The following is a 909,814-nucleotide window of genomic DNA, read 5'->3' as shown; positions in this document are numbered from 1 at the left end:
AGCTTCGCCGAGGCCGTCGTGCTCGAGACTCTCGCGCTGAGCGTGCTGAACCACGACTCCGCCGTGGCCACCGCCGCCGCGCGGATGAGCATCGCCGCCGGCGACCGCCCGCTGTCCGAGATGGGCTCGCGCCGTGCCGGGGAGTCGTCCGCCGTGGCCGCGGCGCGCGCGGCGTACATCGTCGGCTTCGGGGCGACCTCGAACCTGGAGGCCGGGCGCCGGTGGGGCATCCCCACGATGGGCACCGCGGCCCACTCCTGGACCCTGCTGCACGATACCGAGGAGCAGGCGTTCCGGTCGCAGATCGAGGCGCTCGGCGTCGACACGACGCTGCTGGTGGACACCTACGACACCCGGGAGGGCGTCGCGACCGCGATCCGCGTCGCCGGCACGGGCCTCGGCGGCGTCCGCCTGGACTCCGGCGATCTTCCGCTCGTCGCCGCCGACGTCCGCGCCCAGCTCGACGAGCTCGGTGCGACAGGCACCCGCATCACGGTCACCAGCGATCTCGACGAGCATGCGATCGCGTCGCTCGCCGCCTCCCCCGTCGACGCCTACGGCGTGGGAACGTCGGTCGTGACGGGCTCCGGCACCCCGACCGCGGGCATGGTCTACAAGCTGGTGGCCCGCCAGGACTCCGCGGGCGGCTGGGTCGCCGTGGCGAAGGCCTCGACCGACAAGGGGTCCAAGGGCGGGCGCAAGGCCGCCTTCCGCACCCTGGACCGCGGCACGGCCACGAGCGAGCTCATCGTCGTCTCCGACGGCTTCGAGGAGATCGCCACGGCCGCATCTCACCCGGACGCGCGCCCCCTGCAGGTCACGCTCATGACCGCGGGCGAGCCGGATGCCTCGCACGAGGGTCGGCAGGGCGTCGAAGCGGCCCGTGCTCACCACGCCTTCGTGCGGGAGGAGCTGCCGGTGCGGGGACTCGCGCTCAGCCGGTCCGACCCGGTGATTCCGACGGTGTACGCCGACGCGGAGTGACGCGCCGCTGCCTCAGCCTGCGAGGGACTCGTAGATCTCCTTGCACGTGGGGCAGACCGGGAACTTCTCGGGATCGCGCCCGGGAGTCCACTTCTTGCCGCACAGCGCGCGCACCGGTTTGCCGGTGATGGCCGACTCGAGGATCTTGTCCTTCTTCACGTAGTGAGAGAAGCGCTCGTGATCTCCGGGTTCGATGTTCTCTTCGCGGATGAGCTCTTCGAGCTCTCGGTCGAGGGTGGCCAGACCGCCCTGGTCCGGGCCTTCGAGAGGGGTGCTCATGGTCAGCCAGTTTAGCCCGACGACGGTCCGCGTGGCGCGGAGGCGAGGCGTCATCCGTGGGCGATCAGGTGGACTCGGCGAACTCCATGAGCCGCCCCCCGCGTCGGACGAAGATCATCGAGCCGGCCGTCACGCCGATGACCAGCACACCCAGCCCCGCGGCGAGCCCTGCCCACAGCGCCGGCATCGCGGCGTCGATGTCGCGCGTGAGGGCGACCCACGCGGACCAGAGCGCCGGCACGCTCACCGCGATCGCCCCGAGCATCACGAGCGCCTGTGCGGCCGCGCCGCCTGCTCCCGTGCGCTGCGGCTGCTGAAACGGGCTGTCGCCGGGCCGCGAGACCGGATACGGGGCGATCACCGAGGAGATGCTCGACAGGCCGAGCCCGGCGAAGAAGAGCGACGCGCACACGCCGACCATGGCGGGCAGCATCGCCCACCGGCCGTGGAGGGAGATGACGACCGGAATGGCGACGGCGAGGAGCGGGATGCCGATGAGGAGGACGGGCACCAGTCGCCCGACGCGGTCGGACGTGCCCCGCATCCCGCTCACGATGTGCATCCACACCGCGGTGGAGTCGTACGCCAGGTCGTTGTGCGGCAGCCAGCCCAGCAGCACCGCCGCGAACGGGACGGGCAGGAGGACGGCGAGCTCCAGCGGCACCCCCGCGACGAGCAGCGGGACGACGGTGGCGGCCGCGGCGAACGGGATGACGATCATGTTGACGATGTAGCGGCGGTCGCGGAACCAGTACACGAGACTGCGGGCGGCGACGGCGCCCCCGGGGGTGCCGGGGGCCACACCGAACCAGCCCAGCCCGCCCTGCTCGCGACCCGACGACGGGCGCTCGGTCGTCGTGAGGAGCCGTTTGACGACCCAGGCCCACAGCAGCGCGAGCACGGCGAGCGTCCCGACGGCCACGAGGAGGGCGACGCCGGCGGTGTCGTCGCCCGTCGCCACCAGCCCCGGCAGTGCCCAGGCGGCGCCGACCGGCGTGAGGGCGAGGGCGGAGACCGCCTCGAAGAGCTGCGTCGGAACCTCCCCGCGCCACTCGAGTGAGGCGAAGAAGACGCCGACCGGGACGACGACGACCAGGATCGCGAGGAGGAAGAGCCCCGACAGCTCGCGGGAGCGGCGGTCGCGCAGGAAGAGCGACGCCACAGCCATGCAGACGCGGGCGAGCAGCGCGCAGGTGAGCACGCCGAGCACCGTGCCGGCGACCGAGACCGGCCACTCGACGCCCTGCTCGCCCCACACGACCGCGGCGCAGATCGCGATCGCGAGGAGCGCGAAGACGGGCACGCTGATGAGGCCTGCGAGCGCGAGGACTGCGGCGAGCCGTCCACGCGGCAGTCCGAGCAGCGCGAACCGGCGGGGATCGAGGGGATCGTCCGCCGCTCCGATGAGCGGAGCGAGAGCGAACCCCAGTGTGACGGCGGCGCCGCCGAGCACCGTGACCGCGAGCACCACCTCGGTCTGGGCATCCCGCAGCGTCAGGACGGCCCAGCAGGCGGCGGCCGTGGCCGCGATCAGCAGGACCAGCGCGAGAACGGCTCGGAAGACGTGTCCGCCGTCGCCGCGGAGGGCGCCGAAGAGGAGTGCGATCCTCAGTCGGAGAACGTGTGCAGCCACTCGAGGCCCTCCACGTCGCTCAGACCTCCCGCGAGTTCGATGAACCGCTGCTCCAGGCTGAGCTCGCCGCGCACCTCGTCGATGGTCCCCTCGGCGAGCACCTGACCGGCGACGATCACAGCGACGCGCGAGCACACTCGCTCCACGAGCTCCATGCCGTGGCTGGACAGGATGACGGTGCCGCCGTGGGCCACGTAGGTCGACAGGATGTCGAGGATGATCGCGCTCGAGACGGGATCGACGGCCTCGAACGGCTCATCGAGCACCAGCAGTCGCGGCGAATGGATCAGCGCGCCCGCCAGCATGACCTTCTTCGTCATGCCCGCGGAGTAGTCCGAGACGAGCCGGCCGAGCGCGTCGGTGAGGTCGAACGCCCGCGCGAGGTCGGCGGTGCGACTCTCGACGACCGAGGACGACAGGCCGCGCAGCACGCCGTAGTAGTAGAGCAGCTGCCGCCCGGTGAGCCGGTCGAACGTGCGCAGGCGGTCGGGCAGGACGCCCATGAGCCGCTTCGCGGCGAGGGGATCGGATGCCGCGTCCACCGTGCCCACGCGGATCGAGCCGCGGTCGGGCTCGAGCAGGCCGGCGATCATCGACAGCGTCGTGGTCTTTCCGGCGCCGTTGGGCCCGACGAGGCCGTAGAAGGTGCCGGCCGGCACGGTGAGGTCGATGCCGTCGACCGCGAGGGTGTCGCCGAAGCGCTTGGCCACTCCTCGGAGCACGAGCACATCGCCCGCGGCGACAGGGGTCGTGAGTACCTCGGGCACGTCCGCGGCGGCTACGGGGAGCGGTTCCGGCTGCGGCTCGGGGACCGGCTTCGCCTCGGGCACGGGTTGCGGCTCCGGTTCCGGCTTCACCGCGGGCTCGACCACGGGCGCGACAGCCTCCCGCTGGACGATCACATCGTCCGGCGTCGCCGGGAGCGGCGGCCTCGGGGGGATCACGATGTCGGCAGTGCCGGTGGCCCCGAGGCCCCGAGGAAGGGGCGGGGGCGGGCCGGGGACGGAGGCCGGATCGCGGACGGGGGTCGAATCGGGGATGGGCTCCTGCACCGGTCGCTCCTTCGCCGCGGCGGGCGGGCGGGACTTCGTCCCCTTCTTCCGCGCGGGCGTGCGGGGTGCGGCGCGCTCAGAGGACCTCGCCTGAGGATTCGATGGCAGCGACACGATGGGCGCACCGTCGCGGCGTTCCGGCTCGTCCGGATCGACGTCATTCGGCACGGGCAGGGAGGCTGTCACCGATCCAAGGTATCAAGCGGCCCCGCCGGACGGGCAATGCGTGTCGCAGAGTCTCGAGAACGCCGTTTTGTCACGAATGCGCAACGGCGGGACATCATTCCGCACCTTCCCAGGTGCCCTCGCTACCATGGACCAGGCACGAAGGGGTGTCGAGTCGGTGAACCGACAGTGAAAACACGCACTTCAGGAGCAGACCTTTGACCCTTCAGACCGTCATTCTCGCAGCCGGAATGGGCTCGCGCCTCGGCCGCAGCCTTCCCAAGCCGCTCACCGAGCTCAGCGACGGCCGCAGCATCATGCAGCAGCAGCACGACAACATCCGTGCGGCGTTCGGCGACGACGCCAAGATCACGACCGTCGTGGGGTACAAGGCCGAGACGATCGTCGAGGCGTTCCCGTCGGTCGACTACGTCTACAACGACCGCTACGACCAGACCAACACCTCCAAAAGCCTCCTTCGCGCCCTGGCGACGACGGGCCGGAGCGGCGTGCTGTGGATGAACGGCGACGTCGTGTTCGACCCGCTGGTGCTCGGCCGCGCGATCGAGCTGATCGAGCGCGACCAGTCCTTCGTGACGGTCAACACCTCCAAGGTGAGCGACGAAGAGGTCAAGTACACGGTCACGGCCGAGGGCTTCATCGACGAGCTCTCCAAGACCGTCAAGGGCGGCATCGGCGAGGCCGTCGGCATCAACTACATCTCCAGCCGTGACAAGAAGTCGTTCATGCGTCACCTCGCGCGGGTCGACGACCAGGACTACTTCGAGCGCGGCCTCGAGCTCGCGATCGCAGAGGACGGCGTCCTGCTCGAGCCGCTCGACATCTCGGATCTGTATGCGGTCGAAGTCGACTTCGCCGAAGACCTCGAGCGCGCGAACCTCTACGTCTGACCTGATCGGCGCAACGCTGTCAAGCCCGGGCCGACGCCCAGGGTTCGCCGCATAGGATCGGCGCGATGACCGACAAGGTGCACCGCATCCACTCGCTGCCGACCGACTCGCCGTGGCAGGGCGGCCTGCCGCCCGTGGGATCGGACGAGCATCCCCGCACCGTGCGCGCGCTCGATCGCGTCCTGGCGATCCAACGGCCGGTGGTGCTCGCGCATCTGCGCAGCATCCGCCTGCGGCATCCGGATGCCTCGACCGCCGACATCGTGCGGATCCTCGAGCGCCGGTACCTCGCCGCGGTGACCACCGGCGGCGCCGCGGTGGGTGCGACGGCGGTGGTTCCGGGAATCGGCACCGGCATCACGCTCGCGCTGAGCGGTGCCGAGACGGTGGCCTTCCTCGAGGCGACCGCGCTCTTCGCCCAGTCGGTGACCGAGGTGCACGGCATCCCCGTCGGTGATCCCGACCGTGCCCGCGCGCTCGTGCTCACCCTCATGCTGGGCAAGGAGGGCATCGACCTCGTGGCGCAGCTCGCGGGCCAGGCCGCCGGCCGAGGCCCCACGCGCGACCGGTACTGGGGCGAGCTGGTGACCAAGACACTCCCCCGCGCCGCGGTCGGTCCGCTCGTCGATCGGCTCAAGACCTCGTTCATCCACCAGTTCGCGGTGCGCGGCGGTGCCTCGTGGATCGGCAAGGCGCTCCCGTTCGGCATCGGCGCCGCGATCGGCGGCGCCGGAAACAACATCCTGGGCCGCCGCGTGCTGGTCAACTCGCGGCGCGCGTTCGGCCTCCCGCCCGCGATCCTGCCGCCCGAGCTCGAGCCCCGGCCGGGCGCCACCCGTCTGGAGCGCGCAGCCACCCGCACACTGCGTCACGCCGGCGGGGCGATCGTCGGCGGCGTGTCGCGCGGCGCCACCGCGATCGGCTCGACCGCCCGCAGGCTCGGCCCGTCGGCGCGGCGCCGCGACCGCATCGAGGGCCCGGCGCCCGAGGAGCTCACGGCGGAGGAGTGAGCCGCATCCCCTCACCTCCGCCGGTATCAGGAAGGTCGCCGCTCTCCTCACCCTGGTGACAGCTGCGCGGCGGGAGTACTCTCGCGGCGGGGAGAGAGGGCGAGGGGCAATGGCGTCCGCAGAAGATCGTCAGCACCTTCCGAAGGAGTTCCGCGCGGTCGAGCCCGAGCCCGACCTCGAACCCGACCCCGCGAAGCCCATGCCGCAGGGCCAGAAGCCGCCCGCGCCGAGCACGGAGGCGCCGCCCGCACCCCCGCCGCCCGCGCCCGAAGCCGGAGGTCCGGCCGCCACCCCGGCGTTCTCGCTGCCGGACATGCCGACCACGGTGTCGCTCGTCACCGACTCCGTCATCACACGTCCCCTGGCCGAGCGCATGGCCTCCGCGGGTGAGAACGAGCCCATCGGCGTGGTGATCGAGCTGCGCACCGACAGCGGCATCCCGCTCGACGATGCCGTCGCCGAGCTGCTCGCGCTCGTCAGCATGGCCGCATCGGGACGGGATGCCTCCGCCTGGCGCACCGGCAGCTACGTCATGGCGGCGCTGACGCCCGCCGAGATCCACGCGCTCGTGCGCATCGACGCCGACAAGGGGTCGACGCCGCGCTCGAGCCGCCAGGAGGCGAAGACGGCTCCCCGCAGCTTCATCAACCGGGTGTGGCCCAACTTCGAGGTGCGGGCGACCATCCACCGCTCGGTCATCACGACCAAGGCCGACGCGGCCGTGCGCTCCTTCGACGCGACGGGCGACGGCATCGTGTGGGCGGTGTTCGACACCGGGATCGACCAGAAGCACGCCCACTTCGCGACGCACCGCACCCTGGACCTGCCCGAAGGCCTCCGCGCGCGCAGCTTCGTCCCGGGGACGACGGATGCCGCAGCGCTCCGGGACCCGAACGGGCACGGCACGCACGTCGCGGGGATCATCGCGGGCGGGCAGACCGCGACGCCGCGCGGCAGACGCATCGCCGCCGCGACCTGGTATCGCACCGCGGAGGGCGAGACCGGCGTCGAGCGCGTCACGCTCGACCGGATCAGCGGCATGGCCCCCGAGACGAAGATCCTGCCCATCAAGGTCCTCCGCGACGACCGGACGGGTGATCTCGCATCCCTGCTCGAGGCACTGGAGCACATCCAGGAGCTCAACCGCTGGGGCCGCGAGCTCAACGTCCACGGGGTCAATCTGTCGCTCGGCTATCCCTTCGATCCGTCATGGTTCGCCACCGGACTCTCGCCGGTGTGCCGCGAGGTCGATCGCCTCGTCGCCAACGGCGTGTGCGTCGTCGTCTCCGCCGGCAACACCGGGTACGGCGCGGCGCGCGACACCGCGGGGCGCGAGATGCGCCTCGGCTTCGGCATGACCATCAACGACCCCGGGAATGCAGCGCGGGCGATCACCGTCGGGTCGACCTCCCTCAAGCCGTACTCGACGGGCGTCTCGTACTTCTCGTCCAAAGGCCCCACCGGCGACGGCCGCCTGAAGCCCGATCTCGTCGCTCCCGGCGAGCGGGTCGTGAGCGCGGGCGCCGGCGAGCTCCTGGCGAAGGCGCGCGCCAACGTTCACCTCAAGGCCGGGGAGAAGGCATCCGACATCACCTACGTCGAGGACTCGGGAACCTCGATGTCGGCCCCGCACGTGTCCGGCGTCGCGGCTGCTTTCCTGTCGGTGCACCGCGAGTTCATCGGCAAGCCGGATGAGGTCAAGCGGGTGCTCATGGAGTCGGCCAGCGACCTCGGGCGCGAGCAGTCGTTCCAGGGCCGGGGGCTCGTCGACGCGATGCGGGCCATTCAGAGCGTGTGACGCCCCCGACGGGGCACGAGACAGACCGGAGAGCATCATGAAACTGCCGTACGCCGATGTGGAGTTCGATGCCAAGGGCGCGCGGGTCCATCCGGACCAGCTCGCCGACCTCGAGAGCCTGCTGGCCGCCAAGGATCCGACCGATGTGATCGTGGTCGCGCACGGGTGGAACAACACCCCCGGCCAGGCACGCGCGCTGTACGAGAAGCTCGTCGACTCCATCGTCGACGTGCGCCCGCGGGTGGACGGGGCCCGTGACCGGCGCTTCGTCGTCGTCGGCATCCTGTGGCCGTCGATCCAGTGGGCCGAAGAGGAGAACTCCGGCGCGGGTGCCGGCGTCGCGGACGACCTCGCCGCGCTCGAGACGGAGATCACCCAGCGCATCGAGGACCCGGAGGTGCGGTCGAAGCTCCTCGCCCTGGCGCCGAAGCTCGAAGGGTCGTCGGAGGCGCAGGAGGAGTTCCTCGCACTGCTGCGCACAACGCTGCCCGGGTCGACGAAGGGCGAGGACAAGGCGGGGTTCGAAGCGCTCAAGAAGGCGCCCGCTCAGGAGGTCTTGGAGGCCGCACGGGGAGGGAACGACGGCGATGCCGCGCCCGCCGCCATCGGCGGCGCCGCCTCGATCGATCCCGCAGGCCTCGCCCCCCTGTCCGAAGACGGCGGCGGGGCGGGGTTCCTCGACAGCATCGTCGGCGCGGCACGCAACCTCGTCAACGTGACGACGTACTACACGATGAAGGAACGCGCCGGCGTGGTCGGGCAGAAGGGCATCGCCCCGCTGCTCGAGCGCATCCACGGCGACGCCGGGTCCGCGCGGATCCATCTCGTCGGCCACTCCTTCGGGGGTCGTGCCGTCACCGCCGCAGCGCTCTCCACCTCGGCGCCGATCTCGTCGCTCGCCCTCCTGCAGGCGGCGTACAGCCACTTCGGCATGGCGAAGGACTGGGACGGAAGCGGCAAGAGCGGGATGTTCGCGAAGGTGCCGGCGAAGGTCCGCGGCCCGGTCGTCATCACCTACACGCGCAACGACAAGGCCGTCGGCATGGCGTACCCGATCGCCTCGCGGCTCGCCCGCCAGATCGGCGTCTCCCTGGGCGACGCGAACGACCCGTTCGGCGGCATCGGACGCAACGGCGCGCTCAAGACACCGGGCGGAGTGTCGGCGACGCTGCTCGACGTCGGGGGCACCTACGACTTCGCCGCGCACGACGTCTGGTCCCTCAACGCCGACGAGTTCGTGTCGGGGCACTCCGACATCACCGGCCGTCAGGTGGGGTACGCGGTGCTGTCCGCCGTCATGAGCGCCTGACAGATCGACACGCCGAGCCGCGCGGGCCTACGCTCGTGGCATGGACAGCACGCTCGCGTGCCTGGCGGCATGGATGCCCCGGCAGCGGTGGTACGCCGCGAAGGGGCGCCCACCGAGCCTCCGCCTGATCTCGTGGTGGGATCTCGCGCCGGCCGCCGCGCAGGATGAGGACGCGCGGATCCGCACCTACCTGGTCGCCGACGAGGGCGCCTTGCCCGTGGTGCTCTACCAGCTGCCTGTCGTCTCCCGGGCGACCGAGACCGTCGATGCCCCGCCCGACCACATCATCGGGAGCCCGGAACCCGGGACGACCTTCATCGATGCCCCGTTCGACCCCGCGTACGCGCGGGCTCTCATCCGGATGGTCACGCTGGGTGGGCGCGGCGAAGGGCCGCGCACCGTCGCCACCGGGCACCCTGCCCCCGACGCCCCGTCGGACGAACCCCGCAGCGCCACGGTGATGACCGGCGAGCAGTCGAACACGTCGCTCATCTACCGCTCCAGCGGGATGCCGATCATCTGCAAGGTGTACCGCCAGCTGCACCCGGGGCTGAACCCCGACATCGAGCTGCCGACGGCGCTTGCCGCCGCCGGATCCGTGCATGTTCCCCGGGCCATCGGCTGGATCGAAGGGAGCTGGCCGGATCCGGCGACCGCGCAGGGCACGGTCACCGGCTCACTGGCGTCGGCCCAGGAGTTCCTTCCCGACGTCGAGGACGCCTGGCGCGTGGCGCTGCGTGCCGCGGCGCGCGGCCAGGACTTCCGCGGACCGGCGCGCGCGCTCGGGGCGGCGACGGCGGACGTGCACGTCTCGCTCGCCGAGCTCTTCCCCACGCGAGAGACGCTGCCGGCGGATCGCGAGGCGACAGCCACGTCGTGGCGGCGCCGCCTCACGATCGCCATCGCCGAGGTGCCGGACATCGCCGAACGACGCGAGGCCATCGAAGTCGTGTACGAGCGCGCCGCGGCAGAGCCCTGGCCCGCGCATCAGCGGATCCACGGCGACTACCACCTCGGCCAGGTGCTGCACGTTCCCGGACGCGGCTGGGTGCTCCTGGACTTCGAGGGCGAGCCGCTGCGCCCGATGGTCGAGCGCACGCGCGCCGACCTCGCCCTGCGCGACGTCGCCGGCATGCTGCGGTCGTTCGACTATGTCGCGGGCTCGATCCGGCTGGACGGCCCGGAGCGGTCTCCCGGCGCCGCACGCGACTGGGCCCGGGCGGCGCGGGAGGCGTTCCTCGAGGGCTACGCGCTCGCCTCCGGCGTCGACCTCGAGACCGAGAGCCGCTTGCTGGCCGCGCTCGAGCTCGACAAGGCCGTGTACGAGGCGATCTACGAGGCGCGCAACCGGCCGACGTGGGTCACGATCCCCCTGCAGGCGATCGCACGACTCGTGGAGCGTCCGGCCCCGGTCACCTGATCAGCCCTCGACCGCGTCGTCCAGCTCGGCTTCATCGGGATCGAGCTCGTCGTCGTCGACGTCGTCGGACGACCGCGCGTACCACCGCTCCCACTCGTCCATGAGGTGCTGCACGGCCCCGTGGAAGCGCTCGGTCGCGGCTCCGGGCGAGGCGTCACCGAAGTAGTGCCGCACCCACTCCTCGAGGCGCGTGACGGCCTCGGGATCGCCGAGCACCCGGTCGGTCTCGGCTACGACGGACGGCGCGGCCGCGGCATCCAGCCACTCGCACGCGGAGAGGTATCCGTGCGTGTCGATGGCCGCAGCCGGGTCGGCGGGGCGGGTGATCAGCAGCGGCTTGTCGGCGGCGAGCCGGTCGTAGACCATGGCCGAGATGTCGACGATCGCGACGTCGGCGGCCGACAGCTGCCAGCCGAGGTCGGGACCGTCGTCGAAGATGTGGCGGGCGGACGCATCGGCGGCGTTGGCGGCCGCGATCGCGGCGATGATGCGTCGGTTGGCGGCGCCGTACTCGGGGTCGACCACGCCGGAGCGCGGATGCGGACGGTAGATCAGGCGGTGGCGTCCGGTGGCCAGCAGCGCGCTCGCGAGCGCCTCGCCGTGCGTCGCCACGGAGCCGTAGTGCGCCGAGGGCCGGTCGCCCTCCCACGTCGGGGCGTAGAGGACCACGGTGCGGTCGTCCGGCGGGTAGGGCAGCGTCCCGGAGTAGTGGTCGGCCTGGGGCCGACCGATCGCGATGGTCCGATGATCGATGTCGTAGTCCCACAGCACCCGCGAGAGCCGCTCGCGTGCGGCGTCGCCCGCGATCAGCGCGTAGTCGTACGCCTTGTACTGGTTCGTGGTCATGTACATCTTGTCGGACTCGCCGTGGTTGATGAACACGTGCCAGCGCCGGCCGTAGCGGAACATCTGGAAGTTGCGCGTGTTCTGATTCACGTAGAGCACCACGCGGATGTCCTGCTGCGCGATGAACTGCTCGAGGTCGCGCACGGTGGGGACGAACGCGACGGGCGGCGAGTCCTCGGCCAGCAGCGCGCGGGCGCCGGTGGCGGAGCGGCTGAGCACCACGACCGGCCAGGTCGCGGCGAGGTCTGCGAGCGGCTTGTACCACTGCCTCATCTGGTACATGTTGACGTCACCGTCGGCGAAGTAGACCGCCACCCGGTAGTGGAATCGGGGATGCTGCGGCCGGGTCGCCAGAGTGCGTCGGACGTCGATGACCGCCGACCGGCTCGTCACGGCCTTGCGGACCAGCGATACCGCCTTCTTCGCATCCGAGAGCACTCCCACGCGTCCAGACTACCCAGGCGACCCATGACATGATCGACGCGTGCAGGTCGAGCAGCGCGGGCGCAGGGACGCTCCGGAGGTCCCTCCCCACGCGGGTGTGACCTTCGTGATGCCCGTCCTCAACGAGCACGACTACCTCCGCCGCGCGGTCGAGACGGTGCTCGCCCAGGACGTCGCAGGCCCGGTGGAGCTGATCCTCGCGCTGGCGCCGTCCACCGACGGCACCACCGAGCTCGCGCGCGAGCTCGCCGCCGCCGACGACCGCATCGTGCTGATCGACAACCCCGCCGCCGACATCCCCGTCGGACTCAATCTGGCGATCACCGCAGGCCGCTATCCCACCATCGTGCGGGTGGACGCGCACTCCGAGCTGGAGCCCGGCTACACGAGGCTGGCCCTCGCCACGCTCGAGCGGGCGCGGGCGGCCAACGTCGGGGGCGTCATGCGCGCCGACGGTCGCACGCCGTTCCAGCGGGCGGTGGCGCGGGCCTACAACTCCCCCATCGGCCTCGGAGGCGGCGCGTACCACGGCGGCACCCAGGAGGGCGAAGCCGAGTCGGCGTATCTGGGCGTGATGAGACGCGCCGTCCTCGACGAGGTCGGCCTGTTCGACGAGTCGATCCGCCGGGGCGAGGACTGGGAGCTGAACCTGCGCATCCGCCGTGCCGGGTACCGGGTCTGGTTCGATCCCACCCTCTCCGTCACCTACTGGCCCCGTGAGAGCTGGTCACGACTGGTGCGGCAGTTCTCCGCCACGGGGCGCTGGCGCGGTGAGCTCGTGCGGCGCTTCGGGCGGGGCAACTCGCTGCGCTTCTTCGCGCCGCCGCTGCTGGTGGCGAACATCTTCGTTGCGCTCGTCGTCGGGGTGCTCCAGGCGACCGGAGTTCTCGACGGAGGGTGGGCGGTCGCGGCATCCGTCGTCTACCTGCCCATTGCGGCCTATGCCCTCGTCATCATCGGCGTCGGCCTCGGCCGGGGCGGGGGCCGCGGCTGGCGCGACAAGGTGTGGACGATGGCCGTCCTGCCGACGATGCACCTGTCGTGGGGCTACGGGTTCCTCATCGGGGTGCTGCGCGGCGCGCACGACACCGTCGACACGTCGAGGCTGGGAAGCCGCAACACTCCGCTCCCCTGAGGTCCGGCGAGTCAGTCGGCGTCGATGAGCCCCTGGTCGAGGATCCTCGACACCACGCGTTCGGCCGCGTGTCCGTCGTCGCGGGCGTTGAACTTCGCGCGCCACTGCTCGTAGCGCGCCGCATGCGCATCGCCGCCGGCCGCGAGCGCGGCGACCAGCTCGTCCTGCGTGCGCACAACGGGCCCCGGCGCATACTCCGACAGATCGAAGTAGAAGCCCCGCAGCTGGCCGCGATAGTGCTCGATGTCCGGCACGAGGAAGTACATCGGCTTCCCCGTGACCGAGAAGTCGAACATGACGGACGAGTAGTCGGTGATCAGCGCGTCCGCCGCGAGGAGCAGCAGCGACGTGTCGGGGAACCCCGTGACGTCGATGACCCTCGGCCCCTCGGCATCCCTCCCCGGCTGCAGCGTGCGGGAGTGGCCGCGCACGAGCACCACGGCGTCGGCCGCGGCGGCCAGCTCGGCCGGATCGACGAAGTCCACGATCTCGTCGCGATCGTCGCGCCAGGTCGGGGCGTACAGCAGCACCCGCTCACCGGGGCGGATGCCGAGCGCGGCGCGGGTGCCCGCCCCGTCTCCCGAGACGAGCACGTCGTTGCGCGGGTAGCCCTCGACCCAGATCGGGCGCGAGAGGAAGGCGTAGGCCTTGCCGAGGATGCGCGCGGCGTACGGGTTCTGGGCGAGCAGCACGTTCCAGCGCCGGGACTCGCGCACCACGGCCGCCATGCGCCGCGGGTCGAAGCCCGGCCGGTGCAGCGCGAGGCGCTTGAGCGGCGTCCCGTGCCAGGTCTGCAGCACGGTCTGCCCGGCGCGGCGCGAGAATCGCCGGCGCAGCCAGTCGTTGACGACCAGCAGCCTCGCCGAGCCGCGAGCGCGCCACCACTCGGGGCTGCCCTCGACCACGGGCACGGCGCCGTCGGGGACAGCGACGGAGAGGTCGACCACGCTCCAGTAGCGGGTGACGCCTGGGGCGCGCCGCGCGAGCTCGCGGTCGATCGCGAGGGGATTGCAGCTGGCGTTCCGTCCGTAGAAGCTCTCGAAGAAGACCGCGTTCTCGAGCCGGGCGCGACGATGGGCGTAGCGGCGCTCCAGGGCGTCCTGTCCTTCGCCGGAGTCGTACGCCGGGTCCACCGGCGGCCCGATCCGCAGCGACCAGCCTTCGAGCTGCGCGCGCAGCGTGCCGAGCTGAGTGAGAGGGAGGGCACCGGGTATCTCGGCCGCGCTCCCCTCGGCGGCGAGCACGCGGACCTCGTACGAGCCGGCGGGGAGCGGCAGATCGGGGCCGCCCCAGCGCGCGGCCCGCAGCGGCAGCACCGCCTTCCACGTCTTGCCCCGACCGCTCGGGGCCGCGCTCACACGCGCTCGCGGACCGACCAGTTCGACGGATGCCGGGCGCGGCCCCTCGCCGGAGAGCACGAGTGCCGCGCCTCCGTCGGTCGTGAAGCGCGCGTCGGTCATCGTGATCCCTTCGTCGGTCTGTCCTCGGCTGTCGATCCGGCCAGGATCGCACGGTACACCCTCGCGGCATTGCCGCCGTCGTCGTAGGCGTGGACGTGGGCGCTCAGCTCCCGCGCGCGCTCGATGCGACGATCCCGCTCGTCCCGGTCGCCGAGCACGGCGTCGAGCTGGCCGATCGCGGTCGCCCAGTCCGGTGCCGGGTCGTCGCCTGCGACGTCCGCATAGCGCCCGTAGAACCCGCGGCGCCGGGCGTAATCGGCCACATCGGGAGCGAGGAACACGACGGGAAGGGGTACGAGCGCGGCATCGAACACGAGGGAGGAGTAGTCCGTGACGAGCACATCCACGGCCGGCAGCATCGGTGTGACGTCGGCGACCGTGTCGCTCCCGAGCGCGCGCACCCGGTCCGTCGCGAACGGGGGCCGGTAGTCTCCGGCTCCGAGCGGGTGGGAGCGCACGAGGAGGGCGGCGTCGTGGCGCACCAGGAGATCGTGCAGCTCCTTCCACTCGTCCGCGGACGGGACCGCGGGATCGGCGGCGCCATCGCGCCAGGTGGGAGCGTAGAGCACGAGGCGCGTGTCCGTCTCGAACGGCCCGCAGGCACGATCGATGCCGGCACGGGCCGTCGAGCGCCGGGTCCTGGGCGTTCCCCGCGACAGCACGTCGACGCGCGGCTCGCCGGTGACGGGGACACTGGTGTCGGGAAGGGCGAACGCCGACTCGAGGCGTGCGCGGATCGCGTGCGAGGCCGCCGGCAGCACCCTGATCCGCCGCGTCGCCGCCCGGAACATCGCACCGAGCAGACGGCGGGCCAGCGGCGCGAGAGCCGAGCGCGCGATCGGACCCGGAAGCCGCAGCGTCTCGGGCGAGTCCAGCCCGATGCGCTTGAGCGGCACCCCGTGCCACAGCTGCACGACGAATGCGCCGGAGACGGCGTAGCGATTCACGTCGCCGAATCCATGGGTCACGACGATCACGCTCGCGCGTGCGGTGCGCCAGAGGCCTCGGAGCGACGACTTGTGCGCGGTGGGGATGCCGAGGGCTGCGGCATCCGTCGCCTCACGGGGCGATCCCACGAGCCAGACGGATCGCGGATGCTCGGCCGCCGCCACATGCCACAGGGCCAGTGCGCCGTCGCCGATGCCGGCGCCGCACCCGAACACCCACTCGTCGCGCGTACGGGGCACGAGGAGCGTCAGCATGCGCCCGGCTGCATACAGCGGGATCGACGCGAGCTTTCTCGCATTCCCCGCGCCGAATGAGAAGGACGCCACCCCGCGAGCCTATCGCGGGGTGGCGTCCGGGAAGCCGGTCGAGGACTACGGCTCGAGCGTTCCGAGGGTGACGTCGACCGTCTGGCTCTCGCCGTCGCGGACGAACGTGACCGTCGCCTCGCTGCCTGCGGCCGCGGCGCGGACCTGAGCCGTCAGGTCGACGGAATCGGTGACCGGGACGCCGTTGAAGGCGGTGACGATGTCGCCCTTCTGCAGCCCGGCTTCGGCGGCGGCGCCGCCGTCGACGGCCTCGTCGATGTAGGCGCCCGTCATGGTCGAGCCCTCGACGAGCGCGGCCGAGAGCACGTTCGCACCCAGCAGACCGTGGGTCGCCGCGCCGTCCGCGATGATCTCGTCGGTGATGCGCTGCACGATGTCGCTCGGGATCGAGAAGCCGACGCCGATGGAGCCCGACTGGCCCGAGGACCCGCCCGCGGTGGCGATGGCGACGTTGATGCCGATGAGCCGGCCCTCGGAGTCGACGAGCGCGCCGCCGGAGTTGCCGGGGTTGATCGCAGCGTCGGTCTGGATGACCGCGATCTTGATCGACTCGGTGGCCTGCGTGGGCGCCTGCTCCTGGCCGTAGTCGAACAGGAACGGCGGGGCCTGGGTGTCGCCCTCGCCCTGATCGCCCTGGTCGCCTTCGCCCGAGTCCGCGTCACCCGAGTCGGGGGCGGCCGACGAGGCGATCTCGATCGAACGGTTGAGCGCGCTCACGATTCCCGTGGTCACGGTGTTGGCGAGACCGAGCGGTGCGCCCACCGCGATCGTCGCGTCGCCGACGTTCAGCTCGGACGAGTCCGCGAACTCGATCGGGGTGAGGTCGGTCGCATCCTGCAGCTTGATGACCGCGAGGTCGTACGTGGGGTCGGTGCCCACGACCTCGGCGTCGAACACGCGGCCGTCCGAGGTGGTGACGCGGATGGCCGCATCGCCGGCTGCGCCGTCGAGGGTCACCACGTGCGTGTTCGTGACGACGTAGCCGTCCTCGGTGAGCACGGCGCCGGAGCCGGTGCCGCTGCCGCTGGAGCTCGTCGCCTCGATCGTGACGACGCTCGGGAGGACCTTGGCGGCGATGGCGGTCGTCTGGTTCACGGACTCGGTGTCGTTGACCGTGACGGTCGCGGGACCGGCCGCGGGCACGGTGCCCACCGGGGAGAACAGGTTGACGCCGGCGTAGGCGCCGCCGAGGCCGGCCGCACCGCTGACGATCGCGGCGGCCACGATGAGGCCGACGACCTTGCCGGTGCCGGACTTCTTCGACGCGGTCCGCGTGGCGCCCGTCGCAGGGGCCTGGCCGAGCGGGGTGGTCGTCTGGGTGTCGCCGGGGCGCACGCCGAAGGCGGCTCCCTGCGGCTGGCCCGCGTAGGACTGGGGGTACGCGGCCGGCTGGCCGGCATAGCCCTGCGGACGCGCATACGCCTGCTGGTGGGCCGGGTAGCCGGCGGGGGGCGTCGGCTGGGAGGGCGCCTGCGGCTGTGCGGCCTGCCACGCGGGGGTGGTCGGCGCCGGCGGGGCCGCTGCCGGCGTGGCCGCGGGGGCGGTCTGCGGGGCGGCGGGAGCCTGCTCCGCGGTCGGGGGCGCGACATCGGGCGTGCCCGCTGCGGTCGCGTCCGTGGGAATGCTGTCTGCCGGGCCGGTGCCCTGGATGTCGCTCATGATTGCTCCTTCTGCCGAACACTCACCACATTGCCCACCGATGCTGTGCGTTTCTTATGCCAACCATGGGACTCGTCTATGCAATGCACCTGAGGAGGGCGAGTACCGTGAGTCCGATGCGACAGATCCCCGGAGCATGGCACCGCACGGCGGCGGGTGCCGGACTCGTCGGTTCCGACGGGTCGATCCACCCCACCATCTTCGCCGAGATGTCGGCCCTGGCGGCCGAAACCGGCGCGATCAATCTCGGGCAGGGCTTTCCCGACGAGGACGGACCGCCAGAGGTCCTCGAGGCGGCACGCGAGGCGATCGCGCGCGGGGCGAACCAGTACCCGCCGGGGCGCGGCATCCCGGACCTCCTCTCGGCTGTTGCGGAGCACCAGGAGCGCTTCTACGGCGTCCGCCTCGATCCGGCCCGCGAGGTGCTCGTGACCGCCGGGGCGACGGAGGCCCTCGCCGCGACGCTCCTGGCGCTCATCGACGGACCGGATGACGAGGTCGTCGTCTTCGAGCCCTTTTACGACTCCTACGCCGCCGTCGTGGCCCTCGCGGGTGCCCGGCTCGTGACGGTGCCACTGCGCTGGCCCGACTTCCAGCCCGACCTCGAGGAGCTGGCCCGCGCCGTCGGCGACCGCACCCGGGTGATCCTCGTGAACGATCCGCACAACCCGACCGGCGCGGTGTTCACCTCGGAGGTGCGCGAGGAGGTGGTGCGTCTGGCGGACCGCCACGACGCGATCATCGTGACCGACGAGGTCTACGAGCACCTGACGTTCGACGAGCCGCACGTGCCCATCGCCACGCTTCCCGGCGCCGCCGAGCGCACGCTGACGATCTCGTCCGGCGGAAAGACGTTCTCGACCACGGGCTGGAAGATCGGCTGGGTGACCGGGCCCGCGGAGCTCGTCTCGGCCGTCCTCGCCGTCAAGCAGTTCCTGACGTACGTGAACGGCAGCGCGTTCCAGCCGGCGATCGCGACGGGTCTGCGCCTGGGCGACGGCTTCTTCCTCGGCGTCGCCGACGCGCTGCGCGCGAAGCGCGACCTTCTGGGCACCGGCCTCCGCGCCGCGGGCTTCGAGGTGTCCGTGCCCGCCGGCTCGTACTTCACGGTCGCCGACGCCCGGGCTCTGGGGGCGACGGATGCCGCGGCCTTCTGTCGCGAGCTCCCCGGGCGTGCCGGGGTCGTGGCGATCCCGCTCACAGCGTTCACGACCGCCGAGCGGCGGAGCGAGTACGCCACGCTCGTGCGGTTCGCGGCCTGCAAGCGGGTCGATGTGCTCCGGGAGGCGGCATCCCGGCTCGCCGACGCCCACTGACCGCGGCGCGGCTCAGGAGGTGCGGGGAACCACGCCGAAGCGCCGCAGCCGCAGCGAGGGATTGACGCGCCGCACGCGTTCCACCGCCGCCGGATCGAGGTGCGCGACGGCGACGTCGGTCGCCGTGCCGACGGCCGCGAGCTCGACGCCCTGCGGATCGACGATCATCGAGTTCCCGACGCCGAGCGGCGGCGGATGGTCGGCGGCCGCGATGAACACGGTGTTCTCGATCGCGCGCGCGTGCACGAGCGTGCGCCAGTGGTGCTCCTTGAGCGGTCCGCGCACCCACTCCGCCGGCACGACGAACACCTCCGCCCCGGCATCGGCGAGCACGCGCCCGACCTCGGGGAATCGCAGGTCGTAGCACGTCATGAGGCCGAACCTCAGGCCGCCGAGTTCGAACGTCTCCGGCTCCGAGATCTCGCCGGGCTCGACCCAGTCCGACTCGCGCTGCCCGAACGCGTCGTAGAGGTGGAGCTTGCGATAGCTCGCGAGAAGCCCGGAGTCGTCGACGGCCACGACGGTGTTGCGCACGCGGCGCTCGTCGGCGGCCCGCTCGAGCAGTCCCGCCACGATGTGCACCCCGTGCCGGCCCGCGAGCTCCACGAGGGCCGCGACGAACGGTCCGTCGACGGGCTGGGCGTGCTCGGGCAGCGAGGAGTCGAAGGGGTCGACGAAGTAGCTCGAGTACTCCGGGAAGACGACGAGCCGCGCGCCGCGGGCGGATGCCGCCGCCGTGAGCTGCGCGATGACGTCGAGGTTCGCCGCGGTGTCGGCCGTCGGGGCGAACTGGGCGACCGCGATGCCGAAGGCGTCGGCGGTCGTCATCTCTGGTCCTTGCCGCGCGCCCGGACGCGGATGATCGCCGGCACGATGAGCCACAGCACGATGATCAGCGCGGTGAGCGACCACAGCGCCCACCACGCCGCCGCGTCTCCGACGACCACGTCGAAGACGAACGCCACGACCCCGACGACCAGGACCGAGACGGTGAAGAGAGCAGTGATGAGCGCGACGTGGCCGTACGCGACCACCTCGGCCTTCGCCCGCTGCTGGAAGAGCACGCGGTGCAGTGACACCGGCGCCAGGGCGATGATGGCGCTGAGGGCCGAGATGACCACGAGACTCAGGTAGATCGTGCGCTGCCCGTCCGTGAGGTCGGCGAACGCCGGCTGGAAGGCCAGCGCGAGCAGGAAGCCCGTCAGAATCTGAGTGCCCGTCTGCAGCACGCGCAGTTCCTGCAGCACCTCGATCCAGTTGCGGTCGGCGCGTTCCGTCGGAGTCTCGTCGCGACCGTCGTCGCGATCGTCCTGGCGATCTTCCTGTGAATGAGTCTCGCGGGCGGTCGACATGCACTCATCCTCGCCCGGCGAGGGCGTGCGCGGCAAGGAAGGCGGCCTCGCGTCGCGACCCCTCAGAATGCGTGCTAGGCTAAGTTCTCGTGCCGCGGGGTGGAGCAGCTCGGTAGCTCGCTGGGCTCATAACCCAGAGGTCGCAGGTTCAAATCCTGTCCCCGCAACAGAAACGAAGAAGGGCCTCCCGTCAGGGGGGCCCTTCTTCTTTGCGTCAATGCCCGTCGAGCACGTCTCCGAGCTCACTCAGAAACCGCGTGATCACGCGGAGTTCGGCGTCGGTGTAGCGCACCGCGACGCCGCGCATGGACTGCAGCCGCTCGCCGAAGTGTCGGAAGAAGGAGCGCCGCGACTCGTCGGTCAGCACGATGATGCGCGCCCTGCCGTCGCTGGGGTGCGGGCGCCTCTCGACGTGGCCCGACCTCGTGAGGCGGTCGAGCAGCTTCGTCGTGGATGCGGTGGAGATCTGCAGGTGCTCGGCCACGTCGTGCGGGCTGACTGTCTGGCCCCGCTGCTCGCGCATGATCAGCATGCGCAGAGCGGAGAGGTCGGAGGCGTTCATCTCCATGTCGCCCTTCATGCCACCGTGCATGCGGTCCATGGTGTCGCTGAAAGCACGCACGGCTTGCAGCACCTGCAGGACGGCCTCGTCGTGCGGCGTCTGCGGCGACCATGGCTGGTGCATTGTGGACACTCCCTCTGTCCCCTTGTATCATCGGAAAACCGATATCGCTAGCTAAACTAGCAAAATGAGAGGATCTCAGATGACTGACGCAGACCACGTGGTCCTCCTCGACGATGAGGGTCGCGCGATCGGCACCGCCCCGAAGAGCAGCGTCCACGGTCTGGACACCGCGCTGCACCTCGCTTTCTCGTGCCACGTGGTCAATGAGCACGGACAGGTCCTCGTCACGCGCCGCGCCCTCGACAAGAAGACGTGGCCCGGCGTGTGGAGCAACTCGTTCTGCGGGCACCCCAAGCCGGCCGAGCCCGTGATCACGGCACTGCACCGCCGCGCCGAGTTCGAGCTCGGCCTCGCGCTGACCGAGGTCGAGCTGGCCCTCCCCCTCTTCCGCTACCGTGCCGTCGACGCGAACGGCATCGTGGAGCACGAGGTGTGCCCGGTGTACACCGCGTTCACCGTGGACGAGCCGGTGCTCAATCCGCTCGAGGTCGTCGATGCCCGGTGGGTCGATCCCGGCGAGCTCGCGGCCTCGCTGCAGACCACGCCCTGGGCCTTCAGCCCCTGGCTCGTCCTGCAGGCCGAGCAGCTGCACATGTTCGACGTCGTCTCGCAACGCCGACGGGCATCGTGATCGTCCTTCCCGTGCACGCCGGCATCGACGCGGCGATCGACACCTCGGTCGCTCGCGTCGTGTCGCGTGCGGGCGAGCTCGGGCAGGGATTCGGGGCCCTGGCCGACGCGCTGGCGCGCGCCACGCGCGGCGGAAAGCGGTTCCGGCCGGCACTCGTCGCCGCCTCGTTCGAGTCGTTCGGCGGCGACGCCACCTCGACGCCCGGTCTCTATCCCGTCGCGGCGGCCTTCGAGCTCCTCCACACGGCCTTCGTCGTCCACGACGACGTGATCGATCACGACACCGAGCGCCGGGGCATCCCGAACGTCGCCGGCGAATTCCGCGAGCGCGCCAGGGCTCAGGGCGCGGACGCCGCGGGATCCGCGCTGCTCGGCGATGCCGCCGGAATCCTCGCGGGAGACCTCCTGCTCCACGAGGCCCTCCGTCTCGTGGCCTTCGCCGACGTCGATCCGGTGGCGCGTGAACGGCTCTACGCCCTCGTCGACGACGCCGTCTACGTCTCGGCGGCGGGCGAGCTCGCCGATGTGGAGAACAGCGTCGTCGCGGGCCGGGCGACCGCGGAGGACGCCCTCGACGCGGCGTTCAACAAGACGGCCGTGTACTCGTTCCGCGCCCCGCTGCAGGCCGGCGCGGTCTTGGCCGCGGCTCCCGACGAGGCGATGCGGGTGCTGGAGTTCGCCGGCGGACGCCTGGGGCTCGCGTTCCAGCTGATCGACGACCTCATCGGGGCGTTCGGCTCGTCCGAGCAGGCGGGCCGCGAGAGCGGCGGCGACCTGCGCGAGTCCAAGCGCACGCCGCTGGTCGCCCTGGCCCAGCAGACGCCGTCGTGGGCCCGCGTGAACGAGGCGCTCGGCATGGCGCACACGGGCCCGATCGCCGTGCGCGAGGCCCAGGTCGCGCTGCACGAGAGCGGGGCGCCGGTGCGGCTGCGCCGCTTCATCGACCAGACGCTCGACGAGGTCCGCACGGCGTCGCTCGAGCCGTCGCTCACGCCGGCGGCCGGACGGCTGCTGCGCGACATCTCGGACGGCCTGGAGAGGCGCATCCCGTGAGCCGGCGATCCCGTCGCGAGGAGCCGACCGGCCTCGATCTCTACGACAGGACGGCGCAGGATGCCGCGGCCACCGTCATCGCGCGCTATTCCACCTCGTTCAACCTGGCCTGCCGGCTGCTGGGACCGAGACCCCGACCCCACGTGCGCAACGTGTACGCCCTCGTGCGGGTGGCGGATGAGATCGTCGACGGCCCTGCCGCGGCCGCCGGGCTGTCCCCCGAGGCTGCCGGCCGCGTGCTGGACGACCTCGAGGCCGACACCCTGGCCGCCGTCGAGCGGGGGTTCAGCGCCAACCTCGTCGTCCACGCGTTCGCCCGCACCGCCCGCGAGTGCGGCATCGGCGAGGCGCTGGTCCGCCCCTTCTTCACGTCGATGCGCACCGACCTGTCCACGACCCGCCACGACGACTCATCCCACGACGAGTACGTCTTCGGCTCGGCGGAAGTGGTCGGCCTCATGTGCCTCCAGGTCTTCGTGAACGCGGGGGCGCCGCATCCGCTCACGCCCTCGCCCGAGCTCGTCGACGGCGCCCGTCGGCTGGGGGCGGCGTTCCAGGACGTCAACTTCCTCCGCGACCTCGAGCACGACGCGTCGGCGCTCGGGCGCGACTATCTCGGGCTAGGCTCGGGCGCCGTGACCCGTGACGCCGTGCTCGACCGCATCGACGCCGACCTGGCCGCGGCGGCCGCCGTCGTGCCGCAGCTCCCGGCAGACTGCCGACGCGCGGTGACCGCCGCGCACGACCTGTTCGCCGAGCTCTCACGGCGGCTGCGGGCGTCTCCCGGCTCGACCGAGCGGGTGCGCGTTCCCGACGCCGTGAAGGCGCGTCTCGCCGCCCGCGCGTGGCTCGGCTTCTCTCCGCGGGATGTGCGCGCATGAGCGCCGCGACCCCGCGCACGCCCGGACGGGCGATCGTCGTCGGCGGCGGCATCGCCGGCCTCGCCACCGCGGCGCTCCTGGGCACCGAGGGCTGGTCGGTCACGGTGCTCGAGTCGCGCGACGAGCTCGGCGGCCGGGCGGGGACATGGGACCAGGACGGCTTCCGCTTCGACACCGGGCCGAGCTGGTACCTCATGCCCGAGGTGTTCGACCACTTCTTCCGACTGCTCGGCACGACCGCCGAACGCGAGCTCGACCTCGTGCCGCTCGATCCCGCGTACCGCGTGTACTCTGACCCGCGCTCGGGCCTCGCGCCCCTCGACGTGCGATCCGGCCGGGACGCCGCCACCGCGCTCTTCGAGAGCGTCGAGCCCGGTGCGGGCGCCAAGCTGTCCGCCTACCTCGACTCGGCCGGCGACGCGTACGAGCTCGCCGTGACGCGCTTCCTCTACGACACCTACGAGACGACGGCGGGACTGCGCGACCCCGCACTCCTCCGGCGGGTGCCGCAGCTCGCACCGCTGCTCACGCGCAGCCTCGCCTCCCACGTCGAGCGGCGCTTCGGCGACCCCCGGCTGCGTCAGATCCTCGGCTACCCTGCGGTGTTCCTCGGCGGATCGCCTTACGGCGTGCCCAGCCTCTACCATCTGATGAGCCACCTCGACCTCGACGAGGGCGTGCTCTATCCCCGCGGCGGGTTCACCGAGATCATCCGGGCGATCGAACGGCTGGCCACGGCATCGGGCGCCGTCATCGAGACCGGAGCCCGCGTCGTCGGCATCGACACCGAAGGGGCCACCGCCACCGGCGTGACGCTCGCCGACGGCCGACGCATCGCGGCTGATCTCGTCGTGTCCACCGCCGACCTCCACCACACCGAGACCGCGCTCGTCGCGCCGGAGCTGCAGAGCTATCCGGAGTCGTGGTGGGCGAAGAAGGAGCCGAGCCCCGGAGCGCTGCTGGTCCTTCTCGGTGTCAAGGGCTCGCTCCCCGAGCTGGCGCACCACACGCTGCTGTTCACCGAGGACTGGCGCACCAACTTCGACGACATCTTCGGCGCCCGCCCGCGCATCCCCACTCCCGCGTCGCTGTACGTGTGCCGTCCGAGTGCCACCGACGCCACCGTCGCGCCGGACGGGCACGAGAACCTCTTCGTCCTGGTCCCCGTGCCCGCCGATCCGGCGCTCGGACGCGGGGGCGTCGACGGCGACGGCGACACCTCGATCGAGATCGCCGCGGACCGCGTGATCGCGCAGCTGTCGTCGTGGTGCGGCATTCCCGACCTCGCCGAACGCGTCGTCGTGCGGCGCACGATCGCGCCGGGTGACTTCGCCGCCGATCTCAACGCCTGGCGCGGCAACGCCCTGGGCCTCGCCCACACGCTGGGGCAGAGTGCGATGTTCCGCCCGCGCAACGCGTCCCGCAAGGTCGACGGGCTCGCGTACGCGGGGGGATCCGCCCTTCCGGGCATCGGCCTGCCGATGTGCCTCATCTCGGCCGAGCTCGTCGTCAAGCGCCTGCGCGGCGACCGCTCCCCCGGTCCGATCGCCGAGCCCGCGAGGGTGTGACGTGCCCGGACTGTACCTCGCCGCGATCATCGTCTCGGCGGCCGGTGTGGCGCTGCTCGACCGGCGCTTCCGTCTCGCCGCCTGGGACTCGCCGGGGCGCACCGCGGCAGCGGTGGGCATCGGGACGGCGTTCTTCCTGCTCTGGGACGCCGTGGGCATCGCCACCGGCGTCTTCGTGAAGGGCGACAGCGTCCTGCTCCTGGGCATCGATCTGGCGCCCGAGCTGCCCCTGGAGGAGCCCTTCTTCCTCGCTTTCCTCTGCTACCTCGCCCTCGTGCTGTGGGCGGGTGCTCGGCGCGCGCTGTCACGGCGGGCGGGGACGGATGCCGCGAGCCCGCGGACGAGCGCGCGGGAGGGCGCGTGACCTACGCCCTCATCGTCCTGCCCTTCGCCGCGATCACGGTACTGGTGACCCTGACGACGCTCCGCCGACCTCACTTCGGACGACGGATGGCGGCGTCCGCCGTCGCGGCCCTCGTGCTCGTCCTGCTCACCGCCGTCTTCGACAACGTCATGATCGCAGCCGGGCTGTTCACGTACCCCGCCGAGCATCTGAGCGGGATCCGGGTCGGCCTGGCCCCGATCGAGGACTTCTCCTACGCGGTCTGCGCCGCCTTCCTGGTCCCCGCGGTGTTCAGCCTGCTGCCCGCGGGCCGGCGGCCCGTCGAGGCGGCATCATGACCGACGCGCCGCCGCTGCGGCCGGCCACGGTCGCCCGCCAGCTGTTCGTCGCCTCCCGACCCGTCAGCTGGATCAACACGGCGTATCCCTTCGCCGCCGCGTACCTGCTCACCACCCGCGAGATCGACGCGACCCTCGTGATCGGCACGCTGTTCTTCCTCGTCCCGTACAACCTCGCGATGTACGGCATCAACGACGTCTTCGACTACGAATCCGACCTTCGCAACCCTCGCAAGGGCGGGGCTCACGGCGCCGTCCTCGACCGCCGGCTGCACCGCATCACACTGTGGGCGGCGGCGCTGTCATGCCTGCCGTTCGTCGTGTACCTCGCGATCGTCGGTTCGCCGGCGTCGTGGGCCGTGCTCGCCGCCAGCCTGTTCTTCGTCGTCTTCTACAGCGCTCCGCCGCTGCGGCTGAAGGAGGTGCCGTTCGCGGACTCCGTCACGAGCAGCATCCACTTCTTCTCGCCCGCCGTGTACGGCCTCGTGCTGGCGGGCGCCGCATGGACGTGGCAGCTCGTCGCGGTCATCGTCGCGTTCGGGCTGTGGGGCGTCGCCTCGCACGCGTTCGGAGCCGTTCAGGATGTCGTGGCCGACCGTGCCGCCGGCATCTCCAGCATCGCCACCGCGCGGGGTGCGCGCTGGACCGTGCGGTTCGCTCTCGCCTGCTACGCGGCCTCCGGGCTCGTCATGCTGGCGACGACCTGGCCGGGGCCCCTGGCCGCCCTCGTCGCCATCCCGTACCTGGTGACGGTGTGGCCCTTCCGCCGTGTCACGGACGAGACCGCCGCCGACGCGACCCGCGGCTGGCGGCGCTTCCTGTGGCTCAACCAGCTCTCGGGCTTCCTGGTGACGCTCCTCCTGATCTGGTACTGGACGATCACCGCCTGACGGACGCCGAAGGGCCGGTCCCCGAGAGGACCGGCCCTTCGTCGTCCGTGCTTACTCCTGGATGCCGAGCGCGATGAGCTTCTCGACGGCGGCCGTCAGCCGCTCATCGGCCTCGGCGAACTTCGTCAGGTCGCCGGCCTGGAGCGCGGCATCCCGATCGAGCATCGCCTGCTGAGCGTCTTCGAGAGCCGCCTGGTACTCGTCGGAGGGGACCTCCGGCTGCTCCGGGTCGGTGGGCGACGGCGACGGCGTCGGACCCGGCGTGGGGTCGACGTCGTCATCACCCGCGTTCGCACCCGAGTCGCCGCCGAACAGGGCGTCCAGAGCCTCGTTCAGGGTGTCCTCGAACGCGATGTCGTTGCCGAACGAGACGAGCACCTTCTGCAGGGCCGGGAAGCTCGTCGCTCCGGACGACTGCACGAACACCGGCTGCACGTACAGCAGGCCGCCGCCCACGGGGAGCGTCAGCAGGTTGCCGTTGAGCACCTCGGACTGCCCCTGCTTGAGGAGGTTGATCTGGGACGACACGAACGGATCGGCGTCGAACGTGTTCTGCACCTGGCCGGGACCGGGCACCGTCGTCTCGGCGTCGATCTCCAGCATCCGCAGCTTGCCGTAGTCGGAGTTCTTCTTGCCCGCGTCGCTGCCGGCGTTGGAGTCGACGGCGAGATAGCCCATCAGCACGTTGCGGGCGTTGCCGCCGGTCGAGGACGGGATGAACGACGTGAACATCGAGTAGGTCGGCGACTCCTGTCCGGGCATCTGCATGGTCAGGTAGTACGGCGGCTGCAGCTGCGAGTCGGCCTGCGGGTCGTTCGGCGTCTGCCAGCGGTTGTCGCTCTGGTAGAACGAGCGGGCGTCGTCGACGTGGTAGACGCCGAGGACGGTGCGCTGCACCTTGAACAGGTCGGTCGGGTAGCGGACGTGCGACATGAGCTCGCCGGACATCTCGCTGATCGGCTTGAGCGTGGACGGGTAGACCTTCTGCCACGTCTGCAGCACCGGGTCCTCCTCGTCCCAGGCGTAGAGCGTGACCGAGCCGTCGTACGCGTCGACCGTCGCCTTGACCGAGTTGCGGATGTAGTTGATGTCGTCGAGCGCGAAGCGCGGCGCCGGGTTGCTCGAGTCGGAGATCGCCGAGGCGAGGCTCACGGTGGAGGAGTAGGGGTAGTTGGCGCTGAGCGTGTAGCCGTCGATGATCCACACCACGCGGCCGTCCACGACGCTCGGGTAGGGGTCGCTGTCGAGCGTCAGGTACGGCGCCGCCTTCTGCACGCGCTGCAGGGGGTTGCGGTCGTACAGGATCTGCGAGTCCTCGTTCACGTAGTCCGAGAACAGGATCTGCTCGGCCTGGAACTTGAGCGCGAAGATGAGGCGGTTGAAGACGCTGCCGAGGCTCGGCCCGCCGTCGCCCTCGAACGTCGTCTTCTTCTCGCTGCCACCCTCGCCGCCGGTCGGGTAGTCGAGCTCCACCGGCTCGGCCCCCTCGGGAGCGCCGACGATCGAGTACGTCGGCGAGGACTCGCCGAAGTACACGCGGGGCTGGAAGTTCTCCTCGTCCGACAGGAAGCCGGCCGCCGGGATGCCGCGCTCGAGGAAGACGGGGTCGCCGTCGCCCGTGCGGTCGTTGCCCTTCGCGGCGACGAGTCCGTAGCCGTGGGTGTACACGACCGCGGTGTTCTGCCAGTCGCCCGCCGCGCCGAGCTCGGAGAGATCCAGCTCACGCACCGAGACGACGGTGTCCTGCGAGACGCCGTCGATCTCGTAGCGGTCGACGTCCAGCGGGTCCTGGAACTGGTAGTACCCGCGGTACTGCTCGAGCTGGCGGACCGTCGGCGAGATGATCGCCGGGTCCATGATGCGGATCTGCGCCGTGGTGGCCGCATCCTCGCGCAGCTGCCCGGCCTCGGCGTCGGTCGCGGCCTGGAAGTCCTGCTTCTCGAGGCCGTCGACGCCGTAGGCCTCATGGGTCATGTCGACGTTGCGCTGGTAGTAGGGCTCCTCGAGCGAGAAGCGGTTCGGCTGCACCTGGAAGGTGTTGACGACCCACGGGTAGCCGACGCCGAGCACGATCGCCGAGACGACCAGGAGGGCGGTGGCGATGAGGGGATAGCGCCAGCGGCCGATGATCGCGGTGATGAAGAAGAGGACGGCCACCACGAGTGCCGCGAAGGCGAGGATCGTCTGCCCGGGGATGATCGCGTTGACGCCGGTGTAGCCGGGGCCGGTGATGCGGTCACCGGGCTCGACGAGCGTCTTGTACCGGTCGAGCCACAGGCTCGCCGCCTGCACGAGCAGGTACAGGCCGGCGATCACCGCGAGCTGGATGCGGGCGGACTTGGAGATGCGCAGCTCGCGCTGGCCGATCCGCACCGAGCCGTAGAGGTACGAGACCAGGGCCGTCACGAGCAGGCACACCAGCAGCACGGCCGACACGAAGCCGACCAGCGTGCTGTAGAAGGGCATCGCGAAGAGGTAGAACCCGGTGTCGAGGCCGAACTCCGGGTCGGTGGTCGTCGTGGCGACGCCGTTCAGCCACAGCCACGTCGTCTCCCACTGCGCCGAGGCGGCGAAGCCGGCGAAGAAGCCGAAGAACACCGGGATGCCCCACATCGCGAGCCGGCGCAGGGGCTCGACGACCTCCTGGTACCGGTCGAGCTGCGAGCTGAGCCGCGCGTACACCGGCCGGAGCCGATATGCGAGCTGGATGGCGAGCCACACCGGCACCGCCATGCCGAGGAATCCGATCACGAACATCACGACGCGTGCGAACCACTGCGTGAGGAGCACGGAGTCGAATCCGAGCTGGTCGTACCAGAGGAAGTCGGCGTAGAGGTTCGCGAACGCGAAGAAGGCCACCACGAGGGCGGCGATGATCGCGAGGGAGATCGCGATGATCCGGCGAGAGCGGGAGGGTGTGGCCGGGGTCGGCGCAGCGGTCGTGGTCACCGTTCCATCCTAGGCGCGTGGATCTGGGCGGCCGCCGAGTCCGCGCTGGGCGAAATCCCGGAGTATTCGCGCTCGGGCATGCGCCGGGCTCAGCTCGCGGTGCAGGTGGGCAGCGCGTCGAGGTCGCCGTCGTCGCGCACGGCCTCGAGCGCCGCGAGCGCATCGTCTAGCGTCGCCACCGAGAACACCCGCAGGCCGTCGGGCACGTGGCCCACGACCTCGTCGCAGTTGGCCTCCGGCGAGAGGAACCACTCGGCGCCGGCATCCTTCGCGCCCCACAGCTTCTGGCGGATCCCGCCGATGGGTCCGACCTCGCCCAATCCGGTGATCGTGCCGGTGCCGGCGACCTGATCGCCGCCGTTGAGCTCGCCGGGGGTGAGCGTGTCGATGATGCCCAGCGCGAACATCATGCCCGCGCTCGGGCCGCCGACGTTGTTCAGCTGGATCGTCACGTCGATCGGGAACTCGTAGTCCGCCATGAGGTTGACCCCCAGCAGCCACAGCGTCTCGCCGTCGACCTCGGTCTCCTTCGGCGTGATCGAGACCGTCTGCTCCTCGCCGTCGCGCTCGATGAGCAGCTCGACGGGGGCGCCCTCGCCCGCGTTGACGATCTTGCGCAGCGCCTCGACGTCGGCCAGCGGCGTCCCGTTCGCCTCCAGGACGATGTCGTCGTCCTGGAGCACGCCTTCGGCCGCGGAGCCCTCGAGGATCGAATGCACCGCGATCTGCGCGCCGACGTCGTAGCCGAGCTCGGTCAGGGCAGCCGCGGTCGCCTCCTGCTGCGAGTCGACCATCATGGCCGCGCTCTCGGTGTTGCGCTCCTCGGTGGTCGTGCCCTCGGGGAAGACCGCCTCGATCGGCAGCACGGCCTTGCTGGGGTCGAACCACGCCAGCGCCAGTTCGAACCACGACGGCGTGCGCTCGCGGTTGCCCACCACCTGCACCGTGAGCAGGTCGAGCGCGCCTTCGGTCGGGAAGGTCTCCGCTCCCTCGACGGAGATGAGCGGCACCTGGTCCCCCTCGGCGGAGGTCGCCGTGCCGAGGGTGTTGTACACGGGGCCCGGACGCTGGATCACGTACGACGTCGGCAGGAACGTGATGATCAGCAGCACCAGCAGGGCGACGGCCAGCGCCCAGATGCCCACCAGCGCTCCACGGGACATGCGTCGCTGTGGAGCGGGCGTGATCGTGACGTTCTCGTCGAACAGGGTCACGCGGGACCTCTCTCTGCCTGGTCGTTCGCGACCGGCGTAAGGTTTCGGGACTCTGCCGGAGAGTGCGATGGATGCTGGGTCTAGCGTAGAACCCGACGTCATGAACCGGCTGAAAGGCGGCTGAAGTGGCAGACGACGATCGCACTCCCGAAGAGGAGTTCCAGGAGCTGATCCGCCAGCTGTTCGGCGGCGGCGCGGGCGAGCTCGATCCCGAGCAGCTCTCCCGGCTGGCGGGCATGAACATCGACCCCGCCATGATGCAGACGGTGATGCAGCACCTGCAGGGCGCCTTCGCGGGCGGGCCAGACGCGGGGATCTCGTGGGACCTCGCCCAGCGGCAGGCCCTGCACATCGCGAACCAGGACGGCCTGGGGGTGACGACCGGGCAGCGGACGGACCTTGATCAGGCGTTCGGGCTCGCGACGCTGTGGCTGAGCGAGGCGACGACCATCTCCGACCTCCCGACGCCCCCGAAGACGCTGACCCGCGGCGGCTGGGTGGAGGCGACGCTGCCGGTGTGGCAGCAGCTCGCCGAGCCCGTGGCCACGAGCATCGCCGACGCGTTGACAGCCGCCCTCAGCGAGCAGGCACCCGAAGACATGCAGGGGCTCGTCGCCGGCGCCGGGCGTCTGATGCGCACCGTCGGCGGATCGCTCTTCGCGTCGCAGCTCGGCCAGGTCGTGGGCAACCTGTCGAAGGAGGTCGTCAGCGGCGGCGACGTGGGCATCCCGATCATGCCCGACGGCGAGGCGGCGATCCTCCCCCAGAACTTCGCCGATTTCGGCCGTGACCTCGAAGTGCCCGAGGATCAGCTGGCGCTCTACGTGGCGACCCGCGAGCTCGCCCACGCCCGGCTCTTCCGGCACGCCCGCTGGCTGCGCCTCCACGTGATCTCGCAGATCACCGACTTCGCCCGGGGCGTGCACGTCGACACCGACGCGCTCGAAGACCTGGCGTCGCGCTTCGACCCGTCCGAGCCCGACGAGCTGCGGCGCGCGCTCGAGAGCGGCGCCCTGCTGCCTGCACGCTCCGAGGCGCAGAACGCGGCGCTCGCGCGGCTGGAGAACCTCCTGGCGACCATCGAAGGATGGGTCGAGGTGGTCACCGAGCAGGCGACCTCCCGGCTCCCCGCGGCCGATCGCATCGCCGAGGCGGTGCGCCGTCGCCGTGCGGTGGGCGGCCCTGCGGAGCGTGCCCTCGGGTCGCTCGTGGGTCTGGAGCTCCGGCCGCGACGGATGCGCGAGGCCGCGGCGATGTGGCGAGCCGTGACGGATGCCGTGGGCCCGGCAGCCCGCGATGCGCTGTGGGACTACCCCGACCTCATGCCCGGTTCCGAGGACATCGACGATCCCGCGGCCCTCGTCGCGCGGCTCGAGGCACGCGCACGGGGTGAGGAGCCGGCGCCCGACGAGTTCGACGACGCGCTGGCGCGGCTGCTGGCGGGCGAGGTGCCGACGGCCGAGGGCGGCGCCGACACCGGCCAGGACGCCGGCGAGGCCAGTGCCGACGGCCCCGACGACCCGGACGACCCGGACGACTCGAGCGCGCCGGGGGATCACCGCCCGGTCTAGCACCGCCTCCTCCACAGGTTCGCCGATCGCCGCGCGGCGCGCGCCGGACCTGTGGAAACGGCGGCCCGCGGGCTCGCTGCTCGCCAGGATCGGGTCATGCTCCGCATCGACCCCGCCCATCCCCCGCTGTGGCGGACGGCGACGACCCTGCAGTTCGGCGCCGATCCGGTGGTCGTCGTCGACGATCCGACGCCCTGGCAGCAGCGACTCGTGCGCGAGCTCGAGCGGGGCATGCCCGACGGCGCGGTCGTGCCGTTCGCCGAGGCCCTCGGCGCCCCGGCGGTAGCCGCGGAGCAGTTCGTCGGCCGCATCCGCCGGTCCCTCGCGACGACCTCGCCGGCGCCACGGGCGGTTCTCGTGCAGGCGTCGGGCGACGTGTCCGCAGCGGTCCTCGACACGGTCGTGAAGGCCCTGGCCGCGACGGGCTGCGACGTCGCCGAGGCGCACCCGTTCGATCCGCCCGGTCACGCGATGACGGATGCCGCGGTCGTCGTGGTCGCGCACCACCTGGTCGCACCGGTGTTCGCCGCGGCGCTCATGGCCGACGACCGGCCGCACCTTCCCCTCGTGCTCACCGGCACGGGCGCCGAGGTCGGACCGTATGTCATGCCGGGCGTCACCGCATGCCTGTCGTGCCTGGTCGCGCGGCGGCGGGAGGCCGACGCGACCTGGCCGACGATCGCCGCTCAGCTGCTCGGACGGACGCCGGGCGAGATCGATCCCTCGGTCGTCTGGGAGGCCGGCATCGTCGCCGGGCGACTGCTCAGCGAGATCGAGCGCCACCCGCTGCGGACTCGGACGCGCTCTCTGACGCTGCGCGCCGGTTCGCTCCACCGGAGCGCGCAGAGGCACCGACCGCACGCAGAGTGCCGTTGCCGATCTCTCGGAGGAAGCGCGACGGCTGCCGCTCCCGTACTCCTCGAGCCCACGACACCGACAGCGTTCGCGCGGCCCGCGTGATCCCCACGTAGGCCAGGCGACGTTCCTCGTCGATGTGCTCGAACGTCGTGGCATACGAGATCGGCAGCAGGCCCTCGGCGAGGCCGACGAGATGGACGTGGTCCCACTCCAGGCCCTTCGCGGCATGGATGGTCGCCAGCGTGACCGTCCGCAGCGCGGGCTCGTCATGAGATTTGGCGCGGGTGGTGAGCTCGTCGGTGAACTGCCGCAGCGTGGTTCCCGGCGGCGCCTCCTCGGCGAGCCGGAGCAGCGCGGCCCGGAGCTCCCACGCGTCGCGCAGCGCTCCCCCGGCCTCCGGCGGCTCGTCGGTCAGGCCGAGCGAGCGCAGCACGTCGCGCACGGTCTCGACGAAGCCGCTCTCGATGGGGGCCACCGAAGCGCCGCGGAGCGCCATGATGCCCTGCCGCACCTCGGGCAGATCGAAGAACCGGCGTCCGCCGAGGACGGTGGAGGCGATGCCCGCGTCGGCAAGGGCCCGCACGAGCTCGGCCGACTGCGCGTGGGCGCGGTAGAGGACGGCGATGCGCCGAGGGTCGATCCCCGAGGCGATCTGACCGGCGATGCGCACCGCGACGCCGCGCGCCTCGTCGGCATCGTCGCCGAAGGCCGAGACCGTCGGCAGTTCTCCGGCCGAGGCCCGATGGGACGCCGCCACGAGGTGCAGCGCGCCGGGCCGATCGCGCATCAGCTCGTTGGCCACGTTCAGGATCGCGGCATCCGATCGGTAGTTGGTCTCGAGGCGCACGACGCGGGCGTCCTCATGCCGGCCGGCGAACTCGAGCAGGAACCGGGCGTCGGCGCCCGCGAAGGAGTAGATGGTCTGGCTGGCGTCGCCCACCACGCAGATGTCGCGCCGGTCGCCGAGCCAGAGATCGAGGAGCCGCTGCTGGAGCGGCGACACGTCCTGGAACTCATCGACGGTGAAGTGGCGGTACTGCTCGTGCACGGCGCGCGCGATGTGGGGCTCCGCCTCGAGCATCCCGGCGCACGCGAGCAGGACGTCCTCGAAGTCGAGCTGACGCCGCTCATCCTTGAGCTTCTCGTACGCGCGCTGGAGGGCGACGACGCGATCCACCGGGAGACGCCCGATGCCGTTGGGCCGGGCGGCGGCGTACGCCTCGATGCTGAGCATCGAGACCTTGCGCCACTCGATGCCGCTCGCCACGTCGCGCAGCGTCGCAGTGTCGGGCCGGATGCCGATGCTGTCGGCCGCATGGGCGAGGAGCTTGACCTTGTTGTCGACGATGCCGGGCGCGGTGTCGCCGGCGAGCGTCGGCCAGAAGTAGTTGAGCTGGGCGAGCGCCGCGGCGTGGAAGGTCCGCGCCGAGACGCCTTCGACGCCGAGGGCCCGCAGCCGTCCGCGCATCTCGCCGGCCGCCTTGGCGGTGAAGGTGACCGCCATGACGCGGCCCGGGGAGTAGGCGCCGGTGTCGACGCCGTGGGCGATGCGGTGCGTGATCACGCGCGTCTTGCCGGTGCCCGCGCCGGCGAGCACGGCCACCGGCCCGCGCAGCGCCGTGACCGCCTCGAGCTGGTGCTCGTCGAGGCCGCCGAGGACCCGACCGCTCATGGCGTCCTCGCATGCCAGTCGGCGATCAGCCGGTGCGCGATCGAGGCGGGCCCGGGGAGGGTCAGGTCGCCCTCACCCGCGAGGCCGGCCCCGATCTCGGCCCGTGTGAACCACCGCACGGCGACGATCTCGTCGCCGTCGGCCCGCGCGGCGTCGTCGCGCACCGCTGTCGCGAGGAACCCGAGCATGAGCGAGCGCGGGTACGGCCAGGCCTGCGAGCCGTGGTAGGCCAGCTGCGACACCTCGATGCCGGACTCCTCGGCGATCTCGCGCCGGACGGCGGCCTCGAGCGACTCGCCGGCCTCGACGAAGCCGGCGAAGCACGAGAAGCGGTTCGCGCCCCAGAGCGCGTTCGACCCGAGAAGCAGGAGGTCGGGATCGGTCGCGCTGGTGATCGCGACGATGACGGCAGGATCCGTCCGGGGGAAGTGCTGACGCCCGCAGGACGGGCACCGGCGGGACCAGCCGGCGTCGCCGACGACGGTGCGCGCACCGCAGGCCGGGCAGAAGGGCGCGTCGATCAGCCACCGGCCGAGGCTGAGCGCCTCGACGAACGCCGCGGCGTCGACGTCGTCCAGCGCACCCCCCACGGCGCGCAGGCCGGCCCAACCCGAGGGCGCCGGGAAGAGCTCGTGGTCGGCTGCCTCGAAGACGGCCGCCAGCAGCGCCGCACCGGCGTCGTCGCGACCGAGGAACGCCCATTCGCCGCCCTCGGGGACGGCCGCCGCGGGAGTCCACTGCAGCCGGGCGGGTGCGGCGAGGGGCGCGCTGTCGCCGGCGAGCACGAGCACGCGGGTCGAGGCATCCGCCCTCGACGTCGCGATCAGGTCCGGGGTGGCGCGCTCGTCGGCGGCGCGGTCCACGGCGGCGCCGGCGAGCGGCGGAAGCCGGGTGCTGTCGGGCGCCGTCATCGAGGATCTCCACTTGTTCGATCGGCCGCTCACCGCCAGCAGCGTGCTCGACGAGCAGGGCGTGGCGCGGGGGTGGACGAGCGCGTCCGACCTACCCTGGGCACATGGCACGCTCACCCTTCACTCTAGCCGCGTCGGTGACATCGGCTCTGCCCCGGGTCGGGGTCGTCGGGGTCGGTGCGCTGACCGAAGGCGCGAGCGGGCGCTACGACTCAGCCGTCGCCGATCTCGATGACGGCCGCCGCGTGGTGGTGCGCGTTCCCGCCGACTCCTCCGCCGTCCCCGAGCTCGCCGCGGAGGTGCGGGCGCTGCGCGCGCTGACGCCCGGAGTCCGGGGCCTGCTGCCCTTCCGCGCGCCCGAGCTCCTCGGCGAGGCCGGCCTCGGGGGCGCCCCCGCCGTCGTGGTCGACTTCCTCCCCGGCTATCGCGTCGACGCGGCCCACCTGCCGCCCGGTCGGGGCGCAGCCACCTCGCTCGGTGCCGCGCTCGCAGCTCTCCACGCGCTTCCGCTGTCCGTCGTCCGCACGGAGGGGCTCCCGGTGCGGACCCCGCAGCAGGTGCGGACCGACGCCTCGCGCCTGGTCGACCGCGCCGAGGCCACCCGACGCCTCCCGGACGCCCTGGCCCTGCGTTGGCGGCGCGCTCTCGAGGCCGACGAGCTGTGGCGCTTCGAGTCCGCCGTCGTGCTCGGCGGCGCAGGGGCCGCATCGTTCCTGTTCGAAGACGTCGACGGCGTTCCGGAGGTGACGGGCCTCCTCGAGTGGCACGGCCTCTCGGTCGGCGATCCCGCAACAGACCTCCAGTGGCTCGCCTCTGCTCCGGCGGCCGCCGACGACGTCTACGCCGCCTACGTCGTCCACAGCGGGCGCGCACCCGACGGCCGGGCCCGCGAGCGCGGGCGCCTGTACGCCGAGCTCGAATTCGCCTCCTGGCTCGTCCACGGTCACGAGACCGGCCGCTCCGACGTGATCGACGACGCAGTGGGCCTGCTCGAGACGCTCGCGGTCGGCGTCGCCGGCGATGAGCTGGTGACGGATGCCGCGCTCGGCGTCGACGACGCGATCGCGCTGCTCGACCGGATGCCCGAGGCGTCGGCGGCGGTCATCGACACGTCGATGCAGACCGACGCCTACGACCCCGAGGAGCTGTCGCTCTGGGTCGCGACGGAGTCCGCGCGCGATGCGGCGGCGAACGAGGACACGGCACCGGTCGAGCCGCTGCTCGATGCCCACCCCGTCACCCCGCGACAGCCCGACGACCAGTCCACGTCCCCGATCACGCTCCCCCGCGCCGCCGAGCCCGAGCACGACTCCGAGCGGCACGGGGACGCGGTCGCCGAAGCCGAGCGGGCATCCGAGGCGGCGCTGCGGCGCTGGCTCGCGGAATAGCACGAGGTCAGCCCCGCAGGATGAGGTCTTCCGCCACGTAGTAGAGCGCCACGTCGATCTCGTCCAGCGGCACGCCGTGCTTGGCGTGGTAGGCCCGCCGGTACAGCTCGAGCTGCAGCATCCGCTCGTCCTTCTCGGCCGCAGTCCGCGGTGCGGCGCCGGTCTTCCAGTCGACGATCTCGATGCGCCCGCCGCGGTCGTCGCGTCGGTACACCGCATCGAGCTTGCAGATGACGACATGCGGACGGCCGTCGAGGTCGGTCGCGGTGAAGTCGATCTCGGTCTCGACCTCGAGCGGCCGGAGCGGGGCCCACTCCGAGGCGAGGAACCGGGCCCGCAGTGCGTCGAGGGCGGCGGCGTCCTCGACCGACGACTCCGTGCCGGGCACCTCGTCGTCGCTCTCCCACAGCGCGTCGTCGATCGAGCCGCCGAGCCCTGGTGTCCCGGCGCGCTGCTCGACCCAGGCGTGGAACAGCGTGCCCAGGCGGGTCTGGCGGTAGGGGCGCTCGGGGAGCGGGCGGGCGATCGCGGCCACGGTGCCCGCGTAGTCGGAGACGAACTCCTTGTACCGCGAGGCGGCGATGCGCGTCGGGGCGGCCTGAACGGACGGGAGCCGTCGCGCGTCGCGCTCGGCGAGCAGGAGCGTCACGTCCTGCTCCGGCTCGGGCCGGGGTGCGGCCAGCGCCCGGGCCGCGACCGACGCGGCGTGCTCGATCGCCGGTCGCCGTGAGCCGAGGGGATCGATCGGCCACTGGAGCAGCCGCCGCTCCCCCAGGTAGGGATTCTCCCCCGGCTCGTCGGGCGGGAGCTCGTGCCCGAGCGCCTCGGCGATCTCGGCGTAGAAGGTGCTGCGCGCCCGTGGGCGCTTCGTCCCCGACCAGCTCGACCCCGTCAGCAGCAGGTGGTCGCGCGCCCGAGTCACCGCGACGTAGGCGAGCCGGCGGTCCTCCGCGAGCTGCCGCGCACGGTTGGCGGCTACGAAGTCGTCCAGGGCGGACTTCAGCTCCTGCTGCGTCTGGGCCGAGTGCCAGCCGAGCTCCGGCAGCCAGGCCGCGTCACCGCGGAACGAGGAGGGCAGCACGCCGAAGCCGAGCCAGCCCTTCGTGTCGCGCGGCGCACTGGGCAGCTCGTCCTTCACGAGCCGCACGACGGCCACGGCATCCCACTCGAGCCCCTTGGAGCCGTGGATCGTGAGGAGCTGCACGACGTCGTCCTCGGGCGGCTCCGTGCGCGGGGCGAACTCGTCGAGCTGCTCGGCGTGGTCGAGCCACGCGAGCAGGCTCGACAGCGACCCGGTCTCGTCGGCGGCGAGGAAGGCGTGCAGCTCGTCGACGAACGCCCGCAGCTGGGCCGACGCGATGCGCGCAGGTCCGCGCGCCTCGTTCGCCGCCAGCTCGACGTCGAGGCGGAGCTCGAGCTCGATGAGCCGCACGAGCTCGGGAATCGGCATCCCCACTGCCTGCCGGAGGCCTGCGAACACCCCTGCCGCATCCCGCAGTCGCTCGCGCGCCTCGGGCGTGAAGCCGGCGAGCCACCCGTGGTCGGGCGTGTGGCGCAGCACGAAGTCGAGTGCGTCCACGAGGGAGCCGCCGTCGTCGCCCGCGCCGGAGCGGATCTGCTCGACCACGTCGGGCGCGAGCGGATGCAGCGCCGCGTCGTGGCGGGCGATGCGCCGCGCCAGAGCCGCCAGCTCGCGCAGATCGGGCAGTCCGATCGACCACCGAGGGCCGGCGAGCAGTCGGATGAGCGCAGAGCCCGCGGTCGGGTCGCTCACCACGCGCAGCGCGCTGACCACGTCGACCACCTCGGGTGTGGAGAGCAGTCCGCCCAGACCCAGGATGCGATGAGGGATGCCGCGGCGGCCCAGGGCGTCGCCGAACCGGACCATGTGCTTCTTGCTGCGGAACAGGATCGCGCCGGTCGTCGCGAGTCCTGCCCGTCGCCGCTCGCCGCGGACGCGCCCGAACCACTCCGCGACGCGATCGGCCTCGGTGTCGAGGTCGGGCTCGAACGCGGACTCCACGAGACCGGCCGGGGCGCCGGGCCGCGCCCGAAGCTCCTGCACGGGCACCGCGGCCACGTCGGCGAGCGGGGAGAGCACCGCATTGGCCGCGGTGAGCACGGTCGCGCTGTTGCGCCAGCTCGTCAGCAGCGCATACTGCTCGCACTCCCCGTCCGGGGCGAACGCGGCAGGGAACCCGCCGAGGTTGCCGGCGCTCGCCCCGCGCCAGCCGTAGATCGCCTGGTGCGGATCGCCGACCGCCATGACCCCGGTCCCCGCGAACAGCGCCGCGAGCAGATCGGTCTGCACCACCGAGGTGTCCTGGTACTCGTCGAGGAGCACCACCCGATAGCGGTCGCGCAGCTCGTCGGCGACCGCCCCATGGCTCGCGACGACCGCGAGCGCCCCCGCGACCTGGTCGGAGAAGTCCATCACCCCGATCCGCAGCTTCTCCGCCGCGTACTCCCGCGCGAGGTCGGCGAGCAGAGACAGCGCGCCGACCTTCTCCTCGGCCTCGAGCACCTCGGCGTAGACCACCGTCCGGGCGTTCGTGGACGGCAGCGCGAGCACCCTGGCGAAGCGCTCGGGGAATGCGCTGAGCTCGTCCAGGTCGACCAGGTTGTCGACGCCGTCGCGGGCGATCCGCAGCGCGGCGTCGATGATGCTGCGCACCGCCTCGCCGCGGCCCTCGAGCCGAGGATCGTCCGAGGCGAACACCACCCGGCGCATGAGCAGCCAGGCGGCGGACTCCGACAGCACGGCGGCCTCGGCATCCCGCCCGATCCGCACCGCGTGCTCGCGGACGATCTGGTCCGCGAAGCTGTTGTACGTCGAGACGGTGGGTCGATGCAGCAGGGCGTCCTCGTCCGCCTCGCGAGCAACGGCACCCACCGCTTTCGCCAGGGCGTCCATGGCGTCGTGCCGCGCGAGCGTGGCCCGCACGCCGTCGCCCTCGGAACGCTCGAGCCGCGCGAAGACATCGAGGTGCCCCGCCTCGTGCAGCGCGGGGAGCGCCTCGAGCAGACCGCGGCGCTCGAACTCCGCCAGTCGGGCCAGGCGTCGCTGGATGCGCTCCGCGAGTTCGCCCGCCGCCTTGCGGGTGAAGGTGAGCCCGAGCACCTCGTCACGCCGCACGATGCCGTTCGCGACCAGCCAGACCACACGCGACGCCATCGTCTCGGTCTTGCCGCTGCCGGCGCCCGCGACCACCAGCGCCGGCGCGAGCGGTGCCTCGATGACGGCCGTCTGCTCGTCGGTGGGCGGGAACTGACCGAGCGCGGCGGAAATGGCCCGTGCCGACAGCACGGGTCGAACGGATGCCGTCATGACGCGCTCACCGCGCCGATCGTGTGGATCCGGCACAGGCCGTAGGAATGGTCGTCACGGCAGTGCTCCTCGTACGGCGCCGTGAACGAGGTGCCCCGCATCGTCGAGACGGCGGTGCGGATGCGGGTGAGGAAGGCGTCTCGGCGCTCGTCGTCGAAGGGGGGCTGCCAGGGGGTCGCGAAGTCCGACCGCGTCGCCGTGGGACGCAGCACGAGGAGCTTGGCGCCCCCGGGGGCGTGACCCGCCGCGGCCGGGATCGCCCCCGCCTCGAAGGCGAGCTGGTACGCCGCGAGCTGCGGATTGTCCACCACCTTGGCGTCGGTCTGCGGCTCGCGCTTTCCGGTCTTCAGGTCGACGATGACGACGGCCCCCTCGGACGTGAGCTCGACGCGATCGATGTAGCCCGACAGGATCGCGCCATGCTCGAAAGCGGCCGCGTCCTCCAGCGGGATCGCCACCTCGAAGTGCGGCTCGGCGCCGATCAGGGCACCGCCGGCGGCCTCGAACCGGCGCAGGTACAGGTGCAGGCGGCGCACCAGGTCCCGGGCGCGGGCCTTCTCGGCGCGGTCTCGCCAGTCCGCCTCGAAGGTGAGCTCACTCCACCTCGACTCGACCTGAGCCCACAGGCTCTCCTCCGTCGAGTCCGCGGCATGCTCGAGCGCGGCGTGGATGATCGTGCCCAGGCCCGCCGTGGTGCCGCCCGGATCGCCGCCGAGGTCGCCGATGACCCAGTTGAGCTCACATTCCTCGAGGGTGTGCAGCCGCGACGGCGACACCCGCACGTCCTCCTTGGCGAGATCGCGCAGCGGTCCGGTCGATGTCGGAGGGACCACGCCGTACCAGTGCCGGGGGTCTGCCCCCGGCACACCCGCATCGGCCAGGAGTGCGAGCTGGCCCGCGGCGTCGGCCGCGCTCGCCCGCGCCGAGACGTCGGTGAGCGTGCGCCGGTGGCGCGCCACGAGCCCCCGCAGCGACAGCGGGTGATCGACCGTGTAGCGCTCGGCGTCGGGGAAGAACTCGAAGAACACGCTCGGGCCGGTGTCGTCGTCGTCGACCGCGGTGACGATGACGCGCCGAGTGGCTCGGGACAGCGCCCGCGCGAGCAGCCGCAGCTCGTCGTGCATGGCGGAGCGACGCCGGTCCAGCACCCCCGGGACGGCGTCGGCGACACGGGACGCGGCATCCGCCAGCCGCCAGGTGTCGAGCAGGCTGCCGCGCAGCCGGGTGTTCGGCCAGACGGCGTCCTGCATGCCCGCGATGACCACGGTGTCGAACTCGAGGCCGAGCGCCCCCGCCGGAGTGAGCAGCTGCACCGCGTCGTCGCGCACCGGCGCCGCCAGTCGATCCTCGGCCACATCGCTGTGAAGGATGCCGCGCACGAACACGCGCGGATCGGCGTCGAGCGAGCGCTCGACGAACCGCTTGGCCGCCTGGAAGAGGGCGACGAGCGCGTCGAGGTCGCGGTGGGCCTGCTCTGCCAGCGGACCGTGGCCTCGGGCCAGCTCCGCCCAGCCTCGCTGCAGCCCGCTCCGGTCCCACGCCGCCCAGAGCAGCTCGTGCGCGGTCGCGCCCCGCGACAGCTCGTCGCGCAGCACCCCCAGCGTGCGTGCCAGCGCGGCGGCGCGCCGGGCTTCGCGCGTGTCGACGAGGTCGAACTCGAGAGGGCGGGCCATCGCCGAGACGAGGAGGTCGCGCCCGGCGCGGTCGCCTCCGGCGGCGAGCTCGGCGTGGCGGAGCGCAGAGCGCAGGCGCCGCAGCTCGATGGGATCCAGTCGTCCGTAGGTGCCGAGCAGCGCCGCCGACACGTCGTCGAACGTCCACTCCTCCTGCGAGACCAGCTCGACCAGTCGCAGCAGGTCGTTCACCGGCTTGAGGGCGCCGAGCGCGCGCCCGGGACCGCTGGAGCGCGCCGGAACCTCACGCGCCGACAGCTCGGCCTCGAGGGACGCGACCTGGCGGGTGTCGTGCGCGATGACCGCGCACCGGCCCCAGGCGACGCCGTCGTGCACGTGCCGCTCCCGCAGGAGGCGCGCGATGGCGTCGTACTCCTCGGCGGCCGACCGCAGCAGCAGCGCGCGCACCGTGTCGTCGGGCTCGGCCCCGGTGCCGCCGCCCCGGTGCGCCACGACGCCGACCGCGCCGATCCGCTGGGTGACGCGGCGGACGAGCTCGCCCTGCCAGGGCGTGCCCCGATGGCGCGTGCCGAGCACCGAGACCGGTCCGAGGCTCGCCGCCAGGCGCGCGAAGTTCTCGGGCGTGGCCCCGCGGAACGATCCCGAGCCGACGTCCGGGTCGCCGAAGGCCGTCACGGCGATGCCCCGGGCCTTCGCCGCCTCGAGGAGCTCGACGCCGCCCAGGGTGAGCTCCTGCGCATCGTCGACGAGGATCACCCGCACGCGATCGATCGCGGGGATGCCCTCCGACGCGGTGCGCAGCAGCCCGACGGCCTCGCGGACGAGGCCGGCTGCGTCGCGGTGCGCCCCGCGCATGTCGGCACGCACCTCGAGGTACTCGGCGAAGAAGGAGGCGAGCGACACCCACACGGGGCGCTGGTCGCGCTCTCCGAGGGCACGGAGGCGCTCGGGACCGATGCCCAGTGTCGTGCACTCCGCCAGGAACGTGCGCACTTCGGTGCGGAACCCGGCGGTGCCGCGGATGCCGGGCGCCAGCCACTCCGGCCAGCGGGACTCCCCGGACTCCTCGTCCTCGGCGTCGCCGTCGAGGAGGTCGTGGATGAGCTGGTCCTCATCGCCTCCCGTCAGCAGCTGGGGCGGCTCGGCATCGACGGCGACCGCGTGGGCGCGCACGAGCTGGAACGCGTACGAGGCGACCGAGCGGGCGAGCGGGCCCGACGTCGCCCGGTCGACCGCCAGCGCCAGGCGGTCCCGCAGCGCCGTGGCGGTCTGCCGCGAAGGAGTGAGCACCAGGACGGAGTCGGGATCGACGCCTGCGGCGACGAGGGCCGCCACGCGGGCGACGAGGGCGGTCGTCTTGCCCGTTCCCGGTGCGCCCACGACCACGCCGGACGCGTCGAGCGGAAGCGCCGCGACAGCGCGCTGCTGCTCATCCGATGCGAGCAGCGCACCGGATCGGTCCTCCGAGATCATGACCTCGACCGTAGCGCGGGCGGCCGACACCTCCGTTCGCCGAGAGCGTGCAGCGCACGACCTGGGGCCCGTGGCCGTGTCGTAGAGTTGCCATGCGCCCGGGAACCCGTGCGCACAGCGCGAGAGAGGCAAGTCACGTGGAGATCCGCATCGGCATCGCGAACACCGGACGCGAACTCAACTTCGAGACGAACGATCCGGCTGCGGACGTGAAGAAGTCGATCGCGACCGCTCTCGACGCCGGCGACACCCACGTCAGCTTCGCCGACAACAAGGGCAACAGCTACATCGTCCCCACCGCGAGCCTCGCCTACGTCGAGCTCGGCAGCGAAGAGTCCCGCCGCGTCGGCTTCGTGGCCTGAGCGGACCGGCGATGCAGATCATCCTGGCGGTCATCGTCGGAGCCGCCGTCGGGCTGGCCGTGCACTTCCTGGTCGCCGACCGCGCCACCCGCGGCGTCGTCATCGGGCCGGTTGTCGGGGCCCTGTCTGCCGGTGTGGTCTGGACCATCCTGACGTGGGCCGGCGTCGGCACCGACAGCGTGTGGCTCTGGCTGTCCATGTTCGCCGCGCCGCTCGTCGTCTCGTATCCGGTCGTCGTCCTGCTCTCGCGGAGCCGGGTCGCCCGCGACGCCAACGAGCGGGCCCGCCTCAGGATCGGCTGAGCCGCCGCACCCCCGCCACTCCGGTCAGGCGGCGAGACCCATCGCGTCCATGCGGCGCGAGTGAGCGGCCATGAGCTCGGTGAAGACCGGCTCGACCTTCGCCTCATCGGCGACGAGCAGCGTCACCGGACGGAGCGCCGCGCGGGCGATCAGCAGCGTGTCGCCCACGAGTCGCCGGCCCCACAGCGCGAGGAGCGACTTCCACTCCGGGTCGCTGGCGATGGTCCGCGCCATGATGTCCACGATCGCCTGCCGGTCATCGTCCGCCCGAAGCACGCGCGCCACGCGGCGGCCGGTGTCGGCATAGCTCGACGACAGCGCCAGATAGAAGTCGTCGAGCATGCCGGCCGTGATGTGGACCGACAGCATCGTCTCCTGCGGGCGCCCGCCGTGCGTCGCCCGGCGGAAGGCATCGAGCGGCTCGCGGAACGGCAGCATGAGCGCGGTGGGGTCATCGCCTCGCTCGCGGATGAGCGCCACGAGCTCCTCGTGCTTCGTGAGCGCGGCACCCGCCGCCCTCGAGAGCGACTCCTTGTCCGACAGCTCCGGCGTCAAAGCGATGAGCTCGCTGAGCGTCTCGAAGTAGCCCAGCTGGAGGTAGGCGGCCTGCCCGAGGAACGTGTCGATCTCGGGTGCGAGCTCCTCGAAGTCGACGCGCGTGGCGTCGCCGAGGTCCTCCCGGGAACGCAGCTGGAGCTTGCGTCCGGCGTCAGGGCGCTGCCAGAACCACTTCACCACGGGCTACAGCCTAGGGTCGCGCGCCCCGGGGTGCCGCATCCGGGACGGCGGAATGTCCTCTCCGACGCGCCTCCGGTATCGTGGATGCCGTCCCCGGCGTCGGATCGGGGCTCCCGCGCCTGTGGCAGAGAAAGGGCGTGGACCGCACTTCCGCCCGCGCGGCGACGCTGATCACCGCGCCAGGGCAACGGACCAGGCAGCATCTCACTGCCGGACAGGCTCACATCGTGACGACCTTCGCCGAACTCGGCGTCGACCAGGACATCGTCGATGTCCTCGCAGGCAAGGGCATCGTGGATGCCTTCCCCATCCAGGAGCAGACCATCCCCCTCGGCCTTCCCGGCCAGGACATCATCGGCCAGGCCAAGACCGGCACCGGCAAGACCTTCGGCTTCGGCATCCCCGTCGTGCAGCGCCTCGGCCTCGACCCCGCGCACGGCGTGAAGGCCCTGATCGTCGTCCCCACGCGCGAGCTGTGCGTGCAGGTCTACGAGGACATCGACATGCTGACGTCGGGTCGCTCGACCAGCGTCGTCGCGATCTACGGCGGCAAGGCGTACGAGGGCCAGATCGACCAGCTCAAGGCCGGCGCGCAGATCGTCGTCGGAACCCCGGGCCGTCTCATCGACCTGAACAACCAGCGGCTCCTCGACCTGTCGAACGCGACAGAGGTCGTGCTGGACGAGGCCGACAAGATGCTCGACCTCGGGTTCCTCCCCGACATCGAGAAGATCTTCCAGAAGGTGCCCGCCATCCGGCACACGCAGCTCTTCTCCGCGACGATGCCCGGGCCGATCGTCGCCATGGCGCGACGGTTCATGTCGAACCCGATCCACATCCGCGCGACCGACCCCGACGAGGGCCTCACACAGGCGAACATCAAGCACGTCGTCTACCGCGCTCACTCGCTCGACAAGGACGAGGTCATCGCCCGCATCCTGCAGGCCGACGGCCGCGGCAAGACCGTGATCTTCACGCGCACCAAGCGCGCCGCGCAGCGCCTCTCCGACGAGCTGGGCGACCGCGGCTTCAACACCGCGTCGGTTCACGGCGACATGAGCCAGGAGGCGCGCGAGCGCTCGATGGCCGCGTTCAAGGCGGGCAAGAAGGACGTCCTGATCGCCACCGACGTCGCCGCGCGCGGCATCGACGTCGACGACGTCACGCACGTGATCAACCACACGATCCCCGACGACGAGAAGACCTACCTGCACCGCGCCGGCCGCACCGGCCGCGCCGGCAAGACCGGCATCGCGGTGACGTTCGTGGACTGGGACGACCTGCACAAGTGGGCGCTCATCAACCGCGCGCTCGAGTTCGGCCAGCCCGAGCCGACCGAGACGTACTCGTCCAGCCCGCACCTGTTCACGGATCTCGACATCCCTACGGGCACCAAGGGCCGCCTCACGACGGCGCCGCGCACGCAGACGGTGAAGACGCAGGATGCCGCGCCCTCGCGCTCGCGCGACGGCGAGCGCGAGGGCGCCCCGCGCCGACGCCGTCGTCGCGGCGAAGAGTCCGCCGCGGGGACCGGGGACATTGCTCGGGCCGCCGCGCCCGAGGTGCCCGCCGACCATGGCTCGAACGACGCCTCCGAAGGCGCCGGGACCCACGACGGCGGCGGCAAGGAGCACCACGACGGCAAGGCCGCTCCGCGTCGGCGTCGGCGTCGCCGCGGCGGCTCCGGCGCTGCGGCTCCCGCCCCCACCGTCTGACGGCGACGCGCGACGACATGTGACGGGAATCGCGCAATTCCGGGCCTGCCGGGCGATATCGTGAGCGAAGGCGGTGCATGAGGCGCCGCCACCTCGCAGCAGAAAGGCACACATCGTGCGATTCATCGACGCCGTCACGACCGGCTACGAGTACCAGGGTTTCTGGGGTTCCTTCGGCGACCTCATCTGGTGGTTCCTCTGGGTCTTCGTGTTCGTCGCCTACCTCTTCGCCCTGTTCGCCGTGATCGGCGACCTCTTCCGCGACCACGCCCTGAGCGGCTGGTGGAAGGCCATCTGGATCATCTTCCTGATCTTCGTGCCCTTCCTGACGCTGCTGGTCTACCTGATCGCCCGCGGCAACGGCATGGCCAAGCGCGGCGCGGCCGAGGCCGCGCAGCTGCGTGAGGCGCAGGACGCCTACATCCAGAAGGTCGCCGGCGGCTCGAGCCCGTCCGACGAGATCGCGAAGGCCAAGGGGCTGCTCGACGCCGGCACGATCACCCAGGCCGAGTACGACGCCATCAAGACGAAGGCCCTCGGCTGAGGCATCCGCTCGTCTCGAGCGAAGCGCCCTCGCTCTGCCCTCAGGGGTAGACGGGGGCGCTTCCCGTTGCGCGGTCGATGATGCGCGCCACCATGGCGTCGTCCGTCGTGTGCTCGCCCGGCTGGTTGGGCTTGCCGAGGCCGTGGTAGTCGCTCGATCCGGTGACGATGAGGTCGCGGTCGGTGCTCAGGCGGCGGAGCGTGCGGGTGGCGGCATCCAGATTCTCGCGGTGACCCAGCTCGAAGCCGCCGAGCCCCGCTGCCAGCATCCGCTCCATCACCCCGGTCGGGAGGAGCCCCGCGCGTCCGGCGGGATGCGCGATGATCGACACTCCCCCGGCCCCGGCGACGAGCTCGACGGCGGTGACGGGATCGGGCGCGTAGAGGGCGATGTAGTAGTCGCCACCGGGACTCAGAATGCTGGAGAACGCCTCGGCGCGGTCCCGCACGAGCCCCCGGGCGACCAGGGCATCGGCGATGTGCGGGCGGCCGACGGTGGCCCCGTCGGTGGTCTGGGCGAGGATGTCGTCCCACACCAGGTCGTAGTCCCGGGAGATCCTGTCGGCCATCAGCCGGGCGCGATCGAGCCGTGACGAGCGGATGCGATCCGTCATCGCCCGCAGCGGCGGGTCGTCGGGGTCGACGAGGTAGGCGAGCACGTGGACGCTCCGCCACTCATGGCGCGCCGACAGCTCCATCCCCGGCACGAAGGTCATGCCGAGGGATGCCGCAGCCTCGGCCGCTTCGGCCCACCCCGACGTGGTGTCGTGGTCGGTGAGGGCGGCGGTGCGCAGCCCGAATCGGTGGGCGGCCGCCATCACCTGGGCGGGCGACTCGGTGCCGTCTGAGTGGACGGAGTGCAGATGCAGATCGCTCGGCCCCTCGAAACGATGCGTTCCCGGCATCATCCGAGCGTAGCGCGGCGACATGCGGTGCCGTGCTGACGGATCTCCCAGCCTGCTCGAATAGAGTCGCCGTCGTGCTTCGCCTGTTCGGGATCCTCGTCACCGTGCTCTGTGCGATCGCAGCGGCCGTCCTCACGTGGCCCGGCTTCTTCCGCGTCGAGCGGATCTATCCGGTCGCCCAGATCGTCTCCTTCCGGGGCCTCCTCGTCATCGCGTTCGGCGTGGCGCTGGTGATCGCGCTGCTGCTCGCCATCGCGCGGCCCCTCCGTGCGCTGGCGCTGTCGCTCGCGATCATCGCCGTCATCGCCGTGATCGCGAACGGCGCGATCGTGATGGGACGCGGCGGCATGGGCACCGAGGCACTCCCTGCGAAGACCGACACCGCGGTGCGCGTCATGACGTGGAACACCGCCGGGCCCGCGACCCCTCCCGAGACCATCGCGAAGATCGCCGTCGCGATGGAGGCCGACATCGTCGCGCTGCCTGAGACCACGATCGAGACCGGCGAGCAGGTCGCCATCGCGATGCGCGACCTCGGCCACCGCATGTGGGCGCATCACGCCGAGGATCCGTCGACCGAATGGGACGCCGGATCCACCACGCTCCTCATCTCGCCGGACTTGGGCGCCTACGCCGTGATCGAGTCCTCGATCGACGGCACGAGCAACACCTCGACGGTGCCGAGCGCGGTCGCGATGCCCACCAGCGGCGAGGGTCCGATCGTGGTCGCCGCTCATGCCGTCGCCCCGCGTCCGAGCTACATGCAGGAGTGGCGCGACGATCTCCGGTGGCTCGCCGACCAGTGCGCGGAGCCCAACGTGATCATGGCCGGCGACTTCAACGCGACCGTCGACCACATGAGCGGTCTCGGAGTCGACGGCGGCGAGCTGGGGCTCTGCGACGACGCAGCGATCGCCACCGGCAACGGTGCGATCGGCACGTGGTCGACGACGATGCCCGCGCTGCTCGGCGCGCCGATCGACCATGTGATGGCCTCGGCCCAGTGGGAGGCGACCGGCTCCCTCGTGCTGCGGTCGACGGTGGGATCGGGCTCCGACCACCGCCCTCTGATCGTCCAGCTGGAGCCTGTGGGCTGACCCTCCGCGCTGTCGCCCTCGCGTGCCAGACTGGACGCATGAGCACTTCAGGCGATAGCGACACGATCGCGCAGACCGACGCCGAGACCACCACCTCGACGAGCACCAACCGCCGCCAGCCGTACGGCCAGGGCTTCCTCGACACCATCTCGGAGGGCTGGGCGGAGCGGCCCGAGACCACTCCGCCGGCGCGGGCGCAGGCCGCGTACACCGCCGCCCGCCGCGACGCGGTCTCGGCCGCCTTCCCCGGCAAGCGCCTCGTGGTGCCTGCCGGTGAGCTCAAGCAGCGCAGCAACGACACCGACTACCCGTTCCGCGCCCACTCGGCCTTCTCGCACCTGACCGGGTGGGCCTCTGACGCCGAGCCCGGCTCCGTGCTGGTCTTCGAGCCTCGCGCGGGCGGCGAAGGCCACGACGTCACGCTCTTCTTCCGCGAGCGCGCCGACCGGACGACGGCGGAGTTCTACTCCGACGCGTCGGTCGGCGAGTTCTGGATCGGCCCTCGGCCCGCTCTCGCGGGTGTCGCCGCCGACCTCGGCCTTGCGACCGCCCACATCGACGACGTCGAGCTGCGCGACGGCGACCTCGTCCTCGACGAGGACGACGACCTCACCCGCTTCGTCTCGGAGCTGCGGCTCGTGAAGGACGAGTACGAGATCGCCCAGATGGAGCTCGCCGTCCAGGTCACCGCACGGGGGTTCGACGACATCGTCGCGAACCTTCCGGGCATCGTCGCTCACCCGCGCGGCGAGCGCATCGTGGAGGGCGTCTTCCACCAGCGCGCACGCAGCGACGGCAACGCGGTGGGCTACGACACCATCGCCGCCTCCGGCCCGCACGCCTGCTACCTGCACTGGACGCGCAACGACGGCTCGGTGGTCCCCGGCGACCTGATCCTCATCGACGCGGGGGTCGAGGTCGACAGCCTGTACACGGCCGACATCACGCGCACGCTGCCCGTCAGCGGTCGCTTCACCGACATCCAGCGCAAGGTGTACGAGACGGTCCGCGAGGCCGCCGACGCGGCGTTCGCCGCGGCCAAGCCGGGCGTGCGGTTCCGCTCGGTGCACGAGGCGGCGATGCAGGTCATCGCGGCCCGCGTCGCCGAGTGGGGCCTGCTGCCGGTCACGGCCGAAGAGGCTCTCGTCCCCGACACCGGCGGGCACCACCGCCGCTACATGGTGCACGGCACCAGCCACCACCTCGGCATCGACGTGCACGACTGCGCCCAGGCCCGTCGCGACATGTACTACGACGGCGTCCTCGAGCCGGGCATGGTCTTCACGATCGAGCCCGGGCTGTACTTCCAGATCGACGACATCACCGTTCCCGAGGAGTACCGCGGGATCGGCGTGCGCATCGAGGACGACATCCTCATGACGGCCGCAGGCCCCGTGAACCTGTCGGCCAGCATCCCGCGCACGGCCGATGAGGTCGAGGCCTGGATCGCACGGCTCTCCGCCTGAGCGTGGCCTACACCCCGCCGCCGTCGTTCACGACGCGTCCCACACTGTCCGGCACGTTCGGCATGTCGGCATCCACGCACTGGATCGCGACGGCGACCGCGCAGGCGGTGCTGGAGCGCGGCGGCAACGCCTTCGACGCGTCGGTCGCCGCGGCGTTCGTGCTCCATGTCGTCGAGCCCCACCTCAACGGCCCCGGGGGCGACCTGGTGGCGATCTTCCAAGCCGCGGGTGACACGGCTCCCACCGTCCTGATGGGTCAGGGTCCCGCGCCCGCCGGCGCCACGATCGAGCACTACCGCGCCGAAGGGCTCGACCTCGTCCCCGGATCGGGCGCCCTCGCCGCGGCGGTTCCCGGCGCGGTGGACGCGTGGCTGCTGCTGCTGCGCGACCACGGCTCGTGGGAGCTCGCCGATGTGCTGTCGTACGCGATCGGATACGCCCGCGACGGTCATCCCCTGCTGCCGCAGGCCGCCGCGACGATCGCGCGCGTGGCGGAGCTGTTCGCCGAGGACTGGACGACCTCGCGCGACCTGTGGATGCCGGACGGCGAGCCGCCGGGAGCGGGAACGCTCGTGCGCAACCCGGCGTACGCCGACGTCCTCGACGGTCTCGTGCACGCCTCGTGCACGGTGCGCGACGACGGGCCCGTCGGGCGCGCCGCACGCATCGACGCCGCACGTCGCGAATGGAAGACCGGGGCCGTCGCGCACGAGGCCGCGTCCTTCCTCTCGGCGCCCCACCGGCACTCCACCGGCGGACTTCACGCCGGGGTGATCACGGCCGACGACTTCGCGGGCTTCGACGCCGGCTACGAGCCCGCCGTGACGCGGGAGTTCCGCGGCCGCACGATCGCGAAGGCCGGCGCCTGGACGCAGGGCCCCGCGCTCCTGCAGGCGCTCGCCCTCCTCGAGCCCCTGCCCGACGAGCTGCTCGACCCCTCGCAGGAGGCCGGCGCGCACACCATCCTGGAGGTGCAGAAGCTCGCGCTCGCCGATCGCGACGCGTGGTTCGGCGACGACGACGTCGACCTCGAAGCCCTCCTCTCCGACGACTACCTGGCCGCACGCCGCCGCCTGGTCGCCGATGACGCCTCGACGGAGTTCCGCCCCGGCGAGCTTCCGGGACGCACGCCGTTCCGCCCGCCGCTGTCCGCCGATGCCCCGCGGCGATCGGCCGGAAGCGGTGAGCCCACGGTGGCCCGCACCGGCGAGACACGCGGCGACACGTGCCACCTCGACGTCATCGACCGGTGGGGGAACATCGTGTCGGCGACGCCTTCGGGCGGCTGGCTGCAGTCGTCGCCGACCATCCCCGCGCTGGGCTTCTGCCTGGGCACGCGCCTGCAGATGACGTGGCTCGAGCCGGGGCATCCGTCCTCCCTCGTCCCGGGCCGCCGGCCGCGCACGACGCTCACACCCACCCTGGTCTCGCGCAACGGCGTTCCCGAGCTCGCGATCGGATCACCCGGCGGCGACCAGCAGGACCAGTGGCAGCTCCTCGTGCTCCTCCGCATGATCGTGGGCGGGTACTCCCCCCAGCAGGCGATCGACTCCCCCGCGCTGCACACGACCTCGATGCCGGAGTCCTTCTGGCCGCGCACCTGGACGCCCGGCGGCGCCGTGGTCGAGGACCGGCTGGGCGAGTCGCTCATCGCGGGCCTCGAACGCCGCGGCCACGCCGTCACCCGCGCGGGCGACTGGTCGCTGGGCCGGGTGTCGGCCGTCGGACGCGACGCCGCGACCGGGACGCTCTGGGCCGCCGCGAACGCGCGCGGCATGCAGGGGTACGCGGCAGGACGCTGAGCTTCCGGCGGCTCAGGACCGCAGCCGCATCCACTCCGCCACGAGCGGTGCGAGCTCGGCCCCGATCTCCTCGGACGAGCGCTTGCGGCCCTTGATCTCGAACGAGTGGCCGCCGCCTTCGATCCACAGGATCTCGGCCTGGCGGCACGAGGCGACCGCCTCCTCGAGCTGCTCGCGAGGCGCGATGAAGGGATCGTTCGTGCCCTCGACGAACAACTGCGGGGGCGCCACGTCGGGCAGGTGCGCCGTGCGCGCCTTGGCCGGATCGCCGGGCGGATGCAGCGGGTACCCGAGGTAGATCAGTCCGGCCGGGCTGATCCGCCCCTCCGCCGCCGCCATCGACGCCATCCGCCCGCCGTAGGACTTGCCCGACGCCCACAGCGCGAGGTCGGGAACGCGCGATGCGGCCTCGGCCTCGACGGCCGCCCACGTCGAGATCGCGTGCGCGGCGGGGCCCGGCATCCGTCGCCCTGCCGTCACGTAGGGGAAGTCGAACCGCAGCGTCGCGACGCCGCACGTGTGAAGCGCGCCGACGAAGCCGGAGAAGAACGGATGCCGGTGCCCCGCGCCCGCGCCGTGTGCCACGGCGAGGACCGCCCAGGCGTCGTCGGGGCGGCCGAGTGCCGCTGCCACCTCGACGGTTCCGCTCGGGAGCTCGAGCGGGATCCGCAGATCGGCTTCGAGCTCCGCCATCAGCGCTCCGGCGTCGTGGCGGAGCCGGAAGACCCGGGCGCTTCCGGAGAGACCTCGGGGGCGTCCACGGCCGGAGCGGATGCCGGTGCCTGCGCCTCGGGGTCCGCGGGCACGACGCGCTCGCCGTACCTGGGCGGCTCGGGAGCATCGACAGGCGGCGACGGGTCCGCCGGCGCCGTCGGGGCCTCACGTTCGGCACCGGCCTGCGGCCCGAGGATCTGGCGCGCGCGGTGGATGCTCGCCGCTGTGACGGTCACCTCGTAGTGGTCGGCGACGACCTGCATGACCGAGGCGTAGTCGCGACGGCGGCGGACGAAGGAGTACGTCACGATGCTCAGCAGCATGCCGATCGCGATGCCGACGAACAGCACGCCGACGAAGGCCTGGATCGGCACCGTGGGCGATCCGATGACGAGGATCGCCGAGAACAGCAGCCCGAGGAGCATCCCGTTGATCGCCCCCGAACGGGCCGCGGATGCGTAGCCGAGCCGCCCGGTCACCCGTTCCACGGACCGCAGGTCCTGCCCGACGATGGCGATGTCGCGCGCGGGGACGTCGGCGGCGATGAGGGAGGAGACGGACTTCTGCGCGGCCTCGTAGGTCGGGAAGCTCGCGACCGTCTGGCCGACCTCTTCACCGCCCTGCGGGAACCGGCCTCCGATCATGGTCATCTCCCCATCCTCCCACGGTGTCCCGACTACGCTGGGACGCGTGAGCACGCAGAGGGTATTCGTCGCGCGCCTGTCCGGGTGCTCGGTCTTCGACCCCGCCGGCGACCGTCTCGGCAAGGTCCGGGACGTCGTGGTGATCTACCGCAAAGACGATCCTCCACGCGTCATCGGCCTCGTGATCGAGATTCCCGGCCGCCGCCATGTCTTCGTCTCGATCGGGCGCGTGACGTCCATCGCCACCGGCCAGGTCATCACGACGGGCCTCATCAACGTGCGGCGCTTCCAGCAGCGCGGCGGCGAGGTCCGCGTGATGGCGGAGATCCTCGGCCGCAAGGTCTACCTCCAGAGCGGCGGGACGGCGGTCATCGAGGATGTCGCCATCGAGCGCAATCGCCTCGGCGAGTGGGATGTGGGTCAGCTGTTCCTGCGGAAGCCGCGCACCAGCGCGTCGCCCTTCGCCAAGGGTCCGACCACGTTCGCCGCCTGGTCCGAGGTGCGGGAGCGCCAGAACCCCGGCGAGGCGCAGTCCGCCGAGCAGCTGGTCGCGACCTACTCCGACCTCAAGGCAGCCGACCTCGCGAACACGCTTCTCGACCTTCCCGACGACCGCCTGCTCGAGGTCGCCGAGGAGCTTCCCGACGACCGCCTGGCCGACGCCCTCGAGGAGATGCCCGAAGAGGAGCAGATGCACATCCTCGAGGCCCTCGGCGATGAGCGCGCGGCCGACATCCTCGACGCGATGGAGCCCGACGACGCCGCCGACCTTCTCGGGCAGCTTCCCGAAAGGCGCTCGGAGGAGCTTCTGGAGCTCATGGAGCCCGAGGAGGCCGAGGACGTCCGCGCGCTCCTGAAGTACGGGCCCGACACCGCCGGCGGTCTCATGACCAGCGAGCCGATCGTGCTGTCGGCCGATGCCACCGTCGCCGAGGCGCTCGCGCTGATCCGCCGTCACGAGCTGCATCCCGCCCTCGCCGCCGCGGTCTTCGTCACACTCCCGCCGTACGAGACGCCGACCGGCCGCCTGCTCGGTACCGTGCACTTCCAGCGGATGCTGCGCTATCCGCCGCACGAACGGCTGGGTGCGATCATCGACGACACGCTCGACCCGCTGCCCGCGTCGGCGTCGGCCCCGGAGGTCGCGCGCCTGCTCGCCAGCTACAACCTCGTGTCGGTCCCGGTGGTGGATCAGGCGCACCGGCTGGTGGGCGCGGTCAGCGTCGACGACGTGCTCGACTATCTGCTGCCCGATGACTGGCGCTCCCACGGTGAGCCCCAGGAGTCCCTGCCCGTTTCCACGTCGACCGCGAGCACCCCGAGGAGGCGCTGATGGCCCGACAGACGCGCCAGGTGGCGCTCGACGCCCCGCGCGGCCGCGGCGGCATGCTCGCCCGCAGCCCGCAGCCCTCCCGCGACCGGTTCGGCCGGTTCTCCGAGGCCTTCGCCCGCGGGATGGGAACCTCGGGATTCCTCATCGGCATGACGATCTTCGTGCTGCTCTGGCTCAGCTGGAACATCTGGATGCCGCCCGCACTCCAGTTCGATCCCGCGGAGACGAACTTCACGCTGCTGACCCTCATCCTGTCGCTGCAGGCGTCGTACGCGGCGCCCCTCATCCTCCTGGCGCAGAACCGCCAGGACGACCGCGACCGTGTGCAGATCGAGCAGGACCGTCAGCGCGCCGAGCGCAACCTCGCCGACACCGAGTACCTCGCCCGCGAGGTCGTCGCGCTGCGCATGGCGGTCACCGACTTCTCGGACGAGGTCGTCACGCGCGATGTCCTGCGCGCTGAGCTGCGGGTGCTGCTCGAGAAGCTCGACGCCCGCGCCGAGGGCGGCCCCGCGCGATGACGGATCCGGCCGCGGACTCCCTCCGCAGCGCGGTCGGCGCCGTCCTCGATCCGGAGCTCCGCCGCCCGATCGGCGAACTCGACATGGTGCGCGACATCTCCGTCGTGGACGCCGTGGCCCACGTCGGCATCGTCCTGACGATCGTCGGCTGCCCCGCGGCGGAGCGCATCGCGACGGAGGTGCGTGCGGCTGCGGCATCCGTTCCGGGCATCTCGGATGTCGCGCTCGACGTCGGCGTGATGTCGCCGCAGGAGCGCCATGCCCTCACCGAGCGGCTGCGCGGCGGCCGGGCAGCGCGCGAGATGCCCTTCGGGCCGGGCACGCTGACCCGCGTCATCGCGGTCACAAGCGGCAAGGGGGGCGTGGGCAAGTCCACGCTGACCGCCAACCTCGCCGCGTCGCTCGCGGGGCGCGGGCTCTCGGTCGGCCTCGTCGATGCCGATGTGCACGGCTTCTCCATCCCCGGACTGCTCGGCCTCGCCGACGCCGACGGCCGGGTTCCCCAGCCGACGCGCATCGACGACCTGATGCTGCCTCCCGTGGCGCATGGTGTGAAGGTCATCTCGATCGGGATGTTCCTGCGCCGCGGCGCGGGCGAAGGACCTGTCGGCGCGGTCGCGTGGCGGGGGCCGATGCTCCACCGCACGGTGCAGCAGTTCCTCACCGACGTGTACTTCGGCGATCTGGACGTGCTGCTCCTCGACATGCCTCCGGGCACGGGCGACATCGCGATCTCGGTCGGGCAGCTGCTGCCGAATGCGGATGTGCTCGTGGTCACCACGCCCCAGTCCGCGGCCTCCGACGTGGCCGTCCGCAGCGGCCTCGTCGCCCGTCAGACGGGTCAGCGCGTGATCGGCGTCGTCGAGAACATGGCGGCGATGACGCTTCCCGACGGCTCCTCGTTCGAGCTGTTCGGATCGGGCGGCGGCGCCGCAGTCGCGCGCGCGCTCTCGGGCGACGACTCCGAGGTGCCGCTGCTCGCCTCGGTGCCGCTGAGCCCGACACTTCGGGCGGACGCGGATGCCGGCATCCCGGCGGTGATCGCCCATCCCGACGACCCGGCGTCCCTCGCGATCGCCCGGGTCGCGTCGGCCATCACGGCCGAGCCGCGTGGCCTGGCGGGCCGGTCGCTGCCGCTGCGTCCACGCTGAGTGCAGCGAAGGTCGTGCCGGCTGTGAAAGCCGGGCGATGAGAGGTCAGGTCGCCTCGGGGTCGAACGGGGTCGGCCCGCTCTCGGGGCCGCGGAAGGGCGAGCGCACCGGCGGAGGCGGCGACGTCCCGGTGGAGGCGATGGCCGCCCCCGCCTGTGCCGCGCGAACCGTCGGGACGGGCGCATCGTCGAGCAGGGCTTCACGGATGATGCGCCGGGGATCGTACTGGCGCGGATCGAGCGTGCGCCAGTCGACGTCGTCGAAGTCCTCCCCCATCTCGTCGCGCACGCGGGTGCGGGCGGAGGAGACCCACTCGCGGGCACGACGGGTGAACTGCGCGAGCGACTCCGCATATCGCGGGAGTCGCTCTGGCCCGACGATGAGCGCGGCGATCACTCCGATCAGCAGGAGCTTCTCGATCGTGAGGCCGAAGAACATGACCCCAGGTTACCGCCGCGCCTGAGGGTCGAGCGCACTTCGCACACGTAGGCTTTGCGCGGAGGATGTCGTGGGAGAGCAGAACGCCAATCAGCGGTTCGCCGCCGAGGCGACGATCGAGCCTGATCACATCGCAAGGGCGCGCGCGCATGCGCTCGAGCTCGGTGCGGCGCCGATCAGCCCGCCCGTCGGAGCGCAGTGCGCGGTCATCGCGGCGGCATCCCAGGCGCTGAACATCGTGGAGATCGGAACCGGTGCGGGGGTCTCGGGACTCTGGCTGCTGCGCGGTTCGCCGCGCGCGACGCTGACCACGATCGACAAGGAGCCGGAGCACCTCGGTGCGGCGCGTCAGGCGTTCGCCGAGGCGCGGATCCCGGCCGCCCGGGCGCGGTTCATCACGGGTCGGGCCGCCGAGGTCCTCCCGCGCATGAATGAGGCGTCGTATGACATCGTGCTGGTCGACGCCGACCCCGACGGCGTCATCGAGTACGTCGAGCACGGGCTCCGTCTCGTGCGTGCGGGCGGCACCGTGCTCGTTCCGCGTGTTCTCGCCGGCGGCGCGGTCGCCGATCCCGTGCGCCGGGACGCGATCACCACGGCGTACCGCTCGCTGATCCAGGAGACCCAGGCCTCCCCCGCCGTCATCGGCGCACTGTCGATCGTGGGCGAAGGTCTGCTGCAGCTGACCACCATCCCCGCCGACTGACGACCTCGCGGCACCCACGCGAAAGCGGCCGGTCCGAAGACCGACCGCTTCGCGGAATGGAGTGCCTCAGGCGGGGCTCACGACTCCGCCCAGAACGTCGTAGAGCTCCTTGGCCTCAGCGTCGTTGACGGAGACGACGAGACGACCGCCACCTTCGAGCGGTACCCGCACGATGATGAGGCGACCCTCCTTCACGGCCTCCATCGGCCCGTCTCCGGTTCTCGGCTTCATGGCTGCCATTGCGGCTCCTTTTCATCGATGGTCTACAAGGACAAGTTTATCGTGAGGGCGCGACGGCCGGGCGCCCCCTGGGGAATACGCCATCCCTCGAGCCGGTTCAGGGGATCTGCCAGATGGTATTCCCCAGCGCGTACATGTTGTAGATCCACCACCACTGGCCCGCGAGGCACGCCAGGAGCACCCCGACCCGCCAGGGCGTCGATCGAGGCACCGCGAAGGCTCCCCACAGAGGCGACAGCGGAACGAGCAGCCGGAAGATGCTGGACTGGGGGAAGAACACGAGGAGCAGGTAGAGGAGGTAGCTCGCACTCCACAGGCGGACCTCCACCCCGAGTCTCTTGACCTGCGGCAGGAACATCAGCGCGGCCGCGATGGCGAGCACCGACGTCGCCAGCAGGACGTAGCCGAGCTCAACAGGCAGGCCCCAGACGGTGCCGAACCAGAAGGCGGTCGCGCTCACGAACCCCTCGAGCGGGAAGAACTGCGCCTCGCCCGGGATCCAGTTGCGCCGCCACGCCAGCTCGGTCGCCAGATACGCCCCATTGTCGCCGGTCACCCAGCCTGCGATGAGCTGCCAGGCGAAACCGGCGGCCGCCGCGAGAAGCCCCAGGGCGACGATGTGGACGACCTCCGCCGGCCGGAGCTCCTCCCGTCGCCGGGTGAACCAGCGCCAGATGCCGAACAGCCCGAGGAACAGCGCGAACGCGAGCACGCCGGGCCGGGTGAAGGCCATCAGCGGGATCAGCAGGTAGAGCCAGCCGTATTGCCTCCGGCGGACGCACCACAGCGCGAGGAAGAGCCACAGCAGCCCGAGAGATTCCGCGTAGCCCACCTGGAACAGCGCGGCCAGCGGACCGCACGCGAAGAAGACGACGGCCCACATCGCGGCGGTGTTGCCGATGCGGTCGCGGAGGAGGTAGTACAGGACGACGGATGCCCCGTAGCCCGCAATCAGCGAGACGAGGAGCGCGCCCATGGCCCATTGCCCGAACGGCAGCGCGACGAGCTCCGCGAGGTGAGCGAAGACGGGCATGAACGCCCACTGGTTCTCGGCGATCGCTCCGGTCTCGGTCAGTGGAAGATCTGACGGATAGCCGACCTCGGCCACGATCCAGTACCACCGCGCGTCCCAGCCGAGTACGAGATCGAGCAGACCGGCGTCAGGGCCGAAGCGCGACTCGAATCCGGAGAGCTCTGCCGCGATGAGCAGGAACGCGGTCGTGACCACCCGCGCCGCAAGATAGATCAGACCGATGCGGACGGCGACAGTGCCCCAGCCGGGGGGCGTCCGGGCGGCGGGATCCTCGATCAGCTGGTGCTCAGCCACGCGCGAAGGCCCTGCTCCACGGCGTCGATCTGCCAGACCGGAACCCGCTCCTCGTCATGATGCGCGAAGTGCGGGTCTCCCGGACCGTAGTTCACGGCGGGCACGCCGAGGGCGCTGAACCGAGCCACGTCCGTCCAGCCGTACTTCGGCCGCGGCTCCGCTCGGACAGCGGCGACGAACTCCTGCGCGAGCGGCGCGTCGAGGCCGGGACGTGCACCGAGCGCCACGTCGACGATCTCGACATCGAACCCGGCGAAGACGTCACGCACGTGGGCTTCGGCCTCGGCGGCGTCACGGCTGGGGGCGAACCGATAGTTGACCTCGATCTCGCACAGGTCGGGGATGACGTTCCCGGCGACCCCGCCGCTGATCCGCACGGCGTTGAGGCCCTCGCGATAGACCAGGCCCTCGACCTCGATGGCCTCGGGGCGGTAGTCGGCCAGCCGGGCCAGCACCGGTGCTGCCTTGTGGATGGCGTTCTCACCGATCCAGGCGCGCGCGCTGTGCGCCCGCACCCCGTCGGTCTGGACGATCGCACGCAGGTTGCCGTTGCACCCTCCCTCGACCTCGCCGTTGGACGGCTCTCCGAGGATCGCGAAGTCGGCGGCGAAGAGGTCGGGCCGAGTGCGCGCCAGGCGAGTGAGCCCGTTGAGGTCCGCATCGACCTCTTCGTGGTCGTACCACATCCACGTGATATCGATGCGGGGCTCGGAGAGCTCGGCTGCGAGCTTCAGCTGCACGGCCACGCCCGCTTTCATGTCGACGGTGCCACGACCCCAGATGAACGCTTCGCCCGCCTCCGTGATGTCCCGGGTCGGCACGTTGGCATTGATGGGCACCGTGTCGATGTGGCCGGCGATCACGACGCGCTGTGCGCGGCCCAGCTGCGTGCGAGCGACGATCGTGTCACCGTCGCGGTACACCTCGAGATGAGGCAGCCCCCCCACCGCAGCGTGGATCAGATCCGCGAGGACGGTCTCATCGCCGGAGACGCTCGGGATGTCGCAGATCGTGCGAGTCAGGTCGGCAGAGGTCGCAGTGAGATCGAGCGGCGGCATCCCCCGAGTCTATCGAGCCGAGCGCCCGCGCCCGGGCACGAGAAAGGCCCCGCATGCTGTGGGCATGCGGGGCCCGCTTAACGCGAAATGGCCACCCTGCGTTGGGTGGCCATTTCGGTAATGGAAGTCCGGCGGTGTCCTACTCTCCCACAGGGTCCCCCCTGCAGTACCATCGGCGCTGAGAGGCTTAGCTTCCGGGTTCGGAATGTGACCGGGCGTTTCCCTCTCGCTATGGCCGCCGAAACACTATTGATGTTTCAGTCTGCACACAACGAATTACGTTGTTGGTGCGGTTCTCGACCGTACATCGAGAACCACTCAGTGGACGCAAGCACCTAGAACGGTGTGTTATCAAGTCATCGGCTTATTAGTACCAGTCAGCTGCACGTGTTGCCACGCTTCCACATCTGGCCTATCAACCCAGTAGTCTGGCTGGGAGCCTCTCGCCCGAAGGCATGGAAGTCTCATCTTGAGGCCGGCTTCCCGCTTAGATGCTTTCAGCGGTTATCCATCCCGAACGTAGCTAATCAGCGGTGCTCCTGGCGGAACAACTGACACACCAGAGGTTCGTCCAACCCGGTCCTCTCGTACTAGGGTCAGATCCTCTCAAACTTCCTACGCGCGCAGCGGATAGGGACCGAACTGTCTCACGACGTTCTAAACCCAGCTCGCGTACCGCTTTAATGGGCGAACAGCCCAACCCTTGGGACCTACTCCAGCCCCAGGATGCGACGAGCCGACATCGAGGTGCCAAACCATGCCGTCGATATGGACTCTTGGGCAAGATCAGCCTGTTATCCCCGAGGTACCTTTTATCCGTTGAGCGACAGCGCTTCCACAAGCCACTGCCGGATCACTAGTCCCGACTTTCGTCCCTGCTCGACCTGTCAGTCTCACAGTCAAGCTCCCTTGTGCACTTACACTCGCCACCTGATTGCCAACCAGGTTGAGGGAACCTTTGGGCGCCTCCGTTACTTTTTGGGAGGCAACCGCCCCAGTTAAACTACCCACCAGGCACTGTCCCTGAACCGGATTACGGTTCTAAGTTAGATATCCAGAGTGACCAGAGTGGTATTTCAACAACGACTCCACAAGAACTAGCGTCCCTGCTTCACAGTCTCCCACCTATCCTACACAAGCCACACCGAACACCAATACCAAGCTGTAGTAAAGGTCACGGGGTCTTTCCGTCCTGCTGCGCGTAACGAGCATCTTTACTCGTATTGCAATTTCGCCGAGTTCGCGGTTGAGACAGTTGGGAAGTCGTTACGCCATTCGTGCAGGTCGGAACTTACCCGACAAGGAATTTCGCTACCTTAGGATGGTTATAGTTACCACCGCCGTTTACTGGGGCTTAAATTCTCAGCTTCGCCTTGCGGCTAACCGGTCCTCTTAACCTTCCAGCACCGGGCAGGCGTCAGTCCGTATACATCGTCTTGCGACTTGGCACGGACCTGTGTTTTTAGTAAACAGTCGCTACCCACTAGTCTCTGCGGCCTCCAAACGCTTTCGGAGCAAGTCCTAATACGTCGAAGGCCCCCCTTCTCCCGAAGTTACGGGGGCATTTTGCCGAGTTCCTTAACCACGATTCTCTCGATCTCCTTGGTATTCTCTACCTGACCACCTGAGTCGGTTTGGGGTACGGGCGGCTAGAACCTCGCGTCGATGCTTTTCTTGGCAGCATAGGATCACCCACTTTTTATCCGCATCGTGTCTCAGCCTGTATGAGCGACGGATTTGCCTATCGCTCGGCCTACGCACTTGCACCAGGACTACCATCGCCTGGCTTGGGCTACCTTCCTGCGTCACACCTGTTAATACGCTAACCGCCTCAGCATAGGGTCGTGTGCTAGGCCCAACGCTTCACCCCGAAGGGATCCGTCAAAGGGATTCAGACACTTAGCATTACTGGATTGGTTTGGGCGGTTCTTCGCCGGTACGGGAATATCAACCCGTTGTCCATCGACTACGCCTGTCGGCCTCGCCTTAGGTCCCGACTTACCCAGGGAAGATTAGCTTGACCCTGGAACCCTTGGTCTTTCGGAGGACGTGTTTCTCACACGTCTTTCGCTACTCATGCCTGCATTCTCACTCGTGTAGGCTCCACGGCTGGTTCACACCGCCGCTTCACTGCCCACACGACGCTCTCCTACCCATCAATACGGCTGGACCACGAAGGCCTACCAATAATATCAATGCCACAGCTTCGGTGGCGTGCTTGAGCCCCGTTACATTGTCGGCGCGGAATCACTTGACCAGTGAGCTATTACGCACTCTTTCAAGGGTGGCTGCTTCTAAGCCAACCTCCTGGTTGTCTAAGCAACTCCACATCCTTTCCCACTTAGCACGCGCTTAGGGACCTTAGATGGTGGTCTGGGTTGTTTCCCTCTCGACTATGAAGCTTATCCCCCACAGTCTCACTGCTGCGCTCTCACTTACCGGCATTCGGAGTTTGGCTGACGTCAGTAACCTTGTAGGGCCCATCGGCCATCCAGTAGCTCTACCTCCGGCAAGAAACACGCAACGCTGCACCTAAATGCATTTCGGAGAGAACCAGCTATCACGAAGTTTGATTGGCCTTTCACCCCTATCCACAGCTCATCCCCTCAGTTTTCAACCTAAGTGGGTTCGGTCCTCCACGACGTCTTACCGTCGCTTCAACCTGGCCATGGATAGATCACTTCGCTTCGGGTCTAGGACATGCGACTGAATCGCCCTATTCAGACTCGCTTTCGCTACGGCTACCCCACTCGGGTTAACCTCGCCACATATCGCTAACTCGCAGGCTCATTCTTCAAAAGGCACGCTGTCACCCCTACTAAGGAGGCTCCAACGGTTTGTAAGCAAACGGTTTCAGGTACTATTTCACTCCCCTCCCGGGGTACTTTTCACCTTTCCCTCACGGTACTTGTCCGCTATCGGTCATCTGGGAGTATTTAGGCTTATCAGGTGGTCCTGACAGATTCACACGGGATTTCTCGGGCCCCGTGATACTTGGGATACTCTTCGCGCCAAGGGAGGCATTTCGACTACGGGGTTCGCACCCTCTCTGACCGGCCATTCAAAGCCGTTCGTCTATACCTTCTTGTAACGCCGGCTGCTCGGCAGAGCAGCCCGAAAAGTCCCACAACCCCGAATACGCAACTCCTGCCGGATATCACACGTACTCGGTTTAGCCTGTTCCGGTTTCGCTCGCCACTACTAACGGAATCGCGGTTGCTTTCTCTTCCTGTGGGTACTGAGATGTTTCACTTCCCCACGTTCCCTCTACCCGCCCTATATATTCAGGCGGGAGTCACTAGGTCGGCACGCCGCCCAGCGGGGTTTCCCCATTCGGAAATCCTCGGATCAAAGTGTGCTTATCCACTCCCCGAGGCTTATCGCAGATTGCTACGTCCTTCTTCGGCTCCAGATGCCAAGGCATCCACCGTTTGCTCTTAAAGACTTGTTAACACATGAGTTTCATCAAGAATCGAACCCGAGCCAAAGGCTCGGGCGAAATTGACTAATGATCTTTAAGATCATCAATATGAACCGACCAAAAGGTCGGCTCAAAAAGATGCTCGCGTCCACTGTGTAGTTCTCAAAGTACGGGCGGTACCCTCCCCGCCACCAGCACAAAGCCGGCACCAGAAAAGGCCCTGAGTTTCGAAGCCCCCAACCCACACGGGGTCAGGATGCATCCGGTCCCTCAGGACCCAACAGCGTGCAGTGCGAGACGTCCAGCCCCCCATCGTTCCAACCGGAAAACCGGCGTACTGAACAGGGAACCGCAGCTCCCGCACCTCGTCAAATGTTCCACCCATGAGCTCCCAGCAGAGAACATGCGTCTCTGATCTGGGGCCTGGACACCCGAAGGTGCCAGATGCTCCTTAGAAAGGAGGTGATCCAGCCGCACCTTCCGGTACGGCTACCTTGTTACGACTTAGTCCTAATTACCGATCCCACCTTCGACGGCTCCCTCCCACAAGGGGTTAGGCCACCGGCTTCAGGTGTTACCGACTTTCATGACTTGACGGGCGGTGTGTACAAGACCCGGGAACGTATTCACCGCAGCGTTGCTGATCTGCGATTACTAGCGACTCCGACTTCATGAGGTCGAGTTGCAGACCTCAATCCGAACTGGGACCGGCTTTTTGGGATTCGCTCCACCTTACGGTATTGCAGCCCTTTGTACCGGCCATTGTAGCATGCGTGAAGCCCAAGACATAAGGGGCATGATGATTTGACGTCATCCCCACCTTCCTCCGAGTTGACCCCGGCAGTATCCCATGAGTTCCCACCATTACGTGCTGGCAACATAGAACGAGGGTTGCGCTCGTTGCGGGACTTAACCCAACATCTCACGACACGAGCTGACGACAACCATGCACCACCTGTTTACGAGTGTCCAAAGAGTTGACTATTTCTAGCCCGTTCTCGTATATGTCAAGTCTTGGTAAGGTTCTTCGCGTTGCATCGAATTAATCCGCATGCTCCGCCGCTTGTGCGGGTCCCCGTCAATTCCTTTGAGTTTTAGCCTTGCGGCCGTACTCCCCAGGCGGGGAACTTAATGCGTTAGCTGCGTCACGGAATCCGTGGAATGGACCCCACAACTAGTTCCCAACGTTTACGGGGTGGACTACCAGGGTATCTAAGCCTGTTTGCTCCCCACCCTTTCGCTCCTCAGCGTCAGTTACGGCCCAGAGATCTGCCTTCGCCATCGGTGTTCCTCCTGATATCTGCGCATTCCACCGCTACACCAGGAATTCCAATCTCCCCTACCGCACTCTAGTCTGCCCGTACCCACTGCAGACCCGAGGTTGAGCCTCGGGATTTCACAGCAGACGCGACAAACCGCCTACGAGCTCTTTACGCCCAATAATTCCGGATAACGCTTGCGCCCTACGTATTACCGCGGCTGCTGGCACGTAGTTAGCCGGCGCTTTTTCTGCAAGTACCGTCACTTTCGCTTCTTCCTTGCTAAAAGAGGTTTACAACCCGAAGGCCGTCGTCCCTCACGCGGCGTTGCTGCATCAGGCTTTCGCCCATTGTGCAATATTCCCCACTGCTGCCTCCCGTAGGAGTCTGGGCCGTGTCTCAGTCCCAGTGTGGCCGGTCACCCTCTCAGGCCGGCTACCCGTCGACGCCTTGGTGAGCCATTACCTCACCAACAAGCTGATAGGCCGCGAGCCCATCCCAGACCGAAAAATCTTTCCAACTGCTAACCATGCGGTTGCAGCTCATATCCAGTATTAGACGCCGTTTCCAGCGCTTATCCCAGAGTCCGGGGCAGGTTGCTCACGTGTTACTCACCCGTTCGCCACTGATCCAGGAAGCAAGCTCCCCTTCACCGTTCGACTTGCATGTGTTAAGCACGCCGCCAGCGTTCATCCTGAGCCAGGATCAAACTCTCCATAAAAAATGATTGCAACAACCAACACCGGAATAGGTGAAGACTGCGCGAGTTTGAACATGACGATCGGATGTCATTACTGACATATCCGTTTAATCTCAAAAGAATCTCACCGGCCAACAAAAGTTGACCGCGAGGTATTTTGGCATTTGACAAGTGCACGCTGTTGAGTTCTCAAGGATCAGACGCTCCCACCAACCAGCCTCACGACCAGCCCAGCAGGGCAACTTCACTATCCTACCCCACCCGGAGCGCCAGTCATAACGACGCGCCGATGATCTCGCGATCTTCGGCGACGGTCCTGCGACCGCTGTACCCGAGGTGGGAAACCCCGACCGGAACCCGAAGGTTCGGACTCTCGGAAGAGTCTTTGTGTGGGGGTCTGTTCTCCGCTTGAGGAGGCGGGGCCTTCCGGCCTCTCCGCTCTCCTGTGGGGCGAACAAGTAATACTTTACGTCGATCCTGGCGGTTGGGCCAATCCGGGCCACATCCCGGGCGTGTCGCGCCCTGGCCGCCAGTCCGGAGTCGCGTGATTTCAGGGGAGACGCCGACTCAGGAGACCGTCGCGCGCGACCGTCGCGAGGAGCGCAGTGCCTGGACGGCCACGCACAGGGCCAGTGTCGCGGCCCCCCAGATCGCGCAGGCGGGCGGCAGGACCCGGTACGCGAGGTGCGCGACGGTGAAGTCGTCGTCGAGAGGTCCGGAGGCCGCGAGGCCCGCGACCCAGGCGATCACGAGTGCGACCGGAAGCGAGAGCCACCACGCCCAGCGGGCGGCGTCCGGGAGCAGACGGGCGACCGATGCCGCGGCATCCGCTCTCACCAGCCACACGATCGCCCACACGCCGATGATCGCCAGGCCCAGGAAGCTCGACCCGTGCTGCAGCCACTTGTAGCCGAGCAGCGGACCCCACTGCTCGTCGAGCGCCGGCAGGACGGAGACCCCCCAGCGGCCTTCATGGGTGAACGGGTCCCACAGGATGTGCGACGCGATGCCGAGCAGCAGCGACGCCAGCAGGAGCAGCACCCCGCTCCACGACACACGCCACCGCGGAGACGATCCGTCCTCGCTCACCGCGCGCACCGCGAGGGTCTCGCGGGCGGCGGGCAGGGCTGAGCGATCCCACTCCTCCGGCAGCCGCACGGCGAGCCAGGCCGGCGACAGCTCGCGCACGGCCGGGCGGAGCACCGAACGCCACACCAGCAGCAGCACGAGTGCGAGCACGAGCGTGGCCGCGATCCAGGCGAAGTCGTGGGTGCGGCCGTAGTGCAGGGGCAGTCCGCGCACGAAGAGGGGCAGGTCGGGGGTCATCGCCCCGACGGCGATGGCGGCCGGCACCAGCGGCGTGCGGATGAACGGCAGCGCCACGACGGCGTGGCTCGGGGTGAACGGCACGGCGGTCCGGCGTCAGGCCGCGACGAACAGTCCGGCGAGGGTCTTCTTGCCGCGGCGGAGCACCGAGACGCCGCCCGGCAGCGCGCCGGTGACGACGGCCGACTCGTCGACCTTCACGCCGTCGAGCGAGACCCCGCCCTGAGCCACGGCACGACGCCCCTCCGACAGGCTCGCGACGAGCCCGGTGTCGACGAGAGCCTGCACCACCCCGGTCCCGGAGGCGACCGACGCGTTCGGCAGCTCTTCGAGCGCCTGCCGCAGCGTGGTCGCGTCGAGCGCCGTGAGGTCGCCCTGGCCGAACAGCGCGTCGGATGCCGCGATCACGGCGGCCGTGGCATCCGGTCCGTGCACGAAGGCGGTGACCTCGCGCGCGAGCCGGCGCTGCGCTTCGCGGCGGAACGGCTCGGCGGCGACGAGACGCTCGTACTCCTCGATCTCGTCGCGGGTGAGGAAAGTGAAGACCTTCAGGCGCGTGATCACATCGGCATCGTCGGTGTTGAGCCAGAACTGGTACATCCGGTACGGGCTGCACATCTCGGGATCGAGCCAGATCGCGTTACCGGCGCTCTTGCCGAACTTCGTCCCGTCGCTGTTCGTGATGAGCGGCGTGCCGATCGCGTGCACCGAGACGCCCTCGACGCGATGGATGAGATCGGTGCCGCTCGTGAGGTTCCCCCACTGGTCGCTGCCGCCGGTCTGCAGCACGCAGTCGTAGCGGCGGTGCAGCTCGAGGTAGTCCAGGCCCTGCAGGATCTGGTAGCTGAACTCGGTGTAGCTGATGCCCGCCTCGGAGTTGAGGCGCGCGGCGACCGCGTCCTTCTTGATCATCGTGCCGACACGGAAATGCTTGCCGATCCCCCGGAGGAAGTCGATGGCGCTCAGCGGCGCCGTCCAGTCGAGGTTGTTGACGATGCGGGCGGCATTATCGCCCTCGAAGCTCAGGAACCGCTCGACCTGGGCGCGCAGGTATCCCACCCACTCCGCCACGGTCTCGACGGGGTTGAGCACGCGCTCGGAGTCGCGGCCGCCCGGGTCGCCGACCAGGCCTGTCGAGCCGCCGACGAGGCCGAGCGGCCGGTGGCCCGCGAGCTGGAGGCGGCGCATCGTGAGCAGCTGCACCAGGTTGCCCAGGTGCAGGCTCGGCGCGGTCGGATCGAAGCCGCAGTAGAAGGTGATCGGGTCGCCCGCGAGCAGCGCACGCAGCGCCTCCTGGTCGGTGGACACATGCACGAGTCCGCGCCAGACGATCTCATCCCAGACGTTCTCGAACGTCGGGTCATTGGCCGGCGCGGTGGCGCTCACGGGGCTGTTCGACACGCGTGCCAGGTTATCAGCGAGGATCGGATGCCCCTGCCGCCGCCCGCACCGGGTACCCGTCGCTCAGGCCGGCTCGTCCAGCCGGGCCAGCTGGTCGGTCGAGAGCCCGAGGCGGACGCCGTCGAGCGCGACGTCGAGCTGGTCGAGCTTGCTTCCGCCCAGCATGGGCCGGACGCCATGGGCGACATGCCACGCCAGCACCACCTGGCTTCGGGTCGCACCCAGCTCGGAGGCGATCGCGTCGAGCACCTCGAGGCGCCGGGCGTTCCCCGGCTGGTCGTAGATCCCGGGGATCGGCTTCGCAGGGTTGTCGTAGCCGCCCGAGAGCAGCGGCGTGTACGCCCACACCTCCAGCCCGTGCACCTCCGCATAGTCGCGCTGCTCGTCGCTCAGCACGCCGGAGGGGTGATTGGTCGGATTCGTGCCCGGCCGGGGGCGCAGGTAGGTGCTGTTGTGCTGCAGCGCGTCGATCGGCGTGGAGCCGAGGCGCCGCGCATGCGCCCGGGCCCGCTCGACCCGCCACGCCGGGTGATTGGATGCCCCCACCCGAGCGGTGCGTCCGTCTGCGGTCAGCTCGGCGAGCGCCTCGACGGTGTCTTCGATCGGCGTGGTGCGATCCTCCATGTGCAGCCAGAGCAGGTCGACGGACTCCACCCCCAGCCGCTCGAGGCTGCCGCGGAAGGCGGTGTGCACGGCCCGCGGGGAGAGTCCCGCGCGCTTGCCGGGGAACGAGTCCGCCCACAGCGGCTCGGCGCCGAGTTTGGTGGCGATCCTGACGCGATCGCGCACGCCGGGCCGCGCAGCGAGCCAGCGACCGAGCACGCGTTCGCTGTCTCCGCCGTGGCCGCTGGCGCTGGCCCAGAAGCTGTAGCAGTCGGCGGTGTCGATCCAGACGCCTCCGCGCTCGACGAAGCGGTCGAGAAGCGCGAAGGATGTGTCCTCATCGACGGTGGTGCCGAACATCATCGCGCCGAGGACGAGGGGGGACGAGGCAGGTGTGGCGGTGTTCATGCTTCTACTGTGCAACCTGGAGTTCACTCCAGGTCAAGCTCTATTCTCGAGTCATGAAGACCTACACTCCGGCCGAGGCCGCGGCACTCTCCGGCTTCTCGCTGGACACCCTGCGGTACTACGAGCGTGAAGGCATCCTGCCTCCGGTCGCACGAACGGCTGGCGGTCGTCGCTCGTACTCCGAATCCGACCTCGGGACCCTCGGATTCCTGAAGTGCCTGCGCGAGACGGGCATGCCGATCGAGAAGCTGCGCCGCTACGGCGAGCTGTGCCGCGACGAGACCACGGTCCCGGACCGCGTCGCGCTGCTCGAGGAGCACGCCGCTGCGGTGCAGCGCGAGCTCGAGGGACTTCTCGCCCAGCAGGCGAAGCTCGACGACAAGCTCGCGTGGTACCGCAGCGAACTCGAAACGCGTCAGGCGGCGGCGATCTTGTCGTAGAGGCCGATCATGTTGCCCTCGGAGTCGCGGATGTAGACCCAGCGCGAGTTCTCGTCGAGCGGCTGGATCTCCCCGACCTGCTCGCCGCCGTTCGCGACCGCTGCGGCGACGGTGTCCTCGATCCGGTCGACGGTGAACACGACGGTCACGTGGGGCGACGTGCTGCGCAGGTGGAGATCACCGTTGACGCCCTCGCCCTGCGGCTGTCGCAGCATCCCCATCTCATCGCCCCACGCTTCGTACTCGTATCCGAGGACCGCGCCGTAGAACGCCTGAGCTCGGGTGATGTCGTCGACGGGGATCTCGAAATGCTCCATCTTTGCCATGGGCCCACGTTTCCACGGTCGACGAGCGGACGAAAGCCCTGGGATGGCATGAGTTTGCAGACTCAATTCATCCCACTTCAGCAGTGAGACTCACATAGTTGGAGCTTGGGCGCTAAACTAGGGCAACTTTAATGTTCAGGCAAAAGGAGTTGCACCATGTTCGTCGTGACAGCGGACCAGCGCGGCAGCCGCACCAGCGAGGACCTGGTCCCCGCGGCCCTGGGTGCCGTCCAGCGCATCGCCGGGCCCCACCTGGTCCTCGCGCCCGAGCGCACGGCGGGCGACGAGTTCCAGGCCGCCGTCTCGGGTGCTGCCGCGATCCTCGATATCGTGCTGCATCTGACTCGCCTCGAGACATGGAGCGTCGGCGTCGGCATCGGCGGCATCGAGGAGCCGCTTCCCGCGAACGTCCGGGCCGCGCGCGGCTCCGCGTTCCTCAACGCCCGCGATGCCGTCGAGCACGCCAAACGCGCGTCGACCCGTGTCGCAGTGGTCGGCGGAGCCGACGGCGGAGATGCGGAGGCCCTGGTGCGGCTGCTCGTCGAGCTGCGGGATCGACGAACGGTCGAAGGCTGGGAGGTGCGAGACATCCTCGCGGAGGGCCTGAGCCAGCGCGACGCCGCCGCGCGACTCGGCATCACCGAGGGCGCGGTCAGCCTGCGCGTGCGCAACGCGGCGCTCCGGGTGGAGGAGGCGGCGATCCCCGCGTTGGAGCGGCTGCTCGCGCGCGCCGACAGCGGGTCGGGCCCGGCGCGGTGACCACACCGCGCCGTCCGCGCCGCGCGGTCATGGCGCCGCGAGCACGTCGCCGGTGCGTGCCAGACTGATCGGCATGGTCGTCCCCCCGGATCTGCTCCTGACCGCCGGCCTCTCGGCGTTCCTCTTCCTCGCGCTGGGAGGCGCGCTCGTGATCGTGGTGCTCAGCACCCGGCGCCCGCGCGACCTCCCGCTCCTGATCGCGGGCGGCCTCGTCGTGCTCGCCCTGCTGGTGGTCATCGTCATCCCCGTCAACGTGCCGATGGTCGTGGGCCTGATGATCGCTCTGCTGGGCACCGCGTTGGCAGCGGTCGGCGGCAGCCCTGTCACTCGCCGCGTGCTCGAGGTCGCGACCCACGGCCGAGTGCCCGAGGGCGACAACGGCGGCATCATGCTGCGACCGCCCGCCCTTCCGGGACTGGCCGGCGAGCAGGGGCCGGCGCGGGAGGTGCTGCGCGGCGGCACCACGATCGGCTATCTGGAGCGTCTGGGCGTCGCCATCGCGATCGTCGCGGGATTCCCCGAGGCCATCGCCGTCGTCGTCGCCGTCAAGGGCATCGGACGGTTCTCGGAGCTGGCCGCGGCCGAGGCCCGCGAGCGGTTCATCATCGGCACGCTCGCGAGCCTGCTGTGGGCCTGCATCATCGGCGGCCTCGTCCGGCTGGCGATCTGGTGACCGCCGCGCCAGTGCCCTGGTCCCACGGGCAGTGGACCCGCGAGCCGGCATCGGTGTCCATCGACGGAGCCGCTCTCGTTGCGACCGCGGTCGAGGGCAGCGACGCCTGGCGCACGACCGCGTACGGATTCGTCCACGACGACCAGCACGCCCTGCTCGCGCCGCTCGCAGTGGGGCAGGCGATGGAGATCGCCTTCTCGGCCGAGTGGAGCGGTGAGTTCGATCAGGCCGGCGTCTTCGTGCGCCTGGATGACGAGCGCTGGATCAAGAGCGGCATCGAGTTCGCCGACGGACACCTCGGGCTCGGCGCCGTGGTCACCGATGTCGCCTCCGACTGGTCCGTGGGCTACGTCGACGAGTGGAACGGATCCGAGATCACGGTGCGCGTCAGCCGATGGCCCGACGCCGTGATCGTGCGCGCTCGCGCCGGCGCCGGCGCGTGGCGGCTCGTGCGCGTGGCTCCCTTCGACGGCGGAGCGGATGCCGCGGCCGGCCCGTTCCTCTGCGCGCCCCTGCGGTCGGGCTTCGAGGTGCGCTTCCTGTCATGGCACCTCGACGCCGCAGACGAGAAGCTCCACTGAGCGAGAAGCAGCGCGGCTAGAGCCCGAGCGCGTGCGCGGCCGCCTGCACCCTCTCGACCAGCTCGACGCGCTGCTCGGCGACCCGCACCGGAGCGGTGCCCCCGGCGCCCGTCCGGCTCGCGACCGAGCCCTCGACGGTGAGGACCTCGCGGACGTCCGGCGTGAGCGAGGCCGACACGGAGGCGAGCTGCTCGTCGGTGACCTCGTGCAGCTCGATGCCGTTCTCCTCGCACAGGCGGACGAGGTGCCCTGAGGTCTCGTGCGCGTCGCGGAAGGGCACGCCGCGCTTGACGAGCCACTCCGCCACATCCGTGGCGAGCGAGAAGCCCTGCGGAGCGAGCAGCGCCATGCGCTCGGTGTGGAAGCGGAGCGTCGCGACCATGCCCGCGAACGCCGGAAGCACCGTCTCGAGCGTGCGGACCGAGTCGAAGATCGGCTCCTTGTCCTCCTGCAGGTCGCGGTTGTAGGCGAGCGGCAGCGCCTTGAGCGTGGCGAGCAGGCCCGTGAGATTGCCGATCAGTCGACCGGCCTTGCCCCGCGCGAGCTCGGCGATGTCGGGGTTCTTCTTCTGGGGCATGATGCTCGACCCGGTCGAATAGCCGTCGTCGAGCGTGACGAAGCCGAACTCGCGGGTGTTCCAGAGGATGATCTCCTCGGCGAAACGCGAGACGTCGATGCCGATCATCGCGGCGATGAACGCGAACTCGGCGACCACGTCGCGCGCCGAGGTGCCGTCGAGGGAGTTCTCGGCCGGCCGGTCGAGGCCCAGCTCCCGGGCGACGAGCTGTGGATCGAGCCCGAGGGTCGACCCGGCGAGCGCGCCGCCGCCGTACGGCGACACCGCCGCCCGGACCGACCAGTCACGCAGGCGCTCGAGGTCGCGGACGAGCGGCCAGGCGTGCGCCTGAAGGTGGTGCGCAAGGAGGACGGGCTGCGCGTGCTGAAGGTGGGTGCGCCCCGGCATGACGGCACCCTCGTGGGCGTCCGCCTGTGCGACGAGCGCGTCCACCAGCCGCAGGACCTCGCGGGCGATCGTCCGAGAGTGGTCGAGCAGATACATGCGCACGAGCGTCGCGATCTGGTCGTTGCGGCTGCGCCCGGCGCGGAGCTTGCCCCCGAGCTCGGGACCGACGACGCGGATGAGCGCCTGCTCGAGCGCGCCGTGCACGTCTTCGTCGGATTCCGCGGGGAGGAGGGATCCGTCCGTGATGGACCGGGTGACGACGTCCAGCCCGTCGTGCATCTCGCGCTCTTCGTCGGGAGTGAGGTACCCCGCGGCGGCGAGCGCCTTGGCGTGCGCATGCGACCCCGCGATGTCGTACAGCGCCAGGTCCCAGTCGAAGTGGGTCGAGCGGCTCAGCTCCACCAGTTCGGGCGAGGGCCCCGTCGCGAAGCGGGCGCCCCACAGCGCGCCCTCGTTGGTCCCGCCCCTGGTGTCACTCACCTGACCAGCCTAGCGACGGCGATGGGTGGAGGTGATCCGCTCAGACTGCGGAGCGCTCCTGCGCGTCGACTCGTCGTGCGGCCCACCGCGCGGCGCGATCGATCGCCCACTCCAGCGGCCCCCGGCCGACCAGCAGCGCCCAGGCGGTGCAGAGCGCGACCGTCGTGAGGGTGAGCGGCCAGAACGGCTGCAGGTCGCGGAAGCCCGCGAGGTCTCCGGCGTCACCCAGCACGTCGGAGGCGATGGCCGCCCACACCAGGAGCTGGGCGGTGTAGGCCGTGAGCGGCATCGCCCCGACCGCGCGGAGCGGCAGGACGATCCAGACGAGCACCGTGCGGCACAGCAGCAGGGCGGCGCCGATCACGGCGAGCGCGAACCCGCCGGAGCCGACCACCTCCAGCAGTCCGGTCGAGTGCGGCCGCGCGGTCCACAGCGCCCCGAGGTACGACGATCGCTCGTCCGCCTCAGCGGCGCCGGTCGCGGCATCCGCGCCGTATCCCACGACGGCGAGTGCGACGCCGGCGCCCAGCATCCACAGCTGCACAGAGAGGCGCTGGATGCCGGCCCTCGCGACTCCGAGACCGGCGACGAGGAAGGCGATCCACGTCGTGAACGGATAGTGCCAGCCGATCGCGAGCGACAGCGTGCTGCCCGACATCGTGTTCCACAGCGGGAGCTCGTCGAGCGCCACCTGGACGACGGGCATCACGAGGGCGAGCAGCGCCGACAGCGACAGCAGCGTCCGCGCGCCCAGCCGGACGAGCAAGATCGCGAGGAAGAACAGCAGGGCGTACGCGGGCAGAATCACGTAGACCGGCACGCCGGTGAGGATCAGCAGCAGGCCGAGCAGCCAGAGCAGGAGAGCCCGCACGGCGAGGCGCACGCGAGCGGTCTTGAGCGCCGATCCGCGCAGCGGCGTTCGCGCGCCCGTCACCAGGCCGATCGAGACGCCGGCGAGCGTCGCGAACAGGATCGAGGAGCGCCCGTCGACGACGGCGACCCAGGTGGCGGCATCCGTCCACTCGAAAGAGTCGTCGATCCACAGCAGGTGCGCGGCGAACATGCCGAGCACGGCCAGCCCGCGGGCGAGGTCCACGCCGGCGATGCGCTGCGGCCCGTTGAGCCGCGCCCAGCGACCGGCGAGCCAGCCCCGCTCGCTCAACGACCGCCGTTCCGGGTCAGTCCTGGCGCAGCAGCCACACCAGCAGCGCCTTCTGCGCGTGGAGGCGGTTCTCCGCCTCGTCCCAGACGACGCTCTGCGGGCCGTCGATCACCTCGGCGTCCACCTCGTACCCACGGTCGGCGGGGAGGCAGTGGATGAAGATGGAGTCGTCCTTCGCGAGAGCCATCAGCTCCTGCGTCACCTTGTACTGGCCGAGGTCGCGAAGTCGAGCGAGCTTCTCCTCCTCCTTGCCCATCGACACCCACGTGTCGGTGACGATGACGTCGGCGCCCGCCGCGGCCTCGTTGGCGTCGGTGTAGAGCGCGACCGACCCGCCGGTCTCCACGGCGCGGCGGTCTGCGTCCGCGATCACGTCCTCGCGGGGGGCGTACTGCTCTGGCGACGCGACGCGCACGTGCATGCCCGCGGTGACGCAGGCGAGGACGTACGAGTGGGCCATGTTCGACATGCCGTCGCCGAAGAACGCGAGGGTCAGTCCCTTGAGCTCGCCCTTGTGCTCCTTGATCGTGAGCAGGTCGGCGAGGAGCTGGCAGGGGTGGAAGTCGTCGCTCAGGGCATTGATCACCGGCACCGTCGTGCCCTCGGCCATCTGCTCGAGGCCCGCCTGGGCATAGGTGCGCCACACGATCGCGGCGACCTGGCGCTCCAGCACCCTGGCCGTGTCGGCGGGCGTCTCCTTGCCGCCGAGCTGGCTGTTGGCGGTCGAGATGATGAGCGGGGACCCGCCGAGGTCCGCGATGCCGACCGCGAACGACACGCGTGTGCGCGTGGAGGACTTGTCGAAGATCACGGCGACGGTCTGGGGACCTTCCAGCGTCTTGAGTTTCCAGCGGTCCTTCTTCAGCGCGACGGCGAGATCGAGGATCTCGTCCTGCTCGGCCTGGGTCAGATCGTCGTCGCGCAGCAGGTGGCGGGTCATGCGGGGACCTCCGTGGGGGCCTCGGTGGCGGCTGGGGTCGTCACGTCGAGCAGCAGCGCATCCTCGACGGTGCGCAGGGCGGCCGTGAAGAGCTCGAGGAACTCGTCGGTCTCCACGTCGCCGATGGTCAGGGCGGGCACGAGGCGGATCGTCTCGTCGTTGGGGGCGTTGATCACGAGGCCGTGCTCCTGCGCCGCGGCGACGACCGCCTTGGCGACCGGATGCGTGAGCGCGACGCCGAGAAGCAGCCCGCGCCCGCGGACGCCTCCGACGAGGTCCGAGCCGATCCCGAGGATCGCCGAGCGCAGCTGCTCGCCGCGCTCGGCGGCGTTGCGCACCAGCCCGGCGTCCTCGATCTCGCCGAGGACGGCGCCCGCGACGGCCGTGCCGAGCGGGTTCCCGCCGAACGTCGAGCCGTGAGTGCCGGGGTAGAACAGGTCGCTGGCCTCGCCGAAGGTGATGAGCGCCCCGATCGGGAAGCCGCCGCCGATGCCCTTGGCGACCGTGATCGCGTCCGGGGTGATGCCGGCGTGCTGGAAGGCGAACCACTCCCCCGTCCGCCCGGCACCGGTCTGGATCTCGTCGATGATGAGCAGAGCGCCGTGACGGGCCGTCAGCTCGCGCGCCGCCTGCAGGTAGCCCTCTGGCAGGTCGATGACGCCCGCCTCGCCCTTGACCGGCTCGACGAAGAGCGCCGCGACACGGTCGTCGATCGCGGCCTCGAGCGCCTCGGCCGTGGAGTCGATGAATTCGACGCCCGGCGTCATGGGCAGGAACGGCTCCTGCATCCACGGCTTGCCGGTGAGGGCGAGGGTGCCCATCGTCCTGCCGTGGAACGCATCCTTGAGCGCGAGGATGCGCGGGCGGTCCGCCCCGCCGTGGAGGCGGGCGAGCTTGAACGCGGCCTCGTTGGCCTCCGCGCCGGAGTTGCCGAAGTACACGCGCCCCGCGTCTCCGGTGCCGGCGAGCCGCTTGAGGCGTGCCGCGAGCTCCAGCTGCGGCGGCGTCGCGAAGTAGTTCGAGACGTGCGACAGCGTCGCCGCCTGGGTCGCGATCGCCTCGACGAACACCGGGTGCGCGTGGCCGAGCGAGTCGACCGCGATCCCGGCGAGGAAGTCCAGGTAGCGCTTGCCGTCGGCGTCCCAGAGGTAGGAGCCTTCGCCGCGGACGAGCATCGCCATCCGCTCTCCGAAGCTGCGAACGAGGTCGCGCCCCGCATCTTCCTGCCACGTCATCCGAGCACCACCTCTGTTCCGATTCCCTTGCTGGTGAAGATCTCCACGAGCACCGAGTGCGGCACCCGCCCGTCGATGATCGCGGCGGTCTCGACGCCGCCCTCGACGGCCTCCAGGCACGCCTGCATCTTCGGGATCATGCCCGACTCGAGCGAGGGCAGCATCGCCCGGAGCTCGGTCGAGGTCAGGTGCGAGACGAGCGAGTCGCGGTTCGGCCAGTCGGCGTAGAGCCCCGGGACGTCGGTGAGCACCACGAGCTTGGCGGCGCCCAGCGCGACCGCGAGGGCGGATGCCGCGGCATCCGCGTTCACGTTCAGCGAGTGCCCGGCGTGGTCGAGGTCGGGCGCGATGCTCGAGACGACCGGGATCCGGCCGGCGGCGAGCTGGTCGAGCACGGGCTGCGGATCCACTTCGACGACGTCGCCGACCCGGCCGAGGTCGTGCTCGACGCCCTCGATCACGACCCCGCGACGCCGGCCGCCGAAGAGGCCCGCGTCTTCGCCGCTCAGGCCCGCGGCGTGCGGGCCGTGGGCGTTGATCTTCGCGACGAGCTGCGGGTTGATCTGGCCCGTGAGCACCATGCGCACGACCGAGATCGCCTCGGTCGAGGTCACGCGATAGCCGCCCTTGAACTCGCTGGGGATGGCGAGGCGGTCGAGCATCGACGAGATCTGCGGCCCCCCGCCGTGCACGACGACGGGCTTCACCCCGACATAGCGGAGATAGGCGATGTCGGCGGCGAAGGCGTCCTGCAGCTCGTCGCTGACCATCGCGTTGCCGCCGTACTTGATCACCACGATCTGCTCGCTGAAGCGGCGCAGCCACGGCAGCGACTCGACGAGGGTCGCGGCCTTGACGCTGGCTTCGCTGGGATCGGTGTCCTGGATCTGGCTCATGACGAATAGGCGCTGTTCTCGTGGACGTAATCGTGGGTGAGGTCGTTGGTGAGGATCGTCGCGGTGGCCTCGCCGACCTTGAGGTCGATGACGAGGTGCGTCGCGCGCGGGGTGAGGTCCACGTCCTCGCGCGGCGCGTCGGGACCGCCCGCGGTGCACACGCGCACGCCGTTCATCCAGACGTCCACGTCGTACGGGTCGAAGGCCGCGTCGGTGGTGCCGATCGCGGCGAGCACGCGGCCCCAGTTCGGGTCGTTGCCGAAGATCGCCGCCTTGAACAGGTTGTTGCGGGCGACCGAGCGGCCGACCTCGACGGCTTCCTCCTCGGATGCCGCGTGCACGACCTCGATGGTGATGTCGTGGCTCGCACCTTCCGCGTCGCCCTGCAGCTGCCGGGCGAGATCCTGGCTCACCTCGGCGAGCGCCGCGGCGAACTCCTCCGGTGCCGGCGAGATGCCCGAGGCGCCGGAGACCAGCAGGGTCACCTGGTCGTTCGTCGACATGCAGCCGTCCGAGTCGAGCCGGTCGAAGGTGCGGCCCGTGGCCGCTCGCAGGGCCGCGTCGGCCTGCGCGGCGTCGAGCACGGCGTCGGTCGTGATCACCACGAGCATGGTCGCGAGGCCGGGCGCCAGCATCCCGGCCCCCTTCGCCATGCCGCCGATGGACCAGCCGTCGCGCGCGACGACGGAGCGCTTCGGCTTCGAGTCGGTGGTCATGATCGCGAGGGATGCCGCTTCGCCGCCGTCGGCGGAGAGCTCGGCGATGCCCTGCTCCGTGCCGGCGAGCACCTTGGCGCGGAAGACCTCGTCGCCGGTCCCGATGAGCCCGGTCGAGCAGATCAGCACGTCTCCGGCCCCGATGCCGAGGAGCTCGGCGGCCTTCTCGGCGGTCTGGTGAGTGGTCTGGAACCCGAACGAGCCGGTGAAGCAGTTCGCGCCGCCAGAGTTCAGCACGATCGCCTCGACGACGCCGTCCTGGATCGCCTGCTGCGACCAGATGATGGGGTTCGCCTTGGCGCGGTTCGACGTGAAGACGGCGGCGCCGACCTTGAGCGGCCCCCGGTTGACGACCACCGCGACGTCGGGCTTGCCGCTCGACTTGAGCCCGACGGCGACGCCGGCGGCTTCGAATCCCTGGGGCGCGGTGACGCTCACGGGGCTACTCCGTTCACGGTGAGTGCGGTGCCCTCGGCGAGGCCGAGAGCGATGTTCATGGACTGCACGGCCGCCCCGGCGGTGCCCTTGACGAGGTTGTCGACCGCCGTGACGACGACGACCCGGTTCGCGGCACGGTCGATCGCCAGGCCCATCAGCGCGGTATTGGCGCCCAGCACATCGGCGGTCCGGGGGAACTGGCCGGCCGGCAGCAGCTGCACGAACGTCTCGCCCCCGTAGGCCGTCTCCCATGCGCCGCGGATCTCGTCGTCGCTCTTGCCCGCCGCGATCGGCGCGCTCGAGGTCGCGAGGATCCCCCGGGCCATCGGGACGAGGACGGGGGTGAAGGAGATGCGGATGTCCTCCGCCGCCGCCGAGCCCGTCGCCGCGAGCGCCTGCCGGATCTCGGGGATGTGCCGGTGGCTGCCACCCACCGCGTACGGGTTCGCGGAGCCGAGGATCTCGCTGGCGAGGAGGTTCGTCTTCAGGCTCTTGCCGGCGCCCGACGGGCCGACCGCGAGGACGGTGACGATGTCCCCGGGGTCGATGACGCCCGCGGCCACGCCCGGCGCGAGGCTGAGACTGACCGTGGAGGCGTTGCAGCCGGGCGCGGCGATGCGGGATGCCCCGACCAGCCGTTCCCGCTGCGCCCCGCCCCCGACCGGGAGCTCGGGAACGCCGTACACCCAGGGATCGTGGAAGTCCCCGCCGTAGAAGTGGTCCCAGTCGGCCGCGGACTCCAGCCGGTGGTCGGCGCCCGCGTCGATGACGAGCGGGGTGTCGCCGAGCGCGTCGGTGTACTGACCGGACTGGCCGTGCGGGAGGGCCAGGAACACGATGTCGTGCCCGGCGAGCACCTCGGGAGTCGTCTCCGAGAGCGTCAGGTGCGCGAGCGAGCGCAAGTGGGGCTGGTGCTGGATGAGCGGCTGTCCCGCGTTGGAGTGCGCGGTGACCGTGCGGATCTCGACGTCGGGATGCGCGGCGAGGATCCGCAGGATCTCGCCGCCCGCATAGCCGGATGCGCCGGAGACGGCGACCGAATATGTCATGGATTCCACCTTAGAGTCTGGGTACGGGAGCCGGAGACGGCGACGCCCGCAGGGTCCATGACCGGACCGCGTGCAGGGTCGCCTAGAGTCGGCGGCCGTCCAGACGTCGGCGCGCGGGAGCGACGCTCGGAACGAGCGTCGCGAATCCCTGGGTCGCCGAAGGCATGGGCCCGACGATAGCGGCCGGGTCGCGGCATCCGCAAATCGAGGCCGTCATCTCGCGAGAGATCATGCTCTGCGCGAGCGCACATGGTTTGCAGGGGCAAACCATGTGCGCTCGGGCAAAGAGTGTGCGCTCGGCGACCGCCGGCCGAGGATCAGGACGAGAGTTCGGCGAGGAGGGCCAGCTCGTCCGCGCGGGAGAGACCCGAACGCCGCTCGCGGGACAGCCCTCGCTCCCGCTCATCGTCGAGCGTGCGCTCGAGGGTCTCGCGCAGGGGGCGGAGGCGTCCGCCGAGCACCCGGTACGCGGCGTTGGACCGCGTCCAGAAGCCGGGGGTGTCGGCGGGGAGCCACAGGGGCAGCGAGCGCGGTCCGGCCCAGTACGCCACCTCACGGGCTTCCAGCCAGTCGTCCGGCGCCCCGATCGTGCGGCCGTGGTGCCCGGCGACCTCGCGGGACTCCTCCAGCAGCCGATCGAGCGGGACGGGGTCTCCCACCGCGTTGGCCACGCCGGTCCAGCGCTCGCGTCCGATGGCGTGCACGAACTCGGCGAGGTCGTCGACGTCGATCACCTGCGCGCCCCGGTCGGTGACGTCGGGGATCAGCACGTCGTCGTCCGCGGCGAGCGCGAAGCGGCCGACCCAGTAGCCGAACCGGTCGGTGGGGTCGCCGGGTCCGACGATGAGTCCCGGACGGACGACCGCCGCGTGGAACCCCAGTGCCGAGCGGACGGATGCCTCGGCCGCCGCCTTCGCTCGCCCGTAGTCCGGCTCCTCGTCGGGGCCGGCGGGCGTCAGGAGCTCGGCGGACTCATCGGCCCCCGGCACGCCGTTCCCGGCGTACACCGAGACGGTCGAGATGTACGTCCAGTGCTTCGCGCGCTCCCCCAGCGCGAGGACCGCGGCCGCGACGTGCACCGGGTTCGACGAGATGTCGACGACCTCGTCCCACTCCCGCCCGGCGACCTCGGCGTATGCCTCAGGACCGTCGCGGTCGGCGACGACGAGCGCCGCCCCGTACGGCGCGGGCCGTCCGCCCCGGGCGAGGCAGGTGACGGATGCCCCGGCGTCCAGCCAGTGCGTGGCGATGCGGCCGCTGAGCCAGCCGGTCCCGCCGAGGATGAGCACGTCGGTCATGCGCTCCACCCAAGCACGACCCCGCCGAAAGCGCACCGTTTCGACGAGGGCGCACGGTATGCACGCGGAAACCGTGCGCTCTCGGGAAAGGAGTGCGCCCTCGCGCGCCCGGGCCGGCCAGCTACTCGCGCAGGGTCGCCCCGAAGCGCTCCCCCGCCGCCGCGACACCGGCGAGCTTCGCATCGGTCGCCTCGGCGGCCGTCAGCGTGCGGTCGGGCGCCCGGAAGCGCAGCGCGAACGTCAGGCTCTTCGTCCCGTCGTCGAGCCCCGCGCCGCGATAGTCGTCGACGAGCCGGAGCGACTCGAGCAGGTCGCCCGCACCCTCGGCGAGCGCGGCGCGCACCTCGGCGGCCGGCACGTCGGCCGGCACGACCAGCGAGACGTCCTGCGTGGCCGCGGGGTAGCCCGAGAGCGACGCCGCGACGACCTTCTCGCCCGCCAGCGACAGCACGAGGTCGAGGTCGAGCTCAGCGACGATCACGCGACCCGGAAGATCGGATGCCTCCGCCACCGCCGGCAGGAGCTCGCCGACGTAGCCCACCTGGGTGCCGGCCACAGACAGCACTCCGGTGCGACCCGGGTGCAGGGCGGCGCGCTCCGACTGCGCGACGTCGATCGTGACGCCTGCGGCGGACGCGATCGCACGGACGGCGTCGAGCGCGTCCGCGAGCTCCGCGGTCACCGGCGCTGCGCCGGGCTGCTTCGCCATGAGGTTGCCCGTGACGAGCACGGCGACGTGCCGGTGCTGCGGCGGGATCGACGCGTCGAGCTCGGCGAGGGTCGCAGCATCCGGCCGCACGGCGAGCGGCGGCACGTGCGAGGTGCCGTAGGTGACCCCCGGCGCCGGCAGGAACACGACGCCCGTCTCGAACAGCGCGAGGTCGGTGAAGCCGCGCGAGACGTTGCGGTGCGCGACCTGCAGCAGGCCGGGCACGAGCGAGCGCCGCAGGAACGGCGCCTGGCCGTCGAGCGGATTGGCGAGCTTGACGCTCGGGAGGTGCTCCCCCGACGGCGAGCCGTGCAGGTCGTTGAGCACATCGGTCGTGAACGCGAACGACGGCGTCTCGACGTAGCCGGCGGCGGCGAGAGCGTTGGCGACGCGTCGGCGTCCTTGCTGCGCCAGCGTGAGTCCCCGACCCGACGGGGGCACCGGCAGCACCGAGGGGATGCGGTGGTAGCCCTCGATGCGGGCGACCTCCTCGGCGAGCGTCCACTTGTCGGTGAGGTCGGGCCGCCACGACGGCGGGATGACGTGCCAGCCGTCGGCGTCCGCTTCGACCTCGCAGCCGATGAGGCGCAGCGCGCCCTCGATCTCACCGGTGGTGTAGTCCACTCCGATGAGACCCGGCACGAACTCCGCAGGCAGCGCGATGCCGGAGACGAAGACCTCGGCGAACAGCGCGCCGCCGAATTCCTCGTCGCTCGTGCCGCCGGCGTACTCGGTCATGAGCTCCGCCACCCGGCGCGCCGCGACGAACGGCACCATCGGGTCGACACCGCGCTCGAAGCGACGGGATGCCTCGCTGGGCAGCTTGTGACGGCGGGCGGTGCGCGCGATCGACACGGTGTCGAAGGTCGCGGCCTCGATGAGCACATTGCGGGTCGTGCCGCTCATCTCGGTCGTGCCGCCGCCCATGACCCCGGCCAGGCCGATGGGTCCGGACTCGTCGGTGATGAGCAGGTCCTCGGGGTCGAGCGTGCGGACCTTGCCGTCGAGCGTCTCGAGCTTCTCGCCGGGGGTCGCGCGGCGGACGGTGATGCCGCCCTGCAGCTTGTCGAGGTCGTAGCCGTGGATCGGCTGGCCGAGCTCGATCATCACGTAGTTGGTGATGTCGATCAGGATGCCGAGCGAGCGGATGCCGGCGAGCGCGAGGCGCGCGACCATCCAGGCGGGCGTGGGCTTGGTCGGATCGACGTCGCGCACGACACGGGCGACGAACTCCGTCGCCCCGGCGCGGCCGCGGATGGGCGCCTGGTCGTCCACGACGATCGCGAAGCCCGACCCGGGCGACACCTCGGCCCACTCGCGGTCGGCGGGATCGCGGAACGCAGCACCTGTCGCGTGGGAGTACTCGCGGGCCACACCTCGGACCGACAGCGCGTAGCCGCGGTCGGGCGTCACGTTGATGTCGATCGCGACGTCGTCGAGACCGAGCAGAGAGATCGCGTCGGTGCCGACGGGGGCGTCGATGTCGAGCTCGACGAGGCGCAGGATGCCGCTGTGCTCCTCGCCGAGGCCGAGCTCCTTGGCGGAGGCGATCATGCCGTCCGACACGTGGCCGTAGGTCTTGCGCGCGGCGATGGGGAACGGACCCGGCAGCACGGCCCCGGGCAGCGTCACCGGAACCTTGTCGCCGACGAAGAAGTTGCGGGCGCCGCACACGATGCCGTGCACCGCAGGGCCGCCGTCGGCCGCCGTCTCGCCGTCGGGCGCGACGCGCACCTGGCACCAGCGGATCGTCTTGCCGTTGGACTGCGGCTCCTCGACGAACTCGAGCACCTCGCCGACGACGATCGGACCCTGCAGCTCGAAGCGGTGCACGTCCTCCTCTTCGAACCCGACGCGCACGAGCGCCTCGAGGACGTCCTCGGGCGTGGCATCCGCAGGGATGTCGACGTATTCACGCAACCAGGAGAGCGGGACGCGCATCAGACCACCATTCCGAACTGCTCGCTGAAGCGCACATCGCCCTCGGCCATGTCGCGCATGTCCTGCACGTCGCTTCGGAACATGAGCGTCCGCTCGATGCCCATGCCGAAGGCGAATCCCGAGTACTCCTCGGGGTCTATCCCCGCGGCGCGGAGGACGTTCGCGTGGATCATGCCGCAGCCGCCCCACTCGATCCAGCGCGCGCCGCCCTTGAAGGTCGGGTGCCACAGGTCGAGCTCGGCGGAGGGCTCGGTGAAGGGGAAGTAATTGGCGCGGAAGCGCGTCTTGGCCTCCGGCCCGAACAGCACCTTGGCTGCGTGGTCGAGCGTGCCCTTGAGGTGCGCCATCGTGATGCCCTTGTCGACCACGAGCCCCTCGAACTGCGTGAACACGGGAAGGTGCGTCGCGTCGTACTCGTCGGTGCGGTACACGCGGCCCGGGCACAGCACGTAGGTGGGGAGCGCACGCTCGAGCATCGAGCGCACCTGCACGGGGCTGGTGTGCGTGCGCATGACAAGGTGGCGCTCGACCGGGTCGACGAAGAACGTGTCCTGCATCTGGCGCGCCGGGTGGTCCACGTCGAAGTTCAGCGCGTCGAAGTTGTACCACTCGTGCTCGAGCTCGGGACCTTCCGCGATCTCCCAGCCCATGCCGACGAAGATGTCGGCGATCTGCTCCTGGAGGAGGGAGATCGGATGCCGCGCCCCGGTCCGCGCACGCTGCGCCAGCGCCGTGATGTCGACGCGCTCCGCCTCGAGGCGGGCGGCGGTCTCGGCTTCGGCGAGCTCCTGCTCACGGGCCGCGAAGGCCTGGTTCACGCGCCCGCGGGCCTGGCCCACGAGCTTGCCGAACTCCGCCTTGCGCTCGGGGGCGACATCGCGCAGACGCGCGTTCAGCTGGGCGAGAGGCGAGCCCTCGGCACTGTGGGCGGAGCGGGCGGCCTTGAGGGCGGCCGTGTCGCTCGCGGCGGCGACGGCGTCGAGCGCGGCCTGCACGGCGGCTTCCACCGCCTCGGGCGTGATCTCAGGAACGTCGGACACGAGAATCGAGTCTACCGAGAGCGGATGCCCCGGCCCGCCGCACCTCTCGCGATCAGATCTGCTGCGCGCTCTGGTTCTGGCCGCCCTCGACGGCGCCCGCGCGGCTCTTGAGCGTTCCCTGCGTCACGATGAGCTCGGTGTCCGTGATCTCCTGCGTCGGCTGGTTCGCACCGGCGACGCGGGTGGTCTTGGCCGAGCTGCGGAGCCGCTTCTCCACCGTGTTGGCGATGAACGACAGGATGAGGCACAGGCTGATGTAGATCGCGCCGATGACGATGGTCGCGGGCACGATCGGCGAATCGAGGGCGGACTGCGACCCGATGTACCGGGCATAGAACAGCAGCTCGGGGTAGGTGATGATGAACCCGAGAGCGGTGTCCTTCAGCGTGACGACCAGCTGCGCGATGATCACCGGCATCATCGCCCGGATCGCCTGGGGCAGCAGCACCAGCTGCATCACGCCGTACTTCCGCAGCCCGATCGCGTACCCGGCCTCTTTCTGGCCGCGGGGCAGCGACTCGACGCCGGCGCGGATCACTTCAGCGAGCACGGACCCGTTGTACGCCACCAGTGCGATCACGACGGCCCAGTAGGACGGCATGCGGATGCCGATCACCGGGAGGCCGTAGTACAGCAGGAACATGAAGACGAGGACGGGCACGGCGCGGAGGAACTCCACCACGGCGCCGACGGGGATCCTGATCCAGGCGTGGTCCGACATGCGGCCGATGGCGAGGGCGAAGGCCAGGATGAGCGCTCCGACAGCGGCGACACCGAAGGCGGCGAGCGTCCGCAGCGTGGCCAGACCGATCTGGACCCACACGTTCGTGTAGGTGAACGCGGCCCACTTCTCCGCGGTGAACTGGCCCGTGTCGATCAATCGCCATAGGAAGAATCCCGCGATGGCGGCGACCACCAGCACCGTGAGGATGCCCAGGATGCGATTGCGCGCGATCGCGCGGGGACCGGGAACGTCATAGAGGACGGAACTCATCGGGCGACCCTCCACTTGTTCTCGAGCGCTCGCTGGGCCCACGACAGCAGCAGCACGAGTGCGACGAAGACGACCATCACCCACAGGATCACGACCATCTGGTTCGCGCCCCGCTCGCTCAGGTAGTTGCGGGCGGCCCCCAGGTTCACCACACCGAAGCCGGCGGCCACGGTCGTGTTCTTCAGCAGTGCGATGAAGACGCTCATCATGGGCGGGATCACCGACCGGAACGCCTGCGGCATGACCACCAGGGACATCACCTGGCCGAACTTGAGACCGATCGCGCGGGCGGCCTCGGCCTGTCCGACGGGCACCGTGTTGATACCCGACCTGATCGTCTCGGCGACATAGGTCGCGGTGTAGATGCCCAGGGCGCAGACGGCCAGAGTCAGCGAGACCGCGGCGGTCAGGCGCAGGCCGAGCAGGGGTGGCAGGGCGAACGCGAAGGCGAAGAAGACGAGGGTCAACGGCGTGTTGCGGATCGTGTTGACGTACAGCGCCCCCATGGTCCGCGCGATCGGGATCGGCGAGACGCGCATGGCGCCCACGATGATCCCGAGGATGAGCGCGACGAGACCGCCCGCGAAGAACAGGATCAGCGTGCCGACCAGTCCCTCGGTCCAGACGTCCCAGTTGTCGGTGATGACGTTCAGCGGTCTCATCCTCTCGTCTCTGAGGTGAGCGGCGGTGGGGGCGGTGCCTGTCGGCACCGCCCCCACCGGCGATCACATGGCGGTGTCGTCGACTTCGGGCTGCGAGCCCTCGATGCCGGCCGGCGCGAGGTGCTCGTCGAACAGCGCGGTCCAGACGTCGCCGCCGTCGGTGAACAGCGTGTTGATGTGCTCGACGAGCGCGGTGTCGCCCTTGGCGACGCCCACGCCGTAGCGCTCCTCGCTGAACGGCTCGCCCGCGATCTTGAGGGCGTCCGGCTCCTGCGCGACGTACCCGGCGAGGATGGCCTCATCGGTGGTGATCGCATCGACCGAGCCGGCCTTCAGCTGCTCCACGCACTGCGAGTACGTGTCGTACTCCACCGTGTCACCCGGGTTGTACTCGTCGCGGATGCGCTGCAGCGGCGTCGAACCGGTCACCGAGCAGACGATCTTGCCTTCGAGGTCGTCAGGCCCGTTGATGTCGGTGTTGTCGGCCGCGACCATGAGGCCCTGACCGGTGAGGAAGTACGGTCCCGCGAAGTCGATGAGCTCCTTGCGCGTGTCCGTGATGGAGTACGTCCCGACGTAGTAGTCGATGTTGCCGTTGACGAGCTCCTGCTCGCGGTTCGCCGACGGGATGGTGACGTACTCGATCTGCTCCTCGTCGTAGCCGAGGGATGCGGCGATCCACCGGGCGATGTCGACGTCGAAGCCGGTCCGCTCGCCGGTCGCGGCGTCCTCGTAGCCGAGTCCGGGCTGGTCGTTCTTGACGCCGACGACCACGCCGTCGCGCGCCGTGATCGCGTCGAAGGTGGGGCTGCCTTCCAGCGAGACGTCGGTCGAGACCTCCCAGAGCGCCTCGCTCTGTCCGGTGTCGCCGCCGTCAGTCGGGTCGGTGGCTCCGGGGGTGCCGCTGTTGCACCCCGTGAGTGCGAGCAGGGCGACGGCCGAGATGCCGATGCCCGTCATGATCCTTGACTTGCGCATGGTTTCCTCCTGGTTGCTGTGTCTGTGCTGGTTCCGTATGTCCGACGTTCGGGTCGTGCGGAGTAGTCGTGCGGTGGTGCTTCATTCCCTCCCGGGGTTGCGAGGGTCGGTCAGGGTCAATGGGTGAGGAGCTTCGAGAGGAAGTCCTTCGCACGATCGCTCTTCGGGTTCGTGAAGAACTCCTCCGGTGTCGCCTCCTCGACGATCTGCCCGTCGGACATGAACACGACGCGGTCGGCCGCCTTGCGAGCGAAGCCCATCTCGTGGGTGACCACGATCATCGTCATGCCGTCCTGGGCGAGGCCGACCATGACGTCGAGCACCTCGTTGATCATCTCGGGGTCCAGCGCGCTGGTCGGCTCGTCGAACAGCATCAGCTTGGGCTGCATCGCGAGCGCCCGTGCGATGGCGACGCGCTGCTGCTGTCCGCCCGAGAGCTGTGCCGGGAGCTTGCCGGCCTGCTGGCCGACGCCGACGCGATCGAGGAGCTGTCTGCCCAGCTTCTCCGCATCGGCCTTCTTCATGCCCTTGACCTTGAGTGGGCCGAGGGTGACGTTGTCGAGGATCGTCAGGTGCGCGAAGAGGTTGAACGACTGGAAGACCATGCCGACGTCCGCGCGCAGCGCCGCCAGCTCCTTCCCCTCCTTGGGGAGCTCCTTGCCGTCGATCGTGATCGTGCCGCTCGTGATCGTCTCGAGCCGGTTGATCGTGCGGCACAGCGTCGACTTGCCCGATCCCGAAGGTCCGATCACGACGACCACCTCGCCGCGGTTGACCGTCATGTTGATGTCCTTCAGCGCCTGGAACTCGCCGTAGTGCTTCTGGACATCGGTGATCTCGACCAGGGATTCGCCGCGTCGAACACTGATGTTCGACGTCTTCGGCGCACTGTCATCGGGCGTCGTCATAGCGCCACCCTAGAGCGGTCGCGCGCCCCACGGCCAGTGGACGCGGCGGTCTTTACCGTGTTGTAACAGCACCGGAACGGACGCCGCTCACGCCGAGGCACGCTGGGCGAACGCGGTTTCGTACAGGCAGACGCTGGCCGCCGTCGCGAGGTTGAGCGACTCCGCAGCACCGTAGATCGGCAGCCGGAGCGACATGTCGGCGAGCGCGAGCGCCTCGTCGTCGAGGCCCCGCGCCTCATTGCCGAAGAGCCAGGCGGTGGGCTCCGCGAGGAGGTCGCGCGAGGCGAGGAAGTCGCCGCCCCCGACATCGGCCGCGATCACCCGGATGCCGGCAGCCCGGGCCTTCTCGACCGCGGTCGACAGGTCGACGCCGACGGCGACCGGCAGGTGGAAGAGCGATCCGGTGGTGGCTCGCACGACCTTCGGGTTGTACGGGTCGACGGTGCGGCCCGTGAGCACGACGGCGTCGGCGCCGGCGGCATCCGCTGCCCGGATGATCGTGCCGAGATTGCCCGGGTCTCGCACCTCCTCGCAGATCGCGACGAGCCGTGGCGAGGCGGCGAAGATGTCGCGCATCGACGTCGGCGACTGCCGGGCGACCGCGACGATGCCCTGCGGGGTCACGGTGTCGGCCATGGCGTCGAGCACGGCCTCGGTGGTGAAGACCACCTCGATGCCGGCGTCGCGCGCGGCGTCCCGCACATCGGCGTGACGCTCCATCGCGGTCGGAGTCGCAAAGACCTCGACGAGCGTGTCGGGGCGGTAATTGAGCGCCTCCCGGGCCGCCTGCGGGCCTTCGAGCAGGAACAGTCCGGTCTCCTGCCGGGCGCTGCGCTTCGTCAGCTTCGCGACGGCGCGAACACGCGGAGAGCGAGGGTTCTCGAGCACAGGCTCAGTCTAGGGTCGCGCGTGCGGATCCTCCGCGCGGCGGGTGCGCGAAAAGGGCGCCCTCCTGAAGGAGGACGCCCTCTCGTGAACCGGATGCCGGTGTCAGGCGCTCTTGGGAGCGTTGACGTTCTCGGGGAGTGCCTTCTTGGCGGTCTCGACGAGCGAGGCGAACGTCGCCGCGTCGTTCACCGCGAGGTCGGCGAGCATGCGACGGTCGACCTGGACGCCCGCGAGGCCGAGGCCCTGGATGAAGCGGTTGTACGTGATGCCGTTCTGGCGGCTCGCAGCGTTGATGCGCTGGATCCACAGACGGCGGAAGTCGCCCTTGCGCTTGCGACGGTCGCGGTACGCGTAGACGAGCGAGTGGGTGACCTGCTCCTTCGCCTTGCGGTACAGGCGCGAACGCTGTCCGCGGTAACCGGACGCGCGCTCGAGGATGACGCGACGCTTCTTGTGGGCGTTTACCGCCCGCTTGACTCTAGCCATTTCGTTTGGTTCCTATTCGTGCGTCGGTGCTCAGAGACCGAGGAGCTTCTTGGCCTGCTTGGCATCACCCGGGGCCAGGACCTGCTCCTGGTTGAGGCGACGGGTGCGACGGCTCGACTTGCCCTCGAGGTTGTGGCGCATACCGGCCTGCTGCTTCATCAGCTTGCCGCTGCCGGTGACCTTGAAGCGCTTCTTGGCACCCGAGTGGGTCTTCTGCTTCGGCATCTCTTCTTCCTTCGTTTCACTTCCCGCCGGAGCGGGAGTCGGTGTCCCCGCCGGAGCGGGAGTCGGTGTCCCGCGGTGCGGGAGTCTGTGGGGGCCTATTCGGCGGTGGCCGGCTCGGAATCCGCTGCGGCCTCGTCGGCCTCATCGGATGCGGAGCCGCCGCGGGCGGAGCGAGCCGCCTCCTTGTTGGCGGCGCGCGCGGCGTTCTGCTCGGTCTTCACCTCGGACTTGTTCTTGTGCGGGGCGACCACCATGACCATGTTGCGACCGTCGATGGTGGGGTTCGACTCGACCGTCCCGAACTCGGCGACGTCCTCGGCGAACTTGCGCAGCAGACGCACACCCTGCTCGGGGCGGGACTGCTCGCGGCCGCGGAACAGGATCATGGCCTTGACCTTGTCGCCCGACTGCAGGAAGCCCTCGGCGCGCTTGAGCTTGGTTATGTAGTCGTGGGCCTCGATCTTCAGACGGAACCGGACCTCTTTGAGGACGGTGTTCGCCTGATTGCGACGCGCTTCCTTGGCCTTCTGCGCAGCCTCGTACTTGAACTTCCCGTAGTCCATGATCTTTACCACGGGGGGCTTCGAGTTCGGGGCCACCTCGACGAGATCGAGGTCGGCCTCCTGGGCCAGGCGCAGTGCCACCTCGATGCGGACGACGCCGACCTGTTCACCCGCGGGTCCTACGAGGCGGACCTCGGGGACGCGGATGCGGTCGTTGGTGCGGGGATCGCTGATGCGGAGCTCCTTCGTGCGGTGGAGGCCACCACGACACGGGTGTGTCGTGGGCGAAGATTCTCACTCCACCCGCACGGCGCTCGAACGCCGGCTTTCCGCACCCGGTCCGCTCGCGAGCGGCTACCCCGGCCGCAGAACGGTCGGGGCGGAGTGCTTGACCCGGTAGCCTGGAACGGCAAGCGCGGGTGGGATGTGATCCTCTTTCGGTTCGGTGCAGAACACACCGAAGCCCGCAACAGTCTAACAGAGAGAAACGCGTGACGACGATTCCGGCATCCGATGACCACCGCCACTCCCGCTGGGAGGAGCAGGAGCGCGCCGCGTCCGCCGCGACGCGCGACATCGCCGATGTTCCCGCCGTCGAGGTGATCACCACGGCCGCCGTCCACCTCATGAGCGCCGCCGCCGTCAAGGTGGGCCTCGCCGACGATCCGGCCACCCAGACCGACCTCGACGAGGCGCGGAAGCTCATCAACGCCCTCGCCGGACTCATCACGGCCGGCGCCCCCGAGATCAGCGACATGCACGCCCGCTCGCTGCGTGACGGACTGCGCTCGCTTCAGCTCGCGTTCCGCGAGGCCTCTGTCATCCCCGACCCGATCGGCAAGGGGCCGGGCGAGAAGTGGACGGGCCCGGTCAACTGACCGACGGCGCTGGAGCCGCGATGCCGACGGCGGCCGCGCCGCGCGCCACCGCATCGACAGTGCGGCGGACGGCCGCGGCATCCGTCTGGTGATTGCTGACCGCGAACCGCACGACGGTGCGGCCCCGCCATGTCGATGAGGACGCCCATACCGTCCCCTCATCGCGCAGCCACTCCCCCAGTACCGCCGTGGCGGCGTCATCGGCCGACGCCAGGCACACCTGCGTGAACACGACGTCGTTGATCACCTCGAGCCCGGGGATCCCGCGGAATCCGTCGGCGAGGCCGGTCGCGGCCTCCGCGAGACCGTCGACCAGTGCGACGACGCCCCCGCGTCCGAGCGAGCGCAGCGCCGCCCACACCGGCACCCCGCGGGCCCGGCGCGACAGCTCCGGCACGCGGTCGTAGGGGTCGGAGATGCTCGCGACGGCGGGCAGGTAGGCGGCATGGGCGCCCAGGGAGGCCGCCATCGCCGCTTCGTCGCGCACGATCGAGACTCCGCAGTCGTAGGGGACGTTCAGGGTCTTGTGGGCGTCGGTCGCCCAGGAGTCCGCATCGGCGAGTCCGCGCGTCAGGTGCCGCAGCCTCGGACTGGCCGCCGCCCAGAGCCCGAAGGCGCCGTCGATGTGGACCCACGCGCCCGCGGCGCGTGCCACGGCGATCGCGGCCGGGAAGTCGTCGAAGGCGCCCGAGTGCACGTCCCCGGCCTGGAGCGCGACGACGGTCGGGGCGTCGCCCGCCGCGAGGGCGCGCTCCAGCCCGGCGACGTCGATGCGACCTTCGCGGTCCGCGCCGACGGTCGTCGGGGCGCCGAGGCCGGCGACGCGCCCGGCCAGCACCACCGAGGTGTGCACGGCGTCTCCCGCGAGGAAGCGGACGCGCGGTGCCTGTGAGATGTCCGACACGGGGTCGTAGCCCCGCGCACGCAGCACGGCATCGCGGCCCACCACCAGGCACGACAGGTTTGCGCTCGTCGCGCCCGTGGCGAACCCCACACCGCTCCCCGCCGGCAGCCCGAGCAGTTCGAGCAGCCACGCTGCCGCCACCTCCTCCACCGCGGCCGTGGCCGGGGTGGGCTGCCGGGAGCCCGTGTTCTGATCCCAGGTCGACACGAGCCAGTCCGCCGCCAGGGCCGCCGGATAGGTGCCGCCGATGACGAACCCGTAGAAGCGCGGCGACCCCATGGCCATCAGCCCGGGAGCGGATGCCTCGGCCAGCTCGTCGACCACCGCAGCCGCGTCGGCGCCTTCGTCCGGCAGCTCGCGCAGGAGCCGTCCCAGGATCCCGTCGACGTCTAGATCCGGGCGGATCGGCCGCTCCGCCACCGTGTCCACCCAGCTCAGTGCGTGACGGTGGGCGGCGTCGAGCGCCCGGTGGTACTGCTCTGTCATGCCGTCGTCGTCCATGGCAACCTCCCCGGAGCCGATCCTCCGCCGTCGTGGCGACCGTCGCAAGACCGCGAGCCGACGCCGTCGGCGGAGAGGAGGACCGGTGGGGCCTGGCAGATACCTGCCGTCAGGCGCGGACGAGCTTGACCGTCAGCGAGTCCACGAGCACCGCGATCCGGTGATCGGCCGCCCAGCGGGTCGCGAGCCGGGAGAGCACCGCGTCGAGCTCTTCCTTTTCGAGCCCGTGGATGAGCTCGAGGCGCACGATCAGCTCCGGACCGCGAAGCCGGGCGTCGGGATCCCCCGGTTCGACCGAGAGGTCGATCACCGCGAGTTCACCGCCGATGCTCTGCTGCAGCCCCGCGAACACCTCGGGCGAGGTGAAGCTCGGCTCCCACGGCTCTCCCTGCCCGATCGCCCACACCGCGGGGCGCCGGATCACGAACTCCGTGGGAGAGCCGGGGTCGATGACGATGAGGTCCGTGTCGTCGGCGGATGCCGCGACCGCCGTCCGCGGGCCGTCGGCGGGCACCGGGCGGGCCGAGGCATCCCACCGCCCCATCGCCTCGACCGACGTGAACACCGGCAGGACCCGACGACCGTCGGGCGCGGCCACCGTGACGATGGAGAGCTCCTGCGTCTTGTCGACCGCGAGTCCGTGCGGGCCCACGCCCTCATCGCCTTTCTCGGCGATCAGCGGGATGAGCAGCCGGGCGGAGCGATAGGCGTCCACCACGGCGGCCTGATCACCCTCACCCGCGCGGAATGCGGTCAGCGCGGCGAGCAGCGCCGGGTCGGCCGTCCCGTCGTCGCCCGAGTGGGGGTTTGCGTGAAAGCCCCGGCCCTCCCACGGGACGCCCGCGGAGTCGGCGTGCGGGTCAGTGTCCGGCGACATCCAGGGCCTCGGCGAGCGTGAAGGCTCCCGCATACAGCGCCTTGCCGACGATGACCCCTTCGACGCCGAGTGGCACGAGATCGCGGAGGGCGATGATGTCGTCGAGGCTCGAGACGCCGCCCGAGGCGACGACCGGCTTCGGGGTGCGCGCGGTCATCTCGCGGAGAAGCTCGACGTTCGGACCCTGGAGGGTGCCGTCCTTCGTGACGTCGGTGACGACGTAGCGGCTGCATCCGGCGTTCTCGAGGCGATCGAGCACCGTCCACAGGTCGCCGCCCTCGCGGGTCCAGCCGCGCGCGGCGAGCGTGGTGCCGCGCACATCGAGCCCGACGGCGATGACGTCGCCGTAGCGGCCGATCACGTCCGCCGCCCACTCCGGGTTCTCGAGCGCGGCGGTGCCGAGGTTGATGCGCGCGGCACCGCTCTCCAACGCCGCCTCGAGGGTGCGGTCGTCGCGGATGCCGCCGGAGAGCTCGACCTGCACGCCCTTGACCTGCCTGATGACCTTGCGGAGGATCCCGGCGTTGCTGCCGCGACCGAACGCGGCGTCGAGGTCGACGAGGTGGATCCACTGCGCGCCCTGGCGGGCGAAGTCGAGCGCTGCGTCGACGGGGTCGCCGTAGCTGGTCTCGGTGCCCGCCTCACCCTGTGTCAGGCGCACGGCCTTGCCGTCGGCGACGTCGACGGCAGGCAGCAGGATCAGCTCGGGCGTAGAGGCGAAATCGTTCATGGCTCCTCGTGCAGGAAGGTCTCGGGAGGGAAGAGTTCCCGCAGACGGCACGAGTTCAGAGGGTAGCCCTGCCGAGCCCGTCGATCCAATTCGACAGGAGGCGGATGCCGGCATCCCCCGATTTCTCGGGGTGGAACTGCGTCGCCGACAGCGGGCCGTTCTCGACGGCGGCCAGGAACGGGCGGCCGTAGTCGCACCAGGTGAGGGTGGGCTCGGGGAACGGCGGCTGCACGTCGAGCAGCCACTTCTGCGCGCCGAACGAGTGGACGAAGTAGAAGCGCTCGTCCTCGATGCCCGCGAACAGCCGCGAGCCCTCGCCGGGCTCGACCGTGTTCCAGCCCATGTGGGGCAGCACTGGTGCATCGAGCTCGGTCACGACGCCCGGCCACTCGCCGAGGCCTTCGGTGTCGACGCCGCGCTCGACGCCGCGCTCGAAGAGCACCTGCATCCCCACGCAGATGCCGAGCACCGGCCGCCCGCCGGCCAGGCGGCGCCCGATGAGCTCGTCGCCGCGACTGGCGCGCAGCGCCTCCATCACGGCGCGGTAGGCCCCGACGCCGGGGACCACGAGTCCGTCGGCCTCGAGCACCAGCGCGCGGTCGGAGGTGAGGCGTGCGTCGGCCCCGGCGGCGTCGAGCGCCTTCACCGCCGAGTGGACGTTGCCCGATCCGTAGTCGAGGACCGCGACGACGGGTCTCGAGCTCACAGAGCGCCCTTCGTGCTGGGGATGCCGTCGACCAGCGGGTCGAGTGCCTTGGCCTGACGGAACGCCCGCGCGAACGCCTTGTATTCGGCCTCGGCGATGTGGTGCGGATCGCGGCCGGAGATGACGCGGACGTGCACGGTCAGCGCGGCATTGAAGGTGATGGCCTCGAAGGTGTGGCGCACGAGGGAACCCGTGAAGTGACCGCCGATGAGGTGGTGCTCGAACCCGGCCGGCTCGCCGGTGTGCACGAGGTAGGGCCGGCCGCTGATGTCGACGACCGCCTGCGCGAGGGCTTCGTCGAGGGGCACGAGCGCGTCGCCGTAGCGCGAGATGCCCGACTTGTCGCCGAGCGCCTCGCGGATGGCCTGCCCGAGGACGATGGAGATGTCCTCGACGGTGTGGTGGGCGTCGATGTCGGTGTCGCCCGACGCGCGCACGGTCAGGTCGGTGAGCGAGTGCTTCGCGAATGCCGTCAGGAGGTGGTCGAAGAACGGCACCGTGGTGTCGATGCGGCTTCGGCCGCTGCCGTCGAGGTCGAGCTCGAGTTCGACGGTGGACTCGCTCGTCGAGCGTCGAAGGGACGCGGTGCGCGCTGCGGAGCTCATGAATCCGATTCTATCGAGGCCAGTGCGTCGAGGAACGAGGTGGTCTCCTCCTCGGTGCCCGCGGTGACGCGGAGGTGCTGCGGGATGCCGACGTCGCGGATGAGCACGCCTCGGTCGTAGAGGCCCTGCCAGGTGGCGGCGGGATCGGCGACGCCGCCGAAGAGGACGAAGTTGGTCCACGTGTCGTGCGGTGTGTAGCCCAGCGCCTCGGTGGTCGCGGTGATCCGGTCGCGCTGGGCGACGATCTCGTCGACCATCCGCAGCATCGTGGGCGCGTGCCGCAGGGCCGCGGTGGCGGCGGCCTGGGTGAGGCTGCTCAGGTGATAGGGCAGGCGCACCAGGCGAAGAGCGTCGATCACGGCGGGGTCGGCCGCGAGGTAGCCGACGCGCGCGCCGGCGAACGCGAACGCCTTGCTCATGGTGCGCGACACCACCAGCCGCTCGCGGCCGGGCAGCAGCGTCAGGGCCGACCGCTCGTCGCGCGGCGCGAACTCGTGATAGGCCTCATCGACCACCACCACGCCCTCGGTCGCCTCGTACACGGCCTCGATCACGTCGAGGGTGAGCGGCGTTCCGGTGGGGTTGTTGGGAGAGCACAGGAAGACCACATCGGGCGCGGCATCCGCGATCTGGGACGCCGCGTCCTCCGCGTCGATCGTGTAGTCCGGCGCCCGGGTGCCGGAGATCCACGAGGCGCCGGTGGCGCGGGCCAGCAGCGGGTACATCGAGTACGTCGGACCGAAGCCGAACGCCGTCCGTCCGGGGCCCGCGAAGGCCTGCAGGACGTGCTGCAGCACCTCGTTCGAGCCGTTCGCGGCCCAGATCTGCTCGCGCACCAGGCCATGCCCGAGGTACTCCGCGAATCCTTCGCGGAGGGCGGTGAACTCGCGATCGGGGTAGCGATTGACGTCCCGCAGAGCGAGGGCGATCGAGTCCATGATGTCGTCGGCCACGTTCTCCGGCACCGGATGCGTGTTCTCGTTGACGTTCAATGCGACAGGCAACGAGGCCTGTGGTGCGCCGTAAGGCGTCATCCCACGGAGGTCGTCACGCAGGGGAAGGTCTTCGAGGCGGGGACTCACCCCTCCCATGCTAGAGGCGCGGGATCAGTGATCCGGCGAGTATTGCGCCGGAATCGAGAGGCTCTGGCCTGCCTGGACGGTCACCGAGTCGAGCGCGTTGAGCCGCACGATCGCGTCGACGACGTCGCGCGGGTCGTCGTGGGGTGCCACCGACTCGGCGATGGACCACAGCGATTCGCCGGAGGACACGGTGATCGTCGTGAAGGAGTCGGCGGGAGCGCCGGCGTCGCGTGAGGCCAGCGCACTCCCGCCGCTGATGACGGCGATGCCGACGGCGATCACTGCGGGCAGCGCCGCGAGGGAGGCGAGAACGCGTCGACCCCGCACGGTCATGCGCAGGCGGGTGGAGGGGGCGCGGCGGGTGAAGGCGCTGCTCGTGAGAGCCGGCGTGGTGAGGCCGATCGCGGTCATGGTCTGCTCCTCCTGTGGGGAGAGATTCGCACCCGCCACTCGGCCGGGAGTGGGGGATGCGAACCTCTGTACCGAAGCTATCTTCGATGCTTTATGATGTCAAGGGCCGGGTCTGGTGCCGATCCCTCGAACGCGACACGCGGTCGCGATGCCCCGTTCGAGGATCGAATCCGGATACGGTTTCGATACGAGAACCCCACCACGGGCCTCCGACATTCGAAGACCGCTGCACCCCTCGACGCACGAGGGCGGCGAGACAGGAGCCGGACATGAGCGACGCGACCGGGCGCGAGAGGCCGCAGACGCGGCGACGCAAGAGCCTGAGCGACAAGCAGCTGGCGATCCTCGAGGTCATCCAGCGGTCGATCGCGCGTCACGGCTATCCGCCGAGCATGCGCGAGATCGGCGACGCCGTCGGGCTCAAGTCGCTCTCGAGCGTCACGCACCAGCTCAATCAGCTCGAGCTGAGCGGCTACCTCCGGCGCGACGCCGGCAAGACCCGCGCGATGGAGGTCCTGATCGACCTGCCGGGCACGGCGACCGAGAACCCCGCCGACTCCGGCCCCTCCGTCGGCGACGCCGCCCTCGTCCCGCTCGTCGGTCGCATCGCAGCAGGGGTGCCGATCACCGCGGAGCAGCAGGTCGAGGAGATCTTCCCGCTCCCCCGGCAGCTCGTCGGCAAGGGCGACCTGTTCATGCTCAAGGTCTCCGGCGAATCGATGATCGACGCCGCGATCTGCGACGGCGACTGGGTCGTGGTCCGCTCGCAGCCGACTGCCGACAACGGCGACATCGTGGCGGCGATGCTCGACGGCGAGGCGACGGTCAAGACGTTCCGCCAGCGCGACGGCCACACCTGGCTGCTCCCCCGCAACTCGGCGTTCGAGCCGATCCTGGGCGACGAAGCGGTCGTGCTGGGCAAGATCGTGGCGGTTCTGCGCGCCGTCTGATCACCCGTCGCGGGTGATCCTTCCCCCAACGGCGCCGGTGTCGGCCAGAATGAGCGCCATGAGCGACATCGACACGGCGGGCGCACTGGCACTGGAAGACCGGATCCGCGCACTCGAGGCCGAGAACGCGCGACTGGCGGAAGCGACGCCGCCCCCGAAGTCTCGTCCCAGCGGCGGGCGATGGCGGGCGCCGGTCTCCGCGCTGTGCATCGTCATCGCCGCGATCCTCGTGCCGGTGTCGATCGTCGGCGCATGGGCGCGTGTGCAGCTGGTTGAGGAGGACGCCTTCGTGGCGACCCTCGCGCCGCTGGTCGACGACCCCGCTGTGCAGGCGCTCGTCGTCGACGAGACCATGGACGCGGTCAACGCGCAGGTCGACTTCCACGAGCTCACGAAGTCCGTGTTCACTGGCCTGGCCGACATCGACGGCATGCCGTCCCGTGCGGCGAAGGCGCTCGAGATGCTGCAGGCGCCCGCCGCCGACGGCCTCGAGAACCTGGTGCACGAGGCGGTCACGCGTGTCGTCGTCTCGGACGCCTTCTCCGACGTCTGGGCGACCGCCACCCGCGCCGCGCACCGCGCTCTCACCACGGCGGCCACCTCCGACGGCGGCGGACTCGTCGTCCGCACCGACGACGGCGTCGGCATCCAGCTGGGAGCCATCGTCGAGACGGTGAAGCAGCGCCTGACCGACAACGGCGTGAACGCGGCGCAGCTCATCCCTGCCGTGGATCGTGTCGTGATCATCGGAAAGGGCGACAACCTCGCGATGATCCGCACCGGCTACGCCCTCGCGACGACGCTCGGCTGGTGGCTGCCCGTCATCACCCTCGCGCTCTTCGGGCTCGGCATCGCCATCGCGCGCCGGCGCAGCACCGCGGTGCTCGGCACCGGGCTCGGCCTGGCGATCGGGGCCGGCGCCCTCGCCGCCACCCTCTCGATCGGGAACACGGCCGTGCAGATCGCCGCAGGTGAGCTGGGCCTCTCGCCGTCGGCCCTCGATGTCATCTACGGCCAGCTCGTCGGCGCGATGACCCAGACCGCCGTGGTCCTCTCGGTGCTCGGCTTGTTCGTCGCGCTGCTCGGCTGGGCCATGGGCGGCACCAGGCCCGCCCAGGGAACCCGCAGCGCGGTGCGCGGGATGAACTCCGCCGCTCGGCGCCAGCTGGCCTCGCGAGGGCTCGACACCGGCGGCTTCGGCGCCTGGCTCGCGCGCTACCGCGTGCTGGTGCGCACGGTGATCGCCGTACTCGCCGTCCTGTGGCTGTTCGCGCTGCGTCCGCTGTCGATCGGCGACATCGTGCTGGTCCTCGTGGTCGCGTTCGGCGTGGCGTGGATCCTCGAGCTCCTGCAGCGACGCGCCGACGAGCACGCCGCTGCCGAGGAGACCGGCATCGCGGCGGACGAGGTCATCGAGATCGAGCCTGTCGGGACGTCGGATGCCACGACCGTCGTGGTCGCGGCATCCGACTCCGAGAAGGGCCCGAAGGCCTAGACGGCGGCGCCGACCTTGTCGCGGATCGAGCGCGTCGCCTCGATGATGTTGCGGAGCGACTCCACCGTCTCGTCATAGCCGCGGGTCTTGAGCCCGCAGTCGGGGTTGACCCACACCTGGCGCAGCGGCAGCTCGGTCGCGGCGCGCTCGAGCAGCTCGGCGACCTCGGAGACCGAGGGCACACGCGGCGAGTGGATGTCGTAGACACCCGGTCCGACGCCGTGGGAGAAGCCGGACTCGGCGATGTCGCCGATGACCTCGCCACGGCTCCGGGCCGCCTCGATCGAGGTGACGTCGGCGTCGAGGGCCGCGATGGCGTCGATCACCACGTCGAACTCCGAGTAGCAGAGGTGCGTGTGCACCTGCGTCGCGTCGGTGGCACCCGCGGTCGACAGGCGGAACGAGCCGACCGACCACTCGAGGTACGCGGGCTGGTCGCCCTTCTTGAGCGGCAGCAGCTCGCGCAGCGCCGGCTCGTCGACCTGGATGACGCCGATGCCCGCGGCCTCGAGATCCGCGATCTCGTCCCGCAGGGCGAGTGCGACCTGGTTGGCGGTGTCGGCGAGCGGCTGGTCGTCGCGCACGAACGACCACGCGAGGATCGTGACCGGGCCCGTGAGCATGCCCTTCATGGGCTTCTCGGTGAGCGACTGGGCGAACGTCGACCATGCCACCGTGATGGGAGCCGGGCGCGAGACGTCGCCCCACAGCAGCGACGGACGCGTCGCGCGCGAGCCGTACGACTGCACCCAGCCGTTCTGCGTCACCGCGAAGCCATCGAGGTTCTCCGCGAAGTACTGCACCATGTCGTTGCGCTCCGCCTCGCCGTGCACCAGGACGTCGAGGCCGAGGTCCTCCTGCAGCGTGACGACGCGCGCGATCTCATCGCGGAGGAACTGCTCGTACTCCTCGGTCGTGATCTCGCCCTTGCCGTGCCGGGCACGGGCGCGGCGGATGTCACCGGTCTGGGGGAACGAGCCGATGGTCGTCGTCGGCAGCACCGGAAGGCCGAGCGCCTCGTCCTGCGCGGCGACCCGGGCCTCGTAGTCGCCGCGGTCGAAGTCGGCGGCGGTGAGGGCGGCGGCGCGCTCGCGCACGGCCCCGTCGCTCACACCCGGCGCGCTGCGACGGTCGGCCAGGGCAGCGGATGCCGCAGCCACCTCGCTCTCGATGGCGTCGCGGCCGTCCGCGAGCCCGCGAGCGAGCGTGACGACCTGCGTCGTCTTCTGGTCCGCGAATGCGAGCCACGACACCAGACGCGGGTCGAGCTCGCTCTCGTCCTCGACGTCGTGCGGCACGTGCTGCAGCGAGGTCGAGGTGCCGGCCGCCACCGCGGCGGCGCCCAGGGCGCCGAGGGCGTCGAGCTTCTCCCAGGCGCCGGCGAGGTCGCCGCGCCAGATGTTGCGTCCGTCGATGACCCCGCCCACGACGGTCTTGCCCTCGAGGCCTGCGGCCGGCGCCGGCAGCGAGCCGCGCGTGAGGTCGATCGCGAGGGCCTCGACGGGGGCGGCGGCGAGGGCCGTCCACGCCTCCGTGGAGAGCTGCGCGTAGCCGGCGGTCACCAGGATCGCCGGACGGTCGGCGGCTCCGCCGAGCACGGCGTAGGCGCGGGTGGCGGCCTCCGCGAGCGCGGTCGTCGTCGCCGGAAGGCTCTCGCTCACGAGGGCAGGCTCGTCGAGCTGCACCCACTCGGCGCCGGCGGCGCGCAGCGACGCGAGCAGCTCGACGTACACCGGCAGCAGGTCGTCCAGCCGGCTGAGCGGGTCGAATCCCTCGGGCGCGGCATCCGTCGCCTTCGCCAGCGCGAGAAGCGTGACGGGTCCGACGACGACCGGGCGCACGGTGAAGCCGTCCGCCTTGGCCTCGGCCACCTGACGGGAGAACCGGTCGCTCGAGAGGGCGAAGACGGTCTCAGGGCCGATCTCGGGAACGAGGTAGTGGTAGTTCGTGTCGAACCACTTGGTCATCTCGAGCGGGGCGTTCTCGCCGGCGCCGCGCGCCGCGGTGAAGTACGCGCCCAGGCCGACGGTGCCGTCCTCGTCGCGCAGATCGGCGAAGCGCTCGGGCAGCGCGCCGACGGCCACCGCGGCGTCGAGCACCTGGTCGTAGTAGGAGAACGACTCGGGGATCGACGAGTCGGTGCGGCCGAGGCCGAGTTCGGCCAGCCGCTCCCGCGTGGCGCGGCGGAGGTCTGCGGCGGTCGCCTCGAGCGTCTGCTCGTCGGTGCGCGCCGTCCAGTGCGACTCGACGGCGCGCTTCAGCTCGCGCCGGCGCCCGATGCGCGGGTAGCCGAGGATCGTGCCGCGGGGGAAGTCGGGAGTGGATTCGGTCATCGTGCGGCTTCCTTCTGGAGGGGGTGGGTGAGGATCCCGGCGTCGCGGAGCACCGCGAGCACCGTGTCATGGTTGTTGAAGGCGTACAGGTGGACGCCGGGTGCTCCCCCGGCGACGACATCGCGGGCGAGCTCTGCGGCGTAGGCGATGCCGAGCGCCCGCTGGCCTTCGGGAGTCGGCTCGACCTCGAGGGCGATCGCGAGCTCGGCGGGCAGCTCCTCGCCGCTCAACTCGAGCACACGGCGCAGGCGCGACGGTGAGGTGATCGGCATGATGCCCGGCAGGATCGGGATGCTCACCCCGGCGTCGCGCGATCGCTGGACGAAGGCCAGGTAGTCGTCGGCGTGGAAGAAGAGCTGGGTGATCGCGAGCGTCGCGCCGGCGGCCTGCTTCGCCAGCAGTGCGTCGATGTGCTCGCGCGGATGCCGCGACCGGGGGTGTCCGTTGGGGAAGGCCGCCACCGCGATGTCGACCTTCGTGCGCGCCTCGACACGGGCCGCTCCGGGGACGCCGGGGATCGCGGCCTCCGTGTACGGAGCCCGCTCGGCCTGGACGCGGTCGATGAGCTGCACCAGCTGCGCGGAGCTCTCGAGATCTCCGAGGAAGGCCTCGCCCTCCGCGACACCGGCGGGCGGGTCGCCGCGCAGCGCGAGGAAGCTCGTCACACCGGCGTCGAGGAACTCCCGGATGAGCGCGTTCGCGCCGGCGTAGGTGCTGCCGACGCACGTCAGGTGGGCCAGGGGCGCCACCGACGTCTCGCGCAGGATGAAGCGGAGGAGCTCGAGGGACGGGCCACCGGTCGAGCCGCCGGCGCCGTACGTCACGGAGATGAACCGCGGGCGGACGTCGGCGAGGCGTCGGAGCGTCTCGTGGAGGGCGAGGACCCCCGCGTCGGACTTGGGCGGGTAGACCTCGAACGAGAACGGCACCGGAGGGGCGCTCAGGTCGATGGACATATCGTGCTTCTCGGATCGGGGACGGACGGAGGCCGGACGGCCGCGGACGGACGCACGCACCGGGTGACCGGCGGAGCGGTGTCATCGCGGGCGGGTGCCGGGCTCGGCTGTCGCTCCTGCCCGGCCCTTCGATCTCTCTCAGGGACCGTCCTTCACGGACGACCGGGCGACGATTGCTCCAAGCTAGCGGAGGGGCGCACGCAACCCCCTCCCTGTGACCTTGTGTTTCGCCGTACGTTTAGCTCGTGACGAGCGAGCTCCCGTACGGATCCTGGCCCTCTCCCCTGACGGCGGAGGCGGTCGCGACGGCGTCCCCGCGCATCGAGGGCGCACGCTTCGTGGGGGACGAGGTGTGGTGGGGTCAGTCGGTGCCCGAGGAGGCGGGGCGCACCGCGGTGCGTCGGCGGACGGCATCCGGGGACGTCCTCGATCTGATCGGCGCACCCTGGAGCGCCCGGTCCCGCGTGCACGAGTACGGCGGCGGTGCGTGGACCGCCGTCGCGGACGATGCGCTGGTGTTCGTGGAGAAGTCCGACCAGCGGGTGTGGCTCATGAAGGAGGGCGACACCACTCGTCCGCTGACCCCGCTCGCGGGCGACATGCGTTTCGGCGGCCTGACCTGGCAGGGCGGGCGCCTCCTCGCCGTGCGCGAGACGCATCACGGCGACCGCGTGCCCCGTCGCGACATCGTGGAGATCCCGCTGGACGGTCGCGCGGCGAAGGATGCCAAGGCCCTCCCGTCCCTCGTCGAGGACAGCCACTTCTACGCGCATCCGACGCTCTCGCCCGACGGGTCGCATCTCGCCTGGATCGCGTGGGACCACCCCGACATGCCGTGGGATCGCGCCGAGCTCCGTGTCGGGCGCCTCGAGGACGGACTGGTGGCCGAGTGGGCGACGGTGGCGGGGGGATCGACGTCCCCGTTGCAGCCGGTCTGGCTCGACGACGACGACCTGCTCTACAGCGACGATCCCACCGGACGATGGAACCTGTGGCGGCTCCGGCTCACCGCAGACCTGCACCTCGAGCCCGTCGCGCCCGCCGACGCCGACACCGGCGGTCCGCTGTGGGTGCTCGGCCAGCGCTGGTTCGCGGTGCTCGAGGACGGCCGCGTGGTGGCGGTGCGCACCAACGGGGCGGACGAGCTGGTCGTCATCGGCGCAGACGGCTCGGTGCAGAGCGTCCCCACCACTCTCGCCGCGGAGCTGTCGGTCGAGGACGTCCGCGGCAGCCGCATCCTGCTGAGCGGCGCGGGACCGGCCGGCCCCGCGCTGTGGGAGATCGACGTCGACGACCCGGGCGCCGCCCGGATGGTGGTCGGCGCAGCATCACGCTGGGACGCCGAGTGGATGCCGCGCGCCCGCGCCGTGAGCGTGGACGGCCCGCGGGGCCCGGTGCACGCGTACGACTACCCGCCGACGAATCCCGACGCGACGGGGCCGCAGGACGAGCTGCCGCCCTACGTCGTCTTCGTCCACGGCGGACCGACGACGCACGTCGGGGGCACGGCATCCGCGAAGATCGCGTTCTTCACCAGCCGCGGGGTCGGCGTGCTCGACGTGAACTACGGCGGCTCGAGCGGCTATGGCCGCGCGTATCGCGAGCGGCTGCGGGGCCAGTGGGGGGTGGTCGACGTCGACGACGTCATCGCCGCGGCGACGGGTCACGCGGATGCCGGTCGCGCCGACCGTGAGCGCCTCGCCATCGCGGGCGGCTCGGCCGGGGGCTGGACCGTGCTGTGCGCGCTGACCATGTCGGACGCATTCGCGGCCGGCATCAGCCGCTACGGCGTCGCGGACCTCCGCCTGATGGCCGAGGACACCCACGACTTCGAGGCCACCTACCTCGACAGCCTGGTGGGGCCGCTGCCGGCGGCCGAGGCGCTGTTCGTCGCCCGATCGCCGTTGTCGCGACTCGACCGCCTGCGCACCCCGCTGCTGATCGAGCAGGGGCTGGACGATCTCATGGTGCCGCCGACGCAGTCCGAGGCGGTGCGCGACGTCCTCAAGGCGAACGGCGTGCCGCACGCCTACCTCGCGTTCGCGGGGGAAGGCCACGGGTTCCGGCGCGCCGAGACCGTCGTGCGCCAGCTCGAGGCGGAGATCGCCTTCCTCGGCCAGGTGCTCGGCTTCGAGCCGCCGGACATCCCGCCGCTCGAGCTGGACTAGGCGCCCCGGCTCAGCGCACGAACGGCGCGAGGCGTGCGGCGAGGTGCTCGCCGACGCGGGCGTGCACGGCGGTGCCGCCCTCCTCGTGCTGCTGCGACAAAATGAGCCCCTGGTCGTGGATCGCCGAGACGAGATCGCCCCGGTCGTACGGCACGAGCACGTCGAGCTCGACGGCGGGCAGCGGAAGCGCCGCCTCGACCGCGGCGCGGAGCTCTTCGATGCCCTCGCCGGTGCGCGAGGAGGCGAACAGCGCCTTGGGCTCGAGGCCCCGCAGCAGCAGGCGCGTGTCGTCGTCGACGAGGTCGGCCTTGTTGAAGACCACGATCTCGGGGATGTCGCGCCCGCCCACGTCGCCGATCACGTCGCGCACCGTCGCCAGCTGCGCGGCCGGGTCGGGGTGCGAGCCGTCCACCACGTGGACGATGACGTCGGCGCCGCCGACCTCCTCGAGCGTGGAGCGGAACGCCTCCACCAGCTGATGCGGCAGATTGCGCACGAAGCCGACGGTGTCGGTCAGCGTGTAGATGCGGCCGTCCGTGGTCTCGGAGCGCCGGACGGTGGCATCCAGCGTGGCGAACAGCGCGTTCTCGACGAGGACGCCGGCGCTCGTCAGCCGGTTGAGCAGGCTCGACTTGCCGGCGTTCGTGTAACCGGCGATCGCGACGGAGGGGATCGTGTTGCGCTTGCGCTCGGCGCGCTTGGCATCGCGCGCCGGCGCGAAGTCGCGGATCTGGCGACGCAGCTGCGCCATCTTGGTGCGGATGCGGCGGCGGTCGAGCTCGATCTTCGTCTCGCCGGGACCACGCGAGCCCATGCCCGCGCCGCCCGCGCCGACCTGTCCACCGGCCTGGCGGCTCATCGAGTCACCCCAGCCGCGCAGGCGCGGCAGGAGGTACTCGAGCTGCGCCAGTTCGACCTGCGCCTTGCCCTCGCGGCTCTTGGCGTGCTGGCTGAAGATGTCGAGGATCACCGTGGTGCGGTCGATGACCTTCACCTTGACGACGTCCTCGAGCGCACGGCGCTGGCTGGGCGCCAGCTCGGTGTCGGCGATGACGGTGTCGGCGCCCACCGCGGCGACGATGTCGCGCAGCTCCTGGGCCTTGCCGCGACCGACGTAGGTCGCCGCATCCGGATGCGGGCGTCGCTGCAGCACGCCGTCGAGGACGACGGCGCCGGCGGTCTCGGCGAGGGCGGCGAGCTCGCGCAGCGAGTTCTCGGCGTCCTCCTGCTCGCCCTGCGCGTGCACGCCCACGAGCACGACGTTCTCCAGCCGCAGCTGGCGGTACTCGACCTCGGTGACGTCCTCGAGCTCCGTCGACAGTCCGGGCACGCGGCGCAGCGCAGCGCGCTCTTCGCGATCCCACTGCTCGCCGTCGGTGTCGGTCCGACCGATCGTGGCCTCGTCCTGCAGCGCCTGCGCGGCGCCGAAGACACGCACCCCGGAGCGCGCTTCTGCGCTCGCCAGCACGCGGTCCACCGGGTCCACCGGGGTCTCGTCCGTGCTCTGGGGTGTTGTGGTGTCCGTCATGTGTCCCTTCCGAGGATGCCTTTTCCGCCGGTCACCGGCGGGTTCCAGGGCATCCGTGAATTCTAGCCTCCCGCGCCGGGGAGGTCCTCCGCTACGCTCGACAGCCATGGGGAGCGATCATTACTTCAGCGCCTCCCCCGCCAGCGCAGAGAACCTGCGTCGCATTCGAGTAACGCTCGCCGGGCGTGACCTCGAGGTGACGACCGCAGGCGGGGTGTTCAGCCCCGATCACGTTGACTCGGGCACCGGGGTGCTCCTGGCCAACACGCCCCCGCCTCCCGCGGGCGGGAATCTGCTCGATCTCGGTGCTGGTTGGGGGCCGGTCGCGCTCACACTCGCGATCGAATCACCGCACGCGACGGTGTGGGCGGTGGACGTCAACGAGCGAGCGCTCGATCTCGTCCGCCGCAACGCCACTGCGCTCGGGCTCGACAATGTCAACGCCGCACTGCCCGACGATGTTCCCGGAGACGTCGTCTTCCGCACGATCCGGTCGAACCCGCCCATCCGCGTGGGGAAGAACGAGCTGCACGGTCTCCTCGAGCGCTGGCTCCCGCGCCTCGACGAGAGAGCCGACGCCTGGCTCGTGGTGCAGCGCAACCTCGGGTCGGACTCGCTGCAGCGCTGGCTCGCGGCGACGTTCGAGCGCGGCTACAGCGTGCACCGGGCGGCGACGGCGCGGGGCTTCCGCGTGATCAGGGTGCGCAAGCACGGGTCGCCGCCGAGCGAGCCGATCACGCTTCCCGAGCTCTGACGCGCCGGCAGCGGAGTCAGGCGAGCGCGACCTCACCGGAGTAGACCAGCGTCGCGGGACCCGAGAGAAGCACGTGGTGCTCGTCGCCGATGAACGGCATCCGCACCCCCAGGGTGCCCCCGGGGACGTCGACCGTCCAGTGGTCAGGCGCGGCGGGACCGGCCCAGTGCCGCACCGCAATGGCCGCCGCAGCGACCCCGGTGCCGCAGCTCAGCGTCTCGCCGACCCCGCGCTCGAAGACCCGCATGCGGATCGAGCCGACGCCGTCGCGCACGAGCGGGTCGCTCGGCACCACGAACTCGACGTTCGCGCCGTGCCGAGGCTCCGGATGCAGCTGCGGGAGCACCGACAGGTCGAGGCCGTCGAGCTCGCCGGTGTCGGGAAGCGCGACCACGATGTGCGGGTTTCCCACGTCGATGCCGAGGCCCGGCCGCGGGGCTCCGATGCCGCGGGCCCGCACGAGGACATCGTCGGATTCGACACGCCAGGTGCCGAGATCGACCTCGAGGCCGAGATCGCTCCGCGTGACGGTCTTGACGCCGGCGCGGGTGCCGATGGCGAGCGGTTCGCCGTCGAGCGAGGCCAGGCCTGTCTCGGCGAGGTAGCGGGCGAAGACGCGAATGCCGTTGCCGCACATCTCTGCCTTCGAACCGTCGGCGTTGCGGTAGTCCATGAACCATTCGGCTCCGGATGCCGCGGCCGCCGCACCTTCGTCGATCGCCGTCGCCCGGACGACGCGGAGGATCCCGTCGCCGCCGATGCCGAACCGGCGGTCGCACAGCACGGCGACCTGGTCGTCGGAGAGGTCGAGCTCACCGTCGGGGTCGGGCACGATGACGAAGTCGTTCCCCGTGCCGTGACCTTTGGTGAACGAGATGGTCTGCGGCATCGCTCCAGTCTAGAGGCGCCGTCCGATCAGTCCGCGATGAGCCGCTTGCCGGTGGACCAGATGTCGAACGGCTCGTAGCCGAGGGACTCGTAGAACCCGCGCGCAGCGATGTTGTCAGGCCGCACCATGAGCTGCACCTTGGGGCATCCCATCGCGATCAGCCGCTCTTCGGCGCCGGCGACGAGGTCCCGCGCGATGCCTTCGCCGCGGCGCAGGGGATCACTCGCGAGGTAGTACAGCCAGCCCCGGTGCCCGTCGTAGCCGGCCATCACGGAGCCGACGATCCGGTCGTCGTCCTCCGCCACGAGGAACAGCTCGGGCTGCACGGTGAGCTTGCGCGCGATGTCCTTGCGCGGGTCGTTCCACGGCCGCGTGAGTCCCACCGCGTTCCAGAGGGCGACGACGGCGTCCGTGTCGCGCTCCTCGAACACCCGGACGGTCGCGCTCATGTCTCCCCCGCAAGCTCGGACGCCGGATGCCCGGGCTGCACCCACCGCGTGCCGGCGTAGCGCTTGAACCACGACACCTGCCGGCGCGCGTAGCGGCGGGTCAGGGCCTGGGTCTCGGCGATGGCCTCGGCTTCCGTGCACTCTCCCGCCAGCTGTGCGAGCGCCTGAGCGTACCCGATGGCGCGGCGGGCGGTGACGCCCCGCTCGAGGCCCGCATCGCGGAGTGCGGCGACCTCGTCGAGGAGCCCGTCGCGCCACATCCCCTCGACCCGAGTGTCGAGCCGGGCCACGAGCTCTTCGCGGGGAACCGCCACGCCGACGATCGTGGTGGGCTCGTGCCAGAGACCGGGCGCCTCCGGCAGCGCGGCGCCATGGGTCTGCTCGCCGAGCTCGAGCACCTCGAGCGCCCGCACGATACGCCGCCCATTGCGCGGATCCACTCGATCGGCCGTCGCGGGATCGCGCGCCCGCAGCCGCGCGAGCAGCATCCCGGGCCCGTGCGCCTCGAGTTCGGCCTCGAGCCGCGCGCGGACCTCGGCGTCGCGCGGCGGGAATCGGAAGTCGAACAGCACGCTCGACACGTACAGGCCGGAGCCGCCCACGAGCACCGCGTCGCCGCCCCGCGCGTGGATGTCGGAGATCGCGGTGCGCGCGGCGTGCTGGTACCAGGCGACGGCGGCCTCCTCGGTGACGTCGAGCGCGTCGAAGAGGTGATGACGGATGCCGCGTCTCTCCCCCGGAGGGAGCTTCGCCGTGCCGACATCCATGCCGCGGTAGAGCTGCATCGCATCGGCGTTCACGATCTCGGCGGGGCGGCCGGCTCGCGCGAGAGCCTCGGCGAGGTCGAGCGACAGCGCGGTCTTGCCGGTGCCGGTCGCGCCCACGACAGCCCACAGCCGCGGCGGACGTACGGCGGAAGCGGTCACACCCCGAGGCGCAGCGTGGGGAGTCCGAGCGAGACGGCGCGGGGTGCGCCCGATTCACCCGCGGGCGCGGGGACACCGCACGACTCGGCCTGCGAGCGGTCCCATGCGTCCCCCGAACGCGTGCGGCGGATGCGGAGCGCGGCCCCGTCGGGCGCATCGGCGAGCAGGTGGAACGGCGCGGCGTGCGTCACGACGACCGAGACGACGTCGCCCGGTCGCGGGACCGGCGACCCTTCGGGCACCTCGAAGTGCACGAGACGGTTGTCTTCGGCCCGGCCGGTCAGCCGATGGGTCTCGGCGTCCTTCTTGCCCTCGCCGCTCGCCACGAGCACCTGCAGCTCGCGTCCGACCTGCTTCTGGTTCTCCTCGAGCGAGATGCGCTCCTGCAGTGCGATCAGTCGCTCGTACCGCTCCTGGACCACTGCCTTGGGCACCTGGTCGGGCATGGTCGCCGCAGGCGTGCCTTCGCGGATCGAGTACTGGAACGTGAACGCGCTGGCGAAGCGCGCCTGCTCGACCACCCGCATCGTGTCTTCGAAGTCCTCGTCGGTCTCACCGGGGAAGCCGACGATGATGTCGGTCGTGATCGCGGCGTGAGGCATTCTGCTGCGGACGCGATCCAGGATGCCCAGGAACCGGTCGCTGCGGTACGAACGGCGCATCGCCTTGAGGACGCGGTCACTGCCCGACTGCAGCGGCATGTGCAGCTGCGGCATGACCGCGGGCGTCTCGGCCATCGCGTCGATGACGTCGTCGGTGAAGGCGGCGGGGTGCGGGCTGGTGAAGCGGATGCGCTCGAGCCCCGGGATCTCACCGGCTGCTCGCAGCAGCTTGCCGAATGCCTGGCGGTCTCCGAACTCGACGCCGTACGAGTTGACGTTCTGGCCGAGCAGCGTCACCTCGAGAGCGCCGTCGTCGACGAGAAGCCGGATCTCGTTGAGGATGTCGCCCGGGCGGCGGTCCTTCTCCTTGCCGCGCAGGCTCGGCACGATGCAGAACGTGCAGGTGTTGTTGCAGCCGACGGAGATCGAGACCCAGCCGCTGTGGAGGCTGTCGCGCTTGGTCGGCAGTGTCGACGGGAAGATCTCGAGCGCTTCGAGGATCTCGAGCTCCGCCTCGCCGTTGTGGCGCGCGCGCTCGAGCAGGCTCGGCAGGGACCCCATGTTGTGCGTGCCGAAGACGACATCGACCCACGGAGCCTTGTCGAGGACGGCGTCCTTGTCCATCTGGGCCAGGCAGCCGCCCACGGCGATCTGCATGCCCTCGTGCTTGTCCTTCCGGGACTTCAGGTGCCCGAGGGTGCCGTACAGCTTCCCCGCGGCGTTGTCGCGCACCGCACAGGTGTTGATGACGACGACGTCGGCTTCCTCACCGGCGTCGGCCCGGATGTAGCCCGCACTCTCGAGCGAGCCGGACAGCCGCTCGGAGTCGTGGACGTTCATCTGGCAGCCGAACGTGCGAACCTCGTAGGTGCGCGTGCGACCGTCGACGCCGAGGGCCGCCACGGAGGGCGCGATGATCGTCGGTGAACTGGACAGCGTGGTCATGATGGATGCCATTCTACGAGCCGGTGCTGCGAGTCCGGCCCGGCCTGTCGGTCTAGCGGAAACGCACGCCGCTCGAGCCCCCGGGGCTCTCGTCCAGCGCGGTCCGCGCGGCCGTCATCGCGACCGCCCCTCCGTATCCGCGGCGCGCCAGCTGCCCGGTGAGACGCCGGAGCGCGGTGTCACGGTCGACGCTGCGCAAAGAGCGCGCCTTCCCGCGCGCGAACTCGAGCGCCCGCTCGAGGTCGTCGTCGGGCATCGCTGCCAGCGCGGCATCCGCCACGTCGCGCGGAATCCCCCGCTTCGCGAGCGTCTGCGCGATGACCTGGCGTCCTTGGCCCTTGCGGTCGACGCCCGCATGGACGAGCTGCTCCGCGAGGGCTGCATCGTCGAGGTAGCCGTACTCCTCCATGGTCGCGAGCACATGATCGGTCGCCGCCGGGTCGAGGTCGTACTCGCGGAGCAGGCCACGCGCCTCGCTCACCGACAGCGACCGCGTGCGGAGCCGCTTCAGCAGCGACTTCTCCGCCAGTTCGATGTTCTCGGAGGCCTCGACGGAATCGGTCGCCACGGTGGGTCTTTCCGAAGCCCAGGTCTGATGCCAGGGGCCTGCCGCGGCGGCAGGCTCGCCGGCCTCTTCGGACTCCGGCTCGGGCGCGGGGTCACCGTCCGGTTCTGCGGCCGGTTGATCGGCCGGGAGCGTCCCAACGGCCCAGTGCTGCGATCGCACGGGCTCCGGCCGTGTGGGCGGCGGACCGCCGAACAGCGGGATCACGGGGGCGAGCGTTTCGCGCTCGCCCCCGGTCTCGGTGCCCATGTCAGGCAGGGCGGCGTGCAGCCAGTTCGTCGGAAGCCGGAGCCTCGACGACCTTGGGCTGGCCGATGCCGAGCTTCGCCTTGATCTTCGACTCGATCTCGGCCGCGACATCCGGGTTCTTGAGCAGGAAGTTGCGCGCGTTCTCCTTGCCCTGGCCGAGCTGCTCGCCGTCGTAGGTGTACCACGCGCCCGACTTCTTCACGATGGCGTGCTCGACGCCGAAGTCGATCAGGCTGCCCTCGCGGGAGATGCCGACGCCGTAGAGGATGTCGAACTCCGCCTGCTTGAACGGCGGCGCCATCTTGTTCTTCACGACCTTGACGCGGGTGCGGTTACCGACCGCGTCGGTGCCGTCCTTCAGCGTCTCGATGCGGCGGATGTCGAGTCGCACCGAGGCGTAGAACTTGAGCGCCTTGCCGCCCGCGGTCGTCTCGGGTGAGCCGAAGAAGACGCCGATCTTCTCGCGCAGCTGGTTGATGAAGATCATCGTGGTGTTGGTCTGGTTGAGACCACCGGTGAGCTTGCGGAGCGCCTGCGACATCAGGCGGGCCTGGAGGCCGACGTGCGTGTCGCCCATCTCGCCCTCGATCTCGGCCTTGGGAACCAGAGCGGCGACGGAGTCGATCACGACGAGGTCGATCGCACCGGAGCGCACGAGCATGTCGGCGATCTCGAGCGCCTGCTCGCCGGTGTCGGGCTGCGAGACCAGCAGCGCGTCGATGTCGACGCCGAGCTTCTGCGCGTAGTCGGGGTCGAGCGCGTGCTCGGCGTCGATGAACGCGGCGATGCCGCCGGCGCGCTGCGCATTGGCGATCGCGTGGAGCGTGAGCGTCGTCTTACCCGACGATTCCGGACCGTAGATCTCGATGATCCGGCCGCGGGGAAGTCCGCCGATCCCGAGCGCGACGTCGAGCGCGACCGATCCGGTGGAGATGACCTCGACGGGGGCGCGGTCGTCGCTGCCCAGTCGCATGACCGAGCCCTTTCCGAACTGCCGGTCGATCTGGGCGAGGGCCGATTCCAGGGCCTTCTCGCGGTCAACTGCTGAGGGCATGACGTGCTCCTTATGCTCGCGTTCCGTCGCCTGTAGGCTGTCGCGCTCCGGCCCCGGTGGGACGGATGCTGCGACAAGGCGTGAGGTGTCGTTCGACGTGGTTCACGCTAGGGGTGGGCTCCGACATCCGTCTTCGCTCCTCCCGCTCTCGTGGAGAGACACGCTCTCGACACCCGCTGTGCAGGAGCCTACGCAGCTTTCGAACGGATCTTCGACGACACGCCGACTTCGGAGGCCTCAGCCGCGGCGCGGTTCCAGACGCCCGACGCCGTAGCGGCGCTCCTCCGGCACGTCGGTCTCGACGCAGATCGCGAGCCACACTTCTCGCGGCGGAACACCGGCGGCCAGGGCCTCGACGGCCGTGCGATCGCCGACGCCCGACAGCACGAGGTCGGTCGTCACGGCGCCGCCGCGGGCACCGAACTCGTCGGCCACGGCGCGATCGAACTCACTGCGTCGCATGCCGATGGACCGCCGGGGACGTCGAGCGCTCAGCGCAGCGAGAGCTCGGCGTCGACCGACGCGACGAGGTCGTCGGGGACGACATCGGGGAAGACCTGCAGGCCCTCGAGCACCGAGATGCGGTCGCCGACCTCGCGCATGATGATCGAGATGGGGACGTCGAGCGCCTCGGCCACAGAGGCCAGGATCTCGCTGGAGGCTTCCTTCTGGCCGCGCTCCACTTCGCTGAGGTAGCCGAGCGCGACACTCGCGCGGCTCGCCACCTGGCGGAGGGTACGACCCTTCTGCTGGCGGAAATCGCGAAGCACTTCGCCGATCTCTTGACGTACCAGGATCATTGTGGGCCCCCTCTCACTACTGATTCCGCCGCTGTCCGGGTGGACAACAGTACAGCACCGGATGATGCCAATCTAATCCCGCCAACTGGGATATGGGTGGGAATCACCGAATGTAACCGAGAAGAAACACGGTCTGTTCCCGCTGTCATCGATCACCTTCCGGGATCGCGCGGAGGCACAGCTCGAGCACCAGGCGCACCGTCTCAGCGCGGATCTCGTCTCGAGTTCCGTGCAGTCGCAGCGCCGCGACGGTGGAGCCGGCCGGTGTCGCGACGGCGGTGAACACGGTGCCCACCGGCTGGCCGTCCTGCGGATCCGGGCCGGCGACGCCCGTGGTCGCGACACCCACATCGGCCCCGAGCACGCGGCGTGCGGCCTCGGCCATCGCCTGGGCCACGTCCGCATGGACGGGTCCGACCGCCTGCAGCAGCGCTCGATCCACGCCGAGCGTCGTGTGCTTGAGGTCGGTCGCGTAGGCGACCACGCCCCCGCGCACGTGCGCGGACGCCCCCGGAACGTCGATCAGCGATGCGACGACCAGCCCGCCCGTGAGCGATTCCGCCGTGCCGATCGTCCAGCCTCGATCTCCGAGGGCGGCGAGCACGTCGCCCGCGAGCGTCATGCGTCTCGTCGGGTCTTGCGGCGGCCGCGGAGCTCCGTCGCCACGTAGTCGATCCCGCTCGCGATGGTGAGGACGACCGCGATGGTCATGGTGACCCCGTTGACCCACCAGATCCACTCGCCCACGACGGTCCACAGCGGCAGAAGGGCCAGCGACAGTGCGACCGCCTGTGCGAGCGTCTTCAGCTTGCCCATCCAGGCCGCGGCGACCACGTGGTCGCTCGCCACGATCAGGCGATGCACGGTGATCCCGACCTCGCGGATGAGGACGATGACCGTGATCCATACCGGCAGCTCACCGAGGATCGACAGGCCGATGAACGCGAACCCGGTGAGCACCTTGTCGGCGATCGGATCGAGCAGCTTGCCGAGGTCGGTGACGATCTCGTACCGCCGCGCCAGGTAGCCGTCGATCCCGTCCGTCGCGATCGCGACGATGAACAATGCCGCAGCCCACCAGCGCAGCGCGCCGTCCGCGCCGCCGTCGGCCAGCAGCATCCAGAGGAACACCGGCGCGCACAGGATGCGCACGATCGTGATGATGTTCGGGAGCTGCCGAGGGATCGCCATGTGGCCGAGCCTAGTTGCTGAGCGTGGTCAATCCCGGCCGGTGAGGCCCCATGCGTCCTCGTCGCCCTCGGCCTCCACCACCGGGTAGTCGTCGAACTGGCGGTCGACGGCATCCGAGCCGTAGGATTCGGCCGCGCCGCCCGCCGCGGCGGGTGCGTCGTCGCCGCGGAGGCGCGCCAGGATCGCGGGCAGCTGCTCCACCGTCACGAGCACGTCGCGGGCCTTCGAGCCCTCGGACGGGCCGACGATCTCGCGGGACTCGAGCAGGTCCATGAGGCGGCCGGCCTTCGCGAAGCCCACGCGGAGCTTTCGCTGCAGCATCGACGTCGAGCCGAACTGCGTCGAGACCACGAGCTCGGTCGCCGCGAGAAGCAGTTCGAGGTCGTCGCCGATGTCGGCGTCGATCTCCTTCTTCTCGGCCGCGACGGCGACGTCGGAGCGGTACTCCGGTCGGGCCTGCGCCGTGACGTGCTTGACGACCTTCTCGATCTCCTGCTCGCTGACCCACGCGCCCTGCACGCGGATGGCCTTGGACGTGCCCATCGGGAGGAATAGCGCGTCGCCCTGCCCGATCAGGCGATCGGCGCCGGGCTGGTCGAGGATGACGCGGGAGTCCGTGACGCTCGTGACCGCGAAGGCCAGTCGCGAGGGGACGTTCGCCTTGATGAGACCCGTGACGACGTCCACCGACGGCCGCTGGGTGGCGAGGACGAGATGGATGCCGCTGGCCCGGGCGAGCTGGGTGATGCGGACGATGGAGTCCTCGACGTCGCGCGGGGCGACCATCATCAGGTCGGCGAGCTCGTCGACGACGACGAGAAGGTAGGGATAGGGCTTGAGCACCCTCTCGCTCCCGACCGGGAGCTTCACCTCACCTGCGACCACCGCGCGGTTGAAGTCGTCGATGTGCCGGTAGCCGAAGGACGCGAGGTCGTCGTACCGCATGTCCATCTCCTTCACGACCCACTGCAGCGCCTCGGCGGCCTTCTTGGGGTTCGTGATGATGGGCGTGATGAGGTGGGGCACTCCGGCGTACGAGGTGAGCTCGACGCGCTTGGGGTCGATCAGCACCATGCGCACGTCGGCGGGCTTCGCGCGCATCAGGAGGCTCGTGATCATGGAGTTCACGAAGCTCGACTTGCCCGAGCCCGTCGATCCGGCCACGAGGAGGTGAGGCATCTTGGCGAGGTTCGCCACGACGTAGCCGCCGCCGACGTCCTTGCCGACGCCGATCGTCATGGGGTGCGTCGACTGCTGCGAGTTCTGCGAGCGCAGGACGTCGCCCAGCGTCACGATCTCGCGGTCGACGTTCGGGATCTCGACGCCGATCGCGCTCTTGCCGGGGATCGGCGCGAGGATGCGGACCTCGTTGGATGCCACGGCGTAGGCGATGTTGTTCTGCAGCGCGGTGATGCGCTCGACCTTGACGCCGTGCCCCACCTCGATCTCGTACTGCGTGACCGTCGGTCCGCGTGAGAAGCCGGTGACGCGGGCGTCGACCGAGAACTGGTCGAGCACGCTCGTGATCGCGCGCACGGTGTCGTCGTTCGCCTGCGATCGGGCGACGTGCGGCGTGCCCGCCGCCAGCGCATTCACCGACGGCAGCCGGTACGGCGTCATCGGGGCGGAGTGGGGGGTGTCGGACCCGAGGCCCGAGAGGCCGGGCAGCACGCCGTCGTCGAGCGCGTCCTCGCTGTCGTCGCGCAGCGACGTGACGGAGGGGGCGCCCTTCGCACCGGAGCGCGAGGCGGCGTCGATGATCTCGGTGAGGGCATCCGCGGACGGCGGCGCCACGGGTGGTTCGAGCACCTGGTCGAAGCCGCCCTGCGGCGGACCGGGCGGCAGCAGCACGGTGAGGTCCTGCGAGCCGAGGGTGCCGTCGGGGTCCTGCTCGCGACCGGTCTTGTTCCGACGCCACCACGGGAGCGCGGGATCCTGCTCGTCGGCCGGGGCCGCGGCATCCGCTGCGCTCTTCTCGGTGCGCGGCTCGGCGTCGAACATCCACGCGTAGAGCTCGCCCAGGCGACGCCCGATGCGGTTGGGCGGCGTCTTCGTCGTGATCAGGATGCTGAGCACCGCGAGGAGGGCGAGCACGATGTAGGCCCCGACGTCGGTGAGGAGAAGGGCGAGCGGCTCGGCGAGCATCCATCCGAACAGGCCGCCCGCCTCGCTCAGCGCGGGGAGCCCTTCGCTGGGCTGCGGGCGGCCGCCCGCGACGTGGCAGAACCCCGCGATGGTGAGGATCAGGAGACCGAAGCCGATGCCGACCCGACCGTTGTCATGCACGGACGACGGGTGGCGGAACATCCAGCCCGCGAGGAAGAGCAGCAGCACGGGGAGGACGAACGCCTCGCGGCCGATGAGGGCGCCCATGGAGTAGGCGCTGATGAGCCCCGCCACCTCGTTGCCGATGAAGAACCACTCCACGACCGCACCGGCGATCGCCAGGAGCACGAGCAGGAACGGGAAGCCGTCGCGGCGCTGATCCTTCTCGAGCGTCTCGGGCCCGAAGGCCCGGAACAGACCGCCGGTGGCGTGCGCGAGGCCCAGCCAGGCGCGGACGATCACCGGCGGCTTCTGCGCCTCGCCGACATAGCGCTTCGGGGTGGGTGCCGGCGCCGGCTTCTTGGCGCGCGACGATGCGGCGCCTGACGGCGCGCGACCGCTCTTGGTCGGGCTGGTACTCCTGGCCATTCCCCCACGGTAAGCCGCACCCCCGACTTTCCCCCGCAACCACGCGGGCGCGTGCACAGGCTCAGCGCAGGAGCTTGACCATCGTGTCGCGGCCGTGGCCCGGCTCGGTGACGGCGAAGCCCTCGCTCCGGTACAGCGTCGTGGCGAAGTTGCCGCGCTCGACGCTGAGGCTCAGGCGCGCGTACCCCTGCGACCGCGCGTGCTCGCACAGGCGCTGCAGCAGAGCGCGCCCGACGCCGTGCGCCCGCCAGATCGGCCGGACGCCGATGATGAGCTCGGGAACGCCGGTCCCGACGTAGCCGAAGCCGGGATGGGTGCGCGGCAGCATCCGGTACCACGCCGCGCCGATCGGCTGCTCGTTGGCGTCCTCGGCGATGAAGCCGGCGTCGCTCGGGCGCATCCAGCCCGAGACGTACCGGCTGTGCTCGGAATCGGCGATGAGCTCGTGCTTCGGCCTGCCGCCGCCGGGGCGCCAGTTCGCCGCCTCGACCACCATGTCGCCCAGGAACGCGCCGTCCGCCTGCGTGGCGGGGCGGATGCGGAAGGCGGTGGGCATGTCGCGAGTTTAGCGACGGCGAGCGGATGCCTCGGACCGCGGCTGTTACGCCTCGATGACGAGCGGCACGATCATCGGACGGCGACGGAGCGACTGGTTCACCCAGCGCCCGATCGTGCGCCGCACGATCTGCGACAGCGCGTGCGGGTCGCGGACGCCGGACTTCGCGGCCTCGGCCAGCGCGGCGGCGATCTTGGGCTTGACGCCGTCGAACACGGCATCGTCCTCGGCGAAGCCGCGCGCGTGGATCTCGGGCCCGGAGATGACCTTGCCGGTGGAGGCGTCGACGACCACGATCACCGAGATGAAGCCCTCCTCGCCGAGGATCCGGCGATCCTTGAGGTCGGCATCCGTGATCTCGCCCACGGTCGAGCCGTCGACGTAGACGAATCCGATGTCGAGCTGGCCCACGACCGTCGCGTCGCCGTCCTTGAGGTCGATCACCGTGCCGTTCTCGCCGAGGATCGTGCGCTCGGGCGCGATGCCGGTGTCCTGCGCGAGCCGCGCGTTGGCCATGAGGTGGCGGTACTCGCCGTGGATCGGCAGGACGTTGCGGGGCTTGACGATGTTGTAGCAGTAGAGCAGCTCGCCGGCGGCCGCGTGACCCGAGACGTGCACCTTCGCGTTGCCCTTGTGAACGACGTTGGCGCCGAGCTTGGTCAGCCCGTCGATCACGCGGTACACCGCGTTCTCGTTGCCGGGGATGAGGCTCGAGGCGAGGATCACGGTGTCGCCGGGGCCGGGCTCGATCGCGTGATCGTTGTTCGCCATGCGGCTGAGCACGGCCATCGGCTCCCCCTGCGACCCCGTCGACATGTAGACGATCTGGTCGTCGGGGAGATCCTTCGCCTTGCGGTAGTCGATGAGGACGCCTTCGGGCACGTTGAGGTAGCCGAGGTCCTCGGCGATCGTCATGTTGCGGAGCATGCTGCGGCCGAGGAGGGCCACCCGTCGTCCGTGGGCGGCGGCGGCATCCAGCACCTGCTGCACCCGGTGGACGTGGCTCGAGAAGCTCGCGACGATGACGCGGCGGGGCGCCTTGCCGATGACCTGGTCGAGCACGGGGCCGATCGAGCGCTCCAGGGGCGTGAACCCGGGCACGTCGGCGTTGGTCGAGTCGACCAGGAACAGGTCGACCCCCTCCTCGCCCAGACGGGCGAACGCGCGAAGATCGGTGAGCCGCCCGTCCAGGGGCAGCTGGTCCATCTTGAAGTCGCCGGTGGCCAGGACCGTTCCCGCGGGCGTGCGGATCGCCACGGCCAGCGCGTCGGGGATCGAGTGGTTCACCGCGATGAACTCGAGCTCGAACGGACCGAGGTTCTCGTGCTGCCCCTCGCGCACCGTGAGGCTGTACGGCTTGATCCGGTGCTCCTTGAGCTTGGCCTCGGTGAGGGCCAGCGTCAGCCCCGAGCCCACGATGGGGATGTCGGCCTTGAGCCGCAGCAGGTAGGGGACCGCGCCGATGTGGTCCTCGTGGCCGTGCGTGAGCACGACGCCCACGATGTCGTCGAGGCGTCCCTTGATCGGCTCGAAGTCCGGCAGGATCAGGTCGACGCCGGGCTGGTGCTCCTCGGGGAACAGCACGCCGCAGTCGACGACGAGGAGCTTGCCCTCGTACTCGAACACGGTCATGTTGCGACCGACCTCGCCGAGGCCTCCGAGCGGCGTGACGCGCAGGGTTTTCGGCGCGAGGGCGGGCGGGTCGAACGGGGTGATGGGCATGCTCAGCCTCCTCGGGATGCCGCGGCATCCCTTCGATTGTCGCGCCGCCGCCCGGTCTGGGGCGTGTCGGCGCACGGTGTCATCTGGTGGTGCCCGAGACCTTCGGCAGGGCGCCGCCGGCGGCGGCGTTGCGGTCGGGGCGGAAGTTGGAGAAGTCGGCGCCGGGGACATCGAGGACGAGCGCCAGCTCATCCTCGATCTTCGCGGCCTCCCACTCTTCGGGTCCGACGAGCGGCAGGCGCACGCGCGGGCTGCCGATGCGGCCGAGGCCGTGCAGGATGTACTTCGCCGACACGGTGCCCGGCACGTGGGTCATGACCGCGCGGACGAGCGGCTCGAGCTGCTTGTGCGCGGCGGTGGCCGCGGCGAGGTCGCCGCGGTTCACGGCGTCGACGATGAGTCGGTAGGGCTGGGCGGCGATGTTCGCCGTCACGCCGATGAGTCCCGTCGCGCCGATCGACAGGTGCGGGAGAACGTTGGCGTCGTCGCCCGAGAAGTACATCAGATCGGTCTGGTTGAGCACCCGGCTCACTTCGCTGAAGTCGCCCTTGGCATCCTTGATCGCGAGGATGTTCGGGTGCTTGGCGACCCGCAGGATCGTCTCGTAGCGGATCGGCACGCCCGTGCGACCGGGAATGTCGTACAGGATCACCGGAAGGTCGGTGGCGTCGGCGACCAGGCGGAAGTGCGTGAGGATGCCGGCCTGCGTGGGCTTGTTGTAGTACGGCGTGACGATCATGATGCCATCGGCGCCGGCGCGCTCGCTGGCCTTGTAGAGCTCGATCGCGTGGGCCGTCTCGTTCGAGCCGCCACCGGTGATGATGGCGGCTCGGCCGGCCGCGACCTCCTTGCCGACCTCGACGAGCCGGATCTTCTCGGCGTCCGTGAGGGTCGACGTCTCGCCCGTGGTGCCGGTGACGACGATGCCGTCGGCCCCGTCGTTGATGACGTCGTCCATGTGCTTCTCGACAGCGGCCCAATCGACTTCGCCGTCGGCCGTCATCGGGGTGACGAGCGCGACGAGAACCTGTCCGAATGGGTTGCCCGTATGCGTCATGCCTTCAGGTTATCCGGATGCCGCGCCCCGCGCCGCGCCGGAGTACCGGTCGGCCCTACCGGCCGCGCTCGCCGATGCGGGCGGTGAGGCCCGACGGGGCGAAGCGGGCGAGCGCCACCAGGGCCTTGTAGCGCAGAGAAGGAACCGAGACCGCCTTGCCTCGCGCGGCGTCGCGCAGGGACTCCGCGACGACCGTGCGGGCGTCGAGCCACATCGCATCGGGCACCCCCTCCTCGCCCGGCGCGAGACCGAGGCGCTGGTGGAAGCCGGTGTGGGTGAACCCGGGGCACACGGCGGTCACCGTCACCCCGCGCGGGGCGTACCGGCCGTTCGCCCAGCGACTGAAGCTCACCAGCCACCCCTTGCACGCGCCGTACGTCGAGCGCGGGATGAAGGCGCCGACCGAGGCGATGTTGACGATCCGGCCGTGCCCGCGCCCGAGCATCGGAGTCAGTGCCGCGTGCGTGAGGCGCATGGGCACCTCGACGTGCAGGGCAAGGTGGCTCACCTCGGCCTCGATGTCGTTGCGCTCGAAGGCGAGCGGCAGGCCGAAGCCGGCGTTGTTCACGAGCAGCTCGACCGGACGGGACTCGTCGCGCAGGCGACGCTCGACCTTCTCGCGCTGGCGGGGCTTCAGCAGGTCGGCCGCCAGCACCTCCACGTCGATGCCGTGACGCGCACGCAGCTGCTGGGCGAGGTCCTCGAGCGCGTCCCGGTCTCGGGCGACCAGTACGAGATCCGCGCCCTTCGCCGCCAGCTGTCGCGCGTACTCCGCTCCGAGTCCCGAGCTCGCCCCGGTGATCACTGCCGTCTTCGCCATGCGAGCCAGCCTAGGTCGCGGGCGGACTCGCCTCTGCCCGGTCGAGGGTCAGGAACCGATAGCGGATGCCGCTGCTCGACGTGCGCCAACCTTCGGCGGGGTCGGCCGCCGCGGTGTGCCAGTCGGACCGGTCGGGCGCGAACGTGTCGCCGTCGACCTCGAGGTCGAGTTCGGTGACCTCGAGGCGGTCGGCGGCCGCGATGCTCTCCCGGAACAGCTGGCCCCCGCCGATGACCCACACCCTCGGCGACGGTTCATCGGACCTCTCCGTCGCCGCGGCGAGCGCCGCCTCGAGCGACGAAGATCGCTCCGCGCCGTCGGCGACCCACTGCTCGTTGCGCGTGACCACGATGTTGCGCCGGCCGGGCAGCGGCCGGAACCGCTCGGGGAGCGATTCCCAGGTCTTCCGTCCCATGACGACGGGTGCGCCCTCCGTCACCGCCTTGAAGTGGGCGAGATCCTCGGGGACATGCCACGGCATCTCGCCGGCTGCGCCGATCACGCCGTCCGCTGCCTCGGCCCAGACCAGGCCGATGCGTGCGGTCATACCGCGACCGCCCCGCGGATGGCCGGGTGGTGCTGGTAGTCCTCGATCACGAAATCCTCGAAGGTGTAGTCGAAGAGCGAATCGGGCTTCCGGGCGAATCGGAACGTCGGGTACGGATAGGGCTCGCGCGTGAGCTGCTCGCGCACCTGCTCGACGTGGTTGTCGTAGATGTGGCAGTCTCCGCCCGTCCACACGAAGTCGCCGGGTTCGAGTCCGGCCTGCTGGGCGACCATGAGCGTCAGCAGCGCGTAGGAGGCGATGTTGAACGGCACGCCGAGGAACAGGTCGGCGCTGCGCTGGTAGAGCTGGCACGACAGGCGTCCGTCGGCGACATAGAACTGGAACATCGCGTGACACGGCGCGAGCGCCATGTCGGGGATGTCGGCCGGGTTCCACGCCGACACGAGGAGACGACGCGAGTCGGGGTTGGCGTTGATCTGATCGAGGACGAGCGAGATCTGGTCGATGTGCTCGCCGGCGGGAGTCGGCCATGAGCGCCACTGCACCCCGTAGACGGGGCCCAGCTCGCCCTCGGCATCCGCCCACTCGTCCCAGATCGTGACGCCGTGCTCCTGCAGCCACCGGACGTTCGACTCGCCGCGCAGGAACCACAGCAGCTCGTAGGCGATCGACTTGAAGTGCACGCGCTTGGTGGTGATGAGCGGGAAGCCCTGCGACAGATCGAACCGGATCTGACGGCCGAATGCGCTCGTCGTGCCGGTGCCGGTGCGGTCGTCCTTGTGCGTGCCGTGCGCCAGCACGTCGCGCAGAAGGTCCTCGTAGGGGGTGGGGATCGCCGTGGTCACGGCTGCCACGATACCGGCGCGGCGCGACACGGGGCCCTGTCCCGGCCGTGGCGTCATAATCCGCCATCGGGGAGCCGTCCAGGCGAAAGCGGATACCCTGATCAGTTGTGAACCTCGTGACCGCCCTCATCGCCATCGCCGCGCTCCTCGCGGTCACGGTGGCCGTGGGCGGAATCCTGCGGTGGCGCCAGTCCCAGCCGCAGCGGCACATCGTGCACGAGGTCGTCGAGCCGCAGCGCCTGGGCGCCGACGCGCTGGGCGATGTCGCCACCCTGCTGCAGTTCAGCACCGACCTGTGCGCGCGCTGCCCCGGCGTCCATCGCACCCTCTCCGCCATCGCCGACGGCCGCGACGGAGTGCGGCACCTCGACGTCGACCTCACCCACCGCCCCGACATCGCCAAGCACTTCCACGTGCTCCAGACGCCGACCACGCTCGTGCTCGACCGCGACGGCGTCGTGCGGACGAGGTTCGGCGGGACACCGAGCCGCGACGTGCTCGAGCTGGAGCTGAATCGACTCCTCGGGGAGGACGCGAATGTCTGAGCGAGCGGTGCCCACGTCCCCGCGAGGAATCGACCCCCGCGGACCCCGATTCGCGGCCGGTATCACCTCGGCGCTCCTGCTCGTCGCGGTGTTCCTCAGCCTGACGGGGCTTTCGACGGCGCAGGGCTCGGTCACCTTCGTCTCGGGCGGGGCCGTGGTCGACCCGAACGGGTGGGCGCTCCCGGAGGCCACCCTCGCCCAGCGGATCCTCGACCCGGCGTTCCTCCTGCTCCTCGTGATCGCGCTGCTGTTCCTGTGGGGCGTCCTCTCGCCACGCACGGCGCCCTGGGGCGTGCTGTACCGGAGGCTGGTCGCACCGCGCCTCACTCCCCCGCAGGACCTGGAAGACCCGCGCCCGCCCCGCTTCGCGCAGGGCGTCGGCCTGTTCGTCGTCGCCGTCGGCCTGATCCTGCACCTGCTCGGCGTGCCGTGGGCGCTCACGATCGCGGCGGCCATGGCGTTCGTCGCCGCGTTCCTCAACGCCGCCTTCGGCGTCTGCCTCGGCTGCATGCTCTACCTGCTGCTGCAGCGGATCGGCCTGATCGGCCGGGCACGTCCGGCCTCGGCCTGACGATCTGTCAGAGCCCCCGGTGGAGCGCCGTCAACCCGTCGCGCCGCGGCATCCGCCCGGATTAGGCTGACCGCGAGACGCCCGGCCCTCGGGCGATGCCGACAGGGAGGCCCCCATGACCGTCACGAGTGAAGCCACCACCGTCTGGAAGGGCGGGCTGTTCGACGGAGCCGGCGAAGTGTCGTTCGTGTCGTCCGGACTCGGCACCTTCGACGTGAACTGGAAGGCGCGCAGCGAAGGCTCCACCTCGGTCACGACACCCGAGGAGCTCATCGCGGCCGCGCACGCGTCGTGCTTCAGCATGGCGTTCTCCCTCGCGCTGGCCGAGAACGGCACCCCGCCGGAGTCCATCGACACCACGGCGTCGGTCACGTTCAAGCCCGGCACCGGCATCACCGGAAGCCACCTCAACGTCAACGCCGTCGTGCCCGGACTCGAGGCCGAGGAGTTCGAGCGGCTCGCGCAGGGCGCGAAGGCCGGCTGCCCCGTCTCGCAGGCCCTCGCGGGCATCGAGATCACCATCGAGGCGACGCTTGCCTGAACCCGACGCCCGCCCCGGCGACGGACGCCGCATCGTGGTGTCCGGCGCCTCCGGACTCATCGGCGCGGCACTGGTGAACAGCCTCCGTGCGGACGGCATCGAGGTCACCACCCTGGTGCGGCGGCCGCCCGAAGCGCCCCACGAGGTCGAGTGGCTCACCGACACGCGGCCCCTCGACCCGGCGGTGCTCGACGGCGCCGAGGCGGTCGTCGGGCTCAACGGCGCCAGCATCGGCCGGTTCCCCTGGACGGCGCATTACAAGAACACGCTGCTGTGGTCGCGCGTGACGCCGACCCAGGCGATCGCGCGTGCGGTCCGGGAGCTCGGAACGGATGCCCCGGCCTTCGTGTCGGCCTCGGCGGTGGGCTATTACGGCTCGATGCCGGGCGCCACGCTCGACGAGAGCTCGCCGAGGGGAGAGACCTTCCTGGCCGACCTGTGCGGCGAGTGGGAGAGCGCCGCTCTGGCGGCGGGCGAGAACGCACGGGTCGCCCTGCTGCGCACCGCCCCGATCGTCCACGAGGACGGCGTGCTCAAGCCGCTGCTGCTTCTCACGAAGCTCGGCGTGAGCGGGCCGATCGGGCGCGGCACCCAGGTGTGGCCGTGGATCTCGCTGGAGGACGAGGTGCGCGCCATCCGGCATGTCATCGACGAGCAGCTCTCGGGCGCGGTGAACCTCACCGGCCCGACGAGGGCCACGGCCAACGACCTCGGATTCGCCCTCGCGGTGCGGATGAACCGCCCGTTCCTGCTGCGCGCACCGGTGTGGGGCATGAAGCTCGCTCTCGGCACGGATGCGACCGAGGCGATCCTGACGTCGGACATGGACGTGGTGCCGGCCGTGCTCGCGGCATCCGGCTTCACGTTCCACCACCCGACCGTGGAAGACGCGGTCGCAGCCGCCGTGCCCGCCGCGCACTGAGGTCAGCCGCGGCGCTGCGCACCCTCCAGGCGGATCGCCCGGCGCACCGCACCGCGCGCGCGGCGGCGGTCGCCGGCGGCGTCGTACGCGAGTCCCAGGCGGTACCACGCGCGCCAGTCGTCCGGACTCGCCTCGACATCTGCACGGTAGGCGGGGAAGACCGCGTCGGCGTCGTCCCGCACGATGCGGCCGCTCGGCCGCAGGTCGACGGCCTCGGCGGGCAGCGCGCCTTCCTGCTCGAGCCGCCGGCCCAGACTCTCGGCCCGGACGCCGAGCCACAGTTCGCGCCCGAGGGCCCAGGCCGCGATGAACGGGAGCACGATCAGCGCCACGCCCATCAGCACCCCGACCGGCTCGCCGGTGCCGAGGAGCAGCCACGCCCGCTGGCCGACGAGCACGATGTACAGCGCCAGGAGCACCGCCATCACGGCGACGCCGATGCGCGCGCTCATGCGCCGGTGGCCCTCGCGACCTGCCCGGGAACCCCGCCCTCGTCGATGGGCTGCGCGTCGGCCGGCTTCGAGCCGGGACGGCGGATGCCGATGTCGAGGAAGGAGTCCAGCCCGACGATGACGCCCCGGGCCTCCCGCGCCGCAGCGAGCGCGAGCCGGATGCCGGGGCCGTAGGCGAGCGCGGGCTCGATGGTGTCGTGCGTGAGGGTGAGCGACTCCCCCGGTCCGGCGAGGATCGTCTCCTGGCGTGCCATCACGCCCGGGCGCCGGAGCGAGTGGATCGGGACGCTGGCGACCTGCTGGCCGCGCGCGCGCTGATCGACGTGCGGAGACTCGACCGGCCCCACGTCGCTGCGTGCCGCGGCGATGAGCTCCGCGGTGCGCACGGCGGTGCCGCTGGGCGAGTCGATCTTGCTCTCGCGGTGAGCCTCGACGATCTCGATCGACGGGAAGAACGGAGCGGCTGCCGCGGCGAGCGCCGAGCCGATGACCGAGCCGAGCGAGAAGTTGGGGATGAAGACCGCGCCGGTTCCCGCCGCCTCGACGAGCGGACGCACGAGCGCGATCCGCTCGGCGGACCAACCGGATGTGCCGACCAGGACGTTGAGCCCCCGTTCGACGGCCGCACGCACCACGTCGATCGAGACAGCAGGTGTGGAGGCGTCGATGACCAGATCGGCACCGTCGAGCTCCGCGAGCTCGGACCGCGACGACAGCGTCGCCACGACCTCGTACCCGTCTTCGCGCTCGACCACCTCGCGGATGATCCCCCCGAGCTTGCCGGTGCCGCCCACGATGGCCACGCGCGTCGTCATGGCCTCCATCCTAGGCGCGGGCGGCGGAGCGCCAGCGTCGCGCCTACCCTGGAGAGGTGGTCACGCTGCGCGAATCCCCCGTCGACACCGCCGATGCCCGAGAGCTGCTCGGCGAGTACTTCCGCTCCCGCGAGCTGGGCTTCATCGCCCAGGACGTCGTGTACACGACGACCTTCCCCCGGCCCGAGGCGTTCACGCCGCCGGCAGGGGTGTTCCTGGTCGTCGACGACGACACCGGACGCCCGGTGGGCTGCGGCGGCATCCGGCTCATCGACGACGGGCCGCACGGCACCCGCTACGAGGTGAAGCACCTCTACCTCCGGCCGGAGACCCGCGGCCGGGGCTGGGGACGCCTCCTGATCGAGGGACTCGAAGAGCGCGCGCGAGAGCTCGGCGCGCGGGAACTGGTGCTCGACACCCATCACTCGCTCGAGGCGGCAGGGATGCTCTACGCCCGCAGCGGGTTCGTCGCCATCGAGCCGTACAACGACAATCCGAACGCCAGCCGGTGGTACGGCAAGGTGCTGAGCTGACCGGGCGGCGGCGTCAGACCGGGTAGACCTCGGGCAGGCCGGTGCGCAGCTCGACCGGCAGGTGCGCCATGTCGTTGTGCGACAGCATTGTCCAGGGCCGGCCCTGCTTCTGCGCGATCACGGTCAGGCCGCAGTGCGCCTGATTGAGCGTCATCCAGCGCCAGTCGGGCGCCTGCAGCACCTCGCGCACAAACCATGCGATCACGAAGTTGTGCGTGATGATCAGCTCGTGGACCTCGCCGCGCTTGCGCACCAGGAACTCACTGGTGGCGTCGGCCATCTGCGCGCTCCCGGCCTCGATCTCGGCCTCGGTGACGGAGCCGAAGAAGGGCTCGTATGCGGAAGGCGTCTCGTCGGTCATACCGGTCGGCACGCAGTCGAACAGCAGTGCGGACGGTTCGGGCGAGAGGGACGGCATCCGCTCGGCCACGGCCCGCGCCGTCTGGCTCGCACGCTCGAGCGGCGAGTGCCACACCGCGTCGAACGGCACACCCGACAGCCGGTCCGCCAGGAGCGACGCCTGACGGCGTCCTCGAGGTGACAGCGGGCCGTCGGCCAGCCCGTGCTCGGCGTCCTGGTGCTCGCCATGCCGCACGAGGTATATGTAGTGCGTCACGCAGCTCACTTCGTCGGGGATTTGCGCGTCCCGACGGGACACGACCCCCAGCCTACGTCACGGGACGGTCACGGCCGGGTCGTCTCCGCGGCGCGCGTCACTCCGATGCGCGGGCGATGTCGGCGAGCTGGGCGCGGCTCAGCCGCACCCCCACACCCTGCACGAGCTCTTCCACGTGCTGCGGCGCGTACGCATTGACGATCGGCGCCGTGACGAGCTTCTGCGCCAGCAGCCACCCCACGGCGACTGCGGCATCGGGAACGCCCAGCTCGGTGCCCACCGCGTCGAGCGCTCGCAGGGTGCGGCTGCCGCGGCGGTTGAGGTTGGCGGCCAGCTGCGTGCCGCGCACCGAGAGCACGCCGCGCAGACGCGTCCGCTGGCGCCCGGCGAGGAAGCCGTGCTCGAGAGCATGCGACGGCGTGACGGCCATGCTCTGCGCGCCGGCGACCAGCCGGAGGTCCGCGTCGAACTCGTGACGACGGAGGACGTTGAAGGGCACGTCGAGCACCGTGACCCGGGGGAAGCCCGCCGAGGAGAAGATCCGCGCCTCGACCAGCTGTGCGGCCGTGAAGCCGAAGGCGCCGATGGCACGGACCTTGCCGCTCTCGACCAGCCACTCGGCGGTGGCGAGGGTGTCTTCGAGCGCCGACGCCGAGTCGGAGCCGGCGTCGAGGTACAGCACATCGATGCGGTCGGTGCGCAGTCGCGTCAGCGACGCCTCGACGGCACGGATGAGGTTGACCGACCCGAGCCCGGGGTTGTCGGCGTGCCCGCCGACCCGGACGGCCAGGACGATCTCGTCGCGCAGACCGCGCGAGTGCAGCCACTGGCCGATGATGTGCTCGCTGCGTCCGGCCGCGAAGCTGTCGGAGGTGTGCACGGCGTTCCCGCCGAGCTCGACATAGGTGTCGAGGATGTCGTGGCTCGACTCGAGGTCGACGTTCCAGCCGAACTCGGCGCCGCCCAGGATGAGCGGGAAGATCTCGGCTCCACTGTCGCCCAGCGACACGCGGACGTTGTGACCCACGGACGGGCCCTGCACCGGAATGGGCGCCGACGGGTGCGCCGCGGGCACCGTCGAGGGTGCGGTGCCGGGGCTCTCCGAGGAGAGCGTCGAGTCAACGCCGAAGTAAGCCATGAGTCACCCCCTCACGACGACTCCCGCTGGAATCCTCGCGATCACCGGACCCGCACCCCCCGGCGCGTTATCTATGAGGGTAGGACAGTCCGGACAATCGCCTGCCCGCTGGCGCGTACAGTCGGTAAACATTACATAACGCTTTGATCACGGCGCGGTGAGCGTCCCGCGATCTGTCCCCCATTCGGGGGACATGCATGCGTGATCACGGCGCCAGACGACGGATGCCCGCCCCTCCGTGATGGAGGAAGCGGGCATCCGGACAGTCAGCCTGTCAGGGCTCAGCCTTCGGCCGGAGCCTCCGGACCGGGGTTGGCCGCGGCGCGACCCTCCTGGTCGGCGGCCTCTTCGACCACGGGCTCGAGCGACAGCTTGCCGCGGTCGTCGATCTTCGTGATCTTCACGAGGATCTTCTGACCGACCGAGAGCACGTCTTCGACGTTCTCGACGCGCTTGCCACCCGCGAGCTTGCGGACCTCGCTGACGTGCAGCAGTCCGTCCTTGCCCGGGAGGAGCGAGATGAACGCGCCGAACGTCGCGATCTTGACGACGGTGCCGAGGAACTGCTCGCCGATCTCCGGGTTGGTGGGGTTGGCGATCGCGTTGACCTGGGCGCGAGCGGCCTCGGCCGACGGACCGTCGGTGGCGCCGATGTAGACGGTGCCGTCCTCCTCGATGGAGATCTGCGCGCCGGTCTCGTCCTGGATGGCGTTGATCGTCTTGCCCTTGGGGCCGATCAGCTCGCCGATCTTGTCGACCGGGATCTGCACGCTGATCACGCGGGGCGCGGTCGGAGCCATCTCGTCGGGGCCGTCGATCGCAGCGTTGAGGACACCGAGGATCGTCAGACGAGCCTCGTGCGCCTGCTGCAGCGCGGCGGTCAGCACCGACGACGGGATGCCGTCGAGCTTCGTGTCGAGCTGGATCGCGGTGACGAACTCGCTCGTGCCGGCGACCTTGAAGTCCATGTCGCCGAGGGCGTCCTCGGCGCCGAGGATGTCGGTCAGCGCGGCGTAGCGCGTCTGGCCGTCGACCTCGTCGGACACGAGGCCCATGGCGATGCCGGCGACCGGCGCGCGCAGGGGCACACCGGCGTTCAGCAGGGACAGGGTCGACGCGCAGACGGAGCCCATCGACGTCGAGCCGTTGGAGCTCAGCGCCTCGGACACCTGGCGGATCGCGTACGGGAACTCCTCGCGGCTCGGCAGCACCGGCACGAGCGCGCGCTCGGCGAGGAAGCCGTGCCCGATCTCGCGACGCTTCGGCGAACCGACGCGGCCGGTCTCACCGGTCGAGTAGGGCGGGAAGTTGTAGTGGTGCATGTACCGCTTGTGCGTGACGGGCGACAGCGAATCGATCTGCTGCTCCATCTTCAGCATGTTCAGCGTGGTGACACCCAGGATCTGGGTCTCGCCGCGCTGGAAGATCGCCGAGCCGTGGACGCGCGGGATGACCTGCACCTCGGCGTCGAGCGGGCGGATGTCGGCGAGGCCGCGGCCGTCCATGCGGACGCCCTCCGAGAGGATGCGGCCGCGCACGATCGTCTTGGTGACCGACTTGTAGGCGGCGGCGAACTCGAGCGTCGCGACGGCCGGCAGCTCACCGGACTCGACGGCGGCGAGGAGCTCGGCCTTGACGGCGTCCTTGAGCTCGTCGTCGGCGTTGTTGCGCTGCTGCTTGTCGGCGATCTGGTAGATCGGGACGAGCTTGTCGTAGGCGCGGTGCGCGACGTAGTCGTACGTCTGCTGGCTGTACGGCAGGAAGACCGGGAACTCCTTGATCTCCTTCGACGCCGTGTTTGCGACGACGTTCTGCGCGGCGACGAGCTGCTTGATGAACGGCTTCGAGGCCTCGAGACCCTCGGCGACGACCTGCTCGTTCGGCTTGACGGCGCCGGCCTTGATCAGGTTCCAGGAACCCTCGGTGGCCTCGGCCTCGACCATCATGATCGCGACGTCTTCGTTGCCATCGGCATCCGTGATGACGCGACCCGCGACGATGAGGTCGAAGACGGCCTCCTCGAGCTGCGTGACGGTCGGGAAGACGATCCACTGGTCGGCGTGCTCGCCGTGGCCCGGGATGAGCGCGAGGCGCACACCGGCGATCGGGCCCGAGAACGGGAGGCCCGAGATCTGGGTCGACAGCGAGGCGGCGTTGATCGCCAGCGCGTCGTAGAACTCGCCGGGGGCGATCGAGAGCACGGTCACGACGATCTGCACCTCGTTGCGGAGGCCGTCGACGAACGACGGACGCAGCGGGCGGTCGATGAGACGGCAGACGAGGATCGCCTCGGTGGAGGGGCGGCCCTCACGACGGAAGAACGAACCGGGGATCTTTCCCGCGGCGTACGAGCGCTCTTCGACGTCGACGGTCAGCGGGAAGAAGTCGAAGCCTTCGCGCGGGTGCTTGCCGGCGCTGGTGGCCGAGAGGAGCATCGTCTCCTCGTCGAGGTACGCGGCGACGGCACCCTGTGCCTGCTGCGCGAGACGGCCGGTCTCGAACCGGACGGTGCGGGTGCCGAAGCGTCCGTTGTCGAGGACTGCTTCTGCGGCGGTGATTTCTGGACCTTCCAAGAGGTCACTCCTTCTTTGTTTTCACTCGCGCACCCGTGTGGTGCGCGAGCTTTCGCGAAGGAGCAGGAACAGGCAGATCTCGGCGCGCGACGAAGGCCGCGTACTGCGCCAGCACTGGCCACCAGTAGAAATCCACCCGGCGCATCGGCGACGAGGAGACCACCACAGGGGACCAGCTTCCTGCCGGCCTGCTCCATGAGCTCATGTTGAATTGAGCGGATGCCGCGAGGGCAACCTTTCCGATCCTACCAGTGAGCACCTCCCCCGCCCTCTCCCCGCCGCGATCAGGTGCGCCGGCGCCCGCACCGCGGTGTCGTGAGCGATGACATCGGGTGCGACCGTGCGTAGGCTGGAGCCATGAGTACGGACGATAAGCCGGCCGGCGCGGCATCCGATGAGATGAAGCGCAAGTTCAAAGAGGCACTGGACAAGAAGAACGCCCAGAGCCGCGAAGGCGAGTCGCACCTCGACGGCGACTCGGCCATCCAGGGCACGCATGGCGCCGTGACCAAGCGCGAGTTCCGCCGCAAGAGCGGCTGAGCGACGAGGCCGGCATGAGCGACTTCCGTGAGCGGGTCCCCGACGACGAGCGCGACGTGCCGCTCGACGACGACGTCGAGCTCGTGCTCCCTCCGGCGACCCTCGATCCGATGGAGTCCGTCGAGGCGCAGGTCGACGAACTCGGGCTCGAGGAGCGCGAGTCGGCGATCGAGTCGGGTGAGATCGAGCCCGGGGAGTGAGACGGGATCCGCCTCGGATCGTTCCGGGGTCGGCGCATGACCGCTGAGAGTCGTGCGCCCCAGCCGGCCTCCCCCACGACGGCGCGACGCCTGCGCCGCGAGGCATGGGGCTTTGCGATCGGCTCACTGTGCTTCCTCGCCGGCGCCCTGCCCGTCTACGCGTCCTGGGCCGGGCTGGTCTGGACCAGCATCACGTTCTTCGTCGGTTCGATCTTCTTCACCTCTGCCGCACTGATCCAGCTGGCCCTCAGCGGTCGCCGACCGCCCCGAGAGCACACGAACGCCGCCGACCGCGCCGACTGGTGGTCGGCCGCGATCCAGTTCGCCGGCACTCTGCTGTTCAACGCGTCGACGTTCGCCGCGCTTCTGGCGGCGATCGCCCGCCCCGACGCCGTCGGGGTCGGCTGGCGCCCGGATGCGTGGGGCTCGATCGCGTTCCTCGTGTCGAGCTCGCTCGCGATCGTCGCGACGCGCGACCGGGAGCGCCTGTGGGACCGGGACGCCCGCACCTGGCACGGCACCGGCCTCAACTTCACCGGGTCGGTCGCCTTCGGGATCTCGGCTGTCGCGGCGTATGTCGTGCCCGCGACGGGCGACCTCGTCAGCGAGCAGTGGACCAATCTGGGCACGGCGATCGGCGCGCTGTGCTTCTTCACGGCCGCCGTCCTGTCGCGCCGGACGATCCACCACGGCGACATCGTCCGGCGCCTGCGCCGCTGAGCCGGGGGCACGACGCGCAGAAGGGCCCGACCGCGATGCGGACGGGCCCCTCACTTTGCTGCGGGTCAGCGCATCGGCGCCGCCTCGCGCTCGCGGGCGCGCTGCTCCTTCGCCTCGGCCTCCGCGATCGCGGCCTCTTCGAGTCCCTGCACTCCGACGGCGTCCGGAGCGGTCGACATGCCGTCGTGGTCGTCCCCGGAGAGGGTCGTCTCGTCGAAGGGCAGCTCCCCGGCGAGCACGCGGCGAGCACGAGCGCCGTCGAACTCCTTGGTCCACGACCCGATGAGGACCGTGGCGACCGCGTTGCCGGTGAAGTTCGTGAGCGCACGCCCCTCCGACATGAACCGGTCGATGCCCACGATGACGCCCACGCCGTTGACGAGGTCGGGGCGGTACGCCTGGAGCCCGCCGGCCAGTGTCGCGAGCCCGGCGCCGGTGACGCCGGCGGCCCCCTTGGACGCGATGATCATGAAGACGAGCAGGCCGATCTGCTCGGGGATGGACATCGGGGCGCCCATGCCGCTCGCGATGAACAGAGAGGCCATCGTGAGGTAGATCGCGGTGCCGTCGAGGTTGAACGAGTATCCCGTCGGAACGGTGATGCCGACGACCGGCTTCGAGACCCCGAGGTGCTCCATCTTGGCGATGAGGCGCGGCAGCGCCGACTCGGACGAGGAGGTTCCGACGATCAGCAGGTACTCGCGGGCCAGGTACTTCACGAGGCTGAAGATGTTGACCCGGGTGACGGCGTAGAGGAGGGTGCCGAGGACGCCCACGATGAAGATCGCGCAGGTGATGTAGAACGCGATCATCAGGGCACCGAGCGCCCAGATCGCCGCGATGCCGGTGTTTCCCACCACGGCGGCGATCGCACCGAACGCGCCGATCGGAGCGAGCCACAGGATCATGCCCAGGATGCGGAAGACGAGCGCCTGGAGCTGCTTGACGGCGCCCATGATCGGCTCGCCCTTGGGCCCCATCTGCTGCAGCGCGAAGCCGACGAGCAGGGCGACGAAGAGCACCTGGAGCACGCTCTCGCCGGTGAACGCCGAGAAGAAGGTGGTGGGGATGATGCCGAGGATGAACTCGGTGGTGGTCTTCGCCTCGGCGGTGGCCTCGTAGGTCGAGTTCGCCATGTTCAAGCCCTCACCGGGGTGGAGCAGGTTTCCGACGACGAGGCCGATCGCGAGAGCGAAGGTCGACATCACCATGAAGTACAGCAGCGCCAGGCCGCCGATCTTGCCGACGGTCGCGGCCTTGGCGATCGAGCCGACGCCCACCACGATCGTGCAGAAGATGATCGGGGCGATCATCATCCGGATCAGACCGACGAAGGCCTCGCCGAGCGGCTTCAGCGCGACGCCCACCTCCGGCCAGATCAACCCGACCGCGGCTCCGAGGACCACGGCGATGATCACCGACATGTACAGCCACGTGTGCTTGTCCCAGGCGCGCTTGCCGCGCCGCCAGTTGAAACCGGGAAGTGTGAACGAAGTCGTCCGGGTCGAAAGAGCCATCATCGCCTCCAAGGGGGTGAACCGTCGTTGTCCAGCTGCCGCCGGGACCACCCGGCATGAGACCCAGAGTGCGGCGCCTCGCCGGCGGCGGCGAGTTGTGGTCGTATTGGTCGCAGCGGATGCCGCGGCATCCGCTCGAGGAGGACTTCATGGCCGAGCGGACCCGAGGGGGAAGCGCCGCGTCGCGTGTGTTCCTCGTGGTCGCCGCGTCGGTCCTGGTCCTGGTGGCGCTGCTCGCGGGCGTCCTGGTGCTCGACGCCCAGCGTGCGGCGCGCACCGAGGCGGAGGAGGTCACGCGCGCGGTGGCTTCATCGCTCGCCGTGGTGCCGGAGGTGATCGAGGCCCTGCCCGGGCCCGGCGCCTCGGAGGTGCTCCAGCCGATCGCCGTCGAGGTGATGGAGCAGGCTCATGTCGACTTCATCACCATCATGACGCCCGACGGCATCCGGGTGACGCACCGCGATCCGGCGGAGATCGGCCGCCCGTACCTCGGGACGATCCCCGCCGAACGGATCGTCACGACGGAGGAGTTCGCCGGAACGCTCGGGCCGTCGGTGCGCACGATCGCGCCGGTCATGCGCGACGGCGAGCTCGTCGGCTGGGCCTCGGTGGGTGTCACCATCGGCAGCATCGCGACCGACATCCTCCCCCGCCTTCCGTTCGTCGTCTCCATCGCACTCGCGGTGCTCGCCGCGGGCCTTCTCGGTGCGTTCCTCGCGCGCCGGACCACCCGGCGCCTCGCGGGCGACCTTCCGGCGGGCAGCATCCGCGACGCCGTGGCGTCGTACGAGTCGGTGCGGACCCTCGGTGAAGCCCTGCGCGCGCAGACGCATGAGCACGGCAACCGCATGCACACCGCGGTGTCCCTGCTGGAGCTGGGACGCACCCGCGAGGCGATCGACATCCTGACCGAGACGTCGCGTCAGAGCCAGGCGCTGGTGGACCAGGTCGCCGCACGCCGCGACGGCGACCCCACGGTGGGCGCCCTGCTGCTAGGCAAAGCGGCCCAGGCGCGCGAACGCGGGGTCGAATGGACCGCCGACATCGATCCCGCCGCGCCGCGGAGCACGCTCTCGCCGGTGGACGCCGTGTCGGTCGTCGGAAACCTCATCGACAACGCGCTCGACGCGGCGGCGGCGGGTGAGGCGCCGCGGTGGGTGCGGATCGCCTTCGCACCCGCGGAGGGCGGCGCCCTCCGGATCGAGGTGGCGGACAGCGGGGACGGGATCCCGCCGGAGCTCCTCGATCGCGTGTACGAGCACGGCTTCTCGACCAAGACCGCCGGCGCGGAGGGCCGGGGCGTCGGCCTCGCGCTCGTCAGATCCATCGTGGAGTCGGCGGGCGGCGGCATCCGGCTCACGCCGCAGCCGACGACCTTCGCCGTCACCCTGCCGGCGAGACGGTCATGATCGGCGTCCTGCTCGTCGACGACGACGCGCTCACGCTCGAGCTTCACCGCACCTACGTCGGCAGGCTCGACGGATTCGAAGTGGTCGGCGAGTGCACCGGCGCTCGCGCGGCTATCGCGGCGGTGCTCGAGCGGCCCGGTGCGATCGATCTCGTCCTGCTCGATGTGACGATGCCCGACGGCACCGGACTCGACGTCCTCCGGCACGTGCGGGCCCGCTGCGCGCAGGTCGACGTCATCGCGATCACCGGCGTCCGCGACTCCGAGGTCGTGCGTCAGATGGTGGGGCTCGGCGTCGCCCAGTACCTCGTCAAGCCCTTCACGTTCGCGGTCTTCCGCGAGCGCCTGGAGCAGTACCGCGAGTACCGCCGGCGCGCCGACGAATCCGCGGGCACCGCCACCCAGGCCGAGATCGACGCGCTGCTCGGCGCCCTCCGGCCGTCTGCTCCCGTGACGATGCCGAAAGGACTCTCGGTCGAGACCCTGACGCGGGTGACCGAGGACGTCCGCGCACATGGACCGGTCTCTGCGGGCGAGGCGGCGCAGCGGCTCGGGATGTCGCGGGTCTCGGCCCGCCGCTACCTCGAGCACCTCGCCGAGACCGGCCGGGTCATCCGCTCGCCCCGCTACGGCACGCCGGGGCGCCCCGAGTCGGAGTACGGCTGGAGCGGCGGCTCGTCCGTCCGGGCGGCGGAGCGCACGTCGCCGCGCCCGCCGACGACGACGTAGCCGCTGTGCTTCGGGGCGATGCCGTCGCCGGCCGTGCGTCCCCGGAGGCGCCGCCACGCCCACGGCAGCGCGTCACGGCGCAGCCACGACCCGGGGACGACGGGATCGTCGTCGGCGTGCAGTGCCGCGTCGAGCCCGCCGAGGGCCTCGGCGTCGGGAACGCCGAGAGCCTCGGCGGCGCGGTACGCGAGGAACCGGTGCCCGCGTGAGCGCAGATGCACCCGGTCGTCCGCCCACAGCTCCAGCTCGCCGACCGCCGGCAGGGCGTCGACGTCGAGCAGCAGGGCGCCGGTGCCGGCGGCGATCCGCCGGAGCTCCGAGGCGAAGGCGGCGAACCGGCGCACGAAGATCCTCGCCGCGCGCCGCCGCGGCAGGAAGGGAGTGACCAGGAGCACGTCGATGCCGGCGCTCCGCAGGATCCGCACGGCGGCCTCGAGCTCGGCGGCGAGCGCCGGCACGTCGACCCGGCGCGAGACGAGGTCGTTGGCGCCCATCAGGATCGACACCAGGTCGGGACGGAGCGCCAGCGCGCGGGGCAGCTGCTCGACCGTGAGATGCCGCACGCGTCGGCTGCGGACCGCAAGGTTCGCGTAGCGGAACGGCTCCGCGGCGACGCCCTCATGAGCGAGGAGCTCTGCCAGCCGGTCCGCCCAGCCGCGGTGCTCCCCCGGACTCATCCGCGACGTGTCGCCCAGCCCCTCCGTCAGCGAGTCGCCGAGCGCGACGTAGCGGGACCAGCGCGGCCGGGCCGCCGCCGGCGGCGTGGGGACCGAAGGTCGGATGGGGGCGCGGTGGAGCATCGCGTCGTCGAGAGGGCGCAGCATCCGAGCCTCGTCGTAGTGGCCCACCAGCTGGCGGCACACGGCGTCCCACGTCCGGTCGCGGACCGAATCGCCGGCGGATGCCGCGAACGCCCGGCGCTTGCCCTCGTCGCCCACCAGGTCCGCGACGCGTCCGCGCAGGTCGCGGAGGTCGCCCGGCCGGTACAGCCACCCGTCGATGCTCGAGCGCACGAGATCCAGCGGGCCGCCGACGCCGGTGGCCACCACCGGCACACCGCTCGCGAGAGCCTCCTGGATCGTCTGACCGAACGTCTCGCTCTCGCCGGGGTGGACGAACACGTCGAAGCTCGCGAGCGCCGTGGCCAGTTCGTGGCCGCCGAGGTGCCCGGTGAACAGGGCACCGGGGAGCGCCCGCTCGAGCGCGGCACGCGACGGCCCGTCGCCCACGATCACCAGTCGGGTGCCCGGCAGGTCGGCGAGCGCCGCGAGATCCGCCACCTGCTTCTCGGGCGCGAGCCGGCCCAGATAGCCGATGATGGTCTGCCCGGGGGCCACCTCTCTCCGCCACTCCTCGCTCCGGTGGCGGGGCGCGAAGCGCGTGCCGTCGACGCCGCGACCCCACGTGCGCAGGCGATCGATCCCGAGCCGCTCGAGCTGCCGGCTGGACGACGTCGAGGGCGCGAGCGTGAGGGTCGCCCGTCGATGCAGGCGAGCCACGTGACCCTCGACCAGCGCAGTGGCCCGGGGCAGCCCGTACTTCTTGGCGTACGCGACGATGTCGGTCTGGTAGACGGCCACCGTCGGCACCCGCAGCGCATCGGCGGCGGCGAGTCCCTGCCAGCCGAGGACGAACGGCGACGCGAGGTGCACCACGTCGGGGCGGAACTCCCGCAGGATGGCGGTGAGCCTCGCTGCCCGCGCGAACACGATGCGCACGTCGGGATAGCTCGGGAGCGGCACGGAGCGCAGCAGCTCGGCGCGGGCGCCGTGGAGGTCGCCGTCGACCTCGCCGGCCCGTGGGGCGACGACCAGGGTCTGGTGACCCTCCGAGGCGAGGTGCCGCAGCACCTGGAGGACGGAGCCCGTCACCCCGTTCATGTGGGGCAGGAACGATTCGGCGAGCAGTGCGACTCTCACGGTTCCAGGGTGACCGGCCGGCGGCCCGCGGATGCCCCGAACCGGCGCGCAGGCCGGACTGTTCACCGGATTCACGTCCGGGCGTCACCTGCCGTGCGCTCACCTCGCCGCCCGTTCGCCGCGCGTTCACCGCCTGCTGGTACCCAGGTGCGGTGACCGAGGAGCTGCTCGCCGCACTGGCTGCAGAGCCGTGGGCGCTCCCGCTCCTGTTCGCGCTCGTGCTCGGCGATGCCTTCCTCGTGGTGATCCCCGGCGAGGCGGCGGTCACGGCCTACGGCGCCCTCTCTGCGTCGACGGGGTCGCCGCCCCTCCCGGCCGTCATCCTGGTGGCCGCCTCTGCGGCCGCGCTCGGCGACGGCTGCTGCTATCTCGTCGGGCGCACGGTGGGGCTCGACCGCTGGGCGTGGATGCGCACACCTAGCGTGCGATCGGCCTTCGCGTGGGCGCGGGCGCGACTGGACCGCCGCATCGGCACCGTCGTCTTCACCGCGCGCTTCATCCCGTTCGCACGCCTGGCAGTGAATCTCGTCGCCGGAGCGTCGCGCGTGCCGGCACCGCGCTACGCCGCCGTGGTCGTGCTCGCCGCCCTCGCCTGGGCGGCGTACCAAGCCCTCATCGGGGCCCTCGTCGCGCGGATCCTCCCGGGTGGCCCGGCCGTCGCGGTGGTGGCCTCCATCGTCGTGGCGGTCGGCGTGGGCGTCGCCCTGGACGCCGTCCTCGCCCGGGCGCAGCGCAGGCGAGGACAGCCGATGCCGCCCGACGTCGCCCGCCCACGCCAGGATGGAGCAATGTCAGACGCGACCCCGACCGGCTATGACGAGGCCTTCCTCGGCATCCCGCTCCCCCTTCCCCGGCCGCTCGGCGACTCGACGATGCGCGAACTGCCGTATGCGCGGTTCACCGTGCTCCTCGATCCGCAGCGGCGGCTCGCAGCCGTGACCGCCGTGAACATCGACGGCGCGACGCTGCAGGACCTGCCCCGCACTGGCGACTGGGAGCTCGATCCGCGCGCACCGGCGTCGGAGCAGACCGGCGCCGCCGTGTACGCGTCGAACGACCTCGATCGCGGCCACCTCGTGCGCCGGCGCGACCCCGGCTGGGGCACGGTCGCCGAGGCCCGCGCGGCGACGGAGGCCACGTTCTCGTACACGAACGCCGCTCCGCAGGCGGCGGGGTTCAACCAGTCGAAGGAGCTCTGGCTGGGCCTCGAAGACCATGTCCTCGGCTACGCCGACACCACCGACCAGCGCCTCAGCGTCGTGACGGCGCCCGTGCTCGCCCCGGACGACCCGCCCTACCGCGGGATCCTCATCCCGCGCCGCTTCTTCAAGGTCGCGGCGTGGGCGGCCGACGGCGACGGTGCCACGCGGCTCCGGGCCGCGGGGTTCGTGCTCGACCAGTCGGAGATCATTGACACGAGCCTCGGCGCACTGGCCGCCCCGCCGCTCGGCGGATTCCGGACGTTCCAGGTGCCCATCGGCGACATCGAGGCGCTCGCGGGCATCGACCTCGGCGCGCTCGTCGAGGCCGATGTACTGCCCACGACGACGGTGCGCGGACAGGACGCCTGGCGTCCCGTCCGCGCACCGGAGGATGTCGTGCTGGGCTGAGGCCTACTCGCCGGAGAGGCCGCCCAGAAGGTGGCCGAACGACCTGCCCTCGCCGAGGTAGTTGGCAGGGTCGAACGGGTCGTCGTTCTTCGCCGGCTCACGTCGTGCGATGGCATCGGCGAGCTCGCGCGCGCCGCGCTCGATGCGCTCACCGAGCGGTGCGACCTGGTCGCCCGCCGCACCCCAGTCGCTCGACGCCGCGAACACACCCGTCGAGACGGGCTCGGCGTGCAGGTAGGTGAACAGCGGCCGGATCGCGTAATCGATCGCGAGCGAGTGCCGGGCGGTGCCGGCATTCGCGCCGATGAGCACCGGCTTGCCGGTGAGCGCGTCGGGATCGAGCACGTCGATGAACGACTTGAACAGCCCCGAGTAGCTCGTCGAGAAGATCGGCGTGACCGCGATGACGGCGTCGGCCGAGACGACGGTGTTGACCATCGAGTCGAGCGCGGGCGGCGCGAAGCCGGTGAGGAGGTTGTTCGTGATGTCGTGCGCGTAGTCGCGCAGCTCGAACACGTCGACCTCCACCTCGATCTCGCGCTCCGCGAGCTGCTTCGCGGTCGCGGCGGCGAGGCGGTCGGCCAGGAGGCGCGTCGAGGACGGGTTGGAAAGCCCGGCGGAGACGACGGCGATACGGCGCGCGGTCACGTCAGGCCCCCTTCCGTCCGACGCCGAACGCCGCACCCGCGGGCGCAGGCGCGTCGCGGTACGGGCTGTCGCCGACGAGGTTGTCGCCGCGGTTCGCACCCGGGGTCGCCTGGCGAGGCGCCTGGTCGCCGTACGCGGCCTTGACGAGGTTGGCGTGGGTCGGGGCATCCGGGGTGTCGGCCGGACGGTTCTTCGCGAGCTCCTTGCGCAGCACCGGCACGACCTCGCCGCCCAGGATGTCGAGCTGCTCGAGCACCGTCTTCAGCGGAAGGCCCGCGTGATCGATCAGGAAGAGCTGACGCTGGTAGTCGCCGTAGTAGTCGCGCATCGAGGCATAGCGGTCGATGACCTGCTGCGGCGAGCCCACCGTGAGCGGCGTCATCTCGCTGAAGTCCTCGAGCGAGGGCCCGTGACCGTACACCGGCGCGTTGTCGAAGTACGGGCGGAAGCGGTTGACCGCGTCCTGCGAGTTCGCCGCCATGAAGACCTGGCCGCCGAGGCCGACGATCGCCTGCTCGGGCGTGCCGTGGCCGTAGTGCGCGTAGCGCTGGCGGTACAGGGCGATGAGGCGCTGGTAGTGCTCCTTCGGCCAGAAGATGTTGTTCGCGAAGAAGCCGTCGCCGTAGTACGCGGCCTGCTCCGCGACCTCAGGCGTGCGGATGGAGCCGTGCCACACGAAGGGCGCGACGCCGTCGAGCGGGCGAGGGGTCGAGGTGAAGCCCTGCAGCGGGGTGCGGAACTGGCCCTCCCAGTCCACGACGTCTTCTCGCCAGAGGCGGTGCAGCAGGTTGTAGTTCTCGATCGCGAGCGGCAGGCCCTGGCGGATGTCCTTGCCGAACCACGGGTAGACCGGACCGGTGTTGCCGCGGCCGAGCATGAGATCGACACGGCCGCCCGACAGGTGCTGCAGCATCGCGAAGTCCTCGGCGATCTTGACCGGGTCGTTCGTGGTGATGAGCGTCGTGGCCGTCGAGAGCACGAGGCGCTCGGTCTGCGCGGCGATGTACGCGAGGGTCGTCGTGGGAGAGGACGACCAGAACGGCGGGTTGTGGTGCTCCCCGAGGGCGTAGACGTCGAGGCCCACCTCCTCCGCGTGCTTGGCGACGGTGACGGCGTTGCGGATCTTCTCCGCCTCGCTGAGGGTCTGGCCGGTGGTCGGGTCCTCGGTGATGTCGCTCACCGTGAAGATGCCGAACTGCATTCCGGGCCACGTGGTGGTGTCGCTCACGATCCTTCTCCGATTCAGGATGCCGGGGCATCCGTTTCTATTCATGTGAATGTAATAGAGGAGAACGCCGACCTGACGAGAGTATTCCCGAACTCGCCGCGACGCATGCGCGAACCCGCGAAGCGTCAGTCGCGGATTCGGTAGACCACCGCTTCCCAGGGCCTCAGCGTCACCGATCGGCCCATCGATGCGGGCGGATCCGGGTGATTGCCGAGCGCGACCGACTCGGGACCCACCGCGAACGGAACCTCGATCGTGCGCTCCTCCCCGGTGAAGTTGCCGAGCACCCCGAGCGACGCATCGCCCCACGTGCGGGTGAAGGCGTACACGTGCGGGTCGTCGGCCAGCACCAGCTCGAAGTCGCCCCACCGCACGACCGGGTCCTCGTGGCGCAGCGCGATGAGCCTCCGGTAGTGATGGAAGACGGATGCCTCGTCCGCCCGCTCGGCCTCGGCGTTGATGGTCACGTGATTGGGGTTGACCGCGATCCACGGCTCGCCGCCCGTGAAGCCCGCCTGGGGCGAGGCATCCCACTGCACCGGCGTGCGCGCGTTGTCCCGGCTGCCGAAGGAGAGCGCCTCGAGCAGCTGCGCGTCGTCGAGGCGGCCGTGCGCGCGCGCCTCGGCGGCGAACCGCAGGGACTCGATGTCGCGATAGTCGGCGAAGTCGGAGAAGTATGCGTTCGTCATGCCGAGCTCTTCACCCTGGTAGACGTACGGCGTGCCGCGGTGCAGGTGCAGGACGGTCGCGAGCATCGTGGCCGATTCTCGGCGGTACGCCCCGTCGTCGCCGAAGCGGGAGACGACCCGCGGCTGGTCGTGGTTGTCCCAGTAGAGGGAGTTCCATCCGACGTCCTGGAGGCCCGTCTGCCAGCGGCCGAGAGTGGCCTTGAGCTCGCGCAGGTCGAGCGGACGACGGTCGAACCGCCCGCCGGGACCGTGGTCGAGCCCGACGTGCTCGAACGTGAACACCATGTCGAGCTCGCCGCGGGCCGGGTCGGTGAACAGCCTGCCGTCCTCGACCGTCGCGCCGGGGGTCTCGCCGACCAGGAGCAGCGCGTCTCGGCGACCCTCGAAGACCTCGCGGTGCATCTCCTGCAGGTACTCGTGCAGCCGGGGCCCGTTCATGGTGTGCGGCCCGGCGTCGCCGTACGGGCCCGCCGACACGATCCCGTCGGCGAGCGACCCGTCCTCGCCGACCGCCTTCGACACCAGGTTGATCACGTCCATGCGGAAGCCGTCGATCCCGCGATCGAGCCACCACCGCATCATGTCGTAGATCGCCTCGCGCACCTCCGGGTTCTCCCAGTTGAGGTCGGGCTGCTTGCGGCTGAACAGGTGCAGGTAGTACTCCCCCGTCGCCTCGTCGAGCTCCCACGTCGGGCCGGAGAAGAACGAGGCCCAGTTCGTGGGCTCGGCACCGGGGTCGCCGGGAGCGAACCCCTCTCGCGCACCGCGCCACCAGTACCAGTCCCGCTTCGGGCTGTCCTTCGACGCCCGGGACTCGACGAACCAGGGGTGCTCGTCGCTCGTGTGGTTCACCACGAGGTCCATCACGACGCGGATGCCGCGCTCGTGCAGCGCCGCGACGACCTCGTCGAGGTCGGCCAGCGTCCCGAACAGCGGGTCGACATCGCGGTAGTCGCTGATGTCGTAGCCGTTGTCGTCCTGCGGACTGCGGTAGACGGGCGAGAACCAGACGACGTCCACGCCCAGCTCAGCGAGATGGTCGATGCGCTGCAGGACGCCGCGGAGATCGCCGACACCGTCGCCGTCGGAGTCCTGGAACGAGCGCGGGTAGATCTGGTAGACGACGGCGGAGGTCCACCAGGGTGCGGACTCCTGGGCGTCGCCAATGCTGCGGTCGTCGGTCATGGGAGCCTCCCTGGTGATCGAGGTGGAGCGGGGTCAGACCCCGATGCGCGCGTGCGGGTGGGCCGCTTCACGGTGCTGGAACTCCAGGATGGCGGGGTTTCGGATCACGCCGTCGGCGATCTCGATGGCCCGTCGGATCGTCTCGCTCTCCGCCCAGGCGTCGGGGCCGGCCATCACTGTCGGCACGAAGCCGAGCAGGCCCTCGCTGATCTCCCAGCTCGCCGAATTCCATAGGTACGAGGGGCTGTGGTCGACGCCGTAGTAGTTGATGGAGTCGCCGACCGTGAACATGGGATCGGCGAAGCTCGTCGGCCGCGCCCACTCGAACCCCATCCCCTCGTCGCAGGAGACGTCGATGATCAGGCTGCCCGGGCGGAAGGCCGCCAGGTCGCTCTCCCGGAGGTAGAGCAGCGGCCGGTTGGGGTCCTGCAGCGTGCAGTTGACGACGATGTCGCTCTCCGCGAGGAACGGGGCGAGAGGCACACGGCCGTCGTCGGTGATGACCTCACTGAGGTAGGGACCGTCGTCGTGGTCGAACTGGATCATCTGCACCGCGTGGATGGGAGCGGCCACCGAGGCCGTGCGGCGATTCGTGAGGACGCGGACATCGTGTACGCCGTGGGCGCGCAGCGCCGTGACGGCACCGCGGGCCGTCGCACCGAACCCGATCACGACCGCGGTCAGGCGCCGCCCGTAGTCGCCGGTCGAGCCGCAGAGCTGCAGGGCGTGGAGCACGGACGAGTAACCGGCCAGCTCGTTGTTCTTGTGGAAGACATGGAGCCCGAAGCTGCCGTCGCCGCCCCAGTGGTTCATCGCCTCGAACGCGATGACGGTCAGGCGCTTGTCGATGGCGATCTGGGTCATCTCGGCGTCCTGCACGAGGTGGGGCCAGCCCCAGAGCACCTGGCCGTCGCGCAGGTCGCGGACGTCGTCGGCCTGCGGCTTCGGGAGGAGCACGACGCCGGACGCCTCGATGACCTTCGCCCGAGGGACGACAGCAGCCACCAGCGGACGGAGCAGGTCGTCGGCGATGCCGAACCGCTCGCCGTAGCCCTCCTCCACGATCACACGCGCGCGCACCTCTTCGGGAAGCCGGTCGAAGTGGTCGGGATGGATCGGCACCCGCCGCTCGTCGGGCTTCCGAGAGGCGCCGATCACGCCGAGGATGAGTGGTTCTGCGGGCATCGTGCGCCTCGTTCCGTGCGCCGGGCGGAAGATCCCTCCGGAGTCCCGACGCTACACCGGCGTCCGCTCTCAGGCGTCGCCGAAGAGGGCGACCATATCGCGCACCAGCTGGTGCGGCGCGGTCTCGCACGGCGCATGGCCGGTCGGATACACGGCCATGCGGGCGCCGATGCGGTGCGCGTACTCCGCGTGCTGCTCGGTGGGCCAGAGGTCCTGCTCGCCGACCGCGATGAGCTTCGGGATGCCGATCCCGGCCACGTCGTCGGCGATGTCGGGCATCGACATCATGAGCGCGACGACGTCGTCGATCACCGGTCTCCGTGTGACGGCCATCCGCTCGCGCACGAAGGCGATCCGCAGCGGCGGCGTGCGGTTGAGGTTGTAGCGGATCCCCCACAGGATGAGTCCCGCCGCCCGGTGCGGGGGCATGTCGGAGATCGGCCCGATGTGCTTGACGCCCCGGAACACCTGACCGGTCGCGGGCGGCGCCGCCATCAGGGTGAGGCTCGCGAACAGGTCGGGACGCTCGACCATCGCGAGCTCGGCGAGCAGTCCGGCGAAGCTGTAGCCCAGGACGTGTGCCGGCGCAGCCCCGTCCTCGAGGATCGCGATGAAGTCGTCGAGGAACAGGCGGTAGTCGTAATGCTCGCGCGGCGGGTCCAGGTGGTGGGGGCCGGCGTCGGCGGAGCCGTAGTGGCCGGCCAGATCGTACGACTCGACGCGGTAGCCGGCGGCGGCGAACAGCGGGAAGAGCAGGACGAAGTCCTCCTTCGACCCGGCGACCCCCGAGACCAGCACCACCCGCGGCGCGTCGGCGTCGCCCAGCCGCACGCGCGCCAGTCCGCCGCTCGGTGCGGCGAACATGTCGTGCACGGTCCCCTCGGGGAACACGCGCCAGTCGATGTCCGTGAGGGCGCGGTCGTGGGCCAGCGCATCGTCGATCGTTGTCATCGCGCCGAAGACTACCGCTCCGGGAGGCCTGCGAGCTCGTCCTGGCGCGGTGCGTAGTCGACATGGCCGCCGTCGGCGTCGAACGCCTGGACCGGACGACGTTGCGACCAGCGCTCCCAGCCCGGATCGCCGTCGACCGTGAATGCGACCCAGGCCGAGTGCATCGCGTCGGCGAGCGCCTGCGGCGCATCCTCCCCGCCGAGTGCGACGGCGTCCGGGACGTCCAGATGGTCGAAGACGAATCCGAGCTCCATCGCGTGGGCCGCGCCGAGGCGGTCGACCGGGCTCCGCCACCGGAACTCGTAGACCCACGTGGGGGCCGCGGCATCCGTCCTGCTGTCCGCGAAGCGGGTGATCGGACCGCGCAGCAGGATGTCGGTCATCACCTCGCCGAGGAGCTCGCCGGACGAGGCGCCCGGACGACGGCGGCGGTGTGCGTCGACGATCCGCTTCGGCACGCGCGATGCGATACGGGCGAGGGTCAGCGTCGCGCCGGTGATGCGATCGATCGTGCCGCCGGGCACGAACCAGAGCCGGTACTCCTCACTGGTGGAGCCGATGAGCACGGGGATGCCCCGCCCGGCGCCGGCGAGGAGCGCCGCGAGCGGATCCACCGGCACCGCCTCGCCCCCGACCGCGAGCGCGACGGCGGGACCGCGGCCGAGCGGCGTCCCGGCGGCCGACACGGCGGTCTGCGCCGCGACCAGCGCGGCGGGCGGGACGGAGGCGAACCCGTCTCGCGTCGCCGGCACACCCAGGCGCTTCGCCACCGCACGCGACATCCGACCGGCCTTCTTGGCCGGCTGGGCCGAGAGCGGACCGCTCTGGAGGATCGCCCGATCGAAGAGCTCCGCCGCGTGGGGCAGCGCGAGGAGCGCGGTGAGCGTGTTCGCCCCGGCCGACTGGCCCATCACGGTCACGCGCGCGGGGTCGCCGCCGAACGCCGCGATCTCGCGCCGGACCCAGCGCAGCGCCGCCTGCTGGTCGAGCACGCCCAGGTTCTGCGGCACGTCGTCGAGCACCGCGAAGCCCTCCTGGCCCAGCCGGTACTGCACCGCGACGAAGACGATCCCGTGCCGGGCGAACGACACGCCGTCATACGCGGCGAGCGCCGTCGATCCCCGGGTCAGTGCGCCGCCGTGCACGAACACGAGCACCGGCAGCGGCTCGCGGAGGGCGTGGTCGGCGGGGGTCCACACGTTGACCGTCAGGAAGTCGTCGCCGGCGACCTCGACGGTGGGAAGGTACCCGGCGAGCGCCTGAGGGTAGGCGGCCTGGGGCGCCGTCGCGCCCGGAGCGGAGGCATCCCGCTCGCCCTCCCACGCCGAGGGAGGGACGGGGGGCCGGAAGCGCAGGTCTCCCACCGGCGGGGCCGCGTAGGGGATGCCGAGGAACCGGTCGATGCCGTCGACCCGCGTCCCCCGCACGGTCCCGCTCGAGACGGACAGGATGGGCGAATCGGGCATTCGGGGCTCCTCGGCATCGTTGCGCACTCGGCCGACGCCAACCCGGGGTGGGCCGAGACACCCAGGATAGGGTGGCTTCGCGCCATGACCGATCCCGCGAACGCCGAGCACGCGGCGACTCCCGCTCCACCGGCGACGGGGGGCAACGGCGTCGCGCGCGCCAAGCGCCGTGTGCCGTTCTGGGACAACGCCCGCTTCGCCTGCATCGTGCTGGTCGTGCTCGGCCACGCGGTGCAGCGCCTGACGTACGACTCCGACGTCGCACTCGGTCTGTACCTGGTCGTCTACGCGTTCCACATGCCGGCGTTCGCGATCATCTCGGGCTACTTCTCGAAGTCGGACGCCCCGAACCGCCGGCAGATGGCGCGCGTCATCACCGACATCCTGGTGCCCTATGTCATCTTCGAGGGCCTCTGGACCCTGACGAAGTGGCTCGTGGAGGGCCAAGCGAACCCCAATATCACCCAGCCGTCGTGGACCCTGTGGTTCCTGCTCGCCCTGGGCACGTTCCGGCTCGTGCTTCCCTACCTCGCGCTGCTGCGGTGGCCGCTGCTGTGGACCGTGGTCATCTCCGTCGGCGCGGGCTATCTCCCCAACATCGACTCGACGTTCTCGCTCTCGCGCACGCTCGGGCTGCTGCCGTTCTTCACCCTGGGCTGGTGGCTCCGCGAGCACGACATCGTCGAGCGGCTCGACCTGCTCCGCCGTCGCCAGTGGTGGGTGGTCGCGGCCGCGGTCGGGCTCTTCGCGGCGGCCGGCTGTGCGGCGTGGTTCTTCATCGACGGATGGCGCGAGATGAACCTCCGCGAGTGGCTCTTCTACGACGACAACTACGCTGCCCTCGGCGGCACCCAGTGGTGGGCGGGAGGGGTGCGGCTCGTCCTCATGGCGATCGCGCTGGTGCTGAGCGCGGCGTTCTTCGCGCTGCTGCCGCGCGCCACGCACTGGTGGACGCAGTTCGGCCAGTACACGATGTACGTCTATCTGCTCCACTCGTTCGTGCTGTACCCGTTCCGCGAGTCCGGCGTGCTGCGGGACCTCGATCCCACGTGGCTGTGGCTGCCCATCGTGGTGGTCGCATCCGTGCTCATCGCGCTGGGGCTCGCCACGAGACCTGTGCGACGCGTGTTCCGGCCCCTCGTCGAACCGCGCCCGGGATGGCTGTTCGCGGACCGCACGCTCGCGGCACGCGACGGCCGCCGCAGCGACCCGACGGGTTCGCGCCGGCCCCGCGAACAGCCGCGCCCGGCGCCTCCCCGCGCCGACCCGCGCCAGAACGGCTAGTCCGGCGGACGCGCGGCCCGGGCATACACCTCGGAGAGCCGCTGCAGGTGCGCTCGCAGCTCGTCCGGAGACTCGACCGTGAAGTCCATCCCCAGCATGCCGATGTACGCCGCGACGGTGTCGAGGCTGTCGGCGCCCGTGACGAGCACCGAGGTCGAGGCGTCGACGGACTCGACGACGCCGACCGTCGGGTTGATCCGTGCCAGCACGCTCTCCGCGGATGCGGCCACCCGCAGTCGCGCGTGCACCTTCCATCCGCTGGCGGCGATCGAGCGCATCGCGAACGCCGTGTAGTCGCCGCCCGGGAGCGGAGTCGGCGTGAAGCGCCGATGCGTCGCCATCCGGGGCTCGATCCAGTCCAGGCGATAAGTACGCCACTCGCCGTCTGCAGGGTCGCGCGCGACCAGGTGCCAGCGGCGCTGCCAGCTGAGCAGGCGGTACGGCTCGACGAGCTGCGCGGCCGCGTCGTAGTCGAAGCGCAGCCATTCCGCCTCGCGGATCGCCCGGGCGACGGCGCCGAGCGTCGCGGCATCGACTTCCGGGTCGGGCACGTCGGTGTCGATGTCCTCCCTTCCCCGGTCGACGGTCGCGTGCAGCGCGTCGACCGTCGGGCGCAGCCGCGAGGGCAGCACTTGGAGGAGTTTGGCGAGGGCGCGCTCGCTCGTCTCGGCGATCCCCGTGACGCCGGCCGCCACCCGCAGTCCGATCGCCACGGCCACCGCCTCCTCGTCGTCGAGGAGCAGCGGCGGAAGCTTGCCGCCGGCCCCCAGCCGGTACGAGCCCGCTCGACCGCGCGTGGCGTCCACGGGGTAGCCGAGCTCTCTCAGGCGGTCGATGTCGGTGCGGATCGTGCGCGTCGACACCCCGAGGCGAGCAGCGAGGTCCGGCCCCGTCCAGTCGGGGCGGGACTGCAGCAGCGACAGCAGCGCGAGGAGGCGTGCGGAGGTTTCGAGCATGGGGAGAAAGATCCTCGCAATACAGGAACGAACCTTTCCTGTATAGCTCATATCGTCGGAGACATGAACAACACCACCGCAACCGAAGCCGAGATCCGTCCGTTCCTCGTCGACATCGCGCAGAGCGAGCTCGACGACCTGCAGAACCGGCTCGCCCGCACGCGGCTGCCCCAGCCGGCGCCCGGCGACGACTGGGAGGCGGGAACCCCGAACTCCTATCTCGCCGACGCCGTGGCCCGGTGGCGCGACGGGTTCGACTGGCGCGCGGTCGAGGCCCGCATCAACGAGCACCCCCAGTTCACGACCCACATGGACGGGCAGAGCATCCACTTCGTCCACGTGCGGTCGCCGCACCCGGGCGCCACACCGCTGCTGCTCGCGCACACCTACCCCGGGTCGTTCGTCGACTACCTCGACATGATCGGGCCCCTCGTCGATCCCGTCGCACACGGCGGGCGCCCCGAGGATGCCTTCGACGTCGTCGTCCCGGATGCCCCCGGGTACGGGTTCAGCCAGCCGGTGACCGAGGCCGGCTGGACCACGGCACGCGTCGCCGCCGCCTACGACGTGCTCATGCGGCGGCTGGGCTACGAGTCGTACGGCATCCACGGCAGCGACAACGGCGCGATGATCGCCCGCGAGCTGGGGCTGCTCGCCCCCGAGGGGTTCCTGGGTCTGCACGTCCTGCAGCTCTTCTCCTTCCCCTCCGGCGACCCGGCGGAGTTCGAGAAGCTCGAGCCGCAGGACTACGCGGGACTCGAGCACATGCAGTGGTTCCAGTCCGTCGGCGGCTACAACACGATGAACGCCTCGCGGCCGCAGACGGTCGCGGCCGGGCTCTCGGACTCGCCGGTCGGCCAGCTCGCGTACTCGGAGCTGTTCAACTCGTTCGGCAACGGCACGAGCCTCGTCCCTCTCGACGCCATCCTCGCGGAGGTCAGCGTCGCATGGTTCGCGAACGCGTCGGCCGGCATGAGCCGCTCGTACCGCGACAACGCCCTGGCCGCCGGTGAGACGCGCGTCAGCGACGCCCGGACGGGTGTGGCGGTGTTCGCGGACGACTTCCAGACCATCAAGGTGTTCGCCGAGCGCGACAACTCGAACATCGTGCACTGGAGCCGCTTCGAGCGCGGCGGACACTTCGCCGCCCTCGAGGTGCCCGACCTCGTCGTCGGCGACATCCGCACGTTCTTCGCCGCGAACTGACACCGGCGGGCGGCGGTGCGCGGTTCGTTCGCGCACCACCGCCCGCTTAACCCTCTGCAACAAACGGGCCGGATGCCGCGGCATCCGCCTACTCTCGGGTCATGAGCGACCTCAACCTGCCGATCCTCGACCTCTCGCAGCTCGACGAGAGCCCGGAAGCAGCCGCGCGCTTCCGCGACGACCTCCGTGTGGCGACGCACGACGTCGGGTTCTTCTACCTGACCGGCACCGGGATCTCCGCCGAGCTGGAGGCTCGACTGCACCGCGCTGCGCGCGACTTCTTCGCTCTCCCCGAGGCCGACAAGCTGGCGATCGAGAACGTGAAGAGCCCTCACTTCCGCGGCTACACCCGCATCGGCGGCGAGCGCACGCAGGGCAAGGTCGACTGGCGCGAGCAGATCGACATCGGCCCCGAGCGGGAGGCCGTGTCCGACTCCGCGGCCGCCGACTTCTTCCGGCTCGTCGGCCCGAATCTCTGGCCGGCCGCTCAGCCGGAGCTGCGCGAGGTCGTCTCGGAGTGGCACGACCACCTCTCCGGCGTCGCCCGCAAGCTCCTCCGCGCCTGGGCGCTGTCGCTCGGCGCCCCCGAGGCCTACTTCGACGAGCACTTCGGGGAGCCGTCGACGCTGATCAAGATCGTGCGGTATCCCGGCAAGGAGGACCCGACCCCGGGGCAGGGCGTCGGGGCGCACAAGGACTCCGGGGTGCTGACGCTGCTGTGGGTCGAGCCCGGCAAGGGAGGGCTGCAGGTCGAGCGCGACGGCGAGTGGGTCGACGCCCCACCGGTGCCCGGCGCGTTCGTCGTCAACATCGGCGAGCTGCTCGAGTACGCCACCCAGGGCTACCTGATCGCCACGAAGCACCGCGTCATCTCGCCGCGCTACCCCGACGACCGCATCTCGGTGCCGTTCTTCTTCAACCCCGCCCTCGACAAGCGCCTGCCGCTCATCGACCTGCCGCCGGACCTCGCCGCGGAGGCACGGGGCGTCACGCAGGATCCGGCCAACCCGATCCATGCGCTCTACGGCGAGAACGCCCTGAAGTCCCGCCTCCGCGCGCACCCCGACGTCGCCGAGCTCCACCACGCCGATCTGGTGGCGGCGCGGTCCGCGGCATCCGCCTGACCGCAACGGGGGTAGAGGCGTTCCGGCGGGGACGCCATAGTGGGACCGTTCGCCGAGCGAGGAGGTCCCATGGACGACCAGACCTACGACGTCGAGGTCGCGCGCGAGTTCGACGCGCCGATCGAGCGCGTCTGGCAGGCGTGGACGACGCCCGCGGATCTGCGCGCATGGTGGGGACCCCAGGGATTCACGTGCCCACGGGCCGACGCCGATGTGCGGGTCGGAGGAGCGATCATCGTCACCATGAAGGCGCCGGCCGAGTGGGGCGGCTCCGAGCATCACAGCCGATGGGACATCACGGATGCCGTCGCCCCCACGCTGTTGCGCTACGTCCACCGGTTCTGCGACGCCGACGGCGGGGCCATCACGGCGGCGGAGGCCGGCATCCCCCCGGGCGTGCCCGATGAGGGACACCACGAGGTCCTCCTCACCGACCTCGGAGATGGCCGGACGCTGCTGGAGATGACCGAGCACGGGTATCTCACCGTCGAGGCGCGGGACCTGTCCGCCGGTGGCCTCGATCAATGTCTCGACAAGATGGCCGCCCTCGTGCAGCGCGCGGAGTGACGCAGGAAAAGTAGAAGGCCGCCCCACACCTGGGACGGCCTTCTCAAGAAGTTTTGCGCGATTGAACGCTGGCTGCGATTAGCGGCGGAGTCCGAGACGCTCGATCAGCGAGCGGTAGCGCGCGATGTCGATGTCCTGGAGGTAGCCGAGCAGACGACGGCGCTGACCCACCATCAAGAACAGACCACGACGTGAGTGGTGGTCGTGCTTGTGCTCCTTGAGGTGCTCGGTGAGGTCCTTGATGCGCTGCGTCAGCATCGCGACCTGCACCTCGGGGGATCCGGTGTCACCGGGGTGCGTCGCGTACTCTTCGATGATCGCCTTCTTGGCGTCTGATTCGAGTGGCATAGATGGGATCCCCTTCCTGCTCGTTGCGCGGTGCCCGACGCCTGATGCGTGAGCTCTCTTATCCGCGGCCGATCTAACGGCAACCTGAAGAGTCTACCAGCCCCGGAAGCCCCGGCGTGAACCCGCGTAGCCGTAGCCTGACCGCCGCACATCGGCGGATTTCGGACGTCGCACTCCGCCGACCCTCGGCACGTCCGCCGCCCGGCGTAGAGTTCCGGCGTGTCCACCGCCCCCCTCTCCACCGCCAGCGCGCCCGCGGCCCCGCCTTCCCCCGCCGTGTCGCAGCTGTCGATCGCGGTGCAGTTCACGCTCGCGGGCGTCGTCTGGGGCTCGAGCTTCCTCTTCATGAAGGTCGCGCTGGAGGGAATCTCCCCTGCCCAGGTGGCCTGGTCGCGGCTCGTCCTCGGCGCCCTCGCGCTGGGGCTGTTCGTGCTCCTCCGTCGCGAGGCGCTGCCCCGGCAACTGCGCATCTGGGGCCACATGACCGTGCTCGCGGTGTCGTTCTGCGTCGTGCCGTTCCTGCTCTTCTCCTGGGCACAGCAGCACGTGACGTCGGGGCTCGCGAGCATCTACAACGCGACCACGCCCATCATGACGGCGATCATGGCCGCCCTCCTGTTCCGCGTCGAGAAGCTCAAGGGGCTCCAGATGGCCGGCATCGGCCTCGGCATCGTCGGCGTCGTCGTCATCATCGCGCCCTGGGCGGGCCTCGATCTCTCGCAGAGCCTCATCGCCCAGCTCGCCATCCTCGGCGCGACCGCCTGCTACGGCTTCAGCCTCGCCTACATGCGCAAGTTCGTGTCGAACACGGGCATGAGCGCGCTGATGTTCTCGTTCCTCAACATCGGGATCGGCGCGGCGATCATGGTGCTGCTCACCCCGGTGCTCGTGCTCACGCCGGTGCGGCTCGACCCCTGGATCGTCGTGAGCGTCGTGCTGCTCGGCTGCCTCGGCACCGGGGTGGCATACATCTGGAACCAGAACACCGTCCGCGCGTGGGGTCCCACTCGCGCCTCCACGGTCACGTACATCACGCCGCTGGTCGGGGTGCTGCTCGGCACCCTCATCCTGGGCGAGCGCCTCAGCTGGAACGAGCCGGTGGGCGCGGTGATCGTGTTCCTCGGCATCCTGCTGGCGCAGGACCGGCTGCGGCGCCGGCGCCGGAACGACGAAGGGGCGGATGCCGCAGCATCCACCCCTCCGCCTTCGCGCTGATCCGCCCGGCTTCGGGTGCCGGACCGGAGGTCAGTCCTGCTGGAGCGCGCCCTGAAGGTCGAGCGTGATCGTGATGTCCTTGCCCACGAGGACGCCGCCGGTCTCGAGCGCGGCGTTCCAGGTGAGGCCGAACTCCTCGCGGTTCACGACGGCCTTGGCCGTGGCGCCTGCCTTGTAGTTGCCCCACGGGTCGACGCCGAAGCCGCCGAACTCGAAGTCGAACGTCACCGGCTTGGTGATGCCGCGGATGGTTAGGTCGCCGTCGACGAGGAAGTCGCCGTCCTGGACGCGCGCGCCGGTGGAGCGGAACTCCATCGTCGGGTGGTTCTCGACGTCGAAGAAGTCGGCCGAGCGGAGGTGGTTGTCGCGACCCTCGTCCTTGGTGTCGACCGAGCTGACGTCGACGAGGGCCTCGACCTGCGCGTCGAGGGGGTTCTCGGGTGCGACGAGCGTCGCGCTCTTCATGCCGAACGTGCCGCGGACCTTCGAGATCATCATGTGGCGGACGCTGAACGTCACCTCGCTGTGCGAGGGGTCGAGCACCCAGGTGCCCGCCTTGTAGCCCGGAATGTCGATCGTCGTGGTGTCGGTCATGCTGATCCTTCGTGTCGGTGAGGTCGCGGGGCGACCGGGTACACGAGGTCTAACGCCGAGCGCGGAAGGATCTATTCCCGTGAATAAAAAATGACGGACTCGGATGCCGGGGAGCTCATGCGGCGACAGGCCGGCGGACACGCCCCGGCGTCGTGCCCGTCGTGCGCGCGAAGGCACGGCTGAAGGCGGCCTCGGACCCGTAGCCGTGCGCGGCGGCGACGGCCGCGACGCTCCGGCCCTGCGCGAGCATGCTGTGCGCCGTGCGCATGCGGGATGCCGTGACATAGCTCATCGCGGGCGTGCCGACGACGGCCGTGAAGCGCGCGGCGAACCCCGAGCGCGACATCGCGGCGCGCCGCGCCAGCTCGGCGAGGGTCCACGGATGCCCGGGATCGCGATGGATCGCGGCGATCGCGGCGCCGAGCTGCGGATCCCGCAGCGCCGCCAGCCAGCCGACCGCGGAGTCGGGCTCGTCCGAGAGCCACGCCCGAACGGTCTCGACGACCAGCACGTCGGCCAGGCGCGTGGCGACGGCCTCGCCGCCGGGTCGCGGATCGCGCAGCTCGTCGATGAGCAGCGGCACGAGGGCGGCCATGACCGGATGACGCGCCGAGTCCACGCGGATGACCGCGGGAAGGACCGCGAGCATGTCGTGGACGGCCGGTGAGTCGAAGGCGACGACGCCGCACAGCATGGCGAGCGCCGCCTCCTCGTCCTCGGGCCCCAGACGGAGTATCGAGAACGCGTCGCCGAGCATCGTCTGCGGGAGCAGGTCGGCGCGACCGAGCACCCGCGCTCCCGGCGCGGTGGCGACCCGGTGGCCGATCCCCCTCGGCACGAGCGCGAGAGTGCCGGCGTCCAAGCGGTGCGGCTGCTCCCCGTCGACCTCGAGGTAGGCGGTCCCCCGCGCGACGATGTGAAAGCTCAGCGTGTCTGCGAACTGCGGCATCGCGACCGCCGCGGTGCCGGCCGCCTCGGTCCAGGAGTAGAACGCGCCCCGCATCCGCAGCTGGTAGAGCGCGTCGGTCAGCGGGTCTTCGTTGCCCCACGGCATCGGCGTGGCCATGACTGCTCCTGGACGTTCGATCAAGGAATGTGTACCGCCGACGATAGATCATCCGCGCCGCGGAGGCCAGAGTCGAACCACTGCCCACGACGAAACGGAGCACTTCCATGAACATTCTGGTGATCGGCGCCACCGGCGGGTCCGGCCGCGCCGTCTGCGACGCACTGCTCGAGCGCGGACACCGCGTCACGGCCGTCGCGCGTCGCGCCTCTCGCCTCGACCCCCGCCCGGGTCTGGAGCGCGTCGACGGCGACGCGACCGACCGCGCCACGCTCGACCGGCTCCTCCCCGGCCACGACGCCGTCATCGTCACCCTCGGCATCGCCGAGCCGACGCTGCGGGTGCGCCTGAGGGGGGCGCAGGGCACCCCCGACGACGTGCGCTCACGCGCGACGGGTGAGATCATCCGGGCGGCGCGCGCCGCCGGGGTGCGCCGCATCGTCGTGCAGTCCTCGTACGGAGTCGGGCCGACTCGGGACCAGCTGACATTCCTCGACCGGGTGCTGTTCTCCCTCATGATCAAGCCCCAGATCTTCGACAGCGAGCTCCAGGAGAGCCTGCTGCGCGGCTCGGAGCTCGAGTGGACCATCGTCCAGCCCGTGTACCTGACCGACGGCGACTCCGACGAGCACTTCGTCTCGACGGACGGCCGCACCCGCGGCCGCAAGGTCGCCCGTCGCGGCGTCGCGCAGGTCCACGCCGAGCTCGTCGAGCAGCACGCGATGATCGGCGAGACGGTGTCGGTGTCCGGCTGAAGGCCGAAGGACACGAGAGAGGGGCGGATGCCGCGGCATCCGCCCCTCTGTCAGGGCTCGTGGGAGAAGGTCAGCCGACCGCGATGAGGTCGATGACGAAGATCAGCGTCTTGCCGCCGAGGAAGTGGCCACCGGCAGGGCCGTACGCCAGATCCGGCGGGATGACCAGCTCACGCCGGCCGCCGACCTTCATACCCGGGATGCCGTCCTGCCACCCCTGGATGAGGCCGCGCAGCGGGAACTGGATGCTCTCGCCGCGGTTCCACGAGGAGTCGAACTCCTCGCCCGTGTCGTGCTCCACCCCGAGGTAGTGGACGGTCACGGTGTCGCCGGGCTTCGCCTCGGCGCCGTCGCCCACGATGAGGTCGCTGATGACGAGCTCGGACGGGGCGGGGCCCGCGGGGGCGTCGATCTCGGGCTTGGTGCGGTCGTCTGTCATGCTCCCATCCAACCCGAGGTCACCGTCGCGGTCAACGCGAGGGGGGTTGACACGCTCACAGCCGCCCCGGCATCCTGATGGCAGATCAACTCAGCGCTCGGTTGTTACGCAGGCATCGCCGCGACACCGAGCGCTGAGTCTTGCGGGGGCCTTCGCCTGCTGGTTCTGCTACGGCGCGAAGAGGGCGGCGCGCGCGGCGGTGGCCCGCTCCAGGAGCACGCGCTCATCCTCGGCCGCATGGGGGTCCCGGCCGCTGATCGCCCGCTGGCGCGCCGCAGCCAGAGCCGTGGCATCCGCGATGAAGCCCCTCATGACGGGGGTGCGGTCGCCCCGGAGCGTGCGTGCCCACGCGAGCCCCGCCTTGCGCCCCGGACCGGTCGCCAGCATGTCGGCCTCCTGCGCGGTGAACCACCCCGCGTCGGCGTACTCCCCCAGGCGCCGGCGCGTGAGCCGCGACTCCTCCCGACGAAGTGCGAGCACGCCCAGGATGAACCCGACGAACAGCGGCACCTGGAGTGTGAGGTAGAGCCCCCAGAAGTTGCCGAGCACGGCGGAGGCATTCCACAGCGCGTGCAGGGTCGTCGCGCCGATCATGCCGATCACCCACGGCCCGATCGCGCGACCCGCGCGCACCCCGCGCCGTGCCGCCAGCCCCAGCGCGAAGCCCGTCACGCTCGTGAACATGACGTGGGCGAACGGCGACAGGATGCCACGCATGAAGAACGTGACGGAGGTGTCGGCCGCGCCGCCCTCCAGAAAGCTGACCGCGAAGTACTGGATGTTCTCGGTGAAGGCGAACCCGGCGCCGATGAGCGCCCCGTAGACGATGCCGTCGATGGGGCCGTCGAACGCTCTCCGGGCCGTCAGGAAGATGATGTACACGCCGAGGCCCTTGCCGAACTCCTCCACGACGGGCGCCTGCACGATCGCGGCGAACGCCTCGCTCTGGACCGTTGCCGCCGTGCCGAACACGAACGACAGGACGAGGTCGACGCCCAGTGCGATGGCCACCGCGGCGATCGCGCCCCAGGCCACGGCGAAGATCACCAGGTTGCGCGGCTCCGGCTCCCAGCGGTCGGCGATCCGCACGGCGAAGAGCACGACGGCGAGCGGGATGAGGGCCAGGATCATGCCGAGGAGCGAGGCACCGGGCCCGAGGGCGTTGAGGAAGTAACCTACGAGCCCCACGAGCACGAAGACGAGGATGCCGCCGATCCACACCGGAGCGGTGCGTCCTCGGCGTGGCGGGACCGGGACCGGGACCGGGGCGGGTGAGACGGCGGGCGCCGGGATGGCCGCGGGCACGGCGTGCCGGGGCTGCGCGAGCGCGGACGGGAAGTCGGGCGGTGTCAGCGACGGCCGGAGACCCCCGTCGCCCTGATCAAGCGTCATGCGCACAGCATAAGGGTGCGGCATCGGCCAGGACCGGCGCGCGCGGCGGCCGGTAGGTTGGAGGGATGCGCTTCGCCCATGTGATCCGGCCGGGGTCCGGCGACCCCCGGCTCGTGCTCGTCGAGGGCGACGAGGCGACGTTCGTCGAGGACCTGTTCGACGGGGCTCCGCGGTTCCTCGAGGAGCTCATCGCCGGAGGCGATCCGCTTCTCGCGCGGGTGCGGGAAGCCGCGGGCGCCGGTGCGCGGCATCCGCTCGACGGACAGCGGTACGCGTCGGCACTCCTCACCCCTCCGGTCATCCTCGCGATCGGACTGAACTACGCGGCGCACTCGAGCGAGCTGGGACTGAAGACCGACTCCAACCCGACGGTCTTCGTGCTGTGGCCGAACTCGCTGACGGGCCACGACGCGACCACGACCTGGCCGCGATCGCTGAGCGAGTCGATCGACTACGAGGCGGAGCTCGGCGTCATCATGGGGACGCCCGCCAAGGACGTCTCGCCCGACGAGGCCCTCGACCACGTGTGGGGGTACACCGTCGTCAACGACATCACCGCGCGCGACATCCAGTACTCCGAAGCGCAGTGGTCGCGCTGCAAGTCGTTCGACGGCTTCACCCCGACCGGGCCGTTCGTCGTCACGGCCGACGAGATCCCCGACCCGCAGGATCTCCACATCTGGACGGTCCTCGACGGCAGGACGATGCAGGATGCCTCGACCGGCCAGATGGTGCGCACCGTCGCGACCCTGATCTCGCATCTGTCGAAGTCGGTGACGCTGCTGCCCGGCACTCTCATCTCGACGGGCAGCCCGGGTGGCGCCGGCTACTCCCGCGATCCCCAGGTGTTCCTGCGCGACCGCTCGACCGTCACCGTCGGCATCGACGGCATCGGCGAGCTCACGACGCACTGCCGCATCCTGGACTGACGCTCATCCTGGACTGACGCCTCGCACGACGAAGCCGCACGACCCGGAAGGGCCGTGCGGCTCGGTCGTAGGCGAGTCCTAGCGGACGTTCGAGCAGTCGATCGGAATGCCGGCGACCGTGACGGTCCCCTCGAATCCGACCGCCTGGCATGCCTGCAGCGCCTCGGACGAGAACGTCAGCAGCGGGAGCACGACCGCGAAGAAGAGGATCACGCCGAGCACCATCAGCACCGAGCTGATGATGATGGCCGCGACCGCCCAGCCGTTCTTGTGTCCGGCCTTCTTGCTCTGCACGAGCGCGACGATCCCCAGGATCAGTGCGACCAGCTGGATGAAGAACGAGAGGATGAACGCGACGATGCCGAGCGTCTTGCCGGGAACCGTCGGCGACGCGGGGGCGCCGTAGGCCGGCGGCGGTGCCGACGGGTAGGCCTGCTGGCTGTACGCCGGCGCGGCGGACGGGGCACCGGCGGAGGCGTGTGGAGGAGTGGGATCCGGCGTGTAGGCCGGAGGAGGAGGGACGATTCCGCCGTCGGGCGGCGGTGCGGGATTCTGCGGATCTGACATGTGGGTTTCCTCTCAGCGGGACTGTGCTCGACCGTAGCGGGGTCGGGCATGTCCGGCAACGGCGAACCGCCGGTCAGTCCTGGCGCGGGGCCGACTTCTCGGTGGGCAGCACCACGGGGATCGCCGCGGTGATCGCCTCGAGCCCGGAGAGACGGGCGGGCGAGAGCTGCTTGACCACGTCCTCCCGGGACATGAGCCCCGCCTCGACGACCAGGTCGGCGACGTTGCGGCCGGTGAGCAGTGCCGTCTTGGCGAGCGCGGCCGCAGCCGCGTAGCCGATGAACGGCGTGAGCGCCGTGATGACGCCGACGGATGCTCCGACCATCGCGCCGAGTCGCTCGGTGTTGGCGGTGATGCCGTCCACGCAGTTGACGCGGAGGGTGTGCATGCCGCGGCGCATCCAGGTGATCGACTGGAACAGCGAGTGCGCGATGACGGGCTCGAACGCGTTCAGCTGCAGCTGGCCGCCCTCGACCGCCATCGTGACGGTGAGATCGGCGCCCGCGACGGCGAACGCGACCTGATTGACGACCTCGGGGATGACGGGGTTGACCTTGCCGGGCATGATGCTCGAGCCCGCCTGTCGCGCGGGCAGATTGATCTCGCCGAAGCCCGCCTGCGGACCCGAGGACAGCAGTCGCAGGTCGTTGCAGATCTTCGACATCTTGATCGCATTGCGCTTGAGCGTCGAGGAGAACGACATGAACGCGCCGGTGTCGCTGGTCGACTCCACCATGTCGGTAGCGAGGTCGAGGTCGAGCCCGCTGATCTGCCGCAGGTGCGCCAGGACGGCCTTGCTGTAGTCGGGATGCGTCGTGATGCCCGTTCCGATCGCCGTGGCACCCATGTTGATCTCGTACAGCAGGTACGCGTTCTCCTTGAGGCGGCTGTGATCCTCCCCCAGGGTGGTGGCGAAGCCGTGGAACTCCTGCCCCAGCGTCATGGGGACGGCATCCTGCAGCTGCGTGCGCCCGACCTTCAGCACATCGTGGAATTCGACCGCCTTGGCCAGGAAAGCGCGGCGCAGCAGGTCGAGCTCGTCGAGGAGCGTCAGCAGGTCGAGACCCAGTCCGACCTTGATGGCCGTCGGGTACACGTCGTTCGTGGACTGGCTGCGGTTCGTGTCGTCGATCGGAGAGAGGAACGCGTAGTCCCCCTTCTCACGGCCGGCCAGCTCGAGCGCGACGTTGGTGATGACCTCGTTCGCGTTCATGTTCGTCGAGGTGCCTGCACCGCCCTGGATGACGCCGACCACGAACTGGTCGTGGAACCGACCGTCGATGACGAGCTGCGAGGCGCGGTCGATGAGGTCCGCCTTCTCCGCCGACAGCACGCCGATGTCGCGGTTCGCGCGGGCGGAGGCCTGCTTGACCATCGCAAGCGCGCGGACCAGGTCCTTGTAGACCGAGATCGGCCGCTTCGAGATCGGGAAGTTCTCCAGAGCGCGGGCGGTGTGGATGCCCCAGTAGGCATCGGCGGGGATCTCGAGGGATCCGAGGGAGTCGGTCTCGGTGCGGGTGCGCGTCATTGCGTCCAGGGCCATGTGTTCAGTCCTTGTGGGTCGGTCACGGCGATGTGAGGGGATGCACTCACCCTACGCGCGAGCCGCTGGGGGACGCGTGTACGCCCGGTACACCGGGTCGCTCACTGGTATACACGGCGTCCATCGCGGGACGGTGTCAGGGACGCTTGCGCGAGAACGCCTCGAGGCGCTCCTCCGGCGTCATCGCCGCCATGCGGGCCACCCATTCGGCCGAGAAGTAGTCGCCGGTCGGAGCCTCGACGACGGGCACCACGGCGTGCGTGATGGTGTCGTCGTAGACGTGGACGACGTGGAAGGACTGCCCCGCGTCCATGCCGTTCACATCGACGGCGGGACGGGCGAGGTTCATCGTGTAGCAGGTCGCGGCGGCGACGCTGACGGGCACTCCGGCGAACGTGCCGCTCGTCGAGTAGTGCAGGTGCCCGGCGACGATCGCCCGCACGTCGGTGCCGGCGATCACCTCGGCGAGGCGGCCCTGGTCGCGCAGCTCGAGGATGTCGAACAGCGGCAGGTGCGACGGCAGCGGCGGATGGTGCATCGCGAGGACCGTGCCGAGCGGCGCCGGGATGCGCAGGACGCCGCGCAGCCACTCGAGCTGCTCGGCGTCGAGGTCGCCGTGGTGCCACCCGGGAACGGTCGAGTCGAGGGCGATGAGGCGCAGCCCGCCGAGGTCCCACACGCCGGTCACCGGCTCTTCGGAGGGCGCGAGATCGAGCAGCTCGCGGCGCAGGACCGTGCGCTCGTCGTGGTTGCCCGCGACCCAGATCACGGGCGCTTCGAGTCGCGCGGCGACAGGCTCGACCGCGGCGCGCAGGGCGGCGTAGGCCTCGGGCTCGCCGAGATCGGTGAGGTCTCCGGTGAAGACGATGGCGTCGGGACGGATGCCGGTGGCCTCGGCCGCCTCGAGCGCTCGGGTCAGATTGGCGGCGGTGTCGAAGCGCCCGGCGAGAGCGCGGTTGCCCGCGAGCAGGTGGGTGTCGCTGATGTGCAGCAGCGTGCGGCGCGCGGGCGCGTACTGACCGAACTGGACGACCATGGCATCAGCCTAGGGGCACGCCCGACACCGCCCCGGGCTCAGTGGTTGAAGACGATCAGCAGCAGCCCGCCGAGGACCGCGGCCCCGGCGACGCCGAACGACAGGTACGCGGCCACGAGGGCGAAGCGCTTCTGGCCGTCGGTGAGCGGGCTCTTCTTCGCGGCCTTCGCCGCGGCCTTCTCGGCGCGACGCGCCTCCTTCTCGGTGATCACCGTGATCGCGTCGGTGAACTCCGCCGGAGCCACGACCGGTGCACGGCCGGCCCGCACGAGCAGTCGGAGGCCCAGAGCGTACGCGGTGACGACGATGATCGCCGCGATGAAGGCGGCGACGAACACCTGCACGAACGCCAGCCAGTCGATGGCGATCATGCCGCACCTCCGTTCTTCGGTCCGCGGGCAGCTCGTTCGGCGGCCCTGGCCGACTTCGCGGCCTTGCGTGCGGCGGCTTCCTCGGCGGCGGCGCGTCGAGCTTCCTCGCGTGCGATCTCGCGCTGCCGCCGCGTGGGCGGCGGGTTGCGCGTGACCTTGACGGCCTTGCCGGAGTCGGCGACCTCGCTCATCGCGTTCGCGGCGGTGACCGAGTCACGGCGGGAGCGCAGGAAGAGGGCCAGGATGATGAGGACTGCGAGCACGGCGTCGATGATGATGCCCCAGACGGGCAGCGCGACGACGATGAACGCCGCGAGCGCGCCGACGGCTCCGGCGGCCGGGAGCGTGAGGATCCAGCCGACCATGATCCGGCTCACGGTGCGCCAGCGCACCTGCGAGCCGCGGCGGCCGAGCCCGGATCCGATCACGGAGCCCGACGCGACCTGCGTGGTGGAGAGGGCGAAGCCCAGCGCGCTGGAGGCGAGGATCGTCGACGCGGTCGAGCTCTCGGCCGAGAACCCCTGCGCCGGCTTGACGTCGGTGAGGCCCTTGCCGAGCGTGCGGATGATGCGCCAGCCGCCCATGTAGGTGCCGAGTGCGATCGTGATGGCGCAGGCGAAGATGACCCACGTCTGAGGCTCGGGGTCGGACGCCGACTGGAAGCCGGCGGTGATGAGCAGGAGCGTGATGATGCCCATCGTCTTCTGCGCGTCGTTCGTGCCGTGCGCGAGGGCGACGAGGGAGGAGGTGAAGATCTGTCCGACCCGGAACCCGTCGCGCCCATCGGGCTTGCTGTCGTAGCGCCGCGTGATGACGTAGGCGACCTTGGTTGCCGTGAACGCGATGATGCCGGCCGTGAGAGGGGCGATGAACGCCGGCAGGATCACCTTCGACATCACGACGCCGAAGTCGATCGCAGCGGCGCCCACCCCGACGATCGTGGCGCCGATCAGCCCTCCGAAGAGGGCGTGCGAGGACGAGGACGGGAGCCCGAGCAGCCACGTGAGCATGTTCCACGTGATGGCGCCGATGAGTCCCGCGAAGATGATCTCGGGGAAGATCGCCGACGAGATCTCGGATTCCTTGATGATGCCGCCCGAGATCGTCTGGGCGACCTCGGTGGAGAGGAAGGCTCCGACGAGGTTGAGGATGGCCGCCAGCAGTACGGCCGTCTTGGGCTTGAGTGCGCCGGTCGCGATGGGCGTCGCCATCGCGTTCGCGGTGTCATGGAAGCCGTTCGTGAAGTCGAAGAACAACGCGAGTGCGATGACCAGCACGATGATGAGGGTTGCGGATTCCACCGTTCGCTTTCCGTAAGAATGTGTGGAAGAGGAGTGCCGACGAGATCGGCGTGACGAACGAAGAGTTCACCTTGAATTCAGGAACCGGCAACCGGCCAGAAGAATCCTTACACCCCCCTCCCCTCCGGTCAACTTGAGCGGGCGTACGCGCGGGCGGGCCGCTACCCGGCGGACGCGGCTAGCGTGGACCTCGTGACCGTCCACGACACCCCTGCCGCAGCATCCGCCCCCGTCGCCGACCCCCGCCCCGTCGTCCGCAGCCATCACGGCGACGACGTGGAAGACCGCTACGAGTGGTTCCGCGCCAAGGAGGATGCGGCTCTCATCGCCCACCTCGAGGCGGAGAACGAGTACACGAAGGCCCGGACCTCCCACCTCGACGGGCTCCGCGAGCGGATCTTCGACGAGATCAAGGGGCGCACCCTCGAGACCGATCTCTCCGTGCCCACGCGGCGCGGCGCCTGGTGGTACTACGGCCGCACCGTTCAGGGCAAGCAGTACGGCATCCAGTGCCGCTCGCCGCTCGCCTCCGCCGACGACTGGACCCCGCCCGAGCTGTCGCCCGAGACCGAGGTCCCCGGCGAGCAGGTGCTGCTCGACGGCAACATCGAGGCGGAGGGTCACGAGTTCTTCTCGCTCGGAAGCTTCGAGGTCTCGACCGACGGTTCGCTCATGCTCTACGGCGTCGATGTCGCCGGCGACGAGCGCTACACAGTGCGGGTGCGCGACCTCACCACGGGGACGCAGCTGCCCGACGAGATCCCCGGGACCTTCGCCGGTGCGACCTTCTCCCCCGACGGCCGCTTCATCGTCTACACGACCGTCGACGACGCCTGGCGGCCCGACACCGTGTGGCTGCACGAGCTGGGCACCGCTGTGGCGGACGACGTGAAGCTGTTCCACGAGCCCGACGAGCGGTACTGGGTCGGGGCGGGGTTCACCCGCAGCGACCGCTTCCTGATGATCGAGGTCGGCTCGTCGATCACCTCGGAGGAGTGGCTGGTGGATGCCACGGACCTCCGCCAGGAGCCGCGCGTCGTCTGGCCGCGCACCGACGGCGTCGAGTACGAGTCCTCGCACGCGGTCGTGGGCGGCGAAGACGTGCTGTTCATCCTCCACAACGACGACGCCCTGGACTTCGAGCTCGTGCGGGTGGCGGCATCCGATCCCGCCGGCGAGCGCTCGGTCGTCATCCCCCACCAGCCCGGTCACCGGCTCCTGGGCGTCTCGACGTTCCGGGACTGGGGCGTGGTCGGCTACCGCCGCGGCGGTCTCCCCCGCCTTGGGCTCCTCGACTACGCGACCGGCGGCGTGCGCGAGATCGAGTTCGACGAGCCGCTGTACGCGGTCGGCTCCGGGAGCAACCCGGAATGGGCGCCGCCGTTGCTGCGCCTCGGGTACGGCTCGTTCGTGACCCCGGGGACCGTATATGACCTCGACGTCGCCTCGGGCGAACTGCTCGTGCGCAAGCGCCAGCCGGTGCTCGGCGGTTACGACCCGTCCGAGTACGCCCAGGAACGCGTGTGGGCCACGGCAGAGGACGGCACGCAGCTGCCGATCTCGCTCGTGTGGAAGCGCTCGTTCGGCAAGGCCGGCGAAGCACCCCGACCGCTGCACCTCTACGGCTACGGCTCGTACGAGCACTCGATCGAGCCGGGGCTGTCGATCCCGCGTCTGTCCGAGTTGGACCGAGGCGTCATCTTCGCCGTCGCCCACGTGCGCGGTGGCGGCGAGATGGGACGCCAGTGGTACGAGGACGGCAAGCTGCTGAGCAAGCGCAACACGTTCACGGACTTCGTGGACTCCGCCCGGCATCTGGTCGACAACGGCTACACCACGCCGTCTCAGATGGTCGCGGAGGGCGGCTCCGCCGGCGGCCTTCTCATGGGCGCCGTCGCGAACCTCGCCCCCGAGCTGTTCGCCGGCATCCTCGCCGATGTCCCGTTCGTCGACGCCCTGACGACGATCCTCGACCCCTCGCTCCCCCTCACGGTGATCGAGTGGGACGAGTGGGGAGACCCCCTCCACAACGCCGAGGTGTACGCCTATATGAAGTCGTACTCCCCGTACGAGAACGTGCGAGCGGATGCCTCGTACCCGAAGATCCTCGCCGTCACGTCGCTCAACGACACCCGGGTGCTGTACGTCGAGCCCGCCAAGTGGGTCGCGCGGCTGCGAGAAGTCGGGGCCGACGCCCTCCTCAAGTGCGAGATGGTGGCCGGTCACGGCGGGGTCAGCGGCCGGTACAACGCCTGGCGCGAGCGCGCCTTCGAGCTCGCCTGGCTGCTCGACGTGCTCGGCGTCGCGGACTGAGGGCTCGGGGGCTCCCCTGCCATGCCAACTCCGCTGGACAGGAGAAGTTCGCTGGGCAGGATGCTTCACCCACCGAACGTCCTGTCCAGCAGATTTCTCCTACGCGGGCGTCGGGCCCGAGGGCGCTCCACGTCCGCCTGGCGCCCAGGCTGCGGCATCCGCCCCTCCCCTGTCATAACAACTCCGCCGCACAGGAGGAGTCCGCTACGCAGGATGCTTCACCCACCGAACGTCCTGTCCAGCAGAGTTCTCCTGTGCGGTGAACCGCCGCGGTGAGAGCCGCCTCAGCGGTGCCGACCCTGCGCGATCGCTGTCGCGACGGCGCGGATGACCGAGTCGGGCTCGAACAGCACCTGGTAGTAGTCGAACCGCAGGACGGTGAAGCCGCGCAGCGCGAGCTCCGCGTCGTGGCGCAGGTCGCGGCGCCGATCCGCCGCCTGGTGATGGGCGAACCCGTCGAGCTGAACGACCAGTCGACTGCCGATCAGCGCGTCCACCGGATGCCCGAGCAACCGCATCTGCTGCCGCACCGCGACCCCGATCGAGCGCATGAGGACGACGAACCGGGTCTCGATCCCCGAGTCGGAGAGGACGGATGCCTCGGCCGCGAGCCGCCGGGCGGCATCGCTGCGCCACTCAACGCGCTCGAGGATCGCGGGATCCACGAGGCGGGTGCGCAGCGCCGACTCCCACACCGCCAGCCCGTCCGCAGGCGGGATGCACCGCGCCACATGGAACAGCACATTGATCACGCCGTCGGAGTGGGCGCCCTGCGCGACGGGCATGGGGCCGCGGCTCCAGTGGACCCGCAGTCCGGAGCCGTCGATGCGCGACGCCGTCGGCGGCACGGCGATGTGAACCTGGTCGTGCGTCGGAACCCAAAGCCCCAGCCTGGCTGCGGCCGTGAGGCAGGTGAGGCGCCCGCCGGCCTGAATGGCGAGGCGGACCGTGCGATCGCAGGCCGGCGAGACGAGCCAGCGCTTGCGCACGCGTTCCGCCACGCCCTCCTTGATCGCCCGGCGGATACAGTGGACCGTGAAGCCCTCCCCGTGCGCGTCCCGCGTCGACACAACGCCGCCCGCAGTCGACAGTCGTTCGGCAAGGTCGTCGACTGATCGCATCCGTAGATGCTGCCGGGCGCAGCATCCGTCTGCGCTCGCCTGCCCTGCAGATGTGGACAGCGCGTCCCGCCCCGCGACGGGGGAGGATGGGCCGGCACCCCCTACGCAGGAGGCCACCACCACGCAGGAGCGGATGCCTCGGGCCGAGGCATCCGGTGCCAGACGCCGGCACTGTCTGAGCAGGAGAAATCAGCTGCGCAGGACGCTTCGACACGGAGAGTCCTGCACACCGGATTTCTCCTGCGTTGGCGCAGGGGGCCACCACCCCGCAGGGGCGAGCGGATGCCTCGGGCCGAGGCATCCGCTGCCGGGAAGCTCAGCCGAACAGCGCTGCGGCCTCTTCGTAGCGGTGGAGGGGCACGGTGTTGAGCTCGCCGAGCGCCTCGGCGAAGGGCACGCGCACGATGTCGGTGCCGCGCATCGCGACCATCTGGCCCCAGGCGCCGTCGACGACGGCATCGGCGGCATGCAGGCCGAGCCGGGTCGCGAGCACGCGGTCGAAGCCAGACGGCGACCCGCCCCGCTGGATGTGCCCGAGCACCGTGGAGCGCGTCTCGATGCCGGTGATCCGCTCGATCTCGGGCGCGAGCACCTCGCTGATGCCACCCAGCCGCGGACGGTTGAAGGCATCGAGGCCCTTGTCGCTGAACGCCTCGTCCATGCCGGTCAGCGTGAAGCCCTCCGACACGACGATCAGCGGGGCGCGGCCGCGGTCATGCGCGCGCGACACCAGCGACGTGATCTCATCGATCGACATCGGCACCTCGGGGATGCAGATCGCGTGCGCGCCGGCGGCCATACCCGCGTGGAGGGCGATCCAGCCGACGTGGCGGCCCATGACCTCGGCGACCATGCAGCGCTGATGCGAGTCGCCGGTGGTGCGCAGGCGGTCCATCGCATCCGTGGCGATGTTCACGGCCGTGTCGAAGCCGAACGAGTAGTCCGTGGCCCGCAGGTCGTTGTCGATGGTCTTGGGGACGCCGAGCACGTTGATGCCGTCGTTCGCGAGACGGTTCGCCGCCGCGAGCGTGCCTTCGCCGCCGATGGCGATGATGCCGTCGAGGCGGTGGCCGTACATCGTCTTCGCGATGTTCTCGGCGCCGCCGCGCGGCCCTTCGTAGGGGTTGGTGCGGCTCGTGCCCAGGATCGTGCCGCCGACCTTTGAGAGGCCTTTGACCTCGTGCCGGGTGAGCGGGAAGAAGTCGCCGTCGACCACACCGCGCCAGCCGTCGCGGATGCCGACGAACTCCAGGTCGTACGTCGTCGTGCCCTTGAGCACGACGCCGCGGATGACCGCGTTCAGTCCGGGGCAGTCGCCGCCGCTGGTCAGGATGCCGATCTTCATGCTGTGGTCCTCGCTGTCGGGTGAAGCTGTTCGGCGACGCTGCCTCTGAGACACTATCGCCGCGGGCGACGGCCTGCCACACGGCGCACCCCCGTCGGGAGTCAGCGCTCGCTCGCCGCCGGCACCCAGTCGTCATCGTCGCGCACCCACTGCACGGCATCCGCCTCGCGCGCGCTCACCCCCGCGAACCACCACGTCGTGTCGGGAGCCCAGCCGGCCATCACCGATGCGCGCCCGTCCTCGAGGTCGAGCAGCCTTCCGGCCGTCGCCAGGTAGCAGGCGACGCTCACGTGCACTCCGTCGGCCTCCTCGGCGACCCTCGACCAGTCGGGCATCACCCAGTCGCCGTCGCGCCCGGTCACCCGGAACCAGTCGTGTCGTCGGGACGCGGTGACGGGGAGCGGATGCCGGCGGCACAGGTCGATCCACTCCTCCGGCCCGTGGATCTCGATCACGCGGCCGGGGAACGCGTCCAACGGCGTGGCGGTCGCGGCTTCCCATCCGGGACTGTCCTCGACGAGCCACAGGCCGGCGGGAGCCCCGCCCGCGATGCCGCGCGTCGAGTGCGACAGCTCCGTCGGCGGCATCGACCACCACATCCCGCTCCAGGGTGCGTTCGGGTCGGCGGGCCGCTCGCGTGCGGCGCGGATCTCGTCGGCCGCGACACCCTCTCGCCAGGCGGCGAGCACACTCCCGGGGTCGGCCGGCGGGCGACCGCTGCCCTCCCAGGGCACCGCCCACTGGTCGTCGAGCTCCACCGGCGTCGCCCACCAGCCCGCGTGCGGAGAAGCGGCGACGAGCTCAGCGACCCGTGCCAGAGATCCGCGCACCGGAGCCGTGGACGCGAGCACGTCTGCACCGTCGGGCGGCTGCCAGTACATCGCACGATCCACCGACGCACCGAGCGCGTCGCGCAGGCTCTCGGCCGAGGGCGACGGCAGCGCGATCGAGTCGAGAGCGGATGCCGCCTCCTCCGGGCGGACCGCCGGCACAGCACCCGTGGGCGGCGATCCGTCTGACGTGAACAGGACGGAGGTGGATGACTCCCCCTCGAGGGCGTGCGCCGCCCAGAACACCGCGGTCGCGGCATCCCGGCCCGCCTGCGTGCCCGACTCACGTGCCGCGGCCGTCGCGTACTCGAGGCACAGGCGACGCCCCCGTGGACCGGCGAGGAGGAGAGCGGCATCGAGGGTCACCGCGCCACCCTAGCGGGCGGAACGCCGACGCCCCGCCCCGCTTCGGCAGCGGGGCGGGGCGTCGATGACGACGGGGCGGTGATCAGTCGGCGCCGAGCGCCTGCCGCACGAGGTGCATGAGCGCGGAGAGCTGCACCGAGTCGCTCGACTGCGGGTCGACGGCTTCACCGTCGAGCGCACGGGCGGCGAGGCCCTGCTTCGAGTCGATGAGCTCCGCGATCTTGGTGTCGATCGTGTGCGCCGCGATGATGCGCCAGGCCGTGACCGGCTCGTCCTGGCCGATGCGGTGCACGCGGTCGATCGCCTGGGTCTGCTCGGCCGCCGTCCACGACAGCTCGGCGAGCACGACGTTCGACGAGGCCTGCATGTTGAGGCCGACACCCGCCGCGGTGAGCGAGCACACGGCGATGCCCACGGCCGGGTCGTTGTTGAAGTCGTCGATCGCCTGCTGGCGGGCCGGCGTCGTCTGATCCCCTCGGATCGACACGGTCCGGAGTCCGGCGCCGGCGAAGTGGGCCTCCGCGGCATCCATCACGTCGATGTGCTTCGCGAAGAACACGACCTTGCCCACCGAGCGCTGCAGCTGCACGGCGTAGTCCGCCGCGAGGAGGGCCTTGGCCTGACCGATCTTGCGCACCATGGTGAAGACGTTCTCCGAGCCGGTGCCCGCGGCCTTCGACTCGTCCAGCTCGTTCTGCGCGACGAGTCGGACGATGTCGTCGTCGACCTCACCGGGCGCGAGACCGCGGTCGCCCCGCGCCTCGAGGATCCGGCGGTACCGGGCTGCCAGGCGCTCGCCCAGCTCGCGCTCGGCCTGACGGATCGACCGGCCGAACTCGTCGTCCAGCTCGACGGGGAGATCGGCGATCAGCTTGTCGGGCAGGTCGGCCGCGACATCCTTCTTCTTGCGCCGCACGATGCCCATCGAGATGACGGCGCTGCGTGCCTCGGGATAGAAGGCCTTGTCGGCGGGCGTGAGGCCGGTGTCGTCGAGCTTCTCCATGAGGATCGGCCCGGGCTTCTCGCCCGTGGTCCAGCCAAGGAAGCGCCAGATCGCATCGAAGTCCTCGACATCGTTGATCAGCGGCGTTCCGGTCAGGGCGAGCAGCAGCGGGTCGCGCACCTGCTCGCGGATGCGGTTGGCCAGAGCGAGCACGTTCTGCGAGCGCTGCGACGAGAGGTTCTTGATGAAGTGCGCCTCGTCGACGACCATGCCCTTGAGGCCGAGACTGCTGAGCCACGACAGGTGCCGATCGAGGATCTCGTAGTTGACGATGAAGACGTCGGCGAACGCGTCGATGTTCTCGCCGTCACCGTGGATGACCGTCGCACGACGATGCGGCGTCCAGCGCTCCACCTCGCGGGCCCAGTTCATCTTGACGACATTGGGCACGACGGCCAGCAGCGGGTAGGCATTCGCGACGGATGCCGCGAGCACCGACTCCGCCGTCTTGCCGAGGCCGGGCTCATCGGCGAGGAGGAACGTGCGGTGCCCTCCGCGGACCGCCTCGATGAAGCGCGACTGGTGCACCATGATCTCGAGGTTCTTCGGCGACAGCCGATCGAACTCGGGGACGGGCGGCAGCTCCATCGTGGCCGCACCGCCGCCGGCGCCGGTCTCGAACGCCTTGTACAGCGGGCCCATGAGCTCCCAGCCGTCCAGGCGCCGTCGCGGCGTCTCCTTGGGGGCACGCGCGGTGAGGTCGGGTGCCAGGAACGGGTTCGCCTCGCGGCGGGACTCGACCTGCGGCGGAATGACCTGACGCTCGGCGAGCGCGGCGGGCACGACGGGTGCCGACACGGGCGCCACATCGGTGATGATCAGCTCGTCCGGGGGAAGCTCGGCGCCCGACTCGAGCAGCCAGTCGCGGCGCATGCGCCGTGCGACCGGAGACGCGGCCTGATCGGCCTCGAGCAGCTGGATCAGCGACGTGTCGCGGGCAGCGGTCTTGGCGAGAATGGTCGCGACGCCGTCGAGGCGCTTGAGCAGCTCTGCACGCGCGGCGTCGGTGACCTCGGTGTCGGCCTTCACCCGGGCGCGCTCCTCGCGCACGAGGAACGCGATCACCTGGAACTTGACGCGGTTGGTCGGTCCGAGCTTTCCGCGCTGGGCCTTGGCCTCGACCTCGCGCACCTTGCGGGCGAGGATCGGGATGATGGGGGCTTCGTCGTCGCGCCGCGACGAGGACGTCTTCCGACGTCGCTGAGAGGACGTCTGGGTGGGTGCCGTGGGCGGCATGCTCCTCCTGAGCGTGAGTGCCGGCGGGTCCGGCGATGATCGGTGCGAGACCGAAGATTCTGGGTGCTCCCGCGGGCGGCGCTGGCGCCGTCGCGAACGCGGGACGGGATGTTCTCACCGGCGGCCGCGGGCACTCGCTTCTGCGAGCTGCGGCATCGTCAGCGGATTCCCTGCACCCAGTCTAGCGGAACGACGGCCGTCAGCCCCAGAGCGTCGCGACGATGTCTTCCGTGTACCCTTCGGGCGAGAAGTTGATCCACGCCGTCGTGACCCAGCCGCCGCCTCCGAGATAGTGCGTCTCGCCGCCGGCGTACTCCTCGTCGTCGAGCGTGACGCCCTTCTGCTCGGTGCGGCAGATCGTGCCGTCGCCGAGTGCCGCGCACTCGAACCCGGAGTTGCGGAGCTCGTCGCCGATGAACGCCGACTGGTCATCGTCGACCACGGTGACGTTGGTCGCGAGGCCGTACTCGCTCGGCTCGCCCCACGAGCACCGCAGGGTCGGGGCATCGCTCTCGATGATGTCGATGAGGTCGACGTTCTGGGTGGAGAGCATCGTGACTTCGGGGTGGTTCAGCGGCGGGTTGTCGGCCTCGAGCGTCTCGAGCATCGCCGGCGAGTACAGTGCCTCGCAGCCCTCGGGAAGCTCGAACGAGGCATCGGGCGCCTCGGTCTCGATCGGCGTGGGCGACGAGCCGCCCGGACGCGGCGTCAGCGAGGGCGTCGGAGCGGACGTCGAGGTCTGCGTGACCTCAGGCCCGGGTTCGGGCTGACACGCCACCGTGACGGCGGCCGCGACGATCAGGATGAGCCCACAGCCCGCGAACCGGAGCGATCGCGATCGACGTTCGTACGACATGACACCTCCGGCGCTCGGGCGAGCCTCCGTTCGACAGTACGGCGCGGTGACCGGCCGCGCGAGGGAACGCGCCGGTCAGCGATCGACCGCGTACCCCGCCTGCCACTCCGAGAGCGTTCCCGGGTCGTCGGTGACGATGCCGTCGACGCCCAGGGCGGTGACGGCATCCCACTGCGCGTCTTTGTTGAGGGTGTAGACCACCACCCGTGCACCGGCGCCGTGCAGCTCGTCGACGATCTCCGGTCGCGCGAGAACGGCCTTCCGCTCGACGATGATCCCCCGGACGCCGGCCTGCTCGACCGCGGCGACGACGTCCTGCGGCACGTGCTTGAGGATCAGCAGGCGCGACACGACCTCCGAGGCTGCGGAGGAGAGCGCGAGCGTGCGGGCGTCGAAGCTGGAGATGGCGACGTGGCGCTCGAGGCCGCGCCGGCTGACCTCGGCCAGCGCGCTCTCGACGGCGGGGGCATCCCACAGGCCCTTCAGCTCCACGATCGCCCGGCCGCCGGCACCGGCGAGCGTGTCCAGGAACTCCCCGAAGGTGGGGATGCGGGTGCCGCCGAACGCGGGGTCGAACCATGTCCCGGCGTCGAGGGCGCGGACCTCGGCCAAGGTGAGCTCGGCGATGTGCCCGCTGCCGTCGGTGGTGCGGTCGACCTTCTCGTCGTGCAGCAGCACGGGGTGGCGGTCGGCGGTGAGGGCGACGTCGACCTCGACGTAGCCGAAGCCGGCCGCCAGCGCCGCACTGATCGCGGGCAGCGTGTTCTCCGGGGCCGTCGCGCCGCCACCGCGATGACTCGCGATGAACGCGGCGTCTCCGGGAGTGCGCGGATCGCCGAGCAGTTCGGTCGCGCTCACCCGCGCAGGACTCGCACCGAGGAACGCGATCACGAGGCTCGCGACGGCGAGCACGCAGACGACGAGCAGCGCGTGGGTCCGGTCGCGGGCGCGATCGGAGGCCGCGGAGTAGGGCATCGGGCATGTCCTCCGGGTCTGTCCCCGCGTCTCCGTCGACGGGGGGTGCGACCACTCTACATGCGCCGTTACCTTTTCGTTACCTCATCTTGGCGCGGACCTCGACCACCGCATCCCACAGCGCATCCGCGGCCTGGCGCTTGGTCCCGACGGCGGTCCCGACCACCTCGCCGCGGGCGTCGAGCAGCGTGATCTCGTTGTCGTCGGCCTCGAACCCCGTGGTCCATCCGACCTGATTCACCGCGAGCAGGTCAGCACCCTTCCGTGCCGCCTTCCGGCGTCCCCGTTCGAGCACGGTCTCGTTCTCGGTCGGCGTCTCCGCCGCGAAGCCCACGATGGTCTGGCCCTCGCGACGGCTCTCCACGAGGCCGGCGAGGATGTCGTCGTTCTCGACGAGAGTGAGGGTGAGTCCTCGGCCGGGGGCGGCATCCTTCGACAGCTTGACGGCCGAGACGTCCGCCACCCGGTAGTCGGCCACGGCGGCCGCCATCACGATCGCGTCGGCGTCCTGAGCCGCCTCCCCCACCGCGGCGGAGAGCTCTGCGGCCGTGCCGACTCGCACGACGCGGACGCGCTGATGAGCGGATGCCTCGGCCAGCACCCCGTCGTCGACATGGGCGGCGAGCAGCACGACGTCGGCACCCCGATCCGCGGCGGCGAGCGCCACCGCCGCTCCCTGCTTGCCGCTCGAGCGGTTGCCGATGAACCGCACCGGGTCGATCGGCTCACGGGTGCCGCCGGCGCTCACCACGACGCGAAGCCCCTCGAGGTCGCCGCCCGCTGCACCGACGGCCGCGAGCGCCGCGGCGAAGATCGCCTCGGGGTCGGACATGCGGCCCGGGCCGCTGTCGCCGCCGGTGAGGGCGCCGTCGTCCGGTCCGACCATGATGACGCCGCGAGCCCGCAGCGTCGCGATGTTGTGGACCGTCGCAGGATGCCGCCACATCTCGGTGTGCATCGCCGGCGCCACGACGACCGGCGCCGTGGTCGCGAGGAGGGTCGTCCCGAGGAGATCGTCGGCGAGTCCGGTCGCCATCTTCGCGAGCGTGTTCGCGGTCGCGGGCGCGACGATGACCAGATCGGCCGACTGCCCGAGCGAGACGTGGCGCACTCGGGCGACGTCATCGTGCACGGAGGTCGTGACCGGGTGCCGGCTGATGGCCTCCCAGGTCGGCAGCCCCACGAAGCGCAGGGCGTCCTCGGTCGGCACGACGTGAACCTCGTGTCCGTCCTTGACGAGCAGGCGCACGAGGTGCACCGTCTTGTAAGCGGCTATCCCACCGGTGACTCCGACCACGACGAACACCATCCGATCTTGGCACGACCAGGATCGCCGCAGGCAGGAGGACTCCGATGTGCACCGTCGTCATTCGCGTTCCCGCATCGGCGGACGAGCCCACACGCCTGCTCGCAGTCCGGGACGAGGACCCGGCGCGGCCCTGGAATCCCCTCGGCCGCTGGTGGCCGGAACCGCACGACGGCGTCGTGGGTGTCCGCGATGTGCGGGCAGGTGGGGCATGGCTCGCGGCCGACCCCGAGGCGCACCGGCTCGCGGTGCTGCTCAATCGCGCCGACGTCTCCACCCGGCCCGAGTCCGAGCTGGTGTCGCGCGGGGGCATCGTGCTCGACTCGGTGGACGGCCGCTCTCCCGCCGCCGAGCCGCGGACGCACGGGTTCAACCTGGTCGAGATCGACCGCGGGGCCGCACGGGTGCTGATGTGGGACGGCGCGACCCTGCGCGCCGAGGATCTCGCGCCCGGAACGCACATGATCGCCCACGACGACGTCGACGATCCGGGCACCCCGCGGATCTCCCGGTGGATCGACGAGTTCCGCGACGCGTCCCTGCCGAGCTCGGGGCGGTGGTGGGGGCCCTGGGTGGACGTGCTCGAGAGGTCGACCGAGCTCGAGAGCACCGACGACCGCGCCATCATCCGCGACAACCGGCCGTACGGCTACCCGACGCTGTCGCTGCTCGCCTGCGTCGCCTCGGTCTCTCGCGACGGCGTGGAAGTCAGCTACGGCGAGCTGCGCGAGCCCGGCCACTGGGGCGGGCTCGACCTCTGACCGCCGGTCCCGCCCCGGTGCCGGTCCGAGCCGCTAGATGAGGCTCTTCGTGTGCCATACCGTCTTCGTCTCGGTGAACGCGGTGATGCGATCGAGGCTGGGAGCGGCGGCACCGGGCCCGTTCTCCGGCGGGAGCACGCGCGTCAGCGTCTCGGCCGCGGCGATCTGCAGGTCGACCCAGTCCAGGTCGCCGGCGCCGACGAGGTCGAGTCCGTGCACATCGGGGTGCGACGCGATCCACGGGGCGAGCTCACCGGGAGACCCGGTGAGGACGTTCACGACTCCGCCGGGCACATCGCTGGTGGCGAGCACCTCGGCCAGGCTGATCGCCGACAGCGGGAAGCGCTGCGAGGCGACGACGACGACCGTGTTGCCGGTGACGAGCGCCGGCGCGATCGCCGACACGAGGCCGACGAGCGCCGTGTCCTGCGGCGCGATGACGCCGACGACGCCGGTGGGCTCGGGCACCGAGATGTTGAAGTACGGACCCGCGACCGGGTTGCCGTTGCCCGCGACCTGGCCGAACTTGTCGCACCACCCGGCGTACCAGACCCAGCGGTCGATCGCCTCGTCGACCTCGACTGCGGCCGCGCCCGCCGAGGCACCGGTCTGCTGCACGATCTCGTCGATGAATTGCGCCCGCCGGCCCTCGAGGATCTCGGCCACGCGGTAGAGGACCTGGCCGCGGTTGTAGGCGGTGGCGCCGGACCAGCCCTTCACGGCGCCGCGGGCGGCGGTGACGGCATCCCGGGCGTCCTTTCGAGACGCGAGCGCCGCATTGGCGAGGAAGTCGCCCTTGGTCGTGACGACCTCGTACGTACGTCCCGACTCGCTGCGGGGGAAGGCCCCGCCGATGTAGAGCTTGTAGGTCTTCGGAACAGTCAGTCGCTTGCTCATGCCGCGGCTCCCTTCAGGTACGCGAGGAGGCCGTGGCGGCCGCCCTCCCGGCCGTAGCCGGACTCCTTGTAGCCGCCGAACGGGCTGGCCGGATCGAAGCGGTTGAACGTGTTGGCCCAGATGACGCCGGCGCGCAGGCGGTCGGCGACAGCGAGGATGCGCGAGCCCTTGTCGCTCCAGATGCCCGCCGACAGGCCGTACGGCGTGTTGTTGGCCTTCTCGATCGCCTCGGCGGGGGTGCGGAACGTGAGCACCGAGAGCACCGGGCCGAAGATCTCGTCCCGCGCGATGCGGTGGCTCGCCTGCACGTTCGTGAAGATCGTCGGCGCGAACCAGAAGCCGTTGTCGGGGATCACGCAGTCCGCGCTCCAGCGGACGGCGCCCTCCTCCTCGCCGATGCGGCTGAGCTCCCGGATGCGATCCAGCTGCGCGCGCGAGTTGATGGCGCCGATGTCGCTGTTCTTGTCGAGCGGGTCACCGAGGCGCAGCGTCGACAGGCGCGACTTCAGCCGGTCGACGACCTCGTCGTGGATCGACTCCTGCACCAGCAGGCGGCTGCCGGCGCAGCACACGTGCCCCTGGTTGAAGAAGATGCCGTTGACGATGCCCTCGATGGCCTGGTCGATCGGCGCATCCTCGAACACGATGTTCGCGGCCTTGCCGCCCAACTCGAGCGTCAGGCGCTTGTCGGTGCCGGCGACCGCCTTCGCGATCCCGCGGCCGACGGGTGTCGAGCCGGTGAAGGCGATCTTGTCGACATCCGGATGCCGCACCAGCGCCGCACCGGTGGATCCGGCCCCGGTCACGATGTTGACCACGCCCGGGGGCAGATCGGCCTGCTGGAGGATCTCGGCGAAGATCAGCGCCGACAGCGGCGTGGTCTCGGCGGGCTTGATCACGACGGTGTTGCCTGCGGCGAGCGCCGGCGCGATCTTCCACGCGAGCATGAGCAGCGGGAAGTTCCACGGGATCACCTGACCGGCCACGCCGAGCGCTCGCGGGTCGGCGCCGAGTCCTGCGTAGTCCAGCTTGTCGGCCCAGCCTGCGTAGTAGAAGAACCAGGCGGCGACCAGCGGAACGTCGACGTCGCGGCTCTCCTTGATCGGCTTGCCGTTGTCGAGGCTCTCGGCGACAGCGAGCTCGCGCGCACGCTCCTGCACGAGGCGGGCGATACGGAAGAGGTACTTGCCGCGGTCGCGTCCGCTCATCCTCGACCACGTCTTGTCGTAGGCGCGACGGGCCGCGGCGACGGCGGCATCGACATCCGCTTCACTCGCCGAGGCGATCGTCGCGATGTGCTTCTCGTCGGCGGGCGAGATGGTCGCGAATGTCTCGCCGGTGCCGGGGCGGAACTCGCCGTCGATGAACAGGCCGTACTCGTCGCGAAGGTTGAGGATCGCCCGCGACTCGGGCGCGGGGGCGTACTCGAGGAAACTCATCGTCGTCGTCCTTAGTCGATCGTCACGTAGTCGGTGCCGGAGTAGTGGCCGGTCTTCAGCTTCTGGCGCTGCAGGAGCACATCGTTGAGGAGGCTCGAGGCGCCGTAGCGGAAGAGATGCGGCTGCAGCCACTCCTCCCCCACGGTCTCGGCGACCGTGACGAGGTACTTGATCGCGTCCTTCGAGGTGCGGATGCCGCCCGCGGGCTTCACGCCGATCTTCTCGCCGGTGGAGCGATGCCAGTCGCGCACGACCTCCAGCATCAGCAGCGTGACGGGGAGGGTCGCCGCGGGCTGAACCTTGCCGGTCGAGGTCTTGATGAAGTCGCCGCCCGCCAGGATCGCGAGCCAGGACGCCCGCTTCACGTTGTCGTAGGTGGTGAGCTCGCCCGTCTCGAGGATGACCTTGAGCGATGCGTAGGTCCCGTCCTCGCGGCGGCAGGCCTCCTTGACCTGCGCGATCTGGTCGAACACCAGGCCGTAGTGGCCCGCGAGGAAGGCGCCTCGATCGATCACCATGTCGATCTCGTCGGCGCCGTGCGCCACCGCCTCTGCCGTGTCGCCCAGTTTGATCGCGAGCGAGGAGCGACCGCTGGGGAACGCCGTGGCGACCGCCGCGACGCTGACGCCACCGTCGTCGGGATCGCCGTGGGCGGCCCCGAGCGCGTCCACCGCGTACGGGACCATGTCGCCGTACACGCAGACCGCCGCCACACGCGGGCAGCTGGGGTCGGAGGCATCCGGATTCAGCGCCTTCGCAACGAGCGACCGCACCTTCCCGGGCGTGTCGGCGCCCTCGAGCGTCGTCAGGTCGATGAGCTCGATGATCTTGTCGAGCGCCCACGCCTTGGAGGTGGTCTTGATCGAGCGCGTGCCGAGTCCGGCCGCGCGCTGCTCGAGGCCGACGGCGTCGACGCCGGGGAGGCCGTGGAGGTAGCGACGCAGCGTCGTCTCGTCGGGGTCGGCGCCGAGCACGGCGAGGGCACGTCCCTGCGCGGCGACCAGTGAGCTGCCTGACATGTGTTGACCTGGCTTTCGTTGTGGGAAGGAACGATGTGGACGGCGCTCAGCCGTCGAGGAGGTGGAGGGCGGTCTCCTCGTCGGTGACGAGGACGGTGCACAGCCCCGAGCGGACGACCGCATCGGTCACCGCGTGCTTGGACTCGCCCGACGTCACCGCGATCGCGAGTGCGGCCTGACGGAGCCGATCGAGCGTGAGTCCGACGGTGCGGGCGTCGAGGGAGGGATCGACGATGTCCCCCTGCGCGTCGACGTAGCGTCCGACGACGTCGCCGACGGCGCCCTTCTGCACGAGGAGATCGACATCGGCCTCGGAGAGGTAGCCGCTCTCGACGTGGACCGAGCGGTGATCGGCGGCGCCGGCGCTGAACAGGAAGGCGTCGGCGGAGCGCGCGAGGTCGATGACACCGGCCACCACGCGGTCCGACTCGATCGCGACCTTGGTCTCGAGGCGCTCGAGGATTGCGGGGCTCGGCAGCAGCGTGGCGCTGCCCCCGCCCTTGTGCGCGATGGCCACGGCGGTGGCGGCGGCCGTGCCGGCGCGGCGGTTGAGGCTCACTCCACCGTTGATCTGCACGACGTTCAGCCCGCTCGCCCAGCCGGTGCGGAGGTGCTGGGAGACGTCGAAGAGCGTGCGTCCCCAGCTGACCCCGAGGGTGCGGGGAACCGGCCGGAGCGCGGTGAGGTAGTCCGCGGCCGCCTGGGCGACGCGCTCCTGCAGCTCCTCGGGCGAGCGCACGCCGGCGCGGGAGACGACGACGGCATCGGCGAGCCCGCGCTCGTCGCGCAGCCGCCGTTCGAGCGGCAGCCGCCGGGCGCGCGCGTGCAGGATCTCGATCCGGATGAAGCCCTGCTCCTTCGCCTGCGTGAGCAGCCGTCCGACCTTCCAGCGGGTGAGCTGAAGTGCGTGGCCGATCTCCTCCTGCGTCTTGTTCTCCTCGTAGTAGAGCTCGGCCGCCCTGATCGAGAGAAGTTCGTCGATATCGTCCACTGTCCTCCTTCCGCTCTGTCCAGGGTAGGCGGGGCGGGGTCGATCAGCAACATACGAACAGGATTCTGCTCATATGAGCACGGCCCTTCGGGCTACAGGGAACCGGCTCACGCCGCCTGCGGGCGATGGGGAGTTCCGTAGAACCTCATCAGCTCGTGGGACCGGCCTCAGCGGCGGCGAGCGAAACCGAGTGCCGCCACAGGAAGATGACGCCGATCCCGACGACGATGACGAACGCGACCGTGAGGGTCGTGAACGCGAACCAGTTGTCGTCGAGAGCGAGGACGATGCCGGCCGAGATCACCGCGATGGCGGCCGCGATGAGCTTGGACGCGAACTTCATGCCCACGCCCGGAGTCAGCCGCCCCGCCGGAGAGTCGCCGCGAGCGAGGATGAGGTCGGCGAAGGCGTCGAGCGTCGCGAGCAGCGAAGCCGAGTAGGCGACGGCACAGCCCAGGGCGCCCCACAGATTGACGGGGTTGGCGGTCGCCGCCTCAGCGGCGAGAAGCTGCAGAGCGTGCACGCCTCGATCGTAGGGGCGCGAGCCGCGGCGGTCTACGGCTCGGCCGCGCGTCCGCCGTGGGCGTCACGTGAGCTCCTCACGCACCTTCGCGACGTCGTCCGTCATCTTCTCGATGAGCGGACCGATTCCTTCGAACGCGACCATACCGCGGATGCGAGAGACGAACTCGACCTCGACGGTGTGCCCATACAGCTCCAAGTCGGTCTCATCCAGCACGTACGCCTCGACCTGCCGCACCTCGACGTCGTCGAACGTCGGGTTGGTTCCCACGCTGATCGCCGCGGGATAGCGGATGCTGCGCTTCGGGTCGGTCGGATGCTCGGCGTCGGGCATGCCCTCGTCGATGAGCCATCCGCCGTAGACGCCCTCTGCCGGCACGAACCCCTCGAGGTCGACCGAGAGGTTCGCCGTCGGGAATCCTAGTTCGCGGCCGCGCTTGAAGCCGTGCACGACCTCGCCGCGTACGGCGTGCGAGCGGCCGAGGAGCTTCGATGCCCCGGCGACGTCGCCGGCGGCGAGGAGCTCGCGCACCCAGGTCGACGACACACGCCGGCCGGCCTCGATCGCGCGCACGTCGTCGACCACGTCGACGTCGAAGCCGAACTCGGCGCCGAGCTCGCGCAGGAGGGCAGGGTCTCCGGCTCCGCCGCGGCCGAAGCGGAAGTCGCTGCCGACGAGGACGATCTGCACGCCGAGCGCCCCCACGAGCACGTGCTCGACGAACTCCCGTGCACCGAGGTCGGCGAGGGCACGGTCGAAGGTGAGCATCAGAGTGGCGTCGACGCCGGCGTCGGCCAGCAGGCGGAGCTTCTGCTGCACGCCGACGAGGCTGTCGGGGCAGAGATCGGGCCGGAGGAGCGCCAGCGGGTTGCGGTCGAACGTGACGGCGACGACGCGGGCGCCGACGGCCGCGGCATCCACCCTCGCTCTGTCGATCACCGCATGGTGACCGGTGTGCACGCCGTCGAACTTGCCGATGGCCACGACCGACGGACCGAAGCCGGCCGGAACCTCGGCGGGGCTGTGGAAGACGATCACGCGGCCACCGCCGACACCTCGGCGTCGGCGGACCGCGACTCCGGCCGATGGGCGGCGAGCCACCACATCCCGAAGAACGGGAGCACGAGCGGGATGAACAGGTAGCCCATGCCGAACCACGACCAGACTGTCTGGTGCGCGAACAGCTCGGGGAGCACGAAGGTCAGCGTGCCGACCACCAGCACCCCCACCAGCTCGAAGACGATCGCGATCCATGCCACGAGATACCAGCCGCGAGAACCCGCGAACACGAGCGCCAGGGTCGCCACGATGTACACGACCGCCGAGAGCGCCGAGAGCGTGTAGGCCAGTGGCGCCTCGTCGAACCGCTGGACGATCTGCACGAAGGACCGGCCGGTGGCGGCGAGCGCCATGATCGCGTAGACGACGACGAGAACGCGGCCGATTCCGGTCATGCGGCGGCGGGGACGTGCGGGGGATGTCATGGCTCTTCGATTCTAGTTGCGGCTCGGCGGCCGGCTCTCCGGCGGCGTCACAGTGGCCCCTTCGGCCACAGCGGTTGACAGAGGCCCCGGACAGGGACAGCATTCACAGCACGGGACCCGACCGCTCCACCATCCGCCCACCGACTGAGAACCTCGCCATGCGATCGATCCGTGCATTCCTCCTCACCGCCCTCACCGTCACCGCCCTGACGCTCGGCGGACTCGCTCCCGCCGCCTCGGCGGCCCTCGCGACCACGGCTCCGGCCGCTCTGCCCGCGGCCACCACCTTCGCCAAACCGCTGGTGGCGAAGACCTACACGGTGTCGTCCTTCTTCGGCCCCCGCTGCATCCCCCTTCCCGGAGCCAGCACGTACCACCTCGGCGTCGACCTCGCCGCGAAGGCAGGATCGCCCATCTACGCGATCGCCGCGGGCCTGGTCACGGCGACCGTGGACGGCACGGCCTCCCGCGCCGGCTACATCGCGGTCCGGCACAGCATCGGCGGGGTCGAGCACACGTCGAAGTACCTGCACATCTGGTCCTCGACCACGCGCGTCAAAGTCGGGCAGACCGTCACCGCCGGGCAGCGCATCAGCGAAGTCGGCACGAGCGGCGGATCCTCGGGCAACCACCTGCACCTCGAGATCTGGAAGGGCTCTGCCGCGCAGGACCCGGCGGTCTTCCTCAAGGCCCGCGGGGTCGACCTGTACGCCGCGGCCACAGCCGTCAACGCGCGTGTCACGCCCGCCACCTGCACCTACTACGCGACGGCGGGTCTCAACCTCCGGACCGGCCCGAGCACCTCCTACACGGCGATCCGACTTCTGCCGAAGGCGACGGCCATGGTCCACGTGCCCGGCCAGATCACGGCGGGATTCATCCCGGTGAAGGTCGGCACCCAGTCCGGCTGGGTGTCGTCGAGCTACGTCTCGCCCGTCAAGCCGGCCGTCCCGGCACCGACCGTCGTCCCGCCGCCGACGTATGCGACGACCGCCCCGCTCAACCTGCGGGTGAGCCCCTCGACGACGGCGGCACGCATCCTCATCATCCCGAAGGGCGCCAACGTCGGTGTGATCAAGGCGTCGAGCGGCGTCTGGCGCCAGGTCACCTATGCCGGCAAGACGGGCTGGGTGCACTCCGCCTATCTCGTGAGGCGCTGACCCCGGAGCGACAGGCGCCGCCGCGCTCAGGCGATCTGCACGGTCCAGATGGCGTGCATGCGCCACACCATGACGGCGACCGCGAGCGCGGCGATGCCCATGATCACGGTGCTCCAGCGACTGCGTTCGACGAGCGCCCAGCCGACACCGGCGACCGGGAGGATCGCCGCGGAGACGAGATACACCCAGAACTCCAGCGCGCTCCCGGTGGGCGAGTTGCCCACCAGCGGGGCGACGATCGCGATGACGATCTGCACTACGAGCAGCAGCTCGATGAGGGCGAGCGCACCGACGGTGAGGTCGCTGGGCCTCCGTCCCGCGAGCCCCGCGATGATGCAGACGAGTCCGGCGACGACGGCCACGGCCACCTGGACGATCGTGAACCACAGGATCATGGTGCGGCCTCCGGGGGCATGTTCATGATGCTCTTGACGTCGTCGCCGCGCTTGCCCACGATCCCCACGAGGGCGCCGTCCGGGTCCACCGCGGCGGTGGGATTCGTGGGGAGCCGGGTCGCGGCTCCCGCGAGTCGCTTGCCGTGGCGGAGGTCGCGCGCCTCGTCCAGGGTGACGTCGAGGCGGCCGAGCACGGTGGTCGCCGCCTCGGCCGGTGTCAGGAGCGGCGCCTCGGCGAGCTCATCGGCAGCGTGCGCGTGGGAGACGTCGAACGGGCCGATGCGCGTGCGGCGCAGCGCGGTCAGATGGCCTCCCACCCCGAGCGTCCTGCCGAGATCGCGGGCCAGCGAACGGATGTACGTCCCGCTCGAGCAGTCGACGACCACGTCGAGGTCGATCGTCCCGGCGTCTCGCCGCTCCTCGGCCACGTGGAAGCGCGAGACGGTGACCTCTCGGGCCTTCAGCTCGACCTGCTCCCCCGCCCGCGCCAGGTCGTAGGCACGGCGGCCGTCGACCTTGATCGCCGAGTACGTGCTGGGCACCTGCGAGATCAGACCGGTCAGGGGAACGATGGCGTCGAGGATCTCCGAGGCGGTGAGGGACGAGGCATCCGCTCCCCCCGTCGGGGTGCCGTCGGCGTCGTCGGTGTCGGTCGAGACGCCGAGACGGATGGTGGCCAGATAGGTCTTGTCGAGGCCGACGATGAAGGTCAGCAGCCGCGTGGCGCCCTCGACGCCGAGCACGAGCAGGCCTGTCGCCATGGGGTCGAGCGTGCCGGCGTGGCCGATCTTGCGGGTCCCGAGAGCACGGCGGGCCCGGGCGACGACGTCGTGCGACGTCATGCCGCCGGGCTTGTCGACGAGCAGGACTCCGGGTGCCGCCATCAGCGCACGACTCCGTGGACGCGGCGAGGGTGGGCGAGATCGGCGTTGTCGACCACGGCCGATGCCGCGACAGCGGGCTCCGCCTCGCGCAGGTAGAGCGCCTGACCCTGCCGGTAGCGCGCGTTGGCCGGCGCGGCGGGATCGGGGTCGCTGCCGTCCCGGAGCGCCATGCGGGCGCATGCCACCGTCTCGGGCACGTCGAGCCACACCGACCAGTCCCAGAGATCGCGCAGTTCGCGGCGATGCAGGAAGATCCCGTCGACGACGAGCACGGCGTCCAGCGGCGCGGTCACCCACTGCGACTCGACCGGCGCGTCGCGCACGACGTCGAACGCCGCGAGCTGGAAGCCCGTCGCGCCGGCGGTCCGAGCGCCGTCGCGGAACGGGTCGATGAGCACGCGGCGGAACGTCGCGTAGTCATACGAGTCGAGGTAGTAGCCCTCGGGGCTGCGACGGCCGCGCACGTACCGCTCGGCGCGCGGGCGGTGGAAGCCGTCGATGCCGGCGCGGAACACTGCCGACCCCGTCTCCGCGAAGACCTCGGCGAGGCCGTCCGCGAATGTGGACTTGCCCGCGCCGTCGATGCCGTCGACGGCCACGATCACGCGCCCCCCGGCATACCGGCGACGCACCTCGTCGCGAAGCTCCCGCCACACTGTCGTGGTGGGGGTGATGGGCAGGCGCATGAAGCCAGCCTACGGCGACCGCGCCGCTCTCCGTCGCCCGGGAAGCCTAGGCTGATCCGCATGCCCGAGCTCGCTGCGCCGCTGATCGCGTGGTACCGCGAGAACGCCCGGGACCTGCCCTGGCGCCGCCCCGGATTCGGCGCCTGGGGCACGCTGGTGAGCGAGTTCATGCTGCAGCAGACGCCGGTGAACCGGGTGATCCCCCACCTGGAGGCCTGGCTCGAGCGCTGGCCCGCTCCGGCGTCGCTGGCGGCGGATGCCCCGGCAGAGGCGGTGCGCCAGTGGGCCAACCTCGGCTACCCGCGCCGTGCGCTGTGGCTGCATCGCGCGGCCGTCGAGATCCGCGACCGGCACGACGGCGTCGTCCCCCGGGACGTCGACGCGCTCCTGGCACTGAGCGGCATCGGGGATTACACGGCCCGGGCGGTCGCGGTGTTCGCGTACGGCGACCGGCACCCGGTCGTGGACACCAACACGCGTCGCGTGCTCGCGCGCGCGGTCGACGGACGCTCGCAGCCCGCGGCCCCGTCACGACGCGATCTCGAGGCCATGACCGCGATCCTGCCGGACGACGTCGGCGCCTCGACGGTGCTCAACGCCGCGGCGATGGAGCTCGGGGCGACCGTGTGCCTGGCACGCATCCCGCGCTGCGACGCGTGCCCGATCGCCGACCGCTGCGCGTGGCGCGCCGCCGGCTACCCCGACACCGGCGACGGCAGACGCCGTCAGGCGCGGTACGAGGGAAGCGATCGGCAGGCGCGCGGCGCGGTGCTGAAGGTGCTGCGGGATGCCGGAGCCCACGCCGTGCCGCTGGTCGAGGTCGTCCCGGACTGGCCGGACGCACACCAGCGCGACCGAGCGATCGACTCCCTCATCGCCGACGGCCTGGCCGAGGCATCCGAGGGGATGCTGCGGCTGCCCGCGTGAGACTCAGGCCTCGTCGGCTTCGGCCTCGACCTCGACGGCGTCCGCCTCTTCCGCCTCATCGTCCTCGTACTCGCGCGGCTTGACGTACGGGTCGGCCTCGCCGGCGTACGTCGCACCGACCGCGATACCCGCGACGGCCTGGTCGCGCTCGCGCGCCTCGCGGAGCAGGTCCGCGATGTGGTCCGCGTTCTCGGGAATCGCGTCAGGGATGAACTCGAGCGACGGGGTGAGCCGCGTGTTGAGGTGCTTGCCCACCTCGGAGCGCAGCATGCCCGTCGCCGACTTGAGCGCCTCGGCCGAGGCCGCGCGCTCCTCCGCGGTGCCGAGCACCGTGTAGAACACGGACGCGTGCTGCAGATCACCCGTGACGCGCACGTCGGTGATCGTGACGAATCCGAGTCGCGGGTCGCGCAGACCCTTGTCGAGCCGCTCCGCGAGGATCACTCGGATGCGGTCACCAAGACGTGCCTGACGTTCGCCGGCCATGTCCGTTCCTTTCGACAGGTGAGGGGCGCCTCTCGACGCCCCTCACCGAATGTGCGATCAGCCGCGAGGCTTCTCCACCATCTCGGTGGTCTCGATCTCGTCGCCGATCTGGATGTCGTTGTACTTGCCGAGTCCGATACCGGCCTCGAAGTCCGTGCGGACCTCGGTGACGTCGTCCTTGAACCGGCGGAGCGACTCGATGGCGAGGCCATCGGCGAGCACCACACCGTCGCGGATGACGCGCGCCTTGGCGTTGCGCGTGATCGTGCCGCTGCGGACGATGACACCCGCGATGTTGCCGAACTTGGAGGAGCGGAACACCTCGCGGATCTCGGCGACACCGGACTGGATCTCTTCGTACTCGGGCTTGAGCAGGCCCTTGAGCGACTGCTCGACGTCGTCGATCGCGTTGTAGATGACCGAGTAGAAGCGGGTGTCGACGCCTTCGCGCGACGCACGCTCGCGTGCCTTGGTGTCGGGGCGGACGTTGAACCCGATGATGATCGCGTTGTCGATCGTCGCGAGGTTCACGTCGGACTCCGTGATGGCGCCGACGCCGCGGTGGATGATCCGCAGCTGCACCGAGTCATCGACCTCGATCTTGAGGAGCGACTCCTCCAGCGCCTCGACGGCACCGGAGACGTCACCCTTGATGATGAGGTTGAGCGACTCGACCTTGCCCTCTTCGAGTGCACGGGTGAAGTCCTCGAGCGAGATGCGCTTGCGGGCCTTGGCCAGCTGCGCGTTGCGCTCGGCCGCTTCACGCTTCTCGGCGATCTGGCGAGCCAGGCGGTCCTCTTCGGTGACGATGAAGGTGTCGCCGGCGCGGGGCACGGAGTTCAGGCCCTGCACCTGCACGGGGCGCGACGGCCAGGCCTCGAGGACCGGGTCGCCGTTCTCGTCGGCCATGGCGCGCACGCGGCCGTAGGCGGTGCCCGCCACGATCGCGTCGCCGACGCGGAGCGTTCCGGACTGGATGAGCACGGTGGCCACCGATCCGCGACCCTTGTCGAGCTTCGCCTCGATCGCGACACCGCGTGCGGCCTTGTTCGGGTTCGCCGTGAGGTCGAGCCCGGCATCCGCCGTCAGCAGGACTGCGTCGAGCAGCTCCTGGATGTTCGTGCCCGCGCGGGCCGAGACATCCACGAACAGCACGTCGCCGCCGTACTCCTCGGCGACCAGACCGTACTCGGTGAGCTGCTGGCGCACCTTGGCCGGGTTGGCGTCGGGCTTGTCGATCTTGTTCACCGCGACCACGATCGGGACGCCGGCGGCCTGGGCGTGGTTGAGCGCCTCGACCGTCTGCGGCATGATGCCGTCGTCGGCCGCGACCACGAGGATCGCGAGGTCGGTCACCTGCGCACCACGAGCACGCATGGCGGTGAACGCCTCGTGACCCGGGGTGTCGATGAAGGTGATCGCGCGCTCGACGCCGTCGTGCTCGGTCCAGACCTGGTACGCACCGATGTGCTGCGTGATGCCGCCGGCCTCGCCCGCGACCACGTTGGTCTGGCGGATGGCGTCCAGCAGTCGGGTCTTACCGTGGTCGACGTGGCCCATGACGGTGACGACCGGGGGACGGATCTCGAGGTCTTCCTCGTTCTCCGCCTCGAGCTCGGCGTCGAGGTCGAGACCGAAGCCCTCGAGGAGCTCCTTGTCCTCGTCCTCGGGCGAGACCATCTGGATCTTGTAGCCAAGCTCGGCGCCGAGCACCTCGAACGTCGCCTCGTCCAGGGACTCGGTGGCCGTGGCCATCTCGCCCAGGTTGAAGAGGATCGTCACGAGCGTGCCGGGCTGCACGGTGTAGCCCGTGATGGCCTCGATCTTGTCGGCGAAGTCGGCGATCGACGCGCCGCGGCGCATGCGGATGATCTCGCCGTTGCCGCGCGAGACGTTGACGCCGCCGACGACCGGCGCCGACCGCATCTCGAATTCCTGCCGCTTTGCACGACGCGACTTGCGCTGCTTCGATTTGCCGCCGCCCTTGCCGAAGGCACCTGCGGTGCCACCGCCGGGACCGCGACCACGACCGCCGCCGCCACCGGGGCGACCGGCGAAGCCGCCAGCGGGGGGTCCGCCGGCTGCGCCGCCGGGACGCTGGAAGCCGCCACCGGCACCGCCGGGACGACCGGGGCCGCCGGGACGCTGCTGGAACGGGGCGCCGGGACGACCGCCGCCACCGGGGCGACCTGCGCCACCGGGACGCGGAGCGCCGGGGCGAGGGGCGCCGGGGCGCGGAGCCTGCGGACGCGGGATGTTGCCGGGGCTCGGGCGCTGGCCCATGCCCTGCGCGGACGCGAAGGGGTTGTTCCCCGGGCGCGGGCCGGCGGGACGCTGGCCCATGCCCTGCGCGGACGCGAAGGGGTTGTTGCCCGGGCGCGGGGCGCCGCCGCCGGTGCTGCCACCGGGGCGCGGAGCGCCGGGAGTCGGGGCGCCGGGCGTGGCGCCTGCATCGGACGCGGGGGCCTCAGCCGGGGCCGCGGGAGCCTCTGCTGCGGCCGGAGCGGCAACCTCGGCCGGAGCCGCGGGGGCTGCCGGAGCCGGGGCGGGGGCAGGGGCCGGAGCCGGCGCGGGGGCCGGTCCCGGAGCCTTGGCCGCGGGGGCGGCGGGGGCCGCCGGAGCGGGCGCTGCCGGGGCAGGCGCCGAGGGTCGAGCGGGGCCGGGTCGGCCGGCGGGGCGCGCCGGAGCGGCCGCCTTCGCATCGCCGGCGGGCTTCGCGGATCCGTCTGCCTCGAGGGCAGCACGGAGCTTGCGAGCCACGGGCGGCTCGATGGTGGACGACGGGCTCTTCACGAACTCGCCGAACTCCTTGAGCTTCGCAAGGGCGACCTTGCTGTCGACGCCGAGTTCGGACGCGATCTCGTGCACGCGTGGTTTGGCGTTTGCCACAATTCTCCTGTCTGGGGGTCCACCCAGGCAGGGCAGACCGTTAGTCGCGGACGGGTCTCATTTCGAGCCGTTCACTTTGTTTCCATAGCCATTCAGCCGTTTCTCGATGGTCTGCGTGTCAAGCGGGCCCGACACACGCAATGCCCGCACGAAGGCGCGTCGCCGGATGGCGGCATCCACGCATTCGGACGTCTCATGCACCCACGCGCCTCGTCCCGGCATCACCGCTCGCTCGTCGGGGACGAGCGAGGATTCGATGGAGACCACCCTGAGAAGGGCGGACCGGGGAGCACGCGTGCGGCATCCGACGCACGTTCGTACAGGTTCCATGTTACACCTCGGCGCCTGGGCGCCGTCCGTCAGCCTTCCTCGAGGATGCTGTCGGGCTGGATGTCGATCTTGGCGCCGGTGAGCTTCGCGGCCAGACGGGCGTTCTGGCCCTCCTTGCCGATCGCCAGCGAGAGCTGGTAGTCGGGCACGAGCGCCCGCACCGCCTTGCTCGAGGCATCCAGGATGAAGCTGGAGGTCACCTTCGCGGGCGACAGCGCGTTCGCGACGAACTTTGCCAGCTCGGGGTTGTAGTCGACGATGTCGATCTTCTCGCCGCCGAGCTCTTCGGTGACGGCCCGCACGCGCCGGCCGAGCTCGCCGATGCACGCGCCCTTGGCGTTGATGGTCGGGTCGTTCGCCTTCACGGCGACCTTGCTGCGGTGACCGGCCTCGCGTGCGAGGGAGACGATCTCGACGAGTCCCGACGCGATCTCGGGCACCTCGAGGGCGAACAGCTTGCGGACGAGCCCGGGGTGGGTGCGCGACACGGTGATCTGCGGGCCCTTGGTACCTCGCGACACCGACGTGACGTACACGCGGAGACGCGAGCCGTGGGTGTACTCCTCACCGGCGACCTGCTCCTCGGGAGGCAGGATCGCCTCGACCGAGCCGAGGTCGACGTGGACCATGCGCGGGTTCGGACCCTGTTGCACGACGCCGGCGACGATGTCGCCCTCCTTGCCGCGGAACTCGCCGAGCACGGCGTCGTCCGCGATGTCGCGGAGGCGCTGGCTGATGACCTGCTTGGCGGCGAAGGCTGCGATGCGGCCGAAGTCCTCGGGCGTGCTCTCCTCTTCGCCGATGACCACGTCCTCCTCATCCAGGAGGGGGACGAAGACGGCGACGTGACCGGTCTTGCGGTCGAGCACCGCGCGTGCGCCCTCGGGGAGTTCGCCGGTGGGCGAGGTGTGCTTGGCATAGGCCGTCAGGATCGCCTGCTCGATGATCCTCACGAGCTCTTCGAAGGGGATCTCCTTCTCACGCTCGACGGTCCGCAGCAATCCGAGATCGATGTCCACTCTGGCCTCCATATTCAGCTCTCACCGACGCACCTGCCGCCGGAACCCTCTTACGTTACCGGATGCCGCACCCGGCATTGCTGGGAGGACCCCGACCGCGAGCGCGTGCATATCGCGCGCCCATCGCGCAACCCCGCCTTTCCGGTGAGAGGCCCGTTCTAGGCTGGACGCCATGTCGGCCCCCCGTGCGAAGTCTGCCGCCCGCGAGGCCGAGGCCAGCACCGCTTTCGAGACGCTCGCGCGCGCCGGCTACGTCGCGAACGGGCTCGTCCACATCCTGGTGGGCGTCATCGTGCTGATCGTCGCGTTCGGGGGCAGCGGCGAGAGCGATCAGGCCGGCGCCCTCAAGGCCGTCGCCGGTGCACCGCTCGGCTTCGTCCTGCTGTGGCTGATCGCCGTGGCCCTGTGGGCTCTCGGACTCTGGCACGTCGCGGAGGGCATCCTCGCGCGCGATCGGACGGGGGACGTGAAGGGCGCCGCGAAGAAGTGGGGCCGGCGAACGGCCGAATGGGGGCAGGCCGCGATCTTCCTCGCGCTGGGCCTCGTCGCGGCGGCGGTCGCCCTGGGCGCGCGACCGGATGCGGAAGATGCGGCGGAGGCCGCGAGCGGGGGCCTGCTCCAGGTGGTGGGCGGTTCGATCCTGCTCGCGCTGATCGGCCTGGGGATCGGCATCGGCGGGATCTCCTTCATCGTCATGGGGTTCCGACGCAGCTTCCACGCCCGCATGGACATCCCCGAAGGCCCGGCCGGCCGCGGCCTTTCTGTGATGGGGGTCGTCGGGTTCATCGCGAAGGGCATCGCCCTCGTGATCATCGGCGTCCTCCTCCTCGTCTCCGCGATCGCGACGGATGCCCAGGCCGCCGGGGGCATCGACGGTGCCGTGAACGCCATGCTCCGGGTCGCGCTCGGGCCCCTCCTGGCCGCCGTCGTCGGCGCGGGGTTCATCGCGTACGGCGTGTTCACCGTGGCCCGCGCGCGCTACGCGCGGATGTGAGGGCGCGGGCGGCGACATCCGCGCTGTCAATCCCCTGTCGCACGCGCGCCCCGCGGAGGAGCGTCGAGGCATGACAGAGCCACAGAAGCAGGAGACCGAGCTCACGGGGCCCGAGGCGATCGCGCGCGTGAAGGAGCTCGTGGAGGACATCGACTTCACGATGCTCACCACGAAGGACCCCGCAGGCAACCTCGTGAGCCGCCCCATGAGCACCCGCCAGATGGACGACGCCGGCGATATCTGGTTCTTCACCCTCGACCAGACCAAGAAGGTCGCCGAGGCCGAGGCCGACCCGGAGCACGACGTCGGCCTGGCCTACATCGACCCCAAGGGCCACCGCTACGTGTCGGTCGCCGGACGTGCGACGGTCGTGCACGACCACGGCAAGATGAAAGAGCTCTACTCGTCCGATCTCGAGATCTGGTTCGAGGACGGTCTCGACACCCCGGGCATCGCGCTGCTGCGGGTCACCCCCGTCGAGTGCGAGTTCTGGGAGCCCCGCCACAGCAAGGTCGTCATGGCGGCCGGCATGCTCAAGGCGCTCGTCACCAAGGACACCCCGGACGACAACATGCGCCACGGGCGCGTCACCTGCTGACGCGCGGCATTCAGGTCCGGTAGACCTGGACCACCGAGGGTCGCGGGGCGTTCGGCACGTCGCCTGTCGCGGACGAGCCGAAGTCGGGGAACAGCGACGTGGGCGCCGCAACCGTGCCGCCCTCGCCGGGATGCTGCACCGCGACGAACACGAGGCCCTCCCGGTCGTGGATGACCGGGCCGCAGGTCTCGGCTTCGCGCGCGACGGACAGGAATTGCTGCACGTGGCCGCGCTCCGGACCGGTCAGCGGCACGAGGAAGAGCCCGTCGTTGTAGCCGATCGTGCTCGGCGCGCCGTCGGTCGAGATCCAGAGGTTGCCCTCGGAGTCGAATGCGACGTTGTCGGGGCAGGAGATGGGCGACACGAGGTCCTTCGGGAAGCCCGCGAAGTACGAGTTCGCGAACACCGCGGGGTCGCCGCACAGCAGCAGGATGCTCCAGCCGAAGGACGTGCCGGACTGCCCCGCCGTCTCGGTCATCTCGATGACGTGGCCGTAGCGGTTGCCGGTGATGGGGTTCGCCTCGTCGATCGCGGCCGCGGAGCGCGCCGAGTTGTTGGTCAGCGCGAGGTAGACCTTGCCCGTCTTCGGGTTCGGCTCGACGTCCTCGGGGCGATCCATCTTGGTGGCGCCGACGGCATCCGCCGCGAGCCGGGTGTAGACCAGCACCTGCTCGGTGGTGAAGCCCGGGACGACGCTCTTCCCCTTCTTCGTGAGCGGGATCCAGGTGCCGGTGCCGTCGAACAGCGCATCGGCCGGGAGCGCCCCGGTGCCGAGGATCTCGCTCACCGGCGAGTTCCCGGAGAACTTGGCGACGAACAGGTCGCCCTCGGACAGCAGCGTCAGGTTCTTCTTCCGCGACCCGGAGATCTTGTTCTTCGACACGAACTTGTACAGGTAGTCGTTGCGCTCGTCGTCGCCCATGTACGCGACCACCCGGCCGTCCTCGGCCACGATGACGTTCGCGCCCTCGTGCTTGAAGCGTCCCATCGCGGTGTGCTTGCGCGGCGTCGAGGTGGGATCCTGCGGGTCGATCTCGACGATGTACCCGAAGCGGTTCGGCTCGTTGACGAAGCCCGGGTCGTGGGCGTTGAAGCGCGGGTCGTACGTCTCCCAGCCGGTCGAGGTCGAAGTGGACGGCGTGGACTGGTACCGCTTCTGCTCGGGGGTGTCGGCGGCCCAGGCGAAGTAGCCGTTGAAGTTCTCCTCACCGGAGAGGATCGTGCCCCACGGCGTCGTGCCTCCCGCGCAGTTGCCGAGCGTGCCGTGGACCCACCGGCCCTCGGGGTCGGCGGCGGTCTTCACCAGGTCGCTCCCGGCGGCGGGACCGGTGAGCTCGAACACGGTCTCCACCGTGAGACGGCGGTTGCGACGGCCGCCGACGACGTAGGCCCACGGGGCTCCCGTGCGCTGGCGCGTGATGTCGACGACCGACATGCCCTGCGCGGCCTTGTAGATGTCACCGCGGCGGCGGAGCTCCGCAGGGTCCGAGGTCGGCGCGAACATGATGTTCGGGTTGACGTACTCGTGGTTGGTGACCAGCACGCCGGTCTTTCCGCTCGGGTCGGCGAGGATGTCGAGGTAGTCGCAGTTGTAGCCGAACTGGAGCGCCTGGGCCTCGGGCGTCTGGGCGCCCATGGCGAAGACCGGAGCGTCGCGGAAGAGCGGGTCGCCCCAGCGGATGATCGGCTCCCACGTGTAGCCCGCGGGCACGGTGAAGGCATCGACACTCGCGGGCACCGGCGCGATCGGCTCGAACGGGAGCCCCGCGCGGCCGGGGCGGCCGAAGGCGGCCCCCGCTCCTGCCGTCCCGGATGCCGCGGCCCCGGACACCGGCGCCGCTCCGCCCGCCCCGCTCAGCGCGATGGCAACCGCTCCGGCGGCGCCGAGGCCGAGCAGCGCCCGGCGCGACAGCGCGCCGTGAGCGATCTGCTGGAAGGTCTGGTTGGCCGAGGTGTTGCACTCGGGATCGGTGCAGGCGTTCGCGCACTTGAACTGGCAGGTCACCGCCAGGCGTTTGCCTCGAGCGTGCTCCGCGATGGGAAGCGACCGACGGTGGTTCTCGATGATGCTCACGATGTGCCCTCCTGGCGATGCGACTGCGCCAGCATCGTGGGAGGGCACGACCGCGCGGCGACGCGCGGGTGAACGGCAGGCGACGCGCGGATGAGAACGCCCTCATCCGCGGCGCCGGGCTGAGCCGCCGCCGGGGTCGGCGAGCGGGCTCAGGCCCGCAGTCGCGCGACCGCGTCCGCCACGGCGACGACCTCACGGTCGCCCGTGCGGCGGTCCCACAGCTCGACCTCGCCGGTGGCGGCGCCTCGGCCGACGATCACGATCTTCGGCACGCCGACGATCTCGGCGTCGCCGAACTTGACGCCGGGCGAGACCTTGGGGCGGTCGTCGTAGAGCACGTCGAAGCCGGCGGACTCGAGGTCGGTCGACAGCTGCTCGGCGACCTCGAACGCGACGGCATCCCTGCCCGCGGCGACGACGTGCACGTCGAACGGTGCGACGGATGCGGGCCAGACGAGGCCCTTGGCGTCGCTGTTCAGCTCGGCGATGTTGGCGAGGATGCGCGTCACGCCGATGCCGTACGAGCCCATCGTGACGGTGACGAGCTTGCCGTTCTCGTCGAGGACCTTCAGCCCCAGCGTCTCGGCGAAGAAGCGGCCGAGCTGGAAGACATGGCCGATCTCCATGCCGCGGGCGAGCTCGACGGGGCCAGAGCCGTCCGGAGCGGGATCGCCCGCCCGGACACTGGCGGCCTCGACATAGCCGTCGCCGAAGAAGTCGCGGCCCGCCACGAGCGAGTGCACGTGCTTCTGATCGATGTTCGCGCCGGTGATCCACGCGGTGCCGTCGACGACCCGCGGGTCGAGGAGGAAGCGGATGCCGGTCGCCGACTCCTCGCCGAGCACGGCGCCGGTCGGCGACCACGGGCCGATGTAGCCCTTCACGAGCAGCGGGTGACGCTCGAAGTCCTCCGGCGTCGCGGCCTCGACCGCGGCGGGGGCGAACGCCACCTCCACGCGCTTGTCGTCGATGTCGCGGTCCCCCGGCACACCGACGACCACGAGCTCGCGCGTGCCGTCGAGGTGGGTGAGGGCGAGCACGACGTTCTTGAGCGTGTGAGCGGCCGTCCAGGCGGCGGCGCCGTCGGTGGCCGGACCCGCGATGCCCGACGCCGGCGCGTCGAGATGCGCGTTCGCGTGGTCGACGAGCGTCTGGATCGTCGGGGTGTCGGGTGAGTCGAACACCACCGGCTCGGGCAGGCCGTCGATCTCGATCGCCTCGGGCGGCACGGTCACGAACGCCTCGACGTTGGCGGCGTACCCGCCGGCGGAGCGGACGAAGGTGTCCTCGCCGATCGCCGTCGGGTGCAGGAACTCCTCGCTGCGTGCGCCGCCCATGAGCCCGTTGTCGGCCGCCACGATGACGTACTCGAGGCCCAGACGATCGAAGATGCGCTCGTACGCGTCGCGCTGACGCTGGTACGAGGCATCCAGCCCCTCGTCGGTGTAGTCGAAGGAGTACGCGTCCTTCATCGTGAACTCGCGGCCCCGCAGGAGTCCGGCGCGGGGGCGTGCCTCATCGCGGTACTTGTCCTGGATCTGGTAGATCGCCAGCGGCAGATCCTTGTACGACGAGTACAGGTCCTTCACGAGGAGCGTGAACAGCTCCTCGTGGGTGGGGGCGAGCAGGTAGTCGGCGTCCTTGCGGTCCTTGAGCCGGAAGATGCCGTTGCCGTAGGTCTCCCACCGGCCGGACTGCTCGTAGGGATCGCGGGGCACCAGCGCCGGGAAGTGCACCTCGTACGCGCCCGCGTTCGTCATCTCGTCGCGGATGATCGCCTCGATCTTCGCCTTCACCTTCAGGCCCAGCGGCAGCCAGGCGAAGATGCCCGGCGCCTGGCGCCGGATGTAGCCGGCGCGCACCAGCCATCGATGCGACGCGACCTCGGCATCAGCCGGGTCTTCGCGGAGCGTGCGGAGGAAGAAGTGCGACAGACGGGTGACCACGAGGATCAAGTCTAGGGCGGGCGGAAGCCGCGGCCCCGCGCGGCATCCGCTCACATCTGCGCGAGCACCACCTCGGCGAGGGGAATGAGATCCTCCTCGGGGAACATCCCGTCGCCGTAGATGGCGAGCACGTTGACGCCGTCGTTCACGAGCAGCACTCCCCACGAACCCTCATAGCGGTCGTTCCCGGGGACGATGACGGCAGACACCGCCCCGTCGACGGTGACCGGCACCGCCTCCGGTCGAGCGAGCGCCGTGTCGAAGTCGATCGCTCCTCCCGCGAAGAAGCTGAGTTGGGGCTCCACCCCGCCGGGAGTCCCGTCCGCCCACGTGAAGTGGAAGAAGCACGTGGCCTGCACGCCGGCGATCCACGGAATGTCATACGGGTTGACGCCGACGTCGGCGTCCGTCGCCCTCGTGTGCTCGACGCGTGTGAACCCCAGGATCGCAGGATCGATGCGCTCCTCGAGGGCGGCGCAGTCGGGCATGGTCCACCACTGCGCAGATCGCGTCGCCGCCACCGGAGCGGGGTAGTCCTGCACGCGGGCCGCCACCTGTGCGTACAGCGCATCGATCGCTGCTGGTGTTCCGGTGCCGGACGCGCCCGTGGTGCGGACCACCAGCCATGTCCCGTCGACCTCGCCGGATGCCGCGCACTCCACCTTGCCCGCGTCCCACTCGACGGGCCGGCAGCCCGGAACGACGGCGTCCTTCACTGCCGACGTCACGACGTCCGCCGGGTAGGCGAAGACGCTCGCCTGCGCGCCCAGATACTCCTCGGACGACACCCACAGGCAGTCGATCCCGCCGAGAGCCGACTCTGCACCGGTCTGCCATCGATAGTCCGACAGCATCATCGGCATGCCGGCGACCGCGGCGATCTCCGCCTCGGTGGTCGCGTTCTCGCACTCGCCGCCGAAGGGGACGATCCCTTCCGCGGGCACGACCGGTGGTGCCGGCTCCGTCGCGGTCGGCCTCGGCGTCGGCGTCGCTGTCGGCGTCGCTGACGGGACAGGTGTGGGCGTCTCGGCGGTCTCGGTCGGTGTGGCGACAGGTGGCGCGGCCTCGTCGCCCAGCAGCGCCGCCGTCGTGATGGCTCCGCCCGTGATGCCGCCGACGAGCACCAGCGCGACGGCCCCGGCGATGACCTGCGCCCGCCGTGCGCCGGCGGGTCGGATCCGCTGAGACCCGGCGAGGACGACATCGCGCATCTCGCTGTGCTCCCTCTCGGAGAGCGGGTCGACGTTCAGGTCCATGATGCCTCCATCGTCGTCATCTCTTCGCGGAGCTTCGCCTTCGCTCGCGCCAGCCGGGACTTCACGGTGCCGATCGGGATGCCGAGGGTCTCGGCTGCGGCGCGCTCCGGGTAGCCCTCGAGCACCGTGAGCACGATCACGCTCTGCTCGCGGGCGGGCAGTCTCCTCAGCGCGGCGAGGACTCCCGTCTCATCGCCGGCGACGGTCTCGCGGCCTCCTGCCGCCGCCGGCGTGCGTGCGATGAGCGCGCGATAGCGCCGACCGGACCGCTCGAGGTTCCTGGCGGCGTTCGAGACGGTGTTGAGCAGCCAGGGCAAGGGCGAGCCGTCGACCAGCCGCACCGAGGCGCGCTTGCGCCACAGCTCGAAGAACGCGATCGTCACGGCGTCCTTCGCGTCCTCGCGCGCCGTGAGCAGGCGGCACGCATGACGGAACAGGCGCGCCTCATGACGATCGAAGAGGGCGCCGAGCGCGGCCTCGTCGCCCGCTCGCACCCGCTCCCACAGTTCGCCATCACGTTCGCTCATACCCTGTAGTGTCCGCGAACGGCCGAAAGGTTCCCACCCGCAGGCATAGATGTGAGCGGCTTCGGCCGTTCAGGCCGTTCAGGCCGTCCGGCGCCGGCCGGCGTGCAGCATCGTGCGCACGACCAGGCCGGCCACGAGAGCCCAGAACGCGGCGCTCACCCCGAGGATCGCCACACCCGAGGCGGCGACGAGGAACGTGACCACGGCCGGCATCCGCTCCCCCGGATCGTCGATCGCCTGCTGGACGGCGTTGCCGAACGCGCCGAACAGCGCGAGCCCCGCGACGGCGGGAATCACCGCCTCGGGAGCGAGCAGGACGAGGGCCGCGAAGGCGGCGGACGCGGCGCCCAGGACGAGGCTCGCCGCACCCGTGGACACTCCGGCCACCCAGCGTCGCTTCGGATCGGCGTCGGCGTCAGGCCCCGCGGCGAGCGCGGCGCTGATCGCGGCGAGATTGACCGCGTGTCCCCCGGCGGGGGCGCCGATGATCGTGCCGATGCCGGTGGCGAGCATCGCGGGGCGCCACGGCACCTCGTAACCGAAGCTGCGCATGATCGCGACGCCCGGCACGTTCTGAGAGGCCATCGTCACGATGTAGAGCGGCACCGCGAGACTCACCAGCGCACCGAGCGTGAGGGTGGGCATCGTCAGCTCCACCCGGGGCACCAGCAGAGCGGGATCGACGGATGCCCCTTCCTGCGCGAGCGAGACGCCCACCACAACCGCCGCCGCGACGAAGGCGAGGGGAACCGCCCAGCGGGGTGCGAGCCGGACGAAGACGAGCCACGTCAGCACGACCGGAATGACTCCCCACGGATTAGCGACGATGCCCGTGACCGGCGCGAGGCACAGCGGCAGCAGAACCCCGGCGAGCATCGCCTGCGCGATGGACGGCGGGATGCGGGCGATCAGGCGTCCGAGGTGCGGCCACAATCCGGTCAGCACGATCAGCCCGCCGACCACGAGGAACGCCCCGACGGCCGCGGGCCAGCCTCCCTCGACGGCTCCCGTGGCGGCGAGCAGCGCGGCACCGGGGGTCGACCAGGCGACGGTGATCGGCATCCGGTATCTCCAGGCGAGGATGAGCGAGCCGAGGCCCATCATCACGCACACGGTGAGCAGCCCGCTGGCCGCCTGCGCCGGCGTCGCGCCGACCGCGCGCAGACCCGTCAGCACGATCACGAAGGCGCTCGTGAAGCCGACCAGAGCGGTGACGATGCCTGCCGTGACGGGTCGGGAGAGCGGGTCCGGCTCGGGAGTGGTCACGCGCATCACGCTAACGGATGCCTCGACGGGCGCCCCGCCGGACCGGACCACCCGTCTGCCCGAATCAGGCGATCTGCCGGGATCAGGACGATCCGGGGGAAATCCTCCTGATACCGGCAGATCGCCTGACTCCGGCAGGCCTCGAACCGAGCCGCCCCCCGAACCGAGCCGGCCACGCCGCCTACGCTGGAGCGGTGACGACGATCCTCCTCACCGGGTTCGAGCCCTTCGGCGGCGACGCGGTCAATCCCTCCGGCGAGGCGGTGCGCCGGGTGGACGCCGGCTGGGACGGCCCGGAGACGCTCGTGACCGCGATCCTGCCCGTGACCTTCGACGGTGCCCGCGCCGAGCTCGGCCGCCTCATCGACGTGCACCGGCCCGAGCTGGTGATCGCGACCGGCCTGGCGGGAAACCGCGCGGCGATCTCGGTCGAGCGCGTCGCCGTGAACCTGCTCGACGCCCGCATCCCCGACAACGCGGGGGCGCAGCCTGTCGACGAGCCGAGCGTCGGCGACGGACCGGCCGCGTACTTCGCGTCGCTCCCGGTGAAGGCGATCGCCCGCGACATCGCGGCGGCCGGGATTCCGTCGGAGGTCTCCCACTGGGCCGGCACGTTCGTGTGCAATCACGCGTTCTACACGGCGCTGCACGCGACGTCGCGGAGCCGCGGCATCCGGGCGGGCTTCCTCCACGTCCCGTGGTCTGCCGAGCATGCGCCGTCAGCGGATGCCGCGACCCTGCCCCTCGCCGACATCGCCGAGGCCATCGGGATCGCCGTGCGCACGAGCCTGCGGACGACGACGGATGCCGCGATCAGCGCGGGCGCCATCTCCTGAGCCTCCGGCGCCGGCCGGCGCGGAGCCCCCCGGCGCCGAGCGGCGGTCAGGTCGTGACGACCTGCGCGGTGCCGAGCGGGGCGCCCGGACCCATCTCCTCGGCGAGGCGGTTCGCCTCTTCGATGAGCGTGGCGACGATCTCGGACTCGGGCACGGTCTTGATGACCTGTCCCTTCACGAAGATCTGGCCCTTGCCGTTGCCGGACGCGACGCCGAGGTCCGCCTCGCGCGCTTCGCCCGGCCCGTTGACGACGCAGCCCATGACGGCCACGCGCAGCGGCACGGTCATGTCCTTCAGCCCCTCGGTGACGTTGTCGGCGAGCGTGTAGACGTCGACCTGGGCGCGACCGCACGACGGGCACGAGACGATCTCGAGCTTGCGCTCGCGCAGGTTGAGCGACTGGAGGATCTGGTGGCCGACCTTGACCTCTTCGGCCGGGGGCGCGGAGAGCGAGACGCGGATCGTGTCGCCGATGCCCTCCGATAGCAGGATGCCGAAGGCCGTGGCGCTCTTGATGGTGCCTTGGAATGCCGGGCCGGCCTCGGTCACTCCGAGGTGCAGCGGCCAGTCGCCGCGTTCGGCGAGCTGGCGGTAGGCCTTGACCATGATGATCGGGTCGTTGTGCTTGACCGAGATCTTGAAGTCGTGGAAGTCGTGCTCCTCGAAGAGGGAGGCCTCCCACACCGCACTCTCCACGAGCGCCTCGGGAGTGGCTTTGCCGTACTTCTGCAGCAGGCGCTTGTCGAGCGATCCGGCGTTGACGCCGATGCGCAGCGAGATCCCGGCGGCCTTGGCGGCTGCGGCGATCTCGCCGACGTTGCCGTCGAACTCCCGGATGTTGCCGGGGTTCACCCGCACCGCTGCGCAACCGGCGTCGATCGCCTGGTAGATGTAGCGCGGCTGGAAGTGGATGTCGGCGATGACGGGGATCTGGCTCTTCTTGGCGATGATGTGCAGCACGTCGGCGTCATCCTGCGACGGAACGGCCACGCGCACGATCTCGCATCCGGATGCCGTGAGCTCGGCGATCTGCTGCAGAGTCGCGTTGATGTTGGTGGTGGGCGTCGTGCACATCGACTGGACGCTCACGGGGGCGTTCCCGCCGACGAGGACCTTGCCCACCTTGATCTGCCGGGTCTTGCGACGAGGGGCGAGGACTTCGGGGACCTTGGGCATCCCGAGATTCACTGCTGGCACGCCTTCAGCCTACGCGGCACCCGGAGGGCGGGGCTGGCCGTCGGCTGAACGGATCGCCCGGTCCGGTGTACTTTGTCGCCCATGACTCTCAGCCTGAGCCATCGACTCACGCGCATGACCGGCCGCGACCCGAAGGAGCGGCACCGCGCCTCGACGCCTCTTGAGCTGCTGTTCGACCTCACGTTCGTCGTGGCGTTCAGCCAGGTCGGCAGCCAGACGGCGCACCTGCTGGATCTCGGCCAGGTCGGCAGCGCGCTCATCGCGTTCGCCTTCACCACGTTCGCGGTGTCGTGGGCGTGGATCAACTACACCTGGCTCGCGTCGGCGTACGACACCGACGACATCTTCTTCCGCGTCGCCACGCTGATCGAGATGATCGGCGTGCTGATCCTGGCGCTCGGCGTGCCGCCCTTCTTCCACTCGATCGAGGAGGGCCACCATGTCGACAACGGCGTGATGGTCGCGGGGTACGTCGTGATGCGCGTCGCCGCCGTCGCGCTCTGGCTGCGCGCCGCGCGCCATGATCCGGCCCGCCGCAAGACCTGTCTCGCGTACGCGGTCAACATCTCCATCGCGCAGGTGGGGTGGATCGCGCTGATCTTCCTGAACCTGTCCCTGCCGGTCACCTTCTTCTTCACCACGCTGCTGACCCTCTTCGAGCTCGCCGGCCCGATCTTCGCCGAGCGGCGATTCACCCCCACGCCGTGGCATCCGCATCACGTGGCCGAGCGCTACGGCCTGCTCGTCATCATCACCCTGGGCGAAGTCATCCTCGGCACGATCCTCGCGATCTCGGCGGTGCTCGAGGTGGAGGGCTGGAGCGTCCAGGCCGCTCTCGTCGCCTTCGGCGGCACCACGCTCGCCTTCGCGCTGTGGTGGGTCTACTTCATCCTGCCGTCGGGGCCTGTGCTCGCCCGGCACCCCCGTCGCGGCTTCGTGTGGGGCTACGGGCACATGGTCATCTTCGGCTCGCTCGTCGGGGTGGGCGCAGGGCTCCACGTCGCGGCGAACGTGATCGCGCATCCGGACGGGCACGTCGGCGCGGAGTTCGCGCTGCTGACGGTCGCAGTGCCGGTGCTGGTGTTCGAGGTCGCCCTCTTCACGATCTACTCGCTCCTCGTGCGGGAGTTCGACCCGTTCCACCTCTGGCTGTTCCTCGGCGCGGTCGCGATGCTCGCGCTGAGCGTGCTGGCCGTCATGCTGGGCGCGACCATCGGCGTGGCGCTGCTCATCCTCGCGTGCTCGCCCATCGTCATCGTGGTCGGCTACGAAGCGGTGGGGCATCGTCATCAGGCCGCGGTGCTGGAGCGCGACGCGGCGTGAGCCGACACGCGTCGGATGCCGCGAACGGGCGTGTGGTAGGTTCGGCCCCATGTCCGCGCGTCTCACCTGGTGGCTCACCGCATAGGCGGTGGGTTCGCGCGACCCCAGACCGCCCTCGAGGGCGGTCTTTTTTCGTAAAGGCGACCGCCCCCACGACGAAAGATCCCTCATGACCGGGCACGTCCCCTCCCTTCGTGAACTGGCCGCGCGCGGCATCCCGTTCGCCCTCATCGCGCGTGACGGCGCGACCGTCGAGGTGCTGACCGGCGACGTCGTCGACGTCGGCCTGCTGGCAGACATCCCCCTCACGGATGCCGCGGGCACACCCCGCGAGGTGCTCGCACTGGTGCCCTTCCGGCAGGTGACCGAGCGCGGCTTCGTCTGCCACGACGACGGAGCGCCACTGCGCTGCCTCGTGGTGGGCGAGCGGGCGCTCATCCCCCGCGACGACGCCCTCGCCCAGCTGCCGGCTGAGCCGGTGCCGCTCTCGGATGCCGGGTTCGACATCCCCGACGAGGCATACGCCGACATCGTCCGCCGGGTGATCGCCGACGAGATCGGCCGCGGCGAGGGCGCCAACTTCGTCATCCGGCGCGATTTCACCGCCGGAGTGGACGTCGACCCGGCGATTGCTGCGCTGACCTGGTTCCGGGCGCTCCTCGAGTACGAGCGCGGGGCGTACTGGACGTTCGCGATCGTGACACCGGGCCACATCGCCGTGGGCGCGAGTCCCGAAGCGCACGTCAGCGCACAGGACGGCGTCGTCACCATGAACCCCATCTCCGGCACCTTCCGCCACCCTGCGGGCGGCGCCACCGCCGAGACGCTCACCGAGTTCCTCGAGTCGACCAAGGAGACCGAGGAGCTCTTCATGGTCGTCGACGAGGAGCTCAAGATGATGAGCGCCGTCTGCTCCGACGGTGGCCGGATCACCGGGCCGCACCTCAAGGAGATGTCCCGGCTGACCCACACCGAGTACGTGCTGCGCGGTCGCAGCCGCCTGGATCCGCGCGACATCCTGCGCGAGACGATGTTCGCCCCGACCGTGACGGGCTCCCCCATGCAGAACGCCTGCACGGTCATCGCGCGCCACGAGACGACGCCCCGCGGGTACTACTCCGGTGTCGCCGCACTCTTCACCCCCCGCGCCGACCCCGCCGCCGGCGACCCCAGCCATGACCTCGACGCGCCGATCCTGATCCGCACCGCGTACCTCCAGGACGGCCGGCTGCGCGTTCCGGTCGGTGCCACGCTGGTACGCCACTCCGATCCCTACGGCGAGGTCGGCGAGACCCACGGCAAGGCGGCGGGCGTGCTCGGCGCGATCGGCGCGATCGCCCTCGACGCGCCGGCGGTGCTGCCGCCGCCCGTCGTCGACGAGGATGCCGTCGTGGACGAGGACGCCCCGGCCGCCGAGCCCCGGCGGCTCGCCGAGGACCCCGCCATCGCCGCGCTGCTCGGCTCGCGCAACGCCCGGCTCGCGTCGTTCTGGCTGAACCCGCAGGGCCCGGACGGGGCAGGACCCTTCGCCGGCCGCAGCGCGCTGGTGGTCGACGCCGAGGACCGCTTCACCACCATGCTCGCGCACCAGTTGCGCCACCTCGGGCTCGACGTCGAGATCGCGCCGTGGAACGAGGTGACCGACGACCGGATCGATGCGGCCGAGCTGGTCGTCTCCGGTCCCGGACCCGGTGACCCCCGCGACCCCTCGAGCCCGCGCATGCGGCGCATGCAGGAGGTCGTCGCGCGACGCCGGTCTGCGGGCCGGCCGCTGCTCGCGGTCTGCCTGAGCCACCAGATCCTCGCGGACTCCCTCGGGATCGAGCTGGCCCCGCTCGCCGCCCCGCACCAGGGACTGCAGAAGACGGTGGACCTGTTCGGGATGCCGGCATCCATCGGCTTCTACAACACCTTCACCGCGCGCGTCCCAGCGGGTACCGCACGGGTCGGCGACACCGAGGTCGCGGCGGATGCCGAAGGCGCCGTGTACGGGCTCCGCGGCCCGGGCTATGCCTCGGTGCAGGGCCATCTGGAGTCGATCCTGTCGCGCGACGGCATGACCACGCTGGAGCGCCTCGTCTCCCACGCCCTGACGCCGACCGGCGCCTGAGCCGGGCGCTCAGCGCTCGACGCGAGCGGCGATGAGCCTCCGCTCGGCCTCGTTCGCGGTCAGCTCGAGCGCGCGCAGGTCGGCGGCGAGCGCGTCGTCGTCGCGGCCGAGATCGCGCAGCACCGAGGCGCGCACGGCGTGCCAGAGGTGCGACCGCGCCAGCGCGTCCTCGAGCGCGTCGACCTCGGCGAGCGCGGGCTCCGGGCCTTCGATGCGGGCCAGGGCGACCGCCCGGTTGAGCCGCACCACCGGCGACGCGTCGTACGCCAGCAGCATGTCGTACAGCGTGAGCACCTGCAGCCAGTCCGTCGACGCCGCGTCCGCGGCATCCGCGTGGCAGGCCGCGATCGCCGCGTGCAACTGCCACCGGCCCGGACGCCGCAGCCGCGCGGCCCGGTCGAGCGTGGACCGGCCCTCAGCGAGGAACGGGGCATCCCATCGCGTGCGGTCCTGGTCGGCGAGCAGCACGAGCTCGCCGTCCACGGCACGGGCGGACTCGCGCGCACGGTGGAACAGCAGCAGCGCCAGCAGGCCCAGTGCCTCCGGCTCGCGCGGCAGAGCATCCGCGACCACGCGTGCGAGCCACAGCGCGTCGTCGGCGAGGTCGCGATCGGCGGCCGCATCGCGTCCCGCCACGAGGTGCGCCTCGCTGTACATGACCGACACGATCGTCAGCACGATGTCGAGTCGCGGCGCGCGCTCGGCGCCCTCCGGGATGCGCAGGGGGATCCCGGCCGTTCCGATCTTCCGTTTGGCCCGCACGATCCGCTGGCCGACCGCGGTCTCGGCGCTGAAGGTCGCGCGGGCGATCTGCGCCGTGGTGAGACCGCACACCGCCCGCAGGGTGAGCGCGAGCTGGGCGTCGTGCGACAGCGCCGGGTGACAGCATCCGAACAGCAGCGGCAGGCGGTCGTCGAGCTCGGTGCCGGCGGGCGGACCGGGAGGCGCGGCGGCGATCAGCGCGAGCTTGTCGCGATACGTCCGGTCCCGCCGGAGCCGGTCCAGCGCGTCATGGCGGGCCGCCTGCATGAGCCACGCTCCGGGCCTCGGCGGGACGCCGTGCGCGCGCCACTGCACGAGCGCCGCCTCGACGGCCCCCGCGACGGCCTCCTCGGCGACGTCGAGGCTCCCGGTCCAGCGGGCGAGGGCCCCCACCACGCGGCCGGACTCCTCGCGGACGGTGCGGGCGAGCCGCAGATCGGATGCCGCGTCCCCGGCGGGATCGCGCGACGACGCGGCATCCGATGGAATCACTGCTCGAACTGGCTGTAGTCGGTAACCATCGGGCGGACTTCCACCGAGGTGCCCTCGAGCTCGAGCATGGGCCACGACTGCGCGAGCGCGAGCGCGGCGTCGAGGTCGGGCACGTCGATGACGCTGAACCCGCCGATGACCTCCTTGGCCTCCGAGAAGGGCCCGTCGACGACGACAGGTCCGTTCGGGGAGGACTTCACGCTCGTCGCCGTGTCGGCGGGCATCAGCTCGGCGCCGGAGTCCTCGATCGCGGCGTCGTGCTCCTGGTACCACTCGAAGATCCGCCCGTAGATCTCCTGCAGGCGCTCCGGGGGCACCGCGGCGTCGAGCTCGGGGGTCGAGGTGAACATGATGACGTACTTCACGGTGGTCGTCCTTTCGTCATGGGAACCGTTTCACCCCCACAGCGATCGGACAAGGCCGATTTCGACACACGCGCCGAGATTTTCCCTACGGCCCGAAGAGCGACACCGGATTGACGAGGTCGGCGAGGATCAGCACGCCGCCCATGACGATGAGCGCGATGACCACCACGAACGTCACCGGCACGAGCTTGGTGGCATCGACAGGCTTCGGCGGCGGGCGGTGGAACACCTTCGCCCACGTCCGCTTGATGCCGTCCCACAGCGCGACCGCGATGTGCCCGCCGTCGAGCGGCAGCAGCGGGACGAGGTTGAAGACGAACAGCGCGATGTTCAGGGCGGCGAGCAGCTCGAGGAACCCTGCGACACGGTTGAGGACGGGCGCATCGGCAGCCGCCACCTCGCCGGAGAGGCGGCCGGCGCCGACGATGCTGAGCGGGCCGTTGGGGTCGCGCTCCCCGCCGGTGACGAGGGTGACGCCCGTCTCCCACACCTTGACCGGCAGCTGCCAGATGATCCCCGCGACGGCGCCGACGCGCTCGATCGCGACCTGCGGACCGGCCCAGAGTGGCTCGCGCAGATAGGCGACTTCCTGGCGGATGCCGGCGATGCCGACCTCCTCCGTCTGCGGCGTGCCATCGGCATCGAGCACGGGGTCGCCCTGCGCGTCGGTCACCGGCTGCTCGACGGCGACCGGCGTCAGTGTGAGGGTCTCGGTGGCGCCGTCCCGCTCCACGGTCACGGTGATGCTCTCGCCCGGGGAGGCCTGGATGAGCGCGGCCGCCTCGGCGAACGTCGAGATCGCGGTGCCGTCGACGTCGACGATGACGTCGCCGGGCCGGATGCCGGCAGCGGCGGCGGGAGCCGCGGGATCGGATGCCTCGCACGCGGTGCGGTCGGCGTCGGCAGGGATGATGCACTCGCTGACGGTCGACACGGTGGTCGTCGCGCTCTGCACGCCGATGCCCGACAGCAGGATGGCGAACAGCACGATGGCGAACAGCAGGTTCATGACCGGCCCGCCGAGCATGATCACGACGCGCTTCCACACCGGGAGCTTGTAGAAGACGCGGTCGTCGTCCTCGGTGAGGAGGGTCTCGTCGTTCGCGGCACGGGCGTCCTGCACCATGGTCGCGAAGAATCCTCCGCCCGCACGCCCGGATCGCTGGCCGGATGCCACCGCGGCGAGCTCCTTGGGCGAGGGCGGGTACATGCCCGCCATGGAGATGTAGCCGCCGAGCGGGATCGCCTTGATCCCGTACTGCGTCTCGCCGCGCCGGCGGGACCACAGCGTCGGTCCGAAGCCGATCATGTACTGCCCGACGCGCACGCCGAACTTCTTGGCCGGCCACAGGTGGCCCAGTTCGTGCAGCGCGATCGAGACGGCGAGGCCCACCACCATGAGCACGACACCGATGACGAACGCGAGAGCTTCCACACCCACACGGTACCCGCGTCGGGCTTTGAGTTGGCCGTGACCCCGGCCACCGACCCCCTAGGCTCGAGGATCAGGAGGACCCGTGACCCCACGCCACGTCCGCACCCTGCGAGGTGCCGCGGCCGCATGGATCGCCACGGTCGTCGCTGCGACCTCCCATACGCTCGCCGGCGGGGGCGCTCCCGCGCCGTTGCTCGTGGCCGTCCTCGGCATCCTCGCGTCGCCCCTCGCGATCGCGCTCATCGGCCGGCGGCTGTCGGCCTGGCGCGTCGGCGCCACCGTCCTCGCGAGCCAGGTGCTCTTCCACCTCTCGTTCGCGGTGACCGCCGGCGTGGATCCGGCCGCCGCGGTCGGGCACGTCCACCACCCCTCGCTCCCCGGCGCCACGGCCGTCTCCGGGGGCCTTCTCCCCGACGGGCCGATGCTCGTCGGCCACGTCGTCGCGGCGGCGGCGACCGTGCTCGCCCTGTACTTCGGCGAGCGGATGCTGCGTGCCCTGGGCCGGGGCATCCGCTCGCTCTTCCATCGGGTCGGCGGCATCGCCCTGGCTCCCGCCGTCCTGCTGCGCGCCCGAGCCGACACGCTGCTCGCGCTCGTGCCGCGCGGCGTCGTTCTCTCGGACGCGTCACGCCGCGGACCTCCTTCTCTCGTCCACGCGATCTCCTGATCGCGGCAACCCGCCGGCACGCGTCCTCCTGACGCGAGCCGCTGACATCTGCACCCGCGACGCGACCGGGCTCGGCCCTCGCGCGCACCCTGACGAAAGAACCCTGATGAACGCTTCCTCCGTGACCCCTGCCCGCTCCCTCCGCCCCGTGCGCCGCCTCGTCCTCGGCGCGGCCGCCGGCGTCGCCCTCGCGGTCGGCGTCCCGCTCGCCGCGTCGGCGCACGTCCACGTCGACCCCGGCACCGCCTCGGCGGGTGCCACCGAGACGCTCACCTTCGCGTCGTCGCACGGCTGCGACGGCTCTCCCACGACCGCCTTCGTGATCGACATCCCGGAGGGGGTGGGCAACGCCGTGCCGATCGTTCAGGGAGGCTGGACGGTCACCCGCGAACTGAGCTCTGACGGGGTGCCGACCCAGGTCACGTTCACGAGCGACACCCCCGTCGAGGACGGCCTGAAGGCGACGTTCGCCATGGACGTCCTGTTCGACGAGGCCGCCGCCGACACCTCGGTCGCGTTCCCGGTGACGCAGGTGTGCGTCGACGGCGAGACCGCGTGGACGGAGATCGCCGATGAGGGTCAGGACCCGCACGACCTCGACGCACCGGCCCCGGTCGTCGAGGTCGGAGCGGTCGCGGCCGAGGACGACGGCCACGGCGAGGCTGCCGCCGCCGGCGGAGACGCGCACGCCGGCGACGAGCACGCGGATGCCGCGTCGGCCACCTCGGCCGACCCCGTGGCGCGCTGGCTCGCCGCGGGCGGTCTGGCGGCGGGCATCGTAGCCCTCGTGATCGTGCTCGTCCGCGGGCGCGCCCGGAGGAACTAGCGGAACCGGGAGGGCGGCGCCGTGCCGCCCTCCCGATTTCCCCTGTGGACGGCGTGAGGTTCTCGGGGCCCGGATGAGAGGATGGATGCGCCATGCCGACCGACGCGCCTTCGAACCTTCCTCCCGTCCTGCGACCGGACGCGCCGCCCGTCCACACCCTCGACGACCTCGCGGCGCGCTTCGCCCTCGACGTGCGCGGCGACGTGGCCGGTGTGACCCTGGCGGGCATCACCCTGGCGACCGCCGATCTGCGCCCCGGCGACGTCTTCGTCGCGGTCGAAGGCGTCAACCGCCACGGCGCCGAGTTCTCCGCGACCGCCGCCGAGAAGGGCGCGGTGGCGATCGTCACCGACGCCGCCGGCGCCGACCTCGCCGAGGCCAGCGGTCTGCCCGTCGTCCTCGTGGACGACCCGCGCGGGCTCCTCGGCGATCTGTCGGCGTGGGTCTACCGCACCGGCCGCGACGACAGCCTGCCCCTCCTCTTCGGCACCACCGGCACCAACGGCAAGACGAGCGTCTCGCACCTGCTCGAGGGCATCCTCGGTCAGCTGGGCGCCACCACCGGCCTCTCTTCCACCGCGGAGCGGCACATCGCGGGCCAGGTCGTCGTATCGCGCCTCACCACGCCCGAGGCGTACGAGATGCATGCGCTCCTCGCTCTCATGCGCGAACGGGGCGTCGAGGCGGTGGCCGTCGAGGTCAGCGCTCAGGCTCTCAGCCGCCGCCGGGTCGACGGCATCGTCTTCGACGTCGCCGGCTTCACCAACCTGACCCACGACCACCTCGACGACTACGCCGACATGCGCGAGTACTTCGAGGCCAAGCTCCCGCTGTTCCTCCCCGACCGGTCGCGCCGCGCTGTCGTCTGCATCGACTCGGCGCAGGGCGCGGAGGTGGTGGCCCGCAGCGGTGTCCCGACCGTCACCGTCGGCACGCCAGACCTCGCTTCCGACGCGGATGCCGCGGCCGCCGCCGACTGGGTCGTCGAGATCCTCGACGAGCGCCAGGCCGGCACCGAGTTCCGCCTGACCGCGCGGGACGGGCGGAGCCTCACCACGCTCGTGCCGGTCATCGGACGCCACATGGCCGCCAACGCCGGCCTCGCGATCGTCATGATCCTCGAGGGAGGCTACCCCTGGGCGCGGCTCGTCGCCGCCCTCGACGGCGAGCGCATCGACGCCTATCTCCCGGGGCGCACCGAGCTCGTCTCCGGCGACCGCGGACCCGCCGTTTACGTCGACTTCGGACACTCCCCCGACGCCTTCGAGAAGACGCTCGCCGCCGTGCGACGCGTCACCCCCGGCACGGTGGTCATGCTCTTCGGAGCCGACGGCGACCGCGACGCCACCAAGCGCCACGACATGGGACGCACCGCCGTGTTGGGCAGCGACATCCTGATCCTCACCGACCACCACCCCCGCCACGAGAACCCCGACTTGATCCGCGCGACGCTTCTCGAGGGAGCGCGTCGCGCGCGGCCGGATGCCGACATCCGCGAGTTCTCGCCGCCCGAGCGGGCGATCATCGAGGCGGTCGCACTCGTCGGAGAGGGCGATGCCATCCTCTGGGCGGGCCCGGGGCACCAGGACTACCGCGACATCCGCGGCGTCCGCACTCCGTATTCCGCCCGGGAGCTCGCCCGCCGCGCTCTCCGCGAGGCCGGGTGGCCGGTGCCCGAGCCGCACTGGCCGGTGCCGTACCCGGAGGACGAGACGCCGGCGTCCGACCCGGAGCGCCCCGTCTACCCGGAGTGACGCCCTTAACGCCGATCAGACCTCAGGGGGACGCGGCGATGGCCCGATCGGCGGTGTCCCGCGCCCACTGCTCGGCCTCGCCGAGCGTCTCCCGGGTGAGCGCCCCCGGGGCTTCGTGCTGCTCCACGACCCGCTCGATGACCTCGAGGATCTGCAGGAAGGTCAGGCGCCCCTCGTGGAACGCGTCGACCGCCTGCTCGTTCGCGGCGTTGAAGACCGCCGGATAGGTGCCGGCCGCGCGCCCGACGCGCTTGGCGAGCCGCACGGCCGGGAACGCGTCCTCGTCGAGCGGCTCGAAGGTCCATGACGACGCGACGGTCCAGTCCAGGGGCCGCCCGACGCCGGCCACCCGATTCGGCCAGTCCAGTCCGAGCGAGATGGGAAGGCGCATGTCGGGCGGTGACGCCTGGGCGATGGTGGACCCGTCCGAGAACTCGACCATGGAGTGCACGATCGACTGCGGATGCACCACCACGTCGATGTCGGCATAGGGCACGCCGAACAGGAGGTGCGCCTCGATCACCTCGAGTCCCTTGTTGACGAGTGTCGCCGAGTTCGTCGTGACGACGCGACCCATGTCCCAGGTGGGATGGGCGAGAGCCTCGGCCGGCGTGACGGTGGCGAGGGACTCGCGGCTGCGCCCGCGGAACGGCCCGCCGGACGCCGTCAGCACGAGGCGGCGCACTTCCGCACGCGAACCCGCGCGCAGGGCCTGCGCGATCGCCGAGTGCTCCGAGTCGACCGGCACGATCTGGCCGGGCGCGGCGATGGCGGTGACGAGGTCACCGCCCACGATCAGGGACTCCTTGTTCGCCAGCGCCAGGGTGCGACCGGCCTCGAGAGCCGCCAGCGTCGGCCCCAGACCCACCGAGCCCGTGATGCCGTTGAGCACGACATCGGCATCGACATCCCGCACCAGCTGCTCGGCCTCGACCGCCCCGAGTGCGATGCTCTCCACGCCGAACTCGTCGGCCTGCGCCTGCAGCGCCGCGCGGTTCGACCCGGCGGACAGCCCCACAACCTCGAATCGACCGGGATGGGCCCTCACGACGTCGAGCGCCTGGGTGCCGATCGATCCGGTCGATCCGAGAATGAGGACGCGTCGCATCAGTCCAGACTAGCGACGCGCGTGGAGGCTATTCGGTGGGCTTTGCGGCCTCGATGATCTCGACGACGAAGACCAGCGTCTCGCCGGCGAGCTCGTGCGAGCTGCTCCCCGCGTCGCCGTAGCCGCAGGCCGGGGGCATCGAGACGACGACCGTCGAGCCGACGGTCTGACCCTCCAGCGCCCGCTGGAATCCGGTGACGACGCCGGTGGTGGAGAAGGTGGCCGGCTGGCCGCTCGTGTAGCTCGAGTCGAACTCGGTGCCGTCGCTCCACTTGACGCCCGTGTAGTTCACGGTGACGCTGTCGCCGGGCTCGACCACGGCGCCGTCACCCTCTTCGAGGACCTCGAGCTGGACCTCGTCCGGCGCGTCGGCATCGGGGATCGTCACGGTGGGGACCCCTTCACCGTCGAACTCGACGGACGGGAAGTCCGCGCCGGGCTCGGCCACGGCGCACCACTCGGCGGCGGGGGTGACATCGAGCATGTCGATGACGTAGACCTGTGCGCCGTTGCCCGAGTCGGGCACGGTCATGACGACGCGCGAGCCCTCGGTCGCGCAGCCGAAGAACGTGTCGGCGCCCGAGCCCAGGGTGATGGGCATCGCGGGCAGTCCGGTGCCGCCGAAGCCGCCCTCCTGGACGGACTCGCCCGTCGTGGCGTCGAACACCGCGAGCGCATACGACACGTAGTCGCCGTCGCTGATCGCCGGCCCGTCGCCCTCGACGACGACGGCACGCTCGGCGCTCTCGATCGTCAGCGGGGCGGTGAACTCGGCGGTCGCGGACTCGCCGACCTCGCCCTCGACGGTGACCGACTCGACGACCTCGCCGGTAGGTGCCGCCACCGCGCAGAGATCTCCGCCGGCGGTCTCGGTCGCGGTGGGATCGGCCTCGGGGGTGGCCGAGCCCGCGCAGCCCACGAGGACGAGTGCCGACAGTGCGGCGACGGACAGGGCGGCGAGCGGGCGAATGCGCACGGTGAACCTCGAGTCGAAAGAAAGGGGAACCTCCATCCTTCCCTATCAATCCTTTGTCTGCGCTGAGAAACAGGCCATGCCGATCGGGGAATGGAAACCGGAGTACCCTCGACGGGTGACTTCCGACCATGCTCCCGGCGCGGACGACGCGACCGCCGACGCACCTCAGGAGCCGGAATCGCCCGTGACCCGCATGGGGGCGACGTACTTCCTCGGTCGCTTCGTGCTCACTCCGCTCGCGCGCGTTCTGTACCGTCCCCATCTGGAAGGACGATCCCTCGTCCCCAAGAGCGGACCGGTGATCTTCGCCAGCAACCACCTGTCGTTCCTCGACTCCATCGCGATCCCGGTGGCCGCGCCGCGGCCCGTGCACTTCCTCGCGAAGGCGAGCTACTTCGACGGCGAGGGGTTCAAGGGCTGGGCGTCGCGCGAGTTCTTCACCGCGATCGGAGCCATCCCGGTCAAGCGCGGAGCGGGTCAGGCAGCGCTGGACGCCCTCGACCAGCAGAAGCAGCTTCTCGAGCAGGGCAAGGCGGTCGCGCTGTACCCCGAGGGCACGCGCTCGCTCGACGGACGTCTGTACAAGGGGCGCACCGGCGTGGCATTCCTCGCCCTGCAGACCGGCGCACCGGTCGTCCCGGTCGGACTGATCGGCACCGACGACGTCATGCCGGTGGGCGCCACCCTGCCCTCGCTCAGGCACCGCATCACGGTGAAGTTCGGCGAGCCGCTCGATCTGTCGCACCACGGTCCCGCGACCTCCGGGCGGGCCCGTCGTCTGGCGACCGACGACATCATGGCTGCCATCCACGCCCTCTCGGGCCAGGAGCTCGCCAACGCCTACAACGAGTCTCCTGCCCACAACCCGATCGAGCGCATCAAGCAGGTGCTGCCGCACGAGCGGCGCTGACGCCCTCGCCTCGAACCGCCCGTCAGTCGGCGACGAGGATCGTGGGCTCGTGGCGCACGGGGAAGTTCACCGAGTTCGCGATGAAGCACCAGGCGTTCGCCTGCGCGTGCGCGGCGGTCGCGGCATCCGTCATCGACGCGTCGGCCACGGTCACCCGGGGCCGCAGCACCACCTCGCGGAACGCGCCGCCTCCGCGTCCGTCCTCGACCATGAGCCCCGACGCCTCGTCGGAGTAGTCGACGACGATCACCCCGGCCTGCACGCACGCGTGCAGATACGACAGCAGGTGGCACTCGCTCAGCGAGGCGAGCAGCAGGTCCTCGGGGTTCCACCGCGACGGATCGCCGCGGAAGGGCTTGTCGGCCGAGGCCAGCAGCGTCGGCTTGCCCTCGATCTCGAGGCTCACGTCGCGGGCGTAGTCCCGGTACCCGGACGTGCCGCTGCCGCGGTCACCGGTCCACGTCGTCCGGACGGAATAGCGGTGCTCTCCCCACATGTGCACAGTCTGTCACGGGGCGGCGTCGCCCTACGGCGGTAGGCTTGCCGGGTGCCGCAGACCTTCGCCGCAGCCGACGCCGTCGAGCTCGCCGTCGTCGACCGCAGCGGATTCATCGAGTCCCGCCACAGCGGGATCGCGATCGTCCTGGCCGCCGACGGCACCATCGCCACCAAGCTCGGCGACCCCTCCGCGCTGATCCTCCCCCGCTCCAGCCTCAAGCCTCTTCAGGCGCTCGCCTGCCTGGTGGGCGGTGCGCCCCTCGACGGCGAACGCCTCGGCCTCGCGACCGCGAGCCACTCCGGCACCGAACGGCACGTCGCCGCCGTCCGCGACATCTTGAGCGCCGCCGGCCTCGGCGAAGAGGACCTGGCCTGCCCGCCTGCCTGGCCGGGAGACACAGCCGCTCGCGATGAGCTCGTGCGCGAGCTCGGCCAGCCCTCGCGCATCCGCATGAACTGCTCGGGAAAGCACGCGGCCATGCTGCTGACCTGCGTCACGAACGGCTGGGACACCGAGGGCTACCTGTCGCCCGAGCATCCGCTGCAGCTGCACACGCGGGAGGTCATCGAGCGCCTCCTCGGCGAGAAGGTCGCCGCCACCGCGATCGACGGCTGCGGCGCGCCGGTCTACGCCACCACGCTGTTCGGCCTCGCGCGGGCCGTGCACCGCATCGGCAACTCCTCCACCACCTCGCCCTTCGCCCTGCATCGCAGCGCGGGCGTGCTCGTCCAGGCGGTGCGCGAGAACCCCTGGACCATCGACGGCCCGGGCCGCCCCGACACGATCGTGAACGAGCGACTCGGCGTCTTCGCCAAGGGCGGCGCCGAAGGCGTCATGGTGATGGTCGCCCCCGACGGCACGACGGTCGCGCTGAAGATGCTCGACGGCAGCGGCCGCGCGGCCACGGCGGTCGCGCTGCGCCTGCTCGAGCGAGCGGGTGCGCTCGCATCGCCCGACGTCGCGGCGACGATGTCACAGCTTCCCCTGTCGGTCTCCGGCGGCGGGCAGGATGTCGGGGCGATCCGCCCCGCTTTCTAGAGGCGCTCCCACAAGGAGCCCGAGCGCTCCAAAGGCGGAGCGGAAAGGATCACACGATGAGGATCAGCGTCCCCACCGAGGTGAAGAACAACGAGTACCGGGTCGCACTGACCCCGGCAGGTGTTCATGATCTGGTCGCGGCAGGCCACGAGGTGTTCGTGCAGCGCGGCGCGGGCCTCGGCTCCTCCATGCCCGACAGCGAGTACGAGGCGGCCGGAGCGACCCTGCTCGACGAGGCCGGCGAGGTCTGGGCTCGTGCGGAGCTCCTCCTCAAAGTCAAGGAGCCCATCGCGAGCGAGTACCAGTACTTCCGCGACGACCTCGTGCTGTTCACCTACCTGCACCTCGCCGCGGACCGCCCGCTCACCGACCGGCTCATCGCCGACCGCGTCACCGCCATCGCCTACGAGACCGTCCAGGTCGCCGGCGGGGGCCTGCCGCTGCTCGCGCCCATGAGCGAGGTCGCGGGAAGACTCGCTCCGACCGTGGGGGCGGCGACCCTCATGCGCTCGGCGGGCGGGCTCGGCCTGCTGATGTCGGGCGTGCCCGGCACCCGCCCCGCGCGCGTCACCGTCATCGGCGGCGGCGTCGCGGGTGCGAACGCCGCCGTCATCGCGGTCGGCATGGGCGCCGACGTGACGGTGTTCGACACCAACGTGCAGCGGCTGCGCTACCTCGACGACCACTTCCAGGGCAGGGTGAAGACGGCCGCATCCAACCCGTTCGACCTCGACCGCGCCGTGGTCGACTCCGACCTCGTCATCGGCTCGGTCCTCATCCCCGGGGCGAAGGCGCCCAAGCTCGTCACGAACGAGATGGTGTCGCGCATGCGCCCGGGAAGCGTCCTCGTCGACATCGCCGTCGACCAGGGCGGCTGCTTCGAAGACACCCGTCCCACGACGCACGCCGATCCGACCTTCACCGTGCACGGCAGCGTCTTCTACTGCGTCGCCAACATGCCCGGTGCGGTGCCGAACACCTCCACGTCCGCGCTCACGAACGCGACGCTGCCGTACATCCGCCAGATCGCGCGGCGCGGATGGCAGGACGCGCTTCGAGCGGATGCCGCCCTCGCCGCCGGCCTGAACACCATGGGCGGCGGCGTGGTCAACGCCGGCGTCGCCACCGCCCACGGGCTCGAGCTGGCGTCGCTCGAGGCCGCGCTGGTGTGACGACTCCTCGTCGCTCGGCTCACCAGAGCTGAGCGACGAGGTGGGCGAAGAGCGCCTCGGGATCCGTGCCGACTCCGCGGCGTTCGAACCACGTGCAGACGTTCAGGACGTCGCGGTGCAGGAAGTCCAGGCCGTTGGGGTTGGCGGCCAGATCGACGATCTGCGGCAGGTCGATGACCACGACCCGGCCATCGTGGAACAGCAGGTTGTACGCCGACAGATCGCTGTGCGCGTGCCCGCTGCGGGCGAAGGCCTGCAGGATCTCCGTGACCTGGCGGAAGGCATCCGCGTATCCGTCCCTGTCGAGCCGGGCCTGCGCGAGCCGGGGTGCGGCGGTGCGACCGTCTCCGATGAACTCCATGAGCAGCTCCGTGCCGCTCACCTGCACGGGGTAGGGAACGGGGATCCCCGCCTCCCAGGCCGCGCAGAGGGCGGCGAACTCATTCGTCGCCCAGTGGGCGGCGGCGACCAGCCGGCCGTACGAGCTCTTCCCCGCCACGGCCCGGGCGTCGCGCGAATTGCGGTATCGCCGCCCTTCCTCGTATCGGTGCGAGCGGTGGAAGTCGGAGTGGTCCCCGCCGCGGTAGCGCTTGGCGGCGAGGATGCAGCCGTCGGTGCCGGGAACGGCCCGCTCGAGGAGGAAGACGTCTGCTTCCTTGCCCGTTTTGACGATGCCGAGCTCGGTGTCGAACGCGCCGGCCGACGTCTCGAGCCAGGCGGGATGTGGTGCCGGACCGCGCTCGGTCGGCGTCGTCGCCGGCCACGTGGACCAGCGCTGACCGTCGGCGGGCTCGGCGTCGAGGAACTGAAGGGAATCGGCGCGGAGGCCGAGAGGGGTGTCGAATGACATGCGGTGGTGTGCTCCGGGACGGAGGCCACCGAAGAAGTCAGACGGGGGCCTCGAGAGAAGGGGTGCGGGCAGGGCGCGCTGCGACAACGGCCATTTCGGACTCTCCCTTCGTCGTTCGGTGCGTGCGGTCGGAGTCATCCTACGCACACGGTTGCCCGCCGCCGGGAACCGTTACGCGATCGTCCCCGTCGGCCCCACCGCCCGCTGCAGTGCGGCGCAGGCGGCCGGGCCTCGCGTCAGGCGAGACCGCCGTCGATCGACCGACTGAAGTCGCTCGGGTCCTCGGGGACCAGCACCGGCGTCTCGCGATTGAGGCTCTCACCGCGGAAGAAGGGCTTGGCGCGAGGGAAGAAGAACCACAGGAACATCAGCAGCACGCCGAAGGCGAGCGCGCCGATGCCCATCACGAACGTGCCGCCGATGCCGAGCAGCACGGTGTACCCGTAGTCCACGTCGTACATGTCGATCGCCGATTGGACGAACGCGTACGTGAGCATCAGCGCGCCGAGGAGGGGGAAGAGGAAGCGGAAGAAGAAGTTGCGGGCCGAGTCGAACAGCTCGCGCCGGAAGTACCAGACGCAGGCGTAGCCGGTGATCGCGTAGTAGAACGCGATCGCAAGGCCCAGGGAGAGGATCGAGTCCTGGAGGATGTTGTCGCTGATGAGCGTCATCCCGACGTAGTAGACGATGGCGACGATGCCCATCACCAGCGTCGAGAACGACGGCGTCTTGTAGGTGGGATGCACCGTCGCGAACCTCCTGGGGAGGGCCTTGTAGGCGGCCATCGCGAGCGTGCCGCGGGCGGTGGGCAGGATCGTCGTCTGGGTGGACGAGATCGCCGAGATCATGACCGCGACCACCAGCATCCAGCCGACGGGGCCGAGGAGGCCGTCCTTGATCGCCAGGAAGAAGTCGTCGGCGTTCGCCTCGTTCCCGAGCCCCGTCCCGTCGGTGCCGAGCCCCGCGTACATCATCGCGGCGACGGTGACACCGACGTACGTGAACAGCAGGATGACCGTCGTGAGCAGCGCCGCCCGGCCTGGGATGCGCTTGGGGTCCTTCGTCTCCTCGTTCAGCGCGAGGCAGGTGTCCCAGCCCCAGTAGATGAACAGCGCGAGCAGGATCGCCTCGACGAAGCCGCTCCACTCGGTGAACGCGAACGGGTTGAACCACGACCAGTCGAACGGCGTGGGGTCGGGTGCGGTTCCGGCGAAGAAGTGCCACAGCGCGGCGACCACGAAGATGGCGAGCGCCACGTACTGGATGGCGAGCAGCACGTTCTGGATGCGCTCGCCGATCTCGACACCACGCCAACTGACCCACGTCATCGCGGCGATGAAGACGACGCCGGTCACGGTCACGAGCGGGACGTTGTCCGCGAGCAGCGCGTCCTCGGACGTGCGCACGATGCCGTCGATGAGCGCCCAGAAGTAGATCCCGGCGATCTGTGCGAGGTTGGCGAGCACCACCATGCCGGCCACGGCGACCCCCCACCCGCCGAGCCAGCCGACCCACGGCCCGAACGCCTTCGTGCCCCACGTGAACGTGGTGCCGCAGTCGGGGACCGCGTTGTTGAGCTCTCGGTAGGCGAAGGCGATGAAGAGCATCGGGATGAAGGCGATGACGAAGGCGATGGGCGCCTGCGCCCCGACGGCGAGGACGACGAAGCCGAGCGTCGCGACGAGCGAGTACACGGGTGCCGTCGAGGCCAGGCCGATGACCGTCGACCCCCAGAGTCCCAGCGTTCCCGCTGCCAGTCCTTTGCCCTCGGGGCGCTGCAGGTCGATCGGAGTTGTAGCCACACAGTGAAGCTATGGCCCACCCCCAAGGGGGTCAAGGGTGCTCGATCCGACGGTTCGGCCGGACTTCGGGCATCGGAAGGACGATGCGGACGGCTTCGGCTCCCGCAGTCACCAACCATGCGCGACCGCGTCCTGGTTCGCAGTAGGGCGGCAGCACCCGGGACCCGGTGAGCAGCCGGAACTCCCCCGCGCACGACGAGTCGATCACGAGGTCGTGGTCGCCTCGCACATCGGAGAGCAGTCGCCAGTGGCGCTGCCAGTCGTCGGGCTCGCCGACCACCACCACCGAGCCCTCGGCGACGACGGAGGGGTCCGCGGCATAGGCATCGAGCGTGGCGATGCGGATGCCGCGTTCCTCCCAGGCCGAGAGAGCGGCCCGGGCCGCGGGCGAGCGCCGGGAGACGAGGCCGGTGAGCCGTGCGGACGGGATCCACTCTGCCGCCGGTGGGGTCGGGGGCTCCGTCGAAGGGGGCGCGAGAGCCACCTGCACGGTGAGCCCGTCGGCCTGTCCGCGGCCGGCGGGCGCATCGGCGTCGAACCGTGCAGGATCGCCGCCGGCGGCGATGTGCTCGGTGCGGCTGGGGAACGGCAGGAGAAGGCGACGGGGAAAGAGGTCGGCGAGGCGGGCAACGGGGCCTGACAGCCGGTGCGCGCTCGCCACGACGAGAATGCCGGCCGCACCGGCGCGGCGCAGGACCTCTTCCAGCCGCTCGAGCACGCCCTGGGCATGATCGGGCGGAAGCCGGGCGGCGACCGCATCGAGGTCGTCGATGCAGATGAGCGTGCCGGGAGGCGGCGGCTCGGCCGCGAGCGCGGCGGCCGCATCCCACAGGCCCTCGGCGTCGGCCGGGATCCGGACCACCCCCGCCGGCGCCTGCGCTGTGAGGAGCGCGAGGGCGTTGGTGGCACCGGAGCCGGGGCCGCCGAGCACGAGGAGGGCGCGGTCGGACGCCGCCACCGCGACCACCCGCTGGCGCTGCCGGTCGGGCTCGTCGGCGAGGCCGAGGAGGAGGTCGCCTTCCGCGCCCGACGGGTGGTGCTGCCGCAGCTCGGGGAGCGACAGCCGCCGCGGAAGCGCCGGGAGCCACGGGCGGCGCGGCACGGGCTGCCCCTCTCCCCCGGCGATGGCGGCGACGATGTCCGTCGCCTCAGACAGCGCGATCCTCACGGGGCGCGGCGCACCGTCACCCGCGCGGCGGAGGAACGCGTGGCCACGGCCATCGGGACCCCCGGGGAGCCGCGCCGCCTCATCGGAGCCGAGCACCGCGCGGCTGTCCGCCGCATCGGTCACCCGCAGGCTCAGGCGCAGCGGGCAGTTGGCCAGCAGGCTGTCGCGGATGACACCCGAGGCGCGCTGGGTGCCGAGGATGAGATGGATCCCCAGCGCGCGACCACGGGCGGCGACATCGGCGAAGACGGCGTGCAGCTCGGGGTGGTCTCCGAGGAGGGCGGCGAACTCGTCGACCACGACGACGAGCCGCGGCAGAGCGACGCGCGGGTCGAGGATGTCGCGCGCACCGGCGCCGGCGATGGTCGCCTCGCGCCACCGCACCTCGGCCCGGAGACTCTCGATGGCGCGACAGGCCCCGGCTCCGTCGAGGTCCGTGATCACACCGGTCACGTGCGGCACGGCGGCGAGCGCGTCGAAGGCCGTGCCGCCCTTGAAGTCCGCAAGCAGGAAGTTCACCTCGTGCGTGGTGTGGGCTCGGCACAGGGCCACGATCCAGGTGATGAGCAGCTCGCTCTTGCCGGACCCCGTGACGCCCGCCACGACGGCGTGCGGCCCGTCGGCGACCAGATCGACGACGGCCGGCTCGGAGCCCTGCAGGCCGATGACAGCGGCCAGCGAGCCCGCTCGATCGGCGGGCTCGGCGTCGGGGAGCGAGGCGAGGGTCACTGGGCCTGCGGTCCGCGGCAGCAGGCCGAGTGCCCTGGTGGCCCGCGCCGTGAGCGTCGCGGCGATCGCCTCGGCCTGTTCGAGAGCGACCGCCTCGACCCGCACCGCCGCTGTCAGTCCGGCCTGCTGGAGCTCGGCGAGCTCGGTCGCGCGAACGGTGAGCACCGCGGCGCACCGAGGAGGCAGCGGCTCACCGGGGACGCAGCGCGCGATCGCGATATCTGCCTCGGCGGGCACCGTCTCGCCCGGACCGACGATCGCCAGCCGCCGGCCGCCCGCGACCCCGCGATGCGGGAGGCGCTCCGCCCAGGAGAGCTCGCTCCGGAGCACACCGACGATGGACAGCTCCCCCGGCGGTGACCCGAGGCACAGCTGCAGCACCAGTGCACGCTGAACGGCCGCGGCGAGCACCGGGGGCCCCACGACCACGACCCCGCCGGACGCCGGCACGACGACAGGCGCGTGGGCGAGCCGCGCAGCGCGTACCCGAAGAGCCGCCGCATCGGCGTCGCCCTCCCCGCCGCCGATGCGCACGGTGCTCGGCACCTCGCCCTCGCCGATCACGAGCGCCTCACCCCGCTCCGGCACACCGCGCCAGATCTCGTCCTCGCGGGCGAGGAAGGCGGCGACATCGGGATGCCGCGCACACGCTCGCCGGCGCTCGGCGTCGTGGCGGGCCTCGATGGCTCGCGACACCTCGCTGCGCGCCCGAGCCGCGGCGGCCTCATGGCGGCGGCGGTCGCGCCGCGCGGTGCGCGCGGCGTCCGCCATGGTCGCGACCGCGATCAGCGGGCCCAGCATCGCGAGCCAGAGCGAGAGCACGGATCCGGTGACCAGCCACAGTCCGATCGCGCCGATCACCGGAACTCCGGCGGCGACGATGGGAAGGGGCGGCCGAGCAGGCGCCGTCCATGCGGGCGGCAGACTCAGCGGCTCGCCCTCCAGCCCGGCGGTCTCTGCGGGGACGGGAGCGGGCTCAGGAGGGCGTGTGGCGAGGCGCACACCTCAGTCCACCCCGGAAGCCGCCCCCGGGCAGGTCCACCGGCGTGCGCGGTGGAACGAACGGTTTCAGATCCCGGCTGTGGAGGAGTCGTCGGCGGCCGTCTCCGCCTCGGGCGCGTCTGCGGCCGGCTGATCACCCTCGGCGGGGGCCGAGCCGTGGACATCGAGCACGATGATCGTGATGTTGTCGCGGCCGCCGTTCTCGAGGGCTGCGTCGAGCATGGCGAGCGCGGCGTCGGCGGGGTCGCGGTTCTCGTCGAGGAAGTGGCGGATGCCGTAGTCGGTGAGCTCTTTCGTGAGCCCGTCGGAGCAGATGACGAAGCGGTCGCCGTCGACGACGTCAAGCCGCACGTAGTCGGGGGTGACGCCGTCGCTCGGGCCGACCGCGCGCGTGATGACGTTGCCGTACGGGTGGTTCTCCGCCTCTTCGGGACTGAGCCGACCCGAGGCGATCAGCTCCTGGACGACGGAGTGGTCGGTGGTGATCTGGGTGATCGCGCCGTCCCGCTCGAGATAGACGCGGGAGTCGCCGATATTGAGCGTCACCCAGTGCGCGGCCTCGCCCTCGGTGTCGAGGAAGACGCCGGTCACGGTCGTGCCGGTGCCGTCGTCGGTCGCCTCGGGGTGGGACGCGATGTCCTTCACGGCCCGGGCGAGCGCCTTCTCGATGGTCTTCGGGGTGACGACTCCGGCATCGGCCACCGCCGTGAGGCGATCGATCGTGCTGGCGCTGGCGATCTCGCCGCCGACATGGCCGCCCATGCCGTCCGCGACCACGAACAGCGGGTACGCGGCGAACACCGCATCCTGGTTGATCTCGCGGCGACGCCCGGTGTCGGTCACGGCCGCCCAGGAGAGTTCGAGCGATCCGCCCGGCACGGGTACCGTGCGCGACTGGGTGGATACCTCGGGCACGCCGTATCCTCCCGGTCGACTTTCGCGAGACCCAGCGGCCTTTCGCGTCCTCACATACTAGTGGGTTCCTCGGCCGCCGCCTCCGTGGCGGCGGTCGGCGACGCGCCGGTTGCCGGCGCACCGACCGGGATGGCGTCGGTGAGGATCTCCGCATCCATGGGGGCTTCGAACTGCGCGTTGTAGAGCCGCCAGTACGCGCCCTTGGCGACGAGCAGCTCGTCGTGGGTGCCCTGCTCCACGATCGCCCCCGACTCCATGACGAGGATCAGGTCGGCATCGCGGATCGTGGAGAGCCGGTGCGCGATGACGAACGCGGTGCGGTCCTCGCGCAGGCGCGACATGGCCCGCTGGATGAGCAGCTCGGTGCGGGTGTCGACCGAGCTCGTGGCTTCGTCGAGGATGAGGATGCGCGGATCGGCGAGGAAGGCGCGGGCGATCGTGACCAGCTGGCGCTCGCCGACGCTCAGGTTCGTCGCCTCGTCGTCGAGCAGCGTGTCGTAGCCGTCGGGAAGGGCGTGGACGAACCGGTCGACGTACGCGGCGGTGGCGGCCTCGAGGATCTCCGCCTCGGTCGCATCCGGGCGTCCATAGGCGATGTTCTCCCGGATCGTGCCGGAGAACAGCCACGTGTCCTGGAGCACCATGCCCGTGCGAGCCCGCAGGTCGTCGCGGGTCATCCTGCTGATGTCGACGCCGTCGAGCGTGATGCGACCGGCATCGACGTCGTAGAAGCGCATGATCAGGTTGACGAGCGTGGTCTTGCCCGCGCCCGTCGGACCGACGATGGCCACCGTGCTCCCGGGCGCGGCCGCCAGCGAGAGGTCGTCGATCAGCGGCTTGTCGGCGGTGTACCGGAACGACACGTTCTCGAACGCGAGGTGGCTCGCCTGCTCGGCAGCCGACTCGGCGGGATCGGCGTCGGGATCCTCCTCGGCCTCGTCGAGGAGCTCGAAGACGCGCTCGGCGCTCGCGACGCCGGACTGCAGCAGGTTCGCCATCGATCCCAGCTGGCTGAGCGGCTGCGTGAACTGCCGCGAGTACTGGATGAACGCCTGCACATCGCCGATCGACAGCAGCCCCGCCGCGACCTGCAGCCCGCCGACCACGGCGATCGCGACGTAGACCAGGTTCCCGATGAACATCATGGCGGGCATGATGATGCCCGAGATGAACTGCGCGCCGAAGCTGGCCTTGTAGAGCTCGTCGTTCTCGGCGCGGAAGTCGGCCTCGACCTCCTTCTGGTGGCCGAAGACCTTGACGATCGAGTGCCCCGAGAACGTCTCCTCCACGCGGGAGTTGAGGATGCCGGTCGAGGTCCACTGCGCGACGAACAGCTTCTGCGACCGGCGCGCCACCAGCACGGTGATGAGGATGGTCAGCGGGATGGTGACGAGCGCGATCACGGCGAGGAGCGGAGAGATCAGGAACATCATCACGAGCACGCCGACGACCGTCAGCAGCGAGATGACGACCTGAGAGAGCGTCTGCTGCATGGTCTGGCCGATGTTGTCGACATCGTTCGTGACGCGGCTCAGCAGCTCGCCGCGCTGCACCCTGTCGAAGTACGCGAGCGGCAGTCGCTGGATCTTGTCCTCGACCTGCAGTCGCAGCCGGTGCATCGCCCGCTGCACGATCCCGTTGAGCAGGCGCGCCTGCAGCCAGCCGAACAGGCTCGCGAGGACGTAGACCACCAGGACGCCGGTGAGGATCCAGGCGAGCTGCTCGAAGTCGACCCCGGCGCCCGGCACGAAGTCCATCGCCTCGATCATGTTGGCCTGGTCCTGGCTGCCCTGCGCGATCAGACCGTCGACGACCTGCTGCTTGGTGAGGCCCTCGGGGGTCTGCAGCGACACGTAACCCGCGAACACGACGTTGGTCGCATTCCCGAGGAGCTTCGGCCCGATGACGCTCAGCGCCACCGAGAGGACCGAGAACACCAGCACCACGATCAGGAGCGGCATGTCGTCGCGCAGCGTCCTCAGCAGCCGCTTCGCGCTCGGTCCGAAGTTCTGCGCCTTCTCGCCGCCGCCGACCTGGCCCATCGGACCGCGCTGCATCGGCATCCGGCGGGGTCCCTGCTGTGAGGTGCTCATGCCGCCGCCTCCGCTGCCAGCTGGGATTCCACGATCTCGATGTACGTCTCGCACGATTCCACGAGCTCGTCATGGGTGCCGATGCCGACCATGCGGCCGTGGTCGAGGACGATGATCTGGTCGGCGTGCCGGATCGTCGACACGCGCTGCGCGACCACCACCCTCGTCGCGTCGGGCAGATGCGTATCGAGCGCGCGCCGGAGCTCGGCATCCGTCCGCAGATCCAGGGCTGAGAAGGAGTCGTCGAAGATGTAGACCTCGGGTCGCTTCACGAGGGCCCGGGCGATGGCGAGCCGCTGCCGCTGGCCGCCGGAGACGTTGGTGCCGCCCTGCGCGATGGGAGCCTCGAGCCCCTCCCCGAGCGACGAGACGAAACCCTTGGCCTGCGCCAGGTCGAGTGCCTCCCAGAGCTCCTCGTCCGTGGCCCCGCCGTTGCCGTAGCGCAGGTTCGAGGCGATCGACCCGGAGAACAGGAACGCGCGCTGCTGCACGAGGCCGATCCGCTGCCAGAGCTCGTCGGGGTCGTAGTCGCGCACGTCGGTGCCGTCGACCCGGACCTGCCCCGCGGTGACGTCGAACAGTCGTGCGATCAGACCGATCAGCGTCGTCTTGCCGGCGCCGGTGGATCCGATGATCGCCGTCGTCGTTCCGGGCTCGACCGTGAAGGTGAGGTCGTGGAGCACGGCCTCGTCGGCGCCCGGGTAGGCGAAGTCGACGTGGTCGAACTCGACCCGGCCGGCCGGCACGGGAGTCGCCGCGGGGGTCGACGGTGCGGCGACGGACGGGGCGGTCTCGAGCACCTCGCCGATCCGGTTCGCGCACACAGCGGCGCGCGGGATCATGACGAACATGAACGTCGCCATCATGACGCCCATGAGGATCTGCATCAGGTACTGCAGGAAGGCGAACAGCGTGCCGATCTCGACGCCGTTCTCTTGCACCTGGAAGGCGCCGAACCAGATCACGGCGACGCTCGACAGGTTCATCACCAGCATGACGGCGGGGAACATGAGCGCCATCAGGTTGCCCGCTCGCAGCGCCGTCTCCTGGACCTGTTCGCTCGACTTCTCGAAGCGCACGCGCTCCTCGCGCTCTCGCACGAACGCGCGGACCACCCGGATGCCGGTGAGCTGCTCCCGCATGATCTGATTCACGCGGTCGATGCGCTTCTGCATCATGGTGAAGGCCGGGACCATCCGCCAGACGATGAGCCCCACGATGATGAGCAACGCCGGGATCGCGACCGCCATGAGCCACGAGAGGCCGGCGTCCTGGCGCACCGCCATGATGACGCCGCCGATGGCCAGCATGGGCGCGGAGATCATCAGGGTCGCCGACACCTGGACCAGCATCTGCACCTGCTGCACGTCGTTGGTGTTGCGGGTGATGAGCGACGGCGCCCCGAACTGGCCGACCTCGCGCTGCGAGAACGCGACGACCCGGTGGAAGAAGTCGCCGCGGAGGTCCCGTCCCATGCCCATTGCGAGCCGCGAGCCGAAGTACACCGCCACGATCGCGCACACGACCTGCACGAGGGTGATGGCGAGCATCACGCCGCCGGTCTGCCAGATGTAGTCGATGTCGCCGGTGACCACGCCGTTGTCGATGATGTCGGCGTTGAGCGTGGGCAGCAGCAGCGAGGCGATCGACTGCGCGAGCTGGAAGAAGACGACGGCGACGATGAGCGGCCAGGCCGGACGCAGATAGCGCACCAGGAGTTTTCCGAGCACGGCGGTCCTTTCCGGTGCGCCAGAATCCACCGCGACCGCGGGATGCGCACAGACTGCGACGCTACGCCTCGCGCCGCGGGAGCCACAAGCCGATCCGTACGCCGTCGGCGAACCGCCGCCGCGCACGCCGTGGTGTCGCGTCAGACCTTGGCGCCCGGGTCCTCCGGCAGGGGGAAGAGCTCGTCGATCGCGGCCAGATCCTCCGCCGTCGGCGACCAGGCGGTCGCCGCCGCGGCATTCGCCCGCACCTGCTCGGCGCTCGTCGCTCCCGCGATCACGCTGGAGAGGACCGGCCGCGCGAGAAGCCAGCCGAAGGTGGCCTCGAGCATCGTGATGCCGCGCTCGTCGGCGAAGGCCTGGAACGCCTCCAGCGCGTCCCAGGGCGCCTCCTGCCACACGTGCTGGCGCTGGCGCATGATGCGCGAGTCGCCGGGAGCGTGGTCGCGAGTGAACTTGCCCGTGAGGAGGCCGTTGTGAAGCGGGAAGTACGGCAGGAACCCGAGCCCGAACCGCTCGGCCGCCGGCAGCACCTCACGCTCCGCCGCCCGCGCGAGCAGGCTGTAGTGGTTCTGCGCGGACACGAAAGGCACGCCCGCGCGCTGGGCAGCGACGTAGTGCGCCTCGGCGATCTGCCAGCCTGACAGGTTCGAGTGCCCGATGTAGCGCACCTTCCCCTCGCGCACGAGGTCCGCCAGCACGTCGAGCGTCTCCTCGATGGGCGTCTGCGGGTCGGGGGTGTGCAGCTGGTAGAGGTCGATCCACTCGGTCTGCAGACGCGTGAGGGATGCCTCGACCGCGCGCCGCACGTAGGCGCGTGAGCCCTTCGCACCCGCCGCCGGGTATCCCATGTCGCGCCCGGAGTGGCCGAACTTCGTCGCGAGGATCACCTCGTCGCGGCGGCCCTTCAGCGCCTCCCCCATCAGCGTCTCGGAGAGTCCCGGGTCCTTGCCGTACATGTCGGCAGTGTCCAGGAACGTCAGGCCGGCGTCGATGGCGGCACCGAGCACCTCTCGGGTGCCCTCGATCGTCTCGGTGCGGGTGCCGGCGCGGCCGAAGTTGTTGCAGCCCAGGCCGACGGCGGAGACGAGGAGACCGGAGGCGCCGACGCGGCGCAGGGGAACGGCGGAGGTCATCCGTCCACGTTAGCCCGCCTGCAGCGCTCCGCGGGCGCGCGAAGACCCCCCGCCCACCGGGCGAGGGGTCGTCACGAGGCCTTACGGCTTGGGCGCCTCAGGGGCCGCCGGCGGCTCGGTCGACGCGGGGGGCGCAGGGGGTGCCTGCGGCTCGGGCGCGGCCGAAGGCGGCGTGACAGGCGGCTGCGTCGCCGCGGGCGGCGCGGTGGGAGCGGCGCTCGGCGGCGCGTACGCGGGCGGCGCGGTGGGCGCGGCCGGGGGCACGTAGCCGGCGGGCGGAGCGTACCCGGCGGGCGAGGTGGCGGGATTGGCCGGGTAGCCGCCTGCCGGAACCTGGCTCGGGATGCCGGCCCAGTTAGTGCGGTCGGACAGGAAGCCGTTGCCGGCCCACGGCGCGGCGGGAACGGCAGTGTTCCAGCGCGAGCGGTCGAACGCGTTGATGCCCAGCCAGACGAGGCTCAGGAAGAAGTACAGGATGAGCCAGACGGCTTCCTTCTGCAGCTTCAGTCCCACGCGCCACGCGGCGAGCAGGGTCACGACGAAGGCCGCGACGCCGATCAGCTGACCCAGCACCGGGATCCAGCCGAGGACGAGCGACGCGCCGATGGCGATCAGCACAAGCCAGGGGTTGAGGTCGCCCAGCTTGCTGAACACCATGTAGTTGTAGATCGGGACCCACGCACGCCATCTGCCCTGGACGCCGGCCTTGTCGAAGATCTTCATCAGGAACCATGAGCTGATCACGTAGAACGCCAGGGCTATCACGAGCCCGAAGACCGTCAAGAACGCGAACGCGGCAATGGAAGCGCCGTCGGAGTAGTCAGACATGAACGTCCTCTCGGGAACGATCGTCGATGTGCGCACACACCGAGCGGGGCGCCCCGCCCCGCTGGACACATGCTAGCGAGGCGCGCGGCGGCGTGTCAGCAGACACGACGCATTGGGGTGCTGACCACCGGCACCCCCGGTGGGTAGCCTGACAGGTACAGCGACCGGAAGGACCATCATGACCGACCCCACCACGCCCCTCCCGCCCCTTCCCGAGCAGCCCGCCGCCGAGGCGGCACGCGCCGGTGGTGCGCCCGCCGATGCGACGCGTCCCGCATACGACCCGGCGACCGACCCCGACAACACCGGCGTCCCCAGCGCACCGACGAGTGACGCCGGTGCGATCGGCCGGGGCTTCTTCTCCGCGCTCTTCGACCTGAGCTTCCGCACCTTCATCACCCGCCGGCTCGCGAGCGTGTTCTACCTCGTCGGACTGATCGCCATCGGGATCGGCTTCCTCGTCTACCTCGTCAACGGGATCGTGGGCGGCATCTCGCTGCTGTGGCTCAACACCGGCGCCGGCATCAGCGCCATCATCGCGACGATCATCATCGTGCCTCTCGTGGCATTCATCTCGATCATTGCCCTGCGGTTCGTCATCGAGGCCGTCGTCGCCCTCATCGCGATCGCCGAGAACACCGAGCGCACGGCCCAGCACACGCGCGACTGACCCGGCGCGGGCCTCAGGCGAACAGCTCGAGCTCGCCGGAGTCGCCGTCGCGCACGCGCAGCCCTGCCCGGCCCGCCCAGCGGACGAACGCGCCCCGCGACCCGACTCGCGGGCGCTCCTCGGCCAGGCGCCGCACCAGCGCGCCCTTGGCGTGCTTGTTGAAGTGGTTGAGGGCACGCACCGCTCCGCCCTCGCCCTCGGAGACGACGCGGACATAGGCGGACGGCACCGTGGAAGGAACCGGGCCGAGCGCCGCGTATGCCTCGGAGCGCAGGTCGAGCACGAACGCCGGAGCCTCCTGGGCCAGAGCGGCGGTGACGGCATCCGCCCACACCCTCCTGAGTCCCGGCAGGCCCGGCAGCGACGCCGACGCCCCGAGGCGGTAGGCGGGGATGGCATCGAGCGCCCCCACGGGCCCGAACGGCGCCGAGTGCACGCGCACGTGGGCGCCCAGCCAGCGGCGTGACGGCGTCGGGAGCGACGCCCCGTCGAGCGCATCGAAGAGCACGCCGGTGTAGCGGTCGATCGCGGGCATGGTCGGCGAGTAGCGCAGCGCGGCGTTGACCGCGATCTCACCGAGCTGCGTGGCGCCCAGCTTGAGCACGCGGGCCGCCGCGTCGGGATCCGCCGACAGGGCGACGAGCGCATCGACGACGGCTTCCCGCTGGGGCGTGAGGGACGAGGAGGAGAGGGATGCCGCGTCCAGCGGCCGCCCGCGACCGCCGGCCCGCTTCGTCTCCGACGGAGGCAGCAGGATCAGCATGGAGGTTCCCGGAGAACGCCTCGGCCGGCCCCGCGTGGGAGCCGGCCGAGGTATGTCGTGATGTGGGTCAGGAGATGATCGCGGCGTTGCCGGCGACGATCGTGAGGTCGTTCCCCTCCATGGAGAGGAACCCGTCCTGCGCGTTCGCGATGACCTTCGTTCCCGAGGTCTCGGTGATGCGCACCTGGCCCTCGGCGAGGATCGCGAGCACCGGCTCATGACCGGTCATGAAGCCGATCTCACCCTCGACGGTCTTGGCGACGACGAGCGACGCCTCTCCCGACCAGACCTCCGCATCGGCGGAGACGAGACTCACGTTGAGCGGCATGATCAGCCGTTCTCCTTCTGGATCTTCGCCCACTGCTCTTCGACGTCGTTGATGCCGCCGACGTTGAAGAACGCCTGCTCGGCCACGTGGTCGAAGTCGCCCTTGACGATCGCGTCGAACGACTCGATGGTCTCCTTGATCGGGACCGTCGAACCCTCGACACCGGTGAACTTCTTCGCCATGTAGGTGTTCTGCGAGAGGAACTGCTGGATGCGGCGTGCACGCGACACGACGATCTTGTCCTCTTCCGAGAGCTCGTCGACACCGAGGATCGCGATGATCTCCTGCAGTTCCTTGTTCTTCTGGAGGATCTGCTTGACTGCGGTGGCCACGCGGTAGTGGTCCTCGCCGATGTAGCGCGGGTCGAGGATGCGGCTCGTCGACGTCAGCGGGTCGACGGCCGGGTACAGGCCCTTCGACGCGATCTCGCGCGAGAGCTCGGTGGTGGCGTCGAGGTGCGCGAACGTGGTCGCCGGTGCCGGGTCGGTGTAGTCGTCGGCGGGGACGTAGATCGCCTGAAGCGAGGTGATCGAGTGACCGCGCGTCGACGTGATGCGCTCCTGGAGCACACCCATCTCGTCGGCGAGGTTGGGCTGGTAGCCCACCGCGGAGGGCATGCGGCCCAGCAGGGTCGAGACCTCGGAGCCGGCCTGCGTGAAGCGGAAGATGTTGTCGATGAACAGGAGCACGTCCTGCTTCTGGACATCGCGGAAGTACTCCGCCATCGTCAGCGCCGACAGGGCCACGCGAAGACGCGTTCCCGGCGGCTCGTCCATCTGGCCGAACACGAGCGCCGTCTTGTCGAAGACGCCCGCCTCCTCCATCTCGTGGATGAGGTCGTTGCCCTCACGGGTGCGCTCGCCGACACCGGCGAATACCGACACACCACCGTGGTCCTGCGCGACGCGCTGGATCATCTCCTGGATGAGGACGGTCTTGCCGACACCGGCACCGCCGAAGAGGCCGATCTTTCCACCGAGCACGTAGGGCGTCAGCAGGTCGATGACCTTGATGCCGGTCTCGAACATCGTGGTCTTCGACTCGAGCTGATCGAAGTTCGGCGCCTTGCGGTGGATGGGCCAGCGCTCGGTGATCTCGATCTTCTCGCCGGGCTCGGCGTTGAGGACCTCGCCGATGACGTTGAAGACCTTGCCCTTGGTGACGTCGCCGACGGGCACCGTGATCTGCTCGCCCGTGTCGCGCACTTCCTGGCCGCGGACCATGCCGTCGGTCGGCTTGAGCGAGATGGCGCGGACGAGGTCGTCGCCGAGGTGCTGCGCGACCTCGAGGGTGATCTCGTTCGACTCGCCATCGATGACGATGGTGGTCTTCAGCGCGTTGTAGATGTCGGGGATCGAGTCGTGCGGGAACTCGATGTCCACGACGGGACCGGTCACGCGCGCGACGCGGCCGACGACCGAGGTCTCGGTCTTCTCTGCGGTGAGGCTCATAGCTTCTTCTCTTTCGTGTGGTCTATTTGCCCGACGCCAGAGCGTCGGCGCCGCCGACGATCTCGGCGATCTGCTGCGTGATCTCGGCCTGGCGCGCGTTGTTGCGCAGGCGGGTGTAGTCGGTGATGAGCTTGTCGGCGTTGTCGCTGGCGGACTTCATCGCCTTCTGCGTCGCGGCGTGCTTGGCAGCCGACGACTGGAGCAGCGCGTTGAAGACGCGGCTCTGGATGTACACCGGGAGGAGCGCGTCCAGAACGGTCTCGGGATCCGGCTCGAATTCGTACAGCGGGTACACCTGAGCGGATGCCGCTTCCTCCGCCTCGACGACCTCCAGCGGAAGCAGGCGCACCGTCTCGGGCGACTGCGTCATCATGCTGACGAAGCGGTTGTAGACGAGGTTGATCTCGTCGACGCCGCCGTCGTCGCCGCCGCGGTCGTAGGCGTCCAGCAGGACTGCCGCGATCTCTTCGGCCGTGGTGAAGTGCGGGGTGTCGGTGTCGCCGGTCCACTCGGCAGCCGCCGAGATGCGTCGGAACTGGAAGAACCCGACCGCCTTGCGGCCGACGAGGTAGAACACCGGCTCCTTGCCCTGCTGCCGCAGCAGCTCGGCCAGCTCGAGACCCTCGCGGAGGATCTGCGAGTTGAACGCGCCGGCGAGCCCGCGGTCGGACGCGAAGATCACGACGGCGGAGCGCCGGATCACCTCGCGCTCGCGCGTCAGCGGGTGCTCGACGTTGGAGTGAGTCGACACGGCGGAGACGGCCCGCGTCACGGCTCGCGCGAAGGGCGACGACGCGCGCACTCGCGCCATCGCCTTCTGGATGCGCGAAGCCGCGATGAGCTCCATCGCCTTCGTGATCTTCTTGGTCGTCTGAGCAGTGTTGATCTTCTGCTTGTAGACCCGGAGTTGTGCGCCCATGGTTTCAGTCCGGTGTCGCCTAGCGGCGGCCCTTGACGATCTTCTCCTGGTTGACGTCGTCGGCCTCGGCTGCCGCGACCTCTTCGTGGCCGGGCTTCGAGATGGTCTGGCCCTTGCCGGCGCGGAACTCGAGGATGAACTCGTCGGTCTTCGTCGCCAGTTCGGCCGCGGTCGCGTCGTCGAGCACGTTGGTGTCGCGCAGCGTGTCGAGGATCGTCGTGTTGCGGCGCAGGTAGTCCAGCAGCTCGCGCTCGAACGACAGCACGTCCTCGACCTCGATGGTGTCGAGCTTGCCGTTGGTGCCGGCCCAGATCGAGACGACCTGCTCCTCGACGGGGTACGGCGAGTACTGCGGCTGCTTGAGCAGCTCGGTCAGGCGCGCACCACGGGAGAGCTGACGACGGGATGCCGCATCCAGGTCGCTCGCGAACATCGCGAACGCCTCGAGCGAGCGGTACTGCGCCAGCTCGAGCTTGAGCGTGCCGGAGACCTTCTTGATCGACTTGACCTGGGCGTCGCCGCCGACGCGCGAGACCGAGATGCCCACGTCGACCGCGGGACGCTGGTTGGCGTTGAACAGGTCGGACTGCAGGAAGATCTGGCCGTCGGTGATCGAGATCACGTTGGTCGGGATGTACGCCGAGACGTCGTTGGCCTTGGTCTCGATGATCGGCAGGCCGGTCATCGAGCCCGCGCCCAGCTCGTCCGAGAGCTTCGCGCAGCGCTCGAGCAGACGCGAGTGCAGGTAGAAGACGTCACCGGGGTACGCCTCGCGGCCCGGCGGGCGGCGCAGGAGCAGCGACACGGCGCGGTAGGCCTCGGCCTGCTTGGTCAGGTCGTCGAAGATGATGAGGACGTGCTTGCCGTCGTACATCCAGTGCTGGCCGATGGCCGAGCCGGTGTACGGCGCGAGGTACTTGAAGCCGGCCGGGTCGGAGGCCGGGGCGGCGACGATCGTCGTGTACTCCATGGCGCCGGCGTCCTCGAGCGCGCCCTTGACGGCAGCGATCGTCGAGCCCTTCTGGCCGATGGCGACGTAGATGCAGCGCACCTGCTTGTTGACGTCGCCCGACTCCCAGTTGGCCTTCTGGTTGATGATCGTGTCGATCGCGATCGCGGTCTTGCCGGTCTGGCGGTCGCCGATGATCAGCTGGCGCTGGCCGCGGCCGACGGGGATCATGGCGTCGATCGCCTTGATGCCGGTCTGCAGCGGCTCGTGCACGCTCTTGCGCTGCATGACGCCCGGCGCCTGCAGCTCGAGGGCACGGCGGCCGTCGGTCGCGACCTCGCCGAGGCCGTCGATCGGGTTGCCGAGCGGGTCGACCACGCGGCCGAGGTAGCCGTCGCCGACGGCGACCGACAGGACTTCACCGGTGCGGGTGACCTCCTGGCCGGCCTCGATGCCCGAGAACTCCCCCAGGACGACGACGCCGATCTGGTGCTCGTCGAGGTTGAGCGCGAGCCCCTGGGTGCCGTCCTTGAACGTCACGAGCTCGTTGGCCATCACGCCGGGCAGACCCTCGACGTGGGCGATGCCGTCCGCGGCGTCGATGACGGTGCCGACCTCGGTCGCCGCTGCCCCGGTGGGCTCATAGGCGGCGACGAAATCCTTCAGCGCGTCACGGATGGCGTCGGGGCTGATTGACAGTTCTGCCATTGTCTTCCCTTTGTTTCAAAGTTCGTTTGGGTGGGGACGAGGCCCCGAGATCACCGCCAGCGGCGGGAAGTCTGTGCTAGCCCGCCAGTCGGTGGCGGAGCTCCGCCAGCCGGGCCGACACGCTCGCGTCGATCACGTCGTCGGCGATCTGCACGCGCAGCCCGCCGACCACCGTGGGGTCGACGACCGTGTTGATCGACACCGAGGTGCCGTAGCGCTGGGACAGCGCCGAAGTGAGCCGGTCGGTCTGTGCGGCGTTCAGCGGCGCCGCGGCGTACACCGTGGCCACCTTGCGTCCGCGCTGGTCGGCCACGAGCCGGGTCGCGCGCGTCAGCATCTGACGGACACGGCGCTCGCGCGGCTGCATCACGAGGGACGCGGCGATCAGCTTCGCTGCCGGGCTCACACGGCCGGCGAGCAGGGTCTCGACGAGCGCGCCCTTCGCCGAGGCATCCCCCAGCCGGCTGCCGAGGGCGAGCTCGAGCTCGGGGCTCTCGGCGATCGTCCGGGTGAAGCGGAAGAGCTCCGCCTCGACGTCGGCCGTCGGCTCCGCGACGGCCGCAGCGCGCACCGCGAGGTCTTCGATGCCGTCGATGAGGTCGGATGCCGACGACCAGCGCAGCTCGACCGCGGTCGTCAGCAGCGCCGCCGTCACCGGCTTCACCGCCGGGCCGAACACGTCGGCGACGACCCTGCGACGGGCCTCGACGGGCGCGGCGGAGTCGGCGAGCGCGCCGCTCAGCTGCGACGAGTCGCCCACGGCGCGCGCGACGGCGAAGAGCTCGCCGGCCACGTCGAGGTCGACGCCCGACGCGGCGTCGAGCGCCTTCGTCGTCGCCGCGAGGGCCTGAGTGGTCGCGCTGCCCATTACTTCGTCGCCTTCGCTGCTTCGGACGCCTCGAGCTCCGCGAGGAAGCGGTCGACGACGGCCTGAGCCTTCTTGTCGTCGGACAGCGTCTCGCCGATCACACCGCCGGCGAGGTCGAGGGCGAGGGTGCCCACCTCGCTGCGCAGCGACACGAAGGCGGTCTGGCGCTCGGCCTCGATCTGCGCGTGCGCGGTCGAGGTGAGGCGAGCGGCTTCGACGGTCGCCGAGTCCTTGGCCTCGGCGACGATCTTGCGGCCGTCCTCACGGGCGGCGTCGCGGATCTCACCGGCCTCCTTGCGGGCGTCGGCCAGCTGCGCGGTGTACTCCACGAGTGCGGCTTCGGCCTTGCGCTGAGCCTCGTCGGCCTTGGCGATGTTGCCTTCGATCGCGGTGGAGCGCTCGTCGAGCAGCTTCTTCATCCGGGGAAGGGCGACCTTCCAGAAGATGAAGAGGATGACGATGAAGCACACCGACGACCAGATGATGTCGTACCACGCGGGGATGAGCGGGTTGTGTGCAACCCCTTCTTCCGCGGCGTACGTGACAAGAGCGTTCAGCATCCTGTCTCCTTAGGTCGAGGGTGGGTGATCAGGCGTAGCCGAAGATGAAGCCGGTGGCGATGCCGATGAAGGCGAGCGCCTCGGTGAAGGCGATACCGATCCACATGAGCACCTGCAGGCGGCCGGCGAGCTCGGGCTGGCGCGCCACGCCCTCGATCGTCTTGCCGACGACGATGCCCACACCGATGGCGGGGCCGATCGCGGCGAGGCCGTAGCCGACGGTGGCGATGGAACCGGTGACCTCGGCGAGAACCGTAGTTGCGTCCACGGGGGTTTTTCCTTTCGGTTGTGGGCGGCCCTGTGTTGTTCAGGTACAGGGCCGTCCCGTATCAGTGCTCTTCGGCGACCGCGAGCTGGATGTAGACCGCGGTGAGAAGGGCGAAGACGTAGGCCTGGAGGACAGCCACCAGGATCTCGAACAGGGTGAAGATGAAGCCGAACGCGAGGCTGCCCGCGGCCAGGATCGACCACCATCCGCCGAGCTCGACCAGGAAGTACTGGGTCGCGGCGAAGAAGAGGACGAGCAGCAGGTGGCCGACCATCATGTTCATCAGGAGTCGGAGCGTCAGCGTGACGGGCCGGATGATGAAGGTCGAGATCAGCTCGATCGGCGTGACGATGATGTAGATCGGCCACGGCACGCCGGAGGGGAAGAGCGAGTTCTTGAAGAAGTTCTTCGGGCTCTTCCGGATGCCGGCGTAGATGAAGGTGACGTAGCTCACGATCGCGAGCGTCAGCGGCACCGCGATCGTGCTCGTGCCGGCGATGTTCAGGAACGGGATGATTCCCGTGATGTTCATGAACAGGATCATGAAGAACATCGTCGTGAGGATCGGCAGGAAGCGCTGGGCGTCCTTCTTGCCGAGCAGGTCCTCGCCGATGTTGACGCGGACGAAGTCCAGGCCCATCTCGACGAGGCTCTGGAAGCGTCCCGGAACGACGCGCATCCGGCGGGTGCCGAGCCAGAAGATCACCACGACGGCGACCGTCGCGAGGAACTGGATCAGGTGGATCCGGTGAACCGGAATTCCTGCCAGTGTGAAGAGGATCTCCGGGAAGAATTCGTCGATCGACGGCCCGTGGAATTCCGGGGGCGCGTCAGCGGCAAAGGGGGCGATCAGGGTCGCAGCATGAGTAAACAGCGCTGGCTCCAGCTTCGGGGCACCGGTCGAGAACCGTTGCGACGATGGTCGATGAGCGTCACTCCGCAAGTGCTCAGACGGCGAGCGGGCGGGCGCGGAATCAGCCTATCAAACTCGGGGCGCTCCTGAATCCGTCGGGCCGCTCCCGGGCCGGGCGCCGCGGTCGGGATCGGTGCGATCGCCCTCGTCGGGGTCGGTCGGAAGGGACACGTCGCTCACGTGCGGCACGCGCATGCGCAGCAGCACGATGACGTCGACGGCGAGCGAGGCCAGCACGCTCACGACCAGGGCCACGAAGAACACGCGCGCGTCGAGCCAGGGCTGGCCGCGGATCAGGAAGAGGATCGCGAGGAAGACGATGAACTTCAGGATCCAGCCGCCCAGGACGATCCCGAAGAAGACCGGCACGTAGAGCGGATCGCCGTACCAGCGGTTGGCGATGAGGATGCTGATCACCGTGATGCCGAGGAACGCCGCGGCCACCAGGACACCGAGGAGCGCGCTCCACATGCCAGTGGGGCCGGCGACCAGGTAGCCCACCACCCCGCCGATGAGGGCCAGGCCGGCGGCGACCACGCCCGCCCACACCAGCACGGTGCGCAGGATCGGAGTGCTCGAGACGGGATTGGGGGTCATGGTGCGTTCTCCAGAACGGGCTCGGGGTGGGCCGGGGCACGGTGCGGGGGCACGAGGGTCACCACGAGGCAGGCGGCGACGCCGACGAGGCCGAAGGCCACGCCGATCAGGTAGTCGCCGGGCCAGCCGGCGGAGGTGCCGATGTACATGAGGAGGACGGCGAGGCTCACGATCGCCGTCCAGGCGTAGAAGATGAGCACGGCGTCGCGGTCGGTGTGACCCATGTCGAGCATCCGGTGGTGCAGGTGCTTGCGGTCGGGCGAGAAGGGCGACTTCCCCTTCCCCATGCGCCGCACCACGGCCAGCCCGAAGTCCAGCAGCGGCAGCAGCACGATCACCACCGGCAGCAGGATCGGGATGAACGCACCGAGCAGCTGGGAGCGGCCGAACTCGTCGTTGTCGCCGATCATCGCGGGGTTGATGTTGCTCGTGACCACGATCGCCGAGCACGCCATGAGGAGGCCGAGCATCAGCGCACCGGAGTCGCCCATGAAGAGCCGCGCGGGGCTCCAGTTCAGCGGGATGAAGCCGAGGCACACGCCGATGAGCACCGCCGCGATGAACGAGGCCAGGTTGAAGAAGCTGCTCTGACCGGTGTCTCGCACCAGCAGGTACGAGTAGGCGAAGAAGACGCCGTTCGCGATCAGGCAGACGCCGGCGACCAGCCCGTCGAGGCCGTCGATGAAGTTCACCGCGTTCATCACGACGACGATCGAGAACACCGTGAGGGTGAAGCTGACCCAGCTCGAACCGACGGCGAGCCCCCCGATCGGCAGCGCGTAGATCTGCAGGTCGCCGAACCACGCGATGATGCCGGCCGCGAGGAACTGCACGCCGAGCTTGATCATCCAGTCGAGGTCCCACAGGTCGTCGGCCACACCCACCAGGACGATCAGGAACGTCGCGCCGAGGATCGCCCACACCTGCGCCGGCTCGTACCAGACGATCGCGAAGTAGGGGTGCTGCGACGACACCAGGAAAGCGGCCACGACGCCGAGGAACATGGCGATCCCGCCGAGCCGCGGCGTCGGCGTCTTGTGGACGTCCCGCTCGCGGATGCCGGGATACAGCTTGTACTTCAGGCTCAAGCGCCAGACGGCCCAGGAGAGGGCGAACGTGACGGCCGCCGTGAAGAGGATGATGAAGACGTACTGCTTCACGGAGCGACCGCGTCGTCGGGATCCGGCTCCAGCAGCTCGCCGAGCACCTCGCGCAGCTGGGCACGACCCACCGCGCCGTCGCGGAGCACGCGGACGAGGGGCTCGCCGCCGCCGACGAGGCTGGTCGCGTCGATGATCGTGGAGGCGATCCCCGTCGAGGACGGGCCGTCGCTCAGATACACCGCGACGCTGGAGCCCAGCATCCCCTCGGCGTCTTCGGCGGTGATCCCGGCGGCCAGGCCCGTCAGGTTGGCGCTCGAGACCGCGAGGGGTCCGGTCTCCTCGAGGAGCTCGAGCGCGATGCGGTGGGCGGGCATCCGCACCGCGACGGTGCCGCGCGTCTCGCCGAGGTCCCACGACAGCGACGGCTGGGACGGGAGCACGATCGTGAGCCCCCCGGGCCAGAAGGCCTCGACCAGGCGCTCAACGGGCTCGGGCACCTCGGCGACGAGGGCGCGCAGGGTCGTGATCCCGGCCACGAGCACGGGGGGCGGTGACTGGCGCGTGCGGCCCTTGGCGTCGAGCAGGCGCTCCACCGCGCGGGCGTCGAACGCATCGGCGGCCACGCCGTAGACGGTGTCGGTGGGAAGGACGACCAGCTCGCCGCGGCCGATGGCCTGGCGCGCCTGACGCATGCCGGAGAGCAGCTGCGCCTCATCGCGGCAATCGAAGATGGGGGACATGTCGGGCACAGTCTAGTTGCGGTCGTTCGAGTCCACGCTGGACGCGGCGGTCCCCGGCGACGTCAGGGGCGGATCGCGGTGGTCGCGCGGTCGCGCGTCGTGAGATCGGGGTGGGTCGACGCCGACCGCCAGCCGTCGGCGGCCAGGATCTCGCGGATCGACTCGCCCTGCCACTCGCCGTGCTCGATGACGATGAGCCCGCCGGGGTGGGCCAGGCGCAGGCCGACGCCGCTGAGGATGCGCACGACGTCCAGGCCGTCCGCTCCCCCGTACAGCGCCACGGGCGGATCGAACAGGCGCACCTCCGGATCCCGCGGGATCGCGGCATCCGGCACGTACGGCGGATTGGACGCGACGACCGAGACCGTGCCGTCCAGCTCGGGGAACGCGTGCTCGAGATCGATGAAGGCCAGCTGCGCGTTGGCGGCGCCCACCCGCTCGAAGTTCTCCTTGGTCCACACGAACGCGTCGACGGAGTTCTCGGCCGCGAACACCCGGGCGTGGGGCACCTCGGTCGCCATCGCCAGGGCGATCGCGCCGCTGCCGGTGCCGAGATCCACCGCGACGGGCGAAGCGGATGCCGCGGCCTCCAGCGCGTCGATGGCCAGCTGCGCGACCATCTCGGTCTCCGGCCGGGGCACGAACACCCCGGGTCCGACGCGCAGCTCGAGGTGGCGGAACGGCGCCGTGCCGATGATGTGCTGCAGCGGCTCGCGGGTCACCCGCCGAGCCACCAGGTCCTCGACGCGCCCGCGAACGTCGGGCTCCAGTACGTCGCCTCTCACGGCGGCCGCTTGGACGCCTCCGCGGCTGGTGTTCAGCGCGAACGCCGCGAGGAGCTCGGCATCGACGTCGGGGTCGGGCACGCCGGCGTCGGTCAGGCGTGCGACCGCGCGCCGGAGCACGGCGGCGAGGGCTGGGGAGAGTTCTGGGGAGACCATGAGCCTTCCAGCCTAGGCCGGGAGGGTAGCGCCCCGGGGCGAGTGATTCGTCACACAAGGACTCACGGCGAAGGTGCCGTCCTATGCTGTTGCACGCATACGCCGACCCCGCGAAAGGCCCGAAATGACCGGCATCCACTCCGACATCACCTCCGCCCTCGGCAACACCCCGCTGGTGCGCCTCAACCGCATCGCGGAGGGCGTCGGCGGGAACGTGATCGCGAAGCTCGAGTTCTACAACCCCGCCTCCAGCGTCAAGGACCGTCTGGGTGTCGCGATCGTCGACGCCGCCGAGGCCTCGGGGCAGCTCCAGCCGGGCGGCACCATCGTCGAGGCGACGAGCGGCAACACCGGCATCGCCCTCGCCATGGTCGGCGCCGCGCGCGGCTACCGCGTGGTGCTGGCGATGCCCTCGTCGATGTCGATCGAGCGTCGCCTGCTGCTGAAGGGCTACGGCGCGGAGCTCGTCCTGACCGACCCCGCCGGCGGCATGAAGGGCGCGATCGCCAAGGCCGAGGAGCTCGTCGCCGACATCCCCGGCGCGGTGCTCGCCCGCCAGTTCGAGAACGAGGCGAACCCCGCGATCCACCGCAAGACCACGGCCGAGGAGATCCTCCGCGACACCGACGGCGCCGTCGACTACTTCGTGGCCGGCATCGGCACGGGCGGCACCATCACCGGCGTCGGCCAGGTGCTGAAGGAGCGGGTCCCCGGCGCGAAGGTCGTGGCCGTCGAGCCCGCCGATTCGCCCCTGCTGACCAAGGGCACGCCCGGACCCCACAAGATCCAGGGCATCGGCCCGAACTTCGTTCCGGCGATCCTCGACCAGAGCGTGATCGACGAGGTCATCGACGTCGAGTTCTCCGACGCGATCGAGACCGCCCGCGCCGTCGGCGTGAAGGACGGCATCCTGGTCGGCATCTCCTCCGGCGCCGCGATCTGGGCGGCGCTGCAGATCGCCGCGCGCCCCGAGGCCGCCGGCAAGAACATCGTCGTCATCATCCCCTCGTTCGGCGAGCGCTACCTCTCTACCGCGCTCTTCGAGAACCTGCGAGAGGATTGAGCCACACCGCTCCAGAAAGGCGCTCCGTGCCAGGGATCCACTCCGACATCACCACCGCCTTCGGCGAGACTCCGCTGGTGAGGCTCAACGCTCTCACCGAGGGCCTCGGCGCCGAAGTGCTCGTCAAGCTCGAGTTCTACAACCCGGGCTCGAGCGTGAAGGATCGCCTGGGCTATGCGCTGGTCGCCGCCGCCGAGGCCTCGGGCGAGCTGCAGCCCGGCGGGACGATCGTCGAGTCGACGAGCGGCAACACGGGCATCGCGCTGGCGCTCATCGGCGCCGCGCGGGGCTACAAGGTGATCCTCACGATGCCGGCGTCGATGTCGAAGGAGCGCCGGACGCTGCTGAAGGCGTACGGCGCGGAGCTCGTGCTCACCGACCCCTACAAGGGCATGACCGAGGCCGTCGCGGCCGCCGAGCGCATCGTGGCCGACACCCCCGGCGCGGTCCTCGCCCGGCAGTTCGAGCACGAGGCCAACGCCGAGATCCACCGCCGGACGACCGCCGAGGAGATCTGGCGCGACACCGAGGGCGCCGTGGACTACTTCGTGGCGGGCTCGGGCACCGGAGGCACCGTGACCGGCGTCGGACAGGTGCTCAAGCAGCGCAACCCCGACGTGAAGATCGTGGTCGTCGAGCCCAAGGACTCCCCCATGCTCTCGGAGGGACGCGCGGGCGGACACCGCATCCAGGGCATCGGTCCGAACTTCGTTCCGGTCGTGCTCGACCACACGGTCATCGACGAGATCTTCGACGTCGAGTTCGACGACGCGATCCGCGTCGCCCGAGAACTGGCGACCCGCGAGGGCATCCTCGCCGGCATGTCCGCGGGCGCAGCGGTGTGGGCGGCGCTCGAGATCGCCGCACGCCCCGAGGCCGCCGGCAAGCGGATCGTCGTGATCGTGCCCGACTCGGGCGAGCGCTACCTGTCGACGGCGCTGTACGAGCACCTCCGCGAGCCCGAGAAGACCGCCTCGTGACCGAGCGGATCGGATTCGTCGCCCGGGTGCGCGAAGACCTGACGGCCGCGCGCCTGCGCGACCCCGCCGCCCGCACCGACGTGGAGATCGCCCTGCTGTATCCCGGCCTGCACGCGATCTGGGCGCACCGCGTGTGGCATGTGCTCTGGACGCGGCGGGTGCGGTTCGTCGCGCGCGCGGGGTCGCAGATCACGCGGTGGCTCACCGGGATCGAGATCCACCCCGGGGCGACGATCGGGCGGCGCTTCTTCATCGACCACGGCATGGGCGTCGTCATCGGCGAGACCGCCGAGGTCGGCGACGACGTCATGCTGTACCACGGCGTCACCCTCGGCGGCCGGCAGCGCGAGGGCGGCAAGCGGCACCCCACGATCGAGGACGGCGTCGCGGTCGGCGCGGGCGCCAAGATCCTCGGCCCCATCACGATCGGGGCCGGGTCCGTCGTCGGCGCGAACGCCGTCGTGACCAAGGACGCCCCGGCCGACAGCGTGCTCGTCGGCGTCCCCGCCAAGCCCCGGGCCCGGCGTCAGGGCGAGGACACCCGCGCCCTGCTCACCACGCCCGAGTACCACATCTGACGACGGCGACCCGGATGCTGCGGCATCCGCTCGTTGTGTTGGTTCATCTGTGCGAAATCGACCTTCGGAAGCGCGCTGAGCGTCGGGTTCACACAGATGAGCTGCGCCGTGCCTCGTCGACACGACGGACGAGCTCGCCGGGGTAGCGGAACACGTGCGAGTGGGTGAGGCGTATCGTCCGCCATCCCGCCGCCGAGTACGCGGTGTACTTGTCGATGTCGCGCTCGAGCTGTCGGCGGGTCAGATGCCCGTCGCTCTCGTACTCGATCGCGACGCGCTCACGCGGGTAGGCCAGCTCCGAGCACCCCAGGAACTCCCCGTGCGGCCCGACCACATCGTGGTCGAGCACGGGCTCCGGCTGGCCCCCATCCGTGAGCACGAGCCGGATCCACGTCTCCGGCCGCGACGAGGCACCCGTCCGCGCGCGGCCGAGCGCGGCGCGCAGCATCTTCGCACCGTGCCACCGCCCGGAGCCGAGCCTCGCTGCGAGCTCGTCGGCCGTGGCCAGCGCGGGACCCGAGGGCGGGCGGAAGCCTCCCGGATGCCGAGGGACCCGCAGAATCGCGTCAGCCACCGCAACGAGGTCGTACAGCTCTAGGGTGCGCCCGAGGCTCGCCCAGGTCGTGGCGACATCGGTCAGCGGCATCCCGTCGATCGTCGTCACCGCGACCATGCGAGGCATGATCTGGACGCCGTCGACGCCACCTCGACGGGAGGCCGTGCGCGGATGCCTCACCCCGACGTGAATGCTCTTCTGCACGCCCAGGGGCAGCGGCAGACCGTGGAGGAACGCCGCAGTAGGACCGATGAAGAATGAGCCGTCTGGCATCGCCGTGCGGTACTCGTCGATCCGACGCCGCAGCTCCGCCGCCTCCCGCCCCCAAGGTGGCATCGTGTCATCCGGAGCCACCGCGATGCTGCGGGTGCCGTGGAACCCGCTCACGAGGTCCCTCCCCCGCAGTCGCCCCTCACCCACGCCGGCCGCGCGCGCGGCGCGCACCGCGAACGAGCCACCGAGGTGCTGAGGAAGCGATTGTCGCGGCATCCACTCACCCTGCAGCGTGAACGCCGCTTACCGGAGACGCTCTCCACACGCCCTGCCCGCAGCCGAAGCATTCATCTGTGCGGAATCGACCCTCACAGGACCGGGGACGCTCGATTTCGCACAGATGAGGCCAGCGGCGGGGCGCCCCTGGGGAGGAGAGGCCGCGGCATCCGCTCACGCGTCGCGACGCTCGTCGACCTTCTTCTTGATGAAGAGCGGCGGGAGGAGCCAGGTCGCGAGGGCTGTGACGACCCACACGATGACAGGCGCCAGCACCCAGGCGAGCGGGTCGGAGATGCCGATGCCGGCACCGGGGATGAGCACGACGATGAGGATCGCCACGAACGTGGAGATGATCCCGATGCCGCCCAGCATCGCGGGGGCGTGGCGACGCGTGACTTTGAAGACCCACGGCGCCAGCACGCTCTGGATCACGGCGAAGATGACGACCGCCAGCACGAAGCCCCACCAGTCGCTCCAGTCGATGTGGAACCCCTCGAGGATCAGGTCCGCCGCGATGAGGCCGAGCGCCGCGGACACGATGAAGATCGCCGCGCGGATGAGGAACGTGAGCACGCGCAGAGCCTATCGGGGCGGCGTCCCGGCGCCGTCGACGCCGCGCGCGAGGAGGTCGGCGAGCAGCGCCCGCACCAACTCGGGCTTCTCGTGCGGGAGCGCGTGGCCGGCGTCCTCCACCACGACGACGGTCGCCCGGGACCACGCCCGGCTCTGCGCGAGCTGTGACCGGTAGCCCAGCAGGCCGTCGCGCCGGCCGAGCAGGAGGAGGATCGGGATGTCGTCGACGGCGTCGCCGATCTCGTAATCCGCGGTCTGCATGATGCGATCGACGATGTCGTCGTCGTACACGTCGAGCGAAGGGGCGACCGCCGCGCGGAACCGTGCTGCCATGGCGGCGGTGTGCCACACGAAGTACCCCTCGAACTCGCTGCGCTGACGCTCGTCGAGACCGTCGGTGGCGCCGGGGTCGGTGCGCACCACTCCCGCGGGCTCGGGCTGGAGCTCCGCGGGCAGCGGGCACAGGAGTGCGAGTGCCGCGACGCGCTCGGGCATGCGCGCGGCGACGGCACGCGCGAGGAAGCCGCCGAGGGAATGACCCACGATCACGAACCGGCTGCCGCCGAAGCGGTCGTCGACCAGTTCGCAGAGCAGGTCGGCGACCTCGGCGGCATCGTCGACGGAGGTCCCGATGCTCTGCCCCATACCCGGCAGATCAGGGGTCCAGCGTTCGAATCCGGGAGAGTCCGGCAGCACCTCGTCGAGGATCGCCTCGATCTCGCCGCGCGACGAGTAGCCGCCGTGCAGGCCGAGGAGCGGCATCCCGTCGCCCGTCCTCCCGAGGTGCAGGACGGCGCCGCTGCGGGCCGTGAAGACCGCTGAGCTCACACGGCTCCCTCCGACCCGGCCGAGACTAGACCAGGCCGATCCCGCGCACCAGATCCACCCGCAGCGACGGTCGGCCGCGGACGGTCAGCCCTCGCCGCCGAGCGCGGCGAGCCGGGCCTCTTCGTCGGCCTGGATCGCCGACTCGATGATCGGCTCGAGGGCGCCGTCCATCACCTGATCGAGGTTGTACGCCTTGTACCCGGTGCGGTGGTCGGCGATGCGGTTCTCGGGGAAGTTGTACGTGCGGATGCGCTCCGAGCGGTCCATGCCGCGGATCTGCGACTTGCGGGCATCGGAGGCCGCGGAGTCGCGCTCCTCCTGCTGCCGTGCGAGCAGACGCGCGCGGAGCACTCGCATGCCGGCCTCGCGGTTCTGCAGCTGCGACTTCTCGTTCTGCATCGAGACCACGATGCCGGTGGGCACGTGGGTGATGCGCACGGCGGAGTCGGTGGTGTTCACCGACTGCCCCCCGGGGCCCGAGGAGCGGAACACGTCGATCTTGAGATCGCTCGGGCTGATCTGCACCTCGTCGGGCTCGTCCACCTCGGGGAACACCAGGACGCCGGTGGTCGAGGTGTGGATGCGCCCCTGCGACTCGGTGGCCGGCACACGCTGCACGCGATGGACGCCGCCCTCGTACTTGAGGTGCGCCCAGACGCCCTGCGCGGGGTCGAGCGAGGAGCCCTTGATCGCGACCTGGACGTCCTTGTAGCCGCCGAGGTCCGACTCGTTGCGCTCGAGGAGCTCGGTCTTCCAGTTCTTCGATGCCGCGTACTGGATGTACATGCGCAGCAGATCAGCCGCGAAGAGCGCGCTCTCGGCGCCGCCCTCCCCCTGCTTGATCTCCATGATCACGTCGCGGGCGTCGTCGGGGTCCCGCGGGATGAGCAGGCGCCGCAGGCGCTCGTACGCGTCGGAGACCACGGCCTCGAGGGCCGGGACCTCCTCGGCGAACGCGTCGTCCTCCTTGGCGAGCTCCCGCGCCGCTTCGAGATCATCGGATGCCGCGGCCCAGTCCTCGTTCGCCTTCACGATGCGCGAGAGCTCGGCGTAGCGCCGATTCACGCGTTTCGCGCGCGCCGCATCGGCATGCACGGCCGGGTCGGAGAGCTCCTCCTGGACGGCTTTGTGCTCTTCGATCAGTGCGCGCACCGAATCGAACATCGCGGGTTCGAACACGTGGTTCTCCTCCGAGGATCAGCGGATGCTGTTGTCGTGCGCGTGGCTGTGGCCACCACCCTGACCGCCCGCGGGCGCCGGGATCGACTTCTGCATCTGCACGAGGAACTCCACGTTCGACTGCGTCTCCTTGAGCTTGCCGAGCACGACCTCGAGGGCCTGCTGGGGCTCGAGGCCGGCGAGTGCGCGGCGGAGCTTCCAGGTGATCTTCACCTCGTCGGCGGACAGCAGCATCTCCTCGCGGCGCGTGCTCGACGCGTTGACGTCGACCGCCGGGAAGATGCGCTTGTCGGCCAGCTGGCGGCTCAGGCGCAGCTCGCTGTTGCCGGTGCCCTTGAACTCCTCGAAGATCACGTCGTCCATCTTGGAGCCGGTCTCGACGAGGGCGGTCGCGAGGATCGTGAGGGATCCGCCGTTCTCGATGTTGCGCGCGGCGCCGAAGAAGCGCTTCGGCGGGTAGAGCGCCGATGCGTCGACGCCACCGGTGAGCACACGACCGGAGGTCGGCGCCGAGATGTTGTAGGCGCGACCCAGGCGGGTGATCGAGTCGAGCAGCACGACGACGTCGCGGCCGAGCTCCACGAGGCGCTTGGCGCGCTCGATGGCGAGCTCGGCGACCGTGGTGTGGTCCTCGGCGGGACGATCGAAGGTCGAGGCGATGACCTCGCCCTTCACCGTGCGCTGCATGTCGGTGACCTCTTCGGGGCGCTCGTCGACGAGCACGACCATGAGGTGGACCTCGGGGTTGTTCGTCGCGATGGCGTTCGCGATCTGCTGCAGCACGATGGTCTTGCCGGCCTTGGGCGGCGCGACGATGAGACCGCGCTGGCCCTTGCCGATCGGGGCGACCAGATCGATGATGCGCTGGGTCAGCTTCTCGGGTGCGGTCTCGAGGCGCAGGCGCTCCTGCGGGTAGAGGGGGGTGAGCTTGCCGAACTCGACGCGGGTCGCGGCATCCTCGACCGACAGGCCGTTGACGGCGTCGACCTTGACGAGCGCGTTGTACTTCTGACGGCTCGACTGCTCGTTCTCGCGGGGCTGCTTGATGGCGCCCACGACGGCGTCGCCCTTGCGCAGGTTGTACTTCTTGACCTGGCCGAGGGAGACGTAGACGTCGCTCGTGCCGGGCAGGTAGCCGGACGTGCGGACGAAGGCGTAGTTGTCGAGCACGTCGAGGATGCCGGCGATGGGGATGAGGACGTCGTCCTCGCCGATCTCGGTCTCGAACTCGTCGCCCGTCTGGGCCGGGCGGCGCTTGTTGCGCTGGCGACCGCGACCGGCGCCCTGGCCCTGGTCGTCGTCGGCGTCGGGCGTCGACGGCGCGGCGTTCGCGGGGCCGCTGTTCTGCTGCGGCTGTCCGCCCTGGGCGTTCTGGCCACCCTGTGCGTTCTGGCCGCCCTGGCCGTTCTGGTTGCGGTTGCGGCTGCGGCTCCGGCTGCGGCTGCGGCTGCGCGACGGCGTTTCTTCGCCGGCGTCGCCGTTCTGCTCGGCGGCGTCGCCCTCCGTGGAGGTCTCGCCGTCGGATGCCTCGGCGCCCTCGGCGTCGCCCGTGGCGGATGCCTCGGCCTCGGCCTCGGCCTCGGCGTCGGCGGACGCGGTGTCGTCGGCGGGCGCTTCCGCCGGTGCCTCGGCGACGGCCTCGGCCGGTGCCTCGTCAGCCGGCGCCTCGACCGGTGCAGCCTCGACGGCAGCGGCCTCGGGCGCGGCGACCTCGGGGGCGGCCTCGACGGGGACGACGTCGGCGGTCTTGGCGCGGCGGGGCGCGCGCTTGCGCGGCGCCTTCACCGGCGGAGCGGCCGGCTCCTCGGCCGGAGCTTGCTCGGCGGCCGGAGCGGCCTCGGCCGGAGCCTCGGACTCGCTCGGAGCAGGCGCCTCGACGGCGGTGCTCTCGGTGGCGGTGTCGACGTTCTCGACGGCCTCGGGCGCTTCCGCGCGCTCGTCGGCCGATGCGTCGGCAGTGTGGATCTCGGAGATGGACTCCACGAGTTCTCCCTTGTCAAACGAATGGATATGCACGATCGCACGGGACGCGCTGCTGAGCAGGCGTCTGCCCGACCCTTCGACGAACTCGAGGACCTTCGATGGTTCGAGAACCGTGATGGTGCTCAGAGACCGTCAGCTGGATGGGGGGCCGTGCGGGTTTCGCAGATTGCGACGGAGGCCAGATTCACGAACTTACGTGGAACCCTCCGCGTACTCCTTCACTGTACCACCCTTGAAGTCGACGGCGAGCATGAGAGCCTCCCACGGGGTGTCGGATGCGGAGGCCGCGAGAGCGGCCGCTTCGAGGCGACGACCGGGGCCGTCCGCGAGGACGAGCACGCTCGGCCCCGCACCGGAGACGACCGCCGCGTAGCCGCGGGCGCGGAGCGTGCGCACGAGCAGGTCGGTCTCTGGCATGGCCCCCGCGCGGTAGCTCTGGTGCAGCTTGTCCTCGGTCGCGGCCTGCAGCAGCTCGGGACTCTGCGTGAGCGCCGCGATGAGCAGGGCGGACCGCGACACGTTGAAGACCGCGTCCTCGCGCGGCACCTGCAGCGGCTGCAGGCTGCGGGCGACCTCGGTCGACATCGTGAACTCCGGCACGAACACCAGCGGCGAGACGCCGCGGTGGACGAGCAGCTTCTTGTGCTGCGGACCCTGCTCGTCGACCCACGCGATCGTGAGGCCGCCGAACAGCGCCGGCGCGACGTTGTCGGGGTGCCCCTCGAGCTCGGTCGCGAGCCGCAGCAGCGTGTCGGGTCCGAACTCGACGTCGCCCTCGAGCAGGCCTTTTGCCGCGAGCAGACCCGACACGACGGCCGCGCCGGACGACCCCAGCCCGCGGCCGTGCGGGATCACGTTGTGCGCGCGAAGGCGGAGGCCCGGCATCCGTCGTCCGACCGACTCGTAGGCGTACGCGATCGAGCGCACGACGAGGTTCGAGGCGTCGCGAGGCACGTCGGCCACGCCCTCGCCGTCGATGTCGATGTCGAGCACGCCCTCCTCGAGCGAGGTGACGTCGAGCTCGTCGTAGACGCTCAGCGCGAGGCCGAGGGTGTCGAATCCCGGCCCGAGGTTCGCGCTCGTCGCAGGCACCCGGACCACGACGCGACGCCCCGGTGCCGGGGCGACGGCTGCGTTCACGCGGTCGCCCCCACGGGGGCGAGGTCGAGGACGGATGCCACTTCAGACGTCGACGCGTCGACCACGGTGGGCTCCACCTGGCTGCCGTCGGCGTTGCGGAGGGCCCACTGGGGGTCCTTCAGGCCATGGCCCGTGACGGTGAGCACGACGCGGGAACCGGGCGTGACGATGCCGGCTTCGGCGCGGTCGAGGAGGCCGGCGACGCTGATCGCGGACGCTGGCTCGACGAAGATGCCGACCTCGGAGGCCAGCAGCTTCTGCGCCGCGAGGATGCGGTCGTCGTCGATGGCGCCGAAGTAGCCGTCGGTCGCGTCACGGGCCTCGAGGGCGAGCTCCCACGAGGCGGGATTGCCGATGCGGATGGCGCTGGCCACCGTCTCGGGGTTCTTCACGACCTCGCCGCGCACGAGCGGCGCAGAGCCCTCGGCCTGGAACCCGAACATGCGGGGAACCCGGGTCGACACCCCGCGGTCGGCCTCCTCGCGGTAGCCCCGCGAGTAGGCCGTGTAGTTGCCGGCATTGCCGACGGGGATGAAGTGGAAGTCGGGCGCGTCGCCGAGCACCTCCACGACCTCGTAGGCCGCAGTCTTCTGACCCTCGATGCGGTCGGGGTTGACCGAGTTCACCAGGTGCACCGGGTAGTGGTCGGCCAGCTCCCGCGCGATCTCGAGGCAGTCGTCGAAGTTGCCGCGGATCTGGATCAGCCGCCCGTTGTGGGCGACCGCCTGGCTGAGCTTGCCCATGGCGATCTTGCCCTCGGGCACGAGCACCGCCGCGGTGATGCCGGCGTGCGCGGCGTATGCGGCGGCGGACGCCGACGTGTTGCCGGTCGACGCGCAGATGACCGCCTTCGCGCCGTGCTCGACCGCGCGCGACAGCGCCACCGTCATGCCGCGGTCCTTGAACGACCCGGTCGGGTTCATGCCCTCGAACTTGACCCACACGTCCGCGCCGGTGCGGCGCGAGAGCGAGGGTGCGGGCAGGAGCGGCGTGCCGCCCTCGCCGAGGGTGACGACGGTCGAAGCGTCGGTGACGCCCAGACGGTCGGCGTATTCGCGGAGGACTCCGCGCCAGACGTGTGCCATGTCAGTCTCCTTCTACACGCAGGACCGAGACGACGCGCTCCACGACGCCGCTCGCGGCGAGACGGTCGACCGTCTCGCTGAGGTCCTGCTCCAAAGCCTTGTGGGTGCCGATCACGAGACGCGCGACGCCGGGGGCGCCGTTCGACTCCTGCACGACGGTCTGCTCGACGGTGGCGATCGAGACGCGCCCGTCGCTCAGTGTTCCTGCGACGGTCGCCAGCACACCCGGCTGGTCGTCGACCTCGAGGGTGATCTGGTAGCGCGTGGTCACGCGGCCGACCGGGACGATGGGGAGGTTCGCCAGCGTGGACTCCCCCACGCCGACGCCGCCGGCGATGTGGCGGCGCGCCGCCGAGACGACGTCGCCGAGCACCGCCGAGGCGGTCTGCACGCCACCGGCGCCCGCGCCGTAGAACATGAGGTTGCCGGCGGCTTCCGCCTGCACGAACACGGCGTTGTTCGCGCCGTGCACGCTCGCCAGCGGGTGGGCGCGGTCGATGAGCGCCGGATAGACGCGCACCGAGATCGACTCGCCCTCGCCCGCCTCGCCGGCGAGGCGCTCGCAGACGGCGAGCAGCTTGATGACGTAGCCCGCGTGGCGCGCGGCATCCATCATCGACTTGTCGATCGCGGTGATGCCTTCACGGTGCACCGACTCGAGCGGCACCGTCGTGTGGAACGCCAGGCTCGCGAGGATCGCGGCCTTCTGCGCGGCGTCATAGCCCTCGACGTCGGCGGTCGGGTCGGACTCGGCGTAGCCGAGGCGCTGCGCGTCGGCCAGCACGTCGGAGAACTCGGCGCCCTCGGTGTCCATGCGGTCGAGGATGTAGTTGGTCGTGCCGTTGACGATGCCCATGATGCGCTGGACGCGGTCGCCGGCGAGCGAGTCGCGCAGCGGCCGGATGATGGGGATCGCGCCGGCCGCGGCGGCCTCGTAGTAGACCTCGGCGCCCACCTGGTCGGCGGCGTCGAAGATCTCGGGACCGTGCGTCGCCAGCAGCGCCTTGTTGGCTGTGACGACGTCTGCCCCGGAGTTGATCGCCTGCAGCAGGTAGGTCCGCGCCGGCTCGATGCCGCCCATCAGCTCGATCACGATGTCGGCGCCCACGATGAGGGACTCGGCGTCGGTCGTCAGCAGCTCGCGCGGCGGCTCGACGTCGCGCGGCGCGTCGATGTCGCGCACGGCGATGCCCACGAGCTCGAGCCTGGCTCCGGCGCGGTCCGCGAGCTCGTCCGCGTGCTGCCGGAGCAGTGCGGCGACCTGCGAGCCGACGGCGCCAGCGCCCAGCAGCGCGACGCGAAGACGGCGGTAGTCGGTCACTTCGACTCACTCCGTTCGCTCAGTACAGGCATGTCGATCCCTTCCGTGGGGGTCAGTGTGAGTCCGGCATCCCGGGCGAGCAGATCCTGGATCGACTCGCCGCGCACGATGACGCGCGCCTCTCCCCCGCGCAGCGCCACGACGGGCGGGCGGGGGACGTGGTTGTAGTTGCTCGCGAGCGAGATGCAGTAGGCGCCCGTGGCGGGCACGGCCAGCAGATCGCCCGGGGCGACGTCGCCCGGCAGGTATTCGGCGTCGACCACGATGTCGCCCGACTCGCAGTGCTTGCCGACCACCCGCACGAGCGTCGGCGGCGCGTCGCTCGTGCGTGCGGCGATGCGCGCGGAGAAGTCGGCGCCGTACAGGGCAGGGCGCGCGTTGTCGCTCATACCGCCGTCGACGCTGACATAGAGGCGGGTGGCGCCTCCGTCCAGCTCGACGGACTTCGTCGTGCCGACCTCGTACAGCGTCACGCCGGCCCGCCCGACGATGGCCCGGCCCGGCTCGAAGGCCAGGTTCGGCATCGGGATGCCGCGCACCTCGCACTGGCGGGCGACGGCGTCGGCGATGCCCGCGGCCAGCTCTTCGAGCGGAGTCGGGTCGTCGACCGAGGTGTAGGCGATGCCGAAGCCGCCGCCGAGGTTCAGGACGGGCAGCTCTCCGCCGGACAGGAGCTCGGCGTGCAGCTCGACGATGCGCGCCGCCGACTCCTCGAACCCGGCGGTGCCGAAGATCTGCGACCCGATGTGGCAGTGCAGGCCGACGAGCTGGAGCCCTTCGAGCTGGCGGATGCGCGCGGCGGCGGCCGGGGCATCCTGCAGCGTGAAGCCGAATTTCTGGTCCTCGTGAGCCGTCGCCAGGAAGGCGTGGGTCTCGGCGTGCACGCCGCTGTTGACGCGGAGCAGGACGGCCTGGGAGGCGCCGCGGCGCCCGACGATCGCCGCGAGGCGCTCGATCTCGATGAGGCTGTCGATGATGATCGAGCCGACTCCGGCCTCGACGGCGGCCTCGAGCTCGGCGACGCTCTTGTTGTTGCCGTGGAAGCCGATGCGGGCGGGATCGGCGCCGGCGGCCAGGGCGACGGCGAGCTCGCCGCCGGTGCACACGTCGACCGCGAGCCCCTCCTCGGTGACCCAGCGCACGACCTCCGCGCTCAGGAACGCCTTGCCGGCGTAGTAGACACGTGCCTGCACGCCGTGCAGCGCCGCCGCCGCGCGGAAGGCGTCGAGGGCGCGGTGGGCGCGGGTGCGCACCTCGTCCTCGTCGAGCACCCACAGCGGGGTGCCGAAGCGCTCCTGCAGTGCGGTCGCCGGGATACCGCCGAGGACGAGTGCGCCGTCGGCGTCGCGCACGGCGCTCTCGGGCCAGACGAGCGGGGCGAGCGCGTTCGCGTCGTCCGGCTCGACCAGCCATGCCGGTGCCGGGGTACGGGACTGCGAAGGGGCGGACACGGGTGGGACCAATCGGTTCGAGCTTCGACGCTGAGCCGTCCGGACGACCGGATCGGCGCGGATGCCGCGGCCGGAGAGATCACGCGCCGGGCGGTCATTGCAGTCTAGGGCACACCCCCGGCGGGGCCTGTGCCGTGTGACGCCCGGTGCCCGCTCCTACTCGCAGGTGCCGTTCGCCTGGAGCGCCGGATCGGTGACGATCGCGCCGTCCACGTCGGCATCGGCGACCAGCACGTCGCCGTCGACGTGGACGTCGGTCAGCGTGACGCCGGCCGGGATGTACTCCGCCAGGCACACCGTCCAGTCCCGCACCACGACGTCCGCGAGAGCGCCGAACCGCTGCGTCAGCTGCGCGGCCGCGATCTCGGCGCCGGCGAGCTCGAAGGTCGACGGAGTGAGCACGATGTCGCCCTCCGCGACGGACGGGGTGAGTGCGACGCCGACCGGGAACTCGACACCGAAGAGCTGCAGCTCGGTGGACATCGTGAGGTCGGGCTCGGCGAGCCCGACGGTGTCGGCGGGGAGTCCGTCGACCGTCGAAAGCAGCGCGCGGAGCTGCTCCTCGTCGAGCGTCACGGTCGCGGTGGCGCCGCCCATGTCGACGCCCTCGGTGATCGGCACGTCGACCGCGGTGACCGTCACGTCGCCCTCGAACGATCCGACGGGGACATCGTCGGAGGAGACCGTGACCTCGTCGAGGCTGCCGCCGATGAGCTGCGGGATGACGGTGCCGCTCACCTCGACGTCGATCGGGTGATCGGCCGGCAGCGACAGCCTCTCGGTCACCTGATCGCGGACGGTCTTCGTCACGAGGTCTCGCGCGATCGCCTCGGCCGCGAACCAGGCGACGACGGCGAGCACCACGACGATGCCGAGCGCGACCAGCCACGGCCAGACCCGGCGGCGGCGCCTCGGCGCCTCGGCGTAGGCCCAGTCGGGCTGGACGAGGGTGGGCTGATCGTCGCCGGCGTTCATCGCTACATCCGTTCCGGCGCACCCACGCCGAGCAGTCCGAGTCCGTTGCGCAGCACCTGTCCGGTGGCATCGTTGAGCCACAGCCGGGTGCGGTGCACCGCCTCGACGGGTTCGTCGCCGAGCGGGATCACGCGGCAGCTGTCGTACCACCGGTGATACAGCCCCGACAGCTCCTCGAGGTAGCGCGCGACGCGATGCGGCTCACGCACCTCCGCCGCGAAGGCCACCGTGCGGGCATACTCCTGGAGCGCGCCGAGCAGCGCCGACTCGGTCGGGTGCGCGAGCAGCTCGGGGGCGAACTCGGAGCGGTCGACACCGGATGCCGCGGCATTGCGTGCGACGTTGTGCGTGCGGGCGTGCGCGTACTGCACGTAGAACACCGGGTTGTCGTTCGTGCGCCTCTGGAGCACGTCGAGGTCGACGTCGAGGTTCGAGTCGGCCGAGCTGCGCACGAGCGCGTAGCGCGCGGCATCCACTCCGACGATCTCCACGAGGTCCTCGAGGGTCACCACGGTGCCCGCGCGCTTGGACATGCGCAGCGGCTGGCCCTCCTTGACGAGGTTCACCATCTGCCCGATGAGGATCTGCAGGTTGACGCCCGGCTCGTCGCCGAATGCCGCGCACATCGCCATGAGGCGCTGCACGTAGCCGTGGTGGTCGGCGCCGAGCATGATGATGCAGCGGTTGAAGCCCCGCTCCCGCTTGTCGAGGTAGTAGGCCAGGTCGCCCGAGATGTAGGCGGGCGTGCCGTTGGAGCGGATCACCACGCGGTCGCGGTCGTCGCCGAACGTCGTCGAGCGCAGCCACACCGCGCCGTCCTGCTCGAAGATGTGCCCCTGCTCGCGCAGCCGGGCGACCGCGCGCTCGACGGCACCCGACTCGTGCAGGTCGTTCTCGTGGAAGTACACCTCGAAGTCCACGCCGAAGTCGTGGAGGCTCTTCTTGATCTCGTCGAACATGAACCCGACGCCGTACTCGCGGAAGGCCTCCTGGCGGGCGGCGTCGTCGAGGGCGTCGATGTCGCCGGGGTAGGCGAGGGCCACGCGCCGGGCGATGTCTCCGATGTAGGCGCCGCCGTAGCCGTCCTCCGGCGTCGGCTCGCCGCGATGGGCGGCCATGAGGCTGCGCGCGAAGCGGTCGATCTGTGCGCCGTGGTCGTTGAAGTAGTACTCGCGCGTCACCTGCGCGCCCTGCGTGGCGAGGATGCGCGCGAGGGAGTCTCCGACCGCCGCCCACCGGGTTCCGCCGAGATGGATCGGCCCGGTCGGGTTGGCCGACACGAACTCGAGGTTGATGATCTCGTCGGTGCGGCTGTCGTTCGTGCCGAAGGCCGCCCCGGCATCGACGATGGTCTTCGCGAGCGCGCCGGCGGCCGCGGCATCCAGCCGGATGTTGATGAAGCCGGGTCCGGCGACCTCGACGCTCGCGACGCCGTCGACCGCGGTGAGTCCGTCGGCGATCTCGGCCGCGAACTCGCGGGGATTCGCGCCGACGGCCTTCGCGAGCTTGAGGGCGGCGTTGGAGGCCCAGTCGCCGTGATCGCGGCTCTTCGGGCGCTCGAGCGGCAGATCGGCCACGGTGAGACCCTCGGCCGCGCCGGCACGTCGCGCCTCGGCGAGGGGGGCGATGACGGCGAGCAGGGCGGCGGAGAGGGCGTCGGGATTCATAACCGCATCAGTCTAGTTCGGCCGTGCCGGGGCCTTGCCGCACACGGCGAGCGCTGGGCCGGGCTGTCGCACGGCCCGATGCGCCCGGGGGTCAGGCGAGCTGGACGAGCTCGAGGAAGTCGTCGGCCGAGGGGTCGGATGCCGCAGGCAGGGTCTCGAGTCCCTCGAGCGCCGCCGTCTCGGGGACGACCCACGCGTCGACGCGCATGCGCTCCAGCCCGACATAGCCGCCGTGGTAGCTGAGGAACGCGCAGTCGGCGGCGTCGCGCCCGGTCGCGATGCGCACCAGCGACCGGCGGTTCGCGAGACGCGTGCCGTCGATGACGTACCAGGCGCCGTCGAGGTAGGCCTCGGCGACCGCGTGGAAGTCCATCGGCTGAAGGCCCGGCGCGAAGCACGCGGCATAGCGCGCGGGCATGTCCATCGCGCGCAGCAGCGCGATGACGACGTGCGCGTAGTCGCGGCAGACGCCCTGCCCCGTCATGAGCGTCGTCACGGCGCTGTCGGTGCCCTGGCTGAGCCCCGGCGTGTAGGTGGTGCTCGTCGCGACGAACTCCGACACGGCCGCGATGAGATCGTGACCCTGCAGGCCCTTGAACTGGCGGCGCGCCTGCTGGAACACCTCGTCGGACTGGCAGTAGCGGCTCGGACGGAGGTAGGTGATGGCCTCGAGGTCGCTCGTGCGGCTGGTCGTGGCCTGGCCGTCGACGGTCGCTTCGTAGCGGACTTCGAGCCGGCCGGACTCGCCGAGGAGGCGATGCAGCCGGCTCCCGGACTGGTCGACGATCTCGGTCGGCGTGTAGACGCGGTCGCCCTGCGTGAACGTCAGCTGCTCGCTGATCACGGGCACCGGCTGGGCCGCCGAGATCTGGAAGATGAGGTCGACGGAGGACCCCAGTTCGAGGTCCAGTTCGGCGGTCACGACGCGTTGCACCGAAGTATCCTCGCACGCCCGATCGACCGCTTCCTGCGCGTGTGCACAACGGCCGCCGAACGTTCGCCGGGACGACATCACCCTCAGCTTCCGCGCGGCGTTTCCCCACGTTTCGACCGGGTGGCGGGAGGCCACGGCTTCGTGACGTACCCTCGGTCCATGCACGCGCACGGACGCCCCCGCGCACGGCGTCCGTGGCTGCCGCTCGTCGGCGCCGCGATCGCCGTGGCCGTGGTGTGCGCCGTAGGCGCGTGGCGGCCCTGGATCGTCCCCTCGGCGCCCGTCGCGGCCGTCGAGCAGGGCCTCGCGGCGGTGGCCCCCGCCGCGCTGTCGCTGCCGGAGGACGCCCGCGTGCTCGTATTCGGCGACTCCTGGGTCTACGGCTCGGCGGCGATCGTGCCGAGCCTCGGCTTCGCCTACGTGCTCGGCGACACCCTCGGCTGGGAGACGGTCGTGGACGGCGTCCGGGGCAGCGGCTACCTCAAGCCCGGGCTCGACGGCGGCAGCTACGGCGAGCGCGTCGAAGACCTCGACCCCGCGCTCGACCCCGACCTCATCATCGTCGAGGGCTCGATCAACGATCGCCGGCTCCCCGCGGACGGTTATCGCGATGCCGTGACCGCCGTGTGGGACGGGCTGGCGGCCCGCTATCCCGAGGCCTCGTTCGTCATCCTCGGTCCTGCGCCCCAGGTGCTGCCCGTCGAGCCCGCGACGGCTCGGATCGATTCCGACCTCGCCGCGCTCGCCGGCGCCCGCGGCTGGTGGTACATCTCGCCCATCGCCGAGGGATGGATCACGGCCGAGAACTACCTCGACGTGATCGACGTCGGCCCGATCGGCCGCGATCACCCGTCCACCGACGGGCACGCCTACCTCGCCGAACGTGTCGCGGCGGCCCTCGACCGCATGACCGAGGCCACCGACATCATCGCGGACGCTCCTCTCGACGAGGAGCTCGTCGGCCCCTGACCGGGCGGGCTCGACCCCGTGAGGGTGGTAATCTCGATCGGCACGCCTCCGTAGCTCAGGGGATAGAGCGTTGGTTTCCGGTACCAAAGGTCGCTGGTTCGATTCCAGTCGGGGGCACCATACGGGACAAGGGGTCGCGGGGCATTCACGCCTCGCGGTCCCTTTCTCGTGACAGCGCTATCCTCCCGTCATGGTCAACGGCGTGAACAAACCCGTGCTGCACGTGGACGATGTCGCGGACTGGGAGGCCTGGCTGGACTCGAACCCCGATCCGAGCGGCGTTCGACTACGACTCCGGAAGAAGGCGACGGCCCAACCGGGGATCACCTACGCCGAGGCGCTCGATGTCGCGCTGTGCTTCGGATGGATCGATGGGCAGAAGCACTCCCTCGATGACGACTACTTCCTGCAGACCTTCACGCCACGCCGACCCCGGAGCATGTGGTCGAAGGTCAACATCGGCCACGTGACTCGACTGATCGAGGAAGGTCGCATGCGGCCGCAAGGCCAGCACGAGATCGACCGCGCGAAGGCGGACGGGCGATGGGACAGCGCGTATCGGCAACGCGACGGCGACGTCCCCGCAGAGCTGCAGGAAGCCCTCGACGCAGACCCGGAGGTCGCCGCGGCGTTCGCGGCCCAGTCCGCGCAGAACCGGTTCGCGATGACTTTCCGTGTGGCGAATCTCAAGCGGCCGGCTTCGCGAGCCGCACGTGTCGCCGAGTACGTCGAGATGCTGAAACGAGGCGAAACCCTTCATTGACGGAGCGCTTCGCCTGATCGCGGGCGATGTCGCCGCTCTGGCCGCGTTCGCATCGCCGCCCCTATGCTCGGATCGACCGGTGCCCCGCCGGCCACGATCGGAGAGCCGCATGGCGAACGATGTCCGGACGCTCGTCGAGAACATGTTCGCGGGCGTCTCAGCGAAGGACGTGGACGCCGCGGTCGCCGGCATGGCCGACGGGATCCAGCTCTTCGACCCGCACTACCCCTACTCGAGCATGAACGGGATCGCCGAGGTGCGTGAGGGGCTGACCTGGGCCTTCGGGGGCATGAAGAGCATGGGGTTCGACATCGACCGCTGGTTCACGGCCGACGACGGCCTGTCGGTGACTGTCGAGGTGTCCACGCACCACGTGCTGAACGCGGGCAACAGGCGCCTCGACTTTCCGCAGGTGTTCGTGATCGACACCGATGGGAACCAGATCACGAGCATGCGCGCGTACGAGCCGTACGGCCCGCACGGCATCACGGGCATCGGTCTCGCCGTGGGACACCGTCTCTACCGGCTGCGCCATCGGCGCAAGCGTTAGTCGCGCCCAGACGCGCTGTCGCGCGCAGAGGCGGCGAGCGCCTCGAGGTGCGCGCCGGTCAGGCGCTGGGTGGTCCACTCGTCCATCGGCGCAGCGCCCAGCGATCGGTAGAACGCGAGGGCGGGTGCGTTCCAGTCGAGGACGGTCCACTCCAGCCGCGAGTACTCGCGCTCCACGCACACCGCCGCCAGCGACGCGATGAGCGCCTTCCCGTAGCCCCGCCCGCGCTCGGACTCGTGGACGAAGAGGTCCTCCAGCCAGATGCCGTGCCGCCCGGTCCACGTCGAGTAGGTGAGGAACCACATCGCGATGCCGACGATGGCGCCGTCGCGCTCCACGACGTGCGTGAAGACGCGGGGCTCGGACCCGAACAGGCCGGCCTCGAGCGCCTCGACCGTGTTCTCGACGGCATCAGGTTCGCGTTCGTAGACCGCCAGCGCCGTGATGCACGCGAGGATGCCGGGTTCGTCGCCGACGCGCGCCTCGCGCAGAACCGCACCGTGGGAGAGGATCGCAGGAGTCACCGTCCGAGCCTATTGCCGCGAACAGCGGCGACAAGTCAGAGCGGGAAGAGCCAGTCGAGAGCACCCGGGTTGTGGGCGTGGACCAGCACGAGGAACACGACGGCGTCGAACAGCAGATGCACCGACACCACGTACGCCAGCGACCGCGTCTTCATGAAGATCCAGCCCATGAGCAGCGCGAACGGGATGGTCAGCAGCGGCCCCCAGGCCTGATAGCCGAGCTCCCACAGGAACGAGACGAACACGACCATCTGCAGCAGGTTTGCCTGCCAGAACGGGAAGTGCCGGCGCAGCAGCGCGAAGCACGTGCAGATGAAGAACAGCTCGTCCCAGATGCCGACGGCGCCCACGCCGACGAAGAGCCGTGCGATCAGATCGGGCGTGTCGACCACGGGCCAGTTCTGGTAGACGCCCGAGGTGATGAAGTAGAAGGGCAGGATCAGCCAGCCGAGCACGAGCACGACCGCGAGCCACGTCCACTGGAACGCGGTCCACCGGCCGCCGCCGCGCCACGGGAACCCGATCGCCCGATCCCGGTACACCCAGCGCGAGATCGCGTACGGCACCACCACCGCGCCGCCGAGTGCGGCCCCGAATCGCACGAACGCGAGGTTGTCGAGCTCTGCCGCGAGCGGGATCGCGCTGACGATGAGCAGCCCGACCGCGATGAGCGAGAGGTCACGGACCAGACTCGGTCGGCGCAGATCCGGATCGTCCGGCGTCACGGCGCGGGAGGCGGCATCCGCTCGCTCGACGAGGAGCGCCGCGAGCAGGCCCGCCGCGAGAAAGGCCCAGCCGAGCCACGGGATGCGCGCCACGAAGAACGCGGGCGCGGCGAGGCAGACGAGGAGGGCCGGCGCGAGGCCCCAGGACCAGGCGGGACGGACCCCGACGGGAGCGGCAGCGGGAGAAGCAGGCATCAGCGATCCAAAGGGTGGGCGATCTCATCCTGCGGCATGCGAGCGGCGAGGATCGCGATGATGCCGAAGACGAGCGGGAGGATTCCGGCGACGATGAAGATGGTCTGGAGCGGGACGACCTCGGCCAGCGGCCCGGCGATCGCCATCGAGAGGGGCATGAGGGCGAGCGAGACGAAGAAGTCCAGGCTCGAGACGCGCCCGAGCATGTGCCGCGGCACGCGCCGCTGCAGCAGCGTGCCCCAGATGACGTTCCCGTAGCTGAACCCGAAGCCGATGATGAACATCGAGACGAGCATGAGCCAATACTGATCGGTCACGCCGACGATGATGAACGGCAGCGTGCTGATCCCCCACACCAGATTCATCACGGTGAGGTACCGCCGCGGAAGCGGACGGGAGGACACCACGATCGATCCGGCCACTCCCCCGATCCCGTACACGGCGAGCAGGAAGCCGAACCACCGCGGATCGTCGCCGATCCGCTCGCGGGTGAGGAACGGCAGGAGCACCTCCTCCGGTCCGACGAACACCAGGACCCACCCGGTCGCGAACAGCAGCGTCCACAGCAGCCACGGCGTGCGGACGGTGAAGACGACCGCCTCCTTCAGATCATGGAAGACGGATGCCGCGCGCTCCGGCTCGTCGTGCGGCGCGGGCGGCTCGGCCCGCAGGAAGAGCAGGCCCACGAAGGCGAGCCCGTACGCGATCGCGATGATGATCGCCGCATGGCTCGGGATGAGCGCGGCCAGGAGGATGCCGGCCACGGCGGGACCGGCCGCCTGCTGGAGGGCGGGGCGGATCGCACCTTCCAGTCCGTTCGCCGCGAGCAGCTGACCGGGCGGGAGGATGCGCGGAAGGATCGCGCTGTACGCCGGGAAGAAGAAGCCCGCGCCCGCCCCCAGCACGAACGCGACGATCGTGAGGTGCGGGATCGAGACCGTGCCCACGAACCCTGCCACGACGATGGACGAGATCGCGGTGAAGTTGACGAACTCGACCACGCGCACGATGGTCCGTCGCGAGACCCGGTCGGCGACGATGCCTCCCGGGATCGCGCAGAGCAGCAGGCCGGTCGCGTTGGCGCCGGCGACGAGCGAGAGCTCGAGCGGCCCGCCGCCCGCGCCGATGACCGAGTACACCATGACGACCGCCCACATGCCTGCGGCGAAGATCGACAGCACGACGGCGATGAAGAGCACGCGGAAGTCGCGGTGGCCGAGCGGGCGCAGCACGCGCCAGCGGTCGCGGGGCTCGGCATCCGCCCCCGGGGCGGCTTCGGATGGAGGCAGCCCCGGCGTCGTCGTCGACGGATCGGCGGGCTCGGTCATGGCCGGGGCGTCCGCCGGTAGACGAGGTCGCGGATCTCACGGCCGACGCGGGCGCCCTTCCGCTCGAACGCCGTGAGCACGCGGCCGTCGAACCGCGGCGCCCAGTCTCCCTCGAACGCGGGCTCGAAGTCGGCGGAGGCGCCGAGCACGCTCCGCATCTGCACCGCGTACTCCTCCCAGTCGGTGGCGAGGCGCAGCATGCCGCCGTCGACGAGAGCACCGGCGGCGATCGCCGCGAACTCCGCGGTCACGAGGCGGCGCTTGGTGTGCTTCGTCTTGTGCCAGGGGTCGGGGAAGAACACCCACAGTTCGGTGACGGATGCCGGCGCCAGCAGATGCTGGAGCACCTCGGGCGCGTTCGCCTCGACGAGGCGCAGGTTGTCGGCGCCCGCGCGCTCGGCGTCGAGCATCGTGCGCGCGAGACCGGCGCGGAACACCTCGATCGCCAGGAAGTCGGCGTCCGGCCGCGCGGTCGCGGCATGGATGATCGCATGGCCCTGCCCCGATCCGATCTCGACGATCAGCGGAGCCCGGCGGCCCCACACCTCGCCGGGGTCGACGGCGGAGCCCGGAAGGATGCTCGTGGCCGCGGCATCCCGGGGCGGGTCGATCACGAACCGGGGCGCCAGCTCGGTCCAGGCGCGCTCCTGGGCCTCCGAGACGCGGCCGCTCCGGCGCACGAACGAGACCGGGCGATCGCGGAACGGGCGGGGCGGGTTCTCGGCGGGAGGAACGGAGTCGGGCACCCGACCAGGCTACCGAGCGCCGTCCCCGCGCTTCGCCCTGCGTCGGGAGTCCGCGAGGATGAGCACCGCCGATGTGAGCGCCGGGATGGACGTGAGGATGACTCCTCCGAGCACCGTGCCAGGCGACGCCAGGGTGCCGTCGTCGTACGGCACCGCCAGGTGGACCGCGTCGCCCACCACCAGTCCCGCCATCCCGAGCGCGAACGCGCCGATGGCGACACCGAGGTAGAACATCCAGCCGCGCCGGGCTTGGGCGGATGCGGCTGGGGGTGCGGGTGCCGAGGGTTGCTCCTGTGGGCGAGCGGGGATGTCATGAGCGGCCCGCGCCGGACGAGGCACGTGTCGGTCGGCAGGCACTCCGGCGTCGATCGACGCGATGACGTCGGGCGTGATGCCGACGTGGAGAGCCGGCTCGATGAGGATCCGGAATCCGTCCGCTCCGATCAGGCGGCGCGCGCCGTCCGGCCACACCTCGAGAGCCTCGGCGTCGGCGAACCTCACCGTGACGACCCCCTCCGCCTCCTGCACAGTGACGCCCTCCGAGCCGACGATGAGCGTGCCGTGGTTGTGGCCCACCCGCTCATGCGCGGTCCCGCTGACGGCACTGTTCGACCACACCGGGACCAGCGTGAAGCCCGCCCAGTCGAGGTCGCCCTCCGGTATCTGTGCCACCGCACCCGTCCAGACCTGTCGCGCCATGTCGGCGACGTCGTCGACCGTCACCGCCGCGAAGTCCGCGGCACTCTGCTCGGGACTGCGGGTCTCGATGCCGGCGGCCAGCTTGTACGCCGCCGACGGCAGCAGGTGCGCCCCCAGGAACGGGACGCCGCGAAGATCGTCCAGCTCTCCGCGGGCGTTGTCGAGCTCCGCCTGGTCGATGCGCCCCGCGCGCAGCGCCGCCAGGACATCGATGATCTCGCCCACGGCCTCTGCCTGCTTCTCGGGGAGCGCGTCGGCGGAGACCGTCACGCGCGCGTGGCCGGGGCCGATGCGCTCCCAGTCGCACCGGGCATCGTAGGACAGACCGCCTTCCTGGCGGAGGGACCGGAACAGCGCACGGGAAGCGACGTACGAGAACGCGGTGCCGGCCGTGGTCGCGGGCACGACGGCGTCGAGGACGACGACACCGGGCGGACCGAAGAAGTATGCCGGCTTCGCGCCGATCGACTCGCTGAGCTCGGGGACGGGCCACTGCGGGCCCTCCGGCAGTCGCAGGTCGAGGCCGTCGGGGACGACGTCGGTCGTGATCCATGCGACGGCGTTGCCGCGGGTGAATCGCTCGCCGACCCAGGTGGCGACATCGGCCGCCGACACCGCGGGGAGCCCGAAGCCCTCATAGCCGGCGCCGCCCGGCCCGCGCACCCCATAGCGCTCGACGCGCAGGCGGTCGAAGGCGTGCCCGCTCCCGCGCGCCGCTTCCGCGGCGAGGATCCCCTTCTCGACCTCCATCCGATCGAGCGGCAGATCGCGCAGCGCCGCGCACACGCCGTTGAGGAAGGCGACGACCTTGGCGACGGAGCCCGTGGCGTGGAACTGCGTCGCCCACTCGTCCGTGGCGCCGTTGTGGTGGAGGTCGGACAGGTTCTGCCCGAAGAGCGCGAGGTGCTCCACGAGGTGGGTGACGCCGCGTCGCGCCAGCGGCTCGTCCGCCCATCCGACGCGGAACACCAGTCCCCCGCTGACGGGTCCTTCGCTCCGCGCCAGCAGCACGGGCATGCCGTCGACGACGGCCGACCCGATCAAGTCGGCGACGGCTGAGAGCTCAGGGACCACTGTCCGGCCGGCTTCATCGGCGCCGGCCGCCTCGGCCCCGGTCATGTCCTGTCTGCCCGCGGATCGGCTCCGAGCACCGCGGTGCGGAGCTGGTCGAGGCGTGTCGGGTCGTCGAACGTGTAGGCCCACGGGAACTCCGTCGCACGACCTCCGAGGGCGGCGAAGTGGACGGCAGCGAGCTCGTTGCGGCCCGCCAGCCAGAGCGCCATCGCGAACGCACTGTGGGTCTGGACTCCGATCGGTCCTGCCGCGTAGTCGGGGTGCAGCACCGAGCGGGCCGCGGCATCCGTCACCTCCTCGACCACGGACGGCTGCGCCATGTACGCCCCTCCGGCGTCCCCGTCGGCATCGAGCCACCGCTCGATGTGCACGATCGGCACCAGTGCGCCGCTGTGCGACCCCGGCGGGGCCTCGGCCGCGGCGTTCCGGGCGAAGTCGTGAGCCTGCTCCTCACTCCCCGCCCACTTGGGCAGCAGGTACTGCAGCATGTGCGTCTGAGCCGGGTAGTCGTGGGGTGACAGACGGCGCACGCGGTCGTAGCGGCGCCGTGCTTCGGCGGGTCCGACTTCGAGGGCGCGAGCCGTGAGCACTCGGACGCCCCACGCCGGGGCGTACGACTCGTCAAGAGCGCACGCATCGATGAGCAGCTGCTCCGCCTTCACCAGCCAGGAGCGGAAGGCCTCGAACTGCTCGCGCGAGACGTCCTCCGCCCGCGCCCCGGTGCGGATCTGCCAGCCGATCACGATGTAGCGCCTCGCGAGGGCGGTGAGTGCGCACGCCGATGCGGGCGCGGCGCCGACCGCCTCTTCGAGGAGTCCTTCGATCCCGTCCATCTCGGCCAGCAGCTCGATCGCATAGGCGGCCTCGTCAGCGGGACGCGCGCGGAGCGCAGCTTCGGCGGCGGGCCAGTCGCCCCCGTGCAGCGCGTCCCGCACGTCGGCGAGCTCGGGCACGGTGGCGATCGTGTCGTAGACCGCTTCGGCGCGGCCGGGTGATGATGTCACGGAATCCCCTTCGCGCGCCCCGTTGCGCGCCCCGCTCAGAGCCAATCGCGCGCTCCGGCGTCGGGCAACCCGTTGACAACCGCCCGGAACTACTGCTTAGGGCTCGGTGACGAAGTCGATGAGCTCCTCGACCCGGCCGAGGAACGCCGGCTCCAGGTCTCGGTAGCTGTGGACGGCCGCGAGGATCCGCTGCCAGGCCCTCGCGATGTCGGCCTGGTCTCGCGCCGGCCAGCCGAGCGCACGGCACACGCCGACCTTGAATTCGATGCCGCGCGGCACCTCGGGCCACTTCTCGATCCCCATCGCCCGCGGGGTCACGCACTGCCACACGTCGATCCAGGGGTGACCGACGATGCGCAGATGCGCGCCGTGCGGCCCGCGTTCGATCGCCTGGGCGATCCGCGTCTCCTTCGAGCCCGGCACGAGGTGGTCGACCAGCACGCCGTAGCGGCGCTGGGCCGACGGCGGCTCGTCCTCCAGCACCGCCGCCAGCAGGTCGATGCCCTGGAGGTACTCGACGACCACTCCCTCGGCACGCAGGTCGTCGCCCCACACCTTCTCGACGAGCTCGGCGTCGTGCCGGCCCTCGACGAAGATGCGGCTCGCGCGGGCCGTGCGTGCACGTGCGTCGGCCACCGCGAACGAGCCCGAGGCGGTGCGCTTCGCACCCGTCGGGGCCGGCGCCGCGACCGGCGGCACGAGCACGACGTCGGCGCCGTCGACGAGGAAACCCGGCCCCAGGGGGAAGAGCCGGCGCCGAGCGTGCCGGTCCTCGAGCTCGACCATGCCCGACGCGACGGCGATCACGGCGCCGCAGAATCCGTCTGCCACGACCTCGACCACGAGGTCGCGGGATGCCGCCACCCGCGGCAGCTCCCGCTGGCCGCGCTTGCGCCAGCCGTCGGCCAGCACGTCGGTGCCGTAGCGATCGTCCATGTGTCCTCCGAGTCGCAAAGGCTACCCGCCCCCGCTCCTCGCGCGGGGCAGCGACCCGCGCGACGCGCCGTCCTGCCCCCGGTCGTCCGTCCGGGGTTCCCCGCCATGCCCGAGCCTGCATAGACTCGCGTAGGGGCAGGATTCCGCGTCCCGGAGGGGGAATCGATGCGTGCGCGATGGGCGTCGGCGCTCACGGCCGCTCTGGCGGTGGCGCTGGCCACGATGAGCGGTGCCGCCTGGGCGACCGAACCGGTGCAGCTCGGATCGGGCTACGTGGTCGATCAGGCGGAGGCGCTGTCGCCGGCCGACGAGTCCGCCGCGCAGGCGCGGCTCGAGCAGTTCAAGTCGGACACCGGACTGGACCTGTGGGTCGTGTACGTCGATGACTTCACCGACCCGTCCGACGCAGAGGGCTGGGCGAACTCCACCGCCGACGCCAACGGCCTCGGGGTCAGCCAGTATCTTCTCGCCGTGGCCGTCGACGGGCGGAACTACTACCTCTCGGGCGACTCCGGCGGCCCGGTGACCCCGGACCAGCTCGCGACCATCGAGCAGCAGCAGATCCAGCCCGCCCTCGCGTCCGGCGACTGGCTCGGGGCGGTCGATGCCGCCGCGGACGGGTTGACCGACGCCGCAGGCGGCGGATCCGACGCGGGCGGCGGCTTCTCGGGCATCCTCTGGCTCGTCGTCATCGCGGCGGCGATCGGCGTCGTGGTGTGGCTGGTCGTGCGCAGCCGTCGCCGGAAGTCCAGCCAGGTCGAAGGCGGAGCGGGCGCCCCCGCGGCCCCGCAGGTGCCCCTCGAGGAGCTCGAGCGTCGCGCCGCCTCCGCACTGGTGCAGACGGACGACGCGCTGAAGACCAGCGCGCAGGAGCTGGGCTTCGCCAAGGCGCAGTTCGGCGACGCCGCCACCGCCGAGTTCGAGCAGGCCTTGGCCACCGCGAAGACGAACCTCGACGAGGCGTTCACGCTCAGGCAGCAGCTGGACGACGCGTCGCCCGACACCGAGCAGGACACCCGGGCCTGGAACGAGCGCATCATCGCGCTGTGCGAGGCGGCCAACGCGCTCCTCGACGAGAAGGCCGCAGACTTCGACGAGCTGCGCAAGCTCGAGCAGAACGCGCCGGAGGCGCTGGCGCGGGTGCAGGATCAGCGGGCGAAGGCCGCGGCATCCCTCGACGGCGCCGCCGCTCGCCTACAGGTCCTGACCTCCTCCTACGCACCCGAGGCGCTCGCGACCATCGCCGACAACCCCGATCAGGCGCGCCAGCGCCTGGTCTTCGCCGACGAGCAGCTCGCCGCAGCGCAGAGCGCCATCGGAGCAGGCAAGGGCGGCGAGGCGGCGGTGGGCATCCGCGCCGCAGAAGAGGCTGTCGGCCAGGCAGTCCTGCTGGAGGACGCGATCGGCAAGCTCGCCGACGACCTCGCCGAAGGGGAGCGCAGCGCCGCGGCCCTCATCGCCGAGCTCGAGCAGGATGTCGCCGTCGCCTCCGCCCTCCCCGACGCCGACGGACGCATCGCCGCCGCCGTGGCCGGCACCACTCAGCAGATCGCGGCAGCCAAGGCCAATCTGACCGGCTCCGCCAAGCGCCCGCTGGTGACGCTGCAGCGGCTCGAGGCGGCCAACCAGCAGATCGACGCGCTCGTGCAGGGGATCCGGGATGCCGAGGCCCAGACACAGCGGGCCCGCCAGATGGTGGGGCAGCTCATCCTGCAGGCCCAGGCGCAGGTCTCGACGGCCGAGGACTACATCACCGCCCGCCGCGGTGCCGTCGGCGCCGAGGCCCGCACCCGCCTTGCCGAGGCGGGCGCCGCCCTCGTGCGCGCGCAGCAGCTGCAGGCGACCGACCCGCAGCAGGCCCTGCAGCACGCGCAGCGCGCCGACCAGCTCGCCGGCCAGGCGATCCAGTACGCCCAGAACGACGTCGGCTCGTTCTCGGGCGGCGGATTCGGCGGCGGTGGGTTCGGCGGCGGCGAGTCGCAGGGAGGCGGCGGCATGATCGGCGCCGTCCTCGGCGGCATCCTCATCAACTCGATGCTCGGCGGCGGCGGATCCTCGGGCGGCGGCGGAAGCCTCGGCGGACTCTTCGGCGGCTCCTCGGGCGGCCGCGGCGGTCCCGGGCCCGGAAGCTTCGGCGGCGGCGGCACGCGCGCCCGCCGAGGAGGTGGTCGCTTCTGACCAGCGCCCCCGCCCTCGCGGCGGATCCGACTCTTACCCCTCACCCCTGCAGTTCTCTCCGATAGGAAGGAAAAACGATGGCGAAGCAGTCCATCTTCGGTCGTATCTCGACCCTCATGAAGGCGAACATCAATGCGCTCCTCGACTCAGCCGAGGATCCGCAGAAGATGCTGGACCAGTTGGTGCGGGACTTCACCAACAGCATCGCGGACGCCGAGGCGGCGGTCGCCGAGACGATCGGCAACCTGCGCCTGCTCGAACGCGACCACCAGGAAGACATCCAGGCGGCCACCGAGTGGGGCAACAAGGCGCTCGCGGCCAGCCGCAAGGCCGATGAGCTCCGCACGGCAGGCAGCACGGCGGATGCCGACAAGTTCGACAATCTCGCGAAGATCGCGCTGCAGCGTCAGATCAGCGAGGAGAACGAGGCCCGCGCCGTCGAGCCGACGATCGCCTCGCAGACCGAGGTCGTCGCGAAGCTCAAGGACGGCCTCAACGGCATGAAGCAGAAGCTGGAGCAGCTGAAGTCGAAGCGCTCCGAGCTGCTGGCGCGCGCCAAGACGGCCGAGGCCCAGAACAAGGTCCACGACGCCGTCAAGTCGATCGACGTCCTCGACCCGACGAGCGAGCTCGGCCGGTTCGAAGACAAGGTTCGTCGCCAGGAGGCCCTGGCCGCCGGCAAGCAGGAGCTCGCCGCGTCGTCGCTCGACGCGCAGTTCGAGAGCCTCGACGACGTCGGCGAGCTCACCGAGGTCGAGGCCCGTCTGTCGGCTCTCAAGGCAGGCTCCGCGCCGTCGCAGGCCGCGATCGACGCGCCGAGCGCTCCGTACACGCCGTAATCACCGCACGAAAGGGAAGGGCGCCGCTCCGCGAGGGTCGGCGCCCTTCGCCCTGTTCGCCGTCGGCGTGCACCCGCGTGTGCGCCCGACCCGCCCACTGCGAGAGGATGAGGGGATGACGCGCTACCTCGTGGTCCCGCAGTGGCAGGGAAGCCCGTCGTCTCGGGCCATGCAGCTCATCGACGGCGCACAGGCGATCGCCGGGGACCTCCCGCGCTCCTCGACGACCGTGCTCGATGTGCCCATGGAGGCGGGCGAGGGGCTGGGCACCGGCATCCATCGCCTCAGCGCCCTGCAGCGCATCCGCGAGCTGATCGGCGAAGCCCTCGGGGCGCACGACGACATCGTCCTCACCGTCGGCGGCGACTGCGGTGTGGCGCTCGAGCCGATCGCGCACGCCGTCCGGCGCCACCCCTCGCTCGCGGTGGTGTGGATGGACGCGCACCCCGACTTCAACACCCCGGACTCCTCGCCGTCCGGCGCTTTCGCCGGGATGGTGCTGCGCGCCGTCCTCGGTGACGGTGAACCCGGCCTGACCCTCACGGCGGGTGCGGTGCCCCCGGAGCGGATGTTCGTGGTGGGAGCCCGCTCCTACGACGACGCCGAGCTCGCCGCGATCGGCGAACTCGGCATCACCACGCTGGCCGTCGACGCGCTGCACGATCCCGAAGCCGTCGCCAGGCTCGTCCGCGACAGCGGCGCCGACGCCGTCTACATCCACGTCGACGTCGACGTCCTCGACCCGGCGGAGGTCGCAGGCAACGCCCATCCCGAGCCGTTCGGCCTGTCGGTCCGCGAACTCACCGCCGCGATCGCCGCCGTCCGGGCCGCGGTGCCCCTGGTCGGCGCATCCCTTGCCGGGTACTCCCCCGCGTCAGCGGACTCCGCGACGGACGACCTCGGAGCGATCCTCCGGGTGATCGGAGCCCTGGCGTGAGCCCGATCCCCGCACCTCCCGCGGGATGGCGGGCCGCCGCCGAGCGCGCGGTCATGCGCGGGCGGAAGGTCGACCGCGGCATTCCCGACTTCCTGCTCGACTCCCGGCTGAGCCGCGCCGGCTACTGGTACGGAACGACCGTGGGCTGGATCTGGGGCACCCTGTGGAGCACCGGTCGCGTCGAGAAGCGGGACGGGCTGTGGGTGTTCCGCGGGATGCCGCGCTGGACGCACGCGCGCGGTGGCGTGTGCGTCGGCGGCTGCTTCCTCACCGGCGACGGCAGGATCACCGAGCGACTGCTCGCGCACGAGGCCGTGCACAAGCGGCAGTGGCAGCGATACGGGTTCCTGATGCCGTTCCTGTATCTGTTCGCCGGGCGGGACCCGCTGCGCAACCGGTTCGAGATCGAAGCCGGGCTCGAGGACGGGAACTACATCCCGCGCGGGAGCCGCTGAGCGCTCCCCCGACTCCTCGGCGGGATCAGCGGGCGGTGGAGAGGCCGAAGCGCGCGGGTGTGTGGATCGCCGTGGCGGCGATGCCCATCCCGGTGAGGTGGTCGACGATGTCCGCGGTGCCCAGGTAGCCGCCCAGCAGGTCGATGCGGGTCTCGTCGTCCTCGGCGCACAGCATCTCGTCGGCCCACGCGGTGACGGCTCGGGCGAGCGCCTCGCCGGGCGCGCAGCCGCGACTGGTGCCGGGAGCGCCGCTGCGCTGCGAGCGGTCGAGCCAGGTCAGGACCATCCGGCTCGGGACCACGATGTCGCCCTGCCACGAGGCATCCGGGATCTCGATGAACACGCGACCCGTCGAGCAGATCGGCAGCGTCGCCAGCACGGTCTCGAGCTCGGCGAACGAGGACTCGTCCGCCGTGATGAGGTGCTGCACGCGGGTGTGCCGTGAGGAACGGCAGGCCGCGGCGCTGTGCTCGGTGCTGTGGATCATGACGACTCCACTATACCGCGAAAGAAGGGTTGCCTAACCTTGGTGACCTCGTCCGTCACAGAGGGCGCAGCAGGATCCGGCGCAGCTCCGCGATCTCGTCGTCGGCGAGGCCGTGCGCGCGCAGGTAGTCCGAGGGTGAGCCGTACCGCTCGGCGAGCCCCTCCAGCAGGCCCCGCATCACGGGCGCCGGCGAGCGGGTCGCGAGATCCTCGAGGTGCACGGCATCGGGATGCATCGACCGCAGGATCTCGAGCACCCGGCGATTGCGCCGTTCGGGCAGCAGCCCCTCGGTGCGTGCGTAGTCGGCGACCACCGCATCGAGGTCGACGCCCGCGGCGGCGAGGGTGAGCGCGACGGTGACGCCGGTGCGGTCCTTGCCCACCGTGCAGTGCACGAGCACGGGCTGATCGGCCACGATCCCGCGGACGACCTCGACCACGCCCGCCGACGAGTCCTCCACGAGCCGGAGGTACATCTCGTCGAGGCCGATGTCGTCGACGAAGAAGGACTGCACCGATCCGAGGAACAGGGGCACACGCTGCGTGACGAGGTCGAGGCCGTCGATCCGGCTCGGCGCGTGGTCGACCTCGTCGTCGGCGCGGAGGTCGATGATGCGACGCAGTCCGAGCCCGCCCAGCGCCATGGTGCCGCGCTCGTCGAGCTGCGCCAGGTTTCCGGAGCGGAAGAGCACGCCGTGCCGCGTCACCGCCGGGCCGGCGGGCAGGCCCCCGACGTCGCGGAGGTTGACGGCCCCTGGGACGACGGGGTCGTGAGCGTCGCTCACCAGGCGGCGCCGGTGGCGGCGTCGTTGTCCTCACCGACGAGGTCGTCACGCGGCGGCACGCTGTAGCGCCCCGCGATGGCCACGCGGTTGAACGCGTTGATCGACACCAGGATCCAGCTGAGGGCGACGTACTCCTCCTCGCTGAGGATCGCGCCCACGCGGTCGTACACGTCCGTGGCCACGCCCTCCTCGTGGATGTACACGAACGACTCCGCCAACTCCAGGCCCGCGCGCTCCCGGTCGGAGAAGACGCCCGATTCGCGCCACACCGGCAGCTGACTCAGGACGTCCGCGGTGATGCCCGCCTTCAGCGCGCGCTCCACGTGCACCCGCACGCAGTAGGCGCATCCGTTGAGCTGGGACGTGTGGATCTGGACGAGCTCCTTCAGCCGGTCGTCGATGCCGCCGTCTGCCGCGATGCCGCCGACGGCCTTGGAGAACGCGGCGAGCGCCTGGTAGGCCGGCGGAGCCGATCGCGACAGATGGACACGCCGTTCTTCGCTCATGCCGCCAGCCTACCCACGGCCCTCCCGCCCGGGACCGGCGCATCACGATGTCTCCGGTCGTGACGCCGCGGCCGTCGGAGTCGGCGGGTGGGAGAGAATGGCGGGGTGAGCGATCCCATCGACGAGTTCTCGTTCCTGGCCGAGCAGGCGGCGGAGGCCGGCATCGACGGACCCCTGCCGCACCGCGAGCGACTGACGCTGACCCTGCCGGACGGCCGTTCCCTGAGCGCGCTGCGCTCCGTGCCGGAAGGAGCGGCGGATGCCCCGCTCGTGACCTTCCTCCACGGCGCCGGGCTCAACGCGCACACCTGGGACACCACCATCCTGGGGCTCGGCCTTCCCGCCCTCGCGATCGATCTCCCCGGCCACGGCGACTCGGCGTGGCGGGACGACTTCGCCTACGTCGCGCGGGTCCTCGCTCCCGACGTCGCGGCCGGGCTCGACGCCTGGACGGATCGGCCGCAGGTGCTCGTGGGGCAGTCGCTCGGCGGGCTCACCGCGGCGGCGGTCACGGCATCCCGTCCCGATCTCGTCCGCGAGCTCGTGGTCATCGACATCACCCCCGGTGTCGACCCGAACGCCGGGCCCACCCAGATCCGGGAGTTCTTCGCGGGACCGACCGACTGGGCGTCCCGCGACGAGCTCGTCGACCGCGCGCTCGCCTTCGGGCTCGGCGGCGGGACCCGACGCAAGGCCGAGCGCGGCGTCTACTTCAACTCCCGCGTGCGACCGGACGGCCGCGTGGAGTGGAAGCACCACTTCGCCCACCTCGCCGCCGCCATGGCCGCGGCGGCCGCCTCCTCCCCCGCCCCGGACGGCGCCGAGCGGCAGGACGCCGTCTCCGCCGTGCTCGGCGAGTCCGGCTGGGAGGACCTGGCAGCGGTCGATGTGCCGATCACGCTCATCCGCGGCGAGCGGGGGTACGTCACCGAGACGGATGCCGCGGAGTTCGCCGCGCGCCGGCCGGCGGCATCCGTCGTGGCCCTTCCCGCCGGGCACAACGTGCAGGAAGACGCGCCCCTCGAGCTCGGATCGCGCCTTCGGCAGCTCGCCGGGAACGGCTAACGCTTCTGTTGCGTTCCGAGTAGCGGGTTCCTCCCCGCGTGTCCCGTATCCCTAGGCTTGCTCCGGCGGCGGGCCACCCGGTTTCCCAGCGACCGACCTCACTGCCGCACAGCAAACGGATCCCTCTCCGAAAGGACGTCCATGCTCCGTCGCACTGCCCTCGCAGCGACCTCCCTCCTCGCCGCCGGCGCGCTCCTGCTCAGCGCCTGCAGCTCCGGCGCCTCGCCGACGCCGAGCGCCACGGTCGAGCCCGACCCCGACGCCTCGGCGGCGATCCGGCTGGTCCTCGCACCCGGGAACCTCGACATCCGTGAGACCGCCGGTGCGGCGCTCGACCAGATCCTGGTCGACAACATCTACCAGGGGCTCGTCGCCCGCACGCCCGAGCAGGACATCGTCCCCGCGCTCGCGAGCGACTGGACCGTCTCGCCGGACGGCCTGACCTACATCTTCACCCTCCGCGAGGGGGTCACCTTCCACGATGGCCAGGAGCTCACGCCGGCCGACGTGGTGTGGTCCCTGGAGACCCGCCAGGACACCCCCGAGTGGAGCGACTCCGACCGCCTGGCGAACGTGGACTCGATCACCGCCGACGGCCAGGAGATCACCCTCACCCTGGCCGAGCCGGACTCGAGCCTGCTGTGGAACCTCACCGGGCGTGCGGGGCTCGTGCTCAAAGAGGGCGACACGGTCGACTACCAGACGGCCGCCAACGGCACCGGGCCGTTCGTGCTCGATGACTGGCGTCAGGGCGACAGCATCTCGTTCGTCCGCAACGAGGAGTACTGGGGCGAGCCGGCCCAGGTCGCCGAAGTCGTCTTCGACTACATCCCCGACAACCAGGCCGCCCTCAACGCCGCCCTCGCGGGAGAGGTGGACGTCGTCACGGGCTTCGACGCGAACCTGCAGGAGCAGATCGAGGCGAACGGCGACTTCTCCCTCGTCGTCGGTCAGTCCACCGACAAGGGCACGCTGGCGTTCAACCAGAAGTCCGGGCCGCTCGCCGACAAGCGCGTCCGTCAGGCGATCCGCCAGGCGATCGACCACGATGCCTTCGTCGAGGCGCTCGCTTCGGGTGAGACGCAGTACGGACCCATCCCGTCGCTCGACCCGGGCTACGAGGACCTGTCCGACGTGGCGCCGTACGACCCGGATGCCGCGCGTGCGCTCCTCGAGGACGCCGGCGTCGAGGATCTCGAACTGACGCTCACGATCCCGAACTTCTACTCCACGACGATCCCGCAGATCCTCGTGTCGAACCTGAACGAGGTCGGCATCACGCTCGAGGTCGACTCCGTCGACTTCTCGACCTGGCTCAACGACGTCTACATCAACCAGGACTACGACCTCAGCTTCGTCCTCCACACCGAGGCGCGCGACTTCGAGAACTGGGCGAACCCGGACTACTACTTCGGCTACGACAACGCGGAGGTGCAGGAGCTGTACGCGCAGTCCCTCGCCGCCACCGACGAGGACGAGGCCGCCGAGCTGCTCGCGGACGCGGCGCGAATCGTTTCGGAGGACGCCGCCGGGGACTGGTTGTACAACGGCGCCTCGGTCGTGGCGGTCGGCACTAACATCGCGGGTATGCCCTCGATCAACGTGAACGAGCGCCTGAATCTCGCCGAGCTGGCCAAGAGCAACGGGTGATCCGATACACGCTGACGCGCCTGGCCCTGCTTCTGCTCGGGCTGCTCGTCGCCAGCGTGCTGATCTTCCTGACGCTCCGGGTGCTTCCCGGTGACATCGCGCAGCTGATCGCCGGGGTCAACAGCTCGCCCGAGCAGATCGCGGCGATCCGGGAGCGGCTGGGCCTGGACCGGTCCCTCCCCCAGCAGTACCTCGACTGGATCGGCGGCGTGTTCCGCGGCGACCTGGGCAGCTCGCTGCTGACCGGCTCGACCGTCGCGAGCGAGCTCGCCGAGAAGGCGCAGGTGACCGTTCCGCTCGGCATCATGGCACTGACGATCGCGGTGGTCTTCAGCGTGCCGCTCGGGGTGCTGTCGGCGATGCGCCGAGGACGGGCCGACGGCACCGCGCTCAGCGTGGGCGCCCAGACGCTCGCCGCGGTGCCGGTCGTCTGGGCCGGCATGATGCTCGTCGTGGTGTTCGCCGTCTGGCTCGGGTGGCTTCCCGCCCAGGGCTTCCCTCGCGCGGGGTGGAGCGACCCGGCTGCGGCGATCCGCGCGCTGATCCTCCCGGCCCTGACCATCGGGATCGTCGAGGGAGCCATGCTCATGCGGTTCGTCCGCAGCGCCACGCTCCAGGCGGTCGGGCAGGACCACGTGCGCACCGGCGCCGCGAAGGGCCTCACCCGCAATGCCGCCCTCGTTCGCCACGGCCTCCCCGACGTCGGCCTGTCGGTGATCACGGTGCTCGGCCTGCAGGTGGCGGGGATCATCGTGGGCGCCGTGATCATCGAGGAGCTGTTCACACTCCCGGGGATCGGGCGCATGCTCGTCGCCGACGTGGGCGCGCGCGACCTGCCCAAGGTGCAGGGCGAGCTGCTCGCACTCACCGGCTTCGTGCTGATCGTCGGCTTCGTGGTGGACCTCGTGCATCGCATGATCGACCCCCGCCAGCGGGAGGCGACATGACCTCGCCGAGCAGCGCCGTGGGCGGCGGAGCGACGGATTCCCCGGCCGCCGCCCGCGCGTCGCGCTGGGCCTGGCTCGGCCGGCTGTGGCGGCTGTCCACCGGCCGGTTCGGGCTGATCGTCGTCGCCGTGGTCCTGGCCACCGCCATCGTCGCCAGCTTCTGGACGCCGTTCGATCCGCAGCAGGTCGACATCTCGGACCGCTGGGCTCCGCCGGGTTGGCCCCACCTGCTCGGCACCGATGCAACGGGGCGCGACATCCTGAGCCTGCTCATGGCCGGCGCGCGCACGACCGTCTTCGTCGCGGTGGGCGCAGGCGTCGTCGCGACGCTCGTGGGCATCGCGCTCGCCGCGCTCGGCGCCCTCACCGCGCGGTGGGTGCGCGAGTCGGTCGCGGTGTTCGTCGACATCCTCATCGCCTTCCCCGTGCTGATCATCGCGATGATGATCTCGGCCGTGTGGGGCGGATCCCTGTGGGTGGTGATCTGGTCGGTGGGCATCGGATTCGGCGTGAACATCGCCCGGGTCACGCGGCCGGAGCTGCGGAGGGTGCTCCACAGCGACTTCGTGCTGGCCGGGCGCGCCTCAGGGCTCACCCCCGGACAGAATCTCGTGCGCCACCTGCTGCCCAACGTCGCGCCGGTGTTCATCGTGCAGCTGTCGTGGGGCATGGCCGTCGCCGTCCTCGCCGAGGCCGGCCTGTCGTACCTGGGCTTCGGCGCCCCGGTGACGGAGCCCTCGTGGGGCCTGCTGCTCGCCGAGCTGCAGCAGTTCATCACGGTGCATCCGCTCTCGGTCGTGTGGCCCGGACTCGCCATCACCCTGACGGTGCTCGGCCTCAATCTCCTCGGCGACGGGCTGCGCGAGGCGACCGACCCGACCCTCAGCCACGCGCGGGGGGCCGGCCGCGTCGCACGCACGCACATCCCGGAGGTCGTCTCATGAGCCTCGAGGTGCAGGACCTCACCGTCGAGATCGGCGGACGCCGCGTGGTCGACGGCGTGTCGTTCTCGGTGCCCGATGGCGCCCGCGTGGGCCTCATCGGCGAGTCGGGGTCCGGCAAGTCCCTCACCGCGCTCGCCATCCTGGGGCTGCTGCCCGACGGCGCAACCGTGAGCGGCAGCGTCGTGTGGCACGGGCGCGAGCTGATCGGGCTCCCCGACCGGGAACTCGCACAGCTTCGCGGCGACGAGATCGGGATCGTCTTCCAGGAGCCGCGGACGGCGCTCAACCCGATCCGCACCGTCGGACGGCAGATCGCCGAGTCGATCCGCATCCACGAAGGGGCGTCGAAACGGGATGCCGCGGCCCGTGCCGTGGCGGAGGCATCCCGTGTCGCCCTCCCCGATCCCGAGCGCATCGTGGGGCGCTACCCGCACCAGCTCTCGGGCGGCCAGCGTCAGCGGGTCGCGATCGCCATGGCGCTCGCGTGCCGGCCACGGCTGCTCATCGCCGACGAGCCGACGACGGCGCTCGATGTGACGATCCAGGCTGAGATCCTCGAGCTGTTGCTCTCGCTCGTCGAGGACGACGGGATGTCGCTCGTCTTCATCACCCACGACCTCGCCGTCCTCTCGCAGATCGCGACGCACGGCGTGGTCCTCGAGGACGGCCGCGTGGTCGAGGACGCCCCGGTGTCGACGCTGCTCACCGCGCCCTCCTCCCCCGTCACCCGGGGTCTGCTGCGCGATGCCACCGCGACCCTCTGGCGCCCCGGAGGCATCACGTGAGCGGGTCGCCCGGGACGGGAGGGTCGCTGGTGCGCGGCCGGGGGCTGACCCGCCGCTACCCCGCCCCCAAAGCGCACCCCTTCGGTTCCCGGGTGTTCACGACCGGCCTCGAGGACGCCGACATCGATGTGCGAGCCGGGTCGGCCGTGGGCATCATCGGCGAGTCCGGGTCGGGCAAGTCCACGCTCGTGCGGCTGCTCCTCGCTCTCGACGCCCCGACGGAGGGCACCGTGGAGTTCGACGGCCGGACCGTCGACGCGTCCGCGAGCGCCCGCTCGCTCCACTGGCTGCGCCGGCGGACCGGGATGGTCTTCCAGGATCCGTACGCCTCCCTCGATCCGCGGATGAGCGTCGGGCGCATCGTCGGCGAGCCGCTGTGGGCGCTCGGGATCGAGGGCGACCGCCGAGCGCGGGTACGGGAGGTGCTCGAGGACGTCGGCCTGGAAGCCGGCATGGCCGACCGGTTCCCGCACGAGTTCTCGGGTGGCCAGCGGCAGCGGATCGCCCTGGCCCGGGCCATCGTGCACCGGCCCGAGCTGCTGGTGGGCGACGAGCCGCTGTCGGCGCTCGACGTCACCGTGCGGGCGCAGATCCTCGAGCTCCTCGGCCGGCTGCGCGCACGCGACGGCCTCACCGTGCTCCTGGTCTCGCACGACATCGGCGTGGTGCAGAACCTGTGCGACGAGGTCGTCGTGATGAAGGACGGCCGCATCGTCGAGGAGGGTCCGACCGAGAAGGTGCTCTTGCAGCCGCAGGTCGCGTACACCCGTCGCCTCCTCGCCTCCATCCCGGTCATCGACCCCGGCACGGCATGACCGGAGGCGTCGGCGGCCGCCGATAGCCTCGGACAATGGCCCACGCGATCGTCCCCCCGTACCTGCTCGCCCGCATCGCCGCCGTGCAGGAGCCCACCTGGGCACACGCGGCCGAGGCGGCGCGCTCGACGCTCGCTGCGCCGCGGGAGTACCGCCGGGTGCGGTCGCGACTCCGGCTGTCGATCGAGGATTCCGGCACGCTCGTCGCCGAGACGACGCCGGCGCCCGAGCGAGAGATCTCCGACGCGCAGCAGCTCGAGGTGCTTCCAGGAGTCCGGGTACGGGGCGAAGACGACGCGGCGACCGCCGATGCCGCGGTGAACGAGGCGTTCGACGGACTGGGCACGACCTTCGACTTCCTCTGGGATGCCTTCGGCCGCAACAGCCTCGACGGCAGCGGGGGCGCTCTGCTGTCGACCGTCCACTACGGCAAGGACTACGACAACGCGTTCTGGAACGGTGAGCGCATGGTGTTCGGCGACGGGGACGGCGAGGTCTTCCGCGGCTTCACCGGATCGCTCACGGTGATCGCCCACGAACTCGCCCACGGCGTCATCGAGGACGAGGGCGGCCTCGTGTACCGCGGTCAGTCGGGGGCACTCAACGAGTCCCTCGCCGACGTCTTCGGGTCGCTCGCCGAGCAGCATCACCTCGGCCAGTCCGCCGACCAGGCTTCGTGGCTCATCGGCGAGGGCATCTTCACCGATGCCGTGCAGGGCAGGGCACTGCGATCGCTGGCGGCCCCGGGCACGGCGTACGACGACGACGTGCTGGGCAAGGACCCGCAGCCTGCCCATATGCGCGACTTCGTCGTCACCCGTGACGACAACGGCGGCGTGCACATCAACTCGGGCATCCCGAACCACGCGTTCTATCTCACCGCGACCGCTCTGGGCGGGAACGCGTGGGACCGCGCCGGGCGCATCTGGTACCGCGCGCTGACATCGGGAACGCTGCCCTCGACGGCGGACTTCTCCACGTTCGCCGACGCCACCCTGACGGCGGCCGCGGCGGAGTACGGTGAAGGGTCGGAGGAGGTCGACGCCGTCCGGAGAGCCTGGACGAGCGTCGGTGTGATCCAGGATGGGCCAGACGCCGCGCAGTGACCCCGGTGCTCCCGCGCCGGAGCCCGGCGACGGTCCGGCGCTCGCCGAGACTCCCGAGCCCGTCGACGGCACGGAGCTCCCCATCGAAGTCGCCGTCACGCGCACCGGGGGCTTCGCCGGCCTGACTCGACAGTGGCGCGCCGAGCCGCCGCCCGCAGAGGCGCCGCAGTGGATCACCCTCATCGCGCAGTGCCCCTGGGACGCCGCGTCTCCCGACCCCGTCGAGGATCAGGGCTCCGCCGATGGGCCCGAGGGCCCGCTCGGGCCGGAGCCGGGACGGGGCGCGGACAGGTTCGTGTGGTGGATCCACGCACGTTGCGGCGAGGCCGACGAGCGTGAGGCAGAGCTTCCGGATGACGCGGTCGTCGGAGCGTGGCGCGAACTCGTCGACGCGGTGCGCGAGTGGAACAAGGCCGCCTCGGCGTGAGCCCACGGCTGTCAGCGGCCGAACAGCGACTTCTTCTTCTTGACCGGCTTGAGTTCCTTCTGCATGTAGATCGTGCCGAGCCAACGGCCGAACTTGAATCCGACGCGGCCCATGCGACCGACCTCGACGAAGCCGAGCTTCTCATGCAGTGCGACGGAGCCTTCCGCGCCCTTGTCGCTGATGACCGCCACCATCTGGCGGATGCCCTTCTCCTCGCAGGCCGCGATGAGGGCGACCAGCAGTGCGCGGCCGAGCCCCTTGCCGGTGGCGGCCTGGCCCAGGTAGATCGAGTTCTCGACCGAGTACCGGTAGGCCGACTTGCTCGACATCGGCTGCACGAGCGCATAGCCGAGGATCTGCCCGCTGGGCGACTCTGCGACGAGCACGGGAAGGTCGAGTTGGCGCAGATGGGTGAGCTTGTCGCGCCACTGCGCGACCGACCACTTCTTCTCGTCGAACGTGACCACCGAGTTCGTCACATAGTGGTTGTAGATCTCGCGGATGTCGGGGATGTCCCGGTCGGCGACAGGGCGGATCTCATACGTGAAAGGCCGCTCCGGCTCGGCCCGCCGACGGAGGTGCATCGGCAGCCGCCGACGGTCCCGGTCGTATTCCTCCTCGAGCATTCCGCCAGCCTACGCTCAGCCCGGAAGTGCCCAGTTCACGCCTTCGGCCCCCTGCTGGGCGAGCAGCTCGTTGGCGCGGGAGAAGGGCCGCGAGCCGAAGAAGCCGCGATGCGCCGACAGCGGCGAAGGGTGGGCCGACTCGATGATCGGGGTCGCTCCGAGGAGCGGACGCAGGTTCGCGGCATCCCGTCCCCACAGGATCGCCACGAGCGGACCGTCCCGCTCCACGAGCGTGCGGATGGCGTGCTCGGTGACCTTCTCCCAGCCCCACCCGCGGTGCGACGCGGCCTGCCCCGGTGCGACCGTGAGCACGCGGTTGAGGAGCATGACGCCCTGGTCGCTCCACGCGGAGAGGTCGCCGTGCACGGCGCGGGGAATGCCGAGATCGGCCTCGAGCTCCTGATAGATGTTCGACAGGCTGCGGGGCAGCGGCCGGACATGGCGATCGACCGCGAAGGACAGCCCGATCGGATGCCCCGGGGTGGGGTACGGGTCCTGCCCGACGATCAGCACCTTGACCTCGCCGAGCGGCCGCTGGAAGGCCCGGAGCACGCGGTCCCCCGCCGGCAGGTAGGGCCGACCCTCGGCCACCTCCGCGCGCAGGCGCTCGCCCAGCGCCGCGAGGTCGGGGGCGACCGGTTCGAGCGCCCCGGCCCAGTCCGGATCGACCAGGCCCGCCTCGGCGAGCTCCGGCAGCGTCAGTGCCATGACGCCGTCCCGGATCGGATCGATCGGCGGCTCATCCACGCGCCCCGCGCTCGGCCGTGGTGGTCATCACGAGCTCGAGCCCGCCCTCGACCTGGGTCGACTCGAAGGCGACGCGCACACCGGTGAGCTCGGAGAGCGAGGTCACGTGCGTCCCGCCGCACGGGATGCGCACCTCGGCGCCGGGGAGTTCGCACACCCACGTGCGCCGGTCGGCGAGCGCCGGCCCTTCCGAGTCGATGCGCACCGCCCCGCCGGCGGCGATCCAGCTCGCCAGCTGCGCGTCGACGCGGGCGGCGAGAGCGTCGAGGTCGTCGAGCGCCGCGGGGTCGAACCCCTTGCGCCGCAGCGACTTGCCGATGCGATAGACGTCGCGCGATCCGTCGGGCAGGATCCGCGACTCCTGGATCGCGAGGGCGTCGAAGGCAGGGGCGCCGAGCGCGTCGACGAGCGTCTCCTTGCGCCAGGCGTCCGTCAGCGCCGCGTCGAGGGCCAGCGACGCGAGGTGGCACGCCGTGTGCCCTGCCGAGAGGCTCGCCCGGAACGCAGAGTCGACCTCGACCTCGACCGGGTCGCCTTCGCTGATCCCGGCGGCCGACAGAGCGCCGATGCCGATGACATGCGCCACGACGAACGTCCAGCCCTCGGTGCCGGTGCGCACGGGCACGTCGCGGCCGAAGAGCAGCGGGCCGTCGGGGCCGGGGGACGCGCCGACGACGGCATCGAGGATCGAGAACTCGTGGCCACCCGCGCGCAGGACGCCGCGGTCGGCGGGCTGGTCGGGCCACGCGGTGTCGACCGGGTGGAACGCCGTGGTGTCGAGCACCACCGCCGCACGGCCCTCACCGGCGTCGGCGACGTGGACCACGCGCCCCGTCGACGTCGTCGCGCCGGCCGCGTAGCTGACGACCGTGCCCTCCGAGACGGTCACGGGCGATCGCCCTCGTCCACGCGAGCGCGCAGCGGGCCGCGCGCAAGAAGGTGCTGCGCGGACTGCGCGACCGGGCGCATCGTGATGAGGTCGAGGTTGACGTGGCCGGGGGCCTCGAGCGCATAGCCGATCACGTCGGCGACATCCTCGGCGGTGAGCGGCGCCTCGACGCCCTCGTACACGCGCTCGGCCGCCACCGCGTCACCGCCGAGGCGGTTGGCGGTGAACTCCTCGGTGTGGACCATGCCGGGGGCCACCTCGATGACCCGGATGGGCTCGCCGTTCAGCTCGAGGCGCAGCGCGTGGGCGAGCATCGCCTCTCCCGCCTTGGCCGCGTTGTAGCCCGCTCCCCCGGCGTAGGCCGTCTGCGCGGCGGTCGAGGTCACGAAAAGAGTGTCGGCGTGGCCGCCCTCGCGCGCGCCCGCGCGCAGCAGCGGCAGCAGGGCCGAGACGAGGCGCTGCGCCGACAGCACGTTGACGTCGAACATCCACCGCCAGTCCTCGACACGGCCGTCCTCGACCCGGTCGGCCCCGCGGGCACCGCCTGCGATGTGGACGAGGGAGTGCACCGGACCGGAGCCCGCGAGGAACTCGGCGAGCGCCTCGACGTCGGCGTCGGACGTCAGGTCTGCCGCGAACGCCACCGCGCCGGTCTCGCCCTCGAGCCGCGCGAGCCGGTCGGCACGCCGGGCGACCGCCACGACGTCCCACCCCCGCGCACGCAGGGCGCGCGCCGTCGCCTCACCGATCCCCGAGCTCGCCCCGGTCACCACCGCACGTCTGGTTGTCATGCCTCCACGGTACCCATCGGTCACGACTCGGTCGCGCGCGGAGGTTACGTCACATTTCCCGCTCTTTGTCGTCGGCGGCGGGCATCCGTACTGTCGATCCGGTCGGGGGAGTTCGCCCTCGCCCACCCGAACCCGCAGGAGCTACGCATGTCCGCACCCGAGAACTGGCGCTTCGAGACCAAGCAGATCCACTCCGGCGCTCAGCCGGATCCGGTGACCAAGGCTCGCGCGACCCCGATCTACCAGACCACGTCCTACGTGTTCGACAACGCGGACCACGCGGCCAACCTGTTCGCGCTCGCCGAGTTCGGCAACATCTACACGCGCATCCAGAACCCCACGCAGGCGGTCGTCGAAGAGCGTCTCGCCGCGCTCGAAGGCGGCACCGGCGCACTGCTGGTCGCGAGCGGCCAGGCCGCATCGACCTTCGCCGTCCTCAACATCGCCGAGGCCGGCGACCACATCGTCGCGTCGAGCTCGATCTACGGCGGCACCTACAACCTCTTCAAGTACACCCTCGCAAAGCTCGGCATCGAGACGACGTTCGTCGAGAACCAGGACGACCCCGAGGAGTGGCGCGCCGCGGTCCGCCCCGAGACGAAGCTGTTCTTCGCCGAGACCATCGGCAACCCCAAGATCAACGTCCTCGACATCCGCACGGTCGCCGACGTCGCGCACGAGGCGGGCATCCCCCTCATCGTCGACAACACGATCGCGACCCCGTACCTCATCAAGCCGTTCCAGTTCGGCGCCGACATCGTCATCCACTCGGCGACGAAGTTCCTCGGCGGCCACGGCACCACCATCGGCGGCGTCATCGTCGACGGCGGCACGTTCAAGTGGTCGGAGAACGTCGACAAGTTCCCCGGGCTGACCGTTCCCGACCCGAGCTACCACGGCGCCAGCTACACCGCCGCCGTGGGCGACGCACTCGCGTACATCATCAAGGCGCGCGTCCAGCTGCTGCGCGACCTCGGCGCCGCCATCTCGCCTCACAGCGCCTGGCTGCTCATCCAGGGCATCGAGACGCTGTCGCTGCGCATCGAGCGCCACGTGCAGAACGCGCAGGAGATCGCCGAGTGGCTCGAGAACCACGACGACGTCGCCTCGGTGAACTACTCGGGCCTGCCCACGTCGCCCTGGTACGCCGCCGCGAACAACTACGCCCCCAAGGGCGTCGGCGCCGTCCTGTCGTTCGAGCTCAAGGGCGGCGTGGAGGCTGGTCGCGCGTTCGTCAACTCGCTCTCGCTCTTCAGCCACCTCGCCAACATCGGCGACGTGCGCTCGCTCGTCATCCACCCCGCGTCGACCACGCACTCCCAGCTGACGCCGGAGCAGCAGCTCACGACCGGTGTCACTCCGGGCCTCGTGCGCCTGTCGGTGGGTCTCGAGAACATCGACGACCTCACGGCCGACCTCGAGCAGGCGCTCGCGGCCGCGCGTCGCGTGTCGGAAGCCGCCCGCGCGTAATTACGCCCCGCGATCACCGGATGCCTCGACCCTCGCGGGTCGGGGCATCCGTCGTCTGGCCGCCGCGCCCCGGCGTCAGGCCGCGTCCCACCACCGCAGCACGCGCAGGGCACGCAGGGTGACCCAGCGACTGGGGAACCCCTCGTGCTCGGCCTCCATCTCGAACAGCACCGGGCCCGCGTGGTCGTTCTCGAAGGGGAACAGTCCGTTCTCCAGCCGCTTGCCCCGCAGCAGCTCGACCGCCTCCGCGCAGCGGTCGTCACGCTCGGGACGGGCCTGGCGGAAGTACTCGAGCCCCCGCAGCACGTCGTAGAACCACCGCGTCGGCCACGACGTCATGGTGAGGCGGAGATCGGGGATCTCTCCCGTCGAAGCCCGCCGGAACAGCCGTCGCTCGAGCAGGTACTCCTCCCCGCGGAGGCGAGCGGCGCGCACATCGTCGGAGCCGCCTGTCGCCTGCTCCCACGCCCACAGCCCTTCGAGCGCGCAGATCGTGGAGTGGAACGAGCCCGGGGTTGCTGGATCTTCTTCCCAGCAGTTCCAGCCGCCGTCGGCGTGCTGCGTCGCGAGCAGCGTGTCGGCGATGGGGGCCGCGTCCTGACCGAAGTATGCGCCCGCGACGAGCGCGATGCCGTTGATGCACGGCTCGACCTCGCCCTGGAAGTAGAGTTCGCCGTTGTAATCCCAGCGGGCGTTGTCGCGCACGAGCGCGATCGCCTGGCGGGCCTCCGGTGACTCGGGGTCGATACCGTATTCCACGAGCGACTGCAGCGAGAAGTGGGTGGCCGTCCATGCGTCGAAGAACGGCCGGCTCTCGTCGGCCCACCCGGGACGGTACGTACCCCCGTCCCAGCGCCCGTCTTCGCCCTGCTCGGCGAGGAGCCGGGCACCCCAGCCCTCGGTGGCGACGCGCGCCCTTTCGGCGGCGACGGCGTCGGCCGGGGCATCCGTCAGATCTCTCATGACCTGCCAGCGGATCGCGGGGTCTCCGGCGAGCAGGTAGTCGACGACGTCATCCATGCCACGGATGCTAGACCGGCCCGGCGACATCCGGCACCCTCGCCGCATAGGGTGAGCCCGTGGCCGCACAGGACGACGCCGCACGCATCGCGGCGATCTACGACGACTTCGGGCGCCGGTGGGCGCACGGCACCTCGCCGCTCTATGAGGACTGGGCCTTGGGAATTGCCGGCGACACGGACGTGGTCGAGCGCCTGGCGGATCTGCCGCGCGCGAAGCAGCAGCCGAACCTCGTCTTCGCGTCGATGCGGTGGGAAGGCTGCCCGCTGCTTCCCTACATCGACATCCGAGCGTGGCTCATCGAGCACTGGGCCGGCGTCGTCTCCACCGGCGCGACGTGGTCTGTCCAGACCAACGAGGCGAACCGGTGCGCCACATGGCTGCCCCCGCTCTCGCGCATCGAGGGGCCGATCGCGCTGCTCGAAGTCGGCGCCGCCGCCGGCCTGTGCCTCTTCCCGGACCGGTACAGCGTCGACTACCGGACACCGGCGGGGGTGCGCCGGGTCCATCCGCCCGCGGGGCCGAGCGACGTCCTGCTCGCCTGCACCGTGGACTCGGAGACCTCCGTTCCCGCCCGCTGGCCCGACGTGGTGTGGCGGCGCGGCATCGACCTCGAGCCGATCGACGCCGCCGACGACGGTGCGATCGACTGGCTCGCGAACCTCGTGTGGCCCGGGCCCGACCACGACGCGCGTGTCGCGCGACTGAGGGCGGCCGCCGCGATCGCCGCCGCGGATCCGCCCGAGATCGTGCGGGGCGACCTGCTGGAGCGCGTGACGGATGTCGCCGCCCTCGCGCCCGCCGAGGCGACACTGGTCGTCTTCCACAGTGCCGTACTGCTGTACCTCGATGCCGGGCAGCGGCGCCGGTTCGCCGAGCTGATGGCGGGCCTCGAGGCGGAGATCGGCCGGCGCGTGGTGTGGCTCTCGAACGAGACGATGGGGACGCTCCCCGAGATCGACGCGCAGGTGCCGGCGGGAACCGCGACCGACCACCGGTTCGTGCAGACCTGGAACGAGCGGGCCATCGCCCTCGCCGGGCAGCACGGCGCGGTGTACGAGACGGCGCCGTTCGCGGAGTGAGGCCGGCCGCGCCCTGGACTGCGTCCGGCGCGGCGCGTTCCACATTCAGGAGACGCGCCGACCAGCGGCGCCCGATCCACCCAGGCCTGCGGCGTGTTTCCTGAACCCGGTGCACAGGGAGACGGCGCCGCCGGACGGGGCCGCCAGGCGGGCGATCCGCGTAACAGTCGGCCCCGCGCGGGGTGAGCGCGCGAGAATGGGCGAATGGACTGGCAGACCTCCGAAGACACCGTGCCCTCGGCACCGGTGACGGAGGCCGACGCACGGCTGCTGCTCGGGCGTCCGCCGGCCACCGGCGCGTGGCGGGACGGCGACCCGGTCGGGGACCGCCACTTCGCGGCATTCGGAGCGTTCCGCACCGAGGGCGGGGCGGAGCTGCCCGCGTACCGCCTCGCCTACGAGACCTGGGGCACCCTCAACGCCGCGCGCGACAACGCCGTGCTGGTGCTCCACGCGCTCACCGGCGACAGCCACCTGCGCGGGCCGGCCGGGCCGGGGCATCCGACCAGCGGCTGGTGGGACGACATCGTCGGCCCGGGCGCGCCCATCGACACCGATCGCTGGTTCGTGGTGGCTCCGAACATGCTGGGCGGGTGCCAGGGATCGACCGGCCCCGCGAGTATCGCCCCCGACGGATACGAGTGGGCGACGCGCTTCCCCTACCTGACGATCCGCGACCAGACCGCAGCTCAGGTGCGCCTCGCCGACGCCCTGGGCATCGACGTCTGGGCCGGTGTGCTCGGCGGCTCGATGGGTGGGATGCACGCGCTCGAGTGGGCAGTGGGCCTGCCGGAGCGCGTGGAGCGCGTCGGCATCCTGTCGGCACCTCCGGTCAACACCGCCGACCAGATCGCCCTCAACTCCGTCCAGCTCGAGGCGATCCGCATGGACCCCCGCTTCCAGGGCGGGCAGTACTACGACGCGGCCGACGGCGACGGGCCGTCGCGCGGGCTCGCGCTCGCCCGGCGGATGGCGCTGCTGAACTACCGCTCCCCCACCGAGCTCAACCAGCGCTTCCAGCGGTCGTGGCAGTCCGGCGTCAGCCCGCTCGCGCACGGCGGGCGCTTCGCCGTCGAGTCGTACCTCGACTTCCACGGCAACAAGTTCACGCGGCGCTTCGACGCGAACAGCTACCTCACGCTCGTCGAAGCGATGAACTCGCACGACGTCGGCCGTGATCGCGGCGGGGTCGACGATGCGCTCGCGCGGGTCACCGCCACCGCGCTCGTGCTCGGCATCGACAGCGACCGGCTCTTCCCGATCGACGGACAGCACCGGATCGCACGCGGCATCCGTCACACCCTGGACGGCGAGCGGTCCGTCGTGCTCGCCAGCGACTTCGGCCACGACGGCTTCCTGATCGAGACGAGTGCCGTCGGCGGCCACATCCGCCGCCTGCTCGAGAGCTGACTCACTCGGTGCGGGTGTACCGCCAGGGCAGCGCGCCGATCTCGAGCCGGTGTCGCGCCTCGTCGGCGTCGGCGGCGGCATCCGGATCGTAGGCGGCATCGCCGTCCCACAGCAGCAGCGGGCCCCCGGCCCCGCGGCGGGCGACCGTCTCGAAGCGTCGCACGCCGCCGAGCCGGGCGGCCCCGAGGATCGACTCGACGTCGGCGTGGGCGCTGAGGCCGTGGAGCGTAACCCACGTGGGCGGGTAGAGCGTTGCCTCGCCCCGCCCGTGGCGCGCCAGCATGTCGGCGGGCCGCACCCACTCCGCGGCGACGGCCTCGTCCGCCGCGAGCGCGAGGGCACCGGTCGGCGACGCCCCGGCGAAGAACCACGTGCGGATGCGCAGGGGAACGCCCGGCGGCGGGTCCCAGCACGACACCGTGACGAGCGACGCGGCGTTCAGCACGAGCCCGGCCTCCTCGTGCGTCTCGCGCACCCCTGCCCGGCGCGCGACATCCTCCTCGGGCTCGTCGTCCCGGAGCCGGTCCGCGGGCTCGACCTTGCCGCCGGGAAAGACCCACGCCCCGGCGAAGGAGCCGCGATCGGGGCGCTCGAGCAGCAGCACCTCAGGACCGCCGGAACCGTCGCGCAGCAGGACGACGGTCGCGGCGACCGGGATGCCCGGGTCCGCGGCATCCTCGGGGCGCCGAGGTCGCGAGTCGGTCATGGCGTCGGCGAGGGCGCGCAGTGCGCGATCGGGCGGTGACGTCGGCTCGGACACCCCCTCACTCTAGGCGGGAGCGAGCCGCCGGCCACGGCGTGACCGACCCGGCGAGGAACCCGAGGACCGGTCAGTTCGACAGGACGAGACCGCGCGCTCGCTCGGCTGCGAGGCTCGCGAGGGCGATCCCGAGCCCGCCGAGGGCGAGGGCCACACCGACCCAGGCCGGCGCAACGAAGCCGAGTCCCATGGCGATGACCACTCCGCCGAGGAGGGCGCCGAGGCTGTTGCCGATGTTGAGCGCCGAGTGGTTGAGCGCCGCCGCGATCGACTGGTTGTCCTGCGCGACGTCCATGAGCCGGGTCTGGATCGTCGGGCTGAGCACCGACGACGCGAAGCCCGTCAGGAACACGAAGAGCCCGAGCGCCCAGATCCAGTGCGACGTGAGCGCCAGCAGCGCGAGCACGACCGCGAGCCCGATCAGTCCGCCGACCAGGGTGCGCTTGAGATCGACGTCGGCCAGGTGTCCGCCGACGAGGTTGCCGATCGTCATGCCGAGGCCCATCAGCACGAGGATGATCGGGACCACCCACTCGGGCGATCCGGCGACCTCGGTGACCATCGGGGCCAGGTAGCTGTAGACGGCGAAGAATCCGCCGAATCCGATGGCGCCGACGCCGAGCGCCAGCCAGACCTGCCCGATGCGGAAGACCTTGAGCTCGGCGCGCAGCGTCCGCTCCGGGTCTCCCGGATGCTCGGGGACGAAGAAGGCGATGAGGATCGTGGCCGCGGCGAAGATGCCGGCGACGACCATGAATGCGGCGCGCCAGCCGACCTGCTGACCGAGGTAGGTGCCGAGCGGCACGCCCACGACGTTCGCGACGGTGAGGCCGGTGAGGACGAACGACACGCCCTTCGCCCGCTGGCCCGGCCCGAGCACCTCGGCGGCGACCAGGGCCCCGATGCCGAAGTAGGCGCCGTGCGGGAGGCCCGCGAGCAGCCGCGAGATCGCGACCCACTCGAACGTGGGCGCGAGGAACGTCAAGGCGTTGAAGACCGTGAGCGCGAGCGCCAGGCCGATCATCACGCGGTGCCGCGGGTACTTCGCGACGGCGCCGGCGATGGTCGGCGCGCCGATCACCACGCCGAGGGCGTAGAGCGTGATGAGCCAGCCGGTCTGGGCGATCGCGTCTTCGGAGCTGGCCGCCCACGCGGACGGAAGCAGGTCGGCGGCGATGTTCGGCAGCAGGCCCATGACGACGAACTCGGTCATGCCGATGCCGAAGCTGCCGACGGCGAGGGAGAGGAGCGCCCACATCGCCGCACCCCTCGTCAGAGTCGAGGAGGTCACCCGGTCATGCTAGCCCGGGCCGCGGCATCCTGTCGAATCGATTCGAAGGTCGTCGGGCGCCGAGATCTCAGGAGAGGTCGGACGCGGCAGCCTGCTCGTCCATCGCGGCTTCGAGACGCTCGATCTTGCCGTCCAGCTCGCCCGTGAAGCCGGGGCGGATGTCGGCCTTGAGCACGAGCGAGACGCGTGATCCGTAGGGTTGCACCGCCTCGGTGGCGCGGCGCACCACATCGAACACCTCGTCCCACTCCCCCTCGATCTCGGTGAACATCGACGTGGTGCGGTGCGGCAGTCCGCTGCCACGGACGACGCGCACCGCGGCGGCGACGGCGTCGTGGACGGAGCCGTCGGCATTGCCGGTGCCGCTGGGAGCGACGGAGAAGGCGACGAGCATGGGGAACCTCCGGTTCGTTGGGGTGGTGCGGATCAGGTGACGGCGGGTTCCGGATGCCGCAGCCGGCGGGGCACGCGGACGAGGCGGACGACCGCCCACACCAGCAGCACGACCAGCAGCATGTTGCGGAGCGTCAGCACGCCCGCTGCGAAGCCGTCGGCGAGGATCAGGCGGTCGTAGAGCAGCGGGTAGACGAGCTGCGTGAGCAGCGCCGCAACGAGCGCGGCCAGGGCGGGCCAGCGCCAACGGCGTCGATCGATCACGAGCCCGAGGACGACGGGCGTGATGATCCACGTGAGGAACTGCGGCGATCCCACCTTGTTGAACACGATGAACGCGAGCACGAGCGCGAGGGCGAGCGGCGGGAACAGGGCGGCGAAGGTCGCGCCGCGAGCGGCCTGGATCGCACCGAGAACCGCGACGGCGAACACCGCCACCGCGAGCAGCGGCGTCATGGCCGCGATCACGGCATCGACGTTCGCGCCGGTCACCTGGAACGTGAGGATGTCGGAGTCGTAGTAGACGAACGCGCCCTCGACCCCCGCCACGGCCTGCCACAGGTACCACGCCGTCACCGGCGCCTCGAGCTGCAGCCCTCGTCCCGTCTGCCCGGCAACGAACCCGAACGCGTAGGTCAGGCCGCCCGCGGAGGCGACCGTCACGAGCGTGAGCGCGGTGACGACCAGCGCACCGGCGACGACGACGAGCCGGCGGCGCACCGCGATGACGGCGGCGGCGAGAAGGGCGGCGGGCCACACCTTGATCCACATGCCGACGGCCAGGAGGATCGAGGCGAGAAGGGGCCGGCCGATGAGCCACAGACTGCCGGCCACGGCGAGTGAGACCGTCACCCCGTCGATGCGGTAGATGCCGATCGGTCCGAGCAGGACGAGGTACGCGAGCCAGAAGGCGGCGGCGACGGCACGTCCGGCGGAGCGCCCTCGCCCGACGAGCAGCGCGAACGCGAGGGCGTTCGCCGCGGTCACGAGCAGCGCCCAGGCGACCTCGTAGCCGGCGATCCACTCGAGCCCGAGCGCCAGCACCATCGGCACGAGGGCGAGCTGCGGGTACACGAAGGGCTCGGTGACGCCCATGATCGCGCCGGCCTCGACGGCGTCGAGGGCCCACGGCTCGTAGACGAGGTAGACATCGCCCATCGGCATGTTCGGGAGCAGGAAGCCCGACACGGCGACGAGGAGATGGACGAGCACGAACGCGACCCAGAGCCCCGCACGCCTCGACACGCCCTCATCCTATTTCGCGGGGACGCCGGATCCCGTCCGTGCGGCGGACGGGCGTCGGATGCCTCGGCCGGCCCACGTCAGACGGCGTCGAGGGCTTCGGCGACCGCGCGGGGCAGCGCCTCGGCGACGTCGAGGGCCGTGATGGGCCCCCCGCCGCGCTCGGCCGACGCCAGGCGCCCGGCGTGCCCGTGCAGCCACGCGCCGGATGCGGCGAGGGAGGCGAGGGACGCGGCATCCGCCGCCTGCCCGTGCGCCACCGCCGACGCCACGAGCGCCCCGATCACCCCGGCCAGGACGTCGCCGGTGCCGGCGGTCGCGAGCCAGGGCGTGCCGGCCGACACCTCGATCGCGGCGCTGCCGGGCGCGGCGACCACGGTCGTCGCGCCCTTGAGCAGGAGCACGGCGCCGGTGGCATCGGCCGTTCCTTGCGCGGCGGCCACCGAATCGCCCGATGCAGGGGCGAGACCGAGGCCGGCCCGCAGCCGGGCGTGCTCGCGCGCGTGCGGCGTGAGGATGCGCGGGGCGGTGCCGTCCTGCGCGAGGTCCAGCGCGCCGGCGTCGACGATCACGGGGTCGGTGTCGTGCAGGATGCCGCGGAGCGCCCCGGTCTCGGCAGCACCGCGGGTCGGGGCATCCGTTCCGGATCCGATGAGCCAGGCCTGCACCCGACCGTCCCCGGCCACCGTCTCCGGTCGCCGGGCGAGCACGAGCGCGGTCGGGCGTTCGGCGCCGACGTACCGGACCATCCCCAGGCCGGTGCGCCACGCGGCCTCGACACCGAGCACGGCTGCACCCGGATACGCGTCGGAGCCGGTGCGCACGCCCAGGACTCCCCGGGAATACTTGTCATCGGCCGTCGTTGGCCTCCGGAGGGCGCGCCCCGTGTCCTCCACCGTCCATGACCGGGTCATGGCGACACCCTACCCGCGGAGACTCCCCCGATGAGCACCCTCTTCACTCCCCTGACGCTCCGCGACCTCACCTTGCGGAACCGCCTGTGGGTCTCGCCGATGTGCCAGTACAGCGCCGTCGACGGCGTGCCGCAGGACTGGCACCACACTCACCTGGCGCAGTTCGCCTCGGGGGGCGCGGGGCTCGTGATCGCCGAGGCGACGGCCGTGTCGCCGGAGGGTCGCATCTCGCCCGAGGACACCGGCCTGTGGACCGACGAGCAGCGGGACGCCTGGCGGCCGATCGTGGCCGCCATCCGGGCACGCGGAGCGGTCGCCGGCGTGCAGCTCGCCCACGCCGGACGCAAGGCCTCGACGTGGTCGCCGTTCTCCGGCCGTCGCGGATCGGTGGACGTCGCCGACGGCGGCTGGCAGACCGTCGCGCCCTCGGCGGTCGCGTTCGAGGGGTTCGCGCCGCCGGACACGCTCGACCTGCACGGCATCGACCGCGTCGTGGCCGACTTCGCGGCCGCCGCACGCCGCGCGGTGGACGCGGGATTCGAGCTGCTCGAGGTGCATGCGGCGCACGGCTACCTCCTGCACCAATTCCTCTCGCCGCTGTCCAACCTGCGGGAGGACGAGTACGGCGGCACTCTCGAGAACCGCGCGAGGCTGCTGCTGCGGGTGGTGGACGCCGTGACGGATGCCGCCCCCAGCGTCCCGCTGCTGGTGCGGTTCTCCGCCACCGACTGGGCCGACGGTGGCTGGGACGCCGACCAGACGGCGGTCGTCGCGGGCTGGGCGGCCGAGCGAGGGGTCGACCTCTTCGACATCTCCAGCGGGGGCCTCGTCGCCCACCAGCGCATCACCACCGGGCCGGGGTACCAGGTCGAGTTCGCCGCGCATGTGCGTCGCGTCGCCGGCGTGCCCGTCAGCGCGGTCGGCATGATCGACGACTCCGCCCTCGCGGAGCGCGTCGTGGCCGAGGGCGACGCCGACGCGGTCATGTCCGGCCGCGAGTGGCTGCGCGACCCCCACTTCGGGCTGCGCGCGGCCGCGGAGCTCGGCGCCGACATCTCCTACTGGCCCCGGCAGTACGTCCGCGCCCGCCTCTGACCTCGTCCTCCGGCCCGCTCGAACGGGGTTCGGGGCGCGCTAGGCCGTTCGGGGCCCGGTAGAACGCGCCCCGAACGACACGACGCGCCCCGAAAACCTCCACCAAGGGGAGCCGCGACCAATCGGGCCCGGGTCAGCGAAGGCCGCGTCGCGTCGCGTCCTGCACCTCGCCGATGAGCTCCTCGATGATGTCTTCGAGGAAGAGCACGGCCGTGGTCGTCCCCTCGGCATCGCGCACCTGGGCCAGGTGACGACCGGCCCGCCGCATCACGGCGAGGGCGTCCTCGAGGTCGGTCGTCTCGAGCACGGGCACCATGTGGTGGATGCGCTTAGAGGGGATGGCGCGCGCGACGCTGGTCGCGGCATCCGGTCCCTCCGCCGCCTGCAGGATGTCCTTGAGGTGCACGTAGCCCAGCGGCGAGCCTGCCTCGTCGACGATCACATAGCGGGAGAACCCGTGCTTGGCGACCGCCCGCTCGATCTCGTCGGGCGTCGTCGTCGCCGGCAGCGTCACCAGATCGGCGAGCGGCACGGCGATGTCGGCGGCCTTCTTGTCGGTGAACTCGACCGCGGCGGCCACCGTGCCTGCCAGGTCGTCGAGGACACCCTCGATGCGCGACTGGTTGACGATCGTCGCGACCTCCTCGAGCGTGAAGGTCGACGCGGCCTCGTCCTTCGGCTCGACGCGGAACAGCCGTACGACGTGGTTCGCGATCCAGTTGAGGGTCACGATCACCGGGTGGAAGACCTTGGACACCCACACCAGCGGGGTGGCGAGCATGAGCACGGCGCGGTCGGGCACCGAGAACGCGAGGTTCTTCGGAACCATCTCGCCGAACACGACGTGGAGGTACGAGACGAGGAGCAGCGCGATGACGAATGCGAAGGCGTCGACGGCGCCCTCCGACCAGCCCGTCAGCGCGAGCGGCTCCGCCAGCAGGTGGTGGATCGCGGGCTCGGAGACGTTCAGGATCAGCAGCGAGCAGATCGTGATGCCGAGCTGGCTCGTCGCGAGCATGAGCGTCGCGTGCTCCATGGCGTACAGCGCCGTCTTGGCGGAGCGCGATCCCTTCTCGGCCAGCGGCTCGATCTGCGAGCGGCGCGCCGAGATCACGGCGAACTCCGCGCCGACGAAGAAGGCGTTGAACACGAGGAGCACGAACAGCCAGGCGATTCCGGCCCAATCGCTCATCGACGATCACCCCCCTCGGTCGCGGCGTCGTCATGGGGCATCGGCGTGGGGGTGAAGCGCACGCGATCGACGCGGCGCCCGTCCATGCGCTGGACCTCGATCGTTCCGTCCTCCAGCTCGAGGCTGTCACCCACGACCGGGATGCGCTCGAGGATGCTCATGATGAAGCCGCCGACGGTGTCGTACACGTCCCCTTCGGGAATGCGGATGCCGGTGCGATCGAGCACCTCGTCGGGCCGGAGCTCCCCGGGGAAGATGACCGATCCCTCGGCGCGCACGATCCCGGCGCGGCGGCGGTCGTGCTCGTCGAGCACCTCGCCCACGATCTCCTCCACCAGGTCCTCGAGGGTGACGACGCCGGCGGTGCCGCCGTACTCGTCGACCACGACGGCCATCTGGTAGCCGCGGGCCCGCAGCTCAGACACGAGCGCGTCGAGGTGGACGGCCTCGGGGATCCGCAGCGGCTCGGTGGCGAGCGCGGCAGCGGGCACGTCGGTGCGGCGGTCGCGCGGCACGCCGACGGCGGCCTTGAGGTGCACGATGCCGGTGATGTCGTCCATCGACTCGTCGTACACCGGGAAGCGGCTATGGCCCGTGCGGCGGGCGAGCTGGATGACGTCCTCGGCGGAGTCGTCCGCCGCGATCGCGTGGATGCTCGGGCGCGGCGTCATGACGTCGGCGGCGCTCAGCCGGGCGAACGTGAGGCTGCGGTCGAGGAGCGACGCGGTGTCCTCCTCGAGCACGCCCGCGAGCGCCGACCGACGGACGAGGCTTGAGAGCTCCTCGGCCGTCCGGGCGCCGGAGAGCTCCTCCTTCGGCTCGATGCCCACGGCGCGCAGGACGCCGTTGGCACTGCCGTTGAGCACGTACACGGCCGGTCGGAACACCGTCGTGAACGCGACCTGGAAGGGCATCACGAGCTTGGCCGTCTGGCGCGGGATCGCGAGGGCGAAGTTCTTCGGGACGAGCTCGCCGATGATCATCGAGAAGATCGTCGCGACCGAGACGGCGATGACCACAGCGAGCGGGCTCACCAGTCCGGCGGGAAGCCCCCAGGCCGTGAAGACCGGACGCAGCAGGTTGGAGATCGCCGGCTCCATCGTGTAACCCGTGAGGAGCGTCGTCAGGGTGATCCCGAGCTGCGCGCTCGACAGATGGGTCGAGGTGATCCTCAGTGCGCCGATCGTCATCGACAGCCGGGTCTCACCCGCGTCCCGTCGGGCCTCGAGGTCGGCGCGGTCCAGATTGACCAGCGCGAACTCGCTCGCGACGAACAGGCCGGTCCCGACCGTGAGCAGGAGCCCCACGCCCAGCATGACGTAATCCATCACGCGTCACCTCCGATCATGCGGGAGGCGGGTCGGTGGGGCGAGCGTCTGCAACTAGGAGGGTCGTCCATCGTGCCGACAAGTCTACGGCAGGCGCTGACGGCGGCAGGGCGAGCGGATGCCCCGGCAACGGTGATCGTGACAGGATGCCGGGGTGCAGCACACGCTCATCGGAACGAGCCGCGGGATCGCGCTCCGCCGCTTCGCGGCATCCGACATCGACGTCTACCGGGAGTGGCTCCAGCCGCATCAGGAGTGGCACCTGTGGGACGGACCGTACTTCGGCACCCCCACGCCGGAGGAGATCGACGCCGCGTGCGCGCGCCTGCGCACAGGGCTCGCGGACGGCACCATCGCGACGGAGTCTCCGGCGCGGCGGGCGGTGATCGTCGAGGCGGCGGCACCGGAGCGCATGCTCGGCACGGTGTCGTGGCACTGGGAGTCGGAGGAGTCGGACTGGCGCCGCATGGGCCTCACGGTCTACGAGCCCGCCCTGCGGGGCCGCGGCCTCGGCACCGAGGCGATGCGCCTGTGGACCGACCACCTGTTCGCCTCGACCGACGTCGTGCGCCTGGACTTCTCGACGTGGTCGGGCAACTCCCGCATGCTCGCCGTCGGACGGCGACTCGGGTTCACCGAGGAGGCGCGGTTCCGCCAAGCGCGCGAGGTCCGCGGCGAGCGCTACGACTCCGTCGTGATGGGCGTGCTTCGCAGCGAGTGGGATGCCGCGCGCGACGTCGCACCGCCACGCTGACGGTCACCAGCTGACGGGGAGCGCCTTGCCCTCGTCGTACCCGGCCGCGGACTGCAGACCGACGAGCGCCCGCTCGTGGAACTCGGCGACCGTCGAGGCGCCGGCGTAGGTGAACGACGAGCGCACCCCCGACGTGATCATGTCGAGCAGGTCCTCGAGCCCCGGCCGGAGCGGGTCGAGGTAGATCTTGGACGACGAGATGCCCTCCGCGAACAGCTCCTTGCGGGCCAGCTCATACGGGTCGAGGCGGCCGAACCGGTCGTGCACGGCTTTGGTCGATGCCATGCCCCACGACTCCTTGTACGGCCGACCCGATGCGTCGATCTGGAGCTCGCCGGGCGCCTCGATCGTGCCCGCGAACCACGAGCCGACCATGACGGATGCCGCGCCCGCCGCCAGCGCGAGCGCCACATCGCGGGGGTACCGGACGCCGCCGTCGGCCCACACGTGCGCCCCCATCACCCGGGCGGCCTCGGCCGTCTCGAGCACCGCGGAGAATTGGGGCCGCCCGACGGCGGTCATCATGCGCGTCGTGCACATGGCACCGGGCCCCACGCCCACCTTGAGGATGTCGGCGCCGGCGGTCACGAGGTCGTGCACACCCTCGGCGGTCACGATGTTGCCGGCGGCGATCGGGATGCCGAGACCGAGGTCGGCGACGGAGCGCAGCGCGCGCAGCATCCCCTCCTGGTGGCCGTGCGCGGTGTCGACGACGAGCACGTCGACCCCGGCGGCGGCAAGCGCCTGCGCCTTCGCGGCGACGTCGCCGTTGATGCCGAGCGCCGCCGCGACGATGAGCCGGCCGGACGCGTCGACGGCCGGGCGGTACAGGGTGGACCGCAGCGCGCTGCGGCGCGAGAGCGTGCCGACGAGGTGCCCGTGGTCGACGACGCACACGGTCTCGGCGCCGGCGGCCACGATGACGTCGAAGGCGTGGCGCGCACTCTCGATGTCGACCGCATCGACGGATGCCACTCGCCCGCGTGCCAGGTCGCCGAGGCGGGCATCGGGCAGAGCGGTGCCCAGGCGGTTCGCCGGCACGACGCCGAGGATGTCGTCGACGTCGACGTGGCCCGCCGAGGCGTCGGCCACCACGATGCCGTGGCCGTCGGTCGCCGGAAGCAGCCGCGAGGCGTCGGCGACCGTCGCGTCGGGCGGAAGGACGAGCGGGGTGTCCCACGGCACGGGCTGAGCCTTGACCCAGCGGATCGCGGCGTCGAGCTCCTGCAGCGGCAGGTCCTGCGGCAGGACCCCGAGACCGCCGCGGCGGGCCAGCGTCGCCGCCAGACGGGCACCCGTCACCGAGTTCATGTTGGCCGAGACCAGCGGGATCGTCGCCGCCGTGCCGTCACCCGGGGACAGGTCGACGTCGAGGCGGCTCGTGATCGACGAGCGCCTCGGGACGAGGAAGACATCCGAATACGTCAGATCGACATCGGGACGGTCGCCGTAGAACTCCATGTGCCACAAGGGTAGTGACAGTTCCTGTACGGATAATGATGTGCGTTCTTTCAGGGAGGGAACGCGCTCACCCGATTTCGGCGGGGCAGACTGGGTTACGCTTAACAGTCGTGCGGGAGGGCCCTCAGCGGTTCCGCACTTCTGAGATCTTCACTGATGAAAGCAGGCGATCCAGCGTGTCGAGCCAGGTGACGGGCGTCGGGGTTTCGAACGAAGGCGAGTTCGGAGCGAACGAGTGGCTCGTCGACGAGCTGTACGAGCAGTTCAAGATCGACCGGAACTCCGTGGACAAGGCGTGGTGGCCCGTGCTCGAGGCCTACCACCCGGTCGACGAGAAGGCCGCTCCGGCCTCGCCGTCGCAGCCGGCGTCCGAGGCGCCCGCCGCTCCGGCGGGGAATGAGCCCCGGCCCGTGACCGCGCCGATCCCGGTGATCGGCGCGCAGCCGGTCGCACGGACAACCGCGCGCCCCGCCGCGCCGCAGCCGATCCCCGCGCAGGCCCCCAAGGCGCAGCCGGCGGCCGTCACCGAGAGCGCCGACGACCAGGTGACGACCCTGCGCGGCATGCCCAAGGCCCTCGCCGCGAACATGGACGAGTCGCTCACCGTGCCGACCGCGACCAGTGTGCGCACCGTGCCGGCGAAGCTCATGATCGACAACCGCATCGTGATCAACAACCACATGGCCCGCACGCGCGGCGGCAAGGTGAGCTTCACGCACCTCATCGGGTGGGCGATCATCCGGGCGCTCAAGGAGTTCCCGAGCCAGAACGTGTTCTACGCCGAGATCGACGGCAAGCCGTCGGTCGTCGCGCCGGCGCACGTCAACCTCGGCATCGCCATCGACCTTCCCCGTCCCGACGGCACGCGCGCGCTCCTCGTCCCGAGTATCAAGCGCGCCGACCAGCTGAGCTTCGGCGAGTTCCTCACCACGTATGAGGATCTCGTCGTGCGGGCACGGGCCAACAAGCTCACGGCCGCCGACTTCCAGGGCACGACGATCTCGCTCACCAATCCGGGCGGCATCGGCACGGTGCACTCCGTGCCGCGACTGATGAAGGGCCAGGGCTGCATCGTCGGCGCCGGCGCCCTCGAGTACCCGGCCGAGTTCCAGGGCGCGAGCGACAAGACGCTCAACGAGCTGGCGATCGGCAAGACGATCACCCTCACCAGCACCTACGACCACCGCGTCATCCAGGGCGCTGGTTCGGGCGAGTTCCTCAAGAAGGTGCACGAGCTGCTCATCGGGCAGCGCAACTTCTACGAGGACATCTTCGCCGCGCTCCGCATTCCCTATGCCCCAATCCACTGGGCCGCCGACATCAACGTCGACCTCGCCGAGCGCGTGGACAAGCAGGCGCGCGTGCAGGAGCTCATCAACTCCTTCCGGGTCCGCGGCCACCTCATGGCCGACGTCGACCCGCTCGAGTACGGCCAGCGCACGCACCCCGACCTCGAGATCGAGCAGCACGGGCTGACGTTCTGGGACCTCGACCGCGAGTTCGTCACGGGTGGGTTCGGGGGCAAGCGCACCATGAAGCTGCGCGACATCCTCGGCGTCCTCCGCGACTCGTACTGCCGCACCATCGGCATCGAGTACATGCACATCCAGGATCCCGAGCAGCGCAAGTGGTTCCAGGAGAACGTCGAGCTCAAGTACCAGAAGCCCGGCCATGCCGAGCAGCTGCGCATCCTCGACAAGCTGAACCAGGCCGAGGCCTTCGAGACGTTCCTGCAGACCAAGTACGTCGGCCAGAAGCGCTTCAGCCTCGAGGGCGGCGAGTCGCTCATCCCGCTGCTCGACGAGATCCTCCAGGGTGCCGCCGAGTCGGGCCTCGACGGCGCCGCGATCGGCATGGCCCACCGCGGTCGCCTCAACGTCCTCACCAACATCGGCGGCAAGACCTACGGCCAGGTGTTCCGCGAGTTCGAGGGCTCCGTCGCCATCGGCTCGAAGAGCGGGTCGGGCGATGTGAAGTACCACCTCGGCACCGAGGGCACGTTCGTGGCAGACGGCGGCGAGCAGCTTCCGGTCTACCTCGCGGCGAACCCGTCGCACCTCGAGACCGTCGACGGCGTGCTCGAGGGCATCGTGCGCGCGAAGCAGGACCGCAAGCCGATCGGCTCCTTCTCCTGGCTGCCGATCCTCGTTCACGGTGACGCCGCCTTCGCCGGCCAGGGCGTCGTCTTCGAGACGCTGCAGATGTCGCAGCTGCGCGGATACCGCACCGGCGGCACGGTGCACGTCGTCGTCAACAACCAGGTCGGGTTCACCACGACGCCGATCGACGCGCGCAGCTCCGTATACGCCACCGACGTCGCCAAGACGATCCAGTCCCCCGTCTTCCACGTGAACGGCGACGACCCCGAGGCCGTCACGCGCGTGGCGCAGCTCGCCTTCGCGTACCGCGAGCGGTTCCACCGCGACGTGGTGATCGACCTGGTCTGCTACCGCCGGCGCGGTCACAACGAGGGCGATGACCCCTCGATGACGCAGCCGCTCATGACGAACCTCATCGAGGCGAAGCGCTCGGTGCGCCGGCTGTACACCGAGGCCCTGGTCGGCCGCGGCGACATCACCGAGGAGGAGTACGAGAAGGCGAAGCAGGACTTCCAGAACCGCCTCGAGATCGCCTTCGCCGAGACGCACGCCGCCGAGACGGGCGCGTCGGGCATCGTCTCGCCGGATGCCGAGCCCGAGCCGGCCGTCGGAGAGCCCGAGACCACCGGGGTGTCGCGCGAGGTCGTGAACCTCATCGGCGACACGTTCGTCAACAAGCCCGGCGGCTTCACCGTGCACACGAAGCTCCAGCAGCTGCTCGAGAAGCGCCTCGACATGAGCCGCAACGGCGGGATCGACTGGGCGTTCGGCGAGCTGCTCGCGTTCGGATCCCTGCTGCTCGAGAAGACCAACGTCCGCCTCGCGGGCCAGGACGCGCGTCGCGGGACGTTCGTCCAGCGCCACTCGGTCCTCCACGATCGCGCGAACGGCCAGGAGTGGATCCCGCTCGCGAACCTCTCGGGCGACCAGGGGCGCTTCTGGGTCTACGACTCGCTGCTCAGCGAGTACGCGGCCATGGCCTTCGAATACGGCTACTCGGTGGAGCGGGCCGACTCGCTCGTCCTGTGGGAGGCCCAGTTCGGCGACTTCGCCAACGGCGCCCAATCCGTCATCGACGAGTTCATCTCGTCGGCCGAGCAGAAGTGGGGCCAGCAGTCGAGCGTCGCTCTGCTCCTCCCCCACGGCTACGAAGGACAGGGACCCGACCACTCGTCCGCCCGCATCGAGCGCTATCTCCAGATGTGCGCGCAGGACAACATGACCGTCGCGCGCCCGTCGACGCCGGCGTCGTACTTCCACCTGCTGCGCCGCCAGGCCTACGCCCGTCCGCGCCGTCCGCTCGTGGTGTTCACGCCCAAGGCCATGCTGCGCCTGCGCGGGGCCACGAGCCCCGTGGACGAGTTCCTCACCGGCCGCTTCGAGCCCGTGCTCGACGACGGCCGCGGGCTCGACAAGCAGGCGGTGAAGCGGGTTCTGCTGCACTCCGGCAAGATCCACTGGGACCTGCGGGCCGAGCTCGAGAAGAACCCGAACGACGAGATCGCCCTGGTCCGGCTCGAGCAGTACTATCCCGCGCCGATCGAGCAGCTGAACGGCATCATCGACGGCTATCCCGAGGCCGAGCTGGTGTGGGTGCAGGACGAGCCCGAGAACCAGGGCGCCTGGCCGTTCATCGCCCTCGAGCTGAGCAAGCACCTGCACGGGCGCACCATCCGTCGCGTCTCGCGTGCGGCCGCCGCATCGACGGCGACGGGATCGCCCAAGGTGCACGCCGCCGAGCAGGCCGACATCATGAGGAAGGCGCTGACGCTCTAGTCGGGCGCTGCCTTCACGTCGACCCTGGATGCCGCGGCATCCGGGGTCGATGTGCGTCCGGGGTCGTGGATCCTCGCGTCGAGAGCCGCCGCCGTCCGCGCGCGGCGGCTGCGGCGCACCAGCGTCACGGCGACGGCCGCGAACGCGAGCACGGCTGCGGGCAGCAGTGAGCCGAGCGCGAGCACCAGCATCCCGATGCACAGCACCGAGGCGACGACAGCCATCCACCAGCCGGCCGTCCCTCGACGCAGCAGCCGCACCGCGGCCACCATGCCGACCGCGTAGATGGCGACCATGCTGCTCGTGTGGACGAGGATGAACGGCGTGAGCTGGAGTCCGCTCCACAGCATGAGCGAGAAGTACACGAGCACGACCACACCCGTCAGCGCGAGGGCGCGACGCGGCACTGCGCCGGACTCCGCACCGGCCGAGAACCACCGCGGCAGATCGCCGTTCAGCGCGAGCGACGACCCCAGTTTCGCGAAGGCCGCGAGGTAGGCGTTCATGACTCCGAGGGCGACGATCCCGGCGATGGTGCCGACGGCGGCGGCGCCGAAGCCGGGCGACCCCAGTCGAGCGAGCGCGAGCAGCGGCACGGCTCCGTCGCCCGCGTCCTCGCCCAGCGCGCCGACCGTGACGATCTGCAGCACGAGGTAGCAGACGCCGGTCACGACCAGGGCGATGGCCGTGCCGATGGGGATCGCCCGGCGCGGGTCGCGGAACTCGCCTGAGATGTGGGTGCCGACCTCCCAGCCGGCGAACGCCCACACGAACAGGCTGATCGCGGTGCCCACTCCGGCCCAGCCGTGGGGCAGGAAGGGCTGGAAGTTCTGGGGCTCGACCGCGGGTGCCGCCAGCGCCACGACCCCGACGACGACCGCGAGCAGCAGCGCGGTGAGGACGAACTGCACCCAGCCCGCGACCCGCACCCCGAAGGCGTTGGCCGCGAACGGCGGCACGAGGATCGCGAGCGCGATGACCGGGACCATGGCGCGGTCGATCCCCGCGGCGGCGACGACGTACTCGGCGCCGAGCACGGCCACCACGGGCGCCCCGGCGCACACGCCGAAGAGGAACCAGTAGCCGGTCATGCGCGCGGCTGTGCCGCCGAGCGCGCGCCGGACGTAGCTGGCGACACCGCCCGGATCCGGGTAGCGGGCGGCGAGCACGGCGAAGGTTCCCGCGAGAGGGACGGACAGCGCGATGACCGCGAGCACCGCGACGATGCTGGCGGGACCGGCTGCCTGCGCCGCGAGCCCGGGCAGCACCAGGAGTCCGGTGCCGAGCACCGAGGCGATGTACAGGGCGGTGCCCTGCACGACGCCGAGCGTGCCGCGAGGGGAGGTCGCGGCACGCGCGGTCGAGGTCATTGCTTCAGTCTCGCCGTCGGGCCGTCGTCAGGCTCGCGGGAATCGGCCGTCGTCCCGAGGATTCCTGCCAACTCAGCCCCCACCGGCCCGCCGCTCGCGCGCCGGGCGCCCCTGTGGGCCCCACCGGCCGGAGTCAGGAAATCTGCCGCCTTCAGGACGATTCCGGCCGAAACGTCCTGACCTCGGCGGATCTCCTGAGCTCGGGCGCTGCGCCTGAGCCCGGCCGAAAGCCGGCCCACCACGCCGACCTCAGACCGGCGCCACTCCGGCGCGCTCGAACGCGGCGGCCGCGGCATCCGTCGACGCCTCGCGATCGGCCGCCACCAGGCCGAGGCGCGTGCGACGGTCGAGGAGGTCGCCGAGCGTCAGGGCGCCCTCCACCGCGACCCCCCAGTGCAGCTCCTGCGCGGTGACGCCGCAGGCGGCAGCCGGCCCCCCGGGCAGGCCGGCCGCGAACGGGGCTTCGGCGCCGTACCGGCGCACCAGGCGTGCGGGGGCGTCGATGTGCGCGAGCCCCTTCCGCGGCCACGCCCCGACGAGCGGGAGGCGGCGCGTGCGGCATGCCGGCACGACGCCCGGGCCGAACCGGCGGGCGGCGACCGCGTCGACCGCGTCCTCGGCCATCCGGCGATACGTCGTCAGCTTGCCGCCGACCACGCTCATGACTCCCGACGTTCCCTCGATGATGGCGTGGCGCCGCGACAGGTCGCTCGTCTCGCCTCCCTCCCCCGCCCCCGCCAGCAGCGGACGCAGGCCGGCGAAGGTGGCGATGACGTCGGACCGCTGGAGCGGTCGGGCCAGCACCGTGTTGACCGTGGCGAGGAGCATGTCGATCTCGGCGTCCGTCGCCTGTGGCTCGTCGGGCAGGTCGCCGTCGGCCGGCACGTCGGTGAGGCCGATGTACGCGCGCCCGTGCTGGGCCGGCAGCGTGAAGACGAAGCGGCTCGATGAGCCGGGCACGGGCACGGTGAGCGAGGCGTCCGACCCGCCGAGCCGCTCCGCCGACACGACGAGATGGGTTCCACGACTCGGCCGGAGCCGCACGTCCGCGTCCAGTTCGCCGGCCCACACGCCCGTCGCGCTCACCACGGCCCGCGCGCGCACGGTGATCTCGGCACCCGTCAGAGCGTCGCGCAGCACGGCGCCGTCCCCCGTCGCCGACACCGCCTCGACGCGAGTGAGGACGGATGCCCCGTACCCGGCGGCCGTGCGGGCGATCGCGACGACGAGGCGGGCGTCGTCGATGAGCTGTCCGTCCCACCCGCGCATACCGCCGCGCAGGCCCTCCGCGCTCACGGCCGGGATGAGGCGCAGGGTCTCTTCGCGGCCGATGGGACCCGGAGCATGGAGCACGGCGTCCGGGGTGCCGACGAACCGGCGGAGGCCGTCGCCGAGGCCGTAGCCGAGCCCGAGGTAGCCGCCTCGCACGACGTGACCGGGCGCGTACAGCGGGACCACCTGTGCGAGCGGACGCGTCAGGTGCGGCGCGATCCGCGTCATCAGCAGGTGTCGCTCGGCCGCGCTCTCGTGGGCGATCCCCACCTGGCCGGATGCCAGGTAGCGCAGGCCGCCGTGGATGAGCTTGGAGCTCCACCGGCTCGTGCCGTGCGCCAGGTCGTGTCGCTCGACCAGCACCGTGCGCAGGCCGCGGCTCGCGGCATCCAGCGCGATCCCGGCACCCGTCGCCCCGCCGCCGATCACGAGGACGTCGATCGCGGGGTCGACGGCGAGCGCGTCAAGCTCCCGCGCGCGCCGGCCGGCATGGAGCGCCGAGGGACGGGGCGTGCGACCGATGATCCGCGGACTCACGGCGACTCCGGCCGCAGATACCCGTGCAGCGCGCGCGTGAGCTCGCGACGCCAGGCCGCGTCATCGAGCCACTCGGCGACCAGCGGCGCGGACTGCACGGCGGATTGGGCGATGAGGAGGACCATCGCGGCGAGCTGCGTGGGATCGCCGTCGCGCACGACGCCTTCGGCCTGTCCCGCGAGGACGCGACGGGCGGTCTCCGAGTGGATCGCGCGCTGGCTTGTTCCGAGCCGGTCGAGGATGTAGCGGGCGAACAGTTCAGGATCGGTGTCGCGCAGGCGATCGACGAGCGGGAGCCGTCGGATGCGGTCCGCGGTCTCCACCAGAAGCTCGACCATCGCGTCGAGGTCGGCGGGCTCGGCGACGGCGCGGGGCAGCGCGGCCAGCAGCTCGCGCGTCACGAGCGCCGCGAAGATCGACTGCGCGTCGGGCCAGTACCGGTAGAGGGTCTGGCGCGAGAGCCCGCTGCGACGGGCGATGTCGGAAGCGGTCGTCCGGCGGATGCCGTGCGAGAGCACCTCGGCGAGCGCCGCGTCGAGGATCGCGGTCTCCGTCTCGGACGCACTGTCGATCATGTGACAACCATACAGAATGTGTCATACTGTCGCCATGACCGCGACGGCGCCCTCCGGATCCGCAGCACGCCCTCTCGCGCTCCCCGCGCCGCGGCCCCGCTCCGACTGGGACGCCTGGGGCACCGAGCCCGCCCGGCTGCCCGCCGGAGCGAAGGCGATCCTCGCCACCCTGCTGCCCGGCAAGGCGCATCCGATCCCGCGGCGAGCCCACCCGCGGCTGTCTGCGTCCCGGCTCGACGATGCCGCCCTTGCTGCTCTCGGGGAGATCGTCGGCGACGACCACGCGACGCGCGACGACGCGCTGCGCCTCCTCCACCTGGGTGGGAAGAGCACGCCCGATCTGCTGCACCGCCGCCTGGACGAGACCCAATCCGCCCCCGATGCCGTCGTCGCTCCCGCCGACCATGCCGAGGTCGTGGCGCTCCTCGCCGCGTGCGATCGGCGAGGCATCGCCGTGGTGCCGTTCGGCGGCGGCACGTCCGTCGTGGGCGGCGTCGACCCCGAGGCAGGACCGCATCGCGCCGTGATCGCGCTCGACCTGTCGCGCACCGCCGCACTGCTCGAGCTCGACGAGACGTCGCTGCTCGCGACGCTCGGCGCGGGCACGACCGGCCCGCAGGCCGAGGAGCTGCTCGGGGCTCGAGGCTACACGCTCGGGCACTTCCCGCAGAGCTTCCAGTACGCCTCGATCGGAGGCTACGCGGCCACCCGGTCGAGCGGCCAGGCATCGCGTGGCTACGGACGATTCGACGAGCTCGTGCACGCACTCCGGGTCGCGACACCCGTCGGCGACCTCGACCTCGGCCGCGCCCCGGCGAGCGCCGCCGGACCCGATCTGCGCGAACTCTTCCTCGGCTCCGAGGGAGCGTTCGGCGTGCTGACCGAGGTCACGGTGCGCATCCGCCCGGTGCCGGCGGCCACCGCCTACGGCGCCTGGACGTTCCCCGACTTCGCGTCCGGAACGGCCGCCCTCCGCGAGGCGACGCAGCGCGGCATCCGTCCCACCGTCCTGCGTCTGAGCGACGAGACCGAGACGCGTGTGAACGCCGCCATGGGCGGCCATCTCACGCGTCTGCGCGGATGCCTGGCCGTGGCGACCTTCGAGGGGACCGACGCCGCCTCGGCCGAAGGGACCCGCTCCGAGCTGGACGCGGTGTTCGCCGCGCACGGCGCGAAGTCCCGCGGCGAGGACCCGGCCCGGTCGTGGGAGCGCGGGCGCTTCGCCTCCCCCGCCCTGCGCGACACCCTCATGGATGCGGGAGTGCTGGCCGAGACCCTCGAGACGGCCACCACGTGGGCGAACCTCGCGACCCTCAAGTCCGCGGTGAGCGACGCGCTGAGCGGCACTCTCACGGCCGGCGGCGCCAAGCCCATCGTGCTGTGCCACATCTCGCACGTGTACCCCGCGGGCGCGTCGCTGTACTTCACCGTCGTCGCGGCGCTCTCGGAGGATCCGGCGACCCAATGGGCAGGGGCGAAGGATGCCGCGTCCCGCGCGATCGGCGACGCCCGCGGCACGATCACCCATCACCACGCGATCGGGCGCGACCATCGCCCGTACCTCGAGGCCGAGATCGGACCGCTGGGCGTCGAGATCCTGCGCGCGGTCAAGGCGGTCGTCGACCCGCGGGGCATCATGAACCCCGGCGCCCTGGTCGCGTCTGGCGCGGCATCCGGTTCCGGGGCCGTCGACCCTGCATGAACGTCGCGCTCCTCGTCAACCCGGCCGCGCGCTCCGGCGCGCACACCGGTGCCGCGACGCGGGCCGCGGAGCGACTGAGATCGCACGGCGTGCGCACGGCCATCATCAGCGGCGGGAGCGCCGAAGAGTCCTCCGCGCTGCTGCGCGCCGCGATCGCGGCAGGCGTGGACGCGGTGGCCGTGGCCGGTGGTGACGGCACGGTGCGCCTGGCGATCCAGGAGGTGGCGGGGACCGGCATCCCTCTCGGAATCATCCCCGCCGGGACCGGCAACGACTTCGCCGCCACCCTCGGGCTGCGCGAGCTCGACGCCGACGCGGCCGCCGACACGATCGCCGCGGGCGCCGTCCGGCGGATAGACCTCGGTCGCGTCACCCGGTCCGACGGCACCACCGAGTACTTCGGCACCGTGCTCGCGAGCGGCTTCGACTCGAAGGTCAACGATCGCGCGAACGCGATGCGCTGGCCGCGGGGCGGGTCCCGCTACAACATCGCGATCCTGATCGAGTTCCTCACCCTGTCGGGCATGCCCTACGAGGTCGAGCTGGAACGCGACGACGGCTCCCGCGAGCATGTTGCGGGCGACCTCGTCATGGCGACCGTCGGGAACGGGCGCACGTATGGCGGCGGCATCCCGATCTGCCCGGATGCCGACCCGGCCGACGGCCTGCTCGACGTGGTGCTGGTTCGCCCCGCGGGCCGACTGCGGCTGCTTCGGCTGCTCCCCCGGGTGTACGCCGGCACGCACGCGACGGTGCCGGAGGTCTCGATCACCCGAGTGCGGTCGGTGCGGCTCTCGTCCGCCGGCGTGACCGCCTATGCGGACGGCGATCCGATCGGCGCGCTGCCCCTCACGGTCGATGCCGTCCCGGCGGCGCTCACCGTCTTCGCCGCGCCGGCGTGACGAGCGCGCCGGGGGCGGGACGTCAGTGCGTCGCCTGGACCGCGCGGAGCTTCGCCAGCACCTGGTCGCGCAGCTCCTCCGGAGCCGTCTCCTTGCACGCCCGCGCCACGACCTCCGTGAGGGTGGTCGCCACGAGCGCCTCGTCCCGGCAACCGGGGCAGCTCTCGAGGTGCTCCGCGATGTCGGTGTGCTGGGTCTTGCACACCTCGTTGCGCAGGTACTCCTCCAGGTCGCGCCGCGCCTTGTCGCAGCCGCAGTCCGTCATGTCGTGCTCCTCGTGGCGGCACCGGAGATGCCGCGCTCTTTCGCGTAGTCGGCCAGCAGTTCACGAAGCATTCGCCTGCCACGATGCAGACGGCTCATGACCGTGCCGATGGGGGTCTTCATGATGTCGGCGATCTCCTGGTAGGCGAAGCCCTCGACGTCTGCGAGGTACACCGCCAGCCGGAAGTCCTCCGGGATGGCCTGCAGCGCGTCTTTCACGACGGATGCCGGCATGTGGTCGATCGCCTCGGCTTCGGCCGAGCGCGAACTCGTGGCCGTGGTCGACTCGGCGCCGCCGAGCTGCCAGTCCTCGAGCTCGTCGATCGTGCCCTGATAGGGCTCGCGCTGCTTCTTGCGGTACGTGTTGATGTAGGTGTTCGTCAGGATGCGGTACAGCCAGGCCTTGAGATTGGTCCCCTGGGTGAACGTCTTCCACGAGGCGAAGGCCTTGACGAAGGTCTCCTGCACGAGGTCGGCGGCGTCAGCCGGGTTGCGTGTCATCCTCATGGCGGCGGCGTACAGCTGGTCCATGAAGGGCAGCGCCTGCTCTTCGAACTGCGTGCGCGTGTCCTGTACCTGCTCGATCGGCTCGCTCATCACGCGCCAGTCTACGGCGAGGACCTCGCCGTCACCTGAGGGGTCTCGCGGCGATGCCTCGGTGTCGAGGCGATCAAGGGTGGCGATCATCCGGCTCCGCTTCCGTGTCGTCGATCCCGGTCCATGGGGACGGGGTTCAGTAGGGTAGAACCCGATGACAGGCAGCGGCTATTCCCCTTCCACCGCGCCGGGTGGGCGCGCACCCTGGCGCGCGCCCGTCGCAGCGGGTCCCCTGCACGCGACGGTGACCGTTCCGGGCTCGAAATCCCTGACCAATCGCGAGCTCATCCTCGCGGCGCTGGCCGACGGACCGAGCCGTCTCTGCGCCCCGCTGCACTCCGACGACTCGAGCCGGATGATCCAGGCGCTCCAGGCACTCGGGGTGGGGATCGAGTTCGAGCCGGGCAACGGCCGCTTCGGCGACGACATCATCGTCACCCCCGTCTGGCCGCTGCGCGGTGACACCGAGGTCGACTGCGGCCAGGCCGGCACGGTCATGCGCTTCGTCGCGGGCCTCGGCGGCTTCGCCCGGGGCGACGTCACCATGACGGCGCACGAGAGCGCACTGCACCGGCCGATGGGCGCGATGATCACCGCGCTGCGCGACGTCGGCGTCGACATCGACGACGGCGGGCACTGGGCCCTGCCCTTCACCGTCCGCGGCCACGGGCACACCCGCGGCGGCGAGGTGACGATCGACGCCAGCGCCTCGAGCCAATTCGTCTCGGGCCTGCTGCTCGCGGCTCCGCGCTTCGACGTCGGGCTGCACCTCCACCACGCCGGCGCACGCCTGCCGAGCATCCCCCACATCGACATGACGGTCGAGGCGCTCGGGCACCGGGGCGTGCACGTCGAGCGTCCGGCGCCGGGCGAATGGATCGTCCCGGCCGGGCCGGTGCGCGGCAAGGACGTCGCCATCGAGCCCGACCTCTCCAACGCCGCGCCGTTCCTCGCCGCCGCGATGGTGGTCGGCGGCTCGGTCTCGGTGACCGGCTGGCCCGCGCATTCCACGCAGCCCGGTGCCATGCTCACCGACATCCTCGCGCTGATGGGGGCTCGGGTGCAGCGCCGCGGCGGCGCCCTCACGGTCACCGCGGGCGCCGGCATCCAGGGCGTCGACCTCGATCTCTCGGCCGCGGGTGAGCTCACCCCGACGATCTTCGCGCTCGCTGCATTCGCCGAGTCGCCCTCGACCCTGCACGGCATCGGCCACATCCGCGGCCACGAGACCGACCGCATCGCTGCGCTCGTCGGCGAGCTGCGCACGCTCGGCGGCGAGGCCGAGGAGCTTCCCGACGGCATCCGCATCGTCCCGCGCCCGCTGCACGGCGGCCGGTGGCACGCCCACCACGATCACCGCATGGCGACCACCGGTGCGCTCATCGGCCTGGCAGTGCCGGGCGTCGAGGTCGACGACATCGGCACGACCGCGAAGACCATGCCCGAGTTCCCGCAGCTCTGGCAGGCGATGATCGACGACGACGGCGCCTCGGGCACCATCTCCGCGGAGACGATGCGGGCATCGTGAGCTGGCTCGACGATCCCGACGAGGATGACGAACCCGAGTTCGACGAGGCGTCGGTGCGCGTCCGGCCGAACCCGAAGGCCAACCGGCCCCGCACGAAGCGTCGCCCGGCCCATGCCGATGCCCGGATCGCACGGGTGCTCGGCGTCGACCGGGGCCGCTACACCGTGCTGGTGGACGAGGACGGCCCCGACGAGCACACCACCTCAGCGGTGCGCGCACGCGAGCTGCGCAAGATGCCGATCGTGACGGGCGATCGGGCGCGCGTGGTCGGTGACACCTCCGGCGACCAGGGCACGCTGTCCCGCATGATCGGCATCGAGGAGCGCACGTCCCTCCTCCGCCGCAGCGCCGACGACACCGACCAGGTCGAGCGGGTGATCGTCGCGAACGCCGACCAGATGCTCGTCGTGATCGCCGCCGCCGACCCCGAGCCGCGCGCCCGGCTCGTCGACCGCTACCTGGTGGCGGCGCTGGATGCCGGCATCCGTCCCCTGCTCGTCGTCACGAAGACCGACCTGGCCGATCCCAGCGAGTTCCTCGAGCACTTCGTCGGCCTCGACCTCGAGGTCTTCACGAGCAGCATCGACAGCGCCGACGACCCGGTGGGCGGGATGCCGCTCGAGCGGATCGGCGCGGCGCTGGTCGGGCACTCCACCGTGTTCGTCGGCCACTCCGGCGTGGGCAAGTCGACGCTCGTGAATGCGCTCGTCCCCGCCGCCAAGCGGGCGACCGGGCACGTCAACGAGGTGACGGGGCGGGGCCGGCACACCTCGAGCTCGACGGTCTCGCTGCGCTACGACGCGCCCGGCGGCGGCCATGGCTGGGTCATCGACACGCCCGGCGTCCGCTCCTTCGGCCTCGGCCATGTCGACACCGCCAACATCCTCCGTGCGTTCACCGACCTGGACGAACTGGCGAAGGAGTGCCCGCGGGGGTGCACCCACCTGCCGGACGCCCCCGACTGCGCGATCGTCGAGGCGGTGGAGGAGGGCCGGCTCGGACCGGGCGGGGCTGCCCGGCTCGATTCGCTGCAGCGCCTGCTCGAGACGTTCGCCAAGCGCGACGCCGGCCCCTCGCGCGATGCCCGCGACGCCGGCGCCGCCCGCGACGGAGCCTAGGCTGGGATCGTGACCACTCCACTGTCTGCCGGCTCCCCTGCTCCCGACTTCACGCTCGTCGACCAGGACGACCGCCCCGTGTCGCTGTCCTCGCTCCGAGGCGGCCGCGTCGTGCTCTTCTTCTACCCCGAGGCGATGACCCCGGGCTGCACCACCGAGGCGTGCGACTTCCGCGACAGCCTCGCCCCGCTGCAGGCCGCTGGCTACACCGTGCTCGGAATCTCGCGCGACGAGCCCGAGAAGCTCCGCCGCTTCCGCGAGCGCGACGGCCTCACCTACGACCTGCTCAGCGATCCCGACCACGCCGTGCACGACGCGTACGGCGTGTGGGGCGAGAAGATGAACTACGGCAAGGCGGTCATGGGCGTCATCCGCTCCACGTTCGTCATCGATCCCGATGGCCTGATCGAGCACGCGCTCTACAACGTCCGCGCCACCGGTCACGTGGCCCGGGTGCGCAAGCTGGTCGGGCTCGACGCCGCGTAGCGCCGCAGATCGCGCTCGCCGGGCCTCGGCTCAGGCGGACGCCCCGTCGCGCTCGGCCCGGCCGGCCTCGCGCACCGCGAGCACGAGCAGCACCAGGGTGACCACGGCCGGGATCGCCAGCACGAGGGCGGCGATCGGCTCGGCGTAGGCACCCGTCGCCGCGCCGAGCGCGACGGCGAGGATGAGCAGTTGCGTCACGACCGCACCCGAGCGCCCCCAGGACCGCCCGAGCCAGACGGCGACGGCGAACGCCAGCACTCCCGCGGCGCCGACGACCGTCAGCACGATGAGCGCCAGCGCGCTGTCGAGCGACGCCGTGTCGCCCGAGACGACGGCGACGATCTGCCAGATCGCCAGCACCACGAGCCCGAGGCCCTCGAGTCCGACGAGCACGGCGGCGATGCGGCCGAGGGTGTTTGTTCGCATACCTAACGATTCTTCCGGTGAACGGGCGGACTGTTGTGCGAACCCTCTATGCCACAGGGGGAATACTCAGCAACTTGCACAGAATGCTGTCCTTCATCCCTTGAGTTAGGTAAACCGCTATGGGACGATTGGTGAAGCCGTGTGCTCCCACAGCGACGTGGGGCGAGCAAGTGCTCGCACATCCCACAGGGTACCGGACCCGAATCCGGTGTCCTCGTCACTCACAGAATCACCGCTATCAAGGAGCACCCCCATGGACTGGCGCGACAAGTCCGCCTGCCTGACCGTCGACCCCGAGCTGTTCTTCCCCGTGGGGAACACCGGACCGGCCGTCGATCAGATCGAAAAGGCCAAGTCGGTGTGCGCTCGATGCACCGTCACCGAGGTCTGCCTTCAGTACGCCCTCGAGACCGGCCAGGACTCCGGCGTGTGGGGCGGTCTCTCCGAGGACGAGCGCCGCGCCCTCAAGCGCCGCGCCGCACGCGCGCGCCGCGCGTCCTGACACACCGGGCCCAGACCCGTTCACTGAGCGGATGCCGCGTCCTGCGGCATCCGCTCAGTTCTTGGACCGATCGATGTAGCGCAGCGGGATCTCGATCGTGACCTCGGTGCCGCTGCCCATGATCGTGTGCCAGTCGATCGTGCCGCCCAGCTCCCCCTGGATGAGGGTGCGCACGATCTGGGTGCCGAGCCCTCGTCCGACCTGACCCTCGGGGAGGCCGGAACCCGTGTCGCGCACGCGCACCTCGAGGTGCTCGCCGGTGCGTTCGGCGATGATCTCGACGTCGCCCTCCTGCCCGGCGAGGCCGTGCTCGACGGCGTTGGTGACGAGCTCGGTGAGTGCGAGGGCCAATGGCGTGGCGTACTCGCTGGGCAGCGTGCCGAACTGACCCGTGGAGTGCGTGCGGGCACGGGTGTTGGGCGCGGCGGCCACCTCGGCGACGAGCTTGAGGACGCGGGCGAAGACCTCGTCGAAGTCCACGTTCTGCGCCAGCCCCTCGGACAGGGTGTCGTGCACCACGGCGATCGCCGACACGCGGCGCATGGCCTGCGTGAGCGCTTCGCGCGCCTCCTCGGTGTGCGAGCGCCGCGACTGGATGCGCAGGAGCGAGGCGACGGTCTGCAGGTTGTTCTTGACGCGGTGGTGGATCTCGCGGATCGTCGCGTCCTTGGTGATGAGCTCCTGCTCCTGATGGCGGATCTCGGTCACGTCGCGGCACAGCACGATCGCGCCGATCCGCTTGCCGTGATCGCGCAGCGGGATCGTGCGCAGCGACACGGTGACGCCTCGCGCCTCGATGTCGGTGCGCCACGGGGCGCGGCCGGTCACCACGACCGGGAGCGACTCGTCGAACTGGCGGTTCGCCGGCAGGATGCCCGTGACGACCTCGACCAGGGACTCCCCCTCGAGCTCGTCGTCGAAGCCGAGCCGGTTGAAGGCGGAGAGCGCGTTGGGGCTCGCGAAAGTGGTGATGCCGTCGACGTCGAGGCGCACCAGCCCGTCCGAGGCCCGCGGCGCACCGCGTCGCGGGGCGGTCGGCGCCGACATGTCGGGGAAGTCGCCGGTCGCGGCCATCCCGAACAGCTCGTCGGCGCAGTCGTTGAAGGTGATCTGCTGGCGCGACGGGATACGGGCCTCGCCGAGATTGGTGTGCCGCGTCAGCACGCCGATGGTCTGAGCCGGCTCGGTTCCGCGCGACCGCACGACGGGGACGGCGCGGACGCGGGTGGGGGTCTCCTCGAACCAGTCGGGCGAGGCCGAGTCGACGATCCGCCCGGTCTGGAAGGCGTCGCGCACCTGCGTGCGCCATTGGGGCCGCACCAGGTCGCCGACGATGTCGCGGTAGAAGAGGGTCGCCGCGCCGCTCGGCCGGGTGTGCGCGACGGCGACGAAGCCGTCGTCGGAGGTCGGCACCCACAGCACGATGTCGGCGAACGCCAGATCGGCGAGAAGCTGACCGTCGCCGGCGAGACGGTGGAGCCACTCCACGTCCTCCGCGCTCGAACGGCCCTGGGCGTAGACAAGATCGCTGAGGGTCGACACGCCTCTCAGCCTAGAGGGATTCGCTCAGGCGGCCGGCGCGGTGACACGACGGATGCCGCGGCCCGCCCGCTGCGGCACGGGCGCCGTCGCGACGTGCTCTCCGACGAACCGGCGCAGGGCCAGGGTGAAGGGCGACTTCGGCGCCACCTCGGCGATCGGCCGTGCGGCCAGGAGGGCCGCGTCCGCGGAACGCGCATCCTGCGGGAGGAACGACACCTCCCGGATCCCGCCGAAGCGGTCGAGCGTCCTCCGCACCTGCCCGCGGGCGTCGATGCCGAGAGCGCCGGGCCGCAGCCGGTTGGCGAGCACAGCGATCGGGGTGGCGCCCACCGTCGCCCGCAGCTCGACATGGGCGCGCAGGAAGCGCGAGATGCCCACCGGATCGGCCCCGGCGACGGCGACCACGAGATCGGCGGCCCGGAGCGCCGCGATGGTGGCCGCGTGGCGCCGCGGACCGTCGAGGTCGCTCATGATCTCCTCGTCGCGCTCCAGCGACGCCGAGACATCGACCACGGTGTAATCGGCCCATTGCCGGCACGCGGCCAGCGCCGCGGTCACGCGGGACTCGCTCAGCTCGGGCCAGCGGGACGGACGGTTGAGGCCGGTCAGCACGTCGACCCCCGACCGCCCGAGCGGTGCGCTCACGCGCGACAGCTCCCGCGCGTCCAGCCCGCCGAGTTCGGCCTGCCGGCAGGCGGCAGCGAATCCCGGACCTTCGTCGGCCAGACCGAGGGCGAGGGCGATGGAGGGGGCGTGCGTGTCGGCGTCGACGAGGCCGACGTGGCGCCCGCCGCGGGCGAGCTCGACCGCGAGCTCGATCGCGACGGTGGACCTTCCCGGAGAGCCCGCCGGTCCCCACACCACGATGAGGCGCGGCTGCGGTCGGGCGGCGAGCGCCGCGCCCGGGAGCGGCGACGGCTCGGCGCCCGGCCGAGCGGGAATCGCGCCGAGGGCGTCCGCCAGCAGCCAGGGCTCGATGTCGCGCGGGAGGGGCCGCTCCAGCCCGAACGCGGCAGCCAGTCGCTCGTCGGCGGCGTCCGCGCACAGCGGCAGGATCCGCGTGCCCGCCCGGTCGCACAGCGCGACGACGGCGGTCGTCACGGTGTGACGGGCGACCTCCAGCACCACGGCGTCGGCCTCGGCGACCGCCCGCAGCACCGCTTCCGCGTCGGCACCCAGCATCCCGTCGCCGGCGGCGAGCGAGAGAGCGGATGCCTCGACCACCGCCAGGACGTCGTGACCCTCCCGTCGCAGCCCGTCGGCGAGGGCGGAGCCGTCATGCACCGCGAGGAGCAGCTTCATGACCCGGTGCCGGACGTCGGCACGACCGAGAGCGCGGACTGATCGGCCATGGCGGCGAGCGTGGCTGCGACATCCGCTCGGGGGATCACGAGCTCCAGAGCCGCTGCACCGCCGCCCATCATGGAGTCGTCGCGCGTGACGGAGACCACGGTCGCGTCGGCCACGAGGATGCGCGGCACGTCGTACTCGCCGTGCTCGACGAGCGGCGCCGACCATACTTCGACGACCGTCCCCGCGTCGACCGACGCCGGCACGTCGACGGTGCTGTGCACCACGATGTGCGTCGTCCGGGCCTGGGCGGCATCTCCGAGCGCCGCGGTGGGAACCAGCTCTCCCGACTCGATGGTGCGGGTGGCGACGATCCCCTCGGCGAGGTCGCCAGACGCGAGATACACGTCCCCGAGCTGCCCGAGCGCAACGTCGACCGGTGTCAGGTCCTCGCTCGTGATCGCCTCACCCGGCACGATCGTGCGAGCCGCGGCGTACACCGGCGACGTCTGACGGGCGGCTGCGACGACGAACCAGACGCCGGCGACGGAGGCGACGACGAGGAGGATTCCGAGGAAGAACCTCGCGTCGCCCCAGAAGGCTCGGCGAGGGGTGTGAGCGGGTTCCACGGCGGTCATGCCACCATCGTCGCTCAGGCGTGCCGAGGGCCGCTTTCTTTATCCACAACCCCCTTGGCGCCGAGCCTCCTCCCCCGGGGCGAGGCCATAATGGGGGCATGCCCGAGATCCCGACTTCGGACGTGCGACTGCTGGCCCCCGCTCAGGTGGGCGAGGTGCTCGGCGTGTCGGTCGACGAGGTCATGGCGCTCGTCCTCGACGGGCAGCTCCGGGGCATCCGCGTCGGCTCGCCGGCGCGCTGGCGGGTCGAGGAGGCGAGCGTGGCCTCGTACCTCGACGACCAGGCGGAAGAGGCCCGGCGCATGGCGCTGTGGCGCCAGGCCCAAGGGGCGAGCTTCCCCGAGCTGTGGGGCACGGGCGCCGTCCGCCACTCCGACTGACGCCTGGCCCCTCACGCCTCTCAGCGGATCGGCGCGGGGCCGTCGACCCCGATCCACGCGATCGCGGCGAAGGGCACGATGCGGTGTCCGGAGACGGCGTCGGCGCGACGCGGTGCGCCCGGATCATGGACGGCGAGGTCCAGGTGGTCGGCTCCCGCACGGTCGATCGTGCCCGTGAGGACGCGGGCGGAGGTGCAGTGCACCGCCACGCCGACTCTGCGCCGGACCAGGTCCCGCAGGACGAAGCCGAAGGTGAGGCGGTCGGCGAGCACCGAGCGGGCCGGAGCGGGCCGGGCGCTGCGCAGCAGGTCGTGATGGGGCATCGCGATGGTGGAGATCGACCAGAACGGGGCGACGACCGCGCCGGTGCGACCCTCCGCCGGCAGGAGCGCGACCCAGTCGGCGCCCACGCCGGTGACCGTCGCCCGGAGCAGCATGCCGTCGGCGAACTCGAAGGAGACCTCGGGCGCGGCGTGCTCCGGCCCCACGAGCTGGCTGAGCCGTTCCTGCAGCGCGACGCGCGAGAGACGCAGACGCTCGGCCTCGGTGTCGAGCGCAGCGCGTTCAGCCTCCCACTCGGAGGCCAGCTGATCCTCGAGGTCGTCGAAGAACCGATCCCAGCGCACCCAGCGAGAGTAGGGGAATCATCACGAGTCGATCACAAGTTATCCACAGGGGTGCCGCGGATTCTCACTGTGAGTTGCCCGTGTGTTCTACTGGCCGCAAGACATCCCCCCTGTCGAGATAGGCACCCATGGCAACGACGCCCGCGGGCTCTGCCCGCGCATACCGCGCGCCCGGCGCCGCGATCGAACTCTCCGAGTTCTTCGCGGCGCAGCGCACCCCGTCCACCGCGCTTCCTGCGCCCGAGCCCTTCCTGCGGAACATCACCCGCGGCGTGCTCGAGGTGCTCGCCGGCGTGCGAGAAGTCGATCAGCTGGCTCGCTGGCTCACCGAGGACCCGTACCGCAAGCTGGTCACGCGCTCCAACCTCGCGGCGCGAGCTCGCAGCGCGCGGGGCGTTCCGGCCAGACGCCCGGTCCACACGATCCTCTCGGTGCACCACTCCTCGCCCGCGGACGGCGTGGTCGAGTCCGTCGTCATCGTGCAGGGTCCCGCGCGCACCCGCGCGGTCGCGCTGCGGCTCGAGGGCATGGACGGACGCTGGCGCACGACATCCCTCGCCCTGCTCTGACGCCGCGCGGCGCCCGAGGTCTTCCGACCGACGGCAGGGTCGTCCACAGCGTCGTGGCCGGCCCTGACGTCAGCTGTCGGCGTCCTTGTCGATGAGGTCGAGCAGTGATTTGAGGGCATCCCGGATCTCGGTGTGATCGTGCTGGCCCGCCCGGCTCTCGGCCGAGATCACGCCCGACCGATGCACCTTGCGGAAGTCGCCGATGGGGAACGAGTAGGCCCCCTTGGTCTCACGATCCTCGGACTTGTCGATGCCGAGATGCCAGTGCGCGTACTCGGTCCAGCCGTCACGCTCGATGAAGCTGTTCTCCTCGTCCGCCGTGGGTGCGGCCTCCGACCAGTCGTCGCGCTCGTCGCGCACGACCTTCCCGTCGCGGACGAGCGCCCGGGCGTGACGCAGAGCGGGTTCGTTCAGTTCGATCGCCATACCCGCACAGTACGACGCCCTGCGGACACCGCCGAGGGGCTTGACGGATGCCGGAGCCCCGGCATCCGCTCGCTCACTGCTTGTACGACGAGAGGAAGTTGCCGAGCCGCTCGATCGCCTCGGAGAGGACGCGGGCCTCGGGAAGCGTGACGATGCGCAGGTGGTCGGGCGTGGGCCAGTTGAAGCCCGTGCCCTGCACGAGGAGCACGTGCTCGGCCACGAGGAAGTCGTAGACGAGCTTGGCGTCGTCGCGGATCTCGTACACCTCCGGATCGAGCCGCGGGAACGCGTAGAGCGCGCCCTGCGGCCGCACGCAGGTGACGCCGGGAATGGCCTCGAGCCCCTCCCAGGCGGCATCGCGCTGCTCGCGGAGGCGCCCGGCCGGGCCGATCAGGGCATCGATCGACTGCACGCCCGACAAGGCGGCCTGCACGGCGTGCTGCGCCGGAACATTCGGGCACAGCCGGGTCGAGGCGAGCAGTGTGATGCCCTCGATGAAGCCGCGCGCGTGGGCCTTCGGGCCCGTGATGACCAGCCAACCCGACCGGTAGCCGGCGACGCGATACGTCTTGGAGAGGCCGTTGAAGGTGAGCACCAGCAGATCCGGCGCCACACTCGCCATGGGGATGTGCTGCGCGTCGTCGAACAGGATGCGGTCGTAGATCTCGTCGGAGAGCACGAGGAGCGAGTTCTCGCGCGCGATCTCGGCGATCCCCTCGAGGACCTCGCGCGAGTACACCGCGCCGGTGGGGTTGTTCGGATTGATCACCACGATCGCCTTGGTGCGCGGCGTGACCTTGGACCGGATGTCGTCGAGGTCGGGCTGCCAGCCGTTCTGCTCGTCGGCGAGGTAGTGCACCGGAGTCCCGCCGCCGAGGCTGGTCATCGCCGTCCACAGCGGATAGTCCGGCGCCGGGATCAGCACCTCGTCGCCCTCGTCGAGAAGCGCCTGCATCACCATGGTGATGAGCTCGGACACGCCGTTGCCGAGATACACGTCGTCGGGACCGAAGGGCGGGAAGGCGGGGTCCTGCTCGTAGCGGTAGACGACGGCGCGGCGGGCGGACATGATGCCGCGGCTGTCGCTGTAGCCGTGGGCGTGCGGGACGGCCTCGAGCATGTCGCGCACGATCTGGAACGGCGCCTCGAACCCGAACACCGCCGGGTTGCCGGTGTTGAGCTTCAGGATCGTGTGACCCTCGTCCTCGAGCCGGTCGGCCTCGACCAGGGCCTGCCCGCGGATCTCGTAGAGCACATCCTTGAGCTTGCTGGACTGGTCGAGGGGGCGTAGCGGACTCATCGGATCAGAATAGCGGCGGGATGCCGAGGCCAATCGACGCCCGGTGGCTCGCGGACGTCGCGTGCCGCCCGGCGCTTGCCGCCCGTACGCAGGAGATCCGCCGGTTTCAGGACGTTCCAGGCGGAATCGGTCCTGATCTCGGCGGATCTCCTGACTGCGGCAGATGGGGGGCGGCCTACTTGCCCTTCTCGGCCGCCCGGCGCTGTGCGCGGTTCAGCGGAGCCTGGTCGGGCGCAGCGGGCGCGGCATCCGTCCGCTGGCCGAAGGCCCCGCGCTGGGGCTCGGGGGCGGGTGCCTGCGCGGGGGCAGCGGATGCCGAGGCCGCCGCGGCGGCGGCCTGACGGAGCCGGCTCGTGGCGGCCTGCTGCACCTGGCCGCGGTCGTTTCGGACCTCGACCTCGCCGGCGTCGTTCGCGGCGGAGTACTCCAGGCGCTGTCCTTCGACGGGCGCGGCGCCCAGGCCCTTGGCCTCGACCTCGGCCTCGCCTTCGCCCTGACGGCGGACCTCGACCTCGAGGTTGTAGAGGTAGCCGACCGACTCTTCCTTGATCTGGCCCATCATCGCCTGGAACATCTGGTAGCCCTCGCGCTGGTACTCGATGAGCGGGTCGCGCTGGGCCATGGCACGCAGGCCGATGCCGTCCTTGAGGTAGTCCATCTCGTACAGGTGGTCGCGCCAGCGGCGATCGAGCACCTGGAGCACGACGCGGCGCTCGAGCTCGCGGGTGGCCGGCGTGCCCAGCGTGGTCTCGCGGTTGTCGTACGCGATGCGGGCGTCGGAGAGGATCTCGCGCTTGAGACCCTCGGCCGTGATGCCGCCCTTGCGGCCGGCACCCTCCGCGACGACCTCGTCGATCGTGACGCTCACCGGGTAGAGGGTCTTGAGCTCGGTCCAGAGCGAGTCGAAGTCCCAGCTCTCGTTGTGACCCGAACCGGTGTGGTCCTCGATGACGGCCGCGATCGCGTCTTCGATGAAGTGCTGCACGCGGTCGGCGATGTCGTCGCCCTGCAGGATGTGGCGGCGGTCGGAGTAGATCGCCTCGCGCTGCCGGTTGAGGACGTCGTCGTACTTGAGCACGTTCTTGCGGATCTCGGCGTTGCGCGCCTCGACCTGGCTCTGCGCCGACTTGATGGCGCGCGAGACCATGCCCGACTCGATCGCGACGTCGTCGGGGAAGTTCGTGCGGGCGAGGATCGCCTCGGCCGCGCCCGACTGGAACAGGCGCATGAGGTCGTCGGTGAGCGACAGGTAGAAGCGGCTCTCACCGGGGTCGCCCTGTCGGCCGGAGCGACCGCGCAGCTGGTTGTCGATGCGACGCGACTCGTGACGCTCGGTGCCGAGCACGTACAGGCCGCCGGCCTCGACGACCTTGGTGCTCTCGCCCGCGACGTGGTCGCGCATGGCCTCGTAGACCGCGTCCCACTCCTTCTCGTACTCGTCGGGCGTCTCGACCGGGTCGAGGCCCTTGGCCTTCATCTCCTGCACGGCGAGGAACTCGGCGTTGCCGCCGAGCATGATGTCGGTGCCGCGGCCGGCCATGTTCGTCGCGACGGTGACGGCGCCGAGGCGACCGGCGCGGGCGACGATCTCGGCCTCGCGGGCATGGTTCTTCGCGTTGAGGACCTCGTGCTTGATGCCCTTCTTCGCCAGCAGCCGCGACAGGTACTCGCTCTTCTCGACGCTGACGGTGCCGACCAGGACGGGCTGACCCGACTCGTGGCGCACCGCGATGTCTTCGACGACCTGGGCGAACTTGGCCTGCTCGTTCTTGTAGACGAGGTCGGACTGGTCCTTGCGGATCATCGGCTTGTTCGTCGGGATCGGTACGACGCCGAGCTGGTAGGTGGACATGAACTCGGCCGCCTCGGTCTCGGCGGTACCGGTCATGCCGGCGAGCTTCTCGTAGAGGCGGAAGTAGTTCTGCAGCGTGACGGTGGCGAGGGTCTGGTTCTCGGCCTTGACCGGCACCGCCTCCTTGGCCTCGATGGCCTGGTGGATGCCCTCGTTGTAGCGGCGCCCGACCAGGATGCGGCCGGTGTGCTCGTCGACGATCATGACCTCGTCGTTCATCACGACGTAGTCGGCGTCGCGCTTGAACAGCGCGAGGGCCTTGATCGAGTTGTTCAGGAACGAGATCAGCGGCGTGTTGGCCGACTCGTAGAGGTTGTCGATGCCGAGGTAGTCCTCGACCTTCTCGATGCCGGGCTCCAGCACGCCGATGGTGCGCTTCTTCTCGTCGACCTCGTAGTCGACGCCGACCTCGAGCGTCTTGGCGATCTTCGCGAACTCCACGAACCAGCGGTTCGCCTCGCCGGAGGACGGCCCGGAGATGATGAGCGGCGTGCGTGCCTCGTCGATGAGGATCGAGTCCACCTCGTCGACGATGGCGAAGAAGTGCCCGCGCTGCACGAGGTCCTCCTTGCGCCACGCCATGTTGTCGCGCAGGTAGTCGAAGCCGAACTCGTTGTTGGTGCCGTACGTGATGTCGGCGTTGTACTGCTCGCGGCGCACCTCGGGCACCTGGCCGGCGACGATGATGCCCGTCGTCATGCCGAGTGCGCGGTAGATGCGGCCCATGAGCTCCGCCTGGTACGACGCGAGGTAGTCGTTGACCGTGATGACGTGGACGCCCTTGCCGGCGATCGCGTTGAGGTAAACGGGGAAGGCGCCGGTCAGGGTCTTGCCCTCACCGGTCTTCATCTCGGCGATGTTGCCGAGGTGCAGGGCGGCGCCGCCCATGATCTGGACGTCATAGGGCCGCTGGCCGAGCGTGCGCTTGGCGGCTTCCCGCACGGCGGCGAACGCCTCGGGCATGAGCTGATCGAGGGTCGCGCCGGCCTCGAAGCGGGCGCGCAGTTCGACCGTCTCGTTGCGCAGCTCCTCGTCGGTGAGATGCGCGTAGTCCTCTTCGAGGGCGTTGACGGCCTTCACGACCTGCTGGAGCCGCCGGAGAATGCGACCCTCGCCGGCGCGAAGCAGTTTCTCGAGGGGGTTGGCCACGGAGTGTCTCCATCTGTCGGTGGCGCGAATCGGCGCCGATGCCGCCCGGGCGCTGGACCCCAGGCATACGTGCCTATGTTATCCACCCGTGACCTTGGTGTGCGCTGGGTGTGAGTGGCGCGGCTTGCAATGTTTCCCGGTATGCATATACTCGGCAACTACATACCCGGTATGCATTCGATCGGGTCCGACGACAGGGAGACACGATGTCGGTCAAGCAGAGCCTGCTGGCGATCCTCGATCAGGGGCCGTGCTACGGCTACCAGCTGCGGACGGAGTTCGACCGCCGCACCGGATCGACCTGGCCGCTCAACGTCGGGCAGATCTACAACACCCTCGACCGACTCGAGCGGGACGGGCTCGTCGCCAAGCGCGACATCGACGAGCACGGCCATGTCTACTGGGAGATCACGGATGCCGGATCCGCCGAGGTGCGGGACTGGCTGGCCTCCCCCGTGCAGCGCGGTCAGGGCACGCGCGACGAGCTCGCGGTCAAGCTCGCGGTGGCCGCAACCCTCCCCGGCATCGACGTCACCGGGATCATCCAGACGCAGCGCCGCGCATCGCTCGGCCAGCTGCAGGAGCTCAATCGCGCCAAGTACGCCGGCGCCAACCCCGACGGACCCGAGGAGCTGGCCTGGTCGCTCGTCGTGGACTCGATGATCTTCGCGGCGGAGGCCGAGGTGCGGTGGCTCGACCACACCGAGCAGCGGCTGGCCCTGCATCCCGGTCACGCGATGGCGCTCGAGCTGTCGACCGACAAGCCCAAGCGCGGTCGTCCGGCGAAGGCCGAGGCATCCGATCCCACCGCCGCGGAGCGGATCGAGGCTGCCCGGTGAGCGAGGCGGTGCTTCGTCTCATCGGCGTGACGCAGCAGTACGGTTCGGGGCCCACCGCGGTATCGGCACTGTCCGGGGTCGACTTCGAGGTCGCGCAGGGCGAGCTCGTCGCGGTGATGGGCGCGTCGGGGTCGGGCAAGTCGACGCTGCTGTCGATCGCCGGTGGCCTGGCCACGCCCACCACGGGCGAAGTCGTCATCGAGGGCCAGCATCTCAGCGCGCAGAGCCCGAAGCAGCTGGCTGCCCTGCGGCGCCGGTCGCTGGGCTTCGTGTTCCAGGACTTCAACCTCATCCCCACCCTGACCGCGATCGAGAACGTCACGCTCCCCCTCGAGCTCGACGGCTTCCGGCGACGGGTGGCCCGGCGCGCCGGACGAGATGCCCTGCAGTCGGTCGGCCTCGAGGACAAGCTCGACTCCTACCCCGACGACCTGTCCGGCGGGCAGCAGCAGCGCGTGGCGATCGCTCGCGCCGTGGTCGGGGGCCGACGCCTGATCCTCGCCGACGAGCCGACGGGCGCGCTGGACTCGGTCACCGGGGAGCTCATCCTGCGCATGCTGAGGGGCCGGGTGGATGCCGGCGCCGCCGCGATCCTCGTGACCCACGAGGCCCGGCACGCGGCCTGGGCCGACCGCATCGTCTTCCTCCGCGACGGACGCATCGTCGACGAGTCCCGCCGCGACGGCGCCGATGCGCTGCTGGCGAGCCCGCGATGACCGGGCTTCTCGAGGCGCGGGCCGAGGCATCCGCTCCCGACGAGCGCGTGACGGATGCCGCTCCCCGGCGCCGCAGCCGCGGGACCCGCCTTCGCGCGGACGTGCGACTGGCGCGCCGGCAGGTCTGGCGCACGAAGGGGTCGAGCGCTCTGGTGGTCGCGCTCGTCGCGCTGCCGGTCGCCGGGCTCGCCGGCGGGGCCACGTTGTGGCAGAGCCACCAGCCGACGCCCGAGCAGGCCGTGACACTGGCGCTCGGCGCGCACGAGTCGTGGATCGAGATCATCGGCGGTCCTGACCCGAGCCGCTGGCAGGCGATCGACGAGCCGAACAACACCAGCGTCGACTACGACCCGCAGACCGGTGTCTCGATCAATCCCGAGCTTCCGCCCCCGTCCGGCCTGCCGGATCTCGTGCCGGCCGACGCGACCGTGCTCGCCACACAGCCCTACGGGTCGGCAGCGGTCGAGACGGAGAACGGCGTCGGCTGGCTGACGACCGTCGCCGGCGAGGTGTGGGCGCCGTCGTTCCGCGGTCTCTACGTGCCGCTCGACGGCGCTGCCCCGACGCAGCCCGATGAGTTCATGGTCACCCCGGGTGCGCTCGAGCGGATCGGGGCCAGGATCGGCGACGAGGTCGTCTTCCCCGAGCAGGACCTGGTCCTCACCATCAGCGGCACGATGCGACCTGCGAACGACCTCGAGTCCTCGGTGGTGCTCTTCCTGCCGTCGTCGGCGGCGGCATCGGGCGAGCAGTCTCCCACCCGCTGGTACGTCGAGGACTGGCAGCCGAGCATGGCGGAGCTCGAGCAGCTCAACCACGCCGGCTACATCGCCTATGCGCGCGATCTGGTTCTGGATCCCCCGCCAGGCGCGCGCCTGAACACCTGGGGCAGCGGATCGATCCCGCTGTGGAACGTCCTGCTGATCGGCGGCATCGCCGCGGTGATCTGCGGCTACGTCGTCGTCCTGCTCGCCGGCGCCGCGTTCTCGGTCGCCGCCCGGCGCCAGCAGCGCGCCCTCGCCGTGGCAGCGAGTGTCGGGGCGAGCCGGGGGGACGTGTTCCGCATCGTGGTTCTCCAGGGGTTCGTCCTGGGCGCGGTCGGCGGAGTCGTGGGCGCTGTCATCGGCGTCGCGGCGGCAGCGGCATTCCTCGCCGCGACCGACCGGGGGGCCCTGGGAACCTTCTGGGGGAACTTCGGACTCACGATCCCCTGGCTGCTCATCGTGCCGATCGTCCTGTTCGCGCTCCTCGTCGGTACGATCGCCGCCCTCGCACCCGCGCGCGCCGCAACCCGTGGCGACACGCTGTCGGCCTTGCGCGGTGCACGTCGGCCGGCCCTCCTCCGACCGCACCGGCCCGTGTGGGCGATCGTCGTGATGAGCACCGGGCTTGCGGCCCTCGTCGCCGGCGGCCTGTACATCGCCGGCACCCTCGCCACCGGCGGCGACACGCAGTCGGTGCTCTTCGCCGTGGCGCTCTACGCGATCGTGCTGGGCCCCGTCGTGTTCCAGGTGGGCCTGCTCATCCCCTCCCACTGGGTGCTCGTGCAGATCTCGCGGATCGCGTCGCCGATCGGTCTGGCACCACGACTGGCGAGCCGGGATGCCGCGGCCAACCCGTCGCGCGTCGCACCGGCGTTCGCCGTGATCGGCGCGTGCATCTTCGCGGCGTCGTTCGCGCTCTCGATGACCGCCATGACGACCGCCTCCAATGCCCGGCAGCACATGTTCCAGGCGCCGGAGGACGCGCTCGTCGTTCAGATGTGGCAGACGGGATCGGATGCCTCGGCGGAGCTCGTGGCAGCTGCCGAGGGTGTCGTCGCACCGACGACACCGCAGGCCACCGTGCTGGTCGAGGCGGCGGCGTGGCCCGAGATGGACGACGCCGGCGCCTTCGTCGATCCCGACGAGTCGTACTTCGCCGTGGCCCGCCAGGCCTACGACGACTGCGAGGGCTGCGAGCTGCAGCCCTACGACCTGGCCTCCGGATCGGTGCACGTCGTCGAGCCCGACGACGTGGGGACGCTGCTCGGCACGGACGTCGGCAGCGCGGCGCTCGACAGTCTGCGGGCGGGCGGGGCGATCGTGACCGATAGTGGCTACGTCGACGCCGACGACGAGATCGTCGTGACCCAGTGGACGGCGGCCGGGCACCAGGACCTCATGAGCATGGGCAGCACGTCCGAGGTGGAGCCGGAGGCGCGGCATCCGCTCCCGGCCGTGATCGTGGACCCCGGCCACCAGCAGCCGTACCAGATCATCGTGACGCCGCAGACGGCGGCCGACCTGGGGATGGTGCTCGTGCCGTCCGTGCTCGTGGCGACGTACGACGTGCCGCTCGAGCAGTCGGAGATCGACCTCATCACCGCCCAGACCATGGACATGCGGGTCGCCCCCGACGCGGGACTGTACGCCATGGTCGAGACCGGACCGGCGGCGGCCGACCCCTGGCTCTGGCTGATCTCCGGGGTCGCGATGACGCTCGTGCTCGGCGCGTCGGCGGTGGCGCTCGGACTCGCCCGCTTCGAACGGCGCCCCGACGATGCGACGCTGACCGCGGTCGGCGGGGGCAGGATGCTGCGACGCAACGTCAACGCCTGGCAGGCCGCCGTGATCGTCGGTCTCGGCGCGCTCGTCGGCACGCTCGCCGGCTCGCTGTCCGTCTGGGGCATGGCGATGGCGAACCCCCTAACCACTCAGATCTCGGACCTGCCGTGGCTGTGGCTGGCCATCCTGGCGATCGGGCTGCCGCTCGCGATCGCCGCGGTCGCGTGGCTCGTGCCGCCGCGGCATCCGGATCTCACGCGCCGCACGGCGATCACGTGAGACGAATCCGGGTCGGCCGGACACGTACACAGTGAACCGGCTGCACCATGAACCCCCAGAGAGGACATCTCATGATCCCCGCCGTGCCCGCCATCGATCCCGCCTCGATCAGCCTGCCTCCGACGGAGCCGGTCGACATCACGGAACTGGTCGCACAAGCCGTCCCGCCGCTGTGACGTCGGAGAATCGCACCGACGTCGGATGATCCGGCCGGAATGCTCCGACGTCGCAGACATCCTCCGACCGAAGGACGCCACGCGGCGAGGCTGACCGGCCGTCACGCGATGACGTGAGGACGTGCTGTCGTCTCCCAGGCGGCACGCACTACCCTTAACTGTGACTTCCACCGACGCCCCCATCGAGGCTGAGGCTCCTGCAGAGCCCGCCGCGATCACATTCGCAGACCTCGGATTGGGCGAATCGGTGCTGAAGGCGCTGAAGGACGTCGGGTACGAGACGCCGTCGGCCATCCAGGCCGCGACCATTCCCACACTCCTCTCGGGCCGCGATGTCGTCGGTCTCGCGCAGACCGGAACCGGCAAGACCGCGGCGTTCGCGCTGCCGATCCTCGACCGCCTCGACGTGTCGCAGAAGACCCCGCAGGCGCTCGTGCTCGCACCGACCCGCGAGCTCGCGCTGCAGGTCTGCGAGGCGTTCGAGAAGTACGCGTCGCACACGCGCGGCGTGCACGTGCTCCCCGTCTACGGCGGCCAGGGCTACGGCGTCCAGCTGTCGGCGCTCCGTCGCGGCGTCCACATCATCGTCGGCACGCCCGGCCGCATCATGGATCACCTCGACAAGGGCACCCTCGACCTGTCGGAGCTGAAGTTCCTCGTCCTCGATGAGGCCGACGAGATGCTGAAGATGGGCTTCGCCGAGGATGTCGAGACGATCCTCGCCGACACCCCCGACACCAAGCAGGTCGCGCTGTTCTCGGCGACCATGCCGGCCACGATCCGCCGCATGTCGCAGCAGTACCTGCACGACCCGGAAGAGATCACCGTCAAGTCGAAGACGACGACGTCGTCCAACACGACGCAGCGCTACCTCATCGTGTCGTTCCAGCAGAAGATGGACGCGCTCACCCGCATCCTCGAGGTCGAGAACTTCGAGGGCATGATCATCTTCGGCCGCACCAAGAGCGTCACCGAGGAGATCGCCGAGAAGCTCCGCGCCCGCGGCTACTCCGCGGCCGCCATCAACGGCGACGTCGCCCAGCCCCAGCGCGAGAAGACGGTCAACCAGCTCAAGTCCGGCAAGCTCGACATCCTGGTGGCGACGGATGTCGCAGCCCGGGGCCTCGACGTCGAGCGCATCTCGCACGTCGTCAACTTCGACATTCCGACCGACACCGAGTCCTACGTCCACCGCATCGGCCGCACGGGTCGCGCCGGCCGGTCGGGCGTGGCCATCAGCTTCGTCACGCCCCGCGAGCGGGGCCTCGTGCGGGCCATCGAGCGGGCGACCCGCCAGGAGCTCACCGAGATGCGGCTGCCGAGCGTCGACGAGGTCAACGTCACGCGCCTCGCGCGCTTCGACGACCGCATCACCGCGGCGCTCAGCGAGTCGGCACGGATCGAGCGCTTCCGCGACATCATCGCCCACTACGTCCGCAACCACGACATTCCCGAGGTCGATGTGGCCGCCGCTCTGGCCGTCGTCGCGCAGGGCGAGTCGCCGCTCCTCCTCGAGGCCGAGCCGGCTCGGGAGCGGTTCGAGCGCGACACCCGCGAGCGGCCCTCGTTCGATCGCGACGACCGCGGCGAGCGCCCCGAGCGCCGCCAGCGGCCGCCCCGAGAGGGCATGGCGACCTACCGCATCGCCGTCGGGAAGCGCCACCGCGTCGAGCCGCGCCAGATCGTGGGCGCCCTCGCCAACGAGGGCGGTCTCCGTCGCGACGACTTCGGCGCGATCCAGATCCGTCCGGACTTCTCGCTGGTCGACCTTCCCGCCGACCTCCCCAGCGGCACACTCGAGCGCCTGACCGAGACTCGCATCTCCGGTCGACTGATCGAGCTGCGCCTCGACACCGGGGGGCCGGGCCGTCGCCGCGAGGACGACGACCGCGGTGCCCGCAAGCCGCGCCACTAGGGCCGAAGCACGCCTCGGCCCCTGCGGACACGCAAGGGTCGGCATCCGTCGTCGACATAGCGTGCGTCGCCTGGTACCTTGCATTGCATGTATCCGGCCGATCGCGTTCAGACGAACCTCCGCAAAGGGGTGCTGGAGTGGTGCGCGCTCGCGGTGATCCGCGGCGGGGACGTCTACGGACGCGACCTCGCGCGGACGCTCACCGGACTCGGCCTGCTGGCGAGCGAAGGGGCGCTGTACCCGCTCCTCTCGCGGCTGCGCGAGTCGGGCTGGGTCGAGACGAGCTGGGCCGAGTCGGCGTCGGGCCCGCCTCGTCGGTACTACCGCATCACGCCCGCCGGCCGCGACGCAGTCGCCGGCTTCGAGGACAGCTGGCGCGTGCTGTCGGCCTCGGTCGAGAGCGCGCTCGGAAGGACCACCGATGGCTGACACGACAGAGGTGCTGCAGCATCCCGCCGTACGGGCCTACCTGACCGACCTGCACCGCGCCGTCGCGGCCAAGGACCCTGCGCAGGCCGATGCCGTGATGGCCGGAGTCGCGGATCACATCCGGGACGCCGCAGCCGATGCCGACGCCCGCGGCGCGCGCTTCGAGGTCGACGCGGTGCTGCGCGAGCTGGGTGACCCCGCCTTCATCGCCGCGGACGTCGAGCCGGCCGCGGCAGAGACGGTTCCGCCGACCCGCGCCGAACGGTTCTCCGACTCGTGGGGCGGCGTCGTGACGGCGGTGCTGCTGCTGACCGTCGGCACGCTGTGGCTCACGATGATCGGCTGGGCGGCCGCGCTGTGCCTGGTGTGGGCGTCGCAGCGGTGGTCGCGGGCGGACAAGGTCGTCGCCACAGCCGTCTGGCCCGTGGTGGTGGTCATCGGCTCGCTCACACCGCTGTTCGCCCGCACCGGCATCGCCGGCTGGCACCTGGTCATGTCGATCGCGATCGCCCTTCCCGCGATCGTCGGGATCTGGCTCCTCGTGCGCTCGCGCGGGCCGATCGCACGCCGCGAGCACGCGGTGCGCCCGTCCCTCGCCGCGCGAGCCGGGGTGTGGGGCTGGGTCGACCGCTGGCCCGGCGCCGCCCTGGCGATCTCGGCGCCGCCGCTCGCCGCGACGGTCGTGCTCGTTCCGGCGCTCCTCCCGCGAACGTCGGTGGCCCTGCCGGCGACCACCGTCGGGGGCGCTGTGCTGCTGGCGGCCGGGATCGCGGTGCTGTGGACGTCGCGCGGCTGGACGCTGTCCGGCCGGGTGTGCGGCACCGGCACGGCGATCCTCACCGCACTGGTCACCTGGTGGCTCGTGGCGACCTCGCTCTCGTCGACCGCCCCGCTCCGCCGCTGCGGTCCGGACGGGTGCGAGGAGCTTCCCGCCCGCCTGGCGGATCCCGGGGCGCTGCTGCTGCACGTCGCGCAACTCGTCGTCCCGCTGCTCGCCGCCCACGCGATCACGGTGGCGTCGGGATTCCGCTCGGGTGCGCCCGCGCCGCGCGCGCTCGACGGCCGCCGCTCCGTCATCACGATCGTCCTCGTGCTGCTCGGAGGCACCGCCTCGCTCGCGGCATATGCCTACGCCGTGGCGGCCGGGCCCTCGATCTCGGGCACGGCGTTCGCGTGCGCCGTGGCCGGGGTGGCGGTCTGGAGCTCGGCCGCGACGCTCGTGCTGCGTTCGCCGGCGTGGCGGCCGATCGACCGCGTCATCGGCGTGGTCCCGGCGGTCCTGGTGGTCTGGCTCTGTGCCGGCGGGTCGCCGTTCGGCGCGGTGGGCGGCATGGAGCCCCGCTACGCCGACCCGCTCGTCCCGCTCGTCCCGCTCGCGGCCCAGCCGCTCGCGGTCCTGGCCCTCCTCGTCTTCGTGCAGGCCGCTGCGTCCGCGTGGCTGCTCGCCGCGGCCGGCGTGTGGCGTCGGACGCCGGCAATCGCCGCGAAGAGCTGAGGCGCACGCGTCCACAGGTCCGCTCCGGTCAGCCGCCTCCCGGGCGGCGACCGTAGGATCGATGCATGGCCGGATTCTGGGGCAAGCGCAAGCGCGACATCGAAGAGCTCGAGGCGCAGGACGCCGACCTCGCGCGGAAGGCACGGACCGCCCTGGTGGCCGCCGACGAGCGGATCCGCGTCACGACCGACGAGCTGACGTTCGCCGAGATCGAGCTGGGCAACGAGCCGACCAAGGACCTGCGCGAGGCGCTGGTCGCCGTACGCACGCATCTGTCCGAGGCGTTCCACCTGCACCAGCTGAACCACGACGAGATTCCGGACACCGCCGAGGAGCTGCGGACGCGCAACGCGCGCATCGTGCAGCTGTGCGAGTGGGCCGAGGAGCTCCTCGACGACCGCACCGAGGCGCTCGCCGCCCCGATCGCCCGCGCACGCCGCGCGCCGGAGATCATCGCCGGGGTGCGGGCGGATGCCGAGCGCCTCCGGGCACGGCTCCCCCAGGCTCGCGAGACCGTGGAGCGACTGGCATCGCGCTACTCCGCCGAGGCTCTGGCCCAGGTCGAGTCGAACCCCGCCGAGGCGGAGCAGCTGATCGCGTTCGCCGAGCACAGCGCCGGGATCTCGGAGCGCCGCCGCGAGGCCGGCCAGCGGGAGCAGGCGAACCTGGCGCTCGAGGCCTGCACCGAGGCCGCGCGCCGTGCCGCCACGCTCGTGGATGCCGTGGAGACCTTCGAGGTCGAGGCCCTGCGCGCCGAGTCGACGCTGTCCGCGATCGTCGAGGACTCCCGCCAGGACATCGTCGTGGCCCTTCGCGAGCCCCACACCCCCGCGGTCGGGGCCGCGATCGCGCGACTCCAGGAGGCGCTGGCCGCACTGCCCGCTGCGGGCGTCAACACCGACCCGTTCACGCTCCTGTCGCGACTTCGCGAGGCGAACGCCGGGCTCGACGCCGCCATCGCCGCGGCCCGCGAGCGTGCGGCGCGTCCGATCCCCCCGCTCGAGCACGTGCGCCACGCGATCGACGACGCCGACCGGCAGCTCGCCGTCGCACGAGACGTCATCGCCGGCCATCGCGGCTGGATCGGCGCCGACGCCCGTACCCGCCTCGCCGAGGCGGAGCGCATCCGCACCGACCTCGACCGCTACCTCGGCACGTCGGCCTCCGCGGCGACGACGATCGACGAGGACCACCGCGAGCAGGGCATGGCGATGGCCCGCCGCGTGGCGTTCCTCGCCGGCGAGGCGCTGCAGCTCGCTCAGCGCGACATCGACTCCTCGCGCCCCCAGGGCGGACCCGACCAATGGGGTGGCGGCCCCCAGTGGGGCGGCGGACGTCGTGGCGGCGGGGGCTCTGACATCATGGGCGGCATCCTGGGCGGCCTCGTCATCGGCGGCCTGATGGACGGCATGTTCGACTGACCCCGCTTCACGCGAGGATGCCCAGGACCAGGAAGGTCCGGGGCATCCGTTCGCGTGTGATCGCCTAGGAGGCGACGGCCTCGGGCGCGGCCTGGGTGGTCAGCGAGATGACGCCGTAGTCCCAGCCCTTGCGCCGATAGACCACGCTCGGGTGGTCGGTGCGGTTGTCGACGAACAGGAAGAAGTCGTGTCCGACCAGCTCCATGCGGTCGACGGCCTCCTCGACCGACATCCACTCCGGTTCGAATTCCTTCGTGCGGATGACGACGGGGGTGTAGTCCGCCTCCTCCTCGTTGCCCGTGATGATCGGGATCTCGCCGGTCGCGACGGCGCGGAGCACGTCGAGCGATGCCGGCTGCACGTCGATACCCGAGATGGCGCCGGTGCCCTTTTCGAACTTGGCGCCTCGCGGGTGGTTGCGTGCGTCCACGCGCTTGTCCTTCGCGCGTCGAAGCTGCTCGCACAGCTTGTCGACCGCGAGATCCAGCGCGGTGAACTTGTCACCGTCTGTGGCCTCGGCCCGGACGATCGGGCCCTTTCCGGTGAGCGTCAATTCGACGGTGTCGTCTTCCACGCGGCCGTTGTGATACGCGCGGTGAGTGACCTTGACGTCCACGCGTTGTGCGCGTGGAGCGAGGTGTTCGATGCGGGCAGCCTTGTCTTCGAGGACCGATCGGAAGCGGTCTGTGATACCCACTCCCACGCCGACGATGCTGGTTTCCATCCCCTGACCTCCTTGTTCCGGTCCACCCGGCCAAGGGCGGACCTTCAGTCGCCTTGTCATCCCCACGCTAGCCCTGCACCCCTCCCCTGTCACCTGTGAGTTTCGAATGCGACACCTCGCGGCCGCCGTTCGTTCGCACGACGCGGGGTGGCCGCCACGGTGACCGCGCCGATGACATCGGCACCCGCTGCCCGAAGCGCGCGCACCGCCTCCTCGACGCTCGCGCCCGTCGTGATCACGTCGTCCAGCACGATCACGCGCCGCCCCTCACACGGCGCCGCGGACAGGCTCTGCGCCACGTTGCGGCGCCGCCCTTCACGATCGAGCCTGCGCTGGTCGCCGGTGCGTCGGACCGGCTGGAGCAGTCGCGCCACGGGCAGCCCCGCCCGTGCGGCGAGGAGGTCGGGCACCCGGAATCCGCGACGACGGTACGCGCCGCGGGAGGTCGGCAGCGGCACGAGCACGGCATCGCGCGCGTCGAGCCGCCGGGCGGCAGCGGTGAGCGCCGGCGCGAGAGCGCGGGCGAGCGGGGTGCGGCCCTCCTCCTTCAGCGCTCGGATGACGCGCGCCGCGACACCGTCGAAGACCAGGCCGCTCCACACCGTCACGCCGCCTCCGGGGGCATCGACCATCCGTGCCAGTGGGCACGGGGCGACGGCCGCGGTGCAGTCGTCGCACAGCGTGGTGTCGGGTGCGCCGCAGCCCGCGCAGACCACGGGCAGCAGCAGGGCGAGAGCCTCCGACAGCGCACCGCGCACCAGCTCGGCGATCCCTCCGTCGTCGGTCATGCATCCAGGCTCGCGCCCACCCGTCATGCTCACCGCCGCCCGCGGCCGATCCGGGGACGGCGCACCTCGCGGTGCGCCTGGGGAGGAGCGCCTACTCGGGCGTGCCCTGCTGCGTCGCGAGCACGAGCACCCCGGTCGCCGTCGGCTGCCAGCTCGTTCCCCGCTTGACGGACAGGGTGCCGTCATCGGCCAGCAGGCGCACACTCGAGAGGGTCGTGCCGCCGGCGATCGCGACCATGCCCGGCGAGGCCGCGCTCGAGCTCGAGATCCCGCCGACGACCTGCTCGAGCACGACAGATCCCTCCGCGTCGCCGGACAGCACGCCGACCGACAGGTCGTCGAGCCACGCCAGCCCTCGCCCGGAGCTGACCACGGTCGCGAGCTGCACCGGATCGCCGAGCCGCACCGGGACGAGATCCGGGTCGCGCACGATGCCCGCCACCCAAAGCGCGGTCCGTCCTCCGGCGATGACCACGGCGGCGACACGCGTGCCGTCGCGCGAGACCGCCATCGCGCTGATCGCCGTGGCACCCGACCAGGCGTCCGCCACCTCGATGAACTCGCCCTCGTCGGGGTAGGCGCGGACCGCGGCGGGGGCATCCCGCGGAACGCTCCAGATGTAGCCGTGCGGGTCGATCGTCGGGTCGACCAGGGACTCGCGCTCGTCCAGCGTCGCGAACGTCTGATTGTCGCGCAGTCGCAGCACCGCGCCGGTGTCCAGGCGCGCCGCCGCGGCATCCCGGTCGGGACTGACCTGGACGGCGACGGGCTGGAAGTCGACGACGACGTCGGACAGACCGACGATCTCGTCCAGCTGATCGCCGATGAGGAACCCGAAGCCCGCCTCGGTGAGCGCCAGGGGCGCGCCCGGCACACGGGTGGAGCGCACGGGCACCGGCTCGGCATCGATCGGCGTCGACTCCACGGTCAGCTCGACCTCCGTGACGCCCGCCGTGGCCAGGCTGGCCTGCAGCTGGGTGTACATGCGGTCGAGCGTGTCGGGATCGGCGGACAGGGCGTTCTCGTTGAGGTCCACCTCGGCGACGCCGCCCGACACCGGCACCGACTGCACCACGGTGACGCTCTCCGGGAACGCATCGGCCACGGACTCCGCCAGCCAGCTGCTCGGCGGCCCGTTGACCAGCGCGGCCGCGACGCTCGCGGCGGCGTTGGTCGGCGGGAACCAGCGCGCATCGGGCACCAGGTACTCCCAGCTCGGGTCGAAGTACATCACCGAGTAGCGGTTGAACACGCGGGGGAACTCGTCCTGGTCGAGGACGACCCCGTCGGGCGCCTGACTGATGCGCCACTCCTCGTCGGCGTTCTGCTCGAGCGCGAACGGGAGCGTGCGCCCCCCGAGCTCCGCGCGCTCGTAGGATCCGTTGTCGTCCACGGACGCGACCGCCGTGACGTCGAGCTGCACGACGCCGTCGTCGGGCTCGCTGTAGACCCGGTCCTCGAAGACGTCCACCAGGACGCTCGCCTGCGGCTTCCACACGTCCCGGAACTCCGGGGTGAGGAACTCGCGCGCGCGATCCCAGTTGGAGGTCAGTCCCGGCCCCGACCCGGCCCGGATGAACCCCTCGACGATCTGCTCCGGGCTCGCGCCGGGCTGCGGCCGGTCGGGCAGGAGGAACGACACGTCGTCGGCGTCGGGGGCGTCCTCGGTCGACAGGCCGTAGTACACGGGGCCGCTCGTGGGAAGGCCGGTGCAGGCCGTGAGCACGATCGCGAGCATCGCCACGACGACCGACAGGATGCCGCGCCGCCGCGTCATGATCCGCCCCCTCGGTGTGCGGCATCCGGCACCTCGGCACCGTCCTGCGGAACGCGAATCGGCTGGGTGAGCCCGAGGTCGTCCACGGCGGAGATCGCATCGTCGCCGGGATCGAGCGGGATCGGCGAAGGACCGGTCAGCCGGCCGCCGGCACGCGGCAGCGTGAGGACGAAGTTCGTCCCGCGGCCGAGCTCGGACCAGACGGCGAGCTCGCCGCCATGCAGTCGCGCGTCGCCCAGTGCGATCGACAGGCCGAGGCCGGTGCCGCCGATGGTGCGGGTCCGCGACGGGTCGGCGCGCCAGAAGCGGTCGAACACGCGCTCCACGTCCTCGGCCTTCATGCCGAGGCCGTAGTCGCGGACGCCCAGCGCCACGGCCTGCTGGTCGCTGTCCACCGTCACCACGATCGGGCGGCCCTCGCCGTGCTCGATGGCGTTGCCGAGCAGGTTGCGTGCGACGCGGCGCACACGGCGCGGGTCCATGTCGACCGGGGAGTATCCGCCGGGCGCGACGAGGCGCACGTCCGTGCCGTGCTGGACGGCGAGCTGCTCCATCGAGGCGATCACGTCTTCGGCGAGATGCGCGAGGCTCGTCGGCTCGAGCTCGAGCTGCACCGAGCCGGCGTCGTAGCGACTGATCTCGAGCAGGTCGGTCAGCAGCGTCTCGAACCGCTGGACCTGGTTGTTCAGGAGCTCGGCCGCGCGAGCCGTCGCCGGATCGAACTCGTCGCGCTGGTCGTTGATCATGTCGGCGGCGAGGCGGATGGTCGTCAAGGGCGTCCGCAGCTCGTGCGACACGTCGGACACGAACCGCTGCTGCACGAGCGACAGGTCGGCGAGCTCCTTGATCTGGGACTCGATGCTGTCGGCCATCGCATTGAAGGACCGGCCGAGGGTCGCCAGCTCGTCCTCGCCCCGCACGGGCAGGCGCACCCCGAGCTCTCCGGCCGCCAGCTTCGCGCTCGTGTCGGCGGCCTCGCCGATGGGCGTCGTCACGGACCGCAGGACGAACCAGGCGATCCCGCTGATCAGCAGGACGAGCCCGATGCCGACGATCCACAGCGTGCCCTGCACGAACCCCAGCGTCTGCGGCGCGTTGGCGAGGTCGTAGGCCAGGTAGAGCTCGTACGCCCCGACACCGGGAAGCGACAGCTGCTGGCCGACGACGATCCCCGGCGTCGACTGACCCGGCTCCGTCGGCATCGCGATCGATTGCCACACCTGAAGCTCGGGAGTGTCGCGCACGCTCTCGCGCAGTCCATCGGTGATGACGGTCTCGAAGCGCAGATCCGAGGTGAAGTCCTGTGGTGCGGCCGGCGAGGGCGGCCCGATGCGGAACGCCGCGTACATGTCCGCCTGCGACTGCTGGCGGAGCGACCCCTCGACGAGCAGCATCACGTTCTGCAGCTGGACGCTGTCGCCCTGCGCGGTCGCGCTGTCGAGGGTGCGCTGCGCGGCCGCCGTGGCGCGCTGCGCATCGCTGAGCACCTGGGATCGGCGGGACTCGAACAAGTCGTTCTGGATCGCCAGCGCCATCCAGACGCACGCCACGGCGACGGCGAGCGCCGTCAGCCCGAGCGTCACCAGGATCGTGCGGAAGCGCAGCGACCGACGCCACAGCGCGCCGATGTTGCCCGGCCATGTGCGCCAGTCGCGCCATCCGGCCAGCGGCGTCCGGGTCGCCGTCACCCCCGTGATCGGGGCCGTCATCGCTGCCTCAGACGACAGCGCCGGCGCGGTAGCCGACGCCGCGCACCGTCGTCACGATCTTCGGGTTGTCGGGGTCGAGCTCGACCTTGGCACGCAGCCGCTGGACGTGCACGTTCACGAGCCGCGTGTCGGCCTTGTAGTGGTACCCCCACACCTGCTCGAGCAGCATCTCGCGGGAGAACACCTGCTGCGGCTTGGAGGCGAGAGCCACGAGCAGCTCGAACTCGAGCGGCGTCAGGGCGATCGAGCCCTCACCGCGACGGACCTCGTGAGCCGCGACGTCCACCGTGAGGTCGCCGATCCGCAGGTGGTCGTTGGCCGGCTGGCTCGCGGGACGCAGGCGGGTCTTGATGCGCGCCACCAGCTCCTTCGGGTTGAAGGGCTTGACGATGTAGTCGTCGGCGCCGGACTCGAGCCCCTTGACGACGTCGGCCGTGTCGGTGCGGGCGGTCAGCATGATGATCGGGACACCGGACTCGGCGCGCACCCGCGTGCAGATCTCGATGCCGTCCATACCGGGCAGCATCAGGTCGAGCAGGATGAGGTCGGGTCGCTCGGTGCGCCACGCCTCCACAGCCTTCGAGCCATCGGCGCAGAACGCCGTGTCGAATCCTTCGGTGCGCAGCACGATGCCGATCATCTCGGCCAGAGCGGTGTCGTCATCGACCACCAGGATGCGTGAAGTCATCGCGCGGATTCGTCCTTTTCCCTCGGCACGGGGCAGGACGCAGACCGCGCCGTCCCCGTGCGCTCCCCACAGAGTAGTCGACACCGCCTGAGCGCAGGCCGAGCGCCGCCGTGCGGCCTGTCCACCACTGCCCGATCGCACCGAGCGGGGCGGGGCCGATATGACACGATAGGTGCCAGCCCGAGCGGCGTCCGAGGGGCGCCCAGGCCCGACCCAGGAGGGGACCACCCGTGACCGCCTATCCGGCCTGGACACCGGCATCCCGTCCCGGGATCATCCCGCTGCACCCCCTCGGCTTCGGCACGATCCTGGGCCGCTCGTTCTCGGCGCTCCGCCAGAACCCGCGTGTGCTGCTGGGCTTCGCGCTCATCGTGCAGACGCTCGGCTACCTCGTGGTGATCGCCGCCGTCGTGGCGATCGCGTGGGCCTCGTTCTCCCGCCTCGACACGCTGCGCGAGGGAACGGAGGAGTTCGACACCATCCTCGCCGGGTCGATCGCCGTCACCGCGATCGCCGGCCTGGTGCTCGGACTCGCGGCCGGCGCGCTGGGCGTGATCGTGCAGGGCATCGTCGTCACCGAGGTCGCACACGCCGCGCTCGCGGAGAAGCTCTCGCTCGGCGCGCTGTGGCGCCAGCTGAAGCCCGTCGTCTGGCGCCTCATCGGCTACGCGCTGCTGCTCACCCTGGCCATCGTCACGCTCCTGGTCATCGTCGCCGTGGCCCTGATCGCGATCGGCACGGTAGCGCTCCCCGTCACGATCGGCCTCACTGTCCTGGTGGTCCTCGCGGCGTTCCCGCTGACGTGGTGGCTGATGATCAAGCTGCTGCTGGCGCCGGCGGCGATCATCCTCGAGCACGCCACGATCGGCGGGGCGATCGCGCGGTCGTGGCGACTCACGCGAGGGCGCTTCTGGTCGAGCCTCGGCGTCATCTTCCTCATCTCGATGGTGTTCGGCGCCGTCGCGCAGGTCATCGGCATCCCGTTCAGCCTGCTCACGTCGGGCCTCGTCCCGGTGATCGCGCCGACCGGGGACCCGAGCGCCTCCGCGATCATCGCGCTCATCGTCGGCGGCCTGCTGACCCAGGTCGTCACCCTGCTGCTGCAGTCGGTGGCCGTGGTGGTGCAGTCGACGGCGACGGCCATCATCTACATCGACTGCCGCATGCGGCATGAGGGGCTCGACCTCGACCTCCTCGCCTATGTGGAGCGACGGGATGCCGGCGCCACCGTGCTCGCGGACCCCTACCGCGAGCACATCGGACGGGCGATCGCACCGCGGCTCCCCGCGGGCGCGTTCGGTCCGCCTCCCGGCGCGTACGGCGCGCCCGCGTACGGCCAGCCCGCCTACGGCCAGCCTGCGTACGGCCAGCCCCCGTACGGACAGCCCGCGTACGGCCAGCCCGCGTACGGCCAGCCGGCGCCGGGGCTGCCGCCGTACGCGCAGCCGATGGTCGATCCGGGCGCGGCGGCCACCCCCCCATCCGCCTCGCCCGAGCCTGCGCCTCCCGCGAAGCCGGCCGAGGAGCCGACGACCTGGGCCGCCCCGGGCTCCGCGGCGAGCATCGATCCAGAATCGCCGTGGGCCTGACCGCCGGCTCCGCAGCGGCACCGACGCGCGCGGCCGACGCTGTGCCGCCGCTCACACCCGACGGCGAGGAGGCGCGCCGGTGGGCGGAGCAGGAGCTCTCGGATCCGGTGTACGACATCGCCGAGCCGACACCGCTCGACCGCATCGCACGCGCGGTCGGCGAGTTCTTCCAGAACCTCTTCTCCGCCGATGTGCCGGGCGAGCTCGGCTCGCTGGTCGCCCTCGTCGCGGGCATCGTCGTGGTGCTCGTGATCGTCGCCGCCTTCGCCGTGTGGGGCGTGCCCCGGGCGACGCGGCGAGCGCGATCGCAGACGCCGGCCCTCTTCGGCGAGGACGAGCACCGTTCGGCGGCAGAGCTCCGCGCGGCCGCCGCCTCCCATGCCCGGAGCGGCGAGTGGGATGCCGCGATCGTCCTCCGCTTCCGTGCCCTCGCCCGGGGGTGCCTCGAGCGAGGCGTCGTCGACACCCCGCCGGGTGCCACCGTGCACGCGTTCGCGAGGGCCGCTGCGCGCACCTTCCCCCAACTCGGCGAACGGCTCGAAGCCGCCGCGTCGGCGTTCGACGACGTCAGATACCTGCGCCGTCCGGGTACGGCCGCCCTCTACGCGCTGATCGCCGACACCGACGACGCCGTGGTCGCCGCGCGGCCAGCCCTTCAGACCGAGGCCGTCGGATGAGCGCGGACACCGCTGTCGTGACCGCGCCGCCGATGAGCCGTCGACGGCGCATCGGCGCGTGGATCGCCATCGGGGTCGCGCTGCTCGTGATCGGGGGAATCGGCGCCGCCATGACCATCGCGGGCGAGTGGACGCCGCGCGATGCGCTCGACCCCGAGTCCGCCGGACCGGCCGGGACGCGCGCCCTCGTCGAGATCCTGCGCGAGCACGGCGTCGAGGTGCGGGTGGTGCGCTCGCACGGCGACGCGGCGGCGGCGCTCGCCGGCGGGACGGAGACGCTCGTCGTTGCGGACACCCCGGCACTGTCCGACGACGGCCTGCTCGCGCTCACCGACCTCGCCGCCGACGTCGTGCTGATCGATCCGCGCGCGCGCACCCTCGACCTCCTCATCCCCGGCGCCGAGCCGGCGGGCTCGGCGCCCGCGGGTCTGGTCGATCCGGACTGCGCCCTCGACGCCGCCCGTCGTTCGGGCGCCATCCAGCCCGGCACCATCTTCCGCCCGAGCGGGAACTCCTCGCTGTCGTCGTGCTATCCGGTGGGCGACGCACACGCACTGCTCGTCGGCGAGCATGGATACGGCAGCGTGGCGGCCGTCGACGGCACGGCGCTGTTCACCAACGAGCAGCTGGCGGAGGACGGCAACGCGTCGCTCGGCGTGAACCTGATGGGACAGCATCCGCTCGTCGTCTGGTACCAGCCGGGGCTCGGCGACACCGACCTCACCGACACCGACCCGACGATCGGCGAGCTCACTCCGCCGTGGGTCAGTCCGGTCATCGTGCTGCTCCTCGTCGCCGGCGTCGCCGCGGGCATCTGGCGCGGCCGCCGGTTCGGACCACTGGTCGCCGAGCGCCTGCCCGTCACCGTCCGCGCGTCCGAGACGACCGAAGGTCGCGCGCGCCTCTACGCGCAGTCCCGCGATGTGCTGCACGCGGCCGATCAGCTGCGCATCGGTGCCATCGAACGGATCGGGCGCGTCCTGGGCCTGGGGCCCGCGGCATCCGCGCCCGATGTCTCGGATGCCGCCGCGGCCCGCGCCGGCCTCGACCGGTCGGCGACGCGCGGAGTCCTCATCGACCACATCCCCGCCGACGAGGCCGACCTGGTCGCCCTCAGCCTTCAGCTGCGACACCTCGAGGACGCCGTGCACGCGGCGGTCCGCCCCGAAAGGAACCCCCGATGACCGACACTCCCCCGGCCCCTGCGGTCCCCGGCGACGACGCGGCCCTGCGCGAGGCCATGAACCGCGTGCGCCTCGAAGTCGGCAAGGCGGTGATCGGACAGGACGGCACCGTGACCGGCCTGCTCATCGCGCTCCTCGCCGGCGGCCATGTGCTGCTGGAGGGAGTCCCGGGGGTCGCCAAGACGCTCCTCGTCCGCTCGTTCAGCGCGGCGCTCGGCCTCGACACCAAGCGCATCCAGTTCACTCCCGACCTCATGCCCGGCGACGTGTCGGGATCGCTCATCTACGACGCCCGCGCCGGCGAGTTCGAGTTCCGCGAGGGACCGGTGTTCACCAACGTCGTGCTCGCCGACGAGATCAACCGCACGCCGCCCAAGACGCAGGCCGCACTGCTCGAGGCGATGGAGGAGCGACAGGTCTCGACCGACGGCGTCACACGTCCGCTGCCCGACCCCTTCCTCGTCGCGGCGACGCAGAACCCCATCGAGCACGAGGGCACCTACACGCTGCCCGAGGCGCAGCTCGACCGCTTCCTGCTCAAGCTCATCATCGAGATCCCCGCACGGGATGCCGAGCTCGCGGTGCTGCGGCGGCACGCCAGCGGCTTCGACCCCCGTGACCTCGCGGGCGCCGGCGTGCGGCCCGCCGCGAGCGCCGACGAGATCCGCGCGGCACGGCGGGCCGCGGCATCCGTCACGGTCTCGGACGACGTGCTCGGCTACGTCGTCGACCTCGCACAGGCCACGCGTCGCAGCCCGTCGGTGCAGCTCGGGGTGAGCCCGCGCGCGGCGACCGCCCTGCTGGCCGCGTCGAAGGCCTGGGCGTGGCTCGGCGGCTACCCCGCCATCACCCCCGACCACGTGCAGACCATGCTGGTGCCGACGTGGCGCCACCGCATCCGCCTGCGGACCGACGCGGAGCTCGAGGGCGTCTCGGTCGACGCCGTGCTCGGGTCGGTGCTGCAGCAGACCCGCGTGCCGATCTAGCCCATGTACCTCACCGGCCGCCTCCCCCTGCTCGTCGCCCTCGGCGCCGTGCCCGTCGTGCTGCTCTCCGCCGCCGGCGTGAATGCCTGGCTGGTGGCGGCCGGATGGATCCTCGTGTGCGCTGTGGCCGCTTTCGTGGATGCGGCTGTCGCGGCCGATCCGCGGCGGATGCAGGTCGACCGGCGGTTGCCGCGCCGCGTGCTCCTCGGCGAGCCGGCCGTCGCCGAGGTGCGGCTGCGCAACATCGGCGCACGCACCCTGCACGGACGGTTCCGAGATGCCTGGCAGCCGACGGCCGGCGCGCCGCCGGAGCGCGTGGCGATCGACATCCCTCCCGGCGAGAGCCGGACCTTCACCCTCCCGCTGCTGCCCCGCCGACGCGGTGAGCTCGCGACACGGTTCGTCGTCGTCCGCTCCGACGGTCCGCTGCGGCTGGCGGGGCGTCAGGCCCGGCTCGACTCGGTCGGCACCATCCGCGTCCTTCCGCCGTTCACGTCGCGCCGGCATCTCCCCTCGCGGCTCGCGCGCCTGCGCGAGCTCGACGGCAACACCAGCGTGCAGGTGCGCGGGCAGGGCACGGAGTTCGACAGTCTCCGGGAGTACGTCCGCGGCGACGATGTGCGATCGATCGACTGGCGGGCGACCGCACGCTCGACGAGCACGATGCTGCGCACGTGGCGGCCGGAGCGCGACCGTCACGTGGTGATCCTGGTGGACTCCGGCCGCACCGCGGCGGCCCGGGTGGGCGACGGCGTGCGCCTGGACGCCGCGATGGAGGCCGCCCTGCTCCTCGCCGCCCTCGCGTCGCGCGCCGGCGATCACACCCACCTGCTCATGTTCGACCGCGTGACGCGCGCCCGCGTGACGCGCGTCGACGGTCCGGGACTGCTGCCTGCCCTGGTCGACGCCATGGCGCCCGTCGAGCCGCAGCTGATCGACACCGACTGGGACGCCGCGTTCGCGCAGGTGCGGGGACTCACCTCGCGCCCGTCGCTCGTGGTCCTGCTCACGGCCCAGGATGCGCCCGAGGCCGCCCGCGGGTTCCTCGGCTCGCTGCCGGCCCTCACCCGCCGCGCGCACGTGCTCGTGGGCACCGTCACCGACGAGCCGGCTCCCCGTGAATCCCGGCCCGACGCCGCATCGGTGTATCGCGAGGCCGCGGCCGAGAAGACGGCCCGGGATGCCGCGACCGTCGCTGCGGCCATCGGCCGGGCGGGCGCCGAGGCCATCGCCGATACGCCCGAGAGGCTCCCGCCGCGGATCGCCGACCGCTACCTCGCGCTCAAGGCGGCCGGACGCCTCTGACCGGTGTCACGCGGGGACACTCCGACGCGCTTTCCTGGGAATCGGCTGAGCATGGCGGTAGCCTCGCGACGAGGAAAGGAGTCCGCCATGCCGGATACCACCACCAAGCCCTCCACGGCGACGAGGCTCGTCGCCGAGGCACTGGGGACGTTTCTGCTCGTGTTCGGCTCGATCGGCGCCGCGCTGTTCGCCTCCGACTTCGGCACCGGCTCGAACGGCTCGTCGCTGGGCATCGGCTTCATCGGCGTCTCGTTCGCGTTCGGCCTGACGCTGCTCGCGGGCATCTACACGTGGGGCCCGATCTCGGGCGGCCATTTCAACCCCGCGGTGACCTTCGGCCTCGCGGCCGCCGGCCGCTTCCCGTGGAAGGAGACGCCCGGATACCTGATCGCCCAGATCATCGGCGGTGCGCTCGGCACCACGCTCATCGTGCTCATCGGCCTCTTCGGACCGGAGGGCTGGCTCGCCGGCGCCCAGGACGGCGGATTCGCCAGCAACGGCTTCGGCGAGCAGTCCCCGGGCGGATTCGGCCTGGGGGCGGCGATCATCGCCGAGATCCTGTTCACCGCCGTCTTCCTGCTCGTCATCCTCGGCGTGACCCACCCGCAGCGCGGCACCGCCGGCTTCGCCGGTCTCGCGATCGGACTGACGCTCACCTTCATCCACCTGGCGTCCATCCCCATCGACAACACGTCGGTCAACCCGGCCCGCTCGATCGCCACGGCGATCTACGGAGGACCGGAGGCCCTCGCTCAGCTGTGGGTCTTCTTGGTGTTCCCGCTCGTGGGCGGGCTTCTCGCCGGATTCCTGCACCGCGCGCTCTTCGAGCCCAAGGGATCCGTTCCGCCGGCCCCGGCGACGGCCCGCGTCAAGTGACGTTCTGAGACGACGAAAGCGGCCCGCCCCCGAGGGGACGGGCCGCTTTCGCGTGCGAAGGGTCAGACCAGGTCGAACCTGTCGAGCTCGGTGACCTTGCCCCACGCCTTCACGAAGTCGCGGACGAACTTCTCGGTCGCGTCGTCGCTCGCGTAGACCTCGGCGACGGCGCGCAGCTCCGAGTTCGAGCCGAACAGCAGGTCGGCGCGCGTCCCGATGCCGACGTGCTCGCCGCTGCCGTCCTTCGCGCCGACGAACGCGTGCGAGCCCGGGTCGACCGGTCGCCAGGTCGTGCCGAGGTCGAGCAGATTCACGAAGAAGTCGTTCGTGAGCACACCGGGGCGATCGGTGAAGACGCCGTGGTTCGAGCCGTCCCAGTTGGCACCGAGCACGCGCAGCCCGCCGACGAGCACCGTGAGCTCGGGAGCGCTCAGCGTCAGCAGGTTCGCCCGGTCGATGAGGTGGTGCTCCTGCGGCAGGAAGGCGTCGGGCCCGTAGTAGTTGCGGAATCCGTCGGCGACGGGCTCGAGGTAGCCGAACGACTCGATGTCGGTCTGCTCCTGCGAGGCGTCGGTGCGACCCGGGTGGAACTCCACCTCGACGTCGACGCCGGCATCCTGAGCGGCCTTCTCCACACCCGCATTGCCCGCGAGCACGAGCAGGTCGGCCAGCGACACCCTCTTGCCGTCGGCACGGTCGGCGTTGAAGGACGCCTGGATGCCCTCGAGGACCTCGATCACGTGCGCGAGCTGGCCCGGGTTGTTGACCGCCCAGTCCTTCTGCGGAGCGAGACGGATGCGGGCGCCGTTGACGCCGCCGCGCTTGTCGCTGCCGCGGAACGACGATGCCGCCGCCCACGTGGTCGACACGAGCTGCGAGACCGTGAGGCCGGAGGCGAGGATCTGCGCCTTGAGCGCCGTCGCGTCCGCCGCGTCGATGAGCTCGTGGTCGACCGCCGGAACGGGGTCCTGCCACAGCAGCTCCTCGCTCGGGACCTCGGGGCCGAGGTAGCGGGCGATCGGGCCCATGTCGCGGTGGGTCAGCTTGTACCAGGCGCGCGCGAAGGCGTCGGCGAACGCCTCGGGGTCCTTCGCGAAGCGTCGCGAGATCTCGTCGTACGCGGGGTCGGTGCGCAGCGCGATGTCGCTCGTGAGCATGCGCGGCTCGCGACGACCGTCGGAGTGCGCGAGCGGCACCATGTCCGCGCCGCCGCCGTTGATCGGACGCCACTGGTGGCCGCCGCCGGGGCTGCGCATCAGCTCCCACTCGTAGGCGTAGAGGATGTGGAAGAACTCGTTGTCCCAGCGGGTGGGGTGGTAGGTCCACGTGACCTCGAGCCCCGAGGTGATGGTGTCGTCGCCCTTGCCGGTGCCGTGGTTGTTCTTCCAGCCCAGACCCTGCGACTCCAGGCCCGCCGCCTCGGGGTTGCCCTCGAGGTTCGAGTCGGGGGCGGCGCCGTGGGTCTTGCCGAACGTGTGGCCGCCGGCGATGAGGGCGACGGTCTCCTCGTCGTCCATGGCCATGCGGCCGAAGGTCTCGCGGATGTCGCGGGCCGACGCGAGCGGGTCGGGGTTGCCGTTCGGGCCCTCGGGGTTGACGTAGATGAGTCCCATCTGCACGGCGCCGAGCGGCTTCTGCAGCTCGCGGTCACCGGAGTAGCGCTCGTCGCCGAGCCATGTGGTCTCGGGACCCCAGTACACGTCGGCGTCGGGCTCCCAGACGTCGGGGCGCCCGCCGGCGTAGCCGAAGGTCGTGAAGCCCATGGACTCGAGCGCGACGTTGCCGGCGAGGATCATGAGGTCGGCCCACGAGATGCTCTGGCCGTACTTCTTCTTGATCGGCCAGAGCAGGCGACGCGCCTTGTCGAGCGAGACGTTGTCGGGCCAGCTGTTCAGGGGCGCGAAGCGCTGCTGACCTGCTCCTCCGCCGCCACGCCCGTCGGTCACGCGGTAGGTGCCGGCGCTGTGCCAGGCCATGCGGATCATGAGCGGCCCGTAATTGCCGAAGTCGGCCGGCCACCAGTCCTGCGAGGTGGTGAGCGTCTGCGCGATGTCGGCCTTGACGGCCGCGAGGTCGAGGCTCTCGAACGCGGCCTTGTAGTCGAATCCCTCACCGAGCGGGTTGGCGACCGCGGGGTTCTTCGCGAGGATCTTCAGGTTGAGCTGGTTCGGCCACCACACGCTGTTGGCGTTGCCGGCGGTCGGGTGGGGCTGCCCCCCGTGGATCACGGGGCACGCCTCGGCGTCGTTCGGACGCGGGCGGGTCTCGCCGTCCTCGCGATCCTCCACCGGGGTGTCGATGTCGGTGACGGCCTGGTCGATGCCCGACGGGTTCTCGCCGATGGGCTCGGCTCCCTCATGGTTGGCGTCCATGGTTTCCTTCCTGGTTCAGCTGGATGAAGTGGTCAGCGGGATGTCGCGGCGCAGTCGGGGCAGACACCCCAGAAGGTCACCTCGGCGACCTGCACGGTGAAGCCGTGCGCGTCGGACGGCGTGAGGCACGGCGCGGGGCCGACGACGCAGTCCACGTCCTGCACGGCTCCGCAGCCGGAGCAGATGAGGTGATGGTGGTTGTCGTCGACGCGCAGCTCGAACAGCCCGGGGCGGCCCGCGGGCTCGATGCGGCGGACGAGACCGGCGTCGACGAAGTCGCCGAGCGCGTTGTAGACCGACTGCAGGCTCGTGTGCGGCACGGACTCGGCCACCAGCGCGAAGAGCTCGTCGGCGCTCGCGTGCGGACGGATGCCGAGCGCGTCGAGGACGGCGCGCCGCGAGTCGGTCACTCGCAGCCCGGCGGAGCGGATCCGCTCGCCCGCGTCGATCGCGGCGGCGGGTGCGGAGGTCATGCCGTCCAGCGTATCGTCTTTTGAATCACTCAAAACACGGGAGCGGTCATCCCGCGACGAGGGTGGGCGTGCCTGCCTCGTACTCGGTGAGGTCGCCGGTCTCCCCCCGGCGGTGGGCGCGGCCGCCCACGACGATCATGTACACGAGGAACAGCACGAGCGCCGCCGCGCCGATCGCGATCTTGAGGGGCCACGGCCAGGGCTGCGCCGTGACGAACCCTTCGATCAGGCCTGCGACGCCGAGGGCGATGACGAGGCCGATCGCCACGGTCGCGAGCGACCTTCCGGCGGCGGCGAGCGACTCGCCCCGGCTCCGCCGACCCGGGGCGACCCACGCCCAGAAGATCGAGAGCCCGGCGGCTCCGGCGACGAACAGGCACGTCAGCTCGAGCATGCCGTGCGGGAGGATGTAGAGGAGGAACACGTCGGCGCGGCCGAACTCGATCATGATGGCCGCCGCCGTGCCCACACCCACCGCGTTCTGCACGAGCACGGTGATCGGCCAGAAGCCGGTGATGCCGAAGAGCACGCACTGCATCGCGATCCAGGCGTTGTTCGTCCACACCGTCCCCGCGAAGGCGGCGGGATGGTTCTCGCTGTAGTAGTCGGTGAAGTCGTTCTCGGCGTACTGCTCGAGCTGCAGCCGGCTGCCGAGCGCCGCCACGAGCGCGGGATCCCCGGACACCCAGAGCGCCACCACCGTGCCGACGGCGAGGAAGCCGAGGGCGATCACCAGCGTCGCCCAGCGCACCCGGTAGAGGGCCGCCGGGAGCTGGAGCGCGAAGAACCGGGGGATCTGACGGAGCACGTTCTCGGGCGCACCGGTCAGCCGCAGCCGCGCCCGGGCGAGCATGGTCGAGATGTGGTCGCCCTGCACGCTGCGCCCCGCCGACGTCTTCGCATCGGCGAGATCCGCCGACGCCGCGCGGTACCGGGTCACGAGCTCATCGACCTCGGCGCCGGTCAGCCGGCGCGTGCGGCTGAGCTGATCCAGGCGGGCCCACTCCTCCCGCCGTGCGGCGGTGAGGGCGTCGAGATCCATTTGGTTTACTGTACCCATGCCCGAAGGCCGCCCGACGCTCGTCGACATCCACCAGGACGAGGTCCTGACCGGCGAAGCGGTCGCGCTCGACGTGCAGCCGATCGGCTACTTCCTCCGCGCGCTGGGCGTGTTCATCGACATGCTGCTCGGCGTCGCCGTGCTGGTGCTGTTCGTCTTCGTCACGGGGTGGCTGCAGGGTCTCGGGCTCATCGACGATGCGATCATCCCCATTCTCACCATCGTGGTCCTCGCGCTCGTGACGGTCGTGATCCCGACCGTCGTGGAGTCGACCTCTCACGGCCGCAGTCTCGGCAAGCTCGCCGTCGGCGGCCGGATCGTCCGCGCCGACGGCGGAGCCTCCGGCTTCCGGCACGCGTTCATCCGCGCGCTGGTCGGGGTGCTCGAGCTGTGGTTCACCCTGGGTGCGGTGGCTGCCATCGTGGGGGCCTTCACCCCCCGGTCGCAGCGTCTCGGCGACCTGCTGGCGGGCACCTATTCCGAGCGCACGCGCACCCCCCGCCTGCCGCCGACGTCGTTCGAGGTGCCGCCGCCGCTCGTGGAGTGGGCGACGGTCGCCGATGTGGCTCGACTTCCGGAGCGCCTGGCCCGGCGCCTCGCGCAGTTCGGGCAGTCGGCGCGCAACATGGATCCCGCCGCGCGGGCGCGGGTCGCGGCATCCCTCGCCGCCGAAGCGGCCGAGCACGTCTCCCCCGTCCCCGCCGTCGACCCGGAGACGCTCATCATCGGCGTCGTGGCGGTGCGCCGTCAGCGCGAGCTGCGCGCCCTCCAGCTCGAGAGCGCGCGGGTCGACGCGCTCACCTCGGCGGTTCCGGCGACCCCTCGCGGGTTCCCGGAGCGCTGAGGAGCGCCTTTCCCGCGCATCGCGATCGGCCGGCGGTCAGTACCGGTAGTGGTCGAGCTTGTACGGGCCGTCCACCGGAACACCGATGTACGCCGCCTGCTCGGCCGTCAGGGTCGTGAGCTCGACCCCGAGCGCCGCGAGGTGCAGCCGCGCCACCTTCTCGTCGAGCGACTTGGGCAGCGTGTAGACGCCGATCGGGTACTCCTCGCGCCGGGTGTAGAGCTCCAGCTGCGCGAGCACCTGGTTGGCGAAGGAGGCGCTCATGACGAACGACGGATGCCCCGTCGCATTGCCGAGGTTCATCAGCCGGCCCTCGCTCAGCACGAGCACACTGCGTCCGTTCGGAAGGCGCCACTCGTGCACCTGGGGCTTGATCTCGATGCGCTCCGCGCCCTGGATGGCCGCCAGCCCCGCCATGTCGATCTCGTCGTCGAAGTGGCCGACGTTGGCGACGATGGCGAGGTGCTTGAGTCCCAGGAGGTGCTCCGCGGTCACGACGTGGGTGTTGCCGGTGCCCGTGACGACGATGTCGACCGAGCCGATCACCGACTCCAGCCGCGTGACCTGGAAGCCGTCCATCGCCGCCTGCAGGGCGCAGATCGGGTCGACCTCGCCCACGATCACGCGCGCACCCTGGCCGCGGAGCGCTTCGGCGGCGCCCTTGCCGACGTCGCCGTAACCGGCGACGAAGGCCACCTTGCCGCCGATCAGCACATCGGTCGCGCGGTTGAGCCCGTCCGGAAGCGAGTGGCGGATGCCGTAGGTGTTGTCGAACTTCGACTTCGTCACGGAGTCGTTGACGTTGATCGCGGGGAACAGCAGCCGACCGGATGCCGCGAGCTCGTACAGGCGGTGGACGCCCGTGGTCGTCTCCTCCGTGACCCCGATCAGTCCGTCGGCCATGCGCGTGAACCGCTGCGGGTCGCGGGCAAGGCTCGCACGCAGCGTCGCGAGGACGATGCGGTACTCCTCGGAGTCGGCGGGCGCGGCATCCGGAACGGCTCCCGCCTTCTCGAACTCCACCCCCCGGTGCACGAGGAGGGTCGCGTCGCCGCCGTCGTCGAGGATGAGATTCGGGCCGTCGAAGCCCTCGGCGGACCAGTCGAAGATGCGGTCGGCGAGCCGCCAGTACTCCTCGAGGGTCTCGCCCTTCCAGGCGAACACGGGCACGCCCGCCGGGGCCTCGACGGTGCCGGCCGGGCCGACCACGACGGCCGCGGCCGCTTCGTCCTGCGTCGAGAAGATGTTGCAGCTCGCCCAGCGCACCTGGGCGCCCAGCGCCACGAGGGTCTCGATCAGGACGGCGGTCTGCACCGTCATGTGCAGCGATCCGGCGATGCGGGCACCGGCGAGCGGCTGCGAGGGTCCGAACTCCTCGCGCAGGGCCATCAGGCCGGGCATCTCGTTCTCGGCGAGGCGGAGCTGGTGGCGTCCGGCGGCGGCGAGCGAGAGGTCGGCGACCTCGAACTCCAGGGAGCGGACGGCGGCGGTCGTTTCGGTCGGCATCCGCCCATTCTCGCACCCGGCGCGCGGGTGGTGACGGGGCTAGACGCGCAGCGTCTCGTGGCGCACGACGACCCAGCCCTGCGGCACCGACAGCCGGTCGGTGTGGATCGCGCACAGGTCGTGCGCGTGGACATCGCCCTCGCGACCGAGCGGGCCGAGGGCAGCCATCTGGTCGGCGTAGTCGTACGTGAGCGTCGACACGGCCTCGCGGGCGCATCCCACCTTGGAGCAGAGTCTCTCGCGCATCGGCACGACACTAGCCGCTCTCCGCAGCCGGTTCGGGATGCCGCGCCCCGCGCCCGCCGATCGGGCCCGCCCAGGCCCGGTGCCGCCGCCTAGGATGGTGCCATGGCGTGGCGGCGGACCCGGAGCACGGAACCCGCACCGCGGCGACTCTCCCGGCATGGCCGCCACGGTCGCGAAGGGCGCAGTGCCGTCGTGCGACCGCCCCTTCCCCCTCTCGACACCAGGGTCGACCGCTTCGATCTGGCCGTCGGCACGGCGGCCGAGTTCCTGCGTTCGGCGTGGCCCGAGCTGCGCGACGTGAGCTTCGAGATCGCCGACATGCCGCAGGCCGCCGACGAGGACGGCATCCCGCGCTGGACGGTTCTCACGGACGCCAAGCGGATCATCGTCTACCGGCTGCCCATCGAGCGCCTCAGCCACCTGCACCGCGACGACGACCTGCACCGGCGCATGATGATCGAGAGCTGCGTGTTCCGCGCGGCGGCCGAGTACCTCGACCGCGACCCGTGGGACCTCGGCCCGGAGCGGTTCCGTTACTTCTGACCCGGGGCCGGCCGCGGCGACGACGTGCGGGAACCCCTACGGGTAGACGACGATCACGGGGGCCGCGGCATCCGCCGGCCACACCGGGATCCCGGCGATGGCACCGTCGCCGGTCAAAGAGAGGCCCGCCACGATCTCACTCTCGCCGGGGTCCAGCGTGTAGACCGTGCGGGACGAGAGCCGCGCCGTCGTGCTGCCGTCGGCCGGCACCACGAGCTCGAGGCGGTACGAGCCGTCCTCCGAGGTGACCGACACCTGCGCCGGCTCATCACCGGGATTGACGAGGGTGAGTGCCGGCGGCGGACCGCTCGGAACGGAGAAGAGGCTCGGCACCGCCACCGTGGGCGACGGCGTGTACCAGGCGAAGTCGTCTCCCGCTTCGAACCCCGTGGCCTGCCAGACGGCGGCGACGACGGGTTCGCCGGCATCGACCTCGACCGTGTACGAGCCCACCGGAAGCCCGCCGAGGTCGACCTCGACCGGCTGCCCGGCCGTCAGGGGCACGGTCTCGGGCTCGAGCGCCGGCTCCGCGCGCCCCACCGGCGTCACCGTGATGACGGCCGACGCGTCGGCGGAGGGGGCGAGGATGCGCAGGACGGTGGCGGCATCGGACGCCCCCTCCGAGCCGGGGGTGCGGGTGACGGTGATGCCGGTGATCGTCTGGATCGGCGTCGGCTCGGCGACGGCGCCGACCTGGTCGACGCCACCGGGCGTCAGGGTGCGCGTGATGCTGGTCTGCAGCGACGCGTGGACCGGGGCCCCCACCGCCGACACCCGGATGACGGGGCTGGCCTCGCCGAGCGCCAGACCCGCGAGAGGGACCACGCGCTGCGTCCCGGGCGACACGATGAGGTCCGAGCCTCCGGGGGGTGTCAGCGGGCCGCCCGCGCCGAATGTGGTGAGCTGCACCGTCGCGGGCACCGCACCCGGGTTCGACAGGAGCACGAGGTCGGCCGCACCGGTCTCGGCGGATCCGCCGACGAGCCAGGATTCGAGCATCGGCGGGCGGCAGGCCGAGGCCGCGAATCCCGCGAGGTCGTCGGCGGCGATCGTGACCGCACCGGCGGCTGCCACATCGACGCGGGTGCGCGCCTCCGGCGGCGCCGTGAACACGGCGGGACCCTCACCCGACGCCATCCCCTCCACCTGCAGGACCTGCTCCTGGGGTGGGGCGGCGTCCGCGCTCACTCCGCTCGTGAGGCTCTGCGGCGACGCGACGGCGATGCTCTCGACACTGGTGAGGTCCCGGCCGATCGACAGCAGCGGGCCATCGCACGCGATGACGGAGGCCGCGGGGGCCGGGACCGCCGAGATGCTGACCGGCTCCTTGGTGAGCGTGGGCCACGGCACGGAGATCGCCGTGACGACCGCGACCACCGCGGCGGCGGACACGACCGTGCCCGCGAGGAGGCGCGTGCTGGTGGTCGCCCAGCGGAACACTCGGCGGTCGCTCATCGTCCCTCCTGCCAGTGGGGGCCCACGACCCGCGGGATGCGGCGCGCCTCGCGACGCGACGTCGTGGTGGGCAGCGCCAGAAGCAGGGCCGCGCCGAGCGTCGCGAACTGGAGGGCCGCGATCACGGCCGCCGTCGCGTGGACGGAACCCGGGACAGCCGGCCGCGACGCGACCTCCGTCGTGATGCGCCAGAGCGAGCCTTTCGTCGTCTCACCCACCGCATCGAGCGTTTCCCGCTGGTTCAGGGACGTGATCGCCGACAGCCGCATGGCCCGTGCGGCATCCGACTCGGGCGGAAGGGCCGCGGCCACGAGGACGAAGCTGATTCCCCGGCCGGCGAGCTCGGACACCACGTCCTCGCTCGGGGAGGTGACGAGATCTGCGGTGATGTCGCCCACCGCGTCGTCCTGCGCCGACGGCTCGGTGCGCGTCGAGAGCAGCGTCGTCTGCCCGCCCAGGGTCTCGCTCCCGCCCCACACCACCCGCGTGGCCACACCCCCGGCGTTCTGGGGGGTGAGGATGAGCGTGCCGACATCGGGATCGTCCCGCCCCTCCGCCGCCACGTACGCGGGGAGCGTGCTGTCGGGTCCGTTGGTGAGGAACGTGGAGTCCCGGGCCATCGCGGTCATGGCAGGCACGGCGAGGACCGCGACGGCGGCGACCATGAGTGCCGCGGCGAAACCTCTCACGAGGAAGAGCCGTGGCGCCAGCCCCGCGTCGAGCGTCACGAGCGCGCCCCCGAGCGCTCCGAGCCATGCGAGGCTCAGGCCCGAGCCCGGCCAGATCGGCACGGGCAGGGACTGCTCGAAGGAGACCGAGATCGCGACGGCGGCGAATGCCGTCGCCACCCCGAGGGCGGTCATCGTCAGCAGGGCGATCCCGACGGCCCACCGCAGCGTGAGCGGGGCCGCCAGGGCGAGAAGGGCGAGGGGTGCGACCAGCAGCGGGACCCACCAGGTCGGTCCCTCGGGCAGGAGCGTCGTCCAGCCGGCGAGGTCGGGAGTGGGGATGCCGGTGGCCAGCAGCGCGCGTCCGGCCGCGTCGGGGAGCACCTGGGGTCCGTCCCACGCCATGCCGGGATCGGACAGCAGCCCCCAGACCTCGCCGCGGCGGATCGCACTCCAGACCAGCGGTGCCGCGAGGACAAGGGTCGGGATCACGGTCCAGACGAGCCGCGCCACGCCGCGGCCGGCGCGCATCACGACGGCCAGGACGATGGACGCGATCCAGAGGACAGCCAGTGCCGGAGCCAGCGACGGCGAGACGGCCAGCACGGCCGCCAGGACGAGCGATGCCGCGCCCGCGCCGGCCCAGGAGCGGTGGGCGACCGAGCCGGCCACGAACAGCCAGGGAAGCAGCAGGTGTGCGATCACCGCGGCCGGGCGGCCCTGGGTGAGCGCGATCAGGAGCGATGGCGAGAGCGCCCAGAGCACGCCGCCGGCCAGGCGCAGCGAGGACCGGTCGGTGACGCGTGTGGCGGCGAACCATCCGCCGAGGGCGGCCAGCGGCAGCGCGAGGATCCAGAGGACGACGAGGGCGCGCGAGGGCTCCCAGGGCGACAGCGACCCCAGGACGGCGATCACCGCGGCGAACGGATCGGCCGGTCCGATCGTGTCCAGGCCCAGCGCGCGCTGCCCGAACGCGGCATCCGCCCACAGCTGGGCGACGGTCGTCCGCAGCGGCTGGAGCGCTCCCCCGCCCAGCACCGGCCACGCCAGCAGCGCCGGGAAGGCGGCGATGCCGGCCACGAGCGCCGCCAGCACGAGCCACGCGCCTCCGCCGGAGAAGAACCGCAGCTCCCCCCGACTGTGGACGCCGGCGCTGGCGTCGTCCGCCTCTCCGACGAACTTCTCGCGCAGCTGAGCGGAGGTGATACGCAAGGGTGCCAGCTGCGACCAGGGCACGCGCCGGGCCGAGGACAGTCTCCGTCGCCCTCGGGCCACCGCCACCGGCCGGACCATGCCGACCACCGCCGCGGCCCACTCGGGTCCGATGAGGCCGGGCTCCTTGCGGACGAGGTCGACCACCGTTCGCCATAGGGCGGTCGGGAGGATCGCGAGCCAGAGGAACGGCACGGCGACGACGTGCCCGTAGACGAGTCGTCGATGCAGCTGCGCCACGCGTGCGGCGAAGGCGGCACGGCGCCGACGCTGCGGGGTGAGCGGGGCCGGGCGCCCGGCAACCCCGTCCCCGGCGGTGGCGACGATCGCCGTCGGAACGAGCGCGACCCGCGCCCCGGCCAGCCGCGCGCGGATCCCGAGATCCAGTCCCTCATCCGCGCCGAGCAGCGCAGGGTCGAGACCGCCGAGTTCGCGCCACGCGTCCGCCCGCACCAGCAGGCCGCGCACGTCCGCGCCGAGCACATCGTCACGGCCGTCGTGCTGGCCCTGGTCGAGCTCGTCGTCGGCGAGTCCGACGGCGCGGCCGAGTCGCGTCACACCGACGCCGAGCGACACCAGCTCGGATCGATCGTCCCAGCGCACCAGCTTCGGGGCGACGTATGCGACCGACGGGGAGAGCTCGAGCGCGCCGGCCAATCGGGCCAGGGCGTCGCGCTCGGGCGCCGTGTCCTGGGCGAGCAGCCAGACGGCGTCTCCGTCGATGCGCGGGGTGATCAGCGCGAGGGCGTCGGCGAAACCGGTCGATCCCGCAGCGGTGACGACGGACTCGGCCGGCGCGGCAGCTGCGACCTCGGCGAGGATCTCGTCGCCGCCGCACAGGACGATCGTGAGGACATCCGCCCGTCGTGTCTGCTCCGCGAGCGCCGCGAGCGTTCGTCGCAGATGGAACGCGGCGGGGGTGCGACCGTCTGGGCGCACGACGAGGATGGCGTGAACTCGAGCGGGCATGACGTCGTCAGCCTAGGCGGGCGACGGATCGACCTCGCGACGCGTGCGCGTGTCGCGAGAGATCGGGCACCCGGTCGAGGCGACGGCGATCAGCCGGCGCGACGCTTGAGCTTGCGTCGCTCGCGCTCGCTGAGACCGCCCCAGATGCCGAAGCGCTCGTCGTTCTGCAGCGCGTACTCGAGGCATTCGCCCCGGACGTCGCACGAGCCGCACACGCGCTTTGCGTCGCGCGTGGACCCGCCCTTCTCCGGGAAGAAAGCCTCGGGGTCGGTCTGCGAACACAACGCGTCGGTCTGCCAGGACAGCGGATTGTCGTCCTCGCCCTCCGCCGGTCGGCGGACGCCCGGAACCCCGAGCTGGACCGGATCGACGAACCAGTTGTCGGGAACGCCGGAACGGTATTGCGAAGCCGTCATCTCGTTCTCCCCCCGTGATCCCCCTGCACGCTGGTGCGTGTACGAGTAATTACACCGTTGTAGTTCGCTGAGGTCAAGTCGCGGATACTAAAGCCTCAAGTCGGTCTTGAACCTTCGCGACGCGCCGACGGCGTGTCGCGCTGTGATAACGGTCGGATGAGAACCGGGTCGTCTCACCCTTCGGCGGCGAGGTCGGCACCGGGAACCGCGAGGAACAGCTCGCCGTCGCCCTCGATGCGCAGCGACGCCTCATCGGGCGACACGAAGACCGCCTCGCCCGGGACGAGCGACACGCGCACGCCGCTCCGGGAGCCGGTGAGGGCGAGCTGACCCGCCGTCGCCAGCGCGATCGCCGGACCGCTCAGCCTCACGTCGGAGACGGCACCACGGGCGACGGTGACCCGATCGAGGGCGAAGTCCGCCACCGGGACGTCGAAGCGGTGGACGCCCGGGGCCACTTCGCGCGGCCGCACGACAGGCTGTCGGCCGGGCGTCGCGTCGAGCACGGACAGCAGCTCCGCCACGTCGATGTGCTTGGGCGTGAGACCGCCCCGCAGCACGTTGTCGCTCGCCGCCATGAGCTCGACGCCGAGGCCGCTCAGATAGGCGTGCAGCACCCCCGCCGGCACGAAGAGGCCCTCGCCGCGCCGCAGCGTGACGAGGTTCATCAGCAGCGCGACGACGATGCCTGGATCGCCGGGGAACTGCTCGTCGAGGGTGCGCACCAGTTCGAGCTCCGGCGCGAACTCGTCCGAGGACGCGGCCCGGGCCGCGGCGATGACCGCGGCGACGTCGTCCGACGCCTCGGCGGAGAGCACCCAGCCGATCACAGACGCCGCCGAGGCATCCGCTCCCTCCAGGCGCTCGGCGAGCGGACCGGCTCCCGGTCCGAGACCGCCCACGAGGCGACGCGTGGCCGGCAGGTCGCGGAGGCCGGCGAGCGCGCGGAACTCGTCGCTCACGGCGACGATGAGCTCGGGCTTGTGGTTGTCGTCGCGGTAGGTGCGCTCCCCCGCGTCCCGCGGGATCCCGGCGGCCTCCTCGCGTGCGAAGCCCGCCTCGGCCTGCCGCTTCGACGGGTGGGCCTGGATGGAGAGAGCGGATGCCGCGGCCAGCAGCTTCAGCAGATACGGCAGCTGCGCCGGACTGCCGGTGGCCCGGCCCTCGTCGGCGAGCCAGGCGTCGAGCGTGCGTCCGTCCGGAGTCTCGGATGGGTCGCCGGGGTGGTCGCCGAACCAGACCTCGGCCTCGGGCCTTCCGGACGGCTCGCGCCCTTCGAGCTGCGCGATGAGAGTGGCGGATCCCCAGGCGTAGTCGCGGGGGTCGTTCGTGAGCGGCACCAGCATGGTTCCAGGGTAGAGGCGCGCCGGGTCGTCCCCCGCCCAGCCGCGGTTCCGCAGGGTGCTCGGGGGTACCCTGTCAAGCGATGGCCGTCCACTCCAAGCACCCCGCATCGGCGCCGCCGGCGCCCCCGGTCCGTGAGAAGACGGGCCACCTCATGCTGCGCGGGTGGTGCATCTTCGTCCTCTTCATGGCGCTGTCGAGCACCGCATGGGTGCACGCCTTCGGAACGACGGTCACCGCGTGGATCACCATCGGCGGCGGCATCCTCTCGGTCGCCCTGTGGCTGTCGATCCGCCCGCCGGTCCAGTGGCGGCGTCTTCCGTGGTTCGTGGTCGCCTACGTCGCGTGGGCGACGGCATCCCTGCTGTGGTCTGCGTGGCCGCAGACCACCGCACTGACCCTCCTCCTCCTGTGGATCACGACGATTCAGGCACTGTTCGTCGGGAGCGTGCTCACCTGGCGCGAGCTGGTGCGGGCCGCGGCATCCGCTCTGAAATGGGTCATGGGCCTCTCGCTCCTCTTCGAGCTGTGGGTCTCGATCTTCGTGCAGGCCCCGATCCTCCCGGGCTTCGTCGTCGAGGAGGCCGATGACCCGATCGAGTACTGGTCGCGCAACAACCTCTTCGACTTCCCCGGCCGCATCCAGGGGATCATGGGCAGCGCGAACCTGCTCGGTCCGGTGGCGCTGCTCGCGATCATCGTGTTCGCCATCCGCTTCGCCTCGGGCGCTCCCCGGCGCTTCCTGCTCGGCGCCTGGATCGCCCTGTCCGCCTACCTCTTCCTGCGCGCGTCGTCGGCGACCGCGTATGTCGCCGCGGCCGGCGTGCTGATCGTGCTGGCGACCGTGCTCCTGATGCGGCGCGCGCGCCGACCCGGCGAGCGCACCCGCTACTACATCGGATACGCCGTCGTGGGCCTGGGCGGGATCGCCGCGCTGTGGTTCCTGCGCGACAGGCTCTTCCTCGCGCTCGGCCGCACCTCCGACCTCACCGGCCGCGAGGACATCTGGGAGAAGGTGCTGGCGCGCTCGGCCGAGCGACCCTGGCTCGGGTGGGGGTTCGCGACGCCGTGGGCGCCCTGGGACCCGGCGTTCCAGGGCTGGATCATCGACCACGGCCAGAGCGTCCTGCAGGCGCACAACATGTGGGTCGACGTGCGCATGCAGCTGGGCATCATCGGTGTGGTGCTGCTCGGGATGCTGTACCTCGCCTTCGTCTGGCGCTCCTGGTTCTTCGCGATCGACCGGCCGCGCTGGGACCTGCGCGATGACCGGCCCTACTCGGCCCTGACGCTGCTCCCGACGCTCGTCGGCGCCATCGTCCTCGTGCAGGGATTCGCCGAGTCCAACCCACTGCTGGCCTGGGGCTGGATGTTCGTCGTCATGCTCGGTGCCAAGATCAAGCAGTCGCCGCATGTCGGCGAGGGGCCCGCCGAGCAGCGGGCGGCCATCGAGCGCGGCGAGCCGACCAGGCGGGGGGCGTGACCTCGCCCGCCGGCCGGGCCGCCTCGGCGCCCGGGTGGCTCGGGTCGCTGCTCGCCTCCGCAGCCTTCGCCCGCGCCTATACGATCGCCGTCCTGGGAGTGGTGTTCGGCTCGTTCGCGATCGAGCGCATCGCGGGACGAGTGACCTACATCTCCATGATCACCGGGCTGTGCGTCCTCGGCGTCGGGGTGCTCATCGTGCGACGCCAGGAGATCTCGCTGCTGCGGCTGGTGCCGACGACGCTGGTCGTCTTCGTCGGCTGGGCGCTGCTGAGCGTCTTCTGGAGCTCGGACACTGCGACCTCGTTCTGGAGCTGGGTGACCACGGCATCACTCGCCTTCCTGGCAGTCGTGATCGGCCACCTGCGCGACACGCTGCAGACCGCGCGCGCGCTCGGCGACGTGCTGCGAGCGCTCCTCTCCGCGTCGCTCGCCGTCGAGGTGCTCTCGGGCGTGCTGCTCGACATGCCGTTCCCGTTCCTCGGCGTGCAGGGCAACCTGGCCGAGCTCGGACCGGTGCAGGGCATCTTCGGCACCCGCAACATGCTCGGCTTCGTCGCCGTGCTGGCGCTCATCACGTTCCTCATCGAGTACCGGACGCAGTCCGTCCGCCCGGGAGTCTCGATCGTGTCCGTCGTGCTCGCAGGAGGCCTCGCCGCGCTCAGCGACTCCCCGACGGTCCTCGTCCTCGCGGTCGGCGTCGGCGCCGCCGTGGGCGCCCTGGCGCTGGTGCGGCACACCCGTCCCGAACGGCGGGGGGCGCTGCAGCTGGGGCTCGGTGCGCTGGTGGTGCTCGCGGTGATCGTCGGCTACGTGGCGCGGCATCCGATCATCGCGTGGATCGGCGCCGGCAGCGACTTCTCGATGCGCGTCGACCTCTGGAACGTCATGGTCGACCTCCAGCGCGCGCGGCCCGTGCAGGGCTGGGGCTGGTTCGGCGCGTGGAGTCCCCGCGACCAGCCGTTCAGCTTCATCAACTACTTCCTCGGCTCGTCGCACGCCACCGGGCTGAACGCCTACTTCGACGTGCTCCTGCAGCTCGGCTGGATCGGGCTCATCCTGTTCGTCGCGCTCGCGTCCATCGCGCTCGTGCGGTCATGGCTGGCCGCGAGCGAGCGACGCTCGGTCATCTACGCCTGGACCCCGCTCATCCTGGTCGCCCTGCTCGTCGACTCCATGTTCGAGAGCTTCACCCTCACCGGTCTCGGCTGGATGATGCTGGTGCTCTGCGCTGTTCGCGCCGGCCTCTCCCGCTCGTGGCGGGAGCGGATCGATGCCGTGAGCGACCTCGACGGGCTGCCGCACGACGGGACACGGGCCTGACGCCGCGCGTCCTGCCGCCCAGGGAAGCGGACCCGGCCGCAGGGTAAGATTCCCACTTGGCCCGACGCCTCGGCGCCTGTCAGCCCCACCGGAGAAGCTCCCCGTGCCTCACGTCCTGCAGAACGTCGTCTTCCCCACCGACCGCGACCCCGACCTCCTCCCGCTGTACGTCGACCCGGAGACGTGGTCCGTCATCGACGAGGAGCCCGTGCGGGTGTCCAACCGGGCACAGCTCGGCAACATCCTGGGGCGCAACTCCGCGCGGATCGTCGCCGGCCGGCGCGTCTCCTTCGGGACGTACTTCAACGCCTTCCCCGCGTCGTACTGGCAGCACTGGACGCCGGTCCGCCAGGTCACGCTCACGGTGCGGACCGTCGGACCCGCCACGATCCTGGTGTATCGGTCCAACGGCTCGGGCGTGCGCCAGCGCATCGAGACCCGGGAGGTCGACGGTGCGGCGAGCTCCGACTTCGAGCTCGTCCTCGACCAGTACAGCGACGGCGGCTTCATCTGGTTCGACATCGTCGCCGACGAGAAGAACGCGCTCTTCGAAGGCGCGGAGTGGACGACGGAGCAGGACCCGACTCGCGAGGGCAAGGCCTCGATCGGCATCACGACGTACAACAAGCCGGACTACTGCATCTGGACCCTCATGAACCTCGCCGAGGCCGAGGATGTGCTCGAGCTCGTCGACCGCATCTTCCTCATCGATCAGGGCGACAAGCGCGTGGACGCTCAGCCGGAGTACGCCCAGGTCGCGGCATCGCTCGGCGAGACGCTGCAGGTCATCACGCAGCCCAACCTGGGCGGCTCCGGCGGCTTCGCCCGAGCCATGACCGAGACCCTGGCGCGGCCCGAGAGCGAGTTCGTGCAGCTCCTCGACGACGATGTGCGTCTCGAGCCCGAGTCCGTGCGCCGATCGATCGTGTTCGGCCGCTACGCCTCGGTCCCCACCATCGTCGGCGCGCACATGTTCGACCTGCTCGATCGGCCGAAGCTCCACGCCTGGGCCGAGGTCGTCGACGACGAGCCCTTCATGTGGCGTGCGGTCTACCAGGAGAAGCTGCCGCACGACTTCAGTGTGGCCAACCTCCGTCAGACGCCGATGCTCCACATGCGGCTCGACGCCGACTACAACGGCTGGTGGATGTGCCTGATCCCGCTCGCCATCATCCGCGAGGTGGGTCTGGCGCTGCCGGCGTTCATCAAGTGGGATGACGCGGAGTTCTGCCTCCGCGCGCGCGAGGCAGGCTTCCCCACGGTGTCGATGCCGGGCGTGGCCCTGTGGCACGTGTCATGGGTCGGCAAGGACGACTCGATCGACTGGCAGGCCTACTTCCACGCGCGCAACCGCATCGTGGCGGGCCTCCTGCATTCGACGGCGCCCCGTGGCGGCACGCTGCTCCGCCACAGCCGTCGCATGGACCTGAAGCACCTCATGATGATGCAGTACTACCCCGTCGAGCTGCGCCACAAAGCCCTCCGCGACGTGCTCTCCGGGCCGGGGCACATGCGCGGCAACCTCGCGACGGCGATGCCCGCCGCCCGCGCCCTCGCGGCCGAGTTCCCCGAGACGGTCGTCCACAAGGACTCCGGAGTGCCCCTGCGCGCACGGCGCGGCCGCGCGGTCTTCAAGCGCATGTCCACCCACAACCTGGACAACCCGACGGGGATGCGCCTGCGGTGGTTCACCCTGTCCACGCTCGTCGCGCACTGGCTGCACTCCCCCAAGGCAGCGAACCTGACCCACCCCGAGGTCGAGTTCGGCAAGAGCGACGCCCACTGGTGGCGCCTGCCGAACTTCGACAGCGCTCTGGTCAGCGCCGCCGACGGCTCGGGCAAGAACATCTACACGCGCGACCGCGCGCAGTACCGCCGCAAGCTCGTGGAGAGCTTCCGGCTCCACCGGCGCCTCCGGCGCGAGTGGCCGCAGCTGTCGGCCCAGTACCGTGCCGCGGCCCCCGAGCTCACATCGCTTCGCGCGTGGCAGCGCACCTTCGAGGAGTCACGATGACCGGTGCCGAGGCATCCGCCCCGCAGCCTTTCGACCCCGCGAGCGCGGCGATCGCCGTCGTCACGTACAACCGGTCGGGCCTTCTCTCCCAGCTGCTCACGAGCATCGCCCAGATGGATCCGAAGCCGGGGCATGTCGTGATCGTCGACAACGCCTCGACGGACGACACGACCGAGGTCGTGGAGTCGTTCCGGGCGCGTCTCGGGACCGAACTCGTGTACCGCCGGATGGAGACGAACACGGGCGGGTCGGGCGGGTTCAGCGAGGGGATGCGCGTCGCGTACGAGCTCGGGGCCGAGTGGATCTGGCTCATGGACGACGACGTCGAGGTGCTCCCCGACGGCCTCGCGAAGATGGGCAAGTGGGCGCCACGCTTCCGGAGCATCCAGGGACGACGCTACGACTACGACGGCAGCGAGTTCTACTGGCAGTACCGGATCGCGGAGCCGATGGGCATCCCCATCCCGTTCGCGCCCGCCGGGTTCGACGAGTCGGGGTACAAGCCGATGAACTCCGGATGCTTCGAGGGGATGTTCATCCACCGCGACATCGTGACGCAGATCGGGCTGCCCGACCCCCGCTTCTTCATCTACTGGGACGACCAGACGTACGGCTGGCTCGCCTCCCGTAAGACGGCGTCCGTGATCGTCGACGAGTTCGTCCTGCGGCGCACCCGCGAGATCAAGCAGTGGGACATGGGCGTGCGCCACATGAACGCGTCGAGCAACGCCTACCGGTACTACATCATGCGGAACCGGGCGCACATCAAGCAGTACTACCGCTCTCTCGGCGTCTACAACCCGATCCTCTTCGGGCTCGGCTCCGCGCTCACCTTCGGCAAGGAGCTGATCCGGCTGGTCTTCGTCGAGCGGACCGTCCGTGGCACGAGCCACCTGTTCCGCGGCATCCGCGACGGGCGCGTGATCGCGAAGGATGCCTCGTGGCGGCCGATGCCGCCACTAGAGGTGACGGCGAACGGCTAGGCCGGCGTCGAGGCGGGCTGCGCCCGCTCCTCGTCCGCAGCCGCCGCCGTCGTAGCCGAATCGCGGCCGCGGATCCACCGGATGGTCAGCACGAGGGCGAAAGCGCAGACCACCACAGCTGCACCGCCGGCCAGGCCGATCGCCGGCGCACCCCCCGGAGTCATGGCCGCGAACGCACGGAGTCCGTCGAGGCTCAGACGATACTGCGATGCCTCGTACTCGCCGATATAAGCGCGCAGCAGTCCTGCCGCGGCCACGACGGCAGCCAGGCCGACGAGAGCGACGCCCACGGTGCGTCTCTGGGCCGGCACGATGAACCGCCGCCACGCGACGGCACTGACCACGACCAGTGCGACGATCGTGACGAAGAGGTACCGCCCCTGCAATCCTGCGAACTGCTGAGTGCGCACGTAGTGACGCCACGTGTTGACGAAGAGCAGGACGAGCACGAGAGCGGGCAGCGAAGCGAGCACGACGACCTGCCAGCGCACCGGGCCGCGCCGGAACGCGTAGACGACGACCACGGACAGTGCGATCACACTGAGGACATCCGTCAGCAGCTGAGGCAGCGGGTACTCGAGCCAGCCGAAGTTTCCCCAGAAGCTCCCCGTCATCCGGGTCCACATACGATCCAGATACGCGATGACGTCGGGTGACGTACCCGGTTCCCACGGGACGGTGTCACGGATTCCGGCCAGCCCGCTCGGCTGCAGATCACCGAAGAGCAGGAGGTTCCGCAGCCACCACCACCCGCCGATGAAGAACGCGATCGCCAGCGACGACCCGGCTCGGAGAACGCGACGGCCGACGGTTGAGCCTCGTGGCCAGACGATGAGCGTAACCGCCGCGAACGGGATGAACGGCAGGGCCGTCCCCTTCGTGAGGAGCGCAAGCCCGAGAGCGACGCCGAGTGCGATGACGATGCGCCAGCGGGCATCACCGGTCATGACCCGTGTGCCGAGCCACACGACGATGGAGCACAGGAGGATGGTCAGACCGTCGTTGGACACGGAGGCCAGGATCTGCGCGAGCTGGGGGACGGCGAGAAGCGCTGCCGCTCCCACGACCGCCGCGCGAGGCGACCGGGTGATGCGGCGCGTGCTCGCCCACACGAGCAGCGGCAGCGGCGCCGCGAAGATGAGTCCGGCGAGCCGGAGGCCGACCAGTGCAACGTCGGCCCTCAGGTCCATGAATCCGATCGACTGGAGCACGACCGCCGCAAAGGCATAGTAGAGCGGCGGGTGCTGGGTCATCTGGTCGACCCCACCTGTCCCGGGTACGTCAGCGGCCAGTTCGGCGAAGGTCGAGCGCTCAGCGGCGGGGACTCCAGCCTCGTCCCGCGCTGCGGCGACCATGCCGTACATCCGCGCGTCGCCGGGTTCGGGCCACGAGAGCTCCTGTGTCAGGCGCACGCCACTGTTCATGTGGGCGTGCTCGTCCGGCGCCCCGTAGATCGGAGTGAGCAGGCTCCAGAGCACCAGGAGCCCAAGGAATGCGAGGGTGAGGACGGCGACGACGATGAGCTCTCGGCGCGAGACGGCGGGATTCGCAGTGCGTTCCGGCGGCGTCGCGAGAACCGCGACCGCCTCGGGCCCGGGTGTCGAGTCGTGACGCAAAACTCTCCTCTCGCAACGGCCAATCCTAGCGCCGGATCGCTGCGTTGCCCGCCGCGTCCGCCGAAGCGAACCGGGGCGCACGCGATGGGTAGCATCGTAGTGTCGCGACTTCTCATCCAGCGCGACCCCCGCCGCATCCGCCCCACGGGCAGAGGATTGAGAGCCGATGAGCAACGACGCCCGACGACCCTGCCTGCTCGCTGTGGGCGCCTTGGAGCGCGACAACTTCGGCGATCTGCTCTACCCGCTGCTTCTCGAGCACGTGCTCGCCGGGGCGTATGACGTCTCCTACGGAGTGCCCATCGAGCCCCAGGAGCCTGTGGCCCTGGATGAGCGGCCCGCCTCATGGTCCGAGCTGATGGAGAACCGAGCCTTCGACGCCCTGTGGACGGTCGGCGGCGAAGTGGGGGCGACCCCTCCGGAGTACGCCTACCTGACCCGGTTCGGAGTCGATGAGCATAAGGCCCTGCTGGACCGCGGGGCGGACGAGAAGGAGGCCGCCCTGGCGGCCGCGATGGGCGGCGCAGTCCTGGATCCCCCGTATATCCCGCGACCGTCGGCTTTCGCGAAGAACGCGACGACCCCGCTGGTGATCAACTCCGTGGGCCTGTCCGGCATCGCCCACGCGGCGTCATGGCGAGCGCCGGCACTGCGCGCCGCCGTCATGGAAGCGACGTTCGTCTCCGTGCGCGACCGCGCTTCGAGCGCCTTCCTCGATGAGATCGCCGTGGCACACCGGCTTGCTCCCGACATGGCCCACATCATCGCTCGAGTTCGGCCGCGTCGCCGCGGGGAGCACGGAGCCGCTCTGGTCCACCTGTCCGATCACGCGTTCACGACCGCGAGCCCCGAGGAGTGGGCCGAGACCGTCAATGACGCTGTTCCCTCTGCGACTCCGGTGCGGCTGTTCGTCGCAGGTCTCGCGCCCGCCCATGATTCCCTGCACCGTCTCCAAGCTGTGCAAGTCTCGCTGCGCGAGCTTGGCCGCGAAGCGAGAATCAGCGATGCGCGCGGAGTGTGGGAGCGCACGGACGAAATCGCTGGAGCAAGCCTTTGGATCGGGAACTCGCTGCACGGCCGCATCGTCGCGTCCGCCTACGGAGTGCCCCGGGTGAGCCTGGCCAAGCCGAAGGTCGATGCGTACGCCGCCGATTGGGACGATGCCCAGCCGTTCGCCGTGAAAGCCGCCGATCTCGCGTCCGCCGTCGAGCGAGCCCTGGGATCGGATCCTCTACCTGCTGACCATCTTGCCGACGCCGCGATGGAGAATCTGCGCGCCGCGATCGATTCGCTGGACCCCGCGCGCGCAGCGGATCCGGTCGACGTGCTCCGTCGTAGATTGACGGCATCATCGGCAGCGGGCGCTGCGATGTCATCCGTCGCCCGTCACCTCGTCGGGGAGAACAGCGCGCTCGATCGTGCCGCGGCCCGGGCGGATCGTGCCGCGTCACAGGCCGCTCGCGCCGCGCAAGGTCGCATCACCGCCCTGGAGAAGGCAATCGCGTCCCGCGACTCCGAGCTCATTGCAATAACCCAGAGCCGACGCTGGCGACTCTTCGAACGAGTCGATGCCATCAGAGGAGCCGTGCGCCGAAGCCGGGCAGGGTCAGATGCTCTCCCGCAGACGGCGCACGATGGCCTTGGGCGCGCGAACGACGCGGCCCAGAAGTGACCGCGCTCGCATCACCGGCAGGGACCTGACACGGGCGAGCTCTCCCACCGCCGTATCCCGTTCACGTGACGCCGCCCGATGGCGTGCCGCCTCAGCGCGGTAGAGATCGCGCCACATCGTGCTGGCTTCGATGTGTTCGATCTCGAGCGGAATGACGATCCGGGCGACAGTCGCCGCGGCGATCCGCTCATCCGGCGCATAGCCGACGACATCGCCGCCCATCGCCGCGGCGAGGTGCTGCGGCATGACGGCGTCCCCGGACTCGAGCAGGCTCTGAAGCCCCTGGTGGACGCGAAGATCCTCGACGAACCCGTCGTCCTCCGGCAGATCGGGATGCCGCACGAGGTAGAGGGGCTCGAGGACACCGGCTTTCCAGAAGCGATAGTCCCGCATTCCGTGGTGTCGAGGACTCGGGTTCAGGGTCGGGTTGGCATCGTACGAGCGCCCGGTGTTCGCGATCTTCGTGCCGTACTGCTCGTACGACCGCCATGGGTAGTGCAGGACCTCCAGGGCGTACGCCGGCTCCGGCTTGCCGAGGCTGGGGATATCGACGCCATGGTTGCCCTGTCCGACGACCACGCCGGCGCGCCCGACGTGGATGATGTCGGCAGTCGGGTGCGCGTGCAGTGCGACCGTAGCCATCAACGACGACTCGTCGCGGACGTCACGCAACGTCAAGCGTGCGAGGGAGGGCCCCGACCGCGCGGGCACTCCGCTCATGTTGACGACCGGCACCGAGAAGGAGCCGAGGCTTGTCGGGATCCGCCGGAGAGCCGCGCGCAGGGTGAGGCCGGGGTCGCGCGGGAGGAAGAACTCGTCGGCGTCGGCGTTGATGACCCATGTCGCACCGTGCTCGGTCGCAGCCCGCGAAGCCATGCCCGACACCACGGCGGTCTGGTTCTTGTCATGTGCCAGGTAGTCGTGGAGCTCGAGGCGGCCGGTCGCGGCATAGTCGGCCAGGATCTCGCGAGTGCCGTCGAGCGACCCGTTGTCGGTGGCGATGATCAGGTCCACACCCTGCGCCAGGTGATGCTCGATCATCGCCGCGATGATGTCGGCTTCATCGCGCACCATGAGTGTCATCACGATCTTCGGTTCGCGCACGGTCATCGCTTGGCGCCTCTCAGTTCAAGGGCGTCGTCGAGCAGCACGCGGGCTCGCGCATCGAAGGAGTGCTCGACACCGACTTTGCGGGCGAGTGCCTCGAGCTCCGTCTGCTCAGGCCAGTCCGGGGATTCAGCGTCGAGCAGTCGTGCGAGCTCCGACGGCTCCGTGTACGTGCGCACCTGTCCGCCGAAGAGCTCGTCGATGCCGTCCACGTGGTCGCTGACGACACGGGCCCCTGTTGCGGCGGCGTCGAACAACCGGTTCGAGTAGAAGCCGAACTCGGCCATGTCCCGCCAATGGTCGTTCAACACGATGCGAGCTCCCGCGTATGCCGCGGGCAGTTCCTCGTTCGAGATACCGGCGCCCTTCACATACCGGGGATGGATGAACTGCTCCCACCCGTCATCGCCGTACACCTCGGGATCCGCACCCGCGGCGATCGCGTCGGTGACGATCGGGCGGGAGACGCCCCTCGTGCGTCCGACGAACAGAACGCCCCGCTGGGGGCGGTCATCGCGGGCTGTGAGACTGAACCGGGTTGCATCAGTCGCCTGCAGCAGGGTGCGCACGTCCAGTCCCCATCGCTCCCGCACCTGACTCGCCCATGCCGGGCCTGCCGAATAGATCCGTGCGTATCCTGACTCGAGCTCCTGCCGCGTCACGAGATCCGGATGACTGATCACCCACAGCAGGTTCAGTGCATCCGGCTGCGGAAGGAAGGAGGAGAGTCCCCGGAGGGTGAGCGTGATGTCGTCCCAGCCCGTCGAGGCTCGCACGTGGGAGGTCGAACGGTCGACGACCGCCTCCTGACCCAGTCGCCCGAGTGCATCCGCGAGGGCCTCTGCGAAGAAGGTGTCGCCCCAGACATCGCCGGCGAGGTCTCCGGTGGCGGATGACTTGATCGCCCATCGCAGCCGTGGCGGGTGCTCCTCGACGCGGATCGCGGACGCACGACGACGCAGGACCGGCAGGGCCTCCCGCAGCGGGCTGGACCGCTCATGTTTCCAGTGCACCTCCACGAGTTCCAGCTGGCCCTGGTCGAAGAAGGCACGGTCGTCGAGCTGGTCAGTGAGCGCTCGGCGCCAGCGCTGCGCGAAGCGGCGCCGATTCGGAAGCTGATGGTCATGGCGACCGGCGGTTCGGCTCTCGAAGTGCACGACACGCGAGGCGCTGCGCACCCGAAGCCGGCGGCCCGATGACTTCAGGCGGAGGCAGAAGTCGACGTCCTCCATGCCGTTGACGTAATGCGGGTCGAACCCGCCGAGCGCTGCGACGTCCTTGTGGCCGACTGCCAGACATGCGGCTGTGAGCGCCGAGAACTCGTAATCATCGATCGACCGGTCGACGTCGCCCGGGTGAACCTCGGAGAACAGATGGCGAGGCATCGACATCCCGCCGAAGAAGATGGTTCCCGCTGTCTGGACGGTGCGGTCGCCGAAGAGGAGCAGCGGCTGAACCGCACCGACCCCTCCGTCGAGCGCGTCGAGGAGAGGGTCCAGCCAGCCATCCTGCACCGAAGTGTCGTTGTTCAGGAACACCGTCGTGGCGGACCAGAGAGTGGACGCACCCACGTTGGAGCCCACCGCGAAGTCGGTGTTGACCGGCAGCCGTCGCACTGTCACGCGGGGCTCTGCCGCGAAGCAGGCCGCAAGGATCGCCGATACAGGACGCCGTGAGCCATTGTCGATGACGACGGTCGAGACGTCGTCCGCTGTGGTCTCCAGCACACGCCGAACGGCAGACACCGTCATGTTCCAGTCTTCGTACGTCGGCATCACGACCGTGACGCCGTCGCGCGGAGCGCCGTCGAAGGACGTGAGGTACCGGTTTCTCGCTGCATTCGCTCCCGCACGCAGTTCGGTATCCGCTCTGGTCGGGGCGCTGGCGGCCACGATGACGAGCGCTTCGTCGATCACGGCACACCGATCTCGGGCGGCCATTCCGATCAGGAGGTGCCACGCGACCCCCAGGTCGAGCGTCGCGTCCGGCTGACGTGCATCCGCACCGCTCCCTCGGAACACCACACCCGCTCCGCTCAGCCCATCCACCCAGAGGGCATCCTCGGTGCGCAGCCAAGGCTGCGGGGTGGTTCGAGCGACGGCGGCGGCGGCAGCGACCGTCGGATTGCGCCGGATGGCGGTGACTGCGGCGGCGAGGTAGTGCGGCATCCACCGTTCGGCGGGGGTCCAGAACGTCCACCCGTCGGGAGTCGCATCGTCGAGCAGTCTCCGGACGACCGCGCCGGTCGTCTCGCCGTCGCGCCGCGGAACGAAGTCCATCGTCGGGGTTCGCCGGACCAGCTCATCCAGCTGGGCGATACGAGCGACGTCGTCCGACTCGATGATCGCGACCCGCAGTCCGGTGATGGTCTGGTCTGCGGACAACGCGAGAGCGTCTACAGCAGCAGGGTGGCGGAGGTGGCGCTCGTCCACGATGACGAGGCAGGTTCCTGCGATCTGGGCTTCCGGCGTCGCAACGACGTGCCGGCGCAGGACCGGACCGACAGCGCGGACGACCCCGAGTCCCTCGTGGTAGGCGTTCACCCGTTCCCTCACGATTCGCTCAGCGTCAGCCGTGCGAACGGGCGTCACCAGGTCGCACGACGGCGTCATGTCGTCCGGGCGGGCGTGACGCAGGAAGTGCGAGAGGAGGCTGGGCGGATCGGCTGGCGCGTCAAGGGCCGCAGCGTATCGCTTGCCCCAGAAGTGCGGGCTCGCCGGTCCGAGCTCGCCCATGGCGACGTAGTCGAGGAACAGGTTGACGGGACGCTGGCGGCGGGCCTGCGAACGGTCGGTCGCCTGATACCACTCCGCCTCGAAGAACGGGTTGGGCATCCGACCGTCGATCTCGCCGTTCGCGATGTAATCGTCGAGCGCAGCCGGGGCGGACAGCGCCCGGTAGCCGCCGATCTGCATCTCGTAGAACGGCAGATCGATGAGGTCGTTCTCCAGCACCACGGCCGCTGCAGGAGCAATCCGGCGACATCCCTCGAGATAGCTGTCCCACGGCAGACGAGCGCCACCGACGCGGATCATCACCGACCCACCGTCGCTGCGAGCTCGCTCGGTGAGAGCGGCGATCCATCCGCCACGGTGATCGAGCGAGCCGGCGAGCTTCCCCGCGTCGATCAGGCGACTGGGAGTTCCCAGCCAGCGGCTGTGCGGCTCCGCACCGCGCGCAACCCGCGCCAGCTGGTGTCTCAGGAGCAACGCGGCGATCGTCGAGTAGTGGGCGGCCGTGGCATGGATGAACGGGCTCGGAACGACCCCGAGTCGCCAACCGTGCGAGAAGTAGTGGCTCGCAGCCTCACGGTCATTGTCGAACGTGCGGCCGATCAGCATTCCGTAGTAGTCGCCCACGACGACGTTGACGCCTCTCCGGGTGACGAAGAACGGGATCGCCAGGAGCCCGATGAAACCATCCAGCCGACGGGTCAATGCGATCCTTCGGGCGAGTGCCTTCAGCCGCGCTCTCATACCGGATGCCATGATGCCTTTCGTCGCGGTCCACGTCGTCGGCCGACGCCGTGACGGTCCTCGGTGCGGGGCCCGCGAACGGACGACGCCCCGGGCAGATTTTACCTATAGTCGCTGCCGAACCCTGCTCGCGGCGCCGGTGACGTCTTCAGGCAGGTGTGCGGAAGCGACAGCGGCGCAGACGATCGCTGTGATCGCTGCGATCGCCGCGGTGACAACGAGACAAGCGACTGCAATGGAGGAGAACGGGCCGGCAGACGCCATCGCATCCCATCCACCCTCGACCGACCCCCATCGCCGTCGAAAGGTGACGGCGGTACCCCATAGTCCGATCGACACCGCGATCACGCCCGTTGTCGCCGCCGCCACCATCCGCGTCGCACGCCGACGAGGCGCCGTGAGGAGCTGCCAGGCGAGAGCGATGACGAGCATGTAGAAGGTGATCGCGGGGAAGAAGTAGCGACCCTGAATGCCGACGATGCGGCCGCTGTTCCAGAACACCTCCCACGCGTGGAAGGTGATGAGGCCTGCGGTGAGCAGCGGCACGCCCCCGATCAATGCGACGACCAGTCGCGACTTCGAGCGGATTAGGACGAACACCAGTGCGGCCAGAAAGACGACGCCCATCAGGACGATGGCCCAGTCGGGAAGCCGCAGATTCGGGCGGATGGATCCCCAGAACGTCCGGGCCAGCTGCCATACGACGAGGCGGGCGAACCCCGCCAGGCTATAGCCGTCGAAGGCCTCATCCTCGCGTCCGGAGCCCGAGTTGCTCGACTGGATCTCGCCGAACACCAGAATGTTCCTCAGCCACCACCAGCCGCCGATGGCGAAGGCGGAGGCCATCGCCACAGCGGCGGGAGTTAGTCGCCGCATCCACGAGCCGTCAGTGCGCAGACCGGCAACCAGCAGAATGATCAGCGCTGCTGGAATCGCTGTGAGCATCGTGCCCTTCGTCAGAAGGCCGAGTCCGAGGAAGGCACCTGCTCCGATCGCGTCGAACACCCCCGATCGCCAGGACGGATCCCTCGTCGTCAGCGCCCGGACCAGGAAGTAGATCATCCCGCTGCAGGCGAGCAGCGTGAGCGAGTCGTTCGTGACGAGACTCAGCACGTTGAAGAACTGCGGAACGGTGAGGATTGCCAGCCCGCCGATGATCGACGCGGCCGTCCACGACGTGACGCGCCGGACTGCGGCGAGCGCGAATGCGGCGCCGCCGAGCGCGAAGAGAACGGAGACGACTCGAGCACCAGCAGCCAGCTGATCCCAGCGCCAGTCGGCCGCTCCTATCACCGTCAGGATGCCGGCCGTCAGGCCGTAGTAAGTGGGCGGATGCTGCGTCATCCAATCCACGCCGGTCGCACCGTCGAGCGCGGTGCCGGTCATCTGCGTCACAACCGATCGGTCCTCGGCCACGGGGAGCACATCCAGCGCGGGCGTTCCCTTGAAGGGATTTCCCGCTTCTTGAAGCGCGACGAACGTACCCTCAAGCACAGGGGCGGTCTGCGGTGGCGGCCAGCCGCCGCCTTGCATGAGACGGAGGACGGAGTTGAAGTGCACCGGCTCGTCGACTGTCGAGAGCGGCGGAGTGACGATCGACCAGAGTGTGAGAAGCGCTCCGATGGCGATCAGGACCGCGGCGTAACCGATCGGCCCGCTGAGTCGGACCGCGCGGTCGCCGCGTGCCCACGTGCGGTCGGCGTCGTCCTCCCGCGAAGTCGTGATCACGGCCTCACCCACCGCGAACCAGCTCGGCGATCAGGTCCGCCTGCATCAGCGAGCGGGCCTTCACCTCGGGCAGATGGGCGTCCAGCTTCTGCTTGACCGCGTCGCGCTGCGCGTCGAGCTCGGCGAACCGAGAGGCGAGGTACTCGGGGGTGAACTTGTCATGTCCGAACGCCCAGTCCTCGAGTTCGAACATCTCCAGCACCTCGCGGTACTTGTGGCTCCAGCCGATCACCAGCGTCGGGACGGCCATCGCGAGCGACGACACCATGGCGTGGAACCGGCTGGCCACGAACAGCGAGCAGCGCCCGATGAGATAGCGCAGCTGCTGCGAGGTGAGCTCGCGGTCGACGAACACCAGGTCGTCGCCGAGGCGGAGCCGCGCGTGGATCTCGCGGCAGAGCGGCAGATCGTTGTTGTGGGTCTTGTCCGTGCCGGTTCGCACGCTGTGCGGCACCAGGAGGACTCGCTTGCCCTGTGCGCGCACCTGCTCGATGAAGTCCGCGAGCTGGCCGATGTAGTCGCCGCCCGCAGCGTCGACCTTCTTCTGGAGCACGACGCTCGGGCACACTCCGACGACATCGCCGTCGAAGAACGACAGGTCGATGTGCGCACCGACCGCTGCCGCCTCGGTGCCGTCGAGCTCCAGCGAGAACGCGTAGTCGGCCCCCGCCACGATGTTGGTCAGCCCGAGCTGCTCGGCGAACTCGTGCGTGATGCGGCCACGCGTCACGATCGTGCGCACCTTGGGGAGGAACATCCTCGAGGCCCGCCGGTTCACCGGATTCTGGAACGGGCCGATGGCCTGGGCGCACTTGAAGACCGGGGTTCCGGTGTTCAGCGCCGGCAGGATCGACGCCACGTTGTAGAGCAGGAACTTCTCGCGCCCGTCCGTGAAGGTGATGCCGCCCTGGTCCAGGAGCACGTCGGACTCGACGAGGGCGCGGATCGCGCGGGAGCGCTTGCGGATGGTCCCCCGCAGGAAGGGCAGCAGCCGATACGCCAGGGCGAGCGAGTTGATTGTGACGCCCAGCTGCTTGGGGTTCGCCGCGACGATCTCGAGGTTCGGGTAGGGGTTCTGAGCGGCATCTTCAGCGGGATACATGCTGAGCAGCGTGAACTGCGGGTCGTCGAGGCGGGCCTCGAGGGTTTGCACCGCGGCTTCGAGCATCGCCGAAGCTCCCTTGTTGCCCGACAGCGCCGAGCCGATGATCGTGATACGGGGTCCGGTCATGGACGGTACTCCTTGGGGATCGTTCGGCGGACGCCGACGTAGATGAGGGCGATCAGACCGTCGCCGACGGTGCTGAGCAGTCGCGCGAGGAGGCTGATCACGATGGCCTCGGCGACGGGGATGTACTGGCTGAGGATGAGGACGATGATCGCTTCACGGACGCCGAGCCCGCTGGGGACGAAGAACGCCAGGATGCCGATGGCCCCGGCGAGCACGTAGGCGGCGGCGAAGGGCAGCCACTGGTCCGGAGTGACCTCGGTCACCGTGGCCGCGATCATCACGAACCCGACGCCGTTCAGCACCCGGGGGCCGAGGAACTCCACGAGCGCCCACAGCGTCTGCCAGGTGCTGAGGAAGTACTCCGCCGGCACATCGCGCTTGAGCACACGCCGCGCGGGTACGCTGACGATCCTGTGGAAGAAGGGCTTGTAGGAGATCGCCGCGAGCGGGATCAGGATGAGCAGCGGCAGCAGCAGCAGCGTCGCGTTCTCGCCGAAGATCTCCGGACCCAGGCTCACGAGCAGGATGATGACGCTCGGCACGATCGACGCGATCTGCAGGAAGACGTTCTCGTAGACGAAAGTGATGAGCACGAGCGATCGGCTCACACCCTTCTTTCCCGCCCATACGATCTTGTTGACGACGGACCCCACCTGACCGGGGATGTACTTGAGCAGCCAGGAGGCGCACTGGACGGCGATCGCCTCGGCGTGCGAGATCCGGCCCTCGGCGTCTCGGTCGAGGGCGCGCACGATCCGGCCCCACAGGATTCCCGTCAGCGGGACGGCGACGGCGAACAACAGGGTCGCGACGACCCAGAGCCAGTCGAAGGCGAGATGCTCCGCCGCGATCTGGTCCCAGTTGTCCCAGAGCGAGACGGCGAAGAAGTAACCGACGACGCCGAGGACGAGCACGGTGAGCCCCCAGCGGAGGGCGCGCTTCGTCCAGCGAGGTGTGGGTGCGTCTGCCATCGGGCGCGTCAGTTGAACCGGCGGAAGGTGTCGAGTTCCTTCTTCTGCGAGTAGGGCACCATGCCCTCGGGGTGTGCGTAGCCGATTGCGATGAGCATGACGACGCGATCGGTCAGCGCAAGCCCGAGCGTGCTCTGCATCTTGCGCTCGAGGGGCTCGAAGTCCGGCCAGTTGATGACGGACGAGCTGAGACCGAGGGTCTCGAGCCCGAGCATGAACTGCATGGCCGCGAGGGAGCTGTCGACGTAGATCGCGTGCCGGTCGCGCGGACTGAAGTACGACTCGAGCTTTCCGACCACGACGGCGATCGCCGGGATGTTGTGACCGTAGCCGGCCGTACCGAAGGGGATGGACGACACGGTGCGGACCTGCTCCGGGTCGTCGAAGATGCGGAACTCGTACGGCAGCCGATTGCAGGCGGTCGGCGCTTGACGCGCGAGCAGCAGAGCCTTGTCGACGAGCTCCCGCGGCACCGGACGCTGCTCGAACCAGCGCACGCTGCGCCGCTGCATCACCAGGTCTTCGAGACCCTCGTAGTCGATCTCCGAGAGGGCCTTCTTGACATACGGGATCTTGCCGGTGAACTCGCCCGCGTGCGCGGCCGCGTCGAAGCGTGCGCGCGCCGCGGCAATGGTGGCGTCCTCCCCGACGGCGACGCGGAAGTACTCCGTGAGCACGTCGTGAGCCCAGTCCATCTCGCTCTGCTCCATCGTGCTCGGGGCGGTGCGGTACTGCGCCACAGCGTCCTCGTAGAACTCGATGGTCTCGGTGATGTAGTCCCGCGCGAACACATCGCGCCGCGGCCGCATGATGAGGCCCTTCTCCAGGCGGTGGATGTTGCGTCGGAGCTCGACGTGGGTGAGTCGCTCGCGACGCTTGTTCCGGTAGTAGTCCCGACGCCCGCGCAGCACCGCCGACTGCTCCCGGTTGAAGGTGATGAAGCTGACGAAGTACCAGAAGTGCGTAAGGAACCTGCTCGAACCGAAGCTCTCCAGGACGACCCGGTTCACGACTTCGTAGACACGCCGGATCCACGTGATCGCGAGCAGATCCTTGGCAATGCGTTTGAGCGTGTTCAGCACGCGGTCTCCTGAATTATCGGGGGCTGCGGAGCGTCAGTCAGTGCGACGACGCTGATTCGCGGAGGTCGGGCTGCGATCCGGCGGCCGCGGTGAGGCTTTCATCGACCTCGTGCTCACGGGCGATGGGCGCCTCCGAAGTGTCGCCGCCACCGCCGGCGTCGTGACGGCTCAGGACGGCTTCGACGGCTTCTGCGCTGACGGCCAGAGACGGATGACGGGCAGCATCCTGAGCGGCCCCCACCTTGGGGTCGAGCTGCCGATCGGGAGCGTACTGGAGCAGCTTGATGCGCTCGAGCGCGTCTTCCACCAGCGTGCGATTGGTCCTGAGCATGTCGGAGATCACGAGGAGCGCGATGCTGAGAAGCGCACCGACCAGCATCGCCGATCCGAGGATGAGCGATTGGATGTGATCGCCAGCGACACCCATCCATGTGAGCACCAGGAATCGCCCGAACGGGATCAGCGCACCGACGAGGAAGATCAGCCCCAAGGTCAGGAACACCGCGTGGGGTTTGAACATGATGTAGCTGCGCATGATCGCCTGGGCCGAGCGACCCATGTGCTGGAAGATGTTCTTGAAGAGGCGGGACTCACGCGTCTTCGGGTTGGTCGTGATCGCGACGCTCGCGATACGAAGGCGCTTGTTCCCCGCCTGGATGATCGTCTCCATGCAGTAGCTGAACTGCGTGACGACGTTCAGCCGGACGAGGGCCTCACGCGAATAGGCGCGGAAGCCGCTGGCCGCGTCAGGGAGATCGGTCTCCGCCGCGAAGTTGACGACGTTGCTGCCGATGCCCTGCATGAGCTTCTTGAACGGCGAGAAGTGCGCGATCGTCTTGGTCTGGCGGTCGCCGATGACGATGTCCGCTTCCCCGTGGAGGATCGGCTGCACCAGGTCGGCGATGCGCTCCTGCGGATACTGATTGTCGCCGTCGGTGTTGACGACGATGTCGGCGCCGTGCTGCAGCGCGTAGTCGACGCCGTCGCGGAACGAGCGAGCGAGCCCCATGTTCCGGGTGTGGAAGACGAAGTGCTCGACTCCCAGCGCGCGCGCCACCTCCACGGTCCGATCCGACGAGCCGTCGTCGACCACGAGAATGTGGATCTCGTCGACGCCGTCGATCTGCTTGGGGATGCCCGCGAGCACCATGGGGAGCGTCGCCTCCTCGTTGAGGCAGGGGATCTGGACGAACAGGCGCATGATGGGGAGACTTTCCTCAGACCCGACGGAGGAGCGGGACGAGCAGACGTGACGGCTGGGGATTCCTGGCCGCGAGGAACCGGGGCCTCCAGCATCCTAACGGAGGTCTTCCCGAAGGTCCGCTGTACGAACGGCGAGGCGTCCGGTCACACCGCGTAGTCGGCGTTGTACCGGTCGAGCACCTCGGCGATCGGGGCGTCCATGACCAGACCGCCCTTGTCGAGGTAGAGCCCCCGGGTGCAGAAGCGCCGCAGATCCCGCTCGCTGTGGCTGACGAAGAAGAGGGTCCGCCCGTCGGCCAGCAGCTCGTCGATCCTCTTGTAGCACTTCTCGCGAAAGGCCTTGTCGCCGACGGCGAGCACCTCGTCGACCAGCAGAATCGGTTCCTCGAGCTGCGACACGACCGCGAATGCGAGCCGCACCTTCATGCCGTTGGAGAGATGCTTATAAGGCGTGTCGATGGATTCACGGAGTTCCGCGAACTCGATGATCCCGTCGAATCGCCGTGACACCTCCGCGCGGGGCATTCCGTGCAGCCCGGCAGCGAGGCGGACGTTCTCGCGGACGGTCAGATCGCCCACGAACCCGCCCGTGATCTCGATGAGCGGCGCCACGCCGCCGTTCACCGAGACGGTGCCCTCGTCCTGGAGCAGCACGCCGGCGACGAGTTTCAGCAGCGTGCTCTTGCCCTGCCCGTTGCGGCCGACGACGCCGATGGACTCTCCGGGCCGGACGTCGAAGCTGACGTCGCGAAGGGCCCAGAACTCGCCCGGCTTGCTGCGCCGCGACGAGTCGGCGAACAGATCCTTGATGCTCCGGCGCCCGCGGCGGTTGCGCCGGAAGCGCACGCCGAGATCGACGACCTGGATGGCGAGATCGGACGCCGTCATCACAGCTCCTTCAGGAGGGGGCGCTCGAGCCGCCGGAAAACGAACAGCCCGAGGGCGAGGAAAGCGAAGCTCATCACCGCACTGACGCCGACGACCCAGGGGTCCCACTCCTCGGCGAAGAAGCCGACCCGGTACAGCGCGAAGATGCCGGACAGCGGATTGAACGCCGCCAGCGTCTCGAAGGCGCCCGGCAGATCGGACACGCCGTAGATGACCGGCGAGGCGTAGAACAGCGCTCGCAGGATCAGCTTGGTGGTGCGCTCGAGGTCGGTCCAGATGACGCACAGCGGCGCGACCAGCAGTCCGAGCCCGACCAGCAGCACGGTCTGGAGCAGCACCCCGACGGGGAAGAGGAGGAGTCCCCAATTGAGCTGCACGGGTGTGTCGCTGAAGGCGGCGCCGACGACGAACAGCACCAGCACGGGCAGCGAGCACAGGAACTCGATGCCCTTCGAGAGCACGATGCGGTTGATCCAGATGGAGCGCGGGATCGCCGTCGACCTCACGAGGCGGGCGTCCTTGCTGAAGGCGCGTGTGAAGTCGGAGACGGCGGCGTTGAACCAGACCCACGGGAGGAGCGCCGTGATGAGGAACACGATGTACGGCGCGTGGCCGACGGTGCGCTGGAAGATCTGGGTGAAGACGAACCAGTAGATCGCGCTCATGACGAGCGGATCGAGCACCGACCACAGGTAGCCGAGGGCGCTTGTCGAGTAGCGGACCTTCAGGTCGCGGGCAGAGAGCAGCCACAGGGAGTGGAAGTACCGCCTCGGCGATCCGGGCGCTCCGACGGCGGCTGTGGTCACGATGCGAGTCTATGACCCGCCGCGAATGCCTTGCCGGCACCGGCGAGACCCCCGATCCGCATGGAGACGACGCCGAGCGTCCGTGCCCTATGATGTGCAGGTTGCATAACGATTGGAGAGGGCATGGCCGCTCCGGCTAGCTCCTCCGAGAGACTCGTCGACACGCCTGTTTTCGTCGACCCGCAAGGGAAACGTGCGCGAATCCGCCGCAGCGCGAGCCGCCCCGACGGGAATGCGTTCCGGCCCGACATCCAGATGCTGCGCGCGCTCGCCGTTCTGGCGGTCGTGCTGTTCCACCTCTGGCCCAATCGCCTGACAGGCGGCTATGTCGGAGTCGACGTCTTCTTCGTCATCAGCGGCTTCCTGATCACCTCGCACCTCATTCGCGAGATCGACGCGTCAGGAAGGATCGCCGTCGGACGGTTCTGGGCACGCCGAGCCAAGCGACTGCTCCCCGCGGCGCTTCTCGTGCTGGGTCTGACTGCCGCGACGGCGATCCTCGTCATGCCGCCCCCGGCACTCGCGCAGACCCTCCGCGAGGTCGTCGCATCGGTCTTCTACGTCGAGAACTGGGCTCTCGCTCAGAACAGCGTCGACTACATGGCCGCCGACAACATCGCCTCACCGGTGCAGCACTTCTGGACGCTGTCGGTCGAGGAGCAGTTCTACATCGCACTGCCGCTCATCATGATGCTGATCGCCGCCGGTGCCCGCATGCTCCGGTTCTCACTCGTACGGTCGATCATGATCGGGCTCACCGCCCTCACTGTCCTCTCCTTCGTGTACAGCGTGTGGTTGACGACCTGGTCGGAGTCGACGGCGTACTTCTCCACCGCGACGCGACTGTGGGAGTTCGGTGTCGGCGGTCTGGTCGGAATGGCACCGGCCCTTCGGCGCAGGGGGCTCGCGACGCTTGTCACGGCCGCCGGTCTCGCGATGATCATCGTCGCGATCGCTTCTTACGGCCCGGATACGCCCTTTCCCGGATACGCTGCCGCGCTGCCGGTCCTCGGCACCGCGCTCGTGCTGTACGCGGGTGCCGCCACCTTCGCAACCAAGATCGGCAGCCTCAGGCCGATCGCGGTGGTCGGCGGGATCTCCTACGCCGTGTATCTCTGGCACTGGCCTCCGATCGTTCTCCTGCCCTACATCACCGGTCACCCGCTGACCACTGTCGAGAAACTGGCGATCCTCGCCGCGACTCTCGTCGCCGCTTGGCTCTCCACGAGGTTCTGGGAAGATCGCATCCGCTTCTCGCCGAGGCTTCTCGGGCAGGCGCGCCCGCTCACGGTGGCCCTGGTCGTGGGTCTCGGGATGATCATCGTCGCCGCGGTTCCGGTCGTTGTGCTCGTGAACGAGGCGAGGCAGGCGGAGGAGCGGGGGGCGCTCGTCGCAGAGATCACCTCGCAGAACCTGCCCTGCTTCGGCGCGGGCGCCATGGTCGATACCGAGTGCTCCGATCCTTCGCTCGACGGGGTCCTCCTCCCCGCCCCTGAGGATGCCCCCGACGATCTCGAGCCGCGGCCGGACTGCTGGTCGAACGGCCCGGACGCCACGTTGAACGTCTGCACGATCGGCGACGCCGAGGACTACGAGCGACGCCTACTGGTCGTCGGCGACTCCCACGCGAAGGCGCTGCTCAGTGCGCTCGAGGTCATCGCGGCTGAGCGGGGCTGGCGCATCGATCTGGCCAGTCGCGCGTCGTGCTACTGGACCGACCACGACTTGCGACAGAAGTCACAGGAGCTGACCGATGCGTGCGAGCAGTGGCGGTCGAACCTCGGCGAGTACATCGGCACCCAGGATGATCTCGACGCCATCGTCGCGGTGAAGGCACGCCGGTCACTGGCGGACGAGATCGACATGGCCAATCCTGCAGCGGCGATGTCAGCCGTCGTCGACGGCATGGCGTCAGCCTGGGACGCCCGTTCGAGCACGTCCGTTCCTGTCATCGCCCTCGTCGACAATCCCCGCATGCCGCCCTCCACCGTCGACTGCGTCGTGCGAGAGCACCTCCGAGCCGCGGAGGAGTGCGCGCTCCCGGCGTCAGAAGTGCTCCCGCCCGACGGTGTGCGGGAGGCTGCGGCGATCGCCGAGAATGCACATGTCGTCGATCTCACACGTCTCTACTGCGATGACCTGTGCCGTCCTGTCATCGGCAATGCGGTCGTCTACCGAGACGGACGCCACCTCACGGACACGTACGTCCGCACGATCGCGCCCTACCTCGCGGACGAGATCGAAGCCGTCCTCGACGAGTAAGCCGGCGATGACACGCGGGCAGCCCCGGCTCAGGCGAGCTGGTTGTTCCACATCGACAGCGCCGACCCGATCGCCATGTGCATGTCGAGGTACTGGTACGTGCCGAGGCGTCCGCCGAAGTAGACGTCCTTCTCCCCGTCGGTGAGGTCGCGGTAGGCGAGCAGTCCGGCACGGTCCTCGGGCGTGTTGACGGGATAGTACGGCTCGTCCTCGCGCGTGGCGAACCGCGAGAACTCGCGCATGATGACGGTCTTGTCCGTGGGATACCGGTCGGCGCGCTCGGGATGGAAGTGCTTGAACTCGTGGATGCGGGTGTACGGGACATCCGCGTCCGCATAGTTCATCACCGAGGTGCCCTGGAAGTCCCCGACCTCGAGCACCTCCCGCTCGAAGTCGAGCGTGCGCCAGGACAGTGCTCCTTCCGCGTAGTCGAAGTAGCGGTCGACCGGACCGGTGTAGACGACCGGGAGCTGCCCCACAGTCGCCCTCTTGTTCAGGGGCTGCGACTCGTCGAAGTAGTCCGTGTCGAGGCGCACCTCGATGTTCGGGTGATCCGCCATCCGCTCGATCCACGCGGTGTAGCCGTCCGTGGGAAGACCCTCCCACGTGTCGTTGAAGTAGCGGTTGTCGTAGTTGTAGCGCACGGGGAGGCGGCTGATGATCTCGGCCTGCAGCTCCTTGGGATCGGTCTGCCACTGCTTGGCGGTGTAGTCCCGGATGAACGCCTCGTACAGGGGGCGCCCGATCAGCGCGATGCCCTTCTCCTCGAGGTTCGCGGCATCCTTCGCGTCGAACTCGCCGGCGAGCTCGTGAACGAGGGCCTTCGCCTCGTCGGGCGTGTACGCCGCCTGGAAGAACTGGTTGATGGTGCCGAGATTGATCGGCAGCGGGAACACGACGCCCTTGTGGTTCGTGTAGACGCGGTGCACGTAGTTCGTGAACGACGTGAAGCGATTGACGTACTCCCACACCCCCGGGTTCGAGGTGTGGAACAGGTGTGCGCCGTAGCGGTGCACCTCGATGCCGGTGGTCGGCTCGTCCTCGCTGTAGGCGTTTCCGCCGATGTGCGGGCGGCGGTCGATGACCGTGACCTTGCGACCGGATGCCGCAGCCCGTTCGGCGATGGTGAGGCCGAAGAAGCCGGAGCCGACGACGAGGAGATCCATTCGGTGCGCACTTTCTGACGGGAGGCAGGAGAATGCGGCGGGCACTGCGCCCCGCCGCGTCCGAATCCTACCCGGGCGACCTTGGAGCCCGCCTCGGCGGACGTCGTTCACAGCCGCGTCTTCTATCCTCGGAAGGCTATGACTCTCGACATCGTCATCCCCTTCTGGGGCGATCCCCCCCTGCTCTACGAGACCGTCCGATCCGTTCAGGCGCAGGACGACCCCGACTGGCGGCTCGTGGTCATCGACGACTGCTATCCGGATGACACGGTGCCGGCGTTCTTCGCGGAGCTCGACGACCCACGGATCACGTACCTCCGCAACGAGGTGAACCTCGGCATCACCGAGAACTACCGAGAGGCCATCCGTCGCGCGCGCAGCGACTACCTCACGATCCTCGGCTGCGACGACCTGCTGCTCCCGAACTACGTCTCGCTCATCCGCCGGACCATCGCCGCCGTCCCGCATGCCGACGTCATCCAGCCCGGCGTGCAGGTCATCGACGAGCACGGCACCGTCGTGCGTCCACTGGTGGACCGCGTGAAGCAGGGACTCCTCGCCCCTCGCGGCGGTCAGGGCGTGGCCGTGCTGACCGGTCAGCGCATGGCGACCAGCCTCATTCGCGGCGACTGGCTGTACTGGCCGTCGCTCACCTTCCGCACCGAGACCCTGCGGCGCATCGACTTCCGCGACGGGCTGCCGATCATCCAGGATCTGGCGCTGCTGATGGACATCGCATTCGAGGAGGGGACGCTCGCCTACAACCCGACCCTCGCGTTCTCGTATCGCCGGCACGGGGGCAGTGCGTCTCAGAAGACCCTGCTGGACGGCAGGCGCTTCCGCGATGAGCGTGAGTACTACGCCCAGGCCCGATCCCTCGCGGAGGGGCACGGCTGGCGGCAGACCTCGCTGACCGCCCGAGCCCGCGTGATGTCGCGGCTTCATGCGATCACCGAGCTGCCCGGCATCCTCCGGCACGGGAACCGCGCCGGACTAGAATCGGCTCTGGCCCACATCTTCGCGGTCTGACAGCGACCCGCGACGCCCGATCCCCCGCATCATCAGGAGTTCTCCATGTCCGACCACGTGCTCATCACCGGTGGCGCCGGATTCATCGGGACGAGACTCGCCCGTCGGTTCGTCGCAGCCGGACGGACGGTCACGGTGCTGGACGCGCTCATCCCGCAGGTCCACGGCGCCGACCCGGAGACCTCGTCGCCGCTGCTGAAGTCCTTGGAGGGGGTCGCGGAGGTCATCACCGGCAGCGTGACGTCGACGGACGACCTGCGCCAGGGGCTGCGCGGCGCGAACATCGTCGTGCACCTCGCGGCCGAGACCGGCACGGGCCAGTCGATGTACGAGATCGATCGCTACGTCGAGGCGAACGTGGGCGGAACCGCCAAGCTGCTCGATCTCCTCGCGAACGAGCCGCACGATGTGCGGCGCATGGTCATCGCCTCCTCGCGGTCGATCTACGGCGAGGGCGCGTACCGCACGTCCGACGGGCGTCTGGTGTACCCCGGGCATCGGGCCGACGCGGACATGGCTGCCGGCGACTTCGACGTGCACGCCGACGGGGAAGGTGCGATCGAGCTCGTCCCGACGACCGAAGACGCGAAGCTCCACCCCTCCAGCGTGTATGGGATCACCAAGCAGATGCAGGAGTCCCTCATCCTGACGGTGGCGCCGACGATCGGGATCGAACCGGTGTCGCTGCGATACCAGAACGTGTACGGGCCCGGCCAGTCGCTCAAGAACCCGTACACCGGCATCCTGTCGATCTTCTCCACCCTCATCCGGCAGGGCAAGGAGATCAACATCTTCGAGGACGGGCTCGAGAGCCGCGACTTCGTCTACATCGACGATGTCGTCGAATCGACCTTCCGTGCCGCGACGATGCCGGCCGCTGCAGGGGGCGTCTTCAATGTGGGCTCCGGGGTCGCGACCACGGTCAACGAGGTCGTGGAGGCCCTCTTCGCCGCCTTCGGCACCGAGGTCCCCACCCGCATCACGGGCAACTACCGGCTGGGCGACATCCGCCACAACATCGCCGACACCTCGCGACTGCGCGACATCCTCGAGTTCACGCCCGCGACCACGTTCCGCGACGGCGTCGCGCGCTTCGTCGAGTGGGTGCTCACCGAGCCCGTCGAGGGCGACACCTATCAGCGATCCCTCGACGAGATGGCGTCGCGGAACCTCCTCAAGTGAGCCTGCCGCCCGCGCTGCGCGGCACGCCGTATCCGTATCGCCGCAACAGCCTCAACCTCTTCCGGCTGATCCTGGCGGCGCTCGTGCTGTTCGCGCACAGCTGGTACATCGCCGGCGAAGGCTCCGGGCCCGGCATCCAGGGCGAGAACCTCGGCGGCTGGGCCGTCGCGGGGTTCTTCGTGCTCAGCGGGTTCCTCATCACGCGCAGCCGGGTGCGCACGTCGCCGGGAGAGTATCTGCTTCATCGCGTGGCGCGCATCTACCCCGCGTTCATCGTCGTGCTCCTCGTGACCGCGTTCGTCTTCGCACCGATCGCGCTCCTGGTGGAGCAGGGGTCGCTGGCGGGATTCCTCACCACGCCCATCACGCCGTTCCAGTACGTGTGGGGCAACATCACCCTCTACATCGATCACTACGACATCGGGGCCACACTGCAGACGGTGCCGTACCCCGGCGCCTGGAACGGCTCGCTGTGGACGCTGTTCTACGAGTTCCTCTGCTACATCGTGATCTGGGTGCTGGGCTTCCTGGCCATGTTCCGGCGCTCCCCCGTCTTCGTCGGCGCACTCTGGGTCGCCTCGGTGGGCCTGTGGGCGATGATCGGCGCCGCTCCCCGCGTCGGGCTCGACGGGAGCTTCGAGCTGTTCGCCCGGCTGCTGCCCTTCTTCCTGGGCGGCTCCCTCATGTTCTTCATCATCCAGCGCATCGGCGTGAACCGGGCGCTGGGGTTCGCCGCCCTCGCTGGCGCGGTCCTCCTCATCTGGCTCGTCCCGCGGTGGGGCGGACAGGCCGCGGCCCCTCTGCTGGCGTACGGTCTGCTCTCGCTGTCGACGTGGGTGCCGCAGCCGGGCTGGATTGCGCGGAACGACGTCTCCTACGGGTTCTACATCTACGCGTGGCCGGTGCAGCAGCTGACCGTGCTGCTCGGCGGCGCAGCGTGGGGCATGCCGGTGTACATCCTGATCACGATCGCGGTCACCTTCGTCCTCGCATGGCTGAGCTGGGTCGTGGTCGAGCGCCCGGCCATGCTGAGGGTCCGGCCCAGGCCCGGCGAGCGGCTGCGCCCCGAGCCGATCGAGCCGCCGGGCGACATCCAACGCGCCTGAGCGTTCGGCGAAACCCGCGCCTCAGCGAGCGGCGCGCACCCGTCGCCGGGCCTCGAACCATGCCCGGACGAGCATCACGCGCGACGCCACGGCCGAGCGAACCCCACGAGGGCGGGGCGAAGAGGCGTTCGACTCGTGAAGCCGTCGGCGCAGCGTCGTCTCCTCGACGTGCTGCAGCGATCGGGCGGCATTGCCGACGGTCGCCATCCACAGGTCGTGCGACTCGGTGAGGAACGCGGGAAACGGCGTCACGAGCGGAAGGACGTCGCGGCGGACGGCCATCGCGCACCCGAAGTAGGGCGCGTCGCCGACCAGGATGCGCAGCTCGTTGCGCAGCGCATGCCGCGAGGACTTCGCTCGCAGGCGCCACGGGCGGCCGGTCACCGGAGAGCGCAGCGGCTCCTCCGTGCCCAGGATCACCAGGTTCGAGGCGGCGATGCCCGTCGACGCGGCGGCGGCTGCGAGAACATCGCGGCGCCCCGTCACCCATTCGTCGTCCTGGTCGGCGAGCAGCACCACGTCGCCGTCCGACAGGGCCATCGCCGCTTCGAAAGTGCGGACGTAGCCCAGGTTCCGCGGATTGCGCACGACCCGGATGCGCCCGTCGCCGATCGCCTCGACCCGCTCCGGGGTTCCGTCGGTGCTCGCATCGTCGACCACGATCAGCTCGTCGTCGGCGCGCAGCTCCGACAGGATCGAATGCACCTGGTGCTCGACGAAAGCGGCTCCGTTGTAGGTGGCCATGCACACGCTCACACGCATCGACTCAGTACCGATGTCAACAGCCCTTCGAAGCGGGAGGTGCGGGTGCCGGCACGTAGACTGCTTCCGATGCGGTCGCTCATGCTCAGGCTCGCGGGGTTCACGGGAGCGCCGATACTCTCGGCGCTCGCCCCGTTCATCATACTTCCGGTCGTATCCCGAGTCGTGGGCGACGACGGCTGGGCGAACTTCTCGGCAGGGCAGTCCATCGGCATCCTGGGCATGGTGGGAGTGCTCTTCGGCTGGGGCATCGTGGGGCCCGTGCGCGTCGCACGTGCGACCGATGTGCGCGAGCGGGCCCTGATCCTGCACGAGAGCATCCGCTCCCGACTGGTCACCTCGCTCATCGCCGTCCCCGTGGCGGCCGTCGCGACCTACCTCGTGTGCGGGCCGTCCTACCGCTGGGAGTCGGTGTTCGTCGCCGTCGCGATGACCCTGGGCGGCCTCACCCCGGCATGGTTCTGCATCGGACAGGGCAATCCGCGTGGCCTGATGTGGTTCGACGCCCTGCCCAAGCTCGCGGCGTCGCTCCTCGCACTGCCGCTGGTGGGCCTCACCGGCCAGGTCGCGTGGTACCCCGCGCTGCTCCTCGCGTTCACCCTCCCCGCGTTCGCGATCCACGCGCGGCTGACCGCGCACGGCGATGCACTCGGCGACGCGCGCCCCCGGGGACTGCTGACCGTGCTGCGCACGCTCGTTCCCACAGCCACGATCGACGCCACGGCGAACGCGTACGGGTCGACGGCGATCCCGATCGCGACCGCGGGCCTCGCCGCCTCGGAGGCCAGCTCCTTCGCGTCGGCCGACCGCGCCTATCGTGTGGCCGTCATGGCCGTCATCGCATGCGGCAATGCGTTCCAGGCCTGGGTCCTCGACCCCGCAGATCCGGACCCGCTGCGTCGGCACCGGATCGCGATCGTCGCCCATGCCGGTCTGGGGCTCGTCGGCGGCGCGGCCCTGGCGCTGCTCGGTCCCTGGGCGACGGGCCTCCTTTTCGGTGAGGCGGTCGCGGCGGAGCCTGTGCCGTGCCTGCTGTTCGGCGTGGCCTTCTTCTTCCTCTCCGCGACCACGCCGCTCATCCGCAACGTCCTGATCCCCGCCCAGCGCTACCGGTACGTGTTCATCGCCACCCTCGCGGCCGCGGCGGTCGGGATCGTCACGATGATCACCGGCTCCAGCCTCGGCTCGCCGTCCATCGTCGCGCTCGGCGTCGCGGCCTCGGAGGCGACGTCGTTCGCCGTGCTGGTCGGACCAGGGATCGGGATGCTGATCGCGCTCGCTCGCGAGCGGGACGTCAGTCCTCCCGCGGCGCCGACCACCTGATCCCGCTCGCGACGTCGCGGAGGGAGTCGGGCATCCGACCCATCGCGCCCCGGCGGGCATCGCGCACGGCGTGCCGATACAGGCGCCAGAGGGAGCGGCGTGGGCGGGCCAGCAGCAGAGCGTTCGCGAAGTGGACGAGCTCGAGCAGCGAGTCCCGTGCGATCCAGCCGAACTGCGAGCGCCAGTGGGCGCGGTTGACGACGATCCGGTTGCGCACCCGGTAGTAGTACCGGAACGGAGTGCTCAACGTCACCTCGGGCGGGATGCCGGGCAGGCGCACCCGGCGGCCGAAGAGAAGCCGCTGGTACCTCGCGCCGAGGGAGTGTGCGAGGACGAGGCCGGCTGACGCGACCGAAGGTCGGCCGTGAGCGACGCAGCGAAGCTCGAACTCGGTGTCGACGAGGTCGATGAAGAGGTCTTCGCGCATCGGGCCGACCAGTTCGAGCAGGCCGCGGTCCAGCAGCATCCCGGACTGGATCGCGTGCCGTGCGATCAGTGTGCCGTCCCGCTCCACCTTCGCCACCTGGCGCACGCCGGCGAAGTACTCGGGCACGACGGGGCCCACAGGCCGGCCGGACTGCGCCCGATCGAGCATCGTCTCGACGAGCGCCGCGACGAATCCGTCGCCGACGTGAGAGTCCTGATCGAAGGTGACGACCGCTTCGGCCCCCCTGTCGAGAGCGAGACGGATGCCGGAGTTCAGCGCCGCGGCGATGCCGCGGTTCTCGTCATGGCGTAGCACTGCGACGCCGGCGTGCTCCAGCTCCCCCAGCACCTCGTCGGCCTGAGGCCCGCTCCCGTCGTCGACGACGACGACGCCATCGACCTGGCCGGTGAGCGCCGACACGGCCGCCAGCACGCCGCGATCGGGCCGGAAGGACGTGACGACCGCCCACACCGACGGTCGTGTCACGGAGCGGCCTTGTCGCCCGCGTCTCCGCCGAGCCGCGCGTCGCGGGTGAGCAGATCGATGCGCGCGTCCAGCCGCTCGATCTCTGCGCGCGAGATCGCGGCCTCTTCGGCGACGCGGCGGATCTCGCCCTCCGCCTGAGAGAGCTCCCACGACAGGTGGAGGGTCACGCCCAGCAGAAGCACGATGGCGAGCGAGAAGAGGAGGTTGGCGGGCACGACCACGCCCAGCGCCTCGGTGAGCCACAGCAGCAGCTGAGGGAAGACCCCCAGGATCAGCACCGCGAGGCCGATGACCAGCCAGAGCACCGCGTACTTCTCGCGCAGGCGGCGGGTGACCAGCATCCACACGACGAGGACCAGGATGAGCACCGCCAGGGCGATGCCGAAGAAGACGATCACGCGTTCCCTCCGGCGACGGTGCGCGTAGTCGACCGTCGCCGCATCACCGCGAGGGTGAGGGCGAACGTGGCACGCATGAGATAGACCGTCGCACTGATGGTTCCCTGGCTGGGAGTGCCGTGCAGGCGCGGGCGCATCGCTACGGGCACCTGGGTCACGGTGAGTCCCTCGTGGCAGGCGGCGACGAGCGAGTCCAGCGTGTCGCCGAAATACTCGGCGGGGTAATAGCTCACGTACTGGTCGATGGCGCGAGGGCCGGCGGCGCGGAACCCGCTCGTCGCGTCGGTCAGGTGGACGCCCGACACACGCGACATGACGCGGGCGAGGAAGATCATCGCCCAACGGCGGGGGCCGCGCACGGTGTAGTCGCCGACGTCGGCGAACCGGGCGCCGATCGAGATGTCCGCCCGTTCGAGGCCGGCGAGCACGCGATCGATGTCGGACGGATTGTGCTGGCCATCCGCGTCGACCTGGATGGCACGCCGGTATCCGCGCCGCTGGGCGTAGGTGAATCCGGTCCGCATCGCACCGCCCACGCCGAGATTGAAGGGAAGCGAGATGACGGTCGCCCCCGCGTCGCGCGCAGCCTGCGCCGTCGTGTCGGTGGATCCGTCATCGATGACGACGACGTCGTAGTGCGGGCTCGCCGCGCGAATCTCACCGATCGTGGCGCCGACGTTTCGTGCCTCGTTCCATGCCGGAACGATGATCAGGACTCGATCTTGAGTCTCGGTCATAGTGCACCCATCCTATCGACGGGGCATGCGCGCCCCCGGCGTTCAGGCATCGCACGCGACGATCTCGTAGAGGCTGGCGTCGCCCTGGCTGTCGACGAGGCGGAGGCCGTCCGAGTCCGACAGGTCGGTCAGTCCGGGGTACACGTGCTCGCCCGGATGGACCTCTCGCCCGCCGAAGTCGAGCACGAAGCCGACGCCCAGCGCCTCCACCGCGCGGCACACCGCGTCGCCGGCCTCGGCATCGGCCAGCCCGTCGTTGATGCGCACCAGATCGTCGGTGTTCTCCATGAGCAGGTGCGGCATCAGCACCGGGCGATCCGCGAGCGCGAAAGCGAGGGAGGCGCCCGTCCAGGGGCTCCCCGCGATCGCGACGTCCGGCGGAACGTGGTCATCCACGCGTGACAGCAGCGCGCGCTCGTCCGCTGTGAGCAGGGCCGAGTCGGCGTCCGACGCGAAAGCGGCCGACGCGTTGCGCACCGCGACCGGTACGGGCGATCCCGCGCCGACCTGCATCGCGACGCCGAGCACCACCACGAGCACGCCGCCGATGCCGACGGCCGACCAGCGCGGCCAGTTGGCGGTCGCCGTGCGCACCGCCGTCCTCGATGCGATGAACGCCCAGGTGCAGGCGGCCCCGTAGGCCGCGAGGGGGATCATGCCGATCGGGAGAAGTGCAGCCAGCCGGGGAAGGTTGTTGTACCACGGTCCCGTGAACTCGTCGCGCAGGGTTTGCCACGGCAGCGCGGCGCAGATGATGTAGAGCGCCCCCGCTACGACGAATATGCCGACCGCCGCCATCGACGCCGGCGAGCGGCGGATGAGTGCCCAGACGATGCCGATGGCGACGGCGATGGCCGCCACCGCCGAGGCGGTCCGGTACCACGCGGCACCCGTGAGGACCTCGATGACCGCCTCCACCATCGTGCGCTGCAGCGGCCACAGCCGCGCCTCGCTCGGAGGACGGAGATAGTGGACGGCGGCGGCGCCGACAGCCAAGTAGGCGACCGAGCCGCCGGCGATCAGCCAACGCGACCCTGTCGACGCCGACGCGCGCCAGCTCATCACGACGAAGACGACGGCGAACGGCGCCGAGAGCGCCAGCCAGGCCACGAACGCTCCGGGGTGCGCCATCGCAAGTCCGGGCAGGATGCCGATCAGGGCGACGGCCCACCACCAGGCCCCCGGTGCGACGGCGCCCGGCACGATGCGCAGGAGCCGCAGCGTCACGGCCAGCGCCGCGGGCAGCAGCGCGACGCCGAGCTGATACGGGTAGAGCACGCCGTAGTCCATGAGAAGGAACGGGAAGACGGGGAGGGATGCCGCGAGCAGGCCGGTCGCGACGGAGAGCACCGGCGACCGGCCGAAGAGGGTCCGCACGAGCAGCAGGATCCCCAGCGGCCAGGCCACGGCGGCGATCGCGAAGGTCACGCCGTTGATCGCGACCGGTATCGACGCACCGGTCAGCTGGGCGACGACCGACACCACGCCATGCCAGGCGGCGGGGTAGAACCCCAACGCTCCCCCCGGGTTCGTCATCCGCCCGATGGTCAGCGAGGAGGCGCTCCCCGTGTCGAGCACGTACCGCACCGCGTTCAGATGGAACACGTTGTCGAAGGTCTGGGAGATGTTCTCGGGCGATCCGATGATCTCGACGAACCGCCAGCCGATGACGACGGCCGCCAGCAGCCCGCCGGCCAGCAGCCAGCCGTCGAAGCGCCGACGCGGAGCCGGCCGGGGGGCGTGACGGCGGGTGGCGTACCGCACCACGCCCAGCACGAGGCCCACCGCGGCCGCCACCAGCAGCACGGTGAGCGGCGACCATGGCACGCCCAGCCAAGTGCCCACGATCGCGGCGCCGCCCACGATCGTGACCGCGAACGCCGGGGCGACGGCGGCGAGCCAGTAGCCCCGAAGGCCGATGATCCACGCGAGGGGGACTCCGATGACGGCGAAGACGGCGACGGCCGCCAGGGCCGCCGAGGCGAACGCGAACCACTGCACGAGGAGAAGCCTTCCTGACCGACGCACCGGGGAGAGGCGGGTCGCTCAAGGATAGCGATGGCTTGCCTGGGGAGCCGCCGTGACGCCCTGCAGGCTCGCAGGAGGCGACATGGCAGGATGGAGTCTCGTGAAAGGCATTATCCTCGCCGGTGGTTCCGGGACTCGACTGCATCCCATCACGCTCGGCGTGTCGAAGCAGCTGATTCCCGTCTACGACAAGCCGATGGTCTACTACCCGCTCTCGACGCTGATGCTGGCGGGGATCCGGGACATCCTCGTGATCACGACGCCGCACGACGCCCCGTTCTTCGAGCGACTGCTCGGTGACGGCTCCCGTTTCGGGGTGAATCTCTCGTTCGCTGTGCAGCCGTCGCCGGACGGCCTGGCGCAGGCCTTCACGATCGGAGCCGACTTCATCGGCGACGACAAGGTCGCGCTGGTGCTCGGCGACAACCTGCTCTACGGGCCGGGCCTGGGCACGCAGCTGAAGCGCTACGCGGAGGTCGACGGCGGCGCCGTGTTCGCCTACTGGGTGGCCGAGCCCGAGGCTTATGGCGTGGTGGAGTTCGATGAGGCGGGTCGCGCCGTGTCTCTGGAGGAGAAGCCGGAGCACCCCCGCAGCAACTACGCGGTCCCCGGCCTGTACTTCTACGACAACGACGTGGTTCAGATCGCTCGCGACCTCCAGCCCAGCCCCCGTGGCGAGTACGAGATCACCGATGTGAACCGGGCGTATCTGGAGCGCGGCTCGCTGCAGGTCGAGGTCCTTCCTCGCGGAACGGCCTGGCTCGACACCGGGACGTTCGATCAGATGACGGATGCCGCGGAGTACGTCCGCACCATGCAGCGTCGCACCGGTCTGAGCATCGGCGTTCCGGAGGAGGTCGCCTGGCGACAGGGATTCCTCAGCGATGACGAACTGCGCGCACGGGCAGAGAAGCTCGTGAAGTCCGGCTACGGCACCTACCTGCTCGAAACCCTGGAAAGAGGTCACTGATGGCCCGGCTGCTCGTCACCGGAGGTGCCGGGTTCATCGGCTCCAACTTCGTCCACCACGTCGTGGAGCACACCGATCACCACGTCACCGTGCTCGACAAGCTGACCTACGCCGGGAACCGCGCCTCCCTGGCCGGCCTCGCGCCGGATCGGGTCGAGCTCGTCGAGGGCGACATCGCCGACCCGTCGATCGTGGATGAGCTGTTCGCACAGAACGACGCGGTGGTGCACTACGCGGCCGAGTCGCACAACGACAACTCGCTGCACGACCCGCGCCCGTTCCTGGACACGAACATCATCGGCACCTACACGCTGCTCGAAGCGGCCCGGCGCCACGGCACCAGGTTCCACCACATCTCGACCGACGAGGTCTACGGCGACCTGGAGCTCGATGACCCGGGCCGGTTCACCGAGAACACGCCGTACAACCCGTCCTCGCCGTACTCGTCCACCAAGGCCGGGTCCGACCTTCTCGTGCGCGCCTGGGTGCGATCCTTCGGGGTGCAGGCGACCATCAGCAACTGCTCGAACAACTACGGCCCCTACCAGCACGTCGAGAAGTTCATTCCTCGCCAGATCACCAACGTCCTGCGCGGCATCCGTCCGAAGCTCTACGGAGCGGGCGAGAACGTGCGCGACTGGATCCACGCCGACGACCACTCCTCGGCGGTGCTCACCATCCTGGACAAGGGCGTCATCGGCGAGACGTACCTCATCGGCGCGGACGGCGAGCGCGACAACAAGCAGGTGGTCGAGCTCATCCTCGAGGTCATGGGCCAGCCGCGCGACGCCTACGACCACGTGACGGACCGCGCCGGTCACGATATGCGCTACGCGATCGACTCGACCAAGCTGCGCAGCGAGCTGGGCTGGAGCCCCCAGTACGGCGACTTCGACGCCGGACTCGCCGCGACGATCGAGTGGTACCGCGACCACGAGGATTGGTGGGGCCCTGCCAAAGACGCCACCGAGGCGTTCTACGCCTCGAAGGGCCAGTGATGGCGGAGTTCGGCAAGGCTCTCGGCTCGACCGAGACGCCGATCCCCGGTCTGACCATGTGGGACCTGCCCGTCCACGGCGACAGCCGTGGGTGGTTCAAGGAGAACTGGCATCGCCGGAAGATGGGCGATGCGGGCCTGCCCGACTTCGGTCCCGTCCAGAACAACGTCTCGTTCAACGACGCGGTCGGCACCACCCGCGGCATCCACGCCGAGCCGTGGGACAAGTTCGTCTCGGTCGCCACGGGCCGCATCTTCGGCGCCTGGGTCGACCTTCGCGAGGGCCCGACGTTCGGGGCGGTGTTCACCACCGAGCTCGATCCGTCACGGGCCATCTTCGTGCCACGCGGCGTCGGAAACGCGTACCAGACCCTCGAACCGGACACCGCCTACGTCTACCTGGTGAACGATCACTGGTCGCCGAACGCGTCCTACACCTTCCTCAACCTCGCCGATGAGACGGCGGCGATCGCCTGGCCGATCCCCCTCGACAGCGCGGAGGTCTCGGAGAAGGACCTCGCCCATCCGCGGCTCGCGGACGTCACGCCGATGGGACCGCGCAAGACGCTGGTGCTCGGGGCGAACGGGCAACTGGGCCGGGCCCTGCGATCAGAATTCGGAGGCGACCGGCACGTCGAGTACGCCACGCGGGCCGACCTCGACGTCAGCGCCGGCGACCTCGCCACCGCGCGCCCGTGGCGCGACTACGGCGTCATCATCAACGCGGCCGCGTACACCGCGGTGGATCTCGCGGAGACGGCGGACGGCCGTCGGGAGGCATGGGCGGCCAATACGACAGGCGTCGCCGCGCTCGCCCGGATCGCGACCGAGAACGGGATCACGCTCGTTCACGTCTCCAGCGACTACGTGTTCGACGGGTCCTCCGACCGCCCGTACGTCGAGGACGACCCGGTGTCCCCCCTGGGCGTCTACGGACAGACGAAGGCCGCCGCAGACGCCGTCGTGCAGTCCGTCTCCCGCCACTACGTCGTGCGGACCTCGTGGGTCATCGGCGAGGGCAAGAACTTCGTCGGCACGATGGCGGGCCTCGCCGAACGGGGAGTGAACCCCAAGGTCGTCGACGATCAGCGCGGACGCCTGACGTTCACCGCGGAACTCGCCCGGGGCATCCGTCACCTGCTCGACGCTGACGCGCCCTACGGGACCTACAACCTGACCGGATCCGGCGCGGCCATGACGTGGGCGGAGATCGCGCAGAAGGTCTTCGGCCTCACGGGTCACGACGCCGACCGGGTGACCGGCATCGGGACGGACGAGTACTTCGCGTCTGCGACCGGCCCGGTCTCACCCCGGCCCCGTATGAGCGTGCTCGACATCGCCAAGATCGAATCCACCGGCTTCTCCCCGGAGGATGCAGCGACGGCCCTCGAACGGTATGTCGAGGGCGCGTCATGGAGGAAGGCCGAATGAAGCTCAGTGTGATCGGCTGCGGATACCTGGGAGCCGTCCACGCCGCGGCGATGGCGTCGATCGGCCACGAGGTGATCGGCATCGATGTCGACGCCGCCAAGGTCGAGAGCCTCTCGCGCGGCGATGCCCCGTTCTTCGAGCCGGGCCTGGGCGACCTCCTTCGTGCGGGCGTCGACAGCGGGCGGCTGCGATTCACGACCGACATGGCGGGGGCCGCCGGCTCTGCAGTCCACTTCGTCGCCGTGGGCACTCCGCAGCGCCGGGACGGCGCGGGTGCCGACCTGACGTTCGTCGACGCGGCGGTGAATGCGCTCCTGCCCCACCTCGGCCCCGACGACCTCGTGGTGGGAAAGTCCACCGTTCCGGTGGGAACCGCGCAGCGCCTGCAGCCGCTGGTCGAAGAGCGCGGCGCGTCGATCGCCTGGAACCCGGAGTTCCTGCGGGAAGGCTTCGCGGTCAAGGACACGCTGGAGCCCGATCGCCTGGTCTACGGCGTCGGCGGCCAGACCTCCGACCGCGACGTCGCGACGCTCGACGAGGTCTACGCGCCCGCGATGGCCACCGGCACCCCGAGGATCGTCACGGACTACGCGACGGCCGAGCTGGTCAAGGTGTCGGCCAACGCCTTCCTCGCCACGAAGATCTCGTTCATCAACGCGATGGCCGAGATCGCCGAGGCCACGGGGGCCGACGTCACCATGCTCGCCGACGCCATCGGGCACGACGCCCGCATCGGCCGCAGGTTCCTGAACGCGGGCGTCGGCTTCGGCGGCGGATGCCTCCCGAAGGACATCAGGGCGTTCGCGGCACGGGCCGAGGAGATCGGCCGAGGCGAGTCCGTCCAGTTCCTCAAGCAGGTCGACGAGATCAATCTGCGCCGGCGTCAGCGCGTCGTCGACCTCATCGTCGACTCGTTCGACGGGTCGCCCAACGGACGACGCGTCGTCGTGCTCGGACTCGCGTTCAAGCCGGACTCGGACGACACCCGCGACTCCCCCGCGCTCGACGTCGCCGTGCGCCTGCACGGCCTCGGCGCGGACGTGGTGTGCACCGACCCCGAGGCGATCGGGAACGCGCAGCGGCAGCATCCGCAGCTCTCGTACGTGGCCGATGTCGAGGAGTCGCTGCAGGGCGCCGAGGCCGTCGTGCTGGTGACGGAGTGGTCCGTCTACCGGCACCTCGACCCGGCCCGGGTCGGTGAGCTCGTGGCGCGTCGTGTGATGGTCGACGGCCGCAACTGCCTCGACCCCGTCGCCTGGCGCGACGAGGGCTGGACGTACTTCGGACTGGGAAGGCCCTAGGGTGCACGCATGACCGATGCGAGTGTGGCCATCGTCGTCCGCACCAAGGATCGACCCGACTTCCTCGTCCGCGCGCTCGCCAGCATCACGGGCCAGACGCTCGGCACCTGGGAGTGCGTGATCGTCAACGATGGCGGCGCGGCGGAACCCGTCGATGCCGCCATCGCCGCCCTCCCCGCAGAGGCGAGGGACCGCTTCCGCGTTCTGCACGCCCCGGTGTCGCGCGGCCGCTGGGTCAGCGCGAATGCCGGCGTCCTCGCGACGTCCGCGCCCCTGCTGGTGCTCCACGACGACGACGATTCGTGGCACCCGGAGTTCCTGGAGCGCTCGGTGGGGTACCTCGCCGATCATCCCGACCGACGCGGCGTGGTGTCGCGGATCGAAATCCTGTGGGAGGAGCGCACGCGCAGCGGCCTGGAGGTCGTCCGCCGCGAGGTCTTCCAGCCGCAGCTCCCCGCTCCCACGCTGTCGGACACGCTGCTGTTCAACCGGTTCGTGCCGATCGCCTTCGTCTACCGCCGCAGCCTTCACGAGGAGCTCGGCCTCTATGACGAGAGCCTCCCGGTCGTGGGCGACTGGGCGTTCAATCTGAAGGTCCTCGCGCGCTACGCCCTCGACTACCTCGGCGACGAGCCGCTGGCCTATTGGCACCAGCGGGTCGGAGTGGCCGGTGCGGACGGCAACAGCGTCATCGAGTCACGCGGCACCCATGCCCTGTACGACGCCCGCATCCGGGACGCTGCACTGCGGGACTATGCCGACGAGAACGGGCTCGGGCTGCTCCTCTATCTGACGCGCTTCATCGACACGCGGTTCGTGGAGGTGGAGAACGGCATCCGGGCCGAGATCGTCGCGAACTCGCTGTGGCGTCGCATCGGCCGTCGGCTCCACACCGACCGCCTCAGGCGTGCCGGCGGTCGGGGCTCCGCGACGTAGACGTCAGCCGGTCAGTGCCTCGATCGCGGCTTCGACGGGTCCATCGAAGGTCTTCTTGCCCCGCGAGATCACGATGCCGCGCTCGCAGAGCTCGCGGACCATGTTCATGTCGTGGCTGACCACGAGCATGGTCACGCCCTTCGCGGTGAGCTCCTTGATCTTCTCGGCGCACTTGGCGCGGAACGGAGCATCTCCCACCGAAAGCACTTCGTCCACGAGCAGGACGTCCAGTTCCACGTGGATCGCCACAGCGAACGCGAGTCGCATGAACATCCCGGAGGAGTAGTGCTTGACCTCCTGATCGATGAACTCGCCGATCTCGGAGAACGCCACGATGTCGTCGAACCGTTCGTCGATCTCGGACTTCTGCATCCCGAGGATCGCGGCGTTCAGATAGACGTTCTCGCGGCCGGAGAGATCGGGATGGAACCCGGCACCCACCTCGATGAGGCCGGCCACGCGTCCGCGAGTGAAGACCCGGCCGCGGTCCGGTTCCAGCACACCGGAGACCAGCTTCAGCGTGGTCGACTTCCCCGATCCATTGAGGCCGAGCACGGCGACGGCTTCACCCTCACCGACCTGGAAGCTCACGTCGTCCAGTGCAAGGAACTCGTCTGCCCGCACCTTCTTCTTGCGGACCCAGCCGACGAAAGCCTCCTTGAAGGAGTGCGCGTTGCGCTTGAGGAAGATCTTCGTGACGCCGTCGACGATGATAGACGGTGGCGTGACGGTCTGAGCGAGGAGTTCGGGCATCACAGATCCTGGGCGAAGGTGCGCTCGAAGCGTCGGAAGGTGGACTGCCCGATCAGGAGCGATGCGACACAGATCGCGAGGGCGATCGCGATATAGACGCCGAACGACGGCGGAAGTCCGTGACTGGTCGTGGCGGTCGGCTCCCAGAACCCGAGGTGGAACAACTCGACTGCGACAGCCAGTGGATTCGACATGTACACGGCGAACATCCATGCCGGGAGCTTCTCGGCGACAAGCACCCACAAGTAGAGAACGGGCGAGGTCCAGACCGAGAACATCCGGATGATCTCGACGATGTTCTGAGCGTCACGGAACCGCACGTTGATCCCGCTGAAGAACAATCCGAGCCCGAGGGCGAACATGACGACGATGAGCGTCCCCAGGAGGACGGCACCCACGCCGATCAGCGACGGCGTCCACCCGACGAGAATGCATACGACGAGAAGAATGGCGACCTGCGGAAGGAAGTGGACGAACGCGACGATGATCGCAGCGATGGGGAACAGCTCGCGAGGGAGATAGATCTTGCGGACGAGCGAGCCGTTGTCGACGATGGCCGTGGTGGCATTCCCGAACGCCTCGTTGAAGAGATTGATGATGACGATGCCGCTGAAGAGGTAGATCGCGAAGTTGTCGATCCCGTGCCCGCCGAGGATGAACCCCATGACGAAGTAGTAGACGGCGAACTGAGCCGCGGGCTTGACGTACGACCATGTCCAGCCGAGGACCGAGTTCCGGTAGCGCGTCGCGGTGCCCTTGCGCACGAGCAGATTGAGCAGATACCGCCACCGGAAGACGTCGAGGATGCCCCGGCCGCGTCCTGGCACGTCGTAGTTCGCGAGATCGATTGTTGTCACGTAGTGCATCTTTCAAGAAGCGGGCGGCGTCTGAGTCCACAGCGTGGGCGGCCCCGAAGAATCTTAGCCGTGCCGCTCCTGACGATTCGCCCAGCGCGGCCCACCGCCGCGCCCGGCGCTGTCGAGGCTGCGTCAGCCCGACACCCACTTCGCAAGCTGCGAGCGCAGCACCCACCGCTGACCCTCCGGCAGAGACAGCTTGATCCAGAGGCCGTCGGATGTGACCTGGACTGCCGCTGCCTTCGTTCCCGCAGCCAGAGTTCTCGCATCGACGGAACAGCTCGCCGTCGGAGCGAGACGTGCGACGGCCGCCGCGCCGGCAACATACGTCAGCTTGGCCGCCCGCGCATCGGCCGGCTGGGGGCACGACTCGGCTGTCGTGGCATAGCGAACCGACTGCCTTGGCACCCACGCATCGCCGCCGTGCGGATCCACGTTGATCCACGTGCCGTCGACCGTCGCCTCGATGGCGGTCACCAGGGACCCGGCAGCGAGCGCGGCGGATGACCCGCACATCGTCCGCGCCGTCGCATAGGCCGGGCTGTCCATCAGCAGAACATAGCTGCGCGACGCCGTGCGCACGTCGATCGGTGCCGCGCAGACCTCGGCCGTGGTCGCAGTCCGCAAGGCGACGCGGGCGATCCATCGGTCTCCTGAGGAGAGGGACACCCTGATCCAGTCCCCGGCGATCGTCGCCGAGAACGCAGTCAGGACCGTCCCGGCGGCGACGCCGCCGGACGATTCCGCACACGCGGCTGACGGAGCGGTCCTTGCGATCGCGCCGCCGTCGACGACGACATAGCTTCGACTGGCGGTTTTCTCCGCAGGGGCGACAGTGCAGGCGGCACCAGCCGAGACTCGAGTGAGATGGCTGCGCGTGAGCCACACCTCTCCGCGCCCGCTGGTCACCTTGACCCAGTCTCTTGCGGCACTCGCCTCCAGCGCCTGGACCACTGTGCCGCCTGAGATCGGCGCGGCTCCGAGGGAGCAGCCACTCTGCGGCGCCTGACGAGCGGTCGTTCCGAGGTCGCGGACGATGTAGTGGTACCCAGCCGAGCTGACACCCCCGGGGATCGCGCACGGGGTCTCCGCGGTCGTCGCGCGACGCAGCACCGCGCGGTCGACCCACCGATCGGCGGCGCCGGCGTGGACCTTGACCCACTTGCGGTCGGCGCTCACGCTGATGGCCTGGACGATCGTGCTCGACGTCATCGCCTCAGCGCCGGTGGCGCAGCCGCCGTTCGGCACGGTGCGGGCAAGGGTGTCGGCAGTCGTCACGTACGCGTACTGGGCTGCGCTCACGCGTCCCGGGAGCGCACAGGCGCTTTCGGCTGTCGTCGCATAGCGGAGGTACGCGCGCGCCACCCACCGTCCGCCCGAGGCGGTGTCCACCTTGAGCCAGTCCCCCCACACGGCCGTCGCGCGGACCACGGTGTCGAGCGGGAGCTTCATGAGGCTGGTGGTGCAGGCCGTACTGGGCCCGAGCCGTGCGTTGAGGACGTCGGCGGTGACGACGTACGCCTTCGCTGCGGGGGCGGCGGAGGAGGGCTGTGCGCACGCATTGGCGACGATCTGCGTCGAGCCGAACCAGTCGGTGAAGAACTGGTAGAAGTTGCGGTTGCCGTACGCGGAGCAGCCGTCACCCTCGCCGTAGCCGGCGCGGATCGCGGCGGCGTTGGGCTGGTAGGGCGTGTAGTAGTACAGGTTGGCGGTGGCCTGGTTCTGCACGTACACCGGCGACGAGCCGCAGCCGCGGTCGGGGTTGTAGAGGATGTTCCAGGTCTTCCCGGGGGCATACCAGGTGAAGAAGCTGCTCGTTCCCGGCGGGTTCGCGTAGCGCTTGAGCTGCCACGCACCCCCGTACACCTGGTTGAAGAAGCCGTAGTAGCGCGTGTCGCAGGCGGCGGTGTCGGGGCAGCCCTGCCCCATCGCCGCGCGATAGTGCCTGGCCTCGGGCGCACTCGACAGGATGAGGCCCTGCTCCTTCTGGAGCATGACCAGGATCACCTGCGGGTTCAGTCCGCACGCCTGCGCGACGCGGTGGATGATCCGCGATGCCCGCTCGCGGACACCGCCGGAGTATGCCCCGCACATCGGGTCCGCGGTGGTCGTGCGAGAGGTGTCGTAGTAGTCCTTGAGGCACGTGTACCCCGCCCGGCAGGCCGGCATCTTCGACTGCAGGAACGCCTGGATCTGCGCCTCTGTCATCGTCGCCCTGTTGAAGAAGACGGCGTCGCTGATGATGTTGCCGGGCTGGAACTTGGACAGGTCCGCGGCCTTCACGATCCCGGAGGCGACCGACGCGGGCGCCGCAACGGCGGCGGACTGCGCCGCCGTCGCTGTGCCCGCGGGCACGAGAGTCGCGCCCAGCAGCGCGAGCAGCGCCACGACGACCCCGATGTACACCCGTGAAGACGCGCGTGCGTCACCCCTGCTAGCCCCCGCCATGTGATCAGTGTGACGGAAGTGACGGATGACTACAACATCTGTCCCACATCCCGATCATCGACACGCCCATTTCAGCGCACTCGCGGGAAGTCCGGGCATCACAGCTCCGCGTGCAGCAACCAGACCTTGTCGGCGGCCTCGCGCCAGGAGAACGCCCGCCCGCGATCGCCGGCGAGCACCGCCAGACGGTCGGCGGCCGATGTCGTGGCGAGACCGGCGGCCAGGGCTGCTCCGAGCCCTTCGGCGAGGGACGAGGCATCCGCCGCCTTCACCACGGTCCCCCCGTCGACCACCACCTCGGCGTGCACGGCGGATTCGGCCGCGATCACCGGCACGCCGAGCGTGAGGGCGTCGACCACGCGCCAGGGGAACCCGGTGAGCCGACTGGGTGCGACGAACGCGAGCGCCGCGCCGAACACGGCGGCCCGGTCCTCGGCGGCGAGAGCGCCGCGAACGTGAAGGCGACGCTCGGGCAGCCCCGCGGCAGCGGCGAGATCGGCGACGGCGGGCTCGTGTCCGTCCTCGACGTCGATGACGACGACCGGGAGGTCGACCCCGGATGCGACGACCGCCGCCAGGCCCACATCGAGGGCGTCGGAGGCGACCGGGCCACCGGCGAGAAGAACGAATCCCTCGGGCAGGTTCAGCTCCCGCCGGCGCCCGACCTCATCGGTCGGCACGGCGAAGCCGAGCGGGGAGGCCCCTGCGATCACGCGGAGCCTGTCGCCGAGCGGCGCGATCTCGCCCAGTCGCTCGGCGATCGAGTGGGTGGGCGTGACCACGGCGTCGGCGAACCTCACCGCCCGCTTGAGCATGGCGCGGTACCAGCCGACGGCCGAGCGTGACAGCTCTCCGGGCGACTCCCAGGGCCGCAGGTCCCAGACCGTCACCACCGTCTGATCGTTGTCGTGGAGGCGGTCGTGACGGACCAGCGGCGCGAAGAGCGTGGGCGAGTGGATCATGCCGCCGCCGATGCCGGTGCCGACGCCGAGCTGCATCGCGGCGGCGAGCTCGCGACGGGCCAGTGCCGTCCGTCGCACGCCGGCGAGTCCGGGAACGGAGAGCTCGGCGTCGCCGCCGGACGGTGCGATCGCCTCGACGTCGCAGCCGGACGGTGCGCCGATCACCAGGGCACGTGCGAGATGACGGGATGCCTCGGCGAGGATCGGCTCCGTCGGCGCCACCAGCTGGTCGAGCACGACTCGGAGAGTGGCGACCACGGCTCAGCCCTCCGGGTTCGGGGTCGCCGTCGGCGGATGCAGCGTCGTGCGCACGAGCTCTTGGACGTACGCGAAGTCCGGCGCGTACTCGTCGACACCGCCGTTGGGAGTGAGTTCGATGGTGTTCACCGGCAGCTCGCGCGCCTTGAGGGCGAGCTCTGCGAGGAAGGGGATGAGCGACTGGGGCAGATCGGTCTGCACGATGTCGGCACCCGCCGCCGACACCTCCTGGAACCGGGTCAGCACCGTCTGCGGTGTGAACTGCGCGAGGATCGCCTGCTGCAGGATGCGCTGGCGCTCCATGCGGTCGAAGTCGTCGGTCGTGTACCGCGATCGCGCGTACCACTGCGCCGTGTCGCCGTTCATGTGCTGCGGTCCCGCCTCGATCCATCCCGTCGCCCACTCGTCGACGGGCTGGCCGTCGTACGCGGGTCCGCCGCCCATCGGAAGACGCTCCGCCACCGTGATGTCGACACCGCCGAGCGCGTCGACGAGGGAGGCGAAGCCGTGCATGTCGACGAACACGTAGTACGGGATCTCGATGCCGAGGATCCCCTCCGCGGCGTCCTTGGTCGCCTCGATCCCGGGGGCGGAGCCGTTCGCACGGGCTTCGGGGTAGATGACGTCCCCGTCCTGGCAGACCTCGACCTCGGTGCGCAGCTGGTTGACGCCGCTCCCCCATCCGCAGTTCGGGTCGGCGTGACCCTGGTGCCCGTCGGGGTAGCGGTCCTGCATCGGGCCCTCGGAGAACGGGAAGTTCGGCATGTCGCGCGGGATGCCGGTGATCGTCGTCGCGCCCGTCACGGCGTTGACCGACACCACCGAGATGCTGTCGAAGCGCATGGAGTCGCGCCCCGCGCCGCTGTCGGCTCCGAGCAGCAGGATGTTGTAGTACCCGTCGGACGGCGGGACCGACGGCCCGCTCGCACCGAAGATCGCGCCGAGCGTGCTGCGCGTGGTGCCCACGACGTTCGCCGCGTAGACGGCAGTGCCGCTCGCCACGACGAGAAGGGCGACGGCCAGCGCCGTGATGCCGAAGCGGGCGATGCCTCCCGTTCGGACGAGGCGCACCAGACGAAGGGTGTCGATGGTCAGGACGATCCAGAGGAGCGCATAGGCGACGAAGAGCACCTGTGCGGCCGTCAGCGCGAACCAGTTGGTCGCCAGCGTGAAGAAGACGGGCTGCCACAGCACGGCGCACAGCACCGCGAGGATCGCCAGGACCCACATCGCGAGCGTGGCGGCGACGCCCACCCGGCCGAGCCGCCGGTTTCCGGCGAGCACCTGAGCGGATCCGGGGAGGAGGAAGTTGGCGACGACGAGCCACCAGCCGCGGCGGGTCATCATGGCGCGCGAGGCCGAGTCGGGGTGGCGCAGGGGGCGCTCCTCGACGAGGGCGGCGGTCGGGCGCGACGTGGGCCGCGGCGGGCTCGCGACGCTCACAGCGACTCCTTGAGCCGCCGGTTCTTCTCCTCGACCTGAGCCTCGAGGGAGCGTGCGTACTCCTCCACGCGCTCGGCCAGGGCGACGTCGGCGGTCGCGAGGATGCGGGTGGCCAGCAGGCCGGCGTTCTTGGCGCCGTTGATGGAGACCGTCGCGACCGGGATGCCGGCGGGCATCTGGACGATGCTGAGGAGCGAGTCGAGTCCGTCGAGCGTCGAGAGCTGCACCGGGACGCCGATCACGGGGACCGCGGTGAGCGACGCCAGCATGCCGGGCAGATGCGCGGCACCGCCGGCACCCGCGATGATCGCCTTGAGACCGCGCCGGCGCGCCTCCCGGCCGTAGCGCATGAGCTTGTCGGGCGTCCGGTGGGCCGAGACGACCTCCACCTCGTGCGGGATGTCGAAGTCGGTGAGGATCTGCGACGCGTCGCTCATCACACGCCAGTCCGAGTCGGAGCCCATGACGACGCCGACCAGGGGCGCCTCGGAAGAATGCAGCGGCCGGATCACCGGTCCAGGCTAGGGCGCGAGTCTGGAAGAACCCCGCAACGGCGCGGCCCGGCACCGGATCGGGGAGCGCCTTCCCTCGTCAGTCGAGGAAGAAGGATGCCGCCGCTCGCGCCCGGTAGGCGACATCGGGGAGGTCGCTCCCCGAGACGGTGACATGACCCACCTTCCGGCCCGGGCGCGGAGCCTTGCCGTAGGTGTGGATCTTGGAGCCGGGATGCTCGGCCATGGCGCTCGCGAACCTCGCGTCGATCGATCCGTCCGCGGGGCCGCCCAGGATGTTGACCATCACCGACCACGGCGCACTCGCCCCGGTGTCCCCCAACGGGAGGTCGAGCACGGCGCGCAGGTGCTGCTCGAACTGGCTGGTCACCGCGCCGTCCTGTGTCCAGTGCCCGCTGTTGTGCGGACGCATCGCCAGCTCATTGACGAGCAGCCGCTCATCCGTCGTCTCGAAGAGCTCGACGGCGAGCATCCCGGTCACGCCGAGTCCCTCGGCGATCGCCGTGCCGATGCCGGCCGCGACCTCCCGCAGGCGGTCGGAGCCGTGCGGCGCCGGCGCGAGCACCTCGGCGCAGATGCCGTCGCGCTGCACGGTCTCGACGACGGGATAGACCGCGACGTCGCCGGAGGGGCGGCGTGCCACCTGCTGGGCGAGCTCGCGCGAGAAGTCCACCAGCTCCTCGACGAGAAGCGCTCCGCCGCGGGCGTCTTCGGCGAGAGTCGCGAACCAGTCATCGGCCTCGGTCGCCGCGCTCACGACACGGACTCCCTTGCCGTCGTAGCCGCCGCGCGGCGTCTTGACGACGGCGCGTCCGTCGTGGGAGTCGAGGAACGCCTGCAGCTCTTCGGGCCCGGCCACGGCGGCCCAATCCGGCTGCGGCATCCCGAGCTCGGCCAGGCGGGCACGCATGACCCGCTTGTCCTGAGCGACGGCGAGCGCTGCAGGGCCGGGGTGCACGGCGACGCCCGCCTCGACGAGCACCGCCAGCACGTCCTGAGGAACGTGCTCGTGGTCGAAAGTCACGACGTCGACCTCCCGGGCGAAGGCGAGCACGGTGTCGGCGTCGCGATAGTCGCCGACCGCCGTCGCGGCGAGAGCCGCCGACATGCCCTCGCCTTCGGCGAGCACACGCAGCTCGATGCCGAGCTCCACCGCCGGCGCGATCATCATGCGGGCCAGCTGCCCGCTTCCCACCACTCCGACTCGCAGAGCCATGCCGCCACCTCTTCCCATCGACCGATGTCCATCATCCCGCACGAGCGCGAGAGCACGGGCCTCAGCGGACGGGAGCCGGCGGCGGCGGGGGCAGGGGCGGCTGGGCGTCGCGGTGAGCCAGGATCTGGTTCACCTCGACCTGGTCGATGAGCGCCTCCTGCACGAGGTCGACGCTGGGCACGTCGACCAGGCGCAGCGGCGCGTCGACGCCGTTGGTGAGGGTCAGCGTGCCGGCTCCCCACATCCGCTGCAGGATGCCGCGCCGCACCTGGATCGTGTAGCCGCGGACGTGTGCCAGCTCCCGGCGACGTGCGGCGAGGATCCCGGATCGCTCGACCACCCGGCGGGTCGTGATCGTGTAGATGTGCGCGAACCAGGTCAGGAACGGAAGCACGACGAGCAGCAGCACCACGACGCCCGCCGCCGCGAAGAGCATCCAGTCCTCGGCCGGCGACGGCAGGTTGCCGTAGAAGTACCCGCAGGCACCGGCGACGGCGATGAGCACGAGGGCAGACCACACGAGGCGTCGGGCGTGGCCGCGGAACCTCGCGACGCGCAGCTCGGGCGTGGGCGCGCCCGGTGCCGGCGTGAGCGGTCTGCCGCCGTAGCTGATCGGCTGCGTCATGGTCCCATTGTGCGGGTGGCGGCCGACGCTGCCGTCACGCACCGCCGTTCGGCGTCACGCGGGATCGCGCGTGTCAGCGGACGTGCACCACGTCGCCGGCCGATACGGCGCTCTCGAACTCGGATTCCTGCTCCACGACGAGGCGTCCGTCGAGGTCGATGCGCTGCGCCCGGCCTCGAAGGACCTCCCCGTCGGGGAGCGAGACCGCGACGTCGCTTCCGACGGTCGAGCAGAGCGCCTCGACCTCGGCGTGGACGCCGGAGCTGGCAGGATCACCGCCTGCCGCGGCGAGCGCCGACAGCTGCTCGTCGAGAGCCGTGAGGTAATCGGCGAGGAGCCGGTCATCGTCGGCTTCGAGCCCGAGCGCCTCGAACGATGTGGCCGTCTCCACCGGGAGGTCGGTCTTGGGCATCCGGGTATTGACTCCGGCGCCGACGACGATGGCATCGGGGTGGCCGGGCACGACCTCGGCCAGGATGCCGCACAGCTTCGCCCCGTCCAGGAGGACGTCGTTCGGCCACTTCAGCGTGGCACTGTGGCCGGTGCCCCTCACCTGCGCCGCGACCGCGCGCGTCATCGCCGCGCCGGCGATCAGCGGGACCCAGCCGCGCCATGCCTGCGGGATGCCGTCCACGCGGACGACCACCGAGATCGCGAGCGCGGTGCCCGGCGGGGTGGTCCACGAGCGGTCGAGACGCCCGCGCCCGGCCCGCTGGTCGGTCGTGAGGAGGAGCGAGAGATGCGGCCACTCCGCAGGGGCGTCCAGCACGTGCCGGACGACGTCGGCGTTCGTCGAGTCCGTCGACTCGACCACCTGCACCCGCGGGCTCACGGCGGCTGTCAGGGGGTACCCGTCCGTGGAGATCGACATGGGTTCACGGTACGCCTCTCCCCGTGGCGCGGCGAGCGCCGTCGCCTCGCGAACCGGACGGCGTCACTCCGTCCGGGGCGCCGGCTGCGGCATCCGAATCCCGAACCGACAGTGGATCCGCCGCCCCGTTGTGCAAACCCTCCAACGTCTGCGGGAACCCCGCCGATAGGGTGGAACGCGTGACCGATCAGCCCGACCTCTCGACGACCGCCGGCAAGATCGCCGACCTCCGCGCGCGCTACCAGGAGGCAGTCCTCGATGCGGAGGTCGTCGCCCAGCAGAAGCAGCACGCGAAGGGCAAGGGCACAGCGCGCGAGCGCATCGACCTGCTCGTCGATCCGGGCAGCTTCGTCGAGCTCGACGAATACGTGCGCCATCGCACCACCGCGTTCGGCATGGACAAGTCCCGTCCGTACGGCGACTCCGTCGTCACCGGCGTCGGCACGATCCACGGCCGCACCGTCGCGGTGTACGCCCAGGACTTCTCGACGTTCGGCGGATCGCTGGGCGAGGTGGCCGGCGAGAAGATCATCAAGGTGATGGAGCTGGCGCTGCGCAGCGGCATCCCGATCGTGGGAATGCTCGATTCCGGCGGCGCCCGCATCCAGGAGGGCGTGGTCGCACTCGGCAAGTACGGCGAGATCTTCCGCCTCAACACGCAGGCCTCGGGCGTGATCCCCCAGATCTCGATCATCATGGGTCCCGCCGCGGGCGGCGCGGTCTACTCCCCCGCCCTCACCGACTTCGTCGTCATGGTGGACAAGACCAGTCAGATGTTCGTCACCGGCCCCGACGTCATCAAGACGGTGACGGGCGAGGACGTCGGCATGGACGAACTCGGCGGCGCGCACACGCACAACACCCGCTCCGGCGTCGCCCACTACCTCGCCGAGGACGAGGACGACGCGATCGACTACGTCCGCACGATGCTCAGCTTCCTCCCCGACAACAACATGGCGGAGCTGCCGGTCTACGAGACGGGCTTCGAGTTCGAGACGACGGATGCCGATCGCGCACTGAACACGATCATCCCCGACTCGCCGAACCAGCCGTACGACATCCATGCCGTCATCCGCGGGATCATCGACTCCGAGGACTTCCTCGAGGTGCAGCCGCTGTTCGCCCCGAACATCGTGATCGGGTTCGGACGCATCGAGGGCCGCTCGGTCGGCATCATCGCGAACCAGCCGTCGCAGATGGCCGGCACGCTGAACATCGAGGCGGGCGAGAAGGCCAGCCGCTTCGTGCGCTTCTGCGACGCGTTCTCGATCCCGATCGTGACGCTGGTCGACGTGCCCGGCTACCTCCCGGGCACCGACCAGGAGTGGACCGGTGTGATCCGCCGCGGCGCGAAGCTGCTCTACGCCTACGCAGAGGCCACAGTGCCGCTGGTGACGGTGATCCTCCGCAAGGCCTATGGCGGCGCGTACATCGTCATGGGGTCGAAGCAGCTGGGCGCCGACATCAACCTCGCGTGGCCGACCGCCGAGATCGCGGTCATGGGCGGCCAGGGCGCCGTCAACATCCTCTACCGCGGCGAGATCAAGCGCGCCGAGGAGGCCGGCGAAGACGTCGCTGCCGTGCGGACCAGGCTCGCCAACGAGTACACCTACAACGTCGCCTCGCCCTTCCTGGCAGCGGAGCGGGGGGAGCTCGACGGCATCATCGAACCGGCTCAGACGCGGGTGTCCATCGCGAAGGCGCTGCGCGCACTGCGGGGAAAGCGCGCGTCGCTGCCGCCGAAGAAGCACGGGAACATCCCGCTGTGACCGGTCAGGCGGACGACACGACCGACGGCGTCAGGATCGACGTCCGCCGCGGCTCGCCGACCGACCACGAGCTCGCCGCCCTGCTGGCGGTTGTGAGCGAGGCGTACTCGAGCGAGGCCGCCGAGGCGGTCGCGCCGGAGGACACCGTGCGCAGCTCCTGGTCGCTGACACAGCGCAATCTCCGGCAGCCGCTGCGCCGCGACGTGGGCTGGGGCCGCTTTTCCGGGTGATCTTGCGTGTCCCCCGAAATACCTACAGACGGGGGGCTTGCGCTCCGGCGATACTTGAACCGCTGGAACGCTTCTGCGTTCGGCTGACTCGCTCTCCGCTCTGCGGCAGATCCGGGTTCGGCCACGCGGGCTGTTTTCGGGTAACAGTCCGCCAGGCGAGGGGCGGGCGGCTTCGCCGCCCCTCGCCTCCTTCAACTCCGCTCCCCGCCTCGGTTCCCCTCCCCCTCCGAGACGGGGAGCGAACTGTGTACGCGGGTCGCTGAGCGATCCAGGTGACGCGGTGCGGCGAGTCAGCCGGCCCTGGGGTGCGGGATCTCCCGCCACAGGTCGACGCCGTCCTCATCGGAGGGCGCTCCCACCGCCGGCGACCGCCCCACGACGGTGACCGCGACGCGCTCGTCCGGCGACGTGCGGATGTACAGGCGCTCCGAGCTCGCCGAGCGAAGCGCATCCGCCAGCTGAGCGCGGATGATCGCGAGGGTCTCTTCGTCCAGGCCCTCCAGTCCGCCCTCGTCGAGCACGGTCACGTTCGCGCCGCGGCGTCGTGCGCGTTCCAGCTCGGCCCGCACCTCCTCGTCGAGGAGCCGCGGCCCGCGCATCTCGTCGCGGAGCCGTCCCTCCGCCAGCCGGGCCTGGAGTCGCTCGTCGTCGCTGAGCGAGCCGCCCGTCGCGACGGTGCGGGTGAGCACCGGCCCGGCGACCGCGAGCGCCTCCTGAACCTGGACCCGCCGCTCCCGCTGCCGCACCGCCTGTGAGGCCTGCCAGCCCGACGCCGCACGCTGCAGCTGCGCGAGTCGCGCCGTGTCACGCGCCGCTCGGTCCATCGACCGCACGAGGAGCTGTGCCGAAGCGACCCAGACAATCGATCCGACGAGGCCGAGCGCGAGCGCGGCGGCCGCGCCCATCCAGACCATCGACGCGATCGCGAGGATCGCGGTTCCGATCCAGGCGGTCCACGGCCTCCGCCGCACCATGACGATCGTCATCAGCGCCCCGATCCCGCCCAGGTACCAGGTCGCGAAGGAAGCCGTGCGCGAGTCAGGGCCGACCGCGAAGGCGATGGCGCTGGGCACGATGATCGCGCAGGCGAGGGCGAGACCCTGTGCCACCGCGGGAAGCTTCGAGGGGCCGCGGGCGGTGGGAGCGGCCGCCGCGTCGCCCTCCGTCGGTGGCGCGGCCGGCTCCCAGAAGATGCAGAGCCACGTGGTGGCGAGGTACATCCCCAGCGTGGCGACGACGACGAGGGGCTGCGGGACCGGTACCGAGCCCCACCACAGTCCGCGGGCCGCCAGGTATGCGGTGAGAGCCACGCCGAGTGCGATGAGGACGTTCTTGACGCTGATCACGCGACGCCCTCCTGCCAGCCCAGCCGGACGATCGTCCCGCGATGCCCGGTCTCGATGTCGGCGGTTCCGCCGACGGCGGCGACACGGGCGAAGATCGACGCCCGGATGCCGAGCCTGTCGTCCGGCACATCCTCCAGGTCGAAGCCCTCGCCGGTGTCGCTCACCTCGATGTCGACGCGGTTCCCCCCGGCGGTGACGGACACGCTGAGGCCGACGCCTCCGGCGTGCTCGACGGCGTTCGCGATGGCCTGCGTGGCGGCGAGGGTCAGCGCCCGAGCGACTCTTCCGGGGACCGACGGCTCGTCCGCCGAGACGGACCGCCGCACCGCCAGCTCGACCCCGACCTCGAGCGCACCCGCCTCGATCTCGTCCGCGAGCGAGTCGGCGTGGCGCGGCTCGTCCGGCCCCTCGTGCGCGTCCTGCTCCGTGTTGGCGAGTCGGGTCAGCGCTTCGCGGGCCATCGCCGCGGCCAGCGTGCGCGCCCTCGGCGTCTCGGCGCGCTCGGCGGCGATGAGCGCTGCGAGCACGCTGTCGTGCATGAGAGCGGCGACCGCCACGCGCTCCTTCTCCAGGGCATCGGCCGCCGCGGCCTGCGCGTAGGACGAGACCGCCCGCGCGCGTGTCTCGTCCACGTTCGCCGCGACGGAGCGGAAGAGCCAGCCGAGGGTGAGGATCACGCCGCCGAGGATCAGGGCGAACGAGACGTCGAGAGCGACGGAGACCCAGAAGTCGGGCGCGAGGTTGCCCTGGATGAGCCGGACGATCCCGAACAGCATGGGCGCGAGGATCGTCCAGACGATCTGCAGCGGGAACGGGAAGGCGAGGACGGCCGCCATCGTGGCGAGGTTGACCAGGTACCAGATCCACGGCGGCTGTTCGGCGACCGGAACGATGCCCGCCGTCGCGATCGGCCAGACGGCGAGGGCGAGCACATAGACGAGGGCGAAGACCCCCGCCGTCAGCCGCACACCGCGTCCGATGAAGCACGCGAGGATCATGATGGCCAGTGGCACGAAGACGCCGGCCATGAGCGGCACGTGCCAGCCCGGGCGCTCCTCATCGGGTCCGAGGGCGCTGAGGAAGGCCTGCGTCCCGAGCACGAGCGAGCCGAAGCCCGCGACCAGGGTGATGATCCGCTCGACCCGCGTGCGGGTGAAGGACCCGATGCCGGATGTCGCCTCCCGCGAGTGCGGGATGTGGCCCCACGCGCTGTCGAGGATCCCCGTCGGTGCGTCAGCCGCCACGGACCACGTTCTCCGGGTCGGCGGCCGACTGCGCGAGGATGCCGTCCTCCATCGCCCGCCGCAGCAGGTCGACCTTCGTCGGGGCCGGGCGGCCGACCTCCACGTACTTGACGCGCACGCGGGTGATGTTCTCCTTGGCCGTGGAGTAGGCCACCCCGAGTCGATCGGCGACCACCTTGAGCGGCAGGCCGGCCGCATAGAGCCGCAGCACCTCGCGCTCTCGCGCGGACAGCTGGGCGTCTGCGAACTCCCGGTCGCCCTCCACGGCGCTGGCCCATTCGACATTGTTGAGCGGCTCGCCGCGAGCGACGGTCCGCACGGCAGCGATCACGTCGTCGATCGGCGAGGACTTGCTCACCACACCGGCGGCCCCGGCGGCGAGCGCCTCACGTACGGCGGCCGGGCGATCCGCGACGCTGTGGATGATCACGCTGGAGCCGTCGCTCACGAGCCGCGTGACGTTCTCTCTGACGGTGGTGCCGTCGCCGAGCGTCAGGTCGAGCACCACGACGTCGGCGGGCGCCGCGCCGCTGAAGGCGCGCCACTGGATGTACTCGGTCACCGTGCTCCCCGAGAAGACGACCTCTTTCGTCTTCGCGCGCGCGCACGCCGCCTCGAGCCCGAGTCTCACGGACTCATGGTCGTCGATCAGCGCCACGCGGGTCATGCGGCCAGCCTAGCGGCGCGGGTCGGCGGGCGTCAGGGTGGCGACGGCCTCCACGTGGTGCGAGTTGGGGAAGATGTCGAGCGCGTCGACAGCCGTCGTCTCATAGCCCGCTGACCGGAACGTGGCCAGGTCGCGCGCCAGCGCGACAGGGTCGCACGCGACGTAGACCACGGCCGCCGGGCCGAGCGCTGCGACCGACTCGACGACCTCCCGACCGGCCCCGGCCCGGGGCGGATCGAGCAGCACCACGCCGCGCGTGAGGCGCTCGCGGTCGGCAGCGGATGCCTCGGTCGACATCCGCGCGAGCCAGCGGTCGACGCGTCCGGTCTCGGCGCGTGCGCCGATCCACTCGGCCAGATTCTCGCCTGCGTGCTCGGTCGCCCGGGCGTCCGACTCCACGGTGGTCACGCGCGTGCCGGGGCCGCCCACCTCGCCGATCGCGGCGGCGAAGAGTCCGACGCCGCCGTAGAGGTCCAGGTGCCAGGCATCGGCATCCACTCCCGCTCCGGACCCGAGTCCGCGCAGCGCGCCTTCCACTTTCGACGTGAGGGTCTGCGCGGCCAGGCGGTGCACCTGCCAGAATCCCCCGGCGTCCACCCGGAACTCGCGGTCGCCCACTCGCTCGATGACGACCTCGGGCGTCGGTGCCGGTCGTGCGGGACGGCTGCGGTTGCCGCGGGCGCGGCCGCGCGGCGCCTCGGGCCGCGGCAGGACGCGCACCCGGCCGTCCGAGGGCTGCACGAGGTCGATCCGACCGGCCTCGCCGGTGCGGAGACCGAGCGCGGCGTACTCGACGCCGGCGGTGGCCAGCGGCAGGTCGTCGATCGGGATCACCCGGTGGCTCCGCGCGGCGAACGGACCGACGTTGCTCTCCGCATCGACGTGCAGGCTCACGCGTGTGCGCCAGCCCGTGCCGTCCGCGCTCTCGGCGTGCTCGTCGGGCTCCACCGCGTCGACGCCACGCGGAGATGCCGGCTCGATCGAGACGGGCAGCTCGACCCCGCCGAAGCGCCGCAGCGCGTCGGTGAGCACGTGCAGCTTGAGGCGCCGCTGCTCGGCGAGCTCGATGTGGCCGAAGTCGGCGCCGCCCGGACGCAGCTCGGGTGCGACGTCGATGTCGGCCTGGCGCCAGATGTGGGGGCGCCGGTGCGGCGAGGCGTCGAGCACCTCGAGCGCCTCACCCCGCCAGAAGGAGCTCTTCGTCGTGTCTGTCAGACGGACCCGCACCCGCTCGCCGGGGAGAGCGTCGGGGACGAACACGACGCGCCCCTCATGACGGGCGACGAACACACCGCCGTGGGCGACGTCCCCGATCTCGAGGTCGATGGTCTGCCCTGTCGCGCTTGTCGGTCCCGTCACGTCTGAGAGCCTACGGTGGACGCATGCGCGTGTGCCTCGCTTCCACCTCGCCCGCCCGCCTGATGCTGCTCCAGCAGTTCGGCATCAGCCCGCTCACGCTCGCGCCGGACGTCGACGAGGAAGCCGTGATCGCAGCGGTCGAGGCGGGTGAGGGCCGCGTGCTGGCTCCCGACGAACATGTGCTGCTGCTCGCTCGCCGCAAAGCCGCGGACGTGGCGGTGCGCCTCGCCGACGAGATGCCCGGATTCGACGGGATCGTCGTCGGCGGGGACTCGATGTTCGAGCTCGACGGCGAGGTGCTCGGCAAGCCGCACACGGCCGAGAACGCGACCGCGCGCTGGCGGGCGATGCGCGGTCGCACCGGGGTGCTGCACTCCGGCCATGCCGTGATCCGGCTCCAGCCGGGCGTCGCGCCGCGCGAGGTGCATGCGGTGGCCGAGGCATCCGTCTCCTTCGTCGACGACGTGACGGATGCCGAGATCGCCGCGTACGTCGCCTCGGGCGAACCCCTGAACGTCGCCGGCGCCTTCACCGTCGACAGCCTCGGCGGCGCGTTCATCTCCCGCGTGGAGGGCGATCCCTCGACCGTCGTGGGCATGTCGGTGTCGACGCTGCGGCGGCTCGTGCGCGAGCTCGGCGTCGAGTGGACCGACCTCTGGCACCTGAGTGAGTCGTCCGGCGGGCCGTCCGCGTTGTAGTACGAAGCCCACGTTTTCGCTCGCTTCTTGTACGAATGAGTCAAATCAGGGGCGACACCCGTCGGTAGGCTGACAACCATGCCTCAGATCGCCAAGGTGCTCATCGCCAACCGCGGCGAGATCGCCGTCCGCGTCATCCGCGCCGCGCGAGACGCCGGCAAGTCCTCGGTCGCCGTCTACGCCGACCAGGATCGCGACGCGATGCACGCCCGCCTGGCCGACGAGGCGTATGCGCTCGACGGCACCACCAGCGCCGAGACGTACCTCTCGATCGAGAAGATCCTCTCGATCGCGCGTCGCTCCGGCGCCGACGCCGTGCACCCCGGCTACGGGTTCCTCGCCGAGAACGCCGGGTTCGCCCGTGCCGTCATCGACGCGGGCCTGATCTGGATCGGCCCCAGCCCCGAGGCGATCGAGGCTCTCGGCGACAAGGTCACGGCCCGTCACGTGGCGGAGAAGGTCGGCGCACCGCTGGCCCCCGGCACCCCGGGTCCGGTCGCCGGCGCCGACGAGGTCATCGCCTTCGCCGAGGAGTTCGGCCTGCCCATCGCCATCAAGGCCGCCTACGGCGGCGGCGGCCGCGGCCTCAAGGTCGCCCGCACGCTGGACGAGGTCCCCGAGCTCTTCGAGTCCGCGACCCGCGAGGCCATCAGCGCCTTCGGCCGCGGCGAGTGCTTCGTGGAGAAGTACCTCGACAAGCCGCGTCACGTCGAGACGCAGTGCCTCGCGGATGCCGCGGGCAACGTCGTCGTCGTCTCGACCCGCGACTGCTCACTGCAGCGCCGCCATCAGAAGCTCGTCGAAGAGGCCCCCGCGCCGTTCCTGACGGACGAGCAGAACACGATCCTGTACGAGTCGTCCAAGGCCATCCTCAAGGAGGTCGGGTACGTCGGCGCGGGCACGTGCGAGTTCCTCATCGGGGCCGACGGCACCATCTCCTTCCTCGAGGTCAACACGCGCCTGCAGGTCGAGCACCCGGTCTCGGAGGAGATCACCGGCGTCGATCTCGTGCGCGAGCAGTTCCGACTCGCCGAGGGCGAAGAGCTCGGCTACGGCGATCCCGTCCCCGACGGGCACTCGATCGAGTTCCGCATCAACGGCGAGGACGCGGGGCGCGGCTTCCTTCCCCAGCCCGGACCGATCCACGTCTTCAAGACGTTCGGCGGCCCCGGCATCCGCCTCGACTCGGGCGTCACCGCCGGCGACTCGGTCTCGGGGGCGTTCGACTCGCTGCTGGCGAAGATCATCGTGACGGGCCGCGACCGCACCGAGGCGCTCTCACGCGCCCGCCGTGCACTGGACGAGTTCGAAGTCGCGGGCCTCCCGACCGTCCTGCCGTTCCACCGCGCGGTGGTCCGCGACCCCGCCTTCATCGCCGAGGACGGCGTCTTCGGCGTGTTCACGCGGTGGATCGAGACCGAGTTCGTCAACGACATCCCGCCGTGGGACGGCGAGCTCGAGTCGCCGAAGCCGGCCGAGAATCGCCACACCGTCGTCGTCGAGGTCGCCGGCAAGCGCCTCGAGGTGAGTCTCCCCGATCGCGTCGTCGCCGCACCCGGCGTCGCCGGCCGCCCCGTGGCCGTCCCGCCGTCGCGGCGCTCGCACGCGCCCTCCGTGGTCTCCGGCGCGTCCGGCGACGCGGTGAAGGCGCCGATGCAGGCCACGATCGTCAAGGTCGCCGTCGAGGACGGCCAGCAGGTCGTCAAGGGCGACCTCGTCGTCGTGCTCGAGGCGATGAAGATGGAGCAGCCCATCCAGGCGCACAAGGACGGCACCATCGGCGCCATCAACGCCGATGCGGGGACGACCGTCTCGGCCGGTCACCAGCTGCTGACGATCTCCTGACGCCGCTTTCCACAGACGGCGAACGGAGGCCGCGCGCGGAGCGCGCCGGGGGTCTGTCAGGCCCCGTAGATCGTGTGGTCGACGACGTGCATCGCGCGCGCGGCATCCGTGATGCTGCCCGACAGCGACGGGTACACGGCGAACACGCGCGAGACCTGGTCGACGGTGAGACGGCGCTCGACCGCGATCGCGATCGGGTAGATGAGCTCTGAGGCCCTCGGTCCGACGATGACGCCGCCGACGACGCTGCCGCTGCCTTCGCGGGCGATGAGCTTCACGAAGCCGTCCTTGATGCCCATCATCTTGGCGCGCGGATTCGCGGCGAGCGGGAGCTTGTGGACCACAGCGCTGATGAGCCCGTCGGCGATGTCCTTCTCCTGCCAGCCGATGGTCGCGATCTCGGGGGCCGTGAAGATGTTCGAGGTGATCCGGCGGCGCTCCAGCGGGATGACGACGTCGCCGAGCGCGTGGAAGACCGCGGTACGACCCTGCATGGAGGCGACCGACGCGAGCGGCACGAAGGTCGTGCAGTCGCCGGCGGCGTAGATGTTCGGCACCGACGTGCGGGCGACGCGGTTGACCTGGATGTGGCCCGACTCGGTCATCTGCACACCGGCCTGCTCGAGACCGATGCCGGCGGTGTTCGGGATCGACCCGACCGCCATGAGGCAGTGGCTGCCCTCGACCGTCCGGCCGTCGCTCAGCGTCACCACGACGCCGTCGCCGGCTCGCTCCACCTTGTCGGCGCGCGACTTGGACAGCAGTGTCATGCCGCCGCGCTTGAACACGCGCTCGAGGACGGCCGCGGCATCCGAATCCTCGCCCGGAAGCACCTGGTCGCGGCTGGAGACGAGTGTGACCTTGGCACCGAGGTTCATGTAGGCGCCCGCGAACTCGGCGCCGGTGACGCCGGAGCCGACCACGATGAGGTGCTCGGGGACGGACCGCATGTCGTAGAGCTGGGTCCACGTGAGGATCCGCTCGCCGTCGGGCATGGCGGTCGGCAGCTCGCGCGGCGATGAGCCGGTGGAGACGACGAGCGTGTCGGCCTCGATGCGGTCGAAGTCGGTGCCGCCGGGACCGGTCGACACCACGACGGCGTTCTCGCCCTCGAGACGGCCGTGCCCGGAGATGATGCGGACGCCGGCCTCGGCGAGCGAGGCGCGCATGTCGTCGGACTGCTGACGAGCCAGCGACAGCAGCCGCTTGTTGACCGCGGAGAGGTTGATCGCGATCTCGGGTTTGAGGGGCTTGCCGTCCTTGCCCTTCGCGAAGAGCTGCACGCCGAGGTCGCTCGCCCCGGCGATCGCCACCGCCGCGTCGGCCGTGGCGATCAGCGTCTTGGACGGCACGACGTCGGTGATCACGGCGGAGCCGCCGATTCCTGCCCGCTCGACCACCGTCACCTCGGCTCCGAGCTGGGCTGCGGCCAGCGCCGCGTCGTAGCCGCCGGGGCCGCCGCCGATGATCGCGACGCTCTGAGTGCGCTCGAAGCTCAAGGACATTCCCCCATTCTCTCCCGCAAGACGCCTCGACCATGACACTCGGCGCGCGGGCGCGGCTGGCCCTCGTGCCCGGGCCTTCCTAGAGTGGGGGGCATGTCAGACACCACCGGCAATCCTCTCGACGATCCCGCGGCCGATCCCTTCGAGGTCGCGGCCGAGGCAGCGGGCGACATCCAGCGCCTCACCGGCGTCGAGCGGCACGACGTCGCCCTCACCCTCGGCAGCGGCTGGGGCAAGGCGGCGGAGCTCATCGGCGAGACCACCGCGGCGTTCCCGGCGACCGAGGTCACGGGGTTCAGCAGACCCGCGCTCGAGGGGCACGTGGGGACACTGCGCAGCGTCGTGACGCCCAAGGGCCGGCGGGTTCTCGTCATCGGCGCCCGCACGCACTACTACGAGGGTCACGGCGTGCGCCGGGTCGTGCACAGCGTCCGCACCGCGGCCGCCGCGGGCGCGCGCACGATGGTGCTCACCAACGGCGCCGGCGGCATCAAGCCGACGTGGAAGCCCGGGCAGCCCGTGCTCATCAGCGACCACATCAACCTCACGGGCGACTCCCCCCTCGAGGGGGCCACCTTCATCGACCTGACCGACCTCTACTCGCTGCGGCTGCGCGACCTCGCCCGTTTGATCGATCCCTCGCTCGACGAGGGCGTCTACTGCCAGTTCCGCGGCCCGCAGTACGAGACCCCGGCCGAGGTGCGGATGGCCAAGACCATCGGCGGCCACATCGTCGGCATGTCGACCGCCCTCGAGGCGATCGCGGCGCGCCAGGCCGGCATGGAGATCCTCGGCTTCTCGCTCATCACGAACATGGCGGCCGGCATCCAGACCACCCCGCTGAGCCACCAGGAGGTCATCGAGGCGGGCCGCGAGGCCGAGCCGGTGATCTCGTCCCTCCTCGCGCGGGTGATCGGGGCACTGTGAGCGAGACCACAGTGCCGGCGGCGGCCCCCGATTCGCAGGAGCCCGCGCCCGATGCCGTGCCCGCCGGCCCGGCCGACGCGGTGTCGATTCTCGACCGGGCACGCGCCTGGCTCGCCCAGGACCCCGACGGCGAGACGCGCCGGGAGCTGCGTGCGCTGATCGAGGCGGCCGAGGGCGGAGACGAGGCGGCCGGGGCCGACCTCGAGGATCGCTTCTCCGCGCGCCTCGCGTTCGGCACGGCGGGGTTGCGCGGAGAGCTCGGCGCCGGCAGCAACCGCATGAACCGCGTGCTCGTCGCCCAGGCCGCGGCGGGACTGGCGGCGTACGTCCTCGATCGGACGAGCAGGGACGGCGCGGATGCCGCAGCCCCGGCGATCATCGTCGGCTACGACGGCCGCCGCAACTCCCACGTCTTCGCCCAGGACTCGGCCGAGATCTTCGCGGGCGCGGGGCTGCGTGCCATCCTGCTCCCCCGCCTGCTGCCGACACCGGTGCTGGCGTTCGCGGTGCGCGCGCTCGGCGCCGCAGCCGGCGTGATGGTGACCGCCAGCCACAACCCGCCGAACGACAACGGGTACAAGGTGTACCTCGGAGGCGCCGACGAGGGCTCGCAGATCGTGGCGCCCGCGGACGCCGAGATCGCCGCGCACATCGAGCGTGTCGCTGTCGAAGGCGACATCGCCTCGCTGCCCCGGTCGCTCGGCTACGAGATCGCCCCCGAGTCCGTGGTCGACGACTACATCGCCGCGACAGCCGCGGTCGCACCCGCGCCGAGGGGCGCCGAGGGTCTGACGTGGGTCTACACCGCCATGCACGGCGTGGGATGGGAGACGCTGTCGCGCATCCTGGAGGCGGCCGGCTACCCCGCCCCCGTCCCGGTGCCGGAGCAGCTCGAGCCCGACGGCACCTTCCCGACCGTGGCGTTCCCCAACCCGGAGGAGCCGGGCGCGATGGACCTCGCGTTCGCACGCGCACGCGAGGTCGGCGCCGAGCTGGTGATCGCCAACGACCCCGACGCCGATCGGCTCGCGGTCGCCGTGCCCGACGAATCGGCCCCTGACGGCTGGCGCCGCCTGACGGGCAACCAGATCGGACTGCTGCTCGGCTGGCGCGCCGCACGGCTCGCCTCCGAGGCCGGAGCCACCGAGGGCGCATCGCTCGCGTGCTCGCTGGTGTCCTCGCCGGGGCTGAAGGCGGTCGCCGATCACTACGGCCTGGGCTTCCACGCCACGCTCACGGGCTTCAAATGGATCTCCCGCGCCCCGGGCATCGTCTTCGGGTTCGAAGAGGCGCTGGGCTATCTCGTCAATCCCGAGACCGTGCGCGACAAGGACGGGGTCTCCGCCGCCGTCGCGATGCTCGGCATGGTCTCCGAGGCCCGTGGGCGCGGCGCCGGGCTCGCCGACCTGCTCGCCGAGTTCGACGAGACGTTCGGCGCCTTCGCGAGCGACCAGATCTCGATCCGGGTCGACGACGTGTCGACGATCTCGCGGATCATGGCGGCGCTGCGGGCGCGGCATCCGTCCGTTATCGGCGATGTCGCCGTCGACAGGGTGGACGACCTGCTCGAGGGCGTCGACGACCTGCCGCCCGGCGACGTGCTGCGGCTGTGGCTGGAGGACGGCTCGCGCGTCGTCGTGCGTCCGAGCGGGACGGAGCCCAAGCTGAAGCTCTACCTCGACGTGCGCGGCGACTCGGCCGCTGACGCCGCCGGGCGCATCGAGCGACTGTCCGCCGGCGCCCGTGAGCTGCTGGACCGGCTCGGAGGCTGACGGCGCGAGCCGCGTTCGGCAGATGAGGCCTTCCCGTGTCCGGGGTTCGTGCTAGAGTCCCACTCGCGATATATCGTGAGTGGCTGAGGCGCTCCCGAGTCGCAGGGGGATCTGTACCGAGACGAGGAGCCGACGATGGCGGGCGCGCAGCGCGATGACGAACAGGATGCCGCGGCCGAGGCATCCGTCCCCCCAGGCGACGGCCCTCTCGCGGCTTCGGCTCTCGCCGGGGCGGCAGACCCCACCCCCGGCGCCGGCGACTCCCCCGCGCCGGGGAGCGACGAGGCGAGCGACCCGCCGCACTGGCTGCGCAAGGTCGTCCTCTTCCTGACCGGTCAGACGGTGAGCCTGCTCGGCTCGATGCTGGTGCAGTACGCGGTGTTCTGGTACCTGACGATCGAGTACCGCTCGGGCGTCTACATGATGCTGGCGGCGCTGTTCGGGTTCCTCCCCCAGGCCGTCGTGTCGATCTTCGGCGGGGTCTGGGCCGACCGGCACAACCGCAAGTACCTGATCATGGGCGCCGATGCCGTCATCGCCCTGTCGACCCTCGGGCTCGCGCTCATCATGATGACCGGATACGACGCGGTGTGGCTGCTGTTCGCTGTGATGGCCGTCCGCTCGGCGGGCGCCGGCATCCAGATGCCCGCCGTCTCGGCGCTGATCCCGCAGATCACCCCGACCCGCAACCTGATCCGGGTCAACGGCATCAACGGCTCCATCCAGTCGGCGATGGCACTCCTGGCCCCGGCGGCGGCAGGCGCGATCTACGCATGGTCGTCGGCGGCGACGGGCGGCACGGCCTCCTCCCTCATCCCGATCTTCTTCATCGACGTCGTGACCGCGGTCATCGGCATCGGCATCCTGGCGTTCATCCCGGTCGGGACCGTGCGCCGGGCAGCCGACGTCCAGACCGGGTACTTCGCCGACCTGGTCGACGGAGTGCGCTACATCGTGCACCACGCGTTCGTCCGCTGGCTGCTCATCGTGTTCGCGATCATCTTCGTGCTGACCGTGGCTCCCTCCAACCTCACACCCCTCATGCTCGTGCGCACGTTCCCGGCCGGAGAGGCGCAGGATGTCGTCAACCTCGCGGTGCTCGAGATCGCGTTCAGCATCGGCATGATGCTCGGCGGCATCCTCGTGGCCACATTCTTCGCCAAGCGCAGCCGCATCGGCTTGATCGTCGTCTCGTCGCTCGTGTTCGGCGTGCTGTCGATCGGCCTGGGCCTCGCCCCGAACCTCTGGGTATTCTTCGGCTTCATGTTCCTCGTCGGCCTCGCGGTGCCGTTCTTCTCGACGCCGTCGATGACGCTGCTGCAGGAGACGGTCGAGCCCGAGCGCCAGGGCCGCGTGTTCGGCTTCCTCGGGATCGTCATGGCCGTGGCGATGCCCCTCGGCATGGTCGTCTTCGGGCCGCTCGCCGACGTCATGCCCATCGAGGTGCTGCTGGTGGCGGCGGGCGTGCTGACCTTCGTGGTCATCGGGCTGGCGGTCTGGCTCCCCGCCGGGCAGCGCGCCATCGCCGCGGCACGGGCCGCGTCCGAAGTGCCCGACCACGATCCCGCCGCCGCCGCGGCCGCCGTCGAAGCGGCCATGCACTCCAAGGACGCGTGACGTTCGCGCGGCGTCCTAGGCTCGGGGGATGCTCCTCACTGATCCGGTGACCCTCGAGAACGACCATGTGCGGCTGGAGCCGCTGAGCGTGGATCACATCGACGACATCGCGCAGGCTGCGGTCGGGCTCGAGCACGCCTGGTACACGTCGGTTCCCGCACCGGACCGCGTCGCGGACGACGTCGCGCAGCGCCTGGCGTGGCGCGACGAAGGACACATGAACGCGTGGGCGGTGCGGCGCCTCGACAGCGGACGCGTGATCGGGCAGACCACCTTCTGCAACATCGACGCGGCGAACCGGCACGTCGAGATCGGTCACACCTGGATCGGGGTCGAGGCGCAGCGGACCGCGGTGAACACGGCGTCGAAGCTGCTGCTGCTCACCCACGCGTTCGAGGCGTGCGACGCCATCGCGGTCGAGTTCCGCACCCACTGGCACAACCGGCAGTCGCGGGCCGCGATCGCCCGGCTCGGAGCCAAGCAGGACGGCGTGCTGCGCAACCACCGCCTCGGGCCCGACGGCACGCTGCGCGACACCGTGGTGTTCTCGATCCTCCCCCACGAGTGGCCCGCCGTCCGCCTGGGCCTCGAGGAGCGCCTGCGCCGCGGGTGAGCCCCGCGGCGGGGCCCGCGGTACGGACCTTCCGGCCGGGAGTCCCGAGGTCGAGGCATCCGCTCGCCTGTCGCTCGGGTTCGGGGCGGGTTCTGCGAAGTTGGGGCATCCGTTGCCCGACAGTCGGGTTCGGGGCGCCTCCTGCTGTCCGGGGCGGCGTCTGCTCCGCCTCCAGTGCAGGAACTCGCCCCGAGTGGACGGGTACCTCCTCCCCAGCGGCGTTGCACCAGCGCTCGGTCCGCAGAATGCGGTGGGCGCGGCGCCAGCAGCCTTCGGGTCGCGACCATCGGCTGATGACCCCACGACTGATGCGCTACGAGCAGCTGATCGAGGACAGCCCCTCGCGGCACGCGATGGACAGGAGGATCGCCGATGGCAGGCTCATCCGCATCCGTCGCGGCATTTACGTCTCGGGCACTGCCTGGGCCGCCGCTTCCCCGAGGAACGCAACGTCGTTCGAGCCCGAGCTCTGCAACTCACGTCCCGGAATGCCCCGGTGTTCTCGCACGAGACCGCCGCCGCGATCCACGGACTCCCGCTGTACCGTCCTGAGCGCACCAGGACGCACCTCATCGTCCCTGCCGATCGACCGGGAGCGGCGGCAGGAACGGTCCGACATCGGGGTGACCTGCGAGACGGGGAGATCGTCGAGGTCGATGGCCTCCGCTGCACCAGCCTCGTCCGCACAGTGGCTGACATCTCGAGGACCGCGCCGTTCGACCAGGCGGTGGTGGTGGCGGACGCCGCGCTGAGAGCCGTGTGTGTGCGAGGCCTCGGTCACTACGATCGCGAGCGGGCCGACGCCGTGCGGGGCGAGGTCCTGGCAGCAGCGCGGCGTTCGGCGCACGGGTTCTCACGAAGCACCAGGGTGATGGGCTTCGCCGACGGACGGGCGCAGCTGCCGGGCGAGTCCGTGAGCCGAATCCGACTCCACGCAGTGGGCTTCCGCTCCATCCGCCTGCAGGTACCGGTGCGGGCTCCGGGTACGACTTACTACGTCGACTTCGGGCTGGAGGAAGCGGACGCCTTCGGCGAGTTCGACGGTGCTGTCAAGTACGTCGACGGCCGGATGACGGACGGACGGACCGCCGCGGAAGTCTTAGACCGTGAGAAGCAGCGGGAAGACTGGATCAGAGGCAGCACTCAGCGACGACTCGCTCGCTGGGGCTGGCCTCACATCGCGACGGCGGCCACCCTGGGCGCACGGCTCGCCGCCTTCGGCATCCATCCGCCGAGCTGACGCCGCCGGCCGGTTCGGGGCGCCCGGCGCGGTTTGGGGCACACCACGACCCGCCGCGATCCGCAGGGCACGCCCCAAACCCCGGATGCCGGACCCCGCCACCTGACGGCCCCGGGCTCAGCCGTCGATGACGGCGACGAGCTCGTCGAGGAAGCCGCTGAAGTCGGTGCTCCGCCGCACGATGCGCTGCACGCTGTCGCGCTCGGAGAACACCTCGACGAACTGCTCGAACACCGTCTGGAAGGCCTCGCGGTCGGTCTCCGAGAAGGCGACGAGCGCCACGACCTGCACGCGGCCGTCGCCCCAGGGGATCGAAGGGTCGCCGATGCCGATGGCGATGGCGGTCCGGGATGCCGTCATCCCCAGCGCGTGCGGCACCGCGAGGGCATCGGTGAACGCCGTCGACGACAGGTGCTCGCGCTGGATCGTGCGCTCGACGTAGTCCGCGTCGATCACCCCGAGGGCGATCAGCCCGGCGCCGAGCTGCCGGATGACGCCCTCCTCGCCGCCTGTGGCGTCCAGGCCGCGCACGAAGGCGGACGGCGCGAAGTAGCGCTCCAGCTCGGTGCGCAGCCTCCCGAGCCGGCGCGTCCTCCGGATGCGACCGGCCGCGGCCTGCACGCGCTCGATGTCGGCGTCGGTGAGGAAGGGCTGGATCTTCACGATGCGGTCCCCCGGCACGGCGGGATCGATCGTCGTCAGCACGAGGTCGGTGTCGATGGACGCCCAGTCGGGGTCGACGCGCGTCTCGACGCCGACGACCTCGATCGCCTGACCCAGGGACCGGTCGACGCTGGAGCGGAGCAGCTCGTGGAGGTCGTAGTAGCCGGGGCAGACGATGGTCGCCGTCAGCAGCTGGTCGGCGCGGCGGCTGCGCTCGAGGCGGCCGCCCACGTGCATCGCGATGTAGGCGATCTCGTCGTCGGGCAGCGGGATGCCGAGCCGCTCCTGGAGACGGCTCGCGATGAACACCGCGACCTCGAAGATCATCGGATACGTCGTCTTGAGCGACCGGGTCAGCGGATTGCGCGACCAGGCCTGCTCCTTCGCCCGGTGCTGCAGGTTCTGCACGTGCAGGGCGAGGCGGAGGATGAAGTCCTCGTGCCCGATGTCGACCAGGAACTCGGCGGACGCGGTCTCGACGACTTCGCGCACCGCGGCCTCGACGTCGGGCTCCAGCCGGGCGCGGGCGTGGTCGGCGGGGGTCTCGGCGCCGGGCGCGACGACGCGCGTGAGCACGAGGGTGGCGAGGTGCTGCAGGTCGCCCGAGCCCAGCGTCACCGCGAGGTGGCGCTCGGCCAACCGGCTGATGACCTCGGCGATCTCCTGCTGTGCGGGCCGGGCGTCGGCGGCGGCGCCCTCGATCCCGCGGTCCTGCGCGACACGATCCGCAGCAATCGCGATGTGCATCACGACATCGGCGATGCCGAACTCGTTCACGAAGTAGCCCAGCGCCCCGAGCTCGGCGACGAGGTCGGACTTGAACGGCCCGAACGCGGCCGCCCCGACGGAGTCCTCGCCGAGGGTGCGACGCAGGGCGACGATGTCGAAGGATCCGGCCTCCATCTCGTCGTGGGCGAGGCGACTGAGCAGGCGCCGCTGCGCCATCTCCGTGCCGCGGAGCCGGGCGCGCGAGGCAGAGCGCTCGAGGGTGAGCTCGGTGCCGCCGAGGAGCGCGCGCACCCGGGCGAGGTCGGCCTCGAGGGTCGCCGGACTCACGTGCACGCGATCCGCGAACTCGAACGTGTCGACGCCGTCGGGCGAGTCGAGCAGGGCGCGCACGAGCGTGTGGAGCCGGTCGCGCGGGGTGCCGGCATCCGTCGCCCCGGCTCGAAGGGCCGTCGCCGCTTCGGATCCTGCGCGATACCCCTGGGGGCCGGACTCGATCGCGACACCGGGTGCCACGCGCGCGTTGACCGCGGTGACGTAGGAGCGCACACTGCGCGGAGTGACGCCCAGCGCGTCGGCGAGGGTCGCGGCCGTCACCCACTCCCCGTCGCGCGCGAGCAGACCCAGCAGGCGGTCCTGTCGCGCTCTCGTCACCGGGGGTCCTTGCTTCGCTTCTCCGGGCCTCGCCGGCCGGATGATGCCAGTCAACCACGGGCGGCATCAGGAGGACCGAGTGTCCGGCTCGCGGGGCCGGTTTCCGCCCCCGCGGAAGAAGGAGTGGTTGTCGGTTCTCAGCGTTTTCACAAGAATGGCCACATGGAGGCGGGTCGATGAGGATCCTGGTGGTCTGCGGAGCGGGTGCGTCAAGCACCTTTGTCGCGCAGCGCGTGCGCCACGCGGCGCATGACCGGGGGCTCCCGTATTCCGCCTTCGCCGGCACCGAGCAGTCGCTTCCGATCGACCTCGATGCCGCAGACGTCGTCCTCGTGGGGCCGCACCTCGCTCACGCTCTCGAGCGCATCGAGCGGGATGCCGCGCTCCGAGGCACGACGGTGGTGCTGCTGCCGTCCGACATCTTCACCGACAAGGACGGCACACGGACGCTCGCACTCGTCCAAGACGCGGTCGGAGGCGCCGGGGGGCAGCCTCCGGCCGCGGGCAGCCCGCCCGCCGCCGCTCGCACCGACTGACAGACGAAGACGACAGAGAGGTCACCCCATGCCACCCATCTCACGCACCGTCCGGATCGGCTCGTCGCACGGCCTGCACGCCCGGCCGGCGAAGCTGTTCGCGCAGGCGGCGAAGGATGCCGGCATCCCGATCACCGTCGCGAAGGATTCAGGTTCGCCCGTGAACGCCGCGAGCATCCTGGGCGTGATCGCACTCGGCGTCGAGTACGGCGACTACGTGACACTCACCGCCGACGGGGACGGCGCGGAGAACGCGCTCGACACCCTGGCCGAGCTCCTCACGACCGACCACGACTCGGAGTAGACGATGACCGAACTGCGAGGAGTCGGAATCGGCCTCGGCGTGGCTCAGGGCCCCGTCGCCCGGATGGCCGAGCCGTTGCCGCCGCCCAGCGACGCGCCCAGCACGCTGAGCACCGACGAGGAGACCGTCCGCGTGAAGGAGGCCGTCTCGGCGGTCGCGCGCGAGCTCGAGCAGCGCGGCGCACAGGCCGGCGGCGCCGCGCGGGACGTGCTCGAGGCGCAGGCGATGATGGCCGAAGACCCGAGCCTGGAAGACGAGATCGGCACGCGCCTCGCGCAGGGCCGCACCGGCGAGTGGGCGGTGTTCGACGCGTTCACGTCGTTCCGCGACCAGCTCACCGCGCTCGGGGGCTACCTCGGCGAGCGCGCCGCCGACCTCGACGACGTCGCACAGCGCGTGATCGCCCGGCTGCGCGGGGAGCCCGCGCCGGGCGTGCCCGACCCCGGGCATCCGTTCGTGCTCGTCGCCAAGGACCTCGCTCCGGCCGACACCGCGCTGCTCGATCTCGACAAGGTCCTCGCGCTCATCACGACAGAGGGCGGGCCCACCTCCCACACCGCGATCCTCGCCCGCGAGAAGTCCATCGTCGCGATCGTCGGTGCCGTCCACGCGAAGGGCCTGCGCGAGGGCGAGACGGTGATCGTGGATGCCGCGGCCGGCGTCGTGACGACCGACCCGACCGCCGAGGAGCTCGAGCGGGCCGAGAACCGTGCCAGCGCGCGCGCCGCGGCCGTCTCGGCGCCGATCACCGACGGTGCGCTCTCGGACGGCACCCCCGTCCCTCTGCTGGCCAACCTCGGCAACCCTGACGGCGCGATCGACGCGGTCGCCCTGGGCGCGGAGGGTGTCGGGCTGTTCCGCACGGAGTTCCTGTTCCTGAGCTCGCCGCAGGCGCCCACGGTCGAGCAGCAGCGCGAGGCGTACACGAAGCTCCTGTCGGCCTTCCCCGGCAAGAAGGTGGTCGTGCGGGTGCTCGACGCCGGGGCCGACAAGCCGCTCGCCTTCCTCAACGATGCGCACGAGGAGAACCCGGCGCTCGGGCTCCGCGGCATCCGCGCCCTCCGGGCGAGCGAGGACATCCTGCGCGAGCAGCTGACCGCCCTCGCCGAAGCGGATGCCGCGACCCGGCGGATGCCGCAGGGCGCGGCCGATCTCTGGGTGATGGCGCCGATGGTCGCCACCGTCGAGGAGGCCGTGTACTTCACCGACATGGCGCGCGACTACGGCATCAAGACCGCGGGCGTCATGGTGGAGGTGCCCTCGTCGGCGCTCCTGGCGGACCGGATCCTCTCGTACTCGGACTTCGCCTCGATCGGAACGAACGACCTCACGCAGTACACGCTGGCGGCCGACCGGCTGCTCGGCTCGGTCGCGTCGTTCCAGGACCCGTGGCACCCCGCGGTGCTGCGGCTCATCCGCGAGGTGGGCGACGCCGGACGGATCCATCACAAGCCCGTCGGGATCTGCGGCGAGGCCGCCGCCGATCCGCTGCTCGCCGTCGTGCTCGTCGGGCTCGGGGCGACGAGCCTCTCGATGGCCCCGACCGCCCTGGCCGACGTGCGCGCCACCCTGCTCCAGCACTCCCTCGACGACGCGCGCGTCATCGCCGAGGCCGCCCTCGCCGCGAACGACGCGGCATCCGCACGAACCGCGGCCCAGGCCGCGGCGACCCGATAGGCCGCTCGCGGCCGTGCACGACATCAAGACAAGGGAGACACAGCCATGACAACGACGTCAGCGCCCGCAACGGGCATGAACAAGGCGAGAGTGGGGGTGCAGCGGTTCGGCACGTTCCTCTCCGGCATGATCATGCCCAACATCGCGGCCTTCATCGCGTGGGGCTTCATCACGATGCTCTTCATCCCCGCCGGCTTCTTCGGCGCGGACAGCCCGTTCGGCTGGCACTGGTACCCCGTCGCGGAGATCATCGGCGGCGGGGGTGACCAGGCCGTCATCGGCTGGCAGGGCTCCATGGTCCAGCTCGCCGAGGGGGACGGCGGGAACTTCCTCGCCTACGTCGGCCTGGTCGGCCCCATGGTGGTCTACCTTCTGCCGCTGCTCATCGCCAACACCGCCGGCCGCATGGTCTACGGCGAGCGCGGCGGCGTCGTCGCGTCCATCGCCACGGTCGGCGTCATCGTGGGCACGGACATCCCGATGTTCCTCGGGGCGATGATCATGGGTCCGCTCGCAGCGCTGATCACCAAGTGGATGGACCGGATCTGGGACGGCAAGATCAAGCCCGGCTTCGAGATGCTGATCAACAACTTCTCCGCCGGCATCCTCGGGATGATCCTCGCGATCGTCGGGTTCTTCGTCTTCGGCCCCGTCATGCTGGGGATCAGCGCGGTCCTCGGCGGAGCCGTCGGCTGGCTCGTCGACATGAGCCTGCTCCCCCTGGTGTCGATCATCGTCGAGCCGGCAAAGGTGCTGTTCCTCAACAACGCGATAAACCACGGCGTCTTCACCCCGCTCGGCATCGAGCAGGCCGCCGAGACCGGCAAGTCGATCCTCTTCCTGATCGAGGCCAACCCGGGACCCGGCCTCGGCCTGCTGCTCGCGTTCACCTTCTTCGGGGTCGGCGCGGCGAAGGCGTCGGCACCCGGCGCGATCATCATCCAGTTCTTCGGCGGCATCCACGAGATCTACTTCCCGTACGCGTTGAGCAAGCCGATGACGATCCTCGCCCTCATCGCGGGCGGCGCGACCGGCGTGACCACCAACATGCTCCTCGGTGGCGGCCTGGCGTTCCCGGCGGCCCCCGGCAGCATCATCGCCGTCACAGCGGCAGCCATCGGCCCCGGCATCGGCAACCTGCTGGTGGTCTACCTCTCGGTGATCCTCGCGGCGACCGTGACCTTCCTCGTGGCCGGTGTCATCCTGCGAGCCTCGCGCAAGCGCGACCTGCTCGCTGAGGCCGACGCGTTCGGTGCGGCGATCAGTCAGACCGAGGCGAACAAGGGCAAGTCGTCGGCCGCGATGGACGCGCTGCGCGCGTCGGACGGCAAGGACCGAGTCGCCGTGCATGACGCCGAGGAAGCGGTCGACAAGCTCGAGACGGAAGCGGAGACGGCGGGCCTGGCCGACGGCGGCATCCTGACCACCAAGAGGGTGCAGAACATCGTGTTCGCGTGCGACGCGGGCATGGGCTCCTCGGCGATGGGCGCCAGCGTCCTGCGGAACAAGTTCAAGAAGGCGGGCATCGAGGACGTCACCGTGGTCAACAAGGCCATCGCGAACCTGGATGCCTCGGCCGACCTCGTCATCACGCAGAACCAGCTGACGGATCGTGCGCGCAAGCAGACGCCGAACGCCGTCCATGTCTCGGTCGACAACTTCATGAACTCGCCGAGGTACGACGAGGTCGTCGGGCTCGTCCGTGACCAGCACCAGGATGGTGTGTAGGCGCTGAGACGGCTGCGGGGTCGGGCGGCGCGATGCCCCCGGCCCCGTGGCTCCTCCCTCCCCCGGCCGCGTCGCCGCGGCATCCGTGAATCGAGAAGGGCAAGCGAAATGGCACGTGACGTACTCAGCATCGGCCAGGTGCGGATCCACAGCGGCAGCGCGACGATCGAAGAGGCGATGAAGGAGGCCGCCGACATCCTGGAGTCCGCGGGTGCCGTCACGAGCGCCTACTTCGATGCGATGCAGCAGCGGGAGCAGACGGTGTCCACGTACATGGGCAATGAGCTCGCCATCCCGCACGGGACGAATGAGACGAAGCACACCATCCTCGCGTCCGCCCTCTCGGTCGTCCGCTACGACGGCGGTGTCGACTGGGACGGCGAGCCGGTGACGTTCGTGGTCGGCATCGCCGGCAAGGGCGACGAGCACCTCGAGATCCTCTCGCAGATCGCGATCCTCTTCTCCGACGAGGACGAGGTGGAGAAGCTCAAGCAGGCGCAGTCGCCCGAGGAGCTCTTCGCGCTCGTCTCCGCCGCGGGCGTGTGATGAAGGCCGTCCACTTCGGCGCCGGCAACATCGGCCGCGGCTTCGTCGGGCTGCTGCTGCACCAGGGCGGGTACGAGCTGATCTTCTCGGATGTCGCGGCCCCGCTCGTCGACGCGATCAACCGGGCCTCGTCGTACACGGTGCGCGAAGTGGGCGAAGGCGGGCACGACACCGTCGTCACGGGGTTCCGCGCGATCAACAGCGCCGAGCACGCCGACGAGCTCATCGACGAGATCTCGGTCGCGAATGTCGTCACGACCGCCGTCGGCCCGACGATCCTCAAGTTCGTCGCGCCGCATCTCCTCGCCGGTCTCGCGCTGCGCGATCCCGCCGCGCCGCCGCTGCAGATCATGGCGTGCGAGAACGCGATCAACGCCACCGACCTGCTCCACGACGAGCTGGTGGCGCTCGCCGGCGAGGCGTGGGACGGCATCGCCTCCCGCGCCGTCTTCGCCAACACGGCGGTCGACCGCATCGTCCCGGCCCAGCCCGAGGGCGGCGGGATCGATGTGACGGTCGAGCCCTTCTACGAGTGGGCGATCGAGCGGCCGCCGTTCGGCGACGATCCGCCGCGGATCCCCGGCGCCCACTTCGTGGACGACCTCGCGCCCTACATCGAGCGCAAGCTCTTCACGGTGAACACCGGCCATGCGACGACGGCGTACTTCGGAGCGCGGGCGGGCATCGAGACCATCGCCGGCGCGCTCGCCGACGGGGCCATCGCCGCACGGGTCGCGGCCGCCCTCGAGGAGACCTCCGCGCTTCTCGCGGCCAAGCACGGCCTGGACCCCGCCGATCTCGCGGACTACCGAGCGACGATCCTCCGCCGATTCCGCAATGCGGCGCTCCCCGACACGGTATGGCGCGTGGGACGCCAGCCGCTGCGCAAGCTCTCCCGGCACGAGCGCTTCGTCGGACCGGCCGCTGAAGCCGCCGAACACGGGCTTCCCGTCGACGCGCTGGTGGCCGCGATGGGCGCTCTTCTCGCCTTCGACGACACCGAGGATCCGCAGTCGGTCGACCTGCAGCGGATGCTGCGGGAACAGGATGCCGTGTCGTTCACCGAGACGGCGGCCGGCCTCGAGCCGGAGCATCCGCTCTTCCCGAAGGTGCAGGCGATCGTCGAGGCGCGCCAGGCCGAACTGGGAGTCTGACGCACGCGATTACGCTCGTGTGGTGACCGACCACGCTGGCGCCTCCTCGCACCCGTCCGACCCATCCGCCCCGGCGGGGTCCGAGGTGCCGCCGGCACGCCGCCGACGCGGCCGGCGTGTGCTGTGGTGGGTGCTCGGCTCGATCGGCGCGCTGCTGCTGCTCGGCATCGTCGGGATCCTCGTGTGGAGTCAGGTCGGGGTGATGGCCGCCGAGCCCGAGCCGCTCGCCGAGGTGCGCGCCGACGCGGCCATCGAGACCACCGATACGTCCGGCGCGATCATCCTGGAGCCGGCCGACGGCGAGTCCGAGCTCGGTCTCGTGTTCGTCCCGGGCGCCAAGGTCGACCCGTGGGCGTACGCGAACAACCTCTCCGGCATGGTGTCGGAGGGCGACGTCACCGTCGTCATCACCAAGCCCTGGCTGAACCTGGCATTCTTCGATCTGCGGCCGCTCGAGGCATTCACCGGCCTCGTTCCGGAGGTCGACACGTGGATCGTCGGCGGGCACTCGCTCGGCGGCGTGCGGTCGTGCCAGCTCGCCGCAGACGCCGACGCTCTCCTGCTGCTCGGGTCATACTGCGCGAGCGATCTCTCCGCGTCGGGCCTGCCCGTGCTGAGCATCGCCGGCAGCGAGGACGGCCTGTCCACGCCCGAGAAGATCGAGGATGCGCGGCCACTTCTCCCCGAGGACGCCCGCATGGAGGTCATCGAGGGCGCGAGCCACGCGTCGTTCGGCGACTACGGTGCGCAGCCGGGCGACGGGACGCCCACCATCTCGGACGCGGAGATGGACGCCGCGCTCACCGCACTGCTCCTCGGCTTCGCCGACGACCTCGCCGCCCCGTGATCGTCGCGCTCGCCTGCCTCGCCGCATTCGCGGCGGCGGTGATCCAGCGCATCACGGGCCTCGGCTTCGTGCTCGTGCTCGTCGGCCCGATCGTGCTGCTGTACGGGCCGCTCGAGGGCGTGACGATCGGGGTGCTGCTCGCGCTCGTCGCGTCCGGGTCCGCGATCCCGCTGGTGTGGCGCCAGATCGAGTGGCGGCGCACGTGGTGGCTGATCTGGCCCGGCCTCGTCGCGGCGCCGTTCGCAGCCCTCCTGGTGCGTCTGCTCCCCGAGGCCGCGCTGCTCCTCCTCATCGCGGCGATGGCGTACTTCGCCCTCGTCGCCGGCTGGATCCCGGCGCTGTCCGCCTCGCTACGGGGCCGGCCAGGTGCCGTCGTCGCCGGGTCGGCGGCGGGGTTCATGCACGTCGCGAGCGGTCTGTCGGGTCCGCCGCTCGCGGCCTACGCGGTCGGCGACCAGTGGGAGCAGCGCCGCTTCGCGGCCAGCGTGCAGGTCATCTTCGCCACGTTCAGCGTCGTGTCGGTGGTCTTGCGCGGGCTCCCGACGTCACCGGTCGCCGATGTGTGGCTGCTCATCACGGCGACCGCGGTCGGCATCGGCGTGGGCACGGTCCTCACCCGGTTCGTGCCGTCGCGCGTCGCCCGCGTCGCCATGCTCGCGCTCGCCTGGGCCGGCGCGACGGTGGTGCTGGTGCGGGGCATCCTGGCACTCTTGTCCTGACGGAGCAGCCCTCGCGCGACTGATTTTCGGTTAATGCCGAGTAACGCTTAGGGTTCTTCCCTGGGGCCGGCGCCGTCATGCCGCCACGACGACGTGTGGGAGACGAATGAGCGAGCTGCGCTATGCCATCATCGGCGCGGGGCCGTCCGGGCTCTCCGCCGCGCGCGCACTGCAGAGGGCCGGGATCGCCTTCGACGGGTACGAGGCCTCCCGGGGCGTCGGCGGCCTCTGGGACATCGAGAACCCCCGGTCGACGATGTACGAGTCGGCGCACCTGATCTCCTCGCGCACGACCACGGAGTTCTCGGAGTTCCCGATGGACACCGAGGCCGACTATCCGAGCCACCGCACCCTGGTGCGCTACTTCCGCGACTTCGCGGACCGGTTCGGGCTCACCGCGCAGTTCCGCTTCGAGACGAGGGTGACGTCTCTCGAGAAGACGGGCGACGGCGGGTGGATGCTGCGGGCCGAGGGCGCTGCGGACAGCGACGGCGCCAGCAGCACGATCGAGCAGCGCTACGACGGCGTCATCCTCGCCAACGGCACGCTCGCGGAGCCCAACATCCCCGACTTCCGCGGGGAGTTCTCCGGCGAGCTGCTGCACACGAGCGCCTACAAGAGCGCCGCTCAGCTGGCAGGCAAGCGGGTCCTCATCATCGGGGCGGGCAACTCCGGGTGCGACATCGCCGTGGATGCCGTGCATCACGCCGAGTCCGTCGACATGAGCGTGCGGCGCGGCTACTACTTCGTGCCCCGCTATCTCTTCGGGCGGCCGTCCGACACCCTCAACCAGGGCAAGCCGCTCCCGGCGCCGATCAAGCAGCTCGTCGACCGGCGCGTGCTCCAGGCGTTCACCGGGGACCCCGTGCACTTCGGGTTCCCCAAGCCCGACTACAAGATCTACGAGTCGCACCCCATCGTCAACACGCTGGTCCTCAACCACCTGGGGCAGGGCGACCTGCGCATCCGTCCCGACATCGACCGGTTCGACGGCCGCACGGTGCACTTCCGAGACGGGTCGAGCGGCGAGTACGACATGGTGCTGCTCGCGACGGGCTACACCCTCGACTACCCGTTCGTGCCGCGCGATGCCCTCCACTGGACCGGCTGGTCGCCGAAGCTCTTCCTCAACGTGTTCCCGCCCTCGTTCAACGGGCTGTACGTGATGGGCATGATCGAGGCGTCGGGCATCGGCTGGCAGGGACGCTACGAGCAGGCCGAGCTCATCGCCGAGTATCTCTCGGCGCTCGAACGCCGGCCGGCGCGCGCGGAGGCGTTCCGCCGCCGCGCGACCCGCGAGCCGTGGCCCGACCTCACCGGCGGCTACAAATACCTCGGGCTCGAGCGCATGTCGTACTACGTCAACAAGGACGCCTACCGCTCGGCGGTGCGCACGGCCGCGGCGGACCTGCGCCGCGATCCGGAGGCGGCGCCGCGCCGGGGCATCCGCTCGCTCACGCCCTTCTCGAAGCGAGCGTCGCGGTGAATCCCGACGAGATCGCCCTGAACTTCAACCCGGGCACGCTGATCATCCTCAACGTCGTCCTCGGGCTCATCATGTTCGGCATCGCGCTGGACACGACGGTCGACGACTTCAAGGCCGTGCTCCGCAAGCCCAAGCCGTTCGCCATCGCGATCCTCGCGCAGCTTCTCGTGCTCCCCGCCGTCACCTTCGGGCTGACGCTCATCCTGCCGGTGACGCCCTCGATGGCGCTCGGCATGATCCTCGTCGCGTGCTGCCCGCCCGGCAACATCTCGCAGGTGCTGACGCATCGCTCGGGCGGCAACGTCGCGCTCTCGGTCTCGATGACGGCCGTGTCGAACATCATCTACATCTTCGCGCTGCCGCTCAGCGTCGCCTTCTGGGGTTCGCTGCATCCGACCGCGAGCCAGCTGCTCGAGGCCGTGGAGCTCAGCGCCTGGGCGATGCTGCTCGACATCTTCCTGATCATCGGACTGCCGTTCGCCGCGGGCCTGTTCATCCGCCACCGCTTCCCCGCCTTCGCCGCCATGGTGCAGCCCTTCGTGAAGTGGTTCTCACTTCTCGCCCTCGTCGGTTTCATCACCGCCGCGCTCGTCGGCAACTGGGGCTACTTCGTCGCGTTCCTCGGGATCATCGTGGTCGTCGTCACGATCCACGACGCGGTCGCCCTTGCCATCGGCTACGGCACAGCGGTGGTCGGCGGCCTCGGCACCCGTGAGCGCAAGGCCATGACCTTCGAGGTCGGCATCCGCAACGCCGGCCTCGGGCTCGGCCTGGTCTTCGCGTTCTTCGGCGGCCTCGGCGGCATGGCGATCGTCGCCGGCTGGTGGGGCATCTGGGACATCATCGCCGGGCTGGTGGTCGCAGCACTGTGGGCCCGGCATACCCGGCGGCGCACCGGATCCGCGAAGGGCGACGCCTCGCGGCACGCCCTGCGCCCGCAGACGGATGCCTCGACCCCCGACGCCGCCGCGGGACCGATCGCATGAGCGCCCGGGTCCTGATCACCGGGGGCGCCGGCTTCCTCGGCACGCACGTCGCCGCGACGCTCGCCGCCCACCCCGATGTCGAGATCGTCGTGGCCGGCGACGTACGGCGGCCCGAGCATCCGATCGACGGCGTCGTCTACGCCGACTGCGATGTGACGCTCGACGGCGCTTTGGCACCGCTGCTCGAGCGCCACGGGATCGACGTGGTCGTGCATCTGGCCGCGATCGTCAACCCCGGCCGCGATCACGACCTCGAGTACCGGGTCGACGTCGACGGCTCGAGCAATGTGCTCGCCGCCTGCGTCGCGACCGGTGTCCGCCGGGTCGTCGTCTCGTCGTCGGGCGCCGCCTACGGCTACCACCCCGACAGCCCGGACTGGCTGCGCGAGGGCGACCCGGTGCGCGGGAACGACGAGTTCCCCTACTCCCGGCACAAGCGGCTCGTCGAGGAGGTGCTCGCCGGATACCGCGAGACAAACCCCGAGCTCGAGCAGGTCGTCTTCCGCATCGGCACGATCCTCGGCCCGACCGTGCAGAACCAGATTACGGCGCTCTGGGACGGCTCGCGCATCCTCGCGATCCGCGGCTCCGACTCCCCCTTCGTGTTCGTCTGGGTGGACGATGTCGCGGCGGCGATGGCGCGCGCCGCGACCGACGGGCCGCCCGGAATCTACAACATCGCCGGAGACGGGAAGCTCACGGTCGGGCAGATCGCCCGGCGCCTCGGCAAGCCGCTGCTGACCCTGCCGGCTGGGTTTCTCGCCTTCGCCCTGCGCATCGGACGGATGCTGCGCCTCACGGTGCACGGACCCGAGCAGGTGCGCTTCCTGCGCTACCGCCCGGTGCTCGCCAACGACGCTCTCAAGCGCGACTTCGGCTTCACGCCCGCCAAGACCTCGGCCGAGGCGTTCGAGGCCTATCTCGAAAGCCACCCCGGAGTGGCCCGCGGCTGAGCGCGGCCGCCACCGGGCGCTGCGACGGTGCGCAGCACCCGGCGCGCGGGCTACTGCTCGAAGCCCTCGGCGATGAGCTCGATGAGCTCCTCACGCTCCTCCACCGGCAGGAACGCGCCCGCCGCGGCGTTGAGCTGGAACGACTCGAGGTCGTCCAGGCCGTACTCGAACGTCTCTACGAGCTGAGCCAGCTCCCGCGTGAGCGATGTGCGGCTCATCGTGCGGTTGTCGACGTTCACGGTGACGGCGAACCCGAGCTGGTACAGCAGGTCGAACGGGTGATCCTCGAGCGTCGTGCCCCACGCCGCGATCGCTCCGGTCTGCAGGTTCGACGACGGCGAGAGCTCGAGCGGGATCTCCCGGTCGCGCACCCAGCGCGCCAGGTCGCCGAACTGCACGAGCACGTCCTCGCCGGCGCGCGAGACGACCTCGAGGTCCTCCGCGATGCGCACGCCGTGGCCGAGGCGCAGCGCCCGACCGTCGATGAGCGCCGAGCGGATCGAGTCGAGCCCGGCGGCCTCGCCCGCGTGCACGGTGGCGGGGAAGAACTCCGCTGCGAGGAAGTCGAACGCCTCGCGGTGCCGTGAAGCCGGGAACCCGTCCTCGGGCCCGGCGATGTCGAAGCCGACGGCGCCGCGCGTGCGCCAGTCGACCGCGAGCTTCGCGATCTCGAGCGAGCGGTCGGTGTGACGCATCGCGGTGATGAGCTGACCGACGCGGATGTCGCGGCCGCGCCGCTCCGCGGCGTCTTCGCCCTCCTCGATGCCCTCCTGCACGGCTGCCACGACCTCGTCGAGCGACAGGCCCTGCGCCAGGTGCTGCTCGGGCGCCCAGCGCACCTCGCCGTAGATGACGCCGTCGGCCGCAAGGTCCTCGACGAATTCCCGCGCCACGCGGGTGAGGCCCTCGCGGGTCTGCATCACCGCCGTGGTGAGGTCGAAGGTCTTGAGGTACTCGACGAGTGACCCGGAGTCGCTCTTCTCGGCGAACCAGTCGGCGAGGTCGTCGGCGTCGGATTCGGGCACGTCGAGCCCGATGGCGTCGGCGAGGTCGATGATCGTCGCCGGGCGCACGCCGCCGTCGAGGTGGTCATGCAGCGAGACCTTGGGCAGGCTGCGGATCGACACTCCGTCGATGACGGCATCGCCGTGCTGGTCGATGGGCATGGTGTTGTTCTCCTCGGAGATCGTCGGTGGGGTGGTGGGGCGGACGAGGGATGCCTCGGCCTCAGGCGGTGATGCGCTCGAGCACCAGCGGGGCGGTGGCCGGGGCATCCGTCCCGACCTCCCACGCACCCGCAACGGCCTCGAGCGCGCGGTCGAACCTCGACGCATCGTGCCCGAGCAGCGTGAACAGCGGCTGACCGGCCGCGACCTCGTCGCCGGGCTTGACGTGGAGGTCGATGCCGGCGGAGTGGATCACGGGGTCCTGCGCACGGGCGCGGCCGGCGCCCAGGCGCCACGCGGCGATGCCGAACGGCAGCGCCTCGACGCGGGTGACGAAACCGGCGGTGGTCGCCGTGACCGTGTGCGTCTCGTTGGGCGTCGGGAGCGCGGCATCCGGATCGCCGTCCTGGGCGCGGATCATTTCGCGCCACCGGTCCATCGCGCGACCGTCGGCGAGCGCCGCCTCGACGTCCGCGTCGGGCTGGCCGGCGAGCGACAGCATCTCGCGCGCGAGCGCCACGGTGAGCTCCACCACGTCGGAGGGTCCTCCGCCGGCGAGCACCTCGACCGATTCGCGCACCTCATTGGCGTTGCCGATGGCGAGGCCGAGTGGGGTGTTCATGTCGGTGAGGAGGGCGGTGGTGGACACGCCGGAGTCGGTGCCGAGCGCCACCATCGTGCGCGCGAGCTCACGCGCCCGGTCGACATCGCGCATGAACGCGCCCGAGCCGAACTTCACGTCGAGCACGAGCGAGTCGGTGCCCTCCGCGATCTTCTTGGACATGATGCTGGAGGCGATGAGCGGGATCGCCTCGACCGTGCCGGTGACGTCGCGCAGCGCATAGAGCTTCTTGTCCGCGGGTGCGAGGCCCGACCCCGCCGCGCAGATCACGGCGCCGACGCCTTCGAGCTGGGCGAACAGCTCGTCGTTGGTCAGCGCGGCCCGCCAGCCCGGGATCGACTCGAGCTTGTCGAGCGTGCCGCCGGTGTGGCCGAGGCCGCGGCCCGAGAGCTGAGGGACCGCCACGCCGAAGGCGGCGACGAGCGGGGCGAGCGGCAGGGTGATCTTGTCGCCGACGCCGCCGGTGGAGTGCTTGTCGACCGTGGGCTTGCCCAGGCCGGAGAAGCTCATGCGCTCGCCCGAGGCGATCATGGCCTCGGTCATGACCCGGATCTCGTCGCGGGTCATCCCGTTCAGGAGCACCGCCATGGCGAACGAGGCCATCTGCGCATCGGCGACGTAGCCCCGCGTGTACGCGTCGATCATCCAGCGCAGCGCGTCCTCGGGGACCGCTCCGCCGTCGCGCTTGGTGCGGATCACGTCGACGGCGTCGAAGGGCTCGACCGCGCTCACCGCCCGGCCTCCTCGAGATCGCGCGGGCCGAACGCGTCGGGCAGCACCTCGTCGATGGTGCGGATGCCCGACACCGTCTCGAGGAGCATGCCGGGAATCGCGAATTCGTACAGCAGCTGGCGGCACCGCCCGCACGGCATGATCGTCTGGCCCTGGCCGTTGACACAGACGAAGGCCACGAGTCGGCCACCGCCCGACATGGCGAGCTCGCTCACGAGGCCGCACTCGGCGCACAGGGTGATGCCGTACGACGCGTTCTCGACGTTGCACCCCGTGACGATGCGTCCGTCCGACACGAGAGCGGCGGCGCCGACCTTGTAGCGGGAGTACGGGACATACGCCCGGGTCATCGCGTCGGTGGCGGCGGCTCGCAGCTCGTCCCAGTCGATGTCGGTCACGAACGGCCTTCTTTCAGAGTGGTGTGGGGAGAGCCCAGTTGACCTCGATCAACCCCAGCGCGGGCTCGCCGGGTGCCCGCGATGCGCGGTCGTGATGCGGAGGCGGTGCCGCGGCATCCGCGGAATTCGCAGCCCGAGGCCATGTCAGCCCTTGATGTACGGTTTGCCCGCGGCGGCCGGCCCTCGGATCTGACCGGCGAACCCGGCGACCGCGATGATCGTCACGAGGTACGGCAGCATCAGCATGAACTCGCTGGGGATCGGCGTGCCGAGCACCGTCAGCAGGTTCTGCAGGTTCGTCGCGAAACCGAACAGCAGCGCCGCGAGGGTCGCGCGGATCGGATCCCACCGGCCGAAGATGACCGCCGCGAGGGCGATGAAGCCGAGCCCCGCGGTCATCTCCTTGGTGAACTGCCCGACGGAGACGAGCGTGAAGTACGCGCCGCCGATTCCGGCGATCGCCCCCGCGAGCGAGAGGTTCCAGAACCGGCTGCTGTTGACCCGGATGCCCACGGTGTCGGCCGCCTGCGGGTGCTCCCCGACGGCGCGAAGACGAAGGCCCCAGCGGGTGCGGTAGAGCCCCCATGCGACGATCGCGACGGTGAAGTACATGAGGTACACGATGAAGGTCTGGTTGAACAGCACGGGGCCGATGATCGGGATGTCGCCCAGCACCGGGATCTCCCAGCGCGTGAAGCGGATCGGGCGGTTGAGGGCCGTCTCGTTCGGCACGAGCAGGGCGCCGTAGAGGAAGCCCGTCAGGCCCGTCACGAGGACGTTGAGCACGACACCGACGATGACCTGGTCGACGAGGTACCTGATCGAGAACGCCGCGAGCACGAACGCGACCAGCACACCGCCGATCATGGCGCCGACGAGGCCCACGAACGGGTTGCCGGTGATGCTCGCGAGCAGCGCCGCGCTGAAGGCGCCGAGGAGGAACTGGCCCTCGATGGCCACGTTGACCACGCCGACGCGCTCCCCGATCACGCCGCCGAGGGCGCCGAAGATGAGCGGGACCGCCAGCGACAGCGAGCCGAAGAGCAGCCCGGTGACCGGCACGAGGCCGCCGGCAGCGGCCCAGGTCAGGAACGCGAAGATCGCGAGCACGCCATACACGATCGGCAGCCAGACGCCGTTGCGCCGATAGGACCAGGCGCTCCACACCGCCCACAGCGTGAGCAGCACGAGGATCGCCAGCACGATCCAGGTCGTCGCGGCCGTCGGCACGCTGACGTTGGGCAGGGCGATCGAGGACGACGGATCGCCGAGGCGGAACGTGCTCACGCCGTCTCGGGGGACGAGCAGGAAGAGCAGGAACAGGAGGAGGGTCGCGATGCCGAGGCTGATCGCCATCTTCCAGTGGCGCACCTTCACGGTCGCCAGCTGGATCGTGCCGTCGGCCGCAGTGGCGGGAGCGTACGTGGTCATGCAGCCACCGCCTTCTTCGCGGCCTTGGCTCGCGCCTTCGCGGCCTTCTCGGCGTCGGTCTTGGGCAGGAAGAAGATCGTGCGCACGAGCGGCGGGGCCGCGATGAACAGCACGATCAGCGACTGCACGACGAGCACGATGTCGACCGGGATGCCCTGCGACGCCTGCATCGTGAACGATCCGGCCTTCAGGGCGCCGAACAGGATGCCCGCGGCGAAGACGCCCCACGCCCGACTGCGGCCGAGGAGCGCGACCGTGATCGCGGTGAAGCCGATGCCCGCGTCGATGTAGCCGTCGAAGCCGCTTGTGACCGCGCCCTGGATCTGGTTCATCGCGGCGAGGCCGGCGAGGCCGCCGGCGAAGAGCATCGCGTAGATGTACATGCGCTGGACCGAGATGCCTGCCGCGCGCGCCGCGTGCGGGTTCTCGCCCACGGCCCGCAGGCGGAAGCCGAGGCTCGAGCGCTCGACGAGCCACCAGACGAACACGGTGACGGCGATGACGATGATGAAGCCCCAGTCGAGCAGCGGGAACTGCGGTCCGAAGAGCTCGGGGAACTGCGCGTTCGGCGGAGTCGGATCCGAGATCGGCTGGTCCTCGGCTGCGCGCTGCAGCAGGCCCGGGGTGCGCACCATCCACGCCACCAGGTAGAACGCGACGTAGTTGAGCATGATCGTGAGGATCACCTCGTGCGCGCCCGTGCGTGCCTTGAGCACTCCGACGATGCCACCCCAGATCGCACCACCGGCGATGCCGGCCGCGAGGGTGAGCGGCAGGTGGAGGAACATCGGCAGGTCGAGGTTGAAGGTCACGAGGGCCGCGACCGCCGCGCCGATGAGCATCTGGCCGCGACCGCCGATGTTGAAGAGGCCGACGCGGAAGGCGAGGGCGACGCCGAGACCGGCCGCGATGAGCGGGGCCGCGAAGCCGAGGGTGTTTGTCAGCGGCCGGATCTGGGTCGCGAAGTCCGCCCCGCGCGGGTTGAAGACCGCACCGCGGAACATCGCCTCATAGCCGCCGTACACCGAGTTCCAGATCGCGACGAACGTGTCGCCCGGGCGGTCGAAGAAGTACACGGATGCCGCGCGAACCTCCTCGTCGGTCAGTGCCATGAGGATACCGCCGACGATCATCGCCGCCACGATGGCGAGCACGGTCGTGACCCAGTTGCTGCGCAGGAGGTCCTTGATGAACACGTTCTGCCGCGGGGGCGGTGCGGTCTCGGGCGTGCCCGTGAGAGGGCCCGACACCTGCGGAAGCTGCTCGGGCGGAAGTCCCTTGGTCGGATCGGTGGTGCCCGGCACCACGCCCTTGTCGTCGTCGTTCACGCGGCCACGTCCCCCGGCTTCTCGCCCGCCATCATCAGCCCCAGCACATCGCGGGGCGTGTCGCCCGGCACGATGCCCACGATCGCGCCGCGGTACATCACGACGATGCGATCGGCGAGGGCGGCGACCTCGTCGAGCTCGGTCGAGACGACGAGCACCGGCACACCGGCATCCCGCGTCTCGACGATCCGCGTGTGGATGAACTCGATCGACCCGACGTCGACGCCGCGCGTGGGCTGCGCCGCCACGAGGAGCTTGAGGTCGCGGCTCATCTCGCGCGCGATGACGACCTTCTGCTGGTTGCCGCCCGACAGTGTGCCGGCCGCGGCGTCCGCGCCCTGGGTGCGGATGTCGTACTCGGCGATGCGGGCCTTGGCGAACTCGTCGAGCACACCGCGGCGGATCGTGCCGCCTCGGACGAACTCGCGATCGCCGGAGCGGTCGAGGATGAGATTCTCGGCGACCGAGAACGCACCCACGAGGCCGTCCTCGGTGCGGTCCTCCGGCACGAACCCGACTCCCTCGTCGAGGATTCCGCGGACGCTCTTGCCGACGAGCTCCTCGCCGTCGAGCGTGACCGAGCCGGACACGCGGCCGGCCAGCCCGACGATCGCCTCGATCAGCTCGGTCTGGCCGTTGCCCTGCACACCGGCGAGGGCCACGATCTCGCCGGGCCGGACGTCGAAGCTGACACTGTCGACCACGACGGCACCGGTCGGAGTGAGCACACGCAGGTCGGAGACCTGGAGGCCACCTCGATCGCCGATGCGGGCCTCCTCCTTGTGCACCGTCAGCTCGACGGCGCGGCCCACCATGAGCGATGCGAGCTCGGCGTTGGTCGCTGTCGGGGACGCCTCGCCGACGACCTTGCCGAGGCGGATCACCGTGATGCGGTCGGCGACGGCGCGGACCTCACGGAGCTTGTGGGTGATGAAGACGATGGACGTGCCCTCGTCGCGGAGCTGGCGCATGATGGCCATCAGCTCGTCGGTCTCCTGCGGCGTGAGCACGGCCGTCGGCTCGTCGAACACGAGCACCTTGGCGTCGCGGGAAAGTGCCTTGATGATCTCGACGCGCTGCTGCACGCCGACGGGCAGATCGCCGACGACCGCGTCGGGGTCGACCTGGAAGCCGAAGCGCTGCGCGACATCGCGCACGTGCTGCCTGGCCTTGGGAAGGTCGAGCGCACCGAGAGCCTTCGTGTCTTCGTGCCCGAGCATGACGTTCTCGGCGACGGTGAACACGGGGATCAGCATGAAGTGCTGGTGGACCATCCCGATTCCGGCGGCCATGGCATCGCCCGGTCCGCGGAAGCTCTGGACGGCGTCGTCCAGCAGGATGGCCCCCTCATCGGCCTGGTAAAGGCCGTAGAGGACGTTCATCAGCGTCGACTTGCCGGCGCCGTTCTCGCCCAGGAGTGCGTGGATCTCTCCCGGCTGAACGACCAGATCGATGTGGTCGTTCGCCACGAGGGACCCGAACCGCTTCGTGATCCCACGGAGCTCGAGCTTCATATGTGCACCTTATCCACTGTCTCCATCGGGCTGGAAGAACCGCGGCCGGGTGGAGGCATCCACCCGGCCGCGGTCAGCAGTCGGTTCGACTACGTCGAGATCACTGCTTGGGCGAGCTGGGCGAGGTCACCTCGAGCTCACCGGAGATGATCGCCTCCTGCAGGGCGGCGAGTTCGTCGGTCAGACCCTCGGGCAGGTCGGCCTCGAAAGCGCCGAAGCCGGAGAGGCCGACGCCCTCGTTCTCGAGCGTGCCGACGTACGGCGTGGTGTCGAAGTCGCCGGTGGCCGCCTGCAGAGTCGCGTCCTGGACGGCGACGTCGATGCGCTTCATGATCGAGAAGAGCACGAGGTCGGCGACCGAGGGGTCGACGACGGCCAGGTCGGAGTCGACGCCGATCAGGAGTGCGTCGGAGCTGGCGTCGTCGATCGCAGCCGCGGCGCTCTGGTAGATCGGCCCGCCGACGGGAAGGACGACGTCGACGCCCTGGTCGAGGATGCCCTGCGCGGTCTGCTTGGCGGTGTCGTTCGCGTCGAATCCACCGGTGAACGAGCCGTCCTGCGCGGCGACGTCCCAGCCGAAGGTCTCGACTGCGCCGTCCTTGTCCTCGTTGTACTTGTCGACGCCGTCGATGAAGCCGTCCATGAAGATCGTCACCGGCGGGATCGGAATGCCGCCGAAGGTGCCGACCTTGTTCACGCCCTGCTCGGCGGACCATGCCGCCGCGGCGTAGCCGCCGAGGTAGGCGGCCTGGACGGTGTCGAACAGGAGGGGCTTGATGTTGTCGGCGTCGGACGCGCCGTCCTGGTCGGCGTCGGCGGAGTCGTCGATGATCGCGTAGTCGATCTCGGGGTTCGCGGTCGCCGAGGCGACCGTGTCAGCGGAGAGCTTGAAGCCGACGGCGACGATGAACGTGCAGCCCTCGGCCACCAGGTTCTCGAGGTTCGGCGCGTAGTCGTTCGCCGAGGCCGACTCGACGTCGATGAGGTCGACGCCCAGCTCTTCGGCCGCCATCTCCATTCCCGTCAGGGCCGACTGGTTGAACGACTTGTCGTTGAATCCGCCGTCGTCCGAGACGAGGCAGGGCAGGAAGCCCTCGACGGCGACGGGGCCTTCCGACTCGGAACTCGTCGGCGACGCTTCCGGGGCGGAGCCACAGCCCGCAAGGGCGACGACGAGACCCGCAGCGGCGATGACGCCTGCGAGCTTCTTGGTGCGTGAGATGGTCAACTCAGCCTCCAGTTGTACGGCCCCGAGTCCTTCACGGGGACTGCACAAAGTTACCCACTGTGACGACGTGCTTGCGGTCTGCACGGCCATCGGGGGCCGAATGGTTACAAAGACGCAATGTGTCGATACGCCCCCGACACGGCGACCACCTCAGAGCACCTCACCGGGACCGTTGAGCTTGAGGGCGTCGACGACTCCCTTCACGCGCTGGGCGTGCTCGCTGGTGGTGACCAGCAGGGCGTCCTCGGTGTCGACCACGATGATGTCGCGCACACCGATGAGGCTGATCACCCGCGAGGTCTGGCTGACGACGATGCCGCTGGCGGCATCCGAGAGCACCCGGGCGTTCTCGCCGAGGATCGCGAGGTCGTTCTTCCGGCCCTGCGAGTTGAGTTTGGCGAGGCTCGCGAAGTCGCCGACGTCGTCCCAGTCGAAGTGTCCGGGGATCACGGCGAGCCGGCCCTTCGCGGCCGCCGGTTCGGCGACGGCGTAGTCGATCGCGATCTTGGTGAGCGTCGGCCACACGCGGTCCACGACCGGCCCGCGGCGGTCGCGGTCGTCCCAGGCCTCGGCGAGGTCCATGAGCCCGGCATAGAGGTCGGGCTGGTTCTCGGCGATCTCGCCGAGCAGCACGTCGGCGCGGGAGATGAACATGCCGGCGTTCCACAGGTAGGAGCGATCGGCGTAGTAGGCCCTGGCCGTCTCGAGGTCGGGCTTCTCGACGAAGCTGTCGACGAGAGCGGCCTCGGGCGCCCCGTTGACCACGAGCTCGCGGCCCTTGCGGATGTAGCCGAATCCGACGGATGCCTCGGCCGGCTGGATGCCGATGGTGCAGATGTAGCCCTCGCGGGCGGTCGCCACGGCCTGGGTCACCGCCCACTCGAACAGATGCGGCACGCGGATGACGTGGTCGGCGGCGAACGAGCCGATGATCACGTCGGGCTCGCGCTTGGCCAGGATCGCCGCGGCCAGCCCGATCGCCGCGGCGGAGTCGCGCGGTTCGGACTCGAGGAAGACGTTCTTGTCGGGGATGCCGGGCAGCTCCTTCTCGACGGCGGCGCGGTGCGCGCGTCCTGTGACGACCGAGATGCGGTCAGGTCCGGCGAGAGGCTCCAGCCGATCCCACGTGTCGCGCAGCAGCGTCTGTCCCGAGCCGGTGAGGTCGTGGAGGAACTTCGGGGCGTCGGCGCGCGACAGCGGCCAGAGCCGGCTGCCGATGCCGCCGGCGGGAATCACTGCGTAGAAGTCCTCGATCGGTTCAGCCATGCCGCCAGGTTATCCGCCGCCGCGTCTCGGGCGCGTGTCGGGCGGGTGACCGCACGATGACGCCGCTCGATCGGGTTCGAACCGCCCGCGCGCAAGATCATCGATTGTTTCCCGCGCGGCAGATCCCTGCGGAAGGAGGGGGACTAAGGCGCCCCTTCGTCGCCCCCCGCCGTGATGCGGCAATAGGATGGACGGAGCGCCCGCGTGACGCCGAGGACCCGATCCGGGTCATCTCAGGGGCATCGTTCCGCCTCATCATGTTCGATCCAAGGAGGACGGCCGTGTCTGCACCAGCACGCGTCACACCGTCGGTATCCGAAACCACTTCCCGAGTACCCCGCGGCACCCTTTACCGCGGGAACGAGGGCATGTGGTCGTGGGTGCTGCATCGCATCACCGGTATCGCGATCTTCTTCTTCCTGCTGGTCCACGTGCTGGACACGGCACTGATCCGCGTCGCCCCCGACGCCTACGACCAGGTCATGAGCTCCTACAAGAACCCGATCATGGGCATGGGCGAGGTCGTGCTGGTGGGTGCCGTCGCGTACCACGCCTACAACGGCCTGCGCATCATCCTGGTCGATCTGTGGCCGTGGGCCACGCGCCACCAGCGCCAGCTGTGGTGGGGCGTCATCGCGCTCTTCGTGGTCACGCTGGTTCCGTTCGCGGTGCGCCATCTGTCGATCGTCTTCGCGTACGGATGGGGAGGCGAGCACTGATGACCGCCATCGCCGACCCGCGCGCTCCGCGCGAGACCGTCCGCCGCAAGGGCCCCAACCTCGAGAAGTGGGGCTGGATCTACATGCGCGTCTCGGGCGTGCTCCTGCTGGTCCTCATCTTCGGCCACCTGTTCGTCAACCTGATGCTCGGCGAGGGCATCCACGGCATCGACTTCGCGTTCGTCGCGGGCAAGTTCGCCACGCCGTTCTGGCAGTGGTGGGACGTGCTGATGCTGTGGCTCGCCCTGATCCACGGCGCGAACGGCATGCGCACCATCGTCAACGACTACGTCGGCCACGAGAAGACGCGCCGCGTGCTGGTGTGGGCGCTCTGGCTCTCCGCCGGCTTCCTGATCCTTCTCGGCACGCTCGTGGTCTTCACCTTCGATCCCTGCGTCCCGAACCTGACCGACGGCAGCATCCTCACCGAGATCTGCAGCGCACAGGGCTGAGCGCGCACCCCCAGGCGAGAGACAACGAGGCAACCCACACGTGAGCACCCAGACCGCGGACTCCTACGTCAAGGACGGCGTCCACTACCACCAGTTCGACATCGTCATCGTGGGCGCCGGCGGCGCCGGCATGCGCGCGGCGATCGAGGCAGGCCCCGGCGCCAGGACCGCGGTGATCTCGAAGCTCTACCCCACCCGCTCGCACACCGGTGCGGCGCAGGGCGGCATGGCCGCGGCGCTCGCCAACGTCGAAGAGGACTCCTGGGAGTGGCACACCTTCGACACGGTCAAGGGCGGCGACTACCTCGTCGACCAGGACGCGGCCGAGATCCTGGCCAAAGAGGCCATCGACGCCGTCATCGATCTCGAGAACATGGGCTTGCCGTTCAACCGCACCCCCGAAGGCAAGATCGACCAGCGCCGCTTCGGCGGCCACACCGCCGATCACGGCAAGACCCCCGTGCGCCGGGCCTGCTACGCCGCCGACCGCACCGGGCACATGATCCTGCAGACGCTGTTCCAGAACTGCGTCAAGCTCGGCATCAACTTCTTCAACGAGTTCTACGTGCTCGATCTGATCACCGTGAAGAAGGACGACGGGTCGACCGAGGTCGCCGGGGTCGTCGCCTACGAGCTCGCGACCGGCGAGCTGCACGTCTTCCACTCCAAGGCCGTCATCTTCGCGACGGGCGGCTTCGGCAAGATCTTCAAGACCACCTCCAACGCCCACACGCTCACCGGTGACGGCGTGGGCATCGTCTGGCGCAAGGGCCTCCCGCTCGAGGACATGGAGTTCTTCCAGTTCCACCCGACCGGTCTGGCCGGGCTCGGCATCCTGCTCACCGAAGGCGCCCGCGGCGAAGGCGCGATCCTGCGCAACGCCTCGGGCGAGCGGTTCATGGAGCGCTACGCCCCCACGATCAAGGACCTCGCACCTCGCGACATCGTCAGCCGCTGCATGGTGCAGGAGGTCGCGGAAGGCCGCGGCGCCGGCCCGCACCGCGATTACGTGCTGCTGGACTGCACGCACCTCGGCGCCGAGGTCCTCGAGACCAAGCTCCCCGACATCACCGAGTTCGCGCGCACCTACCTCGGCGTCGACCCCGTCGTCGAGCCGGTGCCCGTGATGCCCACCGCGCACTACGCGATGGGCGGCATCCCGACCAACAACGACGCCCAGGTGCTGTCGGACAACACGACTGTCGTGCCGGGCCTGTACGCCGCCGGCGAGTGCGCGTGCGTGTCGGTGCACGGCTCGAACCGCCTCGGCACCAACTCGCTCCTCGACATCAACGTCTTCGGCAAGCGCGCCGGCCGCAATGCCGTCCAGTACGTCAAGACGGCGGAGTTCGTGCCGCTGCCGGAGGACCCGGCCGCCGAGGTGCGCGGCCTCATCGAGGGCCTGCGCAGCAACACCGGCACCGAGCGCATCGCGGTGCTCCGCAAGAAGCTCCAGGACGAGATGGACCGCAAGGCCCAGGTGTTCCGCACCGATGAGTCGCTCGGCGAGGTGCTCGTCGTCATCGAGGAGCTGCGCGAGCGGTTCAAGAACATCCACGTCGACGACAAGGGCAAGCGGTACAACACCGATCTGCTCGAGGCCGTCGAGCTCGGCTTCCTGCTCGACATCGCCGAGGTCGTCGTGGTCACCGCCCGCAACCGCAAGGAGAGCCGCGGCGGTCACATGCGCGACGACTTCCCGAACCGCGACGACGAGACGTACATGCAGCACACCATGGCCTACCTCTCGGGCGACGCCGGATCCTCGCACTCGGAGGACCACATCCGCCTCGACTGGAAGCCCGTCGTCTTCACGAAGAACGAGGCCGGCGAGTTGCGCTACCCCCCGCTGGAGAGGAAGTACTGATGGCCACGCTCGTCGCGACGGATGCCTCCGCCGATGTCGTCGATGTCTCGGACGAAATCGAACAGGCGCCCGCAGACACCGGCATCCAGTCGTTCCTGATCACGTTCATCATCCGGCGGTTCGACCCCGAGGTGGACGAGGAGCCGCGCTGGGTGGACTACGACGTCGAGCTGTACTCGACCGACCGCGTGCTCGACGCCCTGCACAAGATCAAGTGGGAGGTCGACGGCTCGCTGTCGTTCCGCCGCTCCTGCGCGCACGGCATCTGCGGGTCCGATGCGATGCGCATCAACGGCCGCAACCGGCTCGCGTGCAAGACCCTGATCAAGGATCTCGACATCTCGCAGCCGATCTACGTCGAGGCGATCAAGGGCCTGCCCCTCGAGAAGGACCTCATCGTCGACATGGAGCCGTTCTTCGCGTCGTTCCGCGACGTGCAGCCGTTCCTCATCGCGAACTCCAAGCCCGAGCCTGGCAAGGAGCGCATCCAGTCCATCGTCGACCGGGAGGTGTTCGACGACACCACGAAGTGCATCCTGTGCGCCGCGTGCACCTCGTCGTGCCCGGTGTTCTGGACCGACGGCCAGTACTTCGGCCCGGCGGCCATCGTGAACGCGCATCGCTTCATCTTCGACTCGCGCGACGACGCCGGCGATGTGCGGCTCGACATCCTCAACGACAAGGAGGGCGTGTGGCGCTGCCGCACGACCTTCAACTGCACCGAGGCGTGCCCGCGCGGCATCGAGGTCACCAAGGCCATCGCAGAGGTCAAGCAAGCGGTTCTCCGCGGACGCGCGTAGCGGCCCGCAGGTGACAGAGCCTCAGCGCAACGACGCGCCCCTCGCTCCGCAGGATCCCACGCTCCGTCGCGCCCGCGGCGCGGTGACGGCGGCCTATGTGGCCCAAGGTCTCGGCTACGCCGTGATCGTGACGTCGCTGCCCGCGCTCAAGGCGCGGCAGGACGTCGACGACACCGTCGTCTCGATCCTCGTGCTCGGCGTGGCGCTCGCCGCCGCGGCGGGATCGGTCATCGCGAACGCGGTCGCGGTGCGCTTCGGAAGCCGCACGGCACTGGCGCTCGGACTCCTCGTCCAGGCGATCGCGCTGCCGATGATCGCGATCCCGACGCCCTTCCCGGTGTTCGCCGCCGCCTTCGCGGTCTTCGGAGTCGGTCTCGGCTGCGTCGATGCCGCTGCGGCGATGCAGGGCGTCGCCGTGCAGCGCGCGTACGGCCGGCATCTCCTCGGCGGGTTCTTCGCCGCGGCCACGGCGGCCGCGATCGCCGGCGCTCTGCTCGTCTCGGCCGTGGCGCTGACCGCGACGGCAGCGGGAATCGCGCTCGCCTGCGCGGCCGTGATCGCCCTCGTCGTGGCACTCGCCGGATACCGGTTCTTCCTCCGCGAGGTGCCGATCGACGACGCCCTCCCGGCCGCAGAGCGCGCGAAGCTCCCGCGTGCGGGCATCTGGGTGTTCGGGCTGGTCATCCTCGCCGTGTTCGTGGCCGACTCGGCGGTGAGCACCTGGAGCACCGTGTACCTGCAGGACGACCTTGCGGCGCTCGCCTGGATCGCCCCACTCGGCTACGCGGCCTACCAGGCCGTCGTCCTGCTGACCCGGCTCGTCACCGACCGCCTGGTCACCGTCATCGGCCGCGGCCGCCTCGTGGCCATCGCCGCGAGCGTGTCGGCGGTCGGATGCCTGATGATCGCCCTGCTGCCGTTCCCCGTGGCCGCCGTCGTCGGGTTCGCCCTGGCGGGGGTGAGCGCCGGTGTGCTGATCCCGGTGACCTTCGGCGCGGCGGGCGAGCTCGCCCCCGAGCACAGCGACCAGGTCATCGCCCGAGTGAATCTGTTCAACTACGCGGGCGCCATCCTCGGCGCCGTGGTCATCGGCCTGATGGCGGACTGGCCCGGGCTCGGGCCGGCCTTCCTCCTGCCGGCGATCGCCCTGGGTGCGATCCTGTTCGCGGTGCCGCGGTTCCGGTCGACGCCGCTTCCCGCCGCGGTCGCCGCCGGCGCCATGGGTTCCCCCGACGCCGGGCGCACTCGCTAATCTGACAGCGTGACGCACACTCCCCCGCCGGACGCGCGTGCGGCAGCCGATGCCGCGCAGCGCGAGGAGGAGTCGCTGCGGGAGCGCTGGGAGGCGACGGAGACCAGCCTGCGCCAGCGGTTCGACGCCCCGATCAGCCGCGCGACCCACATCACCCAGGTGACGATGGCCTGGTTCCCGGTGCGGGTCTGGCGACACTTCCTCATCGAGAACGGCTTCCTGCTCGGCGCGGGCGTGAGCTACGTCGCGCTGTTCGCCAGCTTCGCCGCGATCTACGTGGCCTTCGCGATCGCCGGTCTGTGGCTGGGCGGCAGCGAGGACGCGGTCAACGGCCTCATCGAACTCATCAACAGCTACATCCCCGGACTCATCGCCGACGACAGCGCCTTCGCCACCCCCGACATGGTGCAGGAGATCGCGTCGCAGAACGCCGAGGTGCTGGGCTGGACGGGCATCATCGCCCTCGGCGCGCTCATCTGGACCGCCATCGACTGGGTCACCTACTCCCGCCGCGCGGTGCGCGTGCTGTTCGCCATCCCTCCCGACCGGCGCAGCTACGTTTTCCTCAAGGCGCGCGACTTCCTGGCGGCGCTCATCTTCGGCGCGGCCCTCATCGTCGGCTTCGCACTGAGCTCGATCGGCACGCTCGCCCTGGACTGGCTCTTCTCGCTGCTCAGGTGGCCGAGCGCCACGGGACTCGTCAACATCGGCGTGCGCACGGGGTCGGCCTTCATCGGGTTCGCCATCACCTCAGCCGCGTTGGCGGGGCTCTTCAGATTCCTCACGGGCACGAAGCTGCCGTGGCGGCGGATCTGGCCGGGGGCGATGCTGGGCGGCCTCGGGATCTCGGTCCTCCAGCTCGGCGCGGGGCTGCTGCTGAGCTACACGCCGTCGAACCCGCTGCTGGCCACTTTCGCCGTGTTCATCGGGATGCTGCTGTGGTTCCGGCTCATCGGCATCGTGATGCTCGTCGCCGCCGCGTGGATCGCGGTCGCCGCGAAGGACCGGGATGTCGTGCTCCTGGCCCCCACCGAGGCGGAGCGGCTCGCGGCCGAGCACTCCGCGCTGCTCATCGCAGCCCAGGTGCGGCTCCGCACCGCGAAAGAGGCGCGGGAGCAGGCACCCTGGTACCGGACGTGGGCCGCAGACCGGGCCTTGCGCGAGGCGCAGGACGAGCTGCGGGAAGTGGAGGCGGCCACACCGGCACCCGTTGCCCGGGTGTCTCCGCTCGCTCCCGTCGTGAAACCGGGGAAGCCCACGAAGCGGGCGCCGGCGGCTGCGGGGACCGCGACGACCAACCACGGCCGCGACCTCACGTGAGGCCCTGCGCCGCGCGGCGACGTGTCGGAGCTCGCGGATAGGCTGGCGGGCGTGCCACGCCGAGTTCGCATCGCCTCTGTCAACGTCAACGGAATCCGCGCCGCTACGCGCAAGGGAATGATCGAGTGGCTGGATGCCGCCGACGTCGACGTGCTCGCCCTGCAGGAGGTGCGCGCCACCCTCGACGAGGTGCGGGCCGTGCTCCCCGGCTGGGAGCTCGTGAACGACGAAGCGCTCGCCAAGGGCCGCGCCGGGGTGGCGATCGCGACGCGGATGCCGGCGGTCGACGTCCGACGCGTCCTCGGGCCCGAGCCGCTCGACTCCGCCGGGCGCTGGATCGAGGCCGACCTCGACATCGACGGAGAGCGGCTCACCGTCGTGAGCGCGTACGTGCACACGGGCGAGGCGGAGACCCCGCGACAGGACGCGAAGTGGGCGTTCCTCGATGCGATGGAGAAGCGGATGCCGCAGCTCGAGCAGGCATCGCCCCTCTCGCTGATCATGGGCGACCTGAACGTCGGCCACCGCGAGCTCGACATCCGCAACTGGAAGGGCAACGTCAAGAAGGCCGGCTTCCTGCCCCGCGAGCGCGCCTATTTCGACCGCTTCCTCGGTCCGGCAGGCGAGCCCGTGACCGGCGTCGACGGCTCGGTCGGCACCGGCCTGGGCTGGGTGGATGTCGGACGCGTCGCGCACGGCGACGTCGACGGCCCGTACACCTGGTGGTCGATGCGCGGACGCGCCTTCGACAACGACAGCGGCTGGCGGATCGACTACCACCTGGCGACGCCGGCCCTGGCGCAGCGCTCTTCCAACTACGAGGTCGTGCGTGCGCCGTCGTGGGACACCCGCTGGAGCGACCACTCCCCCGTCGTCGCCGAGTACCTGATCGGGGCCTGAGCCGACTCGGACGCATCATGCCGGCGCGGCCGGGGCGCGGCATCCGCTCACCCGTAGGATTGTCGGATGACCAAACCGCGCCTCTATTCCGGCATGCAGCCCTCGGCCGATTCCCTCCAGATCGGCAACTACATCGGGGCTCTCATGCAGTGGCGCGATCTGCAAGAGGCCTACGACGCGGTCTTCTCCGTCGTCGACCTGCACGCCCTCACGCAGCCGAACGACCCGGCCGAGCTCCGCGAGAAGACGCGCCGGACGGCCGCGCAGTACATCGCCGCCGGCATCGAGCCCTCGAAGTCGACGCTGTACGTTCAGTCCCACGTTCCGGCTCACGCCGAGCTCGCCTGGATCCTCTCCACGGTCACCGGCTTCGGCGAGGCCGGGCGCATGACGCAGTTCAAGGACAAGTCGCAGCGCTACGGCGCCGAGGCGACCTCGGTCGGGCTCTTCACCTACCCCGTGCTGATGGCGGCCGACATCCTGCTCTATCAGACCGACATCGTCCCGGTCGGCGACGACCAGAAGCAGCACGTCGAGCTCACCCGCGATCTCGCCGAGCGGTTCAACAGCCGCTACGGCCAGACCTTCGCGGTGCCGACGCCGGTGATCCAGAAGGACACCGCGCGCATCTTCGACCTGCAGAATCCCACCGCGAAGATGTCGAAGTCGGCCGAGTCGGATGCCGGCGTGCTGTGGCTGCTCGATGAGCCGTCCAAGAGCGCCAAGAAGATCATGCGCGCCGTGACCGACAGCGAGGGCTCGGTGCGCTACGACCGGGAGAACAAGCCCGGGGTGTCGAACATGCTGGTGATCTACGCCGCCCTCACCGGGAGGCAGATCCCGGCGCTCGAGGACGAGTACGCCGGCCGCGGGTACGGCGACTTCAAGAAGGGACTCGCCGAGGTCGTGGTCGAGGAATTCGGGCCCGTGCGTCAGCGGGCGCTCGAGCTGCTCGACGACCCCGCCGAGCTCGACCGCGCGCTCGCCCTCAACGCCGCCAAGGCCGAGGCCGTCGCCAACCGCACGCTGGGCGACGTGTACGACAAGGTCGGGCTCCTCCGCCGCGCCTGAAGGCCCCTTCCCGTCGCCACTCCCACACCTCGAGTCGCCACAACACGCCGACTTCCGCGGCCCGCATCCGGCGTGTCTTGGCGACTCACGAGAGGGCAGCGCACGCCTGCACGCCCCCGCACATCGAGTCGCCAGAACACGCCGACCCCGGCCGCCCGCATCCGGCGTGTCTTGGCGACTCACGAGAGGGCAGCGCACGCCTGCACGCCCCCACACTCGAGTCGCCAGAACACGCCGACCCCGGCCACCCGCATCCGGCGTGTCTTGGCGACTCACAAGCGGGCACCCCGGCTCTAGGCTGGCCCGATGGAACCGGTGATCCTGCGCACAGAGCGGCTCGAGCTGTCGCTTCCCGTCGAGGCCGATGTCGACGCCATCTATGCGGCGTGCCAGGACCCGGGCATCCAGCGCTACACGCCCGTCCCCTTCCCCTACGAGCGCACGCACGCCGACGGGTTCGTCCGGCAGATCCCGAAGGACTGGGAGGCCGGCCAGAACCTGACGTGGGGCATCCACGAGGCCGGCGCGCTCGTGGGCACGATCGGCGTCTATCGGGTCGACGGCATGGGCAACGGCGAGCTGGGCTACTGGGTCGCTCCCGAGGCGCGCGGCGGCGGCCGCCTGGTCGAAGCCGCCCACGCCGTGATCGACTGGGCGTTCAGCCCGGACGGACTCGGCCTCACCCGCATGGAGTGGCGGGCCGTGGTGGGCAACGTCGCCTCCGCGCGGGCGGCGAGCCGTCTGGGCTTCCGCTACGAGGGACTGCTGCGACAGGCTCTCGCGAACACGAAGCACCGCGACGACGGCTGGATCGCCGCCCTCCTCGTGACGGACGACCGGATGCCGCAGCCCTGGCCGGTGCTCGAGGACTGACACACCGTCGGCACCACGTGGCAGGATGGCCGCATGCCGGAGATGCCCGAGGTCCAGGGTCTCGTCGAGTTCCTCCGCGGACGGCTGACGGGGCTCGAGGTCACACGTGTCTCGGTGGCGAACATCGCCGCGCTCAAGACGTACGATCCGCCCGTCGATGCGCTGGTCGGCGCCCGCATCGAGAGCGTCGCGCGCCATGGCAAGTTCCTCGACCTGGCGACGACGGGGACGGATGCCGCGCCCCACCTCGTGTTCCACCTAGCCAAAGCCGGCTGGCTCCGGTTCTACGAGCAGCTGCCGGCCACGATCATCCGCCCCGGCAAGACGCCGATCGCCCTGCGCGTCGCGCTGTCCGACGGCTCGGGGTTCGATCTGACCGAGGCGGGCACGAAGAAGTCGCTCGCCGTCTACGTGGTGCGCGATCCCGCCGATGTCCCCGGCATCGCGCGGCTCGGTCCCGACCCCCTGGACGACGGTTTCACCCGCGACACGCTCGCCGGGCTCCTGGCCGGTCGCCGCACGCAGATCAAGGGTGTGCTGCGCGACCAGTCGACGATCGCCGGCGTGGGCAACGCCTACTCCGATGAGATCCTGCACGCGGCGAAGATGTCGCCCTACGCGCTGGCGTCGAGCCTCGAAGACGCCGACGTGGACCGGCTCTTCGACGCGATGACCGAGACGCTGGCCGAGGCGGTGGCCGAGGCATCCGGCAAGCCCCCTGCCGAGCTGAAAGACGCCAAACGGCGCGGCATGCAGGTGCACGGGCGGCGTGGGCAGACCTGCCCTGTCTGCGGCGACGAGGTGCGCAGCGTGTTCTTCGCCGACAACTCGCTGGAGTACTGCCCGACCTGTCAGACGGGCGGCAAGATCCTCGCCGACCGCCGGCTCTCGCGCCTGCTCAAGTAGGAGCGCTCACCGGCCGGTCGTGCCCATGAGCGTGCGGGCGTCGTCGTCGACCCAGTCCAGCGACTTCGACACGGCCTTCTTCCAGAGCCGGTAGCGGCGTTCGCGCTCGTCCTCCGGCATCCGAGGTTCGAAGCGCACGTCCTCCTGCCAGTGGGCGCGCAGCGAGTCGCGGTCGCTCCACACGCCGGTCGCGAGCCCGGCCGCGTACGCCGCGCCGAGGGCCGTCGTCTCGACGACCTTCGGACGCACCACGGGCACGCCGAGGATGTCGGCCTGGAACTGCATGAGGGCGTCGTTGCGGGTCATGCCGCCGTCGACCCGCAGCTCGTCAGGCGTGCGGCCCGTGTCGGCGACGACGGCCTCGATGACGTCACGCGTCTGGAAGGCCGTCGACTCGAGGGCGGCTCGAGCGATGTGCCCCTTGTTCACGTAGCGCGTCATCCCGACCAGTGCGCCCCGGGCATCGGACCGCCAGTACGGCGCGAAGAGGCCCGAGAAGGCCGGGACGAAGTACGCGCCGCCGTTGTCGGAGACCGTGGCGGCGAGCGTCTCGATGTCTTCGGAGCGCTGGATGATGCCGAGGTTGTCGCGCAGCCACTGCACGAGCGAGCCGGTGACCGCGATCGACCCCTCGAGTGCGTAGCGGGCGGGCTCGTCGCCGGAGCGATAGGCCACCGTCGTGATGAGGCCGCTGCCCGAGCGGACGATCTCGGTGCCCGTGTTGACGAGCAGGAAGTTGCCGGTGCCGTAGGTGTTCTTCGACTCGCCCGCCTCGAACGCCGCCTGGCCGAAGGCCGCGGCCTGCTGGTCGCCCAGGATGCCGGCGATCGGGGTGCCGTGCAGCACATCGGGGAGCTGCGACGTGCCGACCACCTCGGAGGAGGAGCGGATCTCGGGCATCATCGAGCGCGGGATGCCCCAGACGGCCAGCAGCTCGTCGGACCAGTCGAGTGTGCGCAGGTCCATCAGGAGCGTGCGCGACGCATTGGTCACGTCGGTCACGTGGATACCGCCGCGCGCGCCGCCCGTGAGGTTCCAGATCACCCAGGTGTCGGGCGTGCCGAACACGAGGTGTCCCGCGTCCGCGGCCGCGCGCGCCCCCGGAACCTGCTCGAGGATCCAGGCGATCTTCGAGGCCGAGAAGTAGGTGGCGAGCGGGAGGCCGGTGGTCTCGGTGAAGCGAGCGGTGCCGTCGCCGGCCCCACCCTCGGCCGCGAGCTCGTCGATACGAGGCTGGGTGCGGGTGTCCTGCCAGACGAGCGCGTTGTACACGGGCCGACCGGTGCGGCGGTCCCACACGATCGCCGTCTCGCGCTGGTTGGTCACGCCGACGGCGGCGACATCCGAGGCGTCGACCCCCGCGCGAGAGAGGCACGAGGCCACCACCCATTCGGTGTTGGTCCAGATCTCCACGGGGTCGTGCTCGACCCACCCGGCGCGGGGGAAGACCTGCTCGTGCTCGCGCTGCGCGACGGAGACGACCGCGCCCGCGGAGTCGAACACGATCGCCCGTGTCGAGGTCGTGCCCTGATCGATCGCCAGAACGTGATCGGCCACGCCGGCTCCTTCCTCGCGGGCGGCATCGCCCGCATGCATCGCCGGCGCTCCAGGAGCTCGGCTGCGGTCAGGCTATCGCGCGGCGCGCGACGACTCGGTCCGGGCGGGGTCGGCCGCGTGCACCTTCGCGAGACCGCGCTCGACTTCGGCCGCGATCCGCGCGTCGTCCCAGCCCAGCTCCGGGGCGATCGCCGCGGCGATCTCGGCACAGGCCTCCGGCGACGCGTCGCCGACGAAGGCCAGGCTGGTGCGGCGCATGAGCAGGTCGTCGAGGTGGACGACATCCTCGCTGCGGGCGACATGGCGCAGCTCCGCCGTGCTGAAGCCGGGCACGAGCTCGAGCGTCGCGTCGTCGGGGTCATCCACGATCGCCGCGATCACCGCGGTGGCCACGGTGCCGTAGCGGTCGAGCAGCGTGGCCACGCGTGCGGCAGGCAGACCCTCGGCGTGCCCGGCGATCCACTGCTGCCGCGCGCGCTCGGTCACCGGGAAGCCGCTGCCGCCTCCGATCGCGAGCCCTCTGGTGGAGCGCCGGCGCGGCCGCGCGAGCAGGTGCAGCACCCGGTCCGCGAGGTGCTCGGCCGAGGCGCGGAACGTGGTCCACTTGCCTCCGACGAGGCTCAGCACCGTGGCATCCCCGCCCGGAAGCGGCGCTGACTCGACCCGGTAGTCGCGCGAGACGAAGCCCGGCGCCAGTTCGCCGTGCCCCGGCAGCGGACGGACGCCTGCGAACCGGAAGACGATCTGCGACCGCTCGACGACGACCTCGGGCAGCACCTGGCCGATGAGGTCGATGAAGTAGTCGACCTCCGCCTCGGTGCACACGATCTCGTCGCCCATGTCGTGCTCGAGATCCGTCGTGCCCACGAGCACGCGTCCCTTGAGCGGGTAGATGAGCACGATGCGGCCGTCGGCGTTCTCGAAGAACAGCTCCCGCCCGCCGGTCGCGGCGAGGAGCGCGGGGTTGTCGAGCACGATGTGCGATCCCTTGGTGCCGCCCATGTAGCGGGTGGGGTCGCCGAGAGCGAGATTCGTGAGGTCGGTCCACGGCCCGGTGGCGTTGACGATGACGGATGCCGCGAACGCCACCTCGCGCCCCGAGACCATGTCGCGCAGCAGCACGCGGCCGTCCGCGACCCCGACGGCGGCGGTGTAGTTGGCCGCGCGGGCGTGGTCGCCGCCGGAGGCGCGGCCGTCGCGGAGCACATCGATCGCGAGCCGCTCGGGATCGTGGAGCGAGGCATCCCAGTACGTCGCGGTGTACTTGACGCCGGGATTGAGATCGGGCAGCTCCTGCAGCGAGCGCTTGCGTCCTCGGAAGGTGTGCCGCGGCACACGGCCGCCGCCCCGCGAGAACGAGTCGTAGATGACGAGGCCGATCTTGATGAGCGCCGCGCCGCGCTCGCGGTGCCCGCCGCCGCCGTGGCGGAGGAACCGGAGCGGGGCGCTCAGCACGCCGGAGAAGGTGGAGAAGATCGGGATCGTCGTCTGCAGCGGCCGCACGTAGTGGGGCGCCATGCGCAGGAGGGCGTTGCGCTCGGTGACCGCTTCATGGACGAGGCGGAACTCGCCGTTCTCCAGATAGCGGATGCCGCCGTGGATCATGTGCGACGACGCGGCAGAGGCGCCGCTGATGAAATCGTCCCGCTCCACGAGGGCGACATCGACGCCCTGCAGCGCCAGGTCGCGGAAGGTCGCCAGGCCGTTGATGCCCCCGCCGACGATCAGCACGTCCGCGTAGGGACGCTCCGCCACCGCGTCGAATCCTCGTTCCGTGGCCCCGGCCATTGCGATCCCCTGTCGTGGTCGTCGTCGTTCGCTGATCCCATGATGGCATCGGTGGACGTACTTGCAGGCCGAATGCACATATGTGCAAGACTCGTGCCGTGGATGATCTCTCCGACGCCAGGACGGTGCAGCGCGCGCTCACCGCGGCCCACCTGTACTACGTCCAGGACCGCACCATGGAGGCCATCGCGCGCGAACTCGACACCTCGCGCTCGACGGTGTCGCGGCTCCTGAGCCAGGCGCGCGCCAGCGGGATCGTCGACATCCGCATCCGCTCCCCGTTCGCCGCTCCCCAGCTGCTCGAGGAGCACCTCGCCGAGCGGTTCGGCGTCACGGCGCACGTCGTCCCCGTGCCCGACGACGCCAACGAGGTCGACCGCCTCGAGCGCGTCGCCGTCGCCGCGGCACACCTGCTCAACGAGCTCGTGCAGGCCGACATGACGGTCGGGGTCGCGTGGGGCTCGACCACGGCGGCGATCAGCCGTCGCCTCGTCCCCAAGACGGTCCACGGCACGACCTTCGTGCAGCTGAACGGCTCGGGCAACACGCACACCACCGGCCTCCTCTACGCGAGCGAGATCCTGAGCCGCTTCGCCACGGCCTACGGCGGCAGCGCCCAGCAGTTCCCCGTGCCCGCCTTCTTCGACGATCCCCGCACCAAGCGCGCGATGTGGCGCGAGCGCAGCACCCGGCGCATCCTCACGATGCAGGCCGCGATGGACCTCGTGGTGTTCAGCACGGGATCCGCCGACTCCCGTGTGCCCAGCCATGTCTACTCGGGCGGCTATCTCGAGGCGCAGGAGCTGTCGGCGCTCGACAGCGAGGGCGTCGTCGGCGACGTCGCGACGGTGTTCTTCCGCGCCGACGGGTCGAGCGACGGCATCGCGCTCAACGACCGCGCGACGGGTCCCCACTTCGACGTCCTCCGGCGCGTCCCCCGCCGGGTGTGCGTCGTCTCGGGGGTGTCCAAGGTCTCGAGTCTGCGCGGCGCTCTCGCGGCGGGACTGGCGACCGACCTCGTCGTGGACGAGACGGTGGCGCGGGCCCTGTCGGAGTAGCGCTCCGTTTCATTCCGAGACATGGAATGATTCCCCCCATCCCGCGTTGACTACACTCAGAGCATCAACGTGCTCCGGGGTCGGTGAGAATCCGAACCGGCGGTGACAGTCCGCGAGCCAAGGCATCAGCATCCGATCCGGATGCCGCCGCGGCCGATCCGGTGGAATTCCGGGACCGACGGTGGTGCGACGGAGATCTGCAGGCAGAGATCCGTCGCTAGTCCGGATGGGAGGCAGCACGGGCGGCGTCACGCGCGCCGTCGACTTCCCGTACCCCGGAACACCGCGAGGTGAAGACAGGGGACACGGATGACGGCGACACGTGCAGAGCACGACGCGATGCGTCGCGCACTCGCGCTCGCCCTCCGCGGACCCCGCGGCGTGAACCCCCAGGTCGGGGCGATCATCCTCTCCGCCGCCGGCGACATCCTGGCCGAGGGCTGGCATCGCGGCGCGGGCACGCCCCACGCCGAGGTCGACGCCCTCTCGCGGCTCGATCCCGGGGCGGCAGCCGGCGCGACGGCGATCGTCACGCTGGAACCCTGCAACCACACCGGTCGCACCGGTCCGTGCGCCGAGGCCCTCATCCGGGCCGGCGTCGGACGCGTCGTGTACGCCATCGCCGACCCGAATGCCGTGTCGGCGGGCGGCGGCGAGCGCCTCACGGCGGCCGGGGTCGACGTGGAGTCCGGCCTCCTCGCCGATGAGGCCCATGCCCTCCTCGACTCGTGGCTGACGGTCCAGCGGCTCGGCCGCCCGCACGTCACCGTCAAGTGGGCTCAGAGCCTCGATGGCCGGGCCGCGGCATCCGACGGCACCAGCCAGTGGATCACCGGCCCTGTGGCGCGCGCCGATGTGCACCGCCGCCGCGCTCAGGCCGACGCCATCGTCGTCGGAACGGGCACGGTGATCGCCGACGACCCCGCCCTCACCGCCCGAGCGGAGGACGGCTCGATGTACGAGCAGCAGCCGGTGCCCGTCGTGCTCGGCGAGCGAGCGGTGCCCGCGGATGCCGCGGTGCGGCGCCATCCCAAGGACCTGCTGCAGTACCCCGGCGACCTCACCACCGCGCTCGCCGACCTGCAGCGCCGCGGAGTGCACCGCGTCTTCGTCGAGGGCGGGCCGAGCGTCGCCGCGTCCTTCGTGCGCGCCGGGCTCGCCGACGAGTTCCTCGTCTACGTGGCTCCCGCGCTGCTCGGCGGCGACATGCTCGCGCTGCGCGACCTGGGTGTCGCGACCATCGACGACGCCCTGCGCCTCTGGGTGACGAGCGTCGACCGACTGGGTGAGGACCTGCTCATCGTCGGAACCCCCCGCCACGCAGAGGCATCGAACGAACAAGGAGACAGCTGATGTTCACCGGGATCGTCGAGGAGATCGGCCAGGTCACCGCCGTCGAGGCGTCGGGCGACGGCGTGCGCGTCACCGTCCGGGCGCCGAAAGCCGTCTCGGATGCCGCGCACGGCGATTCCATCTCGGTCAGCGGCGTATGCCTCACCGTCGTCGACCAGGGCGGTGACTGGTTCACCGCCGACGTCATGCGGCAGACCCTCGACATGTCGACGCTCCAGGGCGTCTCCGCCGGTCGCCCGGTCAACCTCGAGCGCGCCACCGTCGCGCACGGCCGGCTCGGCGGGCACATCGTCCAGGGCCACATCGACGGCACCGGCGAGCTCCTCGAGGTGCGCCCCGGCGCCGAGTGGCGCGTGCTGCGCGTCGGCCTGCCCGCCGCCCTGGCGCCGCTCGTCGTCGACAAGGGCTCGATCGCCGTCGACGGCGTCTCGCTCACGGTCAGCGCCGCGAGCCCCGCCGTCCCCCCGGACGGCGTGCACTGGTTCGAGGTGTCGCTCATCCCCGAGACGCTCGAGGCGACGACGCTCGGTGCGCGGCAGCCCGGCGACCGCGTCAACCTCGAGACCGACATCCTCGCGCGCCACGTGCAGCGCCTTCTCGCCTTCACTCCCGCGGCATCCGCCGCGCCCGATCTGCCCGCGGCCGCCGCCGCACCGACGGAAGGAGGCTCGGCATGAGCCTTTCCACCATCCCCGAGGCCCTCGACGCCATCCGCGCCGGGAAGCCGGTCATCGTCGCCGACGATGAGAACCGCGAGAACGAGGGCGACGTCATCCTGTCCGCCCAGCTCGCGACCCCCGAGTGGATCGCCTGGACGGTTCGCTGGTCCAGCGGCTTCATCTGCGCGCCGATGCCCGCGGACTGGGCGGACCGCCTCGACCTCCCGCCCATGGTCGAGGTCAATCAGGATGCGCGGGCCACGGCGTACACGGTGAGCGTCGACGCGGCCGACCGGGTCTCCACCGGCATCAGCGCGACCGACCGGGCGCACACGCTCAACGTGCTGGCCGATCCGGACTCCACCCCGAGCAGCGTCATCCGCCCGGGCCACATCCTGCCGCTGCGGGCCGTAGACGGCGGAGTGCGCGAGCGCGGCGGCCACACCGAGGCGGCCGTCGAGCTCATGCGGCTCGCCGGCGTGCACCCGGTCGGCGCCATCGCCGAGGTCGTGGCCGAGGACGGCTCGATGATGCGGCTCCCCGGGCTCATCGAGCTCGGCGCCCGCGACGGCGTGCACGTCATCACGATCGAGCAGCTCGTCGCCTATCTGAACGAGCACGAGCCGGTCGAGGCATCCGCTCATCAGCCCCACAAGCGCCGCGTCAGCCTGCGCGCCGAAGCGCTCGTCCCCACTGCCCACGGCGAGTTCCGCTTCCTGGCGTACAAGGACCGCGTCACCGGCACCGATCATCTCGCGGTGATCTCCGGGGAGATCGGCGAGACGCCCCTCGTCCGCGTGCACTCGGAGTGCCTGACCGGTGAGGCCTTCGACTCGCTCAAGTGCGAGTGCGGCCCCCAGCTCGATGCCGCGCTCGACGCGATCGAGCAGGACGGCGGCATCGTCATCTACATGCGCGGCCACGAGGGCCGGGGCATCGGGCTCATCAACAAGCTGCGGGCCTATTCGCTGCAGGAGCGGGGCCTCGACACCGTCGACGCCAATCTCGCTCTCGGCCTTCCCGCCGACGCCCGTGACTACGCCGCGGCGGCGGGCATCCTGGCCGACCTCGGGGTCGACAGCGTGCGGCTCCTCACCAACAACGCCGACAAGGTGAAGCAGCTGCGCGACTTCGGCCTCGACATCGTCGAGCAGGTGCCGCTGCTGGTCGGCGTCGGTCCGAACAACCACCAGTACCTGGCCACCAAGCGCGACCGCATGGGTCACCTCATCGACGAGGCCGAGCTCGCCGACGCCGTCGCCCAGATGCACGAAGGAGCAGAGCGTTGAGCGGCAAGGGAGCACCCCAGGTCACCGGTCCCGTCGACGGCACGGGCCTCGACGTCGTCGTGATCGCGGGCACGTGGCACGAGGTCATCACGGACGGGCTCATCGCGGGGTCGCAGCGCGCGCTCGAGGGCGCCGGTGCGTCCTGGCGTCTGGTGCGCGTGCCCGGCTCCTTCGAGCTGCCCGTCGCGGCGAAGGCGGCGCTCGAGGCGGGGGCCGATGCGGTCGTGGCGCTCGGCGTCATCATCCGCGGCGGCACGCCCCACTTCGAATTCGTCTCCTCGGCGGCGACCGACGGACTCACCCGCGTGGCGCTCGACAGCGGCAAGCCGGTCGGCTTCGGCGTGCTCACGCTCGACGACGAGGCACAGGGCATCGCGCGCGCCGGACTCCCGGGGTCGATCGAGGACAAGGGCTTCGAGGCAGCGGATGCCGCGATCCGCACCGCCCTCGTGCTGCGCGAACTCCGCGCGAGCTGAGACCAGAGAGAGGTGAGGCGCACCTTGGTGGCGTCCGGGGCCTGACAGGCCTACCGTGACGTCCATGGAGTTCCTGCGCCACCTCGTCCTGCTCTTCCACCTCGTCGGCTTCGCCATCCTCTTCGGAGCGTGGGTCGTCGAGCTCGTCAACGGCCACCGCGGCATCACGCGCCTCATGAACTGGGGTCTGGCGATCGCGGGCCTCGCGGGCCTGATCCTCGCCGCCCCGTGGGGCATCGACTACGAGCTCAACTACGTCAAGATCGGCGTCAAGCTCGTGATCCTCGTCGCCATCGGCGCGCTGCTCGGCATCGGGGCCGGCCGCCAGCGCAAGGCCGGGTCGGTTCCGCCCGCCATCTTCTGGTCGATCGGCGTGCTGACGCTCGCGAACGCTGCGATCGCGGTCCTCTGGCGCTGACGCCCCGAGCAGAGAACACGAGCGGATGCCGCGGCCCCAGGTCGCGGCATCCGCTCGTTCTGAACCCGGCGGGCCCCCTTGCCGTACGCCCGCATAGACTTGATCCTCGTGCCCGGGTGAACCAGACCCGGGCGACGGTGACCCAGCGCAGAGCCGCCTGACGCGTCACCCCGCGTCCGGCGACAGCCCACCGCACGTCCCACGAGGATGCTCCGCCACGCGTTCTACAGGTACTCATGTCTTCCCCCACTGCCTCCGCACCCACTCCCACCACCGTCCCCGCGAACCCCCGCTCGCGCGTCATCACGGCGAGCCTGGTCGGCACCACGATCGAGTTCTACGACTTCTACGTCTACGCGACCGCCGCGGTGCTCGTGTTCCCGATCCTCTTCTTCCCGACCGGCAACGACACCACTGCGCTGCTCGCCTCGTTCGGCGTCTTCGGCGCGGCGATGATCGCCCGCCCTCTCGGCGCCGTGGTCTTCGGTCACTTCGGCGATCGGTTCGGCCGCAAGGCCACCCTCGTCGCGTCCCTGCTCACGATGGGTGTCGCGACATTCCTCATCGGCTGCCTCCCGACGTACGACGACATCGGCTGGTGGGCCGCCTTCCTGCTGCTGATCCTGCGGCTCGCGCAGGGCTTCGCGCTCGGCGGTGAGTGGTCGGGCGCCGCCCTGGTCGCGACCGAGAACGCGCCCGCCGGCAAGCGCGCCTGGTACGGCACCTTCCCGCAGCTGGGGGCGCCGCTCGGCTTCATCATCGCGAACTCCGTCTTCCTCGCGATCAACTTCCTGCTGCCGCATCCCGATGGCGCCGGGCAGCGATCCGCGGACTTCCTGGCCTGGGGATGGCGCGTGCCGTTCCTGTTCTCGGCCGTCATGGTGATCATCGGACTCTGGGTGCGCCTGCGTCTGGTCGAGTCCGAGACCTTCGTGAAGGCCGAGGAGAAGGGCGCGATCCGCAGGTTCCCACTGGGCACGGTGCTCCGCCGCCACTGGTGGCACCTGATCCTGGGCACGTTCATCATGCTCGCGACCTACGTGCTCTTCTACCTGATGACGAACTTCACGCTGTCGTACGGCACGAAGGCCGCCGACCTGTCCACCGCTTCGGCGGCCGCACAGGCCGCGGCGGAAGCGGCCGGCCAGCCGTTCGACGCCACCGCGTTCGCCGCGCAGTTCTACCCCGGCCTCGGCTTCGGCTACACCGACTTCGTGATCATGCAGATCATCGGCGTGGTGTTCTTCGGCATCTTCACCCTGCTGTCGGGACCGATCGCCGACTCGATCGGGCGTCGCAAGCTGCTGCTCTGGGTCACCGGGCTCATCATCGTGTTCGGCCTGACGTTCAACCTGTTCCTGCTGCCGCACGCCGACCCGAAGTTCACCGGCGCGCTCACCCAGGCGTTCCTGATCTTCGGCTTCGTGCTCATGGGGTCGACGTTCGGACCGATGGGCGCGGTGCTCCCCGAGCTGTTCCCCACGAACGTGCGCTACACGGGGTCGGCGATCTCGTACAACCTGTCGTCGATCCTGGGCGCCGCGCTGGCTCCGATCGTCGCGGTGGCGCTGTGGGCGGCCTCCGGAGGAAGCCCGTTCCTCGTCGGCCTCTACCTCTCGGCGATGGGAGTGCTGACCTTCATCGCGCTGCTCCTCGCGCCGGAGACGAAGGACATCGACTACGACGCCGACCTGGGCGTGGGAGAGACCGCGTCTCTCTGACCCCGGTCACGTGACGACCGGATGCCGCGGCCCTCCCGGGTCGCGGCATCCGTCGTCGCCGGCGGCGTCGCGCCGAGGTCGGCGATGGCGACGTGTCGGTACGAGAACGTGCCGGCATACCGGAACACCTCGCCGACGACCGGGACCGAGATGCGCACATCGACCCGCTGCGACAGACCATCGCTGCGCTCGCAGACGACGACGGTCGCGAAATGCGGCAGCGGCACACGCAGCCCGAGGACTCGCAGCGCCAGCCGGCGCGAGGTCATCGTGAGCCCGCCGTCGTGCACGACGAGTGCGAGTTCGACCTCGAGCTCGCGACCGACCCCGAGCCGATCGACGAGCGTTCCGCCCACGACACGCATCGTGTCCTCCATCTGTCGTTCGACACCCGCGAAGGCGAATGTCCGGCGCGCACTGAGGGTGCCGTCGGCGTTCGACGTGTTCACCACGCCGAGCGGCACGTCCTGCTCGTACTCCGGGAAGAGGATGCGCCGCCGCGCCAGGAGCGCGAGGGGACCCCTCAGCCACCGGCGGCGGGACCCGGCGACCTCGTACACTCCTTCACCGACGCCGGCCATGCCACGCGGAATCGGTCCGAAGTATCGCTGCAGCGCCGGATCCAGGTCGTCGAAGCGCGCACCGAGCACCCGCTGGTACACCGACGTGTCCACCCGTGGAGCGCTCATGCGCGGCGCTCGTGCCGGAGGGGCTTCAGTCGCGACGGCGCGTCGGTCGCGTCCGGAAACTCGCACCGGAACTCGCCCTCGTAGCCGAAGAGGAACCCGAAGAAGCGATTGCGCACCTCGAGCTGCACCGAATAGACGCCGCGGTCCTCGTCGTAGCGCTCCCGGAGCTCGGCCCGTCCGCTGAACAGCATGGGGAAGCGGAAGCCGAGCGGTCCCTCGTAGAATCGCTGCGCGCCGGAGCGCAGAAGGAGACTGCCGTCGGGTTCGGCGCGGAGCTCGAGGTCGACGGCCAGATGCTGATGGGTGCCCAGGTAGTCGACGATGCGCCCGTCGGGGCCTGCGATCATCGTCGCGTCGAACCGGCGCACAGCATGAGGCATCCGGTACTCGCGCACGAAAGTCACCGTCTCGCGGCGGAACGGGTCGAGGTAGGGGTGATTCTCGATCGTGAACGGCACGTGGCTGCCGACGTCGGGCACGAGGATATTGCGGAATCGCCCGATCTGCAGGAACGGGATGGTCCACCACGGACCCCGGCGGATTCTCGACATCGTGCCGCGCCCGACGCACGCGTAGCCGGACGCGAGCCCCACTCCGAAGCGCCGCTGCAGCATCGGGTGGAGACGCCCGAAGTCGTCGCCCATGGCTCGGGCGAAGAGCGATTCCGCGACGCCGTCACGCACCCCGGTGCTCATGGCGCTGCCAGCTCGCGAAGGGTCGCCGGCGCGTCATCCATCACGCGGCCGTGCGGTGCCGTCCGCACGCACCGGCTCGCGCGAGGGCGGCCCCGCCGCCAGGGCATCAGGGCCGATGCCACCGGCCAGCGTTCCGGCGGCACGTTGTCCTCCGCCCAGATGCGCAGCCGATCGAAGCTCCAGGCGGTCAGCCAGCCGACGAGCGGCCGGACCACGACATCGGCAGCGCGTCCCCAGCCCGGCGCGTAGTCGTACCCGGTACTGAACAGCACTCCGTCGGCGTCCGGCCGATAGCGCCAGTAGCCGCGTCCCGCGCCGAGGGGCGAGAGGCGTTCGGCGGTGGCGAACCGCAGGGCGGAGGTGCGCGATCCGTCCGGCCTCGAGACCTCGCCGATCGTCGTTCCCTCACCGACGATCGTGCGGCCGAGCACCCGGAGCTCGTAGCGGAACCGCGTCCCACCGCCGGCGATCGGTCCGGTCGGGGTGATCGCAGTGAAGCGCGCATCCCACCGGGGATGCAGGCCGGGATCCTGCGTGAGCTCCCACACGCGCTCGAGGGAGGCTCGGATACGGATGCCGACGTAGATGGGCGCGGGCGCACCGGTCATGCCCTCACCTCGGCGACCAGGTCGAGCAGTTCGCGGAGCGGGCGCCGGAGGAGGCGCGACCTCACGAGCGGCAGCGAGAGCTTCACCAGGCGCAGTCCGCGGTCGAGCAGCCTCAGAGTGCGCTCCTGCGCGGGCGACGAGTCGTACACCCAGAACAGCGCGAGAAGGAGATGCGCGAGCATCAGCGCCGCCGGCAGATCGTCGTGGAACTCCGCCGGCAGGCTGTCTTTAGCGCCGGCGACGGCGTCGCGAAACAGGCGGACGACGATGTCCCGCGACTCCGTCGAGTCGGCCGAGAGCGGGTTCAGCGACGACCGCGGCGACACGGCGGCCGAGAGGAATTCCGGGGCGAAGGGGTGGTACGGCCCCAGCTGCGCCAGCCCGGTGCGGAAGACGATGCCCAGCCGGTCCACGAGGTCATCGCTCGTCGCCAGAAGCGGCTCGGCCGCCGCTCGATGAGCTTCCTGCACGTCGAGATAGAGCTCCTGCACGAGGTCGTTCTTCGACGCGAAGTGGTAGTTCGTCGTGCCGACCGACACGCCCGCCTCGTGCGCGATGAGGCGGATCGTCGTCTGGTCGTAGCCGCGTTCGCGAAAAGACCGGAGCGCGACGTCGCGGATCAGCCCACGCGTGCGCTCGCTCTTGGAGAGGGGAATCGAACCAGAACTGGACATGTTCAGAAACTACTCCGAGATCTGAACATGTTCAACTAGAGGGACGGATCAAGACCCCCTGCGGACCGGGCCGCGGCATCCGTCGCCCGCTGGACGTGGAGTCAGTCGAGGAAGAGGGCCCGCAGGCGCTTCGTGGTGAACACGAGGCCGATCGCGATCATCACGACGAAGTACAGCACGTGCCACCACATCTCCGGCGTGAGGACTCCGGTCGTGAGTCCTCGCACCAGCTCCACGCCGTGCCAGAGCGGGAAGGCCATGATCACGTGCTGCACCCACTCGGGGTAGACGGTGATCGGGTACAGCGTCGCCGAGAAGAGGAACATCGGCAGCAGCACGAAGTTGATCCAGTCCATGTGCTGGAACGTCTTCATGTAGCTCGTGACCGCCATGCCGAGGCTCGCGAAGCCGAACGCGATCAGGAGCACGGCGGGGATCGCGAGGATCGCCGTCCACGCCAGGTTGAGCCCGAGGAGCTGCATGATGATCATGAAGCCCGTGGCGTACAGCAGTCCGCGCAGCAGGGCGTAGAGGATCTCACCGAGCGCGACATCCAGCGGTCCGAGCGACGTCGCGAGCATCCCCTCGTACAGCTTGCCGTAGTTGAGCTTGAAGAAGACGTTCCACGTCGAGTCGTAGATCGCCCCGTTCATCGCCGAGACGGCGAGCAGCGCCGGTGCGATGAACGCCGCGTACGAGACCTCGACGCCGCTCGATGTCTGCACGTCGCCGATGATCGAGCCGAGGCCGATGCCCATCGACGCCAGGTAGAAGACGGGTTCGAAGAAGCCCGACAGCACCACGATCCAGCTCGACGAGCGCGCGGCGATGAGGCCCCGCTGCACGACCGACTGGGGGTTGCCGGCCCACAGGGCCCGCACGCCGCCGACGCGGGTGGGGGCATCCGTCGTCACCGCGGTCATTTCGCGAGCCTCGTCTCGAACAGGCGCCGGCCGATGACCAGGCCGCCGATCGCGAGCGCCAGGAGGTAGACGACGTGCACGACGATCAGCATCGGCGGCGACGGCTGCCCGTACGTGACCACCCGGCCGAGCTCGGTGGCGTGCCAGAGCGGCGAGATCCAGCCGATCCACTGCAGCCAGAGCGGCAGCGTCGCGAGGGGATAGAACGTGCCCGAGAACAGGAACATCGGCATGAAGATGAATCGCTGCACCAGCGCGAACTGCCCTTTGTCGTCTTGGATGGTCGCGGCGTATGCCATCAGCGGAATACCGAACGACAGGCCGGCGAGAAGCGCGATGAAGGGGGCGAGCCACGCCGTGCTGAGGCGCGTGGCATCGGGTTGCAGCCAGGCGAAGAAGATCACGATGAATACGAAGTAGAGCACGACGGTCACGCCCATCCGCGCCCCGGCGCCGGCGACCACGCCGTTGGCGATCTGGCTGGACGAGATCGGCGATGCGTTGAAGCCGTAGAAGTACCGGCGCCACTTGAAGCCCGCCATGACGGGGTAGGTGAACTCCTCCGAGGCGACGGCGATCGCGGAGGTCATGAGCAGCGCCGGCGCGACGAACACGAGGTACGGGACCTCCTGGCCCCCGACGTCGATCGGGGCGTCGATCAGCGCCGCGAGCCCCACCGCGAGGCCGAGCAGATAGAGGACGGGCTGACCGAGCGCCCCGACGATGATCGTCCAGCCGTAGGCGCGCATGGCTCGCACCATGTGCTCGGTGACGTACCACGAGCCGAGGGATCGAGGCTTGCGTCCCCACTCCATCGCCTCGGCGCGGAGCTCGTCGAGGCTCGCGTCGGTCGCGGCCGCGACGGGACCCGGCGTCCGCTCCTCTCCGGCGCCGCCGGCACGGATGTCGCTCATTCGATCAGCGACCTTCCGGTGAGCCGCAGGAACACGTCCTCGAGGCTCGAGCGGCGCACGAGGCTCGTGACCGGCTCGAGACCCCGCTGCGTGACGGCCTCGAGCGCGGCCTCGCCGTTGTGCGCGTAGATGAGCACGCGGTCGGGCAGAACCTCCACTCGTTCGCCGATGCCCTCGAGCTGCGGCGCGATCTGCTGGTTGCGGTCGGAGCCGAAGCGCACCTCGAGCACCTCACGGCTGGAGTGCTCGCGGATGAGCGACGACGGGGTGCCCTCAGCCATGATGCGGCCCTTGTCGACCACGATCAGGCGATCGCAGAGCTGCTCGGCCTCGTCCATGTAGTGCGTCGTGAGCACCAGCGTGGTGCCCCGCTCCTTGAGACGGAACAGGCGATCCCACAGCACGTGGCGAGCCTGGGGGTCGAGACCCGTGGTGGGCTCGTCGAGCAGCAGGATGCGCGGATCGTTGATCAGACCCCGGGCGATGGTGAGGCGGCGCTTCATTCCGCCCGACAGCTGATCGACCTTGCTCTTGGCCTTCTCTTCGAGGGCCGCGAACGCGAGCAGCTCGTCTGCCTTCTGCGCGCACACCTTGCCCGGCAGGCCGAAGTAGCGGCCGTAGATGTAGAGGTTCTCGCGCGCGTTGAGCTCGCCGTCGAGGTTGTCCTGCTGCGGCACGACGCCGAGGCGCGATCGGATCTCGGGCCCGTACCGATCGGGGTCGAGCCCCAGGATCGACAGGTCGCCGGAGGTGCGCGTCGAGACGGCGCCGATCATCTTCATCGTCGTCGACTTGCCGGCGCCGTTCGGGCCGAGCAGGCCGAACGACTCGCCCGGGGCCACCTCGAACGACAGCCCGTCGACGGCCAGGAAGTCGGGCTTGCCTTTGATCTTGTAGGCCTTGACGAGGTTCTGGGCGTCGATGACTGGGGCGGGCACCGGACAACCCTAACGCCGTGGGCCGACACGCACGAGTGACAGGGGGCGGATGCCGCGGCCGCCCGCCGGTCCGGCGCGGGCGGCGCGGGCGCCGGGAAAGTCAACCGAAGTTGACTCACCGCGACCGGTCAACTAATGTTGACGACGGTGCCGCGGGACGCGGCATCCGTCCCGAAGGAGAACGCATGAGCGGCGACGACCTCAGCACCCTCATCGGCTCGGCCCCCGGGCGCGAGCCCATCGTCGAGCTGCGCCGTCTGGCCGAGGTGCGCCGGGAGCTCGCCCGCTCCGAAGAGGTGCAGGTGCGCCGCGCGCGCAATCTCGGCTTCTCCTGGCAGGCGATCGCCGGAGCCCTCGGCGTGTCCAAACAGGCCGTCCACAAGAAGTACGGTCGAAGGTAAGCCCCCCATGCACGAACGAGGTACACCCATGCCCTCCGCCGAACTCGACGAAGCCGCCGCCGCCACCGCGCCGGACCGCTCACCCCGCGGCCGCCGCCGCACGAAGGACGACGGCCCCCGCGCGACCTTCGGGCAGCTGCTGCCCTTCCTCTTCGAGCACAAGAGCACGCTGGTCGTGGTCACCGTGCTCAGCGTGTTCAGCGCGATCACGATGCTCCTCCAGCCGCTGCTGGTGGGCGAGGTCATCAACCGCGTGCAGAAGAGCCTCGACCTCGGCATGCTGCTGTGGGCGCTCGTCGCGCTCGTGGTGATCAGCTCCCTCATCTCGGCCTGGCAGCACTATCTGCTGCAGCGCACCGGCACCGCGGTCGTCTACTCGAGCCGCCGCAAGCTGATCTCGCGCATCCTGCACCTGCCGATCAGCGAGTTCGACGCCCGCCGCACCGGCGACCTGGTCTCGCGCGTGGGCAGCGACACCACCCTCCTCTACGCCGTGCTCACGCAGGGCCTCGCGGACGCGCTCGGAAACGTGCTGCTCTTCGTCGGCGCGCTCATCGCGATGGCGATCATCGACCCCGTGCTGCTGGCGATCATCGTCGTCGTGATCGGACTCTCCGTGCTGGCGGTGACCGCGCTGAGCGGCCGCATCCGCACGGCGTCGACCGAGCAGCAGGAGAAGGTGGGCGAACTGGCCTCCGGCGTCGAGCGGGCGGTCGGCTCGATCCGCACCGTGCGGGCATCCGGAGCGACGGAGCGCGAAGTCGTCGACGTGACCGAGCGCGCGACCGACGCCTACGTGGTCGGCGTGCGCATCGCGAAGGTCTCGGCGATGGTCGTGCCGATCGCCGGCATCGCTCTCCAGGTCTCGCTGCTCGTCGTCATCGGGCTCGGCGGCTACCGCGTCGCCACGGGCGCCATCCCGATCGCGAGCCTGGTGACCTTCATCATGTTCCTCTTCATGCTGATCGCGCCCCTGGGCTCGTTCTTCGGCGCGATCACGTCGGTGAACCAGGCGCTCGGCGCCCTCGGCCGCATCCAGGAGGTGCTCGACCTTCCGATCGAGTCGCAGGACGACGCCGCCCTCGCGGCGACAGTGCAGCGGTCGGCGGATGCCGCGGCCCCGGCCGCAGCGGATGCTCCGACGATCGAGTTCCGCGACGTCCGCTTTCGCTACCCCGAGGCCGTGGTGGCCGCGCGCCGAAAGGCCGAGTCCGAGGCCATCGCGGTGCTGGAGAACGCGCACGTCGATTCCTCGGCGATCGTGCGGGACGAGGCATCCGCCGCCCTCGTGGTCGAGGAAGCGGGCGGTGAGGTGCTGCGCGGCGTGTCGTTCGCCGTGCCGCGGGGTGCCCGCGTCGCGCTGGTCGGACCCTCCGGCGCCGGCAAGAGCACGACCCTCGCGCTCATCGAGCGGTTCTACGACCCCACCGGCGGCGCCATCCTGCTGGACGGGATCGACGTGCGCACGCTCGACCGCGATGACCTCCGCGCCCGGCTCGGCTACGTCGAGCAGGATGCCCCGACGCTCGCCGGCACGATCGGCGACAACCTGCGCCTGGCCTCCCCCGAGGCGAGCGACGACGAGTGCGAGTCCGTGCTCCGGGCCGTGAATCTCGGCGAGGTCCTCGACCGCAATCCGCTCGGGCTGGATGCATCCGTCGGCGAGGGCGGCGTCATGCTCTCCGGCGGCGAGCGCCAGCGCCTCGCGATCGCCCGGGCGCTGCTGGCCGCTCCCCCGATCCTGCTGCTCGACGAGTCGACCTCGTCGCTCGACGGACTCAACGAGCAGCGCATGCGCGACGCCATCGACGCGGTCGCCGCCGGCCGCACGCTCATCGTGATCGCGCACCGCCTCTCGACGGTCGTCGACAGCGACCACATCGTCGTCCTGGATCACGGCCAGGTCGTCGGGCAGGGCACGCACTCCGAGCTCGTGGCGTCGACGCCGCTCTACCGCGACCTCGCCCGGCACCAGCTCCTGGTCTGACCCGGGGCGGCGTCGAGTCGAGCCGGGTCTGCGGGTCGGGACCGGATTCAGGAGACACGCCGCCCGGAGGGGCGCCAAGATGCCCCGCGCGCGGCGCGTCTCCTGAATCGCGGACCGGCACCGCGCCCCACCCGCGGGACCGGCACAGCGCCCGACCGGCTCAGGCCCGCTGGAGCCGGTACCGCAGCGCGGCGAGCTCGGCCCACAGCGGCGCCGGGACGCGCCCGTCGAACGTGCGGTAGAACTCCTCGGTGAGGTCGGCCTCGCGGAGCCACGACTCGGTGTCGATGGCGAACAGCGCATCGAGATCGGCCTGGGGCACCTCGATCCCGTCGAGGTCGAGGTCCTGCGTGCGCGGCAGGCGCCCGATCGGGCTGTCCACCGCACCGACCTCGCCGTCCAGGCGGCGGATGATCCAGTCGATGACGCGCGCGTTGTCGCCGAATCCGGGCCACAGGAAGCGGCCGTCCGAGCTCTTGCGGAACCAGTTCACCTGGAACACGCGAGGCGCCCGGTCGAACCGCAGCTTCTGCCCGATCTTGAGCCAGTGCCCGAAGTAGTCCGCCATGTTGTACCCGCAGAACGGCAGCATCGCGAACGGGTCACGGCGGAGCTCGCCGACCGTGCCCTCGGCGGCAGCCGTGCGCTCGGACGAGATGTTCGAGCCCATGAACACGCCGTGGGTCCAGTCGGTGGCCTCGACCACGAGCGGCACGTTGGTCGCGCGGCGCCCGCCGAACAGGATGGCGTCCAGTGGCACGCCCTGCGGCGAGTCCCAGTCCTCGGCGATCTGCGGGCACTGGGCGGCGCCGACGGTGAAGCGCGAGTTCGGGTGGGCCGCGGGACGACCGGATGCCGGGGTCCAGGGGTTGCCCTCCCAGTCGGTGAGCTCTGCCGGCGGCTCGTCGGTCAGGCCCTCCCACCACACGTCGCCGTCCGGGCGCAGCGCGACGTTCGTGAAGATGGTGTTGCCCCAGAGCGTCTCGACGGCGGTGACGTTCGTGGACTCGCCGGTGCCCGGCGCGACGCCGAAGAATCCGGCCTCGGGGTTGATCGCCCACAGGCGGCCGTCGTCGCCGGGACGCAGCCAGGCGATGTCGTCGCCGAGTGTCTCGACCCGCCATCCGGGGATCGTGGGGCGCAGCATCGCCAGGTTCGTCTTGCCGCAGGCCGACGGGAACGCGGCGGCGAGGTGGTACGCCCGCCCGGCCGGGTCGATGACCCGGATCAGCAGCATGTGCTCGGCGAGCCAGCCTTCGTTGCGGCCGATCACCGAGGCGATGCGCAGGGCGAAGCACTTCTTCGCGAGGATCGCGTTGCCGCCGTAGCCGGAGCCGAACGACCAGACCTCGAGCGTCTCGGGGAAGTGCACGATGTACTTCTCGTCGTTGCACGGCCAGGCGACGTCCTCTTCGCCGGGCTCGAGCGGAGCACCCACCGAATGAACCGTCTTGACCCACGGGGCGCCGCCGGCGATCTCGCGCAGCACCTCGGTGCCGACGCGCGTCATGATCCCGATCGATGCGACGGCGTAGGCGCTGTCGGTGACCTGCACGCCGATGTGCGAGAGCGGACCGCCGATCGCGCCCATGGAGAAGGGCACGACGTACATCGTGCGGCCCTTCATGGAGCCCTCGAACAGCGGGGTGATCGTCTGGCGGATCTCGTCCGGGGCCACCCAGTTGTTCGTGGGGCCGGCATCCTCTTCGCGCTCGGAGGCGATGAAGGTGCGCCCTTCAGTGCGGGCGACGTCGCTCGGGTGCGAGCGGGCGAGGTACGAACCGGGGCGCCACTCGGGGTTGAGCTTGATGATCTTGCCCTCGTCGACCATCTCGTGCAGCAGCGCGTCGTTCTCGGCGCGCGAGCCGTCGACCCAGTGGATGCGGTCGGGGGTGGTGAGTGCGGCGATCCCGTCGACCCAGGCGACCAGGTCGGCCATGCCGGCACCCTGGATCGACGGCATCCCCCCGTACGTCCGCGTGATCGCGGGCCGGGCGGGTGCTGAGCCTTCGGGGCGGGTGAAGATGTCGGCAAGGGCCATGGTGGTCGCTCCTCCTCGATTCGACGTTCAGATCTTGGTCTTCCTCCACTTTCACCCCGATCGGATGCCTCTTCCCACCAATCCGGTCGTCAAAAGTTCCGATTCTTTCGATATCATCAAGGAATGCCTCCCACGTCGCTCGAGCTCTCCACCCTGGGCCACCGCATCCGCCATCAGCGTCTCTCCCACGGCTTCACGCTGGACGAGCTCGGCGAGCTCGTCGGCGTCGCGGGGAGCCAGCTCAGCCTCATCGAGAACGGCAAGCGCGAGCCCAAGCTGTCCCTGCTCCAGGCGGTCGCGAGCGCAACCGGGGTCGAAGTCGCCGACCTCCTGTCGGCGGAGCCGCCCAACCGACGAGCGGCGCTCGAGATCGAGCTGGAGCGCTCTCAGAACGGGTCGGTCTTCCGGCAAATGGGAATCGCGCCGGTCAAGGTGACCAAGGGCATGAGCGACGAGACGCTCGAGTCGATCCTCGGACTGCACCGAGAGCTCCAGCGCCGCGAACGCGAGGCCATCGCGACCCCGGAAGAGGCCCGCCGGGCGAACACCGAGCTGCGGCTGAAGATGCGAGCGCTCGACAACTACCTGCCCGACATCGAGAAGCTCGCCGAGAAGCAGCTCAAGGCGGCAGGACACGTCTCGGGCGCCCTCACGCACCGCACCGTCAGCATCATGGCCGAGAAGCTCGGGTTCGAGCTCATCTACGTGAGTGACCTCCCCCACTCCGCTCGCTCGGTCACCGACCTCGAGAACGGCCGCATCTACCTCCCGCCCGCCTCCATCCCCGGCGGCCACGGGCTGCGGTCGATGGCGCTGCAGGCGATGGCCCACCGGCTCCTGGGGCACAAGCGCCCGACCGACTACGCCGATTTCCTCCAGCAGCGGCTCGAGATCAATTACTACGCGGCCTGCTGCCTCATGCCCGAGACGGCGTCCGTGGCGTTCCTGCAGCAGGCGAAGAAGGACCGCAACCTCGCCGTGGAGGACTTCCGCGACGCCTTCGGCACGACGCACGAGTCGGCCGGGATGCGCCTGACCAATCTCGCGACGCGGCATCTCGGCATCCCGCTGCACTTCCTCCGCGTCGACGGCTCCGGCGCCATCACCCGCGTGTACGAGAACGACGACCTGCCCTTGCCGATGGACGTGACCGGCGCGGTGGACGGCCAGGTCGCGTGCCGGAAGTTCTCGGCGCGGTCGGCGTTCTCCGAGCAGAACCGCACGACGGAGCACTACCAGTACACCGACACCCCGGCGGGCACGTTCTGGTGCTCGACCCAGACCGGGACGACGTCCGAGGGCGAGTTCTCCATCACGGTCGGCGTGCCGTTCGACGACGCCAGGTGGTTCCGCGGCCGCGAGACGCAGAAGCGGGCGACCTCCACGTGCCCCGACGAGTCATGCTGCCGCCGGGCTCCCGCCGAGGTGACGGCGCGCTGGTCGGGCAAGGCGTGGCCGAGCGCCCGCGTGCACATGCAGATGTTCTCGCCGCTCCCCCGCGGCACATTCCCCGGCGTCGACGACAACGAGGTGTACGCGTTCCTCGACCGTCACGCGTGACGCATCGGGGCCACGACGGCTCGCTCGGTGACGGCGGATCCCACGGCAGGCGGGTCGCGGCGGCGCATGTCGAGACGGCGGCGTAACCTCGAAGAGTGACCCCCGAACTCGCCGCCCGCATCGTCGCGGATTCCCGCGACCGGGTGGCATGGGTGCGAGCCCGCTCGCGCGGGATCACGGCCACCGACGTGGCGGCGCTCACCTCCGACAACGCGATCGCCCGGGCGGCCGACGCGAAGCTCATGGGCTCCGGCTTCTCGGGCAACGCCTATACGGCGCACGGCCGGGCGCGGGAGCCCGAGATCGCCGCCTGGGTCGCCGCGACCCACGGGATCCTGCCGTCCTCGGCGCTGTTCCACGCCGTGGTCGAGCGGCGGCATCTGGCCACTCCCGACGGGATCGCCGTCGACGGCACCGGCCGCGTCACGCTCGCCGAGATCAAGACGACCAACAAGTCGTGGCGCAGCATTCCCCGCTCCTACATGCGGCAGGTGTGGTGGCAGCAGCACGTGCTCGGCGCCGAGCGCACTCTGGTCGCCTGGGAGCAGCACGACGAGTTCGTGCCGGTGGGCGACGAGCCGCGCTGTGCGTGGGTCGACCGCGACGACGCCGAGATCGCCAAGCTCGTGCGCCTCGCGACCGCATTGATCGACGAACTTTACCTCCGCACGACGAAGGGCAGGGCGACGCCCGAGCGGATGCCGCAGCCGCCGGCCGCGCCGCGGCAGCCGTTCCGCGCTCTGGCTCTCGCCGACTGACGCCCCGCGCCCGTCAGAGCGCCGGGCGCCGCATCCGGTTCGACAGACTGGAGCCCGCCAGCACTCCCAGCGCGATGGCGACCATCGTGGACAGTGTGGCGACGAGCGACGCCCCTGCCGCCGCATCGCCGCCGAGCACGTCGGCGACTCCGACGAGGCCCAGCGCACCCGGCACGAGCAGCCAGAACGCCGGGGTGAAGCTCACGAGAGCCGCCGGCCCCGAGGGCTGCCGCGCGACGAGCGCCGTCACCGGCGTGACGCACAGAGCCCCGACCAAAGCCGACAGCACGCCGCCGACGAGGAGGTCGCCGAGCACCTGCGCCGCGTAGGCGACGTAGAGCACCAGCAGCATCCATCCCAGCGAGTTGCGGGGCGCGCACCGGTGGATCGAGATCGCCACGCCGAAGACGCCGACCGCGATCCAGGGTGCGATCGGCCCGAGCAGATCGGGGTGCTCGCTGAAGTCGAAGTCGGGCACGCCCACGAGGGCGCCGGCGGTCACGATGCCCGCACCCAGGAGGACGAGCTGCATCGCTCCGGCGGCGGCCCGGCCGGCGCCGGAGATCATCTGCCCCGTCGACAGCTCGAGGACCGCTGTGGTGAGCAGAGCGCCGGGAAGAAGGACGACGAGCGGCGCGAGCAGCGCCGCCAGGATGCCCGAGCCCCACCCGGCTCGCAGCAGGAGGAACACGGCGAGCGCGACGAAGAAGGCGATCGCCACGGTGATGAGCGCGCCGTAGCGCCGCGGTACACGCTCGCTGACCAGGAGTGCCGTTCCGGTGACGAGGCCCAGCGCCGTGGCGAGCGCGACACCCGTCCAGGAAGCGCCGAGCAGCACCGAGAGCGCGGCACTGAGGAATCCGTAGCCGACCACGCGCAGCACGCGACCGTACGTCGGCGGCATGCGACGGATGCGCGCGAGCCGCTCGATCGTGGAAGGCGGATCGAGGACGCCGGTGCGGGCGGCATCCACCGTGCGCTGGACCTCGTCGATCTGCGAGAGCAGAAGATCTCCCTCGCCGCTGGTGACGGCGCCGGTGCGATGCTGTCCGTGTCCCCGTGCGGAGAACAGGAGCGCATTGGGGAAGACGACCGCGTCGCTCTCGGGCAGGCTGTTGACGCGGGCGATGTCACGGAGCACATCCTGGACCGTCTCCACGGAGTAGCCCGCCTGGATCATCGCGCTGCCGACGGCCTCCGCCGCCGCGAGCGCCGCGGCGGCATCGGGCGCCCCTTCGGTCACGACGGGCCGGGAACCCGTGATGGCGGCGCTGCGGGCGCTCTGCGCGATGTCTCGCTCTGCGCGCTGCCGCGCCGACAGGAGCACGACAGCCGCAGCCAGCAGCACCGCGATCGCGATGAACATGGAGGTCATGGGCTCGCCCGTCTTCGCCTGATCCGCACGTCGGGTTCGCCGTGGCGGCGTCCCCACGATAGCCGCCCCCCGACGGAATCAGCGGACTCGGCTCGGCATCAGGGCATGGCCTCGTGGACGTCGCGGGCCCGAGTGACGCGGAAGGTGCTCACCGGGTTCGTCGCGAGCAGGATCTTCCCGCGCGAGTGCATCCGGTCGAGGTCCTCATACGCTTCGACGATGTCCTCCAGCGGGTAGAGACCCGACACCAGCAGCCGGAAGGCGCCCTGCTCCGCGAGCTGCGCGAGCCGCTGCAGCTGAGCGGTCCCGCGCCGAACGCTCTCGGGATCGTCCCGGAGAAGCGCCGCCTCCACGTCGCGGCGATCCGCGCTCGACCGGTAACGGCCAGGGGGGACGGCGAGGGCCTCGGCGATACCCTGACCGTCCTTGCCGAAGTTGTCGATGAACGCGGTGACCGGACCATGGGAGACGTGCTGGATGCGTTCGACGATCCCTTCCCCGTATCTGACCGGGATGATCCCGAGCTGACGGAGGTAGTCGAAGTTGCGCTCGCCGCAGGTGCCGATCACCCGCGCGCCCCAGTGCTTCGCGAGCTGGACCTCGATGCTGCCGACTCCTCCGGCTGCGGCGGAGACCACGATGGTGTCGTCACGGCCGATCCGCAGCTCCTCCAGCGTCGTCAGGGCGGTCGCCCCCGCGAGGTACATCCCGCCGGCGACCTCCCAGGACACGCTCTTGGGCTTGGGGACCAGCGCGGACACGGACACGATCAGATGAGTGGCGTGGGCACCGGTCCGAACGTGTCCGATGACGGCGGAGCCGGGACGGAAGGCGGTCACGCCGGGCCCGCAGAGGCGCACGATGCCCGCGAAGTCGGAGCCCGACGCCCTCGGCCACGCGTCGGCATCCCACTCGCGCTCGTCGCCGCGACGGATCAGCGCGTCCATGTGGTTCACCCCGGTCGTCAGGATCTCGACCAGGACCTCGTGCGGCCCAGGAGGAGAGAGCGGACGGGTGCGCCGTTCCAGCACGGCGGGCTCCCCGCATGAGTCGTACTCGAAGGCGACGGCCTGGACGGGCGTGAACACCATGACCTCCCGGGGCGAAGGGCGGCGATCCGTCGAGGTCCCGTCCGGGGCTGCGGTTTCCGCCTGCCTCTCTGTATTCCGCGCGGGCGCCCGTTCTGGATGCAGTTGCCGGGAATAGTTGACTCAACTCAACGATTGCATATATAGTTGACCTAATTCAACTGTTGACCTTGATCAACCATTCGCCGCGCCACCGTCGCCGCACACTTCCTCGAAGGACCTCCATGGCCACCACTGTCTCTGCGACCGATACGGTCGCCGCTGCCGACGCCCAGCGGAACCACCGCCGCATCCTTCAGGCGCTGTCGGGCCTGCTGCTCGGCATGTTCGTCTCGATGCTGGCATCCACCGTCGTCTCGACCTCGCTGCCCGTCATCGTCCATGACCTCCAGGGCGACCAGGCCGCCTTCACGTGGGTCATCACGGCGACGCTGCTCACCACCGCGATCTCGACTCCGGTCTGGGGCAAGCTCGCCGACCTCTTCAATCGCAAGCTGCTGATCCAGCTCGCCATCGTGATCTTCGTGCTCGCCACCGCCGCTGCGGGCTTCTCGCAGAACACCGAGACCCTCATCGCGTTCCGCGCCGTTCAGGGCATCGGTGCCGGCGGTCTGGCGGCGCTCAGCCAGGTCATCATGGCCGACATCATCAGCCCCCGCGAGCGCGGTCGCTACATGGGTCTCTTCGGCGCCGTGATGGCCGTCGCGACCGTGGGCGGCCCTCTCCTCGGCGGCGTCATCACCGACACGCTGGGGTGGCGCTGGAACTTCTTCGTGGCGATCCCCTTCGCGATCGCGGCGCTGATCATCATGCAGCGGACGCTGCACCTGCCCGCCCGCCCTAAGCAGAAGGCCCGGATCGATTACCTCGGCATCGTGCTGCTGTCCGTGTCGGTGTCCCTCCTGCTCGTGTGGGTCACCAACGCCGGCAGCACGTTCGACTGGTGGAGCACCGAGACGATCCTCATGGTCGGCGGCGCCCTCCTCGGAGCCGTCCTGTTCGTGATCACCGAGCTCCGCACCGCCGAGCCGCTCATCCCCCTCACGCTGTTCAAGAACCGCACCTTCACGCTGGCGACCGTCGCCTCGATCGCCACGGGCATCGCGATGTTCGGCACCTCGGTGTTCCTGAGCCAGTACATGCAGATGGCCCGCGGAGCCACGCCCACCGAGGCGGGCATCATGACGATCCCGATGATCGGCGGCCTGCTCCTCGCCTCCATCGTGATCGGCGGACTCATCACGCGCCACGGCGTGTGGAAGCCGTACCTGATCGTCGGCGGCGTGCTCCTGATCGCCGGCTCGTACCTGCTGTCGACCATCCACTACGACACGAACTTCGCGCTGGTCTCGCTGTACATGTTCCTGCTGGGCGCGGGCGTCGGCATGACGATGCAGAACCTCGTCCTCATCGTGCAGAACACCGCGAACCCGTCGGAGATGGGCGTCGCGAGCTCGGGCGTGACGTTCTTCCGCAGCCTCGGCGGCACCATCGGCGTCTCGGTCATGGGCGCCGCGCTGGCGAGCTCGGCGAGCACGCTCTTCATCGACCGCAAGGCCGAGATCGGCGCCGCGCTGGCGGGCCTCGGGGAGAAGGGCGCGGCCATCGGCCAGCAGTTCCAGTCGGGCACCATCCCGCAGGTCTCCGCCCTTCCCGACGGCATCCGCGTCATCGTCGAGGACATCTACGCCCAGGCCATCGCCCAGTCGTTCCTGATCGCCGTCCCGGTGGCGGTCATCAGCCTCATCGCGATCGTCTTCCTGCCGAACATCCCGCTCACCCGCATGACCACGAGCGAGCGCGTGTCGGCCAGCGAAGCCGACCTCGCCACCGTCTCCGTCAGCGAGGGCATGTCGGCCCTCGACGCCACGGGGACGGTCGCGACGACGGATGCCGCCTCCTCTGCAGCCTCGGACTCCCGCTCCCCGCGGGACGAGGCATCCGCTCCCCGGCGCTAATGTCGATCACGATGACCGTCGACGATACCCGAGAGGCGCGCACCGAGGCGGTGCGCGCCCTCGAGGCGGAGTTCGGCGAGCTGATCACCCGCTTCCGCCGCATCATCTCCGACAACGCCAACCGGGTGAGCCCGGGGATGCTGCCGGGGGCGTACAAGGTCTTCACCACGATCGTCCGCCGCGAGTCGATCACCCTCTCCGCCCTCGCCGAGAGCCTCATGGCCGACAAGGGGCAGATCAGCCGCACGGTGCGCGAGCTCGAGCAGCTCGGCCTGATCGAGCGCACACCGGATCCGGACGACGGCCGGTCCAGCCTCCTCTCCCCGACCGCCCGTGGCCTCGAGCGTCTCGCGGAGGCGCGCGCGCCGCAGGAGAGCTCGCTGCTCGTGGCGCTCGAGGACTGGCCGATCGACGACATCCGCAATCTGTCGCACCTGCTCCACGCCCTGACCGCCGGTGAGTCGCCCGGGCGCTGAGCACGGGTTTCTCTGCCTGGTAGCACCCGCGTAACACCAGCGAGACAATCGCAGGGTTGACTGGCCTCACACCGCCAGAACGTCCTGCCGGTGACGACGCAAACGCGGAAGGAGCGTCCGATGAGATTCCGGCCGCTGCGTTCAACACCCGCCCTCGACGCCGATCTGGTGACGGTGACGGAGCCACCCGCTCAGATGCAGGCCGTCGTCTTCGACGCGCCCGGCGGTCCGGACGCGCTGCGCGCGGCATCCGTGCCCGTCCCTTCGCCGGTCATGAGCGAGGTCCTCGTGCGCGTCGTGGCGGCGGGCGTCAACCCGATCGATGCCAAGACGCGATCCGGCGCGGGCGTATCGGGTCAGATCTCCGGGTTCCCCTCGACTCTCGGCTTCGACTTCAGCGGCATCGTCGCCCACAGCCCGTACGAGTCGCACTCGTTCCCGCCGGGCACCCCGGTTTTCGGCATGGCCGCGTTCCCGCGGTCCGGGGGCACCTATGCCGAGTACGTCGTCGTCCCCTCGCTCTCGCTGGCGCGCAAGCCCACGTCGCTGTCGCACGTGGAGGCCGCCGGGGTTCCGCTCGCGGCGCTCACCGCGTGGGGGCTCGTAATCGAGACCGCCCATGCGCATGAAGGGCAGCGGATGCTGATCCACGCCGGCAGCGGCGGTGTCGGCCACTTCGCGGTCCAGCTCGCCGCGTACTTCGGGGCGCGGGTGACCGCGACCGCCTCGGGACGCAACGCGTCGTGGCTGCGCGAACTGGGAGCGGCCGAGGTGATCGACTACACCTCCACGCGGTTCGAGGACGTCGTCGCCGACGTCGACGTCGTGATCGACCTCGTGGGCAACGTCCACGACGACACGGGCACCCGTTCGCTCTCGCTGGTGCGGCCCGGCGGGCTCTACATCGTCGTGCCCACCGGGTCCTGGCCCGACTACGCCACAGCCGCCGCCGCCGCCGGCGTGCGAGCGACGAGCTACAAGGTCGTGCCCGACGGCGGTGCGCTCGCCACAGTCGGGCGCCTGCTCGACTCCGGGGCGGTGCAGGTCTACATCGACCAGGTGTTCGACCTCGCCGATGCCGCCGCCGCCCACCGTGCACTCGAGGCGGGACACGCCCGCGGCAAGATCGTGCTGCGCGTCAGCGACGACTGAAGCCTCACGCGCCGGCGAAGGGGGCGAGCACCCGCCGCCCCTCGGCGACGATCTCGTCGGCGATCGCATCGAGGAGCGGGGAGCGCAGGTTCCACTGCTGCCAGTGCAGCGGCACGTCGATCGGCGCACCGCCGAGCAGCACCAGCTCGCCGCGCTCGAGCGCATCGTGCGACTGGAAGCGGGGCAGCAGCGCCCACCCCAGGCCGAGCCGCACCGAGGTCGCGAAGTCGTTGGAGGCGGGGACGTAGTGCCGTGGAGGCCTCGACGGGTCCACACCCTGCCCGACGAGCCACTCGTTCTGCAGGTCGTCGCGGCGGTCGAAGTCCACGACGGGCGCGCCGGCCAGGGCGTCGCGCAGCCCTCCCGCCAGCCACCGCTCGACGAAGCCGGGTGTCGCCACCGCCTCGTAGCGCATCGCCCCGAGCCCGCTGACGCGGCATCCGGCCACCGGCGTCGCACGCGAGGTGACGGCGCCCATGACGGTACCCGACTCGAGCAGCCCCGCAGTGAAGTCCTGATCGTCCCGATGCAGTTCGAAGACCACCGGATGCCGCTCCGACAGCCGCGCGAGCGGCTCGAGGAACCAGGTGGCCAGCGAGTCCGCGTTGACCGCGAGCGGCACAGTGGTGCGGGCGCCGCCGTCGGGGTCGGTGCCGAGCTCGGCGAGCGTGTCGTGCTCGAGCAGTGCCGCCTGGCGCGCGAGCCGGACCACGGCGACTCCGGCCTCGGTCGCGCGGGCCGGCTTGGAGCGCACCAGCACCACGCGCCCGAGCAGCTCCTCCAGGGCCTTGATCCGCTGGCTCACCGCCGACGGCGTGATGTACAGGCGCCGGGCCGCGGCATCCAGCGTGCCCTCGTCCACCACGGCGGCGACGGTCTCGGCGAGCTCGAACGGAATGCGCATCAACAGTCAGGCTAATGCATCTGAAGAACCGTGAGCTGGACTGATCAATGCCCTGCGCCTAGCGTCGAAGAGTGCTCACCACTGTGCTGGCCGGCCTCGGTCTCGGATTCTCCCTCATCATCGCCATCGGCGCTCAGAACCTGTTCGTGCTGCGCCAGGGCCTGCGGCGCGAGCATGTCTTCGTCGTCGCGGCGATCTGCGCGGTCTCCGACGCGATCCTGATCGCCCTCGGCGTCTCGGGCGTCGGCTTCGTGCTGCAGGCCGTGCCGTGGCTCGTCGACGTCGTCCGCTGGGCGGGTGCCGCCTTCCTCGTCGTCTACGGGCTGCTGGCCGCGCGGCGGGCGTGGCGTCCGGCCGAGCAGGCGCTGGCGGTGTCGGATGCCTCCTCCCCCGCTCCCGGCTCGACACCCGGCGGGGTGGCGACCCGCACCCGGCTGCTGCCCGTCGTGCTCACCTGCCTGGCGCTCACGTGGCTGAACCCGCACGTGTACCTCGACACCGTGTTCCTCCTCGGCACGGTCGCCAACACGCACGGCGACCAGCGCTGGCTCTTCGCCGCGGGGGCGATGGCTGCGAGCGTGATCTGGTTCTTCGGGCTGGCGTTCGGCGCGCGATACCTCGGCCGCTGGCTCTCCACGCCCCGGGCGTGGCGGATCCTCGATGCGGTCATCGCCGTCGTGATGATCGGGCTCGGGATCAGCCTGGTGCTGCCGCACTGAGCCGGGTCACCGGTCGATCTGCTCCTTGCGGGCGACCACCAGCGCCCGCACCACGTCGTCGGGCAGCGGATGGTCGGGCTGGAAGCGGATGGTGCCCTTGTCGAGCCCGATCCCCGGGTGATCGGCGAGGGCCTCCGCCACCGCCGACACGGCCTCGGGGCTGAACGGATACACCCCGATGTGCTTCTTGGCCCGCATGACCGAGATCAGCGGCTTGCCGCGATACACGAGCGCCGGCATCCCGTAGCCCTTCCCCTGCTCCGCCTCGGGCACCTCCTCGCGGGCGAGGGCGTAGAGGTGCTCGATCGACGGCCGGTCGGCCGGGTCGAGCTCTGCCAGGAGATCGTCGACGGTGCCCATAGACGCATCCTGCCACCGCCGTCGCGTCGGACCCAGCGCCTGTGGGTCGGCGAACCCGACACGGGGCACGGCGAAAGGGGCACGATGGAGGGCATGAAGCGCGTCCACGTGATGGTCCGCGGCGAGGTGCAGGGCGTCGGCTACCGCTACACCCTGCGCATGGTCGCGCGGGAGGCCGGCGTGAGCGGATGGGTCCGCAATCGGCGGGAGGGCTCGGTCGAGGCGGAGCTCGAAGGCACGCCGGCTCAGGTCGACGAGGTGCTGGCGTGGATGGCCGAGGGGCCGCCCGGGTCGCGCGTGGCCGAGGCGACGGTGACGGATGCCGCGCCCGCCGGCGAGGCCGGGTTCGAGGTGCGGGCGACCGAGTGAGCGGCGCGCAGAGCCGTGGGCGTCGGATCAGCCGTCGAACGGCCGGAGGATCCGGTCGATGAACCGGCGGGTGCGCTCGTGCTGCGGGTCGGTGAAGAGCTCCTGGGGGGCGCCCCGCTCGAGGATGACGCCCTCGTCGAAGAACAGCACCTCATCGGCGACCTGCCGGGCGAAGGCGAGCTCATGGGTCACGATGACCATGGTCCAGCCCTCCTCCGCCAGCTCTTTGAGCACGAGCAGCACCTCTCCGACCAGCTCCGAGTCCAGTGCGCTCGTCGGCTCGTCGAACAGCAGCAGCGAAGGCTGGAGCGCGAGGGCGCGCACGATCCCGACGCGCTGCTGCTGACCCCCCGACAGCTCGAACGGCAGGGCGTCGCGCTTCTCGCTCAGCCCGACGCGGTCGAGCAGCGCCTCCGCCCGGGCGATCGCCTCGGCCTTCGGCACCTTGTGGGCGTGGACCGGACCTTCGATGACGTTCTGGAGCACCGTCCGGTGCGGGAACAGGTTGTGGTGCTGGAACACCATGGCCGAGCGGTCGCGGAGCGCGATGCGGCCGGCCTTCGAGACCGGCTTCGCGAAATCGATCTCCGGCCCGCCTTCGAACGCGAGCAGGCCCGCCTCCGGAGTCTCCAGGCCGTTGAGCGAACGCAGCACGGTGGTCTTGCCGGACCCGCTCGGCCCGATCAGCGCCACCACCTCGCCGCGTCGCACCTCGAAGTCGACGCCATGGAGCACGGTGTTCGCGCCGAAGCTCTTGGTCAGGCCGCTGACCCGGAGCAGCGGACGATCGTCGCCGGGAGCGGGCGGAGCCAGGGCGTCATCGCCGGGGATGTCAGTGGGCGACATAGCGGTCGAGCCTCCGTTCGATCGCGCTCTGCCCGGCCGAGAGGACGAGGCAGAAGAGCCAGTAGATGAGCGCGGCCTCGAGGTAGATGGCGAGGAACTCGAACGTGAAGGCCGCGATCTGATTGGCGGTGCGGGTCAGCTCTGTCACGAGGATCACCGACGCCAGCGACGTGTCCTTCACGAGCGAGATGAAGGTGTTGGACAGCGGCGGCACCGACACCCGCGCGGCCTGTGGAAGCACGATCCGTGTCAGCGTCTGCGTCGGGGAGAAGCCCACGGTGTGCCCGGCCTCCCACTGACCCTTGGGAACCGAGAGGATCGCCGCGCGGATCACCTCGGCGGCGTAGCCCCCGACGTTCAGCGAGAAGGCGATGATGGCCGCCGGCCACGGGTCGATCACGACACCGATGCTCGGAAGACCGTAGAAGATCACGAAGAGCTGCACCAGCAGCGGCGTGCCGCGGATCACGGACACGTAGAACCTGGCGATGTTGGAGAGCACCGGATTCGGCGAGAGACGCATCAGTGCCACCACGAGCGCGATCACCAGGCCGAGCGCGAACGAGGCGAGGGCGAGCGGGATCGTCGCCGTCAGCCCCGCGAGGAGCATCGGCCAGAACGAGTCGACCAGCAGCTGCCACAGCTGCTGGTCCGCAGATCCCGCGTCCATGCGCGGCACCGTGCCGAGCGTGCTCGCGACCAGTGTCCCATCCATCCGCGGTCCTTCCCCGATGCGGCCGAACATGCCGCCGCCCGCCCCACGGTAGGGCGGGCGGGGCGGAAGGTCTACTCGGTGACGTCGGCGCCGAAGTACTTCTCGCTGATCTCCGCGAGCACGCCCTCTTCGCGCAGTTCCGCGAGCGCCTCGTCGATCGCCGCGACGAGCGCGGTCTTGTCCTGGGTCAGCGCGAACGCGTTGTACGCGGGGTCATCCGTCTCCGCGGCGATCTTGAGCCCGGTGGGGCCTTCACTCGTCTCGTAGTCGAGGAACGTCAGGTTGTCGTTGATCGTGGCATCCACCCGGCCCTGCTGCAGGAGGGCGACGGCCTGGGCCCAGCCCTCGACGGCCTCGACCTGGGCGCCGCTCGCGGTGGCGAGCTCGTACCAGTTGCTCGTCAGCGACTGTGCGGTGGTCTTGCCCTCGAGGTCGTCGAAGCTCGAGATGGAGTCGTCGTCCTCCAGCACGACGATGACGCCGGGCGACACGGTGTAGGGCTCGCTGAAGAGGTACTTCTCCTCGCGCTCCGGGTTGATCGACACCTGGTTCGCGATGACGTCGAAGCGACCGGCATCGAGGCCGGCGAAGATGGCATCCCACTGCGTCTCCTGGAAGACGATCTCGAGGTCGAGCTTGTCGGCGACCGCCTCGGCGATCTCGACGTCGAAGCCGACGAGCTCGCCGGTTTCGTCGTGGAAGGTGAAGGGCCGGTAGGTGCCCTCGGTCGCGACGGTCAGGGTGCCGTCCGTGACCAGTCCGTAGTCCTCGCCCCCGGCAGAGCCGGACGGCTCCGGCGAAGCGGAGCTGCACGCGGTGAGGGCGAGAGCGGCGGTGGCGACGAGGGCGAATGCGGTGAGGCGACGGCGTGACATAGAGATTCCTGGTGCTGTTCGAGCGGGCTCGTGGCCCGCGGGGGACTTTCCAGTACAGCACGGGATACGGCGCCCGGGGTCATCGCGTTACGCCGCATTGCCGCTTCCCAGGTCGACCGACGCCGCCCGGATCGGCGGGCACCGGCCGAGGCTCAGACCGGCAGCCCGGCGCGAAGCTCCTCGAACACGTCGCCGGCGTCCTCCCGCGTCGCGAGCGCCGAAGCCTGCCCAGCCCACAGCGACACCAGGTCGCCGTCGCCGCGCGCCGCGGCGGCGGCCCGGAAGACCCCCGTCGCCCAATTCTGAGCCGGGAAAGGCGCGATGACGCCCGACGTCTCGATGTCGCGCATGGCACGATTCGGGATGCCGCGTGCCAGCTGTCCGCTCATCGCCCGTGTCAGCACGGTGTCGGTGTCGGCAGCGGCCGTGATGGTCCGGCGGTGCGCGTCGGTCGCGGCGGACTGACGGGTGCGGAGGAACGCCGTGCCGACCTGCACCCCCTCCGCTCCGAGCGCGAAGGCGGCCGCCACCCCGCGGCGATCCGCGATGCCGCCGGCGGCGATGACCGGGATGCGCACCGCGTCGACCACCTGGGGCACCAGCGCGAACGTGCCCACGAGCGAGTGGGAGGGATCCCGCAGGAAAGAGACGCGATGACCCGCGGCCTCGGCTCCGCTCGCGACGATCGCGTCCACTCCGGCCGCCTCCAGCGCCACGGCCTCGGCGACGCTCGTCGCGGTGCCGATGATGCGGATGCCGCGGCCTCGCGCCGCCGCGGTGAGCGCCTCGTCGGGCGTGCCGTAGACGACGCTCACGACCGCGGGAGCGGCATCCAGCACCGCCTCCAGCTGTTCGGCGATGTCGGGAAGGAACCGGGCCGGCACGAGAGGAGTCGTGACGCCGGCCGCCTCGAAGAGCGGCGCGAGGGCAGTGAGCGACGGACCGAGATCGACGTCGGTCGGCGACACCTCGTCGCCGGTCGGCAGCCACAGGTTGACCGCGAAGGGCCGAGCCGTCGCGGCCCGCAGCTGTGCGATCGTGTCGGCGATGCGATCGGCGCCGTATCCGTAGAGGCCGTACGAGCCGAGTCCGCCCCGCTCGCTGACCGCGGCGGTGAGGCCCACGGACGACAGCCCGCCGAAGGGCCCGAGGACGATCGGCTCATCGATGCCGAGGAGCTCCTGCAGTCGCGATGTCACTCGTCCGACGCTACCCCTGTCGAGGGTGGGTCAGCACTCGTCCCACGCGCGACGAAGGGCCCCACCCGGAGGTGAGGCCCTTCGCACGAGAGTCAGACTCAGAAGGAGTTGACGTCCAGGGGGATGCCGGGGCCGAACGTGGTCGACACAGCGCCCTTCTGGATGTAACGGCCCTTCGAGCTCGACGGCTTGAGGCGGATGATCTCCTCGAGCGCAGCGGCGAGGTTCTCGTCGAGCTGCTCGGCCGAGAACGACGCCTTGCCGACGACGAAGTGCACGTTGGCGTGCTTGTCGACGCGGAACTCGATCTTGCCGCCCTTGATCTCCTCGACGGCCTTGGCCGGGTTGGGGGTCACGGTGCCGGTCTTCGGGTTCGGCATCAGGCCGCGGGGGCCCAGCACCTTTCCGAGGCGACCGACCTGGCCCATGAGCTCAGGGGTCGACACGGCTGCGTCGAAGTTGGTCCAGCCGTCGGCGACGCGCTGGATGAGCTCGGCGCCGCCGACCTCGTCCGCACCCGCGGCGATCGCGGCCTCAGCGGCCGGACCCGTCGCGAACACGATGACGCGGGCGGTCTTGCCGGTGCCGTGCGGGAGGATGACGGTGCCGCGCACCATCTGGTCCGCCTTGCGCGGGTCGACAGCGAGCTTGAGCGCGACCTCGACGGTCGAGTCGAACTTCGCGGAGCCGGTCTGCTTCGCGAGCGCGACGGCCTCGGTCGGCGTGTAGAACTTGTCCGCCTCGATCTTGGCGGCTGCGGCCTGGAAGGCCTTTGACTTGGTTGCCATTGTTCTTATTCCCCTCAGTCCTCGACCGTGATGCCCATGGAACGGGCGGTGCCGGCGATGATCTTCGAGGCGGCCTCGATGTCGTTCGCGTTCAGGTCAGGCTGCTTGGTCTCGGCGATCTCGCGCACCTGGGCCTTGGTGAGCTTGGCCACCTTGGTCGTGTGGGGAGTCGACGAGCCCTTGGCAACGCCTGCGGCCTTCTTGATGAGCTCCGCAGCCGGGGGGGTCTTGAGGATGAACGTGAAGCTGCGGTCCTCGTAGACGGTGATCTCCACGGGGATGACGTTGCCGCGCTGCGCCTCGGTGGCAGCGTTGTACGCCTTGCAGAACTCCATGATGTTGACGCCGTGCTGACCGAGCGCCGGACCGATGGGCGGTGCCGGGTTGGCGGCGCCTGCCTTGATCTGGAGCTTGATCAGGCCGGTCACCTTTTTCTTGGGTGCCATTCTGTTTTCCTTTCGTCGAGCGGATGCCTCGGCATCCGTTCTCCCGCGCATCCGGCGTTTCCGGATCGCGGTTCTCCCGGGTTCCCGGCGACGAGCGCCGGGACCGCGGGAAGCCTGTGCTACTGCTTGGTGACCTGGTCGAACGACAGCTCGACCGGGGTCTCGCGCTCGAAGAGGGAGACGAGGACCGTGAGCTTGCCGCTCTCGGGCTTGATCTCGCTGATCGAACCGGGAAGGCCGGCGAACGAGCCCTCCTTGATCGTGATCGTCTCGCCGACCTCGAAGTCGACCTCGGTGACGATGCTGCGCGCCTGCGTGGCCGAGCCCTTGGCCGCGCCCTTCGCGGGAGCGACGTCCTTGACCTCGACGAGGCTCTTCAGCATGTTGAAGGCCTCCTCGAAGCGGAGAGGCGTCGGGTTGTGGGCGTTGCCCACGAAGCCCGTGACGCCGGGCGTGTGGCGGACGACCGACCAGGTGTCCTCGGTGAGCTCCATGCGGACGAGCACGTAGCCGGGGATCCGGACGCGCGTGACCATCTTGCGCTGACCGTTCTTGATCTCGACGACGTCCTCCATCGGGACCTCGATCTGGAAGATGTCGTCCTCGACCTCGAGCGTGGACTTGCGCTGCTCGATGTTGGCCTTCACCTTGCGCTCGAAGCCGGCGTAGGAGTGGATGACGTACCACTTGCCGGGGAGGCTGCGCAGCTCGGCGCGGAAGGCCTCGTACGGGTCCTCGTCCTCGTCCTCGTCGTCCTCGTCCTCGTCGCCTTCGACAGCGGCGGGCGCGGCATCGTCGGACACGACCGCGTCGGAGTCGTCCTCGTCCTCGTCGCCGTCGGCGCCGGACTCGTCCTCGTCGCCGTTCACGTCGGGGCCGTCGTAGGGGGTGACCTCGTCGGCCGCTTCGGCGGCGAGATCCGCCGCCTCCTCTGCGATGGAGTCGTTGAGGACCTCTGCGGCAGCCTCGGTCTCGGCCGTCTCGTCCAGGTTCAGGGCGTCGTTCACGATCGCGTCGGCCTCCGGGTCGTCGATGTCGATGTCGTCCAGGTCGTCGGCGTCGTCCTCGTCGCCCTCGTCCACGATGTGGATGGCGACGTGCTCTGCCGGCGTGTTGGCGGCGTCTTCCTCGGCGAGGATGTTGCCCTCCTGGGCCTCATCGTCCTCCGAGGACTGCTCTGCCGCCGTCGCCCAGTCGGCGTCGTCGAAAAATCTTTCAGACACTGCGTTCTCTTCCGTTCCGTCCGCGATGGGATGAGGACCCATCCGCGAACCGTTCGTTTCGCTCGTCAGGGCGGTGAGGTGGATCAGGCTGCCGCCGGCACACCGAACACGTAGGCCGTGAGCCACACGAACAGCACGTCGAGGCCGTAGACGATCGCCATCATGATGACGACGAAGCCGAGCACGACGCCCGTGTACTTCAGCAGCTCCTGGCGCGTCGGGGTGACGACCTTGCGGAGTTCTGCGAAGACCTGGCGGATGAACAGGGCGATCCGCGCGAAGACGTTCGGCTTCTTCTCGCGGGGTGCTGGTGCGCCGCCCGCGGGGACGACGTCGCCCGTCGGCTCGTCCTGAACCATCGATGCCACCTGATTACCTTCCGTGCGTCGGCATTCGCCGGTGCACTGTGTTTGTCAACCGCTGGCCATTGGCGTGCCAACGTTGCGCTGACGCGCAGGGCGGACAGGAATCGAACCTGCAACCTGCGGTTTTGGAGACCGCTGCTCTGCCAATTGAGCTACCGCCCTAGAGGCCCGGAGGCCTCGGAAGCCCGCACTCTTCCACCTTCATCTGAGTGAGAGGAGCGTGCCCGAGCGCCGGGCACGGCGAAAGAATGCAGACTTCAACTGCATGCTCCAGTGTACGGCATGCCCAGAGGCCCCGCGAATCCGATCAGTAGTCCTGGATGCCATAGCGGTCCGGTTCGGGTGATCGGTGAAACGCCCGGCCGGAGACCGACGCGGCCTCCACTCGGACGTACGTGTACTTGAGCGTGGGGATCCACGGGCGCAGTCCGAGGCCGTCGGCCCGCTCGACCTCCTCCGACGTCTCGAGCGCGTGCGCAGCGCCGCGCACGATCACACTCCACGCGTCGGCGTCGGTGTGGTCGTCCACCTCGAAGAGCACTTCGTCGTGCACCGTGAGCTCGAAGAGCTTGCTGCCCTGAGCGGTCCGGAACAGCAGGCTCTGCCCGTCGACGACGTAGTTCACCGGAAAGATGTCGAGCACGTCTCCGACGCGGGTGACGAGGCGCCCGAGCTCCTGGCTGCGGAGCCGTTCCCAGCACTGCTCATCGGTCAGGAAGATGACCGGATCCGTCGTTTCTGCCATGCCCTCATCCTTCCCCTCCTGCCGGGACTGCGAAAGCCCCCGGCACTCGGGTGCGAGCATGCGGCAGTGCCCGGGGCGCTCCGTGAGCGGCGCGGGCACTGCGCGAGCGCTACGCGCCGATGCGGATGAGCTTCTTGTTGACGAACTCGTCGGCGGCGAGCAGGCCCATCTCCCGCGAGGTGCCCGAGCGCTTGACCCCGCCGAACGGCAGGCCGGGCTCGTCGGCGAGAACGACGTTGACGTAGACCATGCCGGCGTCGATCTTGTCGGCGAGCCGCGCGGCCTGCTCCTCGTCGGTCGTGAAGACGTACGACCCGAGGCCGAAGCTCGTGTCGTTGGCGACCTTGACCGCCTCGTCCTCGTCGGCGACCTTGTAGACGACCCCGACCGGGCCGAAGAACTCCTCGCCGTAGGCGTCCATCTCGGGCGTGACATCGGTGAGGACGGTGCCCGGGTAGTAGGCGCCGTCCCGCGTGCCGCCGGTGACCAGCGTGGCGCCCTGCGACACCGCCTTGTCGACCTGCTCGGCCAGCCGTTCGGCCGCCGTGAGCGACGAGAGCGGACCGAGCACGGTGTCCTCTGCGAAGGGGTCGCCGACCTTGGCCTCGCTCATCTTCGCGGTGAACTTCTCGAGGAAGTCGTCGTACAGCCCGTCGACGACGATGAAGCGCTTGGCCGCGTTGCAGGATTGCCCGGTGTTGTCCAGGCGCGCGTCGACCGCGGCCTGCACGGCGCCGTCGAGGTCGTCGGTGGACAGCAGGATGAACGGGTCGGACCCGCCGAGCTCGAGCGCGACCTTCTTGAGGTTGCGGCCGGCGACCTCCGCCACAGCCGCACCCGCACGCTCCGAGCCGGTGACCGACACGCCCTGCACGCGACGGTCCGCGATGATCGCCGCGGCCTGCTCGTTCGAGGCGTACACGTTCGTGTAGACGCCTTCGAGACCGGCATCCCGGTACATCGCCTCGATCGCCGCGGCGGACTCCGGGCACTGCCCGGCGTGCTTGAGGATGATGGTGTTGCCGATCACGATGTTCGGGGCGGCGAACCGGGCGACCTGGTAGTACGGGAAGTTCCAGGGCATGATGCCGAGAAGCACGCCGAGCGCGGTGCGGCGGATGACCGCGGTGCCCTCGCCGTCGATGTCGATCGGCTGGTCGCCGGTGATCTTGTCGGCATGGTCGGCGTAGTACTCGGTGATGTCGGCCGCGAAGTCGACCTCGCCGAGGGCGGCCTCCAGCGGCTTGCCCATCTCGCGGACGATGATGGCCGCGAGCTCGTCGCGGCGCTCGCGGTGCAGGTCGGCGACCTTGCGGACGGCCGCAGCACGGTCGGCGACCGGGGCATTGCGCCACGTCCGGAAGGCGGCATCCGCTCCGGCGATGACCCCCTCGAGGGCGTCATCGGTGATCGTCGGGTAGGTGGCCAGGGTCTCGCCCGTGGCCGGGTTGACGACGGCGTACTCACTCATGTGTGTTCTCTCCGATCGGGTGGATGGGTTCATTGTGCCGTCAGCGACGGCGGCGGCGCAGGCTGGTGGGGGCGTCGAGCGACAGGGTCTCGCCCCGGAAGAACGCGGGTCGTCGGATCGCCTGCCAGACCATGATGACGACTCCGAGGAGGATGACGGTCACGCCGAGGATGAAGACGAGGCCGAGGCCGCCGATGTTCGATCCGCTGCCGTAGTCCGGATCCATGCTGTCGATCAGCGTCGTCACGAACAGCACCGCCAGGATCACGCCGCCGACCAGCGGGAACAGGAAGGTGAAGAAGACGTTGCGTGCGGAGTCGAACCACTGCCTGCGGAAGTACCAGACGCACGCGAACGCGGTCAGGCCGTAGTAGAAGCAGATCATCATGCCGAGCGTGGTGATGGTGTCCCACAGCACGTCCTCGCTGATGAACCGCATCACCGCGTAGAACGCCGAAGCGACGATCGCCGACACGATGGTGGCGTAGCCGGGGGTGAAGAAGCGCGGGCTCACCGCGGCGAACTTCGAGGGCAGCGCCCCGTAGTGGCCCATTGCGAGGAGCGTGCGCGCCGGCGAGACGAACGTCGACTGCAGCGACGCCGCAGAGCTGGTGAGCACGGCGAGCGAGACGAGCCATGCCACTGGTCCGAGGATGGGCCCCGACAGGTAGAAGAACACGTTGGACTGGATGTCCTCGTTGCCGAGTCCGAGCTCGCCGTCGCCGGTGCCGGCGTACGCGAGCAGCGAGACCGAGATCAGCAGGTACAGCAGGACGATGATCACGACCGTCAGCGTCGCCGCACGGCCGGGCGTCTTCTCCGGGTTCTTGGTCTCCTCGTTCATCGTGAGGGTCACGTCCCAGCCCCAGAAGATGAAGATCGAGAGCGACAGGCCTGCGACCACGGCGGCGAAGTCGCCGACCGCGAAGGGATTGAACCACGACAGCTCGACGGGGCTGGCGTCGAAGGCGTTGCCCTGTGCGACCTGCACGAACGCGGCGATGGAGAAGCCCACCAGGACGAGCACCTGGAAGCTGACGAGGACGTACTGCAGCTTCTGGGTCGTCTGCATGTCGCGGTACGACACGAAGGTCGCGCCGAGCATGAACAGCAGGCACACGGCGACGTTGATGAACGGGTTGAACGCGAGGTCGGCGATCTCGGCGACGCCGGTGATCTGCGCGATCAGGAGGAAGAGGAACTCGACCGCGATGCCGGCGAGATTGGAGAGCACGAGGATGGTCGCCGCGATGAGCCCCCAGCCCGCCATCCAGCCGATCCACGGCCCGAACGCCCGCGTCGCCCACGTGAACGACGTCCCGGAGTCGGGCATCGCGCGGTTGAGCTCGCGGTAGCCGAACGCGACCAGCAGCATCGGGATGAACCCGACGAGGATGATCGCCGGCACCTGGAAGCCCACCTCGGAGACCGTGGGTCCGAGGGCGGCCGTGAGCGTGTACGCCGGGGCGATGCAGGAGATGCCGATGACCACGGCGCCGATGAGACCGACGGTGCCGGCGCTCAGGCCCTTCTTGGAGAGTCCGCCGCGTTCGTCGACAGCGGTCTGGACGACCGGCGGCGCGGTGCCTTCGGGTGCGCTCATCGGTGAGCTCCGTTCGTGGTCTCGGCGGCGCGCGCACGCGCCCCCTTCTTCTTGCGGGTCCGCGGAACGACGATCATCGGCACGGGCAGCTCATGCAGCATCTTCGCCGCGGTCGAGCCGAGGAAGAGCCGGCGGGGGCGGGCGAGCCGGCTCGAGCCGACGACCGCGATCTCCCCGGGCTCCCAGCTGAGGTGCGAGACCGCCTCCTCGATGCTGTCGCCGAGCCCGACGACCGCCTCGGCCTCAATGTCCTTCGGAAGTCCCGCGCGAACGTGGACGAACACCTCATCGGCGTGCATCGCGGCGGACTCGTTCCCGGCGATGCCGGCCGGCAGGTCGATCGCCACGAGGGAGACCAGGCGCAGCTCCGCGCCCGTCGAGGTCGCGAGCGCGACGCTCTCCTCCAGCAGCACGTCCGCGCCGGGTCGGAGCCCGACCGCGGCCGTGACGCGGGTGATCCCGGTCAGCGGATCGATCCGACGCGCGCCCTCGGGTGCGAGCACCACCGGAACGTCCGCCGAGTGGAGCAGCTCGTTCGCCACCGTGCCGAGGCGATGCCGGCCCCGGAGTCCGCCGTTGGCCGCACCGACGACGATGTACGACGCCGCGAGCTCATGGGCCGCCTCGAGCAGGCCCGATGCGAAGGAGTCGCCGTACCGGACGTGCGTCTCCGAGGCGACGGCATCCGGAACCGTCGCCGCCGCGGTGTCGAGCCAGGCCTGCGCCTTGTCGTGCACGTAGCGGTCGTAGCCCGCGTCGGGCGGGGTGATGACGCTCCGGTCCTCACCGGGCAGGACCACGACGAGGTCGAGGGAGGACTCGGATGCCGCGGCCAGCCGCGCTCCGAGCGCGAGGGCATCCGCCCCGGCGTCGTTGGCGGTGTAGCCGACGACGATGCGACCGCTCATCGGCGGGCCTCCTCGACGATGTTGCCGGCGACGAGCCGACCCATGCGGATGGCGCCGTCGACGTGCTGATACCCGGCGCCGGCCATGTCGCTGCAGGCGAAGTGGATGGGCCCGACCGGGGTGCGAAGGTCTGCGCCGTAGCGGGTGAGCCCTCCCAGGTCGAAGCTGGCGGCGTAGGCACCGCGCGTCCACTCCTCGGCGCCCCAGTCGCTCTCGAAGTACACGAGCGGCTCCAGAGCCTGCGGGCCGTAGTAGTGGGAGAGGGACTCGAGGATGCGCGCCTTTCGCTCCTCGGCCGGCACGCGGAACAGGTCGTCGGCGTTGCGGTCCGACACGAAGCCGACGAGGGTGCCGCGCTCGTCGCCGTGGTTGGTGTTGTCGTAGGCCTCGTGCGCGATCTCGTACGGGCTGAACGCGGTTCCGGACAGGCCGTCCTCGCGCCAGAACGGGCGGTCGTACACGGCGTGCACTTTGATGACGAAGCCCATCGAGATGTGCTGGTGCATCTGCTGCTTGAGCCGCGGCAGGGCGGGCGCGAACTCGATCCACGGATAGAGGATCGGGGCGTGCGCCAGGATGACGAAGCGCGCGTTCACGGCGAGACCCTCGTCGCTCACGACGCGGACGCCGTCGTCGGACCAGTGCACCTCCGTGACCGGCTCGCCGAGCATCACGTCGTCGCCGAGTCGCTCGGCGAGCAGCAGCGGAACCTGCTGCAGGCCCCCGACGACGCGCTCGTCGAGGATGTAGTCCGCGTCGACGAGATTCGAGAAGCTGCCGGCACTCGCCGCCATGAGCAGAGCCTGGAGGGCCGAGAACGCGTAGGCGGGCTTGGTGAGCATCGCCCCGGCGATGAAGAGCGCGATGTTGTCGCGCGCCTCCTGGTCGTCGGTCTGCTCCTCGAGCCAGGCCTCGAAGGAGACGCGGTCGAGAGCCTCGGCGTCGGGGTGCTCCCACGGCTTGTCGGGGTCGACCTCGGCGACCATCGCGTCGAGCTTCTCGATCAGCGCGACCATCGCCTGCTCGGTCGCCGGCGGCACCGGGAAGATCTCCCCGGTGAAGCGCGTCAGCTCCCCCGCCTCGTTGACATAGACCGAGTCGCCCTCGCGGTAGCGGCGGTACGTCTCGAGTCCGAGGTCGGCGATGGTCTCCTTGAGCGCCTCCTGGTCGGGCGACACCCACTGCCCGCCGATCTCGAGCATCGCTCCGTCGATGACGTCGGTCCACAGCCGCCCGCCCACCCGGTCGCGCGCCTCGAGCACCACGACGGAGAGACCGGCCTTCTTCAGCTCGTTCGCGGCGGTCAGGCCGGCGGCGCCGGCTCCGACGATGACGACGTCTCGCGTGAGTTCGGCGCGGTTGGCCTCAGCCATGTGGGCTCCTTTGCTTCGATGCGGGGGAAAGGGACGCGAGTGCCGGGACCGGCTCCCCCCTGGCCGGTCCCGGTACTCGGTGCTCAGTGGTCGGCGAGCGCTGCGGTGACGACGTCGATGCCCTCGTGGAGCAGTCCGTCGGTGATCGACAGCGGCGGCAGGAAGCGGATCACGTTCCCGTAGGTGCCGCAGGTGAGGACGATGACGCCCTGCGCGATGCACGCCTTCGCGACCGCGGCGGTGAGCGCGGCATCCGGATCCCCCGTCTCGGGGTCGACGAACTCGGCGGCGATCATGGCGCCGTGCCCGCGGACGTCGCCCATCCGGGGATCGGCGGCCTGGAGGGCGGTGAGGCGCTCGGTGAGCACTGCGCCGATCTCGCGGGCGCGCTCGATCATCCCGTCGTTCTCGAAGACGTCGATCGCTGCCAGCGCGGCGGCACAGGCGATGGGGTTCCCGCCGTACGTGCCGCCCAGGCCCCCGGCGTGCGCGGCGTCCATGATCTCGGCGCGTCCGGTCACGGCGGCCAAGGGCAGGCCCCCCGCGATGCCCTTGGCCGTCGTGATGAGGTCCGGCACGATGCCGAACAGGTCGCTCGCGAACATCTCCCCCGTGCGGGCGAACCCGGTCTGGATCTCGTCGGCGATGAACACGACGCCGTTCGCCCGGCACCAGTCCACGATGGCCGGCAGGAAGCCGTCGGCGGGCACGATGAAGCCGCCCTCCCCCTGGATCGGCTCGATGATGACGGCGGCCAGGTTGTCGGCGCCGACCTGCTTCTCGATCACCGAGATCGCCTTCTTCGCGGCATCCGCTCCGCTCAGTCCGTCCCGGTACGGGTACGACAGCGGAGCGCGGTAGATCTCGGAGGCGAACGGGCCGAAGCCGCTCTTGTAGGGCATGGACTTCGCCGTCAGCGCCATCGTGAGGTTGGTGCGGCCGTGGTAGCCGTGGTCGAACGCGACCACGGACTGGCGGCCGGTGAACTTGCGGGCGATCTTCACCGCGTTCTCGACCGCCTCGGCGCCGGAGTTGAAGAGCGCGCTCTTCTTCACGTGGTCGCCGGGGGTGATCCGATTGAGGGCCTCGGCGACGGAGACGTACGACTCGTACGGCGCGATCATGAAGCAGGTGTGCGTGAACTGGGCGACCTGCGCCTGCACGGCGGCGACGACCTTGGGGTGCGAGTTGCCGATCCCGGTCACCGCGATGCCGGAGCCGAGGTCGATCAGCGAGTTGCCGTCGGCGTCGACGATGACGCCGCCGCCCGCCGCGACGGCTTCGACCGGAGCGGTGTGACCGACGCCCGCGGCGACGGCCGCGGCCTTGCGGGCGAGCAGCTCCTGCGACCGCGGGCCGGGGATGCTGGTGACCAGACGTCGCTCCTGCGGAAGGGACGGACCGCCGAGGGGCGTGGTGGCAAGAGTGTCGACTGCGCTCATGGTCGCGAGCGTAGGCGCTGGTTTCCGACGCTCGCACCCTCCTCCTTGTACATTCTGGATAGGCCGCTGTACGAGCGGTACATCACGGAGGATCATGAACGCCACGGTCGACGACCCGACGCTGCGAGCTCTGCTCACCCGCGGGGATCTTCATCTCGCGCTCGCCGACGACGAGGGCCTCGACGCCGGAGCCCTCGACCGGCCCGTGCGCTGGGTGCACAGCTCGGATCTCGAAGACCCGACGCCGTTCCTCTCGGAGGGGCTGGTGCTGCTGACGACGGGAACGCAGTTCCCCGAGGCATCCGACGATCCGGCGCCGTACCGCGCCTACGTCCGGCGCCTCGCCGCCCGCGGCGTGGTCGGACTGGGGTTCGGCACCGACGTGGTGCGCGCGGGTCTTCCGCCCGCGCTCGCCGAGGCGTGCCGGGCCGAGCGGATGCCGCTGTTCGAGGTGCCCTACCGCACGCCTTTCATCGCCGTGGCCCGGGCCAACGCCGAGGCGATCGCGGCGCAGACCTACGCCCGCCGCAGCTGGGCGCTGGCCGCCCAGCGGGCGATCGCGCTCGCAGCCCTGCGTCCGGACGGACTCGGCGCGACGGTCGCCGAGCTCGCACGACAGCTCGACACCTGGGTGGGGATGTACGACGCCGCCGGCGAGCTGTCCCGCGAGCATCCGCCGGACGGCCTGGACTCCGCGACCGCCGCGGCGCTCCGGCGCGACGTCGCGGGCGTGCTGAACCGCGGGGCCCGCGCCGGCTCGTCGCTGCGCATCGGCGAGACGCCGTTCCGCCTGCAGACCATGGGGAGAGGCGGGCACCTCCGCGGCGTGATCGCCATCGCGGCCGGCGACCTGGACCAGGAGGGCCGGGGCGTCGTCACCGCCGTCATCGCGATGGCCGGCCTCGCACTGGAGCAGCAGCAGGGCCTCAGCCGCGCGCGCGGTGCGCTGCGTGCCGGACTCGTCCACACCCTCCTCACGGACGACCCGGCACTGGCCCGTCGCATCGCACGCGAGCTGTGGGGGCCGCTCCCGCCTGCTCCCGTGACGGTCGCCGTGACGGATGCCGCGGCCTCCCGCATCGACGCCATCGCGGAGCTGCTCGAACTCCGCGCAGAGGAGCGTCGCGGCTCGCTCTTCTTCGGCCGCGGCGACGACGGACTGGTGATCGTGACCCCGGCGGGCGACCTGGCCCCGGTCGACGAGCTGGCCGAGCGGTTCGGCGTGCGCGTCGGGATGTCGGATCCCACCGGCTACGACGGGTTCGCGGCCGCGGTCGGCCAGGCGCGGGTGGCGCGCGACCGCGGGGCGGGACCGGTCACGGCGTTCGCCGACGTGGCCCGCACGGGGGTGCTCTCGGCCCTGTCGGATGAGGCCCTCTCCCTTGCCCGGGCGGAGCTGGCTCCCCTCACCGCGCACGATGCGGCCGAGGGCACCCATCTGGTCGAGACGCTGCAGGCCTGGCTCGACAACGACTGCTCGCACGAGGCATCCGCTCGCGCTCTCGGCGTGCACCGCCACACCGTGCGCACGCGACTGGCGCTGGCCGAGCGGATCCTGGGGCGCGAGCTCTCTTCGTTCGCGACCCGCGCCGAGCTGTGGGCCGCGCTGCGAGTGCTCGACGCGGACTGAGGCTGTGCGCCGCGGGCCGCCCGCAGCCCGGCCGGATCAACCGGAACCCGGCGCGACTCGCGACAGAATGCCGGGGGCCGACCAGGGCGAGGTGGACGAAGATGGGCGCATGACCGATGCCTCCGTGCCCAACGGCGACGTCTCGTGGTGGTGGCGGCAGCTCGGGGGGACCCCCGCACCGCGGCCCGCCCTCCCCGGGCCCATCGACGTGGACGTCGCCATCGTCGGCGGCGGCTACACCGGTCTGTGGACGGCGTACTACCTCAAGCGCTCGCAGCCCGACCTCCGGGTCGTCGTGCTCGAGCAGCGCTTCGCGGGCTTCGGAGCCTCCGGCCGCAACGGCGGCTGGCTGACCAACACCGTCACCGGCGGACGCGAACGGTACGCGGCATCCCATGGCCGCGATGCCGCCGTCGCGCAGCAGCGCGCGCTCAACGACAGCGTCGACGAGGTCATCGCGGTCGCCGCGCGCGAGGGCATCGACGCCGACATCATCAAGGGCGGCGAGCTCGACATCGCGCGCACCCCGTCGCAGCTCGCGCGGCTCCGCGCGTCGGCGGCCGGCGAGCGGTCATGGCCGCACACCGATGTGGTGGAGCTGGATGCCGCGGCCGCCGCCGCACGCATCTCGGTGGAGGGCGTGCTGGGCGGTGTGTGGCATCCGCACTGCGCCCGGGTGCATCCCGCCAAGCTCGTGGCAGGGCTGGCCGCGGCGGTCGAGCGCCTGGGCGTCACGATCCACGAGGGCACCCACGTGACCGAGATCAGCTCGGGCCGTGCCGTCACCGACCGCGGCACCGTGCGGGCGACGCACGTGCTGCGCGCCACCGAGGGCTTCACCGCCGACCTCCGCGGCGAGCACCGCACCTGGCTGCCGATGAACTCGTCGATGATCGTCACCGAGCCGCTGCCGCGATCCGCGTGGTCGGCCATCGGATGGCAGGAGTGCGAGACGCTCGGCGACTTCGCCCACGTGTACATGTACGCCCAGCGCACGGCCGACGACCGCATCGCCTTCGGAGGCCGGGGTGTGCCGTACCGCTACGGCTCGCGGGTCGACACGGACGGCTCGACCCAGCAGCGCACGATCGCCACGCTGACAGCGCTCCTGCGCGACTTCTTCCCGGATGCCGCGGACGTGCCGATCGCGCACGCCTGGTCGGGCGTGCTGGGCGTCCCCCGCGACTGGGCCGCCACCGTCGGCCACGACCCGGCGACGGGTCTGGGCTGGGCCGGCGGCTACGTCGGGACCGGTGTCACCGCGACCAACCTCGCCGGGCGCACGCTCGCCGATCTCGTGCTGGCGCGCGACACCGATCTGGTGCGCCTGCCGTGGGTCGGGCATCGTGCGCAGCGCTGGGAGCCGGAGCCGCTGCGCTGGCTGGCGGTGAACGCGATCTACACCGCGTATCGCATGGCCGACCGGGCCGAGGCATCCGGTTCCTCCGACCGCACCGCCTGGCCCGCCCACGTCGCGGACGTCGTCGCCGGCCGGCACTGACCCTCCCGACGGCCTCGGCTAGCACCACAGGCGCCGATGCGCCAGAGCGTTCCTCGCGCGCGGGCATCGGGCCACGCTTCTCGCATGAGGAACCTCTCATGCGCCAATACCTTTCATGTGTCAGGTTTTTGGCGTACAGTCATTGACGCGGCGCCCCCAGCGCCGCCACAGCCGAGGCAAAGCCGCCGCGGACGCGGCATTGACACCGATGGAGGCGTCAGAGCGATGACCAGATCATTCACACGCAGCAGTTCCCGATGGGCGGCCGCCGGTGCGGCGACGCTCGTGGGAGCACTCATCCTCACCGGCTGCGGACGCAGCGACGATCCCACCGGCGGCGGCGGCGGCGATGCCGGCGGCGGCGACGCGATCGACGACTCCCCCGCGACCGGCACCGTCGAGGTGTGGGCTATGGGCAACGAGGGCGAAGTCCTCGACGACCTCGCCGCCCAGTTCGAGGAGGACAACCCCGACGTCGACATCGAGGTGACCGCCGTGCCGTGGGAGAGCGCGCACGACCGCATCGCGACGTCGATCGCGGGCGGTGAGACGCCCGACATCACGATGCTCGGCACCACCTGGGTCGGCGAGTTCGCCGCGACGGGCGCCTTCGAGCCCACGCCGGAGGGACTCGTCGACGAGTCCTCGTTCTTCGAGGGCTCGTGGAACACCGCCGTCGTCGACGACGTCGCCTACGGTGTGCCGTGGTACGTCGACACCCGCGTGCTCTACTACCGCACGGACCTCGCCGAGAAGGCGGGCGTCGAGCCCCCGACCACGTGGGAGGAGTACACCGAGTTCACCAAGGCCCTGCAGACCGCCGGCGCCGAATGGGGTGTCTCGCTGCCCCCGGGCGGGTTCGACTCGTGGCAGTACGTGACCCCGCTCGCCTGGCAGCAGGGCGGCGACATCCTCAACGAGGACGGCACCGAGTTCACGTTCGACACCCCCGAGTGGGAGGAGGCGTTCGCGTTCTACACGAGCTTCTTCGAGGACGGCATCGCCGAGCCCCGCAGGCTAGAGGGCGGCGAGATCGAGTCGGCGTTCATCAACGGCGACGTCGGCGCGTTCTACAGCGGGCCGTTCCACGTGAGCCTCCTGCTCGACCAGGGCGGCGAGGAGTTCGCCGACAAGTTCGGCGTGGCCATGGTGCCGGGCGCGGACAGCCGCACCAGCTTCACGGGCGGCGCGAACATGGCCGTCTTCGAAGACACCGAGAACCGCGACGCGTCGTGGAAGTTCGTCCGGTGGCTGAGCCAGCCCGAGACCCAGCTGGAGTGGTACGACATCTCCACCGACCTGCCGAGCGTGCAGGCGGCCTGGGATGACCCCACGTTCGCCGACGACCCCTATCTGAGCGTCTTCGGCGAGCAGCTGCAGGATTCCAAGGCACCGCCCGCCATCGCGACGTGGGCGCAGGTGTCGGCCGTCATCGACCAGGAGCTCGAGAAGGCGACCCGCGGCGAGACGACTCCCGCCGACGCGATCGCGACGATCCAGCAGCAGGCCTCGTCGATCGGCACGGGGCAGTAAGCACCCTCATGTCCGCTCTCGCCTCCGCGGCTCCGCCGCGGCGCCCCGCACCTCGTGCGAAGGCGTCGCGGCGGGAACGCCGCATGACGCGCACGGCCTGGCTGTTCGCCGCGCCGTTCGTCATCCTGTTCGTGGTGTTCATGGCCGGGCCCATCGTCGGGTCGCTCCTCATGAGCTTCACCGACATGACCACGCGCGACCTGGAGACGCCATTCCAGGTCGACATCGTCGGATTCGACAACTACATCCGGCTCTTCCAGGATCCGCGCTTCCTGCGGTCGCTCCTGAACACGTTCACGTTCGTGGTGGTGGCCGTGCCGCTGACCATCGTGCTCGCCCTCGCGGTCGCGCTCGCGCTCGACAAGGGCATCCGGCGCTTCCGCACGGTGTACCGCGTCGGCTACTACGCGCCCGTGGTCACGAGCATCGTCGCGATCGCGATCGTGTGGCGGTTCATCCTGCAGCCGGACGGCCTGCTCAACGGATTCCTCGCGATCTTCGGCATCCAGGGCCCCGACTGGCTGCAGTCGACGACCTGGGCGCTGCCGTCGCTCATCATGATGGCGGTCTGGCGCAACATCGGAACGCTGATGGTGATCTTCCTCGCCGCGCTCCAGGGCGTGCCGCGCGAGCACCACGAGGCCGCGATGGTCGACGGTGCGAACGCGTGGCAGCGGTTCTGGAACGTCACGATCCCGGCGATGCGCCCGGCCATCCTCTTCGCCACCGTCATCACCGGAATCGGGTTCCTGCAGTTCTTCGAGGAGCCCTACGTCATGACGCAGGGCGGGCCGCTCGACGCCACGCTGTCGACGGCGATGTACACGTACGACCAGTTCGGCTTCGGCAACTACGCCTATGCATCGGCAGCCAGCTATGTGCTGTTCCTCGCGATCGTGCTGCTCTCGCTGGTGCAGTTCCGGTTCATCGGAAGGAGGGACTGACATGACGATCACGCCTCCCCCACGCGCCGCCGACGAGCCCGGCGAGGTCCCGGACCGCCTCGGTCCCGTGCCGGCATCGGCGTCGGTGACCGACACCGACGTCGCAGGCCCCGAGCCCCACCCGGCCGGACGCCGCGGCCGCGGCGAGCGCCCGCGATGGTGGCTCTACATCGTGCTGACGCTCGGCCTCATCGCGATGGTCATGCCCTTCGTCTGGATGATCCTCGGGTCGTTCAAGACCGATGCGGAGATCCGCCAGAACCCGACCGGGTTCTGGCCGCAGAACCCGACCACGGAGAACTACGAGACGCTCTTCGTCCGGCTGGACTTCACGACGTTCTTCATCAACAGCGTGGTGGTGGCGGTCTTCGTGACGCTCGGGAACATCGTCTTCTGCTCGATGGTCGGGTACGCACTGGCGAAGCTGCAGTTCCGCGGCAAGAAGCTGCTGTTCGCGCTCGTGGTCGGCACCCTCATGGTGCCGGGCGTGGTGACGTTCGTGCCGCTGTTCGTGCTGGTCGCCAACCTCGGCCTGGTCAATTCCTACCCGGGCCTGATCCTGCCGTTCCTCATCTCACCGCTGGGGGTCTTCCTCATGCGGCAGTTCATGCTGAGCCTCCCCGACGAGCTCATCGAGGCGGCACGCATCGACGGGGCCAGCGAGTGGCGCATCTTCCTGCGCGTGATCATGCCCATGTGCGGCCCGGCCGTCGCCACGCTGACGATCCTCACCTTCCTGGCCAGCTGGAACAACTTCCTGTGGCCGCTGGTGGTCGCGACGAAAGAGGACATGTACACGCTGCCCGTGGCGCTCGCGCTCTACTCGGTAGGGCAGAACGCCGCCCGGTACGGCCTCATGATGGCGGGCGCCGTCGTGGTGGTGCTGCCGATCCTGCTCGTGTTCGTCTTCCTGCAGCGCTATTTCGTGCAGGGGATCGCGCTCACCGGCATCAAGTGACCGGAGCGGATGCCTCGGCCTGCGCTGCTCGCGTGGCCGGGGCATCCCTCACCCAAGAGAAAGGACCGTCCCGACGATGGACTTCCCCGAAGGATTTCTCTGGGGCGCCTCGACCGCGGCGCACCAGATCGAAGGCGGCAACGTCAACTCCGACTGGTGGCAGCGCGAGTGGGGCCACCTGCCCGGCGCACCGGTCGAGACGCCGTCGGGCGACGCGGCCGACAGCTACCACCGCTATGGCGACGACATGGCGCTCCTCGCGGAGGCGGGGCTGGACACCTATCGGTTCAGCATCGAGTGGGCTCGTATCGAACCCGAGGACGGCTGGGTCTCGCGCGCCGCGATCGATCACTACCGGCGCATGGTGGGGACCGCGCGGGCCCTCGGCCTGCAGCCCATGATCACCCTCCACCACTTCACGAACCCGGTGTGGTTCGCCCGCGAGGGGGGATGGCACTCGGATGCCGCGGCCGACCGCTTCGCCCGCTATGTCGAGGCGGCGCTGCCCGTGCTCGAGGGGGTCGACCTCGTCTGCACCATCAACGAGCCGAACATGGTGTCGGTGCTCGCCGACCCCGAGGTGGGCTTCCCCTCGATCGGCCTCCCACCCGGGGTGCCCGAGGTGACCGATCGCCTGGTCGACGCGCACAAGCGCGCCGTCGAGCTCGTGCGCGGGGCCGGGGGACGTGCCGGTTGGTCGGTGGCGACCCAGGCCTATCAGCCCGAACCGGGGGCCGAGGCAGTCGCCGCCGAGTACGGCCGGTCCCGCGAGGACGTGTTCCTCGACGCGGCCCGGGGCGACGACTGGATCGGCGTGCAGGCCTACACCCGCACCCGCATCGGGACGGACGGACCGCTGCCCATCGACGACGGCGCCGAGCGGACCCTCACCGGGTGGGAGTACTTCCCGCCGGCGGTCGGCGACGGGATCCGCAACGCCTGGGCGCGGGCCGGGGTGCCGGTGTACGTGACCGAGAACGGCATGGCCACCGCCGACGACGCGCGGCGCATCGACTACACGCGCGGCGCCCTCGAGGCCGTGCGGGCGTGCATCGAGGACGGCGTGGACGTGCGCGGCTACCTGCACTGGAGCGCGCTCGACAACTACGAGTGGGGCAGCTTCCGGCCGACGTTCGGGCTCATCGCCTGGGATCCCCAGACGTTCGAGCGGCATCCGAAGCCCAGCCTCGCCTGGCTCGGCGAGGTCGCGCGCGCGAACGCCCTCCCCGCCGCCTGAGGGTCGCGCCCGGGTCGCGGGTCGGGCGCGTGGTGCCCCAGGTCAGGAGATCTGCCCAAGTCAGGACCGATACGAGCCATTTCGTCCTGAATGGGGCAGATCTCCTGATCTCGGCCGGCATGCCGCCCGGGACCGAGGCGGGGCGGCCCAGCCGGGGTCTGCTGCCCGGGTCAGGAGATCTGCCCGCGTCAGGACCGATCCGACCCAATTCGTCCTGACTGCGGCAGATCTCCTGATCTCGGCCGGGCGGGGTGCGGCGAACCGCGCTCCCCGTTCGTTGAGCGAGCGGAGCGAGACGAAACGCGCTGAGGGTCAGATCTCCCGCGGCACCAGGTAGCCGCGCACGAACTCCGCGAAGAGGGCGTTCATGTCCACGGTGTCATCGAGCAGCCACTGCTGCTGGATGCCGTCCATCACGGCGCCGATGAGGCGTGCTGCGAGCGCGGGGTCGATGTCGGCGCGGATCTCGCCGTCGCCCTGCGCGGCGATGAGGATCGGGGTCGCCCTGGCCGCGCTCTCGCGGTAGCGGCGGGCGAAGTCCTCGTGCGCGGGATGCTCCTCATCCGTCGCCTCGGCCGAGACCGTGGCGTAGAGCGAGGTCAGACCCCGGGACTCCTGGTTGTACGCCACGACCTTCGTGGCCTGCTGGATCAGCGTGTGCTCGGCGGGATCCCCTGCCGCTTCGCGGATCGCCGCATCCCGCTGGCGGAGCACCTCGGTGAAGAGCTCCTCCTTGTTCGCGAAGTGGTGCATGAGGCCCGTCGGCGTCAGGTCGACCCGCTTGGCGATCTCACGCAGCGAGCCGCTGTGGAAGCCGTTCTTCGCGAAGACGATCAGCGCCTCGTCGACGATGCGCTGGCGCCGGGCCTGACCCTTGGCGTAGCTGCCGCGCGGTGCGCGTACACCGCGGACCGGGGCATCCGCTGCGGACGTCCCGGTCTCGGTCGTGTCGGATTCTATGGTCACTCCCGGGCTTTCCATTCGGAGCTGAAGTCCTGCGCCTTCATCGCCGGCCGCAGTCGCTTCTCCATCTCCTTGTCGACGAAGTACCCCTTGAGGCTATCGCCGGTCAGCTCATTGCCGATCGCGGCCATGATCATCGACTGGTCGAGCGACAGGTACCGCTCCGCCACCGTGCCGCTGCCCACCGCCACCGAGTCGTAGAAGCCGCCCGGGCCGTACGCGCCGAGGTCGTCCTCGAGGTGCGCGAGGTTCGCGAGCACGCCCTCACGGTCGTACGGCAGCGCGAGGAACGCGGCATGCGGCGTCACGACCCCGTCACCGAACTCCGGGTCGGGGTTGGTGCCCTCGGTGCAGCCCGGGCGGTCGATGTCGACATCCGTCTTCTCGCGGTCGGAGGTGTAGCCGTCCGACCTCATCCCCGCCAGATCGACGCCGTACTCGGCGTAGCCGCCGAACGGATCGCTGGCCGGCGAGAAGCCCCACGCGCCGTACTCGGCGTCGACGAGCCCGTGATGCTTCTGCACCGCGACGGTGATCGGGTGGTTGAGCCGCCACGAGCGCGGTCCCCACTTCGTCTCGGGCACGAGCAGATCGGGCATGAGCGCCTCGAACATGCTGCCGCCCCAGCTCGGGACGAAGGACATGCCGGCGTACGTGTACACGCCCTCCCACACGTCGAAGCCGTCGTAGGTGCGGTACTCCCCGGTGGGCAGCTGCTCCTGCCAGGCCCAGTCGCACCCGGGAGGCATCGTCCGGTGGGTGCCGTAGAGCGCGGTCGCCGGGATGCTCCCGTTCGCGATTCCCAGGTAGGTCGCGATGCGACTCTCGCTCACCGTGGTGTCGTAGTGGTGGCAGGTGTAGAACGCCTCTTCGCCCGACCCGTTGTACATCGGGGCCGCGACGCTGCATCCCGGAGGTGCGACCTCCCAGAACCCCCCGCGGTTGGTGCCGGCGGGGAGGCCAGGTGCACCCTCGGGGTTGAAGAAGGCGGCGAAGTCCATCGAGCGATAGAGCGCATCGGCCTGCTCGGCGAGCGCCGGCTCTGCCTCACGGACGATACGGAGGGATGCCGCGAGCCATCCGTTGTCGACGGTGCTGAGGAACGGGTGCACGACGTCGCCCGAGTCGGGCCACGTCGTGAGCTTCGCGCCGGTGTCGGGGTCGTACCAGTTGTAGTACATGCCGCTGGCGTCGTTGCGCTCGAGCGTCTCGAGCGTGGTCAGGGTCGTGGCCATGCGCTCGAGGGCGTCGTCGGCGCTGATGATGCCCAGGTCGCGCGCGGTCACGGTCGACCACAGGTATCCGCCGATGTTGGTGGGGGACGTATAGGCGGCCGGGGTCGCCAGGTCTCCGGTGACATTGTCGGACGGGAGGCCGGTCTCCTCGTTCGTCATGGCGTCGAGGGACGCCCAGGTGTCCTCGGCATACCGCTCCAAGGTCTCGCTGCCCGGTCTGCCGTGACCGCCGCCCCCGCCTTCAGCGGTCGCCGGTCCGGCGAATGCCAGGCCGGTCGCGACCAGTCCCGCCACGGCCGCTGTGCTCACCCATCGCTTCATCGCGCTCTCCTCATCGAAAGCGGCTCCGTCGGGCGGAACCGTCGGTGCGGAAAACCTAACACCCGACAGGTATTAGCGGAACCCCCGGCATCCGCTCTCTCACACGTCTCTCATCCGCCGCCGACCGGCGGGCACGCAGGGTCACCTCGGCGCGTGCGCCTCGAGGAACTCGTACACGTCGGTCGTGTCGACGCCGGGGAAGGCGCCCGTCGGCAGCGTCGCGAGCAGAGTGCGCGGGGTGCGCACGTTGGGCCACGAGTTCTCGCGCCACGCCTCTTCGAGATCGGCCGGCGCGCGGCGGCAGCAGGCCTCGACGGAGTGCGTGGAGACGCCGCGGTTCGGGGTGTCTCGCCCCAGGAACCACCGCGTGTCGTCGAATCGCACCCCGACCGAGACGGAGTGCGCGCCCTCGCTCGACTGCTCGACGCGAGCCGTGCACCAGTAGGTGCCGTTGCCGGTGTCGGTGTACTGGTAGTACGGATTGAAGTGGTCGTCCTCGTCGAAGACGACCCGCGAGGTCCACTTGCGGCAGCACATCTGCCCCTCGATCGCGCCGAGCCGATCGGTCGGGAAGTTCACGTCGTCGTTCTCGTAGGCCTTGGTGATGGTGCCGGACTCGTGCACCTTGAGGAAGTGCACCGGGATGCCGAGGTGCACGCTCGCGAGATTGGTGAAGCGGTGCGCCGCGGTCTCGTACGACACCGAGTACGCGTCGCGGAGGTCCTCGATCGAGATCGCGCGGTCCTTCTTCGCCTCCTGCAGGAACGGCACGACGTGGGCCTCGGGGATGAGCAGGGCCCCGGTGAGGTAATTCGTCTCGACGCGCTGCCGCAGGAACTCGGCGTAGCTCGTCGGCTCGGTATGCCCGAGGATGCGGCTCGAGAGCGCCTGCAGCACCGCGGTCCGGGGGTCGCCCTTGGACGCGAGCCGACTGGACAGGTAGAGGCGCCCGTTCTTGATATCGGCGACGCTGCGGGTGGTCTGCGGCAGGTCCGGCACGTAGTGCAGGGTGAACCCGAGATGGGCGGCGATGTCGGATGCCGTCCGCTGGGTCAGCGGTCCCCCCGGGTGGTCGACAGCGTCGAGCAGCGCCCGGGCGTGGCCTTCGAGGTCGGCGAAGTAGTTGTTCTGCGTGCGCATGAGGCGGCGGAGCGCGACGTTCGCCCGGCGGGCCTCCTCCGGGGTGGCCGCCCGCTCGTCGCGGAGGCGCTCGATCTCGGACTGCAGCGACAGCATCGCCTTGAGGGCATCGGTCGGCACCGTCTTGCCGATCCGGAACGGCGGGATGCCGAGCGCCTGGAAGGTCTGCCCGCGCATCGCCCGTTCGAGCGCGATCTCGAGCGTGGCGCGCTCGTCGAGCGGCTCCGACTCGAGGATCGCCTCGAGCGTCGAGCCGAGCGCGCGGGCGATCGCCTGGAGCAGCGTGAGCTTCGGCTCGCGCCGGCCGTTCTCGATCATCGAGAGCTGGCTCGGGGCGCGGTCCACCGCGGCGGCGAGCTCCTCGAGCGTCATGCCGCGCTCGGAGCGCAGCTGGCGGATGCGGCGGCCGATGGTGAGGGAGTCCACATCCTCATCGTCGGGGAGTGCCGCCATCGAATCGCGGGCGAACGTCGTCGTCATAGGGCAATTCTGTCACGAAAGCAGAAATACCTTCAAACTTCACACCACCGATCGCCGGTTCGACCATCGAAGTTCACCGCAGAGTGGACTCACGACGCACAACCGGTTGATCCAGAACGCGGATCGCGGGATGCCGGACCCGGCGCACACGCCGGGTGGGGCATCCCTCCACCTCTCACAACGCTCGTTCGTTCACAGGAAGACAGGGACATGACACCTGCAACCGCCACCCCGATGCGCACGCACACCGGCCCCATCCCCACCCAGCTCCACGAGCCGTCGATCACGATCGTCGGCGCCGCGGCTCCCCGTTACGACGAGATCCTCACCCCGGAGGCCCTCGCGTTCCTCACCGAGCTGCACCACCGCTTCGGAGCTCGCCGGCACGATCGGCTGGCGGATCGCATGCGACGCCGGTTCGAGGTCGGCAACGGCCACGACCCGCAGTTCCGCGACGACACCCGGCACATCCGCGAGGATGCCGAGTGGACGGTCGCCGGCGCCGGACCGGGACTCGAGGATCGCCGCGTCGAGATCACCGGGCCGACCGACCCGAAGATGACGATCAACGCGCTCAACTCCGGCGCGAAGGTGTGGCTCGCCGACCAGGAGGATGCCACCAGCCCCACGTGGAAGAACGTGATCGAGGGCCAGCTGAGCCTGCGCGACGCGATCCGGGGCGAACTGGAGTTCACCAGCGCCGAGGGCAAGCGCTACGAGGTGACCGCGACGGAGACCCCGACGATCGTGATGCGACCCCGTGGGTGGCATCTGCCCGAGCAGCACATCCGCTTCAAAGACCGCACCGGTCGCGAGATGGCGGCCTCGGGCTCGCTCGTGGACTTCGGGCTGTACTTCTTCCACAACGCCCGGCAGCTGATCGCGAACGGCCGCGGGCCGTACTTCTACATCGCCAAGCTCGAGTCGAGCGAGGAGGCGAAGCTGTGGGACGACATCTTCACCTTCAGCGAGAGGCACCTCGGGATCCCCCACGGCACGATCCGCGCGACCGTGCTGATCGAGACGCTGCCGGCGGCGTTCGAGATGGAGGAGATCCTCTTCGAGCTCCGCGACCACTGCGCCGGGCTCAATGCCGGCCGCTGGGACTACATCTTCTCGATCATCAAGAACTACCGGGGGCGCGGGGCCCGGTTCGTGCTGCCCGACCGCAGCGAGGTCACGATGACCGTCCCGTTCATGCGCGCCTACACCGAGCTCCTCGTCCAGACCTGCCACAAGCGCGGAGCCTTCGCGATCGGGGGCATGAGCGCCTTCATCCCGAACCGCCGCGATCCGGAGGTGACGGCGACGGCGTTCGAGAAGGTCGCCGCAGACAAGAAGCGCGAGGCCGGCGACGGCTTCGACGGCACCTGGGTGGCGCACCCCGACCTCATCCCCGTCGCCCGTGCAGAGTTCGACGCCGTGCTCGGCGACCGCCCCAACCAGCTCGACCGTCAGCGTCCCGAGGTGCGCGTGAACGCCGCCGATCTGATCGACGTGCACATCGGGCGTCCGATCACGGCCGCAGGCGTCCACGCGAACGTGTCGGTGGCGATCCGGTACCTCGAGGCCTGGCTGCGGGGCCTGGGCGCCGTCGCGATCGACAACCTGATGGAGGATGCGGCGACCGCCGAGATCAGCCGCAGCCAGGTGTGGCAGTGGATCCACCAGGACCGCACGACCGACGACGGAACCCCGATCACACGGGACTACATCGAGAGCCTGATCGCGCGAGTGCTGGAGGACGCAGAGCGGCGCGAGGGCGACCGCTTCGACGACGCTGCGGAGATCTTCCGCGATGTCGCTCTCGGCCAGGAGTTCCCGGCGTTCCTGACGCTCCGGGCCTACTCGCGCTTCCTGGTCGAGACCGAGTGATCCACTTCAGCCCTGGCTCCGCCGAGCCGACCGAACCTATCGCAAGGGAAATGACATGACCGCCTACCACGACGACATCGAAGCCGTCCGCGCACTCAAGGAGCAGCACGGCTCCCGCTGGGACGCCATCGACCCCGAGTCCGCCGCCCGCATGCGGGCGCAGAACCGCTTCCGCACGGGCCTGGAGATCGCCCAGTACACCGCCGACATCATGCGGCGAGACATGGCCGAGTACGACGCCGACTCGTCGGTGTACACCCAGTCCCTCGGCGTGTGGCACGGCTTCATCGGGCAGCAGAAGCTCATCTCGATCAAGAAGCACCTCAAGACCACGAACAAGCGCTACCTCTACCTGTCGGGCTGGATGGTCGCCGCGCTCCGCTCGGAGTTCGGTCCGCTGCCCGATCAGTCGATGCACGAGAAGACGTCGGTCCCCGCCCTGATCGAGGAGCTCTACACGTTCCTCCGCCAGGCGGACGCCCGCGAGCTCGATCTGCTCTTCACGAAGCTCGACGACGCCCGGGCGGCCGGCGACGAGACGGCCGAGGAGTTCATCCGGTCTCAGATCGACAGCTTCGAGACCCACGTCGTGCCGATCATCGCCGACATCGACGCCGGGTTCGGCAACCCGGAGGCCACCTACCTGCTGGCGAAGAAGATGATCGAGGCGGGTGCGTGCGCCATCCAGATCGAGAATCAGGTGTCGGACGAGAAGCAGTGCGGCCACCAGGACGGCAAGGTCACCGTCCCGCACGAGGACTTCATCGCCAAGCTGAACGCGGTCCGCTACGCGTTCCTGGAGCTGGGCATCGACAACGGCATCATCGTCGCCCGCACCGACTCGCTCGGTGCCGGTCTCACCCAGAAGCTCGCGGTCACGCACCGGCCCGGCGACCTCGGCGACCGGTACAACTCCTTCCTCGACGTCGAGGAGGTCTCCGAGGGCGAACTCGGCAACGGCGACGTGGTCATCAAGCGCGACGGCACGCTGTTGCGGCCGAAGCGCCTCGCCAGCAACCTCTACCAGTTCCGCCCCGGAACCGGCGAGGAGCGCGTGGTGCTCGACTGCATCACGTCGCTGCGCCACGGTGCCGACCTGCTGTGGATCGAGACCGAGAAGCCGCACGTGGAGCAGATCGCCGGCATGGTCGATGCGATCCGCGAGGAGATCCCCGATGCGAAGCTCGTCTACAACAACAGCCCGTCGTTCAACTGGACGCTCAGCTTCCGCCAGCAGGCGTACGACCTGCTCAGCGAGCAAGGTGAGGACGTCTCGGGGTACGACCGCGGCGACCTGATGAACGTCGGCTACGACGACACCGAGCTGGCTCGGCTGGCCGACGAGAAGATCCGCACCTTCCAGCGAGAGAGCTCCGCCCGCGCCGGGATCTTCCACCACCTGATCACGCTGCCGACGTACCACACCGCTGCGCTCTCGACCGATGACCTCGCGAAGGGCTACTTCGGCGAGGAGGGCATGCTCGCGTACGTGAAGGGCGTCCAGCGCCGCGAGATCCGCGAGGGCATCGCCACGGTCAAGCACCAGAACATGGCGGGAAGCGACATCGGCGACAACCACAAGGAGTACTTCGCCGGCGACGCCGCACTCAAGGCGGGTGGCCAGCACAACACGATGAACCAGTTCAGCTGAAGACCGCGGATGCCCCGGCCCCCGCCTGTGCGCGGTGCCGGGGCATCCGTCTGCGTAGGCGGCTAGGGCAGCAGACCCCGCTCCATCGCGAGCGTCACCGCACGCGTGCGATCCGCGACGCCGAGCTTCTCGAAGACCTTCAGCAGGTGCGTCTTGACGGTGGACTCGCCGATGCCGAGCGCGACCGCCGCCTGCTTGTTGCTGTGGCCCGACGCCACCAGGCGCAGCACCTCGGTCTCGCGGGGAGTGAGCAGGGCGGCAGGATCGGGGCGCTGCATCCGCTCGACCAGGCGCACCGCCACCGCGGGCGACAGCGCCGACTGCCCGGCAGCGACCGACCGGATCCCGGCGACGATCTCCGCCTGGGGTGCCGCCTTGAGCAGGTAGCCGGACGCTCCGGCTTCGATCGCGGCAAGGATCTGGTCGTCGGATTCGTACGTGGTGAGGATCAGCACGCGGGGCGCCGGGACGACCTCTGCGAGGATCCGCGCCGTCGCCACGACTCCGTCGACGCGGGGCATCCGCAGGTCCATCAGCACGACGTCGGGTCGGGCCTCCGCCGCCAGACGCACGGCCTCGTCGCCGTCGGATGCCTCGCCCACCACCTCGAACCCGGGCTCGTCCGACAGCAGCCCGGCGAGCCCGGCGCGGACCACGGGGTGGTCGTCGGCGATGAGCAGCCGGATCACAGTGTCTCCTCCGCGAGCACGCGCGTTCCGGGGAGGAGCACGCGCAGCGCGGTGCCGGCGCCCGGCCGCGACTCGACCTCGAGGCGTCCGCCGGCCAGCGCGACGCGCTCGCGCATGCCCTCGATGCCGAAGCCCGAGCGCGGCGTCCCCGTCTCGAAGCCGGCGCCGTCGTCGACGACCTCCAGCCGGGCAGCCCCGTCTTCGGCGACCGCCACCCGCACCACGGCGTGCGCGGCACCCGCGTGCTTGGCGACGTTCGAGAGCGACTCCTGCAGGCAGCGCAGCAGCACGACCTGGGCATCCCGCTCGAGGCTGCCCGCCACGGCGCCGATCTCCAGGGCGATCGTCGCACCCCCCTGCGCCCGGAAGCGCTCCACCAGGCGCTCGACGGCGCCCTCGAACGCGGGCTCCGAGGGCACGGCGGCGGTCCGCGCGACGAGGGCGCGGGCTTCGTTCAGCGCGTCGCGAGCGACCTGCTCGACGGTCGCGATCGTGGTGGCCGCGGCATCCGACTCGCCGTCCCTCGATTGACGCCCGCCGCGCTCCGCGAGGATCACGAGACCGGCAAGGGTCTGGGCGAGGGTGTCGTGGATGTCGCGGGCGAGCCGCTCCCGCTCCTCCGAGGCGCCGCGGCCCCGGCTGAGGGCCTCGACCTGGGCCTGCGCCGCGGTGAGCTCGGCGAGCAGCCGCGCTCGTTCCTCGCCGTACTCGGCGATGCTGGCGATCCACAGACCGAGAGCCGTGGCGAAGACGACGGAGAAGGCGGCCGTGGTCGCGCCCGAGACCGCCGCCCCCGCCGTGAACCCGCCGCCGATGAGGACGCCGGCGAACACGCTCCCCGCGATGATGAACGACGCCAGGATCCCCCGTCGCCGCGTGTCGCCGATCACCCACGCCAGCGGGTAGGCGAGCGTCTGGAGCATCGCGACGAACGGCGCCGCGGCGGTGCCGACGCCCAGAGCGAGCGCCGCCACGCCCAGGAAGACCGGGAACCGCCAGCCCGCGGGCGGGTTGCCGATCGCCGCGCGGCCGACCAGGACGTAGCCCAGCACGAACACCACGATGCTGGCGAGCGCGATCATCAGGCGCTGCTGCCCCTCCGGGCCGAATCCGAACAGCAGGCCGACCGCGATCGCGAGCGAGCCCGCGCCCACGGTGACATCCCACCAGCGTGGCTTCAGCATGTTGTCGTCCTTCCGGCCCGCCTCGCCCTCGAGAGGGGTCGCAGCGTCAGGCTACGCGTCCCGCCGGATCCACCGGAAGGTGAGGCGCGAGAGCACCAGTCCGACGACCAGCCACACGAGGAGCGCGATCGCGACTCCGGCGAGGTCCCACACGCCGTGCTGCTCGAGCGTCGCGTACTCGTCGGGCAGGAACACCGCACGCATGCCCTGCGCCATCCACTTGAGCGGGAAGATCCCGGCGACGTTCTGCAGCCAGTCCGGCAGCTGCGAGAAGGTGAGGTAGACGCCCGAGATGAACTGCAGTGCGAGGGCGATCGGCACCACGACGGCCGTCGCGCTCTTGCCCGTGCGCGGCACCGCCGACAGGGCCACCCCGAGGAGCGCCGAGGTGGTGATGCCGAGCACGAAGACCCACGCGAACGTCGCCCAGCGTCCGGGCTCGGTGGGCAGCTCCACCCCGAGCACGAGCGAGGCGAAGGTCAGCAGCAGCGATGCCTGCAGCACTCCGGTCACCCCGACCTGACCGATCTTGCCCAGGAAGTAGCTCACCGGGGAGAGCGGAGTGCCGCCGAGGCGCTTCAGCATCCCGTCCGAGCGCTCGATCGCGATGTCCATCGCGAGGTTCTGGAAGCCCGACAGCAGGAGTCCCGCCGCGATCATTCCCGGCAGGTAGAGCTGAGCCACCGAGATGGGCGGCACATCCGGGGAGAGCTGGACTTCGCCGTCGGAGCCGAACGCCACGCTGAACAGTCCGAGCATGAACACCGGGAAGAGGAACGTGAAGAAGAGGGTGTCGCCCGAGCGGAAGTACTGCACGATCTCGAATCGCGCCCGCCAGGCCCCGAGCGCGAGGATGCTCTTACGGGCGCGGCGGACGCGCGGAGTCGCGATGACGTCGACGTCGATGCTCATCGTCCGGCTCCGGTCGTGTCGGCGGCTTCGTCCGCGAGGTCGGCGCTCGTGAGCCCGTGCTCTTCGGCCTCGGCCTCGGCCTCGGCCACGAGTCGCAGGTAGATGTCCTCCAGGCTGGGGCGGACGATCTCGAGGTCGGCGGGAGCCCTGCCCAGCCGGGCGCCGAGGGTCGTCACGAAGCCGAAGGGGTCGTCGGTGCGCTGCTCGCGCGAGACCCCGTCCTCCGTCCAGCGGACCAGGGGCACGCGCGCCTCGCTGCCCCCGAACCCCGCGACGGGCCCGATGGCCTGCATGCGCCCGGCGGCGATCACCGCGACGCGATCGGCGAGCTGAGCCGCCTCGTCGAGGTAGTGCGTGGTGAGCAGGATCGTCGTGCCCTCGGTCTGCAGGATGCGGATGAGGTCCCAGAACTCCCGACGTGCGTGGGGATCGAAGCCCGTCGTGGGCTCGTCGAGGAACAGCAGCTCAGGACGCCCGATGATGCCCAGCGCGACGTCGACGCGGCGCTGCTGGCCGCCCGACAGCCGCGAGATGCGGGTCTTCGCCTGCGGCTCGAGGCCGACAGCCGCGATCACCTCTTCGACGTCCCGCGCGTCGGGATAGAAGCCCGCGAACTGCCGCAGCAGTTCTCGCACCGTGGCGAGGCCGGACTGGCTGGTCGACTGCAGGACGATCCCCAGTCGCGACTTCCAGTCCAGGCCGGCCGTGCCCGGATCCGCGCCGAGCACCTCGACCTCGCCCCCGCTCCGGCGCCGGTAGCCCTCGAGGATCTCCACGGTCGTCGACTTGCCGGCCCCGTTCGGGCCGAGGAGCGCGAAGGTCTCACCCTGCTCGATGTCGAACGAGACGCCGTCCACGACGGCACGGTCGCCGTAGGTCTTGCGCAGGTCCCGCACTCTCACCGCATGTGTCTGCATGAGCCCAGCCTGGCGGGTGACGGATGCCGCGCACAGCGGTCGTCCGTGGGAGGAGGCATCCCCCATTCGGTGGAGGCCCGGCCGCGGAGTGTCGCGTCGCGGCGCGCAATCCGGACAGTGCGCGGCGCGCTCGCGGACTACGCTCGAAGTCGTGACAGAACGCGCTCCGCTCTCCCGCACACCCACGCTCTCCGCCAAGCTCAGCGCCATCGCCGAGTCGGCGACCCTCAAGGTCGATGCCAAGGCGAAGGCGCTGCAGGCGGCCGGCCGGCCCGTGATCTCCTACGCGGCCGGCGAGCCGGACTTCTCAACTCCCTCGTTCATCGTGGCTGCCGCCGCCGAGGCGCTGAAGGACCCGGCGAACTACCGGTACACCCCCGCGGTGGGCCTTCCCGTGCTGCGGGAGGCCATCGCGGCCAAGACGCTGCGGGACTCCGGGCTCGAGGTCGACCCGTCCCAGGTCGTCGTGACCAACGGCGGCAAGCAGGCCGTGTACCAGGCGTTCCAGGCGGTCCTGAACCCCGGCGACGAGGTCCTGCTGCCCGCGCCGTACTGGACGACCTACCCCGAGGCCATCGCGCTCGCCGACGGCGTGCCCGTCGAGGTCTTCGCCGGCGCCGACCAGGACTACAAGGTCACGGTCGACCAGCTGGAGGCCGCGCGCACCGCGAAGACGACCGCGCTGGTCTTCGTGTCGCCCTCGAACCCGACCGGCGCCGTGTACACCGCCGAGGAGACGAAGGCCATCGGCGACTGGGCCGTCGAACACGGGATCTGGATCATCTCGGACGAGATCTACCAGAACCTCGTCTACGAGGGCGTCCGTGCCGTGTCGATCGTCGAGGCCGTTCCGGAGGCCGCGGCCCAGACGATCCTCGTCAACGGCGTCGCCAAGACCTACGCGATGACCGGCTGGCGACTGGGCTGGATGGTCGGCCCGAAGGACGCCATCAAGGTCGCCGCGAACCTCCAGTCGCACCTGAGCAGCAACGTCAACAACATCGCCCAGCGTGCGGCTCTCGCCGCGCTGACGGGGTCGCAGCACGAAGCCGAGGAGTTCCGGCTCGCCTTCGACCGCCGCCGCCGCACCATCGTCGCCGAGCTGTCGAAGATCGACGGCGTCACCGTGCCCAACCCGCTGGGGGCGTTCTACGCGTACCCCGATGTGCGCGGGCTGCTCGGCCGCGAGTGGCGCGGGAAGACGCCGACCACGTCGCTCGAGCTCGCCGACCTCATCCTCGAGGAGGCCGAGGTCGCGGTCGTTCCGGGCGAGGCCTTCGGTCCGAGTGGATACCTGCGTCTGTCGTACGCGCTGGGAGACGACGCCCTCCTCAAGGGAGTGCAGCGGCTGCAGCGCCTGTTCTCCTGACCGAGCCGGATCTTCGCACCTCGGGGCGATCTGCGCCCGCGCCCTCTCCGGGGTCTTTGCGCTGGCGCCGCCTCCGGGGTTTTGCGCCCGCACCCCCTCGCGAGTCGCCAAAACACGCCGACACCCGCCGTCCCGTAACGGCGTGTCTTGGCGAGTCGATCACCCGGGCGTGGCTGGACCGGGCGGGCGCGGCTCGACCGTGCGGGCGCGGCTCGACCGTGCGGGCGCGGTTCCTCCACAGAGTGCGGCGCGAGCGGCCGAGCTTGCGTTTCGAGGGATCGCATCCGCAAGGGCGCCTCGGGGCGGCGAGCATCGGAACGTGTGGCACAGCGAGCTCCCGGCGCATCTGGGCGATGCGTTCACGGTCGCCCGTGCCCGCAAGAGCGGCGTCTCGTCCGGCAGGCTGCAGGCGAAGCACCTCGAGGCGCCTTTCCACGGCACACGGGCGACCCGCACTCTTGACGACATCGCAGCGCTGCAACTGCTGTTCGAGGTGCTCCCCTCTCATGCTTTCGCATGTGGTGCGACAGCGGCTTCTCTGCAGGGGATGCCGTTGCCCGCCGCGATCGAACTGGTGGCGTTGAAGCGGCCGACCATCGGCGTGCCGCTGCCACACAATCGAATCCGACGCCCGCAGGTCGCGGGCCGGGCGCTGGCGGTCTCCGACGATACGCTGACCGAGGTGCGAGGCATCCGATGCACCACGCTGGCTCGGACGTGGGTCGACCTCGGGGCTGTCCTCCCGCTCCCTCGGTTCGTGGCCGTCACCGACCACCTCATCGCACGTCGTGGCGGGCGTGCCAGTGTTCAATCGTTGCGTGACGCTCACGTCGCCGCGGGGGCTGGACGTGGGTCGCGGATCAGAGCCGAGGGTCTCGCGCTGTGCTCCGACGGAGCCGAGTCGCCGCGCGAGTCCGAGACGAGGACTCTCTTGGTGCTCGGCGGCCTGCCCGTGCCCGAAACGAACGTCGACATCTTCTCGGACACGCGGTTCGTGGCGAGGGTGGACATGCTCTATCGAGCAGAACGACTGATCGTGGAGTACGACGGCGAGTATCACCAGACCGACGCCCAGTGGCGCAAGGACCAGGCCCGCAGGGCGGAACTCATATCGCTCGGATACCGGCTGGTGGTCGTGACCTCGTCGGACATCGACGACCCACGCACCCTCGTCGCCCGAGTCCGGCGACTGCTGCTCGCGTAGTCGGTCATCCGCGCCCGCGCCACGGCGCGATCGCGCTTCGCCACCGCCTTGCGGGCCGCTCCCGGCACCGCACAACCCCGGACTCGCCAGAACACGCCGGATCCGCAACCAACCACCCGGCGTGTCTTGGCGACTCCCGGCTCAGCTCCCAAGCGCCGGCACCGCACAACTTCGGACTCGCCAGAACACGCCGGATCCGCAACCAACCACCCGGCGTGTCTTGGCGACTCGGGAGGCAGACCCGGCGCGGGGCATCGCCCAGAGAACGCGGGACGGACGCCGTAACGCCCAACGCCGGTCGCCGGGTCGGGCCGACTACAGCTCGACGTTCACCAGCACCGGCTCGGGCTGGAGGATGAGGCCGAACTCCGACTGCACCCGTCCCTGGATGTACCGCGCGAGCTCCGCGAGCTCGGCGGCAGTGGCGCTGCCGCGGTTCGTGAGGGCGAGGGCGTGCTTGGTCGACAGCGCCGCGCGCGAGCGGGGCAGCTTGAACCCCTTGCGCAGCCCGGAGTGCTCGATGAGCCAGGCCGCGCTCACCTTGACGTCGGATTCGACGGCGACCGGCGGAGGCACGTACCCGTCGAACGCGGCGAGAGGGATGACGAGCACCGGGTCGAGATCGGGAGCGACGGGCCAGCGCGGGCAGGCGTCGGGCAGCGTGCGGGCGAACGATGCCGAGACCACCGCATTCTGGAAGAAGGAGCCGGCGCTGTAGGTGTCGGGGTCGGCGTCGTCGAGCACCATGCCCTTGCGCGCGCGCGTCGCGAGCACGTGGTCGCGCACCCAGGCCACCGACACCCCCTCCCCCGGCGCAAGTCCGAGCGCGGTGCGCAGCTGCTCACCGGCGATAGGGTGGTCGCCGTGCCCGACCTCGGCCAGTTCGAGCGTCACGGTGAGGATCACCGCGCGCCGCGCCGGCGCCGAGCCGTAGTGGTGCTTGAGGACCGACGTGCGGAATCCCAGGCCCAGATCGGCCGCCGGCACGGTCGAGACCTCGCCCGTCCGCTCGTCGATCAGGTCGACCTCGACCAGGGTCTGGACGATCTCCTGGCCGTACGCGCCGATGTTCTGCACCGGCGCCGCACCCACGGTGCCGGGAATCCCGGACATCGCCTCGATGCCCGCGAGCCCTTCAGCGACCGCGTACGCGACCAGCGCATCCCAGTCGTGGCCGGCCTGCACCCGCAGCCGCACGAAGCCGGGCCGGGGCGACGGCATCCGCTCGATCCCCTGCGTGAGGATGCGCACGACGGTGCCGTCGAACGGCTCATCGCCCACGAACAGGTTCGACCCGCCGCCGAGCGCGAACCACGGCTCGCGCTCGTCCCACACCTCGCGGAGCGTCTCGACGAGCTCGTCGGTCGTCGACGCCTCGAACAGGCGCGTGGGGGCTCCGCCGGTGCGCAGCGTCGTCAGCTGCGCGAGCGGGAGGGGCGTCGCTTCGGTCATTCGGCTAGGACGTCCGGATCCGGACCTGGGCCTTGCCGAGCACCGTCGTGCCGTTGTGCGACACGGTGAGGTCGATGCGCGCGGCACCCTCCTCGATCGCGCCGACCTTCGCGACGATCGTCACCTCGGCCCCGGACTCCGCTGCGACGACGACCGGGCGCGTGAAGCGCACGCCGTATTCGAGGATGCGACCGGCGTCGCCGAGCCACGGCACGATCGTGTCGACCGACAGCCCCATCGTGAGCATCCCGTGCGCCAGCACGCCGGGCAGTCCGACCGCGGTCGCGATGTCGTCGCGGTAGTGGATGGGATTGAAATCACCGGATGCCCCGGCATAGCGCACCAGCGACTCACGCGTCAGCTGCACGGTGCGCTCGGCGACGATGTCGCCCACACCGCCCACGACGAGCGCGCTCACTGGTCGCCCTCCCCGACGAGCAGCACCGACGTCGCCGTCACGACGTGCGCACCCGCGGCATCCGTGATCTCCGCGTCGCTCGTGACCATCGCGTTGCCCCCGAGCGTGCGGATGCCGGTGACCGACAGCCGTGCGCTCAGCTCGTCGCCCGCGACGATCGGGCGCGAGTATCGGAAGCGCTGCTCGGCGTGGAGCACGCGCGACAGCTCGATGCCGGAGTCGGGCTCGCCGAGCAGCTGCTGCAGCGTGAGATCCTGCACCACCATCGCGAACGTGGGCGGGGCGACGACATCGGCATAGCCAAGCGCCTGCGCGGCCACCGGGTCGGTGTGCTGCGGGTCGGTCGCGAAGACGGCGCGGGCGAACTCGCGCACCTTCTCACGACCCACGAGGTAGGGGGGCGTCGGGGGGAAGTCCCGGCCGACGAGCTCGGGGTTCACTGGCACCGTGCCATCCTACCGAGCGGGCCCGCGGGCCCGATGTCTACGTCCGGCGACCGCGGATCGCGCGAAGGGCCATCTGGATCGCGATGACCACGAGGAACGCCGCGAACAGGATGTTGCCGAGCAGCGGGTCGACGATCGTGGCGATCCACGCGCCGAGTGCGGTCGTCGTGCAGGCCGCGCCGCCGATGACGGCCGCGGCGACGAGGTCGACGTTGCCGCGGCGGACGTTGCCGATCGTGCCTGAGACGGCGGTCGGGATCATCATGAGCAGCGACGTGCCCTTGGCGACGAGGTCGCTGGTGCCGAACAGCACCATGAGCGCCGGGACGACGATGATCCCGCCGCCGACGCCGATGAGGCCGGCCGTGATGCCGGTCACCACCCCGAGCACGACGAGGCCCGCGCCGGTGAGCAGGGTGAGGTCCAGCTCGGCATCCCTGGACGGTATGACCACGAACAGACTCACGATGACCAGCACCAGGAAGCCAACGAAAGCCCACCGCAGCACGGTGATGGGCACGCGCGGGAGCAGCCAGCTGCCGAGCTGGGCACCGGCGACCGCTCCTGCGGCGAGCAGGAGCGCGGGGATCCAGGCGACCGAGTCGTGCACGGCGTAGGAGATCACCCCGACGGTGGCCGTCGGCACGATCGCTGCGAGAGACGTCCCCGCCGCCAGCCGCTGGTCGTACCCGAGCGCCAGCACCAGCAGCGGCACGATGACCGTGCCTCCGCCGACGCCGAACAGTCCCGACAGCAGGCCCGCGAGGAGCCCGATCCCGACGCAGGTGAGGACGAAGCGCGCGTCACGGGGGTGCGCGGTGGAGCCGGGCACGAGATCAGTCGTCGAGGGCGTCGATGACCCAGTCGCCGTCGGCGGAGACGACGGTGTACTCGTACTGGACCTCGTCCGCGGTCGGCGTGTCGAGCGGATTGCCCTCCTCGTCGAACAGCGACTCGAAGGTCTCGGTCGTGGTCACGAGGATGCTGTCGCCGAAGTTCTCGATCTCGGTCACGGTGACGACGTAGTCGGTGACGCTCGCCGAGAACTCCGTCGCCGTCGAGACGAAGGAGTCGCAGTCCGGCAGCTGCGAGTTCACGCGGAAGTCCTCGGTGGTCGAGGCGACGTAGGCGTCGCAGTCGGCCGTCTGCCAGGCGTCGTCGTAGAGCTCGACGGCGGCGACGGCGGCCTGCTCGTCGGCGCCGGAGGCGTCCACCCCCGCCGAGCCGCCGTTCGCGAGACTCAGGAACAGCAGGGGGATGAACACCGCCGCAGCGATCACGATGCCGAGCATCACGACGCCGAGCACGACCCACACGATCCAGAGCTTCGAGGTGCGCGGCTCGGTCGCCGCGGCGAAGCCTCCACCGGCGCCGTCCGTTCCCGGGTATCCGCCGGGGTAGACGCCCTGCGGGTGGTGGCCGACCGGTGCGGTCGCCGCCGCGTAGTCGGGCGAGCCTGCCGGCGATGGCACGCCCAAGCCGAGTGCGGTGGCGGCATCGACCTCGACCGGCACCGGCTCGTGCACGGCCCCGGCCTCGGACGCGGCGACGATCTCCGCTTCGCTCGGGGCGTCGGAGCCGTCGGCCGTCTCGGGGTCGGGCGTCGCGACGTGCTCCGTCCACTGTGCACCGTCCCACCAGCGCAGCGCGCTGTGTCCGTCGTCATACCAGCCGGGGGGTGTCGTCGCCATGGTCAAACCCTATCCCGCGGTCTGCGGCACCGCCCGGCCCTCGTGGGTATGGAGATCAGCGGGTGCTGAAGGCGGCGTCGAACGCGGCCTCGGGGGCCGCGAACGCGTTGCGCTTCACGAACTCGAGCGCCTCGGGGGCGCCGAGGAGCCGGTCCATGCCGGCGTCTTCCCACTCCACCGAGATGGGGCCGTCGTAGCCGATGCTGTTGAGCGCGCGGAACGATGCCTCCCAGGGCACGTCGCCGCGCCCGGTGGAGACGAAGTCCCAGCCGCGACGCAGGTCGGCCCAGGCCAGGTGGGAGCCGAGCCGGCCGTTGCGGCCGTTGCCGAGATTGAGCTTCACGTCCTTGCAGTCCACGTGATAGATCAGGTCCTTGAACTCCAGGATGAAGTCGACCGGATTCAGCTCCTGCCAGATGAAGTGCGACGGGTCCCAGTTCAGCCCGAACGCGGGCCGGTGCCCGATCGCCTCCAGCGTGCGGACCGTCGTCCAGTAGTCGTATGCGATCTCCGACGGGTGCACCTCGTGGGCGAACCGCACCCCGACCTCGTCGAACACGTCCAGGATCGGGTTCCACCGGTCGGCGAAATCCTGGTAGCCGGCGTCGATGAGCTGCTGCGAGGCCGGCGGGAACATCGCCACGTACTTCCAGATGCTCGAGCCGGTGAACCCGACCACCGTCTTCACCCCGAGCTTCGCCGCGATCCGGGCGGTGTTCTTCATCTCCTCGGCCGCGCGCTGCCGCACGCCTTCCGGGTCGCCGTCACCCCACACCCGGTCGGAGAGGATGTCGCGGTGACGCTGGTCGATCGGGTCATCGCACACTGCCTGACCCTTCAGGTGGTTGGAGATCGCCCACACCTTCAGTCCGTGGCGCTCGAGGATCTCGAGCCGGCCCTGGACATAGGCGTCGTCATCCCACCTCCAGGGGTCGAGGTGATCGCCCCAGCAGGCGATCTCGAGGCCGTCGTAGCCCCACTCCCCTGCGAGGCGCGCCACTTCCTCGAAAGGCAGGTCGGCCCACTGGCCCGTGAACAACGTGATCGGTCGCGACATTGCGGTTCGTTCCTTCTGATCGGAGTGCAGGCGGGTCAGGGCCCGGTCGAGGTCCAGGCGCTGTTCGCGGCGGAACTGCGCTCGACCGCATCGAGCACCCGCTGGACGTGCAGGCCCTCCGCGAACGACGGGCGCGGCTGCGAGCCTTCGCCGATCGCGGTGACGAAATCGTACGCCTGGTGGGAGAATCCGTGCTCGTAGCCGAGCATGTGACCGGTCGGCCACCAGGGCGCCAGGTACGGGTGGTCGTGCTCCGTGACGAGGATGCGCTGGAAGCCCAGCCCGGTCTCGGGAAGGGTGGCGTCGTAGAACTCCAGCTCGTTGAGACGCTCGAGATCGAACGCGATCGCGCCCTTCGAGCCCGAGATCTCGATGCGCAGGGCATTCTTGCGGCCGGTGCGGAAGCGGGTGGCCTCGAACGAGGCGAGCGCCCCCGAGTCGAGGCGCCCGGTGAACAGCGCGACGTCGTCGACCGTGACCGCGCCGCGCTCGGCCGACGCCGTGCCGGAGAGCCCGACGCCCTCACCGAGGAGCGGTCGCTCCTTCACGAGCGTCTCGATGATGCCGGAGACGCTCGTGACCTGCTGGCCGGTGATGTACTCGGTGAGGTCGATCGCATGGGCGCCGATGTCGCCGAGTGCTCCGGACCCGGCGCTCTCCTTCTTCATGCGCCAGGTCAGCGGCGCCTCGGCGTCCATGAGCCAGTCCTGCAGGTACTCGGCACGCACTTGGCGGATGTCGCCGAGGCGTCCGGCGGCGACGAGGTCGCGGGCGAAGGTGGTGGCGGGCACTCGACGGTAGGTGAAGCCGACCATGGAGCGGACACCCCGTTCGGCGGCGCGGGCGGCGGCGTCGGCCATCGCCTCGGCCTCGGCGACCGTGTTGGCCAGCGGCTTCTCGCAGAGCACGTGCTTGCCGGCCTCGAGGGCGGCGATCGCGATCTCGGCGTGGGTGTCGCCGGGGGTGACGATGTCGATCACGTCGATGTCGTCGCGGGCGATGACCTCCCGCCAGTCGGTGGCGGTCTCAGCCCAGCCCCATTTGCGGGCGGATGCCTCGACCGTGGCCTGATTGCGGCCCACCACGACGGTCATCTCGGGGTCGAGCGGAAGGTCGAAGAAGCGGGGTGCGACCCGCCAGCCCTGGGAATGCGCAGCGCCCATGAAGCCGTGGCCGATCATCGCGATGCGGAGCGTCTCGGTCAACGCGGTGTCCTCTCTCGGAGGGTGAGGCGCGGGGCGCCCGCCGATGCGACGGGCGCCCCGCGGTGATCGTCAGGCTTACTCGAAGGACAGGTCGATGAACTGGTCGACGTTGTCCTTCGTGACGACGGGAGCGTCGAGCACGATGCGGTTCGGGATCGAGGGCGTCACGAGGTCGCCCATCGTCTTCTCCTGCGCGATGAGACGTGCCAGTGCCACGCCGTCGGCGGCCTGCGTCGACGGGTAGATGACGGTCGCCTTCAGCACGGTGTCGTCGGCCTCGATGGCCTCCATCGCGCTGCGGCTGCCCGCACCGCCGACCATGAAGAACTCGTCGCGGCCGGCGGCGTCGATCGCGGCGAGCACGCCGATGCCCTGGTCGTCGTCGTGGTTCCACAGTGCGTCGATCTGCGGGTTGGCCGACAGCAGCTGTGATGCCGCAGCCTCGCCGCCGGCGACGGTGAAGTCGGCGGCCACACGGGCCTCGACCTCGAGGCCGCAGTCCTCCAGCGCGTCGGCGAACCCGGCCGAGCGGTCCTGCGTCAGCGGCAGCGAGTCGATGCCGGCGATCTCGGCGACGACCGCGTCGGTGTTGCCCTCGAGCTGCTCGCAGATGTAGGTGCCGGCGCTGACGCCCATGCCGTAGTTGTCACCGAGCACGGTGGCACGTGCGGCGAACGGGCTCGAGAACTCGCGGTCGACGTTGATGACCGGGATACCGGCTTCCATCGCCGCGATCGCTGCCTCGGTGAGCGCGGCGCCGTCGGTGGGCAGCAGCACGATCGCGTCGACGCCGTCATTGACGAACGTCTCGACGGCGGCGATCTGCGCGATCGGGTCGTTGGTGCCCTCCGCCACGCGGAGCTCGACGTCGTCGAAGCTGTCGGCGGCCGCCTGCGCGCCCGAGTTGATGGCGCCGAGCCAGCCGTGGTCGGCCGCAGGACCCGAGAAGCCGATGACCACCGTGTCACCGGACTCCGCGTTCTCCTCCGTGGTGGTGCCCTGGTCGACGACCGATTCCTCATCGGCGCCTCCGCCGGTGCAGCCCGCGAGAAGTCCGATGGCTGCGATGACCGCGGTGCCGGTGAGGGCGAGCCGTGTACGCGCCTTCAGGTGTGAGCGCATTGTTTCCTCCTTGAATGTGATGCAGCTAGGACAACGTGGCTCTGAGAAGGGAGCTGCCCGCACTCGAGGGGTCCACGCTGACGACAATCACCGTAGCAGAAGTGTGTCACGGTTCGGCATCTTTTGTTTTCCGTCCGTCAGAAGTGCGTGATACGCCCGTGACCAGCAGAAGTTTCCCGGGGCAACGGAATGCCCAGCCGTCGCCATTGTGCGGTCGTCGACGCATTGGCACTCGGCAACCGGCACTGAGACGTGTTATGTTCACCGAGTGATCAAAGTTGACCATCCTTCGGCATTACTCTCCGTCAAAGGCGTGACGAAGTCCTTCGCCGGGGTCCGTGCGCTTCGCGGCGTGGACCTCGAGGTCCTTCCCGGCGAGGTGCATTGCGTGCTCGGCCAGAACGGCGCGGGCAAGTCGACGCTCATCAAGACCCTCGCAGGGGTGCATCGCCCCGACGAGGGTGAGATCGTGTGGCTCGGCGAGCCGGTCGTGATCCCTACTCCGGAGTCCGCGATCGAGTTGGGCATCGCCACGATGTACCAGGAGCTCGACGTCGTCGACGGCCTCACCATCGCGGAGAACATCTTCCTCGGCCATGAGCTGGCGCGCGGCGGGTTCACGAAGCGGTCGGAGGCGGCGAAGCAGACGCGCGAGCTGCTGCGGCGACTCGGCCACGCGAACCTCTCTCCGCACGCCGAGGTCGGGTCCCTGAGCGCGGCGAACAAGCAGATCGTCTCGATGGCGCGGGCGCTGTCCCACGACATCAAGCTGATCATCATGGACGAGCCGTCCGCGGTGCTCGACACCGAAGAGGTCAAGAACCTCTTCCATGTGGTGCACGAGCTCACCTCGCAGGGCATCGCCGTGGTCTACATCACCCACCGGCTGGAGGAGATCCGCGAGATCGGCGATCGGATCACCGTGCTGAAGGACGGCCGCACCACCGCGACCGGACTGCCTGTGGCCGACACCCCCACGAAGGATCTGATCCGGCTGATGACCGGCCGCGAGGTCGCGAACGTGTTCCCGCCCGCCACGCCCGTCACGGCCGATGCCCCGACAGTTCTCGAGGTGGAGGGCCTGGGGCTGGCCGGGGTGTTCTCGGACGTGTCGTTCTCGGTGCGCGCCGGCGAGGTCATCGGACTGGCAGGGCTCGTCGGCTCCGGCCGCTCCGAGATCCTCGAGACCGTCTACGGCGCCCGCCGCTCCACCGCCGGCACCGTCAAGGTCGGCGGCAAGGCGCTCCGCCGCGGATCGGTGGTCCACGCGGTCCGTGCCGGTGTGGGGCTCTCCCCCGAGGAGCGCAAGAGCCAGGGCCTGGTGCTCGACGAGCCCATCTACGTCAACGTCACCCTGTCGTCGATGTCCCGGTTCGCGAAAGCCGGCTTCCTCGACGAGCGCGCCGAGCGCGCCGTCGCCCGCGAGCAGATCGAAGCCCTCGAGCTGCGACCGGCCGACCCCGATCGCCCGGCGATGACCCTCTCCGGCGGCAACCAGCAGAAGATCCTCCTGGCCCGCTGGCTCGTCCACGGCACCCGCGTGCTGCTGCTGGACGAACCCACCCGCGGCGTCGACGTCGGCGCCCGCGCGGAGATCTACGCCCTCATCCGACGCCTCGCCGCCGCCGGCAACGCCGTCGTGGTCGTCTCCAGCGAGATCGAGGAGGTGCTCGGCCTCGCCGACACCGTGCTCGTCATCGCCGACGGCCGCGTCCTCCAAACACTTCCCGCCTCCCAGATCGACGAGCACGGTGTGCTCGATCTCGTCATGAAAGGAACCGCCGCGTGAGCGAGCAGACCAACCTCGGGGCCGAGGCCGTCCCCTCCGCCTCCGTCGCCCCGCCGCCCGCGGGCCGGCCCGACGCCTCCGACAAGACCGGCTTGCAGCGCTTCATGTCGGGCTCCGTCGGCCGCAACCTCGGCCTCGTCGCCGCGCTGCTCGTGCTCGTGATCGTCGGGGCCGTCACCGCGCCCGAGACCTTCACGAGCGTCAGCAACATCCTCACGATCCTTCGCCAGGCCTCGATCATCGGCGTCGTCAGCATCGGCATGACGCTCGTCATCATCGCCGGCGGCATCGACCTGTCGGTCGGCTCCGTCCTGGGCCTCGCCTCCGTCGTGGCGACCATCGCCGCCGTGCAGGACCTCGCCGATCAGCTCCACTGGGGCGTGATGATCCTCATCGCGCTGCTCGTCGGCGTCGGCGCCGGACTCATCAACGGCATCGTCATCGCGTACGGCAAGGTGGTGGCGTTCATGGCGACGCTCGCGATGCTCGTCGCCGCGCGCGGTCTCGCCGAGATCCTCGCCGAACGCCGCACCCTCCAGGTCGGCAACCGCGACTTCATCGAGTTCATGAACCTCGACTTCATCGGCGTCGACATCCTCATCTGGATCTTCGCCATCGTCGCCGCGCTCGGCTGGGTCGTGCTCAACCGCACCACCTTCGGTCGCCGCACCGTCGCCATCGGCGGAAACCGCGAAGCGGCCCGCCTCGCGGGCATCAACGTGAAGCGCCACACCATGTGGCTCTACGCGATCTCCGGGCTGTGCGCCGGAATCGCGGCGGTGATGTACCTCGGCCGCACCACGGCCGGCACTTCCACCCACGGCACGCTCCTCGAGCTCGACGCGATCGCCGCGGTCGTCGTCGGCGGCACGCTCCTCGTCGGCGGCCGCGGTACCGTCACCGGCACCGTCTTCGGCGTGCTGATCTTCGCCACCCTCAACAACGTCTTCGTGCAGAACAACCTCAACTCCTCCGTCCAGGCAGTCGTCAAGGGCGTCATCATCGTCGTCGCCGTCCTGCTGCAGCAGCGATTCGCCAAGCCCACCGGACGAGCGACCTGATCGGGTGCCGCCGCCCGGCCGGGACTAATGACCCATCCGCCCCGGCCGGGCCACGGCATCCCGTCGAAAGTCATGGAACTTCGGTGCAGGCGACTCGCCGATAGATTTGGGATGTGCCGAGTATGACCATCGAACCGACGCCTTCTGTCTCCGGAGTGAGCCAGCTCTTCCAGCTTCTGCGTGACGGAGTACCGCGGACACGAGCGGAACTCGCGAAATCCACGGGCCTCGCCCGCTCGACCATCGCCGCGCGCGTCGATGAGCTCATGCGCATGGGGCTCATCACGCCGATCGCCGAGACGGTGTCGACCGGAGGCCGCCCGCCCTCGCAGTTCGCCCTCAATCCGAGCGCGCGCCTCGTGCTCGCCGCCGACATCGGCGCCTCGCACGCGAACCTCGCCGTCACCGACCTCGCCGGGCGGATCATCGCCGAGCACAACGAGCCGCTGGACGTCACCCTCGGCCCCGTGCCGGTGCTGACGTGGCTGGTCGAGAACGCCCACCTGCTGCTCGAGAGCATCGGTCGCGCCCCCGGTGACCTCGCGGCGATCGGCATGGGGATCCCGGGCCCGGTGGAGCACTCCACGGGTCAGCCCGTGAACCCGCCGATCATGCCGGGATGGGATCGCTTCGATGTGCCGGGATGGGTGCAGCAGCACCTCGACGTGCCCGTGCTCGTCGACAACGACGTCAACATCATGGCGCTCGGCGAGCGCGCCGCCGCCTACCCCGGCGTGGAGCACCTCATGTTCGTGAAGGTCGCCACGGGCATCGGCGCGGGGGTGATCTCCAGCGGCACGCTGCAGCGAGGTGCCCAGGGGATCGCCGGCGACATCGGACACGTCCGCGTCGCCCGAGGCGCCGGCGTCCCGTGCCACTGCGGCAACCAGGGCTGCCTGGAAGCGCTGGCCTCCGGACCCGCGATCGCCCGTGCGCTCCGCGCGGAGGGCGTGCCGGCGGAGAACGGCAACGATGTCGTCGATCTCGTCAAGCGCGGCAACATCGACGCGATCCAGGCGGTCCGTCAGGCCGGCCGCGACATCGGCGAGGTGCTGACGACCTGCGTGAGCCTGGTCAATCCGTCCGTCATCGCGATCGGCGGATCCATGGCCCGGGTCGGCGAGCATCTCATCGCCGGTGTGCGCGAAGTCGTCTACACCCGGTCCATCCCCCTGGCGACCGAGCATCTCGCGATCGTCCAGTCGGCCGCCGCGGGGAACGCGGCCGTCCTCGGTGCGAGCATGCTCGCGATCGAGCACGCGCTCTCGCCCGAGACGCTCACGTCGCTGGTCTCGGCTTAGCGTCCTCGTCGGCGTCGGAGCGGTCCTGACCCGGATCGGGGTCGGCCGCGCGGCCGTCCCCCTCGGCGGAGGGCACCCGCTCCGCTTCGTCGGGGAGCTCTGCCACCGGGATCACGGCGACATCCTGCATCTTCCAGTCGATCTCACTCAGTGCGCGGCGCGCCGCCTCCAGCTGCTCGACCGATACGGTGCGCCGGTGCGGCACGACGAATGCCTCGACGTGGAAGACCTGACCCATGTCGCGGATGCGGACGGCGGACTCGCGCACCCACGGCTGCCGGTCGAGCGCCGCGACCACCTGCCCGGCGAGCGGATGCACCTCCTTGTCGTCATGGCTCCGCGCGCGCTGGTCGATGAGATCGAGGATGGCGGACCGGGAGTTGCGGTAGCCGTCCCACATGATCCCGAGTGAGATGAACAGCGCGGCCGCGCCGTCGAGCCACCACCAGCCGATTCCGATCCCCAGGACGCCGACGATGGCCGCCACCGTCGTGGTCCAATCCGCCTTCGCCATGTCGGCGTCGGCGAAGAGCACCTTGTTGTGGAGCACCGGGGCCAGCTTCGCCTTGGCCGGACCGTAGAAGAGGGGCCCGATCGTCACCAGGGCCATCACGCCGACCATGAACCACCCGAGCCAGACGGTGTACCCGAAGACCTGGACCGTGCCGATCGCGGGGTGCTCGGCCTTGACGAGGCCCACGATCGCCTCGATGGCGAGGTTGGCGCCGATGACGAGCAGTGCGACCCCGGCGACCAGGTGTCCCACACCCATCGCCCGGTGCAGTCCGTACGGGAAGGCGCGCGTCGGCGGATGCCGGATCAGCAGGAGCGCGATCAGGAACGACACCTGCGGCACGAGGGACAGCATGTCCTCGATCCACGCCGTCCGCATCGCCTGCGACCCGCTGACGACGAGGGCGATGAGGGCGATCGTCACGAGGGTGTAGCCGATCGTGAACCACTCCCACCGCACCGCCTTGCGCAGAGCCTCCTGCTGCTCCGCCGGCAGATCGGTGCGGCCCAGGGTCTTCATCGAGCCACCTGCCCGTCGAGGTAGACCTCCAGGGCCGACTGCAGGGCGTTCTCGCCCATCGGCAGCAGCACGGCCACGTCGGCTCCACCGGAACCGGCGATCCCCGGATAGCCGCGGGTCACCGACACCCGATTCGACCACGGCGTCGCAGCCGTCATCCCGCCGATCGCCAGGTCCAGACGACCGGCCTCGAGGTCGGCGACCAGGTCCTCCTCGCTGTCGACGATCCAGCGGACGGTCGACTCGCGATCATCGGCGAAGCCCTCGATCAGGTCGGCGAGCGGCCCGCTGACCTCTCCTTCCTCGACGGCCACGAGGTCGCCGCTCGGGGAGGCGCCCACCCGCAGCTCTCCCCCGGTGATCCGGTCGAGCGTGCCGTCGGGGTCGGCCGGGAGCTGCAGGCCGCACCCCGTCACGGCAGAGGTGACCGCGACGGCGGCGAGCAGGAGCACGACCCGCGTGCGGGGACGCGCTGCCCTCGGTCCTCGCCGCCGCTCGCCGGGCATCAGAGGGCCTTGCCTCCCGTCACCGGGAGCACGGCCCCCGAGACGTATGAGGCGGCCTCCGATGCCAGGTAGACATAGGCGCCCGCGAGCTCGGCCGGCTGGCCCGGACGGCCCAGCGGGGTGTCGGTGCCGAAGCTGGCGAGGCGCTCGGCGTCCCACCCCGTCGCGGGGATGAGCGGCGTCCAGATCGGTCCGGGCGCCACGGCGTTCACGCGGATGCCCTTGGGCCCGAGCTCCTGGGCGAGAGCCTTGACGAAGGCCACCTGTGCGGCCTTGGTCATGGCGTAGTCGATGAGGCCGGGGGACGGGTTGAACGCCTGCACCGACGAGGTGACGATGATCGAGCTGCCGGGTTCCAGATGCTTCACGGCCTCGCGGGCGGTGAAGAGCATGCCGTAGAGATTGGTCTTGAAGACGCGGTCGAACTCTTCGGTCTCGAGCGACGCGAGGTCTTCGCGATCCTTCTGGTACGCGGCGTTCAGCACCACGATGTCGAGCCCGCCGAGAGCGTCGACCGCGTCGTCCACGATCGAGGTCGCGAACCCCTCGTCTCGCACGTCGCCGGCGAACGAGACGCCGGTGCGCTCGGCATCCCGGATCTGCGCGACGGTGTCGTCCGCGTCCTCCTGCTCTTCCGGCAGATGCACGATCGCCACGTCGGCACCCTCGCGTGCGAACGCGATGGCCACGGCGCGCCCGATGCCCGAGTCGCCTCCGGTGATGAGCGCCCGGCGCCCGGTGAGCCGCCCGGCGCCGACGTACGTCTCCTCGCCGTGGTCGGGTTCGGGAGTCGTCTTGTCCGTGAGGCCCGGCTGCTCCTGCTCCTGGTCGGGAAAGCCGCCTTCGGGGTGCTTGTCTCGGGGGTCGAGCTGAGTGTCGGTCATGTGCGTCTCTTTCCGTGTGAGTCGCTTCGACGCTAGAGCTGCGTCGCGGCGGCGGGAAAGGGGCTTGACGAGGCGAGACTCCCGCCTCAGCGGCGCGCGAACGTGACGGGTAGCCCGTCTGCCCGGCCGGTGTCAAGGGCCTCCGTGGTCGGAGCACCGGGCCGCAGGATGAACTCGGCCGTTATAGGAGGGCACCCATGGAGATGTATCCGCTGGAGCTTCGCAGGGTCGCCGACCACGAGTGGATCGTGTACGACGGCGCCTACCCGCTCGACGACTCCCGGAGCGTCGTCGCGTGCCTCACGGACACGGAGGACGACCTCGTCGACGTGGTGTGGCTGCAGCCAACGCCGCTCCCGACCGTGTACCTGTGCGCCGCCGATGTGCTCGAGGACGTGGCACGTCACCGTGGCCGGGCCCGCAACCACGGTCGACCCGACGAGATCCCGCATTTCCCGCCGTTGACCACTCGTCCCGCACAGCCGCGGCAAGCCGTTTGAGCCGGCCAGCACTGCGTGACGATCCGCATCGGCACCTCCGGGTGGAGCTACACGCACTGGAATGGCGTCCTCTATCCGCCTGGCCTGCCCGCCGGTGAGCGCCTCGCGCGCTACACCGCCGTCTTCGACACGGTGGAGCTGAACGCCAGCTTCTACCGCTGGCCCGGAGCAGTGCGGTTCCGATCGTGGCACGATCGGCTCCCGCCGGGGTTCGCGATGGCGGTGAAGGCGCCGCGCGGCCTCACCCACGCGAAGAAGCTGTACGCCCCGGAGACCTGGATCGAGCGCCTCGACGAGGGATGGCGGGCTCTCGGCGACCGCCAGTCCGCGCTGCTCGTGCAGCTGCCGCCGGGGATGGAGCGCGACGACGCGCGCCTGGACCACTTCCTCGCTTCGCTGCCGCGCGGCATGCGGGTGGCCGTGGAGACGCGGCATCCGTCGTGGAACGACGAAGAGGTCTTCCGTCTGCTGGAGCGGCGCGGGGCGGCGTACTGCGTCATGAGCGGCGCGAATCTCGAGTGCATCCTGCGGGCGACCGCGCCGTTCGTCTATGTGCGGCTGCACGGCCCGAGCAGTGAGCACCTCTACGCCGGGTCGTACTCCGACGCCGATCTGGCCTGGTGGGCCGAGCGCTGTCGCGAGTGGGACGTACAGGGCCGCGACGTGTTCGCGTACTTCAACAACGACGGCGAGGGCCATGCGGTGCGCAACGCGCTCACCCTGAAAGGTCTGCTGGGCGTCTGACCACGAGCGGGATCTGCGCGGGCGTGCATCGTTTGTCAAGGCTGTTCACGTCACGCGCGCGTGGGGTGAACATGGGTCTCGCACCACCGGCGCCATGCGAACAGGAGCTCATCATGGACTTCACCCCTGAGGAAGAGGGGGCCCGCCGCGGCGAGGCCGTCGTCTTCTGGTCGTGGATCGCCGTGCTCGCCGCCGGGCTCGCGTACATGATCGTCATCCCCCTGAGCGGGCGGTGACATCATGCGCCCGATCCGCGACAACGCCCTGAGCCTGCTGTTCGGCGCCCTGTTCGTGCTCGCCCTGGTGGGGCAGTCCGTCGCCGGCTGGTTCGAGAACAACGAGCGCCTGGCACAGCACTCCCTGTCACCGGAGTCGTATACGAGCTTCCTCACATCGTCGGAGTTCGTGGTCGACGTCGCCGAGAACTGGCAGTCCGAGTTCCTGCAGTTCTTCCTGTTCATCGTCGCCACGATCTGGCTCGTGCAGCGCGGGTCGCCCGAGTCGAAGAAGCCGGGCGACGAAGGTCCCGGAGACGACGAGGAGCAGCTCGTGGGCGAGTACGCGCGGCCCGATTCGCCCGAGTGGGCGCGGGCCCGTGGCATCCGCCAGACGATCTTCTCCAACTCGCTGCTGCTCGTGATGGGGACGGTGTTCGTGCTGTCGTGGCTGGCCCAGTCCCTCGCCGGCACAGTGGTGATGAACTCGGAGAACGCCCAGCACGACCAGCCCGCGATCACCTGGCTCGACTACCTGAGCACCTCCGACTTCTGGTCGCGCACGCTGCAGAACTGGCAGTCCGAGTTCCTCGCGGTGGGGGCCATGATCGCCCTGTCGATCTTCCTCCGGCAGCGCGGGTCGAGCGAGTCGAAGCCCGTCGGCGCCCCTCACCATCAGTCCGCGGTGGAGAGCGAATGACGGATGCCGCGCCCGGCCGCCCTCAGGGCTCGGTCTGAGGCGGCGGCGCGGTCGAGAATCGCGTGAGCTTGTGCGTGCCGTCGCACCACGGCTTGATGGCTGAGGCGCCGCACCGGCAGAGGGCCACGGCGCGGCGCGGATTGCGCAGGATCTGTCCGTCGTCGCCGACGATCTCGATGTCGCCGCGCACCAGCAGGGGTCCGTCGGGGCACGCGGTCACTCGCGGGGGAAGCTCCGTCATGAGAGGGCTCCTTGCGCCGCGATTCGCTGCCGCAGCCGCGGCAGCGGGGTGGCCGCCCGGACCACCCGGCTGCCCGCGTACGGGATGCCGCCGCGCAGCCGGTGTCCGAGCGCGACCCAGACGGCGATCGCGCGCTCGAGCATCCACGCGGGGGCCCAGAGCGGCATGGTCGGCGGCACCGTTCCGCGGGCGCCGTCGGCACGACGTCCGACCTCCGCGACGCCGGTTCCCGCGAGCGCCAGCAGGAGCAGCGTCCGCCAGGACCTGCCCGCCGCGGCGAGCAGGAACGCCGGCAGGAGTGCGAGCTCGACCGCGAGGCGCGCAGGCTGTGCGAAGTCGTCGTAGGCCTGCCGCACGCGCTGCCCCGCGAAGTGGCGGAACGTCGGCGGCCGGCGCGGCACCAGCAGCCCGCGGGCGACGACGACGCGTCCGCCCGACACCGCGATGGTGCGCTCGAGCTCGAGGTTCTCGAACAGCACGTCCGTGCTGTAGCCGCCCGCGCGCAGCAGCGTCGACCGGCGGACCCCGACCGTCCCGCCGAAGTCGCCCCCGAACGCGCGCCCGACGAGGCAGCGGGCGGTGTCCCATCGGGCGAACCACGGGTACGACGTGTAGACGTTCTGCGGCCGGACGAAATCGGCGTGGTCGAGGAGTGAGATGAGCGCTTCGAGCGACCGGTCGTCGTAGCGCACGTCGTCGTCGGCGACGATCACCTCGTCGTGCCGCGCCAGCACCATTCCGGTCATCACGCCGCGCGCCTTTCCATTGAGGCCCGGCACCGACGGAGGCACGTGTCGCACGCCCGCCGGAAGCCGGGCGCCGAGCGCCGCGAAGAGGCGCCGGTCGGAGGCGTCGACGACCGTCACCTCGACGCGCGTGCACAGCCACTGGAGGTAGCGCACCAGTTCGTCCTCCTCGGCGTCGCTGCGGCGCAGCAGCGGAAGGAGGTACTCGACGGCCGCGCGCTCGGGCATCGGTCCTCAGTCCCTGCCGGTCGACCTCAGCGAGGACGTGCCGGCCTCGAACGCCGCGCGCAGGTGATCCGCGCTCCGGTCGTCGAGCGCCAAGCATGCGGCCGCGCCGAACATGATGTCGGGAAGCAGCTCCGGGCGGTCCTCTCCCAATGCGCCGGCCAGATCGTGCGCGGCGATCTGCTCGTGCACGGCATCCGCCTCGACGTGCTCGTCGAAGTAGTCGGTGACCTCGGACCCGAAGCCCAGCCGGCGGAACGCCTCGCCGTAGGACCGGTTCGGCAGCGAGGATGTCATCTCGAAGGCCGCCAGATGACCGACGATCGCTCCGAGCAGGCGGCGGTTCAGCCCGAACATCGACATCGCGTTCTGCGAGGCGAGCGTGACCGCCGGCACGACGTCGAGGTACGCGCCGTACCCGGCGTCGAGTCCGGCTCCGCGCATCGTGCGGGCGAAGATCTCGGCGTGCATGCGCTCGGGGCGGCCGCCGCCGTACTCATCGGACTGGATCTCGACCAGCGCCGCCTTCGCGCGCCCGGTGAGCCGGGGGATCGCCCAGGAGTGGGGATCGGCCTCACGAAGCGTGTAGATGCTGCGGTGGATGAGGAACTCCCGGGCCTGCTCGAGCGTCGCCTTCTTCGCGAGGTACCGCGAGAGCGAAGGACCAGACGTGGGAGCGGTGAGCTCGAAGAGCGCGGCGGCGATCTCCGGGCCGCTCGCTCGAGGGACGGCGGGAACCGCGATGCTGCTGCGCAGCGAGGCCTCGAAGCCGGCCTCCAGAATGCCCCGCGACTCGATGAGCACCGGATGCCACTCCCATCCGGGATCGATCCACTCCAGCGACCCGTAGGCGCTCGCATACAGCAGGAACAGGGTGAGCTGGATGTCCTCGTCCGCCGCCACGTCGTCGCTGCTCAGCACGGCTTCGCGAGCGGCGAACAGGAGCGCGTCACGGCGATGCGCGAAGTCGGCGTGCATGAGGATCGCGACCGTCGTCGCGCTCAGCGGTCCGCGGGGAGCGAAGGCGTACGGGGTGCTGGTGCCCGGGCTCACGATCGTCAATGCGTCCTCCTTGTCGCAGGCGTGCGCGCACGGAGTGCCGCGGCGATCGTCACGACGATCTCAGGTGGGCCGAGGGGTGTCGCGGGGGTTGACGGCACCGGGCTCCCCGGCTAAGCCGGAGAGCGAGGGGACTCCGAACCGATCAGCCGATGAGCTCGCGCGAGGGCACCACACGCGCGTAGGCCGAGCCCAGCGCGGCCATGAATGCGGCGTGCACCCTGGCACCGTCGACCCGCACACCGTCGAAGTCCAGGTCGGGCGCCGCGCAGGCATCCGCGGCCACGGTGACGCGGTAGCCGAAGTCCGAAGCGGCCCTCACCGTCGCGTCGACGCACATGCTGCTCATCATGCCGACGACGAGCAGCTCGGATGCCGCGACTTCGTCGAGCAGCGCGCGCAGGGGTGTGTCGAGGAACGAGTTGGGGTGGGTCTTCGTCACGACGTGCTCACCGTCACGCGGCGCGAGCCGCCCATCGATCTCTCCCCCGGCCGTGCCCGGGACGAGCATCGAAGCGCCCGCTTCACGGCTCTCGTGGCGCACGTGGATCACGGGCAGCCCGAGCTCGCGCTGATGCGCCAGGAGCTCCGCGGCACGCTCGGCGGCCTCGTCGGCGCCGACGAGCGGGTGTGCACCATCGGGGAAGTAGTCCCGCTGAATGTCCACGATGACGAGAACCCGGCTCATGCTCAGCCTCCTGATGATGCGATGCGCTGCGACTCCACCGTAGTTCGCCCCGGCGCCCTTCGCGTCCAGCCGCTTTGTCAACGGGGTGCAGCGGGTGGGCATGGCGGCGTAGCTTTCGGGGACGACGATCGAGAGGACCCACACCATGGATCGCAACACGGCCGACCAGCAGCCGGCGCAGGATTCGGACGGCACCGAGAAGCCCGGGGGCCTCGGCGAGGACGGCACCATCCCCGCCGCTCCCGACGGAATCGCCGCCGGGCACACGGGCGAGCAGTCGACGTTCGAGCCGGAGGAGGACGAGCAGGCCTAGCGCGCGTCCGACGACGTCACGACGACGACGCCTCCTGGCGGGGCAGCACCGTCAGCACGCGCTGCACGTGGTCGCGGAACTCCGCCATGAAGCTCCGGAGGAACTCCTCGGTGCCGGAGTCCGAGACGGTGCCGTCGTCGGCGAAGTCGTCGTGTGAGAAGTGGATGTATGCCTCCGGCGCGGTCATCTGGCGCGCATTGCAGAAGCTGAGCACGCCCCGCAGGCTCTGCTGGGCGACGGCCGTCCCGATGGAGCCGACCGACGCGCCGATCACCGCGGCCGGGATGTGGTCGAACGAGTTCTGCCCCCACGGCCGTGACGCCCAGTCGATCGCGTTCTTCAGTCCGCCGGGGATCGACCGGTTGTACTCGGGAGTGACGAACAGCACGGCATCCGCCCCGGCGATGGCGTCTTTGAGCGCCCGCGCCTCGGGCGGATACCGGTCGTCGTAGTCCTGGCTGTAGAGCGGGAGGTCCCGGATCGGGATCTCGCTGAACTCGAGGTCATCCGGCGCCAGCCGCATGAGCGCCTTGGCCAGGATCCGATTGATGGACGTCGAGGACAGACTCCCGACGAAGTACCCGACCTTGTACGACATGACTGCTCCTTCTGGTCGAACCGGAAGGCCGAGTCTGCGCCCACGTCCGCGATGCCGCATCCCCCTTGCGCACGACGGCGACGGGTGATGCGGCACCGGGCGTGCGGGTCAGATGAAGTCGTAGTCGTTGCGCGGCAGGTCGATCGTCGGCGGGTTGCGCTCCCAGTCGGCGAGCTGCTCGGCGTCGCGCTCGATGACCTCGAACCGGACGGCCACTCGCGGGGTGATGAGCACGCTCACCCTCGAGCGACCGACCGTGTCGAACTGCACGAACCCTGCTCCGTCGCGGGCCGCGGCGAGGATCTGATCCTGGAGCGATCCGACATCCTGGCCGGGCTCGAGGATGAACATCTGGCCGTCGACGCGTACGCGGTCGATCTTCATGTCACCTCATCACCGGCGACTTCGCCTGCTCCGCCTGAACCCGAGGGTACGCCCGCCCGAGGCCGGACGGGATGCGACCCAGGGGAACTTCCCGGTGCGACGAGGGTCAGTTCCGGGCTCGTGGGCGCACCGCCCACAGCACGATTCGCGTCGCGATGACCGCCGTGACCACCCAGGGACCGACGACCAGCAGCGGGTCGAGCCAGGAGTGCTTGAGGTCGACGCGCCCGCGTCCGATCCGGGAGGCCCAGGGCCGTCGCCCGCGCTCGCCCAGCACGCCGCTCTGCGTGATCGGGTCGTCGGGGCGCGCCGTGGCGAACGATCGCAGGTGCGCCGTGATGGCATCGACCCGGTCGCCGGCGACGAGGATGAGCCAGTGGGCCGTCTGTCCCTCGCTGTACCTCTCGTAGGCGAATCGGCGGATCGCGCCGGAGACGCCCTGCAGCGGCTGGGCGGTCCCGAAGACCGGGGTCAGGCGGAGGTGCTCCACCGACCGCTCGCGCGAGCCCGCCTCGACCTGCTGCTCGGGGACATCCCAATGGGCTCCGGTGACGATGCCGGGCTGTTCCCGGGGAAAGGCCGGTCGATCAGCCGGGTCGGCGTCGGCGCCCCAGCCCGGGATGCGGGCGCGCAGCGCGTCGGCGTCCGGCACGGGGCCGGGCTTGTCAGACGTGTAGGGCATGGATTCCTCCTCTGATCGTTCGGCGCCCGTCAGGCCGCCGGGGTCACGACCGTCTTGATGCAGTCATCGAGCTTCGACGAGAACATGTGGTATCCCTCGGCGATCTCGTCGAGAGGGATGCGGTGGGTGATGAGGTCGCTCGGCGTGATGAAGCCGTCCCGGATGTGCTGCCACAGACGCGGCCACTGACGCTTCACCGGGGCCTGATTCGTGCGGATGGTGACGCCCTTGTTGACGGCATCACCCCACTTGACGGCACTGAACAAGGGGCCGTACGCCCCCATGACGGACACCACTCCGCCTTTGCGGACGGCGTCGATCGCCCAGTTCAGCGCGACCGGAGAGCCGCCCTGCAGCTTGAGCTTGGCCGAGGTGATGTGCTGGATCACATGGCCGTCGGCTTCTGCGCCCACGGCATCGATGACGGCATCCGCTCCCAGACCGTCGGTCATGAGCTTCAGCTGCCGGACGATGTCGTCGACCTGGCCGAAGTCGACCGTCTCGGCGAAGGCGAAGGTCCGGGCCTTCTCGAGCCGATAGTCCAGGTAGTCCACGACGATCACGCGGCCGGCGCCCATGAGCCAGCACGATCGTGCCGCCGCCAGCCCGACCGGCCCGGCACCGAAGACCACCACGGTGTCGCCCGTGGAGATGTCGGCCAGCTGGGCGCCGAAGTAGCCGGTGGAGAATGCGTCGGTGAGCAGCAGCGCATTCTCGTCGGAGATCCCGTCGGGGATGACGGACGGTCCGACATCGGCGAACGGCACGCGCACGAGCTCCGCCTGTCCGCCGTCGTAGCCGCCCGCGGAGTGCGAGTACCCGTAGATGCCGCCCACCGCCGTGGCGTTGGCGTTGACGTTGTGGCAGTTGGAGAACAGCCCGCGCGAGCAGAAGAAGCACGAGCCGCAGAAGATGTTGAAGGGGACCATCACCCGGTCGCCGACCTTGACGTTCTCCACGGAGGAGCCCACCTCTTGGATGGTGCCGATGAACTCGTGGCCGAACGTGTGGCCGATCCTCGTGTCGGGCATCATCCCGTGGTACAGATGCAGGTCCGAGCCGCAGATCGCCGCCAGCTCCACCCGGACGATCGCGTCGTTCGGATGCTCGATCTTGGGATCGGGCTTCTCCTCGACGCGGATCTTGTACGGACCTCGGTAGACCATTGCCTTCATGTGGCACCTCCTTGGAGGCGCCAGCATCACCCCGACCGGCGCGAAGATCAGGGGGCTTGCGCGATCGCCACGGTCATGCATCGCCGACACCGCAGAGGACGTCTGCCCAGACGGGCCGCTCGACACGGCGAAGCGGGTGGTCGACGGCCGTCGACCACCCGCTCGCGTTCGCCGATCAGCTGGTGAGAGTCTTCTGGGACTCCACCGGCATGCTCTGCACCTCGATCTTCCGCGGCTTCGCGCGCTCGCTCACCGGCAGGATCACGCTCAGCACGCCGTTGTCGTAGTTCGCCGAGATGCCCGCAGTGTCGACGCCTTCGCCGATGCTGAACTGCCGCAGGTAGCTTCCTGCCGGCCGCTCCTGGGCGAGCCACTTCGCGCCCTGGACCGAGCCGGCGGTGCGCTGCGCGCGGATCGTGAGGAGCTGACCGTCCACGTCGATGTCCACCGACCCCGGGTCAACACCGGGCAGATCCGCGTTCAGCACGTAGCGGTCCGCCTCCCGGTACAGGTCGACGGGCATCACCCGGGGTCCCGGGCGCGTTCCCAGCAGTCCCGACGTGAGGCGGTCGAACTCCGCGAAAGGGTCAAAAGTCATTGCCATGATGATCGATCTCCTTCCTGGTTTGTGGAGTTGAGTCTCAGCGGCTCAACTACGCACAAATTAGCACTCTCCCCATGCGAGTGCCAGCCTCGGAAACTCAAAAAATCCTGAGGATCCGGCGGCAGAAGCACAGCTCAGATCAGGTCCTCGAAGCTCGCGAACTGGTCGATGCTCGGGGGGTGATCCTGCCAGAGCTCGATCTCCTGCGGATCGCGCTCCATGACCTCCAGCCGCACCCCCACGTGCGACGTGATCAGGACCGTGATGATCGCCCGGCCGACCGCGTGGAAGCGCACGAAGCCCGCTCCCGAGCGGGCCGCGTCGAGGATCTCGTCACGCAGGCCGTCGACATCCTGGCCGGGCTCCAGGACGAACTGCTGTCCGTCGACATGCAGCGTGTGAACCTTCATGTCACCCCGATCCCCCAGCCCTCTACCCCGGTGGCAGGACTGGGACCCGCATCTCCATTGTGACGCGATCTCAAAATTTCGCTAGATTACCTAGCGTTTTCTGACGCAAGACAGGGTGCCGCCGGGCCTGATCGCCCGGTGGCACCCCGTCTTCTCCCCGCGTCGTCAGGCGAGCGCTTTGGCCTTCAGGGCATCGAACTCGGCCTGCGTGACCGCGCCGGAGTCCAGCAGCGCCTTGGCCGATGCGATCTGCTCCGCCGCCGAACTGCCCGAAGGCCGGGCGACGGACTGAATGTATTCCGCCTGCGCCGCCTGCATCGCATGGGCCTGCTCGATCTGGCGCTTCTGCATGCCGCCGCCGCGCACGATGAGGTACACCAGGATGCCGAGCCACGGCACGATGATGACGAACAGCACCCACAGAGTCTTGGCGCCGCCTCCCAGATCGCTGCTGCGGAAGATGTCGCCGAAGATCCAGAAGAGGCACATGAACCAGGCGAAGAACAGGAAGAACTCGAAGAGGGCGAGGAGGAACGACCCGTTGTCGTTGAACATTCAGTTTCCTTTCCATCGGTGCGTGCGAGACGGCGTCGTCGCATCGCCGATGAGGCCGCAAGCGTAGCGCTGATGCCCCTGTCGGGGGAACGTCCTCGCTGGGTACGCTCGAACTGAGAGGTCGACCACCGGGACTCGCGGAGGTCGCTGACCGGGAGGATGCCGATGCGGGCACTGATCGCAAGCGGGTCGGATCGCTACGCCGATCCGTGGCATCCTTTCGCCCGCACGAGCGCGCTGGTCGCCGACGTCCTCGAGGAATCGGCCTTCGACGTGGCGATCGAGCATGATGTCGACCTCGCGATGGGCTCGCTCGCGGGCGTCGACCTGCTCGTGGTGAATGCGGGCGATCCGTGGCGCGCGCACGACCAGGAGGATCCTCCGCCGGCCGCGTCTATCGACGGCTTCGCGCACGCGCTGGAGCGGGGCATCGGAGTCCTCGCGCTCCACTGCGCGGTGTCGTCGCTTCGGGACTACCCGGAGTGGGCGCCCGCGATCGGCGCGATGTGGGTGCCGGGCCTGTCGTTCCACCCCGAGCACGGGCCGACGCAGGTCACCGGCATCCACCTCCCGGACGGCACGAGGATCGAGGACTTCACCGTCAGCGACGAACGCTACTGCAGGCTGCAACGGATCGGCCGCAGCACCGTGGTTGCGGAGCACGCCGGCACCGCCGTGGCCGAGCCCACGGCGTGGGTGCGCACCGTCGGGGCTTCCCGAGTCGCCGTCGACGTTCTCGGCCACGACGAGCGGTCATACGAGTCGGCGGGCCATCGACTGCTCATCCGGCAGCTGGCGCGCTGGGCAGTGGACTCCCCGAACTGACGGCGTGGGCGGGCGCCGCCGTCAGGATTCCGCGCGGAGCGGTATGGGCGACGTGGGCGGCCCCTCGGGATCGAACCGCTCCGACAGCGCGTAGCGCAGGAGCACGACGTCTCCGATCGGCTGCGCCTCGAACAGAGTGGCTCGCCGCGTGGCGGTCCAGGGGAAGCGGCCCGGCTCGACGAACCGCGGCGCCCGGGCCTCTCCGACGAAGAACGGTGCGACGACGAGCTGCAGCTCGTCGACGAGGTCGTGCACGAGGAACTGCGTGAGCACGTGCCCCCCGCCCTCGACCATCAGCCGGCCCACATTCCGACCGGCGAGATCATCGAGCACGGCCGCCATGCTCACCCGCTCGCCGAGACCGACGACGGTCGCGAGCCCGTCCAGTCGGCCGCGAATGCGACCTTCGCTCTCGCGAGGACAGTAGACGAGCTTGTCGACATCGCCGGTCTGGAAGAACGCGGATGCCGCGGGCAGGTCGCCGCTGGCCGTCACCGTGACTTTCGACGGCGACGAGCTGCGCCCTGCGGCCAGCCGCTCGCCCCGTCGATCCTCGCTCCGCACGAGCAGACGCGGGTCGTCGCGGCGAAGGGTGGATGCGCCCACCATGACGGCATCGCTGTCGGCGCGCAGCTGGTCGACCCGGTCGAAGTCGGCGGCGTTGGACATCGCGAGCCGCCGCGGCGACTCGCTGTCGAGATACCCGTCGATCGACATGGCGCAGCTGAGGGTGACGTACGGGCGGTTCACGGCACACCCGCCAGGGCATCGCTGACACGGCCGATCGTGTCGTTCCAGGTCGGGAGAGCCGCACCGGCCCGCCGCGCATCGGCAGTCAGTCGGGCGCGGAGCGCGGGGTCGGTGAGCCAGGAGTCCAGCGCCGCGCGCAGGGCGGCGCGCTCCGGGGGCACCAGCAGAGCGGCCTGCACGGGTGCCACCGTCGCGGGGATGCCGCCGACAGCGGTCGCCACGACGGGGATGCCGCGGCTCAGCGCGTCGGCGATGGCCATGCCGTAGCTCTCGACGCGCGAAGGCGCCACCAGGAGGTCGGCGTTGCGGTACTCGGCGTCGAGTTCGTCGCCCGTCAGGACACCGGTCATCGTGATTCGGTCGGCGATCCCCGCGTCGGCGGCGCGCGCCGCGACCTGGTCGGCGAAGACCGGATCGGCGGTCAGCGACCCGGTGATCGTGCAGTGCCACGGCCTTGCGACGAGTCCCGCGAGCGCCTCGACGAGGAGGTCCTGGCCCTTGTGCGGCGCGACCACCCCGACGCACAGCATCCCGCCCCCGGCCGGCGTCCCCGCTCGCACGGATGCGACCTCGTCGACCCCCGGGCTCGCCACGGACACACGGTCGGGTGACACGATCCGCCGGTCCACCAGCTCGGATCGGGTCCACTCGCTCGTGACGATCACGCGTCGGGCGGCGCGCAGCACCCGCTCCTCGTCGTCGATCGCCCGGGGATCCGGGTCGTCGAAGGATGCCGAGACCATGTGCGCGAGGACGACGATGCGGAGTCGCCGGGCGCCGGCTTCGACGGCGTCGGCGGCCCGGCCGGCAACCAGCCCATCGATGAGGACCAGCCCTCCGGTCGGCACGTCCGCCAGCGCCGCACGGGCCTCCGCGTCGGACCCGACCCCGACCTCGACTTGCCGCACCTCCCATCCCGCCCGTGAGAGACCGTTGCTCAGCCGCCGGTCGAACACGTTGCCGCCGCTGACGCGCTCCGGATCGTCGACGCCCTCCGGTACGAGGAAGTAGACGGTCGTCGCGGCATCCGTGGTCACAGCGTCACCTCGTACGACGCCCAGGCGATGTGCGACTCGTGCAGCGTGACGACGATCGCCGAGATGGCGGCGCCGCCCGGGCCGAGGGAGTCGCCGCGCGCGGCCGTGACGAGTCGCTCCGCGATGGTGCTGCACAGCCGCTCGGTCGTGGTGTTGATCCCGTGGAACTCCGGTTCGTCATCGAGGTTGCGATACGAGAGCGACGACAGGATGCCGCGCAGCGCGTCGGACGCGCGGCCGATGTCGACGACCATGCCGTCGTCATCGAGCGTCGGCGCACGGAAGGTCGCATCGACGACGTACGTCGCGCCGTGCAGGCGCTGCGCCGGTCCGAACGCCTCGCCGGTGAAGCTGTGGGCGATCATGATGTGGTCGCGAACGGTGACGGAGTAGGTCATGCGGAGTCCCTCCAGTCGACGGTGTGGCACAGGCCGGCGGACGACCCGTCGGCGATCGCCGCCATCAGTGCGGGGAGCTCCCGCCACGAGGAGCCACCAGTGACGAGCGAGTCGAAGGCCGGATCCCCCAGCAGCGAGAGTGCGAGCGCGAGGCGGTCGGCCGTCGTGCGGGTGCCTCGACGCCTCGGTGCGACCATCCCGACCTGGCTGGAGCGGATGGTCAGCCGCCGTGAGTGGAAGGCCCCGCCGAGCGCGAGGCTCACCGCGCGATCCCCGAACCAGCTCGCCTCGATGATCTCCCCCTCGGTCGCCGCCGACTGCAGCGCGAGCTGCAGTCCTTCCCCCGACCCGCTCGTCTCGATGACGAGGTCACGGTCGGAGGGCGCCTCGTCGGGCGTCGCGAACTGCACTCCGAGCGCCTCGCACACGGTCGCCTTCGACGGGTCCTGGTCGACCACGACGACATCGACCCCGGGGATGCCGGCGAGGAGCCGGGCGACGCATCCGCCGATCATCCCGGCGCCGATCACGCTGATCCGGTCGCCGACGAGCGGCGCGGCATCCCACAGGACGTTCACGGCGGTCTCGACCGCGCCGGCGAGCACCGCCCGGCGCGGGGGCACGCCCCTGGGCACCACGGCCACCGCCGACTCGGGCACCACGAAGGCCGACTGATGCGGGAAGAGCGTGAAGACGGTGCGACCCTCAAGCTCGGGCGACCCGCGCTCGACCACGCCGACATTGAGGTAGCCGTACTTGACCGGTCCGGGGAACTCGCCGGCCTGGAACGGCGCGCGCATGCGGTCGCGCTCGCTCGCCGGCACCTCGCCGCGGAAGACTAGTGCCTCGGTACCGCGGCTGATGCCGGAGTACAGCGTGCGCACGACCACCTCGCCCGCACGGGGGTCGGTGAGCTCCTCGGTCCGCAGCGCGCCGCGCCCCGGCGCTTCCACCCAGAATGCCGTCGCCTCGGTCACCGCACGGCGCTCCGCCGGTGAACCTTCGGGCACCGGGAGTCCGCGCCCTGAGCGGCACCCGCGAACGGAGGACGAGGCCCGCCGTGCAAGTGGTTCATCTCGCTCCGCTCTGGTCGGTCGGCTGCGGTGCCGTCCACCCTGCTCGCTGGCGGGTCGACCGCCGGTCGACGGCCGGTGGATCACCGGGCTCCTCTACCTTGGCGTGTCCGACGCACTGCTCGCCAGGGGGTTGCGCCGGCGGGGAGTGATGAGGTTCCGACCGGCGATTCCCTGCACAGCCGTGGGCGGCCGGATCCGTGGATCCGACCGCCCACGACAGGGTCACTCAGCCGCAGGACCGCGCGGCATACGGCTCCTCGAGCGAGACGGTCACGAGCTCGCCCTCGATCGTGGCGGATGCCTCGACCTCGACCGCAGCGGCGGGCACCGACACCTGACGCGAGGTGAAGGCGTACGACGCACTCTTGGACGGCGCCAGCGTGGCCGCCTTGGTGCCGAACGGCGTCGACATCGAGAGCGAGACCGCGGCGGGCTCGCCGTTGGACGCCTGCACCGTGAGCACGACCTTGCCGGCGACGCAGCGTGACGCCGTGGACAGCGAGAGGTCCAGCGACGGCTCCGGCTCCTTGAGCACCCCGAGCCGCGCCAGCTGCAGGCTCAGCGCGCGCTCCGGAGCGTCGAGCTGGTTCTGCGTCCCCGCGGGACGGCTGCTCGCCGCCTCCGCATCGGCGAGGACCTCCTCGAGCTCATCCCACTCCGCGTCGGGATAGTCCTCCTCGTCGAGCGTGGCCGCATGGGCGATCGCGGACTCCAGGTCGCTCCGGTCGAGCGGGAGGTTCTGCGACGTCAGCGTGTCGCTGAGCAGGTAGTGGTCGAAGTCGACGTGCCCGCCGGCCTGCTGGGTGGCGTAGTTGAACAGCCCCACACGGTGACCCATGAAGTGCGTGAGGCTTCCGTCCAGGGTCTGGGGTCCCACCCTGTTGCCCAGCTGGGTCCAGGTGATGCCGTCCAGGCTGTACGAGAACGTCGACCACAGCTGTCCTGTCGGGTTGGCGAAGTCGAGATCCGCCTTGAGGTGAACCTCGGATGCCGAGCCCAGCGCCGCGGTCGTCCCCGGCAGGAAGCTCTCGATAGCCGCCTGGTCGATGGCCGTCGTGAAGGGCTGCGTGCGGTTGACCACGCCGACGGTGTTCACGCCGTTCACCCGCTTCACCGCGACGTACGAGAAGCCGCGGTTGTACGCCGCGAGCCCGGCGACATCGCCGTTCTTCATGCCCGAGATCTCGAGCTTCGTCTCGGCGGACTGGCGCGGTCCGAAGGTCCGCTGCGAGAGCGTGTTGCGCGCCTCTTCGAGGTACGCGGCCTCGTCGTCGTTCGCGAGCTTCAGGTGCTTGAGCGTGCCGGTGAGAACCTTCCCGGTGGTCAGGCGCAGCCAGCCCTCCCGGTCGGTCAGCGACCAGTAGCGGTTGTCGGGCGCGTGGTTCCACTCCCACTGCAGGGCCAGGCGCGAGCCGTTCGGCCCGATCTCGTCAGGGTGTGGGAGCTCGGTCGTGAGCGGCCGCCCCTTCAGCGAGAAGTCGTCGACCTTGAAGTCCATCAGATGCGTGTCCGGTGCAGCCAAGGCGTTGGCGTTGCTCGTCCACGGCGTCTCGACGAAGAGCCGCATCGACGAGAGGCTCTGCGTCGACGGAACCGTGAACGACCCCGTGATCGTCGCCCACTGCCCGCGCGTCGCGGTGACGCTGGCCAGGTTGGTGAACGTGCTGCCTCCGTAGCGCGCGGTGAGGAAGAACTGCTTCGTCGCGGGACTGTTCGGGTTCTCGTACTTCACCTTGGCGGTGAGGTCGTACGTCACGTTGTGCTGCACCTTGCCGGAGACGTCCTGCGCGGGGCCCGACCCTGTCGTCGTGCGACCGCTGACCAGGAGCGATCCGGCACCGGAGGCGGCATCCGTCGACGGCGTGATGGTCGCCGTGTCGTTGACGATCCAGCCGTCCGCACCGCTCTCGAAGCCGGGGTTCGCGAACAGCTCGACTCCGAGGAGCGACTGGTCGACGGTGGGCGCGGCCGGAATGGTCCACTCCTCGTCCATGTAGGCGCGCTGGGGTGCGTCGTTGTCGAAGTCGTCCGAGACGACGATGCTCTTCTGGCGCTCATAGAGCGCTTCGGCAGGGCTGAGCTCGATCGGCTTCTCGAACGCCCCGTTCACCGGCACGGATCCGTTCGTGCCGAAGGTGGGCCAGCCGTCCGTCCACGTCGCCGGGATGAGGGCGGGGATGCGGCCGATGGGGAAGGTGTCGCGGAAGAACATCCCCGACCACTCCGTCGAGCCGTCGTCCCCCTCGATGGGAACGAGGCTTCCCTGGGCGAACCCGTTGGAGTTGAGGACCCCCTTCGCCTCGTAGGGGTTGCTGCCGTCCGCCGTCGAGTAGCGTCCGAGCAGCTCGTCGGAGCGGAACAGGACGACCTGCCGCCCCTGCCCCGAGGGCCACGTGATGATCACGATGTAGTACTTGCCGTCGATGTACTGCACCTGGGCGCCCTCGAAGAGGCCGCCGAGGAACGACGACCCGGGGTAATCGGATGTGCGCAGGATCTGCGGATACTCGGCCACGACCGTCTTCATGTCGGTGCTGAGCTTGACCGCGCTCGTCGAGCCCGATCCATAGAAGATGTAGGGGGTTCCGTCGACGTCGAAGAACAGCGAGGGGTCGTGGTACGCCCGGCCCAGGGCGATCCGGTCCCACGAGCCGTTGTCGATGTCTTCCGTGACATAGATGTACGACCCGCCCAGGTTGTTGGTGTTGAACGCCACGTACCACTTGCCGTTGTGGTAGCGGATCGAGGACGCCCACTGACCCTGGCCATAGGACGACTGACCGTTGCGCAGCGAGAACGAGTCGCTGATGTCGGCCCGATCGAAGACGTAGTTGACGATCTCCCAGTTCACGAGGTCGTACGACTTCATGATCGGCGCACCCGGGCTGAGGTGCATCGTGGTGCTGATCATGTAGTAGATGTCGCGGCCCTCGTCGTTCTCGGACGCGGGAACGCGTTCCACCGAGACATCGGGCACGTCCGCGTTGAACAGCGGCACGGTGTACGTGCCGTCGCCCTTGTCGGTGGACGTGTATCCGGAGTCCGGCTGCCAGGGCTCTGCCGCATGGGAGGGGGGCGCGGCGAGCAGGAGACCGGCGGCGATGACAGCCGCACTGCCGATGGCGAGCGGCCGCAGCCGGCGGGGCGGGACGAGCCGAGACCGGTCGGGACCGGTCGAGCGCGCTGAGCGCGGCGCGCCGAAGAGGGATGTGTGGAACAACGCTTTCTCCTTCGTCGAGAGGTCGAGGCGCCGCCCGACGTGGGTCGACAGCGCGGGGAGAGTCCGCGTGGACTCGGCCGCCGGCGTCGGCGCCGGCGGAGGGTGGTCGGTGCGGGAGGGACGGTCGCGCGGACCGCCCCTCCCGGCGTGAAAGCAGCCCGCGTTAGAGCGAGTCCTCCCACAGGGTGAGGGTGAGTGTCCCCGAGTAGCTGCCCGGTGCGACGTCCTTGGGCGTCTTCAGCACCAGATCCGCGTTCGCCTGCCAGGTTCCCACCGCGTGCGCGGCGGCCGAGTCCGTCGCGAGGGCCAGGAACTCCTCGGCCTCCAGACCCACGTTGTTCGGCGCCTCGTCGAAGACGGTGCCTACCTCGGGTCCTTCGGCGACCTCGCCGTCGTTCTCCGTCAGCAGGCGCGGCACCCATCCGAGGTGCTCGGGCCCGATGTCGGGCGCGCCGGCCGCGCTCAGCCCGGAGGACTGTCCGGTGACGTACCAGAAGACGTCCGCCGGGACCTCCTCACGGTCGTCGGACACGGTCACCGTCGGCAGGACGCCGGTGAATTCGCGCAGCTCCTCGTCGGCGGAGGCCACCTCCGACAGCGCGGCCGAACCCGGCGCCACACTCATCGTCAGAGCGCCGACCGGCGGCAGCGCCTCGATGTCGACCTGCACCTGCACGTCCTCGTCGTCCAGCTCGTCGGCCACCGCAGCGCCGGCGGCGCCGAGCAGCAGCATCCCGCCCAGCGCTCCGACCGCGACGCGGGAGAGCATGCCTGGCTTTTTCATCACGTTCGATCTCCGATCTTCGACGGGGTCATCCGCGCCGAATCCGCAGGCGGCCGGACCATCCGGCCGCCGTCTGCCGACGCGCCCCGCGTCGGGTCATGACTGGATCGGGGTGGCGGCCGGTCGCACCGACCGCCACCCCGCCGGCATCAGCCGCAGGTGCGAGCCGCGTACGGAGCCTCGACGACCCCGGTCAGCTCTTCACCGCCGACGGTCGCGGTCACCGAGACCTCGGCCGTCCCCGCCGGAGTGCCTCCGAGGCGGGTGGTGAAAGCGCTCGAGACCGACTTTCCGGCCGCGACCGTCACGGCCTTCGAGCCGTACGACGTCACCGTCGACGCGGCCACGGAGACCTCTTCACCGTTCGTCACCTTCACCGTGAGCACGGACTTGCCGGCGACGCAGCGCGTCGCCGCCTCGGCCGTGACGTCCAGCGAACGCTGCTCCGCCTCGGCGAAGGTCCACGTGTCGAGCTCGAACAGATCGCCGGTGGCGCCGCTGTACGTGAAGAACACGTCCTGTGCGCCGGCGGCGCCGGTCAGCTCGGCCGTCAGCTCTGTCCACTCACCGGTCGTGCCCGTGACGGGGATCGTGCCGAGCACGGCGCCCGTCTCACTGCCCGAGCGGACCGTGATCGCTCCGCCGCCCTGGAGCGGCTTCACCTTGACCGTCACCGACGCGGCCCCGGCATCGCCGAAGTCGACCGACGACAGCGCCGTCCAGTCGCCGTTGTCGATGTCCTTCACGACGAGGTTCGGCGCCGTCGCCCCGAACTGCGCGGAGCCCCCGGTCACCTTCTGCGTCGCGATCCCCTTGCTCCAGCCGAAGGTCTCGGCTTCGAACGTGCGGTACGCGTCGAAGTCGTGCACCTGCTCCACGCCGGCGTAGGTGCCGACGACCTGCTGGGCCGTGCCGTCAGCGTTGAACTTCAGCTCTTCGATGTGCGGGCTGCGGTATCCCTGGGTGGTGTTCCCGTTGATCCGCTTGTTGAGCGTCGGTGCGTGGTACGTGAAGTAGTACTTGCCCTCGAATTCGAACACCGACTGGTGGTTGTTGCCGCCCGTGCCTGCGCCGAAGAACTGCGACTGGTTCGGGAACAGCACGCCCGCGTACTTCTCCTTGGGGAAGTTCGTCGGGCTGTCGGAGATCATGTAGCCGATCTGGCCCCCACCCGGGTACCCCGGCAGAGGCGTCTGGCTGCCGCCGAAGTCGGTGCCGCCGAAGTGCGACGAGTAGGACAGGTAGTACTTGCCCTCACGCTCGAAGACGTGGCCGGCCTCGAAGGAGACCGGCGTGTCGACGACCATCGCCGAGCCCTTGGTGGTGACCATGTCGTCTTCGAGCTCGATGACGCGGATGTTCTTCGGGTTGTTGTACCGCTCCGCCGCGGGCATGCTGGTCGACGCCGGGCCTCCGCCGAAGTAGAGGTACTGCTTGCCGTCCTTGTCGACGAGCGGGGCGGGGTCGAACTTCCATGCCACCGTCTCGGCACCCGGCGTCGTGCCGTTGATGAGCGTGCTGGTGCGCTCGCTCTCCCACGGTCCGAGCGGGCTCTCGCCCGTGACCACGTTGCTCGAGCCGCCGCCGTTCGCGTAGTAGAGGAAGTACTTCTCCTCGCCGTTCACGATCTTCTTGGCGAAGCCCGGCGCCCACGAGTTGGCCGTGAACGGCGCCACGCCCTGTGGGCCCGCGACCTGGATCTCGCCGTGGTCGGTCCAGTTCACGAGGTCCTCGGACGAGATCAGCGTGATCTGGTTGATGTTGCCGTAGTTGATGCCGGCCGAGATGCCCGTCACCGGATCGGGCGCGTAGCCCTGCGTGTCGTTCGTCATGAACATGTACACGCGGCCGTCCTCGGCGTAGCCGAAGCCGTCGGCCCCGAACTTGTGTCCGATGAGCGGGTTGTGCTCTCCCGGCACCTTGCCGACGACCTCGATGGTCTTCGAGGGGGGCGGCGGAGGCGGCGTCCCGATGAGCGACACGTCATCGACGACGAAGTCCATCAGGTGCGTGTTGGGGTCGGTCGCCGGGCTGGCCGTCCACGGCGTCTCGATGAAGAGCCGGGCGGTCGCCACGCTCTGGGTCGCCGGGATGGTGAACGTCGTGTTGATGTAGCCCCACTGGCCGCGCGCGGGCGTGGTGCTGCCCAGGTTCGTGTAGGTCGAGCCGCCGTAGTGCATGGTCGCGAAGAACTGCTTCGTCGCGGGGCTGCTGGCGTTGTCGTACTTCACCCGCGCCTTGATGCTGTAGGTCTGCCCGGCCTGCACCTTGCCGCTCAAGTCCTGCATGGGGCCCGAACCGGTCGTGGTCCGGCCGCTGACCTTCGCCGCGGATGCACCCGAGTAGGCGTCCGAGACGATCGACAGGACCGCTCCGTCCGTCGCGTTCCCGTTGTTCACGAACCAGCTCTGGCTGCCGTTCTCGAAGCCGCCGTTGACGATCAGCTCCTCGTCGGCCGCCGTCGCCGGGGCGGCCAGCCCGCTGACGATGAGTGCCGTGGCTGCGACCGCAGCGCCCACGGCGCCCGCGATCCTGCGGCGAAGAGCCGCACGATGTGTCATCTCCTTGGTCAAGGTTTCCTCCTCATTGATCGATCAACCTTGCTCCACCTGCACCGCTTCTCTTCGCGGGGGGAACGACGGACCGGGCCAGGTTTCCCCTTGCCCCAGACGTAAGGGCACTGCTGCGTGCGCCCCGGCCTCGTTGGCGGATGCTCTGCATGTTAGCGGTCACAGTTCGCGCTCACAAGAGCTTCCTCCGCCCGGTTGTTCGCGCTATCAGAAACCGGCATGATGAGGGAGCCGGGGTGGCGACCCGCCGCTGTCCACCCGCCGCTCGACGCGAAGGAGCGTTCATGCGAAGCAGCATGTCCCGCCTCCGGGGTGCGCGGCGCGTGTGCCGGGAAGTGCCCCCGCGCGGCCGTCGGCAGGCCTCGGGACACCCACCGCGGCGGTTCGGCGCGCTCGTGCTCGGAGTCTCGGTCATCGTCGCCGGGTGCGCCGCTCCGGCGGAGGAGACCGTCGTCTTCTGGTCCTTCACGGGCATCCAGCAGGCCGCGCAGGTCGAGCGCTACCTCCGCGCGCATCCCGAGGCGCGCATCACGCTCAGCGAGGTGGGGACCTCGACCGAGACCGCCGACGCGCTGACCGCGGCACTGGCCGGAGGGAACGCGCCCGACCTCGTGCTGATCCAGGAAGAGGACCTCCCCCGCTTCGTCGCGGCCGACGGTCACTTCCGCGATCTCCGCGAGTTCGGCGCCGACGAGCTCGCCGCGGACTACCTGCCGTGGGCGTGGGATGCGGCGACCACCGCGTCGGGCCGGGTGATCGGCATCCCCACCGATGTCGGCGGCATGGCGCTCGCCTACCGCGCCGATCTCTTCGCCGAGGCCGGCCTGCCGACGGATCCTGCCGAGGTGGCGGCGCTCTGGCCCACGTGGGAGGAGTTCGTCCGGGTCGGCGCGGAGTTCGCGGCCCGGTCCGACGCCGCGTTCCTCGACAACATCAGCACGACCATGTTCGTCAACGCCGTCAACCAGCTCCCGATCAAGTACTACGCCGCGGACGGCGAACTCGCGCTCGACGACAACGACGAGCTGAGGACCGCCTTCGACGCAGCACTCGACGCCCACGACGCCGGGATCAGCCGAGGCCTGGCGGCGTTCTCGGCGGGCTGGTCGGCGGGCATGGCGCGCGGCGACTTCGCCGTGACGGCGGCCCCGTCCTGGATGCTGCGAGTGATCGAGTCGACGGCCCCCGAGACCGAGGGGCGATGGCGCATCACCTCCGTGCCGGGAATCACCGGCAACTGGGGCGGCAGCTATCTCGCGATCCCGTCCCGATCGCGTCATCCTGAAAAGGCGTGGGACTACATCGCAGCCACCCAGTCGCCGGACGCGCAGAGCGAGCACTTCGCTGCGGGCGGACCGCTGCCCGCGGCCATCGCGCCCTACCGCGACGAGGAGATCGCAGCGTACGCCGACGATTTCTTCGGCCCCTCGGCGATCGGCGCGGTGCTGACGAGCTCTCTGCTCGACCGCGGCGCGGTGCCGCAGGGCCCGGCGACGTCGACGGTGAACCGCGCGTTCCTGCAGGCGCTCGAGTCGGTGGAACAGGGGTCGCTCGACGCCGACGAAGCCTGGGCGTCTCTGCGGGCGGCGGTGGACGCCGCAGTGCCGGCGGGCGGCCCTTGATCGAACAACCTGCTCCGCGTAGGACGCGAAGCCGGTGGGATGCGGCGGCCCCGTACGTCTTCCTCGCACCGTTCTTCGTGCTCTTCCTGGTGTTCACCGTGCTCCCGTCCGTCGCGACCTTCGCGCTCGCTTGGTGGGAGTGGGACCCGCTGGGCGGGCAGCGCTGGGTGGGTGCCGACAACTTCGTGCGCCTCGCGGGTGATCCGCGGTTCTGGACCGCCACCACCAGCACCCTCATCATCGCGGCCCTGGCGACGGCCGCTCAGGTCGTGGTCGGGCTCGTACTCGCGCACGCGCTCCAGGTCGTCCGCGGGCGCTTCGCCGGGGTACTCCGCATCTCGTTCCTCGTGCCGTACGTCACCTCGGGCGCGGTGGTCGCGATCCTCGCCGCACAGCTCGTCGATCGGGACTACGGACTGCTCGCCACCGTCGCCGCCGGCTGGGGGGCGGAGGGGGACGGACTGCTCTCCGACCCCTTCGGTGCCCGGATCGTGGTCGCGGCGATGGTCGCCTGGCGGTGGTTCGGGTTCACGACGCTGCTCATGTTCGCCGTCCTCGATGCCGTGCCGCGCGACATCTTCCGCGCCGCCGAGATGGACGGCGCCGGCGGATGGGCGACGTTCCGTTTCGTCTCGCTCCCGATCCTCGGCCCCGTGATCGCGTTCTGCTGCCTCACCTCGGTCGTCGGCGCACTGCAGCTGTTCACGGAGCCGCTCCTCGTCGACCCGGGGCGGATCACCTGCGGTCCGGCCCGTCAGTGTCAGACTCTGGCGCTCCTGGTCTATGAGACGGGCTTCCGCGACTTCCAGTTCGGATACGCCGCCGCAGTGGCCAGTGCCGTGTTCGTGCTCGCCGCCGGCGTCGTCGGCGGCGGCCTCGCGCTGTCGCGCCGCTGGGGGTGGGTCGCGTGATCGGTCGCCGGCGCGGGTCGGCGAGCGCCCTGCTCGTCATTGCTGCCGTCGTGTGCTGGGCCCCGATCTGGTTCATGGTGATCGTGGCCACCCGCGACTCGGCGACCGCCACCACCTTTCCCCCTCCACTGCTGCCCGGCGGCGATCTCTCGGCGAACCTCGAACGGGTGCTGGCGACGGTCTCCTTCTCCCGGGCCGTGCTCAACTCTGTCCTGGCCGCGGCATGCGTCGCGGTCGGCGGCGCACTGCTCTGTGCGCTGGCGGGCTATGCGTTCGCCAAGCTGCGCTTCCCGGGGCGGCACGTCCTCTTCGCAGTCGTGCTCGTCGGCCTGACGCTCCCCGCACAGCTGGCGGTGATCCCGAGCTACCTCCTCGTGTCGGCGCTGGGTTGGGTCGACTCGCTCTCGGCCGTCATCGTCCCGGGCCTGGCCAGCGCCTTCGGCGTCTTCTGGATGAGTCAGCACATCGCCGCGGCGCTGCCGGACGAGCTGCTCGCCGCGGCCTCCCTGGATGGCTGCGGGCCCGGACGGGCCTTCTGGCACGTGGCGCTCCCCCTCGTGCGCCCCGGCGCCGCTGTCCTCGCGGGCATCCTCTTCGTGAGCACGTGGAGCGACTTCATGTGGCCGTTCATCGTCCTCCGGTCCCCGGACTCGCAGACGATCCAGGTGGCCCTCAGCGCCCTGCAGAGCGAGTACGGGGTGGACTACGCGCTCGTCTTCGCGGGAGCACTTCTCGCGACGGCGCCCGTCGTCCTCCTGGCCGCCCTCGGTGGACGATGGATGACGCGTGGCCTCATCCCCCGACCCGCGAACCGCGGTGCGAGGACGGCCCTGAGTTCTCCTCAGGGCCGGTGATCTCAGGCGGACTCGCCGGAGCTGTCGAGTCACGGATGCACAGGCGCGGCGCTGCCTCGGCACCTGCCCCTCCCACCGCCGTGAGCGACGGCGCGTAGTGCGCGGCATCGCTCGAGTCCTCGAGACTGAGCACGCTGACGTGCTCCGGGACGCGGATGCCGCGGGCTTCCAGGCCCCTGATCAGTCCGAGCGCGAACGAGGGGTTCGGGGCGAGCACGGCTGTGGCGCCCTTCAACAGCGCCGCATCGCCGCCGAGGTAGAACCCGCCGTCGGACGTCAGCTCATCGCAGGGGATCTCCGTCACGAGCGGCCCCGACGCGTCGATCTTCGCCGGCCGGAGCGTGCCGGTCGGGCCAGTGCCGCCCCGCGCACGAACGACGGACCGGTGTCCCAGTCCCGCCAGATGGCCGAGAGCGATCGCCGCGGCGACCGGGCTGCCGTCATCCGGTGGCGTTCGGGCCGCGATGGCCCCGGCGCTGTCCCCCACCGCCGGCCGCCGCTCGGCGAGCGCTCGCGCCGATGCATTCGGCTCGTAGCCCAGCTGCGCCAGCGCACGGCGCACGCGCCTCCTCGTCGCCTCGGTCATGCCCGGTTCACCGTGGACCACCCGGGCGACAGTCGTGTGCGACACCGCCGCCACTGCGGCGACGTCATAGAGCGTCGGCCTGCCGTGGCTCGACCCCGAGGGCTGATCCATCCTCGTCACCTCGTGCACCACCTCTCCGCTCGAGCAATGCGGCGCAACAGACCGACGGGAAGACGCGGCGGGAGCGGCCTCGCCGATAGAGTCGCCGTAGCCCCCGGCTCCGAACTGAACCGACTCGGATGGAACGACCACAGATCCCGCACGCCAACCCGCACGTGACGATGCACGACGTCGCCGAGAAGGCGGGGGTCTCGGCGCAGACCGTGTCCAACGTGATCAACGGACGAACGGAGCGCGTCGGCGCGGAGACGATCGACCGCGTGACCCGGATCATCGACGAACTGGGCTACCGGCTGAACCAGAGTGCCCGCTCGCTCCGCAAAGGCCGCACCGGCATCGTGGGGCTGGGTGTGCCCGTGCTCGCCTCCGAGTACTACGGCGAGCTCGCCGAGCGTCTCTCGCACCTCCTGTCCGACCGCGGCATCCGCCTCGTGACGGAGAACACGGGAGGTGCCATGAGTGCGGAGGTGGAGTCTCTGGCGGCGTCGCACCTCGAGACATACGACGGCTTCATCCTCGCGATCGCCGCGAGCGAGTCCGCCGACCTCAACCGGATCCTTCCGACCAAGCCGATCATCCTCCTCGGCGAGCGCGCCACCTCCACGCGCTTCGACCATGTCCTGATGGACAACGTCGGCGGCGGAGCGCTCGCGACCAGCCATCTGATCGAGCGCGGCGCTCGCGCCATCGTGGCCCTGGGCGGGTCGGCTTCGGGCTCGGAGTCTGTGCAGACGCTTCGGACTCGGGGCTATCTCGAGGCGCATCGCGACCACGGCGTCGAGGTGAGACCCGAGCTCATCGTCGACTGCGGTCTCGACATGGCCGACGGACACCGGGCGGTCACGGCCCTCCTCGACGCCGGAGTGCACATCGACGGCATCTTCGCCCTCACCGACTCGGCGGCGTTCGGCGCGCTGCGCGCCATCGGGGACCGAGGCCTCCGAGTGCCCGCCGACGTGCAGGTCGTGGGCTTCGACAACGTGCGTGCCAGCGCATTCACCATGCCTCGGCTCACCACCATCGAACCGGGCAACGACGCCATGGCCGAACGCATCGTGGCGATCATGATGGCGCGACTGGGAAGCGGTGGGCCCGGCGTCGCTCCCGACCACGTCATGATCCCCACACGCCTGGTCGCCCGCGACTCGACGCGCTGACCGCGTGCCGCGGTGGGGAGCCGCCCGAAGCGACTCCCCACCTGTGCGGCCTACGGCGAACAGGACAGTCCCGGGTGTCCGGCCTGGAAGACCGACTGCACCCGCTCCGCTCCGTCCGGGGCCGAGACCGTCGCCGTCACGGACCCGGCCGGAATCGACGCGGATCGCGTGGTGAAGGCGGATGCCGAACTCTTCCCCGGGGCGATGGCCGCGATCTGCTTCGCACCGTAGGCGGTGTCGAGCCGGACGCGGATCTCACGCTCATCGTCGTTGGCGACGACCACGGCGAGCACCGCCTTGCCCGCGACGCAGCGCCCCGTGACCGACACGGACGCGCTGACGGCCGGCAGCACCTGGAACGAGGCGGTCGCCTCCGACCCCTCGAGGATGTCGAACTCCAGGAACTGGGCGGTCACGCTCCGGCTCCCGTGCTCGAGGCCGGCCGGGATCGTCGCCGAGGCCTCGCCGTCCTCGAGGTAGACGGTCTCCGACCAGTCGCCGAGGCTGAAGCGCACCCGGCCACCCGTCTGGAACCCGTCGGCAGCAGCCACCGACGCGCTGACGTCGACCGCCTCGCCCTCCCGCACGTCGTCGACCTCGACCTCGACGGTCGTGGCGACATCGTCGTTGGGAATGCCCCGGATGCTGTTCCACTCGCGCAGTGTGATGGGGATCACCGTGCCGTGACGCGGACGCGGCACGCCGGCGTTCGTCATGGTGATCGTCTTCGGCTGCCACGTCGCCGCCTCGATGTTCGCCTCGCACGCGGCCTGGTAGCCGCCGCCGTTGGTGTAGCGGTCGCCCCACAGGTAGAACTGACCGGGGCAGGCGGTGTCACCGGGGTTCGCCTCGAAGATGACCGGTCCCTCGTAGCCCGCCGTGGCCTGCCACGTGGTGCGCCCGAGGGCGGGTGCGACGAGTTCCCAGGCGTTGATGTCGCTGTCGAGGAAGTCGGTGTGCTTCTCGGAGAAGATGTCCGAGCCGGCGTTGCCCGCCTCGTTCTTCGTGACGCGGTAGTACTCGTCGCCCACCTTGATCGCCGTGGTGTCGATGCGCGACTGCGGCGCGGGGTTCTGCCACACCTTCGGCTCCGAGAAGGTCTGGAAGTCGCGCGTCACGTTGTACCACATCTGCGCGTTGCCCTGCCCGGTGCGGTTCACCGGGTCGTTCCACAGCGACTGCGCCCAGAACACCGCGTAGGCGCCGATCTCCTCGACCCACAGCGACTCGGGAGCGAAGGCGTTCCCGGCGTCGTTCGGAGCGACCTTCACGTGGCGCTGCGGCGTCCAGTTCACGAGGTCGTGCGACTCGAAGACCTCGATGTACTGCGTGTCGTTGATCGCGTACCCGCCCTGGTCGTACCAGTTCAAGTCCGTGGCGATCATGTAGAACGTGTCGCCGTCGGGCGACCGCACGATGTGCGGATCGCGCAGACCCTGATCGCCGAGCTGCGACACCAGCGAGGGCCACCCTCCGGTGAGCCCCGTCCAGTCGAGCGCGGTGTTGCCGTTGGACGTCGCGAACATGATCTGTTCGCCGTCGGCCATGCCCTCGCCCTTGAAGTAGCCGAGGAAGTACCTCTCCTTCTCCTCCTCGCGCGGCAGCGGCGACACGACGACATCGAACGACTTCTCGACTTCGGCCCCATCCTTGGCGATCGTCGCCGTGAGGGTCGCCTCGACAGCCGGGTGGCCGTAGGCCGGTCGTGTCACCTCGCCGGTCGGGGAGATGGAAGCCGAGCTCGACTCCCACGTGATCTCGGAGCCCCAGCGGCCTTCACCCGGCAGATCGATGTTGCCGCGGACATCGTCGACGGCGTGGAGCTCGAGATCCAGGGCGTCACGGTCGACCGAGTGCGCCGCGTCGAACTCGGCGGCCACGGTGATCGGGATCTCCCGCTGGGCGACGGCCTGACCGCCCTTGCGCAGGGTGGCCGTGAGCACCGCGGTGGCGTCGGGGGCGCCGAGCGCCGGGCGGGTGATGACGCCCCGGATCGGCACCTTTCGAGCGGTCGCGGCGGTGGGCGGCGTCACGACGGCGATGACGGACGGGTCCGAGGACTCCCATGTGATGGTGGAGCCCGCGACGGTCCCGGTCTTCGGAAGCTCGAGGTCCTCGACGACGGCGCTCGTCAGACCGAGATCGATGGCCGCGGCATCCGCTTCGACCCCCTCGTCATTGCCCTGGGCCGCGCGCGTGACGACCTCTCCGGCGCTGAGGCTCCGGTCGTAGACCCGGAAGTCCGACAGGGTGCCGCGGAAGGAGTAGTTGCCGGGCACCTGCGAGCGCGCCAGGAAGTTGCAGTTCGTCCCGGCCGCGTTGACGGACGGGGGCGTGGTGATGGTCGCCGACTGCGCGTGCTGGACGCCGTCGACATACAGCGTGCCGGTCCAGGTCGTGCCGCCGGCGTTCGGCGCCTGCGTGTACGTGACGTGCTTCCAGACCCCCTCCGGAAGGCGGACCCGGTTCTGCTGCACGTTCACCGTCCCGGCCGCCACCCGGAGCCGCTGGGTGTTCGACGAGAAGAGCTGACCCTGCTGGCCACCGGCGGTGTCGCAGGAGGTCTTGTTGCCGAAGCCCCAGATCTGGTGCTCGCCGACGTTCGCCGGGTCGATCCAGATGTCGTAGTCGACGGTGACCGCCGCCATCCCGGCGGTGAGGTCGGCCGGCAGCCGCACGTACGCTCCGGAGAGTGCGTCGGCGTAGTCGTCGGGATTGAATCGGATGCCGTCGGCTCCCCGCGCCGCCTTCTCGGGGTTCACGAGCACCGCGTCGGCCGACGCGCCCGCCGATCCGGAGTTCGCCACGACCGCGCCGGAGGACTCATCGAGCTCGAAGTGGTGGACGAGCCCTTCGGTGATGTCCGGATACACGGGCTCCGCCATGGCCGGGGTCGCCACGACGACGCCGAGGCACAGCGAGGAGGCGGCGACGAGCGCGGCGGCGCGGGCCCTGCGCGAACGCAGGGTGGGAGGACTGACCATCGAGGGATACTCCTTCGTATCTGCGGCGCCCGGGGCGAGCCGACGCAGCTGTGGGGGCCGGCAAGCGGCGGTGAGGTCCGCGAAGGTTTATCGATCCACCTCCACGGCGTTTCGCCATGTTAGCGGTCACAGCGCGGCCGGACAAGAGCCGCCCCATCGTGGGACCGGACCGCCCTAGACGATGTCGAGTTCCCTCGCCCAGGGGAGGTCGGCGCCGGCTCGTGACACGGTGAGCGCGGCGGCCCGAGTCGCTGCCTGGCCGATGGCCTCGAGCTCCTCCTGTCGAAGTCCTGCGCTGCCGCGGTCGAGCAGGGAGTGGATCAGCGATGCCATGAAAGTGTCGCCCGCACCGATCGTGTCCACGGCGTCGATGCTCACCGCGGGGATGCGGACGCGCTCGGTGCGGGTCGCGAGGATGGCGCCTTCCGCGCCGAGCGTCAGCACCACCAGCCGTGGCCCGAGCTCCAGGACCGTGACGATCGCCGATTCCGCCGACAGGGCGGGGTAGAGCCAGGACGCATCCTCGTCGCTGAGCTTCACGACCGTTGCGAGACGGGCGAGCAGCTCGAATGCGGCCACGGTGTGCGGGCGGTCGCCGACGAGGTCGGGCCTGATGTTGGGGTCGAAGGTGATCTCTTCGGCCTGCGTCCGCGCCAGGGCTTGCCGGACCGCGGTCGCGCCCGGCTCCATGAACGCGGCGATGGACCCCGTATGGACGATCCGCGCGGTGCCCGCCGGGGACTCGAAGCCGTCCCACCGCACGTCGAAGTCGTACTCCGCGTGACCGTCCGGACCGATTCGCGCGGCTGCGACGGAGGTGCGGGAGGCCGACAGCGACGCGGGCAGGACGTGGACGGCGGAACCGCTGAGGTGCTCGAGAACGGCGCGCCCGCGGAGGTCGTCGGCCACCTGCGTGAGCAGCCCGACGGACACTCCCCGGCGGCCGAGGCCCAGGGCGACGTTCGCGGGGCTTCCCCCGACGTGCTCCACGATGCGCGAGCCGTCGTCCACCACATCGATGAGCGCTTCCCCGATCACCAGGACATCCCACGTGGGCCCCGCGGGGGCCCCATCCGTCGTCATGCCCGCGTCACCGGCGTGAGGAAGCTCAAATCGCTTCCGGACCCCTGGATATGCTCCCGCAGCGCCTGATTGAACGCACGACCGGCCGACGCTGCGAGGTGCGCTTCGAAGGCGTCACGGTCGCGGTACGTCTCGAAGACGAAGAACCTCAGAGGCTCGTCTTCTCGTCGATAGACCTCGAACGCGACGTTCCCGGGCTCGGCCCGGACGCTGTCCGCGTAGCCGAGGATGAGGCTCGCCACATGGGCCTCCGACCCCGGCTGCGCGGTGAACTCCGCATACAGCACCACCGGCGAAGTCGGCACGGCACCAGTGGTCGCAGGGGCGCCCGCCGTCATGCCTGTGCCGCACCGGTCATGATGGCGACCGCATCCGTCATGGAGTGGGACTGCGGGGTGATGGTCGCCGCGCGCTTGCCGAGCCTCTGGATGTGGATCCGGTCGGCGACCTGGAACACGTGCGGCATGTTGTGCGAGATGAGGATCACGGGAACCCCCTGCTCGCGGAGCCGTCCGATCAGCTCCAGGACCTGATTCGATTCGCGGACGCCCAGAGCCGCAGTGGGCTCGTCGAGCACGACGACCTTGGAGCCGAATGCCGCAGCGCGCGCGACGGCGACGGCCTGGCGCTGTCCGCCGGAGAGGTTCTCCACGGCGACGCTGACATCCTGGAGGGTCGAGATGCCGAGCTTCTGGACCTGGTCGCGCGCCTCCTTCCTCATGCCCGACTTGTCGAGCGCCCGGAACACCGACCCGGCGATTCCCGGCTTGCGTCGTTCGCGTCCGAGGAAGAGGTTGGCCGCGACGTCGAGCGCGGGTGACACGGCGAGGTTCTGGTACACGGTCTCGATCCCCGCGGCCCGCGCATCCTGCGGCCGCTTGAAGTGCACCTCCTTGCCGTCGAGCAGCAGGGTCCCCTCGTCCGGGATGTAGGCCCCGGTCAGGCACTTCACGAGGGTCGACTTGCCGGCGCCGTTGTCGCCGATGATCGCGAGCACCTCGCCCGCGTGCAGCTGCAGGCTGACACCGTCCAGGCCGACCACGCGGCCGAAGGTCTTGACCAGGCGCCTGGCCTCGAGCACGGGCGTCTGCGGAGGGGTGGGCGCCGGGTGGACGGCGTCTTCGATGAGGGTCACTTGCGTACCTTTCTGATCCACTGGTCGACCGCGACGGCGACGATGACGAGAATGCCGATGGCGAGCGTCTGGTAGAGGCCGTCGACGCCGGCCAGGAACAGGCCGTTGCGGAAGACCCCGACGATGATGGCGCCGAGCAGCGTCCCCCAGATGAGCCCGCGACCGCCGAAGAGAGACGTGCCCCCGATGACGACGGCGGTGATGGAATCGAGGTTGAGGTCGGCGCCGGCGTTGGGGCTGGCGGCTCCGGATCGTCCGATCTGGATCCACGCGGCGACGGCGAGGACCGCTCCGGCGGCGATGTAGACGCTCATCAGCACCCGGCCGGTCGAGATGCCGGCGAGACGGGCCGACTCGGCGTCGTCCCCGACGGCGTAGACGTGACGACCCCAGGCCGTCCGGCCGAGGACGTACGCGACGATTCCGTACAGGACGAGCATGATCAGCACGCCGACGGTGAGCCTCACGTCGCCGATGGGGAAGGCGGTCCCCGTCCAGGTGAGGAGCTCGGGCATCTCCGCGCGCCGGATCGTCTGCCCGCCGCTGTAGAGCAGGGTGAGGGCGACGAAGATGTTGAACGTGCCCAGCGTCGCGATGAACGGCGGCAGCTTCACCTTGGTGACGAGGAACCCGTTGAGGGCCCCGGCGGCAAGGGCGGCGACGAGACCGGCGAGCAGGGCGATCGGTGCCGGGAAGCCGTTATCGTAGGCCGTCTGCGCCATGACCATCGAGGCGAGGATCATGGCGGCGCCGACGGAGAGGTCGATGCCGGCCGTGAGGATGATGAGGGTCTGCGCGATCGCGACCGTCCCCACCACGGACACCTGATCCAGCACGAGCGACAGGTTCGCCGGCGCGAAGAATCGGGGGTTGATGCTGCCGAAGACGATGATCGCCAGGATCAGCACGATGGCCGGGCTGATGGCCGGATACCGGTGAAGGACACCGCGGATGCGGTCCAGCGGTGTGCGGCGGTCGAGGAACTCGGCGGCGAGGTCGAGCGTCGAGGTGGGCGGTACTTGTTGTTGAGTCACAGGTTCACTTCCGTCGGTGACGACGCGGCAGTGCGCGTAGCGGATGAGGTGGGGGGTGCTGCGCTCCGGCGCGGCCGGCGCGCAGCACCCCGACAGGAAGGGCGTTTTCTACTCGCCGCCCCAGCAGATGTCCGCGGCCTCGGCGGTGTCGATGGACTCGACTCCGTCGACCGGGCTGTCGGTGACGAGGGCCACTCCGGTGTTGAAGAAGTCCAGCCCCTCGGTGGTCTCGGGGGCGGTGCCCGACTCGACCAGCTCGACGATGGCCGCCACTCCGAGCTCGGCCATCTTCACCGGGTACTGCTGGCTGGTGGCATCGATGATGCCGTCGGCGACCTGACCCACACCGGCGCACCCGCCGTCGATCGAGACGACGAGGACGTCTTCGGGGCTCTTCCCGGCGGCCTCGAGCGCCTGGTGTGCTCCGTACGCCGCGGGCTCGTTGATCGTGTAAACCACGTTGATGTCGGGGTTCTTCGCGAGAAGATTCTCCATCGCGGTCCGGCCGCCGTCCTCAGCGCCCTGCGATGCCTCGTTGCCGACGATGGTGTAATCGCCGCCCTGACCGCCCGAGTAGGTGCCGGTCGGCTCCTCATCGCCGTTGACCGTGTCATCGGCGAGGTCGATGCCCATCCCGTCGAGGAATCCCTGGTCGCGGCTGTAGTCGACGCTGACGGCCTTGTCGTCGAAGAGGTCGATCAGGCCGATCACGGCATCCGCGCCCTCCAGGGTCTCCGCCGTCCACTGCCCGATGTACTGCCCCGCGAGGAAGTTGTCGGTGGCGAACGTGATGTCGACGGCGTCCGCCGGGTCGGGGACCGTGTCCAGGGCGATCACGAACAGGCCGGCGTCGCGCGCCTTCTGGACGGCGTCGAGCACCGCGGGGCCGTTCGGCGTGATCAGGATGCCCGCGTCGCCCTTCGAGATGGCCGCCTCGATGGCCTGGATCTGCGTGTCCTCGTCGCCGTCCTCCTTGCCCGCGGCGAGTGTCAGGCTCACGCCGCTCTCCTCGGCCGCCGCCTGGGCGCCCTCCTGCATCGCGACGAAGAACGGGTTGGAGTTCGTCTTCACGATGAGCGACACACCGATCTCGTCCTCGCCTGCGCCCTCGGAGCCGCCGCCCGCACCCGCGGAGCCGGCGCACCCGGCAAGGCCCAGCACTGCTGCGGCTGACACTGCGGCGAACGCGAGCGCGGGACGCTTGGTCCTCATGTGATTCCTCATCGAATTCCTCTCGGCGGATCGTCGTCCCGTTGACAACGATGTCAGTTAAGGAAGTAGTCGATGTTTCCACTAGTGTCAAGTGAAACTGAGGAGCGAAACCAAGCCGTGACATCGATGTCAAGTTCGCAGCCCCCCGCCGGGCGCGAGTCCCGCGTGACGATGAAGCAGGTCGCCGCACTCGCCGGCGTCGGGATCAAGACCGTGTCCCGCGTCCTCAACAACGAGCCCAATGTCTCCGTGAAGACGGCCGAACGCGTCCACGACGCCGTCCGCGCGCTGGACTATCAGCTCGACCTCCAAGCGGGCAGCCTGCGCCGCATCGACGGCCGCACGCGCACGCTGGGGCTCCTCGTCGGCAGCGTCGACAACCCCTTCTCCGGTGCGATCCACCGAGCCGTCGAGGACGCGGCGGTGGGACGCGGGATCGCCGTCTTCGCGTCGAGCCTGGATGACGACCCCCGGCGCGAGGAGTCCGCGGTGCGCGCGTTCCTGCAGCGCCGCGTCGACGGACTCATCCTCACCACGGCCCGCCGACGACCCGACTACGTCACCAGCCTCGGAGACCGCGGCATTCCGGCCGTCTTCGTCGACCGTCGCCCGATCGACGTCGACCTGGACAGCGTGACCAGCGACAATCGCGAAGCCGCTCACCGCGCGACGACCCACCTCGTCGCGCGCGGCCACCGGCGCATCGCCCTGCTCGCGGACCGCAGCGATCTGCAGACGGCGGACGAGCGAAGGCAGGGGTTCCTCGATGCCGTGGGGCGGGCGGGGATCCCCACCACGGAGACGGTGACCGTGATGGACCTGCACGATGCGAACTCGGCCGAGGCCGCCGTGGCCGCCCTCCTGAGCAGCGACCGGCCGCCCACCGCGATCTTCAGCGCTCAGAACCTCATCACCGTCGGGGCGGTCCACGCGCTCCGGGCCGCCGGCGCACAGAGGTCCATCGCGCTGATCGGCTTCGACGACATCCCGCTGGCGGACCTGCTCGAGCCCGGCGTGACCGTGGTGGCGCAGGACCCATACGAGATCGGACGTGTCGCCGTGGAGCACGTGTTCTCGCGGCTCGAGGGGTACGCCGGGCCCGCACGGCATACCGTCGTTCCCACCACGCTGATCGCGCGAGGCAGCGGCGAGATCGAGCCGGCGAGGTAGCCGGTCAGGCGACGGGGCGGGTCGAGGTCCTCACTCGCAGGTCGGGCACGAACACCTCGTGAACCGGCGCCGTACGGCCGTCGATGCGCTCCAGCAGGAGCTGGATCGCCCGCTCCCCCATCAGGTCGCCCGGCTGGTGCACGGTCGTGAGCCCGAGCCCGGGGTGGGCTGCGATGGGCACGTCGTCGTAGCCCACGACCGACAGGGCCGACCCGGTCTCCGCCACGGCGCGCAGAGCGCCGATGGCGAGCTCGTCGTGCGCGGCGAAGAGGGCTGTGGTCGTCCAGCCGCTCTCGATGGCCGCACGGACGACGGCGTAGGCGGCATCCTGACCCTCGTCCGTCCAGAGCACCGTCTCGTCGATCCCCGTGCGTGACATCGCCGCGCGATACTCCCTCAGACGCACCCCGTGCGGAGACAGGGCGGCCTCATCGGACTCATGCAGCGTGAGGTGGGCGATGCGGACGTGGCCGAGCTCGAGGAGGTGCGTGATCGCGGCGTTCGCGCCGGCGACATCGTCGCCGGTCACGGTGTCGTACTCGTCGGAGGTGTCGGAGCGCCCGAACATCACCACGGGGGTTCGTGTGGCGATGCGTTCCAGGGCCTCCTGCCCGACGCGCGGGGACACGGCGATGACGCCGTCGACCTGCCGGTCGATCAGCGCCTCGATCGCGCGCAGCCCCTCCCTCGAGCCCTCCTCGGCCGGGGCGATGACCACTTGGTAGTCGGTGCCCGCGAGCGCTCGCATCGCGCCGTTGAGCATCCGCGTGAAGAACTGGTTGCCGAAGTCCGGGATCTCGATGCCGATGGTGAACGTGCGTCCGCGCATCGCTCGGGCGGCGACCCGCGGACGATAGTCGAGCTCGGTCATCGCGGCGGTCACCCGTTCCCGCATCGCATCGCTGACCCCGTACGCGTTGCGCAGCACCTTGGAGACGGCGGCGCGGGAGACGCCGGCTGTCGCAGCCACGTCCTCGATCGTCGCGGTGCGGCGCTGGTCGAGAGTCATGAGACGAGGGTAGTCGTGGCACTGCGCCCCCGCTGATCGCGGGGGCGCAGTGCGTGGATCACTTGTTCTTCTTGCCGTCGATGTCGACCGCCGTGCCCTCCGTGAGCGGGAGATCACGTGAGGACGAACCCACCGAGACCACGTAGGTCCCGTCGACGATCGTCCAGGCATCCGCGTTCACATCCCAGATGCTGTACGGCTGGTTGCTGTCGGTCGAGTCGATCACGACCTCGACCTTCTGCTTCTCACCGGCTGCGAGCTCGATCCGCTCGAAGCCCACCAGGCGCTTGCCCGGCTCGGCGGCGGCGTCCGGCAGGGCGAGATAGACCTGCGGGATCTCGACGCCCGCCCGGTCGCCCTCGTTCTCGACGAAGAAGGTCACGCGCGTCTCGACGGCGCCGTTCTTGACCTTCGTCTTCACCTTGAGCTTCGAGTACTCGAACTCGGTGTACGACAGTCCGTGTCCGAACTCGAACAGCGGCTCGATGCCCTGCTCGTCGTACCACTTGTAGCCAACCTGCAGCCCTTCGGAGTACGAGACCTGGCGCACCTCGGTCGAGCCCGCGGGGCGGGTGGTCGAGCCGTTGGAGAAGACGCCCGGATAGCGTGCCGGGTCGGTGCCCGTCGGAGTGTCGGCGACGGACTTCGGGAACGTCATCGGGAGCTTGCCCGACGGATTGACGTCTCCCCACAGCAGGCCGGCGAGTGCGGGCCCCATCTGCTCACCGGCGAACCAGTTGCTGAACACGGCGTCGACGTCGTCCACCCAGGGCATCTCGACCGCGGTGCCGCTGTTGAGCACGACGACGGTGTCGTCGTTCGCTGCCGCCACCGCTTCGACCAGCGCGTCGCCGTTCGAGTCCAGGCGGATGTCGGGGATGTCGGAGAACTCCCCGGTGCGGATGTAGCCGAACACGATCGCGACATCGGCCTGCGCGGCGGTGGCCGCAACCGACGCGAGGTCTGCTCCGTTGTTGTAGAGCACGGTTCCGCCAGCCGCTTCAACCCGTTCGGTGATCGACGTCAGCGGGTCCACGACGTTGTCGCAGTTCAGCACGCCACGCGCGCCGAAGCCGCCGGCCGAGCATGCCTGCACCGTGCTGATGCCGTTGGTCGGCGTCTTGGACGCGGTCGGCCCGACGACTGCGACCGTGAGCGGTCCGTCCTCGAGCGGCAGGATGCCGTCCTCGTTCTTCAGCAGCACCGCGCTCTGCTCGGCGAGCTCGCGCGCCAGCGTCCGGGACTCGTCCGTCGCGGTGACCGGGGTCGACGTCGCGGGCAGCGGGTGGTCGAAGAGCCCCGCCTTGATGTACGAGCGGACAACCTGGAAGGCCGCCTCATCGATGCGCTCCTGAGTGACCTCGCCCGCGGCCAGAGCGGCGTCCAGCCGGACCGGCGTGAACCAGATCGGTCGGTTGAGCTCCTGGTCCAGACCCGCCATCAGCGACGGGCCGGTCGAGTGGACCGAGCCGAAGTCGCTCATCACGTAGCCGTCGAAGCCCATCTTGTCGCGGAGGCTCGTGGTGAGGATGTCGTTCTCGCACGCCCACACGCCGTTGATCTGGTTGTACGAGCACATCAGGCTGTCGGGGTCGCTCTCCTTGATGGCGATCTCGTACGGCAGGTCGTACACCTGGCGGAACGTGCGCTCGTCCATGTTGGACGAGCTGTTGTTGCGGTCGAGCTCCTGCTCGTTGGCGACGTAGTGCTTGAGGTTCGCGATGACCGGCTTGTCGGGGCTGCCGCCGTCCTCGATGCCCCGCACGTTGGCGGCGCCCATGAGACCGGACAGCAGCGGGTCCTCGCCGAAGTACTCGGCGGTGCGACCCGACAGCGGAGTGCGTCCGCTGGCCACGCCGGGTCCCAGGATCACGTTGCTGCGGTTGTCGAAGGCCTCGTCCGCGTGGATCGCGCCCTTCTGCTCGTTGAGAGCGAGGTTCCACGACGCGGCGATGGCGATCGGGCCCGGCCACGCGGTGGTTCCCGCCTTGTTGTGCGCGCCTTCGGCTCCGTTCGAGTAGATCACCGTGGGCGTGCAGTCGACCTGCACCGGGTAGACGACTCCGCCCGACCATGTGGTCTGCGTCGGGCTGTTGGCGGGCTGCTCGACGAGCCACCGGTACTTCTGGTGCTGCGTGCTGGCATCGAGCAGCGCGTCGGCCCGCTCGTCGGCGCTCTTCGAGGTGTCCATCCAGGGCACCGTGGAGCAGTCGGCTGCGACGGCGGGCGTCGCGAGCGCGACGGTCCCTCCGGTCGCGATCAGCGTGGCGCCGAGCAGCAGCGCGGTGGCACGTCGCCGTGCGCGCGGAGAGCGTGCGGCACGGGGGTTGTCAGACAACGTCATCGTCGAATCCCTCTTCCTTGAAGGTGGTGTGTAGACCGTTCTACATGGTGTAGACCGTTCTACGGTGCCAGCCGCATGAGCCGGTTGTCAAGACTCGGAGGATGAATCCCACATGAGAGATCGAACCGCCCCGATCGGTGCGGAAAGGCCTCAGGGCGAGGGCGAGAGCGAGCTGGCCCGCACGACGAGGTGCGGCTTGAGCGACACGGTGCGCCGGGTGTGCGGCTCGCCGGTCAGCTCCTCGAGGAGAAGCCCGAAGGCGACGGCCCCCATCTCCATGCCCGCCTGAGCGACCGTCGACACCGGGATCGCGGCATCCCGCGCCGCGGCGTTGTTGTCGTAGCCGATCACCGCGAGGTCCTCCGGCACCCGCAGGGCGCCCTGCACCGTGTGGATGATCGACAGGGCCACGAGGTCCGACGTGGAAACGACCGCGTCGGGACGCACGAGCGGGCCCAGCTCACGCAGGCGGCGGCCGATCGCGGCACCTTCGGCGAGGTGGTCCTCGAAGGCGACATGCTCGACGGTCAGCCCGACGCCGTCGGACTCTTCGACCGCGCGTCGAACCCCGTCGAGACGCTCCTTGATCGGGGCGAGCCGCACGGGTCCTCCGACGAAGTGCAGCCAACGACGGCCGAGGTCGATCATGTGACGCGCCGCCAGGTAGCCGCCGAGCTCGTCATCGCTCACCACCGATGACCCGTAGTGCACCGGTCGCGCGGCGTTGAGCACGACGGCCGGGCCCCGCAGGCCCTCCGGCTCGCGGTAGTCCGCCGCCGCCTCGAACGGCGCGATGAGGACGCCGGCGAAACGGGCTTCGTCGAAGACCCGCAGCAGCTCCTGCTGCTTCTGCTCCGCGTTGACGCTGCTGGCCACCAGCAGGGAATGTCCGGCCTCGGTCGCCGCTTCCTCCGCACCGCGCACGATGTCGACGAAGAACGAGTTCGCGAGATCGGTGACGATCATGCCGACCGTGCGCGAGCGACCGCGAGCGAGCGAGCGCGCCTGGCCGTTGGGCACGAAGTCCAGCAGCGCGATCGCCTCTTCGATCGCGACCTGGGTGGCCGTCGCCACCTTGTCGCGGTGGTTCAGGAAGTTCGACACCGTGCCGACCGAGACGCCTGCCACCCGGGCGACGTCCGATAGCGTGGAGCGCCGGGCCCCGCCACGGCGGGGGCGCGAAGCCGGGAGTTCTGCCGCGGTCACGGGCACTCCTCTCCGCCGACCCAGGGCCCGCCACCCGTGGCGCGAGTCATCGCACGCCGGGAGTCTTCGCGCCAGTGAACCATGCACACCCATTCTCGACGATGAGACGGGCGGGTTTTGACTCGATCACGTCAGATCCGCCTCCACGGTGGCACGCAGGTCGCCGCGGGAGAACCCGACGCTCACGGAGATCGGACCCGTGTGCGCGACCCATCGACCGTCGACGCGACGCTCGAGAGCCTCCCTGTCGACGCCGACGCGGACCTCGCGCTCCTCCCCCGGCTCCAACCGGACGACCGCGAACCCGACCAGCCGCAGGGTGTCGGACTCCGCCCCCCGGGCGTAGAGCTGCAGCACCGCCTTGCCACCGCGTTCGGTGCCGCAACGGACGCGAGCGACGACGTCGCCCCCATCGGCTGTCGCCCCGACCAGCTCGATGCGGGAGTAGCCGAGACCGTGCCCGAACCAGTAGGCCGGTGGGATGTCGCCCCGCTCGTAGCCGCGATAGCCGACGTCGACGCCTTCGGCGTACTCCACCCGGTCGATGCCGGGATCGATCGGAGCGACCGGCACCTCGTCGGCGGGCACCGTCAGCGGCAGGCGTCCGCCGGGCTCGGCCCGGCCGCTCAGCATCGCGGCAAGGGCGGGGGCGAACCGCTCTCCGGAGTGGCCGACGTGCAGGATCGCCGCGACGCGCTCGCGCCATGGCATCAGGACCGGGCCGCCGCCGTGCGTGATCACTATCACCGGCACGCCGGTGGCGACCAGGGCATCGATGATCTCGGCCTGGCCCGCGGGGAGCGCCAGGTCGTCGGCATCCATCGCCTCTCCCGTCACCCGGCCCGCGAGCACGAGGACGGCATCGACACCGGATGCCGCTGCCACCGCCGCGTCGACGCCGGGGGCCAGCGGCGCGGCGCCGAGCACCAGGTGCGGCATGATCGGCGTTCCGGGCACGGCGATGGCCGCCCCGCTCCGGTAGCGCGCGAGGAGGGTGCGCTCTCTGCCGTCACCCGTGGGCACCAGTGTCTGCAGCACGTACGTCGGCCCGGCGATCATCGGCGAGGCCTCGCGGAACCCGGCGGCGATCGGCGCGCCGTCGAGGAGCAGCTCGAGCTCGCCGGCGAACTCCGCGGTCACGACAAGGCTGTCGGATGACGCCGGAAGCGTGACGGTGAGCTCGGCCGCCCATTCCGCATCCGGGCGAGCGGGGTCGGCGCGCAGCTCGGCAGTCTCGAGCGGCACGGCGTGCTCGCCGTCCGCGTCCCGCACCACCGCGGAGAGGGCGAACCCGTCCTCGACCCGCAGCGCCGGCTGCGGCACATTCGCGAAACCGGAAGCGGATGCCGTGACCTCGATGCCGTCGTGCGCGAGGGCGTCGACGAGATCCGGGAGGCGGTCGTCGGTGAGGGTCACGCTCGCGGCGCCGCCCACGACCAGGCGGTGGCGGACGTCCTCGATGCCGACGAGCGCGACGCGCGCGCCTTCCGGCAGGGGAAGCGCGCCGGTGTTGCGCAGCAGCACCGAGCCGTCGATCGCGACACGCTCGGCGAGTGCGAGCGCGGCCGCGGTGGCGAGCCCACTGGGGTCGATCTCACCCGTCGCCGCGACGAGTCCCACCGCAGCCGCGGCCGCGCGCACGTGGTCGCCGAGCGCGCTGAGGAGCTCGTCATCGGCGGCGGCGACCATCTCGGGCGTGCGTCCGGCCAGCTCTTCCAGCCCGGCGATGTCGAGGCCCGCGTGAAGGGCGGCCTCGGCATCCCGCACCCCGAACAGGAAGTCGGGCACGGTCACACCCTCGAAGCCCCACTCGGTGCGCGGAAGCTGCAGCAGGTCCGGCGACTGGCAGGCGTAGACGCCGTTCAGCCGGTTGTACGAGCCGAGCAGGCCCGCGACGCCGTACTTGCGGACCGCTCGCCGGAACGGAGCCATGTACACCTCGTGGAGCGGACGCTCGTCGATGCAGACGTCGACCGCGTCCGTTCGGGAGCCGAACGCGCCCTCGCCCGTCCGCAGCCGTTCGACGTTGTTGCCGACGAAGTGCTTCGCGATCGCGAGCGCGCCGCGGGATTGGATGCCGCGGCCCATGCTCCCGCCGAGTTCGCCCGCGAGGAGGGGATCCTCGCCGAGGTTCTCGCCGATGCGGCCCGACCGGGGGTCTCGGGCGATGTCGAGCGCCGGGGCCAGGAGGATGTTGTGGCCGGCTGCGATCAGCTCGCCGCCGAGCAACTGGCCGTACTCCTCGGCGAGCGCCGTGTCGAACGTGGCGGCGAGGGTGATCGCGCTGGGGAGAGCGGTGGCACCGGATACCCCTCGGATGCCGCAGCTCCCGTCGGCGTACGAGAACGGCGTCACCCCTCCCCCGGCGAAGTCGTTGAGAGCGAGCCGCTCGTCATGGGCGCGTGTCATACCGCGCTCCGCTGCCCCAGCGCCCGGTCGGGCTCGGCGACCGCGGGCTCGGTGACCGTGATGCGGTGGAGACCCGCGCCGACGCGCTCCGCCGCCCGGCCGCCGTCGATCGTGACCTGCGACCCCGGGCCGACGGGGAGGTCGAGAACGGCTTCCGCGCCGAACGGCACGCGCAGCTCGATCTCGAGCACGCCGCCCGCGAGGCGCCAGTCGATGCCGACGGGCCCGAGCGCGGAGAGGATCTCCGCCGACACGTGGGTGATGGCGGGTGTCGGGCGCGGCGCGACCCGCACTTCACGGTATCCGGGGCGCTCGGCGACGGGCGCGAGCCCGGCGACCGTCCGGTAGACCCAGTCGATCACGGCGCCGTACGCGTAGTGGTTGAACGACAGCATCCCTTCGCCGGTCTCCATGTCTCCCGGGTGGATGGAGCCATCGGGACGCAGGGCGTCCCAGCGCTCCCAGACCGTCGTCGCGCCGCGCTCGACCTGGTACAGCCACGAGGGCGCCTCGCGCCGCAGCAGCATGGCGAAGGCCTCGTCGAGGTGTCCGGTGCGGGTCAAGGCCGGGAGGACGAGGGGTGTGCCGAGGAACCCTGTCGCGATTCGGCCTCCCTCGTCGCGGACCAGCTCAGCGAGGCGTTCGCCGAGCTCTGCGGTCTCGGCCAGGGGGGCGATGCCGAACTCGATGGCGAGCGCGCAGCCGGACTGGGTGGTCACGGCATGCGCTCCCCAGCGGATCCATGATGCGACGGCCACTCGGTCGGCGAGCGCATCGGCACGCAGGGCTCGCTCCGGGTCGCCGACGAGGCGTTCCGCGCGGGCGAGCAGCCGGGCGCTCCAGCTGAAGAAGGCGTTCGCCACGAAGTCGCCCGAGACCTTGGCCTCCCACGGGCGGTCGCCCGGCGCATCGGGATCGAGCCAGTCGCCGAACTGGAACTCACTCGGCAGCAGCCCCACCTCGCCGGCGCGCCGCTCCAGGTGGTCCACCCATCGGCGCATGCTGTTCAGCTGCTGGGCGAGCCCCTCGGCGCTGCCCGTCGACTCGTAGACGGCCCACGGCACGATGGTCGCGGCATCCGCCCACCCTGCCCGGCCCATGATCTGCGACTGCCCCGTGGCGTCGAAGTCGGTGTCGCGGATGATGTTCGGCACGACCGCCGCAACGGCGCCGTCCTCGTCCTGATCGATCTCCAGGTCGACCAGCCAGGAGCGCCAGAACGCCTCGCTGTCGAAGAGGGTGCTGGCTGTCGCCGCGAACGCCTGGGCGTCCCCCGTCCAGCCCAGCCGCTCGTCGCGCTGCGGGCAGTCGGTGGGAACCGAGACGAAGTTGTCGCGCTGCGACCACGCCACGTTCGCGTGGAGCTTGTCCAGCGTCGGCTCGCTGCTCGAGAAGCGCGAGCGCGGAGGGGTGTCGGAGCTGATCGCAATGCCGGTGGCCTCGAGCACCTCGGCACCGGTGACGTCGGCATATTGGAAGCCGTGGAACGTGAAAACGGGCTCGAGCACGTGGTCGCCGTCGCGATCGAGGACGTAGGTGTCGGTGGCGCGAGCACTGCGCAGTGCGGCGACGTGCAGAGCGCCGTCCTCCTCGAGCACCTCGGCATGGCGGACGACCACCTTGTCGCCGGCTCGTCCGCGCACGACGACGCGCATCCAGCCGGCGATGTTCTGCCCGAGGTCGATCGCGACCCGGTCGGCTTGCACTGTCAGCGTGCCGGGCAGTTCGGCGACCGTGCGGACCGGCGGTGCGAAGCGGGGCCGGAACAGGGAGCGATCGACGTCGAGCACCCGCACCGGGTTCCACCCGTCGTCGTCGAAGCCGGGCAGATCCCACCCGTCGGGTTCGAGGCGGAGGTCGATGTCGGAGCCGTCGTAGATGCTGCTCATGAGGATGGAGCCGGTCGAGGCCCGCCAGGACTCGTCCGAGGAGATGCGCACCGTCGAGCCGTCCGCCAGTTCGATGTCGAGCTGGGCGAGGACGCCCAGCTCGCTTCCGTAGTGCTCGCGCTCGTTGCGCCAACCCATGCGTCCGCGATACCAGCCATCCGCGAGACGGACGCCGACGACGTTCTCTCCGACGGTCAGCGCCTGGGTGATGTCGTGAGTCGCCACGAGCACGCGCTCCTGGTACGCCGTCCAGCCGGGGGCCAGGTGTTCGTCGCCGACGGGGCGCCCGTTGAGCCGCACGTCGTGCAGCCCGAGGGAGGTGATTCGCAGGCGGGCACGGACCGGCTCGGACTCGAGCACGAAGGCGCGGCGCAGGTACGGGTTCGGTCCCTCGGTCGCGGACTCGACGGTGATGACCGGCGCCTCCAGCGTGTCCACGGCGCCCTCGACCGTGAGCGCTTCGCTCCACCTGCTCCAGCCCGCCGCCGTGGCGATGCGCACGGCGAACGAGCGGGCGCGGCCCTCCGGCAGCGAGCCGCCGGGAGCTTCCACTGCGATGGAGGCGTCGCCGGCCACCGGCGACTCCTCCGTCCATGCGTCGCCTTCTCCCCACGCCACCTGCGATCCGAGCTGGCGGGTCGCGGTGGTGCTCTGCACCGCCCACGACAGACGAAGACCGTGCCGAGGCACGCCGAGCAGATCACCCGGGTGCTGCGAACGCACGGACACGAGAGTCCCCTCGTCGAGACGAGTGAACGGAGGAAGGTCGGCCACGAGGTGTTCCTTTCGGCGGCTTTGCACACATGAAGCGCTTCAACACTACGACAGCATGGGGCAGTCGCACCACCCGCGAAATGATCGGCCGGCATCACCAGGTCCTCGCCTGGAGGCCGAAAGACGGGCCGTGATCGATCCGTGACCGTCCGGGATGTTGACAGCGGGACGCTGATCGTCTTACAGTCTTCACGTGTTGAACCGCTTCAACATTCCCGACCGCAGCATCACATGTTTACATGGAGGTAAGCAATGACCATCCGCACCCCGCGTCGCGCAGCCCTGGCCCTGGTGGCCGGCGGCGGTGCTGTCGCGCTCGCGCTCGCCGGCTGCTCGGCCGGGAGCGGCGGCGACGCCGCCAGCGACGAGCCCGTCACGCTCACGCTCCTCGCCGACAACTCCGAGTCGACGCTCCTCCCCACCCAGGCGATCGTCGACGCATTCATGGCCGAGAACCCCGACATCACGATCGAGATCGAGACTCGTCCGCAGGGCGCGGAAGGCGACAACGTCGTCAAGACGCGGCTGTCGACCGGCGAGATGACCGACATCTTCCAGTACAACTCGGGCTCGCTCCTGATGGCACTCAACCCCGACTCCACGGTGCTGAACATCGGCGACGAGGAGTTCGTCGACAACCTCTCTGACACCTTCGTCAGCGCGGTCTCCACCGACAACGGCGTCTACGGGGTCCCGATGGGCACCGCCATGGGCGGCGGCATCCTTTACAACATCGGCATCTATGAGGAGCTCGGCCTCGAGATCCCCACCACGTGGGACGAATTCATCGCCAACAGCGAGGCTGCCACCGAAGCGGGCTACGCCGGCGTCATCCAGTCGTACGCCGACACCTGGACGTCGCAGCTGTTCGTGCTGGGCGACTTCTTCAACGTGCTCTCCGCCGATCCAGACTGGGCGACCGAGTACACCGCCGGCAACCGCAAGTACGTCGATGAGCCCGCGCTCGCGGGCTTCTCGCACCTGCAGGAGGTGCACGAGGCGGGGATCGTCAACGAGGACTACGCGTCGGCGACCTATGACGACGGCGTGCGCATGATCGCCACCGGCGAAGGCGCGCACTACCCGATGCTGACGTTCGCGATCCCGCCGATGGTCGAGAACTACCCCGAGTCCGCCGAGGGCGTCGGCTTCTTCGCGATGCCCGGAGACGGTGACGCCAACGGCCTGACCGCATGGACTCCGTCGGGCCTGTACGGCGCGGCGACGACCGAGCACCCTGAAGCGGTCAAGAAGTTCTTCGAGTTCGTGGCCAGCCCGGCTGCCTGCGATGCGCAGACCGAAGCCGTGGGCGCTGCCGGACCGTACCTGGTCGAGGGCTGCACGATCCCCGACGACGTTCCCCGCTCTGTCGCCGACATGCTGCCCTACTTCGAGACCGAGGGCGGCTCTCTCCCGGCCCTCGAGTTCCTGTCGCCCATCAAGGGACCGGCACTCGAGCAGATCACGGTCGAGGTCGGCTCGGGCATCCGCCCCGCCGAGGACGGTGCGGCCCTGTACGACGCAGATGTCGTCAAGCAGGCTCAGCAGCTGGGCCTCGAGGGCTGGTGAGCCTCCGACCTCTCTAGGTCACACTGAATCCAGGGGCCGGCCGGCTCTCGCCGGCCGGCCCCTCACTCTCCTCCCATCCGACACGAGAGATGCGAACCATGTCGATCACCCCATCCGCCACCGCGCTCCACGAGGCGGAGGACATCGCGGACGGAGACGCCCCGGGCTTCCGCACCCGCGCACGCCGCCGCAAGCTCGGTGGAAACATGTCGAAGCAGTACCCGATGTGGTTCTACATCCCCGCCGGCGTCCTGTTCGTGGTGCTGTTCCTGGTGCCGACCGTGGCGAGCTTCTACTTCTCGCTCACGCGATGGTCGCTGTTCGACATCCAGTTCATCGGCTTCGACAACTACGTCCAGTTCTTCAAGGAGCCGGCCCTCGTGCAGGGCTTCACCAACACGTTCATCTTCGGGTTCGTCACCTCGGCGCTGAAGGTCGTGCTGGGGCTGCTCATCGCACTGGTGCTCACCGGTCGCATCATCGGCCGCACCTTCCTCCGAGCGGTCATCTTCTTCCCGGTGCTCGTCTCGACCATCGGCGTCGGCATCACCTTCAAGGTGCTGATGGACCCGTTCGACGGCGTCATCAACGAGACGCTCGCTCTCGTCGGCATCCAGGGGCCGGAGTGGCTGACCAACCCCGCGCTCGCCCTCTACTCGGTCGCTCTCGTCGACGTCTGGCGCGGCGTGGGCCTCGCGACCCTCATCTTCATCGCGGGCATCGTGGGGATTCCCCAGGAGTACTTCGAAGCCGCCAAGGTCGACGGGGCGTCCGCGTGGAACAGCTTCTGGCACATCACCCTTCCGCTGCTGCGTCCGGCCACCGTGACGGTGGTGATCCTGTCGCTCATCGGCGGTCTGCGGTCGTTCGACCTGATCTGGGCCATGACGAGGGGCGGCCCCGGATTCAGCAGCGATGTGATCGCCTCGGTGATCTTCAAGCAGTACCAAGCCGGGTTCTTCGGCCTCTCCAGCGCCGGAAACGTCATCCTCTTCCTGGTTGTGACGGCGATCATCGTCCCGATCTTCTGGGCCCTCAACCGGAAGCAGGTCGAGCAGTGATCACCGCCGTCCGTCGGAACGTCGTCGGCGTCATCGCCATCATCATCGCCCTCGTCGTGTTCATCGTGCCGTTCAGCTTCATCCTGCTGACCGCGATGAAGCCGCAGCAGGAGGCGTCGCTCCTGCAGTTCAGCTGGCCCGAGCAGTTCGCCTTCTTCGAGAACCTCGTCGAGGTCATCTCCGCTCGCGACTTCATGCTGCTGTGGGCCTTCCTCAACTCGACGATCCTCACCGTCGTCGCTGTGACGCTCATGGTGGTGTTCTCGGCGATGGTGGGCTGGGTGCTGCAGCGTCGCCCGAGCAAGCTCAACCCCCTCATCAACTTCTTCGTCCTGAGCGGCCTGATCATCCCGCCGGCCGTCGTGCCGACGATCTGGGTGCTGCAGGGCCTCGAGCTCTTCGGCAATCTGCCGGGGCTGATCCTGATCGAGGTCGCCTTCGGGCTGTCGTTCTGCGTGCTGATGTTCCGCGCCTTCATCTCGACGATCCCGAGAGAGCTCGACGAGGCCGCCACCATCGACGGCGCCGGTCCGCTGCGCCTGTTCTTCACCGTGGCGTTCCCGCTTCTGAAGAGCGTGATCGTGACCGTGATCGTGGTCCAGTCGGTGTTCGTGTTCAACGACTTCCAGAATCCGCTGTACTTCCTGCCCGGCGAGCCGACCGTGCAGCTGACGCTCTACAACTTCCAGAGCCAGTTCAGCACGCAGTGGAACCTGCTCTTCACGAACATCCTGCTCATCACCATTCCGCCGCTGATCATGTACATCTTCTTCCAGAAGCAGATCGTCGCCGGAATGACGAGTGGGGCGGTCAAGGGCTGACAGCCCGCCGGTCGAGGATTCACCGGGAGAGCACCTCCGGCCAGAGTTGCCCTGCCTCCAGAGCGCCGTCGTAGGAGACTGAGGCATGGCCAACGTCCTCTTCTGCGCGGTGACCTTCAATCTGGCCGAGACGACGCGCATGATCCAGGTCGCACGCGCCCTCGACCCGAGCCATCACCCGGTGTTCATGGGCTACGAGAGCGATTACGTGTCACTCATCGCCGACGCCGGCTTCGAGTATCGAGCGTGCGCGCCGTCATGGTCCGAGGCAGAGCGTCAGCAGGCGATCGCGTTCGACCAGGGCAGAGCGATGCGGACCCCGTTCACGAAGGAGCTCGTCGCCGCACGCGTCGACGTGGAGCGAGAGCTGATCCGCGAACTGCGGTCACCGGTCGTGGTGACCGGATCGAACCTGACGTCCTATCTCTCCGCGCGTGCCGAGGGCGTGCCGCTGTTCTACCCCGTGCCGTTCGCACTGACCCTCGCCCAGGTCGAGCAGACCCGACACATGGACTTCGTCCGCGGAAGGGGCCGAGCCGCGCGGGCGGCCGATCGGCTCGCAACGTCGATCTTCCGCTGGGTGTACACGCGGGCACCTCTCGCTCCGCGCGCGTTCACCACGGTCGCGAAGGCGAACGGCGTGGCTCCGCTGCGCACCGTGGCATCACTGCTCACGGCAGATCGGAACCTGCTCACCGAAATGGAGTGGGAACTCGACGGCTTCCGGATCCCAGTCGGGTTCGAGCGAGTCGGGCCGATCTTCGCGCACGTCGACGTGCCGATCCCCCCGATCGTCGATCAGCTGGCCGCGGCATCCGATCCCCTCATCTATCTGGCGCTCGGCTCGTCGGCGAATCGCGGCCTCGCCCTCGAGGCGGCGCGGGCCCTCGGGACTCTGCCTGTCAACGTCGTCGCACCGATCCGCCACTATCTCGATCCGGGCGACTCCGTCCCCGACAACGTGCATGTGACGGACCTGCTTCCGGCGCACAAGCTCGGCGGCCTCGTCGATGCCGCCGTCCTCCACGGCGGACAGGGCACCGTGCAGACGGCGTGCGCGACGGGTGTGCCGTTCGTCGGGATGGGGCTGCAGCCCGAGCAGACCTGGCATGTACGGGCCTGCGAGCGCCGCGGCAATGCGATCGCCGTGTCGCCGAAGCAGGTGTCGAAGCCGCCGTTCGTCGATGCCGTGCAGCGGGTGCTGTCAGAGCCCGGGTTCCGGACAGCTGCGGCGGAGGTCCGTGAGGCCTACGCCCGGGAGGACGGCGCGGCCGCGGTCGCGCGTCTCATCGAAACCGAGATCGGGCGGACCAGCGCTGCGGATTGAGACGTTCACTGCTCGAGGAACCGGACCGGACGGTCGGCGATGTGAAGCCCGGACGACCGGATGGCCTCTTCGATCGCCTCGCGCTGCTGATCAGGAGCGACGATCTGCACCTTCTCGACGCCGTCGATGGGCGTGCCGCCGCCATCCGCCCAATAGCTGCTGACCGCGTGATCCTCGGCGAGTTCGGTGAGCAGGGCGAGGTACTCGTCGCTCTCGCCGGGCTCGAGCACGAGACCGAGATTGGCAGCGTTGATCTCAAGTTCCTTCTTCGAGTCGAGGCCGGCTGCTACGAGCAGATCGTCGGCGTGCGCGATGAGGGGCAGAAGGTGGGTGAAGCCTGCCTGCACCTCATCCTCGAGTGCGACGAGGGCGAATCTGCCGTTGTCCCACACGGACGGCTGGAGCGCGAGACCCGGGGCCACGATGTCCAGCTCGTCGACCAGGCGCACCGCATCGAACCCGAAGTCGGGACACTGTTCTTGGGCGCCGGCCGCGGCCGGGGCCGTGGGTCCTGCGTGGAGCGACACCTCGGCCGCGGACTGCGTCCTCACGCGAATGGACCACGTGACCGGGTCGGCATAGGACGGCGAGCAACCCGCGTCGAGCAGGCCGGGAAGTCCCGCCTCATCCACCGTGACGAATATCCACGACGTCGGGCTCCAGAACGTCGGCGCTTCGACCCACCGCTCCTTCTCGACGCTCTCGACCCCGGGAAGACTCGCCACTTCGGCCTCGAACTCGTCGAACTCCTGACTCGGACGATCGAAGTGCGTTTCGTTCACCATCCAAGCGAACAGGACGAGGGCACCGAGGAGGAAGCCGATGATCGCGAGCACCAGCACCGACAGCCACACGCGTCGCGCGGTCTTGGAGCGGGGGCGGTCCGGGTCCTGGTCCGGTGCGGGATTCGCTCCCGTCGTGAGTGTCGTGGACATCGCATCGCCTCCTGCCGCTGACCTGCTGATCTCGTTGGCACAGACCGTACTCGCTGCGGCGGGCGACGGCATGGCGAGAACGGAAACGGCCGGCGAACCCGAGTAGGAAGCGTCGTCGGATACTCCATGCGCAGCCATCGGGACGCCCGATAGTGTCAGGCCATGCAGGATGTTGCGACTCTGACGACGATGGTGTCGGCGATGTGGGTGACCATGGCGATTCTCGCCGGTGGGCTGGCGCGCACGAGAAACCGTTCGCCGTGGTACTGGTTCCTTCTCACCGTTTTCCTGGGGCCGATCGCGGCGTTCCTCCTGGTCGTCTGGCCGGCGCTCCCCGCGCGAACCGGCGTTGCGTCGATCGGTTCGCGATGACGCGTCGTCCGGCACGAGTTGCGTCGGCTGTGATGCTGGTGGCCGCCCTCGCCGTGGGCACGGCCGGTTGCGCGGCCTCCAGCGCCTCGGGGAGTCGCCACGCGATGTACGACAGCCTCGACTCGCTGGCTCGGGACAGCTCCGTCATCGTCGTCGGGTCGGTGACGGGTCAGCGCGAGGAGAGTTCCGCAGGATTCACCTCGACGATCTCCACCGTGGATGTCACCAACACCCCCACGAACCCGAGCCTGGGCTCGAACACCGAGCCGACACCGGTCGCCGTCGGCGATGTGATCCAGGTGAGGCAGGACGGCGCCGAACCCAGCGTCCTGCATGCGGGTCAGGAGTACCTTCTCTACCTGACACCCAGCATGCTCCCCGGCGACGAAGCCGCGCACTTCTTCATCACCGGCGCTGTCGCAGGGGCGTACGTGCGGGACGGCGACCAGTTCACGCGCGTCGCGATCGAGAGTGGCGACGACCTCCCGGACACGATCGACGTCGCGGGCGCCGAAGGCTGACCTCTCAGATCGTCGCCCGCTGTATGTTCGGCAATTGCGAGCCGTAGTGCTCCCGGATCCCGGTCTTCCGCTCGAGGTCTTCGATGACCGGGGTGGTGAAGTCCACGTTGTACAGCGCCCCGCACGATCCGAGACCCCCGGGCGAGAACACATTCACCTCCATGAGCTTGTCGCCCACGATGTCCAGGCCGACGAGGAACATGCCGTCGGCGATCAGTTTGGGGCGCACGGCTTCCACGAGTTTCAGCATCTCGTCGGTGACCTTCACCGGCTCGGCGCTCCCACCTGCAGACATGTTGGAACGAATATCTGCCTCTCCCGGCCGCCGACGGAAAGCGGCATACACGCCGTCGACCTCGAGAGCGCTGCCATTCATGACGAACAACCGCACATCCCCCTCTTTGGCCGCAGGCAGGTACTCCTGCGCCACCACGTAGCCGTCCCGGGCGATCGCCTCCACGATCTGAGTGATGTTGGGCTCCTCCTTCATGTTCACGAGGAAGACGCCCGAACCGCCTGAACCCTGCAGCGGCTTGAGCACAGCGCGGCCGCCGAGCTCCTCGATGAAGTGGCGGAGCCGCTCCTCGTCGCGCGAGATCATGGTGCGCGGGCGCACGACTTCGGGGAAGTGCTGGAAGTACGCCTTCGAGACGGCGTCGGCGAGGGAGCTGGGATCGTTGAGCACCAGAACGCCGGCGTTGGCGGCCAGGTGACCGAACGCCAACCCCGCCGTGTTGGCCCACGCACTTTTCACGGCGTCCACGGCCGGGTCCGCTCGGAGCATGATGACGTCGAAATCGTTGAGTTCGACGTGCCGTCGGGTATCCGCCTGCACGTCGTCCAGGTAGCGCTTGAGCGACCGGTAGGCCTTGCCGGTTTCCCCCGAAGCCACGCTCGCGGACAAGGAGTCGTCCGGCTCGTAGCCGAAGTCTCGCAGACCGATCAGGCACGCATCATGCCCGAGGCGGGTGGCTGTCATCGCGAGCCGGGTGGTGGTGTACCCAGGTTTCTCGGTAGCGATGTCATTGACGACGAAGGCGATCTTCATGCGGACTCCTCCACGTCGGGCGGTGCGTCGGTTGTGGCTTGCACTAGGGGTGGCGCCGGCGTCGGCGTGGCGCCGTCCTCGAGGATGAGCCTACGCATTGACCAGAGTCACCAGGTCAGCCGCGTGCGCGGCGTCCTGCAGCCTGCCGGCGGTCGAGGGCTCCGAGAGATACCGCGGCATCACCCGTGCAGGAGCGAGGAGTTCGCGTCCCGCCAGATCTTCGATGAGCGGCAGGTCCTCGATCGAGAACTTGCCGAGGAAGAAGAGGTCCAGCACACCGCCCGCAGCGAGGTGCTCGAGCAGCGCGAGGACTCCGCGCAGATAGATGGCATCTTTGGTGAAGCCGCCCGCACGGTACACGCGCATCGCAACCGTGTAAGCAGTCCCAGCGGGCAGACCGCGCCCCGTGAGCAAACGGTGCGTCTCGACGAAACTCGCTCCGCCCACCATCGAGTGCACGGCCACCACCCTCGCCGCGAGTTGGCGAAGCCGGGAGGCGGTGAGCCCGCCGCACGCGATCTCGGCCAGCACTGCGAGGCCCTCCTGCGTCTCGTCGTAGTGTGCGAGACCAGAGCCCATCATCCGGATCGGCTGCGCCAGGCCGTTCACCTGAGTCACCAAGTGGGTACCCACCTCGTGCTGCAGCAGAGCGTTCACGCGGGCGCCCGCCACTGCCGCATTGCGCGAGATGAGCAGGGTGTTGCCCTCTACGAGCACGCCGGAGACGTCCTCGCGGATCTCGGCATGCATGGCCACGTCCGCGTCGATGGACCTGTAGTGCTCGATCTCCGCCTGCGCCGCGGTCAGGAATCCTTCCGCGCCGACGGAGTCGTGCTCCAGAAGCCCGCCCGGCAGTCGGTCCAGCAGGTCTTCGGCACGACTCACCAGCGCGGGCAGCAGCGCTCCATACTGCGCGATCGACAGTTGCATGAAGTCTGGAGTGTTCCGCGCCCGGAGCATCTCCACGCGCAACGTCATCTCGCGCTGCCGATTCCGCAGCAGGGCGGCAAGGCTGGGGTCCTCGACGTGGTCGAGCGGCAGTGCGACCACCTGCGCATCGAGCACATCGGGGTCCACGTCGAGTTCCCGGTATTCGAACACCGGGTCCGACTCCGGGGACGCAAGAAACGCCGCACGAACATCGTCCGCGTTCACCGGGGTCATCTCGAGGAGGAATCGCACGCTTCCCGCCAAGGACGCCATCGCGTGGTCGACGGCGAGATCAGAGGGTGAGAAGCCGCCCCTGTCGATGGCACTCGTCTCGGGCCCTACGGCATCGCGCGAGTGGCTCGGCGCAGGGACGTCGGCACCCGGGGATGCACCGTCGGTCCGGCCGTCGGCGTTGATATCCGGAGGTGCGTCGGCGGAGTCGCGCCTCCGGGCGGGATCGGCGGTCATTGCTTCACCCCGCGCAGCGATTTCTCGACGAACGGAACGGTGCTCGCCAGCGCGCGAGCGAGTTCCTGGATGCGGCCGCGGTCGACCTCACCGGTCCACTCGTCCATGAAGACCTTCTTGAATTCGAGCGCGAGCACGACTGCTCGGTCGGGGTATCGGCTATGGGTCCAGGCCGCGAGCTGGCGCCCGCGGAAGCGCACGTTCTCCCGGACGTCGAGCGGGCCGCTCGAGGTTCCGGCGGCCGCGAGCGACTCGATGAAGGCATCCGCCACAGCGCCGAACCGCTCGCGATCCAGCGAGCCGGTACCGACATTCACCTCGGGGTTCTCCTCGCCCGGGGCCCCTGCGGCGTCCGCACCATCGCGCCGGTGATTGTAGGAGTGGATGTCGAAGACCACGAATGGTCCGCGTTCAGCTACTCGATCCAGACGGCGGCCCCACTCGGCGTAGAAGGCGTCATACACCTCGAGCGAGCCGGCCACGAGGGCCTCATCGAGTGGCGGGTTTCGGAGGATGTCCAGCCCCCACGCGTCCTCCGAGTTTCGGTAGACGGCCTCGTCCCGCTTGCGGTTCAGGTCCACTTCGAACCGGGACCGATGCATGAGGACGCGGGCGGGGATCAGGGCGCCGATCTCGTCGGTGTGCGGATCCTCCTCCCGCAGCCGATCGGGCTCCGCCAGGGCGAGTTCGGCGGCGAAGTCCGCACGGACGTCGTGCCCATTGTGGATCGCGGTGGCGATGAACTGTCCCGTCCAGTCGCCGACGAACTCGAACGCGTCACGCTCCGTCTTCGGCATAGGCCCTCACATCCCGATAGGCAGCGGCTCAGCCACTGGTCTGCAGCTGAACGCCTCATTGCGCACATGCCGTCCCGCCAGCCAGTCCTCAGCATCCCTGCTCAGCGAGGGAGGGGCCAGGGGTTGACTCGATGTCTCCGCGGCAGTATCAACACGAGCGCTGACCGGCCAGGAGAGACGGGAGAGGCGTCGATTTGCAGTGAGCGCCAAAGGCTATCCCCGACCCGGTTCCGGCCGAGCCGCGCGTCCTTCACAATGCGATTCGACATCCACTGCTGCCAGGGCTATCGCGCGTCTATCGCCGTGCCAAGCATCCTCTATACGCTGTCTCTCGGTCGACATGCTAGCGTCTGGTGTCATGCCTCGCCCTTACGGTGACCCCGTCGAGATCGTCACCGCCCCGATTCCCGCGCAGTCTCCCTTCATCCCCACCGATTCGAAGATCGTGGTAGGCGCGGTCGCGCCGGCCTCTCCAGATCCCATCCCGATCGTGCTGCTCCCCGGCTTCGAGTACCGGATGCGCGAGTGGCGGAACCCTGCCTCCCACGAGATGCACTGGAGGCTGGAGCGGAGAAAGTCCTCCCAACCCAACGAAGCGGACGAGTGAACGAAGGGGCCCGTCCCGACGAGCGAGAGATCGCTGACAGTGACCTGAGGTCTCAGAGCGCCGGTCGCCGCATTCGGTTGGACAGGCTGGAGCCCGCGAGGACACCCAGGGCGATGGCGACCATCGTCGACAAGGTGGCAGCGAGGGCGGTGCCCGCGGCCGCGTCGCCCCTCAGCAGGTCGGCCACTCCCACGAGTGCGTGCGCCCGGGTCAGGAGCGAGAACGCGGGGGTGAAGCTGACGAGGGCGGGGCTGGTCCCGAGGTTTGCCGTGCCACGAGCACGTCGCCGAGGACCCGCGCCGGGTAGGTCGCGGTGCTTGCTGAAGTCGCAGTCTGGCACGCCCATATCGAGGGCGTGCCGACAAGCGGACTTGATAGCGCCGCCATAGCGACGAGTTGGAGAACCGATAATGGTCGCATACACTCCTCATTAGCATCGAAGAGGATTTGTCTGCCGCCACTCGGCCACAGCAGATGGCGCTCCTGCTTCGAGCCAGTGACACCCCTCGGCAACCGCCGCGGGACCACCTCGCAATGACGCAGGACGAAAGAGACACACCCATGCGCAAGACCTTCCTCGGACTCGCGGTCATCGCCGCGCTCGCCGCCCCGCTCGCCCTCGGCGCAACGGCCCATGCCGCCACACTCGACACCGCCGGAAAGGGCCTCGTCGGCAAGGGCGAGGTCCAGTCCGCATTCGGCTGGAACAACGCCAAGATGCAGGGCGCCACCCTCATCGGCTTCACGTTCTCCACCACTCAGGCTGCGACGCAGTCGGTCTCGCAGGACGCGTCGCAGGTTGTCACCGAGCACGGCTCACAGACCGTCGTCCGCACGCTGTCGTGCACGGTGGACGGCAAGAACAAGCACTTCGAGGCGTACGGCACTCGTGAGGGCGACCGCATCGGAAGCCGCGAGGGCGAGCGCACCGGCAGCCTTGCCGGGTCGCTGGCGGGCAGCCTCGTCTCCGACATCGCGTACGACAACAAGGGCAAGAACGGTCAGTGGACCGGCTTCTACCTCACCAAGTTCGCGGCCGGATCACCGTCGTTCTCCCCCACCGGCAGCCCGGTCTGGGATGACCAGGCCACCTACACCGAGCCGGCCACCTTCGCCGGCGACCTCATCCTCGGCGACATCGAGTGGGGTGGCTGGCAGTCCGAGCCCGGTGAGAACCCGAACGACTGCACCCGTACCGACAGCATCAACGGCATCCCTGTGGTCTCCAACCTGCACGATGAGCTCGACGAGACCGCGCCCCTCACGACGACCGTCGAGTACGGCGCCGAGTCCTTCGACGAGACCAGCATCGCGAACGTGGGCGGCCCGACCGGCACCGGCCCGGTCTCGCTGTTCGTCACCTACAACGGCACCACCAAGCCGCTGACGATCACGCCCGCCGTCTGATCCAGCACCAGCAATGAAGCGCCCCATGCCTCCTGGCCTGGGGCGCTTCGGCGTTCGGTCACACCGCGGACAGGACTTGGTCAGGCCTCGGGCAGCAACGCCTGGTGGCCTCGGTCCCGTGCGCCCCGCCGGGCGCATCCTCCTCGACAGGGGTCGACAGGGAGACGCTGGCTCCGGGCAGTGCTCTCAGGCGCGTCCACGTGGGCAGTCACCGAGGCGCGCAGCGGCGCTCACGCGCGAGATGTCGCCGAAGCCCTGCTAGCGGGCGTCCATTCGCGGGGCGTCAAACCCGCGACGCATGTGGGCGAATTGTGGGCAAACGACACCTCTGCGCATTTCGCGCACGAACCGAGGGAACAGAAAAACCCCGGCGAACCGGGGCTTTCAAACGGTAGCAGGAGAGAGATTCGAACTCTCGACCTCACGATTATGAGGAATCGCCAGGCGCGGGAGCTCGGGGCAGAAGGGGGTGACTTCCGCCGATTTCCAGCCTTCATGGTCGCTCAGGGAGAAGCCAGGGAATAGTCAAGCTCGCCTGGATTCTCCAGAGTATGGGCAGATTGTGGGCAGGAGCCCTCTATGCCCCGGCACAGGACCTACTGGTCGAGCGCCACCAAGAGCAGGACCCGCGACCTGTCGCTGGCGCCGCCTGTGGACCGAGACTCAGGCAAGTAGCCGCTCTTCCAACGGCTTCATCCAGCCCAGCTCTGGAAGTCATTGAGTCGGTGGATCCACAATGAGCCGATGAGATCTGGCGCCTCCCAGAGGACCGTGGTCTCGGCGACCGCATCGAGCGGGACAGCGAGGAGTGCCCAGCTTTCACTCGCCTCAGCCGATGTCGTCTGTCTCCAACCAACCAAGCGCAGGTTGCGGCTGTCCGGCGCCCAGGTGACGACGACGGGCAGCCACTGAACGGCCTCGCCGCCCTCGGCGGTCACGGTCGGACGGAGCACAGACTGAGTCGCGACCGGCCCCAGTCGATCGTCCGCGCTGACGGTCACGATCACGACCTCCTCGTCATTGCGGAACAGCAGCAGCTCATCCCCTCCGTGCGCCGGGTCGTGGGTGCTCCTCTGGAAGACGATCCGCTCGCCGTCGGCCGACCAGACGGGCCCGATCGCCCACTCATGGTGCGTGTAGTTTCCGGCGACGAGTCTCCGGTCAGAGCCATCAGCGCCGATGAGCCACAGGTCGTATTGGTTCCAGCTACCAGCGCGACGTCGTTCGACGGCGAGCGTCGTGCCGTCCGGCGATGCCGTGAGAGCGACGGAGCCTTTCGTGTCGGGTATCGTCCGCATCCGTTGTGTAGCGATGGAGTACACGACGATGCCGAGCCGATCCGCGATGTACAACCCGGCTCCGTTCGGTGCCCATTCGATGTCGGCCGCCGCGACCTCGGTGAGTCGGCGGATCTCGCCCGTGGCGGCCTCCACGATCCAGACGACGCCTCCCGTGCCCCATGGCTCACCGGGCCACCATGACGTGTTGAAGGCGACCCAGCGGCCGTCGGGGGACCACAAGGGGCACGGCGGCTTGGTAGTGCCGCCAAGCGGCACCACCGTGGAGGTACTGGGATCTCCCGGCCCAGTCAGGTCGGTGATCACGAGGGCGGGATGTCCCCAGGCGATCTGGGAGTGCCCCGACGCCTGGCCCGAGGCGAGACGTGTCCCATCCGGAGAGAACGCGGGGCAGACCTGATCCAGGTCATCGTCATTCGTTCCGAGCACCCGATGGGCCCGCTCTCCTGGATTGACGAAGTAGATGTCGCCCGACAGGCCGGACGAAAACGCAATCGTCCCTTGTCCGTCAAGCACGTCGTCCCGTGACGGCAGCAGCTCGGCATCCACTTCCGGGGCCGCGGCGGAAGTCGCCGATGGGGTTGTGGTGCAACCCACGGTCCCGAGGCACATCAGGAATGCGACCGCCATGCCCAGTCCGCGCGGTGCGCCGGCGTGACGAGTCTCGACTGGGTGATCTTGTGCAGACATGGCACATCCTCGGTTGATTCGGGAAGCAGCTTTCGGCTTCGTGGACCATTCGAGGGCCAGGAAGTATCGCGCCGTTAACGCAAGGAGCGCTGGAGTATCACGGCGGTATCACGCCTCTTGACGCACCCCTGTTTGGGTCTCACAGTGGCGTCATGGATCTGCGTGTCCTCGGGTCCCCGACCCTTGGCGATGGACGGATCGCGCTGACGCATCGCGACCGCCTCGTGATCTGCGCCCTTGCCGCCCGCCTTGGCCGTGCTGTCTCGGCTGAGTCACTTGCCGATGCGCTATGGGGTGAGAAGCCGCCCGCCTCCTGGAGGAAGGTCGTCGCCGGCTGCATCATGCGTCTGCGCCGGGCCATCGCGCCGGCGCGGATCGAGACCACGGCGCTGGGCTACCGTCTCGACCCGGAGGCTGTGGAGCTTGACGTCGAGAGTTTCGAGCGGCTCGCGGCCCGCGGGTCGCAGCTGCTGGCGCTCAAGGAGCCGGATCGCGCCGGCCATGCCTTCGCCGAAGCGCTCGGACTCTGGCGCGGGCCGCCGTACGCTGAACTGCCCGACTGGGAACCCGCACGAGTCGAGGCGTTCCGACTTGAAGACCTCCGCCTCGCCGTCGAAGAGGCCCTGCTCGATGCGCAGCTGCAGTCCGGTGATCTCGTCGATGCGGCCACCCAGGCGCGCGCCCGAGTCGCGGAATCTCCCTTGCGTGAGCGTCGCTGGGTCATTCTTGCCCTGGCGCAGTACCGCCAGGAGCGCCAGGCCGACGCGCTGGCCACGGTCCGCCGCGGTAGAGAGTTGCTCGCCGCCGAACTCGGGCTGGACCCGTGCGCCGAACTCGCCGCGCTCGAGCAAGCCATCCTCCGACAGGATCCCGAGTTGCAGTCAGGCGTTACGTTCCGGGCAGCGAGCGCAGAATGCCCGTACTTCGGGTTGCCGCCCGCCACCATCGACGACGGCGAGCGCTACTTCGGCCGGGAGGACGAGCTTAAACGCGGGCTGGACGAACTGGATCAGCATGGCGTGCTGGTGGTCTCCGGCTCATCGGGCGTGGGCAAGTCCTCTTTCGTACGGGCCGGGCTCGGAGCGCACTTCGCAGCTCGGGGCAAGCGGGTCACCGTGTCCACCCCGGGCGAGCGACCTCTGCAGATGCTTCGCGAGGTTGCAGACCACGACAGCGAGTCCGTGCTGATCGTTGACCAATGCGAGCAGGCCTTCGCGAACGACGACCCCAACGAGGTTCGGCGCTTCTTTGAGGAAGTTGCGCGTCTGGTGTTCCGCGGTATGGTCGTGCTGGCCATTCGCGCGGATCGCCTGGGCGAACTCAGCGACCAGGGCTTCGCCGGGGTCATCGAGTCGCACCTGCTGATGCTGCGGCCGCTGTCGGGAGACGGGTTGCGCTCGGTCATCGAGAAGCCCGCGATGCAAGCTGGCCTCATCCTCGAGCCCGGCCTGGTCGAGATCCTCACCCGCGACGCCGACGGGCGGAGTCTTCCGCTGCTCTCCCACGCACTGCACCAGGTCTGGCAGCGCCGCGAAGGGCGCGTGCTCAGTGTCGACGGGTACCGGGCGTCGGGCCAGATCGATGGCGCCGTGGCCCAGACGGCGGAAGAGGTTTTCGCGGAGCTCTCGGACGAGGGCCGCGGTCACGCGCGCGACATCCTGCTCCGGCTGGTGGAGCCGTCCGACGGCGGATTCATCTGCCAGCGAGTGAGCCACACGTCCGTCGCGATCGACGACGTCCATGCGCGGGTTGCGGGTCGGCTCGTCGACGCACGCCTTGTCACCAGCGACGACGAGTCGTACCAACTCGCCCACGAAGCGGTTGCTCGCGAATGGCCGCGATTGCGGGAGTGGCTCGTAGATGATGTTGAGGGTCAGCGCATCATGCGCCACCTGAACGCCGCCGCGACCGCGTGGGATGCGATGAGTAGGCCCGACAGTGAGCTCTACCGAGGCGTCCGTCTTAACGCGGCGCGGCAGTGGCGCGCCTCCGCCGCCCCCGTGCTTGCACCAGTCGAATCGGCGTTCCTCGATGCCGCGGGCGAGCGCGAGGCAGCCGACCTCAACGCCACAGAGCGTCAGCTTCGCCGCGAACGGCGCTCCGTCAGGCGCTTGCGCTGGCTTGCGGGCGCGACCGCGTGCCTGGCCGCGGTCGCACTCGCGGTCGGCACCGTCGCCGTGATTCAGGTTGGCGTGCTGAACAAGCAGGCAGTCATCGACGAGGCGCGTCACATTGCTGCGCTAGCCGTCGAGGAGCCCGTGTACGAGCGCGCTTTGCTCATGGCGGTGGAAGCGATCGGCCTCTGGGATGCGCCGACGACACGCAGGGCTCTCCTGGACGTCATGGGTGAAAGCCCGCGGATCACGAGCGTGACCCGCGTGAGCGGAGACGCCGCCGTGCAGCAGATGTCGCTCGGAACCGACGGCTCGACCGCCGTTATCGTCGGCGATGATCTCACCGCCAGAATGATAGACCTCGACGGGCGTGCGCAGCTGTTCGCATACGAGCGAGGCACCGACACGGTCTTGGATGCGCTGCCGGCGCCCGACGGCCGTCTCACACTGAGCGTGCTGACCGAGGACTGTGATGTCCGCGAGTTGTGCGACGCTCCCTTTGCGCGCTCTCTGGAGCCGAGGGACGCCGAGGGGGAGGCGACCTATTACGACGGGTTCAAGGAAGTCATTGATCTGGAGTACTCGCCCGACGGCTCCTGGGTGGCCGCGATCGCGCCGCTTCCGTGGGTAGATGAACCCGGGAACGTCGCGATGTGGAGAGCCGATGGGTCTGGTGCACCGCAGCTGCTCGATCTGCCCGATGCCGGCACAAATCCCGGTGCACCGAACTGGGCCAATGCGTTCGGGCGAGTGAGGTTCTCGCCCGACGGCTCTCGGCTCTACGCCAGCGGGTTCGGCCCCACGGCGATCTTCGATACACACACCGGTGCTCTCGTCGGCGAACTCACTGGCCAAGGCATACTCGCCGTCAGCCCGGACGGCGAAGCCGTGCTGATGCGGGATGGCCAGAAAGCGGCCCGAATCGTCGACCTCGCCGACCCTGACCGATCCATCCTCCTGGAGACCCCGTCCACCGTCATAGACGGGGTCTTCTCCCCGGACGGCACACGCGTGGTGACGACGTCAGGAGACCGCGCATGGGTCTGGTCGACCGGGACCGGAGATCTGCGGGACTCTCTGGAAGGACATGTCGGCGAGGTGACCTCCGCAGCGTTCCGCCCGTCGGGAGAACTCGTCACGGCGGGCGAAGACGGAGCGCTGATCACATGGACCATGGGGGACTGGAGCTCTTCATTCCGGGACTGGATCCGTGAAGGCAGTGAGCTGTTGGTGCCACGGGACGACCGCACTCTCGTGTTCAACGATTCGGAAGGCCGCCGGGTCGGCATCGCCGCAGACCCCGAGATCTGGCGGGACCGGGCTTGCGCCATTGCGGGCCGAAGCCTCACCGAGGCCGAATGGCAGGAGCTCTTCAACGACCGCCCGTACAAGCCCGCCTGCCAGCCCAGCTTCGCTGACCCGTCTGCAGAATTGGTTCCCTAAGACGATGGCCTTACGGGGCGGCGGAGTCGCACCGTGAGCTATGAAAGGACTTCGCCCATCCCCGGATGGACTGCGCGGCGGCCACGCGCCGATGCCGGCAGCTGAGGCTCACGCCATACAAAGGTGTGTATGTGAAGTGTCGTTCGACAGCTCGATCTGGAGCCGTATGGTCACTGCCCGGGGCAGGTACCGGGGTTCGGGACGTCAGTCCTTGGCGATCCGCCCGGAGGGACATCTGGGAACGTGACGTAAAGGACGTACGGGACTGTGCCGGTGTTGACGACCTGATCCACTTCGCCAGGCTTCTCGATGAATGCCTGCCCCGCGCTGTACGTCTCGATCTCGCAATGGTTTCCGATCGATTCGTAAACGGTGAGTGAGCCCTCCTTGACAACGATGATCGCGCCGCCCGGATGCGAGTGCCACCCAGAGGAGCCGCCCGGTTGAACCGTGATCGTCGCCATGGCGACGTCTGTTCCAACGTGCAGTGGGATCGTGCCGTTCGACACGTTTGTCCCACGCGTCAAGAGAACCTGGTTCAGCTGAGACGGCGGCGTGGCGTAGACGGCTCCGCTTGACAGTGCGACACCGGCGACGCCGAGCAACAGGGCGAAAGCCCAACGTGACTTCAGTCTTCCTTCTGCCGTGGCCGACTTCTTCGCGCGGCGAACAATGGTGTCCATATCACTCTCCCTTAGGTGAGCGCGGAGCCGAATGGCGAGGAAGTCTTCTCTAACCCCGCTGGCTCCGTCGCAATTGCGGTGACCATGCACCCAGTCGGTATCAGCGAGGTATCGGCGATACGGAAACCTCCGCCCGAGGCACCGGTCGTCCGCAATACGCCGAATCGTGAGGTCACCCAGCGCCAGCTCCGCAGGATTGCGCGAGAGCGGTCCACTTGGAAGGCGTCGAAAAGAGCGACGCACGTGGGCAAATGTGGGCAAATTGTGGGCAAACGACACCTCTGCGCATTTCGCGCACGAACCGAGGGAACAAAAAAACCCCGGCGAACCGGGGCTTTTCAACGGTAGCAGGAGAGAGATTCGAACTCTCGACCTCACGATTATGAGTCGTGCGCTCTCACCAACTGAGCTACCCTGCCGTACGGCATCCGCTCATCGAACGGGATGCTGCGAGCCCCGAGTCAGGATTGAACTGACGACCCCTTCCTTACCATGGAAGTGCTCTACCACTGAGCTATCGGGGCGTTGACCTGCAAGCAGGCAACTAGAAGAGGATACCAGAGCGCGGCGGCCTCTTTGAATCGAGGTCACCCTCCGGCGTGCTCCCTGAGCCATGGCATCGGGTCGATCGCGGTGGTGCCGTTCATCAGGATCTCGAAGTGCGTGTGGGCGCCGTAGGAGCGTCCGGTGTTGCCGGTGCGACCCAGGAGCGTGCCGACGGTGACCTTCTGGCCGGCCGAGACCTGCAGCGAGCCGTACTGCATGTGCGCGTAGTGGCTCGAGACCAGCTGGCCGTCGATCATGTGGTCGATGATGACGTGCACGCCGTAGGCGCCACCGGCCTCGGAGGCGACCCGGACAGTGCCCTCGGCGATGGCCTGGATCGGTGCGCCGGCGCCCGGGGTGAAGTCGATTCCCTCGTGCATGCGGCCGGAGCGCATTCCGAACCCGTACGACATCGTGACTCCGACGGCGAACGGCCACTGGATCGCCGAGTTCGGGTCGTTCACGAAGAGGTTCGAGAAGTTGCGGATGCCGGCCTCCGACGCGAGCTCCGCGATCGTGGTCGTGTCGTAGCTCTCGGTGCGGTCGAGCGCGTCGGGCTCGACGCCCGCCGGGGCGACGTACGCCTGGATCTCGTCGGCGGCGATCTCGGTGGTCGCGGTCTCACCGGGAGCCACGATCGACATCGGCGCGCCGACCCCGCTGGCAGCGGCGACGGCTGCGGCCGGTGTGGTCATGCCGACGGTCATGAGCCCGACGATCCCCATCACTCCCACGGAGAACGAGGCGGCGGTGACGCGGCGGAAGGCGGCGCCACGGTTCGGGCGGGGCTCGCGAACCGCGGACTGCGTGCGAGCGCGCTTGTCACCGTCGGCTCTCGGCTGGGCGTCGAACTGCACCGGCAGTTCACCGGTGAACGAGAAGAGACGGGCTGCGGCTTCGAACTCGTCGACTCCGGATGCCGCGGGCCGAGGTGATGCGAACGGCTCGGGCTGCGGGGCGGGCTCGGCGCGGAGCTTGCTCTCAGGCTGCGGGGCGGGCTCGGCGCGGAGCGTGCTCTCAGGCCGCGGAGCTGGCTCGACGCGCACCGTGCGCACGCGACGGGCGGACGACTCGGGACGGGCCGCGCGCGGCTCAGCGGCAGGAGCGGTCGGCGCCGGAGCATCGGCGACGACCTCGAGCAGCACGACATCTTCGAGGACGGGCGCGAGCAGCTCGAACGGCTCGGCCGGTGCGAGAACGGCTTCGAGCATCGGAGCCGGCGCCGGGGCGCTCGGCAGTTCGGCGCGGAAGGACGGTGCCGTGCGCTCGGTCTCGGCCGGAGCGACGGGGGCGATCGGCGGCAGGTCGGCGGCCACGGGCTCGTGCTGCTGCGGGGCGCGACGCGAACGTCGGCTCGGCGTCGGCATCGGCGGCTGGGGCGGCGCGACCGGTGCGGACACGGGCTCGGCGGCGGCGACCGCGTCGGCGATCGGCACCGGCGTCGAGGCGAGGTCGAGAGCGGCCGACGCGGGGGCGGGCGCGGCCGGTGCGGCGGGAAGGTCGGTGAGGGGCTGCGCGTGAGCGGGAGCCTCAGGCTCGACCGGGATCACCGGTGCGAGGGGGCCGGGGGCCGACTCCTTGATCTTCGCCTCGACAGGACGCCCCCACACCACGGCGGGACGATCAGAGGCGACGCCTGCTTGCCGGCGCAGTTCTGCGCGCGAGGGACCGAGGGTCTCCGACGACGCCTGGACAGGCGTGGGCGAGGTCCGGCTGGATCGGCGTGTGGGCGCAGGCTCAGCCATCGGGGCGTCAAAAAGCAAGCGGGAAGTGCTCTCGGTCGTGTCGCTTCGGGGGGCAACGGTACGGTCGTCGGGCAAATGACCACCTTCGCCATTCGGGCGGCAAAGGTAACGATCGGGTAAACACTACTCCGGCCGACCTGAGAATGCGATGTGGCCTGTGGATAGTTTCGGCGTTTCGTAGGGAATGCTTACGAAACGCCCGGGTTCATCCCAGCGCGGCCGTCAGGAGCCGGTCGAAGAGCAGCGGACCGCACGCGACGCTCAGCGCGCTGGAGGCGGTTCCGCCGAGGCCTCCCCCACCCACCATGCCCCCCGCTTCGGTGACGAGCAGGGCGCCGGCGGCGTGGTCCCAGGGCTGGAGGCCGCGCTCGAAGTAGCCGTCGAGGCGTCCGGCGGCCACGAATGCGAAGTCGAGCGACGCCGCGCCCGCTCGGCGCAGATCCCGCGCCAGGGGCATGACTCGTGCGACTCGCTCGAGGTCGCCGGCGTGCGTCGCGGGGTCGTAGCCGAAGCCGGTCGCGAGCAGTGCGCCAGCCGGTGAGGGCTCGGCGTTCACCACGAGGCGCTGCTCTCCCCGCCAGGCGCCGTCCCCGCGCGCCGCGTGGAACAGCTCGGCCGACGCGGGGTTGAAGACGACGGCCGAGATGGCCTCCCACTGCTCCGGCGTCGGCTCGCCGGTGACTGCCGCGATGCTGACGGCGTACTGCGGGATGCCGTACGCATAGTTCACGGTGCCGTCGATCGGGTCGACGACCCAGGTGATGTCGCTCAGTCCTCGCTCGGCCCCCGTCTCCTCACCCAGGAAGCCGTCGTCGGGGCGTTCGGTCCGCAGCCTCCTGCGGATGAGGGCCTCCACCTCGCGGTCCGCCTCCGTGACGATGTCGGCGAGGGCGGATTTGGTCGCGGCGATGGCGACACCCTCCGTCCGGCGGACGCGGGCGAGCTCGCCGGCCTCCCGCGCGATGTCGATCGCCAGTGCTTCGAGGTCGTGTGCCAGGCCCATGCGTCCACGCTAGCGGCCGGCCGCCACGGGGGCGTTAGCGTGGACGCATGGCCAGCGCAGCCCGGATCCGAACCCACGACGTCGTGATCGTCGGAGGCGGGCACAACGGCCTCGTCGCCGCCGCATATCTCGCCAAGGCCGGACACTCGGTCGTGGTGCTCGAGCGCCTCGACCACGTGGGCGGAGCCGCGGTGTCGCAGCGACCCTGGGCAGGGGTCGACGCGCGGCTCTCGCGCTACTCCTATCTGGTCAGCCTCCTGCCGCAGCAGATCATCGGTGACCTCGGGCTCGACATCCGCCTGAAGCGTCGGCGCTACTCCTCGTACACGCCGGACCCCACCGATCCTTCGCGGGGCATTCTGATCGACACGGCGGATGCCTCGGCCACCGCCGCATCGTTCACCCGGGTCACGGGCGGCACGACGGAGGCCGGTCGCTTCGCCGCCTTCTACGACCGTCTGGCGCCGGTCGCGCAGCAGCTGTTCCCGACGGTCACCGAGCCTCTCCCCCGGCGCCGTGCGGTGCGCGACCGGATGGACGACCCGGCGCTGTGGACGGATCTCTTCGAGCGGCCGCTCGGTGAGATGCTCCGCGCCTCCCTCGACACCGACATCGCGCAGGGCATCGCCCTGACCGATGGCCTGATCGGCACGTTCGCGTCGGCCGACGACGAGAGCCTGCGCCAGAACCGCTGCTTCCTGTACCACGTGATCGGCGGCGGAACCGGCGACTGGGACGTCCCGGTCGGCGGCATGGGCCGTGTGAGCGGCGAGCTCGAGCGCGCAGCGCGTGCCGCCGGCGCGGACCTCCGCACCGGCGTCGAGGTCACCGCCGTGAGCCCCGACGGCGAGGTCGCCGTGGTGCTCGACGGCCGCACGGAGACTCTCCGCGGTCGGATCGTGCTCAGCGGGGTGGGCCCGTCGGTGCTCGCGCGCCTCCTCGCGGCGGCCGGAGTTCCAGGAAACACGGAGGTTGACGCTCCCGAAGGTGCGCAGGTGAAGGTGAACCTGCTGCTGCGGCGGCTCCCGCGCCTGCGCGATACCGGCGTCGCTCCCGAGGCGGCGTTCGCCGGCACCTTCCACATCAACGAGACGCTGTCACAGCTCGACGCCGCGCACCGCACCGCATCGGGCGGTGGCATCCCGGACCCTCTCCCCGCAGAGATCTACTGCCACTCGCTCACCGACCCGTCGATCCTCGGCCCGGACCTGCGGGCATCGGGCGCGCACACCCTGACGCTCTTCGGCCTCCAGGTGCCGCATCGGCTCGTCGCCGGCCGAGATCGGGATGCCGCACGCTCGGCCTTGCTCGCGGCCGCGCAACGCTCCCTCGACTCCGTGCTCGCGGAGCCCATCGCCGACCTGGTCTACGAGGCGCCCGACGGCACGCCCTGCATCGAGGCGCGGACCACTGCCGATCTCGAGGAGTCGCTCGGCATGGTCGGCGGCGACATCTTCCACGGATCGCTGTCCTGGCCCTGGGCCGAGGACGACGAGGATCTCGGTTCCCCCGCCCGGCGCTGGGGCGTCGCCACCGACCACGAAGCGCTGCTGCTGTGCGGGTCGGGCGCTCGGCGTGGCGGGGCGGTGAGCGGGCTGGGCGGACACAACGCCGCCATGGCCGCGCTCGAGCTGCTGCGCGGCTGAGCCGGCGAACGCACCGGGGCGAGCTGGCCCGGAGCTACGGCCTCGGCGGCAGCGGAGGCGGTGGCGGGTAGCCCTCGTAGCCCGACGGAGTCGGCGTGGCCGGTGCCGTCGGCGCCTGCGGCGCGCTGGGAGCCGGCTCGGGTGCGCCGAAGATATGCGCGCCCGGCGTGGGATAGCCCGTGTAGTACGCGTTCCAATCGGGGGAGCCATCGGGAAGCATCGGCAACGGCGTGCGTCCGTCCACGTAGGTCGGCCACGGCAGCAGCTCCGCCTGCGCGGACTGCGGCTGCTGGGCGATCGAACCCTGCGCCCCGCCGTAGGGGGCCGCCGGGTAGCCGCCGAACGGCCGCGGCTTCCGGGGCGCGAACAGAACGTTGATGAGCGGGATGAGCGCCGTGCCCACCGCGGCCAGGATCGCGACAGCGACCACGATGCGCCAGTAGATGTCGGGGAAGGAGAGGTACTCGCCGAGCATGAGCGGGATGACCAGGAGGGCGGCGAGCGCGACCACCAGTGTGATGGTGATGATCGCGACGGTCCGCGTGAACGCCGTGTCGTGACGCTGGAAGGCCTTCGTGTAGAGGCGCGCGTGCAGGAGTGCGAGCTGCAAGATCAGCACGATGAAGAGGAACTGCACGAACCTCGAATAGCCGCCCCACGAGTCGACCTCGGGCATCCAGATCATCACCGCGCCGATGAGCAGGGTAACCACCCAGACGCCCATGCTCGCGAGCGCGAACCAGCCCGGTCGGCCCGGAGCGAGGTGCGCGTCGAGGATCGTGACGCCGGCGAAGGCCACCATCAGGAGGATCGTGAGGAAGGCGCGACCGACGATGCCGTTCTGCTCACCGACCAGGACCCAGATCACACAGACGATCGCGGCGGCGATGAGGGCGCCGATGGCGACCCAGATCGCGGCCCGCAGCAGCGACGAGACGGGAGCGTCCGCGCGCGCGGGCGGAGCCGCGGCGTAGGGGTCGGGCACTGTCATGGCGATCCTCCTGTCGCGGGCACTCGTCCGCACGCCCATCCTGGCACGGGGCCCGGCGCGAGCGGGAGGAGCGCGACGCCCCGTGCACCTCTCGGCCCGGCGGCTCACACGGGAAATGAAAGAAGCGCCCCACGAGGGGGCGCTTCCGGTGGTGGCGAGTGAGGGATTCGAACCCCCGAATGCTGAGCAGTCTGATTTACAGTCAGATCCCTTTGGCCGCTTGGGTAACTCGCCAGACGCATCCGTCCGACTTTTCCAGCCGACCGGAGGCGCGATCCATAATCTTACGCTGTCTCCGCCGGTGCTGGAAATCGTCCGGCCGCAGGGCTGCCCGAGGGCCCGATTCAGGTGCCGATGCGGTCGAGATCGAGGCCTTCGAGCGCGGCCGGCGTGCGCAGCAGCGCCCCTTCGAACCGGCAGGTCGCGGCCGCGGCATCCATTGCCGAGTGCAGCACCCGCGTCCACTCCTCGTCGCCCGCCGGCGTACGGTCGACGAGCGCTGCGACGGTGGCCGCGAACGCGGCGTCGCCGGCCCCCATGGTGTCGACGATGCGCCCGGGGAGGTTCGAGATCGGGGCGGTCACGACGACGTCGCCCGACTCGATCGTCGCGCCGGCGGCGCCTTCGGTCGCGAGCACGGCGGCGCAGCCCAGATCCACCAGCCGGGCGCGCAGGGCGTCGAGCGGCGTGCCGTACAGCAGCGCGGCGTCGTCCTCCCCGACCTTGACGAGCGCGGCGCCGGCGGCCAGTCGCTCGAACCCGCGCACGAACTCGTCCTTGTCGTGCAGCATCCCGGAGCGCGGGTTCGGGTCGACCGCGACGCCCACCCCCGCCGCGGCGACCGCCTCGGCGAGCTCCTCCGCCTGCTCGGCGTCGTCGAACGCAACGCAGCTCGCCACGACGAGCGCGGCATCCGCCATCGCCTGCCGCTCGTCGTCGCCGAAGCGGATCCGGCGCTGCTTGGCGGCGTCGTTGAAGACGTACTCGGGCTCGCCGCCGCCGCTTCTCGTGCTCACGGCGCGGGCGGTGCCGTGGATCGACGGAGTGGCGAGGAGCTCGACACCGTAGTCCTTCAGGTAGGAGCGGATGTGCACGCCGGCTTCGTCCGCGCCGACCATCGCCACGAGCGTCGCGGGAACGCCGAGCCGCGTCAGGCCGACCGCCACGTTGAGCGCCGCTCCCCCGACGAACTCCCGCACGCCGCTGTCGTCGCGCAGCTCGTCGACGAGCGCATCGCCGACCACCACCACCCGGGTCATCGGCGGCTTCCGGCGGTCTCGACCACGCGCTCGACGAACGCCTCGGTGCGTCGGCGGGTGCCGTCGATGCGCCGGTCGACGCTCGCCCGCACCTCGTTCGGCGCCAATGGCATCGCGAGCCGCACGTTCTCGTGGCACGACAGGTCGGCGCAGATGTACCGGCCCACGCTGTCGCCGTGCTCGCCCGCCTCGCCGGCCTTGCGCGCCGTGAACAGCGTCACCTGGTCCGCCGGCTGCGTGGTGTGGCAGAGGTCGCACATGGCCGACCTGGCGCGGGACGTGCCGTCGGCCGACCGCAGCACGACCCCTCTCACGTCGCCGTCGATCTCCGCGATCACGTATCCGCGTCCGCGTGTGCGCGGATCACGCCAGGCGAAGAAGTCGAGGTGATCCCAATCGGCCAGCAGGAAGTCCGTCGGCAGCGCGACGATCCGCAGCTCATCGGGTGAGGCATTCACGAACGATGCACGCACATCGTCTTCGGTCAGTGGGCGCATTGGCACCTCCTCGGCCGTCTCAGTCTACGAACGACGGACGACCCCGGTACACCCGCTTCCGGCGCTCTCGCTCCCTGCCGGGTCTTCAGGCCGGGGAGGCCGTCTCGGCGGCGTCGTCGGCCGGCTCGAGGGCGTCGGCCGCGGCGGAGCGGTCACGGATGAGGAATCCGAATCCGAAGGCGATGAAGAACATCAGCACGCCGTACACCGCCGCGGGGAGGCTCAGCTCGACCGAGTTGAGCACCGTCTGGGCGATCACGATCGCCAGGGTGGCGTTGTGGATGCCGATCTCGAACGACGCGGCGATGGCCTGGCGCTTGCCGATCCGGAGCCACCGCGGCACCAGGTAGCCGATCGTCAGGCTGATCACGCAGAACACGATCGTGATGAGCGACAGGCGGGCGAAGTTCTCGACGAGCAGCGTCCAGTTCGACGCCACCGCCCCGGCGATGACCACGATGAGAATCACGACCGATGCGATGCGGACCGGCTTGTCCATGGCTCGGGCGAAGCCCGGCCAGAAGCGGCGCACGAGCATGCCGATCGCGACGGGCACCAGCACGATCGCGAACACCTCGAGCACCTTGGACCACTGCATGCCGAGCTGGCTGTCGAACGGATCGAAGTACATGATCGCGAAGTTCGTGATGATCGGCAGGGTCACCACCGAGATCACCGAGTTCACGGCGGTCAGCGAGATGTTCAGCGCGACGTCGCCGCGGAACAGGTGGCTGTACAGGTTGGCGGTGGTGCCGCCGGGCGACGCGGCCAGCATCATCATGCCGACGGCGAGCACCGGTGGCAGCTGGAAGGCCAGCACGAGGCCGAAGCAGATCGCCGGCAGGATGATCAGCTGGCACAGCAGCGCGATGATCACCGCCTTCGGCTGCTTCAGGACCCGGGCGAAGTCGCCCGCGGTGAGACTGAGCCCGAGTCCGAACATGATGATGCCCAGGGCCACGGGAAGGCCGATGGTGGTCAACGCTGACATGGGACTCAGTGTGCAGGAATTCGCGACTCGGTGTCACGCCCCTGTGGAAACCGGTCGATCCGGGTCCGCATCAGACGGCGGCGGCGTTCCACCCCAGGCGTCGTGCGACGGTGTCCGCGGCGGCGGAGGGGAACGCGTCCCACCCGGGCTCGAGGATCTCCCGCGCCAGGTCGAAGAGCGAGCGCGCGGCGTCCTCCGCCGGCTGCTCCACCGCCGCAGCCAGGCGCGCCCCCCACTCCGGGAAGTCCTGTTCGAACCGCCGGACGGGATCGATCGTGTCCCGGAGAGACGTGGATGCCTCGGCGCAGCGCCCCCGGATCGCTCGCACCAGCAGCTGCACCGTCCACTGCCGGATGAAGAACCCGCCGCCCAGCACTTCGCCGCGCCGGACGCGCCCGACGCCGATCAGCAGCTTGACGAGCAGCAGCCGGGTGTCGTTGGCGGGATCGAATCGGTCCGCCGCCGACGCGCGGGCGCGGGAGCGCTCGATGAGGCCTGCCGTGGATCCCTCGGGGTCGTCGACCACCACCGTCGCGTCCTCGGCGAGGGCACCGGCGAGCTCGTCCACGTCGGAGAGCGCGAACTCGAACACGTGCCCGTCGTCGTAGACCGCCGCGAATCCGATGTCTCCCTCGCGCGCCGTGAGCACGAGCCGGTCCTGGTCGGGCAGCCAGGAGAGGTCCGGCCGCACCTGCGCGCCACGCCCGGCCTCGGTGATCGCGAAGAAGTCGTGATCCGACCACTCGTCACGGCGATGGGATGCCTCGTCCGACGCCGATCCGAGCAGCACGAGGCCGATCAGCCCGTCGCGAGCCCGCACGCCCTCGGCCAGACCACGGCTCAGCGCGTCGAAGCGCTCGGCGGCGGTCATGCCGACTTCACGATGTCGGCGGGGCTGGGCTCGGAGGCGTCCACCACGCCGCGCGACACCTCGTCTGTGCCGGCGGAGGTGAGCGGTGCGGGCGCCGCCACGCCGGGCAGAATCCACACCGCGAATGCGGGCCCGTCGGCTGACAGGAGCACCGATCCGTCGTCGGCGACGCCGAGCAGCGCATCGCCGAAGACCGCCTCGGCCGCCGCCGCCCCGGCGAGCGCGCCGGTAGGGAGTGCGGCATCCGCATCGCCCTTCGAGGCGAGCACGAGGACCGTCTCGAAGGGCGACTCCCGCACGAAGACGACCGTCTCGTCGTCGACGTGCAGCCAGCGGAACCCGCCGGACTGCAGCGCGGGGTGGGCCCGGCGCAGCGCGATCAGTTCCCGGTAGAGCGCGATCCGCTCGGCCACGTCGGGTTCGCCCTCGGTGCCCCAGGGCATGGGGGTGCGGCTGTCCTCGCCGTCGATGCCGGTCAGTCCGAACTCGTCGCCGGCGAAGACCACGGGAAGCCCGGGCATCGTGAGCGACAGGCCCACGGCGACCGGGATCACACCGGGCGCGGCATTCGTCGCGAAGCGGGCGGTGTCGTGCGAGTCGAGGGGCTGCATGTTGCCCAGGCGAACGCGCCAAGGGATGCCGGCCGAGAAGCGGGTGACCGATTCGGCGAACTGGCTCGCGGTGTAGCGCGGGATGCCGCCGATCGGCTGTCCGAAGAACCAGGGCTCGGTGAGCTCGACGCCGGTCGCATCGAGGTACGGCTTCCCGGTGGGCTCGCTGAGCCAGCCCCAGAGCGGCCGCGTGAACGACGGATAGGTCATGGCCCCGTGCCAGCCGTCGCCCTGCAGATCGCTCACGGCGTCGTTCGTCGACTCGCCGAGCAGGATCGTCTCGGGGTTGATCGCGTGCATCGTCCGGCGCAGCAGCTGCCGCACCTCGGCGTTGAGGTCGATGTCGCCGAGGCGGCCGGTCATGTTGGCGACGTCGATGCGCCACCCGTCCGCGTTGTACGGCGGCTTCAGCCACTTCGCGACGACCGAGTCCTCGGCCGAGACGAACCGCCGGCGCAGCTCCTCCGACGACCAGTCGAACTTCGGCAGGCTCGCGTAGCCCAGCCACGACACGTACTCGCGGTTCGCGTCGTCGGTGAAGTAGTAGAACTCCTCCTCCGGGGCGCCCGGGTGACCCAGTGCCGCACGGAACCACTCATGACTGTCGCCCGAGTGGTTGCTCGTGAGGTCGCCGATCACACGGATGCCGCGGCCATGCGCCGCCTCGATGAGCCGCATGTACGCCTCATCGCCACCGAGCAGCGGGTCGATCCGCTCGAAGCTGCCCGCGTCGTAGCGGTGATTCGACTCCGCCGGGAAGACGGGCGTGAGGTACAGCAGGTTCACGCCGAGCGACGCCAGGTGGTCGAGCTTCTCGATCACCCCGTCGAGGTCGCCGCCGTAGAACTGCTGCGAGCGCGCGGGCATGACCGGGTCGACCGGGTCGGTCCACTGCGCCGGGATCGCCCAGGCGGGCGTCGGGTAGGTGTCGGCCTTCGCCGACCGGGCGAACCGGTCGGGGAAGACCTGGTACAACACGGACTCGTCCATCCAGGCCGGCGGGGCCGGCGTGGCCACGAGCGCGAAGTCCTCCGAGTCGAGCGTCTCGATCCGGTGCAGGCCGGTCTGGTTGAGCCACTCGACGCGGCCATCCTGGTGCTGCAGCATCCACCGGTACCCGTGCCGCGGGTTGCGCACGGTGACCGCCGCCTCCCACCAGACCCACCCGTCGGCCGAGCCGAGCGGCTCGGCGTCGGTCCACTCGGGCTCGTGGTCGGGGTTGGATCGCGTGCGCACGGCCGCGAGAGGCCCGTAGCCGGCGGGAACGCGGAGCCGGACGGCGACCACGTCACCGAGGGCGGGGGCGAGGTCGGACACGTGCAGCGACGAGCCGTCGTGGTGGGGAACGAGGGTCATGGCATCACTTTCAAGAGTCGACAGCACGCGCCGCCGAGATGCGACGTGGTTGCACGGCCGATGCCATGGCAGAGCCCTTGAATTGTGGTGGATCCAGGATGCCGCGGCCCGCGGCATCCGTCTACTTCACACTGCCCGAGACGAGACCGCCCGCGATGTAGCGCTGCGAGACCAGGAAGAAGACCATCACGGGCAGGGCGGCGAGCACCGCGCCGGCGGCGAACACGCCCCAGTTCTGCGACATGAAGCCCGACACCAGCTGGAACAGTCCGATGGCGACGGTCTGCTGCGCGGGGTCGTTGAGGATCACGCTCGCGATCGCGAATTCGCCGATGATGCCGATGAAGGTCAGCAGTCCGATGACGATGAGGATCGGCGTCACCAGCGGGAGCATGATCGTGAAGAAGACGCGGGCGTGGCCGGCGCCGTCGATCTTGGCTGCCTCGTCGATCGCGACCGGAACGGTGTTGAAGAACCCGTACATGAGGAACGTGTTCACGCCGAGAGCGCCGCCGAGGTAGATCATGATGAGGCCCGCGTGCGTGCCGAGGCCGATCGCCGGGAACACGTCGCTGATCTGGATCATGAGCAGGAAGATCGCGGTGATCGCCAGCAGCTGCGGGAACATCTGGAGCACCAGCAGCGTCGCGAGTCCGAAGCGGCGACCGGTGAAGCGCATGCGCGAGAACGCGTACGCGCCGAGGGCGCACAGCAGCACCGTGAACACGCTGGTGATGATCGCGATGACGAGGGAGTTGGCGTACCACTGCGGGTAGGGCAGGTCCGGATCGGTGAACAGCCGCACGTAGTTCGAGAAGTCGATCGAGCGGAACAGCTGGTTCGATCCGGTCAGCGTGCCGATCGGGTTGAGCGACACCGAGAGGATGTAGAGCAGCGGGAAGAGGGCGAACACGATCGCGATCCACGCGATGACGTGGCGCCAGCCGGTGTCGACGAACCACGCCTTGAACGAGCGGCGACGGTCGGTCTTGGTGCGTCGCATCGTCTTCTCGCCGAAGGCGGTGACCCCGCCCGCGCCCATCGTCTCGATGCGCTCGAACTCGCGCACGTTCCGGTTGAGATCGGACATCAGTTCAGATCCTCCAGTGCCTTGGTCTGCCGGAAACTGACCACGGCGACGATCGTCACGATGATGAAGATGAGGATCGAGAGCGCGGAGGCGAGACCGAGGTCGCGCCCTCCGCCGCCGCCGAAGGCGACCTTGTAGACCATCGTGATCATGATGTCGGTGGCACCGATGTCGAGCGTCGTATCGGTGAACCGGGGATTGCCTCGCGTGAGCATGTAGATCACGCCGAAGTTGTTGAAGTTGTACGCGAACGTGGCGATGAGCAGCGGTGCGACGGCGACGAAGAGCAGCGGCATCTTGACCGAGCGGAAGATCCGCCAGGCGCCGGCGCCGTCCATCTTGGCCGCCTCGACGATGTCGTCGGGGAGCGACTGCAGCGCGCCCGTGCACACCAGGAACATGTACGCGTAGCCGAGCCACATGTTGACGAAGATGACGCTGAATCTGGCGAGCCACGGATCGCCGAGCCACGGGATCTGCGCACCGCCGAGAAGGACCTCGTTGATGAACCCGAACTCGGTGTTCAGCATGCCCGCCCACACCAGGCCGGTGAGGTACGCGGGGAAGGCGTAGGGCAGGATCACCAGCACGCGGTAGATCTTCTTGCCCCGCAGCGTCGGGTGGTTCAGCACGACGGCGAGGAAGAGGCCGAGCGCGAAGCAGACGAGCGTCGACAGCGCAGCGAAGGCGAAGGTCCAGATCGTCACGCGCACCAGCGGGTCGCGGATCTGCTCGTTCGTGAACGCGTAGGCGAAGTTATCCCAGCCGATCACGACACGCCACCCCGGAGTGAGCGTCTCACCGCTCTCCGCCCGGAAGTTGCCTTCGCCGTCATCGACGTACACCTGACCCGTTTCGGTGTCGGTGAAGGTGTCGGCGGCCTCGTCGTACTCGAGGCTGGAGGTGTAGACGTACGCCTTGCTGCCGTCAGAGGTGCGGATGGTGCCGTCGTTGATGTCGTCGCTCACGGGCACGTCGAGGGCGAGCACTTCATCCTGGAAACGGATGATCTGGTTCAGCTGGAGCTGATCCCAGCCGTCGGGGGCTCCGGATGCCTCTTCGAGGGGCTGCTCGCTCGTGCCGAAGGACGTCGTGCCATCGGGGTCCGTGACGAGGAGCCCGAACTGGTCGGCCAGCTTGAAGACCTCGACAGTGAACTCGGGCGAGTCGGGAACGCGGTCCTGCGACGTGAGGATGATCTGCTCGATCGCATCCTCTTTGGTGCTGTTGTGCTGATCGCCGGCGTTCGTGAACGCGATGTAGCCGGTGTAGATGATGACGAAGATCTGGAAGACGGCGAGGAAGACCAGACCGGGAGTGAGGTACTTGCCCGGCAGGAGCCCCGGACGCAGGTAGACGTAGTTGACGCCCGCGACGACGAGCGTCAGCAGCACGGCGGCGATCCAGTCGCCCTTGGCGATGAGCACCCACACACCGAAGACGGTGAGGGCGTCGATGACCGCGAGGAGGACGACCTTCACGATGAGGGCCAGCAGTCCGCCCGGCGTCAACCGGCGGCTCGGTGCGCGGAACGGGTCATCGCCCCACTTGGTCGGGACCGCGGACTTGGTCGCGGACTTCACATCGGCCATCGAGGGACGCTCCTGTTTCGCAGGTTCTTGGGATCAGGGTAGTGAGGCGGGTGGAGCCGCGATGCAGCTCCACCCGCCCGTCACTGCGGCTGTCAGCCGATCTTGGACTGGATGTTCGTCGCAGCGGTCTCCCAGACCTCCTGCGGGTCACCCTCGCCCTTGATGAGCTGGAGCTCGGCGTTGCCCCAGTCGGACCACACCGAACCCATCTCGGGGATGGCGGGCATGGGCGCGCCGGTCTGGCCGATCTTGCCGAATGCCTCGACGTCGGGGTCGTCGGCAGCGGCGCTCTCGTAGGCCGAGATCAGTGCCGGCGGGCGTCCGCCGACCTCGAACAGGCTGAGCTGGGCGTCCTCGGTGCTGAGGTAGTTGACGATGAAGTCGGTCGCCGCGAGGGAGTTCTCCGACTTGCTCGACAGGAAGAAGCCGTTGACGCCCACGAACGGACGCGCCTCTTCGCCACCGGCGCTGGGGAGCGGGTCAATCGCGTAGTTGATGCCTGCATCGGCGATCGCGGGGATGTTCCACGGACCGGTCAGGTAGTACGGCGACTTGCCCGCGATGAAGAACTCGCGCGCCTTGTCGCCGTCGATGTTGGCGTTGAGGATGCCGTCGGCACCCCACTGCTTGAGCGCGGTGGCGAACTCGACGCCCGCCTCGTCGCCGAGCACGAGCTGCGACGGGTCGTACGAGCCGTCCTCGTTCTGCGCGAACACCTGCGAGCCGAACGAGGTCTGCAGCGGGTACAGGTGGTACGGGTCGCCCTGCTCGGGCGAGAGCCCCACGAGGAACGGGTACTCGGTGCCCGCGGCCTTGCCGTTGGCGATGACCTCGTCGAACGTCGTGACCGGCTCGGCAACGAGATCGGCGTTGCGCACGAGCGCCACGTTCTCGATCGAGTACGGCACGCCGTAGACCTTGCCGTCGTACGTCATGGCCTGGAGGGCCGCCTCGGCGAACCCGTCGGACACGGCGCCGAGCTCGAGCGGCGCGACGACACCGGCCGCCACGTAGGAGCCGAGCTTGTCGTGGGGGCTGACGATGACGTCGGGGCCCTTGCCGGTGGGAACCTGGCTGATGAAGTCCTGGTCGACCGTGGCGAAGTCCTTGGTCACGAGCTTCACCTCGACGCCGGTCTCCTCGGTGAAGGATGCTGCGACGTCTTCGAGCGCGGGCTTGCGCTCGATGTCGGTCCATACCGTGATGGGCGTCGTGTCCGTGTTCTCGCCGCTGCCGTTGTCGCCGTTGTCTCCGCCGCTTGCGCAGCCGGAGAGCACGAGCGCGCCACCCGCGATGAACGCGCTGATGGCCAGCGCGCTCTTCTTGTTCACCTTCATCGGTGTGTGCCTCTCTGAAGTGCTGATGGGTTCGACCGGCCTCTACGCCGGCGCCGAGCACCGTTGAAGGCCGTTCTTCCACTCGCAGAAACCTGCAAGCGCTTACATTGTTACCACGATCGACCCTGAGCGCAACCTGTGATTGAGGGGATCGATACGAGTTCGTGACTTGCGAATAACGCTGAGTGACCGCGAAATGGCCCAATCTGCAAGCGCTTCCAAGCACTTGCCCTCTCGCGGTGACGACGGGGTGCCCGGATAGACTGGTGGGCATGGCTGATTCTTCCTTCGACATCGTCAGCAAGGTCGACCACCAGGAGGTGGAGAACGCTCTCAACCAGGCCCGCAAAGAGGTCGAGCAGCGCTACGACTTCAAGGGCACCGGTGCGTCCGTCGAGTGGAGCGGCGAGTCCCTGCTGATCAAGGCGAGCACCGAGGAGCGCGCCAAGGCCGTGCTGGACGTCCTCCAGTCCAAGCTGATCAAGCGCGGCATCTCGCTGAAGAGTCTCGAGTCGGGCGAGCCGTTCGCGAGCGGCAAGGAGTACCGCATCGTCTCGACGATCAAGGACGGCATCTCGCAGGAGAACGCCAAGAAGATCGGCAAGATCATCCGCGATGAGGGCCCGAAGGGCGTCAAGTCGCAGATCCAGGGCGACGAGCTGCGAGTGCAGTCGAAGAGCCGCGACGACCTCCAGGAGGTCATCCGCATCCTCAAGGCGGCCGACCTCGAGGTCGACCTGCAGTTCATCAACTACCGGTAGCGCTCGCCTCTGACCTGGGGTTTCTGGCTTCAGTCGGCAAGGAGTCCGCGAGGCGCACTCAGCCGGTCGGGGTGAGGCGAAGTGTGGATGCCGCAGCTTCCGCGGTTACCATGCTGCGGGCTGCGAGATCGCCGTACTTCCTTCGATATGCGGCGTCTACGATCGCGGCATCCGTGTTGCCAACGGCGGCGACCATCACATCGACAGTGGCGTGGCCGACACGGAGGCGTGCGACCCCCGACCTCACTGCCCCGCCGTACCAACCGGTTTCGCGCCGGTGCCACGTGCGAACGAACACGTCAGCCTCGGCGACGACGACCCAGATCGGCGTCCAGCGGCCGTGACCGCCGTCGCGTCGCGGCGCGGAGACTTCGATCTCGATCGCCTCGAAAAGGGTGCTCAGCTGCTCGGGCGACCACGACGGGGCGGCGCCAACGGCGACCGGCCGTGCGTCCGACATGGGTCAGCGCCTCATCTCGCCGAGTGCGGCGAAGCGGATCATGTGCGCCTCGCCGGCATGCAGGGCATACTCGTGCACCATCTTGAGAAGCGACCATCGCAGCGTCCGGCCATGTCCGAGTCCGCGCGCGTCGAGCGATGAGGAGGCGCCGATCGCGGCATCCGCTCGCTCCATCTCCGCCAGCCAACCGCGGACATCATCGCCGACGCTGTCCAGCGATCCACCTGTGTAGTCGTCGTCGCCGTAGAAGTCTTGCTCACCGTCACCGGTCAGACCCCAGCCGAGATAGCCTGCTTCCATTTGCCGCATGTGGCGGACGAGGCCCACGACCGAGAGCTCCACGGGAGGGACCGACCATTGCCGAGCTTGCTCTGCCGACAGGTCGCGGAGCTTACGGAGAAACTCGTGGCGCTGATACTCGAGCCACGCGACCAGGTCCGCCCGTTCATCGCCGGTGTCATCAGGCTCGCTCCAGCGTGACAGGTCGACTCCCGTGAGCAGAGGAGTGGGTGCCTTGCCAACGGTGGGCTCGGCAGGGGAAGCCCGGTTCGCCGGCCAATCCCGCTGCAGACCGATCGCGTCGGTGAGCGCTTCGACCGCGTCGGCAAGTTCCTCGAGCTCCGTCGGAGACAAGGATGGCAACGCCGCTGCAAGACGCGAGACCAGCGTGAGGGTTCCTGATCCGTTCAGGGGGTCCGACATCATGTTCGTCATTCTCGACCGCGCGCCGTGTCCGCTACAACAGGGAAACGTCGCCCACTGAACCCATCACTCGGCCGACCGCACACCGGTCGACGGTCGAGCAGTCCTTCCTTCCCACCCCGACTCTCTCGACGGATCCTCGACCAGCTCGACAGCCTGACGGCGAAGGAAATCCGCGTAGCCGCCGGGAGCACGCCCGACGAATCGTCCGGAGGTGATGACCTCGGCCTCGTCGCTCCCGACCGCGACCGAACCCAGCGCGCGGCACCGGGTGACCAGGTCGACGTCCTCGTGCTCCCCGATGGACGCGAAGCCCCCGGCGTCGATGTAGGACTGAGCTCGCAGTCCGAGATTGGCGCCGTGGATGTTGCGGTTCGTCCTTCCTCGCGCGTGCGTCCGCACCCAGTGCTCGCGCTGGATCGACGACAGGTCGTCGAAGTCAGGACGCACGGTGCCGAGCCAGATGTCCGCCGCGCGCGAGAGGGCGTGCTGGTGCGTGAGCCAGTCGGCGGGCACGCGCGAGTCCGCGTCGGTGTTGGCGATCCACACGCGATCGGCAGGCAGATCGTCGACCGCCCGCAGTGCCGCCGCGATGCCGAGCCGCCGGGCTGCGCCGACCCGGGCGGCGTCGCAGTGCAGTACCTCGAAGTCCGATGCTGCGGCGACCTCCGCAGAGGAGTCGGTGCACGCATCCAGCACGATGCGGACCTCGCAGCGCAACTGCGCCTCGCGCGCGGCATCCACCGCCGACGCGAGGGCGACGAGGCTGGCCCCGAGCAGCTCTGCCTCATTGCGAACGGGCACGACCACGACCATCGCCTCGACCGCACGGCGCTTCATACGAGACCCTCGCGTTCGGCGACCGACAACGCGGTGAGCGGAGCGAAGACCTCGAGGACGAAGTCCTGCTCACGGTGAGTGACCAGCGTCTGCCACTCGATCAGCTCGTTGAGGGCGTCATGCACGTCGTCGCCGGTGAGGGGATACTCGGCGACCGGATGGCGCCAGTGACACGCGACGACGCACCCGCGCTCACTGAGTGAACCGGCGATGAGATGGACGAGGCGGCGAAGGTCCGACCCGGTGAGGTAGTAGCCGACCTCCGACAGCACGATCGTGTCGAACTCTCCGGCCGGCCACAGGTCGGGCACGGCCGCGTGCAGCACGGTGACCCGCGGGTCGTCGCCCAGCCGCCTCCGTGCTTGGGCCACCGCGGCTTCAGCGGCATCGATCGCCACGACACGCTCTGCGCGCAGGGCGAGTTCGGCCGTCAGGATGCCGGTGGCACAGCCCAGCTCGAGCACGGCGCCGAGTCCTCGCTCCGGCAGGGTCGCGAAAAGGATCGCGCGCTTGCGCTCTTCGTACCACCTCGTCTCGAATCCCCACGGGTCATCGGCGTTGCGGTCGTAGAACGCGTCGAACCACGCGGCGTCGAGCCCGTTCGAGCCGGCCGGCTCCTCGCTCTCACGGAGGAACACCTCGATGTCGCGTTCGAAGTGAGACCGCATCCCGGCGTGGAGGAGGACTTCGTCGCCCCGCCGCGGTGAGAGGGCTTCCACCTGCGTCACATGGAGTGCGATGGCCCGCCGCTTCAGCTCCGCCTCGTCGTCGCTGAGGCGGAGCGCCATCACCCGAGACCAGGGCAGATCGGCCGAACCACCCCAGTGCCACACCCATACGGGGTATCCCACGTGGATGAGTCCGCGAGGAGCGCAGACGGAAGCGCACACCTCCGCAACGATCCGGTGGTCGCGGTGGCCGTCACCCGACCAGGGAGCGGCAACCAGCACGCGGTGAGCGCCGGCAGCGGGCGCCTCATCGACGACGGCGACCAGGTGCGCCCGCAGTTCGGCGGCGTGCTCCGCCAACTCACCGTCGGGAAGGCCGAGGAACCGGATGTCGGCTCGGGGCGCGACCAGCGACACCGCATGTTCGGTCTCCCGCCGCCGCAGCGACGCCAATTGCTCCGGCGAGTGGGTGGGCGACGACGGGTGAGACCCCTCGCCGTCGCTGGCAAGGACGACCACGACCGGTGTGCCGCGTCCGGTCGCCCGCGCCATCAGCCCGGCGGCTCCGAGCGTCTCATCATCGGGGTGGGCGGCAACGACGATGAGAAGATCGACGTCGGCGTCCATCGGGGCGATCGAGTGCTCGCCGAGCGCCTCCTGCCAGTACGTCTCGTCCGTGCCGGGATCGAGGTGGCTGAACCGGACGCTCACGGCGTGCCGTCCGACAGCACGAGCCGGCCGAGTCGCGCCGCATCGCGCAGACCATGGTGCTGCCGCAGATACAGGTGCAGGTCCGCCACTCGCCGGGCGTGCCGCTCGTCTGCCACGAGCGGCCGCGGTCCGAGGGCGGCATCGGCCTGAGCGAGGACTTCCGTCGCCACGTCGACGACGGTGCTTCGCACGCGTTCGGCGAGAAGTCGCATGTCCACGGTGCCGCGTCGGTCCACGAGGTCGGCGGCTTCGCGCAGCACGGCCCGCGCTGCCCAGAGCGCGGCATCCGCTCTCCCGAGGTGCACGAGAGCAACCTCGTCCGCACGCTCGGACGCGGCGGCCTCGGCGAGTGCGTCGCGCAGTCCCAGAGCGCCGCCCCACCAACAGGCGGCGACCGACATCGCACCCCATGCGAACCCGGGCCGACGGAGGTACCAGCCGACATCCCCGACCGGAACGGCGGCAGCACCGGCGAATTCGACCGGAGCGCTCACGATGGTCGGCAGCCCGCGCGCGACCCAGGGGCCGTCGTGAGCCGACACGCCCTGCCCGGCGAGGGCGACGGCGAACAGACGCCGTTCGTCTCCGACGAACGCCGTGACGAGCGCATGCGTGAGGTGTGCGGCGAGCGAGCACCACGGCTTCGTGCCGTCCAGGAGCCAACCGGATGCCCCCTCCCGCGCCTGGACGCGCATGCCTGGGCCTTCGGCGGCGAAGACTCCCCACGACGACCGGGAGTCCACGCCCAGCGACCGCAGGTCCCAGGGGTCGCGGCCGACGCTGACATCCGTACCGGCCTGCGCCAGGATGCCGAGCGCGTCCAGGTGCGGCTCGAGCACGCGCGCCGCGGCGACACTCTGATGAGCCGTGGCCGCGAGGAGTTCCCACAGGACCGCCGTGGCCCCTTCGCCGACCCGGGGCGCTGTCCGGCCGGTATCGACGCACCACGCGAGGACCGACGGGAGGTCGTCCCCGGGGTCGCCGAGCGGAGCCGATGGCGGTTCTACCCGTGTCGACGGCGACTCGCCGGCCGCATCGGGTGCGAGGGACGGACGGCCGGTGATTGGTGATGCGGGCAAGCGGAGACCTCCTGCCAAGACGCTAGACGGGCGAGGGGAGGGAGAGGCAGGGCTTGACACCGCGGGCACCCCCGTCCGACCGGCGCGTACCGGCAGCGCTGGTCACGAGTCGATGACTTCGGCGACCGCCGCGGTGAGCTCGGGCAGGAGGTCACGGGCCAGGAATCCCAGGCCTGCTCGCCGGGTGAGGCGATCTCCGGCGCGTGCGTGCACCCAGCTGCCCCAGACCGCGGCTCGCTCAGCAGGCATGCCCTGCGCACAGAATCCCGCGATCGCTCCGGCGAGCACGTCGCCGCTCCCCGCTGTCGCCAGCCCGGCGCCTCCGGCATCCACTCGGAATGAATCCCCGTTCGCGCTGACGATCGTCCCGTAGCAGTTAACGGTGGCGTCGAATCGTCGGGCGATCTCTGCGGCGTCCGAACGCAGATCGTCGCCGACGGGGCGCCCGAGGAGGATGCCCGCTTCCTCCTGGTTGGGATTGAGCACGAGCTGCGATGGCAGCGATCGCCGGTCGACGTCGGGAAGCACTCCCAGGGCGAACGCGTCCAGCACGAGTGGTGTCGCGGGGTCCATCGCCTCGACCACAGCGACCAGCGCACGGCGCGTCGCCTCGGCGTCGTCGAATCCGGGACCGATCAGCACGCAGTCGGCGTCCGAGATCTCGTCCGTCGTCGAGTGATCGAGCGACCCCTCGTCGCCGAGGGCGAAGGTGCCCGCCTCGGGAAGACGCAGTCCCAGGGGAACCTGGATCGACGCAGGGGCGATCAGGCCCAGCCGACCCGCACGGACCCGCAACGCGGCTTCACCGGCGAGCACCAGCGCACCGGGCGCTTGTCGTGATCCCCCCGCGACCATCACACGCCCACGGGTCTTCTTCGAGTCCCCCGGCGCGGGCAGGCCCCAGCGGCGGAGCATCCGCGGCGTCACGGTTCTACTCCGGGCGGACATCAGGACTTCCCGGATGAGCGGTGACCGGTGCGCCTTCGATCTGGAGATGATCGATCCCCGAGAACTCCGTGATGGCCCACGCCCCGTCGACCCGACGAAGGCGGGTGACGGACGCGTTCAGCACGGTGTTCGCTGCGGCGAAATCGAGCAGCTCCGCTTCATCCAGCGGCACCAGTATGTACAGCAGCACCATCACGATCGCGTCGTGCGCGACGATCAGCGCGCTCCCGCCCTCGACGAGGGTCGCATCGCCGAGGAACGACCGAAGCCGAAGGGCGAGGTCGGCCCACGACTCGCCACCGGGCGGTCGGTGGTAGAACTTGCCGAGATGGCGCCGCCGCTCGGCCTCTTCCGGGTGGAAGCGGGCGACACCGCTCCTGGTGAGGAGATCCAGGATGCCGAGCTCCCGGTCACGCAGTCGCTCATCCACACGCGGCACGTCGGCGCGCTCCGCTTCACGCAGGGCGATGGCGAGAGTCTGCCGCGCGCGCAGGTACGGCGACACCCATATCGGCTCCGGCGGGGTGGACTGCGCAGCCAGCCACCTCCCCAGTGCGAGGGCCTGCTCCTCGCCTACCGCTGAGAGAGGGACGTCGGCGTCGCGGATGTCGATCGGCACTCGATCGAGTCCTTCGCGTTCTGCACGGGTCGCCGCCGCGTTTCCGACGCTCTCACCATGCCTCACGAGGCAGATTTCGGTCACCGTCATCGACCCAGGCTAGGGACCGCACCCGTCACGAGAAACCCATTGACAGTGCGCCGGGGAGCTGGTCACCGCCGACGTGAGTTCGGCTCCGGCGTGTGCCGATGCGGTCAGCGCGCGTCTGCAGCGTCGAGGTGTTCGGTGACGAGGGTCATGCCACCGGAGGAGTTCGCGGACTGCGCGAGCTCCTCGAGCCAGGTGTGGCTCAAGGCCGGCGGCGCCGGGTCTTCGAACACGAAGCGCAGCGGAATGGCCGGGTGAATCCACAGTGTGGACCGACCTCGCGGCTCGCCTTCGGCGTGCTGCCAGGACAGCGTGAAGCTCTCGCTTCGCCGCAGCTTCGTCGCGACGACCACCTTCAGGTGAGCGAGCACGCGATCCTCGACCGGAATCGGCATCGCCGAGCCGCCGTAGTACATCGTTCCCATGACTCTCCTTCGAGCGGGCAATCCCTGCAGCATCTGTCGTGGGGTGTCGGAGGGCTCCCACGTCGACTCGGGCTCACCTCAGCACTTTGCGCCGTAGCTCGTCCCTTGCTACGGACTCTAACAGAGCGCTAAGCGGTCACCAAGGGGATACAGGTAACGCAGAGGAAGCGCCGCACTGGTCAGTGGCGCGGGCAGCGCAACAGACGGGCGACGCGTTTGCGCGGGGAACCTGACCCGCAAGAACCGCGTGTCCGGCTCCGGGGCAAAGCCGGTCGACGCCGACGAGCGGCGCGCTTCTGAGATCAATCGTCGTCTTGGTTCTGCGGAGCGGACTTTCGCCGCTCGAGAAGCCAGTGGATCTCGTGGGTGTCCGGGTGGCGCCACTCGCGCAACCGGTACTCGAATCCCGGGAGGAGCACGATGGGGATCGGGTCGGGAGATGCCGGCGCGACAGCGCCCACGACGATCTTGGCGTCCAGGGGGATGAACGGCGACTGCGCCGGGATGGGAGCGGTGACGATCTCAACCGGATCTCCATACGGGCGTGCCATATTCCTGACGCTAGCACAGCGGAATCCGGTGAATCGCCACGCGATGGATGGGACTGAGTGCCGTTGCCCTCCGGTCCGAATCAGTCCTGGAAGCTACACCTTTGCGGCGCCGAGCGCGGCGGCGATATCGGGAACGTACTTGAACTGGTCCACCGGTGGCCGCTTGTAGCCGTTCGCGTCCGGCCTGTCAGGAATGGAGACCTTCTCCAACTCCAGATGCTTGTACGGGATGCTGCTGAGCAGGTGGCTGATCACGTTGAGGCGGGCGCTGCGCTTGTCGTCGCTCTCGATGGTCCACCACGGTGACTCCTCGGTATCCGTCGCCTCGAACATGGCATCCTTCGCCCGCGAGTACTCCTCCCAGCGGAGGATCGACTCGAGGTCGGTCGGCGACAGCTTCCACCGACGCATCGGGTCTTCGAGCCGTGACAGGAAGCGGGACTGCTGTTCGTCATCGGAGACCGAGAACCAGTACTTGATGAGGATGATCCCGTCCTCGATGAGGAGGTGCTCCACGGTCGGAACCTGCCGGAGGAATGCCTCGTACTGCTCGTCGGTGCAGTACCCCATGACGCGCTCGACCCCGGCTCGGTTGTACCAGGACCGGTCCATGATGACGATCTCGCCTTTGGTGGGGAGTCGCTCGATGTAGCGCTGGAAGTACCACTGGCCGCGCTCCTTCTTGGACGCTTTGGTCAGCGCGACCACACGCGCGTGACGCGGGTTCAGGTATTGCATCACCCGCTTGATGGCCCCGCCCTTGCCTGCGGCATCGCGACCCTCGAAGATCACCAGGACACGCGCCCCCACGGACGCGACCCACTGCTGCATCTCGACGAGCTCGACCTGCAAGCGCTCGAGCTCAGCCTCGTACGGTCCTTTCGGAATGCGTTTGACGGACGACTTGGTCGCCTTCTTCTTCTTCGACATCGGTTCCCCCATAAGCGAGTTGCAGCATCGAAGCGTATCGAGTCCCCCGTCCGGTGGATAGCGAATTGGCGTGGGAGCCGATCCCTGCTATGACTTCACTGACAGGATTGGCCTCGTGCAACCGCCCCACGAACGTCCCGACCTGCCGCGGCTCATTCCGGTGATCGTCGGCGCCGCGGCCGCCATCGTCGCGATCATCGTTCTCTGGGTGGTCATCTCGGTCCGACGGGACCAGCCGTTCCCCGTCGACGTCTGGTGGCACGACCTGATGGTCGACAACCGGACGGATGCCGGACTCGTCCTCGCCTGGATCCCGGGCCACCTGGGCGGCCCCGTGCTCGCGGCCGCCACCGGCCTGGTCGTCGTCGCAGTACTCCTGATACTGCGGTGGTGGTGGGCGGCCCTCACCGTGGCAACAGCCCTGGTGCTGTGCATCGCCATCGCCGCACCGCTCGCAAGAGTCGTGGCGAGGATCCGGCCGGAGGACTCGCTCGCCGAGGAGGTGCACACCTCCTACCCTTCCGGACATGTCGCGTTCGCCACCGCGCTCGTCACGGTCCTGGCTCTGCTGTTCAGACATTGGATCTGGTGGGCGGTCGGAGCGGTATGGGCGATCTGGATGGCCTGGAGCCGTACGTATCTCGCTGCCCACTGGCTGACTGACGTCATCGGAGGGCTGTTCCTCGGCGTGGCGGTGGGCATCCTCTCCTGGGCGATCGTCGAGACGATCCGCCGACGACGAGCGTCGACGTCCGAGGAGAGCCAGCCGGCGTGAAGGCCGCAGAGAGATGAGCGCCGAGACGCCCTCGATCGATCAGCGTCACCTGCAGCGATGCATCGCCCTCGCGACGGAGGCGCTCGAGAACGGCGACGATCCGTTCGGATCCGTCCTCGTCGCCGCCGACGGAGCAGTGCTGGCCGAGGCGATGAACCGCGAGATATCGGATGCCGATCCCACTGCGCATCCTGAGATGGCGCTGGTGAGGTGGGCCATCGCACACCTCACCCCTGAGCAGCGCGCAACATCCACGGTGTACACGTCGGGCGAGCACTGTCCGATGTGCGCCGGCGCCCATGGATGGGCGGGGCTGGGGCGTATCATCGCTGCCGCCTCAGCTGCACAGCTCGCGGAGTGGCGCGCGTCGTGGGGACTGCCGGCCGGCGCGGTCGCGGCGATGCCCGTCACGGATGTCGCACCCGGCGTGGTGATCCTCGCCCCGGTCCCGCCGTTCGACGCACAGATGCGGGAGGTGCACCGGCGAGCGGCTTCGCGAGCACTGAGTGAGGGCGACGGCTAGGGCCCTGAGTCTCTTGGCGCAGGTGTCAATCGATTCTTGACACCTTCGAGGCGGTCGGGAACGACGAGCTGGTGGCCGCTGCTCTTCCGGTGCTCGTGCGGAATCGCGGCGGCTCGGGCCCCTCGCCTATACTCCACTGAAGTATCCCCCCCACATACGACGCCGTATTACCCCGATACGAAGTCGTATCCCCACGCGGGCCCCCGCCCGCCGTCCATCGGAGTGCATGTGCCCCGAGTGCAACCGGACACGTCTGCCAGCGACGGTGCCCCGACACGCGCCGCCGCGCGCGCCGCTCAGCATCGGAGGCGTTCGCTGATCCTGCTCGGCGTCATCCTCGTTCTTGCCATCGCGCTCGCCACGGTGGTGGGAATCTTCTTCCTCCGCGGCGCCCCGGAGGAAGAAGCGCAGGCACCGACGACGCCGAAAAGCGACTGTCTGGCGACGAGTCTTCGCATCACCGCGGATCCGGCCGTCGCCGGTGCGCTCGAGGCGATCGTCGACGACCTGGTGGAGTCACGCTCCGACTGCCCCGACGTCACGATCCGGGTCGAGGACAGCTCGGTGACGGCCGAAACGCTCGCCTCGGGATCGGCGCCGGACTTCGACGTCTGGGTGCCCGATTCCGCGATGTGGCCGGCGCGCGCGACCGGTCAGGCTGAGCTCACCGGCGTGGATGCCGCGGAGCTGGTCGTCAGCGCCCCCGTGGCCAGCACCCCGGTCGTCTTCGCTGCGACGAAGAAGACGGCGGCTGCTCTAAAGAAGGAAGGCGCCGGCTTCTCGAGCCTCGCGGGACGATCGGTCGCCGCAGTGCTGCCGGATCCGTCGAGGGTCTCCGGGAGCTCCGCCGCGCTGCTCGCTCTTCAGACGGCGGTCGGCGGAGATGCACGGGCGTTCACCGCGATCGCGCTCGGCCTCGACACCGGCGTCGTTCCCACCGCCGCTGAGGCGCTGGCCGCGGTGTCCACCGCGAAGGCGCCCACGATCGCGGTGACCACCGAGCAGGCCGTGCAGGCGTATGGCGCGGATGCGAAGACCCCGCTGGTGACGATCTACCCCGCCGACGTGAGCACTTCGGTGGGCGTCCCTCTCGTGACGCTGGCCGACGCCTCGGTCGACACACTCGAGGCCGTCGCGGCGCTCTCCGACGCTGTCACGGGTGGAAGCGACCGGCTCGCGGAGTTCGGCCTGCGCGACGCCGCGGGGACTGCGCCGGACTCGACCACGGGTGGCGGCGAGGACGCGGGTGCAACATCCGAGCCCATCGACGGCGCCAATCAGGCAGAAGCGCTGCGAACCTGGCAGATGATCACCGCGCCCTCGCGGATGCTCTCCCTCAACGACGTCTCGGGCTCCATGCTCCAGCCGGCGACCACCGACATGCGCCGCATCGACCTGTTCGAGCAGGCCGCCGTCCGCGCCATCAACTCCCTGTCTGCCGACTCGTCGCTCGCGACGTGGGTGTTCTCCAGCCGGCGGATCGGCGGACAGGACTGGCAGGAGATCGTCCCGTTCGGGCCGCTGGGCGATGCGGCGCACAAGCAGCGCACGATCGACACGGCCAATGGGCTCGACAGCCTCGTCGGGGGCGGGACGGGGCTCTACGACAGCGTGCTCGCCGCGGTGCAGTACATGCGCGAGACCTATGTGCCCGGTCAGGTCAACCTGGTCCTGCTCAACACCGACGGGTACAACGAGGATGACGAGGGTCTCGACCTGCCGGGACTGCTGGCAGAGCTCGAGAAGCTGCGGGATCCCGCCAAGCCCGTCGCCGTCATCGCGATCGGCTACGGACCCGACACCGACCAGGCCGCCCTCGAGCAGATCGCCGCCGCCACCGACGGTGCGGCGTACCAAGCGCTGCAGCCGACCGACATCGGCACGGTGCTGGTCGACGCGGTCACTCAGCGAGGCTGCCGTCCGAACTGCGGGTAGCTCGGGGTAGCCTCTCGGTGCGGCGTCACCTCACGGGCAGACGCGGAACCGGCGTCCTTCGAAGCCGACGATGTCACCGAGCTGCAGCTGTCGTCCGCGGCGCCGATCCACCTCGCCGTTCACGAGCACGAAGCCGTCGATGATGGCCTCCTTCACGTCGCCACCGGAGTCGAGGAGCCCGGCGAACTTCATGAACTGGCCGAGGCGGATGATCTCACCGCCGATCGGAACGTCGTCGATCGGTTCCGGTTTCGTCATCCCCGAATGCTAGCCGACCGGCACATCCCCGACCGCAGCGGGTGATCAGCCGTTCGCAGGGTCGTCGCTCGTAGGCTGGATCGTGTCGACGGGTCCGACCGCCGAGCGACAATCCCCGACGAAGTGGACTGGTATGTGGATCGAGTGCTTCGACAAGGACGCGCGATTCGAGGGCGACGAGATGGAGTCGCTCGTCGAGCAGCTCGTCGACCACGTGCGCGCCACACATGATGTGCCGTACCCGGACGACGAGATCCGACTGGCGGGCCGTAATTTCGCGGAAGCCTCGGTGCGTGAGGACGGCCCCGTCGAACGACTTGCTTCGATCGGCAGGGTCGAGGTGCATGCCGTCACCGACGACCGCATCGATGACTGGCTGGGGTTCTTCGACCGCGACGCGTTCCCCGACAACCCCGACTGGGGCTCGTGCTACTGCCTGGACCCGCATGCCGGCGACACTCCGGAGCGACCCTGGCGCGATGTGCGCGCCGAGATGATCGAGCGGCTGCGGTCGGGAGCGACGCTCGGCTACCTCGCCTACGTCGACGGTCGACCAGCGGGCTGGGTCAACGCGTCGCGCCGATCGACCTACGCGAAGTACGACGACGTCGATCGGGAGGGCCCCGCTCCGGACACGGTCGTGGGTGTGTCCTGCTTCATCGTCGCCCCGCCCTACCGGCGCCACGGCGTCTCATCAGCGCTCCTCGATCGCGTCCTCGCCGACGGCTCCGCGCGCGGCGCGCGATTCGTCGAGGGATACCCGCGCCGAGAGGACACCGGCGAGGACTCCGAATCGTTCTGTGGACGCCAGCCGATGTTCGATGCGCGCGGGTTCGCACCCGTCGAGGAGCACGACAACTACACCGTGGTGCGCCGGCAGGTCTGAAGCCGCTCGTGAGAGCGGGAGTGCAGGCCCAGTCCCCGCCGGCCCAGCTTCAGAACCACTCCCCCGAGTCCACCCCATGGCGGTGATGCATCCGGCCCGCGTCGATGGGGGCGGTCTCATGACCGACCAGCTCGTGGACCCACAGCGGCTGCTGGTCCACCGCCACCGAACCGGCTCCGGACGTGAAATAGGCGGCGATCGGGGCGCTCGCCACGAACTCCGCCGCGATGGCCGCGGCGCCGGGGATGCGCACCAGGGCGTAGCGCGCGTGCAGATCGCGCATCAGCAGGGCGAACCCTTCGGGATGATCGGATGCCGTTTCCTCCGGTCCTGACGGCATCTGCGAGCGGAGCTCGCCGATGATCCCTTCACGCTGCGCGGCCGACAACCGAGCAAAGGCGGCGGCGTAGGCCTTGTCGGCGACGCTCGTCGGTACGTTCCCGAGCAGATAGGCGTAGCGCGCGATCTGCTCGTCTTCGCTGATCGCGGAGTGCGCGTGCCGCCGTTTCACGATCCCTCCCGAAACTGTGAGCGTCAGAGTACGCCTGCCGAAGCGCTCCGTCGATGGGGTTTTCGCAAGCCCGTGCCCCGTTGGTCAGCGGCTCTTGACGTCGATCGGATGCCGGGGCACGAGGCATCCGGTCATCCACTCGTCCACCGCCGCGTAAGCGGCTGCCCGCGGCTCCGGGCGGGAGAGGAACACGTCGTGGATCGCGCCGTCGATGCGCGCGATCGTGACGAGGCGTCCGATGCGCGTCGCACTCTTCGCGATGTCGTCGACGACGAGCACCGAGTCGCTCGACGTCATGGTCTCGGCCCAGGTGAGGGGCGGCGTCGAGCGGTCGGAGAGCAGCACGAGCGCCGGGCACCCCACCTGGACTCCGGCGGCCACGCGTCGGTGCCCATCGAGGATCGCGGCGAGCCAGCCGGGCCGTGTCGGGAAGCCGCGCTCGGGCCGCCAGAGCGGCTGGTCGACGGACAGGGGCAGGACGCCGATCTCGGTCTGGGCCCGGGTGTAGAAGCCGAGGTCGACGGTGGGCTGCGTACCCCAGGGATCGAACCGCGCTCGAGCGGTCACCAGCGGCGCGATCGCCTGGCGGCCGACAGCGCCGAACTGGAACTCGAGCCAGGGGCTGTTCAGCATGAGCGCGGTCACCCGCCCCGGATGCCGCGCCGCCCAGAGCGTCAGGGTCAGGCCTCCGGTCGAGTGGCCGAGGAGGACCAGGCGGCGACGGGACGGGGCATCCGCTCCGTGCCCGATGGCGGAGAGGGCCGCCTCGATGTCGACGTCGTAGTCGTCGAGAGAGTCGATGTACCCGGGGACGTTCTCGGGGCGGAGGCTCCGCCCGTACCGGCGGAGGTCGAGGGCGTGGAACCGTGCGCCGCGGTCGGTCCAGAAGCGGGCGAGCTCGGTCTGGAAGAAGAAGTCCGACCAGCCGTGGACGTAGAGGACGTCGACGTCGCGCAGCGGAAGGACCAGCGAAGCGATGGGATGCGGCAGCCGGCGCACGAGCGTCGCGACGAGCGGTCCGTGACGCCCCTCGACGCCGAGGTCGAGCGTCAGCTGCTCGAACGGCGGCCCGAGGACATCGGGTACCCATTGCCCGGCCATGACGCGAGCCTATCCAGCGGTCCCGCGCCGGTCGGCAGGACCGGCCGCCGTCGCTGCTACTCGCCCCGCGAGATCGCGATCATCTCGTCGCGCGGCACGACCTTCACGCGCACCCGCTCTTGCGGGACTCCGAGCGCCAGCTCGTGCTCGTCGAGGCGGTGCCAGCCCTCGAGGTCGGTCCAGCGCACCCCTCGCTCGGCGAGCAGCGCGGGGATGGCCCCCTCCGAGGAGTCGGCCGGCTGCCACCACGAGCCCTGGTCGTTGATGAGGTGGCGCACCGTCTCCATCGCGTCGGACTTGGTGTGGCCGATGAGGCCGACGGGACCGCGCTTGATCCAGCCGGTCGCGTAGACGCCGGAGACCCGCTCGTTCGAGTCGGGGTGCAGCGCCTGACCTTCGTGGTTGGGGATCACGCCGTGCCGCTCATCGAACGGCACCCCGTCCAGTGGCGACCCGAAATAGCCGACCGCGCGGTAGATCGCCTGGATCGGCAGCTCGCGGATCTCGCCGGTGCCGACGACACCGCCCTCGCCGTCGGGCCGCGTGCGCTCCCACCTGAACGTGCTCACCCGGCCGTCGGCGTCCTTTCCGACCTCGAGCGGCTTGGCGTAGAAGTGCAGATGAAGGCGACGGGATGCCGCTCCTCCGCCGTTGTTCACCGAGTCGCGCTTGCGCCACGCCTGCAGCACGCGGTCGATGACCATCACCTGCTTGTTCGAGGCGATGGCGTCCTTCGAGGCCTCGTCGTAGTCGAAGTCCTCGTCGTAGACCACCATGTCGACGTCGCGCAGCTCGCCGAGCTCCCGCAGCTCGAGCGGGGTGAACTTCACCTGCGCAGGACCGCGCCGGCCGAACACGTGCACGTCGGTGACGGCGCTCCCGGCGAGCCCGGCGTGGACGTTGTCGGGGATCTCGGTGGGCAGCAGGTCCTCGGCGTGCTTGGCCAGCATGCGTGCGATGTCGAGGGCCACGTTGCCGTTGCCGATGACAGCAACCGACTCGGCGTCGAGCGGCCACTCGCGCGGGACGTCGGGGTGGCCGTCGAACCAGCTCACGAAGTCGGCCGCGCCGTACGACCCGATGGCGTCGATCCCCGGGATGTCGAGGTCGGAGTCGCGGATGGCTCCGGTGGCGAAGATCACGGCGTTGTAGTGGTGCTTGAGGTCGTCGAGCGTGATGTCCTGACCGAAGCGCACATTGCCGAACAGCCGGATGTCGCCGCGGTCGAGCACCTCGCGGAGCGCCGTGATGATGCCCTTGATGCGCGGGTGGTCGGGCGCGACGCCGTAGCGGACCAGCCCGTACGGCGCGGGCAGCTGCTCGAACAGATCGATGGAGACGTCGAACTTGCGCTCGGCCTTGAGCAGGATGTCGGCCGCGTAGATTCCTGCGGGGCCGGCGCCGACGATCGCCAATCGGAGCTTGGTCATGGTGGTCCTTTCGGGTACTGCTCAGTACGGGATGCCGCCGCCGAAGAGCCGGTCAGCTCGAACGGTCGGCGACCGCCTGTGCGAACCGGGTCAGCGCCTCGCGCACCGGGCCGTCAGGGAGCGGGGCGAGAGCCTCGACCGCTTCGCGGGACCAGGCATGGGCGAGCTCGAGAGTCGCCTCGGTGGCCTCATGCTCGCGGAGCTCGGCGAGCGCGGCGTCGAGGATGGCGGGGTCTGCGCCGTCTGCGATGCGAGCGACGCCGTCGTCGATGCGATCGCGAAGGGCCACGGAGGCGGCGTCGGTGCGCTGGCCGAGCACGAGGTACGGCATCGTCGGCACGCCGGCACGCAGATCGGTGCCGGGCACCTTTCCGGTCTCGTCGGGATCGGCGGAGAGGTCGATGACGTCGTCGAGCAGCTGGAAGGCGACGCCGGCCTTCTCGCCGAAGGTGACCATGGGCGCCTCGAACTCGCTGGGGCCGTTCGAGAAGATGACGCCGGCCTGCGCCGCAGCGGCGATGAGCGAACCGGTCTTGTCGGACAGCACCTTCAGGTAGAACGCGACCCGGTCATCGCCCTCCTGGGGTCCGACGGTCTCATGCATCTGGCCGAGCACGAGACGCTCGAACGTGTCGGCCTGCAGCCGGATCGCCCGGTCGCCGTGCCGCGCCATGATCTGACTGGCTCGGGAGAACAGCAGGTCGCCGGTGAGGATGGCGACGTTGTTGCCCCAGACGGCATGGGCGCTGGGCACGCCTCGGCGCTTGTCCGCGGCATCCATCACGTCATCGTGGTAGAGCGAGCCGAGGTGGGTCATCTCGAGCGCGGTGGCTCCGTCGATGACCTCGTCGGTCGCGCCGTCGCCGAGCTGCGCCGTGAGGAGGGCGAGCATCGGACGCAGCCGCTTGCCGCCGGCCTCGTAGAGATACCGGCTCGTCGCGTCGGCGAGGGTGTCGGCGATGCTCAGCTCGCGCTCGAGCGCGACATCGACCCGCTTGAGTCCCGCTTCGACCGCGGAGAGGAGCTTGCGAGACCTCGGACCCGCGAAGATGCGGTCGGAAAGGCCCAGCTTGCCCGCGATATGCGAGCCCGGCGCTGAGGGAGTCACACGCCCAGCCTACCGGGGGCACGCAGGGGTGATCGCGGCGACCCTGTCAGTCGCGCGCGAGAGGCTTGGTGGCCCGGTGCAGGGCGACGATCCCCATCGAGAGGTTGCGGTGTGCGACATCCCTCCATCCGGCCTCGCGGATCCACGACGAGAGCGTCGCCTGGTCCGGCCAGTCGCGGATGGACTCGTTGAGGTAGTCGTACGCCTCGGCGTTCGAGCTCATCGTCTTGGCCACGACGGGCAGGACGCGGTCGTTGTAGAAGCGGTAGAGCCCGTTGAAGGCCGGCGAGGGCGGGCGCGAGAACTCGCAGATCACCAGGCGGCCGCCGGGCCGCGTGACGCGGAGCAGCTCGGCGATCGCCTTCTTCGGCTCGTTCACGTTGCGCAGCCCGAACGACATCGTCACGGTGTCGAACTCGTCATCGGCGAACGGGAGGTCGGTCGCATCGGCCTGCACGAAGGACAGGTTGCCGATGCCCCCGTGCCGGCGCTCGCCCTCGGCGATCATGCCTGGCGAGAAGTCGGCGGCCACCACGATCGCGCCGCTGCGGGCGAGGGCGACGCTCGAGGCTCCGGTGCCGGCGGCGACGTCGAGGATGCGCTGACCGCGGCGCGGCGCCACCGCCCGGGTCGTCGCGGCGCGCCAGAAGCGGTCATTGCCCATGCTGAGGACGGCGTTCGTGCGGTCATAGCCGGGCGCCACCTGGTCGAACATGCCGCTCACCCGCGACGGATCCTTGTGCAGGTCGGCGCGGTTCGGCTCGTTCTCGGAGGGGTGGGCTGCCACCCGACGAGTCTAAGCCGCGGGGGCGGGTCAGCCGAGGTCGAGCGCCGCGAGACGTGCCAGCCAGGCATCCCCCGTCGCGTCGTCGAAGGGCGCCGCGTGCACCGTGACCCGGCGCTCGAGGTCGGCCGTGAGGCTCTCGAGTCGCTCGACGAGGTCGAGGGGGTAGTCGTAGGCGACCCGATGCTCGTCCCATTCGTCCTGGTCGTCGACGTACACGCCGGTGTCGGTGCGCTCGACGACGTCGAGGTCCATGTCGATGCCGGTGGGCTCGCCGTCCTGCCAGCGGAGGTCCCACGCGATGTCGATGTAGATCTTCGTGTGGTGCGGGGCGGCGTTGCGCGTGTACGCGTAGTCGCCGCTCGGCGGCAGGAGCGTGACATTCGGATGCTGCGGCGCGAACGTGCGTCCGGGGCGCGAGCTGTCCCATCCGGGGAGCTGCCCGAACCAGTCCCCCCATTCGTCGCTGCCGAGGTACACGCACTCGTGCACCCAGTGGGGGCCGCCGTCCCACTTGCGCCAGCGGAACATGAGCCTGGTCCCGGGAGCGGGACGCACGGAGACGGCGGTGTCTGTCACCCCGCGAGTCTAGGCCGGGCGCGGCGAGTCTAGGCTTGAGGTGTGACCGTCCCACCCCGCCCGCCAGCCCTGGTGGTCGAGACCCGGGAGATCGATCCGGTCGACGATCTGCTCCTCTTCACCGACCCGGACTCCCCGCTGGCCTGGCTGCGACGCGGCGACGGCATCGTCGGCCTCGGCCACACGGTCGCCGGCTACGAGACGGGCGGCAGCCCGGAGTTCCCGGTCCCGGACGGATTCGTGATGCCACCCCCCGCGGACGCCTGGCGCAGCCTGTGCGCCGAGGCCGAGATCGATGATCCGGTCGGCCTCCACGGCACCGGGCTCGTGGCCTTCGGCACTCTGGCGTTCGACCGCCGCTCCCGTGCCTCGAGCCGCCTCATCATCCCTCAGGCGATCGTGGGCCGGCGCGACGGGCGGGCATGGATCACCCGCATCCGCTCCGCCGGCGCGGACCTCGTCCCACCCCCGCTCGAGCCCCGGCCGTACGGCCCGTACTGGTCGGCCACGCTCGGCCCCGGCGCCCTCGACCCCGAGGGGTACGAGCGCGCCGTCCGGGCAGGCCTCGAGGCGATCGCCGCGGGCGAGGTGCACAAGGTCGTGCTCGCGCGCGACCTCGTCGGCACCGTCCCCGCCGGCTCCGACCTGCGGCGCCTCGTCCGTGCGCTGTCCACCGACTACCTCGACACCTGGACCTTCGCGGTCGACGGGCTCATCGGGGCGAGCCCGGAGACCCTGGTCACCGTGTCGGGCGGCGAGGTCACCGCGCGGGTCCTGGCCGGGACGTTCCCGCGCGGGGCCGACGCCGACGACGATGCCGCGGCATCCTTCCGCCTCTCGCACAGCGGCAAGGACCTCGACGAGCACCAGTACGCGGTGCAGAGCGTGCTCGACGCCCTCGCGCCGCACGTCAGCTCGGTGCGTGCCGACGACGAGCCCTTCGCCCTCGAGCTGCCGAACCTGTGGCATCTGGCGACCGACGTTGCGGGCGAGATCGCCGATCACGCGTCGGCGCTCGACCTCGTCGACGCCCTCCATCCCACGGCAGCCGTGGCCGGAACGCCGACGGATGCCGCGATCGAGGTCATCCGCCGCCTCGAGCCGTTCGACCGCCGACGCTACGCCGGGCCGGTCGGCTGGGTCGACGCGAACGGCGACGGTGAGTGGGCGATCGCGCTGCGGTGCGCCCAGATCGGCGCGGAGCCGTCGCGGCGCTACGCCGCGTACGGTGACACGATCCCCGTGGTCGCTCACGCGGGTGCCGGGATCGTCGCCGGGAGCGACCCCGACACCGAGCTGCTCGAGACGCGCGTGAAGTTCCGGCCGATCGTCGACGCGCTGGCCTGACCCCGCCGGCCTCGTCAGATCGAGCGCTGGTACGCGCGGATCGACCGGACGGCCCAGACGAACGCGAGCGCCGCGAGCACGGCGAGCCCGGCCGCCTGCCACCATCCCGAGGCCGGGTACGAGCCGCTGAGCCCGCCGCGACCGAGCTCGACCGCCCAGTTCATCGGGTTCCATCGGGCGACGTCCTGCACCCAGGCCGGCAGCAGCTCGGCGGGCATCATCGTCGTCGACAGGAACGTGGCCGGCAGCACGATGAGCTGCGAGAGGCTGATGAGCGCGATCTGGCTGCGCGTGATGAGCGCCACCGCCGTCGACGCGCAGCAGAAGATCGTGGCCAGCAGCGTCGCGACGCCCAGGGCGACCAGCATCCCGCCGACTCCTCCCGGGTAGCGGGCGCCCGCGAGCCAGCCGATGCCGAGGACGACGAACGACTGCGCCAGGTTGATGATCAGCTGCTGCACCAGCTGCCCGGTGATGATCGCCGAGCGTGCCAGCGGCGAGGTCAGGTACTGGTCCATGACGCCCGAGTTGATGTCGTCGATGAAGCCGGTGCCCGCCCACGCGCCGGAGTAGAGCACGGTCATCATCAGGATGCCGGGCACGAGGTAGTCGATGTACCCGGCGCCGCCGAACTGGGGCAGTGCGCCGAGCGACGAGAACACCGCGCCGAACAGCACGATCCAGATGACCGGCTGGATGAGCGACATGACCGGTCCCCACGCCTGGCGCAGGGTCGCGATGAGCCAGCGCCGCAGCACCTGACCCGTCTGGGTGAACCATCCCGCGCGCGCCGGGCGCACGGCAGGGACGAGGGTGAGGGAAACGGTCATGCCGCTGCTCCTTCCGTGGGGGCGAGCGCCGCGGCGTCGCCGAAGGTGTGCCCGACGAAGTGCAGATACACATCGTCGAGGGTGGGGTGGGATGCCGAGACCTGGCCGAAGCGGACGCCCGCAGCATCGAGCGCGGCGATGACGGCTCCGACGGCGGCCGAGGCGTCGTCGGTGCGCGCGGCCAGGACGCCGTCGACTCCGGATGCCTCGACCACGACGTCCCGAAGTCCGGGGACGACGGCAACGGCACGGCGCACCGCCGCGGGATCGGGTTCGATGAGGCTCACCCGCACGGAGTCGCCGTGGAGGGCGGCCTTCAGCGCATCGGGGGTGCCCTGTACGACCGCGCGCCCGCGGTTCACGAGCAGCAGCTCGTCGGCCAGGCGATCCGCCTCCTCCATGTAGTGCGTCGTCAACACGACGGTGAGCGACTCCTCGGCCGACAACCGCCGGATCTCGGCCCACATGGCGGCGCGCGCCTCGGGGTCGAGCCCGGTCGTCGGCTCGTCGAGGAAGAGGACCCGCGGCCGGTGCACCAGGGCGGCGGCCACGTCGAGCCGGCGGCGCATACCTCCCGAGAAGGTGCTGACGGGACGACGGGATGCCTCGGCCAGCCCGAACTCGTCGAGCAGTCGGCGCGCACGAGCGCGAGCGTCCGAAGAGTTCGCGCCGCGGAGGCGGGCGGCGATCTCGAGGTTCTCGCTCGCGGTGAGCAGCGGATCGGTGCTCGAGCCCTGCGACACGTAGCCGATCGCCGCGCGGACGGCGGTCGACTCCCGGGCGACATCGAAGCCGGCCACCCGGGCCGTTCCCCGGGTCGGGCGCGACAGCGTGGTGAGAACCCTTGTGGTGGTGGATTTGCCGGCGCCGTTCGGGCCGAGGAGACCGAACACGCGTCCGGCGGGAACCTCGAAGCTGAGGCCGTCGAGCGCCTGGACGGCGGGTTTGCGACCCCGGCCGGGGTACAGCTTGACCAGGTCTGTCGCGACGATGGCGCTGCCGATGTTTTCGGGCATGGCGAAGCATCCCTTTCTGCGATGGGTGGAGACCCTCTGCGGGTCGGGTCCGGCGACGGGCGCCGGACGAGGGGTCAGGAGATCAGGACTTCGCCGGGGCGAAGAGCATGCGGGCGAGCAGGAGCATCATGGCGGCGAATCCGCCCACGAAGGCGAGGGGCGCCCACCACCAGCCGACGGTGAACACCAGCGCCACGATCACGCCGAACGTCACGAGCCAGATGACGGCGGTGTAGATCCCGAACCGCGCGGCCGTCTCGGGCTCGTCTTCGAAGCGATTGCCCACGTGCGACGCCTCGTGCTGCGCCTGACGCACCCACGCCTTGTGGCGGTTGGTCTGCGAGGCGAACAGGAAGGCGAAGAGGATGATCGCGGCGATCACGCCCAGCGCCGCGAAGACGATGCCCCACAGGGGCATCGCGCCCAGCACCACGATTACGCCGAAGCCCAGACCGAAGGTGCCGAGCAGCGTCGCGAGGAAGTAGCCGCCCGCGCGGTTCGCCGGCATCGGATGGTTGGTCGTCGTCTCCTGTGAGAGGGAGTCGCCCACGAGCAGGGCGAGGCCGTTCGAGGCGAAGCCGACGAGGCCGATGATCGCCCCGAGGGGCAGCGGCAGCGCGCCGGTGGCACCGAGCACCGCGACGGTCATGCCGACCACGAACACGAGCGACCACACGACCGCCCGCACGACGAATCCGGCCTTCGGCCGCACCCGGTGACGCAGCTGCATCGCGGCATACGAGTCTCTGGCGGGCGCGGCATCCGTCTGCTCCCCGAGCAGCTCGCTCACGTCACCGAGTTCGGCGATCGCCTGGCGTGCGGCATCCGAGGACGGCCGACCCGAAGTCTCGAGCTCCTCGACGCGGGCGACCAGGTTGGCCCGGACCTCTTCCTTCAGGTCCTGCGCCTCCGGGGTCATCTCGACGCCCGCGAAGGCCTCGTCGAGGAGGCGGTGGATGTCGGTGTTCATTGCTGTTCCTTCATGTCGGTGCTGTTCAGATCGAGGAGGGAGTCGATCACGCGCTTCGTGGCGACCCACGCCGCGACGTTGCCCTGGTAGACCGCATGACCGGCGTCGGTGATGCGGTAGTACTTGCGGCGGCCGCCCTGCGTCTCGTCTCCCCAGTACGACTCGACGAGTCCGTCCTTCTCCAGGCGTCGGTACGTGGCGTAGAGCGTCGCCTCTTTGATCTCGTGGTCGCCTCCGGTCGCTTCGCGGATGGCCTTGTAGATCTCGAAGCCGTACCGGTCGCCGCGACGGAGCACGCCGAGCACGATCGTGTCGGTGTGACCGCGCAGCAGGTCGGCTGCGAAGGCGTCGTCCTTTGTCATGTCGAGTACTGTATCACATCAAGTACTTGATCGAACCGTCATCTATACCGCTTCGATCACCGCCTCTAGACTGCGCGCATGTCGTTCGACGTCGCCGCGGAGGCGTACGACCGATTCATGGGTCGTTACTCCGCTCCCCTGGCCGCCGAGTTCGTGCGCTCCGCGCGACTCCCCTCGTCGGGTCGCGCCCTCGACGTGGGCTGTGGCCCGGGCGCCCTCACCGCCGAGCTGACCGCTCGCTTCGGGCCGGATCAGGTCGCGGGCGTCGATCCGTCCGAGAGCTTCGTCGCGGCAGCGCACGGCCGGTTCCCGTGGGCCGACATCCGCCACGGCAACGCGGAGCAGCTGCCGTTCGACGACGACACCTTCGACGCGACGCTCGCCGAGCTCGTGGTGCATTTCATGACGGATGCCCCGGCCGGCGCCCGCGAGATGGTGCGGGTCACCCGTCCGGGCGGCGTGGTGGCGGCCTGCGTGTGGGACTTCGCTGGCGGCCGCGCGCCGCAGAGCACGTTCTTCACAGCGCTCGCGTCGGTCCTGCCCGGCCTCGACGACGAGTCCGATCGGCTCGGTGCGACGCGTGGCGACCTCGATGCGCTGCTGCGGGGCGCAGGCTGCACCGCGGTCGAGGAGACCGAGCTCACGGCATCCGTCGACTATGCGACCTTCGACGACTGGTGGGAGCCGTACACGCTCGGGGTCTCACCCGCCGGGAAGCAGCTCGCCGCGCTGTCGGACGCCGACCGCGAGCTCGTGCGGGCGCGCTGTCGCGAACTCCTTCCGGCCGGTCCGTTCACCGTGACGGCGACGGCCTGGAGCGCCCGCGCGGTGGTCTGACCGGGCCTACTCCGGGTTCGGGGCGGGTTTCGGGGTTCGGGGCGCAGAACACCGCGCCCCAGTCGACGAGACGCGCCCCAACCCCGCTGGCCGGGGAGCTGACCCGTCGTCCCGGCAGTCGCGACGCCTAGGTCGCGGCGAGGCGCTTCTTCTCCGCCTCGACGTCGAAGGTCGCAGCGGGCCACTGCGGGTCGATCTGCTCGAGCGCCTCGAGGAGCAGGTTCTGCACCGCGATCCGCGCGTACCACTTGCGGTTCGCCGGCACGACGTGCCACGGCGCGTGCTCGGTCGAGGTGCGCTCGAACACCTGCTGGTAGGCGTCCATGTACTTCGGCCAGAGCTTGCGCTCGTCGACGTCGCCGGGGTTGTACTTCCAGTGCTTGTCCGGCCGGTCGAGCCGCTTCTGGAGCCGCTCCTTCTGCTCGTCGGAGGAGATGTGCAGCATGACCTTCACGACGCGGGTTCCGGCATCCGTCAGCTGCTTCTCGAACGTGTTGATAGCCCCGTAGCGGCGCTCGATCTCGTCGGGCGGAGCGAGTTCGCGCACCCGGCCGATCAACACGTCCTCGTAGTGCGAGCGATCGAAGACCCCGATGAAGCCCGGCTCGGGCACCCGCTGCTCGACCCGCCACAGGAAGTCGTGCTCCAGCTCCTCGGGGGTCGGAGCCTTGAAGGCCGTGATCGAGACGCCCTGCGGATCGACCGAGCCCACCACGTGCCGGACGATCCCGCCCTTCCCGGCGGAGTCCATGGCCTGCAGCACGAGGAGGACCGAGGCGTGCGTGGCGTCCACGCGGCTGCGGGCGAAGAGGCGGTCCTGATACTCGTCGAGCTGCGTCGCCCCGGACGCGAGGTCCTCGGCGGCCTCGACCTTGCCCTTCTCGTATCCGGGGGTGGACTGCGGGTCGACGTCGGCCAGCACGAAGCCCTCCCGCACCCGCAGCAGCTCGGCGACATCGCCCGTCCAGTGCTTCTGACTCTTCGCGATCATGTGCCCATCATGCCGACCCCGGGCCCCAGAGTGCACTGTTTGCACGACGGCGCACTCGTTCCCCGGGGAAGAGGTGCGCGCTCGTGCGAGGTATGCGCCCTCGCGACCGGTGGGGCCGCGACCCCGGAGAGGGCGAGCGGATGCCGCGGCTACCGCACCAGCGGCACCTCGATGAGCTGCCGACCGCCGACGGGCGACGTCAGCGCCTGGTCGAGCGCGGAGCGCGTCGTGACGCGCTGGTACTCCCACCCGTACGCGAGCGCGAGGTGCTCGAGCCGCACGGACTGGGGCGTGTAGAGCACGCGGTCCATGGCCGCGGCATCCGCCACGGTGGAGACCTCGAGCCCGTCGAAGATCGTGCCGCCGCCGTCGTTGCCCACGATGACCTGCAGGCGCGGCTCGTGCTCGCCCGGCGGGAGGAGCAGCGAGCCGACGTCGTGCAGCAGGGTCAGATCGCCGAGGAGCACGCGGGTGACCCCGGGGCGTTCGCCCGCCTGACTCGCGATCGCCACGCCCATCGCGGTGGCGACGGTGCCGTCGATCCCCGCGAGCCCCCGGTTGGCGTGCACCGGCACCTTCTTGCCGCCGAGCAGGTCGTCGGCGACACGCACGAGCCTGGAGGATCCGAAGACGAGCCGGTCATGCGGCCACGTCGCCCGCCACACCGCATCCACCAGTCCCGCGCGATCGAGCGGCTTGCGCACCGCGGCGAGCTCGGCCGCGATCGCGCCGAGGCGCTCCTCCGGCACGGCGGAGGTGAGGCCCTCCGCATCGGGAGCCGGTGGGGCGAGGTCGACGGATGCCTCGCGCGACGCCTGCAGCCAGGCCCCGAGCCAGACCCTGTCCGTGTCGCCGGTCGCCACGGCGACGGTGTCGACCGCCGTCGTCGTGCCGTTGAGGTTGAGGGGCTCCCCCGGCCCGCGCAGCGCGATGACGTCGAGGTCGGGGTCGGAGAGGAGTGACGCGACCTCGCGGCTGAGCGTCGGATGCCCGAGGACCACGACACGCTCGATGCGGCCGCCGAGCTCGGGGTCGCGCAGCAGCGCGCGGTAGCCGTGCACGAGGTGTCGGCCGAACCGCGACCCGCTGACGATCTCCGCGATGAGCGGCCAGCCGCCGGCGTGCGCGAGCACCTCGGCGTCGGGCCCGGCATCGGCGCCGGCGACCACCACGGTGCGCGGGCCGCTGACGAGCACGAACGGGTCGTCCTCGGGGTCGTCGGGCACGTCGGACTCGCCGATGCCCCCGCCTCCCTGGTAGAGCGCTCCGGATGCCTCGTCCTCGGCCGGCGTCTCGGCCGGCGGCGGACCGTCGGGGTCGTCCTCGGCGGTCGCCGCGAGTTCGACCGTCGGAACGCCGAACCAGGCCGGCAGATCGCCCGCGAGGGGTTCGCGGAACGGCAGGTTCAGGTGCACCGGACCGGGCGATCGCAGTCCCTGACCGAGCGCGGCGGCCACGGCCTCCTCCGCCACGCGGCGCAGCATGAGGCTCTGCTCCTCGTCGCCGTCGGCATCGCAGCCCTCGGGAACGGGGAGGTCGGCCTCGTAGCGCACGCTCGGCGCGAAGAGCCCGGGCTGGCGGGTGGTCTGGTTGGCTCCGACGCCGCGCAGCTCGGGCGGCCGGTCCGCCGTCAGCAGCAGCAGGGGCACTCCGGCGTGATGGGCCTCGAGCGCGGCGGGAAGGAGGTTGGCCACCGCGGTGCCCGACGTGCAGACCACGGCCGCCGGCATCCGTGTCTCCCGTCCGATGCCGAGGGCGGTGAAGCCGGCCACGCGCTCGTCGATGCGCACGTGCAGGCGCAGGGCGCCGCGCCGTTCGAACTCGGCGGCCACCAGCGCGAGAGCCTGTGACCGGGATCCGGGGCTGAGCACGAGGTGCTGCACCCCGAGCTCGACCAGACGGGTGAGCAGAGCCGCGGCGGCGTCGGTGGCGGCGGACGGGAGTCCGGACGCCGCCTCGGACACGGTCAGCTGACGGCCCCGCGCTGCCCGCGCTCGTCGTCGTCGGCCGGCCGCACGGGCGGCTCGGTGGGACGCACCGGAGGGTCGGCCGGGGAGTCGGGCGCCGCAGCGGTCGGCGTGCCGGGCGCGGGTGCGGCGCCCAGGGTGTCGGGTGTCCAGCGAGGATCGTCGTCCTCGGCGTCGAGCTGCGCGAGCTCCTCCTCGAGACGGCGGATGCGCTCGTCCTGGTCGGTGATCGTGCCGAGGCTGCCGAGGAACTCCGGGTCGTCGTCGGGCGCACGACGGGCGGCGATCACCGAACGGCGGGTGCGGCCCACGGCGAGCCAGAGGAGTCCGCCGAGCACGGGGAGGAGGACGACGATGAGGATCCACACGGGCTTGCTGACGCCCCGGTGCCGATCCGCGGGCTGCACCGCGCAATCGACGATGGTGAAGACCCAGAACGCGGTCGCCACCAGGGCCAGAATCAGCAGCACCCGAGGCATCTTCCCATCCTAGGCGGGCCGGGGCGGGAGCGGCCCCCTCGTGACCGATCCGACGCATACCGCCCGCCCGCGCGGGGTCGGGCATCCGCGCCTCGCTTACGATGGACGGGTGAAAGCCCGCTCCGCCCTCGTGTACACGGTGCTGCGGCTGCTCGCATTCCTCGTGCCCTTCGGCATCCTGATGCTGTTCGACATCATGCGGCAGTACTACTGGCTCGCCGCCATCTTCGCGGCCCTCATCGGGCTCAGCCTGTCGATGCTGTTCCTGCGCCGGCCGCTCGAGGACATGACGTCCGGTCTGGCAGAGCGTCGTGCCCGGGCCAGGACCGCAGCGAGTGACGAAGACGTAGAGGACGCGGCATCCGACGCCGGACAGCCCCGCCCGACGGACTGATCAGCCGACGAAGGCCCAGAGCAGGAATGCGCCGTACGCCACCGAGGTGAGCGACGTCAGGCCGAGCGCGACCACCAGCTCCCGCGGGTCGCGGTAGGTCCACACGATGAGGATCGCCGGGAGCGCCGCGAGGAGCACCAGCAGCGTGAGCCAGGCGATCGGGTAGAACAGCGCGAGGAACACCGCGATGCCGAACGGCACCAGCACGAAGACCGTGAAGAGCCAGCGGGTGGCCGTGCGCCCGATCAGCACCGTGAGGGTGCGCTTGCCCGCGGCACGATCCTGATCGAGGTCGCGCAGATTGTTGGCGAGCAGCACGGCACAGGCGAGAAGCCCCGCGGCCACGGCGCCGAACCATGCCTCCTGCGGCAGGGCGAACGCCTGGACCCAGGTCGTTCCGAGTGTCGCGACGAGGCCGAAGAAGACGAACACGAAGAGCTCGCCGAGTCCGTAGTAGCCGTACGGCCGCTTCCCGCCGGTGTAGAACCACGCCGCAAGGATGCACACCGCGCCCACGGCGAGGAACCACCACTGCTGCGTGCGGACGGTGATCGCGAGGCCCGCCAGCGCGGCGATCGCGAAGAAGACGAGTGCGACCAGCAGCACCGCACGAGGCTTGACGCGTCCCGAGGCGGTGAGCCGTGCCGGGCCCACGCGGTAGTCGTCGGTGCCGCGGATGCCGTCGCTGTAGTCGTTGGCGTAATTGACGCCGATCTGCAGCGACACCGACACGATGAGGCAGAACAGCGCGATCACCCAGTGGAACTCGTCGACCACGAGGAGCGCCGCGCCCGTCCCGATGAGGATCGGCGTGACGGCGAGGGGCAGCGTGCGCAGCCGCGCCGCCGCGATCCAGTCTCGGGAGGTCACCGGCTCGACGGTGCGGGGATCGCGGGATTCGCGGACCTTCTGCGGGTTGCCGCGCGACGGCTGCTTCTTCGGACCGGGGTGCTTGCGCTTCTTGCTCGGAGTTCCTGCCACGAGTCGCCATCCTAGGGGGCGCCGCGATGAGAGCGCGCTCCCGGCGCAGGGAGTGTGGACAACGCCCGGCGCAAGCCCCTGGCCCGGCGGGCCGGAAGTCCGCAGGCTGGGGTCATGTTGAGCATCGGATCGATCGTGCTGACCGTTGAGGACATCGAGCGGGCCGCCGGCTTCTGGCGCCAGGCGCTGGGCTACGTCGACCGGGGGGAGGCCAGCGACGACTGGCTGATCCTGGATCCGCCGGGCAAGGCGACCTGGGCTTCACCGGGGGCGAGTCTGGCTCTCTCGGTGACCGGGTATCCGCACAGCTATCCGCCGCGCATCCACCTCGACCTGTACGCCGAGGACCAGGCGGCCGAGATCCAGCGCCTCCTGGGGATCGGGGCGCGCGAGGTGGACTGGGACGACTACCCGGACGACGCGGACTGGGTGGTGCTGGAAGACACCGAAGGCAACCGCTTCTGCGTCGTCGACACCGGAGAGTTCCCGCCCGGCTGAGCCGGACGCGGTCAGTGCAGCGCGGCGACGGCGCGACGGATCGCTTCGCGGTCGGGCTTGCCCGAGGGCAGCGTGGCGAGCTCGTCGACCAGGACGAGCCGCGACGGCCGGGCATGCGGACCGACCTCCTCCTTGACCGCGGCGCGCGCCTCTTCGAGCTGCACGGACTCGCTCCGGCGCAGCGCCTCCCCCCGGACCGCGACGACGACGGATGCCTCGCCCCACCGCTCGTCGGGAACCCCGACGACCACGGCGTTCGCCAGCCCCGGCACCGACCGCACCACCCGCTCCACCCGGTCGAGCGAGACGTTGACGCCGCCCGAGACGATGACGTTGTCGATCCTGCCGCGGACGCGGAGCACGCCGTCCTCGAGAAGCCCGGCATCGCCGGTGCGGTACCACCGCGTGCCGTCGGCGGCGCGGTGGAACGCGGCATCCGTCAATCCCGGATCGCCGAGGTAGCCGTCGGCGAGCACCGGACCCGCCAGGCGCACCTCGCCGTGCTCGACCGTGACCTCGACGCCGCGCAGCGGGCGCCCGTCGTAGACGCAGCCGCCGGACGTCTCGGTCGCCCCGTACGTGCGCACGATCCGCGCGCCGGCCGTCTGAGCCCGCTCGAGCACGACGGGCGGCAGCGCCTGCCCGCCCACCAGGATCGCCTCGAACGATCGCAGCGCGGTCAGCACCGATCGATCGTCCTCGGCGGCATCGAGAAGCCGCGCCAGCTGTGCGGGGACGAGCGAGGTGTAGGTGGGGATGCGCTCGCCGTGATCGGTGGAGACCATCATCAGGGCGGCCGCCGCGAAGGACTGCGGCGTGAACACTCCCGCGAGCACCGCGGGCTCGCGGCCCGCAACCAGCGACCGCACGAGCACCTGCAGACCCGCGACGTAGCTCGCCGGGAGCGCCAGGAGCCAGGCGCCGTCGCCGATGCGGTCGGCCGTCGCGAGCGCGCTCGAGGTCAGCGCATCGCGGCTGAGGATCACGCTCTTGGGCACGCCGGTCGAGCCCGAGGTCGTGACGACCACGGCGGTGCCCGGCCGGACCTCGCCCGGCAGGCGGCTCACGAGCCCGAGCCCGAGCGCGGGTCCCACTCCGTGGAGCGCTCCCCGCAGACCCCGGAGGATCTCGCGGGGATCATCGCCGACGACGGGCTCGAGTCTCACGTCAGTAGTGCCAGGGGTATGCGGACCAGTCAGGATCGCGCTTCTCGAGGAAGGCGTCGCGGCCCTCGACCGCCTCGTCGGTGCCGTAGGCCAGACGGGTCGCCTCGCCCGCGAACACCTGCTGGCCCATCAGGCCGTCGTCGACCGCGTTGAAGGCGAACTTGAGCATGCGGATCGCGGTCGGCGACTTGGTCAGGATCGTGCGGGCCATCGCGATCGCCTCGCGCTCGAGGTCGGCGTGGGGCACCACGCGGTTCACCGCGCCCATCTCGTAGGCGCGCTCGGCCGAGTACTCCTCGGCGAGGAAGAAGACCTCGCGGGCGAACTTCTGGCCGATCTGGCGGGCGAAGTAGGCCGAGCCGTAGCCCGCGTCGAACGACCCCACGTCGGCGTCGGTCTGCTTGAACCGGCCGTGCTCGGCGCTCGCGACGGACAGGTCGCACACCACGTGCAGCGAATGCCCGCCACCGGCGGCCCAGCCCGGGATGACGGCGATCACGACCTTGGGCATGAAGCGGATCAGCCGCTGCACCTCGAGGATGTGCAGGCGTCCGCCGCGCGCCGGGTCGGTGACCTCATCGGTCTCGGAGTACTTGTAGCCGTCGCGGCCGCGGATGCGCTGGTCGCCGCCCGAGCAGAACGCCCAGCCGCCGTCCTTCGGGCTCGGGCCGTTGCCGGTCAGCAGCACGACCCCGATCCGCGGGTCCTGCCGCGCCCCGTCGAGCGCCCGGTACAGCTCATCCACGGTGTGCGGGCGGAACGCGTTGCGCACCTCGGGGCGGTCGAATGCGATGCGCGCGATGCGCCCGTCCTTCGACACATGCCAGGTGATGTCGGTGAATCCGGCGGCGCCGGGTGCCGGCATCCACTCGTCTTCGTCGAAGAGCTCGGAGACCATGGGGTCCAGCCTATTGCGAGCGGATGCCGCGGCTCATGCGCCGTTCTTGGCGTCGCGCCAGCGCAGCCACGAGGCGATGAGGTCGTAGTCCCAGTCGGGCCCCTGGAAGCCCAGGGTGAAGAGGCGCACGCCGGCGTCGTACAGGTCGTCAGCGAAGTCCTCGCCGCGCTGATGCAGCTCGTTGGAGACGATGAGCCCGGAGGTGTCGCGCTCCTCCTTCTCCGACCAGCGCTCGATCACGTCGAGCTTGTGCGCCAGCTCGTCCGGCCGGACGAAGCTGTGCCAGATGTCGGCGTGGCGGGCCACCAGGCGCAGGGTCTTCTGCTCGCCCTTGCCGCCGATCATCACCGGGATGCGGCGGGTCGGCGTCGGGTTGAGCTTCGCCCAGCGAGCCTCGATGCGGGCGAGTCCGTCGGCCAGGTCGTCGAGCCGCGAGCCGGCCGTGCCGAACTCGTACCCGTACTCCTCGTAGTCGCGGGCGAACCAGCCCGAGCCCGTCGCGAAGATGAAGCGGCCGGTGCCGTCCTTCGCCGAGATGTGGTCGATGGTCCGCGCCATGTCGGCCTGCAGGTCGGGGTTGCGGTAGCTGTTGCAGTTCACGAGGGACCCGAACTCGACGCGCTCGGTCTGCTCGGCCCAGGCGGCGAGCATGGTCCAGGACTCGAAGTGGAGGCCGTCGGGATCGCCCGAGAGGGGGAAGAAGTGGTCCCAGTTGAAGAGGATGTCGACGCCCATCTCCTCGAGGCGGAACACGGCGTCGCGGAAGGCGGGATAGGGAGCGTGCTGGGGCTGCAGCTGCACGCCGAGTCGCACGGGGGTGTCGAGGAGCATGGGAATCAGCCTAGGGGGGTGAGGGGAAGGGGCGGCCCGGCGCCTGGACGGCCGCCGTCAGGATCCGGCCCCGGCGCCGGCCTGCCGCAATCAGGCGATCAGCCGGGATCAGGACCAAACCGCGCCGCGGCGTCCTGATACGGGCAGATCTCCTGACTCGGGCAGCGGCGCCCAGCGAGTGCCGCAGCCCACGCAGACCTGCCGTTCCCACCTGCCGCAGTCAGGCGATCAGCCGGGATCAGGACGAAGCCGCGCCGCGGCGTCCTGATCCCGGCCATTCTCCTGACTAGGGGCGCGAGGCGAGCCCGGGCCGCGAGCCCGGGTCAGCCGCGGCGAGCGCGGACGGCCTTGAGTCCGCCGTCGATCGTGTCCCAGATTGCGGCGCCGGCGATCACGAACCCGACGAGCGTGGAGACGATCAGACCGACCTCGGCCCCGCTCTCGCCCGGGATGATCGTCGGGAAGTAGTCCGGGTTGATGAGGCGGCCCTGGCTGAGCAGCCACAGCGCCGGCACCGCGATGGCGATGTTCAGGATGCCGTTGACCACCGCGAGCCACGGCGTCCAGCGTCCGACAGCGTAGACGATGACCGCGAAGGCGGCCTCGAGGGCCATCAGCACGAAGAGTCCGATGATCCAGGTCGGCCAGAGTCCGGGGTCGAGGAACGACAGACCGGGCTCGCTGGGCACGAAGCCGATGAGGAGATCCCACAGGATCGCTCCGGCCGCGAACAGCAGGAAGACCAGCGAGGCGATCAGGTCGCCGAATCCGGCACCACGGGTCCGCGGCTCGGGCAGCTGGTCGACGGTCCAGGGCAGGAACGGCGTCTTCGCGTCGCGGCGGCTGGTCCGCTCGACGACCGCGAACACCAGCACGGTCCAGAACCCGAGGTGCACGGTCACCGAGATGAGCACCGGGACGATGGTGCCGATGACCTCGCCGATACCCGCGCCGGCGAGCACCTGGGCGAGAGCGATTCCGAACGCCGCGCAGGGCAGCACGATCCACAGCAGCAGCTTGAGCAGTCGCCACCACTCCAGGAAGTAGCGGGGCCCGATCAGCCACAGAGGGCGCTCGGTGTAGCCGGCGGCGAGCTTGTCGGGGTCGCCGAGGTCGGTGAGCACCGCGCGCTCGGCGTCGGTGCGTTCCTCCCCCTCGGCGACGCGGGCATCGATCTGGTCGTCGATCGAGCCGCGCAGCTCGGCGGCCAGGTCGTCGCGCTGCGCCTCCGGGACGGTGCGCATCGCGGCGTCGACGTAGCGGTCGGTGAGGGTGGTGGTGGTCATGTCAGTTCTCCAGGGGAAGGGAATCGATCGCCGTGGCGATCGAACGGAACTCGGCGGTGAGAGCGGCTGCGAGACGCGTGCCCGCGGCGTTGGTGCGGTAGAACTTCCGAGGCCGCGCCTCGTCGGTGTTCCACTCGCTCGTGAGGTGGCCCTGCTTCTCGAGACGGCGCAGAAGCGGATAGAGAGTGTTCGCGTCGGTGGGGAAGCCGTGCCCGTCCAGCTCCTCGAGCAGCCCGTACCCGTACCCCGGCTTCTCGAGCAGCCGCAGGCAGGCCAGCACGATGGTGCCGCGCCGCAGTTCCTGCAGGTGCGTGTCGAGGATCTCGGATTCGCTCATGGCTCACACTGTACTGTGTGTCACACACTAACGTCAACCACACATTGATAGTCTCCGAACCATTGTTGCCGCCAGGCGACCTCGCCCGACCGCAAGAGGCTTGAACCCCATCACCGGCTCGCGAAGACTCGGGTGATGGTTTTCGTCGGCTATCACGCCTCTCATGAACAGCTGCCCCCGAGCACCCTCCTTCGTGCCGTGACCGGCGCCGAGCGCGCCGGCTTCGACGGCGCGATGTGCTCCGACCACCTCGCGCCGTGGGGTGTGGCCCAGGGCGAGTCCGGCTTCGCGTGGTCCTGGCTGGGCGCCGCCCTCGCATCCACCGACTTCTCCATCGGGGTCGTGAACGCGCCGGGGCAGCGCTACCACCCGGTCGTGATCGCCCAGGCGGTGGCGACGCTCGAGGAGATGTTCCCCGGGCGGTTCTGGGCGGTGTTCGGCAGCGGCGAGGCCATGAACGAGCACGTCACCGGCGACCCCTGGCCGTCGAAGGACGAGAGGAACGCCCGCCTCGACGAGTCGCTCCAGGTGATCCGGCGACTCCTCGGCGGCGACGAAGTCACGCAGGACGGACTCGTGAAGGTGCACCGGGCGCGGGTCTGGTCACGGCCGGCCGCTCCCCCGCCTCTCCTCGGCGCCGCCGTGAGCGCGGAGACCGCCGAATGGCTCGCAGGCCGGGTGGACGGGCTCGCCACGGTGGCGCAGGAGCCCGCCGCGCTCCGCCGTGTCGTCGACGCCTATCGCGGGGCGGGCGGCGAAGGACCCTGCGTCCTGCAGGTGCACCTGTCGCTGGCGGAGACGGATACCGAGGCCCTCGCCCTCGCGAAGGACCAGTGGCCCAACGGGCTCATCGGTCCGCCGCGAGCGTGGGACTTCGATCAGCCCGAGGACTTCGACGCCGCCGTCGCCGATCCTGACGAGGGTGAACTGCGCAAGGCAGTGCTCGTCGACACGGATGCCGCGGCCCTCGCCGAGCGCATCGCCGAGCTCGTGCGGATCGGCTTCGACCGCGTGTACCTGCACCACGTCGGCAAGAACCAGGACGAGTTCCTCGATCGCGCCGAATCCGACCTGCTCCCGGCCCTGCGGAGGACCCTGTGAAGATCACCGACACGAGTGACCTGTGGTGGAAGACCAGCGTCATCTACTGCCTCGACGTCGAGACCTACCTCGACCACGACGGCGACGGCGTCGGCGACTTCGCCGGGCTCGCGCAGCGGATCGACTACCTCGCCGACCTGGGCGTCACGTGCCTGTGGCTCATGCCGTTCTATCCGACGGCCGACCGCGACGACGGCTACGACGTCACCGACTTCTACGGCGTGGACACCCGGCTCGGCTCGCACGGCGACGTGGTCGAGGTCATCCGGACGGCGCGGGATCGCGGCATCCGGGTCATCGTCGATCTCGTCGTGAATCACACGGCCGACACGCACCCGTGGTTCGTCTCGGCCCGGCGCTCGCGCAACTCCCGCTTCCGCGATTTCTACGTGTGGCGCGACGAGCCGCCTGCGAACAATGTCAACGCCGTGTTCCCCGGCGAGGAGTCGACGCTGTGGGAGCTGGACGAGAAGAGCGGGCAGTACTACCTGCACAGCTTCTATCGGCACCAGCCCGACCTCAACATCGCCAACCCGTCCGTGCGGGACGAGATCGCCAAGACGATCGGGTTCTGGCTGCAGCTCGGCGTCTCGGGCTTCCGCGTCGATGCGGTGCCGTTCCTGCTCGAGGTGCCCGAGGGTGAGGACATCGGCGATCCCCACGAGTACCTGCGTGATCTGCGCCGATTCCTGCGGCGCAGATCACGCGAGGCCGTGCTGCTCGGCGAGGTGAACCTCCCGTACCGAGACCAGCTGACGTACTTCGGAGGAGACAAGGGCGAGGAGCTCACGCTCCAGTTCGACTTCATCGGGATGCAGGCGCTCTACCTCTCGCTGGCGCGTTCCGACCCGCGCCCTCTGGCGAAGGCGCTCCGCGCTCGCCCCGGGATCGCGCCCGAGGCGCAGTGGGCGAACTTCGTGCGCAACCACGACGAGCTCACCCTCGACAAGCTCACGGACGCCGAGCGCGAGGAGGTGTTCGCCGCCTTCGCGCCGGACGAACGGCAGCGCGTCTACGGGCGCGGCATCACGCGACGGCTCCCGACGATGCTCGGGGGCGATCCTCGCCGCATACGCATGGTCTACAGCCTGCTCTTCTCCCTTCCCGGCGTGCCGGTGCTGTTCTACGGCGAGGAGATCGGCATGGGCGAGAACCCCGACATCCTCGGGAGGACCTCGGTGCGCACGCCGATGCAATGGTCCGACTCGCGCAACGGCGGCTTCTCCACGGCCGCACCCTCGCGGCTGACCTCTCGTCCGCCCGAAGGCGGGTACGCGCCCGAGCACATCAATGCCTCGCAGCAGCTGAACGACGAGGAATCGCTGTTGCACTTCATGCGCAAGCTCGCCGCCCGGTACCGGATCTCCCCCGAGATCGGGTGGGGCGAGTTCGAATTGCTCGAGCACGATGCCCCGGCCGTGCTCGCCCACTCCGTGCGCGCCGACGTGGGCCGGATGATCGCCCTGCACAACTTCGCCGACGAGCCGGCGCGAGTGCGCCTCGCCATCGCGGACGAGCCCGAGGGCGCCGAGCTCACTGACCTCTTCGGTCCGGATCGCCTCGCGCTCGGCCCGAACGGCGGGGTCGAGCTGGATCTTCCGGCGTACGGCTGGCGGTGGCTGCGGCTGGCGCGCCCGGGCGACGGGCGCCTCGGCTGAGGGCGGCGACGGCTTGCCGCGGCGCCCCCGACGTGTGATCATGACGAAAAGGAGTCCCCCATGAGCCTTCGCTCCGCCTTCGTCCGGATCAAGCACGCGATCTTCGGCAAGCCCCTGACTCACGAGGAAGCTCAGGCACTGCAGCGCACCGATCTCGGCAACCACCGCAACGGCGCTGAGAGCGACGCGCGCGGCCGTTCCGTCCAGAACCAGACGTGGTGGGGCGCCTGAGGGGCATGATCGGGGGGTGAGCACCTCGACGCACCTCCCCCCACTCGACGACATCCTCGCCACGGCACACGTCGTCGCACTGCCTCTGGCCGCGCGCTTCCGGGGCATCGAGGTCCGCGAGGCCGTGCTCTTCCAGGGGCCGGAGGGGTGGACCGAGTTCTCGCCCTTCGCCGAGTACGACGACACCGAGGCGGCGACGTGGCTCGCTGCGGCCATCGACTTCGGATGGATGCGGCAGCCCGCCGCCGTCCGATCCGAGATCGCCGTGAACGCCACGGTGCCGGCGGTGGCCGCGGCATCCGTCCCCGCGATCCTCGCGCGCTTCGACGGCTGCCGGACGGCGAAGGTCAAGGTGGCGGAGCCCGGCCAGCGCCTGGTCGACGACGTGGCCCGTGTGCAGGCCGTCCGCGAGGCGATGGGACCGGAGGGTCGCATCCGGGTGGATGCCAACGGGGCGTGGAACGTCGACGAGGCCGAGCACGCGATCCATGCGCTCGCCGAGTACGACCTCGAGTACGCCGAGCAGCCCTGCGCGAGCGTCGAGGAGCTGGCCGAGCTGCGTCGGCGGGTGAAGTACATGGGCATCCCGATCGCTGCGGACGAGAGCGTGCGCAAGGCGTCGGATCCGCTCGCCGTCGCCCGCGCGGGCGCCGCCGATCTCCTGGTCATCAAGGCGCAGCCGCTCGGCGGGGTGCGCCGGGCGCTGGCGATCGTCGCCGAGGCGGGCCTCCCTGCCGTCGTCTCCAGCGCGCTCGACACCTCGATCGGTCTGGCGATGGGCGCGGCCCTGGCTGCGGCGCTCCCCTCGCTCGACTACGACTGCGGGCTCGGCACGGCGTCACTCCTCACGGCGGACGTGACCGCGCCTCCGCTGCTGCCCCGAGGCGGGGTGATCGCGGTCGGGCGCATCGAGGCCGACCCTGCCCTGCTCGAGGCGCACGCGGCATCCGCCGAGCGGCGGGAGTGGTGGCTCGCACGCCTCTCGCGCTGCCACGCCGAAATCAGTGCGCGGGCGGCTCGATGATGAGCTGCGCGACGCGGGCGAGCTCTTCGTTCGTGCGCAGGCACATCTCCTCGTAGTCGAGCCCGGCCATCACGGCGCGCACCGAGGCGCCCTCCCAGACGGTCAGCATGAGCCGCGCGGCATCGACCGCCGGCAGCCGGAAGCCGATCGTCTTCGCGCGACCGATGTCGTCGATGATGTAGGCGACGCTGTGCAGCATCTCGTCCTCCTGGGCGAGATAGGCCGCGGCGAGCGCCGGGGTGCGCAGGGCGTGGATGCGGATCTCGCTCATCAGGAGCACGCCGAGCCGGTCGTCCGCTGACACGTCGAGCACCTGCTGGACGATCTCGAAGGCGTTGGCCGGCGCGTTGGCGAAGGCGCCCGCCCGCTCGAGTTCCGCGACCCGTTCGCGCACGGCGGCGACTCGTTCGCGGGCGACGCGGCCTGCGAGCTCCAGGAACAGCTCGTCCTTCGTCTCGAAGTTGGAGTAGAACGCGCCTCGGGTGAACCCCGCGCGCTCGCAGATGGCTTCGACGGATGCCGCATCCAGCCCGACTTCGGCGAAGACCTGGGCGGCGGCATCCAGCAGTTTCTGGCGGGTGGCCTCGCGACGGCGTGACGTCACGGCGACGGCGTCTGTCATCCGTCCTCCTCTCGGCCATCTTCACACGGACTGCTCAGGTTCGGGCCTCCGGCACGCTCTACGATACACTCATGTATCCGATACAGCGCTGTATCGACAGATCCTGAATCCTGTCCCCGGAGGCGCTGTTGTCCACCCTGCTGTACTCCCTCGGCCGCTGGTCCTACCGTCACCCGTGGCGGGTGCTCGTGGCCTGGCTGCTGCTCCTCGGCATCGCCGGCGGCGCCGCCCTCACTTTCAGCCAAGGCACCGACAACTCCTTCACCATCCCGGGCACCGAGGCCCAGTCGGGGATCGAGCAGCTGAACCGCACGTTCCCGCAGGTGAGCGGAACTAGCGCGCAGATCGTCATCGTCGCCGACGAGGGCGACAGCATCTCAGACGAGCCCTACGCCTCCGCGATCGGCGACGCGGTCGATGAGCTCGGCGACGTCGATGGCGTCCTGGGTGTCACCGACCCGTTCGACGACATGGTGAAGGGACTGGTCAACGAGGACGAGTCCGCCGCTATCGTCCGGCTGCAGTTCGAGGGCCAGGCGACCGACGTCTCACCGGAGTCCAAGGCAGAGCTCCAGGCGGTCTCGGACGACCTCGCCGCAGCGCTGCCCGACGGCGCACAGGTCGCACTCGGCGGCGACCTGTTCTCGATGTCGGTGCCGGGCATCACGATCACCGAGGGCATCGGCATCCTGATCGCCCTGCTGGTGCTGATGGTGACGTTCCGCTCGTTCCTCGTCGCGGGCCTCCCCCTGGCGACCGCCCTGGTCGGCGTCGGCCTGTCGATGGCGCTCATCCTGCTCTCGACCGCGGTCGCCTCGATCTCGTCGACGACGCCGCTCCTGGCCCTCATGCTCGGGCTCGCCGTCGGCATCGACTACGCGCTCTTCATCGCGGCGCGACATCAGGACCAAGTCAGAGGCGGCATGGAGCCGGAGGAGTCGGTGGCCCGCGCCACGGGCACCGCCGGCTCGGCGGTCGTGTTCGCCGGAGTCACAGTGCTGATCGCGCTCATCGGCCTCGGCTTCGCCAACATCCCCTTCCTCACCACCATGGGGATCGCCGCGTCGGTCGCCGTCGCGATCGCGGTGGCCGTCGCGATCACCCTCACCCCGGCACTCCTGGGCTTCGTCAAGGGGCGCGTCGTGGGACGGATGCCGCGGCCCGCCGGGCCTCGCCGGCGCAGCCGCCGGGCCGATGGCGCCGCAGCGGACGCCGCCGTGCACGCCTCCCCCACCACGTCGCGTCGCGGCTTCGCCACGCGCTGGGTCGGCGGCGTGACGCGGCATCCGATCGTGACGACCATCGCCGTCGTGCTGGGCCTCGGCATCCTGGCGATCCCGGCGTCGAGCCTCGCACTGGCGCTGCCCAATGCGGGTGTGCAGCCGGAGTCCTCGCAGGCGCGTGTGAGCTACGACCTCGCCGCCGAAGAGTTCGGCCCAGGGTTCAACGGGCCGCTCATCATGACCGGCACGATCGTCACCTCGAACGACCCCCTCGGGCTCATGGAAGACCTCGCGGCCGAGATCGAGAACGTTCCGGGCGTCAAGGAGATCGCCCTCGCGACCCCGAACGAGACCGCAGACACCGGCATCATCCAGGTGATCCCGACGACGGCTCCCGACGACCCCGCGACCGCCGAGCTGGTCCGCGAGCTGCGTGCGCTCGCCCCCGAGCTCGCGGACGAGTACGGGATCGACCTGACCGTGACGGGCTTCACGGCCGTCGCGATCGATATTTCCGACCGCCTGGGCGCTGCCCTGGTGCCGTTCGGCATCTTCGTCGTCGGGCTCTCGTTCATGCTGCTGATGATCGTGTTCCGCTCGATCGCCGTGCCGCTCACCGCCGCGCTCGGCTACCTCCTCTCGGTCACGGCCGCCTTCGGCGTCGTCGCCGCCGTGTTCGAGTGGGGCTGGGGCGCGGACCTGCTCCACGTGGCCCGCACCGGCCCCGTGATCAGCTTCATGCCGATCATCCTCATGGGCGTGCTGTTCGGCCTGGCGATGGACTACCAGGTCTTCCTCGTCTCCCGGATGCGCGAGGACTACGTGCACGCCACTCGGGCCAAGGGCGGTCAGGCCGATCGGACGACCGCGGTCGCGGCGATCCGCTCCGGGTTCACGGCATCCGCTCGCGTCGTCACCGCGGCTGCCCTCATCATGTTCGCCGTCTTCGCGGCCTTCGTGCCCGAGGGCGACGCGTCGATCAAACCCATCGCGCTCGGGCTGGCCGTCGGCATCGCGATCGACGCCTTCCTGGTGCGCATGACGCTCATCCCGGCGCTGATGGCACTGCTCGGCGAGAAGGCGTGGTGGATGCCGCGCTGGCTCGACAGGGTGCTCCCCCACTTCGACATCGAGGGCGAGGCCGTCGAGCGCGAGCTGGCGCTGGCCGACTGGCCCGAGCCCGACACCACGGTCGCCGTGGTCGGCGAGGATGTCGCGGTCCGCACCGACGGCGGCGCCGCGGGCGACGTCGTGCTCTTCGACGGAGCGACGTTCCGCGTCGAGCCCGGCGGCACGCTCATCGTGACGGGCGATCCGCGTGCGGCCCGGGCGTTCGGGCTCGCGGTCGCGGGCCGGCTCGCGCCGAGCGACGGCCTGCTGCGCGTGGCCGGGCACCTCCTACCCGGACGTGCCGCTTGGGTGCGCGCGCACGTCGGTGTCGCGCTCCTCGCCGAGTCCGAAGACCGGGTGCGCGAGCTGCGCCGGGCGCTGAGCGGCCGGGCCGCACTCGTCGTGCTCGACGGCCTCGACACGCTGGACGCGGCCGAGCGGGATCAGGGCGCCGCGCTCCTGCGCGATGCCGCCACCGCGGCTCGCGAGCGCTCCGACGACCCGCTCTCCCGTCTCACGATCGTCGCGACCGCGAAGCACGACGGTCCGGCCCTCTCCCTCCTCGCCGATGCCCACCGCCCCGACGTGACCTCGCTCACGCTGCGCGCCGGCTCGGCCCCCGCTTCCTCTCCCATCACCGAGGTGACCGCATGACCCTCCACATCGAACGCGCCCGCACGCGGCGCCCCGTGACGTGGCTGACGCTGATCGGCGTCCTGCTGCTCCCCGTCATCATCGGCGGCGTCCTCGTGGCGGCGCTGTACAACCCCGTCGAACGCCTCGACGGACTTCAGGCTGCGATCGTGAACGAGGACGAGGCCGTCACGATCGACGGGCAGATGGTCCCCCTGGGACGCCAGCTCACGGCGGGTCTCGTCGAGGGCACCGACGACCAGGAGAGCAACCTCACCTGGACCATCTCGAACGCCGACGACGCGGCCGAGGGCCTCGCGGACGGCACCTACTCGGCCGTGATCACGATCCCCGAGAACTTCTCCGCCGCCGCGACCTCGACCCAGCCCGGCATGGAGCCGGAGCGGGCGACGATCGAGGTGCAGACGCCGCCCGACAGCCTGATCGTCGACGACGCCATCACCGCGCAGGTCACCTCGGCCGCGGCATCCCTCATGGGCGACCAGCTCTCGCAGGTGTACCTCGAGAACGTGTTCCTGGGGTTCACGACTCTGGGCGACCAGCTGGGCGAGGCGGCCTCCGGCGCACAGGATCTCGCCGACGGCGCCGGTCAGGCGGCCGATGGCGCGACCGCGCTGGCCGAGGGCTTCCCGCAGCTCTCCAGCGGCGCCTCGGGACTCGCGACCGGAGCCGGTGACCTGCAGAGCGGGCTCGGCACGATCGCCGGCGGGATCGGCGGTGCCGCGAACGGTGCGCGCGATCTCGGGAGCGGCCTCGACACCGCGGCCGCCAAGGTCGTCAGTCCAGACCTGCAGAAGGCCGCCGACGACACCGCGGCGTACGCCGGCGACGCGGCACGCGAGACGGCGGCTTTGGCCTACCTGCTCGGCAACCCCGACCCGGAGGAAGGCCCGCTGGGCCTCGCCCAGACGCTCGGCGGACTCGGTCAGACGCTCGGCGGACTCGCCCAGCAGTGCCTCGCCTCCGGCGGGAGCGCCGAGTTCTGCACGCAGCTCGGAGCAGCGGCGGCAGCAGTCGGCACCACGGCGCAGACCGCCGGCATCGCGGCGCAGAACGCCGGCGTCGCCGCCACGAGCGCCGGCTACGCGAGCGGCTACGCCGACGGGACCGCGACCGGCATCGCCGAGCTCATGTCGCAGACCAGCGCGGGACTGACGGATGCCGCGAACGGCGCCCGTGAGCTCGGCTCCGGCCTCGACCAGCTCGCGGCCGGCACGACCCAGTCCGCGGCCGGGGCCGGTCAGCTCTCGTCCGGCGCGGCACAGCTCGCGGGCGGCCTCGACGAAGCGGGCACCGGAGCGACGTCGCTCGCCGAAGGCGTCACCGCCGTCGCCGACGGCACCTCGACCCTCGCCGACGGGCTGGACGAGGCATCCGCCGCGGTCCCCTCCTACACCGATGCCGAGGCCACCAGCCTCGCCGACGTGGTGTCGAACCCGGTCGAGGCCTCGGGCGTGGGCACGTCGCTCTTCGGCGCCTCGGCGGTGCCGCTGCTCGCCACCCTCGCGCTGTGGTTCGGCGGGCTGGGGACGTTCATCGCCCTCCAGGCCGTCTCACGCCGTGCCTTGACCGCGCGTGAGCCGTCCGTGCTGCTCGCCCTCCGGGGCTTCGCACCGGGTGCCGCGCTCGGCGCCGCGCAGGGACTGCTGGTGGCGGGCGTCGTGCAGCTCGCGGCGTCGTACGAGTGGGGCCAGTGGTGGGCGTTCGCCGGTGTGAGCGTCGCAGCGGGCATCGCCTTCGCCGCGGTCAACCAGGGCCTCGTCGCAGTGTTCGGCGGCGCGGGCCGCTGGATCTCGGCGCTCATCGGCGTCCTCGCCGTCGCGACCGGCGTGGTCTCGACCGTGCCGGGTGCGCTGTCGGGCATCGCCGCGCTCATGCCCACCTCGCCCGCCTACAACGGGATGCTCGCGGCGCTCACCGACGCGTCGGGGTTCGGGGCGGCCCTCGCCGGCCTCGCGGTGTGGGCGGTGCTCGCGTTCGTCGCCACCATCCTGGCCGTGGCGCGGCGCCGCACGACGTCGGCGCGGGCGCTCCTGAGCGCCCCTGCGCTCACCGCCTAGATCTGCGGAAGTCGAACGCCCGGCCGGATCATCCAGCCGGGCGTTCGTCGTCTGCGGGGCCGGTCAGCTCAGTCCGGAGTAGGCGTGGAGGCCCTTGAAGAACATGTTGACGATCGTGAAGTTGAACAGCACGGCCGTGAATCCGATGATCGAGAGCCACGCGGAGCGCGATCCGCGCCAGCCCCGGGTGGCACGCGCGTGGATGTAGCCGGCGTAGAGCACCCAGATCACGAAGGTCCAGACTTCCTTGGTGTCGAAGCCCCAGTAGCGCCCCCAGGCGTCGTTGGCCCAGATCGAGCCCGCGATGAGGGTGAACGTCCAGAAGATGAAGCCGAGGATCGCGAACCGGTACGCGAGCGACTCCAGCACGTCGGCGCTCGGAAGGGTGCCGAGGAAGCGAGGACCGCTCTTGGGCGACGGGCCGGATGCCTCCACCGCGGCCGCGGCCATGATGCGCCGTTCGCGCCTGGCCTGCATCAGTTGAATCACCGACAGCCCGAAGGCGAGGGCGAACAGCGCGGTGGCCAGCGATGCGACGAACACGTGGATGACGAGCCAGACCGACTTGAGCGGGTCCATGAGCGGCACGATGTCGGTGTAGAACCAGATCGCCGTCCCGCCCAGCAGCACCGTCACGAGGCCCGTGATGAAGGATCCGAGGAATCGCAGGTCATAGCGGAAGAGGACGCCCAGGTAGACCGCGACGATGAGCATCGTCCCGGTGAGGGCGAACTCGTACATGTTGGACCAGGGCACGCGTCCCGCCGCGACACCGCGGGTCACGTCTGCGCCGACGTGGAACAGGAAGGCGAGCACCGTGAGCGATGTGCCGATGCGCGCCCAGACGAGGCGGGGCCGGTCGGCCGGGCGGGCGTTCAGCGCCACCTCGGCAGCGCGCTCCTGCGCGCGAACCTCGCCGATCGTCGGGCGGCCGGACGACGCCACAGCGGCTCCGACGAGCTCGCGCTCACGGGCGTCCTTGGCGTCGACCGCGACGGCGCCGCGCCGGGCGAGGTCGACCGCGTAGGCGACGAAGGCGAGGGCGTAGACGGTGATCGCCGTCCAGACCAGGAGCACCGAGACCGAATCGAGCGAGAGGGCGGTGGTTTCGGGCATGTTCTCAGTCTACGCGCGGGGTCGGAGGGTGCTCGAGGGCGTCGCGGTGCCGCTGCGCGAGCTGCTCGACGGCGCCGTCGAGCGTGGGATCCTCGCCCCGCGCGAGGCCGGCGTACTCCACGCGGAGGGCGTTCGCGTCGGGCGTGACCTTGACCCAGAGACGCCGGCGGGGCACGAACAGCGCCGAGAGCAGGCCTGCCATCGCGAGCACCGCGAACAGCAGCACCCAGCCGGCCGCGGCATCCCGGTGGACCGAGAGCGACACGTACCGCTTCACCGAGCCGTCGTAGCCGGTGGCGCCCTCGGGGGCCTCGTTCTCGAAGGTGATCGTGCCGTAGCCGTCCGGGAGGTCGGCGGTCTCGCCCGGAGCCAACTCGATGGGCTCGACGTCGGTCCCGCGCCCCGCGAGCTGCGTCATGCCGGAGGGGTCCAGCGTGTAGACCGATCGCGGGGTGCCGTCGTCGATGCCGAGGTCGCCGACGAACACGTTGAGGGAGAGGACGGGGTTGACCAGCGCCGGGTACGCGGAGGTGAACGCACCCGTGGTCAGCGGCGCCTGGGTCGGGTAGAAGAAGCCCTGCAGCGCCAACTGGTCGGGCAGGCCGTCGGGAACCTTGACGATCCCGAGCGAGGTCATGTTGTTGTCCTGCGAGAGGAAGGGCACCGACTCCGAGTAGACGACCTCGCCGTCGGCATCGCGGATGGTGAGGGTCGGCGCGTAGCCGTTGCCCATGAGGTAGATCCGGTCGCCCGCCAGCTCGAGCGGATGGTTGACGCGCACCTCGCCCTGCTGCGGCTCCTCACCGGCACGCTCGGTCGTGAGGTTCGCCACGAAGTCGCCGGCCTGGCCCTGGCCCTTGGTGCCGAGCGGCTGATAGGTGACGTCGAAGCGGTCGAGGGTCAGCGAGTACGGCTGCAGCGCGTCCTCGTCGACGAAGCGGCCGGGGTTGAACGAGGTGTAATCGAGCATCGAGTTGACGAAGGTGCGACCCTCGATGATGACGGTCTGGCCGGTATAGGTGAATCCGCCGCCGAGCCCGACCGCGACGAGCACGCCGATGAGGGCGGTGTGGAACACCAGGTTGCCCGTCTCGCGCAGGTAGCCGCGCTCGGCCGAGACCGAGAGCGTCGCGCCCTTGTCGTATCGCGCGACGCGGTAGCCGGACTTCTTCAGCTGCTGCTGCGCGAGCTCGATCGCCGGCGACGCGGCAGAAGCGGGAACTGCGTCGGGCCCGAGCTCGATGACCTCCGCACGGTGCACGTCCAGGCGCGACAGCCGCGCGGGGGTGCGGGGCGGCTGCGCGCGCAGCGCCTTCCAGTGGTGCTTCGTCCGCGGGATGACGCAGCCGATGAGCGACACGAAGAGGAGGAGGTAGATCGCCGAGAACCACGGCGAGGTGTAGACGTCGAACAGGCTGAGCCTGTCGAGGACCGGTGCCAGATCGGGGTTGTCGGTGAAGTACTGCGTCACGCCGTTCGGGTCGGCGCTGCGCTGCGGCACCAGCGATCCCGGCACCGCCGCGATCGCGAGCAGCAGCAGCAGCACGAGGGCCGTGCGCATCGACGTGAGCTGGCGCCAGCCCCAGCGCAGCCATCCGGCGAAGCCGAGGGCAGGCTGGGCGATGTCGGCCGATGGCGCCGAGTCGGCGTGGTCGGCGTGGTCGGACGGCCGCAGCGGATCGCCGTCGACGGCCGAGTCAGAGCGGAGCGGGGACACTCTGGAACACCCCCTGCAGCTGAGCCATGATCTCGGTCCAGACGCCCGTGACCATCAGCAGGCCGAGCGCGATCAGGATGCCGCCGCCGATGAGGTTCACGACGCGGATGTGGCGGCGGAGGAAGCCGACCGAGCGGGTCGCCCAGCCGAAGCCGAGGGTGAGGAGCACGAAGGGGATGCCGAGCCCCAGCGAGTACGCCAGTCCGAGCACCCCGGCACGGGCGGCCGAACCGGAGTCGAACGCCATGGTGAGGATCACCGCGAGCGTCGGGCCGATGCAGGGCGCCCAGCCGATGCCGAGCGCGATCCCGAGGAGGGGCGCCCCGATGAGACCGAGGTTGCCGCGCACCTGCGGCCGGGCGATGCGCTGCGCGATACCGAAGACGCCGATGAAGACGAGGCCCATCGCGATGATCACGACGCCCAGCACGCGCGTGATGATCTCGGCGTACTCGATGAAGAATCGACCCAGCGTGCCCCCGAGCATGGCGACGGTGACGAAGACGAGGGTGAACCCCGCGATGAACAGCAGCACGCCGAGCAGCAGCTTGCCGCGCGCAGGGGCTTCGGGAGCGGCATCCGTCGTCACCGGCGTCGGAGAATCGCCGCTCGGTCGGAGGATCACGCCGGAATCCTCCGACGCCGGCGCGATTGTCCGACGTTCCCGGTCGACCCGCCGGCCCTCGGGTCGCTCACCCGATCGCGGGGCCACCGCTCCCCCGATGAAGCCGAGGTAGCCGGGCACGAGCGGCAGGACGCACGGCGACAGGAACGACAGCAGACCCGCGAGGATCGCGATCGGAACGGCGACGAAGAGCGAGCCGTCCGCGACCAGGTCGGCGAGGGTCACGACTCGTCCAGCGTGTCGCTCACGAGCGTCTGCAGGATGGACGTCTCGCTCAGCCGCCCGATGACGCGCGCGGCGACGCGCCCCTCGCGGTCGAGCACGAGAGTGACCGGCACGGCGTTGAGGGGGGTCTGGCCGGCGAACGCGAGCTTGATCGAGCCGTCGACGGTCGCCAGGGCGCTCGGATAGCCGACGCCGTAGGTCTCGGCGAACGCACGCGAGGCATCCGCTCCGTCGTAGAGGTTCACGCCGAGGAACGACACCTCCTCGCCCTCGAAGGCCTGGTTCGCCTCCTCGAGCAGCGGCGCCTCCACGCGGCAGGGGGCGCACGCGGCGTACCAGAAGTTCACGACGACCACGTCGCCGCGATACGCCTCGCTCGTGGTGGTCTCGCCGTCGTCGAGGACGGCCTCGAAGTCGATCGGCTCGGTGCGCTCCGCCGCCGGGATCTCCACGACCTCGAAGCCGTCGGCCGCGATGAAGCCCTTGTTGTCGCCCGCGCGGTACTGGTCGGCGAGCGGATCGTTCGTGCATGCGGCGAGTCCCGCGATCAGGGCGACGGCGAGCAGAGCGGTCCCCACGCCCCCTCGCCACATCGCCGACGCGCTGCGGCGAGCCTCGGGGCGCGTGGGCCCAGCCGCGGCTCGCCCGCGCGCGGGCGCGCGGCGATCACCGGACGAGCGGAGGAACCGCATCACACCGCCCCCACATCGAGGGAGCCCGACAGCCCCGCCGGTTCTGCGTACGCCGTCTCGGTCCACTTGCCGTCGACCATCTCGAAGCTCGTGACGCTCGACAGGGCGCAGCGCCGATCGCGCGGATCGTGACGTGACGGGAGGCCGGCCACCGCGAGGTGGGTGATCCAGATCGGGAGCTGGTGCGACACGATGACGACGTCGCCGGAGTCGACCGAATCCCACGCCTCCGTCATGGCGGCGTTCATGCGCCCGATGACGTCGGCGTACGGCTCCCCCCAGCTGGGCAGTGCGGGCTTGCTGAGGTGCCGCCAGTTCCACGGGTTGACCAGTGCCCGCACCATGCGCCGACCCTCGAACACGTTGGTCGGCTCGATCACGCGCTCGTCGGTGCGGGCCTCGAGCCCGAAGAGCTCGGTGAAGGGCTCCGCCGACTCCTGCGTGCGCTGCAGCGGCGAGCAGATCAGGGCGGACACCGGGCGCTCGAGACCGTGGATGTACTCGGCCGCCTGCCGCGCCATCCGCCGGCCGTCGGCGCTCAGCCCGAAACCGGGGAGCCGCCCGTACAGCACGCGGCGGGGATTGTGAACCTCCCCATGGCGCACGAGGTGGAGGCGGTCGGCAGGCACGCCACCAGTCTACGGTGGCCTGTTCTGTGGGGTGCCTGAGCGTCAGTCCGTCCGCGTCGAGACGGACTCGCGCTCCGGCTCCGGCGACGGGTCGGGGCGACGGGATGTGGCGACCAGCGCGCGGGTGCGCACGAACACGAACCAGGCCACCGCGAGCGCGGTGACGCCGATCACGACGTATTGCAGCGCGTCCACGTACTGCTCGACGACGTGCCAGGACTCGCCCAGGAAGTACCCGGCGAGGACGAAGACGGTGTTCCAGATCAGGCTCCCGGCCGCCGTCAGGGCTCCGAACCGCCAGGGGGACATGCGCGTCACGCCCGCGGGGATGGAGATCAGGCTCCGGAAGATCGGGATCATGCGCCCGAAGAACACCGCCTTGCCGCCGTGCCGCTCGAACCAGCCGACCGTGCGGTCGATGTCCTCGGGGTGCAGCAGCGGCACGCGGGCGGCGATGCGGCGCAGGCGTTCCACTCCGAGCCACGCGCCGAGCGCATAGAGAAGGAATGCGCCGACGATCGACCCCGCCGTCGTCCAGGCCAGTGCCTCGAACAGCGTGAACGAGCCGGAGCTCGCGGCGAGCCCCGCCATCGGCAGCACGACCTCACTGGGCAGCGGCGGGAAGAGGTTCTCGAGGGCGATCGCGACGCCGGCGCCCGCGGGCCCTACGACGTCCATCAGCGACACGGACCAGTCCAGCAGGGCTCCGAGCCACGAGTTGTCGGAAGATGCTTCGGTCATCGGGGGCCTTCGCTCTCGGTGATCGGGATGCCGCAGCCCGGCGAGGCGCGGCATCCCCACGCTACGTGCCGCGGGTTACGGGAACCTGGGTGCGCGCGTTACGGGAATGTGAGCGAACCTTCACCGCTCACGGATCCATGCTCGCGGGGTGCGGCCGCTTTCACCCTGGTGCAGACCCCCGATCCGCTGCGGGTGCCGGCCGCGCGATGCCTGGCACGGCGCCGAACCCGCCCCACGTAGACTGTCCCCTCGTGAGTGAACGCGCACTGATCAACCAGCTCAAGGGCCTCGATGCCGGTCCCGTCTCCGTCTCCGGATGGGTCGAGACCGTCCGTGACCAGAAGAAGGTGCAGTTCGTCATCCTCCGTGACGAGACCGGCGCCGTGCAGCTGGTCAACCCCGCCACCCGCCCCGCCGAGGACGGCACCGAGCAGGACGCCGACGCCCTGGCGCTCACCGAGCTGATCTCCGGGCTCGCGACGGGCACCTTCCTCACCGCCACCGGCGAGCTCAAGCACGACGAGCGCGTGAAGCTCGGCGGCGTCGAGATCAAGCTTGCCGGCCTGCACATCGCGGCGGCGGCGCTTCCGGAGACTCCGATCGCAGCCGACAGCGCCCCCGACAAGCGCATGGACTGGCGCTTCCTCGACCTGCGTCAGCGCCGCAACAACCTCATCTTCCGCGTGCAGACCACCCTCGAGCACGCGATGCGGTCCTACTGGGTGGAGCGCGATTACATCGAGGTGCACTCGCCGAAGCTCATGGCCACGGCATCCGAGTCGAATGCGGAGCTGTTCTCGCTCGAGTACTTCGGCGACCAGACCGCCTACCTCGCCCAGTCGCCGCAGTTCTTCAAGCAGATGGCCCAGGTCGCCGGCTTCGGCAAGATCTTCGAGATCGCCCCCGCGTTCCGCGCCGACCCCTCGTTCACCTCGCGTCACGCGACGGAGTTCACGAGCATCGACGCCGAGATCAGCTGGATCGACTCGCACGAAGACGTCGCCACCATGCAGGAGGAGCTCCTCGCCGCTGCGATCGGCGCGGTCAAGGAGAAGCACGGCGCCGAGATCGAGGAGCTGTTCGGTCTCGAGATCCAGGTGCCGGCGATCCCGTTCCCGAGGATCCCGCTCGCCGAGGCGCTCGAGATCGTCAAGAGCCGCGGCTACGAGGTCCCCCGCACCGACGGCGACCTCGACCCGGAGGGCGAGCGTCAGATCTCCGCGTACGTCGAGGAGACCTACGGACACCAGTTCGTGTTCATCACCGACTACCACCCCGAGATCCGCGCGTTCTACCACATGCGCGACGAACAGACCGGGCTCACCAAGAGCTACGACCTCCTCTTCAAGGGCGTCGAGATCACCACCGGCGCGCAGCGCGAGCACCGCGTCGACGTGCTCATCGAGCAGGCCCGGGAGAAGGGCCTCGAGCCCGAGCACCTCGAGTTCTACCTCGACTTCTTCCGCTACGGCGCCCCGCCCCACGGCGGGTTCGGGATGGGCCTCGCGCGCGTGCTCATGCTGCTGCTCGGCGAGTCCTCGATCCGCGAGGTCACCTACCTCTTCCGCGGGCCGACGCGTCTGGCACCATAGGCGCATGATCGAAGGCCTGCAGAACTTCCGCGACACCGGCGGCACGCCGCTCACCGGAGGCGGAAGCACCCGCAGCGGAGTCCTGTACCGGTCCGAGGCGCTCACCGCGCTGACGCCGGCGGGGCTCAGCGCGCTCGCGTCCACCGACATCGGCGTCATCGCGGACTTCCGCACCTCCGCCGAGCGCGGGATGGCCGCCGACCGGCTGCCCGACACCCGCGCCTTCCGCATCGTCGAGCTGCCGCTGCTCGAGGGCGCCCTCACCGGAGCGGCCCAGCAGGCGGCGGCCGCGCCGGATCCGGCGGCTGCATCCGCCGCGATCGCCGCCGCCCTCGCGCAGCTCCCTGGGCTCGGAGACCTGTACGTGTCGATGCTCGGGCAGGGTGCCGCTTCCTTCGCGGAGCTCGCCCGGCTCGTCGCCGCGGCCACCGACGACCCGCCGACCGCGGTGCTCGTCCACTGCACGGCGGGGAAGGACCGCACCGGCGTCGCGATCGCCCTGCTGCTCGATGCGGTCGGAGCCGACCGTGCCGCCGTCGTCGCCGACTACAGCTCGTCCGCGGCGAATCTCGCCGGGCCTTGGGCGGATCGCATGCGCGCCATGGTCACGGCGATGGGCGTTCCCCTCACCCCGACGGTCGACGAGCTGCTCACCGGCACCCCGGCCGAGGCCATCGAGCAGGCGCTCGCGTGGACCGACGAGCGCGGCGGCGCCGCGAGCTACCTGCAGTCGGGCGGTCTCACAGACGACGAGCTCGACGGCCTGCGCGCGCGACTCGCCGCCTAGCTGCCCGGGAGCAGTGCTTGCCGGCCGCTCAGCCGGGGAGAACCGCGGCGTCGAGTGCGGCGCGGAGCCGGTCGGGAGAGACGCGCCAGTGGCCGTGCAGCGTGCCGTCGATCAGCACGACCGGGATCTTCTCCCACCACAGCGCAAAGAGCGCCGGGTCATCGGCGATCGACAGCTCTTCGACCTCGACGGAGTCCTCCGGCAGGTCGGCGACGACCGTCTCGACGACCTCGCGCGCCACGTCGCAGAGGTGGCAGTCCGGTTTCCCGATCAGGGTGAGTGTCGTCACACCGTCCAGTCTAGGAGCGGGACGGATGCCGGGCTCAGCGCTCGACGGGGAAGCCCGAGGCGATCCAGTCGTTGGTGCCGCCGTCGACGTTCGTGACGTCGTACCCGCGCGCCTCCAGCGCCTCCACGACGCGGCCGGAGCGACCGCCGACGGCGCAGATCACGTCGAACGCTCCGTCGGGGAGCTCGTCGAGGTGCTCGCCGATGGTCGACATCGGCATGTTGACCGCACCCGGGACGCGCCCGGCCGCGAACTCGTCTGGCTCGCGCACATCGATGAGCGGCACATCGATGCGTTCGCGGAGCTCCTGGACGGTGATCGACTTCATGATTCCTCCGGTCGGGGCATACACGAAGCGCCCGTCCGAAGACAGGCGCTTGGTGTCGATGCCGCGTTACTTCTTGTTGCGGCGCTGGTGGCGAGTCTTGCGAAGCAGCTTGCGGTGCTTCTTCTTCGCCATGCGCTTGCGGCGCTTCTTGATGACTGAACCCACGGAAAACCTCACAATGTCGGGGTCTGGGCGCAGCTCGTGCGCGCCCGGGATCGGGCAGATGCGGAAAATGCCTCGTGACAGTCTAGCCGACGTCGGCGATGGGCCGATGCAGGGCCTCGGTCACCGCCGATTCGGGGACGCGGTAGCTGCGGCCGAAGCGCACCGCGGGCAGCTCACCGGAGTGCACGAGCCGGTAGACCGTCATCTTCGAGACGCGCATCAGCTCAGCGACCTCGGCGACGGTCAGGAAGCGCACGTCGGGCAGTTCCGCCATGTGATCCCCTTCCCCAGAGTGCTGTGCCACACTCTAGAGCCTCCGAGGGACGCGTGTAAACCGGTGTGGCCGGTGGGATTGGTGGGACCCGCGGATGCTCAGCCCTCGGGGCGCTGACGCGCTCGCCGCTCCCGAGCCTCGCGCGCCGCCTGGCGCACCGCCCGATGCGCGTCGCGCAGGGTCTTCTCAGCCTCGCGCACGGCCTTCTGCGCCTCGCGGAAGCGCTTGTCGTCCGAGATGTCCTCATCCGCGCGCACGGTCCAGCCCGCACGCTCTGTGCGCTGCCCGTCCTCTACCGCGCTGATGTACCCCGCGACGCCGTCGAGGCTCAGGCCGAGATTGAACGCGAAGGGGTCGGCATCGTCGAGGAAGACTCCCGCCTCGATGGCGGCACGGAGGTCGGGGTACGCATCGGCCGTGATCAGCTGGCGGAACAGGGCGTCCTCGCTGCGCGCGATCTCGACATCGTCGACCTTGCGATCGCGCTCCACCCGCGCATAGCCCGCCAGGACCATGCCCGTCCACCGCGCATGACCGGTGACGAGCAGCATCACCGAGAGTCGCTCCGCATGCGTGAGCGGCGTGTCGGCCAGGGCGTGGAGGCCGGCATCCATCCAGGCCGCGCTGTTGGGCGTCGTGGGTGAGCCGTTGATCGGCACGTCCAGCACCCAGGGGTGCTCGAGGTAGCGCTGCACCTGCTCCCGATAGAGCGCCTGGAGCCTGTCTCGCCAGCCCTCCGCGGTGCGGGTGGCATCCGAGGGGAGCCCGGTCGCCTCCTCCTGCATGAGCAGTACGAGGTCTTCCTTCGCGCTCACGTAGCGGTAGAGCGACATCGGCGTGTAGCCGAGACGGGCCGCGACCGCAGCCATGGAGACGGCCCCCAAGCCATCGGCATCCGCGATCTCGACGGCGGCATCGACGATGAGCTCGACGCTCATCTCGCGCTTGGGTCCGCGCTGCGGGTTGGCGGCGACGCCCCAGGCGAGGGCCACCCCGCGCGGGAGCTCGATGTCCATGGCGTCGGTCATGCCGCCAGTCTAGGACTGTTTATTCCATAAACAGTGTGTTAGCGTCATAAACAGTTTTGGGCGTACACAGCAGTTTGCTCCATACACAGAAGGGACGGTCTCATGACCGAGGACGATCCGCAGCGGGCCATCGATGTGCGCGGTCTCCGCAAGGCGTTCGGAAGACAGGTGGTGCTCGACGGGCTCGATCTCGTCGTCGCGCGCGGCGAGGTGTTCGCACTGCTCGGGCCCAACGGCGCCGGCAAGACCACGGCCATCAACATCCTCACGACCCTCGTGCGTCCCGATGCGGGCAGCGCGGTCGTCGCCGGCGTCGATGTGGTGCGCGACCCCGACGCGGTGAAGCGTCGCATCGGTCTCACCGGGCAGGCGACCGCCGTCGACGACGTGCTCACCGGCACCGAGAACGTCGTCATGCTGGGGCGACTCTCGGGGCTGTCCGCTCGAGCGGCCCGCCGCCGGGCCGCCGAGCTGCTGGCACGCTTCGATCTCACGGATGCTGCAGCCAAGCGCGTCGGCGCGTACTCCGGCGGCATGCGCCGACGCCTCGACCTGGCTCTCAGCTTCGTCGTGACGCCCGAGATCCTCTTCCTCGACGAGCCCACAACGGGCCTCGACACTCGCAGCCGACGAGAGCTGTGGGATGTCATCCGCTCGCTGGCCCAGGCCGGCACCACGGTGTTCCTCACCACCCAGTACCTCGACGAGGCCGATCAGCTCGCCGACCGCATCGCCGTGCTCGACGGCGGCCGGGTCGTCGCCACCGGCACGGCCGCGCAGCTCAAGGCCCGCATCGGAGGCGACACCGTCGAGCTGCACGACGCCCACGGCGAGCTGCTGCACGAGGTCGCCACCGACGGAACGGTCTCCGATCTGCGGCGGGCACTCGATGTGCTGGACGAGTCGGGAGCGGAGGGCGTCGTGAGCCTGCGCCGCCCCAGCCTCGACGACGTGTTCCTCGCTCTCACCTCGCCCGACGCGAGCCGCGCCGAGGCCTCGCTGAAGGAGATCGCATGACCACCCTCACCCTGTCCCCCGACGCGCCCTCCTTGCGGCCTCGCATCTCGGGCCTCGTGGCCGAGACCGTCTTCGTGGGTCGAAGCCTGCGCCACTCGCTGCGCGACGGCGAGTCGCTCCTCATGGCGATCATGCTGCCCGTGCTGCTCATGCTCCTGTTCACGTACGTGTTCGGGGGCGCGATCGACCCGACGGGCGGCTACGTCGACTACGTCGTGCCCGGGATCATCCTGCTGTGCGCGGGCTTCGGTGCGTCGAGCACCGCCGTCTATGTGGCGAGCGACATGAAGGCGGGCATCATCGACCGCTTCCGCACCATGCCGGTGCGCGCGAGCGCCGTGCTCACGGGCCACGTGGTGGCGAGCCTCGCCCGCAACCTCGTCGCGACCGGGCTGGTGGTGTGCGTCGCCCTGATCGTCGGGTTCCGGCCGACGGCCGACGGCTGGGGCTGGGTCGGAGCGCTCGGCATGATCGCGCTGTGGATCCTGGCGATCACGTACCTTTTCGCGGCGCTCGGCCTGGCGTCGAAGAGCCCGGAGGGCGCCAACGCGTACGGCTTCATCATCCTCTTCCTCCCGTACCTGTCCAGCGCGTTCGTCCCGGTCGAGACGATGCCGGAGTGGCTGCGGTGGGTCGCCGAGAACCAGCCGGTCACGCCCATCATCGAGACGATCCGCGCGCTGCTCATGGGCACCACCATGGGCGGTCAGGGCTGGTGGGGCGTCGGGTGGTGCGTCGGCATCCTGGCGGTGTCGTTCGTGTGGGGCGCCTGGCTGTTCCGTCGCAAGGCGGGGCGCCGCTGACGCGAGCCGGCGTTTCGTCTCGTCGCTCCGCTCCTCACTCAACGACCGGGATCCGCGGTCGTTGAGCGAGCGCAGCGAGACGAAACGGGTCAGCGGCCGGGGAGCTTCTTGAACGCGTTCGTCACGGCGTACTTGGCGGAGGCCGCGGCCCGGCCGAAGACCTCGGCGGCGTGGGCGGCCGATTCCGTCAGGGTCGACTCACCGCCCAGGTCGTCCTGGTCGTCGAGGAACGGGATGAGCCAGTCGTCGACCTCGTCGAGCGGCGCCGACGAGAGACTGTAGTAGCGGTGCTGCCCGTCCTCGCGCACCGAGACGAGGTGCGCCTCGCGCAGCACCTTGAGGTGCTTCGACACCGTCGGCTGACTCGCTCCGAGCTCGTGCACGATGTGCGACACGCTGGTGCCGCGCTCTCCCGAGGTGGCGCGATCGAGCAGGAGTCGCAGGATGTCGCGACGAGTGCCGTCCGCGATCACGTCGAAGATGTCCGCCATGTGCTCAGATTAGTCGGGAGCCCCGCGGAGTACCATGACGGGAGTTTCGTGGCGAAAGGGGCGACGGATGTCGACTGACCCGACCGGGTCGATCGTGCGCCGCGTGCCATCGGCACTGAGGTCCGCATGGGATCGGCTCCGCAATCTGACGACCTCCTCGCCCGCCCGATTCGCGGTGCTCGTCTTCGGATCGCTGGTCCTGCTGTTCACCGCGCTGCTGTCGCTGCCGGCCGCCAACACCGACGGCCGGCGCCTGCCACTGGCGGACGCCCTCTTCACCGCCGTGTCGACGATCTGCGTGACGGGGCTCTCCACGGTCGACATCGCGTCGACGTTCTCGCCCTTCGGCAAGACCGTGATCTTCATCGGCGTCAACATCGGCGGCATGGGGGTGCTGACACTCGCGTCGATCCTCGGGCTCGTCATCTCCAAGCGCCTCGGCCTGCGCGCCAAGCTCATCGCCGCGAGCGACTCCAACCCGCTGCGCACCCATGGCGGACCGGTGAACGAGGGACAGACCGTACGACTGGGCGAGGTGGGCACGCTGCTGCGCACGGTGGCCCTCTCGACGCTCCTCATCGAGGCGCTGGTGGCGCTCGCGCTGTACCCCTCGCTCGTCTTCGCCGGAATCAGCCCACTCGAGGCCCTCTGGGAGGCGCCGTTCTACGCGGCGATGGCGTTCACGAACACGGGCTTCACCCCGAATCCGGGCGGACTCGTGCCCTTCGCGGACGACTACTTCCTGCTGACGGTCCTGATGGCGGGCGTTTTCCTCGGAAGCATCGGATTCCCGGTGATCTACACGCTGTGGAAGCACTACTGGCACGTGCGACGCTGGACGCTGCACGCGAAGCTGACCCTCATCACCACCACGCTGCTGTTCGTCGCCGGCGCCGCTGCTTTCCTCATCCTCGAGTACAACAACCCCAAGACGTTCGGCTCCATGAGCGCGTGGGACACGACGTTCCAGGCGTTCTTCCTGTCCGCGATGACTCGTTCCGGGGGATTCTCCGTCGTCGACATCGGGGGGCTGCACGGCTCCTCGCTCGTGGTGGGCTCCATGCTGATGTTCGTCGGCGGCGGATCGGCCTCGACCGCCGGCGGGATCAAGGTCACCACGCTCGCGGTGCTCGCGCTGGCCGTCTTCTCCGAGGCGAAGGGCCGTCAGTCCGTCGAGTCGTTCGGCCGCCGCATCCCGAGCGACGTCCAGCGGGTCGCCCTCTCGGTCGTCGCGTGGGGGGCCACCATCTGCGCTCTCTCGACCATCACCATCGCGCAGATCAGCCAGGCCGACGTCTCCGACGTGCTCTTCGACGTGATCTCCGCCTTCGGCACGGTCGGCCTGTCGACGGGGCTCACCGCCGAACTGACCGACCCGGCCGTATACGTCATGGCCGCGACGATCTTCATGGGCCGCATTGGTACAGTGACTCTCGCCGCGGCGGTGGCCGCGACATCCCGTTCGCAGCTGTACTCGCTGCCGGTGGAAAGGCCGATCGTTGGTTGAGCGGATCAGGAGCGACGCTCCCGTCCTGGTGATCGGGCTCGGGCGGTTCGGCGCCGCGTGCGCGGGCGAGCTGGATCGACTCGACCGCGAGGTGCTCGCGATCGACGAGAGCCTCGAGCTCGTGCAGAAGTGGTCCGAGCGCGTCACGCACACCGTGCAGGCGGACGCCAAGAACATCGACGCGCTGAAGCAGATCGGCGCGCAGGACTTCCAGGTGGCCGTGGTCGCGGTCGGGTCGTCGATCGAGGCATCCGTCCTCATCACCGCCAATCTGGTCGACCTCAAGGTCCCGCAGATCTGGGCCAAGGCCGTCTCGCAGTCGCACGGCAAGATCCTCGCCCGCGTCGGCGCCAATCACGTCATCTACCCCGAGCGGGAGGCGGGCGAGCGCGTCGCGCACCTGGTGAGCGGCCGGATGCTGGACTTCATCCGCTTCGACGACGACTTCGTGCTCGCGAAGATGTACCCGCCGAAGTTCATCCGCGGCGTCGGCCTGAACGAATCGGGCGTGCGCACGAAATACAACGTCACCGTCGTCGGCGTGAAGAGCCCCGGCAAGCCGTTCCGCTACGCCGAGGCGAACACGATCGTGACGAACCACGACTTGATCATCGTCTCGGGGACGAACGTCGACATCGAACGGTTCGCAGCCCTCGACCGCTGAGCGACGGCGACGTCAGGAACCGGCCGCGAGCTCCTTCGCCCGTGCGAGCGCGGCGTCGGTCGCCCGCACGAAGACGTCGTCGAAGCGCGCCTCCTGCAGCACGGCGATGGCCCGTTCGGTCGTGCCCTTGGGGCTGGTGACCCGGCGGCGGAGCTCGGCCGGGTCGTGGGCGGATGCCTCGAGCAGCGCCGCGGCGCCGATGAAGGTCTGCTCGGCCAGGATCCGGGCATCGGACTCCGAGAAGCCCTTGCCCATCGCCGCCTTCGTGAACTCCTCCACCACGAGGAAGAAGTAGGCCGGGCCGGAGCCCGAGATCGTCGACAGCGGGTCGATCTGCGCCTCGGGAACCTCGACCACCGTGCCGACCGTCTCGAACAGCCGGCGCACGAGCCCGACCGCCGTCGCATCGGCGTGGGTGCCGGCGGCGATCCCGGTCACGCCCCTGCCGACGAGGGACGGCGTGTTCGGCATCGAGCGCAGCACCCGGACGTCGGCGGGCAGGATCGACTCGAAGGTCGCGATCGTCACCCCTGCGGCGAGGCTCACCACGATCGTCCCCGGACGGAGCACCGGGGCGATCTCGCGCAGCAGGTCCGGGACCATGACCGGCTTGACGCCGATGAGGACGATGTCGGCCGCGGCCGCGGCATCCGTGTTCCCCGTGGGTCGCGCGTCCAGCGCGATGCTCGTCACTCCGGCGAGCGGTGCCAGTTCGTCGGCCTTCGCCGCGGTGCGGTTGGTTGCGGTGACGCCGCCGGCGGCGAGGCCGGAGCGCACGAGGCCGTGCAGGATGGCGCCGCCCATCGAACCGGCACCGAGGATGGCGATCGGGGGAAGCATGGAGCTGTCGGTCATGGCGCCATCCTACGAGCGGCCGGCTCCGGCATCCGGGTTCCTTCGCTCTTGACTTATATAAGCAGCAGCGCAACAATGGAACCCATGCACGCACTCGATGTCCTCGGAGACCCGGTGCGGCGACGACTTCTCGAACTGCTGGCCGACGGCGAGCACAGTGCGGGCGAGCTCGGCGAGACCGTTCAGCGCGAGTTCGGGATCTCCCAGCCCGCCGTGTCGCAGCATCTCCGCGTGCTGCGCGACGCTGGCTTCGCGACATCCCGCCCCGACGGCACCCGGCGCCTGTATGCGATCGACCCGGCCCCGCTCGAGGCTGCGGCGGACTGGTTCGATCCGTTCCGCCGGCTGTGGCAGCCGCGACTCGACGCCCTCGGCACCGAGCTCGCACGCGGCCGCCGGGCACGGCGGCCTCCTGCCGAGCCGCCCGTCACAGTCGCCGAGCCCGACGGGTCGACGGACGAACCCTCACCTGATGACAAGGAGAACTGACATGGTGGATGTGAACGCGCAGATCGACGCGGTGGACCGCTCGGTGCGCACGATCGATGTGGACGGCGAGCCGGCGCGCGTGCAGAGCCTCACCCAGCGCTACCCCTCGGGGCTCGACGACGTCTGGGATGCCGTCACCTCGCCCGAGCGGATCGCCCGGTGGTTCCTGCCCGTCTCCGGCGACCTGAAGCTGGGCGGCCGATATCAGCTCGTCGGCAACGCCGGCGGCGAGATCCTCGAGTGCGCACCCCCGCAGGGCCATGCCGCGCGCTATCGCGTCACCTGGGAGTACGGCGGCGGGATGTCGTGGCTCGAGATCGCCCTGACTGGGGAGGACGACGAGTCCACGACGCTCGAGCTCATCCACACCGCGCGGGTCGCGGAGGTCCCTCCCGGGTTCTGGGAGCTCTACGGGCCGGGGGCGACGGGGGTCGGCTGGGATCAGGGGCTGCTCGGCCTGGCGATGCACCTGCGGGGCGGCGAGCGCATCGCGCCGGAGGACGCCGAGGCGTGGATGGTCGGCGCAGAAGGCAGAGCGTTCTCCCGCGCTGCGGCCGACGGGTGGGCGGCTGCGCAGGTCGCCGACGGCGGGGATCCCGCCGCGGCGGCGAGCGCGGCACACGCGACGTATCTCTTCTACACGGGGCAGTCGGGCGACGAGGCGCCGGAGGCCTGAGCGGCCGGACGGTTGACGCGCGTGGGCGCGCGCCGGGGCCGCGGCATCCGGAACCTGAAAGCCGATTCACGACGACCCGAGGCAGGTCTATAGTCGAGTCAGCGGGGGCGTGGGTGCTCCGGCGTGGACAGCGGAGGACCCGATCATGACGCTCTTCGAAGGCATCACGCAGCGCATCGTGGAGACGCCCCGGCTCAGCGTCAACATCCTCGAGCGCACCGGAGACGACCCGGCGACGCCGTCGGAGCGCACCCTCGTCCTCGTGCACGGGAATGTCTCGTCCGCCCTCTTCTGGCAGCCCTTGATGCAGGATCTGCCCGGTGACCTCCGCGTCGTCGCCATCGACCTGCGGGGGTACGGCGGCACCGAGCACGCGCCGGTCGATGCGACCCGTGGCGTCCGCGACTACAGCGACGACGTGCACGAGACGCTGGTCGAGCTCGGCATCCCCACCGCCCATCTCGTCGGCTGGTCCCTGGGGGGCGGTGTGGTGATGCAGTACGCGCTCGACCACCCGGTGCTGAGCCTCACCCTCGAGTCCCCGGTGTCGCCGTACGGGTTCGGCGGAACGCGGCGCGACGGCTCGCGGCTCACGGACGACGACGCCGGCTGTGGAGGCGGCGGCGGCAACCCCGACTTCGTGCAGCGCCTCATCGACCACGACCGATCCGACGAGGCGCCGACGTCGCCGCGCAACGTGTTCCGCTCCGTCTACGTCGCGCCCGGGTTCCGCACCGAGCACGAGGACGAGTGGGTGGAGTCGATGCTCACCACGTCCACCGCCACCGGCAACTACCCCGGCGACGGCGTGCCGAGCGCGAACTGGCCCGGCTTCGCCGCCGGCACCGTGGGAGTCCTCAACACCCTGGCGCCGCAGTACTACGACGTGTCGGGCATCACGGACCTCGCCGACAAGCCCCCGGTGCTGTGGATCCACGGCACACTCGATCCGATCGTGTCAGACGCCTCCGTCTACGACTTCAACAATCTCGGCAAGCTCGGCATCGTCCCCGGCTGGCCGGGCGACGAGGTCGCGCCGCCGCAGGAGATGGTGTCGCAGATGCGGGACGTGCTGGACCGCTACTCGGCGGCCGGTGGGCGCGTCACCGAGCTCCGTCTCGAGGGCGTCGGGCACACGCCGCACCTGGAGCGCCCGGCGGAGTTCCGCCACGCCCTGCTGACGGTGATCGGGTACGTGGCTGCGACGTCGCAGCCCGCCCCGCCGACGGAGGCGATCATCCTCAAGTCCGCTGACTGATCCCGCTCCGCGGGATCGGAAACGAGGGCGCGGCATCCGTAGACTCATCGCATGAGTGCATCGGGCGGCGGCAAAGCGATCATCGCGGCGTTCCTGGCGAATATGGGAATCGCCCTGGCGAAGTTCGTCGCGTGGATTATTTCAGGGTCGGCATCGATGCTCGCCGAGGCGATCCACTCCGTCGCCGATTCCGGCAATCAGCTCCTGCTCCTCCTCGGCGGCCGGCGCGCCAAGCGCGCGGCCGACCGGGAGCACCCCTTCGGCTACGGCCGCGAGCGCTACGTATACGCCTTCGTCGTCTCGATCATCCTGTTCTCGGTCGGCGGCCTGTTCTCGATCTACGAAGGCATCGAGAAGATCACTCACCCGCACGAGGTGACCAACTACTGGGTGCCTATCGCGGTGCTGATCATCGCCATCGTGCTGGAGTCGTTCTCCCTGCGCACCGCGATCAGGGAGAGCAACCATGTCCGCGGCAAAGGACAGTCCTGGGTGTCGTTCGTGCGGCACTCGAAGGCGCCGGAGCTGCCCGTCGTCCTGCTCGAAGACATCGGCGCGCTGATCGGACTGGTGTTCGCGCTCTTCGGCGTCGGCATGACCTGGATCACCGGGAATCCGCTGTTCGACGCTCTCGGGACACTCATGATCGGCACGCTGCTGATCATCATCGCGATCGCCCTCGGCATCGAGACGAAGAGCCTCCTCGTCGGAGAAGGGGCGACGGATGCCGATGTCGACCGCATCGTGAGCGCCATCACCGACGGACCCGAGATCCAGAAACTGATCCACATCAAGACGCTGTACCTCGGACCCGACGAGCTCATGGTCGCCGCAAAGCTCGGGTTCCACTCCGACAAGCCGCTCGCCGCGGTCGCCGCGGACATCGACCGCATCGAGCAGCGTGTCCGGGCAGCGGTTCCCACCGCGCGCGTCATCTACTTCGAGCCCGACATCTACCGCCCCGGCGACGACCCGGCTCCCCCGACGGAGGAGTTCGTCATCCGCTCCGCGGACTGACCGCACCCGCCGGCGCTCCGGCAAACAGTGACCCCGCCGCGGCCGCGGCTCACGCCCGCGCCAGCGGCAGGCGGTACGAGGGAAGGCCCCGACGGCGGATGAGCCACTCCGCAAAGACCAGGTTGGGCAGCCAGCACAGGAAGGGCACGGCCGCGTAGGCGTTCGCGAAGGCCTCGTCGAACTCCCACGGCAGGCCGAGGAGCAGCGGCGCCAGCAGCAGCAGGGGCAGCCACACCCGCAGCATGACGCCGGCGTAGGTCAGCGCATAGTTGCGAATCATCCAGGCCTGGTGGCCGGCGATGTCGCGCCGGCGGATAGCCCGGTACGCGCGCCAGGCGGTCGCGAGCCACAGCACGGCGAGTGCGCTGAAGCCGAAGAAGCCCACGTAACCGGCCGGGCTCGAGGGGGCGATGATCAGCCCGCCGACGGCGCCGACCGCGACGCCCGCCAGGTAGATCCGGCCGAGCCAGCGATGCACCTTCGGCGCGCGGGTGCGCAGGCCCCGCCAGAACTGGAGGGCACCGAGGACGAGGGCGACGGCGCTGCCCGCGATGTGGACGTAGAGGGCGGCCTGCACGAACGGCGAGGTCTCGGCGTAGGTCGGGGCGAGCCCCACGTCGTCCCCGGCGAGCTCGCGCAGCGACACCGTGAAGTAGGGGACGGCCGAGTACGCCCCCACGGCCAGGGCCGTGAGCAGCACGAATGTCCACGCGACGCGGCTTCCCGCCCGCCCCGGTGCAGTGGCGAGCGGTGCGGTACGGACGGGTTCGATGAGGCGGGTCACGCCTGTCACGCTAGGTCCGCGGCGGATGCGGCGGGCAGGGTGCTGGCCCCCCGATGCGGCTCGTGCTGGCCCCCCGATCGGCGACGCCGCACCTCTGTTCCCCCGGCGTGGGCGGGAGTACGATTCGCACATCGATTGCGGGGGTGAGCCATGCCCGTCGAACTCCTCGCGCGCGTCTCAGGCGCCGCCGTCTCCCTGGTGGTCGTCGCGCTGGCGCTCGGCGGATGCAGCGCCGCTGCGCCCTCACCCAGCCCGCTCGATGTGTCGCTGCCGGCTGCTCCGACGCTCCGCTCGCTCATGGACGGCGCCGCAGAGCAGCCCGCGTTCGAACTCGTGGAGGAGACGACGGACTTCGACGGCGACCACGCCGAGGTGGTGACGTACCGCAGCGGCGGCCTCGAGATCCAGGCCGTCATCCGCCGACCGGTATCCGGTGCGGACGACAGCCCGGCGATCGTGCTGCTCCACGGCGACGTCGATCCCGACGAGTACTCCGGACTCACCGCGTACGACGGATTCGCCGACGAATTCGTCCAGCGCGGGTACGTCGTCGTCGTGCCGGATCTGCGCAACCACGGCGACTCGGACGACGACCCGACCTGGGAGACCGACATGGACGTCGGCTCGACGCTGGACGCGATCAACGCGGCACGCGCCACCGCGGCGGATCCGATGGTGGACCCGTCCCGCGTCGCGGTGGTCGGGCACTCGCACGGGGGCGGGGTGGCGGTGGCCGTCGCGGTGGCGGCACCGGATGCCGCCGCCGCGTTCGCGGCCGCCGCACCGTCGCACACCTCGCCGTGGGAGAACATCGAGCGATTCGCGGCGGGGACCCCGTACTTCGAGACGGTGGTCGCCGCGCACGGCACGCCCGCGCAATCCCCCGAGTACTGGCGCGACGTGTCGTCGCTGACCTTCGTCGATCGCGCGACCGCCCCGCTGCTCATCGTTCACGGCACCGAGGATGAGATCGCACCGCTCGAATGGTCGGAAGACCTGAGCGCTGCGTGGAGCGCGGCAGGCAAGGACGCCACGCTGGTCACGATCCCCGGCGCCGACCACTTCTTCGAACCGGACGGCGCGGCCCTGTTCGATGCCATGGGCGATTTCCTCGCCGAGCAGATGCCCTGACGGCCGTTCTTCGAGACGATCGCGGGCTCTCCGCGGGTCAGCGCCGCACGTCGAAGAACGCCCGCAGCAGAGCGGATGCCTCGGCCGCGCGGACGCCGGCGACGACCTCCGCCCGGTAGGGCAGGCGCCGATCGCGGACGACGTCGTAGACCGAGCCCGCGGCGCCGGCCTTCTCGTCCCAGGCGCCGAACACCAGCCGCGAGATCCGCGACTGCAGCACCGCCCCGGCGCACATCACGCACGGTTCCAGGGTGACCACGAGCGTGCACCCCTCGAGGTTCCACGAGGCCCGGGATGCCGCAGCCTGCCGCAGGGCCACCACCTCGGCGTGCGCGGTGGGATCGTGGTCGACCTCGCGGAGGTTGCGGCCCTCGCCGATCACCTGGCCCGCGGCATCCGTCACCACGGCTCCCACCGGGACGTCGCCGGCTGCGCCCGCGGCGTCGGCGAGGGCCAGCGCCCGCTCCATGGCGGCGAGGTCGGCGGGATCGAAGCTCACAGCACGAGCGTACGACCGGCGGGCCCGGCGGCGCACACATCGCCCTCGGCGGCGGCCCGCCAGCCACTACCCTGGGCGTATGCGCCTGCACGTCGCCGACCACCCGCTCATCACCCACAAGCTCACGGTGCTGCGCGACCAGCGCACCTCGTCGCCGGTATTCCGGCAGCTCACCGAGGAGCTCGTCACGCTTCTCGCCTATGAGGCCACCCGCAATGTCCGGGTGTCGCCGATCGAGATCCAGACACCCGTCACCACGACGACCGGCGTCAAGATCAGCGAGCCCCGGCCCCTGGTCGTGCCGATCCTGCGGGCCGGCCTCGGCATGCTCGAGGGCATGGTGAAGCTCATCCCCACCGCCGAGGTCGGCTTCCTGGGCATGGTGCGCAACGAGGAGACGCTCGAGCCCTCCACCTATGCCGAGCGCCTCCCCGACGACCTGAGCGATCGGCAGTGCTTCGTGCTCGACCCGATGCTGGCCACGGGCGGCTCACTCGGCGCCGCCATCGAGTTCCTGTTCGCGCGCGGCGCGCAGGACGTGACCGCGATCTGCCTCCTCGGCGCCCCCGAGGGCGTCGCCGCCATCGAGAAGCAGGTCGACGGTCGGGACGTGACGCTCGTGCTCGGTGCGATGGATGAGCGCCTCAATGAGAAGGGCTACATCGTGCCCGGGCTCGGCGATGCCGGGGATCGGCTCTACGGAACCGTCTGACCCCGTTCAGACGATGGCGACCGTGCGGCGATCGGATGCCCCGACGGCCGTCACCTCGCCGGTCACGAGCCCTCGGCCCATGACCGCGATGGGCGTCAAGGGGCGCCCGTTGAAGCGCGTGGCGGTCACGGTCGTGTAGGCGCCCATCGTGGGACTCACGAGCAGGTCGCCGACGACGAGGTCGGGCAGCAGCACCTCGTGGGCGATCACGTCGGACGAGTCGCACGTCGGGCCGCTCAGGGTCGACCAGCGGTGGGAGGCGGCATCGGAGGCGCCGTCGTTCAGCTCCCGCTCCGCGAAGACGAGCGGGTGCACGTCCTCGGCGACGACGTTGGAGTACGAGCCGTACACGCCGTCGTCGAGGTAGTACCAGCGCCCGTCGCCCCGCTCGGCGACGCCGACGACGCTGGTGACGAGGGTCATGGCGTCGGCGACCAGCACGCGTCCGGGCTCGGCGATGATGTCGAGCCGTCCGACGTGGGGCTGCAGGAGCGGGCGGATGCGATCGGCGACCTCGTCGATCGACGCCACGGCGGAGTCGTACGCGACCGGGAAGCCTCCCCCGATGTCGAGGGTGTCGAAGCGCACGCGCAGCCGGCGCTCGAGGTCGTCCATGAGGGCGAGGGTCTCGGCGACGGCGTCGGCGAAGCGCTCGGGGTCGTCGAGCTGGCTGCCGACGTGGAAGCTGAACCCGGCCACGCGCACGCCGAGGTCGCGCGCCCGGGCGACGAGGCGCTCGGCCTCGAACGGGCCGACACCGAACTTGCTGGACAGGTCGCTCTTGGCGTGCGGGCTGCGGTACGACAGCCGCACGAGCAGGCGCACGTCGCGGGGCGCGTCGATGAACTTGGCCAGCTCGACGTCGTTGTCGACGACGAACGTGCGCACGCCGAGCGCGAGCGCCTCGGCGATCTCGGACGGCTTCTTGATCGGGTGGGTGTGGATGACCCTGCTCGGGTCGACACCGCGGCGGGTGAGCTGCGACAGCTCTTCGCCGGTGGCGACGTCGAACCCGCACCCCTCGTCGGCGAGGATGCCGATGACCGCGTCGTGCGAGAGCGCCTTGACGGCGTAGTGGAACCGCACGAACGGCAGGGCGTCGCGGAGCCGCCGGTACTGGCGCCGCACGCGCTCCGGATCGAGCAGCAGCACCGGCGTCCCGTGCAGCGCGACGGCGGCACGTCCCGAATCGGTGGAGAGCAGAGCGGATGCCTCGGCCCGCCGCCGATCGATCAGGTTGCGGGTCGCGCGCCGGTCCGCCCGGGTGGCCGCCTCATTCATGCGACACGCTCCCCCGGACGGGCGGCGTCGCGCAGTCCGGTCCTCGCGGTGACGGTGAAGGCCCCGGCCGCGATGGCGTAGAAGATGACGTCGGCGACGACCTTCCCCACGAGCAGTCCCCACAGCGGGTCGGCGAAGAGCCAGACCCCGGCCATCAGCGCGGCGGGACGGATGAGCAGGGTGTCGAGCAGTTCGGCGACGCCGAACTCGGCGACCAGGAGCATCATCGTGCGTGTAAGGGCCACCCCTCGAGTGCGCGATGCCGGCGCCTGCTCGATGTAGATCGTGAAGGCGAGCACCAGATAGAAGCCGACGAATTCGCCGAGCAGGGCCGCCAGCGCGATGAGCGCGGGGCTGTCGGTCCACAGCGTGGCGAGCAGACCTGCCATCACCATCGCGGCCGTGCCGACGATCTCTGCGGGCAGATAGCGCGTGATCCAGAAGACGATGCCGCGCCCGCGGCCGGGGGCCGCGGCATCCGCTCGGTCCGGTGTCTCCTCGACGGCGATGTCGTGGGCGATCGTGGTCATGTCGCACCCCCTTCCCCGTGAGAGAGGGGTGGGGCGGGAACGTGATACCTCGACAAGACGGTGCGGCATCCGCCCCTCGCCGAACGAATGCCGCACCCGCGCCTCTGCGACGCACCGTCAGGCTACGCGGGCGAAATCCATGGACGTACGGGGTTGACAGGCTCCCGCTGGACGTCTAGCGGTGTCAGGTGTCGAGGAGCGGGCCCTGCGGATTGCGCCGCCCGGTCTCCTGCTCCCAGAACTCCAGCTGCTGCGTGAGCGCCTTCGCGAGTTCGAAGACCTGCTCGGGAGGGATGCGGATGCGGCTGACCACGCGCGCCGGGACGATGGTGTGGCTCTCCCCGGTCTCGGGGTCGACCTGCTCCCGCGGCGGCTGGGCGAGTGTGAGGAAGTCCATGACGAACACCGTGGGGGTGTGCCAGACGTTCGCGAAGTCGGCGTAGTTGCCGCCGATGTGCTCGGGGGGCAGATCGATCTCGAACTGGCGAGGAACTTCGTCGGCCATGGATGCCTCCTGGGTCGCTGTGTGCGCGAGTCTACGCGCGCCTCAGCCGCGACCGACCAGTCGCGCGAAACCGCTGAGCCGGGCGACGCCCTCGGGCGTATACGGCAGATCGTCGAGCAGGGCGGGTGAGTGGACGAGGTACGCGGTGTGCTTGGCGCGGGAGATGGCGACGTTGAGCCGATTGCGCAGCAGCAGGAACTCGAGTCCGCGCGGCGCGTCGCGCCCGGACGACGCGGCGAGCGACACGATGGCGACCGCGGCCTCCTGCCCTTGGAACTTGTCGACGGTGCCGACGGGGACGTCGCGGTAGCCGGCGGCGGCGAGCGCCTCCTCCACGGCGACCTGCTGAGCGTTGTAGGGCGTGACGACGATGATGTCGCGCTCGCCCACGGGCCGCGCGGCCATCGGAGTCGTCGCACCGGCGTCGTCCACCTCGATGTCGGCCCACGGCCGGCCGATCAGGCCGCGGACGATGTCGACCACCGCCGCCGCCTCTTCCAGCGACTGCGTGGCGTTGCCGTGGTGACGCAGCGGCACCGGATGCAGCCCGGGCTCGACCCCGTCGAGCACCCGGAGCGCCGTCAGGGGGTGGGCGGCGAGCTCGCCGCGGTACGACAGCAGCGACACCGGAGCGGCGACGGCGGGATGCATGCGCCACGTGCGGGCGAGGAAGTACCCGTACTCGGGCGGGATGACGTCGGCGCCGTCCATGACCCAGCCGAGCGCCGACGTGTCGACCGGCTCGGGGTGGGTGCCCTGGCTCACCTGGGGCAGCTGCTGCGGATCGCCGAGGAGCAGCAGCCGCGACGAGGCGAGCGATACGGCGATCGTCGAGGCCAGCGAGAACTGACCCGCCTCGTCGATCACGAGGAGGTCGAGGTCGCCTCGGGGGATGCGCGCCTGGTGGCTGAAGTCCCACGCCGTGCCTCCGACGACGTAGCCCGACTCGGTGCGCTCGGCCGTGAACTCCGCGATCCCGTTCTTGCGCAGCGGCGTGAACGGATACTCCTCGCGCTCGATCTTCGGCGCCTTGCCCACGAGCTCTTTCGCGACACCCGCCGCGACGATCCGCTCCAGCATGTTCTCGACCACCGCGTGCGACTGCGCGACCACGCCCACCTTGAAGCCGCGCTCCGCGACCAGCCGTGCGATGACGTGGGATCCGACGTAGGTCTTGCCGGTGCCGGGCGGTCCTTGCACGGCCAGGTAGCTGCGGTCGAGGTCGGCCACGGCCCGCACGATGGCGTCGACGTCGTCGCCGGTCGATGCCGGGAGGCCGCCGGTCAGCGTGCGCGGCGGACGGCGGCACAGGATGTCGGTCGCCGGGTCGGCGGGAAGGACGGGCGCGGCCTCGGCCACGGCATCGGCCCAGGCGTCGATCGCGAGCTGCTGGTTGCCCGCCGAAGGCGGAGCCGCCGGCGTGAGCGCGATCGGGAGCGTGGACCAGGTGACACCATCGACCGCGGTCTCCTCGATGATCGCTCCGTCGTCGAGCACCTCGAGAACCGACACGGATCGGTAGGAGTGGATCCAGCGGGGAGATGCCTCGAAGGGGTAGGGCGCCGGCAGCTCGTAGAGGGCGAAGGGGCTCGTCCCCTTGCCGAGCCGCGTGCCCGGCGCGAGCTCCCCCCGGATCTCGACCGTGCGGCGCTCTCCTCCGCGACCGCTCTCGGCGAAGTGCCAGTCCTCGACCACGCGCGAGCGCGCGGGGTCGACGACGGCCACATCGCGCGTCTCCTCCCACAGCGGCACGGGCTCGCGCAGCCGCAGGAAGTGCGTCGCCCAGAAGGTCTTCGCCTCGCGCGGGTAGTAGTCGATGGCGGCCGCGCCCAACCGGAGCGACTGCGCATCGGCCGAGTCGGCCGGGTGCTGCAGCGCGAGCGCCTCGAGCGAGAGCGCGCGCGGCGAGGGCTCGTAGGCGCGCTCGTCCGGCTCGGGATTGGGCGAGGGGCGCAGGCCGGCGTCGCGCGCGCGATCGACGAGCCAGTCACGCAGACGCCGCGTCGAGACGCAGTCGTACCTGTTGTAGTCGGCGAGGTCGTCGAGGATCTCCTGCGCGGCGGCGGTGTCGCCGTCGGATGCGAGAGCCCGCGCCTCGACGTAGCGGACGATGGAGTCGTCGCCCTTCTGTACGTCACTGGTGCGCACCTCGGCGCCCATGTAGAGCGGCTCGAGCTTCTTGATCGAGTACGACCGCGAGCCGACCCGCAAAGCCCGCCGCACGACCGGGTAGAGGTCGACGAACACGCCGTCGCGCAGCAGCCGGTCGACGTCGCTCTCGCGCACGCCGTGGCGCGCGGCCATGGCAAGCAGGTGCGACGGCTCGTACGGCGCGTAGTGGTAGATGTGCATGCCGGGGTGCTGCTGACGTCGCAGATTGACGATGTCGAGGAACGTCTCGAGCGCGCGCTTCTCGTCGGCGAACGAGTGCGCCCACAGGGCGGTGTACTGCTCACGGTCGTCGACCCAGCCGAACAGGTAGTCGATGCCCCACTGGACCGCCTCGCCCTCGCGCCCGGGCGGATTCGCCTCGGTGTGCAGCGGGTCGCCCTCGAAGTCGAAGAACAGATCACCGTGGTCGGGCCGGGGCAGGGCACCGAGCGCCGTCGGCGCGACTACCTCGAACGTCGGGACCGCGGGCGCGACGGCCGCGCCGGGAGCCGGCGGCGCGTGGGGGGTCACCAGCGGCGGCGTGCCGGCCGGGCTCTCGAGCTGCAGACGGGCCTGGGTGCGCAGCATCACGAAGGTGTCGGGGTTCATCCCGGAGGGGCCCGACGGAGCACTCGCGAGCTCTTCGATCGTGCGGACGCCCGACGTGCGCAGGCGATCGCGCTGCACCGGACGCATGCCCGCCACGAGAAGCAGGTCGCGCGCTGCGACGACCTCGGCGTCGCAGGTGGCACAGCGCCCGCAGGCGATGATGCCGAGGTCGCCGCGCGGGTCGCCCCACGCGATGGCCTCGCCCGCCGAGCCCAGGTCGAGCCGGCGATCGGCGATGAGGGCCGCGAGCCGCTCGCGGCGCAGCCGGAACACGGGCATGAGGTCGTCGACCTCGTGCTCGCTCACGCTGCCGTCGCCGAGCAGCAGCTCGACCCGATCGGCACGGGGCACCCCGAGGCGGTCGAGCTGATCCACGTAGGCCGCGAGCTGCATGAGCGCCGTGACGCGCGCGTGACGCGCCAGCTTGGTGTCCTGCACGATCCAGCGGTCGTCGGCATCGCGCACCAGGAAGTCGGCGAACCCGACGAAGTCGTTCGTCGCGAACGCCGCCTGGTAGACGACGACCGCGTCGGCGGACGCCAGCGCCGCGTCGGTGAGGGCCACCGCGTCGGCCAGGGCCGCGGCATCCGACGATCGCGCCTCGGGGATGACAGCCACCCGGTCGCCGTAGCGTTCGACGTAGTCGGCGAGCACCCGGCGCTCGTGGGCCGTGCCGAGGCGCCCGGCGCGCTCGAGCGTGAGGTCTTCGGGCTCTTCGACCGCCGCCACGCGGCCCAGCCGGGCGTCGATCGCGCGCAGCCACGCGAACTCGCACTCGGCGGCGGACTTGAGGTCGCTCGCACTCCAGACGATCCGGCCCTCATCTTCGATGTATCGCATGCCCGCCTTTCTCACACGACCATAGCCGCGCCTTCCGACACCCCCGCTCGCGGCCGCCTCGCCCTCTTGCCTGGCCCGCCCCGCTCCCTGCCCTCTCCGCTTCTCCCCGTCGCTCCGCTCCTGTCGCGCCGAGTCGCCAAGACACGCCGGGTCGCCGCCCCTCCATACGGCGTGTCTTGGCGACTCAAGTGGAGCGAGGCCCGAACCGGAGCCCCCAGCGAACGGGGTGCGGAAGCGACCACGCGCGAGGGGTGGCGACGACACCGGGGCCTCCTGCCAGACTGGGGGCATGAGCCTCCCCTTCGAGAGCGCCTACCGGCACGGGTTCGCGAGGATCGCGGCCTGCACCATCCCCGTCGCGATCGCCGACCCCGTCGCGAACGCAGACGCCGTGCTCGCCACGGCGCGTGAGTGCGATGCCGAGGCGGTCGCCGTCGCCCTGTTCCCCGAGCTGTGCCTCACCGGCTATTCGATCGAGGACCTGGTGATGCAGGATGCCGTGCTCGACGCCGTCGAGCGTCAGATCGAGCGGCTGGTCGAGGCATCCGAGGATCTCTTCCCGATGCTCGTGGTGGGCGCGCCGCTGCGCCACCGCAGCCGCCTCTACAACTGCGCCGTGGTGATCCACCGGGGCGAGCTGCTCGGCGTCGCGCCGAAGTCGTACCTGCCGACGTACCGCGAGTTCTACGAGCGCCGCTGGTACGCGCCGGGCGACGACCAGGCCGGGAAGGATATTCGCGTCGGGGCGCTCGAGGCGCCCTTCGGGCCCGACCTGCTGTTCGAGGCGCTCGACGTCCCGGGCCTCGTGATCCACGCCGAGGTGTGCGAGGACGTCTGGGTGCCGATTCCTCCGTCGGCGGCGGCCGCACTCGCCGGGGCGACGGTGCTGCTGAATCTCAGCGGGAGCCCGATCACGATCGCCCGGGCCGAGGACCGCAAGGACCTGTGCCAGTCGCAGTCGCTGCGCTGCCTCGCGGCCTACGCATATGCTGCGGCGGGCATGGGCGAGTCCACAAACGACCTGTCGTGGGACGGCCAGACGATGATCTACGAGGCCGGGAGCCTCCTCGCCGAGACGGAGCGCTTCCCCGACGGCCCGCGCCACTCGGTCGCCGACGTCGACCTCGACCGGCTGCGTCAGGACCGCCTCCGCCAGGGCACGTTCGACGACAACCGCCGCACCTACGACCCCCGCCTGCGCACCGTGCACTTCGACCTCGAGCCGCCCGCCGCCGATATCGGCCTGCGCCGGTCGACCGATCGCTTCCCGTTCGTGCCCGACGATCCCGCCCGGCTCGCCCAGGACTGCTACGAGGCCTTCAACATCCAGGTCTCGGGGCTCGTCCAGCGATTGCAGGCGATCGGCCATCCCAAGCCGGTCATCGGCGTGAGCGGCGGCCTCGATTCGACGCACGCGCTCCTCGTCGTCGCCCGCGCGATGGACCGCATGGGACGCCCGCGCAGCGACATCCTCGCCTACACGATGCCCGGGTTCGCAACCAGCGATCACACCAAGTCGAACGCCATCGCGCTGGCGGAGTCGGTCGGCGCGTCGATCCGCACGATCGACATCCGCCCCGCCGCGACCGAGATCCTCGAGGGCATCGAGCACCCGTTCGCCGACGGGGAGCCGGTGTACGACGTCACGTTCGAGAACGTGCAGGCCGGCATCCGGACGGACTTCCTGTTCCGCCTCGCCAACCAGAACGGCGGCATGGTCATCGGCACGTCCGACCTGTCGGAGCTCGCGCTCGGCTGGGCGACCTACGGCGTCGGCGACCACATGAGCCACTACGCGGTGAACGCCGGCGTGCCCAAGACGCTGATCCAGCACCTCATCCGCTGGGTGATCCTGCATCGCGAGGGCGTCGACGAGGCCGAGGCCGCGGTGCTCCAGTCCGTGCTCGACACCGAGATCTCGCCCGAGCTCGTGCCCATGACCCAGGACGGCCGGCTGCAGTCCACCGAGGACCGCATCGGCCCGTACGCGCTGCACGACTTCGCCCTGTACCACGTGCTGCGATTCGGCTTCCGGCCATCCAAGATCGCCTACCTCGCGGCGCAGGCGTGGGGCGACGCCGATGCCGGCGCCTGGCCTCCCGGCTTCCCCGCCGAGGACCGCTACGCCTACGACCTGCCGACGGTCGCGAAGTGGCTGCAGGTGTTCCTGCGTCGCTACTTCGCGTTCGCCCAGTTCAAGCGGTCCGCGATCCCGAACGGGCCGAAGGTGTCGCCCGCCGGCTCCCTGTCGCCGCGGGGTGACTGGCGCGCACCGTCGGACGGCAACGCCAACGCCTGGATCGCCGAGCTCAAGGCGGCGCTCCCCGAGCTCGTCGAGGAGTGAGCGGATGCCGCGGCCGCGGCATCCGGGTTCCGCCGATCACTCGCGTCAGGCGGGCGCCGCGCCGTACGCCAGCGTGATGATCCAGCTGTCGCGCGAGAGATCCGCCAGCTGGTAGTAGACGCGCCGGTCCGGGATCCAGCCCTTGGTGAGCGGGCTGTCGAGCCGCACGTGATCCGCGGCGACCCGGGCGCCGCGGCCATCGGCATCGCGCACGGCCTGAACGCGGGTCCAGTGCGCGAGCAGTTTGCCGAGGTCGGTCTCCTCGAGCATGTGGGAGTGGCGCTTCATCTCATTCACGGTCGGCGCGTCGGGATGCGCGTCGCGCAGGTCGAGTCCGAGCGGCACGGCGGGATCCGCGACCGCGACGACGGTCGCCGCCCGGAAGTTGGCGTTGCGGATGCCCAGCGGCACCTCCTGCCCGTCGATCTCGGCGATCAGCTGGGTGTGGAATCCGAAGTGGGTCGGCGCTTCGCGCTCGATCCGCACATCCTTCGGGTCGACGCCGAGCTGCGCCGACACGATCTCGCGTGCCAGGGCGCGCTTGCGGTCGTGCTCTGTGAGCTTCGGGTCCCATCCCAGCCGAGCCGTGATGCCTGCCGGGGTGTCGAGCAGCACCGATTGCATGATCCACCTCTTCCCGCGGCGGGGCCGCTCGTTCATCTTGCCGTGCGGGCATGCCCGGAGGAAGCGCGCCGCGCAGAGAGGCGGGATGACGGTCGCCGCCGCGGTCACGGCCACTCGCGCGGCATGACCCCCGGTGCGAAGATGAAGCGAAGATGCGATGGGCGGCACGTGGCTCATGGACGGTTTCGCGGCGGTCGACTTCGAGTTCGCTCGACAGGTGCTGCAGCGCGGCATCGCCGCCCTGTACCTGGTGGCGTTCGTCTCGACGCTGAACCAGTTCCGCCCGCTGCTCGGTGAGCACGGGCTGCTCCCCGCCCCGGAGCTCCTGGCCTGGGCGCGCGACGCAGGCAGCCGCGGACGCCTGGTGCACCCGACGCTGTTCCGGCGCGTGGCCTACACCGATCGGCGGCTCGTCGCGCTGTGCGTCGGAGGCATCGTGGTGTCGGCGACGCTGGTGTGCGGCATCCCGCAGCTTCTCCCGCCCTGGGTGCCGATGGCCTGCTTCCTCGCGCTGTGGTTCGGATACATGTCGATCGTGAGCATCGGCCAGACGTTCTACGGATTCGGCTGGGAGATGCTGCTCCTCGAGGCGGGGTTCCTCGCCGCCTTCCTGGGCTCGGAGGCACAGCCGCCCGCGACCGTGGTGATCGTGCTCTTCTGGTGGCTGGTGTTCCGTCTCGAGTTCGGCGCCGGCATGATCAAGATCCGCGGCGGACGCGAGTGGCGCGACCTGACGGCCCTGACCTATCACCACGAGACGCAGCCGATGCCCGGTCCGTTCAGTCGTCAGGCGCATCTCCTGCCCCGCTGGGTCCACCAGGGCGAGGTGCTGGGCAACCACTTCGCCCAGCTCGTCGTGCCGTGGTTCCTGTTCGCGCCGCTGCTCGGCCTGTGGCTGGAAGGCCCGTGGCCGGCCATCGTCGGCGCCGTGGCCGCCGCGATCATCATCGCCACGCAGCTCTGGCTGATCCTCACCGGCAACTTCGCGTGGCTGAACTGGGCGACGGTGGTCCTCGCCTTCTCGGCCATCGGGCTCCCCGGCATCGGCGCACCCGTCGGTCCCCCGTCGCAGGACCCGCCCTGGACCGTCGACGGGATGCCGCTCCCCTGGCTCATCGTCACGGCAGCGGTCGGACTGCTCTACGTCGTGCTCAGCGTGCGGCCCCTGCAGAACCTCGTCGCTCGACGGCAGCTGATGAACGCGAGCTTCAACCGGTGGCAGCTCGCCAACGCCTATGGGGCCTTCGGAACGGTCACGAAGGAGCGCATCGAGATCGCCGTGGAGGGAACGACGGACGACGACCCGGATGCCGCGACCTGGCGCGAGTACGCGTTCAAGGGCAAGCCGGGAGAGGTCCATCGCATCCCCCGTCAGTTCGCCCCGTACCACCTGCGACTGGACTGGCTGATGTGGTTCCTGCCGCTCGGGCGGTCGCTCGAGGACTGGTTCACCATGTTCCTGCTGCGGCTCCTCGAGGCAGATGCCCCCACCCTCCGGCTCCTGCGGAGCGATCCCTTCGAAGGCGAACGGCCGAGGTGGGTGCGCGCGGTGGCCTACCGGTACCGGTTCACGACCAGGGCGGAGTTCCGCGAGAGCCGCGCGCGGTGGGTGCGCGAGCGGCTCGGACCGGTCCTGGGGCCGATGTCGCTGCGGCGGGACTGATCCGGCGGCCAGACCGGGCCGCGCGGCCGCGTGGCGCCGGGGCAACGCTCAGGCGCGGGCGGGGAGAATGGGACGGTGAAGCTCCTCGTCGCGGCCCTCGAAGCCGAACTCGTCGCATTCCCCGATGACCTCCCCGGATTCGACCGGCTCGTGACCGGGCCCGGCAAGCTCCAGGCGACCTACGCCCTCACCCGAGCGCTCGACGCCGGTGAGTACGACGAGGTCGTCGTCGTCGGCACGGCCGGAGCCATCGACGCCCGTCTCGACGCCGACGTGTACGACATCGACGCCGCGATCCAGCACGACGTCACCGACATCGACGGCATCGTCGGTCAGCACGTGTCGCTGCCGACGCGCATGGAGCTGGGACGCGAAGGCATCACGATCGCGACCGGCGACCACTTCGTGGACGATGCCGAAGCGGTGTCGGTGATCCGGCCGCTGGGCGCCGGGCTCGTCGACATGGAGACCTACGCGTACGTATGGGTGGCCGAGCAGTTCGGCGTGCCGATCCGCGTGCTGAAGGCGGTGTCGGACCGCGCGCAGGACAACGCCATCACCGACTGGCGCGCGACCGTCACGGCATGCAGCCATCAGCTGCGCGACAAGATCCGCGACGAGTACGGCGTCTGACCCGTCACTCCTTGCGGGCGAAGACGCTCCGCAGCACGAGGAAGACGATCACGGCCACGACGGCCACGACGACGAGCTTTCCGATGAACCACAGCACTGTGAAGAGCACGTCGACGAGGATCCAGGCGAGGATGACCGCCACGACGACGCCGACGACGGTCCAGAGGGTGCTCTTGTTCACCTCACCAGCCTAGATAGTCTGAGGGGTCGCGTAGACACGCCTTGTCTTCGCGCGCCTCGTCTCCTGCAGCAAGGACAGCATGTCGAATCCCACCGAGCCCACTCCCCCGAACCCGTCGGACGCGCCTCAGCCGCCCGCCGACGCGCAGCCCACCGAGATCGTCCCGCCGAGCGAGCCCGTCGGCGACGCGCAGCCCACCGCGGCGTACCCGCCCTCGGACTTCCAGGCCACCGAGGCCTACCCCCCGGCCGATCAGCCCGGGTATGGTCAGGCGCCGCAGGACCCGGCCGCGTACGGACAGCCCCCCTACGGACAGCCCCCCGCCTACGACCCGGCCTACGGCCAGGCGCCCGTCGCGGCTCCGGTCTCCCCGGATGCCCGTCCGCGCACGCTCGGGTGGATCTCGCTCGGCCTCGCCCTGGGCGGTCTGCTGCTCGTCGGCGCGGCCTTCATCCCGCTCCTGTGGGTGTCGCTCGTCCTCGCATTCCTCGGCGGTCTGCTGCTGCTGATCGCCCTGGTGCTCGGCATCGTCACCCTCGCGAGCAAGAAGCAGGGCGGCAAGGGCCTCGGGATCGCGGCCATCGCGCTCTCGGTCGTGGGCGGGATCGCCTGGATCGGGGCCATCACGCTCGCCTTCCTGCTGATCGGCTTCGCCGCGGTCGGAACGTCGAACGGGGCATCCGTCCCGTCTCCCGCGGTCTCGCAGGAGGCCGTGCCCGAGGACGAGCCGACCGAGGAAGGCTCCGAGTCCGAGACCCCCACGGGCACCTACGACGAGGCGGCCTACCTCGCACAGGTCCGTCCCGAGCTCACCGCCCTCATGCAGGAGATCGAGCCCAGCATCACCGAGGAGATGCTGGCCCAGACCTACACCGACGAGACGCTCGTGAGCATCGGGCAGTCGCTGTTGATCGCCGGCGAGACCGGCCGATCGGTGGCCATCACGTCGCTGACCGAGGCCAGCGGCGGCATGTTCACCGAGGAGCAGGCGACGCGCTTCTACGACACGATCGCGGACGCCGCCGAGCAGTACCTCGTCCAGTAGTCCCCGCGTTAAAGGGGAGCGGGCCGGTTCGCGTGAACCGGCCCGCTCCTTCTGTCTCAGTGCGTCACGACATCCACTGCGTCGTCGGCCAGGTGAGCGCGGCGACCTTCGTCTGACCTGCCAGCGACGGGTGGAAGTAGTCCCTCGTCGAGATGTCGGTCCTCACGAACACGTAGTTCGCGAGCGTGCCTCCGTCGTATCGGCACATGGCCGGGAAGCCCGCGCAGACCTCGGCGAGCGCCACGTTGTACTCGTTGACCCGTGCCTGTACGGCGGCGCGGCGCTGCACGTCGGCGGCCTTGGTGCTGCTCGGATTGGCGAGCATCGACTGGCAGATCCCGAGAAGGCTCCAGGTGAAGCGTGCGCTGAGGTTCGACTTGTTGACCTCGTAGAGCCTCTGGAGGCTCGGGATGCTCGCGAGGAACACCTGCGGAGCGGCGGTGCTCTGCGACAGTGCGGCGAGCGCGTTCTGGACGTTGGCCTTGAAGGTCGCCGTCGGCGTCATGGCCGTGACGGTCCTCGTGCAGGCGTCGTTCGCGCCGATCTCGATCGTGACGTACTGCGCCTTCTGAGTCACCGCCTTCTGCGCCTGCGCGAGCAGGCCGGAGGAGTTCGCTCCGATGACCGCGTTGTTGTACGCGACGAGCGTGTCGGGCGCCGCCGTGGCGCGCAGCCGCAGCAGGTGCGAGCCCACGGAGGCGGTCGTGCCGGTCGACCAGCTGTTGGCCGGACAGTTCGACAGTCCGCTGCACGTGGACATGGCCTGGGTGATCGAGTCGCCGAGACCCGCCATCACCTGGACGTTGTCGGGGGGCAGCGGCGCCGCGTGGGCGGCCGAGGCGGAGAACACCGATCCGGAGACGATGATCGCCGAGGCGGCGAGGGTGGCGAGGGCGCGGCGCGCCCGGATTGACATGCGCATGTTGTGGACTCCGTACGACGTTGTGGATGGAGCAGGCGCGGCGCGCAGCCGCGGCCGGAAGGTCCGGCGTTCGGGCACGATCCGGTTCCCCCAGGAAGGATCTTGGCGCGAACGATACACCCCCGTATCGGGCCGGGCAATGACTCCGGTCAGGCGCGTGCGGCGGCGGCCTGCCGGATCAGACTCGGGCCGTGCGCCGTAGCCTCCACGATCAGCTGTGCGGGGAGCTGATCCTTCATCGCCGCGACGTGACTGATCAGACCGACGGTGCGGCCGCCCTGTCGCAGCTCGTCGAGCGTCCGCATCGCGAGTTCCAGCGTGTCGTCGTCGAGCGAGCCGAACCCCTCGTCGATGAAGAGCGTGTCGAGGCGCACCCCGCCGGCGCGCGCCGTGACCACCTCGGCGAGTCCGAGCGCGAGGGCGAGGGACGCGAGGAAGGTCTCGCCGCCCGACAGCGACTGCGCGGGCCGCGCCATCCCGGTGTGGGCGTCCATGATGGACAGGCCCAGTCCCGACGCGGCCCCTCGCGCGGCGAGGGCATCGCTGTGCTGCAGGCGGTAGCGTCCGACCGACATGTCGGACAGCCGCAGGTTCGCGGCCTCGACGATCTCCTCGAGCTCGGCGGCGAGCACGAACGACTCCAGCGTCATGCGATGGGTGTTCGGGGCGCGCCCGGCCACGGTGTTCGCCAGCCGTGAGATGACCGCGTGATCGTCGGCGAGCCCGGCGATGTTCGCGTGGGCACTCCCGGCGCGTGCGACCAGATCGGAGAGGCGCTCCGCGGTCTGCGTCGCGTGCGCCGCAAGATCGACCGCCGTGCTCCAGGCCTCACGCGCCTGCGCCAGGGCGAGCGCCGAGGCCGACGTGTCGACCAGCTCCTCCGGTTCGCCGGCCAGCTCGAGTTCAAGGTCTCGGAGACGATCGCGCTCGGCGCGAAGTGCGGCATCGTGCTCGCGGATCTGCTCGTCGAGCGTCGTGCGCACGACAGCGTCGCGCAGGGCGGACGTCGCGTCAGGACCATCGGCGAAGACGGATGCTTCCACCCTCGTGTCGCGATCGGCCTCCGACCGGCGCGCCGCGGCGCGAGCTGCCTCGGCGGCGGAGAGGGCCGCCGCGAGCGCCGTGGCGAGGCGGCGATGCTCGCGGACCTGGGCGATCCTGGCTGCGACGGACGCGAAGTCTCCTCGCGCGTCGTCGACCGCGCGTCGGGCCGATTCCGCGTCGGCGGCGATGGCGGCGAGGCGCTCCCGCAGGGAGCCGAGCTCGGCTGCGAGGTTCTCGCGCTCGATGCGCGCCTCCGTCTCGGCCCCGGCCAGGCCATCGCGCTCCGCCATCAGGCGGTCCCTGAGCTCGGCCGCCTCGGTGGCGGCGGCGACGGATGCCTCGGCTGCCTCGAGCGCGGCCGTCAGCACCTCCACGCCGTCCCCGCCCGCCCGGGCCGCCGCGGCCGCGAGCGCCTCGCGCGCCGCCTTCGCCCGCGCTGCGGCGCCGGACTCCGTCGCAGCGGCGGCTTCTCGAGCGGCCTCGGCCGCGTCGATCTCATCGTCGGACACGGCGTCGTCGGACGCCGGCGCGGGCGCCGGGTGCTCGGTGGCGCCGCAGACGACGCAGGCCTCGCCGTCGACCAGGCCCGCGGCGAGCTCCGCCGCGTGGCCGGCCAGGCGCCGGCGGAGGAGCGCGGTCACGGTCGAGCGCGCCGCGTCGTGGTCGGCGCTCGCCCCGAGGTAGGCGGCCTCCGCCTCGCGGGCGGTGGTCGCACGGGCCTCGGCCTCACGCGCAGCCGCTGCTCGGGCCGCGAGCTCGTCGCGCTGTTCGATCGCCGCCGAGGAGGCGCCCGCGGCTGCCTGTGCGGCGGCGAGCTCGGGCTCCAGCTCGCCGAGGCGCACCGGGAACGCCGCGAGGACGACGTCGAGGGCTGCGAGGAGCTCATCGAACTCGGCGGCCCGCGCCGAACCGGCGGCGAGCTCTTCCGTCGCTCGTGCGAGCTCCCGCTCCCGCGCCTCGGCCGATGCCCAGACGGCGAGGTCACCGGTGAGCTTCTCGATGATCACCTCGAGGCTCTCGATCGTCGGCTCGACCGGGTCGTGAGCGACCTCCGCCGACCAGGCGGCACGGGCGCGCGCGGACTGGTCGTCGGCACGCTCGGCGGCCGCCTTCGCATCCTCTGCGGCCTCGATCGGCGCCCGGAGCGCCTCGGCGGCGAGGGCGCGGGTGAGGGTCTCTCGTGCGGCGGTGATCTGCGGATCCGCGGCCTCCAGCCCGGCGAGCGCCGACCGCGAGCGCGCGCGCCGCTCCTGCTTCTCCCGAAGGGCCTTTGCGGCGGAGTGGGATGCCTCGGCGGCGCGGTGCGCGTCATCCGCCGTCTCCCGCTCCCGCGCCCTCGTCTCGACGCGGTAGCGCGCGCGCTGGACGGCGACCGAAGCGGCCTCGAGCCGAGCCGCGATGTCTGCCGCGGCGACGGGCTCCGAGCCGGAGCCGCCCCCGAGCTCCTCGGCCGCGAGCAGCCGCTCCGCCTCGTCCAGCAGGAGGGCCACGCCGTCGCCGGCCGCCGCGAGGCTGCGTTCGGCGTCCTTGCGGCGCTGCTCGAGCGCTGACTGGTAGCCCTCGTACGTGCGCGTGCCGAACAGCCGGCGCAGGAGCCGCTGGCGATCGTCGTTCTTTGCCAGCAGGAACTCGGCGAACCGGTTCTGCGCGAGGAGGATGACCTGCAGGAACTGCTGCTGGCTCAGTCCGAGGATGTCGTCGAGCTCTCGGGCCACGTCGACGGGACGTGCCGCCCGGCCGATCCAGGTGCCGTCGATCAGCTCGTCGAGCTGCGCGCGGTGCGGCTCGGTCGTCATGCCCGTGCCGCGCTGCTTCGGCCGCTCGTACTCGGGCGAACGGGTCACCCTCCACCGGCGGCCGGCGGCGCTGAACTCGACCGTCACGCTCGTGGGATCCTCGGGCGCGCAGTGATCGCTGCGCAGGCGTCGGTCGCTGCCTTCGTAGCGCGGGACCCCGCCGTACAGTCCGAAGCTCACGCCGTCGAGCACGCTGGACTTTCCCGCTCCGGTGCGCCCGGCGATGAGGAAGATCCCGTCGTCCGCGAATGCGTCGAAGTCGACGACCTGCGCCTCGCGGAACGGCCCGAAGCCGGTCAGCTCGAGCCGATGCAGCCTCACGCGCTCGCCTCCGCGAGCGTGTGCTCGCCGATGACCTCGCGAATGACCTCGATCTCGCGCTCGGAGGCGCCCTCGCCCTCCCGTACGTGCACGAGGAAGGCGTCGACCAGCTCGGCGTCGGACCGCGCCTCGCGCACGCGGCGGGCATAGCTGAGCCCGTCGTCGCCGCGCACGCCGACCGGCGTGTGCAGCACCGTCGCGCAGAAGGGGAACCGGGCCAGGAGCCGGCGCATCGGGTCTGACTGCGGGGTGGCGTCGGTGTACTGCGCGCAGACCCAGGCGGTCTCATCGCCGGCGAACCGCTCGTCGCCGAGCAGCTCGTCGAGTGACCCGCGGATGGTGACGAGGCGCCGCGGCACGGGCAGCGGGAGCCACTCGGCGGAGGACAGACCGTCGGCATCGAGGTCGACGAGCCAGGAGCCGCGGGGCTTGTCTGCCTCGCCGAAGCTGTAGTGGAGCGGGGCGCCGGCGTAGCGAACGCGCTCGGAGAGCTGCTGTCGCCCGTGGATGTGCCCCAGCGCGACGTAGTCGGGCCCGTCGAAGGCCGACACCGGCACCACGTCGAGGCTGCCCTGCCTGATCTCGCGCTCGACGCCGGGAGTGGCATCCACCCCCGCGGCGAAGCAGTGGGCGATCGCGACCGAGCGCCCGCCACGGACGGCGGAGTCTGCGCGGACGAGGTCCATCGCGTGCTCGATCGTCTGCCGCTGCGACCGCAGGGCGGCGTCGGGCCACAGGTGACGCACGAGCGCCGGCTCGAGGAACGGGATGCCGTAGAAGTGCACCGGCCCGTGCGCGTCGTCGACGGTGATCGGCGTGCCCGTGCTCAGCGGATCGGTGACGACGTGGATGCCGCTCCGCAGCAGGGCCGACTGGAACCCGAGCCGCGCCGCCGAGTCGTGATTGCCGCTCGTCACGATCACCGTCGCGCCGGCGTCGGACAGCGCGCCGAGCGTGTCGGACAGGACGGCGTAGCAGCCGGCTGCCGGAGCCGCGGAGTCGAAGATGTCGCCGGCGACGATGACCACGTCGACGTCGTGCTCCCGCACCTGCGCGACCAGCGAGCCGAGCACGCCGCGGAGCGCATCGAGCGTGGCGTGGCCGTGGAACGACCGCCCGATGTGCCAGTCCGACGTGTGGAGGATCCGCATGATCACACCGTACGTTCGCCCGACGACATCGCGCCTGAGGCGAGCCGAGGGGCGCGCAGAGGATGCCCCGCTCCCCGGCTAGCCTGCTGGCATGACCCTGCCCGAGGTGTGCGTGGTGCTCCTGCTGCGCACCGGTGCGACCGGGCTGGAGGTCCTGCTCGGAGAGAAGCGGCGCGGGCTCGGACGCGGAAAGGTGCTCGGCGTCGCGGGCCGGACCCTCCACGGCGAGGCCCTCGCCGCAGCCGGTGTGCGCGAGGTGCGCGACCAGGTCGGCGTGGAGGTCGCGGCATCCGATCTCCACGAGGCCGGGACGATCGAGTACCACTTCCCCACCCGCACGGCGTGGTCGTGCCACGCCACGGTGCTGGTCTGCCGGCGGTGGAGCGGTGAGCCTGTCGAGACGGCGCCGCTGTCGCCCCGCTGGTACCCGGCGGGCGACCTGCCCTATGCGCGGATGTGGGGGGACACGCCGCGCTGGCTCCCCGCGGTCCTCCGCGGCGGCCGGGTCGACGCGCGCTACACGTTCGGCCCCGACCTCGCGACCGTCGTGCTCGACATCAGGTGAGCGGATGCCGCCACCCCGCCGGGCATCCTCCGCGGCGAGGGCTGTCCGACGTATCGTGGACTATGGCGCCGTCATCGGAATCCACCCCGCGCTCCACCGTCGTGGCACTCGTGGGGCCCGACAGCGAGGAGCTTCTCAGCGACCTCGCCGATGTTCCCGCCGTGCAGGCGCTCACCCTGCGGGAGGCGGAGCCCGCCGCCGCCACGCGCGCGGTGGCCGCGGCATCCCGTCCGTACGTCGTGCACGACGCCGACCCCCTCGAGCACGTCGGGGCGGCCTGGGTCGAGCTGTACGAGGAGCGCGCGACGCTCGGCACGCTCGAGATCGAGGTCGAGACGTTCCTGCGCCTGTTCGAGGCCGGCGAAGCGCTCATGCCCGACTACTACGTCGTCGTCGGCCCCGAGACGATCGAGGGCACATGGCGCCACTGGTGGCTGGGAGCCCTGGCCCACAGGGCGCCCTCACGGGTGCTGCCCGTCGAGGCGTCCGGCGCCGCGCTGCGCGCGCGGCTGCGGGCGCTCCCGGTGTCACGGCCCTGGCCGGACCCCGCGTGGCTCAAGCGGGTGCACTTCGACATCCCCGACCGGGTCGGACTGCGCGACCAGGCCGGAGCCGCGTGACCGGTCTCGCGGGCCGCGGAGGCCCGGCGCACTCGCCCGCGCCGCCGGCACGGTCGTTCACCTGGGCGGGGGCCACCCTGATCGTGCAGCGACAGGGCGCGGGGTCACCGGCGTTCGTCCTCATCCACGGCATCGGGATGGGCAGAAGCGTCTTCGAAGACCTGGCGGCGCACCTCGACGGTGCAGCGGAGGTCGTGGCGATCGATCTGCCCGGCTACGGCGAGGCGCCCGAACCGCGCCGGGTGCTGACGATCGAGCGCACCGCCGATCTGGTGGCCGCCTATCTGCGGGCACACGTCGACTCGCCGGCCGTGGTGATCGGTCACTCCATGGGCGCCCAGGTCGCCCTCGAGGTCGGCGCCCGGCATCCTGCGACGGTTGCGGCGCTCGTGCTCGTCGGGCCGACGGTCGACCCGGGGGCCCGTACCGCCCCGCGGCAGCTCTCGCGGCTGCTGCGCGACATCGCGGTCGAGAGTCCGCGGGTGATCGCTCTCGGCGCCCGCGAGTACGTGCGCGCGGGGCCGCGGCTGCGCGGCAAATTCCGCGCGATGCTCTCCCACCGCCCGGAGGACGTGCTGCCGCTCGTGTCGGCGCCGACGCTCGTCCTGCGAGGCGAGGACGACATCGTCGCGCCCCGGGAGTGGTGCGAGCGCATCATCGCGACGATGCCCGACGCGCGTCTCGCCGAGGTTCCCGGCCACGGTCACGAGACGATGATCCGGGATGCCTCGGCCGCCGCGGAGCTCATCCGCGAGTTCGCCCGCAGCCGCTGAGAACTGCCGTCTCAGGACGGATTCCTGCCAGCTCCGCGGCCACGTGCAATGTCGGAGGCCCCGCCTACGTTGGAGTCATCGGAACCAACGGAGGAAACAATGCTTTCGCTCGTCACCGCCGCCGAACAGCAGTACCGTCACGAGACCTGGTCGCTCGACCGCGACCTCGCCCTCGTGGCATCGATTCGCGAGCGCCTCGCCGCTCAGGCCGCCGCCCCACCGCTCCGCGCGGTCGCGCCGCCGGTCCGCGATGCTGGAGAACTGCGCACGAAGCGCACGTCGTGGGCCCGGCCCATCGGCGCGCGACTCGTGACGTCCGACTCCTGCCCCGGCACGATCTGCGCCGTCTGACACGCCCGCGCCCGCCCTCCCCGAGGGGAGGACGGGCGGCGGGGTTCAGGACGACGCAGGGCTGTCCGTGTCGCCGGTCGAGATCTGACGCGCGAGCTCCTGCACCTCGCTGTCGGGAAGGTCGATGCCGGCCTGGTCGATGCGCTGGCGGAGGACCTCGGCGATCCGCTCCACAGGCTCGGTGCCGACGTCGGAGCGCGTCTGAACGACGATCCCGGCCACCTTGTCGACCGATGAGGCATCGTTCTGCGACATGGCGGGAAGGCGCTGCTCCTGCTCGGAGCCGAGGCCTCCGGGCGTGCGCTGCGCCTCGCCGACCGTCAGGGTGTCGCGACCTTCGTCCTGGCCGTGATGATCGCCCCCGTCGGGCGTGTCGACGACGCCGACACCGACCGCTTCGTGGCTGGGCTCCTCGTCCACCGGGTTCCCGCCGATGGGCATGGGCGCGCCCAGCTCCGCGTGGGCGTCCGCGTCCGGTCCGTCGCTCGTCGTTCGGTCGGCATCCATCACGGTTCCTCGTCTCCTCGTTCGGGCTCGACACCCATGTCGGGGTCGGCCCCTTGCCGGGCGCGCTCGCCCTCGATGGGGTCGTCGGGTCGGAGCGCGGCATCCGTCAGCAGGCTCTCGGCATCCGCGGCTTCCGCGTTGCGCGCCTCGGTCTCGCCGTCGTCCACCTCATCCCAGCCACCGGGGGGCTCGGCGTTGATCACTCCGTCGGGCAGGTCGCGGTCCATGATGCGCTCCTCTCGTCCAGCCTCCACCCTTCCGCGGGCGGTCGCCCGGCGTGAGGGGGTTGACAACCTCGATCAGGCGCTTTCGACCGCCGAAGCGCCCGGGGAACCGGCCGCGCGGGCGGCGGCGCGGTCGCGCGCGACGGCGTCGCCGACCATCTGGCCCCCGCTGCGGGTCAGCGCCCGGCGCCACGGAAGGGTGCCCTCGATCTCGATCTGGATCGACATGGACAGCAGCGTCCTGATCAGCACGATGATGCCGAGGATCAGCGCGTCCTCCATCGAGGGCTTCGACGTGATGGTGCGGATGAGGTCGGCGGCGACGAGGACCTCGAGCCCGAGCAGGATCGCCGCGCCCAGCGTGGTGCGCAGCACCGTGAATGCGGCTGCGCCTCCCTCACGGCGTCCGAGCGATCGGGCTCCGAGGATCACGGCGATCACGAATCCGAGCACCATCGCGAGCGCGCCGACGGCTTCGAACCCGATGGCGACCGCGAGGAAGATCTCTTCCGTGTGCACGCCGCCAGCATAGGCGGGCGGAGCGGGCCGGAGCGGCGACCCGCGGGGGAGGGAGGCCTACGCCGAGCGGCGGGCGGCGAGGATGCCGGTGCGACCGGGGTGCTCGCCGAACCAGTCTGCGACGTACCAGCACACCGGGCTCACGGTGCGGCCGCCCGTGCGCTCGAGCTCGGCCACCGCGCGGTCGACGAGCTCGCCGGCGTAGCCGTGGCCGCGGAACGTGGGGACGGTGTAGGCGCGGGTCATCGCGACGGTGCGGCCGTCGTCGCGGTAGTCGAGGACGCTCACGAGGTCGTTCCCGCGGTGAAGCGTATAGCGCGAGGCATCCGGTTCATGGGTGAAGCGCAGCTCAGTCACCCCGACAGGGTAAACCCGCCCTCCCCCATGGGGGCGCGGGCGGCCGGGATGTCGCAGTGATCGCACAGCGACCTCCCGGCCGGCGCTCGGCCTCGCTACTCGGGCAGGACGCCCGTGCGGGCGAGGCGTGAGTACCAACGCCCGCTGTCCTTGACGGTGCGCTCGAGCGTGTCGAAGTCCACCCGCACGATGCCGAACCGCTTGGCGTAGCCGTAGCCCCACTCGAAGTTGTCCAGCAGCGACCACACGAAGTAGCCGCGGAGGTCCACTCCGCGCTGGATCGCACGATGGGCGGCGGTGAAGTGACGACGGAGATAGTCCTCGCGCTCGGGGTCGGGGACGGAGCCGTCCTCGGCGACGACGTCGTCGAACGCCGCGCCGTTCTCGGTGACCATGAGCGGCTGGTCCGGGAACTCGTCCTTCAGCGCGACGAGCAGCTCTTCGAGGCCCTCGGGCGCGATGTTCCAGCCCATCGCCGTGTACGGGCCGGGCTGCTGTACGAACTCGACGAGCTGATCGCTGCCGGGCCACGCGGTGCCTCCCGCCGTACCCTTGTGGCCGTCGTTCAGCTGCTTCGGCGAGACGCCGTCCCAGAGCTGCACGGTCGCGGTGGAGTAGTAGTTCACGCCCAGGACGTCGATCGGCTGATGAATCGCCGCGAGGTCGCCGTCCTGCACGAACGACCAGTCGGTGACGGATGCCGTGTCCTCGAGCAGATCCGCCGGGTACTCGCCCTTGAGGATCGGGTGCGTGAACGCGCGGTTCGCCAGGCCGTCGATGCGTCGCATCGCCTCGGCCGCCCCGTCGCCCACCCCGCGCAGCACGTGGAAGTTCAGGGTGATCGAGTAGTCGGGGTCGCCGGCCGAGGTCGCACGAAGAGCCTGGACGGCGCGCCCGTGCGCGAGGTTCAGGTGGTGCACGGCGGCGAGCGCGGACGCCGGCTCGTGGCGGCCCGGCGCGTGCCCGCCCTGGCCGTAGCCCAGGTAGGCCGAGCACCACGGCTCGTTGAGGGTCGTCCAGGTATGCACCCGGTCGCCGAGCGCCGTGCCCATGATCTCGGCATACGACTCGAACGCGTCGGCCGTGGCGCGAGAGGCCCAGCCGCCGGCATCCTCGAGCGTCTGCGGCAGGTCCCAGTGGTACAGCGTCGCGACGGGACGGATGCCGCGCTCGAGCAGGCCGTCCACGAGCCGGGAGTAGAAGTCGACGCCGGCCTGGTTCGCCGCGCCGGTGCCGCCGGGCACGATGCGCGGCCAGGCGATCGAGAAGCGGTAGGCGCCGAGGCCGAGCTCCTTCATCAGGTCGAGGTCGTCCTCCCACCGGTGGTAGTGGTCGCACGCGACATCGCCGGTGTCGCCGTTCCACACCTTGCCGGGGGTCTTGCTGAAGGTGTCCCAGATCGACGGGGTGCGACCGTCCTCATCGAACGCGCCCTCCACCTGATAGGAGGCGGTCGCCGAGCCGAAGGTGAAGCCGGGCGGGAAGACGAGGCCGGAGTCGCGGTAGTCGGGTGAGCCCTGCACGGGCGTGGAAGTGGTCACGGAACTCATGCTGTCACTTTCGAGAGGTCGGCCGTGAACTCGTGCGCGGTGCCGTCCACCGTGGTCACGGTCACGGCGCGCGTGCCCGTGCCGCCGGGGAACACCCGCAGTTCGAGTCCATCGAGGTAGTCGTAGTCGGGCCGGTCGGTGCGGGCACCCCAGGGGATCACCGCGCCGGGCCGCGCGTAGAGGGGCAGGCTGTCGAAGCCGTGCACCTCGTGCCGCCACCCGCCGCCGGTGACGGTCTCGCCGGTGAGGAGACTCGTCCACTCCCCCGCCGGCAGGTAGAAGTCGACCTCCCCGTTCGCGGAGAACACCGGGGCGACGAGAATCTCTCCGCCGAGCATGTACTGGCGATCCAGATGCAGCACCGCGGGGTCGTCGGGGAACTCCAGCAGCATCGGGCGCAGCAGCGGCACACCGGTGGCTGCGGCATCCGCTCCCGCCTGGAACAGGTAGGGCATCAGGCGCATCTTGAGGTGCGTGAATCGCCGGGTGACCTCGACGGCCTCCTCGTCGAACGCCCACGGCACCCGGTACGAGCCCGAGCCGTGGAAGCGGCTGTGGCTGCCGAGCAGCCCGAACGCCGTCCAGCGCTTGTAGACGCCCGCATCCGGTGTGCCCTCGAAGCCGCCGATGTCGTGGCTCCAGTGCGCGAAGCCGCTGTAGGCGAGCGACAGGCCCCCGCGCAGCGTCTCGGCCATCGACGTGTAGGTCGAGGTGGAGTCGCCGCCCCAGTGGACGGGCATCGTCTGACCGCCCGCGGTGGCCGAGCGGGCGAAGAGCACGGCATCGCCCTCGCCGCGCGCCTGGACGAGCACCTCGTGCACCGCCTCGTTGTAGCGCTGCGCGTAGAGGTTGTGCATCCGCTGCGGATCGGAGCCGTCGGCCCACTCGACGTCGACGGGGATCCGCTCGCCGAAGTCGGTCTTGAAGCAGTCAACGCCCTGGTCGATCAGCCGGCGCAGGTGGCCCTGGTACCAGGCGGTCGCCTCGGGGTTCGTGAAGTCGACGAGCCCCATGCCGGCCTGCCAGAGGTCCCACTGCCACACCGAGCCGTCGGGGCGCTTGACCAGGAAGCCCTGCGCAGCCGCCTCGGCGAACAGCGGGGAGCGCTGCCCGATGTACGGGTTGATCCACACGCACACGCGCAGGTCCTTCTCGTGCAGCCGCGCGAGCATGCCGCCCGGATCGGGGAAGGTGCGCGGATCCCATTCGAAGTCGCACCAGTTGAACTCGCGCATCCAGAAGCAGTCGAAGTGGAACACCGACACGGGCAGCTCGCGCGCGGCCATCTCGTCGATGAACGAGGTGACCGTCGCCTCGTCGTAGTCCGTCGTGAACGACGTCGACAGCCAGAGGCCGTACGACCACGCCGGCACGATGGGAGGACGCCCGGTCAGGGCGGTGTACCGCGACAGCACGTCCTTCGGGGTCGGCCCGTCGATGATGAAGTACTCGAGCACCTCGCCGGGCACCGAGAACTGCACGCGCTCGACCGCCTCGGAGCCGATCTCGAACGACACGTGGCCGGGATCGTTGACCAGCACGCCGTAGCCGCGGTTGGTGAGGTAGAACGGCACGCTCTTGTAGGCCTGCTCGCTCGAGGTGCCGCCGTCGGCGTTCCAGATCTCGACGCTCTGGCCGTTCTTGACGACCGGGCCGAAGCGCTCCCCCAGCCCGTACACGACTTCGCCCACGCCGAGGTCCAGCTGCTCGTGCACGAAGACCCGCTCGCGGGGCGCGGGGGCGCCGGTGCGCGCGTTGTCGACGATGCCGGTGTCGACCTGGGCATCGGCTCCCAGCCGCACGTAGCCCTGCGACTTGTGCCCGCTCGAGGTGAGCACCCGCCCCTCGTGCTCGAACGACAGCGACCAGGGCGCTCCCGCGGCCACCCGCGCGGTGAGCGCGCCGGTGGTGATCGTCCCCCCGTCGGCCGTGACAACGGCGGCGCCCGCGCCGCCGGCGACCGCTCCGGGCAGGCCGAATCCGCCGTGCCATGTCCCGCCTTCGTGGTGCGCGACGCGGACGCGCACCACGCCTTCGAGCGGAGAGGAGAGCGTGACCGTGAGCACCGCGCGGTTGAGCGTGTCGCCGCGCTTGGCGATGACCGTCGTGGGTGCCGTGACGACGAGGCCGGGACCGTCGGGGGTCGCCTCCGTCTCCCACACGTCGTACGCCTGTTGCCCGTAGAGGGCGGTGACTCCCGGTCGGAGCTGCCAGAACCCATCGGTGAACTTCATTACTTGACTGCTCCTGCCGTGATGCCGCGTGTGAGGGTGCGCTGGAAGATGAGGAAGAAGATGATCGTCGGGATGATGCTCAGCAGCGCCGCTCCCGCCGTCGTCGTGACGTCCATGAGCCGATCGCCGGTCAGGACGCTGACCGCGACGGGAACGGTCTGGGTGGCGTTCGACGGCAGGAACGTGAGCGGGATGAGGAACTCGTTCCACGTCCAGATGAAGAAGAAGATGAGCAGCACCGAGAGCGTCGGCCGCGTGATCGGGTAGACGACCCGCCACAGGATCTGCCAGCGGGTGGCGCCGTCGATCGAAGCGGCCTCGAGCACTTCCTTGGGAAAGGTGCCGAGCACCGACGCGAGGAGGTAGGTGCCGAACGCCGCCTGGATCACCGTGAAGACGATGATGACCGACCACACGTTGTCGTAGAGACCCACCGACTTGAACATGTAGTAGAGCGGGTAGAGAAGCGCCTCCTGCGGCAGCAGGTTCGCCATCAGGAACAGCAGCACGATCCACGAGCGTCCGCGGACCCGTCCGATGCCGATCGCGAACGCATTGAGAAGCGAGATGACCACCGCGAGCACCGCGACGACGCCCGAGATGAAGATCGAGTTCCAGACCTTCTGAGGGAAGTTCACGCGCTCCCAGAAAGCCTGGATGCCCGTGAAGTCGATCGCCTGCGGCAGCGCGAACGGCCCGGAGGTCGCATAGTCGACGGGCGACTTGAAGGCGTTGACGAGGATCAGGTAGAAGGGCACCATCACGACGAGCGCGCCGAGGATGACGGCGATGAACAGCAGCCAGTCGATCGCGCGCTTCTTCGTCATGCCGCCGCGGGCGCGGGGGGTGCGGGTCTTGCCCGTGGGGAGGATTGCCGTGGCAGCCATCAGAGTCCCGCCCTTTCCTTGCGCTCCATCGAGTTCTGCACCCGGATGAAGATGATCGAGACCACCACGACGAGGATCGTGAGGACCGTTGCGATGGTCGCGCCGTAGCCGATGTTGCGCTTCGTGAAGAACTCGGTGTACGCGTAGTACGCGGGCACGAGCGTCGCGCCGGCGGGACCGCCCTGCGTGATGATGTACACGGGTCCGAAGACCTTGAGTGCCGCGATGGTGCACGTGAGCGTCACGACGAAGATCTCTGGCCTGATGATGCTCATCGTGATCGCCGAGAACCGCTGGAACCAGTTCGCGCCGTCGAGCTCGGCAGCCTCGTAAAGCTCCGGGTCGACGCGCTGGAGCGCCGCCATGAACACCACGATCGGGTAGCCGAGCTGGACCCAGACGAGCACGCCCATGAGCACGAGCAGAGCCGACGGCATCTGCCCCAGCCAGTCATAGGCGGGGATGCCGAACAGCGCGAGGATCTGGTTCACGGACCCCGTCGCCCCCGGGCGGAACATCCAGCCGATCACGATGCCGGCGACGGCGATGGGAAGGATCTGGGGGAGGTAGTAGGTGGCCCGGAGGAAGCTGCCGACCTTGCCGCCGAACTTTCGGCCGACGACGTCGAAGAGGAGGGCCGCGACGATGAGACCGACGGTCGTGGGGATCACGACCATCGCGAGGACCATCCAGATGGAGTTCGTGAAGGAGGTCCAGAAGTCTTCGTCGGTGAAGATCTTGAACCAGTTCTCGAGGCCGATGAACTCGGGGGTCCGGACGCCGCGCCACTCGGTGAACGTCAGATAGATGTTGAAGACGAGCGGGATGATGACGATGACGAGGAGCAGGACGAACCCCGGCAGAAGATAGAGCCAGTACCCCGCGGTGCCGCCCTTGCGCTGCGGGATCGAGGGCTGCTCGGGGGGAAGCTTCGTGCGCGCGCCGCGTTCGGCACGGGTGAGGACAGACATGGTGCGACTCCTTCTGAGGGCGGTGGGCGGCGGCATCGCCGCCACCCACCGCCGATCGATCAGCGGAAGTCCGCTGTGCCTTCTTCGTATTCGGCGCCGAGGTTGGCGTTCGTCGTCTGCGCGTCCTGCGTGCCGGTCACAAGACCCTGCAGTTCACGGACGATGACGTCGTAGAAGCCGGCGGCGGGCCAGTCGGGGTAGAACGACAGACCGTCGTTGTCGAGGATGCCGTTGAACGTCGCGATCAGCTCGGCGCTCTTCTCGTCGGTGATGTCGGCGGGCTCTGCGGCGACCGGGACGCCGCCGTTGTTGCCGATGATGGCCTGGATCTCGGGACGCATCGTGATGTCGATGAACTCGTACGCGAGCTCCTTGTTCGCCGCGTTCTCCGGCACGACCCACAGGTTCCCCGACGACCCGAGCGAGAGCTGCGAGTCCGGGAAGGCCTGGAGCGTCCAGTCGAAGCCGGCCTCCTCGACGAAGCGTCCGTACCACCATGAGCCCGACACGAAGATCGGGGCAGTGCCGTTGATGAACGAGACGCCCGCGTCCTCGGCCTTGACGGAGGAGACGTCCGAGGCGATGTAGCCCTTGTCGACGTATTCCTGGAGCGTCTCCGTCGCGGCGGTGAGCTCCGGCCCCTGCCAGTCGACGGGGTTCTCGTAGAGCTGGTAGTCGTTGACGAACTGGCGGTCCGCCTGCGCCAGAGCGAGCTGGTACCAGAGCTGTCCGAGCGGGTACTCGGCGCCCGCCTCGGCGAGCGGCGTGATCCCCTGCGCGACGAACGCGTCGAGGACGTCGATGAACTCGTCGTACGTGGTCGGGATCTCGAGTCCGGCCTCGGCGAACGCCTCTTCGTTGTAGTAGACGCCGACGAATTCGCCGTAGTTCGGGATGCCGTACCAGGTGTCGCCGCCCATGACGCCGTCTTCGGAGTACTTGGCGGTCGTCTGCAGCGAGGGCGCGAGCTTGTCCGCCCAGCCGTACTCGTCGACCGCGTCGGAGATGTCGGCGATGAGGCCCGTCGAGGCGAGGAAGCCGGCTGTCGCGTTGCCCTTGTTGAACTCCATGAGGTCGGGGGCGGCGTCCGAGTCGAGCACCTGGCTCGCGGTCTTCTGGATCTGCTCGAAGGACTTCTGCTCGAACTCGACCGTCGCGCCGGTCTCCTCCTCGAAGACCGAGATGGCTTCGTTCCACGCCTTGGCCATGGCGCTGTCTTCGCCCTCGTAGTGCCAGAGCTTGAGCGTGTCGCCGGACTCGGTCTCGCTGCCGCCGCCGGAGCAGCCGGCCAGCGCGACGGCGCCGATCGTCAGAGCGGCGGCGGCGGTGAGGCCGCGCCGAGCGTTCTTGCGGGTGATTCGTGCCATCGGTGGCATTCCTTTCTTGGTGACCAACGTTGGTCGGAGGGTGTGGGATTCAGTTGTCGAAGCGCTTCGATAACGGGCGGCGAAGCGACCGATCGGATGCCGCGGCTCTCAGGCCGCCGCGGCCTCCGACGCAGGGGGCCCTGGCGGCGCGGAGACCGAGCCGTGGGGACTGTAGGTGGGGGCGATGAGGCGGAGACCGGGCTCCGGGGGCTCGTCGCCGAGGCACTGCAGCGCGAGCTCGACCGCGAGGTCGCACGACGCCTCGGGGACGAGCGGGATGGAGTCGACGGGGATCGCGAGCGCCGTCGTGTCGAAGGACGCACCGACCGAGACGATCGAGACGTCCGCGGGCACGCTCAGTCCTCGGGCGGCGACCTCGGCGAGCACCGCGGCGTGGGCTTCGTCCGCGCAGTGCAGGATGAGAGCGGTCGCTCCCCCGTCGAGCAGCTCACCGGCGGTGCGCCGGGCGGCCGCGCGGTTGGCGTTTTTCGCTCCCGACGTGCCGTAGACGGCGGTGACCCCGCGCTCGGCACTCCGGGCCAGCACCGCACCGCGCACCCTCGGGGGGAAGTTGGACTTGAGGTAGGCGGTCTCGGCCTGGCCGACCAGGCCGATCGAGGCATGCCCCGCATCGGCGAGCAGGTCGACGGCGCGGGCGGCGGCGGCCTCGAAGTCGAGGTCGACGCAGATGAGACCGTCGTTGTCCTCGGGGATGCCGATGAACACGGTCGGCGTCGCGATCTGACGTGCCAGCGCCACCCGCGAGTCGTCGGGCGCCACGTCGAGCACCAGGATGGCGTCGACCAGACCGTTCGCCGCGACCCGGCTCATCCCCGCCTGCGCCTGCTCGTCGGTCAGGAGCAGGATGTCGTAGTCGTGGCGGCGGGCGGCGACGGCGGTGGCGAGGACGAAGGCCATGTGAGTGGGGGCGTGCGTGTCTTTGCGCAGCGGCTCGGTGATGGCGAAGATCTGGGTGCGCGAGCCGGCGAGCATGCGGGCGCCGGCGTTCGGGCTGTAGCCCAGTTCCAGGACGGCGGCCTCGATGCGACGACGCGTGTCGGGGGCCACCGGGCGCTTTCCGCTCAGCGCGTACGACACCGTGCTGATGGACACCCCGGCGGCCTCTGCCACCTCGGTGATGTTCGCCATGTCGACTCCGTCGTCTGTGGAAAGTTACGCTCGAAGCGCTTCGCGGAAACGCTTCGATGAGCATGTTAGGCAGACTTCCGCCCGTAGTGCAAGTGATTTGTGGAATCCAGCAACATATCTGTCGCCGCTGCCGAGCGGTCGGCTCCGTCGCCGGACTGAGCAAAGTGTCACATTTCGTCATCCGCGAGGCGCGGCATCCGAGCGATTTGACTCACTGGGAAGGAATCGGTCATAATCGGCCACATGACTGACACCGCACGCTCACTGTCCGCCTGGGAGGCGAACGGAGCTGCCGGCATGATGATGGCCGGCCGCGTTGTCATGTGTTGTCGAATGTGCCACTAGCACGGTGACCCCCGCCGGACCCGCACGCCGCTTCTGAACAACGGCCTGTCGAGTCCCCCGAAGCACCGGATTCGTGCGTCGATCACGCGCACCCGGATGCCTCGCACATCGCCCGACGACGGGCACCGCCCCACCGGGCACCAGCACATCCGAACCCACTTCAGCGCCGTCCCACGGCCAGGGGTTCCTTCCCCGCAAGGACCATCATCATGTCGAACTCCGCTCTCCTCGAACGTCCCGCCGCCGCTCCCGTCCGCCACCTGCGCGCCGTGACCGGACCCGTCCCCACCGTCGAGGCCCCGGCCGCCGCCGACGCCGCGGCGCCCGCCCAGCGCAACCTGCCCCCGGGCACCGCGCCGCGCGGCTTCGCGCTGTACGTCGGCATCGACGAGGCCAAGGCCGCCGCCTCGGGCGTCAGCCTGGGCGTCCTCGTCGAGGCGCTGCGCCGCACGCTGGGCGAGCTCGCCCCCGGCGCCGAGACCTACGCCACGGTCGCCCTCGCCCCCGTCGGCTCGGGCGGTCGCGATGTCGACGTCGTGCGCCTCGCGCTGCACGAGCCGTCCGCGATCGCCCGCACCAAGCAGGAGGAGCCCGAGGACGAGGACCGCGCCGCAGGTGGCGTCGTCGTCGACATCTCGCGCAAGCGCGTGCTCATCGACGGCGACTCGGCCTCGTTCACCTTCAAGGAGTTCGAGCTGCTGCAGTACCTCGTGCTGCGCGAGGGCCGCACGATCGAGCGCACCGAGCTCGTCAACTCGCTGTGGCAGGCCACCGACGACGACGCCCCGGGCGAGCGCACCATCGACGTGCACGTGCGCCGGCTGCGCGCCAAGCTCGGCCGCTACGAGGACATCGTCCGCACCGTGCGCGGTGTCGGCTACCGCTTCGACCGCCACGCCGACGTCGTGATCCGCTACGGGCACGGCACGCCGTCCCCCGACCGCTTCTGAGTCCCGCGCGCGCAGCTCGTCTGTGCGAAATCGACCTCGACGTCGTCCGCGAAGGTGGCATTCGCACAGATGACGCGCCCGAGCGGATGTCGGAGCCCGGGGCGTATCGTCGGAGCATGACGTCCCTCGCGCACCTCCCACCCCGCGAGCGTGCGCGCGACCCCCGGCCCGACGCGGGGCGGCCGCTCGAGACGGAGTACCGGCCGCGGCATCCGCTCGATCTCCGCCGGACCGTGCTGTTCCAGCGGCGGGGTGCCGGCGACCCCACCATGACCGCCGCGGGCTCGGTGATCTGGCGTGCCAGCCGCACGCCCGACGGCGTCGCCACCCTCGCCATCCGCGAGACGCATCCCGGCGTCGTGCGCGCGGCCGCGTGGGGGCCCGGGCGCGAGTGGGCGCTCGCCCAGCTGCCGGCGCTCTGCGGGGCCGACGACGATCCGGCCTCGTTCGACGGGTCGAGGCATCCGCTCGTCGCCGAGGCTCATCGCCGCAACCCCGGACTCCGGATCGGCCGCACCGGGCTGGTGTTCGACGCCCTGGCGTGCGCGATCTTCGAGCAGAAGGTCACCGGCATGCAGGCCTTCGCCGCCTGGCGTCGGATCCTCACGTGGTGCGGCGAGCGCGCCCCCGGCCCGACGCCGCGCCCCCTGTTCGCCCCGCCGACCATCGACGGGTGGCAGCGCATCCCTTCGTGGGCCTGGCACCGGGCAGGCCTCGAGCCCCCTCAATCCAAGACCGTGGTGCGTGCCGCGCGCCGCGGCGACTCCCTCGTGCGCGCCGTGCTCGCGGCCGAAGACGGCGAGGGCGTCGACCGGGTGCTCGTGAGCCAGCCGGGGATCGGGCCGTGGACCTCGGCCGAGCTGCGCATCCGCGCGCTGGGCGACGCCGATGCCGTGAGCGTCGGGGACTACCACCTGGCCCACGAGGTCGGCTACGCGCTGACCGGCCACCGGGTCGACGATGACGGGATGCTGCGGCTCCTCGCCCCCTGGGCGGGCCAGCGTCAGCGAGTCATCCGCCTGCTCGGTGCCAGCGGAGTCAGTGAACCTCGCCGCGGCCCGCGCCTGCACCCCGAGGACCACCGCGACCGCTGACCCCGCGGCCTGACCCCACCGCCGAACTGCGTTGCGGATGTCGGTGGCCGGGACGACACTGGGACTCGCCACGCGGCCGGGCGCGGCATCCGATCCCCCGACGTCGAGGAGCACGACATGCCCAGCCTCAATCCCTATCTCTCCTTCCAGAACGAGGCCCGCGCGGCCATGGAGTTCTACCAGAGCGTCTTCGGCGGCGAGCTCGACGTGTCGACGTTCGGCGAGTACGAGGGCATGGTGCAGGACCCGGCCGAGAACGACCTCGTCATGCACGCGCAGCTCACGAGCCCCGACGGATTCGTGCTCATGGGCGCCGACACGCCTTCCGGCATGCCGTACGAGAAGCCCGCGGGCATCTCGGTCTCGGTGAGCGGCGACGACGAACCGCAGCTGCAGGGGTTCTGGGACAAGCTCAGCGAGCGGGGCACGGTGGTGATGCCGTTCGACACCCCGCCGTGGGGTGGCCGGTTCGGCATGCTGACCGACCGCTTCGGCATCGATTGGATGATCGCCCTCAACGCGGCGCGGTCGTGAGGCGCCGCTAGGCTCGATCGGGCATGGATGACACCCGAATCGTCGCCTGGGACCACGAGCTCCGCGCGGCACACTCCAAGCTGCGCGCCGCGCTCGAGCTGGCGCGCGACAGCGTCGACGAGGGAGCGGATGCTGCGTCCGGTCCCGCCGCCGACCTGACGCTGTTCTGCGTCGGGTTCTGCTCGGCGCTCGACGGGCACCATCGCAGCGAGGACGCCGGACTGTTCCCCGAACTCCGGGCAGAGCATCCTGAGCTCGGACCGGTGATCGACAAGCTCATGCAGGACCACTCGATGCTCTCCTATCTCCTCGCCGACCTGCGCGCCGCGATCGACGGCGGCGCGGAGCCTGCCGACCTGCATCGCCATCTCGACGGCATCGGCGCGATCATGGAGTCGCACTTCGCGTACGAGGAGCGACAGGTCCTGGTGCCGCTCGCGGCGCTGCGGAGCACCCGGCCCGTGACCGAGCTGCTCGGACCGCTCTGACCCTCCGCCGCCCTAGGCTGTTCCCCATGACTTCGACTCGCAAGGGCTGGACCCGCGGCCACTCCGGCTGGGCGTTCGGCACCGCCCTCATCTTCACGCTGGGCATCGTCTTCGGACTGATCTGGGGTCAGCTGGCCGTCGGCATCCTCCTCGCCGCCGCGGTGTCGATCGGGTGGCTCATGGCCTACGAGTCCTGGCGCGGCAAGAACGTCGGACTCGAGAACCGCGACGACGACGGCGCGCAGCTGTAGCGAGAACCGTCTACCCATCCGGGCGTGCGCGTCGTATCGTGTGCGCCAGGAGGTGATCCGAATGCAAGCCAGCGTCGGCGACCGCGTGATCATCCACGGGCGAATCGTCGGGGCGACCGAACGCGCCGGCGAGGTCATCGAGATCCGCGGCCGCGAAGAGGCCCCGCTGCTCGTCGTCCGCTTCGACGACGGGCACGAGGCCATCCTGTCCCCCGGGAGCGACTGCGAGATCCGTCACGAGGCGTGACCGCTAGCCGAGAAGCTCCGGACGAACCTGCTCCTCGCCGAGCACGTGCTCGCCGAGGAACGAGAACACCGTCTCGTACCAGATCACCGCGTGCTGGGGCGCCAGAATCCAGTGGTTCTCGTCGGGGAAGTACAGGAAGCGGTGCGGCATCCGGCCTTCGTCGTCGGCGTGATGCTCGGCGAGCTCCGACCACAGGCGCAGGCCTTCGCCGATCGGGACGCGGTAGTCCTTGTCGCCGTGCACCACGAGCAGCGGGGTGCGGATGTCGCTCACGAAGCGGTGCGGTGAGTTCTCGATCATCGCGTCCGGCGTGAAGATCTGCTGCCAGTACACCGACAGGTCAGTGGTGCCCGCGAACTGATCCAGGGCCCACAGGCTCGCGTGCGTGACGATGGCCCGGAACCGGTCGGTGTGACCGGCGACCCAGTTCGCCATGTACCCGCCGAACGACCCGCCCATCGCCGCGGTGCGCGTCTCGTCGATGTCGGGCCGCGCCTCGACCGCGTCGGTGAGCGCGAGGAGATCGGTGTACGGCGCCGCGCCCCACGCGTTCCACCCGCGGGCGATGAAGTCCAGGCCGTACCCGGTGGACAGCGCCGGGTCGGGCAGCAGCACGGCGTAGCCGCGGGCGACCGCGAGCAGCGGCGCCCACCGCCAGCTCCAGGCGTTCCAGCTGCTGAGCGGCCCGCCGTGGATCCACAGCAGCAGCGGAGCCGCGGCATCCGCTGCTGCGCCGTCGGGCAGCAGGAGCCAGCCTCGCACGCGCGCGCCGTCCGCGGCGGTGGTCTCGACGTCGGTGATGGATCCGGGGGCTGCGGGTGCCGGCGCCGGGGTGGGGAGCGGGATCGTCGCGCCGTCCCGTGCGATCCTCACCGGGTGCGGCGGAACGACCCACGACGAGCGCAGCGCCACGAGGTCGCCCGTCGTGCGATCGACCGCGACGTGGGTGTAGGTGAAGTCGTCGTCGGTGAGCCGCTCCGGCGCCCCGCCGTCGAGTGGGATCCGGAACACCGGGCCGCGGCCGTCGTCGTCGGCGGTCGCGATGAGCGCCGCGTCGTCGTGATCCCACGCGATGCCGGTCGCCCAGCGGTCCCACTCCGCGGCGAGCCGGCGCGGGCTGCCGCCGTCGAGGTCGGCGACCCAGACCTCGACATCGGTCGGCCCCGCGGGCGTCTCCTTGGCCTTGCGCAGGAACGCGATGGTCGTGCCGTCGTGGCTGATGACCGGGCTCGCGAAGTCGACGTCGGTCTCGTCGAAGAGCGTCGTGTGCTCACCCGTCGTCGTGTCGATCGACACCAGCACCTGACGGCCGCCGCGCTGTTCGTGCCGCTGCAGCGATGCCACGAGGATCGCGCCGTCGGGCGTCAGCGCCGCCCCCGAGATGTCGGCGGAGCGTCCGGGCTTCGGCGTGAGGTCGCGCGGACGCGGCAGGGTGGCGGGGTAGGGGTTCTCGTCGGCATCGGAGACGGCGGGCACGCCCGCGGCGTCGGTCGCGGCATCCGCCCGCTCCTCCGCCTCGGCCGCCGAGTCGGCGACGGCTGCGGCGACGGTGTCGGCGAGGGCGTCGGTGTCGATCGCGAAGAGGTGGGGCTCGGCCGGGCCGAGGTCGTGATCCCAGAACCGCACGGGGTACGTCTCATGGAGGATCGCCGAGACCTTCTTCTCCTTGCGCTTCGCGCGCAGCCGAGCCTCCGCCTCGAGCGAGTCGGCGCCGGGGAGGAGGGATGCCGCGACCACGATGCGATCGCTCACCTCGGCGGTCGCCGCGATGGCGTCCACGCCGCCGCCGAGCCGCGTCACGGGCCGCGCCTCGCCGCCCGCCGCCGGCAGCAGCCACAGCTGACCGGACTCGTCATCGGCGTCGGCCTCGGCATCCGGTCGCGCCGACACGAACAGCAGGTCGCCGCTCGCGGTGAAGGCCGCTCCGGTCTCGCCCTTGGCCGAGCGGGTGAGGCGGTGTGGCGCTCCGTCCCCTGCGGCGGGCACGCTCCACAGGGAGCGCTCGTACCCGGTGCCGTCCTTCTTCAGCGCGGCGACGGTGAGGACGGCGGCACGGCCGTCCGGAGAGAGTGCGAGCGCCTCCACTCGGGGAAGCGCGATGAAGTCGTCCAGGGAGTCGAAGGGCGTCGCCATGGCTCCACGCTAACCCGACGACCCCGTGGGCGGCGAGGTCGGGGGAATGGCGTCCGAGGCGCAGGGACCGGCAGAATCGGCTCAGAAGAGAAGGGGCACCCGATGAAGATCGCCATCGCCGGAGGCACGGGAACGGTCGGTCGCCACACGGTCGAGGCGGTGCGCTCGGCGGGCCACGAGCCGGTGGTGCTCGCCCGGAGCACCGGGATCGACCTCGTGACCGGCGACGGGCTCGAAGCTGCGCTCGAGGGGGTCGACGCGGCACTCGATGTCGCAAACCTCGCGACACTCTCGGCCGACGACGCGACGAGGTTCTTCACCACGGCCTCGGGCAACCTCGTGGCCGCCGCCGGGCGCGCCGGCGTTCGTCACGTCGTACTGCTGTCGATCGTCGGCATCGACCGGATGCCCCACCAGTACTACGCCGGCAAGCTGGCGCAGGAGCGGGTCGTCGAGGCGTCGGCCGTCCCCTGGACGATTCTGCGGGCCACGCAGTTCCACGAGTTCGCCGGCCAGCTGTTCGGCCAGGCGAAGATCGGCCCCCTGCACGTGGCCCCGCGGGCCCGCGTGCAGCCGATCGCGGCCCGCGAGGTCGGCGAGCACCTGGTGGCACTCGCGACCGGTGATGCCCAGGGCCGTGCGCGCGACCTGGCGGGGCCGCGGGAGGAGAAGCTCGAGGAGATGGTGCGCGCCTTCGCCCGGAGGGCGGGCGTCAGAGGGTGGATCCCGGCGATCCCGGCTCCCGGTCCGCAGATGAAGGCGATGCGGGCCGGCCTCGCGCTGCCGGGTGTCGATGCGGTGACCGGCGTCGAGACGTTCGCGCAGTGGCTCGCGCGCACCGCTGCCTGATCCGCCGGGTCAGCGGCGTGCGGCAGGCCCGCTGCTCTCCCGCACGATGAGCTCGGTCGGAATCAGCGTCGTCTGAGGCGCATCGTCGGGATCCTCGATCTGGGCGAGCAGACGCTCCATCGCGATCCGGCCGACCGCACGGAAGTTCTGGTGCACGGTGGTCAGCGGGGGCCAGAAGGCGCGGGACTCGTCCATGTCGTCGAACCCCACGACGCTGACATCGGACGGGATGTCGCGACCGAGCTCGTGCAGCGCCTTCATCGCACCGAGCGCCATCTGGTCGTTCGCGGCGAAGATCGCGGTGACGTCGTCGCGTGCGGCGAGCTCGAGCGCGGCGCGATGGCCCGACTCGGTGGTCCAGTCGCCGTGGATGAGGGGCGGCGGCGTGATGCCTGCGGCCTCGAGCGTGGTCCGCCAGGAGTCCGCGCGGTGGCCGGCGGAGAACGAGGAGGTCGGCCCCGCGATGTGCCACACCTGCCGGTGGCCGAGCGAGAGCAGGTGCTCGGTGGCGAGCCGGGCGCCCTGAGCCTGGTCGGTGTCGACCACGGCGAACCCCGAGCCGGCGTTCGAGTCGATCACGACGACGGGGAGCCCCGGCGGCAGGGTGATCTCGACCCGGTCGAGGAGCGACGCCTCGAAGATGATGATGATGCCGTCGACGGCCTGCTCGCTCAGCCGCCGGTAGGCGCCCGACACGGCGCCCATGGTCGGGTCGGGCACCGGCATGAGCGTCACGGTGTAGTCCGCCGCCGCGGCTTCGGTGGCGATCGCGTCGAGGGTGCGGACGTTCCCGAGGGTCTCCAGGGTGAACATGATGACGCCCACGGTGTGGAAGCGCCCGTACTTCAGGGCGCGGGCGGCGCCGTTCGGCCGGTAGCCGACGGTGCGCATCGAGGCGAGGACGCGTTCGCGCGTCGACTCGTCGACGTTCGTCAGCCCGTTGGACACGCGTGACACCGTCTGTGACGACACACCCGCGTGGCGGGCGACGTCGGCCATGGAGGCCGCACGACGGCGTCCGCCGTTCATCGGATCGGTGTCCGCCATGGAGTTCCCCGCTTCATTCATCGTTATGAACACAGTCTTGCATGGTTACGCAAACATGCTAGGCTCACCGTCGAGATGTTCGCGTAAACATACTCCATCGAGTCAACGAACGGACTGCCCCTATGACGACGGCGTCAGCACCGCCCACGGCACGCCCCCTCCCCCGGCGCTCATCGCGAGCCCGCCGCGACTGGCGCGGCTGGGCGTTCGTCGGGCCGTTCATGATCGTCTTCCTCGCCGTGCTCGTCGCGCCCGTGGTCTACGCACTCGTCCTCACGCTCTTCCGTCAGCAGATGGTCGGCGGCACCGCGTTCGTGGGGCTCGCCAACTACGGACAGCTCTTCCAGGACCCGAAGTTCTGGGAGTCGCTCTTCCGGGTCACCCTCTTCCTGCTGATCCAGGTGCCGATCATGCTGGCTCTCTCGCTCGTCGCGGCCCTCGCGCTCGACAGCGCCCGGCTGCACGGCACCGGATTCTTCCGGATCGCGATCTTCCTCCCGTACGCCGTGCCCGGGGTGGTCGCCGCCCTCATCTGGGGCTTCATCTACGGGAACCAGTTCGGGCTCACCGGCTCGATCAACGACTTGCTCGGCGCCGACGTCATCCTGCCGTTCAGCGCCGACTGGATCCTCGCGTCGATCGGGAACATCGTCACGTGGGAGTTCATGGGCTACAACATGCTCATCTTCTACGCGGCGCTCAAGGTCGTCCCGACGGAGTTGTACGAGGCGGCGGAGATCGACGGCGCCGGCCAGTTCCGCATCATCTCGGGCATCAAGATCCCGGCCCTGCGCGGATCCCTCGTGATCGCCACGATCTTCTCCATCATCGGCAGCTTCCAGCTCTTCAACGAGCCGAACCTCCTCAAGAACCTCGCCCCGAACGTGATCTCGAGCTACTTCACCCCCAACATGTACGCCTACAACCTCTCGTTCGCCGGCCAGCAGTTCAACTACTCGGCGACGGTGGCCATCGTCATGGGCGTGATCACGGCCGCGATCGCCTACATCGTGCAATTGCGCGGCTCCCGACAGGAGGTGCGCTGACATGGCCACCCAGACCGCCACCCTGACGGCCCCGCGCAGCTCGCGGACCCGCCGGCCCAACTACGTCCGCCGCACCCCGGGCCGGCAGCGCAAGTCCATCGTCCTCACGATCGTGATGGCCGTGTTCGTCATCTACTCGATCGTGCCCCTGGTGTGGCTGCTGGTGAACGCGACCAAGGACCAGGCCGACCTGTTCTCGACCTTCGGACTGTGGTTCGGCTCGGAGTTCAATCTCTGGCAGAACATCATCGACACGCTGACCTACCGCGACGGCATCTTCGTGCAGTGGTTCGGCAACACGCTGCTGTATGTGATCGTGGGCGCCGGCGGAGCGACGCTGCTCGCGACCGTCGCCGGCTACGGCATGGCGAAGTACAACTTCCCCGGCCGCCGCGCGGTGTTCGCCGTCGTCCTCGGGGCGATCGCGATCCCCGGCACGGCGCTGGCCGTCCCGACCTTCCTGATGTTCAGCCAGCTCGGGCTCACCAACACGCCGTGGGCGGTCATCCTGCCGTCACTCATCAGCCCGTTCGGGCTGTACCTGATCTGGACCTACGCGGTCGACGCCGTGCCCACCGAGCTGCTCGAGGCCGCCCGCATGGACGGCTCGGGCGAGTTCCGCACGTTCTTCACCATCTCGCTGCGCCTCCTGGCGCCCGGCATCGTCACGGTGCTGCTGTTCGCGGTCGTCGCGACGTGGAACAACTACTTCCTGCCGCTCATCATGCTGAGCGAGCCGACGTGGTACCCGCTCACGGTCGGGCTCAGCCAGTGGAGCGCACAGGCGAGCGGGGTCGCGGCGCAGCCGATCTACAACCTCGTGATCACCGGTTCGCTCCTCACGATCATCCCGATCGTGATCGCCTTCCTCGTCCTCCAGCGCTTCTGGCAGTCCGGCCTCAGCGCGGGAAGCGTCAAGCAGTGACCGGGAGATCACCGCTCGAATCCGCACCAACTCCCACGGGCGTCCTGCCCACCCGTTTTACAACGCAGTGACAACGAAAGGAACAACGATGTCGACCATCACACGCTCACGGCGCCTCCGCACGGTCGCCGTGGCCACGGCATCCGTCTTCGCCCTCGGGCTCACCCTCGCGGGGTGCGCATCCGGCGGCACCGCCGAGGAGCCGGCCGGCGGCAGCGCCGACGAGCTCGAAGCGGCGCTCGAAGAGGGCGGCGAGCTCACCTACTGGTCGTGGACCCCGTCGGCAGAGGCTCAGGTCGCCGCGTTCGAGGAGGCCTACCCGAACGTCGACGTGAAGCTCGTCAACGCCGGCACCAACACCGAGGAGTACACCAAGCTCCAGAACGCGATCACGGCCGGTTCGGGCGCGCCCGATGTGGCACAGGTCGAGTACTACGCCATCCCCCAGTTCGCGCTGTCGGACTCTCTCGTCGACCTGGCGCCGTACGGGTTCGCCGACCTCGAGGACATGTACACCCCCGGCCCGTGGGGCGCGGTCACCGTCGACGACGCCGTCTACGGCCTCCCGCAGGACTCCGGCCCCATGGCGATGTTCTACAACGCGAGCGTGTTCGACGAGTACGACATCGACGTCCCGACCACGTACGACGAGTACGTCGAGGCGGCCGAGAAGCTCCACACCGCGAACCCCGACGCCTACATCACCTCCGACACCGGCGACGCCGGCTTCACCACGAGCATGATCTGGCAGGCCGGCGGCCGTCCGTTCTCCGCCGAGGGCACGAACGTCTCGATCGACCTGCAGGACGAGGGCTCGAAGAAGTGGGCCGACAGCTGGAACCGTCTCGTCGACGGCGGCCTCCTCTCCTCGACGCCCGGCTGGAGCGACGAGTGGTACCGCGGTCTCGGCGACGGCACCATCGCGACGCTGCTCACCGGCGCCTGGATGCCCGGTGTGCTCGAGTCCTCGGTGCCCGATGCGGCCGGCGACTGGCGCGTCGCGCCCATGCCCACCTATGACGGCACCCCGGTGACCGCCGAGAACGGCGGCGGCGGACAGGTCGTGCTCAAGCAGAGCAAGAACCCGGCGCTTGCCGCGGCCTTCCTCAAGTGGCTGAACTCCGACCCGGCATCGATCGAGGTCTTCCTCGCCTCGGGCGGCTTCCCCGCGACGACCGCCGAGCTGGAGTCCGATGAGTTCCTCAACCAGGAGCCCGAGTACTTCGGCGGCCAGAAGATCAACGAGGTCCTCGTGGACGCCGCGAACAACGTCCCGAGCGGCTGGCAGTACCTGCCCTACCAGGTCTTCGCCAACAGCATCTTCGGCGACACCGTCGGTCAGTCGTACCTCAACAAGGGCGACCTGAACGACGGCCTGCAGGACTGGCAGGACCAGCTGGTCGACTACGGCAACCAGCAGGGCTTCACCGTCGAGTAATGCCCCCACGGATGCGGCGGCCCGCTTGTGGGCCGCCGCATCCGTCCCTCTCCCCTCGTCCTCGCCTCCGAAAGGTCACGATGTTCTCCGCCCGGCTCACGATCGACCCGACGCAGATCGTCGCCGCCGTCCCGCGGCGCCTCTTCGGAACGTTCGTCGAGCACATGGGCCGGAGCGTCTACGAGGGCATCTACGAGCCGGGGCATCCGTTGTCCGACGAGGCCGGCTTCCGCGGCGACGTGCTCGCGCTCGTGCGTGAGCTGGGTGCGACGACCGTGCGCTATCCGGGCGGCAACTTCGTCTCGGGCCACCGGTGGGAGGACGGCGTCGGCCCGCGCGACGAGCGCCCCGTGCGCCTGGATGCCGCATGGCACAGCACCGAGACCAACCAGGTCGGCCTGCATGAGTTCGCCGGCTGGGCGGCCTCCGCCGGGCTCGAGCTGATGTACGCCGTGAACCTCGGCACGCGCGGCCTGCACGATGCGGCCGACGTGCTCGAGTACGCCAACCATCCGTCCGGCACCGCCCTGGCCGAGCGCCGCCGGGCCAACGGGGCCGACGAGCCGTTCGGCATCCGGCTGTGGTGCCTCGGCAACGAGATGGACGGCCCGTGGCAGATCGGCCACAAGACCGCCGACGAGTACGGCCGCCTGGCCGCCGAGACCGCCCGGCTCATGACTTTCCTCGACCCGACCATCGAGCTCGTGGCCGCCGGCAGCTCGAACGCCGAGATGCCCACGTTCGGCGAGTGGGAGCGCACGGTGCTGCGGCACACCGCCGGGCTCGTGCATCACCTCTCTCTCCACGCCTACTACGAGGAGGTCTACGGCGACGCCGGGAGCTTCCTCGCCTCGGGCACGGCGCTCGACCGTTACATCGAGCGCGTCGCCGAGATCATCGACGAGGCCGGCGCCGGCCCGGGGTCCGCGCATCCGGTCGGCATCAGCGTCGACGAGTGGAATGTCTGGTACCAACGACGCTGGAACGACGTCGACAAGTCCGCGGTGCTCACGGGCGACTGGCCCGAGCACCCCCGCCTCATCGAGGACGCCTACTCCGTCACCGACGCCGTCGTGGTGGGGAGCCTGCTGAACTCGCTCATCCGCCACAGCGACCGCGTCACGATGGCGAGCCTCGCGCAGCTGGTGAACGTCATCGCCCCGATCCGGTGCGAGCCCGGCGGGCCGGCGTGGCGCCAGACCATCTTCTTCCCGTTCGCGCGCGCCGCCGCGCTGGCCGGCGATCGGCTCCTCGACGCCGGAATCGCCGCGCCGTCGTACGACACCGCGGTGCACGGACCGGCTCCCCTCGTCGATGCGGCGGTCACGGCATCCGCCGACGGCACCGTCACGGTGTTCGTCACGAACCGGTCGACGACGGATGCCTCGGAGCTCACCGTCTCGGTCGCCGCCGGCGGTCTGAGCCTGGCCCGCGCCGAGACCCTGACCGTGCCGCCGGGCGGCGACCGCTTCACCGTCAACGACGCCGCCGCACAGCCGGTCGGCATGACCGCGCTCGACGGCGCACACCTCGCCCACGACTCTGAGAGAACAACGATGCAGATCACCGTGCCCGCCCTGTCCTGGTCGGTCCTCCAGCTGGCCCCGACGGCGGAGGGCGCTCGATGAGCGGGTTCGAGATCGGCGACGACGAGTTCCTCCTCGACGGTGAGCCCTTCCGCGTCCTCGCCGGCGCGCTCCACTACTTCCGCGTCCACCCCGACCAGTGGCGCGACCGCATCCGCAAGGCACGCCAGATGGGCCTCAACACCATCGAGACCTACGTGGCATGGAACGCGCACGCTCCGCGCGAAGGCGAGTTCGATCTGTCGGGCGGACTCGACCTCGGACGATTCCTCGACGAGGTCGCCGCCGAGGGCATGTACGCGATCGTCCGCCCCGGCCCCTACATCTGCGCCGAGTGGACCAACGGCGGACTGCCCGCCTGGCTGTTCGCCTCCGGGAGCGTCGGGGTGCGCCGGGACGAGCCGCAGTACCTGGCCGCCGTCGAGGAGTACCTGCGACGGCTGGCCCCGGTCCTGGTCCCCCGGCAGATCGATCGCGGCGGGCCCGTCATCCTCGTGCAGATCGAGAACGAGTACGGCGCGTACGGCTCCGACCCCGTCTACCTCGAGAAGCTCGTCACGCTCAACCGCGACATCGGGCTGACCGTGCCGTTCACCACGGTCGATCAGCCGGAGCCCGCGATGCTCGACAACGGCAGCATCCCCGGCCTGCACAAGACCGCATCGTTCGGCTCGCGATCCCTGGAGCGCCTGGCCACGCTCCGCGAGCACCAGCCCACCGGACCGCTGATGTGCGCGGAGTTCTGGGACGGCTGGTTCGATCACTGGGGCGCCCACCATCACACGACGTCGGTGGCCGACTCCGCGAAGGACCTCGACGATCTGCTCGGCGCCGGCGCATCGGTGAACATCTACATGTTCCACGGCGGCACGAACTTCGGCTTCACGAACGGGGCGAACGACAAGGGCGTGTACCAGCCCCTCGTCACGAGCTACGACTACGACGCCCCCCTCGACGAGGCCGGCAACCCCACGGCCAAGTACTGGGCGTTCCGCGAGGTGCTGACCCGCTACAACCCGGTGGCCTCCGACGACGCGCCGAGCGCGGCATCCGCTGCCCCCGCCGTGAGCACCAGCGTGACGCGCGTGGTTCCGCTCCGCGACGTCGCCGCCTCGTTCGGTGTCTGGGCGCCGTTCGACCGCACACCCACGATGGAGGAGCTCGGTCGCTACGACGGCTTCGCGCTGTACCGCACCGAGATCGACGTCTCCGGCCCCGCCGTCCTGGAGTTCGACGAGGTGCGCGATCGCGCCGTCGTCTCGCTCGACGGACGCCCGGTCGGCATCCTCGCGCGCGACCACCACGACCGCACGCTCACGCTGCCCGACGACGCCCGCGGCACCCTCGAGGTGCTGCTCGAGGACCAGGGACGGGTCAACTACGGTCCGCGCATCGGCGAGGCGAAGGGCCTCATCGGCGTCGCGCGCCTGAACGGCGAGCCCCTCGAGCGCTGGGAGGCGCTGGCCCTCGACCTCGACGACATCGCGCCTGTTCGGGATGCCGCGGCCCCCGTGGAGACCGCACTGCCGGGTCTCGCAGGCCCGGTGTTCGGGATCGGGCACTTCGACCTCGACGAGGCGACGGACCTGTTCCTCGCGACCCGCGCGTGGGGCAAGGGCTCGGTGTGGATCAACGGCGCCAACATCGGCCGCTACTGGTCTCGCGGACCCCAGCACACGCTCTACGTCCCGGCGCCGCTGCTGCACGTCGGGCGGAACGAGATCATCGTGCTCGAGCTGCAGTCGGGCTCGGCCGAGGTGCGGTTCGTGCCGGAGCCCGACCTGGGTCATACCGACTTCTAGGGCTGGGGCGAGTCGCTCCGGGGTCTCGACGGCTCACGCGGACGATCTCGGCTCACCACGCGACCCGAGATGCCGCGAACGAGCCGGCGAGAGCACGCACCGGCGGCGAGCCCGCCTACATCTCCTCGTGGGTCTCGGGGTCCGCGCCCCAGAGCCGACCGCGCTCGAGAGCCGAGATCGCATCGACCTGGTCATCGGTGAGCGTGAAGTCGAAGACGTCGGCGTTCTCGCGCTGACGGTCGGGGTCGGCCGACTTCGGAATGGGCGTGCTCCCCACCTGCACATGCCAGCGCAGCACGACCTGGGTCGGCGTCCTGTCGTGCACCACGGCGAGCTCGTGCAGCAGCTGCTCGGTGAGCAGTTCGCTGCGACGCGCGAGCGGGCTCCAGCTCTCGGTGCGGATGCCGTGGTCGGCGTGGAAGGCGCGCAGGGCGCCCTGCGGGAAGTACGGGTGCAGTTCGACCTGGTTCACGGCGGGCACGACGCCGGTCGCATCGATGAGCTCGGTCAGCATCGCCTCGGTGAAGTTGGAGACGCCGATCGAGCGCACGAGTCCGCGGTCTCTCGCGTCGATCATGCCGCGCCAGGTCTCGACGTACTTTCCGACGCTGGGGTTCGGCCAGTGGATGAGCTGGAGGTCGATGCGGTCGAGACCGAGCATGCCCAGCGAGCCCTGGATGCTGTCGATCGCCTGCTGGCGTCCGTGGTGCCGCCCGGGGATCTTGGAGACGACGAGCAGCTCGTCGCGGTCGATCGCGCTGCGGCGCACGGCCTCGCCGACCTCGTGCTCGTTCTCGTAGTTGACCGCGGTGTCGAGCAGGCGATAGCCCGACTCGATCGCCTCGACCATCGCGGCGATCCCCTCCTCACCGCGCAGGTTGTAGGTGCCGAGCCCCAGTTCGGGGAACCAGGCGCCGTCGTTCAGGGTCACGGTGGGGATCGAGATCATGGTTCCATCCTGGCGTGGTCGGGGTCGAGCGGGAGCGCTGCGGCCGCGTCTGCTCGCGGCAGGCTCCGGCCGGGTGGGCGTCAGGGAAGGTCTTCGACGTCGAGCGTGCCCTCGGCGGCGGCCTGTTCGTCGGCCGAGGCGCTGTGCTGATGCTCGTCGGCGAGGTCGGGATCGAGCGGACGATCATCGTCCACGTCGCCGGCGAGCACGTCGGGGATGTCGACCATCGGATCGGCGTCGTCATCGCCGGGGATGGGAACGACGGGCGGGTAGGACATGGCGTGCTCCGTTCCTTCGAGGTGTCGCGACCACGGTAGGCGCGGCGACGGCGGGCCGCACGGGGGTTGCGGGGTCCCGCCGATCGCGGTAGCGCTTGCCCCGTGTCGGCGGTCGGCGCTAGCGTCGCCACGCGAAGCCGCCGTGCCGGTGACGAGGAGGTTCGAGATGGCCATCGATCCGAGCAATGAAGAGAACGAAGCGGATGCCGCGCCCCCGGGTTCGTCCCGGATGACGGCGAAGGCGTTCCACGACTCCCCCGGGGTCGAGGACTGGCGGGTGCTCTTCTGGGGAGCGCATGCGTTCTATCTCACTGCCTCCTTCGCCGAGGCGGCCCGCTTCGTCACCGCGATCGCCGACGTCGCGGCATCCGTCGGTCACGACCCCGACGTCGACGTACGCCCAGAGGGGGTGACTGTGCGCACGTTCTCGCGGAGCGACGGCGCGCTGAGCGGTGTCGATGCCGAGCTTGCCGCGCTCGTGTCCGCCCAGGCCGCCGAGCTCGGGCTGCGCGCCGACCCGTCGCAGCTGAAGGTCGTCGGCATCGCGGTGGCCCAGCACGAGGGCGTCGACACCCGGCCGTTCTGGACCGCGGCACTCGGGTACGACGACCTCGGCGACGAGGATGCCATCGACCCCCAGCGGCGCGGACCGCACCTGTGGTTCCACGCCCTCGACCCGTCGGTCCCCGGGCGCGGGCGCACGCACATCGACGTGAGCGTCCCCCGCGAGGTCGCCGAGCAGCGGGTCGAGGCCGCGCTGGCCGCCGGCGGGCGGGTCGCCCGCTCGAACGCACCTCACTGGTGGACCCTCGCCTCCCCCGACAACCACGGGGTCGACATCGCGGCCTGGCCGGACTTCGAAGACCACGACGAGGGCGACTGATCCGGGCGGGCACTGTCACCGCCCCGTCGATCAGCCGGCGTCCACCCACCGGATGCGCTCGCGGGGTCCGGGGATCCCGCGCTCGACCCGGTGCCACGAGCCGTCGCGCCACACCTCATAGGCCGAGAACGCGCAGGCGATGCCCTGCGCCGCCATGAGGTCGGCCGAATCCATGAGCTGGAAGTGCAGGTGCGGCGACGTCGAGTTCCCGGTGTGGCCCACCCGACCCAGGATGTCGCCCGCGACGACGCGCTGCCCGTTCGCGACCTCGACGGAGCCGGTCACCAGGTGGGCGAACCCCGCGTAGACGTCTCCGGCGCGCAGGATCACGTGGTTCCCGAGGATCGACGGGATCTTCTCGGGCCGGAAGGTGAGCCCGTTCCAGATCATGCGCCCCGCCTCGCGGAACGGGTTGACCCACTCGCGCTCCGCGACGCCGTCCACGGCGCCGACGACTTCGGCGTCGAAGGGCGCGTGAACGGTCGCACCCCACGCGTAGCACTCGCTCGTACGCCCGCCGATCGTCGACGCCAGGAACGTCGACGTGGGATGCACGTGCACTCCAGGCCGATCGTCGACCCGCACGAAGTCGTACGCGTAGCGCTGACCGAGGATGTCGACACCATGGCTGGGCACCCTCGCCGCGGGAGTCGTCACCGCCATCCAGCCGGAGCCGCGCAGCGGAAAGTCCACGACGACCGGGTTCGCGAGCTGATCGGGCACCCGCCCGAGCGTAGCGGCGAGAGTCTCAGCGCGCGAGGGCGAGGGATCCCGGACGGGCGCCGAGCAGCGTCTCGGCGGCCCGGGACATCTGCGCGATCGCGGTAGCGGGATCGGCCTCCCGTACGAGCGACTGGGCGTTGAGGCCGTCGACCATGCCCATGATCTGCCAGGCCACCGCCGACGTCTCGGCCGTCGCGAACGAGCCGTCCGCCACGCCTTCGTCGGCGATCTCGACCAGGAGCAGCTGCCACACCGACATCTGGCGGCGCACCGCGGCCGCGAGCGCGGGGTTCCGCCTCGAGATCGCCCAGCTCTCGACCCAGACCACCGTGAGGTCCTCGCGCGAGCCGTCGAGCAGCGTCTCGAGCACTCGCGCGAACCGCGCGGCGGGTGAGGCCTCGCGGGCGGCGAGCGCCCGGACCTCGCGGATCTCCTCTTCGACGAGGTCGCTGTACACCCGCGCCACGAGGTCGTCCATCGAGGGCTGGTAGTGAGCGATCAGACCGGATGCCACGCCCGCCCGATCGGCCACCGCCCGCAGCGTGAGGGCGCCGAGGCCCTGCTCCCGGGCGATCGCGGTCGCGGCGTCGAGGATCTCGGCGGCGCGCTCCGCGGGTGCCTTGCGGGTCCGGACGCGCGGATCGGTGGTTGACATGTCTCCGCCAGTGTAGGTACTGTCGCGTATTGATCGCTCGATCAATAGTATGCGGCCGGCGATCGCCCCGCGCGATCGTGGCGCGGCCTGCAGAATGACACCGAGGAGCGATCATGACCTGGACGATGCCGCCCGAGTGGGCACCGCAGGACCGCGTGTGGATGGCCTTCCCGCGCGTGGGGAACACCCTGGGCGACGACGCCGCCTCGGCGGACGAGGCCCGCGACACCTGGGCCGCGGTCGCCAACGCCGTCGCCGGGTTCGAGCCCGTGACGATGGTCGTCGATCCCTCGGCCGTGCCCGAGGCGCGACGGCGGCTGGGCGGCGAGGTCGAGATCGTCGAAGCACCGCTCGACGACTTCTGGATGCGCGACATCGGGCCGACGTTCGTGCTCGACGAGTCCGGCTCGCTCGGAGCGGTGGACTGGACCTTCAACGGCTGGGGCGCGAACGCCTGGGCGACGTGGGAGCGCGACGACCGGATCGCGCGCTTCGTCGCCGAGACCTCGGGGGCGACGCACCTTCCGTCGCCGCTCGTGAACGAGGGCGGCGGCATCCACGTCGACGGCGAGGGCACCGTCCTCCTCACCGAGACCGTCCAGCTCGACCCGCGTCGCAACCCGTACGCCACCAAGGAGCGCGTCGAGTGGGAGCTGCGGCGCACCCTCGGGGCGAGCACCTTCGTGTGGCTGCCGCGTGGCCTCACCCGCGACTACGAATCCGCCGGAACGCGGGGCCACGTCGACATGGTCGCCGCGTTCGCGCGTCCCGGCACCGTCCTGCTGCACTGGCAGGACGACCCCTCTCACCCGGACTACGCCGTCGTGCGGCAGGTGCGCGCCACCCTCGAGGGGGCGACGGATGCCGCAGGCCGTGCACTCGAGATCATCGAGCTTCCCGCCCCCGCCACGCTGCGCGACGACGAGGGCTTCGTCGACTGGAACTACGCCAACCACCTCGTTGTGAACGGCGGCGTCATCGCGTGCGGCTACGGCGAGCCCGCGGCCGACGCGCGCGCAGCAGCGATCCTCGGGGAGGCCTACGGGCGTGAGGTGGTGACGATCGACGCTCGTCCGATCCTGGAGCGGGGCGGCGGCATCCACTGCATCACGCAGCAGCAGCCGTCGCCGGGCGTGCGATGACCGCGCGCTTCCCGGTCGTCGAGGCGACCATCGCCGAGCTGCGCGCGGCGCTCGAGGCGGGCAGGGTCACGAGCGCCGGCCTGGTGGACGCCTATCTCGATCGCATCGAGGCCTACGACCGCGGCGGGATCCGGCTCAACGCCGTCGTCGAGCTCAATGCGGACGCGCGGGCCGAGGCCGAGGCATCCGATCACCGCCGCGCCGAAGGGCGCACCCTCGGGCCGCTCGACGGGATCCCGTACACGGCGAAGGACTCGTTCCTCGTGCGCGGCATGACGGTCGCCGCCGGATCGCCCGCGTTCGCGAACCTGCGCGCCATGCGCGACGCGTTCTCGATCGAGAGGCTGCGCGCCGCCGGATGCGTGCTGATCGGGCTGACGAACATGCCGCCGATGGCCAACGGCGGCATGCAGCGCGGACTCTACGGCCGCGCCGAGAGCCCCTACAGCGCGGACTACCTGACGTCGGCCTTCGGCTCCGGTTCGTCCAACGGCTCGGGCACCGCGACGGCGGCCAGCTTCGCGGCGTTCGGGCTCGGCGAGGAGACGTGGTCGAGCGGCCGCGCGCCCGCCTCGAACAACGCGCTGTGCGCGTACACCCCCTCACGCGGCGTGATTTCGGTGCGGGGCAACTGGCCGCTCGTTCCCACCATGGACGTGGTCGTCCCGCACACGCGCACGATGGCCGACCTCCTCGAACTGCTCGACGTGCTCGTCGAAGACGACCCCGAGACGCGCGGCGACTTCTGGCGCGCCCAGCCCTGGGTCGAGATCCCCGCCGCGTCGTCGAACCGCCCGGCGTCGTTCCCGGCCCTGGCCGCGGCCGACGCCGAGCAGGCGCGCGACGCCCTGGCAGGACGGCGCATCGGCGTGCCGCGCATGTACATCAACGCCGACCCCGACGCCGGGACGAACCCCGAGGGCGGCATCGGCGGTCCCACGGGTCAGCGCATCGAGACCCGCGCCTCGGTGATCGCGCTGTGGGAGCACGCCCGCCGCGACCTCGAGGCGGCCGGCGCCGAGGTCGTCGAGGTCGACTTCCCCGCGGTCACGAACTACGAGGGCGATCGCCCGGGCGCGCCGACCCTCGCCACACGAGGGCTGGTGACTGCGGAGTTCCTGCGCCGCGAGATCGTCGACCTGTCGGCGTGGGCGTGGGACGACTTCCTGCGGGCAAACGGCGACCCGGCGCTCGATCGGCTGGACGACGTCGACGGCGCCTCGATCTTCCCGCATCCGGACGGCGCGCTGCCCGACCGGTACACGGGCTTCGAGGACGACATCGCCGACTACCCCGCGCAGGTGCGCGCGCACCCCTACGACTCGATCGCCGACATCCCGGAGCTCGAGGGAGGGCTGCGCGGGCTCGAGGAGACGCGACGCCTGGACCTGGAGGAGTGGATGTCGCGCCTCGGCCTCGATGCGGTGGTCTTCCCCGCCGTGGCCGACGTCGGACCGGCGGACGCCGACGTCGACGAGGCGTCAGCGGCGCTCGCATGGCGCAACGGCGTGTGGGTCGCGAACGGCAACCTCGCGATCCGGCACCTCGGGATCCCGACCGTCACGGTGCCGATGGGGACGATGGCCGACATCGGGATGCCGGTCGGGCTGACGTTCGCCGGCCCCGCCTACGCCGACGCCGACCTGCTCCGCCTGGCCTCGGCGTTCGAGGCGCTCCGCCCTCGGCGGACAGCGCCCGGGCGGACGCCTGAGCTCGAGTGACCGAGAGCCGGACTCACCGCTGCCGAGTGTCGGCCATCGCTCCGGCGCGCTGATCCGACGCATCGGGCGACTGGTCGTCGTCGGTGTGCAGCGACGGCGGTGCCGCCGCGTACGCCGCCGACAGGTCGCGGTACGGCTTGGAGACGAACGCGAGCAGCACGACGATCAGGAGCAGCAGACTCGCGGCGACGAAGGCGAGCGCGATGCCGCGCGCCTCTCCGGGACCGAGCAGCCAGCCGAGGGAGTCCTGACCCTGCTGCGAGTTCATGTAGGGGATGAGCCAGAACTGCGCGATCGGGCCGATGAGGAACGCCGAGATCGGCGCCGCCGCTGACTCCACGCTGGCCGCGAAGCCGAACACGCGGCCCTGCTTCTCGAAGGGGACCACGCGCTGCACGATGGTCTGCTCGGCGGCCTCGGCGATGGGCATGAGGCACATGAAGACGAGGATGCCCACGGCGTACAGCCACCACCACTCGCGGATGGCGAAGGTCATGCCGAGCAGCGCGATGCCGACGTTGACGAGCAGCATGGTGCGCACCGGGTTCTTGCCCAGCCCGAACTTGGCGACCAGGCCGCCGCCGAGGATGAAGCCCAGGCTCGTGATTCCGAGGATGATGCCCCAGACCTCCACGGAGAACAGCGTCAGCCCGTAGGGATCCATGAGAGCCATGAAGACGCCGCCGACCAGGTTGTTGAATGTCGAGAACAGGATCAGCGCGAGCAGCCCCGGCACGACCATGACAGCCGGGATGACGCCCTTGAAGCCGAAGCCCTTCGGAGTCTCGCCCTCGACGCGCGCGATGCCGCGCTCGGGAATGCGCACGAACAGCAGGTGGACGAGCGCCAGCGCGGTGGCGACGATGGCGATGATCACCGTCCAGCCCATGCCGAGGAGGCCCACGGACAGACCCGAGAACACGCTCGTCACCATGAAGGCGATGCCCTGCACCGCGCCCACGAGCCCGTTGGCCTTGTCTCGGCGTTCGCTCGGAACGAGGAGCGTCACGGTCGTCGAGAGGGCGATGTTGCGGAGGTTCTCCACGACGCCGCCGATCAGGATGACACCGGCGAACACCCAGAACCAGGGACCGCCCCAGTCCACCAGCACGTCTTCGGGGAAGGACAGGTACAGCGCGCCGGCCATCAGGTACGTGGCGAGGGTCACCACGCTGGAGATGACCATGACGGCCTTTTTCTTCGTGTGATCGACGATCACGCCGAAGACGACGCCGAAGACGGCCACGAGCAGCATGTACGAGCCGCCGATGATCGCGGTGGCCAGCACGGATCTGGTCTCGAGATAGGCCCAGAACGTCAGCGCCCACCACAGGTAGCTCGACGTGACGTTGGCCACCGCGGTGTTCGCGAGCACCTGATAGAACGCGCGCACCGTGTGGGGACCCGGCTTGTACTGGAGGGAGTCGTCGCTCGTGGCGATCTCTGGCTGCGCCATGGGTCTTCCTTCTGCGCGTGGCTCTCCGCCACGGGATGAGTCGGGGGTAGGGTGGATGTGGACACCGTACACATCGATGTTCACACCGTACACACTTGGCCGGAGCGATGCAATGATCGCGCAGACGCGCACCTATCATCACGGAGACCTCCGACGTGCGCTGATCGACCAGGGACTGCTCCTCGCTCGCACGGGTGGCCCCGCCGCAGTGACGCTGCGCGAGGTGACCCGCGCGGCCGGCGTCTCGCCCAACGCCGCCTACCGCCACTTCTCCGATCGCGAGGATCTGGTGCATGCGGTCGCCGCCGACGCGCAGCGCGCCTTCGGCCGTGCCATCAGCGCGCGGGTCGATGCGACGCCGGCCGGCCTGCCGGCCGCGGAGGCGTCGATCGAGCGGCTGCGGCGCGTGGGCCTCGCATACATCGACTTCGCCCGCGCCGAGCGCGGCTGGTTCGAGCTCGCCTTCGCCACCCAGGACGCGGAGCCCAGCGCGGAGATCGTGACCCTCGATGACGAGGTGGTCGCGCCGTTCCAGCTGCTCCTCGACACGCTGGACGGGATGGTCGCCGCCGGGGCGCTTGCTCCGGAGCGTCGTCCGTACGCCGAATGGGCGTGCTGGTCCTCGGTCCACGGGTTCGCGGACATCGCGGTGCACGGGCCGGTGCAGTGGCAGCCGGCGCACGTGATCGACGCGCTGGCGACGGCCGTGGTCGAGGCCGCGATCGTCGGTGTGCGCGGCACCGCGGAGCTCCCGGCATCCGCTTCTCCCGTCGTCTGAGCGCGGTGGTCACCGACCCATCGCGGGGCCTCGTAGACTGCGGCGCATGACCCCCGCCGCGAACGAAGTGGCCGAGAGTGCGCGCGCCCGGCCGTCGCTCGTACGTCGCGGAGTGTGGTGGGCAGCGGACTACCTCTATGCCGCACGTCGCCAGCTCGCCGTGGTCGCACCGCCGTGGTCGCTCGGCCGGGCGCGGAGCGTCCCCGCCTCCTGGGAGCGCGGCGACCCCGACCGTCCGACGGTGGTGCTGCTGCCCGGGGTGTACGAGCACTGGACGTTCCTCCGCCCTCTGGGCGACGCGCTCGCCCGGGCAGGGCACCGGGTCGATGTCGTGCACGGGCTGGGGATGAACCGCCGCGGCATCCCGGAGACGGCGGAGCGACTGGGCCGCCTCCTCGCCGACCACCCCGCACCGCCTGCGGGCCGGGTCCTCGTGGCGCACAGCAAGGGCGGGCTGATCGGCAAGCACCTGCTCGTGACGTCGGGCGCCGCGACGGAAGCCGCTGCGGAGGCCGCCGCGGGCGGCGATCCGGCGCAGGCCGCGGCGAGCGCGCCACCGCCCACCGGCGGGCGTCCGCTCGGGCTGCTCGGGCTCGTGGCGATCGCGACGCCGTTCGCGGGCGCTCGGCTGGCGCGGCTGTTCCTGGTCCCCAGCATCCGCGCCTTCGTCCCCGCGAACAAGACGATCGTCATGCTGGGGCGCGAGACGTCGGTCAACGGCCGGATCGTGTCGGTCTTCGGTCCGTACGATCCGCACATCCCGGAGGGGAGCGCCCTCGACGGCGCGACCAACGTGGCCGTCCCGGCGGCCGGGCACTTCCGGGTGCTCGCCTCTCGGCGGACGCACCAAGCGGTCCTCGACGGCGTGAACCTGCTCGCGGCGCCCGCTCCGTCCTGACCCTCCCGGGGTCAGTCGCTTTCCGGGGTCAGCCGGTTTCCGGGCCGTCGCTCCCCGACGTCAGTCGTTCCCCGCGCCGTCGCTCTCAGGGCCGCCGCTCTCAGGGCCGCCGCTCTCCGCGCCACCGCTCTCCGCGCCGTACAGACGCGCGATGCCCGGCGCGTCGAGCCAGCCGTCGTACGTCTCGGTCCGCGGCCACCCCTCCGGCGAGTCCTGCCAGACCTCCTGGCGGCCGTACGGCAGCAGGTCGATCAGACCGAACGTGTGGCTCAGCTGCTCGGTGCCGCGGCCGTTCGTGTGCCACGTGCGATAGACGGTGTCGCCGTCGCGAAGGAACACGTTCACCGCGAAGCCGGCTCTCGGCGGAGCGTCGACGTCGGCGCCGAAGGGGCTGTTCGCGGTGGAGTACCAGGTCATGCGATTGCCGACCTTGTGCCGGTACGCCATCGCCTCCTCGATCGGACCCTGCGTGACGACGACGAACCGGGCGTCGTACGACTCGAGGAAGCCGAGCCTCGTGAACTGGGAGGTGAAGCCCGTGCAGCCGTCGCACTGCCACTGCGCGCCCGGCTTCCACATGTGGTGGTAGGTGATGAGCTGCGAGCGGCCCTCGAACACGTCGACCAGGCGCACGGGCCCGTCCTCGCCCTCGAGCGTGTAGTCGGGCAGGCGCACCATCGGCAGGCGCCGACGCTGCGCGGCGATCGCGTCGAGCTCACGCGTCGCCGCCTTCTCGCGTACCCGCAGCTCGGCCAGTTCCGCGCGCCAAGTGGCCTCGTCCGTGACGGGAGGAAGCGCCGCAGCGGTACGCAGGATGTCGGTCATGAGATCCACCGTTCGATGTGTACAGCGTGAACATTAATGTGGACATCGTACACATTGCCCCGTCGCGGCGGAAGAGCCCGAGGAAATCCAGCCCGGTCCGTGGCCGGTCGAGCGCTAGCGTGGAGCGCATGAGCCTTCCGATCGACCCCACGTCCACGTCCGCCTGGGCCGAGCTGAGCGCCCTCCAGGAGTCGTTCACCCCAGATCTGCGCGGCTGGTTCGCCGCCGATCCAGGCCGGGTGGAGCGCCTGAGCCTGCCGCTCGCCGACCTGCACGTCGATCTCTCGAAGAACCTCGTCACCGATGAGGTCCTCGCCTCGCTCGTCCGTCTCGCGGAGCAGACCGGCGTCGCCGAGCGGTACGCCGCGATGCTCGCGGGCGAGCACATCAACACCACCGAGGATCGCGCCGTACTCCACACCGCACTGCGGCGTCCGGACGGCGCTTCGCCTGCGCTCGTCGTGGACGGGCAGGACATCGACCGCGACGTGCAGGCGGTGCTCGCCTCCATCGATGCCTTCGCCGACCGGGTGCGCTCGGGCGAATGGACGGGTGTGACCGGCAAGAGGGTCACGCACATCGTGAACATCGGCATCGGCGGGTCCGACCTCGGGCCGGTCATGATCTCCGCCGCCCTCGAGCCCTACGCCACTGGGGGCATCGAGGCACGGTTCGTCTCGAACATCGATCCCACCGACATCGCCCAGAAGACGAAGGGCCTCGACCCCGAGACGACGCTGTTCATCGTGGCGTCCAAGACCTTCACGACCCTGGAGACGCTCACCAATGCGCGGCTCGCGCGCGACTGGCTGTGGGCAGGTCTCGAGAGCGCCGGCGCGATCGACTCGGATGACGCCGCGCGCACCGATGCGGTCGCGCACCACTTCGTGGCGGTGTCGACCGCCCTCGACAAAGTGGAGGCGTTCGGCATCGATCCGGCCAACGCGTTCGGCTTCTGGGACTGGGTCGGCGGCCGCTACTCCGTCGACTCGGCGATCGGCCTCTCGCTCGCGATCGAGCTCGGACCCGACGTCTTCCGCGAGCTGCTCGCCGGCTTCCACGCCGTGGACGAGCACGTGCGAAGCACGCCGCTTGCCAAGAACGTCCCCGTCCTCATGGGGCTCCTCAACGTCTGGTACGTCAACTTCCTGGGCGCGCAGTCCCACGCCGTGCTCCCGTACGCGCAGCAGCTCAGCCGCTTCGCCGCCTATCTGCAGCAGCTCACGATGGAGTCCAACGGCAAGTCGGTGCGCTGGGACGGCTCCCCCGTCACCACCGACACCGGCGAGGTCTTCTGGGGCGAGCCCGGCACCAACGGCCAGCACGCGTTCTACCAGCTGATCCACCAGGGCACCCGGCTGATCCCCGCCGACTTCATCGCCTTCGCCATTCCGGCGTACCCGCTGGCCGACGACGGACGCGACGTTCACGGGCTGTTCCTGTCGAACTTCCTCGCGCAGACCAAGGCGCTCGCGTTCGGCAAGACCGCCGCAGAAGTCGAGGCCGAGGGCACGACGGGCGCCCTCGTCGCCGCCCGCACCTTCGCAGGCAACCGGCCGACGACGTCGATCTTCGCGCCGGCGCTCACCCCGGCGGTGCTGGGCCAGCTCGTCGGGCTCTACGAGCACATCACCTTCACGCAGGGCGTCATCTGGGGCATCAACTCGTTCGACCAGTGGGGTGTCGAGCTGGGAAAGCAGCTGGCGCTGCAGATCGCTCCCGCGATCGAGGGCGACGAGACGGCGATCGCGGCTCAGGATGCCTCCACCCGAGCCCTCCTCGCCTACTACGCGGCGCACCGGACGTCCTGAGCGGAGCGGATCAGGACCGCTGATCAGGGCTTTTCGTCGCGCCCTCTCCCACGGTTCTTCCAGCGAAGGCAGGGGATTCGCCCAGACGGGGCTTGCAGACTCGGAACTTCGTGCCCACCCGAAGGGCGCACACCGGCGCGCGCCGCCGGTGAAGCCACACCGAAGGATCCCGACTCTTCATGCTGCCTACGCGCACGCCCCGCACGCCCCGCACGCCCTCACGAACCCACGTTCTGCCGACCGCCGTCGGCATCGGAGCCGTGGTCGGCCTCGCAGTGCTGACCGCCTTCACGACCACCGCGGCCGCCGCCGCTCTCGACCCGTCGCCCACGGCATCCCCCGTCGGCGCGTCCTTCGCCCTCGCTCCCTCGGCAGCGGCGGTGACGGTGCAGACGCTCGACGCCATCACCGCCGACGCCGAGACGACTCTCGCCGACGCCCGCACCGCGATGGCCGACGCCGGACGGGCGAGCGCAGAGGTGGACGCAGCGGGCCTCGACCTCGGCGATACCGACACGACGATCGACACCGGCGATCTCCGCGAGCAGGTCGAGCACCTCGCGGGTCTGGACGTGCTGCCGCTGCTGTTCCTTCCCGATGTGGCCGCGCAGACGGCGGCCGAGACCCGGCTCGTGGTTGCGAAGACCGCTGAGCTGCGCGAGCGTCTGGCGGATGCCCAGGCCGAGAAGGCTGCCGAGGAGGCCGCGGCGAAGGCTGCGGCAGAGGCCGCCGCGAAGGCCCAACGTGAGGCTGAAGCGGCCGCTGCCGCCGAGGCGGCCGCCGCTGCCGCGAACACTCCGGAGGGCGCGAAGGCCGCGGCACGGCAGATCGCCTCCGCCGAGTACGGCTGGGGCGGCGACCAGTTCTCCTGCCTCGAGTCGCTGTGGAGCCGCGAGTCCGGCTGGAACTACCAGGCCTACAACGCGTCGAGCGGTGCCACCGGCATCCCGCAGTCGCTGCCCGGCAGCAAGATGGCCAGCGCCGGCGCCGACTGGCAGACCAACGCGACCACCCAGATCCGCTGGGGTCTGCAGTACATCTCGGCCGCGTACGGCAGCCCCTGCGCAGCGTGGGGACACTCCGAAGCGACCAACTGGTACTGAGCCGGTCAGCTCGCCGGCGGCCGCCAGACCATCGTGTGACCGGTCGCCTCGAACGACTCGTACCCCGCCAGCTTGCCCGTCTTGGTGGACTCGATGACGAAGCCGACGGATTCATAGAACGCCCGGGCGCTGTTGCCGTCGAGCACTTCCAGCTCCACCGGACCGGTCGCCTGGCTCAGCATGTGCTCGATGAGCGCGCGTCCGATCCCGCGGCGATAGAGCTCGGGATCGACATACGCCCAGGTGATCTCCTCGCGCGATCCCGCGATGAATCCTGCGACGCGGCCGTCGAGTTCGGCGACCCAGACCTCGTCGTCGAAGAGCCCCTCGTTCTCGTACGTCGCCGCGAGGTCGAGGTAGGCGTCGAGCAGGCCGGCGCCGCGCAGTTCGTCCACGCGTGCGGCGTCGTGGATGCGGGCGATGTCGTCCCAGTCACGGGGCTCGTACGGGCGGATGGCGACCGTCATGACGGCACTCCTTCGAAGGTCAGGCTCGCCAGGCGGCGAGGATCTCGATGTGCCGCAGCAAGAACGCGCGCTCGTCCAGCCGCTTGCGTCGCAGCCAGCCGGTGACCTCGTCATTGCTCTTGCTGGCATTGCAAGACCGGCACGCCGGCACCACGTTCTCGAACGTGTACCGGCCGCCGCGCGAGATCGGCAGCACGCAGTCCTTCTGGAAGGGGCCGGCGACCGAGGCGCAGTACGCGCACGCTCCCCAGGCCTCGACGATCGACTCCCACTCGTCGAGAGTCAGGTCGTTGTCGGCCGCCGCAACCCGGCGAGCACGACGGCGCGAGGCGCGCGCGCGACGCGTGTTGCTGACGGGCATGGTGTGAGCGTAGCGACCGGTTCCAGGCGAGGGCGGATGCCGCGCTCAGGCGCTGGCGATGACGGCCACCACGTTCGCCAGGTCACCGTCGAGCCGTGCGATTGCGACATCCGTCGTCATGCGCGGCTCTCCGTCGCCCTCGTCGACCGACGCCCCCAGCGTGAGGTGGGGACGGTAGCCTTCCCCCCAGTACGCGGGCTCGTCCGCCTTGAGATCAGTGAGCACCACGAGCTCATCGACCAGGTGCCGATGCAGCTCGGTGATGCGCCCCGGCAGCACCAGGCGCACCGGGATGTCCCGGTCCGGCCCGAACTTCGCGCGACCGCCGAACTCGATTCGGAGGGGCGCGTCGAGTCCGGGCGCCTGACGCAGTGCCTCGGCGATCCGATCGACGGAGGCCGCGGTGACGAAGTTGGACACGAGCGTCACGTGCGCGGGCCAGCGCCGTCGAGAGAACGTCGTGCCGACATCGAGCCGATCGAAGAGGGCGACCACGGCGTACCGCTCAGCGGTTCGGGGCTCAGCCACGGACTGTTTCGGCCACGTTGGCGAGCAGCTGGAGGCGTTCCTGGCTGGGGGATCCGGGTTCGGCGGAGAAGACGACCATCTGAAGTCCACGGTCGGACGCGAGGTCCATCGCTTGGAAGGTGAGGTCGAGGTCGCCGACCACCGGGTGGTGGACGAGTTTGAGCCCGGTGCGGTGTTCGCGGACGTCGTGCGCCCCCCAGAGTTTTCGGAACAGATCGCTGCGGGTCGACAGCTCGCCGACGAGGTCACTGAGCTGACGGTCGTAGGGTGAACGCCCCGCCTCAGCGCGAAGCACGGCCACGATCTGACGGGTCTGCGCTTCCCACTCCCGGTAGAAGGTCTGGGCGCGCGGCTCCAGGAAGATGAACCGGGCAGCATTGGCCGGCGGTCGGGCACCGACGAGCATCTCCGAGAACAGGGCCGCCCCGAGCCGGTTGGTGGCGACAGCATCCAACCGGCCGTTCTGGACGAAGACCGGCACGGTCGACATCGCGTCGATCGTCTGGCTCATCCCGGACGTGAGCTGGCTCTTCCGTGCGGTCCGTGCGCGCGGCCGAGGGTGAGCGCCTGCGTTCGCGGCGCGGATCAGGTCGTGGAGGTGGGCATGCTCGGCTTCGTCGAGCCGCAAGGCACGGCTGACGCCGTCGATGACGGCTTCGGACACCCCGGCGGCATGGCCCCGCTCGAGTCGCTTGTAGTACTCCGCGCTCATTCCCGCAACCAGAGCGACTTCCTCGCGGCGCAGGCCCGGCACCCGGCGGCGACCACCGAAGTCCGGCAGTCCCACCTGTGCGGGGGTCAGTTTGGCGCGCCTCGTGGTCAGGAACTCGCTGATCGCCCCGCTCGTGTCCATGCGATCGAAATTACGCCGACTTCGAGCCGCGAGGGGGTCCCTGTCGGTGCACCTCTAGGTAGGGCCACGCTGATTCCGGCGATTCGGCGTTGACTCGAACCATCGGCCGCCGGAGGACGTCGCCGAGAGCATCGCGTACATGGTGACCCGTCACCGCCGGTCCTCCATCACCATGCCCACCTCACAGGCCTGACGGCCCGAACGGAAGCCATTATGAAGAACGCACACCTCGGGACCCTCGAGGTCTCCCGCATCGGCCTCGGCGCGATGACCATGGCCGGCACGTACACGACGGGCGGGCGTCTCGACGACGACGAGTCCATCCGCACCATCCACCGTGCCCTGGACCTGGGCGTCACCCACGTCGACACCGCCGAGATCTACGGCCCGTACCTCAGCGAGGAGATCGTCGGCCAAGCCCTCCGGGGCCGCCGCGATCAGGTGAAGATCGCCACGAAGTTCGGGCTCGTCTCGCACTCGGGCGACGGACCGGGCGTGACCGACAGCGCACCCGCGAACGTGAAAGCCGCTGTCGAGGGCTCGCTGCGGCGCCTCGGGACGGACCACATCGACCTGTACTACCAGCACCGGGTCGACCCGAACACGCCCATCGAAGAGACTGCCGGTGCGGTCGCCGACCTGATCGCCGAAGGCAAGGTGCTCCACTTCGGTCTGTCCGAGGCATCCGCACGAACCATTCGCCGGGCACATGCCGTGCAGCCGGTTTCGGCGCTCCAGACCGAGTATTCGCTCTGGACTCGCGACGTGGAGTCGGAGATCCTTCCCGTGCTCCGCGAGCTGGGCATCGGGTTCGTCCCCTACTCTCCCCTGGGGCACGGGCTGCTGACCGGGCAGATCCGTTCCGAGGCCGACATCCCCGATGACGATTGGCGCAAGACCAACCCACGGTTTGTCGGTCAGAACTTCGACCGCAATCTTCGCCTCGTGGACGAGGTCCGCGCAATCGGTGCCGAGATCGGCGCGACCCCCGCCCAGACCGCGTTGGCGTGGATCCTCACCCGTGGCGACGACATCGCCCCGATCCCCGGCACTCGCCGCGTGACGCGAGTGGAGGAGAACACCGCCGCCGACGCCGTCGTGCTCACGTCGGACCAGATCGACCGCCTCACCGGACTCGAACCCGCCGCCGGCGAGCGACACGACGAAGCCAACATGGCCTCCATCGACCGGTAGGCGGACCCGCCCCACTGACCTGAGACCGATCCACGCAAATGAATCACAAAAAGATAACGCTGAACCCTTGTCGTCGTTATCTTGCCGTTATAGAGTGCTCTCACGGTAGTTGTTTTGCTGTGGCAGCTACCGACATGTGATTGCAGGACACTCTTGGTGCAAGGGAAAAGGGCCGGTCGGTAGCCTCTCCGACCGGCCCTTACTCTTGCCCTCCGAGCCTCGGGTGTCCGTGCTCAGGTTTTGTGCCTGGATCTGGGCTTCCTGCCGGTGCAATGTCGGAGGCCCTCGGCAGAATAGAGCCATGCCCGAGGCCCCCGCACCGTCGATTGACGACCGCGACGCCGCCGAGCTCGCCCTCCTCGACTCGCTCGTCACGAGCATCGTCGACACCCGCGCCGCGATCGCAGCGCTCCAGGCCTTCGAACTCACCCTCCTGGCGTCAGCCGAGGCCCTCGCCGACGAGCAGACCTCGCGTATCCCCTCGAATGACAGCCGCGCGCGCGAGATGCCCCGGCGGTCGATAGCCGCCGAGATCGGCACGGCCGTACGAGTCAACGACCGCACCGTGCAGCGGCGACTGGCCGAGGCATCCGCTCTCGCGCGGGACTTCCCCCGCGCGATCCGAGCGCTCGGCGAGGGCCGCATCGACCGCGCGCACGTCTCGGTGATCTTCGAGACGGGTGGGGCGATCACGGATGCCGCGGCCCGCGCCGATTTCGAGAACGCCGCGGTCGCCTGCGCCGAACGCGAGACCCCGGGGCGCCTGCGTCCGCTGCTGCGCACGCTCGCCGCCCGGCTCGACCCGGTGTCGATCGACGACCGGCATGCCCGAGCGTCTGCAGGGCGCGGCGTGTGGGTCGCCGATCTCGACGACGGCATGGCGCAGCTCATCGCGACCCTCCCGGCGACGCTGGCGCATGCGATCCACGACCGGCTCACGCGTCTCTCGCACGCCGTCATCGATGCCCGCACGCCCGTCGACGCGGTGCCGGCCGGCGACGCGCCACTGGCCGGCGGCGCGCAAGCGGATGCCGCATCCCCCGAACGCGACGATGCGCCCGGCCCCGACCCCGATCGCCGCACGGTCGGCCAGGTCCGCGCCGACGTCCTGGCCGATCTGCTCCTCACGTCCGATCCGTCGACGGCGCCGATCACGGGCGAGCCCATCCGCGCGCACGTGCAGGTCACCGTGCCGGTGCTGACGCTGATCGGCGCAGGTCGCGCTCCCGCGGAGCTCGCCTGCCACGGTCCCATCGACGCAACGACCGCCCGGCACCTCGCAGGCGCCGCGACCGGATGGGATCGCGTCCTCACCCATCCGGCCGCGGGAGCCGTGCTCGCCGTCGACCGCTACCGCCCGAGCGAGGACCAGCGGCGACTGCTCCGAGCTCGAGACGAGCACTGCCGGTTCCCCGGATGCCGCATGCCCACCGCCCGTTGCGACATCGACCATACGATCGACGCCGCCCGCGGCGGCCCGACCGACGCCGCCAACCTCGCACACCTGTGCCGTCGGCATCACTCGCTCAAGCACGCCTCTGCGTGGCGCGTGCGCCAGGTCGACGGCGGCCGGCTGGACTGGACCAGCCCGACCGGTCGCTCTCACGCCGACGAGCCGGCCGGCACCGTGAGGTTCCGAGCGAGCGGCGATCCACCGCCCTTCTGACCGCAAGAGCTCACAAGCCGCCCACCCACCGCCGACCACGCGAGCCCGGACACCTGAACAACCCAGACGCGGGTGCCGAGAGCTGCCCGAGCGCGCCGGCCCTCAGGTTCAAGCCGCTCAGACTCCCCCGCCGCCTCCGCCACCGCCGCCGCCACCGGCGGAGCCGCCGCCGCTGGAGCCGCCCGAGGTCGACGACGAGGAGGCGGTGCTCGCAGACAGGGTCGAGATGCCCGACGAGAACGCCGCGGCGTTGAATCCACTCGAGCCGGAGTACCACCCCGGCGAGTTGCCCGAGCCGTAGAGCACCGCCAGCTCCCGCGCCCACTCCTTCTCCTGCCCGAACACCACGGCGTAGGGCAGCAGCGTCTCGTACAGCCTCAGCATCACGCGGGGATCGGTGGTGTCGACCGGCACACGCTCCGCGCCTTGCGGCGACTGCAGCATGCGGATGCGATCTGCCTCGGCCCACTCGATGAACTCCTTGAGCCCGGCGAGGTGATCCCGCGTCTCGGCGCCGGCGGCGGTCAGCGGCTTCCGCGAGACCATCCCGATCACCGTGATCATGGCGAGCCCGGAGCCGATGATGAGCACGATCGGCACGAGGGGATTCACCAGGCTGTCGAGGGCGGCGAAACCGAACACGAACACGAGCGCGGTCGCACCGGCCGCCACGAGGAGAGGCCATACCCGGATGCGCGCGGGACCTCGCGGCGCAGTCCCCGGTTGACGAGTTCCTGGGTCGCCGCCTTGAGGATCCCCTGCGCCGCCGTCGAGAAGCGGGTGTCGGTGCGACCGAACTCGAACTCCTCGCCGGGGGTGCCCGACGGGAACAGTCCCTCCAGCAGCATCCGCCCATCGCCGTCGGCCCGCGAGGGATCGACCAGCACGGCGCGGAGCTTCCCGCCGCCCCAGAATCTGCGGTCGCCCTCGACGATGCGGATGCTGCCGACGACCGCCTGCTCGAGCACCTCGGCCGGAATCGCCTTGGTCGTCAAACCGAGGAGCACCGCGCTCTCGAGGGCGTCGATGGCGCGGGGCGGCGTGTACTCGGCGATGATCACGGGCCGGCCCGGCGCGTCGCGCAGACGGCGGGAGCGCGTGACCGCCGCGAACGCGACCGCACCGCCCATCCCCAGCGCGGCCAGGCCCTGCAGCCAGCCCCACGGCGATGCGAGGAACGACGAGTCGAACGGCGTGAACGTCCCCCGCTCGAACCCGATCGCGATCGTCATGGTCTGGTGCGGCAGGAGTTCTGACGCGGATGCCGCCACCACGCCGCCGGCGGCCGTGATGGAGCATCCCTCGCTCGAGCCCTCGTAGCCCACGTAGCAGGCCTCGGCACCCGTGCGAGCGTCCGCGATGTCGGGTGCCATCGTGACGCGAGCGGTCACGCGGCCGAACGGCTGCTGCCACTCGGTGCCGTTGACGTTCCAGTAGAGCTCGTCCACCCCGGTGTCGTCGAACGTGCGCGTGACGTTCTGCAGCGTGTAGGTGAACACATACGTCTGCCTGCCGTGGACGAAGTCGTCCGCGCGGGAGGTCATGACGTAGTAGCCGCCATCGTCGGACTCGACCTCTGCCTCGCGCGGCTTCCCCTCGCCGTCGGTGATCGACACGAGCTCGGGGTGCAGCGGAGCCCCCAGATAGGAATCGGGGATGCGGCGCTGCATCCCGCGGTTCTGGTCGAACTCGGGGAACACCGCGACGAACGTCTCGACGACCGTGAGGATGCTGGTGCCGTCCTCGGCGCGGCTGAGCTCGTACTCCGCGTCGAGGCTCTCGAACGTGAAGTCGTTCACATCGGCATGTGCCGGGCCGAAGCCGGCCACCACGACGCCCAGGCCGAGGGCGACCGCGATCAGACCCACGACGAGCGCACGCCATCCGGCCCGTGCACCGCGAGAAACGGCGGCGACTGTCCCCATGGGCCCAGCCTAGGGGTCTGCTTTGGTCGTAATCTTGTCGCTATGACCGATCGTCGTCTGGCCATCGATGCCTGGGAGAGCCTCTTCCGCGCGCAGCACGAGGTGTTCGGCGACATCAACGACGACTTCCAGGAAGACTCGCTCAACCAGGCCGAGTACGACGTGCTGCTCACGGTGACGCGCGGCCCGAACATGACCGCCCGCCTCCGCGACGTCACCGCCAACATGCTGATCAGCCAGCCCAGCGTCTCGCGGCTGGTCGATCGCATGGCCGCGCGCGGTCTCATCGAGAAGTGCGCCGACCCCGACGACGGGCGAGGCGCGCTGGTGCGCGCCACCGATGCGGGGGCATCGGTCTTCCGCCGACTGGCGAGCGCGCACGGCCGGGCCATCGCGGAGCGGATGTCGCTGCTCAGCGACGACGAGCTCGCGCAGCTCCGCGATCTCACCGGAAAGCTCCGCAAGAAGCAGCCGGGCTGCTGAGCGCTCCGCCCGCGGTTAGGGCGTGCGGCGCCGCAGCGTGAGCGACGCCAGGACCAGGGCGCCGACGAGGAAGCCGGCGACGACCAGGAGCGGACCGTAGACGTCCCACCCCTCGTCGCCCGCGGTGACCGCGTTGATCGCATCGATCGCGTAGCTGAGGGGCAGGATCTTCGAGATCGCGTAGAGCGCTTCGGGCATGTCCTCGCGCGGCATGAAGAGCCCACCGAGCAGGATCTGCGGGAAGACGATGAGCGGCATGAACTGCACCGCCTGGAACTCGGTGCGTGCGAAGGCGCTCGCCAGCAGGCCCAGCGCCATGCCGAGCACCGCGTCGGTCACCGCCACCAGGCCGAGCTGCCACACCGGGCCGTCCGTCTCCAGCCCGCACACCCACACCGCGAACGACACCGTGACGACGGCCTGCAGCATGGCCATCAGACCGAACGCGAGGGCGTAGCCGAGGATGAAGTCCGCCTTGCCGAGGGGCGTGGTCATCAGGCGTTCGAGTGTTCCCGACCGGCGTTCGCGCAGCGTCGTGATCGAGGTGATCAGGAACATGATGATGAACGGGAACAGCGCGAGGATCGGCGGCCCGTAGACGTCGAACACGCCCTCCTGCTCGCTGAACAGCCACGCGAACAGCCCCACCAGCAGGCTCGGCGCGATGAGCATCAGCGCGATCGAGCGCGGGTCGTGCGTGAGCTGACGGAGGATCCGCGCGGCCGTCGCGAAGGTGCGGGTGCCGTTCATTCGCCGGCCTCCTCGCGCGCCTCGCGCCGTGTGCTCGGGCGGTGATCGGCGGAGCCGGCGACATCGCGCTCGATGAGGGAGAGGAACGCGGCATCCGGATCGGACTGCCCGGTGTCGGTCAGCAGACCCTGGGGGGTGGTGTCGGCGATGATGCGCCCCGCCCGCATCAGGATGAGGCGGTCGCAGCGCAGTGCCTCGTCCATCACGTGGCTGCTGACCACGATGGTCGCCCCGGCACCCGACAGCCCGCGGAAGACGTCCCACAGCTCGGCACGCAGCACGGGGTCGAGCCCCACGGTCGGTTCATCGAGCACCAGGAGCTGCGGGCTCCCCAGCATCGCGACGGCGAGCGACACCCGGCTCTCCTGGCCGCCGCTGAGCGAGTCCACGGTCTGGCGCGCCTGGCCGCCGAGACCCACCTCCTCGATCACTCTCGCGACGTCGGAGCGCGGCGCCCCGATGATCCGCGCGAAGTAGCGCAGGTTCTGCTCGATGGTGAGGTCGCCGTAGACGGATGCGGCCTGGGTGTCGTAGGCCACCCGGCGACGCTGGGCCGCCGTGCCGGCGGGGTCGTCGAGCACTGTGACCGTGCCCCCGGCCACCTTCTGCACGCCGACGATCGAGCGCATCAGCGTCGTCTTGCCGCAGCCGGACGGGCCCATGAGTCCGGTGATCTGCCCGCGCGGGATGTCGAAGTCCAGGCTCGTGAACACCTCGGTCCGGCCGCGTCTGACGTGGAGCCCGCGTACCTCGACGGCGTTCGCCGGCGAATTATTCATCACGCGATGAATTATTCGCCCGGTCGGTGCCCGAGGTCAAGCCTTGCGGTGGGGATTCGTCGCCTTGCCGTCGAGCCAGAGGGTGTCGGTCGCATCGGAATGGGTGCCGTCGGTGCCGACGTGCTTCACGCTGATGGTGGGACCCTTGGTGATCACGTAGACGAGCGACATCGCGTGCCCGCGGCCCAGGCCGTAGTCCTCGCCGAGCCAGGCCACGATCTCGCTCGATTTGGTGTCGGGACCGAAGCCCTTCTGCGTGGCGAGCTCGACGAACTGACGCGGGGTGAGCCCCGTCTTCTCCTCGATGTTGTCGAGATATGCCTGAAACGACATAGGATCCTCTCTTCGTGCGGTGAGTCGTACTCGTGTGATCAGTCGTAGAGGTAGCGCTGCACCGTCGGGCCCACCCGGGCGACGATCTCGTCGACGGACGCCTCCGCCAGCGCCGGCAGCCGCAGCACGTACCGAGCGATCAGTATGCCCGCCACCTGCGACGCCACCAGCGACGCGCGCAGCTCGCCGTCCTCGACCTCGAGCGCGCGCGCGATGCGCGACAGCAGCTCGCGGGAGAGGAAGCCCGCCAGGAGCGGCGTCGTGAGCCTGTTGCCGATCGCGGCGCGCAGCAGCACCACTCCGCGCCGACGCACGTCGGGCTGCTCCCATGTCTCGAGGAGGTACCGCACGATCCGCTCGCCCATGTCGTCACGAGGACCGGCGAGGATCTCGGGCAGGGCGAGGTCGGGGCGCAGTGGGGCGTGGATCGCCTCCCCGAAAAGGTCGGCCTTCGTGCCGAAGTAGTGGTGGACGAGCGCGGGGTCCACCCCGGCGCGGGACGCGATCGCCCGCATGGTCGCGCCGTCGTACCCCGCCTCGCCGAACTCCTCGATCGCGGCCGCCATGATCCGCTCCCGCGCATCGGACTCCCCCGCCCGCGGGCGGCCGCGGCGCCGCTTGGGCGCGGGAACGACGTACTCCACCACGGGGTCAGCCTACGACGGTGCGCGGCGGCTGATGCCAGGATGAGGCATGCCATTCGGGATGACGCGCGACGTGATGCGACCGACGGACTCGCCGCGTGCCGATCGGGTGACCTACGTCGAGCTGTTCTTCGACCTGGTGTTCGTGTTCGCCCTGACGCAGCTGTCGGCCTACCTGTACGAGAACCAGACGGGTCTGGGCGCCCTCGAGGGCGCGATCATGCTGTGCGCCCTGTGGTGGGCCTGGGTGTCGACGACCTGGGTGACGAACTGGCTCGATCCGGTCGCACTCCCCGTGCGGGGTGCGGTCATCGCCCTCGCGTTCGTGGCCCTCGTCATCAGCGTGTCGATCGCCGAGGCGTTCGGCGAGCGCGCATGGGCCTTCGCGATCGCCTACGTCGTGCTGCAGGTCGGGCGCACGGGGTTCATCGTGTGGGCCACGGTGCGCCACGATCGCGCCGTCGCCCGCGACTTCGCGCTCGTCCTCACCTGGACGGCGGTCGGCGCCGTGCTGTGGATCGTCGGCGCACTGCTGCCGCTGGAGTGGCAGCTGCCGCTGTGGGCCGCCGCGCTCGGCGTGGAGCTGCTCGGGACGATCCTCGGTTTCCCGGTACCCGGTCGCGGGCGCGTGCTGATCGGCGCCTGGGACCTGTCGGGCCCGCACATCGCCGAGCGCACCGCGCTGTTCGTGCTGATCACCCTCGGCGAGGGCCTGCTGGTCACCGGGTTCGCGTTCGTCGACAAGGAGTCCTCTCCGGCGACGATCGCGGCGATGGCGACGGCGTTCGTCGCCGCCGCGGCGACGTGGTGGATCTACTTCGATCACGGCGAACGGCTGGGCTCGGAGATGATCGAGGCGTCCGACGAGCCCGGCCGCGTGGCGCGGACCGCCTACACCTGGATCCACCTCGCGATCATCGCGGGGCTGGTGCTGCTGAGCGTCGGCGACAAGGAGTCGCTCTCGCATCCCCATGAACATGGTCTGGCCCCGACGATCACATCCCTGGGCGGACCGTTCCTCTTCCTGGTGGGCACGGTGCTCTTCCGTCGCCTGCTCGAGCAGCGCTGGGCGCGCGGGCAGGTGGCAGGCATCGTCGCGCTGGCCGTCCTTGCCGCCGTCGCGCTGACGGTGCTCCCGCTCGAATCCCTCACGCTCTCGGCGGCCGCGGCGATCGTGCTCGTGGGGGTCGCGATCGGCGAGACGATCGGACGACTGCGACGGGGGCGGCGCAGCGGAGGCTGACCCCACCACCGCAGCGGGTGCGGCATCCGCTCACCAGCGGTTGTGGACCTCCTCCGCCCAGCCGAGGATGCCGTCGAACGCGACCTCGTCTCCGTCGGCGGCACGGAAGGCGCCGCTCCAATGGCCGAAGCACTGGTCGGTGCTCGAAGCCACCACGCCCAGGTTCGTGCGGGTGACCTTGTCGAAGAACGGGGTAAAGGAGGCCTCGAGTCCGCCGCCGGCGACCCGCCACGGGCGTCGCCACTCGGCGAGGTCGTACTCCCACACGAGTTCGTTGTGGATCTTGTGCAGCCGGCCGTCGATGAGCATCGCGTTCTCGGTCGAGCCGGTGCCCTCCGTCCACCTGCCGCCGACCTGGAGGCCGATCACGCGGCCGTGCGAAGCGCCGGATCCCGCGCCCCAGTTCCAGCGGATGTCGTATGGCCACCGGCCGCGGCCGTGATCGAGGACCGCCCAGGACTCGCCCGGTGGGAGCTCGAACGCCCGCCCCTCGACCGACACGTGGCCGGTCGCCGGACGCGCCAGGTCCTTCACTGTGTACTGGAAGCGGCGGCTGCTCCACGGCACGACGACGGCGAGGCGCTCGTGCCCCTCCGGCAGCGCGGCGACCACGTCGAACGACGCGCCCGGAATGGTCGCCCGCAGCCGGGTACCCCCGGGCACCTCGTCGATGTCGATGGCCAGGTCCTTCGCACGCACGCGGGACGGCCCTGCGCCGAGCGATGGCGGCAGCGCGACGCGGCCGAGCACGGCGGTGGCGCTCATCCCGACCTCGCGCGCGCCGGCCCGGTCGAACACCCACACCTCGTGCACGGTCGCGTAGTCGAGCGACGACACCGTGAGCGCGAGGATGTGCGACGGCGTCGTGACGTTCCAGTACTCCCAGCGCTTGTTGCGACCCCATCCGCGGCCGATGCCGCTGGTGTCGACGAGCGGCTGCCGCGCCCACCCGATCGCGGCGGGATTGATCCGCCCGTTCGGGAGGGTCAACGACACCGGGGCAATGAGTTCGCGTTCGGGCACCCGTCGATCCTAGGCAGGCGGACGCCTGCGGCCCTCAGCACTCGATGACGTTGACCGCGAGACCGCCCTCGCTCGTCTCCTTGTACTTGGTCGACATGTCGATGCCGGTCTGCCGCATGGTCTCGACGACGGCGTCGAGCGACACGTAGTGCGAGCCGTCGCCGCGCAGCGCGAGCCGCGCCGCCGTCACCGCGGTGGACGCGGCGATGGCGTTCCGCTCGATGCACGGGATCTGCACGAGGCCGCCCACCGGGTCGCACGTCAGGCCGAGGTGGTGCTCCATCGCGATCTCGGCGGCGTTCTCGATCTGCCGGTTGGTGCCGCCCATCACGGCGGTCAGGCCCCCCGCCGCCATCGCGCACGCGGACCCTACCTCTGCCTGACAGCCGCCCTCGGCTCCGGAGATCGACGCATTCGCCTTGAACAGCGAGCCCAGCGCGGTCGCCGTGAGCAGATACCGACGGATGCCGCGCCTCCGGTTCGCCTCGGCCATCAGCCGTTCGTCCTCGGCCGCTCCGGGGATCGGCAGGTGCTCGCCCTCGCCGAAGCCGAGCAGCGCACTGCCCACGAGCTCGCCGTAGGGCGTGACCGCGTTGCCGGCGCCGAGGCCCGAGTCGGCCAGGAAGCGCCACCAGTACATCGCGACCGCCGGGACGATTCCCGCGGCGCCGTTGGTGGGGGCGGTCACGACCCGGCCGCCGGACGCGTTCTCCTCGTTCACCGCGAGGGCGAACGCACCGAGCCATTCGCCCGGCAGCTCACGGCGACCGTCCGCCTCGGCGTCGTCCAGCTGGGCGCGGATCACTCCGGCGCGGCGCTTGACCTGGAGCAGGCCGGGCAGCACGCCGTCGGCGTGGAGGCCGGCCTCGACGCAGCCCGCCATCGCGTCCCAGATCGCGTCCAGCCCGGCGGCGATCTGCTCGTCGTCGCGCAGCGCCTCCTCGTTGATGCGGGCGAGCTCGGCGATCGTGAGCCCGTGCTCGTCGCACAGCTCGAGCAGCTCTTCGGCGGTGCGGTAGTCCAGGGGGTAGCCGTGCGCCTGCACGCGGGGCGGCTCGCCGTCACGCCGGATGAACCCGCCGCCGACGGAGTAGTACGTCTCCCGCAGCACGAGGCCCTCGTCGTCGGCTACGGCGACGGTGGTCGCCGACCCGACGGCGAACGCGGCGCCGGTCTCGCGCACGCCGGCGCTCGACGCATCGCCGAGCCGGCGCGGTCGTCCGGCTCCCGGGGTCGTCCACGCCTCGAGCGTCATGGCATTCGGATGCCCCGGCAGCCGCGTGCGCGGCTCGAAGATGACGTCGGCCTTGTCGAAGCCCACAGCATGGGTGCCGGCGAGCGGGAGCTCGCGCCCCTCGGGCCAGGTGCTCCACGCCGAGCGCACGGCATCCGGATCCACCGTCTCGGGCTCGAGGCCCATCAGGCCCGCGACCACCGCGTCCGGGGTACCGTGCCCGATGCCGGTCGCCCCGAGCGACCCGTACAGCGTGCAGGTGACGCGTCCGACCCGGTCGAGGAGGCCGGCTTCCCGCAGGCGCGCGACGAAGTCCAGGGCCGCCCGCATGGGACCGACCGTGTGGGAGCTCGAGGGTCCTACTCCGATGGAGAACAGCTCGAACGCCGAGACGTAGGCGCTCACCCCTCCAGGCTACGCCGTCCCGCGCGCAGACTGCGCGCCGTGATGGAGATGAGATCAGCAGGATGCCCCAGCCCGAGGCGCTCCGTCCAGCACTGTGACCTGAGGAGGCTCAGCGCTGTCGGAAGAAGTCCACCGCGACCTGGCGGAAGACGCGCGAGCCGGGGGCGTTGAAGTGGTGGCGGTCGGGCAGTTCGACGAACTCTCCGTGCGGAGTGGCGGCCGCCAGATGCATCGACCGCTCCAGGATCGCGTCCTCGGATCCCGTCGCGAACAGCACCTGCTGCTGGGGAGCGTGGTCGGGATCGGGGTCGGCATCGCCCAGCCGCATCCCCTCGGCGAGCGCGACCAGCGCGTGCAGGTCGTTGCTCGGCACCCGTTCCGCGAGCGTCACGTAGTTGCGGGTGACCTTGTCTTCGACCGGCGTCCCGTGGTCGGCGTACGCGCGGGCCTGCTCGATCTGCAGCCGGGCCAGCGGGCGACCGTCGGGGATGCCGCCGAGCACCGCGCGCTCCACGTGCTCGGGCGCGTTGACGGCGAGCTGCCAGCCCACGCGGGCGCCCAGGGAGTAGCCCGCGTAGAGCACCGAGTCGAGCAGGTAGGTGTCGAGCACGGCGACGAGGTCCCCGGTGAGCGAGGCCATGCCGTAGGCCTCGGGCTCGTGCGGCTTGTCGCTCGCCCCGTGCCCGCGCTGATCGACGCCCAGCACACGGAAGCCGGCGCGGGTGAGGTCGCGCACCCACCCCGTGTTGACCCAGTTGTCGCGGCAGCTCGAAGCGAAGCCGTGCACGCACAGGACGGTCGGCCCATCGCCGTCGCCCCACAGGTAGGTCGCGATGCGGTGGCCCTCGGCCGACATCACGAACTGCGGGTCGGGCATCTCGGTCAGGGCAGGGAATGCGGCATCCACTCCCCCATTCTTGCGCGACCTGGTCGGAACGCGCCGAACCGGCGTCAGGTCATGGCCGCTGGAAGGCGATGAGGCCGACTGTGTTGCCCTCGGAGTCCCTGATGAACGCCTGCCACTCCTGATGGCCGGCAGGCCCCAGCTCGTCGTTCTCGTGCCTGAAGATGACGTGCGGGGCCGACACCACGTCGGCCAGCCCGTCGAGACGCTCGAGAGCCTCGTGCACGTTGTGCACGTGCAGATAGATGAGCGATGACGGCGCGTTGCGGTCGAGCAGCAGCCGCACCCCGTCGAGGTCGAAGAACAACAGCCCCGGCGGATCGAACCTGGCCGTGGGCTCGGTGTCGAGGAGCATCGTGTAGAAGTCGGCCGCACGGTCCAGATCTGCTGCGCGCTGCGCAACCTGCACGAGTCTCATGCCCTCATTCTCACGGGCTGCTCCCGAGTGCACCAGCATCGTCCGCACCGCGTCGCGAGAAGTCAAGCCCCGCGCGCACCCCCGGCGAGGAGCGCTACCAAAGGAGTGCGGACCACGGATGCCGCACCTCGGAGGTGGACCATGCTCTTCGCCCTCTACGCGCTTCTGCTCCTCGGCGGGATGTATCTCGTCGGGGTCTCCTTCGCGTCGCCCATCCTGCCGGGCCTGATCTTCATCGCCGGCGTCCTGTGCATCAGCGCGGCCGTCGCGGTGCCGATCGTCGTCCAGCGCATGTCGCAGGACCACGCGCGTCCGCCGGGCGACTGATCCAGCGCCGGCATCGCCGCGCCGCGAGCGACTCGTCCGAGGTCGACGGGCCGCGGATCGTTCACGACGGAATCACGCGGAAGAGGTGATGCGCGCGTGCTCGGAGGCGAGGAGTGTGGGCCCTCGGTGCGACCTGCACCCTCGACCCTGATGACACGAGGACGGATCACATGAGCGAAAACGAACTATCGGAGTTGGGGCCGGTCGACTTCCTGGTCGTCGAGTTCCCTGCCGGGCAGCAGAGCTTCACCGGAGAGATCGCCGAGGAGCTGGTGAGCCTCGTCGAGTCCGGCACGATCCGCGTGATCGACGTCGTCATCCTGACGAAGGACGAGAACGGCGACGTGGATGCCGTGGAGCTGAGCGACACCGGCGAACTCGGCGCCCTCCTGCAGATCGAGGCGGAGCTCGCTGAACTCCTGGCAGCCGACGACGTGATCCATCTCGCGAACGCCATGGATCCCGGAAGCGTCGCGGGCGTGCTCGTCTACGAGAACCTCTGGGCAGCGCCGTTCGCATCCGCAGCACGACGAGCCGGCGGCCAGCTCATCGCGAACGGCCGCATCCCGATCCAAGCCATCATCGCCTCGCTCGAGGCCGATGAGGCCCTCGCAACGACAGGAGCCTGACATGCCACTGAGACCAGCCCGCATCGGACGCGTCGGCGTCATCGGCGCGCCCGTCGCCAAGGCGGCCGTCGTCGCCTCGGCCGTCTCGCCCGGACCGTCGCCGATCGCCAAGGCCGCGGTCGTCGGAGCCGTCGTGACACCCGGTCGGCGGCGCATCTAGCGCATCGGCGGTCCAGCAGCCGAACGGACGGCGCACGTCGGGTTCCACGCCCGGCGTGCGCCGTCGTGGCGTCGTTCCCCGGCGGCGTCAAGGGGGTGGGAGGGGCGGAGTTCACGGCGGACCATCGTGACATGACAGTCGGAAGAGAACACCCCCGCAGTGCGAGCGGCGACGACGAAGCGGGCGAGACGGTCGAGCACGTCGTCGAGGAGGTCCGCGACGCCATCCGCCACGGCCAGGTGGAGGACGACGTCAGTCACGTCCTCGAGGACCGGCTCGCCGAGGCCGGCGTCGATGTGCGTCCGGAGATGATCGACGACCTGGCCGAGGAGATCGAGAACGACGTCTCGACGTGAGGCCGCGTCGGCGGAGTCACCGAGCGCGCGGGGTCGGCGCCGGCGGCACCTCCTTGGCCGCGATGATGTCCGCGACCGCGATGTGCTCGACGCCGCGCTTGCCGTCGACCACGACGGTGTCGGCGTCGGCACTGAGAAGCTCGCCGAGCGCGTCCGTGGCCTGGCCGGACGGCAGGAGATATCGCACGACGACGCGGCGGCCGGGTGCGGGAAGGTTCACCATGTGGATGGAAAACGATACCGCGCCCGGCCGGCGTTCGATTCGGTCGGGTCAGGCGCGTCAGGCGGTGGTGCGGCGACGCGCCGTGGTGGTGGTGCGATCGCGGTCGACGAAGATGCCCAGCAGGATCATGGCGACGGCGAGCACGGCGTGGAGCCAGTTGTCGGCGACGTTGACGGGAACGAAGTTCGCCTCCTCGACATTCACCGCGAAGAGCCCGTACACCAGCAGCACCGCGTAGACCACTCCGCCCCAGATCAGGTACTGGCGCGAGGCACGTGCGCGCGCGGCGACAGCGAGGCCGACCACACCGAAGAGCAGGTGGACGACGTTGTGAAGGATCGAGACCTGGAACACCCCGAAGAGCATCGCCTGCGAGTCCGCCCCGGCACCCTCCATTTCCTCCATCGAGTGCGTCAGTCCCGGAATGAATCCTGCGATCCCGATCACGAGGAACACGATTCCGAACACCAGCGCGGTCTTCTGGATCGCCGTCCTCGCATACCCGTCGACCGCGGTTGTCCGATCAGCCATGATGCGTCCTTTCGTCGATCCGGCATCTGCGTGCGGTCACGTTAGGTCGGCGGCCGTCCGGCACTGAGGGCCTTGACAAATCCTCCGGGGCTGTCGCGTGTCGACCCCTGGCGCGGCGGCCATCCTGGGCAGGAGCCAGGTACCGTGTCGTCATGCACCACGACGATGCGGCGGTCACGAGGTGACGGGCACAGCTGCGCGAAGCGAGCGCAGGCTCAGCATCGGACCGCTCGCCTTTCGCGTGCTCGCCTCGTCTCCCGCCGCCGGGTCGGCCGGGCCGCCGATCATCCTGATCCACGGGATCGGCATGTCGCATCGGTACCTCGCGAGGCTGCACGACGCCCTCGCCACCCGCCGCGCGGTCTTCTCGATCGACCTTCCCGGATTCGGTGGGCTCCCCAAGCCCGGCTTCGACGTCGACATCGCGGCGATGAGCCGCGCGCTGGGAGAGCTCATCGGCACGCTCCACGAGGGGCCTGTCGTGCTGGTCGGGCACTCCATGGGCTCCCAGTGGGTCGTCGAGACCGCCGTCCAGCGGCCGGACTCCGTCGCGCATGTGGTGGCGATGGGGCCCGTCGCCGATGTATCCGACCGATCGCTCACGGGCCAGGCCGTCGCCCTCGCGGTCGACAGCATGCGCGAGCCGCCGGGCATCAACGCGATCGTCTTCACGGACTATCTCCGGTGCGGCGTGCCCTGGTACCTGATGCAGGTGCGCCACATGCTCACCTACCCGATCGAAGAGCGGGTCGCCGACTTGAGGGTTCCGCTGCTCGTCGTCCGAGGGTCTCGCGACCCCATCGCGGGCCTGGCCTGGTGCCGGCGGCTGCGCGACCGCGCGGCATCCGCCCAGCTCGTCCAGATCCCGGGCCGCGCCCACGTCGCCCAGCAGTCTTCGCCCCGGGCCGTGGCATCCGCGATCCTCGCCTGCACGGTGCCCGCCGTCACTCCGTGAAACAGAAAAGAGTGCCGGTCTCCCGACACTCTTTCCCAAATCACTGTCTCAACACAGTGTGCGCCCGAAGAGACTCGAACTCCCAACCTTCTGATCCGTAGTCAGATGCTCTATCCATTGAGCTACGGGCGCATGGCTTCCGCTTCCGCGCAAACCAGAGTCCAGAATACCTGACGGTCGCCCCAGGAGCGAATCGAGCGAGCGGATGCCGGTATTCCGGGCGTGTTCCGGCGTCAGGCGTCGAGTTCGCTGAGATCGACGCCCGCGGCGCGTGGGGACGGCGACGCCGGAGCCACGTCGAGGGGCGGAGCCTCACCCCGACGGCGGTGGGCCGCCAGGCGGGGAAGGTCGACGAGCCGGAGCGACTGCATCCGAGCGGCGCGCATCCTCTCGTAGTCCGGATCGAGGTCGGGGCGCATGCCCTCCACCTGCAGTCGGCGCTGGAGATTCGCCTCGACGTCTCCCCACGCGGCATCCCGAGCCTGCTCGACGAGCTGGCGGACCGCGTGCGGATCTTCGGACACCCGCCGCAGCTCCTTGGCGACGCCGATGTACTGCCGGTGGCGCTTGCGGAGGTTGCGGGTGTCGCGGTCGCGATAGTCGTGCGTGCCGTCGGGATCGGTGAACTTGCCCCAGGCCTTCTTGCGCTGGCGCTTGGCGAGGGCGGCCGCGGCCTCCTGCTCCTCGGCGAGCGCGATGAGGGTGTCGTGCGCGTACGGGGCGAACCCCGTCACGTCGAAGGGCTCGTCGTGCGCGATCGTCTCCATGAGGATGTGGTTGCGCACGGCCAGACGCGCCGCCGCAGTGGCGATGGACACGCCCTCGGCGATGGCTTCGGCAGTCTTGCCCATCACACCTCCCTGCTTCGAGGCTAGCGTCCGTGGAGGGCCGTTGAGTCAGGGAGAATCGTTGACGCTGGTCAGCGACGACGAGAGGGACCGACATGGCGAAGAAGCGGCGGCTGGACGTACGCGGCAGGACGACGGTCATCACGGGTGCGGCGAGCGGAATGGGCGCGGAGATCGCGCGGGAGCTCGAGCGCCGCGGCGCGCGGCTGGCGCTCCTCGACCGCAACGCCGAGGGCCTCGCGGCGCTCGCGGCCGAGCTGACGGGCACCGGCCACACGACCCACGTCATCGACCTGACGGACGACGAGGCGGTCTTCGCGCTGGCCGGCGAGATCGAGCGGGCGCACCCCCATGTGCAGACGCTGATCACCTGCGCCGGCTCGTCCATGCTCGGCGACATCGACCAGCTCACGATGGACGAGATGCGCTGGCTCATGGACGTGAATCTGTGGGGCACGGTCAACATCACCAAGGCGCTCCTGCCCGCGCTTCACCGCGAGCCCGCGGCGCACATCACGCACCTCGTCAGCATCTACGGACTGGCTGCGCCGGCGGGACGCATCCCCTACGCGATGAGCAAGTTCGCCGTGCGCGGCTTCAGCGAGTCGCTGCGCCATGAGCTCGAGGGCAGCGACATCACCGTGGGCGCGATCTACCCCGCGGGAGTGAAGACCGGCATCATCCTGCACGGCCGGTACGCGGCCGGAATCGATCCCGCTGTGGCCCAGCGTGCCGCGGCCGCACAGGCTGCGATGTACCACACCGAGCCGGCGGATGCCGCGGCTCGCATCGTCGAGGCCACCGTGCGCCGGAAGGCGCGCACCATGGTCGGACGCGAGGCGCGGCTGGTCGACGTGCTGTCGCGGATCACGCCGACGAACTACTGGGCGCCGATGCGCCGGCCGCTGCGCGACGCCATCGACACCACGACCCCGGTGACGCCGGCCTGAGGCGTCGGACCGGCCCGCGGCACGAGCCGGTGTCAGGCCTGGAGCTTCGACACGATGGCCGCGACGCGGCGTGCCCGGGTCTCATCGGACTTCGCGCCCTCCACGTTCGCGACATGGGCCTTGCGCGCGCTCGGCGCGAGCGTGTCGAACGCGTCGCGCACTCCCGCCTCGCCGAGGGCGGCGGCGAGGTCGTCGGGCAGCTCCACCGTCCGCGGCGCCGTGTCGACGCTGAGTTCGACCTCGATCGCATCGCCGCCCTCGAGACCGGTCGCGGCCCGCTTGTCCGAACTGAACGGGATGAGGAACTTCCCGCCCATCGACGCGATCGTGCTGCGGTACTCGTATCCGTTGACCGTGACGTTGACGGCCGGCCGCTTGCCGGCGCCGAGCTGCTCGAGGATCTCGGGCGGCACCTCGATGCCCGTGTTGTTGCCGGACAGGAGGAGTGTCGTCTCGAATCGCATGGGTCGAGTGTCGCACCGGATGCCGCTTCCCGGCCAGGTGCGCCATCCGCTCATCATCGATGGGGTTAGCCGTCGCGGAGCGCGAGCGCAAGCCCCCCGATCCGGCCAACGTGACGTCGTAGCGTCGAAGGACCAGTCCGAACGAAGGAGCGAAATCATGGGATTCATGGATGACGCCAAGCAGACGGCCGAGGCCGTCGGCGAGAAGATCGAAGACACCTGGGAGGACACCACCGACCGCATCGGCGACAAGGTCGACGAGGCGAAGGCTGACGGCGAGGTCCGCAAGGCCGAAGCCGAACGCGACTCGGTGAAGGCCCGCAACGACATCAAGGAAGACCTGCGGGACAGCTGATCCCGAAGCCGTCGCCCTTCGCGGCGGCGCACGCCGGAGGGCCCCCAGAGCGAGAAGCTCGGGGGCCCTTCCGCTGTCCGGATGACGCGATCCAAACCGATGCGCGGAGTGGTCCGAACAAGACCCAGACGCGGCATCCGCCGCCGTGAACAGGAGGAACCCTCATGCGCTCGTCACCGAACCGCCTCGTCGCCACCGTCTTCGGCGCCGTCTACCTGCTCGTCGGGGCCCTGGGCTTCGCCGTGACCGGTGGTGTCGGCTTCATCGCGACCGAGGGAAATCTGCTTCTCGGCATCTTCGAGGTCAATCCGCTCCACAACATCGCCCACCTGCTGATCGGCGCAGCGCTGCTCATCGCGGGACTGAAGTCGACCGTCGCCGCCAAGACCGTCAACGTCGTCGTCGGCGCCGTGTACCTGCTCCTCGGAGTCGTCGGATTCTTCCTGGTCGGCACAGCGCTGAACATCCTGGCGCTCAACACCTTCGACCACTTCCTGCACCTGGCCAGTGCCCTCGTGCTGCTGGGTGTCGGCCTCGCCGCCGACCGCACCGCGAAGGCCGATCTCGCCGGCCGCACGGCCTGACAGGAACACCATGGCTCCCGCGATCACCACGGCCGAGGCGGCCGCCGGCGTGTCCACCCGGACCGCCGGCGCCCGCCCGGAAGGCGGCGCCGTCCTCTCCTGGGCGGCCGTCGCGGCGTGGGGCGCGGGTCTGATCGAGCTCGCTCTGGGGGCCGGCGCAATGACGCAGGGGGGTGCCGCCCGGGGGGCCGGCGTCCTCCTCGTCGCGCTCGGCGCGGGCGGGCTCGTGTGGGGAGCGGCGACGCTCGCCCGCGGACGCATCGTCGTTCCGCGGGCGGGCATCGTCGGCGCCCTCGCCGGCATCGTGGCCGGCACGGTCGCCCTCGCGAGCGACCCGGTGCGCACGAGCATCCTCGCCGTCGCGGCGGGGTCCGCCCTGCTTCTCGCCGTCGCGCTCGCCTGTGCGGCGCGACTGCGACGCAAGGACGGGCGAGCGGATGCCGCGGCCCCGCGCCTGGGTGTGCTGCTCGTCGCGGCGGTCCTCGTCGCCGCGCTCGTCACTCCGGCATTGGGCGCGACGGAGGCCGGACGGAACGCCACCGGCCACGGGACGCACGGATTCGTCGAGCCCGGGCACCACTAACCGCCGCGGCGCGGGCCAGCACCCGCGCGAGTCGCCAGAACACGCCGACACCCGACGCGGCGCAACGGCGTGTCTTGGCGACTCGACCGCCGGGGAAGCCCGGCCGCGGGCTCAGCCGATCGCGGCGATCCTCCAGGAGGCCTCGGTCGATGCGCCGGGCTCCACGACGAGGAGTCCCGCGTCGAACGAGTAGTTCGCGGCGTTGAACGCGTCGGGAGCGCAGGTCATCGGCTCGACGGCCAGGCCGAGACGGCTCTGTGCGGCATCGGGCTTGTCGGCGGTGTGCACCTGCACCCACGGGCACGCGGCATCCCACGTCATCGCGACACCCGTGCCGTCGGCGACCGTCACCCGCACGGTGGCGAGGCCCTCGTCGTCGCGGGTGAGGCCGGAGTAGGCGTGATCGATCTCGACGCCGTCGATGCGGCGGGCGGTGCGGAAGTCGAACCGCTCGGGCTCATCGGCGTCGACCGCGACGAGGTCCGTCGGAATGAGCCGGTCGGGCGTGACGGCGAGCACCTGGCCGGCGGGAAGCTCGAGCGTCCAGTCGTCGACGCGACCCTCCCCCGCGACGAGGTAGGGGTGGGGGCCGGTTCCCCACGGCGCCGGCTCGTCGCTCTCGTTGCGCGCGGACACGGACTGCGTCAGGCCGTCCGGGCCCAGGGAGAAGGTCGTCGTGACGACGATCCGCCACGGGTAGGCCGTCTGGGGCTGGATGACCGCGGCCAGCGTGACGTGGTCGGGACCCTTGTCGATCGCCTCGAAGTCGAGCCAGGCGGCGAGGCCGTGGAGGGCGTGCGAGCGTGCCGGCTCGGTGAGTGCGAGCTGACGCTCCACCCCGCCGAAGGTGTACGTGCCGTCGACCACGCGGTTCGGCCAGGGCGCCAGCGTCGCTCCGCGGTGCGCGGGGCGCACCTCGTCGGCGTCGAACGGCACGACGAGGTCCCGGCCGTGGTGGGTCAGTGAGCGCAGCGTCGCTCCGACGCTCGCGATGACCGCTTCGTAGTCGCCGGCGCGGAGTGCGTGCTGCGTGCCGGAGTTCGGGATTCGTGCCATGGATTCGGTTTCCCTGCGTGTCGTTGTCGTGCGAGCTGTTCCAGTATCCCGTGACCGCCGGAAGGCCCGCGACCGCAGTCGCGGGCCTTCCGGTCATGCGGTTACTGGCATGTGGCCGCGGCGATCGCCGCGCTCGAGGAGTGGCTCCGGCCGTCCGCAGACTGCCCGGTGATCGCCACCGTGTGCGCCGAGACCGACGTAGCGCGTGTGGCGAACGTGGCCGATACGGTCTTGCCCGGCGCGACCGCGACGGTCTTGCTGCCGTAAGTGCCGGCGATCGTCACCGTGGCGGCGACCGCGTCGGCGTTGGTGACGCTGACGACCTCGGTGACCTTGCCCGCGACGCACCGCGTCGTGGCCGAAGCCGAGAGCTCCAGCGCGAACGACACCGCCGCGGACGTGGAGGGGCTGACGAGCCCGTCCGTGTAGCCGTCGTAGTGCGCGGTGACCGAGCCGGCGCCGGCGGGCACCGTGACCGATGCCGAGCCGTCCTCGAGATCGACCGTCTCGCTCCAGGCTCCGCCGGAGAACGTCACCGTGCCGACCACGTCGCCGCCGTCGGAGGCGGTGACCTCGGCGGTCGCGACGCGACCCTCCGCCGACAGCGCGGTGGTCGAGGAGACCGCCGCCACTGCGCTCCAGGTGTTCAGCGCGGTGAGCACCGACTTCGTGACACTCACGAACGAGCCGTGCCGGGGGCTCGCGGGCAGCCCGCCCTGGGGCCGCACCACCCACTCCGCCCGCTTCGACAGGCGGTCGCTCTGCGTGCTCGACGCGATCGCGTCGGCGTCCGTGAGGAAGGCGCGGTAGCCGCCCGCCCCGTAGTTGTCGACGAGGAAGACGTAGCCGTCACCCTCCGCAGTGTTGTTCGGATCGCCGGCGTTGAGCTTCACGATCTCGGGGCCTTCGCCGACCTGGTTGGTCTCGAGCCTCGTCATGTTCGTGTCGGTCAGCTGCCACGTGGTGCCGGGGTCGGCCGTCCAGCTGGACTGCGTCGTCGGGGCCGTCAGCACCTTCGAGCGCTCCAGGAAGATGTCCTTGCCCGCCTCCAGCGTGCCGGCAGCGCCGCCGTCCTCGTTCTTGGTGAACCGGTAGTAGTAGTCGTCGATCTTCGTGACGGTGGAATCGATCCGCGCGTAGCCGGTGTCCTGCCACGTCGTCGGCGGGTACGTGAACGTCTTGAAGTCACGCGTCAGCACGTAGAACATGCGGGCGTGCCCGGGACCGCTCGTGTGGGCGACGTCGTTGTAGAGGCGCGATGCGAAGAACACGACGTAGGACTGCAGGTCGTCGTCCCAGTACGCCTCCGGCGCCCAGGTCATTCCCGCTTCCGGCTGGTTGATCGTGATGCCGGCGTTCTGGCCGTTCGTCCGCACCCAGCTCTTCATGTCGGTGGACTCCCACACCTCGATCTTGAGGCTGCCGTTGGACTGGGCCGCTCCCCAGTCGCCGGTGCAGCCGATGCAGAGGTCCGTGGCGATCATGTAGTACTTGTCGCCCTCGGCGGAGCGGATCACATACGGATCGCGGAGACCGGTGGTGTCGGCGGTCGAGACGATCGTCGGAGCACCGCCGTTGACCGGCGCGAAGGAGAAGAAGTCGTTGCCGGCGGTGGCCGCCTGGTAGATCTTCTCGTCGTTGTCGGCCTTGAAGTAGGCCGCTGCGTAGCCGGCATCCGGTGCCCAGCGGGCCTTCTCGGCAACGGCCACCGTGAAGCTGCGCGACGTCGTGGCGCCGTTGAGGGTCGCCGTCGCGGTGAGCGTCACGGACTTGTCGCCGGCGCCGTACGCCGGGCGCTCGATGAGCCCGCCGCCCTTGAAAGGGTCGGGCGCGCCGACGGCGGGCGCCGTGTAGGAGCTGTTCGTGGGTGTCACGAGCGCGGCGTCGGAGGACGCCCACGTGATCGGTGCGCCGTTGACGGAGCCCGTCGTGATGAGGGGCAGGTTCTCCGTGGTGCGCGTCGTCAGCGTGATCGCGTCGAGGTCGGCCGCGAGCACCGGGGCCTTCACGACGACGTCGAACGTGATCGTCGTGCCGAGCGAGGTCGTCGCGGTGATCGTGACGGGCGCGTCGGCGGTGAGGGTGCTGCGCGAGACGACGCCGGTGTTCGAGACGACGGCCGGGTTGGAGCTCGCCCACGTGAGGGTGATTCCGTTGGCGGATGCCGGGAAGACCAGGTTCTTCGTCACGCTGTCGAGCGACGGGTTGGAGCCCCGGACGGTCGACTGGATGTCGAGACGGATGATTCCGTCGGTCGTCGCCGCCTTCTGCGCGGCGGTCGGCATGCTGTCGGTGACCTCCTGCGGAGTGAGCGCGACGTCCCAGAACTTCACGTCCGAGACATCCGCCTTCACCAGCGCGTCGCCCGTGTACAGCGAGCGGCCGAGGTAGCCGAGCACACCGGTCGCGGGCACGATCGCGCTCATGAGCTTGGTGTGCGTCACCGTCGAGATCTGGGCGCCGTCGCGGTACAGCGTGAGGGCGTTGCCGTTGCCGACCAGCGTCAGCGTGGTGAGTCCGGGGTTGAGGCTGCCGCCGGCAGGGAGACGGGTCTCGCCGTTTCCTCCGTCGTAGACGCGGATGCCCGCGAGCACTCGACCGCTGGGGGCGTCGCTCGACCGCGGGTTGACGAACACGTGGTTGCCCAGCTGGGTGGTGTTCCAGGCGCCGACGCCGTTGCCGATGACCCACCCGAACTGGTTGCGGGCGGTCTGCGTCGTGACCGTGTACTCGACCGTGAAGCTGTTGTCGGTGCCGGTGACGAGGCCCTGCGGGAGCGAGGCGTAGCCGTCGCCGTTGAATCGGAGCACGCTGTCGCCCGCGACGTTCACGAACGAGTTCGCAGTCAGGCCGGTCAGCGTCGCGTTGCGCCCGTTGCCCGAGACGTCGAGCAGCGTCGAGCCGTTGGCGGACATGTCGTAGTGCGCGGTCGGAGCGGGCACGGCGGCGGCGTGGGCTGCGAGCGGCGCCGAGATTCCCAGGAGGGAGATCGCCAAGGCGGCGACGGCGGTCGATGCGATCGCGCGGCGCGTGGTGCGCCGCGCTGTACGCGGGGTCGGGTGCGGTCGTGTTCTCATCGGTGAGATCCCCCTCGGTTGTGACGCGGTGCTCAGAGGCCCTGAGCGAGTCGGTAGTACGCCTGGTTCCACCGGAGTTCCCGCTGGAAGCCCCGGACGGTGGTGTCCTCGTCGATGACGACGAGCTCGGTCTTGGAGATCTCCGCGAAGTCGCGGAACACGTCGATGCCCACCGCGGTCGTCATGACGGTGTGGTGGGCGGCGCCCGCCGCGAGCCAGCACGCGGCCGAGGTCGCGAAGTCGGGCGCGGGCTCCCAGACGGCCCGGCCGACCGGGAGCTTGGGGAGGTCGGGCGCATCGACGTTCTGCACGACGTTGGCGACGAGCCGGAACCGGTCGCGCATGTCGCTCATCGCGACGACCAGGGCCGGGCCGGGGTCGGCCGTGAAGACCAGGCGCACCGGGTCGTCCTTGCCGCCGATGCCCAGCGCGTGCACCTCGAGGCGCGGCTTGGCGGACGACAGCGAGGGCGAGACCTCGAGCATGTGCGCTCCGAGAATGCGCTCCGCGCCGGGCACGAGGTCGTAGGTGTAGTCCTCCATGAGGCTCGCGCCGCCGGGGAGCCCGGAACCCATCACGTTGGCGACGCGCACCAGGATGGCGGTCTTCCAGTCGCCCTCGGCCCCGAAGCCGTAGCCCTCGGCCATGAGTCGCTGCACTGCCAGGCCCGGCAGCTGCTTGAGCGCCCCGAGGTCTTCGAACGACGTGGTGAAGGCGCCGAAGCCGCCCTCCTCGAGGAACGAGCGCAGGCCGAGCTCGATCGCGGCGCCGTCGCGCAGCGACTGGTGCCGCTCCGCTCCCGGCAGCAGCTCGTCGGCCACGTCGTAGGCCTCGACGTACTCGGCGACGAGGGCGTCGACATCCGCTTCGCTCGCCGCCTCGACGGCTTCGACCAGCTCGTTCACGCCCCACGTGTTGACCTGCACGCCGAAGCGCAGCTCGGCCTCGGTCTTGTCGCCCTCGGTGACCGCGACGTAGCGCATGTTGTCTCCGAACCGGGCGAGCTTGAGCGTGCGGGATGCCGTCCAGCCCGCCGCGGCGCGCTGCCAGTCGTCGACCTGCTGCAGCACGGCCGGGTTCGACACGTGGCCGACGACGGTCTTGCGCGCGACGCCGAGACGCGTCTGGATGTAGCCGAACTCACGGTCGCCGTGCGCGGCCTGGTTGAGGTTCATGAAGTCGAAGTCGATGTCGGCCCACGGCAGCTCGACGTTCGCCTGCGTGTGCAGGTGCAGCAGCGGCTTGCGCAGCGCGTCCAGGCCCGCGATCCACATCTTCGCCGGGCTGAAGGTGTGCATCCACGCGATCACGCCGATGACGTCGTCGCGTGCGTTGACCTCGAGCGCCAGACGGCGGATCGAGTCGCTGTCCTTGAGCACCGGCTTCCAGACGACCTTGACGGGAAGGCCCGCGAGACCCTCGGCCACGGCCTGCGACTGCTCGGCGACCTGGCGCAGCGTCTCCTCGCCGTAGAGGTTCTGGCTGCCGGTGACGAACCACACCTCATACGAGTCCAGAGTGGTGGCGAGAGGCTGACGGGTCATGGAGAGTTCCTTCGGGGTCTTTCGGGGGAATGGGAGGTCGGTGAAATCAGAGTGCCCGGACGGCGGCGTGCTCGACCTCGAGGCCGGCGCGGTAGCGGGTCAGGTAGGCGGCGAAGCCCGGCACGTCCTCGGTGTCGGGTTCCTCGGTGTGGAACTCCGCATCGCCGAACACGCGGGTGCGCAGGTAGCCGTCCAGATCGCTTCCCGGCGCCTCCGCCAGGTACGAGGCCAGCACGGCGATCCCCCACGCGCCACCCTCAGACGCGGTCTCGCCGACGGCCACGGGCGCGTCGAGCGCTCCCGCGAGGAAGCGCTGCGCGACGCCCGCGGTGCGGAACATGCCGCCGTGGGCGAACATCCTGTCCAGTGCGACGCCCTCTCCGGCGAGCACGCGCATGCCGAGCGCGAGCGTGCCGAACACGCCGTAGAGCTGAGCGCGCATGAAGTTGGCCAGCGTGAAGCGACTGTCGGGCGTGCGCACGAAGAGGGGCCGGCCCTCGGTCAGGCCCGCGATCGGCTCGCCCGAGAGGTGGTTGTAGGCGAGCAGGCCGCCGGCATCCGGGTCACCGTCCAGAGCTTCGCGGAACAGGGCGTCGAAGACCTCGTCGGTGTCGAGGCTTCCGCCGGACACGGCCGCGAAACGGGCGAACATGCCCACCCAGGCCGCCAGCTCGCTCGCGCCGTTGTTGCAGTGGACCATGGCCACCGGGTCGCCCGCCGGCGTCGTGACCAGGTCGAGTTCGTGGTGCACGCTCTCGAGGGGCCGCTCGAGCACGACCATCGCGAAGATGCTCGTGCCGGCGCTCACATTGCCCGTGCGCGGTGCCACGGAGCACGTCGCCACCATGCCGGTCCCGGCGTCGCCCTCGGGCGGGCACAGCGGGACGCCCGGCTCGAGCGCGCCCGACGGGTCGAGCAGCTTCGCGCCGTCGGCGGTCAGCTCGCCCGCCCGCTGACCGGCCACGAGAACCTCGGGCAGCAGCTGCGTCAGGTTGAGGCCGTACGCGCGGTCGGCGACCAGGCGGTCGAACTTGTCGCGCATCCCGGCGTCGTAGTCGATGGTCGCCGCGTCGATCGGGAACATGCCCGAGGCATCCCCCACGCCCAGCACCTTGCGGCCGGTGAGCTTCCAGTGCACGTAGCCGGCGAGGGTGGTGAAGAAGTCCACCTCCGAGACGTGCGGCTCCTCGTCGAGGATCGCCTGGTAGAGGTGCGCGATCGACCAGCGCTGCGGGATGTTGACGCCGAACAGCTCCGAGAGCACGGCGGCCGCGCGATCGGTGGTGGTGTTGCGCCACGTGCGGAACGGGACGAGCAGCTCGCCGGACTCGTCGAAGCAGAGGTAGCCGTGCATCATCGCCGAGATGCCGATCGCACCGAACGACTTCGGCTGCACGCCGTAGCGGCGCTGCACGTCGGCGATCAGATCGGCGTAGGCGCCCTGGAGCCCCGACCACACGTCATCGAGCGTGTACGTCCAGACACGATCCTGGAACCGGTTCTCCCACTCGTGGCTGCCGACCGCGAGCACGGTCGAGGGATCGTCGGCGTCGACGAGGCATGCCTTGATGCGCGTGGAGCCCAGCTCGATGCCGAGGGACGTGCGGCCGGCGAGGATCGCCAGGGTCCCGGCATCCGTCGGCGTTTCCGCTGCGCTCATCGGCGCTCGTCCCCGCTCTGCCCGTACACGTTCTGATACCGGTCGTAGAGGCGGTCGATCGCGTCCTGCGGGATGGGCAGGAGCGGACCGGCCTCGCGGGCGATCTGCACGGTGCGGGCGACGTCCTCGACCATGACCGCGGCCTTCACCGCGTCCTTGGCCGACGTGCCGATCGTGAACGGGCCGTGGTTCTGCATCAGCACCGCGCGTGAGCGGTGGCCCGACAGCGTCTCGACGATGCCCCGGCCGATCGAGTCGTCGCCGATGATCGCGAACGGCCCGATCGGGATGGGGCCGCCGAACTCGTCGGCTATCGCCGTGATCACGCAGGGGATCTCCTCGCCGCGCGCGGCCCACGCGACCGCATAGGTCGAGTGGGTGTGCACGACGCCCCCGACGTCCGGCATGTTCCGGTACACGTAGGCGTGCGCCGCGGTGTCGCTCGACGGGCTGCGATCGCTGCCGGGGGTCCCCGGGATGACGTTTCCGTCGAGGTCGCACAGGATCATGTTCTCGGCCGCGAGGTCGTCGTACGACACTCCGGACGGCTTGATGACGAACAGGTCTGCGCCCGGGACCCGGCCCGAGACGTTCCCGCCCGTCCATACGACCAGCCCGTAGCGGACGAGCTCGCCGTGCAGCGACGCGACGTCGGCGCGGACGGCGTCGACGGATGCCTGGACCTCAGGCGTGAGGGCGGCCATCAGCTCGCCCTTCGCCGCGTCAGCACCCGCTGCAGCAGCACGAACACGAGCAGGACCGCGCCGGTGATGATCGTGAGGTACTCGGGATTGATCGTCCCGTCCTTCGTGATGATGAGGCGCAGCGCCGCGATCACGAACACACCCACGACCGAGCCGAGCACGTACCCGTAGCCGCCCGTGAGCAGCGTCCCTCCGATGACGACGGCTGCGATCGCGTCGAGTTCCCAGCCGATGCCGGTGACGTTCTGGGCCTTGCCGCCGACCTCCGCGGTGTACACGATCGCCGCCAGGCCCGACAGCGCACCGGAGATGATGTAGATCCCCACGCGCGTCCGTGCCACCGGCAGACCCATCAGCCCGGCCGACGACTCGTTGCCGCCGATCGCGTAGACCGTGCGCCCGCTGCGGCTGCGGTGCATGAAGAACATGCCGCCGAGCACGACGAGCAGAGCGATGATCAGGCCCGGCGTGACCGTGAAGTCGTTGACCTTGGGCCCGTCGAAGATCTTCCAGTCCGTGGCGAGCAGGTGGATCGGCGAGTCCTCGGGCGCCTGCACCGGCGTGGTCGAGAGGATCGAGGCCAGTCCGCGAGCGAGGAACATCATCGCGAGCGTCGCGATGAACGGCTGCACGTTGAAGTACTGGATCATGACGCCCGCGATCACGCCGAAGAGGGCGCCGAAGAGGATCATGAGCAGCATCGAGGCCCAGCCGTTGATGCCGATGTTCATGAGCATGACGCCGGCGACCGAGCTGAACGCGACGACCGCCCCGACGGAGAGGTCGATGCCGCCCGAGACGATCACGATCGTCATCCCGACGGCCAGGATGATCGTCGGCGCGAAGCTGATGAGAAGACTCGACATCGTTCCCGCGTGGAACACCCTGCCGTACGCGATCTCGGCGTAGATGAGCATTCCGAACAGCAGCACGAGTGCGGCGAGTGTGGGGATCAGCGTCTGATTGCGCTCCCACAGCCGCGACAGGCGCGCGGCGCTCGCGGTGATCCTGCTCTCCGGCAGGTCGGGGACGGGGGGAACTGCTTCGGCGAGCGTGCGTGAAGAGCTCATGCGACGACCTCCTTCGAGACGGGCGCGGCCTGTTCCGCCGCGGGCGGCGTCGGAGCGCTGGGCGCGCCGGGCGACTTCGCGCGAGAGACGAACCATGAGCGCACCCGCTCGGACTGCAGCAGCACGAGGACGATGATGACGAGAGCCTTGAACGCTGGCGTCGCCGCGGCGGGGATGCCCAGGAACAGCACGGTCTTGTTGAGCGTCGCGATGAGGAGCGCGCCGACCGTGGAACCCACGATGGAGAACTTCCCGCCGGCGAGCGACGTGCCGCCGATGACCACGGCGAGGATCGCGTCGAGCTCCATCAGGTTGCCCGTGCCGCCGACGCTGACCGTCATCACTTCGGAGACGCTGAACAGACCGCCGACCGCGGCGAGTGCCGCCGAGAGGATGTAGACGCCGATCAGGATGGGACGAGGACGGATGCCGGCGAGCCGGCTCGCGTGCGGGTTGATGCCGATCGACTCGATCATGAGTCCGAGCGCCGTGCGGCGCATCACCATCGCGATCAGCACGACGATCGCGATGGCGAGCACGAAGCTCGTCGGGATGCCGAGGATCTGTCCGTTCGCGAGAAGCCGGAACGGCTCGTTCGTGGCGTCGGTGTTCTGTCCGCTGGTGATGACGCGGGCGATCCCGCGCGCGGCGAGCATCATGATCAGCGTCGTGATGAAGGGCTGCAGCCCGACGACGGCGACCAGGAAGCCGTTGATCGCGCCGAGGACGATCGTGAGCGCGAGCGCGAGGCCGATCGCCGTCAGCATCGCGGCGACCGGCGTGGACCCGTCCAGGCCCGACAGCGTCTGCATCGCGACGGCCCCGCCGACGGCCATCATCGAGCCGACGGACAGGTCGATTCCGCCCGTGGCGATGACGAAGGTCATGCCGAGCGCGATCATGATGATCGGCGCCGAGACGCGCAGGATGTCGAGCACGTTGCCCGTGAGCATCCCGGTCGTCGGGTTGACGCTGACCGCGAGGTAGGCCGGATTCTTGATCGAGTTGATCAGGAGCAGCACCGCGATTCCTACGAGGGCCCAGAACCAGGGCGTGCGCAGCGCGGTCTTGACGCGGCTCATGACGCGCTCCCTTCATGGTTGGTCGCGGTTTCTCCCGCGGCGACCTCTTCGGCGAGGGCCCCGGCGGTCTTCTCCGCCTCTTCCCCCGACTCGGTGGCGATGACGGCGACGATGCTCTCGGCGGTGACTTCCGGTCCGTTGATGACCTCGCCCACCTTCTGATGGTCCTTGAGGATGACGATGCGCTCGGAGAGTCGAACGACCTCTTCCAGCTCCGACGAGATGAAGACGACGCTCATCCCGCCCTCGGCGAGTTCGGCCACGGTCTCCTGGATGTCGGCCTTGGCGCCGACGTCGATGCCTCGGGTCGGCTCGTCGAGCAGGAGCAGATCGGGGTTGGTGGCCAGCCACCGGCCGAGCAGCACCTTCTGCTGATTGCCGCCGGACAGCAGGCGGATGGGACGGTCGGGGTCGTTCGGCCGCACGCTGAACCGCTCCATGTAGGTCTTGACCAGCTGGTCGACCTCGCGGGCGGGCACGCGGCGAAGCCAGCCGCGGCGGGCCTGCACGGCGAGCATGATGTTCTCGCGGACGCTCAGGTCGCCGACGATGCCGTCCTCGCGACGGTTCTCGGTCGAGTACGCGATGCCCTGCGACAGGCCCGCGACGGGTGAGTTCAGCGAGACCTGCTTGCCGCGGAGGCGGGTCGTCCCGGTGTCTGATTTGTCGGCGCCCGCGATGAGCCTCGCGAGCTCGGTCCGCCCGGCCCCGAGGAGGCCTGCGAATCCGACGACCTCACCGGCGTGGATCTCGATGTCCGTGGGCTCGATCGCTCCCTTGCGGCCGAGGTCCTCGGCGGCGAAGAGCGGGGTGACCGTGCGGTCGCGCTGCTGAGTCTGGCGATTGGAGCCGAGGGCTCGGAGGGTCTCGAAGTCCTTGCCGATCATCTTGGAGATGAGCTGCGTGCGATCGAGGTCGCGCTTGAGGTACTCGCCGACGAACTTGCCGTTGCGCAGGACCGTGATACGGTCGCTGATCGCGTAGACCTGGTCGAGGAAGTGCGAGACGAAGAGGATCGCGACGCCCTGATCGCGAAGCCGGCGGATGACGTCGAAGAGCACCTCGACCTCGTTCGCGTCCAGGCTCGAGGTCGGCTCGTCGAGGATGAGCACCTTGGAGTCGGTGACCATCGCGCGGCTGATGGCGACGAGCTGCTGGATGGCGATGGAGATCGACGACAGGGGCGCGCGGGGGTCGAGGTCGCCGAGGCCCATCCGGGCGAGGGCCTCTCGGGCGCGGGCGTTCGTCTTGCGCCAGTTGATGCCCGTCCAATCGTGCACCTCATGACCGAGCATGACGTTCTCACCGATGGTGAGGTTCGTGCAGAGATTGACTTCCTGGTAGACCGTGGAGATTCCGGCGTCCTGCGCGGACGCCGTGCCGTTGAAGTGCCGTACCTGTCCGGCGACGATGATCTCGCCGGAGTCGATCTGGTAGACGCCGGTGAGCGCCTTGATGAGGGTGGACTTGCCGGCGCCGTTCTCGCCCATGAGGGTATGGACTTCGCCGGGGAGCAGCCGGAAGCTGACGTCGTCGAGCGCCTTCACTCCCGGAAAGGTGATGGACGCGTTGCGCACCTCGACGATCGCGATCGGTTCAATCATGGCTGCTTCATTCCTCTGTGCTGCGGGGAGGTCGTACTGCATGGAGACGAGCACGAGCGGGGGCCGCCGGAACGGCAACCCCCGCTCGCATCGCTTCTCGTCTAGTCGACGCTGGGCCGGATCAGAAGCCCTTGCCCTCGTCGATCGCGGCCTGAGCGGCCTCGGGCGAGTTGAAGGTCTCACCCTCGACGATGATGTTCTTCTCGACGTCGTCGCCGGCGAGGGCGTCGTTGACGGCCTCGACGGCGAGGTCGCCGAAGAAGGGGTTGTACTGGGCGACGAAGCTCAGCTCACCCGCGGCGAGCGCCTCGAGGGCCGGCGTGGTGCCGTCGATCGTGGCGATCTTGACGTCGGTGCCCGGCGTGAGACCGGCGGCCGTCACGGCTGCGGCCGCGCCGATGCCCATCTCGTCGTTCTGAGCGAAGACGAACTCGAGGTCGGGGTTCTCCTTCAGCACGGTCTCGATGACCGACTTACCCTCGTCAGCGGTCCAGTTGGCGGTCTGCGCGCCGATCTTGTTCCAGCCGTCCTTGCCCTCGATCGCGGCGTCGAAGCCCTCGTTGCGCTCGTTGACGACCGATAGGCCGGGAACGCCCTCGAGCACGAAGTAGTTCGCACCCTCCGGGTAGCTCTCGACAGCCCATTCGCCCACGGTGCCGGCGACGTTCACGTTGTCGGGGGCGATGCGCGTGACGTAGAGGTCGTCGCTGGCGTCGACACCGCGGTCCAGCAGGATGACGGGGATCTCGGCCTCCTGTGCCAGCTCGAGCGAGTCCTCCCAGCCCGAAGCCTCGGTCGCGGTGAGGAGGATCACGTCGACCTCGTCGTTCACGAACGTGGAGAACGCGTCGAGCTGCGACTTCTGGTCGGTCGGGCTCGCCGCGGGAGCGTACTTCAGGTCGAAGCCGGCCTCCTGCGTGAACGCGTCCTTGATCGCCTGCTCGTTGGCGTCGCGCCAGCCGCCTTCGGGGCCGACCGCGACGAAGCCGACCGTGGTCAGGTCGCCGTCGCCGTTGCCCTCGGAGCCGGTGTCGTCGTTGCCGCCGCCGGAGCATCCGGCGAGGCCGAGCGCGAGCGCGCCAGCTCCGACGAAGCCGATCAGGCCCAGCATCCGCTTCTTGATTGCCATCTCTTCTCCTCCTTGAGACTCCCCGACGCTCATGGTCGGGGAGAAGTGCCTGTGCCCCCAGGCGGGACACTCTCGGGTGTGCGTGTCTATTGTGCGCGCTAACATCCCTTGGCGCAACTAGTTTGCCGAGATTCGTTATGACGCCGTTACCGCGAACATTAACAGGTGTTCGTGAGCGGCAACATCCCCCGAGCGCGCGGGTGCTGACGGCGCCTCGCGGGTCGACGAGGAGCGCCGGGCCATCCGGTCAGGCGCGGGGCGGCGCGGTCGAGCCGCGGACGATCAGGCGAGGCTCGATGATGTCGTGCTCGGCGCCCGCCTCGCCCTCGATCGCCGCGATGATGAGCTGCAGGGCGAGCGCGCCCAGTGCGGCGAAGTCCTGGCGCACCGTCGTGAGGGGAGGCAGGAAGTGCCGGGCGTCGGGAAGATCGTCGAAGCCGACGACGCTGAGATCGTCGGGCACGCGCATGCCCTGCTCCGACAGTCCGTGAACGAGACCCAGTGCCATCTGGTCGTTCGCCGCGAAGACGGCGGTCGCGTCGGAGAAGTCGTACGTCCTGCCGTAGGCGTAGCCGTAGTCCGACGTCCAGTCCCCCACGACCGGGGGTGAGATCGGGAGACCGGCCTCGGTGAGCGCATCACGCCAGCCCTGCTCGCGCGCACGCGCGTCGTACCAGTCGAGAGGGCCGGAGAGGTGGGCGATCGAACGATGTCCGAGCTCGATGAGGTGCTGGACTGCGGCCAGGGCTCCCGCACGCTGGTCGACCGCAGCCGTGTGCATCTCGGCATCCGGTTCGGCCTTGATGACGATCGTTGGAAGTCCGGTGCTCTGCTGGCGCAGCATGTCGAGCGAGGACGCGCGCGGGGCGATGACGCACAGCGCGTCGACGCCCTGGGTGACGAGCTCGACCACCCCGGTGTCGATCTGCGATTCCTCGTCGTCCGAGATCGAGAACGCGCTGATCGCGTATCCGGCCTCGCGCGCCGCACTCTCGATGGCGCGCAGGGTGCTGTTGGGGCCCCACTGGACGGGGCTGTCGACGAGGACTCCGATGCGCATGGCGCGGCGGGTGGCCAGGGCGCGAGCGATCGAGCTGCGCGTGTAGTTCATCTCGTCGATCGCCTGGAGCACGCGCTCCCTGGTCGACTCACGGATGTTCGGGTGCCCGTTGAGGACGCGCGAGACCGTCATGTGCGAGACGCCGGCCTGCTTCGCCACGTCGTAGATGCTGGGTCGCTGCCAGCCCCGCGTCGCCTGCTCAGACATTACGGTTCACCTCGCTCTCGTTCTGACCACATAGTAGGGGGCCGGGGCACTCAGCCCGGACGCCGACCCGACGACGCGGCCGAGGACCACGCGGCGATGCCCGCCACAGCTCCGGCGGCGACGACGCCGCCCGCGACGATCCAGCCGACCGGCAACGGATTGGCGGTCGCCTCCGATCCGAGCGCGCTGCTCCCCGGCTGAACCGACTTCCCCGGTGTGCCGGAGGTCCCGGGCCCGCCTGAGCCGCTGGGCTTCCCCGGGGTGGCGGGCTTGCCCGGCTGACCGGGCTGAGCCGGGTTCCCTGCGTTCCCGGAGTTGCCAGGACTTCCCGGGTTGCCGGGATTGCCCGGGTTCCCCGGGTTCCCTGCGTTGCCGGGATTGCCGTGGGTGCCGGGATGCCCCGGATGCCCGGGGTGGCCCGGGTGGCAGGGACGCCCGGGGTTTCCCGGATGCCCGGGATTGCCGGGGTTCGCGGGGTTTCCCCGTCCGGGCTTCGTCGGAGGCTTGCCCGGAGGCCACGGACACTCGAGCGGTGCGATCACGACGCTGACCGTCACTCCGTCGGTGTCCGGCTCGGGCTCCTGCGCCCAGGCGATCGCTCCCGGCCCGAGCAGGGCGGCGATGAGAAGGACTGCTGCAGCGAACAGTGCCGGGGATCGGCGCGGCGTCACGTGACGTCCGCCGGCGCTTCCGACTCGCGTCGACCGGCCTCCCGGGCGTCGGCGAGGAGCGCCTCGAGCCGGCGGCGCGAACGGACCCTTCCCCACACGATGGCGCCGACGAGCAGCGCGATCCCGAGGAGGATGATCAGCTGCGGCCACGGCATCGCCCACGTCATCACCTCGGCGCGCACAGGATCGAGCGGCGTCGAGTCGTCGGTCATGGTGAGGGCCGTCGCATCGAGGGTGACCGCGGTGGGAACGACGAAGAGCGGCCAGACGTCGTCGACCACGACGGTGAAGGTCCGGGTGTCGCCCGGCAGGAGCTCCTGCTGGTTCTCCCCCTCCGCGGGGAAGGTCGCGGTGCGGCCGCCGGCTTCGACGGTGCCTTCGGCGAGCAGGCGCGTATTGCCTTCGTTCACGACATCGAAGGTCACGGTCACTTCGCCGGGACGAAGGGGGTTCCACGAGGTGGTGTAGTTCGAGACGACAGCCGTGAGGGCCGCCGCGTGGGTGATCTCACCCTTCACGCGGGTGAGCACCCGGAATCCGACGCGACTCTCGACGCCGACGCTGGTCCCGTCATCGGAGGACTGCACCGAGAGGACGGATGCCGTGATCCCTGCCGCGTGGTCACCGGGTTCTGCGACGTCGGGCACGGTGAGGGTGAAGGGAACGACGACCGTCTCGCCGCCCGGGACGGTGACCGTCTCCGGAAGGTCGATCCACGTTCCGGCGGCGATGGACTCCTCGTCGGCGGGCAGGATGTCGAATCGACCGGTGCGGGTGTAGAAGCCGTCCGCGGCGGTGAGGCTGAAGGTGACCTCGTCCTCACCGACGTTGCGCACGGCGAAGTGCTCCTCGATGGACTCACCGGGGTCGAGCTCATGCTCCACCGCGCGGCGGCCGTCAGGACCGGACGCATCGGCGGGCGTGACCGACCACCGGACTTCGGGAGCATCGACCTCGTCGGCGGCGGCCGCCGGGCCGATGGGCGTCACGACAGCGGCCAGAGCGACGAAGAGCGCGGCCGCGCCGACGGCGAGCGAGCGGTTCACGGCCGTCAGACGGCGGATGGGGTGGAGCACGATGGAATTCCAGACGTCAGGGTCGGGGCCGTGTTGCACGGCCCCGACCCGATTTCAGCACAGGTCGGACGTCAGATGGCGTCTTCCCACAGCGTCAGCGTGATCGTCGCCGAGTAGCTGCCCGGCGCCACGTCGACCGGCGTCTTGAGGAACAGCTCCGCATTCGCGGTCCACTCGCCGGGAGCGAGCTCGCCGGCCAGGTTGGGCGCGAAGGCGAGCAGCTCTTCGCCGACCAGACCGACGTTGTTCGCGCTGGGCGTTCCGGGCGTGCCTTCCGTAGCCTCGTCGAGCACGGTGACGACCTCATCGCCGGGCTGCACCTGCTCGCCGTCTCCGGAGAGGAGCGCCGGGACCCATCCGATGTTGCCGGCTCCGATGTCGGCCACACCAGCGGCGGTGAAAGCGGACGACTGTCCGGTGACGTACCAGTACTGGTCGGCGGGCGACTCTTCGCGGTCGTCGGTGATGGTGACCGTGGGAAGCGTCCCGTCGAACTGACGCAGTTCGGGATCGGTCGAGGGCACCTCGGCGAGTGTCGTGCTGGTCGACGCGACAGTCATCGTCAGCGCGCCCACCGGCGGCAGCGCCTCGATGTTAACGTTGACGTCGACGTCGTCGTTCTCGAGCTCGTCGGCGATCGCGGCGCCTGCGGCACCGAGAAGGAGCATGCCGCCCAGCGCACCGGCAGCGGTGCGAGCGATCAGACCTCTCTTGTTCATGCGTTCTCTCCATTCCCGGGCCGGCGCGTGCGCCGGACCGAATTCGCGAGCGACCGGACCGTCCGATCGTCGGGTCTCACTGAGCGATCAGCGGTCGCTGATGCCCCGCGCTGCAGGTGGTTCTGCACTACGCCCCCCGCCGTCACGAGGACGGCGGCCGAGCGACCGCGAACGGGTCGGCGTCGGGAGAGTTCGAGCATGTTGCACCTTTGCTTCTGGGTCCGTCTGTGGACCGTATGACTCGACGTTGATGTTACCGCGAACTGTTAGCGAGAACAAGCGTCGAAATGGTTTTCGGTGGCTGAGGAGTGATTCCGCGGCTCACCCGCACGAGAGAGCGGGGAAAGCCACCGGAACGGTCACCGTGGCCGGCGCTCCGTCCACGACCGCGGAGGCCGTGATCGAGGCTGTGCCGGCCGCGACATGGGCCACACGAGAGGTGAAGGCGGCCGACGTCGACTTGCCCGGTGCGAGCGCCGCCACCTGCTTGGAACCGAGCGGCGTGGTGACGGCGAGCGCCACCGGCACCGCCGAGCGGTTCGACGCCTGCACGGTCAGCACGACCTTGCCCGCGACGCATCTCATCGCAGCCACTCCCGTCACCTCGAGCGACGGCGTCGCCGGAGCGCGCACGATCTCGAGGCGGTACGTCGCGGTCGTCGTGTGGTCCTGCGCGGTCGCCTTGAGGGTGAGCACCGTCGGCGCCGTCCCCGCGGCGAGCGGGACCGTTCGGGGCAGAGTGTCGTCGATCAGCACGTCGCCGAGGTACACCAGTCCGCTCGGCACAGCCGGGTCGGCGTCGAACGTCGCGGTCGTGGCATCCTGATCCACCGTCACCGTGTACGAGTACACCCCGTCCGTGAGCGTCGGCGCCACGCGGCCGTCCTCGAACGAGAGCGCGGTGAGATCGGCATCCGTCCCGTACGTCGTTCCCGAGGTGGTGTAGACCCCGAAGACGCCGCCGACGTAACTGGTGCCGTTGCCCTGGAAGCGCACGGTGACGACGGGGATCTTCTCGCCGGCCTCGTCGAGGACGTACTCGCCGTTCTGATTGCGCTTGTAGCTGTCCTTGGCCGGGATCCCGGCCAGGACGGCGGCGGGGATCTCGTCGTACTGGACGTAGAAGCTCGTCGATCCGTTGGCGTTCGTCACGCGCTCGTGCTTGAGCAGCACGTCGTTGATGTACACGTCGAACGTGCGGCCGTTGTCGCCGCCGAAGTAGCGCACTCCGAGGTGGTTCTTCGGCAGCGTCGGATCGACGATCATGTCGTACTGGAAGTACGCGTCGGTCGCGATCTGGCCGTCACGGTACCCCTCGCCGAGCCACACGCCGACCCCGGACTTGTTGTACTTGTAGTTCTTGTCGGCCTCGCTGTTGTTGTTGTCGAACGAGGTGAGCGAGTCGATCGTCGTCTCCTCGACACGCTGCTGCTGCTTCCCCTTGAGGATCAGCGCCTGAGCCTGCGGTGAGTCCGGCTCGATGAGGTCCATGTAGATGGCGTAGCGCGCGTTGTAGAGGCTGTACCAGGGCTCGAAGGTGAGCGCCTCGGATGCGGCATCCGCGTTCTGCATCTTGAACCGCATGGTCGAGATGCCGTTGAGGTTCTCGCCGTCCTCGATGCGGACGAGGTTCTCGGCGATGCCGTCCTTGAAAGCCTCGGCGTCGTCCACGACGACGTCGTTGCTCACGGTCTTGTCGGCCGTGCTCATGCGCACCAGCACACCGGCGACGTAGGTGGCGCCGACGTTGGTGCGGTTGAGCTCCGTCGCCAGCAGCACCGGGCCGTAGGTGAAGGCGACCCAGTTCGGGTTCTCGGTGGAGTCGTCGACGCGCACCTCCGCGGGGAGGAGGTAGGTGAGCTCATCGCCGGCTTCGATCTCGAGCGCGATGTAGCCGTCCTGCGTGAGCGCCGCGACGTCCTGCGCCGCACCGTTGACCGTCAGGGTCGGCGTCGCCGCCGCCCAGCTCGGGATGCGCAGCCGCAGCGTCGTGCCCTCGACGAGCTCGCCGCCGTCGATCGCCTCCACCGAGTACGTCACGGTGTCGTCCGCCGGCACATCGGCGGTCTGCGTGAGCCGCAGATTGTGCGCGTCGTCGGTGTAGACCGACGAGCGGAACATGTTCACGTAGACCGACGATCCCTTGCGGAAGTAGATCGAGTCGCCGAGCTTGGTGAAGCTCTCGGTCGCGGTGCCGTGGTCGCACCAGAACTCGTCCACCGGATTGCCGAACACCTTCGCGTACCCGGCCTGCATCGGCTGGAAGTACGTCATCATGCCCGTCTCCGGGTTCTGCTGGGCGAGGATCGCGTTGATGTAGGTGTGCTCGTAGAAGTCCGGGTACTTCACGTCGGGCTGCACCTGGAACAGCGCCTTGGTGAGCTTGAGCATGTTGTACTCGTTGCAGATCTCGGACGTCGAGTTCTCGCCGTAGCCCGAGGTCGTGCCGTTGGTCGCGTGCTGGTGGAGCGTGTCCGCACCGTGGAAGTGCTCGGACTGGCTGTTGCCGCCGTTGGCGTAGGTGTGGTCATCGACGACCATCTGCCAGAAGTTCTCGGCGGCCGTCCGGTACATGCCGAGGTTGCTCTTCTCCGCGGCCGTCAGGGTCTCGTAGAGATGAGGGTTGTCGGTGAACACGGTGTAGCGCTTGAGGGCTCCGACGAGCTTGGGGATCGTCGTGTTGGCGTGCTTGCCGTTGAGCACGTCCTGGCCGGCGGCGAGCTGCTGGAAGAGCGTCGTCTCGTCGAAGTACTCGGCCGCGCGCTTGTGCACGGGGTTCTCCGTGATGCTGAACAGCTCGTACAGCGCCTCGTTCATCCCGCCGTACTCGGTGTTGAGGATGCCCGCGGGGTTCGACTGGCGTCCGGCCCAGTCCCGCACCCACGTGCCGAAGCCGCTGGCGACGGTGAGGGCCTTGTCGGCCACAGCCTCGGGTGCCTGCTGGTGGGCGTCGAGCAGGCCGGCGAGCACCTTGTGCAGGTTGTAGAAGGGCACGAGCAGGCCGCCGCCGCCGCTGGGCAGCACGCTGGTCGCGAAGGGGGCGACGTAGCCGGCGTTCGTGGGATCCTTCAGCGCGTACGCCTTCTGCGCCCGGTCGAGCCCGTCGACGGCTGTCGTGAGCTTGGCGAGCAGCTGCGCCTTGATGGCAGGGTCGGTCGAGGTCGCGTAGGCCTGGGACAGCGCCGACATGTAGTGGCCGAAGAAGTGCCCCTGGAACCTCGTCCCCGAGGTGCGCTCCCAGCCGCCGTACGGCTGCGCGGTGACGGGGAGCCCGGCCTGCGTGTAGAACGCGTTCAGGAAGCGCTCGGGGTCGAGGCTGAGGAGATAGGCGACCATCTTCTCGTTGCCGTTGACGAGGTACGGGTCCTCGAGCAGCACCTCGCTCAGCTCGGTCTCCTCGACGTAGATCGAGGTGGTGGCGCCGTCCTGGGGCACCTCCACGCTGAAGGTCCGCGTCACGGGCGCGCTCCCGGCATAGGTCGCCGTCGCGGTGAGGGTCACGGTGGCCGGGCCGGACGCGGGGCGCGTGACGGATGCCGCTCCCCCGTCGATCGAGATCACGTCGGTGTCGGACGACGCCCACGTGATGGCAGTGCCGTTGACGGTGTCGGTGGGCAGGCCGAAGTCGGCGGCCGCGGTGGCGGGGATGGCGAGTGCATCGAGCGCCGACTGCGCCACGGCCGCGGGATCGAACGCCGGGTCGCCCTGCTGCGTGAGCGCGACGACGTCCTGCATCGTCGCGACGCCGTTGTAGAGCGTGTAGTCGTCGAGCAGCCCGTTGGCGTGCGCGCCGTTGTACTGCGGGCCGTTGTAGCCGAGGGTCTTGACGGAGGTGCTCTCGCCGGCGATGAGGCCGGTCGCCGTGCCCGTCGCCGCGTACTTCACGGTGGAGACCTGACGCACTCCGTTGCGGTAGAACGTCACGGCCTTGGTGGCCTTGTCGTAGGTGACCACGATGTGCGTCCACTTGCCGACGGGGAAGAAGCCGGCCCGTGGCGTGTCGACCGCGACCTTGTACGGCTGCCCGGAGGCGGGTCCGATCGAGAGCGCGAGGGGAGATCCGTCGCCCTCTGAGGTCAGGTACCAGCCCTGGGTGTTGTAGGCGACCTTGCTCCACGCGAACACCTGTTCGCCGGTCATCGTCGCATTCGGCTTGAACCAGAACGACGCGGTGAGGTCGGCCGGCTGCAGGTAGGCGGCCGTGCCGAGCCGGATGGCGTTCGTGCCGTTGAGGTTGAACGCCTCGCCGCGGACGCCCGCGCCATAGGCCGCAGTCCCCTTCTGCATGGTGACGGCGGCGGCGTTCGGGCCGGCGTCGGTGAGGGCGCCGTCGAAACGCAGGTCGAGCACCTTGGCCGACTCGATCGAGAGCGGGGCCGCGGAGGCCGCTGTGGGTGCGACGACGGTGAGACCGCCGATCGTGAGGAGGGTCGCTGTCGCGAGAGCGACCACTCTGCGGATGCTGTTGCTGCGCTTCTTCGCCACGGTCCAGGGCCCCTTCGTCCTGTGATGCCGACCCGCGCTGTTACCGCTATCAGGTCAGTCTGCCTCCATTGTTAGCGCGAACGATTCGCCTTTGTCAAGGATTCGGGGAACCTTCGCCGATCGCTTGTCGACCGCACACGTGAGCGCTAACATTCAGCGCAATGCCCGCGATTCCGCGGGCCTCACCCCCGTCCCACCCGCACAGCAAAGGAGCTGGAGTGATTCCCATGCCTCGATCGACCTCCGCGATAACGGAGGACGCCCGTCCACGCCGTCGCACCAGGGCGCTTCTCGCCTCAGTCCTCGGAGCGGCGCTCATGATCACCGTCTTCACCCCGGCCGTCGCGGCTCCGGCCGCGGAACCGGGCGCTGTGCCGACATCGGGCCTCGTCGTCGACTACCGGTTCGATCAGACCACGGGGACCAGCATCCCGAACCGCGTCGCCGGCGGAGCCGCAGCCACGGTGATCAACGGCACGAACAGCCATTGGACGGGCTCGTCGCTCGTCTTCGCGGGCGGCGCCAAGACCAGCGCCTCCGCGAACTGGGTGCGCCTGCCCGACAACATGCTCAGCGGCAAGACGTCGGCCACGGTCACGATCGAGACCAAGCTCGACCCCACGATGAAGAGCAACTGGAACTTCCTCTGGAACATCGGCAGCGACTCGACGACCCAGTACTACTTCGCCTCGGTTCGCGACAACGCCCGCACCGCCATCACGGCGTCGGGCGGCGGTGGCGAGGTCAACGCCCGCTCCGGCACCGCGCTCGACGCGAACCGCTGGTACAGCCTGACGTCGGTGATCGACGGCGCCGCCGGGCGGATCTCCTTCTACGTCGACGGCGAGCAGGTCGCCTCCGCGGCGACGACGCTGACGCCGGCATCCATCACGAACCAGACCCTCAACGCGATCGGCCGCGCCCCCTACCCCGACCCGATGTACAAGGGCGAGGTGTCGTCATTCCGCGTGTACGACCGCGCGCTCACGGCGACCGAGGTCGAGGGCGTGTCTGTGGCGGATGCCGCGCTCCACGCCGCCTCCCACGTGCAAGCCGCGCAGACCGTGGTCGACGGCGTCGCGGCGCTCACTCTCGACGAGCCGGTGACGACGCTTCCGGGTTACGGTGGCCGCGTCTCGTGGACGTCGTCGGACCCGGCCATCCAGATCGGCGACGACGGCCTCACGGCGACCGTCGACCAGCCCGCCGCCGGCCAGGCCGCCCTGTCGACCACTCTCACCGCGACGGCGACCGTGCGGGGTGCGACCGCGACCAGGCAGGTGCCGGTCACGGTGCTGCCCGAGGTCGGGGCGGACGACGCCTTCGGGTACGCCATGGTGCACTTCATCGAGGACTCCGCGGGCTACGCCGAGAAGATCTACCTCGACGTCTCACGCGGCGACAACCCCGAGCAGTGGGACCCCCTCAACGGCGGGAAGCCGATCCTCGCGTCCGACCTCGGCACGACAGGCATCCGCGACCCGTACCTCACGTACAACCCCGAGACCGAGACGTACTACATCATCGCGACGGACCTGCGCGTGTTCGGCGGCGACCGCGGCGTCTCGGGCTGCATGGACTGGTGCCATTGGAGCTCGAAGGGCAGCACCAAGCTGAACGTCTGGGAGTCGAAGGACCTCGTCGAGTGGAGCGACCTGCGCCAGTTCGACGTCGCGCTGTCCGACGGCGCGAAGGCGGCGGAGCTCGGCATGGCCTGGGCTCCGGAGGCCACCTGGGTGGACGATTACTACCCCGACGGCAGCGGCGCCTTCGTCGTGTACTGGTCGTCGAACGTCTACCCCGACGCCTCGCACACCGGCTCGAGCTACTCGCGCGTGCTCTGGGGCGCGACGGCGGACTTCACGCAGGAATCGTACGAGTACGGCGGGGTCTTCATCGACGCCGGCGGCAACACGATCGACACGACCATCATCCAGAACGAGGGCACGACCTACCGCATCACGAAGGACAACTCGTCGGGCAAGGGCATCTACATGGAGTCCACCACGGCCGAGAAGTGGTGGAACCCGGCCACGGCGTGGACGCAGCTGCAGATGCAGATCGGCGCGATGTGGTCCGGCGGGAACGCGGGCGGCGTCGAAGGGCCGGCGGTGTTCCAGCGCCACGGCGAGGAGAAGTGGTACCTCTACGTCGACGTCATCCCCTCGACCGGGTACCGGCCGATGCAGACGACGGACCTCGACGCGGGCTGGTCGCAGCTCGTGAGCAGCAGCTTCTCCATGGCGCCCAGCACCAAGCACGGCGGGATCGTCTCGCTCACGAAGGAGGGCTACGACACGCTGCGCGAAGCGGATGCCGCAGCCCCGGTCGTCGCGGACCTCGGCAGCGTCGAGGTCGAGGACGGCGCCACCGACACCGACGTGCGCGCTGCTCTTCCGGCCACCGCCGAGATAGAGCTCGCCTACGGCCGCGGGGTGGCCTCGCAGCCGGTCGAGTGGGAGCTGTCGGATGTCGACACCGACGCTCCCGGAACCTATGAGGTCACCGGGACCGTCCGTACCATCGGCGCCAACCTGAACCAGTGGGTCGGCACCGGCGGATCGACGGCCTGGAACGCGCCCGGCAAGGATCTGTTCAGCTCGACGGCCGTGACGGTGACGGCCGATGTGGTCGTGGACGCGCCGGCGCTGCCGGTGACCCTCCACGCTGACACGCGCTGCGTCGCCGGCAAGGTCGTGCTCGCCGTCCGCGCGACGAACGAGTCCGGGATCGCCGTGAACCTGGCGCTGCAGTCCTCGTACGGCTCGAAGACGATCGCGGCGCTGCCCGCCGGCAAGAGCACGACGACCACCTTCACGACGCGACAGCTCTCGGTCCCGACGGGCACGGTCGCGGCGACCGTCACCGGCGGCGGCGACGCGGATGAGGCATCCGCCACCTACGCCGCGGCCAGCTGCGGCTAGGCCTCGAAGGCCGAGCGCCCCGTCGACCTCGGTCGGCGGGGCGCTCGGGCGTTCGGGCTCGACCCGGCTCCGGCATCCGTCTGCCCCCCGGCCTGGCCCCGCGACCGGGCCCAGCTGCCGGGCTCAGGAGATCAGCCCGGGTCAGGACCAAACCGGCCCCCTCGGTCCTGATACCGGCAGATCCCCTGAGCTGGGCAGGTCGCCGGATGCCTCGGCACAGCCGTGCACGCAGGCTCCGGCATCCGTCCGCCCCTCTCCCGGGTCCCGGCGACCCTCGCCCCGCACGGGCCGGGCTCAGGAGATCAGCCCGGGTCAGGACCAAACCGGCCCACTCGCTCCTGGTACCGGCAGATCCCCTGAGCTGGGTAGGGCGACGGATGCCTCGCACAGCCGTGCACGCAGGCTCCGGCATCCGTCCGCCCCTCGACCCCGGTCCCGGCGACCTCGTCCCCCACCGGCCGGGCTCAGGAGATCAGCCCGGTTCCCGGCGACCTCGTCCCCCACCGGCCGGGCTCAGGAGATCAGCCCGGGTCAGGACCAAACCGGCCCCCTCGGTCCTGATACCGGCAGATCGCCTGAGCTGGGCAGGGCGACGGATGCCTCGGCACTCGGCCCGGGTCAGGAGCAGACAGGCCTCATCGGTCCTGACCCAGGCAGATCACCTGACCCGGGCAGATCGCCGAACCCCACTCCCGCCCCGGACCCCAGGTCTCCGGCGGCCAGCGGGCACGCGACTGCGCGCCGCGGGGACGATTCACCCGCGGCGCGCGCCGCTTCGACCGCCCGCGGGCGGCCGGGTCGGAGTCAGCCGCAGGTCGTCGCGGGGTACGCGGCATCCGTCTCGACTGTCACGGTCTGTCCCCCGACGTTCGCCGTCGCCGTCAGGCTCAGCTCGCCGACGGGGATCGCCGCGAGCCGCGAGGTGAAGGTCGCCGAGGACGTCTTGCCCGCGGGCAGCGACGTGAACGTCTTCGACCCGTACGCACCCGTCGCCGCCACCGTCACCGGGAACGCCTCGCCGTTGGTCACCGTCAGCACCTGCACGACCTTGCCGACGACGCACCGGGCGGCGACCGCCGCGGTGATGTCGAGCTCGGGCTCGGGGGAACCCACGACCTCGACCGTGACCGTGACGGTCCGGTTGTCGGGTGCCACCTCCTCGTCGCCCTCCATGTCGAAGACCGGCAGGCCATCGGAGGCCCAGTGGACCCGGCGGACGAACATGTCGCGGCCGCTCAGACCCTCGTGGTCGGTGCGGGCGTGGAAGACGTAGAGCAGGTTGTCGTCCTCGTCGTACGACCACATGCCGTGACCGGTGCCCAGCTGCCAGGAGCCGTTGAAGATGCCCGACTTCTGGATGGGGTAATTGAGCTTCGACCAGGCGGCGGGGTCGGTCAGGTCGACGCCCTCGCCGGCCGTCGCGGTCGCGAGGCCCGTCGTGTAGCTGTCGCCGACCGTCGAGCCCGAGTAGATGAGGTTCAGCACGCCGTCGTGCGCGACGACGTTCGGCCCCTCGGCGATCGTGTTGTCCCACGCGTACTCGGGCACGAGGATGCGCACGGGCTCGGAGGTGAGGCGGGTCGGGTTGGCCGGGTCCATCTTCGCGATGAACAGGGCGCCTAGCTGCTGCCAGATGTAGTACGACTGCCCCGAGTCCTCGAGGTAGGTCATATCGAGCGAGATGCCCTGCGACGGGTTGAGCGCGCCGCCGCCGGAGCGAACCACCTTCTGCGCCTTGGTCCAGTTCGCGGCCACGGCGGGATCGAGGTCGTTGCCCTGGGCATCCTGCTTCAGCTGGATGATGCTGGCGCGGCCCGTCCACATGTCGGGCTGCCCGTTCGTGCCGTTGTAGCAGGGCATGAAGAGGATCGACAGCCGGCCGGCGATCACGTGGTACTCGGGTGCCCAGAAGCATCCCGTCATCACGCCGCCGTCGGCATCGGTGTCGCCGCGGCGCAGCAGGTCGACCTCGACGTTGCGGCCGGCGTCGAGGGCCTCGTCCGAAAGGTCCTCGATGCGGTCAGCCACGCGGATCGGCATGTGCGCCCCGCCCTGCGGGTTGATGTTGCCGCCGTAGATGTCCTCGGTGGCGATCATCAGGAACTTCTCCTGGCCGTTCCAGTCGTAGCGGAACACCGACGGGTCGGCGCGCTCGTCCGCGAACGGGGTCGCGTACTGCGGCCGCTTCACGCTGCCGGTGACCTCGTAGGTGCCGGGCACCGAGGTGTCGACCGCGTCGACGGATGCCGCATCCCACGCGATCGCGCGGGAGGCGTCGGAACCGTCGTCGTACGTGAGCTCGACGCGCTGCGGCAGGTCGGCGGCGCCGAACTCGTCGCCCTCCTCGAGGGTGACGTCGCCGAGCGCGGCCACGCCGTCGTTCGCGATGCGTCCGAAGCGCACCTGCAGGGCGTCGACGGTGCCGGCTTCCACCGGAAGCGCGTTGCCGGTGGCGTAGTTCGGGATGCCGCTGCCGGCGTCGCCCGCAGTGGCCTCGATCGTGCCGCGCTGAGCCGCCGTGCGGCCCGCACCGGTGGCGAGGTCGGTGAACGTGGTGTACATCGCCGCGCCGGCATCGGAGGTCCAGCTGACCACGTAGCGGTCGGAGGCCGTGTCGTAGACGGCGGCCGGCTGGTTGACGCCGCTCGTGACGCCGAGGTCGACCATGCCGACCTCCTGGTACGAGCGCAGGTCCGCGCTGCGGGCGAACAGCACCCGCGAGCTCTGGGTGCCGTCGGCGCCTCCGCCCCGGGCGGTGCGGGTGGCGACGATCCCGAACTCCCCGTCGGCGAGGCGGAACAGGTGCGGGTCCTTGAGACTGCGGATGATGCTGTCGCTGGTACCGCCCGCAGGGACCGCGGTCGAGGTCTTGGCGAACAAGATGCCGTAGTTCTCGTTCAGCGGGGTCCAGCCGTCGCCGTCCTCGAGTGCGAGGTGCATGCTGAGCGCGACGTCGGCGTTGTTCGCCTCGGTCACCGACGTGGGCACGCGGCTGTACGCGAGCAGCTGCGACGTGGTCGCGGCGGGAAGGATGCGCACGTCGAACGTGCGGTCGACGGTGGATCCGGTCGACTCGTCCGTGACGCGGACCGTGATCTGGGCATCCGTCGCCTCCTCGGAGTCCGCGACGATCGTGTCGCCCACCGTGACGCCCGCGCTCACGGCGGTCACCTCGACGGCCGTGCCGGCGGGAGCTTCCGGAAGCGCCGTGCCCGACTCCACGACGGACGGGATGACGAAGCGGGCGGCGAGACGGGCGGCGCGGTCCGCCGCGGACTCGGTCGAGGGGAGCACCGTGACGGTGATCGTCTTGGTGGCGGTGAAGCCGCGCACGGCGGTGGAGGCGGTGAGTTCGACCTCGACCGCCGGCTGCCCGGCAAGCGGCGCGTCGACCGTGCCGTCGGCGGCGACGACGGACGGATCGCTGGAGGTCCACGTGACCCGCCCGCTCGCGGTCGGAAGATCGATGTCGGTGGACGTCTCGCGATCCACGAGGTTCAGGCCGTCGAGGAGCGCCTGAGCCTGGGCCTGCAGCACGGCGGCGTGCGGCTGGGCGTCGGCGCCCGAGACGTCGGTCACCTCCGCGGCCGACAGCGCGCGATCGTAGACGCGGAAGGACGAGATGGCGCCCTGGAACAGCGGGTCCGGCCAGGGGGCCCGGCCGATCGTGTTCAGCGACTGGTCCACGATGTCGGCGGGAGAGAACTCCATCGGCCCGTGGGCGACGCGCGTGCCGTCGATGTAGAGGGATGCCGTGCCGGCGGCGCCGTCGACGACCGATGCGACGTTCACCCACTGGTTGGCCGTGATTCCGCACGAGCCGGCCTGCACGAGTCGCTCAGCGCCGCCGGCCTTGAGGCCGAGGAGAGGCGAGCGCCCCGACCCGCAGTTCAGCGAGGCGAAGAAGTACTCGGTCGCCGACGACTCGTTGCCGATGTTCCAGAGGAAGTGGAACCCGTTCAGCATCGCCGGCGAGGCCTGGACCTCGGCGACGACCGTGGCAGACTCCTGTCCGGTCAGCAGGTTGTCGGGCAGCTCCACCCAGTTACCGGTCGAGGTCTTGGCGCCGCCCCGCAGGGTGAGCGCGGATCCCGTCCAGTCCGAGGCCTGGAGGTTGCGCACGGTCGCGGGTCCGAACCCGGAGTCGGGCGCGCTGTTGGGCACCGCGCTGCCCGACGCCTGCGAAAAGGCGTAGGCGACGACAAGGCCCTCCTCGGGCGCATCCGCGACAGCGGGCGCCACGCCCATGCCGAGGACCATCGCCCCGGCGGCGGTGAAAACCAGAGCGCTCCTGCGAGCGCGTGAAGACAGACTCATATCCACTCTCCGTCAAGTGACTGCACATCGTCGAACAGGCTGTTATCGCTCACATTAGCGCTAACGCGACGAAGAAAACCAGGCTTGTCGCAAGGATTCCTCCGATGGCACGACAATCGCCCGACGAACACTGTTACCGATAACCTTTTCTGCGGCCATTGTCTTGACAGCGATCCGCCGACCCCTCTAGCTTGGGCGGACCGGCATTGTTTCCGGTAACACCACGAGTCCGCAGATCGCCTCAGCGCGATCGCAAGATTGCGCGATGACGCACAACGAGTCTGCCGAGACGGCGACGTCCACGGCCCGGGGTTCCTCGCATCGCCGCAGTCGACGAAAGCGAGGAAGCAGAGCGTGAGAACGCGCACCAGATCCCGAGTCCTGGCCAGGGGCGGTGCGGTCGCGACCGCGATCGCCCTCGCCCTCACCGGAGCCGTCGCCCCGACGGCGGCCCACGCCGCCCTGAGCGCAGCACCCCTCATCCACTACACGTTCGACGCGCCGGCGGGCACGACGATCACCGACTCCAGCGGCAACGGACACAACGGAACGCTGCGCCAGAGCGGCGGCAGCGTCGCCGACGGCAGCCTCTCGCTGCCCGGCGGCGCGCGCGGCACGGCGGCGTATGTCGAGATCCCGTCCGCGCCGCTCGTCGGCAAGAAGGACCTCACCATCTCGACGTGGCTCACGCCGCGATCCGGCCCCGGGAACACCGCGGCGGCGTTCATCGGCGCACCCGTGGCATCGGGCGCCTCGTACTCCTCCGGCTACTGGCTGCTGAACCCCGCCAACCCCAGCGGGTACGTCAAGTCCGTCGTCACCAACTCCGTCAATGCGGGTGCACCGTGGGGCACGGAGGTCGGCCCGGGCGGGACGAACTCGGCGACGATCGGAGCACGGACCCCGGCAGGACTCAGCCTCTACACGACGGTCATCGACGGCACGACCGGTCAGCTGCGCGTCTACATCAACGGCGCCCGCATCACCCAGAATGCGATCGTCCGGGATGTCGCCTCCTTCGGCTCCAGCCTCGTGGCGAGCCTCGGCCGCTCCACCTACAACGACACCAGCTGGAACGGGCTCGTCGACGACTTCGCGGTCTACGGCCAGGCGCTGACCGACTCCGACGTCCAGTCGCTGTACAGCTCGCAGGCCCTCGACCGTGCCGTCGCCGCCGTCTCGGTCCCGCAGACCGCGACGACCGACTTCACCGTCCCGGTCACCAGCGCCGGGGTCGCGGTGGCGTGGGCGTCGGACAACCCGGCGATCGCTCTGAACGGCGGGGCGGCCGACGTCACCCGTCCGGCCGCCGGCACCGGTGACGCGAACGTGATCCTCACCGCCACCTTCACGGTGGGCGGGGAGACGCGGACGCAGACGTACGGTGTTCTCGTGCCCCAGGAGATCCCCGACTCCGAGAAGGTCGCGCAGGATCTCGCGGCCATCGAGATCCGGAACCTCGACAACATCCGCAGCAACTTCTCGGTGCCCGCCGCGGGAGCGCAGGGCTCCGCGATCGAGTGGACCATCACGGCCGGCGCCGCAGGCGCCTCCCTGCGGGACGGCGTGCGGACGGACTCCCGCACGGTCGAGGTGCAGCGTCCGGCTGCCGGCTCGGACGAGGTCGTCGTCGAGCTCACCGCCACGGCCACGAACGGCAGCGCCTCGGCGAGCCGCACGTTCTCCGCGCGGGTCCAGCCGATGCCGGGCGGCACCGACAAGACCGAGGCGTACTTCTGGACGTTCTTCACCGGCGAAGGCCAGGGCGCCGAGCGCGTCAGCATCGCCGCGTCGAAGGGCAACGACGCGCTGAGCTGGAACACCCTCAACGCCGGTCAGCCGATCTTCACGTCGACGGTCGGCACTCAGGGCCTGCGCGACCCGTTCATCATCCGCGCACCCGAGGGCGACCGGTTCTACATGATCGCCACCGACCTGAAGGTCGCGGGCCTCGCGGGCGGCTTCACCACAGCGCAGATCTCCGGGTCGAAGTACATCGAGGTGTGGGAGTCCGACGACCTCGTCACCTGGTCGGAGCAGCGGCACGTGAAGGTCTCGACCGACTTCGCGGGCAACACGTGGGCTCCCGAGGCCTACTGGGACGAGGAGCTCGACACGTTCGTCGTCTTCTGGGCGTCGAACCTCTACCCCACCCCCAACGCGGCCGACCGCACCGCGGTGACCTACAACCGGATGATGTACGCCACCACCGACGACTTCGTCACCTTCTCGGACGCGAAGATCTGGACCGACGTCCCGCGTGGGACCGGCCGGGGCATGATCGACTCGACCGTCGCGAAGGTGGACGGCGTCTACCACCGCTTCACCAAGGATGAGGCGAGCATGACGATCCGTCACGAGAAGTCGACGAACCTGCTCGCGACCATCACCGGCAGCCTCCCCGGCACCACCGGACCCGCAGACCAGTGGACGCTCGTCAAGGAGCGGGTCGCCAGCGGTCTGCCCAACGGCGAGCCCGGCGGCACGTACTCGAGCGGTGAGGGCGCGAACATCTTCGCGGCCAACGAGGGCGATGTGAACGGCCTCGACTGGTTCCTCTTCATCGACCAGCCGGACTACCACGGCGGTCCGAACCACTATGTGCCGTTCGGGACCGACAACCTGAACGACGGCAACGCCTGGCAGCCGCTGGGTGCCAAGCTCCGTCAAGGTCTGCCCCAGAACGCCGACGGCGGCAAGCCGCGTCACGGCACGGTGATCCCGGTCACCCGCGCCGAGTACCAGAAGGTGCTCGAAGCGTACGCGCCGAACATCGCGGTCGCCTCGGTCGCCGCGATCGACGTCACGACGACCGCCGGGGTCGCCCCCGGCCTGCCGCAGGCGCACCTGACCAAGGCCGACGGCTCGCAGCAGACCGTCGACGTGGTGTGGGAGGACGTGGCGGCGTCCGACTACGCCGGCCCGGGCACCTTCACGGTGTCGGGCATCGCGCAGGACGACTCGCGCATGCCGGTCGAGGCGACGGTGACCGTCGAAGCCGCGATCGACGTGGACGTGACGGCCGAGTCGCGCTGCGTCGCCGGCAAGGTCGTGCTCACCGTGAAGATCGCGAACGGCGGAACGGATGCCGCGGCGGTCGACGTGTCGACGACGTACGGCGCGAAGACCGCGACCGTGGCGGCCGGCAAGTCGGCGTCGTACGCCTTCACCACTCGTCTGGTCTCCATGCCGGTCGGCGAGGTGAGCGTGGACGTCACGCAGGGCGAGGGCACCGGAACGGTGACCGCGTCCTACACGCCGCGCAGCTGCGGCTGACCGAGCGGATGCCGCGGGCCTGAGCACGCGCCCGACCGAGGCCCCGGTGGATCCGTCCGCCGGGGCCTCGGTCGTCTCATCCGGGTGCAGATGGCCGTGGCCGCGGCTTCCCGTGGCACGCTGGAGGGGTGACGAGGATCGCGGGCGCCGAGGACGAGGTCGGACGCCGATCGGGCGCCATCGGCACGCTGCGGGCGCGGATGCTGACGGCGCTGTCGGGCGATCCGGCGGGGACTCCGCCGTGGGTGCGCGAGCTCGCCGAGGGCGACGACACCGGGTGGTTCCCCGAGGACGGCGCCGCGTGGACGGTGCACGGCGGCATGGGGACGATGGTCGCCGGGATCCGCGCGCTGCTGCTCCAGGCACTGCACCCCGGAGCGCTCGCCGGAGTGCACGACTGGTCGCGCTATCGCGAGGACCCCATCAGCAGGCTCACCGGCACGGTGCGGTGGGTCATCTGCCTGACCTACGGCTCGCGGGCGCAGGCTCAGCGCGAGACCGAGCGGGTGAGCCGGTTCCACCGGCGTGTGGCCGGGACGTACCGCTCGGCCGCGGGCGAGGAGCGCGCCTACTCCGCCGGCGACGCCGAACTCGTCGAGTGGGTGCACCTGGCGTTCACCGATGCCTTCCTCACCTGCCACCAGACATGGGGCGCGCCGATCCCCGGCGGTGCCGACGCGTACGTGGCGGAATGGGCGACCGCCGGCCGGCTCATGCATGCGGCGGATCCCCCGCGGACGGCGGCCGAGCTGCGTGCCCGCATCGACGGGTATCTCGACCGCGGCGTGCTGCACCGGGACGAACGCGTGGACGACGTGGTGCGCTTCCTCCGGCGCCCGCCGTTCCCCGGTCAGCTCTCGCTGTCGCTCGCGTACCGCGTGCTCTTCGCGAGCGCGGTCGCCACCATCCCGCCCCGCTACCGGCGGCTCCTGGGCGTCCGGCGCACCCCGCTGCCGGTGGTGACGGTCACCCGCGTCGTGCTCGCGGTCGCGGCGCGCGCGCTGGGATCGGGGCCGCGCGCCCAGGACTTCGCACGCCGCCGATTGCGCCGCCTCGAGGCATCCGACTCCTGACGGCGGCCTTCAGCGCCGGCCTGACATGACGGACGCCCCGCGGTCCGCAGACCGCGGGGCGTCCGTCGTGTGCTCTCAGCCGCAGCTGAACGCCGGGTACGAGACGCTTCCCGCGTACTCGAGGCCGTCCGCCGACGACCCGGCCACCGTCACCTGCCCGGTCGCGACCCCCACCGTGCGCGCCGTGAAGCTCGCCGAGGAGGTGCCGCCGGCCTTCACCGAGGCGAAGGTCTTCGACCCGTAGGCGGTGGTGACCTGCACCTCGGCCGCGACGTCGTCGGCGTTGCGCACCGACACGACGAGCACGACCTTGCCCGCCACGCAGCGCTGGCTCACGACCGGCTGGAGATCGAGCGTCTCGCCCACGAGCGTCGGGAGCTCGACCGTGAGGTGCTCCTCCACATTGCCCGCGGCATCCTGAGCCTGCACGTGCACGTAGCGCGGAGCCTCGGTCAGCTGCACCGAGAAGGGCTCCTCGTACGTGGCGTACATGTTGTTCGTCTCGCCGGTCGGCGAGCTGTCGGGCCCGTCCGACCACACCGTGCGCGTGACGCCCGACCCGGGCTCCTCGTCCGACGGGGTCAGCGTGACCGTGGCCGACGAGCCGTCCACGACGATCCAGTCGATTCCGGTCGTCGGGGCGATCGTGTCGACCTTGATGGACTCGGATGCCTCGCCCACGGCGTCGTCCTCGCTCGTGGCACGGGCGCTGACGGTGACGTCGCCCTGCGCCGAGACGGCGAACGGCTCGGTGTACGGGGTCCACGTCTCACCGTCGAGGCTGTACTCGATCGCCGCGATCGGACTGGCGGTCTCCTCGGCGGTGACGGTCACCGTCGGCGCGGTCGTGTACCACCCGCTGCCCTGCGGTGCGGCGCTGAACTCGATCGAGACGATCGGCTCGGCCTGGCTGAGCGGCTCCACCACGAACACCGTGGCGGTCGCGCCCGACGCGTAGCCGGCCACGGTGCCCGCGACGTCGAAGATCGCATCGGCCTCGGCATAGGCCGAGGGATCGATCGCGGCCCACTCGACCGGGACCGAGCTGCTGGCCGTGCCGTCGTCGTAGGTCCCGACCACGCTCCGGGGCAGCACGGGTGCGACGCCCGGTGTCGTGATCGTCGCGGCGTATTCGACGCTCTCGATGACATCCGAGAGCGTGCCGGCGACGTACACGGTGGCGGCGACGGACTGGCCGTCGTAGCCCTCCGGATCACCCAGCACTTCGAAGCTCCCGGCAGCGGCATAGCCGGCGGCCGCCATGGGAGCCCACTCCACGTCGACATAGGTGAGGGGTCCGTCCTCGCCGATCACCCAGACCTGCTCGGGCAGTTGGGGAGCCGTTCCCGTGACCGTGCGGACCGCGACGGGCTCGGACTCGAGGAACGCATTCGGATCCTCGGGTTCCGGCTCCTCGATCGGCGCGTTCACGCCCCAGACCTCCCACTCGATGACGCTCGTCGCCTTGCGCTGGCCGGAGAACAGCACGCGGTCGAGCACGAGCCGTACGCCCGTGGTGGTCACCGCCGTGAAGTTCGCGGTGACGACCGGCTGCGACGTGACGGGCGCCGTCGTGCTCAGCACCGGCAGCGGATAGGAGAGGCTCGGGCCGGTGACCGGCGTCCACTCCCCCGTGCTGCTGCGGTACTCGATCTTCCAGGCCGCCGGGATCATGACGCCGGAGTCGCCCCCGGGGGTCAGGTGGTTCTGCCACAGGAAGAGCTTCGACGAGCTCACGGTGACCGGCCGCTCCCACGTGTAGGTGGCGATGTCCTGCGTCGGACTGCCCGGCGCGCCCCAGGTGCCCCACATCGCCGACAGCGTGTTGGTGGGAGCCGAGGCGCCGTTGTTGAGCGCGGCCGACGAGTTCCATCCCGGAACGTAGCTCACCTCGACCGTCGGTGCGTTCTCGCCGGCCGCGAGCGCGACGTTGATCGGCTCGTCGGCGGCGGTCGCCGGCATGGCCATGGCCCCCGCTCCGACCAGCGCGAGCGAGACCGCCATCGCGAGCGCGATCCTCCTCCTCACACCGGTCCTGCCCGAGCGAAGCGTGTGCATGGAGTTCCTCTCCGTCGTGTTCGACATGTCAGTTGGTCGCATCGATCGGCGCCCGGCCAGCGGCCAGCAGGATCTTCTGGCGATTGCGCGCCGTCAGCAGACCGTCGGCCACGTACGAGCCGGTGACCTCGCCCACCGCGTCGAGGAACGCCGAGCGGTCGGCGAACGGCGCCTGCGCCCACACGTCGTCCAGCAGCGTCGACCCCGTCCGCCGTGGATTGGCGACGCCGGAGTCGCGGCCCGCGAACGTCACCGTCGGCTCTGTGCGCTGGAAGTACATGTGGTACGCGACATCCCGGCCGTTGTAGGCGGGCTCGTAGCTGAGGCTGCCGATGGTGAAGACGTTGGCGGCCGTCTTCGCGATGCCCCGGCTCACGTTGCCGGCGAGATCGAGCCGGTCGGCGAGCGACACCTTCAGGTAGCTCGAGGACGAGCTCGTGGCGGTGAGCACGACAGGTCCGTACATCAGCGTCTGGATGTCGGCGCGATCCACCGCGGGCTCGATCCGCACCGCCAGCGGGATCCGCACCGTGATGGTGTCGCCCGCCGCCCAGGAGCGCGCGATCGTGGCGTACGAGCCCGGCTCGATGTCCACGCCCGCGGGCGCGCCGTTGACCTCGATCTCGACGCCCGACGACCAGGACGGGATCCGCAGATGCACGGTAAGGGGGCCGGACGGCGCCGCCTTGACCGTGAGGGTCGAGGTCTCCCCCTCGGGATAGGACGAGACCTGCTGGAGCTCCAGCCCCGTCTCGTCCCACGTGAGGGTGGAGGCGAGGTAGAGGTTGACGTACAGCTCCGAGTCGTCGGCGGAGCGGAAGTAGATGCCCTCCTGGTACTTCACATGGCTCTCGAGTCCCGTGCCGCCGCAGCAGGTGCCGATGTTGCCGTTGCCGTACTCCTTTCGAGCCCCCGGGTGCACCGGGAACATGTACAGGTTCTCCGGCCCGCTGGTCGACTCGGCGTTTCGGCGCCCGCCCAGGATGTGGTTGAGCACCGTGCGCTCGTAGTAGTCCATGTACTTGGGATCCTGCTCGTTGAAGAACAGGCAGCTGGCGACCTTGAGCATGTTGTACGCCGCGCACGATTCGGCGTTGCGGGGTCCGATGTCGCCGGCCACGGCGCCGGCCGGGCCCCACAGCTCGCCCTCGCCCGTGCCGCCGTGCGCGTACGTGCGGCCCGGGACCACCATGTCGAAGAAGCCCTTGGTGGCGTCGAGGAAGTGGCCGTCGCCGGTCTCGGCGGCGAGCTTGACGTAGCCCGGGAACTGCGGGATGTGCTGATTCGCGTGCTTGCCGTTGAGCGTGTCGGTCCCGGCGGCGCAGGCGTCGACCAGCGTGTGCAGGGTGAACAGCTTCGCCGCGTCGAGGAACTCGCTCTTCTGCGGGTCGGCCGAGCGCCAGTACAGCTCGACGAGCACTTCGTTCATGCCGCCGTACTCCCCGGCGATGTAGGAGCCCCACATCCGGGCCAGCTGTGCCGGCGTGCACTGGGAGAGCCGGCTGAACACCCAGTGGCCGATCCCCTCGGCGAGCGCGAGCGCCTGGTCGCTGCCCGCGAGGGCGTGCGCATCGAGGAGCCCGGCGAGGATCTTGTGCAGCGTGTAGTACGGCGCCCAGATCTCGCCGTAGGGCGCGAACTCCTCGAGGGCCGAGAACTGCCATTCGCCGTACGCCGAGAGGAATCCGGGGTGCGAGTAGCGCGGTGCGGCGTCGAACTCCTGCGCGGCGAGGGCCGCGCGGCACTCCTCGAGACCGGCCACGATGGCGTTCACCTTGTTGAGCAGCGCGAGCTCACCCGTGGACGCGTAGGCCATCGAGATGCCGCTCAGGAAGTGCCCGCCGTAGTGACCGCGCAGCAGCCCGCCGGCGCCGGCGGCGTTCTGGCCGCGCGTGTACTCGCGCGCGCCCCAGCGCTGCGCGTCGGGGTTGGGCCCGTACTCCTCCCACCCGCCGGGCGGCGTCGCGCCCTTGGTGTCGAGGCCGGCGTTGCGCCGGAACACGGCGAGGATCTTGTCGACCGAGTAGGCCCGGTAGAGCACCAGGTGCTGGTTGAGGGCCCGGGTGAACACGCTCTGACCGAGGACGACCGACGTGAGGGGGAAGGGCCGGACGCTCCAGGCATCGGGGTAGACGAGGGTCTGGCCGGCGCGGACGACCTGGGCCGAGCGGGCGATGCCGGCGGCGCGGAAGGCGGCGGCGCTCGGGCCCGCCGCAGGGGCGGCGGCGCGCGCCTGGGTGGGGTCGAGGAGGGCGACGGCGGCGGCCATGCCGGCGAGCGCGATCCCCCCTCCGACGACGACGTTGCGTCGCGAGATGCCTGATTCGGTCTCAGGAGTCATCGTGATTCCTTTCTCTGGGGCGGGAAGCGGCCGGTGGCCGGTCCCTGAGGGCGGGCGATGCGCGTCTGCGACGGAGGCGGCGCCGGAGTTCCGGCGCCGCCTCCGTCCGTCAGGTCAGCCGCAGCTCGCCGCGGAGTACGGCGCTTCCACCGTCCTGGTGGCCCCGCCGGGAGCGGTGGCCTTGACCGTCACCTCTCCGGCGGTGACGCCGAGGCTTCGCGTCGTGAAGCTGTGGCTCACCGCCTTGCCGGGCAGCACGGCCGCGATCTGCTTGGTCCCGAACGCGGACGTGATCTCGAGCGCGAGCGGCTCGTCGTCTTCGTTCACGGCGCGGACCACCACGACGACCTTGCCGGCGACGCAGCGGGTGGTGGCGGTGGCCGAGACCGCCGGGCCCACCGGGACGCCGTCGCCGACCGTGAGCGTCAACGTCGTCGACGTCGTTCCCGCGGTGCTCACGTACGACGGGAGCACCAGCTCGCCTCGGATCGTGTACACCCCGGGCTCGTCGACCAGCGACTCGTCGTAGTCCCACTCGACGCCGATCGCGCGGTTGTCCCGCGAACCGTCGTTGTACGAGACCTGCACGCGCTCGGGGAGCCAGGGCTGCTCGCCGACCTCGACGGTCTGCTCGAACTGCTCGGCACCCTGGATCGAGATCCCGCCCTGCGAGTTCTCGGGCCGCACGTAGATCTGCGCCTGGGCGATGAGGCCGTTGGTGGTGTTCGTCCCGTAGACGACGAACGGCTCCACGTTGGTCTCGGCGACCTGCTCGGCCGTGATCGGCTGCCACGTGAACGGCACCGACCCTCGATGCCCGCTGGTGTAGACCACGTCCAGCTCGGCGGGCAGCTCGGGGATCTCCCCCACGACCGTCCGCATGATGACGGGAGCGTCCACCGAAGCGACCGTCTCACCGTTGACCCGCCAGCGGAGGACACCGGTCCCGGCGCCGGCGCCCTGGACGCCCGTGATGCGGATGCGGAGCTGGCTCGTCTCGACCGGCTCGAAGTCGAGTCGGTTGTAGGCGTTGCGCACGAGTGCACCGGCGTACGTCGACGTTCCCGTCAGCTCGACCGGAGTCCAGGTCGTGCCGTCGTTGGAGCGCTCGATGACGTAGGTGTCCGGACGCGGCATCCGCGTTCCGCCGTTGTCGTCGTACCAGTAGATCTCGGTCGACTGGAGACGCACGGCCGAGGGCCACTGGTAGCGGATCCACGCGGCCGTCGCGGGCGACGTGCCGTTGGCCGGCTGGCCCCAGTTGCCCCACCCGTTGCCGGCACCCGGTGCCGAGCTCGTGGGCGTGGTCGCCTCGTTCACCCTGCTGTGGTTCTCCCACGACGAGGTGCCGCTGGTCGTGATCGTCCCGACCGAGCCGAACTCCGCCGACGTGGGCTTCTCGGCCAGCGTGACCTCCACGTTCCGCTGGGTGGTGAGAGCGCCGTCGGATGCCGTGAGCCGCAGGACGTAGGCGCCTGCCGCCGTGCCGGTCACCGTCGTGGTGAGCTTCGCCGGGTCGCTGAAGATGACGCCGGCGCCCTCGGGGGCCGACACCGTCGACCATCCGACGGTCAGCTGTCCGGACTCCGGGATGCCGTCGTCCGTCGCCGTTCCGACGAGCGTCGTCGACAGGTTGCCGTCGCGCGATCGATCGGCCGACGCCGACACCACGGGCGGGTCGTTGACCACCGCGGGGACGTCGCGACCGGAGTCGAACACCTGGATCTCCGAGATCGCGGTGAACTTCGAGGGGCTGTTGACGAACGCCACCCGCACCTTGCTCGCAGTCACCGGCTCGAACAGCGCTTCGTTGAACTTCGCCTGCACGATCTTGGGCGATTTGAACGTGTCGGGCACGGTGACCCAGGTCCCCGAGCCGTCCTGCACCTGGATCGAGTAGCGCTGCGGCTGGCTGTAGCCGCCGGCCTGCCGGTCGCTCACGAACCACACCTTCAGGTTGTCGAACGTCTTCGGAGCCCCGAAGTCGAGTTCGACGTAGCCGTTGGCATCCGTCGTGCCGAAGTTGCCCCAGAAGGGCTCGTTCACGGTGACACCGTCGGTCACGGCCGCGAGCGACACCGGTCGCTCGGTCTCGGCGATCGCACCGGGGGTGTAGTTCATCGAACCGGTCGAGTACCCCGGCGTGTGGAAGTTGCGCCACGGCGTGGGCCGGGCTCCCACCTGGGTGAACGACGACGTCAGCGTGGCGTCGGCCGCGAGGTTGGGCGCGTCCTCTCCCAAGTCGATGCCGGCGGTCTTGAGGTATTCGACGACACGGTCATCCTCGATCGGCGTGCCGGCCGCGGTCGGCAGGTCGGCACCCTCGTCGGAGACGATCGCGACGCCGAGTCCGGCATCCGATTCGACGATCTCGTTCGCCGCCGGGTCGTAGACGAAGCGGCCCAGCGCGTCGGCCGAGGCCTTGCGCTCGCCGTCGATGAACAGGCTGTAGCCCTGACCGAGGTCGTAGTGCGAGCCGTCCTCGTCCCACACCACCGTGACGTCATGACCGTGGTACCGCAGGTTGTTGACCATGAAGTGGTCGTACCCGAGGTCGATGGGCCACAGCTCGATCTTGTCGTCCGATCGGGGCTGGATGCCGCCCATGTCCTCCACGTAGATGTAGTTCATGTTGCCGAGCATCACGTGGTTCGGGTTGTTGCGGTTGAAGGTCTTCGCCGTCGCGTTCCAGTTGGAGTAGTACTCCGCCTGGTTCGCCACCCGTGCGTCGCCGCCCGGGTAGATGCTCCACGCCATCCAGTCGAGCAGCCGCGCGGCGTACTCCGGGGTGATGTACTTGCCCGCGGGGTCGTAGTGGCGCAGCGCCTCTCGCACGGCCCGGTACTGCACCGTGAAGTTGATGTTCGAGAAGTTGTTCGAACCGCCGATCCCGAACTTGGCGCGGTCGTACTGGTTGGCCGTGTAGAAGGGGAAGATCGGGAAGTTGTCGCCGTACCGGAGGAACCGGAGCCCGTCGACGTAGTCCCCGGCGTCCTCCGTGGGGATGAGACCCTCCGCGTAGATGTCGAAGAGGTTCGACTCCTTCGCCGGGATCAGGTCGCGCTCGGCGGCGCTCAGCGGGTTCGTGCCGCTCCCCGACGACGGGGCCGACTCGGCGCCGTGTGAGGTCCCTGCGAGGAACGTGCGCATCTCGTCGCTCCAGAGTCGGCCGAGGATGGCGTCGCGGATCTCATCCGCGGTGTCTCCCATCTCGGTGACCTTGGCGGCGTCGGCTCCGGCGATCTCGTAGAGCTGGCGGGCTGCGTCGAACGCACCCCACACGTACGCCGACTCCGGCCGCTCGATCGTGCGCGCACCGGGTGCGCCGGCGTTGACGCGCGGGTACCCGAACGTGATGGCGTCGGAGTCGTTTCCGGGCATGTAGTTCGTGTCGTACGCGATGAGCTTGTCGTCGTTGCCGTCGTAGTGCTCCAGCTGGCCGACGCCGTCGCCCTCGAAGTAGTGGGCGAAGCGCTCGGCGATCTCGGCGCCGCCGCCGTGGACGTTGTACGCCTCGAGACCGGCTGTGCCCAGGTACTGCGAGTAGTGGTTGTTCCAGCTGGTGTGGCCGGGGCTGTCGAGGAACGCGGACGAGCCGGAGAGCTCGCCGATGTTGAGGATCTGGCCGTACGGCAGGTACGGGGTGCGGATCCACTTGGTGTCCTGCAGGTGCATCGGCTGCGTGAGGGCCACCGAGTTCTGGTACAGGTTCACGCCCTCGATGGTCGTCGGGTACTGGTAGACGTAGCCGGGCTCGTTGGTGTCGAGCACGTTGTAGCGCTCGCCCCACCAGCGGTAGACGATGGCCTTCTCGATCGCCTCGTTCGGCACGTCGATGTACGGGATGTCCTCGGCCCAGCGACGGTTGAAGTCGGTCACGCCCTTCGCGAAGGCGGCCGCCGGCTCGAGGTCGGCGTAGGTTTGCAGCTCTTCCCGACCGGCGGGCATCGCGTCGTTGTAGAGCGACCCGACGACCGAGATCTCGACCGATCCTCCGGCCGGCACGGTGATGACGCGATCGAGGTTGGCGCCGCTGCGCTCGAAGCCCTCGGCCTTGATGCCGACCCGCACCGTCGACCACGGAGTGTCGACGAGACCGTTGTTCGCACCGCTCGTGAGGGTGCGCGAGCCCACGAGCTCGTTGTTCGCGTCGCCGGCGCCGGTCGCCAGCGGGGAGGCGGCCCGCACGGTGAAGGTCTGTGCGGCGGCTCCCGGGTTCTGGAACGTGATGGCGGTGACCGCCGTGTTGTCGTGCGTGACGAACTTGCGCTGATCGGCGACGACTCCGGTCGTGCCGATCGTGTAGCGGGACTTCGCGTGGCTGGGAGCGTTGAAGCGCTGCGCGCCGACCTCCGCGACCGTCTGTCCGGGCACGGCGACCGTGTAGAAGTTGCCGAGGCTGTTGGGGCCGCCGGCGAACGCCGAGCCCGCGAAGCCCATGACCCCCCAGTTGCTGCCGCCGCGCATGTAGAGCGAGCGCCCGCGGGTCTGCAGCACGGTGTTGTTGGCCGTTCCGGTGACGCCGAGGACCCTGTCGAGGTAGTAGTCGGTGCCGCCGGCGGCGAGGTCCTTGTCGAAGATGCGGCCGTGCATGCTGCTCGCGGTCCAGTCGACCCCGGGGGCCAGCTTCTGCGCGACTTCCGCGACGTTCAGATAGGTCGGGTCGCCGATGTCCATCGAGTCCGTCTGGCCGTTGGTGTACACACCGACGTCGGACTCGTTCCCGGGCACGACGTCCGCCGAAGCGGCTGTCGGCGCGAGGGCCAGCGTTGCCGCCGTGAGCGCGAGTATGGCTGCGCCGGCGACGGGTTTTCTCCAGGTGTCAGGCGACATCGCCCGTCCTCTCCATCGGGAAATCGGATGACTCGTCCTCGCACCGACATGAGGAGTCGCGCCAAGGCGAGTCGGGCACAGTAAAGCAGGGCGGAATTGCTTAACGCAATGGTTTTCGAGGTTTTCGACGAAAGAAGGGTTACCGGTATCACTTCCGCCCGAAAAGGATTGTGGGGCAAGCTGGGATCATGCGCATCGCTCTCACCGGCTCGACCGGAAAGCTCGGAACCGTCGTCGCCCGCGAGCTCCGCGGGGCCGGCTACGACGTCGTCGGCATGGACCTCGTCGGACCCCGGGGGCCGTCCTTCATCCAGGTCGATCTCACGGACTACGGCCAGGTGATCGATGCCTTCGGAGGGGTCGGCGACCGCCACGACGGCATCGACGCGGTCGTGCATCTCGGCGCGATCCCGGCACCCGGCATCCGCAGCGACATCGCGACGTTCCACAACAACATGGCCGCCACCTTCAACGTCTTCTGGGCGGCGGTGAGGCTCGGCATCCTTCGCATCGTCTACGCCTCGAGCGAGACGGTGCTCGGACTGCCCTTCGACGTGCCGCCGCCCTACATCCCGGTCGACGAGGCCTACCCCCCGAGGCCCGAGTCGGTGTACTCGCTGGTGAAGACCCTCGAGGAGCGGCTGGCCGTCGAACTGGTGCGGTGGCACCCCGATCTGTCGATCACCGGGCTGCGCTTCTCGAACGTGATGGACCCGGAGGACTACGCGGAGTTCCCGTCGTTCGACGCCGACGCGCTCCAGCGGAAGTGGAACCTGTGGGGCTACATCGATGCCCGCGACGGCGCCCAGGCGGTGCAGCGCGCGCTCGAGGTCGCCCCGGCCGGGTTCGATCAGTTCATCATCGCCGCCGCCGACACGGTGATGTCGCGACCGAACGCCGAGCTCATCGCCGAGGTGTTCCCCGACGTCCCCGTGACCGGCGAGATCGGCGAGCACGAGACCCTGCTCTCGATCCACAAGGCACGGCGCCTCCTCGGCTATGCCCCGCGGCATTCGTGGCGCGACCACGTGGGGTGACCGCCCCCGGCGCCGGCCCGCTCCGAGCGTCGTAGGCTCGAAGCGGACCTCGGCCTCGGGAGGTGCATGATGACCGAAGATCCGCGGGTGACCGCCGCCCGCTACCGCCAGGAGAAGCTCGAGCCGCCCGTGACGGGCGAGGGACCAGCGGATGCCGCGGCCGAGAGCCCGCCGCCCGCACGGCAGAGCGAGGCCGACCGGGCGGCCTACGTCGAGACGGCCATCCAGCAGGCCATCCGCCGGGGCGACTTCGACGATCTCCCGGGCGCCGGCAAGCCGATTCCCGGCCTGGGCGCGACCCACGATCCGGACTGGTGGATCCGCCGCAAGATCGAGCGCGAGCAGCTCAGCGGGCTCGGTCCGCCGGCCCTCACGCTGCGCACCGAGTCCGCGGGGCTTGCGGAGCGACTCGATGCGCTTGCGCGCGAGGCCGACGTGCGCGAGGCGCTCGAGGACTTCAACCGCCGGGTCGTCGAGGCGCGACGTCAGCTCCTGGGCGGTCCGCCGGTCGTCACCGCGACCCGCGACGTCGAGGCGGAGGTGGCGGCGTGGCATCGGCGCGCCGAGGAGCGCAAGCGTGCGCACGACGTGACGGATGCCGCTCCCGACCAGCGCCCGTGGTGGCGGCGACGGCGCTGAGCCCGGTCAGCGCCGAGCGATCGTGGATCCTCGGATGACGAGACGCACCGGCGAGTGGTGCTCCCCGCTGCCGATGTCGACGCCGTCGATCGCATCGAACACGCGCTGTGCGGCCAGGCGGCCCAGCACCTGCAGGTTCGCGTCGATGCTCGTCAGCTCGGGGCGGGAGTTGGTCGAGAGAACCTCCCAGTTGTCGTAGCCGATGACGGCGAGGTCGTCGGGCACGCTCCGCCCGAGGTCGCGCGCGGTGTCGAGCGCACCGCGGGCGATCTGGTCCGAGCCGCAGAAGATCGCGTCGACGTCCGGATGCCGCTGCAGCAGGATGGCCGCGGCATCCCTCCCCCAGTGCTCGGTCCACTCGGAGAACATGGGGTCTCCGACGAGGGAGAGGCCGGCGGCCTCGAGGCCCGCCCGGGCGCCGGCGAGGCGGTCCTGCGCGGCGGCGTAGGACGGGTCGCCGGTGATGTGGGCGATGCGCGTGCGGCCGCACGCGAGAAGGTGCTCGACCGCGAGCCGGCCTCCGGCGTAGTTGTCGGGGGTCAGCGACAGGTCGCGCGGATCGTCGGAGGGCGCATAGGCGTAGACGACAGGCACGGGAAGGTCCTGGCCCAGCGACGGTCGCGGGTCGGTCGCGCGGCCGACCACGATGATGCCGTCGACCCGCCGGCTGAGGAGTGCCTTCAGATGGTGCTGCTCGCGGATGGCGTCGCCCCGGGCATCGCAGAGGAAGACGTTGATCTGACCGGCGCCGAAAGCGTCTTCGGCGCCCATCAGGATCGGGATCATGAACCGGCCCTCGAGGTCGCTCGTGAGCAGACCGACCGTGCCGGTACGACCGGCGAGGAGGCCCTTCGCCATGGCGTTCGGGGTGAAGGAGAGTTCGTCCGCCGCGCGGAGCACCCGCTCCCGGGTGGCGACCGCCACGTCATCGCGATTGTTGATGGCTTTCGACGCGGTCGCGATGGAGACGCCGGCCAGTCGGGCCACGTCGCTCAGTGTCGCCGCGCGCGACCCGATCTCGTTCGATGTCACGTTCGCCTCCTCGGTGCTGAAAGGTTATCGGAGAGGCTACTTGACCTCCCGGCGATACACACGATAACTTGCCGAAAGGGATTTCGTAGATTTCGAATCCTGCATGCACCAGACACAGCGGTGCCGGCCTGGGGCCGGAGTCATCCGCTCGATGATGAGCTAGAGGAGACAGTTGATGTTCACTACCCGACGCCGTGCCGCACTGCGCGCGGCCACGGCCTTCGTGGCGGCGGGCGCGCTGATCGGCGGCCTCACCGCCTGCGCCGGCAACGACGAGACGCCCACACCCGCTGAGTCGATCCCCGCCGAAGGCGTCGATGACGGCTCGACGCTGACGCTGTGGACGCGCGCGCCCATGGAGCGTCAGGCCAACCTGCTGGTCGACGCCTACAACGCGAGCCACGAGAACCAGGTCGAGCTCACCGTCGTCCCCAACGACGACTACGTCGCGAAGGTCGGCGCCGCAGCCGGCTCCGACGGGCTCCCCGACCTGTTCGCCGCCGACATCGTCTACGTGCCGAACTGGGTGCAGCAGGGTCTGTTCCAGGACATCACGGCGCAGATCGACGGGCTCTCCTACAAGGACAGCATCAACGCCGGTCACCTCTCGGCCGGCACCTACGAGGGCCAGGAGCACGTGCTGCCCTTCGTGCTCGACCTGTCGATGCTGTTCTGGAACAAGGAGCTCTTCGCCGAGGCCGGCCTCGACCCCGAGGTCGCCCCCGCCACGCTCGAGGAGTTCGCCGACGCGGCCAAGGCCGTGCAGGATCTGAACAAGCCCGACACCTACGGCACCGCGTCTGGCCTCAACTGCGGCGGATGCCTCGTCTTCACGTGGTTCCCCGCGATCTGGGCCTCCGGCGACCAGGTCATGAACGAGGAGGGCACCGAGTCCCTTCTCGCGAGCGACACCGCCCAGGAGGTCTACTCCACCTGGAAGGACCTCGTCGACGAGGGCGCGGTCCTGCCGGGCTCCGCCGAGGAGACCGGACCGACCTGGACGGCGGCGTTCAGCGAGGGCAAGGTCGGCGTCATGCCGTTCCCCGCCACGCTGCTCTCCTCGCTCGAGTTCGACGCCGGCGTCGCGGGCCTTCCCGGTGTCGACGGCGGCGCCTCGACGTTCGTCGGCGGTGACGGCATCGGCATCTCGAAGGACTCGGAGCTGTCGGCGCAGGCCTGGAACTTCCTCCAGTGGATGATGTCCGAGGAGGCGCAGGTCGACGTGCTGGCCAAGGACAACAACGCCGTGTCGCGTTCGGACCTCGCCGACAACGAATACGCCGCCGAGGACCCCCGCCTGGTGACGATCAACGAGGTCGCCGGCATGGGCTCCACGCCCGTCGCGCTGAACTTCCAGCAGGCGTTCAACGCGCCCGGCAGCCCCTGGCTGACGCTGGTACGCGACGCCGTGCTGGGCGACGGCGAGTCGGTCGAGCCCGACAACGAGGAGATCACCGCGGTCCTCGCGCAGTAGCATCCTGACGCTGCGGGGCGGTCGTCCGTCGGCGACCGCCCCGCTCCGTCCCCATCCCCTCCTCAGAAAGGCCGCGACATGGTCGTCCCCGCACTCGCGAACGCCCGCGTACGCAGAAGGCGCAGCCGCTCCGGCATCGGAGGCCCGGTCCAGGGCTGGCTGTACGCCGCTCCCACCGCGATCTTCGTCATCCTGCTCTTCCTCGTGCCGCTCGGCCTCGTCTTCCAGATGTCGGCCAGCGACTGGCCGCTCATGACCGGCAACCAGGGCCCCAACTTCCCCGAGAACTACGTCGACGCCGTCAACCAGCGTCTGTTCTGGGAGTCGATCCGCTTCACCCTCGTCTACACGCTCCTCACCACGGTGATCCTCATCGGGCTCGGGCTCGGCCTGGCCCTGCTCGTGCAGGAGTCGACCCGCTGGAAGGGCTTCCTCCGCACGGCCTTCCTTGTGCCGAGCGCCCTCGGCCTGGCGTCGGCATCCCTCCTCTTCTACGTGCTCTACTCCCCCATCGCCGGCCCCTTCGCAGACCTCATGGCGTCGTGGGGCATCACGTTCCTCGGCACTCCGGAGGGTGCTCTGTGGTCGACGATCTTCCTGATCGTCTGGCGCTATGCCGGGTTCTACATGCTGCTCATGCTGGTGGGGCTCCAGGGCATCCCCGACGACGTCTACGAGGCCGCCCGCATCGACGGCGCGTCGCGCTGGCAGACGTTCCGCGACATCACGCTGCCGCTGCTGCGCCCCACCTTCGCGCTGACGACGATCATGTGCGTGACCGGCTCGCTCCTGGCGTTCGAGCAGTTCTACATCCTCACCAAGGGCGGGCCCGACAACAGCACGATGACGATCGTCCAGCTCATCTACAACGTCGCCTTCCAGGGCCAGAACAACCTGGGCATCGCCGCCGCCCTGTCCGTCATCGTGCTCATCGCGCTGATCGTGATCAACGTGTTCCAGCTGCGCGCGTTCCGTCGCCCCGAGGAGAGCTGAGCCATGACCGAGACCATGACCCGCACCATCGTCGCCCCGAAGGCGCGTCCCACCCGCACGCGCCACGGACGCAGCAGGGCCGCCCGCATCGCCTTCGGAATCCCCTACTGGGTGTTCACCGCCGCGCTCGCCGTCATCTTCCTGTACCCGCTGATCTGGACCGGCGTCTCCTCGTTCCAGCCGCTGGCGGGCACGAGCCAGACCGATGGGTGGGGCTTCGGCAACTATCTCGCCCTCGCCGACTACCAGGCGGGCGTCTGGGTGTACCTGGGCAACTCGCTCATCGTCGCCGGGCTGACCGTCGCCCTGACGCTGTTCATCTCGCTGCTCGGCGGCTACGCGTTCGCGCGCTTCTCGTTCCCGGGCAAGAACATCCTGTTCCTCGTGACGCTCGCCATCCTGATGGTGCCGTACGCGACGCTGCTCATCCCGCTGTACGTGATCCTCAACGAGGTCGGCCTGGGGAACTCCCTCGTCGGCGTCGCGCTCGTGATCACGATGTTCCAGCTCCCGTTCTCGATGTTCATGATGCGCATCTCGTTCGAGTCGATCCCCCGCGAGATGGACGAGGCCGCCCTCGTCGACGGCTGCTCGAGCTTCGGCGCGCTCTGGCGGGTGCTGCTGCCCGCCGTCAAGCCGGGCCTGGTGACCGTCGGCCTGTTCGCGTTCCTCACCGCCTGGAACGACTTCATGGCTCCCCTCATCCTCATCAGCGACACCAACCGGATGACGCTGCCCCTCGCCGTCGCGAACCTCCGCGGCCAGGTGCAGGGCGTCGTCGACTACGGCGCGACCGAGGCCGGGGTGGTCGTGCTCGCCCTGCCCTGCATCGTGCTGTTCCTCATCCTTCAGCGGCACTACGTCCGCGGATTCATGTCTGGAGCCTTCAAGGGATGACAATCCACACCATCACCCCCGCGCCGCAGGCGCCCGTCGTCCCCGGCAGGGGTCGCCTCCGGCCGCTCGGCCTCGGCGACGTCCGCATCACCGGCGGCTTCTGGGGCGACCGGCAGTCCGTCAACGGCCGCCACACGCTCGAGCACATCGGCTCGCGCCTCGAGTCCGAGGGCTGGCTCCCCAACTTCGACCTCGCCCCCACGGGCGGGCTCGTCGAGGGCCGCCGCGGCCGCGAGTTCTCCGACTCGGAGGTCTACAAATACCTCGAGGCCCTCGCCTGGGAGATCGGACGCACCGACGACCCCACGCTGGAGCAGCGCTTCCATGACGTGGTCGCGAGGGTCGCCGCGGTGCAGGAGGAGGACGGCTACCTCAACACGAGGTTCGGCCGCCCCGGTCAGCCGCCGCGGTGGTCCGACCTCGAATGGGGGCACGAGCTGTACTGCCTGGGGCACCTCTTCCAGTCCGCGGTGGCCCGCGAGCGCACACGCCCGGGCTCCGACGACGGGCTGCTCGGCATCGCACGCGCCGCCGCCGATCTGGTGTGCGCCGAGTTCGGCGCCGACGGCCGCGACGCGATCTGCGGCCATGCCGAGGTGGAGGTCGGGCTCGCCGAACTCTCCCGCGTCACGGGCGACCGCCGCTATCTGGCACAGGCGCGCCTCTTCGTCGAGCGTCACGGCAGGAAGACCCTGCGCGACATCGAGTGGGGTCGCAAGTACTTCCAGGACGACATCGCCGTCCGCGACGCCAAGGTGCTGCGCGGCCACGCCGTGCGCGCGAACTACCTCGCCTCGGGCGCCGTCGACGTGGCGGTCGACGTCGGCGACAACGAGCTGCTCAAGGCGCTGCGGCGGCAGTGGGATCGCACCATCGCCCGCCGCACGTACATCACCGGCGGCCAAGGGTCCCACCATCAGGACGAGGCGTTCGGCGACGACTGGGAGCTGCCGCCGGACCGGGCGTACTCCGAGACCTGCGCGGGCATCGGCTCGATCATGTTCTCGTGGCGTCTGCTGCTCGCCGGCGCGGACCCCCGGCACGCCGACCTCATCGAGCGCACGCTGTACAACGTCGTCGCCACGTCCCCCGCGCCGGACGGACGGGCGTTCTACTACGCCAACACGCTGCACCAGCGGGTCCCCGGGATCCCGGCCGACCCGGACGGCACCTCGCCACGCGCGTCGTCGTCGCTGCGGGCTCCGTGGTTCGACGTCTCGTGCTGCCCGCCGAACGTGGCCCGGACGCTCGCCAGCCTCGACGCGTACATCGCGACCGCCGACGCCGGCGGGGTGCAGCTGCACCAGTACGCCCCGGCGTCGGTGCGCACGTCGCTCGATGACGGCCGCATCGTCGCATTCGACGTCGACACCGCGTACCCGGCAGACGGCCGCATCACGGTGACGCACATGTCCGACGCGGACGCGGCCTGGACCCTGAGCCTGCGCGTGCCGGCCTGGGCGGCGGGGGCGACGCTGCGCATCGTCACGTCGGACTCGGTCCAGCAGCGTTCGGTCGACACCGGCATGGTCGAGATCCGCCACGCGTTCCGCTCCGGCGACCTGGTGCAGCTCGATCTGCCCATGGCGCCACGCGTGTCGTCGCCCGACGGCCGCATCGACGCCGTGCGCGGCTGCGTCGCCGTCGAGCGCGGCCCAGAGGTGCTCGCGCTGGAGTCTGTCGACCTCGGTCCCGCCGGCGTCGACGACGTGGGCCGGGTGGCGATCGACCTGGATACCGCGCCCGTGGAGCGCGACGGGAAGGTGTGGGTGCGCGTTGCCCGACTCCCGCTCGCCGACGGGCGCTGGCCTTACGGCGAGGAGCCGGCCGGCACGGATGCCGAGTCCGTCGAGGTGCCGCTCGTCCCTTACCACGAGTGGGCGGAGCGCGGCCCGTCGACGATGCGCGTGTGGATCCCCGAGGCACCCTGACCCCTGCCCAGCCTCCGGCCAGGTGCCCCCGCTAGACTGGGGGCACCATCCCGGATGTGTATCTACCTGGCCCGACGCGGAACAAGGCGGCACGACATGCCGCGTACCGCGGCGGACACGTACAGGAAGACAGATGCACACCACTCTGGCCGCGCCGCGCCCGACGAGTCTCGTCCGCGAGACCGGCTTCGCCTACTTCCCGATCGCGCTGATCGCGCGCCTCCCCTTCGCGATGATGGTGGTCGGCATCCTGACCCTCGTCGTCTCGGCGCGCGACTCGCTCGCACTCGGCGGGCTCACGTCGGCGATGACCGGCCTCGGCACGGCTCTCGTCGGGCCGTTGCTCGGCGCCGCGGCCGACCGCTTCGGACAGCGGCGCGTGCTGCTGATCGCGGGCACCGCGAACAGCCTCCTGCTGCTCGCGATCGCGTGGCTCGCCTTCGCGACGGTTCCGGATGCCGCGCTCCTCGTCGTCGCCTTCCTCATCGGCGCGTCGATGCCGCAGGTCGCGCCGCTGTCGCGCAGCAGGCTCGTGGGCATCATCGGGCGCACGTTCTCGAAGGACCGCCGGGCTTCCGCGGTCGGCGGCACGATGGCGTACGAATCGGCGGCCGACGAGATCGCGTTCGTCTTCGGTCCCGTGATCGTCGGACTCCTGGCGACCACCATGAATCCGGCGGCGCCGGTGATCGGTGCGGCGGTGCTCGCGCTCCTGTTCGTCAGCGCGTTCGCCCTCCACCCGACCGCCCGCGTTCCCGCAGCCGCCGACGGTGCGGCGGCGGAGCAGGCGCCCGCGCGCGAGCTGGCCCGCCCCGCACTGCTCGCGACCGTCGTCGGCACTCTCGGCATGGGGCTCTTCTTCGGCGCCATGCTCACCTCCCTCACCGCCTTCATGGCCGAGCGCGGCGCCCCCGAGCAGGCCGGTCTGGTCTACGGGGCGATGGGCATCGGCTCGGCCGCGCTGGCCCTCGGCGTCGCGCTGTTCCCGGCGCGCTTCACGCTCGCCGCGCGCTGGCTCGTGTTCGGGGCGATCCTGGTGGCCGGCACGCTCGCCCTGCCCTTCGCGGAGAGCGTGGCGGCGATGACCGTGTGCCTGCTGATCATCGGCATCGGCATCGGGCCGACCCTCGTCACCCAGTACAGCCTCGCCGCCGGGCGGAGCCCCCTCGGGCGCTCGGCGACCGTCATGACGATGCTGGGCTCCGCCGTCGTGGTCGGGCAGTCCGCGGCATCCGCCCTCACCGGTCTCCTCGCCGAGGGCGCCGGAGCCTCGATCGCCCTCCTCGCGCCGATCGCCGCGGCGCTGGTCGTGCTCGGCGCGGGCGCGGTCAACGCCTGGCTCTCGCGGTCGCGCTGATCGCGGGCGCGATCAGGCCGTCGACGGTCCGCCGTTGAACGGGAAGACCACGCGGCCGAACGGCCATGCGTTCTCCAGCCACGCCGGCACGAACGCGTCGAGCCGCGCCGCCACCCCGGCCGGCGCATCGGCGACCGTCCACCACGAGACCTCGGCCGAGACCAGGTCTTCCTCGGGTGGAAGCGGATCGATGTACACGCAGCCGAGCAGCCGATCCTCGTGCGCGGTCAGCACCGCGTAGTTGAACGATTCGTGGCGGTCGATCTCGAGCGCATGGCGGGCGAGGTCCTCCTCGTCCTGCTCACGCGTCATCGTGGCGGGCGGCCATCCCCACGCCTCGCCGTAGATCCGCCACAGTGCCGGCTGATCGCCCATCACGGCGACCATGTCGATGTCGACGTCCGCGGCGCGGATGGGCCTCAGGTGCACGTCGTCGGTGAGCTGCACCCGCAGCGGGTGCTCGAAATCGGCGGGAAGCCAGGTGGCATCGGTCATGGGGACTCCGTGTGCGCGGTCAGAGTGCGGCGATCCGCGTCTTCAGCTGCTCCAGGGTGTCGGCGGGGAGCTGGTTGCCGGCCATCTTCAGCACGGCGGCCGCCGGCATGCTCTTGGCGAAGCCGACCATCGGGTGCTCGGGCAGCTCGGGGACGAGCTCGACGATGATGCCTCGCGCTTCGGGATCGTCGAGCAGCTGCCCGAGGGTCGTCGTTTCGAGGTCGTACTTGCCGGCCATGTTGATCTCCTCGCGCTGCCCGGGGGTCCGGGGTGGCTACAGGATGCCAGACTTCTCGGCATCCGCCCAACGATCCCGGGCTTCGGCGACGATGCGGTCGACGGGGGCGTCGATCGAAACGGCGGCCCCCCGCTCGTCGGCTTCGAGCGGCTCGAGGAGCGCCAGCTGCGAGGCGAGCAGCGTCGGCGGCATGAAGTGCTCCGTGCGAACGGTGATGCGCTCCGTGAGCAGCTCTGCCGAGCCCTCCAGGGCGATGAAGAACACGTCGCCCCCGGTCTCGCGCAGCACATCGCGGTAGCGGCGGCGGAGTGCGGAACAGGCGACCACCGCGAGCCGGCCGCGCGAGGTCTCGCGCACCATCGCCTCGCCGACGGCCCGGAGCCACGGCATCCGGTCCTCGTCCGTGAGCGGTGTGCCGGCCGACATCTTGGCGACGTTCTCGGCCGGGTGCAGATCGTCGGCGTCCAGATACACGCCGCCCAGTGTCACCGCGAGCGCCGCGGCGACCGTGGACTTTCCCGAACCCGACACCCCCATCACGACGATCGGCATGGGATCTCCTCACGACAGGGGACGGATGCCTCGCCCGCAGTCCAGGCTAGCGAACGGCGTCACGGCCGAACGCCCGGCCCGCGCGAGGCGGACCGGGCGTTCGAAGGGTCGTCGACTCAGAAGTCGAACTCGCCGATGTTGTCGGCGTTGAACTCGTACGGGTCGCCGAGCAGGACGGTGGCTTCGGGGCCCACCTCGAAGTCGCCGAGCTCGCCGGCTTCGAACGTGTCGCCTTCTTCGCCGGTGATCTCACCGGTGATGAGCGCCTGCGCCGCGTACGCGGCGAGGTAGCCGAGGTCGGCCGGGTTCCACAGCGCGAACGCGGTGACGGTGCCGTCCTCGACGTACTCGCGCATCTGGTTCGGGGTGCCCAGGCCGGTCAGCGCGACCTCGCCCTTGTACTCCGAGGTCGACAGGTAGCGGGCCGCGGCGGCGATGCCGACCGTGGTGGGCGAGACGATGCCCTTCAGCTCCGGGTAGGTCTGCAGCAGCGCCGCCGTCTTGTCGAACGAGGTCTGGTCGTCGTCGTCGCCGTAGACGACCTCGACGAGCTCGATGTTCGGGTGGTTCGCGGCGAGCTCCTCCTCCATCATCTCGATCCACGCGTTCTGGTTGGTCGCGTTGGCGGTCGCCGACAGGATGGCGATCTGGCCCTCGTCGCCGATCTGCTCGGCGATCAGGTCGACCTGGACCTGCGCGATGCCCTCCGCGGTGGCCTGGTTGATGAACAGGTCACGGCAATCCGGATTGGCGTCGGCGTCGAACGTGACGACCTTCACCCCGGCGTCGCGCGCCTCGTTCAGCGCGTCGCAGAGCGCCTCGGTGTCGTTCACCGAGATGATCAGGCCGCCGGCGCCCTGCTGCGCGGCGGTCTGAATGTACTGCACCTGCGAGGTCGGGGACGCGTCGGTCGGGCCGACCTCCTCGAACGTGCCGCCGAACTCCTCGGTGGCCGCCTCGGCACCCCCGGTCGACGTGTCGAAGTACGGGTTGCCCAGGTTCTTGGGGAGCATCGTGATCGACAGGTTCGCGTCGCCGCCATCCCCGCCATCGGTCGAATCGCCACCCGACCCGCCACCGGCACAGCCGGTCGCGAGGAGGGCGACCCCGACGGTGAGAGCGGCTGCGGCCAGAGCCGTGCGCCCCGTGCGCTGAAGTCCGAACATCATTGTTTCCTTCCTTGGTGCAGTCTGCGGTTCCGTAGCTGCGGTGGTGTGTGGTGGTGCTCTCGAGGGATCACGACGGGTCCGCTGACGCGTCGGATCGCCCCTTCCTCTTCCCGATGGCGGCGGCCCTGCGGACCTGCAGCCATGCGAGCAGGCTGGACGACACCACGGAGACGATGAGGAGAAGTCCCGTGATGACGTTGATGATGTCGCTGCTCACGCTCGCGAGGCGCAGGGCGCTGCCGAGCGTGCCGATCAGCAGCACGCCGGCGATCACGCCGTGCAGGGCGCCGCGGCCGCCGAAGATCGAAACGCCGCCGAGCAGCACCGCCGCGATGACCTGCAGCTCCATGCCCATGGCGTTGTCGCCGCGGGCGTTGGAGTACAGCAGCGTGAAGTAGACGCCGGCGAAGCCTGAGACCGCACCGCTGAGCACGAAGAGCAGGAACTTGGTCCGGCCCACGTCGATGCCCGAGAACGCGGCGGCCTCCTTGCTCAGTCCGATCGCGTACAGCGACCGGCCGAAGGGCGTGAAGTGCAGCACGACCGCGAAGATGATCGCCAGCACGACGAACGGGATCATGATCATCGGCACCGGGGTGCCGGGGATGTTCGCCTTCGCGAGATCGGTCCACTCCTCGGGGAAGTCCGTGATCGCCGTGGTGCCGAGAAGACCGACGGCGATGCCGCGGAACAGCGCGAGCGTGCCGATCGTGACGGCCAGCGACGGGAGCCCGACGACGGTGATGAGGAATCCGTTGAACGCGCCCGCGACGACTCCGACGACGACAGCGGCGAGCGCCGCGAGCGGGAACGGCACGCCGCCCTGGCTGAGAACGCCGGTGATCACGCTCGACAGGCCGACGATGCTGGCGACCGAGAGGTCGATCTCCTCCGTGATGATGATCAGCGTCATCGGGAGGGCGATCAGCAGGATCGGAGCGATGTCGCGGAGCAGGTAGGTCACCGTCAGCGGGCTGTCGAAGTTCCGCACCGACGCGAGCGCGACGACGATGACCACGATGAGGATCGCGATGATCGCGGCCTCGCGGGTCAGCAGCAGCCGGCGCCAGGCGGGCTTGGCGTGGGCCTTGTAGACCCGCGCCGGCGCGGCATCCGTCAGAGCGGTCATCGTGTCTCCTCCCGCTGTGCGATGAGTCGTCGGTGCTGCCGTACCGCGAGGACGCGGTCGAGGACGATGGCGCCGAGGATGAGGACGCCGACCACGGCGCGCTGCCAGAAGTCGTCGATGCCCAGGATCGGCAGGGCGCGGTTGATCGTGAGCAGCAGGAACGCGCCGATGGCCGCGCCCCACACCGACCCGACGCCGCCCGAGATCGCGACGCCACCGATGACCGCGGCGCCGATGGCCTGCAGCTCCCAGCCGAACCCGGCGCCCGAGCTGACGGTGCCGTACCGGGCGGCGTAGAGGACGCCCGCGAGTCCGGCGAGCGCGCCGCTCGTGACGAATGCGGCGATCACGCGGCGGGTGGTCCGCAGGCCGTAGAGGTGCGCGGCGGCGGGGTCCGAGCCGATGGCGTAGAGCTCGCGGCCGCTGCGCAGGTTGCGCAGATACCACGCGGCCACGACGAGCACCACGACGGCGATGATCGTCAGGATCGGGATGCCGAGGATCCGGTCGGTCCCGAGGGCACGGAAGTCGGGCGGGAGGTCCGAGGCGTTGATCCGGTCGCTGCCCGTCCAGGCGACGTTGATCCCGCGGTAGACGTACATCGTGCCGAGGGTGATGACGAGGGCGGGGACGCGCGCGAAGGCGACGAGCGAGCCGTTGATGAGGCCGAGGAGCCCGCCCAGCAGCACGCCTCCGACGAAGACGCCGATGAGGGGGATGCCCGGGATGTCGATGAAGAGGCGGCCGGTGAGGTAGGCGGTGAGGCCGACGATGGACCCGACCGAGAGGTCGACGTTCCGGGTGATGATGACGATCGCCGAGCCCACGGCGACGAGCAGCAGGAGGGAAGGCGTGAGGAGAAGGTCGCGGAACCCGTCGCCCGAGAAGAGGAAGGTCGGGTTGCTCACGGTCGCGAAGAGGATCACGAGGAGCAGGGCGACCAGGATGCCGGTCTCGCGAGCGGTCGCGATGCGCTTGACGAGCTTCGACGCTGCGCTCGAGCCGGGCTGGACGGTGGGGGTGGCGGTCGCGGTCATCGGGCCACCTCCGCGTCCGCGGTGGCCGCGTACATGACGGCCTCCGGCGACGCCTCCGCGCGGGGGAACTCGCCGGTGAGGCGTCCTTCCCGCATCACGAGCACACGATCGGCCATGCCGAGGACCTCCGGGAGTTCGGACGAGATCATGAGGATCGCCATCCCCTGCTGCGCCAGCTGGCTGATGAGGCGGTGCACCTCGGCCTTGGTGCCGACGTCGATGCCGCGGGTGGGCTCGTCGACGATCAGCACCTTCGGCTCGGTCGCGAGCCACTTGCCGAGCACGACCTTCTGCTGGTTGCCGCCCGAGAGCGTCCCGGCCTCGGCGTCGAGCGCGGCGGTCTTCACTTCGAGACGGCTCGCCCACACCTGAGCGGCCTCGTTCTCGAGGCCGCTCCACAGCAGACCCCACTTGGCCAGCTTCGAGCGGATGGCGAGGGTGATGTTGCGCGAGACGCCGTCGTCGAGCACGAGACCCTGCTTGCGGCGGTCCTCGGGCACGAGGGCGATGCCGCGGTTGGTGGCGAGGCGCGGGTTGCCCTTCGGGAGCGACCGACCGTCCAGCTTCACGGTTCCGCTCTCGTAGACGTCGACGCCGAACACGGCGCGCGCGACCTCGCTGCGGCCTGCGCCGACGAGACCGGCGAGCCCCACGATCTCCCCCGCGCGAAGGCTGAACGAGATGTCGCGGAACACGCCCCGGCGGGTGAGCCCCTCGACCTCGAGCACGACCTCGCCCACCTCGGACGGGAGCTTGGGGAACATCTCGGTGACGTCGCGGCCGACCATCTGGCGCACCAGGTCGTCGACCGTGGTGTCGGCGATCGGGGTCGTGTCGATGTAGGACCCGTCGCGCATCACGGTGACGGTGTCGCACAGCGCGAACACCTCGTCGAACCGGTGGGAGATGAACAGCAGCGCCCGGCCCTCGTCGCGCAGGCTTCGCGCGACGGCGAACAGCCGCTCCACCTCGACGCCCGAGAGCGCCGCGGTGGGCTCGTCCATGATGAGCACCCGGGCATCGAGCGAGATGGCCTTGGCGATCTCGATGATCTGCTGATCGGCGATCGACAGGCCCTCGGTGACCCGCTCAGGGTCGAGCGAGACGCCCAGGCGCTGGAAGATCTCGATGGCCTCCGACCGCATCGCCTTGCGGTCGATCCGCCCGAACCGGTTCGTGGGCTGACGGCCCATGAAGATGTTCTCGGTCACCGACAGATCCGGGAAGAGCGTGGGCTCCTGGTAGATCACGGCGATTCCGGCCGCCTTCGACTGGGCGGTGCTCGTGAAGTCGACCGCTTCGCCGTCGAGGACGAAGTCGCCCGCGTCGCGGCGGTAGAGGCCGGCGATGATCTTGACGAGCGTCGACTTGCCGGCGCCGTTCTCGCCGATCAGGGCGTGGATCGAACCGCGGTGCAGCGCGAGGCTTCCGGAGCGGAGGGCGACCACCGGGCCGAAGGACTTCACCACCCGGCGGAGCTCGAGCGCGGGGTGAGGCGCGGCGGGTGCGACGTCTGCGGCCACGGGCGTCCTCCTCGTTGAGGTGAAAGTTGATGAATCGATTCAGGCAGGTTTCAGGCTACTCTAAGTACACCGACGAAGCCGGTCAAGTCGCATCGTGACAGTGACCGAATCGTGATCCGACGAGGAAGTGGGGAGGTGCCGTGCCGGTCAGCATCCGCGATGTCGCGCTGCGAGCGGGAGTCTCGGTGGGCACCGTGTCGAACGTCCTCAACCGCCCGGACGAGGTCTCGGCCGATTCGGTGGACCGCGTCAGCCGAGCGATCGAAGACCTCGGCTACGTGCGCAACGACGCCGCCCGCAAGCTGCGCGCCGGGGTGAGCACGACAGTCGGATTCGTCGTGCTGGACGGCCAGAACCCGTTCTACAACGACGTCGTGCGCGGCGCCGAGGACGAGGCCACCAAGCACGGCATCGCCATCCTGTACGGCAACACCGATGAGGACCTGGGCCGCGAGAAGCTCTACCTCGACCTCTTCGAGGAGCAGCAGGTGCGGGGTCTGCTCATCGCGCCGTACGGCGATGTGACCGCCCGGCTGCAGCGCCTGCGCGCACGCGGGATCGCGGCCGTGCTCGTGGACCGCTTCAGCGGGGACGGGCGCTTCTCCTCCGTGTCGGTCGACAGCGTCGTCGGGGGCCGCATGGCCGTCGAGCACCTCATCGAGGGCGGCCGCCGTCACATAGCCTTCGTCGGCGGGCCGTTCGACATCCGGCAGGTCAACGACCGCCTGGCCGGCGCGCGCGTCGCCGCCGAGAACGCGGCAGTGCCCGTCGAGGTCGAGGTCGTGGCGACCGCCGCGATGACGGTCGAGGACGGTGTCGCCGCCGGCGCCCGCATCATCGCCCGGCCCCGCCGCGAGTGGCCCGATGCGCTCTTCGCGGCCAATGACCTGCTGGCGCTGGGACTGCTGCAGTCACTCGTCGTCGACGGACGGATGCTGGTGCCCCACGACATCGCGATCATCGGGTTCGACGACATCCCGTTCGCCGCGGCCGCCGCCGTGCCGCTGTCGTCGATCCGCCAGCCGAGCCGGATGATCGGGCGAACGGCGCTGCGCATCGTGCTCGAGGAGGCTGCCGACTCGGAGAGCATCGCACGGCAGACGGTGTTCCAGCCCGAGCTCGTCGTGCGGGCCTCCACGCTCCCGCGCTGAGGGGGCACGCCGTCAGCCTCGCGGTGAATGTGCACCTTTGAACCGATAGTGCAATAATGCACTCTGTGAACCAGAGTGCATCTTCGACGCGGGACCGGCGCATCGCCGAGACCTCCCGGGCTCTGAAATCCGCGGCGCGGCGCGCGACCGCCGACCGTGGCCTGTCGGGCTTCACGATCGACGAGCTGTGCGCCGAGGTCGGCATCGCGCGGCGCACCTTCTTCAACTACTTCGCCTCCAAGGAGAATGCGGTGCTCGGGCTCCCGATCCGCGCCGACCTGCTCGAGCTCGACGAGCCCTTCGTCGCCGCAGGCCCCTCCCCCGACTCCGCCACGATGATCGCGTCGATCGCCGAGCTCATGCTCGCGCGGTGGGATCAGATGGAGCTCTCCGCCTCGGACTCGAGCGAGATCGGCCCTGCCATCCAGCGCGAGCCGCAGCTCATCGGCCACCTCATGGAGCTTGCCGCCCAGGGTGAACGGCACGACATCGGCCTCGTGGAGCGCCGCGAGGGCCTTCCCGAGGGAGACCTGCGGGCCGCCACGGCCGTTCACCTCCTGGGCTCACTGCTGCGCCCGTCGTCGATCGAGTACTTCCAGGACACCGGCGAGGAGTTCCGCACCATCTACCTGCGGCGCCTCGCCCTCGCTCGCGAACTCTTCACCGCCTGACCCTGATCGGACCCTGATGACCCTCACTACTGCTGCGCCCGCGCCGCTGCTCCTGACCAAGCGGCGCATCTGGATCATCTTCAGCGCCCTCATTGCGGGAATGCTGCTGGCCAGCCTCGACCAGACCATCGTCTCGACCGCGATGCCGACGATCGTCGGCGAGCTCGGCGGCGTCGAGCACCAGGTCTGGATCACCACGGCCTACCTGCTCGCCACCACGATCGTGATGCCGATCTACGGCAAGTTCGGCGACGTGCTGGGCCGGCGCAATCTCTTCCTGATCGCGATCGCGATCTTCACGGTCGCCTCCATCGGCTGCGCCTTCGCGTCCGACTTCTGGATGTTCGTGGTCTTCCGCGCCATGCAGGGCCTCGGCGGCGGCGGGCTGATGATCCTCTCGACGGCGATCATCGCCGACATCGTGCCCGCCAACGAGCGCGGCAAGTACCTCGGCCCGCTCGGCGCCGTCTTCGGGCTCTCGGCGGTCGCCGGGCCGCTGCTCGGCGGCTTCTTCGTCGACCACATGACGTGGCAGTGGGCGTTCTACATCAACATCCCGATCGGGATCGCCGCCTTCGTGATCGCCCTGTTCACGCTGACCCTGCCGAGCAAGAAGGCCACGATGCCGATCGACGTGCTCGGCGTCGTCTTCCTGTCGATCGCGACGACCTGCCTCATCTTCTTCACCGACTTCGGTGGCGACAAGGACTTCGGGTGGGACTCGCCCGCGACCTGGTCCTGGGGCGCCGGGCTGCTCGTCGCAGCGGTCGCCTTCGTCATCACAGAGGCGCGCGCGGCCGACCCGATCATCCCGCTGAGCCTGTTCCGCAACCCGATCTTCGTCAACGCCACTGCGATCGGCCTGATGCTCGGCATCGGCATGTTCGCCGCCATCGGCTTCGTCCCGACGTTCCTGCAGATGTCGTCGGGAACGTCGGCCGCGGCATCCGGTCTGCTGATGATCCCCATGATGGTCGGGCTCATGGGCACCTCGATCGCATCGGGGCTGCTGATCACCAAGACGGGGAAGTACCGGATCTACCCGATCGTCGGAACGATCGTCACGGGCCTCGCGATGATCGCGATGACCACGCTGGCCGCGAGCACGCCGATCTGGCTGATCTGCGTCTACCTCTTCGTGTTCGGCGCCGGTCTGGGCCTCATCATGCAGGTCGTCGTCCTGGTCGTGCAGAATGCCGTCCCGGTGGCCGAGATCGGCACCGCGACGAGCACGAACAGCTACTTCCGCGAGGTGGGTGCGGCGCTCGGCACCGCCGTGTTCGGCACGCTGTTCACGACACGGCTCACCGAGAACCTCACGACGGTGTTCGCGGGTGCCGGCGCCTCCCCCGCCGACGCCGCGAACGCCACCGCGACGCTCGATCCGCAGACGCTCGACCAGCTGCCCGACGAGGTGCGCGACGGCATCGTCAACGCCTACGCCGACGCGCTGGCGCCGGTCTTCTGGTACCTCGTGCCCTTCATCGCCATCGCATTCGTGCTGTCGCTGTTCCTCAAGCAGATCCCGCTGTCGGATGTCGCGGGGCTCGTGGCACGCGGCGAGGCGATCGGCGGCGACGAGGCGGAGCGTCTCGAGTCGGCGCAGCGTGCGGACGCGGCGCTCGCCCCGGCCCCGGTCGGCCCAGACCGGGACGAGACGGGCGTCGACGCGGCGTCGGAGGCTTCCCGGCGCTGAGCGCCGCGCGGGGTCGGTGACCGCCCGACCTCAGGCGGTGAGGCGGCCGCCCAGCCAGGCTCGAGCCCGGCTGACGAGGTCGGTGGCGAGCACGGCGTCGGCGGCCCACGCCTCGAAGCCGTGCGGCACGCCCGGCACCACGTCGAGGGTGACATCGACCCCGGCGGCCTCGAGCCGTCGCGCGTAGTCCAGATCCTCATCGCGGAACAGCTCGACGTCGGAGGTGTACAGCCAGGTCGGCGGCAGCCCCGACAAGTCGGTGCGGCGGGCGGCCGCGGCGTACGGCGGCAGGTCGTCGGCGCCCGGCGCGCCGCCCAGGTACGAGGTCCAGCCCACCAGATTCGAGCGGTTGCTCCACACGAAGTGCGCCTCGGCGTCGCGTGCCCGGTCGGCCGCGGTGCGATCGTCGAGCATGGGGCAGAACAGCCACTGCGCCGCCACGCGCTCGCCCTCGTCGTGGAGACGCTGCACGAGTGACGCGGCGAGGCCACCTCCCGCACTCTGGCCTCCGACGGCGAGCCGATCGAGGTCGAGGCCGAGGTCGGCCGCGTGCCGCAGCATCCATCCCCATCCGGCTCGCGCGTCGTCGATGGCGGCGGGGAACGGATGCTTCGGCGCCAGGCGGTAGTCGACCGAGACGATCGTGACGCCGAGGTCGCGGGCGGTCTGCCCGCAGAAGGTGTCGTCCATGGCGGCGGCGCCGAGCACCAGCCCGCCGCCGTGGATCCACAGCAGGCCGGCACCGGTCGGGCGCGGCGGGACGTAGACGCGCAGGCGCAGATCGCCCTCGCGCACCACCCGGCGCTCGACGCCCTCGACCCGCTTCCCCCGCAGGAGGCTCGAGCCCGTCGAGACCAGTGTCAGCACGAACCGGTTCTCGAGATTCAGCTTCGGCGCGCGCCGGGTGCGGTCGCGGAGCGAGGGGTGGATGAGGTCGATGTCCATGGGGGCTCCTGGGCCTGGGATTCGGGTGCGGTCCAGGATCGCACGCTTGTGTTACCTTGTAGCTCTATGTACCTTGTGCTTCTAGGTATGGAGGAGCGTCTCATGAAGATCGGCAAAGACCTGGTCGCCGCCGCCGCGACCCCGATGGTGCTCGGCATCCTCGCGGAGGGCGAGTCGTACGGCTACGCGATCCTGCAGCGGGTGAGCGAGCTCTCCGACGGTGAGCTCGAGTGGAGCGACGGGATGCTCTATCCCCTCCTGCACCGTCTCGAGCGCCTCGGGCACGTCGAGGCGACCTGGAGCGCCTCGCCCACCGGCCGGGCGCGCAAGCACTACCGGCTGAGCGGCAGCGGTCAGGCCGCCTTCGCCGAGCAGCGCCGGCAATGGCATGTCGTCAGCAAAGCCCTGCAGCAGGTGTGGGCCGACCGGGACGGCGGCAGTCGCAGCCCGTTCGCCCTCGGAGGTGCACCGGCATGAGCCCCGACCTCGACCCCCTGCTCGAGCAGCAGATCACCGCGTGGCGGGAGTACGTCGGCCGGCGCGAGGCCATCGCCGACCGCGACGTCGACGAGCTCGAAGACCACCTCCGCGATCAGATCGAGCGGCTCGAGACCTCGGGCCTCGCCCCGGACGAGGCGTTCCTCGTCGCCGTGAAGCGCATGGGCGGACTCGACGACCTGTCGCGCGAATTCGCCCGCGAGCACTCCGAGCGGCTGTGGAAGCAGCTCGTCATCGCCGAGCCCGAGGTGACGGCGCAGCGCTCCCGGTCGCTCCTGGTGGCCGTCGGACTCGCGGTCGCGGCCGCCGTCACGATCAAGATCCCGGCGCTCTTCGGCATCGGGTTCTCCACCGACGGCGAGTTCTACGCCCGCAACGCCGCCGTGCTGATCCTGCCGTTCCTCGCGGCCTACTTCCTCATCCGGCACCGCGCCTCCGCGCTCACCGTCGTGGCGGTGGCGGCTCCGTTCGCGGCAGCCGCACTGGTGCTGAACCTCTATCCCTTCGGGACGGATGCCGCGACCCTCGCGCTCGCGGCCATCCACGCGGTGGTGGCCCTGTGGATCGTGACCGGCATCGCCTATGCGAACGGCGACGTGGGCTCGAGCCGCGCGCGCATGGACTTCATCCGCTTCACCGGCGAATGGTTCGTGTACTTCGTGCTCATCGCACTCGGCGGTGTCGTGCTCGTGGCACTCACGCTCGGGGTCTTCAGCGCGATCGGCCTCGACGCCCAGTCGTTCGTCGAAGACTGGATGATCCCCTGCGGCGTGGCCGGCGCCGTGGTCATCGCCGGGTGGCTCGTCGAGGCCAAGCAGAGCGTCATCGAGAACATCGCCCCCGTGCTGACCAAGCTCTTCACTCCGCTGTTCACGGTGCTGCTGCTGGTGTTCTTCGTGGCCGGTCTGCTGCAGCAGAGCCTCGCCGAGACGGCGGAGGGCGCCACCGAGACATTCGGGCAGCGGGATCTGCTGATCATCTTCGACATCGTGCTCGTCGTCGTGCTCGGCCTCCTGCTCTACGCGATGTCGGCCCGCGATCCCCTCGCCCCGCCGTCCTGGTTCGACCGGCTGCAGCTCGTGATGGTCGTCGCGGCGATCCTCGTGGATCTGCTCGTGCTCATCGCGATGATCGGCCGGATCGCGGAGTACGGCGCGAGTGCCAACAAGCTCGCCTCGCTCGGACTGAACCTCATCCTGCTGGCGAACCTCACCGGTGCCGCCTGGCTGCAGCTGCGGTTCGTGAGGGGCCGAACCACCTACGAGCGGCTCGAGCGGTGGCAGACCGGGTACGTGCCGGTCTACCTCTTCTGGTCGGCGATCGTCATCGTGGTGTTCCCGCCCGTCTTCGGATTCGCCTGATCGACGCGTGAGGAGCCGGTGGCTTGAGCGCCTCTGGAGATCGCGGCGTCATCCCGAACATCACCCTCCGGCGGCGTTGACAAGGGTGACGGCGTCCGCGATCGTTGCCCTCGAACCTCGCCACCGTCCTCCGTACCGCAGGACCGACGACCGCGACGCGACACTGAGGACGGGACAGATGCTGCATAAGAAGGACGACGTCAGAGACGAGCTGCTGGATGAGGTGTTCGCCTCCGGCGATCTTTCGGTGGCACTGCCGAAATACCGGATCCCGCAGAACGAGCACCTCGCAAGCCACGCGTACCAGGTCGTCATCGACGAGCTCATGCTCGACGGCAACTCGCGGCAGAACCTCGCCACGTTCTGTCAGACGTGGCTCGAACCCGAGGTCCGGGCGATCATGGCCGAGACGCTCGACAAGAACATGATCGACAAGGACGAGTACCCGCAGACGGCCGAGGTCGAGGCGCGCTGCGTGCACATCCTGGCGGACCTGTGGAATGCGCCCGACGCGGAGAACACGCTGGGCACGTCGACCACCGGATCGAGCGAAGCCGCCATGCTCGGCGGCATGGCGCTGCTGTGGAACTGGCGCGCGCGTCAGCGCGAGGCCGGCAAGCCGACCGACAAGCCGAACATGATCTGCGGCCCGGTGCAGGTCTGCTGGCACAAGTTCGCCCGGTACTGGGACGTCGAGCTGCGGGAGATCCCCATGGAGGGCGACCGCTTCATCATGACGGCGGACGAGGTCATCAAGCGCGTCGACGAGAACACGATCGGCGTCGTGCCCACCCTCGGCGTCACCTTCACGGGTCAGTACGAGCCCGTGCACGAGGTGAGCGACGCGCTCGACAAGCTGCAGGAGGACACCGGGCTCGACATCCCGATCCACGTCGACGGCGCGAGCGGCGGCTTCATCGCCCCGTTCACGCTCCCCGAGCTCGTGTGGGACTTCCGGCTTCCGCGCGTGAAGTCGATCAACACCTCGGGGCACAAGTTCGGTCTCGCGCCGCTGGGCGTCGGCTGGGTGGTGTGGCGGGATGCCGCGGAGCTGCCCGAGGATCTGATCTTCAACGTGAACTACCTCGGCGGGAACATGCCGACGTTCGCGCTGAACTTCTCGCGCCCGGGCGGGCAGATCGTGGCCCAGTACTACAACTTCGTCCGGCTCGGACGCGAGGGGTACCGAAAGGTGCACCAGTCGTGCCACGACACGTCGATGTACCTCGCGGAGGAGATCTCGAAGCTCGGCCACTTCGACATCATCAACAACGGCGGCGCCGAGTCCGGCATCCCGGCGGTCTCGTGGAAGCTGAAGGACGGCGTCGAGCACCCGTTCACGCTCTTCGACCTCGCCGATCGCCTTCGGACACGGGGTTGGCAGGTGCCGGCGTACACGATGCCGGCCGATCGCCAGGACCTCCCCGTGCAGCGGATCCTCGTGCGGCAGGGCTTCGGCCGCGACGAGGCGTCGCTGCTGATGGACGACTACCGCGCGGCGATCGAGCACTTCGACAAGCACCCGATCGTCAACTCCATGACCGAGGAGGAAGCCGGCAGCTTCCACCACTGACCAACGCCGCGGGCCGGGGTGAACGGCGAGCGCGTCTGTGCTCTCACGGCGGGCCGCGCCCGTCGCTTGCGGCGACCGACGAAGTACGACGGCCTCGCGCCGGCGCGCCCACCAGCCGGCGGAGCCACCGCCACGGCGGGAAGTCCCTCGGCCAGTGCACGGTCACGGTGTGGAACCCGCGCGCGGCGCGATGCGCGAACGACGATGCGCTTTCGAACGGCCGCATCGACATGCCCATCGAGAGCCCTCGCCGATAGCGGATGGTGTGATGCTCGCCGAGATGGAATGCCAGGTCGAGGTCGTCGTGGACCTCCGCGTCGTGCCGGTGCACGGTGGCGCTGACCGAGCGCCAGGCCTCGCGCGTCATCGCGAAGTTCGACCCGAAGAGCGGAACGTGCCCGAGCGCGGGCACGGTGAGCGCCGCGTACGCAGCCAGATACACCGCCGCGAGGGGCACGCGCAGCGACGGGGGTCCGTCCAGGAATCGCGCGCCTCCCGTGATCGCATCGACGTGAGGGCCGTCTGCGAAGGCGTCGAGCACCCGCTCCACCCACTCGGGCGAGGGGAGGCAGTCCGCGTCGAGGCGCAGCAGGAGGTCGCCCGTGGCCGCGTCGTATCCGGTCGAGCTCGCGGCCGGGATCCCCAGCTCGCGACAGGGCACGACGCGCGCTCCGGCCGAGGCGGCCACCCGGGCGGTGTCGTCGGACGACAGGTTGTCGACGACCACGATCTCATCGGGTCGACGGGTCTGCCCGGCGAGCGCGGCGAGGCACCGCGCGAGGCGATCGCCGTCGTCGCGGACCGGGATGACGACCGACACCGACGGTCGGTGGGACCGCTCGCCGATCACGGTCCTCGTGGCGGCTTCCGTCACGTCGCCCTCGCCCTCCTCGAACGCACGTCGCACCGTGCGACCCGGGTTACGAGTGTGCACCGGCGTGATCCGGAAGAGGACGGGCTTGACATCGGCCGTGGTCGCCCGGAGCAGTGCGTGTCGGCGCTACCCGGCGCTCTGACGCCGAACGATCTCGCCGATCCAGATCGGTGCGAACGGCGAGGTGCAGCCCGGCGGAGTGGGGTAGTCCTTGAGCACTTCCAGCCGCTCGCCGATCTCGATCGCCTGGGGTCGCAGCGCGGGGTGGTGGATGCCGATCGCCGCGAGCGTGCTGTTCATCTCCCACTGCTCCCGATCGGGAGCAGCCTTCATCTCGGCGTCGATCGTCCGCAGCAGCCCGGGAAGGTCGACCAGCTCGGGCCTCTTGGCGACGACATCGGCGGTCAGCGCCCAGCCGGCACTCGCGACGACGGGATCAGGATCGTCGAGCCAGGCGACGCGAAGCTCCTCGGCATGCGGCCCCTTCTTGACCACGTAGTTGACGAGCCAGTCATGCACCTTGACGGCGCGTGCCTCGCGGATCATCGAATCGAGCTCCGACGCCTCGAATGACTTCGGCCGGCTGATGAGGATCGCCACGAGCCGCGCGGCCGTGTCATCGGTCGCCCACAGCCTCAGGGCGAGATCGTGGTCGGTGCCCCGCGCCTTGGCGACGCCGCGGAGCTTGGTGAGGTTGACCCCGTGATCGTCTCCGTGGCGCTCATTGACCTGCCGCATCCGGGGGTCCTCCAGTGCCGCCAATTCCGCCAGCACCGCTTCGACGTGGGTGTCCACTGACCCGCCCTTCCTGATCGAAAGACAGCCTAGGCGCTGGCCGCGCAGCATCTTCTCGCACGCGTATACGCCGGATCGCGAGCAGTGGCAAGGGGGAGGTTTTCGTAGCCGGACTGGCGTGCAATGGTGCCCAGCCCGGCATAGTCGTCGGTGTTCGAGAGGAGTACCCCATGTCGGAGAGTTACATTCCGAAAGAGTCGACCGACTCGGCAGTCGCCGTCGACGGGTCGACATTCCCCGTCGGTGGTTCCGACGGAAACAGCACGATGGATACCGCCAAGCAGGAGGCGCGCGAGGTCAAGGACACCGCGAAGAACGAAGCAGGACACGTGGTCCAGACCGCCAAGGACGAGGCCGGCAACGTGGTCTCGGAGGTCAAGTACCAGGCGCGGGACCTGTTCGCGCAGGCACAGCGGGAGCTCAAGGATCAGGCGAGCACTCAGCAGACACGGCTCGCGGGCGGCCTGCAGTCGGTGGGAGACGACCTCCGCCAGATGGCCCAGGGTGGCGCCCCGTCGAGTGGCATCGCCGCAGACCTGGTGCGCGGAGCGTCGACGCGGGTCTCGTCCGCCGCGTCGTGGCTGACCGATCGCGATCCGAGCGCCGTGCTCGCGGACGTCAAGTCGTACGCGCGCCGCAACCCCGGCATGTTCATCGGCGTGGCGGCGCTCGCCGGCGTGGTGGTCGGACGACTGACGCGGTCGCTGGCCGCGGCGAACGCCGAGCGCAGCGGAACCTCGTCCACAGGTCGGAGCTCGACGCCGACGGCGATCGGCGACACGACCCCCTTGACGGGAGGCGCCGCGTACACGGATGCCGCGTACGGCGCGGCCGGAACCACGCAGCAGCCCTACTCGGGTGATGCGGCCGACACGCCGCTGTACACCGAGACGGCCGCGGCGACGTCCGACGATCTGCTCGACGAGGGTGGCAACGATGTCCGACGCGACTCCTTCTGAGGCAAAGGCGGCCACCACCTCGCTCGGCGACCTGGTCGGCGAGGTGACCCGCGACCTGTCGACCCTGATGCGGCAGGAAGTGGCGCTCGCCAAGGCGGAGCTCAAGGAGTCTGCGACGCGCACCGCGAAGGGCGCGGGACTGATGGGCGCCGCGGGCTACGCCGCTCTGATGGCGATCTTCTTCCTGAGCATCGCCCTGTGGTGGGCGCTCGGCACCCTGATCGGCAACGGCTGGTCGGCCGTGGTGGTCGCTGTCCTGTGGGGCATCGTCGCGGCCATCCTGTTCCCGCTCGGACGCAAGAAGCTCTCCGAGGTGGAGGGTGCGCCGCAGACGGTCGAGACGCTGAAAGAGATCCCCGAGACACTGAAAAGGAATGAGGAGAACCGATGACTGATTCACCGGATGCCATTCGCGCAGATATCGAGAACACCCGGCGAGAGCTCGGCGGCGACGTCGACAGCCTCGTCGACAAGGTCACCCCGTCCAAGATCGTGCAGCGTCAGACCGACAAGGTGAAGAGCGCCGTCGGGTCGGTGCGCGAGCGCATCATGGGTGCGGCCGATGACGCCGGCTCGTCGATGTCCCACGCCGGATCGTCCGCCATGGACGGTCTGCACGACGCGAAGGACCGCGTCGTGGCCAAGGCCGAGGGCAATCCCCTCGCGGTGGGGCTGATCGCGTTCGGCGTCGGCCTGGTGGCGGCATCCCTGATCCCTGCGTCCCGCCGGGAGAAGGAGATGGCGTCGGCCCTTCGTGAGCAGGCGCAGCCGCTGGTCGACGAGGTCGCCGGCGCCGCGCGTGAGGTGGGCGAGAACCTCAAGCAGCCCGCGCAGGATGCCGCGATGGCCGTGAAGGACACCGCCGCGGAGGCGGTCGACACCGTCAAGGCGGACGCGCAGGACGCGACGCGCACGGTCGCCGATCGCGGCCAGGAAGCGCGCGAGCACGTCGCCGACGCGTAAGCGAGCACTCCGACCACCGGTGGAGGTCTGCGCACAGGCCTCCACCGGCCCGGGGTCGGGGCATTCCGCCGAGCCTGTGCCGGTATGAGCGACACCGGAGAGGTGCCGCGGTTGTTCCCCGGCTTCACCGAGAGCGTCGTCGCCGTGAACGGCACGACGCTCTTCGTGCGCCATGGCGGAAGCGGCACTCCGATCCTGCTGCTCCACGGCCATCCGCGCACCTCGGCGACCTGGCACCGCGTCGCCCCGCGGCTCGTGGCGGCAGGCTTCACCGTCGTGGCTCCCGACCTTCGTGGATACGGGCGGTCCGGCAAGCCGGAGCCCGATGAGTCGCACCGCCTCCACTCCAAGCGCGCGATGGCCACGGATGCCGCCGAGCTCATGACGGTCCTGGGGTTCGACCGTTTCGCGGTGGCCGGACACGACCGCGGATCGTACGTGGCCCTTCGGCTGGCGCTCGACCACCCCGCACGCGTGACGCGTCTCGTGTCGATGGACGGCGTCCCGATCTCGGAGGCGATCGAGCGGGCGGATGCCTGCTTCGCCACGGCCTGGTGGCACTGGTTCTTCTTCGCGCAGCCCGAGATCCCCGAGAGGGTGATCACCGCGGATCCGGACGCCTGGTACGCCGACAAGGCGGATGCCGCGACCATGGGGGTCGCCAACCATGACGAGCTGATGCGAGCCGTGCACGACCCGCGGACGATCCGGGGGATGCTCGAGGACTATCGCGCCGGCCTGACCGTCGATCTCGACGACGAGCGGGCCGACCGCCTGCGCGGCCACCGGGTGGCGTGTCCGGTGCTCCTGCTGTGGTCGTCACGCGACGACCTCGAGGACCTCTACGGCGACCCGCTCGCCGTCTGGGCCGGCTGGGCGGATGACCGACGCGGTGCGCGGATCGAGTCCGGGCATCACATGGCGGAGGAAGCACCTGACCAGGTGGCCGCAGCCATCGCGGGGTTCGCGCGATCACCCAGCGCCTCATCTCTTAAGCCCTGATGCGCCCCTGGTCAACCCCCGTGCCTCGGTCCTCTGCCCGATCGACAATCAGATCAGCCCAAAGGAGACCGAGATGACACTGGAAGTCCCCGGATTCGCTGGGCGGCGCATCAGCCCGCGCCCCGGCGTACTCCGCACCCTCAAGGATCTGCCGATCCGGCGCCCAGAAGCCCCTGCTCCCGATGACGCTCGCGTGCGGTGGGAGCTCGTCGACATCGACCGCTACCAGGTCCGCTGCGGCGAGAAGACGACGGGATTCATCGATGTCGTCGGCGCCGTGTTCGTGGCGCTCGCCGGCCCGCGCTACAGCCGGGCCGTGGAGGTGCTGCAGACGCTCGACTTCGAGACGGCGATCGCAGCCGTCACCCCGGCGCAGGACCGCGCGGCCGACGCCGCCCGGGCCCGGCGCGAATCACCGCGGAAAGGCGCATGATGACGAGTTCGAACCTGCCCGACGGCATCCCTCCCGCTCCCGACGGGCAGGTGGGAGTCCAGCCCATCCGCGATCGCGACAGCTCCATCGAGCCCGACCCGGCGCTCGACCCGGCGCAGGCCGAGTGGGACCGCACCATCGCTCTGGACGAGGGAATGTCGGAGGACGACTTCGGCGCCACCGCGACCGGCGACGACCCCGCTCACCTCTCCGACCCTCGCGACGAGGTGCCCGACAGCGATCTTCCGGCGAGCTGGCAGCAGCCGGAGACGCAGGGGATCGATCCGATCGAGGCGGAACTGGGAGAAGAGGGCCAGGGCGACCTCGCGCCCGAAGACCTCTGACCGTCGACCGCCAGGCAGCTCACATCCGGGCGTAGCGTGCGCGGGCGAAGCAGAAGAGCCCGTAGAGCACGAGGCCCGCGCCGACCACCCACAGGATGACGGGACCGAAGGGCAGTTCCGCCAGCGCGTGGAGCGCGGCATCCAGTCCGCCGGCGCTCTCGGGATCATGCGTCAAGGCCGCGACGATGAAGAGCACCCCGGTGACCGCGATCGCGACGCCCTTGGCGACGTAGCCCACGACACCGAAGGTCACGATGCCCTTGCGGACCGTGCCTGACGGGGCCCGGAGGTGCTTCTCGAAGCCGCGGGTGAAGCCCCTGACGACGAACGCCACGCCGATGGCGAAGACGACGAGCCCCACGAAACACAGCAGGAACACGCCCCCCGGCGTCGCCATCAGTTGAGCGCTGAACGTCTGCGACGACTCCGACGAGTCGGACTGCCCACCGAGGGCGTAGGTCAGCGCGGTGGCGGCGATGGCCAGGTACGCGACGGCCGTGCCGATGAACTTGACGCGGTGACCCCACTTCTTCTTGCTGTCGGCGTCATTCGCGGTGAATGCCTCGGCGATCTGCCACACCGCAAGCGCAAAGAGGCCGATCACGATGGCCCAGAGGAGGAAGACGCCGGCCGGGTTGTCGCGGATCTGCTCGAGGGCTCCCCCTTGGTCCGCCTCACCGCCGCCACCGGTCGCGATGGAGATGGCGATCGCTCCGATCACGATGTGCAGGACCCCCAGCACCACGTAGCCGATCCGGGCGATGACTTGGAAGGTGGTCGAATCCTGCGCGACGCGCGCGGCGCCCTTGGCGGTGTTGCTCATTGGCGAATCGTATCCATGCGGCGGGATGGCGTCGAGGGGCTGACAGCGCGGGCGATCCGCGGTATCAAGGGCCTCCGGTCGCTAGGGTTGACAGCGACGAGGGGACGCCGGTGATCGCGCGATTCGAGGAGCTGGACTGGCAGCCCACTCCGATGGGCGACCTGACGCTGCGCCGCCGGCACGAAGCGGCGGCCGGTCAGGAGATCTACGAGGTCAAGCTCGGCGACGAGTACCTGATGTCGAGCCTCTTCACCGTCGCCGAGGAGGCGCTCGCCGAGCTGGGACTGGCGGCCGCGCGCGGCGACGACCTCACCGTGCTCGTCGGGGGCCTGGGCCTGGGCTATACGGCCGTGGCGGCCCTCCGTGACGAGCGCGTGTCGGCGCTCACCGTCATCGACCGGCTCGACGCCGTGATCGGCTGGCACGAGCGACGGCTTCTTCCTGTGTCTGCGGAGCTGGTGGACGATCCGAGAACGAGCCTCGTCTGCGATGACTTCTTCGCGGTGATGCGGAGCGACCCCGCCGCCGGCGCCCCCGGATGGGCCGCCATCCTCCTCGACGTCGACCACTCCCCCCGCCACCAGCTCGACCCGACGCACGCCGACCTGTACCGTGCACCGGGCCTGCGCGCCCTCGACCGCCATCTCAGTCCGGGCGGGGTCTTCGCGCTCTGGTCGGACGATCCACCGGACGCGGAGTTCATGGCCGAGCTGGCGGAGGTCTTCGACGACTGCGCCGCCCACGTCGTGGACTTCGACAACCCCGTGACGGGCGGCACCTCGTCGAACACCGTCTACGTCGCGAGGAGCCGCCGCGGGCGGTGAGAGCCGGGTCACCCGGGCGCGAAATCCGCGAGACGCGCACGCCCTGCGCCGATGCTCTCCTTCAGTCGCCCCGTCGCCGCGACGACCGCCGGATCGTCGACGCGGTCCGGGGGAATGCGCACGGGGTTGAGCGAGGTGGTGTGCGACCACGCGCGGATGTCCGCTGCCCGCGACATCGCGGCCGACGCCTCGCCGCCGATGGTCTGCATCGTCGCCCAGTCCGACGGCGTGTTCGAGTACGGGGACGGGCGGCAGACGAGATTCTTCTCCGCGTCGCCCTCGCGGGTGGCTTCCACGTAGCCGGCGAGCGCCGCCCCGAAGCAGGGGAACCCGACCCGGGCGGGCTGCGGGGTGATCGCCTCCGCGGTCCACACCGGCCGCAGTCCCGGATACTTCAGCCCCTCGGCGGCGCAGTGCACGACGAGCGTGTCGGCCGGGACGCGTTCCTCGCCGTCGTCGAACACGAGCCGGCCGGGAGCGACGGCCCGCAGGTGTCCGCGACGGATGACGTGGTCGACGGTGCGCACGAGCTCGAGCTCCCACGTCGCGAGCGTGGGCGTCTTGGCCATGGTGGGTGTGACGCCCGGGTCGATCCGCAGCATGATCCCGGCGTCCTCCATCCGCAGGAAGGCGTCGTCCGGGCTCGTCGCCGCTGCGACCGCAGCCATGGTGTCCGCGGCCATGCCGAGGAACACGGCGGGATCGGGCTGCACCACGGCACGGTTGAGCAGCCACGGGTCACGCGGACGCACCCAGGTGATCGCGTTCGGCGAGACGCCGTTCTGCAGCAGCCACACGCAGCTGTCGGTGGCCGTCTTCCCCGCCCCGACCACGACGTACCGGGCGGGCGCCTGCGTGAGGCGCACCAGCTCGTTCACCGGGACGACGCGGGCTCCGTCCTCGACGAGGAACGGCGGCGGGGTGAGCGCGGGGATGTCCGGCGACAGATACCGGGCGTCCACCACGCGGGCGCGAGGCGCGTGGAAGCGGGTGCCGCTCAGCGCCGACACGAAGCGGCGCCCTCCGAGGTAGTCGCACCGGCCGTGGAAGACGACCCGGCCGCTCGCGACCAGGCGCGCCAGCACGCGGCCGTAGTAGTCGCACACCTCAGCGGCGGCGGCTCGCTCGTGCAGCCCACGCTCCGGCCCGTCGGTCTGCACGCGGCCGCCTCCGAGCAGTGTCGATGCGACGCCGTAGAACGCGGACGCCTGATGCAGACGGACGAACCCGTAGGCGTCGAGCCAGTGGCCGCCGGCGCCGTGGCGACGGTCCACGATCGCCACCGACACGTCGGCCGTGGCGGTGAGCGCGTCGACGAACGCCATGCCCATCGCGCCCGCCCCCACGACGAGATAGTCGACGTCGACGATCTCTTCCATGGGCTCATCAGAGCAGTGGCCGTGGGGTCCGTCAATGGGCGCGGGCGCCGGGCCGGGCCTCAGGCGCCGGGTGCGCCGGTGACGTCGTACGCGCGCAGGCGACCGCACATCCCGAAGCCCCGCTCCCCGGAGAGCTCCGGGGCGCGATGCAGCGAGGCGGATGCGAGATGCTCGCCGACCCCGGCCGCCAGCGCCTGCGCGACGGCGACGCTGGCCGTCGCCTGCGCGAGCGGTCCGGCCCCGATGATCTCGCGCCAGGCCGCCGCGCGACTCCGCACGAGCGATGAGGCCGCGCGGTAGAACTCGCGCAGCGGCTGCTCATCGCCGGCGCTCAGGGCGTCGCGCAGGGAGAGGAAGCCCTCCACGGCGAGGTCGCGACGGCGCGCGGCATCCGCAGCCGTGTCCTCCAGGCGGTCACGGCGAGACAGCGTCGCGGCCTCACGGTAACGGGCGGGGTCGGCGACGATCTCCGCGGGAAAGGTCATCACCGCGTCGCCCGACTCCGGAAGGCCGGCATTCCCCATGATGACGAGCACCTGGAGGTCGCCGTGGTTGACGGCACGGTGGATCGTGCCGGGGGTGAACCACACCACCGAGCCGGGCCGCAGCTCCGTCTCGCGCGCACCGGAGAGGTCGAGCGTGTGCAGCGCTCCGCTGCCGCCGATCACGACGTAGCACTCGGTCGAGGCGAGGTGCATGTGCGGGGTTCCGCCGACGAGACCGTCGGGTCCGGCGTCGTCGTAGACATCGAGCAGCGTGACGGAGGTCGCGCCGGGGAATGTGCTCGGGGCCGCGCTCACCGAACGGCCGCCCGCCCGGGTTCGAGATGGCCGGGATCGCGCCCGTCCACCAGGACCGATCGCGCGAGGGCGGCGATCTCCGCAGCGCGCGGGGCCGCGGCATCCGCGATTCCGACCGCGTAGCGGAAGGTGACGGTCTCGCCGGGCGCCACGGCGAGCTCCTCGCTGAAGAACGGCGCGGGGTTGATGCAGGCGAACTCCTCCGTGCGGACGAACCACTGCGGCGGATGCTGCGGGTTCGCGCTGTCGTCGACGACGGCGATCACCGACTCCGCGTCCACACCGTCGTGCTTTCCCGCGTACGCCATCCACTCGTGGCGCTGGCCGCGCATGGCCCCGCCCGGTCCGGAGCCGGCCGGGCTGATCGCCGTGCCGTCCGTGAAGGCGCGGGGACCGCGCCAGAACAGGCCGCCGTAGCCGGCGTTCTCGCGCCCGCGTGTCGTCGGCGAGCCGATCGAGATCGGAGCGGAGGTGACATTGGTCATGGCGGTCTCGAACGTCAGCACCCACGTGTCACCGCTCGCGACGCGGGCCGAGAGGGCTCGGCGCTCCTCGAACATCCGGACTCCACCCTGGGTGATCCAGTCCAGACGGTGGGCGAAGCGCACCGCGTCATCGTACGCCCCGCAGTGCTCGATCTCGCGATGCCGCTGCGAGCCGTCGTTGGCGAGCTGCACATACGACCGGCCCTGGACGTAGGTGGGTCCGCCCCAGAAGTTCTCGTCGTCGACCACGGGAAGCGACCACGCGATGCCCTTGTGCCAGACATGGTCGTGCGGACGGAAGAGGCTGACCACATGGCCCGCACGCGTGCGAATGGGATGGAGGAACGGCTTCGGCGACTCGAGCTGCGGGGTGTCGGGTGCGTAGGTGTACCGGAACAGCTCGATGTCGTGGTCGCGGACGGAGATCCCGGTGCCCTCGTCGTGCGCCACGGTCAGGACGCTCATGCGACGACCTCCTTCACACGGGCCCAGGGCACCGCCCCACCGTCCATGCTCCGGAAGAAGGGGTCGTCGCGGTCGATCTCGCCGGCGCCCACCGGGAGCCCGCGGAACGCTGATGCGTAGGTCGCGGCCGCGAACTCCAGGGTGCGACGCGACTCGTCGATGCCGACACCGGGCCGTTCCCCGTCCGCCAGTGCATCGAGCACCGCCTCGATCTGCAGGCGGTGGCCGCTGATCTCGTCGCCGTCGCCGTCCCAGAGCCGGGCGAGCTCCTCGTGACCCGGCGCCGGCGTGAAGGTCCAGTCGCGCTCGGTGTACCCGTAGAGATGCTCGACCTCGACCGTCGCGAATTCGTAGTCGAAGCGCAGGCGCGACGTCTCGCGCGGCGACACCACCGAGTTCACCACGGTCGCGAGTGCGCCGTTCTCGAACTCGGCCAGCGCGATCGACACGTCCTCGGTGTCGGTCGGCCGCGACCGGCGCGCCGCGAATGCGCTCACCCGCGACCAGGGTCCGAGGACCGCGAGCAGAAGATCGAACTGGTGGATGCCGTGGCCCATGGTCGGGCCGCCGCCTTCGACTTCCCATCGACCGCGCCAGGGCACCTCGAAGTACTCGTCGGCGCGGTACCAGAGGGTCTCGCAGGTGGCGACCTGGGCACGGCCCAGCACGCCGGAGTCGGCGAGCCTGCGCAGCCGGAGCGCGGGCTCCCCGAACCGATGCTGGAAGACCGTGAGCACGGGAACGCCCGTCCGCTCCTCGGAGGCGACCAGCCGGTCGATCTCCTCGAGGCTCAGGGCGATGGGCTTCTCGACCAGAGCCGGGACGCCGGCGCGCTGCGCGAGCAGTGCGAGCGGCACATGCGACTTCGGCGGCGTGCAGATGTGCACGAGGTCGAGGGATTCGGACGCCAGCAGCACAGCGGCGTCGGTGTAGAAGCGTTCGGCGCCGAACTGCTCCGCGAAACCGCGGGCGCGGTTTTCGTCGATGTCCGCGACCGCGACCAGCTCGGCCTTGTCGCCGAGCTCGCGCACGGCCTCCGCGTGCGCGTGTGCGATCCCGCCGGTGCCGATGATGGCCACCCGGGACGGCCGACGGTGGAGAGACGGCATGGTGGTTCCTTTGGATCGGGTCTGTCGGAACGGGTTCGGAGGGGTTCGGAAAGCGCTTGCCGAACGTCTCCAGCGTAACGGTGCGCCCCAGCACCGTCAACCGCTTCCGTGAGATCGGCGCGGGCCGGCCGGGCGCCCACCTGCCTGTCCCCCGAACGGCCGACGTGCGCTGCGTCGATTCGCGTGTCACTATGGACAGGTCATGCAAATCGATTTGCATTGATCCATCCCATCGAAGGAGCAACGACCATGCACTCTCCCACGAAGCGTCCCCGGCGCCTTCTGGCAGGCGGTGTCACCGCGGCCGCCCTGGTGGCGTCCGCGCTGATCGGCCTGCCCTCCGCCGCCGGCGCGACGCCCACGGCCACGACGGACCTGCAGGAGGGCCCGGAGCCCACGGTTCACACGCAGGAGGCGCACGCCCCCGAGGGCGACTTCACCTCGAAGTGGACCCGCGCCGATGCCCGCCAGCTGAAGCGGCTCTCCGACCCGGCGACGCCGTCGCGCGGCAACTCCATGCCCGCGTCCCTCACGATGCCCGAGGTTCCGCAGGACTTCCCCGACATGTCCAACGAGCAGGTCTGGGTGTGGGACACCTGGCCGCTGACCGATGAGAAGGGCAACCAGTACGCGATCAACGGCCAGGAGGTCATCTTCTCGCTGGTGGCCGATCGCAGCCTCGGCTTCGACGAGCGCCACGTGTTCGCGAAGATCGGCTACTTCTTCCGCCCCGCCGGCATTCCCGCCGAGGAGCGCCCGGAGAACGGCGGCTGGACCTACGGCGGCCTCGTGTTCGACGAGGGGGTCACCGGCGAGATCTTCGAGGACCAGTCCTTCAGCCACCAGACCCAGTGGTCGGGCTCCGCTCGCGTGTTCAAGGGCGGCGAGGTCAAGCTGTTCTTCACCGACGTCGCGTTCTACCGTGACGCCTCGGGCGCGGACGTGAAGCCGTACGACCCCCGCATTGCGCTCAGCGTCGGCAAGGTCCACGCCAACAAGAAGGGCGTGAAGCTCTCCGGCTTCGACCAGGTGACCGACCTCCTGCAGGCCGACGGCACCTACTACCAGACCGGCGCGCAGAACCCGTACTTCAACTTCCGCGACCCCTTCACCTTCGAGGACCCGGCCCACCCGGGTGAGACCTACATGGTCTTCGAGGGGAACACCGCCATGGCCCGCGAGGACGCCTTCTGCACCGACGAGGACCTGGGCTACCGTCCGGGCGACCCGTTCGCCGAGACGGCCGACGCCGTCAACGCCTCGGGCGCCGCGTACCAGATCGCGAACGTCGGCCTCGCGAAGGCGACGAACGACGACCTGACCGAGTGGGAGTTCCTCCCGCCGATCCTGTCGGCGAACTGCGTGACCGACCAGACCGAGCGGCCGCAGTTCATCTTCAAGGACGGCAAGGCGTACCTCTTCACCATCACGCACCGCAGCACGTTCGCGTCGGGGATCGACGGACCCGAGGGCGTGTACGGCTTCGTCGGCGACGGCATCCGCTCCGACTTCCAGCCGCTCAACGGCGGCTCGGGGCTCGCGCTGGGCAACCCGACGAACCTCAACTATCTGCAGGGCCAGCCGTTCGCGCCGGACTTCAACCAGCACCCGGGGGCGTTCCAGGCGTACTCGCACTACGTGATGCCCGGCGGGCTGGTGCAGTCGTTCATCGACACCATCGGCACGCATGACGACTTCGTCCGCGGCGGCACGCTCGCGCCGACGGTGAAGGTCGACATCGACGGCGCCTCCACGAGCGTGGACTACTCGTACGGCGACGGCGGTCTCGGCGGCTGGGCGGACATCCCGGCCGACTTCAACATCAACCCGAGCGGAAAGGTGAAGCCGATCCGCTGATCGGCTCCTCCGAACGGCGGATGCCTCGGCACGCCTCGTGCCGAGGCATCCGCTCGCCCGTCCCGCTGAAAGGAAACGCCATGCCCGATCTCGACACCACTCCTGTCGCCGCACCCCATCGTCGCCGGCGGACGGTCGTCGTGAGCGCGATCGTCGGGGCTGTCGTGCTCGTCGTGGCGGTGATCATCGCGGTCGTCGTCGCTCCGCAGCGCGGGACGGATGCCTCACCTACGCCCAGTCCCGACGCTTCGGCGCAGGCGGACGGGTTCGAGCGGCCCGCAGGATGGTCGCAGCATCGGCCGGCGGTCCACTTCACGCCCGAGAACAATTGGATGAACGACCCGCAGAAGCCGTTCCTCCTCGATGGGCTGTGGCACTACTACTACCTCTACAACGCCGACCACCCCGAGGGGAACGGCACCGCCTGGTACCACTCGACGTCGACCGACCTCGTGCACTGGGAAGACCAGGGCATCGCGATCGAGAAGTATGCGAACGGGCTGGGGGACATCTGGACGGGCACCGCCGTCGTGGACGAGCGCGGCTCCGCCGGATTCGGCGAGGGAGCGGTCATCGCCCTCGTCACTCAGCAGCACGACGGCGTTCAGCGGCAGTCGCTGTTCGTCTCGACCGACGGCGGCTACGAGTTCGAGTCGTACGAGGGCAATCCCGTCATGGAGAATCCGGGCGCGGCCGACTGGCGGGACCCGCGCGTGTTCTGGGACGACGCCGCGGGCCACTGGGTCATGGCCCTCGCCGAGCACGACCGGATCGGCTTCTACACGTCCCGGAACCTGCGGGACTGGACGTACTCGTCGGACTTCGCCACGACCGGCCTCGGGGTGCTCGAATGCCCCGACCTCTTCCCGATGGCCGTCGACGGCGACCCGGACGACGTGCGGTGGGTGCTCGTCGCCGGTGCGAACGGCGCCGCCGAGGGGATGACCACCGGCACGGCCTACTGGACCGGCGACTGGGACGGCGAGCGATTCGTGGCCGACGGCGCCGGACACCAGTGGCTCGACCACGGGTCCGACTACTACGCCGCCGTGACCTGGGACGACCCCCGGCTCTCCGCGGACGAGCGTCTCGCCTCGCGCTACGGCATCGGCTGGATGAACAACTGGGCCTACGCGGGCCGATTCCCCACCGAGGACTGGCAGGGCGGGTCGGACTCGATCGTCCGCAGCATCCGGCTCGTCTCCGACGGCGGCCGCGCGACGCTCCGCTCCACCCCGGCGGCGGAGCTGCTCGCACTCGAGGGCGAGGCGCAGCCGATCGACGACGCGCGCCTCGACCCCGGAGGCGGCGCCGAGATCCCGGTCCCGTCGTCGGACGCCTACCGGCTGCGCCTCGATGTGGCCGCGGCCGACGACGCCGAGGTGCGGGTCACGATCGCGACGGGCGACGGCCGGTTTGCGACCGTGGGGTACGACTTCGCGGCCGGCGTCGCGTTCGTCGCCCGGGATGCCGACGCCGTCGCGGCCGGGATGCCGGAGGCATATCGCGAGCTGCGCACCGCACCGGTCGCCGCGGTCGACGGCCGACTGCACCTCGATGTCGTCGTCGACGCCGCGTCGGTCGAGGTGTTCGCCGGGGACGGCGAGGCCGCACTCACCATGGCCACCTTCGGAGCCGGCGGCGAGCGCGGCCTGCGGATCGAGTCCGTGCGCGGCCCGGTGGAGGTCACCGACGCCAGCGTGACCCCGCTGCGGGTGGCGCCCGTCGAGCGGCAGTCGTCGGAGCGGCGGGGCTAGCTACGGCGCGGAGGGCGGGGCGACCGACGCGCGCTCGACGAGCCGGCCGCGCACGAGGTGCAGCCCGTCCTCGGCCGGCACCGGCGTTCCGTCGATGCGGGCGAGGAGTCGCTCCATGCCCCAGCGCCCCATCTCGGCGTGCGGCAGCGCGATGGTGGTGAGCCCGGGGTCGAGGGCGTCGGCGACCGGGTGGAGGTCGTCGATGCCCACGATCGAGAGCCCGCCCGGAACGGGGATGCCGCGCCGGGCGGCAGCCTGCATCACGCCCATCGCGATCTGGTCGTTGAAGCAGATGACGGCCGTCGGCGGATGATCCTGGTCGAGCAGCTCTCCGCCCGCCTCGCGGCCGCCCGCCGCGTCCGAGGTGCAGAACCCGAGGCGGCCCTCGCCCAGCGCGATCCCGGCGTCGCCGAGCGCGGAGCGGATGCCGATGAGACGCCCGCGCGCGGCGCGCGACTCGTCGACCGTGCCGATGTAGGCGACCTCGCGGTGACCGTCCCGGGTGAGTCGCTCGCACGCGAGCGTGGCGATCTGCGCCTCGTCGGGCACCACCGCGTCGACGCTCCAGCGGGGCTCGGGGGCGGCATCCACCAGCACGACGGGGAAGTCCTCCGGGACGTCCGGACGATCGACGCGCTGGTGGTACATGCGCGCGATGAGCAGGCCGTCGACCCGCTGCGCGAGGAAGCGGGCGACGAGGTCGCGCTCCGCCTCCGCGTCGCCGCCGCTCTCGGCGACCATCAGCAGCACGTCGTGCTCGAGGCCGGCACGGCGAGCGCCTTCGATGATGCGGCCCGCGAACGGGGTCGCGGCGAGGTCGTCGCCGATCAGGCCCACGACTCCGGTGCGGCGGCGGCGCAGGCCGCTCGCCACGCGGTCGGGGACGTAGCCGAGTTCGCGGGCGACCGCGAGGATCCGCTCCCGGGTCTCGGCATTGACGGCACGCGCGCCGCTGAGTGCGTGCGAGACGGTGGTCGGCGAGACGCCCGCCGCGACGGCGACGTCGCTCACTCGTGCGCGGGAGCGACGCCCCGGAGTCTCCGATGCCACGGTTCTCACCCTACGCGGGAGTCTCATCGGCTTACTGGGTGGAACGGCCTTTGCCCGCCGATTCGGCGACGCCTAGATTCACAGCGAAACCCGGGTGCCGGTCGGGGCACCACACAGAAGATCAAAGGAGATCACGTGAAAACGCTCATCCGCTCCGGCGTCGCATTAGTCGCCGCCGCAGCTCTCGGCGCGAGCATGGTGGTCGGGGGAGCCGCCCTGAGCAACGGGAAGGGGGACGACAAGGGCAACGGACTCGGCGGGCAGCCGGCGACTGCGAGCCAGATCTACCTCGACGAGATCAAGGACTACGGCGTGTGCCGCGGCACCGACCCCGACTGCTACCACGAGTGGGGCAACGGCTGGAAGGAAGGCGAGGAGAAGCGCATCCTCATCTGGAGCCGCACCGCCGGCCCCCGTCACGCGCACCTCGGTTCGCCGCTTCCTCCGGGGCTGAACCCGCCGCTGGCCAGCAACAACATCGCGCAGGCGGCGCTCATCGCCTGGGCGGCGGAGCGCGGCATCAAGGCCGACTACACCGAGGACCTCGCGCAGTTCCGCTTGAACAACTACCAGGCGGTCGTGTTCCTCAGCTCCAACCGCGACACGCTGGACGACAGCACGCAGACGACGCTGATGCAGTACATCCGCGGCGGCGGCGGCTTCGTCGGCATCCACAACGCGTTCGGCGCCGAGTACCACTGGCCGTACTACGAGGGCCTGCTCGGCGGGGCCAACTTCTACAACCACGGTCCGAACCGTGACGGAACGGTCGAGACGATCAACGACAACGACGTGTCGACCTCCTTCATGCCCGAGACCTGGGCCTTCAAGGACGAGTGGTACAACCTGGTGCCGTACCCGAGCTTCGTCAACGTGCTGCTCGAGGTCGACCAGGCCACGAGCGAGGCCACCGTTGCCGGCCACGGCGAATCGCACCCGGTGAGCTGGTGCCAGTACTACGACGGCGGCAGGTCCTGGCTGACCACGCTCGGCCACGACGCGGCAGCCTGGACGTCCGCACCGCTCGCGGGCGACGAGTTCTTCAAGGAGCACGTGCTGTCTGGCCTCGAGAGCGCGATGGGCATCAAGCCGTTCTGCACGACCTGACGTTCCGCCTGAGGACGATCGCGTCCTGAGGCAAGGGCCCGGACCCCGTTGACAACGGGTCCGGGCCCTTCGCCGTGCGGACGCCGCAGCGACGCGCCCGGTGGCGCTGTTCCACTCAGTGAGACGAGGACGCCATCCGGCACGTGAACGCTTGCCGCCTGGGGAAAGCGGACGGATACTGCAAACATGCGATCCTCTCAAGGACGAGAGCCGGTGTGTGTGCTGGACCGGATCATCGCGATTCTCGAAGTCGTTCGCGAGTCACACGGCTCGACGACGATCACCCAGCTCGCCCTCGCCACCGGCATCCCGAAGTCCACCGTGTCCCGCCTGATCGGCGACCTCGTGCGCCAGCGCTACCTCACCCGAAGCGAGGGGGGCGTGGCGATCGGGCTCCGGCTCTTCGAGCTCGGCGCGCGTGCGAGCACCCCGCGCCGCCTCAGCGCGGCCGCGCTGCCCGTCCTGGCGGAGCTGTTCAACGCCACGGGCGAGCACCTCAATGTCGCGGTGCAGGAGGGCCACGACATGCTCTCCGTGATCTCGGTGCGCGGCCGGCTGCGGCCGGCGCCCTCTCGAGCGGGCGTCCGGGTGCCGTCCGTCACCACGGCTCTGGGCAAGGCCGTCCTCGCCTTCGTCGATGACGAGTCCGTCCTGCGGGACATCATGGAGGAGCTCGATCCCCAGGCGCGCCACTCGTTCGAACGGGAGCTCGCATCAGTGCGCACGTCGGCGGTCGCGATCGATCGCTGCGAGACGTTCCCCGGAGTCATCGGCGTCGCGAGTCCGATTCTCTCCTCCGATCGCTTCCCGATCGCCGCCATCTCCGTGGCCGGCCCCGCCGCCGACATGGATCCGAACCGCATCGGGCCACTCGTGCGTCACGCCGCGCTGGCGCTGACGCAGCGCCTCACCCTTCAGGTCGCCTGATCGATGGAAGGCGCCGGCATGTCGGACTCCCTCGGGGTCCTCGACCGCATGACGGCGATCTTCGAGGCCTTCGACGAGGACGATCGGGGCCTGCGCATCTCGGAGCTCGCGGAGCGGGCTGAGCTGCCGAAGTCGACCGTCTCGCGGCTCGTCTCCGCGCTCGTCCGCCAGCACTACCTGGAGCGCGACGGAACGGTCATCCGGCTGGGCCTCCGGCTCTTCGAGCTCGGCCAGCTCGCCGAGGAGCCGCGCGAACTGCGCGCGGCGGCGCTCCCGGTGCTGGCGGACCTCCGCCGCGCGACAGGCCGCAGCGCGTATCTCGCCATCCGGGACGCGCACGAGATGGTGTGCATCGCGATCATGCGCGGCGACACCACCACCCCGCTGATCTGCCGCATCGGCGGTCGGATCCCCGTCCATGCGACGGCTCTGGGGAAGGCTGCGCTCGCCCACGCCGATCCTGCCGCGGTCGACGCGGTCGTCGCGACCGGGCTGGCGGCGTCGACACCGAGCACGATCACCGACCCCGCCCGCCTGCGGAATCAGCTCGTCGGCGTCCGTCGCGACGGGCTCGCGGTGGACGTCGAGGAGTTCGGCATCGGCGTGACGTCGGTGGCCGGCCCGGTGTTCTCCCCGCCGGGGGTGCTGGTCGGGGCGATCGGGGTGTCAGGGCTGTCGGGCGACATCGACGTCGAGGCATCCGGTCCGCACGTGCGCGGCGCCGCGCTCGCCCTCGGCCGTCGACTGGCACCGGGCGGGGTACCGCCGCGACGGCCGTCTCACTGAGTGCTCGGCGCACCTCGCCGGTCGGTCATCGTCGCGACGACCATGTCGCCGATGAGGCGGCGGTGGGAGTCCTGCAACGAGGCTTCGAGCATGTCCCGGTCGAAGATGGCCGCGAACGTGTGGCGGTTGGCCACGTGGAAGCAGGCATAGGCGCTGATGACCATGTGAACGTCCAGCGCATCGATGTCATCGCGGAAGAGTCCCTCGCCGACGCCGCGCTCGATGACCTGCTCGAGCAGCGTGATGGCCGTGACGTTCTCGCGGAGAATCGTGTCGGACTGACGCAGGTGCTCGGCGCGGTGGATGTTCTCGATGCTCACGAGCTTGATGAACGCCGGGTGGGTCGTGTGGTGGTCGTACGTCACCTCCGCGATCTTGCGAAGCGCCTCGTCCGGCGACAGCTCGTCGATCTGGATGCCGCGTTCCACCCGGCGGATCTGCGCGTACGCGCGTTCCAGCACCGCGAGATAGAGGCCCTCCTTGGAGCCGTAGTAGTAGTAGATCATCCGCTTCGTCGTGCGCGTCCGTGCGGCGATCTCGTCGACTCGGGCACCGGCATAGCCGTTCGCGGCGAACTCGGCCGTCGCGACCTCGAGGATGTCGCCCTGGGTGCGCACGGCGCGCTCGGTCGATCCGCTGTCGCGCACCTCGCTCAGCCGCTCGCTCATCGAGAGCTCCCTTCAGCGCCGGACCGCTCCTCGGCACCGATGAGCGCAAGGAAATGCCGCTGCATCCGGTCGCGATCGGGCACCCTGCCCGTGATGATCTGGAGACTAGCGCATGCCTGGCCGACGGCCATCCTCCCGCCGTCGAGCACCGGATGCCCCCGCTCGGCGGCCTGCCGCAGGAGCTCGGTCTCGAGCGGGCGGTACACCACATCCGACACCCAGGCTCCCTCGGCGAGCAGGTCGAGGTCGAACGCGACGCCCGGATGATGGAGCATCCCCATCGGGGTCGCGTGGACCACGCCGCTCGCGCGCGAGACGGCGTGCGGAAGGTCACCGCCGAGCACCGTCGTGATGGTCTGCTCCGGGAAGTGCGTGCGCATGCGTTCGGCGAGGTGCTCCGCGCGCTCGGTCTCGACGTCGAACAGATCGAGCCTCAAGGTGCCGCGCGTGAGGAGCGCGTACGCGGTCGCGGCCCCGGCCCCGCCGCAGCCGATCTGCACGACGCGATCGAGCGACGCTCCCGGCAGGCCGGCCGCAAGGCCGTCGCCGAACCCCATCCAGTCGGTGTTGTACCCGATGAGGCGATCGCCGTCGAACACCACGAGGTTCACGGCTCTGAGGCGTGCGGCATCCGCGTGAAGCTCGTCGACGAGATCGAGGACGAGCTGCTTGCACGGATGGGTGATGTTCATGGCCGCGAAGCCCGTCGCCCGCGCCTCGGCGAGGAGGGCGCCGACGTCCTCCGCCGGCCTCCCGAGCTCGATGAGGTCGAGGACGCGGTATTCGTAGTCCAGCCCGAGTGCGGCCGCCTCGGCCTCGTGCATCGGAGGGGTGAGGGAGGCGGTGATGCCCTCGCCGATGAGCCCGACGAGGTAGCGGTCGCCCTGTGCGTCCGAGCGTGGCCGGGCGGGCGGTCGGCGATCGGTCACGAAGCGTCCACGACTTCGAAGTCCACCGTGGCGAGAGACGCCTTCACCGGGCCGGAGATCCTCAGCACCTCGGCGTGCGCCGGGTGGCGGTTGTACGCGTCGAGTCCGTCGAGGTCGTCGAAGTCCGCGACGATCGCCAGTTCGTGCGACGACGGCCCACCGACGACATCGGTCCCGACGCTCAGGCTCCGGAGCTCGGGGATCTGCGCCGGAAGCGCCCGCAGCAGCGCCACCCACTCCTCTCGCTCCGCCTCGGTGAAGGACGGCACGAAGGTGAAGACGGCGACATGGCGGATCATGCCGCTGCTCCCGTGTGGGACTCGCGTCGCTGCTGGTACTGCGCCGCGAGCCGCACCGGTGCGTTGAGCGCGCCATAGCCGTCGTAGCCGTCCCGCCGCTCGACGATCTCGAGGAAGACCGTGCCGATCGGCGCGGTGTAGAAGTGGAGGAATTCGCCCGCCTCGTCGCGGTCGTACATGACGTTCAGGTCCTTCAGCTGTTCGAGCAGCGCGGGCTCGATCTCGAACCGCGCTTCGATGTCGTCGTAATAGTTGGCAGGGATGTGAAGAGGGCGGAAGCCGCGGTCGCGGGCCGATCGGGCGAGACCGAGGGCATCGGATGCCGCGAACGCGATGTGCTGGGGAAGGATGGCGTCCTCCCCGGCGGCGGGAGGGACGAGGTTGAGAGCGATCCGCACGACGCCGTCGGCGGTCGTGAGCACCTGGCTGCGCACGAGCCCGACCGGTGCCGCCACCTCCATCGCGGGCTGGGTGCGAAGGTCGAGCACGGAGTGGAAGAAGAGCACACCGGCATCGAAGTGCTGCCAGGGCTGCGCGAGATTGATGTGGTCGACCTGGAGGATCCGCGCATCGCCCTGATCGACGGGGTCGCCGAACTCGCTCACCCAGTCCGGTTCCGACTCCCCCGCCGCGCCGAAGAAGATCTCCGACCCATCGGGGGCCCGGACGCCGACGAGCGGTTCGTCGCCCGCACCCTCTTCACGGTGGAGCTGCGTCGCCGACAGCTCGGTGGCTCGCTGCAGGGCCGCGTCACGATCCCGAACCGAGAGCCCGATCCCCGCCACGGTCGGCTGCGGACGATCGGACTCCGGACGGCCGAGCACGATGCGCGCCCCGCCCTGCGCCCACAGCTCCACGCTCTTCGTCCGGTGTGCGCCGTGTGCGCGAAAGCCGAGCTGCTGCAGGAGGGTCCGGGTGTCGTCCATCGCCTCCGTCCGGAGCTCGACGTAGCTGACGCCCGTGGGCGGCTCGACGAGGGGAAGCGCCGTGGCCGACATCCTCGCGGCCCGCCCGCCCGCGGCCGCGCCCAGCCAGCGCGCGGCTTCGTCCTCGAGCCACCGCAGGGAACGGTGGGCGTCGATCGCCGTCGAGAGCGGGTCGGACTGGCGGAAGGTGTCGTTGAAGATCTCGAGTGAGATCGGCCCGTCGTATCCCGTCCGCATGAGGTGCCCCATGAACGCCCCCAGATCGAAGCCGCCCTCCCCGGGGAAGACGCGGTGGTGGCGGCTCCACGAGAGGACGTCCATCGACAGGAGCGGCGCATCGGCGAGCTGGACGAAGAAGATCTTGTCGGCGGGAATGGTCTCGATGGCCTCGGGATTGTCGCCCTTCGACAGGATGTGGAAGCTGTCGAGGCACACCCCCACCCGAGGGTGATCCGCCAGGCGCACGATGCGGGCGGCCGTCTCATAGCCGTCGACGAATCGTCCCCAGGCGAGTGCTTCGTACGCGACCCGGACGCCGAACCGGTCGGCGAGATCGCCCAGCCGGCGAAGCTGGGTCGCCGCCAGCTGCTCGTCCCCGCTGCGCGCCGTCGCGACGTTGCTGCACAGGAGGATGGTCTCGATGCCGAGGCGGTTCATGAGCGTGAACTTCGCCGCCGCTCTGCGGAGGTTGTGATCCAGCAGGTCGGGGCCGACCCCTTCGAAGTCACGGAAGGGCTGGTAGAGGTCGAGCGACAGGCCGAGCTCGGCGGCGCGCGCGCGGATCGTCTCGGGCGAGTCGGGCGATGCGACGAGATCCGGCTCGAAGATCTCCACCCCGTCGAAGCCCGCTTCCTGCGCCGCGAGGAGCTTCTCGTCCAGAGTGCCGCTCAGGCAGACCGTGGCGATCGACGTGCGCATGAGACCTTCCTGCGGCCGCCGACGCTGGCAGCCGCTCGATTCTCGAACAGCATTGCATGAAAACGTACTAACTAGTACGTTCGACCTCAAAGGGTGGTCGACGACGATTCAACCTGTAGGGAGGGGAATCTCGATGACGAGTCTCGCCGAATGGAACACCGGCGCCGGTCGGCCGGTGGCACCGGCATCCGTGCTCGATCGGATCTTCGCGCTCCTCGATGCCGTCAGGGCGTCCGGAGGATCGGTGTCGATCACCGACCTCGCTGAGCAGACGAACCTCCCCAAGTCGACCGTGTCCCGCCTGGTCGCAGATCTGACCCGGCAGCGTTATCTGGAGCGGTCGGACGAGGGCGTGACCCTCGGACTGCGCCTGTTCGAGCTCGGTGCGCGCGCGAGCCTGCCCCGCCGACTCCTCGCCGCCGCGGCACCGGTGATCAGGAACCTCCGGGATGTCACGGGCGAACGCGTCGGCCTGTGGGTGCAGCAGGGGACCGACATGGTCTCCGTGGCGGCCGTCGCCGGCCGGCTTCCGATGCTCCCGACCCGTGCCGGCATGCGCTCCCCCGCCTTGACGACGGCCAGCGGCAAGGCGTACCTGGCCTTCTGCGCCGACCAGTCGGTGGTCGCCCGGGTGAGCGCGCCCCTCATCAACCACGCCGCGGACGAGTTCCGGGACGAGCTCAGCCATGTGCGGTCCTCGGTGGTCGCCATCGACCGGGAGGTCGCCTATCCGGGCATCCTGGCGGTCGCCAGCCCGGTGCTCTCGGCCGACCGGGTCGTTCTCGGCGCGATCTCGGTCGCCGGCCCCAGCGGGGCCATGGACCCCGAGCGCGTGGCGCCGCTGGTTCGTGCCGCCGGCTCGACCCTCACACGCCGCCTCTCGGCGGCGTAGTCACGATGCGCACAGCGGATTGGACCGACTCGGTCAGTGTGCTCGACCGCGTGACCGCGGTCTTCGACGCGTTCGGCGAGCAGGACGAGGGCCTCGGCATCTCGGAGCTGGCGCGCCGGGCGAACCTGCCGAAGTCGACGGTGTCGCGCATCGCAGCCGACCTCGTCAGCCAGCAGTTCCTCGATCGCGAGGGCGACAAGCTCTACCTCGGCGTTCGGCTGTTCGAACTCGGTCAGACGGTCGAGCAGCCGCGTCGGCTGCGCCATGCGGCACTGCCGGTGATGAACGAACTGCGGGGCCTGACGGGCCAGACCGTGAATCTCGCGATACTCGACGGGTCAGATGTCGTCATCATCGCGACCGTTCGCGGCGAGGGCGCCTCGAAACCGCCGGCACGGGTCGGCGGCCGCCTGCCCGCCCACGCGACGGCGCTCGGCAAGGCGCTTCTCGCCTTTTCGCCGAAGGAGACCTCGCAGCGCCTCGCCGAGGCAGGACTGGCACCGCGCACCCCGCGCACGATCTGCGAGCCTTCGGCGCTGTGGAAGGAACTCGTCGACATTCGCCTCAGCGGTATCGCGTTCGAACGCGAGGAGTGCGCGACGGGGCGCGTGTGCGTCGCCACCCCGATCCTCGCTCATGGCGCCCTTCCCGTCGCGGCGCTGTCGGTGACGGGCTCGGTCGAGGGGCTCATCCCCGAGCAGGCCGGTCCTGCCGTGCGCGCCGCGGGCATCACCGTCGGCCGCCGTCTCGGTCAGGGTCGGCCCGCCTGATCGCCGGACGCGACGAAACGGGGTGGGTGCGATCTCGCACCCACCCCGTCCCGTTCAGCCGTGAGGTCAGCCGGCCGACTCGCGGATGGCCTGGTACGCCTCGAGGTTCTCTCCGGTGAAGTAACCCCCGAAGAATTCCTCGGCCTTGCTCTTGAACGCGTCCATGTCGATGTCTTCCTGCTCGATCACGGTGTAGGCATCGTCTCCGCGGTACTCCTCGAGGATCGTCTCCGTCTCCTCGTCGACGCACGTGCGGTTCTCGGGACGGATCTCGTGGATGGTCTCCTCGAGCAGGGCGGCCTGCTCGTCGTTCATCTTGTCGTACGTCTTGTCGCTGACGATGATCCAGTGGATGCCGACCTGATGATCGTTCAGGACGACGGTGTTGAGCACCTCGTCGAAGCTCTGCGAGTGCGTCGCGACGATCGGGTTCTCCTGCCCGACGGCGATGCCCTGCTGCAGGGCGGAATACACCTCTTCGACGGCGACGGAGACCGGGTTGTCGACACCGAGCGCCTCGGCGTTGGCCAGGAACTGCGGCGAGTTCGGGAACCGGATGGGCACGCCCGCGAGGTCGTCGGGGCTGGTGACCTCGACGTCCTTCGTGGTGAAGGTGCGGTTGCCGAAGAACCATCCGTCCACGATGTTGACGCCCGTGGCCTCGTGGAACGACGTGAACAGCTCTTCCGAGCTTTCGTCGATCCAGTTGAACGCGTGGTCGACGTCGTCGAAGGCGTAGGCCGCATCGACCACGCCGATGGGCTCGAACGTCGAACTCAGGGCGGAGGCGCCCTGCAGGTCGATGTCGATGTCGCCGGCCTGGACGAGCGGGAAGCGGTCCGCGTCGGGACCGAGCTGGCTCGCGGGGAACAGCTCGACGGTGAAGCCGATGTCGGCGTCCTCGAGTCGCTCCTTGAGCAGTTCGACGCCGCAGAAGTAGTTCGGCGTCTCTTCCGGCTGGCTGGTGGCTACGGTGAGCGTGACGGGTTCATTCTCCGCGGCGGGGTCGTCGGTGGCGGTGCTCCCCGGGTCGCCGCCGGCACAGCCGGTGATGACGAGGGCGGATGCTGCGAGCACCGACGCGGCAAACCGGCCTCGGCGCGTCGATCGGGCTGTGCCCATGGGACTCTCCTCTTGATTCTGCGCACGTCATCGTGCAAGCGCGGACGTGACATTCGGTGGCCGCAGCGGGACATCCGGTCGATACGTGTTCGCACGGGGCGAGATCGTCGTCGACCACGCTGTCAGGTTGCGGCCCTGTGGCAGTGCTGACTCTTACGGACATCGAGCGGTTCGCAAAGCGATGTCCCGTCGAGTGGAACATGCGATCCTTCGCAGTCGGAAGGGGGGATTCACCGCTGAATGGAACGCACCGTCTACGTCGTTCCATCGTGCCATACGCTCGCCTCGGGCCCGCGCGACAAGATGACCAGGGAGGCTTCCGTGACCGCATCCGGGGACGGACCTGTGCGTATCGGCGTCGTCGGCGCCGGGTTCATGGGCCGGCAGCACATCGAGTTCGTCCGCGCGGCGAAGGGCGCCGAACTGAGCGCTGTCGCGGACCCGCTGGCCGCGGTCGAGGAGTTCGGATGCCCGACCTTCCCCTCCGCTGCGGCGGCGCTGGAGGCCGTGGAACTCGACGCCGTCATCATCGCCAGCCCCAACTCCCTCCACGTCGACACCGCGATCGAATTCCTCGAGGCGGGGGTCGCGGTGCTGCTCGAGAAGCCGATCGCCGTCGACTACCGCGAGTCGATCCGACTCGTGCAGGCCGTCGCACGTCTCGACGGGCGACTGCTCGTCGGCCATCACCGCCGTCACCATCCCGCCGTCGCGCGCGCACGCTCCGCGCTCCGCGACGGCACCATCGGACAGGTCGTCGCCGTCAGCGGGATCTGGTCTGCACGCAAAGACGAGTCCTACTTCACCGACATCCCGTGGCACAGCCGGCAGGGAGCCGGTGTGATGCTCATCAACGTCGTCCACGACCTCGATCTGCTGCGCCACCTCTGCGGAGAGGTCGCCGAGGTGCAGGCGCTGCGCAGCTCCCATGCCCGCGGTCTGGCCGTGGAGGACACGGTGTCGCTGAATCTCCGATTCCAGTCCGGCACGGTCGGGAGCTTCCTCGCTTCCGATGCCGGAGCCTCGCCGTGGGGCTGGGACCAGTCCACCGAGGAGACGCTCTCCTTCCCCTACTTTCCCGACGGCGTGGCTTATCAGTTCACCGGGACGCGCGGAGCGCTGTCGGTTCCCAATCTCGCCACTTATTCGTACGACCCGTCGGTGTCCGCCGACTGGCACTCGCCGCTTTCCCGCACCTATCTGCAGGTCGCGCCGCGAGGATCCTTCGAGGCGCAGCTGGACCACTTCCTCGACGTGGCCCGGGGCGACGCGGCACCACTCGTGTCGGCCGAGGACGCCTCCCGCACGCTCGCGCTCGTCGAGGCGGCGGCACTGGCTGCCGCGAGCGGATCGACTGTCGACGTCGCGGGGTTCCGGGCCGATGCCGAGGCGTCCTCATGACCCGCGCCCGGCTCCGGCGGTGAACGCGCTGCGCGGTCGGGAGTTCGACGCCGTCGTCGTCGGAGGCGGACTCGCGGGCCTGGCCGCGGCGCACCGGCTGGCTGTGGCCGGGCGCCGGGTCGCCCTCGTCGAGAAGCGCGACCGGCTCGGAGGCAGCTCGGCGATGAGCGGAGGCTGGCTCGCACTGTCGGGCACCGCGCTCCAGCGCACTGCAGGCGTCGCCGACTCCGATGCCCTGTTCCTCGCGGATATGGTCGCCACGGGCGGAGGGTTCGCCGACGAGCTTCTCCTTCAGGCGCTCGTCGAGCACCAGGCGCGCGCGGTCGAAGCGATCGATCGCGCGGGGGCGTGGACGGACGAGCTCAAGGTCAGTGCGGGCATGACCGTCGCGCGGGCGCACCTGATCCGCATCCGCGATCTGCTCGGCTTCCTCGAGAGCGAGGCGCGCGCCGCGGGCGCCGTGATCCGTCGCGGGTGCGCGGCTCATGCACTGATCTGGGACGGCGAGCGGGTTCGCGGCATCCGATCCGAGTCCGGCGACCTCACCGCCGACGCCGGCGTCGTTCTCGCGAGCGGCGGGTTCTCGCGCTCCCGCGAGCTTCTCGAGCTCTTCGTGCCCGACCAGGCCGGCGCCATGCCGTACGGCGGACTGGGCAGCACGGGCGACGGACTGCGCATGGGCTGGATGCTGGGCGCGGGCCTCGCCGACATCGGTCACGTCGCCGGCACCTACGGTCAGCACCCCGAGACGACCGACGACGAGCACGAGCTGCTGACCGCGAACTACCTCGGCGCGATCCTCGTGAACGCGCGCGGTGAGCGCTTCGCGGACGAGTCGGAATCGTACAAGGTCCTCGGGTCGGCGGTCCTGGGCCAGCCCGGCGGGATGGCCCACCAGGTCTTCGACTCGGTGGTGAGAGCGCGTTCGAGGCCCGGCGTGCCGCTGTCCGACATGGAGCGGATCGACGACCTCGGCCATCTCGTCAGTGCGCCCACGCTCACAGCGCTCGAGCACGGACTCGGCATCCCGGCCGGGCGACTTCGTCGGACCGTCGAGCTGTACAACGAAAGCGTCTCGGGCCGTACGGAGGACGGATTCGGGCGCACGGGGCTCGTGAACGGAGTCGGCCCGCTCGTGCCCGTCGCGGTCCCGCCCTACTACGCGTACTCGGCGGTCACGGCCATGACGTCGACGTACGGAGGGCTGAGCGTCGCGCCCGACACCTCCGTCACCCGTGTCGATGGAACGCGCATCGCGGGCCTGTGGGCCGCCGGTGAGATCGTGGGCGGATTCCACGGTGCGTCCTATATGACGGGGACCGCGCTGACCAAGGCGCTCGTGTTCGGGATTCAGGCGGCCGAGACGATCCTGGAGCGCTGATCGGGCGCGGTCAGGCCTCCGCCGTGAGCCGGTCAGCCGCGCGGATCGCCAGCTCGTAGCCGAACACACCCGCGCCCGCGATCACCACGCGCGCAACGGACGAGATGATCGACTGCTGGTGGAGGACGTCGCGCGCATGGATGTTCGTGATGTGCACCTCGATGACCGGGGTGGCGAGCATGTGGAGCGCGTCGAGAAGCGGCACGGAGCCGAAGCTGAAGCCCGCCGGATTGATGACCACCGTCGCGTTCTGCCGAAAGGCGTCGTGCACCCATTCCACGACCTCGTGCTCCGCGTTGGATTGCGCGAAGAAGAGCTCGAACCCGAGCGCTTCTGCGACTCGGCCGCACTCCGTGCGGACGTCCTCCAGCGTCGCGGTGCCGTACAGCTCCGGCTCGCGCAGGCCGAGCATGTTCAGGTTGGAGCCGTTCAGAACGAAGAGCTTCCTTGCCACCGATCACTCCTCTCGGATTCGGTCTGCCGGACCCGGGGTCCCCGCGCCGCCGGCTTCGCTCGCCGCGGGGACTCCGGTGATCAGCAGACCGGCTACATCAGGCCGAGCATCGTCGGCACGATCGTGACGATGATCGGGAACAGCGTGAGGAGCAGCAGGACCACTCCCAGCGGGATGAGGAACGGGAGGATGCCTCGGAACAGCTCTCCCATGGGTCTCCGTGTGATGGAGCCGATGACGAACAGCACCGCGCCGACCGGTGGCGTCAATGATCCGATCATCAGGTTGAGGATCATGATGACGCCGAGCTGCACGGGGTCGATGCCGTACTGCGCGATGATCGGCATCAGGATCGGCACCAGCACCAGGATCACGGGCGGCGCCTCGAGGAAGATGCCGAGCAGGATCAGCAGCACGTTCAGCAGCAGCAGGAACACGATCGGGCTCGAGGTCAGACCCGCCAGCCACTCGCCGAGGTTGCGAGAGACCTGCTCGCGTGCGAGCACCAGCCCCATCAGGTTCGACGCGCCGAGGATCAGGAGGATGCCGCCGGAGATGACGACCGTCTCCTTGGCGGCCTTCCAGAACACGTGCCAGTTCAGCGTGCGGTAGATCACTCCGAGGATGAGCATGTACACCGCTGCGATGCCGGCGCTCTCGGTCGGAGTGAACCATCCGCTGAAGATGCCGCCGAGGATGATGACGGGCAGGAACGCCGGTCCGATGACCCGCGCGACCGCCTTGCCGAGCATCGAGCCGTCGAACGGACGCGTCGTGGCGATCTTGGGGTGCAGTCGCACCCACACGAAGACGTACAGGGCGAGGCCGATCGCCATCAGCATGGCCGGCAGGATCGAGCCCGCGAAGAGGGCGCCCGTGGAGATGGATGCCGTCGCCGCGAAGAGGACTGCGGGGATGCTCGGCGGCATCACCGTGCTCATCAGCGAACCGGACGCCGTGAGCCCCGCCGAGAACCCGTACGGGTAGCCCGCCTTGAGCATCTGCGGGATCTGCACCTTGCTCGTGGATGCGGCATCCGCGAGCGCGGAACCGCTGATCCACGAGAACCCGATCGCGGTGCCGAGGTTCACGTAGGCGAGGTTGCCGGGGAGCCTCGGAAGGAGCGCCCGGGCGAAGTCGTAGAGCCGGGTCGCGATGCCGAGATGGTTGGCGATCGTGCCGACGAAGATGAACAGCGGCACCGCGAGCAGCGGGAAGCTGTTGATGCCGTTCACGACGGACGAGATCGCGTATCCCGCCGACAGGTTGTGGCTGTAGAAGTACAGCATGCTCGACGCGATCATCGCGAAGGCGACCGGCACCCGCAGGAGCAGGAAGACGACGAGCAGCAGGATGTAGAGCCAGAGATCCAAAGCTCAGCCTTCCATTTCGCCGATGTCGAGCTTGTGCTCGGGGCGGTTCGCATAGGGGATCTTGAAGGTGGAGTGCACTGCGGCCGAGAGGAAGCCGATCAGAGCGAAGATGTACAGCACGCCGATGGGCACGTGCATGGCGGCGCTGAGCCGGCCCCACTCGGACTCGATCTTCACGAACGCCTCGTAGGCGAGGGCGATGCTCGTCGCGGCCATGATGATCGCGGAGACGACTCTCAGCGCGACGAAGAGTCTCGTCCCCGCGAGCATCTCGTCGAAGATCTCCAGCACGATGTGGCCGTTGCGGCCCACGAGGTAGCCGGTGGTGATGAAGGTCATCGCGACCATCGACATGAGCGCGAGCTCGCCGGCGCCGACCCAGCCGACCGAGGGGAAGTAGCGCCCCAGGACTTGAAGCATGACGCCGAAGACGATGAGGGCGAACAGCACGACGCCGATGGCGATCTCGATCGCGGAGAGGACCTTGATGAACCTCGGATCCGCGGGGACGCCCTGATTCAGCTTGGGCGCCGTGTAGAAGGTGTTGGTGTGCCCGTAGATGGAGTCCGCGAAGCCGGGCTCGGGCACCTTGTCCGGCACCTTCTCGGGCTCTGCGCCCGGTCCTTCCTCGGGCTGTGCGCCGGGGTCCTTGTCATTCACGGCGTCACCGCCATGTTGTCAGGGTGCATTGCCAACCTCTCTGTTGATGCAGGGCGACGCTGCGCACGCGCAGGACCGCCCCTGTGACTCTGGTCGTCGCACCGACCCGTGCAAAGTCGAGTCTCGCCGAATGGGACACCGACCGCTCGCAGAGATCCGCCCCCGTCGGAGCACGGCCGCCCAAGGGGCGATCGCGCCGACCGACGGGAGCGGATCAGCGGTACTGCGGTCGGATTCCTCCTACTTGGTGATCCTCACCGTCGCGGTCGACGTGAGCTGCTTCTGCACGCCCGACGGGTCGAGCACGTTCACGCGCACGGTGAGCGTCGCCTCGCCCGCCGGCACGTTGTTGTCGATGTCCGCCTTCTCGAACTGGAGGATGACCCGGTTCTTGTTGGCGGTCACCTTCGTGGGCTCGACCACGCTGGACGAGAGTGGCGTCACCAGGGCGGCCCCGCTCTCATACCGGTAGCCCGCAGGGAGCTCGAAGTGAGCCGACACCTTTCCGTCGACACCCGTGAAGAGCCCTGTCTCCGAGCTCAGGTTGATCCGGCTCGGCGTGAACCTCAGCGCGCCCGGCTGGTCCTGCGGCGTGAGGTAGACCTCGATCTTGCCGGTCGGCCGCGGATCGGTGCAGTCGTTGAAGTAGTACTCACCGGCACGGTCGAACGTGTGCTGGTAGGTCTCCCCCGGCTGCAGCCTGGCGTTGAACTCCCCCTCGAAGAACTGCGTTGCGCAGTGCTCCTTCACGTTGGGGAAGTTCGGGAACGTCTCGGCCCCGGGATTGCGGAAGGTGACCGTGGTCCCGACCGGCACACGGAGGTGCGTCGGCTGCATCGAGCTCTGCGTCGTCGCGTCCCGCGCCGCCGCCGTGTCGGCCGTCCGGCTCGAGCGCGCGAGCAGCACCGTGTTGCCCACCGTCTCGCCCGCGACCGCCGCACCGCTGACCGGACGCCGGATCGTCAGCGGTGCCGTGTCCGGCCCCTCCTGGCTGCCCGACTCGGTCGTGTAGGTGCCACCGAGCTTGAAGGCCCAGAGCGAGTCGCCCTGCGTCACCGATCCGCCGTAGGGGTTGGTCGACCCCGCGGCGAAGACGGCGACGTACTGCTCGCCGTCGACCTCGTAGGTGACCGGCGCGGCGGCGATCCCCGAGCCCGTCTGGAACTCCCAGAGCACGTCGCCGTTCTCGGCGTCCATCGCGAGCGCTCGACCGTCGATCTGACCGACGAAGAGGAGATCGGATGCTGTCACCAGCGGCCCCTGGCCGTGCGACATGTCGGTGCCGAGGTGGTTCTCCCACGCGACCTCACCGGTCGACGCGTCGTACGCGAGGATGCCGCCGGTCTGGTACTGGCCCATGGCTCGCTGACCGTTCGCCGATGCCCCGTTCCAGTGCGCCACCGGGTTCGTGCCGTACGGGTAGTACACCAGGTTGGTGCGGTGGCTGTAGGCGTTGTTCGACCAGTCCGCTCCGCCGTTCTGGCTGGTGGTGGAGAGGATGGGCAGATCCCACTGCGGGTCGTACATGCAGCCCTCGCGGTGGTCCGACGGGTATCCCTCGGGGTAGCTGAGGAAGGGCTCGTCGGCGGCGACATAGCTGTCGGGGTTGAAGACGAGGTTGCCCTCGGCGTCGGCCTGGTAGCCGTTGTAGTTCGGCACCGCGCGCCACGGATCGCCTGGGATGTTCTCCGGGTCGAGCTTCTCCCACACGACGCACTCGGGGAGCAGCCGGGTCTGCGGGAACGGCTGGGTCGGGGAGTGCGCCTGGCGCGAGTCGGTGATCATCGCCTTCTCGGTGACGGGCAGCACGGGGTCGCCGTTGGTGCGATCCAGCACGAACTGGTGCCCCGACTTGCTGCCGTAGAACACGACCTTGCGCTCCTCGCCGGCGACCTCGATGTCGGCGAGGGTCGGCGGGTGCACGTTGTCCATGTCCCAGACGTCGTGGTGGATGGACTGGTAGTGCCACTTGTACGAGCCCGTTGCAGCGTCGACCGCCACCATCGTGCTCGAGAAGAGGTTGTCGCCGGGCCGCAGCGACCCGTTCTGCGACGAGGTGCAGCTGCGGGCGTTGCCGAAGGTCATGTAGTACATGCCCAGCTCGGGGTCGACGGCGCCGTGGATCCACGACGTCGCGCCGCCCTCCTCCGCGCAGTCGGTGCCGTCAGGAAGAACCGGACCCCAGGTCGCGGACGCATCGAACGGAACTCCGTCGACGCCGGTGAACACCTCGCCGCGCTTCGGTCCGCCGAAGAAGTGCCACAGGTACGATCCGTCGCTCGCGTCGAGCGCGACCACGGCGCCGCGGTCGCCGTCCGCCGCGTGCGCGTAGACGATGCCGTCGTAGTACACGGTGGCGACCTTGCCGACTCGGCCGAGGTCTTCGCCGTTCGGGCCGGTGGCGGGCACCGCCCAGACCTCGGCACCCGTCGCGTCGTCGAGTGCCACGACGCGATTGCCCCCGGCGAGGGTGAAGATCTTGCCGTCGCCGGCCGACACTCCACGCCGCGTTCCGGACAGGCCGTAGACCGAGTTCTCCCACTTCCAGACGGGATCGCCGGTGACGCCGTCGACGGCGATCACGCCGCCGCTCGGGGTGTCGAGGTAGATCACCCCGTCGACGACGATCGGCGTCGTCTGCTGCCCGACGTCATCGCTCGCCGGGGCGACTGCCGAGACATGCGTCCGCCACGCGGGCGCCAGCTCGTCGAGATTGTCCTTGGCGATCTGGGTCAGCCCGGAGTAGTGCTGATTCCCGAGGTTTCCGCCGACGGTCGGCATGTCGGCGCCGGTCGGCTCCACGCCGGTCAATCCGGCGGGCGGGACCGGCTCGGCCGGCCTCACCAGTCCGTACGCGGGCGACGCGGCGACGCCGAGCACGACAAGTGCCCCGACTCCCGCCGCTACCGCCCGCATTGTCAGTCGTTTGCGCATTCCTGACTCCTTGATCGTCTTTGATCCGACGTCCTCGGGGCTTCCGCCCGGTCGACGTCTTTCTGGGGTGTACTGCCGGATCTGCCCGACTGGGGATCGATCGCACCGGCGGCGTTCGGACGCTAACCCCGGCGCCGGGCACGGGCAACGGCGTGACCCACCGAGTGGCACAACTCGCGACCCCTCCTCCGGCCCGGGAGGAGCGATCGCGGCCGATTCCTGCCCAGTGAGACACGCTTTGTCGACGAAGACGGCACGTGCGTAGCATTCGGCAGTCGGCATCAATGCCCATGGACGGAGTTGTCATGGCTGCTTCAGCAACCAAATCCCTGTCGCCCGAGCAGGTGCAGGAACTGGACGACGTGTTCGCCCGCGCCCGCGCGGCGCTCGCGATCATCGAGACCTACGACCAGGAGCGCGTCGACCGGCTGATCCGGGCCGTCGCCTGGGCGGTGGCCAATCGGTCCGCATTCCACCGGCTCGTCCAGATGGGGATCGAGGAGTCGGGTCTCGGCGACTTCGGCAGCCGCATGAACAAGCGGATGAAGATCCGCGGCGTGCTGCGCGATGCGCTGCGCAGTCCCTCGGTGGGGATCATCGAAGAGGACGCCGAGAAGGGCCTGGTCAAGTACGGGAAGCCGGTCGGCATCATCGGCTGCGTCGTCCCGACCACGAACCCCGATCTCACGCCCGCGGGCAACGCGATCTACGCGATCAAGGCTCGGGACGTCGTGGTGTTCTCGCCCCATCCGCGGTCCAAGCACACGACCTTCGAGACCGTTCGCCTGATGCGGGAAGCGCTGGAGGCCGAGGGAGCACCGGCCGACATCCTGCAGTGCATCACCTTGCCGAGCCTCACCGCGTCGCAGGAGATCATGCGGCGGTCCGACCTCGTCATCGCCACCGGCGGCCAGGGGCTGGTGCGCGCGGCGTACAGCTCAGGCACTCCCGCCTACGGCGTCGGGGCGGGCAACGCCACCGAGTTCGTCGATGAGACGGCCGACCTTCAGGAGACCGCCCGCAACTGCATGCTGTCCAAGACGTCCGACTTCGGGTCCGGCTGCTCCGCGGACGGGAACGTCCTGGTGCCGGCGGGCCGCTACGACGACATGCTCGATGCGCTCCAGGCGGAGGGCGGGCACCTCGCGACGGCGGAGCAGCGGTCGGCACTGCAGGCGGTGATGTGGGACGACGAGGGCCACCGGCTCGCCGACACCGTCGCCATCTCACCGCAGCTCCTCGCAAAGGCGGCCGGGTTCGACATCCCCGAAGATCGCCGGTTCATCCTCGTCGAAGGCGACGGGATCGGCGAGGACAGGCAGTTCTGCAAGGAGAAGCTCACGACGCTCATGGCCGTCCACAAGTACGAGGGCAGCTTCGAGGACGGCGTGGAGCTCGCCAAGCAGCTGTACGAGATCGGCGGAAAGGGCCACTCGTGCGGCATCGCCTCGACCGATGACACGCACATCGACTACTTCGCCCAGCACATGCCGGTCTCCCGCATCATGGTGCGCCAGCCCAACTCCAAGGCGAACGCCGGCTCCTTCACCAACGGGATGCCGATGACGTCGTCGATGGGATGCGGCACCTGGGGCGGCAACATCACCTCCGAGAACGTCTCGCTGCGGCACTACCTGAACACCACGTGGGTCTCGCGCACCATCGCGGAAGACCGTCCGTCGGACGAGGAGCTGTTCGGCGACTTCTTCGACGCCGCCCTCGAGACGGACGGAGCCGGCCGATGAGCGATCGATCCCCCGAGGAGCTCCTCGACGAAGTGCACCAGTGGTGGCAGACGGACATCATCGACGTGCAGCCCGGGTCGATCGACCTGCGCGGCTATCCCGTGCAGGAGCTCATCGGCAGGGTCAGCTTCGTCGACACCATCTGGCTCATGCTCCTCGGCGACCTTCCCACGCCGACGCAGTCCGCACTCCTCGAAGCCGCGCTCGTGTCGTCCGTCGACCACGGGCCGCAGGCGCCGTCGATCGCCATCGCGCGCATGGCGACCACGTGCGGCGCGCGCATCAACGGCGCGATGGCTTCCGCCATCAACGTCCTCGACGACGTTCACGGCGGGCCCGGACAGCAGTGCATGGAGCTCTACTACGAGATCGACGCCGAGGCCGCAGCGGCCGGCGGCATCGGAGCGGCCACCCGCCTCGTGCTGGACCGCCGTCGCGACGCCGGCGAGCGGTACGTGCCCGGCTTCGGGCACCGGTGGCACCCGCTGGATCCTCGCACGCCGCGCCTGCTCGCGCTCGTCGATGCGGCGAGCGACGCCGGAGAGATCGACGGTCGCTTCGCGGCGATCGGTCGAGCCGTCGAGGACGCGATCAGCGAGGGGAAGCCGAAGCGCATCCCCATGAACATCGACGGGGCCACCGCGGTCATCTACTGCGAGCTGGGCCTCACCCCCGAGCTCGGGCGGGGAGTGTTCATCCTCTCCCGCTCGGTCGGGATCCTGGCCCACGCCCACGAGCAGATCCAGCAGGGCGGCCGGATCAAGGGCCCGATGCCCAAGGCGATCGGCTACACCTACACCGGACCGGCGCGCCGAAGCCTCCCGAGCGAACACGACAAATGAAGGAGAACGACATGAAAGACCTGGTGTCCAACCAGATCGTCCGATATCTGGAGGCACGGAATGTGGAGCACATCTTCGGGCTGTGCGGACACACGAACATCGCGCTGCTCGCGGCTCTCGAGAAGAGCGAGCAGATCTCCTTCATCAACGTGCGCCACGAGCAGATCGCCGCGCACGCGGCGGACGGCTACGCGCGTGCGGCTCACCGGACGGGGGTCGTCCTGACCCACCTGGGACCCGGTCTGACCAACGCCACCACGGGGGTCGCCAACGCCGCCCTGGACTCGATCCCGATGGTCGTGATCGCCGGGGACGTGCCGACGCACTACTTCGGGAAGCATCCGCACCAGGAGATCAACCTCCACTCGGACGCGGCGCAGTACGAGATCTACCGGCCCTTCGTCAAGCGCGCATGGCGCGTGGACCAGCCGCACCTCATCGCCGAGGTGCTCGACAAGGCGTTCACGCTCGCCGAGAGCGGCCGGCCCGGACCCGTCCTCATCGATGTGCCGATGGACGTCTTCTCGGCCGAGATCGATGTCGCGCTGTTCGACAAGGTCCTGAGCAACACCCGCGTCCTCGCGAAGCCCAGCATCGACGAGGCCGTCGCCGAGCAGATCGTGCGCAACCTCCTCGACGCCGAGCGCCCCGTGCTGTACGTCGGAGGCGGGATCGTCGCAGCGGATGCCGCGGCCGAGCTCGCCGAGTTCGCAGAGCTGCTCTCCCTCCCGGTCGCGCACAGTCTCATGGGCAAGGGCGCGCTGCCCGACGACAGTCCCCTCGTCCTCGGGATGACGGGATTCTGGGGGACGTCGCTCGTCAACGACACGACCCGCACGGCGGACTGGATCCTGGCGCTCGGCACGCGATTCGCCGAGGCCGACTCCAGCTCCTGGTACGCCGAGTACACCTTCGACATCCCGGCCGCGACGAAGCTCATGCAGATCGACATCGATCCCGCGGAGCTCGGCCGCAACTATCCGCTGGAGATCGGCGCGCTCGCGGACGTCAAGTCCGCACTCGCCGTGCTGATCCGGGTCGCGCGCCGGCTGGCGCCGTCCGGCGTCCGGCGCGACGAGCTTCTCGCCTCGATCGCCGAGAACCGCGCAGCCCTGAAGGAGAGGAACGCCGAGGCGCAGGCATCCGATGCGTGGCCCATGCGTCCGGAGCGGATCCTCTCCGAGACCCGCGAGGTGCTGCCTGCGGACGCCATCATCACCACGGATGTGGGCTGGAACAAGAACGGGGTGGGTCAGCAGTTCGACATCCTCACTCCCGGCAGCTTCCTCACTCCCGGCGGCTTCGCGACGATGGGCTTCGGCGCCCCGGCTGCCGTCGGCGCCAAGATCGCGCACCCGGATCGCGTCGTCGTCTCCCTCGTGGGCGACGGCGGCTTCGGACAGAACCCCGCGGTCCTCGCCACGGCGCGGGAGGAGAACGTCCCCGTCGTCTGGGTCGTGATGAACAACAACGCGTTCGGGACGATCGCGGGGCTCGAGAAGGCCGCCTTCGACACGACCTACGGGACCGTCTTCGGCAGCGCCGACGACCCGATGTACACCGACTTCGCCGCCATCGCGACGGCCTACGGCGTGACCGGCATCAAGGTCGAGTCGGCGGCGGAGTTCAAGCCCGCCCTCGAGCGCGCGATCGCAGCGGGCGGTCCGGTCGTGATCGACGTGTCGATGGTGAACGTCCCGACGCCCACCACGGGCCACTGGAACATCATGGACATCTACTCCCCCGGCGAGACCGTCGAGCACGTGGCGACGAGCTGAACCATCATGAGCGAAAGGCCCGGCGGCCAGCGGGTGGCCCTCTCGACCGTATGCCTCTCCGGCACGCTCGAGGACAAGCTGCACGCCGCCGCAGCTGCCGGCTTCACCGGCGTGGAGGTGCTGGAGTACGACCTGGTCATGTCGTCGTGGTCGCCGGGCCGGCTCGCCGAGGAAGCCGCCGACCTGGGTCTCGCCCTCGAGGTGTACCAGCCGCTCCACGTCGAGACCGTGCCGCCCGAGCTGTTCGAGATGAGTCTGCGTCGGGCAGAGCGGAAGCTCGACCTCGCCGTCGAGCTCGGCGCCCGCGTGCTCGTGTGCTGCTCGTCGCGGACGACCGCGGGTGTCGACGACGAGGACCTCGCCGCGGAGCAGCTGCGGGCGCTGGCCGACCGTGCCGAGCAGCGGGGGATGCGGCTCGCCTTCGAGGCCGTGCCGTGGGGACGGGTGCGCACGCACGACGAGGCGTGGCGCCTGGTGCGGCGAGTCGATCACCCGGCGCTGGGGCTGTGTCTCGACAGCTTTCACGTGCTCTCGCTGGGAGACGATCCCCGCACCCTCGCGGACATCGACATCGACAAGGTCTTCCATGTCCAGCTGGCGGACGCGCCGCGCCCGAACATGGACGTGCGCGAGTGGAGCCTTCACTACCGGATGTTCCCCGGGCAGGGCTCGCTCGACGTCGCGGGCTTCCTCGCCCAGATCCTGGCAATGGGCTACCGCGGGCCGATGGCGCTGGAGGTCTTCAACGACGTCTACCAGCAGGAGGACCCGCGGCACGCCGCGACCGATGCGATGCGCTCGCTGCTGGCACTCGCGGAGGCGGTCCGCCTGCGCGGCGCGGTGGATGGGGCCGACCCGCTTCTGATCGGCGACCTTCCGCCCGCTCCTGAGCTCGGCGGCTTCGCGTTCGCCGAGCTCGCCGTCGACGGGGTGTCGGCTCCGCTGGTCTCGCGCGCCCTCACCGCCCTCGGTTTCGTCCATTCCGGGGAGCACCGGTCGCTGCCGGTGCAGCTCTGGGAGCAGGGCCCCGCGCGGGTGCTGCTCAACCTGGCGCCGCAGCGGTCGATCACGCCCGCCACCGCGTCGATCTCGGCGCTGGCCGTCGAGAGCGCCGACCCGGCGTCGGCGATGCGGCGCGCCGAGATGCTGCTCGCGCCGAAGCTCCCGCGCCCTCGCCGTCCCGATGAAAGCGACCTGGGCTCGGTCGCCGCCCCGGACGGCACGGCGCTGTTCTTCTGCGGCGCCGGCGGGCGTCACGGCTGGCTCGACGACTTCCGCCCCACCGGGGCATCCGCTGACGGCGTCCCGCTCCTCGCAGCGATCGACCACGTGTCCATCACCGAGTCGATCGACGACTTCGACCAGTCCGCGCTGTTCTTCCGCTCCGTCCTCGGTCTCGTTCCGGGGCAGTCGACCGAGATCACCGCGCCCTTCGGGCTCATCCGCAGCTGGTCGGCCAGCGATCCGGGCGGTCGCGTGCGCGTCACCTTGAACACCACGCCGCTCCGGCGCGGCGATTGGGCGCCGGGGGTGTCGAGTCCGCAGCTCGTCGCCTTCGGCACCGATGACGCGATCGCGTGCGCGAAGGCCATGCGGGAGCGCGGCGCACCGATCCTGCAGATGCCCGGCAACTACTACGACGACCTCGACGCGCGCCTGTCGCTTCCGGCCGACTTCCTCGACGCCCTTCGCGAGCACTCGATCCTCTACGACCGCAACGAGCAGGGCGAGTTCCTGCACTTCTTCACCGAGATGCTGGGCTCGCGCCTGTTCTTCGAGGTGGTGCAGCGCATCGACGGCTACAACGCCTTCGGCGATCCCCGCAGCATCCCGCTGCGCATGGCTGCGCACCGCCGGCAGCGGCTGCGCATGCTGGCGAGCGCGCCCACCGAGTCTTCGGCCGAGCACCGTCATGACTACTCGCTGGCGCACCTCACCGCACTGAGCCTCTCCCCGCCGGAACTGGTGGATGCCGCAGCCGCCGCGGGCTATCGCTATGTCGGTCTGCGGATGACGCGGGTCACGGCAGAGGAGCCGCACTACCCGCTGACCTACGATCCCGCCCTCATGCGGGCCACCAAGACCCACCTCGCCGCCACCGGCATCGAGGTCCTCGACATCGAGCTCGCGCGCTTCACGTCAGGAGACAGCCCGCGCGACTACCTCCGCTTCCTCGAGGCGGGGGCCGAACTCGGCGCGCGCCACGTCATCGCGCAGCTGCCGGACGCGGACTTCGCCCGCAAGACCGATCGCTTCGCCGAGCTCTGCGAGCTGGCCGCACCGCTCGGCCTCACCGTCGACCTCGAGTTCCCGTCGTGGACGGAGACGCCCGACCTCACCGAGGCCACTCGTGTGCTGCGTGCAGCGAACCAGCCCAACATGGGTCTGCTCATCGACCTGCTCCACTTCGCCCGATCCCGTTCGAGCATCGACGACCTGCGACAGCTGCCGCCGGAGTGGTTCCACTACGCCCATGTGTGCGACGCCCCCGGCGAGATCCCCACGACCACGGCGGAACTGATCCACACCGCGCGCTTCGAGCGGCTGTTCCCCGGCGAAGGCGACATCGACATGCAGGGGATCCTCGCCGCCCTGCCCGCCGGCATCCCCTACGCCCTGGAGATCCCTCGGGCGATGCTCGTGGCCCAGGTCGGCGCGAAGGAGCACACCCGCCTCGCCATCGCCGCCGCCCGCCGTCACCTCGACGCCGCGGCTGCGGTCCCCGTCGGCTAGCGGTAGGCAGCCCCGGGGCGACGCTCAGCGCCGGCGAGCCGCGAGCTGCAGCTCGTGCGCGCCGTAGCTGTTGTCGTCGGGGTTGAGGGCGATGCCGGGGGCCACGAGTTCGTCGATCCGGTCGAGGACCTCCGTGGAGAGGGTGAGTTCCACGGCGGGGAGGTACGACTCGAGCTGCTCCATGGTGCGCGGGCCGACGATCGCGGCGGTCACACCGGGGTGGTTGATCGCGAACGCGATCGCCAGCTCGATGAGCGTCATCCCGTTCTGCTCGGCGAGTTGCGCGAGGTCTTCGACGATGTCGAGCTTGCGCTGATTCGCGGGGCTGCCCATGTCGAAGCGGGCGCTGGGTCGCGCGGACGAGGTAGGCGCGCCCGCCGCATCCTTCCGCCATTTCCCGGACAGCCATCCGCCCGAGAGCGGGCTGTACGTCAGAGTCCCCATCCCGTGGCGCTGCGCGGTCGGGAGGACGTCTTCCTCGATGCCCCGGACGAGGATCGAGTACGGCGGCTGCTCCGTCACGAACCGCTCCAGGTTCCGTTCGCGCGACGCCCACTGCGCCTCGACGATCTGAGAGCCGGAGAACGACGACGAGCCGATGTAGCGGATCTTGCCCTGGCGTACGAGGTCGGTGAGGGCGCCGAGCGTCTCCTGTATGTCGACCGCGGGGTCGGGGCGGTGCACCTGGTACAGGTCGATCCAGTCGGTGCCCAGCCGCCGGAGCGAGTTCTCCACCTCCCGGATGATCCACCGGCGCGACCCTCCCCGGTGATTCGGATCGGCGCCCATGGGCATGAAGAACTTGGTGGCGAGCACGACATCGTCGCGTCGACCGCGCAGGGCCTTGCCGGTGATCTCCTCCGAGACGCCGGCCGAGTACACGTCGGCGGTGTCGACGACGTTGATCCCGGCATCCAGAGCACGATGGATGATGCGGATGCTGTCGGCTTCGTCCGCGTTACCCCACGGGCCGAACATCATCGTGCCGAGGCACAGGGGGCTGACCTGGACGCCGGTGCGTCCGAGCGGGCGATGGTCCATGATCGGTTCTCCTTCTCGGTGTGTGGATCGGTCTGGGGGGTCAGGATTCGGGTATCTGGAGGGCGAAGAAGGCGTCGCGGGGCTCATCGGGGTCGGGCCCGCCCCGGACACCGGTGTCGAGGGCATCGATGCGGGCGAGGTCCTCGCCTGACAGTTCGAAGTCGAACACGTCGAAGTTCTCGGCGATCCGGTCGGGGTTCGTCGACTTGGGGATGACGGACCGGCCCTGCTGGATGCCCCAGCGCAGCATGATCTGCGCCGGGCTCTTGGCGTGCGCGCGGGCGATCTCGGCGAGAGCGGGGTCCTGCATGACGCTGCGGCGCTCGTCACCCCAGGGGCCCGGGTAGAACGTGATTCCGCCGATCGGCGACCACGCCTGGGTCAGGATGCCGTGAGCGTCGTCGGCTTCCTGCACGTCGCGCTGCAGGAAGTAGGGGTGCAGCTCGACCTGGTTGACGGCCGGGACGACGTCGGTCTCTTGGAGCAGGCGGTCGAGGTGGTGCGGCATGAAGTTGCTGACGCCGATCGCGCGGACCCTGCCGTCGGCGAGGAGGGTCTCGAGCGCACGGTATGCGCTGATGGTCGTGTCGAACCGCTGGGGGGCCGGCTGGTGCAGGATCAGCAGATCGAGGGTGTCGACACCCAGCTTGCCGACGGCCTTGTCGAACGCGTGGAGTGTCTCGTCGTGGCCGTAGTCGGTGACCCACACCTTCGTCTCGAGGAAGACGTCGTCGCGAGCGACCCCTGAGCGGCGGAGGCCTTCGCCCACCTGTCGTTCGTTGCCGTACGCGGCGGCGGTGTCGATGTGGCGGTATCCGACGCTGAGCGCGGTCTCGACGGCGGCCGCCGTCTCCTCGGGTGGGCTCTGGAAGACGCCGAGCCCGATGGCCGGGAGCGTGACGCCGTTGTTGAGGGTGAGGTCGATCATGGATGTCTTCTTCCGGTAGCGGAGTCGATGCGGCTGAGGCTGCCGTGCAGCACACGACCGATGCGTCCAGCCAACCCCCACGCCGACGCGCGTGCCAGTGACCGCCGTCCCCGGTACTGACAGACCCTCCCTCCGTCGGCGAACGGCGCGTACGGTCGATGACATGGACCACCGCAGCGAGGTGCGCGAGTTCCTCTCATCGCGCAGGGGCCGCATCACTCCCGACCAGGCCGGGCTCCCCGCTTACGGCGGCAATCGGCGCGTCCCCGGCCTGCGCCGCGAAGAGGTCGCGCTGCTCTCCGGGGTGAGCGTGGACTACTACACGCGTCTCGAGCGCGGCGACCTCTCCGGCGCGTCGGAGAGCGTCCTCGATGCGCTCGCTCGAGCCCTCCAGCTGGACGATGCGGAGACCGCCCACCTGTTCGACCTCGCCCGGACCGCGAGCGCATCGCCGGGGTCGAGGAAGCCGCGAAAGCGCGCGGATGACCTTCGCCCCAGCATCCTGCGTCTGCTGGACGCGATCACCGACGCACCTGCGATGATCCGCAACAACTACTTCGACTACCTCGCCGCGAATCGGCTCGGGCGCGCGCTGTACTCCCCCCTCTTCGCCGAACCTGCGCCCAACAGCGCCCGGTTCGCGTTCCTGAACCCGGCCGCCCCCGACTTCTTCGTCGATTGGGACAAGAACACGCAGGACCTGGTCGCGACGATGCGCGGCGAAGCCGGGCGCAACCCGTACGACAGACGCCTGACCGACCTCGTCGGCGAGCTGTCGACCCGGTCCGAGCGGTTCCGCACACTGTGGGCGGCTCACAACGTCCGGTATCACCGCAGTGGCGTGAAGCGCCTCCGGCACCCGGTCGTGGGCGACCTCGAACTCACCTACGAGGCGCTGGAGCTGCCGGCCGACCCCGGTCTGACGCTCTCCGCCTACACCGCCGAGCCGGGGACCGCGTCGGCCGACGCGCTGCGGCTTCTCGCGAGCTGGGCCGCCACGTCGGAGCCGCTCACCGGCATGCAGCCCCACGCCGCCCCGAAGCGAGAAGGAAGAATCGGATGACCAGTGAGCAGACTCCCCTGGCGACCGGGTGGACGGATGCCGAGCTTCGCCGCCTGGGAACGGTCGGCGAAGTGCGGGTCGCGGGCCGACGCGCGGACGGCTCGTCACGAAGCCTGGTGATCGTCTGGCATGTCGTAAGCGACGGTGCGCTGTACCTGCGCTCGGTGAAAGGCCCCGAGGGCGAGTGGTACAAAGGCGTCGCGCGGCACTACGAGGGTTTCCTCAGCTGGGACGGACAGACGCGCGCGGTCGCGTTCGCCCTGGACTCCTCGCACGACGAGGCCGTCGACGCCGCCTACGTCGCCAAGTACGGCAACGGCTCGTCGACGCGCGCGATCACCAACGCCCTGTCGAAGCAGACGACCCTGCGCGTCGAGCCCCGCTGACCGAGGAGTCAGACCAGGCGCGCTTGTCGGGTGTTCTCGCCCACCTCGCGTCCGTTCTCCGAACGAGCCCTCGGGAAACAACGCGGCCGCCGGGCGAGGAACGAGTCCCCTCCCGGCGGCCGTGCCTGAGCCGGCTACTCGAACGGGTCGAAGTAGGCGACCGTTGCGGCGTCGACGTTGCTGTCGAGTCCCACCGAGTCGTACGCGGTGGTGCTCGCCCCTGTGACGAACACGCGTCGCGAACCATCGGCCCTCTGGTCGACCGCCACGCCGTTCGCCCCGTCGCTGGCGCCCGTCGCGTCGTAGCTGCCCGACCAGATCTGCTCGCCCGTGCTCATGTCGTATGCGATGGTGACGTAGTCCCACGCCGTCTCCGCGCTCCGGGACTCCCCGGTCACGACGGCACGGGTGCCGTCTTCGGTGAGCGCGACGTCGTAGGCGACGTCGGAGCCGTGAGCGGTGCCGTCGTAGCGTGCCGCCCACAGCTGCTCGCCGTCGGCCACGTCGTAGGCGACCGTGGCATAGTCCATGTCGGCGCCGCCTTCGACGTTGCCGGCCACCACCACTGCGCCGCCGTCCGGAGTCAGGGCGAGCGACTGCGGCACATCCGTGAGCGCCTCGCCGTAGCCGATGGCCCAGCGCTCCTCGCCTGTCGTCAGGTCGTACGCCACGGTCTCCCAGTCGACCTGACGGTCGGTGTTGCTGACGACACCCGCGACGATCACGGTGTCGCCGGCGACGGCGATGTTCTCCGCGATGTCGATCTGGCCTTCCGACCCGTTGCGCAGCACCTCCCAGAGCTGCTCGCCGGTGGCGGCATCGTAAGCCACGGTGCCCCAGTCGGTGAGACCGGTGTCCTCGCCCTGGCTCTGTCCGGTGATCACGACGGTCGAGCCGTCGTCGCTCACCGCGATGCCACGCGCGTCGTCCGTGCCGCTCACCGGATCGTCGTAGCGGGCGACCCATCTCTGCTCGCCGGTCACGGCGTCGTACGCCACGGTGGCGTAGTCGAGCTGCGCCTCTCCCATGCTCTGGTAGCCGGTGACGAAGACGGACGATCCGTCGGGGCTGACGGCCAGGTCATTGACGAAATCGCCGGCCGGGCCCGGACCGTTGACACGCGTGCTCCATCTCTTCTCGCCCGTCGCCCCGTCGTAGGCCACGGTGAGGTAGCCGCCGCCGCTCGTCCCAGCGACGTACACGGTGTCGCCGTCGGGGCTGATCCCGAAGCCCGCGGGCTCATCGGAGCCGCCGTTCGAGGCATCCCACTGCTCCTCCCACAGCGTCTCACCCGTCTCCGGGTCGTACGCGGCGGTGAGGAAGTCGCTCACCAGCCCACCGGCCGACGGCGGCCGGCTGAAGCCGCTCATGTAGACGCGCTGACCGTCGGGGTGCACGATGACCTCGCTGCCGACATCCGTCGAGCTCCCGAACTGACCACCGGCTCCGTCGTACCGAGCGGCCCAGTCCTCCTCGCCCGGCTGCTTGGCGCGCAGCACGATGGGCGACCTCACCGTGTGGCTGCCGTCCGACCAGGAGAGCTGACCCGCGAGGTAGTCGAACAGCTCGGTCTCCTCACCGACCGTGAAGGTGACGGCGTAGGACGCGGTCTGGCCCGGTGCGACGGTGAGCGTGCTCGGCTCGACGGTCACGCCGACTCCCGTGAGACCGCTGACCGCTGCGGTGTAGGTCGAAGACTGATCGTCGACGTTGGTCACGGTGCGGGTGACGGTCTGGGTGCCGTCGAGCAGGCCGATGCCGATCGACGGCGTGTTGAGGTCGCTGGGATCCAGCGAACGCCCGTCCGACTCGAGACCGTCGCACGTGTCGTCCGGCACACCGCGGGTCGAGCCGCACAGGAACGCCAGCCAGTCGTCGGCACCGCTCTCGTAGACCAGGCCGGGATCCGCCGCGCTCGTGGGCTGCACGTGTCCGGCACCCTGCTTGAAGATGAGGTTGGGGTCGCTGGCCGACTCGCCGTCCAGCACGTCCGACCCGGTGGTCATCATCGCCGACTTGATCGCCATCGGCGACCACTCGGGGTGCAGGTCTCGCAGCAGTGCCGCCAGTCCCGCGACGTGCGGCGCCGACATCGAGGTGCCGCTCATGAGGTTGAAGTCCATGCCGCCCTGACCGGGAGGCGCCACCGCCGCCAGGATGTCCTGTCCCGGGGCGATCACGTCGGGCTTCAGCACATCGCCGTTGCCCGCGACGAGGGGGCCGCGAGAAGAGAACGCCGCGGTGAAGGGAGCCTTGCCCCCGTTCGCGATGACGGCCTTCTCGATGGTCGCCGTCGCACCGGCGGAAGCCGCGTAGGCGCTGATCGCCCCCGACTCGCTGTCGGGCAGGTGCACCGTGGGCACGGAGTGGAAGTCGGCGTTCAGCGAGTTCTCGAACGCGTTCACGAAGATCATGCCGACGCCGCCCGCTTCGGCGACCGCGCGCGAGGAGTCGACGCGGGCGATGTCACCGCCGCGCTCGCAGAGCACGATCTTGCCGGTCACCTTGGCGGGATCCAGCGCCGGCTTGCCGTTGTTGGCACTCGCCGGATAGCAGCGAGCGCCCGCGCCCATCGAGGCGCCGGCAGCTCGTGCCGCGCCTCCGCTGATCAGCGGGGCCGGGCCGACCGCCCTATCGCTCACGGAGACCCCTGCGTAGCGTGCTCCGTTGCCCAGGACGACGGCGCCCGTCGTCGTGCGGTCGTGGGTGCCCGCGGCGACCGTGGTGAGCCAGGGCCCGGGGTGGGCGACCGTGGCGGCATCGGGCCCGGAGTTGCCCGCCGACGCCGAGACGAAGATGCCGGCGGCCGCAGCGTTGAGGAACGCCGCCTCCGTGGGCTCGAGGAAGTCCGTGCTGGAGCCGGACACGGAGTAGTTGATGACGTCGACGCCATCGGCCACGGCCCTGTCGATGGCAGCCACCATATCGGAGGTGTAGCCGTTCGCGGTCGTGCCGTCTTCGACGGACCACAGCGCCTTGTACGAGGCGATGCGAGCCCGCGGTGCGATGCCGGAGATCTCACCGAACATCGCGGCCGGACCGGTGACGTCGACGCCATGGTTCCCGCCTGCGGTCGATGCGGTGTGGGTGCCGTGCCCGTTGTAGTCGCGAGGCGAGAGGAACTCCCACGGCAGCTGCTGCGCGACGCCCTCGTTGCCGCCCCACGCGGCGTTGAAGTACTGGGCGGTGACCAGCTTGTTGTTGCAGAGGTTGGTGTCCCAGGAGTCGTCGCCGACGTTCTCGGCCGAGGCGCATGTGCCGCGGAAGCCCTCCGGCTTGCCCTGGTAGACCAGCTTGTTCGACGTGCTGCGGTCGGAGAAGCTACCCACCTCGGGCCAGATGCCGCTGTCGATGACGCCGATGACGATGTCCTCGCCCGCGCCCGGCGTCTTCTTCCCGCCGGTGGGACCGCCGAGCCGGTCCCACAGACCGCCCTCGCCGTCCAGTCCCAGGAAGCTCGGCGTTGAGGACGTGTCCGTCTCGACGAGCTGATCAGGATGCACTGCCACCACATCGGGCTGGGCCTGCAGCTCGGCCGCCTGCGCGGGAGTGAGCTCTGCGGCGAAGCCGTTGAAGCTGTACACGTAGCTGTACGACGGCCCTCCACCTTCCACCTTCGCCAGAGCGGCGCGCTGCTTGCCCTTGAGGTGCTTGCTGTACGCCTCCACCGCGGGGTCGGCGGGATCCACCTTGGAGCCGCCGTGGGGTTTCGTCGCCTTGAGGCCCTTCACACCTCCGTCGTACGCGACGACGGGTGCGGAGGCCATCTGGACCACGTAGGTCTTCGGCTCGGCCGCTTCCGCAACGAGGGCTTGCGCATCCTCGGCGCGAGTGACCTTGACGCCGCCGCCGTCCTCGCCGATGTCTTCCACGACGGCGGGAGCGAGTGGTGCAGCGAAGGCGCCGACCGGCGTCGCGGTCGCCACGAGGGCGACGGCGGTTGCCAGTGCGATCGTCAGTCGCGGGGGTGTGGCTCGCCGCTGTCGTTGCCTCAGGTATCTGGTCACAGTGTCTCCTCGCGCGCGGATGATTCGATTCAGTCGTTGCGTTGCAGGTTACGTACGGGTGAATGGCGGCGGCATCCGTGACCTACACTGACTTTTGCTCGCCCCACCCGAGGGAATGGCAGTCATGCCTCAGCAATCCGCTCCACCCGCAGGCGGGGTGTCGCCCGTGCTGGTCGGACGTCACGCCGAGTTCACCGCGCTGACGGCCGCCGTTTCAGCCTCTCCCGCCCTGGTCGTCATCCAGGGAGAAGCCGGCATCGGCAAGAGCCGACTGGTCCGCGAGCTGCTCACCGCCGCGTCGGGCAGCTCCGCGGTGCTCGTAGGTCACTGTCAGCAGCTTCACGATCCGTTCCCGTTGGGGCCGGTGCTCGACGCGTTCCAGCATCACGGCGACCTCATCCAGGTCGACGGGCTGAGCCCCCTCGTGGGCAGCCTGGCTCCGCTCCTGCCGGAGATCGCCGATCGCCTGCCCCCTCCGCCCGAGCGACCGGCAGATCAGCGCGAGGCACGGCATCAGATCTTCCGCGCGGCGACGGAGCTCATCGTGCACGTGTCCCCCGCGGTCCTGGTCCTCGAGGACCTCCATTGGGCGGACACGGTCACGTTCGACTTCCTCGTGTACCTCATCGCGCACCAGCCTGCGCAGCTCACCATCATCGTCACGAGTCGCACGGATCTCGGGACCACTCCGGTCGGTGAGGCGTTCGCCCGCGCACCCGCCGCCCGCACCCGGAGCATCCGGCTGGCGCCGCTCGACGTCGCGGAGGTCGGCGAGCTCTCCCGGCATCTGCTGGGTGTGGACGTCCCTGCGCCGATCGCGACGGCGCTGTACGAAGTCACCGGCGGTGTGCCCTTCGTCGTCGAGGAGGTGCTGCGGACCCTGCTCGCGCGCCTGCCCGCAGCCGAGATCCCCGGTCATCCGGACGCGCTTGCCGCCCTGTCCGTCTCCACCGCGCTCCGCGATGTCGTCGTGCAGAGGCTGACCACCCTCGACGCGACAGCCCGGGAAGTCATCGACGCGGCCGCCGTGATAGATCTCGCCATCGACTCCGGCCTCATCGCGGAGGTCACCGAGCACGACCCCCGACAGGTGGCGATCGCACTCACCTCAGCTCACGCAGCGGGTCTCCTGCACGATCACGAAGGTCGCATGCGGTTCCGGCACGTTCTGGCCCAGCAGATCGTGTACGACGCGACGCCGCGGCCCACGCGGCAGTGGTGGCACGCCCGCGTCGCCCGAGTGCTGGAGGATCGGCACGACCCGATGCTCTCCGCCCGGATCGCGCACCACTACCAGCGCGCCGACCGGGTCAGGGATTCCGTGCGCTGGGCGGAGGCCGCAGCCGACGAGGCCGTGCGCCACGGGAACGAGTCTGCCGCCGCCGAGTTCCTCCGCGAGGCGACTGCCGACATGGGCGACCTGTCGATCGAGGACCGCGTGCGAATCGCGACGAAACTCGGGCGGGTGGCTGTCGACGGGCTGGCTCACGCCGAATCCGCCCCGATCCTCACCCGTCTTCTGGACAGCCGGCAGCTGACGCAAGCGGCTCGAGGCGAGCTCCGTTTCGCGCTGGGCAGGCTGTACCGCCAGCAGGGATTCGCGCGGGACGGCTACGGCGAGATCGAGCGTGCGGTGGACGATCTCTACGAGCGTCCCGATCTCCAGGCACGTGCGCTGGCGGTGCTGGCAGCCCCCGAGACCGTCGTCGATGTGCCTCTCGCGGTGCATCTCGCTCGCTCCGTCCAGGCCGAAGAGGCGGCGAGCCGAGCCGGGTCGCCGGAGGTCGAACTCGGTGTGCGGATCGCCCGAGCATCGCTTCTCCTGGAGCAGGGTGACCCGTCCGCCTGGCAGCTCATCGAGGCCGCCCGTCACGACACCGTCCTCCTCACCCAGCCGCGAGAGCACGCGAGAGCGGCGATCAACTGGGCTCAGGGCGCGCTTCACATCGGATTCGTGAGTCGTGCCGATGAGCTGCTGCGCGAGGGACGGGCGATCGCGGATCGCTCTGGGTCGCCTCGCCTCCTGGAGGTATACGAACTGGTCGGCGCCATGGTCGACCACGCCGCCGGCCGGTGGGACGGTCTTGCCGAGCGGACGCACGACCTGGCCTCGCGCGTGTTCGGCTTCGGCGCGGCATCCTTCGAAGCCGAATACCTCCGCTGCCTCATGCTCGGCTCTCTCGGCAACACCGTGGAGGCGACCGAGCGTCTGACGGAGCTCATCCGCGACTGCGAGAAGGTGGGCGCGGCGTGGCCGCTGATCCCCGCGCGTGCGGCTTTGGCCGGGCTCCGGCTGACTCTAGGCGATGCGCAAGGCGGCTTCGACGAAGCGGAAGCCGCTCTCGATCACATCCAGCGGAAGGGGATGTGGACCTGGGCAGCCGACGCCCTCGTCTGCCTGGTCGATGCCGCCGCGACACTGGGCAGGACAGACGACGTACGCCCCCGCGTGACGGCGATCAGCACGCAGGTCCGTCATGCCGGAGCGCCGGCCATCTCCGTGGCGGTGACCATGAGTGAAGCCCTGATCGCGTACGTCGATGGCGAAAGCGAGCGTGCGGAACAGCTGATGTCGAGCGCGCGGGGCATGGCTCAGACGGCAGGCTTGGTCCAGGTGGCCGCTCAGACCACCGAGCGGCTGGGAGACTGGCGCAGCGCCCGCGGAGCAGCCGACGGACCGAGTCTGCTCACCGAAGCGCTGACCGCTTACGGCCGTCTCGCGGCGCGGCAGGACATCGCCCGAGTCACTCGGACCATGCGCCGGCACGGTGTTCCGGTGCCCTACCCGTGGCGCGGAGGGCGCCCGGCGCACGGCGGTGATCTCTCCCGGCGCGAGCAGGAGGTCGCCGGGCGAGCCGCAGCAGGGTTGACCAATCGAGAGATCGCCGCGGAGATGTTCCTGTCACCGCGCACCGTGGAGACGCACATGTCGAGTGCGCTCCGCAAGCTCGGGCTGCGCTCCCGCGACGAGCTCGATGCCGACGTGCTCGAGGCGCGAGGACCCGACTGAGGAGCGGGACCCGATGCTCGAGGTGCGTGTCTTCGTCAACGCCGGGCTAGAGAGCCTCTTCGTACGCGCGTTTGATCCAGCTGATCAGTTCCTGATCGACGTCTTTCACGAGACGGAGTTCCAGATGGTGCATCCAGGCCGTCGGCGAGGGGTGGGAGACCTCCTTGAATCGGGAGGAGTCCAGCTTCTCCTTGAGCGCGATGGACACGACTACCGGCACATCACTCTTCACGTAGCGCTTCGGCGCCCACGCCAAGGCGAATGCTCGACGCGCGCGGAATGCCACCTGGCTCTTGGACACAGCGACTTCGACACCCTGCAGCCCGATGAGCGGCCGGGCGAGCGCCCGGTAGATCGAGACGGCCCTCTTGTCAGGCGCGAAGAACGCTTCACCTGCGATCGGCTCGGCCATGGCGCAACCCTATGCGGACAAGGGCCGCGCTGACCGTGCACGATTCGCCACACCGGAAGTGCATCCAAATCGAGGGCGGGGCCAGAACAACTGAAGAGCGGGTGATTGGCACCCGCCAACAGGAGGGGAAAGTCCAATGAAGCGCATTCTCGCCACAGGGGCCATCGTCGCTCTCGCCGTCTTCGGCGTCGCCGGCACCGCCCAGGCCGCACCGTCCGACGCGCAGTGCTTCGGCCAGGTCCACAAGACGATCAACACCGAAGGGGCGCTCGGGTTCACGAACGTCGGAGATGTCGTGAAGGCCGTCGGCGGTCAGATGAAGAACGACATCGCGAAGGGGCAGTGCGACTGACGACGGAGGTCTTCGCCGCTTTCCGGCCGGCGGCGCGGACGCACCGCGCCCGTGCCGCCGGCAGTCGTCGCATCAGCACTAGAGCTGAGTGCTGCTCAGCACTCCTGTCTCGGCGATCTTCATCACGCCGCCCTCGTCCACCAGCCGGAAGCTCGTCACCTCCTGCACCACGCGCCCGTCGTGGAAGTGGTACGTGAGTGTGGCCTGCCCCCGATCGGCGGCGGACGCGATCACCTCTGCGATGCTCACCTCGGCCACCGCCGACCAGAACGCCTCGTAGCTGCCGCGACCACCGGCGTGATTCTCCTGATAATCGGCCGTCATCCGCGGCCACGCGCTGTCGAGGTCGCCGGGAAGCATCGAGTAATAGCTCGAGATCGTATCGACCACCCGCTGCTCCGGAGTGAGCGGCGGCTCAGGTGTCTCCTCCTCTTCTTCCGGCGGCGGGGACGGCGTCTCCTCCGCCGGCGGAGACGAGGTGCGAGTGGTGGGGCGACCCGCGTCCGCCTCCGGCGCCTCGTTGACCGTGGTTGCCGAAGGGGTCTGACTCACCGTCGGCCCGGCGTCCGGGGCGACACCGGGCCGCAAGGTGTTCAGAAGCATCACCGTGCCGATGATCAGGGCGCCCACCAGCACCAGGACGCCGACGATGACCCCCGCACGGCGGCGGCGAGCTGGGCGTTCCCCCGGCGGTTCGCTCCGAGGCGGAGGGCCAGATACGGATGCCAGTCCGGCCGCTCGTGCGGAAGCCGCCTCTCGCGCGAGCGGCTCCGTCTCGGCGGTCGCGGCTTCGTAGCGAGTGGGCTGATCGACACGCATGGTCTCCGCGGTCACGGTGCGCGGAGCGGTGGGGGGTTCCGTCGGGCCGGTCACGGCGACTGTGGTCGGAGTAGGTGGATCCTGCTCGACGGGCTCCGTCGCGACATCCGCAGTGCTCGCCTTTTCCGTGTCGCCATCGGGCGACTCCTGCACGACCGGAACGTCGACCGGCACAGCGCCCGGGGCGTCCGTGCGCTCATCCAGGGAGGACAAGGATGCGGCGACCGACGCCATGCTGGGTCTCCGCTTGGGGAGCGGCGACAGCATCTCCGCCAGCAAAGGGGCGAGGGGTCCGGCATGCTGGGGCAGCCGGTAGCCGCCACGCGCGACCTTGTGCAGAAGGGCGATCGCGTTTCTGTCCGAGCCGAAAGGCGGATCGCCCTCCAGCATGGCGTACAGCGTCGACCCCAACGAGAAGACATCCGAGGCGAAGGTCGTCGGCAGCCCTCGGGCCGCCTCGGGCGCAAGGTAGGCCGGCGTCCCGTGGATGATGCCCGTCGCCGTGATGGTCGCGTCGCCCAGTGCGTGCGAGATGCCGAAATCGCTGATCCTCGCAGATCCGTCCTCGGCGATGAGGATGTTCCCCGGCTTGACGTCGCGGTGCACGATCCGCAGCTTGTGCGCCGCCGCCAGTGCGGAGCTGACCTGCGCCCCGATCCGCGCGGTCTCGGCAGGAGTCAGCGTGCCGTGCTCCTTGAGCAGGACAGAGAGCGGCGTCGAGTCGATGAGCTGCATGACGATGCAGGGCTGGCCCTCATGCTCCACCACATCGAACACCGTCACCGCGTGGGGATGATGCAGACCGGCCGTGATCCGGGCCTCCCGCATCGCGCGATCGGTCGCCAGCTGACGCTCGGACTCGGAGAGCTCCGGCTGGGTTCGGAGCATCTTGAGCGCGACCTGCCGCTCCAATCGCTCGTCCCACGCCTGCCACACGACCCCCATCCCGCCCGCGCCGAGCATCTTCACCAGCCGATACCGGTCGGCGATGAGGGTGGACGGAGTACTCACGGGTCGCGCTCCTTCAAGCTCGCGAGAACCGTACGCCGATGCGGGCGATGTCACAGGGGCTTGCGCGGTCGCTCCGCGTGTGAATGGCGGACCCGGGAAGCCCTGCCTACGCGAACAGCCGAGCCGCGTTGCCGAATTCGATTGCGGCGAGTTGCGTCGGTGTCAGGCCGGCTGACGGATGCCGCGGCGCCAGACGTCGCGGATGTTGAGGGTGTCCCCGATAGTGGTGGTCGGATCGCCGTCGACGAGGAGGAGATCGGCGCGCTGACCCACGGCGATCGTGCCGCGATCGGTGAGACCGAAGCGACGGGCAGTCACCGCGGTGGCAGCACGGAGCGCCGTTGTGGGTGCCAAGCCGGCGTCGACGAAGTACTGCAGCTCCTGATGCACGCTCGCACCGTGCGCGAGGCCGCCGAGGAAGGGCAACGGCTGTGACACGTCGGTGCCGATGAGGAGGTCGACTCCTGCAGCATCCAGAGCACGAACGGTGGCCAGAACATCCTCGAGCCGACCCTGCGGATAGTGGTTGAAGCTGCTGCGCAGCGTCGACTCCCAGTCGGCGGAGAGCTTGCCGGCGACCCGAGGGTCGTCCGCGAGCGCCGACCCGGTGATGCCCATCATCGAGGCGTCGAGCACGACACAGGCGACCACGAACGCACCCGACTGCGCGATGGCAGCGATGATCTCCGGTGTGTGCGGGCGGTCCATGAACAGGTGGGCGAGACCGTCGATGCCCGCATCGATGCTCATCTGCGTAGCCTCGATGGTGAGCGCGTGCGCCACCGTCAGCATGCCGAGGCGGTGGGCCTCCGCGACGCCGGCGTTCAGCGTCGCCTGGTCGAGCATCGGCAGGCCCGGGTGTCCTTCGACGCTGCCGTCATCCACCATGAACTTGATGTAGTCGGAGCCGGCCCGTGCCAGCCGACCGACCACATCGACTGCCTCCTCGGGGCTGGTGACTTTCGCACGCACGATCGGGTCGACCCGCTCCGGCCCACCGGGGCGGCCGCCCGGTCCACCGCCGCGTTGCGGGTGGAAGTCCTTGGGGAACAGTTCCTCCGGATGGCCTCCGGGAGGGGTGAGACCGAACCCGGCCGACCGCACATCCGCCAGGCTGTCATCCTCGGCGATGTGGGCGCGGTCGCGGGCGGTGTTCGCCCCCTGCATCTCGAGCTCGGTCGTCACACCGAACTGCAGCGCCATCCGGAGTCCGGCGGTGTCCGTGTGCACGTGCGCGTCGATGAGGCCCGGCATCAGGGTCGCTCCCGAAGCCTCGACGACCTCCGCACCCGCGGGCGTGTGATCACCGATGGACTCGATCAGGCCGTCGGCGATCACCACGGTCTTCGAGCCGATGTCCGTGGTGCCGTCGAAGACCCGACCGGCCACAATTGCAGTACGCATACGACTTCTTCCATTCCTGCACGAGAGCGTCGCCGGGTGGTGGATACTCAACTACGTGTAAACTATCACATATGTGCAACGTGCACGCACTTTGAGGAGATGTCATGATCGGTCACGACGATGCCGCAGTGGGCGCCCGAAGCGACGATGAGCTCCTCGAGAACATCGGAACGGCGTTCTCCCGCATGAGACGGCGCACGAGCAGCGTTCCCATCGACCTCCCCGCGGCTCGGACCGACGTGCGGCGCGACCTCCTGCTCGCGATCGTGGAGGAGTCCGATGGCCTTCTGAGTGTCAACGCGGTGGCGTCCGCGATGGGGATGGAACGGACCGCGGTCAGTCGCCTCGCGGCATCGTGCGTGACCGAAGGACTCGTCGAACGCGTGGCCTCCCAGAGCGACGGGCGCAGCATCACATTGCGCATCACCCCGGACGGGCGCGAGGTGCTCGCGGGCTCCCGTCAACAGCAGCGTCGCGCCTTCGAATACATCACCAGGGACTGGGACGACGACGAACGGCTCGAGTTCGCGAGACTGCTCCACAAGTACGTCGCCGCCACGAGCCCGGGAGCATCCGATTAGGAACGGCCTGCGGCAGGGCGCGTAGCTCGCCCGGCGTCACACCGCGGACAGCACACTGACAGCGGCGAGCACCACCCATGCCAGGTAGGCGAGGAGGCAGAACCGGTCCGGCCATCCCATTCGGATCTCAGGCGAGCCGCCCGGCCCGTGAGCGGGCGCCGCGGCGAGGAGGAACCACACCAGACCGGCCAACGGAACCACGGATGCGATCGCCAGAGTCCAGCCGAGCGCAGGCGCCACACCGATCCCTGCGAGCAATGCGGCGGGTGGAAAGCCGGCGAGGCACACGAGGCCCAGCAACGTGTGCGCGCGGCCCACGGGCGTGGCTTCAGCGCGCGAAGTCATGATCGGATCGGAGTCGATGAACGCCGCGCCGAGCGCGCCCAGTGCGACAACAGCAAGGCCCAGGGTCCACGCGCCGCCGAACGGCCACAAGGCGACGCACATAGCGGCAGGGCTGATGGCCATCGTGACGAAGGCGACGCGCATGACCCACCCGTATCGCCCGAGGGAGTACTCGCTGATCATCCGCCACGACGGGTCGTACTCGGGCTGGAGGACGTGAAGGAGCGCGATCAGCCCAGCTGTGACCCCGCCGGCGACGAGCGCCGTCACGGCGGCAATGGCCGCGACGCTCAACCCTGGACAGCCACACTTCCAGCGACCACGGGCATCCTCCTCCGCGGCACTCTATCCCAGGGGTAGCTCGCCGTCCCCGACCGAGCGACCGCAGCGTCCGCGGCGCAGAGCGGGTTTCGAATGGTCGAGACCAAGGCTTGTGATTGGATGTTTGCGGAGTCGACCCTAGGTGATGACCCCGGTCCGCCGACGACGTGACCAGAGGACCAGCAGCAATCCGACGAGCGAAAGCACGACTGCGACAAGCGGCGTGGCGCCGGCACCCGTGCCGCCTGTGACGGGCAAGTCGCCGCCGCCGCCGCTCCCTCCGCGGTCCGACCCGGTGAGCGCTACTACGGTCGCCGAAGCCGACAGTGTCGAGGACGCTGACAGCGTCGAGGACGCTGAGGCGGTAGCGGTGTTCTCGAACGTCCCGGCGGTGTCGACCGTCGCCGTGACGTCGATAGTGGTCACCTCTTCGACAGCGAGGAGTCCGATCTCACAGACCACGATCTGACCGGCAATCGTGCATCCCGGCGTCTCGGTCGCGATCGGTGTCACTCCGGCCGGGAACGGGTCGGTGAGCACGACATCCTCGGCGTCGCCGGTGCCGGTGTTCGAGACCGTGATCTCGAACGTCGCGGCACCGCCGGCAAGGACGGATGCCGGGGTCACGGCTTTGGTGACGTGAAGCTCGGGTACACGAGGAATTCCCTCGACCTGCGCGGAACTGATGTTGTTCGCCAGGACGGGATCGAAGATGTCCTGCGGTCCGCGGGGAGATGTCGCGACGTTCTCGAAGATGCCCTCGGAGTCGACGGTCGCCACGATCTCCAGCGTCTCCTGCGGCGGTGGTTCCCCGCGGCCTGGCCCCGGAAGGTCGACGGGCGGCAGGTTGGGCAGCGCCCATGCCCCCGTGACGTCGTCGTAGGTTCCCGCCGACGGGTTGGCGGAGACGAAGGTCAGCCCGGCCGGCAGAGGGTCATTGACGATGACCGGTCCTGAGGCGTCGGGCCCGTAGTTCCATACCTCCACGACGAACGTCACCTGCTCGCCGACGAAGACCTCGGGGGCGGAGACTCCCTTCGAAACGACGATGTCGGCCGCGGGGATGAAGAGGTCGGCATCGTCGACGTTGTTGTCGAGGTTGGGATCCGGCTGGTCGAGGCCGAGAACCACGGAGACGTTGCGATGCCAGCCGGGATTGTGCACTGCTACGACGACCGTCAGCGTGCCGGAAGCTCCGACCGCGAGGTCGCCGACAGTCCACACTCTTGTCTCGAGGTTGAAAGTACCGACCGATGCATCCGCGCTCACGATGTCTGCAGCCGGCATGAGCGGATCGAATGCGACGACCCCGCTCGCATCGTTCGGGCCGGCATTGGCGACAGTGAGGGTGTAGGTGACATTCGCCCCAGGCCGGGAAATCTGAGGTGCGACCGATTTCGTGATCGTCAGATCGGCGATCACGGTGCCGATCACTCCGACCGACGCGCTGTTGTTCGTGGGATCGGTGTCGTTTTGAGTGAGGGAGGTGAGGGTGACCGTGTTGACGTAGGCGATGGGCTCCGTGACAGTCGCGATGATCGTGCGGGATGCCGTCTCACCGGATGCGATCGTGGGCAGTGTCCACAGTCCGGTGGCCTCGTCGTAGTCGCCGTCTCCATCGGAGGAGAAGAAGTCCAAGCCCGCAGGGAGGACGTCGGTGAGCACCACGTTCGTGGCGGCATCCGAGGTGGGCCCGGGAACGTTCTCAGCCGTGATCGTGAACTCGACCTGCTGGCCGATCGGCACGGCATCGGCCGGGGCACCCGACGGTACTGTCACGCTCTTGCCGACCGCGATGTCCAGCTGCGGCTGGTCGGAGGTCACTGTCGCCGCCGAGGAGTTGTTGGACAGGTTCGGGTCGTCGACGACGGGCGATGAGATCGTGGCGGTGTTCACCAGGGTCCCCGCGACGTCGATGCGGGCTGTCACCGTCGCCACGATGCCGAGCTGCCCGGGTGTGATGGTGCCGATCGTCCATGTGCCGGCATCGGCGCTGATCGTGCCCGTTGTCGTTGTAGCGTCCACGATCGTCACACCGGCAGGGAAGACGTCGCTCACGCTGACCTGCAGAGCGGTCTCGGTGCCGAGGTTGCTCGCAGCCAGCTGGTAGGTCACCTCCTGGCCGACGACGACATTCGGGGGGAAGACCGCCTTGACGACGGCGAGGTCCGCGACCGGACGCACGACGCTGACGGCGGCGGTGTCGGAGTTGTTCGACGGATTGATGTCGACAGGCGAAGGATTGCCGCTCAGCGCCGCGATGTTCACGAACGAGCCGAGAACGGTCCCTTGCACGACGATCGTTCGGGTGACGGTCGCCCCGACGGCCAGGCTGCCGACGGTCCAGATTCCCGTCGCGGGGTTGTACGCGCCCGGTCCCTCGGAGGAGACGAAGGAGAGTCCGGGCGGCAGCACATCGCGCAGTTCCACGCCCGAGGCCGCGAACGGACCGTTGTTCTTCGCGTCGATCGAGAAGGTGGCCGTCTCGCCGAGCGGGATCTCTGAGTCATCCACCGACTTGGTGACGGCGATGTCCATCGTGGGCGTGATGGGGTTGACCGTCGCGGAGGCCTGGTCGTTGGTCGGGTCGCGATCGGGCTGGTCCGTGCGCGTGCGCGTGGCGCTGTTGGTGAACGGCGTGCCCGTATTCACCGTCGCCGTGATGGCGAGCGTCTCCGTCTGGCCGACGGCCAGGCTCGGCAGAGCCCACGCACCGGTAGCTGGGTCATATGCGCCCAGTGACGCAGTAGACGACACGTAGACGACGCTGCCCACTGGATCCCCATCCGGCACGACATCCGCGATGATCACTCCGGTGGCGATGGAAGGCCCGTTGTTCGTCGCCGTCACGGTGAACGTCACGTTCTCACCTACCAGCGGAGCCGCGTTGTCCACGGTCTTGGTGACGCCGACATCGGTGGACACGGGGACCTGTGCGGTGACGGGGCCAGCGGTCACGATCTGCCCGATGACCGTCGACGAGCTCACGGACGCTGTGTTCACGACGTAGCCGGCGGCGTTGATCTGACTTGCCTTGATGGCGTGCGTACCTGTGCACACCGTCGATGCCGCGGGCGCGAGTACGCCGACCGGGCAGGTGATGGCGCTCAAGGGGACGCGATCATCGGCTATGACGATGCCCCGCAGCGCCGCACCGCCTGTGTTCGTGATCGTGTACGAGTAAGACACCTGCTGGCCGACGGAGTATGGCGGGGGCGTTGCGACGGCCTTGGCGATGGTGATCGACGCGACAAGCGGCACCGTGACCGTGGCGGGCGGTGACACCACAGTGCCGCCCGCGCCATCCACGGCACTCGCGGTGGCGATGTTGACGACCTGACCCGCCGCGACATCCGCTGCGGTCACGGTGTAGGAACCGCGGCACACCGTACTCGACCCGGGCGCTGGGGCCGTCGTGAGGCTCGTCGAATCGCAGACGATCGCGCTGCTTGTCGGGATCTTGTCATCGTCGATGAAGAGGCCGGTCACCGGTGCGCCGGTGTTGGTGACCGTGTACTGATACGGAATCACTGTGCCTGCCGTGATGACCGGTGGAAGCGGGGCTCCGGAGCGATCCACCTGCTTCTCGAGCTGCAGGCTCGGCAGTGGAACGATGGTGTCGATCTGCGCTCCGCGGACAAGGTGCACGTCGTTCGATCCGCCGGTCGAGGCCGAGAACCCGAACTTGTAAGTGGAGGGCGTGTTCGGAGGGGCCTGGATGTTGAGCTCGGTGACCCACGGGCCGCCGACGGTGTACTGCACCTGCACGATCACCCGCGGCACCGGGATCGCCCCGGTGACCGGGGTGACCTGCACGTTGATCGTCCTCCTGGATGCGTCGAGGGTCGATGCGCGCAGGGTGCCCTGGCCGCCATTCAGGGTCGTGCCCGGCTTCGTGGGGTTGGTGATGGGCTTCGGCACTGTCGAATCAAGCCAGCAATAGCCCGTCGTACTCTGGCCCGGACCCCGCAGCGTGATGACGTTCGGAGCGATGGGCCCTTCCGCCTTGGTCGGCGACTGCTGACCCACGGGGCAGCTCTTTCCGCGGGACTCGCCATCGTTGTAGAAGTTCCCATAGGCGTCGAGGCCGACGCCCAGGTATCCGCCGTTGACGCCCGGTTCGGAGTTGCGTTGGGCATATCCGAGGCTCCCACCGAGCCCGCCTGTCGTCGTGAGGGATGTCGATCCGTCGACGAGGAAGAAACCCACGCCGTCCGCGCCGTTGCCGCCGTACTGATACTGCTCGAACGTCACCGACACACCAGCGCTTGCAGGAACGGGCTTGTTGTAGAGGACGCTGCCGGCGCGGTTCCCCGCAGCATCCGTCAGCTGCAGGTAGCCGTTCGGCGCTCCGCCCATCGCCGGTACCGGGCCTGTGCGGTGCGCGACGCACGATGGGATCTGCGCCGCACCCGCGGGCGGAACGGCACCTGACGCGGCACCGGTCAAACACGTGTCGCCTTGAACTGTCCATGACGGGTCCGCGACGGTGGCACCGGTGAAAGTCTCATCGACCACGGTGGATCCCCCGGTCGGTGGGTCCGCCGAGGCCGCAAGTGGAATGCTCGTCAGACTGGCCGCGAGAAGCGCGCTGGCAAGAGCAAGCGAGAGCACACGCCGAACAGCGGACTTGCGTCGACGCTCATTCACAGGCTTCGCACCGTCCCCCGGTCCCCTCGACGCGGATTGGGGCGAGTAAACCACATCTCGGCCGATCAAGCACCCCTTTCTTGTCTCCCGGCACATCGCAGGGCGCCATACAGCGGCGCGGGCTTCCGTCAGGGCCGGCCGAATCAGCGCCTGCCCTCTCGGTTCCGGAACTCCCAATAGGCGAGGGTCGTCAATGTCGGAGCGGAAACGCCGACAGTCTCGTCGGACAGGTCTGCTGGACAGCCTGGATCGCCCGACAAGGTCGAGCATGAGCCTTGCCTTGCCGACATGGGTGCCAGCCTCTTCGTCACCTCGGACGCGTGACTTCGCTCCCGGGGCTCCGCAGCGCCGCGAAGGCGAGCGCTGCCCCGATGAGGGCCATCGCGACCACTGCCGCAATGAACCATTCCCACCCCGCGGCAGCGAACACGAAGCCGAGACACCATCCGAACAGGCTCGAACCCGCGTAGTACCCCAGGTAGTACAGCGAGGACGCCTGGGCGCGAGCGCGGGGCCGGGCCACGGCAGGCGCCCACCCCGAGGCCACCGCGTGCGCCGCGAAGAACCCGGCGGTGAAGATGAGCAGACCCACGACGATCACCGGCACGACGGGCACCGCCATGATCACGGCGCCCAGGATCATCACCCCGATCGCCGCGAGCAGCACCTGCAGCCGGCCTATTCGCGATGCGAGGACGCCTGCCCACGGCGATGACACCGTTCCGGCGAGATAGGCGAGGAAGAGCGATGTGACCAGAGATGCCGTCAACAGGAACGGCGGTCCGGTGAGGTGGAAGCCGAGGTAGTTGTAAACAGCCACAAACGCACCCATGAGGAGGAATCCCTGCGCGTAGAGCGCGAGCTGCACGGGCGAGCGAAGGTTGGCGCGCATGCGCTCAGCGATGCTCGGACCTGCGACGGCGCGATGGCGCCCGGCGACGAATCCGCGCGCCCGCGGGACGAGGGACAGGAAGGCGATGGCGGATGCCGCGCACAGCGCCGAGATGGCCCACATGCCGGCATGCCAGCCGAACGCGTCGCCCATCCATCCCGACCCGGCGCGTCCCGCGAGGCCTCCGACGGTCGTTCCCGCGATATAGCTGCCGGCTGCGGTGGCGACGTGCCGCGCGTCGACTTCCTCACTCAGATAGGCAAGCGCGATGGCCGGGATCGCCCCCAGCGCCACGCCTTCGACGGCCCGGAGCGCCAGCAGTGTCACGATGTCGGCGCTCAGCGGCGCGAGGGCCCCCACGAGGGTGGCGGTGATCAACCCCGCGGCCATGGCAGGCACTCGGCCGATGCGATCGGCCACGATCGACCAGGGGATGACGGCGGCGGCCAGCCCGAGCGTCGCGGCAGAGACGGCGAGCGCCGCGGTAGTCGCACCCACGTCGTAGGCAACGGCGATCTGCGGAAGCACCGCCTGCGGTGAGTACAACTGCGCGAAGGTCGCGATGCCCGCGAAGAACAGGGCGATCAGGAGGCGGCGATAGGCTCCGCTTCCCCGGACGTGGCCGCTCACGCCGCCGAGTCCCATCCCACGCGGGTGATGCGAGCAGGGGCACCTGCCAGACGTCGGGCGAGGCGGTCGAACGTCACCGCCACCTAGGCCACAGCATCCGCAATGGCCTGCGCAAGCGGGTCGGTCTTACCCGCACCTCCGATATCCGGGGTGAGCACCGACGGGTCCGCCGCGCTCAGGACCTCGTCGATAGCGGCCAGGATTGCGCCGGACGCCTCGCCATGGCCCAGGTGATCGAGCATCATCGCTCCGCACCAGATCTGCCCGATGGGGTTCGCGATCCCTTTGCCCGCGATGTCGGGCGCCGACCCGTGCACCGGCTCGAAAAGGCTCGGGAAGAGGCCCTCGGGGTTGATGTTCGCGCTCGGGGCGACCCCGATGGTCCCGGTGCAGGCGGGGCCGAGATCGGAGAGGATGTCGCCGAACAGATTGCTCGCGACCACCACGTCGAACCAGTCAGGATGCAGCACGAAGTTCGCCGCCAGGATGTCGATGTGGAACTGGTCGTGCTCGACGTCGGGGTACTGGGCGGCCATGGCGGCGAAGCGCTCATCCCAGTACGGCATCGAGATCGTGATGCCGTTGCTCTTGGTGGCCGAGGTGACCTTCGCTCGATCCCGGCGCTGGGCGAGTTCGAAGGCGTAGCGCAGCACGCGGTCCACGCCGACACGGGTCATCACGGTCTGCTGCACCACGACCTCGCGATCGGTGTCGTCGAAGATCTTGCCGCCGATCGAGGAGTACTCCCCCTCGGTGTTCTCCCGCACGACGATGAAGTCGATGTCGCCCACGCGTCGCCCCGCGAGCGGGCTCGGGATGCCTGGTAACAGCCGGCACGGACGGAGGCTGATGTACTGATCGAATCGGCGCCGGAACTGGATGAGACTTCCCCACAGCGACACGTGATCGGGAACGACCTCAGGCCATCCGACCGCCCCGAAGTAGATCGCGTCGAACCCGTTCAGCGTCTCGAACCAGTCGTCCGGGAGCATCTTCCCGTGCTCGAGCCAGTAGTCGGCCGAGGCGAAGTCGAAGTGCTCGTACTCGAGCGGGATGCCGAAGCGGGCGGCCGCCGCGTCCAGCACGCGCAGCCCAGCCGGCACCACCTCCTTGCCGATCCCGTCGCCGGGAATCACGGCAATGCGATGGGTCGTTCCGGATGCGGTGCTCACACGACGTTCCTCACTGCGGGGTAATGGCAGGCGACGCGGTGTGCGTCGCCGTGATCGATCAGCTCAGGCTCGACCTGCGCGCACAGATCCGTGGCCTTCCAGCACCGCGTACGGAACCGGCATCCGGAGGGGGGCGAGACCGGGCTCGGCACATCGCCCGTCAGCACGATGCGCTCCCTCGCCCGCTCGACCCGCGGATCGGGCACCGGGATCGCCGACAGCAGCGCCTGCGTGTACGGATGCATGGGCCTCTCGTACAGCGAGTCGACGGGCGCGTCCTCGATGAGTTTGCCGAGGTACATCACTCCGACCCGATCGCTCAGGTGTCGAACGACCGAGAGGTCGTGCGCGATGAAGAGGTACGTCAGGCCGAGGTCGCGCTGCAGGTCGTCGAGGAGGTTGAGGATCCCGGCCTGCACGCTGACGTCCAGGGCGCTGACCGGCTCGTCGAGGACGATGACCTCGGGCTCCATCGCCAGCGCCCGCGCGATTCCGATGCGCTGGCGCTGACCGCCGGAGAACTCGTGCGGATAGCGCTCCGCGTGCGCGGGGTTCAGCCCGACCATGTCGAGCAGGTCGAGCACCCGGGCGGATTGGTCTCCCCGGTACAGGCCGTGGATGGCGAGAGGTTCGGCGAGCGCGTCCCGCACCGACTTGCGGGGGTTCAACGACGCGTAAGGATCCTGGAACACGAATTGGATGCGGCGGCGGAGTGCCCGGAGCTTCGTGCCGTTCACGCGCGTGATGTCGGTATCGCCGAGCCAGATCGCACCCGAAGTCGAGGTCTGCAGCTTCGCGACGCTTCGCCCGAACGACGACTTCCCGCATCCGGACTCGCCGACCAGTCCGAACGTCGTACCACCCGGGACCGAAAGACTGACATCGGAGACGGCGTGCACGATCTCGGTGCTGCGACGGAAAGGTCCCCCGCCGACGGGATACTCCTTGACGAGATGGTCGACCGTGAGTGACGTACTCATCGCGTCTCCTCCCGCAACTCGAAGACGCGGACGCAGCTGACGGTATGCGTTCCCCCCACGTTCACCGGGGGCGGCACGGCGATGTCGCAGCGCCCGGCAACGGCGTGCGCGCAGCGAGGGGCGAAGCGGCACCCGACCGGCCATCTCGTCGCCACCGGCGGCTGCCCCGGGATCTGATACAGCCGATCCTCGCGCGACGATCTGCGATCCATCCTCGGCATCGAGGCGAGCAGACCCGAGGTGTACGGGTGCCCCGTCTCGTAGAACAGCGGATCGACGTCGGCGGCCTCGACGACGCCGCCCGCGTACATCACGATCACACGGTCGGCGATCCCCGCCACGACCCCGAGATCGTGCGTGATGACGATGACGGTCGTCCCCGTGCGCCGCTGCACTTCGCGGAGCACTTCCAGCACCTGGGCCTGCACGGTGACGTCGAGCGCCGTGGTGGGCTCATCGGCGATCAGCAGGTCGGGATCGTTCGCGATGCTCATCGCAATCATCACGCGCTGGCGCATCCCGCCCGAGAACTCGTGCGGATAACGCTCGATCCGCTTCTCGGGAGCCGGGATGCCGACGAGTTCGAGGAGCTCGATCGCCCGCGCACGGCGCTCGTCGCGCGTGGTGTCAGGGCGATGCACGCGCACTGCCTCGATGAGCTGGGCGCCCACGGTCGCCACGGGGTTGAGTGCGGTGAGGGCATCCTGGAACACGATCGCGATGTCGTCGCCGCGGATCTCGCGCAGCTCGTCGTCGGACAATCCGACGAGTTCGCGGCCGCGGAATCGGATCGACCCGGTGATCACGGCCTGCTTGGGGAGGATGCCCATGATGGCCATCGCGGTCATCGATTTACCCGACCCCGACTCGCCGACGATTCCGAGCGTCTCGCCTTCGTGCAAGGTGAACGAGACGTCCTCCACCGCCCGCGCGGCTCCCGCGTCGGTGTCGAAGGCGACAGAGAGGTTCTCCACCTCGAGAAGCGGAGCGGCGGCGTTCACAGGTTCTTCCCCTGAGGATCGAGGGCGTCGCGCAGGCCGTCGCCGATGAAGTTGACGCAGAGCACGGTGACCAGGATGAAGATGCCGGGGAAGTAGAGCAGGTACACCTGGGGCGTCCCGACGTAGCCGGCGGCCTGACTGAGCATCGAGCCCCAACTGGTCTGCGGTGAGCGCACCCCGAAACCGAGGAAGCTGAGCGTCGACTCGGCGATGATCGCGGATGCCACGGCCAGGCTCATGGCCACCGCGATGACGCCCGCGAGGTTCGGGAGCAGGTGCGACACGATGATGCGGAGGTTCGAGGCGCCGATGCCGCGGGCCGCCTCGATGAAGTCCTTCTCCCGGAGCGAGAGCACCTGTGCGCGGACGACGCGGGCGATGTAGGTCCAGCCGAGTGCGGTGAGCGCGAAGACGATGGTGGTGGGCGAGGGCCCGAGACCCTGGACGATGACGGCGAGGAGGGCGATCGCCGGGACGATCAGGAACAGGTCGGTGATGCGCATGATGAGCTCGCCGACCCACCCGCTCGCGTAGCCCGCGACCGCGCCCAGCGCCGTACCCACGACGGTGGCGAGAAGCGCGACGCTGAGCCCGATTGCGAGCGAGATCTGACCGGCGTAGAGGATCTCGCTGAGGTAGTCCCGGCCGAGCTCATCCGTACCGAGCCAGTGCTCGGCGGACGGTCCGGTCGGGCCGAGGAGCAGATCCTGCAGCCCCTGCGGATACGGCGCGATCCACGGCGCTCCGAAACACACGAAGATCAGGGTCAGGAGGACGAGGAGGCTTGCGACGGCGAGCTTGTGGTGGAGGAAGCGCTTGATCAGCTGCCGCGTCGATCCCGCCGAGATCGGCTGCTCCGCGAGCAGCTCCTCGCGGCCGGTGAGTCCCGCTCCGCTCATGACAGCCCCACTCTCGGGTCGAGCACCGCGTAGCCGATGTCGGCGACGAGATTGCACAGCACCACGGCGATCGCGACGACGATCATCCACGGCAGCAGCACGAAGACGTCCCCGGCGACGAGGGACTGGAGAAAGAGGCGTCCCATCCCCGGAATCGCGAAGATCTGCTCGGTGACGACCAGACCCCCGATGAGGATCGCCGCGTCGAGCGCGACCACCGTGACGAAGGGCGCGAGGGAGTTGCGCACGGCGTGCCGCCAGATGATCTGCCTGCGCGGCACGCCCTTCGCGCGGGCGGTGCGCACATAGTCACTGGAGAGCGAGTCGAGCATCGCAGTCCGCCCGAACCGGCTCCATGACGCCACGAGGGCGATCATCAGCGCCGCGACGGGGAGCACCAGATGCCGGACGTAGTCCAGCACTCCGACCTCGGTCACCGGGGGCAGCCCGATGAAGAAGAGCGGCGGCTCGTCGAGCCCGAATGCCTCCTTCGGCCAGACCGCGAGTGCCTGGATCAGGATCAGGCCGAACCAGAAAGCCGGCATCGCGATACCGATATAAGAGGCCCCGGTGAAGACCTGATCGCCGAACGAGTACTGCCGGACCGCCGAGTAGACGCTGATGCCGCCGGCCACGATGACCGCAACGACGAGTCCCCAGAACGCCAGCTGCAGCGTCGGCCACAGTGCGTCGCCGATCAGAGGGAGTACGGCGGTGCCGGTACGGCTGCTCTCCCCCCAGTCGCCGGTGACGAACGATCGCAGCCACAGGAAGTACTGCTCGAAGATCGAGCGGTCCAGCCCCAGTCGTTCGATCTCACGCTCGAGCGCGGTCGGATCCGCGGTCTGGCGGAGCTTCGCCAACGGATCGAAGGTGGAGCGGACGGCCCAGAAGAGGATGAACGAGGCGATCAGGATCACCGGCAGCGAGTACAGCACCCGTCGCGCAATGAAGCTGAACACTGATCTCTCCTGGGCCGGCGGGGGTCAGCCCGCGATGCCCCAGGCGGCGAGGTTCCAGAACGGTCCCTCGATCGGGTTGATCTCGAGCGGTCCACCGATCTTGTCACTCCACAGCAGGACCAGGGGCACGGTGTCGAGCGGCAAAGACGGCACGTTCTCCGCGATCACGGCATCCGCCTCCTTCGACGTCGCGATGCGGGCGTCGACGTCGAGTTCGGTGTCGACCTGGCTCAGGAGCGGATCGAGCTCAGGGATCGACACGCGGTAGAAGTTGATGCCGCTGAACCCGTTGTCCTCGCTCGGGACGTTGGTGGACAGGAAGGAAGAGCTGAGCGTGGGGTCCGGGAAGGTGTCGACGATCGCCCACAGGCCCGCCTGGAAGTCGCCCTCCGGCGCGATCGTGCCGAACAGATCTGCAGGTGTGACCGAGTTGATGGTCATCTCGAATCCGGCGTCCGCGAGCTGCGACTGCAGCACCTGGGTCGTGAGGTCACGCCGCTTGTTGCCCGCGAGCGTCTCCATCGAGAACGTGGCGGTCTGACCGTCCTTCTCCCAGACGTCGTCGGCGTTCTTCGCCCAGCCGTCGCCTTCCATGAGCTCGGTCACCTTGTCGAGATCGAGCGTGTACTCGGAGAAGTCGTCGGATGCGTAGGCGCCGACGATCGGGCTGTTGAAGCTCTGCTGCGCCTTGTCGACGCCGAGGGCGCCGAACAGCCGCTCCACGATCGCGTCTCGGTCGATCGAGTACGCGACCGCCTGACGGACCGCCTTCGAGTCGAACGGGAACGCGGCGTTGTTGAGCCACACGGCCTCGAGGCTGGCGCTGCGGGCATCGACCTGCGAGTTGATACCGGGAAGTCCCGCGTCGATCTGGCTGATCGCGTCCAGCTGCGGCGAGGGGTAGAGGACGTCGACCTGTCCGCTCTTCAGCGCCTGGAAAGCCGCGGTGGTGTCGGGCAGGAACAGATACGTGACCTTGTCGAGGTTCGGCTTTTCGCCCCAGTAGTTCTCGTTCGGGACGAGCGTCGCGGACGTGCCTCGATCCCAGGACTCGATCTTCCACGGTCCCCCGCTGAAGTCGTAGCCGTCGGTCATGAGCGCGGCGCGATCCTTGCCCTCCAGGAGGTGCGCCGGCATCACGCCGTAGGTGCTGAACAGCGTCCGCCAGCCGGCGAACGGGGTGTCGAGGGTCACCACTGCGACCTTCGGGTCGGACGTGTCGACACTCGCGATGCGGTCGTAGCCGGTCTTGTCGAAGATGTCGTCGCCGTCCCGGATCTGCAGCGCTGTGTACTCGAAGTCCTTCGAGGTGATGGGCTCGCCGTCGGACCAGACCGCATCGGGGTTGATCGTGTACGTGATCGTCTGACCCTCAGCCGTCTCTTCGGCGACGGGCTCCTCCGTCACGAGATCGGACGGGACCGGCGTCCACACGTCGTCGATGAGACGGGTGTTGAAGACGATCGGCATGGTGGGGATCTGCATCATGTAGGTGCCCCAGATGGACCCCGCGCATGTCGCGATCCAGTCCACGCAGTCGGGCTCCTGCTCGGCGCCGATGATGACCTCCCCGCCCTCTACGACAGGGGGGGCGCTGGACTGCTCGGGGGGAGAGTCGCCCGCGCTGCAGGCGACCAGCGTGCCGACGCTGAGCAGTGCGAGGGCGGCGAGCGTGAGGCTACGGTGCGGTGACTTTCGCATGTGCGGACTCCGTGATCAAGAGAAGATGCTTCGTGGGATGGCCTGCGGCGTGTGGCGGGTGCTCCGACTATAAAACGCGTGCCGAGCGTTTAGCAAGGCCTATAGTCAATGTCATTGATTACGATTGTGTGACCAGGATCGACCCGCGAGAGCACGCAGCGCGAGCTCGGTCATTCGGCGCTGGTCGCGCTGGTGGTTGTTCAAGCCGGTGGGCTCGTGGCCGCCGTCGAAGACATCCATGACGACGTCGCCGCCGCGCTCGCCGAGTCCGTCGACGAAGCGCTGCACGCCCACGATCGGTGTGCGCGTGTCGATGGCGCCCTGGTTGATCCACACCGAGGCGCGAACATCGTCGAGGTAGCTGATCGCCGAGTAGCGCGCCACCATCTCCGGCGGCACCCACGACTGCCACACGCTGCGTACAGCGGGGTTCATGGCGGCGATCGCAGCAGTCCAATCGGCGACGGCGACGTGAGCCATTCCGCCGACGAAGAGATCAGGAAGGCGCCCCACGCTCAGCAGAGTCAGGTGGCCGCCGAAGGACGCGCCGGTGATGAAGGTGGATGACGGATCGGCGAGACCTTGCCCGCGCAGCCATTCCACCGCGGCGGCGACGTCTTCGATCTCCCGGTCGCCTCCCGATCCCCAGAAGCCCTCGCGGAAGGCCCGCCCGAAGGTGACCGAGCCCCGGAAGTTCAGGGCGGCGTACGCGAAGCCGGCGTCGATCCAGGCTTGCGCAGACGGTTCATAGCCGTCGATCATCACGAGGTTCGGGCCACCATGCACTTCGAGCACCGTGCCGAGCGGTGCGCGGCCGTCGGGAACACCCAGCCACAGCTGCACCCTCGTGCCGTCCGCGCTCTCGATCATCGTGGAGGCGAACGAGCGCCCTTCCGGGACGGGTGCCGGCGAGACGAGCTCTCGCACCTCGCTGCCGGAGATCTCGTCGATGTGGAGTGGCACGGACCAGCTCGAGCGGACAGCGCGAATTCGACCGTCGGGCGCATAATACGACGCCCACTGGAACGGATGAAGATCGGCGACATCAGGGTTCGCGAAACTGCCGCCCTCGGCCACGACTCGCACCTCGCCCTGCGCGTCGCCCAGCTCGAGCAATCGCTGGATCCCGTCCTGCACGTGCAGCGCGAGGACTCGGCCGGACGCTGCGTTCCAATCGAGCGGGATGATCTCGCCCGCGAGGTGCGGGAGGTCGAAGTCGCGACGCTCCCCCGTGCGGAAGTTCCAGAGAAGAGGACGCGCGTATCCCGAGCGCTCGGTGTTCACCAGAATGCGCGGGTCGCCCGCGATGGCGGAGAAGCGCACACCGCGCACCGGTCCCGCCGGCAAGTCGTCCAGCACCGCGACCGTTGCGCCGGAAGAGACGTCGATCACCGTCAGGGCGGGCCGACGGATGCCGGGGTTGTGGGATGTCGTGTCGACGCTGACGAACGCGGCATCCGGAGCGATCTGTCCGTACCACGCCTCGACGGGATTGCTGTAGACGAGGCGGGCCGGGCCCCACGGAGCTGCGGGGATGACGAGCACGTGGAACCCGTCTTCGTCGACGACCGTCACGACGAGCGACGAACCGTCGTAGGAGGTCTCCAGGCCTCGAAGCACGAACGGCGGCCGCCCGGGTGTCAGGTCGACCACCTCTGAGCCATCGACGCGTGTGGCGACGAGCGTGCCGACCTCGGACCCGCCTCCGTCGTCGAGATCGACCACCCATTGAGCATCCGCGGTGAGGACTGCACCCACACCGACGGGGAACGGGAGCAGATCCGCGGGCTCTTCACCCGCGCGCCAGATACGCGCACGGGAACCGTCGGGGTGGTTCTCGACGAGGAGAGCGACGTCGTCGGGCCCGACCGTGGGGCGCGCCGTGAGCAGGTAGGGGACCTCGAACCGCCGGATCAATGCGGCGTCGGTCTCGGCGGGAATCGCATCCATGCGGGTGCCTCTCTGCAGATCACGGTACTCTGGTCAGGTGCGTTGACTATACCAGTGACTAATTGCCGCCCGATAGACATCGTCCGAATCATTCCCGTTGACTACGCTCAAGTCACCGAGCGGCCACGACCGCACGTCATAAGCGAAAGGAATCGACGACACGATGCCGAAGGAGAAATCCGCCGCAACGCGCACGCCGACCCCGGGGAAGCCTCGACCGCGCCGCGCACGCGACTCGTTGAGCCGCGAGATCATCGTCGCCGCAGCCGACGCGGTGGTCCAGCGCGATGGCCTGGATCGCCTGACGTTCCAGACCATCGGTGAAGAGCTCGATGCCCACCCCACGTCGATCTATCGCCACTTCCGCGACAAGGAGGAGCTGCTGCTCGCGCTCATCGACACCCTGCGCGCGCGGTCCTACAGCGGTGCGATGGTCGCCTCCGATGACTGGATGGCAGATCTGCGCGCGCAGGCTCACCTGATCCACGACCACTACATGCGCTACCCGGAATTCGCGCTTCAGATGGCCCTGCGCCGGCCGACCGATTTCACCTCGATGGAGTTCTCGATCGGCGCCCTCCGCCGAGGCGGCTATGGGCCCGAACTTGCGGCGATGTACGCGCGGGCGCTGGGGCAGCTCGTACGGTCGGCGAGCAGCATCCAAGCGGCATTGACGGCGATCCCCGAGGATGTGCGCGACGCAGACGAGCTCACGTGGCAGATGGATTTCCGCAAGCTCGATCCTGAAACGCACCCGAACATCGCGTGGGTGGGACCGAACCTCCCCGGCATCCAGGATCCGCGCTCCTGGGAGACCGCGCTGGACCTTTTGCTCGAGAGCATCGAGCGGCACGCGCCCGTCAACCAGGCGACCTGACGAGGGTCAGCGCCCCCAGCGATCGATCATGCCCGCGACGAGACGCGCACGCTGAGCGATCGACTTCAGCGACGCCCATTCGTGCTCTGCGTGCGCGCCGTCACCGTCCGGACCCAGTCCGTCAAGGGTCGGGATGCCGAGAGCCGCGGTGAAGTTGCCGTCCGATGCTCCGCCCACCGCCTCGGCACGCAATTCGGCGTCGCCGATCGCCCTGCTCACCTCGGCGGCGAGCGCGAACAGCTCTCGCGATGCAGCCTTCTCCATCGGCGGGCGATTGATGCCGCCGGTCACCTCGATAGCAGCACGAGAGTCGACGGGGCGTCGAGCGCGCAGCTCACCATCAACGCGCTCGAGCTCGGCGAGGGTCCACGCACGCACATCGATGCGCACCGCCGCGCGGTCGGGAATCGCGTTCGTCACCGTACCCGCTTGAGCGACCGTCGGGCTCACCGTCGTCGCGCGCCCGTCGCCGAGGCTGGGAAGCGCGGTCACCTGATGAGCGAGCTCGACGAGGGCGTTCACCCCGTTCCACGGCTCGAGCCCGGCGTGTGCGGCACGACCGGTGACCGCGAGCGAGTAGATCCCGCCCCCGCGCCGGGCGATCTTGACCGCACCGGCGAGACTCGGCTCGAGCACGAGAACGGCTCCGGACTCCGCGGCGACCCGCTCCAACAGGGCACGGGAGGTCAGCGAACCGACCTCTTCGTCACCCGTGAGCAGTACGCCGATGTCGCCGCCGTGCGCCGCCAGCGCGACCGCTTCAGCCGCGGCCACGATACCGCCCTTCATATCGAACACTCCGGGTCCGGTGCACCTGTCGCCGGTCACAGCGAACGGCAGCCGCTCGATCGTGCCGATCGGCCAGACGGTGTCGATGTGTCCGAGAAGCAGCACACGCGGTCGCTCTGCTCCCCACCGCACGTGCTCGACGCCGTCGACGAGCTCCTTGCGACCCTCGCCGAGTGAGGGTGCGAGCCAACCGTCGACCAGGTCGTAGGCCCGAGCGATGCCGGCCCCGTGGCCCGTCGGGGTCTCGATCGATACGAGCTGCTCCAGGCGTTCGACCAGCCTCATCGCGCGTCCACCATTCCTGTGGCGGCGCACCTCTCGAAGAAGTGGCCGAGTGCCTTCGCGGTCGCTTCGGGGGCCTCCTCGGGAAGGTAGTGATCTGCCTGGATGGCGTGTCCCTCGACGTCCGGCGCAAACGCGCGCCACACGCCGAGCACGTCGAAGTTGCGGCCGACGTAACCGTCGGCACCCCACAGCGCCAGCACCGGCACCGAGAGCGCGCGGCCCGCCGAGGCATCCGACCGATCGTGTTCAAGATCGGTACTCGCCGCAGCGCGGTAGTCCGCGCACGTCGCCTCGATGACGCCGTCGCGCAGGAAGCAGGCGAGGTAGCGGTCGAAGACCTCTGGTGGGAGCGGATCGCGCACCGACCATCGGCCCTCGAAGCGACTGCGGAGCCATCGCTCGGGGGCGGCGCGGATGAGGTCTTCGGGTAGACCGGCGCCGAGGCCGAGGAAGAACCAGTGGAAGTAGCTCGTTGCCATCGCGCGGTCGACGTGGTCGAACATGTGCAGCGTCGGCACGATATCGATCACGCCGAGCGAGCGGACACGATCCGGCGCGTCGAGCGCCATGCGGTGCCCGACGCGCGCCCCTCGATCATGACCGGCGACGAAGAACGAGTCGAAGCCGAGCCGAGTCATGACCTCCAGCTGGTCGGCGGCCATGGCGCGCTTGGAGTAGACCTCACCCCGGGGAACGTCGGACTCTCCGTAGCCACGAAGGTCGGTCGCGACGACCGTGAAACGCTCCGCGAGAGCTGGTGCCACTTCGCGCCACATCGCGCGCATCTCCGGGTAGCCGTGCAGCAGGAGCAACGGCGGCCCATCGCCGATCACCGTGGTCGCGATGCGCACACCATCGCTCCCTTCGACGAGCTCAGGCTGCGCTGCCAGCAGATCCACGAGATAATCTCCTTAGTCAATGTCATTGACTATTAGACTGCCTATGTGCGGCAAAAGTCAACGTAGAGGCAAGTTCGGTCAGGGCCGGCCGCGAATCAGCGCCTGCGCTCGCGGTTCCGGAACTCCCAGCAGAAGCAGGGTCGTCAACGTCGGAGCAGCAGCGCCGACAGTCTCGTCGGGCAGGTCGTCGTCGGCAATGGCGAAGACCGCCGACCAGGCGACCTGGCTGAGAAGGCCCGCGGGAAGGTGCCGGCCGAAAGCCCCGGTGTCCTGGCCCCGTCGGACCAGATCGGCCAGCGACTTCTCGACCCCTCCGAGAAGGGCATGGATGTCCTCGCCGAACTCGCCGCGTCGAAGCGCCACCAGCACCCGGTAGCGGTGCACCAGTGGCCAGAGACCGGCGACGAAGTCGGCCCACACCGCATCGGCCGCATCGTCACCGGTCGCTCCGTCGGCCAGGAGGGCGGCGATCTCGTCGACAGCGCGCTCGGTGAGCGCACGCACGAGGTCTGATCGGGACGGAAAGTACCCGTAGACGGTACGTCTCACAACGCCGGCAGCCACGGCGACGTCCCCCATGCTCGCGCCGGAGTTCTTCCCCAGAACCTCGATCGCGACATCGAGGATCCGTTCCCTCGTATCACCCAAGCCACACGCCCCGATATCCGATCCGCATCCTTCGATGATTGCACATGCGTGTGCAATTGCGTAGCCTGCACACCAGTGTGCAATTACTGCTGCGCACTCCGATCGACTCGGGAGAGCAACGCCATGACCGCACCTATCCGCACCACACCAGAAGTCCGTTCGTTCCGCGCCGCGATCTCGGACTCCGAGATCGAGGACCTCACCCAACGGCTGGCGAGAACCCGGTGGCCGGCTCAGGAGACCGTCCCGGACTGGTCGCAGGGCGTCCGCGTGGAGAATGCCAAATCGCTCGTCTCGTACTGGGAGCGAGAGTACGACTGGCGCCGCTTCGAATCGGAGCTCAGATCCTTCCCCCAGTTCCTGACAACGATCGGGGGGCTCGACATCCACTTCATCCATGTCCGATCGGTCAACCCTGGGGCGATGCCTCTGCTCCTCACGCACGGATGGCCCGGGTCGAACGCCGACTTCTTGAAACTGATCGGCCCGCTCACCGACCCCGTCTCGCATGGCGGGGACGTCAGCGACTCGTTCGACGTCGTCATCCCGTCACTGCCCGGATTCGGGTTCTCGGGCAAACCGACCGAGGCCGGCTGGGACGTCACCCGCATCGCAGAAGCGTGGGTGGAACTCATGAGTCGCCTCGACTACCAGGCGTGGTCGGCGCACGGTGGCGATTGGGGCGCGGCCGTCACCACGACACTCGGCGCCATGCGGCCCGACGGCCTGCTCGGAATCCACCTGAACACTCCTTACGCCTTTCCTGCCCGAATCCCCGATGTGCTGACACCTGGAGAGCGTCACGCCGTGGACGGCCTGGCCCTCTACGCCGGACCGCTCGGGGGGTCGAATCATCTACAGGGCACAAGGCCGCAGACCGTCGGATTCGGACTGGCGGACTCGCCGGCCGGCCAAGCCGCCTGGATCTACGAGAAGTACCAATCCAAGACGGACAACCTCGGACTGGCGGAGGACGCCCTGGGCGTGGACGCCATGCTGGACACGATCGCGCTCTCCTGGTTCACCAACAGCGCTGCCTCCTCCGCCCGCATCTACTGGGAGAACCGAGCGGCCACGATGGCCGGTCCGAAGCTGTCACTGCCGGTCGCCGTGACCGTTTTCCCGCGAGATATCCCCCGGTTGCCTCGAACCTGGATCGAAGACGCCTACAGCGACCTGATCCACTACGGCGAAGCCGACAAGGGAGGACACTTCGCCGCTCTCGAACAGCCGGAGATCCTCGTCGCCGAGCTCCGCGCTGGGCTGAGAAGCCTCCGCGATCAGGTCACACGGTGAAGAGCATCCTCTACGGCGCGGCCGCGCTGTCGGCAACCAGCGGCAGGATCAGCTCTTCCAGCGCAATCTCGGTTTCGGCGGCATCGAGTCCCCCGTCGAACCGCAGGATGCGCCAGGTCGTGGCGTCGCAGATCGCGACGAGCTGGGCACTTCTCCTCGCCGCCTCGCGGACGGGCAGCGGCGGGAGGGTGAACGCCCGGCGGCACCAGTCCACATGGAACGCGCGCCCGCGTGCGGTGATCTCGGGGAGGCCGGGCACGAGGGGCGACTCGGAGTAGGTCTTGAGGATCAGTGCACCGTAGCGCTCGTAGTGCACGACCAGATCGTGGATCGTCTCGACCGGCGACGCATGTGCCGCCGCTTCCCGTGCCGCAACGATACGAGCCAGTTCTCGTTCCACCGTTGCGTTCATGAGGGCGGGCTTACTGCCGAACCGACGGATGACGGTCTGACCCGTCACGCCCGCATCCCCGGCGACGTCCTCGATTCGAATCTGCTCGTAAGGAGTCGATACGAGCCGCGCCAGCATCGCGTCGACGATCCGCTCTGCCGTCGCCTCGGCATCCTTCGCGCGCCCCGTCATCCGGTAGGGCCTCGTATTCATGTCAGTGACGCTAACAGCCACACTCGCTAAATTCATGTTAGTTCGGCTAACATCAAAATATGGATACCTTCACCGAACACTCCGAACGCATCGAAACCCGCCTCGGAAATCTCAATGCCCGCGTGCGTGGCACCGGGCGCCTCACGGTGCTCTGGTCGTCGATGTTCGTCGACAGCCACACGTGGGATCGCATCGTGCCTCTCCTCATGGACGCAAGCGCGATCCCGAGGCGTTTCGTCCTCATCGACCCGCCGGGGCTGGGGCTCAGCGACGCCCTGATCCGTCGATCCACGATCGCGGAGGCGGCGGATGCTGCGCGCGACGCCCTCGTCGCGCTGGGCGCCACAGAGCCCGTCGACTGGATGGGCAACGCGTTCGGCGGTCATGTCGGCCTCAACCTGGCAACGGATCCGACGACCCTGCGCAGTCTCGTCGCGATCAGTTCGCCGACAGAACCGATCGCGCCCCACCTGCGACGGAAGATCGGGCTGCTCCACCCTCTGCTCAGGGTCGCCGGCCCCGTCGGACCGGTGCGCGACGCCATCGTCGACGCGATGCTGACCGAAGAGTCCGCGTCGACGCCCTCCACGCTCCAGGTCGTGCTGGACAGCCTGCAACGCCCGACAAGGGCGAGCATGAGCCTTGCCCTGCGTTCGTTCATCATCGACCGAACCGATGTCACCGACAGACTTACCGACATCCGCGTGCCGAGTCTGTTCGTCGCCTCGGACGACCGCGGTGACTGGAGCCCCGAGGACGCTGAGCGCGCGGCATCCCTCACCCGCGGCGCTCAGCTGGCGACCATCGAAGGAGCACGCACCCTGATCCCGCTCGAACAGCCCGCGCGCCTCGCCGCAGCGATCAACGGCTTCTGGGATCAGCTCGTCGATTGATCGAGGCGAACAACACGCAGGCGCGACTGGGATGCCGCGGTCATCGTCGACTCGCCCCTACCTGCGTGAGTGACCCGGGCTAGCCGTGTCGAGCTGACACAGCGTTCACGCGGCCCGGGGCCGTGGCTGTCGTCGCCGACCCCGCTGCCCTCAGTGCATCGTGACCGAGCGCGAGCGGCGGAGCCGTCGCTGGACAAGCAGGAAAGCTCCGAGCAGCACGAGTCCCGCCCCGGCGAAGAGGGCCGCCCAGCCGATCTGGCCACCCGTGGGCGGGAGGCCGGGCGGGAGGCCGGGCGGGGTCGTCGGGTTCTCGGTGACGCAGTCCGAGCAGCCGCCGCCGTCGCCGAGCGGAGTGACGCTGTTGGTGAGCGTGACGTTGCCGGCGTCGGCGTCGACCTTCACCCGGTACGACACGGAGACCGAGCCGCCGACCGGGATGTCGGGGATGGCCCACGTGAGCGTCGCGCCGCTCAGCGTCAGACCCGGGGAGAGGGGACCAGTCAGCTGTGCGTGGCTCAGCACATCGGCGAGGTTGTCACGCGCTTCTGCTCCGGTCACCACCACCCCGCCGGTGTTGCTCGCGACGAGGGTGTAGGTGACGATCGAGCCGGCCGGCACGGAGCTGCCCGAGGCCGGGTCGCTCGTCTTGCGCAGCGACCAGGCGGGCACGAACTGGGTGGTCTCGCACGAGTCGCACTCTCCGCCCGGGCCGTCGGGCACCACGACGTTCGCGAGAGTCGCCCCCCACGTGTCATCGTCGACCACGACGGTGTAGCTCACGGTCGCCGTCTCGCCGGCGGCGAGCGTCGGAATCGCCCAGGTGAGGGTCGTGCCGGTCAGCGAGAGCCCGTCCCCCACGACGTCGATCGTGGCGTCGTCGAGCACGTCGCTCGCGTCGTCTTCGGCCATGGCGCCCGCCACGACGCCGTCGGAGGTGTTGCGCGCCGTGAGCGTATAGGTGATCGTCGTGCCGGGCACGACCGAGCTTCCCGAGACGGGATCGCTCGACTTGCTCAGCGCCCATTCGGGAGTGAACTGCTCCGTCGCGCACGGATCGCACGACACGGGCGGCACTTCTCCCTCGGCGCTGACGGCGTTGCGGATCGTCACGCCGATCGCGTCGTCGGCCACGATCGCCTCGTAGGTGAGCGTCAGCGGACCGACGATGGCGTCGACACGACCGACGTCCCACGTCAGGGTGTCGCCCGAGAGCTGCGCCGTACCCTGCGAGGGCTGGATCGTTGCCGACTGCACGGCGGCGAACGGCGTGAGGCCGGCGAGGTCATCCGCCACAACGACGTCGTCGACGAAGCCCGCGTCGCCGGGTTCGACCGTCACGGTGAACTCCACGGTGTCGCCCGGGGCGACCGTCGATCCTGTGGGCGGATCGCTCGTCTTGCTGACGCTGTAGGTGCCGACCTGCCGAGCGAGCGTGTTCGTCACGGTGACGATCGGGATCGCGCCGACCGGGATGGTGAAGGTGATGGATCCCCCTGCCGCCGCCAGCGTCGGGTTCTCCACCGCCATCGCCGTCGACCACGTGTACGAGGGGTGCGTCGGTGGCGGCGGTGTGCCCTCGGTCACCGTGCACACCGAGCCCGCCGGTACCGACTGATCGACCGCACCGAAGGTTCCCGCGTCCTCGAGCTCGAATGCCCCGCCGAAGGGGTCTCCATTGGGAGCCAGGCAGCTCCAGGTGAAGGGGAAGAGCGAGCCGGGTACGAGTCCGGTGCGGTCTCCGTCGACGACCTTGGCGACGGTGAAGGAGCCCAGCACGCGCACGATCGGGTTCGTCACGGTGACGAGCGGGAGGACGCCGCCCGGGCTGACGGTGACGACCGCGGCGCTGAACCGCTCGGTCAGCCACTGGAACGACGTGTCGAGCGCGACCGGCAGCGGCGCACGCACCTCGCTCGTGACGCTGCACGTCGAGCCGACGAGGATTGCTTCGGCGACGGTCGTGATGGCGCCCGTCGCGATCGGGCCCCAGTTGCCCTGAACCGTCGTGCCGTCCTTCGTGCACTCGTAGGTACCCGAGAACACCAGGTTGTTGTTCGGGGCGTTCGGCGCAACGGTCGGACCGAGGTCGAGCTGCTTCGTGATCTGGAACGTCGTCGTGACGCGTCGCGTCGAGTTCGTGATCGTGACGGTGCCGACCTGATCCGGGACGAGCGTCACACTGGCTGTGGCGGGGGCGAACACCGGATCGTTCCATGCGAACGAAGCGTCGGTCAGCCCCGGCAGGGTGTTCTCAGCCACGGAGCAGACCGAGCTCGCGGGGATCTCGACGTCGGCCGGCACGAC

At 70.2% G+C, this 909,814-nt stretch carries 827 protein-coding genes, 7 tRNA genes, 3 rRNA genes and 1 riboswitch (2 of these 838 only partly in view); of the genes, 326 read left to right on the top strand and 511 right to left on the bottom strand.

Annotated elements, in window-relative coordinates:
* On the top strand, positions 1 to 984 hold the 3' portion of the coding sequence (locus SOM19_RS07570) for a nicotinate phosphoribosyltransferase (protein ID WP_320485925.1). Its footprint begins 348 nt before the window's first position; the window shows 984 of its 1,332 coding nt (coding positions 349-1,332); the start codon falls outside the window, past its left edge; its stop codon occupies positions 982 to 984.
* Positions 985 to 996: 12 nt separating this feature from the next.
* Here SOM19_RS07570 and SOM19_RS07565 read toward each other — a convergent pair whose 3' ends face one another.
* The 3 genes from SOM19_RS07565 to SOM19_RS07555 form a co-directional block, all read right to left on the bottom strand.
* The gene (locus tag SOM19_RS07565) at positions 997 to 1,263 is read right to left on the bottom strand and encodes a DUF3039 domain-containing protein (RefSeq protein WP_320485924.1); all 267 of its coding nucleotides are present in this window, start codon (positions 1,261 to 1,263) and stop codon (positions 997 to 999) included.
* 64 nt (positions 1,264 to 1,327) lie between these two features.
* Positions 1,328 to 2,896, bottom strand: coding sequence for a hypothetical protein (locus SOM19_RS07560; RefSeq protein WP_320485923.1), 1,569 nt, complete (start codon positions 2,894 to 2,896; stop codon positions 1,328 to 1,330).
* Positions 2,872 to 3,948 carry an ABC transporter ATP-binding protein gene (locus SOM19_RS07555; protein WP_320485922.1) on the bottom strand — a complete coding sequence of 359 codons (1,077 nt, stop codon included), beginning with the start codon at positions 3,946 to 3,948 and terminating at the stop codon, positions 2,872 to 2,874. The genes SOM19_RS07560 and SOM19_RS07555 overlap by 25 nt, the downstream gene beginning before the upstream one ends.
* A 383-nt stretch (positions 3,949 to 4,331) precedes the next feature.
* On the opposite strand from SOM19_RS07555, the gene SOM19_RS07550 reads away from it, so the two are divergent.
* From SOM19_RS07550 to SOM19_RS07530, 5 genes are all read left to right on the top strand, one after another.
* A complete protein-coding gene (locus SOM19_RS07550; RefSeq protein ID WP_320485921.1) occupies positions 4,332 to 5,024 on the top strand; it encodes a phosphocholine cytidylyltransferase family protein in 693 nt (230 codons plus the stop codon).
* A gap of 65 nt (positions 5,025 to 5,089) precedes the next feature.
* A complete protein-coding gene (locus tag SOM19_RS07545; RefSeq protein ID WP_320485920.1) occupies positions 5,090 to 6,034 on the top strand; it encodes a hypothetical protein in 945 nt (314 codons plus the stop codon).
* Positions 6,035 to 6,143: 109 nt separating this feature from the next.
* On the top strand, positions 6,144 to 7,832 hold the full coding sequence (locus SOM19_RS07540; RefSeq protein ID WP_320485919.1) for a S8 family peptidase: 1,689 nt from the start codon (positions 6,144 to 6,146) through the stop codon (positions 7,830 to 7,832).
* A 37-nt stretch (positions 7,833 to 7,869) separates the two neighbouring features.
* Positions 7,870 to 9,141 carry an alpha/beta fold hydrolase gene (locus tag SOM19_RS07535; protein WP_320485918.1) on the top strand — a complete coding sequence of 424 codons (1,272 nt, stop codon included), beginning with the start codon at positions 7,870 to 7,872 and terminating at the stop codon, positions 9,139 to 9,141.
* Between the two features lie 40 nt (positions 9,142 to 9,181).
* Positions 9,182 to 10,561 carry a maltokinase N-terminal cap-like domain-containing protein gene (locus SOM19_RS07530; protein ID WP_320485917.1) on the top strand — a complete coding sequence of 460 codons (1,380 nt, stop codon included), beginning with the start codon at positions 9,182 to 9,184 and terminating at the stop codon, positions 10,559 to 10,561.
* Here SOM19_RS07530 and SOM19_RS07525 read toward each other — a convergent pair whose 3' ends face one another.
* Positions 10,562 to 11,851 (bottom strand): CDP-glycerol glycerophosphotransferase family protein, encoded by a 1,290-nt coding sequence (locus SOM19_RS07525; RefSeq protein WP_320485916.1) that lies wholly within the window; start codon positions 11,849 to 11,851, stop codon positions 10,562 to 10,564.
* A gap of 109 nt (positions 11,852 to 11,960) precedes the next feature.
* Between SOM19_RS07525 and SOM19_RS07520 the strand changes: the two genes are divergently transcribed.
* Positions 11,961 to 12,986 (top strand): glycosyltransferase family 2 protein, encoded by a 1,026-nt coding sequence (locus tag SOM19_RS07520; RefSeq protein WP_320486689.1) that lies wholly within the window; start codon positions 11,961 to 11,963, stop codon positions 12,984 to 12,986.
* An 11-nt stretch (positions 12,987 to 12,997) separates the two neighbouring features.
* Here SOM19_RS07520 and SOM19_RS07515 read toward each other — a convergent pair whose 3' ends face one another.
* Genes SOM19_RS07515 through SOM19_RS07505 form a run of 3 tightly spaced genes read right to left on the bottom strand, consistent with a single transcriptional unit; the run spans position 12,998 to position 17,379 of the window.
* A complete protein-coding gene (locus SOM19_RS07515; protein WP_320485915.1) occupies positions 12,998 to 14,446 on the bottom strand; it encodes a CDP-glycerol glycerophosphotransferase family protein in 1,449 nt (482 codons plus the stop codon).
* Positions 14,443 to 15,720, bottom strand: a complete 1,278-nt coding sequence (locus SOM19_RS07510; protein ID WP_320485914.1) for a CDP-glycerol glycerophosphotransferase family protein — start codon at positions 15,718 to 15,720, stop codon at positions 14,443 to 14,445. Before SOM19_RS07510 ends, SOM19_RS07515 begins: the two co-directional genes overlap by 4 nt.
* A gap of 45 nt (positions 15,721 to 15,765) precedes the next feature.
* A complete protein-coding gene (locus SOM19_RS07505) occupies positions 15,766 to 17,379 on the bottom strand; it encodes a S1C family serine protease (RefSeq protein WP_320485913.1) in 1,614 nt (537 codons plus the stop codon).
* A 116-nt stretch (positions 17,380 to 17,495) separates the two neighbouring features.
* Here SOM19_RS07505 and SOM19_RS07500 point away from each other — a divergent pair, with 116 nt between their 5' ends.
* Positions 17,496 to 18,695 (top strand): aminotransferase class I/II-fold pyridoxal phosphate-dependent enzyme, encoded by a 1,200-nt coding sequence (locus tag SOM19_RS07500; protein WP_320485912.1) that lies wholly within the window; start codon positions 17,496 to 17,498, stop codon positions 18,693 to 18,695.
* A 12-nt stretch (positions 18,696 to 18,707) separates the two neighbouring features.
* On the opposite strand, the gene SOM19_RS07495 is transcribed toward SOM19_RS07500, so the two are convergent.
* Positions 18,708 to 19,523, bottom strand: a complete 816-nt coding sequence (locus tag SOM19_RS07495) for a carbon-nitrogen hydrolase family protein (protein WP_320485911.1) — start codon at positions 19,521 to 19,523, stop codon at positions 18,708 to 18,710.
* Positions 19,520 to 20,047, bottom strand: coding sequence for a DUF6328 family protein (locus SOM19_RS07490; RefSeq protein ID WP_320485910.1), 528 nt, complete (start codon positions 20,045 to 20,047; stop codon positions 19,520 to 19,522). Before SOM19_RS07490 ends, SOM19_RS07495 begins: the two co-directional genes overlap by 4 nt.
* Positions 20,048 to 20,140: 93 nt before the next feature.
* On the opposite strand from SOM19_RS07490, the gene SOM19_RS07485 reads away from it, so the two are divergent.
* A tRNA-Met gene (locus SOM19_RS07485) sits at positions 20,141 to 20,214 on the top strand.
* Between the two features lie 47 nt (positions 20,215 to 20,261).
* Here the strand turns inward: SOM19_RS07485 and SOM19_RS07480 are convergent.
* The gene (locus SOM19_RS07480) at positions 20,262 to 20,732 is read right to left on the bottom strand and encodes a MarR family winged helix-turn-helix transcriptional regulator (RefSeq protein WP_320485909.1); all 471 of its coding nucleotides are present in this window, start codon (positions 20,730 to 20,732) and stop codon (positions 20,262 to 20,264) included.
* Between the two features lie 79 nt (positions 20,733 to 20,811).
* On the opposite strand from SOM19_RS07480, the gene idi reads away from it, so the two are divergent.
* The 7 genes from idi to SOM19_RS07445 are packed head-to-tail and all read left to right on the top strand — an operon-like array spanning position 20,812 to position 26,435.
* Positions 20,812 to 21,363, top strand: coding sequence for an isopentenyl-diphosphate Delta-isomerase (gene idi, locus SOM19_RS07475; protein ID WP_320485908.1), 552 nt, complete (start codon positions 20,812 to 20,814; stop codon positions 21,361 to 21,363).
* Positions 21,360 to 22,415 carry a polyprenyl synthetase family protein gene (locus SOM19_RS07470; RefSeq protein ID WP_320485907.1) on the top strand — a complete coding sequence of 352 codons (1,056 nt, stop codon included), beginning with the start codon at positions 21,360 to 21,362 and terminating at the stop codon, positions 22,413 to 22,415. The genes idi and SOM19_RS07470 overlap by 4 nt, the downstream gene beginning before the upstream one ends.
* A complete protein-coding gene (locus SOM19_RS07465; protein ID WP_320485906.1) occupies positions 22,412 to 23,296 on the top strand; it encodes a phytoene/squalene synthase family protein in 885 nt (294 codons plus the stop codon). Before SOM19_RS07470 ends, SOM19_RS07465 begins: the two co-directional genes overlap by 4 nt.
* Positions 23,293 to 24,864, top strand: coding sequence for a phytoene desaturase family protein (gene crtI, locus SOM19_RS07460; protein ID WP_320485905.1), 1,572 nt, complete (start codon positions 23,293 to 23,295; stop codon positions 24,862 to 24,864). Before SOM19_RS07465 ends, crtI begins: the two co-directional genes overlap by 4 nt.
* 1 nt (position 24,865) lies before the next feature.
* On the top strand, positions 24,866 to 25,228 hold the full coding sequence (locus tag SOM19_RS07455; RefSeq protein ID WP_320485904.1) for a lycopene cyclase domain-containing protein: 363 nt from the start codon (positions 24,866 to 24,868) through the stop codon (positions 25,226 to 25,228).
* Positions 25,225 to 25,545, top strand: a complete 321-nt coding sequence (locus SOM19_RS07450) for a lycopene cyclase domain-containing protein (protein ID WP_320485903.1) — start codon at positions 25,225 to 25,227, stop codon at positions 25,543 to 25,545. The genes SOM19_RS07455 and SOM19_RS07450 overlap by 4 nt, the downstream gene beginning before the upstream one ends.
* Entirely contained in the window at positions 25,542 to 26,435 is an 894-nt protein-coding gene (locus tag SOM19_RS07445) for a prenyltransferase (RefSeq protein ID WP_320485902.1), read from the top strand. Before SOM19_RS07450 ends, SOM19_RS07445 begins: the two co-directional genes overlap by 4 nt.
* A gap of 51 nt (positions 26,436 to 26,486) precedes the next feature.
* On the opposite strand, the gene SOM19_RS07440 is transcribed toward SOM19_RS07445, so the two are convergent.
* The gene (locus tag SOM19_RS07440) at positions 26,487 to 29,384 is read right to left on the bottom strand and encodes a UPF0182 family membrane protein (RefSeq protein ID WP_320485901.1); all 2,898 of its coding nucleotides are present in this window, start codon (positions 29,382 to 29,384) and stop codon (positions 26,487 to 26,489) included.
* A gap of 89 nt (positions 29,385 to 29,473) precedes the next feature.
* The gene (locus tag SOM19_RS07435; RefSeq protein ID WP_320485900.1) at positions 29,474 to 30,598 is read right to left on the bottom strand and encodes a YlbL family protein; all 1,125 of its coding nucleotides are present in this window, start codon (positions 30,596 to 30,598) and stop codon (positions 29,474 to 29,476) included.
* Positions 30,599 to 30,723: 125 nt separating this feature from the next.
* On the opposite strand from SOM19_RS07435, the gene SOM19_RS07430 reads away from it, so the two are divergent.
* Positions 30,724 to 32,169 (top strand): zinc-dependent metalloprotease, encoded by a 1,446-nt coding sequence (locus SOM19_RS07430; protein WP_320485899.1) that lies wholly within the window; start codon positions 30,724 to 30,726, stop codon positions 32,167 to 32,169.
* 763 nt (positions 32,170 to 32,932) lie between these two features.
* On the opposite strand, the gene SOM19_RS07425 is transcribed toward SOM19_RS07430, so the two are convergent.
* Entirely contained in the window at positions 32,933 to 34,699 is a 1,767-nt protein-coding gene (locus SOM19_RS07425) for an ATP-dependent helicase (RefSeq protein WP_320485898.1), read from the bottom strand.
* Positions 34,696 to 35,610 carry an NAD(+) diphosphatase gene (nudC, locus tag SOM19_RS07420; protein ID WP_320485897.1) on the bottom strand — a complete coding sequence of 305 codons (915 nt, stop codon included), beginning with the start codon at positions 35,608 to 35,610 and terminating at the stop codon, positions 34,696 to 34,698. The genes SOM19_RS07425 and nudC overlap by 4 nt, the downstream gene beginning before the upstream one ends.
* A 104-nt stretch (positions 35,611 to 35,714) precedes the next feature.
* Between nudC and SOM19_RS07415 the strand changes: the two genes are divergently transcribed.
* Positions 35,715 to 36,998 carry a phosphotransferase gene (locus SOM19_RS07415; protein WP_320485896.1) on the top strand — a complete coding sequence of 428 codons (1,284 nt, stop codon included), beginning with the start codon at positions 35,715 to 35,717 and terminating at the stop codon, positions 36,996 to 36,998.
* A gap of 7 nt (positions 36,999 to 37,005) precedes the next feature.
* Here the strand turns inward: SOM19_RS07415 and SOM19_RS07410 are convergent, their stop codons facing one another.
* Positions 37,006 to 40,326, bottom strand: coding sequence for an ATP-dependent helicase (locus tag SOM19_RS07410; protein ID WP_320485895.1), 3,321 nt, complete (start codon positions 40,324 to 40,326; stop codon positions 37,006 to 37,008).
* Entirely contained in the window at positions 40,323 to 43,433 is a 3,111-nt protein-coding gene (locus SOM19_RS07405; protein WP_320485894.1) for an ATP-dependent helicase, read from the bottom strand. Before SOM19_RS07405 ends, SOM19_RS07410 begins: the two co-directional genes overlap by 4 nt.
* 137 nt (positions 43,434 to 43,570) lie before the next feature.
* Here SOM19_RS07405 and SOM19_RS07400 point away from each other — a divergent pair, with 137 nt between their 5' ends.
* Positions 43,571 to 43,795 (top strand): DUF3107 domain-containing protein, encoded by a 225-nt coding sequence (locus tag SOM19_RS07400; RefSeq protein ID WP_320485893.1) that lies wholly within the window; start codon positions 43,571 to 43,573, stop codon positions 43,793 to 43,795.
* A gap of 11 nt (positions 43,796 to 43,806) precedes the next feature.
* Positions 43,807 to 44,097 carry a hypothetical protein gene (locus tag SOM19_RS07395; RefSeq protein ID WP_320485892.1) on the top strand — a complete coding sequence of 97 codons (291 nt, stop codon included), beginning with the start codon at positions 43,807 to 43,809 and terminating at the stop codon, positions 44,095 to 44,097.
* 24 nt (positions 44,098 to 44,121) lie between these two features.
* Here SOM19_RS07395 and SOM19_RS07390 read toward each other — a convergent pair whose 3' ends face one another.
* Entirely contained in the window at positions 44,122 to 44,835 is a 714-nt protein-coding gene (locus tag SOM19_RS07390) for a ferritin-like fold-containing protein (RefSeq protein ID WP_320485891.1), read from the bottom strand.
* 227 nt (positions 44,836 to 45,062) lie between these two features.
* Between SOM19_RS07390 and SOM19_RS07385 the strand changes: the two genes are divergently transcribed.
* Positions 45,063 to 46,550 (top strand): DEAD/DEAH box helicase, encoded by a 1,488-nt coding sequence (locus tag SOM19_RS07385; protein ID WP_320485890.1) that lies wholly within the window; start codon positions 45,063 to 45,065, stop codon positions 46,548 to 46,550.
* 115 nt (positions 46,551 to 46,665) lie between these two features.
* Positions 46,666 to 47,094, top strand: a complete 429-nt coding sequence (locus SOM19_RS07380) for an SHOCT domain-containing protein (RefSeq protein WP_320485889.1) — start codon at positions 46,666 to 46,668, stop codon at positions 47,092 to 47,094.
* A 40-nt stretch (positions 47,095 to 47,134) separates the two neighbouring features.
* Here the strand turns inward: SOM19_RS07380 and SOM19_RS07375 are convergent, their stop codons facing one another.
* Positions 47,135 to 47,998 (bottom strand): PHP domain-containing protein, encoded by an 864-nt coding sequence (locus tag SOM19_RS07375; RefSeq protein ID WP_320485888.1) that lies wholly within the window; start codon positions 47,996 to 47,998, stop codon positions 47,135 to 47,137.
* A 74-nt stretch (positions 47,999 to 48,072) separates the two neighbouring features.
* On the opposite strand from SOM19_RS07375, the gene SOM19_RS07370 reads away from it, so the two are divergent.
* The 3 genes from SOM19_RS07370 to SOM19_RS07360 are packed head-to-tail and all read left to right on the top strand — an operon-like array spanning position 48,073 to position 52,363.
* Positions 48,073 to 49,095 (top strand): endonuclease/exonuclease/phosphatase family protein, encoded by a 1,023-nt coding sequence (locus tag SOM19_RS07370; protein ID WP_320485887.1) that lies wholly within the window; start codon positions 48,073 to 48,075, stop codon positions 49,093 to 49,095.
* A gap of 38 nt (positions 49,096 to 49,133) precedes the next feature.
* The gene (locus tag SOM19_RS07365) at positions 49,134 to 50,561 is read left to right on the top strand and encodes an aminopeptidase P family protein (protein WP_320485886.1); all 1,428 of its coding nucleotides are present in this window, start codon (positions 49,134 to 49,136) and stop codon (positions 50,559 to 50,561) included.
* A 2-nt stretch (positions 50,562 to 50,563) separates the two neighbouring features.
* Positions 50,564 to 52,363: a gamma-glutamyltransferase family protein gene (locus SOM19_RS07360; RefSeq protein WP_320485885.1), complete on the top strand. Its 1,800-nt coding sequence runs from the start codon at positions 50,564 to 50,566 to the stop codon at positions 52,361 to 52,363.
* Positions 52,364 to 52,375: 12 nt separating this feature from the next.
* On the opposite strand, the gene SOM19_RS07355 is transcribed toward SOM19_RS07360, so the two are convergent.
* Both SOM19_RS07355 and SOM19_RS07350 read right to left on the bottom strand, forming a co-directional pair.
* Complete coding sequence (locus SOM19_RS07355; RefSeq protein WP_320485884.1) at positions 52,376 to 53,056, bottom strand: alpha/beta hydrolase family protein; 681 nt, start codon at positions 53,054 to 53,056, stop codon at positions 52,376 to 52,378.
* Complete coding sequence (locus SOM19_RS07350; protein ID WP_320485883.1) at positions 53,056 to 53,727, bottom strand: YflT domain-containing protein; 672 nt, start codon at positions 53,725 to 53,727, stop codon at positions 53,056 to 53,058. Before SOM19_RS07350 ends, SOM19_RS07355 begins: the two co-directional genes overlap by 1 nt.
* Before the next feature lie 40 nt (positions 53,728 to 53,767).
* Between SOM19_RS07350 and SOM19_RS07345 the strand changes: the two genes are divergently transcribed.
* From SOM19_RS07345 to SOM19_RS07335, 3 genes are read left to right on the top strand one after another with little or no spacing between them, the layout of a single operon-like run.
* Positions 53,768 to 55,054, top strand: coding sequence for a magnesium transporter MgtE N-terminal domain-containing protein (locus tag SOM19_RS07345; protein WP_320485882.1), 1,287 nt, complete (start codon positions 53,768 to 53,770; stop codon positions 55,052 to 55,054).
* Complete coding sequence (locus tag SOM19_RS07340; protein WP_320485881.1) at positions 55,054 to 55,575, top strand: DUF1003 domain-containing protein; 522 nt, start codon at positions 55,054 to 55,056, stop codon at positions 55,573 to 55,575. The genes SOM19_RS07345 and SOM19_RS07340 overlap by 1 nt, the downstream gene beginning before the upstream one ends.
* Positions 55,572 to 56,726 carry an Mrp/NBP35 family ATP-binding protein gene (locus tag SOM19_RS07335; protein ID WP_320485880.1) on the top strand — a complete coding sequence of 385 codons (1,155 nt, stop codon included), beginning with the start codon at positions 55,572 to 55,574 and terminating at the stop codon, positions 56,724 to 56,726. The genes SOM19_RS07340 and SOM19_RS07335 overlap by 4 nt, the downstream gene beginning before the upstream one ends.
* 45 nt (positions 56,727 to 56,771) lie before the next feature.
* Here the strand turns inward: SOM19_RS07335 and SOM19_RS07330 are convergent, their stop codons facing one another.
* Complete coding sequence (locus tag SOM19_RS07330; RefSeq protein WP_320485879.1) at positions 56,772 to 57,164, bottom strand: twin-arginine translocase TatA/TatE family subunit; 393 nt, start codon at positions 57,162 to 57,164, stop codon at positions 56,772 to 56,774.
* 70 nt (positions 57,165 to 57,234) lie between these two features.
* Between SOM19_RS07330 and SOM19_RS07325 the strand changes: the two genes are divergently transcribed.
* On the top strand, positions 57,235 to 57,870 hold the full coding sequence (locus SOM19_RS07325) for an O-methyltransferase (RefSeq protein ID WP_320485878.1): 636 nt from the start codon (positions 57,235 to 57,237) through the stop codon (positions 57,868 to 57,870).
* Between the two features lie 66 nt (positions 57,871 to 57,936).
* On the opposite strand, the gene SOM19_RS07320 is transcribed toward SOM19_RS07325, so the two are convergent.
* The 9 genes from SOM19_RS07320 to SOM19_RS07280 form a co-directional block, all read right to left on the bottom strand.
* Positions 57,937 to 58,110 (bottom strand): DUF3117 domain-containing protein, encoded by a 174-nt coding sequence (locus SOM19_RS07320; RefSeq protein ID WP_127474371.1) that lies wholly within the window; start codon positions 58,108 to 58,110, stop codon positions 57,937 to 57,939.
* 97 nt (positions 58,111 to 58,207) lie between these two features.
* Positions 58,208 to 59,437, bottom strand: a complete 1,230-nt coding sequence (locus SOM19_RS07315; protein ID WP_320485877.1) for a hypothetical protein — start codon at positions 59,435 to 59,437, stop codon at positions 58,208 to 58,210.
* Positions 59,419 to 60,495, bottom strand: a complete 1,077-nt coding sequence (gene dapE, locus SOM19_RS07310; protein ID WP_320485876.1) for a succinyl-diaminopimelate desuccinylase — start codon at positions 60,493 to 60,495, stop codon at positions 59,419 to 59,421. The genes SOM19_RS07315 and dapE overlap by 19 nt, the downstream gene beginning before the upstream one ends.
* A 126-nt stretch (positions 60,496 to 60,621) precedes the next feature.
* Positions 60,622 to 60,738: ribosomal RNA gene (gene rrf, locus SOM19_RS07305) — 5S ribosomal RNA — on the bottom strand.
* A gap of 104 nt (positions 60,739 to 60,842) precedes the next feature.
* Positions 60,843 to 63,946 (bottom strand): 23S ribosomal RNA (locus SOM19_RS07300).
* Positions 63,947 to 64,371: 425 nt separating this feature from the next.
* Positions 64,372 to 65,896: ribosomal RNA gene (locus SOM19_RS07295) — 16S ribosomal RNA — on the bottom strand.
* The 16S, 23S and 5S rRNA genes sit together here, the layout of an rRNA operon.
* A gap of 546 nt (positions 65,897 to 66,442) precedes the next feature.
* Positions 66,443 to 67,285, bottom strand: coding sequence for a DUF4184 family protein (locus SOM19_RS07290; RefSeq protein ID WP_320485875.1), 843 nt, complete (start codon positions 67,283 to 67,285; stop codon positions 66,443 to 66,445).
* Positions 67,286 to 67,297: 12 nt separating this feature from the next.
* Complete coding sequence (tyrS, locus tag SOM19_RS07285; protein WP_320485874.1) at positions 67,298 to 68,602, bottom strand: tyrosine--tRNA ligase; 1,305 nt, start codon at positions 68,600 to 68,602, stop codon at positions 67,298 to 67,300.
* Between the two features lie 63 nt (positions 68,603 to 68,665).
* Positions 68,666 to 69,613, bottom strand: a complete 948-nt coding sequence (locus SOM19_RS07280) for an aldo/keto reductase (protein WP_320485873.1) — start codon at positions 69,611 to 69,613, stop codon at positions 68,666 to 68,668.
* 53 nt (positions 69,614 to 69,666) lie between these two features.
* Between SOM19_RS07280 and SOM19_RS07275 the strand changes: the two genes are divergently transcribed.
* The gene (locus tag SOM19_RS07275) at positions 69,667 to 70,053 is read left to right on the top strand and encodes a MerR family transcriptional regulator (protein ID WP_320485872.1); all 387 of its coding nucleotides are present in this window, start codon (positions 69,667 to 69,669) and stop codon (positions 70,051 to 70,053) included.
* Here the strand turns inward: SOM19_RS07275 and SOM19_RS07270 are convergent.
* A complete protein-coding gene (locus tag SOM19_RS07270; protein WP_320485871.1) occupies positions 70,029 to 70,379 on the bottom strand; it encodes a VOC family protein in 351 nt (116 codons plus the stop codon). The two genes, SOM19_RS07275 and SOM19_RS07270, sit on opposite strands and share 25 nt — an antisense overlap.
* A 156-nt stretch (positions 70,380 to 70,535) precedes the next feature.
* Between SOM19_RS07270 and SOM19_RS07265 the strand changes: the two genes are divergently transcribed.
* The 3 genes from SOM19_RS07265 to SOM19_RS07255 all read left to right on the top strand — a co-directional run bounded on the left by SOM19_RS07265 (position 70,536) and on the right by SOM19_RS07255 (position 72,392).
* Positions 70,536 to 71,138 (top strand): DNA-binding protein, encoded by a 603-nt coding sequence (locus SOM19_RS07265; protein WP_320485870.1) that lies wholly within the window; start codon positions 70,536 to 70,538, stop codon positions 71,136 to 71,138.
* A gap of 73 nt (positions 71,139 to 71,211) precedes the next feature.
* A complete protein-coding gene (locus SOM19_RS07260; protein ID WP_320485869.1) occupies positions 71,212 to 71,811 on the top strand; it encodes a hypothetical protein in 600 nt (199 codons plus the stop codon).
* Entirely contained in the window at positions 71,808 to 72,392 is a 585-nt protein-coding gene (locus tag SOM19_RS07255; protein ID WP_320485868.1) for a DUF1349 domain-containing protein, read from the top strand. The genes SOM19_RS07260 and SOM19_RS07255 overlap by 4 nt, the downstream gene beginning before the upstream one ends.
* Positions 72,393 to 72,408: 16 nt before the next feature.
* Here SOM19_RS07255 and argH read toward each other — a convergent pair whose 3' ends face one another.
* From argH to infC, 18 genes are all read right to left on the bottom strand, one after another.
* On the bottom strand, positions 72,409 to 73,836 hold the full coding sequence (gene argH / locus SOM19_RS07250) for an argininosuccinate lyase (RefSeq protein WP_320485867.1): 1,428 nt from the start codon (positions 73,834 to 73,836) through the stop codon (positions 72,409 to 72,411).
* A gap of 40 nt (positions 73,837 to 73,876) precedes the next feature.
* On the bottom strand, positions 73,877 to 74,998 hold the full coding sequence (locus SOM19_RS07245; RefSeq protein WP_320485866.1) for a heparan-alpha-glucosaminide N-acetyltransferase domain-containing protein: 1,122 nt from the start codon (positions 74,996 to 74,998) through the stop codon (positions 73,877 to 73,879).
* A 16-nt stretch (positions 74,999 to 75,014) separates the two neighbouring features.
* Complete coding sequence (gene argF, locus SOM19_RS07240; RefSeq protein WP_320485865.1) at positions 75,015 to 75,938, bottom strand: ornithine carbamoyltransferase; 924 nt, start codon at positions 75,936 to 75,938, stop codon at positions 75,015 to 75,017.
* On the bottom strand, positions 75,935 to 77,173 hold the full coding sequence (locus SOM19_RS07235; protein ID WP_320485864.1) for an acetylornithine transaminase: 1,239 nt from the start codon (positions 77,171 to 77,173) through the stop codon (positions 75,935 to 75,937). The genes argF and SOM19_RS07235 overlap by 4 nt, the downstream gene beginning before the upstream one ends.
* A complete protein-coding gene (gene argB / locus SOM19_RS07230; protein ID WP_320485863.1) occupies positions 77,170 to 78,069 on the bottom strand; it encodes an acetylglutamate kinase in 900 nt (299 codons plus the stop codon). The genes SOM19_RS07235 and argB overlap by 4 nt, the downstream gene beginning before the upstream one ends.
* Positions 78,066 to 79,223: a bifunctional glutamate N-acetyltransferase/amino-acid acetyltransferase ArgJ gene (gene argJ / locus SOM19_RS07225; protein ID WP_320485862.1), complete on the bottom strand. Its 1,158-nt coding sequence runs from the start codon at positions 79,221 to 79,223 to the stop codon at positions 78,066 to 78,068. Before argJ ends, argB begins: the two co-directional genes overlap by 4 nt.
* On the bottom strand, positions 79,220 to 80,272 hold the full coding sequence (gene argC / locus SOM19_RS07220; protein WP_320485861.1) for an N-acetyl-gamma-glutamyl-phosphate reductase: 1,053 nt from the start codon (positions 80,270 to 80,272) through the stop codon (positions 79,220 to 79,222). Before argC ends, argJ begins: the two co-directional genes overlap by 4 nt.
* A 317-nt stretch (positions 80,273 to 80,589) precedes the next feature.
* On the bottom strand, positions 80,590 to 81,570 hold the full coding sequence (locus tag SOM19_RS07215) for an NAD-dependent epimerase/dehydratase family protein (protein WP_320485860.1): 981 nt from the start codon (positions 81,568 to 81,570) through the stop codon (positions 80,590 to 80,592).
* A 121-nt stretch (positions 81,571 to 81,691) separates the two neighbouring features.
* Positions 81,692 to 84,220 (bottom strand): phenylalanine--tRNA ligase subunit beta, encoded by a 2,529-nt coding sequence (gene pheT / locus SOM19_RS07210; RefSeq protein WP_320485859.1) that lies wholly within the window; start codon positions 84,218 to 84,220, stop codon positions 81,692 to 81,694.
* Positions 84,220 to 85,260, bottom strand: a complete 1,041-nt coding sequence (pheS, locus tag SOM19_RS07205; protein ID WP_320485858.1) for a phenylalanine--tRNA ligase subunit alpha — start codon at positions 85,258 to 85,260, stop codon at positions 84,220 to 84,222. Before pheS ends, pheT begins: the two co-directional genes overlap by 1 nt.
* A gap of 52 nt (positions 85,261 to 85,312) precedes the next feature.
* On the bottom strand, positions 85,313 to 86,254 hold the full coding sequence (locus tag SOM19_RS07200) for an amino acid ABC transporter permease (RefSeq protein ID WP_320485857.1): 942 nt from the start codon (positions 86,252 to 86,254) through the stop codon (positions 85,313 to 85,315).
* Positions 86,251 to 86,907, bottom strand: coding sequence for an amino acid ABC transporter permease (locus SOM19_RS07195; RefSeq protein WP_320486688.1), 657 nt, complete (start codon positions 86,905 to 86,907; stop codon positions 86,251 to 86,253). The genes SOM19_RS07200 and SOM19_RS07195 overlap by 4 nt, the downstream gene beginning before the upstream one ends.
* A 72-nt stretch (positions 86,908 to 86,979) precedes the next feature.
* A complete protein-coding gene (locus tag SOM19_RS07190; protein WP_320485856.1) occupies positions 86,980 to 87,894 on the bottom strand; it encodes a glutamate ABC transporter substrate-binding protein in 915 nt (304 codons plus the stop codon).
* Between the two features lie 116 nt (positions 87,895 to 88,010).
* Positions 88,011 to 88,802: an amino acid ABC transporter ATP-binding protein gene (locus SOM19_RS07185; protein ID WP_414683631.1), complete on the bottom strand. Its 792-nt coding sequence runs from the start codon at positions 88,800 to 88,802 to the stop codon at positions 88,011 to 88,013.
* An 87-nt stretch (positions 88,803 to 88,889) separates the two neighbouring features.
* A complete protein-coding gene (locus SOM19_RS07180) occupies positions 88,890 to 89,690 on the bottom strand; it encodes a TrmH family RNA methyltransferase (protein WP_320485855.1) in 801 nt (266 codons plus the stop codon).
* A 102-nt stretch (positions 89,691 to 89,792) separates the two neighbouring features.
* A complete protein-coding gene (gene rplT / locus SOM19_RS07175; protein ID WP_320485854.1) occupies positions 89,793 to 90,176 on the bottom strand; it encodes a 50S ribosomal protein L20 in 384 nt (127 codons plus the stop codon).
* A 30-nt stretch (positions 90,177 to 90,206) separates the two neighbouring features.
* Positions 90,207 to 90,401: a 50S ribosomal protein L35 gene (gene rpmI, locus SOM19_RS07170; RefSeq protein ID WP_137846201.1), complete on the bottom strand. Its 195-nt coding sequence runs from the start codon at positions 90,399 to 90,401 to the stop codon at positions 90,207 to 90,209.
* 95 nt (positions 90,402 to 90,496) lie between these two features.
* Positions 90,497 to 91,138 (bottom strand): translation initiation factor IF-3, encoded by a 642-nt coding sequence (infC, locus tag SOM19_RS07165; protein ID WP_320486686.1) that lies wholly within the window; start codon positions 91,136 to 91,138, stop codon positions 90,497 to 90,499.
* A gap of 257 nt (positions 91,139 to 91,395) precedes the next feature.
* On the opposite strand from infC, the gene SOM19_RS07160 reads away from it, so the two are divergent.
* Positions 91,396 to 91,782, top strand: a complete 387-nt coding sequence (locus SOM19_RS07160) for a DUF1844 domain-containing protein (RefSeq protein ID WP_320485853.1) — start codon at positions 91,396 to 91,398, stop codon at positions 91,780 to 91,782.
* On the opposite strand, the gene SOM19_RS07155 is transcribed toward SOM19_RS07160, so the two are convergent.
* The 7 genes from SOM19_RS07155 to SOM19_RS07125 all read right to left on the bottom strand — a co-directional run bounded on the left by SOM19_RS07155 (position 91,775) and on the right by SOM19_RS07125 (position 97,598).
* The gene (locus SOM19_RS07155; RefSeq protein WP_320485852.1) at positions 91,775 to 93,187 is read right to left on the bottom strand and encodes a pyridoxal phosphate-dependent decarboxylase family protein; all 1,413 of its coding nucleotides are present in this window, start codon (positions 93,185 to 93,187) and stop codon (positions 91,775 to 91,777) included. The genes SOM19_RS07160 and SOM19_RS07155 overlap by 8 nt on opposite strands.
* A gap of 109 nt (positions 93,188 to 93,296) precedes the next feature.
* Positions 93,297 to 94,064, bottom strand: a complete 768-nt coding sequence (locus SOM19_RS07150) for an SseB family protein (protein ID WP_320485851.1) — start codon at positions 94,062 to 94,064, stop codon at positions 93,297 to 93,299.
* A complete protein-coding gene (gene priA, locus SOM19_RS07145) occupies positions 94,048 to 94,794 on the bottom strand; it encodes a bifunctional 1-(5-phosphoribosyl)-5-((5-phosphoribosylamino)methylideneamino)imidazole-4-carboxamide isomerase/phosphoribosylanthranilate isomerase PriA (RefSeq protein ID WP_320485850.1) in 747 nt (248 codons plus the stop codon). Before priA ends, SOM19_RS07150 begins: the two co-directional genes overlap by 17 nt.
* A gap of 55 nt (positions 94,795 to 94,849) precedes the next feature.
* The gene (hisH, locus tag SOM19_RS07140) at positions 94,850 to 95,500 is read right to left on the bottom strand and encodes an imidazole glycerol phosphate synthase subunit HisH (protein ID WP_320485849.1); all 651 of its coding nucleotides are present in this window, start codon (positions 95,498 to 95,500) and stop codon (positions 94,850 to 94,852) included.
* The gene (hisB, locus tag SOM19_RS07135) at positions 95,497 to 96,105 is read right to left on the bottom strand and encodes an imidazoleglycerol-phosphate dehydratase HisB (protein ID WP_320485848.1); all 609 of its coding nucleotides are present in this window, start codon (positions 96,103 to 96,105) and stop codon (positions 95,497 to 95,499) included. The genes hisH and hisB overlap by 4 nt, the downstream gene beginning before the upstream one ends.
* Positions 96,102 to 97,139, bottom strand: a complete 1,038-nt coding sequence (locus SOM19_RS07130) for a histidinol-phosphate transaminase (RefSeq protein ID WP_414683646.1) — start codon at positions 97,137 to 97,139, stop codon at positions 96,102 to 96,104. The genes hisB and SOM19_RS07130 overlap by 4 nt, the downstream gene beginning before the upstream one ends.
* Before the next feature lie 72 nt (positions 97,140 to 97,211).
* Positions 97,212 to 97,598 carry a LysM peptidoglycan-binding domain-containing protein gene (locus tag SOM19_RS07125; RefSeq protein WP_320485846.1) on the bottom strand — a complete coding sequence of 129 codons (387 nt, stop codon included), beginning with the start codon at positions 97,596 to 97,598 and terminating at the stop codon, positions 97,212 to 97,214.
* A gap of 269 nt (positions 97,599 to 97,867) precedes the next feature.
* Here SOM19_RS07125 and lexA point away from each other — a divergent pair, with 269 nt between their 5' ends.
* Both lexA and SOM19_RS07115 read left to right on the top strand, forming a co-directional pair.
* Complete coding sequence (gene lexA / locus SOM19_RS07120) at positions 97,868 to 98,548, top strand: transcriptional repressor LexA (RefSeq protein WP_320485845.1); 681 nt, start codon at positions 97,868 to 97,870, stop codon at positions 98,546 to 98,548.
* A gap of 58 nt (positions 98,549 to 98,606) precedes the next feature.
* Positions 98,607 to 100,043 carry a hypothetical protein gene (locus SOM19_RS07115; protein WP_320485844.1) on the top strand — a complete coding sequence of 479 codons (1,437 nt, stop codon included), beginning with the start codon at positions 98,607 to 98,609 and terminating at the stop codon, positions 100,041 to 100,043.
* Here the strand turns inward: SOM19_RS07115 and metE are convergent.
* Both metE and SOM19_RS07105 read right to left on the bottom strand, forming a co-directional pair.
* The gene (metE, locus tag SOM19_RS07110) at positions 100,040 to 102,376 is read right to left on the bottom strand and encodes a 5-methyltetrahydropteroyltriglutamate--homocysteine S-methyltransferase (RefSeq protein WP_320485843.1); all 2,337 of its coding nucleotides are present in this window, start codon (positions 102,374 to 102,376) and stop codon (positions 100,040 to 100,042) included. The two genes, SOM19_RS07115 and metE, sit on opposite strands and share 4 nt — an antisense overlap.
* On the bottom strand, positions 102,373 to 103,332 hold the full coding sequence (locus SOM19_RS07105; protein WP_320485842.1) for a methylenetetrahydrofolate reductase: 960 nt from the start codon (positions 103,330 to 103,332) through the stop codon (positions 102,373 to 102,375). Before SOM19_RS07105 ends, metE begins: the two co-directional genes overlap by 4 nt.
* 245 nt (positions 103,333 to 103,577) lie before the next feature.
* Here SOM19_RS07105 and SOM19_RS07100 point away from each other — a divergent pair, with 245 nt between their 5' ends.
* Entirely contained in the window at positions 103,578 to 105,500 is a 1,923-nt protein-coding gene (locus SOM19_RS07100; protein WP_320485841.1) for a S9 family peptidase, read from the top strand.
* A gap of 10 nt (positions 105,501 to 105,510) precedes the next feature.
* Here SOM19_RS07100 and hflX read toward each other — a convergent pair whose 3' ends face one another.
* Positions 105,511 to 107,028, bottom strand: a complete 1,518-nt coding sequence (gene hflX, locus SOM19_RS07095; RefSeq protein ID WP_320485840.1) for a GTPase HflX — start codon at positions 107,026 to 107,028, stop codon at positions 105,511 to 105,513.
* A gap of 106 nt (positions 107,029 to 107,134) precedes the next feature.
* Between hflX and SOM19_RS07090 the strand changes: the two genes are divergently transcribed.
* On the top strand, positions 107,135 to 107,782 hold the full coding sequence (locus SOM19_RS07090; RefSeq protein WP_320485839.1) for a class I SAM-dependent methyltransferase: 648 nt from the start codon (positions 107,135 to 107,137) through the stop codon (positions 107,780 to 107,782).
* Between the two features lie 16 nt (positions 107,783 to 107,798).
* Here the strand turns inward: SOM19_RS07090 and dapF are convergent, their stop codons facing one another.
* The 17 genes from dapF to SOM19_RS07005 form a co-directional block, all read right to left on the bottom strand.
* Complete coding sequence (gene dapF, locus SOM19_RS07085) at positions 107,799 to 108,671, bottom strand: diaminopimelate epimerase (protein ID WP_320485838.1); 873 nt, start codon at positions 108,669 to 108,671, stop codon at positions 107,799 to 107,801.
* Positions 108,672 to 108,697: 26 nt separating this feature from the next.
* Complete coding sequence (locus SOM19_RS07080; protein WP_320485837.1) at positions 108,698 to 109,120, bottom strand: GNAT family acetyltransferase; 423 nt, start codon at positions 109,118 to 109,120, stop codon at positions 108,698 to 108,700.
* Positions 109,117 to 110,046, bottom strand: a complete 930-nt coding sequence (gene miaA, locus SOM19_RS07075) for a tRNA (adenosine(37)-N6)-dimethylallyltransferase MiaA (protein WP_320485836.1) — start codon at positions 110,044 to 110,046, stop codon at positions 109,117 to 109,119. Before miaA ends, SOM19_RS07080 begins: the two co-directional genes overlap by 4 nt.
* Positions 110,043 to 111,593 (bottom strand): tRNA (N6-isopentenyl adenosine(37)-C2)-methylthiotransferase MiaB, encoded by a 1,551-nt coding sequence (gene miaB, locus SOM19_RS07070; protein WP_320485835.1) that lies wholly within the window; start codon positions 111,591 to 111,593, stop codon positions 110,043 to 110,045. Before miaB ends, miaA begins: the two co-directional genes overlap by 4 nt.
* A 52-nt stretch (positions 111,594 to 111,645) precedes the next feature.
* Positions 111,646 to 112,161: a regulatory protein RecX gene (locus tag SOM19_RS07065; protein WP_320485834.1), complete on the bottom strand. Its 516-nt coding sequence runs from the start codon at positions 112,159 to 112,161 to the stop codon at positions 111,646 to 111,648.
* Positions 112,162 to 112,408: 247 nt separating this feature from the next.
* A complete protein-coding gene (recA, locus tag SOM19_RS07060) occupies positions 112,409 to 113,461 on the bottom strand; it encodes a recombinase RecA (protein ID WP_320485833.1) in 1,053 nt (350 codons plus the stop codon).
* A 237-nt stretch (positions 113,462 to 113,698) separates the two neighbouring features.
* Complete coding sequence (locus SOM19_RS07055) at positions 113,699 to 113,923, bottom strand: DUF3046 domain-containing protein (RefSeq protein ID WP_320485832.1); 225 nt, start codon at positions 113,921 to 113,923, stop codon at positions 113,699 to 113,701.
* Between the two features lie 29 nt (positions 113,924 to 113,952).
* The gene (locus SOM19_RS07050) at positions 113,953 to 114,261 is read right to left on the bottom strand and encodes a helix-turn-helix domain-containing protein (protein ID WP_320485831.1); all 309 of its coding nucleotides are present in this window, start codon (positions 114,259 to 114,261) and stop codon (positions 113,953 to 113,955) included.
* A gap of 145 nt (positions 114,262 to 114,406) precedes the next feature.
* On the bottom strand, positions 114,407 to 114,883 hold the full coding sequence (locus SOM19_RS07045) for a CinA family protein (protein WP_320485830.1): 477 nt from the start codon (positions 114,881 to 114,883) through the stop codon (positions 114,407 to 114,409).
* Complete coding sequence (gene pgsA, locus SOM19_RS07040) at positions 114,880 to 115,452, bottom strand: CDP-diacylglycerol--glycerol-3-phosphate 3-phosphatidyltransferase (RefSeq protein WP_320485829.1); 573 nt, start codon at positions 115,450 to 115,452, stop codon at positions 114,880 to 114,882. Before pgsA ends, SOM19_RS07045 begins: the two co-directional genes overlap by 4 nt.
* A gap of 27 nt (positions 115,453 to 115,479) precedes the next feature.
* Entirely contained in the window at positions 115,480 to 118,146 is a 2,667-nt protein-coding gene (locus SOM19_RS07035; RefSeq protein WP_320485828.1) for an FtsK/SpoIIIE family DNA translocase, read from the bottom strand.
* A gap of 61 nt (positions 118,147 to 118,207) precedes the next feature.
* On the bottom strand, positions 118,208 to 118,702 hold the full coding sequence (locus tag SOM19_RS07030) for a GNAT family N-acetyltransferase (protein ID WP_320485827.1): 495 nt from the start codon (positions 118,700 to 118,702) through the stop codon (positions 118,208 to 118,210).
* Between the two features lie 45 nt (positions 118,703 to 118,747).
* Positions 118,748 to 120,424, bottom strand: coding sequence for a ribonuclease J (locus SOM19_RS07025; protein WP_320485826.1), 1,677 nt, complete (start codon positions 120,422 to 120,424; stop codon positions 118,748 to 118,750).
* 79 nt (positions 120,425 to 120,503) lie between these two features.
* Complete coding sequence (gene dapA, locus SOM19_RS07020) at positions 120,504 to 121,481, bottom strand: 4-hydroxy-tetrahydrodipicolinate synthase (RefSeq protein WP_320485825.1); 978 nt, start codon at positions 121,479 to 121,481, stop codon at positions 120,504 to 120,506.
* Between the two features lie 55 nt (positions 121,482 to 121,536).
* Positions 121,537 to 122,301, bottom strand: coding sequence for an SDR family NAD(P)-dependent oxidoreductase (locus tag SOM19_RS07015; RefSeq protein ID WP_320485824.1), 765 nt, complete (start codon positions 122,299 to 122,301; stop codon positions 121,537 to 121,539).
* A gap of 10 nt (positions 122,302 to 122,311) precedes the next feature.
* Positions 122,312 to 122,848 carry a dihydrofolate reductase gene (locus tag SOM19_RS07010; RefSeq protein ID WP_320485823.1) on the bottom strand — a complete coding sequence of 179 codons (537 nt, stop codon included), beginning with the start codon at positions 122,846 to 122,848 and terminating at the stop codon, positions 122,312 to 122,314.
* A complete protein-coding gene (locus tag SOM19_RS07005; protein WP_320485822.1) occupies positions 122,845 to 123,654 on the bottom strand; it encodes a thymidylate synthase in 810 nt (269 codons plus the stop codon). Before SOM19_RS07005 ends, SOM19_RS07010 begins: the two co-directional genes overlap by 4 nt.
* A 107-nt stretch (positions 123,655 to 123,761) precedes the next feature.
* On the opposite strand from SOM19_RS07005, the gene SOM19_RS07000 reads away from it, so the two are divergent.
* The 4 genes from SOM19_RS07000 to SOM19_RS06985 all read left to right on the top strand — a co-directional run bounded on the left by SOM19_RS07000 (position 123,762) and on the right by SOM19_RS06985 (position 126,233).
* Positions 123,762 to 124,199 (top strand): TlpA family protein disulfide reductase, encoded by a 438-nt coding sequence (locus tag SOM19_RS07000; protein WP_320485821.1) that lies wholly within the window; start codon positions 123,762 to 123,764, stop codon positions 124,197 to 124,199.
* Complete coding sequence (locus SOM19_RS06995; protein WP_320485820.1) at positions 124,192 to 124,770, top strand: DUF4395 domain-containing protein; 579 nt, start codon at positions 124,192 to 124,194, stop codon at positions 124,768 to 124,770. The genes SOM19_RS07000 and SOM19_RS06995 overlap by 8 nt, the downstream gene beginning before the upstream one ends.
* Positions 124,771 to 124,885: 115 nt before the next feature.
* Positions 124,886 to 125,311: an OsmC family peroxiredoxin gene (locus SOM19_RS06990; RefSeq protein WP_320485819.1), complete on the top strand. Its 426-nt coding sequence runs from the start codon at positions 124,886 to 124,888 to the stop codon at positions 125,309 to 125,311.
* Positions 125,304 to 126,233, top strand: coding sequence for a TIGR01777 family oxidoreductase (locus SOM19_RS06985; protein WP_320485818.1), 930 nt, complete (start codon positions 125,304 to 125,306; stop codon positions 126,231 to 126,233). The genes SOM19_RS06990 and SOM19_RS06985 overlap by 8 nt, the downstream gene beginning before the upstream one ends.
* Positions 126,234 to 126,235: 2 nt before the next feature.
* Here SOM19_RS06985 and SOM19_RS06980 read toward each other — a convergent pair whose 3' ends face one another.
* Together SOM19_RS06980 and SOM19_RS06975 are read right to left on the bottom strand one after the other, a co-directional pair.
* Complete coding sequence (locus SOM19_RS06980) at positions 126,236 to 126,685, bottom strand: hypothetical protein (RefSeq protein WP_320485817.1); 450 nt, start codon at positions 126,683 to 126,685, stop codon at positions 126,236 to 126,238.
* Positions 126,682 to 127,500: a 4-hydroxy-tetrahydrodipicolinate reductase gene (locus tag SOM19_RS06975; protein WP_320485816.1), complete on the bottom strand. Its 819-nt coding sequence runs from the start codon at positions 127,498 to 127,500 to the stop codon at positions 126,682 to 126,684. The genes SOM19_RS06980 and SOM19_RS06975 overlap by 4 nt, the downstream gene beginning before the upstream one ends.
* Before the next feature lie 56 nt (positions 127,501 to 127,556).
* Between SOM19_RS06975 and SOM19_RS06970 the strand changes: the two genes are divergently transcribed.
* Positions 127,557 to 128,033: a GNAT family N-acetyltransferase gene (locus SOM19_RS06970; protein WP_320485815.1), complete on the top strand. Its 477-nt coding sequence runs from the start codon at positions 127,557 to 127,559 to the stop codon at positions 128,031 to 128,033.
* A 13-nt stretch (positions 128,034 to 128,046) separates the two neighbouring features.
* Here the strand turns inward: SOM19_RS06970 and SOM19_RS06965 are convergent, their stop codons facing one another.
* The 3 genes from SOM19_RS06965 to SOM19_RS06955 all read right to left on the bottom strand — a co-directional run bounded on the left by SOM19_RS06965 (position 128,047) and on the right by SOM19_RS06955 (position 132,360).
* A complete protein-coding gene (locus tag SOM19_RS06965; protein ID WP_320485814.1) occupies positions 128,047 to 128,649 on the bottom strand; it encodes a histidine phosphatase family protein in 603 nt (200 codons plus the stop codon).
* Between the two features lie 97 nt (positions 128,650 to 128,746).
* Positions 128,747 to 129,787, bottom strand: a complete 1,041-nt coding sequence (locus tag SOM19_RS06960) for an aldo/keto reductase (RefSeq protein ID WP_320485813.1) — start codon at positions 129,785 to 129,787, stop codon at positions 128,747 to 128,749.
* A gap of 281 nt (positions 129,788 to 130,068) precedes the next feature.
* Positions 130,069 to 132,360 (bottom strand): polyribonucleotide nucleotidyltransferase, encoded by a 2,292-nt coding sequence (locus SOM19_RS06955; RefSeq protein WP_320485812.1) that lies wholly within the window; start codon positions 132,358 to 132,360, stop codon positions 130,069 to 130,071.
* A 357-nt stretch (positions 132,361 to 132,717) separates the two neighbouring features.
* Here SOM19_RS06955 and SOM19_RS06950 point away from each other — a divergent pair, with 357 nt between their 5' ends.
* Genes SOM19_RS06950 through SOM19_RS06940 form a run of 3 tightly spaced genes read left to right on the top strand, consistent with a single transcriptional unit; the run spans position 132,718 to position 133,820 of the window.
* On the top strand, positions 132,718 to 132,900 hold the full coding sequence (locus SOM19_RS06950) for a DUF5302 domain-containing protein (protein WP_320485811.1): 183 nt from the start codon (positions 132,718 to 132,720) through the stop codon (positions 132,898 to 132,900).
* Positions 132,901 to 132,914: 14 nt separating this feature from the next.
* Positions 132,915 to 133,100 carry a hypothetical protein gene (locus SOM19_RS06945; RefSeq protein ID WP_320485810.1) on the top strand — a complete coding sequence of 62 codons (186 nt, stop codon included), beginning with the start codon at positions 132,915 to 132,917 and terminating at the stop codon, positions 133,098 to 133,100.
* Positions 133,101 to 133,136: 36 nt separating this feature from the next.
* Positions 133,137 to 133,820 carry a YrhK family protein gene (locus SOM19_RS06940; protein WP_320485809.1) on the top strand — a complete coding sequence of 228 codons (684 nt, stop codon included), beginning with the start codon at positions 133,137 to 133,139 and terminating at the stop codon, positions 133,818 to 133,820.
* A 65-nt stretch (positions 133,821 to 133,885) separates the two neighbouring features.
* On the opposite strand, the gene SOM19_RS06935 is transcribed toward SOM19_RS06940, so the two are convergent.
* Complete coding sequence (locus SOM19_RS06935; protein ID WP_320485808.1) at positions 133,886 to 135,337, bottom strand: cation:dicarboxylate symporter family transporter; 1,452 nt, start codon at positions 135,335 to 135,337, stop codon at positions 133,886 to 133,888.
* A 56-nt stretch (positions 135,338 to 135,393) separates the two neighbouring features.
* Between SOM19_RS06935 and SOM19_RS06930 the strand changes: the two genes are divergently transcribed.
* A complete protein-coding gene (locus SOM19_RS06930) occupies positions 135,394 to 136,746 on the top strand; it encodes a sensor histidine kinase (RefSeq protein ID WP_320485807.1) in 1,353 nt (450 codons plus the stop codon).
* The gene (locus SOM19_RS06925; RefSeq protein WP_320485806.1) at positions 136,743 to 137,474 is read left to right on the top strand and encodes a response regulator; all 732 of its coding nucleotides are present in this window, start codon (positions 136,743 to 136,745) and stop codon (positions 137,472 to 137,474) included. Before SOM19_RS06930 ends, SOM19_RS06925 begins: the two co-directional genes overlap by 4 nt.
* Here SOM19_RS06925 and SOM19_RS06920 read toward each other — a convergent pair.
* Positions 137,372 to 139,393 (bottom strand): glycosyltransferase, encoded by a 2,022-nt coding sequence (locus tag SOM19_RS06920; protein ID WP_320485805.1) that lies wholly within the window; start codon positions 139,391 to 139,393, stop codon positions 137,372 to 137,374. The two genes, SOM19_RS06925 and SOM19_RS06920, sit on opposite strands and share 103 nt — an antisense overlap.
* A gap of 152 nt (positions 139,394 to 139,545) precedes the next feature.
* On the opposite strand from SOM19_RS06920, the gene SOM19_RS06915 reads away from it, so the two are divergent.
* Positions 139,546 to 141,003: a DNA/RNA non-specific endonuclease gene (locus SOM19_RS06915; RefSeq protein WP_320485804.1), complete on the top strand. Its 1,458-nt coding sequence runs from the start codon at positions 139,546 to 139,548 to the stop codon at positions 141,001 to 141,003.
* Between the two features lie 3 nt (positions 141,004 to 141,006).
* On the opposite strand, the gene SOM19_RS06910 is transcribed toward SOM19_RS06915, so the two are convergent.
* The 6 genes from SOM19_RS06910 to SOM19_RS06885 all read right to left on the bottom strand — a co-directional run bounded on the left by SOM19_RS06910 (position 141,007) and on the right by SOM19_RS06885 (position 148,355).
* Positions 141,007 to 141,651 (bottom strand): FMN reductase, encoded by a 645-nt coding sequence (locus SOM19_RS06910; protein WP_320485803.1) that lies wholly within the window; start codon positions 141,649 to 141,651, stop codon positions 141,007 to 141,009.
* A gap of 1 nt (position 141,652) precedes the next feature.
* Positions 141,653 to 142,852 (bottom strand): LLM class flavin-dependent oxidoreductase, encoded by a 1,200-nt coding sequence (locus tag SOM19_RS06905; protein ID WP_320486685.1) that lies wholly within the window; start codon positions 142,850 to 142,852, stop codon positions 141,653 to 141,655.
* 152 nt (positions 142,853 to 143,004) lie between these two features.
* A complete protein-coding gene (locus tag SOM19_RS06900; RefSeq protein WP_320485802.1) occupies positions 143,005 to 144,753 on the bottom strand; it encodes a glycoside hydrolase family 13 protein in 1,749 nt (582 codons plus the stop codon).
* Positions 144,754 to 144,786: 33 nt separating this feature from the next.
* Entirely contained in the window at positions 144,787 to 145,938 is a 1,152-nt protein-coding gene (locus tag SOM19_RS06895; RefSeq protein WP_320485801.1) for a N(5)-(carboxyethyl)ornithine synthase, read from the bottom strand.
* Positions 145,939 to 146,007: 69 nt separating this feature from the next.
* Positions 146,008 to 146,889, bottom strand: coding sequence for an alpha/beta fold hydrolase (locus SOM19_RS06890; RefSeq protein ID WP_320485800.1), 882 nt, complete (start codon positions 146,887 to 146,889; stop codon positions 146,008 to 146,010).
* A gap of 11 nt (positions 146,890 to 146,900) precedes the next feature.
* Positions 146,901 to 148,355 carry a carboxylesterase/lipase family protein gene (locus SOM19_RS06885; protein ID WP_320485799.1) on the bottom strand — a complete coding sequence of 485 codons (1,455 nt, stop codon included), beginning with the start codon at positions 148,353 to 148,355 and terminating at the stop codon, positions 146,901 to 146,903.
* An 84-nt stretch (positions 148,356 to 148,439) separates the two neighbouring features.
* Between SOM19_RS06885 and SOM19_RS06880 the strand changes: the two genes are divergently transcribed.
* Positions 148,440 to 149,639 carry an acyltransferase family protein gene (locus SOM19_RS06880; RefSeq protein WP_320485798.1) on the top strand — a complete coding sequence of 400 codons (1,200 nt, stop codon included), beginning with the start codon at positions 148,440 to 148,442 and terminating at the stop codon, positions 149,637 to 149,639.
* On the opposite strand, the gene SOM19_RS06875 is transcribed toward SOM19_RS06880, so the two are convergent.
* A complete protein-coding gene (locus SOM19_RS06875) occupies positions 149,636 to 150,595 on the bottom strand; it encodes a helix-turn-helix transcriptional regulator (protein ID WP_320485797.1) in 960 nt (319 codons plus the stop codon). The genes SOM19_RS06880 and SOM19_RS06875 overlap by 4 nt on opposite strands.
* A 63-nt stretch (positions 150,596 to 150,658) precedes the next feature.
* Here SOM19_RS06875 and SOM19_RS06870 point away from each other — a divergent pair, with 63 nt between their 5' ends.
* The 3 genes from SOM19_RS06870 (at position 150,659) to SOM19_RS06860 (ending at position 153,492) form a co-directional block, all read left to right on the top strand.
* The gene (locus SOM19_RS06870) at positions 150,659 to 151,801 is read left to right on the top strand and encodes an epoxide hydrolase family protein (RefSeq protein WP_320485796.1); all 1,143 of its coding nucleotides are present in this window, start codon (positions 150,659 to 150,661) and stop codon (positions 151,799 to 151,801) included.
* Between the two features lie 101 nt (positions 151,802 to 151,902).
* Positions 151,903 to 152,925, top strand: coding sequence for an isopenicillin N synthase family dioxygenase (locus SOM19_RS06865; RefSeq protein WP_320485795.1), 1,023 nt, complete (start codon positions 151,903 to 151,905; stop codon positions 152,923 to 152,925).
* 69 nt (positions 152,926 to 152,994) lie between these two features.
* Positions 152,995 to 153,492, top strand: coding sequence for an SRPBCC family protein (locus SOM19_RS06860; RefSeq protein WP_320485794.1), 498 nt, complete (start codon positions 152,995 to 152,997; stop codon positions 153,490 to 153,492).
* 78 nt (positions 153,493 to 153,570) lie between these two features.
* Here SOM19_RS06860 and rpsO read toward each other — a convergent pair whose 3' ends face one another.
* Complete coding sequence (rpsO, locus tag SOM19_RS06855; protein WP_019180606.1) at positions 153,571 to 153,840, bottom strand: 30S ribosomal protein S15; 270 nt, start codon at positions 153,838 to 153,840, stop codon at positions 153,571 to 153,573.
* Positions 153,841 to 154,059: 219 nt separating this feature from the next.
* On the opposite strand from rpsO, the gene SOM19_RS06850 reads away from it, so the two are divergent.
* Positions 154,060 to 155,055, top strand: coding sequence for a DMT family transporter (locus SOM19_RS06850; protein WP_414683630.1), 996 nt, complete (start codon positions 154,060 to 154,062; stop codon positions 155,053 to 155,055).
* A 30-nt stretch (positions 155,056 to 155,085) separates the two neighbouring features.
* On the opposite strand, the gene SOM19_RS06845 is transcribed toward SOM19_RS06850, so the two are convergent.
* Together SOM19_RS06845 and SOM19_RS06840 are read right to left on the bottom strand one after the other, a co-directional pair.
* On the bottom strand, positions 155,086 to 155,649 hold the full coding sequence (locus SOM19_RS06845; protein ID WP_320485793.1) for a YceI family protein: 564 nt from the start codon (positions 155,647 to 155,649) through the stop codon (positions 155,086 to 155,088).
* A 115-nt stretch (positions 155,650 to 155,764) separates the two neighbouring features.
* Positions 155,765 to 156,715: an AraC family transcriptional regulator gene (locus SOM19_RS06840; RefSeq protein ID WP_320485792.1), complete on the bottom strand. Its 951-nt coding sequence runs from the start codon at positions 156,713 to 156,715 to the stop codon at positions 155,765 to 155,767.
* A gap of 107 nt (positions 156,716 to 156,822) precedes the next feature.
* Between SOM19_RS06840 and SOM19_RS06835 the strand changes: the two genes are divergently transcribed.
* Complete coding sequence (locus SOM19_RS06835) at positions 156,823 to 157,470, top strand: NAD(P)-dependent oxidoreductase (RefSeq protein ID WP_320485791.1); 648 nt, start codon at positions 156,823 to 156,825, stop codon at positions 157,468 to 157,470.
* A gap of 70 nt (positions 157,471 to 157,540) precedes the next feature.
* Here SOM19_RS06835 and SOM19_RS06830 read toward each other — a convergent pair whose 3' ends face one another.
* Together SOM19_RS06830 and SOM19_RS06825 are read right to left on the bottom strand one after the other, a co-directional pair.
* On the bottom strand, positions 157,541 to 157,909 hold the full coding sequence (locus SOM19_RS06830) for an FKBP-type peptidyl-prolyl cis-trans isomerase (protein ID WP_320485790.1): 369 nt from the start codon (positions 157,907 to 157,909) through the stop codon (positions 157,541 to 157,543).
* A 168-nt stretch (positions 157,910 to 158,077) separates the two neighbouring features.
* Positions 158,078 to 159,301 (bottom strand): PrsW family intramembrane metalloprotease, encoded by a 1,224-nt coding sequence (locus tag SOM19_RS06825; protein ID WP_320485789.1) that lies wholly within the window; start codon positions 159,299 to 159,301, stop codon positions 158,078 to 158,080.
* A gap of 65 nt (positions 159,302 to 159,366) precedes the next feature.
* Between SOM19_RS06825 and SOM19_RS06820 the strand changes: the two genes are divergently transcribed.
* A complete protein-coding gene (locus SOM19_RS06820; RefSeq protein ID WP_320485788.1) occupies positions 159,367 to 160,230 on the top strand; it encodes a fumarylacetoacetate hydrolase family protein in 864 nt (287 codons plus the stop codon).
* 78 nt (positions 160,231 to 160,308) lie between these two features.
* Here SOM19_RS06820 and SOM19_RS06815 read toward each other — a convergent pair whose 3' ends face one another.
* The 5 genes from SOM19_RS06815 to SOM19_RS06795 form a co-directional block, all read right to left on the bottom strand.
* Positions 160,309 to 160,797: a DUF4190 domain-containing protein gene (locus SOM19_RS06815; RefSeq protein WP_320485787.1), complete on the bottom strand. Its 489-nt coding sequence runs from the start codon at positions 160,795 to 160,797 to the stop codon at positions 160,309 to 160,311.
* 73 nt (positions 160,798 to 160,870) lie between these two features.
* Complete coding sequence (locus SOM19_RS06810; RefSeq protein WP_320485786.1) at positions 160,871 to 162,340, bottom strand: aspartate ammonia-lyase; 1,470 nt, start codon at positions 162,338 to 162,340, stop codon at positions 160,871 to 160,873.
* 136 nt (positions 162,341 to 162,476) lie between these two features.
* A complete protein-coding gene (locus SOM19_RS06805; protein ID WP_320485785.1) occupies positions 162,477 to 163,376 on the bottom strand; it encodes a phosphodiesterase in 900 nt (299 codons plus the stop codon).
* A 38-nt stretch (positions 163,377 to 163,414) separates the two neighbouring features.
* Entirely contained in the window at positions 163,415 to 163,747 is a 333-nt protein-coding gene (locus SOM19_RS06800; RefSeq protein WP_320485784.1) for a peptidase, read from the bottom strand.
* Positions 163,744 to 165,048, bottom strand: coding sequence for an inorganic phosphate transporter (locus SOM19_RS06795; protein ID WP_320485783.1), 1,305 nt, complete (start codon positions 165,046 to 165,048; stop codon positions 163,744 to 163,746). Before SOM19_RS06795 ends, SOM19_RS06800 begins: the two co-directional genes overlap by 4 nt.
* Before the next feature lie 192 nt (positions 165,049 to 165,240).
* Here SOM19_RS06795 and SOM19_RS06790 point away from each other — a divergent pair, with 192 nt between their 5' ends.
* Positions 165,241 to 167,361, top strand: coding sequence for a S9 family peptidase (locus tag SOM19_RS06790; RefSeq protein ID WP_320485782.1), 2,121 nt, complete (start codon positions 165,241 to 165,243; stop codon positions 167,359 to 167,361).
* Positions 167,362 to 167,645: 284 nt separating this feature from the next.
* Here the strand turns inward: SOM19_RS06790 and SOM19_RS06785 are convergent, their stop codons facing one another.
* From SOM19_RS06785 to coaBC, 7 genes are all read right to left on the bottom strand, one after another.
* Positions 167,646 to 168,482, bottom strand: a complete 837-nt coding sequence (locus SOM19_RS06785; protein WP_320485781.1) for an endonuclease domain-containing protein — start codon at positions 168,480 to 168,482, stop codon at positions 167,646 to 167,648.
* 316 nt (positions 168,483 to 168,798) lie between these two features.
* Positions 168,799 to 169,827, bottom strand: a complete 1,029-nt coding sequence (locus SOM19_RS06780) for an ATP-dependent 6-phosphofructokinase (protein WP_320485780.1) — start codon at positions 169,825 to 169,827, stop codon at positions 168,799 to 168,801.
* A gap of 101 nt (positions 169,828 to 169,928) precedes the next feature.
* Positions 169,929 to 171,023, bottom strand: a complete 1,095-nt coding sequence (locus SOM19_RS06775) for a hypothetical protein (protein ID WP_320485779.1) — start codon at positions 171,021 to 171,023, stop codon at positions 169,929 to 169,931.
* A gap of 82 nt (positions 171,024 to 171,105) precedes the next feature.
* Positions 171,106 to 173,262 (bottom strand): DEAD/DEAH box helicase, encoded by a 2,157-nt coding sequence (locus SOM19_RS06770; RefSeq protein ID WP_320485778.1) that lies wholly within the window; start codon positions 173,260 to 173,262, stop codon positions 171,106 to 171,108.
* A gap of 199 nt (positions 173,263 to 173,461) precedes the next feature.
* Positions 173,462 to 174,118: a hypothetical protein gene (locus SOM19_RS06765; protein ID WP_320485777.1), complete on the bottom strand. Its 657-nt coding sequence runs from the start codon at positions 174,116 to 174,118 to the stop codon at positions 173,462 to 173,464.
* Positions 174,119 to 174,193: 75 nt separating this feature from the next.
* Complete coding sequence (locus SOM19_RS06760; protein ID WP_320485776.1) at positions 174,194 to 175,093, bottom strand: glycerophosphodiester phosphodiesterase; 900 nt, start codon at positions 175,091 to 175,093, stop codon at positions 174,194 to 174,196.
* Positions 175,094 to 175,172: 79 nt separating this feature from the next.
* Entirely contained in the window at positions 175,173 to 176,399 is a 1,227-nt protein-coding gene (gene coaBC / locus SOM19_RS06755; RefSeq protein WP_320486683.1) for a bifunctional phosphopantothenoylcysteine decarboxylase/phosphopantothenate--cysteine ligase CoaBC, read from the bottom strand.
* A 47-nt stretch (positions 176,400 to 176,446) separates the two neighbouring features.
* Here coaBC and SOM19_RS06750 point away from each other — a divergent pair, with 47 nt between their 5' ends.
* Positions 176,447 to 177,160: an NRDE family protein gene (locus SOM19_RS06750; RefSeq protein ID WP_320485775.1), complete on the top strand. Its 714-nt coding sequence runs from the start codon at positions 176,447 to 176,449 to the stop codon at positions 177,158 to 177,160.
* A 33-nt stretch (positions 177,161 to 177,193) separates the two neighbouring features.
* Here the strand turns inward: SOM19_RS06750 and SOM19_RS06745 are convergent, their stop codons facing one another.
* The 7 genes from SOM19_RS06745 to SOM19_RS06715 form a co-directional block, all read right to left on the bottom strand.
* The gene (locus tag SOM19_RS06745) at positions 177,194 to 178,057 is read right to left on the bottom strand and encodes an aldehyde dehydrogenase family protein (RefSeq protein ID WP_320485774.1); all 864 of its coding nucleotides are present in this window, start codon (positions 178,055 to 178,057) and stop codon (positions 177,194 to 177,196) included.
* Positions 178,054 to 179,496 carry an aldehyde dehydrogenase family protein gene (locus SOM19_RS06740; RefSeq protein ID WP_320485773.1) on the bottom strand — a complete coding sequence of 481 codons (1,443 nt, stop codon included), beginning with the start codon at positions 179,494 to 179,496 and terminating at the stop codon, positions 178,054 to 178,056. Before SOM19_RS06740 ends, SOM19_RS06745 begins: the two co-directional genes overlap by 4 nt.
* Before the next feature lie 11 nt (positions 179,497 to 179,507).
* Complete coding sequence (gene deoC, locus SOM19_RS06735) at positions 179,508 to 180,515, bottom strand: deoxyribose-phosphate aldolase (RefSeq protein WP_320485772.1); 1,008 nt, start codon at positions 180,513 to 180,515, stop codon at positions 179,508 to 179,510.
* Positions 180,516 to 180,561: 46 nt separating this feature from the next.
* Positions 180,562 to 181,506: a sugar-binding transcriptional regulator gene (locus SOM19_RS06730; protein ID WP_320485771.1), complete on the bottom strand. Its 945-nt coding sequence runs from the start codon at positions 181,504 to 181,506 to the stop codon at positions 180,562 to 180,564.
* A 148-nt stretch (positions 181,507 to 181,654) separates the two neighbouring features.
* Positions 181,655 to 182,029 (bottom strand): hypothetical protein, encoded by a 375-nt coding sequence (locus SOM19_RS06725; protein ID WP_320485770.1) that lies wholly within the window; start codon positions 182,027 to 182,029, stop codon positions 181,655 to 181,657.
* Between the two features lie 63 nt (positions 182,030 to 182,092).
* Complete coding sequence (locus SOM19_RS06720; RefSeq protein ID WP_320485769.1) at positions 182,093 to 183,067, bottom strand: bifunctional riboflavin kinase/FAD synthetase; 975 nt, start codon at positions 183,065 to 183,067, stop codon at positions 182,093 to 182,095.
* Positions 183,064 to 183,513 (bottom strand): hypothetical protein, encoded by a 450-nt coding sequence (locus tag SOM19_RS06715; protein WP_320485768.1) that lies wholly within the window; start codon positions 183,511 to 183,513, stop codon positions 183,064 to 183,066. Before SOM19_RS06715 ends, SOM19_RS06720 begins: the two co-directional genes overlap by 4 nt.
* A gap of 158 nt (positions 183,514 to 183,671) precedes the next feature.
* Between SOM19_RS06715 and SOM19_RS06710 the strand changes: the two genes are divergently transcribed.
* A complete protein-coding gene (locus SOM19_RS06710) occupies positions 183,672 to 184,673 on the top strand; it encodes a M23 family metallopeptidase (protein ID WP_320485767.1) in 1,002 nt (333 codons plus the stop codon).
* Between the two features lie 26 nt (positions 184,674 to 184,699).
* Here SOM19_RS06710 and SOM19_RS06705 read toward each other — a convergent pair whose 3' ends face one another.
* The 3 genes from SOM19_RS06705 to SOM19_RS06695 are packed head-to-tail and all read right to left on the bottom strand — an operon-like array spanning position 184,700 to position 186,638.
* Complete coding sequence (locus SOM19_RS06705; RefSeq protein ID WP_320485766.1) at positions 184,700 to 185,068, bottom strand: hypothetical protein; 369 nt, start codon at positions 185,066 to 185,068, stop codon at positions 184,700 to 184,702.
* Entirely contained in the window at positions 185,065 to 185,952 is an 888-nt protein-coding gene (truB, locus tag SOM19_RS06700; protein ID WP_320485765.1) for a tRNA pseudouridine(55) synthase TruB, read from the bottom strand. The genes SOM19_RS06705 and truB overlap by 4 nt, the downstream gene beginning before the upstream one ends.
* Positions 185,952 to 186,638 (bottom strand): nucleoside/nucleotide kinase family protein, encoded by a 687-nt coding sequence (locus SOM19_RS06695; protein ID WP_320485764.1) that lies wholly within the window; start codon positions 186,636 to 186,638, stop codon positions 185,952 to 185,954. The genes truB and SOM19_RS06695 overlap by 1 nt, the downstream gene beginning before the upstream one ends.
* 60 nt (positions 186,639 to 186,698) lie before the next feature.
* Here SOM19_RS06695 and SOM19_RS06690 point away from each other — a divergent pair, with 60 nt between their 5' ends.
* Positions 186,699 to 187,565 (top strand): HhH-GPD family protein, encoded by an 867-nt coding sequence (locus tag SOM19_RS06690; protein WP_320485763.1) that lies wholly within the window; start codon positions 186,699 to 186,701, stop codon positions 187,563 to 187,565.
* A 3-nt stretch (positions 187,566 to 187,568) separates the two neighbouring features.
* Here the strand turns inward: SOM19_RS06690 and rbfA are convergent, their stop codons facing one another.
* From rbfA to nusA, 4 genes are all read right to left on the bottom strand, one after another.
* The gene (gene rbfA, locus SOM19_RS06685; RefSeq protein ID WP_320485762.1) at positions 187,569 to 188,051 is read right to left on the bottom strand and encodes a 30S ribosome-binding factor RbfA; all 483 of its coding nucleotides are present in this window, start codon (positions 188,049 to 188,051) and stop codon (positions 187,569 to 187,571) included.
* A gap of 57 nt (positions 188,052 to 188,108) precedes the next feature.
* Positions 188,109 to 190,919 carry a translation initiation factor IF-2 gene (gene infB, locus SOM19_RS06680; protein ID WP_320486682.1) on the bottom strand — a complete coding sequence of 937 codons (2,811 nt, stop codon included), beginning with the start codon at positions 190,917 to 190,919 and terminating at the stop codon, positions 188,109 to 188,111.
* Between the two features lie 78 nt (positions 190,920 to 190,997).
* Positions 190,998 to 191,270 carry a YlxR family protein gene (locus SOM19_RS06675; protein WP_320485761.1) on the bottom strand — a complete coding sequence of 91 codons (273 nt, stop codon included), beginning with the start codon at positions 191,268 to 191,270 and terminating at the stop codon, positions 190,998 to 191,000.
* Between the two features lie 29 nt (positions 191,271 to 191,299).
* Positions 191,300 to 192,289, bottom strand: a complete 990-nt coding sequence (gene nusA / locus SOM19_RS06670) for a transcription termination factor NusA (protein WP_320485760.1) — start codon at positions 192,287 to 192,289, stop codon at positions 191,300 to 191,302.
* Positions 192,290 to 192,461: 172 nt separating this feature from the next.
* Between nusA and SOM19_RS06665 the strand changes: the two genes are divergently transcribed.
* Both SOM19_RS06665 and SOM19_RS06660 read left to right on the top strand, forming a co-directional pair.
* Positions 192,462 to 193,283: a DUF1206 domain-containing protein gene (locus SOM19_RS06665; RefSeq protein ID WP_320485759.1), complete on the top strand. Its 822-nt coding sequence runs from the start codon at positions 192,462 to 192,464 to the stop codon at positions 193,281 to 193,283.
* A 70-nt stretch (positions 193,284 to 193,353) separates the two neighbouring features.
* Positions 193,354 to 193,881, top strand: coding sequence for a pyridoxamine 5'-phosphate oxidase family protein (locus SOM19_RS06660; protein ID WP_320485758.1), 528 nt, complete (start codon positions 193,354 to 193,356; stop codon positions 193,879 to 193,881).
* A 10-nt stretch (positions 193,882 to 193,891) separates the two neighbouring features.
* On the opposite strand, the gene SOM19_RS06655 is transcribed toward SOM19_RS06660, so the two are convergent.
* The 5 genes from SOM19_RS06655 to SOM19_RS06635 form a co-directional block, all read right to left on the bottom strand.
* Positions 193,892 to 195,955: a PhoX family protein gene (locus SOM19_RS06655; RefSeq protein WP_320485757.1), complete on the bottom strand. Its 2,064-nt coding sequence runs from the start codon at positions 195,953 to 195,955 to the stop codon at positions 193,892 to 193,894.
* Positions 195,956 to 196,104: 149 nt separating this feature from the next.
* Complete coding sequence (locus SOM19_RS06650; protein ID WP_320485756.1) at positions 196,105 to 197,901, bottom strand: proline--tRNA ligase; 1,797 nt, start codon at positions 197,899 to 197,901, stop codon at positions 196,105 to 196,107.
* Between the two features lie 50 nt (positions 197,902 to 197,951).
* Complete coding sequence (locus tag SOM19_RS06645; protein ID WP_320485755.1) at positions 197,952 to 199,157, bottom strand: hypothetical protein; 1,206 nt, start codon at positions 199,155 to 199,157, stop codon at positions 197,952 to 197,954.
* The gene (locus SOM19_RS06640; RefSeq protein ID WP_320485754.1) at positions 199,148 to 199,684 is read right to left on the bottom strand and encodes an RNA polymerase sigma factor; all 537 of its coding nucleotides are present in this window, start codon (positions 199,682 to 199,684) and stop codon (positions 199,148 to 199,150) included. The genes SOM19_RS06645 and SOM19_RS06640 overlap by 10 nt, the downstream gene beginning before the upstream one ends.
* A 78-nt stretch (positions 199,685 to 199,762) precedes the next feature.
* Positions 199,763 to 200,950 (bottom strand): benzoate/H(+) symporter BenE family transporter, encoded by a 1,188-nt coding sequence (locus SOM19_RS06635; RefSeq protein WP_320485753.1) that lies wholly within the window; start codon positions 200,948 to 200,950, stop codon positions 199,763 to 199,765.
* 194 nt (positions 200,951 to 201,144) lie between these two features.
* On the opposite strand from SOM19_RS06635, the gene pcp reads away from it, so the two are divergent.
* Positions 201,145 to 201,786 (top strand): pyroglutamyl-peptidase I, encoded by a 642-nt coding sequence (pcp, locus tag SOM19_RS06630; RefSeq protein WP_320485752.1) that lies wholly within the window; start codon positions 201,145 to 201,147, stop codon positions 201,784 to 201,786.
* A 46-nt stretch (positions 201,787 to 201,832) separates the two neighbouring features.
* On the opposite strand, the gene ispG is transcribed toward pcp, so the two are convergent.
* Complete coding sequence (ispG, locus tag SOM19_RS06625; protein ID WP_320485751.1) at positions 201,833 to 202,984, bottom strand: flavodoxin-dependent (E)-4-hydroxy-3-methylbut-2-enyl-diphosphate synthase; 1,152 nt, start codon at positions 202,982 to 202,984, stop codon at positions 201,833 to 201,835.
* 81 nt (positions 202,985 to 203,065) lie between these two features.
* Between ispG and SOM19_RS06620 the strand changes: the two genes are divergently transcribed.
* Together SOM19_RS06620 and SOM19_RS06615 are read left to right on the top strand one after the other, a co-directional pair.
* Complete coding sequence (locus SOM19_RS06620) at positions 203,066 to 204,307, top strand: low temperature requirement protein A (protein ID WP_320485750.1); 1,242 nt, start codon at positions 203,066 to 203,068, stop codon at positions 204,305 to 204,307.
* A gap of 169 nt (positions 204,308 to 204,476) precedes the next feature.
* A complete protein-coding gene (locus SOM19_RS06615) occupies positions 204,477 to 206,417 on the top strand; it encodes an anthranilate synthase family protein (protein ID WP_320485749.1) in 1,941 nt (646 codons plus the stop codon).
* A 9-nt stretch (positions 206,418 to 206,426) separates the two neighbouring features.
* On the opposite strand, the gene SOM19_RS06610 is transcribed toward SOM19_RS06615, so the two are convergent.
* The 3 genes from SOM19_RS06610 to SOM19_RS06600 all read right to left on the bottom strand — a co-directional run bounded on the left by SOM19_RS06610 (position 206,427) and on the right by SOM19_RS06600 (position 209,471).
* Entirely contained in the window at positions 206,427 to 207,671 is a 1,245-nt protein-coding gene (locus SOM19_RS06610) for an RNA polymerase sigma factor (RefSeq protein ID WP_320485748.1), read from the bottom strand.
* The gene (locus tag SOM19_RS06605; protein ID WP_320485747.1) at positions 207,668 to 208,036 is read right to left on the bottom strand and encodes a YciI family protein; all 369 of its coding nucleotides are present in this window, start codon (positions 208,034 to 208,036) and stop codon (positions 207,668 to 207,670) included. Before SOM19_RS06605 ends, SOM19_RS06610 begins: the two co-directional genes overlap by 4 nt.
* Positions 208,037 to 208,121: 85 nt before the next feature.
* Entirely contained in the window at positions 208,122 to 209,471 is a 1,350-nt protein-coding gene (locus SOM19_RS06600; protein ID WP_320485746.1) for a M50 family metallopeptidase, read from the bottom strand.
* 82 nt (positions 209,472 to 209,553) lie between these two features.
* On the opposite strand from SOM19_RS06600, the gene SOM19_RS06595 reads away from it, so the two are divergent.
* The 3 genes from SOM19_RS06595 (at position 209,554) to SOM19_RS06585 (ending at position 212,718) form a co-directional block, all read left to right on the top strand.
* Entirely contained in the window at positions 209,554 to 210,138 is a 585-nt protein-coding gene (locus SOM19_RS06595) for a hypothetical protein (RefSeq protein WP_320485745.1), read from the top strand.
* 106 nt (positions 210,139 to 210,244) lie between these two features.
* Positions 210,245 to 210,964, top strand: a complete 720-nt coding sequence (locus SOM19_RS06590; protein ID WP_320485744.1) for a YcnI family copper-binding membrane protein — start codon at positions 210,245 to 210,247, stop codon at positions 210,962 to 210,964.
* Between the two features lie 92 nt (positions 210,965 to 211,056).
* Positions 211,057 to 212,718 (top strand): Mur ligase family protein, encoded by a 1,662-nt coding sequence (locus SOM19_RS06585; RefSeq protein WP_320485743.1) that lies wholly within the window; start codon positions 211,057 to 211,059, stop codon positions 212,716 to 212,718.
* Positions 212,719 to 212,740: 22 nt separating this feature from the next.
* On the opposite strand, the gene dxr is transcribed toward SOM19_RS06585, so the two are convergent.
* Together dxr and SOM19_RS06575 are read right to left on the bottom strand one after the other, a co-directional pair.
* On the bottom strand, positions 212,741 to 213,826 hold the full coding sequence (dxr, locus tag SOM19_RS06580) for a 1-deoxy-D-xylulose-5-phosphate reductoisomerase (protein ID WP_320485742.1): 1,086 nt from the start codon (positions 213,824 to 213,826) through the stop codon (positions 212,741 to 212,743).
* Positions 213,827 to 213,854: 28 nt separating this feature from the next.
* Positions 213,855 to 214,802 carry an FKBP-type peptidyl-prolyl cis-trans isomerase gene (locus SOM19_RS06575; RefSeq protein ID WP_320485741.1) on the bottom strand — a complete coding sequence of 316 codons (948 nt, stop codon included), beginning with the start codon at positions 214,800 to 214,802 and terminating at the stop codon, positions 213,855 to 213,857.
* Between the two features lie 193 nt (positions 214,803 to 214,995).
* Between SOM19_RS06575 and SOM19_RS06570 the strand changes: the two genes are divergently transcribed.
* Positions 214,996 to 215,712, top strand: a complete 717-nt coding sequence (locus SOM19_RS06570; protein WP_320486681.1) for a lysophospholipid acyltransferase family protein — start codon at positions 214,996 to 214,998, stop codon at positions 215,710 to 215,712.
* Between the two features lie 22 nt (positions 215,713 to 215,734).
* On the opposite strand, the gene SOM19_RS06565 is transcribed toward SOM19_RS06570, so the two are convergent.
* On the bottom strand, positions 215,735 to 216,208 hold the full coding sequence (locus tag SOM19_RS06565; RefSeq protein WP_320485740.1) for an OsmC family protein: 474 nt from the start codon (positions 216,206 to 216,208) through the stop codon (positions 215,735 to 215,737).
* Between the two features lie 51 nt (positions 216,209 to 216,259).
* Here SOM19_RS06565 and SOM19_RS06560 point away from each other — a divergent pair, with 51 nt between their 5' ends.
* Both SOM19_RS06560 and ald read left to right on the top strand, forming a co-directional pair.
* Positions 216,260 to 217,249: an asparaginase gene (locus SOM19_RS06560; protein ID WP_320485739.1), complete on the top strand. Its 990-nt coding sequence runs from the start codon at positions 216,260 to 216,262 to the stop codon at positions 217,247 to 217,249.
* A 56-nt stretch (positions 217,250 to 217,305) separates the two neighbouring features.
* Positions 217,306 to 218,421, top strand: coding sequence for an alanine dehydrogenase (ald, locus tag SOM19_RS06555; protein ID WP_320485738.1), 1,116 nt, complete (start codon positions 217,306 to 217,308; stop codon positions 218,419 to 218,421).
* Positions 218,422 to 218,440: 19 nt separating this feature from the next.
* Here the strand turns inward: ald and SOM19_RS06550 are convergent, their stop codons facing one another.
* The 8 genes from SOM19_RS06550 to SOM19_RS06515 form a co-directional block, all read right to left on the bottom strand.
* On the bottom strand, positions 218,441 to 219,271 hold the full coding sequence (locus SOM19_RS06550; RefSeq protein ID WP_320485737.1) for a serine protein kinase RIO: 831 nt from the start codon (positions 219,269 to 219,271) through the stop codon (positions 218,441 to 218,443).
* 236 nt (positions 219,272 to 219,507) lie between these two features.
* Positions 219,508 to 221,073: an APC family permease gene (locus tag SOM19_RS06545; RefSeq protein ID WP_320485736.1), complete on the bottom strand. Its 1,566-nt coding sequence runs from the start codon at positions 221,071 to 221,073 to the stop codon at positions 219,508 to 219,510.
* A 31-nt stretch (positions 221,074 to 221,104) separates the two neighbouring features.
* Positions 221,105 to 223,972, bottom strand: a complete 2,868-nt coding sequence (locus SOM19_RS06540; RefSeq protein WP_320485735.1) for an FtsK/SpoIIIE domain-containing protein — start codon at positions 223,970 to 223,972, stop codon at positions 221,105 to 221,107.
* A gap of 66 nt (positions 223,973 to 224,038) precedes the next feature.
* Positions 224,039 to 224,887 carry a PP2C family protein-serine/threonine phosphatase gene (locus SOM19_RS06535; RefSeq protein WP_320485734.1) on the bottom strand — a complete coding sequence of 283 codons (849 nt, stop codon included), beginning with the start codon at positions 224,885 to 224,887 and terminating at the stop codon, positions 224,039 to 224,041.
* A gap of 50 nt (positions 224,888 to 224,937) precedes the next feature.
* A complete protein-coding gene (locus SOM19_RS06530; protein WP_414683629.1) occupies positions 224,938 to 226,980 on the bottom strand; it encodes an ABC transporter ATP-binding protein in 2,043 nt (680 codons plus the stop codon).
* A complete protein-coding gene (locus tag SOM19_RS06525) occupies positions 226,977 to 228,710 on the bottom strand; it encodes an ABC transporter ATP-binding protein (protein WP_320485733.1) in 1,734 nt (577 codons plus the stop codon). Before SOM19_RS06525 ends, SOM19_RS06530 begins: the two co-directional genes overlap by 4 nt.
* 140 nt (positions 228,711 to 228,850) lie before the next feature.
* Positions 228,851 to 229,843 carry an aldo/keto reductase gene (locus SOM19_RS06520; RefSeq protein ID WP_320485732.1) on the bottom strand — a complete coding sequence of 331 codons (993 nt, stop codon included), beginning with the start codon at positions 229,841 to 229,843 and terminating at the stop codon, positions 228,851 to 228,853.
* An 81-nt stretch (positions 229,844 to 229,924) separates the two neighbouring features.
* Positions 229,925 to 230,671: a large exoprotein gene (locus SOM19_RS06515; RefSeq protein WP_320485731.1), complete on the bottom strand. Its 747-nt coding sequence runs from the start codon at positions 230,669 to 230,671 to the stop codon at positions 229,925 to 229,927.
* A 178-nt stretch (positions 230,672 to 230,849) separates the two neighbouring features.
* Here SOM19_RS06515 and SOM19_RS06510 point away from each other — a divergent pair, with 178 nt between their 5' ends.
* Entirely contained in the window at positions 230,850 to 231,341 is a 492-nt protein-coding gene (locus SOM19_RS06510) for a DUF4282 domain-containing protein (RefSeq protein ID WP_320485730.1), read from the top strand.
* 13 nt (positions 231,342 to 231,354) lie between these two features.
* Here the strand turns inward: SOM19_RS06510 and SOM19_RS06505 are convergent, their stop codons facing one another.
* From SOM19_RS06505 to prmC, 13 genes are all read right to left on the bottom strand, one after another.
* Positions 231,355 to 232,104, bottom strand: coding sequence for a YaaA family protein (locus SOM19_RS06505; protein ID WP_320485729.1), 750 nt, complete (start codon positions 232,102 to 232,104; stop codon positions 231,355 to 231,357).
* Between the two features lie 67 nt (positions 232,105 to 232,171).
* Positions 232,172 to 232,432: a F0F1 ATP synthase subunit epsilon gene (locus SOM19_RS06500; RefSeq protein ID WP_320485728.1), complete on the bottom strand. Its 261-nt coding sequence runs from the start codon at positions 232,430 to 232,432 to the stop codon at positions 232,172 to 232,174.
* Between the two features lie 2 nt (positions 232,433 to 232,434).
* The gene (atpD, locus tag SOM19_RS06495; protein WP_320485727.1) at positions 232,435 to 233,883 is read right to left on the bottom strand and encodes a F0F1 ATP synthase subunit beta; all 1,449 of its coding nucleotides are present in this window, start codon (positions 233,881 to 233,883) and stop codon (positions 232,435 to 232,437) included.
* 22 nt (positions 233,884 to 233,905) lie between these two features.
* A complete protein-coding gene (locus tag SOM19_RS06490; protein WP_320485726.1) occupies positions 233,906 to 234,802 on the bottom strand; it encodes a F0F1 ATP synthase subunit gamma in 897 nt (298 codons plus the stop codon).
* 19 nt (positions 234,803 to 234,821) lie between these two features.
* Positions 234,822 to 236,459, bottom strand: coding sequence for a F0F1 ATP synthase subunit alpha (gene atpA / locus SOM19_RS06485; protein WP_320485725.1), 1,638 nt, complete (start codon positions 236,457 to 236,459; stop codon positions 234,822 to 234,824).
* 76 nt (positions 236,460 to 236,535) lie between these two features.
* On the bottom strand, positions 236,536 to 237,327 hold the full coding sequence (locus SOM19_RS06480; protein WP_320485724.1) for a F0F1 ATP synthase subunit delta: 792 nt from the start codon (positions 237,325 to 237,327) through the stop codon (positions 236,536 to 236,538).
* Positions 237,327 to 237,887 (bottom strand): F0F1 ATP synthase subunit B, encoded by a 561-nt coding sequence (locus tag SOM19_RS06475; RefSeq protein WP_320485723.1) that lies wholly within the window; start codon positions 237,885 to 237,887, stop codon positions 237,327 to 237,329. Before SOM19_RS06475 ends, SOM19_RS06480 begins: the two co-directional genes overlap by 1 nt.
* A gap of 28 nt (positions 237,888 to 237,915) precedes the next feature.
* The gene (gene atpE, locus SOM19_RS06470) at positions 237,916 to 238,155 is read right to left on the bottom strand and encodes an ATP synthase F0 subunit C (protein WP_056121278.1); all 240 of its coding nucleotides are present in this window, start codon (positions 238,153 to 238,155) and stop codon (positions 237,916 to 237,918) included.
* A gap of 61 nt (positions 238,156 to 238,216) precedes the next feature.
* On the bottom strand, positions 238,217 to 239,008 hold the full coding sequence (atpB, locus tag SOM19_RS06465) for a F0F1 ATP synthase subunit A (RefSeq protein ID WP_320486679.1): 792 nt from the start codon (positions 239,006 to 239,008) through the stop codon (positions 238,217 to 238,219).
* A 129-nt stretch (positions 239,009 to 239,137) separates the two neighbouring features.
* Complete coding sequence (locus SOM19_RS06460) at positions 239,138 to 239,665, bottom strand: Cg1360 family ATP-synthase-associated protein (RefSeq protein WP_320485722.1); 528 nt, start codon at positions 239,663 to 239,665, stop codon at positions 239,138 to 239,140.
* On the bottom strand, positions 239,662 to 240,825 hold the full coding sequence (locus SOM19_RS06455) for an MraY family glycosyltransferase (RefSeq protein ID WP_320485721.1): 1,164 nt from the start codon (positions 240,823 to 240,825) through the stop codon (positions 239,662 to 239,664). The genes SOM19_RS06460 and SOM19_RS06455 overlap by 4 nt, the downstream gene beginning before the upstream one ends.
* Entirely contained in the window at positions 240,822 to 241,508 is a 687-nt protein-coding gene (locus tag SOM19_RS06450) for an L-threonylcarbamoyladenylate synthase (protein ID WP_320485720.1), read from the bottom strand. The genes SOM19_RS06455 and SOM19_RS06450 overlap by 4 nt, the downstream gene beginning before the upstream one ends.
* A 62-nt stretch (positions 241,509 to 241,570) precedes the next feature.
* Positions 241,571 to 242,449: a peptide chain release factor N(5)-glutamine methyltransferase gene (prmC, locus tag SOM19_RS06445; RefSeq protein WP_320485719.1), complete on the bottom strand. Its 879-nt coding sequence runs from the start codon at positions 242,447 to 242,449 to the stop codon at positions 241,571 to 241,573.
* A 124-nt stretch (positions 242,450 to 242,573) separates the two neighbouring features.
* Between prmC and cysK (SOM19_RS06440) the strand changes: the two genes are divergently transcribed.
* From cysK (SOM19_RS06440) to epsC, 3 genes are read left to right on the top strand one after another with little or no spacing between them, the layout of a single operon-like run.
* A complete protein-coding gene (gene cysK, locus SOM19_RS06440; protein ID WP_320485718.1) occupies positions 242,574 to 243,512 on the top strand; it encodes a cysteine synthase A in 939 nt (312 codons plus the stop codon).
* A 26-nt stretch (positions 243,513 to 243,538) separates the two neighbouring features.
* Entirely contained in the window at positions 243,539 to 244,492 is a 954-nt protein-coding gene (cysK, locus tag SOM19_RS06435) for a cysteine synthase A (RefSeq protein ID WP_320485717.1), read from the top strand.
* Between the two features lie 8 nt (positions 244,493 to 244,500).
* The gene (epsC, locus tag SOM19_RS06430) at positions 244,501 to 245,070 is read left to right on the top strand and encodes a serine O-acetyltransferase EpsC (protein ID WP_320486678.1); all 570 of its coding nucleotides are present in this window, start codon (positions 244,501 to 244,503) and stop codon (positions 245,068 to 245,070) included.
* An 88-nt stretch (positions 245,071 to 245,158) separates the two neighbouring features.
* On the opposite strand, the gene SOM19_RS06425 is transcribed toward epsC, so the two are convergent.
* The 12 genes from SOM19_RS06425 to SOM19_RS06370 form a co-directional block, all read right to left on the bottom strand.
* The gene (locus SOM19_RS06425; RefSeq protein ID WP_320485716.1) at positions 245,159 to 246,115 is read right to left on the bottom strand and encodes a putative endonuclease domain-containing protein; all 957 of its coding nucleotides are present in this window, start codon (positions 246,113 to 246,115) and stop codon (positions 245,159 to 245,161) included.
* 174 nt (positions 246,116 to 246,289) lie between these two features.
* Positions 246,290 to 246,691 carry a hypothetical protein gene (locus SOM19_RS06420; protein ID WP_320485715.1) on the bottom strand — a complete coding sequence of 134 codons (402 nt, stop codon included), beginning with the start codon at positions 246,689 to 246,691 and terminating at the stop codon, positions 246,290 to 246,292.
* Between the two features lie 9 nt (positions 246,692 to 246,700).
* Positions 246,701 to 247,519: an alpha/beta fold hydrolase gene (locus tag SOM19_RS06415; protein WP_320485714.1), complete on the bottom strand. Its 819-nt coding sequence runs from the start codon at positions 247,517 to 247,519 to the stop codon at positions 246,701 to 246,703.
* An 84-nt stretch (positions 247,520 to 247,603) separates the two neighbouring features.
* Positions 247,604 to 248,683, bottom strand: coding sequence for a peptide chain release factor 1 (prfA, locus tag SOM19_RS06410; RefSeq protein ID WP_320486677.1), 1,080 nt, complete (start codon positions 248,681 to 248,683; stop codon positions 247,604 to 247,606).
* A gap of 33 nt (positions 248,684 to 248,716) precedes the next feature.
* The gene (rho, locus tag SOM19_RS06405) at positions 248,717 to 250,681 is read right to left on the bottom strand and encodes a transcription termination factor Rho (RefSeq protein ID WP_320485713.1); all 1,965 of its coding nucleotides are present in this window, start codon (positions 250,679 to 250,681) and stop codon (positions 248,717 to 248,719) included.
* A 192-nt stretch (positions 250,682 to 250,873) separates the two neighbouring features.
* Positions 250,874 to 251,821, bottom strand: coding sequence for a homoserine kinase (gene thrB, locus SOM19_RS06400; RefSeq protein WP_320485712.1), 948 nt, complete (start codon positions 251,819 to 251,821; stop codon positions 250,874 to 250,876).
* Positions 251,818 to 252,906, bottom strand: coding sequence for a threonine synthase (thrC, locus tag SOM19_RS06395; RefSeq protein ID WP_320485711.1), 1,089 nt, complete (start codon positions 252,904 to 252,906; stop codon positions 251,818 to 251,820). Before thrC ends, thrB begins: the two co-directional genes overlap by 4 nt.
* Position 252,907: 1 nt before the next feature.
* Positions 252,908 to 254,227, bottom strand: coding sequence for a homoserine dehydrogenase (locus SOM19_RS06390; RefSeq protein WP_320485710.1), 1,320 nt, complete (start codon positions 254,225 to 254,227; stop codon positions 252,908 to 252,910).
* The gene (lysA, locus tag SOM19_RS06385) at positions 254,224 to 255,678 is read right to left on the bottom strand and encodes a diaminopimelate decarboxylase (protein WP_320485709.1); all 1,455 of its coding nucleotides are present in this window, start codon (positions 255,676 to 255,678) and stop codon (positions 254,224 to 254,226) included. Before lysA ends, SOM19_RS06390 begins: the two co-directional genes overlap by 4 nt.
* Positions 255,679 to 255,834: 156 nt before the next feature.
* A complete protein-coding gene (locus SOM19_RS06380) occupies positions 255,835 to 256,653 on the bottom strand; it encodes an LmeA family phospholipid-binding protein (protein WP_320485708.1) in 819 nt (272 codons plus the stop codon).
* Between the two features lie 2 nt (positions 256,654 to 256,655).
* Positions 256,656 to 258,320, bottom strand: a complete 1,665-nt coding sequence (gene argS, locus SOM19_RS06375; protein ID WP_320485707.1) for an arginine--tRNA ligase — start codon at positions 258,318 to 258,320, stop codon at positions 256,656 to 256,658.
* 91 nt (positions 258,321 to 258,411) lie between these two features.
* Entirely contained in the window at positions 258,412 to 259,254 is an 843-nt protein-coding gene (locus SOM19_RS06370; protein WP_320485706.1) for a transglutaminase-like domain-containing protein, read from the bottom strand.
* Between the two features lie 159 nt (positions 259,255 to 259,413).
* On the opposite strand from SOM19_RS06370, the gene SOM19_RS06365 reads away from it, so the two are divergent.
* The 4 genes from SOM19_RS06365 to SOM19_RS06350 all read left to right on the top strand — a co-directional run bounded on the left by SOM19_RS06365 (position 259,414) and on the right by SOM19_RS06350 (position 261,536).
* Positions 259,414 to 260,223, top strand: coding sequence for an SGNH/GDSL hydrolase family protein (locus SOM19_RS06365; RefSeq protein ID WP_320485705.1), 810 nt, complete (start codon positions 259,414 to 259,416; stop codon positions 260,221 to 260,223).
* Positions 260,224 to 260,267: 44 nt separating this feature from the next.
* Positions 260,268 to 260,343, top strand: a tRNA-Arg gene (locus SOM19_RS06360).
* A gap of 70 nt (positions 260,344 to 260,413) precedes the next feature.
* A complete protein-coding gene (locus SOM19_RS06355; protein WP_320485704.1) occupies positions 260,414 to 260,986 on the top strand; it encodes a YdeI/OmpD-associated family protein in 573 nt (190 codons plus the stop codon).
* 109 nt (positions 260,987 to 261,095) lie between these two features.
* On the top strand, positions 261,096 to 261,536 hold the full coding sequence (locus SOM19_RS06350) for a nuclear transport factor 2 family protein (protein ID WP_320485703.1): 441 nt from the start codon (positions 261,096 to 261,098) through the stop codon (positions 261,534 to 261,536).
* Here SOM19_RS06350 and SOM19_RS06345 read toward each other — a convergent pair.
* The 7 genes from SOM19_RS06345 to SOM19_RS06315 form a co-directional block, all read right to left on the bottom strand.
* Positions 261,533 to 262,060 carry a GNAT family N-acetyltransferase gene (locus SOM19_RS06345; protein WP_320485702.1) on the bottom strand — a complete coding sequence of 176 codons (528 nt, stop codon included), beginning with the start codon at positions 262,058 to 262,060 and terminating at the stop codon, positions 261,533 to 261,535. The two genes, SOM19_RS06350 and SOM19_RS06345, sit on opposite strands and share 4 nt — an antisense overlap.
* 35 nt (positions 262,061 to 262,095) lie before the next feature.
* Positions 262,096 to 262,980 (bottom strand): CPBP family intramembrane glutamic endopeptidase, encoded by an 885-nt coding sequence (locus tag SOM19_RS06340; protein WP_320485701.1) that lies wholly within the window; start codon positions 262,978 to 262,980, stop codon positions 262,096 to 262,098.
* The gene (locus tag SOM19_RS06335) at positions 262,980 to 264,308 is read right to left on the bottom strand and encodes an MFS transporter (RefSeq protein WP_320485700.1); all 1,329 of its coding nucleotides are present in this window, start codon (positions 264,306 to 264,308) and stop codon (positions 262,980 to 262,982) included. Before SOM19_RS06335 ends, SOM19_RS06340 begins: the two co-directional genes overlap by 1 nt.
* Positions 264,305 to 265,054, bottom strand: a complete 750-nt coding sequence (trmB, locus tag SOM19_RS06330; RefSeq protein WP_320485699.1) for a tRNA (guanosine(46)-N7)-methyltransferase TrmB — start codon at positions 265,052 to 265,054, stop codon at positions 264,305 to 264,307. The genes SOM19_RS06335 and trmB overlap by 4 nt, the downstream gene beginning before the upstream one ends.
* A 9-nt stretch (positions 265,055 to 265,063) precedes the next feature.
* On the bottom strand, positions 265,064 to 266,872 hold the full coding sequence (locus SOM19_RS06325) for a peptidase M16 family protein (protein ID WP_320485698.1): 1,809 nt from the start codon (positions 266,870 to 266,872) through the stop codon (positions 265,064 to 265,066).
* Entirely contained in the window at positions 266,869 to 267,831 is a 963-nt protein-coding gene (locus SOM19_RS06320; RefSeq protein ID WP_320485697.1) for a hypothetical protein, read from the bottom strand. Before SOM19_RS06320 ends, SOM19_RS06325 begins: the two co-directional genes overlap by 4 nt.
* 96 nt (positions 267,832 to 267,927) lie before the next feature.
* Positions 267,928 to 268,767, bottom strand: a complete 840-nt coding sequence (locus SOM19_RS06315; protein WP_320485696.1) for a DUF3097 family protein — start codon at positions 268,765 to 268,767, stop codon at positions 267,928 to 267,930.
* 165 nt (positions 268,768 to 268,932) lie between these two features.
* Here SOM19_RS06315 and SOM19_RS06310 point away from each other — a divergent pair, with 165 nt between their 5' ends.
* The 4 genes from SOM19_RS06310 (at position 268,933) to SOM19_RS06295 (ending at position 273,176) form a co-directional block, all read left to right on the top strand.
* A complete protein-coding gene (locus SOM19_RS06310; protein WP_320485695.1) occupies positions 268,933 to 270,945 on the top strand; it encodes a TPM domain-containing protein in 2,013 nt (670 codons plus the stop codon).
* Positions 270,946 to 271,022: 77 nt separating this feature from the next.
* Positions 271,023 to 271,784 (top strand): PspA/IM30 family protein, encoded by a 762-nt coding sequence (locus SOM19_RS06305; RefSeq protein WP_320485694.1) that lies wholly within the window; start codon positions 271,023 to 271,025, stop codon positions 271,782 to 271,784.
* 115 nt (positions 271,785 to 271,899) lie between these two features.
* Positions 271,900 to 272,721, top strand: a complete 822-nt coding sequence (locus SOM19_RS06300; protein ID WP_320485693.1) for an arginase family protein — start codon at positions 271,900 to 271,902, stop codon at positions 272,719 to 272,721.
* 53 nt (positions 272,722 to 272,774) lie between these two features.
* On the top strand, positions 272,775 to 273,176 hold the full coding sequence (locus tag SOM19_RS06295; RefSeq protein WP_320486676.1) for a Fe-S oxidoreductase: 402 nt from the start codon (positions 272,775 to 272,777) through the stop codon (positions 273,174 to 273,176).
* Positions 273,177 to 273,201: 25 nt separating this feature from the next.
* Here SOM19_RS06295 and SOM19_RS06290 read toward each other — a convergent pair whose 3' ends face one another.
* From SOM19_RS06290 to SOM19_RS06280, 3 genes are read right to left on the bottom strand one after another with little or no spacing between them, the layout of a single operon-like run.
* On the bottom strand, positions 273,202 to 273,663 hold the full coding sequence (locus SOM19_RS06290) for an SIP domain-containing protein (RefSeq protein ID WP_320485692.1): 462 nt from the start codon (positions 273,661 to 273,663) through the stop codon (positions 273,202 to 273,204).
* A 55-nt stretch (positions 273,664 to 273,718) separates the two neighbouring features.
* The gene (locus SOM19_RS06285) at positions 273,719 to 274,447 is read right to left on the bottom strand and encodes a tyrosine-protein phosphatase (RefSeq protein WP_320485691.1); all 729 of its coding nucleotides are present in this window, start codon (positions 274,445 to 274,447) and stop codon (positions 273,719 to 273,721) included.
* Positions 274,444 to 274,953 (bottom strand): carboxymuconolactone decarboxylase family protein, encoded by a 510-nt coding sequence (locus SOM19_RS06280; RefSeq protein ID WP_320485690.1) that lies wholly within the window; start codon positions 274,951 to 274,953, stop codon positions 274,444 to 274,446. The genes SOM19_RS06285 and SOM19_RS06280 overlap by 4 nt, the downstream gene beginning before the upstream one ends.
* Positions 274,954 to 275,058: 105 nt before the next feature.
* On the opposite strand from SOM19_RS06280, the gene SOM19_RS06275 reads away from it, so the two are divergent.
* The 8 genes from SOM19_RS06275 (at position 275,059) to SOM19_RS06240 (ending at position 282,692) form a co-directional block, all read left to right on the top strand.
* Positions 275,059 to 276,018: an alpha/beta fold hydrolase gene (locus tag SOM19_RS06275; RefSeq protein ID WP_320485689.1), complete on the top strand. Its 960-nt coding sequence runs from the start codon at positions 275,059 to 275,061 to the stop codon at positions 276,016 to 276,018.
* A gap of 141 nt (positions 276,019 to 276,159) precedes the next feature.
* A complete protein-coding gene (locus tag SOM19_RS06270) occupies positions 276,160 to 277,668 on the top strand; it encodes an ABC transporter substrate-binding protein (RefSeq protein ID WP_320485688.1) in 1,509 nt (502 codons plus the stop codon).
* Positions 277,665 to 278,615: an ABC transporter permease gene (locus SOM19_RS06265; RefSeq protein ID WP_320485687.1), complete on the top strand. Its 951-nt coding sequence runs from the start codon at positions 277,665 to 277,667 to the stop codon at positions 278,613 to 278,615. The genes SOM19_RS06270 and SOM19_RS06265 overlap by 4 nt, the downstream gene beginning before the upstream one ends.
* On the top strand, positions 278,612 to 279,559 hold the full coding sequence (locus SOM19_RS06260; protein ID WP_320485686.1) for an ABC transporter permease: 948 nt from the start codon (positions 278,612 to 278,614) through the stop codon (positions 279,557 to 279,559). Before SOM19_RS06265 ends, SOM19_RS06260 begins: the two co-directional genes overlap by 4 nt.
* Positions 279,556 to 280,344 carry an ABC transporter ATP-binding protein gene (locus SOM19_RS06255; protein ID WP_320485685.1) on the top strand — a complete coding sequence of 263 codons (789 nt, stop codon included), beginning with the start codon at positions 279,556 to 279,558 and terminating at the stop codon, positions 280,342 to 280,344. The genes SOM19_RS06260 and SOM19_RS06255 overlap by 4 nt, the downstream gene beginning before the upstream one ends.
* Before the next feature lie 44 nt (positions 280,345 to 280,388).
* Entirely contained in the window at positions 280,389 to 281,159 is a 771-nt protein-coding gene (locus SOM19_RS06250) for an ABC transporter ATP-binding protein (RefSeq protein WP_320486675.1), read from the top strand.
* Between the two features lie 35 nt (positions 281,160 to 281,194).
* The gene (locus tag SOM19_RS06245; protein ID WP_320485684.1) at positions 281,195 to 282,265 is read left to right on the top strand and encodes a M4 family metallopeptidase; all 1,071 of its coding nucleotides are present in this window, start codon (positions 281,195 to 281,197) and stop codon (positions 282,263 to 282,265) included.
* Positions 282,243 to 282,692, top strand: a complete 450-nt coding sequence (locus tag SOM19_RS06240) for a protealysin inhibitor emfourin (RefSeq protein WP_320485683.1) — start codon at positions 282,243 to 282,245, stop codon at positions 282,690 to 282,692. The genes SOM19_RS06245 and SOM19_RS06240 overlap by 23 nt, the downstream gene beginning before the upstream one ends.
* Before the next feature lie 11 nt (positions 282,693 to 282,703).
* Here SOM19_RS06240 and SOM19_RS06235 read toward each other — a convergent pair whose 3' ends face one another.
* The 4 genes from SOM19_RS06235 to SOM19_RS06220 are packed head-to-tail and all read right to left on the bottom strand — an operon-like array spanning position 282,704 to position 285,745.
* Positions 282,704 to 283,318 carry a GNAT family N-acetyltransferase gene (locus SOM19_RS06235; protein ID WP_320485682.1) on the bottom strand — a complete coding sequence of 205 codons (615 nt, stop codon included), beginning with the start codon at positions 283,316 to 283,318 and terminating at the stop codon, positions 282,704 to 282,706.
* 15 nt (positions 283,319 to 283,333) lie between these two features.
* Entirely contained in the window at positions 283,334 to 284,026 is a 693-nt protein-coding gene (locus SOM19_RS06230) for a uracil-DNA glycosylase (protein ID WP_320486674.1), read from the bottom strand.
* Between the two features lie 31 nt (positions 284,027 to 284,057).
* On the bottom strand, positions 284,058 to 284,954 hold the full coding sequence (locus SOM19_RS06225; protein ID WP_320485681.1) for an alanyl-tRNA editing protein: 897 nt from the start codon (positions 284,952 to 284,954) through the stop codon (positions 284,058 to 284,060).
* Positions 284,951 to 285,745, bottom strand: a complete 795-nt coding sequence (locus SOM19_RS06220) for an SDR family oxidoreductase (RefSeq protein ID WP_320485680.1) — start codon at positions 285,743 to 285,745, stop codon at positions 284,951 to 284,953. The genes SOM19_RS06225 and SOM19_RS06220 overlap by 4 nt, the downstream gene beginning before the upstream one ends.
* Before the next feature lie 147 nt (positions 285,746 to 285,892).
* Here SOM19_RS06220 and SOM19_RS06215 point away from each other — a divergent pair, with 147 nt between their 5' ends.
* Complete coding sequence (locus tag SOM19_RS06215; RefSeq protein WP_320485679.1) at positions 285,893 to 287,215, top strand: bifunctional o-acetylhomoserine/o-acetylserine sulfhydrylase; 1,323 nt, start codon at positions 285,893 to 285,895, stop codon at positions 287,213 to 287,215.
* A 75-nt stretch (positions 287,216 to 287,290) separates the two neighbouring features.
* Here SOM19_RS06215 and SOM19_RS06210 read toward each other — a convergent pair whose 3' ends face one another.
* Positions 287,291 to 288,235 (bottom strand): hypothetical protein, encoded by a 945-nt coding sequence (locus tag SOM19_RS06210; protein ID WP_320485678.1) that lies wholly within the window; start codon positions 288,233 to 288,235, stop codon positions 287,291 to 287,293.
* 59 nt (positions 288,236 to 288,294) lie between these two features.
* On the opposite strand from SOM19_RS06210, the gene SOM19_RS06205 reads away from it, so the two are divergent.
* Both SOM19_RS06205 and metX read left to right on the top strand, forming a co-directional pair.
* Positions 288,295 to 289,317: a DUF2332 domain-containing protein gene (locus SOM19_RS06205; RefSeq protein ID WP_320485677.1), complete on the top strand. Its 1,023-nt coding sequence runs from the start codon at positions 288,295 to 288,297 to the stop codon at positions 289,315 to 289,317.
* A gap of 204 nt (positions 289,318 to 289,521) precedes the next feature.
* Positions 289,522 to 290,727, top strand: a complete 1,206-nt coding sequence (metX, locus tag SOM19_RS06200) for a homoserine O-acetyltransferase MetX (protein ID WP_320485676.1) — start codon at positions 289,522 to 289,524, stop codon at positions 290,725 to 290,727.
* Position 290,728: 1 nt separating this feature from the next.
* Here the strand turns inward: metX and SOM19_RS06195 are convergent, their stop codons facing one another.
* The 5 genes from SOM19_RS06195 to SOM19_RS06175 all read right to left on the bottom strand — a co-directional run bounded on the left by SOM19_RS06195 (position 290,729) and on the right by SOM19_RS06175 (position 295,327).
* Positions 290,729 to 291,487, bottom strand: coding sequence for an NUDIX domain-containing protein (locus tag SOM19_RS06195; protein WP_320485675.1), 759 nt, complete (start codon positions 291,485 to 291,487; stop codon positions 290,729 to 290,731).
* 70 nt (positions 291,488 to 291,557) lie between these two features.
* The gene (locus tag SOM19_RS06190) at positions 291,558 to 292,745 is read right to left on the bottom strand and encodes an MFS transporter (protein ID WP_320486673.1); all 1,188 of its coding nucleotides are present in this window, start codon (positions 292,743 to 292,745) and stop codon (positions 291,558 to 291,560) included.
* Positions 292,746 to 292,845: 100 nt separating this feature from the next.
* Positions 292,846 to 293,172, bottom strand: a complete 327-nt coding sequence (locus tag SOM19_RS06185; protein WP_320485674.1) for a thiamine-binding protein — start codon at positions 293,170 to 293,172, stop codon at positions 292,846 to 292,848.
* A gap of 32 nt (positions 293,173 to 293,204) precedes the next feature.
* The gene (locus SOM19_RS06180; RefSeq protein ID WP_320485673.1) at positions 293,205 to 294,416 is read right to left on the bottom strand and encodes a hypothetical protein; all 1,212 of its coding nucleotides are present in this window, start codon (positions 294,414 to 294,416) and stop codon (positions 293,205 to 293,207) included.
* A gap of 77 nt (positions 294,417 to 294,493) precedes the next feature.
* Positions 294,494 to 295,327, bottom strand: coding sequence for an ADP-dependent NAD(P)H-hydrate dehydratase (locus SOM19_RS06175; RefSeq protein ID WP_320485672.1), 834 nt, complete (start codon positions 295,325 to 295,327; stop codon positions 294,494 to 294,496).
* 30 nt (positions 295,328 to 295,357) lie between these two features.
* Here SOM19_RS06175 and SOM19_RS06170 point away from each other — a divergent pair, with 30 nt between their 5' ends.
* A complete protein-coding gene (locus SOM19_RS06170; protein WP_320485671.1) occupies positions 295,358 to 296,422 on the top strand; it encodes an NADH:flavin oxidoreductase/NADH oxidase in 1,065 nt (354 codons plus the stop codon).
* Between the two features lie 133 nt (positions 296,423 to 296,555).
* Here the strand turns inward: SOM19_RS06170 and SOM19_RS06165 are convergent, their stop codons facing one another.
* Complete coding sequence (locus tag SOM19_RS06165; RefSeq protein WP_320485670.1) at positions 296,556 to 297,614, bottom strand: hemolysin family protein; 1,059 nt, start codon at positions 297,612 to 297,614, stop codon at positions 296,556 to 296,558.
* On the bottom strand, positions 297,611 to 298,942 hold the full coding sequence (locus tag SOM19_RS06160; protein WP_320485669.1) for a hemolysin family protein: 1,332 nt from the start codon (positions 298,940 to 298,942) through the stop codon (positions 297,611 to 297,613). The genes SOM19_RS06165 and SOM19_RS06160 overlap by 4 nt, the downstream gene beginning before the upstream one ends.
* Before the next feature lie 154 nt (positions 298,943 to 299,096).
* Between SOM19_RS06160 and SOM19_RS06155 the strand changes: the two genes are divergently transcribed.
* Entirely contained in the window at positions 299,097 to 299,696 is a 600-nt protein-coding gene (locus SOM19_RS06155; RefSeq protein ID WP_320485668.1) for a GNAT family N-acetyltransferase, read from the top strand.
* Between the two features lie 3 nt (positions 299,697 to 299,699).
* Here the strand turns inward: SOM19_RS06155 and guaB1 are convergent, their stop codons facing one another.
* Positions 299,700 to 301,157 (bottom strand): GMP reductase, encoded by a 1,458-nt coding sequence (gene guaB1, locus SOM19_RS06150; RefSeq protein ID WP_320485667.1) that lies wholly within the window; start codon positions 301,155 to 301,157, stop codon positions 299,700 to 299,702.
* A 176-nt stretch (positions 301,158 to 301,333) separates the two neighbouring features.
* On the opposite strand from guaB1, the gene SOM19_RS06145 reads away from it, so the two are divergent.
* On the top strand, positions 301,334 to 305,032 hold the full coding sequence (locus SOM19_RS06145) for a multifunctional oxoglutarate decarboxylase/oxoglutarate dehydrogenase thiamine pyrophosphate-binding subunit/dihydrolipoyllysine-residue succinyltransferase subunit (RefSeq protein WP_320485666.1): 3,699 nt from the start codon (positions 301,334 to 301,336) through the stop codon (positions 305,030 to 305,032).
* On the opposite strand, the gene SOM19_RS06140 is transcribed toward SOM19_RS06145, so the two are convergent.
* The 3 genes from SOM19_RS06140 to SOM19_RS06130 all read right to left on the bottom strand — a co-directional run bounded on the left by SOM19_RS06140 (position 305,029) and on the right by SOM19_RS06130 (position 308,786).
* The gene (locus SOM19_RS06140) at positions 305,029 to 306,402 is read right to left on the bottom strand and encodes an APC family permease (protein WP_320485665.1); all 1,374 of its coding nucleotides are present in this window, start codon (positions 306,400 to 306,402) and stop codon (positions 305,029 to 305,031) included. The genes SOM19_RS06145 and SOM19_RS06140 overlap by 4 nt on opposite strands.
* A gap of 249 nt (positions 306,403 to 306,651) precedes the next feature.
* Positions 306,652 to 308,211 carry a glycerol-3-phosphate dehydrogenase/oxidase gene (locus SOM19_RS06135; RefSeq protein ID WP_320485664.1) on the bottom strand — a complete coding sequence of 520 codons (1,560 nt, stop codon included), beginning with the start codon at positions 308,209 to 308,211 and terminating at the stop codon, positions 306,652 to 306,654.
* Entirely contained in the window at positions 308,208 to 308,786 is a 579-nt protein-coding gene (locus tag SOM19_RS06130; RefSeq protein ID WP_320485663.1) for a TetR/AcrR family transcriptional regulator, read from the bottom strand. The genes SOM19_RS06135 and SOM19_RS06130 overlap by 4 nt, the downstream gene beginning before the upstream one ends.
* A 34-nt stretch (positions 308,787 to 308,820) precedes the next feature.
* Here SOM19_RS06130 and SOM19_RS06125 point away from each other — a divergent pair, with 34 nt between their 5' ends.
* Positions 308,821 to 310,488, top strand: coding sequence for an FAD-binding oxidoreductase (locus tag SOM19_RS06125; protein WP_320485662.1), 1,668 nt, complete (start codon positions 308,821 to 308,823; stop codon positions 310,486 to 310,488).
* On the top strand, positions 310,485 to 311,390 hold the full coding sequence (locus SOM19_RS06120) for a diacylglycerol kinase (protein WP_320485661.1): 906 nt from the start codon (positions 310,485 to 310,487) through the stop codon (positions 311,388 to 311,390). The genes SOM19_RS06125 and SOM19_RS06120 overlap by 4 nt, the downstream gene beginning before the upstream one ends.
* Positions 311,391 to 311,412: 22 nt before the next feature.
* Here SOM19_RS06120 and SOM19_RS06115 read toward each other — a convergent pair whose 3' ends face one another.
* The gene (locus tag SOM19_RS06115; RefSeq protein WP_320485660.1) at positions 311,413 to 311,655 is read right to left on the bottom strand and encodes a zf-HC2 domain-containing protein; all 243 of its coding nucleotides are present in this window, start codon (positions 311,653 to 311,655) and stop codon (positions 311,413 to 311,415) included.
* Entirely contained in the window at positions 311,652 to 312,251 is a 600-nt protein-coding gene (locus tag SOM19_RS06110; protein WP_320486672.1) for a sigma-70 family RNA polymerase sigma factor, read from the bottom strand. Before SOM19_RS06110 ends, SOM19_RS06115 begins: the two co-directional genes overlap by 4 nt.
* A 154-nt stretch (positions 312,252 to 312,405) precedes the next feature.
* Between SOM19_RS06110 and aroA the strand changes: the two genes are divergently transcribed.
* Genes aroA through bcp form a run of 3 tightly spaced genes read left to right on the top strand, consistent with a single transcriptional unit; the run spans position 312,406 to position 315,383 of the window.
* Positions 312,406 to 313,779, top strand: a complete 1,374-nt coding sequence (gene aroA, locus SOM19_RS06105; protein ID WP_320485659.1) for a 3-phosphoshikimate 1-carboxyvinyltransferase — start codon at positions 312,406 to 312,408, stop codon at positions 313,777 to 313,779.
* On the top strand, positions 313,776 to 314,897 hold the full coding sequence (gene rsgA / locus SOM19_RS06100; protein ID WP_320485658.1) for a ribosome small subunit-dependent GTPase A: 1,122 nt from the start codon (positions 313,776 to 313,778) through the stop codon (positions 314,895 to 314,897). The genes aroA and rsgA overlap by 4 nt, the downstream gene beginning before the upstream one ends.
* A gap of 6 nt (positions 314,898 to 314,903) precedes the next feature.
* Positions 314,904 to 315,383: a thioredoxin-dependent thiol peroxidase gene (bcp, locus tag SOM19_RS06095; RefSeq protein WP_320486671.1), complete on the top strand. Its 480-nt coding sequence runs from the start codon at positions 314,904 to 314,906 to the stop codon at positions 315,381 to 315,383.
* 30 nt (positions 315,384 to 315,413) lie between these two features.
* Here the strand turns inward: bcp and SOM19_RS06090 are convergent, their stop codons facing one another.
* On the bottom strand, positions 315,414 to 315,809 hold the full coding sequence (locus SOM19_RS06090) for a histidine kinase (RefSeq protein WP_320485657.1): 396 nt from the start codon (positions 315,807 to 315,809) through the stop codon (positions 315,414 to 315,416).
* A 253-nt stretch (positions 315,810 to 316,062) separates the two neighbouring features.
* Between SOM19_RS06090 and SOM19_RS06085 the strand changes: the two genes are divergently transcribed.
* Entirely contained in the window at positions 316,063 to 316,311 is a 249-nt protein-coding gene (locus tag SOM19_RS06085; RefSeq protein ID WP_055967481.1) for a WhiB family transcriptional regulator, read from the top strand.
* A 54-nt stretch (positions 316,312 to 316,365) separates the two neighbouring features.
* Here SOM19_RS06085 and SOM19_RS06080 read toward each other — a convergent pair whose 3' ends face one another.
* From SOM19_RS06080 to SOM19_RS06070, 3 genes are read right to left on the bottom strand one after another with little or no spacing between them, the layout of a single operon-like run.
* The gene (locus SOM19_RS06080; RefSeq protein WP_320485656.1) at positions 316,366 to 317,853 is read right to left on the bottom strand and encodes a sensor histidine kinase; all 1,488 of its coding nucleotides are present in this window, start codon (positions 317,851 to 317,853) and stop codon (positions 316,366 to 316,368) included.
* A 24-nt stretch (positions 317,854 to 317,877) separates the two neighbouring features.
* Entirely contained in the window at positions 317,878 to 319,155 is a 1,278-nt protein-coding gene (locus SOM19_RS06075) for a P-loop NTPase (RefSeq protein ID WP_320485655.1), read from the bottom strand.
* Positions 319,152 to 319,781 carry an SAF domain-containing protein gene (locus SOM19_RS06070; RefSeq protein WP_320485654.1) on the bottom strand — a complete coding sequence of 210 codons (630 nt, stop codon included), beginning with the start codon at positions 319,779 to 319,781 and terminating at the stop codon, positions 319,152 to 319,154. The genes SOM19_RS06075 and SOM19_RS06070 overlap by 4 nt, the downstream gene beginning before the upstream one ends.
* 98 nt (positions 319,782 to 319,879) lie before the next feature.
* Between SOM19_RS06070 and SOM19_RS06065 the strand changes: the two genes are divergently transcribed.
* Positions 319,880 to 320,161 (top strand): MerR family transcriptional regulator, encoded by a 282-nt coding sequence (locus SOM19_RS06065; protein ID WP_320485653.1) that lies wholly within the window; start codon positions 319,880 to 319,882, stop codon positions 320,159 to 320,161.
* A 20-nt stretch (positions 320,162 to 320,181) separates the two neighbouring features.
* On the opposite strand, the gene SOM19_RS06060 is transcribed toward SOM19_RS06065, so the two are convergent.
* Positions 320,182 to 320,787 carry a hypothetical protein gene (locus SOM19_RS06060; RefSeq protein WP_320485652.1) on the bottom strand — a complete coding sequence of 202 codons (606 nt, stop codon included), beginning with the start codon at positions 320,785 to 320,787 and terminating at the stop codon, positions 320,182 to 320,184.
* 128 nt (positions 320,788 to 320,915) lie between these two features.
* On the opposite strand from SOM19_RS06060, the gene SOM19_RS06055 reads away from it, so the two are divergent.
* Positions 320,916 to 321,356: an Rv3235 family protein gene (locus SOM19_RS06055; protein WP_320485651.1), complete on the top strand. Its 441-nt coding sequence runs from the start codon at positions 320,916 to 320,918 to the stop codon at positions 321,354 to 321,356.
* Positions 321,357 to 321,425: 69 nt separating this feature from the next.
* Here SOM19_RS06055 and SOM19_RS06050 read toward each other — a convergent pair whose 3' ends face one another.
* From SOM19_RS06050 to secA, 3 genes are all read right to left on the bottom strand, one after another.
* On the bottom strand, positions 321,426 to 321,782 hold the full coding sequence (locus tag SOM19_RS06050) for a hypothetical protein (RefSeq protein WP_320485650.1): 357 nt from the start codon (positions 321,780 to 321,782) through the stop codon (positions 321,426 to 321,428).
* 73 nt (positions 321,783 to 321,855) lie between these two features.
* Positions 321,856 to 323,082 carry a pyridoxal phosphate-dependent aminotransferase gene (locus SOM19_RS06045; RefSeq protein WP_320485649.1) on the bottom strand — a complete coding sequence of 409 codons (1,227 nt, stop codon included), beginning with the start codon at positions 323,080 to 323,082 and terminating at the stop codon, positions 321,856 to 321,858.
* Positions 323,083 to 323,257: 175 nt separating this feature from the next.
* Complete coding sequence (gene secA, locus SOM19_RS06040) at positions 323,258 to 326,083, bottom strand: preprotein translocase subunit SecA (protein WP_320485648.1); 2,826 nt, start codon at positions 326,081 to 326,083, stop codon at positions 323,258 to 323,260.
* 206 nt (positions 326,084 to 326,289) lie between these two features.
* On the opposite strand from secA, the gene SOM19_RS06035 reads away from it, so the two are divergent.
* The 7 genes from SOM19_RS06035 to SOM19_RS06005 all read left to right on the top strand — a co-directional run bounded on the left by SOM19_RS06035 (position 326,290) and on the right by SOM19_RS06005 (position 335,899).
* On the top strand, positions 326,290 to 326,922 hold the full coding sequence (locus tag SOM19_RS06035) for a PadR family transcriptional regulator (RefSeq protein ID WP_320485647.1): 633 nt from the start codon (positions 326,290 to 326,292) through the stop codon (positions 326,920 to 326,922).
* Complete coding sequence (locus SOM19_RS06030) at positions 326,919 to 327,638, top strand: ABC transporter ATP-binding protein (protein ID WP_320485646.1); 720 nt, start codon at positions 326,919 to 326,921, stop codon at positions 327,636 to 327,638. The genes SOM19_RS06035 and SOM19_RS06030 overlap by 4 nt, the downstream gene beginning before the upstream one ends.
* Complete coding sequence (locus SOM19_RS06025; protein ID WP_320485645.1) at positions 327,635 to 330,463, top strand: FtsX-like permease family protein; 2,829 nt, start codon at positions 327,635 to 327,637, stop codon at positions 330,461 to 330,463. Before SOM19_RS06030 ends, SOM19_RS06025 begins: the two co-directional genes overlap by 4 nt.
* Before the next feature lie 336 nt (positions 330,464 to 330,799).
* Complete coding sequence (locus SOM19_RS06020) at positions 330,800 to 332,554, top strand: DEAD/DEAH box helicase (RefSeq protein WP_320485644.1); 1,755 nt, start codon at positions 330,800 to 330,802, stop codon at positions 332,552 to 332,554.
* Positions 332,555 to 332,641: 87 nt separating this feature from the next.
* The gene (locus tag SOM19_RS06015) at positions 332,642 to 332,983 is read left to right on the top strand and encodes a PadR family transcriptional regulator (RefSeq protein ID WP_320485643.1); all 342 of its coding nucleotides are present in this window, start codon (positions 332,642 to 332,644) and stop codon (positions 332,981 to 332,983) included.
* Complete coding sequence (locus SOM19_RS06010; RefSeq protein WP_320485642.1) at positions 332,976 to 334,478, top strand: HAAS signaling domain-containing protein; 1,503 nt, start codon at positions 332,976 to 332,978, stop codon at positions 334,476 to 334,478. The genes SOM19_RS06015 and SOM19_RS06010 overlap by 8 nt, the downstream gene beginning before the upstream one ends.
* 65 nt (positions 334,479 to 334,543) lie before the next feature.
* The gene (locus tag SOM19_RS06005) at positions 334,544 to 335,899 is read left to right on the top strand and encodes a hypothetical protein (RefSeq protein ID WP_320485641.1); all 1,356 of its coding nucleotides are present in this window, start codon (positions 334,544 to 334,546) and stop codon (positions 335,897 to 335,899) included.
* 64 nt (positions 335,900 to 335,963) lie between these two features.
* On the opposite strand, the gene hpf is transcribed toward SOM19_RS06005, so the two are convergent.
* The 5 genes from hpf to mtrA form a co-directional block, all read right to left on the bottom strand.
* A complete protein-coding gene (gene hpf, locus SOM19_RS06000; protein ID WP_320485640.1) occupies positions 335,964 to 336,623 on the bottom strand; it encodes a ribosome hibernation-promoting factor, HPF/YfiA family in 660 nt (219 codons plus the stop codon).
* A gap of 89 nt (positions 336,624 to 336,712) precedes the next feature.
* Positions 336,713 to 337,411 carry a ComF family protein gene (locus SOM19_RS05995; RefSeq protein ID WP_320485639.1) on the bottom strand — a complete coding sequence of 233 codons (699 nt, stop codon included), beginning with the start codon at positions 337,409 to 337,411 and terminating at the stop codon, positions 336,713 to 336,715.
* 91 nt (positions 337,412 to 337,502) lie between these two features.
* Positions 337,503 to 339,188: an LpqB family beta-propeller domain-containing protein gene (locus SOM19_RS05990; RefSeq protein ID WP_320485638.1), complete on the bottom strand. Its 1,686-nt coding sequence runs from the start codon at positions 339,186 to 339,188 to the stop codon at positions 337,503 to 337,505.
* A complete protein-coding gene (gene mtrB / locus SOM19_RS05985; protein WP_320485637.1) occupies positions 339,185 to 340,897 on the bottom strand; it encodes an MtrAB system histidine kinase MtrB in 1,713 nt (570 codons plus the stop codon). Before mtrB ends, SOM19_RS05990 begins: the two co-directional genes overlap by 4 nt.
* 7 nt (positions 340,898 to 340,904) lie before the next feature.
* Entirely contained in the window at positions 340,905 to 341,585 is a 681-nt protein-coding gene (mtrA, locus tag SOM19_RS05980) for an MtrAB system response regulator MtrA (RefSeq protein ID WP_320485636.1), read from the bottom strand.
* Between the two features lie 230 nt (positions 341,586 to 341,815).
* On the opposite strand from mtrA, the gene SOM19_RS05975 reads away from it, so the two are divergent.
* From SOM19_RS05975 to aqpZ, 6 genes are all read left to right on the top strand, one after another.
* Positions 341,816 to 343,174, top strand: coding sequence for a DUF7847 domain-containing protein (locus SOM19_RS05975; protein WP_320485635.1), 1,359 nt, complete (start codon positions 341,816 to 341,818; stop codon positions 343,172 to 343,174).
* Positions 343,165 to 343,851: a DUF4129 domain-containing protein gene (locus SOM19_RS05970; RefSeq protein ID WP_320485634.1), complete on the top strand. Its 687-nt coding sequence runs from the start codon at positions 343,165 to 343,167 to the stop codon at positions 343,849 to 343,851. The genes SOM19_RS05975 and SOM19_RS05970 overlap by 10 nt, the downstream gene beginning before the upstream one ends.
* A complete protein-coding gene (locus tag SOM19_RS05965) occupies positions 343,848 to 345,035 on the top strand; it encodes a DUF4350 domain-containing protein (protein ID WP_320485633.1) in 1,188 nt (395 codons plus the stop codon). Before SOM19_RS05970 ends, SOM19_RS05965 begins: the two co-directional genes overlap by 4 nt.
* Positions 345,032 to 346,021, top strand: coding sequence for an AAA family ATPase (locus tag SOM19_RS05960; protein ID WP_320485632.1), 990 nt, complete (start codon positions 345,032 to 345,034; stop codon positions 346,019 to 346,021). The genes SOM19_RS05965 and SOM19_RS05960 overlap by 4 nt, the downstream gene beginning before the upstream one ends.
* Before the next feature lie 3 nt (positions 346,022 to 346,024).
* Positions 346,025 to 347,326, top strand: coding sequence for a DUF58 domain-containing protein (locus SOM19_RS05955; RefSeq protein ID WP_320485631.1), 1,302 nt, complete (start codon positions 346,025 to 346,027; stop codon positions 347,324 to 347,326).
* An 87-nt stretch (positions 347,327 to 347,413) separates the two neighbouring features.
* Positions 347,414 to 348,202 (top strand): aquaporin Z, encoded by a 789-nt coding sequence (gene aqpZ, locus SOM19_RS05950; protein WP_320485630.1) that lies wholly within the window; start codon positions 347,414 to 347,416, stop codon positions 348,200 to 348,202.
* Positions 348,203 to 348,264: 62 nt separating this feature from the next.
* On the opposite strand, the gene katG is transcribed toward aqpZ, so the two are convergent.
* The 3 genes from katG to SOM19_RS05935 are packed head-to-tail and all read right to left on the bottom strand — an operon-like array spanning position 348,265 to position 352,089.
* Positions 348,265 to 350,574, bottom strand: a complete 2,310-nt coding sequence (gene katG / locus SOM19_RS05945) for a catalase/peroxidase HPI (protein ID WP_320485629.1) — start codon at positions 350,572 to 350,574, stop codon at positions 348,265 to 348,267.
* A 32-nt stretch (positions 350,575 to 350,606) separates the two neighbouring features.
* Positions 350,607 to 351,047 carry a Fur family transcriptional regulator gene (locus tag SOM19_RS05940; RefSeq protein ID WP_320485628.1) on the bottom strand — a complete coding sequence of 147 codons (441 nt, stop codon included), beginning with the start codon at positions 351,045 to 351,047 and terminating at the stop codon, positions 350,607 to 350,609.
* 46 nt (positions 351,048 to 351,093) lie between these two features.
* Positions 351,094 to 352,089, bottom strand: coding sequence for a stage II sporulation protein M (locus SOM19_RS05935; protein ID WP_320485627.1), 996 nt, complete (start codon positions 352,087 to 352,089; stop codon positions 351,094 to 351,096).
* Between the two features lie 16 nt (positions 352,090 to 352,105).
* On the opposite strand from SOM19_RS05935, the gene SOM19_RS05930 reads away from it, so the two are divergent.
* Positions 352,106 to 352,951, top strand: coding sequence for an RDD family protein (locus SOM19_RS05930; protein ID WP_320485626.1), 846 nt, complete (start codon positions 352,106 to 352,108; stop codon positions 352,949 to 352,951).
* A 36-nt stretch (positions 352,952 to 352,987) separates the two neighbouring features.
* On the opposite strand, the gene ahcY is transcribed toward SOM19_RS05930, so the two are convergent.
* On the bottom strand, positions 352,988 to 354,457 hold the full coding sequence (gene ahcY / locus SOM19_RS05925; RefSeq protein ID WP_320485625.1) for an adenosylhomocysteinase: 1,470 nt from the start codon (positions 354,455 to 354,457) through the stop codon (positions 352,988 to 352,990).
* Between the two features lie 39 nt (positions 354,458 to 354,496).
* A complete protein-coding gene (locus SOM19_RS05920) occupies positions 354,497 to 354,703 on the bottom strand; it encodes a DUF3499 family protein (protein WP_320485624.1) in 207 nt (68 codons plus the stop codon).
* Positions 354,704 to 354,805: 102 nt separating this feature from the next.
* Between SOM19_RS05920 and SOM19_RS05915 the strand changes: the two genes are divergently transcribed.
* Positions 354,806 to 355,246, top strand: a complete 441-nt coding sequence (locus tag SOM19_RS05915; RefSeq protein WP_320485623.1) for a metallopeptidase family protein — start codon at positions 354,806 to 354,808, stop codon at positions 355,244 to 355,246.
* Positions 355,247 to 355,282: 36 nt separating this feature from the next.
* Here SOM19_RS05915 and SOM19_RS05910 read toward each other — a convergent pair whose 3' ends face one another.
* The 4 genes from SOM19_RS05910 to manA all read right to left on the bottom strand — a co-directional run bounded on the left by SOM19_RS05910 (position 355,283) and on the right by manA (position 361,312).
* Positions 355,283 to 356,701 carry a DUF5719 family protein gene (locus tag SOM19_RS05910; RefSeq protein ID WP_320485622.1) on the bottom strand — a complete coding sequence of 473 codons (1,419 nt, stop codon included), beginning with the start codon at positions 356,699 to 356,701 and terminating at the stop codon, positions 355,283 to 355,285.
* Positions 356,698 to 359,550 carry a glycosyltransferase gene (locus tag SOM19_RS05905; RefSeq protein ID WP_320485621.1) on the bottom strand — a complete coding sequence of 951 codons (2,853 nt, stop codon included), beginning with the start codon at positions 359,548 to 359,550 and terminating at the stop codon, positions 356,698 to 356,700. The genes SOM19_RS05910 and SOM19_RS05905 overlap by 4 nt, the downstream gene beginning before the upstream one ends.
* 89 nt (positions 359,551 to 359,639) lie before the next feature.
* Positions 359,640 to 359,966: a WhiB family transcriptional regulator gene (locus tag SOM19_RS05900; protein WP_320485620.1), complete on the bottom strand. Its 327-nt coding sequence runs from the start codon at positions 359,964 to 359,966 to the stop codon at positions 359,640 to 359,642.
* 173 nt (positions 359,967 to 360,139) lie between these two features.
* Positions 360,140 to 361,312 (bottom strand): mannose-6-phosphate isomerase, class I, encoded by a 1,173-nt coding sequence (manA, locus tag SOM19_RS05895; protein ID WP_320485619.1) that lies wholly within the window; start codon positions 361,310 to 361,312, stop codon positions 360,140 to 360,142.
* 80 nt (positions 361,313 to 361,392) lie between these two features.
* Between manA and SOM19_RS05890 the strand changes: the two genes are divergently transcribed.
* The 4 genes from SOM19_RS05890 to SOM19_RS05875 all read left to right on the top strand — a co-directional run bounded on the left by SOM19_RS05890 (position 361,393) and on the right by SOM19_RS05875 (position 367,112).
* Positions 361,393 to 362,793, top strand: coding sequence for an O-antigen ligase family protein (locus tag SOM19_RS05890; RefSeq protein WP_320485618.1), 1,401 nt, complete (start codon positions 361,393 to 361,395; stop codon positions 362,791 to 362,793).
* Entirely contained in the window at positions 362,790 to 364,115 is a 1,326-nt protein-coding gene (locus SOM19_RS05885) for an O-antigen ligase family protein (protein WP_320485617.1), read from the top strand. The genes SOM19_RS05890 and SOM19_RS05885 overlap by 4 nt, the downstream gene beginning before the upstream one ends.
* A gap of 103 nt (positions 364,116 to 364,218) precedes the next feature.
* On the top strand, positions 364,219 to 366,129 hold the full coding sequence (locus tag SOM19_RS05880) for a glycosyltransferase (RefSeq protein ID WP_320485616.1): 1,911 nt from the start codon (positions 364,219 to 364,221) through the stop codon (positions 366,127 to 366,129).
* The gene (locus SOM19_RS05875; RefSeq protein ID WP_320485615.1) at positions 366,126 to 367,112 is read left to right on the top strand and encodes a glycosyltransferase; all 987 of its coding nucleotides are present in this window, start codon (positions 366,126 to 366,128) and stop codon (positions 367,110 to 367,112) included. Before SOM19_RS05880 ends, SOM19_RS05875 begins: the two co-directional genes overlap by 4 nt.
* Here SOM19_RS05875 and SOM19_RS05870 read toward each other — a convergent pair.
* Positions 367,109 to 368,728, bottom strand: coding sequence for a DUF2142 domain-containing protein (locus SOM19_RS05870; RefSeq protein WP_320485614.1), 1,620 nt, complete (start codon positions 368,726 to 368,728; stop codon positions 367,109 to 367,111). The genes SOM19_RS05875 and SOM19_RS05870 overlap by 4 nt on opposite strands.
* A gap of 166 nt (positions 368,729 to 368,894) precedes the next feature.
* Here SOM19_RS05870 and SOM19_RS05865 point away from each other — a divergent pair, with 166 nt between their 5' ends.
* Positions 368,895 to 370,400, top strand: coding sequence for a polysaccharide pyruvyl transferase family protein (locus SOM19_RS05865; protein ID WP_320485613.1), 1,506 nt, complete (start codon positions 368,895 to 368,897; stop codon positions 370,398 to 370,400).
* On the opposite strand, the gene SOM19_RS05860 is transcribed toward SOM19_RS05865, so the two are convergent.
* The 9 genes from SOM19_RS05860 to SOM19_RS05820 all read right to left on the bottom strand — a co-directional run bounded on the left by SOM19_RS05860 (position 370,335) and on the right by SOM19_RS05820 (position 382,892).
* Entirely contained in the window at positions 370,335 to 371,510 is a 1,176-nt protein-coding gene (locus SOM19_RS05860) for a glycosyltransferase family 2 protein (protein ID WP_320485612.1), read from the bottom strand. The genes SOM19_RS05865 and SOM19_RS05860 overlap by 66 nt on opposite strands.
* Positions 371,507 to 374,944, bottom strand: coding sequence for a glycosyltransferase family protein (locus SOM19_RS05855; RefSeq protein WP_320485611.1), 3,438 nt, complete (start codon positions 374,942 to 374,944; stop codon positions 371,507 to 371,509). Before SOM19_RS05855 ends, SOM19_RS05860 begins: the two co-directional genes overlap by 4 nt.
* Before the next feature lie 144 nt (positions 374,945 to 375,088).
* The gene (locus tag SOM19_RS05850) at positions 375,089 to 376,711 is read right to left on the bottom strand and encodes a glycosyltransferase family 39 protein (RefSeq protein WP_320485610.1); all 1,623 of its coding nucleotides are present in this window, start codon (positions 376,709 to 376,711) and stop codon (positions 375,089 to 375,091) included.
* Between the two features lie 4 nt (positions 376,712 to 376,715).
* On the bottom strand, positions 376,716 to 377,942 hold the full coding sequence (locus SOM19_RS05845) for a polysaccharide pyruvyl transferase family protein (protein WP_320485609.1): 1,227 nt from the start codon (positions 377,940 to 377,942) through the stop codon (positions 376,716 to 376,718).
* Positions 377,939 to 378,913, bottom strand: coding sequence for a lysylphosphatidylglycerol synthase domain-containing protein (locus SOM19_RS05840; RefSeq protein WP_320485608.1), 975 nt, complete (start codon positions 378,911 to 378,913; stop codon positions 377,939 to 377,941). Before SOM19_RS05840 ends, SOM19_RS05845 begins: the two co-directional genes overlap by 4 nt.
* An 8-nt stretch (positions 378,914 to 378,921) precedes the next feature.
* Positions 378,922 to 379,995 carry a nitroreductase family protein gene (locus SOM19_RS05835; protein ID WP_320485607.1) on the bottom strand — a complete coding sequence of 358 codons (1,074 nt, stop codon included), beginning with the start codon at positions 379,993 to 379,995 and terminating at the stop codon, positions 378,922 to 378,924.
* A 37-nt stretch (positions 379,996 to 380,032) separates the two neighbouring features.
* A complete protein-coding gene (locus tag SOM19_RS05830; protein ID WP_320485606.1) occupies positions 380,033 to 381,196 on the bottom strand; it encodes a glycosyltransferase family 2 protein in 1,164 nt (387 codons plus the stop codon).
* Between the two features lie 146 nt (positions 381,197 to 381,342).
* A complete protein-coding gene (locus tag SOM19_RS05825) occupies positions 381,343 to 382,086 on the bottom strand; it encodes an ABC transporter ATP-binding protein (RefSeq protein WP_320485605.1) in 744 nt (247 codons plus the stop codon).
* Positions 382,086 to 382,892, bottom strand: a complete 807-nt coding sequence (locus tag SOM19_RS05820) for an ABC transporter permease (protein WP_320485604.1) — start codon at positions 382,890 to 382,892, stop codon at positions 382,086 to 382,088. The genes SOM19_RS05825 and SOM19_RS05820 overlap by 1 nt, the downstream gene beginning before the upstream one ends.
* Before the next feature lie 123 nt (positions 382,893 to 383,015).
* Here SOM19_RS05820 and SOM19_RS05815 point away from each other — a divergent pair, with 123 nt between their 5' ends.
* Positions 383,016 to 385,154 (top strand): acyltransferase family protein, encoded by a 2,139-nt coding sequence (locus tag SOM19_RS05815; protein ID WP_320485603.1) that lies wholly within the window; start codon positions 383,016 to 383,018, stop codon positions 385,152 to 385,154.
* Between the two features lie 29 nt (positions 385,155 to 385,183).
* Here the strand turns inward: SOM19_RS05815 and glf are convergent, their stop codons facing one another.
* Positions 385,184 to 386,320, bottom strand: coding sequence for a UDP-galactopyranose mutase (gene glf / locus SOM19_RS05810; protein WP_320485602.1), 1,137 nt, complete (start codon positions 386,318 to 386,320; stop codon positions 385,184 to 385,186).
* A 138-nt stretch (positions 386,321 to 386,458) separates the two neighbouring features.
* Between glf and SOM19_RS05805 the strand changes: the two genes are divergently transcribed.
* The 3 genes from SOM19_RS05805 to SOM19_RS05795 are packed head-to-tail and all read left to right on the top strand — an operon-like array spanning position 386,459 to position 389,637.
* On the top strand, positions 386,459 to 387,349 hold the full coding sequence (locus SOM19_RS05805; RefSeq protein WP_320485601.1) for a glycosyltransferase family 2 protein: 891 nt from the start codon (positions 386,459 to 386,461) through the stop codon (positions 387,347 to 387,349).
* A gap of 45 nt (positions 387,350 to 387,394) precedes the next feature.
* Positions 387,395 to 388,531, top strand: coding sequence for an NAD-dependent epimerase/dehydratase family protein (locus SOM19_RS05800; protein WP_320485600.1), 1,137 nt, complete (start codon positions 387,395 to 387,397; stop codon positions 388,529 to 388,531).
* On the top strand, positions 388,528 to 389,637 hold the full coding sequence (locus SOM19_RS05795; protein WP_320485599.1) for an acyltransferase family protein: 1,110 nt from the start codon (positions 388,528 to 388,530) through the stop codon (positions 389,635 to 389,637). The genes SOM19_RS05800 and SOM19_RS05795 overlap by 4 nt, the downstream gene beginning before the upstream one ends.
* A gap of 21 nt (positions 389,638 to 389,658) precedes the next feature.
* Here SOM19_RS05795 and SOM19_RS05790 read toward each other — a convergent pair whose 3' ends face one another.
* Positions 389,659 to 390,381, bottom strand: coding sequence for a glycosyltransferase (locus SOM19_RS05790; RefSeq protein ID WP_414683628.1), 723 nt, complete (start codon positions 390,379 to 390,381; stop codon positions 389,659 to 389,661).
* 87 nt (positions 390,382 to 390,468) lie between these two features.
* Between SOM19_RS05790 and SOM19_RS05785 the strand changes: the two genes are divergently transcribed.
* Positions 390,469 to 391,722 carry a lipopolysaccharide biosynthesis protein gene (locus SOM19_RS05785; protein ID WP_320485597.1) on the top strand — a complete coding sequence of 418 codons (1,254 nt, stop codon included), beginning with the start codon at positions 390,469 to 390,471 and terminating at the stop codon, positions 391,720 to 391,722.
* Here SOM19_RS05785 and SOM19_RS05780 read toward each other — a convergent pair.
* From SOM19_RS05780 to SOM19_RS05765, 4 genes are read right to left on the bottom strand one after another with little or no spacing between them, the layout of a single operon-like run.
* Positions 391,694 to 392,635, bottom strand: a complete 942-nt coding sequence (locus tag SOM19_RS05780; RefSeq protein WP_320485596.1) for a glycosyltransferase — start codon at positions 392,633 to 392,635, stop codon at positions 391,694 to 391,696. The genes SOM19_RS05785 and SOM19_RS05780 overlap by 29 nt on opposite strands.
* Positions 392,632 to 393,033: a DUF2304 domain-containing protein gene (locus SOM19_RS05775; protein WP_320485595.1), complete on the bottom strand. Its 402-nt coding sequence runs from the start codon at positions 393,031 to 393,033 to the stop codon at positions 392,632 to 392,634. The genes SOM19_RS05780 and SOM19_RS05775 overlap by 4 nt, the downstream gene beginning before the upstream one ends.
* Complete coding sequence (locus SOM19_RS05770) at positions 393,030 to 393,770, bottom strand: glycosyltransferase family 2 protein (RefSeq protein WP_320485594.1); 741 nt, start codon at positions 393,768 to 393,770, stop codon at positions 393,030 to 393,032. Before SOM19_RS05770 ends, SOM19_RS05775 begins: the two co-directional genes overlap by 4 nt.
* A gap of 42 nt (positions 393,771 to 393,812) precedes the next feature.
* A complete protein-coding gene (locus SOM19_RS05765; RefSeq protein WP_320485593.1) occupies positions 393,813 to 395,771 on the bottom strand; it encodes a DUF6541 family protein in 1,959 nt (652 codons plus the stop codon).
* Between the two features lie 127 nt (positions 395,772 to 395,898).
* Here SOM19_RS05765 and rfbA point away from each other — a divergent pair, with 127 nt between their 5' ends.
* From rfbA to SOM19_RS05740, 5 genes are read left to right on the top strand one after another with little or no spacing between them, the layout of a single operon-like run.
* Positions 395,899 to 396,768: a glucose-1-phosphate thymidylyltransferase RfbA gene (rfbA, locus tag SOM19_RS05760; RefSeq protein WP_320485592.1), complete on the top strand. Its 870-nt coding sequence runs from the start codon at positions 395,899 to 395,901 to the stop codon at positions 396,766 to 396,768.
* Complete coding sequence (rfbB, locus tag SOM19_RS05755) at positions 396,768 to 397,766, top strand: dTDP-glucose 4,6-dehydratase (protein WP_320485591.1); 999 nt, start codon at positions 396,768 to 396,770, stop codon at positions 397,764 to 397,766. The genes rfbA and rfbB overlap by 1 nt, the downstream gene beginning before the upstream one ends.
* Complete coding sequence (locus SOM19_RS05750) at positions 397,766 to 399,196, top strand: bifunctional dTDP-4-dehydrorhamnose 3,5-epimerase family protein/NAD(P)-dependent oxidoreductase (protein ID WP_320485590.1); 1,431 nt, start codon at positions 397,766 to 397,768, stop codon at positions 399,194 to 399,196. Before rfbB ends, SOM19_RS05750 begins: the two co-directional genes overlap by 1 nt.
* On the top strand, positions 399,193 to 400,497 hold the full coding sequence (locus SOM19_RS05745) for a UDP-glucose dehydrogenase family protein (RefSeq protein WP_320485589.1): 1,305 nt from the start codon (positions 399,193 to 399,195) through the stop codon (positions 400,495 to 400,497). The genes SOM19_RS05750 and SOM19_RS05745 overlap by 4 nt, the downstream gene beginning before the upstream one ends.
* A 9-nt stretch (positions 400,498 to 400,506) precedes the next feature.
* The gene (locus tag SOM19_RS05740) at positions 400,507 to 401,433 is read left to right on the top strand and encodes a glycosyltransferase family 2 protein (protein WP_320485588.1); all 927 of its coding nucleotides are present in this window, start codon (positions 400,507 to 400,509) and stop codon (positions 401,431 to 401,433) included.
* A gap of 3 nt (positions 401,434 to 401,436) precedes the next feature.
* Here the strand turns inward: SOM19_RS05740 and SOM19_RS05735 are convergent, their stop codons facing one another.
* The 9 genes from SOM19_RS05735 to SOM19_RS05695 all read right to left on the bottom strand — a co-directional run bounded on the left by SOM19_RS05735 (position 401,437) and on the right by SOM19_RS05695 (position 411,378).
* A complete protein-coding gene (locus SOM19_RS05735) occupies positions 401,437 to 402,186 on the bottom strand; it encodes an ABC transporter ATP-binding protein (RefSeq protein ID WP_320485587.1) in 750 nt (249 codons plus the stop codon).
* Positions 402,186 to 403,052, bottom strand: a complete 867-nt coding sequence (locus tag SOM19_RS05730) for an ABC transporter permease (protein ID WP_320485586.1) — start codon at positions 403,050 to 403,052, stop codon at positions 402,186 to 402,188. The genes SOM19_RS05735 and SOM19_RS05730 overlap by 1 nt, the downstream gene beginning before the upstream one ends.
* Positions 403,053 to 403,175: 123 nt before the next feature.
* Positions 403,176 to 405,491, bottom strand: coding sequence for an SH3 domain-containing protein (locus SOM19_RS05725; RefSeq protein WP_320485585.1), 2,316 nt, complete (start codon positions 405,489 to 405,491; stop codon positions 403,176 to 403,178).
* A 98-nt stretch (positions 405,492 to 405,589) separates the two neighbouring features.
* Positions 405,590 to 406,711 carry a glycosyltransferase gene (locus SOM19_RS05720; RefSeq protein WP_320485584.1) on the bottom strand — a complete coding sequence of 374 codons (1,122 nt, stop codon included), beginning with the start codon at positions 406,709 to 406,711 and terminating at the stop codon, positions 405,590 to 405,592.
* A gap of 3 nt (positions 406,712 to 406,714) precedes the next feature.
* Positions 406,715 to 408,154 (bottom strand): LCP family protein, encoded by a 1,440-nt coding sequence (locus tag SOM19_RS05715; RefSeq protein WP_320485583.1) that lies wholly within the window; start codon positions 408,152 to 408,154, stop codon positions 406,715 to 406,717.
* Positions 408,151 to 408,618 carry a 5-(carboxyamino)imidazole ribonucleotide mutase gene (purE, locus tag SOM19_RS05710; RefSeq protein WP_320486670.1) on the bottom strand — a complete coding sequence of 156 codons (468 nt, stop codon included), beginning with the start codon at positions 408,616 to 408,618 and terminating at the stop codon, positions 408,151 to 408,153. Before purE ends, SOM19_RS05715 begins: the two co-directional genes overlap by 4 nt.
* Before the next feature lie 127 nt (positions 408,619 to 408,745).
* Positions 408,746 to 409,882 carry a 5-(carboxyamino)imidazole ribonucleotide synthase gene (locus tag SOM19_RS05705; protein WP_320485582.1) on the bottom strand — a complete coding sequence of 379 codons (1,137 nt, stop codon included), beginning with the start codon at positions 409,880 to 409,882 and terminating at the stop codon, positions 408,746 to 408,748.
* A gap of 61 nt (positions 409,883 to 409,943) precedes the next feature.
* Positions 409,944 to 410,507, bottom strand: a complete 564-nt coding sequence (locus SOM19_RS05700) for a PH domain-containing protein (RefSeq protein ID WP_320485581.1) — start codon at positions 410,505 to 410,507, stop codon at positions 409,944 to 409,946.
* A gap of 73 nt (positions 410,508 to 410,580) precedes the next feature.
* Positions 410,581 to 411,378: a biotin--[acetyl-CoA-carboxylase] ligase gene (locus tag SOM19_RS05695; protein WP_320485580.1), complete on the bottom strand. Its 798-nt coding sequence runs from the start codon at positions 411,376 to 411,378 to the stop codon at positions 410,581 to 410,583.
* Between the two features lie 179 nt (positions 411,379 to 411,557).
* On the opposite strand from SOM19_RS05695, the gene SOM19_RS05690 reads away from it, so the two are divergent.
* Positions 411,558 to 413,147 (top strand): acyl-CoA carboxylase subunit beta, encoded by a 1,590-nt coding sequence (locus tag SOM19_RS05690; protein WP_320485579.1) that lies wholly within the window; start codon positions 411,558 to 411,560, stop codon positions 413,145 to 413,147.
* Positions 413,144 to 413,377 carry an acyl-CoA carboxylase subunit epsilon gene (locus SOM19_RS05685; RefSeq protein ID WP_320485578.1) on the top strand — a complete coding sequence of 78 codons (234 nt, stop codon included), beginning with the start codon at positions 413,144 to 413,146 and terminating at the stop codon, positions 413,375 to 413,377. The genes SOM19_RS05690 and SOM19_RS05685 overlap by 4 nt, the downstream gene beginning before the upstream one ends.
* Before the next feature lie 290 nt (positions 413,378 to 413,667).
* Here SOM19_RS05685 and SOM19_RS05680 read toward each other — a convergent pair whose 3' ends face one another.
* From SOM19_RS05680 to SOM19_RS05665, 4 genes are read right to left on the bottom strand one after another with little or no spacing between them, the layout of a single operon-like run.
* Positions 413,668 to 414,723, bottom strand: coding sequence for a hypothetical protein (locus tag SOM19_RS05680; RefSeq protein ID WP_320485577.1), 1,056 nt, complete (start codon positions 414,721 to 414,723; stop codon positions 413,668 to 413,670).
* Positions 414,720 to 415,967, bottom strand: coding sequence for a sensor histidine kinase (locus SOM19_RS05675; protein ID WP_320485576.1), 1,248 nt, complete (start codon positions 415,965 to 415,967; stop codon positions 414,720 to 414,722). Before SOM19_RS05675 ends, SOM19_RS05680 begins: the two co-directional genes overlap by 4 nt.
* Positions 415,957 to 416,634 (bottom strand): response regulator transcription factor, encoded by a 678-nt coding sequence (locus SOM19_RS05670; protein ID WP_320485575.1) that lies wholly within the window; start codon positions 416,632 to 416,634, stop codon positions 415,957 to 415,959. Before SOM19_RS05670 ends, SOM19_RS05675 begins: the two co-directional genes overlap by 11 nt.
* 9 nt (positions 416,635 to 416,643) lie before the next feature.
* On the bottom strand, positions 416,644 to 417,993 hold the full coding sequence (locus SOM19_RS05665; RefSeq protein ID WP_320485574.1) for a class I SAM-dependent RNA methyltransferase: 1,350 nt from the start codon (positions 417,991 to 417,993) through the stop codon (positions 416,644 to 416,646).
* Between the two features lie 23 nt (positions 417,994 to 418,016).
* Between SOM19_RS05665 and SOM19_RS05660 the strand changes: the two genes are divergently transcribed.
* Together SOM19_RS05660 and SOM19_RS05655 are read left to right on the top strand one after the other, a co-directional pair.
* A complete protein-coding gene (locus SOM19_RS05660) occupies positions 418,017 to 418,691 on the top strand; it encodes a Maf family protein (protein WP_320485573.1) in 675 nt (224 codons plus the stop codon).
* A gap of 78 nt (positions 418,692 to 418,769) precedes the next feature.
* Positions 418,770 to 420,536, top strand: coding sequence for an acetyl/propionyl/methylcrotonyl-CoA carboxylase subunit alpha (locus SOM19_RS05655; protein ID WP_320485572.1), 1,767 nt, complete (start codon positions 418,770 to 418,772; stop codon positions 420,534 to 420,536).
* Between the two features lie 56 nt (positions 420,537 to 420,592).
* Here SOM19_RS05655 and SOM19_RS05650 read toward each other — a convergent pair whose 3' ends face one another.
* Positions 420,593 to 422,041: an NAD(P)H-quinone dehydrogenase gene (locus SOM19_RS05650; protein WP_320485571.1), complete on the bottom strand. Its 1,449-nt coding sequence runs from the start codon at positions 422,039 to 422,041 to the stop codon at positions 420,593 to 420,595.
* A gap of 93 nt (positions 422,042 to 422,134) precedes the next feature.
* On the opposite strand from SOM19_RS05650, the gene SOM19_RS05645 reads away from it, so the two are divergent.
* From SOM19_RS05645 to SOM19_RS05625, 5 genes are all read left to right on the top strand, one after another.
* Entirely contained in the window at positions 422,135 to 422,968 is an 834-nt protein-coding gene (locus SOM19_RS05645; RefSeq protein ID WP_320485570.1) for a purine-nucleoside phosphorylase, read from the top strand.
* Positions 422,969 to 423,024: 56 nt separating this feature from the next.
* Positions 423,025 to 424,740, top strand: coding sequence for a phospho-sugar mutase (locus SOM19_RS05640; RefSeq protein ID WP_320486669.1), 1,716 nt, complete (start codon positions 423,025 to 423,027; stop codon positions 424,738 to 424,740).
* A gap of 135 nt (positions 424,741 to 424,875) precedes the next feature.
* The gene (locus SOM19_RS05635; protein WP_320485569.1) at positions 424,876 to 426,357 is read left to right on the top strand and encodes an MFS transporter; all 1,482 of its coding nucleotides are present in this window, start codon (positions 424,876 to 424,878) and stop codon (positions 426,355 to 426,357) included.
* Between the two features lie 28 nt (positions 426,358 to 426,385).
* Positions 426,386 to 426,970, top strand: a complete 585-nt coding sequence (locus SOM19_RS05630) for a GNAT family N-acetyltransferase (RefSeq protein WP_320485568.1) — start codon at positions 426,386 to 426,388, stop codon at positions 426,968 to 426,970.
* 688 nt (positions 426,971 to 427,658) lie between these two features.
* Complete coding sequence (locus SOM19_RS05625) at positions 427,659 to 428,210, top strand: hypothetical protein (protein WP_320485567.1); 552 nt, start codon at positions 427,659 to 427,661, stop codon at positions 428,208 to 428,210.
* A 117-nt stretch (positions 428,211 to 428,327) separates the two neighbouring features.
* Here SOM19_RS05625 and SOM19_RS05620 read toward each other — a convergent pair whose 3' ends face one another.
* Entirely contained in the window at positions 428,328 to 430,253 is a 1,926-nt protein-coding gene (locus SOM19_RS05620) for a BglG family transcription antiterminator (protein WP_320485566.1), read from the bottom strand.
* 176 nt (positions 430,254 to 430,429) lie between these two features.
* Here SOM19_RS05620 and SOM19_RS05615 point away from each other — a divergent pair, with 176 nt between their 5' ends.
* From SOM19_RS05615 to SOM19_RS05565, 11 genes are all read left to right on the top strand, one after another.
* Positions 430,430 to 430,789, top strand: coding sequence for a PTS sugar transporter subunit IIB (locus SOM19_RS05615; RefSeq protein WP_320485565.1), 360 nt, complete (start codon positions 430,430 to 430,432; stop codon positions 430,787 to 430,789).
* Between the two features lie 28 nt (positions 430,790 to 430,817).
* On the top strand, positions 430,818 to 431,093 hold the full coding sequence (locus SOM19_RS05610) for an HPr family phosphocarrier protein (protein ID WP_320485564.1): 276 nt from the start codon (positions 430,818 to 430,820) through the stop codon (positions 431,091 to 431,093).
* A gap of 3 nt (positions 431,094 to 431,096) precedes the next feature.
* Positions 431,097 to 432,770: a phosphoenolpyruvate--protein phosphotransferase gene (ptsP, locus tag SOM19_RS05605; protein WP_320485563.1), complete on the top strand. Its 1,674-nt coding sequence runs from the start codon at positions 431,097 to 431,099 to the stop codon at positions 432,768 to 432,770.
* Between the two features lie 45 nt (positions 432,771 to 432,815).
* A complete protein-coding gene (locus tag SOM19_RS05600; RefSeq protein ID WP_320485562.1) occupies positions 432,816 to 434,498 on the top strand; it encodes a PTS mannitol transporter subunit IIBC in 1,683 nt (560 codons plus the stop codon).
* A 108-nt stretch (positions 434,499 to 434,606) separates the two neighbouring features.
* Positions 434,607 to 435,044 (top strand): PTS mannitol transporter subunit IIA, encoded by a 438-nt coding sequence (locus SOM19_RS05595; protein ID WP_320485561.1) that lies wholly within the window; start codon positions 434,607 to 434,609, stop codon positions 435,042 to 435,044.
* Positions 435,044 to 436,198, top strand: coding sequence for a mannitol-1-phosphate 5-dehydrogenase (locus SOM19_RS05590; protein ID WP_320485560.1), 1,155 nt, complete (start codon positions 435,044 to 435,046; stop codon positions 436,196 to 436,198). The genes SOM19_RS05595 and SOM19_RS05590 overlap by 1 nt, the downstream gene beginning before the upstream one ends.
* Positions 436,199 to 436,220: 22 nt before the next feature.
* A complete protein-coding gene (locus SOM19_RS05585; RefSeq protein WP_320485559.1) occupies positions 436,221 to 437,045 on the top strand; it encodes an alpha/beta hydrolase in 825 nt (274 codons plus the stop codon).
* Positions 437,042 to 437,764, top strand: a complete 723-nt coding sequence (locus SOM19_RS05580; protein ID WP_320485558.1) for a TSUP family transporter — start codon at positions 437,042 to 437,044, stop codon at positions 437,762 to 437,764. The genes SOM19_RS05585 and SOM19_RS05580 overlap by 4 nt, the downstream gene beginning before the upstream one ends.
* A 106-nt stretch (positions 437,765 to 437,870) precedes the next feature.
* Positions 437,871 to 439,250 carry a flavin-containing monooxygenase gene (locus SOM19_RS05575; protein ID WP_320485557.1) on the top strand — a complete coding sequence of 460 codons (1,380 nt, stop codon included), beginning with the start codon at positions 437,871 to 437,873 and terminating at the stop codon, positions 439,248 to 439,250.
* On the top strand, positions 439,247 to 440,236 hold the full coding sequence (locus SOM19_RS05570; RefSeq protein WP_320485556.1) for a bile acid:sodium symporter family protein: 990 nt from the start codon (positions 439,247 to 439,249) through the stop codon (positions 440,234 to 440,236). The genes SOM19_RS05575 and SOM19_RS05570 overlap by 4 nt, the downstream gene beginning before the upstream one ends.
* A complete protein-coding gene (locus tag SOM19_RS05565) occupies positions 440,233 to 441,189 on the top strand; it encodes an SDR family oxidoreductase (RefSeq protein ID WP_320485555.1) in 957 nt (318 codons plus the stop codon). Before SOM19_RS05570 ends, SOM19_RS05565 begins: the two co-directional genes overlap by 4 nt.
* Positions 441,190 to 441,239: 50 nt before the next feature.
* Here the strand turns inward: SOM19_RS05565 and SOM19_RS05560 are convergent, their stop codons facing one another.
* The 8 genes from SOM19_RS05560 to SOM19_RS05525 form a co-directional block, all read right to left on the bottom strand.
* Positions 441,240 to 442,355, bottom strand: coding sequence for an adenosine deaminase (locus tag SOM19_RS05560; RefSeq protein ID WP_320485554.1), 1,116 nt, complete (start codon positions 442,353 to 442,355; stop codon positions 441,240 to 441,242).
* A 61-nt stretch (positions 442,356 to 442,416) separates the two neighbouring features.
* The gene (locus SOM19_RS05555) at positions 442,417 to 443,709 is read right to left on the bottom strand and encodes a thymidine phosphorylase (protein WP_320485553.1); all 1,293 of its coding nucleotides are present in this window, start codon (positions 443,707 to 443,709) and stop codon (positions 442,417 to 442,419) included.
* Positions 443,706 to 444,107, bottom strand: coding sequence for a cytidine deaminase (locus tag SOM19_RS05550; protein ID WP_320485552.1), 402 nt, complete (start codon positions 444,105 to 444,107; stop codon positions 443,706 to 443,708). The genes SOM19_RS05555 and SOM19_RS05550 overlap by 4 nt, the downstream gene beginning before the upstream one ends.
* A 144-nt stretch (positions 444,108 to 444,251) precedes the next feature.
* Positions 444,252 to 445,538, bottom strand: coding sequence for an ABC transporter permease (locus tag SOM19_RS05545; RefSeq protein WP_320485551.1), 1,287 nt, complete (start codon positions 445,536 to 445,538; stop codon positions 444,252 to 444,254).
* Entirely contained in the window at positions 445,535 to 446,866 is a 1,332-nt protein-coding gene (locus tag SOM19_RS05540) for an ABC transporter permease (RefSeq protein ID WP_414683627.1), read from the bottom strand. Before SOM19_RS05540 ends, SOM19_RS05545 begins: the two co-directional genes overlap by 4 nt.
* Positions 446,863 to 448,380, bottom strand: coding sequence for an ABC transporter ATP-binding protein (locus tag SOM19_RS05535; protein ID WP_320485550.1), 1,518 nt, complete (start codon positions 448,378 to 448,380; stop codon positions 446,863 to 446,865). Before SOM19_RS05535 ends, SOM19_RS05540 begins: the two co-directional genes overlap by 4 nt.
* Positions 448,381 to 448,480: 100 nt before the next feature.
* Entirely contained in the window at positions 448,481 to 449,608 is a 1,128-nt protein-coding gene (locus SOM19_RS05530) for a BMP family lipoprotein (protein WP_320485549.1), read from the bottom strand.
* A 150-nt stretch (positions 449,609 to 449,758) separates the two neighbouring features.
* Positions 449,759 to 450,874 (bottom strand): mannose-1-phosphate guanylyltransferase, encoded by a 1,116-nt coding sequence (locus tag SOM19_RS05525; RefSeq protein WP_320485548.1) that lies wholly within the window; start codon positions 450,872 to 450,874, stop codon positions 449,759 to 449,761.
* A gap of 281 nt (positions 450,875 to 451,155) precedes the next feature.
* Between SOM19_RS05525 and sdhC the strand changes: the two genes are divergently transcribed.
* The 10 genes from sdhC (at position 451,156) to SOM19_RS05475 (ending at position 461,034) form a co-directional block, all read left to right on the top strand.
* Positions 451,156 to 451,593, top strand: a complete 438-nt coding sequence (sdhC, locus tag SOM19_RS05520; RefSeq protein WP_320485547.1) for a succinate dehydrogenase, cytochrome b556 subunit — start codon at positions 451,156 to 451,158, stop codon at positions 451,591 to 451,593.
* Complete coding sequence (locus SOM19_RS05515; RefSeq protein ID WP_320485546.1) at positions 451,593 to 452,045, top strand: succinate dehydrogenase hydrophobic membrane anchor subunit; 453 nt, start codon at positions 451,593 to 451,595, stop codon at positions 452,043 to 452,045. The genes sdhC and SOM19_RS05515 overlap by 1 nt, the downstream gene beginning before the upstream one ends.
* A 40-nt stretch (positions 452,046 to 452,085) precedes the next feature.
* Entirely contained in the window at positions 452,086 to 453,912 is a 1,827-nt protein-coding gene (gene sdhA, locus SOM19_RS05510) for a succinate dehydrogenase flavoprotein subunit (protein ID WP_320485545.1), read from the top strand.
* Positions 453,912 to 454,712, top strand: coding sequence for a succinate dehydrogenase iron-sulfur subunit (locus SOM19_RS05505; protein WP_320485544.1), 801 nt, complete (start codon positions 453,912 to 453,914; stop codon positions 454,710 to 454,712). The genes sdhA and SOM19_RS05505 overlap by 1 nt, the downstream gene beginning before the upstream one ends.
* Positions 454,713 to 454,722: 10 nt before the next feature.
* On the top strand, positions 454,723 to 455,964 hold the full coding sequence (locus SOM19_RS05500) for an MFS transporter (protein ID WP_320485543.1): 1,242 nt from the start codon (positions 454,723 to 454,725) through the stop codon (positions 455,962 to 455,964).
* Between the two features lie 9 nt (positions 455,965 to 455,973).
* Positions 455,974 to 457,284 carry a YihY/virulence factor BrkB family protein gene (locus SOM19_RS05495; protein ID WP_320485542.1) on the top strand — a complete coding sequence of 437 codons (1,311 nt, stop codon included), beginning with the start codon at positions 455,974 to 455,976 and terminating at the stop codon, positions 457,282 to 457,284.
* 51 nt (positions 457,285 to 457,335) lie between these two features.
* Complete coding sequence (locus SOM19_RS05490) at positions 457,336 to 458,184, top strand: exodeoxyribonuclease III (protein ID WP_320485541.1); 849 nt, start codon at positions 457,336 to 457,338, stop codon at positions 458,182 to 458,184.
* Between the two features lie 66 nt (positions 458,185 to 458,250).
* On the top strand, positions 458,251 to 459,255 hold the full coding sequence (gene trpS, locus SOM19_RS05485; RefSeq protein ID WP_320485540.1) for a tryptophan--tRNA ligase: 1,005 nt from the start codon (positions 458,251 to 458,253) through the stop codon (positions 459,253 to 459,255).
* Positions 459,256 to 459,561: 306 nt separating this feature from the next.
* Positions 459,562 to 460,128 (top strand): GNAT family N-acetyltransferase, encoded by a 567-nt coding sequence (locus SOM19_RS05480; RefSeq protein ID WP_320485539.1) that lies wholly within the window; start codon positions 459,562 to 459,564, stop codon positions 460,126 to 460,128.
* 33 nt (positions 460,129 to 460,161) lie between these two features.
* Positions 460,162 to 461,034 (top strand): Fpg/Nei family DNA glycosylase, encoded by an 873-nt coding sequence (locus SOM19_RS05475; RefSeq protein ID WP_320485538.1) that lies wholly within the window; start codon positions 460,162 to 460,164, stop codon positions 461,032 to 461,034.
* A gap of 6 nt (positions 461,035 to 461,040) precedes the next feature.
* On the opposite strand, the gene glpK is transcribed toward SOM19_RS05475, so the two are convergent.
* Both glpK and SOM19_RS05465 read right to left on the bottom strand, forming a co-directional pair.
* A complete protein-coding gene (gene glpK / locus SOM19_RS05470) occupies positions 461,041 to 462,591 on the bottom strand; it encodes a glycerol kinase GlpK (RefSeq protein WP_320485537.1) in 1,551 nt (516 codons plus the stop codon).
* 72 nt (positions 462,592 to 462,663) lie between these two features.
* Entirely contained in the window at positions 462,664 to 464,379 is a 1,716-nt protein-coding gene (locus tag SOM19_RS05465) for a glycerol-3-phosphate dehydrogenase/oxidase (protein WP_320485536.1), read from the bottom strand.
* 80 nt (positions 464,380 to 464,459) lie between these two features.
* Here SOM19_RS05465 and SOM19_RS05460 point away from each other — a divergent pair, with 80 nt between their 5' ends.
* The 7 genes from SOM19_RS05460 (at position 464,460) to SOM19_RS05430 (ending at position 471,353) form a co-directional block, all read left to right on the top strand.
* The gene (locus SOM19_RS05460; RefSeq protein ID WP_320485535.1) at positions 464,460 to 465,437 is read left to right on the top strand and encodes a sugar-binding transcriptional regulator; all 978 of its coding nucleotides are present in this window, start codon (positions 464,460 to 464,462) and stop codon (positions 465,435 to 465,437) included.
* A 66-nt stretch (positions 465,438 to 465,503) separates the two neighbouring features.
* Positions 465,504 to 465,680: riboswitch (FMN riboswitch) on the top strand.
* Positions 465,681 to 465,746: 66 nt separating this feature from the next.
* A complete protein-coding gene (gene ribD, locus SOM19_RS05455; protein WP_320485534.1) occupies positions 465,747 to 466,790 on the top strand; it encodes a bifunctional diaminohydroxyphosphoribosylaminopyrimidine deaminase/5-amino-6-(5-phosphoribosylamino)uracil reductase RibD in 1,044 nt (347 codons plus the stop codon).
* Positions 466,790 to 467,467 carry a riboflavin synthase gene (locus SOM19_RS05450; RefSeq protein WP_320485533.1) on the top strand — a complete coding sequence of 226 codons (678 nt, stop codon included), beginning with the start codon at positions 466,790 to 466,792 and terminating at the stop codon, positions 467,465 to 467,467. The genes ribD and SOM19_RS05450 overlap by 1 nt, the downstream gene beginning before the upstream one ends.
* Complete coding sequence (ribA, locus tag SOM19_RS05445) at positions 467,464 to 468,738, top strand: GTP cyclohydrolase II (RefSeq protein ID WP_320485532.1); 1,275 nt, start codon at positions 467,464 to 467,466, stop codon at positions 468,736 to 468,738. Before SOM19_RS05450 ends, ribA begins: the two co-directional genes overlap by 4 nt.
* Entirely contained in the window at positions 468,735 to 469,214 is a 480-nt protein-coding gene (ribH, locus tag SOM19_RS05440; protein WP_320485531.1) for a 6,7-dimethyl-8-ribityllumazine synthase, read from the top strand. Before ribA ends, ribH begins: the two co-directional genes overlap by 4 nt.
* 64 nt (positions 469,215 to 469,278) lie before the next feature.
* Positions 469,279 to 469,632, top strand: coding sequence for a Fe-S protein (locus tag SOM19_RS05435; RefSeq protein WP_320485530.1), 354 nt, complete (start codon positions 469,279 to 469,281; stop codon positions 469,630 to 469,632).
* 236 nt (positions 469,633 to 469,868) lie between these two features.
* On the top strand, positions 469,869 to 471,353 hold the full coding sequence (locus SOM19_RS05430) for an MFS transporter (RefSeq protein WP_320485529.1): 1,485 nt from the start codon (positions 469,869 to 469,871) through the stop codon (positions 471,351 to 471,353).
* On the opposite strand, the gene SOM19_RS05425 is transcribed toward SOM19_RS05430, so the two are convergent.
* The 7 genes from SOM19_RS05425 to SOM19_RS05395 form a co-directional block, all read right to left on the bottom strand.
* Positions 471,311 to 472,042: a DUF4166 domain-containing protein gene (locus tag SOM19_RS05425; RefSeq protein WP_320485528.1), complete on the bottom strand. Its 732-nt coding sequence runs from the start codon at positions 472,040 to 472,042 to the stop codon at positions 471,311 to 471,313. The genes SOM19_RS05430 and SOM19_RS05425 overlap by 43 nt on opposite strands.
* Positions 472,039 to 472,737, bottom strand: a complete 699-nt coding sequence (locus SOM19_RS05420) for a DUF4166 domain-containing protein (RefSeq protein WP_320485527.1) — start codon at positions 472,735 to 472,737, stop codon at positions 472,039 to 472,041. The genes SOM19_RS05425 and SOM19_RS05420 overlap by 4 nt, the downstream gene beginning before the upstream one ends.
* Positions 472,734 to 473,345: an SRPBCC family protein gene (locus SOM19_RS05415; RefSeq protein WP_320485526.1), complete on the bottom strand. Its 612-nt coding sequence runs from the start codon at positions 473,343 to 473,345 to the stop codon at positions 472,734 to 472,736. The genes SOM19_RS05420 and SOM19_RS05415 overlap by 4 nt, the downstream gene beginning before the upstream one ends.
* Positions 473,342 to 474,019, bottom strand: coding sequence for a TetR/AcrR family transcriptional regulator (locus SOM19_RS05410; RefSeq protein WP_320485525.1), 678 nt, complete (start codon positions 474,017 to 474,019; stop codon positions 473,342 to 473,344). Before SOM19_RS05410 ends, SOM19_RS05415 begins: the two co-directional genes overlap by 4 nt.
* A gap of 101 nt (positions 474,020 to 474,120) precedes the next feature.
* The gene (locus tag SOM19_RS05405; protein WP_320485524.1) at positions 474,121 to 474,942 is read right to left on the bottom strand and encodes an ABC transporter permease; all 822 of its coding nucleotides are present in this window, start codon (positions 474,940 to 474,942) and stop codon (positions 474,121 to 474,123) included.
* Complete coding sequence (locus tag SOM19_RS05400; protein ID WP_414683626.1) at positions 474,939 to 475,856, bottom strand: ABC transporter permease; 918 nt, start codon at positions 475,854 to 475,856, stop codon at positions 474,939 to 474,941. The genes SOM19_RS05405 and SOM19_RS05400 overlap by 4 nt, the downstream gene beginning before the upstream one ends.
* Positions 475,853 to 476,794 (bottom strand): ABC transporter ATP-binding protein, encoded by a 942-nt coding sequence (locus SOM19_RS05395; RefSeq protein WP_320485523.1) that lies wholly within the window; start codon positions 476,792 to 476,794, stop codon positions 475,853 to 475,855. The genes SOM19_RS05400 and SOM19_RS05395 overlap by 4 nt, the downstream gene beginning before the upstream one ends.
* Before the next feature lie 185 nt (positions 476,795 to 476,979).
* On the opposite strand from SOM19_RS05395, the gene SOM19_RS05390 reads away from it, so the two are divergent.
* Together SOM19_RS05390 and SOM19_RS05385 are read left to right on the top strand one after the other, a co-directional pair.
* Positions 476,980 to 477,195 (top strand): AsnC family protein, encoded by a 216-nt coding sequence (locus tag SOM19_RS05390; protein WP_320485522.1) that lies wholly within the window; start codon positions 476,980 to 476,982, stop codon positions 477,193 to 477,195.
* Between the two features lie 28 nt (positions 477,196 to 477,223).
* Positions 477,224 to 479,182 (top strand): ABC transporter ATP-binding protein, encoded by a 1,959-nt coding sequence (locus SOM19_RS05385; RefSeq protein ID WP_320485521.1) that lies wholly within the window; start codon positions 477,224 to 477,226, stop codon positions 479,180 to 479,182.
* Between the two features lie 160 nt (positions 479,183 to 479,342).
* On the opposite strand, the gene SOM19_RS05380 is transcribed toward SOM19_RS05385, so the two are convergent.
* Positions 479,343 to 481,223 carry a phosphoenolpyruvate carboxykinase (GTP) gene (locus tag SOM19_RS05380; protein WP_320485520.1) on the bottom strand — a complete coding sequence of 627 codons (1,881 nt, stop codon included), beginning with the start codon at positions 481,221 to 481,223 and terminating at the stop codon, positions 479,343 to 479,345.
* A gap of 123 nt (positions 481,224 to 481,346) precedes the next feature.
* On the opposite strand from SOM19_RS05380, the gene SOM19_RS05375 reads away from it, so the two are divergent.
* Complete coding sequence (locus SOM19_RS05375; RefSeq protein ID WP_320485519.1) at positions 481,347 to 482,783, top strand: helix-turn-helix domain-containing protein; 1,437 nt, start codon at positions 481,347 to 481,349, stop codon at positions 482,781 to 482,783.
* Between the two features lie 95 nt (positions 482,784 to 482,878).
* On the top strand, positions 482,879 to 483,541 hold the full coding sequence (locus SOM19_RS05370; protein WP_320485518.1) for a YqaJ viral recombinase family protein: 663 nt from the start codon (positions 482,879 to 482,881) through the stop codon (positions 483,539 to 483,541).
* Positions 483,542 to 483,554: 13 nt separating this feature from the next.
* Here the strand turns inward: SOM19_RS05370 and SOM19_RS05365 are convergent, their stop codons facing one another.
* Both SOM19_RS05365 and SOM19_RS05360 read right to left on the bottom strand, forming a co-directional pair.
* Positions 483,555 to 484,916, bottom strand: a complete 1,362-nt coding sequence (locus tag SOM19_RS05365; RefSeq protein ID WP_320485517.1) for a threonine/serine exporter family protein — start codon at positions 484,914 to 484,916, stop codon at positions 483,555 to 483,557.
* A 98-nt stretch (positions 484,917 to 485,014) separates the two neighbouring features.
* Positions 485,015 to 486,007: an NADP-dependent oxidoreductase gene (locus SOM19_RS05360; RefSeq protein ID WP_320485516.1), complete on the bottom strand. Its 993-nt coding sequence runs from the start codon at positions 486,005 to 486,007 to the stop codon at positions 485,015 to 485,017.
* 221 nt (positions 486,008 to 486,228) lie between these two features.
* Between SOM19_RS05360 and SOM19_RS05355 the strand changes: the two genes are divergently transcribed.
* From SOM19_RS05355 to SOM19_RS05345, 3 genes are all read left to right on the top strand, one after another.
* Positions 486,229 to 487,962, top strand: a complete 1,734-nt coding sequence (locus SOM19_RS05355) for an MDR family MFS transporter (protein WP_320485515.1) — start codon at positions 486,229 to 486,231, stop codon at positions 487,960 to 487,962.
* A gap of 11 nt (positions 487,963 to 487,973) precedes the next feature.
* A complete protein-coding gene (locus SOM19_RS05350; RefSeq protein ID WP_320485514.1) occupies positions 487,974 to 488,438 on the top strand; it encodes a MarR family winged helix-turn-helix transcriptional regulator in 465 nt (154 codons plus the stop codon).
* Positions 488,439 to 488,558: 120 nt separating this feature from the next.
* Positions 488,559 to 489,590 (top strand): NADP-dependent oxidoreductase, encoded by a 1,032-nt coding sequence (locus tag SOM19_RS05345; RefSeq protein WP_320485513.1) that lies wholly within the window; start codon positions 488,559 to 488,561, stop codon positions 489,588 to 489,590.
* A gap of 4 nt (positions 489,591 to 489,594) precedes the next feature.
* Here SOM19_RS05345 and SOM19_RS05340 read toward each other — a convergent pair whose 3' ends face one another.
* Positions 489,595 to 490,494, bottom strand: a complete 900-nt coding sequence (locus SOM19_RS05340; RefSeq protein ID WP_320485512.1) for a LysR family transcriptional regulator ArgP — start codon at positions 490,492 to 490,494, stop codon at positions 489,595 to 489,597.
* Between the two features lie 71 nt (positions 490,495 to 490,565).
* On the opposite strand from SOM19_RS05340, the gene lysE reads away from it, so the two are divergent.
* Positions 490,566 to 491,213 (top strand): L-lysine exporter, encoded by a 648-nt coding sequence (gene lysE, locus SOM19_RS05335; protein ID WP_320485511.1) that lies wholly within the window; start codon positions 490,566 to 490,568, stop codon positions 491,211 to 491,213.
* Positions 491,214 to 491,219: 6 nt separating this feature from the next.
* Here lysE and SOM19_RS05330 read toward each other — a convergent pair whose 3' ends face one another.
* Positions 491,220 to 491,573, bottom strand: coding sequence for an iron chaperone (locus SOM19_RS05330; RefSeq protein WP_320485510.1), 354 nt, complete (start codon positions 491,571 to 491,573; stop codon positions 491,220 to 491,222).
* A gap of 93 nt (positions 491,574 to 491,666) precedes the next feature.
* Here SOM19_RS05330 and SOM19_RS05325 point away from each other — a divergent pair, with 93 nt between their 5' ends.
* The gene (locus tag SOM19_RS05325) at positions 491,667 to 491,942 is read left to right on the top strand and encodes an acylphosphatase (RefSeq protein ID WP_320485509.1); all 276 of its coding nucleotides are present in this window, start codon (positions 491,667 to 491,669) and stop codon (positions 491,940 to 491,942) included.
* A gap of 27 nt (positions 491,943 to 491,969) precedes the next feature.
* Here the strand turns inward: SOM19_RS05325 and SOM19_RS05320 are convergent, their stop codons facing one another.
* The 15 genes from SOM19_RS05320 to gabT all read right to left on the bottom strand — a co-directional run bounded on the left by SOM19_RS05320 (position 491,970) and on the right by gabT (position 505,941).
* Positions 491,970 to 492,788: an amino acid ABC transporter ATP-binding protein gene (locus SOM19_RS05320; protein WP_320485508.1), complete on the bottom strand. Its 819-nt coding sequence runs from the start codon at positions 492,786 to 492,788 to the stop codon at positions 491,970 to 491,972.
* Positions 492,775 to 493,398 carry an amino acid ABC transporter permease gene (locus SOM19_RS05315; RefSeq protein WP_414683645.1) on the bottom strand — a complete coding sequence of 208 codons (624 nt, stop codon included), beginning with the start codon at positions 493,396 to 493,398 and terminating at the stop codon, positions 492,775 to 492,777. Before SOM19_RS05315 ends, SOM19_RS05320 begins: the two co-directional genes overlap by 14 nt.
* 176 nt (positions 493,399 to 493,574) lie before the next feature.
* Positions 493,575 to 494,378, bottom strand: coding sequence for an amino acid ABC transporter substrate-binding protein (locus SOM19_RS05310; protein ID WP_320485507.1), 804 nt, complete (start codon positions 494,376 to 494,378; stop codon positions 493,575 to 493,577).
* Positions 494,379 to 494,530: 152 nt separating this feature from the next.
* Positions 494,531 to 495,577, bottom strand: a complete 1,047-nt coding sequence (locus SOM19_RS05305) for an NAD(P)H-dependent flavin oxidoreductase (RefSeq protein ID WP_320485506.1) — start codon at positions 495,575 to 495,577, stop codon at positions 494,531 to 494,533.
* 98 nt (positions 495,578 to 495,675) lie between these two features.
* Positions 495,676 to 496,365, bottom strand: a complete 690-nt coding sequence (gene rplA / locus SOM19_RS05300) for a 50S ribosomal protein L1 (protein WP_320485505.1) — start codon at positions 496,363 to 496,365, stop codon at positions 495,676 to 495,678.
* 14 nt (positions 496,366 to 496,379) lie between these two features.
* Positions 496,380 to 496,811 carry a 50S ribosomal protein L11 gene (gene rplK / locus SOM19_RS05295; protein ID WP_320485504.1) on the bottom strand — a complete coding sequence of 144 codons (432 nt, stop codon included), beginning with the start codon at positions 496,809 to 496,811 and terminating at the stop codon, positions 496,380 to 496,382.
* 119 nt (positions 496,812 to 496,930) lie between these two features.
* Positions 496,931 to 498,034 carry a transcription termination/antitermination protein NusG gene (gene nusG / locus SOM19_RS05290; RefSeq protein WP_320485503.1) on the bottom strand — a complete coding sequence of 368 codons (1,104 nt, stop codon included), beginning with the start codon at positions 498,032 to 498,034 and terminating at the stop codon, positions 496,931 to 496,933.
* 83 nt (positions 498,035 to 498,117) lie between these two features.
* Positions 498,118 to 498,393, bottom strand: a complete 276-nt coding sequence (gene secE, locus SOM19_RS05285) for a preprotein translocase subunit SecE (protein WP_320485502.1) — start codon at positions 498,391 to 498,393, stop codon at positions 498,118 to 498,120.
* 95 nt (positions 498,394 to 498,488) lie between these two features.
* Positions 498,489 to 498,561, bottom strand: a tRNA-Trp gene (locus tag SOM19_RS05280).
* A gap of 145 nt (positions 498,562 to 498,706) precedes the next feature.
* Positions 498,707 to 499,144, bottom strand: a complete 438-nt coding sequence (locus tag SOM19_RS05275) for a pyridoxamine 5'-phosphate oxidase family protein (RefSeq protein ID WP_320485501.1) — start codon at positions 499,142 to 499,144, stop codon at positions 498,707 to 498,709.
* Between the two features lie 109 nt (positions 499,145 to 499,253).
* A complete protein-coding gene (locus SOM19_RS05270; RefSeq protein ID WP_320485500.1) occupies positions 499,254 to 500,615 on the bottom strand; it encodes an NAD-dependent succinate-semialdehyde dehydrogenase in 1,362 nt (453 codons plus the stop codon).
* 40 nt (positions 500,616 to 500,655) lie between these two features.
* Positions 500,656 to 502,218, bottom strand: a complete 1,563-nt coding sequence (locus SOM19_RS05265) for an APC family permease (protein ID WP_320485499.1) — start codon at positions 502,216 to 502,218, stop codon at positions 500,656 to 500,658.
* Positions 502,215 to 503,126, bottom strand: coding sequence for a universal stress protein (locus SOM19_RS05260; protein WP_320485498.1), 912 nt, complete (start codon positions 503,124 to 503,126; stop codon positions 502,215 to 502,217). The genes SOM19_RS05265 and SOM19_RS05260 overlap by 4 nt, the downstream gene beginning before the upstream one ends.
* Positions 503,123 to 504,499, bottom strand: a complete 1,377-nt coding sequence (locus SOM19_RS05255; protein WP_320485497.1) for a flavin monoamine oxidase family protein — start codon at positions 504,497 to 504,499, stop codon at positions 503,123 to 503,125. The genes SOM19_RS05260 and SOM19_RS05255 overlap by 4 nt, the downstream gene beginning before the upstream one ends.
* An 83-nt stretch (positions 504,500 to 504,582) precedes the next feature.
* A complete protein-coding gene (gabT, locus tag SOM19_RS05250) occupies positions 504,583 to 505,941 on the bottom strand; it encodes a 4-aminobutyrate--2-oxoglutarate transaminase (RefSeq protein WP_320485496.1) in 1,359 nt (452 codons plus the stop codon).
* Between the two features lie 94 nt (positions 505,942 to 506,035).
* Here gabT and SOM19_RS05245 point away from each other — a divergent pair, with 94 nt between their 5' ends.
* The 6 genes from SOM19_RS05245 to SOM19_RS05220 all read left to right on the top strand — a co-directional run bounded on the left by SOM19_RS05245 (position 506,036) and on the right by SOM19_RS05220 (position 513,744).
* Entirely contained in the window at positions 506,036 to 507,571 is a 1,536-nt protein-coding gene (locus tag SOM19_RS05245; protein WP_320485495.1) for a PucR family transcriptional regulator, read from the top strand.
* 109 nt (positions 507,572 to 507,680) lie between these two features.
* Positions 507,681 to 509,072 carry an NAD(P)/FAD-dependent oxidoreductase gene (locus tag SOM19_RS05240; RefSeq protein WP_320485494.1) on the top strand — a complete coding sequence of 464 codons (1,392 nt, stop codon included), beginning with the start codon at positions 507,681 to 507,683 and terminating at the stop codon, positions 509,070 to 509,072.
* 225 nt (positions 509,073 to 509,297) lie between these two features.
* Positions 509,298 to 510,605: a sugar ABC transporter substrate-binding protein gene (locus SOM19_RS05235; protein ID WP_320485493.1), complete on the top strand. Its 1,308-nt coding sequence runs from the start codon at positions 509,298 to 509,300 to the stop codon at positions 510,603 to 510,605.
* Positions 510,606 to 510,613: 8 nt separating this feature from the next.
* A complete protein-coding gene (locus SOM19_RS05230) occupies positions 510,614 to 511,549 on the top strand; it encodes a carbohydrate ABC transporter permease (protein ID WP_414683625.1) in 936 nt (311 codons plus the stop codon).
* Between the two features lies 1 nt (position 511,550).
* Complete coding sequence (locus SOM19_RS05225; protein WP_320485491.1) at positions 511,551 to 512,507, top strand: carbohydrate ABC transporter permease; 957 nt, start codon at positions 511,551 to 511,553, stop codon at positions 512,505 to 512,507.
* Positions 512,508 to 512,583: 76 nt separating this feature from the next.
* On the top strand, positions 512,584 to 513,744 hold the full coding sequence (locus SOM19_RS05220; RefSeq protein WP_320485490.1) for a glycoside hydrolase family 1 protein: 1,161 nt from the start codon (positions 512,584 to 512,586) through the stop codon (positions 513,742 to 513,744).
* A gap of 312 nt (positions 513,745 to 514,056) precedes the next feature.
* Here SOM19_RS05220 and SOM19_RS05215 read toward each other — a convergent pair whose 3' ends face one another.
* From SOM19_RS05215 to SOM19_RS05205, 3 genes are all read right to left on the bottom strand, one after another.
* On the bottom strand, positions 514,057 to 514,710 hold the full coding sequence (locus SOM19_RS05215; RefSeq protein ID WP_320485489.1) for a TetR/AcrR family transcriptional regulator: 654 nt from the start codon (positions 514,708 to 514,710) through the stop codon (positions 514,057 to 514,059).
* The gene (locus SOM19_RS05210) at positions 514,707 to 516,263 is read right to left on the bottom strand and encodes a glucoamylase family protein (RefSeq protein WP_320485488.1); all 1,557 of its coding nucleotides are present in this window, start codon (positions 516,261 to 516,263) and stop codon (positions 514,707 to 514,709) included. The genes SOM19_RS05215 and SOM19_RS05210 overlap by 4 nt, the downstream gene beginning before the upstream one ends.
* Positions 516,264 to 516,404: 141 nt before the next feature.
* Positions 516,405 to 517,883: a helix-turn-helix domain-containing protein gene (locus SOM19_RS05205; protein WP_320485487.1), complete on the bottom strand. Its 1,479-nt coding sequence runs from the start codon at positions 517,881 to 517,883 to the stop codon at positions 516,405 to 516,407.
* A gap of 210 nt (positions 517,884 to 518,093) precedes the next feature.
* Between SOM19_RS05205 and aceB the strand changes: the two genes are divergently transcribed.
* Together aceB and SOM19_RS05195 are read left to right on the top strand one after the other, a co-directional pair.
* Positions 518,094 to 519,758 (top strand): malate synthase A, encoded by a 1,665-nt coding sequence (gene aceB, locus SOM19_RS05200; protein ID WP_414683624.1) that lies wholly within the window; start codon positions 518,094 to 518,096, stop codon positions 519,756 to 519,758.
* A gap of 55 nt (positions 519,759 to 519,813) precedes the next feature.
* A complete protein-coding gene (locus tag SOM19_RS05195) occupies positions 519,814 to 521,409 on the top strand; it encodes an isocitrate lyase (protein WP_320485486.1) in 1,596 nt (531 codons plus the stop codon).
* 62 nt (positions 521,410 to 521,471) lie between these two features.
* On the opposite strand, the gene SOM19_RS05190 is transcribed toward SOM19_RS05195, so the two are convergent.
* Genes SOM19_RS05190 through SOM19_RS05175 form a run of 4 tightly spaced genes read right to left on the bottom strand, consistent with a single transcriptional unit; the run spans position 521,472 to position 525,111 of the window.
* Positions 521,472 to 522,098 (bottom strand): response regulator transcription factor, encoded by a 627-nt coding sequence (locus SOM19_RS05190; RefSeq protein WP_320485485.1) that lies wholly within the window; start codon positions 522,096 to 522,098, stop codon positions 521,472 to 521,474.
* Positions 522,095 to 523,282: a sensor histidine kinase gene (locus SOM19_RS05185; protein ID WP_320485484.1), complete on the bottom strand. Its 1,188-nt coding sequence runs from the start codon at positions 523,280 to 523,282 to the stop codon at positions 522,095 to 522,097. Before SOM19_RS05185 ends, SOM19_RS05190 begins: the two co-directional genes overlap by 4 nt.
* A gap of 51 nt (positions 523,283 to 523,333) precedes the next feature.
* A complete protein-coding gene (locus SOM19_RS05180) occupies positions 523,334 to 524,194 on the bottom strand; it encodes an ABC transporter permease (protein WP_320485483.1) in 861 nt (286 codons plus the stop codon).
* Complete coding sequence (locus SOM19_RS05175; RefSeq protein WP_320485482.1) at positions 524,191 to 525,111, bottom strand: ABC transporter ATP-binding protein; 921 nt, start codon at positions 525,109 to 525,111, stop codon at positions 524,191 to 524,193. The genes SOM19_RS05180 and SOM19_RS05175 overlap by 4 nt, the downstream gene beginning before the upstream one ends.
* Before the next feature lie 151 nt (positions 525,112 to 525,262).
* Between SOM19_RS05175 and SOM19_RS05170 the strand changes: the two genes are divergently transcribed.
* A complete protein-coding gene (locus SOM19_RS05170; protein WP_320485481.1) occupies positions 525,263 to 526,480 on the top strand; it encodes a pyridoxal phosphate-dependent aminotransferase in 1,218 nt (405 codons plus the stop codon).
* Positions 526,481 to 526,799: 319 nt separating this feature from the next.
* Positions 526,800 to 527,684, top strand: coding sequence for an endonuclease domain-containing protein (locus tag SOM19_RS05165; protein ID WP_320485480.1), 885 nt, complete (start codon positions 526,800 to 526,802; stop codon positions 527,682 to 527,684).
* Between the two features lie 315 nt (positions 527,685 to 527,999).
* Here SOM19_RS05165 and SOM19_RS05160 read toward each other — a convergent pair whose 3' ends face one another.
* The 8 genes from SOM19_RS05160 to SOM19_RS05125 all read right to left on the bottom strand — a co-directional run bounded on the left by SOM19_RS05160 (position 528,000) and on the right by SOM19_RS05125 (position 535,075).
* Complete coding sequence (locus SOM19_RS05160; protein WP_320485479.1) at positions 528,000 to 529,136, bottom strand: UDP-N-acetylmuramate dehydrogenase; 1,137 nt, start codon at positions 529,134 to 529,136, stop codon at positions 528,000 to 528,002.
* Positions 529,137 to 529,140: 4 nt separating this feature from the next.
* Positions 529,141 to 529,554: a MaoC/PaaZ C-terminal domain-containing protein gene (locus SOM19_RS05155; RefSeq protein ID WP_320485478.1), complete on the bottom strand. Its 414-nt coding sequence runs from the start codon at positions 529,552 to 529,554 to the stop codon at positions 529,141 to 529,143.
* Positions 529,551 to 530,000, bottom strand: coding sequence for an FAS1-like dehydratase domain-containing protein (locus SOM19_RS05150; RefSeq protein WP_320485477.1), 450 nt, complete (start codon positions 529,998 to 530,000; stop codon positions 529,551 to 529,553). The genes SOM19_RS05155 and SOM19_RS05150 overlap by 4 nt, the downstream gene beginning before the upstream one ends.
* Before the next feature lie 37 nt (positions 530,001 to 530,037).
* A complete protein-coding gene (locus SOM19_RS05145; RefSeq protein WP_320485476.1) occupies positions 530,038 to 530,832 on the bottom strand; it encodes a sulfite exporter TauE/SafE family protein in 795 nt (264 codons plus the stop codon).
* 4 nt (positions 530,833 to 530,836) lie between these two features.
* Positions 530,837 to 531,691, bottom strand: coding sequence for a DUF2510 domain-containing protein (locus tag SOM19_RS05140; RefSeq protein WP_320485475.1), 855 nt, complete (start codon positions 531,689 to 531,691; stop codon positions 530,837 to 530,839).
* 55 nt (positions 531,692 to 531,746) lie between these two features.
* Positions 531,747 to 532,748 carry a sugar phosphate isomerase/epimerase family protein gene (locus SOM19_RS05135; RefSeq protein WP_320485474.1) on the bottom strand — a complete coding sequence of 334 codons (1,002 nt, stop codon included), beginning with the start codon at positions 532,746 to 532,748 and terminating at the stop codon, positions 531,747 to 531,749.
* 35 nt (positions 532,749 to 532,783) lie between these two features.
* Complete coding sequence (locus SOM19_RS05130; protein ID WP_320486664.1) at positions 532,784 to 533,929, bottom strand: Gfo/Idh/MocA family protein; 1,146 nt, start codon at positions 533,927 to 533,929, stop codon at positions 532,784 to 532,786.
* Between the two features lie 99 nt (positions 533,930 to 534,028).
* Complete coding sequence (locus SOM19_RS05125; RefSeq protein ID WP_320485473.1) at positions 534,029 to 535,075, bottom strand: substrate-binding domain-containing protein; 1,047 nt, start codon at positions 535,073 to 535,075, stop codon at positions 534,029 to 534,031.
* Between the two features lie 313 nt (positions 535,076 to 535,388).
* Between SOM19_RS05125 and SOM19_RS05120 the strand changes: the two genes are divergently transcribed.
* The 3 genes from SOM19_RS05120 (at position 535,389) to SOM19_RS05110 (ending at position 539,226) form a co-directional block, all read left to right on the top strand.
* Complete coding sequence (locus SOM19_RS05120) at positions 535,389 to 536,864, top strand: sugar ABC transporter ATP-binding protein (RefSeq protein ID WP_320485472.1); 1,476 nt, start codon at positions 535,389 to 535,391, stop codon at positions 536,862 to 536,864.
* Complete coding sequence (locus tag SOM19_RS05115; RefSeq protein WP_320485471.1) at positions 536,861 to 537,925, top strand: ABC transporter permease; 1,065 nt, start codon at positions 536,861 to 536,863, stop codon at positions 537,923 to 537,925. The genes SOM19_RS05120 and SOM19_RS05115 overlap by 4 nt, the downstream gene beginning before the upstream one ends.
* Before the next feature lie 122 nt (positions 537,926 to 538,047).
* The gene (locus SOM19_RS05110; protein WP_320485470.1) at positions 538,048 to 539,226 is read left to right on the top strand and encodes an ROK family transcriptional regulator; all 1,179 of its coding nucleotides are present in this window, start codon (positions 538,048 to 538,050) and stop codon (positions 539,224 to 539,226) included.
* Here the strand turns inward: SOM19_RS05110 and SOM19_RS05105 are convergent.
* Genes SOM19_RS05105 through SOM19_RS05095 form a run of 3 tightly spaced genes read right to left on the bottom strand, consistent with a single transcriptional unit; the run spans position 539,204 to position 541,649 of the window.
* Complete coding sequence (locus SOM19_RS05105) at positions 539,204 to 540,259, bottom strand: cation diffusion facilitator family transporter (RefSeq protein ID WP_320485469.1); 1,056 nt, start codon at positions 540,257 to 540,259, stop codon at positions 539,204 to 539,206. The genes SOM19_RS05110 and SOM19_RS05105 overlap by 23 nt on opposite strands.
* Entirely contained in the window at positions 540,256 to 540,765 is a 510-nt protein-coding gene (locus SOM19_RS05100) for a type 2 periplasmic-binding domain-containing protein (protein WP_320485468.1), read from the bottom strand. Before SOM19_RS05100 ends, SOM19_RS05105 begins: the two co-directional genes overlap by 4 nt.
* Positions 540,765 to 541,649, bottom strand: a complete 885-nt coding sequence (locus SOM19_RS05095) for an SDR family oxidoreductase (RefSeq protein WP_320485467.1) — start codon at positions 541,647 to 541,649, stop codon at positions 540,765 to 540,767. The genes SOM19_RS05100 and SOM19_RS05095 overlap by 1 nt, the downstream gene beginning before the upstream one ends.
* Before the next feature lie 197 nt (positions 541,650 to 541,846).
* Here SOM19_RS05095 and SOM19_RS05090 point away from each other — a divergent pair, with 197 nt between their 5' ends.
* The 4 genes from SOM19_RS05090 (at position 541,847) to SOM19_RS05075 (ending at position 543,808) form a co-directional block, all read left to right on the top strand.
* Complete coding sequence (locus SOM19_RS05090) at positions 541,847 to 542,149, top strand: hypothetical protein (RefSeq protein WP_320485466.1); 303 nt, start codon at positions 541,847 to 541,849, stop codon at positions 542,147 to 542,149.
* Positions 542,150 to 542,164: 15 nt separating this feature from the next.
* Positions 542,165 to 542,893 carry a DUF72 domain-containing protein gene (locus SOM19_RS05085; RefSeq protein WP_320485465.1) on the top strand — a complete coding sequence of 243 codons (729 nt, stop codon included), beginning with the start codon at positions 542,165 to 542,167 and terminating at the stop codon, positions 542,891 to 542,893.
* 113 nt (positions 542,894 to 543,006) lie between these two features.
* Complete coding sequence (locus tag SOM19_RS05080; protein WP_320485464.1) at positions 543,007 to 543,129, top strand: hypothetical protein; 123 nt, start codon at positions 543,007 to 543,009, stop codon at positions 543,127 to 543,129.
* A 4-nt stretch (positions 543,130 to 543,133) separates the two neighbouring features.
* Positions 543,134 to 543,808 (top strand): DUF6766 family protein, encoded by a 675-nt coding sequence (locus SOM19_RS05075; protein WP_320485463.1) that lies wholly within the window; start codon positions 543,134 to 543,136, stop codon positions 543,806 to 543,808.
* A gap of 22 nt (positions 543,809 to 543,830) precedes the next feature.
* Here the strand turns inward: SOM19_RS05075 and SOM19_RS05070 are convergent, their stop codons facing one another.
* The 4 genes from SOM19_RS05070 to SOM19_RS05055 form a co-directional block, all read right to left on the bottom strand.
* The gene (locus SOM19_RS05070) at positions 543,831 to 544,049 is read right to left on the bottom strand and encodes a CDGSH iron-sulfur domain-containing protein (RefSeq protein ID WP_320485462.1); all 219 of its coding nucleotides are present in this window, start codon (positions 544,047 to 544,049) and stop codon (positions 543,831 to 543,833) included.
* On the bottom strand, positions 544,046 to 545,023 hold the full coding sequence (locus SOM19_RS05065; protein WP_320485461.1) for a glycosyltransferase family 2 protein: 978 nt from the start codon (positions 545,021 to 545,023) through the stop codon (positions 544,046 to 544,048). The genes SOM19_RS05070 and SOM19_RS05065 overlap by 4 nt, the downstream gene beginning before the upstream one ends.
* A 6-nt stretch (positions 545,024 to 545,029) precedes the next feature.
* The gene (locus SOM19_RS05060; protein ID WP_320486663.1) at positions 545,030 to 545,998 is read right to left on the bottom strand and encodes an iron-containing redox enzyme family protein; all 969 of its coding nucleotides are present in this window, start codon (positions 545,996 to 545,998) and stop codon (positions 545,030 to 545,032) included.
* Between the two features lie 226 nt (positions 545,999 to 546,224).
* Entirely contained in the window at positions 546,225 to 546,767 is a 543-nt protein-coding gene (locus tag SOM19_RS05055) for a cysteine hydrolase family protein (protein WP_320485460.1), read from the bottom strand.
* 145 nt (positions 546,768 to 546,912) lie between these two features.
* Between SOM19_RS05055 and SOM19_RS05050 the strand changes: the two genes are divergently transcribed.
* On the top strand, positions 546,913 to 547,080 hold the full coding sequence (locus SOM19_RS05050) for a hypothetical protein (protein WP_320485459.1): 168 nt from the start codon (positions 546,913 to 546,915) through the stop codon (positions 547,078 to 547,080).
* A gap of 16 nt (positions 547,081 to 547,096) precedes the next feature.
* Here the strand turns inward: SOM19_RS05050 and SOM19_RS05045 are convergent, their stop codons facing one another.
* The 7 genes from SOM19_RS05045 to SOM19_RS05015 all read right to left on the bottom strand — a co-directional run bounded on the left by SOM19_RS05045 (position 547,097) and on the right by SOM19_RS05015 (position 551,488).
* Positions 547,097 to 547,678, bottom strand: coding sequence for an NADPH-dependent FMN reductase (locus SOM19_RS05045; protein ID WP_320485458.1), 582 nt, complete (start codon positions 547,676 to 547,678; stop codon positions 547,097 to 547,099).
* A gap of 108 nt (positions 547,679 to 547,786) precedes the next feature.
* Entirely contained in the window at positions 547,787 to 548,062 is a 276-nt protein-coding gene (locus SOM19_RS05040; RefSeq protein ID WP_320485457.1) for a hypothetical protein, read from the bottom strand.
* A 106-nt stretch (positions 548,063 to 548,168) separates the two neighbouring features.
* Positions 548,169 to 548,744 (bottom strand): hypothetical protein, encoded by a 576-nt coding sequence (locus SOM19_RS05035; RefSeq protein WP_320485456.1) that lies wholly within the window; start codon positions 548,742 to 548,744, stop codon positions 548,169 to 548,171.
* Positions 548,745 to 548,773: 29 nt separating this feature from the next.
* Positions 548,774 to 549,919, bottom strand: coding sequence for a zinc-dependent alcohol dehydrogenase (locus tag SOM19_RS05030; protein ID WP_320485455.1), 1,146 nt, complete (start codon positions 549,917 to 549,919; stop codon positions 548,774 to 548,776).
* Positions 549,920 to 550,094: 175 nt separating this feature from the next.
* Complete coding sequence (locus SOM19_RS05025) at positions 550,095 to 550,523, bottom strand: Hsp20/alpha crystallin family protein (RefSeq protein ID WP_320485454.1); 429 nt, start codon at positions 550,521 to 550,523, stop codon at positions 550,095 to 550,097.
* A 134-nt stretch (positions 550,524 to 550,657) separates the two neighbouring features.
* Positions 550,658 to 550,933 carry a hypothetical protein gene (locus SOM19_RS05020; RefSeq protein ID WP_320485453.1) on the bottom strand — a complete coding sequence of 92 codons (276 nt, stop codon included), beginning with the start codon at positions 550,931 to 550,933 and terminating at the stop codon, positions 550,658 to 550,660.
* A gap of 165 nt (positions 550,934 to 551,098) precedes the next feature.
* Positions 551,099 to 551,488, bottom strand: a complete 390-nt coding sequence (locus SOM19_RS05015; protein WP_320485452.1) for an SHOCT domain-containing protein — start codon at positions 551,486 to 551,488, stop codon at positions 551,099 to 551,101.
* 165 nt (positions 551,489 to 551,653) lie between these two features.
* On the opposite strand from SOM19_RS05015, the gene SOM19_RS05010 reads away from it, so the two are divergent.
* Positions 551,654 to 552,313, top strand: coding sequence for a ThuA domain-containing protein (locus tag SOM19_RS05010; RefSeq protein WP_320485451.1), 660 nt, complete (start codon positions 551,654 to 551,656; stop codon positions 552,311 to 552,313).
* Between the two features lie 21 nt (positions 552,314 to 552,334).
* Here SOM19_RS05010 and SOM19_RS05005 read toward each other — a convergent pair whose 3' ends face one another.
* The 7 genes from SOM19_RS05005 to SOM19_RS04975 form a co-directional block, all read right to left on the bottom strand.
* On the bottom strand, positions 552,335 to 553,063 hold the full coding sequence (locus SOM19_RS05005; RefSeq protein ID WP_320485450.1) for a RibD family protein: 729 nt from the start codon (positions 553,061 to 553,063) through the stop codon (positions 552,335 to 552,337).
* Positions 553,060 to 554,100: a glycosyltransferase family 4 protein gene (locus tag SOM19_RS05000; RefSeq protein WP_320485449.1), complete on the bottom strand. Its 1,041-nt coding sequence runs from the start codon at positions 554,098 to 554,100 to the stop codon at positions 553,060 to 553,062. Before SOM19_RS05000 ends, SOM19_RS05005 begins: the two co-directional genes overlap by 4 nt.
* A complete protein-coding gene (locus SOM19_RS04995; RefSeq protein ID WP_320485448.1) occupies positions 554,097 to 554,498 on the bottom strand; it encodes a 6-pyruvoyl trahydropterin synthase family protein in 402 nt (133 codons plus the stop codon). The genes SOM19_RS05000 and SOM19_RS04995 overlap by 4 nt, the downstream gene beginning before the upstream one ends.
* Positions 554,495 to 555,475 carry a zinc-dependent alcohol dehydrogenase gene (locus tag SOM19_RS04990; protein ID WP_320485447.1) on the bottom strand — a complete coding sequence of 327 codons (981 nt, stop codon included), beginning with the start codon at positions 555,473 to 555,475 and terminating at the stop codon, positions 554,495 to 554,497. Before SOM19_RS04990 ends, SOM19_RS04995 begins: the two co-directional genes overlap by 4 nt.
* Before the next feature lie 325 nt (positions 555,476 to 555,800).
* Positions 555,801 to 558,794 (bottom strand): family 43 glycosylhydrolase, encoded by a 2,994-nt coding sequence (locus SOM19_RS04985; RefSeq protein WP_320485446.1) that lies wholly within the window; start codon positions 558,792 to 558,794, stop codon positions 555,801 to 555,803.
* A 163-nt stretch (positions 558,795 to 558,957) separates the two neighbouring features.
* Positions 558,958 to 559,563 (bottom strand): hypothetical protein, encoded by a 606-nt coding sequence (locus SOM19_RS04980; protein ID WP_320485445.1) that lies wholly within the window; start codon positions 559,561 to 559,563, stop codon positions 558,958 to 558,960.
* 164 nt (positions 559,564 to 559,727) lie between these two features.
* Positions 559,728 to 562,151, bottom strand: coding sequence for a family 43 glycosylhydrolase (locus SOM19_RS04975; RefSeq protein ID WP_320485444.1), 2,424 nt, complete (start codon positions 562,149 to 562,151; stop codon positions 559,728 to 559,730).
* 281 nt (positions 562,152 to 562,432) lie between these two features.
* Here SOM19_RS04975 and SOM19_RS04970 point away from each other — a divergent pair, with 281 nt between their 5' ends.
* The 3 genes from SOM19_RS04970 to SOM19_RS04960 are packed head-to-tail and all read left to right on the top strand — an operon-like array spanning position 562,433 to position 565,535.
* Positions 562,433 to 563,770 carry an ABC transporter substrate-binding protein gene (locus SOM19_RS04970; protein ID WP_320485443.1) on the top strand — a complete coding sequence of 446 codons (1,338 nt, stop codon included), beginning with the start codon at positions 562,433 to 562,435 and terminating at the stop codon, positions 563,768 to 563,770.
* On the top strand, positions 563,767 to 564,681 hold the full coding sequence (locus SOM19_RS04965) for a carbohydrate ABC transporter permease (RefSeq protein ID WP_320485442.1): 915 nt from the start codon (positions 563,767 to 563,769) through the stop codon (positions 564,679 to 564,681). The genes SOM19_RS04970 and SOM19_RS04965 overlap by 4 nt, the downstream gene beginning before the upstream one ends.
* Positions 564,678 to 565,535 (top strand): carbohydrate ABC transporter permease, encoded by an 858-nt coding sequence (locus tag SOM19_RS04960; protein WP_320485441.1) that lies wholly within the window; start codon positions 564,678 to 564,680, stop codon positions 565,533 to 565,535. Before SOM19_RS04965 ends, SOM19_RS04960 begins: the two co-directional genes overlap by 4 nt.
* On the opposite strand, the gene SOM19_RS04955 is transcribed toward SOM19_RS04960, so the two are convergent.
* On the bottom strand, positions 565,474 to 566,232 hold the full coding sequence (locus tag SOM19_RS04955; protein ID WP_320485440.1) for a LacI family DNA-binding transcriptional regulator: 759 nt from the start codon (positions 566,230 to 566,232) through the stop codon (positions 565,474 to 565,476). The genes SOM19_RS04960 and SOM19_RS04955 overlap by 62 nt on opposite strands.
* 128 nt (positions 566,233 to 566,360) lie before the next feature.
* Between SOM19_RS04955 and SOM19_RS04950 the strand changes: the two genes are divergently transcribed.
* Positions 566,361 to 567,398 (top strand): LacI family DNA-binding transcriptional regulator, encoded by a 1,038-nt coding sequence (locus SOM19_RS04950; RefSeq protein WP_320485439.1) that lies wholly within the window; start codon positions 566,361 to 566,363, stop codon positions 567,396 to 567,398.
* A gap of 50 nt (positions 567,399 to 567,448) precedes the next feature.
* Here SOM19_RS04950 and SOM19_RS04945 read toward each other — a convergent pair whose 3' ends face one another.
* The 6 genes from SOM19_RS04945 to SOM19_RS04920 all read right to left on the bottom strand — a co-directional run bounded on the left by SOM19_RS04945 (position 567,449) and on the right by SOM19_RS04920 (position 574,846).
* Positions 567,449 to 570,382, bottom strand: coding sequence for an immunoglobulin-like domain-containing protein (locus SOM19_RS04945; RefSeq protein WP_320485438.1), 2,934 nt, complete (start codon positions 570,380 to 570,382; stop codon positions 567,449 to 567,451).
* A 174-nt stretch (positions 570,383 to 570,556) separates the two neighbouring features.
* Positions 570,557 to 571,420, bottom strand: a complete 864-nt coding sequence (locus SOM19_RS04940; RefSeq protein WP_320485437.1) for a carbohydrate kinase family protein — start codon at positions 571,418 to 571,420, stop codon at positions 570,557 to 570,559.
* Positions 571,421 to 571,461: 41 nt separating this feature from the next.
* Positions 571,462 to 571,770 (bottom strand): putative quinol monooxygenase, encoded by a 309-nt coding sequence (locus tag SOM19_RS04935; protein ID WP_320485436.1) that lies wholly within the window; start codon positions 571,768 to 571,770, stop codon positions 571,462 to 571,464.
* Positions 571,771 to 571,799: 29 nt separating this feature from the next.
* Positions 571,800 to 572,600 carry an ATP-binding cassette domain-containing protein gene (locus tag SOM19_RS04930; RefSeq protein ID WP_320485435.1) on the bottom strand — a complete coding sequence of 267 codons (801 nt, stop codon included), beginning with the start codon at positions 572,598 to 572,600 and terminating at the stop codon, positions 571,800 to 571,802.
* Positions 572,597 to 573,634 carry an ABC transporter permease gene (locus SOM19_RS04925; protein WP_320485434.1) on the bottom strand — a complete coding sequence of 346 codons (1,038 nt, stop codon included), beginning with the start codon at positions 573,632 to 573,634 and terminating at the stop codon, positions 572,597 to 572,599. The genes SOM19_RS04930 and SOM19_RS04925 overlap by 4 nt, the downstream gene beginning before the upstream one ends.
* A 108-nt stretch (positions 573,635 to 573,742) precedes the next feature.
* On the bottom strand, positions 573,743 to 574,846 hold the full coding sequence (locus SOM19_RS04920; RefSeq protein WP_320485433.1) for a substrate-binding domain-containing protein: 1,104 nt from the start codon (positions 574,844 to 574,846) through the stop codon (positions 573,743 to 573,745).
* Between the two features lie 126 nt (positions 574,847 to 574,972).
* Between SOM19_RS04920 and SOM19_RS04915 the strand changes: the two genes are divergently transcribed.
* Positions 574,973 to 576,016 carry a LacI family DNA-binding transcriptional regulator gene (locus tag SOM19_RS04915; RefSeq protein ID WP_320485432.1) on the top strand — a complete coding sequence of 348 codons (1,044 nt, stop codon included), beginning with the start codon at positions 574,973 to 574,975 and terminating at the stop codon, positions 576,014 to 576,016.
* 4 nt (positions 576,017 to 576,020) lie between these two features.
* On the opposite strand, the gene SOM19_RS04910 is transcribed toward SOM19_RS04915, so the two are convergent.
* The 5 genes from SOM19_RS04910 to SOM19_RS04890 all read right to left on the bottom strand — a co-directional run bounded on the left by SOM19_RS04910 (position 576,021) and on the right by SOM19_RS04890 (position 585,647).
* Complete coding sequence (locus tag SOM19_RS04910) at positions 576,021 to 577,025, bottom strand: LacI family DNA-binding transcriptional regulator (protein WP_320485431.1); 1,005 nt, start codon at positions 577,023 to 577,025, stop codon at positions 576,021 to 576,023.
* A 58-nt stretch (positions 577,026 to 577,083) separates the two neighbouring features.
* Positions 577,084 to 579,369: a beta-glucosidase family protein gene (locus SOM19_RS04905; RefSeq protein ID WP_320485430.1), complete on the bottom strand. Its 2,286-nt coding sequence runs from the start codon at positions 579,367 to 579,369 to the stop codon at positions 577,084 to 577,086.
* 150 nt (positions 579,370 to 579,519) lie between these two features.
* Positions 579,520 to 580,575, bottom strand: a complete 1,056-nt coding sequence (locus tag SOM19_RS04900; protein WP_320485429.1) for a LacI family DNA-binding transcriptional regulator — start codon at positions 580,573 to 580,575, stop codon at positions 579,520 to 579,522.
* 126 nt (positions 580,576 to 580,701) lie between these two features.
* Positions 580,702 to 582,984, bottom strand: a complete 2,283-nt coding sequence (locus SOM19_RS04895) for a glycoside hydrolase family 3 protein (RefSeq protein WP_320485428.1) — start codon at positions 582,982 to 582,984, stop codon at positions 580,702 to 580,704.
* Entirely contained in the window at positions 582,981 to 585,647 is a 2,667-nt protein-coding gene (locus SOM19_RS04890) for a family 78 glycoside hydrolase catalytic domain (protein ID WP_320485427.1), read from the bottom strand. Before SOM19_RS04890 ends, SOM19_RS04895 begins: the two co-directional genes overlap by 4 nt.
* Before the next feature lie 252 nt (positions 585,648 to 585,899).
* On the opposite strand from SOM19_RS04890, the gene SOM19_RS04885 reads away from it, so the two are divergent.
* The 4 genes from SOM19_RS04885 (at position 585,900) to SOM19_RS04870 (ending at position 590,425) form a co-directional block, all read left to right on the top strand.
* A complete protein-coding gene (locus tag SOM19_RS04885) occupies positions 585,900 to 587,216 on the top strand; it encodes an ABC transporter substrate-binding protein (RefSeq protein ID WP_320485426.1) in 1,317 nt (438 codons plus the stop codon).
* Positions 587,217 to 587,422: 206 nt separating this feature from the next.
* On the top strand, positions 587,423 to 588,277 hold the full coding sequence (locus SOM19_RS04880) for a carbohydrate ABC transporter permease (protein WP_320486662.1): 855 nt from the start codon (positions 587,423 to 587,425) through the stop codon (positions 588,275 to 588,277).
* On the top strand, positions 588,274 to 589,098 hold the full coding sequence (locus SOM19_RS04875; protein ID WP_320485425.1) for a carbohydrate ABC transporter permease: 825 nt from the start codon (positions 588,274 to 588,276) through the stop codon (positions 589,096 to 589,098). The genes SOM19_RS04880 and SOM19_RS04875 overlap by 4 nt, the downstream gene beginning before the upstream one ends.
* 85 nt (positions 589,099 to 589,183) lie before the next feature.
* Positions 589,184 to 590,425 carry a glycosyltransferase gene (locus SOM19_RS04870; RefSeq protein ID WP_320485424.1) on the top strand — a complete coding sequence of 414 codons (1,242 nt, stop codon included), beginning with the start codon at positions 589,184 to 589,186 and terminating at the stop codon, positions 590,423 to 590,425.
* 5 nt (positions 590,426 to 590,430) lie between these two features.
* On the opposite strand, the gene SOM19_RS04865 is transcribed toward SOM19_RS04870, so the two are convergent.
* A complete protein-coding gene (locus SOM19_RS04865; RefSeq protein ID WP_320485423.1) occupies positions 590,431 to 591,360 on the bottom strand; it encodes a hypothetical protein in 930 nt (309 codons plus the stop codon).
* A 162-nt stretch (positions 591,361 to 591,522) separates the two neighbouring features.
* On the opposite strand from SOM19_RS04865, the gene SOM19_RS04860 reads away from it, so the two are divergent.
* Entirely contained in the window at positions 591,523 to 591,732 is a 210-nt protein-coding gene (locus tag SOM19_RS04860; RefSeq protein ID WP_320485422.1) for a hypothetical protein, read from the top strand.
* Positions 591,733 to 591,764: 32 nt separating this feature from the next.
* Positions 591,765 to 592,253 (top strand): hypothetical protein, encoded by a 489-nt coding sequence (locus SOM19_RS04855; RefSeq protein ID WP_320485421.1) that lies wholly within the window; start codon positions 591,765 to 591,767, stop codon positions 592,251 to 592,253.
* A 4-nt stretch (positions 592,254 to 592,257) separates the two neighbouring features.
* Here the strand turns inward: SOM19_RS04855 and SOM19_RS04850 are convergent, their stop codons facing one another.
* The 3 genes from SOM19_RS04850 to SOM19_RS04840 all read right to left on the bottom strand — a co-directional run bounded on the left by SOM19_RS04850 (position 592,258) and on the right by SOM19_RS04840 (position 595,496).
* On the bottom strand, positions 592,258 to 593,301 hold the full coding sequence (locus SOM19_RS04850) for a glutathione synthetase (protein WP_320485420.1): 1,044 nt from the start codon (positions 593,299 to 593,301) through the stop codon (positions 592,258 to 592,260).
* Positions 593,302 to 593,391: 90 nt separating this feature from the next.
* On the bottom strand, positions 593,392 to 594,699 hold the full coding sequence (locus SOM19_RS04845) for a peptidase MATCAP family protein (protein ID WP_320485419.1): 1,308 nt from the start codon (positions 594,697 to 594,699) through the stop codon (positions 593,392 to 593,394).
* On the bottom strand, positions 594,696 to 595,496 hold the full coding sequence (locus SOM19_RS04840; RefSeq protein ID WP_320485418.1) for an N-formylglutamate amidohydrolase: 801 nt from the start codon (positions 595,494 to 595,496) through the stop codon (positions 594,696 to 594,698). Before SOM19_RS04840 ends, SOM19_RS04845 begins: the two co-directional genes overlap by 4 nt.
* A gap of 358 nt (positions 595,497 to 595,854) precedes the next feature.
* Here SOM19_RS04840 and SOM19_RS04835 point away from each other — a divergent pair, with 358 nt between their 5' ends.
* A complete protein-coding gene (locus tag SOM19_RS04835; RefSeq protein ID WP_320485417.1) occupies positions 595,855 to 596,103 on the top strand; it encodes a hypothetical protein in 249 nt (82 codons plus the stop codon).
* 52 nt (positions 596,104 to 596,155) lie between these two features.
* Here SOM19_RS04835 and SOM19_RS04830 read toward each other — a convergent pair whose 3' ends face one another.
* The gene (locus SOM19_RS04830; RefSeq protein WP_320485416.1) at positions 596,156 to 596,443 is read right to left on the bottom strand and encodes a hypothetical protein; all 288 of its coding nucleotides are present in this window, start codon (positions 596,441 to 596,443) and stop codon (positions 596,156 to 596,158) included.
* 221 nt (positions 596,444 to 596,664) lie between these two features.
* Here SOM19_RS04830 and SOM19_RS04825 point away from each other — a divergent pair, with 221 nt between their 5' ends.
* Positions 596,665 to 597,510, top strand: a complete 846-nt coding sequence (locus tag SOM19_RS04825) for a hypothetical protein (RefSeq protein ID WP_320485415.1) — start codon at positions 596,665 to 596,667, stop codon at positions 597,508 to 597,510.
* A 692-nt stretch (positions 597,511 to 598,202) separates the two neighbouring features.
* Here SOM19_RS04825 and SOM19_RS04820 read toward each other — a convergent pair.
* Positions 598,203 to 599,357: a TolB family protein gene (locus SOM19_RS04820; protein WP_320485414.1), complete on the bottom strand. Its 1,155-nt coding sequence runs from the start codon at positions 599,355 to 599,357 to the stop codon at positions 598,203 to 598,205.
* A 293-nt stretch (positions 599,358 to 599,650) separates the two neighbouring features.
* On the opposite strand from SOM19_RS04820, the gene SOM19_RS04815 reads away from it, so the two are divergent.
* Entirely contained in the window at positions 599,651 to 603,055 is a 3,405-nt protein-coding gene (locus SOM19_RS04815; protein ID WP_320485413.1) for an nSTAND1 domain-containing NTPase, read from the top strand.
* 170 nt (positions 603,056 to 603,225) lie between these two features.
* Here the strand turns inward: SOM19_RS04815 and SOM19_RS04810 are convergent, their stop codons facing one another.
* The 5 genes from SOM19_RS04810 to SOM19_RS04790 form a co-directional block, all read right to left on the bottom strand.
* Positions 603,226 to 603,738 (bottom strand): cupin domain-containing protein, encoded by a 513-nt coding sequence (locus SOM19_RS04810; protein ID WP_320485412.1) that lies wholly within the window; start codon positions 603,736 to 603,738, stop codon positions 603,226 to 603,228.
* A gap of 345 nt (positions 603,739 to 604,083) precedes the next feature.
* A tRNA-Met gene (locus SOM19_RS04805) sits at positions 604,084 to 604,157 on the bottom strand.
* Positions 604,158 to 604,190: 33 nt separating this feature from the next.
* Positions 604,191 to 604,262: transfer RNA gene (locus SOM19_RS04800), tRNA-Thr, on the bottom strand.
* 63 nt (positions 604,263 to 604,325) lie between these two features.
* Positions 604,326 to 605,897 carry a peptidoglycan DD-metalloendopeptidase family protein gene (locus SOM19_RS04795; protein ID WP_320485411.1) on the bottom strand — a complete coding sequence of 524 codons (1,572 nt, stop codon included), beginning with the start codon at positions 605,895 to 605,897 and terminating at the stop codon, positions 604,326 to 604,328.
* Positions 605,898 to 606,234: 337 nt separating this feature from the next.
* Positions 606,235 to 607,032 carry an inositol monophosphatase family protein gene (locus SOM19_RS04790; protein WP_320485410.1) on the bottom strand — a complete coding sequence of 266 codons (798 nt, stop codon included), beginning with the start codon at positions 607,030 to 607,032 and terminating at the stop codon, positions 606,235 to 606,237.
* 47 nt (positions 607,033 to 607,079) lie between these two features.
* On the opposite strand from SOM19_RS04790, the gene SOM19_RS04785 reads away from it, so the two are divergent.
* Positions 607,080 to 608,678, top strand: a complete 1,599-nt coding sequence (locus tag SOM19_RS04785; protein WP_320485409.1) for a phytoene desaturase family protein — start codon at positions 607,080 to 607,082, stop codon at positions 608,676 to 608,678.
* Between the two features lie 34 nt (positions 608,679 to 608,712).
* Here the strand turns inward: SOM19_RS04785 and SOM19_RS04780 are convergent, their stop codons facing one another.
* The 10 genes from SOM19_RS04780 to SOM19_RS04735 form a co-directional block, all read right to left on the bottom strand.
* Positions 608,713 to 609,669, bottom strand: a complete 957-nt coding sequence (locus SOM19_RS04780; protein WP_320485408.1) for a hypothetical protein — start codon at positions 609,667 to 609,669, stop codon at positions 608,713 to 608,715.
* 149 nt (positions 609,670 to 609,818) lie between these two features.
* Positions 609,819 to 609,903: transfer RNA gene (locus tag SOM19_RS04775), tRNA-Tyr, on the bottom strand.
* A gap of 110 nt (positions 609,904 to 610,013) precedes the next feature.
* The gene (locus SOM19_RS04770; RefSeq protein WP_320485407.1) at positions 610,014 to 610,928 is read right to left on the bottom strand and encodes a PfkB family carbohydrate kinase; all 915 of its coding nucleotides are present in this window, start codon (positions 610,926 to 610,928) and stop codon (positions 610,014 to 610,016) included.
* Positions 610,925 to 611,425 carry an FBP domain-containing protein gene (locus SOM19_RS04765; protein ID WP_320485406.1) on the bottom strand — a complete coding sequence of 167 codons (501 nt, stop codon included), beginning with the start codon at positions 611,423 to 611,425 and terminating at the stop codon, positions 610,925 to 610,927. Before SOM19_RS04765 ends, SOM19_RS04770 begins: the two co-directional genes overlap by 4 nt.
* A gap of 85 nt (positions 611,426 to 611,510) precedes the next feature.
* Positions 611,511 to 612,416 (bottom strand): bile acid:sodium symporter family protein, encoded by a 906-nt coding sequence (locus SOM19_RS04760; protein WP_320485405.1) that lies wholly within the window; start codon positions 612,414 to 612,416, stop codon positions 611,511 to 611,513.
* Positions 612,417 to 612,486: 70 nt separating this feature from the next.
* Complete coding sequence (locus SOM19_RS04755) at positions 612,487 to 613,287, bottom strand: hypothetical protein (RefSeq protein WP_320485404.1); 801 nt, start codon at positions 613,285 to 613,287, stop codon at positions 612,487 to 612,489.
* On the bottom strand, positions 613,284 to 615,254 hold the full coding sequence (locus SOM19_RS04750) for a glycoside hydrolase family 13 protein (protein WP_320485403.1): 1,971 nt from the start codon (positions 615,252 to 615,254) through the stop codon (positions 613,284 to 613,286). The genes SOM19_RS04755 and SOM19_RS04750 overlap by 4 nt, the downstream gene beginning before the upstream one ends.
* A gap of 121 nt (positions 615,255 to 615,375) precedes the next feature.
* Positions 615,376 to 616,257: a sugar ABC transporter permease gene (locus tag SOM19_RS04745; protein WP_320486661.1), complete on the bottom strand. Its 882-nt coding sequence runs from the start codon at positions 616,255 to 616,257 to the stop codon at positions 615,376 to 615,378.
* An 86-nt stretch (positions 616,258 to 616,343) separates the two neighbouring features.
* Positions 616,344 to 617,936, bottom strand: coding sequence for an ABC transporter permease subunit (locus tag SOM19_RS04740; protein WP_320485402.1), 1,593 nt, complete (start codon positions 617,934 to 617,936; stop codon positions 616,344 to 616,346).
* A 92-nt stretch (positions 617,937 to 618,028) separates the two neighbouring features.
* Positions 618,029 to 619,273 carry a sugar ABC transporter substrate-binding protein gene (locus SOM19_RS04735; RefSeq protein WP_320485401.1) on the bottom strand — a complete coding sequence of 415 codons (1,245 nt, stop codon included), beginning with the start codon at positions 619,271 to 619,273 and terminating at the stop codon, positions 618,029 to 618,031.
* Positions 619,274 to 619,545: 272 nt separating this feature from the next.
* Here SOM19_RS04735 and SOM19_RS04730 point away from each other — a divergent pair, with 272 nt between their 5' ends.
* Complete coding sequence (locus tag SOM19_RS04730) at positions 619,546 to 620,034, top strand: YajQ family cyclic di-GMP-binding protein (RefSeq protein ID WP_320485400.1); 489 nt, start codon at positions 619,546 to 619,548, stop codon at positions 620,032 to 620,034.
* Positions 620,035 to 620,092: 58 nt separating this feature from the next.
* On the opposite strand, the gene SOM19_RS04725 is transcribed toward SOM19_RS04730, so the two are convergent.
* The 10 genes from SOM19_RS04725 to ppk2 form a co-directional block, all read right to left on the bottom strand.
* Positions 620,093 to 620,494, bottom strand: coding sequence for a DUF2255 family protein (locus tag SOM19_RS04725; protein ID WP_320485399.1), 402 nt, complete (start codon positions 620,492 to 620,494; stop codon positions 620,093 to 620,095).
* 3 nt (positions 620,495 to 620,497) lie between these two features.
* Positions 620,498 to 621,199 carry a mycothiol transferase gene (locus SOM19_RS04720; protein WP_320485398.1) on the bottom strand — a complete coding sequence of 234 codons (702 nt, stop codon included), beginning with the start codon at positions 621,197 to 621,199 and terminating at the stop codon, positions 620,498 to 620,500.
* Positions 621,200 to 621,262: 63 nt separating this feature from the next.
* Entirely contained in the window at positions 621,263 to 622,036 is a 774-nt protein-coding gene (locus SOM19_RS04715) for a glycosyltransferase family 2 protein (protein WP_320485397.1), read from the bottom strand.
* Entirely contained in the window at positions 622,033 to 623,415 is a 1,383-nt protein-coding gene (locus tag SOM19_RS04710; protein WP_320485396.1) for a bifunctional PIG-L family deacetylase/class I SAM-dependent methyltransferase, read from the bottom strand. Before SOM19_RS04710 ends, SOM19_RS04715 begins: the two co-directional genes overlap by 4 nt.
* Positions 623,412 to 624,494 (bottom strand): acyl-CoA dehydrogenase family protein, encoded by a 1,083-nt coding sequence (locus tag SOM19_RS04705; protein ID WP_320485395.1) that lies wholly within the window; start codon positions 624,492 to 624,494, stop codon positions 623,412 to 623,414. The genes SOM19_RS04710 and SOM19_RS04705 overlap by 4 nt, the downstream gene beginning before the upstream one ends.
* 102 nt (positions 624,495 to 624,596) lie before the next feature.
* Positions 624,597 to 625,409, bottom strand: a complete 813-nt coding sequence (locus SOM19_RS04700; RefSeq protein ID WP_320485394.1) for an ADP-dependent NAD(P)H-hydrate dehydratase — start codon at positions 625,407 to 625,409, stop codon at positions 624,597 to 624,599.
* A gap of 16 nt (positions 625,410 to 625,425) precedes the next feature.
* The gene (locus SOM19_RS04695; RefSeq protein WP_320485393.1) at positions 625,426 to 626,151 is read right to left on the bottom strand and encodes a histidine phosphatase family protein; all 726 of its coding nucleotides are present in this window, start codon (positions 626,149 to 626,151) and stop codon (positions 625,426 to 625,428) included.
* A gap of 104 nt (positions 626,152 to 626,255) precedes the next feature.
* The gene (locus tag SOM19_RS04690; RefSeq protein WP_320485392.1) at positions 626,256 to 626,573 is read right to left on the bottom strand and encodes a DUF7882 family protein; all 318 of its coding nucleotides are present in this window, start codon (positions 626,571 to 626,573) and stop codon (positions 626,256 to 626,258) included.
* Positions 626,574 to 626,875: 302 nt separating this feature from the next.
* Positions 626,876 to 627,124 (bottom strand): hypothetical protein, encoded by a 249-nt coding sequence (locus tag SOM19_RS04685; RefSeq protein WP_320485391.1) that lies wholly within the window; start codon positions 627,122 to 627,124, stop codon positions 626,876 to 626,878.
* A gap of 93 nt (positions 627,125 to 627,217) precedes the next feature.
* A complete protein-coding gene (gene ppk2 / locus SOM19_RS04680; protein WP_320485390.1) occupies positions 627,218 to 628,054 on the bottom strand; it encodes a polyphosphate kinase 2 in 837 nt (278 codons plus the stop codon).
* Between the two features lie 115 nt (positions 628,055 to 628,169).
* On the opposite strand from ppk2, the gene SOM19_RS04675 reads away from it, so the two are divergent.
* From SOM19_RS04675 to SOM19_RS04665, 3 genes are all read left to right on the top strand, one after another.
* The gene (locus SOM19_RS04675) at positions 628,170 to 628,829 is read left to right on the top strand and encodes a phosphatase PAP2 family protein (RefSeq protein WP_320485389.1); all 660 of its coding nucleotides are present in this window, start codon (positions 628,170 to 628,172) and stop codon (positions 628,827 to 628,829) included.
* 13 nt (positions 628,830 to 628,842) lie between these two features.
* Positions 628,843 to 629,352, top strand: coding sequence for a nucleoside deaminase (locus tag SOM19_RS04670; RefSeq protein WP_320485388.1), 510 nt, complete (start codon positions 628,843 to 628,845; stop codon positions 629,350 to 629,352).
* Between the two features lie 228 nt (positions 629,353 to 629,580).
* A complete protein-coding gene (locus SOM19_RS04665) occupies positions 629,581 to 631,287 on the top strand; it encodes a substrate-binding domain-containing protein (RefSeq protein ID WP_320485387.1) in 1,707 nt (568 codons plus the stop codon).
* A 30-nt stretch (positions 631,288 to 631,317) separates the two neighbouring features.
* Here SOM19_RS04665 and SOM19_RS04660 read toward each other — a convergent pair whose 3' ends face one another.
* A complete protein-coding gene (locus SOM19_RS04660) occupies positions 631,318 to 631,545 on the bottom strand; it encodes an RNA-binding S4 domain-containing protein (protein WP_320485386.1) in 228 nt (75 codons plus the stop codon).
* A gap of 133 nt (positions 631,546 to 631,678) precedes the next feature.
* On the opposite strand from SOM19_RS04660, the gene SOM19_RS04655 reads away from it, so the two are divergent.
* A complete protein-coding gene (locus SOM19_RS04655; RefSeq protein ID WP_320485385.1) occupies positions 631,679 to 632,431 on the top strand; it encodes a GNAT family N-acetyltransferase in 753 nt (250 codons plus the stop codon).
* Positions 632,432 to 632,480: 49 nt separating this feature from the next.
* Here the strand turns inward: SOM19_RS04655 and SOM19_RS04650 are convergent, their stop codons facing one another.
* From SOM19_RS04650 to SOM19_RS04625, 6 genes are all read right to left on the bottom strand, one after another.
* The gene (locus SOM19_RS04650; RefSeq protein WP_320485384.1) at positions 632,481 to 632,942 is read right to left on the bottom strand and encodes a hypothetical protein; all 462 of its coding nucleotides are present in this window, start codon (positions 632,940 to 632,942) and stop codon (positions 632,481 to 632,483) included.
* A gap of 84 nt (positions 632,943 to 633,026) precedes the next feature.
* Positions 633,027 to 634,043 (bottom strand): alpha/beta hydrolase, encoded by a 1,017-nt coding sequence (locus SOM19_RS04645; RefSeq protein ID WP_320485383.1) that lies wholly within the window; start codon positions 634,041 to 634,043, stop codon positions 633,027 to 633,029.
* 56 nt (positions 634,044 to 634,099) lie between these two features.
* Entirely contained in the window at positions 634,100 to 635,473 is a 1,374-nt protein-coding gene (locus tag SOM19_RS04640) for an FAD-dependent oxidoreductase (protein WP_320485382.1), read from the bottom strand.
* Positions 635,474 to 635,525: 52 nt separating this feature from the next.
* The gene (locus SOM19_RS04635) at positions 635,526 to 636,581 is read right to left on the bottom strand and encodes a polyprenyl synthetase family protein (protein ID WP_320485381.1); all 1,056 of its coding nucleotides are present in this window, start codon (positions 636,579 to 636,581) and stop codon (positions 635,526 to 635,528) included.
* Between the two features lie 46 nt (positions 636,582 to 636,627).
* Positions 636,628 to 637,368 carry a bifunctional demethylmenaquinone methyltransferase/2-methoxy-6-polyprenyl-1,4-benzoquinol methylase UbiE gene (ubiE, locus tag SOM19_RS04630; RefSeq protein WP_320485380.1) on the bottom strand — a complete coding sequence of 247 codons (741 nt, stop codon included), beginning with the start codon at positions 637,366 to 637,368 and terminating at the stop codon, positions 636,628 to 636,630.
* 27 nt (positions 637,369 to 637,395) lie between these two features.
* A complete protein-coding gene (locus tag SOM19_RS04625; protein WP_320485379.1) occupies positions 637,396 to 637,944 on the bottom strand; it encodes a DUF402 domain-containing protein in 549 nt (182 codons plus the stop codon).
* Between the two features lie 42 nt (positions 637,945 to 637,986).
* Between SOM19_RS04625 and SOM19_RS04620 the strand changes: the two genes are divergently transcribed.
* A complete protein-coding gene (locus tag SOM19_RS04620) occupies positions 637,987 to 639,291 on the top strand; it encodes an isochorismate synthase (RefSeq protein WP_320485378.1) in 1,305 nt (434 codons plus the stop codon).
* A gap of 14 nt (positions 639,292 to 639,305) precedes the next feature.
* Here the strand turns inward: SOM19_RS04620 and SOM19_RS04615 are convergent, their stop codons facing one another.
* From SOM19_RS04615 to SOM19_RS04600, 4 genes are all read right to left on the bottom strand, one after another.
* On the bottom strand, positions 639,306 to 640,121 hold the full coding sequence (locus SOM19_RS04615) for an ABC transporter permease (RefSeq protein WP_320485377.1): 816 nt from the start codon (positions 640,119 to 640,121) through the stop codon (positions 639,306 to 639,308).
* Positions 640,118 to 641,137: an ABC transporter ATP-binding protein gene (locus tag SOM19_RS04610; protein WP_320485376.1), complete on the bottom strand. Its 1,020-nt coding sequence runs from the start codon at positions 641,135 to 641,137 to the stop codon at positions 640,118 to 640,120. The genes SOM19_RS04615 and SOM19_RS04610 overlap by 4 nt, the downstream gene beginning before the upstream one ends.
* 82 nt (positions 641,138 to 641,219) lie before the next feature.
* A complete protein-coding gene (locus SOM19_RS04605; protein WP_320485375.1) occupies positions 641,220 to 642,107 on the bottom strand; it encodes a permease prefix domain 1-containing protein in 888 nt (295 codons plus the stop codon).
* Complete coding sequence (locus tag SOM19_RS04600; protein WP_320485374.1) at positions 642,104 to 642,469, bottom strand: PadR family transcriptional regulator; 366 nt, start codon at positions 642,467 to 642,469, stop codon at positions 642,104 to 642,106. The genes SOM19_RS04605 and SOM19_RS04600 overlap by 4 nt, the downstream gene beginning before the upstream one ends.
* 78 nt (positions 642,470 to 642,547) lie before the next feature.
* Here SOM19_RS04600 and SOM19_RS04595 point away from each other — a divergent pair, with 78 nt between their 5' ends.
* Positions 642,548 to 643,306 carry a class I SAM-dependent methyltransferase gene (locus tag SOM19_RS04595; protein WP_320485373.1) on the top strand — a complete coding sequence of 253 codons (759 nt, stop codon included), beginning with the start codon at positions 642,548 to 642,550 and terminating at the stop codon, positions 643,304 to 643,306.
* Between the two features lie 127 nt (positions 643,307 to 643,433).
* On the opposite strand, the gene SOM19_RS04590 is transcribed toward SOM19_RS04595, so the two are convergent.
* From SOM19_RS04590 to SOM19_RS04580, 3 genes are all read right to left on the bottom strand, one after another.
* Complete coding sequence (locus SOM19_RS04590; RefSeq protein WP_320485372.1) at positions 643,434 to 644,297, bottom strand: polyphosphate kinase 2 family protein; 864 nt, start codon at positions 644,295 to 644,297, stop codon at positions 643,434 to 643,436.
* A gap of 149 nt (positions 644,298 to 644,446) precedes the next feature.
* Positions 644,447 to 646,261, bottom strand: coding sequence for a 2-succinyl-5-enolpyruvyl-6-hydroxy-3-cyclohexene-1-carboxylic-acid synthase (gene menD, locus SOM19_RS04585; RefSeq protein WP_414683623.1), 1,815 nt, complete (start codon positions 646,259 to 646,261; stop codon positions 644,447 to 644,449).
* A 2-nt stretch (positions 646,262 to 646,263) separates the two neighbouring features.
* A complete protein-coding gene (locus tag SOM19_RS04580; protein WP_320485371.1) occupies positions 646,264 to 646,743 on the bottom strand; it encodes a PLDc N-terminal domain-containing protein in 480 nt (159 codons plus the stop codon).
* 109 nt (positions 646,744 to 646,852) lie between these two features.
* Here SOM19_RS04580 and SOM19_RS04575 point away from each other — a divergent pair, with 109 nt between their 5' ends.
* The gene (locus SOM19_RS04575) at positions 646,853 to 647,137 is read left to right on the top strand and encodes a DUF4229 domain-containing protein (protein WP_320485370.1); all 285 of its coding nucleotides are present in this window, start codon (positions 646,853 to 646,855) and stop codon (positions 647,135 to 647,137) included.
* On the opposite strand, the gene SOM19_RS04570 is transcribed toward SOM19_RS04575, so the two are convergent.
* Positions 647,138 to 648,118, bottom strand: coding sequence for a 1,4-dihydroxy-2-naphthoate polyprenyltransferase (locus SOM19_RS04570; RefSeq protein WP_320485369.1), 981 nt, complete (start codon positions 648,116 to 648,118; stop codon positions 647,138 to 647,140). It lies immediately after the preceding gene.
* A 114-nt stretch (positions 648,119 to 648,232) separates the two neighbouring features.
* On the opposite strand from SOM19_RS04570, the gene SOM19_RS04565 reads away from it, so the two are divergent.
* The gene (locus tag SOM19_RS04565) at positions 648,233 to 648,616 is read left to right on the top strand and encodes a VOC family protein (RefSeq protein WP_320485368.1); all 384 of its coding nucleotides are present in this window, start codon (positions 648,233 to 648,235) and stop codon (positions 648,614 to 648,616) included.
* Between the two features lie 11 nt (positions 648,617 to 648,627).
* Here the strand turns inward: SOM19_RS04565 and SOM19_RS04560 are convergent, their stop codons facing one another.
* From SOM19_RS04560 to SOM19_RS04540, 5 genes are all read right to left on the bottom strand, one after another.
* Complete coding sequence (locus tag SOM19_RS04560; RefSeq protein ID WP_320485367.1) at positions 648,628 to 649,782, bottom strand: AMP-binding protein; 1,155 nt, start codon at positions 649,780 to 649,782, stop codon at positions 648,628 to 648,630.
* A 1-nt stretch (position 649,783) separates the two neighbouring features.
* Positions 649,784 to 650,680, bottom strand: coding sequence for a 1,4-dihydroxy-2-naphthoyl-CoA synthase (locus SOM19_RS04555; protein WP_320485366.1), 897 nt, complete (start codon positions 650,678 to 650,680; stop codon positions 649,784 to 649,786).
* A 33-nt stretch (positions 650,681 to 650,713) separates the two neighbouring features.
* Positions 650,714 to 651,511, bottom strand: a complete 798-nt coding sequence (locus tag SOM19_RS04550) for an LLM class F420-dependent oxidoreductase (RefSeq protein WP_320485365.1) — start codon at positions 651,509 to 651,511, stop codon at positions 650,714 to 650,716.
* Positions 651,512 to 651,834: 323 nt separating this feature from the next.
* A complete protein-coding gene (locus tag SOM19_RS04545) occupies positions 651,835 to 652,797 on the bottom strand; it encodes a permease prefix domain 1-containing protein (protein WP_320485364.1) in 963 nt (320 codons plus the stop codon).
* A 1-nt stretch (position 652,798) separates the two neighbouring features.
* Positions 652,799 to 653,134 carry a PadR family transcriptional regulator gene (locus tag SOM19_RS04540; RefSeq protein WP_320485363.1) on the bottom strand — a complete coding sequence of 112 codons (336 nt, stop codon included), beginning with the start codon at positions 653,132 to 653,134 and terminating at the stop codon, positions 652,799 to 652,801.
* A 135-nt stretch (positions 653,135 to 653,269) separates the two neighbouring features.
* On the opposite strand from SOM19_RS04540, the gene SOM19_RS04535 reads away from it, so the two are divergent.
* The 4 genes from SOM19_RS04535 to SOM19_RS04520 are packed head-to-tail and all read left to right on the top strand — an operon-like array spanning position 653,270 to position 657,148.
* Entirely contained in the window at positions 653,270 to 654,235 is a 966-nt protein-coding gene (locus tag SOM19_RS04535) for a TIGR03885 family FMN-dependent LLM class oxidoreductase (protein ID WP_320485362.1), read from the top strand.
* Complete coding sequence (locus SOM19_RS04530) at positions 654,232 to 655,893, top strand: alpha-amylase family protein (protein WP_320485361.1); 1,662 nt, start codon at positions 654,232 to 654,234, stop codon at positions 655,891 to 655,893. The genes SOM19_RS04535 and SOM19_RS04530 overlap by 4 nt, the downstream gene beginning before the upstream one ends.
* Before the next feature lie 60 nt (positions 655,894 to 655,953).
* Positions 655,954 to 656,124, top strand: coding sequence for a hypothetical protein (locus tag SOM19_RS04525; RefSeq protein ID WP_320485360.1), 171 nt, complete (start codon positions 655,954 to 655,956; stop codon positions 656,122 to 656,124).
* 16 nt (positions 656,125 to 656,140) lie between these two features.
* A complete protein-coding gene (locus SOM19_RS04520; RefSeq protein WP_320485359.1) occupies positions 656,141 to 657,148 on the top strand; it encodes an o-succinylbenzoate synthase in 1,008 nt (335 codons plus the stop codon).
* Here the strand turns inward: SOM19_RS04520 and SOM19_RS04515 are convergent.
* Positions 657,126 to 657,770, bottom strand: a complete 645-nt coding sequence (locus SOM19_RS04515; RefSeq protein ID WP_320485358.1) for a TetR/AcrR family transcriptional regulator — start codon at positions 657,768 to 657,770, stop codon at positions 657,126 to 657,128. The genes SOM19_RS04520 and SOM19_RS04515 overlap by 23 nt on opposite strands.
* Positions 657,771 to 657,898: 128 nt before the next feature.
* On the opposite strand from SOM19_RS04515, the gene SOM19_RS04510 reads away from it, so the two are divergent.
* Both SOM19_RS04510 and SOM19_RS04505 read left to right on the top strand, forming a co-directional pair.
* Positions 657,899 to 660,757, top strand: coding sequence for an MMPL family transporter (locus SOM19_RS04510; RefSeq protein ID WP_320485357.1), 2,859 nt, complete (start codon positions 657,899 to 657,901; stop codon positions 660,755 to 660,757).
* Positions 660,754 to 662,817 carry a YhgE/Pip domain-containing protein gene (locus SOM19_RS04505; protein WP_320485356.1) on the top strand — a complete coding sequence of 688 codons (2,064 nt, stop codon included), beginning with the start codon at positions 660,754 to 660,756 and terminating at the stop codon, positions 662,815 to 662,817. Before SOM19_RS04510 ends, SOM19_RS04505 begins: the two co-directional genes overlap by 4 nt.
* A 63-nt stretch (positions 662,818 to 662,880) precedes the next feature.
* Here SOM19_RS04505 and ccsB read toward each other — a convergent pair whose 3' ends face one another.
* From ccsB to SOM19_RS04475, 6 genes are all read right to left on the bottom strand, one after another.
* Positions 662,881 to 663,933, bottom strand: a complete 1,053-nt coding sequence (gene ccsB / locus SOM19_RS04500) for a c-type cytochrome biogenesis protein CcsB (RefSeq protein ID WP_320485355.1) — start codon at positions 663,931 to 663,933, stop codon at positions 662,881 to 662,883.
* A gap of 4 nt (positions 663,934 to 663,937) precedes the next feature.
* Positions 663,938 to 665,650, bottom strand: a complete 1,713-nt coding sequence (gene resB / locus SOM19_RS04495; RefSeq protein ID WP_320485354.1) for a cytochrome c biogenesis protein ResB — start codon at positions 665,648 to 665,650, stop codon at positions 663,938 to 663,940.
* The gene (locus tag SOM19_RS04490; RefSeq protein WP_320485353.1) at positions 665,631 to 666,500 is read right to left on the bottom strand and encodes a cytochrome c biogenesis CcdA family protein; all 870 of its coding nucleotides are present in this window, start codon (positions 666,498 to 666,500) and stop codon (positions 665,631 to 665,633) included. Before SOM19_RS04490 ends, resB begins: the two co-directional genes overlap by 20 nt.
* The gene (locus SOM19_RS04485) at positions 666,497 to 667,093 is read right to left on the bottom strand and encodes a TlpA family protein disulfide reductase (protein ID WP_414683622.1); all 597 of its coding nucleotides are present in this window, start codon (positions 667,091 to 667,093) and stop codon (positions 666,497 to 666,499) included. Before SOM19_RS04485 ends, SOM19_RS04490 begins: the two co-directional genes overlap by 4 nt.
* A gap of 98 nt (positions 667,094 to 667,191) precedes the next feature.
* Positions 667,192 to 667,821 (bottom strand): histidine phosphatase family protein, encoded by a 630-nt coding sequence (locus tag SOM19_RS04480; protein WP_320485351.1) that lies wholly within the window; start codon positions 667,819 to 667,821, stop codon positions 667,192 to 667,194.
* 42 nt (positions 667,822 to 667,863) lie between these two features.
* Positions 667,864 to 668,562 carry a DedA family protein gene (locus tag SOM19_RS04475; RefSeq protein ID WP_320485350.1) on the bottom strand — a complete coding sequence of 233 codons (699 nt, stop codon included), beginning with the start codon at positions 668,560 to 668,562 and terminating at the stop codon, positions 667,864 to 667,866.
* Positions 668,563 to 668,813: 251 nt separating this feature from the next.
* Between SOM19_RS04475 and aspS the strand changes: the two genes are divergently transcribed.
* Positions 668,814 to 670,154, top strand: a complete 1,341-nt coding sequence (gene aspS / locus SOM19_RS04470) for an aspartate--tRNA(Asn) ligase (protein ID WP_320485349.1) — start codon at positions 668,814 to 668,816, stop codon at positions 670,152 to 670,154.
* Between the two features lie 4 nt (positions 670,155 to 670,158).
* The gene (locus SOM19_RS04465) at positions 670,159 to 670,941 is read left to right on the top strand and encodes a tyrosine-protein phosphatase (protein WP_320485348.1); all 783 of its coding nucleotides are present in this window, start codon (positions 670,159 to 670,161) and stop codon (positions 670,939 to 670,941) included.
* A 28-nt stretch (positions 670,942 to 670,969) separates the two neighbouring features.
* Here the strand turns inward: SOM19_RS04465 and SOM19_RS04460 are convergent, their stop codons facing one another.
* From SOM19_RS04460 to SOM19_RS04440, 5 genes are all read right to left on the bottom strand, one after another.
* Positions 670,970 to 671,230 carry a glutaredoxin family protein gene (locus SOM19_RS04460; protein WP_320485347.1) on the bottom strand — a complete coding sequence of 87 codons (261 nt, stop codon included), beginning with the start codon at positions 671,228 to 671,230 and terminating at the stop codon, positions 670,970 to 670,972.
* A gap of 34 nt (positions 671,231 to 671,264) precedes the next feature.
* Positions 671,265 to 671,558 (bottom strand): rhodanese-like domain-containing protein, encoded by a 294-nt coding sequence (locus SOM19_RS04455; RefSeq protein ID WP_320485346.1) that lies wholly within the window; start codon positions 671,556 to 671,558, stop codon positions 671,265 to 671,267.
* 66 nt (positions 671,559 to 671,624) lie between these two features.
* Positions 671,625 to 671,723, bottom strand: a complete 99-nt coding sequence (locus SOM19_RS04450) for a 30S ribosomal protein bS22 (protein WP_003792170.1) — start codon at positions 671,721 to 671,723, stop codon at positions 671,625 to 671,627.
* An 82-nt stretch (positions 671,724 to 671,805) separates the two neighbouring features.
* On the bottom strand, positions 671,806 to 671,997 hold the full coding sequence (locus SOM19_RS04445; protein WP_179439195.1) for an excisionase family DNA-binding protein: 192 nt from the start codon (positions 671,995 to 671,997) through the stop codon (positions 671,806 to 671,808).
* A gap of 98 nt (positions 671,998 to 672,095) precedes the next feature.
* Positions 672,096 to 673,025, bottom strand: a complete 930-nt coding sequence (locus tag SOM19_RS04440) for a TetR/AcrR family transcriptional regulator (protein WP_320485345.1) — start codon at positions 673,023 to 673,025, stop codon at positions 672,096 to 672,098.
* Between the two features lie 102 nt (positions 673,026 to 673,127).
* On the opposite strand from SOM19_RS04440, the gene SOM19_RS04435 reads away from it, so the two are divergent.
* Positions 673,128 to 674,042, top strand: coding sequence for an ATP-binding cassette domain-containing protein (locus SOM19_RS04435; RefSeq protein ID WP_320485344.1), 915 nt, complete (start codon positions 673,128 to 673,130; stop codon positions 674,040 to 674,042).
* Complete coding sequence (locus SOM19_RS04430) at positions 674,039 to 674,845, top strand: ABC transporter permease (RefSeq protein WP_320485343.1); 807 nt, start codon at positions 674,039 to 674,041, stop codon at positions 674,843 to 674,845. The genes SOM19_RS04435 and SOM19_RS04430 overlap by 4 nt, the downstream gene beginning before the upstream one ends.
* 89 nt (positions 674,846 to 674,934) lie before the next feature.
* Here the strand turns inward: SOM19_RS04430 and SOM19_RS04425 are convergent, their stop codons facing one another.
* A complete protein-coding gene (locus tag SOM19_RS04425) occupies positions 674,935 to 675,336 on the bottom strand; it encodes an ArsR/SmtB family transcription factor (RefSeq protein WP_320485342.1) in 402 nt (133 codons plus the stop codon).
* Positions 675,337 to 675,403: 67 nt separating this feature from the next.
* Between SOM19_RS04425 and SOM19_RS04420 the strand changes: the two genes are divergently transcribed.
* Complete coding sequence (locus tag SOM19_RS04420; RefSeq protein WP_320485341.1) at positions 675,404 to 676,843, top strand: TrkH family potassium uptake protein; 1,440 nt, start codon at positions 675,404 to 675,406, stop codon at positions 676,841 to 676,843.
* Positions 676,836 to 677,507 carry a potassium channel family protein gene (locus SOM19_RS04415; RefSeq protein ID WP_320485340.1) on the top strand — a complete coding sequence of 224 codons (672 nt, stop codon included), beginning with the start codon at positions 676,836 to 676,838 and terminating at the stop codon, positions 677,505 to 677,507. Before SOM19_RS04420 ends, SOM19_RS04415 begins: the two co-directional genes overlap by 8 nt.
* Positions 677,508 to 677,519: 12 nt before the next feature.
* Here SOM19_RS04415 and proC read toward each other — a convergent pair whose 3' ends face one another.
* Positions 677,520 to 678,362, bottom strand: a complete 843-nt coding sequence (gene proC / locus SOM19_RS04410; protein WP_320485339.1) for a pyrroline-5-carboxylate reductase — start codon at positions 678,360 to 678,362, stop codon at positions 677,520 to 677,522.
* A gap of 84 nt (positions 678,363 to 678,446) precedes the next feature.
* Between proC and SOM19_RS04405 the strand changes: the two genes are divergently transcribed.
* The 4 genes from SOM19_RS04405 to SOM19_RS04390 all read left to right on the top strand — a co-directional run bounded on the left by SOM19_RS04405 (position 678,447) and on the right by SOM19_RS04390 (position 681,802).
* Positions 678,447 to 678,851 carry an ArsR/SmtB family transcription factor gene (locus SOM19_RS04405; protein ID WP_320485338.1) on the top strand — a complete coding sequence of 135 codons (405 nt, stop codon included), beginning with the start codon at positions 678,447 to 678,449 and terminating at the stop codon, positions 678,849 to 678,851.
* Positions 678,835 to 679,527: an SRPBCC family protein gene (locus SOM19_RS04400; RefSeq protein WP_320485337.1), complete on the top strand. Its 693-nt coding sequence runs from the start codon at positions 678,835 to 678,837 to the stop codon at positions 679,525 to 679,527. Before SOM19_RS04405 ends, SOM19_RS04400 begins: the two co-directional genes overlap by 17 nt.
* A gap of 145 nt (positions 679,528 to 679,672) precedes the next feature.
* Positions 679,673 to 680,785 carry an alpha/beta hydrolase gene (locus SOM19_RS04395; protein ID WP_320485336.1) on the top strand — a complete coding sequence of 371 codons (1,113 nt, stop codon included), beginning with the start codon at positions 679,673 to 679,675 and terminating at the stop codon, positions 680,783 to 680,785.
* Positions 680,786 to 680,836: 51 nt separating this feature from the next.
* Positions 680,837 to 681,802, top strand: a complete 966-nt coding sequence (locus SOM19_RS04390; protein WP_320485335.1) for a cation diffusion facilitator family transporter — start codon at positions 680,837 to 680,839, stop codon at positions 681,800 to 681,802.
* A 49-nt stretch (positions 681,803 to 681,851) separates the two neighbouring features.
* Here the strand turns inward: SOM19_RS04390 and SOM19_RS04385 are convergent, their stop codons facing one another.
* On the bottom strand, positions 681,852 to 682,586 hold the full coding sequence (locus SOM19_RS04385; RefSeq protein ID WP_320485334.1) for a DUF2306 domain-containing protein: 735 nt from the start codon (positions 682,584 to 682,586) through the stop codon (positions 681,852 to 681,854).
* A 150-nt stretch (positions 682,587 to 682,736) separates the two neighbouring features.
* Here SOM19_RS04385 and SOM19_RS04380 point away from each other — a divergent pair, with 150 nt between their 5' ends.
* Positions 682,737 to 683,717, top strand: a complete 981-nt coding sequence (locus tag SOM19_RS04380) for an alpha/beta hydrolase family protein (RefSeq protein ID WP_320485333.1) — start codon at positions 682,737 to 682,739, stop codon at positions 683,715 to 683,717.
* A gap of 37 nt (positions 683,718 to 683,754) precedes the next feature.
* Here SOM19_RS04380 and tadA read toward each other — a convergent pair whose 3' ends face one another.
* On the bottom strand, positions 683,755 to 684,186 hold the full coding sequence (tadA, locus tag SOM19_RS04375) for a tRNA adenosine(34) deaminase TadA (protein ID WP_320486659.1): 432 nt from the start codon (positions 684,184 to 684,186) through the stop codon (positions 683,755 to 683,757).
* Between the two features lie 109 nt (positions 684,187 to 684,295).
* Between tadA and upp the strand changes: the two genes are divergently transcribed.
* Entirely contained in the window at positions 684,296 to 684,928 is a 633-nt protein-coding gene (gene upp / locus SOM19_RS04370) for a uracil phosphoribosyltransferase (protein WP_320485332.1), read from the top strand.
* A gap of 6 nt (positions 684,929 to 684,934) precedes the next feature.
* Here the strand turns inward: upp and SOM19_RS04365 are convergent, their stop codons facing one another.
* The 4 genes from SOM19_RS04365 to SOM19_RS04350 form a co-directional block, all read right to left on the bottom strand.
* The gene (locus SOM19_RS04365; RefSeq protein WP_320485331.1) at positions 684,935 to 686,209 is read right to left on the bottom strand and encodes a type III PLP-dependent enzyme; all 1,275 of its coding nucleotides are present in this window, start codon (positions 686,207 to 686,209) and stop codon (positions 684,935 to 684,937) included.
* Entirely contained in the window at positions 686,206 to 686,739 is a 534-nt protein-coding gene (locus SOM19_RS04360) for a hypothetical protein (protein ID WP_320485330.1), read from the bottom strand. Before SOM19_RS04360 ends, SOM19_RS04365 begins: the two co-directional genes overlap by 4 nt.
* Before the next feature lie 184 nt (positions 686,740 to 686,923).
* On the bottom strand, positions 686,924 to 687,244 hold the full coding sequence (locus SOM19_RS04355) for a DUF3467 domain-containing protein (RefSeq protein WP_320485329.1): 321 nt from the start codon (positions 687,242 to 687,244) through the stop codon (positions 686,924 to 686,926).
* Positions 687,245 to 687,286: 42 nt separating this feature from the next.
* Entirely contained in the window at positions 687,287 to 690,844 is a 3,558-nt protein-coding gene (locus SOM19_RS04350) for a TM0106 family RecB-like putative nuclease (protein WP_320485328.1), read from the bottom strand.
* 289 nt (positions 690,845 to 691,133) lie between these two features.
* Here SOM19_RS04350 and SOM19_RS04345 point away from each other — a divergent pair, with 289 nt between their 5' ends.
* Positions 691,134 to 693,188 (top strand): NAD(+) synthase, encoded by a 2,055-nt coding sequence (locus SOM19_RS04345; RefSeq protein WP_320485327.1) that lies wholly within the window; start codon positions 691,134 to 691,136, stop codon positions 693,186 to 693,188.
* Between the two features lie 45 nt (positions 693,189 to 693,233).
* Here SOM19_RS04345 and SOM19_RS04340 read toward each other — a convergent pair whose 3' ends face one another.
* Complete coding sequence (locus tag SOM19_RS04340) at positions 693,234 to 693,812, bottom strand: hypothetical protein (RefSeq protein ID WP_320485326.1); 579 nt, start codon at positions 693,810 to 693,812, stop codon at positions 693,234 to 693,236.
* A 175-nt stretch (positions 693,813 to 693,987) separates the two neighbouring features.
* Between SOM19_RS04340 and SOM19_RS04335 the strand changes: the two genes are divergently transcribed.
* Both SOM19_RS04335 and SOM19_RS04330 read left to right on the top strand, forming a co-directional pair.
* Positions 693,988 to 695,475, top strand: a complete 1,488-nt coding sequence (locus SOM19_RS04335; protein WP_320486658.1) for a lipase maturation factor family protein — start codon at positions 693,988 to 693,990, stop codon at positions 695,473 to 695,475.
* Between the two features lie 75 nt (positions 695,476 to 695,550).
* On the top strand, positions 695,551 to 696,108 hold the full coding sequence (locus SOM19_RS04330) for a phosphorylase family protein (protein ID WP_320485325.1): 558 nt from the start codon (positions 695,551 to 695,553) through the stop codon (positions 696,106 to 696,108).
* 4 nt (positions 696,109 to 696,112) lie between these two features.
* On the opposite strand, the gene SOM19_RS04325 is transcribed toward SOM19_RS04330, so the two are convergent.
* Positions 696,113 to 696,289, bottom strand: a complete 177-nt coding sequence (locus SOM19_RS04325) for a hypothetical protein (RefSeq protein WP_320485324.1) — start codon at positions 696,287 to 696,289, stop codon at positions 696,113 to 696,115.
* A gap of 79 nt (positions 696,290 to 696,368) precedes the next feature.
* Here SOM19_RS04325 and SOM19_RS04320 point away from each other — a divergent pair, with 79 nt between their 5' ends.
* Positions 696,369 to 697,334: a hypothetical protein gene (locus tag SOM19_RS04320; RefSeq protein WP_320485323.1), complete on the top strand. Its 966-nt coding sequence runs from the start codon at positions 696,369 to 696,371 to the stop codon at positions 697,332 to 697,334.
* Between the two features lie 64 nt (positions 697,335 to 697,398).
* On the opposite strand, the gene SOM19_RS04315 is transcribed toward SOM19_RS04320, so the two are convergent.
* The 3 genes from SOM19_RS04315 to SOM19_RS04305 all read right to left on the bottom strand — a co-directional run bounded on the left by SOM19_RS04315 (position 697,399) and on the right by SOM19_RS04305 (position 702,568).
* Positions 697,399 to 698,256 carry an SGNH/GDSL hydrolase family protein gene (locus SOM19_RS04315; RefSeq protein ID WP_320485322.1) on the bottom strand — a complete coding sequence of 286 codons (858 nt, stop codon included), beginning with the start codon at positions 698,254 to 698,256 and terminating at the stop codon, positions 697,399 to 697,401.
* Positions 698,257 to 698,405: 149 nt separating this feature from the next.
* The gene (locus SOM19_RS04310) at positions 698,406 to 701,417 is read right to left on the bottom strand and encodes an SMC family ATPase (protein WP_320485321.1); all 3,012 of its coding nucleotides are present in this window, start codon (positions 701,415 to 701,417) and stop codon (positions 698,406 to 698,408) included.
* Entirely contained in the window at positions 701,414 to 702,568 is a 1,155-nt protein-coding gene (locus SOM19_RS04305) for an exonuclease SbcCD subunit D (RefSeq protein ID WP_320485320.1), read from the bottom strand. Before SOM19_RS04305 ends, SOM19_RS04310 begins: the two co-directional genes overlap by 4 nt.
* Before the next feature lie 91 nt (positions 702,569 to 702,659).
* Between SOM19_RS04305 and SOM19_RS04300 the strand changes: the two genes are divergently transcribed.
* The 4 genes from SOM19_RS04300 to SOM19_RS04285 all read left to right on the top strand — a co-directional run bounded on the left by SOM19_RS04300 (position 702,660) and on the right by SOM19_RS04285 (position 704,877).
* Positions 702,660 to 703,133, top strand: coding sequence for an 8-oxo-dGTP diphosphatase (locus tag SOM19_RS04300; protein ID WP_320485319.1), 474 nt, complete (start codon positions 702,660 to 702,662; stop codon positions 703,131 to 703,133).
* A gap of 62 nt (positions 703,134 to 703,195) precedes the next feature.
* On the top strand, positions 703,196 to 703,753 hold the full coding sequence (locus tag SOM19_RS04295) for a hypothetical protein (RefSeq protein WP_320485318.1): 558 nt from the start codon (positions 703,196 to 703,198) through the stop codon (positions 703,751 to 703,753).
* Positions 703,750 to 704,526 (top strand): alpha/beta fold hydrolase, encoded by a 777-nt coding sequence (locus tag SOM19_RS04290; protein ID WP_320485317.1) that lies wholly within the window; start codon positions 703,750 to 703,752, stop codon positions 704,524 to 704,526. The genes SOM19_RS04295 and SOM19_RS04290 overlap by 4 nt, the downstream gene beginning before the upstream one ends.
* Before the next feature lie 99 nt (positions 704,527 to 704,625).
* Positions 704,626 to 704,877 carry a hypothetical protein gene (locus SOM19_RS04285; protein WP_320485316.1) on the top strand — a complete coding sequence of 84 codons (252 nt, stop codon included), beginning with the start codon at positions 704,626 to 704,628 and terminating at the stop codon, positions 704,875 to 704,877.
* Between the two features lie 45 nt (positions 704,878 to 704,922).
* Here SOM19_RS04285 and SOM19_RS04280 read toward each other — a convergent pair whose 3' ends face one another.
* The 10 genes from SOM19_RS04280 to SOM19_RS04235 all read right to left on the bottom strand — a co-directional run bounded on the left by SOM19_RS04280 (position 704,923) and on the right by SOM19_RS04235 (position 714,642).
* Positions 704,923 to 705,384: a hypothetical protein gene (locus SOM19_RS04280; protein WP_320485315.1), complete on the bottom strand. Its 462-nt coding sequence runs from the start codon at positions 705,382 to 705,384 to the stop codon at positions 704,923 to 704,925.
* A complete protein-coding gene (locus tag SOM19_RS04275) occupies positions 705,384 to 705,611 on the bottom strand; it encodes a hypothetical protein (protein WP_320485314.1) in 228 nt (75 codons plus the stop codon). Before SOM19_RS04275 ends, SOM19_RS04280 begins: the two co-directional genes overlap by 1 nt.
* A gap of 72 nt (positions 705,612 to 705,683) precedes the next feature.
* Entirely contained in the window at positions 705,684 to 706,127 is a 444-nt protein-coding gene (locus SOM19_RS04270; RefSeq protein ID WP_320485313.1) for a DUF1622 domain-containing protein, read from the bottom strand.
* 57 nt (positions 706,128 to 706,184) lie between these two features.
* Positions 706,185 to 706,484: a GNAT family N-acetyltransferase gene (locus tag SOM19_RS04265; RefSeq protein ID WP_320485312.1), complete on the bottom strand. Its 300-nt coding sequence runs from the start codon at positions 706,482 to 706,484 to the stop codon at positions 706,185 to 706,187.
* Between the two features lie 95 nt (positions 706,485 to 706,579).
* A complete protein-coding gene (locus SOM19_RS04260; protein WP_320485311.1) occupies positions 706,580 to 708,034 on the bottom strand; it encodes a glycoside hydrolase family 1 protein in 1,455 nt (484 codons plus the stop codon).
* Positions 708,031 to 710,268 carry an alpha-xylosidase gene (gene yicI, locus SOM19_RS04255; protein ID WP_320485310.1) on the bottom strand — a complete coding sequence of 746 codons (2,238 nt, stop codon included), beginning with the start codon at positions 710,266 to 710,268 and terminating at the stop codon, positions 708,031 to 708,033. Before yicI ends, SOM19_RS04260 begins: the two co-directional genes overlap by 4 nt.
* Complete coding sequence (locus tag SOM19_RS04250) at positions 710,268 to 711,155, bottom strand: carbohydrate ABC transporter permease (protein WP_320485309.1); 888 nt, start codon at positions 711,153 to 711,155, stop codon at positions 710,268 to 710,270. Before SOM19_RS04250 ends, yicI begins: the two co-directional genes overlap by 1 nt.
* On the bottom strand, positions 711,155 to 712,126 hold the full coding sequence (locus SOM19_RS04245; protein ID WP_320485308.1) for a carbohydrate ABC transporter permease: 972 nt from the start codon (positions 712,124 to 712,126) through the stop codon (positions 711,155 to 711,157). The genes SOM19_RS04250 and SOM19_RS04245 overlap by 1 nt, the downstream gene beginning before the upstream one ends.
* A gap of 59 nt (positions 712,127 to 712,185) precedes the next feature.
* Entirely contained in the window at positions 712,186 to 713,493 is a 1,308-nt protein-coding gene (locus SOM19_RS04240; protein ID WP_320485307.1) for an ABC transporter substrate-binding protein, read from the bottom strand.
* Between the two features lie 108 nt (positions 713,494 to 713,601).
* A complete protein-coding gene (locus SOM19_RS04235; RefSeq protein WP_320485306.1) occupies positions 713,602 to 714,642 on the bottom strand; it encodes a LacI family DNA-binding transcriptional regulator in 1,041 nt (346 codons plus the stop codon).
* 554 nt (positions 714,643 to 715,196) lie between these two features.
* On the opposite strand from SOM19_RS04235, the gene SOM19_RS04230 reads away from it, so the two are divergent.
* From SOM19_RS04230 to SOM19_RS04205, 6 genes are all read left to right on the top strand, one after another.
* Positions 715,197 to 715,937: a winged helix-turn-helix domain-containing protein gene (locus SOM19_RS04230; protein WP_320485305.1), complete on the top strand. Its 741-nt coding sequence runs from the start codon at positions 715,197 to 715,199 to the stop codon at positions 715,935 to 715,937.
* Between the two features lie 116 nt (positions 715,938 to 716,053).
* Positions 716,054 to 717,031 carry a DNA-3-methyladenine glycosylase family protein gene (locus SOM19_RS04225; protein ID WP_320485304.1) on the top strand — a complete coding sequence of 326 codons (978 nt, stop codon included), beginning with the start codon at positions 716,054 to 716,056 and terminating at the stop codon, positions 717,029 to 717,031.
* Positions 717,032 to 717,148: 117 nt separating this feature from the next.
* Positions 717,149 to 717,565 carry a VOC family protein gene (locus SOM19_RS04220; protein ID WP_320485303.1) on the top strand — a complete coding sequence of 139 codons (417 nt, stop codon included), beginning with the start codon at positions 717,149 to 717,151 and terminating at the stop codon, positions 717,563 to 717,565.
* Between the two features lie 23 nt (positions 717,566 to 717,588).
* On the top strand, positions 717,589 to 718,053 hold the full coding sequence (locus tag SOM19_RS04215; protein WP_320485302.1) for a hemerythrin domain-containing protein: 465 nt from the start codon (positions 717,589 to 717,591) through the stop codon (positions 718,051 to 718,053).
* A gap of 26 nt (positions 718,054 to 718,079) precedes the next feature.
* On the top strand, positions 718,080 to 718,304 hold the full coding sequence (locus tag SOM19_RS04210) for a hypothetical protein (protein WP_320485301.1): 225 nt from the start codon (positions 718,080 to 718,082) through the stop codon (positions 718,302 to 718,304).
* A 61-nt stretch (positions 718,305 to 718,365) separates the two neighbouring features.
* Positions 718,366 to 718,551, top strand: a complete 186-nt coding sequence (locus SOM19_RS04205) for a DUF1918 domain-containing protein (protein ID WP_320485300.1) — start codon at positions 718,366 to 718,368, stop codon at positions 718,549 to 718,551.
* Positions 718,552 to 718,554: 3 nt separating this feature from the next.
* Here SOM19_RS04205 and SOM19_RS04200 read toward each other — a convergent pair whose 3' ends face one another.
* A complete protein-coding gene (locus SOM19_RS04200) occupies positions 718,555 to 720,684 on the bottom strand; it encodes a S9 family peptidase (protein WP_320485299.1) in 2,130 nt (709 codons plus the stop codon).
* Positions 720,685 to 720,786: 102 nt separating this feature from the next.
* Here SOM19_RS04200 and SOM19_RS04195 point away from each other — a divergent pair, with 102 nt between their 5' ends.
* Positions 720,787 to 721,533 (top strand): SDR family oxidoreductase, encoded by a 747-nt coding sequence (locus SOM19_RS04195; protein WP_320485298.1) that lies wholly within the window; start codon positions 720,787 to 720,789, stop codon positions 721,531 to 721,533.
* Between the two features lie 9 nt (positions 721,534 to 721,542).
* Here SOM19_RS04195 and SOM19_RS04190 read toward each other — a convergent pair whose 3' ends face one another.
* A complete protein-coding gene (locus SOM19_RS04190) occupies positions 721,543 to 722,580 on the bottom strand; it encodes a LacI family DNA-binding transcriptional regulator (protein WP_320485297.1) in 1,038 nt (345 codons plus the stop codon).
* A 122-nt stretch (positions 722,581 to 722,702) separates the two neighbouring features.
* Here SOM19_RS04190 and SOM19_RS04185 point away from each other — a divergent pair, with 122 nt between their 5' ends.
* From SOM19_RS04185 to SOM19_RS04165, 5 genes are all read left to right on the top strand, one after another.
* Positions 722,703 to 723,626, top strand: a complete 924-nt coding sequence (locus SOM19_RS04185) for a carbohydrate ABC transporter permease (RefSeq protein ID WP_320485296.1) — start codon at positions 722,703 to 722,705, stop codon at positions 723,624 to 723,626.
* Between the two features lies 1 nt (position 723,627).
* Positions 723,628 to 724,551, top strand: coding sequence for a carbohydrate ABC transporter permease (locus tag SOM19_RS04180; protein ID WP_320485295.1), 924 nt, complete (start codon positions 723,628 to 723,630; stop codon positions 724,549 to 724,551).
* A gap of 88 nt (positions 724,552 to 724,639) precedes the next feature.
* Positions 724,640 to 725,989, top strand: a complete 1,350-nt coding sequence (locus tag SOM19_RS04175) for an ABC transporter substrate-binding protein (protein ID WP_320485294.1) — start codon at positions 724,640 to 724,642, stop codon at positions 725,987 to 725,989.
* An 80-nt stretch (positions 725,990 to 726,069) separates the two neighbouring features.
* Positions 726,070 to 727,617 carry an arabinosylfuranosidase ArfA gene (gene arfA / locus SOM19_RS04170; protein WP_320485293.1) on the top strand — a complete coding sequence of 516 codons (1,548 nt, stop codon included), beginning with the start codon at positions 726,070 to 726,072 and terminating at the stop codon, positions 727,615 to 727,617.
* Positions 727,614 to 729,377 (top strand): glycoside hydrolase family 35 protein, encoded by a 1,764-nt coding sequence (locus SOM19_RS04165; RefSeq protein WP_320485292.1) that lies wholly within the window; start codon positions 727,614 to 727,616, stop codon positions 729,375 to 729,377. Before arfA ends, SOM19_RS04165 begins: the two co-directional genes overlap by 4 nt.
* A gap of 115 nt (positions 729,378 to 729,492) precedes the next feature.
* Here the strand turns inward: SOM19_RS04165 and SOM19_RS04160 are convergent, their stop codons facing one another.
* Both SOM19_RS04160 and SOM19_RS04155 read right to left on the bottom strand, forming a co-directional pair.
* A complete protein-coding gene (locus SOM19_RS04160; protein ID WP_320485291.1) occupies positions 729,493 to 730,326 on the bottom strand; it encodes an aldo/keto reductase in 834 nt (277 codons plus the stop codon).
* Positions 730,327 to 730,406: 80 nt separating this feature from the next.
* Positions 730,407 to 730,604 carry a hypothetical protein gene (locus SOM19_RS04155; protein ID WP_320485290.1) on the bottom strand — a complete coding sequence of 66 codons (198 nt, stop codon included), beginning with the start codon at positions 730,602 to 730,604 and terminating at the stop codon, positions 730,407 to 730,409.
* A gap of 166 nt (positions 730,605 to 730,770) precedes the next feature.
* Here SOM19_RS04155 and SOM19_RS04150 point away from each other — a divergent pair, with 166 nt between their 5' ends.
* Entirely contained in the window at positions 730,771 to 731,487 is a 717-nt protein-coding gene (locus SOM19_RS04150; protein WP_320485289.1) for a 4a-hydroxytetrahydrobiopterin dehydratase, read from the top strand.
* 30 nt (positions 731,488 to 731,517) lie between these two features.
* On the opposite strand, the gene SOM19_RS04145 is transcribed toward SOM19_RS04150, so the two are convergent.
* Positions 731,518 to 732,210, bottom strand: a complete 693-nt coding sequence (locus tag SOM19_RS04145; RefSeq protein ID WP_320485288.1) for a M23 family metallopeptidase — start codon at positions 732,208 to 732,210, stop codon at positions 731,518 to 731,520.
* A gap of 25 nt (positions 732,211 to 732,235) precedes the next feature.
* Complete coding sequence (locus SOM19_RS04140; protein ID WP_320485287.1) at positions 732,236 to 732,865, bottom strand: TetR/AcrR family transcriptional regulator; 630 nt, start codon at positions 732,863 to 732,865, stop codon at positions 732,236 to 732,238.
* A gap of 113 nt (positions 732,866 to 732,978) precedes the next feature.
* On the opposite strand from SOM19_RS04140, the gene SOM19_RS04135 reads away from it, so the two are divergent.
* Together SOM19_RS04135 and SOM19_RS04130 are read left to right on the top strand one after the other, a co-directional pair.
* Positions 732,979 to 734,007, top strand: coding sequence for an agmatine deiminase family protein (locus tag SOM19_RS04135; protein ID WP_320485286.1), 1,029 nt, complete (start codon positions 732,979 to 732,981; stop codon positions 734,005 to 734,007).
* Positions 734,004 to 735,728 carry an amidase gene (locus tag SOM19_RS04130; protein WP_320485285.1) on the top strand — a complete coding sequence of 575 codons (1,725 nt, stop codon included), beginning with the start codon at positions 734,004 to 734,006 and terminating at the stop codon, positions 735,726 to 735,728. Before SOM19_RS04135 ends, SOM19_RS04130 begins: the two co-directional genes overlap by 4 nt.
* Before the next feature lie 13 nt (positions 735,729 to 735,741).
* Here the strand turns inward: SOM19_RS04130 and SOM19_RS04125 are convergent, their stop codons facing one another.
* Positions 735,742 to 737,184: an MFS transporter gene (locus SOM19_RS04125; protein ID WP_320485284.1), complete on the bottom strand. Its 1,443-nt coding sequence runs from the start codon at positions 737,182 to 737,184 to the stop codon at positions 735,742 to 735,744.
* A 112-nt stretch (positions 737,185 to 737,296) separates the two neighbouring features.
* Between SOM19_RS04125 and SOM19_RS04120 the strand changes: the two genes are divergently transcribed.
* Both SOM19_RS04120 and SOM19_RS04115 read left to right on the top strand, forming a co-directional pair.
* Entirely contained in the window at positions 737,297 to 737,962 is a 666-nt protein-coding gene (locus SOM19_RS04120; RefSeq protein ID WP_320485283.1) for a TetR/AcrR family transcriptional regulator, read from the top strand.
* A 46-nt stretch (positions 737,963 to 738,008) separates the two neighbouring features.
* On the top strand, positions 738,009 to 738,860 hold the full coding sequence (locus tag SOM19_RS04115) for an esterase/lipase family protein (protein ID WP_320485282.1): 852 nt from the start codon (positions 738,009 to 738,011) through the stop codon (positions 738,858 to 738,860).
* A 60-nt stretch (positions 738,861 to 738,920) separates the two neighbouring features.
* Here the strand turns inward: SOM19_RS04115 and SOM19_RS04110 are convergent, their stop codons facing one another.
* A complete protein-coding gene (locus SOM19_RS04110) occupies positions 738,921 to 739,685 on the bottom strand; it encodes a DUF899 domain-containing protein (protein WP_320485281.1) in 765 nt (254 codons plus the stop codon).
* Positions 739,686 to 739,813: 128 nt separating this feature from the next.
* Here SOM19_RS04110 and pgi point away from each other — a divergent pair, with 128 nt between their 5' ends.
* Both pgi and SOM19_RS04100 read left to right on the top strand, forming a co-directional pair.
* Complete coding sequence (gene pgi / locus SOM19_RS04105; protein WP_320485280.1) at positions 739,814 to 741,496, top strand: glucose-6-phosphate isomerase; 1,683 nt, start codon at positions 739,814 to 739,816, stop codon at positions 741,494 to 741,496.
* Between the two features lie 179 nt (positions 741,497 to 741,675).
* The gene (locus SOM19_RS04100; RefSeq protein ID WP_320485279.1) at positions 741,676 to 742,599 is read left to right on the top strand and encodes an aggregation-promoting factor C-terminal-like domain-containing protein; all 924 of its coding nucleotides are present in this window, start codon (positions 741,676 to 741,678) and stop codon (positions 742,597 to 742,599) included.
* Between the two features lie 5 nt (positions 742,600 to 742,604).
* On the opposite strand, the gene SOM19_RS04095 is transcribed toward SOM19_RS04100, so the two are convergent.
* Genes SOM19_RS04095 through SOM19_RS04080 form a run of 4 tightly spaced genes read right to left on the bottom strand, consistent with a single transcriptional unit; the run spans position 742,605 to position 744,742 of the window.
* On the bottom strand, positions 742,605 to 743,066 hold the full coding sequence (locus SOM19_RS04095) for a GNAT family N-acetyltransferase (RefSeq protein ID WP_320485278.1): 462 nt from the start codon (positions 743,064 to 743,066) through the stop codon (positions 742,605 to 742,607).
* A 19-nt stretch (positions 743,067 to 743,085) separates the two neighbouring features.
* Complete coding sequence (locus SOM19_RS04090) at positions 743,086 to 743,427, bottom strand: HNH endonuclease (RefSeq protein WP_320485277.1); 342 nt, start codon at positions 743,425 to 743,427, stop codon at positions 743,086 to 743,088.
* Between the two features lie 45 nt (positions 743,428 to 743,472).
* Entirely contained in the window at positions 743,473 to 743,955 is a 483-nt protein-coding gene (locus tag SOM19_RS04085) for a 2'-5' RNA ligase family protein (protein ID WP_320485276.1), read from the bottom strand.
* Entirely contained in the window at positions 743,948 to 744,742 is a 795-nt protein-coding gene (locus SOM19_RS04080; protein ID WP_341850254.1) for a helix-turn-helix transcriptional regulator, read from the bottom strand. Before SOM19_RS04080 ends, SOM19_RS04085 begins: the two co-directional genes overlap by 8 nt.
* Positions 744,743 to 745,021: 279 nt before the next feature.
* On the opposite strand from SOM19_RS04080, the gene SOM19_RS04075 reads away from it, so the two are divergent.
* Positions 745,022 to 746,002, top strand: a complete 981-nt coding sequence (locus tag SOM19_RS04075; RefSeq protein ID WP_320485274.1) for an aldo/keto reductase — start codon at positions 745,022 to 745,024, stop codon at positions 746,000 to 746,002.
* A 301-nt stretch (positions 746,003 to 746,303) separates the two neighbouring features.
* Positions 746,304 to 747,668: an HNH endonuclease signature motif containing protein gene (locus SOM19_RS04070; RefSeq protein WP_320485273.1), complete on the top strand. Its 1,365-nt coding sequence runs from the start codon at positions 746,304 to 746,306 to the stop codon at positions 747,666 to 747,668.
* Positions 747,669 to 747,785: 117 nt separating this feature from the next.
* On the opposite strand, the gene SOM19_RS04065 is transcribed toward SOM19_RS04070, so the two are convergent.
* Together SOM19_RS04065 and SOM19_RS04060 are read right to left on the bottom strand one after the other, a co-directional pair.
* Complete coding sequence (locus tag SOM19_RS04065) at positions 747,786 to 748,340, bottom strand: DUF2207 family protein (RefSeq protein WP_320485272.1); 555 nt, start codon at positions 748,338 to 748,340, stop codon at positions 747,786 to 747,788.
* Positions 748,277 to 749,593: a DUF2207 domain-containing protein gene (locus SOM19_RS04060; RefSeq protein ID WP_320485271.1), complete on the bottom strand. Its 1,317-nt coding sequence runs from the start codon at positions 749,591 to 749,593 to the stop codon at positions 748,277 to 748,279. Before SOM19_RS04060 ends, SOM19_RS04065 begins: the two co-directional genes overlap by 64 nt.
* A gap of 42 nt (positions 749,594 to 749,635) precedes the next feature.
* Between SOM19_RS04060 and SOM19_RS04055 the strand changes: the two genes are divergently transcribed.
* Entirely contained in the window at positions 749,636 to 750,076 is a 441-nt protein-coding gene (locus SOM19_RS04055; protein WP_320485270.1) for a MarR family winged helix-turn-helix transcriptional regulator, read from the top strand.
* Between the two features lie 15 nt (positions 750,077 to 750,091).
* Here SOM19_RS04055 and SOM19_RS04050 read toward each other — a convergent pair whose 3' ends face one another.
* From SOM19_RS04050 to SOM19_RS04035, 4 genes are read right to left on the bottom strand one after another with little or no spacing between them, the layout of a single operon-like run.
* Positions 750,092 to 750,826, bottom strand: a complete 735-nt coding sequence (locus SOM19_RS04050) for an ABC transporter permease (RefSeq protein WP_320485269.1) — start codon at positions 750,824 to 750,826, stop codon at positions 750,092 to 750,094.
* Positions 750,823 to 751,605, bottom strand: coding sequence for an ABC transporter ATP-binding protein (locus tag SOM19_RS04045; RefSeq protein WP_320486657.1), 783 nt, complete (start codon positions 751,603 to 751,605; stop codon positions 750,823 to 750,825). The genes SOM19_RS04050 and SOM19_RS04045 overlap by 4 nt, the downstream gene beginning before the upstream one ends.
* A 36-nt stretch (positions 751,606 to 751,641) precedes the next feature.
* A complete protein-coding gene (locus tag SOM19_RS04040) occupies positions 751,642 to 751,938 on the bottom strand; it encodes a DUF4287 domain-containing protein (RefSeq protein ID WP_320485268.1) in 297 nt (98 codons plus the stop codon).
* Positions 751,939 to 751,976: 38 nt separating this feature from the next.
* The gene (locus SOM19_RS04035) at positions 751,977 to 752,585 is read right to left on the bottom strand and encodes a TetR/AcrR family transcriptional regulator (protein WP_320485267.1); all 609 of its coding nucleotides are present in this window, start codon (positions 752,583 to 752,585) and stop codon (positions 751,977 to 751,979) included.
* 46 nt (positions 752,586 to 752,631) lie between these two features.
* On the opposite strand from SOM19_RS04035, the gene SOM19_RS04030 reads away from it, so the two are divergent.
* Positions 752,632 to 753,825: a low temperature requirement protein A gene (locus SOM19_RS04030; protein ID WP_320485266.1), complete on the top strand. Its 1,194-nt coding sequence runs from the start codon at positions 752,632 to 752,634 to the stop codon at positions 753,823 to 753,825.
* A gap of 30 nt (positions 753,826 to 753,855) precedes the next feature.
* Here the strand turns inward: SOM19_RS04030 and SOM19_RS04025 are convergent, their stop codons facing one another.
* The 4 genes from SOM19_RS04025 to SOM19_RS04010 all read right to left on the bottom strand — a co-directional run bounded on the left by SOM19_RS04025 (position 753,856) and on the right by SOM19_RS04010 (position 757,809).
* Positions 753,856 to 754,848: a DUF2804 domain-containing protein gene (locus SOM19_RS04025; RefSeq protein WP_320485265.1), complete on the bottom strand. Its 993-nt coding sequence runs from the start codon at positions 754,846 to 754,848 to the stop codon at positions 753,856 to 753,858.
* A 34-nt stretch (positions 754,849 to 754,882) separates the two neighbouring features.
* The gene (locus SOM19_RS04020; RefSeq protein ID WP_320485264.1) at positions 754,883 to 756,487 is read right to left on the bottom strand and encodes an L-serine ammonia-lyase, iron-sulfur-dependent, subunit alpha; all 1,605 of its coding nucleotides are present in this window, start codon (positions 756,485 to 756,487) and stop codon (positions 754,883 to 754,885) included.
* 109 nt (positions 756,488 to 756,596) lie between these two features.
* Positions 756,597 to 757,394: an alpha/beta fold hydrolase gene (locus SOM19_RS04015; RefSeq protein WP_320485263.1), complete on the bottom strand. Its 798-nt coding sequence runs from the start codon at positions 757,392 to 757,394 to the stop codon at positions 756,597 to 756,599.
* A gap of 49 nt (positions 757,395 to 757,443) precedes the next feature.
* Positions 757,444 to 757,809, bottom strand: coding sequence for a VOC family protein (locus SOM19_RS04010; protein WP_320485262.1), 366 nt, complete (start codon positions 757,807 to 757,809; stop codon positions 757,444 to 757,446).
* Between the two features lie 141 nt (positions 757,810 to 757,950).
* Between SOM19_RS04010 and SOM19_RS04005 the strand changes: the two genes are divergently transcribed.
* The 4 genes from SOM19_RS04005 (at position 757,951) to SOM19_RS03990 (ending at position 759,281) form a co-directional block, all read left to right on the top strand.
* On the top strand, positions 757,951 to 758,136 hold the full coding sequence (locus SOM19_RS04005) for a hypothetical protein (protein ID WP_320485261.1): 186 nt from the start codon (positions 757,951 to 757,953) through the stop codon (positions 758,134 to 758,136).
* 170 nt (positions 758,137 to 758,306) lie between these two features.
* A complete protein-coding gene (locus SOM19_RS04000) occupies positions 758,307 to 758,765 on the top strand; it encodes a DUF6325 family protein (RefSeq protein WP_320485260.1) in 459 nt (152 codons plus the stop codon).
* A gap of 1 nt (position 758,766) precedes the next feature.
* Entirely contained in the window at positions 758,767 to 758,925 is a 159-nt protein-coding gene (locus SOM19_RS03995) for a hypothetical protein (protein ID WP_320485259.1), read from the top strand.
* 131 nt (positions 758,926 to 759,056) lie between these two features.
* On the top strand, positions 759,057 to 759,281 hold the full coding sequence (locus SOM19_RS03990; RefSeq protein WP_320485258.1) for a hypothetical protein: 225 nt from the start codon (positions 759,057 to 759,059) through the stop codon (positions 759,279 to 759,281).
* Positions 759,282 to 759,297: 16 nt separating this feature from the next.
* On the opposite strand, the gene SOM19_RS03985 is transcribed toward SOM19_RS03990, so the two are convergent.
* The 3 genes from SOM19_RS03985 to SOM19_RS03975 all read right to left on the bottom strand — a co-directional run bounded on the left by SOM19_RS03985 (position 759,298) and on the right by SOM19_RS03975 (position 760,344).
* Positions 759,298 to 759,501, bottom strand: coding sequence for a putative acetyltransferase (locus SOM19_RS03985; RefSeq protein ID WP_320485257.1), 204 nt, complete (start codon positions 759,499 to 759,501; stop codon positions 759,298 to 759,300).
* Positions 759,502 to 759,561: 60 nt separating this feature from the next.
* Positions 759,562 to 760,035, bottom strand: a complete 474-nt coding sequence (locus tag SOM19_RS03980) for a DUF4383 domain-containing protein (RefSeq protein ID WP_320485256.1) — start codon at positions 760,033 to 760,035, stop codon at positions 759,562 to 759,564.
* A gap of 174 nt (positions 760,036 to 760,209) precedes the next feature.
* On the bottom strand, positions 760,210 to 760,344 hold the full coding sequence (locus SOM19_RS03975; RefSeq protein ID WP_320485255.1) for a hypothetical protein: 135 nt from the start codon (positions 760,342 to 760,344) through the stop codon (positions 760,210 to 760,212).
* On the opposite strand from SOM19_RS03975, the gene SOM19_RS03970 reads away from it, so the two are divergent.
* Complete coding sequence (locus tag SOM19_RS03970) at positions 760,343 to 760,990, top strand: alpha/beta fold hydrolase (RefSeq protein WP_320485254.1); 648 nt, start codon at positions 760,343 to 760,345, stop codon at positions 760,988 to 760,990. The genes SOM19_RS03975 and SOM19_RS03970 overlap by 2 nt on opposite strands.
* 59 nt (positions 760,991 to 761,049) lie before the next feature.
* Here the strand turns inward: SOM19_RS03970 and SOM19_RS03965 are convergent.
* Together SOM19_RS03965 and SOM19_RS03960 are read right to left on the bottom strand one after the other, a co-directional pair.
* A tRNA-Arg gene (locus tag SOM19_RS03965) sits at positions 761,050 to 761,122 on the bottom strand.
* Between the two features lie 101 nt (positions 761,123 to 761,223).
* Entirely contained in the window at positions 761,224 to 761,841 is a 618-nt protein-coding gene (locus SOM19_RS03960; protein WP_320485253.1) for an asparagine synthase, read from the bottom strand.
* Positions 761,842 to 761,933: 92 nt separating this feature from the next.
* On the opposite strand from SOM19_RS03960, the gene SOM19_RS03955 reads away from it, so the two are divergent.
* Positions 761,934 to 762,788, top strand: coding sequence for an SDR family NAD(P)-dependent oxidoreductase (locus SOM19_RS03955; RefSeq protein ID WP_320485252.1), 855 nt, complete (start codon positions 761,934 to 761,936; stop codon positions 762,786 to 762,788).
* Between the two features lie 32 nt (positions 762,789 to 762,820).
* On the opposite strand, the gene SOM19_RS03950 is transcribed toward SOM19_RS03955, so the two are convergent.
* The gene (locus tag SOM19_RS03950; RefSeq protein WP_320485251.1) at positions 762,821 to 763,252 is read right to left on the bottom strand and encodes a YdeI/OmpD-associated family protein; all 432 of its coding nucleotides are present in this window, start codon (positions 763,250 to 763,252) and stop codon (positions 762,821 to 762,823) included.
* Between the two features lie 157 nt (positions 763,253 to 763,409).
* Between SOM19_RS03950 and SOM19_RS03945 the strand changes: the two genes are divergently transcribed.
* From SOM19_RS03945 to SOM19_RS03935, 3 genes are all read left to right on the top strand, one after another.
* Positions 763,410 to 763,607 carry a hypothetical protein gene (locus SOM19_RS03945; protein WP_320485250.1) on the top strand — a complete coding sequence of 66 codons (198 nt, stop codon included), beginning with the start codon at positions 763,410 to 763,412 and terminating at the stop codon, positions 763,605 to 763,607.
* Between the two features lie 164 nt (positions 763,608 to 763,771).
* On the top strand, positions 763,772 to 764,191 hold the full coding sequence (locus SOM19_RS03940) for a DUF4383 domain-containing protein (protein WP_320485249.1): 420 nt from the start codon (positions 763,772 to 763,774) through the stop codon (positions 764,189 to 764,191).
* A 10-nt stretch (positions 764,192 to 764,201) separates the two neighbouring features.
* Positions 764,202 to 764,774, top strand: a complete 573-nt coding sequence (locus tag SOM19_RS03935) for a hypothetical protein (protein WP_320485248.1) — start codon at positions 764,202 to 764,204, stop codon at positions 764,772 to 764,774.
* Positions 764,775 to 764,885: 111 nt separating this feature from the next.
* Here the strand turns inward: SOM19_RS03935 and SOM19_RS03930 are convergent, their stop codons facing one another.
* The 14 genes from SOM19_RS03930 to SOM19_RS03865 all read right to left on the bottom strand — a co-directional run bounded on the left by SOM19_RS03930 (position 764,886) and on the right by SOM19_RS03865 (position 785,918).
* Complete coding sequence (locus tag SOM19_RS03930) at positions 764,886 to 765,830, bottom strand: aldose 1-epimerase family protein (RefSeq protein ID WP_320485247.1); 945 nt, start codon at positions 765,828 to 765,830, stop codon at positions 764,886 to 764,888.
* Positions 765,831 to 765,931: 101 nt separating this feature from the next.
* Positions 765,932 to 768,907 (bottom strand): immunoglobulin-like domain-containing protein, encoded by a 2,976-nt coding sequence (locus SOM19_RS03925; protein WP_320485246.1) that lies wholly within the window; start codon positions 768,905 to 768,907, stop codon positions 765,932 to 765,934.
* Between the two features lie 32 nt (positions 768,908 to 768,939).
* Complete coding sequence (gene araA / locus SOM19_RS03920) at positions 768,940 to 770,451, bottom strand: L-arabinose isomerase (RefSeq protein ID WP_320485245.1); 1,512 nt, start codon at positions 770,449 to 770,451, stop codon at positions 768,940 to 768,942.
* A 46-nt stretch (positions 770,452 to 770,497) separates the two neighbouring features.
* The gene (locus SOM19_RS03915; protein WP_320485244.1) at positions 770,498 to 772,111 is read right to left on the bottom strand and encodes a xylulokinase; all 1,614 of its coding nucleotides are present in this window, start codon (positions 772,109 to 772,111) and stop codon (positions 770,498 to 770,500) included.
* Positions 772,108 to 772,815 (bottom strand): L-ribulose-5-phosphate 4-epimerase, encoded by a 708-nt coding sequence (locus SOM19_RS03910; protein ID WP_320485243.1) that lies wholly within the window; start codon positions 772,813 to 772,815, stop codon positions 772,108 to 772,110. Before SOM19_RS03910 ends, SOM19_RS03915 begins: the two co-directional genes overlap by 4 nt.
* Positions 772,815 to 773,885: an ABC transporter permease gene (locus SOM19_RS03905; protein WP_320485242.1), complete on the bottom strand. Its 1,071-nt coding sequence runs from the start codon at positions 773,883 to 773,885 to the stop codon at positions 772,815 to 772,817. Before SOM19_RS03905 ends, SOM19_RS03910 begins: the two co-directional genes overlap by 1 nt.
* The gene (locus SOM19_RS03900; RefSeq protein WP_320485241.1) at positions 773,882 to 774,967 is read right to left on the bottom strand and encodes an ABC transporter permease; all 1,086 of its coding nucleotides are present in this window, start codon (positions 774,965 to 774,967) and stop codon (positions 773,882 to 773,884) included. The genes SOM19_RS03905 and SOM19_RS03900 overlap by 4 nt, the downstream gene beginning before the upstream one ends.
* Positions 774,964 to 776,571 carry a sugar ABC transporter ATP-binding protein gene (locus SOM19_RS03895; protein ID WP_320485240.1) on the bottom strand — a complete coding sequence of 536 codons (1,608 nt, stop codon included), beginning with the start codon at positions 776,569 to 776,571 and terminating at the stop codon, positions 774,964 to 774,966. The genes SOM19_RS03900 and SOM19_RS03895 overlap by 4 nt, the downstream gene beginning before the upstream one ends.
* A 121-nt stretch (positions 776,572 to 776,692) precedes the next feature.
* Complete coding sequence (locus tag SOM19_RS03890) at positions 776,693 to 777,700, bottom strand: substrate-binding domain-containing protein (RefSeq protein ID WP_320485239.1); 1,008 nt, start codon at positions 777,698 to 777,700, stop codon at positions 776,693 to 776,695.
* A 247-nt stretch (positions 777,701 to 777,947) separates the two neighbouring features.
* On the bottom strand, positions 777,948 to 778,967 hold the full coding sequence (locus tag SOM19_RS03885) for a LacI family DNA-binding transcriptional regulator (protein WP_320485238.1): 1,020 nt from the start codon (positions 778,965 to 778,967) through the stop codon (positions 777,948 to 777,950).
* 50 nt (positions 778,968 to 779,017) lie between these two features.
* Positions 779,018 to 779,638, bottom strand: a complete 621-nt coding sequence (locus SOM19_RS03880; protein WP_320485237.1) for a hypothetical protein — start codon at positions 779,636 to 779,638, stop codon at positions 779,018 to 779,020.
* The gene (locus SOM19_RS03875; protein WP_320485236.1) at positions 779,635 to 780,714 is read right to left on the bottom strand and encodes a hypothetical protein; all 1,080 of its coding nucleotides are present in this window, start codon (positions 780,712 to 780,714) and stop codon (positions 779,635 to 779,637) included. The genes SOM19_RS03880 and SOM19_RS03875 overlap by 4 nt, the downstream gene beginning before the upstream one ends.
* Before the next feature lie 71 nt (positions 780,715 to 780,785).
* Positions 780,786 to 781,433: a hypothetical protein gene (locus SOM19_RS03870; protein WP_320485235.1), complete on the bottom strand. Its 648-nt coding sequence runs from the start codon at positions 781,431 to 781,433 to the stop codon at positions 780,786 to 780,788.
* Between the two features lie 321 nt (positions 781,434 to 781,754).
* A complete protein-coding gene (locus SOM19_RS03865) occupies positions 781,755 to 785,918 on the bottom strand; it encodes a beta-L-arabinofuranosidase domain-containing protein (protein WP_320485234.1) in 4,164 nt (1,387 codons plus the stop codon).
* Between the two features lie 317 nt (positions 785,919 to 786,235).
* Between SOM19_RS03865 and SOM19_RS03860 the strand changes: the two genes are divergently transcribed.
* Positions 786,236 to 788,842: a LamG-like jellyroll fold domain-containing protein gene (locus tag SOM19_RS03860; RefSeq protein WP_320485233.1), complete on the top strand. Its 2,607-nt coding sequence runs from the start codon at positions 786,236 to 786,238 to the stop codon at positions 788,840 to 788,842.
* 804 nt (positions 788,843 to 789,646) lie between these two features.
* On the opposite strand, the gene SOM19_RS03855 is transcribed toward SOM19_RS03860, so the two are convergent.
* Positions 789,647 to 793,090 carry a LamG-like jellyroll fold domain-containing protein gene (locus SOM19_RS03855; protein WP_320485232.1) on the bottom strand — a complete coding sequence of 1,148 codons (3,444 nt, stop codon included), beginning with the start codon at positions 793,088 to 793,090 and terminating at the stop codon, positions 789,647 to 789,649.
* A gap of 423 nt (positions 793,091 to 793,513) precedes the next feature.
* On the opposite strand from SOM19_RS03855, the gene SOM19_RS03850 reads away from it, so the two are divergent.
* Positions 793,514 to 796,435, top strand: a complete 2,922-nt coding sequence (locus tag SOM19_RS03850; RefSeq protein WP_320485231.1) for an immunoglobulin-like domain-containing protein — start codon at positions 793,514 to 793,516, stop codon at positions 796,433 to 796,435.
* Between the two features lie 200 nt (positions 796,436 to 796,635).
* Entirely contained in the window at positions 796,636 to 797,508 is an 873-nt protein-coding gene (locus SOM19_RS03845) for an oxygenase MpaB family protein (protein WP_320486656.1), read from the top strand.
* 75 nt (positions 797,509 to 797,583) lie between these two features.
* On the opposite strand, the gene SOM19_RS03840 is transcribed toward SOM19_RS03845, so the two are convergent.
* From SOM19_RS03840 to SOM19_RS03830, 3 genes are all read right to left on the bottom strand, one after another.
* The gene (locus SOM19_RS03840) at positions 797,584 to 799,566 is read right to left on the bottom strand and encodes an OmpL47-type beta-barrel domain-containing protein (RefSeq protein WP_320485230.1); all 1,983 of its coding nucleotides are present in this window, start codon (positions 799,564 to 799,566) and stop codon (positions 797,584 to 797,586) included.
* Positions 799,567 to 799,594: 28 nt separating this feature from the next.
* A complete protein-coding gene (locus SOM19_RS03835; protein WP_320485229.1) occupies positions 799,595 to 801,907 on the bottom strand; it encodes a glycoside hydrolase family 127 protein in 2,313 nt (770 codons plus the stop codon).
* 114 nt (positions 801,908 to 802,021) lie between these two features.
* Positions 802,022 to 806,740, bottom strand: a complete 4,719-nt coding sequence (locus tag SOM19_RS03830) for an Ig-like domain-containing protein (RefSeq protein WP_320485228.1) — start codon at positions 806,738 to 806,740, stop codon at positions 802,022 to 802,024.
* 188 nt (positions 806,741 to 806,928) lie between these two features.
* Here SOM19_RS03830 and SOM19_RS03825 point away from each other — a divergent pair, with 188 nt between their 5' ends.
* Both SOM19_RS03825 and SOM19_RS03820 read left to right on the top strand, forming a co-directional pair.
* A complete protein-coding gene (locus SOM19_RS03825) occupies positions 806,929 to 807,777 on the top strand; it encodes an NAD-dependent epimerase/dehydratase family protein (RefSeq protein WP_320485227.1) in 849 nt (282 codons plus the stop codon).
* Positions 807,778 to 807,846: 69 nt separating this feature from the next.
* Positions 807,847 to 808,416 (top strand): DnaJ family domain-containing protein, encoded by a 570-nt coding sequence (locus tag SOM19_RS03820; RefSeq protein WP_320485226.1) that lies wholly within the window; start codon positions 807,847 to 807,849, stop codon positions 808,414 to 808,416.
* A gap of 6 nt (positions 808,417 to 808,422) precedes the next feature.
* Here the strand turns inward: SOM19_RS03820 and SOM19_RS03815 are convergent, their stop codons facing one another.
* Entirely contained in the window at positions 808,423 to 809,448 is a 1,026-nt protein-coding gene (locus SOM19_RS03815; RefSeq protein ID WP_320485225.1) for a LacI family DNA-binding transcriptional regulator, read from the bottom strand.
* A gap of 175 nt (positions 809,449 to 809,623) precedes the next feature.
* Between SOM19_RS03815 and SOM19_RS03810 the strand changes: the two genes are divergently transcribed.
* The 5 genes from SOM19_RS03810 to SOM19_RS03790 all read left to right on the top strand — a co-directional run bounded on the left by SOM19_RS03810 (position 809,624) and on the right by SOM19_RS03790 (position 816,100).
* Complete coding sequence (locus SOM19_RS03810; RefSeq protein ID WP_320485224.1) at positions 809,624 to 810,922, top strand: ABC transporter substrate-binding protein; 1,299 nt, start codon at positions 809,624 to 809,626, stop codon at positions 810,920 to 810,922.
* A 78-nt stretch (positions 810,923 to 811,000) separates the two neighbouring features.
* The gene (locus tag SOM19_RS03805) at positions 811,001 to 811,915 is read left to right on the top strand and encodes a carbohydrate ABC transporter permease (RefSeq protein ID WP_320485223.1); all 915 of its coding nucleotides are present in this window, start codon (positions 811,001 to 811,003) and stop codon (positions 811,913 to 811,915) included.
* Between the two features lie 3 nt (positions 811,916 to 811,918).
* Positions 811,919 to 812,812, top strand: a complete 894-nt coding sequence (locus tag SOM19_RS03800) for a carbohydrate ABC transporter permease (protein WP_320485222.1) — start codon at positions 811,919 to 811,921, stop codon at positions 812,810 to 812,812.
* A complete protein-coding gene (locus tag SOM19_RS03795; protein WP_320485221.1) occupies positions 812,809 to 814,743 on the top strand; it encodes a glycoside hydrolase family 127 protein in 1,935 nt (644 codons plus the stop codon). Before SOM19_RS03800 ends, SOM19_RS03795 begins: the two co-directional genes overlap by 4 nt.
* Positions 814,744 to 814,876: 133 nt before the next feature.
* Positions 814,877 to 816,100: an MFS transporter gene (locus tag SOM19_RS03790; RefSeq protein WP_320485220.1), complete on the top strand. Its 1,224-nt coding sequence runs from the start codon at positions 814,877 to 814,879 to the stop codon at positions 816,098 to 816,100.
* A 12-nt stretch (positions 816,101 to 816,112) separates the two neighbouring features.
* Here the strand turns inward: SOM19_RS03790 and SOM19_RS03785 are convergent, their stop codons facing one another.
* The 7 genes from SOM19_RS03785 to SOM19_RS03755 form a co-directional block, all read right to left on the bottom strand.
* On the bottom strand, positions 816,113 to 816,595 hold the full coding sequence (locus SOM19_RS03785; protein WP_320485219.1) for a GNAT family N-acetyltransferase: 483 nt from the start codon (positions 816,593 to 816,595) through the stop codon (positions 816,113 to 816,115).
* Between the two features lie 19 nt (positions 816,596 to 816,614).
* Positions 816,615 to 816,833: a hypothetical protein gene (locus tag SOM19_RS03780; RefSeq protein ID WP_320485218.1), complete on the bottom strand. Its 219-nt coding sequence runs from the start codon at positions 816,831 to 816,833 to the stop codon at positions 816,615 to 816,617.
* Positions 816,834 to 816,869: 36 nt separating this feature from the next.
* On the bottom strand, positions 816,870 to 817,385 hold the full coding sequence (locus SOM19_RS03775; RefSeq protein ID WP_320485217.1) for a gluconokinase: 516 nt from the start codon (positions 817,383 to 817,385) through the stop codon (positions 816,870 to 816,872).
* Positions 817,386 to 817,501: 116 nt separating this feature from the next.
* Positions 817,502 to 818,551, bottom strand: a complete 1,050-nt coding sequence (gene rhaS, locus SOM19_RS03770; RefSeq protein WP_320486655.1) for a rhamnose ABC transporter substrate-binding protein — start codon at positions 818,549 to 818,551, stop codon at positions 817,502 to 817,504.
* 70 nt (positions 818,552 to 818,621) lie between these two features.
* Positions 818,622 to 819,683 (bottom strand): ABC transporter permease, encoded by a 1,062-nt coding sequence (locus SOM19_RS03765; RefSeq protein ID WP_320485216.1) that lies wholly within the window; start codon positions 819,681 to 819,683, stop codon positions 818,622 to 818,624.
* Positions 819,680 to 820,720, bottom strand: a complete 1,041-nt coding sequence (locus SOM19_RS03760) for an ABC transporter permease (RefSeq protein WP_320485215.1) — start codon at positions 820,718 to 820,720, stop codon at positions 819,680 to 819,682. Before SOM19_RS03760 ends, SOM19_RS03765 begins: the two co-directional genes overlap by 4 nt.
* A complete protein-coding gene (locus SOM19_RS03755; protein WP_320485214.1) occupies positions 820,717 to 822,243 on the bottom strand; it encodes a sugar ABC transporter ATP-binding protein in 1,527 nt (508 codons plus the stop codon). The genes SOM19_RS03760 and SOM19_RS03755 overlap by 4 nt, the downstream gene beginning before the upstream one ends.
* 140 nt (positions 822,244 to 822,383) lie before the next feature.
* Between SOM19_RS03755 and SOM19_RS03750 the strand changes: the two genes are divergently transcribed.
* The 3 genes from SOM19_RS03750 (at position 822,384) to SOM19_RS03740 (ending at position 825,761) form a co-directional block, all read left to right on the top strand.
* On the top strand, positions 822,384 to 823,394 hold the full coding sequence (locus SOM19_RS03750) for a LacI family DNA-binding transcriptional regulator (RefSeq protein ID WP_320485213.1): 1,011 nt from the start codon (positions 822,384 to 822,386) through the stop codon (positions 823,392 to 823,394).
* Between the two features lie 65 nt (positions 823,395 to 823,459).
* Positions 823,460 to 824,065: a TetR/AcrR family transcriptional regulator gene (locus SOM19_RS03745; RefSeq protein ID WP_320485212.1), complete on the top strand. Its 606-nt coding sequence runs from the start codon at positions 823,460 to 823,462 to the stop codon at positions 824,063 to 824,065.
* A 16-nt stretch (positions 824,066 to 824,081) separates the two neighbouring features.
* Positions 824,082 to 825,761 (top strand): MDR family MFS transporter, encoded by a 1,680-nt coding sequence (locus SOM19_RS03740; protein WP_320485211.1) that lies wholly within the window; start codon positions 824,082 to 824,084, stop codon positions 825,759 to 825,761.
* Positions 825,762 to 825,791: 30 nt separating this feature from the next.
* Here SOM19_RS03740 and SOM19_RS03735 read toward each other — a convergent pair whose 3' ends face one another.
* Positions 825,792 to 826,706: an alpha/beta hydrolase gene (locus SOM19_RS03735; protein WP_320485210.1), complete on the bottom strand. Its 915-nt coding sequence runs from the start codon at positions 826,704 to 826,706 to the stop codon at positions 825,792 to 825,794.
* Between the two features lie 102 nt (positions 826,707 to 826,808).
* Here SOM19_RS03735 and SOM19_RS03730 point away from each other — a divergent pair, with 102 nt between their 5' ends.
* The 3 genes from SOM19_RS03730 (at position 826,809) to gad (ending at position 830,138) form a co-directional block, all read left to right on the top strand.
* A complete protein-coding gene (locus tag SOM19_RS03730; RefSeq protein ID WP_320485209.1) occupies positions 826,809 to 827,183 on the top strand; it encodes a PadR family transcriptional regulator in 375 nt (124 codons plus the stop codon).
* Positions 827,180 to 828,565 carry a permease prefix domain 1-containing protein gene (locus SOM19_RS03725; RefSeq protein WP_320485208.1) on the top strand — a complete coding sequence of 462 codons (1,386 nt, stop codon included), beginning with the start codon at positions 827,180 to 827,182 and terminating at the stop codon, positions 828,563 to 828,565. Before SOM19_RS03730 ends, SOM19_RS03725 begins: the two co-directional genes overlap by 4 nt.
* Positions 828,566 to 828,743: 178 nt before the next feature.
* Positions 828,744 to 830,138 carry a glutamate decarboxylase gene (gad, locus tag SOM19_RS03720; protein WP_320485207.1) on the top strand — a complete coding sequence of 465 codons (1,395 nt, stop codon included), beginning with the start codon at positions 828,744 to 828,746 and terminating at the stop codon, positions 830,136 to 830,138.
* 43 nt (positions 830,139 to 830,181) lie between these two features.
* On the opposite strand, the gene SOM19_RS03715 is transcribed toward gad, so the two are convergent.
* Positions 830,182 to 831,072, bottom strand: a complete 891-nt coding sequence (locus SOM19_RS03715; RefSeq protein WP_320485206.1) for a glycosyltransferase family A protein — start codon at positions 831,070 to 831,072, stop codon at positions 830,182 to 830,184.
* Positions 831,073 to 831,138: 66 nt separating this feature from the next.
* Positions 831,139 to 831,858, bottom strand: coding sequence for a DNA alkylation repair protein (locus tag SOM19_RS03710; RefSeq protein WP_320485205.1), 720 nt, complete (start codon positions 831,856 to 831,858; stop codon positions 831,139 to 831,141).
* A 119-nt stretch (positions 831,859 to 831,977) separates the two neighbouring features.
* On the opposite strand from SOM19_RS03710, the gene SOM19_RS03705 reads away from it, so the two are divergent.
* The 6 genes from SOM19_RS03705 (at position 831,978) to SOM19_RS03680 (ending at position 835,508) form a co-directional block, all read left to right on the top strand.
* Complete coding sequence (locus SOM19_RS03705; RefSeq protein WP_320485204.1) at positions 831,978 to 832,766, top strand: hypothetical protein; 789 nt, start codon at positions 831,978 to 831,980, stop codon at positions 832,764 to 832,766.
* Positions 832,744 to 833,157 (top strand): phage holin family protein, encoded by a 414-nt coding sequence (locus SOM19_RS03700; protein WP_320485203.1) that lies wholly within the window; start codon positions 832,744 to 832,746, stop codon positions 833,155 to 833,157. The genes SOM19_RS03705 and SOM19_RS03700 overlap by 23 nt, the downstream gene beginning before the upstream one ends.
* A complete protein-coding gene (locus SOM19_RS03695; RefSeq protein ID WP_320485202.1) occupies positions 833,154 to 833,729 on the top strand; it encodes a DUF3618 domain-containing protein in 576 nt (191 codons plus the stop codon). The genes SOM19_RS03700 and SOM19_RS03695 overlap by 4 nt, the downstream gene beginning before the upstream one ends.
* Positions 833,730 to 833,813: 84 nt before the next feature.
* The gene (locus tag SOM19_RS03690) at positions 833,814 to 834,731 is read left to right on the top strand and encodes an alpha/beta fold hydrolase (protein WP_320485201.1); all 918 of its coding nucleotides are present in this window, start codon (positions 833,814 to 833,816) and stop codon (positions 834,729 to 834,731) included.
* Between the two features lie 73 nt (positions 834,732 to 834,804).
* On the top strand, positions 834,805 to 835,164 hold the full coding sequence (locus tag SOM19_RS03685; RefSeq protein ID WP_320485200.1) for a hypothetical protein: 360 nt from the start codon (positions 834,805 to 834,807) through the stop codon (positions 835,162 to 835,164).
* Positions 835,164 to 835,508, top strand: coding sequence for a sugar ABC transporter ATPase (locus tag SOM19_RS03680; protein ID WP_320485199.1), 345 nt, complete (start codon positions 835,164 to 835,166; stop codon positions 835,506 to 835,508). Before SOM19_RS03685 ends, SOM19_RS03680 begins: the two co-directional genes overlap by 1 nt.
* 19 nt (positions 835,509 to 835,527) lie before the next feature.
* Here SOM19_RS03680 and SOM19_RS03675 read toward each other — a convergent pair whose 3' ends face one another.
* The gene (locus SOM19_RS03675) at positions 835,528 to 836,331 is read right to left on the bottom strand and encodes a DUF1206 domain-containing protein (RefSeq protein ID WP_320485198.1); all 804 of its coding nucleotides are present in this window, start codon (positions 836,329 to 836,331) and stop codon (positions 835,528 to 835,530) included.
* A gap of 110 nt (positions 836,332 to 836,441) precedes the next feature.
* Between SOM19_RS03675 and SOM19_RS03670 the strand changes: the two genes are divergently transcribed.
* On the top strand, positions 836,442 to 837,155 hold the full coding sequence (locus SOM19_RS03670; RefSeq protein WP_320485197.1) for a polyamine aminopropyltransferase: 714 nt from the start codon (positions 836,442 to 836,444) through the stop codon (positions 837,153 to 837,155).
* A gap of 8 nt (positions 837,156 to 837,163) precedes the next feature.
* Here SOM19_RS03670 and SOM19_RS03665 read toward each other — a convergent pair whose 3' ends face one another.
* From SOM19_RS03665 to SOM19_RS03650, 4 genes are read right to left on the bottom strand one after another with little or no spacing between them, the layout of a single operon-like run.
* Positions 837,164 to 838,534 carry an NAD(P)-binding protein gene (locus SOM19_RS03665; RefSeq protein ID WP_320485196.1) on the bottom strand — a complete coding sequence of 457 codons (1,371 nt, stop codon included), beginning with the start codon at positions 838,532 to 838,534 and terminating at the stop codon, positions 837,164 to 837,166.
* 59 nt (positions 838,535 to 838,593) lie between these two features.
* Positions 838,594 to 839,334 (bottom strand): cupin domain-containing protein, encoded by a 741-nt coding sequence (locus SOM19_RS03660; RefSeq protein WP_320485195.1) that lies wholly within the window; start codon positions 839,332 to 839,334, stop codon positions 838,594 to 838,596.
* Positions 839,331 to 840,284, bottom strand: coding sequence for a DUF6807 domain-containing protein (locus tag SOM19_RS03655; RefSeq protein ID WP_320485194.1), 954 nt, complete (start codon positions 840,282 to 840,284; stop codon positions 839,331 to 839,333). Before SOM19_RS03655 ends, SOM19_RS03660 begins: the two co-directional genes overlap by 4 nt.
* Entirely contained in the window at positions 840,281 to 841,393 is a 1,113-nt protein-coding gene (locus SOM19_RS03650) for a Gfo/Idh/MocA family protein (RefSeq protein WP_320485193.1), read from the bottom strand. Before SOM19_RS03650 ends, SOM19_RS03655 begins: the two co-directional genes overlap by 4 nt.
* Before the next feature lie 249 nt (positions 841,394 to 841,642).
* On the opposite strand from SOM19_RS03650, the gene SOM19_RS03645 reads away from it, so the two are divergent.
* Complete coding sequence (locus SOM19_RS03645) at positions 841,643 to 843,250, top strand: glycoside hydrolase family 68 protein (protein ID WP_320485192.1); 1,608 nt, start codon at positions 841,643 to 841,645, stop codon at positions 843,248 to 843,250.
* Between the two features lie 80 nt (positions 843,251 to 843,330).
* Complete coding sequence (locus SOM19_RS03640) at positions 843,331 to 845,007, top strand: glycoside hydrolase family 32 protein (protein ID WP_320485191.1); 1,677 nt, start codon at positions 843,331 to 843,333, stop codon at positions 845,005 to 845,007.
* On the opposite strand, the gene SOM19_RS03635 is transcribed toward SOM19_RS03640, so the two are convergent.
* Complete coding sequence (locus SOM19_RS03635; RefSeq protein ID WP_320485190.1) at positions 845,008 to 846,057, bottom strand: LacI family DNA-binding transcriptional regulator; 1,050 nt, start codon at positions 846,055 to 846,057, stop codon at positions 845,008 to 845,010. It lies immediately after the preceding gene.
* A gap of 135 nt (positions 846,058 to 846,192) precedes the next feature.
* On the opposite strand from SOM19_RS03635, the gene SOM19_RS03630 reads away from it, so the two are divergent.
* The 3 genes from SOM19_RS03630 to SOM19_RS03620 all read left to right on the top strand — a co-directional run bounded on the left by SOM19_RS03630 (position 846,193) and on the right by SOM19_RS03620 (position 848,877).
* On the top strand, positions 846,193 to 847,164 hold the full coding sequence (locus SOM19_RS03630) for a ThuA domain-containing protein (protein ID WP_320485189.1): 972 nt from the start codon (positions 846,193 to 846,195) through the stop codon (positions 847,162 to 847,164).
* 186 nt (positions 847,165 to 847,350) lie between these two features.
* Entirely contained in the window at positions 847,351 to 848,091 is a 741-nt protein-coding gene (locus SOM19_RS03625) for an IclR family transcriptional regulator (protein WP_320485188.1), read from the top strand.
* 18 nt (positions 848,092 to 848,109) lie between these two features.
* Positions 848,110 to 848,877 carry an IclR family transcriptional regulator gene (locus tag SOM19_RS03620; protein ID WP_320485187.1) on the top strand — a complete coding sequence of 256 codons (768 nt, stop codon included), beginning with the start codon at positions 848,110 to 848,112 and terminating at the stop codon, positions 848,875 to 848,877.
* Here SOM19_RS03620 and SOM19_RS03615 read toward each other — a convergent pair.
* From SOM19_RS03615 to SOM19_RS03600, 4 genes are read right to left on the bottom strand one after another with little or no spacing between them, the layout of a single operon-like run.
* Positions 848,871 to 849,545 (bottom strand): TetR/AcrR family transcriptional regulator, encoded by a 675-nt coding sequence (locus tag SOM19_RS03615; protein WP_320485186.1) that lies wholly within the window; start codon positions 849,543 to 849,545, stop codon positions 848,871 to 848,873. The two genes, SOM19_RS03620 and SOM19_RS03615, sit on opposite strands and share 7 nt — an antisense overlap.
* Positions 849,542 to 850,474 (bottom strand): shikimate dehydrogenase, encoded by a 933-nt coding sequence (locus SOM19_RS03610; RefSeq protein ID WP_320485185.1) that lies wholly within the window; start codon positions 850,472 to 850,474, stop codon positions 849,542 to 849,544. The genes SOM19_RS03615 and SOM19_RS03610 overlap by 4 nt, the downstream gene beginning before the upstream one ends.
* Entirely contained in the window at positions 850,471 to 850,773 is a 303-nt protein-coding gene (locus SOM19_RS03605; RefSeq protein WP_320485184.1) for a Dabb family protein, read from the bottom strand. The genes SOM19_RS03610 and SOM19_RS03605 overlap by 4 nt, the downstream gene beginning before the upstream one ends.
* On the bottom strand, positions 850,770 to 852,617 hold the full coding sequence (locus tag SOM19_RS03600; protein WP_320485183.1) for a bifunctional sugar phosphate isomerase/epimerase/4-hydroxyphenylpyruvate dioxygenase family protein: 1,848 nt from the start codon (positions 852,615 to 852,617) through the stop codon (positions 850,770 to 850,772). The genes SOM19_RS03605 and SOM19_RS03600 overlap by 4 nt, the downstream gene beginning before the upstream one ends.
* Positions 852,618 to 852,750: 133 nt before the next feature.
* Here SOM19_RS03600 and SOM19_RS03595 point away from each other — a divergent pair, with 133 nt between their 5' ends.
* Positions 852,751 to 853,509: an IclR family transcriptional regulator gene (locus tag SOM19_RS03595; RefSeq protein WP_320485182.1), complete on the top strand. Its 759-nt coding sequence runs from the start codon at positions 852,751 to 852,753 to the stop codon at positions 853,507 to 853,509.
* Positions 853,510 to 853,514: 5 nt separating this feature from the next.
* Positions 853,515 to 854,279, top strand: coding sequence for an IclR family transcriptional regulator (locus tag SOM19_RS03590; RefSeq protein ID WP_320485181.1), 765 nt, complete (start codon positions 853,515 to 853,517; stop codon positions 854,277 to 854,279).
* A gap of 66 nt (positions 854,280 to 854,345) precedes the next feature.
* Here SOM19_RS03590 and dctP read toward each other — a convergent pair whose 3' ends face one another.
* The gene (gene dctP / locus SOM19_RS03585) at positions 854,346 to 855,401 is read right to left on the bottom strand and encodes a TRAP transporter substrate-binding protein DctP (protein ID WP_320485180.1); all 1,056 of its coding nucleotides are present in this window, start codon (positions 855,399 to 855,401) and stop codon (positions 854,346 to 854,348) included.
* 321 nt (positions 855,402 to 855,722) lie between these two features.
* On the opposite strand from dctP, the gene SOM19_RS03580 reads away from it, so the two are divergent.
* Positions 855,723 to 856,802 carry a Gfo/Idh/MocA family protein gene (locus tag SOM19_RS03580; RefSeq protein WP_320485179.1) on the top strand — a complete coding sequence of 360 codons (1,080 nt, stop codon included), beginning with the start codon at positions 855,723 to 855,725 and terminating at the stop codon, positions 856,800 to 856,802.
* 19 nt (positions 856,803 to 856,821) lie between these two features.
* Positions 856,822 to 858,183 (top strand): FAD-dependent oxidoreductase, encoded by a 1,362-nt coding sequence (locus SOM19_RS03575; protein WP_320485178.1) that lies wholly within the window; start codon positions 856,822 to 856,824, stop codon positions 858,181 to 858,183.
* A gap of 10 nt (positions 858,184 to 858,193) precedes the next feature.
* On the opposite strand, the gene SOM19_RS03570 is transcribed toward SOM19_RS03575, so the two are convergent.
* From SOM19_RS03570 to SOM19_RS03555, 4 genes are all read right to left on the bottom strand, one after another.
* A complete protein-coding gene (locus tag SOM19_RS03570; RefSeq protein WP_320485177.1) occupies positions 858,194 to 858,637 on the bottom strand; it encodes a type II 3-dehydroquinate dehydratase in 444 nt (147 codons plus the stop codon).
* 92 nt (positions 858,638 to 858,729) lie between these two features.
* Entirely contained in the window at positions 858,730 to 860,010 is a 1,281-nt protein-coding gene (locus SOM19_RS03565) for a TRAP transporter large permease (protein WP_320485176.1), read from the bottom strand.
* A gap of 3 nt (positions 860,011 to 860,013) precedes the next feature.
* On the bottom strand, positions 860,014 to 860,670 hold the full coding sequence (locus tag SOM19_RS03560; RefSeq protein ID WP_320485175.1) for a TRAP transporter small permease: 657 nt from the start codon (positions 860,668 to 860,670) through the stop codon (positions 860,014 to 860,016).
* A 240-nt stretch (positions 860,671 to 860,910) separates the two neighbouring features.
* Positions 860,911 to 863,604 (bottom strand): outer membrane protein assembly factor BamB family protein, encoded by a 2,694-nt coding sequence (locus tag SOM19_RS03555; protein ID WP_320485174.1) that lies wholly within the window; start codon positions 863,602 to 863,604, stop codon positions 860,911 to 860,913.
* A gap of 305 nt (positions 863,605 to 863,909) precedes the next feature.
* On the opposite strand from SOM19_RS03555, the gene SOM19_RS03550 reads away from it, so the two are divergent.
* From SOM19_RS03550 to SOM19_RS03535, 4 genes are read left to right on the top strand one after another with little or no spacing between them, the layout of a single operon-like run.
* Positions 863,910 to 865,349 carry an aldehyde dehydrogenase family protein gene (locus SOM19_RS03550; RefSeq protein ID WP_320485173.1) on the top strand — a complete coding sequence of 480 codons (1,440 nt, stop codon included), beginning with the start codon at positions 863,910 to 863,912 and terminating at the stop codon, positions 865,347 to 865,349.
* On the top strand, positions 865,346 to 866,191 hold the full coding sequence (locus SOM19_RS03545; protein ID WP_320485172.1) for a citryl-CoA lyase: 846 nt from the start codon (positions 865,346 to 865,348) through the stop codon (positions 866,189 to 866,191). Before SOM19_RS03550 ends, SOM19_RS03545 begins: the two co-directional genes overlap by 4 nt.
* Before the next feature lie 11 nt (positions 866,192 to 866,202).
* The gene (locus tag SOM19_RS03540) at positions 866,203 to 867,969 is read left to right on the top strand and encodes a thiamine pyrophosphate-binding protein (protein WP_320485171.1); all 1,767 of its coding nucleotides are present in this window, start codon (positions 866,203 to 866,205) and stop codon (positions 867,967 to 867,969) included.
* A 6-nt stretch (positions 867,970 to 867,975) separates the two neighbouring features.
* Complete coding sequence (locus tag SOM19_RS03535; protein ID WP_320485170.1) at positions 867,976 to 870,702, top strand: TIM barrel protein; 2,727 nt, start codon at positions 867,976 to 867,978, stop codon at positions 870,700 to 870,702.
* 24 nt (positions 870,703 to 870,726) lie between these two features.
* On the opposite strand, the gene SOM19_RS03530 is transcribed toward SOM19_RS03535, so the two are convergent.
* Positions 870,727 to 871,743, bottom strand: a complete 1,017-nt coding sequence (locus SOM19_RS03530) for an aldo/keto reductase (protein WP_320485169.1) — start codon at positions 871,741 to 871,743, stop codon at positions 870,727 to 870,729.
* Between the two features lie 40 nt (positions 871,744 to 871,783).
* On the bottom strand, positions 871,784 to 872,671 hold the full coding sequence (locus tag SOM19_RS03525; RefSeq protein ID WP_320485168.1) for an aldo/keto reductase: 888 nt from the start codon (positions 872,669 to 872,671) through the stop codon (positions 871,784 to 871,786).
* A 163-nt stretch (positions 872,672 to 872,834) separates the two neighbouring features.
* Here SOM19_RS03525 and SOM19_RS03520 point away from each other — a divergent pair, with 163 nt between their 5' ends.
* Together SOM19_RS03520 and SOM19_RS03515 are read left to right on the top strand one after the other, a co-directional pair.
* On the top strand, positions 872,835 to 873,734 hold the full coding sequence (locus SOM19_RS03520; RefSeq protein ID WP_320485167.1) for a helix-turn-helix transcriptional regulator: 900 nt from the start codon (positions 872,835 to 872,837) through the stop codon (positions 873,732 to 873,734).
* Positions 873,731 to 874,120, top strand: coding sequence for a DUF2255 family protein (locus tag SOM19_RS03515; RefSeq protein WP_320485166.1), 390 nt, complete (start codon positions 873,731 to 873,733; stop codon positions 874,118 to 874,120). The genes SOM19_RS03520 and SOM19_RS03515 overlap by 4 nt, the downstream gene beginning before the upstream one ends.
* A 134-nt stretch (positions 874,121 to 874,254) precedes the next feature.
* Here the strand turns inward: SOM19_RS03515 and SOM19_RS03510 are convergent, their stop codons facing one another.
* A complete protein-coding gene (locus tag SOM19_RS03510; RefSeq protein ID WP_320485165.1) occupies positions 874,255 to 878,127 on the bottom strand; it encodes a S8 family serine peptidase in 3,873 nt (1,290 codons plus the stop codon).
* 124 nt (positions 878,128 to 878,251) lie between these two features.
* Here SOM19_RS03510 and SOM19_RS03505 point away from each other — a divergent pair, with 124 nt between their 5' ends.
* On the top strand, positions 878,252 to 881,137 hold the full coding sequence (locus SOM19_RS03505; protein ID WP_320485164.1) for an ATP-binding protein: 2,886 nt from the start codon (positions 878,252 to 878,254) through the stop codon (positions 881,135 to 881,137).
* Between the two features lie 46 nt (positions 881,138 to 881,183).
* Here SOM19_RS03505 and SOM19_RS03500 read toward each other — a convergent pair whose 3' ends face one another.
* Positions 881,184 to 881,549 (bottom strand): DUF5655 domain-containing protein, encoded by a 366-nt coding sequence (locus tag SOM19_RS03500; RefSeq protein WP_320485163.1) that lies wholly within the window; start codon positions 881,547 to 881,549, stop codon positions 881,184 to 881,186.
* 136 nt (positions 881,550 to 881,685) lie between these two features.
* Between SOM19_RS03500 and SOM19_RS03495 the strand changes: the two genes are divergently transcribed.
* Positions 881,686 to 881,901: a hypothetical protein gene (locus SOM19_RS03495; protein ID WP_320485162.1), complete on the top strand. Its 216-nt coding sequence runs from the start codon at positions 881,686 to 881,688 to the stop codon at positions 881,899 to 881,901.
* Positions 881,902 to 881,979: 78 nt separating this feature from the next.
* On the opposite strand, the gene SOM19_RS03490 is transcribed toward SOM19_RS03495, so the two are convergent.
* Together SOM19_RS03490 and SOM19_RS03485 are read right to left on the bottom strand one after the other, a co-directional pair.
* The gene (locus tag SOM19_RS03490) at positions 881,980 to 883,731 is read right to left on the bottom strand and encodes a serine/threonine-protein kinase (protein WP_320485161.1); all 1,752 of its coding nucleotides are present in this window, start codon (positions 883,729 to 883,731) and stop codon (positions 881,980 to 881,982) included.
* Between the two features lie 162 nt (positions 883,732 to 883,893).
* Positions 883,894 to 885,135 carry an amidohydrolase family protein gene (locus SOM19_RS03485; protein WP_320485160.1) on the bottom strand — a complete coding sequence of 414 codons (1,242 nt, stop codon included), beginning with the start codon at positions 885,133 to 885,135 and terminating at the stop codon, positions 883,894 to 883,896.
* 104 nt (positions 885,136 to 885,239) lie between these two features.
* On the opposite strand from SOM19_RS03485, the gene SOM19_RS03480 reads away from it, so the two are divergent.
* On the top strand, positions 885,240 to 885,716 hold the full coding sequence (locus SOM19_RS03480; protein ID WP_320485159.1) for a MarR family winged helix-turn-helix transcriptional regulator: 477 nt from the start codon (positions 885,240 to 885,242) through the stop codon (positions 885,714 to 885,716).
* A gap of 36 nt (positions 885,717 to 885,752) precedes the next feature.
* Here the strand turns inward: SOM19_RS03480 and SOM19_RS03475 are convergent, their stop codons facing one another.
* From SOM19_RS03475 to SOM19_RS03430, 10 genes are all read right to left on the bottom strand, one after another.
* Positions 885,753 to 886,355 (bottom strand): DUF998 domain-containing protein, encoded by a 603-nt coding sequence (locus tag SOM19_RS03475; protein WP_320485158.1) that lies wholly within the window; start codon positions 886,353 to 886,355, stop codon positions 885,753 to 885,755.
* 165 nt (positions 886,356 to 886,520) lie between these two features.
* A complete protein-coding gene (locus SOM19_RS03470) occupies positions 886,521 to 890,741 on the bottom strand; it encodes a DUF7507 domain-containing protein (RefSeq protein ID WP_320485157.1) in 4,221 nt (1,406 codons plus the stop codon).
* 598 nt (positions 890,742 to 891,339) lie between these two features.
* Positions 891,340 to 892,554 (bottom strand): MFS transporter, encoded by a 1,215-nt coding sequence (locus tag SOM19_RS03465; protein ID WP_320485156.1) that lies wholly within the window; start codon positions 892,552 to 892,554, stop codon positions 891,340 to 891,342.
* Positions 892,555 to 892,637: 83 nt separating this feature from the next.
* Positions 892,638 to 893,726, bottom strand: a complete 1,089-nt coding sequence (locus SOM19_RS03460; protein WP_320485155.1) for a tartrate dehydrogenase — start codon at positions 893,724 to 893,726, stop codon at positions 892,638 to 892,640.
* Complete coding sequence (locus SOM19_RS03455; RefSeq protein ID WP_320485154.1) at positions 893,723 to 894,706, bottom strand: ABC transporter ATP-binding protein; 984 nt, start codon at positions 894,704 to 894,706, stop codon at positions 893,723 to 893,725. The genes SOM19_RS03460 and SOM19_RS03455 overlap by 4 nt, the downstream gene beginning before the upstream one ends.
* Positions 894,703 to 895,707, bottom strand: a complete 1,005-nt coding sequence (locus SOM19_RS03450) for an ABC transporter ATP-binding protein (protein ID WP_320485153.1) — start codon at positions 895,705 to 895,707, stop codon at positions 894,703 to 894,705. Before SOM19_RS03450 ends, SOM19_RS03455 begins: the two co-directional genes overlap by 4 nt.
* Positions 895,704 to 896,606: an ABC transporter permease gene (locus tag SOM19_RS03445; RefSeq protein ID WP_320485152.1), complete on the bottom strand. Its 903-nt coding sequence runs from the start codon at positions 896,604 to 896,606 to the stop codon at positions 895,704 to 895,706. The genes SOM19_RS03450 and SOM19_RS03445 overlap by 4 nt, the downstream gene beginning before the upstream one ends.
* The gene (locus SOM19_RS03440; RefSeq protein ID WP_320485151.1) at positions 896,603 to 897,568 is read right to left on the bottom strand and encodes an ABC transporter permease; all 966 of its coding nucleotides are present in this window, start codon (positions 897,566 to 897,568) and stop codon (positions 896,603 to 896,605) included. The genes SOM19_RS03445 and SOM19_RS03440 overlap by 4 nt, the downstream gene beginning before the upstream one ends.
* Positions 897,569 to 897,592: 24 nt before the next feature.
* Positions 897,593 to 899,269: an ABC transporter family substrate-binding protein gene (locus SOM19_RS03435; RefSeq protein ID WP_320485150.1), complete on the bottom strand. Its 1,677-nt coding sequence runs from the start codon at positions 899,267 to 899,269 to the stop codon at positions 897,593 to 897,595.
* A gap of 111 nt (positions 899,270 to 899,380) precedes the next feature.
* The gene (locus SOM19_RS03430) at positions 899,381 to 901,219 is read right to left on the bottom strand and encodes a S9 family peptidase (protein ID WP_320485149.1); all 1,839 of its coding nucleotides are present in this window, start codon (positions 901,217 to 901,219) and stop codon (positions 899,381 to 899,383) included.
* Positions 901,220 to 901,457: 238 nt separating this feature from the next.
* On the opposite strand from SOM19_RS03430, the gene SOM19_RS03425 reads away from it, so the two are divergent.
* On the top strand, positions 901,458 to 902,096 hold the full coding sequence (locus SOM19_RS03425) for a TetR/AcrR family transcriptional regulator (protein WP_320485148.1): 639 nt from the start codon (positions 901,458 to 901,460) through the stop codon (positions 902,094 to 902,096).
* A 6-nt stretch (positions 902,097 to 902,102) separates the two neighbouring features.
* Here SOM19_RS03425 and SOM19_RS03420 read toward each other — a convergent pair whose 3' ends face one another.
* The 3 genes from SOM19_RS03420 to SOM19_RS03410 form a co-directional block, all read right to left on the bottom strand.
* The gene (locus SOM19_RS03420; protein ID WP_320485147.1) at positions 902,103 to 903,170 is read right to left on the bottom strand and encodes a M20 family metallopeptidase; all 1,068 of its coding nucleotides are present in this window, start codon (positions 903,168 to 903,170) and stop codon (positions 902,103 to 902,105) included.
* Positions 903,167 to 904,069, bottom strand: a complete 903-nt coding sequence (locus SOM19_RS03415; protein ID WP_320485146.1) for an alpha/beta fold hydrolase — start codon at positions 904,067 to 904,069, stop codon at positions 903,167 to 903,169. The genes SOM19_RS03420 and SOM19_RS03415 overlap by 4 nt, the downstream gene beginning before the upstream one ends.
* 78 nt (positions 904,070 to 904,147) lie before the next feature.
* Positions 904,148 to 904,717 (bottom strand): TetR/AcrR family transcriptional regulator, encoded by a 570-nt coding sequence (locus SOM19_RS03410; protein WP_320485145.1) that lies wholly within the window; start codon positions 904,715 to 904,717, stop codon positions 904,148 to 904,150.
* 123 nt (positions 904,718 to 904,840) lie between these two features.
* Between SOM19_RS03410 and SOM19_RS03405 the strand changes: the two genes are divergently transcribed.
* Complete coding sequence (locus SOM19_RS03405; RefSeq protein WP_320485144.1) at positions 904,841 to 906,013, top strand: epoxide hydrolase family protein; 1,173 nt, start codon at positions 904,841 to 904,843, stop codon at positions 906,011 to 906,013.
* A 10-nt stretch (positions 906,014 to 906,023) separates the two neighbouring features.
* On the opposite strand, the gene SOM19_RS03400 is transcribed toward SOM19_RS03405, so the two are convergent.
* Entirely contained in the window at positions 906,024 to 906,596 is a 573-nt protein-coding gene (locus tag SOM19_RS03400; protein ID WP_320485143.1) for a TetR/AcrR family transcriptional regulator, read from the bottom strand.
* Positions 906,597 to 906,676: 80 nt separating this feature from the next.
* Between SOM19_RS03400 and SOM19_RS03395 the strand changes: the two genes are divergently transcribed.
* Complete coding sequence (locus SOM19_RS03395; RefSeq protein WP_320485142.1) at positions 906,677 to 907,510, top strand: alpha/beta fold hydrolase; 834 nt, start codon at positions 906,677 to 906,679, stop codon at positions 907,508 to 907,510.
* Between the two features lie 150 nt (positions 907,511 to 907,660).
* Here the strand turns inward: SOM19_RS03395 and SOM19_RS03390 are convergent, their stop codons facing one another.
* Positions 907,661 to 909,814: the end of a DUF5979 domain-containing protein gene (locus SOM19_RS03390; RefSeq protein ID WP_320485141.1), read on the bottom strand. Its footprint extends 5,109 nt past the window's final position; 2,154 of the gene's 7,263 nt are visible here — the last part of the coding sequence; its start codon lies beyond the right edge, outside the window; it ends in the stop codon at positions 907,661 to 907,663.

Source organism: Microbacterium sp. CFBP9034 (assembly GCF_034045255.1).
In the GTDB taxonomy this organism is placed as follows: domain Bacteria; phylum Actinomycetota; class Actinomycetes; order Actinomycetales; family Microbacteriaceae; genus Microbacterium.
This window is presented reverse-complemented; position numbering and strand designations above follow the sequence as displayed.

What these genes read in the sequence shown, in the direction of transcription:
- SOM19_RS05320 (WP_320485508.1), bottom strand. Translation starts at nt 492,788, where the DNA reads ATGTCGCCCACTGACATCCCCGGCGATGACGCCCTGGCTCCGCCCGCT.
- SOM19_RS03955 (WP_320485252.1), top strand. Translation starts at nt 761,934, where the DNA reads ATGGCGAAGAAGCGGCGGCTGGACGTACGCGGCAGGACGACGGTCATC.
- argS (WP_320485707.1), bottom strand. Translation starts at nt 258,320, where the DNA reads ATGAATCCCGACGCCCTCTCCGCCGCCCTGCTCGCCGTCATCGCCCCC.
- SOM19_RS06865 (WP_320485795.1), top strand. Translation starts at nt 151,903, where the DNA reads ATGAGCGACCTCAACCTGCCGATCCTCGACCTCTCGCAGCTCGACGAG.
- SOM19_RS05935 (WP_320485627.1), bottom strand. Translation starts at nt 352,089, where the DNA reads ATGGATCTCGACGCCCTCACCGCCGCACGGCGGGAGGAGTGGGCCCGC.
- SOM19_RS05435 (WP_320485530.1), top strand. Translation starts at nt 469,279, where the DNA reads ATGGAGTTCCTGCGCCACCTCGTCCTGCTCTTCCACCTCGTCGGCTTC.
- pgi (WP_320485280.1), top strand. Translation starts at nt 739,814, where the DNA reads ATGAGCCTTCCGATCGACCCCACGTCCACGTCCGCCTGGGCCGAGCTG.
- SOM19_RS05960 (WP_320485632.1), top strand. Translation starts at nt 345,032, where the DNA reads ATGACCGACACTCCCCCGGCCCCTGCGGTCCCCGGCGACGACGCGGCC.
- SOM19_RS06295 (WP_320486676.1), top strand. Translation starts at nt 272,775, where the DNA reads ATGCGCGGGCGGAAGGTCGACCGCGGCATTCCCGACTTCCTGCTCGAC.
- SOM19_RS06840 (WP_320485792.1), bottom strand. Translation starts at nt 156,715, where the DNA reads ATGGCCACGCCGATGCCGTGGGGCAACGAAGACCCGCTGACCGACGCG.
- SOM19_RS03860 (WP_320485233.1), top strand. Translation starts at nt 786,236, where the DNA reads ATGATCACCGTCTTCACCCCGGCCGTCGCGGCTCCGGCCGCGGAACCG.
- lexA (WP_320485845.1), top strand. Translation starts at nt 97,868, where the DNA reads ATGAGCGACGCGACCGGGCGCGAGAGGCCGCAGACGCGGCGACGCAAG.
- SOM19_RS04720 (WP_320485398.1), bottom strand. Translation starts at nt 621,199, where the DNA reads ATGATGTCGGACCCCCTGAACGGATCAGGAACCCTCACGCTGGTCTCG.
- SOM19_RS03530 (WP_320485169.1), bottom strand. Translation starts at nt 871,743, where the DNA reads ATGGACCATCGCCCGCTCGGACGCACCGGCGTCCAGGTCAGCCCCCTG.
- SOM19_RS03910 (WP_320485243.1), bottom strand. Translation starts at nt 772,815, where the DNA reads ATGGCCGCCCTCACGCCTGAGGTCCAGGCATCCGTCGACGCCGTCCGC.
- SOM19_RS05905 (WP_320485621.1), bottom strand. Translation starts at nt 359,550, where the DNA reads ATGCCCGCTCGAGTTCACGCCATCCTCGTCGTGCGCCCAGACGGTCGC.
- SOM19_RS04125 (WP_320485284.1), bottom strand. Translation starts at nt 737,184, where the DNA reads ATGGCGCAGCCAGAGATCGCCACGAGCGACGACTCCCTCCAGTACAAG.
- dapA (WP_320485825.1), bottom strand. Translation starts at nt 121,481, where the DNA reads ATGACGCATACGGGCAACCCATTCGGACAGGTTCTCGTCGCGCTCGTC.
- SOM19_RS05405 (WP_320485524.1), bottom strand. Translation starts at nt 474,942, where the DNA reads ATGACCGCGGTGACGACGGATGCCCCCACCCGCGTCGGCGGCGTGCGG.
- SOM19_RS06165 (WP_320485670.1), bottom strand. Translation starts at nt 297,614, where the DNA reads ATGAGCGATTGGGCCGGAATCGCCTGGCTGTTCGTGCTCCTCGTGTTC.
- rfbB (WP_320485591.1), top strand. Translation starts at nt 396,768, where the DNA reads ATGGCCCGGCTGCTCGTCACCGGAGGTGCCGGGTTCATCGGCTCCAAC.
- SOM19_RS05400 (WP_414683626.1), bottom strand. Translation starts at nt 475,856, where the DNA reads ATGAGCGACATCCGTGCCGGCGGCGCCGGAGAGGAGCGGACGCCGGGT.
- deoC (WP_320485772.1), bottom strand. Translation starts at nt 180,515, where the DNA reads ATGTCAGGCAGCTCACTGGTCGCCGCGCAGGGACGTGCCCTCGCCGTG.
- SOM19_RS04615 (WP_320485377.1), bottom strand. Translation starts at nt 640,121, where the DNA reads ATGACCGTTTCCCTCACCCTCGTCCCTGCCGTGCGCCCGGCGCGCGCG.
- ccsB (WP_320485355.1), bottom strand. Translation starts at nt 663,933, where the DNA reads ATGCCCGAAACCACCGCCCTCTCGCTCGATTCGGTCTCGGTGCTCCTG.
- SOM19_RS03690 (WP_320485201.1), top strand. Translation starts at nt 833,814, where the DNA reads ATGAGCGACACCGGAGAGGTGCCGCGGTTGTTCCCCGGCTTCACCGAG.
- SOM19_RS07425 (WP_320485898.1), bottom strand. Translation starts at nt 34,699, where the DNA reads ATGAGCGGTCGGGTCCTCGGCGGCCTCGACGAGCACCAGCTCGAGGCG.
- SOM19_RS06045 (WP_320485649.1), bottom strand. Translation starts at nt 323,082, where the DNA reads ATGAGTCCGCTACGCCCCCTCGACCAGTCCAGCAAGCTCAAGGATGTG.
- rpsO (WP_019180606.1), bottom strand. Translation starts at nt 153,840, where the DNA reads ATGCCACTCGAATCAGACGCCAAGAAGGCGATCATCGAAGAGTACGCG.
- SOM19_RS03785 (WP_320485219.1), bottom strand. Translation starts at nt 816,595, where the DNA reads ATGACCGATGCCACCTGGCTTCCCGCCGATTTCGAGCACCCGCTGCGG.
- SOM19_RS05910 (WP_320485622.1), bottom strand. Translation starts at nt 356,701, where the DNA reads ATGAGCGACCGCCGAGTGTTCCGCTGGGCGACCACCAGCACGCGCCTC.
- SOM19_RS05265 (WP_320485499.1), bottom strand. Translation starts at nt 502,218, where the DNA reads ATGAGCGCACCCGAAGGCACCGCGCCGCCGGTCGTCCAGACCGCTGTC.
- SOM19_RS03700 (WP_320485203.1), top strand. Translation starts at nt 832,744, where the DNA reads ATGTCCGACGCGACTCCTTCTGAGGCAAAGGCGGCCACCACCTCGCTC.
- SOM19_RS06800 (WP_320485784.1), bottom strand. Translation starts at nt 163,747, where the DNA reads ATGATCGCCATCGACTGGCTGGCGTTCGTGCAGGTGTTCGTCGCCGCC.
- dapE (WP_320485876.1), bottom strand. Translation starts at nt 60,495, where the DNA reads ATGCCGCCGCTCGATCTCACTGCGACCTCTGCCGACCTGACTCGCACG.
- SOM19_RS07280 (WP_320485873.1), bottom strand. Translation starts at nt 69,613, where the DNA reads ATGAACACCGCCACACCTGCCTCGTCCCCCCTCGTCCTCGGCGCGATG.
- SOM19_RS04600 (WP_320485374.1), bottom strand. Translation starts at nt 642,469, where the DNA reads ATGACAAAGGACGACGCCTTCGCAGCCGACCTGCTGCGCGGTCACACC.
- SOM19_RS03800 (WP_320485222.1), top strand. Translation starts at nt 811,919, where the DNA reads ATGACCGAGACCATGACCCGCACCATCGTCGCCCCGAAGGCGCGTCCC.
- SOM19_RS06450 (WP_320485720.1), bottom strand. Translation starts at nt 241,508, where the DNA reads ATGTCCCCCATCTTCGATTGCCGCGATGAGGCGCAGCTGCTCTCCGGC.
- rplK (WP_320485504.1), bottom strand. Translation starts at nt 496,811, where the DNA reads ATGGCACCCAAGAAAAAGGTGACCGGCCTGATCAAGCTCCAGATCAAG.
- SOM19_RS05410 (WP_320485525.1), bottom strand. Translation starts at nt 474,019, where the DNA reads ATGTCCAGTTCTGGTTCGATTCCCCTCTCCAAGAGCGAGCGCACGCGT.
- SOM19_RS07540 (WP_320485919.1), top strand. Translation starts at nt 6,144, where the DNA reads ATGGCGTCCGCAGAAGATCGTCAGCACCTTCCGAAGGAGTTCCGCGCG.
- SOM19_RS03890 (WP_320485239.1), bottom strand. Translation starts at nt 777,700, where the DNA reads ATGGCAATCAAGAAGCGGATGCTGGGCCTGATCGGCTTCGTCGGAGCT.
- SOM19_RS05310 (WP_320485507.1), bottom strand. Translation starts at nt 494,378, where the DNA reads ATGTCACGCCGTCGCCTCACCGCATTCGCCCTCGTCGCCACCGCCGCT.
- SOM19_RS05100 (WP_320485468.1), bottom strand. Translation starts at nt 540,765, where the DNA reads ATGCCCGGCGAGCGGCGGCGAGGACCGAGGGCAGCGCGTCCCCGCACG.
- SOM19_RS04895 (WP_320485428.1), bottom strand. Translation starts at nt 582,984, where the DNA reads ATGACACGCGCCCATGACGAGCGGCTCGCTCTCAACGACTTCGCCGGG.
- SOM19_RS07375 (WP_320485888.1), bottom strand. Translation starts at nt 47,998, where the DNA reads ATGCCGGGAACGCATCGTTTCGAGGGGCCGAGCGATCTGCATCTGCAC.
- SOM19_RS03855 (WP_320485232.1), bottom strand. Translation starts at nt 793,090, where the DNA reads ATGGGCGTGGCGCCCGCTGTCGCGGATGCGCCCGAGGAGGGCCTTGTC.
- SOM19_RS04610 (WP_320485376.1), bottom strand. Translation starts at nt 641,137, where the DNA reads ATGCCCGAAAACATCGGCAGCGCCATCGTCGCGACAGACCTGGTCAAG.
- SOM19_RS03600 (WP_320485183.1), bottom strand. Translation starts at nt 852,617, where the DNA reads ATGCGCACGTCGATCGCCACGGTCTGCCTGAGCGGCACTCTGGACGAG.
- SOM19_RS04465 (WP_320485348.1), top strand. Translation starts at nt 670,159, where the DNA reads ATGATCGAAGGCCTGCAGAACTTCCGCGACACCGGCGGCACGCCGCTC.
- SOM19_RS04165 (WP_320485292.1), top strand. Translation starts at nt 727,614, where the DNA reads ATGAGCGGGTTCGAGATCGGCGACGACGAGTTCCTCCTCGACGGTGAG.
- SOM19_RS05385 (WP_320485521.1), top strand. Translation starts at nt 477,224, where the DNA reads ATGCCCTCCGCCGAACTCGACGAAGCCGCCGCCGCCACCGCGCCGGAC.
- SOM19_RS05615 (WP_320485565.1), top strand. Translation starts at nt 430,430, where the DNA reads ATGAGGATCCTGGTGGTCTGCGGAGCGGGTGCGTCAAGCACCTTTGTC.
- SOM19_RS05750 (WP_320485590.1), top strand. Translation starts at nt 397,766, where the DNA reads ATGGCGGAGTTCGGCAAGGCTCTCGGCTCGACCGAGACGCCGATCCCC.
- SOM19_RS06520 (WP_320485732.1), bottom strand. Translation starts at nt 229,843, where the DNA reads ATGACCTCCGCCGTTCCCCTGCGCCGCGTCGGCGCCTCCGGTCTCCTC.
- atpA (WP_320485725.1), bottom strand. Translation starts at nt 236,459, where the DNA reads ATGGCAGAACTGTCAATCAGCCCCGACGCCATCCGTGACGCGCTGAAG.
- SOM19_RS05465 (WP_320485536.1), bottom strand. Translation starts at nt 464,379, where the DNA reads ATGGCCGGGGCCACGGAACGAGGATTCGACGCGGTGGCGGAGCGTCCC.
- SOM19_RS06460 (WP_320485722.1), bottom strand. Translation starts at nt 239,665, where the DNA reads ATGACCCCCAATCCCGTCTCGAGCACTCCGATCCTGCGCACCGTGCTG.
- SOM19_RS04250 (WP_320485309.1), bottom strand. Translation starts at nt 711,155, where the DNA reads ATGGCTGCCACGGCAATCCTCCCCACGGGCAAGACCCGCACCCCCCGC.
- SOM19_RS04030 (WP_320485266.1), top strand. Translation starts at nt 752,632, where the DNA reads ATGCCATTCGGGATGACGCGCGACGTGATGCGACCGACGGACTCGCCG.
- SOM19_RS06845 (WP_320485793.1), bottom strand. Translation starts at nt 155,649, where the DNA reads ATGACCGACACCACGACGATCGACATTCCGGGCTACAAGGCGGGCACC.
- SOM19_RS03930 (WP_320485247.1), bottom strand. Translation starts at nt 765,830, where the DNA reads ATGGCACGAATCCCGAACTCCGGCACGCAGCACGCACTCCGCGCCGGC.
- SOM19_RS03525 (WP_320485168.1), bottom strand. Translation starts at nt 872,671, where the DNA reads ATGATCGACCTCACCCTCAACAACGGCGTCACGCTCCCGGCCATCGGG.
- SOM19_RS05125 (WP_320485473.1), bottom strand. Translation starts at nt 535,075, where the DNA reads ATGCGCTCACACCTGAAGGCGCGTACACGGCTCGCCCTCACCGGCACC.
- trpS (WP_320485540.1), top strand. Translation starts at nt 458,251, where the DNA reads ATGACCAAACCGCGCCTCTATTCCGGCATGCAGCCCTCGGCCGATTCC.
- SOM19_RS06185 (WP_320485674.1), bottom strand. Translation starts at nt 293,172, where the DNA reads ATGCTCGTCGCCTTCTCCGTCGCTCCCAGCGGCACCGGCAATGCCGAC.
- hisB (WP_320485848.1), bottom strand. Translation starts at nt 96,105, where the DNA reads ATGAGCTCCGCAGCGCGCACCGCGTCCCTTCGACGCTCGACGAGCGAG.
- SOM19_RS06640 (WP_320485754.1), bottom strand. Translation starts at nt 199,684, where the DNA reads ATGAGCGAACGTGATGGCGAACTGTGGGAGCGGGTGCGAGCGGGCGAC.
- SOM19_RS03695 (WP_320485202.1), top strand. Translation starts at nt 833,154, where the DNA reads ATGACTGATTCACCGGATGCCATTCGCGCAGATATCGAGAACACCCGG.
- SOM19_RS06695 (WP_320485764.1), bottom strand. Translation starts at nt 186,638, where the DNA reads ATGCGCCTGCCCATCACCCCCACCACGACAGTGTGGCGGGAGCTTCGC.
- SOM19_RS05560 (WP_320485554.1), bottom strand. Translation starts at nt 442,355, where the DNA reads ATGCCCATCGACCAGCACGGCGATGCCGTCATCGACGGAGTGTCGATC.
- SOM19_RS05225 (WP_320485491.1), top strand. Translation starts at nt 511,551, where the DNA reads ATGACGATCACGCCTCCCCCACGCGCCGCCGACGAGCCCGGCGAGGTC.
- SOM19_RS06125 (WP_320485662.1), top strand. Translation starts at nt 308,821, where the DNA reads ATGACCGCGACGGCGCCCTCCGGATCCGCAGCACGCCCTCTCGCGCTC.
- SOM19_RS06070 (WP_320485654.1), bottom strand. Translation starts at nt 319,781, where the DNA reads ATGACCGCCGTGGAACCCGCTCACACCCCTCGCCGAGCCTTCTGGGGC.
- aroA (WP_320485659.1), top strand. Translation starts at nt 312,406, where the DNA reads ATGACAGGCAGCGGCTATTCCCCTTCCACCGCGCCGGGTGGGCGCGCA.
- SOM19_RS03790 (WP_320485220.1), top strand. Translation starts at nt 814,877, where the DNA reads ATGCACACCACTCTGGCCGCGCCGCGCCCGACGAGTCTCGTCCGCGAG.
- ppk2 (WP_320485390.1), bottom strand. Translation starts at nt 628,054, where the DNA reads ATGTCGAAGAAGAAGAAGGCGACCAAGTCGTCCGTCAAACGCATTCCG.
- SOM19_RS06130 (WP_320485663.1), bottom strand. Translation starts at nt 308,786, where the DNA reads ATGATCGACAGTGCGTCCGAGACGGAGACCGCGATCCTCGACGCGGCG.
- SOM19_RS04215 (WP_320485302.1), top strand. Translation starts at nt 717,589, where the DNA reads ATGGATGACACCCGAATCGTCGCCTGGGACCACGAGCTCCGCGCGGCA.
- SOM19_RS04595 (WP_320485373.1), top strand. Translation starts at nt 642,548, where the DNA reads ATGTCGTTCGACGTCGCCGCGGAGGCGTACGACCGATTCATGGGTCGT.
- SOM19_RS04045 (WP_320486657.1), bottom strand. Translation starts at nt 751,605, where the DNA reads ATGAATAATTCGCCGGCGAACGCCGTCGAGGTACGCGGGCTCCACGTC.
- SOM19_RS04300 (WP_320485319.1), top strand. Translation starts at nt 702,660, where the DNA reads ATGACCCTGCCCGAGGTGTGCGTGGTGCTCCTGCTGCGCACCGGTGCG.
- SOM19_RS04225 (WP_320485304.1), top strand. Translation starts at nt 716,054, where the DNA reads ATGACGTCCCTCGCGCACCTCCCACCCCGCGAGCGTGCGCGCGACCCC.
- SOM19_RS06615 (WP_320485749.1), top strand. Translation starts at nt 204,477, where the DNA reads ATGACCGGGCACGTCCCCTCCCTTCGTGAACTGGCCGCGCGCGGCATC.
- SOM19_RS04235 (WP_320485306.1), bottom strand. Translation starts at nt 714,642, where the DNA reads ATGGCGAACATCACCGAGGTGGCAGAGGCCGCCGGGGTGTCCATCAGC.
- SOM19_RS07365 (WP_320485886.1), top strand. Translation starts at nt 49,134, where the DNA reads ATGAGCACTTCAGGCGATAGCGACACGATCGCGCAGACCGACGCCGAG.
- SOM19_RS03400 (WP_320485143.1), bottom strand. Translation starts at nt 906,596, where the DNA reads ATGACGGGGCGCGCGAAGGATGCCGAGGCGACGGCAGAGCGGATCGTC.
- SOM19_RS03550 (WP_320485173.1), top strand. Translation starts at nt 863,910, where the DNA reads ATGGCTGCTTCAGCAACCAAATCCCTGTCGCCCGAGCAGGTGCAGGAA.
- SOM19_RS06820 (WP_320485788.1), top strand. Translation starts at nt 159,367, where the DNA reads ATGCGCTTCGCCCATGTGATCCGGCCGGGGTCCGGCGACCCCCGGCTC.
- SOM19_RS04690 (WP_320485392.1), bottom strand. Translation starts at nt 626,573, where the DNA reads ATGGGAACGATGTACTACGGCGGCTCGGCGATGCCGATTCCGGTCGAG.
- SOM19_RS07395 (WP_320485892.1), top strand. Translation starts at nt 43,807, where the DNA reads ATGCAGATCATCCTGGCGGTCATCGTCGGAGCCGCCGTCGGGCTGGCC.
- SOM19_RS03950 (WP_320485251.1), bottom strand. Translation starts at nt 763,252, where the DNA reads ATGCGATTCGAGACGACACTCCTCCTGTCCGGCAACAACACGGGCATC.
- SOM19_RS05725 (WP_320485585.1), bottom strand. Translation starts at nt 405,491, where the DNA reads ATGGCGGGGGCTAGCAGGGGTGACGCACGCGCGTCTTCACGGGTGTAC.
- SOM19_RS03845 (WP_320486656.1), top strand. Translation starts at nt 796,636, where the DNA reads ATGCTGACGGCGCTGTCGGGCGATCCGGCGGGGACTCCGCCGTGGGTG.
- SOM19_RS03975 (WP_320485255.1), bottom strand. Translation starts at nt 760,344, where the DNA reads ATGCCGATCCCGTGGATCAGGATGATCGGCGGCCCGGCCGACCCGGCG.
- SOM19_RS03520 (WP_320485167.1), top strand. Translation starts at nt 872,835, where the DNA reads ATGGACCACCGCAGCGAGGTGCGCGAGTTCCTCTCATCGCGCAGGGGC.
- SOM19_RS03765 (WP_320485216.1), bottom strand. Translation starts at nt 819,683, where the DNA reads ATGACCGCTCTGACGGATGCCGCGCCGGCGCGGGTCTACAAGGCCCAC.
- SOM19_RS05220 (WP_320485490.1), top strand. Translation starts at nt 512,584, where the DNA reads ATGGACTTCCCCGAAGGATTTCTCTGGGGCGCCTCGACCGCGGCGCAC.
- SOM19_RS05340 (WP_320485512.1), bottom strand. Translation starts at nt 490,494, where the DNA reads ATGCGCATTCCGTTCGAGCTCGCCGAGACCGTCGCCGCCGTGGTGGAC.
- SOM19_RS07190 (WP_320485856.1), bottom strand. Translation starts at nt 87,894, where the DNA reads ATGCGCAAGTCAAGGATCATGACGGGCATCGGCATCTCGGCCGTCGCC.
- nudC (WP_320485897.1), bottom strand. Translation starts at nt 35,610, where the DNA reads ATGACGGCGCCCGACAGCACCCGGCTTCCGCCGCTCGCCGGCGCCGCC.
- SOM19_RS05050 (WP_320485459.1), top strand. Translation starts at nt 546,913, where the DNA reads ATGGATCGCAACACGGCCGACCAGCAGCCGGCGCAGGATTCGGACGGC.
- SOM19_RS06980 (WP_320485817.1), bottom strand. Translation starts at nt 126,685, where the DNA reads ATGAGCGCGCGCATCGGCGTCGCCGTGATGGCGGTGCTCCTGGCGCTG.
- SOM19_RS07505 (WP_320485913.1), bottom strand. Translation starts at nt 17,379, where the DNA reads ATGAGCGACATCCAGGGCACCGGCCCGGCAGACAGCATTCCCACGGAC.
- SOM19_RS03935 (WP_320485248.1), top strand. Translation starts at nt 764,202, where the DNA reads ATGGCTCCCGCGATCACCACGGCCGAGGCGGCCGCCGGCGTGTCCACC.
- SOM19_RS06905 (WP_320486685.1), bottom strand. Translation starts at nt 142,852, where the DNA reads ATGCAGTTCGGCATCTTCACGGTGAGCGACATCACCGAGGACCCGACC.
- SOM19_RS06340 (WP_320485701.1), bottom strand. Translation starts at nt 262,980, where the DNA reads ATGCCTGCTTCTCCCGCTGCCGCTCCCGTCGGGGTCCGTCCCGCCTGG.
- SOM19_RS03480 (WP_320485159.1), top strand. Translation starts at nt 885,240, where the DNA reads ATGATCGGTCACGACGATGCCGCAGTGGGCGCCCGAAGCGACGATGAG.
- dapF (WP_320485838.1), bottom strand. Translation starts at nt 108,671, where the DNA reads ATGCCGCAGACCATCTCGTTCACCAAAGGTCACGGCACGGGGAACGAC.
- SOM19_RS06815 (WP_320485787.1), bottom strand. Translation starts at nt 160,797, where the DNA reads ATGTCAGATCCGCAGAATCCCGCACCGCCGCCCGACGGCGGAATCGTC.
- SOM19_RS04220 (WP_320485303.1), top strand. Translation starts at nt 717,149, where the DNA reads ATGCCCAGCCTCAATCCCTATCTCTCCTTCCAGAACGAGGCCCGCGCG.
- yicI (WP_320485310.1), bottom strand. Translation starts at nt 710,268, where the DNA reads ATGAAGTTCACCGATGGGTTCTGGCAGCTCCGACCGGGAGTCACCGCC.
- SOM19_RS04275 (WP_320485314.1), bottom strand. Translation starts at nt 705,611, where the DNA reads ATGGACCGCGACCTGCCCGACGGAGTGATCAACGCCGAGCCCCCCGGT.
- SOM19_RS06940 (WP_320485809.1), top strand. Translation starts at nt 133,137, where the DNA reads ATGACCGCTGAGAGTCGTGCGCCCCAGCCGGCCTCCCCCACGACGGCG.
- rpmI (WP_137846201.1), bottom strand. Translation starts at nt 90,401, where the DNA reads ATGCCGAAGCAGAAGACCCACTCGGGTGCCAAGAAGCGCTTCAAGGTC.
- SOM19_RS07185 (WP_414683631.1), bottom strand. Translation starts at nt 88,802, where the DNA reads ATGACGACGCCCGATGACAGTGCGCCGAAGACGTCGAACATCAGTGTT.
- SOM19_RS04825 (WP_320485415.1), top strand. Translation starts at nt 596,665, where the DNA reads ATGCGCAAGACCTTCCTCGGACTCGCGGTCATCGCCGCGCTCGCCGCC.
- SOM19_RS07130 (WP_414683646.1), bottom strand. Translation starts at nt 97,139, where the DNA reads ATGACGCCTTACGGCGCACCACAGGCCTCGTTGCCTGTCGCATTGAAC.
- SOM19_RS05260 (WP_320485498.1), bottom strand. Translation starts at nt 503,126, where the DNA reads ATGAGCGGTCGCATCGTCGTCGGCTACACCGCCAACGACGCCGGGGCG.
- thrC (WP_320485711.1), bottom strand. Translation starts at nt 252,906, where the DNA reads ATGGCACACGTCTGGCGCGGAGTCCTCCGCGAATACGCCGACCGTCTG.
- SOM19_RS05915 (WP_320485623.1), top strand. Translation starts at nt 354,806, where the DNA reads ATGGCGTGGCGGCGGACCCGGAGCACGGAACCCGCACCGCGGCGACTC.
- SOM19_RS06690 (WP_320485763.1), top strand. Translation starts at nt 186,699, where the DNA reads ATGCCCGAGCTCGCTGCGCCGCTGATCGCGTGGTACCGCGAGAACGCC.
- SOM19_RS05375 (WP_320485519.1), top strand. Translation starts at nt 481,347, where the DNA reads ATGCCTCCCACGTCGCTCGAGCTCTCCACCCTGGGCCACCGCATCCGC.
- SOM19_RS05480 (WP_320485539.1), top strand. Translation starts at nt 459,562, where the DNA reads ATGGAACCGGTGATCCTGCGCACAGAGCGGCTCGAGCTGTCGCTTCCC.
- SOM19_RS07055 (WP_320485832.1), bottom strand. Translation starts at nt 113,923, where the DNA reads ATGCGACGCAGTGAGTTCGATCGCGCCGTGGCCGACGAGTTCGGTGCC.
- SOM19_RS04790 (WP_320485410.1), bottom strand. Translation starts at nt 607,032, where the DNA reads ATGGGCCTGGCACACGACCTCGAAGCACTGGCGATCGACATCGCGCGG.
- SOM19_RS03685 (WP_320485200.1), top strand. Translation starts at nt 834,805, where the DNA reads ATGACACTGGAAGTCCCCGGATTCGCTGGGCGGCGCATCAGCCCGCGC.
- SOM19_RS05175 (WP_320485482.1), bottom strand. Translation starts at nt 525,111, where the DNA reads ATGCAGACACATGCGGTGAGAGTGCGGGACCTGCGCAAGACCTACGGC.
- SOM19_RS03870 (WP_320485235.1), bottom strand. Translation starts at nt 781,433, where the DNA reads ATGAACAAGAGAGGTCTGATCGCTCGCACCGCTGCCGGTGCGCTGGGC.
- ahcY (WP_320485625.1), bottom strand. Translation starts at nt 354,457, where the DNA reads ATGCCGACCGAAACGACCGCCGCCGTCCGCTCCCTGGAGTTCGAGGTC.
- SOM19_RS05525 (WP_320485548.1), bottom strand. Translation starts at nt 450,874, where the DNA reads ATGGCTGAACCGATCGAGGACTTCTACGCAGTGATTCCCGCCGGCGGC.
- SOM19_RS07265 (WP_320485870.1), top strand. Translation starts at nt 70,536, where the DNA reads ATGTTCGTCGTGACAGCGGACCAGCGCGGCAGCCGCACCAGCGAGGAC.
- SOM19_RS04425 (WP_320485342.1), bottom strand. Translation starts at nt 675,336, where the DNA reads ATGGCGGACATCTTCGACGTGATCGCGGACGGCACTCGTCGCGACATC.
- SOM19_RS03615 (WP_320485186.1), bottom strand. Translation starts at nt 849,545, where the DNA reads ATGAGCGAGCGGCTGAGCGAGGTGCGCGACAGCGGATCGACCGAGCGC.
- truB (WP_320485765.1), bottom strand. Translation starts at nt 185,952, where the DNA reads ATGGCGGCACCCGGAGTCCTGCTCGTCGACAAGCCCGGCGGCATGACG.
- SOM19_RS06990 (WP_320485819.1), top strand. Translation starts at nt 124,886, where the DNA reads ATGACCGTCACGAGTGAAGCCACCACCGTCTGGAAGGGCGGGCTGTTC.
- SOM19_RS03940 (WP_320485249.1), top strand. Translation starts at nt 763,772, where the DNA reads ATGCGCTCGTCACCGAACCGCCTCGTCGCCACCGTCTTCGGCGCCGTC.
- SOM19_RS07350 (WP_320485883.1), bottom strand. Translation starts at nt 53,727, where the DNA reads ATGACCATGATCGGAGGCCGGTTCCCGCAGGGCGGTGAAGAGGTCGGC.
- SOM19_RS05965 (WP_320485633.1), top strand. Translation starts at nt 343,848, where the DNA reads ATGAGCGCGGACACCGCTGTCGTGACCGCGCCGCCGATGAGCCGTCGA.
- SOM19_RS06835 (WP_320485791.1), top strand. Translation starts at nt 156,823, where the DNA reads ATGAACATTCTGGTGATCGGCGCCACCGGCGGGTCCGGCCGCGCCGTC.
- SOM19_RS07270 (WP_320485871.1), bottom strand. Translation starts at nt 70,379, where the DNA reads ATGGCAAAGATGGAGCATTTCGAGATCCCCGTCGACGACATCACCCGA.
- SOM19_RS05325 (WP_320485509.1), top strand. Translation starts at nt 491,667, where the DNA reads ATGAAGCGCGTCCACGTGATGGTCCGCGGCGAGGTGCAGGGCGTCGGC.
- secE (WP_320485502.1), bottom strand. Translation starts at nt 498,393, where the DNA reads ATGGTTCAGGACGAGCCGACGGGCGACGTCGTCCCCGCGGGCGGCGCA.
- SOM19_RS06270 (WP_320485688.1), top strand. Translation starts at nt 276,160, where the DNA reads ATGCTCCGTCGCACTGCCCTCGCAGCGACCTCCCTCCTCGCCGCCGGC.
- SOM19_RS05060 (WP_320486663.1), bottom strand. Translation starts at nt 545,998, where the DNA reads ATGCACGCCGACTTCGCGCATCGCCGTGACGCGCTCCTGTTCGCCGCT.
- SOM19_RS07035 (WP_320485828.1), bottom strand. Translation starts at nt 118,146, where the DNA reads ATGGCCAGGAGTACCAGCCCGACCAAGAGCGGTCGCGCGCCGTCAGGC.
- SOM19_RS06585 (WP_320485743.1), top strand. Translation starts at nt 211,057, where the DNA reads ATGCCGACCGACGCGCCTTCGAACCTTCCTCCCGTCCTGCGACCGGAC.
- prmC (WP_320485719.1), bottom strand. Translation starts at nt 242,449, where the DNA reads ATGGTCTCCCCAGAACTCTCCCCAGCCCTCGCCGCCGTGCTCCGGCGC.
- SOM19_RS03455 (WP_320485154.1), bottom strand. Translation starts at nt 894,706, where the DNA reads ATGAGTACGTCACTCACGGTCGACCATCTCGTCAAGGAGTATCCCGTC.
- SOM19_RS05610 (WP_320485564.1), top strand. Translation starts at nt 430,818, where the DNA reads ATGCCACCCATCTCACGCACCGTCCGGATCGGCTCGTCGCACGGCCTG.
- SOM19_RS06220 (WP_320485680.1), bottom strand. Translation starts at nt 285,745, where the DNA reads ATGACAACCAGACGTGCGGTGGTGACCGGGGCGAGCTCGGGGATCGGT.
- SOM19_RS04515 (WP_320485358.1), bottom strand. Translation starts at nt 657,770, where the DNA reads ATGACAGACGCCGTCGCCGTGACGTCACGCCGTCGCGAGGCCACCCGC.
- SOM19_RS05110 (WP_320485470.1), top strand. Translation starts at nt 538,048, where the DNA reads ATGACCATCGAACCGACGCCTTCTGTCTCCGGAGTGAGCCAGCTCTTC.
- SOM19_RS04915 (WP_320485432.1), top strand. Translation starts at nt 574,973, where the DNA reads ATGTCAAGTTCGCAGCCCCCCGCCGGGCGCGAGTCCCGCGTGACGATG.
- SOM19_RS06245 (WP_320485684.1), top strand. Translation starts at nt 281,195, where the DNA reads ATGGCCCACGCGATCGTCCCCCCGTACCTGCTCGCCCGCATCGCCGCC.
- SOM19_RS07530 (WP_320485917.1), top strand. Translation starts at nt 9,182, where the DNA reads ATGGACAGCACGCTCGCGTGCCTGGCGGCATGGATGCCCCGGCAGCGG.
- SOM19_RS04405 (WP_320485338.1), top strand. Translation starts at nt 678,447, where the DNA reads ATGCACGCACTCGATGTCCTCGGAGACCCGGTGCGGCGACGACTTCTC.
- SOM19_RS04055 (WP_320485270.1), top strand. Translation starts at nt 749,636, where the DNA reads ATGACCGATCGTCGTCTGGCCATCGATGCCTGGGAGAGCCTCTTCCGC.
- SOM19_RS05805 (WP_320485601.1), top strand. Translation starts at nt 386,459, where the DNA reads ATGACTCTCGACATCGTCATCCCCTTCTGGGGCGATCCCCCCCTGCTC.
- SOM19_RS04260 (WP_320485311.1), bottom strand. Translation starts at nt 708,034, where the DNA reads ATGAGTTCCGTGACCACTTCCACGCCCGTGCAGGGCTCACCCGACTAC.
- SOM19_RS05240 (WP_320485494.1), top strand. Translation starts at nt 507,681, where the DNA reads ATGACCGATGCCTCCGTGCCCAACGGCGACGTCTCGTGGTGGTGGCGG.
- SOM19_RS03995 (WP_320485259.1), top strand. Translation starts at nt 758,767, where the DNA reads ATGCCACTGAGACCAGCCCGCATCGGACGCGTCGGCGTCATCGGCGCG.
- SOM19_RS06380 (WP_320485708.1), bottom strand. Translation starts at nt 256,653, where the DNA reads ATGAACGCCGGCGACGATCAGCCCACCCTCGTCCAGCCCGACTGGGCC.
- SOM19_RS03915 (WP_320485244.1), bottom strand. Translation starts at nt 772,111, where the DNA reads ATGAGCGCAGCGGAAACGCCGACGGATGCCGGGACCCTGGCGATCCTC.
- SOM19_RS05930 (WP_320485626.1), top strand. Translation starts at nt 352,106, where the DNA reads ATGCCCGAAGGCCGCCCGACGCTCGTCGACATCCACCAGGACGAGGTC.
- mtrB (WP_320485637.1), bottom strand. Translation starts at nt 340,897, where the DNA reads ATGACGGCCCCGATCACGGGGGTGACGGCGACCCGGACGCCGCTGGCC.
- SOM19_RS05785 (WP_320485597.1), top strand. Translation starts at nt 390,469, where the DNA reads ATGCGGTCGCTCATGCTCAGGCTCGCGGGGTTCACGGGAGCGCCGATA.
- SOM19_RS07335 (WP_320485880.1), top strand. Translation starts at nt 55,572, where the DNA reads ATGACGGATCCGGCCGCGGACTCCCTCCGCAGCGCGGTCGGCGCCGTC.
- SOM19_RS07215 (WP_320485860.1), bottom strand. Translation starts at nt 81,570, where the DNA reads ATGACCGACGTGCTCATCCTCGGCGGGACCGGCTGGCTCAGCGGCCGC.
- SOM19_RS04755 (WP_320485404.1), bottom strand. Translation starts at nt 613,287, where the DNA reads ATGACCGCCGCCGAGCGCTTCGACGCGCTGAGCCGTGGTCTGGCCGAG.
- SOM19_RS07150 (WP_320485851.1), bottom strand. Translation starts at nt 94,064, where the DNA reads ATGTCGCCGGACACTGACCCGCACGCCGACTCCGCGGGCGTCCCGTGG.
- SOM19_RS03895 (WP_320485240.1), bottom strand. Translation starts at nt 776,571, where the DNA reads ATGATTGAACCGATCGCGATCGTCGAGGTGCGCAACGCGTCCATCACC.
- atpD (WP_320485727.1), bottom strand. Translation starts at nt 233,883, where the DNA reads ATGAGCCTCACCGCAGAGAAGACCGAGACCTCGGTCGTCGGCCGCGTC.
- SOM19_RS05595 (WP_320485561.1), top strand. Translation starts at nt 434,607, where the DNA reads ATGGCACGTGACGTACTCAGCATCGGCCAGGTGCGGATCCACAGCGGC.
- SOM19_RS03705 (WP_320485204.1), top strand. Translation starts at nt 831,978, where the DNA reads ATGTCGGAGAGTTACATTCCGAAAGAGTCGACCGACTCGGCAGTCGCC.
- SOM19_RS06780 (WP_320485780.1), bottom strand. Translation starts at nt 169,827, where the DNA reads ATGAAGATCGGCATCCTGACCAGCGGCGGCGACTGCCCCGGACTGAAC.
- SOM19_RS03505 (WP_320485164.1), top strand. Translation starts at nt 878,252, where the DNA reads ATGCCTCAGCAATCCGCTCCACCCGCAGGCGGGGTGTCGCCCGTGCTG.
- SOM19_RS05350 (WP_320485514.1), top strand. Translation starts at nt 487,974, where the DNA reads ATGACCGTCGACGATACCCGAGAGGCGCGCACCGAGGCGGTGCGCGCC.
- SOM19_RS04285 (WP_320485316.1), top strand. Translation starts at nt 704,626, where the DNA reads ATGCTTTCGCTCGTCACCGCCGCCGAACAGCAGTACCGTCACGAGACC.
- SOM19_RS04765 (WP_320485406.1), bottom strand. Translation starts at nt 611,425, where the DNA reads ATGCGCCCACTGACCGAAGACGATGTGCGTGCATCGTTCGTGAATGCC.
- SOM19_RS05460 (WP_320485535.1), top strand. Translation starts at nt 464,460, where the DNA reads ATGTGCAAGACTCGTGCCGTGGATGATCTCTCCGACGCCAGGACGGTG.
- SOM19_RS04525 (WP_320485360.1), top strand. Translation starts at nt 655,954, where the DNA reads ATGAGCCTTCGCTCCGCCTTCGTCCGGATCAAGCACGCGATCTTCGGC.
- SOM19_RS03960 (WP_320485253.1), bottom strand. Translation starts at nt 761,841, where the DNA reads ATGGGCAAGACTGCCGAAGCCATCGCCGAGGGCGTGTCCATCGCCACT.
- SOM19_RS05070 (WP_320485462.1), bottom strand. Translation starts at nt 544,049, where the DNA reads ATGACGGAGCTTCCCCCGCGAGTGACCGCGTGCCCCGACGGACCCCTG.
- SOM19_RS06425 (WP_320485716.1), bottom strand. Translation starts at nt 246,115, where the DNA reads ATGCCGCGACAATCGCTTCCTCAGCACCTCGGTGGCTCGTTCGCGGTG.
- SOM19_RS06805 (WP_320485785.1), bottom strand. Translation starts at nt 163,376, where the DNA reads ATGGTCGTCCAGTTCGGTCAGTACGCGCCCGCGCGCCGCACGCTGCTG.
- SOM19_RS06075 (WP_320485655.1), bottom strand. Translation starts at nt 319,155, where the DNA reads ATGAAGCTGCTCCTCGCGGTGCATGACGGCTCCGCCCTCGCCGACGGG.
- SOM19_RS03825 (WP_320485227.1), top strand. Translation starts at nt 806,929, where the DNA reads ATGCGCATCGCTCTCACCGGCTCGACCGGAAAGCTCGGAACCGTCGTC.
- SOM19_RS04880 (WP_320486662.1), top strand. Translation starts at nt 587,423, where the DNA reads ATGTCGAAGCAGTACCCGATGTGGTTCTACATCCCCGCCGGCGTCCTG.
- SOM19_RS06665 (WP_320485759.1), top strand. Translation starts at nt 192,462, where the DNA reads ATGTCGGCCCCCCGTGCGAAGTCTGCCGCCCGCGAGGCCGAGGCCAGC.
- SOM19_RS03710 (WP_320485205.1), bottom strand. Translation starts at nt 831,858, where the DNA reads ATGCTGCGCGGCCAGCGCCTAGGCTGTCTTTCGATCAGGAAGGGCGGG.
- gabT (WP_320485496.1), bottom strand. Translation starts at nt 505,941, where the DNA reads ATGAGCGCAGTCGACACTCTTGCCACCACGCCCCTCGGCGGTCCGTCC.
- SOM19_RS06550 (WP_320485737.1), bottom strand. Translation starts at nt 219,271, where the DNA reads ATGTCATTCGACACCCCTCTCGGCCTCCGCGCCGATTCCCTTCAGTTC.
- SOM19_RS06310 (WP_320485695.1), top strand. Translation starts at nt 268,933, where the DNA reads ATGCGTGCGCGATGGGCGTCGGCGCTCACGGCCGCTCTGGCGGTGGCG.
- SOM19_RS03775 (WP_320485217.1), bottom strand. Translation starts at nt 817,385, where the DNA reads ATGCCGATCGTCGTGATGGGGGTGTCGGGTTCGGGAAAGTCCACGGTC.
- SOM19_RS04175 (WP_320485294.1), top strand. Translation starts at nt 724,640, where the DNA reads ATGTCGACCATCACACGCTCACGGCGCCTCCGCACGGTCGCCGTGGCC.
- SOM19_RS03735 (WP_320485210.1), bottom strand. Translation starts at nt 826,706, where the DNA reads ATGGACATCGACCTCATCCACCCCTCGCTCCGCGACCGCACCCGGCGC.
- SOM19_RS04395 (WP_320485336.1), top strand. Translation starts at nt 679,673, where the DNA reads ATGACGCTCTTCGAAGGCATCACGCAGCGCATCGTGGAGACGCCCCGG.
- SOM19_RS06170 (WP_320485671.1), top strand. Translation starts at nt 295,358, where the DNA reads ATGAGCACCCTCTTCACTCCCCTGACGCTCCGCGACCTCACCTTGCGG.
- SOM19_RS04050 (WP_320485269.1), bottom strand. Translation starts at nt 750,826, where the DNA reads ATGAACGGCACCCGCACCTTCGCGACGGCCGCGCGGATCCTCCGTCAG.
- SOM19_RS04445 (WP_179439195.1), bottom strand. Translation starts at nt 671,997, where the DNA reads ATGGCGGAACTGCCCGACGTGCGCTTCCTGACCGTCGCCGAGGTCGCT.
- SOM19_RS03485 (WP_320485160.1), bottom strand. Translation starts at nt 885,135, where the DNA reads ATGCGTACTGCAATTGTGGCCGGTCGGGTCTTCGACGGCACCACGGAC.
- SOM19_RS05235 (WP_320485493.1), top strand. Translation starts at nt 509,298, where the DNA reads ATGACCAGATCATTCACACGCAGCAGTTCCCGATGGGCGGCCGCCGGT.
- SOM19_RS06175 (WP_320485672.1), bottom strand. Translation starts at nt 295,327, where the DNA reads ATGACCCGGTCATGGACGGTGGAGGACACGGGGCGCGCCCTCCGGAGG.
- SOM19_RS05075 (WP_320485463.1), top strand. Translation starts at nt 543,134, where the DNA reads ATGCGCCCGATCCGCGACAACGCCCTGAGCCTGCTGTTCGGCGCCCTG.
- SOM19_RS04000 (WP_320485260.1), top strand. Translation starts at nt 758,307, where the DNA reads ATGAGCGAAAACGAACTATCGGAGTTGGGGCCGGTCGACTTCCTGGTC.
- SOM19_RS05135 (WP_320485474.1), bottom strand. Translation starts at nt 532,748, where the DNA reads ATGTCGCGACCGATCACGTTGTTCACGGGCCAGTGGGCCGACCTGCCT.
- SOM19_RS05030 (WP_320485455.1), bottom strand. Translation starts at nt 549,919, where the DNA reads ATGAAGGCAATGGTCTACCGAGGTCCGTACAAGATCCGCGTCGAGGAG.
- SOM19_RS04955 (WP_320485440.1), bottom strand. Translation starts at nt 566,232, where the DNA reads ATGGATCAGCCCTCGGGGTCGAGCCACGGCAGGCCGACGCTCTATGAC.
- SOM19_RS06190 (WP_320486673.1), bottom strand. Translation starts at nt 292,745, where the DNA reads ATGTGGGCGCTCCTCTCCCTCGCCGTCGGCAGCTTCGGCATCGGCATG.
- SOM19_RS06255 (WP_320485685.1), top strand. Translation starts at nt 279,556, where the DNA reads ATGAGCCTCGAGGTGCAGGACCTCACCGTCGAGATCGGCGGACGCCGC.
- SOM19_RS04740 (WP_320485402.1), bottom strand. Translation starts at nt 617,936, where the DNA reads ATGGCCGATGTGAAGTCCGCGACCAAGTCCGCGGTCCCGACCAAGTGG.
- SOM19_RS06305 (WP_320485694.1), top strand. Translation starts at nt 271,023, where the DNA reads ATGGCGAAGCAGTCCATCTTCGGTCGTATCTCGACCCTCATGAAGGCG.
- SOM19_RS06240 (WP_320485683.1), top strand. Translation starts at nt 282,243, where the DNA reads ATGGGCCAGACGCCGCGCAGTGACCCCGGTGCTCCCGCGCCGGAGCCC.
- SOM19_RS04345 (WP_320485327.1), top strand. Translation starts at nt 691,134, where the DNA reads ATGAGCCTCCCCTTCGAGAGCGCCTACCGGCACGGGTTCGCGAGGATC.
- SOM19_RS04550 (WP_320485365.1), bottom strand. Translation starts at nt 651,511, where the DNA reads ATGCTCCTCGACACCCCCGTGCGACTCGGCGTGCAGCTGCAGCCCCAG.
- SOM19_RS06355 (WP_320485704.1), top strand. Translation starts at nt 260,414, where the DNA reads ATGGTCAACGGCGTGAACAAACCCGTGCTGCACGTGGACGATGTCGCG.
- SOM19_RS03620 (WP_320485187.1), top strand. Translation starts at nt 848,110, where the DNA reads ATGTCGGACTCCCTCGGGGTCCTCGACCGCATGACGGCGATCTTCGAG.
- idi (WP_320485908.1), top strand. Translation starts at nt 20,812, where the DNA reads ATGACTGACGCAGACCACGTGGTCCTCCTCGACGATGAGGGTCGCGCG.
- SOM19_RS06885 (WP_320485799.1), bottom strand. Translation starts at nt 148,355, where the DNA reads ATGCCCGATTCGCCCATCCTGTCCGTCTCGAGCGGGACCGTGCGGGGG.
- SOM19_RS06475 (WP_320485723.1), bottom strand. Translation starts at nt 237,887, where the DNA reads ATGCTGAACGCTCTTGTCACGTACGCCGCGGAAGAAGGGGTTGCACAC.
- SOM19_RS05825 (WP_320485605.1), bottom strand. Translation starts at nt 382,086, where the DNA reads ATGACGGCGTCCGATCTCGCCATCCAGGTCGTCGATCTCGGCGTGCGC.
- SOM19_RS05380 (WP_320485520.1), bottom strand. Translation starts at nt 481,223, where the DNA reads ATGGCCCTTGCCGACATCTTCACCCGCCCCGAAGGCTCAGCACCCGCC.
- recA (WP_320485833.1), bottom strand. Translation starts at nt 113,461, where the DNA reads ATGCCCTCAGCAGTTGACCGCGAGAAGGCCCTGGAATCGGCCCTCGCC.
- SOM19_RS03605 (WP_320485184.1), bottom strand. Translation starts at nt 850,773, where the DNA reads ATGATCCGCCATGTCGCCGTCTTCACCTTCGTGCCGTCCTTCACCGAG.
- SOM19_RS06925 (WP_320485806.1), top strand. Translation starts at nt 136,743, where the DNA reads ATGATCGGCGTCCTGCTCGTCGACGACGACGCGCTCACGCTCGAGCTT.
- SOM19_RS05955 (WP_320485631.1), top strand. Translation starts at nt 346,025, where the DNA reads ATGTACCTCACCGGCCGCCTCCCCCTGCTCGTCGCCCTCGGCGCCGTG.
- SOM19_RS06490 (WP_320485726.1), bottom strand. Translation starts at nt 234,802, where the DNA reads ATGGGCGCACAACTCCGGGTCTACAAGCAGAAGATCAACACTGCTCAG.
- SOM19_RS07520 (WP_320486689.1), top strand. Translation starts at nt 11,961, where the DNA reads ATGCCCGTCCTCAACGAGCACGACTACCTCCGCCGCGCGGTCGAGACG.
- tadA (WP_320486659.1), bottom strand. Translation starts at nt 684,186, where the DNA reads ATGGAGCGGGCGCTGGCCCTCGCCGACGCCGCGGGCGCAGCCGGCGAC.
- SOM19_RS05355 (WP_320485515.1), top strand. Translation starts at nt 486,229, where the DNA reads ATGGCCACCACTGTCTCTGCGACCGATACGGTCGCCGCTGCCGACGCC.
- SOM19_RS06515 (WP_320485731.1), bottom strand. Translation starts at nt 230,671, where the DNA reads ATGTCTGACTACTCCGACGGCGCTTCCATTGCCGCGTTCGCGTTCTTG.
- SOM19_RS05790 (WP_414683628.1), bottom strand. Translation starts at nt 390,381, where the DNA reads ATGGCCACCTACAACGGAGCCGCTTTCGTCGAGCACCAGGTGCATTCG.
- SOM19_RS04095 (WP_320485278.1), bottom strand. Translation starts at nt 743,066, where the DNA reads ATGACGGTCGCCATCCGCCCGTACGAGCCCCGTGACTGGGACGACATC.
- SOM19_RS05670 (WP_320485575.1), bottom strand. Translation starts at nt 416,634, where the DNA reads ATGACCCGCGTGGCGCTGATCGACGACCATGAGTCCGTGAGACTCGGG.
- dxr (WP_320485742.1), bottom strand. Translation starts at nt 213,826, where the DNA reads ATGCGACGCGTCCTCATTCTCGGATCGACCGGATCGATCGGCACCCAG.
- SOM19_RS04980 (WP_320485445.1), bottom strand. Translation starts at nt 559,563, where the DNA reads ATGCTCTCCCGCGTCGCGGTCGGAGCGCTGGGCGGGATGCTGCTGCTC.
- SOM19_RS06995 (WP_320485820.1), top strand. Translation starts at nt 124,192, where the DNA reads ATGTCTGAGCGAGCGGTGCCCACGTCCCCGCGAGGAATCGACCCCCGC.
- SOM19_RS06235 (WP_320485682.1), bottom strand. Translation starts at nt 283,318, where the DNA reads ATGCTCGAGGAGGAATACGACCGGGACCGTCGGCGGCTGCCGATGCAC.
- SOM19_RS04860 (WP_320485422.1), top strand. Translation starts at nt 591,523, where the DNA reads ATGCAGGATGTTGCGACTCTGACGACGATGGTGTCGGCGATGTGGGTG.
- priA (WP_320485850.1), bottom strand. Translation starts at nt 94,794, where the DNA reads ATGAACGATTTCGCCTCTACGCCCGAGCTGATCCTGCTGCCTGCCGTC.
- SOM19_RS05700 (WP_320485581.1), bottom strand. Translation starts at nt 410,507, where the DNA reads ATGACGCAGCCGATCAGCTACGGCGGCAGACCGCTCACGCCGGCACCG.
- SOM19_RS06565 (WP_320485740.1), bottom strand. Translation starts at nt 216,208, where the DNA reads ATGTGGGGAGAGCACCGCTATTCCGTCCGGACGACGTGGACCGGTGAC.
- SOM19_RS03820 (WP_320485226.1), top strand. Translation starts at nt 807,847, where the DNA reads ATGACCGAAGATCCGCGGGTGACCGCCGCCCGCTACCGCCAGGAGAAG.
- SOM19_RS06975 (WP_320485816.1), bottom strand. Translation starts at nt 127,500, where the DNA reads ATGACGACGCGCGTGGCCATCGTGGGCGGCACCGGCAAGCTCGGGGGG.
- SOM19_RS04280 (WP_320485315.1), bottom strand. Translation starts at nt 705,384, where the DNA reads ATGGATGCCGACCGAACGACGAGCGACGGACCGGACGCGGACGCCCAC.
- SOM19_RS04815 (WP_320485413.1), top strand. Translation starts at nt 599,651, where the DNA reads ATGGATCTGCGTGTCCTCGGGTCCCCGACCCTTGGCGATGGACGGATC.
- SOM19_RS06280 (WP_320485690.1), bottom strand. Translation starts at nt 274,953, where the DNA reads ATGAGCGAAGAACGGCGTGTCCATCTGTCGCGATCGGCTCCGCCGGCC.
- SOM19_RS03555 (WP_320485174.1), bottom strand. Translation starts at nt 863,604, where the DNA reads ATGCGCAAACGACTGACAATGCGGGCGGTAGCGGCGGGAGTCGGGGCA.
- manA (WP_320485619.1), bottom strand. Translation starts at nt 361,312, where the DNA reads ATGCTGGTGCCGCTCACGAACGACCCCCGCGACTACGCCTGGGGATCC.
- SOM19_RS06930 (WP_320485807.1), top strand. Translation starts at nt 135,394, where the DNA reads ATGAGACCCAGAGTGCGGCGCCTCGCCGGCGGCGGCGAGTTGTGGTCG.
- SOM19_RS04305 (WP_320485320.1), bottom strand. Translation starts at nt 702,568, where the DNA reads ATGCGGATCCTCCACACGTCGGACTGGCACATCGGGCGGTCGTTCCAC.
- SOM19_RS04360 (WP_320485330.1), bottom strand. Translation starts at nt 686,739, where the DNA reads ATGACCACGATCGCCCACGACATCGCCGTCGAGGAGACACCGGACCGA.
- SOM19_RS04785 (WP_320485409.1), top strand. Translation starts at nt 607,080, where the DNA reads ATGGCCAGCGCAGCCCGGATCCGAACCCACGACGTCGTGATCGTCGGA.
- SOM19_RS03650 (WP_320485193.1), bottom strand. Translation starts at nt 841,393, where the DNA reads ATGCCGTCTCTCCACCGTCGGCCGTCCCGGGTGGCCATCATCGGCACC.
- cysK (WP_320485718.1), top strand. Translation starts at nt 242,574, where the DNA reads ATGACCGGCATCCACTCCGACATCACCTCCGCCCTCGGCAACACCCCG.
- SOM19_RS03885 (WP_320485238.1), bottom strand. Translation starts at nt 778,967, where the DNA reads ATGTCTGAGCAGGCGACGCGGGGCTGGCAGCGACCCAGCATCTACGAC.
- SOM19_RS04180 (WP_320485295.1), top strand. Translation starts at nt 723,628, where the DNA reads ATGGCCACCCAGACCGCCACCCTGACGGCCCCGCGCAGCTCGCGGACC.
- SOM19_RS03805 (WP_320485223.1), top strand. Translation starts at nt 811,001, where the DNA reads ATGGTCGTCCCCGCACTCGCGAACGCCCGCGTACGCAGAAGGCGCAGC.
- SOM19_RS05545 (WP_320485551.1), bottom strand. Translation starts at nt 445,538, where the DNA reads ATGACCACGTACGCTCCCGCCACTGCGGCCGACGGCACGATCCAGCTG.
- SOM19_RS03535 (WP_320485170.1), top strand. Translation starts at nt 867,976, where the DNA reads ATGAGCGAAAGGCCCGGCGGCCAGCGGGTGGCCCTCTCGACCGTATGC.
- SOM19_RS06210 (WP_320485678.1), bottom strand. Translation starts at nt 288,235, where the DNA reads ATGGATGACGTCGTCGACTACCTGCTCGCCGGAGACCCCGCGATCCGC.
- SOM19_RS04685 (WP_320485391.1), bottom strand. Translation starts at nt 627,124, where the DNA reads ATGGCACGCCCGTATGGAGATCCGGTTGAGATCGTCACCGCTCCCATC.
- SOM19_RS07275 (WP_320485872.1), top strand. Translation starts at nt 69,667, where the DNA reads ATGAAGACCTACACTCCGGCCGAGGCCGCGGCACTCTCCGGCTTCTCG.
- SOM19_RS03645 (WP_320485192.1), top strand. Translation starts at nt 841,643, where the DNA reads ATGCACTCTCCCACGAAGCGTCCCCGGCGCCTTCTGGCAGGCGGTGTC.
- SOM19_RS06895 (WP_320485801.1), bottom strand. Translation starts at nt 145,938, where the DNA reads ATGCCCGCAGAACCACTCATCCTCGGCGTGATCGGCGCCTCTCGGAAG.
- SOM19_RS06770 (WP_320485778.1), bottom strand. Translation starts at nt 173,262, where the DNA reads ATGCCGCCCACGGCACCCACCCAGACGTCCTCTCAGCGACGTCGGAAG.
- SOM19_RS07015 (WP_320485824.1), bottom strand. Translation starts at nt 122,301, where the DNA reads ATGGCGAAGACGGCAGTGATCACCGGGGCGAGCTCGGGACTCGGAGCG.
- SOM19_RS06660 (WP_320485758.1), top strand. Translation starts at nt 193,354, where the DNA reads ATGACAGAGCCACAGAAGCAGGAGACCGAGCTCACGGGGCCCGAGGCG.
- SOM19_RS06260 (WP_320485686.1), top strand. Translation starts at nt 278,612, where the DNA reads ATGACCTCGCCGAGCAGCGCCGTGGGCGGCGGAGCGACGGATTCCCCG.
- metE (WP_320485843.1), bottom strand. Translation starts at nt 102,376, where the DNA reads ATGACCGAATCCACTCCCGACTTCCCCCGCGGCACGATCCTCGGCTAC.
- SOM19_RS06890 (WP_320485800.1), bottom strand. Translation starts at nt 146,889, where the DNA reads ATGACAACGATCGACGATGCGCTGGCCCACGACCGCGCCCTCACGGAC.
- SOM19_RS06830 (WP_320485790.1), bottom strand. Translation starts at nt 157,909, where the DNA reads ATGACAGACGACCGCACCAAGCCCGAGATCGACGCCCCCGCGGGCCCC.
- SOM19_RS07340 (WP_320485881.1), top strand. Translation starts at nt 55,054, where the DNA reads ATGGCCCGACAGACGCGCCAGGTGGCGCTCGACGCCCCGCGCGGCCGC.
- SOM19_RS04855 (WP_320485421.1), top strand. Translation starts at nt 591,765, where the DNA reads ATGCTGGTGGCCGCCCTCGCCGTGGGCACGGCCGGTTGCGCGGCCTCC.
- katG (WP_320485629.1), bottom strand. Translation starts at nt 350,574, where the DNA reads ATGGACGCCAACCATGAGGGAGCCGAGCCCATCGGCGAGAACCCGTCG.
- SOM19_RS06010 (WP_320485642.1), top strand. Translation starts at nt 332,976, where the DNA reads ATGGCTGACACGACAGAGGTGCTGCAGCATCCCGCCGTACGGGCCTAC.
- SOM19_RS04970 (WP_320485443.1), top strand. Translation starts at nt 562,433, where the DNA reads ATGCGAAGCAGCATGTCCCGCCTCCGGGGTGCGCGGCGCGTGTGCCGG.
- SOM19_RS05990 (WP_320485638.1), bottom strand. Translation starts at nt 339,188, where the DNA reads ATGACGCGGCGGCGCGGCATCCTGTCGGTCGTCGTGGCGATGCTCGCG.
- SOM19_RS04340 (WP_320485326.1), bottom strand. Translation starts at nt 693,812, where the DNA reads ATGCAATCGGTGCTGCTCGACACCCCGGCAGGCATCACGGCTCGGCTG.
- SOM19_RS04695 (WP_320485393.1), bottom strand. Translation starts at nt 626,151, where the DNA reads ATGACGGTGACCGAAATCTGCCTCGTGAGGCATGGTGAGAGCGTCGGA.
- SOM19_RS04455 (WP_320485346.1), bottom strand. Translation starts at nt 671,558, where the DNA reads ATGAAGTCGATCACCGTCCAGGAGCTCCGCGAACGCATCGATGTGCCG.
- SOM19_RS05245 (WP_320485495.1), top strand. Translation starts at nt 506,036, where the DNA reads ATGAACGCCACGGTCGACGACCCGACGCTGCGAGCTCTGCTCACCCGC.
- SOM19_RS07500 (WP_320485912.1), top strand. Translation starts at nt 17,496, where the DNA reads ATGCGACAGATCCCCGGAGCATGGCACCGCACGGCGGCGGGTGCCGGA.
- SOM19_RS05315 (WP_414683645.1), bottom strand. Translation starts at nt 493,398, where the DNA reads ATGCTCCTCGCGGGGCTGACGGCGACGATCCCGCTCGCCCTCGCCTCG.
- SOM19_RS04200 (WP_320485299.1), bottom strand. Translation starts at nt 720,684, where the DNA reads ATGGCGACGCCCTTCGACTCCCTGGACGACTTCATCGCGCTTCCCCGA.
- SOM19_RS07050 (WP_320485831.1), bottom strand. Translation starts at nt 114,261, where the DNA reads ATGATCCTGGTACGTCAAGAGATCGGCGAAGTGCTTCGCGATTTCCGC.
- SOM19_RS05920 (WP_320485624.1), bottom strand. Translation starts at nt 354,703, where the DNA reads ATGCGCGAGAGACTCTGCTCCAAGGTGGGATGCGCCCGCGAGGCCGTG.
- argF (WP_320485865.1), bottom strand. Translation starts at nt 75,938, where the DNA reads ATGACCCGCCACCTGCTGCGCGACGACGATCTGACCCAGGCCGAGCAG.
- SOM19_RS05025 (WP_320485454.1), bottom strand. Translation starts at nt 550,523, where the DNA reads ATGGCAATGACTTTTGACCCTTTCGCGGAGTTCGACCGCCTCACGTCG.
- SOM19_RS04365 (WP_320485331.1), bottom strand. Translation starts at nt 686,209, where the DNA reads ATGAATGAGGCGGCCACCCGGGCGGACCGGCGCGCGACCCGCAACCTG.
- SOM19_RS06500 (WP_320485728.1), bottom strand. Translation starts at nt 232,432, where the DNA reads ATGCCGCTCAACGTGAGTCTCGTCTCCGCCGATGCGGAGGTCTGGTCG.
- SOM19_RS05800 (WP_320485600.1), top strand. Translation starts at nt 387,395, where the DNA reads ATGTCCGACCACGTGCTCATCACCGGTGGCGCCGGATTCATCGGGACG.
- SOM19_RS04945 (WP_320485438.1), bottom strand. Translation starts at nt 570,382, where the DNA reads ATGGTCAGTCCTCCCACCCTGCGTTCGCGCAGGGCCCGCGCCGCCGCG.
- SOM19_RS03925 (WP_320485246.1), bottom strand. Translation starts at nt 768,907, where the DNA reads ATGAGAACACGACCGCACCCGACCCCGCGTACAGCGCGGCGCACCACG.
- SOM19_RS04435 (WP_320485344.1), top strand. Translation starts at nt 673,128, where the DNA reads ATGACCGAGGACGATCCGCAGCGGGCCATCGATGTGCGCGGTCTCCGC.
- SOM19_RS06590 (WP_320485744.1), top strand. Translation starts at nt 210,245, where the DNA reads ATGAACGCTTCCTCCGTGACCCCTGCCCGCTCCCTCCGCCCCGTGCGC.
- SOM19_RS06325 (WP_320485698.1), bottom strand. Translation starts at nt 266,872, where the DNA reads ATGACCGGGGCCGAGGCGGCCGGCGCCGATGAAGCCGGCCGGACAGTG.
- SOM19_RS04485 (WP_414683622.1), bottom strand. Translation starts at nt 667,093, where the DNA reads ATGTGGCGAGGGGGCGTGGGGACCGCTCTGCTCGCCGTCGCCCTGATC.
- SOM19_RS04540 (WP_320485363.1), bottom strand. Translation starts at nt 653,134, where the DNA reads ATGAGCGAATCCGAGATCCTCGACACGCACCTGCAGGAACTGCGGCGC.
- SOM19_RS07480 (WP_320485909.1), bottom strand. Translation starts at nt 20,732, where the DNA reads ATGCACCAGCCATGGTCGCCGCAGACGCCGCACGACGAGGCCGTCCTG.
- SOM19_RS06745 (WP_320485774.1), bottom strand. Translation starts at nt 178,057, where the DNA reads ATGAGCAAGCGACTGACTGTTCCGAAGACCTACAAGCTCTACATCGGC.
- SOM19_RS03760 (WP_320485215.1), bottom strand. Translation starts at nt 820,720, where the DNA reads ATGACCGCGACCGCCACCCCCACCGTCCAGCCCGGCTCGAGCGCAGCG.
- SOM19_RS03470 (WP_320485157.1), bottom strand. Translation starts at nt 890,741, where the DNA reads ATGGGCGGAGCGCCGAACGGCTACCTGCAGCTGACGGATGCTGCGGGG.
- pgsA (WP_320485829.1), bottom strand. Translation starts at nt 115,452, where the DNA reads ATGGCGATCCCTCGGCAGCTCCCGAACATCATCACGATCGTGCGCATC.
- SOM19_RS05040 (WP_320485457.1), bottom strand. Translation starts at nt 548,062, where the DNA reads ATGAAGATCGACCGCGTACGCGTCGACGGCCAGATGTTCATCCTCGAG.
- SOM19_RS03640 (WP_320485191.1), top strand. Translation starts at nt 843,331, where the DNA reads ATGCCCGATCTCGACACCACTCCTGTCGCCGCACCCCATCGTCGCCGG.
- SOM19_RS05430 (WP_320485529.1), top strand. Translation starts at nt 469,869, where the DNA reads ATGTCTTCCCCCACTGCCTCCGCACCCACTCCCACCACCGTCCCCGCG.
- SOM19_RS05575 (WP_320485557.1), top strand. Translation starts at nt 437,871, where the DNA reads ATGAGCGAGCTGCGCTATGCCATCATCGGCGCGGGGCCGTCCGGGCTC.
- SOM19_RS06085 (WP_055967481.1), top strand. Translation starts at nt 316,063, where the DNA reads ATGGACTGGCGCGACAAGTCCGCCTGCCTGACCGTCGACCCCGAGCTG.
- arfA (WP_320485293.1), top strand. Translation starts at nt 726,070, where the DNA reads ATGTTCTCCGCCCGGCTCACGATCGACCCGACGCAGATCGTCGCCGCC.
- SOM19_RS05475 (WP_320485538.1), top strand. Translation starts at nt 460,162, where the DNA reads ATGCCGGAGATGCCCGAGGTCCAGGGTCTCGTCGAGTTCCTCCGCGGA.
- SOM19_RS05515 (WP_320485546.1), top strand. Translation starts at nt 451,593, where the DNA reads ATGACCGCCATCGCCGACCCGCGCGCTCCGCGCGAGACCGTCCGCCGC.
- SOM19_RS04885 (WP_320485426.1), top strand. Translation starts at nt 585,900, where the DNA reads ATGACCATCCGCACCCCGCGTCGCGCAGCCCTGGCCCTGGTGGCCGGC.
- SOM19_RS05645 (WP_320485570.1), top strand. Translation starts at nt 422,135, where the DNA reads ATGTCAGACACCACCGGCAATCCTCTCGACGATCCCGCGGCCGATCCC.
- SOM19_RS04870 (WP_320485424.1), top strand. Translation starts at nt 589,184, where the DNA reads ATGGCCAACGTCCTCTTCTGCGCGGTGACCTTCAATCTGGCCGAGACG.
- SOM19_RS04770 (WP_320485407.1), bottom strand. Translation starts at nt 610,928, where the DNA reads ATGACCCGGGTGGTGGTGGTCGGCGATGCGCTCGTCGACGAGCTGCGC.
- SOM19_RS06715 (WP_320485768.1), bottom strand. Translation starts at nt 183,513, where the DNA reads ATGACATCCCCCGCACGTCCCCGCCGCCGCATGACCGGAATCGGCCGC.
- SOM19_RS04420 (WP_320485341.1), top strand. Translation starts at nt 675,404, where the DNA reads ATGTCGACTGACCCGACCGGGTCGATCGTGCGCCGCGTGCCATCGGCA.
- SOM19_RS04590 (WP_320485372.1), bottom strand. Translation starts at nt 644,297, where the DNA reads ATGATCGCGAAGAGTCAGAAGCACTGGACGGGCGATGTCGCCGAGCTG.
- SOM19_RS05535 (WP_320485550.1), bottom strand. Translation starts at nt 448,380, where the DNA reads ATGAAGCTCGAGCTCCGTGGGATCACGAAGCGGTTCGGGTCCCTCGTG.
- SOM19_RS04640 (WP_320485382.1), bottom strand. Translation starts at nt 635,473, where the DNA reads ATGACCAAGCTCCGATTGGCGATCGTCGGCGCCGGCCCCGCAGGAATC.
- SOM19_RS06160 (WP_320485669.1), bottom strand. Translation starts at nt 298,942, where the DNA reads ATGGATTACGTCATGCTGGGCGTGGGGCTCCTGCTCACGGTCGGGACC.
- miaB (WP_320485835.1), bottom strand. Translation starts at nt 111,593, where the DNA reads ATGACCACGCTGTCCAGTTCACCGACGATCATCGCGCCCTCCGTGGCG.
- gad (WP_320485207.1), top strand. Translation starts at nt 828,744, where the DNA reads ATGCTGCATAAGAAGGACGACGTCAGAGACGAGCTGCTGGATGAGGTG.
- SOM19_RS06005 (WP_320485641.1), top strand. Translation starts at nt 334,544, where the DNA reads ATGGCCGGATTCTGGGGCAAGCGCAAGCGCGACATCGAAGAGCTCGAG.
- SOM19_RS05735 (WP_320485587.1), bottom strand. Translation starts at nt 402,186, where the DNA reads ATGCCCGAACTCCTCGCTCAGACCGTCACGCCACCGTCTATCATCGTC.
- SOM19_RS05205 (WP_320485487.1), bottom strand. Translation starts at nt 517,883, where the DNA reads ATGACGACGACGTTCGCCCGCGATTCGATGGCGGCACTCCCCGACGAT.
- SOM19_RS04745 (WP_320486661.1), bottom strand. Translation starts at nt 616,257, where the DNA reads ATGCGACGCACCAAGACCGACCGTCGCCGCTCGTTCAAGGCGTGGTTC.
- SOM19_RS07405 (WP_320485894.1), bottom strand. Translation starts at nt 43,433, where the DNA reads ATGATCTCGGAGGACCGATCCGGTGCGCTGCTCGCATCGGATGAGCAG.
- SOM19_RS04995 (WP_320485448.1), bottom strand. Translation starts at nt 554,498, where the DNA reads ATGACCTACTCCGTCACCGTTCGCGACCACATCATGATCGCCCACAGC.
- SOM19_RS05185 (WP_320485484.1), bottom strand. Translation starts at nt 523,282, where the DNA reads ATGCTGAAGCCACGCTGGTGGGATGTCACCGTGGGCGCGGGCTCGCTC.
- SOM19_RS06120 (WP_320485661.1), top strand. Translation starts at nt 310,485, where the DNA reads ATGAACGTCGCGCTCCTCGTCAACCCGGCCGCGCGCTCCGGCGCGCAC.
- SOM19_RS05130 (WP_320486664.1), bottom strand. Translation starts at nt 533,929, where the DNA reads ATGATCGGCCACGGCTTCATGGGCGCTGCGCATTCCCAGGGCTGGCGG.
- SOM19_RS07030 (WP_320485827.1), bottom strand. Translation starts at nt 118,702, where the DNA reads ATGCCCACCGCCTTCCGCATCCGCCCCGCCACGCAGGCGGACGGCGCG.
- SOM19_RS05345 (WP_320485513.1), top strand. Translation starts at nt 488,559, where the DNA reads ATGAGATTCCGGCCGCTGCGTTCAACACCCGCCCTCGACGCCGATCTG.
- SOM19_RS03625 (WP_320485188.1), top strand. Translation starts at nt 847,351, where the DNA reads ATGCGATCCTCTCAAGGACGAGAGCCGGTGTGTGTGCTGGACCGGATC.
- SOM19_RS04160 (WP_320485291.1), bottom strand. Translation starts at nt 730,326, where the DNA reads ATGATCTCGATCCCCACCGTGACCCTGAACGACGGCGCCTGGTTCCCC.
- SOM19_RS06025 (WP_320485645.1), top strand. Translation starts at nt 327,635, where the DNA reads ATGACCGGGCTTCTCGAGGCGCGGGCCGAGGCATCCGCTCCCGACGAG.
- SOM19_RS04660 (WP_320485386.1), bottom strand. Translation starts at nt 631,545, where the DNA reads ATGACGAAACCGGAACCGATCGACGACGTTCCGATCGGCGGTGAGATC.
- SOM19_RS06810 (WP_320485786.1), bottom strand. Translation starts at nt 162,340, where the DNA reads ATGGCCCTGGACGCAATGACGCGCACCCGCACCGAGACCGACTCCCTC.
- SOM19_RS06760 (WP_320485776.1), bottom strand. Translation starts at nt 175,093, where the DNA reads ATGCCCTACTCCGCGGCCTCCGATCGCGCCCGCGACCGGACCCACGCG.
- aceB (WP_414683624.1), top strand. Translation starts at nt 518,094, where the DNA reads ATGACACCTGCAACCGCCACCCCGATGCGCACGCACACCGGCCCCATC.
- SOM19_RS05080 (WP_320485464.1), top strand. Translation starts at nt 543,007, where the DNA reads ATGGACTTCACCCCTGAGGAAGAGGGGGCCCGCCGCGGCGAGGCCGTC.
- SOM19_RS05015 (WP_320485452.1), bottom strand. Translation starts at nt 551,488, where the DNA reads ATGTTCAACGACAACGGGTCGTTCCTCCTCGCCCTCTTCGAGTTCTTC.
- SOM19_RS03500 (WP_320485163.1), bottom strand. Translation starts at nt 881,549, where the DNA reads ATGGCCGAGCCGATCGCAGGTGAAGCGTTCTTCGCGCCTGACAAGAGG.
- SOM19_RS03595 (WP_320485182.1), top strand. Translation starts at nt 852,751, where the DNA reads ATGACGAGTCTCGCCGAATGGAACACCGGCGCCGGTCGGCCGGTGGCA.
- SOM19_RS04155 (WP_320485290.1), bottom strand. Translation starts at nt 730,604, where the DNA reads ATGTCCTACCCGCCCGTCGTTCCCATCCCCGGCGATGACGACGCCGAT.
- SOM19_RS05660 (WP_320485573.1), top strand. Translation starts at nt 418,017, where the DNA reads ATGCGCGTGTGCCTCGCTTCCACCTCGCCCGCCCGCCTGATGCTGCTC.
- SOM19_RS06960 (WP_320485813.1), bottom strand. Translation starts at nt 129,787, where the DNA reads ATGGCTTACTTCGGCGTTGACTCGACGCTCTCCTCGGAGAGCCCCGGC.
- SOM19_RS05730 (WP_320485586.1), bottom strand. Translation starts at nt 403,052, where the DNA reads ATGCACTACGTGACAACAATCGATCTCGCGAACTACGACGTGCCAGGA.
- SOM19_RS05210 (WP_320485488.1), bottom strand. Translation starts at nt 516,263, where the DNA reads ATGAAGCGATGGGTGAGCACAGCGGCCGTGGCGGGACTGGTCGCGACC.
- SOM19_RS04040 (WP_320485268.1), bottom strand. Translation starts at nt 751,938, where the DNA reads ATGTCGTTTCAGGCATATCTCGACAACATCGAGGAGAAGACGGGGCTC.
- SOM19_RS06785 (WP_320485781.1), bottom strand. Translation starts at nt 168,482, where the DNA reads ATGCGATCAGTCGACGACCTTGCCGAACGACTGTCGACTGCGGGCGGC.
- SOM19_RS05830 (WP_320485606.1), bottom strand. Translation starts at nt 381,196, where the DNA reads ATGCGCCTGTTCGTCCAGATCCCCTGCCTCAACGAGGAGGCGACGCTC.
- SOM19_RS06140 (WP_320485665.1), bottom strand. Translation starts at nt 306,402, where the DNA reads ATGACCTCGACCGCGCGTGCCGCGACCTCCCCTCGCGGCACGCTCGGC.
- SOM19_RS05875 (WP_320485615.1), top strand. Translation starts at nt 366,126, where the DNA reads ATGACCGGTGCCGAGGCATCCGCCCCGCAGCCTTTCGACCCCGCGAGC.
- SOM19_RS04920 (WP_320485433.1), bottom strand. Translation starts at nt 574,846, where the DNA reads ATGAGGACCAAGCGTCCCGCGCTCGCGTTCGCCGCAGTGTCAGCCGCA.
- SOM19_RS05940 (WP_320485628.1), bottom strand. Translation starts at nt 351,047, where the DNA reads ATGACCTCCGCACCCGCCGCCGCGATCGACGCGGGCGAGCGGATCCGC.
- SOM19_RS04240 (WP_320485307.1), bottom strand. Translation starts at nt 713,493, where the DNA reads ATGGCACGAATCACCCGCAAGAACGCTCGGCGCGGCCTCACCGCCGCC.
- SOM19_RS06860 (WP_320485794.1), top strand. Translation starts at nt 152,995, where the DNA reads ATGGACGACCAGACCTACGACGTCGAGGTCGCGCGCGAGTTCGACGCG.
- SOM19_RS05090 (WP_320485466.1), top strand. Translation starts at nt 541,847, where the DNA reads ATGGAGATGTATCCGCTGGAGCTTCGCAGGGTCGCCGACCACGAGTGG.
- SOM19_RS05740 (WP_320485588.1), top strand. Translation starts at nt 400,507, where the DNA reads ATGACCGATGCGAGTGTGGCCATCGTCGTCCGCACCAAGGATCGACCC.
- SOM19_RS05900 (WP_320485620.1), bottom strand. Translation starts at nt 359,966, where the DNA reads ATGACGGCTTCGCAATACCGTTCCGGCGTTCCCGACAACTGGTTCGTC.
- SOM19_RS03990 (WP_320485258.1), top strand. Translation starts at nt 759,057, where the DNA reads ATGACAGTCGGAAGAGAACACCCCCGCAGTGCGAGCGGCGACGACGAA.
- SOM19_RS06215 (WP_320485679.1), top strand. Translation starts at nt 285,893, where the DNA reads ATGTCCGCACCCGAGAACTGGCGCTTCGAGACCAAGCAGATCCACTCC.
- crtI (WP_320485905.1), top strand. Translation starts at nt 23,293, where the DNA reads ATGAGCGCCGCGACCCCGCGCACGCCCGGACGGGCGATCGTCGTCGGC.
- hflX (WP_320485840.1), bottom strand. Translation starts at nt 107,028, where the DNA reads ATGACGGACACCACAACACCCCAGAGCACGGACGAGACCCCGGTGGAC.
- SOM19_RS03655 (WP_320485194.1), bottom strand. Translation starts at nt 840,284, where the DNA reads ATGAGCGTCCTGACCGTGGCGCACGACGAGGGCACCGGGATCTCCGTC.
- SOM19_RS06935 (WP_320485808.1), bottom strand. Translation starts at nt 135,337, where the DNA reads ATGGCTCTTTCGACCCGGACGACTTCGTTCACACTTCCCGGTTTCAAC.
- SOM19_RS04100 (WP_320485279.1), top strand. Translation starts at nt 741,676, where the DNA reads ATGCTGCCTACGCGCACGCCCCGCACGCCCCGCACGCCCTCACGAACC.
- SOM19_RS03970 (WP_320485254.1), top strand. Translation starts at nt 760,343, where the DNA reads ATGTCGCATCGGTACCTCGCGAGGCTGCACGACGCCCTCGCCACCCGC.
- rplA (WP_320485505.1), bottom strand. Translation starts at nt 496,365, where the DNA reads ATGGCAACCAAGTCAAAGGCCTTCCAGGCCGCAGCCGCCAAGATCGAG.
- SOM19_RS05630 (WP_320485568.1), top strand. Translation starts at nt 426,386, where the DNA reads ATGCTCCTCACTGATCCGGTGACCCTCGAGAACGACCATGTGCGGCTG.
- SOM19_RS04115 (WP_320485282.1), top strand. Translation starts at nt 738,009, where the DNA reads ATGACCCCCGCCGCGAACGAAGTGGCCGAGAGTGCGCGCGCCCGGCCG.
- SOM19_RS06950 (WP_320485811.1), top strand. Translation starts at nt 132,718, where the DNA reads ATGAGTACGGACGATAAGCCGGCCGGCGCGGCATCCGATGAGATGAAG.
- SOM19_RS06480 (WP_320485724.1), bottom strand. Translation starts at nt 237,327, where the DNA reads ATGGGCAGCGCGACCACTCAGGCCCTCGCGGCGACGACGAAGGCGCTC.
- SOM19_RS05020 (WP_320485453.1), bottom strand. Translation starts at nt 550,933, where the DNA reads ATGAAGGTTCACACGCTGCATGTCGACGGACAGCAGTTCGTCCTGGAG.
- SOM19_RS06065 (WP_320485653.1), top strand. Translation starts at nt 319,880, where the DNA reads ATGCCCGAGATCCCGACTTCGGACGTGCGACTGCTGGCCCCCGCTCAG.
- SOM19_RS03780 (WP_320485218.1), bottom strand. Translation starts at nt 816,833, where the DNA reads ATGGCCGGCAAGTACGACCTCGAAACGACGACCCTCGGGCAGCTGCTC.
- prfA (WP_320486677.1), bottom strand. Translation starts at nt 248,683, where the DNA reads ATGTTCGATTCGGTGCGCGCACTGATCGAAGAGCACAAAGCCGTCCAG.
- SOM19_RS04835 (WP_320485417.1), top strand. Translation starts at nt 595,855, where the DNA reads ATGCCTCGCCCTTACGGTGACCCCGTCGAGATCGTCACCGCCCCGATT.
- SOM19_RS04655 (WP_320485385.1), top strand. Translation starts at nt 631,679, where the DNA reads ATGTGGATCGAGTGCTTCGACAAGGACGCGCGATTCGAGGGCGACGAG.
- proC (WP_320485339.1), bottom strand. Translation starts at nt 678,362, where the DNA reads ATGACCGACAGCTCCATGCTTCCCCCGATCGCCATCCTCGGTGCCGGT.
- SOM19_RS06530 (WP_414683629.1), bottom strand. Translation starts at nt 226,980, where the DNA reads ATGAGCACCTCACAGCAGGGACCCCGCCGGATGCCGATGCAGCGCGGT.
- SOM19_RS05035 (WP_320485456.1), bottom strand. Translation starts at nt 548,744, where the DNA reads ATGCCCTACACGTCTGACAAGCCCGGCCCCGTGCCGGACGCCGACGCG.
- SOM19_RS07260 (WP_320485869.1), top strand. Translation starts at nt 71,212, where the DNA reads ATGGTCGTCCCCCCGGATCTGCTCCTGACCGCCGGCCTCTCGGCGTTC.
- SOM19_RS07515 (WP_320485915.1), bottom strand. Translation starts at nt 14,446, where the DNA reads ATGACCGACGCGCGCTTCACGACCGACGGAGGCGCGGCACTCGTGCTC.
- SOM19_RS06900 (WP_320485802.1), bottom strand. Translation starts at nt 144,753, where the DNA reads ATGACCGACGACCGCAGCATTGGCGACGCCCAGGAGTCCGCACCCTGG.
- SOM19_RS06510 (WP_320485730.1), top strand. Translation starts at nt 230,850, where the DNA reads ATGACCGACCCCACCACGCCCCTCCCGCCCCTTCCCGAGCAGCCCGCC.
- SOM19_RS07545 (WP_320485920.1), top strand. Translation starts at nt 5,090, where the DNA reads ATGACCGACAAGGTGCACCGCATCCACTCGCTGCCGACCGACTCGCCG.
- SOM19_RS05635 (WP_320485569.1), top strand. Translation starts at nt 424,876, where the DNA reads ATGGCGGGCGCGCAGCGCGATGACGAACAGGATGCCGCGGCCGAGGCA.
- glf (WP_320485602.1), bottom strand. Translation starts at nt 386,320, where the DNA reads ATGGATCTCCTCGTCGTCGGCTCCGGCTTCTTCGGCCTCACCATCGCC.
- SOM19_RS06880 (WP_320485798.1), top strand. Translation starts at nt 148,440, where the DNA reads ATGACCGATCCCGCGAACGCCGAGCACGCGGCGACTCCCGCTCCACCG.
- SOM19_RS03680 (WP_320485199.1), top strand. Translation starts at nt 835,164, where the DNA reads ATGACGAGTTCGAACCTGCCCGACGGCATCCCTCCCGCTCCCGACGGG.
- SOM19_RS04075 (WP_320485274.1), top strand. Translation starts at nt 745,022, where the DNA reads ATGAAGAACGCACACCTCGGGACCCTCGAGGTCTCCCGCATCGGCCTC.
- SOM19_RS05095 (WP_320485467.1), bottom strand. Translation starts at nt 541,649, where the DNA reads ATGACCGACACTCAGCTCGACCCCCGAGACAAGCACCCCGAAGGCGGC.
- SOM19_RS03980 (WP_320485256.1), bottom strand. Translation starts at nt 760,035, where the DNA reads ATGGCTGATCGGACAACCGCGGTCGACGGGTATGCGAGGACGGCGATC.
- SOM19_RS05065 (WP_320485461.1), bottom strand. Translation starts at nt 545,023, where the DNA reads ATGCCCGAGCGCGCGGCCGTCGAGTACCTCCTTCCGCTGCTGCGCCGC.
- SOM19_RS04230 (WP_320485305.1), top strand. Translation starts at nt 715,197, where the DNA reads ATGTCGAACTCCGCTCTCCTCGAACGTCCCGCCGCCGCTCCCGTCCGC.
- SOM19_RS06015 (WP_320485643.1), top strand. Translation starts at nt 332,642, where the DNA reads ATGTATCCGGCCGATCGCGTTCAGACGAACCTCCGCAAAGGGGTGCTG.
- upp (WP_320485332.1), top strand. Translation starts at nt 684,296, where the DNA reads ATGCGCCTGCACGTCGCCGACCACCCGCTCATCACCCACAAGCTCACG.
- SOM19_RS05860 (WP_320485612.1), bottom strand. Translation starts at nt 371,510, where the DNA reads ATGACCGTGCGCGAACCGAAGATCGTGATGACACTCATGGTGCGCGAT.
- SOM19_RS03810 (WP_320485224.1), top strand. Translation starts at nt 809,624, where the DNA reads ATGTTCACTACCCGACGCCGTGCCGCACTGCGCGCGGCCACGGCCTTC.
- SOM19_RS07090 (WP_320485839.1), top strand. Translation starts at nt 107,135, where the DNA reads ATGGGGAGCGATCATTACTTCAGCGCCTCCCCCGCCAGCGCAGAGAAC.
- SOM19_RS04780 (WP_320485408.1), bottom strand. Translation starts at nt 609,669, where the DNA reads ATGACAGTGCCCGACCCCTACGCCGCGGCTCCGCCCGCGCGCGCGGAC.
- SOM19_RS04070 (WP_320485273.1), top strand. Translation starts at nt 746,304, where the DNA reads ATGCCCGAGGCCCCCGCACCGTCGATTGACGACCGCGACGCCGCCGAG.
- SOM19_RS04735 (WP_320485401.1), bottom strand. Translation starts at nt 619,273, where the DNA reads ATGAAGGTGAACAAGAAGAGCGCGCTGGCCATCAGCGCGTTCATCGCG.
- SOM19_RS04195 (WP_320485298.1), top strand. Translation starts at nt 720,787, where the DNA reads ATGAAGATCGCCATCGCCGGAGGCACGGGAACGGTCGGTCGCCACACG.
- SOM19_RS03835 (WP_320485229.1), bottom strand. Translation starts at nt 801,907, where the DNA reads ATGACTCCTGAGACCGAATCAGGCATCTCGCGACGCAACGTCGTCGTC.
- SOM19_RS05390 (WP_320485522.1), top strand. Translation starts at nt 476,980, where the DNA reads ATGAGCGGCGACGACCTCAGCACCCTCATCGGCTCGGCCCCCGGGCGC.
- SOM19_RS04440 (WP_320485345.1), bottom strand. Translation starts at nt 673,025, where the DNA reads ATGACCGACGCCATGGACATCGAGCTCCCGCGCGGGGTGGCCCTCGCC.
- SOM19_RS03435 (WP_320485150.1), bottom strand. Translation starts at nt 899,269, where the DNA reads ATGCGAAAGTCACCGCACCGTAGCCTCACGCTCGCCGCCCTCGCACTG.
- SOM19_RS07415 (WP_320485896.1), top strand. Translation starts at nt 35,715, where the DNA reads ATGGCACGCTCACCCTTCACTCTAGCCGCGTCGGTGACATCGGCTCTG.
- SOM19_RS03665 (WP_320485196.1), bottom strand. Translation starts at nt 838,534, where the DNA reads ATGGAAGAGATCGTCGACGTCGACTATCTCGTCGTGGGGGCGGGCGCG.
- SOM19_RS05160 (WP_320485479.1), bottom strand. Translation starts at nt 529,136, where the DNA reads ATGACCGAAGCGACGCCCCTCCCGCTCGCGCAGCTGACGACGCTGCGC.
- SOM19_RS05815 (WP_320485603.1), top strand. Translation starts at nt 383,016, where the DNA reads ATGGCCGCTCCGGCTAGCTCCTCCGAGAGACTCGTCGACACGCCTGTT.
- SOM19_RS04005 (WP_320485261.1), top strand. Translation starts at nt 757,951, where the DNA reads ATGCTCTTCGCCCTCTACGCGCTTCTGCTCCTCGGCGGGATGTATCTC.
- SOM19_RS03420 (WP_320485147.1), bottom strand. Translation starts at nt 903,170, where the DNA reads ATGAGGCTGGTCGAACGCCTGGAGCAGCTCGTATCGATCGAGACCCCG.
- SOM19_RS06705 (WP_320485766.1), bottom strand. Translation starts at nt 185,068, where the DNA reads ATGATCCTGTGGTTCACGATCGTCCAGGTGGCCGTGGCCGTCGTCGCC.
- SOM19_RS03795 (WP_320485221.1), top strand. Translation starts at nt 812,809, where the DNA reads ATGACAATCCACACCATCACCCCCGCGCCGCAGGCGCCCGTCGTCCCC.
- SOM19_RS03905 (WP_320485242.1), bottom strand. Translation starts at nt 773,885, where the DNA reads ATGAGCTCTTCACGCACGCTCGCCGAAGCAGTTCCCCCCGTCCCCGAC.
- SOM19_RS04210 (WP_320485301.1), top strand. Translation starts at nt 718,080, where the DNA reads ATGACTTCGACTCGCAAGGGCTGGACCCGCGGCCACTCCGGCTGGGCG.
- mtrA (WP_320485636.1), bottom strand. Translation starts at nt 341,585, where the DNA reads ATGACTTCACGCATCCTGGTGGTCGATGACGACACCGCTCTGGCCGAG.
- SOM19_RS06750 (WP_320485775.1), top strand. Translation starts at nt 176,447, where the DNA reads ATGTGCACCGTCGTCATTCGCGTTCCCGCATCGGCGGACGAGCCCACA.
- SOM19_RS06290 (WP_320485692.1), bottom strand. Translation starts at nt 273,663, where the DNA reads ATGATCCACAGCACCGAGCACAGCGCCGCGGCCTGCCGTTCCTCACGG.
- SOM19_RS07495 (WP_320485911.1), bottom strand. Translation starts at nt 19,523, where the DNA reads ATGACGACCGCCGACGCCTTCGGCATCGCGGTCGCCCAGTTCGCCCCG.
- SOM19_RS03395 (WP_320485142.1), top strand. Translation starts at nt 906,677, where the DNA reads ATGGATACCTTCACCGAACACTCCGAACGCATCGAAACCCGCCTCGGA.
- SOM19_RS04725 (WP_320485399.1), bottom strand. Translation starts at nt 620,494, where the DNA reads ATGTCGGACGCACGGCCGGTCGCCGTTGGCGCCGCCCCGTCGTGGTCG.
- SOM19_RS05565 (WP_320485555.1), top strand. Translation starts at nt 440,233, where the DNA reads ATGAGCGCCCGGGTCCTGATCACCGGGGGCGCCGGCTTCCTCGGCACG.
- SOM19_RS06315 (WP_320485696.1), bottom strand. Translation starts at nt 268,767, where the DNA reads ATGGACGATCGCTACGGCACCGACGTGCTGGCCGACGGCTGGCGCAAG.
- ald (WP_320485738.1), top strand. Translation starts at nt 217,306, where the DNA reads ATGAGGATCAGCGTCCCCACCGAGGTGAAGAACAACGAGTACCGGGTC.
- SOM19_RS05450 (WP_320485533.1), top strand. Translation starts at nt 466,790, where the DNA reads ATGTTCACCGGGATCGTCGAGGAGATCGGCCAGGTCACCGCCGTCGAG.
- SOM19_RS06710 (WP_320485767.1), top strand. Translation starts at nt 183,672, where the DNA reads ATGCGATCGATCCGTGCATTCCTCCTCACCGCCCTCACCGTCACCGCC.
- SOM19_RS06675 (WP_320485761.1), bottom strand. Translation starts at nt 191,270, where the DNA reads ATGGAACCTGTACGAACGTGCGTCGGATGCCGCACGCGTGCTCCCCGG.
- SOM19_RS05365 (WP_320485517.1), bottom strand. Translation starts at nt 484,916, where the DNA reads ATGACCTCCATGTTCATCGCGATCGCGGTGCTGCTGGCTGCGGCTGTC.
- SOM19_RS05045 (WP_320485458.1), bottom strand. Translation starts at nt 547,678, where the DNA reads ATGTCGTACAAGGTCGGGTACTTCGTCGGGAGTCTGTCCTCGACGTCC.
- SOM19_RS04335 (WP_320486658.1), top strand. Translation starts at nt 693,988, where the DNA reads ATGGACGGTTTCGCGGCGGTCGACTTCGAGTTCGCTCGACAGGTGCTG.
- SOM19_RS07105 (WP_320485842.1), bottom strand. Translation starts at nt 103,332, where the DNA reads ATGTCCATCGACCTGAGCGCCCCTCCGGTGCCGTTCTCGTTCGAGGTC.
- SOM19_RS06825 (WP_320485789.1), bottom strand. Translation starts at nt 159,301, where the DNA reads ATGACGCTTGATCAGGGCGACGGGGGTCTCCGGCCGTCGCTGACACCG.
- SOM19_RS04670 (WP_320485388.1), top strand. Translation starts at nt 628,843, where the DNA reads ATGAGCGCCGAGACGCCCTCGATCGATCAGCGTCACCTGCAGCGATGC.
- SOM19_RS04850 (WP_320485420.1), bottom strand. Translation starts at nt 593,301, where the DNA reads ATGAAGATCGCCTTCGTCGTCAATGACATCGCTACCGAGAAACCTGGG.
- SOM19_RS07200 (WP_320485857.1), bottom strand. Translation starts at nt 86,254, where the DNA reads ATGAGTTCCGTCCTCTATGACGTTCCCGGTCCCCGCGCGATCGCGCGC.
- ptsP (WP_320485563.1), top strand. Translation starts at nt 431,097, where the DNA reads ATGACCGAACTGCGAGGAGTCGGAATCGGCCTCGGCGTGGCTCAGGGC.
- SOM19_RS03900 (WP_320485241.1), bottom strand. Translation starts at nt 774,967, where the DNA reads ATGAGCCGCGTCAAGACCGCGCTGCGCACGCCCTGGTTCTGGGCCCTC.
- SOM19_RS04475 (WP_320485350.1), bottom strand. Translation starts at nt 668,562, where the DNA reads ATGACCGAAGCATCTTCCGACAACTCGTGGCTCGGAGCCCTGCTGGAC.
- SOM19_RS04905 (WP_320485430.1), bottom strand. Translation starts at nt 579,369, where the DNA reads ATGACGTTGTCTGACAACCCCCGTGCCGCACGCTCTCCGCGCGCACGG.
- SOM19_RS03515 (WP_320485166.1), top strand. Translation starts at nt 873,731, where the DNA reads ATGACCAGTGAGCAGACTCCCCTGGCGACCGGGTGGACGGATGCCGAG.
- aqpZ (WP_320485630.1), top strand. Translation starts at nt 347,414, where the DNA reads ATGCCGGATACCACCACCAAGCCCTCCACGGCGACGAGGCTCGTCGCC.
- SOM19_RS05845 (WP_320485609.1), bottom strand. Translation starts at nt 377,942, where the DNA reads ATGACCGGACCCCGTATCACGATCATCGGCTCGGCGCTGTCGGGCAAC.
- SOM19_RS06335 (WP_320485700.1), bottom strand. Translation starts at nt 264,308, where the DNA reads ATGACCGAGCCCGCCGATCCGTCGACGACGACGCCGGGGCTGCCTCCA.
- SOM19_RS03540 (WP_320485171.1), top strand. Translation starts at nt 866,203, where the DNA reads ATGAAAGACCTGGTGTCCAACCAGATCGTCCGATATCTGGAGGCACGG.
- SOM19_RS07010 (WP_320485823.1), bottom strand. Translation starts at nt 122,848, where the DNA reads ATGACCGCACGCATCGGCCTGGTCTGGGCCGAGGCAGCGGACGGCGTG.
- SOM19_RS04565 (WP_320485368.1), top strand. Translation starts at nt 648,233, where the DNA reads ATGTTGAGCATCGGATCGATCGTGCTGACCGTTGAGGACATCGAGCGG.
- SOM19_RS05415 (WP_320485526.1), bottom strand. Translation starts at nt 473,345, where the DNA reads ATGACCGGTGCGCCCGCGCCCATCTACGTCGGCATCCGTATCCGAGCC.
- SOM19_RS05890 (WP_320485618.1), top strand. Translation starts at nt 361,393, where the DNA reads ATGGCCGTCCACTCCAAGCACCCCGCATCGGCGCCGCCGGCGCCCCCG.
- rhaS (WP_320486655.1), bottom strand. Translation starts at nt 818,551, where the DNA reads ATGTTCGGACTTCAGCGCACGGGGCGCACGGCTCTGGCCGCAGCCGCT.
- SOM19_RS06570 (WP_320486681.1), top strand. Translation starts at nt 214,996, where the DNA reads ATGGGGGCGACGTACTTCCTCGGTCGCTTCGTGCTCACTCCGCTCGCG.
- SOM19_RS05425 (WP_320485528.1), bottom strand. Translation starts at nt 472,042, where the DNA reads ATGAGCGCTCCACGGGTGGACACGTCGGTGTACCAGCGGGTGCTCGGT.
- SOM19_RS05180 (WP_320485483.1), bottom strand. Translation starts at nt 524,194, where the DNA reads ATGAGCATCGACGTCGACGTCATCGCGACTCCGCGCGTCCGCCGCGCC.
- SOM19_RS07045 (WP_320485830.1), bottom strand. Translation starts at nt 114,883, where the DNA reads ATGACGCTCGCGGGCGACGTGCTCGCCGCCCTCGGAGATCGAGGCTGG.
- SOM19_RS04605 (WP_320485375.1), bottom strand. Translation starts at nt 642,107, where the DNA reads ATGAACACCGACATCCACCGCCTCCTCGACGAGGCCTTCGCGGGCGTC.
- SOM19_RS03430 (WP_320485149.1), bottom strand. Translation starts at nt 901,219, where the DNA reads ATGGATGCGATTCCCGCCGAGACCGACGCCGCATTGATCCGGCGGTTC.
- SOM19_RS06300 (WP_320485693.1), top strand. Translation starts at nt 271,900, where the DNA reads ATGACGCGCTACCTCGTGGTCCCGCAGTGGCAGGGAAGCCCGTCGTCT.
- SOM19_RS03830 (WP_320485228.1), bottom strand. Translation starts at nt 806,740, where the DNA reads ATGTCGCCTGACACCTGGAGAAAACCCGTCGCCGGCGCAGCCATACTC.
- SOM19_RS05140 (WP_320485475.1), bottom strand. Translation starts at nt 531,691, where the DNA reads ATGGCGACGACACCCCCCGGCTGGTATGACGACGGACACAGCGCGCTG.
- SOM19_RS03740 (WP_320485211.1), top strand. Translation starts at nt 824,082, where the DNA reads ATGACCCTCACTACTGCTGCGCCCGCGCCGCTGCTCCTGACCAAGCGG.
- SOM19_RS04580 (WP_320485371.1), bottom strand. Translation starts at nt 646,743, where the DNA reads ATGCCTCGGGTGCTGCTGATTCTGGCCCTGGTGGCGACCGCGTTCTGG.
- ribD (WP_320485534.1), top strand. Translation starts at nt 465,747, where the DNA reads ATGACGGCGACACGTGCAGAGCACGACGCGATGCGTCGCGCACTCGCG.
- SOM19_RS04295 (WP_320485318.1), top strand. Translation starts at nt 703,196, where the DNA reads ATGGCGCCGTCATCGGAATCCACCCCGCGCTCCACCGTCGTGGCACTC.
- SOM19_RS04185 (WP_320485296.1), top strand. Translation starts at nt 722,703, where the DNA reads ATGACGACGGCGTCAGCACCGCCCACGGCACGCCCCCTCCCCCGGCGC.
- SOM19_RS05600 (WP_320485562.1), top strand. Translation starts at nt 432,816, where the DNA reads ATGACAACGACGTCAGCGCCCGCAACGGGCATGAACAAGGCGAGAGTG.
- SOM19_RS05745 (WP_320485589.1), top strand. Translation starts at nt 399,193, where the DNA reads ATGAAGCTCAGTGTGATCGGCTGCGGATACCTGGGAGCCGTCCACGCC.
- SOM19_RS04910 (WP_320485431.1), bottom strand. Translation starts at nt 577,025, where the DNA reads ATGACTCTCGACCAGCGCCGCACCGCGACGATCGAGGACGTGGCTGCG.
- SOM19_RS03445 (WP_320485152.1), bottom strand. Translation starts at nt 896,606, where the DNA reads ATGAGCGGAGCGGGACTCACCGGCCGCGAGGAGCTGCTCGCGGAGCAG.
- ribA (WP_320485532.1), top strand. Translation starts at nt 467,464, where the DNA reads ATGAGCCTTTCCACCATCCCCGAGGCCCTCGACGCCATCCGCGCCGGG.
- argC (WP_320485861.1), bottom strand. Translation starts at nt 80,272, where the DNA reads ATGACATATTCGGTCGCCGTCTCCGGCGCATCCGGCTATGCGGGCGGC.
- SOM19_RS05255 (WP_320485497.1), bottom strand. Translation starts at nt 504,499, where the DNA reads ATGGCTGAGGCCAACCGCGCCGAACTCACGCGAGACGTCGTCATCGTC.
- SOM19_RS05330 (WP_320485510.1), bottom strand. Translation starts at nt 491,573, where the DNA reads ATGGGCACCGTCGACGATCTCCTGGCAGAGCTCGACCCGGCCGACCGG.
- guaB1 (WP_320485667.1), bottom strand. Translation starts at nt 301,157, where the DNA reads ATGGAGTTCTACGGCGACCGTCCCGATGTCGATCTGACGTATTCGGAT.
- SOM19_RS04730 (WP_320485400.1), top strand. Translation starts at nt 619,546, where the DNA reads ATGGCTGATTCTTCCTTCGACATCGTCAGCAAGGTCGACCACCAGGAG.
- SOM19_RS04245 (WP_320485308.1), bottom strand. Translation starts at nt 712,126, where the DNA reads ATGTCTGTCCTCACCCGTGCCGAACGCGGCGCGCGCACGAAGCTTCCC.
- SOM19_RS04130 (WP_320485285.1), top strand. Translation starts at nt 734,004, where the DNA reads ATGACCGCGCGCTTCCCGGTCGTCGAGGCGACCATCGCCGAGCTGCGC.
- SOM19_RS04400 (WP_320485337.1), top strand. Translation starts at nt 678,835, where the DNA reads ATGACAAGGAGAACTGACATGGTGGATGTGAACGCGCAGATCGACGCG.
- SOM19_RS05010 (WP_320485451.1), top strand. Translation starts at nt 551,654, where the DNA reads ATGCGGGCACTGATCGCAAGCGGGTCGGATCGCTACGCCGATCCGTGG.
- SOM19_RS03405 (WP_320485144.1), top strand. Translation starts at nt 904,841, where the DNA reads ATGACCGCACCTATCCGCACCACACCAGAAGTCCGTTCGTTCCGCGCC.
- SOM19_RS04135 (WP_320485286.1), top strand. Translation starts at nt 732,979, where the DNA reads ATGACCTGGACGATGCCGCCCGAGTGGGCACCGCAGGACCGCGTGTGG.
- rplT (WP_320485854.1), bottom strand. Translation starts at nt 90,176, where the DNA reads ATGGCTAGAGTCAAGCGGGCGGTAAACGCCCACAAGAAGCGTCGCGTC.
- SOM19_RS06765 (WP_320485777.1), bottom strand. Translation starts at nt 174,118, where the DNA reads ATGTCGTACGAACGTCGATCGCGATCGCTCCGGTTCGCGGGCTGTGGG.
- SOM19_RS04715 (WP_320485397.1), bottom strand. Translation starts at nt 622,036, where the DNA reads ATGAAGCGCCGTGCGGTCGAGGCGATGGTCGTGGTCGTGCCCGTTCGC.
- SOM19_RS05505 (WP_320485544.1), top strand. Translation starts at nt 453,912, where the DNA reads ATGGCCACGCTCGTCGCGACGGATGCCTCCGCCGATGTCGTCGATGTC.
- SOM19_RS04810 (WP_320485412.1), bottom strand. Translation starts at nt 603,738, where the DNA reads ATGGACACCATTGTTCGCCGCGCGAAGAAGTCGGCCACGGCAGAAGGA.
- SOM19_RS05770 (WP_320485594.1), bottom strand. Translation starts at nt 393,770, where the DNA reads ATGACCGAGACTCAAGATCGAGTCCTGATCATCGTTCCGGCATGGAAC.
- SOM19_RS04190 (WP_320485297.1), bottom strand. Translation starts at nt 722,580, where the DNA reads ATGGCGGACACCGATCCGATGAACGGCGGACGCCGTCGTGCGGCCTCC.
- SOM19_RS07320 (WP_127474371.1), bottom strand. Translation starts at nt 58,110, where the DNA reads ATGGCAGCCATGAAGCCGAGAACCGGAGACGGGCCGATGGAGGCCGTG.
- SOM19_RS06115 (WP_320485660.1), bottom strand. Translation starts at nt 311,655, where the DNA reads ATGACGGACTGCGGCTGCGACAAGGCGCGGCGCGACCTGGAGGAGTAC.
- SOM19_RS06050 (WP_320485650.1), bottom strand. Translation starts at nt 321,782, where the DNA reads ATGGCGATCGAACTGAACGAACCCGCTCTGCGTCACGCCCGGGCGCTC.
- SOM19_RS04110 (WP_320485281.1), bottom strand. Translation starts at nt 739,685, where the DNA reads ATGACCGACATCCTGCGTACCGCTGCGGCGCTTCCTCCCGTCACGGAC.
- SOM19_RS05995 (WP_320485639.1), bottom strand. Translation starts at nt 337,411, where the DNA reads ATGACCGACGACGGAGGGATCGCCGAGCTGGTGCGCGGTGCGCTGTCG.
- SOM19_RS05840 (WP_320485608.1), bottom strand. Translation starts at nt 378,913, where the DNA reads ATGGCAGACGCACCCACACCTCGCTGGACGAAGCGCGCCCTCCGCTGG.
- SOM19_RS07410 (WP_320485895.1), bottom strand. Translation starts at nt 40,326, where the DNA reads ATGACGGCATCCGTTCGACCCGTGCTGTCGGCACGGGCCATTTCCGCC.
- SOM19_RS04845 (WP_320485419.1), bottom strand. Translation starts at nt 594,699, where the DNA reads ATGACCGCCGATCCCGCCCGGAGGCGCGACTCCGCCGACGCACCTCCG.
- SOM19_RS03840 (WP_320485230.1), bottom strand. Translation starts at nt 799,566, where the DNA reads ATGCACACGCTTCGCTCGGGCAGGACCGGTGTGAGGAGGAGGATCGCG.
- dctP (WP_320485180.1), bottom strand. Translation starts at nt 855,401, where the DNA reads ATGGGCACAGCCCGATCGACGCGCCGAGGCCGGTTTGCCGCGTCGGTG.
- SOM19_RS05590 (WP_320485560.1), top strand. Translation starts at nt 435,044, where the DNA reads ATGAAGGCCGTCCACTTCGGCGCCGGCAACATCGGCCGCGGCTTCGTC.
- SOM19_RS03730 (WP_320485209.1), top strand. Translation starts at nt 826,809, where the DNA reads ATGAAGATCGGCAAAGACCTGGTCGCCGCCGCCGCGACCCCGATGGTG.
- SOM19_RS05650 (WP_320485571.1), bottom strand. Translation starts at nt 422,041, where the DNA reads ATGTCCTTGAGCTTCGAGCGCACTCAGAGCGTCGCGATCATCGGCGGC.
- SOM19_RS04315 (WP_320485322.1), bottom strand. Translation starts at nt 698,256, where the DNA reads ATGCGCATGTCAATCCGGGCGCGCCGCGCCCTCGCCACCCTCGCCGCC.
- SOM19_RS04320 (WP_320485323.1), top strand. Translation starts at nt 696,369, where the DNA reads ATGTCGAATCCCACCGAGCCCACTCCCCCGAACCCGTCGGACGCGCCT.
- SOM19_RS06870 (WP_320485796.1), top strand. Translation starts at nt 150,659, where the DNA reads ATGAACAACACCACCGCAACCGAAGCCGAGATCCGTCCGTTCCTCGTC.
- SOM19_RS04140 (WP_320485287.1), bottom strand. Translation starts at nt 732,865, where the DNA reads ATGTCAACCACCGATCCGCGCGTCCGGACCCGCAAGGCACCCGCGGAG.
- SOM19_RS07445 (WP_320485902.1), top strand. Translation starts at nt 25,542, where the DNA reads ATGACCGACGCGCCGCCGCTGCGGCCGGCCACGGTCGCCCGCCAGCTG.
- SOM19_RS04545 (WP_320485364.1), bottom strand. Translation starts at nt 652,797, where the DNA reads ATGACCACCACCACCCTCACCGACCGCTACGTCGACGCCGCGATGCGC.
- SOM19_RS03495 (WP_320485162.1), top strand. Translation starts at nt 881,686, where the DNA reads ATGAAGCGCATTCTCGCCACAGGGGCCATCGTCGCTCTCGCCGTCTTC.
- SOM19_RS05865 (WP_320485613.1), top strand. Translation starts at nt 368,895, where the DNA reads ATGAGCAACGACGCCCGACGACCCTGCCTGCTCGCTGTGGGCGCCTTG.
- SOM19_RS04430 (WP_320485343.1), top strand. Translation starts at nt 674,039, where the DNA reads ATGACCACCCTCACCCTGTCCCCCGACGCGCCCTCCTTGCGGCCTCGC.
- SOM19_RS03725 (WP_320485208.1), top strand. Translation starts at nt 827,180, where the DNA reads ATGAGCCCCGACCTCGACCCCCTGCTCGAGCAGCAGATCACCGCGTGG.
- SOM19_RS07330 (WP_320485879.1), bottom strand. Translation starts at nt 57,164, where the DNA reads ATGTTCTTCGGCCTCACGATCGAGAAGCTCCTGCTGATCGGAGTGATC.
- metX (WP_320485676.1), top strand. Translation starts at nt 289,522, where the DNA reads ATGGACTGGCAGACCTCCGAAGACACCGTGCCCTCGGCACCGGTGACG.
- SOM19_RS04355 (WP_320485329.1), bottom strand. Translation starts at nt 687,244, where the DNA reads ATGGCCGACGAAGTTCCTCGCCAGTTCGAGATCGATCTGCCCCCCGAG.
- SOM19_RS04120 (WP_320485283.1), top strand. Translation starts at nt 737,297, where the DNA reads ATGATCGCGCAGACGCGCACCTATCATCACGGAGACCTCCGACGTGCG.
- SOM19_RS06645 (WP_320485755.1), bottom strand. Translation starts at nt 199,157, where the DNA reads ATGGACCTGAACGTCGACCCGCTCTCCGAGAGGGAGCACAGCGAGATG.
- SOM19_RS03545 (WP_320485172.1), top strand. Translation starts at nt 865,346, where the DNA reads ATGAGCGATCGATCCCCCGAGGAGCTCCTCGACGAAGTGCACCAGTGG.
- SOM19_RS05360 (WP_320485516.1), bottom strand. Translation starts at nt 486,007, where the DNA reads ATGGTGTTCACGCCCGTCCAGGCCGTCGCCTTCGAGTACGACTCATGC.
- SOM19_RS05105 (WP_320485469.1), bottom strand. Translation starts at nt 540,259, where the DNA reads ATGAAGACCCTGGGCCGCACCGATCTGCCGGCGGAGCAGCAGGAGGCT.
- SOM19_RS04390 (WP_320485335.1), top strand. Translation starts at nt 680,837, where the DNA reads ATGAGTGCATCGGGCGGCGGCAAAGCGATCATCGCGGCGTTCCTGGCG.
- SOM19_RS03590 (WP_320485181.1), top strand. Translation starts at nt 853,515, where the DNA reads ATGCGCACAGCGGATTGGACCGACTCGGTCAGTGTGCTCGACCGCGTG.
- SOM19_RS04205 (WP_320485300.1), top strand. Translation starts at nt 718,366, where the DNA reads ATGCAAGCCAGCGTCGGCGACCGCGTGATCATCCACGGGCGAATCGTC.
- SOM19_RS07355 (WP_320485884.1), bottom strand. Translation starts at nt 53,056, where the DNA reads ATGGCGGAGCTCGAAGCCGATCTGCGGATCCCGCTCGAGCTCCCGAGC.
- SOM19_RS04555 (WP_320485366.1), bottom strand. Translation starts at nt 650,680, where the DNA reads ATGGTCTCCGAGCTCTTCGACGAAGACGAGTGGATGCCGGCACCCGGC.
- SOM19_RS05230 (WP_414683625.1), top strand. Translation starts at nt 510,614, where the DNA reads ATGTCCGCTCTCGCCTCCGCGGCTCCGCCGCGGCGCCCCGCACCTCGT.
- SOM19_RS05270 (WP_320485500.1), bottom strand. Translation starts at nt 500,615, where the DNA reads ATGAGTGAGTACGCCGTCGTCAACCCGGCCACGGGCGAGACCCTGGCC.
- purE (WP_320486670.1), bottom strand. Translation starts at nt 408,618, where the DNA reads ATGGGCTCCGACTCGGACTGGCGTGTGATGAGCGACGCGTCGCAGATC.
- SOM19_RS06945 (WP_320485810.1), top strand. Translation starts at nt 132,915, where the DNA reads ATGAGCGACTTCCGTGAGCGGGTCCCCGACGACGAGCGCGACGTGCCG.
- araA (WP_320485245.1), bottom strand. Translation starts at nt 770,451, where the DNA reads ATGACCCGTCAGCCTCTCGCCACCACTCTGGACTCGTATGAGGTGTGG.
- SOM19_RS07565 (WP_320485924.1), bottom strand. Translation starts at nt 1,263, where the DNA reads ATGAGCACCCCTCTCGAAGGCCCGGACCAGGGCGGTCTGGCCACCCTC.
- SOM19_RS05195 (WP_320485486.1), top strand. Translation starts at nt 519,814, where the DNA reads ATGACCGCCTACCACGACGACATCGAAGCCGTCCGCGCACTCAAGGAG.
- SOM19_RS04950 (WP_320485439.1), top strand. Translation starts at nt 566,361, where the DNA reads ATGGAACGACCACAGATCCCGCACGCCAACCCGCACGTGACGATGCAC.
- SOM19_RS07490 (WP_320485910.1), bottom strand. Translation starts at nt 20,047, where the DNA reads ATGTCGACCGCCCGCGAGACTCATTCACAGGAAGATCGCCAGGACGAT.
- SOM19_RS05055 (WP_320485460.1), bottom strand. Translation starts at nt 546,767, where the DNA reads ATGAGCCGGGTTCTCGTCATCGTGGACATTCAGCGGGACTACTTCCCC.
- SOM19_RS06620 (WP_320485750.1), top strand. Translation starts at nt 203,066, where the DNA reads ATGACTCTCAGCCTGAGCCATCGACTCACGCGCATGACCGGCCGCGAC.
- SOM19_RS04505 (WP_320485356.1), top strand. Translation starts at nt 660,754, where the DNA reads ATGACCCTCCACATCGAACGCGCCCGCACGCGGCGCCCCGTGACGTGG.
- SOM19_RS06740 (WP_320485773.1), bottom strand. Translation starts at nt 179,496, where the DNA reads ATGAGTTTCCTCGAGTACGCCCCCGCGCCCGAGTCGCGGGCGATCCTC.
- SOM19_RS07125 (WP_320485846.1), bottom strand. Translation starts at nt 97,598, where the DNA reads ATGACCGCGATCGGCCTCACCACGCCGGCTCTCACGAGCAGCGCCTTC.
- SOM19_RS06090 (WP_320485657.1), bottom strand. Translation starts at nt 315,809, where the DNA reads ATGCGAACAAACACCCTCGGCCGCATCGCCGCCGTGCTCGTCGGACTC.
- SOM19_RS06110 (WP_320486672.1), bottom strand. Translation starts at nt 312,251, where the DNA reads ATGAGCGAGCCGATCGAGCAGGTACAGGACACGCGCACGCAGTTCGAA.
- SOM19_RS06350 (WP_320485703.1), top strand. Translation starts at nt 261,096, where the DNA reads ATGGCGAACGATGTCCGGACGCTCGTCGAGAACATGTTCGCGGGCGTC.
- SOM19_RS06035 (WP_320485647.1), top strand. Translation starts at nt 326,290, where the DNA reads ATGTCGGTCAAGCAGAGCCTGCTGGCGATCCTCGATCAGGGGCCGTGC.
- SOM19_RS06505 (WP_320485729.1), bottom strand. Translation starts at nt 232,104, where the DNA reads ATGCTGATCCTGCTGCCTCCGTCGGAGACGAAGCGGGCCGGCGGTCGC.
- SOM19_RS06875 (WP_320485797.1), bottom strand. Translation starts at nt 150,595, where the DNA reads ATGCTCGAAACCTCCGCACGCCTCCTCGCGCTGCTGTCGCTGCTGCAG.
- SOM19_RS06365 (WP_320485705.1), top strand. Translation starts at nt 259,414, where the DNA reads ATGCACGCGCACGGACGCCCCCGCGCACGGCGTCCGTGGCTGCCGCTC.
- SOM19_RS07080 (WP_320485837.1), bottom strand. Translation starts at nt 109,120, where the DNA reads ATGAGCGCGACCGTCCGGGTGTTCGAGGAGCGCGACACGGACGCCGTC.
- SOM19_RS05705 (WP_320485582.1), bottom strand. Translation starts at nt 409,882, where the DNA reads ATGGCTCTGCGAGTCGGAGTGGTGGGAAGCGGGCAGCTGGCCCGCATG.
- SOM19_RS04700 (WP_320485394.1), bottom strand. Translation starts at nt 625,409, where the DNA reads ATGCTCCGCCGCTGGGGCCTGCCCGCGCCGGGGGACTCGAAGAAGACC.
- SOM19_RS04380 (WP_320485333.1), top strand. Translation starts at nt 682,737, where the DNA reads ATGCCCGTCGAACTCCTCGCGCGCGTCTCAGGCGCCGCCGTCTCCCTG.
- SOM19_RS05420 (WP_320485527.1), bottom strand. Translation starts at nt 472,737, where the DNA reads ATGAGCACCGGGGTGCGTGACGGCGTCGCGGAATCGCTCTTCGCCCGA.
- SOM19_RS04840 (WP_320485418.1), bottom strand. Translation starts at nt 595,496, where the DNA reads ATGCCGAAGACGGAGCGTGACGCGTTCGAGTTCGTCGGCGACTGGACG.
- SOM19_RS07535 (WP_320485918.1), top strand. Translation starts at nt 7,870, where the DNA reads ATGAAACTGCCGTACGCCGATGTGGAGTTCGATGCCAAGGGCGCGCGG.
- SOM19_RS04760 (WP_320485405.1), bottom strand. Translation starts at nt 612,416, where the DNA reads ATGTCAGCGTTGACCACCATCGGCCTTCCCGTGGCCCTGGGCATCATC.
- SOM19_RS06055 (WP_320485651.1), top strand. Translation starts at nt 320,916, where the DNA reads ATGGCAACGACGCCCGCGGGCTCTGCCCGCGCATACCGCGCGCCCGGC.
- SOM19_RS05695 (WP_320485580.1), bottom strand. Translation starts at nt 411,378, where the DNA reads ATGTCGATCTCCACGGACGGGTACCCCCTGACAGCCGCCGTGAGCCCG.
- rbfA (WP_320485762.1), bottom strand. Translation starts at nt 188,051, where the DNA reads ATGGCCGGCGAACGTCAGGCACGTCTTGGTGACCGCATCCGAGTGATC.
- SOM19_RS04060 (WP_320485271.1), bottom strand. Translation starts at nt 749,593, where the DNA reads ATGGGGACAGTCGCCGCCGTTTCTCGCGGTGCACGGGCCGGATGGCGT.
- pheT (WP_320485859.1), bottom strand. Translation starts at nt 84,220, where the DNA reads ATGCGCGTCCCGCTCTCCTGGTTGCGTGAATACGTCGACATCCCTGCG.
- SOM19_RS04535 (WP_320485362.1), top strand. Translation starts at nt 653,270, where the DNA reads ATGGTTTTCGTCGGCTATCACGCCTCTCATGAACAGCTGCCCCCGAGC.
- SOM19_RS04750 (WP_320485403.1), bottom strand. Translation starts at nt 615,254, where the DNA reads ATGACCCTCGTTCCCCACCACGACGGCTCGTCGCTGCACGTGTCCGAC.
- SOM19_RS04150 (WP_320485289.1), top strand. Translation starts at nt 730,771, where the DNA reads ATGGCCATCGATCCGAGCAATGAAGAGAACGAAGCGGATGCCGCGCCC.
- SOM19_RS05655 (WP_320485572.1), top strand. Translation starts at nt 418,770, where the DNA reads ATGCCTCAGATCGCCAAGGTGCTCATCGCCAACCGCGGCGAGATCGCC.
- SOM19_RS07235 (WP_320485864.1), bottom strand. Translation starts at nt 77,173, where the DNA reads ATGACGTGGCAGGAAGATGCGGGGCGCGACCTCGTTCGCAGCTTCGGA.
- SOM19_RS03945 (WP_320485250.1), top strand. Translation starts at nt 763,410, where the DNA reads ATGGGATTCATGGATGACGCCAAGCAGACGGCCGAGGCCGTCGGCGAG.
- hpf (WP_320485640.1), bottom strand. Translation starts at nt 336,623, where the DNA reads ATGGAAACCAGCATCGTCGGCGTGGGAGTGGGTATCACAGACCGCTTC.
- SOM19_RS06230 (WP_320486674.1), bottom strand. Translation starts at nt 284,026, where the DNA reads ATGGCACTGACGCTGCCGGAGCTCGCCGAGGCGGGCCTGGTCGATCCG.
- SOM19_RS03675 (WP_320485198.1), bottom strand. Translation starts at nt 836,331, where the DNA reads ATGAGCAACACCGCCAAGGGCGCCGCGCGCGTCGCGCAGGATTCGACC.
- SOM19_RS04010 (WP_320485262.1), bottom strand. Translation starts at nt 757,809, where the DNA reads ATGAGACTCGTGCAGGTTGCGCAGCGCGCAGCAGATCTGGACCGTGCG.
- SOM19_RS04350 (WP_320485328.1), bottom strand. Translation starts at nt 690,844, where the DNA reads ATGCGATACATCGAAGATGAGGGCCGGATCGTCTGGAGTGCGAGCGAC.
- SOM19_RS07155 (WP_320485852.1), bottom strand. Translation starts at nt 93,187, where the DNA reads ATGGACGACGACGGCATGACAGAGCAGTACCACCGGGCGCTCGACGCC.
- argB (WP_320485863.1), bottom strand. Translation starts at nt 78,069, where the DNA reads ATGAGCCAGATCCAGGACACCGATCCCAGCGAAGCCAGCGTCAAGGCC.
- SOM19_RS04865 (WP_320485423.1), bottom strand. Translation starts at nt 591,360, where the DNA reads ATGTCCACGACACTCACGACGGGAGCGAATCCCGCACCGGACCAGGAC.
- SOM19_RS04090 (WP_320485277.1), bottom strand. Translation starts at nt 743,427, where the DNA reads ATGCCCGTCAGCAACACGCGTCGCGCGCGCGCCTCGCGCCGTCGTGCT.
- SOM19_RS04645 (WP_320485383.1), bottom strand. Translation starts at nt 634,043, where the DNA reads ATGGCCGGGCAATGGGTACCCGATGTCCTCGGGCCGCCGTTCGAGCAG.
- SOM19_RS07115 (WP_320485844.1), top strand. Translation starts at nt 98,607, where the DNA reads ATGAGCGACATCGACACGGCGGGCGCACTGGCACTGGAAGACCGGATC.
- SOM19_RS07025 (WP_320485826.1), bottom strand. Translation starts at nt 120,424, where the DNA reads ATGCCCATCACCCCGTTCGACCCGCCCGCCCTCGCGCCGAAAACCCTG.
- SOM19_RS05275 (WP_320485501.1), bottom strand. Translation starts at nt 499,144, where the DNA reads ATGGCAGAAACGACGGATCCGGTCATCTTCCTGACCGATGAGCAGTGC.